Genomic DNA, 922,746 nt, shown 5'->3' with positions numbered 1-922,746 from the left:
CAAAAATTCTCTTAAGATTTGATTCAGATACCTTTTACCCAATGCAGTCGGCTGTAAATGCTCATTATCATCTATCAATAGCCCTTGTTTAATGAGCTTATTCACCTCTAGAGCAATACTGTCATAGCTCAGTCCAGTACGAGCCTCAAACAATGACCACGCCACGCCATCATGTAAACGTAACGCATTGAGCATAAACTCACTGACCAGCTCATCACTTGCAATTGCCTGCCAGCCGACCATTTTTGGCGGCATTGGCGTCTTTGGTATGGTTACCATTTGGTTGTTTTGGCTTATTTCATTCTGCTTAGCCTCATCTTGGTAGCCCATATAGTCTTTGGGCAGACGTGATTTGCTAAAGCGATAAATACGTGACTCGCCTACTGTCTCCTTTAATGCCTCTTTTGACACCTTCTCCGCAGTCCACTCTTTAATCGCGGCGTCATCAATGGTGACTTTACCGTGAGCACCAGCACCAATAGCTAGATAGTCGCCAAACTGCCAATAGTTGATGTTGTGACGGCAAGGCTTATCGGACGCACCTGCCCATGCCGACACTTCGTAATTGTAATAGCCCAAACTTTCAAGCAATGCCTGACCCGCTTGTTCGATATCCGCCAAGCTATCTTCATCGGGTAAAATCGGCTGACTGCGATAAAACACGGTATTTGGCTCAATGGTCAACTGATACCAAGAAATATGCGTAGCACCTGCGTCATGTGCCATTTGAATATCGTTCAATGCTTCACTCATCGTTTGCTTTGGTAACCCATGCATCAAATCCACATTGACACGCTCAAATCCAGCGCTACGAGCCGCTTTAATGGCAGAGAGCGCTTGGGCTGGATTGTGAATGCGCCCCAGTGTGGTGAGCTGCTCAGCAGCAAAGCTTTGTACGCCAATCGACAAACGATTGATGCCTACCTTCAAATACTCCGCAAATGGTGCATGCTCAAGGGTGCCTGGATTGGCCTCCATCGTTATTTCAATGTCACCGACAAACCTAAAAATCTCGCGCAGACTGTTAAATAAGCGTTGATACTGGGCAATGGGCAGCAGCGAGGGAGTACCGCCACCGATAAATACTGAGCTGATTTCTCGCCCTTGGGTTAACGCTTGCTGCGACGCTGCATCAAGTATTAGCGCATCAACATACTCATCATACATAGACAGCTGGCTGTCAATCGGCAGCTCATGCGAGTTAAAATCACAATAAGGGCATTTTTTGACGCACCACGGAATATGAATATAAAGCGCCAATGGAATATCTCTGACATCGAGCGCACTTATACTGTCAGGACTTGTATTGTCATGATTTGAATTATCACGATCAACAGCGCCAAGGTTGTTGGAAAAATGAGACAATTTGATATTTGACATAAGCGCACTTATCTATAAAGGATTAGCTGCTATCATCAGCAGAAAGTAGCGCTAGGATAACGGCTGGGCGAGCTAAAGAAAAGCCTAATCAGCATAAATTAGACATAAAAGCAGTGACAAAAAATGGTGTTTAAGCTGATAGCTAGAATACAAAAAAAGCTCAATGACCATATAAGATGAGAATCTATAAATAGCAGCATTTAAACTCATCACTATTAAACCGTTATTATTACACTAATAATTTTACAAGGATAAAGACCATGGCATATTGGCTTATCAAATCCAATCCCCGCTGTTTTAATATAGAAGACTTACAACGTGCGGGCACGGAGATGTGGGATGGCGTGCGTAACTACCGCGCCCGCAACTTTATGCGTGACGATATGAAAGTCGGAGATAAAGCGTTTTTCTACCATTCGAGCGCACGACCTTCTGGTGTCGCTGGCATCGTGACCATTAGCAAGGCCGGCTACCCTGACATCACCCAATTCCATCCTGAACACCGCCATTATGACCCTAAAGCAACTGAAGATGAGCCGCGCTGGTATATGGTAGATGTGACTTTTGAGCAAGCTTTTACGGATATATTGCCCTTAGCACAACTTAAGTTTTTGCCGGCGCTTGAGGACTCCTTGTTGCTGAGAAAAGGTTGTGAGCAGCTAACTATTCTTCCGCTTGAACCCAAGCATTGGAACACGATTATGGATATGGCAGAAGAGCTTAATCTGTTGCCAGAGAATGCTAGTCTTTGACGCTTACTGTATGGCTTACAACGCCTTAAAATTCAAGAAAAAGTGATGCTTTAGTATTAACAAACACTTCTAAAACGTTGACATCAGACTTAAGCTTGTTTACCATTATTTCTAAAAATAACCTGTCAATTCTGCTTGCGAATTGACGGGTTATTTTTATTTTAGGGCATCCATTTTTACTTTTATACCTAGCCGGCCTATTGTTACTCAGATTGCACTTGCTCATATTATTTATCGGAGTATTATCGTCGCACCAATCCTATTTTACTGTCTTGCTATTAACTTGTTGATGGCAGCATTTGCTCATCTACAATCATTACCGCAAAGAATAAAAAGTTGCTTATTATGGTTTTCCCATTATCTTTCAGAGATTTTAAAAGTTACAGCTTACGCTTAGGCGTACTTGCACTGCCTATTTTGATTACCCAGTTTTGCCAAGCCGCGCTGGGTGTTGTCGATGCCATTATGGCCGGTCAAGTCTCTGCCCTTGACCTAGCCGCCGTCGCTGTTGGTTCCGGTATTTGGCTGCCATTATTCTTATTGGCGACCGGTATTTTGATTGCCACGACGCCGCTCATTGGCGAAGCAATCGGTCAAAACAAACACAGCCAAGTACCACACATCACCCAACAGTCTTTATGGACGGCAGGTGTCATTGGTATTCTCGGTTTTGTTATTGTCAATCTGGCACCTAATATACTTGGGGTGATGGGTGTACCTGAAAACATCCAACCTATCGCTTCTCAATATCTACGAGGTGTCTCATTCGGCTTCCCTGCGATTGCTATTTATGCGGTACTGCGCAGCTATTGCGAGGCGCTTGGTCGACCAGAGCCTGTCACTGTTATCAGTATCATCGGGCTGCTTGCCGATATTCCGCTTAACTACATTTTTATCCATGGTTTATTTGGTATGCCTGAGATGGGCGGCGCAGGTTGCGGGGTTGCAACCGCAATCGTCCTTTGGATTAATGTCATACTATTAGCGACTTATACCAGTTTTACGAAACGTCAACAGTTTGCCAGTACGCGCTTCTTTTATGCTTTTGCCCGTCCCAATCGCACGCAAATCAAAAAACTATTAAAGCTTGGTATCCCGATTGGCATTTCTATCTTTTTTGAAGCCAGTTTATTTAGCTTGGGAGCCTTGGTAATCAGTCCCTTAGGCGAGCTTGCAACCGCCTCGCATCAGGTGGCACTATCGGTGACCTCGCAGCTGTTTATGATTCCTATATCAGTCGCGATGGCGCTGACGATTATGGTGTCCAACCGCTTTGGTGAAAAAAACCTGATGGCATTACGTCAGGTACAAGCCACAGGTTTGATATGGACGGTAATCATTGCCCTTACTTGTATGCTTGGCATTTGGTTATTTAGACCGCAATTGGCCGCGGCCTTTACCGACAATCCCGACGTCACAGCCCAAGCCATGCACCTACTTATCTTTGCCTTAGCCTATCAGTTATTTGATGGTTGGCAGGTCAATGTCGCCGGTATATTACGCGGTATGCAAGACACCACCATACCGATGTGGGTCACGCTATTTTGTTATTGGCTCGTGGCCCTACCACTTGGTATTTATCTCGTGCGCTTTACCGACGTTGGCGCGCAAGGTTTCTGGATGGCACTTATCACCGGCTTATTCCTATCTTCCATCTTGCTTACCGTACGTTTGCGCTATCAGCAAAAACGCTTGACGATGATGTGGGCTTAATGCTGTCATTACCTTTATCCAATCGTAGCGTCTAGTAACCATTACTAGCGCTACCTTGTCACATAGACTATGATAAATCATTAAGTATTTCTTACTCTATAAGATAGCTTACGTCATAATATGTAAAAAAACTCAGTTAACAACTGTACATCGATTGCTCATTGGCGTGAATATAGGTATCATTAGCAATTACCAACACAATATTTAGTTACACTATTTTCTCGAATTTAGTACAAGGCAAAATTAAAATTATGGATATTGAAAAAATACGCACCCTGATCGCACTCATGGAAGAAAGTGAACTGGTTAATTTAGAAATCAGCTCAGACGACGAACATATTAGCTTAACTCGTCACTATGATGCGCCTGCACCAACGATGATGGCCGCTCCTAGTGTTGGCGCTGCGCCAATCGCTGCTGAAGCCACAGCTGCTATCAAAGCTGGTAGCGTTGAGACATCGCCGATGGTTGGTGTTTTCTATTCAGCCCCAAGCCCTAACGATCCACCGTTTGTAAAGGTTGGACAAAAAGTACAAGCGGGTGACACGCTTGGTATTATTGAAGCCATGAAAATCATGAATCCTCTTGAAGCGACTCAAAGCGGTATTGTGGATGAAATCTTAGTAAATAACTCTGAAGTTGTGCAGTTTGGTCAGCCGGTCATACGCTACAAAGCGTAACGCTGTTTCCAACCTTTATTTTGTAATGATTGAGACCTCGTTATTATTGATACGGCATCAGCGCTCAATTTACCTAAATGAGTTGTATCGTCATTTATTTTTATGATGTCTAAAATAGCGACTTTATCAATGACTGCCGCTTCAACAAGGATGACCCCATGATAAAAAAACTGCTCATCGCCAATAGAGGTGAGATTGCCCTACGTATCGTTCGAGCTTGTAAGGCGCTTGGCATAGAGACTGTCGGCGTCTATTCTACCGCTGATGCAAATTTGATGCACTTACGCTTTGTTGATGAAGCAATCTGTATTGGCAAACCCAATGCCAACCAAAGCTATCTTGATATCAATACGATTTTGACCGCCGCTGAAATTACTGGTGCTGATGCTATTCACCCTGGTTACGGCTTTTTAGCTGAAAATGCCGAGTTTGCTGAGCGTATCGAAGAAGCCGGATTGACCTTCGTTGGCCCTAACGCCGATCATATCCGCTTAATGGGTAATAAAGTTTCTGCCATCAATGCTATGAAAAAAGCAGGTGTGCCAACGGTACCCGGTTCAGTGGGTGCGGTGACCATGCACAATGCGGAAGAGCAAGCACGCAACATTGGCTTTCCTCTTATTATTAAAGCAGCTGCAGGCGGTGGTGGTCGTGGTATGCGCGTCGTTGAGCGCTTTGAGGAAATTATTGGTCAAGTGCAAGCGGCAAAGCAAGAAGCTGAATTGTGGTTTGGCGACGATACGGTCTATATGGAGCGTTATCTACAAAATCCGCGCCACGTAGAAGTACAGGTACTTGGCGACGGCAATGGTAATGCGATTCATCTTTATGACCGTGATTGCTCTTTACAGCGCCGCCATCAAAAAGTATTAGAAGAGGCCCCTGCCCCTGATATCCCTGATGATGTACGTCAGCCTATCCTCGATGCCTGTGTCAAAGCCTGTAAGCTGGTCAAGTATCGCGGTGCTGGGACATTTGAGTTTTTATTTGAAAACAATGAATTCTTTTTTATCGAGATGAATACCCGTGTACAGGTTGAGCATACCATCACCGAGATGATTACAGGTATCGATGTGGTCGTTGAGCAGCTTAAAATCGCAGCGGGCTACGGTTTATCTTATCGTCAAAGCGAAATTGAAGTTCAAGGGCATGCGATTGAATGTCGTATCAATGCTGAAGATCCAGTGACCTTTATGCCATCACCCGGTACTGTCACTCAGCTGTACTCACCTAGTGGCGCTGGCGTTCGCTTTGATTCACATCTCTATCCCGGCTATGAGATTCCAAGCTACTACGACTCACTCATTGGCAAGCTTATCTGCCATGGTCAAACGCGGCAGCAAGCAATCTCTAAAACCTTGCACGCACTTGATGAATTGGTTATTGAAGGTATTAAGACTAATATACCGATGCATCGTGATGTAATTTTGGCTGATGATAAATTTGTCCATGAAGCACAAAATATTCATTATCTTGAAAGAGAGTTATTAACGGCCAATAAAGACAAGGCTGATTCATAGTCTGTCTAAATGCTATTGTTTTACAAGAAAATTAATAAAAAAACCGCTATTCAAATAGATAGCGGTTTTTTAATGTGTCTGGATTTTATAAATGACATTTTTGGTGTAATGGACAAAATTCATGCTAAAAAGTAGAAGGTAGTCGCTAATGGACATAATTCATGCTATTTGAGTGACTTTGACCCTAGAAAGTCTTTAATAAACCGTAACTTACGCTGCTCATTTAGACCGTGATGACTGTGTAATTGTCGCTTTAACTCACTGAATAATCCTTCAAGAGAATTGGTGGTATTTGGTATGTCTAAGTGCTCATATTCTTGATAAGTGAATAGCCAATCGCTATTGGTTCTGAGGCTGCGATAAGCACTTCTAAGACGTTTGTGAGTGTACCAACTTCTACCAGTATCTTCATTGGTACTACGCTCACTAAGATAGTCTTCATGAGTTAACAACCAATAATCTAAGCATTTTGTGAACGGGGCTTTATCAAGCTGTGTTAAGTCTAAAGTAAGCCCTCTAAGCTCGATACTAGCAATATTTTTAGGGCGACGAGTGAGGTAACGAGTCACTATTTGTACCTGATGAAACTGGCACATCTGGCAAGGGGTGTGGGTAAATAACGTACGCAGTCCTCGTCTACCATCACAGGTAATGCTTTGTATATCAACGCCTAACGATGCTAGATGATCAATTCCTTGTTTGTAGGCACTGTTGGTTTCATGACTGACTATCGCGTAGTAAAGAACGGCTTTAGTGGTATTGTCCATAAAAACCATTAAACCGAACTTACGACCGAAGTAAGTGGTATCCATGATGATGTTAGCGGTATTTGGTCGCTTAACTTGATACTGGGTACTGACTTTGTCTAAGCGTCTTTGAATGGTTTTAAGACTACAGCTATACTTGTCAGCCAGTTGTTTGTAGGTCTGTTTCCCTTGGGTGTATTCGGTCCAAAGGGTCTGGTTATTGAGTCTTTTGCCACCTAAAAACTGCCGTCTGCAAACTAGACATTGATACTGTTGTTTGCCTAGCTTGAGTCCATTCTTTTTGATGTGTTTATCACGACAAAAAGGGCAGTTTTTTGATTCATCGCGTTGATTCCTTGCAAATATAGATAGTATATAGCGTTAGACCCTACGCCAGCATGAATTTTGTCCATTACACCACATTTTTAAATTTTATAGATAACAGTTTATAGACGACAGTTTATAAATGATAATAAAATATTATGGTAATACTCTAGTGAAATTCATAAAGCATTCGGTACCATCAGGGTCGGCACACCACTGCATTTGATTACCGTCATGGTTTAAAAACGCAATCAGCGCCTCATCAGTCTGATCTATCTGATTGCCTGAGCAATCTACCTCATTGTTGTCATAGACCGTTTTGAGAGCAATAATCGGCAAACCCTCTTCGCGGTGAGTGACTAGGTAGCGACCATAGGTCCATTCTTTACCGCTGACCGCCCACATCTCATTATCCGCAGCAAAGTTATATAACTCACGGCATTGATTGGATTTCGCTGCTGAAGCCATCAGTTTTTGACCGGTACTCGGCTTTATATTAACGATACGTTTTTCATTTTGGCTCAGTAGTCCATCTTTTGTATCAGCGTTTACTTTTGGCTCAGCACTTTTTTCTTTTTGCTGCTTGGATGCTGCTTGTCTGGCCTCCGCTTCTTTAGTCATTGTGATACTACTGTCTAAATCTATTTCCCACTGTCCGGCAATGGCGGGACTGATATGCGTGGTAATCGTGGGCTTACTGACGACTTCACCATTCGCTGGCAGTGAAGCTAAAATAGATGCCAATGTAAATGAAGCAAATGATATAGGTTCCATAATTAACCTTGTTTTTCTACTATTATAATAATGAATGATATATACATTAGCGTAAGTCTTAGACACCAAAAACACAAGTAACATTATGCTATCACTCGTAAAGACGTCGCTAAGCACGTACTCAGTTATCATGATTTCAATATAAAAAAGGTACTTTTAAAATAGCGTTCTGCTAAGTTAAATTCTTACATAAAAAATAACGCCATGGCTAACTTGCTGGTTGCAAGAGCCATGACGTTATAGATTACTGTCTTAAATAAACTGTCTTAATACTAATACTATTTTAATATTATGAAATTAAGCAGCGGCGGTATTTACTGCTTGAGCAAAGGCGGATAACGCGCCTTTAAGCATCGCCGATACGGTACTACTACAAGTACCAATACCTGAATAAACCTCACCGTCGACATTTAGCTGAATGTAAGCGGCAGCGTTGGCGTTGGTTTTGTTATCATTATTGGTATCATCATCGATGCCATTACCGCTATTGTGCTGCGGATTAATCGCGTGCTCAGCGTAGTTGATGACATGGATAGATTTACCCGTATGCTGGGCAAGTCCGTCAATAAACGATGACAAGGGACCGTTACCCGTACCATCAATAGTAATAGCGTCGCCATTCATCTGTACTTGACCGTTAAAGTACACCTCACCGCCTTTGTTATTGACACTATAATCTAGAAGCTCAAAGCTGCCTTGCTGCAAATAAGTGTCTTCAAAGGTTTGTAAGATCTCATCATTCTGTAATTCACGGGCAGCGCTTTCCGCTTGCTTTTGTACCACACCGCTAAAGTCAATCTGCATCCAGCGTGGCAAGTTAAAGCCATAGTTACGCTGCAAGATATAAGCAACGCCGCCTTTACCAGACTGGCTATTGATACGAACCACGTCTTGATAGCTGCGACCGATATGCGCCGGATCAATTGGCAAGTACGCCACGTCCCACACATTTTCGGTCTGCTCGGCATGCTTTTCATTATAATCGAGGCATTTTTTGATGGCATCTTGATGCGAGCCACTAAAGGCGGTAAAGACCAACTCGCCAACGTACGGATGACGAGGATGAAGTGGCAAATTATTGCACTCGCTCACCACCTGTACAATCTCACTCATATTACTAAAATCAAGCTCTGGATCAACGCCTTGGCTGAACAAGTTCATTGCCATGACCATGATATCCATATTACCGGTACGCTCACCATTACCAAGCAAGGTGCCTTCAATACGATCGGCACCAGCAAGCACGCCAAGCTCAGCAGCAGCTACGGCACAGCCACGGTCATTATGGGTATGCAAACTGATGGTGACATGCTCACGTTTGGCAAGATGACGACAGAAATATTCAACTTGGTCAGCAAAGACGTTTGGCGTTGATGCTTCAACCGTCGCAGGCAAGTTTAAAATCACTTCTTGACCATTTTCAGGCTTCCAGACATCACAAACCGCGTCACAGACTTCGACTGCATATTCCGTTTCAGTTTGGCTAAAGCTTTCAGGTGAATACTGGAATACCCATTCTGTTTCCGGATATTTGGCCGCGTATTCGACCAATAAATTAGCACCGGTAATGGCAATCTCTTTAATTTCAGCTTTATTTTTACCGTAAACTTTTTCGCGTTGGATACGGCACGTTGAGTTATAAACATGGACGATAGCACGCTTCGCCCCTTTTAATGATTCAAAAGTACGGGCAATCAAATGCTCACGCGCCTGCACCAATACTTGCAAGGTGACATCAGCAGGCACATGGTTTTCTTCAATGAGTTTACGTGCAAAATCAAACTCAACTTGCGCCGCTGACGGGAAACCAATTTCAATTTCTTTAAAACCCACATCGACCAATGTTTTAAAAAAGCGCATTTTTTGTTCAATCGTCATTGGATCAATTAGCGCCTGATTACCATCACGCAGGTCCACGCTTGCCCAAATTGGTGATTTCTCAATCGTTTTGCTCGGCCAAGTGCGATCTGTCAGCACAGGTGCAAACGCAAATGGACGATATTTACGGAAATCGAAAGCGGCATTTTTTGGGGTAACTTTTGCAGAGGTGTTGTCTGCATGGCGTGTTGCTTGATTAGGCATAATCAATCCTTAGATAACATAAAGAGCTGAGTTGAAGTGTAGATTTTAGCGGGGCAACTAATGACCAAATCATTCTTTATCATACGAGATAATAAAAGTTTATGCCATTATAATAACAAAGTTTCTGTGTTAGAAATCAGCTTTATTTCACCAAAATTTATAGTAGTTTAGTGAAAAAATTCACAATTATGATTATAATTGCTGTAATTCACCAATAAGGCGATATTCGATGTTAAATAACCATACGGAAAACTCTTTAGCCATAGATATTGACGATACTGACAAACAGATATTACGCTTATTACAAACCCAAGCACGTATGAGTATTACCGAGCTTGCCGAACGGGTTAACTTATCGGCGACCCCTTGCGCGCGCCGTATCAAACGCTTAGAAGATTCAGGCATCATCACCGGCTACCATACCCAAACCGATGCGCAAAAACTTGGCTATCCTCTGGCGGTATTTATCGCGATTAGTATGGATCGCCATACTGCAGATCGCTTTGAGCTTTTTGAGGAAAAAATTCAAAGTTTCGATGAGGTGGTTAGCTGTAGTATCGTCACCGGTCGCACCGAAGATTACTTAATTAAAGTGCGCGTACGCGATATGGCGCATTATGAGGAGTTTTTATTGCATAGGCTCAATCGCATCGAAGGCGTCGCCCAAGTGCATACCAGCTTTGAGCTACGAGAAGTATTTAGCCGTAGCCTGGTTTAGTTTGACGGTTAATGTGGCTGTGGCTTTTACCTTTCTTTTAATTCTAGTTATCAATTAAACGAGGACTGCCGCTGGCGCTGAGTTTGCCGCTGAAAAAAGAAAACTAAAACCAATCCTATTAATAAACCGCTAGCCGCGACCAATAAACCGGCGTTAAAATTGTCCTGTTTCCCTGCCAGCGCCACCGTGACCAACGGTCCTATGAACTGCCCTATTGCATACGCCAAAGTTGCCAGCCCAATTAATAAATTTGAGTAAGCGGGATTGATATTTTTAATCAAATTAAGTGTCATTGACACCATACCGACAAAGGTTAAGCCCAAAATCACTGCATTACCATATAAGCCAATAGCACCATCAGACCATATGGGCAAACACATACCAAACGCTTGCAATAACGTTAAACCCATCAAGGTTTTGGTCTCGCCAATGCGCTTAGCAAGCGCGCCCCAAATAGGGTTCGATAGCATGGCAAAGATACCAACCACGAGCCAAATCAGTAATCCTGCATAGCTTTGTGTCGTAAGCCGCTGCGTTGCCATCACCGGCAAAAAAGTCGCTGAAGTAATATAACCAAACCCCGCCAACACATAACTTGCCGACAGTAATACAATCGCCTTGGTATAACCTGCCACCGCTTCATATAAAGAACGTTTAAAATTAAGATAAGTTTGCTGTATAGATAGGCGCTGATTGCTGCGGTTTAATTTAACAGGCTGTGATTTAAGGGATGATAGCTTAGAGGATTGTCGCTTAGGGAGCTGCAAGTTAGAGGACGATAATTTAGATGATGATAAATCAGCTGAAATCAGGTTTTGCGGTCTAATAGCATAAAGCAGCCATAATAACGGTAGACTGATAATCCCTGCTACTAGCCAAATGATATCGAAATGATAGCCGAGTGTTAATAACCACCATGTCAAGACGGCAGAGGCGCTGATACCGACCCCAATGCCCGCATAATGTAAGGCTGAAAGTACCGAGCGCCGCTCATGACTAAAGCTTTGAATCACTAGCGATGAGCTTAAAATCATCGCCACCCCACTGGCGATACCCGATAGTAGCCGAATGACATACCAGAGATTCAATGACAGATTTGGCACCACCAATAGCATGGTAGTAACGATACTGACTGCTGTCCATGCTATGAGCATTTGCCATGTCAAACGTTGGGGCACAAACATCGCAATCAGCGCTCCAATAAAATAACCACTATAATTGACCGAAGCCAGCCAACCTGCAATGACCGTCGATAACGATAATTGTGTCATAATATCAGGTAAGGTTGCGGTAAATAAAAACCGCCCAAACCCCATAACCACCGCCAGACAATACAACCCTATGCAAGCAATCGCCGTTTGATTGGTAATAATATTAGCAGCACGGCTTTTAAAAGCAGTCATCATGACAGAGCCATTTTGTGGCAAGAAGCACACAATCCTTTGTGTTATAAGTAGTCAAAAGTACTGATACATAACCAAATGAACTACCCACTACCTAAAGAGATAGGGGTTTCTTAGATAATACCCATACTTGATACGATATTTTGTATCAGCGGTTAGGTAAATTGGCTAAGCTAACCCCGCCGCACCGACGGTTTTTGATTGTTCAGCCAGCATCAATCCTTGATTTAAGATATTGATACTGGCGTTGATGTCCCTATTATTTTTTTGCAAACAACTAGGGCAATCCCATGATCGCACTGACAACGGTAATTCAGCTTTAGTCAGTAAGTGACCACAGCCTGAGCAAGTTTTAGAGGATGGATACCATCGGTCTATCTTGACAAGCGTTTTACCGTACCATTCTGCCTTGTATGCAAGCATGGTAGTGAAGGTTGACCATGAGCTGTCTGAGATGGCCTTAGACAGCTTTTTATTCTTAACCATACCTTTGACGTTTAAATCCTCTATAGCAATAACATCGTGGTTTTTGATGATTTTGTATGAGAGCTTATGTAGGAAATCTTTGCGGCTATTGGTTATCTTCTCGTACACTTTAGCAACTTTAACCTTTTGTTTTTGATAGTTGCGACTGTCTGACAACTTACGTTGCTGAGCTTGAGCAACTTCTCTACGTCTGGCTAAAATCTTTTGTTCTCGCGTAAGTTTACCTTGCAGCCTTGATAAAAACTTAGGATTAGCAACCCTACACCCGTCCGATAAGACGATAAAGTCTGTCAATCCTAAATCAATACCTATTCTTAAGCCTGTTTTTGGTAACTCGCTGACAATAGTTTCGACTAAGAGGCTCACATAGTATTTACCCGATGGGCTTTTACTAACCGTAGCGCTCTTGATTAAGCCGTTTATTTTGTCAGGGAATTTAGCGCTGATATGACCAATCTTAGGCAGTTTAACAGTGCTATCTGTGATCGCCACTGTGCCTTTTTGATTGTTAGTGATATAGCTATCACGCTGACCTTTTTTCTTAAATTTAGGAAAGCCCGCGCCTTTAAAGAACTTACTATAAGCAGCTCTTAGGTTTTGCTGGACATTGGCTAGTGCCAAGCTGTCTACTTCCTTTAGCCACTCAAACTCTTTTTTATATTGGGCAGGTGTATTTTTAAGCTCAGTATTGGTTTCTTGATAATGACTTATCTTATCAGCAAGCATCTTATTCCAGATAAAGCGCGTACAACCAAACGACTTAGCAAGGAATATCTGCTGCTCGTCATTTGGGTATAATCTTACCCTGTAGGCTTTATGGATTTGCTTAGTCATGACTCCCCTTGATTGATAATATATTGCTTAATAACTTCTAGTGGCGCTCCGCCTGTAGTGATTAAGCAAAACGATTGCGACCAAAACTTAGATTCCCAAAGCTTATCTTTAATGCTAGGGTAACCTTTTTTTAGTAAGCGAGAGCTAGCTGACTTATACGCATTAATGAATTTACTGATTTCGGTTTTAGGATGGGCTTTGAATAAAACATGAACATGGTCTTTGTCATGATTCCATTCTAGTAGCTCGATTTTATAGCTCGTACCGATTCGTTCAAATATTGCTTTAGCGGCATTAGATATTTCATTATCAAAAACCTCACGGCGATACTTAGTTACCATGATAAGATGGTAGTTTAGCAAAAAGACTGAATGAGTATTAGTATCTAATATCATTGCTATACATAAACTTAATTGATTTACACTGATCGTAAGCCAGTAAAATATCAAAGTCAATGAAATACGTATTCATCTCACCACCTAAGAGGTGGGAGACTTCTGCGCTAAAATGTTAAACATAGAATAAAAGAGTTCTAAATATAACGCTTACTACTAAGAGATATTTCGGCTTGGAGGACTCGCCTACTCGGCTGTTTCTGCTTGACCTAACATTTGCACGCGCTGATCGCTAAACATATCCATATCAGGGGCAAGCGTGCGCATAAAACGATCAAAATAGAGCATTTGCTTGGTCAATAAAGCAAAGTCACGTGGGAAATGAATACCATGACGCTTACCGACCTCAACAATCTCAAGCATCATCTTATTGAGTTCATCGGCTTGCTCTTTGCTATTGAAAGGCACGCCGCTGGTAAAGGCTTTGTCTTCTGCCATAATGGTTTTCATCATACGCTGCAAATCATTGCCCAATGCCGCGACGTCAACTTGGTTGCCGCCATGGGTCATCTCCATATCAATCATATGGCGTGCCATTGCTTGATAATCGCTGTCTTGCATCGCTTGCATCATACCCATACAAGCGCGCCAGCTCTCAGCTTTTAATTTACCAACGATACCGAAGTCCAAGAAACCAATACGCCCATCGGTTAATAGCATCAAATTACCCGCGTGCAAATCCGCATGGAAGCTATTACAGAGCATGAGACTGGCAAACCAGGTATTCAAAGTATCTGCCATCACTTGCGCAGGGTCAGTACAATACTGACGCATGACGGATTCATCTACCATAGAAACGCCGTATAAGCGGCTCATGGTCAGCACACGCTTGGTAGTCAGCTCTTCATAGACGGTCGGCGCGACGACGCGTGTATTTCCTGATATCGCTAAAAACTGCTGGAAATCGCGGATATTTTGCGCTTCAGCGATAAAATCTGTTTCGGCAAGCATACGCAAACGAATTTCATCGATAATAGGCGCAATACTGGCAAAGCGCATCGAAGGCATTAGTAGCTCAACCAATTTGGTCACGCCATGTAATACGCCCAAGTCCGTTTGCATAATGGTTTCGACGCCCGGTTTCTGTACCTTTAGCACCACCTCATCGCCGTTATGCAAACGCGCCGCATGAACTTGGGCAATAGAAGCTGATGCTAACGGTTTTGTGTCGATATGAGCAAACATCTCCTCAAGCGTCAGACCATCAACGGCCAGCTCTTCTTTTAATACCTGTTCAATATAAGCGTAGGATAATGGCGTCGTTTGATCCAAACAGCTTTGGAATGCTTGAACATATTCACGCGGGAACAATGACGGCGTACTGGCGATAAACTGTCCAATTTTGATGTAAGTCGTACCTAATTGTTCAAAGGTTTCCTTTAGCAGCATGGCATCAGGTTTTTCACCCTTTGCGACTCTAAGCGCTGACAAACCAGCAACGCTTGCGGTTTGGCGAACACGATTAACGACATTAAAGGTATGCTTTAATAAATGCGGGCGATGAATTTTCATAAAAAACAACTATGGTAATAAAAAGGAGTTTATGAGGATACAGAGACTGAAAATGGTTAAGTATTTGCTAATCTTTAGTACAAATCGGACAATGCGCATCTTTGCGATAGCCCATTAGCCGTTGCTGCATCTGGCTACCATCCCATATTAACAGCTTATTTGTCAGTGGATTTTTGGTTAATCCTAGATATTGCAGCGCAGCATTGGCTTGTAAGTTACCCATGATAGCTGTCGTGCTGGCAAGCACCCCTGAATTGGCACAGGTACGTTCATCCGCCTCTGCATCGACTGCTACTGAACCAAAGACGCAATGATAGCAGCCTGTATCCAAGTGCGGCTCATATAATGCCAACTGCCCTTGCATCGCTATCGCTGAAGCAGATAACAACGGAACCTGATAGCGAACACTAATACGATTGATGATATCTCGGGTGGCAAAATTATCAGTACAGTCTAAAAGCAGGTCAGGCGTGCCAGATGCCATATCAAGCAGCTCATAAGCATTGTCTTCACTCAATCTTGCCACTGTACCGCGGGCACTAATCAGAGGATTAATTTTGCTGAGCATTTGCGCCGCTGTAAGCGCTTTAGGTTTGCCGATATCTTCAGGTAAAAATAACGTTTGCCGTTGCAGATTGCTGGCTTCAATCACATCATCATCTATTAGATGCACTTGCCCCAATCCCGCTCGCACGAGCGTCTCAGAAGCTGGGCAACCAAGACCGCCTGCGCCAATCATAACGGCGCGCGATGCTTTTAAGCGTAATTGAGCATCGATATCCCAGCCATCAAGCAATATCTGCCGTGCATAACGCAGCAGCTCTGCATCCACTAGCTGCCCTGTTTCTTTTGACTGCGTCATACTTTCCACCACAATTTTTCACCACGATTTATAATCAAAAAACGTATTACTAAAAATACCTGCTATTAAACTATTATTAAAATAATGGGGGTCTAAAACCCATTCACTACAATAACCAATTATGACAGCTGACCTAAAGTCACCCTATCATTACCACCAAAGTCCTGAACCGTATGGACAGAATCAAAGCTATTGTCTAAAAACAGCTGACGAACCGCTAAACCTTGATCAAAGCCATGCTCAATTGCTAAAAGCCCACCTCTATTCAAATGTTGCGGCGCCTGCTGGACAATATGCTCGATATCGGCAAGTCCATGATTGGGGGCACTTAAGGCGCTAATCGGCTCAGCGACTAGTCTTGCTAAATGCTCATCTTCTTCATCAATATAAGGCGGGTTAGAGACAATCACATCAAATAATGGCTCATCCTGAGTAGACAGCGCATCATACCAACTACTTTGAATAAACTCGATATCAGCAACCTCATTTACCATTGCATTGTGCTTAGCAGCTTTTAACGCCTCGGATGATAAATCAACGGCAACCACTTGCCAGTTTTCGGCCTTACTGTTTGGATTACTCTTATTTAACTCATGTGCTAAGCTGATCGCAATACAACCTGAGCCAGTGCCTAAATCTAATAGGCGCTTTGGTTTTTTATTATTATCGACACTTTTCAGTTGAGAGTTTATCCACGTTAATACTTGTTCAATCAATATCTCAGTATCGGGTCTCGGTATTAACGTATGCTCATTCACTTTAAAGTTCAGCGACCAAAACTCTTGCTGTCCCGTTAAATATGCCAAGGGTGTACCCTGCTGCATCCTAGTCACACCCGCATGAAATTGCGCAAGCTCGCTATCGGTCAGTTGATAGTTTTCATCAGTGATTAAAAACGAGCTTGGCTGCTCAATGACAAATAACAACCAATCAGTGAGCCAGAACGAGGGCAAATAACTGCTTGCAGCTGCATTTGCCAATTGTTGAATCTGCTGTTTTATTTGACCAATGGTAGGTGCTGTCATAAATAACTCGTAAAATTACTGTTTACTGAATAAGCCTGTCGAACTGGTTATATTTTATTGTCTTAGCTACTCTGATGCCCGTGGTGGCTCTTTGGTATCCGTTAGATTTGGATTGGCTTTGGTTAGCTTATCACTAATGCCTTTGCCGCCTTCACCATCGCCATTATTGTCATTGTCACCATAAATATCGTCGTTATCACCAATGACGATATGTTTATCGACAAAGTAAATCAGCGCTAAAATCGGAATACCAATTGCAAAGGTAAAAATGAAGAAGAACGGATAGCCCATACTATCTACAATAGAGCCTGAATAACCACCCATGACCTTAGGAATAAGCGTCATTAACGAAGAAAAAATAGCGTACTGTACCGCGGTAAAACGTATAGAAGTCAACGCCGATAAGAAAGCAATAAATACCGCGCTAGCAAGACCAGCTGCTAAATTATCAAAAATCACCGCCATATACATGATCGGCAAACTGCCCGGATTATAGGTCAGCACCACAAATAATAAATTGGTCGCACAAGCGAGAATAGCGCCAATCATCATGGCATGCATGATACGAAAACGCTGCGCCAATAGACCACCTAAGAAACCACCAGCAATAGCCATAATCACGCCAACCAATTTTACCGCATTGGCAATATCGGTTTTACTAAAGCCCATATCTTGATAAAAGACGTTTGATATCACTCCTGCCACGATATCCGATATGCGGTACAAACCAATCAGCGCTAATAACAATAATGCCTTTTTACCATAGCGTCTAAAGAAATCTAAAATAGGCTCAATCCACGTCGCCATCGCAATTTCTTTTTTGACTAAACCTACTTTTACTAATGCATAACCTGCTGCCATTGCTGCGGCTAAGCTTATCAGTAAATGCAATGTCTCACTAATAAAGCTGACAAACACGCCTTCAAACTCTGGCAGTATCTGCCCTATTAATACATAGGCCGCAATAAATGCGACGACGGCAAACACAAACAATAAAACCAATCTGACATAGTCTTCGCGGGTTTCAGCCACCAATGGCGCTTTATTGATAATTTTGGGTTGATTGATCATAAAGTACAACAGCAGCAGAGGCGCACACACCACCAACGCTAAAAAGTAAAACTTAATACTTGGCATGGCCATTAACGGTATCAGCGCGATGGTACTATCAAAGACCTTGTTAATAAGGATATTGATAAGGTATATAACGCCGAACAATAAGGCCGGTATTAATAGTAACGCTGAGTAAATTAAGAAAACTTTCAGGTTGCTTTTTTGCTTATGACTTTGCAAAATCTCAGCGGTTGGCTCATAACTGGCAAAGGTGGTCAATATACCCAAAGTCATGACCCCAGCCATAATATAATAGGTATTGCGCCACGCTTCATAACTATAAAAGCTTTCTGTCGAGCCAAAATAATCTGCTAAATATAGCGCGCCTGCCCCAGCGACAATCATACCAACGCGATAACCTGACACATAGATAGAGGACAAAATAGACTGCATCGATGGCGGTGCCAGCTCAATACGGTAAGCATCAATGACGATATCTTGGGTGGCAGAAGAAAAGCCCAGCAAAACCGCCGCACCCGCCATATAAACCAATACGTCTTCGCTAACAGGATTGACCGTCGCCATCAAAAAGATAGCCAATACAATAAGCAGCTGTGATACCACCATCCAACTACGGCGGCGACCCAACCATTTGGTCAAAAAAGGCACCGGCAGCGCGTCGATTAATGGCGCCCAAATAAACTTAAATGAATATCCCAATGCTGCCCAGCTGAACATGGTGACAACACCACGGTCAATGCCTGCTTCTCTTAGCCATAATGATAGACTGGAAAAAATAAGCAAAATGGGAATACCGGCTGAAAACCCTAAAAACAGCATGATAATGACACGTGGGTCTAGATAAGCTTTGGCGGCTTCTCCCCATGATTTTTTGGCAATCGGTTGATCAGGCGTTACAGGTTGGACAGCAGACATAATAACTCACCAAAACTTGAGACAAAAGAACACAACTGCGCACAATTTTTATCAATCATTTCTTATTGATTATAGATAAAAAGGATCGATAAAAATTGCTCAGCGTTGCACAAAACTATCATTAGCACAAAATTGAATTATGGTACTTGAGAACGCTAACCTTGACTAGATGTTTTTGCATTAACTTAATAACCATAGCATTCGGCCAGCTCGTTTATTTCATGATGGTAACGTCGTGTATCAAAAACTCACTTAAGTATTAAAAATGACTTTCTCTAACCGTGTCTTATTTTCAAATCAACTTGTCCATTTAAGTTAAATAAATTACTCTATATTCCTAATTAACATAAATTCATAGCTATTTATTATATACAAGAATAATAGCTTTGATTTACACTGGTGACTTACTGAGTATTTGTACGTTTTTATTTTTATATACAGACAGGGTTTGTATATTTATACAATAGGGTTAAGTGATGGCAATCGACGTAGTGGTCAATCAGCGGCATCTACAAATCCAACTGAAGCAGTTGGAAACAGTGTGGCATACGGTAATTAATGGCTATAATTTAAGTCAAGCAGCAACTGTGCTGCATACCAGCCAATCGAGTCTATCAAAACATATTGCAGCACTTGAAAACCAGCTTAAAACCGAAGTGTTCGTGCGCCAAGGCAAACGCCTGACGGGTCTGACGACCATGGGCACAGCACTCATGCCGCACATCGAATCTATCTTTGCTGAAATTCGTACCATTGAAAACCTCAGTCTGGATTTTAATAATCCCAATATTGGCACGCTAACGATTGCCACCACGCACACGCAGGCGCGTTATGTATTGCCAGAAGTGGTCAAAGAGTTTAAAGAGCGCTTCCCCAAAGTTAATTTAATCCTGCAGCAGGCAGATCCTGAAACCATCGCCCAGATGGTCATTCGCGGGCAGGCAGATATTGGTATTGCCACTGAATCGTTATTGCACAATAACTATTTGCGTTGCTACCGCTATTACGACTGGACGCATCGAGTCATTGTACCAAGCGACCATGAGCTGGCGGGTTTAGAATCGATTGATTTACCAACGCTTGCCAGCTATCCGATTGTGACTTATCACGGCGGCTTTACAGGGCGCGGCGCTATTGATAAAACCTTTAGCGACGCAGGACTTGAGCCTGACATTGTACTCGCAGCGCTTGATGCCGATGTGATTAGCACTTATGTGGGATTGGGATTGGGAATTGGTATTATTGCCGAAATGGCATTTGAGCCAAGTCATTATCAAAACCTAACTGCCATTCCTGTTGATCACTTTGGACGTTTTACCAGTTGGATGGCGGTACGTGATGATGCAGAGATTCGTCAATACGGACGCGCCTTTATGGAGTTATGCCAAAAGCAATTTAGTCACTAGCTGTTAACTTAATCAGTAGCTTTCTAAGCAGCGGCGCTTAAGCAATTAACAACGACTTCAAGCAGCATGGCTTAGTAATCGTCTTGCTAACAAATACAAACAGCACCGTTGTCAATGATAGCAGTGCCGTTTGCTTTTTTCTTTTATAAGACCATTCATTTCGGTAAGAAATCTGCGCAGCACTCTTATACGCGCCTCGAATTATTACGATTTGTTATTACCTTGGGCGTTGACCTTTATATTCTCTATAACTGCCCCATCATATGAGCTATTGAATAATCAGAATGCTTTTTATTACTGATGTTTAAAAAAACCAACTATAAAAATGTCGTTGAAAAGCGCCATCATAACAATAGGTGAATCATGAGCAATACAATTCCATTATCTTTTTTAGACTTAGCACCCGTTCCTGAAGGAAAAACCATCGCTGAAGGCATTGCACAGACGGTTGCCATCGCTCAGCAAGCAGAGAAATCTGGCTTTAACCGTTATTGGATGGCCGAGCATCACAACATGCCTGGTATCGCTAGTGCAGCGACTTCCGTGCTGTTATCGCACATCGGCAGTCAAACCAAGCGCATACGCATCGGTGCAGGTGGCGTCATGCTGCCCAATCATGCACCGCTGGTCATTGCCGAGCAGTTTGGTACTTTACAGGCGCTATATGGTGACCGCGTAGATTTAGGTCTAGGGCGCGCACCGGGTACAGATGGCGCTACCTTTCAGGCACTGCGTCGTCAAATGCAAGACGCCGATCGTTTTCCACAAGATGTACAAGAACTGCTGTATTTCTTAGGCGACGGCACTGATGACAGCCCTGTACAATCATTCCCAGGGGCGAAATCAAACATTCCTATTTGGATATTGGGTTCATCGCTTTTTGGCGCGACCTTAGCGGCGCACTTAGGGCTACCATACGTCTTTGCCTCACATTTTGCCCCGCAGATGCTCGGTCAAGCCATCACTGCTTATCGCGAACAGTTCAAACCATCAGCGTATTTGGATAAGCCTTATGTGATGCTAGCGGCAAACTTATTACTTGCCGATGATGATGAAACCGCACAATATCACTTTACCTCAGCGCAGCAAAGCTTTGTGCGTCTACGTCGAGGTGAGCGCGGACAAATGCCAATGCCAACTTATGATATGGATAGCATCTGGAGTCCTGCTGAGAGAATGATGGTAGACAATGCTTTATCCGTGTCATTTATCGGTTCTGTAGAAACGGTCAAACCGAAACTTGCGAAATTCCTTGCGCAGTATCAGCCAGATGAATTGATTGTCACTGCCAACGTTTACGACCAAGCAGCGCGTTTACGTTCACTGGAACTTACACCTGAGCTAAACTTGTTTACTTTACAATAGACCGCCCCGCTCGCATAATTATTGATAAGCCCTAATGAGATTACGGTCATGGAACCCTCTACTTTTATCGGTTCATCAATATTTTTATATATCGTGGCATTTATTGCGGTGATGGTTATTGGCGGCTATTTAACCTATCATATTAGCCCCAAGCGCAAACAGCGTCTTGCAAGCAAACGCCGTAAAGACAATATCAAATAACTATTCTCGATGTTAAAAGCCCCCTTTTCAGAGTAGAAAAGGGGGCTTTTTTAATGATAGTAATGATTAAGATAGCAAAGCTTAGTTGTTGGCTTTATACGCTATCAGGCTTATAAGCTATCAGTCTTCTTACCAATCAACTGCCGCGCCAAAAGCTTTTTGCTTGGCTTGTTTTGCCACATATAAAGCCACGGCCGCATCAAAGCTTGCCGCGCCGACTGATTTAAACAAGGTAATGCCCGGCTCTGATTTTGCGATCTCTTTGGTGACGAGCGCTTGCAAATCACCACTAAGGTCACTCCACGTCCATGTACAATCCTCGCTATCGTGCGCTTGGATTAAATCACCGGCTTCATGGCGACTACCTACCAAGTCATCAACCACTACCATATCACTGTTGGCGATAACCTCATTGCTTATCTCTTTCATCGACGGCTGATATGCTCCTACTGCATTGATATGAACCTCAGATTTGATATGTTTACTATCAAATAAGCCTTCCGTCGCCCGTGTCGCCACGTTGATAATATCGGCAACACAAATAGCGTCATTGATATCTTTACAAATGCTTAGTTCAACCTTCCATTGGCTGTAATCACGCTCAAAACGCGTTTTAAATTGCTCAGCGCCTTCACTGCTTCTATTCCATAAATAGACCGTTTTAATTTCAGGACGTACTGTCAATACCGCATGCAATTGCTCATAAGCCATGCCGCCGCAGCCAACCACTGCCACGCTTTGACAATCAGGCTTTGCCATATATTTGGTTGCGATACCTGACAACGCTGCAGTACGCACTTGGGTAATATAAATGCCATCCATAATCGCTAATATGGCGCCCGTATCATTATCGGATACGGTAATAAGGGCGGTGGTGGTTGGCATATCGCGGTTAGGATTGTCAGGGCAAATGGTCACCAATTTCACGGCGGTATATTCTTTTTCCCCATCATAAATCGTCGCTGGCATCGATAAATGCGAGCCTGAGCTGTGTTTATCATCTTCACTAAACGTCTCAATGACCAAACGCTCAGGGGCTTTAACCCATTCAGGATGCGCTGCTTGTTGATGTAACATTGCTTCGATGGCGTCAATAGCCGCTTGCATATTAAGATGTTCGGTCACGACCGCTTGATTTAATAACTGCACGTTGAGTGCTCCTTTTTATCAGTTTATTATTTACTTTATATCCATGATTTAACACAACGATTTAACACGATGATTGGCGCTATATCCACCCTGCTACATCCATCCTGCTATATCCACCCTAACACGCGTAGTATCGCCGCGCCAATCGCCATACCAAACATTCCTACTACCGTTGTAAATGCTAAAATATTGGCGGCCAATATATCATTCCCGCCCATGGCCTTTGCCATCACATAACTGGCAGCCGCCGTCGGTGACGCCGCCATTAAAAACAGCACACCCATATGCATGCCTGATAAACCAAAACTTAACCCAACGGCGATGGCCACAAAAGGCGCAATAACGATACGGCCAATACTGGCCTGCATCGACAGCCCCGACGGGTGCAACATCGACTTTAAATCAATACTCGCTCCAGCGCAAATCAGTGCTAACGGTAATGCCACCGCCGCCAGTAAATCGCCCGTCTTATGAATCACACCGGTAATCGGTGGCAGCGGTAACGCTTTATAAGCAAATGCCGCAACCAACGCAATGATTAAGGGGTTGGTAAACAGTTTTTTGATAATCATTATGCTGCGACTAACCCACGTATCGTCTGCGCTTTTGGACACACGACTCAGGGTAATGACCGCTAATATATTAAATAATATTGTCACCACCCCCATATAGACGGCACCAATACTTAAGCCCTGCTCTCCGTAAGCATTGGCGACAGTTGCCAGCCCGATAATCGCCATATTACTGCGAAAGATACCTTGTACAAACACGCCTTGGTCGGCAGGCTTACGGATAAAATAACTGGCATAAATCTCGGCGCCAATAAATAGGATAAAGGTCACCAAAATACCAGCCATGATTAAAATCATTTGCTTAGCATAATCGACCTCACTATCGACGACGCTAAAAAACAACAAGCAAGGCAAACAATAATTAAAGACAAAGCTGGAAGCCTGATCAATAAAAGCTTGACTCGCCTCACCGCGCCGCTGCATAAAAAAACCCAACCCCATCAAAAAAAGGTTAGGCAGTACAATGGTGATGGCAAAAATAATAGCAGCGGTCATAAATAAGCTCAGGTTAGCAGAGTATCCAAAGCTGTATTGTTAAAAAAATAAAGAACAATGACTAGCAGTTGGTTAAAATCAGTGAGTTTGAATCAGTAAGTTTGAATAATAAAAGGCTGTTTTATTATAGAGTATCTAACGTCGTTATTGATGATTTGAATTAAGACTCTGCTTTTTTTACCCATTTACCGTTCGCATTTTTCTCATAAGTATTTTCGACAGCGGCCCATGCGGTAGCAAACCAGCGTGATTCATCTTCATATTGTTTACTGGCGCTATTAAATGCTGCGCGAAAAATCTCTTGCGCATGCTTAGGCAAGTTGTCTTTTACGGCATCTGGTAATTCTGACAATTTATCGTAAGGCATAAAGACCCTCCTTGTCGGTATTTTTATCCTACTTTTGAACCTTTCCTTTTTTAAAGTATCAAGCTTTAACTCATCAAGCTGTTCTGAAATTGTTAAGTTATTCGCCATAAAAAAAGCCCATAACGATTACTCGTTACGAGCTTTTTTGATAATCATGCTTTGAATCGTAACACTTTGCTAAGCAATGACTATGAGTTTAACGCCGCCTGTGCTTTTTTCTGCTTCTTAACGGTCATGGCAAGCAATTGAATAGCAGCAGGCGTAACACCGCTAATGCGTCCCGCTTGGGCAAGCGTGGCAGGGCGAATTTGCGCCAGCTTTTGTACAATCTCATTAGATAACCCTGACACCACACTATAATCAAAATCCATTGGCAATGCAGTATTTTCCAAACGCTTCATCTGGTCGATGTCTTCTTGCTGACGGTCAATATAGCCGGCGTATTTAACAGAAATCTCAATCTGCTCACCGACTTGGCTATCGACCTCTGAGCCAGTTATAGCCGCGATATCATTAAAATGTATTTGTGGACGTTTTAATAAATCGTAAGCAGTCGATTCTTTAGAAAGCACCTCTCCTGTCTGCTCGGTGACTTGCTGACCTAGAGCATTAGCAGGGGTTGCCCAGATGTCTTTGAGACGCGAGGTTTCGGTGGCAATGGCTTCCATTTTTTCTTGATAGGCTTGCCAGCGCACGTCATCTACCAAACCAAGCTTACGACCGGTTTCGGTTAAGCGTTGATCGGCATTGTCTTCACGCAACAGCAAGCGATATTCGGCGCGGCTGGTAAACATACGATATGGCTCAGTGGTGCCATGCGTAATCAAGTCATCGACCAGTACGCCAAGATATGCTTCATCACGGCGCGGCGTCCAAACGTCAAATTCACTGTTTTCACAGGTGACCAGTGCCGCATTAGTACCGGCTAATAAACCTTGCACGCCCGCCTCTTCGTAGCCTGTCGTACCATTGATTTGACCAGCAAAGTACAAACGGTCAATCGATTTGGTCTCTAAAGTTGGCTTCAAGTTTTGCGGATCAAAATAATCATACTCAATCGCATAGCCGGGACGCGTGATATGCGCATTCTCTAGACCCTTCATACTATGGATAAAGTCTAATTGCACATCAAACGGCAAGCTGGTTGAGATACCGTTGGGATATAGCTCATGCGTGGTCAAGCCTTCTGGCTCGATAAAGATTTGATGACTGTCTTTATCGGCAAAGCGGTGAATCTTATCTTCAATTGATGGGCAATAACGTGGACCTACCCCTTCGATTTTGCCAGAGAACATCGGTGAGCGGTCTAGGTTTTCACGGATAATGTCATGGGTACGGGCATTGGTATGGGTGATATAGCAATTGACCTGTTCAGGATGCATGGACACATCGCCCATATAACTCATGACCGGCAGCGGTGTATCGCCCGGCTGCACTGTCATGACACTAAAGTCAACGCTACGCGCATCGATACGCGCTGGCGTACCCGTCTTTAGGCGACCAACGGGCAATTTCAATTCGCGTAAACGGTCAGCAAGCTTGATAGAAGGCTGGTCGCCTGCGCGCCCCCCTTTTGAATTCTCAAGACCAATATGAATGACACCGCCTAAAAAAGTACCTGAAGTCAGCACCACGGTTTGGGTGTTAAAAATAATACCTGTTGCCGTCACAACAGCCGTCGCGCGACCATTTTCAACTAGAATATCATCAGCCGCTTGTTGGAATATATCCAAATTTGGCTGATTCTCTAACGTATGACGAATGGCGGCTTTATAAAGAATGCGATCTGCTTGCGCGCGCGTGGCACGAACTGCTGCACCTTTACGGCTATTTAACACACGAAACTGGATACCAGATTTGTCGGTGGCCAATGCCATGGCGCCGCCAAGCGCATCAATCTCACGCACCAAATGTGATTTACCGATACCACCAATCGCAGGGTTACAGCTCATCTGCCCCAGCGTCTCGATATTATGCGTTAAAAGTAAAGTTTGCGCCCCCATACGTGCGGCCGCCAAAGCAGCTTCTGTGCCAGCATGACCGCCACCGATCACTACCACGTCGTAATTTTTTGGGTATTGCATGTATGCCTCACTTGACTCTCAACGCAACCGTGAGCCAGAGGCTATGGTTAAATAGCATGGCTGCCGGTAAATAAACGTTAGTCGAATTTAAAAAGAGATAACGACTCAGATGAGCCATTAAAGATAGGTTAGATAGCCGGTAATTATAACAATTTTTTGCCGCTGAAAAAACGTTATACGAAAAACTATTCAAATTAACTATTATTGCCATTAACGATCAAGGCCCATCAATAGAAGCTTGATAAACCTAGGTGGGATTTATTTACCAGGGCTGAGCGGTACAATGCGATCGGACTGCCCACTTGCCAGCATATGGTGGCTGCCATAACCTTCTGGATTAATCTGCAAATAGGCATTCATCTGCCCAATAGCGTCGCCGTCATTGGTCGCCAAGATTTGCTCTTTAATCATCTCAACCGGCGGCAATGGCAAGTTTTTTAGCAAAGCCAAACGCTGAGCGTTATCACCCTTTAGCACAACCATCTCAATAAGTTGCCGCGCATCGATGGGTAAATCAGGGGTGTTTTGTGCCAATAATGCCAAATGATAAGCACCGGCTGCATCTTGATCCGCGACGATACGCTGCTCAATAGCAATATAAGTCGCTTCAGTTGCGCCGCCTGCTACGCTAAGCTGATGGATACATTTAAGGGCAGAATTTGGCTCATTATCCGCCATATCGATTAAACGGGTTGATTCGTTTTTTAGATACTCGCGGCGTTTTTCGATAACCGCTTGTTCAGCCGCCTCCTGCTGCTCCGTTAATTCTGTGTTTGGCAATTCCGTGTTTGCTAAGTGATTACTCATATAACTCTCGCTTTTAGGCAAAATATATTTATCTTGGACACTATATGGGGCTAAAAGCGATAAAAACAATAAATTGCATAGACAATAAAAAACCCGAATAGCCTTTCTTCATAAAGTAGAATGGCTATTCAGATTTACTTTGCTAAAATTTTTAAACGATTTATTATTGAGGCTTATCAACTGCCCAATAAAAACGCTTAACCATTAAGCAGCTGGGCTATTGGCTTCAACCAAAGGTTTTAGCTCGCCTGATTGGTACATTTGCAAAATGATGTCTGAACCGCCCATCAACTCGCCATCGATCCATAACTGTGGGAACGTCGGCCAGTTGGCAATCTTTGGCAATGTTGCACGGATTTCTGGATTTTCTAAAATATTAACAAAGGCGAATGGACGACCGATTTGCGTCAAAACCTCAATCGATTTAGCAGAAAAACCACACTGTGGAAACTGTGGGGTGCCTTTCATATAAAGGATTACTTTATTGTCTTTAATTTGATCACGAATCAGCTGTTCAACATCGTTTGCAGCAGTATTTGGGGTTTGCTCACTCATAAAAGCTCCTATTTATTAAAATCAAAAATTATTAAAACCATTATCAAAAAGAGGTATATCACACTAAATTTGGCATGTAGCTGCTACATGGGGCGATTGCCGTAATATTGCAACCATCATTACTTGCTATAATCTAATCACTTGCTATTAGAGATTAAACATCAAGCACATTAGCATCAGAAACGTTAACATCAGAAACATTATCGCCAGCCATGTTGTCGCTCGCCATATTGTCGCCAGACATAGGCATATTCGGCACCAATAATACCACGGCATTGGCCATGATGCCCTCTTGGCGACCGGTAAAGCCCAGTTTTTCAGTCGTTGTGGCTTTAATGCTGACATTACTCACCGCAGTTTGCAAGTCACTGGCAATATTTTCGCGCATCGCTTGATTATAGGGTGCCAATTTTGGACGCTCGCACATGACGGTAATATCAGCATTGCCTAAAGTATAACCGGCGGCTTGGACTTTACCATACACATAACGGAGTAGGACGCGCGAATCCAAACCTGCGTGCGCCGCATCGGTATCTGGAAAATGCTGCCCAATATCACCAAGCGCCAATGCACCAAGCAACGCGTCAGCAAGCGCGTGCAACACCACATCGCCATCAGAATGCGCAAGCAAACTATGGGTATGCTCTATCGGCACACCTGCCAGTATCACATATTGCTGCTGCTCGCCCGTATTATGAAACGCATGGACATCGATACCTTGACCAATTTTTATCATTATTATTCCAAGTGAGTTACTAAGTGAATGAAGGGTGATTGAAATAATTTAGAACCACTATCTAAATTTCTAAAGCGCTTTTACGCACAGTAAGCGCGCATAGGTCGCCACCGCTTACAATTAACTGTTATAATATGACGCTTATTTTATCACAATACCCCGACCAAAATACCCCGTCCAAAAAACGAGATGACCTTATCAGCTGACTAAGTCTATCACTCTTAGTCGTTTTATTGATGAATAGCGTCATGTCACACTTTGGATAACGTATAAATTGTTGAGCAATTCTATGTCAGCCACGCCAAACACCGCAAGCCTACCCGTTTCAGACTCTTTTAGCGTCCATCGTCCTTTGACGCTTGCCGATATCGACAATCCTAGCAGCAAGCACGTCATCGTTGGCATGTCAGGCGGCGTCGACTCCTCCGTATCGGCTGTTTTACTCCAGCAAGCAGGCTTTAAAGTGGAAGGTCTGTTCATGAAGAACTGGGAAGAAGATGACGGCACCGAATACTGTACGGCGATGGACGACCTAGCAGACGCGCAAGCGGTGTGTGACAAAATCGGTATCAAGCTGCATACCGCCAACTTTGCCATGGAATATTGGGATCGCGTGTTTGAGCATTTCTTAGCAGAGTACAAAGCCGGACGCACGCCAAATCCAGATATTTTATGCAATAAAGAAATCAAGTTTAAAGCATTTTTAGACTATGCTTTGACCCTCGGTGCTGATTATATTGCCACCGGTCACTATACGCGCCGCAGCCTGAATTATGAAAATAGCAACGGCGAAACCGTCGCCCAGCTATTGTGTGGACTGGATAATAATAAAGACCAAAGCTACTTCTTACATGCGGTTGGTGGCGATAAAATCGCTAAGACGCTATTCCCCGTTGGTGAGCTTGAAAAATCAGTCGTGCGTCAAATCGCTGAAGAGCATGACTTGGCGACAGCTAAAAAGAAAGATTCTACTGGTATTTGCTTTATTGGTGAGCGCCGTTTTAAAGACTTTTTACAACAGTACTTGCCGGCGCAAAAAGGCGATATCGTCACCGACGACGGTCATGTGATTGGTCAGCATGATGGCTTGATGTATTATACTTTAGGTCAGCGCGGCGGCATCGGTATTGGCGGCGTCAAAGACCGTCCAGAAGAACCTTGGTTTGTACTGGCAAAGGATTTGGACAAAAACCGTTTAATCGTCGGTCAAGGTCATGAGCATCCGATGCTAATGAGTAATGAGCTACAAGCTTATAAGCTTGACTGGGTCGATGGATTGCCGCCTGCTGATATTTTTAGCACGGAAGGCTTACGCTGCATGGCAAAATCTCGCTATCGCCAGCCCGATCAGGCCTGCCGTGTTTATGCGCTAAATGATGATGGCTCTGAGGTTCGTGTGGTATTTGATGCGCCACAACGTGCCGTTACTCCTGGTCAATCAGCAGTATTTTATATCGATGAGGTTTGTCTTGGTGGCGGCGTGATTGCTACTATTGATGCGCCTTGTGGGTTTTAATTTCAAATAACTTTTAACCTTTGTTTGTTTGCTTACTTTTAATCCTTTCATTTTTATAACTATCGAGGCATCACTATGACTCCACTTACCGCACTCTCCCCAATCGATGGTCGCTACGCTTCTAAAGCCGACAGCTTGCGTCCTTATTTATCTGAATTTGGTCTGATTAAAGCCCGCGTTACCGTCGAGATTCGCTGGTTACAGTCATTGGCGGATAATAGCGCGATTGGTGAGTTGGCAGCGTTTGATGCCGATACCAATGCCTTTTTAAACAGCATCGTTGATGACTTTAATGAAGCGGATGCGCAAGCCATTAAAGATATCGAAGCGACGACCAACCACGATGTAAAAGCGGTTGAATACTTTATCAAAGACAAATTCCGCGGCAATCAGCAGTTAGAAGATAGCTTAGAATTTATCCACTTTGCTTGTACCAGTGAAGACATCAATAACTTGTCCTATGCGTTAATGCTAAAAGACAGCCGCGAAATCGTCGTTGCTAAAATGCAGCAAGTGACCGACAGCATCGTTGACTTGGCTATTACTCATGCTGACCAGCCAATGTTGTCACGTACCCATGGTCAAACCGCTAGCCCAACGACCCTCGGTAAAGAGATGGCCAACGTGGCTTATCGCTTAGCTCGCCAAATTAAGCAAGTGAATCAAGTAGAGCTATTGGGTAAAATCAATGGCGCTGTTGGTAACTATAATGCGCACTTCTCAGCCTATCCTGATGTTGATTGGCAAACTCATGCTGAGCAATTTATCAATGAGCGTTTAGAATTGACCTTTAATCCTTATACCACGCAAATTGAGCCGCATGATTATATCGCTGAATTGTTTGATGTGGTAAGACGCTTCAATACTATTTTAATCGATTTTAACCGTGATATTTGGCAATATATTAGCTTAGGCTATTTCAAGCAGCGCCTAAAAGATGGTGAAGTGGGTTCTTCTACTATGCCGCATAAAGTCAATCCGATTGATTTTGAAAACTCAGAAGGTAACTTGGGCGTGGCGAATGCGATGCTTGCTCACTTAGGTGAAAAACTACCGATTTCACGTATGCAGCGCGATTTATCAGACTCTACCGTACTGCGTAATATCGGTGTTGGCTTAGCTCAAAGTATGATTGCGTTTGATGCTTGCCTAAAAGGTGTGAGCAAACTTGAGTTAAATGCGCAGCGCTTAAATGATGATTTGGACAATGCCCAAGAAGTGTTGGCAGAGCCGATTCAAACGGTCATGCGTCGCTACCGTGTCGAAAACCCATACGAGAAGCTAAAAGCTTTAACCCGTGGCAATGCCATGACTCGTGAGGCCATGCTAACCTTTGTTGAAAGTGATGAGTTGAATGCTGTGAGCGATGCGGATAAAGCGCGCTTACGTGAAATGACACCTGCCACCTATACCGGTAATGCAGCTGAGCAAGCACGTACCATTAAAGAGTGGATTGCTAAGATTTAATAAACGGTGCAGTTACCTTAAAAAAAGATATCAATGACTATGCATTGATATCTTGCTAAATAATTGACCTTACTTTGAATGCTATGATTTATCCTTAAAGATGCGTCTTTAATGATACATAGCTTTTGAGTAAGGTTTTATTTTTTATCCTTGTTATCTTCGTCATCACTATCGCCCGGTATGATAGCTTTACCAACAGCGACGGTGCCTTTTACCACGCCTTTAGTGGTTTTATAAGCGATTTTAGCGGGTACGGTCACAATCTTATGGACACAAGCTTGTAATAAAAACACGCTAGCGATAATGACGATAAAATGCAATTTTTTCATAAACTTCCTACGATTGATGGAGTGTTCTGACAGTAGCTATTGACACTGTAATACTCACTATCAGATAGGCAATAATCATAAACTATTAAAACTGTCCTATAAAGCACTCCTCACTATTAATCTTATACCCATTTTTAGATATGGATTTATCAATGACCTCAATTCCCCTTTGTTTACCCGATTCTATTACGCCTGAGCAATTCTTAAACGAGTATTGGCAAAAAAAACCATTACTCATTAAACAAGGTCTACCGCAATTGATTGGTATGTTTGAGCCAGAAGACATGCTTGGCCTTGCGCTTGAAGAAGACGCTTCGGCGCGCTTATTAGCCCAAGCCGCGAGCAAGCAAGAAGGCTTGCCGCAATGGCAACTCAAAAAGAGTCCGCTAACCGAAGCAGATTTTGATAACTTACCAGAACAATGGACCGTGCTGGTACAGAATATGGAACAGTGGTCACCTGAGCTTGGTCAATTATGGCAAGCGTTTGACTTTATTCCGCAATGGCAACGTGATGACATTATGGTCTCATATGCGCCTACAGGCGGCTCAGTGGGCAAGCATTATGACGACTATGATGTATTTTTAGCGCAAGGGTTTGGGTCTAGACGTTGGCAGCTTGGCAAATTTTGTGATAAAGATACTGGGTTCGTTGCCGATGAACCGATTAGATTGTTTGATGATATGGGTGAGCTCATCTTTGATGAGATACTAGAAGCTGGTGACGTGCTCTATGTACCGCCGAAACTTTCACACTTTGGCGTCGCGCAAGATGACTGCCTGACATTCTCTTTTGGCTGTCGTCGTCCAAACTTAATGCAAATTATCGATAGCCTAGCTGATATCGCCACCAACGATAGTGACTTATTTATCCCGATGCTACTACCACAAGCGCTACAAGCGTCAGGTGAATTGCAAGCAGATAGTATCAATGCGATTAAAGACCAGCTATTACAAATGCTGCAATCTGAGCGCGGCGACGATATTATTCGTCAAGCAGTGTCGGAAGTCGTGAGCAAACGTCAGTATGATGCGCTAATTCCAGAAGAAACGGTAGACACTGATGAGCTGATGCAAGCATTATCAGAAGGTGCAACGCTGCAAGCAGACTATAGTAATCGCCTACTCTATAGCCAAACTGATGATGGCGTGACGCTATATGCCAATGGTCAACGCCTTGATGGTCTTGATGCTGCGGCAACAGCCATACTAGTGCGATTGGCTAATGGCGAGCACTTGCAACATCACGATATCACGGATATCGATCCTGACGAGTTGAGCGAATGGTTAGAAAATGGCTGGGTGTGGCTACAATATCCCGAATGATAGGGTAGCCATATTTTTAGCGATTGAGGTTTAAACATCGTTAATAATTAAAAACGATCAGTGTTTATTTACGCAAACTAAAAGCTGTAGTAGAAAAACGCTGATCGTTATTTAAAGATGTGTCCCAGTTCGTAGAAATTTTGCAATTTATTTTCTCTACGCTCCCGCAAATGAGCGGTTCCTATATGATTTAGCTTTATGTTGTAGTCGCTTTTTTATAACGGCTTACCCCAGCAATAATCGTCTCCTCAATCACTCTATCGTCACCGAGCATCATCAATACAAATAATCGTTCTTCAAGTGTTTTAGTCTGTGCCATACGTCGCTCAAGTAAAGGCGTTGCTGCCATGTCTATTACCACGAAATCCGCTTCTTTATTAGGCATAAAGTTACCAATTTTATCATCTAGCATTAACGATTGTGCATTGCCTAAAGTAATCTGATATAGCCCTTGATAAGCGGACAGTTGATTGTTTTGTAGCTGCTGAACTTTATAAGCCTCTGACAAGGTTACTAACATCGATAAACTGGTTCCCGCCCCTACATCAGTAGCGATACTGACGCCGGTATAGCTTAACGTTTTAGGCAAATCAAATAGTCCACTGCCTAAAAACAAATTAGACGTTGGACAGTGCGCGATTTGCGTACCAGTTGCGCGTAGCCTTTCGTATTCTGGGGTTTCAAGATAGATGCCATGCGCTAAAGTGGTATATCGACCTAGCAGTCCCATATCCTCGTAGATATCTAAATAACCTTTATGTTTGGGATAGAGCTTACGTACAAAAGCCACTTCCTCACGGTTTTCTGCCAGATGTGTTTGCAGATAAACAGTGTCGTAGCTGGCATATAGCTCGCCTGTCAATTGCAGCTGTTTTGGCGTCGAGGTAATGGCAAACCTTGGAGTAATAGCCACATGTTGGCGTCCATACCCATGCCAATTATTAATAATATCTTGCGTGTCTCGAATGCTTTGCTCAGCAGGCACACACAGATGCTCAGGCGCGTTTTGATCCATCAACACGTTACCCGTAATCATACGAGTATTGAGCTTGTGACTTTCAGTAAAAAAGGCTTCTGCGGATTGCGGATGACTCGTAGAAAACACCATGGCGCTGGTTGTGCCATTGGCGAGTAGCTGATTTAAGAAGAATTGCGCCGTATCATGGGCAACCTTTGGATCAGCAAAATTGGCTTCAGTGACAAAAGTATAATTATTGAGCCAATCAAGTAGCTGCTCACCGTAAGCCGCAATCATATCTATCTGCGGATAGTGCACATGGGTATCGATGAAGCCCGGCATAATCAGTTTATTACGATAGTCATAGATTTTTACCGGTTCTTGACCATTAGTTTGAGCATAACTTGCTAATATTGCTTCGCCACTACCATAGTCTATAATGCAGCCTGTTACATCATCGACAACCAACGCACCCTTAGCAATATACTCAGGATAGACGTTCACGCCTGCAATGACGGGTAGTAGCATGATACTTTTATCAATGGTTGCTGTATTTGGGTGGTTATCAGTCGCTGAGCTGGATGTCCCAGTATGCGCACGCTCAACCACTTGATTCAGATCATTTTCGGTAAGATAGTGCAGGAGCTGCGCTTGATAAATATGTAGAGCCATGGGTAAATCTCCTGTCACTTGGTCATACCGAACGTTTTAGTTAGAATCTAAATTAATGGTAAAGGTAGAAATCAGTATTGATGGTCTAGCACTTATGGCTTATTTTTGATGATAATGTTGCAAAATTTGCGCGGCAATAGATACAGCAACGGCCATAGGCTCTTTACCACCGATTGGTAATCCTATTGGCATGGTTAGTTGCTCGACTATCTGCTTATCATAACCACGTTGCAGCAGACGACTTTTAAAACGTTCTGCTTTAGTTGCCGAGGCAATACAACCAATATAAGGCATCGATACTTTTGAGCGACCATTATCTAAATCGTTATCTAAATCATCATTATCGAGACTAGTTGCTAAACCGTTTGCCTCTGAAGCAGCATCTAACGCGGCACGTACAAGCTCAAAATCCAGACTATGATCATGGGTCATAACTAGAATAAAACGCTGACCGCTTTGTTTAAATGGTTCAATAAACGGGCGAATGAAATCAACAGGATCATCATCAATATGCGGGCGAATATGAGCAGGAAGATTATAAAGCTTAGGCTGAGTCAAACTAGGCTGAGTTTCTAATCCTTGAGACAAATCTTCTGTTTGAATAGATTTGTTTGGCAAATTAGATTTATCTAATAAATAACGCTCAAACATCTCGGCACGACTATCTACCCAATCTACTTGGCAAGACAGCTCCGAAAGTATCGTCATCAACGCTGCTGCCACATGCCCGGCTCCAAATACCAATATCGACATCGGCGGCGTCACATTAAAACATTCAAACATAACGGTGACACTACCACCGCAGCACTGCGCCAACTTCGCACCTAGCGGATAATGCTTGGTATAAACCGCATCGCGTCTTACTACTTTAGATGGCGTCGAATCACTGTCGTTATCTTTATCATCATCAAGGTCATGGTCATTGTCTGTATTTTTATTGACACTTTTGTCTCTTTTAGAAGCTTTGAGTATGGTTGTATCTATCTCACCATTTAGCAATTGCCGTGCTGTCGCAACAACATCATGTTCAAGACCGCCGCCGCCAAGCGTATCGCAACAGTTATCATGGGTGATCACCATTTTGGCCTGTAGCGCTCGGGGCGCAGACCCATTAACCGCGACGATAGTCGCCAATACGTGCGCAGACCCTTGCTGCTGATACTGGGCTAGACCATCATACCAACGTACTGGTATTGGCATAGGTGGCAATGATGAATTATTCACTGTGCGTCGGTTCACTATGGGCAGGGCCTCTAGCCGTTGCTACGTTAGGATGCTCTATCGCTTCTGGCTGCTCGTCGACTGTTTGACCCTCGACCTCTGGCGGCTTGATATCTTCGGCATGTGGCACAAGTTGTGGCTTAACTTTATCATCGTCAATACCGCAGTTGTCCTCCTCATCTCTAGTCAAGCTATCAATCGCATCAAAGTTTATATTCGTGTCAATCTCCCACTCTTCGCCTTGCATGCGCATTACCGCTTTTAATACTACCTCTGGGGTTGCAGGCATCGTAAGATCAGGGTTCTTTTTATAATCATTTAAGCTTGCGACTGCATTATTGATCGCACACCAAACGCTAGCTGCCAGCATAAAAGGTGGCTCACCAACAGCTTTAGAATTATAAATGGTTTGCTCTTCATTTTTACGATCGTATAATTTAACGGTAAATTGTCTTGGCAAATCATGTGACGTTGGAATCTTATAATTGGCGGGGCTATTGGATGCGAGTGTGCCCTTTTTATCCCAAGTAAGCTCCTCAGTCGTGAGCCACCCCATGCCTTGCACAAAGCCGCCTTCAATCTGTCCAATATCGATAGCGGGGTTAATCGACTGTCCTGCATCGTGTAAGATGTCGCAGCGCAGCACTTGATATTCACCAGTTAACATATCTATTTCAACCTCAGCGCACGCCGCGCCTAGAGCGAAGTAAAAGAAAGGTCGACCCCACGCTTTAGAACGATCGTAAAATATCTTTGGCGTTTTATAGTAGCCCGTAGAAGATAGGCTAACGCGGTGCTGATACGCTAACTGCACCATTTCAGCAAAAGTAAAATCTTCCTTATCGCCAATATAGACATGGTTGCGCTCAAAGCGTATGTCTTCTTGCGCCACCTCAAAATACTCAGCGGCAAACTCGACGATACGTGCTTTGATGGTTAAACAAGCGTTTTGTGCGGCTTTACCGTTGATATCGGTGCCCGATGAAGCCGCAGTCGGTGAGGTATTGGGCACTTTGTCGGTACGCGTTGCCGATACTTTTACGGTATCCAAATCCACATCAAACTCATTGGCGACAATTTGTGCAATTTTGACAAATAACCCTTGCCCCATCTCTGTCCCACCATGATTAAGGTGGATACTGCCATCGGTATAAATATGTACCAGAGCGCCGGCTTGATTGAGCGTCTGCACGGTAAACGAGATGCCAAACTTCACAGGCGTTAAGGCAATACCAAAACGCTTGTCGCTGCCTTCAGCTTTGGCTTGCTCATTAGCTTCTATCATCTGCTGGCGACGCTGCTCATAATCACAATCTTTTGCCAATGTATCCATAATCGTTGCCAAATCAAAATGCTCGATTGGCTGACCATAATGAGTACTATGGCCATTTTGGTAGAGGTTCATCAAACGCACTTGCAGAGGGTCTTTGCCTAAAGTATAGGCAATATGATCCATCATATATTCAGCAGTCATCAGACCTTGAGGCCCGCCAAAACCTCGATAAGCCGTGTTCGACACCGTGTGTGTTTTGCAACGATGTCCTGCTACCTGCGCAGCTGGATAATAATAAGCGTTATCACAGTGGAACATCGCTCGATCGACGATAGCATCGGACAAATCTGGCGCATAACCACACAAGCCAGCCAGCTGCATATCGACGCCAAGGATTTGCCCTGACTCGTCAACGCCGACCTCATAACGGTTGGCAAATTCGTGGCGTTTACCGGTCACCACCATGTCATCTTGACGATCCAAGCGCATACTGACCGGTATATTGTGACGTTTGGCAACGATACCGCAAAAGCATGCCCATGCAGCGGCTTGGGTTTCTTTGCCACCAAAACCGCCGCCCATTCTGCGTACGACCGTGTTGACCGCATGAAAGGGCAAATCCGTCACCTCAGCGACCAGCTGTTGCACTTCACTCGGATGCTGCGATGAGGTATAGACTTCAAGCCCGCCATCATCACAAGGCACGACATAGGACACTTGGCCTTCAAGATAAAAATGCTCTTGACCTAGCATATGAATATGGCCTGCAATACGCATAGGCGCCTTTGCAAGCGCTGCTTCGGTATCACCGCGCTGCATAAAGTGGCTAGGACGTACAAACTGCTCCTGCTCTAAAGCCTCATCAATACTTAATATTGCTGATAATGGTTCATACTCTACAACTGCTTTAAGCACCGCCTTTTTTGCGGCACGGTGAGTGGTTGCCACGACCAAAAATAGCGTCTGACCTACGTACTCTGTGATCTCATCTACCATCAATGGTTCACCGTCAAACACTGCGCCGATATCCGTTTGTGCGGGTAAGTCTTTAAAACTTAAGACATCAATGACCCCGTCAGCCGCTCTAACAGCACTGAGATCCATACTGGTTACCCGAGCATGAGCGTGACTGCTTTTACCGACTGCCAAATGCAAAGTGCCTCGCGGCTTTAGGATATCATCCACATAGGTGGCCGTTCCCATGACGTGGCTTATCGCACTATCATGTTTGGCAGAAGTGCCGATTTTATTTTTAGGCGGACGTACGCGGCGAATACTATAGCTGTCAAATAAGGATGATTGATGGCTCATGATGATTCTCTCTCAGTTTGCGTCTCTTTTATCAGCTGCTTGCCACACTTAATTAGTAAACGTTGCACCACATGCAAGCGATACTCACGGCTGGCTCGGACATCCGTCAATGGCGAGACATCCATCGGTAGCGCTTTTGCAGCTTTCTCAAAACTTGCAAGCTTAAGGGGTTGACCTAGGAGCGCTTGCTGGCAATTCTTGGCTAATAATGGTATTGCCGCCATACCGCCGAGACCGATTTTTGCATGGTCGATAGTCATACCGTCTGCCGACAAATCGATTCTTACAGCAACCAAACAAGCGGAAATATCATCTTCATAACGCTTGCTAATTTTATGAATAAATAAGTGCTGATTAGCCTGCATCAGTGGCATATGAATAGCGACAATATAACTGCCTGCTCGTAGCTTCGTCTTTTTATAATCTATAAAAAATTCTGATAAGGGTATTATCTCGTCTACATAAGGCTTTTGATTATGTTCATTGCTTTCATCCTTAGCACTCACCTCTTCACCACCAATATCTCTATTATTGGGGTTACAATGACGCAAATGAATGCGCGCTTCTAACGCCAGTAAAATTGGTGGCAAATCTCCAATTGGCGAGGCATTAGCAATATTACCGCCAAGCGTACCCATATTACGTATTTGCGGTGAAGCGGTTCTTTCGAATAATGCCGCAAAGGCAGGAAAGTTATGTTCAAGTATCGGTAGCATTTGCTGATAGGTCATGCCAGCCCCAAACGTCAATTCCTGTACTGCTTCTTCATTATCAGTGGACTTATCTAAGTCGGATAACAGCTTTGCATTAGCCTTTGAACCAGCCTTTGAACCAGCCTTTGAGCTAGACTTTGAATGAGAAAGTGACCAAGTTTTTAGCTCATCAATAGCAGATAGCTGAATAATCACTTCATGATCAACCAAGTGCTGAGTAATGCTTAACCCCAAATCCGTACCACCCGCCCAAATAGTCGCTTGTGGATATACGGCCAATAACTGATTAAGCGCATCCACTGTCTTTGGAATGAATAACTGCCGCGACCCTTCAGCAAGAGCAGGCTCAATAGTTGAGGCTTGATTCGAGGTATCCAATGATTCAGTTTTAGATAACGACTTACTTTTACTTGCCATCGCATCCGTCGCTAAGCTTATGGTCAAATCTTTTGCGACTGTTTTATCAGCGGCTCTTTGCTGACCAATTTTACCCATCGTTAGACCTGCTTCAATGATGGGTCGATAACCGGTACAGCGGCATAGATTCCCTGAAATTGCGGCGACAATATCATCATAGCTTAGGTCATCATAGCTTGGGTCGTCGTAGCTTGGCTTGGCATTTTGCTGTTGTTGCATACGATTATTTTCATACAAATTAGCCAGAGACATGACAAAACCAGGAGTACAAAATCCGCATTGCGAGCCATGACAGTCAACCATCGCCTGCTGTGCAGGATGCAATAGGGCCCGTTCTGGATGATGTGCTGGATTGTCCGCCAGATAAGAAGCGGTCATTAAATGATGACCATCCATCAGCGACAATAGAGCAATACAAGCGTTAAAGGTATAAAAAGGCGTGCTATTACTAGAATCGCTCATCGCATGACTAGGCAAGCGTTGCGCCATAATCGTACATGCGCCGCAATCGCCACTACCGCAGCCTTCTTTAGTATCAGTTTGATGTTCGTGCAAGCGTAGATACTCAAGTACCGTCGTATTCGGATTGAGGTGGCTTATCTCATGGTACTTTCCGTTCAGATAGAAACTAATCATAGCAATACTCGGCTAAAAAATTGGGCTTGGTGAAATTAAACAGCTTACATAGAGTGTTAATATAAACACTTGCTTGATGGCGCAAACCAATCAATTAATATGTAATAGCTACCACGCAATAATATTTACCAATCACACTTCTACTAAAAGTTTACTTTTATATATCAGCGTCTTGGGTATCTTCTGGTAAAAATAAACTCAATGCAATGGCAGTAATCGCGCCTATGGCGACAGGCGATATCAGCACGTTACGTATAAACTCAGGCAGTTGTGATAACACCTCAGGCACCATAGATACGCCGATACCGATGCCTACAGAAGTAGCAATAATCAACATATCACGGCGGTCAAGCTTAGCGCTAGCCAATACTTTTATGCCAGCTACCGCTACTGTCCCAAACATAACCAATGTTGCGCCACCAAGTACTGGCTGCGGCATGGTTTGCAATATGGCGCCAAAGATAGGAAACAATCCAATGATAATCAAAAGAGCCGCAATATAAATACCGACATGACGGCTGGCAACGCCCGTAAGCGCAATGACGCCGTTATTTTGGCTAAAGGTGGTCGACGGCATGCTGTTTAAGGTGGCAGCAATCATAGAGTTGACCCCATCTGCCAATACCCCACCTTGAATTCTATTAAGATAGACAGGGCCTTTGACAGGTTCTTTTGATACTACAGCGTTGGCTGTGAGATCGCCCGTCGTTTCAAGGGCGCTGACACAGTACAAAATAGCTAATGGAATAAAAGCGGTGATATCAAACTGAAAACCAAATTTGAATGGGATAGGAATGGTAATAAAACCGACATTGTTTAATGAAGAAAAGTCTAATCTGCCCATGAAGAATGCGGCTAACATTCCTAAGATTAAGGCAATGACAATAGAGGAAAGTCTTAATAGTGGGTTTTTTGAGCGGTTAAATACAATCACCGATACCAGCACAACCATCCCTAAAAACAGATTTTGCAAACTGCCAAAATCTTCTGCGCCAAAGCCGCCTGCAATATCAGTCATGGCAACTTCAATCAGCGGAACACCAATGAGAATAATAATAGTGCCGGTAACAACCGGGGTAAATATTCTTTTTAATTTATGAATAAAGCGGCTAAGAACAATTTCAACGAAGGCGGCACAAAAACTAACCCCAAAAATAGTAGCCAAAATATCTTCTGGTGAACCACCCCGCCCTTTTACAATCAGTCCAGCAGCGATAATAGCCGTTAAAAAAGCAAAGCTAGTGCCTTGCAAACTGAGCATGCCCGCGCCTATAGGACCTATTTTTTTACATTGAATATAAGTGCCAATGCCAGAGGAGATGAGCGCGCAGCTGATTAGATAAGGAACGTAATCACCCAAACCCAAGGTTCCGGCGACAATTAAGGTGGGAGTGACAATAGCGACGATACTAGCTAGCAGATGTTGTAAAGCGGCGAAACTTGCCGGCCAAAAGCTAGGCTTGTCATTGAGCTGATACATCAGCTCAGCGTTTTTTTGAGGCTCTAAAGATTGAGACATTTTAATCATCCTTGATTAATATGACCTTAAATCTATTAACAATCCTTGTTAATAGTTGTAGGCTGCTCTAGTTAGCTTTTGCACCTTATTATTAGTCACAATATCAATTAAAAAGATGACTATTTGGTCAGGTTTTATTTATAGTATCACCACTATTGTTTCCCTACAAGCTAAAAAACCATGGATTTAAAAGGTTTTTAACGTCTAAGCAAAATAATAAATATCTTAAAAAAACTATAAAAAAACGGTCAGTAATCATTTCCCAAAACGCTTGGAAAACAATTACTGACCGTTATGTCTGTGCTTCTATTTTTTATCTACTAGCAATAATCTAACTTTTTATCTATATAAGATTATTACTCTGTTCCAAGCTCCAACAAGCTAGCATTACCACCAATGGCTGTGGTATTAATGGTTCTTACCCGTTCGGTGACAAAGCGATAGAGATAATCAGGCGTCAGCATCTCTGACAGTCCTTCCATGTCAGTGACAGCAATCACTTGCGTCAAGATGCCGTCGGTATTAGCCAGCTCTTGGCTAATCGTTTGGACTTCGCTTTGATTACCAGCGACAGCCACTTGTGCCAGACGATCGATATATAGCAGCGTCACGGTCTGTGAATCGTTCGCCACACTCAATACATCATCACTAATGCCCGTCTCATACAGTATTTTTGCAGCCTCATTGCACATCTCATCTTGGCTTGGGCAATGTAGTATCACCTCGTTCCCAGTCAATAATGCGGCTATAAGCTGCCCAAGTACTGCCATTGCGCGCGCAGACTCACCACCGATGACCATGGTTTTGCCACGAGCGGTCACGTATAAATCGTTGGATTCACCCGTCGCGCCCGTCATACGCTGCACTTCATCTAAGCTTGGCGCAGCACTTAATAAATGAGTGAATAAACGCTTTGCTTTATTAACATCGCCAGTTAGCAAGGCCAACTTTGGAATGGCTGCTTGCAGATACTTTGCGCGATTGACCGCGCCAAGTAATCGCCAAGATTCACAGACTTGGGCATGATTCTTTTTAAATTCAGTCGCCATCTTGCTACTCCTTATGCGATTTGTGTTTGAGTAAGTGATTCAGTCGTTATTGACTCAGATTGCAGCTGCATGAGACGCGCCACATAATGTGGACCACCCGCTTTTGGACCCGTACCCGATAGACCACAGCCACCAAATGGCTGAACGTTTACAACGGCACCGATTTGGTTGCGGTTGATGTAGGTGTTACCAACAAACGCACGGCGCTCTATATGCTCGGCAATATTTTCAATACGGCTATGAATACCTAAAGTCAGACCAAAACCAGTACCATTAATGGCATCGATAAGCTTATTCAGATCAGGGGCTTGATAACGCAATACATGCAATATCGGACCGAAATGCTCGCCACCGATGACATCGATACTTTTGACCTCAATCGCCGTTGGCAAGACAAAGGTAGAATGCTCTTCGCTAACAACCGAGCTTGCACTCATAGGCGTCTGCGCCAAAATAGTTGCGGTTGGTTCAGCGCTCATACGTTCGATATGTGCCTCTAGACTGCGCTTGGCATCCGCATCAATCACCGGACCTACGTCTGTGGTGACGTGTAGGGGATTACCGACGACCAATTCTGCCATAGTCCCTTGTAGCAATTCGATTAAATTATCCGCGACTTCTTCTTGCACGCATAAGATACGACAAGCTGAACAACGCTGACCGGCTGAGCCAAAGGCTGACAATACCGCATCTTTAACCACCTGTTCAGGTAGCGCAGTTGAGTCAACAATCATGGCATTTTGACCACCCGTCTCAGCAATAAAGACCGGTAGCTCGCCACTGGCTTGCACATGATTGTTTAAGCTTTGGTTGATACGCTGCGCCGTTTGCGTTGAACCGGTAAAAATAACGCCTGCGATATTATCAGCAGCTGTCAAAGCACCGCCAACATCGCCCGCACCCGTCACTAACTGTAATGCTTCAACTGGAACCCCAGCTTGATACATTAACTGCGCACCAAAATGAGCGATTAAGCTGGTCTGTTCAGCAGGTTTTGCCACGACAGTATTGCCTGCTGCTAGTGCTGCTACGATTTGACCGGTATAAATAGCCAATGGGAAGTTCCAAGGGCTGATACATACGAAAGTACCGCGTGCTTTATAAATCTGACGCGAAGATTGACCTGTTAAATCAGTAAACTCATGCACCACATCGTCTAAACGCTCTGCTTCATCAGCATAAAAGCGGCAAAAATCAACGGCTTCTTTGATTTCATCAATGCCATCTTGCATGGTTTTACCGGCTTCAATCTGGCAGAGCGCCATCAGTTCAGCATAGTTTTCTTCATATAAGTCTGCCACCTTGCGCAATATAGCAGCACGATTCGCGGCTGGTACTGCTTGCCACGCACTTTGCCCTGCTACTGCCGCATCGATAGCTTGCACCGCCAATTCCGCATTGGCATATTTTACCTCACCAGCGATGACTTCATGATTCCAAGGCGCACGCACTTTCTGAGATTCAAGCTGATGAGTCTTACCATCCGCTTCGTATTCATCAACCGCTTTACCATTGATAATAGAAGTTGCTGACCACGTTTTATGCAGATGACTATCAATAGCCGCTTTAAACGGTAGCCATTGCGACTCTACAAAAATATTGGGACCGAAGCTGGCACGGCGCTCGCCATAGATATCTAACGGCAGCGGAATATCAGGGTTATGTAAAGTATTATTGGTCAATAATTTGTCGTATGGATGCACGGTTAGCTTATCAATGGGATAAGATTTGTCTAATAATTGATGGACAAACGAGCTATTGGCACCGTTTTCAAGCAATCGACGTACCAAATATGGTAGTAAATCTTTATGCGCGCCAACCGGTGCATAGATACGTACCGGAATTTGATAAGCTTGCAAGATATGATCATACAGCGCATCGCCCATACCATGTAGACGCTGAAACTCAAAGTCTCTATGCGCACTCATGGTCATAATCGACGCTAGCGTGTGCGCGTTATGCGTAGCAAACTGTGGCCAAATGAGCCCACGCAGATGCTCGGACAATAAGAAGCGCGCGCAAGCAAGATAAGCAGTATCGGTACCCTCTTTACGTGTCCACACAGGATAGCTGGATAGACCTTTTTGCTGCGCCAATTTAATCTCAGTATCCCAATACGCACCTTTGACCAAACGGACCGGAATACGATCGCCGACTTCAGTTGCCAAGCTCGCTAACCACACTAAAATCGCAATCGCGCGTTTAGAGTATCCTTGGACTACGATACCTAGGCCATCCCAATCAGCGGTTAAATTATCGCGATATAGAGACTCAAATAGCTTCAGAGAAATCTCAAGGCGATCGGCTTCTTCGGCATCGATACTGATATCAACATTAACTTCACGCGCCGCCTCAATCAATAGTAGGCAGCGTTGACGCAATAGACCCATGACTTGCTCTTCTTGGGTCGCTTCATAGCGCGGATGCAAGGCTGACAGCTTAATAGATACCGACGGCTTTGGCATACCCTCTTTAACTTTAATACTGGCAGTCGCTTTAATCGCATGCAGATAATCGTTGAAGTATTTTTCAGCATCTTTATGGGTAATGGCCGCTTCACCTAGCATATCAAATGAATAGGTATAGCCTTTATTGCGATATGGTTGGCTGTTTTTATTCGCCCCTTCAATGGTTTCGCCCAATACAAACTGATGCCCCATGATACGCATGGCTTTTTGCATCGCACTGCGAATGACCGGCTCACCCATCTTTTTGGTCATACGATCCAAAAACCCTGAAGCCGTAGTATTGCTATCAATACTGACCACACGGCCGGTCATCATCATGCCCCATGTCGAGGCATTGACCATGAAGCCATTGTCATTTTTTAGATGCTTTTTCCAATCAGCCACACTCATTTTGTCATGAATCAGCGCATCGGCAGTATAGTTATCCGGCACCCGAATCAATGCCTCTGCCAAACTCATCAGCAAGATACCTTCTTGGGTATCGAGGCTATATTCAAGTAATAATGAGTCAACCATTTTCACAGCTTTGCCATCATTACGTACGTGCTCGACCAGTTGGCGCGTCTGCGTTGCAGCGGCTTCACGTTCGCTATCAGTCGGCTTGGCAAGGGGCAACAATTCTGACAACCAACGTTCTTCATCCACGCTATATAAAGGTGAGATACGGGCATGCAGCGTTTCTGACGACTGGGCAATATAGTCTGGCGCTAGCAAATCTGCCGGCTTAAATAAAATCGGTTCTTGCGGGGTAAACTGGTCTACTGGGCTCATAACAACTCCATAACTATCGTTTAAAAACCATAATAAATAGCGCGGTAAAAATTCTGATTATTTTGAAAAGTACTTATAACCATCATTAAATTGAATACATGATTAAATTAAATAATAGTCGTCTATGAATATTTACAGCAATAATCAAAAGGCCAAACCACACCATCACAAAACGAGAAAATCCAGCATAGGCTGGACGCGGTCAAGTAGGTCGTTTTAGTGTTAAACGGGCTACGTTAACAATATAAAGGCAACAACGAACAGCTAAGCGGCATTAGTGCCTTCTTCTTGTTAGTAGTGAATGGAGAGTGATGCTCAGATGCGGTATCGTGTTAATAAAACCGTATCCGTCATCTTATATGACGCAAATTCACTGTAAGAAAAACCTCTACGGCGTTGATTGAGGTGATGCGCTTAGCTTAGTGATGGTAGCATAAAAAAAGCGTCAAACGCACGCTGTTACTTATTTTAACCAAGCAGAATATAGTTTAAAAACAATTGGTTATTAACATCACAGTAAATATCAAGATTTGGTTATACATCTAGATTACTGACGCTGATTTAACTGGTTTTTTGTAGAAATAATTGGGGTTTTCCTATCCCACTTATTCACGTTTTACCTATGATTTTCCTATAAAAAAACCCTCTTTATCAGCTTAGTAGATAAAGAGGGTTTTTATGGTGAATACACTAGCTAATATTTTATAAGAAGATAATCTTAATCAATAATACAGCTGTTAAAAGCCAAACAGGAATACTCACATCAGAGAATTTACCAGCGACTACCTTGATAGCAGTATAGGTGATAAAGCCAAGTGCAATACCGTCAGCAACAGAATAGGTCAAAGGCGTAAATAACAAGACCACCACGACTGGCGCCGCTTCTGTTAAGTCATGCCATTTAACGTCTTTTAATGTGCCCATCATCAGTACTGCTACGTAAAAGATAGCCCCGGCTGTCGCATAACCAGGAATCATGGCGGCAAGCGGTGAGAAGAACACGCTGAGTAAAAATAGCACGCCAACGGTCACAGCCATTAATCCAGTACGACCACCGGAGGCGATACCTGAGACACTTTCGATATAACTGGTCGTTGATGACGTACCCAGTAGAGTACCTGCTACAGTCGCCGTCGAATCTGCTAGCAGCGCTTTACCCATATTAGGGATTTTACCATCTTTACCAATCAAACCTGCTTGACTGGTGGTTGCAATCAGCGTACCTGCGGTATCAAATAAATCCACAAATAAGAAGGCAAAGATAACACTAATCATTGCTACATCAAACGCACCAGCGATATCAAGCTGCATAAACGTTGGAGCAATAGACGGCGGCGCTGAGATAATACCCGAAAACTGGGTATTACCGGTAATAAGGCTAATAAGTGCTACCAGCAAAATACCAATAGTGACCGCACCTGGTATTTTTTTGTGAGACAAACCAACAATAATGATAAAACCAAGTGCTGCCATTGCCGGCGCAAATGCTGTCATATCACCAAGACCTACCAACGTCGCATCGTTATTAACGATGACACCAGCAGTTTGCATGGAGATAAACGCCAAAAATGCACCAATACCAGCAACAACGCCTTGTTTGATACTGTCTGGAATAGAATTAATGATGATTTCACGGATTTTAAATAAGCTGAGTAGGACAAAGATACAACCTGACAAAAATACCGCGCCAAGCGCCGTTTGCCAGCTGTAGCCCATGCCCAAAACCACGCCATAAGTAAAGAAGGCGTTGAGTCCCATACCTGGGGCTTGCGCGACTGGCAGGCGGGCATAAAACCCCATGATAAAACAACCAATAGCGGCGGCAAGACAGGTGGCAACGAATACCGCGCCTTTATCCATTCCAGCGTCAGCAAGTACGTTAGGGTTGACAAAAATGATGTAAGCCATGGTTAAAAACGTGGTTACACCAGCTAAAACCTCTGTTTTGATCGTGGTATTTTCACCGTTGATCCCAAAATAGCGTTCGATTGCGTTCATAAGAGTCGCTTCCAAATAGCAGTAAGTAAATTATCATTATCCACCTGCGTTGATAAGCGCAGTTTTGCAATAGCGACCATCAATGCTGCTTTTAAATCAAACATATAAAAATACATCCAAATTCCGACGATAAATGACGCTTCCAAATTGCGACTATAAATGACGCTTACAAACTAAGATTCGAGATGATGCTTTTAATCCTTTAGCCACATATAACTTTGGCAAATGTAGAGCCACCATGAAAAGCGATAGCAACAAACAATTACATTCTAGTGAAATTGTCTTACAATTTCAATTAATGTCACGCTTTTTAAGTTGCTTTTTAAGTTAATGGGCACAATTAGCTGACTATATCGACAGCCTTATAAAACCCATTCACTATTATAATTTTTGCACCAACGATTAAATTTACATTTAACACTTTAATAAATGACCTTTTTATCATTTCACAGTACACTACGGGGTTATAGCGAGGAGGCAGAATTAACATATTGTGAAAACGCTACCCGCCCCTAGCCGCTATAAGTATTTAGCCATTAAAATCAAAGCCGTTATTATTAATTACCCATGAGCCTAACCCATGCCTGAATCATTAAATATTGTCGACCTCATCACCCAAGCCAGTCTATTGGTACAGATTGTGATGGCATTGTTATTATTAGCCTCGTTGCTTAGTTGGGTGATTATTTTTCGTATGAGTGCCCGTTTGGGTACGGCCAAAAATTTCGACCAGCAGTTTGAAACTTGGTTTTGGTCAGGAGAAGATTTGGCGAAGCTTTATCAAGGCGTACAAGGTTCGCCTGAGCGCCAAGGGCTTGAGCAGATTTTTTATGTTGGGTTTTCTGAATATTTAAGAATGCATAAAAAACGCCAGCCTAAAGATGACATCATCGATGGCGTAGAACGTAAGCTTCGCGTTGGCTTGGGTCGTCAGCAGCAGTTGTTAGAATCAGGATTGACGACGCTGGCAAGTATTGGTTCGGTAGCACCTTATGTCGGTTTATTTGGCACCGTTTGGGGCATCATGAATGCCTTTTTGGGACTGTCGCAAAGCGAACAAGCGACCCTAGCCACTGTTGCGCCCGGTATCGCTGAAGCCCTGATTGCCACTGCTATGGGTTTGTTTGCCGCTATTCCTGCGGTATTGGCTTATAACCATTTTACCGCCAAATCAAGCCGCCTATACGATTCACGTGCTTTATTCTGTGATGAGATGACGGGGATGCTACAACGCGAAACCAGTATCGAAAATCCGCAGCCTAGTACGCAAGTCAGCCAAGTTAATCAAAGCAGTCAGGTAAAAAACACTCAGGTAACCGGTCTATGAAACAAAGTCCCTATCGCCGTGAGAAAAAAGCGCTCAATGCGGAGATGAACGTTGTTCCTTATATCGACGTCATGCTAGTGCTACTTGTTATCTTTATGGTCACAGCGCCGATGCTGATTACGGGCGTCGACGTTGATTTGCCAAAAGAGCAAACCAATACCATGAGCCAAAGTCAGCTACCCGTGATTGTGTCGTTAACGGGCAGTGGCGAGATTTTTATCAGTTATGAGAACAATATCGACTTGCCGATTAGCGAGCCGGAGCTGATTGATACATTATCCAATCTGCAAAATCAAAGTAGCGAAGTGGGTGCACAGCCTTTACAGGTAATGATCAATGCCGATCAAAACAATCAGTATGGCGCTATCATGACCCTGATGGCAACTTTACAACAAGCAGGTATCCAAAAGGTAGGGCTATTGACAGGCGCGCCATTACCAGCGCCCTCATTATAAGACCGCCCACTTTTAGCTCAGTTGGTTATAATAAAGCAGATAATTTGATGAAGCTCTTTTTTCAGTCTCACGTTCTTGAATGCTCTGTTTTTGAGTGCCCTATGTTTAAGTACCCTGTTTTTGAGCACCCTATTTTTGAGTACCATATCCTTGAGTATCAGTGCCATGCGTAATGCGCCAACCGTTTATGTGCCGACCGAACCTGAAGGTAACGGGCTAACCTTGCCTACGTTGCTCAGTTTTCTGGCACATGGTCTTGTGATTGGTATCCTAATTTATAGCTACCAGAATATGGAAGTCGAGACCGCGGGCACTATTGAAACCGTCATGATATCCCCTGAACAATTGGCTGAGATGCAAGGACAGATACTTGCCAATCGCGCTGCAGCGGCCAGCGCCATGCAAGCCGACAGCGGTGCAAGCGGCTCATCCAGTAATATGCCAGAAAATAGTACTGATGGCAGCGTCAGCTACGACAGCCCAACGCAGCCCAATTCTCAGCGCGTGCCTGTTTTTACCCGTTCTGATGATTCCGCTAGTCGCCCCATGCTAATGAGTGAAGAGCAACACCAACGCCTGCTCGAGCAAACTCAAGAGTATGAGCGTAATATGGCGGAATGGGCAGCGCAGCTAGATGAATCTGTACTAGAAGAGCATGAGCAAATTGAACAAGATAAGAAACAACAGCTTATTGAAGAGCACAAAAAGCTCGGGGATTTTCGCAATAAGCAAAATAATCCACCTAAGATTAAACGCCCTACGGCCACTGATAGAAATATAGAAATCAATACCGGTGGTTCTGGTAGCGCAGGTCAAACGCTTAGCTTAGGAGATGATGGACAGTCGATGCTATCTGGTGACGCCACGACTTCAAGTACCGCAAAAGGCAGTAGCCGCTCGGCATCCAGTGGCAGCCGCGGTGCCAGTAACAGTGAAATTATCAACCTCATCAAACGCAACTATAATCCACCGACGGCAGCGAAAGGCTCGACTCAGCGCGCCACCTTAACCATCACTGTCAATGCTAGTGGTAATGTGGTTAACGTCTCTGCCTCAGGACCTGATAGCGCGGTCAATGAAGCGGCGAAGCAGGCGGTGTTGAATACCGGCAGCTTACCAATTGACGCTGATGATCCTAAATACCCTACCTTTACCATACAGTTTAAGGGCAGCAATTAATCAGTTGCCCTAAGACGATATTATTGCTAACTTTAGCTAACGCACCCTATATATGCGGCGATATTATCGTTATCGTCAGTTTACTGCCTTTAAAAAACATTATCCCAACCTAGGAGTTCGATTTGGTCATGCGCATCCATAAAAAACTATGCCTCTCTTTACTTGCCAGCACCTCAAGCTTATTGCTTGCTCCTAGCGTCTTTGCAGCACCCGTCGTTCTAGAGTTGGATTATGAGATTCCGGTGCAGCAAAACCAGGTGGCTTTTGTGCCCTTTGCTGGTGACACGACCTTATCGTCTATTGTCTTAAATGATTTGAGTAAAACAGAGCTGAAAGTCACCAGTCAAAACCTACCGCAGCAGCCGCGCAGTAGTAGCGAGTTAGCAGGCACACTACCTGTGTGGCAAAGCATGGGTATCCCTTATCTTGTGGTCGGTAGCACGCGCAGTAATCGCGGCAAAGTCGTCACCGATTATGAAGTCATCGATATAAAATCTGGGCGCGTGATAGAAGGTAAGCAAACTTTAACTGCTGATAATAATAAAGAAAGCATGCGTTACGCAGCTCATGTTATCGCTGATAAAGTATATGAGCTTATCACAGGCATTCCCGGCGACTTCTCAGGACGTATTGCTTATATCGAAGAGATTGGCACTGGCAAAGAGAAAATATCGCGCCTAAAAGTAATGGATGCTGATGGCGAAAATGCCAAAACCATTACCGAGGTGGCAGGCTCTATCTTCTCGCCTACATGGTCACCTGACGGCAATCGCATCGCTTATTCAGTGCAGCGCGATAAGTCTTATCCTGTTATTTATGTACAAAGCGTGAGCGGCGGCGGTGCGACACCATTAACGCCCTTCCCTGGTAGCAATCTTAGCCCCTCATTTTCACCAGACGGTAGCAAAATACTGTTTTCTAGCAGCTTTGAAGGCAGTGCTGATATTTATGAGATGAGCGCCAGCGGCGGTACGCCTCGACGTATCACCAATTGGCCAAGTAGTGAAGTGCAGCCGAACTACGCACCTGATGGCAAATCTTTCGTCTTCGTCAGTGACCGTGCAGGGTTTAACAAACCACGCATCTATCGTTATGAATTTGGTTCAGGACGTACGACTCAAGTATCAAGCAGTGGTTATGCCACCAGTCCGCAGTTTAGTAGCGATGGCTCACAAATTGCTTTTTTAAGTGGTCGCTCAGCTGCCATCATGAACAGTGGCGGCGCGGTCACTGCCAACTTAGGCAATACCGGTATCGACGAAGCTCCAAGTTTTTCGCCCAATGGTAAACGTGTGGTTTACGCCTCAAAGCAAGGCGGTAAAGGCGTACTGACCATCAAATCATTGAATGGTGGCGAATCATTTGGTAAATCTGGTCAAGGTACTATCCGCTCGCCAGTTTGGTCAGCCAGCCCTAAATAGCTTATGAATTTATTAACTTGTCATTTTACCAGTTAAGAAAATCCTAGAAATCAAATCTCTAAATATAAAAAAGCGCCTAATAATTCATTAGGCGCTTTTTTTGGCTTGGAATAATAGAGCGACTTTTATAGTAATAATCAGTGATACAGTAGAATTACTTTAAAATCGATACAGTGCGACTGGGATGAATTTTTCGTAGCTTCTGTGATAACAGCAAGCAAGGAAAATTTATACCAGTCGCACACAGCTATAATGTCTCGCTTTTATTTTGAACTGACTATACTAAAAATAAGCACTAAAATATTAACTCATTGCATTACTCATCACTAGGATCGCTAGCTGGTGGAACTGCGTGTCTTAGCTGCGCCACATCTTCAGCGGTAACTGTATCAGTATAACCATTTAAATCACTGACCACATACTGAGTGACCGCCGCCATCTGCTCATCATTCATCATCTTATGGAAGGATGGCATGCCACGAAAGCCATTAATCAAGATATCAATAATATAATACTTCGATTGCATCTTACTGTTATTGGCGAGGGGCGGATAATAACCTGCGCCATAAGCACCCTCACCTTTATGCATATGACAAGCGGCACAAGAGTCGTGGTATAGCTTTTTACCATCTGTCGTCACAAAAGCATTCGTGCCTTCAAACTTGGCTTCCCATTCGGCAATACTTGGATCGCTATCCATAGTAGGGAGTGAGCTGTTATCGACGATATTGATAGCAGGGGCAGCAAGTTCTTCACGGCTCATATATACGCCGCCCCACGCCCCCGTATTACGACTTGCTTGATAGTCATTGGTTGTCAAGGAGTCTTGATCTTGTACCGTAGAAATGGTCACTTCATCATCTGACTGTTGACTACAGCCTAAAAGCGCTGCACTGCTCAGCACACTTAGCAGCATCACAGTCAGCAGTTTGGGGGTCATGTTTTTCATGACTTTTTTCTTCACGACTGCCTTATTCACGATTGCATTGTCCATGATAGCCTCTGAATTTTTATAGTTATTCATATTAACCCAGCATTTTTGCTTTTTTATGTAGGCGCTTGGCGGCATCCATACCAGATAAAATAGCGCCTTCTTGCCATGCCGGAATGTGTGAGCAATGCTCGCCCGTGAGTACAATACGATTATCAATACTACACAAGGTGTCATAATGCTGACGACGAGTCGACTCATTCCAAATACCATAACAACCAAGTGTCCACGGGATACGGTGCCATACTACTGATGTACCGGCGCGGAACTCTTTTGGATACTGAGGATGGATATACTTACCGTAAGCCAGCGCGACATTGATACGCTCTTGCGGGGTCAAGGTATTAAATTTATAAGAAGTTGGGCCGTAACCATAAGCGCCTAGCAATACCCCAGTACCGTCTTTGAACATATTTTCTGAAGGATAAGCAATCTGCGCTATCGGCATATCGGTATAGGTCAAGCCGCCATAGATCCACTCATCCTCTTCCCAAAAGCGGCGATTGAACTCTAAGCCCACTTTATAAGAAGTCTCGTAAGGCACAGCTGCCATCGCCTCTTTCATCGGTTTTGAGACGTTGATATCAATTTGGGTCAGTACCGTTAATGGAATATTACACACACACCAATCAGCACGAATGGTTTTGGTCGCGCCATTTGGGCTATTGCTGTCGACATAATCAACGGTAACGCCACTTTCATCTTGATGAATCTTGGTCACTTTGGCATTAAACTCAATCATATCGCGGCATTCGCGGGTGAATGCATCACCGATTTTACCCATACCGCCAACAGGCTGAAACATGGTTGGCTGATGCGCATAGGTCATATGGTTGCCATAAATATCGGCCCACATGCCTGAATCTAATATCTCACTGATAGGCAAAGGCTTTGATGGGGTTTCATCGGGCATCAAGCCGCCACCCGGAAAAACGCTATAACCACGATGCTTACTGGTCGCATTGCTGGCACGGTAGCGATAGTCTTTATCGAGTACACCCCAACCTTTTAAGCCTTCTAGGAGCTTTTCTTTGTCTTCTTTATTAACCGAACGATCAAGACCGCCAACATTGACCGCTTTTGATAATAGTTCTGATACATGCCCTTGGATATCGTTTTTTACATCACCCAAGCGCTGCGGCACACCATTAAAATGGGTACTACGATGCAGATAAGCACGGTCATTGGTCTGAATAAAAGGCTGCATCTCAACGCCGAACTGTTTGCAATAATGAAAAACGGCATAGTGATGGCTTGGCAGACGCCATGGTCCGCCATTAAAATAGTTACCTTCTTCAAAATCGCAGGTGACTTCTTCGCCGCCAAGCTCAGTATATTTATCACCGCTATTGAGCGTCCAACTACGACCGCCACCACGGTTTTGGAACTCGAGCACCTTGACATCATAGCCCGCTTTACGTAGCTCGTAAGCCGCGGTCAGGCCGCCAAGACCGGCACCAAGAATGACGATACTAGCGCCCGGCGGTGCACCCTTAAGGTCCATGGTTTCCTTAAAGCTCGATTCTGAGGCAAATCCTAACGTCGTCATTGCCTGATACATCGCGGTTGCGCCCGCTGTTTTACCAATCATCGAGAGCAGTTGGCGCCGCGTTGGTGATTGAAGCATGTCTTTCATAATAATATCCTTAAAGTAGGCGTTCGTGCATGACGGTAAACACGGGTGCTTAGACACTGATTCTTAGACACTGGTTTTATTGATAAACACCTATCTTTATTTATCAGTATTTATGCTATTTATCAGCTTGGCTTAATTCTGCGTTTATTTACCAAGCTGCCCTACCGTATTGCCGTTAATCCCTGTCTTATAATAGCTGTTTGATAATAGCTGTTTGATAATAGCTGTCTTATAATAACTGCCTAAAACGCATTTATAAGCTTACTAGTCCGCTGTTTGATTAAGTTTTTTGCTATTTGTATAACGTCAATTGAACGTATTTAAATCAAAACCATGGCAATCAAAATCATTACAAATAGCGAAATTCAAATTAACGGCGGCGCTTAGAACGTAAAATGGCTCGTATAATAAATATGATGACCGCAATAGCAACGAGAATACCGATGATTGCCAATAAACCTGCGTACTTGATTAAGAAAGGTTTATCCACCCCTGTGTTAGCGATGCGATCGACATCAGCAGCACTAACCTCACTGTTAGCAAGCCCACCAAAATTGACACGTACATAGTTGGCAATGCCAGCAATCTGTTCACTATTCAGCTCTTCTGAGAACCCTGGCATGATAGGCGACGTATCAGTCGCTCCCTCTACCCCATGCAATATCATATTAACGAGGGCATCAGGCTTTTCGCGGCGAATACTGCTGAGTCCCACGATAGGCGCATAACGCGCATCAGGCTGACCGTAACCATCGACACCATGACAGCTACCACATGCTGCTAGATATAGCGATTCTGGCGAATTGCTACCATTACTTACCTCTGTTTTTGCTTGCGCTAAATAATCTTTTTGCGCAAGGAGATCATGAGTGATAGATTCATTGACGGGCGTTGGCAAGCGTGACACATCAACAGCAGAGACCTTATCTTCTGTTTGAATGGCTGGTATCGCTTGTAGATACGAGGCAATGGCACTCAAATCTTCATTTTTTAGATAGCGGGTACTATGCGCGACTGCTTCACCCATAGGGCCACCCGCATAAGCGCGTTGGTCTAGCTCACCGGTACGTAGATAAGTGATAATATCTTGCTCACTCCAACTGCCGATACCGCTCGACTCATCGGGCGTGATATTTGGCGCATGCCAATGACCAAGCTGAGCACCTGATAAGTACATTTTTTTATTAAAACCCATGGTGCTGTTACGCGGGGTATGACAAGTACCGCAATGCTCTAGATTATTGACCAGATATTCACCGCGTTTTTGGGTCTCGTTCAGTCCGTCGCGCTTTTCGGTAGACGGTACATTGAGAAAATTCCAGCCAAGCATTAAGCTGCGAATGTTAAAAGGAAACGGTAAATTGGTTTTGTGCTTCGGGGCTTCATCGACGGCCGGTACGGTTTGCAAATAAGCAAACAATGCGCTGATATCTTCTTCCTTCATGCCGCTATAAGAAGGATATGGCATGGCAGGATACAGCATGTGGCTTGGTGCACGGCCTTTTTGCAAAGCGTTCTTTAAATCCGTTTCGGTATAATCGCCGATACCGTAACGTTTCGAGGGCGTAATATTGGTTGAATAAATCTCTCCCATCGGAGTTTCAATCGCTGTGCCACCGGTGTAATCCTCACCATGGCATGCCATACAGTCAGCAGCACGGGCAATATATGCACCGCGGTTGACAAGCTCGCTATTGGCAGGGCTTACATTAGGCAAGCTGGCATTAGGAAGGTTAACACCTTCAGCCATTGCGGCGCTGGAGGTAATACCAATGACAAGCATCGATAACATCACAGAAAGTGGCTTCATAATATCCTCATATAGCTGGCACCTAGGGTGTTGTAATTATTGTTGGAATAAAACATTCGATATTGGGCAAGTTTTTATAACTGATGACTTATAATGCCCAATGTATAATCCATTAAATGAGGTAGCAAATCGTCCAGTAAATGCTTCATAAAAGAGGGTGATAAAAGCAACCTAATAAAGATAGTTGCTAAAGAATGTCTACTCACCTCACTAATGTAAGACTATTTCACGACTATTACTTAAATAGTAACGGATTGGCTGCATTTTTTTACAAAACTTAAAGAAACGCTTTAGCGTTGCTAGCTTGGAATAAATTATTATGTATTTTTATATTATAAATATCAGTATTTAGATAAATCCTTTAGAAAACAATCACTAAAGCCTAATAAATCTTAATTTTATCCGTAAAAACGAATATATAAAACAATTTATCTACTAAATTTCGGCTTTATTGGTTATCATTATTAATTATAAGTGTACATAATAGATACATAGCGTTTAGGGCCAATCGCCTTTTTATGTCGTGATATCTGCTGTTCTATCTAGCTTACACATTATCTCAACCTTAATAATAAATAGCCTTTTGTATTCTCCATTGTATTCCCCATTGTTTTGTTTATGATAAGCGCCATGCTAAAGTCGCGCATTATTTTAACGTCGTTAACCATTTTAAAATCGCCAACTAGCGTCCGAGATGTCCTTATGAAATCATTTGCCTTTATATGTCTGCTTGTAACGACGATACCTCTGACAGGTTGCCAATCTTTTCAATTTGTCGAAAGCCCAATTCCTGTCAAAAATCTCCCTGCGAAAACTTTCGCTGTTAAAGACCGGCCATTAACAACTGTACCTAATGAAAGTATCTCTACCCCTACCGCTGCATCAGTTATGATTGTTCCTGCTAAGAATACTGTTGATAATCCCTTTATCACTGATAATGATGTTACTAGAACCATTGTGGTTAAAAAGGTAGCAACACAAACTAATGCTCAATAAAAAAAGCAGATATCGATTTGATATCTGCTTTTTTATTTTGCCCTTCATAAAGTATTCAAAATACTGATAACGCCTGAGTGACTGCTTAGGCTAGTTTTTAGCGGCTTCCATCTGCTGTTTAGGCTGATGCTTGATAATGGTCTTCGCCAAATGATCACCAAACCAGATAGCTGTATCAATATCGCCCTTCCCTGGGGTTTCTTCAGGTGGACCATCTAGCGACTGAGTCATCAAACCCAAAAAACTTGAAAGACGATTTAAATCATGTGCTTCATGACCCGTTGGCATAAGCGGCAGACCTATCCAATTCATCCCGTGCTGCATGGTATAAAGACAAATCTGCTGCAAGACGGCAAGCTTATCGCCGCTCAGACCGCCTGAATTGGCAAAGCCTGCGGCCCACTTACCTTCCCATTTACGATGATACCAACGCTTGGATGTCTCATCCATAAAGGTCTTAAAGCCTGCCGTCACGCTGCCCATATATACGGCACTACCAAAAACCAGTAAATCCGCCTGATCCAAAAATTCCCAATCGACATCATGAACATCGACCGCTTTGGCTTGTGCTTCTGGCAATTGCTGGCGCGCGCCCATCACTATGGCTTCGGCAACACGCCTCGTATGTCCGTAGTTACTATGGTAGATGACAGCCATCGATACGTTAGGCGGATTGTCCGTGGAAGCTGAGGAAGGCGTGATAGATGTAGTCATACGAACTCTAATAATGGATTGGGTGAATAGTAGTGATGCTGCAAATGTTCAATAATTTTTATTATAAATACTTTATGTGGCTACTGTTATGTAGCAGCTAACTATTATATAGGACAGCGGACGCATTAATTCATTGATATGAGGCAAGCTTTGATAAATTCAACCTTCACTGAGCCGCGCTATTTTTAGACGCTGAACTTAAAGGCAAAATTAAATGGATAATATACCCCACTCTCAACTTCGAAAGTGATTGAAAAAAGAAGAGCACCTCACTAATCTATTGTTTTCGACCAAGAATACAACGGAGTCATGAGATGCCCATAGACGAATTTATCATCAATATCTATTTAATGGTAGAGCAATATTACAAAATAGTCGTCACCAAACCCTTGCGAGGTGCAGGTTACGCACCAAAGCTGAGTGATCCTGAGATCATTTGCATGGAGATGGTCGGTGAATTTTTAAACCTTGATCAAGACAAACAGATTTGGCAATACTTTACCCAGCATTGGCAAGCCTGGTTTCCAGCCATCGGCTCATATCCTAACTTCGCAAAGCATTGCGCCAATCTGTGGCAAGTCAAACAGCAGATACAAGATAAAGTCAGTCAACTTGAGGGCCGTGACAACATTCATTTTATGGATGGCTTTCCGATACCCGTCTGTCATTATGGACGCGCTTATCGGCATAAGAATTATCAAGACTTAGCAGCTTTTAGCTACTGTGCCGCTAAGCAAGAGAGGTACTATGGCTTTGAAGGCCATTTGCTTGTTAACTTATCGGGCATGATTAAAGGCTTTACCTTTGCTCCTGCCAATGTTGATGAAAGAGCGGTTGCCCCAGAAATCACCACTCATATTCATGGGCTACTTGGCGCTGATAAAGGGTATATCAGCCCTAGTCTGACATCGTACTACAATGCTCAAGGTGTGGATTTACAAACGCCACTCAGAGCCAACATGAAAGAGGATAGACCCAAACCTGTGGTAAGGCGGCTAATGAAAGCCCGCCGTATCGTTGAAACAGTCATTGGTCAGCTATCAGAACGATTTAATATACAAAGAGTGAGAGCAAGAGATTTATGGCATTTGTCTCATCGATTGATTCGTAAGATTCTGTCGCATAATCTGTGCTTTGTACTCAACAAAAAACTTGGTAATCCGCCTCTTCAGTTTGATTTGCTTATTTCAAGTTGAGAGTGGGGTATAATATAGTTATTAATATGACTAGATACAGAGAAGCATAGCGAAATACAGTGAAACACAGCGAAAAAAAGATATCGGCTCAATATTTCCATGTCATACGATTTATTCATTGATTTTTATCTACTTATTCCATATATGAATATGTTAATTCCCGCTCTTCTAGTAGTGATTCTTTAAAACGGGGCTATCATATAGCCCTTATTCAATCATACCTAGAAAAATCTGTTGGATATTCCAAATACCTTATCATAACCAATGATACAAACAATGAACAATGAACAATGAACTCTGAAATATTATATCAGAGAAGGATGTGATTCCCTTGACGACTATAACGACGAGCGTTCAGCCCATGAACGATACACGAGAGCCTATTGCTAAAGAGACGCTGGCTTTAAATAAGCCACAAAAACCATTGATAATAGCTGGTGTTATTGTTGGTTTTATCCTGTTGGTCTATCTGTCTATTACCCAGACTACCGCCCAGCCGCTGCTTTTTGCTATCGGCTTATTGCTCGGCTATACCCTATTTCATGCCCGCTTTGGTTTTACTTCTGCCTTTAGACGCCTGATGTCGGTTGGTAATGGGCAAGCCATGCGTTCTCATATGTTGATGTTGGCCGTTGCGGTTACGTTGTTTGCACCCATTCTCGCTTATGGTACGACGATTTTTGGCGGCTCGGTCGCAGGTTATGTGTCGCCAGTCGGTGTCAGTTTACTGGTCGGCGCTTTTGTATTCGGTATTGGCATGCAGCTTGGCGGCGGCTGTGCTTCTGGTACGCTTTACGCAGTAGGTGGCGGACGTTCGGTGATGTTTATCACCTTTATTTTCTTCGTCATTGGCGCGACCATTGGTGCTTATCATCTGCCGTTTTGGACAGAAGAGATGCCGTCTTTTGCGCCTTTTTCTTTAGCCACCTCTACTGGTCTTGGTTATAGCGGTGCTTGGGTGTTATCTTTAATACTGTTTGCTTTGATTGCGTGGGTTACGCTCGTTGTTGAGAAAAAGACCAAGGCTCCAAAGATGGCTCCCGTTCCAACTGAGTCAGGTTGGAGACGTATTTTTCGAGGTTCTTGGCCGTTATTCGCAGCCGCCATTGTCTTAGCGATATTAAATGCTTTAACCTTGCTCACGCGTGGTCAACCATGGGGCATTACTTCTGCATTTTCATTGTGGGGCTCTAAAATCGCCAGCAATTTTGGTGTTGATGTTGCCAACTGGGGCTATTGGCAAGGGGCGAATGCCGCCGCATTGAACGCATCTATTTTCGCTGATTCAACCACAGTCATGAATATCGGCATTATCATTGGCGCTTTTATTGCCTCAGCAGCGGGTGGTTTATTCAAATTTACCCAGATTACTTTGGGGAATTTCGCCGCTTCGGTGATTGGCGGGTTAATGATGGGTTATGGCGCACGTTTGGCATTCGGCTGTAACATCGGTGCTTACTTCGGCGGTATCGCCTCTTTTAGTGCTCATGGCTATATATGGGGCATCATGGCGATGGCAGGAACTTTTTTAGCCTTATATCTGCGTCCTTTATTCGGGCTGTCTGTGCCAAAATCGAATGATTCTGTATGCTAATTCATCAAATGTCGTCTTAATAAAACAAAAAAATAGCAGGCTAATGATAAGCCTGCTATTTTTTATTGCACCATCAATATAATGCGCTTCATTACTTAAAAACTATTGCCAATTGTTTGTATCAAGAAACAGCAAAGCTGCGGACAATGACCAATGCCATACGTCCTGTCGCAGGCTGCTGAAGATGCGTTTGACGCCGATAAGAATAATAATGCGGGTCAGCATAACTACAAGGTATAGCGGCCTCATTGCTAACTATAGTGCCTGCTGCCTTTAATTGGTCAGCCGCCAATTGTGGTAAGTTCAGCTTAATTTTATCCGCTTCAGAAGCTAAGACGTAACGTTCTTCAAAGCTCTCTAGATGCTGCGCTGCTAAGGTTTGATTTTCAATACAACCTGTTAACAGCTTATCTCGTACTTGCCTGCCGACTTCATAATTTTCTTGACTGATACAAACTCCTATCCACGCCATGATTGGTTCAGAGCTGCTAAAGCGTTCAACCGTCGTTTTAATAACACCGCATGCCAGCCCTTGCCAGCCCGCATGTATGGCGGCTATCTGCCCCGTTGCTGGTTGGTATAAGACTATCGGCACACAATCAGCGGTCATCACCGCAAGCCCTAAGTCCGCTTGGCAGCTGACCATGGCATCGGCGTCAAGCGGACGCATAGCCAGCGCAGTCGCATCGATATCATGAATCTGCTTACCATGAACCTGATTGAGCCAGTATAAGCTATCAATAGGCTGGCGCTGTGTTGCTGCCAATTGCTCATTGATAGCGCTCAGCAAATGCATGCGATTGTTTAAGACCGTCTTTGCATTGTCATTAACATGCAAGCCTAAATTTAGCGCCCCATAACTTGCTTGGGTTTGCTGGTCTGTTTGCAGCTGATTTTGCAAATTAGCAGCAGTAGCGTCAGGATTATCATCACTGATAAAAGCCGCTGTTTGGAAAACAGCCACTTCATCAAGCTGAACAAGCAAGGTAATAGGAAGCTTGTTTATTGTGCTAGTCATGGTCGATTTACCACACTTCTCATTATCGTTATCGTTATCGTTATTAAGGCATTAGCGCTAATTTATACTTTTTAAATAAACATCACGCCAATCTCAACTTATCGTAGGCTTTTGATTTTTATAGAATTTAAAATTTTAATTGTTTTAACTGAAATTTTAAAAACTAAGTAAACCAATACCTTAGAAAAATAAGTTGAGAGTGGGGTTAAACATCATGAAGTCATGAATGATTATTCTTCGTCATAGCCATCGCTTAAGACTGCCATCAATTGCTGCATATCTTCAGGGATGGGTGTGGTGACTTCGATATCTTCGCCAGTCGTTGGGTGAACGAAACCCAAGGTATAGGCGTGCAATGCTTGGCGCGGGAAATTATTAATCGCTTGACGCTGCGCTTCTGTTAAACCAGCACGCAATTGACGACGACCACCGTAGACACGGTCACCGACTATCGGATACGTAATATGGCTAAGATGCACGCGAATTTGATGCGTACGCCCTGTCTCCAAACTGACGTCTAGCAGACAGTAGTTATCGTTAAGCGGCGTCACGGTTAATAAATGGGTAACGGCTTCGCGTCCTGCCGTCATCACGGTCATTTTGGTACGCTGATTGCGATGGCGACCAATGGGCGCGTCAATACGACGATGACGCAGTAAACTTGCTGCATCTCCTGCTACCACACATTGATAATGACGATAGACGGACTTGTCTTTGAGCTGCTCCATCAATGCCATTTGCGCAGGCTTGGTTTTACCGATTAGCAATAGCCCCGAGGTATCTTTATCAATACGGTGTACCAGTCCGGCACGCGGCAAATGGTGCTGCTGCGGGTAGTGATACAGTAGCGCATTCACCAAAGTGCCGGTTTGATTGCCAGCGCCAGGATGGACAACCATACCAACAGGTTTATTAATTACTAAAACATCGTCGTCTTCATAAACCACGTCGATATCGATGTTCTCTGGCTGATCTTCGCTATGCTGCTGCAGGGTCGTCGATAAATGTAAGATATCACCGGCTTTGACACGGATTTTTGGTTTTTGCACACTACCGTTATAAAGTAAGCTGCCGTCAGTGATCCACCCTTGTAGCTGGGCACGCGAAAAATCGGTAAATACTTTTGACGCCAATTTATCAATACGTAAACCCGCTTCCTCTTCTACTACCGTATGTGTGACATCAACGATGACAGGGACGGCTTGCCCAGCGGCTGACGCTGCATCATCGCCGTCCTCATCTTCTTCATCAAGTAGCTCACCATCCACCAATTCATCTAGCTCATCATCATCGGATAGCTCTTGCATCTGTTCATCAGGCGCACTTTCATGGTCAGCAAGCAGCTCATTATCCTCTAATAACTCATTTGGTATCGTCGATTTTTGCACGGGTGAACCTTTCGTTGGTGAAGTTTTCATGGCTAACTGTTGCGCGGATAACTCTTGCGCAGATAGCGTTTCTGATGTTGATGGTGATATATTAGCATCTAGCGGTTGATTCTTAGGTAAATTGGTCGTCATAGCATCATTATTCATAGCGGATTCATACATGGTAAAGTCGCTTACATTGTTTTGTAAGCTAACCTCATAAGAGAGCAGACTAACGCTTGCTGACCGGCAAAAATAAGTGCGGGCAAAAAAGCAAAAGTCACATCGTCATAGTGTAACATGCTGAACGCCCAAGCCCTACAGAAGCTGCGCGTTATCTATGATTTTATCATGACCATGCGACAGGTTCTCAGCCGTCATATACTGGGCGTTACTCGCTAGATTAACTCTCTAAAATATAACATGGCTGTAATTTACTGTATATTTGTCCTTGTCAGCCATATTCATTATCGCTCGTGACAGCGGCTCATGCTACACTACGGGACAATGTCACTATGGCGTCACTATGGCGTCACTATGGCCACCATACATAAAGCATTAGCGTAACCAGACATAAAGCATTCGCCGTTTAACTACAAAATAGATAACGAAAAAATAGACGAAGCAAAGGTTATTCTATAAAGTAAGCCATGTTTTGCTGTATGCTATGGCACTGAATTTTTAAAATAAATATATTTTACTCATACGAGCAAAACTGCATTCGATAAAAATTCTGTTGCTAATGAGTGTGCTTATTTATAGCGCCTACTCACTAATAGACAGTTAACGGATGCCGCAAGCATCGTTTTTTTCATTATTATCCTTTTATTATTTAGCCTAATAGCGTCGCTGCTATTACGCGTCTTGTGTCGGAGAAGAAGTATGCAAGCTGTTGGCAATACGTTTATCAAACTGTCCTCAATCACCCTACTTGCCTTAAGTATCAACTTGGTGGGTTGTCAAACGTTTAAAAACCTAACCGGCGGTAAAGACGTGGATGCGGTTGAAACTGCTGAGAAGTCAGAGCAGCGTTACTATAATGACGCCATCGCCCAGATTGATAAAGGTCGCTATACGCAAGCTGTTGAAGATTTGACCAATCTGCGCACCTTCTATCCGACCGGACAATATGCCGAACAAGCATTGCTCGATATGATGTACGCTCAATATGAAAGTGGCAAGTTTGAGATCGCTGCTGCCAGCGCTGAGCAATTTATTAATTTGTACCCGTCTAATCCGCAAGTCAGCTATGCTTACTACGTACGCGGCGTGGCCAATATGCAAGGCTCGTCAGAAGGTCTAAAACTGTTTAAGCTCAATCAAGCTGAGCGTGATACCGCGTATTTGCGTATTGCCTTTGCTAACTTCCAAGAGCTTATCAATAAATACCCTAACAGCCCTTATGCGCCAGATGCCGCTCAGCGTATGACTTTTATCTATAATCAGTTTGCCGAAAGCGAGATGAGCGCGGCGAATTGGTATATCGAGCGCGAAGCCTATGTCGCGGCTGTAAACCGTGCCAAGTGGGTATTCCAATACTATCCATTAAGCGAATCAGTACCTAACGCTATTGCGGTACTGGCTTATAGCCATGAAAAACTCGGTCTTAATGACTTGGCAAAAGAATATAAAACGCTATTGCAGATTAACTATCCAAACATGCTAAGCGCTGATGGACGCGTAAAACTCAATACCAAACGTGAGCGCACTTTGTTTAATAAATTGACCTTTGGGCAATTGAACCGCTTTAATAAAGACACCTCAGTTGCGACAGGCGATTACAATGGTGCCACCAAAACTCAAGTTATCCGTAATGCCAGCCAATTAAGATTGCCTAGCAACAATGCGGCAGCAGCCAACGCGAGTACTAATGCTAACGCCCCGTTAAATATGTCTCCAAAACGTACTACTGACATTAATATGGGTCTAGGTCTACCTGAAGCGTCAGCTGAACGCGTGACGAGCCAATCGAGCACCGGCGATGCCGCCAGAGAAGCCAATGTCGATCCGCAAAACACCAATCCTGTACGCCGTACGACGATACCTGCGGAGTAAACTGATACTACCCTCGTCTATTTTAGACGCTTAGCGCCTATCATCACAAATAAGGTCAACATTCTGTTGGCCTTATTTTTCTGTTTTTACTTCTTATACTTTTTATCTACTTTCAGTCTTTATTTCTAACTGATTGTCGATGCTTAATATAATTGACCTATGGTAAACTGTTTTTTGTATGAGCATTCCTAACCATATTCTTGAGCAATTAAATAGCCAAGCTGACTTAATCAGTATCATTGGGCGTCATACCACGCTTAAACGTGCCGGTAGTGAGTACAAAGGCTGCTGTCCGTTTCATGGCGAAAAGTCACCGTCTTTTTATGTCAATCCGCAAAAGAACATCTATCACTGCTTTGGCTGTAGTGTCGGTGGTAACGCCATCAGTTTTTTGCGTGATTATGAAAACTTAACCTTTATCGAAGCGGTTAATGAGCTGTCCAAACAAACGGGCATCGAAGTACCAAAAGAAGAGCAGCAAAACGTCAGCTATCAGCGTGCCCCAATTAAGCCAAAAGCTAAGCCGGAAACCAAGCCAAAAACCGCTATTGAGCCAGCAGCAACGCAGCCACAATCGACTAATAACCAGCCCGTAGCCGATAACCAGTCATCCATAAACGTGCCAGCTGCTGATACGCAACCGCCAGCTTATAACGACAACTATGACAATTATCCGCCATTAGAGGCGTATGATTCCGTTCCTTATGCGATGGATGACTACGATACTAGCTATCAAGGTGATGCCAACTATCAAGACAATAGTAGTTATCCACCTGCATGGTTAACCGGTGATGCTGATACTACTGCTCTCTACAATGATAATAGCGTCTCTGATAAAGACGGCAATCTTTACGAGTTGCTAGAGCAAATCCAGCAGTTTTATCAGCATAATCTCACTATCCATCCGCATGCCAAGCATTACTTTTTATCGCGTGGCATCACCGAAGATATCTTTGAAACCTTTGGTTTAGGCTATGCGCCCTTTGGTTGGCAGCATCTTGAACATCAATTCCCGCAGGATATTGAAGGCCTTAAAGCCTTGGGCTTAGTGCGAAAGTCAGAATCAGGGCGCGATTACGACCTACTTCGTGATCGGGTTATTTTCCCGATTCGCGACAACCAAGGTCGCACCATTGGTTTTGGCGGTCGCGCGCTTGATGACGAAGTAAAACCCAAATATATCAACTCATCTGACTCGCCGGTTTTCCATAAGCAGCATGTACTATACGGCTATTACGAATCTCGCCAGCAGCGCGCAAATGATTGGCTGGTGGTCGAAGGCTATATGGATGTCATTGCCCTTTATCAAGCAGGGATTTATGGTGCGGTAGCTTCTATGGGTACGGCGATTAATGAGAGCCAAATATCACGGCTGTTGACATTAAACCCTACCCTAACATTGAGCTTCGATGGTGATAGCGCGGGACAAAAGGCCGCTTGGCGCACCCTTGAAGTCGCGCTGCCTGTACTTGGCGATGATAAAGAGCTACGGTTTTTAACCTTACCTAACAATCATGACCCTGATACTTTTATTAAAAGTCAGGGCGCGGATGCGATGCGTGAGCAAATCGCTACGGCCATGCCGCTATCACAGTATATTTTTGCTTACTTAAGTGAACGCTACGACTTAACCTTGGCAGAAGGTAAAGCCAAGCTTATGTCGCAAGTGCGCGCGTTGACCACCGCCCTACCTAAAGGCAGTAGTTTTCGCTATCTTTTGAATAATGACATTTATCAAAAGCTGGGCGGTAAACGTAGTCAAAACAAAGATGCCAAAGACGCGCTGCTAGATTTTGATGGCGATATGACCATCAGTCAGCAATTGCAGCTGTGTTTTTTATTCCAGCCGCGCGCCTTAAGTGATGACCCTATCGAAGCCATTTGGCAGCAGGCAGGTATTAATGATTTGCAGCTGCCGGCGCATATTAAACAAAAAGCCTCTGCTGATATATTGCGTCCACTGGCATGGGAAGACCTGCAAGATAACGCCCTGCTCGATATCGTCAGCACCATTAAGCGCTGTCTTAATTATTTGCCTAAAGACGCCAATGCAGCGGCGCACTTTATCTTATCCAATGTCAAACCCAGCACCCAAGAGACGCTTAGCCGCGATTGGAGCGGATTTTATAAAGCGCTTACCACGCGCAATATCTTAAGCCTTGATGGTTTGGTTGAAGAGTTGGTCAGCCAGTTGATTGAACGTCATATGAAGAAAAAAATCCAAGATTTGGTTAAGAACCCCGACAATATAAAACTGGCGATTGTCCGTAAGCAGTCACAATTATTAAACGACTGGTTACGCGCACAACAAGCAGAGCAATCGGCACAAATGGCAACGGTGAAATCTTAACGGCTAGGCTGGGATACGTCCTAGATTTTATTTATGGGCAGCGACCCTTTAAAAGCATCGCGGTTGCCCCCACTATTAATGATTATGCCCAGTTGTATATACCGCCCTCAATCAGGCTACTGATAAAAAACCAATGGGTGAAAAATAATGGGGAATATCATTAATAAATACCAGATAAATGCTAGATAAATAGCGGCGAGCATCACTAGCTCGTGCTTGATTACGCTGGTCTGTGTTAAACTGTGTCGCTAACTATTTATAGCCCGACTTAATAGATGACGATAAACCCGCATCATTAAGCACAATTTTAGCTAAAAGCACAGCTCTAGGTATGCATTTTCAAAGCGCTTTTTAAAACATAAATTTTAAATCGCTGTATTTTTAAATGACCATTTTTTAGCTCATAGTATTTTTTAGATAACCGTATTTTTAGGCAACTGTATTTTTAGGTAATATGATTTTGAAGTATTTTGCGCATGACCAATTTTTAGCGGTTTTTTAGTATTGTAATTGTAGTATTTTGAGCCTTTATTCATATCCACTCATTTTTGTTATTATTGACAACCTTTACGCCATATTTTGATGAATCGATTGATTATATCAACGCACCCCGTAAGCGATAGCGAGTCACAATATAAAAATGTCCGATACAAGCAAGCGAGTATTTATGAACGATAAGTCAGTTTCTAAGTCCACATCTCAACTGGCCACCTTAATCCAAATGGGTAAAGAGCAAGGGTATTTGACCTATGCTGAGGTGAATGACCAACTGCCCGACTCTATTACTGAAAGTGATCAGATTGAAGATATCGTGCAAATGCTAACGGACGTTGGCATTAAAATTTTTGAATCTGCGCCTGACGCCGATGACATCTTGATGAACGATGATTCAAGCGATGATGACATGGCAGCCGATGAGGCAGCAGCAGTTTTGGCTTCGGTCGAGACTGAGCCTGGTCGTACTACTGACCCTGTGCGTATGTATATGCGTGAAATGGGTACGGTTGACCTTTTAACCCGTGAAGGCGAGATTGCCATTGCTAAGCGTATCGAAGAAGGTATTCGTGACGTGCAGCATGCGATGTCTTACTGGCCGGGTACGGTACAGTTCGTCCTTGATGAGTACCAAAAAGTCCAAGATGGCGAGAAAAAATTGTCTGACGTCATCACAGGTTTTTTAGACCCTGAAACCGAAGAAGACAAAATCGCCGCCCAAGAGGCAAAAGAAGCGGCGAAAGAAGAACGCGAGCGTATTAAAGAAGAAAAAGAGAATCCGCCAGTTATCAAACCAAAAGCCAATGCCAAAGCTGCGCTTGACGATGATGACGAGGACGACGAGGTCGAAGTTGAAGAAGAAGCCGAAGAAGAAACCGGCGGTATCGATCCAGAAGAAGTACGCTTACGTCTAGAAGAGATCGAACACTTATTTATTAAAGCCAAACAAGCCTTGCTTGATTATGGCCGTGGTAGCGTAGAAGCAGATGCTGCTTATGCCCTACTTGCCGAACGCTTTATGATGTTAAAGCTTAACAATCGCTTGTCAGACCAAGTCATGGCTATCATGCATGATGTTTATGATGATGTGCGTAAGCAAGAGCGTCAAATCATGCGTTTGGTGATTCGCCGTGGTCGTATGCCGCGTGATGAATTCCGTAAAACTTTCCCTAGCAATGAAACCAACGTTGATTGGCTCATTGAGCGTATCAAAGGCAAGCCTGCTTTTGCAGGTACGCTAGAAAAAGTCGCTGACGATGTGATTTTACTACAACGTAAAATTCGTGATTACGAGCAGCAGCTCGATATGAAAATCCACGACATGAAAGACGTCGCCCGTCGTATGGCCGTTGGCGAAGCAAAAGCGCGCCGTGCCAAAAAAGAGATGGTCGAAGCTAACTTGCGTCTGGTAATTTCTATCGCTAAGAAATATACCAACCGTGGTCTACAGTTCTTGGACTTAATCCAAGAAGGTAATATCGGTCTGATGAAAGCGGTTGATAAATTTGAATACCGCCGTGGTTATAAATTCTCAACCTATGCCACGTGGTGGATTCGTCAGGCAATCACCCGCTCTATCGCTGACCAAGCGCGCACGATTCGTATCCCTGTGCATATGATTGAGACCATTAACAAGATAAACCGTGTCTCACGTCAATTGCTACAAGAAATGGGCCGCGAGCCAACGCCTGAGGAATTAGGCGAACGCTTAGAGATGGACGAAGTTAAAGTCCGTAAAGTGCTAAAAATTGCCAAAGAACCTATCTCTATGGAGACGCCAATCGGTGACGATGAAGACTCGCACCTAGGCGATTTCATCGAAGATGGTACGATCTCAAGCCCTGTCGATGATGCGACCGCAGCTGGCCTGCGCGAAGCGACGCGTGATGTATTAGGCAACTTGACTGAGCGTGAAGCGCGTGTGCTAAAAATGCGCTTTGGTATCGATATGCCAACTGACCATACGTTAGAGGAAGTTGGTAAGCAGTTTGATGTAACGCGTGAGCGTATTCGTCAGATTGAGGCAAAAGCCTTACGTAAATTGCGTCATCCTTCACGTTCTGAGCACTTACGCTCATTCCTTGAAAATGACTAATGTAGATAGTATGTGCTAAGCACATCTTATTACGCCTAGTGACAAACCAAAAAAGCTGAGTATATCTCAGCTTTTTTGTGCCTGTAAGCTTATAACGCCAAAAACCTTCTTTATATCCACTTTTTTGGACATCTCTTGCTAATGATGGCTGAGTTCGCCTATCATAGGGCTGATCAGCTTAAATAATAGCAGCTCAAAACCATTTAAATTTTATATTTATTATTAAAAAATAAACCTTGTCGGGGTGCTTTGATTTTGACGCTTTAACTACAATCAAAATCATGGCTGAGAGTTACCCGCGAACCTGATGCAGTTAGCACTGACGTAGGAAACAAGCGTGTCGATAGATAAGTCACATTTACTTCATATTTTGCCAATCTATTTAACCTAGACTGGCAAATTTTTTGTGCCTTATCACTTCTCGTTTCCTGCCATTTGCTTGCTTGCGTTTTATAAAAGTAAGTGAAAACTATGGATTACCAAACGCTACGTCACAATTGCCCCACATGGGATGATTACATTCAGCACGACTTTGTCAAGCAGCTGACCGCTGGTACGCTTGCCGCTGGCAGCTTTCGCCACTACCTTGTGCAAGACTATTTATACTTAATTCACTATACCCGCGTGATGGCGCTGAGCGTATATAAGAGCGACATGCTGGCACAAATGCGCGTCGGTCAAGCAGGTATCAATGCCATGCTCGATATGGAAATCGCCATGTATTTGGATTTCTGCCGTCAGTGGAATATACCACTTGAACAAGTGGAAAACGCCCCTGAATCTGCCGTCACCATCGCCTATAGTCGCTATATATTAGACGCTGCGATGTCAGGCTCGCTGGCCGAACTGTATGCCGCTATTGCGCCTTGTTTGATGGGCTATGGAGAAATTGGTAAACGCATCAAAGATGACGGTTTTATCGATAACAACCCTTATCAACCATGGATTAACGTGTTTTCCAGTGATGAATTTCAAGTAATTACCGCGCAGAACGAAGCGCAAATTAATACGCTACTAGTCGATGCCAGCCCTGCTCAAGCAGACAAGTTTCAGCGGTTATTTAACACCGCCGCACGTATGGAAGTCAATTTTTGGCAGCAGGCGTTAGATTTGTCTTAACTTATACTCAATCTAGCTTGATTCTAAAAAAGCCCTCTAAAATCAAAAACAATGATCAATAATAACGATCAACAAGGAGAAACACCATGGCAGCATTCGATGAACACGCAAGCGCGTATGACAGCTGGTTTTTTGACAACCAAAACTTACTGACCAGTGAGCTAAAGCTGGTCGCTCACTTCTTAGATAAAGATAGCGAGATATTGTCTATCGGCTGTGGTAGCGGTCTTTTCGAATCACTGTTGGCCAAAGATTACGATATTCATATCACGCATGGTATCGAGCCATCGAAAGATATGGCTGAAATCGCTGAAAAGCGCGGCTTGCAAGTGGATATCAGCCCTGCTGAAACCTGCGAGATTGAGCCTAATAAATTTGATATCATCATGTTTAACGGCAGCGTCAGCTATATCAGCGATTTGGATGTCTGTATTAAAAAGGCCTTTGATGCTCTAAAGACTGGCGGCAAACTTATCCTGATTGATGTGCCAAAAGAAAGCGGTTTTGCCAGCTTATACAATTTAGCGAGCGCGGTAGATACATGGGAGCATCCATTACTCGAACACATCTCCCCTGCTGACCCTTATCCTATTGAGCTGGTGAAGTCAGCAAACTGGCGTACCTCTGATGAGAAAATCGAGTTAATGCAAGCCAATGGTTTTGTCGATTTCGAATATGCGCAGACTTTATTGACCCATCCTATGTATGCCAATGACAAGGTACAAGAGGTCATCGAAGGCTATGATCGCGGCGATTATGTGGCGGTATGTGGTTATAAAAAATAACGGTTTTAATACCGCTTAACGTTTGGTGACCCTTGAATAATATGATGAGTGGCCTTATAAATGGTAAATAAAGCGCTTATCGGCATAACCCATAAGCTCATATTTTCACAAAGATAAGGACAACATCATGACTGATGATCCAAAAGACACCACTAACCCAAATCAAACGCCTAAAAGAGAAGTCAAAGTCACTGAGCTGGTCGCCAATGACGGTATCTTAAAAGGCAAAAAAACCGACGTACAAAATCCTGAGCTTTGGCAGTTCCCAATGAACTACCCACTCAGCATCATCGGTCATGAAGGCCAGCATGATAGCTTACTCAATGAAGTGAAGCTTATCCTTGGTAGCCAGTTTCCAGAGTTTGATTTGGCGTCTATGGAAGTTAAACCGTCAAAAACAGGACGCTTCCATTCGGTGCGTGCCAATTTATACTTGACCACCGTTGAGCAAGTAAACACGCTTTATGCATCACTCGATAATGCAAAAACGGTACGCATGGTCGTCTAATCATAGTTTTATCAATTTAAGAAAAACCAGCCCGTTTTTCGTCCAAATCGTCACTCATATGGGTGGCGATTTTCTATTGGCTGGGGTACAATCACCACCCGAAATATGCGCACCATTCAGCAGATTTGCGCTCGTTAATTTAGCCAACAATAAAAAGTAAATTCGCGCCATTTTTTACAAAACTTTTATTATTTTTCTTATTGGCGTCTAACCCTTATCCCATCGTCCTTTGCCAAAATTTGGACACGCTTTACCCTCTCATCAACATAGTTTGCCGCTAAAATCAATATAGCATTTTCAAAATTTTCCCGCTATATTGTGTCCACCTACTAACAAATACGCTATATGTAGTGCTCAGTGATTTAAACCCTCACTATGAGCAATGGCATCGTTTTGCCTAAAAAAAACACTCTGCCATGACAGGATGTTATAGCGTCATAAAGATAGCGTGATAAAGAATGCCCGCCGTTATTAACCGCGCCGCATTACTATAAGTAACACTATAAGCATCATTATAAATTAATTGCCAAGCAATCAACTTACGAGGTCAGCATGACACATATCGATAAAATCCAAGTAACCAAACGTGATGGACGTTTAGAGCCTATTGATTTAGATAAGATTCACAAGGTTATCGAGTGGGCTGCTCATGATTTAGATAATGTGTCGGTATCACAAGTTGAGCTAAAGTCGCACATTCAGTTTTATGAAGGCATCAAAACTCGTGATATTCATGAGACCATCATCAAGTCTGCCGCTGACCTTATCTCTGAAACCACGCCTGATTATCAGTATTTAGCCGCGCGTTTGGCCATCTTCCATTTGCGTAAGATTGCTTATAATAAATTCACCCCTCCTCACTTGTATGACCATGTTAAAAAGCTAACTGATGCCGGTAAATACGATCAGCATATCCTAGCTGACTATAGCCGTGCGGAATTTGATGAATTAGAAGAATATCTTGACCACTGGCGCGATATGAATCTTGCTTATGCTGCTGTCGAGCAAATGGCGGGTAAATACCTTGTGCAAGATCGCGTCAGCAAGACCGTTTATGAAAGCCCGCAGTTCTTATATATGCTGGTTGGTATGTGTTTATTTGCCAGCTATGAAAAGTCAGAGCGTCTCGACTACGTTAAACGCTTCTATGATGCAACCTCACAATTCAAAATCTCTCTACCGACACCTATCATGTCAGGTGTACGTACGCCGTCACGCCAGTTTAGCTCGTGCGTATTGATTGAATGTGGTGATAGCCTAGATTCTATCAACGCCACCACCAGCGCCATCGTACGCTATGTGTCGCAGCGAGCCGGTATCGGCATCAACGCTGGTCGTATCCGCGCCCTTGGTAGCCCTATCCGTGGCGGCGAAGCGCAGCATACTGGCTGTATTCCTTTTTACAAGTTATTCCAAACTGCGGTTAAATGCTGCTCACAAGGCGGCGTGCGTGGCGGTGCTGCGACGTTATTTTACCCATTATGGCATTTAGAAGTTGAGTCGCTATTGGTACTAAAAAACAACCGCGGCGTTGAAGACAACCGTGTCCGTCACATGGACTATGGCGTGCAGCTAAATAAAACCATGTATACCCGTTTGATTAAAGGTCAAGATATCTCGCTATTTTCACCAAGCGACACCCCGGGCTTGTATGATGCGTTCTTTGAAGATCAAGACAAGTTCGAAGAGCTATATACCAAATACGAAAACGACCCTAGCATTCGTAGCCGTCAAATTCCAGCCACTGAGCTGTTTAGTCTGATGATGCAAGAGCGCGCCAGCACCGGTCGTATCTACATCCAAAACGTTGACCATTGCAACACGCATAGCCCGTTTGACGCCACAGTTGCGCCGATTCGCCAGTCAAATCTATGTATGGAAATCGCCCTACCGACCAAGCCACTTGATAACATCAATGACGAAACCGGTGAAATCGCCCTTTGTACGCTATCAGCGGTCAACTTAGGTAAAGTTGAAAACGTTAGCGATATCGAAGAGCCAGCAGAACTTATCGTCCGTGCGCTTGATGCCCTGCTCGACTATCAAGACTATCCAGTAAAAGCCGCTGAAAATGGTAGTATGCGTCGCCGTACCTTAGGTGTTGGCGTGATTAACTACGCTTATTATTTAGCGAAAAATGGCGTCCGCTATTCAGACGGCAGCGCGCTTGGTCTAACCCATCAAACCTTTGAAGCGCTACAGTACTATCTCTTAAAAGCGTCGAACAAATTGGCAAAAGAGCAAGGTGCGTGTCCGGCATTTAATGAGACGACCTACTCGCAAGGTATCTTGCCGATTGATACCTATAAAAAAGACTTGGATCAAATCTGCCAAGAGCCGCTACATCTCGATTGGGAAACGCTACGGGGTGAAATCACCACTCATGGTCTGCGCAACTCTACCCTAACTGCTTTGATGCCGTCTGAGACCTCTAGCCAGATTGCTAATGCGACAAACGGTATCGAGCCACCACGCGGTCTGGTGTCTATCAAAGCGTCAAAAGATGGCATCTTAAAGCAAGTCGTGCCTGAGATTGATAAGCTAAAAGATCAGTACGAGCTACTATGGCAAATGCCGAACAATGACGGTTACCTAAAGCTGGTCGCTATCATGCAGAAGTTCGTCGATCAAAGTATCTCTGCCAATACCAACTATGACCCAACGCGCTTTGATGGTCAGCGTGTACCGATGAAGGTACTGCTAAAAGATTTGTTGACGGCGTATAAGCTTGGCGTGAAAACTTTGTATTACCATAACACTCGTGATGGTGCGAACGATGCCCAAGCGGATATGGAAGATGATTGTGCTGGCGGTGCATGTAAAATTTAGGTTTTGATGGATGGCGGGTTTGGCTTTTGGGTTAAGCTCGCTTTTTGTTATTGTCTATCTAACAAGTTGCATGTTTATTATTAAATACTATTAACTGTTTTTTTTAACTAGAGAGGAAAATATATGGATATTACAGATATCATTATGATATTTGCTGTTTTTCTCGGTCCTATATTTGCAGTACAAATTCAGAAGTACCTTGAAATAAAACGAGAATCTAGGAATCGAAAGCTATACATATTCCATACTTTAATGTCAACTCGTGCTACAACTCTAAGCCAGAATCATGTAACTGCTTTGAATATGATTGATATAGATTTCTATAGGAATAAAAAAGTAATAGTTGCGTGGAGAATTTATTACGATCACTTAAATAGCCAGTCATCAAATGAAAGTATCATTGCTTGGAGCGAAAAATGTGTAGAATTATTAGTGGAGTTGCTCTATACCATGGCTAAATATCTTGAGTATGATTTTGATAAGGTTCAATTAAAAAGAGGTTGTTATCGACCTATGGGTCATGATGATATTGAATCCGACCAGCGAAAAATATTGAAAGGATTAACTTCCATTTTAGATGGTAAGAATGCAATTCCTATAATCTTTAAGAGTGAGCATGGTTTAGGCGAAACTTACGAAGTACAAAATTTTAAATAACTTGTTTCCTTGCATCTCTACACTAATCTACTTACAACTTTGAACTTCAGAACAATAATTAAGACCTAATTTTCGTGCTAATATTAGCCCTATATTTAGAGCATATTTTTAGCGGAGAATGAATCATGCAACCAATATTTGCGACACAGACAGCCAGTATCTCAGAGCTGAAAAACAACCCTTCGGCACTGATTAAACAATCAGACGGTGAGTCTATTGCTATTTTAAACCACAATAAACCTGTCGCTTACTTAGTTTCCACAGACATGTATGAGCGCATGATGGAAGCGATGGACGATATGGCATTAAGCCAAACGGTTAGCGCCCGAATGAATGACGGGCAAATACCTATAAAGGTCACATTGGATGACTTATAATCTTGAGTTTCATCCCTTAGCATTAAAAGAATGGAAAAAGTTAGCGCCCAGTATTCAGCAGCAGTTTAAGAAAAAGTTACAGCAGCGCTTAGCAAGCCCTCGTGTTCCTGCGTCGAAACTTTCAGGACATACAGACGCCTATAAAATCAAACTACGCACCATAGGCTATCGTCTGGTTTATACCGTCAAAGATGACGTGGTGGTGGTTTACGTGCTAGCCGTAGGCAAAAGAGAAAACAATAAGGTATATGAAAGCCTTGTGTCGCGCCAACCATAATTGAAACACACAAAGAATAAAAATGACGGAGGTCATAGACGTGCAATATACCGCAATCATCAAAGACGGTGGTTTGTTTATCCCTAACGTATTTTCCGACCTAAACGATGGTGGCTCGCATATCGTGCAAGTAGAAGTCGATATCGAGGAAGTTCGTCAGCAATTGAATAGCAGCGCAATGCCAAAGATGGACGCGCCAAAACAAGCAAAAAAACCAGTAAAAAAGCCGCTAAAAAAAGAAACACATAAAGCCGCAGAGGTAGATTTAAGTACGCTGCGTAAGAGCGCTATCGATGAGCTGGAAGGATTGGATGATAGTGAGCTTAGCGAGATTTTTAAAGCGTATATGAATGATGGACAAGAACCGACCCAAATATCTTTAGAGAACTTATAACGCCCTTTTGAAAGTATTTCTCAGGCGGCATTTTAAAACTTTTGATTCACAACTGTATCACTTATAAAGGTGGAACTATGACTTACTCGATTTTTTCCCAAACGCCAAACAATGCGCTAAAAGAGCCGATGTTTTTTGGTCAGCCGGTCAACGTGGCGCGTTATGACCAACAAAAACACCCTATCTTTGAGCAGTTAATTGAAAAGCAGCTGTCGTTCTTTTGGCGTCCAGAAGAAGTCGATGTGTCGCGCGACCGTATCGACTATGGCAATCTGTCGTCGCATGAGCAGCATATCTTTATCAGTAATCTAAAATATCAGACCCTACTCGACTCTATCCAAGGTCGTAGCCCAAACGTGGTGCTATTACCACTGGTGTCTATTCCTGAGCTTGAAACGTGGATTGAGACGTGGACGTTTTCTGAGACCATTCACTCGCGCAGCTACACCCATATCATTCGTAATATCGTCAATGATCCGGGTATTGTCTTTGATGATATTATGCAAAATGAGCACATTTTAGAGCGTGCGGCTGACATCGCCAAGTATTACGATGACTTGTACTACAACTCACAGCTCTACAATATGTATGGCGCAGGCACTCATACCGTCAATGGCAAAGAAGTAACCGTCAGCTTAAAATCGCTGAAAAAACAGCTGTATTTATGCTTGATGGCGGTTAACGTCTTAGAAGCCATTCGCTTTTATGTGTCGTTTGCCTGCTCGTTCGCCTTTGCTGAGCGTAAGCTGATGGAAGGCAATGCCAAGATTATTAAATTAATCGCCCGTGATGAGGCGCTACATTTAACCGGTACACAGCATATCCTAAACTTGATGCGCAATGGCAGAGATGACCCAGAGATGGTTGATATTGCCTATGAGTGCTATCAAGAAAGCATCGATATCTTTACCAAAGCGGCGCAGCAAGAAAAAGAATGGGCGGGTTATCTGTTTAAAGACGGCTCAATGATCGGCTTAAATAAAGATATCCTTTGCCAATATATCGAATATATCACCAATTTACGTATGGAAGCGGTTGGCTTGCCAGTGGCATTCCCGAACTCTAAATCAAACCCGATTCCATGGATTAATACGTGGTTGTCTTCTGACAATGTCCAAGTGGCGCCGCAAGAAACTGAAATCAGCTCGTACTTGGTCGGTCAAATTGACTCAGATTTATCAGACAGCGATTTTGATGATTTTGAACTTTAAAAGCGTTGATGTTTAATAGCTTTGATGTTTAAGAGCTTTGAGCTTAAATAGAGTTAAAAGTTAATCACGTGATTGTAATGGCTTAACCTTACTATTTTAAGGTTAGGCCAATGTTATTTTAGGAAGATTTTATCATTTAAAAGAACCATCCAATTGACTGTCAATACGATGGGAAAATTAAGAGAAGGTTGAATTATGACTTGGGTAATGACGAGTAAGAAGCAATTCTACTTGCATGATGACGAAAGTCTGCTCGATGGATTGCTACGCACCGGACATGATATCAATTATCAATGTAAGGAAGGTTATTGTGGCAGTTGCCGCATCAAGCGCATCGCCAGCTCACACGTTATTGATTATCCGTTTGAGCCACTTGCCATGATTGAGAAAGATGAGATCCTGCCCTGCTGCTGTCGCGTGCAAGGGGTGATTTATATCAATGATGAGTCTTTTGCAAAATAGCAGCCGTTGTTAATAAAGACTGTCATCAATAAAAGCCATTGTTTAAAGAAAGCTATTATTTAAAGAAAGTCATTATTTAAAAATCCCGATAAAAAAAGCGCGTTATCTTACAGATAACGCACTTTTTTATTATTTATAACACTCTAAAACCGTTTTGATTAAACTTTACGTTATAGAGCATGGCGTTATAAAGCATAGCACTATAAAGGTGCGCCATCTCTTTCAAATAGCTGTAATAACTCTTCACGCATACGGTCACGCTCAGCTTCTGACATCATAGGTACCTCTGCTCTATCACCTTGTAGACTTGGATCTTCCATACCGCCAAGCGTTTCGTCATGAATCACCACAGGGCTCGCCATTGGCTCTTGCGCCGGACGTTCCTCTAGTAATATCTTCACTTGGGCATTTTTACCGCGGCGTAAGATTTGCGCGTTGAGCGTGGTATTCGGTGCTTTACGAGCAACATACTGAATCAAAGTATTGGCATCCGTCATCTCAACGCCGTCAATCGTCAGGACGATATCACCAACGCGTAGACCACTTTTAGCAGCAGGGCTCTTAGGAACGACGTTTAGCACTTCTACCCCAGTCGAGGTTTCGAGCTGGGTTGGGTCGCGTAATTGTGACTGTATCTCAATCCCTAACCAACCACGGCTGACTTTACCGTCTTTAATCAGCGCATTCATCACTTGCTCAACGATAGCCGTAGGAATGGCAAAACCGATACCCATCGAGCCACCAGAACGCGAGAAAATCACCGTATTGATGCCGACCAATTCACCGTGCGCATCAACCAAAGCGCCACCTGAATTACCAGGGTTAATAGCAGCATCGGTTTGGATAAAGTCTTCAAACTTGTTGACCCCAAGCCCCGTACGGCCTGTCGCTGATATAATCCCTTGGGTTACGGTTTGACCAACGCCAAACGGATTACCAATCGCTAGCGCTAAGTCGCCCACGCGAATAGGATCTTCACGGAAGCCAAGTGGCGTCAGACCCGTCATATCGACTTTAATCACCGCCAAGTCACTGTCAGGATCAGTACCGATGATTTGCGCGCGGCTCTTACGCCCGTCGTTAAAGGCAACGGTAATCTCATCGGCTTTTTCGATGACATGAGCGTTGGTGACGATATAGCCATCTTCTGACACAATTACGCCAGAGCCTAAGTTGGTATTGCCCTGCTCTTGTGATGGGCCACCATGAAACTCAAAGAAGCGGCGCAACACCGGATCATTCATATAAGGATGCTCGGCCATCGTTTGGGTGGTATAAATATTCACCACCGACTGCGAGGCACGGGCAACCGCATTATGATAAGAAGAAATAGGCGCTGGCGTATCTGCTACAGGCGCTGAAGCTTGCTGCTCAGCAGGCGTGGTTCTAGGTGGCTCCCAAGCCTGCTCTGATGCCGCCTTCATACTCGCAAACAACCAGATAAATGCTACAGTGACTACAAGTAACAAAATCCAAGGTAACCATTTTACCAGACCAGCCTTGTCATTGGCGTTCCGAGATGACGACATATAAAAACCTCTATATTATTTTAGAAACAGTATTTGTAACGATGTTTTTGTAAAAGTAACAATAGCTTTGTAGCAATAGCTTTATAAAAATAGCTTTCACAAAACTGTAAATAACGAATAAGCCAAAAAACTTCTGAGCAGTCCGCTGTGATTGGGCGCAAAACCAGATAGGATACGCGCTATGAATCATATAGGCTCAGGTATGCAAATTATAACTGGCAACACGGGCAAATAGTAACGCATCGTGTACCGTTTCAGTTATTCGCCTTGTCTACTCTTTTACAGCGCCATGCTAAAATGGTGATGATAGAAACCCAGATTATTTATAACATACATAATTTATAAATTGGTATTTTGATTATTTACTATAAACACTTAAACCATTTAAGCAGCAAAAATCGAAGATGTTATAAAACCAATGATAAAACGAATATAGTGCAGAATTGCAACAATTATAAGGAAAGACCATGACCGCGCACAATACCTTAAACCCATCCGCGAGCGAATCTTCAACCCAGATATCAGATACGGTGATTAGCGCGCAAGCCTTAACAGAATTTTGTGACGAATACTTATCAGCGCCAGCCTTTAAAGACTATGCTCCCAATGGTTTACAGGTAGATGGCGGCCGACCTATCCAGCGCATCGTTACTGGTGTCACTGCTTGTGAGGCGTTAATTGACGCCGCGATTGCTGATAATGCAGATGCCATTTTGGTGCATCACGGTTATTTTTGGAAAGGCGAGCCTGCGCCCATCACCGGTATGAAAGGTCAGCGTATCCGTAAACTGATGCAACATGGCATCTCTTTGATTGGCTATCATCTGCCGCTTGACGCCCATCCTCGCATTGGTAATAACGCCAAGCTGGCTGAGCTACTTGATATGAGCATCATTGGCGCGCTTTATCCTACCGAATCACATCCGGTTGGTAATATTGCCACTTGCACCCCGCAAAGTGCTCAGAGTCTAATCACCCAGATTACCGAAGCGCTAGGACGCCTGCCCTTACATATCTCTACTCATTATCAAACTTCAGATACCAATCAATCTGATGGGCAAAATGACAGGCTTATCGAACGGGTGGGTATTTGCACCGGCGGCGCGCAAGATATGATTGAACAAGCGGCACTGATGGGCTGCGATGCGTTTATCTCAGGTGAGATATCAGAGCGCACCACACATATCGCTCGTGAACTTGGTATTGATTATTTTGCTTGCGGCCATCATGCAACAGAGCGTGGCGGCATTCAAGCATTGGGAGAACTGATTGCTGAGCAATTTGGCTTACCGGTGACTTTCATAGATATCGATAATCCAGCCTAATCATTCAGCCAATTTATCGTATTTATGATAATTTTCGTGGCTTTAACGATGTTTCAGCGCTGTTTAAATGCTCATTTTTCACATTTTAAGCGCCATGCAGGCGCTTTATTCCCTATCGCAATCGCTTTTTATGACGTTTATTGTCAGCAGATTAGTGAAAACGAGGTCTTTTTTTACCGTTTATAGCGCTATTGTTAAGTTTTATCGCTAATTTATTAACCCTACTTGAATAATATGATGAATATCCGCATATTAGTACCTGAAGAAAGAACGTCTTGTCATGAGACTTCCCATTTTTATAGCTTCCGGTTATGGTGCTAAAACAGTGTTTATCGTCTAAATGCCTATTTTTAACTCGTTAGGTTTTTGGCAGTGAGCAGTCAAATACTATTTTTGTATGGTTAATTTTTAATTAGTTTTTTTAATTAATTAGTTTTTTTAATTAATTAGTTTTTTTTAATTAATTAGTTTTCTAATTAAATAGCTTTCTAATTAAATAGCTTTCTAATTAAATAGCTTTCTAATTAGATAGTCTGCCCTGTTTTTAGCGTCGCGATACTGCTTAAGCAAAGTTTATCTGCTACTTATTGTTAATGAGTGGTTAGATAGAATGTTTGCTTGTTTTTATCGCTGGACAGTCCATATTATTGACCATTTACTCTACTACAAACTATTTAAAGAGTAGCTGGTTAGTAATATGAGCGTTGCAACGATTAAGTGCAGCTGTACCGCACTTATCCGACGCTTTTGTCTCAATAACTTATTCATGACCTTACCTATGTTTACGATAGTTGAATAACGGGTCTTTTATTCAGTAGCAACCCTAACATCGATGAAGGAATCATCCGATTTATACCCTTCGCGGTGTTGTGCGTCTTTTTTTTAGAATAATGCTTAAAATGATTTCTATTTTAAAAAAAGTTTAAAAAAGACGACATTGGGTATTGGCTAGCTGATTAAGAGACTTGAGTGCTAACGCTTATATAATGCATGTTAGCCCCACTATATGTAAACAAGATGACATTGCGCTTATTTTATTGATAAGAGCGATATTATCTAAAATGCGACGCCAGTTTATGCCACTTATATAGCAATACGCTTTTGATAAGCATATATAAGCAGCATGAATTGACGAGGCGTTTTAATGGTATGCAGGATGGCTAAAATTAGGAGACATCCATGCAGCGTATTACTTATCGTGTGAAAGTATCTGCGCAAGGGGCCAAACGCCGTATCTCATACTTACTGCGTCCATCTAAGCGCCTACTGCACACCAAAAGTAACATCGTTCCAGTCGTTGCACCTATTAAAGTAGCTCGTTTTGCCAAAACTAATTTCTCTAAAACTAAGAAGTTGGCACAAGTATCTAGTATCGCCATGCTCTCTCTACCTGCTGAGAGTCTGATGACGATGGGCGCACCCATACCAACTTATGACCATGTCATGCTGGAGAACACCCTGACCATTGCTGCCGTGCCAGGTGATAGCACCTACTTTGCGACTGATGGCTTCCAGCACGGTTTTGGCTACGACTTGGTGCGTAGCTATGCTGACGAGCTTGGGGTAAAGATCGATTTAAAAGCTTATGCCAGTGAAGAAGCGGCATTAAGAGCGTTAAAATCAGGCGATGCCGATATGGCATTGACCACTGCCAGTACCCAACTAAAAAGCCAATTAAGCTTATCTTCAGTCAATGTCAGCTGCGGCTATGACGCCAGCTTGACCAAAAATGGTCTACATCCTAAAGTCAGCTGGACGTTTAACTCAGCCAATGACCCGTTATCACAAAAAGCCAGCTATTTTTTATGTGATAGCATGAAGCTTGAGCATACTCAGAAACTGGCCGCGTTTTATAATCAAAACTTATTAAAAGACGCTTATAGCCAAGACCATTTTAAGAAAACCTTGACCGAGAAACTGCCCGACTATCAATCGTCGTTTCAAGAGCAGGCGCGCAATTACAACCATGATTGGGAGCTGCTCGTCGCCATGGGTTATCAAGAGTCGCATCTAAATGCCAATGCTGTGTCTCCAACAGGCGTACGCGGTATTATGATGCTGACCAATAATACCGCCAAAGCGATGGGCGTCTCTGACCGCGTTGACCCTTATCAAAGTATCGGCGGCGGCGCGCGTTATTTGGAACAAGTCAAAGAGGACTTCGCCGATGTACCAAAGACCGACCGCATCTGGTTTGCGCTAGCAGGTTACAACATGGGTCCTAATGCGGTAAAAAGTATCCAGCGTAAATTAAGGGCGCAAGGAATCGATGATAAAAGCTGGGCAAATATATATGCCTACTTATCTGAGAACAGAGCCTCAAATAGCCGTTATGGTCAAGCGATGCATTATGTGAGTAATATTAGAAGTTATCTTGAGACCATTAAAACTCAAACGGTTTAATAGCTTTTCTTTTTAAAAGACTGCTAGTAAAAGCTATTAAATGAAATACGTATAGAACCTTGTTAATAAAAAACTTTGTCAATAAAAAAGCTGCTCTTATAAAAGAGCAGCTTTTTTTAATGCTTAAAATTTATTAAATACGGCTACATTTTGCATTAGCGATTCGGTACGGTTAAACGTTGACCGCGTTGTAGCATAGTATCTACAGCGATATTGTTCATATCCGCAAGCTCTTTGGTTGAGACGCCATATTTACGTGCCAATCCAATCAAGCTATCGCCTGAGCCAACGGTATAGCTTACCGTCGCTTTTGGTACTTTGATCGTTTGACCACGTTGTAACTGGGCATTGGTCGCCAAATCGTTTGTCGCTGCTAGGTCCTCTACTGAGATGCCAAACTGACGCGCTAAGGCAATAAGACCATCGCCCGATTTAACTTTGTAGCTCTCAGTATTACCAAGTTTTTTGCCGCTACTGCTTGCGGTTTCTGCACCGGCGCTGCTGGTGCTCTTGTTACTGGTGCTACTAGTATTACTGTTAGCTGTACTAGGAGCGCTTACTGTGCCATTGGCAGGAATGGTAATCGTACGACCAAGGATTAGATTAGAATTGGTTTTCAAATTATTGGCGGCTGCCAAATCACCCAAGCCGATATTGTAACGCTGCGCGACGCCCGTCAAGGTATCGCCGGATTTGACTTTATAACTGACGGCTTTGTCATTGAGCTGACGATCTACCAAATCTTTAGTGACCGGTACTTTAATCGTTTGACCACGTTGCAAGCGAGCTTTAGCATCAAAGTTGCTATTCACGGCTGCCAGTTCTTCAGGACTAATGCCGACGCTATTTGCAATACCAATTAAAGTATCACCTGATTTGACTTTATAATTGGTCGTTGCCACTGAGCTTGACGTGCTTGCAGTCGTATTGCTGCTTGTGCTATTCGACGTGTTGTTAGACGTAGCAGCCGCAGGCGTAAAGTCTACATTGGCTGGTACTTTTAAGGTCTGACCAACGTATAGTGAATCGGTCGTGCCCATATTATTTAACGTCGCCAAGGTGGTAGTCGGCACATTGAACTGGCGTGATAAAGCAATCAGACCATCACCAGGTTTGACTTTATAATTCTTGGTTGCCGTGCTCGACTTACTAGGTTTGGTCGATGGTGCAGCAGGCGTGGTTGCAGGCGCGGTCACTTTACCAGGAACCAGCCATAGTTTTTGACCGCGTAGCAAGTCCGCTCTACTGCTCAAATTATTATAAGTAGCCAGCTGAGTCACCGATAAACCAAAGCGATTGGCCGTACCGATAAGCGTATCACCGCCTTGTACCACATAGCTTTCAGGCTGGCTTGCCGCTGTAGTACTGGCATTGCTCAATGGCTCGATAGATTTGGCGTTATATAAGTATAACGTGCTGCCCGCTAGCAGATTGGCGCTGGCATCTATTTGGTTCCATTCAGCGATATCACGCCAGCTGACGCCCGCACGACTGGCGATATTTGCCAAGGTATCGCCACGTTTTACCGTATAAGTGCTACGCGTGCCTTGTGGTTTTGGCTTACTAACCGAGGTTTTTGGGAAACTTAATTTCTTTTCTTGACCACTGGCCTCTAACACTGACTGCTGCGTTTGTACCGCTGATAAATTGATATTACCATCGGCATTAATGACTTTGGTTTCAGGCGTACTGATGCGAATCTGACTGGCAATGAAATCGCGCTCTTCTTTGCTTAGTGGTGGCTCTTGAATAATAGTATTGTTTTGCGTGATTTGTGCCGATGTGGTCGGTAAGCTATTGCTGCTTTTTAGCTCAGCGTTAATCTTTTTGGTTTCTGCAGAAGTCAGCGGTGGCTCAGTACGGAATGAGGTATTGCTGCTATAAACAGAGCTGCTCGTCGGTGAAACCGTCGGCGGAATATAACTGGTGGTTTGCTGCGGTACACTGGCGCTCGCCGCGTAATCAGCAAGGGCGCTACCGGTAGAAGGTAATGATCCACCGCTAGTATAAGGCTTATTGTTATAGCTCGGCGTGGTAGAAGTAGAGCCTGAATAGCTTGGCGTGCTACTGCTGCTGGTGTTACTAGAAGCAATCACATTACTACTGCCGTTCCCTCTCAACGCGCTCAGCTTCGCATCTGTCGTCAAGCTGACATCATTAGGAATAATGATACGCTGTGGACCTGATGAATCAATACGAGCTGAAGTCAGCGCGGTATTTAGTCTTTCTAGCTCGTCATAACTGACACCGGTCACCTGTGCGACTTCGGCTAAACTGACGCCATAATTTACTGGTACGCTACGGAAATGCTGACGGTTAGCAATAGCAGGCAGATAAACACCATATTGCTCAGGCTTGGCGACGATTTCAGCAACTGCCAAAAAGCGCGGTACATAGTTCATGGTCTCAGTAGGCAGTCTTAGCGACCAGTAATCGGTCGGCAAGCCGCGTGCAGCATTGGCATCGATGGCTTTTTGCACACGACCAGGACCGGCGTTATAAGCGGCTAGTGCCAGCTCCCAGCTACCAAATTGATTATGCAGTGCGGTCAAAAAGTCATAAGCGGCACGTGTTGATTCAATCACGTCACGGCGACCATCATAAGTGCTACTTTGATTTAGACCATAGATACGCCCCGTACTCGGGATAAACTGCCATAGACCTGCCGCTGCCGCACTACTGGTACCACTTGGATCGTAGGAGCTCTCAATGACAGGCAATAACGCAAGTTCGGTTGGAATATTACGACGCTCGGCTTCTCGAACGGTATGGTAAAGGTAGCGACTGGCACGCGCGGTCAAGCGATTTAGATAGTCTTGACGACTGGTAAACCAACCTTTTTGCGCTTCAATACGTTGATTATAAACAGGCTGTCCGCCATTCATACGGTAGCCTGCCCGCAAGCGATTCCATAAATCACCATATTGTTGAATCGCAAGTTTATTGCCTTCCACCATAGTCATGTCGGTGGCTTCTAATAAATCAGCCAGCTCATCTAAGCTTTCAGCATCCAAGAACGCCGTTGAATAATCAGCGCCCGTACTTGGCTTAGTAACTTGAGCGACAGGACGCTTAGTAACCACAGCTGAGCTGCCGGTCGCACCCGTCTTTTTCACCGCCGACGTATTACTACAAGCGCTGATAAGTAAAGTCGACACCGCAAGCGTCAGTGGTAAAGCGATAAATGAGCGAGATTTTGATGACACAGTAGACATGATAGTGGAAGTTTCCTAACAACAATAAGTGATAAAATAAAGTTAATCGACAGTATAGTACGCAATATCAAACAAAGACCAGCCTATTATGAAAGATAATGAGTAGAATTTAATCCACTCTATCTTTCAATGGCTGAATAGCGACATTATTTATACGACCTATTAACTAACTCTGCTAGCGATGGCTCATTGATGACTAATGACATTACTTACTAATAAAGTAGCAATGATTAATTAATCGCCACTTGTGACACAGCGCGTAAAAGCACCGCATTACCAGTCGATAAAGTAAGCGTTACTCTTGATGTCGTGACAAATGAGACCTTTTGCCCATCTTTTACCCAGCTTTCATTGGTAGTGACATTGGCTTTTGCTTGCTCACCGGTAATGACAATATTATCCACATTGATATCGTAGCGATAATTTGAGGTATTACTCCAACTGTTCTGCAGTAATTTTAGATAAGCATCTTTGTCGAGACTGGTAGACTTGCCTTTTCTTGACATAGAAATCAGCGCATCGTCAGATACGAGGCGCGCGACCTGATTAAGACTTTGGCTATTGGCTGCTGACTTCATGGCCGTCGCATAGTTTTGTACCAAAGCTTCGGTCATGGTTGCCGCTTGCGCGCTGATAGTCATGGTGCTGGCAGCCGCCACTATCGCAGTCACGCTAGCGCTTTTCATCAATAGAGCCAACAGCCCTTTTCCCCATAATCTTTTCATGATATTCCTTAGTGATACTATTGTCGTCTATATCGTCATGGTCAGGTGTGATTTTCATCATGCCCTCATACAATGACGCTTAACGGTGATGTATCATTTAATTATAAAGTGCTGCTCTCGTAGATAAATATTTATCATATAAACAGTTATCATATAAATTGAAACAAGTCGTGCTTTTATCCGTTAAGTATTTTACATCTAGCTAAATCAAAGCTGTTTAGCAGCCTTCTGTTATGATAATTTCAGCCTATCACTAAATTCTCACAGCCATGTGACACCCTGTGTAATTATTGCGAATATCATCAAAATTGACAGCCTAGAGTGAAAAATGACCGCTTAGCTTAAATGCTATGACTAAGTAGCATTACTAAATGTCATGCAATATCAAATACATTGCTCAAATACATCAATATTGATAAGAACTGCCTAAATATCCATAACTTAGGCAGCTTTATCGAACATGTTTTTAATGTCTGTTTTTAATAGCTACATTTCTAATAGCGGTGTTTCTATTAGTTATACTTCTAATGCTTATTCTCGGTATGGATGTCTTCATACTGCTCATCATCACTCAGTTTCATACCCAAGCGCTCAACCCGTCTGTCCATCATCTGCCGAGCTAACGCTTGCATGTCTTCGACGCGGTCTATTTCATCGACAATCTCAAGACCCAACAAGGTCTCAAACACATCTTCTAATGTCACTAAGCCTTTCACCTCGCCATACTCACCAACGGTAATGGCGATATGAATACGGTTTTTTAGCATCAGCTCTAACAAATCAAACAATTTCATCTTTGAAAATACAAAGGTAATATCACGTTTGAACTGCGTCAAGGGTTTATGTACCGCATGATTGACTTTTGCCAACAACATGTCGGTTTTTAAGACAAAACCGGTGATATTGTCTAAATCGCCATCATAGATAGGCAGGCGCGAAAAAGTGAGTTTTGGTCGGTCAACCAATAATTCAGCAACGGTTTTATTTTCTTCAAACGCCAGCATCACTGAACGCGGGGTCATAATATCTTCCACTTTAATGGCGCCAAATGCCAATAAGTTACGAATAATACGCGACTCTAATGGGTCGATTTGTCCTGACTCTTCACCGATACTGGCGAGGGCAGCAAACTCACGACGACTAAACGCCTGCGGTTCTTTACCGCGTACTAGCAATTTGGTTAATTTTTCTGAAAACCAAATAAGTGGATATAGCAGCAAAATAATACCGCGGACAAAATAAGCAACTAAGCCACCTAATTGGCGCCAATATATAGTTCCGAGTGTTTTTGGCATGATTTCTGACAAAAACAAAATGGCCAACGTCATGACCGCAGAAAATAGTCCAAACCAAGCACTACCAAACACTATGGTGGCTTGAGCACCTGCACCGATAGAACCTAGCGTATGCGCTACGGTATTTAAGGTTAAGATAGCCGCCAACGATTGATCGATATTATCAACCTTTAAGCGTCTTAGCATGTTGGCTTTTTTTGGATTGGCTTCTTGAATGTCAGCAATATATGACGGCGTCATACTGAGTAATGCTGCCTCTGCCAACGAACAAATGAATGAGATGCCAATTGCTACAACCACAAATAAGATAAGTAGTAGCACGCTGGTCGGGCTTGGGTTTGCTAAGGCATCAGCAGCCAGCACCGATTGCGGCAGTAATAGAGTGAGGAATAGCGTTATCAATGCAGATAACGTAGCAAGCCGTTTTATAACAAAACGCCACATATTAAGGCGCATCATACCGAAGTAATTTTTACTAAAGCGAGTATAGCCACCCATCGTCGGGGGAGGTTCAGCGGATGCGTCTTTACGACAGGCGCGCGGACGGTATAAGCGAGGTACAGATATAAAAGAGGTAAACAAGTTAGGTAACCTAAACAAAAAAGAAAAAGGAAGTCACAATATATCATGAGCTGACGGTAGCAGATAGAAAATAATAAATGATGAAGTCTAATTTTTATCTATTTAACGCCCAAAATCATGCTCAAGACAGCCTATTATACCCCCATTTATAGCGATATAAACCCTCGTTTAATCGTAGCGGCAATAATGGTATATCATAGAAAATTACTATTTATATCAAAGATATGATGTATTTAACAAATCTATTTTTTGACTATCGTGAAAATGTACCAATTAATATATCTACTTAATAGTCGGCTTTTACTGCTTGCTGAGCGTCTGAGCACTCTGCCCTTTAACTCCAATCATCCTATCATTTAGAAGAGCAAAACGATTGTTAGGCTAAATATTGGCGGTTAGTATGTTAAATGGGTAACAAAAACACGCTTAGCCTATGATTAACAGTTACCAAGTCTGGGATTTTTTGTTACTATGCCTGTAAATTTATTGTTATCTATGACTTACTGAGAGAAATTATGAGCTTTTTTATTCAAGCTGCCCATGCTGCGCCAGAAACTGCCGGAGCTGCGTCACTATTTGGTCAAATCTTGTTGCCAGTGGCGTTTTTTGCCATTTTTTACTTTTTGGTGATTCGTCCACAGTCTAAACGCACCAAAGAGCACCGCGCTATGGTCAATTCATTGACTGTTGGTAGCGAAATCATCTTTGCTGGCGGCCTTATGGGTCGTATCAAAGCACTAGAAGGCGATTATGCGGTTGTGAGCTTAAACAACAACACTGACGTTAAAGTACAACGTGCTTCTGTTATTTCAGTATTGCCCGCTGGTACTATCGAAAGCGTTTAAGCATTATCGATGTATTTGATGATTGTTAAATATGAATTATTGAACATTGGTTGTGACTAATTGATGGCTATCATCAATTAATAGTTGTAATGACTTTAAAATGACCGTACATTATTTGCGGTCATTTTTCGCTTTACTGCTTTACGCTTTACCGTTTTTTGCTTTACTATCATCGCGGATGATCACAGTGGTGCATGATTCAGTACGACTACTAAAACAATATAGTAGCTCTCCCTTTAGTCACTCACCCTTGTTATCGGTAACTTCCCATCTGCTAACTTGTGGCCTGCGTCGCCAGTAGTTTATCAACTTAAAGAAGTGATTATGCAATATCCCGCTTGGAAATACTTACTCATCATCGTCGTGCTCATCATTGCCGGTCTATATGCGGCTCCCAACCTCTATCCTGATGAACCTGCCGTACAGATTACCAGTGCAGCAGCTGGTACGCAGCTGTCTGAAGGTATCTTGACTCAGTCTCAAAGCTTGCTCGAAGAAGCAGGCTTGAACAATCATGATGGTACCTTTGAAGGCAATAGTGCGCTGGTGCGTCTCGACAACCCCGTCGATCAGCTAAAAGCTCAGGAAGTGCTGCGTCAAAATCTAGGCGAGGACTATGTGGTCGCGCTGAACTTGGCACAGACTACTCCTGAGTGGCTACGTGATATCGGCGCAAGACCCATGAAACTCGGGCTTGATTTGCGCGGTGGTGTGCGTTTCGTGCTAGAAGTGGATATGGACAAGGCGCTCGAACAACGCTTAACCAGCGCCAGTCGTGATATGCGCCGTGACCTACGTGCTGAACGTATTGCGGTTAAAGGTATCAAAACAGAAAAGCGTGGCGTGGTGCTGCATTTTTCTGATACTGATACCCGTAACCGTGCGCAAAACATCCTGCAAGGCTCAATGGGTAACACATTCTCCTTACAGTCTTCTATTGATGAGCAAGGCCCTGCCCTGATTTTAGCTTATAACGATGCAACCTTAGACGAAATCAATAGCTACGCGGTCAACCAAAACTTGACCACCCTACGCAATCGTATTGCTGAGCTTGGGGTTACTGAGGCCTTGGTACAATCACAAGGCGCTAGCCGTATCGTGGTTGAGCTACCGGGTGTACAAGATACTGCAGAAGCAAAACGTGTCCTTGGTCGTACGGCAAACCTTGAGTTCCGTATGGTCGCTGAAGGCGCTGAAAATTATATGGGCGGCATTCCACCTGCTGGTACCGAAGCATTTCCGTTTGAAACGCTTGATGGTCCACCAGTCTTGCTAGAGCGTCAAGCGATTGTCACTGGTGATAAAGTTACTAACGCTCAAACCGGTATTGATGAAAGCGGCTCACCTGAAGTAAGCATTACCCTAGATAGTGCTGGTGGTAAGCTGATGCAAAACGCCACGCGTACGGCTGTCGGCAAACAAATGGCGGTGCTGTTTATTGAAAATAAACAACGTATCACTTATGAAGAAGATCCAGCAACTGGTGAGACCGTCGAAGTACGCACACCATATGCTGAGACTAAAGTTATTAACCGCGCAAATATCCAAGCGGTACTGGGTTCGTCTTTCCGTATTACTGGGCTTGATAGCAGTGCTGAAGCCGCAGAGCTTGCGCTGTTGTTACGTTCAGGCGCATTGGCAGCCCCGATGTATTTCGTTGAAGAACGCACCATTGGTCCATCATTAGGCCAAGAAAATATCGATAAAGGCCTATTCTCTACCCAAGTGGGTTATCTACTGGTCTTCGCCTTTATGATTATTTTTTATCGCTTATTTGGGGTGATTGCTAATATTGCCCTAGCGATTAACGTCATTATCATTATTGCTATTATGTCAATTTTAGGCTCATCACTGACCCTACCCGGTATTGCTGGTATCGTCTTAACCATCGGTATGGCGGTCGATGCCAACGTACTGATTTTTGAGCGTATACGTGAAGAGCTGGCAAACGGGGTCAGACCAAAATCCGCTATCGTGGCAGGTTTTGATCGTGCCTTTAGTAGTATTTTCGATGCCAACATCACCACGTTATTGGTCGCGTTTATCCTATTTGCGATTGGTACGGGTCCGATTAAAGGCTTTGCGGTTACCCTCGCGATTGGTATTGTCAGCTCACTATTTACCGCGATTTTGGTAACCCGTGCGCTGGTACAACTTGCTTACGGTAAGCGTAAATCTATCAAACGTCTGAGCATCGGTTAGGAGAAAACTATGGCCATCGATAATAACAACCCTTTAGAACAACAGAACAACCCCGAACCGAATGGCTCAAATAGCGAAGCTAGTACGCGACGCCGTAAAAAACCGCGCCGTGATGGTAAAGGCAGTAATACCCAAAGCAATAAGACTTCTAAGACGAGCTTGAGTAAAAATAAAACCCGTCGCGATGGTAAAGATGCGAGTCAAGACAGCCATGCAGTGGCCACGCAAGCAATGGATCCTAATCTAAATAATTTAGACATAGGTGATGCTGAAGATAATGCAGCAGCAGAAGCTGAAGGTGGCATCAAAGCCATTGGCGATCAACGTATCATCCCATTTATGAAGTTAGAAAAGCCGATGGCACTTCTATCGCTGCTGATGGTGATTGGTAGCATTATCGCCATTGCCGTCAATGGTCTAAATCTAGGTCTTGATTTCACCGGCGGGGTTTCAGCAGATGTACGTTATGAGCAGCCTGCTGAACAAGTCGAAGTGGTTAAAGCCTTGGCTGATAATGGTTTTGATGATGCCGTCGTGCAGTATTTAGGGACGCGTCAAGAGCTTTTAGTACGTCTACCACCACAGTCTGACAACGTCGACGGACTTAATGCCAGTCTGAGTGAAGCATTGGCACTGCCTAATAATAATGTTGAAATCAGTAATGTTAATATTATCGGTAGCCAAGTAGGTAACGACATCTATCTAAGCTCAGTCATGTCATTGGTGTTGGCACTGGCCTGTATGCTGGGCTATGTTGCCTTACGTTTCCAGTTTAAGCTGGCGCTTGGTGCGGTACTGTCGCTATTCCACGATGCTATCGTGACCATCGGGATTTTTGCATTATTTGGTTTTCCGTTTGATTTAACCGTCCTAGCTGCTATTTTAGCCTTGATTGGTTATTCAATAAACGATACGATCGTCGTTTATGACCGTATCCGTGAGAACTTTCGCCGTGTCCGTGGTATCACGCCGCGTCAAACGGTTGACTTGTCACTGACAGAGACCTTACGCCGTACCATTATGACCATCTCAACGGTTCTGTTAGTAGTCCTTGCAATGCTATTCTTAGGCGGAGAGGGTTTATACTGGTTCTCAGTCGCCCTATTTATCGGTTTACTGGCAGGAACGTATTCATCTACTTATATTGCAAGCTCTATTCCTTTAAGAATGGGTCTATCACGTGAAGACTTTATTGTAAAAGTAAAACCTGAGTTTGAAGAAGAAATCGTGACCTTTAATGATCCAAAAATGTATGAGCAAGATTAAGGGTTATCTCAAAGGCAATAATTAGACCCTTTAATTATTAAGCTGCTAAGTCATTAAGCTGATAAGCGTTATCCTGACAAAAGCACCTAAACTCTAGGTGCTTTTGTCTATGTATGATGGTCAAAATAAAATCAATCGTAAAGCGTTTAATGCTGCTATAAATTTTTATCCTTATTACTACCTACGAGTATTCTTAATCTGCCTATCTAAGCGACTGTGTTATGTCATCTACCTTGCCGCCAAGTACTATGCCGCCTATCGATACTCGCTATGCGCACATCATTGCCATCGCCTTGCCAGTATTATTGGCCAACCTTGCGATGCCGCTACAAAGTGTCATTGATACAGCGATTGTCGGTAATATGAATGACACCGCTAAGCTTGCTGGGATGGGCTTAGCCATACAGCTGCTGTCTTTAATACTGGTCAGCTTTAACTTTTTGCAATATGCGTCATCTGGGCTGTCGGCACAAGCATTGGGTCAACTGGCTAATAAAGATGCCCTTAACAATAACAATGCGCCATTAAACGCGTCTAACCGAACACCATCACCGCTGTTGTCGATTTTGCAACGGGCTTTATTATTGGCCTTTATGATTGGCGCGGTTTTACTTATCGCAAAACCTTGGTTAATTGATTTAGGGTTACAAGCGCTCTCCGCCAACCCTGACAGCGGCAGCGCGGCAAAGACTTATTTAGATGTACGTTTTTGGGGTGTTATCGCTGAGCTGATGAACTTTGCCTTTATCGGCTGGTTTGCGGGTCAAGGCAAGACCCGCTACATGCTTTATCAGCAAGGCTTTATCGCTATCCTTAATATTATTCTGACCTTGTTTTTTGTTTATGTGATGCAAATGGGCTTGGTTGGGGTGGCGTTAGGTACAACGATTGCCTTTTGGCTTGGCGTAGTTTTGGCATTATGGCTGAGCCATCGACATCTACAAATCTCTTGGCGAGCGTTATTTACCGCTAATAAAGAACACTTTACTAAAGACAAAATGCTTAGGCTATTTTCATTAAATAAAGACATTTTTATCCGTACGCTTATTTTAACGATAAGCTTTGCTTGGATTACCCGCCTGTCTGCCCAAAGCGGCGATGTCATACTGGCCGCCAACGCCATCTTATTGCAGGTATTGAGTATCTCAGCCTTTGCCCTTGATGGCGTGGCGGTATCTGCAGAAACCTTAAGCGGACAAGCTGCTGGACGACGTGACTGGCCACGGTTTCGTATTATTGTTAAACGCACAGGCGTGGTTAGCTACGGGCTTGCCATTATGCTAAGTGCGATATGGTGGCTTGCCATGCCGACTTATTTGCAATTGATGACCAATATTGAGCCGGTGTTTGCGCTTGCTTATGACTATTACCTTTATGCCGTGCTACTGCCGCTTGTGGGTGTTGGGGCTTATTGGTTAGATGGGATATTTTTTGGTTTAACGGCAGGTAGTGTCATTCGTAATGCCGCGCTTATATTGGCGGTTATCTTTTTTCCATTAAGTTGGCTACTGTACCAACAATGGGATATGACCGGCATCTGGCTGAGCGTTTGGTGCTTATTATTATTAAGATTGATTATCCTCGGTGGGTTTTTATATCGCGCCCATCAAACAGGCAGTTATGAAAAATTGCAGCCTGAAGCTTAATCATTAAGAGCATTTAGCTAAAATGATGTTTGTATGATGAATTTAAAAAACAAGAAAAGTGACCATAAACGACAAATTAAAGTAAGAAAAAATTAGGATGTCACGTGAATACTCAATCAAATGAGATAAATCAAAATCAAGCCTATCATTACGATTGGGCGGAAGGCTTTAAAAAAAGCTTGCCAGTCGCCATGGGTTATCTGCCAGCAGGGATTGCCTTTGGTGTGCTCGCACAAGTGGCTGGTGTGCCAGTGTGGGCTACTATCATGCTAAGTATGGTCTTATATGCAGGCGCGGCGCAATATGCTTGTCTACCAATGCTGAGTGCTGGATTACCGATCGGCAATATCGCAACCAATATTGCTGCTATTAACTTGCGCCATGTCTTTTATGGCATGCCATTATTACAATATCTCCCAAAGAACAAGATAGCCAAGACTTATTGTTTATTTGCTTTAACGGACGAAACGTTTTCAGTGATGACCAGTTTGCCAAACGAGTCGCGACAATCATTGATACTGCCTATTAGTCTGTTTAATCAAAGCTGGTGGGTACTTGCTAGCGCTATTGGCGTGATGATTGGTAGCGCTCTAAGCGATTTAATACCGCATTTAGATTTTGCCTTGGTCTGTTTATTTGCGATTTTAGCTTATGAGCAATTCCAAAGTATCAAACGCTATTTCCCCATTGGTATTGCCGTCATTGCCTTAGTGATTGCCTCGTTCTTTACTAGCAACTGGCTATTATTGGTAGCGATTACAATTTGTATGCTGATGATTTTAGCCCGTGGAGTTTGGGTACAGCGCAGTGTGCAAGGAGGCAGCAATGAGCAGTAGTTACCTGATTTTTGCAACGTTCGCGATGGCCGCAGTGACGTTTATTACTCGCGCTCTACCCGCCTTAATACCCAAAAAGCTACTGGATACGCCGTGGCTACATCGCCTAAATGAAAGCTTGCCGCTGTCTGTGATGGTATTGCTAATCTTAACCAGTCTTTCTTATCAAGGTTTGTCAGGCAATGCGAGTTTAAATAGCGCTGAAGTACATTTATTAATAGCACAAATAGGCGCGTTATTATCAGTACTAGTCGTTTATCATCTTAGCCGTCAATTACTGGTCAGTATGATCGTCGGTATCGCTGCGATTAATGGCTTTTTATGGCTATTTACGCATTTCTTAGGCTGATTAAAGGTTTATTGTATATAGTAGATTGACTTTAAAAAAGATACAGCGCGACTGGGATGAATTTTTCGTAGCCTCTGTGATAACAGCAAGCGAGGAAAATTTATGCCAGTCACATGTGGCTGTTAATTCATCAATTTTATTTCACACTGACTACATTTATTTTTGCCCATAAAAAAGGCTGCAATCTCAATGATTGCAGCCTTTTTGTTCTGCCATTAATTTATTTTAAGATATTTGGTCTCTTACAGCTCTTCTACGCCCATCATATCGACTGGGGTATCAGCAACGATTTGTACACCCTTTTTACCAGTCTTAGCCGTGTCATTACGCTGCTCTTGTAGATGCTCAAGATAGGCTTCGTTGATTTGTCCGGTAATGTAGCAACCGTTGAATACTGCACAATCAAAGCCTTCAACCTTGCTATGCTTGGTATCTTTGACGGCTTCAATCAAATCGTCCAAATCTTGGAAAATCAAGCGGTCAGCACCGATAATCTCGCGTACTTCTTCGACGCTATGACCTGAGGCAATCAGTTCGCTACGCACTGGCATATCGATACCATAGACGTTTGGATATTTAACCGGCGGCGCAGCACTGGCAAAGAATACTTTACGGGCACCGGCATCACGTGCCATTTGGATAATTTCATGACAAGTCGTACCACGTACGATTGAGTCATCAACTAAAAGGACATTCTTACCTTTAAACTCAAGCGGTACCGCGCTTAGCTTTTGACGCACTGATTTTTTACGTTGCTGCTGACCTGGCATGATAAAGGTACGACCGATATAGCGGTTTTTCATAAACCCTTCACGGTATTTCACATTCATCTTTAGCGCCAGCTCCATCGCTGAGGTACGCGAGGTATCAGGGATAGGAATGACCACATCGATATCATGATCTTCGCCCCATTCAGCAAGGATTTTATCAGCCAGTTTTTCACCCATGCGTAGGCGTGATTTATAAACAGAGATATTGTCCATAATAGAATCTGGACGGGCAAAATACACATATTCAAAGATACAAGGCGTATATTCTTGTTGCTCAACGCACTGATAAGTATGGATTTGATGATCTAAATCGATAAAGATAGCTTCGCCAGGCTTAACGTCACGCACAATACTAAAGCCCGAACCCGTCAACGCTACTGACTCTGAGGCGACCATATATTCTGTGCCGCCATTGGCTGCCATACGCTTACCGTAAATCAGCGGACGAATACCGTTTGGATCACGGAATGCTAGCAAACCATGGCCAGTAATCAGGGCGACCACGCCATAAGCGCCTTCAATGCGTCCATAAACCGCGGTGACTGCTTCAAAGATATCAGCAGGCGTCGGATTGGTTTTATCTAAATTCTGCATCTCATGCGCAAGGACATTTAGCAACACTTCAGAATCTGAGTCGGTATTTAAATGGCGGCGATCTTCTTGATATAGAGACTTAGCCAGACTTTCAGCATTGGTCAAGTTACCATTGTGCGCAAGCGTAATACCATAAGGAGAGTTGACATAAAAAGGCTGCGCTTCGGCACTACTTGAGGTGCCAGCGGTTGGGTAACGGACGTGACCGATACCAAACTTACCCACCAGCTTTAGCATATGACGATTCATAAATACGTCACGTACCATGCCATTTTCTTTACGTAAATAAAGACGCCCGTCCTGTAAAGTCACAATACCTGCCGCATCTTGCCCGCGATGCTGCAACATGGTTAAGGCATCATAAAGAATTTGATTGACTGGCTCATGAGCTGCGACCCCAACGACTCCACACATAGTTGTATCCTATTTTGTACCACACATTGATAACACAATAACGGCATAACTGCTGACAAAGTTATGGAACACATTGCCTGCCATTTACCGCCAAGCTGACGATTTTTCTGACTAAAAATCCTATAGATAATCAATAAGGCCTATTATCCATAAGACAAGTTGTTGATGATTGATAGAGGTGTATTTTACGAATATTAAAGCTGATTGAATAGCTTTTTTATGAGCACTGATGACTGATGATGCTTAGGACTGATTGACCTGATCCCACGCCAAGCCAAACATATCTGAGACCAGCTCTTTACCCATGGGGGCATAAGGCAGTAATTCAGGCGCGAGCACCGAGGTTTCCCATTGCGGCATTTGCACCAATAATGGCGCGCTGACGCTAAGAACCACTAAGACCATAAGGACGTTTTTTGCCGCCCCAAGTACCCCGCCCGCCACTTTATCAAGGATACCAAGACGTAAGGTTTTGAGTACTCCGGAGAATACGAATGCAACTAGGTGCATGATGGCTAAGATGGCAATCACAATCACTAAAAAAGCCATCGCCATTTGCAAGACAGGATTTTCTACCATACCTGATAATTGCGGCGCAACGGAACCTGCCAATCGAGTGGCAGCAATAAGTGCAATAAACCAACCGACCAAACCAACAGCTGTCTTAATCAGACCTACCTGAAAACCACGCCATAAGCCAATCAGTACAACCACAGCAATCACAATGTCTAAACCACTCATGTTTATCGCCTCATTTGCATCTTATATCGGGTATTTCAGTGAAGGTGAAAAGCTTGCAGTTTTAACAATCTCTAGAAGGATTAAGCTTCCATGGCATCGTAATAGCCACCGATGGATTGAATGCAAGACTGTACCAGCCCAGGCCCTTTATAAATAAGCCCTGAATACAGCTGTACCATATCTGCACCTGCCTCGATTTTCTTGACGGCTTTGGCGCCGCTATCGATACCGCCAACGCCAATCAACGCTACCTTACCATCCAGCTGATCGGAGAATTGTTGTAAAATCTGCGTACTAATGTGGCTGACCGGACGACCAGATAAGCCGCCAGCTTGGTCACCATCGGGCAAATCTTCGACGCCTACGCGGCTTAAAGTGGTATTGGTAGCAATCAAACCATCAATCTCAAAATCCAGCAGCTGCTGGGAGATATAATCGACTTGTAACGGCTCTAAATCGGGGGCGACCTTTAACACCAAAGGCACATAAAAGCCATATTCGGTTGCCAGCTGATTGTGGCGATTTTTAATGGTGTCTAATAGTTGGGTTAACGCTTCACCGCTTTGTAGGTCGCGCAAATTTTTGGTATTCGGAGAGGAGATATTCACGGTGATATAAGAAGCATGCGGATAGACACGCTCTAAGCAATAGACATAATCATCCGCTGCATTTTCAACCGGTGTTGCCGCATTTTTTCCGATATTAATACCGATATTGCCTTTGTATTTGCAGCGTTTGACGTTTTCAATCAGGTAATCAACGCCTTGATTATTAAAGCCCATACGATTAATGATGGCATCGGCTTGCTTGATTCTAAATAGTCTTGGTTTGTCATTGCCGACTTGCGGCTTTGGCGTGACAGTACCCACTTCGATAAAACCAAAACCCAACTCTGCCAGCGCATCGATATAGTCGCCATTTTTGTCCAATCCGGCAGCAAGCCCAACGGGATTAGCAAACTGCAAACCCATACAGTCGGTTGGCTGCATTGACTGACCATATACTAAGCCCAATACACGCGCTTTATGAGCTTTATCTAATAAAGATAAGGTCATCTCATGAGCGTGCTCGGGGTCCATATTAAACAAAAAAGGGCGAAGTAAGGCGTAAGACATAGTAATGACAGACCCTGCTTGAAAAGAAATGATAAATAAGAAAAACGAATGAGGTCAAGCGCTGCGATTATATCAGCTTAACTGAAATAAGACCAAAGTTTCATAGGACAAATTGCGCTAAATCATGCGAATAAACAATCGTTGATATTGCAAACGGACTCACTTAACCTAGTAATGAGTGGATATCAAAAAGCATTTTTTTGAATGCATTGTTTATTCGTATTTGCTGCTTATTGATATCCATGCTTTTAGCTTACGGAACTGGGCGTCCATCAGTGAGCGCAATCCAACCGCGTACAATACGGTATAGATGCCAAATAAAAGTAAAGCCCATAATAATAAAGCCTAAACTGGCCAATAATACTGAGCCAATGGCAATATTATTACTGTCAGCAAACATGCTTACGCCAAAACCACCTAGGGCAAATGTGATGATAAGCACACCAATGACAAAAAAGACGATGCTATACCAAAACGTCTTAATCTGCCAATCAAAATGGGTGGCAAGCCAAGTATTATCAGCGTCACGGCGTTTGGCATAATTCATAAAGATAGGCACAATCCACAGCAATCCGGCGGTAAAATAGCTGAGCACATAGAGCAAATACGTGATGTGATTATAGGTAATCAAAGAACGGCGCTTATTATCACTCATCGTATTATTGGTATTATTTATCATACGGTCACTCGTTATATTCTGTGGCTAATAGCACTTTTATTGTGGCAATTGAGCAAGATTTCAATGCAGCATATTTTAAAATATAAAGGTGCTTAAACATCAACTTGTTAGGTGTAAAAGTTGTTAGGCATAAAGGTTGTTAAGCATACCTCTTAAGAAGTTACGGTTGCCTGTACCTGAATCGCTTTAGTGACCAAATCTTGCTGCATCGACAGTTGAGTAAATTGCCAACCTTGCTGTTCAAGCTTACCCAGTGCACCGCTCACCACCGCTTGGCTTGGATGCGTAAAGCTTAATTGCACCGCATCGCCAGCAGCAATGACCTGCGCATCAGCAATACCTGAATTGTTTAACAACGCATTGATACTGCTAGCCGGCGGCATGGCATCTACGCCATCTGCAGTACTAGCCGCATTTAACGCATTGCTGTCAATGTTACCAGCTTGGGCACGTAACCAAAAATAATCGGCGACCTGCTCTTGATACTCATTTTTGCTAGCATTTGCTGCTTGATGGACGCTATAGCCGCCATAGCCACCGACAAATAACAGCAAAAACGCTGACAATAACAGCAGAGCTAATTGGTCGCGCGCAGACAATGCCTGCCAACGTGTCATTAAGATACTTTGATAGCTACTCATCCGCGTTGATAAAGCACCACTTCGAGGGCGAGGGTTAGTAGCAATAGTGCTGCGTTTGGCGAGGCGATGTAATCTTTTCATGGTTACCGTTACCCTTTATTGCTGACGCTGCTATTGTTTGCTACCACATCAACGGTCACTTGACCACTAAACTGCCCTTGCTCATTGCCATTCACTTGTTCTAATTTGGCGTTTAAGCCTTGGGCGATAAGCGTATTGGTAAATTGATCAAGACTGCCACGGTCGGGCGCAATCAGTGTAAAGCTAAGCGCTGCTGGCTGCATGACTAACGCCTGCGCTCGTAATGACGACTGTTTAATCAACGGTGATATACGTGCCAATACCGCTATGTGAGAATCAGGCGCTTGGCTATCACTACGCAGTTTTGGTTGCAATTGCACTTGTAGCTTTGTGCGCGTACTAAGCGGCTCATTTGGAAACCAAGACTGATACTGGTTCGCAATCTCGGTTTTGGTCGCCGCTGTCGCCGCCTTATATTGATACCACTGCACCCCATCGGTTGCCATCTGCAATACCAATGCCGTCAGCGCGACCATCATCGCCACCCGTAGATACGGTGATAATTGCGAATCGGTTGATTTAATAAAAAAGTTCAGCGCATGACGTTCAGGATTTTCAAGCGGTTTAGGAGTAACGGGAAGCGTGGTTAATAGTAATTGATGCTCGGCAATCATTGCCGCTGTTTGAGTAGAGGCGCTGGCTGTGGTTGCAGGTTTTGTTAAATCAATACCAATATCATCACCAAATGCTGGCTCATTAGCAAGATTTTCAGCAAGACCGTTATTAGAAGCTTGATGAAAAACAGTACTAGAACCATCAAAGATATCATCGATTGCTGGTAATAGCAGCACTTCGCTCAAATGCGGAAAACGCTCAAAGATTAAAGGCAAGTAACTGACTGCCATGCCTTGATGCAAGGATTGGCGCAGCAGCATGGTGTGTTGGTCTTGGTACAATATAATTTGCTGCCCTGCGCCCTCTTCTGGCGTTGGCAATAATAGAAAATCAGGCAGTAAAGCTACGATGTTCATGCCAGCGAGCTTGGCGCTTTGCTGCCATGATTCGATATCGCTTTGAGCCAAAGCATAGAGATGATGGCTGGTATTTTCAGTCATTTGCCGAATGGCTAACTGCTCAACTGGTGTCAGAGAAGTTTCTTCAAATAGATACTGCTTACCGCTCATACCTAATTGTTTGAGCTGAGCGGTATTTAGCTCAGAACCTACTTGTAAGACATGGCTTGAGGGAAAATACAGACAAACAGATTTTTGGCTATTGGTTTTATAGCTACCATAGATGTCATGTAGCTGTTGCCAGCCGTCAATCAATTGCCATTGCTTTATGTCTTCATGCCAGACCGCTAGTGGACTGTGCTGCGCTCTTAACCAAACATGTAACACCAAATGTGTCCTTAATTATCAAAGCTGTTGTTTAAAGCCATTGCTTATTGAAGCTGTTATTTATTAAAGCTGCGGTCTAGCAAAAATCTAGATAGTTTTACGAGCGTTTGTATAGTCGATACTAAATAAAATGGATACGTTATCTGACAAGGTGAAACTGGTACAAATTTTTCTAGCTTGCTGTGCCTACGCCGACAGAGGCTACAAAAAACTCCTTCCAGTTTCACTGTGTCTTCTTTATATGGAGCTGACTATATTATTGATATTAATAAGGTTGAGCAGGAACAAAACGATCAATCTCGGTTGCCATACCTGTCATCACAAAATCCATCTCAAACACACGCGCTTCTGCTAAAGAGAACGACTCAGGATAATCACCCGTTAGCAGGCCAGCGATATGAGCAACAATAGACATATGACAGACAACCACCAGACACTCTGCTTCAATATTACCAATATCTATCAGCGCCTGACGGGCATCGTCAGAAGGCGTGATATTTTCTTGTATTTGTGAGGGCACGTTAGGGGCGCGTAACTGTAATGCCGCTAGCGTCTGCTGCGCTCTCTTATAAGGACTCACGACAAAACAATCAGGTTGATAATGAGTGGTAATATACTCTGCCGTTTGCGCAGCTTGCTGCTGACCAAAATCAGTCAGCTGACGCGCACTGTCTGGGCGCGTTTCATCTTCTGCTTGACCATGACGTACTAAGATAATTTTCATAATCTTAACCACCTTGTTTATTACTTTTACCTGACTATTTCGATACTAATGCTATTTAATTATTATGCTGAAGCGACATTTTGCTAAGCGTTTTATTTATTATCGCCATCTGCTTTTTTATTTTTAGCATTTTTAGCATTTTTAGCATTGCTGCTTGCCGTTTGCATTTGCGCCGTTAATGAAGCATTGCTATGGTCATGCTCCATGACAAACTCAACATCGCTACGGAAGCCCGCTTCCATGAGGTGTAAAGCAACGCCAAGTGCGGCTTTATCTTCATAAATGACTGCATGCAAGGCATGGGTAATCGGCATATAAATGCCTTCTTTGGTGGCTTTCTCATGTACCTGCTGAATGGTGTTGACGCCTTCAGCGGTTTGACCCAGTTTTTTGACCGCCGCATCGATGGTCATACCGCGACCGAGCATATTACCAATACGGTAGTTGCGACTCAGCTCTGAGCTGCAAGTAGCATATAAGTCGCCGACGCCAGACAGACCTAAAAAGGTCAACGGATTGGCACCAGCATGCACGCCAAAACGGCTCATTTCTGCTAAGCCACGGGTCAGTATCATGGCTTTGGTGTTTTCACCGACTTCATAAGCTGCCGCCATTCCCATTGCAATGGCATAAATGTTTTTGAGCGCGCCACCAAGCTCGACACCGCGAACATCATCACTGGCAAACACTCTAAAAAACGCACTGTGTAGCGCTGCTTGTACCGCATGGCGTAATGGCTCAGAATCACTGGCAATGACCGTAGCAGACGGCATGTTTTTCATGATTTCGATGGCAAGGTTTGGCCCTGACATTACGCCAAAGTTTACTTCCGGCAGCTCATCTTTAATAATATCACTCATTAAAGCAAAGGTATCTTTCTCCATACCTTTGGTCAAAGAAACGATAGATTGCCCGCTAATGAAGGGCGCAATACTTTTAAGGGTTTCTCGAAATGCAAGACCTGGAACAGCTATAAAAATAATATCGGTATCTTTGACCGCCGCTTGTAAATCGTGGCTGTATTTGAGGCGATCATCAAGCTTATAACCGGGCAGATATTTTTTATTGGTCTGCGTCTTTGCCATTGCTTTAACCGTACGCTTATTGCGTACCCACAACGTGGTATCACAGCCATTACGAGCGGCCAAGTTTGCCATTGCCGTACCAAAACTACCACCACCTAAAAATGCCAAACGCAACTTGGTTGGATTATTATGAATTTCTGCCATATTTTTTGCCACGGCAGACTCAACCGCGCTAGGATTGAGCTTCTTACGTCCAAGCCCAGATTTGGTAGCACGCTCAATGATACCTGACAGCAAACTGTTTTGTTTTTCAGCGGCTTTATTCTCTGCCTGACTGCTATCTATACTTTTGTCTTTATTTTTATCATTAGCGCTGGTCATATTCTTTTATCCGTGTTGACTGACTGAATTATGAGTAGATTTGATGCTGAGTATACAGGGAGACTAACGGCATGTTTCAACAATTATTGATATAAAATCGCTATTTTAATCGAACAACCTGATTGATTTACTCATTATTCTCTTTAATGAGTGACTTTACCGCCACATCTGCCCTGCCATGATATCTCTGTAACCCTACTACGCTATTGCCTTTATGACTCGAAGCGTAGCAATGGCTCAATATCAATGGGCTTGCGCGTGGGCATATCACAAGGACTGCTGCCAGTATAAACAAAAGCCGTGACATAATCATCTGCGCCAACGCCAAAATACGCTTTAACGGCAGGCTCATTGCATAGCAAGCCTGTGCGCCAAACCGTACTAAACCCTTGGGCTTTTAGCGCCAAAATAAGGTTTTGGACTGCGGCGCCAGTGCTTAGCATTTGCTCAAAAGGTGGTACTTTTTTATGCACTTGCATCTGGGTGACGACCGTAATAATCACCGGCGCACGTAGCGGCATATTATAGGTTTTTTGGCGAGATTTCTCAGACAGCGTTTCACCCTCTTGTGCCGCTTGTGCTTCAGCGGCTGCTAAAAAGGCACGACCTAAGTCATGACGCGCATTACCTTGGGTAACAATAAAACGCCATGGTTGCAGTTTTTTGTGATCAGGCGCGGTAACTGCACAATCGATAGCCGCTTTAATCTGACTTTCTGTCGGTGCCGGAATACTCAGATTGCCGATGCTGCGTCTCGACTTAATCCAATTAATCAGCTGCTCATCGGTCACTTGTGCATTTGTCACTATGGGGCTTTCGGTATTATTTTGCGGCGCGCTTTTACTTGATTGCTCAGCGCTACTATCGTTATTCTCTTCTAAGCTGTCTGCTGAATTACTCATAATGTATCCTTATTTTTTATTATGCTGCATCCGTATCTTCGACTCGATGCTCCATTCTTAAGTAATCTTCTGACTGCATCTCAAGCAGGCGTGAACGTGTACGCTCAATCTCAAACGCTAACTTCTCTCCTTGATACAGTTCAAGAATAGACTGCTCTGCTCGAACCAGTAATTTTACGCGGCGATCATAAAATTCATCAACCAGATAAATAAAACGGCGGGTCGGATCACGCAAATTATCATCTAAAGCGGGTACGGCATTGATTAAGACGGTGCTAAACTCTTTGGCAATTTCGATAAAATCAGACGCTGAACGTGGCTCCATACATAAATGGCGGAAGTCACAGAATAAAATATCTTCGGTACGCGCATTAATTCTAATTTCACGACCATTGATAGTAATAGGCTCATTGCTGATTTTTTGATTATTAGATAAGCTGGCGAAACGGTTAGCAAGCCAATGATGATTGGCTTTGGTCAAAGGCGACTCATATAGCTCCGCTTGCTGCAAGACACGCAGGCGATAATCAATGCCAGAGTCAATATTCATTACCGTCGTATGGCGCTCAACTTCGGCGATAGCCGGCATAAAGCGGTCACGGTGCAGACCATCTTTATAGAGACCAGACGGCTCAATGTTTGATGTGGCGACCAAAGTTACGCCACGATTAAATAGCATGGTGAACAAATCACCCAAAATCATGGCATCAGAGACGTTAGAGACAAAAAACTCATCAAAGCAGATAATCACTGCTTCTGCATAGATAATATCCGCGACTTTTTCCAACGGATCGCTCTGACCTTGCAGATTATTTAACTCTTGATGGACGCGCTGCATAAAGTGATGAAAATGCTGGCGCATCTTACGCTCAATGGTTAAAGAGTCGTAAAACATATCCATCATCCATGTTTTACCACGTCCTACCCCGCCCCACATATACAAACCTTTGGGCGCGACGGGCTTTGCTTTTAAAAAGCTAAAAAAGCCTTTTTTTTGTTCGACGCTACTATTGAGCTGATGATAAAGCTCATCTAAATAGCTCATCGCCTGATATTGTTGCTCATCTCGAGTAAACTCATCAGTGCTAATGGCCTGCTCATAACGTTGCAAGGGAGATAAACTCATAATACGACTCATCATTAGACAAAATAAATATAAAAATGGTGGATGTTATTTGCTTAACCATATTAAAGCGGAGATTCTATCGCTAATTAGCTACACAACATCGGATGGTAATATCTAGACAATCAGCTATTTACTACCAAAGCTATGTTCTTCTAACAAGCCTTTAAGCTCAGATAAACGCCCGTGGAAAAAGTGCCCAGCGCCATCAATGACACTAACCGCTAGCCCTAAGCGTTCAGCAAATTCCTGCATACTAGCCGGCGCAATAACATTATCTTCATTCCCGTATATCTCAAAAGTTTTATCAACGGGTAAGGTAATGTCACTGTTGTCATTTTTTTCAACGGATGGCGCGATAAGGGCAACTTTTTCTATCTCAAAATCACTCAGTCCCCAAATATGCGGCGACACCATGACTTGCTCAGCAACACGTGCCGTCACGTAACCGCCAAACGAAAAACCACCTAACCACAATTTACGTGCGTTGGTTTGCTCTGCAATCCATTGTAGCACGGTCATTGCGTCTACTACTTCCCCTTCCGCATAATCGTGCTCGCCAGTTGACTGCCCGACACCGCGAAAGTTAAAACGTACCACATGCATGCCATTATCACGCGCAAATCGATACATGGTCGTGACTACCTTATTATTCATCGTACCATCGAATAACGGATTAGGATGGCAAAGCAGCGCCACCGTATCGGTATTGGGATCGTTAGGATTGTCTTGTTGCCAAAGTGCATCAACTTCGAGCACGCCAGCAGGAGCAGGAATCAGTTGCATAGAATTACTTACTAATTAAGAATGAATGGTTCAATTATCCTAGATATGGTTTATATTTCAAGTGATTTGCTGTGTACTGGTGCTGTTTGTCTCATTTTGGAGTGACGGTAAGGAGCAATCACCTTAAATAACTGCTGATTTCAGAAAAATCTCTACTGCTTCATTGCCAATATGACATATACCTGCAATATCAAACACAATAACAGCCTAGACACTCAAGAGTACGATAGGTTAGATTCATACTGTTTATTTTTTATGTTTAACTAACAGCTTTTTAGGAAACAGTTATGAATACTTTTAATAAAACCTTGACTTTAACGGCAACATTAGCAGCTGCATTAGCGTTAAGCGCTTGCCAAAGCACGCCTTCTTCGCCGGTTATCCAACGCGCCAATTCTATTTATGAAACCACTGGCATTGCCGATACCAAAGTAAAAGCCCAGCAAAATGCGATAGACAGCGCGCAAAAAACCTGCCGAAACAAGCAGGTAATTATCGTTGATGATAAAGTAAAATATAATGGTATTTTAAATGAGCAAACTGGTCGTATGATTGGGCAAGCGGGTGCGGTTATCGGTTCGATATTTGGTACTGGCTCACCAGACTTGTCACGTAAAGATGATTATGAGTATATGATTAATTTCCGTTGCCAATAAGACAGTTATTATTTAACAAAGCTATTAGCTTTTAGCCAATAAGTTTGCGAGATAGATAGTATATTCATCGCGGCTTATTGGCTTTACTTTTTGTAGCGGCAATTTTGGGGTAAACTACCCTAACTAATGTTCCATACATTCAAATCAGTCTATAACTAGTGGCTATTTGCGACTGGTATAAATTTTCCTCGCTTACTGCTATCACAAAGGCTGCGAAAAATTCATCCCAGTCGCCTATATTGATTTTAAAGTGGCTCTACTATAAAAGAGACTCTACTATATAAGCAGCCCGTTTTTAAACCTTCTTACCTTTGGTCTATTATTATGCGCAAACCCAACCTGTCACATACGAAACAAGCTAAGGTAATAGCGCCTGCCAAAGATTTAGCGACCTTGGAGGCCGAACTGGCTGAGCAAGAAAACAGTCTCGAAGTCAGTTTAGAAGATACGGTCTTACGGCTGAGCGACTATCTATCCGCGGTCGATATGGTTATCAAACAAACCTTTAATCACCGCGTATGGGTCAAAGCTGAGATTCGTAATTTATCAAGTAAAGGTGGGCATTATTACTTTGAGCTGGCAGAAAAAGATGACGACGGTAAAGTTATTGCCAGCTGCCGTGGTAACCTTTGGCGCTTTAAAGCCGCACGCGTCTTAGCAAAGTTCGAGCGTGCAACAGGCATGCCACTTGACCGTGATTTGACCGTATTACTCAAAGTATCGGCAGGCTTCCATGCGCAATATGGCTTTTCACTCACCATTGAAGATATCGACCCAAGCTATACTTTAGGCGACTTGGCACGGCAATATGCGGAGATGGTCGACCGCTTGACTGGCGAAGGCTTATTAAACCTCAATCAGCAATTATCTATTCCATTTGATATTGAGCATGTCTTAGTCATCGCCCCTGAAAAAGCCGCCGGATTGGGCGACTTTCAAGCCGATGCTGACCGCTTAGCTCGCACAGGTGCCTGTCATTTTCATTATCATCACGCCACCTTTCAGGGCAATCATGCGCCAAGTGAAATCCGTCAAGCTATCGTCAGCGCCCAGCAGCAATTTTATGATACTTATCAGCGCCTGCCCGATTTGTTAGTCATTATTCGTGGTGGCGGTGCCGTTGGTGATTTAGCCTATCTCAATGATTATGAGCTGGCCGCTCTTGTTGCCGAGCAATCTATCCCTGTCTGGGTCGGTATCGGTCATGAGCGTGACAAAGTTATCTTAGATGAAGTGGCGCATACCAGCTTTGATACGCCGTCAAAAGTCATTGCCGCTATCATGGCGCATTTAGCCCAGCTCGTCACGCAAACGCTGCAATACCAAGCGCAAATCAAACAAGCAGCGCAGCGTCAATTAAACACTGCTGAGCAACAGACAACACGTCAATTAAGCCAAATACAATCGCAAACGATTGGTCAATTGACCGCCCTGCAAAAAGACAGTGATTATGCTTGGCGTAGTATTCAGCAAAGCGCCCAGCGGCAGGTGAAGCAAGCTGCCAGACTAACCAGCGATTTGCGCACGCAAACTCAAACATCTGCTTATCAGCAGTTAGCAAGCGCAGCTACACACAGTCAAAACAACCAAAAGACGATTATGCAAAGTGCGCAGCAGCAATTGCTACAAGCACGACGTGATAGCAAGCATCTGCGTGATATTGTACTCTTGCATCGTCCTTCTCGCGTGCTTAAACAAGGCTATACCATGCTGACTGATGCAAAAGATAAGAAAATACTAACCAGCAGTAGTCAGCTGTATCCTGAGCAGAATATTCATATCGTCTTAAAAGATGGTAAGGCAAAAGCACAAATTATTGATGTAGAGACCAATTAGTTATAGTCTATTTGCCATAAAAATACAGAGCTGTTGGTATAAATTTTGCGCCGCCTCTGGAGTGACGAAGTCACACAGCAAGCAAGGAAAATTTATACCAGCAGCAGGCTCCTGAAACTAAAATATTTAACAACTTTTTATCTGCTTTTCTTTCTATATTTTTTTCTTAAACTAATGTGAATATTAGGAAACCTTATGACAACCCCTACTCGCAAACGCAAAAAAGCCGCCCCAAAAACTTTTAAGGCGGCTTATGATATTCTAAAAACCAATGCCGCTGAATTACAGCAACAAGATGAGCCAGATATCGATAATCTTATGACGACTGTTGAAGAATCGATTGCTGCTTATCGCGTTTGCGAAACTCGTATCAATGCGGTACAGCAAGCATTAGATGCCGCCTTCGCCGAAGAAGATACCACAGAGAGTAGCGACATTTAAGCTAAGTCAATTCTACTCTGGCTCATCGACTTCAAATACTTGGCGCAAATAGGCAAGATAGGTATCGTTATTGATCATGGTCTTGCCTGGGCTATCTGACAGCTTAGCAACTGGCTGCCCATTACATTCAACCAACTTTAGGACGATGTTTATCGGGGTGATGCCCATATCATTGGTCAAATTAGTGCCAATACCAAAACTGGTTCTTATTTGACCTTTAAAGTACTGATGTAAATCCCAAGCTTTATTTAAATCCAAGCCATCACTAAAGGTTAAAATCTTGGTTCTTGGGTCTATCTTTAATTTCTTATAATGAGCAATCGCCTTGTCACCCCAGATATACGGGTCGCCACTATCATGACGCAAACCATCGAAAAGCTTGGCAAAATACAAATCAAAGTCGCGTAAAAACGCATCCATACCAACGACATCGGTCAGCGCAATACCCAAATCACCACGATATTCATGTACCCATGCTTCAAGCGCGGCTTTTTGTGAATCACGCAAACGCACATCCAATGCCTGAAATGCCTGCATAAACTCATGTGCCATCGTTCCTATCGGCGTCATGCCGAGTTTTTTTGCTAAATAAACGTTGGAAGTTCCGCTGACAATTTTTGGTTCCGCTTCATATAAAGTCTCAACCACATGCGCTTGCCATACTTTACTAAAACGTCTACGAGTCCCAAAATCAGCGACGATAAACGGTGGTGTCGGTTTATCACGGCTGTAATTTGCTTGTTCTTCTGCATAACGATGCAACAAAGCCACTTTTTCATCAAGCCTACGCTGCCCTTCTTCAATGACGCTGGCATTTGATAGCGCCCTAAAATACAGCTCATTGACTATCGCTAATACAAATACCTCAAAGAACATCGCCTGAATCATCGGCCCTTCAATATCGATACATAAACGATTTTTATCATCGATACTGACTGTGATAAAACGACGTTTTAGCTTAAATAATTCCAAATAATCCACGAAGTCTGAGCGCATAAAGCGCAACTTACGTAAATATTCCAGCTCATCTTCTAAAAATCGCAATTCACATAAGCTGTCTAGCTGTTGCTCTAAATCTTCTTTGATATCAGCCAAAGGATAAACCGTGTCTTGATTATTGCGGCAGCGAAATCGATAAACACCATGGGTCTGCGGAAACTGATGCAGCATGGCTTGCAGCATGGTAAATTTATATAAGTCGTTATCGAGTAAAGAAGTAATAATGGGTTCAAAAGTTTTAGAAGTACGAGTAACGGTCATGTTACAGCCTTAAATGCAAAAATGAAAAGCCGCCAAACAAAGCGAGCGACGAAATAGGTATCAATAACTATCAAGGTGCTAATAATAGAAAACGTTAAGATTTTGAGTATAACGAAGTTTGTCTCGTTTTTCATAATTCAACGGTTATAACAGCAAAAATACAACGATAATAAACGTATTCATCATGTGGCTATAGCTTATAAATTTGAAACATCAGCCATAAAAAAGACGTTAAGCTTATACTTAACGTCTCTTCATGAGTTTAATTATCAAGGTTAATCATTAAGGTTTTGCAGGCTTTACCAATTTAACCAAGGACGCATAGCCTGACTGCGGCATCACATCGACTGGGATAAACTGTAGCGCCCCGCCATTGATACAATAACGCAGGCCACCACGGTCTTTTGGTCCATCAGGGAATACATGACCCAAATGCGAGTCTGCTACCCGTGAGCGAATCTCGGTACGCACCATGTTAAAGGCGGTATCGTCGTGTTGGGTAATGACTTGCTTATCAATTGGTTTGGTGAAGCTTGGCCAACCGCAGCCAGATTGATATTTGTCGGTTGATAAAAATAGCGGCTCACCGCTTACGACATCGACATAAATACCCGGCGCAAATAAATTGTCGTATTCATGACTAAAGGCGCGCTCAGTACCGGCATCTTGCGTGATATTGTATTGTGCTTTGGTTAGGGTATTCTTCAGCGCACCTTTATCAAAGCCCGCATAGCGTTTAGGATCTAAGGTTTCAGCAACCGTGCTTACAGGCGCAAGCTTGGTACGCGCAGTGCCTTCCGGCTTATCATCGGCGAGGCTTAAATCGACATGACAGTAGCCATTTGGATTTTTTGCCAAATAATCTTGATGATACATCTCAGCCAAGTAAAAATTATCCAGCGGTGCGTTTTCTACCACAACTTTTTGTTTATACTGGCTTTGCACACGTTTGAGAGCAGCATCAATCACTGCTTTATCTGCTTTATCGGTGTAATAAACGCCAGAACGGTACTGAACACCGCGATCATTACCTTGCTTATTAAGACTGGTTGGATCTATCACGCGTAAGTAGTATTTTAAGATAGTATCAAGATCGGTTTTATCCGCATCATAGGTTACTTTTACAGCTTCGGCATGACCTGAGCCACGAATGACTTGCTCATAGCTTGGATTAGCCGTCTCGCCATTGGCATAACCTGATACCGCATCGACGACACCTTCGACGCGCTCCATATAAGCTTCCACGCCCCAGAAACAGCCACCAGCCAAGTAGATTGAGCGCGTATTAATCGCCTTACCTTTATCGTTATAATAAACGCCATCTTTTTGCTTAATGGTTTCGATTTTACTATTGTTATCTAATGCTTGGGCGTTTGCCGGTTTGGCATTACCGGCTTTTAGCTCTGCAAAGTCATTATTGGCATTTTCAGCGAGGGCATAGGCTTGCTCTGCTGATATATTACCTTTGACCAAGTGCACCAAATTGCCATTTTTATCGAGTATCGCCCAGCTTGGGTACACTTGCACGCCAAGCTTATTAATCAGCTCACCTGACGCATCCGCTAATACCGGTAGCTTTGGATAGTCGGCTTGCACGCCTGCATACCAAGTACTGAACTCACCATCGGATTTTTCATTGAGATGACCGGGGCTGGCAACGGTGACAACGTTTAAACCTGCAAATTTAGGATCGGTACGCCATTCCTCGGTTTCTGCAAGCGTCCCTAAACATAACGGACACCAGCTTGCCCAAAATTTAATCAAGGTAGGTTTATTAGGATCAATAACGGCTGCGCCTGTTTTGCCCAAACCCTTTGTCAATTGCGGCAACGCCTGCATTTGCCCAAGCATATCAGACGGTAACATATCACGTGAGCTTTTCACGCCACTGTTTTGGCTACCTGTATTGGCGCTACTACTGGCATTGCTCTTAGCATTGTTTTCTGCGCTACTCATTTGCCCACAAGCAACCAATATCCCTGCACTTAATACGGTCGTCACCCCAAAAGCGCTGACATTTTTTAGCCAACGCGCTGCTACACGCGGTGAAGAGGTCGCTAAATCACTAGCGTTGGTGCGCTCATGATAACGGATTTTTTTCTGCGACTTATTATCTTGTTTATCAGGTAGCATGGTGGATCCTTTTTACAAAGTCTTGCGAGCAAATACTTAGTTTGAATGGTCTTTTATGGTTTTTTATAGGCTTGTTATGCTGTTTATTAGGGTAATTATGCTTAGACTAAATGCGTTAATAGAACTATAGAAGCTAGACAGGATATATATAAAGGTTATGAGATAAAAGCGGTTAGGTTAATTAAGGATAGCTAGAATTCAAGATAATAATAAGACACTTACCTACATTAGATTATCTTAATAGTATAACTCCACAATAGAGTTTAATTTAAGAGTTAATGACAGCTCACTACACTTTTTTAACAACGCAGTAAGGTTGTTGATATAGAAATTAGAGATATGGGAGTAGTGGCAGCAATAATGAGGCCTAGTCACTTTTTGTTTAGTTACTTTTGCTTAGTGACTTTTATATGAGGCTAAATGAGAGGAAAATCAATATCTACAAATAAATCTCTTATCTGATTATTCAACACTTAAAAACCTGCTATTAAAGTCATTTTTTTGCAGCAGTTAATTTAAAAAATTAATTATTAAGCAAATATAGCGCTTGACTGAATTAATTTTTAGCCCTCATAAACTGTGCAACATAATCATCGGCTGGATTTTGGCGCAAATCATTTGGTGTACCCGTTTGCACTAAGCGCCCACCATTTAAAATACTAATACGCTGACCGACTTTGACAGCTTCATCGATATCATGGGTGATGAAGACAATCGTCTTATTGAGCCGTGCTTGTAGCTCAAGTAATTGGTCTTGCAATTGCGCACGAATGAGGGGGTCAAGTGCGGAAAATGCTTCGTCCATCAGCAAAATTGGATTATCCGTTGCCAGCGCGCGTGCTAGCCCGACACGCTGCTGCATACCGCCCGAAAGCTCATCAGGATAGCTATGCTCTAGGTTGGGAAGCCCGACTTCATGAAGCCAATGCCGAGCAACTTCATGACGCTCGCTCACACTCATCTTACGCACACGCAGACCGTAAGCGACGTTTTGCATCACCGTCATATGTGGCACTAAGCCAAAGTGCTGAAATACCATGCTGACCGTTTGCTGACGGTAATGTTGTAGCTCCTTATCATTAAGCTCTAAAATATTAATAGCCGAGTTGGTATTGGCAGCGGTTTGGGACGAACCTTCCTCTGCTATCGGGCTTTGCGCATTGTCCTTATTTTTTGCATTGATATTGGTATCAACCCATATTTTGCCACTTGTTGGATCAATCAAGCGATTGATATGGCGTATCAAGGTCGATTTTCCTGAGCCTGATAGCCCCATAATACAATGCAGCTCGCCCGCCTTAATATCCAAATTGATATCATATAGCCCGACCGAGTAGCCCGTTTGCTCCTTGACCGCAATGCTATCCATACCTTCAGCCAATAATGCCAATGCAGACTGTGCTTGCGAGCTATTGGCATTATAAATCTTACTGATGTTCTCTAGCTGGATATGGTTCATCGTTGCTCTCACTATTTGTATTTTTATTTGCATTGTTTCGTGATGGTCACTTTTACTGCTTGTGATATTAACTTCTAATATGGAGCACAGTGCTAACCTATCGGACGTCTGCCAGCATCGATAGTTTTTTGCCGTGCCCGTTTTCCTTGACCAAAGGCTTGCGTGATACGGTCAATGATAATCGCAACGATGACAATAGCTGTACCAGCTTGCAAGCCCTGACCGATATTGAGCGTTTGGATAGATTGCAAGACATCTTCGCCAAGACCGGGGGCACCAATCATAGAAGCCAATACCACCATAGAAAGTGACATCATTACCGCCTGATTAATACCCGCCATGATACTGGGCAGCGCTTGGGGTAATTTAATCCAAATAAGTAGCTGCAGATGCGTACTACCGAACGAGCGCCCTGCTTCGACCATCTCATGATTGACTTGGGTAATGCCCAAAGTCGTCAAACGAATCAGTGGCGGCAAGGCATAAATAATGGTGGCAAATAGCGCTGGTACTTTACCAATACCAAAAAGCATGAGCACCGGAATAAGATAAACAAAGCTTGGCATAGTCTGCATGACATCTAGTATCGGGGTCACAATCTTACGCAGGATTTTACTGCCTGACATGGCAATGCCAATAGGAATACCAATCACTACCGTGACCAACACCGATACGATAAGCAGCGCAAAGGTATCAATCAAGGCGCCCCATAGTCCAAAGGCACCAATGAGAAATAACCCTACCCCGCACGCTAGCGCAAACCAAATTTTACGCACGCCAAACCACGCCAATACCGTCACAAGTGCGATAATTAGCCAAGGCGGAATAACCGTTAATAGCCGCTCAATGGGTAGCAATAGATAGGTTAACGCCACCGTACTGATAGTACGAAAGACGTCACCGTAGTTTTGGACAACGTTTGCTAATATATTATTAAGTGGGGTCTCAAGTGACCACGAAGGAAAGCTTGATGATAGGCCAAATTTGTTAGCACTGGATGCCCCGTTATTACTATCACCAGTATTCGCAACAGCCGCGCCTGTTAGGCTAACACCTAACTTAGCAGCAAGACTCGTGGCCGCTTCCTCAGATAGCCAATGTTGCCAAACGTTTGGATTCTCACGCAAAAACGTTAAGGCTTGCTCATCGCCACTACGTTTACTTTCACTCATCTCTAAGATAGCCCCATTAAGCTCATCGGAGCTAAACTGAACCTTTTTGAAGACAGCAGCCAGCTCAGGATTAGATTCAATAAACGGTGTCGATACCGCGATACCTAAAGGTGATACTGGAAATCCAGAAACACAGTCCGCTGTGCCATCAGCAAGTAGCAAGTCTTGCCAGCAAGCGTCGTCATGGGCAGGAAATGCTAATGGTGCAAAGTCATACTTTGCCATCAAGCCAGTAGGCTGCCAGTAGTAGAATAATAGCGGTTTATGCTGTTCAAAAGCGGAGGCAATCTCGGCATCAAGCGCAGCACCCGTTCCGGGATGGGCATTGTTAAAAATACTGTCTAAACCGGTATTTTTAAGCAAACGGCTATTAAATATCTCACACGTCCAACCAGACGGACAATTCATAAAACGCGATTTTCTTGGGTCTTCAGGGTCTTTAAACAGCTCAGCGTACTTAGGTAAATCTTGATAACTGCGTAGACCTGGGTTTTCGTCTAGGACGTATTTGGGTACATACCAACCTTGGGTAGCACCGCCCTTCAGCGTATCACCGATGACCGCGACTTTATTTTGGGCGATGGCTTGCTCCATGATTGGCGAGCGCCCAACCCACTGTTCGCCAATCACTTGAATGTCGTTTTGTGATAATGCGGTTTCAAGCGCAGGCCCCGCACCCGGCACTTCTTCAATTGTACAATCATAGCCATCTTCAGCGATGTACTTAAGCACCCCAGAGATAAACTGACCGCTCTCCCATGTCAGTGCGCCAAATTTGATAGGTGCATCACAAGCTGCTGACGCCGATACCGGCAGCAAGAAGGCACTCATACACAGTAAACTTAACGCAATCCATTGGCGCATGGGATATCCTATTTATTGTTTTTATTATCAGTATTAATATTAGTATTAACGCTAAAGTTAGTAGTACTGACATCTTGAACCAAGAGTATGTTGCCTTTGACTAGTTGAGTGATTAATGCCTAAATTAGCTATTGCTGGTCAATCTAAAATTGACACTACAGTCGTTTAGGCTTACTACAAAGTGTAGCGATTTATAGATAGGATGACAAATGCTCATTAATTTTAATTGTTGGTTTTTAACTATTGGTTATTAATGACTAAATTTTAGGCAAAAAAATAGCACCTACCTGAATAGATGCTATTTTTTATCGTGTTTCTTGCTTAACCAAAAACTGTTTTATCATTGGCTATTTTATTATTGGCTATTTCAAAAACAGCGCCATGGCTTTTTTAAACAAGCCACCGTATGGCGGTAGTAAAATATTAAGACCATTCAACTTCGATTGTACAAACACAGGCTTCATATGACTAAGACGCTCAAAGCCAGCTTTACCGTGATAAGCGCCCGTACCTGAGTGTCCAACACCGCCAAACGGCAAATCATGTTGCGCCACATGCATAATGACTTCATTAATACACAGGCCACCCGATACCGTATTATTACGCACCTGATCTATCTCGCTATTGTTATCACCAAAGACGTATAGCGCCAACGGGCGTGGACGCTCATTGATAAAACGAATGGCATCATCAAGGCTGTCATAGTGCATCAACGGTAAAATCGGGGCAAAAATCTCGTTTTGCATGACATCGCTATCAGGCGCAGGCTCACTGACAATCACCGGTGGCATCAGGCGGCTGTCAATATCAGCATCCGTATCAGTCAGCGGATGAACCTCATCGCCTGCCAAGCCATCTAGATAGCCTTGTACACGTTTAAACTGCGCACCATTAATGATGTGCGAATAGTCAGGATTGTCTGCAATATTGGGATAATGTTTTTCCATCCACTCTTTTGCCAGACGGATAAACTCTCCATGATATTGACGCGGAATGAGCACATAATCAGGCGCAATACAGGTCTGACCGGCATTAAGCGTTTTGCCCATCATCACGCGATTGACGGCGTTTTCTAAGTTGGCACCTTCCAAAATGACGACAGGCGACTTACCACCAAGCTCAAGGGTGACCGGCGTTAAATTTGGTGCAGCAGCAGCCATGACCTTTTTGCCGACCGCGGTTGAGCCGGTATATAATAAATGATCAAAGGGTAATTGGCTAAAGGCTTGAGCAATCTCAACTTCGCCGATGACCACAGAAACCATATCCGGTGAAAAATAACGTGAAATAGTTTCAGCGAACGTTTGGGCAAATTGCGGTGCGGCCTCGCTCATTTTAATCATAATACGATTACCCGCCGCCAACGCATCAATCATAGGTCCGACTGCCAAAAACAGCGGGTAATTCCAAGGCACCATGATACCAACTACGCCAAGCGGCTGCGGCTGAATCTCATTATGAGCCGGCATATAAAGCGCTGAAATCGATACACGCTGCGGTTTCATCCATTTTTTACCATGTTTTCTGGCATGGCTGATACCGGTAAAGCTCGGAAACAGCTCAGCGAACTGAGTTTCTGACTCACTACGATAGCCAAAATCGGCGCTAATCGCTTTGGCAAGTAGCTCTTGATTGTCGCTTAGCATCACCTCTAGATTGTCGAGTTGATTTTCACGCGTGGCCCAATCATTGATGGGCTGCGTGCGGCTCAAATTTTGTAGGCGTAAAAATTGCGCCTGCATATCAGCGACCGTCTTAATGATGCTTAGGGATTCGTTTGCATCATTGGCATGGTTTGAAGCTTGAGCTTGGTTGGTTGGCGTCGGCTCGCTTTGGAAAAGCGTGTTCTGATTATTATCGGTCATTTATCTTCCTTGTCATAGGCGTTAGAGTCGGCACGCTATAATATATTTTAAGACTCTGAATACATGATCAGGCGCAATATACGCCGCCTATATCTTATATGGCACTTATATACTCACCTTCAACTGATGGCTGTTGATGAACCGTTTTCAATAATGAAGGCAGATGAGATTCCTTTCAATGCTATTCGACACTATTTTAGTCAACGCCGTTTAATGTAGCGCATCGACCAGTGAATGAACAGCACCTTTGATTGACTAGTGGGTCTGTATGAAATACGAGTCATTTAAGGTCTATATTGCTGCTATTTATCAGTATTTTTACTGCCGCTAAATGGAGTAAGCGAATAGCGCAGCTGACGCAAATATAGAGTTGGGCACAATTGCTAAAACTGCTACACTGAACCTTAGTAATAGAGTTTATCCACTCTACAAATGCGATCATGCTGTTGGGATTAGTCTTTCGCAGCCTCTGTCTGCATCGGCACAGCAAGCAAGGAAAATTGATCCCAGCAGCATCTGTGTATAAACCTATTGCTTATATTCAGTATTGACTATCACTCTAGGCAACTAGACTCTAAAAACATCCTTCTAAAACATCAAAATATAAGACAGTCATTCTTATGCAAAATACCGCGCAACCCCTCAATGAAATGCTAGTTAGCAAATCGCTCTCAGCTGCTGATTATGTCCCTACCCTTGATGCCATGCTATCGCGTACGTTGGCGCGTATTGCGCTCAAAAAAGAGCAAGATCTACGCACCCCTGACGAGCTATGGATTGTCGATCACAATGATGTCTATACGCTTGGACAAGCCGGTAAAGAAGAACATATCCTGCAACGTACCAATACCCCTATTATCAAGACCGACCGCGGTGGTCAGGTGACATGGCACGGGCATGGGCAGCTGGTTATCTATTGGTTGTTTGATTTAGAAAGTTTAGGCTGGAGTGTACGCAATATGGTATCGCACGCCGAACAAGCGATTGAAGATGTGGTCAATGACTGCCTAAAAAGCCACGCGTCTAATAGTGTCAATACCAGTGCCGATATCAGCGCCCATGCGCGCCGTGATGCGCCCGGTGTTTATTTATATAGCCATCTAAATACTGCCAGTAATGACAACGCTCAACCACTCACTGAGCTTCCGACCGATGACGCCATTATGCTGGGTAAAATTGCCTCACTTGGCTTTAAAATCAAGCATGGTTTTAGTTATCACGGGGTCGCGATTAATTTAGATTGTGATTTATCCGCTTTTAATGCGATTAATCCGTGCGGCTATGCGGGCATGCAAATGTTACGACTGGCTGACTTCGTTGCGATGGATGAGCAAACGCAGGATGAGCAAATGGCAGCGCAGGCACCGGAACAATCTATGCAAGCAATTGCCAACTGTTTAAGCTATGAACAAGTGACCCAAAAGCTTATCGATAATATTGCCAAACGTCATGCTGGACATATCCAATTACGTGCCCTCGCCCCAAAGTAATTTTCCAAGTCTTTTTTATACAGTCTTGCTTACACAGTTTTTTTAAATTAAATACTGTTCTTTGCATAATCCTTTTTTGCATAATATCGTGCACGCTTAGACTTAAGCATTGTGAGAAAATTTGAGTCAAACTTGTTATAATCGCAGGCGCACAAATTGGGCGCAGCAATAACCTTAGCGCGCCAACATTTAACCCTTTATCATTGAAGCATTCATAACAAAAGCACCTTGGAGCAATTTATGGCAGATTTTAATAAAATTTTGGACGCAGGCGACGTCGATGGCGGCATCATTAATGTGGTCGTAGAAATCCCAACTGGTAGCAGCCATAAAATTGAGTGGAATCGCGAATTGGCAGTTTTTGAGCTTGACCGTGTTGATCCACAGATTTTTGCTAAACCTTGTAACTACGGTTTTATCCCGCAAACCCTTGATGAAGATGGCGACGAGTTAGATGCGCTTATCATCACAGAACAGCCTTTGCCTACTGGTATTTTCCTAAAAGCGAAAGTAATCGGCGTGATGAAATTCGTTGATGATGGCGAAGTTGATGACAAAATCGTCGTCGTACCAGCTGACGACCGTGATACAGGCAATGCTTATAACAGCCTAGAAGACTTACCAAAGCAGCTTATCAACCAATTACAGTTCCATTTTAGCCACTATAAAGACCTTAAAAAAGCCGGTACAACGGTGGTCGAATCTTGGGGTGACGTCGCAGAAGCTAAAGAAGTCATCAAAGAGTCTATCCAACGCTGGAAAGACCTATAAATTATCCTAGATAATTTAAAGAAGCGTTTATTGCCATTTTTTTATTGAAATACAATAAGCGCCATAAAAAATACCGCAAACATGATAATGGTTGCGGTATTTTTTTGCTTGAATTTTGCGCCGATAAAACGGTTATAATACCCTCACTTACCTATTATCACACCCAAATGAGGACTGTCATGTTTGACTCTGATTCAGGCTCAACACCCGCCAATAAAAAACTGCCAAAAGCCGTTATGATGATGGTCGAAAAAGGCAATTTGGTGCAGGCAATTAAAACCTTGGCCGCTGATGAAAATATCAGTATGGATGCCGCCAAATCTCGCATAGATGCTTATGAGCTTGCGCTAAAGAACAAGCAGCAGCAAACCCTCACGACTATCGCCAACAAACAAGGCATCCCAAGCCAAGCCTTTAGCTTTGATAGAGAACAAGTGGAAGAAGAGTCGGAGCGCTTGACGAAGACTCGCGTTAAAACCACGCCCACAGAGCAAGGCTTCCAAAGTCTACAAGACGGCGTTGACAGCCAGCTTAATGATTTGGGCTATAAAAAACCGCTTATTCCTTATTGGGCAAAGCGGCTATTGGTCATTGCTGCGGTGATGGCAGGGTTATTTTGGGTAATGTGGCGAATTTTTGGCTAGTCTGTTTTAAGTGGTTCCATTATACCAGTCTGTTTTAAGTGGTCTGTTAATAGATTTAGAGGGTGAAATAGCTGGTTCCCTTGGGATATAGTCAATGGAATTCCCTAATGACAGTATTTATGATCCAAAGGTAACAAAATGATAGTTCAAGACAATTTTAATCCTTATCCAAAAGATCTATTGCCTACTAAATTCATCTATCCAGTTAAATATTTAGAAATTAGCGAGAACCCAAAACTCGTTAACCATAATAAAGATTATCACTTTCGTTGGTGGTTTGAGGGCGCTGTTAACGAAGGAAGTAAATTATCTTATAGGCTTAGAAATGATAAAATAGAAGGACTTAACTTAGTGCCATTTGCTCAAAATGGCGACTGGTTAGCAAATTTTGATGGTGATGATACCTCAGGCAATCCAAGAGTCGTTGTAGTAGATTTGGGTGATTTGCCATTTCATATGATATGTGAAGACTTTGCTGACTGGCTGACTAAAGCTGAGCAGGACTATTGGTAATAGCTCACCCTAATAGTTTAATGTTTTGTACACCATGAAGTACACTGTGACTATTCCAGTGTGTTTAAACGTTGATGCTATTAAGCTACAGCTTAGGATTCAAGTCCTCACTAGGGTACCGAACCATTGAAAGCACCTGATTGGTTCGCTATATATTTCTTAAAATGAATCCTTCTAGTATTATCGCTTCTACTAGCACGATTAATGACTCCTCTTTCAGAGAAGATTAACATGAGTAATATGCAACGATTGAAATCAACATTGTTAAATAAAAGTAACGGTAAATGGTATCAGAAGGGTAAATGGTATCAGCGCGATAAGCTATACACAGGCATTATCTTCTTTGATAAACCAGACCATCAACTTGAAGCTTATGAAGTTAAAAACGGAGAGATTAGTAAACCGTATGTCTCACCATGTCAGATAGGGTTACCTTCACCTATTCAAATAGACTCTTCAGGGTTTTGTAATGAAGATGAAGACGAGTATGGTTGTGGAACAATACCGCAATTTTATCAAGGCAAATTATATCAAGGTATGTCATATACCTTCAATGAAGGTATATGCGATAGAGAGATCTATACCATTGAAAATGGCGAAACAGAAAATCAAATTATGTGGAGAACAAAACTCCATGAGCCATCCATGTTTGAACTTCGATACGAATATGATCAATCAGGCTTCTACTATAGAAACAGTAGAGATGATATAAATTTTGGTTATAGCAAAACTTGTAAAAAAACCAATCAGCTTGAAGACATAGATATCACATACATCCCAAAATTAAATCGTATAAAACGTTTTACAGCTATAGATGATATTATTCACTCAAAAAACTACCTCGATTGCCCCATCCCTGTGCCAGGGATATATGAACTGATAGAAAATTATCAACATTTTAAATTTGATACATTCATACGTTTGAGGATAAGCGAAGATATTGTAGAAGATTTGTTCGATAAATGGGCAAAGAACAATAGCTTTATACACGTGGAGTTTATGTACATCACTGGATTAAACGGACTTTATAATTTAGAAATATTTAATGATAAAGAGGTTTTTAATAGTTTAAAGGAGCTACGTCTCGAAGAAAGTGAGGTGCTACCCCAAAAAATTGAGCAGCTGAAAAAATGTAGTAATAACTTTAAATTAGTTATCTATAAATAGATCTATGAGGGCTAAATTGATATTTTTAATATTAGATGTGCATTATCAAACAGACGTGGTACAAAAGCTGGACAGCGCTAAAGTAGCTGGCATACGTTTTCAAGGTATAGAGACTAATGAGATATTAAGTGAGCATACTGTCAACGTGAACAATGTTGCGCCTTATGAGTCAGGACAATTTTATAAACGAGAATTGCCCTGCTTACTGGCTTTAATTAACCAGATTGATGAACCCTTTGATGCAATTATCATAGACGGCTATGTATTTTTAGACGGTGTTACCAAAGCAGGATTGGGTAAGTATTTATACGATAATCTCGCTAATAAAAAGCCTATCATCGGTATTGCTAAAAACCATTTTTACGACATTACTGAAGACTATGCCGTTTGGCGAGGAATAAGTAAGAACCCAATATATGTAACTAGTATTGGTATAGAAATCACGAAGGCTAAAGAGATGGTAAGTAGGATGGGTGATGACCATCGAATGCCCAAGATGGTTACTTACGTAGATAAACTAGGCCGTGTCATCAATTAGGATATCTATACCTATTGAAATAATTTGCGCTACAGCCAAATCCTCAATAGATAGCAGCCCTTATTCCCATAACGGTGATTATGTTAAATAAAAATCCACTACCTACCCATTTATATAAATTACGAATAACTTCAAGACATTAAAAAAGAGATACCGTAGCATCTCTTTTTTAAATTCATCAGGCATATTATCTTAGTGATGCTCGCCCGGTAAAATTCTGGCAAAGGCACGCTGAGCAATATTTGGTTTTTTATCAGTCGTCAATCCAGCACGAGTACTTGGGAAAATACGATAACCCATCGATTGAATACCAACGTTAATTGCTGGTGCTAATGAATAAGTCGCCGAGGCAAATTTACCCATGTTACTGGCAATACTGTTTGGTTTATGAACAATCGCTTTGGCAACCATCATCGCCGCTTCATCCGGCATAAGCGCAGGCATGTAGCGATATAATTTAGTAGGCTCAATCATCGGTGTGCGCACCAATGGCATAAAGATATTGGTAATGGTGACATTATCGCCTTTTACTTCAGCAGCCAAGCAGCGGCTAAAGGCATCCAATGCCGATTTTGAAGCGACATAAGCGGCAAAACGCGGGCTATTCGCCAGCACACCAATCGATGATATATTAACAATTTGACCAGTCTGACGTTCAATCATCGTCGGCAAAAACCCAAGCACTATTTTAACCGCGCCAAAGTAATTGATATCCATGGTACGCTCAAAATCATGGAAGCGATCTATAGACTCGTGCACCGAGCGGCGAATTGAGCGACCGGCATTATTAACCAAGACATCTACATGACCGAAATCTGCCAAAATTTGCGCGCTGACTTTTTCTATATCATCCATATTGGTCAGATCACAAGGGTAATAAGTAGCTTTACCACCAAGCTCCTCGATACTGTCTTTCACAGCTTTTAATTTGTCTTCAGTACGTGCCAGCAAGATCACATGAGCACCGCATTCACTGAGCAAATAGGCCGTACGCTCACCAATACCACTTGATGCCCCTGTGATAATAATATGCTTATCTTTGACTGCTTTGCTGATTGCTTTTTTTGAGGGGTTGGCCATAAAAGATCCTTTTCGTAAATGATACTTCCGTTAATGTTCGCCTAAAGCATAACAAATATAATTGGATTGAAGTTAATAAATAAGCCGTAAAATGCATTTAATATCATGAATATTAGCAGTTAGGTATTTATTATCAAGTGGATTGCTTAAACTGACCGTTTTTTCTTGCTATTCGTGCGCGTGTAAAAAGTCTTCGACCACGCGAAACTGCCCAGCGGTACTCTCTTCACCATACATGGCTTGGCGAAAAGCGTTGGAATTAGGGATGCCGGTGGTATACCACGCAATGTGCTTGCGAGCAATTCGGCAGCCTGAATATTCGCCGTAAAACTCATATAGCTCTTGCAAATGCGCTAGGACAATCTCTTTTATCTCGCTCACACTAGGTGCAGCAAGCACTTCTCCTGAGCGCAAAAAATGCTCGATATCGCGAAATATCCAAGGCTGCCCTTGCGCAGCACGCCCTATCATCACCGCATCACAACCGGTCAGCTCATAGACACGCTGCGCTTTTTGCGCGCTATCGATATCGCCATTGGCAATCACAGGAATATTAATGCTTTCTTTGACTTCGCGAATCAGCTCATAACGCGCTTCCCCAGTATACATATCCTCACGCGTTCGACCATGAATGGCAATCGCAGCAATACCCGCCTGCTCTGCTCGCTTGGCCACGCGCAAAATATTTTCGCGGCCATTTTCAAACCCCAAACGCGTTTTTAAGGTCACAGGAGCATCAACGGCTCCTACCGCCGCATCCAGTAAGCGCGCGACCAAATCTTCGTCTTGCAAGAGCGCAGATCCTGCCAACTTACGGCACACTTTTTTGGCAGGACAGCCCATGTTGATATCAATAATCTGCGCGCCATTATCAATCTGATAGCGCGCCGCTTCTGCCAGTTTATCCGGTTCTGCGCCGGCAATTTGTGCCGAAATCGGTGCAATCTCATTATCAAAATTGGCACGATAGAGCGATTTTTTGCGCGCATAAAGCGCCGTATCAGCGATAATCATTTCACTAACCGCATGCCCTGCCCCAAAGGATTTACACAAGCGTCGAAAGGGATTGTCGGTCACGCCAGCCATCGGTGCGACCATCAGGCGATTTTCAATCGTCAAGCCGCCAATGACCAATGGCTGCAATAAAGGATGGTCATTAGCAGTTTGTGCTGATGAGTGACTAGACACTGGATTATTTATAGGCATAAAAAACGGCTTGATTCATGGTGAAAACAAGCCGTTATTCTAAGGGTTCGTACGCATATTGCAAGTCATTCAGACAATCATTTGCTCAGCGCACGTCAAGGGACAAAATGCCTATTTATCAAAGACACTGCCCTGCTCTAAGGTAATGTCATCATCGTGCTCTTGCATACGCCACGGTAAAATATCAGGCGATTCATTGATAAAGTGCAAGTATTTCTCGAACTGATCGATGATATCGTTAATCACTGACTCTGGTTGATAACCATACAAATCGTAGGTTTGACCACCACGGCGCAAGTAAACCTCCGCACGATAATGATGCTCTTGCGGTAATTTATTCGCCATCGCTTCCGTATAATAATCAGGCGCTTCATGTTCTGATAAGCGCACTTCGTACCAAAATTCAACGTTATCGCCGCCTCGTAACTCAAGCACCACGCGATCATTGATCTCATCATAGTTCACATCAGGCAACCAGCCTGTTTCAGCAAATTTTTCTGAGACTTCATTCATCGACGAGACAACTGTACCTTTAATATAATTCAGTACTTTTTCACGGGTTGGCTGCTGCGTCATATAATCAATACGGTCACGCCATGCGTCTAGTTTGAGCAGATGCGGCGGCAGATGATTGTCATTGGCCAAGCTTTGATTGCGATGACCTTCGATACGTAGCGCACGCCACATGCCAAATATGGCAATCAAGATAATCACTGCAAAAGGCAATGCACTGACGATGGCGGCGGTTTGTAAGGCCGTTAAGCCCCCTGCAATCAGCAGTACTGCAGCGACCGCGCCCTCAGTGACCACCCAAAAGGAGCGCTGCCACCATGGCGTATCGCTACGGCCACCCGCTGCGAGCGAATCAATCACCAACGACCCAGAATCCGATGAAGTCACAAAAAAGGTAATAATCAATAGAACGGTCAATGAAGAGACAAATTCAGTAAAGGGTAGATTCTCTAATAACTTAAACAAGGCAATGGCTTGGTCGTTTTGTACTTCGCTGATTAATGAGGTGTAACCATCGAACATAATCATATGTAGCGCCGTGTCACCGAACACCGCAAACCAAAAGAAAGTGAAAAATGTTGGTACTAACATCACGCCAAAGACAAACTCACGAATGGTACGACCACGGCTAATCTTGGCAATAAATAAGCCTACAAAGGGTGCCCATGCAATCGTCCATGCAAAGATAAACAATGTCCAGTTACTAATCCAATCACTCAGCTGATACGCTTGTAAACTAAAGGTGCGCTCGACGATATTGCCCAGATAGCTACCGGTATTTTCCATAAAGGCATTGAGAATAAAGACAGTCGGACCAACGACAAAGACAAATAGCATTAATGCCGTTGCCAATGCCATATTTAAGATAGATAAGCGTTTAACCCCTTTATCCATACCCGCCAGCACCGAAACCAATGCCGCCGCGGTAACCAGCGCAATCGTAATCACTTGAACGGTAATATTGACAGGAATCAAATCTGGCAATAAATAATTTAAACCGGCATTAATCTGCGAGACCGACAGACCCAAACTGGTGGCAATACCAAACATCGTACCCAAAATGGCAAACACATCAACCGTATGCCCGATAGGACCATAAATCTTGTCACCGATTAATGGATATAAGGTTGAGCGCATCGATAAGGGTAAGCCATGCCGAAAGGAGAAGTATGCGAGCGACAAACCAACGACCCCATAAATAGACCAAATATGAAAGCCCCAGTGAAAGTAGGCAATCTGCATGGCTTCCTTTGCGGCGGCAATGGTCTGCGGTTCTGATAATGGCGGACTGGCAAAATGTAAGACCGGCTCTGCCACGCCAAAGAAGAGTAAGGCAATACCGTAGCCCGCCGAAAATAGCATGGCGAACCATTCAAGAAAACCATACTCAGCCTCGGCATGATCAGGGCCTAGCTTGATACTACCGTAAGGCGAAAATGCCAATACGATGATAAACATCAAAAAAATCGCCACCGCCAACATATAAAACCAGCCAAAGGTTTCGGTAATATAATTTAATACTGTACCAAACAACGCGCCAGCGGCTTCAGGATTAAGGGATGTGCCTATAACTAATAGCAACATAATGACGGCCGCTGGCACAAATACCGGCAGCAAAATGGTGGAACTGGATGATTTAGGCTTCATAAATGGAGTCTCGTAACGGTGAGAAAAATATCAAAAAGTTTTCAAAGCATTCAAAATATAAAAATACGTACGTAAAATATGCACCAATTTTTACCACATTGAACGCCCAAACCCCAGAACCATGCTAAATATGTAACATCAATTTAACATTTGTTACACCACTATTACCTAAAAATAAAAAAGGCAACTTGTTAGCTGCCTTTTTATCAATACTTTTCTATTAACACTTATAAAAATTGTTTTTTTCTAACGCAATGTCTAAGCAATAAATTTCAGCTCTACAGCTTAAGCATTAATAACCTCTGCTAATTGTTTTGCCATTTCAGCAAGTTCGCCATGATCTGCTTGCGTTACAGCATGGAGACCTAGTTCATGAATGCTCGATGGAATCAGATGCACGTGATAATGAAAAACAGTTTGACCTGCTTGTGCGCCATTTAGCTGCATTTGAATAATACCTTCACGCTCGAATACTTGACGCTGTGCTTGCATGACTTTTTTGGACGTCATGAGCACGGCTGCCGCATATTCTGGCTCAAGGTCGACTAAATCAACGGCTTTTTGCTTAGGAATCACCAATACATGACCTTTTGCTTGCGGCATAATATCCATAAAGGCGAGGGTTTTATCGTCCTCGAAAACCTTATGATAAGGAATATCACCGTTAAGCATTTTGGCAAAAATATTGTTATCGTCGTATTTGGTTTGGTTGTCTTGACTCATTATTTTATTCCTTAGTTGGTTATTAGTAATTGGTTATCAGTACTTGTTGATCAGTATTAGAGGGTAAATATCTCAGCAAATATAGTGGACGAAATATGGGCTGAGTACAAGGGCTTGAGGATTTGCAGGTATCACGATTAATTTGTTGACGAGTGATGCGCTTTAAATGTTATATTAATCCTCTATTTTAATCACCCTACGTTTATGGATTTGACTGCCTTGCCAACCCAATCATTAGATAAGCCATCAGATGAGCCGTCAGATAATGACGCCACTTATTCACAACCGTATTATTCAGAATCCTATGATACAACGCTGCCGTCTAGCTCTATAGCAGATGCGACAGAACAAGTTAGCATTGAGGACGAGGTTGAGGCTAAAACTTGTACGCAAACCCTTGAGCCAAATGCCATTATCTTAGCTGAAGCATTGACCTATAAAGCTATCAGCTGGCGTATCCATAATTGCAAAATCAGCAAAAAAACCATTACGCAGGATATGCCGCTGCCCTTTTTATATCATTACGACAGTTTAGATGACAGTATTAAACAAACCTATCCGCTAACCCCGTCATTGCTTGCCCAGTTTAATACTCCGATGACAGCTGACGAGGCTGCGAAACTTATCGGTATTGATAAGGCGCTGATAAACAGCCCTTGGCATGTCAAAGTAGTTGGCTCATTGGTGGTGTTCAGTGAAGCCCTGCAATTGGCGGTACGTTTGCATTGGACCAATACCGGTAAAGACACCCAGCAAATTTATACCAAAGATGAAGCGGATGCGCTTACTGCTGCCTTTAAAGAGTGGCAGTTTTTTGGTCGTATTGATGTCCTATATAAAAATGCCAAACAGACGTTAATCAGTATTGATGAACAAGCTGAAGCCGATAAACAGATACTGACTATTGATGCCAGCTCTGACTATCAGTTCTTGCCAGCGACTCACGCCTTGGTCGTCATCGCCAAACTAGAAGCTGATAAAGGCGAGCTGCCTTGGTTTGAGAGCGCTATTTTAGAGCGTCTTGCCTAAATATTGACCCTTAAGTCTTTATGATTCGGGGTTAATTGTTTTCAGTTACTCATATCTAATGGTATGGTAATGACTTAGTATTATTCACTAGTACTCACACTGCATAAAAAGCACACTATCAGTATGACAGCGGATGCTGCACACGTTAATAAATCTCGCTCATTTGTAAGGAATATCACATGGATTATCGCTCAAAAACTTCTACTGGCGGTCGTAATATGGCAGGTGCTCGTGCCCTATGGCGCGCAACCGGCATGACTGATGGCGACTTTGGCAAACCTATTATTGCAATTGCCAACTCCTTTACGCAGTTTGTACCCGGCCATGTGCATCTAAAAGACTTGGGGCAAATGGTTGCGCGTGAGATTGAAAAAGCGGGCGGCGTGGCAAAAGAGTTTAATACTATTGCAGTCGATGATGGTATTGCCATGGGTCATAGCGGTATGCTGTATTCACTACCAAGTCGTGACTTGATTGCCGATTCGGTTGAATATATGGTCAATGCGCATTGCGCCGATGCCTTAGTTTGTATTTCTAACTGTGACAAAATCACTCCTGGTATGCTAATGGCGGCTATGCGCCTTAATATTCCAGTGGTGTTTATTTCAGGCGGCCCGATGGAAGCGGGTAAAGTGATTGCCAGCACCGTAGCACATAGTCACAATAACGATGGCGGTAGCGACGTCCATACCACTGACAGTAAAGGCAATGCGATTCGTAAGCTAGATTTAGTCGATGCGATGATGGATGCCGCTGATGATAGCATCAGTGATGAAGACGTCTTAGCCATTGAAAGCTCAGCGTGTCCGACTTGTGGTTCGTGCTCTGGCATGTTCACTGCCAACTCTATGAATTGCTTGACCGAAGCTTTAGGTTTGGCATTACCGGGTAATGGTTCGCTGCTGGCCACTCATTCGCTGCGCCGCGAGTTATTCTTGGAAGCTGGGCGTACAATTGTGTCATTGGCCAAGCGCCGCTACGAGCAAGATGATGATTCTGTATTACCGCGCTCTATCGCCACCAAAGCTGCCTTTGAAAATGCGATGACCTTAGATATCGCCATGGGCGGCTCAACCAATACTATTTTGCATCTGCTTGCTGCCGCCAATGAAGCGGAAGTCGATTTTAAAATGCATGATATCGATCGTTTAAGTCGCGGTGTGCCTTGCCTAGCAAAAGTCGCTCCTGCATCGCAAAAATACCATATGGAAGATGTCCACCGTGCTGGTGGTGTATTTGCACTGTTGGCCGAGCTTGATCGTGCGGGCTTGCTCCATACTGACTTGCCAACCATTCATAGCGCCACGATGAAAGAAGCCATCGATAAATGGGACATCATGAACCCTGACAATCTTGAGGCGCGTGCACGTTACATCGCTGCTCCTGGTGGCGTCCGTACTACTGAGGCCTTCTCGCAGTCAAAAGAATGGCCAAACCTCGACGTTAACCGTGAGTCAGGCTGTATTCGTAGTGCTCAGCATGCCTATTCAACCGATGGCGGCTTAGCAGTGCTATACGGCAACATCGCTGAACGTGGCTGCGTAGTCAAAACCGCTGGCGTTGATGAAAGCATCTTAGTCTTTACCGGACGCGCACGCATTTTTGAATCGCAAGACGATGCCGTAACAGCTGTGCTTGCTGATCAAATCGTAGCCGGTGATGTGGTCATCATCCGCTATGAGGGTCCAAAGGGTGGCCCTGGTATGCAAGAGATGCTGTATCCAACGACTTACCTAAAGTCAAAAGGCTTAGGTAAAGAGTGTGCGCTGTTAACTGACGGTCGTTTCTCTGGTGGTACTTCAGGCTTATCAATTGGTCATGCCAGCCCTGAAGCGGCTGAAGGTGGCGCGATTGGCTTGGTAGAAGAAGGCGATACCATTCATATCGACATCCCAAACCGTACTATCAATATGCAGGTTAGTGATGAAGAGTTGGCAGCTCGCCGCGAAGCCATGGAAGCACGCGGTCGCGATGCATGGAAGCCTGTGAGTCGTGAGCGTCACGTCTCTCCAGCCCTACGTGCTTATGCTGCTATGACGACCAGTGCCGATACCGGTGCCGTCCGTGATGTGAGCCAAGTTGAGCGTTAAGCAAAAAACTTTGCTTATAAGTTTTTAAAACTACAGCCTTAAAGAAATACTCTTATAGAATTATCCAAAGCCTGCGCTATGCAGGCTTTTTTTTCACCAAAAAACAACGTAGCCGCCATTCTGATAACGTTTTTTTGCGGTATTAAAAAGCGTTTAGCCTCATTATTAAGAGCTAATAAACATCATCTAATATCGCATCTCTAAATCCTATAAAACAGCGTGCAGCAAACTTATGATTGAAAATTATAATTTATTCTTATTGGTCTGCGGCATTGCCTTTCTATTTGGAGTGCTGTTTCCTATTATTTTTAAACGCACGCCTATCTCATTACCCATGTTGCAGGTGAGCTTTGGTTTACTGATGGGTTATTGGTGGACGAGTTTATCTTTTTTAAACCCGATTGATAATGGTCTTATTATCGAAAAACTGACCGAGATTGTGGTATTGGTCTCGTTGGTAGGTGTGGGTATCAAGATTGACACTAAGCTATCGTGGCACTTATGGCGGCCGACAGTGCGCTTACTGCTTATCACCATGCCGATTGGTATTTTTGCAATGGCTGTCTTAGGCTATTATGCTTTTGGTTTGACGCTGGGCGCTGCCATCTTGCTCGGCGCTGTACTGGCCCCGACCGATCCCGTACTAGCCTCTAGCATTCAAGTTGGCCCGCCTAACACCGGCGGCGAAGACACACCGCGCTTTACTCTAACCTCAGAAGCAGGATTAAATGACGGTCTCGCATTTCCTTTTGTCTATCTCGCGATTAAGATAGCGGAAGCTTATAGCGAAGGTCAGCAGTTCACGGGTGAGATGCTGTGGTCTTGGTTCAGCCATGATGTGCTGTGGAAAATTGGCGCAGGCTTGGTAGTTGGCATTGTGGTTGGTAAAATTTTGGCAAAGCTGGTGTTTTCGAAATACAGCCACAACACCACTATTTCCCAAGGATATGTGGTGATTGCCATCACATTGCTCGCCTATGGACTGGCAGAATATGTACATAGCTATGGGTTTATTGCGGTATTTGTCGCAGCCTTTGCCTTTCGGCGCTCAGAACGCGAACACAGCTATCATCACAAATTGCACGATTTTGCTGAGCAATCAGAAGGTTTGCTAATGTCTTTAGTGCTTGTTATCTTTGGCATGTTTTTAGGTCAAGGGCTGCAAGCTGGGGTTGAGCTGACGTGGCGCGTCTATATTGTCAGCTTTACCTTTTTATTGCTGATTCGGCCTATTGGCGGCTTTATTGCCTTATCAGGATTAAATCTTCCACGTACCGAAAAATACGCTATTTCTGCCCTCGGTATTCGCGGTATTGGAACTTTATATTATTTATCTTATGCCCTCAATCAAGGATTCTTTAATAATGAAGATGCCCTTAAACTTTGGATAGTTTGCTCCATTGTGATTTTAACCTCAATCTTTATCCATGGTTTAAGTGCGACAAGGCTGCTTAAAATGACGCCCAATAAGTCGCATTAGTATAAAGTGCCCATAATACTAATTAATCAACATTATCTGTCAGTATCCACCCAAGCCAATACTGCTTCTGTTAGCGCAAACTGACGGACATCATTAAGCATCGTTACGTCAAAGTTATGGATAAAGGCCAATGACAGTTGGCGCGTAGGGTCACACCAAGCAACCGAGCCGTTATAACCCATATGACCAAAGCCTTGCACCCTATCATTACTCGCTTCGCTGTCACAAAGACTAAAACGGCGATGATAGCCCAAACGCCAATTCATTTTTGCAGGCATCACTGCATCCATGCCGGTAACTTGCGGGGTTGATAGCTGCTGAAAGGTTTGCTCATCAATCAGTGTCTGCCCCTGCCATGTACCACCATTGGCCAACATGGCATAAATAGTCGCTAATGCTTGCGCTGAGGCCACGCCATTGGCAGCAGGGATAACAGCCTGTAATGTGCGTTTATCATAATAATCAATAGGTTGCTTATTGGCTAACATAAGAGCGGATTTATAATTTTTTAGGTTGAGCTGGCTATTATTAAAGTATAAACGATTAATTTTTGCCGTATCTAGACTGGGTAGCTCATCTACCGTTGTACTTTCGTTTATACTTCCATTTTTACCATCACTTGCGCTTGCTTGATTGGTTAGCGCTCTTTTTTGCCAACAAGCATAGCTTGGTAGACTGGTGTAAGTATGCAAAGTATTGGCAGAGTCCGCCCTTAACACTGGCTTGCTACGGCGAGGACGCGCTTGCCCGCTTTGTTGACTGCCTTCTTGGTTTGTTTCTAAGTCACCTTCTTGCTCTGCTTTTTGGAAATATTTCACTAAATGCGCAACGTCGTTCACCTTATTTTCTGGTACGCCAAAATAACAGCTATCTGCAATTCCAAGAGGCTCGGTTAAATAATGGCGCAATGCCTCAGCTAATGGCATATCAGTAACGGCTTCTATCACGCCGCCTAACACCCAGCCATAAACCAGCGCGCTATAAGCGCTATCATATAACTCACTCTGTTCTGGAGCGGTTATCGGCATGGCAGCAACTTTTTTGAGCATCATATTCCAATCGAGCACGGTTTCATTATCGACATCGATACTTTGAATGGAAAATAAATTGCCCTGATGCGACATCACGCGACGCAGCGTAATCTGCTCTTTGCCCTGCGCCGCAAAAGCTGGCCAATAATCTGCAATCGGTCGGTCATAATCAAGTAATTGCTGTGATACCAATACGTGAACTAAGGTCGCCAAAATACCCTTACCCGTCGAAAAATTAAGCGATAACGTATCAGGACTCCATGACAAATCCGCGCGTGCCATGCCCACACTTGCTTGAGCGATGCATTGTCCCGCCTGATAAACGACTAATGCCCCACCGGCTGGCGCATCATCAAGCTGTAAGTCCGTTAGCAGTTGTTGTAATCGTTGCTGAAGATCAAGGTTAATGGCGACAGTTGATTTAATCGCTTCATTCGGGGCGCTTGATTCATGGACGTTGTTATTATTTGCTTGTTCATTATTTTTTATCATTATTTACTCGCTTTATTTTTAATCTGAGTTATAAAAAACCGTTCTTACACTTAAAAACTACCTGCTGATAAAATCTACTCAATAAAAAGGCAACCTATTGGTCGCCTTTTTATTGAGCCCTGCTAATCAGTATAAATGGAATTGACGATAGCTTAGCGTGGCACTAATAAACGATTATGAACCTCTTCTGCAAGCTTCGTCAAACCATGACTACGCCCACGTTCCATCGCCGTATCCATTTTACGCCCACGTAACCAGCCGGCACGCAGCGCGATTGCTGCGCCAGCACGATTGCCAGAGCCACAATGCATAACGGTTTTTTTGCCATGATGCTGACGTAGGATGTTATCAAACGCCAATATCTTTAGCTGTTTTAAATCATTCGCACTGCTTATAGGTAGCTGCTCATAAGCCATACCAGCACCCTCGACCGCCGCTCGTTCATCAAAACTTAGCTCGTCATCAGGCTGCAGGTTAATCACTAACTCAACGCCAGCGGCCGCCAAAGCGGCTACTTTTGCTTCATCGAGCGCACCGCAGACAATGGTATTCGCCTCTGGACGAAAATAAGGCTCAAATATATCTGCTAAATTGATACCGTTATCTATAGCGCTTGCAGCATTTTGTTCGTTAGCATCGTTTTGCTCATTAGCAGTGCTTTGGTCTATCACAGCTGAACTATCAGGCTCAGCTGCGCTTATTGCATTTTCATGTAAAGTCATAATTAGTGATGTGTTCGTGAAATATGAATATTAAAAAATATGGCCTATTTTACTGGTTGTCAGCTTGCAATGTAATCACACCTGCAAGATGCGGCTTGTCATTCTTAGCGCTATATAAGCCAAACTCACAGCTATCTTCTGCATTTTTAAGCTGTGCGACTGGTTCCGCAATCAGCTCCACTTCAGCTGGCAAAAAGATAGGCAGTTTAAATGACACTTCAACCGTGCAAGCATCTGGCAGCTCATCCATCAAAGCCAAACATTTGGCCTTTGACCACATACCATGAGCAATGGCTTTTGGGAAACCAAACGCGCGTGCTGATAGTGGATGCAAATGGATAAGGTTAAAGTCACCTGAAACAAACGCATAACGACGACCGATATCTTCTGGTACTTCAAAGATGCTGTGCACACCGTCTTCATTGACTGCTGGCTTCACGGTTACTGGACGCGGCGTGCTTTTTTTATCTTTGCTGCTTGATTTTTTGCCGCGTGATAAATAAGTAGAGGTCCCTTCCCAAATGACTTCATCGTTTGATTTTACCGTGGTGACAAAATCAAACTGCTGACCTTGGGCATGGTCGCGCAAATTATCAAATTTTACCGACATGGCAACCGTTTCACGCTCACCGATAGGACGATACTGAGTGACGCTATTATCCACGTGTACCAAACCTAGCATGGCAAATGGAAACGGCTCTTTGACCATCATATTCATCTGCAACGTCTGTGATAAAACCGAAAAATACGTCACAGGCACTTTGCCATTATCAGCGAAACCACAAATCTTACGATAATCATCAAGATTGCTTTGATCGATGTGCAAGTCATCTACATAATAGGTCGCTTGTGGTAATTGGTCGCGACTGATTTTACTGCTATTACCGATAGGCAGTAAGCTCTTAACAATATTAGCATAAGTGGTATGCGCTTTTGGCAACGCATCATAATGTTTGTCTGACATAATAAATCCTAAGTGGGGCTTGAGCAAATTTTCTGGCTAGATGTAAAATGCGATGCATTCGTTTATTAGTAAGTGCTTTGACTGATACTTGCTTTGATTAATATTTACTTTGATTAATACTTGCTTTAAGTAATATTGACACTTATTTTGATTAATATAGGTTTTGATTAAAAGGCAATTTCGCCCAACAAAGAGGGTCACTCCCTTTACCCAATCCAGCTATTGATCATTATAGTAATAACCCGCCGCCAACATAAAAAACCAGCTAACAAACCGGGCAAGTTATTATTACTGTGTTTTTATCATAAAAAAGCCACCCTAGGGCAGCTTTATTACAATTTATCAGCAATTTTTTCGTAAGCATATGTGAGGTAAATCTAAAACCTTACTGGATATCATATACTTAGTGCAAGCTTAATTGAGATTAATCATCTATGGTATTAAGCAAAATTTTGCCTGCATTATATTTACTAAGCACCTAATAAGCTTTGACCACACACACGTACAATGTTGCCATTTAGGCCGCCAGAAGCTGGTGAAGCAAACCATGCAATGGTCTCAGCTACGTCTACTGGTAAGCCGCCTTGGCTCATTGAGTTCATACGGCGACCGGCTTCACGAATGGCAAATGGAATCGCTTCTGTCATTTGCGTTTCGATAAATCCTGGGGCAACAGCGTTAATCGTCATACCTTTCGCATTGTCTTCTAACTGTTTAGCAGTGGCATTGACCAAACCAATAACGCCTGCTTTAGAAGTCGCATAGTTACTTTGACCTAAGTTACCGGCGATACCTGAGATTGATGAGACGCAAACAATACGTGCGTTTTCTTTTAGCACATCATTATCAAGCAAGTAGCGGTTTAGCTTGGCAATACTGCCCAAGTTGATATTGATGACCATATCCCATTTTTGCTCATCCATGTTGGCAAGCGTTTTATCACGCGTGATACCAGCATTATGAATCACTGAATCTAAACCGCCACGTTTTTGCGCGGCTTCAGCGATTTCTTTGCCCGCATCTTCACTGGTGATGTCGACTGTTAGGACTGAACCACTGATTTCGCTTGCCACTTTTTGTAAGTCAGCTTGCTGCTGTGGTACATCAAGACAAATAACGTGAGCGCCTTCGCGTGCTAAAACACGAGCGATTGCTTCACCAATACCGCGACTTGCGCCAGTCACTAGCATGGTTTTGCCGCCCAAAGGCTGTGCCCAATCAACGTCAAAGTTAGCGCCGTTACTGACACGTACCACTTGTCCTGAAACATAGGCTGAACGTGCTGAGGAGAAAAAGCGTAATGTTGAGTCTAAGTTTTGCTCAGCGCCTTCGGCAACATAAATAAGCTGGGCTGTGATACCACGCTTAAACTCTTTACCGACTGACTTCACAAAACCTTCAAGCGCGCGCTGAGCCAATGCCGCTTCGATATCGGTGAGGTCTTCTGGTGGACGACCAATAATAATAACGCGACCTGACTTTTCGACGCGGCGCGCAACGGCATGAAAGAATTCATATACTTGCTTTAGCTCATCAGCATTACTGATATTACTGGCATCAAATAATAGGACTTTAAATTTATCATCGCCGCCCGTATTGGCCTTAGCTTTAACGCCGGCATCAGACAGCGCGTCTTTCACATTATCACTGCTATTTACAAACACGTCAGCATGCAGCTCTGACAAAATACGGGCTACTGACTCACTGATGCCGGTATTATCACCATTAGCACGACCAACCAATACGCTACCACGTACCGCAGGCTGACCACTATCAAAACGATCAAGCTCTACTGGCATAGGCAAGCCTAAGTTTTTTGCTACTTTTTTACCAATAGAAGACTGAACAAAATCACCATAACGGTCTGACATAATATAATCCTATAATTAACGAGTAAGATAAAAATTAACGGGTAAATAATAGTAAACAAAAATGCAATGCGCCTATTATAAAGACTCACCAGCACTATCATTGATAAAAATTATTAGCATTTAGTAAATGGGCCTAAAACTGCCTCAACTATACACTTCCATGCGAAACAAGTCCAAAAGCCACTAATGTCTATAACAATCTGTAGACAAGCCAGTATACAAGATGGCCACTTTTTCTCGGGTCAAAAACACCAAACTTATGCTAAAATCTAACGTATAAGTTATGGCAAACGCATTTATAGATAACAATATATTATCAAAAGCTCTGTTATGCAATGCAAATAATCAACACTAGCCAGTCGAAATGGCTGTTGTTAACTGACGTGAAGCGTTATTAACCCTTGCGATAGCTTAAACATAGTGTCATATCATTTGCCAAAGGCATACAGTAAGGCCGTAAAAAACGCCTTATGATAAGCCACTGCATTTTAACCATTGTTATGTAATATAATCGCTGTCATTAGATAGCAATCATTCAGTAATAGTATCTTTATACGATTTTTTTAACATTTTAAGACTTTTTATTTAGCACTTTTTTACTGCTTTTTTTCATTAATACGTTCTTCCCTTTTTTCTTCTACCCATACTTTTTAAGGATAATATTATGAGTAATAAAAATAATCACCCTGATAGCCCTGTTGTTGAAAGCACCGTTGTAAAAGCCAGCGATACAAAAAATACCGAATCAGCTGCGAAAGAGTCAGCTGCTAATTCAAAAGCGACTGAGTCGAAGAAAGCGGATACTAAAGCCAACGACACTAAAGCTACTGATACAAAAACAGCCAGCCCTAAAAAAGACAGCGCTGCTAAAGATGACAACAAAGCCAAAGAAGCGGATAAAAAAGCGGATACGACTAGCGCTAACAAAACCACTACTGCTGCTAAAAAAGCCAGCCCAACCAAGCTTAGCTCAGGTCAACATCGCGTGGCTATCTTAGGCGGCAACCGTATTCCTTTTGCTCGCTCAAACGGTACTTATGCAGATGTCAGCAACACTGACATGCTAACCGCAGCATTAGATGGTTTGGTTGAGCGTTTTAACTTACAAGACAAAAAAGTCGGTGAAGTGGTTGCTGGTGCAGTCATGAAACTGAGCCGCGATATCAACTTAACGCGTGAAGCGACACTAAGCACCGCATTGAACCCACATACCCCAACCTATGATATCTCACAAGCTTGTGGTACTGGCTTGCAAGCAACGTTTGCTGCTGCCAATAAAATCGCCCTTGGTATTATCGATTCGGCCATTACTGGCGGTGTTGATACGACTTCTGACGCGCCTATCGCAGTTGGCGATGGCTTACGTAAAGTGTTGATTAAATTGGGCGCTGCTAAAGACAATAAACAACGTCTAAAAGCGCTAATGGGTTTAAATCCAAAAGACTTACTTGATACCCCGCAAAATGGCGAGCCACGTACTGGTTTATCAATGGGCGACCATCAAGCGATTACCACACTTGAGTGGAACATCAGCCGTGAAGCACAAGATGAGCTTGCTTTTACTAGCCATCAAAACCTAGCGCGCGCTTATGATGAAGGTTTCTTTGATGACCTAATTACCCCGTATAAAGGTCTGACGCGCGACAATAACTTGCGCCCAGATACTACTTTAGAGAAGCTAGCTAAATTAAAGCCTGTATTTGGTAAAAAGAACGCCAACCCAACCATGACAGCGGCTAACTCTACGCCACTAACGGATGGTGCTTCTTGTGTACTATTAGGTACTGATGAGTGGGCTGCAGCAAATGGTCTTAAGCCATTGGCTTATATCGTTCATCAAGAAACCGCTGCTGTTGATTTCATCGGTAAATCTGGCGATAAAGAAGGCTTACTGATGGCGCCAGCTTATGCCGTACCGCGTATGCTTGAGCGTGCTGGTCTGACCTTGCAAGACTTTGACTTTTATGAGATTCATGAAGCGTTTGCCTCACAAGTACTATCAACCCTTGCTGCTTGGGAAGATGAGAAGTTCTGTTCAGAGCGTCTGGGTCTTGATGCACCATTAGGTTCTATCGATCGTAGCAAGCTAAACGTTAATGGTTCATCACTTGCTGCCGGTCACCCATTTGCTGCAACCGGTGGTCGTATCCTAGCCACTGCTGCTAAATTACTGGATCAAAAAGGTTCAGGTCGCGCGCTTATCTCTATCTGCGCCGCTGGTGGTCAAGGCGTAACTTGCATCTTAGAGAAATAATTACTCTAAGATGTCCATAGACAGTCAATAACGTTAAGCTTTTAAAACACCCTTTAATCCAATGATTAGAGGGTGTTTTTTTGTCTAAATGAACAGCTTTACAGAGGATTCCCTTTAAAACCGACGCAATGCGACTGGGATATTTTTTTCGTAGCCTCTGTGATAACAGCAAGCAAGGAAAACTTATACCAGTCGCACATCGCTATTAATTATCAATTTTATCTTAAACTGACTATAGCATCACTTTCAGTCAAACCTTTTAACGTCATAATGCCAATAACTATTCTATGTCACTATTAACCGAGCCGTTTTCAACGGACACACCAGAAATAAATACGCAATCAATCTAACATTGCTCACTCATAGCTGCTGCGCTAGATATGTTAAAGTAGTTATATAAAAGGCATTCATATAAAAGGTTGTCATATAAATAGCTGTCATCATAAAAGGCAGTCATAAAAATAGGTATTAGGAGCTTACTATGAGCAAGGATCCCTCGTCGATTGATCAGCAAACCTTAACCACGACCAAGCGGCGCGAGCTATCAGCGCTTGAACAAGGCAGCTTCATTACCCGAATGGATAAAGAGGTGTTTGGTGATGAGCTGCGCCGAAAAATGCATCAAGACTTAATAGATAGCTATGATGAAGAGCTTGAAAATGAGATAGGCGATTACGTACGCGACTTTCGTTTTGATGGGCGCGAGATGAGTGAGCAAGAAAAGCTTGATCGCCGTACCTATTTTCAAGAGTTATTGCGACTGCAACGAGAGCTTATTAAGCTGCAAGATTGGGTGGTTGAATATGGTGAGCGTATCGTCGTGATATTTGAAGGCCGTGATTCTGCTGGTAAAGGCGGCGCTATTAAGCGTATTACTCAGCGTTTAAACCCACGTGTTTGCCGAGTGGCTGCCCTACCGGCTCCAACAGAACGTGAGCAATCGCAGTGGTATTTCCAGCGCTATGTGGCGCATCTGCCTGCTGCTGGTGAAATTGTCTTATTTGATCGCAGCTGGTATAACCGTGTGGGCGTCGAGCGTGTCATGGGATTTTGTACCGATGCCCAGTACGAAGAGTTTTTCCAATCGGTACCTGAATTTGAGCGCATGCTGGTACGTTCAGGTATTCGCTTGGTCAAGTATTGGTTTTCGATTACCGATGATGAGCAACATTCACGTTTTATGAGCCGGATTCATGATCCACTTAAACAGTGGAAACTGTCAGCGATGGACTTACAATCGCGTCGCCGCTGGGAGGATTATACAAAAGCCAAAGAAACCATGTTTGAGCGCACGCATATTCCTGAAGCGCCGTGGTGGGTGGTCGAAGGCAATAATAAAAAACGCGCACGGCTAAACTGTATTGCTCACTTACTAGAGCAAATCCCTTATCAAGAAGTACCGCGTGATGAGGTCGAGCTGCCTGAACGCAAGCGCGATGACGAATACTATCGCGAACCGATTCCTGATGATATGTATGTGCCACCACGTTATTAAATAAACAAATTTATGCAAGTATTATTTAATAAAATATGACGCATGAAAAAGCAGCCTTATACATTTATAAGGCTGCTTTTTTTATATTATTTCGCTAGTATTTATAATAATCCTAGTGAATAAGATTGCTGATCTGTAGAAACACTACATGGTATAAGTCGACTGTAAACTATCAATCTTACCGGCCAATAAACGCTCGACCTCATTTTTAATTCTTAACCCAGCGATATCTGTACCTATCTGCACCGCAAAACCTGCTGGTCGACCACTTTGGCTTTTAGAATTAATCCAAACCACCTTACCGTTCATAGGCAAGCGTTCGCTAGAATTGGGCAAAGTCACGGCAATAAACACCTCGTCGCCCAGTTTTTGTATTCTATCAGACGGCACAAATAACGCGCCATTGGTCACAAAGGATAAATAGCTTGCGTATAACGTTTCCATATCTTCAATATGACAGGTTAAAATCCCGCCACGTCCTGGCATTGCCATAGTTAGCTTCCTTTATGAGTGAGGTTTACTTTGTTTTAATTTATAAATACGCCAATTCTTGCATCAGCTTATCATAAGCGAATTTTTCTTGCACATTTTGTTGCAGGGCGATTTTTGTTTGTTGTAGACTGTTTATAAATGCCTCAAAGCTACTTTCAGCAGGTTTATAATTGCTGAAAGAGGCGGATAAATCGATGTCCTTTTGCAGCGCATCGAGACCCAAACATACACGGCGCATATCGACCAGCATCAGCTCCGACAGTTGAATAAACTCGCTTATACTCAGCTGGGTTTGCCAATAATCGCTTGCCGCAATGCTACTACGTTTACCACTACGTAACGCTTGCCACGTTGTCAGCCATAGCGCGCGCTTACTATACCAAGGCGCTTGTGCAAGGGCCACCGCTGCTAAAGGCGCACCATTTGCCAACTGTATCAGCTGCTCAATGGCCGCCGTGCCGACTGCCTCACGATTGACCGTACTGCCTAAAGCATGAGTGACATAATCAATTGAAACAGCAGGATCAATGGTTTGCAATGCCAGCTGCTGAACGCGGCTTTTTATGGTTGGAAGTAACTGCGCCGGAGTATCACTGATGAGGAATAAATGCACTTGCGCTTGTGGCTCTTCCAAAGTTTTAAGCAGCGCATTAGCCGCAGCAATGGTCATTTGCTCTGCATAATCTAGCACACAAATCCGCATGCCCTGCCCGCCTTGATAAATAAACGGCTGTAGAGCACGAATATCATCGACCTTTATTTTTAACGCGGCATTACTAGCAGCTTTGGCAGATTTTTTGTCTTTTGCGGTGCTAGTTGCTGCTTCTTTAGCATGGGCATTATCGACACTGACTGGCATACTAATCATTGGCAAGACTTGTAAGCTTGGATGCGTCCCTGATCTGAGCCATTGACAGCTCTCGCAAACGCCGCAAGCGCCGAGCGGATGGCTATTGCGCTCACGGCATAATAACCATGCTACCAAGCGCCAGACAAAAGCACGCTTACCCATCCCTTGCATACCGGCCGCTAAGAGCGCGTGCGGTAAGGATTGCTGCGGCATTAACACCCGCTTGGTCAGCTGCGACCATAACTCATTTTGCCACGGTAGTAACGGTGCAAAGTAAATACTATCGCTCAAAGGCACTGTGCTGGTCATTTCTGTTATCTCACTTATGGTCATCGCTCAATGCTTTTAATGCGTTTACTACCTTTAACACGCTGAACATCTTTAATATGATCAATCTGCTAATACATTTAAAACCTTTAAAGACCGAATAAACCAATTATTTTTAATCAAAAATATTGGTTTATTACTTAGGGCGTGTCCTCAATTCAATCGATGTACATCTAAATGGGCTAAAAATGGCTAAATTTTGCCAAACCTCGTCAAATAGCTGGGTAATATCCCGATATTAACTGCACTATTTTCCTCGTTTGGCTACAATTTATCTCATTTTTATCACCATTTTTAAAATGAGGACACGCCCTAGGCTATTATTAATTATCTACATTAGCAGTTTTGAAAATCTATTAAACTCATGGCATTTAGACGGTCCAAATCTTCTTGGGTATCGACGCCTGCTGGCAGATGACAAGCTGCTGGGGCAATAGCAATATGGCCACCATTTTCTAATACGCGTAACTGCTCTAAGCTTTCCAGTGTTTCGAGTGGCGTTTGCGGCCAGTGTACAAACTGCTGTAACAAGCTGACGCGGTAGGCGTATAACCCTAAGTGGCGATAAGCATTTTTTGGCGCTTGCTGCTGTGTAGCGCTGTCCTTTGCCAATACTGCATCACGGTCACACGGAATCGGCGCACGGCTAAAATACAGTGCGCGCTGTCGATGGTTCGAGGTCTGACTGACGACTTTAACGACCGATGGACGCATAAACGTCTCGTAGTCTTCGATAGGTTCGCATAAAGTCGCCATCACGCTCTCAGCATCTTGTACTAACAGTGCCTTGACTTGCTCTAATAATAACGGCGGTACTAAAGGCTCATCACCTTGCATATTGACCACGATATCATGCTCAGCCCAGCCTTTAATAGCCGCGACCTCAGCCAAGCGGTCAGTGCCTGAGGCATGCGCGCTACTCGTCATCACCACATCAAAGCCTGCCTCTATACAAACTTTGGCAATCGCTTCGTCATCCGTGGCAATACACATATCATCAGCAAAATCAGCCAACTGTGCCTTTTCAGCTACCCACAGTATCATTGGCTTACCATGGATAGTTAATAATGGTTTGCCAGGTAAACGGGTGCTTTTAAAGCGCGCAGGAATAACAATATGCGTTTTGGCTGGCATTGTTTTAGTTGCTGACGACATGATTTATTCCTATAAAAATTATCTAAGCTTTTAGAATACTAGCCATTATTGATATCAATATTTAAAGCTTTTAATTGCTGCTGTAAGCTCTCATAACAACTGTCCGATAACACCGCAGTCACTGGCAATACCCATAGGCGACTGACAAGCTCTTGATACACTTTACTAAGTGGTTGGCGACTAATCGCATCCAATAGCAGCGCCCTGATTTTAACCGCGTCTTTACTGGTCACAATGATAGGCTGCTCGGTATATTGTAAAAGCTCATGCAAGCTAAAATCGTAATGATCCGGATAAGGATGACCAATGACATCGAAACCGAGCGATAATAAAGTATCAAAAAAACGCTGTGGATAGCCGATACCGCTTACCGCATGTACCCGACTGTTTGGCGTGGGTGGCATAGGCATTTTTGCTGCTACAGTTGAATCATCTATCTCAGCAGCGGAAGACCATAAAAGCTGTAATTTATCAGCTTGTAGATGCATGGTTAAACGCTTAGCTTGAGCTTGATTATTATCCGTCGCTACCATCTCTGCTTTTTCATGATAAACCACATTTGCGCCTTGTAAGCGTGACATGGGTTCACGTAAAAAACCGGTTGGTAACAGCTGCTGATTACCAAAGCCGCGTGATGCATCAACCACTATCCATTCGATATCACGTTGCAGCGCATAATGCTGCAAGCCATCATCGGCAATAATCAGTTGTAAATCAGGGTAAGCGTTTAATAAGGTTGTAATCGCTTGTTTACGATTGGGGCATACTGCCATAGCAGCGCCTGTCATATTAACAATTAAAGAGGGCTCATCACCTACGATGCTTGGCAAACTATCAGCATACACCAAAGCTGGCATCTGGCTACTATCACCGCCATAACCACGGCTAATAATCCCTACTTTTATGCCTTGCTTTTGTAGGTAAGTGACTAATTCAATAATTAACGGTGTCTTACCGCTGCCACCTACCGTAATATTACCGATAACCATTACTGGAATAGGCGCACGATAACTTGAAAGCAGACCTATTTTATAAGCCTGCCGACGTAGCATCGTAATGAATCCATACAACCCGCTCACAGGCAGTAGCAGCCAGAGCCAAGCGGCCTGACGTTGCCATGCACGCGTCATTGTGGTTTCAATACTCATGATGATTTGTTACTTATCCTATTTATACAGCAAATTTATTCAGTACATTTACTCAAAATCGCGACCATACATTTGCGCATAATGACCCTGCAATTGCATCAGCTCAGCATGCGTGCCTAGCTCAACAATCTGACCACCATCTAAAACAGCAATACGGTCAGCGGACTCAATCGTCGTCAAACGATGCGCAATCACTAGCGTCGTGCGGTCTTTCATAACATTATCAAGTGCTTGCTGAATGTAATATTCTGACTCATTATCTAGAGCACTGGTGGCTTCATCTAAAATCAAAATCGGCGCATCTTTTAGTAATGCTCGAGCAATAGAGAGGCGCTGGCGTTGACCACCAGACAGCTGCAAACCTTCAGCGCCAATTTCACTTTGATAGCCATTTGGCATTTTCATAATAAAATCATGGGCAAAAGCGTCTTTTGCTGCTTGCTCAACCTCAGCTTGAGTTTTATCAGCCAAACTGCCATAGGCAATATTATTAAACACCGTAGTATTAAACAGCACCACTTGCTGATTGACCATCGCAATCTGCGCACGCAAGCTTTCAAGCTTAATATCTTCAATCGGCATACCATCAAGGGTAATTTGCCCAGAAGAAGTATTTAAGGTACGGGTAAGTAAATTGACTAAAGAAGATTTACCAGCGCCGCTACGTCCAACCAATGCCACAGTCTCGCCTGCACGCACATCTAAAGTAAAATCACGCAGCGCCACAGTTGAATCAGGATAAACCAAACTGACATTATCCAGTTTAATCTCACCTGCCAAAGTAGGACTAAGTACACCGGTATCTGCTTCTTCCGGCTCATCTAGTAAAGCAAATATTGATTCACCGGCCGCGAGCCCTCTTTGCAACTGTTGATTGACATCAGTCAATGAACGCACAGGCTTACTTAGTAATCCTGCGGCAGCAATATAGGAGATAAACTCACCTGCTGAGATATTATCTATCACCGCAGGGCGCAGGGCGAGCCACACCACTACCGCCATGGCTATTGCCATCAGCAGCTGTACAGCAGGAGTATTGATGCTATTGGTGACAACGACCTTCATCCCTTGGCGCAGGTTTTTCTTCGATGTTGTATCAAAGCGCTTAGATTCATAGGCTTGTCCGCCGTAATTTTTCACCACTTGATAGCCATTAATCACTTCATTAGTAATATGGCTGACATCGCCCATGGTTTCTTGAATACCCTTTGAAAGCTTTAAATAACGCTTTGAGGCTACCCTTATGAGCCATAAAATCGGTGGCAGCACGACAAACAAAATCAAGGTCAAGCGCCAGTTGCTATAAAGCAAGAAACCTATCAAAGCCACGACCGTCAAGCCATCGCGTAATAGAGTCTTCATTGAATCGGTGCTGGCTGCAGTTACCTGCTCAACATCAAAAATAAGCTTGGACGAAATCGTCCCTGCTGGATTCGCTAAATAAAACGAGCTTGGCAAACGCAGTAACTTATTAAAAACCTGCACACGTAGCTCATACACAAGATTGCGCGAGACCAACGCCGTATAGTAGTTACCTAAAAAGCTTCCTACGCCGCGCACGAAAAACAACAGGACAATAATAAACGGAAATAAATCCTGCTTACTTTGATCATTTTGATTGATGGCATCAGTAATATATTGTAATAATTTGGCAATCCAAATTTCTGTCGCCGCATTAATAGCAAAGCCTATTATGACTAATATTAGCGCCCACCAATAGGGTTTAAGGTAGCTTAATAGACGTAATAAGGTCTTATGTTTAGGCGTACTTGATGGCGCTGCTGATAGCTTTTTAGCAGAAGTTTTTTTAGAGTCAGGTTGATTAGCTTGGCTCATAAAAGCCTCAATTTAGGTATAAAGAAGGAATAAATGACACGGATGCAGCAGTAGCGCTTGGTTATAAGATAAAGCATTAAAGGCTTTTAGAATAATAGTGGTAATGCTTAATACGCTTTACCACCTTATCAAATATCATAAAAATTATTGTGCTGATGATTGCGGTAAAGGCTGACCAAGTGGCACAACCGTACTGATATTTAAATTTAAAAAACCCAATTTACCAGCGATATCCATAACGCGTACCACGGATTGATGCGTGGCATTCGCATCGGCAGCAATTACAAATAGCATATCACGATTACTTCCCGCCTCTTGCTGTAGCATACTGGTCAATTCAGCCTCGTTGCTACTAGCAAGCGTAATTCCGTTAACTAGATAACTGCCATCTTCTTGCACGGCAACTTCAATACTGTTTTTCTCTTCTGTCAGCGCCACACCTTCAGCTTCGGGAAGAATGATATTTAAGCGACTGAAATGATTAAACGAAGTAGCAAGCAGTAAAAATACGATTAAAAATAATAAACAATCAATCATCGGCGTCAGATTGATTTCAAGTGGCTCAACGGTCGGTTTTCTAAAACGCATATCGCTCTCTTTAATGGTCTTAAATGTACGGATTCAACAAATAAGTGACATCACACAATTAAGTTGCTGTAGCGGCTGTTTCTAAATCCGAGGTGTCAAGTGAAAGCTCATAACCCTTAGTTTTAGTTGTTTCTACACCATTAGTAGGTAGAGAGATGGTAGAGGCTTGCGTATTGTCCAGCAGTTGATAATCATACAATTCTTGAATCATTAGCCCCGCTTGCGTTTCAAACTGCGCATTGATATCGATAATACGGCGCTGAAAATAACGATAGGCAACCAGTGCTGGGATGGCCACAATCATACCAGCAGCAGTGGTAATCAAAGCCTGTGACACGCCAGCCGCCAACATCGTTGGGTCTTGCATCGCGCCATCCGTAATCGCCAAAAACGACGAGATAATACCCAATACCGTACCCAACAAACCAAGCAATGGCGCAATCGCCCCAATGGTGCCAAGCATATTGATATTTTTCTCTAACTGATGCACTTGCACACTGGCACGGTTTTGCATATGCATTGTCATCGAGTCTAAGCCGTATTGGCGGTAAAGCAGACCGGTCGCTAGAATATCACCCAAAGGGGTTTTTTCTTTGACATTCATCAACTGTGTACGACCGATATCACCGTTTTCACGTAGGCGGTTTATCAGCTGTTCACGCAATCTATTGGGCGCAATCTTATTAAATTGTAAAGTATGACTACGCTCGATAATAATAACCAATGCTAATATTGAGCACACCACGATAGGTGTCATCAGCCAACCACCTGCTTTTACCAGCTCCCACATACCGACTCTCTTCTATGTTTTTATTAATTATTAAAAGATGATTTAATATTTGTATGGTTAGTACAAAACACTCAAATAAGCTAAGCCTGAGCTTCTATATGCTTAATTAAGGCTGCTAGCTGATCTTGGCTATGGAAGAATATCTCAACACTACCCTGCCCGTCTTTTTTGTGTTTGAGCTTGACTTCTGCGCCTAACATATCAGTTAAACGCTGGGTTAAGCGCTCAACATCGCGAGACTGTGCTTGCTCAGGACGACTGGCTTTTGGCGCGGGTTGTAAAATGGATTTGACTAACTTTTCAGCTTCGCGCACTGTCATACCAGCATCGATGATTTTTTGCGCAATGATAGGCTGCTGTTCTGATGATAACGCCAATAATGTACGGGCATGCCCCATATCTAAAGCACTGTTTGCCAAATGATCTTTGACCGTATCATGGAGCTGATTGAGACGTAGCAAGTTTGAAACCGTGGTACGTGCTTTCCCAACGACTTCGGCAATCATGGCATGACTCATACCAAATTCTGTATGGAAACGCTGTAAAGCTGCCGCCTGCTCAATTACCGATAAGTCTTCACGCTGGATATTTTCAATCAAGGCCAGTGCAATTGCCAGCTCATCAGATAACGCGCGCTCAATCGCTGGTATAACCGATTTACCCGCCATTTTTGCCGCACGCCAGCGGCGCTCACCGGCGATAATTTCGTGCGTAACCAAGGCCTCGCTCTTGTCTTCATTCGCCAATAATGGACGAATAACAATCGGTTGCATGACGCCGTGTTGTTCAATAGAAGAGGCCAATTCTGCCAGCGCCGTTTCACTCATATCACGGCGCGGTTGATACTTACCTGCTTGCAGACGCGTGACATCGATTTGCACCAAACTTATTTGGTCTTCAGAGGCGCTATTGTCTATCACATTGGTACGGGTTTTATTAGCAGGGCTTTTCTTAATCATCCGCGCTTTACGATTATGACTGTCAGTAGATTGCTCTGTTACTGGTGAGGCAGAAGGCTTTTTAGTCGCTTTTGTATCAGCAGCTGTGCCTGCCACGTGGGCACCCTGTTCTTGTTTTTTAGCTTCTGATATGTCAGTTTCTAGCATTGCAGCTGACACAGTAGGCTCGCGCACCACCGTATCATCTTGTAAGGCAGAGGCGGCAATTTGTTTTTCTTTTTTGATTGACCCTAATAAGGCATCTAAGCCTCTATTGGCAGCCAACCCTCTTTTCTTTGCCATGATTACCTATCCTCTAACGCTAAAATAAAAAGCCCAATGCTTACTACTGCCGGCTTACTGATAAATATAATTTGCTGTTTTTAATGTTTAAACTAAACAAGCTAAATGATGACTAACGACTTTTGACTAAAAATTTATGATCATTCACTTTGCTTCATCACTTCAGCGGCCAGCTTTTGATACGCGCGCGCGCCTTTTGACCATCTCTCGTAGGCAATAACTGGTAAGCCATGTGCTGGCGCTTCTGCTAGACGAATATTTCTTGGAATATGAGTCTTATACATAATCTCGCCAAAGTGCGCCTCTAATTCAGCAGACACATCACGCGCCAAGGTATTACGCGCATCAAATAAAGTTCTGACCACGCCGCGAATATAGAGCTTAGGGTTAAGTTCAGTGAGGCGCTCAATTGTCTGTGACAAGTCCGCCAAGCCTTCTAGCGCATAATATTCACATTGCATCGGAATAATAACGCTGTCGGTGGCAACCAAGGCATTAATCGTCAGCAAGTTTAAGCTCGGTGCACAATCGATAATCACATAATCATAAGCAGGTTTATTGGCGGCGATTTGATCGTTGACCAACTGCGCCATCGCAGTTTTAAACAACTCATGGCTGTTGGTCTTGCTCATTAAGGTGATGTCCATACCCGCCAAATCACGATTGGCACCGATGACATCAAAGCCAGCTGGACTATTCACAATCGCTTCAGACAGCGACACACCATCGAGCAGTACATCAGCGATGGTCAGCTCTAATTGGTTCTTATCCACGCCCGTGCCACTGGTGGCATTACCCTGTGGGTCTAAGTCAATCAGCAGTACGTGCTTGCGCTTGGCCGCTAAGCTGGCGGTCAAATTCACTGCCGTCGTGGTTTTACCCACGCCGCCTTTTTGATTCGCAATTGCTATGATTTCCATACACTCACTCAATTTAATTAGGATCTGTTACTGATTTTTACTGAAGCATTTTTGCTGCTTGTAGTTATTATATTACTCAAATACCTGATACTTACCTATAAGGGTGTTTAACACCTGCGTACAAATGAGAAGACCACTTACTCATTACTATAGAACAATTGTTGCTTTATAGTACGTTGCGTGCTCATAGCTTAGACATTTTTATAAGATAATTCAATTAAATGACGACTATCTTGTAAATGCGGCACATTTAACGGAATCGTCTTTATCTGCCAAGCGTCATTTAGCGCTTGCAACTCTTCGTCGCTCGGGGCTTTACCCTTCATCGCGCATAAATAACCATTATCGGCCAAGCGTGGCTGAGCGACTTCTACAAAATCAATCAGACTGGCAAAAGCTCTCGACGTTACCACCTCATAGCTGGCTTCATGCGCTTCAATACGCGAGGCGATTGGGTGCATGTTACTCAAACCAAGCTCGCTACTGATTTGCTTAATAAAACGAATTTTTTTCTGATTGCTATCAAGGGCGGTACATTGGCGCTCAGGCTGACAGATAGCGATAATCACCGCTGGCAAGCCCGCTCCCGTACCAATATCTAGCAGCGACCCTGACGGTAAATGCGTTATAATAGCCAAACAATCGATGATATGTTTGATAAGTGCTTCGATTGGATCGGTAATAGCGGTCAGATTATACGCTTTATTCCATAATAAAAGCTGGTCTAAATACAATAATAACGTGCGCTGCTGCGTCGCGCTTAATGCAAGCCCCAGCTCATCTATTGATTGCGCCAAGATATTTGCAAGTGTTGGCAATTGCGCACCGAGCTTTACAAAACCTGTCGGGTCAATATGAATTTTACCCGTGCTAGCAGATGATGAAGAGGTTTTAGTAGAATCTGACATACGGGTTATCCAGTTTTGACATGTGAACCGTCTATTTTATCATGCAGGCTGCCCATTGAATAGTTGCAGATTGCGCCAATGTACGCCATCTTATACTATCTACGCCTATATTGAAGGCTTATCTTCTTGGACCGTCAGCAATTTAACGTAGCAAAATGAATATTACCTCAACCTAATTAGTAAAAACACCCATCTCTCTATGATACAAAACTGCGCCTAATGTCTTATCTAAAACGCACCTATATCTTGTAAGATGTCCTGATACATTATTAAAAAGATTCATTATTAAAAATGATTGATTGTTAGAAGCGCATCCTTACACTTAGCGCTCAAACAACAAAAGCTCACTAACCATTCCGCCCTCTTAAAACGACTTACTATATAACTATGACCGAACCGCAAAACACACCTATGAATCAAGACCCAAAAGATACCAATCCTATGGTAAGCCCTGTCAATAAAACAGCAGAGACAAAACCATTAGCAACGAATCTGCCTAAAAAAAGGCCATCTAAAACAAAGCTACCCAAAAAAGAGCTGGCACGCAAAAAGCCGTCAGAAAAAGCTCAGCCAGATAGTACAGTAGATGTGCCTAACACGCCTCATCCGGTATTTATCGATGTTAATGAGCGCTGCCTTATCAGTGCCGAGCAACTTAAGCGTTATACTGATACGAATGAGCTACCGAGCGATACCCGCACTGCCCCCGATTTAGATGTCGGCTTTGGACAACAGCGTGCCCTTAAAGCGTTGCATACAGCACTGGATATTCATGCCAGTGGCTATCACGTATTTGCCGCGGGCGAAAATGGCTTAGGTAAACGCACCGTTATCAGTCGTTTATTGCAACGAATTGCCGCTGACGCACCAACGCCCGATGATTGGGTTTATGTGTATAATTTTGCCGATCCACGTACACCGCAAGCATTACGTCTACCTTCTGGGCAGGCGACCATACTACAACAGCAGGTCAATCAATTATGGCAGCAAGCCAAAAAACGACTTAGCCAACGCTTTCGTAGCGACCAGTATCAAAGCAAAATCGAAGCCATCAAAAATGATACCCATCAAAAAGAAAGTCAGGCTTACGACGACCTAAATACCGAAGGCAAACAATACGATTTGGCACTGACGTTTCGCGCATTTGACAATAAAGCGGTATTTGTACATCCCAGCCAGCTACCAAAAGAAGAGAGCAATAGTGAAGTTAAAGATGACAAAATCTCTAATAGCCAGAAAAATAAGTCAATAAAAGAGGAAAGTCAAAGAGCCAATATTCCTAATGACAATATTTCTAATGACAATATTTCTAATGACAATATTTCTAATGACAATATTTCTAGTTCCAGTATTTCTAGTGCTGATGATAGCGTGAGCAAAGATGCTAACCACGACTACGGCAAGAGCGAGTACGAAGCTGAGCTGAATAATTTTGCACAAAAAAACCATATGCAAAAGCGCCTAAGTCAGCTGACCATCGCCTTGGAGCAATTAGAAGACGAAGCCAATGATGCCATTGAAGCGCTGCATCGCAATATTGCACGCCGAGCGCTACAGCCTTTATTTGCACCTATTTATGAGCAGTTTACTGATCATCCATTGGTCGTCGAGTATTTAAAAACCATATTTGCCGATATGGTTACGCATGTCGAGCGTATCGTCAATGGCGATGATGAGGAGTTTGTGACGGCAGTGCTTGCCACAACGCCGAGCCGCTATGCAGTCAACGTCATTGTCAGTCACGCGCCCGATAGTGGCGCACCTGTCATCTTTGAAGACTTACCGACGCATTTAAACCTATTGGGTCATGTCGAGCAAATCACCCAATTGGGCACAGTAACCACCGATGTCAGTATGATTCGAGCAGGCGCCCTGCACCGTGCCAATGGCGGCTATCTATTGTTAGAAGCCAGTCATCTACTTGAGCATCCTTACGCGTGGCAAGGTCTTAAGCGCGCCTTGCAATCTCGCAAAATCAAACTCTCAAGCCTTGAGCAGATGCTGACCTTAACAGGCAGCTTATCGCTCGCGCCCGCACCCATTGACCTTGATATCAAAGTCATCTTGCTTGGCGAAGCAGATTTATATTACGAACTACTAGAGCTTGAGCCTGAGTTTGATGCGGTATTTAAAGTACGTGCCGATTTTCACGACGATGTAACTCGCAGCCCTGAGCACGAATTGGCATTGGTGGCAAAAATGGCAGACATCATTGATTATGCCAACCTTTATCCTTTTGATAGTAGCGCCCAAGCCGCTTTACTCGAGCATTTAAGCTTACAAGCAGAAGACCAAGACCGCTTAAGTTTGCATAGTGATTTATTAATTAAGCTCTTACATGAATCTAACCGCCATGCACGTTTGAGCGGTAAAAATATTGTTAGCGCCATTCACGTCACCCACGCTATTGACGATATGGATGAGCGCTCAGGATACTTGCGCGACCTTTATTGGGATGAGTTAAAAAATGGCCAGCAGCTTATTCAGACCCAAGGCGATGCTGTCGGACAAGTAAATGCGCTCACTGTCGTCAGTTACGCCGATAGCGAGTTTGGTATGCCCGCTCGTCTGACCGCAGTCATTCAGCCAAATATTGGCGCGGGCGAAATTCTCGATATCGAGCGCGATGTGGATTTGGGCGGTAGCTTACACGCCAAAGGCATGCTGATTATGACCAGCTATTTGCGCGCCTTATTTAGTCAGCATCATGCGCTAAACTTTAGTGCCTCACTCGCTTTTGAGCAAAGTTACGCCCATATCGATGGTGATAGTGCGACGGTCAGTGAAGGCTGTGCGCTACTTTCCGCCCTAGCAAACGTCCCTATCAATCAATCTTTTGCGATTACCGGCTCGATGAATCAGTTAGGCGAAGTCCAAGCAGTTGGCGGTATCAATTCTAAAATCGCTGGTTTCTTTGACGCTTGCCGCGAGCAAGAGCTGACGGGACAACAAGGCGTGGTTATCCCAATGGCCAACGTCAAACAATTAATGCTACGTGACGACATCATTGCCGCCGTTCAAGCAGGGCAATTTCATATTTATGGTGTGCATACCTTAAGTGAGGCCTTGACCTTAATGACCGGCTTACCTGTCGACGCCATGAATAAAAAAGGTCGCTACCGTAAAGAAACCTTATTTGGCAAAGTACTAAGCCGTTTGATGCTTTGGGATGAAAATCAGAATGCTGATGACGAAGTCGATGATAAAAAGTCGAAAAAGAAAGCCAAGAAAAAGCGCCAAGCCAAACGTCAGAAAAAACAAGATAAGCAAAAAAAAGCCAAGAAAGAGAAAGGTGACCTAGATACAAGCCCAGACGCAAATATAGAGGCAAATACAGAAGCGCATCGCTAGACGTTGTCATGCTTTTCTGCGATGATTGGCTTTTTATGATGCGCTATGTTAATCAATAAAATGCTAATAAACAGCTAGCAACCAAACCCGTGACTGAATAAAGGTTATCTTTAATGACTGCACATTCTACTGACGCCGATAGTATTCAAGCTCAAGCAGTTGTTGATAAATCAGCAACTGCACTAGTGACTAAAGAAGTTGCTGAGCAAAACGAAGAAATTACTGCAGATAATAAAGCGTCTGAGGAAGCAGCAGATAATCGTCATGGGGCAGCGACGACAGCGCGGCAATGGCAAGTGTTGTCGCAGTTACAGCGCAATCGCTGGGTAGGAACAACCCATGTTTACGAGCAGCTTATATTGGCAGGCTTTGATATCAGTTTGCGTACGGTGCAACGCGATTTAAACGCCCTTGCCAAACGCTTTCCTATCGAAAAAAACAATGCCAATCCACAAGGCTGGCGCTGGAAAGATGATGCGCCGCTGCAAAGCTTACCGCATATGAACTTATCACAAGCGGTTGCCTTTAATATGGTCGAAGCCAATCTAAGTCAGCTGCTACCGCCGGTTATTTTAGATGAACTATTTCCTTGGTTTGACTTGGCACGCAGGCAACTCAAAAACAGTAAAGTCACACATTCATGGATTGACAGAGTGCGTATCGAGCCTGCAACTCAGTCTTTAATTGCACCGCATATTGATTTAGAAAGTAAAGACAACATTTATCATGCGTTATTTTATCAATTGCAAATACAGGCCAACTATACCCGCAGTGATAAATCACAAGCCAGCGAATATACCTTAAACCCTATTGCTATCATTCAGCGTGGGGTGATTATTTACCTATTGGCAACGCGCACTGATGATCCAGAAGTGATTATTCGTACCTTTGCTTTGCATCGCTTTACCAGCGTTGAGATATTAGAAAGCGCGGCTAAGACCCCAGACAATTTCCAACTGGATACCTATCTAGATGCAGGCGGCATGGGCTTTAGCCATCCTTTATTTAGCCAGTTACCTGATCATGGCAAACATACTGCGGTTGAGCTACAATTTACCAAACAAGCGGGCAAAAGCTTAACGGAAAGTAAGCTTAGTGATGACCAAAATGTGATCATCAATAGTGATGAAACCCTAACCATACAAGCGACCGTTAACTTAACCTCGCAGCTGGTTTGGTGGTTACGTGGCTTTGGTAGCGGTCTATTAGACGCCAAACCCGCGCTACTGTATCAAGCCGTATTAGACAAACCAATAAATGATGAATAGCAACAATAAAGAAAAATAGCTCATTATTAATGATGATAAAAATCTAATAGCCATACTCATATGCACCAACGCTTATACTATTTAAAATAACTATTGAAAAAATTAAAATCCAAAAGGAATATTATGTCGACCACTATCCCATCACCACTACTTTCAGACAGTTTAAGAGGGCTGGGTTTAGATACGGGGACGTTATTTTTTGCGCTAAATTATGAATTTACCAAGATTGAGCAAAAAGGACTATTTAAAAATTTAAAGAAGCGCTTCAAGAAAAATGAAGGCGCGATTGATATCGATTTGGCCTGCGTACTGTATGACGACAACTGTACCATCAGCGATATTGTTTGGTTTAAGCAGTTACGTGATAAAGCAGAATCGGTCAAACATCAAGGCGATAGCCTCAATGGCAAAGACCGCGGTGAGCAAGCCATGTACCTTGCGCCACTTGACCAAGAGCAAATCCGGCTTTATTTGGATAAAATCCCCGCCCACATCACGCATATCGCTTTGCTTGCCAATTCTTATCATGGGCAGCCTTTTGGCAGAGTCAAAAAAGGTGAGCTTCATTTGAGCGATGATGAAGGTAACCGCTCTTTTGAAGTTAATTTAAAGCAGCTACCGCGTGACTGCATTACACTTTGGGTCGCACACTTGCGCCGAGAGGTAGATGATTGGCATCTGACTTTACAAAATCTGCCACTGCCTGCGACAGATTTATCGACAGCCGCGCAAGAAGTGGCGCATGAATTGGCACGCGCCCTGCCCGTTCCGCAAGGGATTTAACATTAATGTAAAAAGGTAGGATTGGTTTTTACCTATAAATAAAAAGGGCGAGACGCTATTTAATAACGTCTCACCCTTTTTTTACATCAAAAACTTTTGATTTAAGAACTGCCTTTAAAAACTGTTCTTAAGAACAACCTTTCAGAAAAAAAGCTTAAATGACAGCTTTACTCTAACGGCTCACCGCAATGCGGGCAAAAATTCTTTTGCCGCAATTCCCTTTCACGGCGTTCCAGCTCTTGCTCACGCAATACTTGCAGCACAATCTCTTGTGCCTGCTCCTTATTCAATCCAAGCTCGCGGCGGATTTTCTCAATCATCATCTGATTCTGTACCAAATCAAAATCGCTATCGACCAATTGCCCGCGGAAATCCTGCTCAAGCTCTTCACGGCGCTGACTGAGCTCATTTGCCAAGCCCGTCGCCAAAATACCGGCCGGTAATGCAGCTAGACCGACGCCCAATATGGTGATAATCGCCCCCAATATTTTACCAACATTGGTGATAGGCGTTACATCACCGTAGCCAACCGTCGTCAGAGTAACAACAGCCCACCACATGGCTTTGGGTATCGATTCAAACTCCTCTGGCTGCGCGTGGTTTTCGACCAAATAAATCCCACTTGATGCCGTGACAATCATAATGATTAAGATAAAAAGAACCGCTTGAAATGAGCCTTTCTCCTTACTGATAACCACCAATAAAATACGTAATGAGGCAAAATAACGAGTGAGCTTAAGAATGCGAAATAAACGCAAAATACGTAAGAAACGCAAGTCGATACTGACAAAGAAATTCAAGAATGCGGGCGCAATTGCAATGATGTCAATCAAAGCCGACGGACTTTTTAGCCACTCCCAGCGCTGACGCCAAGTGGTATTGTCAGGCTTCGCTTCAGCGACACTCCATAATCTGAGCAAATACTCGATAGAAAATATGACAATCGAGAAATTTTCAAACCAAGTAAAATACTCTTGATACGGATAGTACCAGTTATCTACAGACTCAGCGATGACCGCCGTGACGTTCGCCATGATTAAAAAAATGAGAAAGTAGTCAACACAGCGACTAAAGAGCGTATCATGCTCATCGTTTTGTAGAATGTTATAGACGAAAAGACGCAAGCGCCGTATAGATTGGAGTAGCATGGCGTCCCTATATACGGTGCGATGTAACACCGGTCTTATATTAATAAACAGTCTTTTAAAAAGCGCTTATACCTAAATTCAGACCAACAAAGTTGATGGGCATATTTAGTTTATGCATCAGTAATAATGATTATACAAAATTTAGGTAATAAATGTAGGTCACTGCCAACAATATCACGGCAATCGCCAAGAAAACGAAGCGTAAAAATTGCTCATCAGCCCGTAATTGATTGCTTAAGTTTTGCGCCGGTAATAAGAACAAACCACATTTAGGGCAACAAGAATCTATTTGGTTCAAGAGCTTGATGGAACAGGCATTTTCACAACGAAGCGGAGAATTACTACAATAACCGAGCATAATGTCTGACCGTCCCCTTTGATAAATAGCAGCAAAAAATGCTGAAAATTGCAAATTAAAATAACAAGCGTAATTAAAAAATTATTCCTAATTTAGTCTGTCTATTCAAGTAGATAGGTAACTTAAGATATGAACATTACCACTTTCTATTTAAAACCTTACTCTTATTAGGGTTTTTGTATTATAATAGAGAGATAATGTTACAAGTTAACCATAACATTGCGTAATCAGTCACTACTGTCATCCCTCATTAGAGACTGACCAATAATCATCTATTATGTTGAGGAATCAAACGATGAAACTACAATCCCTAGTTTTAGCTGCTGCAACTGCACTTACTATGACCACTGCTTTCGCTGTACCTGCTGGTACTTGGTCTGTGGCTGCTGGTGCTCACTATGTTGATCCAAAAAGTGACAACGGTAACGTCACTATAGGCAATACAAATTACGCTGTAGATGTTGATGGCGATGTACGTCCAACCATCAGTGGTGAATATTTTATCGCTAATAACGTTGGTGTTGAGCTACTAGCAGCGATTCCATTTCATCATGATTTCACTTTGACTGATGCAAATGGTGGTGAAATCACAGGTAGAACTCAACATTTACCACCTACTCTTTCTCTACAATACCACTTCGACGGCTACAACCTGCCTATGAACGTGAAACCTTTTGTTGGTGTTGGTGTGAACTACACTACTTTCTTTAAAGAGAAAGCAAATGTTGCAGGTACTGAGCTAAAACTTGACGATAGCGTAGGTGTTGCTGGTCATATCGGTCTTGATATTCCATTCGCGCCTACTGAGTCTTTCCGTATCGATGCTCGTTATATGGACATCAAAACTGATGCTACGTTAAACGGTACTGATATTGGTGAAATTGATATCAGCCCTTGGGTATATGGTGTCGCTTTTGTAAAACAGTTCTAATATAGCCCATTGCTGTAGACTGAGCACGATAAATAAAAGAGGCCAGCTTAATAGCTGGCTTCTTTGTGTCTATGAATAGATATTTTTGTAATAAAGGATATAAAAAAGACCATCCGTAGATAGTCTTTTCTATTAACCATGCTATTTTTACTTAACCCTAAAACTATAGCAAAATACGGCGTGGATCAGCCAATAAAGTTGCAATATAACGGGTAAATACCGCGGCATCAGCGCCATTAATCACGCGATGATCATAAGATAGCGATAGTGGCAGCATTAAACGCGGCTCAAAAGTTTGCTTACTAGCATTCCAACGCGGCTGCATACTGGCTTCTGATACCCCTAAGATACCCACTTGTGGCCAATTTACCAGTGGCGTAAATGCGGTACCACCTAAGTTACCTTGGCTTGATATCGTAAAGCTTGCGCCTTGCAATTCTTTGGTCGTCAGTTTCTTATCACGCGCTTTAACCGCAAGCTCACCAATCTCAATAGCAATCTGCTTAAGCCCTTTATCTTGCACATTTTTGATAACAGGTACAATGAGGCCATCATCAGTCGCTACCGCAATACCCATATTGACACTTTTACGTAAAATAACTTGGGTATTATCGTCGCTCAAATGACTGTTAAAACGCGGATGCTGGGTTAACGCATAAGCGGTCGCTTTGACAACAAAGGCTAAAATAGTGAAGCCGATACCTTCCGCTTTCATAGCGCCTTTGAGCTCACCACGTAATTTTTCAGTCTCCGTGATATCAGACAAGTCAAACTGCGTTACTTGCGGCAATAAGGTATTATAATTAAGCTGCGGTATTGATACTTTTTGTAGGCGGCTTAAATCTTGTACCTCCGTCTCACCCCATATCTCAGTATTGCTCATATCAGGTAAGCTTGGCAGGCTTGAGCTGACCCCATTGCCACTAGAAGGCGCAGTTTTTTGCTTGCTCAAGCTGTCTTTTACATGGGCAAATAAATCTTCTTTTAAGATACGCTCATTAAGCGCTGAGCCCGTCACTTGAGAGATATCAACCCCTAGCTGACGCGCAAGCTTACGCACGGCAGGACCGGCATAGATATCGACCATTTTTTCGTTGACTTGTGCTTCGGTCAGCTTGGCATTTGTAGCATTTTTAGCGTTAGTATTAGTCGTAGACTTAGCGGCTTGTTTAGGCTCGTCTGTTGGTTTCGACTTGTCAGACTGCTTATCTGATTCTGTTTTGTTAGTTGATTCAGCAGATTTTGATGCTTGCGACTCAGAAGTATCAGCCTTAGACTCACTAGCATTATTACTGGCGCTATCTGAACCCTCACCAATAATGACAATAAAGTCTTGACCATTGGCGACCATATCGCCCGCTTGCACCAATATTTTTTCGACCTTACCCGCTTCTGGCGCCGGCACTTCAACCGACGCTTTATCAGATTCAATCAGCAAAATGGATTGATCAGCAGTAACTATATCACCGACACTGACCATAATCTCAGACACTTGCGCTTCATCGACTCCTAGGTCTGGCAAGGCATGAGTGGTTGCTTTTCCTGCTTGCTCGCCTGCTTGCTCACTTGCTTGTTTGGCAGGCTGAGAAGTATTTTCCTCAGCTACGTTAGTATCGCTTTGCTTCTCTGCTTGCTGATTATCCTGCGGCTCATTTCTTTTGTCAGCGGCAGGTTCTGTTTTGTTTTCTGTGTCAGCGCTTTGACTATCGTCTTTAGCATCGGCTTCGCTTTCAAGCTCAATAAGCACCATACCTTCGCTCACTTGGTCGCCGACTGCCACGCTTATTTTAGTTACTTTACCAGCAGCCGAGCTTGGTACTTCTACTGATGCCTTGTCAGATTCTAATAAAATGATATTGTCGTCTTTTGCAATAACGTCGCCAACTTCGACCATAATCTCACTGACTTCGGCGCTATCGACACCCAAATCGGGGGCTTTAATGTCCATCCGTAATTCTCCTTGTATTATGATTGCCTTGTCTTTTGGCTATTCTTTGACGTCATCATCATTGAGTAAGGCGGCGTCAGCTGGGTCTTCTGCGCGACCTTCGCTACTTATTTCATCATCATCTTCATCGACAAACTCTGGTACAGGGCTCGGATTTACATTGTCAGGGGCTGGCGCGTCTGGGAAATGATCATAATGAGGCTGTTGTTGCCATGCAGGCGGTTGATCCGCTTCGATACCAAAGCTTGAAATCGCATCTTTTACCAGACGCATCTCAACTTCACCTTCATCAGCTAAGCGTTTAAGCGTGGCGACCACGATATGCGCGGCATCAACATGGAAGAAGCTACGTAGATTCTCACGGGTGTCCGAGCGACCATAACCGTCGGTGCCTAAAGTCGTATAAGGGCGATTATCCGGTAACCAGGCGCGGATTTGTTCTGAGTAATTACGCATATAATCTGTAGCAGCAACTACGATACCTTCGTGCGGAGCCAACTGTTCAGTAACCCAAGGTACTATTTCTTCTTCCATCGGATGCAGGCGGTTATAATCATCACAAGCCATACCATCGCGAGTCAGCTCGTTAAAGCTGGTCACGCTCCATACATTGGAGCTGATGTTAAACTCGTCCTGTAATATTCGTGCCGCTTTTTGTACTTCACGTAAAATAACACCTGAACCTAACAGCTGAACTTGGCTTGAGCCGTTATCTTCTAATAAGTACATGCCGCGCTTAATGCCTTCTTCCACGCCTTCTGGCATGGCAGGTTGTTCGTAGTTTTCATTCATCAAAGTTAAGTAATAATAAACGCGCTCGCCCTCGCCATACATGCGGCGTAGACCATCATGCATAATCACTGCCAGCTCGTAACCAAAGCAAGGATCATAAGTCACGCAGTTCGGTACGACGTTAAATAGAATTTGTGAATGACCGTCTTGATGCTGCAAGCCTTCGCCGTTGAGCGTAGTACGACCGGCTGTTGCGCCAAGTAAGAAGCCTTGCGCCTGACAGTCACCTGCCGCCCATGCAAGGTCACCAATACGTTGGAAACCAAACATCGAGTAGTAAATATACATCGGAATCATCGGTAACGCGTTGACAGAATAACTGGTTGCCAGTGCAATCCAAGTACTCATCGCGCCCGCTTCGTTAATCCCTTCCTCTAACATGTGACCATCGATGGCTTCTTTATAACCCATTAATGCTTCACTGTCCTCAGGCGTATATTTTTGCCCAGAAGCCGAGTAAATACCCAATTGACGGAACATACCTTCTAGACCAAAAGTACGCGCTTCATCAGGAACGATAGGCACAACGCGGTCTTGAATGTCTTTATTTTTTAGCATGGCTGATAGCAGGCGTACAAACACCATGGTAGTCGATTGCTCTTTACCATTACTGCCTTTAAGCACACGATCAAAAATAGACAAATCTGGAATATTTAATGGAATATGACCACTACGGCGATTGGGCAGATGACCACCTAAGGCTTCACGGCGACCTTTTAAGTACTTCATCTCAAGTGAATCTTCTTTTGGACGATAAAATGGTAGCGTCTGTAACTCGTCATCGGTAAATGGCAAGTCAAAACGATCACGGAAATACATCAAAGCTTCATGATCAAGTTTTTTGATTTGATGCGATTTATTTACCGCTTGTGCTTGGGTCGACAAGCCATAGCCTTTAACCGTTTTGACCAAGACAACGGTCGGTTGGCCTTTGGTTTTCATGGCTTCACTAAAGGCAGCATACACCTTCATCGGATCATGGCCACCACGGTTTAGGCGCGCAATATCATAGTCAGACAGCTCGTTTGCCATCTCCTCTAGCTCAGGATATCTACCAAAGAACTCTTTACGCGTAAACTCAGGGGTACGGGCTTCATATAGCTGGTACTCACCATCAACCGCTTCTTCCATACGATGTTTAAGCACGCCTGTTACATCTTTATCAAGTAAGGTATCCCAGTTACCGCCCCAAATCACCTTAATCACCCGCCAGCCAGCACCACGGAATACGGATTCAAGCTCTTGAATAATCTTGCCGTTACCACGAACTGGGCCATCAAGACGCTGTAAGTTACAGTTGACGACCCAAATTAAATTGTCCAGTTTCTCACGTCCGGCAAGCGAAATCGCACCCAAGCTTTCTGGCTCATCAGTTTCGCCATCGCCCAAGAAGGTCCAAATCTTGCGATCTTCTTTTTCTAATAAACCGCGGTTTTCCATATAGCGATGCACGTGCGCATGATAAATGGACATAATCGGACCCAAGCCCATCGACACGGTTGGGAACTGCCAATAATCTGGCATTAAGTACGGATGCGGATAGCTTGAAAGACCCTTGCCGCCCACTTCACGGCGGAAGTTTTCTAACTGTTCTTCGGTCAGACGACCTTCTAAATAAGAGCGCGCATAAATACCGGGCGCTGAGTGACCTTGATAATAAATCATGTCACCGCCGAAATGATCGCTCGCCGCACGGAAGAAATGGTTAAATCCTGTCTCATAAAGGGTCGCACTTGAGGCAAAAGTCGCTAAGTGACCGCCTAAATCATCATCGTTCTTATTGGCGCGCATAACCATTGCCAATGCATTGTAGCGAATCAAAGCCCGAATTTTACGCTCAATCGTCAAGTCGCCTGGGTACATTGGCTCATCTTCAACCGCGATGGTATTGATATAAGCCGTATCGAGACGGTTAAATGGCAGTCCTTCTTGTACCGCCATGTTGTATAACGCTTTTAATAAAAACTGCGCCCGATCCTTATCAGCATGTTTGATAACGGACTCAAAGGCTTCCAGCCATTCTTGGGTTTCGGTGCTATCAGCATCCTTATAATAATTCATCTTTCTTAATCCTTTTTATCAGTCAGCCCTGCGCAATGACAGGGTGTTATTAAATCAGAGTGTGTTACGTATTTTAATGAGCAATCACTTTACTTGATGCTTTCCTTATAACGTCCTTGCTGCATCTAAGCATTGCATTGTATTTTGTGGTGATGACAGAGAATTCTAAATAAATCGTATCACTGTAGATTAGCATAGGAGCAAATAAACATCGTTGTAAAATTAAACGATATCCGCTACGCGATACTCACTATCAAATGATAATGACACTCTATTATAGGTACTTATTGAGGGTTTGTTTATAGCTATCGAGAAATGCCAATATGACAAGTATTTCTGAAATAAATAGTGATTAGTTTTTAAATGAATATTTGTAGATAAATACTAAGAATATCGAATTAATCTATAAAACTGATATTATATAACCCTTTGAAAATACAGTCATTTTCACAATAAAATCTGGTCTCATTATTCTAGATATACATAAAGCAACTAATATAATTCTGATAGCAGATTCAACAAAACAATCAAATTCTACTTTTATAGCTATCATTCTGTTACTCATCCCCTATAAACAGACGTTCGTCTTATTTTTGTATACTAATTGTGTTTCAAACACTACAATTAATATGAAGTACTATTACTTTACTATTGCTGTTGGAGTTATCATGAATTTTTTTACTAAGCTGTTAGAACTAAAGTCCATGGTATCTCGTTGGATTACGTTAGTATCCCTATTGTTACTCTTTCCAAATATTGCCGCATTTGCTGCTAGTTGTCCAACTGGTTATGCTTCTTCAACGATCAAACCTCAAGAATATAATCAATGGCCATTAGGTTCCTTTAAATCAACGATTACGGCAGCAGGTAGCTCTACTGATCATGATGTGGTTATTACCGGATCGATGACAAAAAATGGCAGCTCGCAAAGTATCATTGGCGCTGCTAATACTATCTCTCCCACCGGTGGTGCATTTTTTATTAAACAAGATATGCGAAGTGAAAGTGATACCAACACCATCACCTATAAGTTTGACAAGCCTCTCCTTAATCTCAGTATGAGTGTCTATGATATTGATAGGCAGTTAGGGTTTTTCGCTTATAACTGGAGGGATAAAGTACAGTTTATAGCTAAAGACGGGACTAACAATACAGTGTTGCCAGCATTTTCGAAAACCGGAGAATTTGTTATTGCTTCGGGAGATACTGCGTCTGGAGATGGTTCTATTGGATGGTTTGGAAGGTGTGAAGATAATGACTTTAGCAACTCTTGCAAGGTAACCGCTTCTTTTAATAAATCTATTTCAGAGTTAAGCATTGTATATGGAAATACTAGTGCCTCTAAAAGTGATCCAGATGCTCAAAATATAGAAATAACTTTTGATGATTTCTGTGTGCCGTTGCCAGACTATACTATTTCTAAAGATGACGGTTTGACTAGTATTGGAACTAACAATATTACTGATTATATAATTACTGTGACCAACACCGGTGACGTTCCTTTAAAAGATATAATACTCAAAGATCCAGCAGTCACAGGCCTTAGTAAGCAATCTAATATTACTTGTGACAGCACAGATACTAACAATATTTGTGATAGTAATAACCTACCCACTATAAAGTTATTAGAAAGTGCGACAGGTTTCAATATATCGTCTATACCAGTTGGCAAGAGCTACAGCATTAAAGTACCAACGATTGTTACTGCTGATTCCGGCTCTACAGTACAAAATATAGCTACTGCCACTCTTATCTCAACACCGACGAGTAAAACCGCCTCTGATACTAATATTGTGACTTCTATATTTGATAGCGGTTCTAATAGCTCACCTGCCAGTTGTCTAAGCGGTCATCAAATGTATTATATCGGTGAAAACCCACCAAAATATACCCCTATAAAAACGCAAAAGCTAAGTTGGGCAAGTGGCTCAAGCAATTCCTATACTATTGGCGGGGTTAAGCTTACATTATCATTTCCCATCATAAAGAATATAGTTAGTGGCTATCCAAAGTATGAAACTACAAATGGGACCACAACAAGAAACTCTATTAATATGTTTCACACTAGCCAAAAACTGGATGTAAATCATCAATTAACCGCTACTATCGACAGATCTGTAACGAAATACGGATTTGTCGTTCAGGACCTCGATGCAGATCAGAATCGCAAATATACTGAAAGTATAACGATCAAAACTATTGGTGGAATTCTTAATAATTTTAGTACTTCTAATCATGAGCTATCTAATGGCAACCAAACCATCACAGGAATACCTTGGAAAAACTGTGACACGTCTAGCCTATGTAACTTCAATATAGATTGGGGCTATAGCCCAGCATTGACTCCTTTTATAGTTACTCATGGTAATACTTATAGTGGCGCTAGCACAACAGCATCGACCGGCGATCACTTGGTAGGCTATTCTGATTTCTATTTCTGTCTTGCTCCTCCAAAGCTCGTAGTCAAAAAAGCTTTAAATGGTAGCCGCGTCAACGATACTGATACTAAGCGAGATCAGTTCGAGATAAAGACTAGCGGTAATTTAATAGCAACCAATGGCTTTACCACAACTGGCAAAGGGGCGGCTATTATCAAGGGTAGTAGCACAGTACTAGAGTTAGAAGAAAATAAAAGCTATACAATTACTGAACGAGTAATGAATGGAACAACGCTAGGCGATATAGCAAATTATGATGCGACCTATGTTTGTAACAACACCACGACAGGCAGCACAATAGTAACAACCCCAATTACCTATGATGCGCCTAACAAAACTCGTTCCTTTACGCTCTCTAATACCAGTTATGGTGACGAGATCACTTGTACCATTACTAATACACCGAAATCTTATACTTTCTCGGGTATTGTATTCAATGACAATGGTGGTATTACCAATCCTAACTCACAGCTAATAGGTGGTATTTATAACAATTCCGCATTTTTTAATGGTGTTTTAGATGCTAATGAGGCAGGTATAGATGGGACGAATGGAGTAAAAGCCCGCTTAAGCGATTGTAGCAAGAATCCTAGCACTACTCCTATTATAGCGACTGTTGATGTGACAAAATCGGGAAAGTATGAGTTTACGGTCTTACCAAAAGACTTAGAAGGTAAAACCGATTTATGTATAGAAGAGATAGAACCCAATAATTGGCTCTATAGTGTCGATACTACACCCAATATTCGAAAGTTCAGTTTTAACTCTAGTGTAACAACCTATCGAACTGGCGTAGAAATCAATGGTAGTAAGCTGAATCTAGACTTTGGAAATGTCATTAAAGAAAACACCGCTTTAGTATTGATTAAAAGTCAATATGTTCACGATTGTAGCTTAACAAACCTGATGACAATTACAGTAAACTATACTAGCTTACCGACTGCTGCTTATAGTAAAGAGCCCATAGCTAACATACAGCCAGGTCAATGTATCGCTTATCGTATCGAAGCTATCAACCGCGGTAATGTACCTTTAACAGATGTCGTCATCAAAGATATCTTGCAAAAAAGGGGTGAGAATGGGGCTCTTATTACATCAACTTTGGTTATACCACCTCCTATTGGTGAAAGTAGCGAACCTACTTTTCCAACAAGCCCAGTAGCGCTTGGTGATAATCGCATTGTCATTACTAATGGCTTTAACCTAGGAACGACTTCTTCTAGTAAAAGAAAAGCTATCCGCTTTAATACTAAATATGGAAATACTATGGATCCTTAATTGTTACTTTCCCTTGAATTTACAACAACCATTAAAATTCATCTATTTTAATAAAAGCCCTATCTTCTTAGATAGGGCTTTTACCGTTTAACTACCTCAAATCTCCTTTTGTCGCATTTCTAGTGACAATGTGTTATTAATCTGTAACTATGTATTATAAGAGCATAATCGATATTTTTCAGTTTACGACAATAAAGTAATTACTGAGCTTTATACAAGCGATAAATATTTCGACAGTGATGAATTAATAAAGGATTTAATATGAAAGGTCTCAAGTTTTTACGTAGCGCCTTATTAGCGAGCTTAGCCTCTGTATTTTTATTAAACACAGCTTATGCTGATGAGGCTCTAAAAATGGAGCTAACCGCCAACAAGGTAGTTAAAAACACTGAAGGTAAAATCAGTTATTTACCAGTTCGAACGGCCCCTACTGGCACTGTTATTCAGTACAAAGCCGTCTATACCAATACCATTAATGAAAACATCAGCGATTTAGCAGTTACCCTACCCATTCCAGCCAACATGACTTTTACTGGTGAGGTATCTCCTACTAGCGCTCAAGGCAGTATCGATGGCAAGAATTATGCTGATATGCCTTTGATGCGCAAGGTCGATGGCAAAATGGTTAAAATTCCATTTTCCGAATACCGTACCTTACGTTGGAATATCAAATTACTCCCAGCCAGTAAATCCGCTGCGGTCTCTCTTAATACAATCGTTGAATGACATCATCATTGATTAAAACATACCGTTTACTACTTTCAAACCTTCATTCCAATTTCGACACTTTTAAACCTTGGAGTTATACATGAAATCAAATGTTTTTAATTATAGTCTATTAGCGGTGGGTATCGCTGCTGTGATGGGTATCACTACCACGGCTAATGCTGCCAAAAGTGGGGCAACGACGACTGGCGTAGAGATAACCAACAAAGCAACCGCTAGCTATAATGTCAGCGGTGAAGAGCAGCCTGATGTTGAATCAAATGAAGTCAAAATTACCGTGCAAGAGCAGGTATCATTTTCGTTAATTGCTAATAATGATGACACTGCTGCGGGCGGTACTAAAGACGATGATGTCAATATTAAAGAACCAGTGGCTCCCAATGGGTTTGTACTGTTTAGACATACATTGACCAACACGGGTAACCGAGAAGATATCTATACTGTAAATATAGTGTCGCCCGATGCAAAGTATGTTCCAGCTAACTCTACTGTCTCCTACGTGATATATAACGCGGATAAAAGCGTCAATCGTTCTCAAAATGCCGTGCCTTATGCGACAGCTAATGGTCAAGAGTTTCCTTTAGAGAAAAATCAGTATATTGAGTTTACGATCAATGCCAAGACCCAGAACAATAAAGCAGCCAGTGACCAAAGCCTGACCATATCTGCTACTAGTAAATTCTTAACCGCTAGCCCTGCTGCTACAGTAAAAACCCTTACTAATACTGACAGCTCGTTCACTAGACTACCGACCTTTAGTATCGTGAAGACGATTACTAACGCTTTGGATCTTAATAATCCCAATGACACCGCCACTTATCAGATAGTGATAAACAACGATGGCACCACTACCTATAGTGCTGATGCCACTAATATTGCTATCAAAGATATTTTACCCCCTGGTCTCGTACTGTCAGAAGCATTGACCGCCACAAGCGTCAGTGGTTCGAGTCAGGTAGGTACAGGTACTATCACTACTAGCAATGCAGGTGATGCTGGCTTTGAGATTACTGGTGTTAATATCCCAGCAGGTCAAAAAGTAACCATCGTATTCAAAGTGAAAAAAGGTGGTAGCGGTACGCTCGTGCCTGCCACTGCTATCAACCATGTCAAGGTTACTGATGACTTGGATGACAATGCCGACACTATTAATAATACACTGATCGATAGTACAGACAGTACAGATGAAAACGTTTCTACCTTCTATGATACTGATGACATTGAGATTCTCGATGGTAAAACCCCAACGACTACAGGGGGTGACTCAACGTTACCGCTACTGACTATCAGCCGTGCTCTCAACTTAGCTGGTGTCACTACCAGAGAAATCGCGCCTACCTCAGGTGCTCTTGGTCAAGTGACCCATCAAACGGTCATCACTAACAATGGTCAAGATGTTGAGGGCGATACTGCTGGCGAATTGACTTTCACTATCACTGATAATGACGGTGACACGCCGGATGCGGTTAATGTAGTGCCTAATACGGTCACCATCACTTATGATGCAGACGGTGCGGGTACGGGTACGCCTGGATCAGCGATGACTATCACACCTACTCTCGTAAACGGGGTAAACGTCTATGACATTAAGACTGCGCTGCCTGGTGGCATAGCCCCTACTGGTACGGTTACCATTAACTATAAAGTAGCCTCTGTCAATGCCCCACTGTTTACACCAAACAACTCTACAACTCCGACTAAAGAAAGTACTACGGTTACCTTGAAGCCAGCTGATGAAGGCGCTCCTACACCATTGACAGTAACAGATACCACGACTGTCCGCGGTTTAGTACTGGTCAAAAAACAAGCGATAGATGCTGATTGTACCGGCACTAGTGTAGGAACGTTCGTGACTGCAGACATTACTGGTGCTTCACCGGGTCAATGTATTATTTACCAAATCGAAGCCAAGAACACCTCTACTGCAGGAATAGGATTTGTTATTACCGACGTAATCATATCCGATCTATTGAGTAATTTTTCGAATGAAGCTGATTATGTAGTGAATAGCGCAACGACCACTGCAAGTGCTGGTGGCACCTATACGGCTACTAAAGATGCTACTGAGGTTACCACTACGGTTGCTACATTAGCCCCTCAAGGTACTGCAACCATGCAGTTTAAAGTCAAAATCAAAACTGCTCGTACCTTATAGCGTTATTTTGACATTGCTCATATCAGTTTAATTTTATTGCTTAGTTTTAAGGTCTATAAGTATCTAAGTGTACTTATAAATGTCATCTAGCCTAGATCTACTCAGGTTAGATGAATCCAAACCCCCATACTGTTTTATTGGATAAGCGACATATGACAGCTCATTTAATGACATCGTCTAAACACATGCCATTGCGCACCGCTAAGTTCTCTGCGTTGACGCTTGCTATGTTGCTTATGCAATCAAATACTGCGCTTGCCGCGCCAAACCCTTTATTACAGTTCATCGAAAACACGGCTAACGCCAGTTATATTATCAGTAACGGCACTAACTTTAATCTAAATAGTACTTCTAACCATGTGAGTGTTCAATCGTCTGCTTTTCCTCAGTTTGGTATCAGCTTAACCTCACCACCAAGAAAGACGATTGCTCCTGGCGAGACTGTAATTTGGAAAAACATACTGACAAATACTAGCTACAGTGATCAGACCATTGACTTGACACTGAGCGTAGATAACAGTTTATCGAACATCAAAGTCTATCAAGATTTAAATAACAATGGGCGTTTCGATAAGGGTGTCGATAAAGAGATTAAGTTAGATAACAATCTAACCGCTCAGATTACTTTAGGTAAAAGCGAGAGCATTGAGCTTACCATTCAGGCGTTATCTGATGCCAATGCTGCAGCCGATGATACTGCTACTATTAAGCTTGGTGCTGTTGTTGTCGAAGACCCTTCTATTACCGCTTTAGTGAATGATGAGCTTATCATCATTGAAACACGTCTCGATTTTATGCTGTATTCCTGGGATGGCTACAAAAGCAAATCTCAAATTGGCGAAGATATTTATCTTCAAGCCAGCTGTGCTAAATGTAACGTCCAAGATAGCGTGCGAGATGAAGTATGGATAAACATTACTTCCTCTAAAACAGGTGATACTTATTCAGTTAAAGCCATCGAGACTGGCGACAATACTGGAAAATTTCGCATCGAAGTACCAACAGAAAATAACGCCAATGCCATTAATGACGATATCATTCAAACGCTACAAGATGCTAATTTAGTTGCTAAGTTAGATGCTTATATCGACTTAGACGGTATTAGGCAGGAGATTACAGAGAATATTAATAGCAGTCTGGCCATTATCGATGAAGAACCAAATTTACAAGTCACTAAAGAAGGCGATGTCAAAACTGCGGCTTTTGGCGATTATGTAAACTATACGATCAATATCAAAAATGACGGTGCTACAACCGCCTACGACGTGCAACTAAAAGACGCCCTACCACGTGGCTTTGCCTATGTGGATAGCAGCGTACGTATTGATAAAGCCCAAACGACTGAGTTTAAAACCGACGGTAAATACCAAGTTTTAAGTTTAGGTAACATGAATGCAGGCGAAACGAAAGACATTACTTATCGCGTCCTTATTGGTTCATCGGCATTAGGCGGTGACGGTACCAACCGTGCGACTGCCGTTGCTGCTACTGAGCAAGGTCAAAGCCTAGTATCACGAGAAGCCCAATGGAAGATTGAGGTTGAGCGCGGTGTCATGAACACTGACGGCATCATCATTGGGAAGGTTTACCACGATATCAACCGCGACGGCATTCAACAAAAAGAAGATGGTGAGCTTGGTGTTGCAGGCGTGCGCATCTACATGGAAAATGGCAACTTCGTCGTCACCGATCCTGAAGGTAAATATAACTTCTATGGCGTCAGTGCAAAAACTCATGTTCTAAAAGTTGACCGCACCACCATTCCTAACGCCACCGAAATGGTTACTCAAAGCAATCGCAATGCTGGAGATGCAAGCAGCCGTTTCGTTGATTTAAAATATGGCGAGCTACATCGTGCAGACTTTGCTATCGTTGGCGGGTTGGGCGATAGTACCGAGCGCTTAAACGCAGAATTGGTCGCGCGCAGCAAATCTGTCAGCGCTAAAAATGACAGCCTAGAGCAAGCGGTAAAGACCGAGCTGGTGTTAGAGCCTGATTATAACCGCGACAATAAAGACAATGTCGATGCAAGCGGCTGTAAATCTAACGATGTCCTAGATGCCGGCATACAGTGCGACTCCGCCATCGTTAACGAAATGGTCAAGCCAACTGCCAATCGTGTCGATATGACAGTGACGACTATTGCTCCTCCGCTAGAAAAAGAGCTTGAAGAATACTTAAAAGAAGTTTCTAGCAATGACGTTGCCTTTATTAATCTTAGCGAAAGTCAGCAGCTCAGCACCTATAAGCAAATGGTACAAGTACAAGCGCCACTAGGTTCTAACTTTACCCTATATACCAATGGCAAAGCCGTATCAGCCGAGCAAATCGGTAAAACCGCTGAGCAAGAAAAGCAAAAGGTGACGGCGTTTGATTATTATGCCGTCGATTTACAACGTGGCACTAACACCTTACGCGGTGTCGCGACTGACATTAATGGTAAAGTCATCTCTGAGCAGACCATTAAAGTATTGACACCCGATAGCTTGCAAGCCATTGACTATCGTACGCAAAAACAATTGGTCGCTGCAGACGGTATTAGCGAATATCAAGTAGTGATTAGCCTAAAAGACCGTGACGGTCGCCCTTATATCGCCTCAACGCCTATTACAATTGACACCAATATCGGTCGTATCAATCTTAGCGATAGCAGTAAGGATCAAGCTGGTACGCAAGTCACCGTCTCTGGCGGCGAGCTACTGATACCCATCACCGCTCCAAGCGTACCGGGTAAAGGTGAGCTAGTCATTAACACGGGCAGCAGCAAACAAGTGATTCCGCTACAATTCATCGCTCAGTTGCGCCCTCTTATCGCTGTTGGTATCGTCGAAGGTGCTATCTCGCTTAAAAACTTCGATGGCAGCAATATTACTGATGCCCAAGGTGCCTTTGAGCAAGAGCTGCGTGAAATCGCTGGCAATGATGACTATTCAGCAACGGGTCGCGCGGCGATGTTCCTAAAAGGTAAGGTACGCGGCGATTATCTACTGACACTAGCTTATGACAGCGATAAAAAAGGCGAACGCCTGTTCCGTGATATCGAGCCGGGTGAATACTATCCTGTCTATGGCGATTCTTCTGCTAAAGGTTTCGACGCCCAATCGACGAGCAAGCTTTATGTTCGGGTTGATAAAGGTCGCTCATTTGCAATGTATGGCGATTTAAAAACTCAAATCGATAATGATGAAGGTATCAAACTTGGTCAATACAACCGTACTTTAACGGGTTTAAAAGCGCAGTTTGAAGATAGTAACACTCGCATCACCGCGTTTGCCGCTGAAACCAGTACTTCACAGCGCGTTAACGAAACTCGCGGACTTGGTATTTCAGGTCCCTACCCGCTTGCCAATGATTTCGACGCGGTATTAGAAAACTCAGAAACCATCGAAGTCATCACCCGTGACGCCAATAACCCGGGGCGTATCGTGCGCCGTGAGACCTTGACGCGCTTTGCTGATTATGAAATCGATTCTATTAGCCGCAGCTTATATCTAAAGTCACCGATTGCTAGCCAAGATCTCGATGGCAACCCTATCTATTTGCGCGTGACGGTCGAAGTCGACGAAGGCGGCGAGAAATATTGGGTTGGCGGTATCGCTGCCAAGCAGCAAGTGACCGATAAAATCGCCATCGGTGGTAGCTATATTAATAGTGATGACCCACTAAATAAAGAAGAACTTGCCAGCGTCAATACGGTGGTCAAATTTAACGATAAGCTAAAGCTGGTCGCAGAATATGCCAAAAATAAAGCAGAAAATCCAAGCTCGCAGCCAAGCGATCAGATTAATGCCGAAAAGTTAGACGGTAAAGATACTGAAGGCGATGCACTGCGCATCGAGCTTGACTATGACGATAAGAAAAACACGCGTGCCAAAGCCTATTATAATGATACCGATGAAGGCTTTGTCACTGGCGCGTCCCCTCAAACGGCTGGCCGAACCGAGTCTGGCATCGAAATCACTCATACCTTAAATGACAAAAATACCGCGCTGAAACTTGAAGGTGTCCGCACTAAAGACCATACTACCGAGGCCAGTCGTCAAGGCTTACAAGCCAGTATTGAACAGCGTTTAAGTCAAAATATCGTTGGCGAGATTGGCGTACGCTACTATAAGCAAGAGGCCACTGCTGCCTCACGCAATACCCAAGTGGCAACCGATGTCTTAGATATTACTAACGATACCATCTTTAATGACGACATCATTAATCAATCAGCACTGAATGGCGTGAGCAATGCTGAAAAAGACATCGAGGGCACCACTGCCCGCGCCCGTCTTACCGCGCGTTTGCCAAAGCTCAATAATTCATTGGTGTTTGCCGAATACGAGCAAGATATCGAGCATAGTTCGCGCAATGCCACTTCTATCGGCGGCGAAACAGCGCTTGGTAGCCTAGGTCGTTTATACGCCCGTCATGATTTAATCAATAGCTTGTCAGGCAGCTACGGTTTAGACGATTCTGAAGAGCGCCAACGCACCGTTATCGGCTTTGATGCCACTTATATGAAAGACGGCAAAGTCTATAGCGAATACCGTATGCGTGATGCGATCAGCGCCCGCGAAGCTGAAGCCGCTATTGGCCTAAAGAATAAATGGTATGTGCAAAAAGGTTTGACACTTAACACTTTGTTCGAGCGTGTCGAATCGTTAGAAGGTGAAAAAGACAGTACCGCGACTGCAGCCGGTGTTGGCGTTGAATACCTTGCTAATGAAAAATATAAAGTCTCAGGGCGCTTAGAAAAACGTTGGGGCGACACTAGTGATACGCTACTCGCTAGCGCAGGCGCCGCTTATCGCTATAGCGATGAAGTTACTTTACTCGCCAAGGATATCTATTCACAAGTGGATTATGATGATGGTCATCGTACCATCAATCGTTTTCAGCTAGGCGCCGCTTACCGTGATTACGATAGCAATAAGCTCGATATGCTTGCTAAGCTTGAATACCGCTTAGATGATAACGCAACAGGCAACGATCCATATCAAAAAGATACTGTTGTCTGGTCATGGAGTGGTAACTATCATCCAACGCGCCCATTAACGCTATCAGGGCATTATGCCGGTAAATATACGGAATATGACGCTCAAGGAATTGCTAGCGATAATACTGCACACGCTGTGTATGCACGCGGATTGTATGATATCAGCGAGCGCTGGGATATTGGTTTGCAAGCAGGTACGTATTGGAATAAGCAAGCGGACGATTTATCTTACTTGGTTGGCGCCGAGGTTGGCTATAGCCCGATGACCAACCTTTGGTTATCGCTTGGCTATAACTTCATGGGCTTTGAAGATGAAGATATTGCCTATGACGATACGACGATAGAAGGCGCTTACTTTAGATTACGCTTCAAGTTTGACGAAGACTTATTCAAACGCCAAGATTCACGTAAAAATAAGCCGCTCAGCGCCCGTTCTACGTTATAATTCCTCCTAGTTATCATTTATTCTCATTGTCGTAAGCCCCGCTTACGGCATTTTTGTATTGACTGGGCGACAGTTTTTATTGAATGATAAATTAACTTGTCTCTTTACATATAAACTTTTCATACTTCTACCTTACTTTCAGGTTTATCTTATGCCTCATTCTGCCCTTCAAGCAGCTCCCTATAAAAAATCACTATATGCTACGCTATCCACTGTATTGCTTCTGTCTACCGTATCTTGTGTATCGGCTACAAGTCTTACGCTAAAAGACGCTACGCTAAAGACTACGGACTATTGCCTTAGCAGCCATAATACTGAATCTCAAGCCCAGACAGCTGATGATAAAGCCCAAAGCGTACAACAGCGCGCCATGAACTGTATGCTGAACGAATTACAAACCTATCAGCAAAAAGACATGAGTGCCCGTCAACAATACTTTGCTTACAAAGCCCAAGCTTGGCTGAACTACGCCACTCATAAAGACAGTATGAATAGTCGTTCAGACGCTGCTGTGCAAGCCGCCCAAGCTGCAGAAACCATCTTGCAGGCGTTAAAAAATAATAAAGTCGAAGCGCTTGAGCTTATCGAAGATATCCCATCGACCTCGACGCTCATGAGACCTGATTTATGGGCAACTTTAAATGCCCTTAAAGATAGTGGCGGTATCGTGAATGCGCCGCGCGAAATGGCCTTTAGTGAAGTGGCATTAATATGGGCAGCTACCGACCACTGTGAACGTGGCGCAAAATCATCAAACAGTCATTTTCGGATGGCAGATCGCTGGCTTGAGCAAGCACGCGAAGCTTTCGTCAATGCCCATGACTCAAAAACCAACGTTGCTTTAGAAGCGCTTATCGTGCGTTATTATGAAGAATACGCGCCTTTAGATTCAAGCGATGACAGTTGTAATGGTCAAGTGCTAACAACGATTGATAAAAAGTAGGTGTCCTATGCTTGTAGTGACTTATGCTTGTACTAACTAGCCTTTGACCACACAATAAAATTTCAATCAATGTTTAATAAACGTTTATTAAAAACGCGCAAAAAAAAGCCGACATCATGTCGGCTTTTTTACGTTTGGATTTGGCTCAAACTCTAGCTCAATAAAAATTAACGATTTTTACGCGGTAATTTTTCTGGCAAATAGCAGCGCAGATAAGCGATAGAAGCGGTATTGGCTTCTTGCAAATATTTATCAGTAATGCTCTGATGACGGCGATAAGAGACGGTAAAGATGGCGTTAATAATACTAAAGGTAATCAATAACACATCTTGGATATCTTCAAATTTTGGCACTTCATAACGTTCTGATAGGCGTTTATATACCAATTGCACCACTTGATTGTCCATATGCTCACCAAAACTGTCCCCTTCAAAATCAGGAGTATTGGTGTCATAAATCAATTTGGCTTTGGTTTGGTCTTCATCAAAGATTTTTACACAGCGCTCAATCAGCGCGGTCAAATACGCTTGCCATCTATCATAATCAACCGTTTCGACAGTGGTCAGCACTTCTAAGATGTCGATCGCATTTAAAAAACGCAATGCTAAAAATATCGCTTCGATATTTGGAAAGAAATGATATGCAGAAGCTCTTGGAATACCCGCTTCTTCACAGACAGCAGCCAAGGTAATATCATTAATCGCTTGAGTTTCACTCAATTTTTTCGCGCCCATCAATAGCTTTTGACGGCGTGCGCGGCCTTGCTGACTGGTGAATTTAAATTTGTTAGGGACCAGCTTTTTTGCCAGCTCCGAATCTACCAGTACATCTTCAATTTTGTCGTCTTTATTTTCACTCATTATAAATCTCTTAATGTTACGCCCCATCTTTATAAATATAGTCTTCATCAGATAGCATCTGTCCTAAATCGAAGGACATTCTATCAACCGGTAATTTGGGCCAATAGCACCGCTACTATACTCAACGAAGAGGCATGATAAACGCTTGTACACAGTCAAGCAAGGGACATGAATAGGTTAAAAAATAATTCACCAATCAACCAAAAAAACGGGGTTAATTATGAAGTTTTATTTTCGCTCGTATAATACCATGATCGATGACTCTATCGGCATAATCCCACTTTAAGTGGTCATTAAAATAGTCAACTCGTTCAACCTGACCAAGCGAAAACTTACTATCAGGTAAAAACTCTTCAGAAACAAATAACTGATCAATAACTTCTGGCATACCCTGATAAATATGGGTATAAGCAACATCTTTCATCCAACCGTAACGGGCTTGGATACGAGCGGCATCAAACAATGCTACATCACGCATACTTTTATCATAGTTGACTTCGCCGGTTTCGGTCATCAATTGGGTGGTCACGCTACCGGTGACATCATTCATATCACCCAATAAAATCAGCGGCTCGCGCGTATGATGTAAGCGCTCAATGATAGACATACGAATAGAGGCGGCTTCTGCGGCGCGCATACATAAACTACGCAGTTTGGCACGAACTCGAATATTCGGATCGTTCATATCCTCTAACAGATTGCCGTTTTCATCACGTAAGAAAAAAGCACGTTTGCTTTTAAGATGGGCGGTAATAATCGTTATCGGCTGCCCATAAGCATTCACTCGTAATATGAGTGGCGGACGATTAAAACGCTCATAAGGTCCTATATCAGGAATATCGATGACCGCTTTTGGCTCTACGGCTTGTAGCAACGTGCTCTCTAACTGCTCAAAGCGCGTGATAATACCAACTGCGGGTGTATTCTGCGCACCTTTGCCTTGAGTATAAGGGCTTGCGCTGTCATTACTTGCCAGTGGAATCACCACATGCTCAGGCTTAAAACCCAACGATACCGCCAACGCTTCAAGCGCCTGACTATCCCATACTTCTTGTACAGCGATAATATCGGCATGGGCTTTTGCTAATAAGTCGGTAATGCCGCGCAGCTTATGTTCGTATTCTTTATTGGTATAAGCGGGCGTATTTTCGTAATAAATTCGATTAGGATTGGCAAAATTCAGTAAATTGGCAGTTGCTATATAAAACTGCTTTGGATCATTGCCTTCTGCATTATGAATCATAAATTACCTATTATTATTATTTTTGATAATTATGTCTTATCATTAAATATATTTATACATAACAATATTAAGTATATTCACACTTAACAATATACACTAAAAAAGCCTCCAAAGAAATCTTTGGAGGCTTTAAAGTAGCATAAAACTGGCTTATTTTGTCTGATAGCAGAGTAAAGTCTACAATCAGACTAATTCTAGTAATGAGAGAGTAAGCTTTTGTATTGTTTATTTACTTATATCAAATAAACTATTAGTTTATCTTAATGATGAAGCTTAACAAAGGAATACTCATTTACCATTAATTGAATCCTTAACACTTTTCATTATTATTTAATCATCATAGCTTAAAAATATAACGGCTATTAAGACACACGGTTCCATGCATCACGTGTTGCACGACGAGCTTCTTCCCACTCTAGACGCGACTCACCCTTCACTTCATGCCATGAACGCTCTAAATCTGATTCATGATCTTCAAAACGGGCATCGGCTGGATAGCGGGCGCGATTGGCGTAACCAACGGCATAGGCTGGATGTAAATCACGATCAAACTCATGACCTTCGCGGTAATAATCAGCATTGGCATGTTGAGCACGCCAGTATGCTTCTTCACGAGTTGGGTCAATGGCTTCTGCGGCTGCATGACCGGCACCGCCACCAACGATAGCACCAATAGCGCCGCCGATTAAGGTTCCTAATGGACCTGCCATTGTCCCAATAGCCGCACCTGCTGCTGCGCCGCCAATACCACCAATACCTGTACCTAGTGGGTGTGAGCCTGGCTCACCTGTGATTGGATCAGCATTCAGATCTTCTCTACTCTCTTTTGACATGTGCTTCACGGCATTACGATCAATGGCGTCGTGATCATCAATGATATTGTCATTTTCATGTCTAACGACTCTATTACCATTGATATCAACATCGTTATCAGTTAATCGACGCGCGTTGTCATCGATGATGCGCTCTCTATCGCCGACTTCAAGATAGTCATCAGCGATTACACGGTTATTAGGGTCTGTAATGCGTCCATCGTTATTCATAATATTATCCTTAAATTATTTGTTATATATTAGAGTTATTCATTGCTAATGTACTAATCACTCATTTTTCAGCTGTAAATCTAAGCTATTAATCTAACGCCTATTAATGACATAATTATGAATTAATAGTTATAGATTAATAGAAATTAAATAAGAGTGATTAGCGCTATGATTTAATTCATCTAAAGTATAGGAATTTATGGATACCAACAAATAGACAGGTTATGTAATTTGTGTCCAAATTACGATTGCCTTGCGTTACAGCCTGTATCTTTATCACCAATTTGCATGGATTTGTATGTCAGCAGAGCGCTTTAAGTAATCTTTGACTGAGTGGTTACAGCGCTTAAATATCTCAATATTAGACAATTACATGACTTTTAACGCTCTATCAACGGCTTGTTGCCATTTATTAAGATGCTGCTGCCGAATATCGGCGGACATTTCAGGCTCAAAAATCCGGTCGACTTGCCATGATGCTTGCATCGTTGCTTCATCGTATAGACCGGTTTTTAATCCGGCTAATAAAGCCGCACCTTTGGCAGTAATCTCTGTGTCTTTGGGGCGCAATACCGGCACTCCCAATAAGTCAGCTTGAAACTGCATGAGTAAGTCATTATTAGCCGCGCCGCCATCGACTCTGAGCTCAGTCAATGGATGAGGACTGTCTTTTTGCATAGCGATGAGCACATCATAAGTCTGATATGCCACCGCTTCCAAGGCCGCGCGCGCGATATGGGCTTTGGTCGTACCGCGGCTCATACCAGTGATACTGGCACTGATATCGGAGCGCCAGTAAGGAGCGCCAAGACCTGTAAATGCGGGCAATAAGACCACCTCTTCACTGCTATCTACTTGCCGCGCTAAACTCTCAACCTCACTACTTTGTTGAATCATACCAAGATTATCACGCAACCATTGCACGATAGCACCGGCCATAAAAACACTGCCCTCCAAGGCATAAGTGACTTCCTTTTTGGGCGGTTGTAGCATACGCCTGCCAGACTGAACGATTTGATCAAATGATAAATTGTCTGGACGCATTGGCGTTGATTTGCGTTGCCAAGCAATGGTCGTCAGTAACTTATGCTCACTCAGTTTTGGCGTCTGACCGATATTCATCAGCATAAAACAGCCGGTGCCATAGGTATTTTTTGCCATGCCTGCATCAAGGCAGCCTTGCCCAAACAGCGCCGCTTGTTGGTCGCCCAATACCGCCTGAATAGGAATTTGTTTGGCAAATAACCCTTTTTTGGTTTTACCAAAATCTCCATCAGATGCCAGAACCTTGGGCAATATATTCATGGGTATGGCAAAACAGGTACATAGCTCCTCTGACCATGCCAGCTTATGGATATCATATAATAAAGTACGACAGGCATTGGTCACATCGATGACGTGTTCGCCGCCGGTTAATTTATAGATAAGCCAGCTGTCTATGGTGCCGACAGCAATCTCCCCTTTATTGGCGCGTACTCTTAATTTAGGGTCGTTTTCTAACAACCACGCGATTTTACTGGCGCTAAAATATGGGTCTAAGCGTAAGCCTGTGATACGTTGTATCTCGCTTGCCATATCAACATGCTTATCCTCAGTCTTACCGCTCGCACTTTCAGCAGCAAGCGTTTTACAATAACTTGCGGTACGGCGGTCTTGCCAAATAATAGCAGGCGCTAAAGGTTTGCCCGTTTGCTTATCCCACATCACGATAGACTCACGCTGATTGGTAATCGCAATACTGGTAACATCGGTCGCAAGCAGCCCGGCCTGATTAATCACATCATGGGCACAGCTAATCTGTGTCTGCCAAATCTGCTGTGCATCTTGCTCGACAAAACCTGCTTGCGGCGTTTTTAAGGTTGTCGGCTGTTGTACCATTTTAATCGGACGGGCATGGTCATCGTACAAAATCGCGCGGCTCGATGTTGTGCCTTGATCTAGCGCTAAAATATATCCTGCCATTACTCACATCCTATTTTAGATAGTGTTGTTTTTTATCTGCTGATTTTTATCTAGGGCGTGTCCTCAATGACTTTTTATCACTAACCCATAAATAATGCTATTATTTACCTTATAATGAGACACTTAACATAAAAACAGCGCGTATTCAATGTAAAATAAGCGAATAGTGAGCATTGACCCGTCACCATTGTGGCACTACAGTGTACGCTTTGTTATGAATAACCGATTTTTGCTTTCTATTAATAGTCTATAATATTGCCCTGTTCGGCTACCTTCTACACACTTTACGTTCTAAACACTTTGCATTCTAATTAATGGCTTACGTGACTTATGAAATTTGCTTTATCGACTCTGTCTACTGCTGTGATGACGGCTATGCTCATGAGCTTAGCCGCGCCTCACTCCGCTAACGCTAACGATGATACTATCACGTCACAAAATGAAGTAGCGCCAGTGGTAGTGACGCAAATTATTGATGCAGATAATCAAAGTGTCAATCGAGAAAGCAGTCTACAAAACAAGGCAGCGACGACAGAAAAACAGACAGCTAAAGCTGAGCCCAATACTGGCTTAAGCACCCTTATCGACCCCATCACCCATAAAAGCATTGATAATAGCTATCCCTTAGAAGTGTCTAGCCTGCTAAGTCTTGAGCAAGCGCAAAATATTTTATTGCAAGTTTCACCAAAAATTGCCGCCAATCAAGCCGCGATTGCTGCCAGTGAATACGAAACGGATGCGCTAAAAACCATCGACCATCCGTTAGTATTTGCGCGCGTCTCCGCCAATGCTTACAACTTAGATGCCGATGTTGACTTATCGTCGATTAAAACCGGCATTATCAACGATGTAAATAGTAGTGTTGATAGCATCGACCCGCCCATAGATATAGAAAATTTGCCGGATTTTGGTGAATTGGTCGGTGACCGTATCCCAGATAATTACGATTTAAAACGTTCAGGTTCAACGACGGGAGCAGGTCTGGGTGTAGTATGGCCCATTTATACCGCTGGACGCACAGCAGCATTAACAGGTGCTTCCACTGCTCGTACTCAAGAAGCTGTCGCAGATAGCATACTGGATACCAACGAGCTTTATAACACCTTAGTTGAGCGTTATTTTAAGGCACAATTGGCGATTATTGCCGCCTACTTACGCGAAGATGCTTATGATACGGTGCAGCAAGTTGATCATATGGCACAGCGCCTTTTTGAAGAAGGCTTTATCTCACGTGTCGATCGCTTAGAAGCCCAATCGGCGCTTGCCGATGCAAAAAGCGAATCGGTCAATGCCAACAATGATGCGCGTCTGGCGATGATGGCGCTACAGCGTCTCTTGCGTACCGATTATCGTATCAAGCCGACCACGCCCCTATTTGTCTCTAGCCGTCCTTTACCTGATGTCAATTATTTTCAAGATTTGGCACTGAATAATCATCCAGGTCTGCAAAAAGTCGCCGCTAAACGGGCCCAAGCTCAGCAGCTACATGCGCTGTCAGATACGGGCTACAAACCTACGGTTATGCTTTATGGCTATGGACAACTTGAAAAAGACCCAAGCTGGGTCGCTGGTATTTCAGCAAGTTGGAAGCTTTGGGGTGGGCTCGATAAAACCGCTTCTCTAGCCTCTAGCAATGCCAAAATACGCCAAGCGGATTTGTCTGAGATTGAAGTCAGTGACAATCTATTATTGTTGGTCGAAAAAAACTGGCACGATGTCAATAACGCCCAATCTCGCTATCAGGCACTACAAAGTAATGTAGATTTGGCAGCAGAGGTATTACGCTTGCGTCGCCTTGGGCTGCAAGAAGGCTTAAATACGCCTATCGATGTGGTACAAGCACAGACACAATACCTCAAAGCGCGTACGGAACAGGCGCAAGCGGCGAATACTTATGTACAGTCTCTTGCCGCTCTAATGCAAAGCTGCGGTACGCCTCTCGCTTTTAATGCTTACCTAAACGCCGCTGATATTCGACTACCAACCTTATATGACAAATAGCCTACCCAGTAAGACATATTAAATAATAAGATTAAATGCCAAGACTAAATAACGCCAGACCTATTCTGCTTATTACCGACTTTATCGCTTTAGGAATCTCACTGTCATGACTGAATCTAATAACGAATCAGGCGACTCACGCAAATTAAATGCTTCAGACCAAACCGCTGAATCAAACAGCAGTCATCATGAGCAAACGCCCGTCGATGCTATTAATGGCACTAAACCGACTGAAGCTTTCGTCGATAGCGCTGCTAGCATCGATAACGTTGATAGCGTCGATAGCGCTGATATGGACCAAGAGCAAGCGGTGCCGCCTTATAAACGCGAGCCTGCAAAAGCGGATAAATCTGCCGTGATTAAAAAGGCGATTTTGGTACTCCTTGTGCTGCTTGTTTTAGGGGCAATTGCTTATGGTTTGTATAAAAGCAATCAACACAATGAGCCTGAAGTCATCACCTTACAAGGGCAGATGCAAATGCAGCAAACGTCCATCGCCGCAAAAGTACCAGGACGTATTGCACAAATCATGGTCACAGAAGGCGATGCCGTGACGGTCGGTCAGCAATTGATTGAGATGGACTCACCTGAGATTAATGCCAAAATCAATCAAGCTCGTGCTGGCAAGCAAATGGCCCAAAGTCAGCTTGATAAAGCAGAAAATGGCGCCCGTCCACAAGAGATTGCGCAAGCAAAAGCCGCTTGGCAAGCCAATAAAGCGGCGTCTGATTTGGCAGAAAATACCTATCAGCGCGTCAATCGTCTTTATGAAGAAGGACTGATGGCGCGGCAAAAACGTGATGAAGCCTACGCGCAGTATTTGGCCACCCAAGATCAGACAGAAGCGGCGCGATTACAGTATGACTTAGCAATGGAAGGCGCACGCAGTGAAGATAAATCTGCCGCGACGGCACAAGTTGCCCAAGTCGATGCGCAATTAGAAGAAGCACTGGTCGCAAAAGAAGAAGCCAATCTAAGAAGCCCGATTGCCGGTATCGTGGATAATGTCATCGTCAATGCTGGCGAAGTGATTGGTCAAGGTGTGCCGATCCTTACCTTGGTCAATACCGACGATCAATGGGTGGTACTCAATGTCACTGAAACCTATTTAAATCAATTTGCGATTGGTCAGCGTTTTATGGGTACGATTCCTGCTTTATCATCGCCCGAAAAGCCTTATACCAAACAGTTTACCGTTTATGCCACCTCAACATTATCTGATTTTGCCACTTGGCGTCCTACCAACAATAACGATGGTTTTGATGTGCGTACCTTTGAGGTCAAAGCACGGCCATCGGCACCTGATCGACGTATTCGCTCGGGTATGAGCGTGATTGTCAGTATCAATCCAGCTCTTGCTAATCAGACCCAAGAGTAAGCCATGCGCTTGAATAAGCAAAAGAGGCTAAGTAGGCAAAAGGGGCTAATTGGCGCTTTTGTACGCAGTGCTGGCTATGAGCGCCGTTTTTTAGCCAAAAATCCATGGGATTTGAGCATGGTGCTGTGGATACCGCTTGCGACCGTGCTGTTGATTTGGTGGATTTTCTCACAAATACAAATCACCGACTTACCTATCGGAGTGATGGATAAAGACCGCGGTCCTATTGCCAATACTGCCGTGCGTTATTTGGAAGCCAATCCGAACCTGACGGTCAGACAGCTGTATCATTCACCAGCAGCGGTAGAAGCAGCGCTCCTGCAACGTGATATTTATGCAGTGGTCATTATTCCTGAGGATTTCTCACGCAATATCTCATCGAGTAAACCTGCGACCATCGTGCTGCAAGTAAACGCTCAATACGGTACTCACTCTGGCATTATCCAAACCAGTGTCCAATCAGTGATTGGTACGCTATCGGCAGGCGTTGAGATACAGCGTTTGGTGAAACAAGGTATGGCACCATCACAAGCGGCGATTGCTTACTCGCCCATTGGTATTCAGCGTATTAGCTTATTTAATGCGGCAACAGATTATCAGCAGTTTTTAGCGTCAACGGTTATCCCGGCGCTGCTGCACATCTTAGCTATGGTTATCGGTGCCACGACCATTGGACGCGAGCTACGCGATAAGCAAATCGGTCGTTGGTATGATTTTATTGAAAGCGGGCATCCTGACTTAACCAACATTGAAGCCAATATTAAAAACGACAAAACCATAGCTGCTTCAACCTCTGCTGCAGACAATAAAACCTCTGTTATAGATAATAAGCCTAGAAAAGCCAGTATTTTGGTTTTGCTCTTTGGTTTATTAGGTAAGTATTTTTGGCCAACGCTGGCTTATAGCTTATGGTCAATTCTGGCGTTATGGCTGGCTGCTCCACAACAAGCAGTTGCTATTAGCTCTATCATGGCTACTTATGTCGGTCTTGTATTACTGATGATGTTTTCATTTTGGCTTGGTGCCATATTTACTTTAACCTCATTTTCATTACGTATGGGCTTATCGTCGACTGGTTTTATTTCAGCACCTTCTTATGCGTTTGCAGGGGTTACTTTCCCTTATATCGCCATCAGTGACAGCGCCAAGCATTGGTCGGATGCACTACCACTTACTCATTATCTTAAGCTGCATATTGCCCAATTACAGATGCAAGCACCCGTTGCCATCTCATTACCGATAGTATATGGGCTGACACTAGCAACCGTTATTGCTATGTTCTTAGCCGCATTATTGAGCAAACGCGCGCTCGCACATCCTGAACGCTGGGGAGCACGCTAATGTCTATGCTACAAAAAGAGCCTGTCTCAGAAAAAGAAAAGCTATCTAATACGCCATCAGATTCAAAAGACTATTCATCACAAAGTTTTTTGCACAGTTTTGTGCAAACGATTAAAGACGTTTTTTCTGATAAAGGTGTACTGTTATTATTACTGATTGCGCCGATTATTTATGGCTTCTTTTATCCTTGGCCGTATTCGACAGAGGTGGTCAACCATGTACCAGTGGGAATTATCGATAAAGACAATAGCAACTTATCTAAAACCATCGTTCGCTATGCCAGCGCCAGCCCGCAGCTAGATACCAAGCGTTTTTTAAATGAGCAAGATGCCATCGAGGCCATCTGGTCGGATGACATCGCCGGTTATATGATTATTCCAAGCGGGCTTGAGCAGCAAGTATTGTCTGGAAAAGCGGCAAGTGTCAGCGTACTGGGCAATGGCGGCTATTTCTTACTAAATAAAAATGTCCAAATGGGGTTTTTAGAGGCCGTTAGTACCGTATCGGCAGGGGTTGAGATTAAAAAAAGTGTGGCGCAAGGGGCCTATTCTGCAACCGCAGCGGCCAGCACCCAAGCGGTGCCCCTAAAAATTATTCCTTTATATAACCAAACCGAAGGTTACGGTGCTTACGTGGTGCCAGCAGTAGCGATTCTTATTTTGCAGCAAACCCTGTTGATGTCTACAGCGATGTTAATCGGTACTTGGTATGAACAACGTCGTCATGCGACCAGTATTCGCGGCTGGCTTGGCCGTATTGCAGCGCTCAGTATGTTCAGCTTTATCATCGGCTGCTTCTATTATGGTTGGACCTTTGAGCTGCATCATTATCCACGCGGACAAAACATGCTCGGCAGCTTGTTATTTTTGCTGCTATTTTGCCCGACTGTGGCCACGCTTGGCTGTGTGTTTGGACTGTGGTTCCGCCAGCGTGAGCGCAGTATGCAAATTCTAATTTTCAGCTCGCTACCGATGTTTTTTGTCAGTGGTTATCCATGGCCTGCCCATCAATTACCAGAGTTTTTACAAATCATCCGCTGGTTAATACCGACGACGCCTGCGATTAACACCTCTGTCCAGCTCAATCAGATGGGTGCCAGCGTGGCGCAAGTCGCAACGGGGTTTTATGCGTTGGCAGGATTGTGGGCATTTTACTTTATACTACTGCTGCTCTTTCGCTGGCGTACCCCGCAAAGTAAAACTGGCTATTAATGTAAAAAAGTTTAGTAGCCTTTATTCTGCTAGAAAAAATGCCATAAAAAAAGCGCCTACTCATTAAGCAGGCGCTTTTTTATATCTCTTACTTTACGGTTTACGCATTAAGAAATAAGCGTTAAAAAACGCGATTCAAACCGTTAAGGGCTGCCACACGATAGGCTTCTGCCATCGTTGGATAGTTAAAGGTGGTATTTACAAAATACTCTAAAGTGGCGTTACACTTCATCACTGCTTGACCGATATGAATAATCTCTGACGCGTGATTGCCGTAACAATGAATGCCTAAAATCTCAAGCGTATCACGATGGAACAAAATCTTTAACACACCTGAGCGCTCGCCAATTATTTGCGCGCGTGCCAGATGTTTAAAAAATGCCTGCCCGACTTCATAAGGGACTTTTTCATCGGTCAGCTCTTGCTCTGTCTTACCAATACAAGAGATTTCAGGGATGGTATAGATACCCGTTGGTACGCTTGATACTGGCTCTGCATCACTATCACCAACCATAAAGGCCGCTGCACAGCGGCCTTGGTCATAGGCAGCAGACGCCAATGATGGCCAACCGATAACGTCACCGGCAGCATAGATATTTTCGACACCAGTACAATAGGTATCATCAACTTTTAGCTGACCACGGCTATTGGCTTCAAGTCCAATGGCTTCTAAGTTCAAGCCTTCAGTGTTACCTGAGCGCCCATTTGACCAAAGAATGGCATCCGATTTAATGCGCTTGCCGCTTTTTAGATGCAAGACCACATAATCATCATGCGTCTCTAAATGGTCAATCTCTTCATTGCTACGAATCAGTACCCCAAACTGTCTAAAGTCATGGGCGATAGCATCACTAATCTCGCTATCTAAATAATTAAGCAGCTGATCTTGGTTATTGATTAGGTCAACTTTATAGCCAAGACCGGTGAAAATAGAAGCGTACTCACAACCAATCACCCCGGCACCATAGATGATGATTTTTTTGACCACATAATCCATTTGCAAGATTTTATCAGAGTCAAACACACGTGGATGGTTAAAGTCTAGAATATCAGGACGATATGGGCGACTACCAACAGTAATAATAGCTTTATTAAAGGTCACAGTTTCAAAGATACCGTCGTCTTTTTCAACGCTTAAAGTATGCGCATCAATAAAACTTGCCCAACCGTGAATCACCTCAATACGATTGCGCTCATAAAAGCGCGTATGGGTACTTACCTGATTACGGATAACTTTACGAGCATTGGTCAGCACTTTATTAAGCGGTACTTGCTGGTATTCCATCGCTTTAGTGAACATAGGATCACGGCGAAAGTTAATCAAGTTAAAGACTGATTGACGCAATGCTTTACTGGGAATGGTGCCGACATGAGTAGAGTTACCGCCGACCTGTTCGCGTGGGTCGATAACCGCTACTTTTTTACCCGACTTCGTCAGCTTCATGGCAGCTGCTTCACCAGCAGGACCTGCGCCTAAGACAACAACGTCATACTCATACTTATGCTTATCGCCTTTGATACGCTGCGAGTCTTTGGTAAAAGGGGTTTTAATATCAATACGGGTGTCATCTAGCGGATTGACCAAGTCTGGATGATGCATAATATCGTCAGTAACTTGCTCATGGGTTTGCTCAATTCTTGCTTTTTTGTTTTTACCCTCAGTATGCTCAGGGTTTGGCGCGCGGCCGCTCTCTTTATTAGACACTTCGGTTTGAGTGTCTTTACCAGTATCGTTGGTCGCGTCGCTTATAGGTTTGCTTCCCATCGTATCCTCTTTATTAATTTATGAATCTATTTTTTAGTCCATGAGTGTCAGCAGGTTTAAATGCCGTCAGGGTCATGGCGCTAAAGTGGGCCTACCATACGTTGTGATAGGATATTTTGCAATATTGGCGACAGTTACGTTATCGCCTTAGCCGTTATTCGTTATGCGCTGTTGATTAATTTCTTTAACCAATACGGCGCTTAAGACCGGTCATCTGCAAGATACGCGTGGCAATCTCTTCAACAGACATCTCTGATACATCAAGGCTTGGAATACCTTGCGAGATATAAATCCCCTGTATCGCCCGCTGCTCTTGCTGGCATTGTTGGTAACTAGCATAACGACTGCCAGCGCGGCGTTCTTGGCGAATTTTCACTAAGCGATCCGTATCGATTAATAAGCCAAACAGCTTATGCTTATGCTCACGTAAGGCTTTAGGCAGCTTATTGTCGTTTAAATCTTCTTCGGTTAAGGGATAATTTGCCGCTCGAATACCAAATTGTAGCGCCAAATACAATGAAGTCGGCGTTTTTCCAGAACGCGAAACACCAATAAGAATAATATCTGCCGCATGATAATGGCGAGTGCGCGCGCCATCATCATTGTCTAAAGCAAAATGCACCGCATCAATACGTTCTTTATAAGTTTCAGAGTCGACATCATCATGGGCATGACCTGAATGTCCGTCCGGCTCAACACCCGTCTCTTCTGCTACCCGACCGATGAGACCTTCGTACATATCCAAATTACAGCTATGCGCTGAGTTGATTTTCTCGCGAATATCAGGACTGACAATCGTATCAAATACCAATGGCAATAAACCATCGCGTTGATAAGCAGTATTGATTTGTTCGACGGCATCTTCGGCACGCTCTAAGCTATCGACATAAGGCAATACTCGGGTTTCAAAAGGTACAGAGGCAAACTGACTTAAAATAGCGCGTCCAAGGGTTTCGGCGGTAATCGCCGTACCGTCAGAGATAAAAAAGGCGGTTCTTATATTTTGGGCGTTATCTACTTCTAATGCTTGTTTGTTTTGAATAGTCGGATTGGCTGGTTCGGGCGGATTGTTTACAAACATAACGTGAACACCTTTGTTAAAACGTTAAAACCTCAATAATCGCTTTTGCATAGCGCTGAAAAAACTTCAATCGACTCTTAATAGCCGTTTATAACAACTTATGATAAAAACTTCTTATAACATTGCCATGCTCTTTAATAGTCATACTCTTTAATAGTCATTGGCTGTGAATTCGCTGCTAAAGAGCATGGGCGCGTCCAGAACATATCTATGCGCTATATTATACGCATAATAGCCATCTAATAGAAATCAATGTTACAGGCGTACACTTAGAAGCATTTGTATAAAAGTTAGCATAAAAACAAACCTCACTTTTAAGTCAATAATCAAACCAGTTATCAATAATTCAATAGTCACCTATATATAGAAGCAAATTTTAAAAGTGCTTTAAGCAAATTTTGGAAGTTTTATCCAACATTAGCTATTGTGAATACATTCATAAAACCTCTCACATTCCCATTTTCACTATATTCTAGCATCCAAATATTACTTTCTTGCCGCTCAAATATGTAGCAATCCCCACAATTTGTATCTTTTTGACGAATTTTTTGGTTCTAGGTATCGAAATTATCCAAATATAGGGGTATAATCGACCGTTATAATCTTTACTAAATAACCTTATTTTCTGGAGTTATCATGGCAGCGCAATCTACAGCACTTGTAATCAATCTTGATCAGCTAGGAAAAGATGACATTGATATGGTTGGCGGCAAGAATGCCTCGCTTGGCGAGATGATCAGCCATCTATCTGATTTGGGTGTCAGCGTTCCAGGTGGCTTTGCGACCACTTCAAATGCGTTCAATCGTTTTTTGACAGAAACAGGCTTACTCGACAAAATCAACAGCGAGCTTAAAACACTTGACGTTAATGATGTCAACAAGCTTGCTGAAACGGGTAAAAAAATCCGTACTTGGATTATTGAGCAAGAGCTGCCAAGCGACCTTGAGCAAGAAGTGCGTCAATCGTTTGAAACCATGAGTGGCGGCGAAGACATCGCTGTTGCGGTACGTTCTTCTGCTACTGCTGAAGATTTGCCAGATGCGTCATTTGCCGGTCAACAAGAAACTTTCTTGAACATTCGCGGCATTGATAACGTCCTCATTGCGATTAAAGAAGTATTTGCCTCTTTATATAACGACCGCGCTATCTCTTATCGTGTGCATAAAGGTTTTGAGCACGAAGGCGTTGCCCTATCTGCTGCCGTTCAGCGCATGGTTCGTTCAGAAACTGGCGCTGCAGGCGTTATGTTCACCCTAGATACCGAAAGTGGTTTTGATCAAGTGGTCTTTATCACGTCAAGCTACGGTCTAGGTGAAATGGTCGTGCAAGGCGCGGTTAACCCAGATGAATTCTACGTATCAAAAAAATTACTTGCTAACGGTAAACCTGCGATTATCCGTCGTAACCTAGGTAGCAAGCATAAGAAAATGATTTATGGTGATGAAGGCAGCACCACTAAATCAGTAAAAACTGTCGATGTTGAAAAACAAGACCGCATGCAGTTCTCTTTATCGACTGAAGAGCTGAATTCACTTGCCAAACAAGCGATGACTATCGAAAAGCATTACGGTCAAGCGATGGATATCGAGTGGGCAAAAGACGGCGACAGCGGTGAAATCTTTATCGTTCAAGCACGTCCAGAAACCGTTAAGAGCCGCCAAGACAGCAATGTCATGGAACGTTATATCATCAATACTGGCGATGCTAAAATCCTATGCGAAGGTCGTTCAATCGGTCAACGTATCGGCGCTGGTAAAGTGCGTATCGTTAGCAACTTAAACGAGATGGATAAAGTACAAGACGGCGACGTATTAGTATCAGACATGACGGATCCGGATTGGGAACCAGTTATGAAGCGTGCTTCTGCTATCGTCACCAACCGTGGTGGTCGTACTTGTCACGCTGCTATTATCGCGCGTGAGCTTGGCGTACCAGCAATCGTTGGTTGTGGTAATGCCACTGAATTATTGGTTGATGGTCAAGACGTAACCGTTTCTTGTGCTGAAGGTGATACTGGCTTTATTTATGAAGGTCAGATTGACTTTGAAGTACAGACCAACTCTGTTGAATCTATGCCAGAGCTTGCATTCAAAGTGATGATGAACGTTGGTAACCCAGATCGCGCCTTCTCATTTACCCAAATGCCAAACGAAGGTATTGGTCTTGCGCGTTTAGAGTTCATCATCAACCGTATGATTGGTGTGCATCCAAAAGCGCTGCTAAACATGAACAGCTTACCACGTGAAATCGCCCAAGCTATCAATGAGCGTATCGCCGGTTATGCGTCACCAGTTGATTTCTATGTAGATAAATTGGTCGAAGGTATCTCAACCCTAGCCGTAGCCTTTATGGATCAGCCAGTTATCGTGCGTATGTCTGATTTTAAATCAAACGAATATGCTAACTTGCTTGGCGGTAAATTATACGAGCCATCAGAAGAAAACCCAATGCTTGGTTTCCGTGGTGCGAGCCGCTACGTTTCTGACAACTTCCGTGACTGCTTCGAGCTTGAGTGTAAAGCATTAAAACGCGTCCGTGATGAGATGGGTCTAACTCACGTTGAGATTATGATTCCATTCGTCCGTACCGTTGGCGAAGCCAAAGAAGTCATCGAGTTACTTGAAAAAAATGGTCTAAAACGTGGTGAAAATGGTCTGCGCGTCATCATGATGTGTGAGCTACCAACCAACGCCTTATTAGCAGATGAGTTCCTAGAGCACTTCGATGGTTTCTCAATCGGCTCTAACGATTTGACGCAGTTAACACTTGGTCTAGACCGTGACTCAGGTATCGTCTCACATCTATTTGATGAGCGTGATCCTGCGGTTAAGAAACTATTGTCTATGGCGATTGAAGCTTGTAATAAAGCTGGCAAATACATTGGTATTTGTGGTCAAGGTCCATCAGATCACCCAGATCTTGCTTACTGGCTCATGGAACAGGGTATCGACTCAGTGTCATTGAACCCTGACTCAGTATTAGATACTTGGTTCTTCTTAGCGGGTGAAGAAGCGAAGTAAGCCGTAACGTTCAGTCACAGCGTTAATTCACATCGTCATGTAAGATATAATCATTAGGGTCTATTTGATTTTTTCAAATAGACCCTAATATAATGTATTACCAAAAGTGACTTAAAAGTAGCTTTAAAGACCGTTTATTGAAGATTTTTTTAAATTATTAAAGATAGCTTTTTAAAAACATCTCTTTAAAGACCGCTCTTTAAAATCCGCTACTCATAAAAAGTGACTTGAGATATGACTAACTATGTAGGCAATTATGCAGATTTTCCTTGCTCGAAATAACGTACAAGCCGGTCCATACACTTTGGATCAGCTCAATATCATGCTCACCTCTGGCGAAGTCGTATTAGATGATTTGATATGGCATGAAGGCTTAGATCAGTGGCAGCGTGTTGGTAATTTAACCAACAATCAGACTTACTACCGTCCTGCTCCTATAATGACGGCGGATAATAACGACTCTATTATTAATAATGTTACTATCTTTCCAGAAGATTCTGCTAGTACTACGGGTCAAGATGACAAAGCCGTATCGCTAGACAGATTATATGGCAAGCCTGAACGTCCAGCAGAAAACGCTAAAAACAGCAAAGTGGACATGACAACCAATCGTCAATACACACCAAATAGTAATGTGTCATTAAATAAGTCTGGTGCCAAAAAGATTTCCGACAACGATAAAGTCGTCGGTGATGTTGTGCTTGCGCCTATCATGTCGCGAGTATTGGCAACTGCGCTCAATGGCTTGCTGTATGTATTAGCGATTTTTCCGCTAGTCATGGCGTTGACCAAGATGGATGTGGATTATACCAAGTTCCAAAACATCCAAGATATGGATGCCGCTTATCAGTACTCAATGACGCTCATGGAAAGTATTCCAAGCAGCACCTTGATGATGTCACAAGTGATGGTGTTTGGTTTGTTTGCGCTGCAACTCGTATTTATTACCTTGCGCGGGCAATCACTTGGTAAGCTGATTACCGGTATCCGCGTCGTCGACCAAACGACCCATCGCCTGCCATCTTTTACCAAGCTTATTGGCATGCGTACCTTGCTACTGTTTATTATTTATAATTTGTTGTTTTCGTTCACCAGCTTCTTAGGGTTTGTGGTTATTATTGTTCATTATTATATGGCCTCAAAAAGCCCTGAAAATATCGGTTGGCATGACAAACTTGCTAAAACCCTAGTGGTCAAAGCGGATAGCAGCCAATGGGTCAAACAGCCAAAAGTAAAATAATTAACTTAATAATTAATTTATAGCCTTGTTATAAACAGATTATTATAAATATCATAAAGTTATATTAAAAAGTGGCGTTTAGGCGCCACTTTTTATTAGTAGAGCAGTATTTGCTGCTCTTATTGTTTATTGACAGCCTCTTAGTGATTAACCTTTGTGTTAAGCACCGAGTACTGTTATAATACGGCGCTTTATAAACTAAGCTTATCCCCTATTGTTTTTATAGAATTCGATAAAATTTGGGCTTACCTTATAAATCTCCTTGCTATTAACATAGGGTTAATAGCTACTAATCCGTAAGGAGTCATAATGCGACATTACGAACTGGTGTTACTTGTACACCCAGACCAAAGCGACCAAGTGGTCGGCATGGTTGAACGCTATATCAAGTTGGTTCAAGACAACAACGGCACAATCCATCGTCTAGAAGATTGGGGTCGTCGTCAACTGGCTTACCCAATTAACAAGATTCACAAAGCTCATTACGTTCTTTTCAACATCGAAACTGACGGCGAGACTTTAGCTGAACTTGAAGAATTATTCCGTTATAACGACGCGATCATTCGTAGTCTAGTTATGCGCCGTGACGACGCTGTCACTGAAGAGTCGCAGTTAGCCAAGAATGCCGATGAAAAACGCGCACGCAAAGCAACTACTCGTCGTCCTGACAGTCGTGAAAACGATAACGACGACAACGACCACAGTGAAGACTAATTAAAGGAGAATACTCATGGCACGTTTCTATCGCCGTCGCAAATTCTGCCGTTTCACTGCTGAAGGCATCACTCACATCGATTATAAAGATGTTGAATTGCTAAAACAGTACATCAGTGATAATGGTAAAATCGTACCAAGCCGCATTACCGGTACGTCTACTAAGTATCAGCGTCAACTAGCGACTGCTATCAAGCAAGCTCGTTATTTATCGCTACTTCCATACACTGATAACCATCAGGGTTAACCGTTAACTTTAACTAGGAATGACTCATGCAAATTATTTTGTTACAGCGTATCGTCAACCTTGGTAAACTCGGTGAAACTGTCGATGTGAAACCAGGTTACGGACGTAACTTTCTTATCCCTTTGGGTAAAGCACTACCTGCAACTAAAGCAAACATTGAAAAGTTCGAAGCACGCCGTGCTGAGCTTGAAGCTGAAGAAGCAAAAGAAGTAGCGGTTGCTCAAGAACGTGCTGACGCGTTAACGGACGTTAATGTTATCATGCGCGCTAAATCAGGTGACGAAGGCAAGCTATTTGGCTCTATCGGTACTCGCGATATCGCTGAAGCATTGACTAACTCAGGTCTAGAAGTTGACCGTGCTGAAATCAAGCTACCTGAAGGCACACTACGTCAAGTGGGCGAATACAATGTTGATATTCAACTACACCATGACGTAACTGCTAGCATCTTAGTCACTATCCTATCTGAAGATGGCGACAACGAAGATGCCGCTGAAGAAGTTGAAGACGACAACGAAGATTATTCAGAAGAGTAATATTTGAATAGTTAGTGGTAGTGTAAACTTACTACCCGTCTAAGAAAGCCAGTAACGTCATGTTGCTGGCTTTTTTTATTTCTAAAATTTGCTAAGTGCTATCTCATTAATACTTACGATAGTGTTGTGTAGCAATAACTGGTAATAAAACACCTGTATAACCTATACCTAATAATAAAATACTGCTTATAAAGTCGTCTTCAATAATATCGGACCTATTGCTATCCTAGCTGTATTTAGCCATAGATAAAATGGGACGATATGATAAACACTGATGATAAATTAATATGCATCCAAGGTAACGAGTTTTACGCAGAAGGCGAGATATATACCGTTGGTAGAATCGTGAATAATAAATATTTTCAGCTACTGACTGGTAGCAACGATGATCACTGGTATGCGACTTTAGATGACGAAGGTATTTATGTTAGCTTTGATTCTATGAGCCCTAAAGACAATAAAGCGTGGTTTGATAAGATGGCTTAGGAAGTTTCCATTGATGCATTGATCAAAGGTACTTGTTTAAGAAAGATCTGTGCTTAAGAAAGATATCTGTTTAAGAAAAGCTTGTTCTTGAAAAAAATTATCCAAAAAACTGGTCATTATAAATGGTCAGTTTTTTTTGGCTAAAAATTCAGTTGGCGATGCTCTAGATAATTTACAGGTCGTGGCCACTCAGCGGCTATCTTTGGTACCTCTTGCCCAGCGACTATCATACTTGCAGCATTTATCCAGCCTGCATGACCGACTGCCAATATTGGTCTATGACTGCTATTTTGCCTAGCCATCTCATTTATCCAATTCTCAATACGCTCAAATAACTGCTGTAAACTCTCGCCGCCCTTGGGTGCAAAGTCAGCGAAATTATCGCACCAGTCGTCAATCTGTTGTTTTGGTATTTGTGCCCAAGGCTGACCGTCCCAATTACCAAAATCAATCTCTGCAAGCGCAGGTGCGATATTACATTGAAAGCCTTGCTGCGCCAGTATCTCCCCGACTTTTAATGAGCGCTGTAACGGGCTGACCCAAATCACCTTTGGTAATTGATGTAGACGCACAAAGCGCTGTATTTTATTAGCAAGGCGTTTAACTTTGCGTTTATCGACACTGATATCCGTCTGTCCGATGCAAAACCCATTAGCCGCAACGGGCTTTGGATGGCGCCAAATATGAAACATCATTTGCTGTTACTATCCTATTTTGACCATCACTTTTATATCAGATAAGCGGTATAGAAGCAGCAAGTCCAATATAAATGGCAATCTCACTTAACTGCTGCGTGGCGCCCAAGCCATCACCCGTATAGCCCTCTAAACGTCTATATAATAAGCGTCGCATATAGTCTGTCGCTACGATACCTAGCAATAAAGCCAATAACCATTGCCAGATACCAATCTGCTGCACGGTAACAGGAAATAGGAGCACGACGAGCACGCCAGCCAATAGCAACCAACCACTGCTCAATAGCCCTTGAAAAGGCGTCAGTTGTTGTGCCATCGGCTTGGCTTTGGCATGCTCAATCTCACCGCCATAAGGCAATAGCGTAAGCAAGCTAATGCATAATAAGCGCGAGGCCGTATGGCCAATAATCAGCGCCACGATAGCCACCGATAGCGGCATAGAAGCTAATAAACTGATTTTGATTAATAAGGCCGAGACCAAACCCAGTACACCATAAGTCCCTAAACGTGAGTCCTTCATAATCTCTAAAGTGCGCTCTCGGGTCAGACCACCGCCAAGCCCATCGCAACTATCGGCAAGTCCATCTTCATGAAAAGCGCCAGTAAGCTTAATCCCAAACGCGGTACTTATCACTGCCGCGACCAATGGCGTAAATAAAATACTGCCCAGCCAAAATACGCCAGCGCAAAGCAGCCCAACCAGCAGACCTACCCCAGGAAAATGACGGCTGCTCTGGTGCAACCACTGCGGATTATAATTGGCAAATTGCGGTACGGGCAGGCGCGTTAAAAACTGCACCGCCACCAATAATAGACGCCATTCATGTTTTATAAATTCACCAACACTTGGTTTAGACGATGGTTGCTGTGGCGGCTCTGGTTGATTCAATGACTGATTCAATGGTTGTTTTGATGGCTTTTTTGATAATTGTGACATTAGCTGTTTTGTCCACTAATACCTGCATCGTTAAAACTTGCCATCTCATTTATAATGGCACAAGCCGATTGCAATAATGGATACGCTAATGCTGCACCGCTACCCTCACCTAGGCGCATACCCATATTGAGTAATGGCTCAGCATTGAGCAGTTTTAATAAATGCGCATGCCCGGGTTCAACCGAGTGATGGGCAAAGACAGCATATTGAGCAACACCGGGCGCTAGGCGCTCAGCAGCCAACAACGCGCTACTAGCAATAAAGCCATCGATTAGGAGAATACGGCGCTCACTGGCGGCCTGAATCAGCGCCCCTGCCATCATAGCAATCTCAAGCCCACCCAACGCAGCAAGGACGTCGAATGGCGCTTGTGCTTCACTATGACGCGCCAACACTTGCGTTAAAATAGTCGCCTTGTGTTGTAACCCTGCATCGTCCAGACCGGTGCCGCGACCGATACAATCATTAATCGGTGTATCGCCCAATCTTGCCAGCAAAAGACTTGCCGCTGAGGTGTTACCAATGCCCATCTCTCCGACGATAAGCAAATTACCCGCCATATTCTCAACCACCTTCATGCCGTTCTCTAAGGCAGCTAAACACTCTGCTGCGCTCATCGCAGGCTCGGTTAGCGCATCACGGCTACCGTGACGGACTTTATAATCGAGCAATTGCGCATGGTCTTTAAAAGGAGAATTGGCAAAGTCGGCATCGACACCAGCATCGACTACTTTTAGCTCAATGTTATGCTGACGGGCTAAGACATTGATAGCAGCGCCGCCTTGCAAAAAGTTATAAACCATCTGCGCAGTGACGGCACTAGGATACGCGGATGTGCCATGCTTGGTTAGACCGTGATCGGCGGCAAACACTCGAATCTGTGGCTGATTAATATGCGGCGCGGTCGTACCTTGAATCATACCTAACTGTACAGCGAGCGTCTCTAAACGTCCAAGGGCGCCAAGCGGCTTGGTTTTTTGGTCGATGATTTGCTGCAACTGCTGGCGCAGCTCATTATTTTCGATATTGGGAATAGTAGGCGCGGTAAAGGTGGTCAAGGCAATCATCCTAAAGGTTATAAATGAAACAGGAGACTATGGTAGCAGATTATCCAATTTATAATGATATGATTGGCTTAATTGCACAATTCCAACTTGCATAATCGTAGAGTATTTCATGAAAATTTTAATCGCCCCTGACTCGTTTAAAGAAAGCCTAGAAGCATTGGATGTCTGCCACGCTATCCAGTCTGGATTCAGTCAAGTGTTTCCTGACGCTGACTATAAGCTGCTACCCATGGCAGATGGCGGTGAAGGAACTTCTGCAGTATTGTTTTATGTACTAGGTGGGCGCTGGAAAGAAGTGCGAGTCTATGACCCCTTAATGCGACCAATCAATGCTAAATATCTGCTATTAGAAAATGAGACAGCCGTAATTGAAATTGCTCAAGCCTGCGGTCTGCATTTATTGACGACTGAAGAAAGAAATCCGTTAATTACGAGTAGCTACGGAGTTGGCGAACTTATTGCGGATGCTTTAGATGAAGGCGTTAAACGCATCATTATCGGTTTGGGTGGTAGCGCCACCAATGACGCGGGACTTGGTATGCTAATGGCGCTTGGCATGACGTTTCATGATAGTGCTGACAATACGTTAGCCCAAGGCGGCGGCGCGCTTGCCAACTTGCAACGATTAGATGCGACAAACTTCCATACTAGTGTGCTGGAGACAGTATTTGAAGTAGCCTGTGATGTCACCAACCCTTTATGTGGCGAGTTGGGTGCCAGTACAATATTTGGCCCTCAAAAAGGCGCCAGCCCGCAGCAAATCAATGATTTGGATAAAACGTTAAATCACTTTGCGAGTATATGTGCTCAGCATGGCTATCAAGACCACCAAGACATAGCGGGTGCTGGCGCAGCAGGTGGGCTTGGCTATGCGTTAATGAGCTTTTGCCAAGCTGAGTTAACATCAGGCTTTGATACAGTGGCAAAAGTTACCAACTTATCACAGCATATTGCCGATGCAGATTTGGTCATCACTGGTGAAGGCAAGCTTGACGTGCAGTCTGCTATGGGCAAAGTAGCTGGTGGCATTAGCCAAATCGCCAAACTAAGCCAGACGCCAGTGATTGCGATTTGCGGCAGTGTTGATGGGTTAGAACCTGCTCAAACCAGTCAGTTTGACGTTATTATGCCCAGTATCCAAAAGCTAGAGTCCATCGATAACATCTTTAAAAACGCTTATCATAATATTGAAATTACCGCTGCCAATATTGCGGCGGCGATAAAATTGGGTCAATGCATAAAATAGTATTTAGAGAGCTACTTTATATTTTCTCATAGCCATTTTTGACTGTATTAGCGTTAAATGGTGCTCTTATCATCTAAGAGCGCTATTTTTATGTGAGCTATCAACAATACTGAGCTGTTGCATAAGGAAGTCACTTAAGGAGTTAGGCATGCTATTATTTGGGTTATGATTTAAGTCTCGTTTGTATTTTATTCTAAATTTAACCCCACTCTCAACTTATTTTTCTAAGGTATTGGTTTACTTAGTTTTTAAAATTTCAGTTAAAACAATTAAAATTTTAAATTCTATAAAAATCAAAAGCCTACGATAAGTTGAGATTGGCGTAAATTTAGCTAGTGTTTATTAATTAGCAGCTATCAAGGACGATAAATGAATAACCATAACCTCAAGCCATCAGAACCCTGCTCCTCAATGAATCCCAGTGAGCCTTTGGTTATTAGAGAAAACTTAGGCAGTGTTGTGACGTTGACACTCAACAGTCCCAAACAATTTAACGCGCTATCAGTAGATATGTTATCTGCTATGCAAACAGAGCTTGACAGCATCGCCCACGATAGCAGTATTCGCGTGGTCGTCATTGCCGCAAACGGTAAGGCCTTTTGTGCCGGTCATAATCTAAAAGAGATGCGCGCCAATCCAGAAAAGGCCTTTCAGCGCGCCTTATTTGAACAGTGCAGCCAGATGATGCTGACCATCAATCGCATGCCACAAGTGGTAATAGCTAAAGTAGAGGGCATCGCTACTGCTGCTGGCTGTCAGCTGGTGGCAGCCTGTGATTTAGCTGTCGCCTCGGACAATGCCAAATTTGCCACTTCTGGTATCAGCGTAGGGCTGTTTTGTTCCACCCCTGCAGTAGCAGTCAGTCGCAACCTCTCTCGTAAGCAAGCATTTGAGATGCTCATCACCGGTGAATTTATCGATGCTCATACTGCACTGCACCAAGGACTCATTAACCGTGTGGCAAGCGCAGAGCAATTAGATACGACTTTGCAGTCTTTAATAGATAGCATTACCGCCAAATCCTCAGTCGCTTTGACCACCGGCAAAACCATGTTCTATAACCAGTTGGATATAACATTGGCAGAGGCTTATGAGTATGCCAGCGAGGTGATGAGCTGCAATATGATGGCAGATGATGTGAGTGAAGGGATTGATGCCTTTATCGAAAAGCGTCCTGCCGTATGGACAGGGCACTAAGAGCAATATCAGCATTTTATAACATAAAATACTGATATCGGCACACGCGACTTTTTAGATAATACAATACGCTTTGCTCAATAAAGAAGGACAATAACGAAAACTACTCTGCTAATAATTTCGCCAACAACTCATTTATCTCAACTTTAAATTCTCTGTCTTCGATTTTATTGGCGCTAATTTTAGCATTTTGTAGGTTTTCGATAGCCGCCTCTGTTTGACCTAATTCGATTTGCAGCTCAGCCATAGAAAATGCAATCGAGGCCAAATGGTCTTTTGAATTAATCGCCGCGGCTTTATCTAACGCTTTTTGATAGATAACCAATGCTTCATCCAAATCTTCGGTAAAGTCAGCCAATGTCTCCCACTGTTCAGGATGGTCTTTATCGCTTTTTTCATTTTCGTTACAAAGATCCTTTAACTGCGCATATAGCATATCAAAGGTTTTTTGATCGTTTTTACTGTCCGCTTCTAGCAGTTTCTCTGCTAGCACATAAATGGATTTATATATTTTGGTATTAATCATGATGCATAACCCTGTTAGTTGTTCGTCAAATACGTTAATGGCGTTGATTATAGACTAGTTTGCCTGATTGACATACTCCCACCACTTTCGCCAAGCTCAAGCGGGGGATTCTAAAAGCGTTAGCGCTTAGGCGACTTTCTCACGAATATCACAAGTTTTCTGTTTCAACGGGCGACCTTTACCGCATCCTCCCTCCACAGACAACACGGCATGTCCTGCCGCAAGAATATTTTTAGCTGCATTCACATCTGCGTTCGCTTTATGATCGCATTGGATGCACTCAAACTTAGCTTGAGTGCGTCTATTTTCCTTGGCGATATGCTTGCACTCAAAGCAGGTTTGGCTGGTATATTGCGGATTGACTTTGACAAGTAATCCGCCTGTCCAATGCTGCTTGTACTCAAGCATATCAATCATCATGCCCCAGCCTTGATCCAAAATGGATTTATTCAATCCTGACTTGGCTTTGACGTTGCGCCCATGCTGAGTAGCAGAGCCACTAGCAGATTTCGACATATTGGCTACTTTTAAGTCCTCACAAGCAATCATGGCGTGGTTTTTGCTGATCGCGGTGGTGATTTTATGCAAGTAGTCATGGCGGATATTGGCAATATGATGGTGGAGTTTTTGTATTTTGTTTTTCTGCTTTTTCCAGTTTTGACTGAATAAGACTTTTCTACTTAATTGGCGCTGTAATGCGGCCAGTTTAATTTGATTGGCTTTAAAGCTGTTTTTGGGTTTGATGTGCTGACCGTCTGAGGTAGTAATCAGTTTAGTGACACCTAAATCAATACCTATGGCGCTTGTAGAGGGGTGAATTGGGTTTTGATCCAGTTCTCGCTCACACCCAAAAGACACGTACCAGTGCCCTAATTTCTTGCTAATAGTGACGTTTTTGATGGTGCCGATGATGTCTTGCGATTTTCTAAATTTCACAAAGCCCACGCCATTAGGTAGTTTGACGCGATTACCCTCAACACGGCAATATTTATCAAACTGAACCAAGCGCATGGAGTCACGGCGGTCAATTTTACGTTTCCACTGCGGCATCAGGGGTCGTAATTGAAGCTCAGTGCCATCAAGCAACTTAAAGGATTTGGGCTTTTTAGGTTTCTTCTTATTTTCTTTGTATCGGGCATGGACTTTAGGGTCGAAAAACCTTGACCAAGCCGATGCCAAGTCACGAATCTTTTGCTGTAAGGACACCGCATTTGATTGAGATTTCAAAAAAGAAAAATCAGGATTGTTCTTTAGATCCATGATTTTATTAACCAAGTTGGTGGCATTAATAAATTCATTTTTGGCAAACATCTCAAATGAGATCGCTAGCATTTGATTCCAAACAAAGCGTGCAGAGCCGACAAGATTATTTAGAATAATCTGTTGCTCTACATTAGGCTCAAGCCTAAATTTATATGCTTTGTTGATTTTCATGGAATAGTCTTGGCGAGTTTATTAATATAATAATAACGCCAATCTCAACTTATCGTAGGCTTTTGATTTTTATAGAATTTAAAATTTTAATTGTTTTAACTGAAATTTTAAAAACTAAGTAAACCAATACCTTAGAAAAATAAGTTGAGAGTGGGGTAATAATACTTAATAAGCATACCAAATTCACGGTCAGGATGTGTAAATAAACAGTAACAACGAGGCGAAATTCACCTCCACCCTAATGTCCGATGGAGTCCTCTTTCGCGGTTTGATAGCTCATAGAAAAGGGCGTGATATCGATATCACACCCTTATACTGTATTTAGCTAATAAAATAAGCAGTTAATATAGCCAATGAAATGGCAACGTTTACTCAGCAGCGATGGCAATCATCTCAACCAATAGTTCAGGACGTGCCAACGCCGACTCGCCGCAAGCACGAGCGGGTGGCTGCACGCCTTCAAACCATTTATCCCACACTTCATTCATTGCAGCAAAGTCTGCCATATCTTTTATCCAGACTGTCACTGACAATAGCTTTGATTTATCGCTGCCCACTTCCTCTAACAGTGCTTGTATCTTCTCTAAACACGTCAATGTTTGCGCTTTGATATCATCATCGCTATTGCCTACTTGACCACATAAATAAACGGTCTGGTTATGCACTACGATTTTACTCATACGTTGGTTACTATGCAGCTTTTGCATGGATTATTATCCTTAATTTTTTAATGGTCTTAAATACATGAGCGTTTAAATATATAGATGGCTCACGTTTTATTAAACAGCGCTTAGCAAGAAATTAGCGAGAAAAACGATCGGCGCTAAAGGGTTTAATATCGACCAATAGCGGCTTTTCATGAATCATCTCTTCGACGATACGACCGGTCATCGGCCCTAAGGTAAAGCCTTGATGGCTATGACCAAAGGCAAACCATAATTTATCGTGCTTAGGCGCAGGACCGATAACTGGCTTCATATCAGGCATACAAGGACGTGAGCCTGCCCATGCTTCACTTTCAACGGCATCTTCTAGCGGTAGAATTTTGCGCGCAAGTTTTAACACGGTATTTAATTGGCCAAAGTTCTTTGGCGCATTCATCGTGGTCATCTCAGCACCAGTAGTAATGCGGATACCTTGCTGCATTGGACCCATCACAAAGCCTTTATCCATATCAAACATACTATGATGAATGGTATTTTTTTCATTGACCTTAAAATGCTGATGATAGCCGCGCATCGGGAACAACGGCAAATCATAGCCAAGCGGTTTGATTAAATCATTTGACCAAGGTCCAGCAGCAATGACCAATTTATCACTGTAATAAGTGTCATTGTCGGTAATGACTTTCCAGCCGTTTTCTTCTTGTACAATTTCTTTGACGCTGCTTTCTTTGATGGTGCCTTGCATTTCTTGGAAGTTTTTAGCATAGGCTTTTACAAGTGAGCTTGGGTTTGACACCTGCCAAGAGTTGAGCCAATGAATCGCGCCAACGAACGCGTCAAAATTGGCGCTAGGCTCCATGGCTTTTAATTCTTCAACCGTCAAGACGTTATGTTCAACACCCTGATTGCGCGCATCAATAGCAGCAGCAATGGCTTCTCTAAACGTCTCTTCAGAACGATGCAGCTGCAACCAGCCATCACGGGTAATCAATTCATCAGCACCAGAGGCTTCAATCATGGTTTGGTGCTCGCTGGTACAATGCTCAATCAGCGTCTGCCATTCCGCTTCTATTTTTTTGACTGAAGCAGGTGTAGAATATTTCCAATACTGCAATAGCGCCTGATGATAGCGCAAAATCGCCGGAATACGATAGCGAATATCGGTCCCTTGGTTCGGCAATACGCGTATCATTTCAGTCAGGTGGCGCGGAAACGGATGGGTATGAATCGCCTCACGTTGAATCAAACCCGCATTGCCGTATGAAGTCTCAGAGCCCGGTAACTTTTTGTCCAACAGCAATACTTGAGCGTTATTTTTTTGTAGATGCCAAGCAACTGAGGTGCCGACCATCCCTGCACCGATAACGATCACTTCATAGCGCATAACTTGTCCTTTTTTAAGGTCTTAATACAGAATGTTAAATATGAGAAATAACAGATAAGGGAGTAATAGTAACGCATTGAGCGCCAGATTAAACCCTTATGATATAAATTTTTTTGCTATTAAATACTTTTGGTTATGGATTTCAATGGAAGGTATTTTTGATAGGAATAATGGAAGTATGATTGAAAAAATAGTGCTGATTAAAGTAGATTAAAAACAATAAACGATTTCAAAAATGAGACAGCTAAACGTTGCAATGTTAGCTGCCTTTTAGAATTAATGATGATTTAAAAGTTAAGGCGATGCATATCCGACATTTATCACAAGCTATCACCACCAAATCGGATCTTCATTCGCTAGCGTCTCTAAAAGCCTTTTACTGGTCTCGACCGTTAACTTATCAGCAGGTAGCTCAGCGATAAATCTTGAAGGCTTATCAAAGTATCCTGAATAGCTTGAGAAGTACTCTGGCGCGGTTAAAAATAATCTGCTCTTAGCACGACTACAAGCAACATAAAACAGCTTACGCTCCTCCTCTAACTCTTCAAAATCACTGAGTGAGTGATAGTGCGGCGTCATACCATCGACGAGGGAGTTGACAAACACAACAGGCCATTCAAGCCCTTTGGCACTATGAATGGTAGAAATGGTGACTTTATCATGACTATCTTCGCCTTTTTCAGGCTCGCCTGCGGTAGCAACTGAATCATTGGGCGGATCAAGGGCAAGATTTTCTAAGAATTTATCGAGGCTGTCATACTCTGTCGCTAAGTTTTTGAGTACACGAAAATCTTCACTACGTTCACGCCAATTCTCTTCAATCGTTTTTAGGACAGGAATATAAAACTCTAAAATCCGCTCAATCACCATTTCGACTGACTCTGCCTGACTGGCTTTGGTCAAAGTCGTATGCAATGATTTAAGCTGTGGGCTTTTCTTCGCAAATGACGGTAATAGTAGCGGCTCGAAAGTGTTGTTGTTAACGTTACTATTCACATTATTATTAACATTGCTATCGGCATTAATTGCTTGGGTCAAGCGCGTCGCCGTTACTGCCCCCACCCCTTTAAACAAGGTTAAAATACGGTGCCATGCAATCGTATCATTTGGGTTATAAAGTATTTTGACAAAGGCCAAGACGTCCTTGATATGGCGTCTTTCAATAAAGCGGATGCCGCCTACGACAATAAAGGGAATATTGCGTTCCATAAATTCAAGCTGGACGTAGTTGGATTGAAAAGACGTGCGGCACAAGACGGCAAAATCTTGATAATCGTAATCCGGTTTTAATTCGATAATTTTATCAGCGATATATCTCGCCTCTTTGGTTTCATCGCTTAAACGGCGAAAAACTGGTTTCGTGCCTTCTATAGATGCCCCCGAGTACAATTGCTTTTGATAGCCTAACGTGATTTGAGCCGATAAAGCATTAATATAATCAAGCACCGCTGGCGTACTGCGATAATTTTGCTCTAGCTTAATCAGTTTTGCTTCGGGATAGCTTTCGCCAAATAATAAGATATTTTCATAATTGGCACCGCGAAAGGCATAAATACTTTGGTTATCATCACCAACAACCATCAGCGACACCGATGTAGGCGCACAGATGAGGTCAATGAGTTCTTTTTGCGGAATATTGGTGTCTTGATATTCATCGACCATGACATAACGATATTGCTTTTGTAGTAGCTGACGAAAGGTGTCATTGTGCTTTAGATGGCGCACCACTTGACTGATGATGTCATCAAAATCGTATAAATGGTTGGCGCGCTTATACTCATGAAAGTCGACGGCCAATTGCTCAATAACAGGAATATGCACGGCAATATCAGGATAACTGCTTTCAATTAAGTCACGAATATGAATGCGCCGATTTCTAGAGGTTGAGAAGATATTTTGCAAGGTTTTTTTGCGCGGAAATGCCTGATTGGTTATTTTGGTCGGATACTTTTTTTCTTTATTAATTAAGTCGATGGCGTCTTCACTGTCGCCGGTATCTAAAATAGTAAAGCGCGGATTGATACCAAGTAGCCCAGAATATTGGCGCAATAACATATTGCAAAATGAGTGAAAAGTGCCGCTAGTGATATCATTTAACGCCTTACCGTTTATGTGACTATTATCATCTAGACGGCTAGCCAGCAAAGTTCTAGCGCGACTTTTAATCTCATTGGCCGCTTTACGGGTAAAGGTCAATAGCAGAATCTCTTTTGGCGCTACACCATTTTCTATCAGGTAGCTGGTTCTATAGGTCAGGGTTTTGGTTTTCCCAGAACCTGCACCGGCGATAACCAACACCTTGCCCTCAGTTGTGGTAGCAGCCAATAACTGATTGGGGTTAAGTTCACTGGCATAATCCACTTGCAACCCTAAATGACTGGCAAGCCGTTGCTCTAATATTTCAGCATCCGCATTTATCAAGTTGGCCTCGAGCTTTTTAATCGCCTGCTCAAGCCGCGTAAGCTTGGGTTTCATGTCAACGAAATTTTGCGGATAATTATAATGGTGGGTAGCAAAAATGGTGGTCATTATTAACAATTGCCTTTGGTATGGTTTATCGTGCTATCTATTGATGACAGCGCAGCAGCATGCATCATCATTTATAGGTAGTAGCTTATCATAATAGGCAAAGCTCTGAGGGTCGTTGATAACGAACATTGATATTAAATGGCGTTATTAAGTATTGTTATTGACCATAAAAATTGAAACAGCAAGCACAACAACCTCACCCATTTTGGCTGAAATTTGCTACAATATGCCCAATTTTGAGTTACTATTTTACGAAGTCTTATACTGACTGATTTTATTAATATATTGAGAGCATGTTATGGGTTTTAATTGCGGCATTGTCGGTCTACCAAACGTGGGTAAATCCACCCTATTTAACGCCTTGACCAAAGCGGGTATCGCCGCTGAAAACTTTCCATTTTGTACCAAAGATCCCAACACGGGTATCGTTCCAGTACCAGATCCACGCCTGAAAAAACTGGCTGATATCGTCAAGCCTGAGCGCGTATTGCCTACGACCATGGAATTTGTTGATATAGCAGGTTTGGTCGCTGGCGCGTCAAAAGGCGAAGGTATGGGCAACCAGTTTTTAGCCAATATTCGCGAGACCGATGCGATTGCTCACGTAGTACGCTGCTTTGATGATGACAACGTCGTCCACGTTGACGGCCGCGTCAGCCCTATCGATGACATCGAAACCATCAATACCGAATTGGCATTGGCAGATTTAGAAGCCGTTGAGCGCGCTATCCACAACTTAAGCAAAAAAGCCAAAGGCGGTGATAAAGACGCCTCTGCTATGCTCGATATTTTCAAAAAAATCGAGCCTTTATTAGCAGAAGGTAAAGCGGCTCGCGCTGCCAATTTAGACAAAGACGAACAAAAACTGATCAGAAGCTATGGACTGATTACCCTAAAGCCAACCATGTATATCGCTAACGTTGCTGAGGATGGTTTTGAGAATAATCCATATCTTGATGCAGTGCGTAACTACGCGACTGGCGAAGATTCTATTGTCATTACGCTATGCAACCAAATCGAATCTGAAATTGCTCAGCTTGATGAAGATGACAAAAAAGACTTCCTAGCTGAAATGGACATGGAAGAGGCTGGCCTTGATCAAGTCATTCGTGGCGGGTATGAGTTGCTTGATATGCAGACTTATTTCACTGCGGGCGTCAAAGAAGTCCGCGCTTGGACAGTTGCTGTTGGTGCAACGGCTCCTGAAGCCGCTGGTGTGATTCATACTGATTTTGAACGTGGCTTTATCCGCGCTGAAGTGATTGCTTATGATGACTTTATCGAATACAACGGTGAAAAAGGCGCAGCTGCTGCCGGTAAATCACGCTTAGAAGGCAAAACCTATATCGTACAAGATGGCGACGTGATGCATTTCCGCTTTAACGTTTAACGTTTAATAAAGCGGATTGCGTGTTACACAGTCTTATTACAGAACAACCAAAAGCCAGCTTCAAAGCTGGCTTTTTTTATTATAATAAAGGGAAGAACGTTAAAATAATTAACCTCTCTAAAAACAACGATAAAATAAAATGATAAAAATAACGGACTATAACCTATGACTGCTTCTGTTAATCAAGTGCTTAATTCCAGTGACCATTGGGCAAAATTATTTAATGCCCAGCGTTTAGGGAGTCATAAAAAAGCCCCTGCCGAGGACAGCGCGCGCTCCTCCTTTCATAAAGATTACGACAGACTGGTGTTTTCACACTCCTTTCGCCAGCTTAACCAAAAAACCCAAGTTCATCCCCTAACCAATCAACTCGGTATTCATACGCGCTTAACGCATTCTCTAGAAGTTTCTTGTATTGGGCGCTCCTTGGGCATTATGGCGGCAGAAAAGCTGCATGATAAATTAGATGGTGGCTTACCAAATGGTGTCGCGCCCGCTGATGTCGGCGTCATTGTGCAAGCAGCTTGCCTTGCCCATGATATCGGCAATCCACCGTTTGGTCATGCCGGAGAGTACGCCATTCGTGACTGGTTTATGCATCCTAACCGTCAAAAATTCTTGCACAACCTAAGTACCAATGAGCAGTTGGATTTGCTGGCTTATGAAGGTAATGCGCAGGGATTTCGCATCCTTGCCCGCAATGAGCACCACCCTGATCTAGGTGGTATGCGCTTGACTTGCGCTACTTTAGGCGCGTTTATGAAATATCCTTGGCTTGCAACCCATAGCAACCCTATTTATCAAGACAGCTCTATTTATCACGACACTTCCATTTATCAAGGCAGTCCCACCACTAACATGCAAAAATTTGGCTGCTTTTATAGTGAGGCAGCTCAATTAGAAGAGTTAGCAGCGTGTTTACATCTGCCGCGCTCCGAGAAGCATGATGGCTTTGCTCGTCATCCGCTGGCTTATTTATTGGAAGCGGCAGACGATATCTGCTATGCGCTGATAGATTTGGAGGATGGCATCAATTTGAATATGCTAAGCTATGCGGAGGTTGCGGCTATTTTTTATGAGCTGATTGGCGAGCGTCCTGATACTCTTAATTTACCCACTCATGTGTCAGTCAGGCAGCATTTGGCATCGCTGCGGGCACGGGCAATGATGCGTTTGGTCAATGCCGTCACCGATGCTTTTGTAGCCAATAGTAACGCTATGCTGGCAGGGACGCTACAAGGCAGCCTGTTTGCCCATTGTGATGCAACTGTGCAAAGCGGCATCATCCAAGCTAAGCAACTGGCGCGTGAAAAAATATTTAATCACCCAAGTAAAGTACGCATGGAGCTGATGGCCAATCAATGCCTGCAGCGCCTGCTCGATGCTTTTATGCCATTGGCTTGGACAAACGAGACCAGCGCTTCTATAACCCAAATGTCCTTTGAGCAGCAGCGTCTGCTAAAATTGCTGCAGCCGCATCTCGATGAGCATCGTCGCGTTTTATCCGATGACACCTATGATAATATGCTCAATGTCTTAGACTTTATAACCGGTATGAATGACCATGAAGCGTATCGATTGGCGCAAGAGCTACAAGGACATTGGGGCACCATTGTTTAAACCGCAAGTTTAAAAAGAAGTCTAGAATTAATTTAAAACCAAGCTTAAAACTTAGTATAAAACCAATTCTAAAAACTGGACAATCAACGATAATCGTCTAATTCATTCGTATTTTCGCAATGAAATGAGTATGATAGACATCTATCAGGTAATTTTGAAATATTATGAGTAGTCGCGAACAAAAGAAACTTCAAACTCGGCACGCTTTTTTTAATGCGGTGCTCGATTTATGTATGACGGGGCAATCTTTTAGCTCAATCAGTCTGAGGCAAGTCACGCGCGAGGTTGGCGTGGTGCCGACCGCCTTTTATCGCCATTTTGATGACATGGAATCGCTCGGTCGTGCCTTGGTTATCGAAGAGTTGGGCGGTACGCTAGCAACTTTAAGTGACAACCTGCAAATTGGTCGCAAACGTAGCTTTGAGCGTCAAATCGCTAAAAGTATCCAGATGTTTTTATATATGGTCAGCGAGCAGCCGTGCTATTGGCAATTTTTAGTCAGTGAACGCTATGGCGGCTCAGAAGCGGTACGCAAAGCCATCAATGAGCTGATTAAAAACCACGGGCAGAGTCTAGCAGACGATTTAGCCCTACAACCTGCTTTTGCCCATATCAATACTTATGACCGTAGATTATTGGCTGAGGCTGGGGTCAATATGTTCTTTTCTTGGATTATTGATTGGCTAGAGCTGACCTATACCGAAGACCATGATGATGAAGTCGACTTGGCAGAGATAGAAAAGAAAAAACAACTGATGCTGCATAATTGCACGCGCCAAGCACAAATGCTGTTTTATGGTGCTTACAATTGGAAATCTACCGAAGAAACCCGTTTAAATGATTAATTAGACTTAATTTTTGCATGCTATTTATTACTAATTATCTATAACCATTAGAAAATTGGCCTAAAAGCCCAAAGTCGCTGCGTCACCACGCGTACCTCTTTGGGCTTTTTATTGTCAGCATTTTGAGCGTTTTTCGCATTACTATCAGCGTTATTAGCATCATTGCTGTTTTTATTACTATTATTATCGCTGCTATTTGCTATTTCACCATCAGCCGCCGCTTTGCTAATAACAATGGTCGCAAAGCGTTGTCTGGCCTGACCACCATCCGCATTATCACTAGCGGTAACAAGCGCCATAAAAGCTTGGCTATCAACCGCTAATAATGGTGTTAACGCTTTGCGCTGCTCTGCTTTTACACTACTTAATATTGGCAACTGCCAGATATCATCAATAGAGCCAAATGCTTGCTTTGCTCGCAGCTCAACGATACTCTGCATTTGCTGACTGCTCGCACCCTCTAACAAAGCGGCCAGCAAAACGGGACTGGCGGTATTGATATTAATGGGTAAATAATACGGCACTGCTGTGATATAGGGACGCAGTGCCGCTAATACTTGCGCATTGATACCCTTCACTTCTGCTAATTGATCGATACTAAGCAACGCTTGATTGGGTAAAATGTTGTCCACGCCGCTATTAGCCTGCTGAGCATAAACCACACTTTCATCACCGCCATCTTGATAGACCTCGCTGTCGGCATCTTGATAATCAAGGACGGCAATGGCGATATCAGACTCTAAATTTAGCTGCGTGAGTAACCTTTGAAAGACGGCCAAGGCGGCAGTATCAACGGCGCCATTATGATATAAATTATTAATATTAAAACGACTGCCCTCATCGCGTAATTCGATGCCGATGCTATGTCCGCCTAGCGTGTAAGGCGGTATTGGCTGCGCCCAAATATCCTGCGCGCTATCGGTATCATTTAATTTAGCATCAGCACGAATCAAGGTAACGGCCAATTGCTGACCTGCATTGATATCTTGTAAGAGCTGGTTTTGGTCAAACAATAAGCCGCTACGCCTAATGGCAATCTTCTGACTGGCCAGCATCGCCCCTGCAACCACAGTAATACTGACCACCAATAGCAAAATAGTCAGCAGCGCAACCCCACGTTGAGAGTTGGCTTTCATAGAGGTTATAGGCATCACTGGCCTCATTTGTGGCTTAGTTGGCATAAACAGTCTCTATCATTGACTAAATGGGGCATTTTCAGTAGCGTTGCCTGAGTTATTATCTGCTACATTGCCATTGGCTGCATTATCGTTATTGGTGCTGTCATTACTGTTGCCGTTATTATTGTTATTACTATCGTTACCATTGCCATTAGGATTGTTAGGAATATTTTTATTGCTGGTATTTGTACTTATATTTGGGATTGGTTGCGGAGTAAGTGCCCATTGCCAAGTAATGGGCATATCCTGATAAGTAAAGTTGAGCACAATCCCTTTTGGCAGTAGCATAATTTCAGAGGGCGCATTGGCTGAATTTGCCGTCGGCGCTGCTAAAGTATTGTTATTGATGTTGCTGCTGTCTTTATTGGGAAATTTGGCACTTAATTCAGGTAAGTAAGCTTGCCAGCGCCCAGCCGTGACGCCTTTAAGCAATACACTATCTAGACTAATGCTGTCACTGCCACCGGCAAGACTGGCATATTGACGACGAATTAAGCGCTCATCAGCAAAAATGTATTCGATATGCTGCACACTCGCGCTGCTTTGATAACGTGGGTCGGGGTCGGCAAAACGCACAAAGCTGATACGTGCGCCGTCTAGAGTCATAAAAGGTTCAGGCGCTGGTGCGTTTCCTTGATTGCTATTGCTGGCGTTGTTATTACTACCATTATTATTTGCGGCATTATTGGTTGTAGCGTTATTGGTTGAGGCATTATTAATTAAAGAATTAGCGTCCTGCGTATCCACTGCCTGATAAGGAATCATTTGGTTCATATCTTGCTGTAACTGCAGATAGGCATATTGCAAAACCGCTAAATTATCCGCATGAAATTGCGCCCGTTCACGCGCACGGTTAACACCATCAAATACTTGCCAGCCTGCAACTGCTAACATGGAAAATATCGCCATCGCAACCATCAACTCTAGCAAAGTGAATCCATGATTTGATTTCATGGATTGCCTCCATTAGGGTTTATTCGGCTCAAATCCAAACTGCCGGCCTCTTGCTCAGCGTTACTTAGCATCACGTTGATATCCGTTACTGCGCTGCGTGTCTGTCCGTCTATAATAGGTGCAACAGTAATATTTACCTGCTTTAATGCAGGTGTGATGGCATCTGTGGCAGTCATTGTCACTTGCCAATCGCGACCTTGGGCATTGATAGTTTGGGTTTTGTTGGCCGTCAGCCATGTATCTTGAATACGCAAATCTGCTGCTGCGTTTTGTGCAACAAACTGCGCTAGCGTACGAGTGCGCAATACATCGACTGAGCTTAAATACGCACTACTAGCTCGGCTCGCGGCAACGGCAACGACCGCCAAAATCGCTAAGGCAACCATGACCTCAATTAGGGTAAAGCCGCGCTCATGCTTTGATAGAGCGGGCTTTAGGTTTGTATAGGTATGTTCGGCCTTATCATTATCTATCATAAGTTAGCGCCCTTGCCCTATCGACATACTGCCATCAGGCATAATCGTAATTACCTCACCCACCAAACGCGAATTATGGCGTACCTCAATCGTTACCGGCGTGGCCTGACCTGTGCCAAACCATAGTACTTGCGGTACGTTTTGGTCGGTAAACCACGGCTGCAGCGCTTGCGTTGGTCCTGTGTTTGACCGGTTACCTGCATCCAAGCTTTGCACGCTTAAGCTCACACCCGTAGGCAGTGCAGGTAAGCTAATTTCTGGCTCAAGCTCCCAGCTTGGTGTGGGTGCTTTATCTGCAGCAGCACCTGACATACTCGTCAAATCCGCTGACAGCTCCATGGCGTTCTTAGGCGTACTGTCTCCACTAGAAGCTATGGAAACCTGAGTTTGATAAGCAACATAAGGATTAGATAGAGTGACAATGACGGGCGTGACTTGACCTTGTTTATCAGCTTGTAAGCTCAAACCCATGGGCTGCATACGCTCAGCGGACAACAATCGTACATAGCTCAATGAATCCGTTAAATGCTCATAAAAAGCACGGTTTTTGCGCGATTCACTACTACCGACCGATAAGCTCATCATGCCAGCAAATATGGATAGAATGACGACCACCACTACTATTTCGACAAGGGTAAAGCCCGCTTGCCCGATGCGGCTGTGCGCGTCAGGAGCGGCTATTGAAGAAATTGAGGAAGTCGGTTTTGACATACAGAAGTCATCTAGAATGGCGTCATTTTATTAGAAATGACACTGAATTGGGTGGTATGAGTATGATGGAGATAAAACGATAGATATGCCCGATTAAAAAAATAAATCTGTACACATGTTAGAAGATAAATTTAACGTGCTGCCATACAGAATATAACAACACGAATTTTATAAAAAATAACTCAATACATTAAAAATATAATAGGAATCTAGTAATTGGTATTACGGTGTTCTTCTGACTCAGTATCGATTTGCTCCACCAATTCTTGCATATCCTCATCCATCACTTCGTCATCGGCGGCTGGATAATGGCTTGGCAACTCAAGCATTTGCTGCACAAAGGCATAACGCAAAGTATCACGGCGACCTAAGTAGCGCTGATAAAAACTTGAGTTTAATAATCCTGCGCCGCCCTGACCCATCGCCCAAATCGAGGACAAATAATCGCGCGTACTTAAGCTACTATGCTGCTCTTGTAAATACGCACTGATAATATCAATCAAACGCTTCATACGCTGACGACGAATATCGTAAAGCTCGCCGAATAAGCGATTCAAACCCGTCACCGATGCCGCCAAACGCTCTTCGATTTGGTTAAGGAGCATGGCTTTTTGTGGATTAAACAGTTGCTGAAAAATCATACGTGCGACGCCTGCTGACGGACAGTCATCAATACGGTTAATCTCAAATAACTGCTCTTCATAACGAATAATAATACGCAGGTAGAGCTCATCTTTACTGGAGAAATGCTTATATAAGGTGCCTTTAGCCAAATCAAGCTGGTCGGCCAAACTGTCCAAAGTGATATCACCATCGCCTGACTCAAGTAGCAATTGCTCTGCCATCGCTAAGATATTCTCTTCTCGTGCCTTGAACTGGTGCTGACGACTCATAATCTCTCCTAAAATCTGACAATATCATGCATATGACCATCATTTACATCGGTATATCGGCAGCGCATGTATAAGTCATACAACGGCTACGCCAATATCACCCAAGGAAATATGCTTATGTTTGCTAAATAGTCATTGATAATCATAAGGTTAAGTTTAGTATTATGAATACTTATAGAACAGAACCAGAAGACTAGCTAATAAATGACTGAGTGGTCATAGCATAACCATTTTAGTGGTACTGTGCCAGTAAATTCTCAAAGTTTTTTGCAGTCATTGCACCTACTTCCTCGCTACTATAGCCGTACATCTCGGCAAGATAGCGTGCCACGTATGGCACGTATGCCGGCTCATTAGGGCGACCACGTTTAGGAACCGGTGCTAAATACGGGCTGTCGGTTTCGATAAGTATTTTATCTTTAGGCATATTTTTTGCAGCATCTTGAATCATTTGTGCACTTTTAAAGCTAACAATGCCTGAGAATGAGATATAAAACCCTAAGTCTAATGCTCGTTTTGCGGTTTCCCAGTCTTCAGTAAAGCAATGAATGATACCGTGTTCAGCGCCTTCCGCTTTTAAGATATCAAGCGTATCTTCTTTAGCATCACGCATATGCACGACTAGAGGTTTCTTCAAGCTTTGGCTGGCATGAATATGACGCGCAAGGCTGGCTTGTTGCTCTTTTTTGTTTTCTGTCGACCAGTAATAATCCAGCCCCGTTTCCCCTATCGCCCATACATGGTCCGCATCAGCGGTTTCTATTAAGCGCTCAACCGTCGCTAATTGTAAGACGCTGATATCTTCACAAGGATGAATACCGACGCTCATGCCAAGATTTAGCGTTTCGTCCCCATAAGTGTTGACGATATTGGCAATCTCATCATATTCAGCGAAATCACACATAATGGCCATCGCACGGGTGACATTGGCTTCTTTCATCGCGGCAATTGCGCCGGACAATTGACCATTATACTTGGTTAAATCTAAACGGTTTAGATGGCAGTGGCTATCAGTAAACATAAACAATCTCGTTAATAAAAATCAATAAGTAGAATTATCTTATAATATGGATTTGGTAATCGTAATAGTATTAATTGCTCTAAATAGCACTGTTTTCAAGGGGTGTTTAACAAACGCCTATACACGTGCTTCTAAACCCTTTTCTCATCAGCGTATATTTTTTAAAGAATACATTTTTTAAAGCGCTTACATTTAAAAGGCAGTTATCAATGCAATTGTCAATGTAACGGCACCACGCGCATCACTTCTTCTATGGTCGTCACTCCTTCACTGATACGCTTTGCCCCAGATAAGCGCAGCGGCTGTACGCCTTCACGGTAAGCTTGTTGTTTAAGTACGTCCAAATTGGCATCAGCGGCGACCAGTTTTTTTAACTCATTTGATAACGGCATGATCTCATACAGACCAACGCGGCCCTGATAGCCGGTATGGCGACAGTGCTCGCAGCCTTTCGCCTGATAAATCTGTGCTGGCACTGGGGCGCGCCAAGGCTGTACCAGTTCTTGCCATTGAATAGCAATCTCACTATCTGCGGTGACATCAACGGCTTGCTTACAATGCGGACATAATGTCCGTAATAGACGCTGTGCCATCACGCCCAATATAGTCGCTGAGGTTAAAAATGGCTGAATACCCAAATCGTGCAGACGGGTAATAGAGCTTGGGGCATCGTTGGTATGTAACGTTGAGAGTACCAAATGTCCCGTCAAAGACGCTTGGACTGCCATATTGGCGGTCTCAGCATCACGAATCTCACCAACCATAATAATGTCTGGGTCTTGACGCATCAAAGAGCGAATACCATCGGCGAAATGTAAATCAACCCCTGGATTGACTTGCATTTGATTAAAGGCGGGCTCAATCATCTCAATCGGATCCTCAATCGTACAGACATTGACTTGTTCTGTGGCAAGTTGCTTGAGCGTACTATATAAAGTCGTGGTTTTACCTGAACCGGTCGGACCGGTAACCAATATAATGCCATTTGGATGCGCGGTCAGCTCATGCCACGTCTCAAGCTGCTTACCCGACAGACTAAGCTGGGCAAATGAGCGCACCAGCACTTCTGGGTCAAATACCCGCATGACAAGCTTTTCACCAAAAGCAGTCGGCATGGTAGAGAGACGCAGTTCGGTCTCTAAGCCTTTGGGCGTACGGGTTTTTAAGCGTCCATCCTGTGGCTTACGTTTTTCTGCGACATTGAGCCTTCCCAAAATTTTAATACGTGCGGTCACCGCCACTATAATGGCGAGTGGCATCTCGTACACGCTATGTAGCACCCCATCAATACGAAAGCGCACCTTGCCTGTTTCGCGGCGTGGTTCTAGATGAATATCACTGGCACGCTGCTCAAAAGCATATTGCAATAGCCAATCGACCACTTTGACAATATGTTGGTCATTGGCATCTGGATTGGTGTTATCGCCCAGCTGCAATAAAGCTTCGACATTGGTGACGTCCGCCGCTGCACGCTTATGTAGGGAGTTCGCGCCTGCAATCGCTTGCGTGACTTGATAAAACTCTTGCCGATAGCGATTGATTTGTTCAGGATTGATAAAGACTGTACGATAGCTTTTTGACTTAATAAGCTTTTCAATATTGCTATGCCAATCGGTATAAAATGGTTGATCAGTACCGATAACCACTTCATCAAGCGTCACTTCAATCGGTAAAATATGCTGCGAGCGCGCATACTCAAACGACATCAGCTGCGTTACCGCCGGTACATCGACCTTTAACGGGTCAATACGCACTAGCGGCATATCTGCTTTGGCAGCCAGCCATTGATTAAGCCATGCCAGCGTTAATTTATTCTCAGAATTACTATCAAGCGCGTGACCATTTGGCAGCCCAAACTCACTAATCGTTAAGAGCGGATGCTGCGCCTTATTACGGCGACTGGTAATGACGAGATTATAGCCGCGCTGATCAATCACCCTATCTGCCAACAATTCATCTAGGCACCAACGTAAATCAATCACTATCGAATATTTTTGAGCAGGCATAGTTTTATTCTTCTATAGTTGCATTTTTCTATGGTTTAGGTCATTTGGTCGGTGGTGATGTTTACTATAACTCTGATATTTACTTTAATTATACTGCGACAATATTCGTTATCTGTAATTCACCCGATTCCAGCAATTGAAAGCTGATATCGACAGATTTATAACGCATGACAAATGACGTATTTATCTCTTTACGCCGATAAGCAGGGCGTGGGTCTTGTGCTATCAACGCTTTGATAGTATCAAGATCAGACCTTAATAACTGTTTTTGAGTTTTATCAATGACTGCTTTGACTGATGATTGCTTACTTTGAGCGTTTGCTTCTACTATATTATCCGCACTTTGATTGGCGATAATTTGCTCAAATTGCTCATAGGCAAACTCAGTAATCGTCACATCCAATAAGTGGGGCGCAGAGGGCGCAAAACCGCTTTGGGCATCAGGCAATGCATCACTATAAGCCACATAAGGCTTGATATCGATGATGGGCGTGCCATCTATCATATCAGCACCGCTAATAATAAGTAACACCCGACCTTCTACAATCTCAATGCGTTCAAGCTCGACCACAGATAACCCGAGCGCGGAAGGTCGATACATACTGCGGCTGGCAAATACGCCTATTTTTTGATTGCCACCCAAGCGCGGCGGGCGAACTTGCGGGCGAAAAGCGCTCTCCACTTTCTCTTTTTGATTATCATCGTTTGAGCTTGCCTGCTTGTCTTTATGCAACTTGTCTTTATATAAATAGTTATGATGAAACTGCCAACTTACCCATATATGGCTAAAATCCTCCAGCCCGATAAATGCTGCTGGCGTATCATATGGCGCGAGCATTTCAATCACGCTGGTGAGTGCCACCAGATTTGGCTGCCTTGGTGCACCAAACTTTTGCGACAGCGGCGCACGGTGGTAGCCAATAATAGGTGAGATATGATGGCTTAAAGGTGCCGTAGTCTGACAAGTCATAAATCCAATCCCAAAAAATAAATGGCTGATAATAAATGGCACGCGCCAATCATAGAAAATTATTCGCTAACGATATTCCATTTTATCATGCTACAGACAGGCAGCCAGACGGATTTTTACTTTAAAGTTTGTTATGATGAGCGAGAAATTTATTGAGAATGGCTTGCATTCATATAGCAGGATTCACAAACCTGTATTCATAGACCTGCATTCATAAAGTACGGCGTCAGCATTTACGGTTATAGGCAGGGCTGTCATTTAGTAAAACCTGACGTCTTATAAAATCTGACAATAATGTTAAAATAACGGTTTTTTGCAGCTTGCATTTGCTGGTCTGACGGAATAAACGCTTTATTTTATTAATACTTTGTATAACGTTAAATCCATTAATATTTTTATCCCAAAAATATTTTAATTGGCGACTACACATTACCACTTACTAACGAGGGCTTTATGTCAAAACTCCGCACCGAAACGGTCACAGAGGTTCATCACTGGAACGATGCATTATTTAGCATCAAAACCACTCGCGACGACGGTTTGCGCTTTCGTAATGGCGAGTTTGCGATGATTGGTATCGTTGTCGATGGTAGACCGCTACTGCGCGCTTACTCGATTGCCAGCCCTAACTACGAAGAGCATTTGGAATTTTTCTCTATTAAAGTACAAGACGGTCCATTAACCTCACGTCTGCAGCATATCAAAGTTGGCGATGAGCTATTGGTCAGTAAAAAGCCGACAGGTACTTTGGTACTGGACGATTTATTACCGGGTAAGCATTTATATATGCTGTCAACAGGTACAGGGCTGGCGCCATTTTTAGCCTTAGCGCGTGACCCTGAAGTTTATGAGCGTTTTGAAAAAATCATTTTGGTACACGGTGTGCGTCAGGTCAAAGACTTAGCTTATCGCGAGATGTTCGAAGAAGAGCTGCCAAATGATGAGATCTTTGGTGAAGATTTCCGTAAAAAGTTCATTTATTACCCTACCGTCACCCGCGAAGAGTTTAGAAATACCGGTCGTATCACTGACCTCATGAAATCAGGCAAGTTCTTTGAAGATATCGGTCTGCCTCCGATGAATAAAGAGGATGACCGCGTTATGATTTGCGGTAGTATGCCGTTTAACGCTGAAGTATCAGCGATTTTAGACGACTTTGGTCTTACTGTTTCTCCACGTATGGGTGTGCAAGCGGATTATGCGGTTGAACGCGCCTTCGTTGGTTAAAAATAAATTTTATCGTAAATAGTATAAATAATTCTTGACGGCTAAAAATAGCCTGCTATAATACGCAGCCTATACAGAGTTAACCCTGTAGCCCAATTCGATAATGTTTTGCAATATAAACTTTATCACCTAACACGCCGGTGTGATGGAATTGGTAGACATGACGGATTCAAAATCCGTTGCCTTTAAAAGCGTGTCGGTTCAAGTCCGACCACCGGTACCATATACGAAACCCTCAAAATCGATAGATTACGAGGGTTTTTTATTGCCTGTTATTTAAAATTGGCTGTCCTATCAAAAAAACCACGCTAATTAGCTTAGCGTGGTTTTTTTAACAGTAAACGATATATTCAATGCTACTCGGCTTCATCCAACAACTTATTAACCGCCTCTGCCATGGCGTCATCTATGAGGCTATCTTCTATATAGTCCACTAGCTCATGGATGGTGGTCAGATCCATTCCTCGAATACCCAAGCTTGCCAATTGCTCATTAATAGATTCCAAGCTCTCTGTAGCATCAGAGCTATCTAATAACTGCTCATCAAAACTGTCACTGACAAACCAGTACATTTTTTCTAGCAAGCTATCTCTTTTGGTCAAGGTTGAATAACTATCGCCATGGATAAACAAATTAAAATGATAAGGCATTTCTATATCATTAATAAAAAAAGTACGCTTACACTCTAGGGTATAGGCTTGTACTTGTTCCTCTTCAGCGCCTTCTGCATCACTTATATCTTCTGCAATCTCTTCTTTTACCAAGCCTTCTAATATTTCGTAACGCCCAACTTTGACTTTGTGATTATAAATAATACAAGCGTCCGCAATCGCATCAAAAATCACCGCACTGACATCTAAGGTATGGTCGTCGATATCATAAAACGCTTTTAAAAAAGGTAAGAACTCTGTGAGCTTGCCTTCTGGCACTTCGGTCAGAAACTGCTGCTCGTAAATGGCAATCATATCTTCAGGTGAATAGGTATTGGCGGTATTGGTCTCATTTCTGCCCGTAGGTTGCAAGGGTATCAGGTTATATGGATTATTATGGGTCATGCAGGACTGCCTTTTTATTGAGGTAAGCGAAAATCTATGTTCTCTATTATCTCTTATTCAGCCACTTTTAGATATATGGTTTAGGCGTTCAAATTAACCATAAAAACCACTCTAAGTTACTTAGAGTGGTTTTTATGCAACCAATACTATCTCAGTTTATTTTAAAAATGAATGTTCGCTAATTTGCCATTTGTACTTTTGGTTGCTTACGAATGCTAGAGCCATCTTTACAACTGATGGTGATACCTGTGAATCCAAACAGTATCGTAAGCAGCAGCGATAAATAACAGAAAAAGGCATAAGGCAAATATTCAAGTACCGGAACACCTAACGCTTGACTGATAAAAACACCGCACACGCTCCACGGTACTAATGGATTGATAACCGTGCCCGCGTCTTCGATAGTACGCGATAGGTTTTTGGGGTGTAAATTCAAACGCTCAAAGGTCGGACGAAACGCAGTTCCTGATAATAAGATACTCAAATATTGCTCACCGATCAGCACGTTGATACTTAAAGCTGCCATTGCCGCGGCAAAAATAGCACGTCCTGAGCTTGTCAGCATATTACGAATACCTAACAATAACGCTGGCAAGATACCCAAAGCACGTAATAAACCGCCCAAACTTAACGCCAATATCACGATAGTCTGAGTAAAGAACATACTTTGCATACCGCCACGTGAGATCATACCTGCCACTTCACCCAGCTCTAAATTTTCGGCGGGCGTATAACCAGCAAATAGATAACCGCCGAGCTGCCCAATACTTGGCGTGCTGTGCAGATAAGTAAGCACTAAAGCGGTCGCGATTGTACAAATGATGGTATAAATGGCATTGACTCGGCATAGTGCTAATACCACTAGCACGACAAATGGTAATACGGCATAACCATGGACTAAGCCGCTATCGACCAATTGTGATTGCAGTAAGGTCACTTGACCTAAATTACCCGTACCCGTCCGGCCAGAGAAATACCAAAATAGCCCAGCTGTAATGAGCCACGCCGGTACCGTGGTATACATCATATTACGGATATGCTCAAACAAATCAATGCCGACGACAGAAGAGGCAAGCGTACAAGTATCTGACAACGGCGACATTTTATCGGCAAAAAAAGCGCCTGAAACCACTGCACCAGCAGCAATAGCGACGTTGGCATCAAAGGCATTACTCATACCAATAAAGGCCACACCAAGTGTCGCGGCTGTGGTCAAACTACTGCCTAGAGCGACACCAATAATTGAGGTCAATACAAAGGCCGAAATATAATAATACTGCGGTGAGATGAGATCAAAACCATAATACATAATGGTAGGAATAGCACCTGACATCATCAGCGCGGCGACCAGCAAACCAATAAAAAATAGTAAATAAATAGCACCAATACCACTGACAACGCCCGATGACATCTGCCCCTGCATCTTTTCAAAGCTTAGACCTTTATACATACCAAGGCCTAATAAAACAACGATTGCAAGCATCAATGACAGATGCGGTACCCAGCCAAAGCCGATCATGGTCACACCCATAATCGCGATGACAACGCTGGCAATAATAAAAGCTACCTTGGGAGATAGCTCGGTAAGTACTTGTGGAGGCATAACACATCCTTATGGTGCCATCATATATACTCTGGCGTTAGGGTTGGTTTTGGGTGGGACAAGTTTAATGAGTTGCAATGATTATTGCCAGTCTCATGACTTACCCAGTAGGCTATCGGTCTTGGCTGCCATGATAAAATCGTTGCGATGCAGACCTTTAATGCTATGTGACCACCAAGTGACGGTGACCTTGCCCCACTCTACCAAAATACCCGGATGATGCCCTTCTGCTTCCGCAATGTCGGCAAGCTCATTGGCAAATGCCATCGCTGTGACAAAATTTTTGAATTTATACTGACGCTGTAATTGCTTAATGCCGTCGACTTCGATGAGCGACCAATCAGGAATTTGTTGTAATAGCTCGCGTGCTTCTGTGTCGTCGACGGTTGGAGCACCGATACGGCAGGCTTCACAGCTGGCTTGTGATAATGTCGTCATGATAATATCCTTTTAAGTTAACTATTATTTTTTTAATACCGTTAGGATTAATACAGTTACGTCCGTGTTAATACTGTTTTTACAGCATCACTTTTACCACATCGTTATTTTAACGATGCTAAATTTTTTAATGTATTAAGCGTTTTTTGGTGCATAAGTTGGTTCAAACAAGCCAAGTGCCATTGCTTGTTTGACCTTGCCCATGATGTCGCTATCGACGATATCGAACAGCGCATCTAAATCATCAATGACATAATAAATCGGCTGAATATGGTCAATGCGATAAGGCGTACGCAGAACATCAAGCAAATCAAATGCGCGGTGTTCTGGCTGATTTTGAGGTTGCTGCTGATGGTGATGGTTGGATTGTTGCAATGTATCGCTACCATTAAGCGCATAAATCGTTTCAGAAGGGGAGCTCAAGATACCGCCGCCATAGATACGGCGATTGTCAGGGTGACTACCTACCAAGCCAAACTCGATGGTAAACCAATAAAGCCGTGCCAAAAACCACCTTTCTTCTTTACTGGCATCAAGACCCAGCTTGCCATAGGTCTCATTAAAAGCGGCAAAAGCAGGATGGGTCAGCAGCGGACAATGGCCAACGATTTCATGAAAGACATCTGGCTCTTCGATATAATCCATGTCTTCAAAGCGGCGGATAAAGGTCGCTACGGGAAAGCGTTTATTTGCTAAAAGTTTAAAAAACTTACCAAAGCTGATAAGCGCAGGAACGGCAGCGGTTTGCCAGCCGGTGGTGGCTTGCAGGATTTGGTCAATGTCATTTAATTGCGGGATATGCGTCGATGGCAGATTTAGCTTTTCTAAGCCTTCTAGATAGGCTGAGCAAGCTCGATTGGGTATTTGCTTAGCTTGACGTGTAAGCAGCGCCTGCCACATGGCATTTTCATCGTCACTATAGTGGATATGCCCCTGACTGTCTGGCTGATGCGAGAGGTAAGGTTGATTCTCAGCTGTTAAATCGCTATGGCTAGAAGCATCAGCGCCGAGAGCATTAGAAGACACACTCTTGGCACTGAGGGATTTTTGAATAGTATTGTTAGTTTGTAGGCGTTCCATGCCTGTGTTCCTTTTATTACCGTGGGTTACATTAACCTTGCATCATTAACTTGTCTTAAAACCACCTCAGTTAAACTCAATTAATCTTAGTTAAACTGAACCGATACTTTAAAGTGACTGTCGTAATAATGAGGGTTAATGAAGACAAGACGTTATCCTTTCGTCTTGTCCATTTTCTTGTTCTGAGCACTGATCTTATTCTGAGCACTGATATATAAGTATGGATACATAAGCACTTGTATATCAGCGCTAACAGATAAACTTTAAACTAAGTTACGGTGTTGAACTAAATTACGGCGTTTCGGTCTCTGACTGACCAATCGCGCCGCGACGGACTTGGTCACGCTCGATTGATTCAAACAGGGCTTTAAAGTTACCTTCACCAAAGCCTTCTTCGTAATCGCCTTTACGTTGGATAAATTCAAAGAATACTGGGCTACCCAAGATAGTTTCAGAGAAAATCTGTAGCAGTAGACGTGGTTTGCCACCCTCAGTGGTGCCATCTAACAAGATACCGCGCATTTGCAGCTCAGAGACATTTTCACCATGGTTTGGTAAACGCTCGCTTAGCATGTCATAGTAGGCCGCGTTTGGTGCGGTCATCAATGGAATGCCGGCAGCTTTTAGCTTATCGATACTGGCAAATAAATCATCACTGGCTAAGGCAATATGCTGAATACCTTCACCATTAAAGTGCATCAAATATTCTTCGATTTGGCCGCCGCCTTGCTTAGACTCTTCATTTAACGGGATACGGATTTTGCCATCAGGGGCGGTCATCGCTTTACTGGTCAGGCCGGTGTACTCGCCTTTGATATCAAAATAACGGATTTCACGGAAGTTAAAGATGCGCTCATAGAAGTTTGCCCAATACGCCATACGGCCGCGGTAAACGTTATGAGTTAAATGGTCGATGACTTTAAAGCCATAACCTACAGGGCGTCTGTCAACGTCTGGTAAGAATTCAAAATCGACATCATAGATAGACTCGCCGTCTTTAAAACGGTCAATCAAATAGATGAGGGAGCCGCCAATGCCTTTGATAGCAGGCAGTCTTAATTCCATCACTCCTGTTGGCACATCTACTGGCTGCGCGCCTTTTTCAATCGCCAGCTCATAAGCTTTTTTGGAATCCTTGACGCGAAAACCCATGCTACAAGCCCCAGCACCATGTTCTTCAACGAAATAACTGGCTTGGCTTTTTGGCTCACGATTGATGATAAGGTTGATATCACCTTGACGGTATAACGCCACGTCTTTTGAGCGGTGATTGGCCACATGGGTAAAACCCAGCTGCTCAAATAACTCTGCAACAGCTTGTGGTTGAGGTGAGGCGAATTCAACAAAGTCAAACCCTTGCAATCCCATTGGGTTTTCAAATAAATCGGCCATTGTAATCATCCTTAATTTCAATTGGTGGTATAAAAAACAGTAAAAATATAATGCTAAAAAATAACTTCAATCAATAATTCTTATTGACGATGCATTTATATTAGATTAGCTTGATTTATAAGACTAATCGTATTTTTTGATTTATTTATCAGGTTTGCTTATGAATATCAGTATTCGCCAATTGACCGCTTTTATCAGCGTTGCCGACAATGGCAGTTTTACCCGTGCCAGTGACCAGATGCATTTAACCCAATCTGCCGTCAGTGGTTTGATTAAAGAGCTAGAATCTAGCCTCGGTATCGTTTTGTTTGATCGCACCACACGCCAGCTTTCTTTGTCCGTTGTCGGGCATCATTTATTGCCACAAGCGCGGCGTATCTTAAATGAGATGCAGCTGTTTGAAAATGAAGCCAGTAGTTTGACAAGTTTGGCACAAGGTCAGGTCAGACTTGCGGTGTCGCAATTTGCCGCCTCCTCCATGCCAGCGGTGATTGCCCAGTTTGCTAAAGAATATCCAGATATTAGCGTGTCTTTGCTTGATTGTTCAGCTGAAAATGTTTTAGAACACATTCAAAACATCGAGGTAGATTTGGGCGTCGGGACTGAGCTTGGTTTTATGGAGTCTGAAGATGACATCAGCGCCGATTTGTTATATCAGCTGCCGTTTTGTGTGGTAATGCCTGATAGCCATGCGCTGGCACAAAAATCAGAGGTCGTCTGGCAGGACTTGGTAGACATTCCACTTATTACCTTGCAAGGGCCATTTATTGAGCAGGTGACCGCCGAGCTTGATGAAAGTATTGCCAGCCATATCCAAAAAGCGCGCTATAAAGTTAACTTTATGTCCACCGCCCTTGAGATGACGCGCCAAGGTTTTGGCATTACCTTGTGCTTGCCTTATATGCCGGAGGTGATAGATTGGGTAAGCGCCAATGGCTTGCAGATGCGCCCCTTGGCACAACCGGTCAAAATGCGCCGCTTTTTTATTTACCAACGCTCGTCACGGGCATTATCACCCGCCAGCATTGCCTTTAAGCAATTTTTGCAGGCTTACTTTGCCAGTCACTTTGATGATTTACAGAGTGTTTGAGCTCCCTTAATCAAATCATTACTTAAGTTTGGCAAAGGCTTAAATTCAGCAAAAAACTTGCCAATAAACAAAAAAATGCGTTAATTAATCAGTATCACTGAATCTAACATTGAGTTAATCGCCAAACTGGTTTATGCTTTTTAACGCCTTAACTCATCTCCCTTGTAAGGAAAAAAAATGTTTGAACGTATCGATTATTATGCCGGTGACCCAATCTTAGGATTGATGGACAAGTTTGCCGCCGACACCAACCCAGATAAAGTCAATTTAGGCGTGGGCGTTTATTATGATGAGGATGGCAAATTGCCCGTCCTTGAGTGTGTCAAAACGGCTGAGCAGCGTATTGCCGACCCCATCTCTCCTCGTCCTTATTTGCCAATGGCCGGCTTACCCGGGCACCGTAAAGGTTGTCAGGAATTGCTGTTTGGTAAAGACGCGCAAATCTTACAAGACGGTTTGGTTGCGACCATCGCCACTATCGGCGGTTCTGGTGCGTTAAAAGTGGGCGCAGAATTTATCCATGAATGGTTCCCGCAGTCTAAGTGCTACGTCAGCGACCCAACGTGGGGCAACCACATTGCTATCTTTGAAGGCTCTGACGTCGAAGTCGGTAAATATCCGTACTACGACAAAGCGACCAGCAGCATCAAATTTGATGAGATGATTGCTTTTTTTGAGACTTTAAATAAAGATGACGTCATCTTATTGCACCCTTGCTGCCATAACCCAACCGGTATGGACTTGACTCGTGCGCAGTGGGATACCGTGCTAAATGTCATTCAAGCGCGTGAGCTGATTCCATTTATGGACATCGCTTACCAAGGCTTTGGCGAAGATATGGACAGCGATGCTTACGCGATTCGTAAAGCCGTCGATATGGGTCTGCCACTGTTTGTCAGTAACTCATTCTCTAAAAACTTATCACTATATGGTGAGCGTGTCGGTGGCCTATCTGTCGTTTGTCCAACAGTAGACGAAACTGAGCGCGTCTTTGGTCAGCTGAACTCTACGGTACGTCGCATCTACTCAAGCCCACCATCACATGGTGGTCGTGTGGTCGATATCGTCATGAACGACGAAGCGCTACATAAGCAATGGGTTAGCGAAGTTTATGCGATGCGTGACCGTATCAAAGCCATGCGCTTAAAGCTCAAATCAGTATTGGAAGAGAAAATCTCTGATCGTAACTTCGATTACTTAACTGAGCAAAACGGCATGTTTAGCTTTACAGGTTTAACGCCTGAACAGGTTGAACAACTCCAAAGCAAGTTTGGTATCTACATGGTATCGAACTCGCGTATGTGTGTTGCCGGCTTAAACAGCAGTAATATCGATTATGTTGCCAATGCCATGGTCGACGTCTTAAAAGACTAATCATCTAACGCGATTTCATAAAAATTATGTGAATAAAAAGGCTGAATTATTGCTCAGCCTTTTTTTATGCCTGATATTTTCTAAAAAGACTGCATAAAAATGCTACACAAAAAACACTGGACAAAAAAACTTGCAATCTGTTTGGCTATAAATTACATTATACGTAAGTAGTTAATTATAACGTAATTCAATATGCGCTTTAGCAAGGAGCTTCCCATGTCAACGATTGACAAAAACCTCACCTCATTTATCGATATCGCCACTGATTCTGACTTCTCTATTCATAACCTACCTTATGGCATTTTTAGTGATGCCAAAGACGGTGCTGGTAATAACAACCGTCGCGCTGGCGTTGCCATCGGTGAGCAGGTATTAGACTTATCGGTACTCGAAGCAGAAGGGTTGTTAAGTTTGGCTGGCGGTCCGTACTTTGATCAACCGACCCTAAACGCCTTTATTGATTCTGGTCGCGAAAACTGGACCAAGGCTCGCACCACCATTCAAACGCTATTGTCTGCTGATAATGATACCTTGCGCGACAATGCAGACTTGCAGCAAAAAGCCCTGTTTAAGCAAGCAGACGTCACCATGCATCTGCCCGTTCAAGTGCCCGGTTTTACGGACTTTTATTCTTCTAAAGAGCATGCGACCAACGTTGGCACTATGTTCCGTGACCCAAATAACGCCCTACTGCCTAACTGGACTGAAATGCCAGTCGGTTATAACGGACGCGCCAGCACCGTTATCGTTAGTGGTACGGATGTGATACGCCCATCGGGTCAGCTAAAACCGAATGCTGATGACCGTCCTATTTTCTCGCCTTGTAAGCGTTTGGATTTTGAACTTGAAACCGCCTTTGTCGTCGGTAAAGGCAATAATATCGGTCAACCGATTGCAGTCGATGAAGCCGCGGATCATATTTTTGGCATGGTACTACTTAATGATTGGTCAGCCCGTGATATCCAAAAATGGGAATACGTGCCTTTAGGTCCTTTTAATGCCAAAACCTTTGCTTCTGAAGTATCGCCTTGGATTGTGACCATGGATGCTTTAGCACCCTTTAAAACCTCATGCCCAACGCAAGAGCCAAAACCACTGGCTTATCTCAATGAAAAAGCCTCTGATAGCAGCTTTGATATCACTTTATCAGTCGAGTTATTGCCTGAAAATGCAGACGAAGCAACGGTGGTTTGTGAGACCAACTTTAAATATATGTATTGGTCAATGGCGCAGCAGCTAACCCACCACACCATCACGGGTTGTAAAGTAGAAGTCGGCGATATGATGGGCTCAGGGACGATTTCAGGACCGACGCCAGATTCTTATGGCTCGATGTTAGAGATTGCTTGGAATGCGACCAAACCTGTCACTTTAAAAGGCGGCGAGACACGCAGCTTTATCGAAGATGGCGATACCGTGATTATGAAGGGCTATAGCGAAAAAGACGGCATTCGTGTTGGCTTTGGTGAAGTACGCGGTAAGGTCTTGCCTGCGCTTAGCTTTGATTTTGACAAATAGTATAGAAAGAAAATATATGAGAACAAAGATATGAAAACAGTGGTTTTAAGCTGCCAAGCAACCATTGACGTATAGTCAATCGGTACTGGCAGCCTCTAGCTACTGATTGCATTCCCTATCAAAAGGAGTTTGATATGAGTTTTAAAATTGAAAAAATCCATCATGTAGCCTATCGCTGCAAGGATGCTAAAGAAACCGTTGAATGGTATAAAAAATATCTCAATATGGATTTCATCTTAGCATTTGCTGAGGACCATGTACCTTCAACCAAAGCCTTTGACCCTTATATGCATGTGTTTTTAGATGCCGGTAATGGCAATGTCTTGGCGTTTTTTGAAGTGCCCAATCAACCGGAAATGGGCTTTGACCCCAATACGCCAAACTGGGTACAACACTTAGCCATGAAGGTAAAAGACCGTGATGCGTTAATGGCCGCAAAAAAGCATTTAGAAGCAAATGGTATTGACGTGGTCGGCGTGACCAATCACGGTATCTTCCATTCTATCTATTTCTTTGATCCTAATGGCCATCGTATGGAGCTCACCTACGATGATATTACCTCAGAAGAAAAGGTCTCGATGATTACGGAAGAGATGAAGTATGAGATGTTAGAAGAATGGTCGCGTACCAAGCGTGCACCCGCTCATACTCAGTTTTTACATGCAGAGGAACTGGCGCAAGCACGAGAAGTCGCGCCTGCAGGTGAGTAATAGCGTTAATTTATTGGATGGTTAAATTTTACTTTATTAAGAAGTTAAGTAGCAAATTTAAGGAGCTAAGTTAAGTAGCGAGTCTTGGCTACGCTATTTGATAACGCTGCGCGATTGCCAGTATTTGCTCAACCACGTTATGTTGCTCACTCATCGGCAACTGCTCGGTAGTACCAATGATAGTAATGGCATATTCTAATGGCAAATTATCAAAAGATGATTGGTTATTAACAGATAACTTGTCATTGGCAGTGGACTGAATAGCAGCAGTGTTGGCTGATTGAGGCACAATCACTGGAATGGTAATGGCATTAATCCCCATCAGCATATCACCGGTGACCGTAGCATAGCCTTGGGTACGAATCTTGGCTTGCATCTGGTTAAAGTGCTGCCACTTTTCTGCGATGACTGCTTTATCCTCTATACGCCATTCCGCCTTCACCAATGGCTCGATAACGGCATCTGGCTGATAGCTGGCAAATAATTGCCCTGTCGCCGACGTTGTTAGCGGCATACGTGAACCGATACGAGTGATGATGCTGATAGGGCTGTCTGGCTCAACTGATTGAATGATAATCGGACCTTCGCTAAACCATTTGGCAATTTGCACGCCGCAGTGTAGCGTGTCTTTAATTTCATTGGCGATATGCGTCAATCGCTCCAAGATATTGTTTTGATTAAACCCAGTCTGCCCCAATGCTGCCAGTGCATTAACGCGCACGCCAAGTCCATAACGACCATCGCTCAGCTGCCGCGCATAATTTTTGCGAATAAGACTGACCAAATAACGATGACACTTAGCCGGATGCATTTGCACATTTTGCGCAATATCCTTTAGCATCATAGGCTCGTTGTGATTGATTAGAACGTCTAATACTGACAATCCAATTTCAAGTGACTGCACGCCACCTTGGTTTTTATTGCTAGTAGGATTGTCTGTTAGGTTTTCAGATGCGGGCATGTTTTGCTCAATCAGTGGCTTGTTCAATTGATGGTTTGCTCTATTAGTTATCTACGCTATTAATGTGTTATTTATGGAAATCTTATAACAGTACGACTTAACATTACTTATTTGTTATAACAGTACGACTTAACATTACTTATTTGGATTATATAACATAAGCATGGTATCAATAATTATAACCACTTATGACACAAACAACCTACCATTATAAAGGGAATTGATAATGATGAAGTTATATAGTTACTTTCGTAGCGGAACATCGCATCGTACTCGTATCGCGATGAACCTTAAAGGTTTAGCGTATGAGTATATCGCGGTTAACTTGGCAAAAGATCAGCAGCTTGAGTCAGCGTTCAAAGCCATTAACCCACAAGGATTGGTGCCTGTATTGCAAGCAGATGATTTGCTTTTGTTTCAAAGCCCGGCTATTTTAGAGTGGTTAGAAGAGGTTTATCCTGAGACGCCGCTATTACCTCAAGACGCTGCCGGTCGTATGCAGGTACGTGCGCTAAGCGCCATGATTGGCTGTGATATCCATCCTATTAACAATCGCCGTATTTTGCAGTATCTGCGCAATGAGCTATCGGTAGACGAGGAAGCTGTTATTAAGTGGTGTAATCGCTGGATAAGTGAGGGTTTTGCAGCGTTAGAAAAACGCTTAGCACAAGATAAAGCTCGTGGGAAATTCTGCTACGGCGACAGCCCTACTTTTGCAGATTGCTATTTGATTCCGCAAGTCTCGTCGGCACGGCGCTTTAAAGTAGACTTAGGTGCTTATCCCAATATCGCCGAGATTGACGCACATTGTCGCACACTAAAAGCCTTTGCTGACGCCGATCCCATGGCTCAACCTGATGCAACCTAATGCACTAAGCGCTTACTGTTGACAAAAAAATAGCCTCGACAATATGAGGCTATTTTATATAGGTGAGTTACTACTTATCATGCTACTCAAACGTTCACCTCACACTGCGTGAGTGCACTTATCTTGACTGGCACTGCATATGCCCAAGGTGTGCCGCAGCTACAATAAAAGTAGCCATCTTTAAATGATACGATATAGGCGGTAAAATCATTACCATCATGATCCATCATCGCTTGTTCATCACTTTCATCATCAACCGCACACCATATTGGTTTATCACTACGTTTAAGTAATGCGCGGGTCAAATCGCTCCCTGTTAACTCACCATTCATATCCAGCTCCCTAACTGTCCTGTACTATCAGTAAAAACCCAGCGGCTTTCTGCTAATACCTTGCATCATTGCTCGTTCCATGAGCATGACATGAGCTATACAAACATCCATTTCTGCTGAAAAATAAAATCATCAAGTCGTACTCATTTAACAGCCACTAACCTCTTTGGATACTTTATTGTAAAACAATAGCAGCAAAACTGTAACATCGGAAGTACTTCTTGCCGATAAACGGTAGGAATATTCGGATAAACGTTAAATGAAGCTGATTAATTTTGCCAAATATCTCATTGATAACGTCTGCTAGCGTGCTTAGCGCTACCTGCTCGCCTTATTTTAACAATAGTATTGATCTCCTTATAAACGATTTTATACCCAATAACAGAGACTAAAATTAAGAAGCCAAATCAGGTAAAATAGTGGTTATGACTGCTCTTATCACACCCAGCCCTCGCAAGATTATTCACATTGACATGGATGCTTTTTATGCCAGTGTAGAACAGCGCGACTTTCCTGAGCTACGCGGCAAGCCGTTAGTCGTCGGTGGTGACCCCAATGGTCGCGGGGTGGTTGCAGCTGCCAGTTATGAGGTGCGTAAATTTGGCGTACGCTCCGCTATGTCCTGTTATGAAGCTCGTAAACGTTGCCCTGATGTCATATTTGTCAGGCCACGCTTTGATGTCTATCGAGCGGTCAGTCAAGATATTCGCCGCATTATGCACAGTTTGACGCCTCAGGTTGAGCCATTATCGTTAGACGAGGCCTATCTTGATGTGACAGGACTGAGCGTGCATCACGGCTCAGCCACACTAATGGCAAATTGGCTACGGGCGCAAATTTTAGCGCAGACAGGACTCAATGCCTCTGCGGGCGTGTCCTTTAATAAAATGCTCGCCAAAATTGCCTCTGATATTAATAAACCCAATGGCACGGCGGTTATCACACCAGCGGATGCCGAGGCGTTTATTAGCACATTGCCTATTGAGCGTTTTCATGGGATTGGCAAAGCAACAGCGAAACGCTTGCATGCAATGGGTATCAGTAACGGTTCTGACCTACGGCGCATCCCTGCTGCCGTTTTAGTCAATGAATTTGGTAAACGTGGACAGTTTTATCATGACATCGCCCATGGCCGTGACGAACGCCCCGTTAAATCGCAGCGTATTCATAAGTCGGTTGGTTCTGAGACCACTTTTAGAGACAATTTAAGTCACAATGATGAGCTACGCCTACAAATATACGAGCAAAACGCTGATGCTTTTGAGCAGCTGCATAAAAAGCAGCTAGTCGCCTATACCATTACCCTTAAAATCAAATACGCCGATTTTACCCAAGTCACGCGTTCGCACACCTTATCCACGGCTTTTGATAGCGCCGAATCTGCCCATTACTGGCTTGATAAGCTGTTTTTAGATATTCCACGTCTGCTGCCTATCCGGCTTGTCGGTGTGACTTTTTCTTCGTTAACGCCCGCCACGCAAATACTGCCGCAGCTAAATTTATTTGAATAAGTCATTAAAGTTTTGCAAACAAAGCTGTTAGAAACAAAGCTATTGGAAACAAAGCCATAACTTTGTCATGCCTTAATTTTTTGCTTAGGCTATTTCATTTGCCATTCGTCATTTATGAACGGCTAATGCTTAGGAAACCGTTCTTTCATATCCGCATTTCTGCTACAATTACCTCGAAACTTCTATCTATTGAAAGACCGACTATGACTGACTCTCAACCTATAAACCCAGATGTTAATATCACTGATACGACCAATAATAATACCGACAAAAACTTCAACAACAGTACTGATAAAAACCTAAATAACGATATTAATAAGAACGATTACGTTTTAGACTATCTCAGTGTTGATGATTACGATTATGAGCTGCCAGACAGCTTAATCGCTCGTTACCCATTGGCGCAGCGTTCGGCATCAAAGTTGCTATATGTAGCTAAAAACAATCAAAAAAATACTGACAGTCAGATTTTAGACAAACAGTTTTCTGAGCTGCCCGACCTGCTAAACACGGGCGACCTAATCGTCTTTAACGACACCAAAGTCATGAAAGCGCGCTTGTTTGGGCAAAAAGATACGGGCGGTAAGATAGAGGTGCTGATTGAGCGTTTGGTTGAGCTATCAGATTTAGATGGCGCGACCTTACATTTACAAACGACAGACGGTGCAACCGTTATCCAAGAGCATATTGCCCTTTGTCATGTTAAAGCCAGTAAAGCACCCAAACTTGGGCAACGATTGCAGATTGCCGACGGTCATATGCACGCTGTGATGATTGGTCGCCAAGATAACTTATTTATTCTAGCTTTTGAGGCGTCTATTCTGCCTGATTTAGAGCGTTATGGTGAGCTGCCTATTCCGCCCTACTTTGAGCGCCACGCCGATGCGACTGACAATACCCGTTATCAGACGGTATTTCATGACCCCGCCAAACTTGCCAGCGTCGCGGCACCGACCGCCAGCTTACATTTTGATGAGCTCGTGTTAGATAAGCTTGCCGCCAAAGGCATTAATACCGCTTTTGTCACCTTACATGTAGGTGCTGGTACGTTTGCCCCAGTAAAAACAGACAACTTGCTCAATCACACCATGCATAGCGAATATGCTCACCTGCCCCAAACTACCGCTGACCTCATTAATCAAACGCATGCCAATGGTAAGCAAGTGATTGCGATTGGTACAACGGTCACACGCGTGCTTGAGACTGCGTATCAAAAAACAGCGGTCAATGGACAAGCGCTTTCTAGCTGGGCGGGTGATACCGATATCTTTATTTATCCAGGGTTTAAGTTTGGTGTTATAGATAAACTGTTTACTAATTTTCATCTGCCAAAGTCTACGTTGCTGATGTTAGTCTCAGCATTTGCAGGTAAAGCCGCCATCGAACAGGCCTATCAACATGCCATTAATACCGAATATCGCTTTTTTAGCTATGGTGATGCCATGCTACTTGATAAAAAGATTCAGTTGCAAGAATAAACATTAAGCAAACAATTAATGCATTGTTCACAACAGCGGTGAAATAAACTGGTAAACTAAACAGTATTTTGTTATAACAACATAGATAACTCTCACTCTAAAGGGCTGCACATGTCTTGTCACTTATCTCATCGCTTGACTACTGTACATCGCTCAGTATCAATGGCGCTGCTTTATTCAGTCGGCTATGCAGCTTTTATGTCTCATGCCCAAGCCGCCACCATTGGCAAGACAGTCATTACCTCAGCGCAGCATGAACCTTTAGCTGCCAGTATTATGGTCACTGATATTAAGACCGCTGATTTTTCAGCCAGTTTAGCGAACTCTACTATTTATCAGCAAATGGGCTTGACACCAACTGACTCAATGACCGTCCGTTTCCAACCGACGTCAGCCACCAGTGGTCACGTTCTTATCACAACGACCAAACCTGTCTCCAAGCCTTTTGCAGATGTGGTGTTGTCTATTAATGATGGTACTCAGCGCAATGTTATTCCTAAAACATTACTGATGCCTCTAAATAACAGCTTGCCGATTACCCCTACTCAAAATATCGTTACAGGCGCAAAAAAGCCGAACTTACCTCTAATGCCAGTCAGTTAAGGCAAAAACTCAATAAAAGTAATAAAATAGCCCATCTAATAAGTAGATGGGCTATTTTACTATGAGACTACAGGCCGCTATCAGCGAGCAAAAACGGCATAATAGAAAAGCAAATACACCCATAGTTAAAAAACCTGCCGCACCGAAAGCTACCTCTAAAACAAAAACTGAAAGTGCTAAAGCGACAAAGCGTACTGAGAAGCCAGTTATAAAGAAAACCCAAACCCTGCCAACCGCTCAGTTTTCTGTTCTCGCTCCTGGCCATGATGGTAGCGCAGATGGCACTAAAACTAAGGCAGGTATGGCAACGGGCAACGGGCTTAGCACAGATGTATTAGATATTCTTAAATCATCGCGACAAAGTACTGCCGACCAAGCTCAACGTTTATCAAAGACCAACAGCACGCTTGGCAGTTATACTAAAAAGTTGCAATTACAAAACCAAAAACTGGCGGAGCTACAAGCTCGTCTCGAAAAACTACGCAATCAATAATTGCCTAACCGATCAATGCACTATGCTGTGATCGTGGGCGCAGGAGTAACTATGGACAATATGCTATATATTATCGCCGGATTGGTATTTATTGTACTAATAGCGGTTTTGGTCGTGCGTAAAAATAAAGCACAAAAACCATCAGGGCAACCAATTGTAAAGGCAGGAAAAACTGCGCTTAAAGAAGCACCTAGTGAAGCCGACAGCACTAATGACAAAAAATTTGATCCTATTGAGATTGCGCAACGTTTTATGGATCAGCAGCGCTATGACAAAGCCATTGAAACGCTCAATCGCGGTCTTATTGAAAAACCTAATGATAGCCAATTATCTCTTAAGCTGCTTGCGATATATGCCACGATAGATCAATCTGATAACTTTAATAAAGTTTATGACTCTATTAAAACTCATGCTGATGCAAAAAGTATCGCTCAAGCTGATGAATTAAAAGCATTGCTGACTGAAGAACAAAATCAAGCAGCCAAACATGCTCTACCAGCTGAAAATGACCAAGATGCGGGTTTTGAGAGTATCGATTTTGATATCCCTGCGGACAAAGTCGACAGTCAAAACGCCATTATTGATAACCATCTTGATGATGATGCGGTTCAACCTACTGCCTATAGAAACGACTTAGCAGACAGCTCTGACACCACTTTAGCTACTTCTAATGATTTCGATAATATCGAGCAAGATTTTGACCTGAGCCTGAATGATTTAGAAAACGATATTAACGAGCCCGCCGCTACTAGCATGACACCGGCCACTGAGCTAGATATCGCTGATGATAAAATTTTATCTGCTTCAGCTGTTATAAGCGAAAATGATAATAGTAGCGATAGTAGTGCCAGTGACTCCGATTTTGATTTTGATTTCGACTTAGCAGAGCCACAAGATATCTCTACGCAAGCGCCTACTACCACTCTATCTAATGGTACGTCTAATAATACTACATTAGATGAGAATGAAGACTTTGTCTTAGATTTGGCAGATTTAGAAATTGAAGCTAGCGATGATAACGTTTATGCTGATGTTGATGAAGTCACTACAGAAGCTATTCAACTAGAGCAAGAAGACCTTACTTTATCTCTCGATAATGTTGATGATATCAATGATATTGATACTTTCAATGCACCAGTTGAAGCAGAGACGGAAACACAGCCATCAAGTGAAACGCCTATTCTTATTGAAGACAATTTTGATGACTTTACTTTTGAAGACAATGCAGCGCAGGAAATAAATGAAGTCCCTTATGAGACAGTAGCTCATGAAACAGTCGCTTCTAACACTGCACCAACGACTGTTACGTTCGATGACAATACCCTGATTGATGATGATTTTGACTTTGATTCTTTAGCAAGTGCTCCAACAGCGACGACGCCAGTTGAGCTTGCAAGTGAAGTTGAAAACAATGTTGACAGTGATTTTACTGCTGAGACTGAGGTTGCAACTGCCGAAGACTTCTCATCACGCTTTGCAGCTGACTTTGATTTCGTCAAAACGTTAGACAGCAATCAAGTCACCTTAGACTTAGCTGGTCAGTATGTACAGCTGGGTGAATATGATAGTGCCAAACGCTTACTCAATGAAGTCATAAGCCAAGGTACGAGCGAGCAACAAAGCCTTGCGCAAACTCTACTAGATCGCACTGCATAACAAATAGCACCTTCTCTTATCAGTAAGTATTCTACTATCCTAAGAATACTTGCTGATTTTTTTTGCATTTAAGCTTGATACTCTCTATTATCATTCACTCTATCATTGCTCATTATTTTTGCTAGAATGCGCCCTAAGACTTAGCGGCGCTTTCTGCTCTCATTTCTCTTCACTGTGCTAATACTATGCCATCCTCTACTATGACAAAGACACGCTCCAATCCTATTCGACTCATTTATGCTGGTGGTACTTTTGGTAGCTACGGGCGACCCTTAGCACCGTTATCGGCAGATATTTTTTTGCCGACCTTGCAATACTTACTGGCTGAGCAAAATAATGCTAATAATCTGCCTCAGGTTTCATGGCTTGATAATACTTTAATTAAAGACAGCAGCCAGCTTACCCCTAGTGACTTTGTACATTTTTATGAGCTTTTGCTATCCGCCTATGCCCAAGGCGACAGGCGGTTTGTGCTTATTACTGGTACGGATACTTTGAGTTATTTAGGCGCGTTTTTAGCAGAGGCTTTTGCTGGTAGTGATATTTGCGTGGTTATCACTGCTAGTATGCGCCCATTATTAGACAGTAACGTGTTGCACTCTTACACCATTGACGCAAATAGCGATGCTTGGGATAACTTCACCGATTCCTTAAAATTGGCGGCAGCTGGTGAATCAGGTATAAAGATTGGTTTTGGCGGCGAGTCTTGGCCAGCGCAGACAGTACAAAAAATTCATAGCCACGATTTGATGGCATTTACCGGTCACTCTCGAGCGGCCTATCCTGCCAATAGTTATATCAAAAGCTTACCAGATACCCGCCGCCAGCACTGGCTAGATGATCAGCAAGAATTGGTCGACTTTATTGAAGCTCGGGCTAAGCAAGCGCGCATTCATGCCTTATATTGCCTGCCGAACGACACTGAGGTGATGAGTAATCAGCTACAGGCATTATTATCACTGCCGCCTTGTGGGATTATTTTATTAGGTTTCGGCGCAGGCAACGTTCCTTATTCGCCAGCGCTAGCAGAAGCACTAGAACTTGCTTATAAAAGTGGCCACATGGTGGTATGCGCTAGCCAGTCTCCATTTGGCGGGGTCAGTGAGAGCTATGCTGCCGGTAGTTGGCAGTATGATTACCATGTAATTAGCGGCGGACGTTTAACAATTCCCGCTATTTATGCACGGCTGTTATGGCTTTTACTGCGTTATGATAGTCCGGCAAGACGCCGTCAGCGCTGGCTCAACAATGTCAATCAAGCTGGCACTAGTATCAAGAAACGTTAGACTAGCGTTGAATATGCGTACTTTATAAGCGCCAATACTAGAATTTCCAATACTATAATGCCCAATAACACCCATGCCCGAGATTAACATGTCCGAAATTAACAGCATCGAAGCTAAAGCTCCCCCAACCTATATATTAGCCATCGCCATTGAGTTTTTGGGTACTCACTATCATGGTTGGCAGCGGCAACGAGAAGTATTGGGCGTCCAAGAAGCGTTAGAGACAGCTATCGGTAAAATCGCGAATGAGACAGTAGAGGTCGTCGCGGCTGGTCGTACCGATGCAAGCGTCCATGCCAGCAATATGATTGCCCATTTTACCACTCATGCCTATCGTCACCCTCATAACTGGCTGCGCGGCGTCAACAGCTTATTGCCCGATGATATAGCCCTACGCTGGGTACAGCCGATGCCTGACGACTTTCATGCCCGTTTCGGGGCTATTGCCCGTCGTTATCGCTATATCACGCTCAATCAAGCCCAGCGCCCTGCTATTTTAAATCACCAAGTGACTCATATCTATGAGCCGCTGGATTTAGCAGCGATGCAAGTAGCGGCGGCTGATATCGTTGGTACTCACGATTTTAGCAGCTACCGTGCTGCTGCCTGTCAGTCTAATCAGCCCGTCCGCTCAGTCAGTCATGCAAGACTCTTTGCCCACGGTCAATTTATTGTTTTTGACATTCAGGCGGATGGCTTTTTGCATCATATGGTGCGTAATTTGATGGGCACTTTATATGCCATTGGTCGACACGAATTGCCGCCCGCAGCCTTTTTGGATATTTTAGCCAAAAAGGATCGTACGATTGCGCCGCCGACAGCTTCTGGTGATGGCCTATATTTTATTAACGCCTATTATCCTAAGCGTTTTCAACAATTACTGCCCGATGCGCCCTTAACTCCTACTTGGCTCAACCTACCCGATTAAGCTAATATAAGCGGGCATAGTGCTTATCTACTACAGCCCCTCGTTAAAAGATAACATACATATCACTTACAGGCTGTCAAGCAAAAATCAGGTTCCGTATTGCTTTAATCCGCTAAGTTACGTATAATATGGGCTTATTTTTAATTGATTGATACAAATTATGGCAAAAGACGATATTATTGAATTTGAAGGCGAAGTCATTGACACCCTTCCAAATACATTGTTTAAAGTTCGTTTAGAAAACGGACACGAAATCATTGCGCACATCTCAGGTAAGATGCGCAAACATTACATTCGCATTTTGACTGGCGATAAAGTTAAGGTTGAGATGACGCCTTACGATTTATCAAAAGGTCGCATTACTTACCGTGGTAAAAACTAAATTCTTATTGGCTAAAATGGTTATAACAGCATTAATATAAATGCTTGAGAGGTTTAACTGATAATAATAATGATACTGCTAGCCTACTCATTATTGCCTATCATATTTTAGTCTATTAATATTGTTTTTTGCTTTTACCATAAAAAATACCGCTACTTTTAGCGGTATTTTTTTGTCTTCATTTTAAGAGCTAAATCTTAGGGCTTAATTGTTTTCTTAATAACGGTTTTTAAATAACAACCTATAAATATAGTGAGCTCACTTTGCAACCGATATAGTCAATCTTAAATAAAATCAGTACAAGTATTATAACGCGCTACTGGTATTCATTTTTCTTGCTTGCTGTGCCTACGCAGACAGAGGCTGCGCAAAATGAATACCAGTCGCACGTAACTGTTAGCGTATCTAGCGCATCGATTTTATTGCTAACCAACTATAGCGATAGTGATGACTTATTTAAACTCAACGGTTGCGCCGTTTTGAATCACCCCTAGCAATGCAAGCGCGTCCCAGTTAGTCAAGCGTATACAGCCTGCTGATGCTTGACGGCTGATACGCGCAGGATCTGGTGAACCATGAATACCGTATGAAGGCTTACTCAGGCCTATCCATACCAGCCCGACTGGATTATTAGGACCTGGTGGAATAATAGCTTTGCTACCATCATTGCCTGTGTAGGTATAATTAGGCTCATGTACCTTTACTTCTACCGTATGCGTCCCTGTTGGCGATGGCGTCGCTGTGCTACCTACCGTGGTCGGATAGCTGGCAATTAAGTTATTTTTATCGTCATAAGCGTATAACGTTTCGGTCGCTTTGTCAGCAACAACACGGCTCACAGGCTTGGTATTAGGATTGCCTGGGTTATAAACGGTAATGGTTTCGCCGGCGCTGAATCTAGCATTAGGATTGAGCGCTTTAAGGTATTTTTCGCTCATATGGAACTTTTCTGCTAAGCCTTCCGTCACGCTTTCATAATACATGCCATCGAGCTTGGCTTTGGCTTCTGCGCCAGCGGGAATGGTAGTGGTTTTAATATTGACATCCGCTTCACTCAGCTGATAACGAACCAATACTGGCTGTGTCGTCAGCTTATCATTTTTAGTCAATGCCTGCCAAGTCTCGTTATTTAAAGCATCAGTTACCGTCAAGCCATTGGCTCTTTGAAACGCTTGCATAGCTTTGATGGTGTTTTTACCCCAATATCCATCAACTGCACCAACGCCATTTTGGTTCCAGTTTAATAGAGCTTGCAGCTTGGTAGTAGTCTCACGATCTCTCTTCATTCCTTGTTTCCAAGTAGCACTATTTACCTTTTGCGCCTGCACTGGCAAATTTTCAGTGGTATATTTAATCGTTGGTAAATACTTATTTAACGACGCGGCAGCTTTACTGTTACCGGCAACTTTTTGACTGATGCCATTGGTTACTGGGCTAATATCCTTAGTATTATCAGTAGCAGCAAAGCTTGAGCTCATCAATAGAGCCGTTGATAAACCAAACGCCGCTAAGGCACTACTGATTTTTGTTACCTTATACATGTAAAACTCCTAGAATTATAATTGATGTTCTTTTTATTAGAATTTAATGAGAAATTTACTATTAAAGCCCTTTGCTTATAAAAACCTTATTTAAAGCTCAATGGCTAGAGCTTAATAGTTTTTAAATTATTATGATGTCATACAGAAATATTGCAGATAAATAACCCTTACTTTAATGAGCTAGTAAGCTACTTATAGTGACAGATCGGCGTGTGAGGATATAACAGCTTTGTGTTAATTAAACCTATGTCCTGCGGTAGCTGTGTTAAAAAAAGGCTTTTTTTGCGACCAGCTTATTGAGTGTGTTACGGTAAAAAACGATTATTTAAATAAGCATAAAAAAACCCATAACTTGCTAAGCAAATTATAGGTTTCTCGCTATGAGGATTTCTAATTATCATGCTTTCTAGTTTTTAAGATTTCTAGCTATTAAGGCTTCTAGTTAACAATATTTGAAAAATCCGCTTATATTAAAGCTGCATTCCTAAACCAATTTTGCCAGTACCGCCTGCCCCATTTCTTGACAACCTACTTGTTTGAGTCCTGTCTCGCTACGATCGAGGATATCAATGGTACGTAACCCATCGTCAAGTACGTCACTGACTGCTTGCTCAATCGCTTGCGCGGCAGCTTCTTGTTTAAAAGTATAACGCAGCATCATCGCCACAGATAAAATGGTCGCCAATGGATTGGCTTTATCTTGACCAGCGATATCAGGGGCTGAACCATGGCAAGGCTCATACATGCCTTTACCCGCCTCATCGAGGCTTGCTGACGGCAGCATACCGATAGAACCAGTCAGCATCGCCGCTTCATCAGATAAGATATCACCAAACATGTTGCCGGTGACCATCACATCAAACTGCTTAGGGTCTTTAATCAGCTGCATACAAGCATTGTCAGCATACATATGCGATAACGCCACATCGCTATAGTCCGCTTGCTGCATCTCAATCATCGTCTGCTTCCACAGCTCAGTGACTTCTAAAACATTGGCTTTATCGATTGAGCAAACCTTAGCTGGCGTACCTGCTGCTTGTGCACGAGTTTTCGCCAATTCAAAAGCGACTTTACCGATACGTTGAATTTCACTGGTGCTATAAACCATGGTGTTATAGCCTTGCTGCTCACCATTCGCTAAGGTACGAATACCGCGCGGCTCGCCGAAATAAATACCACCGGTTAATTCACGTACAATCAGCAAGTCTAGACCCGAGATAATCTCAGGCTTGATGCTTGAAGCATTGACAAGCTGCGGATAAAGTTTGGCTACGCGCAGATTGGCAAATAAACCAAGCTCACTACGAATTTTAAGTAAGCCACGTTCAGGACGTTTGCTACGCTCAATACCATCCCATTTAGGACCACCAACCGCACCCAATAACACCGCATCTGCTGCGCGCGCACGTTGTAGCGTTTCTTCTGGCAATGGTTCACCCGTGGCATCAAACGCCACACCACCGATTAATCCAGATTCAAGGGTTAAGCCTAATTCAAACTTATTATTGACAGCATTAAGCACATCAACGGCTTGAGTCATGATTTCAGGGCCAATGCCATCGCCTGCTAATGTTAAAATCGTTGCCATACTGATCCTTGTGAGTAAATGGTTAAGTAAATATTCTTTATGGAATTGATGTTTATGCTACTGATACTTATGCTACTAATACTTATGGTATTGCTATTTAGGGTACTGCTAACAAGCTTATAAGAGCCTGTTAAAAAATGACTTCTTGTGTAATGCCTTACACAAGAAGTCAGGGTCTATCTGTTTAAATAAGTTTCTTTAAATAAGCTCCTTTAAATAAACTTCTTTAAATAAGCTTCGATGCAAACGCCTTTCTATGAAGCTTTGGCTTTTACTTTATTTTTTGCTAGTGGCTTTGATGGCGACTGAGTAGGTTCAGCTTTAACAACACGAGTTTCTACAAACTCTCCTTGATGCTCAGCCCCTATCTCTTTGCAAAAGCGGCGCTGGACACTATTGCCTTGATATAGCTCAACACATAATGGCTCTGGCGAAGCGCTATCAAGCAAACTGCCTGAGTTGTTGCTAGACTTTTTTTGATAAGCGCGCAGCTGATAGGTTCCTGCCTCAGAAAAATCGTGAATCAACGCGAAACGCTCGACATAGCCCACGTTATTTTCTGGATAGAAATTGACTTGTACCTCACGTTTGCCAGGCTTTACTCGCGCATAATAATTGGTTAGCCCAGGCATAGCAGATGCTGACAAGGGTACAATTTTTATCGCTTTTTTATGAGTAAGCGGCGTCATATCCATCGCCATTGGCGCTTGTCCATGCTTATTACCAGTCCGGCTCTTACCGTTTGCATTCACCGCTTGCATCGCAACCAGCATGGTAGGATTAAGAGGCTCATGAGTATCACTACCTATAATGCGCGTTTGGTCAATGCGGGCAATTTCGCAATGATAAGTACCGACACAGGCAATATTTACTTCACCGGCGACAGGGGTTATTTTCCCAGTCCATACCTTGGCATTTTCTGCCGAGTCTATTTGTTGATAACCCGTCAATACCTGACAGCCAGATAATAATAAACTTGCGGCAATAGCCGTACTTGTCCATACAACAAAGCGTGTTTTATTCATAATGGTGGCTACTATTTATGAGGTAGAAATTACGATAAGGTAAAAATACATTATCATTCATTTTAGCCACTTAATTACCATAACTCAACGCCGTATTAGCGCTGAGCACTTTTATATGTTGAATAATATTTTCTACTAAAAAAGTTTTATCAGTCCTTTGAATACTAAGGACTATTCTCTATTGACATACTCCCGCCACTTTCGCCAAGCTCAAGTGTGGGATTCTAAAAGCAAATGCTGTTAGGTGGCTTTCTCACGAAGGCCACAAGTTTTCTGCTTCATCGGGCGACCTTTACCGCATCCTCCCTCCGCAGACAAAGCGGCATGTCCTGCCGCTAATATATTGCGAGCCGCATTAAAATCAGCGTTCGCAACATACCTGCATTTGACGCACTCGAACTTGGCCTGAGTTTGTCGATTCTCTTTGGCGATATGCTTGCATTCAAAGCAGGTCTGGCTGGTATATCGTGGATTAATTTTTATAAGTAATCCGCCTTGCCAGTGCTGCTTATACTCAAGCATATCAACCATCATGCCCCAGCCTTGATCTAAGATCAACTTATTCAATCCTGACTTAGCTTTGACATTGCGCCCATGCTGAACGGCAGAGCCGCTAGCTGACTGCGACATATTGACTACTTTCAAATCCTCAACAACAATCATGGCGTGGTTTTTGCTGATGTTGGTGGTGATTTTATGCAAGTAATCGTGGCGAATATTGGCGATATGATGATGAAGTTTTTGAATCTTACGGTTTTGCTTTTTCCAGTTTTGGCTAAATAAAACCTTACGACTCAACTGCCGTTGCAACTTTGCCAGTTTGACTTGATTGGATTTAAAGCTATTTTTGGGTTTAATGTACTGACCGTCTGAGGTACTGATGAGTTTGGTGATGCCTAAATCAATGCCGATGGCGGTTTTAGAAGGGTGAATTGGGTTTTCAATCTCGCGCTCACCCCCAAAAGACACGTACCAGTGCCCTGATTTCTTGCTGATGGTGACGTTTTTGATGGTGCCGATGATATCTTGCGACTTTCTAAACTTCACCAAACCAATACCATTCGGTAGTTTGACTCGATTGCCTTCAATACGGCAATACTTATCAAATTGAACCAAGCGGATTGAATCACAGCCATCTGATTTACGCTTAAATCTTGGCATTAGTGGGCGTAGTTGAATCTCTGTGCCATCAGCCAATTTAAAGAATTTAGGCTTTCTTATTTTCTTCTTATTTTCTTTTAACCTGGCATGAACTTTCGGATCAAAAAAGCGTGACCAAGCCGATGCCAAGTCACGAACTTTTTGTTGTAAAGACACCGCATTTGAGTGGCTTTTTAAGAACTCAAAATCAGGATTATTCTTTAGATCCATGATTTTATTAACCAAGTTGGTGGCATTAATAAACTCATTGTTGGCAAACATCTCGAATGACATTGCTAGCATTTGATTCCAAACAAAACGCGCAGAGCCGACAAGGTTATTTAAAATAACCTGTTGCTCTACGTTAGGCTCAAGCCTAAATTTATACGCCTTGTTGATTTTCATTTCTGACTACTTTCTCAATGAGTGTGTATTTGATATAATGCATACAACATTAGCACTTTAGGGTATTAATTACAATGAGTGAGATATATAAAAACCGCTATGCCGCCTTTAATCTTCATGTTCATTTGGTTTTTATCACTAAGTATCGAAAGAAGGTGTTAGGCGAGGTGCATCATAAACAATTTAGTGAGTATGCCGCCGAGGTCTGTAGGAGCTTTGATGCTGAGTTAAAAGAGTGTAAGGGTGAGGCCGACCATATGCACATGCTGATTCAGTACCCACCAACAGTGCAGATAAGCAAATTGGTTAATAACTTGAAGTCAGTCACCAGTAGACGCATGAGAGGTGATTTCATTGATTTAAGAGCTGCTTATCTAAAGCCTGTACTTTGGTCACGATCATATTTTGCAGGGTCATGTGATGGTGCGCCATTAGAGGTGATTAAGCAGTACATTCAAAACCAACAAGGTTAATAACTTATGCGAAATTCACCTCCACCCTAATGTCGGATGGAGTCCTCTTTCGCTTTTTGAGATAGCTGTCCTCTAATAGCTATGCTCTAACGTCATTAAATATCCAAGGCGTTTTTTGCATCATTTTATGCTCATAGTCTTTAATTGCATCGCTTTGCTGTAAAGTCAGGCCGATATCATCAAGACCATTTAGCAAGCAATGCTTACGAAACTCATCCACCTCAAAAGCATACTCTTCACCGCTTGGAGTAATAACCACTTGACGCTCAAGGTCGGCGGTTAACTCATAGCCTTCATTGGCAAGCGTTGCTTTCATCAAGGTATCAACAATGGCTTCATCCAAGACGATTGGCAGCATGCCATTCTTAAAGCAGTTATTATAAAAAATATCAGCAAAGCTTGGTGCAATAATAGTACGAAAGCCGTATTCTGAAAGCGCCCAAGGTGCATGTTCACGGCTCGAGCCACAGCCAAAGTTTCTGCGTGCCAGCAAAATGGTTGCGCCTTGATAACGTGGCTGATTCAAGACAAAATCTGGGTTAATCACGCGGGTGCTATTGTCTTGACCCGGATAACCTTCGTCAAGGTAACGCCAATCATCAAATAAATTGACGCCAAAGCCAGTACGTTTAATGGATTTTAAAAATTGTTTGGCGATAATTTGGTCGGTATCGACGTTTGCGCGATCGAGCGGACAAACGATACCCGTTTGGGTGTTATAAGCTTGCATAAGATTTCCTATCAAATAAATTTATTATCGATAAATAAAGCACATGGTCAAAGATTAAAACGTGCGCACATCGACAAAGTGACCAGCCAAAGCTGCTGCTGCTGCCATCGCTGGGCTGACCAAATGCGTGCGACCGCCATTACCCTGACGACCCTCAAAGTTACGGTTAGACGTTGAGGCACAATGCTCTTGCGGCTCAAGCTTATCGGCATTCATCGCCAAACACATAGAGCAGCCCGGCTCGCGCCACTCAAAACCCGCTTCCGTGAACAAAGCATCTAAGCCTTCTGCTTCTGCCTGCAATTTCACTTGACCAGAACCTGCAACAACAATGGCTTCTTTAATATTATCGGCAACTTTACGACCTTTAATCACTGCTGCTGCATCACGTAAATCTTCGATACGTGAGTTGGTACATGAACCAATAAAGATACGGTCAAGCTGGATATCGGTGATTTTTTGCCCAGCTTCTAAACCCATATAAGTATAAGCACGCAACCAGCCTTCTTCTTGCGCTTCATCAGCCGCTTGGTCAGGGGTTGGTACCGACTGAGTGATATCAACGACCATTTCAGGAGAAGTACCCCAAGAAACTTGCGGTGCTATCTCGCTACCATCAATCTCAACCACGGTATCAAATACGGCATCATCATCTGAGTACAAGGTGCGCCAATAAGCTTCCGCTTGCTCCCACTGCTCCTCAGTCGGTGCATAAGGACGGCCTTTCACATATTCAATGGTCGTATCATCGACAGCAACCATGCCGACGCGTGCGCCCGCTTCAATTGCCATATTACAGACGGTCATACGACCTTCCATGCTCATGTCTTCAAATACTTGTCCAGCAAACTCAATCGCATGCCCTGTCCCGCCAGCGGTACCAATTTTGGCAATGATAGCAAGCACCACATCTTTTGACGTCACGCCAGCGCCAAGCTTACCGGTGACCCGGATTTGCATATTTTTTGATTTCTTTTGAATCAAACACTGGGTTGCCAATACATGCTCAACTTCTGAGGTGCCGATACCGTGTGCTAAGCAGCCAAGCGCACCATGGGTGGCGGTATGTGAATCACCACAAACGACCGTCATACCAGGCAAGACTAAGCCTTGCTCAGGACCGACCACGTGCAAAATACCTTGACGCGCATCATTAATGGTAAATTCAGCGATATTAAACTTGGCACAGTTTTCATCCAAGGTTAGTACTTGTAAGCGCGATACTTTATCTTTAATACCAGCCACGCCTTCTGAGCGCTCTTTAGTGACCGTTGGTACATTATGGTCAGGGCTTGCGATATTAGCCGACAGACGCCACGGCGCACGATTGGCAAGCTCTAAGCCTTCAAATGCTTGCGGGCTTGTCACTTCGTGTAGCAAATGGCGGTCGATATAAATCAGGCTCGAACCATCATCGCGCTTGGTGACTTCGTGAGCATTCCAAAGTTTGTCATATAACGTTTGACCGGCCATGTTGCTATCCTTTTTTAGTTGCTAATTTCTGAATGACTGCTTTAATAATGAGTGAGTGACAAAATATTTTTGTCTACTGACGCACTTTAATTTAATACTTTGTTACTACCTGTTTATTGTTACTACCTGTTTATTCATTTATGTTTTATAAACCCTGATTAAGACGTTATAGGCACAAAGAATAAACACAGATATTTTATAATATTTATCCTCTATTGCCTTAATGGCTACTCAAAATACGCCATATACTGCCAATCATGACGTTAACAGAATAAATATGTCACAATACGTCTAGATGTCTTGTGATTATAGCAGGCTAATCCTATAATAATAATTGATGATTTTTGCATAGTCACAAACTTTTATTTCTAATTCATTATGATTAGGCTAGCCAACTTTTATTTATAGCTCGTTATGTAGCTAAGGACATCGGTGTGAATACCACAAATTTGACGACATTTGTCACTGTTATGAAGACAGGCAGCATCTCAGGTGCAGCAGAAAAGCTATTTATTACTCAGCCTGCGGTCAGTAAGCGCATCAAAAATTTAGAAGATGAGTTTAATATTACCCTATTTGATACGGTTGGTCGCGGCATTGTACCGACGCAAGCCGCCAGTGAAATGCTGCCTCATGCCAAACGCTGGCTTGAAGATTATGAAAACTTTAAAATTAATCTACAGCATTCGCAGCATATCGTCTCTGGAAAATTGGTGATTGGTACCAGCCATCATATCGGCTTGCATCACCTAGCCCCTGTGCTTAAGCATTTTATCCAAGCTTATCCTGCCGTACAACTAGAAGTGCATTTTGTCGATTCTGAAACTGCCCATAAAGCGGTGCTCGATGGCGATTTATCATTGGCATTTTTAACGCTGCCGCCTGTCTACGATAAGCGTTTGACCTATCATACCTTATGGTCAGATCCGCTCTACTTTATGACCGGCACTTTATCGCCTTTAGCGACCAAATCCAATGTAACGCTCGAGCAATTGGCGCGCTATCCTGCAATCCTGCCATCTGCCAATACCTTTACCAGTCAAATTACCTTGGCGGAATTTGCTAAGCACAATCTAAAACCTTATGCCACTATGAGCACCAACCCGCTTGAGTCTATTCGGATGTTGGTTTCTGTTGGACTTGGCTGGTCGGTATTACCACAAACGATGGTCAGTCAGGATTTAGAACGTATTGATATGGCAGATAATATCGAATTGCAGCGTTATTTGGGCGTGGTTATCAATCCAAAACTAACACAATCAAGCAGCGTGACGGCATTATTAGAATTGCTAGCGCCCATTGAATAACGAGTAAGTAAACTCTTTGACAATATTGGCTAAAAGAACTGCGTTATTTAGCAAAATAGCGCATTCGCATTTGTGCCACTCATACGTTATAATACATTTGACGTTGTTTAGATAACATAAATTTACCTTAAACACACTGATAGTCATATATTGAACACTTCTAGTAATATATGATAGTAAACAGTAGGTTTAGTGGTTTTAAATGATTGGTTATATAAACGACTGAGATTTATACATGATAAGCAGATGCGAGCGATGAAATTATAAAATTGACAGATGAATTTGCCGTTTGCGTTGAATCATGACTTTATAGATAGCAGTCCTAGAACAGCATCAATCATATAAAACTAACAGAAGATTTTGAATAAAAGCCATTATGTCCTACTTAATGGCTTTTTTCGTCTTTAGATTCTTTCATCTTAAGACATTGTTTTCGAACAGCATCTTGTAAGACCTGATTTTTATCATTCAAAATAATGACAGCCAATTATGTTGGTTAAGGACAGTTTATATGAACGGAGTTTCTAGTGGCGTGATGATATCACTTGGCGCCTATTTCTTAGTGATGATTGGGATTGGCATCTATGCTTATTTTAAGCAAACCAATGATACTGAAGGCTATATGCTTGGTGGTCGTAGTTTAGGCCCTGCAGTCACTGCCTTATCAGCAGGCGCATCGGACATGTCAGGCTGGTTACTACTTGGTTTGCCAGGTGCTATGTACGCTGACGGTGTCGTCAGTGCATGGATTGCCATTGGTTTAACCTTGGGTGCTTTTCTAAACTATCTTATCGTGGCGCCGCGCCTTCGTGTTTATACCGAAGTCGCTGACAACGCCATCACTTTACCGGATTATTTTGCCAACCGCTTTGAAGACAAGTCGCATTTGCTACGTGTCATCTCTGCCGTGGTTATTATCTTATTCTTTACCGTTTATACCGCTGCAAGTTTAGTCGGTGGTGGTAAACTTTTTGAAAGCTCGCTCAACCTTTCTTATAGTACAGGTTTATGGGTGACCGCTGGTGTGGTCGTTGCTTATACGCTATTTGGTGGTTTCTTAGCGGTATCGATGACTGACTTTGTACAGGGTATCATCATGCTATTTGCCATGGTGATTGTGCCTATTGTCGCCTTGACCGACCTTGGTGGTGTGTCGGCGACGACCAATGCCATCAGAGCCATTGACCCTAGTATGTTAGATATTACCAGCGGCATGACGGTACTCGGAATTGTATCGCTACTCGCTTGGGGGCTTGGTTATTTTGGTCAGCCGCATATTATCGTCCGTTTTATGGCCATTCGCTCAGTAAAAGATATCCCTACTGCGCGTAATATCGGTATGAGCTGGATGATTATCAGCCTTATCGGTGCTTGTGTGACAGGTATCGCTGGTCGCGCCTATGTACAAAAAACGGCAATGACATTAGACGACCCTGAAACCATCTTTTTGGTCTTTACCCAGTTCTTGTTCCATCCACTGGTATCGGGTTTCTTATTAGCCGCCATTTTAGCCGCTATTATGAGTACGATTTCCTCGCAATTACTCGTGGTATCGAGCTCATTGACTAAGGATGTTTATAAGCTATTCTTTGATAGAGATGCGCCAGAAGCGCGTCAAGTATTGGTTGGTCGACTCTCAGTTGTCGTGGTTGCTGTAGTCGCCATTCTACTTGCTTCGAACCCAGAAAGTTCTGTACTCAGCTTAGTATCTAACGCTTGGGCAGGATTTGGTGCAGCATTTGGACCACTGGTTATTTTCAGTCTGACATGGCGCGGCATGAACCGCAATGGCGCGGTCGCCGGTATGGTGGTTGGTGCATTGACCGTTATCCTGTGGGTCTATGGTCCTTTTGAGATGAATGGAGTGGCACTAAACAGTTGGTTATACGCTATCGTTCCAGGCTTTATCTTGAGTACCATCGCTATCTTTGCTGTCAGTATCATGACTGGTGGTCCAAGACCGTCAGTATCTGCGAAGTATAAAGAGATGGAAATGAACCTTAATAAATAAGTATTTTTTATCCATTATTGTATGATGGAAAAACCTCGCTATAATTAGCGAGGTTTTTTATTTCCTAATCAAATACTATAATATTCTTTCAATACTAATCAACAATATACCCTCAATTAGCGTAGTAAAAAAAGCGGGAGTAAGCGCTCCTCTACACCTCACAATCTGGTAGTTGTTCACCTTTAATTTAAAGTAGACACAACTTCATTGGAGAAGCTTTTATAGATTTTGTTTAACTTATACAGTAAGTAACCCCCCAGTTCGGGATAAGCGCTCAAAAAAAAGATAAAAAAAGAAGTCCGAAGTTGCTAAAGTAAGTTTACCAAGACAAACTTCACAACAAGGACTTCTTACATGGACAACCTAACCGAACTATACTGCCATATTGACGACTTTTATCAGCAATTCAAACCTGAGTTTGACGCTCATTTAATCGCAACGGGACACCAAAGGTTAAGAGCATGCCAGATAAGTGTAGCAGAGATTATGACCATCTTGGTACTGTTTCATCAACTGCGTTATCGACAGTTTAAGTCTTTTTACTACCATCACATGCTTGGCATGATGAAACGGGAGTTTCCAAATCTGCCGAGCTACTCGCGATTTATAGAGCTTGTGCCGCGCAGTATCATGCCACTGTGCAGCTACTTGCAAAGCATAATGGGTGACTGTACGGGTATCAGCTATATTGATTCAACCAAGATAGCAGTTTGTCATAACAAGCGTATCTACCGTCATAAAGTCTTTAAGGGACTTGCAACCCGAGGCAAAAGCAGCATGGGCTGGTTCTATGGCTTTAAGCTGCACGCCATTATCAATCATAAGGGCGAGCTTGTATCCGTTAAAGTCACTGCGGGTAATACGGATGACAGAGTGCCTGTTAAGGATATGGCAACACCTGTGTTTGGCAAGGTGTTTGGGGATAGAGGCTATATCAGTAAAGCCCTAAACGCGTGGCTCACAAAACACAGTGATACCACGCTGATCACTAAACTTCGGCGTAATATGAAACCCCAATTACTCAAGCCGATGGATGAGGTACTACTCAATCATCGCTCTTTGGTTGAAACGGTGTTTGGAGAGCTTAAAAACTTGTGCCAAATCGAACACTCACGCCATCGTAGTGTCACGGGGTTTATCACAAACTTGCTGTCAGGGTTGATTGCTTATTGCTGGTTTCCCTATAAACCCACCATCAAAAACATGCCTCAGCAGGGACAGGTAGCCACATTGTAAATAGTATCAATGAGTTACAATGTGGCTTATCCCGAACTAGGATTAAGTAACAAGGCTTCATACAAATATCATTCGAAAATCAACGTAATAGCTTTTATTTATAACTTTTAGGTATATCTAAATTTAATCAATAAAAAGAGCGGCCCATCATGGGTCGCTCTTTTATTAATGAATTAACGGGTTAAATTAAATCTCTATTTGGCTTGATAAGATAACTTAGCGCCTAAGATAAAGCCGTCATTGTCTTCGAAATTAGAGACAATACTGCGATCTGGCAGCGCCCCTTCAGCATCACCGAACCATAGGTATTTACCACCTGCTGATACTGCCCAATTCTCAGTCACATCATATTTAGCACCTAGACCGACACTATAATACCCTTCAATAGGACCCAGTGATGTTGTTGGATCACCAGCACCACTATCCCAACCTATGGAACCTGAAACCGCAAACTTTGGAGCTATACGTTTACCTAACCCAAGCTCTACTTGCCACTGATCATCACTATAGTCAACTAACGGTAGTTTTGAAGCTTGAGTATACTTAGTTGGGCTAATTGAGAAATCACTCCATGGTACCCAGCGTATTTTCGCCGTAGCTAATGTTGTCGGGTTTACACCAGTTTGGAAATCGAAGTTAACTGACTTGGGTGTAGTTACCTCGAAGTTACTTACACCGGTACGACTCTGCCCTTGAATAGCAAGAGCTGGAAAATCTTCATACATATCTATAGAGTGATCAATTTCTGAACGATATGTCAAGGCTGCTTTTAAAGCAATTTCTGGCTTACTGTAAGATACACCTGCTAGCCAACCATAATCCTGATTAGGCGCACTATGTGCAGTATAGCCAGCTGCACCTTTATAAGCGTTGCCTCTTAGTTTAACGTCTGCTTGTAAGCGTTGAGCTACGGGTCCACCATAAACCTGAAACTGATTTTCAGCACCAAACTTCATGCCACCAATCAGTGTAAGAGTATTAGAGCGCACTTCTACATTAGTTGCTTCATCAATACTCAATAAATTCTGCACTGCATCACGGGCTGCTTCAGCAGCCTGAGCATCTCCTTGATTAGCAGCTAAAAGGTCTCGTGCATTTTGAAGAGCTTCCTCACTCAAAAACGAACCTATCGCATCAAGAGTCGCTTCCGTGCTAGCCAGAGTCTCGTTAGTACTATTTATAATATTATTGTACTCATCCAAAGATGGTTGTTGAGCTAAATTTTGATATCTTTCTAAAGTACTATTTAAGCCTTGTAACGCTGTCTGATAAACAAGACTATCGATAGCGCCTGCATTCGGATTATCTGCAGCTTGTAGTGCTTCAACTTGAGCAATTTTTTCCTGTGTATTCTCAATGGCTCGGTTAGCCACTTGTTGAATAGCTCCTGCTCCTGTTATATCAGCAACGCCTGTAAAGTTATTGTCACCACTGTACTTAGCCGCTGCCCCAAAAGGCTCATCATATAGAACGCCCACACTAAATTTGTCATTTAGATCTGTTTTAACACCATAGCGGAAGAAGTCATAAGACTCTGCGATATCACCACTCTTATTGCCATCATTATCTACACCCGTTACGTCAGCATCGATATAGGTATAGACAGCTTCGGCATAAGTGCCATCTTGTAGAAATGCTGTGACATCTTGACCAGAACGATCAAGACCTGCAGCATTAGTCATACTAGCTACAGAAAGAGTAGCAATTGCTACGGCAAGAGTTTTTAAATGAAAAGTTGCGCGCATTGGGTATCTCCAAACATCCTCGTTGTTTAACCGTTTACATACCCAATATTCAGTATTGTTACTTAAAATATAAGTTTATGTAAACGATGTCCTAAATGAATAGTAATGATTTTTCAACACTAAAACAATACTTAAAACACTTTATTTCTGGATAATGACTCCTTAGTTCAGTTATTAAAGCTTAAATTCACCAAATAAAAGTTTATTAGACTTAATAGAGTTAAATGTAGTTACTTACAGTCTGAAATATATAGCAATAACATTAGTAAAATATATTTTCTAATTTTAAGGCATAAAAAAACGACCCATTACGGATCGTTTTTTTATATTAGTAGCAAACAGTATCACATAATTTATTTGTGATTTACTGAGCTTGGTAAGATACCTTTACACCCAATACAAAACCATCGTTACTTTCGAAATCACTAACGATCGTTTTACTTGGGATTTGACCTTCAGCATCACCGAACCATAGGTATTTACCACCAGCAGATACTGCCCAGTTTTCGGTTACATTGTATTTGGCACCAAGACCAGCACTATAGTAGCCTTCGATAGGACCTAAAGAAGTGACTGGATTACCAGCACCACTATCCCAACCGATATTACCAGTCACAGCTAAAGCTGGCGTTAAACGTTTGGCTAAGCCTAATTCCACTAACCACTGATCTTTATCATAACTGACTAATGATAATTTACTAGCCTGATTATATAGCGGTGGCACGATTTCAAAATCGCTCCAAGGTACCCAGCGCACTTTTGCAGTCGCTAGGGTAGTAGGATTAATGCCTGTTTGGAAATCAAAGTTGACTGATTTAGGCGTAACTATTTCAATTTCACCTACACTATTTGGGTTCATTTGCTTAAGCGCAAGTGCTGGAAAGTTTTCAGACAGTGACAAATTATGTTCGATTTCTGAACGATAAGTTAATGCTGCTTGTAAAGCAATCTCAGGCTTGCTATATGAGGCACCTGCTAACCAACCATAATCTTGACCAGCACTGATATGAGTCGTATAACCGTCTGCTAATCCATATGCCTTACCACGCAGCTTCACATCAGCCTGTACACGCTGTGCTACTGGGCCACCATATACTTGAAATTCTTTATTTTCACCGAATTTTGCGCCCAAAATTCCAGTTAAGTTTTCGGTACGTACTTCGACGTTAGTTGCTTCGCCATTTGGTTGTATAAACCCACCAAAGTTAGGGTTCGGCTCATGCGATACAAAATCATTTTTACCGCTGTAGTCAGCTGCGGCGCCAAAAGGCTCGTCATATAAGATGCCAACGCTAAAAGTATCGTCAATATCAGCTTTTACGCCGTAACGGAAGAAGTCATAAGATTCTGCGATGTCATCAATCTTATTTCGTTTAGTTGAAGTGTCTTCCCCGCTGACGTCAGCATCTAGATAGGTATAAACTGCTTCAGCATACACACCATCTTGCAAAAACGCGGTGATATCTTGACCTGAACGATCAAGACCTGCTGCACTAGCGATACTAGCTGCAGAAAGAGCAGCCAAAGCTACCGTTAGAGTCTTTAGATTGAAATTTGCGCCCATTGTGTATCTCCAAACATCCACATTGTTTTACCGCTACACCGAACTTTGTTAGGTAGACAGTATCTAAGGTGAAGGATACTAATGTGTTTTTTACATGAAAACAACCGAAAAATACATTATTTCTGCAATATGACTGAATAGTCAGTAAACCGTATATTTATGCCAAAATTCGCATATAAACTTATAATAAATGCTGTGCAATTATTTGTTATCTATAATTAAAAAAACTTATTCCTAATAATGCGGTGGTCTATCTGCCATGACATCAAAAGGCGCTACACCGCCCTCCCCATCTTGGCTTTGCACTTGCTTATAAATAAACTGTAGTTGGCGCTGCAAGGTTTGGATATCTCTATCTTGGCGCGTAATCACCTCATTAAGTCGCTCGACGGTAACTTCGAGATGAGAGAGGCTCATTTGCAATTCAATAACCTGCGCTTGTAAATCCGCTTGGCTATCTGCCAGCTGAGCTTGTTGATTAGGAGCGTTTTTTTCTATCGAATTTGGTTGATTCATATTTTTCTCAATAGTAGTTCTCAATAATAGATAGTATGGTTATTTTCTTTATTAAATCTCAGACCTAACCATTTAAAATAGACTTTATAAAATAGTGTTTATAAAGGCATTTACGCATACTACAGTTAGGTGGCAGCATGTTATACTGCTAGGAATTTTGCAACAACCCCTACCCCACTATTATATAAGCTTAAGATACTCTATGGCACTGATACATTTAAAAGATATTCACTTAGCCTTTGGCGTCGCTCCTGTTCTTGACGGCATTGATTTTGCGATTAATGCGGGCGAGCGTGTTTGTTTGATTGGCCGCAATGGCGAAGGTAAATCCACTTTATTTAAACTGATTAACGGCTCATTGCAGCCTGACAGCGGTGAGATTATCACCAATAGCAGCATGCGTGTTGCGATGCTAGAGCAAGACGTCCCTGAAACCAGCGGTCGTATCCTGGACATCGTGATGGGCGGTAGCCGCCGTACCGCTGATTTGCTCATTAACTATAATAAGCAAGTCGATATGTGTGCCAACGGCGATATGGACGCTTGCGAGCATATGGCAACCTTGCAGCATGATATTGACGCCGTACATGGCTGGGATTTAGAGCGCGATGCAACGCGTCTGATTACGACTATGGGACTCGATCCTGAAGATGACTTGTCTTCACTTTCTGGTGGTCGTAAACGCCGCGTACTACTTGCACGTGCGCTGGTTACTAAGCCTGACGTACTATTACTCGATGAGCCAACCAACCATTTAGACGTTGAAAGTATCGAATGGTTAGAGCGCTTCTTATTAGATTGGCAAGGTTTGACTTTATTGTTTGTGACTCACGATAGAGCATTTGTGAATAAGCTTGCTACGCGTATCGTTGAGCTTGATCGTGGTCAATTAACGAGCTATGACGTCACCCAAGGCGCAAAAGGTTATGCACGTTATCAAGAATTAAAAGAGCAGCAGCTACTTGCTGAAGAAAAGAATAATGCTAACTTTGATAAGAAACTGGCCCAAGAAGAAGTTTGGATTCGCCAAGGTATCAAAGCCCGTCGTACCCGTAACGAAGGACGTGTCCGTGAGCTAAAAGCCTTACGCGAAGAGCGTAGTGGTCGCCGTGAGCAAGTCGGTAACGTCAATATCACCATGGGCGAAGGCGAGAAAAGCGGCAAGCTGGTCTGTAAAGTTAAAAACTTGCATCTGGAATATGATGGCAACGTCTTGGTCGATAACTTTAGCACCATGATTATGCGCGGCGATAAAATTGGTATCGTTGGTCCCAACGGTGCTGGTAAAACCACGCTCATTAAAGCCCTACTCGATATGTCTGACGATGAAGTGACCAAAACAGGTACAGTTGAGCTTGGCACTAATCTGAAAATTGCCTTTTTTGATCAGCTGCGTGATCAGCTAGATTTAGAAGCCAGTGTTGCGCAAAACGTCTCAGAAGGTTCAGACTTTGTCGAAGTTGGCGGGCGCAAGACGCATATCATGAGCTATTTGCAAGACTTCTTATTTGCCCCAGAGCGTGCTCGTACTCCTGTCAAAGCCCTTTCAGGTGGTGAGCGTAACCGTGTATTACTTGCCAAGCAGCTATTAAAGCCTGCTAACATTCTGGTACTCGATGAGCCAACCAACGATTTGGATATGGCCACCCTTGAACTATTAGAAGAGTCTGTTAGTAGCTTTAACGGTACTATCCTACTTATTAGCCATGACCGCTCATTTATGGACAACGTTGTCACTTCTACTTGGGTGTTTGATACTGATGAAGATGGCAAAGGGGTGGTCAAAGAGTATGTCGGCGGTTATCAAGAATATTTGGTACAAAAGAACCGTGAAGAAGCAGCAAAGGCTAAGAATGCTAAATCGTCTAACGATAATACCGCCAATAGCAAATCTAGCAATAAAACTACGGTAGCCGCAAAGCCTAATACAGCGGCCAAAAAGCTCAACTATAACGAGCAGCGTGAACTTGATAATTTACCGAAAGAAATCGCCGCGCTTGAAGCTGAGCAAACTCAGCTAGAAGAAAAGCTGGCTGACGGGTCATGGTTTACAAAAGATATTGAAGCCGCGACTGCCGCCAGCGAGCGTTTATTGGTCATCGAAGATGAGATGATGACTAAGCTTGAGCGCTGGCATACCCTTGAGAGCTAATATTTATAGTTAGTATAAAAATAAAGCACTACAAGCTTAGTATGAATCATGACGCCCTTACCTTTAATGGTTATGCCTTTAATATCTATCTTATTAATAGATATCTTATTTAAAATGCACTATTAAGGGTAGGACGATTTATAAGTATTTCATTTTAGTAAGTAGAAATAAATAGCCAACGGCTACTTACACAGTAGTGATGTGCTGAAAGTTAGTGAACATTGTCTGAATTTCAAGTATCATTCGCTATTGCTGAATATCCTTATTAATTATAAGGTCATTATTCCTATAAGCCTTGTTGCATACAGACATCTGTTAAACATTGATAAGTAAGGTCTTTTAGACCCATTATCTGGTTTAACGTTGTAGCGTGCCCTATCAAGGTTGCTTTATTTTTAACACAATAATTTATTTTATGACCGAAATAGCTTAGAATAGCAACAATTAGCAAAATTAGGCACAGCTAACGTGGCTTGATAATTGTAATTTTTCTAAGCCACAAACCCAGTGTGGGATAATCCCATTTCATTCACCTGGAGGAAGTTTTAATGAGCCATGCCGAAGGCGTTAACGTACAACGTCGTAGAGTTCTTATTGCCTCGACTGCCGTAATTGGTGCAGCTGGGGTAGCTGCTGTGGCAACACCTTTTGTCCGCTCTTGGACCCCAAGCGCTAAAGCTGAGGCTGCTGGTGCGGCAGTGACCCAAGATATTGGTTCTATCGAAGCAGGACAAATGATTGTCGTCAAATACCGTGGTAAACCTATCTTTGTGGTCAAGCGCACTGAAGAGATGCTGACCACGCTTGAATCAGTAAAGCCACTATTATCTGACCCCGATTCTGATGCATCTTTGCAACCTGAATACTGTAAAAATCCTGAACGCTCTATCTCGCCAGAAGTATTGGTGGTAGAAGGCGTCTGTACGCATTTAGGCTGTGCACCAAACTACCGTCCTGATGTTGGCGCAGCCGATTTAGGTGGTAATGATTGGTACGGTGGATTTTTCTGCCCATGTCATGGCTCTAAATATGATTTAGCGGGTCGTGTTTATAGTGGTGTACCTGCACCGCTTAACTTACCCGTCCCAGAGTACAACGTGGATGGTACCATCTTGACGATTGGGGAGGCTTAATATGAGCATGGGTAAAAAGTTAATGCATTGGGTGGACGCGCGTTTTCCTGCGACTGAAACCTATGAATATCATATGTCAAAGTACTATGCACCAAAGAACTTTAACTTTTGGTATTTCTTTGGCGTGTTATCAATGGTGGTACTGGTCAACCAGTTAGTCACTGGTATTTGGCTGACGATGATGTACAACCCAAGTGCCGAAGGGGCATTTGCCTCTGTTGAATACATCATGCGTGATGTTAAAGGTGGCTGGCTCATCCGTTATATGCACTCGACCGGCGCATCAGCGTTCTTCGTCGTGGTATATTTACATATGTTCCGCGCCTTGCTATACGGTTCATATCAAAAACCACGTGAGCTTATTTGGCTCATCGGTATGGGTATTTACCTAGCATTGATGGCAGAAGGTTTCTTCGGTTACCTACTTCCTTGGGGCAACATGTCATTCTGGGGCGCACAGGTTATCTTAAACTTACCTGCTGCACTGCCTGTGATTGGTGATGGTCTTGCTGAATGGGTACGTGGTGATTATATTATCTCAGGTATCACCCTAAACCGCTTCTTTGCCTTGCATGTGGTTGCGATTCCACTGGTGCTTGTGGGCTTAGTCTTTATGCATTTAGTGGCGCTACATCACGTTGGTTCAAATAACCCTGATGGCATCGACATTAAGAAGCTAAAAGATAAGAATGGCGTACCATTAGACGGTATTGAATTCCATCCGTACTACACTGTGCATGATATGGTGGGTATTGTTGTCTTCTTTATCTTGTTCTTTGCAGTGGTGTTCTTCTTCCCAGAAGGCGGCGGTTTCTTCCTTGAGCCACCAAACTTTGAGACAGCGAACTCGCTAAAAACACCTGCGCATATTGCGCCAGTATGGTACTACACACCTTTCTATGCCATCTTACGTGCAGTTCCTGATAAGCTTGGTGGTGTTATTGCGATGGGTGGTGCGATTGCCGTACTGTTCTTAATTCCATGGCTCGATAGATCTCCAGTACGCTCGATACGTTATAAAGGCATCTTGTCTAAGATTGCGCTTACTATCTTTGCGATTAGCTTTGTGGTACTAGGCTACTTGGGTGCAACACCTGCAACCCCAACGGCGACTATCATGTCACGTATATTCACAGTTCTATATTTCTTGTTCTTCTTATTGATGCCGTTTTACACTGCCATTGAGAAGTGTAAACAGCCACCAGAACGCGTTACCGGAGGTCACTAATGAGCACGCTAATTAAATCCCTAGCTGGTCTAGGCTTAGGCGCGGCATTAACCTTGACTGCTGGTAGCGCACTGGCAGCAGGCGGCGGTGGCTGCGGTACTTTCACCAATGCTGACGGTGTGGTAGAACACCTAGCTTGTAGCACAGCCCCTATTGATTTTACCAATAAAGGCTCGCTACAAAACGGCGCGAAAATATTTATGAACTACTGTGCCGGTTGTCACTCCGCACAGTACGTTCGCCACTCGCGCATTGCTAAAGATTTAGAGATACCACCTGAGCTGGTCGAGAAGTATTTGATGGTCACCACCGATCAAATCGGTGATCATATCAATGCTGAAATTGACCCTGAAGTCCAAGCATCATGGTTCGGCGCGGCTCCTCCAGATTTGTCTCTTGAGACACGTCTGCGCGGTGATGACTGGGTATATACGTACCTGTTGTCATTCTATGAAGATCCAAGCCGTCCTTGGGGCGCTAATAACTTAGTGCTCGCCAACGCTGCGATGCCTCACGTCTTGCATAATATGCAAGAAGAGCTGAGTGCCGATGAGTTTGAATCTGAGGTTGGTGACTTGGTTAACTTCATGGCGTGGATGGCTGAGCCTGTTCGTCATGACCGTCAAGTGATTGGTTTCTTTGTGATTTTATTCTTATTGGTATTACTAATTCCAGTTTACTTATTGAACAAAGAGTTCTGGAAAGACGTAAAATAATTTAAGTATTAAACACTAAGACTGCATCATATAAAAGGTACTACTTCGGTAGTACCTTTTTTTATTCTTTGACAGATCATAAAATAATGAAATATCATTTAAAAAAGGGCTGCCCCCTAATGTTTACGTACGCTACCTTGATAAACAGAGCCACATTGTTTACGATAACAGGCTTTACTAACATATTAGGCTTTCATGATTGATGCGAATGACATTCCAAGTAGTCAGCTGATTTTATACGCTGATGACGGCTACGACAGTCATGTGGTGCGTCTATTACTTGAAGAAAAAAAGCTTGCCTATTATTTATCACGTTTACACTCTGAGCGTCCTGAAGATTTGACAGAGCTCAACCCCTATCACACCCTGCCTGTCTTGCAGCAGCGAGAGATTGCGCTATATGAGATTAACGTCATCTTTGAGTATCTTGAAGAGCGTTACCATGCCAATAAGCTATTGCCTGAAACGCCGCAAGAGCGCGCGCAGTTCCGCCAATTAGCATGGCGTATTCAACGCGATTGGCTGGTACTCGGTAAACGATTATTGATGCATCCAGACAGTTTCAATAAAGCCCAAGCTGCCATGGCCAAAAAACAGCTGAGCGATTCACTCATTACTTTATCACCACTGTTTGCCCATAAGCCTTACTTTATGGCAGATGAATTTGGCTGGTGTGATGTGCTCTTAGCGCCTCTACTATGGCGGTTGGAAGAAATGGGCATTGAGCTACCGCGCGCTATCAGTCGTCCTCTATTTGATTATCAAAAACGGGTTTTTGAGCGTGATAGCTTTCAAAAAAGCGTGCGCTAATTAGACAATAGCAAAGTGCTACCTTAAAATAACCAATAATTAAGCATGAACAACTTTTTTATAACGAACACTCTACCGTCAATCCTTTTTTAATTATTATTTCATATCCTCAGTATAGGAAGCCAAAGATGAGCGAAGAAACCACCTCTATTACCCCAACCCGTCCTTATATGGTACGCGCGATATATCAATGGATAGAAGACAATGCGCTCACGCCGTATCTGATGGTGGACGCTACTGCCGACAACGTACAGATTCCAAGAGAACATGTACAAGATGGGCGTATTGTGCTCAATATCGCCAGTCGTGCGACCGGTAATATGAGTATGGGAAATGACTACATTAACTTTAGTGCGCGCTTTGGTGGGGTATCACAAGAGATTTGGGTGCCGCTAACGGCGGTAATGGGTATCTATTCCAAAGAAAATTCGCAAGGGATGTTTTTTGACCCTAATGAATATGACAATTATGAACCTGAAGAGGACGCTGTGGCGAGTAGCAGCTCTAAAACCAATGTTGCAGCGCCTAAGCCCAAACGTGATAATAAAGCCGGTTTAAAAGTTTTAAAATAATTGACCTTAAAAAAATAATCGACTTTGAAACAACCAATTTATAAAACAATAAAAAAGCCAGTCATATTAAATATGCTGGCTTTTTTATTATCAGTCTAAAACACTTAAATTCTTAGCACTTAAATTCTAGACGCTTAAGTTCTTGGCAGAGTTACACCGCGCTGACCTTGGTATTTACCACCGCGGTCTTTATAACTGGTTTCGCAGACGTCATCAGCATCACTTTGGAAAAATAGCATCTGTGCCACGCCTTCGCCGGCATAAATACGTGCTGGCAAATTGGTGGTATTACTAAATTCTAACGTCACGTGCCCTTCCCACTCAGGCTCAAGCGGCGTCACGTTGACGATGATACCGCAGCGTGCATAGGTTGATTTACCGAGGCAAATGGTCAATACATCACGTGGAATGCGGAAATATTCCATAGTACGCGCCAATGCAAACGAGTTTGGCGGAATAATACATTCGTCACCAACGATATCGATAAAGCTTTTCTCATCGAAATTTTTAGGATCAACGACGACCGAATGCACGTTGGTAAAAACTTTAAACTCAGGGGCACAGCGCACATCATAACCATAGCTTGAGGTGCCATAACTGACCAAACGCTCGCCTGCATCATTAAAGCGTACTTGACCTGGCTCATATGGTTCAATCATGCCATGTTCTTCGGCCATTTTACGAATCCAGCGGTCAGATTTGATAGACATTGTTCTTCCTTAGCAAAAGCAAATATTTAATAGTGGTTATGATACCGTATTTCGATAGCGACGATTATACGGAATTGGCGCCTTAATTTATAGAGCCACAATGACTTTAAAATAAAGCATGCTATTCAATATCTAATCAATGTCTTACTGATGTCTTGTTGCTGCTACTCAAACCTACGCTCACTACACTACCATTTAGCAAAATGATCTTCTGCCAAGCCCATTACCTTATCAAGCTTAATCACCTCATCTCCTAAGCGAATCTCTCCACTATATAATCCAAGCCATTGCTCAAAGATACTGGCAAGCACACCGAAGTTATCGGTCTTTTTATAGACGGTAATTGGCGTAAAGGTTAAATTAATATCAACCTTGCTCCAGCCGAGGTTTTGATGATAAATACGCCACATATTTTGCGCGGGTGTGTCCAAATCTTGACGTATAAACATCACGGGCGGCAGATAAACTATCTGACCATCAAGCCAGCACGCATTTTCACTGGCTCCCGTTTCATTGACGCCCATTGATAAGTTCAAGGTAAAATGACGCCCTTCTGGCAAATAGCTATTAATACAGCTCCAAAACCAGTTGGTCTTGTGACGCATATAGCCAAGCGTCCAATCTAAATTGGCGCTAGTGGTATCAGTAAAGTCTATTTGCTGAGCTTTAGCATCGGGAGAATTGAGAGAATCAGGATTATGAGCAACATCAGCGTTAAATTTTGAATTTTCTTTAATGCGTAAATGCCCAGATACAGCGGTTAATGGTTCTTTTTGGGTAAACGTCCAGCCGCGCCTGCCCGTTGGCGTACAGATAGCAAGTGGCTGTGATTGCCTTGCTAAGGTTGCATGGAGTGCAAGGTTTTGACTGTCTAGCGCCACTTTAACTTGCGTGGGCGTAAAATCTAAATTGACGGTCAGTTTGGCATGGGTAAATACCATTTGACCTTGATAGCAATCACCTGTCAAATGCGTCTGCCGAGTCAAAGGCTGCAATGCTTCATCAACCTCTAGCTCACCAATCTCATCGTTATAAAGATAGACAAAGGCACTGGTTGCGAGCTTAATCGTCGCTAGTGCTAAACAGATTCGATAAGGCGGCTGAATAATTTGAATAAAGCAGAATTGGTTGGCTTTAAGCGCTTTACGCCAGTTGGGCAGCGCTTTTTGCGAGATAAGATGACTATGATAGTCAAGATAATTGATGCTCTTAACTTTCACAAATACGCCAAAGGTAGGTTGACCGTTTTGAATAAGCTGGTCATGGCTAACTGGTTTTGCACCCATAGGTGAGTACTGCTGATTTTGTTCGTTGGGATTTTGATTCATGATTGAGGCATCCTAGCCAAATTTTTCTAAAGGTACTATTTTTCCTTGATAACTCACGGCGGTATGTACAGTTTTTCTTTTTGCCTTCGCAGAACCCACAAAAAAGGCTTCAGTTATTACCTTAACTTCTATACTGGTCAAACCGTCTATAAGCTCTTCTGTCACATTCACTACTGCAAATCCATTCAACGCAAATGCATGCTTGGGAAACTTAAGCAATAAATCAGTCATGGCTTGTACTGCTTGCGAAAAATCAGCAATCACCATTCGGCGATTGCTAAAATCCGCATTAACCTGATGGCGTTTACTACTGCCATCTTTATAGTAACAAACGCCAATCAGTTGTTTGTTTGAGAGCTCAATCACGTATATCGGCGGGCGCAATAATTTTAAGAACTTATACTGCTTGGGAATATTGTCTAAATAACGTTGATAAATCGATAAGCTCACGATATTCCCTTTTTAAAATTAAAACCATTCAAGTTTATATACTTAGACTATTTTGCTATTAATAAAAGCCATTAGCACTATTAAGAGCCATTAGAAAACTATTAAAAAATACGCTTATCATCGACAGGCTTGGCAAATTTACTAATATTGGCTTCGATATTCTTAGCAATACTTAGATAATACGGCGCAAACTCATCATCGGCCAACACGCTCGGCTCCCCTTTATCCACTTGTGCACGAATACCGCTGGCTAATGGCAACTGCCCTAATAGCGGCACCTGATACTGCTCAGCGATAAACTCACCACCACCCGTACCAAAGATAGCTTCGGTATGATTACAGTTGCTACAGGTATGCAGCGCCATGTTCTCAACCACGCCAAGCACTGGAATATTGGTCTTGTTAAACATCTCGATACCCTTTTGCGCATCGAGTAAGGCAATATGCTGCGGCGTCGTGACAATCACCGCACCTGTGACGGGGATACGCTGTGCGAGCGTCAGCTGAATATCGCCCGTACCTGGTGGCATATCAATCACTAGGTAATCTAGCTGTGGCCAGTTGGTTTGGTTATAAAGCTGCATCAGCGCACCGGTGGCTTTTGGCCCACGCCACGCGACAGGGGTGTTATCACCGTCGAGCAAGCTACCAATCGATAGCATCGCCATACCATGGGCATCAACTGGAACAAACTGCTCGTTTTCGAGTTGCGGCTTTACATCGGCGACGCCCAGCATCGTTGGCATACTAGGGCCATAAATATCAGCATCGAGGACGCCAACACGGTTGCCCAGTTTTTGTAATGCCAAAGCGATATTAACGGTGGTGGTTGATTTACCAACACCGCCTTTACCGGAAGCTACGACAATAATATGACGAATACGCGGATGCGCGGCCAATGATGCTTGCGTTGGCGCAGCTTTAGTAATCGGTGGTTCGCTGTCGCTATTAGACTGTGCGCTAGGCTTAGATTGATTTGCCATGGCATCCGTGGTCTTCGGCATTTGCTTTGGTAAGGTTGAGCCTGCACCCTTAGCTGGTGTCGAAAGACGCACATTCATATGAATGGTTTTGATGCCATGCGGGTGCAGCAGTTTCCCAAGCTCGTGCTGAATGGTTTCAGGGCTACTGTCTTCTGGCAGGCGTAAGTCTAAGGTAAGCTCTTCACCGTTGCGCTCCAGTCCCAGCACCATGGTGGCAATGCTAAGCGTACCTACTTCATAGCCGAGCAGCACCTTATCCACGGCACTGTCACGTTCTGCCCGCTGCTGCGGGGTTTCGGTTTTTGGGGTCGGTTTATTTTTTTTCATAAAGTTAAACATAGCTACCGTTACTGCCTATACAAGTGGGTGAGCATGGTAAAAAACTCAATTCATACTGTGATAAACAGGCTAAATCATACTGCCCATGAGCTTCCTAGCCAAACCTTTTATCGTGACAGTGTAGCTCAATTACAAGGATAAAAAAACCACAACGCCAATAGGATGATGCTTTGTAAAATTCATCTATCCTGCCATCTATTTTCAATGATTGTTATTAATCACTGGTGCCAATGATTGTTATTTCTTTGTTACCTTTATTAGCTAATGAAGAAATTAAATGGCTAAGAATTTTGAAGCAATAAACAAATAAATCAGCACGCCTGACGCATCACATACCGAAGTAATCAAAGGCGCACTGGCAGTAGCAGGGTCAAAGCCTAACTTATTAAGCACAAACGGTAAACTCATGCCAATCACACAGCCAATCATGACCACCGACATCATACTCAGCGCCAGCACTAGGGATACAACTGCATCACCGCGCACATAACCGATAACTGATATAGCTAACGCCATCGTCGCCCCAAGCATGAGCGCAACCAAGGCTTCACGACCGAGCAATGAAAACCAGTCACGCATGACCACATCGCCAGTGGCTAGCGCACGTACCATCAAGGTTGCGGACTGAGAACCGGCGTTACCACCACTATCAACCAGTAGCGGTAAGAAAAACACCAATACCAAATTGGCGGCAATCACATCTTCAAAGTTTGAGATACTAAGCCCTGAGAGCAGATTACCAAAGACTAAAAACACTAGCCAAAACACACGCTTACGATATAAAACCCTGATACTGACGTCTTTTAATTTACCGACCATGGTCGAGACACCACCCGACTTATGGAAGTCATCGGTGGCCTCATCGCTAGCAACGTCCATCGCATCATCGTGGGTGACGATACCGACTAACGCGCCACTGGCATCAGTAATTGGCAAGGCAATCAAGTCATAACGCGCAACGGTTTTAGCAACGTCTTCTTGATCGTCGTTTACATCAGAAGATATGACCGAGCGCACCATAATGTCATTAATCAGTTGCTCAGGCGACGCTAAAATAAGTACCCTTAATGACACCACGCCTAGCAGTTTACGCGCATCATCAATCACATAAGCATGATAAATGGTTTCAGCATCAGGTGCTTCTAACCTAAGAGCATCCAGCGCTTCAGCAACCGTCATCTCGGCCGCTAACGTCGCATAGTCAGATGTCATCAACGCGCCAGCGGTGCGCTCTTCATAGGCAGACAGCCGGCGAATATCTTCACGTTTTGCCTGTGCAAGTGCGGGTAGCAACGCATCTCGCTGTTCCTGATTTAGGTGCTTATATAAGTCAGTGCGCTCATCAGATGGCATCTCCCCGACTATCTTTGCTAAGCTTGCACGCGGAAACTCAAGAGCCATCGCAACCTGAATATCGGCGTCTAAATAGGCAAATATCGTCGAGCGATTGGGCAAAACCTCAAGCAGTTGCCACGCAAGTTTGGGTTCAATCAGTGCCAGCACATCAGCAATATCGATAGGACGTAATGCTTGCACCTCATCAATTGCTTGCTCAAACTGCTGCTGCTCGATAGCACGGCTTAGTTTTGCAGCAAGGGTCACCGCTAAGTCTTCATTATTCATTATTTTTACTCCGTGCAGCGCGAAATTATGCAACAGGCGCTCATAAAAAAGAGCCAATATAATTGGCTCAAGTTAACATAAAATCAAATCCTAATGGATTGGTGTTTTATTAGCAAGCTAATGATTTTTAAACCAATCAAACAGCTCGCAAACCTATCCATTAACCACGCCGTTAATTCATAAACCAGCCATGACTGGCAACGATAGACTGACCAGTGAATACATTACTTGGGAATGCTGCTAAAAATAACGCCAATTGAGCAATATCATCAACAGTGGTAAATTCTTTGTCGACAGTATTGACCAGCATAATGTCATTCACCACAGATGCTTCACTGATGCCTTTTTCAGCCGCTTGTTGCGGAATTTGTTTTTCGACCAATGGTGTTTTGACAAACCCCGGGCAAATCACATGCGCGCGTACATTGTGCTCAGCGCCTTCTTTTGCCAACACACGGCACAGTCCAAGCAGTCCATGCTTAGCAGTCACATACGGTGCTTTAAATAATGACGCTTCATGCGAATGTACCGAGCCCATATAAATGACCATACCGCCTTTGTCATCTGTATACATGTGCTGTACAGCTGCTTTGGTGGTTAAAAACGCCCCATCTAAATGAATAGCAAGCATTTTTTTCCAATCATCAAACGCCATTTTATGAATCGGGTCAATGATTTGAATACCAGCATTAGAGACAAGAATATCAATAGCGCCAAAGGTATCAACTAATTGCTGCACGCCAGCGTTTACCGCATCCTCTGATGTGACATCCATTTCAATTGCCAGTGCGCGTCCGCCAGCGACTTCGATAGCATCGACCGTTTGCTGTGCAGCTGCCAGATTAATATCAGCAATACCAACGGCAGCGCCTGCTTTAGCATAGGTTTCAGCGATATCACGGCCAATGCCGCTTGCAGCGCCAGTGACTAATGCCACCTTGCCGGTTAAATCTTGTTGTAATGTGGTCGCCATATTTTATAATCCATTATTAAATAGGTTTTTTGGATGTCTTTGCTAGACATATTTATGCAACAAGCTTATTGAGTAATAGTCACTGGCGTTTTTTCTTGTAGCTCATCGAAGCTAACACCTTCTGCCAACTCAACCAATTTTAGACCATTGTCAGTGACGTCTAATACGGCAAGTTCGGTGATAATACGGTCGACCACGCCTTTACCTGTTAGTGGCAGCTCGCAATTGGCAAGGATTTTTGGCTCGCCATGTTTATTAACTTGCTCCATCAGCACAATCACCCGTTGTACGCCTGCGACCAAGTCCATCGCGCCGCCCATGCCTTTAACCATTTTTTTGGGAATCATCCAGTTGGCCAAATCGCCTTTTTCTGACACTTCCATCGCGCCCAATATTGCCAGATTGACATGGCCACCACGAATCATCGCAAACGACTCTGAGCTACTAAAATAACTGGCGCCCGGTTCTGCGGTTACCGTTTGTTTGCCCGCATTAATCAAATCTGCATCGACATTCTCTGCCGTTGGAAACTCGCCAATACCTAGCAAGCCGTTTTCAGACTGTAGCCAAACATCCACATCTTCAGGGATATAGTTGGCGACTAGGGTTGGTAGTCCAATGCCTAAATTGACATAATAGCCGTCTTGTAGTTCTTTTGCGGCACGCTGTGCCATCTGCTCTCTTGTCCATGCCATGGTAACTTCCTTATTTTTTACACTGCTTTATTATCAATATAATCATTTAGAAATATTTTTATAAAATCACTGAATAACTTAAACGCTTTCAACGGCTTTAGTGGTGGTTTTTTCAATACGCTTTTCAGGATTGCTGTTTAAGACGATACGCTGCACAAAGATACCTGGTAGATGCACTTCATCAGGATCGAAGGTGCCAGTTTCTACAATTTCTTCGACTTCGACGATGGTAATTTTTCCTGCCATGGCGCAATCTGGATTAAAGTTACGCGCCGTCTTATTAAAGATTAAGTTACCCGCTTTATCTGCTTTTTGCGCTTTGATTAATGCCACATCCGCACGCAATGAATGCTCAAGCACATAAGTACGGCCATCAAAATCACGCGTCTCTTTGCCTTCAGCCACTTGTGTGCCAACGCCCGTCGCGGTATAAAACGCTGGAATACCAGCACCACCTGAGCGTAGTTTTTCTGCCAATGTCCCTTGTGGCGTTAATTCAACTTCTAATTCACCTGCCAAGTATTGACGCTCAAACTCTTTATTTTCACCGACATAAGATGAAATCATTTTTTTAATTTGACGGGTTTGTAATAGCAAACCTAAACCAAACTCATCGACGCCGGCATTATTACTGATACAGGTCAAATCTTTGACGCCGCTATCACGTAACGCTTCGATGAGCGCCTCAGGAATACCACACAGACCAAAACCGCCGATAGCAAGTGTTTGTCCATCACTTACCACACCTTTTAGCGCCTCTTCGGCACTACTATATACTTTTGAGCGACTCATGCTTATCTCCTTGCAAGTCGAGTTTTTGTTATTAACAGTCATCATCAATGATGATTTGCTTTCATTTATAGATTTATAGCAATACATTATCTATCGATATATTAGATACGGCTGTAATGCTAAGTTACCATATTATTGTGTTAGCGAGAAGAGAATAACGGTAAGAACTTACGCGCCAGCGCCGTCATTTAAGACATCCTCATTCACTGTGGCAGCAGTCTAGATTTATGTTTAATAAAATATTGAATACTGCATATTTTGATTAATTTTATTGACCCATTACAATATGCCCTGCATACTCGATGCTTGAACTTTGCCAAGGAGGGCGGATCATGATGAGTACATTTGCTATTGTCATCACTTTATTACTATTGATGTTTTTTGCTTATCGCGGCTATTCTGTGCTGATTTTAGCACCGATTATGGCGATATTAGCCGTATTACTTTCAGGTGATTTTTTAAGCAGTATCCCCGCCTATACCGATGTCTTTATGGGGGCGTTAAGTGGATTCTTACTGAAGTTCTTCCCTATTTTCTTATTAGGCGCGCTATTTGGGCGTTTGATGGCAGACTCTGGCGCGGCGACAGCGATTGCCAATACTGTGGTCGAAAAGCTCGGTGCCAGTAAAGCCATTTTAGCGGTCATCTTAGTTTGTGCCATCTTAACCTATGGCGGCGTGTCGTTATTTGTCGTAGCCTTTGCCATCTATCCAATCGCCAAAGACTTGTTTAAAGCCGCTGATATTCCTAAGCGCTTGATTCCGGCAGCGATTGCCTTAGGTTCATTTACCTTTACCATGACGGCATTGCCCGGTACGCCCGCTATTCAGAATGCCATTCCGATTCCTTACTATAATACCAACGTCTTTGCCGCGCCTATTTTAGGTCTTATCGGCGGTAGCATCATGTTTATTTGTGGTTGGTTATGGTTGCAATCTCGTGCTAGAAAAGCCAATGCAGTAGGTGAAGGCTACGGTCAGCATGATGAAGAGGATGTCGGTGGCGTTGGTGCGGCAAAACAAGCATCTGAGACCCTAAGTACGCATCACACCTCGTTTACTGTTGCTATGATTCCGCTGGTGCTGGTCATCGCCCTAAATGCTTTATTAACTTATGCTATTTTCCCGTCGCTCGACTTTAGCGCCTTACAAACTCAATTTCCGGACTTAAATATCGCAGGCTCGCTCGGCTTGTGGTCCATCATTATCTCATTGGTAGTTGCTTGTACCGTACTCATTGTGCTGCGTATTGGCCATTGGAACAACCTACAAAAAACCATTAACCGTGGCACTTATGATTCGATGTTGCCGATTTTTAACACCGCCTCAGAAGTGGGTTACGGTGCGGTTATCGCCTCGCTAGCAGGCTTCCTTATCATTCGTGATAGCATCTTAAACCTAAATCCTGATAATCCTTTGATTTCAGAAGCAGTGGCGATGACCACGCTGGCTGGTATTACGGGCTCATCGTCTGGTGGTTTGAGTATTGCCCTATCGACGTTGGGTGAAGATTATTTAAGAATGGCGGTGGCCGCTGGTATTGACCCAGAGCTGATGCACCGTGTTGCTGTGATGGCAGCAGGTGGTTTGGATACGCTACCTCATAGTGGTGCGGTCATCACCTTACTGGCGATTTGTGGCTTGACCCATAAACAGTCTTATCTAAACGTTGCCATGGTGACGATGGTGATTCCACTTATTGCGGTGGTCGCGGTTATTATTTTAGGGACGATGTTTGGCTCATTTTAAAAGAAAGTCGGACGTTGAAAATAGACTTTAACTCGCAAAAAGTGCATCTTTTATAAACCCACTTGGCAAATTGCTTAGTGGGTTTTTTATCGCCACTTTATGACGATCCTCTTTAAAAAATAGCTTATTGACACTTAATAAATGCATAGAAACTTATCGGCATAACAGAGCCAATGACTATGTTGGTTAACGTATTAATTAGTGAGGAATGTCACAAAATTGGCTGAATTACGGTATCATAGGCACACTTTTTTAATTTTTCTCTTTTTTGTAAGTTTTTAGACGTTTTTAGCATTGATGATTTAATATTAATCATATCGCGCCTGCTCGTCATAAAGCGCTTGAGACGTTTGATAACCAACCCGTTTATATAAAATATAGGTGATGAAAGTGCGTGAGATTCTAGTAACCAGTGCGCTGCCCTACGCCAATGGCTATATCCATTTGGGGCATCTTGTAGAGTATATTCAAACCGACATTTGGGTACGTGCGATGAAAGCGCAGGGCCATCAAGTCACCTATGTCTGTGCCGATGACGCTCATGGCACCGCCATTATGCTCAAAGCTGAAGCCAATGGCGTCACGCCAGAAGAGCAAATCGCCTCGGTAAAAGCCTCACATGAAGCGGACTTTGCCAAATTTTTGATTAATTTTGATAATTATCATTCAACGCATTCAGAAGAGAATCGGGAATTCTCTGAGCTGATTTATCGTCGCCTTAATAGCGCCGGACATATCAGCACAAAGGATGTGAAGCAGCTTTTTGACCCTGAAAAGCAGCTATTTTTAGCCGATCGTTTTGTCAAAGGAGAGTGCCCTGAATGCGGCGCGCTTGACCAATATGGCGATAACTGTGAAGTGTGCGGTACCACCTATGATGCGACCGACCTTATCAATCCGCATTCAACGTTATCAAATGCGACGCCAGTACTTAAAACTTCTAAGCATTATTTCTTTGACTTACCAGAATTTGAGCAGTTCTTAAAAGATTGGACCCGTAGCGAAAATCGCTTGCAAACGTCGGTCGCCAATAAACTGCAAGAATGGTTTGACGCTGGCTTGACCAGCTGGGATATCTCGCGTGATGCGCCCTACTTTGGTTTCCAAATTCCAGATACGCCAAGCGATGAGCCAGACAAGTACTTTTATGTGTGGCTAGATGCGCCAGTCGGCTATATGGCAAGCTTTAAAAACCTATGCGATAAGCGCGAAGGTACCGACCAAGCGCTTGATTTTGACCGTTACTGGATGCAAGAAAACGAGCACAAAACCGAGGTTTATCATTTCATCGGTAAAGACATCGTTTACTTCCATGCGCTATTTTGGCCAGCGATGCTTGCGGGTAGTGAATTCCGTACCCCAACGGGCGTTTTTGCCCACGGTTTCTTGATGGTCAATGGCGAAAAAATGAGTAAGTCACGCGGCACCTTTATCAAAGCCGAAACTTACGCGGAACACTTACATCCTGAATACTTGCGTTATTATTTTGCTAGTAAGCTGTCTGACAAAGTTGAAGACATCAACCTTGATTTAGAAGATTTTATGCAAAAGGTCAACTCTGACTTGGTGGGTAAAGTGGTCAATATCGCCAGTCGTAGCGCCGGTTTTATCGTGAAGAAATACGACGGTATGCTGTCTGAGGTTTGCGTAGAGTCTGAATTATTAGAAGATATTACCAAAACCGGTGATGAGATTGCCGCCGCTTATGAAAACCGTGAGTTCTCGCGTGCGATGCGCTTAATCATGCAGTGCGCCGATAAAGCTAATGAATATATCGACGAGAAAAAACCTTGGTCGCTTGCCAAGCAAGAAGGGTCTGAGCAAGAAGTTCAAGACGTCTGCTCGGTGGCGATTAATATCTTCCGCCAATTGATGGTTTATCTGGCGCCAGTATTACCTGAGCTGACGGCCAATGCCAAAGAATTCTTAAATATTGACGATTTAAGCTTTGCTAGCCGTAATGAGTGGTTGCTTGGTCATAAAATCAATAAATTTAAACCTTTAATGCAGCGTATCGAAGAAAAAGACGTTGCGGCAATGGTTGAAGACTCAAAGGCCTCATTGGCGCAAGCAGAAGCCCCTACTACTAGCAGCGATAATAATTCAGATAATAAAACAGCGGCAGTAAACACTCAGCCAGCAGAAAAGGCTGATACTGATACCAATGCTGAACAAGCTGACTATATCGGTATCGAAGACTTTGCCAAAGTTGAGATGAAAGTGGCGCACGTCTTAGCCTGTAATTATGTCGAAGGCGCGGATAAGCTTTTACAATTTACCCTAGACGTTGGCGAAGACAAACCGCGTAATGTCTTTAGCGGTATCCGTAAGTTTTATGAGCCTGAGCAATTACTGGATAAAAAGGTGATTTGCGTCACCAATCTTGCGCCGCGTAAGATGAAATTTGGCATCTCAGAAGGGATGGTGCTATCAACGGGCAATCCAAAAACTCAGTTAACGGTAGTGACTTTACCGGACAACTGCGTGATTGGTGATGTGCTGGCTTAAAAACGTTAAATTAAGTAACAATTAAAGAACAAAAAAACGGTCGCCATAGACCGTTTTTTTGTTCTTATGTGAAAAACAGGTGTAATGGACATTATTCATGCTGGCGTAGGGTCTAACGCTATATACTGTCTATATTTGCAAGGAATCAACGCCATGAATCAAAAAACTGCCCTTTTTGTCATGATAAACACACCAAGAAGAATGGACGCAAGCTAGGCAAACAACAGTATCAATGTCTAGTTTGCAGACGGCAGTTTTTAGGTGGCAAAAGACTCAATAACCAGACCCTTTGGACTGAATATACCCAAGGAAAACAGACCTACAAACAACTGGCTGACAAATACCATTGTAGTCTTAAAACCATTCAAAGACGTTTAGACAAAGTCAGTATCCAGTATCAAGTTAAACGACCGAATACTGCTAACATCATCATGGATACCACTTACTTCGGTCGTAAGTTCGGTTTAATGGTTTTTATGGACAATACCACTAAAGCCGTTCTTTACTACGCGATAGTCAGTCATGAAACCAACAGTGCCTACAAGCAAGGAATTGATCATCTAGCATCGTTAGGCGTTGATGTACAAAGTATTACCTGTGATGGTAGACGAGGACTGCGTACGTTATTTACCCACACCCCTTGCCAGATGTGCCAGTTTCATCAGGTGCAAATAGTGACTCGTTACCTCACTCGTCGACCTAAGAATATCGCAAGTATTGAGCTTAGACGGCTCACTTTAAACTTAACACAGCTTAATAAAGCTGACTTCATAGAGCACTTAGATTATTGGTTGTTAACTCATGAAGACTATCTTAATGAGCGTAGTACCAATGACGATAACAGTAGAACGTGGTACACGCATAAGCGTCTTAGAAGTGCTTATCGCAGCCTCAGAACCAATAGCGATTGGCTATTCACTTATCAAGAATATGAGCACTTAGACATACCAAATACCACCAATTCTCTTGAAGGATTATTCAGTGAGTTAAAGCGACAATTACACAGTCATCACGGTCTAAGTGAGCAGCGTAAGTTGCGGTTTATTAAAGACTTTTTAGGGTCAAAGTCACTCAAATAGCATGAATTATGTCCATTAGCGACTACCTTCTACTTTTTAGCATGAATTTTGTCCATTACACCGAAAAACAATAGAAAGTAAGCTTGCTGTTTATCTAGTTAAAATATCAATGATCTGCAACGTATCATTAATGACCGTCACAATTTTATTTTCTGGCGTGCGAATACGAACGTAGCGGTCATCATAACGGTCTAAAATTACCGAACGATCATAAATATTCCTATCAATCTTGCCGACTACTCTGTAACCGTATTGATCAAGATCACGTTTGAATGAGGCATTAGGGCTAGCATTGCGATAAGCGTTGATATTAGGTTGGGCGTTGCTATGATGGTTATAACCTTTATTGATATAAACCGCTTTGCCCTTGGCATTTCCATTTCCATTTCCATCTTTTGCCGTAGCAGGTAAGCAAATCAATGAGGTAGCAGTAATGCCAGCGATGGTTAATAGTTTAAGATTAGAAGTGTTCATAATGTTACCCTTAAAATATGCGTTTGAAAAATATTAAGTAGATATTAGAGTGACCCCACTCTCAACTTGAAATAAGCAAATCAAACTGAAGAGGCGGATTACCAAGTTTTTTGTTGAGTACAAAGCACAGATTATGCGACAGAATCTTACGAATCAATCGATGAGACAAATGCCATAAATCTCTTGCTCTCACTCTTTGTATATTAAATCGTTCTGATAGCTGACCAATGACTGTTTCAACGATACGGCGGGCTTTCATTAGCCGCCTTACCACAGGTTTGGGTCTATCCTCTTTCATGTTGGCTCTGAGTGGCGTTTGTAAATCCACACCTTGAGCATTGTAGTACGATGTCAGACTAGGGCTGATATACCCTTTATCAGCGCCAAGTAGCCCATGAATATGAGTGGTGATTTCTGGGGCAACCGCTCTTTCATCAACATTGGCAGGAGCAAAGGTAAAGCCTTTAATCATGCCCGATAAGTTAACAAGCAAATGGCCTTCAAAGCCATAGTACCTCTCTTGCTTAGCGGCACAGTAGCTAAAAGCTGCTAAGTCTTGATAATTCTTATGCCGATAAGCGCGTCCATAATGACAGACGGGTATCGGAAAGCCATCCATAAAATGAATGTTGTCACGGCCCTCAAGTTGACTGACTTTATCTTGTATCTGCTGTTTGACTTGCCACAGATTGGCGCAATGCTTTGCGAAGTTAGGATATGAGCCGATGGCTGGAAACCAGGCTTGCCAATGCTGGGTAAAGTATTGCCAAATCTGTTTGTCTTGATCAAGGTTTAAAAATTCACCGACCATCTCCATGCAAATGATCTCAGGATCACTCAGCTTTGGTGCGTAACCTGCACCTCGCAAGGGTTTGGTGACGACTATTTTGTAATATTGCTCTACCATTAAATAGATATTGATGATAAATTCGTCTATGGGCATCTCATGACTCCGTTGTATTCTTGGTCGAAAACAATAGATTAGTGAGGTGCTCTTCTTTTTTCAATCACTTTCGAAGTTGAGAGTGGGGTTAGAGTGGGTTGTACATTCACCAAGTCAGCATAATAGTAATGTGAATTTTGGACTCACTATAATTCTCGTGTAAAAACTAGCTTATGTTAATTATGAAGGGCGTTCGTAATAGATGCGTTGCTAGCTTGTAAGCTTTTTGATTGTAATCTTACCAAATAAAAAGATGCTTTCGTGGCATCTTTTTTATTGCCCAAAATTCATTGGTAACTATGTATAAAGAATCTGATAACGAAATTATTTATCTAACAAAAATTGATTTAAATCCTCCTTTCTAAAGCTAATGACAAACGCGTTTTATTTTCTTATTGCCATAAGTTACATTACTGTCATAATATGGACGTAATGATCAATGGATTGATTACCTTAATGTTAGCCCGTTATCTCAGCATGCACATAACATTGACTCGGGTAACCTGCACCTTTTAACCTATGAGCCAAAATAAAATGACCTTTGCCACTACTTTACGCCTTAGCCTGTGCGGCGCTGCTATTAGCGCGGCGCTTGGATTAACCGCCTGCTCTAATAATGCTACTGACCCTGCGGCCACTGCTGATGACAGCGCAACTAGCGATAAGCCTGCCAAAACCTTGGCCATCACCCAGATTGTCGAGCATCCTTCTTTAGATGAGATGCGCCGTGGCATTATTGATGAGCTGGCTGAAAATGGTTATGTAGAAGGTCAAAACCTAAAAGTTAACTTTCAAAGCGCGCAAGGTAATACCGCAACTGCAGGGCAAATTGCTAAGCAATTCGCTGGTGACAATCCAGATGCTATCGTCGCCATCTCAACACCATCTGCGCAATCAATCGTGGCGTCGACCAAAACCGTTCCCGTTATTTATACCGCCATCTCAGACCCTGTGGCCGCGAAGCTGATTGACGAAAATGATGTACCTATCCAAACCAACGTGACCGGTCTGTCGAGCAAATTACCCATCGAGCCGCAGTTAGACAATATTCAAAAAATCGTGCCCAATGTGAAAACCATTGGTTATGTCTATAGCCCAGGCGAAGCCAATTCGGTGGTGGTCCTTAAACAACTTGAAAAAGCGGCACCAGCACGCGGGCTTAAGATATTGGGCGTAACTGCTAACCGTCCTACCGATGTTGCGATGGCAACTCGTAGTCTTGCAGGAAAGGTAGAGGTCATTTATACCTCATTGGACAACAACGTGGTTTCGGCTTTTGAATCCATGGCCAGTGCGGCTAATGAGCTTGATATCCCAGTCATTGCCTCAGATGAATTTAGCGTCAGACGCGGTGCGACTGCGGCGCTTGGGGTTAATGACTATGATTTTGGTCGTACCACGGGCAAAATGGTTTATCGGGTATTAAATGGTGAAGCTACCAAAGATATCGCACCGCAAGTGATGAACACCTTAACGCTATATGTCAGCCCAAAACACGCCGCTGAACAAGGTACCAGCCTATCAGCAGACTTACTTAAAAACGCCATCAATGTCGATAAAGAAGCACAAAAGACCAGTAAGTAATCGCTGGCAAAACAGCAGTGAGCATTGAATAGAAAGACCGTGATTAACAAGCAGTCAGCGCTACCTTTTATTTATCTTTTATATAATGTACGGACACATTATTATTTTCAGGAGTCAGACCCATGTTGTATCAAAATCGTTTTGCAAAAGCTTTATTATGGGGCGGTGTTTGCACCGCTATCTTGACCGGCTGTAACCAACCAGCACAAGATGCCAACACCACTGACGGCGCTGCAACAGGTGGCGATGCCAAAGCTGCCATGAAAACGGTCGCTATTACCGCCATCGTTGAGCATCCAGCACTCGATGACGTACGTAAAGGTGTTATCGATGAATTAAATGACGCTGGCTTTAAAGAAGGTGAGAATTTAACCATCAACTTCCAAAGCGCCCAAGGCAATACCGCTACCGCCGGTCAGATTGCTAAGCAATTCGTCGCTGATGCACCAGATGTCATCGTTGCCATTGCAACGCCATCGGCTCAGTCTGTGGCTGCCTCTACCAGCACCATTCCTATGGTATTCTCAGCAGTGACTGACCCTGTAGCAGCCAAACTGGTGCCCAAACTTGATGGCTCTGGTACCAACGTTACCGGTGCTTCGGATGCCCTGCCTTATGCACCGCAAATCGATTTGATGCGTCAAATTATCCCAAGCTTAAAAAACGTCGGTTATGTTTATAGCCCAGGCGAAGTTAACTCAACCATCGTTTTAAAGGCATTGAAAGATAACCTAACTCCACTAGGTATCAACGTACACGAAGCACCAGCTCAGCGTAGTAACGATATCGCGATGGCTGCTCGTAGTCTTGAGGGTAAAGTCGATATAATTTATACCTCAACCGATAATAACGTCGTTTCAGCGTATGAGTCACTGTACCAAATCGCTAAAGAAAGTAAGATTCCACTAATTGCCTCTGATACCAGCTCTGTTGAGCGCGGTGCCGTTGCGGCTTTAGGGGTAAACTATTACGATTTGGGCCGCGAAACTGGTAAAATCGTTACGCGTATTTTAAACGGTGAAAAAGCCGGTGCTATCCCTGTTTATACCCCGCAATCGCTTGATTTATATGTCAGTCCAAAAAATGCGAAAGCCGAAGGCATTACTTTGCCACAAGCCGTTATCGATAAAGCAAAAGTAGTGGTAGAATAACTGCGACTTCTGGTATCGCACCGATAGACGGTAATTTTTATCAATTATCGTCTATGGGCGATACCGCTATTTATTTAGCGCAGACAAAACCCAGCTATCAGTCAGTAGGCTGGGCTTGTTTTTTAAAGGCTTTAAATGAGCAAGATTTATGATTATGCGTAATAATGACGAGTCTTGTTTTACCCTAGCTGCAGATAACCCAATCTGTTAAATTCACCGCTTCGTCGTTTAGCTAAAATTCACGTATAGATTCATTTATAAATAAAATAGCGCCGCTATATAGCGCTCACTTATCCTATGAATCACTAGAATGTTATTTGCTAAACGCTTGGTTATGACTTACTGATCTCTTATGTCTTTAATTGCTTTTTTTGGTGCGCTTGAAAGTGGTCTGATTTATGGCCTAGTGGCGCTTGGCGTCCTAATCTCATTTCGTACCCTCGACTTTCCAGATTTGACCGCTGACGGTAGCTTCCCGTTAGGTGGCGCCGTCGCTGGTATTTCTATCATTGCCGGTATCAATCCTTGGCTTGCTTGCGCCTTTGGTATGCTAGCAGGGTCAGTTGCCGGTATTGTCACCGCATGGCTACACGTCAAACTCGGCATTTTGCAGCTGCTTGCCAGTATTCTTGTGATGGTTGCCTTATATTCTGTCAATCTACGGATTATGGGTGCGCCAAACTTGCCACTATTGGGTGAAACCACGGTCTTTAGTACCTTGGTCCATGATGGCAATGGTTACTGGATGCGCTGCTTAATTATTGGTGTTGTCGTGCTACTGGCCATGTTATTTTTAAACTGGTTTTATAGTACCGAGACGGGTTTATCGATGCGTGCGACCGGCTCAAACCTACGTATGGCACAGGCGCAAGGTATCAACACCTCGTGGATGACCATCATCGGTATGGCGATTTCCAACGGTTTGATTGCTCTAGCGGGTGCGCTATTTGTGCAGACGCAAGGTGGCGCAGATATCTCGATCGGTATCGGTACCATTGTCATTGGTTTGGCAGCGGTCATCATCGGTGAGACTATTATTCCGGCCAAGCGGATTTGGCTGATTACCTTTGCCGTGGTCGTCGGTGCGGTATTGTACAAGCTGTTTATTCAGGTTGCCCTATCGAGCGATACGCTACGTAGTATCGGTTTTGGTCCGCAGGATTTAAACTTGATTACAGCGCTGCTCGTGGTATTGGCCTTGGTATTGCCCAAAGCTAAAAATAAATTTTTAAGTCGTAAAGTTCGGGCTTAATGTCAATGTGCAACCATAAGGAATAATTATTATGATGCAAGCTACAGATTTGCGGTTGACCTTTAATCCTGGAACGCCCATTGAAAACCCTGCCCTACGCGGTATCAATCTGAATATCGCTGATGGTGAATTTGTCACTGTTATCGGTACCAATGGCGCGGGTAAATCGACCTTTTTAAATGCGGTCAGTGGCACCACACGCGTCGATAGTGGTTCAATCTTGTTAAATGGCATCGATGTCACCAAAAAAACCGCGCATCAACGTGCCCATTGGGTCGCTCGTGTCTTCCAAGACCCGATGGCGGGAACTTGTGAGGCGCTAACCATTGAAGAAAATATGGCGCTTGCCTATAAGCGCGGTGGCAAACGTGGTTTAAGCTTTGCGCTAAACCAAAACAACCGTGACTTATTTCGCGAGAAACTGTCAGTATTAAAATTGGGTTTAGAAAATCGCTTAACTGACCGTATGGGCCTGTTATCCGGTGGTCAACGTCAAGCCGTTAGCTTGCTGATGGCATCATTGCAACCATCTAAGATTCTACTGCTTGATGAGCATACGGCTGCCCTTGACCCTAAGACTGCGGCTTTTGTTTTAGAATTAACGGACAAAATCGTCACGGACAATCAGCTTACCACGATGATGGTCACTCACTCGATGCAGCAGGCATTAGCCCATGGCACGCGTACCGTGATGCTCCATCAAGGACAAGTAGTACTCGATGTCGCAGGCGATATTCGTAAAGGCATGAATGTGCATGATTTACTTGATATGTTTGAGCAAACTCGCGGTGAAAAAGTCGAAGATGACAGCTTGATATTAAGCTAAATCATTTAGCAAAATATTTTGAATTTAAAAAAATAAAACGCCTGTTTAATAGCAGGCGTTTTTTTATGACTGTTTTAGTTATTAAGAATCAAGCATGACCAATTTTTGAATCAACTCACTGACATGCTGCGCTTGCATTTTTTTCATCACTTGTGAGCGATGTACCTCTACCGTACGGACCGATATATCTAAATGATCGGCGATATTTTTATTCAGATTGCCTTGCAGTAACTCATTGGCTACCTGCTTTTCTTTCTCGGTCAGCTGCGCATAGAGTTTTTTAATATTATAAAGCTGAGCACGTTTGATTGTTAAGGCTTGTGCACGCGCAAGCGCTTCTTGTAAACGGTGACTATTAATCGGTTTTTCGAGATAATCAGCGGCTCCTTGTTTGAGCATGTTGACTGCATCAGCAATCTCACCCTTGCCAGTTAACGCAATAAACCCTATCGGACTGTCATGTTTATTAAGATACGCTTGTAGTGCCTGACCGCTCATTTCTGGCATCATTAGATCACTGACCACCACTGCTCGGCGATAGATATCGACTTGCTGTAAAAATATCAGAGCACTTGACCATACTTGGGTCGGTAATCCTAAGCTGCTAATCAGAAAATCACAGGATGTACGCACACTTTCTTCATCGTCGATGATATGAATCAGCAGAGGTTCGCTAATAATAGCAGCTGAACCATTACCAGCTGTTTGAGAATCTAAGTGTTTTAAGTGCTTATTGAGATGATGCTGAGCATTCATACGCAACCTTATGATTAAGTTAATTTACAAAGTTTATAAGCGCTTGGTTGTTTATAACTCTCTTATGCTTACTTTCTCTTTTGATTGCTTTATTTCTCAGTATTATCAGCCAAATGCAGCGGCAGATAAAAAGATACTTGCGCACCAATCTTATTTGCTGGCGTGTAAGTATTTTCAGTGTTCATCAAGCGCACTTTACCATTTAAGTTACGCTTAAAGCGTTGCTGATAACCGTCTAACGCTTGTATGCAATTAAGCTCCTGCTGCACTTCGATATTGCTAAGCTGCATCATACCGTCGAGTGATTTGCACAAGCGCTGACATATCATCAAACCCAAGCCTAAACCATTGGCTTTGGTTGATTTAGTGGCGTAATGATTGGGTAGACGCTGCTGCGATTTACTCTCGACTAGCTGCTTATTACCAGCTAACGGTTTATGGTCAAGCAACTGCGCCTCATCAAAACCGCCTGCATCATCGGTTATATGCAATACTATATAGGATTTGCCATTATAATCTTCTGCCTGACAACGTAACATTATCTGTGTCGCCCCTTGCTGCTCAGCATTGACCATACTGTTCATCAATAACTGGTCAAGAACTAGATTTGGCAACTGCAACGATGGATAGTCGCTCGTTAGCCAAAAACTCATGGCTGACGCCTTTTCACCTATGAGCAATATACACTGCTCATAGGTAGTGGCGATATCCACCCTCACTTCATCCGGCTGTGAGCGCCCTGCCCAGCGCCGAATATTACTGATAACAGCCGCAACCCGTTCGGTTTCATTGACAATTTGCTGCAATGCAATTTCTGTTGCTTGTTTATTATCTGCCACTTGTTTGTCTGTTGCTTGTTTATCAGTTAGCGACTTTTCTACCGCAGTCAAACTATTTACTGAGTTTTTATCCAACCCTGTCCATTCTTGACTGCTTTGACTGCTTTGACTGTTTTGACTGCGAATCAGTAATCCTTGGGCATAATTTTGAATGGTCGCCAGCGGCTGATTGATTTCATGGGCGATTGATCCACTCATCTCACCGATGACAGCGAAGCGTTCTGATTGACGTAGCTGCTGGTCATAATCACGAATCAATCGATTTTGCAGGGTTATTTTTTGCCGCCGTCGCCATGCCAGCCAACTCATCCACGCATAATTTACTGTTGATATCAAAATAATTAAAACAATAATCGCCATCCACAATCGATGCGCCTTTACCCATTCAACCATATGCGCGCCCAGCTGCTTTTGAGCGGGATGACGGTTCATATCATAGAGGATACGCTCAGCATTACTACTCGATTCGGGTGGTAGCCAGCGCTGTCCTATTCCTAACAACGCTTGCTCTGATTGACTTGTACCAAATAGATTTTGATTAATCTGTCGCACCAAAGCATTTGGCGCTTGCTCGGTCGCCGCCAATGTCCAATTTGGATATATAGGCGTTGAAGATTGACAGCTAGAAGTGGTCGTAACAGGGTGAATAAGGCGGTATTGTTTCTCGCTAACTTTCCCTTGTCGTGCCATCTCTTCCATCAAGCAAAGTGGCGCTATTGCTGCGTCTACGCTGCCATTCGCTAGTGCATTTAACGTGCGTTCAATAGGATAACCGACGAACTGGGTCTGATAACGGTTGGACGGCACACCGTTTTGTTGTAATAAATGCGCGACCAATAGATAACCACCAAAAGCCTCGGCATCGACGGCAGCAATTTTACGCTGCTGCAAATCTTGCAGCTGATAAATGCCGCTGTCCGCCTTTACCCAAAGTGCACTGGCGACTTCTTCCATGGCGCTAGGTTCTTTTAACGGACCACCCTGACTGAGCTTATTAAATTCATTGGCTAAGCTAACCGTTGCGGAAAACTGCTTATCAGCGGTTTTGGTGTTAAAACCTTTTTCATTAAAGTTTTTACCATTGATATCAGCAGGCGCAGTCAATTTAGCTGGCGCCGTATCGGCTTGCAAGGTCGCAAGCCAGCGCCAATGGGTGGTATTCATTTTAATCAGCTGTACTTGTGGACCAAGCACTAAGGCAAATTGCTGCGCCTCAATTTCCTGCTGCCAATTCTCTAATGCTAGCGGCACTAAGACTACTGTGTCCTCTTGTAGCTGCTCGTTAAGCTGATTGAGCCAAGGTTGCCAGCGTTCTTGCGCAACTGTTTCGCCTTGCGGCGCCAGCACGCCTAAATAATACGTCTGGGCGTTTGCCATCGACATAACCAAGCAAGCATTTAATGCCATCAGAGCTTTCCACACTTTCAACGCCCTAAAGGTTATGGTTCTAAGCGCAATTTTCGATAAAAAATCAATGGTATTTATAGGCATTATTTGCGACTTAAGACGTCCAAGTTTGTAAAATTTATTAAAACCATATGATTAATGTGGTTTTCCACAATATCAGCATATTACGCCATATTCTATACTACATAGCAAAATTGTATCTTTTAATTGGCTGAGCTTAATGATTGCTATCGAATATAAAAATCAGGCATTACCAATAAGCCTTACAACATAGATAGCGACAGTAAGCGCAGTAATATTTTTATAGCCTATTTTTATGGAGGGCAGGCTTATGAAAAAGTGGCCATTAATCATTATTATGGCAGCCATTGTCGGGCTGATTTTAGCGTTTATCATTGGGCAAATACTGCCTAATATGCGCACGAGTAGCAGTGACATCGAGGTCAATATCACCGACCCTGCACTTATTAAACAAGGGGAATACGTCGCGCGTACCGCTGACTGTGTTGCTTGTCATACCACGTTAGATGGCGAGACTTATGCAGGCGGCCTGCCTATGCTGACACCACTGGGTGCCATTTATTCAACCAACATTACCCCTGATAAAGAAACCGGTATTGGTCAGTATACCTTTACTGACTTTAAGAATGCCGTCAAGCATGGCGTGCGTCGTGATAATAAAGCCCTTTACCCTGCGATGCCCTATCCTTCTTATCAGCTTATGCCAGATGAAGATTTGGCCGCGATGTACGCCTTTTTTATGTCAGACGTCAAACCCGTCAAGCAAGCCAACTTAAAAAGTGAGTTACCACCGGTGGCAAACTGGCGTTGGCCCTTAGCATACTGGCAAGCAATGTTTGACCCAAAACGTGAGTTTGTCGCTGAAAGTGATGATGCAGTGTTGGCTCGTGGACAATACTTAGTTGAAGGTCCTGGACACTGCGGCTCTTGCCATACTGGCCGCGGTATTGGCTTCCAAGAAATCGCCTTAAATAATGCCGACTCAGAAGAATATTTGAGCGGTGCGGTTATCGATGGCTGGCGCGCCAAAAGTATTCGCGGTGAACATCGCGGTTTGGGTACGTGGACGGTCGCAGAACTGAATGACTTCTTTAAAACCGGTCGCACTGATACCACGGCTGCCTTTGGCGCCATGGCCGAAGTGGTCGAGCACAGCACGCAATATATGACAGACTATGATATCAACGCCATGTCATCTTATCTAAAGACTTTAACGCCCGCGCCAAATAAAGAAAAAACCTTGCCGGCGAAAAAAGACATTACCACGCAAAAACTGCTTGATGGCAACTATGATTCGCGCGGTTCAATCTTGTACGCCGAGTATTGCCAAGTTTGTCACCGTGCCGATGGTAAAGGCGTGGCGCGTATCTTCCCAGCCCTTGATGGCAATAGTGCGGTATATGCGAAAAATGCCGACTCGGTACTACAAATCACCTTGAGCGGTGGTCGCATGCCAGAAACTCCGCACGACCGCATGGCCTTTACCATGCCTGAATTCACTAACCTAAGTGATGCCGATGTGGCAGAAGTGGTCAACTATGTACGTAATAGCTGGACCAACCAAGCGCCTGAAATCGGTGTCGATGATGTGGTAAAAATGCGCGCTTTCCTCGCCAAAAAACCAAAAACCAGTACCGATATCGCCCCAGACTTAAGTATTGATGCGCAAACAAAAGGAGCAAAATAATGAAAAACTCTCCACACAACCTGCCTGCTATTGTTAGCGTTATCTCTCAGAAAATGAAAATGAGCAAACTGACCACCGCTGTTCTGACTGCCTCAGTGGTTAGTATCGCCGCTATCAGTAGCGGTTGCTCACAGCCAGAGCCTATCGAGCAAAATGCCCCTAAATATGGCTTAGTTACTGCTGATGATGCCAACGAAGATGTCGGTACCTATGTGCTGCCGCAAGATACCTCTATCTTGGATGAGCCAAACGCTGATGAGATTTTTTATGGCAAACGCTTATTAAACGAAACCAAGCGTTTATTGCCCGAGCACGTTGGCGCGCAAATGAACTGTAATAGTTGCCATATCTCGCAAGGTAAAATCCCGCTTGGCGACCCCTACATCAACAGTTATAATTTCTACCCGCGCGTAATGCCACGTGCTGGTAAAGAAGTTGATTTAACCAAGCGCATTAATGGCTGTTTTCAGCGCTCGATGAATGGCAAACCTTTAAAACCTGAATCACCTGAAATGCTAGCGATGTTGGCCTATATGAAATGGCTGTCCCAAAATACGCCGAAAGAACAAAAGGTCGATATCCAAAACGCTGGTAAAGTGGATGAATCTTTGGTTGGCAATCCTGTACGCGGTGAAAAAATCTACCAAGTACAATGCGCCACCTGTCATGGTGATAACGGCGAAGGCATGAAAGACAGTCGCGGCGATATTGTCTTCCCGCCATTATGGGGCGATGAATCCTTTAACATTGGCGCTGGGTTGGCGCGTACTTATAAAGCCGCGGCTTTTGTTAAGTACAATATGCCAATGGGCATTCAGACCAAAGGCTTATGGGGTCATGGTAACGTGCTGAGTGACCAAGATGCTATCGATGTCGCTGAATTTTTCACCCATCAACCGCGTCCCGACTTTGCTGGTAAAGTAAATGACTGGCCAAATGGCAACAAACCTAAAGATGCCCGTTATTAAATGCGCTAGCCTGACAACATATCAGTCATGCTGATTTATAAAATAAAAAAACCTCAAACGCATCATTTGCTTTGAGGTTTTTTGTTATCTATAAGTAATGAAAGTCAATATTTCTTATCAGCCATTATATAGTAGCACTTAATGTAGTAGCACTTAACATAATCACTTTTATTATAGTAGCCCTTACTTATCGCCATTCGCTTATGAGGTCTGTCATGCGCAAAATCCCTGTTTATACCCATCCTGCTGCTGGTTGGCCAGCGCTGATCTCATCGACTCGTAAGCTGATGGATTACAAGGCGTTTATGCGCGGTAGTGTCAGCGTCTTACATAGCAATCAGCCTAAGGGCGGCTTCGACTGTCCGGGCTGTGCGTGGCCTGACCATAAGACCCATAAAGTTATCGATGTCTGTGAAAACGGTATCAAAGTCATTGCCAGTGAAACATGAACCAACGTGCAGATGCGGCGTTCTTTGCCAGACATAGCGTAACCGAACTGCAAAGTTGGTCAGGCTATGAGCTTGAGCATAGCGGACGCTTATCAGAGCCGTTATATTATGATGCAGCGCAAGATCGTTACGTCGCTATTTCTTGGCAAGCAGCTTATGAGCGTATCGCTGATGTCTTAAAAAATCTTGATTCACCAGATGAAGCCTTATTTTATACTTCAGGACGCGTGACCAACGAGCCAGCTTTTATGTTTCAGCTGTTTGTACGCTGTTTTGGCACCAATAATTTGCCAGATTGCTCCAATATGTGTCACGAGCCAACATCAGTGATGCTCGGCAAACAATTAGGCGTCGGTAAAGCCACCGTAGTTTTGGAAGATTTTGAGCAAGCAAAGTTGATTATGCTGTTTGGGCAAAATCCTGCCACCAATCATCCACGTATGCTTGAGATGCTAGCGCACGCTCATAAACAAGGCTGCCGTATTATCTCTATTAACCCGATGCGTGAGCAGGGTTTAAGCAAGTTTAGGAATCCACAAAAACCAACCCATATGGCTGCAGGACAAAGCGATGAGATGGTCGATGAGGTCATTCAAATTCAAATCGGTGGTGATGTCGCTTTATTGGCTGGTTTGGCTAAATGGCTGGTAGAAAACGATAAGATTGATAGTGAGTTTATTAGCACTCATACTTCAGGATTTGATGATTTAAAACAATGGCTGATCGCCCAATCTTGGACAGATATCGAGCTTGGCTCTGGTATTACGCAAGCAGACATCATCAACCTTGCCAAGCTCGTGGCAGACAGTCCTGCCACTATCTGTACGTGGGGCATGGGTATTACCCAACACGTACAGGGCGAAGATAATGTCGCCATGATTACCAATTTGCTGCTGCTGATGGGCATGATTGGTATCGATGGTGCAGGCGCCTCGCCCGTTCGTGGTCACTCCAATGTGCAAGGCGATCGCACCATGGGTATCCATGAGCGCCCTAAACAAAGCCTACTTGATAGCCTTGAGCGCGTGTTTCAGCGCCCTATGCCGCAAGAAGACGGGCTTGATGTCATTGCTGGAGCTAAAGCATTGATGCAAGGTAAACTTAAAGCCTTTATCAGTATGGGCGGTAATTATGCCGTTGCCGCACCCGATAAGAGTGCGATTCAAACCGCCTTAACCACTACTCAGCTTAATGTTTTTGTCGCTACCAAGCTCAATGAAACCATGCTATATCCGGGTACAAACAACTTAATCTTGCCTTGTATAGGGCGCACCGAACGCGTGATAACGGCTAAAGGCGAGCAGTTTGCGACGATTGAAGATTCTATGTGCCAGATTGTGCCCACACAAGGACGTCTAAAACCAATCAGTGATGATTTAAAGTCTGAAGCGCAAATTGTGGCTGATATGGCAACCTATGTGCTTGGGTCTGATTCGTCAATTCCATGGCAGACCATGGGTAGCGACTTCGATATCATCCGTAATTATATTGCCCGTGCTATTGACGGCTTTGAGAACTTTAATGAGCGTATCCGTGAAAGCGAGCGCGGTTTTCATTTATACCACCCAGCACGTCATCGCGTTTGGAATACCGATAGTGGTAAAGCCCAATTTGAAGTACCGCAATATCCGATTACTTATGTCGCCGCGCAAATGGCACAAACTAGCGCGGACTATCATAGCAATGGCAGGAGCGAAAATTCTAAAGATAAAAATATCGAAAAAAGTACTGAGCAAAAAGTATGGCAATTGACTAGCGTCCGTAGTCATGATCAATTTAATACCATGATTTTCGGGTTTAAAGACCGCTATCGCCAAACCAACCGCCGCGATGTGTTATTTATGCATCCCGATGAAATCAAGCGTTTAGGCTGGCAAAAAGGCGATAGCGTCATGGTATTGCGGCAAGACAGCAAGGATGAGCGGCGTACCTTGGGTCCTTTGATACTTACTGAGATGGACATCGCTGCCAACGCGGTGGCGACCTATTATCCTGAATGTAACGACCTTATTGACTTGGACAGTCATGCGCCTGACTCGAGGACACCTGCTTATAAGTCAGTTACTGTTGTTTTACAGCGCGTTAACGAAGGCAGTTTGGCAGCTACCGCTTAATAGCGCTTAATGTCCTACGATAATGGTTAAAATAATGGTCAATAAAAATAACTTAGCGACAGTAGATACTTTGGCAACAGATGCTGCTGAGGCGTCAATAGAGACCCAGACAGTGCCACTATCGCGGCTGCATTTGGCACAAAAACATCGTTATTTATCTACTAAAAACTCTACTTATGCAGCCAAAGAAATAGAGATTGATGATAAATCAGCAATGCTAGCAGTAGAGGCCGCCGTTGCAATTGTCATTAATGGTATCCATTATGCGATATTGATGGCAAGCCCCTATCAGCTTGAATATCTTGCCATTGGCTTTTTATACAGTGAAGGGCTGATTCATCATAGTCATGAATTATTAGATTGGGAAATAACGCAACTGACCGATATCGCAAGTTATCAGAGATTCAGCAATGACTTAACGGATGATTCGGCTACTGCAACGACTACTTTTGAGCAGTTTTCAGCGCAGCTGCAAGACTATGATGTGTATGTAGTAGAACTGGTATTAAATCAGCGCTGTCATCAGCGTATTCAAGCGCAAAAGCGGCAGCTAGCAGGACGTACAGGCTGCGGAATGTGTGGTATTACAGGACTTACGCAAGCACTTCCTGATTTAAGCAGTTATTCAGCGCCAAACTTAGAATCAGGCGAAAAACTATCAGCATCAACTACCCCTACTCTAAATTACCTATTGCAAGTACGACAAAATATTAACGCCGCCCAACACACGCATCAATTAACCGGTGCGGTACATGCCGCTGCCACCATGCAAGGCGCTGACTTATATCTATTCGAGGACATCGGACGCCATAATGCCCTCGATAAACTTATCGGTTGGCAATTACGCCACAAAGCAGAGCTGACATGCGTGGTGATGACCTCACGGCTGTCTATTGAGTTGGTGCAAAAAGCCATTCGTAGTCGCCTACCTTGGCTTGTCGGCATGTCTGCACCGACCAGCACTGCGGTACGGGTTGCTGAGCGCTATGGCTTGGGGCTGGCAGGATTTTTACGCGATGACCGAGTTACTTACTATACCAACACCACACCAACTGTCCAAACGCTTAAAACACCAGTCTAGAGCGGATTCTGCTGTTATATCTCTATAACTAAACATGCCAGATATTACTCCGCTACTATCCACTCCCATCACCCTTCCTGTGCAAGTTTTCACTTATCCATTCGATTAAGCTTTTTTAACTCCATCTTGCTCTAACCCTGATTACAGTTATTATTATAAATCTATTAGTTTGCCTTAACCATCCTTGACTCAGAAGTTTGAGGGAAAATTTGAGGTTAGAGACAGAATAGGTTACCCTTACCACACAAATATGTTACGAATATTTAACATAGCTGTATTTTTATTTATCAATGATAAGTAAATGAGCACCACAATCCCAATAAGATTTTACTTATCATCACGATAACGGATGATAGCTCACACGCAATAAATGAGTAAAACGCTACTCTACTTATTGCTTATCACAGCTGATATAAGCTGTCTACATTTAGCACAAGCCATACAGTTCTGGCTTAGTGCTTATCCGTAATTTCGCTATGGTCGCTTACTATGTAAGCCTCGTGTAGCGTATCGCTACTATCGACGATGCCGTATTTGACCGCGTAATGGTTTATCCATTAGCAGACGCTAATTGAGAGTTGCCGCTGTTATTTTTCATACAAGCTTATCGTCGATATTTTTTATTAAATATTTTAATAGCCTGTGGCCAATGAAAAATTAATACACCCTCTGACCTTAGCATTTGGTTTTTATAACCATTTATTTTATTGCGTATTGCTCGTTGCTAATTGTACGCACGGGCAAAATTGTATGCGCGTGGCAAATAGGCTGAACGCGCGTTTTTATATTTTCGCCAGTTTGTAAGTTTTACTTTAAAGCGAACTATTATTCTATTAAAACAATTGCGAGGTATGAATTTGAAAACTGAGTCATTGTTCCAATTTTCATCGTTAACCATTCTTTTATTATTGCTAGCATTTTATGGTGGCACGTATTTACTGTCTTTATTAATCAAAAAAGACAAGGAGACAACTTCAGGATTTATGGTCGCCGGTCACAGTGTTGGCTTCGGCATGGGCGCAGCCAGTATGACCGCCACATAGATTTGGGCGGCATCGTTTTATGCAGCCGCTACTTCCGGTTATAAATACGGCGTCTCAGGACCGATACATTACGGTTTTTGGGGTGCTTTGATGATTTTGTTCATCTACCCTTTTGGTATGCGCTTTCGTGAACTTGCCCAAATGGCCATACCTTAGGTGAACTCATCCACGCCCGCCACGGCTCATCAAGCCAATTAATTTTAGCCATATCCAATATTATGGGGAGCTTAATTAGCTTGATGGTCAACTTCACCGCTGCTGGTGCTTTGGTATCCGTACTGTCACCCTTATCGTTTCAGACGGGCGTCATCATCGCAGGCGTTGGGGTGCTCAGCTATACGTTAACCTCAGGATTCCGAGCCTCCGTCTTTACCGACTTTGCGCAACTGGTCGCCTTGATGGCCATTGGTGTCATCATTATCCCAGCGGTACTATTTTCCATGGGTGGTCCGTCGGTCATGGTCAGCGGACTGTCGAATTTAACCTTTGAGCAGCAAGACTTCTTTTCCTCTGAAGCGTTCTTTCAGCAAGGTGCGCCATATTTTGTCGCCGTATTGGCTTATGCCATCGGCAATCAAACCATTACCCAGCGCCTATTTGCTATTGATAAAACTAAAATTAAAGCGACCTTTATCACTGCCACGGTCGGTTATGCCGTTATCGTCATTGGGCTTGGTATGATTGGACTCATGGCATTAACCATAGGTATCGAGCCACTTGATGGCAATATGAATAACTTAATTCCGCAAATGGTCAGTACTTATTTGCATCCGGTCTTTAACGCATTATTCTTTATTTTAGTGATAGGTTCGCTGTCCTCAACCGCTGACTCAGACTTATCAGCGTTATCAACGATTATGATGGCGGATGTCTATGGCAAAAACCTTGCCAAGGGGCGCGTTAAACCAAAAACTATGATGCTTGTCGGTCGCGGAACCATGATTGTCGCCACGGCAGCGGGATTGATTTCTGCCAGCTTTAAGCTTGATATATTGGTAATGTTGGTCTTCGTTGGGGCGTTATGGGGTGCGATCGTTTTCCCAGTGATTGCCAGTGTGTTCTGGAATCGCGTCACCAATGTCGCCTTTACCTCAGCGGTCATCGTTGGGCTGTTATTATTCTGCGTTGCGCGCTTTGAGCTGATACCAATTACCGGCTTCACCACCTTATTCTTTGAGATATTGGCCAGTGTCGGTGCCGCAGTGGTTATTGGCCTTATGGTCTTTGGCTTTCTAGGTCGTAAAATCGGCATGGCAGCAGCCGCTATCACGCTGGTGCTGATGTTAATCTTCGCCACTGGCTTCCTACGCCAGTACATGGTCTTACTCGCCTCACTGACCGCTTACGGCGCAAGTACCATCGTCTGTGTGATTATCAGCCTAATGGGTGACGAGCATTTTGACTTTGACCTCATTAAACAGCGGGTTGGCGACTATGATAAAAAGCCGCCAGTACAACCGCTAGCAAAATCTTAAATAAGATTAATATTATCAAGTAATGGTCGGTCATTAACTGGCTAGCCATTATTAGAAGCCAGCAAAGCAAAGTAAAAATCAACAGCAACAGCAACAGCAACAGCAACAGCAACAGCAACAGCAACAGCAACAAACACTAAATATAAGGAGCTATCATGGACAACGTCTTTATCTATGGATTATATATCCTCATTTGGCCAGCGATTACGCTGGGTGTACTGATATTAATTTGTACCGCAACCTATCGCGATATCAAAAAAGCGCAATATAATAATAAAGATATCGTTTAGCACACGGTATTAGACGATGTATTTTATAAAGCCATCATGTAGCAAAGGCTTAGTGATGGCTTCATTTAGTCTAACAATACTTCGAATAAGCGTTAATTTATGGGCAAATAACCACAACTGAGCAGATAAGTGGCATTTAATTAAAAAATGACTTGTAATTTAAATTATTTTTGCTAATATAGGCATCCTTGATTGGCTGGGTGGCAGAGTGGTCATGCAGCGGACTGCAACTCCGTTAACGCCGGTTCGATTCCGACCTCAGCCTCCAATTATTTAGGTTAAAAATATTATAAATATTACGTTAATTTTAGCTTGCTTTATTAACATAAATGCTTATAATAGCGACCACTATCTAACAAGTAGAAAGCTTACTTTTAGATAATACAAGTTTTGCCCGGGTGGTGAAATTGGTAGACACAAGGGATTTAAAATCCCTCGCTAGTAATAGCGTGCCGGTTCAAGTCCGGCTCCGGGTACCATTACATTAAAAGGCTTCCAAGCAATTGGAAGCCTTTTTCTTATGGTGTCGTTTTTTCATTAAATTAATAATTCCCTCGTTTAGAGCCTTTCCCAAAAACTGTGTAACTGCTTATAATCCCCTAACCGGAGAATAAGCAATGACTACTCAATCTGACCTTAAAAAACTGGCTGAGCAAATGGCTGGTAGCATGAAAAGCTTCGATGACATCAAAGACTTCCAAAAGCAGCTCATGCAATCCTTTATCGATACTGCCTTAGAGGCTGAGATGGAAGACCATCTCGGCTACCCCAAACATGAAAAGGCGGATAAACCTAATAAGCGTAACGGGCACACTAAAAAGAGAGTCCACAGTGACACAGGCGATCTTGAGATATCCACCCCAAGAGACCGCGGTGGCAGCTTTGAGCCTGTACTCGTTAGTAAGCATCAAACCCGTATCTCAGGTCTCGATGATAAAATCATATTCCTTTACGCCAAGGGTCAAACCACCACCGAGATTGTAGAGAGCATTAAAGAGCTCTACGATGTCGACATCTCAAGCTCTCTTATCTCAAGAGTCACCGATAATATATTAGAGGACATCACCGCTTGGCAGAACAGGCCGCTGAGCAGTGTTTATCCTATCGTCTATTTGGACTGCATCGTCGTTAAGGTACGCCAAGACAAGCAGATCATCAACAAGGCGATCTATCTGGCGCTAGGCGTGGGACTTGATGGTAAAAAAGAGCTGCTTGGTATGTGGCTCTCAGAGAATGAGGGCGCTAAGTTCTGGATGGGTGTTCTCACTGAATTACAAAACCGCGGGGTACAAGATATACTCATTGCCTGTGTCGATGGTCTAAAGGGCTTCCCTGATGCCATCAATACCGTTTATCCCAAAGCCAAGGTTCAGCTGTGTATCGTGCATATGGTGCGCTATTCGATGAAGTTTGTACCTTGGACAGATAAGAAGGCAATAGCGGCTGATTTAAAAGCCATCTACGGCGCTGATACGCTTGAGATAGCAGAGGCCAATCTTGAACACTTTGATGAGACTTGGGGCAAGGAGTATCCGCATGTCATCAAGTCTTGGCGTAATAACTGGGAGGGCTTAACGGTGTTCTTTGAGTATCCGAAAGATATCAGAAAAGCCATCTATACCACCAATGCGATAGAGTCGCTAAACAGTGTGATTCGGACAGCGGTGAATAAGCGTAAGGTGTTCCCGTCTGATCAGGCAGCATTCAAAGTGGTGTACTTAGCCACCCAGCAGGCATCCAAAAAGTGGTCGATGCCAATCCGTAACTGGACGTCTGCTCTTAATCGCTTTATGATTATGTTTGATGACCGTATCAGTAAGCATTTAATCTAAATGGCAGTTACACAGAATCTGGGATGGTCTCCTCGTTGTTTGCTCTCGATAGCCTTATCGCTTGGCTGTAGCTTATTGATGACAGTATGAGTTAAGGGCATTGGACTATCCTTTGTTGGTATTGAGCATGTGTATAAACTCTAATACCAACAATAATACCAACATTCTATATAGGACGCTATACCCCTACATAACTCCCAATACCTGAAAAACGCCCAAAATAAAGGGCTAACGGTCTATGACGGTCAGCCCTTTATCAATGTTTGGTGGAGATGGCGGGAGTTGAACCCGCGTCCGCCAGCATTACGCTCATGAATCTACATGTTTAGTTTCTGTCTTTAGTTTTAATCCGCACCGATCCGACAGTCAGGATGGATTGGACGATTCTCTACTTTTGAACCCAAGCGATTGAGACAATCACTTGTGGCGAGCCTACATGCGGACGCTTCAACTTAGTTGACCAACTGTAGGTGATCAGCAACCAAGTAAGCAGGGTTTAAGCTGCTAGAGCGTAAGTTTCGTCGTTTGCGACTATAACAATATATGTTTGATTAACGAGAGGACATACACTCTCGACATGCATCATTGAGTTTCATCACCAGCGTCGAAGCCAGAACATCCCCAAGAAGACTGACTATTATATAGGACTTAGCCATAGACTTTCAACCTATAAGCAGTCCGTATTACATTAAGTTACAGCTTAAGGTGCTAAGCCAAAACTTTATTCATCCATTTACCGATATTTTGAATCTGCGGCATGCAAACTTGATGCGCCATCGGATAGGTATGATAAACGACACTGTAGCCTTTCGCTGATAACAACTCCTGTGCCTGCTCACCTAAAACCACAGGAACAACAGGGTCGTGCGTACCATGCTCTATCAATATCGGCATGTCTTTATTAGCCTCACTATAGTCAATATTGTCATTGGTCGCAAGATACGTAGACAGTGCCATCAATCCTGCTAAGCGCTGTGGATAGCCGAGCGCCACATGATACGCGACTGCCCCGCCCTGCGAAAATCCAGCAATGACAATATGTTCAGGTTTAACACCGCGCTCGATTTCACGAGCAATCAAGTCATGGATTTGCTGTGAGGACTCTTCAATCTGCGCGATATCGACTTTGCGCTCAAGGCTCATCTCTAATATATCATACCATGCGGGCATGACCATACCGCCATTGACCGTCACTGGTCGATTAGGCGCATGGGGAAAGATAAAACGTACGGCCATGTCATCCGCAAGACCTAACTGTGGCACTACTGGCTCAAAGTCATGACCGCTAGCACCCAAGCCATGCAGCCAAATCACGGCTCTGTCTATCTTTTTTTGTGAGGGATTATGTTCAACAATAACGGCATCTAAATAGTTACTCATGTTTTAAGTTCCTTCAACTGATAAATAAAACGAGATTTGTTTGTTTGATTAAGCAAGACGTAGAATATTTAAATTAGAATATATAACCTGAATCATTACAGTTTTAAGCATGCATAAAAAAACCCTCTAACGTATCTAATAGAACAGCAGTAGATGCGGCAAAGGGCAAATAAGTGTATGGCAGAAAATCTAAGTAATCGATTGGACTGGTTGCTTAATATCCGCATTTTGACCACGATGACGCAGATAATGATCAAGCAATACAATCGCTAACATCGCTTCTGCAATGGGTGTTGCTCGCACACCTACGCAAGGGTCATGACGACCTTTAGTCAGCATCTCAATCGCTTCCCCCTCTGTATTGATACTCTTGCCAGCCGTGGTAATACTAGAGGTGGGCTTCAATGCAATACTGACACGGATATCTTGTCCTGACGAGATACCGCCCAAGATGCCGCCTGCATGATTAGCCGTAAAACCATCGGGGGTCATCTCATCACGAGCGCTATGTCCAAACTGCCCTGCCACCGCCATACCATCACCGACCTCAACGCCTTTAACGGCATTGATACTCATCATCGCGTGGGCAATATCTGCATCTAAGCGGTCAAATACCGGCTCACCCAGTCCGACAGGCACACCACTGGCGATAATCTCCAAACGTGCTCCGCAGCTCGTTCCTTCACGGCGCAAGCTGTCTATCAAGACTTCAAAGCGGCTGACCGCGTCTTTATCCGCACAAAAGAACGGATTGCTATTGACGAAATCCCAGTCGATTCGACTAGGGTCTAGCACTTGACTGTATTCCGAGCCAATTTGGGTAACATGCCCGCGCACTTGCACGCCTAAGCGCTGATACAAGTATTTCTTAGCGATAGCACCTGCCGCCACACGCATAGCCGTTTCACGCGCAGATGAACGCCCGCCGCCGCGATAATCGCGAAAGCCGTATTTCATACTATAGGTATAATCGGCATGACCGGGGCGAAAAGTATCTTTTATCTCACTATAATCTTTTGATTTTTGATTGGTGTTACGAATCAAAAGCCCAATAGATGTGCCCGTCGTTTTACCTTCAAAGACGCCGGAGATAATTTCAACTTCATCAGATTCACGGCGCTGGGTCGAGTATTTAGACGTCCCAGGTTTACGGCGATCCAAATCTACCTGCAAATCTGCTTCACATAATTCTAAACCTGGTGGCACGCCATCGACGATAGCCATCAGGCCTGCACCATGCGACTCACCGCACGTCGTTACGGTGAAAACCTGTCCAATACTATTGCCAGCCATATCTATCCTTAAACAAATGAAGTCGATTTTTAATTGCTGTTTTTTAATTTAGTGTCAATGTCAAACTTACTTTATTGATTGCTATCCAATAACTGCACATAAGCGCCAAATAATTGACGATGAGTCATAAGCTCATCATAAGTCATGGCAAAAATACCGTGACCGCCGTGAGCAAATCTTAACCAATCAAACTGAATCTCAGGATAAGCCTGTTTTAATGCCCACTCACTATCGCCCACTTCACAGACGAGCAACCCTTCAGGGCTTAAATAATCTGGCGCTTCAAACAAAATACGATGTACCAAGTCTAGGCCGTCTTGACCGGCTGCGAGCGCATGTTCTGGCTCATATAAAAACTCAGGGGGTAAATCTGCCATGATAGCGGCATCGACATACGGAGGATTGGTGACAATCAGCTCGTATTGATGTTCAGCAGGAATCTTAGCAAATAAGTCAGATTCAATCACATTGACTTGATGACCTAAGTCGTGATGATCGACGTTGACCATCGCGACTTCCAGCGCCCCTTTATCGATATCGACAGCATCAACCAATGCATCGACAAAACGTGTGGCAAGTGCAATAGCAATACAGCCAGAACCGGTGCATAAATCTAAAATACGCTCGGGCTGTGATAGCTGTTTAATCTCTAAGCCATGATCATAAAAAGCTGGCGCTTGATTATTGACACTAACGCCTATCGGTTTTGCAAGCTCACTCACTTCAAAGTACGGATGGAACTGCTGACGAATCAGCTCAGCGATAGGCGAGCGTGGAATTAGAACGCGCTCATCGACATAAAAAGGCAAGTCACAGAAATACGATAAATTAATCAAATAGCTTAATGGCTTACGCTCAGCGATGCGCTCTTCTAATAAGCTCAGTACCTGCTGCTTCTCTGATGTGGTCAGGCGGCAATCCAAAATCTGATCATTGGCAGCCCAATCTAAAGATAAAGAATGCAACACAATAGCAGAGGCTTCAGCGAACTCATCTGTCGTTCCTTGAGCGACCACCACATCATAATTGCGTAGCTGGGTGACAGCAAAACGAATAAAGTCACGGATACTGACCAGCTGCTCACGCGCCTCTTCAAGCTCTGCATGCAGGTTGGCAAACTCATCGTGCTCACCGAGCATACCGGTCTCTAAATCATACTCCGGCTCATTATCCAAGCCTTGCGACTCATCATCAAAGTACTGATTTTGAAACTCTTCTGCGCTCATGGTTTGGTCTTCTGACATATCGCACCTTACTGATTTACATGCTTACTAACTACATGCGTATGGGTTAAATCGCTTTTAATTAGCAGCTGATTTATTAAATAAAAACTCGTCACCCATTATAGACGCAAACGTCATGATGCGCCAATAACTGTGTATTGTACTGACTGGGTTTTTTACGGCAAAGCAAAACTGCCTATCTACTTGCTTACCGACTAATATAGTTAAATTTAGCAAGTTTAGGTATTTGGGCAAATGAGATTGAGCATTAGGATAATATTTGACTATAAAGTAGAAAATTAGCCATTGTAGCAATAATTAACGGCAACCCTATAGCCAGCATGACTAAATTATTTCCCAACTGTAGTGAATACGTCAACAGTTGACGTTTAGCAAGCACTAAACGAAAAAAGATGTGTCAAAAGTTTGCGAAGCATCCAAATTATGCGCATAATAGCGCCATTAGTTATAACCATAAGTATGCCAATATGATGAAAATGAAGCCTCTTATTACCGCCATCTCAATTGCTATCGTTAGTGCCAGTGTCAGCGCTGTTGCCGCACCTGCCGACACGACGCGCACCTTACCAGTACGCAAAGCTGACTCAATGCCTAGCATCGCTAAGAAAGTGAGCTTGGATGTGCAAGAAAGCCGTAGCAGCTCAATTGATGCTCGTACTACTGTGCAGCCAACTGTCAATCAAGCGAATAAAGCCAAGCCAGCTGACCGTATGACTCAGCTGATTGACTCAAAGCAAGAAGCTGAAGCCAATTCAGCAGCGGTTAGCGCTGATAATATGACCGTGGAAGAACTGTCTCTTAAAGATGTGCAGTCTGATAGCACTGACGATATCAGCGAAGGTCAAGCCGTTGCTGCCCCTTCTACATCGACCGCTGATAGCGCAAATGACCCTGCGATTAAGAGCATCGAAGATATCGACGGTAAAAAGCATACCACACTGAATTTATCTAATTATGCCAAACAAGTAAACGGTGCCACATGGACACCGAATATGAAAGTCAACTCGGCAATGACCATCAAAATGCAGGCGCTATTGGATTGGAACCACGCCTCTCCTGGTGCTATTGATGGCGGCTGGGGCATGAACAGTAAAAAAGCACTTATTAACTTTCAAACCATGAAAGGCTTGCCAGCAACGGGTAAAATGGACCAAAAAACGTGGGATGCTTTAAATAAAAATATCCCAGCCAATAAGCCGGTACTCGTGACTTATACCATCACTGAAGATGATGTGAATACTAACTTTGCTAACATGCCTGCAGGCTCAGAAGCCAAGTCAAAAATGAAAGGCTTATATTATCAAGACATTAAAGAGATGTTTGGTGAGCGCTTCCATATGGATGTGCGCTATTTAGATAAGCTGAATAAAAACAAGCAATATAAAGCGGGCGAAACTATTACTGTTTTGAATACCCGTGCGCCGCTTAAGCAGCGTATCAACCGTGTGGTTGCCAATAAAGCTGATAAGACCTTATACGCTTATAACGATGATAAGCTGGTTGCCACTTATCCAACCACCATTGGTAGTGACGCGACGCCATCACCGCAAGGTTCGTTTAAAATCATTAACAAGGTAAAAATGCCTTGGTATAAAGCAACCGTTGGTAAGGGTGCCGATAAAAAAATCCATATGCTACCACCAGGCCCAAACAGCCCTGTCGGTGTTGTATGGATGGGCTTATCGAAACCCTCATATGGTATCCATGGCTCACCAAAGCCTGAAGGCATCAGCCGTCAAGCCTCGGCAGGCTGTGTACGTCTGACTAACTGGGATGTGCTAGAGGTTTATGCCAATATCGAAAATGGCGCAACCGTTGAGCTCAAATAGTTAGCAGTTAATGCAAATGAATAAAAAAGACCTTGATGCGTAATCAAGGTCTTTTTTTGTTTAAAACAATACAAAATCTGGTGGTGTATCAGAAAGTATGCTGAGGTAATAAAGGAGAGTGACAGCCGAGGCAAGATGATATATTTGAGGTTATGAAGACACAAATAGATATCAACTGCCCCGACTGTCACAGTCCCAGTTTAAAGAAAAATGGCAAAAAAAGCTATGGCAAGCAAAACTACCAATGCAAAGCCTGCAAGCGTCAGTTCATTGGTGATCATGCCTTAACTTATAACGGCTGTCACTCTAGAATAGAAGATAAAATACGGCTAATGACAGTGAGAGGCTGTGGCATTAGAGACATTGCTATTATAGCCTCAGTTAGCATTGGTAAAGTGCTAAGCACCATAAGCTCATCCGTATATAAGATTGCGCCTAAGCAGAGCTACTATGAACGCTTAGAAGTTGATGAGTTCTGGACTTACGTGTATCGCAAGAAACGTAAAGTCTGGCTTATTTATGCTTATGACCGTGATACGGGTGAGATTGTCGCTTATGTCTGGGGCAAACGTGATTTGAGAACGGCTAAGAAGCTAAGAGCACGTCTAAAGCAGCTCAAAGTCAGCTATGACTCTATTAGTATGGACAATTGGGATAGCTTTATAACGGCTTTTAAACCAGATCATAAGCGAGTTGGCAAACAGCATACGGTAGGTATAGAAGGTAATAACTGTCGCTTGAGACACCGATTACGTCGAGCGGTTAGAAAGACTTGTTGCTTCTCAAAAAAGCTTGATAATCACTTTAAAGTATTCGATCTGGTGTTCTTTTATGTCAATTATGGCTACGTCTGATGCCAGCATACTTTTTAGAACACCACCCAAAATCTTAATACAAATTACAAGCTAATAAAAAACAGCCCCTTTATTAAGGGCTATTTTTTACTTTATACACAGTCAAAAACTAAGCATTATTTATTCTTATTATTGATAGCTTTTTGAAATCGATTGCTTTTAAGAAATTACGCTTTATAACCATCTTCTTTACCAGTGATGCTACCGACTTTTTTGGTAAAGATGAGTGCGGCAGGAATAGACGCCAGAAAACCTGCTGCTACCGCTATTTGAATATGCGGAATCTCATTAAAACCCGTGACCAATGCGCCAATCATAAATACGCCGATGGTAACGGTTGCGGCTATCGAATAGATGACAGAGAATAGTGGCCAGTTCATGATATATTCCTCATTTATTGTGTGGGTATAACACCTTTATACACTAAATCCACACAAAAAGTAAGTGTTTTCTTATAGACCCGCAGCCCATTCATAGCAAGTGATTCATATTGAAAGCCATATTATAATTGTTGATTTGCGCTATGCACTTTCAATAAGGAGAAAAGCAGTGTATTGGCTGTTTTTATCTGCTCAACTTCTCTGTACCTCTCATCCTTGAGTCGCAAAAAGTTCATACGCTATGATGCATTTATCATTACAATAGTGGGTTTCCTGTACTCTTACATGCACTTTGCCAGTTGCATTTGCATCTGCTAGTTTGCACTCTTCTATCCTTACTCATTAGCTAAGCTTGCTTCTATGACCTCATCTAATACTGACCCTACTAACAGTTCACTGCCTGTCGATAAATCCCAAAACGATTTTGAATCTAAAGTCGTCAATAACATTAATGATGACATTGATGACAACATTGCTGAACCAGCAGCACAGGATGCGGCTGTTGAAAATGTTGATGCCGACAATAACAGCGATAAAGAAGTTGCTAAAGAGTCGGCAGCGGCGCAAGCACCAGAAGCGAAGATAAAGATGGAAACCGTTGCGCCTGATGTGGTGGTTGCCTCATTAGAAACTCCTGACACAGACTCTCAAGCCGTGAATGATCATACAGAGTCTGATTTTCTAAGCACCGAGGAAGATTTTTTTCAGGACGATGCCGATGCAGAAGTAAGCGTAGAAGCTGATGAAACGGATTTTAGTCAACAGCATTCAAACGATGCACAAGCTCATGAGCTGACAGATGAAGAAAGCTTCCCAGAAAACATGGAAGAAAAAGAAGCGCTCAATCAGGAACAAGTGGCTGTTCCTACGACTAAACCTCAAGCAATGAACGATGAGAAAAACATCAACAAAAATGAGCCGCCAATTAATAAAAAGCAAAACAGTACTCAAACCGCTGCTAATGTTTTAGAAGAAGATGAGGTTAGCGATGATAACCATAAGAGCGATGAAGAAGACAATGAAGAAGGCGAAGAGGTAAAAGAAAAAAAGGAAGCCAAACTTGAATCTTATAAGCAGTTTGTCGCTGAACAGTTTAGTAATAAAAAAGTAGACTATCCAGAAGTGCGCGTTAGGATTGAGGCCAATGCGCTGCCGAGCAAAATGTATTTCATCATGAATATCCTCTCGGCTATTATCGCAAGCTATGGACTGGTGACCAACTCAGCTGCGGTGGTCATTGGTGCGATGTTGGTCGCCATGATGTTGGGTCCTATCACTGGGGTGGCATTAGCGATTATCGACCATCGTATGCCGCTACTACGTAAGTCACTTATTACCGTGTTTCTAGGCATCTCTTTGGTGGTATTGGTGGGCTTTATCGTCGGCTGGTTACACAAAGACCAACCGCTAACGGCAGAGATACTATCGCGCACGCAGCCGACGTCGATGGATTTGATGATTGCCCTTGCTGGTGGTACGGCTGGTGCTTATGCCATGGTTTCTCCGCATCTGTCGGTGGCAGTGGTTGGCGTCGCGGTGGCGACAGCATTGGTGCCGCCCCTTGCTGCCAGTGGTATTTTATTTGCCAATGGCGAGCTTCAGCTTGGGTTTGGCGCACTCTTGCTGGCTATGACTAACATCCTTGCCATTCAATTTACCAATGCGCTGGTATTATGGGTTTTGGGCTTTCGCCGTTTGGTTAAAGACGATTATAAGTCCAACACCTATCTGACTTTTTTGCAGCGTAATGCGGTGACATTATTGTTATTGGGCGGATTAGGAACTTATTTGACCATTAATCTACAAACCAACGCCAAACAGCAGGTGTTTGAAAGCAGCGTCAAAGAGACGATTAATAGCTACTTTAGTGATAAAGGCAATGTGCTGACCAATACGCAGTTTGATAAAAGCGACACCAATCAAGTCGTGCGCGCGGTGATTCGCGGCGAAACAACGCCCAGCTCCTACGATGTCCGTCAAATCGAAGCGATTATCAGCCAAGATATGGCCGATAATTTCCCTGACTATCTACCGATTCGCTTGCAGCTACGCTATATGCCTGTACAGGTGATTGAGTCGCATCCACTCATTCAAGATAAGCTTGATAAAACCGATGTGACTATACTAACCAACTGATTTATTTAACCGGCAATTCATTTAACCGGCTATTTATTTAACTGACTAATTGACCCTAGTCGGTTAATGCAATAACGATAATGCGACAATCTTTCTATAAAACCTAAAGTATTTATTCAATATATAGCGATTTAATAAGAGCAGATGTTCAATGCAAGCGCCTGCTTAATAACGAAACTTAAGCCGTATTTACCCGGTGTTTGCTTATGAATCTTCAACACCCTTGGCACGTTTGTGCTAAAATCGCTTGCAAAATTATTTTACTTATTTTACTCAATACATCCGTCAGTAAGGAGCCGCTGTGAGCCAGCCATTTCGCTCAGCCGATATTCGTCAAGCTTTTATCGATTTTTTCATAAGCAAGCAGCACACCCCCGTCGCCTCGTCGAGCTTGATTCCGTACAATGACCCGACATTACTATTCACCAATGCCGGCATGAATCAGTTTAAAGAAACCTTTTTGGGCATGGAGCCGCGTGACTATACGCGTGCCGTGAGCTCACAAAAATGCGTACGTGCCGGCGGTAAACACAACGATTTGGATAATGTTGGTTATACGGCGCGCCATCATACGTTTTTTGAGATGCTGGGTAATTTCTCTTTTGGCGATTATTTTAAGCAAGCTGGTATTGCTTATATTTGGGAGTTTTTAACCTCAGATGAATGGTTGGCAATCGAGAAAGACCGCTTGTATGTGACCATTTATGCAACCGATGATGAAGCCTTTGATATTTGGCATAAAGACATCGGCATCCCAAGCGAGCGTATTATCCGTATTGGTGATAATAAAGGCGCGCCTTACGCCTCTGATAACTTTTGGACGATGGGTGATACCGGTCCATGCGGTCCTTGTACCGAAGTGTTTTATGACCATGGCGCTGATATCGAAGGTGGTTTGCCGGGTACGCCTGAAGAAGATGGCGACCGTTATATTGAGATTTGGAACTGTGTCTTTATGCAGTTTAACCGCCAAAAAGACGGTACTATGCTGCCGCTACCAGCCCCAAGCGTCGATACCGGCATGGGTCTTGAGCGTATCAGTGCCATTATGCAAGGCGTGCATGGCAACTACGAGATAGATTTATTTGTCCATCTAATGGATGCGGCGGCTGAGATTTTAGGTATTGAAAACGAGCAACAATCTTCCTTAAAAGTTATCGCCGATCATATCCGTGCCGTGGCATTTTTGATTGCTGATGGCGTCACCCCAAGTAATGAAGGTCGCGGTTATGTACTGCGCCGCGTTATTCGCCGTGCCGTACGTCACGGTAATAAGCTTGGTGCCGATAGCGACTTCTTTTATAAAATGGTTGCGCCGCTTGTCGCTGAGATGGGCAGCGCCTATCCTGAGTTAAAAGATAAGCAAAGCGTCATCGAAAGTGCCATTCAAAAAGAAGAAGCCCAATTTGCTAAAACCCTAGCACAAGGTTTACGCTTGCTTGCTAGTGAGCTTGAAGGCTTGCAAGATGGTGATACGCTCTCTGGCGAGGCGGCATTTAAGCTATATGATACTTACGGCTTCCCCGTTGACTTAACCGCTGATATCACCCGTGAGCGCGGTATTGTGATTGATGAAGCGGAGTTTGATGAGCACATGCAAGCACAGCGTGAACGGGCGCGTGATGCCGGCAAATTTGATGTCGATTACAGCAGCGTTATCCAAGTAGAAAACCCAACCACCTTTATCGGTTATGAGCAGCTTGAAGAAGATGGTGTGATTATTCATGCCCTTTATCAAGATGGCAATCCAGCCGAGAGCTTAGCTGAGGGCATGGAAGGCGTTGTTGTCCTTGACCGTACACCGTTTTATGCTGAAGGTGGTGGTCAGGTTGGTGAGCTGGGCGAAATTCGCAGCGCAACCGGTGTTTTTGAAGTGCAAGACACCAAAAAATCTGGGCAAGCTATTATTCATTATGGCGTGGTTACCATGGGCGAGATTAACGCCCAGCAAACAGCCGATGCGCAAGTATTATCAAGCATTCGTGCTGCTAGTGCCAAAAACCACTCGGCCACGCATCTATTGCATGCCGCGCTAAGACAAGTATTGGGTAATGAAGTCACACAAAAAGGCTCATTGGTTTCAAGCGAAGTATTACGTTTTGACTTCTCCTATGACAAACCCGTTAGCGCTGCTGAAATCAGCCGTATCGAACGCCTTGTCAATGAGCAAATCCAAGCCAATACCCCTGCCCGTATCGAGCACATGTCTATCGATGAAGCGATGAAGCAAGGTGCGATGGCGTTATTTGGTGAAAAATATGGTAACGACGTGCGAGTCTTGACCATGGGAACCGACAGTATCGTTGATGGTCAGCGTCAGCCCTTCTCTATTGAGCTGTGCGGCGGCTTGCATGTGCAACGTACCGGTGATATTGGTCTGTTAAAAATCACCAGCGAATCCGGTATTGCTGCTGGCATCCGCCGTATTGAAGCGGTCACCGGTATGAATGCCATTAAAAACATTCAGCAAAGTGAGCAACAACTCAGCGAGCTTGCCAGCCAGCTAAAAGTCAAACGTCCTGAAGTAGCACAGCGTGTGCGTACCATGGCCGATAAGCAGCGCGATTTGGAAAAACAGCTCGAACGTTTAGAGCAAAAAATCGCCAGCGCCCAAGCCGCTAATTTGCTTGATGACGTGCAAACCATTGCTGGTACACCGGTGCTTATCAGTACTTTAAGCGGCGTTGATGGTAAATCCATCCGTACCCTGATGGACGATATCAAATCAAAACTTCCTGATAGCGTGATTGTATTGATTGGTGATAAAGATGAGCAATTGGCATTAGCCGCTAGTGTGGCAAAATCTGTTACCGCTAAAGTAAAAGCCGGTGATATCATTCGTCATTTGGCAGGTGAGCTGGGTGGTAAAGGTGGCGGTAAGCCTGACTATGCCCAAGGCGGCGCACCAAAAGCTGCCAACACCAGCGCGGTTATCAATGCGCTACCTGCGTGGATTGCAGAGCAGCTTGGTTAAGTATTAAGCTGAGGATAATAGGCGATTGGTTATAACGGTTATAACCAATCGCCATACATCTAATGCTTGCTAGCACTTAAAGTTATGCCGCTAATATGGTATAAAGTACCACGCTTAGATGCAGGTCAGCATATCTAGTCACTAGCTATAAATAGTAAAACAGCAGAGCGTAAAACATCAGAAAGTAAAATACAGGGCGCAGTTTTTATAATTCGGCTTTATCGTTATTAAAATGAATCTAGCACTGTCGTTGTAAACAGCGCCATGATGGATTGATGTCGATAAGTAACAGATGGCCATTGGTGAATAATAGGTAGATTTTTATGGCGTTAATAGTACAAAAATACGGCGGCACCTCGATGGGCAGTATCGACCGCATCAAAAATGTCGCCAAACGAGTCAAACGCTGGCATGACAACGGTCATCAAGTGATTGTGGTGGTGTCTGCCATGAGCGGCGAAACCAACCGTTTGATCGATTTAGCACGCCAAATCAGCAGCCAACCTGACCCACGCGAATACGACCAAATGGTCTCAACGGGCGAACAAGTCTCTATCTCTTTACTTGCGATGGCGATTAAAGAGTTGGGGGTTGGCGCACGTTCATTCACCGGTCGCCAAGTCGCCATTAAAACCGATAGCGCCCATAATAAAGCGCGTATCGAGAGCATCGATGATAAAAACATCCGTGAGCAACTAGATGCGGGCAACGTCGTTATCGTCGCAGGCTTCCAAGGTATCGATGAAGAAGGCAATGCAACGACATTAGGTCGCGGCGGCTCTGATACCACAGGTGTTGCCATTGCAGCAGCCTTGGGCGCTGATGAATGCCAAATCTATACTGATGTCGATGGCGTTTATACCACCGACCCACGCGTCACCTCAAAAGCCAAAAAACTTGAAAAGATTACCTTTGAAGAAATGCTTGAGATGGCAAGCCTTGGCTCCAAGATTTTACAGATTCGCTCAGTAGAGTTCGCTGGCAAATACGGCGTGCCTCTGCGCGTATTATCTAGCTTTGATGAAAACAACGATGGTAGCTTCGACCAAGACTTTCAAGACAATGTCGGCACCCTAATTACGATAGACGAAGGAGACAACATGGAACAGGCAATCATCTCAGGTATCGCTTTTAATCGCGACGAAGCAAAAATAGTCGTGCGCGGTGTGCCTGATCACCCTGGTATCGCCTCTGCCATCCTAAGCCCTATCGGTCGCGCCAACATCGAAATCGATATGATTGTCCAAAACCTATCGACCAACGGCACGACTGACTTCACCTTTACCGTCAACCGTACTGACATGGATAAAACCATGAAAGTGCTAGAAGATGAAGTGAAAGATGAGATTGGTGCCAAAGAGATATTGGCCAACAACGAAGTGGTTAAAGTGTCATTGGTCGGTGTTGGTATGCGCTCGCATGCTGGTGTTGCAAGCCTGATGTTCCAAACCTTGGCTGAAAATAATATTAATATCCAAATGATATCGACCAGTGAAATCAAAGTGTCTGTACTTATCCAAGAGCAGCATTTAGAAAAAGCGGTCAAATCATTGCACACGGCCTTTGGGCTTGACCGTGAAGACGGTGACAGCAAAATTGCTGGGTTATAATATTTAATGGCTAGCGTTTATACATTGTAAGCATCAGCACTTTAATAAAAACCAAAGCGGGTCACATACTTATTAAGCAAATAACGATTGATTATTTTTAGCAAATTTTAATTAAATAGAGTCTTATTAGGCTCTATTTTCTTTTATTACTATTGCTAAGGTAAGTATATACCTAATAGTTTTGTGAAAACCCGTGACAGTATCTGTTATGCCCCCTATAATGGGGCTTTCATTTGGGCTAAATGAATCTACCTATCATTACCGCTATTGGCACCACCTTAAGCATTGTTTTTATGATGAATACCTTGCTTATTTAGTGCTGCGGTGATGTCCTGTAATTGAGACGCAATCTGATGAGTAATAATCTGTTGATGCGACATAAGGAGTGTGACGCATGTTAATTTTGACACGCCGCGTGGGCGAAACGCTAATGATTGGCGACGAGGTCAGTGTGACTGTCCTAGGTGTCAAGGGCAATCAAGTACGAATCGGTGTGAATGCACCTAAAGATATTGCCGTACACCGTGAAGAGATTTATCAGCGTATCCAGCATGAGCGTACGGTACAGTCGCAAATGCAACATCTTGAACAAGGCAGCTTTGCGCCTTCATTCGATGATGAAGACTATTTCAATCGCTAAATGGTTCGCTTACTATCTAACTATCAATAATTATTGGGCATAAATTAAGCACCCTATTTTTGCTTTCTAATCTGCTCTGAGGTCATGTATTTATGAGTATCCGCCAATCAGATGTATCGGCTCTACTTAATGGTTTGAATAAAAAAGCCATTGGATTCAATGATGTCATCAGCTTTATTGATGATTTTTATCGCTATGCACCGGCGCCTTTTGTGAATGGCTTGATCCATAATGCTGCTGGCGAAAACGAAGGCAGCGCCAAGATTTTTGGCTTTGCTAAGCATCATGGCTTAAATCAATTAGACACCCTAAAGCTGTTCGGTGAGCATTATGCCAAGGTTCAAGCGACTCCAAAGGGTACCGACCATGCCAATATCCGCAATTTCTTACATTGGGGTTGGCAAGGGTTTTTGATGGAAAAAAACCCATTAACGCCGCGTCCAAGTGTTGATACCAGCGCGCTATAGTGATGTAGCTATGTAGTGATGCCATATTGATACATAAAAAAGCCACGCTATCATCATAGCGTGGCTTTTTTATGTGCATTATTTTTTATCCGAAAATTTCGATGTTAGTCTATTTATTGCGAAATTTGACCGGCTGCACTGCACCTTTAGGATTGGGCATATTGGGATAATGATGCTCGTGTTCAACATCACATTCAGCGCCCACAATAGAGCCATCGTCTTTTACAGGTTTATGGATATAACCGGTACGCTCGGCTGGCGGCAGATGCTCATGCTCCCAAACCATCACCGCTTGCATACAAGTTTCGCGCTGCTCAGGCGTGAGCTTACGACCATCTGGCCACTTACCTATCTCAATCGCCAAACGGAATTGATCGACCACTTCGGGGGTGACACTTGCTAATATCGTTTGTTTGTCCATCGTACCTACTCTCCACTACTATATTTTATATAAAAAGCCTTATCAGACAGACTTTTTATCATCGATGCGCTTATTCTTCTATAATATCATCATCAACATCCATACTGAACTCTTCGGCATGGACGTTCCAGTGCAACTTGGTGCGGCAGGCCTCATAGAAATCAAACCCAGGTGGATGTAACAAGGTCAGCTTATCAGGGTGCTTGCGAATATACAGGCGTTGCTCTTGATCAAGCGGTATGCTGGGCTTGCCATCGGCGCTCACCTGCGGCTGGGTGCGATTGTCCTCATGGATACGAATACAAATCTCACTCGTCCCACTCACCACAATCGGGCGACTAGACAAGGTGTGCGGGTGCATCGGCACCAAACAAATCGCATCCATACTCGGGTGAATGATAGGACCACCACCAGAGAGTGCATAAGCCGTCGAACCCGTTGGCGTTGCGACAATAAGCCCATCACTATGCTGGCGGTAAACATCATGACCATCAATTTTCATCTGAAAATCAATCATGTGCACCGATTTACCCGCATGTAATACCACATCGTTAAGCGCCATATCTTCATGAATAATCTTGCGACCTTCACGAATCTCCATGGTGAGCAAAAACCTATGGTCTAACTGATAATCGCCCATCAATACTTGGCGTAATTTAAAAGCGGCTTCATCAGGCTTTACATCGGCCAAAAAGCCAAGGCGACCACGGTTGACCCCCAGTACAGGGACACGGTAGCGTGCCAGTGCTTCAGCGGCATGCAATATCGAGCCATCACCACCGACCACGATGACCAAGTCACAAATCTCGCCAATTAAACTGCGTTTAACGATTTTGACGCGCTCAATCTCAGTCAGGTTTAACGTCGGTAAATTGGCCGTTTGTACATCCATAATCAATGTCAAATTCATATCATTGATGGTTTGGGCAATCTGCACCAAACTTTGGGTCACACTACGTTTTCCCGCGCGGCCCATCAGACCGATACGCCTGAAAGCAGGATTTTTGATAGCGTGGAACAGCTCTGATTCATGTAAGTGCGGCAATCGGGCGGACTGCGCTGAGTTTTCCATAAAACGACTCGGCATAACGGTAAAGTACAGGGCAATGATAGCGAGAAAACAGCGCTTAGACTAGCATGTTTATCAATTATCGTTGTTAACTGTCGTAATTGACCCCATATATCTTCTATCATACGCCACTTTTAGGCGTGTTTGTTTAGCTACTCACTATCGCACCCTATTTCTATATACATGGGCGAATCACCGGCGTAATAGTCGCTGAGAGCCTTGTATGCTGTCACGCAAACACAGTTGACAATAATAGCGGTTTTGCTAAAGTAGCTGGCATCTCAGTTATTTATATTTTATTAAGGACATTTTTATGGCCAATCCTATTGTCAGTCGTGCAGAGCTTGCCGTTGGCGGCGCGCCGATGACGGTTAAGGGCGTGATTCAAAAAACCAGTCTATTGCTTGGCTTATCGGCGATTACTGGTATTGGATTTTTCTTTTATGCGTTAATGGCAGGCCTATCACAAGGTTTTATCACCATGGCGGCTTTTGGTAGTATGTTTGCCGCTTTTGGTCTTGCTATTTTTATCACTTTTAAACCGCAAAAAGCCAAAACCTTTGCCGTACCTTATGCTTTATTAGAAGGTATCTTTTTAGGTGGCATCTCGCTATTCTTTATGCGCATGTACCCAAGCGTGCCAGTTACTGCGATGTGTGCGACCTTTGTCACCGCAGCTGTGATGCTAGGGCTATATCGCTCAGGTCTGGTTAAAGTGACTGAAAAATTCCGCTCAATCGTCACCTCAGCATTGATTGCTATCATGCTTGTCTATGTGGCGCAGTGGGTACTGTCTTTAGCGTTCGGTTCGAGCTTACCCTTCTTATTTGAAGGTGGCGCTATCGCTATCGGCTTTAGCTTATTCGTGATTGTTATCGCCTCTTTTACCCTGTTATTAGACTTTGATAATATTGATCGCGGTGTGGCGATGGGCGTATCTGAAGACTACGAATGGTTATTTAGTATTGGTATCCTTGCCACGCTGGTGTGGATGTATATCGAATTTATGCGTCTGCTAAGCTATCTACAAGACTAAGCTAAACCTTGTTTAGTAGTTATTTAAATAAAAAAACCGTCTTTTATAAAGGCGGTTTTTTTGTGGATAATCTTCAGAAATTTATTTAAATGAGTTTAAGCTGGCTTAAATTAAGCACGCTTTAGGCGCAGGGCATTTAATACCACAAATAATGAGCTTAATGACATACCAATCGCCGCAAGCCAAGGCGGCACATAGCCTAAAGCCGCCGGTATCAAGACACTACTATTATAAATGAGCGCCCAACGCAAGTTTTGCTTAATAATACGCTTGGTCTTATCAGCGATACGTTTCGCCGCAGTAATAGCTTCAATCTGACCATTTAGGATAATACTGTCACTCGATACTTGCGCCAAATCTGCAGCCCCCGCAATTGAGGTTGAAACATCGGCTGCCGCCAATACTGGCGCATCATTAATACCATCGCCGACCATTAATACAACCGCGCCTTTTGCTTGCAGCGCTTGAATATGATTGACTTTATCGGTTGGAGATAAACCGTTATAAGCGTCTTTCATGCCTAAGTCATCAGCCATTATTAGCGCTTGCGGGCTTGGGTCACCTGTCAGCATGACCGGTTCAATACCAAGCTCTTTTAGCGTATCAAGCATCGATTTAGCACTATCACGCACCTTATCGTTAAAGTAAAAACAGGCCAGCGCTTGCCATGCATTTGACTGACTATCCTGACAAGACAATACCACAGCCGAGCTGGCACGATGAGTAACCAAATCAATGACTAAGTCATGATTATCGCTATTCGCTTTATTCAAGGCAAAATCCACATGACCAATGCGATATAGCACCCCATCAATCATCGCTTCTACGCCGCCTGCTGGATAATATTGCAAGGCTTGCGTGGCTGGGAGGTGCAATTGATAAGCGGCTGTGAGCAGCGCATGAGCAATCGGATGGCGACTACCGACTTCAAGCGCGGCGGCAATCGCTAATAGCTTGTCCTTTTCGTCACTAGCATCATTTATGTCTGTTGCCACATTATTAGTAGCTATTAGCTCGATATTTAATAAATTGGGCTTACCGTAAGTGAGCGTACCGGTCTTATCAAACGCCACATGGGTGATCTCAGCAAGGGTTTGCAAAGTATGCCCACGTGTGGTTAAAAAGCCATAACTCGCCAATCGATTGGTCGCTACCGTCAGCGCAATCGGTGTCGCTAAGGACAGCGCACAAGGACAGGTCGCCACTAAGACTGCAACCGTCGCCCAAATCGCTTGGCTTGGGTCAACGATATACCAACCGATAAATACCAAGGCTGACAATACTAAAATCCGCGCCACAAACCAACGTGCCAGCTTATCTGCTTGCTGGGCAAGTTTTGGTTTTTCGCTCATGGCACGGTTCATCAGCCTGTCAATCAAACCTATCTGGCTGTCTTCTGGTAAAGCTGTGACCAACATCTCAAACGGCTGACTGTCGTTTTGTGCACCGCCAACGATATAATCGCCTTGGGTTTTGATGATTAAATCACCCTCACCTGTCAGCAAGCTTTGCGAAACGGTAGCGGTTGGGCTGAGCAAGATACCATCGCTGATAATCTCTGAACCAGCCTCCACCATGATGATGTCACCCACTTGCAAGCTATGAGCGGTCACCATCTGTTTGTCTTTTTGCTTGTTATTTGGCGTATGCTGCGTTTTTGAGAGACTGGCGGGCGTATTATTGGATTGCTGCCAATCTTGGGCGATACGCAAGGTCAACTGCTGAATATTGGTATCCATGCTTTGCATAAAGTTGGGCATCGTTTTTGCTACAGCGCTTGTGTCATTAACCGCTAAACTATTACTTGGATTAGCAACTTGTTCAGTGTCATTATCAGCAAGGGTTTCATCAAGGGCATTTTGTTCTAGAAGCTGCAAGATACGCGCAGCTGCGTCTTTATCTTCGGCAATTTTTTGTACTAGGACAGGCTCGACCACCACCAAGTCATTGGCCATGGTGGCTGCTTTCAGGCGTGCATTATGCTCAATATAACGCCCAGCCAATAAGAAGAAAATAAACATACTGACCGAATCATAGTACGTCTCCCCTTGCCCCGTGACGGTAGCGTAAAGACTGGCAAAGAATGTCACCACTAAGGCGATACTAACCGGCACATCCATATTGACTTGACGGGCACGAATCGCTGACCATGCTGAAGTAAAAAACGGCACACCCGCATAAAAGAATACCGGCGTACTCACAAATAACGATACCCAACGTAGAAAATCACGTTGGAAAATAAGCATGTCGCTATATTCACCAAAATAAATCGCCACAGCATACATCATCGCTTGCATCGAGCCGAGCGCAGCGATACCAAGACGCAATAGCATCTGACTGTTATGACGTGCCAGCATAGCCTCGTGGGTATCTTGCCGATAAGGCTTGGCTTCATAGCCAATCTCATTGATAACGCCCAAAATACGACTAATCGGCAGCTTGTCTTCGTTCCAAATCACCCGCATACGCTGATTGGTTAAATTCACCTGACATTGACTGATGCCATCTAACTCATCTAAACGCGACTCAATCAGCCACGTACAAGCGGCACAGCGCAGATTATTCACCGATAGCTCGGCCACCGACATGCCATCTTGCGCATAGACAAACTGCGACTTTATCTCGTCGTGATCATAGGCTTCGAGGCGAGTCAGCTGGGTGGGCAAACTTGCCGTACGGTTAATCTCTGAGCGGTCAAGATAATATTGCTCAAGTCCCGCCTCGACGATACTTTGCGCGGCCAACTGACAGCCCATACAGCACATCTCACGCGACTGACCCAATATCTCAGCATGAAACGGCGGCTGTGGCACAGGATCACCGCAATGAAAACAGTGACCAGCAAGCGGCAATACCAAACCCTCAGTAATTGAGTGATCTTGATAATGACGGTTGCTGCTTGATGGCATTGATGAGGGAACACTGGACATAATCGCGCTTATTTCCTTTCGACAGGTTTACTTATAGCCGACTGGCCTTTAGTAAACTTGTCATGATTAACTAGAGTCAATCCCTATGTAAAAGAGCTGCTTAGCAAGGCTGTTTTTTAACACAGCTACTTTACATAGATATTGGCATGACTGGCATAAAAAAAATCCCGAACGATAACGATAACGGCTCATTAATAGCATTGGCAGCATAGATAGCATTAATAAAAAGCATCATAAAACAAATGGTGGGAAAAGTATGATGCCACTGTTTTCAATGATATAAGTGACGTAAATGGTAAATTGCTGGTTTGGCTAGTGCTTTTAATACAGCTTATATAGTTTATCCAATTCAAAAACGATACAGTAAAACTGGGATAAGTTTTTCGAAGCCTCTGTCGGCATCGGCACAGCAAGCAAGCAAGCAAGAAAAAGTTATCCCAGCAGAATCCGTCTACCAACCTATTGCTTTTGTTTGTTATTGCTTTCAGGTAATAGCAACTATATGGCATCAATACGCTCTATTAAAAGAGTCTAAAGCTTGCGTAAAAACCTATTAATCTACCATTAAGTATTAAGATAACCATTATACTATAAGCAGGTGCGCTAAGCAGCATAACCCTTAGTCGCATATAGTCGCACCGTCTCAATGTATCCAAACCCCATATAATGAATCCCTAACGAACGCCCGATGAATGCGCGCGTTGACGATGATAGATTGAAAAAATTGTCAATTTGCGTCATTATGAGGCAGTTTTTTATCCTAGAATGGTGTGTCATCAGTGCAAAAATCTAATTCTAAGCAACCACAGTCCTCTAAGCCTGCTATCAATACGCTACCTTCACAGCAGCGCGGCATGGTGTTTAGTAGTATTTTATTAATTGTCATTATCGCCGGTATGGTGCTGTTGGCGCTGTATTTGGTCAAACTTGATCGCACCATTACCCACAAGTTTGAGGGTAAACGCTGGGATATTCCTGCCAAGGTTTATTCGCAGCCGCTAGAGCTATATCAAGGTGCGAACGTCGATACAGACACGATGAAAAAGTGGCTTGAGCTGCTTAATTATCAAAGCAACAAGTCTTATGATCGTACGGGTACCTACCATAAATCCGGCAATACTTACTTTATCCATACGCGCGGCTTTACTTATAGCGCCAATGATGTCGATAAAGAGCAAGTCATCAAAATGACCATTGCTGGCAATAAGATTGAATCGGTACAAAGTACCCAGCCGGCCAAAACTGGCATTATTCGTCTTGAGCCGGTTAATATCGGTGGGATTTATCCAGACAGCAACGAAGATCGTATGGTGGTGTCGCTAGACCAAGTGCCGCAGCCACTGATTGACGCCCTAATCGCTACAGAAGATCGGGGATTTTATGAGCATAAAGGCGTATCGATACGTGGTATCGCCCGCGCCGTATTAAATAACTTTACCGGTGGTTCTAGGCAAGGTGGCTCAACCATCACCCAGCAGCTGATTAAAAACTTTTATCTCAATTCCGACCGTACCATGAAACGCAAAGCCAATGAAGCTTTGATGGCGGTACTACTTGAGCTGCATTATAGTAAAGATGAGATTCTGCAAACCTATTTGAACGAGATTTACTTGGGTCAAAATGGCAACCGCTCTATCAATGGTTTTGGCCTTGCCTCACAATTTTACTTTGATAAACCACTCAAAGAGCTGCGTTTAGACCAACAAGCACTGCTGGTCGGTATGGCAAAAGGACCGAGTGTTTATAATCCGCGTCGCCATCCAAACGATTCAAAAGCACGTCGAAATACAGTACTAAGCAATATGTTGGCGGTCGGCTCGCTCAGTCAAGAAGACTATGATAAAGCCATCGAGCAACCACTTGGTGTCGTTGATAAACCCGTTGAAGGCAAAAGCCAGTTCCCTGATTTTCTAGATATTGTTAAGCGCGAATTAAATAAAGTTTATTACTCGGATGACCTGAAAAACGAAGGTCTGATTATCATCAGTACCTTAGATCCTATTGCCCAGTTAGCAGCGGATAAAGCGGTCGAGAGAAAACTTGGTGAGCTGCGCCGTCGCGGTAGCAAAACCAAGGATTTACAAGGCGCTTTAGTCAGTGCCAACCCTGAAACGGGCGAGCTGGTGGCAGTCGTCGGTAGTGGCAGTGAATTTACGGGCTTTAACCGTGCTGTCGACGCCAAACGCCAAGTTGGTTCATTATTAAAGCCGATTATCTATATGACGGCGCTTGAAAGCGGGCGCTATAATTTGGCAAGCTCGGTTGATGATTCACCGATTACGGTCAATCTCAGTGACGGTACTGAGTGGAATCCTAGAAACTATGACAATCGTGACCATGGTTATGTGCCATTTACCACCGCTTTGTCGCAATCTTACAATCACAGCGCGGTACGTTTAGGCATGGAATTTGGCGTTCCTACCTTTGTTAAGCAGTTGCAACGTATGGGTATTAAAGAGAAAATCCCGCCTTATCCTTCGGCTTTATTAGGCTCGGTCAATCTTAGCCCGATGGATATGCTTGGGGTCTACCAAGTATTTGCCACTGGTGGTTTCCGTACGCCTATCCATAGTATTCGTAGCGTGATTGATGATCGTGGGCGTATCTTGCAGCGTACGGGGTTAAATACTCAGCGCAGTATCCCGCCTGAGACCAACTTTTTGATTAATTATGCGTTACAAGACGTGGTTAAAAACGGCACGGCTAGACGCATACAATCGCTTGGCAGCAATTTAAATCTTGCTGGTAAAACAGGTACTACTAACGATTACCGTGATGCTTGGTTTGCCGGCTACAGTGGTAACTATGTTAGTGTGGTTTGGGTCGGTCGTGATGATAATAAACCGATTGGTCTGAGCGGTGGTAGTGGCGCTTTACCAGTTTGGGTCGATTATATGAATCGTCTAAAACTCACACCTGTAGCCCTGCCAGAACCCGAAGGTATTGAATGGTTGTGGCTTGAGAACAACTCAGGCAAGCTGTCTAATGAACGCTGTGCCGATGCGCGCTACTTGCCCGTTATGTCAGCGCATCTACCAGAAGAAGCCAGTAGTTGTGCGCTAAGCTTATATCAGCAAGACCGTGCCCGCGAGCAGATACAATGGCAAAATGAGCAAGGCTCTATCAATCAGCAGCGCCGCCGTGAAGGCTTAGATATTCCTAATGGCGAAGCCGTTGATACGGATAATGACGATGGCAATGCTGATAATGCTGAGCAAGAAGGCGGGTCGAGCAATCGTGCCGATACTTGGTACGACCGCGCCGTTGAATGGTTCTAGAGTTTTTAAAACTTAAAAAAGGGTTTTAACATGGCATTATTTATACAGCAAACTGTCGCCGCTAAGCAGGCTATCACGGCCCAAGCTACTACGCAGATAAAACAGACAAAGCTTATTAATAGTATCGTTACGGTCAGCGCCCTTATCGGCATGCTGAGTTTAAGTGCCTGCCAGACGGCGCCGACGGTAATGAAAACCTCTCCTGTGCAAACGTTACCATCTGTAACGAAGCAACCGTCAACAGCGACTCAAGCACCTATTGTTAAAAACAGTACCCATGCAACCAGTCCTTATGAAAGCAATGACTATGAAGATGAGGCTTATGAATACCCTATCGAGCCTTATACGCCGCCTGAGCAGCCCACGGCAACCAACCCATTAACCGAAGCAACACCGGTTTACACACCGTCTACGCAAAGTCCGATAATCACTCAGCCTGATAGCCCTGACAGCCCTGATGCCATAATCCTCACACCTTCTCGTGAAGATTACATGATATCTGAGCCATCGATACCCTCACATAATGAGCTATTGGAGCGGGCGCGGCAGAACTCACAGCAGCGCAGTCAGCAAAGCACGACCAATAACAGTAACTTGCCCGCCTTTCGCAATCTTATGCAAGTGGGTACAGGGCAATTAAAAGCGGGCAATCTAAATGGCGCTGAAAGCAGCTTTACGCGCGCGCAGCGACTCGCGCCCAAGTCATCAGCCGTCTATTTTTATTTGGGACAAGTAGCCCTTAAGAAAAACCAACCTCGTAAAGCTGAAGCAATGGCTCGCCGTGGTCTGACGGTCTCTCAAGACAGTAGTCGCCGCCGCGCGCTGTGGCAAATTATTTTGCAATCAGGACAAGCTCAAGGCAATGCTCGCGTGATAAAAGAAGCCAAACAAGCACTGCGCTAATCACACACGCCCTCGTATTTACCATGACGACTGACTATATAAGCGCTAAAATAGGCTTATATAGTTAGTCGTTAATTTTTTATCCCGTTTAATGATTACTTTCTTACACCCCTTTCATTATCCATTTTTAATTTAACATTAAGGTTACCCTTATGGCATGGCAACAACTGCACTTACAATGTGAAAAAAATAACGTCGATCTTGCTGAGGCACTATTATTAGAGGCAGGCGCTCTATCAATTGCTTTAGATGACGCCGGCGATCAGCCTTTATTTGAACCACTTCCTGGTGAATCACCGTTGTGGGATGAGGTCATACTCACAGGATTGTTCGATGCCAGCACTGATGCAGGCAGCCGCCAAGCGATTGAGCAATTAAGTCATGAAATCGGCGCACAAGTACAAGCTAGCCGAACGTGGGTCAGTGCTGTCGATGATAAGGATTGGGAACGTGAATGGATGTCCAATTATCAGCCTATCGAATGTGCCAATAAATTATGGATTGTGCCTAATTGGCTAACACCGCCAAACCCTGAAGCTACCAATATTATTATGGATCCAGGTTTGGCTTTTGGTACCGGCTACCATGCCACTACCCGTTTATGCCTTGATTGGCTGACAGAGCAAGACCTGAACGATAAAGTCGTCATCGACTATGGCTGTGGTTCGGGTATTTTAGGGATTGCTGCGCTTTTGTTGGGCGCTCGCCAGGTTTATGCCGTTGATATTGACCCACAAGCCGTGCTGGCGACCAATCAAAATGCGGAGCGTAATCAAGTTGATAATCGCCTGCAAGCATTTTTGCCAGAAGACTTCAATAACTACTGGCAACAAAACGATATTAAACCCGTAGAAGTCATGGTTGCCAACATTTTAGCCAAGCCGCTTATTGGCTTAGCGCCTTATTTTGCCACCTTAATGGCACCAAAAAGTCGCATCGTATTAGCAGGTTTGATTGAATCCCAAACCGAGCAAGTTACCGAAGCATATCAGCCCTACTTTGCCCTTGATCCTAAGCACGCTTTTACCGCGCAAGAAGATCAACATTGGCAGCGTTTATCTGGTACATTTACAGGCTAGCAACATTTAATTACATCTGTTACGATAGAGGAGCAGTTAAATGTTGTGTATTTAACGCTGCTCTATAGTTGCCTGTGGGTTATGATGGTTAGCATATCTAAATTGACATTAGAATGATTGGCAGCGATTGGTGAGTGGCTATGCGGTATTAATACTTATACCTTTTTGGATTCTGACCCTATGACTACGCCAATAAAAACCCAGTGCCCTCATTGTCATGCTATTTTTAATATTAAAAAAACTCAGTTAGACCAAAAAACAGCAAATGTCTGCTGTGAACATTGTCAGCATAGTTTTTTGGTCAATAACAACCTTATCGTCACCGCTGACACAGAACGCACGGGTGACGATATAGCAAGTGAACATAAAACTGCCGCAGCCGCTACGCCTAATATCTCTATCCATAAGCAAAATTCTTCTGTCTTATCAAAGACAAAATCAAAGCTGAACGTCACATCAGAGCCAGCAGAAGCAGATATTCTTATTCATGATGATATGATTGAGGATGAGGTGATTCATGATGGCTTAATTTATGACGACATGGACATTGATGGTTTTGAAGATAAAGATGAACATGTGGAATATGACTCATTAGACAGCATGGATGCATGGTTGACTCAAGCCGCAGATAGCAACAATAGCAACTCTGCCGCCATTATGGGTAATCAACATGCAAAAAACACGCCTATCTCATTGAATAAAAGCACGCACTCTTCTATTAATCCAATAGTAAGTCCTGCTTTAGCAAGTACCGCCTTAAAAGAGCAGCCATCAGCCGCACACGTTGCTCTGAGCTCAGCCGCAGCCAATGATATTCATGCCAGTATCGACGACAATGCCGATGAATCATGGCTTGAAAAATTACTTAAAGAACAAAATAAAAGTGAAGATGCGCCAAAAGACCAGACTGATTTATCAGAGCTGCTTGCCAGTATGGGTGTTTCTCTTAAAGACGAAGACCATAGCAAGACGGCACGCCTTAAACAACAGCAGACACAAGCAAAGTTTTCACCAACGCCTGCTAGGCGGTCGATTGCCTCGTTATTATGGACACTTGGCTGTCTGGTATTAGCGCTGCTACTATTTGCCCAGTATGTCATTTTTAATTTAGATAACTTGGTTAAAAATCCTGCTCATGCAGAGCGCTTGCAAAAAGTATGTGCTATCGCGGCTTGTAGCCTACCCAGTGCTAATTTAGCGGCTTTGAGCACAAGCGATGTTAGCCATCAATCCAGCCGTATTAAAACAGCCAGCTCATTTAGCGATATCAGCATCACTTTAAACAATCAAAGCCCGCAAGCACAATTACTTCCTCATGTAAAAGTCAGTGTCTATGGTAACAAGGCGCTTATCGGAGAATTTATCGCGGCGCCACAGGATTATTTATTGAGCACGCAGAGCCAATTAGGCGCGTCAAGTCGCAAACAGCTCTTGTTCACCGTACCGGTTGCCAATGCTCAAATCAGTAAAGTGAGTGTTACTCCTGTTTATTAACAATCTTACTTATTAAAAAACCATTAATAGCCAAATGACTTATGCAAGAATAACCACATAATTTATGCAAAATTATCTTTTATAAAAAACAGCTCTTATTACAGAAAGTTCTTAGTAAGGGCATCATTTATCAAAAATACGATGCTATCCAATAACATTAAAGCCAAGCGCTCCAAAACAGTCTATTAAATAGAAATAAATAGCCGCAATGCTATGGTAATGCCCAATCTATTGCTGTGATAGGCGATGACTTTGTTATAATAGCGCTCAAACGCCTTATGGTTTTTCTTTACGCTCAAGGACATTATCTTATGGCACCACATGCACAGTATAATGCCAATCATTTTGACAAAAATGCTGAGAATCCTGCTGATTACTATAAAGAGGACTACCATCGCTCAATTCACGAGGTAGAGTCTTCTTTAGACAATAGCATTCATGTTCATGAACCCCTACGGGTACATGTAGAACGCGTGGTGCGGCAGTATTTTGCGATGTTAGATGATGAGATGCCAACAGACTTATATGAGCTTATTTTAAAAGAGATAGAGCAACCGCTGTTGTCTGTTGTCCTTGAAAAGAGCCGAGGCAATCAAACCAAGTGCGCGCAAATTTTGGGGCTCAATCGCGGTACGCTACGCAAAAAGCTAAAAATCTATGGTTTAATGTAGAACGGCTTAGCACTGATGCCTCTAATTTTGCTTAGATGACCCATATTTTTGCTTAATAGTACTAAAACCATGGGCGCGCCAACTTTATTTTCCAGTGCTTTTTAACGGCCACTTTTAATTATCATTTTTCGCAGCCGTTTTTCAAAGCCACTTTTCACAGTCATTATTTATGGCAAAGCTAGAGTTTATGATCTTATCAATCACGATACACTCTGTACTACTTGCCATTATTACCTTGCCAGGCGTTTACGTCAGGCTTTTTTTTATGGAACTTTTTTTATGAGTACAACCCCACTTGCCCTACTCTCGGTCTCCGATAAATCTAACATCGTTGAATTCGCTCAAGGTCTACTAAAAGCAGGTTTTGGCTTACTATCGACCGGCGGCACTTACCGCTTACTGACCGAGCACAACGTCGCTGTGACCGAAGTATCAGACTATACCGGCTTCCCTGAAATGATGGACGGCCGTGTTAAAACCTTGCATCCTAAGATTCATGGCGGCATTTTAGGGCGCCGTGGTACCGATGACGCGGTGATGAGCGAGCACGCCATTGAACGTATTGATTTGGTCGTCGTCAACCTTTATCCGTTCGCAGAAACTATTGCGCGTCTTGACGTGACCATGAATGATGCGATCGAAAATATCGATATTGGCGGTCCTACTATGGTGCGTTCAGCAGCAAAAAACCACGCCTATGTTGGTATTGTAACTGATCCTGCTGATTATACGCGCGTACTCGAAGCCTTAGGTGAAGGTACAACACTGACCCATGCCCTACGTTACGATTTGGCGGTTAAAGCCTTTGAGCATACCGCACAATACGACGGTATGATTGCAAACTTCTTGGGTAGCCGAGTTAATGAAACTCAAACGCCAGAGAATTTCTCACGTACCTTTAACGTTCAACTTGAAAAAGTACAAGACCTACGCTACGGTGAAAACCCGCATCAAAACGCTGCTTTTTATGTTGAAAATCATGCGCTAAAAAGCAAGCAAGCGTCTATTGCAACCGCGCAGCAATTACAAGGTAAAGAGCTGTCTTATAACAACATCGCTGATACCGATGCCGCGCTTGAATGTGTTAAAGCCTTTAGTGCTCCCGCTTGTGTTATCGTAAAACACGCCAATCCTTGCGGTGTGGCCGTAGATAGCGATCAAGTAGCCGCTTATCGCACCGCCTTTAGTACCGACCCTGAGTCATCTTTTGGTGGTATTATCGCCTTTAACCGCCCATTGACGGTTGCTGCTGCCAAAGCCATTATTGACAATCAATTTGTCGAAGTTATCATTGCCCCAAGTATTGAAGATGGCGTTTTAGAGGCGACTGCGAGCAAGAAAAACGTGCGCGTCTTGGTTTGTGGTGAATTGCCAACGCCTGAGCAGCGTGAAAGCCAGCTTGATTATAAACGCGTCAATGGTGGTTTATTGGTACAAGAGCAAGATTTGGGCTTAATTACTGCCAATGACTTAAAAATCGTCACTGACGTCCAGCCAACGGAAGCGCAGATTGCTGATTTGTTATTCAGCTGGAATGTCGCTAAATATGTTAAATCTAACGCCATTGTTTATGCCAAAGGTCAACGCACTATCGGTGTTGGCGCAGGTCAAATGAGCCGTGTAAATTCAGCGCGTATCGCCGCTATCAAAGCTGAGCACGCCGGTCTTGCTACTGAAGGCGCGGTAATGGCATCAGATGCCTTCTTCCCGTTCCGTGATGGTATCGATAACGCTGCTGAAGTCGGTATTGCTGCTATCATTCAACCGGGTGGTTCTATGCGTGATGACGAAACGATTGCCGCCGCAAATGAGCATGGTATCGCCATGGTATTCACTGGTATGCGTCATTTCCGCCATTAATCTGCTGTCAAGATAATGCTGTTAAGACAAAATCATTAAGAATAAATAAGAATCGTATTACATAAAAAAGCCACTATCGATAGTGGCTTTTTTACATTTAGGATTTGATAAAGCTTATTAAAACAAAGGGTTTAACAAATGCCCTATAGGTCGCTTAACGCCCTTGGGCATTGGCCATATTGGTTTTATTAATTTCAACCTTATATACCATACGTAGATAATCTAGATAATCTTGCAGCTGATCTTGACCTAAATTATCACGAATAATGGCGGCAGTTTGTGCTCTTTGGGCATCAGATAACGGCGATTGCTGCTCTGTTTTGATGCGATCACCGACCAATAACGTCGCACCCATCTCAGTCTCGCTCGCTACTGCCACCACACCATTGGCGGCTGCTTGCTGGCTAAAGGCTAAGCCGCGCTCTTTTTCGGTCAATTGCGTGGTCTGACGGTTTATTTCGCCTAACGCTTGTAGCTTAACTGGTTGTTTGGCAATATCAGCAGGCGTCTTAATTCCCGCGGCTAGTTTCTTCGCCTCTTTTAGTGCTAGTGCCGTCGCTTTTTGTTGGCGCAATATCTGCGTAATTCTTGGCGTCGCTGCTGTCAAAGATAGCGTTTTCGTTGGACGATAGTTACTTGGTTGTACCCATACCGTGCCATTACCGACCTCAATACCTGCCGTCACTGCTTGGTCTTGAATGGTAAATTCATCAAACGCTTGCTTAATCACTGCAGGCTGCGCCAAAGCAGATTGATTGTTTTCTTTACGATAATCTTTGATACGTTTTAATGCGACGTTTTCTTGCTGAGCAATGTCATCAATACTAAAGCCATCTGCTGCCAAATCGTTAATCGCCGTCACTTTATCCGCATACATTTCCTGACGTTTATACTCTTTGGCTTTAGCCGTTAACTCTGCACGCATGCTGTCTAGACTTGGTATTTTGCTACCATTATCTTCAGTCACAGTAAATATCTGATAGCCAAAGCTGGTCTTTACAGGCGCGCTGACATCACCAACACTCAAGCCTTCAAGTGCTTTTTCAACTGCTGGGGCGTCATTACCAAATACCGAGGCATTAAAGCGTCCGATATCGCCACCTGTTTCTCCTGATGGATCGTCAGATTCTGTCTTAGCCAGCTTAGCAAATGACTCACCTTTAGCAAGACGGGCTTTAATCTTATCAGCGCGCGCTTTGGCATCTTTACCGGTTAGCAAGATTTGGCTAATTTTACGTTCATCAACGACAGCAAGACCTTGCTTATAAGCTTCATACTGCTGCTGCACATCTTCTTTACTAACCTCATTAACTTCAATCGCCTGCGGGCTCAGTTGCAAGTAAGCCAAATCAACCATGGCAGCGCTTTTTAACTTGTCTTTATTGGCATCATAGTAGGCTTGGATATCACCCTTGCTCAACTTTACTTGTTCAGCATAGTCCTGCCAATTAAAACGATGCAGCCAAATATTGCGCGACTCTAGCTGCAGGTCAATCAATTGACTAACCGCTTGCATTGGATATACCGCTGTGCCTACGATACTGGCGTTGAGCTGGTCTAAGCTTAACTGATTGCGGAACTCTGCAAACAGCTGGTCTTTGGTCATATTGCGCTGACGTAAAAAGCTTGAAAACTGATCGTTAGAGAAGTTACCTTCCGCATCTTTAAAGATCTCTTCTTGGCGCAATAAGCGATTGATGGTGTCATCAGAAACCGTCATACCAAGCTTACCCGCCTGCTGCTCTAATAAAGTACGATCAATCAATCCTTTTAAGACTTGCTCGTGGAGCACATCTTCATTTAATAAACTGGCATCATCAACTTGGTCTAAAAGCTCGGTACGGCGGTTATTTACCGCAGTCTGATACTCGGACAGTCCCACGCTTGCGTCACCTACCTGAGCGATTTGGTTGGGATCGACCCCGCCTCCAAAGTAGCTTTCGACACCCAATAGAGCGAGCGGCGATAGGCATAAAATCAATAAAATGCGACCTGGCCAGCTTTTTAAAAAATCGCGCAATTTATCCATAGTTATCTCTGCTTTATTAACCTATATTGATGAAAGACCATTGTAATACTATTAATAATATCAACGCTGTATAAGCAGGCAATGGTAAGAAGAAGAACGTGTGCAGTCTATCGTTGCAAAACAAGGCTTATTGACCAAGCTTACAGCAAGGTTTTTAAAACCCCTTGTTTAAACAACACATCTATCGCGCGCCCTATGATACGTGATTTTTAATGCAGACTCAAAATATTCACGCTACTATTCACACTAATTGACACAAACTATAGCACTAAAAAAAGCACCTAATCTCTAGGTGCTTTTTTGCTACATCACTCATGACTTAAATTGTACTTTGATTGTGCTTTAAACCATGAGTTGCCATCATCAATTTACTGCCAACAAACGCTGTTGTTATTCGTGTATCACGTCGTCAACGAGCATCTGTGTATCATGAAATAGCTTGAATGAAATGGCGTAAATAAAGCGGCTTGTTTTAAACGGCTTAGTTTAAACGCTCTTTCAAGTTTTTACCCGCTTTGAAGCTTGGTACTTTGCTTGCTGGAATGCTAAGCTCTTCACCAGTCTTAGGGTTACGGCCAGTACGAGCCTTACGGTCTTTTACGCTAAAAGTACCAAAACCAACCAATGAGATGCTATCGCCAGCTTCTAGAGCTTCGCCAACACTTTCCATTACTGCATTCAAAGCTTCGCCAGCTTGAGTTTTATTTAGACCACTTTTCTCGGCGATGCTATCAATTAATTCTGACTTATTCATAAAATTTCCTTCAAGTTTTAGGGGGTAAAAAAACGCTCACGCCAAGTATTGTATCGCTCTCAGAGTACTTAAGCAATAAAAACCACCTGACTGGCGTATAAACAGGTTTCGCTTTGTTAACGTCTTTATAGCAAGGCAGCATAAGGAGCGCAAGCGATTTTACATATTTTTGTGCACTCTACTACGTATTTGACACCCAATGTTACTCAAAACTGCTGCAACTTTTTTGCAAAATCGCTATTTTAGCTGGTGTATTTGGCTTAGGTCTTATGTCATTTAGCGTAGAAAATCAGCTTAGCCAGTTAAACACTATAGCTTGCGCACAAACAATTTAGTTTGCGCATAAACAATGTCATCAAACGCTTATTAAAGCGCTTAGTAACTGACTGCGCTGCTAAAAACCAATTTTTATCGATAAAAATAACTGCCAAGCCATACTAATACATTGTCAGTCATAAATACCAGTGTCTTTATTGACTGGCAAATTGTAAGGTAATAAATTAACAACTGACAGAAACGGGCGTTACTTTTTATTATAAAGGCGTTACTATAAGCGCAATTCTATTGTACATTTTGGGTCGACTTTGATCCTTGCCTGTCCTTTTGTCTTTCATTTACACCATAAAAACGGATTATCTACATGAAGCGTTCTACGTTGTCTCACTCTCTGCTTAATATCATATTGGTGTTTATCGAGTCGGCGCTGACCCTGCTGTTACGCTTAGACCCAGAGCTCCGTAAAGCCGCTTATCCGCTTGCCAAGCAAGAGACTGTCGTCGCGCTAAGATTGTACTTACCGCATGTGGAAGTTTTTGCCACTTTTAGTACCAAAGGCGTGTTATTGGACGACCGCTTGCCTATCGGGCGTACTGAGCCTGACGTTGTTATCAATGCTTATAGCATTCAAGTGATTAATGCCATCACCACTCACGACAGCGAAACCACCGAAAAGCTACAAATGCGTGGGGAGTCGGTGCAAGTACAGTTGGTGAAGCAGTTTATTATGCAGCTGGGTCTTGGTAGTTTGATTCAAGGCGTGATTAAAAAGATTAAGGGCGGCAAAAGCAAGCCCAAGCCTACCGAAGCTGAAAAGGCCGATAAAAAAGAGAGCTATAAGCTACGTATTAAAGAACAGCAAACTCAAATTACCACTTTGACCATCAAAAACCGTGAGCTTGAAACCACGGTAAAAGAATTACAAAGCAAACAGCAGACCTTTATTATTACGAGCATAGTCGCTGCTGTTATCGCCATTGCCGCTATCATCGCTCTATTTATAATGACTTAACTTTTAATAATCTAATTCGATAATGAATTAGCTTTACAACAATGCACGGCCGCTGATCGCTTATAAATACTGATATTTCATACAAATCGTTTTTTTAAGAATATAATAGCTTCACATCGATGTAGCGTTTAATAATACTTAGCATTATTAAACGCTTTTTGTAATATACACGCTATTGCGCACTTTTCCTCCTCGCTACTCCTCTTTCATATTTGCCTTTAATATCTGCGTCATTGTTTTTATCAATCATGGTCATAAGTTGCACTCACCATTCAACCACACTTTAATCTTGACTAAATTACTCGGGATTGATTATAATGACTCTATCGTTGCACACATCGGGTAAACCATCTGCTGTTTAATAGCGACAAGACACCACTTAGTCGATAGATGATTTCCCTTAATAGAAGTGTCAATACTATTAAGTATTAAATGCCGTTAAGTATTAAATGCTATTAGCTATTAATACTTAGCTGCCAATAAACCACTTATGCTTTATAAATGATTGATAGCATAAATGATTGATAGCAGCACACTTCTAACAATACGACATGACTAAGATCGTTGTTAAATAAATTTATCCTTAAAAGGTTTGGAGATAATATATGCGTTTGACTACTCGAGGCAGATACGCCGTGACCGCTTTACTTGATTTGGCATTGCAAACCAGCCAACAAGAGAGCGCCGTCTCTTTATCAGACATTGCTAAGCGGCAATCGATATCTATCTCTTATCTTGAACAGTTATTTTCCAAACTGCGTAAGCGTGGTTTAGTCACCAGTATTCGCGGTGCAGCAGGCGGCTATCATCTGGCCAAGCCACTTAATGAGATTGATGTGATGAGCATCATTTCTGCCGTCGATGAATCTGTGGATGCGATGCAGTGCGGCGGACGCGGCGACTGTCAAAGTGGTACAATGTGCCTAACGCATGATTTGTGGTGCGCTCTATCTAATCATGTTGAACAGTACTTGAAAAATATAACATTAGCGCAATTATTAGACATGGAACACGTGCAGTCAGTCTCAGACCGTCAGCACCTCTCTTTTCCAAAAGAAACTTCTATGAAAGACATCAATACTATTACTCTATCGACCAGCGAGGCAAACCCAGCATGAGCCAACATAACAACCTTATATACTTAGATTATGCCGCCACTACGCCAGTTGCTAAGTCAGTCGCTGCCAAGATGAGCGAATATCTGACAGTAGACGGCATCTTTGGTAACCCAGCATCACGTTCACATGGCTATGGCTGGCAAGCGGAAGAAGCGGTAGAAACGGCTCGCGGGCAAGTGGCTGAAGCGATTAATGCTGACCCACGCGAAATCGTCTTTACCTCGGGTGCGACAGAATCAGATAACTTAGCTATTAAAGGCGCAGCACACTTTTATCAGTCTCGTGGTAAGCATATTATTACCAGTAAAATTGAGCATAAAGCTGTTTTAGATACCTGCCGTGAGCTTGAGCAAGAAGGCTTTGAGATTACCTATCTTGAGCCGCAGCCAAGCACTGGTTTGATTTTACCAGAGCAAGTGAAAGCAGCTTTACGTGACGATACAATTTTAGTATCACTGATGATAGTAAATAATGAGCTTGGTACGATTACCGATGTTGCGGCGATTGGTGAAATCACTCGCGAAGCGGGCGTTATCTTCCACGTCGATGGTGCTCAGTCAGTTGGTAAAGTATTGGTCGATCTTGAAAAGATGAAAATTGACTTAATGAGCTTCTCAGGTCATAAAGCTTACGGTCCTAAAGGTATCGGCGCATTATTCGTCAGTCGTAAACCACGTGTTCGCCTAAAAGCGGAACAACATGGCGGCGGTCATGAGCGCGGTATGCGTTCAGGTACGTTGCCCACGCATCAAATCGTTGGTATCGGTGCCGCATTTGCTTTAGCCAATGAGCGCTATGCAGAAGACCATGCCCACGCGGCAAAGCTACGCCAAAAACTGTGGGACGGTCTACAAGATATCGAAGAGATTTATCTAAACGGTGATTTAGAAAACAGTGTGCCAAATATTGTTAATATCAGCTTTAACTTTGTTGAAGGCGAGTCGCTTATGATGTCGCTAAAAGACTTGGCGGTATCATCAGGTTCAGCCTGTACCTCAGCCACGCTTGAGCCATCATATGTATTGCGTGCTATTGGTCGCCCAGATGAATTGGCGCATAGCTCAATCCGCTTTAGCTTTGGTCGTTATACCACTGAAGAAGACATTGATACAGTTATCAAGCAAATGCATGAAGCGGTTGATAAGCTACGTGCCCTATCACCACTTTGGGATATGTATCAAGAAGGCGTTGATTTAGACTCGGTAGAATGGTCTGAGCATTAATATTTACCAGTAAAACGTCTAATGGTTATCAAATATAACCATTAGCTGAACCATTAATTAGACAATCATACATTTAGTTTTTATAAATACAGTTTTATGAACGACATGTTTGACCCCAATTATCGATGAGTAGACAAGCATTTAGCGTTAGTAAGTGACTAATTCAGTTTCATCGTCTAAATGCTTACTCATCATCTAACTAGGAGAAAATCCCATGGCCTATAGTGACCAAGTTATTGATCATTACGAAAACCCACGCAACGTCGGCAATCTTGACAAAAATGCCAAAAACGTTGGTACAGGTATGGTTGGTGCGCCAGCATGTGGCGATGTGATGCGTCTACAAATCCAAGTCGATGATAACGGTATCATCGAAGATGCACGCTTTAAAACCTATGGCTGCGGTTCAGCAATTGCGTCAAGCTCACTCGTCACCGAGTGGCTAAAAGGCAAAAGCTTGGATCAAGCTGGCGAGATTAAAAATATGGACATTGCTGAAGAATTGGCATTGCCACCAGTAAAAGTGCATTGCTCTGTACTTGCAGAAGACGCCATTAAAGCCGCGATTAGCGACTATAAAGGCAAACATAGCGCTGCTGCGGTAACTGAAGAAGCAACCAGCTAATTTAGAGCGTATGCGCTTATTAATGTAATGAGCGTTAGTAGCCATATTTTAGTAGCAGTGCTTTAGCAGCAATACTTTAATAGCAGTATTTCAGTAAAAGCCATGCGCAGTAACGTTAGAAGCTACTAACGCTAATAAGGTGACAATAACGCTCATGTAATTGTCACCTTTTATTTATTTTTTAACGCTTTATTGGCAAGTTATTACTCGCAACGCTTTATTCGTACTAAGCTCTACACAAAATAAGCATTTTGCGTGAATTATTATTATCGATTTTGAGAGTCAATGGGAGTTGGCATGATTGAAATGACAGAACGCGCCGCTCAGCATGTTCGAGATTTTTTGGACAATCGCGGTAAAGGTGAAGGCATTCGAGTGGGTATCCGCACAGCGGGTTGCTCAGGCTTGGCTTATGTCTTAGAGTTTGTTGACACACCTGACGAAAATGACACCCGTTATGAAAGCCTTGGCGTTAATATTTTTATTGACCCTAAAAGTTTGGTCTATTTAGATGGCTTATTGATGGATTATGAAAAAGAAGGTCTTAACGAAGGCTTCAAATTCACCAATCCCAATCAAAAAGGTGAATGTGGCTGCGGTGAATCGTTTACGGTATAAAGACTTAAACGAGAGTGCGCTAAACGATTGACACTCAAGCGATTAGCGCTTAAATACTGAGTTATTAAAAAAGTATTTGAAACGACCATCAAAACAGTAAAGTCCTCACAATAATAAATAGAAATGAAGGCAGACGATATGACAGACATCACCTCAGAAGCACAGTTTGATAACTTCTTTGCCCTATTTGAACAACCTGTACAATTTGCGGTCAATCAAGAGCATCTTGATCAGCAGCTGCGTCTGCTACAAAAACGCTATCATCCGGATAACTTATCGGTAGCAAATGATAAAAATGCGGCAGATAGCGCGCAAGCTAAGCAACAATCAGAGCAGGCATCAGCGCTTATTAACCAAGCTTATCAAACGCTAAGTGTGCCCGATAGTCGTGCCAGCTATTTGTTAGATATCGCAGGTCAAGCCCAAAATTTGGAGCATTCTATTGCCGATTTAGACTTCTTAGAAGATGCCATGCAAATGCGTATTGACTTAGATGAGGCGATTGAAGATAAAGAGCTGACCGCATTGCAGCAGCTACACCCGCAGATTACTGAGCGTTTAGCCAAACAGTCAGAGCGTTTTAACACCGCTTACCAAAGCCAAGACTGGCAAACGGCGATTGACGCTACGCAAAAGTTAAAATTCTTAGTCAAGTTAGATGCCGATGTGACCACAGGACTTGATGAAGTCGCGTCTGCTGAGCATTTAGACGATGATGACTTATACGTTTAACCTCATGCTAAGTAGCACTGTTTAACTTTACGAGTGACAAGTTTATATGAGGGTATGGTTAAAATGACCGCTGCTATCCCGTATAATTGCAGATATTAACTAACCTTTTTACCATGGCTTTCTAAGTCTGTATGTTTTTAAATGCCTACGTTTAACTATTTTTGATTATTAATAGCAATTAGATTATTAATAGCAGTTAATAGTACAGCGGTTAAATGATAGTCGCCCGTATATTGCCTTTGTTCCATTTCACTTATTCATTTTATCTTTGAGTTTTCTTATGTCTTTATTGCAAATTGCCGAACCCAATCAAAGTGCCCAACCTCACCAGCATCGTTTTGGTCTAGGAATCGACCTTGGTACCACGCGCTCACTGGTCGCTGTGGTACGCTCAGGCAAGGCGCAAGTTTTGCAAGCAGCGACAACGACAGATACTTTGTTGCCGTCTGTGGTCTACTATCCAAGCACAGGAAATCCAGTAGTTGGCTATGATGCCCTTACTCACTTAGCAGATGATCCAAAAAATACGATTATCTCGGCTAAGCGCTTTATGGGTCGTAGCCAAGCAGATATTAAATTCTCTCATCCTTATGAGTTAAGTGGCAGCAAAGATGCGATGCCAGCGTTTGTGACGGCGCAAGGGGAAGTATCTCCTGTTGAGGTTTCAGCACGTATCTTAGCAGCGCTAGAGCAACGTGCCGCAAGTGCCTTGCCCGATGAGAGCATACAAGGTGCGGTGATTACTGTGCCAGCCTATTTCGATGAAGCACAGCGTCAAGCCACTAAAGATGCGGCACAGGCGGCAGGTATCAATGTATTACGCCTATTAAATGAGCCTACCGCTGCGGCAGTCGCTTACGGTCTCGACCAACCTACTGATGACGATACTGAAAACTACTACTTAATCTATGATTTGGGTGGTGGTACTTTTGATGTGTCTATTTTAAAGCTAAGCGATGGCGTATTTGAAGTATTGGCCACGGGCGGCAATAGTGCGCTTGGTGGTGATGATATTGACCGCTTGCTGACCAATTGGCTGATTAAGCAATTAAATATCGACCCCAAAGACGTAAGCTTGCATGACAAATCAATACTCGCGCAACAAGCTAAGCGCTATAAGCAAGCATTGACGGATGCTGAACAAGTCGATATCGACATTGTGGTCAATGAGCAATCTTATCAAGGCGTCTTAAGTCGCAAAGATTTGATAACGATTGCAGAGCCTGTCAGTCGCCGTACGTTGAGCGTCTGCGAGCAAGTACTGCGTGATGCCAAGTTATCTGCCGCTGATTTAGATGAAGTGATTTTGGTCGGTGGTTCTACGCGTATGCCAGCAATTCAGCAAGTGGTTGCAGACTTTTTTGCTAAAGAGCCGCTTTGCCGCTTGAATCCAGATGAAGTCGTCGCTTTAGGTGCGGCACAAACCGCGCATCAATTGGTCAATGGCGATAGTGATAATGGCTTGTTATTACTTGATGTGACACCTTTATCGCTCGGCCTTGAGACCATGGGCGGGTTGGTTGAAGTATTGATTCCGCGTAACACCCCTATTCCAGTCAAAAAACGCCAAGTGTTTACCACTTATCAAGATGGTCAAACCGGCATGGTCATCCATGTGGTACAAGGCGAGCGTGAGACGGTCGATAACTGCCGCTCACTTGGACGCTTTGAGCTATACGGCATTCCACCGATGAAAGCAGGCTTTGCACGTATTGAGGTGACCTTTAGTATTGATGCCAATGGACAGCTAACCGTCAGTGCGCAAGAAACCACCACTAAGACTGAAAGTAAAATCGAGATTGTGCCATCTTATGGTCTATCTGATGAGCAAAAAGAGCAGCTATTGATTGCAGGCTTTAAGTACGCTGAAGAAGATAAAAATGCGCGCTCTTTAATTGAGACCAAAGTAGAAGCTGAACGTGAATTATTGGCACTACAATCGGCGCTTAACGAGTTTGCAGCATTAATGTCAGCTGAAGAGCAGCAGTCATTGGCGCAAACCATGCAAGACCTGCAAAGCGCGCTTAACACTAATGATTTAGCCATTATCGAAGCAAAACAAGCCCAGTTAAAGCCACACAGTGATGCCTTTGCCGCCCGCATTATGAATCAAAGTGTTAAAGCCAGTATGGCAGGCACCAGTGCCCAAGATTGGTAGCAGATACCATTAATAATATATACGCCTAAGAAACTTACCTAGCAGTTGAACTAGGCGGACCCTTTTTATTTTTTTAATTGATTAGCAGCGGACAAATAACTTATGCCAAAAATTACTATATTACCCCATCATGAAATTTGCCCTGAAGGTACTGAAGTCGAACTAGAGGCAGGCAGCAACTTATGTAAAGCGCTGCTAGAAAAAGGCATCAAGATTGAGCATGCTTGCGAGATGTCAAAAGCTTGTACGACTTGTCATGTGGTGGTACGTAAAGGTTTTAATAGCTTAGATGAGATGGACGATATCGAAGCCGACTTACTAGACCGCGCTTGGGGTTTGGAACCTGATTCGCGCCTATCGTGTCAGGTCATGCTCGATGACGAAGATTTGACCATCGAGATTCCTAAGTACACGCTAAACCATGCCAAAGAAAACCATTAAATACTTGTAGTGTCTTATGACTTAGCTTGATTATCCAAGCCCATTTAGTTGAAAACACGCTGACAGCAAACTAAAAAAGCCAGTTATTTATCATAACTGGCTTTTTTAGTTTTTACTTCTAGTAATCCTGCGTGCAAATTTAACCGTCATGTTATAAACATTTATTTCTACAAATCACTCAAATCGATTTCATTCTGCGCTTATTAATGACGATTGTTTTCTTGCTTACTTGCCTCTAACATCTCAAGCGCTATCGTCTGCTCTTCTTTTTCAATACGCGCCAGCGCCAGATTTAAGCGATTTCTGATATCCTGATAATCATTGTCTTGCATGTCTCTAAAATTCAGATGCAAATTAAAACCTGGTAAGGTGTGGTCAACCCACTTCGACAACTGACCTTTATTTTTATCAGGATCAAGTACTTGCCAAGCGTTTATTTTTTTATCAAAACCTTTGAGCTGAAAAGCACCAGCATATTCGCAGTCGTAATCATGCGAGATATAATCATAGGTACTGTCGCTGATAAATATCTCTCCTTCGCCAGCGACCGCCTCAAGCCTTGACGCTAGGTTGGCTTCTTTCCCAATGAGGGTATAGCTTAGGCGGCTATTACTACCAAAGTTACCAACATGACAGTAGCCCGTGGTAATACCGATACGAATATACAAACCCTCAAAGCCCAACAAGCGCCATTTTTGCCGCAAGGTGCGCATCTCACGGCGCATATCTATCGCCATTGCCACGCAGTCTAGTGCATCTTGACGTGGTCCACGGCTGTTTGGTTCGCCAAAAAAACACACCATACCATCGCCAATAAACTTATCCAATACCGCGCCATGCTTATTGGCAATTAACGTCATACAGTGCATATAGGTATTTAAGATATCAGCCAAATTGTCTGCGCTCAAACTCTCAGACAGTTCGGTAAAGCCAACAATATCTGAAAACATAATCGTCAGCTTGGCACGTTTATTATCGACGTTAACGGGACTGTCAGATTTTACAATTGGCTCCCAGACTTGCAGCGGCACAAAGCGTGTTAACTTATTAATCACAGAAACCATGGTATTGAGACGCCCAACTGCTTGCTGCGCTCGTGCTTCATAGTTTATATAGTCATTATAAACGTGGCGAAAATGGCACAATAGCACAAGCATACTGGTTAATAATATGACGGGGGTAATCAAGCCTTCGTGGCAATCTATTTGAGCGCTACTTAAGGTGACACTCACATAATAAAAAACAATGACCGTGACTACAGAAACCGCTATGAGTTTTAGATGGTTTTCCGGACTGCTAAGAATAACTCGCAAGCCGATGAGCGCCGATAAGCTGAGCGAGATAATGGGGCAAAACTGTATCGAGCCGATGACCGCCGATAATAAGATAATGACAATGTTCGAGGTCCAAAAACTGGTTTGGCGACGATAGTTATAAATTAAAAGCATCAAGCTCGGCAGACAGACAATGACCACTAGCGCCATTGAAGTCGGACTAAAATTAAAATGTACAGCGAGCAATATAACCGTCAGTATTAAAACGTAGATTTCCGGATAGTCAAAGCGATAGGCATTGCTATTACCATCCTGTAGCGGAATCTTTGCGCTTGAGGTTTCTAAAAATGCCATGGTCATTATTCGCCTAAAGAAAAACCATCAGAAATCTTAATGAACATTAAAATAACGCTCATATTATCATTGAGGTTTTAGGTAGCTCTTGTTAAGCAGTCCCTATTTCGTGATAAAAGATTGATCACTAACGCTCATCTTTATAAACCACTGATAATATAAGTAGATAGTAAATCTATACATTATACTGCCTTATTCCCATAGCACCTAGGTCACTGGTAGGAAAAAGTATACCACTTATCGCTCATTTGCCTAAAAAGCTCTTTAAATCCAAAGCTTAGTAGCTCTGATTTAAATTAACATTCTTAAAAGACACAAGAATACATAGCAAGAAATAAAGACCAAAAAGCCAGATAATAGCTATCTGGCTTTTGTATATATAAAGATTAAGTGGAAAGTGAATTGATAAAAATATAATAAAACTTATTACTGAACGATAAAGCTATTAGAAACGCCTGAGTACGGCTTTATTTTACGTGTCCAGCCACTTTTCCAATCGCCTTGATGGGTCAATCGATATGTACCCGCTGGGGTGTCAGTGCTGATTCGCCAATCAATGATGGCTTTGCTATACGCTGCCCCTTCACGCTTCCAAGTATAGGTGGTATCAAAGTCACTATCACTCAGATAATCGACCCACTGGCCATTCTCAAAACGCTGCACCTTTAAAAAACTGTCTTCGGTCCGTAGATTGTTTTTAGGATGAGCGCCGCGAAATACTGCTGTGGCAACCTGACCTTTTTGATAACTGGCTTTAGGCTGAGTGAGGGTTTGTCCCCAAGCTTGTTTTAAAGGCTTATCATCAAATACCACACCCGGACGCTCATTAAACGACTTAGCTGAGCGATCAGGCGGTGTGGCACTGTCATAAACCTCTATGCCATCCCGTAGCGCTTCGGCCAATTGGGTATATTCTTGTATATAAGCAGCTGTTTGATAAGGGCCATATTCAGTAGATGCCCCTTCGTAATGCTGGGTGGCAAACTCTTCACGCGTGCTCAAATAGCCGCTATAGTTATTGGCCAAGCCATTAATGATAACGGTATCTACGCCTGAATCCTTTAGCTGCGCCAGCACGGCAGCGCGCATCCGTCGTCCAACCATGGTTGTTGGTTCACCAGGAATAGCAACGATGGCGATATTACCGATACGCATCAGCTGAACGGGTTGCTGAGTATTAATCCAGCCCCAGCTGCCAGTCGGTAATAATACTTGTTTTTCAGCCTGACAGTCATCTTGGCTGACGGTTGAAACAATCCCAAAGGCGCCGCGCGTCAAACTACCTAGAAAGGATTGGTCGACTTTATTAATATCATCATTAATGCGGAAGTTTTCTCGCGTCATGCCCTCATACATCCCCGGTATGTCCGATGGGCCATTTTCGCCGCCAGCAGCAAACGAGTAACCGCGGGCTGGCATACATAAGACTTTATTGCCTGCGCCATTGGTGAATTTACCATCGACTTGATAGCCCTTTAAATTGACCCAACGGGCGCGTACGTCTACTGGCCCAGCAACAGGCACACCTTGATTCCAAAGCTCAACCGCCTTATCAAGCTGCAGTTGCCCATCACGCCTGACATTTTCCCACTCATTGTCACTACCTTGATAGCCAGGTTTTGAGTTGGCATTGCCACCTGCAGCCAACACATCACCCTCATCGGCATTGGCAAAAGCGGCAACAAATGGCTTATCTGCATTTCCACCGAAAATCTTTTCAGCACCGCGCTGGGCAAAGCCTTTATTATCAGCGCTGAGATGCATAAACTGATTACTAAAGCTGGTCGGATGCAGTGCAAACCAATTAATCAGACCTACTGGCGTGCCATCGGCAGCATTTAGGCGCAGCTGAGTCATGGTCTCATTAACATTACTATCAAAGTCTTTTGCATCGGCATTATTGTTATAGGCAAACTCTGAGCGATTAAGTGTTGCACCTTTTAGCTCGCCTTGCGCCAAAGATAGCGTCCCGGGAGCCAAGGTATCGTGAGCACGCTTAATCGAGGTAACAATCCCATTGACAATAGCATTGAAGTTTTGGCTGCTATAGCCTGAGAGGGTGTCGTCGGTACTGGCAATTTGATATAACTGTTGATGCGAGTAGCCAGCATTGCCAACGTGGGTGTGAGTAGCAGTAAGCATGACATTATCATCATTATATAATTCGCCATAATCCGCTTTTAAGCGCTTGATGACCTCAAGCTTTACCGCGGTAAACATCGCGCCCATATCTGCTGAGACATAGACGATACGTTTGCCATTGCTTTCATCCTCTTCGCCGATAATAAAAGCATGAGAATATAAGCGGTCGTTGATACCTTGTACCACTTGCCCAGAGGCATAACCAAACATACCGGTTTCGGCAGCCGCACCAGTGATATCTGCCTTACCGCTACCAACGAGATACTGACTTGTCGGCATTGCTCTCATAGAAATAGCAGAAGCGCTACGATTTAACGTAACGGCATTGTCTGATGAGGTGGTTATATTTTCGGTAATGGTTTGCTCTGAATCAGACGGGACTGAATCGGACTGCACGGATGCAGACTGTATTGAGTCAGCCTGTACTAAAGCTGACTCCGTTGAATCTGTCTCGCAGGCAGTTAAACCGAGAGCGACGGTACAAATAGAGATGAGTAACATAGAAGGTCGTAATAATGGAGGTGCAATAGAGGAAGTAGCCATTTGTTATCCTTAACATAGAGTAAAATCTTAGACTGAAAGCTTCCAATCTAAGACTAAGTACCTCGAAGCGTTTTCAATGCGGCAAATAAGTCATACTGACTATTACGCAAAAAAAACGGCTGCGAGTAGATAAGTTGGCTATATCCATTTAACCAACCCACTCTCTAACATAATGAATAACAGACAAATGTAAAACACTTTATGGTTAAAACCACTTAAACCATCATTAAATCTGGCTTTACAGTTTGTTTAAATAAATGTATTTAGATAAAAATCGTTTGGAACAGAACATTTAAATGAAAAATTATAAATAGTTCATTTTAAATCTTACTACTCAAGTTTTACTGCATTTGCCAATCAAACGGCATTTGATGGTGACCACGTAGCGCCATCATTAAGGTCTGCTGCATCTGCGCCAATACTTCTTTGGTATAAGGCACAGCAGGGACGCCCCATACTGGATTCGGCCACTGCATGTCATTTTGATAACGAACGATATGATGGAAATGTAGCTGCGGTACTTGATTGCCGAGTGCTGCCACGTTCATTTTATCGGCTTGGAAGGTCTTGGCCAGTTGGCTTGATAACCAGCTCGATTCACGCAAAAACTGCGCTTGGTCAGCCTCAGATAGCTCATATAACTCTTTGATACCTGATACCCGCGGCACCAATATCAACCAAGGAAACTGACAATCATTGATTAAACGACAGGTCGATAATGGGAAATCACCCACTAAAAAACTATCAGCAGCAAGTTTATGATGAAGTTGGAACATAATGACGGTTCTCTTGTTATGACGCTTAAATAAAAGGAATGGAAATCTAGAAAAGCAGAATTTAATGTACTAAAAAATAATAGGCTTAAAAAACATTGAGCTATAAAAAATAGTAGGCTAAATATAGGGTGTCGCTATTTTATCAGTTATCCAACCGATAAAATAGCGCCATGACTGATTGTCTTAGGATGCAACATTCACCTTATTTAAATTATTTAGCGAATCTGTTCAGTTTAAAAATATAAATCAATGAAGCTAAGCTGACTCTGCCACCATATGCTCACTAAAATAGCGTAACAGCTCTTGAATTGCGCTGACGCGCTGCTGCGGTGTTGCCAGTTTATCGGCATCCTGATAACGAATGCCAGAGGCACCATTCATACGATAGCGCTGCCCATTGCTCTGAATCAATTTAATAATCGCTAAGGCATCGACCGGCGTATCAGGTGCAAATTCTAACGTCATGCTATTACTATTGGCATCAATCTTATTAATTTTTAGCGGCTCAGCTTGTATACGCAGTCCGTGAATGGCGAATAACTGCTTGGTTTGATCGGGTAATATGCCAAAACGGTCAATCATTTCGGTACGGATATCGGTCAATGCCTCTTTATCATCGGCATTACTAATGCGTTTATAAAATAATAAACGTTGATGCACATCGTGTAAATAATCCTCTGGTATCAACGCTGAGCTATGCAGGTTAATCTCGCTGGTCAGCGATAAAGGTGTACTCAAATCAGGCTCTTTACCAGCTTTAATCGCTTTTGTCGCTCGCTCCAGCATATCCATATATAGGCTAAAGCCAATCGCTTGCATATTACCACTTTGCTGCTTACCAAGTATCTCGCCCGCACCGCGAATCTCTAAATCCTCACTTGCCAGCATAAAGCCTGCGCCCAGTGTATTAGCGCGCTCAATCGCGTGCAGACGGCGCTTAGCATCGCCTTTAAGACCTTTGATAGAAGGCACTAGCAGATAACAATAAGCCTGGTGATGACTACGGCCAACACGACCTCGCAGCTGATGCAATTGCGCCAAGCCAAACTTATCGGCGCGCTCAATGATAATGGTATTAGCATTGGGTACATCGATACCGGTTTCGATAATGGTCGAACAGACTAGCACGTTGAACTTTTTATGATAAAACTGCTGCATGACTTGTTCAAGTTGGCGCTCTTGCATTTGCCCATGAGCGACCCCTACTCGCGCCTCAGGAACCAATTCACGTATGGTTTCTGCCATACGCTCAATGCTTGCCACATCATTATGCAATAAATAAACTTGCCCGCCACGCAGTAGCTCACGCAAGATAGCCTCTTTCATCAGGGCATCAGTTTTTTGCATGACAAAGGTTTTAATAGCCAAACGACGTGCCGGTGGCGTGGCAATAATCGACATATCACGCATACCCGAGAGCGCCATATTGAGCGTTCTAGGGATTGGCGTCGCAGTCATCGACATACTATCCACATCGGTCTGAATCGCCTTAATACGCTCTTTATGACGCACGCCAAAGCGATGCTCTTCATCGACAATCATCAAACCTAAATTAGAAAATTTCACATCAGGCTGTAATAGCTTATGTGTACCGATAACGATATCAACCTTGCCAGCTGCTAAATCAGCCAATACCGTCTCTTGATGTTTTTTGCCACCGAAGCGCGATAGGGTTTCGATACGCACTGGCCAATCAGCAAAACGGTCGCGGAAATTGTCTTCATGCTGACCGGCTAGCAAGGTGGTCGGCACCAATACTGCCACTTGATAGCCAGCACTAACCGCGATAAACGCCGCCCGCATGGCCACTTCTGTTTTACCAAAGCCCACATCACCGCAGATAAGGCGATCCATCGGTTGGTTCTGTCTCATGTCTTCCATCACCGCATGGATGGCATTGGCCTGATCGGGCGTTTCTTCAAAAGCAAATTGACTGGCAAACAGCTCATACTGTGATGAATCTATTTTAAAATGAATACCGACTTTGGCTTCACGCCGTGCTTGCATATTAAGCAGTTCAGCCGCCACATCGTGGATTTGCTCGAGGGCTTTTTGCTTGGCTTTATCCCATTTACCGCTACCGATTTTATGCAATGGCGCAAGCGCAGGATCACCGCCGCTATAACGGTTAATCATCTGTAAATTGGCAACCGGTACATAAATACTGGCATCATCGGCGTACTTTAAGTGGATAAACTCTTGTTCACCATCGCCGACATCTAGCGTAATCAGCCCGTGATAACGTCCGATACCATGCTCGATATGCACCACTGGACTGCCTTCGGTTATCTCGGTGACGCTTTTAACCAAAAACTCTTCTGACACACCGCTTTGACGACGGCGGCGCGTTTGCAGTACTTGCCGACCAAATAACTGTGTCTCACTAATCAGCACTAAACGTTCAGGAACATAAACCCCGCGCTCAATAGGTGCAACTGTGAGACCAACCTGCGGCAGCTTTTTAGCATTAAGACCAGTAGTTTTATCGGCGGCTAAAAACGCCTCAAAGCTGTCATAAGCTTTGATATCGATTCTGCCTTTAAACAGCTCGATGAGAATCTCACGGCGACCCGCTGTTTCAGCGACAATCAATACAGGTGTTGCTGTTTGCGCTTGCAGCGCTAAAAACTCTAGCAGTTCAGTAAGTGGCTCAGCTTTTTGATGATTGACTGATAATTGCGGCGGCTCTTGCGCACTTAACGTCACCAAGCCTTGCTGCTTACTCGGCACAAGCGGCAGTTGTGGCTGTAAATCTGGCTGCTCTTCAACTTGCAGCAATGACTTGTCTGCTAACAATGAAGCATCTTCCAATAACGAAGCATCGCTATCAATTGCAGCGACATCGGTCATGGTAGCCAATTCATTACGCGCACTGAGAATCACCCGTGGATAATGATTGAGGTGCTCGTTTAAAGTATTTGATAATAAATACAATAATTCAGGCGCGACGATGGGTTTATCAATATCATGACGACGTTCTTCATAACGGCGCTGAATCTGTGACCAATAATCTGCCTGTTTTTCGTTAATTAGCTCATCTGTGATAAATAGTGCATCGCTTGGTAAGTAAGCAAATAAACTACTCTCAGCTTCCCAATCCTTTAAGTCAAAAAATAGCGGCTGATAATATTCAAGTCCACTACTAGCGATACCCGCCATGACATCTTTATGTAGTTCAAACTTACGGCTGCTGGTATTAGGAAACATAGCGGCAAAGTTGGTGCGAAACGTCTCCCGCCCTTCATCAAGCGGAAACTCTTTTGCTGGTAGTATTTGAAACTGCTTAATGGGCTTTGAGATATCTGGCAGTTTATGCAGTAGCGATAGCGACTCTTTACCCATGCTGCTATCGTTGCCGCTCATCATCGTTTTGAGGTCATCGACGGTCAGTGTACGCTGGGTTTGCGGGTTAAAAAAGCGGATGGTTTCAATTTCATCGTCAAACAAATCTAGGCGTAGCGGAAACGGCTGACCCATGGCAAAGATATCAATGATGCTACCGCGTACGGCAAATTCGCCCGGCTCAAAGACGTTCTCAACCGCACGGTAACCGGCCTTTGCCAATAAGCCACGTTGGGTATTGATATCGAATCTATCACCGACACTCAAATCAAAATGCTGACCTATCAGCCAGCTTGGCGGTGCGACCCGATGCATCAATGCCTGTACCGAGATGAGCAGCACGCCTGACGTTGGCATATCGGTTAATAGATTGATACGCTCGCTGACGATATCTTGATGCGGAGACAGCTCATCATAGGTCAATGTCTCCCAATCAGGGAATACATAAGCATCGACGCCGCAAAATGCCAATTCTGTTTCTATCTGATTAAGCTGGTTTTGGTCACGCGTTACCACAACCTTTAGACGGTCGGCAACATTCCATAGCGATGTTTGCACCAGACTTGCCAGCCACAAACTACTGACAGCCCCATGCACAGGTGCCAGCCAACGGCGCTGGGCATTCTGGATAGGAAACAACTGCTGGTTAATCGGTTCAAAGGCGTCAGTCAAAGCAGTGATAGGCATAAAGAATAGGGTCAACGTTAAGAGTCAGAAAGCTATTATACGAATATTTCAGCAATTACCAAAATTTATGCCGTAACGGTTTGTCACTTAGCATTCTTATGAAAAAACCAATAGCCAAATAGTTGATAAAACTTATATTCGTATATAAAGACAGGATGAGTAAATGTAAAAACCTCAACGGTTAAGCTGAGGTTTTTGAGTGATATGCATTAAGCTGTTTTTAAATTATAAGCGGTTTTTAAATTAATGGTTTGTCGCTAGCGATAATGCCGTTATTATCTGCATAGACAAACATACCAGAATTTAACGTTAAATCACCAAAGCTGATTTCAAGATCGGTTTGACCTTCGTCACGGCGGTTTGATTTACGCGGGATACAGCCGAGTGCCATAACACCGATGTCCATTGCTGCCATATCATCAACATCACGCACGCAGCCATACACCACAACCCCTGCCCAGCCATTATCAATCGCTGATTGCGCAATCATATCGCCGAGCAACGCGCAACGCATCGAACCACCGCCGTCAACGACCAATACTTTGCCATTACCGTCTTTATCTTTACCATCGCTGTTTAATAACGATTTTACGCGGCTATTATCTTCAAAGCATTTCACCGTCACGATTTCACCGCAAAATCTGTCTTTGCCACCAAAGCTATAAAAAGACTTGCCTTCGATATTAGGCAAACATACCTGTGATTCAGGGTTGGCATCCAATAAATCACAAGTCACAAAGTTCTCTTTATTCATGGTCGATTCTGACATGTCTGACGCTCCTTGTTGTGCATGATTAAATTATTTGGTGGTGTTCTAAAAAGTATGCTGACATCAGACGTAGCCATAATTGACATAAAAGAACACCAGATCGAATACTTTAAAGTGATTATCAAGCTTTTTTGAGAAGCAACAAGTCTTTCTAACCGCTCGACGTAATCGGTGTCTCAAGCGACAGTTATTACCTTCTATACCTACCGTATGCTGTTTGCCAACTCGCTTATGATCTGGTTTAAAAGCCGTTATAAAGCTATCCCAATTGTCCATACTAATAGAGTCATAGCTGACTTTGAGCTGCTTTAGACGTGCTCTTAGCTTCTTAGCCGTTCTCAAATCACGTTTGCCCCAAACATAAGCAACAATCTCATTGGTAGCGCGATCATCAGCATAAATAAGCCAGACTTTACGCTTCTTGCGATACACGTAAGTCCAGAATTCATCAACCTCTAAGCGTTCATAGTAGCTCTTCTTAGGCGCAATCTTATAAACAGATGAGCCTATGGTGCTTAGCACTTTACCAATGCTAACTGAGGCTATAATAGCAATGTCTCTAATGCCACAGCCTCTCACTGTCATTAGCCGTATTTTATCTTCTATTCTAGAGTGACAGCCGTTATAAGTTAAGGCATGATCACCAATGAACTGACGCTTGCAGGCTTTGCATTGGTAGTTTTGCTTGCCATAGCTTTTTTTGCCATTTTTCTTTAAACTGGGACTGTGACAGTCGGGGCAGTTGATATCTATTTGTGTCTTCATAACCTCAAATATATCATCTTGCCTCGGCTGTCACTCTCCTTTATTACCTCAGCATACTTTCTGATACACCACCAATTATTTATGTTAAATCATTTATGACTGAGTTTTAATTTTAAGTGTTTTTAATTGAATGCTTAGGCTATTTTTTAACCTTAGTCATCGCTAGCATCTGCTTATTTTCGATGATATCTGTGGTTTGAATCGCAGGCTCATTACGGTATTTATTACGCTGATAGACATCATGTGCACTCATTGCCATCGCACTGGCAACGCGCTTTGCAGAAATAGGATGCAGTGATAATGACTCTGAGAGCAAAGGCGAGATGAGTTTAAACGCTTTTTGACCAATACTTTCAAGCGGGCGACCTTTATGCTTGCCCAGCAATAAAGAAGGACGCAGAATCACCAGCTGCTTAAAACCTAGCGCCATAATAGACTGCTCAGTTTCCGCTTTGACCCGATTGTATAAAAAGCGACTGTCGATGTCCGCATTCATTGAGGATAATAAAAAGAAGTTTTCAACGCCTTTTTCTTGGCAGAGTTTGGCAAAATTGACATTATAATCATGGTCGATTTTTCGAAAAGCTTCATCACTCCCCGCCTGCTTTTTGGTGGTACCAAGGCAGCTAAAAGCATCTGTCTTATTATCAGCACCAACGCTGGCAAATATTTCAGCCAAATTATCAAAATCATTGACCTGATAAAAGCGCATGCTGGCATTGATATAGCGAGGCGGACGCCGTGCAATCACAATTAACATGTCATAAAGCTCACTAAGCTGCTTAACAAGATGCTGCCCGACCAATCCTGTTGCGCCAATCACAATTGCTTTTCGCTGCATAGCCTATCCATTTATATAATGTTGGAATATGTATAATAAGAAGAAAGATGAGGGGTAAACGCTTATCATCAACGCCTTTGCCCCTTGTATCATACCTAAATTCAGAGATAACTGACGCTATTCTACACAATTTATTGTAAGAGATTTTATCAGCCATCAAATTGATTGCACCAATCAGCCGTTTTAAGCTGCCACTTTTGCTAGATATTTTGCTCATTTGCTTAATAAAACGCTTATTAACCACCCTAAAAACCAGCAATCCGTGTGCTAGCATAACTTCTTTACGCATTAATCATCAAATATATTGTTCTAAGCGCAATAATTTGCTAAGATAACCGGCTTTACACGTCAACGCTGTTTAATTATTCCAAACAGTTCTGGCGCTTGCGATGATCTATTACTAATTTAGGTGCCTTTAATAACAGATAGGTATTCTAATATCAGACATCGACATCATGTTTGGCGAGAGGCTGCTCGTCACCGATGATTGTTAAACCCATTATTATTGCAATCAACATTCATATTTTTATCTGTCTTTATCAAGGAGATACGCGTGGCTAATACTGCACAAGCTCGTAAACGCGCCCGTCAAAACACCAAACGTCGTCAGAACTCTGCGTCACAACGCTCTATGGTTCGTACTTATCTAAAACGTGTTGACGCGGCTATCGCTGCTAAAGATTATGACGCGGCTACCGAAGCTTACAAAAAAGCGGTACCGGTTCTTGATCGTATGGCTGACAAAGGTATTATTCATAAGAATAAAGCTGCTCGTCGTAAGAGCCGCCTAAACAAAACCATCAAAGGCTTACAAGCTTAAGATTGGTTGCGTTTAGACCGCATTGCACTTTTATAGTGTGATGACTAAAACCTTGTTACCAGTTCTAATACTGGGGCAAGGTTTTTTTATGCCTGTTTATTTATCATTTATAACTGCTTAAAAGTGTTTAACAGTTTTAGAAAATGATGTTTAGCAAAAAATACTTAGGTCCATTTTACTTCTGGTGGCAATAGCAATTTATTAGGATGAAAGCCGGCCGCACGGTAACTGTCAAGCAAAGTATGAATCGGGCGCACATAAACTTCACCGCGCCAGACGAAATAAGCACTGGCCTGCTCAAATGGCTTATCATCAAACCACAAGAACACCCCTTCCATCATCTTTGGCCAATCATTCCAATCAATATCAGTCACATCAAACATCACCGCCAAAAACGCTGACAGCAAGGTATCATGACTGACGGCAAGCATTAAATGCCCATGCTCAGGCTGATTTTGGTAAAACAGTGATAAAAGATCAAGCCCACCTTGATAGGCGTTTTTGGTACCTTCAAGATTGCCTTGTAAAAAGCGATTGATAAAATTGAGCACGCCAATTTCTTTAAATATGGGAGTGGCAATCTCAGGTTCAGTCACCAGACTACCGGGCTCAACCAATAATGATTGATGCGAGATATCACGTTGTAGCCCCGCGCCTGCTTGCATCAGCTGCGCGGTATCGATACAACGCCCAATCGGGCTTGAGATACTATCGACATCGAGCGAATACGGCAGATGTCCTGCCAACCAGCGCCCCCAAGACTTCGCTAAGACGCGACCTTTTTGGGTCAGCGGCAACTGATAACTGGCAAAACCATTACCGTCAGAGCGCTCACGTAAAGAATGTCTGGTAAATAAAATCAGCCGTTTATCCGTAGGCAGTAAGCCGACCGAAGACATCATACTGTCAGGTAAGTGCGAGGGCGCTGGTGCACTTGGCGTGTGACTCGCACGCTGCGCAGCGGATAGTTTTGATAGGGTGTTATTAGGCAGTTTACTCATGATAGCAAGCGTAGCAGATTTTTTGACACCAATGAACAAAATATAAGTTCAGTTGCAATTTGACATACTCCCGCCACTTTCGCCAAGCTCAAGTGTGGGATTCTAAAAGCAACAGCTCTTAGGTGGCTTTCTCACGAAGACCACAAGTTTTCTGTTTCATCGGGCGACCTTTACCGCATCCTCCCTCCGCAGACAAAACGGCATGTCCTGCCGCTAATATATTGCGAGCCGCATTAAAATCAGCGTTCGCAACATACCTGCATTTGACGCACTCAAATCTTGCCTGAGAGCGCCTATTTTCTTTGGCAATATGCTGGCATTGAGAGCAGGTCTGGCTGGTATATCGTGGATTAATTTTTATAAGTAATCCGCCTTGCCAGTGCTGCTTATACTCAAGCATATCAACCATCATGCCCCAGCCTTGATCTAAGATCAACTTATTCAATCCTGACTTAGCTTTGACATTGCGCCCATGCTGAACGGCAGAGCCGCTAGCTGACTGCGACATATTGACTACTTTCAAATCCTCAACAACAATCATGGCGTGGTTTTTGCTGATGTTGGTGGTGATTTTATGCAAGTAATCGTGGCGAATATTGGCGATATGATGATGAAGTTTTTGAATCTTACGGTTTTGTTTTTGCCAGTTTTGGCTAAATAAGACCTTACGACTCAACTGCCGTTGCAACTTTGCCAGTTTGACTTGATTGGATTTAAAGCTATTTTTGGGTTTAATGTACTGACCGTCTGAGGTACTGATGAGTTTGGTGATGCCTAAATCAATGCCGATGGCGGTTTTAGAAGGGTGAATTGGGTTTTCAATCTCGCGCTCACACCCAAAAGACACGGACCAGCGCCCTGATTTCTTGCTAATAGTGACGTTTTTGATGGCGCCGATAATATCTTGCGACTTTCTAAATTTCACCAAACCAATACCATTCGGTAATTTGACGCGGTTGCCTTCAATACGGCAATACTTATCAAATTGAACCAAGCGGATTGAATCACAGCCATCTGATTTACGCTTAAATCTTGGCATTAGTGGGCGTAGTTGAATCTCTGTGCCATCAGCCAATTTAAAGAATTTAGGCTTTCTTACTTTCTTCTTATTTTCTTTTAACCTGGCATGAACTTTCGGATCAAAAAAGCGTGACCAAGCCGATGCCAAGTCACGAACTTTTTGTTGTAAAGACACCGCATTTGAGTGGCTTTTTAAGAACTCAAAATCAGGATTATTCTTTAAATCCATGATTTTATTAACCAAGTTGGTTGCATTAATAAACTCATTGTTGGCAAACATCTCGAATGACATTGCTAGCATTTGATTCCAAACAAAACGCGCAGAGCCGACAAGGTTATTTAAAATAACCTGTTGCTCTACGTTAGGCTCAAGCCTAAATTTATACGCCTTGTTGATTTTCATTTCTGACTACTTTCTCAATGAGTGTGTATTTGATATAATGCATACAACATTAGCACTTTAGGGGATTAATTACAATGAGTGAGATATATAAAAACCGCCATGCCGCCTTTAATCTTCATGTTCATTTGGTTTTTATCACTAAGTATCGAAAGAAGCTGTTAGGCGAGGTGCATCATAAACAATTTAGTGAGTATGCCGCCGAGGTCTGTAGGAGCTTTGATGCTGAGTTAAAAGAGTGTAAGGGTGAGGCCGACCATATGCACATGCTGATTCAGTACCCACCAACAGTGCAGATAAGCAAATTGGTTAATAACTTGAAGTCAGTCACCAGTAGACGCATGAGAGGTGATTTCATTGATTTAAGAGCTGCTTATCTAAAGCCTGTACTTTGGTCACGCTCATATTTTGCAGGGTCATGTGGTGGTGCGCCATTAGAGGTTATTAAGCAGTACATTCAAAACCAACAAGGTTAATAACTTATGCGAAATTCACCTCCACCCTAATGTCGTTTGGAGTCCTCTTTCGCTTTTTGAGATAGCTTATCCTTATAAATATCAGTAGAAGCGTTTAGTGAAAACGATTTATTAGATATCAATCACCTTGTCCCAAGCAAATGCCAATGCGGTACTGCTCACCTCATTCGGATAGGCACGCGGATTGACGATGACTCGCGTTTTATTGATTTGATAATCAAAGGCTTCATGGGTATGTCCATGTACCCAAAGCGTGGGTGCCCAATCTTCATACATCCAGCTCGATAAATCACTGACAAAAGCGGCATTACTTGGCAGCTCAGCATATTTCTCAGACACGGATAACGGGCTGATACTATGATGGCTCATCACCACAGTTTTTTTACCCAGTGCTTTAGCAGTTATTAATGCTTGCTGCAACCATCGGCGCTGCTCAGCATGGATTTGCATTGATACTTCAGGTGAAAACAGCTCGCTACCGGCATAAATTTGCTTATAATCACGCATAAAACGCCTAGCCGCTGCCATGGTATCTTCGTTAGCTTGATACTGATAATCCGTCCATAGCGTACAGCCTAAAATTCGCACCTCGCCAATATCAATATGCTGACACTGTAACACGCGCACGCCTTGCTTTAATTCACTATTATAATTATCCCAAGTCGCAAGCTTCTTATCAAAGTGCAGCACATCTTCGTTGAAGTACTCATGATTGCCGGAGATGGTAATTAATGGCACTTGTAAGCGCGCTGCTTGCTCTTGCAGCCACGGCATACCACTATCACTATTTGCCGTATCTCCAGCTACTAGCACGATGTCTGCGTCCGTTTTCGGGATATGTCCCATCGGGTGCGATTGACGAGCATAGCTGTCGATATGTAAGTCACTCAAAATCTGTAATTTCATAGGTTTTACTATTGTCCCATCATGCCATTTGCAAAAACTTGAAGATAAAAAACTGTCTATATCTAGGCTTACTATCAACATAAATTTAACCAGTGTAGCACTTTTTTCATAACTGGCAAAAAGTAAAAAAGACAGCGTGTTAGGCTGTCTTTTCATAGTTATGCTGCTAAAAACCTCAAAACAGATTATAAAATTTTAGACGTTCTATCTATAATCAGATACTTTGAAGTATCGTTTGTAATTTAGCCGCAGGATTTGTTGCTTGGGTAATGGAGCGCCCAATTACTAAATAGTCAGAGCCATCATTTAACGCTTGTTTCGGCGTGCAAATGCGTTTTTGATCATCGACATTGTCGTCTAACAGGCGAATACCCGGGGTAATTAGCTTGAAATCTTGACCACATAGCTGCTTAAGCGTTTTGGCTTCTTGCGCTGAACATACCACGCCATCAAGACCTGCTTGCTTAGTCAATTGTGCTAAGCGGCTTACTTGTACATCTAAGTCGTCCGTGATGCCCGTTTGCATCAATGCTTGGTTATCCATAGAGGTCAGTACGGTAACAGCTATTAGCAGGGTTTCAAAATTACCGTCTAACAAGCGTTGTTTGGCTAATGACATCGCCTCTAAGCCCGCGCTTGCATGAACGTTGACCATCCATACGCCAAGCTCAGCTGCCGCCAATACCGCTTGTGCCGTGGTATTAGGGATATCATGGAATTTCAAGTCCAAAAACACCTCAAAATCGCGCTGATGTAGCGCCTTAACTATCTCAGGACCGCAGCGGGTAAACAGCTCTTTACCTACCTTTAAGCGACATAACGCCGGATCTAATTGGTCAGCCAGTGCTAACGAGGCATCTCTCGTCATATTATCTAAAGCAACGACGACGGGAGAGGTATTTGCGTTATTCATAGTTATGCCACTTTCTATCGGGTTTATCAAATGATTGTATATAGAGCTATTAGAAATAGAATGGTCATCTGACCGACTAATAATCTCGCTTTTGCTTGGTTAACATTGCACCATCATCTACATCGCTGACGCTACCATCTTGTACATTGGTCGCTGTCGCACCATAGACCGCTTCTTCTACCGACGGCGCATTCGCTTGACGGTCAATAACAATATTGGCTTGTGTCACCTGCTCTTGCAGATTGGCATTTAATTTTTGTAGACGTGAGATTTCCCACTTATTTTGTAGCACACGGAACATGAGTAAAGCTAGTAGCATACCAATGATGATGCCGAGTATCAGGCACAGAATCAGCAATAAGCCCAGGTTCATCGTCGGTGCTTGGGAAAATAATAAGTTCACCCCAACTTCAGTATTATTGGCTAATACTAAACCTAACGAATAAGCAAAGCTCAAAAACAGTAATACCAGCAGTAAAATGCGCATCAGACGTATCCTTGTATGTTGAATAGTATGAACAGTTTAGCAAATAACGCAGCCATAGCGACTGCTAGTAAAGGTTTTCAATATCTAGCCTCTTATATAAAAAGACTGGTTTTATATCTCTTAGCTTATTCGTTTTGGTTTAATGATAAAAAGTCTAAACCTTAAAAATCGTTAATAGTAAGATTCTTTAATCAGAAACAGCTTTAATAGTAAGACGTCTTAGTAATCAGCAACTTTAATAATTATAAAATTAAACGTCTTACTATTCTGCTTATATTCCTAACCGTGGGCTACTTTATCATTGACGGCTTCACGTAGTGCTTTGCCAGGTTTAAAATGTGGAATGGCTTTGGCAGGTACTGGTACACTTTCGCCTGTTTTAGGGTTGCGTCCCATACGTGCACGGCGATGATGGAGACAAAAACTACCAAAACCACGCACCTCTACTCGGCCGTCGTTGGCTAAAGTATCGGTCATCAAATTTAATATTTCGCGTACTGCATCATCGACAACGGTATCTGTCATGTTGTCACAATTCGCACTCAGATTACTAATAAATTCGGACTTGTTAATTGCTTGCTGCATTATCACACTGGCCTTATTGATTAATGGATAAGATGGTTGTGAGGTAAACTATCATTTTATGACTATTTAGGTTTACGTTCACATCTCGTTACTCAATGTTGCAAATGATAGCGGATATTAGCGCAAATGGAAATAAGAGTTTCCCCTTTTACAGGAAATCGTTAAGCATTTGCTTCATACCCAAATTTAATCACAAAAAAAAGCGACCGGAGTCGCTTTCTTTTTATATACTAATTATATCAACAATATACAGCTTACTGCATTTGTTCTTTGATCAAGTCACCAATAGTTTTTGGCTGTGCATCAGAACCGGCAGTAGTGCTAGTCGTGCTAGTGCTGCTTAGCTCTTTAATCGCTTGACGCTCTTCAGCTTCGTCTTTCGCTTTGATTGACAAGCTGATGTTACGAGTTTTACGATCAACACTGATGATTTTCGCTTCAACGTCATCACCAACTGTTAGATGCTTAGTCGCATCTTCAACGCGGTCACGTTGAATCTCAGAGGCACGTAGATACGCTTCAACTTCGTCAGCAAGCTCAATAGTAGCACCTTTAGCGTCTACTTCTTTTACTTTACCATTAACGATAGCACCGCGGTCATTGTTGACTAGGTATTCGTTGAATGGATCAGAGCTTAACTGCTTCACGCCTAGGCTGATACGGTTGGCTTCTGAATCTACAGACAATACCATTGCTTCAACGGTGTCGCCTTTGTTGTAGTTACGGATAGCTTCTTCGCCAGTTTCGTTCCAAGAGATATCAGATAGATGTACAAGACCATCGATACCACCGTCTAGACCGATAAAGATACCGAAGTCAGTGATAGATTTGATCGTACCAGTGATTTTATCACCGCGCTCATGTTTCTTATCAAACTCATCCCATGGATTGGCTAGAGTTTGTTTGATACCTAAGCTGATACGACGACGTTCTTCATCGATATCAAGAATCATCACTTCAACTTCGTCACCCACTTGAACAACTTTCGATGGATGGATATTTTTGTTGGTGTGATCCATTTCTGACACGTGTACTAGACCTTCAATACCTTCAGAAATTTCAGCGAAACAACCATAATCAGTTAGGTTGGTTACGCGTGCTTTAACCACACTACCTACTGGGTATGTGCCGCCAACGTTATCCCAAGGATCAGTACCAAGTTGTTTTAGACCTAGGCTTACGCGATTGCGCTCACGGTCAAACTTAAGTACTTTAACTTTTAGGTCTTGACCAACTTCAACCACCTCAGATGGGTGCTTGATACGGCGCCATGCCATGTCAGTGATGTGCAATAGACCATCAATACCACCAAGGTCAACGAATGCACCATAATCAGTTAGGTTCTTAACGATACCTTCGATTTCGATACCTTCTTCAAGCTTGTTCAATAGCTCTTCACGCTCAGCTGAGTTTTCAGCTTCCATAACAGCGCGGCGACTTACCACAACGTTGTTACGTTTTTGATCAAGTTTGATAACTTTAAATTCTAGCTCTTTGCCTTCTAGATGCGTAGTATCACGAATCGGACGGACGTCTACCAATGAACCTGGTAGGAACGCGCGAACTGAACCGATATCAACGGTAAAGCCGCCTTTTACTTTGCTAGAAATAATACCTTTAACGATCTCATCATTGTCAGAGATTTTCTCAAGGAAATTCCAAGTCTCAACGCGTTTGGCTTTTTCACGTGACAGTAAGGTTTGACCCATACCGTTATCAACCGCTTCAACCACAACATCGACACTATCGCCAACTTCAACTTCAAGTTCGCCTTCTTCGCTTAAAAACTCTTCACGAGCGACGATACCTTCAGATTTAAGACCAGTATCTACTGTGATCCAATCGCTATCGATGGCCACAACAGTACCTGTGATAACCGAGCCACGCTCGATATCAAGACCTGTTTCTTCGATGCTCGCTTCAAATAGTTCAGCAAATGATTCCATTATGTCTACCTTTGTATAGCCGTATCCTGTCCAGCACAGTACGGATCAAATTTATGACTGTATAAAACGAAATACTGGTTTTATATCTTATATAGTCATATAAAAAAACCTTTGTTGCTAATAAGCGATTTTCAAGCGAACTCACTAGCAACAACTGTCTTACTTATACTTATATAATTTTATACTAAAATGAAAGCCATAGGAAACTTTTTAGTACTTAATATGTTGTTTTTATTAACGATTAAAGCAAATACCTTGATCTTGACAATGTTTTTTTACAAGCTCATAAACCGCATCAGCGTCTAGGTTAGAGCTATCTAAAACCAGCGCATCTTCTGCAGGCTTCGACGGTGCCGTTGCACGGTTTTCATCACGATCATCACGCGCTTTAATCGTCGCAAGAATCGCTTCAAAATCGGCAGCTTGTCCAGCCTGTAAAAGCTGTGCCACGCGGCGTTCTGCGCGAGCTTTGGCACTTGCCGTCAGATAGACTTTAACATCGGCATCTGGGAAAACCACGGTGCCCATATCACGACCATCGGCAACCAATCCTGATTGGGTCGCCATATCTTGCTGCAATTTAAGCAAGGCTTGACGTACCTTTGGATAAACTGCGACTCGTGAAGCATAACCACCGACGGTTTCATTGCGTACTTGCTCGCCAATCTTAGCGCCATTAACAATGATATCCACGCGTCCTGAATCACTATTAGGCTCAAAAACTATTTGCAAGCTTTGAGTCAATGCTAATAGCGCCGCCTCATCAATACTTTGCTCGCCATCTACATTTAGCAAACCGGCTTCGAATGCCTTTAGACCAACAATGCGATATAACGCCCCTGAATCTAGCAGCTGATACCCTAACGTTTGTGCTAAGCGCCACGTAACCGTGCCTTTACCTGCCCCACTTGGACCATCAATACAGATAACCGGATAGCGCAATGACGAAATGTCGCTATTATTATCATTAGTATTGGATGTAAAAGCAGTCATAACAGTCACTTAATCGTCGGTACAGCTTACAAAATGGCAAATGGCGTAAATTTCCACTGGTTTATCAAACGCTTGCACGCCAATAAACGTGTTCGTAAGCAAATAGGGCGACAGTATAGCAAACAAACCTTACTATCACTAGCAGTGAGCATAATATCTTGTTAATGGTTTATGCTCACTGTTATTTTTAGCGCTTGCTATTTTTTAACGCTTGGCGGCGCTCACGAAAAAAAGCCTTTAGCATCTGACTGCTATGTTCACTACACAAGCCTTTATGTACTTGAATACTATGGTTATAAAATGGCTGGGCAGCCAAGTTCATTTGACTGCCAACCATGCCAGCCCTCGGCTCACTTGCCGCATAAATAAGTCTATCCACTCGAGCATGAATCAGCGCCCCGATACACATGGTACACGGCTCTAAAGTCACATATAACGTCGTCTGTAATGGCAAGCGATAGTTTTTTAAACGCATGCAAGCATCTCTTAAAGCGACAATTTCAGCATGAGCCGTCGCATCATGGCGTCCAATCGGCTCGTTAAATCCTTGCCCAATTACTTGCTGATTGTGCACCAGTATCGCCCCTACTGGCACCTCTTCACGCGCGGCACCTTGTTTGGCAAGCTTAAGGGCTTTTTGCATCCACTTAAAATCTTCAATCAACCAAAAGGTACTTGCCGATATCAGGCTGCTCGCTAATTGATAAGGCTGCAAGCTTATCGTTTGTCTATGTTTCATTTATCAGTACAACTATTATTTTGAATATTAATAGAACTATTATTTTAAAAACCACTTTTGACGATTATTTTCAACAGCTACTGTGGCAGCTGCCAGTCAATTGGCGTTCGACCATACTGTAGTAGATAATCATTGGTTTTAGAAAATGGCTTGGAACCGAAAAATCCACCACGGTTAGCAGCCAGCGGTGAAGGATGTACAGCCGTCAAAATCAGATGTTTATCAGTATTAATATATTTGCCTTTTTTCTGCGCTTTACTACCCCACAATATAAATACCGTATGCTCTGTTTGTTCATTGACCACATCAATGACCGCATCGGTAAACTGCTCCCAACCTTTATTCTGATGACTATTTGGCTCCCCTTCTCTCACGGTCAATGAGCTATTTAATAACAATACGCCTTGCTGTGCCCAGTAGGTCAGGTCACCATGTTTTGATGACGTGATACCTATGTCACTTGCCATCTCTTTCAACAAATTATTCAGTGACGGTGGCTTTGGAATGGCTTTGGGCACTGAAAATGATAAACCCATTGCTTGTCCTGGTCCGTGATAAGGATCTTGACCTAAAATCACGACTTTAACCTGTGATAAAGGGGTTAAATTTAACGCATTAAACATCAAAGGGGCTGGTGGATAGATACTATCGTCCGATTGATAGGCTTCCTTTAAAAACGCGCGCAAATTATCCATATTGTCAGAGGTTAATTCTTCCGCTAAGGCGTTTTTCCAGTCTTCTGGTAAGCGTACATTGTCTAAAATCGCTTGTTTTTGTGCCTCTGTCTTTGTTGCTTGTACATCAAGTAATGTCATAATCAATCCTTTTTTATTTGTTATCAGGATACGCTAACACTGATATTAGCAAAATATTGGCTTTGCTATGTGATAATTAGCAATAAAAAAAACGGCTACCGCAGTAACCGTTTTTATAACGCAGTAACCATTTTTATGATACTAACAGCAAAAACTACCTAGCTGGCTAATGATTCAGAGTCTGGATGCGGCTCATGTGTCTCAACAACCGTTAGAATAATACGACTGTCAGAGGAGCCTTTATCTGACCCTTTCTCAAGCTTAACCGCATTGCCGTCTTGATCTTTAGCATCTTCAGGCTCCAAGGTCAGATGGACGACCCCGCCGTTTACCAAGTCGCCAAACAAAATCATGCTTGCCAATGGTTTCTTAATCTCGTCTTGAATCAGACGCTGCATAGGACGCGCACCCATTAGGCGATCATAACCTTTATCCGCTAAGTAATCACGTACCTCATCATCAATCTCTAGTGTTACTTGTTTATCATCAAGCTGGACTTGTAGCTCAACCAAGAACTTATCGACCACAGAGACGACGACAGAGGTATCCAATGGATTAAATTGAATGATGGCATCAAGACGGTTACGGAACTCAGGCGTAAACACACGTTTGAGCGCCTCGGTATTATCACGGCTATGGTCTTGCTGTGTGAAGCCCATAGAAGAACGACTGATACTATCGGCACCGACGTTGGTGGTCATAATCACAATCACTTGCTTAAAGATAGCGACGCGACCATTATTATCGGTCAAGGTGCCATGATCCATCACTTGCAATAACAAGTTAAAGACATCTGGATGGGCTTTTTCGATTTCATCAAGCAACAACACGCAATGCGGATGCTGATTGATTTTTTCGGTAAGCAAACCGCCTTGATCATAACCAACATAACCTGGAGGCGCACCTATCAGACGTGAAGCGGTATGCGCTTCCATATACTCTGACATATCAAAGCGTACCAACTCGACGCCCAATAAGTTTGCTAGCTGACGCGAGACCTCTGTTTTACCAACCCCGGTAGGACCAGCAAACATAAATGAACCAATTGGCTTATCGGGTGCTTTAAGACCGGCACGCGATAATTTAATCGCATCGGCCAAGGTCTCAATCGCTTCATCTTGCCCAAACACCAAGTGCTTCAAGTCACGGTCTAAATGCTGAAGAATACTCTTATCATCACTGGATACGGATTTGGGTGGAATACGCGCAAGCTTGGCAACGATAGCTTCAATATCGGCGACATCAATTTTTATCGGTGCACGTTTGCCCTCAGATTTTTTAGACCCATCGGCTTTCGCTCTATCATTGGCTTTGGCAGCATTTGCTTCGTCTTGCATCTCATTGACCGTGCCTGTCTCATCAATACTGTCATCATCAACGCCCTCAAAACCTTCTTCATCGGCATCGATTTGCGCATCAAAATCTTGCTCTAAATCAGCGATAAAGCTTTCTTCGGCATCAATATCGTCCAAATCAGCGACGATACCCAAACGCTTATACGCACCAGCTTCATCGATGACATCGATGGCTTTATCCGGTAAAAAACGCTCATGGATATGCTTGGCTGATAATTGAACAGCTGTTACCAAAGCCTCGTCGGTATATTCGACATTATGGAACTCTTCATAGCGCGGCTTCAGCCCACGTAAGATATCGATACTGTCATCAACACTTGGCTCTTTCACATCGATTTTTTGGAAACGACGTGATAATGCATGGTCTTTTTCAAACACCTGACGATATTCAGTAAAGGTCGTTGAACCAATACAGCGCAGCTCACCATTGGCAAGTGCCGGTTTGATTAAGTTTGATACATCCATATTGCTACTCATTGACGAGCCTGCGCCAATAATCATATGAATCTCATCAATAAACAAAATCGCATTGGGCTTTTTCTTTAGCGCGTCAAGCAGCGACTTCATGCGTTTTTCAAAATCACCGCGATACTTAGTACCGGCGATTAACGAGCCAATATCTAGACTATAAATCACGCAGCCGTTGAGTGGCTTCGGTGCTTTATCATTAATAATCAACCACGCCAAACCTTCTGCAATCGAGGTTTTACCCACGCCCGGCTCACCCACCAATAGCGGGTTATTTTTACGGCGACGACATAATACTTGGGCTGCGCGCTCAATTTCAGGGCCACGGCCAATTAATGGATCGGTTTTACCTTCAGCGGCACGCTGGTTTAAGTTGGTTGCAAATTCGACCAAGGGGTCTTTACTGGTCTTTTCTGAGGCACTACGGCGCTCACCTGTCATCGAAGCACGTGGCTCAGATGGCTCGTCTTTATCTTGACCGTGTGATAAATACTGGGTCAGCTCAAGGCGACTGATGCCCTGCTTTTTGAGCAAATAAACCGCATAAGTATCATGCTCTGAAAACATCGATACCAAAATATCAGACCCTTCAACCAGACGACCGCCACCAATAGACTGCACATGGAAAATAGCCCGTTGCAGGATACGATCAAAACTTTGGGTCGGTTGTGGTGATTGCTCAGTCTCAGCATCGACCGTTGGCGTATGCTTATTGATATAAGCTTCAAGCTCGCTACGCAAGGTTGAGACATTGGCATTGCAAGCAGTCAACGTATTGGCAGCATTGGTATTTTCTAATAATGCCAGTAGTAGATGTTCAACAGTGAGATACTCATGCGATTTTTGGCGCGCAAGTGTCATTGCTAAACGCAAAGAAACTTCAAGATGACGACTTAACATAAGGACTTCCTACGGTTGTACCTATCTTATTATTGATAGCTTTATGAATGAGTTAGTAACTAAATCAGGGCGATAGATGGATTGTTCAAGGGCTATGTTAGGTTTATTAAGAGACTTTACTCAATGTTATTCAATACCGACTTCCATGACGTAGACATTATTTTCAGCTTACCTTTATATCAACATGATACTTAAAGATAGTCAATCTATTAACGCTGATTAAAATGTATCGAAGTGTCCACCAAGCTTGTTAGAAGCATTGATACAGCCAAAAAACCATAAGCAATAAAGTAATGTGAGCGTATATTTTCGAGATTGGCTGTTGAATATAACAGAGATAAAAATGCTAAAACGATTTAAAAAAACGAGGGATAAACTGAGATTAAGTGTACAAGAGTAACTTTAATATATAGGGCTGTATCAGAGGAAAATCAAGTCTAAAATGAAAGGGTTAGACATATTGAAGAGATAATAACTGGCGAGATACTAAATTTGCAGGCATTAGACTTAAAGTGAGTCGATAGATATATTAGAGCAAACCGTTAAATAACTCATCAGGCTTGCTCTATTGCTCTAGGTTAGAAAGTATTTTGAAGGATAAAAGCTAATGGTATAAATAAAATAGTAGCAATTGATGTAGAAACTGAGGTCATATAAACAGGGAAAATGTAGAAAACATATCACAGAAGCGTGCTAAAAAACTATTCGCCTTGATGCGGCTCTATTTGAGTCAATAAAGGATAGCCTTCACGGTGCGCAAGGCTATTAACTTTTTTGGCTTTGGTTTCAGCAATGTCTTTTGGATAAATACCCGCAATACCTTTGCTACTATTATGAATGGTCAGCATAATCTCAACCGCTGAATCCATACTATGACGGAATTCTGACTGCAGCACATAAACGACAAACTCCATCGGCGTGTAGTTATCGTTATACATCACCACCGCATACATCGGTGGTTTTGCAACTTCTGGCTCTGCCACTAATACGTCAGCTTGCGGTGTGGTTTCACCTTCGGGATCGCCATCTTGCGCAAAATGCGTCGGTATATTGGGGAAATGCCAATCCGCAACGGTGGGCGTTGATTGTAATAGGGTTTGTTTTATCATAATTAGAATACAAATTAATAGGTGTGTTTATAACAACATAAAGGGGGATTAAAAAAGATTGGCAGACATATCGACATATTGATATGTCATTAGGTGTCAGCCATGGGAGACAGCAACATAAAAATAGTAAAAGATGCAAACAGCAAGGCTCAACCAAACCTTAAAAGATTAAGGTTCAATCGGGCTTTCATCAACCTCTGGTAAGTCTAATAGTGACAGCGGCATATTATCGACCTTGTCGCCAAGCTTCCAATCGTATAATTGCTCTACTTCCTGTCCACCTGCTCGCAAGCTCAGCTTAACCTGCAACGGCTTAAAGCCTGACGGCATCATAAAGCGTCCACGAATGCGCGTGATTCCTTCAATGGTATAACTTGCTGGCTCTAATGGCACTTCTACAAAGTCATCGTCATTGAGCAAGGTTAACATTGGTTTTAAGCGCTTGGCTTTACCATCGCTGGCAAGCATACCAATATCGAAGCCATATTCAAAAGCGTTCTCAGGTAAAGGTTCAATCTTCGCGCCAAGTATCTGTAATGGCATCCCGCCTTGTTCGCTAATGATTTCGGCATATATCTCATTAAGCTGCGCCACTTGTTTGTTTTCAACCGTCAGTTCTTGCTGATTTTCGCGTAGCTCTTTTAGGTTTGCCAAACTTATTTCTAGCTCTTGCTTAGCGGTAGCCGCTTCATTGGTCGCGATTTTACTGCTAAGGCGTAAATCTTTTAGCTCTTGCGTTGCCTCTTTACTGGTAATAACTGCTTGCTTCGCTTCGGTTTGCATCGAATAATAGCCGCGCTGATAGCCAAGTTTGTGACCAAATAACAGTCCAACCACTGCTGTTACCAATATCGCCACCACAAATAATGCCAATACTAAGGTAGAAGCACCTTGCTGTGACTGACTGATGCCATGGCTATTGATACCATAACAATTGCGATAATCAGGGTAAGAGAGATGCAGACTACGCTCCAAATCATAAGAAATAGAGTCTTGGCACGCTAAACGTGCGGGCTGTGGGCAAAGGCGTAGTACACTCTTCAAACGCATTTAGACAGTATCTCTTAACAGTAAGGGCAGGTTATTATAGCGGAATTTATAATCAATACCTAGCGCCATAAACATGAAGGATTTGATAATAGATAAACATCTGTTAAGGAACGATAGGGGCAAAATTCAAGCCCATTGATTCATCGAAACCAAACATCACATTCATATTTTGCACCGCTTGCCCAGCCGCACCTTTCACCAAGTTGTCTTGCACGACAATCACCGTCAGCTCGGCACGCGCATTGTCTTGATGGATACCAATACGCAGGCGATTACTGGCACGCACACTGCGCGTATCAGGATAAAGACCCTTTGGCATCACATCCACAAAGGGTTCTGCAGCGTAGCTTGTCTCAAATACTTGCTGCCAATCAATAGCAGCGCCTGCATCCGTCAGCTCAAGATGAATAGAGCTGAGCATCCCGCGTATCATCGGCACAAGATGCGGTAAAAAACGGATACGATGGCTAAATTGACTCTCTAATAACTGAGCAACACCCTGCTCAATCTCTGGTAAATGCCGATGACCTTCAACGCTATAGGCTTTGAAATTGTCTGTGGTTTCAGCATAGTTAAGGGCAAGCTTTGCTTGACGACCCGCGCCCGAAACGCCAGATTTCGCATCGATAACGATACGTGGTTCAACCAGCCTTTGGGCTTGCTTATTTTGCGCATCGATAATGGGTTTTAAGCCCAAGATAGCTGTGGTTGGATAACAGCCAGGGTTACCGACTACCAAAGCATCGGCAAGTTTTTCACGGTTGACTTCAGGTAAACCATAAACGGCTGTCTTTAATAATTCAGGACAGGCATGGGCTTGCTGATACCAGTGTTCAAAATCTGCTAATGACTGCAAGCGAAAATCGGCGGCCAAATCAATGACCTTTACGCCCGCTGCCGTTAACGCCTCTGCTTGCTTCATTGCCACGCCATGCGGGGTCGCAAAGAATACCACATCGCATTTTTGCAAGGTCGCTAGCGTCTCATCACCTAAATCGCTAAAAACGATATCGGAGATGCCGCGTAAGCTTGGGAATATCTCATCAGCTCGGGTGCCAGCTTCGCTACGTGAGGTTAGCAAATCAATAGACACTTCAGGATGGGCAGATAATAAGCGAATCAGCTCAATACCTGTATAGCCTGTGCCGCCGACAATCGCTGCTGAAATCATAAGATATCCCTTTTCTTTTATGCAGTTTCTTACTCAATTAATGGTAGATAGCTATAATGTCTACACCTAAGTATAAACATTATAGGGTCTAAATCTAATAACCTCTAAATTTAATAGCGTCTAAATTTATCGCTTTTAATAAGCTCTCGCTTCTTAACGTTAGCTAATTTTAAAAACTAGCCACATTAAATATTAAATCTTATAGTCATGTACCGCATCGATAAAGACTTTGGCATTATCAGGGTCGACCCACTGGGTAATACCGTGACCTAAGTTTGCCACATAGCCTGTTTTTTCACCATTGGCATAAGCGCTATCTAGCATGGCATTGACTTCAGCACGGATAGTCGCAGGCGAACCATATAAAGTCGCAGGATCTAAATTACCCTGAATGGCTTTGCTACTTTGTAGTTTTTTATGGTGCTTGGTCAACTGGCGCTGACTTTCGGTCAAGACTTGACGGGCACGGTCAATAGGCATCGTCCAGTCTAAACCCAAGGCATCGGCTTCACTATCGGCTTGAATATCAAGCCATAATCCGCCACCTTTGGTAAACAATACCACTGGTATTTCAGGATGACGCACCTTTAGTTCAGCGACAATGCGCTTATTATAAGCATGAGAGAAATCGACAAATTGACGATGACCAAGCGCCCCGCCCCAGCTATCAAATATCTGTAATATTTGTGCCCCAGCAACCACTTGTGCATCTAGATAATCGATTACTGACGTTGCCAACTTATCCAATAATTGATGTAAAAACTCAGGATTGCTATATAAGAAACCTTTGGTATAGCGATAATCTTTTGAGCTACCGCCTTCAATCATATAAGTCGCTAGCGTCCAAGGACTGCCAGAAAAACCAAACAACGGCACTTGTCCGTTTAAGGCTTTACGAATACTTGTCACCGCACGCATGACATAATCAAGCGAGTCATTGACATCGAGTACTGGCAATCTATCTAAATCTGCCTGCGTACGAATAGGGTGTTTAAACTTTGGGCCTTCACCGGTTTCAAAGTATAAACCCAATCCCATCGCATCAGGAATGGTTAAAATATCACTAAATAAAATCGCAGCGTCTAACTCATAACGACGTAATGGCTGCAAAGTGACTTCGGTAGCGCGCGCGGTGTCTTTACATAGACTCATAAAGTCACCAGCTTCAGCGCGGGTGGCTTTATATTCTGGTAAATAACGACCGGCTTGGCGCATCATCCACACAGGCGTGGTATCTATTGGCTCAAAGCGCAAGGCGCGTAGCAATCTATCGTTCTTTAAAGGCGCAAAATTCTGCTCTAGCGCGTTATTATTGTCTGAAGCACTCATGTACAAATCTCCAAAACAGCCCCATCGTTATTCAAATGAATAGCTCACCAAATGAATAACAGGGCTGGATAAAATAAGTTAAAGAAAAGAATATTAAAACGCTCAGATAGCGACACTCTATTACAAAATCCCAAACGTGCTAAATGATTGGTTAACAGGCATCAGATTAGCCTTCATTAAACAATATCTAGGATTTTTAGAGCGTCATTTGCTGTTAGCCTTTAATCAATAATATCGTGCTTATATCTATCGTACTTACATGTAAAATAGGGTAAATAACTTAAACGGTCTACATAGTCAGCGCTAAGTTGTCACGGTGTACCATGACCACGCGCTCTTCATTGTTCCCAAGGATTCTATCAAACTGCTCCGTACGCTCACGAGCCACACGGCAAGCATCACGCGATGAGAAGTTCACTTGACCGACAGCGATACGCTCGCCTGTATCTTGATGCACAATCTCAACCACATCACCTTCATCGAAATCGCCGCGGACTTCTACCACACCGACCGGTAGTAAGCTTTTATGATGTTCAACGACCGCTTTTGCAGCACCAGCATCAACAAGTAAAGAACCTGACATGCGCAAATGCGCCGCTAGCCACTGTTTACGTGCAATGATTTTATCTTCGTCATTGGTGGTCAATAACGTACCGACGGCTTCGCCAGAAACCACACGAGTGATAACATCGTCGATAGCGCCACTCACGATGACCGTCGGACAACCGCCCATCGCAGCTAAGCGACCGGCACGGATTTTGGTCAACATACCGCCGCGACCAAGTTTGCCACCGTCACCGGCAATATCAAATAAATAATCAGCCATCGCCCGCTCTTGACGGATCATTTTGGCATTAGGATTATTACGGGGATTATCGGTAAAGACGCCTTCTTGATCGGTTAAGATAATGTATAAATCAGCATTGACCATCGCCGCTGCCATCGCGCCCAAGGTGTCATTATCGCCGAATTTAATCTCGTCAATGGTAATGGTATCGTTCTCATTAATCACTGGCAGCACGCGCCATTCTAATAATTGCGTCAACGCCCCCGTGGTATTTAAATAGCGACTACGATTAGACAGATCATCATGTGTCAGTAGCAGCTGCGAGCTTTGAATACCGTGCTGAATCAACGCTGACCACCAAGTTTCAATCAAGCCCATCTGACCAATAGACGCACAAGCTTGTAGCGCCGCCAGTTTCCTTGGACGCTCATCAAGATTCATGCGTACGACGCCTTCAGCAACCGCACCTGAAGATACAAGTAATACTTCAACGCCTCGCTTATGCAGCTTGGCAATCTGCTTTGCCCACTCGTAAATGGCAGTTCGATCAAGCCCTCGCCCATTATTGGTTAATAACGATGAGCCAATCTTGACAATAACGCGCTGAATATCAAAGTTGCGAGCTTGCTTAACAAACCTTGCTTCTTCGGTCGTGTTCTCTATGTCAACTGCCATATAAACTCCTGTTGCTAGTGTAAAGTGATTACGGGGATTAAATTAAAAGCTGTGCGCACACCTATTTAAAGAACGTAAACTTAAAGCACCTAACGTTAAAACTTGTGAACTCAAAGCTCATGAAGTTAAATAGAATACACTTAAGGCACGTAAACCACTTCAACGCCATCATCATCTAGGTCGTCGTCATCTACATCGTCGTTTAAGTCAATGCCTTCACGCGCCGCTCTGCGAGCTGCACGATATGCTTCACGCTGTGCTTCGGTATTCAGACGTACTTCTGCTTCTAAGCGCTCAAAACGCTCTTTTTGTGCTTCAGCAAAAATAGGGTCTTCGATTTCACGCTCACGCTCACGCTCAATCTCATTCATTAAATGGTACTTAACGGCATCGACGCCTTCGCCAGTCAATGTCGCGGTACGGAATACAATACCTGTCCAACCAAGCTCAGCCACAATATGGGTACAAAGCTCATTTAGGTCTTCTTCGGCAACCTGATCGATTTTATTCAAGATTAAAATCTGTGGCAAATTGGCCAATTCAGGTGAAAAACGCTCAAGCTCATTTAAAATGATACGGGCGTTTTCTACTGGGTCACTGCCATCGATTGGTTTTACATCAACCAAGTGTAACAGACGACGCGTACGAGCGACATGCTTTAAAAAGCGAATGCCAAGTCCTGCGCCTTCTGAAGCGCCTTCAATTAAACCTGGAATGTCGGCCATGACAAATGAGCGATGACGACCGATATCTACCACGCCTAAATTTGGTACTAACGTGGTAAATGGATAATCGGCCACTTTTGGTCTAGCAGCAGAGACTTGGCGGATAAAGGTCGATTTACCAGCATTAGGCAAACCAATTAAACCCACATCAGCCACAACTTTTAGCTCAAACTTAAGCACTTTTAACTCGCCTTCAAAACCTGATGTGGCTTTGCGCGGTGCTTGGTTGGTCGAGCTTTTGAAATGGGTATTACCCAAACCACCATCGCCACCTTTGGCAATCAGTAAAGTTTGACCAAGCTCAATCAAATCACCTAGTACTTCGTCGGTCTCGGTATCGACCACAGTCGTACCGATTGGGACTGGCAAATAGATGTCATCAGAACCCTTACCGGCACAGTTCTTACTATGACCGTTTTCACCGCGCATGGCGTCATAACGACGGGTATAACGATAGTCCACTAAGGTGTTGGTGTTGTCTTCTGCAATGACATAGACATCTCCGCCCTTACCACCATCGCCACCATCAGGGCCACCGCGTGGGACATACTTTTCTCGGCGAAAACTGGCGATTCCGTTACCACCGTCACCTGCTTTTACCGTTACGACGGCTTCATCAATAAATCGCATCTTACGTTCCTTTATTTACCATCCAGTTTATCAACTGGTTACAGTCAACGACTGTATTTTAGGTTGTAGCTATATGTTTGGGTAATTGTGAAAAACTTAATAATTATAAAAATTAATAACTATAAAATATCTCGAGTTTATAAAACTTCTTTAAAAAGTGTGCCAGTTAGAATGTAATGTCACTCTAACTTAGCATTTATTATGACAACAACACCCGATAACCATTCGGACTATCGGGTGTTTGAATACTACCTTTAACCATTTACACCGATTTATCTAGGATAAAACTTACTTTCGTATAGCTGTTTCATCTAAATAAAAGCAGCTAAAACAGTAGCCGTGCAATGTTTTACGCTGGAATTTGCGTATAGCTGATGCCAGCCATTTGCGTTGCCAAACGTAATACCTGAGTGCTATAGCCTACTTCATTATCATACCAAATATAAACGATCGCATGGTTATCGGTCAAAATCGTTGCTTGTGCATCGACGATACCGACATGCGTATCACCGACAAAATCAGTCGATACCGCTTCGGTAGAATCCGTATAAGCAATTTGCGTCTGCCACTGACTGCTATTAGAAATTTTACGCATAAACTCATTTAACGCATCAGCACTAGCTGGGGCAGTTTTTAGATTTAAGTTCAAAATGGCTAAGCTGACGTTTGGCGTTGGTACACGAATAGCATTACCGGTTAATTTACCGCTCAGCTCTGGTAGTGCTTTACCAACCGCTTTTGCCGCGCCAGTACTGGTAATAACCATGTTCAATACTGCACTGCGGCCACGGCGATCAGCTTTATGATAATTATCAATTAAGTTTTGATCGTTAGTGAACGAGTGAATGGTTTCAACGTGACCGTTTTCGATACCGTATTCATCATTTAAAACTTTTAACGTTGGGGTAATGGCGTTAGTCGTACAGCTGGCTGCACTAACGATAGTGTCATCGCCAACGGTATCGTTATTTACGCCATAGACGACGTTTTTGATATCGCCGCCTGCAGGAGCCGTTAACAATACTTTTTTCACGCCAGTAGACTGCAGATGCTTGCCAAGACCGGCTTCATCTTTCCAGATACCGGTATTATCAATGACCAATGCATCCTTGATACCATAAGCAGTATAATTAATCTCGCTTGGGTCTTTGGCATAGATAACTTGCACAAAGCGGCCATTGATAATCAAACCGTTGTTTTCATTATCGACAACCACACCACCAGCGAAGCTACCATGGATTGAATCACGCTCTAGCAATGAGGCACGCTTGGCCAAATCGCCCGCAGCTGCAGGACGTACGACAATCGCTTTTAGCTGCATACCCTTGGCACTTGATGCTTGTGATAACAATAGACGCGTTAAGATACGACCAATACGGCCGAAACCATATAGCACGACGTCCGTTGCGCCATTGCTAGCACCTTTATCAGTACCAATAGTCTGTAAAGCCGCTTGTAAATCACTGTCATTAGCAATCAGCTGACCGACATCGATACGCGCCGCTTGGATATCTTTGCTCTCTGCAAGCGTCTTCACCATCGCTAACGTATCCGCGATATCGATAGATTTGGCATCTTGCTCGCGTAGCGCTACTTTTTGATGCAATGCCAATATTTGACCTACAGAAGTCGTATCTAGCGTGTCGCCAAACAAGGTCACTTGTACATCTTGCTCATTATAAAGCTTATTCAAAAGCCCCATCAGCTCAATGGCTTGTTGCTCTTGTTGGTTATAATTGCTCAAGTGGTCTTGATGTAATTGGCGTAAGGTATCAGCGTTGCTCACGAGAAACATCCTTATGGTCAGTAATTAGGTAATCAGTAAAGTATAAAGAAATATAAATAGATAGGTCATCACTAAGTTAGGTAATGATTCTAAAACGATAACGCTCGACTATTGCGGCAGTGGTTATCGTCACCGTTTTTATCAGCGCAGTCTTTAGATAAGGGAGATTTTAGCTTAAAACGCCCTATTTTGCTAGTGATAACCGAATTTGTCCAACTTATCGCATTTTTCATTCTCTATTCATTGCACTATTCATTGCACTATTCATTACTCTATAAGTTACTTAATAAAAAATAAAAACAGCTTATGCTGCTATCCCATTTTTAATCGACTAAAATAAATGTAAAAACCTGATTAATATAAAATACTTAAATGGCTTTCAGTAACGAGCTACCAATAACTAGCTGTCAATAACAGACTATTAATAATTGATAATTAGTCATAATAGACAAGGGCTCGTTTATGGAACCAACTTCACCGTTTGATTGGTCTGCGTGGTAAGTTTAAATTCTTTTAAATCATAGCCCTGTTGCTGAGCAATTTGGCGGTAGTTGGCATAAGTTTCTTGGCTCACATTTGGTGAACGCGCTAGCAACCATAGATAGTCTTTATCCGGTGTGCCAACCAATGCTGTTTTGTAGTCTGCATCATGTGCGAGTATCCAATAATCGGCACGACCGACGGGCAACCAGCGAATCCAAGAGGGTAAGAAAGTCACCTTTAACTTGCTGCCCGTAGTATCTGCTGGTTTGGCTAAGCCTTCCGCTGTAATTCCTGAACCGTCTTGCGCTTTGCATTGGTTAATCACCTTGATGCCTGAACCGTCGGTTTTTTCCACATAAGTCGCCGTCACGTCACTGGCACAATTGCGCTGAAAATACATCGGTAAACGACCTATCTCATACCAAGTGCCGGCGTATTTTTTCAGATCAACGCTATCAACTGTGGTTGGTACACTTGCAGACTTATGAATGATAGCACTCGGCTTGATGGCTAATGTCTCGGTGCTGGTTTTCTCCGTCGTTGCATTAGCCGTCACATTAGCTTTAGCCGCGGTATTGACGGGTGGCGTCGCCGCATACGCTGAAAACGCCGCCAGCGGTATGATAATTGCTAAAGCAATACCTGTGTGTTTAATAAGTCCATTCATAAATATGCGCTCCGGTATCTCTGTTATTGCTGCGTCGGCAGTTTCAGAAGAAAGATGGTTGTGAGTTTTAGAGTGATGGGTTTTAGTTAAGCTATTTATAGCATCAGCCTGCCCTGTTGCCATATTACCTTTAATAGACTGCAGCATTAATGACTTAGTATTTGCATCGGTATCTGTATCTACATTTTTATCAATATGTATTGCAGTTGTTTTTTTCACCTTTTGATAGCTATCAGCTTTTTTATATCCGTGAGCAGGTTGTGAGCTTTTATTATTGTTATTACTACTCACCTCATTTGTACTAGGATAGCTTTTCATATCGCTAGCTTTAAGGCTGCTGCTACTGGCTTTACGATTGCTATTCTTAATCATTGCAGACTCTGTTGCCTCGGCAAGGCTTTTTTCAACGCGTTTGTAGCCAAAATAGCTGTCATGTGCTGACGTATCTGTCGCCAAATGCTTGGAATATTCTTCGTTAGCACTGACAAAGTGGTCATAATGATAGCTAGCGTCGTTACTGGCATGACCTGTTTGTAAAGCACTATCCGCTTTAAGATGACCTTTACTTAGATAATCTTTATTTATATAATCTTTCTTAAGGTAGTTTTTTTCAAGATAGCTTTTTCCAAGATAGTGCTGACTTGACTGGCCAGTCTGCTGTGATTGAGAACCAGCTGCCTGAGAATCAGACCATGCTGACTGAGGTAACTTATTGGTTTTCATAGGAGTACCATTTATTAATAGTAATAGTTAAAAATTCTTTATGATCAAATTCTCTGTTTAGCAGATAAGTGCAAAATAATTTTCAATACTCACTATCAATATAAAAGAAGAATAACTGAAAATTAAATGCGGTTATAACGAGTTTACGTCATAACCTTAGGAGCGCTGGGTAAAGGATAATGATAGATAAGCCATTTTTAGATAATGCTCGCTAAAAACTGACTCAGCGCCGTTTGATAATTTGATAGGTTATAGTAATAGCAATGGCTCGATGAGAACAGTGTCGCAATGTAGGAAAACGCAACGGTTTGTAAGTAATTCTATGTTTGCCTCATAGAACAAACACATAGTTACTGACTGTTAAAAGAGTTTTGAAATCAGTGTTTTGTCATGAGTTAACGCCTGCTCTCAGGCAACCTAATCTCTTGTATCAGCCCATTAATTAACGAGCGCTTTCCCGTTAATTAATGCTTATAAAAATAGCTAAAAGATAGCGCAAAAAGCACGCGAAATACTATTGTAAAAACTGTCTAATGCCAGCGACAGCAACGCCACCGTATTGTTCCGCGCGCGCACTCATCACTGGTGACAAACCACCTAAAGCAATCACTGGCATATCTGCTAATGCGGCCAATTCTGCCCATGCTTGCCAGCCTAGCGACGCGGTTTCAGGATGGCTTTGAGTGACTAAAACAGGTGACAGAAACATACCAATAACAGGCGGTAATTGTTGCTCTAAACGCATATGTGCCAACTGATTCGCCGCATCAATACTCTCGGCGTCGTGACAACTTACTATTAACGGATAACTTGAAGAATGGCTTAAAGCATTGTTGCAGTCAGATATATCATTGCTCTGATGACTATTTAACCATTGCATAAGCTGCGTCTGTGTTAAATGACTCGCTACGATTTGGCGGTTTATAGCTATCTCATTCGCCTCATTGCTATTTAATACATCGCTTAATTTATCAGTTAATTTATCAGTTAACGCATCAGGCACAATCGCATGGATATCAGGACGTAAGCGTAACAATTGATGCACACTATCTTCTGTATTTGTTGCTTTTGGTCGGATATAAACCCAAGCATCTTGTTTTAGATGCGCCACATGATACTGCAACCATGCTGCGTCAGGATGATCTGCATCGTTAAAGTGTGCCAATGGATAGGTAATCGCTATCTGTGCCGGTAAGCGCAACCATGCAAGAATGGTCTTATTGGCGGCTGGCAAATGGTAATCTCCCGCCAGTAACTTCGATTTATCCACCCATGTTAGCGCTTGCCCTTCTAAACCCTGCTTACGATGTTTATGCGCTTGGTACTGCTGTGCGCTCAGCGCTACTTTATAGACCTGTAAGCATACTTGCTTATCACCATAGTCATGATGCAGGCGCCCAAGCTTGACCGCAGTATTACTCGCAATATCGATGCCCGTCTCTTCAGCGACTTCACGAATCAGCGCTTGCTTGGCAGTTTCATGACTATCTATCTTGCCGCCGACAAACTCATAACGATTGCCTTGATGCTGTGAGCCATCTCTAAACCCTAGCAGATACTGATTTTCATAATAAATGACCGCCACCGCGACATTGACGACAGTTATTGCCTTGGTTTCGCTTACTTTATTTTCATCTAATGGATGCTTTATTGGGTTCGTCGTTTGATTTGCCATCTTAATGCCCTTTATCAATGCGTTTATCGGTGCATATATTCGATACATCGATACTTTGTTATTTTGGTTTATAGCCTTGGTAGACTTTATAGCCTTTGTAAATACGGCGTTATATAAGTTTACATAATAGCTGTCATTTATTTTATCAAATAGCTTGCAAAAATCACCAATGTAAATGATAATTATTATCGTTAATATTTACTTTATATCACTTTTCGTACTGAACTATTTTATCAAAAGGAATTTACTATGAGCATGGTCATCTCTCGTTACTTAAACTGCCGTGAAAACCGCTTGCCTACGCTGCAGTCGCAGCATTTATTTGCGCTGACCAAAGAGGTGCGTATCGAGCATGAAGGCGAAGAATACCGCCTACGCTTAACCCGTAACAACCGCTTAATTTTAACCAAATAAACAGACTGCCCATCTCATAAAAAAACGCCTTTTGATAAAGGCGTTTTTTATTGGATAAAATGAAATCAATCGCTAACCATCGACTAACCAACCGACCAACTGGCAGCTAGACGATTAGAATTGCCAGCTATAAACCACATCAACCGCATTTTCCGCTGCTGAAGTTGCTTCGACATAAATCCGCCGCGTCAACTGATAACGGATAGATAGGCTGTTTTGGGCATTAAAGACACCGACACCATAGCGAATATATAAATCAGGCGTCACATAACCGGTGACGTTGACGTTGGTATCCTCGCTACTGCCTGACGCATCAACCGTCAGGCTTTGTAAACCAAACACTTGACCTATCTGGTTGGTCAAAGTGCGCGTGCCACTAAGCCCAAAGCTTAAGCCTGCTGCTGCAAGGTTATTGGTCACCTGCGATTTAAAACCCTGCTCACTGATTTGCGTGGCGCTCTTATTATTAATACGACCGGTTATCAAGGCATTCATCGCTTGCTGCTGGGTGAGACCAGCGTTATTAAAGACAATGATATTTGGGTTTTCTGTATTGCCTTTGACGCGCACACCGACTGTTTTACCGCTAATATTTTTAGCGGCTTCAATGCTAAGGTTGGGTTTCATCACATCGCCATTAAAGCGCACTTGACCATAATTGAGCTCTAAATTTTGCCCAAAGGCATCAATATTGGTACGACGCGATACTTGCACCACGCCTTTGGCGCGCATAACACCCGTGCCATTTTGTGTGATATGAATCGCACCGGCTAAAGGAATCACCGCACCAAAACCACGGAAGTTAATATCATCGCCTAAGTCGATACCGATATCAGCATTGATTGACCAAGGTTTTGAGATGGCTAAAACCTCATCAATATTACCAATCAAACGCCGATCAAGCACGACGGCATCTTCGGTTTGGGTAATGATGTCTTCACTGGCTTCTGGTGGGCGAATGGTCGCTGATGGCACACTCACGGCGCCAGTGATATTGACGTAACGGTCACCCGGACGCACGATAATGTCAATATCAGGATTAACCTCAGCGAGCAATAATGGGGGCTGGGTTAAGACCAAACGCTCGCCAATAATACTGAGCTTAGCCTGTAGTTTTTGTTGCCAATTAACCGTACCTGTTAGCGTACCCGTGCCTGTACCACTGTTAAAGGTACCATCGATAGTCGCTTGCGTACCGCGGATTTTGGCATCGACATTGACCTTTCTTAAATTCACGGGTAAATCAAGCATCGCGATGCGACCATTAACCAATTTCACATCACCATAGAACTGTGGCTTATCGAGCGTGCCGCCTAAGCCGCCCGCCATAGTAATATTACCTTCGAGCACGCGCATACCAGGGAAAAATGGCTTAAATACCGCCAAATTAAGCTCGTTAAGTACTAATGCGCCCGAGATGGGTTTCGGTGTTTTATAAGGGTCAATAATGACTTCGGCATAGCCACGCGCACCATGACCGGTATTGATATCCGTACGTATTTTTAGACCATTCGGTACTGATACCGCAATCAGTGATACCCGCTTATATGGCAAGGTAACCGGCTGACTATCGCCATCTTGAATGAGGCCGATTTTGCCATTATCAGAGTACAGCGTGGTATTAATCGTTGGCGGACGACCACGTTGCCAACCGACGATGGCTTTACCATTAATCTTGCCATGCCAATCAATGTCTTTTGGTAAAAATACCGCAAACAAAGACGTATCCAAATTTTGTACGGCCAAATTAACCTGACCACTGGCAGGTGAGGCAATTAAGTTTTCACGTAAACACAGCTTGCCCGTTTGATCAGCCGCCTGCCAACAGTGGGCGGCGAGCTGTACTTTTAAATCCGTTGATTGATTGCCTTGTTTTTTGGGTAAATTCACAATGAGCTGGGCAGGTTGTAATTGATTTAGCGTCGCATATTTTGATTTGACGCGGCCTTTACCAATCACCCCTGACCAGCTGAGCTTATCGCGATTAAAGCCACCTTTGAGCTTGGCAGAGATATCAAGCTCGTCATTGGCCACATCAAGATTGACCACATGCGCCTGTTCAGTCCCATTAAAGGTTGCATTAATCTTCTTAAAGCTTTGCCCTGCAACGTCCAAACCTTCAGCACTGATAATAAGCTGACTTGGGCTATTGAATAAATTGACCAGCTTGCCGCGGATACGACCTTGACGCAAAATAAAACCTGGTAGCGCAAGACGCTCACCAACCAAATCGATATAAATCGTTGGCAGCGCCTGTCCTGCCGGCTGCGATAAGGTCGCCCCGCCCGTCACTTTACCAGCAAGCTTATCTGAGAGCTGGTCGAGACTGGTGATATTAATCTTAGCTTGTAGCTGCTTCGCGTTACCATTGGCGGTAAGATAATTATCGCCCCAACGCAGCACCAAATTATTGGCATTTAAGCTGTCGATTAAGGCATTGACTTGCTTATATTGTGCCTGTGCGTCTTGCGCCTGCAAGCGTTTGAAATAACTGGCCAAGTCTTTTGGTAGACGCATCTTCGCCGCTAGGCTACCTTTAGCACTTAGCGGCTGGCCTTTTAACATACCACTTAGGTTAACTTGTTTGATATTAATAATTTGCTGGTTATCGCCCCAGCGCCCATCGGTATCGATGCTGCCTGTGATGGTACTTGGGATGTCTTTAAAGAAATAACCCAAGTTAAAGCGATTCATCACCGCCTTGATATCCCAAGCGATACCTTTACGCATATCAACCGTACCATTGGCATCGATACTGCCTGCCGCGCCCACATGACGGAAACGCTTGATACGAATAAGTTGAGCGTCACCACTGGCATCAATGGTAAGTTTGCCGGCTGGTAATTGCTCAGCGTCTAATACACCATCAAAATTTACCACAAAGTTTTTAAGCTTACCCTTCGCATTAGCATTATTTTTTGGCGCGGTTTGCCACACGCCGCTGGTTTTTAAGTCGCCGGTGATAATGGCCGCGTTATTCGGTAAGAAATAGCCGAGATTAAATTTATCAAAGCGACCATCGACCGTCCAGCCGATATTTTGGCGTAAGTCGATAACACCGTTCGCCTTTACTGCACCAGCTTCACCGTTATAGTTGAGTTTACGGATACGAATCAGCTTTGGCGTCCCAGCGGCATCAATCGATAAGCTGCCTTTTGGTACATCAGCGGTATCAATGTGCCCATCGAAACGAGCGTCAAAGACGGATAGCTGGCCGCCGATAATATCGACGCTGGCATCACCGCTACCCGTGATACCGATAGCGCGGCTATCTTGGCTGGCATCGAGGTTTGCTTGCAGATCGGTATTGTTAAAACTGACAATATGACGCTGACCTTTGACGCGGTTTTTACTGATATTGAGCATGCGCCCGCGTGCATTGATACGTCCTGTCAGGCGCTCAAGTGGTAAATCACTACGATATTTTTTGGGTAATAAACCCGTGGTACGCGCATCAATCTGCCAAGTTAGCGGACGTTTTTTGCTCGCCAGTTGAATCTGTCCTGTGCCAGATAAGTCGCCTACTATGCCTTTATAATTAAGACGGTTGATATCAATGACATCGCCCGCTTTACGCACACGTAAATCGTAGTTGCCTTTAGGGGCGGCATTTAGCTCATTAATCACCGCCTTACCGTCAACTGATAAATTCGCGCCGCGCATGATGACATTTGCTTGTCCGCTTGGGCTATTAATATTGCCAATATTAGGCACATTACGACGCACAAGGTTCTGCCATTTGGCATCGATATACCAAGGCGTTATTTGTTTAGATTTAGAGGTTCTGCCACGAGCTAAGGGTTTACCTTGCACGATATTGGCATTAACGTGTTCACCATCACGCTGGCGCAAATCTGCATCCATCTCTAGATTGCCAGCCTTGTTTTTATGCTGATAATGTACCGACAAACGACCATTAAGCTTTTGCGGCGCGTACGCTTTAAAATCAGCGTAATCCTTAGGAATAGCCCGTCGAATATCAAAATTACTGCCGGTTGCGCGCACTTTTGCATCAAAGCTACCCTTCCAGTCTAAGATACCTTGTAGCACAAGATTGCCCGCTGGCACCTGAGCATCTAAGCGATCAACGCGCAATTGGCTATCAGCAATGATGCCGCGACCTTGATAGTGTCCTGACGGGATATCTTTGGCAGTCAGCTCAGTATTTATACGCAGACGTATCTCTGAGATGACACCCGATGCCGTCGCCATGCCACTTTTGAGATGGATATTTTGGCTGTCGGCATAAGGAATAAGAATATCATCCCATTCAAGCTTCGCCTGAAATGGCGAGTCACTATCTAAACCCTGCACCACAAAATCGCCGCTGACATCGCTGTCATTATAGCGGCTACGGACTTTACCGACGGTGCGTTTAAGCGTACCGGTTGCGGTAATGTTCAATGGGTCGATATAAGCCTTTCCTAGCGCGCTTACCTCAGCTATAGCGCTCAAATCTAAAGGATAGTCACCTTGTAAATCTGCATGACCTTGTAAAGCACTGACTTTGACAATATCAGCGTATTGCAATTTACCACGACCAACGTTCACCACGCTACCGACCCACGTCAAATCACGCGCCTCAATATCATGTACGATGATAGGCTCTTTGGTCACTTGCTTATAAATGATGGTTTGTACTTTTGCTTGATCAAAACGCAAATTGACTGGTAAGCTGAGGGTTCGATAATCGAACGGCTCACCCGTTGGCGGTTTGTTATTGATAATCTCAATGGTTTGAATATCAGCGTCACGCAGATGCACTTCTTTGGCAAATACCGCGCGCCAGCCTATTTTAACGTAGGCTTTATCGACTAATATCTCAAGGTCTTCGTTTGCCTCGATATCGATATCCGTAAGCCAAAGACCATCGCGCAGATTGCCACGACCATATTTAAATTTAATACCCGTCTCAGCACTGATTTTCTCTAAAATAAACTTGGTGCCTGATTCAGTACCCGCCGCATACAAAAAAATGGCGAACATAATCGCCAGTACAATAAGAATAAGCACCGTCAATTTGAGTAAAAAAGACAGCGGATACCAACGTCTTACAGCGCGGGCATCGCGTTGTGCTGGATCTTCATCTGATGGCTTGTTTGGCGGGGTATTTTTGGTCAACATGACACTCAGCTACGTTAAAGAATGATTACCAGCATGCGCTAGGATAAAAAATAGAACTGTATTTAAGACTGTAGTTAGGACTGTTTGCTGCTTACTGTTTATAAAGGCGAGCCGATAAAGAGATGCAGTCGCACCGGAATACTCTCCTCCGTCACACCAGCCGCTACATCGACACGTACCACGCCAACTGGTGATGCCCAGCGGATACCGACACCGACGCCAACTTTGGTATCTGTCTCAAAATCTTTATCATAAGCGTTACCGACATCGGTGAAAAACGCCCCACGGAAACCCGGTTTAAACTCATAATTATATTCGGCGCTACCGACGGCGAGGATTTGTCCGCCTGTTAGATAGCCTTTGTCAATCGGTGATAAGCTCTCGTAATCATAACCACGGATACTTTGGTCGCCGCCAGCAAAGAAGCGCAGTTTATAGGGCACCTCATAAAAATCATCGGCCCAAATATAACCGGTATTTAAACTACCTAGAACTTGGTGTTTATCATCAGCCCCAAAGCTATAAAGACCGCTCAAGCCCGCGCGTAGTATGGCTAAATCGGTATCACTAAGCGCGTTTTCTGAACCTGCTTCAAGCGAATAATACTGACGGAACCCGCGCGTAGGATTGGCAGCGTTATCGACATCAGTCTTACTCATACCATAACCGAACAACAAGGCTTGCTGGGTAGGTTTGGACGAGGTAAAGCGTACCGGAAGATTGTCCAACTCGGCCTCATCAATGCCCGTCGCTAGCTCATCTAAACGATAGCGCACAGAGTAGCTACGATCCCAGCCGTTTTCACGGCGGATATTTCGCGCTAGTCCCGCCTTCAAGGTTCTGGTAGACAAATCAAAGTTGCCTTCGCCTTGGTCGATGACCTCTTCTTCATAGGTCAAACGCGCATCTAGCTTATCATTTAACGGATGCTTCCATGGTCGGCTGGCATAAAGGGCGACATTTTTTGTGATTCGGGAGACTTCGGCCTCTGCCCCTGCTTGATAGCCTTTACGATTGAGCAAATTATAATCTATCTTGGCGATTGCACGTACACCCGTATCGGTACCATAACCAATACCGACTTGGGCATCGCGTGGTTTATTGGCAGAAACAAAGACATACAGCGGTACTTTTTTATTTTCTAACACCTCTTGCGGGGTTTTACGTCCGGCAAGTGTCGGTGGGACAAAGTTTTCATCAGCAAGGATACTTTTTTCATCAGGGAATATCTTTTGCGCAATATTACTAATAGAGTCACTGATTTTACCCAAAATACTATTGGTTGCTTGGTCTTTTTCGTCCAATACCCGATCGCTTGGCAGTCGGCTTAAACGTTCAGCTTTTTGTTTAATGGCTTGCAGTTTATCCAATGTTTCTTCATCGGCTTTAAACTCAATAGCAGCGATGTCAGCTGGATTGACGGTCTCGCCACTATTAGCGTAGCGCTCACCCTCATTTTGGCTATTGTTATCGCCATATTGCTCAGTATCACTGACATAAGAGACATTATCAATAGCGTCAGTATTATTATCAGCAATATTGGCATTAGGGGAGTTATCAAACGCCAAGGTACTGCTTTCCGTACGTTCATCGGGTGGCAAAATCGACTCGACGTTGACGGTATTGAAGTAACGGGTCGCCGATAAATCATTACTAAACTTAGTCACTGCGGGACGATAAAAAGGGTCGCCCGCTTTAAAGCCAAGTAGCTGATGCAATAAGGACAATTCCACCGGCAGTTTTTCCGGGTCACGCGTCAACGTACCCGACTCTTGATCATAAGTAAAAAACACCACTTCATCAAATTCATAGCGCTCGCCGGTATTGTAGACCAGCGACACATCGGCCGTATTGTCCGGCAAGATAATATCGACCGATTTATTTAGCCAATATTGATCAAAGTAACCATAGGTATTACTGAGCGACTCAAGTGCTGCTTTACTGTCTTTATAAACGCGGTGATTAAAGATATCACCTTCTTTCGGCGGTAAGTCTTTTTCAAGCTCGGCAAACTCTGCTTGCTCGCTACCTTCGCCGCGGATATCGACAATGCGGCTATCAACGCGTACTGGCTCGCCCAACTTCTCAATAATGACGTCAATAGTATCGCTATTGGTTTGGCGTAAACGCAAGGTCACTTCATAGTAACCAACGGCTTTTGCCGCATCTAATGCCGTTTGGCGCAGACGCGGTAGCGCAGCGGTAAAATCAACCACAGACTGAACGGTAGTGTCATCGAGCGCAGCTTTGATATTCTTAAAGGGTTGAATATCATCATCCGCTTTGGTCAGTTTTGGCGTAGTATTTCGGGTACTGTTTACAGTATTGTCTTCAGTATTACTATTTAAATTGTCCGCCACGGCTTGTTGCAAATAAATTGTTGTTTCGACGTGCGGCAACGCTATCGCGCCCTCATTAAAGAAGCGATTATAAAGACGCTTAACGATATTGCCTTTTTTATTGCGTGCCTTCGGTGTGGGTTTTGCCGCTTGCTCGATACTTTCCTTGACTGCATCAATATCATTTTCATAATTAGGCAAATAATCATCAGGATTAATGCTACCTGACTGCGCGTTTTCTATATTGATGGCATCATTACTATCTTCTAAAGCATCATTCACTAAAATAGCGTTATCCACTTCTGAATCAGTATTGCCGCTACTGACAGAATCACTGACATTAATAGGACGTGACATCACATCATTAGTATCGTCAGTTTCTGCCTGTTTAGCAGCAGCCGTCTCACTTTTACCTGCCGTCTCACTTCTACCTAAGGTGTCAAGATTGCTTGGTGCTGGCAGGGTAGTCGCATCCAAGTCAACGTCCAGACCAATCGGTGGCGTCGTATCATTTAACGTCGCCACTGGCGCATCGAATCCGTCCAATCTATCAAAGTCGCTATCATTATGACGTATGCCATCGATGTTATTCACGCCAGCGCTACTATTAAGGCTGTCAATATCTTGGGCATTCTGCCTATCCATTGCCGCCAATTCACGGTCAATCTCTGCAGGCGTCATCATCTGATAGCCTTGCTGCTGCACGCTATTGACTTGCTGCTCTAAGTTTTCATTGCTATCAAATGCTTGGTTGTTACCTAGATTATCCAAGCCATTATCGAGATTATTAGCAAAGTCATTAACACTATCGATATCATTATTTGATAACTGCGAGTTATCCGTGTTATTTGTTTGCGTGCTAGGGTTTTTCTTAGCGTCAGTTTCTGATTTTTTTGCATTAGGCTTTTTGATACCTAAGTTTTGCTCGCTATAATCATCCAATACCGATTGATCGATAATACCTTGTTCGACGGCCTTTTTTAGGCGCAAGGCATCCAAAGCGATATCAAGCTGGCTATCTTCATACGCATCATTTTCGATATTTTTAATAACTTGGCTGCTGCTTGGATTATTGGCAGTACTAGTGTTTAAATCGGTAGCGGCAAAGGCGGCCGGTGCCATACCAACACTCACCCCAAAACCAACCAAGCTTGTGGTCAACGCACTAAAAATTGCCGTCCGCGTAAAGTAAACGCGCGGATTACCGTTACGATGAATGTGATTAACGTAACTAAGATGAGCAAGCTTAACGGAGTGCGGCGGCATGTCTGACGTATCACGCGGCATAACCGATAAGTGGCGCGCTAGAGTTGAAGGCTGATGTTTCATATTTAGTTCCTATCACCTCACGCGGCACAAGGTTACGGTCGATTACAATCGCCCCATTTTACCGGTGAATAAACGTAGAGCAGTTAACTGAGATTATGGGTTTGGTCGGCTAAAATTTACAAATCATAACTTAGTTAATTATCAAATCATAGCATCGGGCGCATGTATTTTTACCAAACCCTTGCTATTATACGGCTTAACATTAATAAAACCTATGCTATATTTCGATAAGTTTTTGATACTGTTGATAATTGTTTATATATCAATCACTGCATTTTACCTTGTTCTCACTATACTAGCTGCGACCCATCTGTAGGAATTTTCATGGCCAATCAGTTTCAATTATTTAAGCGCCGCCGTTTTAGCGCCATGTTTTTCACCCAGTTTTTGGGCGCGTTCAATGACAATATCTTTAAGCAGGCGCTGATATTGGTGCTGACCTATACCGCTGCCAGTCAGCTGGGCATGGAAGTCAGTATCTTAAATAACTTAGCGGCGATGTTGTTTATTTTGCCGTATTTTTTATTTTCAGCCTTGGCAGGTCAAATCGCCGATAAGTTTGAAAAATCAAAACTGACGCGATTGATTAAATTGCTTGAGATATCCATCATGATCATTGCCGCAGTAGGCTTTGTCTTTGAATGGTATGCGCTATTATTTGTGGCGCTGTTTTTGATGGGGACACAATCGACGTTTTTTGGTCCGATTAAGTATGCCTATTTGCCGCAAGCGATGAAAGAAGATGAGCTGGTCGGTGCCAATGGTTTGTTCCAAATGGGCACCTCGCTTGCCATCTTGCTCGGTATGATTATCGCTGGGGTATTGACCCAGATAACACAGCCGCTCTTTTGGATTAGTGTCACTGTGCTATTTGTAGCGGCGATAGGTTATTTTGCCGCCCGTTTTATTCCAACCATGCCAGCGATGCAGCCTGATCTGAAGGTTAACTGGAATATCTTTACCACCAGCATGGCGACGGTGCGCTATTTATACTCCTTGCCTTTTTTATTCTTTGTCATACTTGGTAATAGCTGGTTTTGGTTTTATGGGGCGACGTTTTTGACCCAAACCCCTGAGTTCAGCAAAGTCATTTTGCATGGCGATGAGTCCGTGGTTATTTTCCTATTGACGCTATTTTCGGTTGGCGTATCAATAGGTTCGCTGCTTTGTAAATCCTTGACCAAAAACCAAGTCAGTCTGCGATTATTACCCTTTGGTATCGCTGGTCTTAGTATATTTGCGATTGATTTATATTTTTCTTTGTCAGGATTAAATATTGATGTTAATACCGAAGCACTACTTGGTATTGGTGATTTATGGGGTATGAGCGGTAGCTGGCGTGTGTTTGCCGACTTATTCTTTTTGGGCTTTAGTGGCGGCTTATATATCGTGCCTTTATATGCCTCTATGCAAGCTTATGCGCCAAAAAGCCATCGTGCACGCATCGTCGGTGCCAATAATATTTTTAATGCCATCTTTATGGTCAGCTCGGCAATTTTTTCGATTGTGGTGTTAAATGCGTTAGGTCTGACCCTACCGCAATTGTTCTTAGTCACCGGCATATTAAATCTTGTCTTTGGGGTGTTTTTATACCTCAAACTTAATAAACATATTAAGCAAGCGGTCATCCAAACCCATGATGACGAACGTAATCGACAAGATTAAAGATGTTGGCAATATGAGCTAATAGCCCTGCTAATAGATATTATAAATGAATCGTTAAGCTATTAATTTTGCTGCCGACATTCTATATTGTTTGTTATAGTTGTTTGCTATAGTAAGGCTTATCAGCAACTCAGGCAACTTACAAACAGTGCTTGCTATGCACATAAAAGTGCTGTCGTGAGAAAAATGTAGATAGCTAAAACCTGTTAATCGTAAATATATTTATAATAAACACAGCCATCAGGAGTGAACCATGGCCCTGCGTCCCTTATCAAAAATTGATCAGCTATTACTTGGGGTGGACAAGGCATTGCGAGCGGTCGTGCCGCATTCAAATCCTAGCACCCGCCCCCTGCCCGTGAGTAGTGATGAGATTCCTGAGCTCAGTATTACTGAGGCGCGTCATGTCGCCGGATTGATGCGTATCAACCATACTGGCGAAGTATGCGCTCAAGGGCTGTATCACGGGCAAGCGTTTGCGGCAAAAGACGATAACGTCAAGCAAGCGATGCAACAGTCGGCTGAAGAAGAAGTCGATCATCTGGTCTGGTGCGAGACCCGTTTGGATGAGCTTGGCAGCCACCCTAGTATTTTTACGCCATTATGGTATGGCATGTCTTTCGGGCTTGGCGCGGTAGCAGGTGCTATCTCCAATGAGTTTAGCTTAGGCTTTGTCGCAGAAACCGAAGCGCAGGTCAGCGAGCATTTGCAAGACCATATTGGGCAATTACCATCACAAGATAAACGCTCAAGAGAAATACTGGCGCAAATGGACATTGAGGAATTACACCATCGCGAGCTGGCACTGGCCAATGGCGGCGCGGCATTGTCGCCACCGGTACGTCATAGCATGCGCTGGATGGCCAATCGCATGAAAGCCACCGCTTATCATCTATAATAAGCACTAGTATATAGCCACTATTATATTAGGATAAGTCTTTGCGATAACAGCTAGCGATAACGGGTTATTATTCATTTTTAACAATCCTACTACTGTTAGCACTCAGATTAATTTGCTAGGGTATGAAAAATTTGTACGATTTTACGGAATGCTAAGACATAACCACTAATCAATGGATGGATGGATAACTAACAATTCAGTAAACAAAATGATTATTAAATAAATTGATTATTAAATAAATAAGGTAACTATTTTTATGAAAGCGATTAACCACCCTACTACCTCTCACAAAGCGCCGAAGTTTGCTACTTTAACTGCATTAGCCGCTGCCTGTGCCATGATGCTATCTGCTCCTGTCCATGCAGCAGAAGCGGACGCCACCGCAGCGCCTGCTATGAGCAGCACAGCAGTACCTAGCGCAATCGATTCTACTAAACGTGTGATTCGCTTAGCCAAGCCGAATACTGCTGTCAGTACAGCTCAAACTGACACGCAAGCGAACACGGCTATTCCACAAAATAACGTTCAGCAAAATAGCATTCAACCAAATAACGTGGCGCAACCAACGTTTACTCAAGGCAACAATGCCCAACAAAGCAATGTTCAACAGGCTAACGCCCAACCAAACCGTGCGCCTTTAAATACCACTAACATGGCACAGCCACCAGCCGTACCAGCACCAAACGCCCCTGAACTGACAGGCACCACACGTGTTTATGAGCGTGGACCAATGACTGCAACGGGTATCGATTTACGTGGCGGACAGTTGCCAAACATCCCAGCACCGCAAGTCAACATCTCAGATATCAGCTTTGTCCCAACCGTGCTAATACCGCAGCAGCAAGGACTTGGTACTGATAAGCTGGACGTCAGCTTACTCGATGACTTTATTAAAGACGTGTCGCCAAATGCGCGCCATTATCCGCCAAACTTCCCTAACCGCACCCAGCGTCATAACGCCCGTGAAAAAATCAAAGTCATGACCGAATGGATTGAGCCATATGCCAAAGCGCCAAATGCTTCCTATGACGTCTTGATTCGTGCGGCCAAGCTTAATGGTATGGGACGCAACTTAGACTTAGGCTCAGAGTACACAGTACGCGGCGGGCAATATGTCGATCGTGCGATTAAACTGAAACCTAATAGTGGTGAAGCCAATTTCATCTATGGCATGATGCTCTCAGAAGGCGGCGGCTTTAAAGAAGGTCAAAAATATCTCGATCAAGCGGTCAGCCTAGGCTATACCGAGGCCGAGCAAAGCTTGGCGCAATCTGACGTATTAAGTGATCGCCGTGATAAAGCCTTAGAGCGCTTGCGCCGTTTAGCACAACAAGTGCCTGACAATGCGGTGATTCGCCAACAAATCAAACTTATCGAAGATGGTAAGTTCTATATTTGGGATATCCCTGCACCAGACGTTAATATCAAACCAAGTACTTAATAAAAAGTTATCTAAGTATTGGTTGTTTAAGTATTGATAGTTTAAATATCAAGCAAAGTAACATTCATTACTAAAAATCGCGCTTAAATCCTTGTTATCAGTCATTTGAGCGCGCAACTCTAGCGTCTTTGTTTTATATTGCTATGATGGCAGTATAAAATAAAGACGCTTTTTTTCGTCTAATATAAATACTAAGCCAACTATTACTAGATTATTTACGGATTTATTTATTCGCTAAGCACGCGCCTTGCACCGAACTGGCAATTTTTATGTTTTAACCTATACTATTTTTTTCAAACACTTAGTTAAATATTAGGTGGTGTTCTAAAAAGTATGCTGGCATCAGACGTAGCCATAATTGACATAAAAGAACACCAGATCGAATACTTTAAAGTGATTATCAAGCTTTTTTGAGAAGCAACAAGTCTTTCTAACCGCTCGACGTAATCGGTGTCTCAAGCGACAGTTATTACCTTCTATACCTACCGTATGCTGTTTGCCAACTCGCTTATGATCTGGTTTAAAAGCCGTTATAAAGCTATCCCAATTGTCCATACTAATAGAGTCATAGCTGACTTTGAGCTGCTTTAGACGTGCTCTTAGCTTCTTAGCCGTTCTCAAATCACGTTTGCCCCAGACATAAGCGACAATCTCACCCGTATCACGGTCATAAGCATAAATAAGCCAGACTTTACGTTTCTTGCGATACACGTAAGTCCAGAACTCATCAACTTCTAAGCGTTCATAGTAGCTCTGCTTAGGCGCAATCTTATATACGGATGAGCTTATGGTGCTTAGCACTTTACCAATGCTAACTGAGGCTATAATAGCAATGTCTCTAATGCCACAGCCTCTCACTGTCATTAGCCGTATTTTATCTTCTATTCTAGAGTGACAGCCGTTATAAGTTAAGGCATGATCACCAATGAACTGACGCTTGCAGGCTTTGCATTGGTAGTTTTGCTTGCCATAGCTTTTTTTGCCATTTTTCTTTAAACTGGGACTGTGACAGTCGGGGCAGTTGATATCTATTTGTGTCTTCATAACCTCAAATATATCATCTTGCCTCGGCTGTCACTCTCCTTTATTACCTCAGCATACTTTCTGATACACCACCAAATATTAAACTCCAAGCGCTTTTATTTGAGCCCCACAATGCGGCATTAAAAACCGACAGTATTTTGCGATATTTGAATATAAGCCATCAAATACCATAGGCGCAGCACAAAAGTTACGCTACACTCATGCTGATATATGAATGAGTGATTTGTCATTTATTCATGATGCATTCCTGACTATTATTCACTGGAATTACCTATGATTTTCGCTGACCCTGCCAATGCGGCACTGACGCCAACCTCTAAAAATAAAAAACCTATCGCCCTATTGGCGGTAGTTGCAGCAATGGCGATATTGCCTGCTTGTAGTACTGTTTCTGTCAATAAACAGGCGTCGGCCAAGACCATTTCTGCTCAGCGCGGCAACATCGTCACCGATAAAAAACTCAGTAGCGATACGGCCTCGGCTTTATTGTCAGCAGGGCTCAACGAGCAAGCTTGTATGCAGCAGTTTGATCTGTGCTTAACGCAGCTTACGGACAGCATGCTCAATGAGCACTATCGTCCCGCATTGGCGGTATTTGCCGAATTGCATTATGCCAAAGCTCGCCAGCTCGCCGCGTCCAAAGACTGCCGCAATGCCCTTGCCCGCCCACCACTTGACCCTTACTATGCCAACGCGCCTTTAAGCGATGATGATGCCAAAGCACAGCAAAAAAGAACCGATAGCTGCTTGGTTGGTTATCAAGGCAGGCTTTTTGATGCCATCAAATCCAGTTATACCTATTTATTTTATGACAGCCTAGAACATGACTTTGAAGGCGCGGATAAAGAGATCGCTCGGTCGCAGGCGAAAAGCCGTATCCCAAGCGATGTGGATATCCAAACCCAAGATATTTATAACGCCGCCAGTAACGATGTCATCACCCAGCTCTATCAGTCGGCTGACAGCAGCAATAAAATGATGGGCAATACCAAAACAGAATATTTACCAACCACAGCAAGTAGCCGTCATAACAGCGAGCAAGCCGCGATTGCCAATCGTACCGCCGTAACCGGTCAGCCAACCGATCAAATCAAAGTCATGAAAATGCAAATAGACGACTATAATCTCAATGTCTATTTGCCCAATGAAAATAACTATCTAAAAAATGCCAATCAACAAACCTCTGCCTTAGCGGATTTGGTCTCGACCTACGAGCTACGCCTCTCTGGATTGAACTCCATTAGTAAACGCCCCGGTTTGGGTATCAGCTTGGTCGCCTCATTAGATGATCGCTATACCACCACCATTCGCCAACTATTAGTCTCCTCACTATCAGGCAGGCTCAATCAAGAAGCTAGCCCTCAAAAAGTCAGTAATCAAAATGCAGCTGACAGCACAAAGGATGATTTAGTAAAGGACAACTTAGCAAAGGCAAGTGTAGACAGCGATGATGCCAGTACACGCATTTATCCAACCGGGCATTTACTAATGACCGGTTTGATTAAGCCTGCTGGTGATAGCGTGCTCGATACCCTGAGCAGCAAGCAGCTCGATATTCATTTATATAACCCGTACCGCAGCGAGAGCGCCAATATCTTGGGCGATGACTATCCGCTTGCCGCCAACTTTTCGGCAGGGTACGGCTTATGGCTGGCAGAAAATCAGCTCGATGGCGTCGGTTATTTAAACCTGATTACCCGCCAAAAAGAAGCCAGCTTACCAAAGCTCTTTATGTTAGAGCCTTATGACCCTGATAAGCGTGTCATCATTATGCTACATGGTTTGGCATCAAGCCCAGCAACGTGGGTCAATTTGACCAACGATATTTTTAATGACGATAAATTGCGTAATAATTATCAAGTATGGCAGATTTTTTATCCAACCAACTTGCCTATACTAGAAAATCGTTACCAAATCCAAAAGCTTATCAATGCAACTTATGAGCAAACAGACCCTAAAGGGCAAAATATTGCTAGCAAAAACAGCGTCATTATTAGCCACAGCATGGGCGGTATCATTGCCCGTATGATGCTCTCTGATGAGAACTTAGTCGATGACTTAGACAGACTGGACGACCAAAATGTCCTGTCAATGAATGAGAAGCGCAAAATACGTGACGCGCTGAAAGAATCATTTGGCCAACAGCAGCTACGAGAGCGTTTTGAGCTAAAAGCCTTACCGCAAGTCGATACAGCAGTATTTTTATCGTCGCCTTTTCGTGGCACCGATTATGCCGACCGTTGGTTTACCCGTGCGCTACGCCGCATTGTTTATTTGCCCGTTGGTTTGGTAAAAACAGTCACTGATAACTTAGCAACGCTTGCTATTCAAGGCGACTTGGCACAAAACCCGCTCGGTGCGCTATATCTACAAAATGGTGCCAGTCAATTAAGCGACAAATCTTCTTTTATTCAATTAACCAAAGGCATCAGTATCAATAAGCGCATCACCTATCACTCAATCATCGCCAATAACGATGCCGATATCACCAAAGGCTTGGCAGAAATGCAACCCGCCGGCGCCAAGCTCGACTTATCGCATGAGATAGCAGAGGATGACGACAGTTTAAGCAAAACTATCGATTCCGATACCACCAATGAGTTAGCATCTGATGCAGATAAATTACCAAGCAAGCCGCTCATTGCGGCAGTGACGGTCGATGGTGAGATTGGGCAAGCATTAACAGAGCGCTTATCAGACGGTATCGTACCTTATACCAGTGCGCATCTTGATGGTGCAGCGTCGGAGACGGTGATTAATGGTGGTCATAGCATTCAAGAAAACCCACAAACCATTTTGACCTTACGCCGTATTTTGCATCAACAATTACAGCAATAAAACAAAGTATTAGGACATGAATATGGTTTTACTATTAGCTAGGCGCCCACCCCTAGCTAATAGCACACACCCTCAACTTTTTATTACCCCTAAAAAGGTAAACGCCTATTGTTAAAACATGTATTTTCATATTACTTTTATGTATATATTGATAACAATATTTAAACAATGGCTGTTATTTAGAATCTATTTGGCTAACATTGTAAATACTTTATGACTAATAGGTGTGCGATAACCATATTGTGCAACTTGCGTGTACGAATGGGCGGGCGCATAATACTTAAGTACCAAATATCAGCAATACCGTCATTTGATGAATATTTAATAATTTGTAAGGATATGAATTATTTACTTTAGCTAAATAGTAACTATTTAGTAATTATAAACTAGTAGTTATGAAGGTATAGCAGTGATTACTGCTTAAATGACTGACTAATAGTTACTAAAGCATGGCCGTTATTGATGCTATGTTAGCCAAAGGTTTTGTCTTAACCATATTTGCCGCTAAATAATACTTAGCCATTGCCCGTAATAATGAGCGCCCTGATTGATGGACGGTTACGGACAGTTACTTGAGCGTATCATGGAAGCCAGCGCTATTCAGCTAACAGATAAGGGTAACCGTTTATGTTTGCTACATTTATGATTGATCAACTTGATGCGTTGATGCTCGCGCGTATCCAATTTGCCTTCGTTATCTCATGGCATATTGTTTTCCCCGCTTTTTCTATCGGACTTGCCAGTTGGCTGACGGTGCTTGAGTATCGTTGGTTGAAAACCGGCGAGCCTATTTATGCCGAAGTCTACAAACACTGGGTAAAAATATTTGCCGTGGTATTCGGTATGGGTGTGGTTTCGGGCGTGGTAATGTCCTATCAGTTCGGTACCAACTGGGCGGTGTTTTCAGACAGAGCTGGTAATATCCTAGGTCCGCTACTCGCTTATGAAGTATTGACAGCATTTTTCTTAGAAGCCTCTTTCTTAGGCATTATGCTATTTGGTTGGGGACGGGTAAGTAAGCGTATGCACCTTGCCTCAACCGCCATCGTCGCCATCGGTACGATGATATCAGGATTTTGGATTTTGGCCGCCAACAGCTTCATGCAAACGCCGCAAGGCTTTTTGATGGGCGCTGATGGGCTGCTATATCCAACCAATTGGCTTGAGATTATCTTTAACCCATCATTCCCTTACCGCTATGCGCATATGATGACGGCAGCATTTTTGACCACCGCCTTTGTGATTGGTGGTATTGGTGCTTACTATCTACAGTCCAAAAAACATGCTGAACATCGGCAACACGGTCGCGTCATGCTAGGCATGGCGATGATTATGGCGATATTTGTCGCACCAGCACAGGTACTGATTGGTGATATGCATGGTCTAAACACTTTAGAACATCAGCCAGCTAAAGTAGCGGCGATGGAAGGTCTGTGGGAAAATGAGCGCGGTGCGCCTCTTGTCTTATTTGGCATCCCAGATCAAAAAGCGGAAAAAAACCATTACGAAATTAAAATCCCTTATGCTTCAGGTTTAATTTTAACGCACTCATTAGACGGTGAAGTTAAAGGACTTAAGAACTGGGCACCAGAAGATCGACCTTACGTTCCTATTGTTTTTTGGTCATTCCGTATTATGGTTGCTATTGGCATGTTGATGTTGCTCGTCGGTCTGTTTAGTCTTTATAAGTACTTTAAAAAACAACAGTTCAACCCTGAGAGTAAGCTATTTCACCGGGCATGGATGATGATGACACCACTTGGTTTTATCGCGCTACTTGCTGGCTGGTTTGTGACCGAAACAGGTCGTCAGCCATGGACAGTATATGGCGTCATTCGTACCGCTGAGAGTATGTCACCGGTTGCGGCGCAGCAAGTTGCGACAACCTTGATTGGCTTTATCGTGCTATATGTCTTTGTCTTTGGGGCGGGCAGTTTTTATATCCTACGTCTGATTGCCCAAGGACCAAAACCGTACGAAGATCCGTCGGAAGATCAGTTCTATGAACATTCTGTCACTGAAGGACAAGGTCGTACCTTGAGCGGTGATAAGCAGGCTGCTGATAAAACCAAAGGGCGTGAAGGCGACTTGGATAAACCTGCTGACGATGTCGATGATGGAGGGTTACGCTAATGTTTAACTATGGTGATGTATTAGATTTACCCTTAATTTGGGGCGGCTTAATTGCTCTATCTGTGTTTATTTATGTCTTGCTTGATGGCTTTGATTTGGGCTGCGGTATTCTGTTCCCATTTGCGGGCTCCGATAAAAACCGCAGCCGCATGATGAACTCTATTGCCCCTTTTTGGGATGGCAATGAGACGTGGCTAGTGCTTGGCGGAGGTGGTTTATTCGCCGCCTTCCCTGTCGCTTATGGCATCATTATGACCGGTCTTTATTTACCCGTCATCTTTATGTTATTTGGTTTGATTATGCGCGGCGTGGCGTTTGAGTTCCGCTTTAAAGCCACCTCGCACCGCTATGTGTGGGATAGTTTCTTCTTTATCGGCTCTGTCGTGGCAACTTTTGCCCAAGGTATTATGCTTGGGGCATTGGTACAAGGTTTAGAAGCCAGTAATCGTTTATATACCGGTGGTCCTTTTGATTGGTTCTCACCTTTCTCAATTATGTGTGGCTTTGCCTTGTTAATTGGCTATGCTTTATTGGGTTCTACGTGGTTAATTATTAAAACTGAACATACCCTACAAGTATGGGCACGTAAAGTCTCAGGTTGGCTGCTCTCTGCTTTAATCGTGGCGATGATTGCGGTAACGGTATTTATGTATTTCTCAGGTATTGATGCGCTTGAAGGCTGGTTTAGTTTCCCAGGTCTGCTGTATCTTGCTCCTATGCCCATTATCGTGGTGCTGTTATTTTTCTTAATGCGCAAAGATTTGACCGGCGAACGTGAATATCGTCCGTTTTTATTGACTGTCGCACTATTTTTGATGGGCTATATCGGGGTTTGTTTTGCCATATTCCCGTATATCGTACCGTATCAGATGACCATCTATGAAGCTGCTGCTGCCGATACTTCTCTATCCTTTATGCTCATCGGTGCCGGTATTATGCTGCCAATCATTTTGAGCTACACCGCTTTTGCTTATTATACCTTTAAGGGCAAAACCGACCATGAGCATATGTATTAAAGCAGAATAGCCTTGGCTATTATCTATTGCACATAATGGATAATAGCTGTGCTTGGCTCAATAAGCTTAAGAATATGTTATGGGAGATTACGGAGAAATAGTTATGAAAAAGCTCAGCAAAAAACAGTCACAATGGGCATGGTTTATTGGCTTATATGCGGCAGGGTTTTTGGTTATCTTTACCATTGCACAGTTAATTAAACTGGCAATGGGCGTATAAAACCTATCCTTTTACCTACATTCCTATATCCATAAAAAAGCAGGGCTGAATATTATAATATTCAGCCCTGCTTTTTTATTTGCTTGAATTTTAACTGTCGTAGAACAGTTTATGCGCCGCGATGATTATCGACGCCGTGAGTTTCGATAAATTCGTTCACTTGTGTTAGGCGTTCAGGCGTACCAACATCTATCCAATTGTCTTTAATTACTTCAGCGGTAATTTGAAACTTTAGCATTGCTTGCTTTAGCAGTGGCGCAAGTGGCGCTGGCTGCCCTAAGACTAGCCCATCGACCAGTCTAGCTGATACCACACTGATACCCGCAAAAGTATATTTGTCGGCATCAGCAATCGGCTGCTCGCTTGCCAGTCCATTATTAATAGCGAAATCACCGCCATTGTTATGCTCAGGATTATCAATCAACAATAAATGTGCCAATTGGTCAGGCCCCAACGTATAGTCCTGCAACTGAGCAAAATCATAGGACGTCCAAACATCAGAGTTGACTAAGATAAAGGGTGCATCTTGCAGCTTGCCTGTTTGTAGCGCGTTAAAAATCCCACCAGCCGTCTCAAGCGGCTCATCATCTTCAACCGACCAATGCAGCTTGACGCCATATTCGGCACCATCGCCCAATGCCTGCATCAGCTTGTCCGCAAGCCATGACGCATTGATAGTAATATCAGTAATGCCAGCAGCTTGTAGCGCTTTGATATGCCAGACAATCAGTGGTTGCCCGCCGACTTCAACCAAAGGCTTTGGCGTCTCAAGTGTTAGCGGGCGCAGGCGCGTACCCTTGCCAGCCGCCAAAATCATTGCTTGCGTTATTACCGACATACGCGCTCCTTATTGTTGGCTGTCTTGCTGCCTATTGTTAATTATTGACTTTTAAACACTATAAAGGCGGTTGATGTTTTAACCACTTTTACTTTATTAATGCTATTTAGATGTACTTATTTAGATATATTGTTGTACAAATTTACTTTGATAAGCAGGCAAGATAACCTCTCGCAACCATTCGTTAAACGGGCCGACTGCTTGCTTCATATCGGGATTACCATACTCTGCAAGCCATTCTAGCTCAAAAATCAGGTCACGCATGACTTTTGGAATATCGGCCAAATAGCGACTTTTGCCATCACGTTCAAATAAACGGATAAAAATGCCCAGCACTTTTAAATGCCGTTGTACGCCCATGACATTGACATCGTTTTCAAACTGAGCCGCATTATCAGCGGTCACAAGCCCTGCCTGCTTTTGTAATTGCCAACAATCCTGCACCCAACTTGTGATTTGACTCTCCGGCCATTCTACATAGGCATCTCGTACTAACGATACCAAATCATAGGTATACGAGCCTACTACCGCATCTTGGAAATCAATGACGCCTAAGCGCGTATGATCTGCCTGGTCTTGCATAAGGTTGCGACTGTGATAATCACGATGCACTATCACCTGCGGCTGTGCCAAAATCTCAGCTATTAAAGCAGCTTTAAGATTTTCCCATAGCGTCTCTTCAAGCTCCACGCCAATATAAGGGATAAACCATTCGCTAAACAAATCCATCTCACGGGTTAAAAGTGCCGTATCATAATCTGGCAATTGGTGCTCAGCTTTTGCGGTGGCTACTGGCACTGTTTGCAAGTCAACCAAAGTACGCATCGCCAATTGATAATAATCATTAATCTGCACAGGCGGCGCATCTACCAGCAGATGCGCAAACTCTACCGCCCCAAAATCTTGTAATACCAAAAAGCCTTTTTCTATATCTTGAGCAACCAGCGTTGGGACATTGATTGCCGGTGACATCAGTTTTGCTACATTAATGAACTGCTGCAACGCCTCTTGTTCATCAGCAGAATCCATGACAATATAGCGCGCCGTTTCTATATCATTATCATCAAGCAGCTGGATACGGTGATATTGGCGTGCGCTGGCGTCACCGGGCAAACTATCAAGAATGAATGGTTGATTGGCAAATACTTCTTGCAGCCATTGCTCTAATTGCTGCTGGCGAGTAGCGGGTACGCTAGGTTCTAACATAGTTTTATCGGTCATAAAAAACATCGCAGGTTAAATATCAGTCGTAAATGACTAAAGTAGTGATAAGTGGGGCAAATAGTTGTTAAAATAGAGAGCGCTTGGCTTAGCCTAACAACGGCTCTAAGCAGATTAATTTCGGCTGTAAGCAAGTTAATTAATGCATCGAGCCATATTATATTACTCAGTATAGATCTAGTCTGTATATAAGCTAATAACTATAAGCTAAATATAACTGAGCGGTCTATTAACAATAGCTCGCTCAGTTATATTTAGCTATATTATAAATTTTGGTAAATAGTGTAGCTGATTTGGTTTTTTTTGACTATGATTAGTCGTCATTATATGTAAAACGTTCTGATTTTCGAGATTATCGTATAAATTACTGGTTTATTAGCCGTTAAATATCGCTAAAATACTTCTAGTAATCTAATGATCGCAATCCAATAGGCTCTACAATCATACATAGGTGTGCCCTTGTTATATTCTCCGCTTTACCAAAGCATCCGTTTGATTTTATTTGGCGCCTTAGGCTTATCAAGCTTGGCCGTCAGTGCCGCTATTAATAATGATGCACAGAGAGATACGCAGACCACTGAGCCGTTAGCGGTCGATAGTGCTAGCGCTTATGCCCCAAAGGTTGCGGCTGATGCTAATAACGATGTCAATAGCAACATTAATATTGTCAATCAAGACATCAGCTATCAAAGCGATTATAAGCAAAATACGGGCTTTGATAATAATTTAGATAGTAACACTATCGATATCACAGAAATTAATGACAGCAGTGATAATAATAATGCTAATGACAACAATCAAAATAATACCGCTGCGCCAGTAGATAGTATTACTACAGCTGCGACTAAAGTTAACAGCCGCCAAGTTAACGACAGTGATGAAAGTATCCAAGAAAGCCTCAGACGCTTGGCAGAATTTTATGAATTAACACCTGAAACTGACCCTGCAACGTTAAACAATAATAGCAATGCTAATGTAGCAGATAACAACCAAAGCGCTATTCAAAATACGTTTACCGCGCAAACCATTCCGCCCGTAGGCAACGACTTAAAGCTGCTACCAAATACCATCGACAGCGCCCAACGCTGCGAAGGTCAATGGGTCTACCCCAAGAAAAACCCCAATTATCAACGAGCCGTTAATGAAACAGGCGCAAGCAATGGTCAGCCAGCACCCAATCTAACTGGCATTCCGAATAACCAAGCGCCGCTGTTTGCCGAGTCGGATTATGGTTACTATGACAATGTCGATTATGCAGAGCTATCAGGCAATGTCATAGTTGACCAAGGCACCCAGCATATCGAAGCGGACAAGATTGTTCTAGACTTGACCAATGGTGTGGCAGCGGCGCAAGGTAAAGTGATGTTTACCGATCAAGCCAATGGCAACCCATCCACTATTCCACTCCAAGCTGGAAACATTCAAAGCAATAATGCCAAAAATAATAAGACCAGCCTTACGGATAAAGCTTCAAAAGGTGGTCTCATTGGGGTTGCTGACAGCTTAAACTATAATACTGAGACTGGACAATCAACGGCCAAAGACGTGGCCTTTGCCAGTGTAGAGCTACAAGCACACGGCTATGCCAAACGCTTAAACCGACCGAATGAGACACAATACGAGCTTGATGAGGTGATGTTCAGCACTTGCCCGCCCACCAACCGTAAATGGCAGTTTGATGCCAAAAGTATCGACTTAGATACCGAAACCGGTCGCGGCGAAGCTTATAATACGACCTTCCGTATCGCTGATGTGCCTGTCTTCTATTTGCCTTATTTTAACTTTCCTATAGACAATCGACGCAGTAGCGGGTTTTTACTGCCCAATGCTAGTATCAGTAGTGAAAGCGGTCTTGAAGTCGATATACCTTATTACTTTAATTTAGCGCCGAACTATGATGCGACCCTTAATACCCGTGTTTATACCAATCGTAACCCGATGCTCTCAGGTGAATTTCGTTATTTGACTGAAGAGTATGGCGAAGGTATTTTTAATGGCTCATATCTGCCCAATGATAAAGAGTATGACGGCGAAGATCGCAGCAGTTTGTTTTATGATCATTATTGGTCATCTAAAAGCATCCCGCGCTTAAGTGGTGATGCGAAATACAGTTATGTGTCTGATGCTGACTATCTCAATGACTTTGATACCTTAGGTTTATCAGACAATACCTTAAACCTACCACGCCGTGCGCGGATTAATTACTATAATGATTATGTCAATGGCGAGTTAAAGGTAGAAACTTTTCAGACGCTAGACGCCATCACCAATAATGGGCAGGTATTACAAGATAAAGATAAGCCTTATTCGCGCTTGCCGCAGCTCAAGCTTGATTATCGTTTACCGTGGGCAAAAAGCTTTGATATCACCGGCGTTAGTGATACCGCTTATTTTAAAAAGTCTATCGATGACGGCTCTGAAAATGAAAAAAGTGGCACGCGGATTTATAATAAACTCAGCGCCGTTTACCCCATGGAAAGATCTTGGGGCTATATCAATCCTAAGCTCAGCTTACAGCATTTATATACGTCTTATGATGAAGACAGCTTAGCAGATAACGAGCTTAATAAAGACGATGGCAGCCAGTCAGTATTGGTGCCACAGGCCAGTATTGACGCCGGTTTGCACTTTTATCAAGCAGGTTCACCTTTTGGTGCATTTGACGATACCTTGGGCGGTTATCGCTTATTAAGTCCACGCTTAAAATACACCTATTCGCCCTATAAAGACCAAAACGAGATTCCTAACTTTAATACCCGTGTTGCCTCTATTAACTATGAGCAGCTTTTTTCGGACAGCTGGTTTTTAGGGCATGATCGTTTGCAAGATTTGCATGCCTTTACACCCGGTATTAATTATCGTTACATCGATGCAACGGGTGTGACACGTTTTGATGGTAGCATTGCAGAGCAGTTTTATATCGATGACGGGCGTGTAACCCTTGATGAAGAGAAACCTATCCTGACGTCATCGTCTTCAGGTATGGTATGGGATACCAGTACTCAGCCTTATAATAACGTCTGGATAGACATGAGTGGCGCCCTTACCAATAGCTATGATTTAAACTATATCACCACCGAGCTACGTTATCAGCCGTCTGACAACAGCTTATTTAACGTCGGTTTTGTGAAGCGTATGCGTGATGAAAACACTGACCAATTACCCTTATCAGCATTTACCGCATCAGCCGTGTTCCCTATTAATAATAACTGGCGCGTATTGGCGCAAGGTCAGTATGATTATAATCGTGATAAAATGCTTGATTCGTTAATTGGTGTCGATTATGAGGATTGCTGTTTTGGTTTTGCCGTTTATGGTCGTCGTTACTATAACGACTTAAATATCAAAGACAAACCAACGCAAGCGATTATGGCAGAAATCAGACTTAACGGTCTTGGTAGCGGCAGCAGCCGTTTAACGCGCTTGCTTTCTGACAAAGTGTTAGGATTTGAGCCCGTTCAAAGCGCATGGAAGGATTAATAAAGCATCGTCTATACGATTAGATTAACGTATGATTGATGGCATTATTTATAGACTGTTATTTGTGATATAACAGTCTATAGCATTGTTTTTACCCTATTTATTATAGACAACCTTAGTCGCTACTTGAATATTCAAAGTATCGTCAAGAGGCTTAACCGATTACCATCCGATGCAATGACATTGATGAGGAGCATCATGAGATTTTTTTCTTTAGGTCAAACTAGCCGAGCTGTATTGCTTTCTATGACTATGACTGGCGCTATTGCCCTAAGTTTTAGCGCACAAGCAGCAACCGTGAAGCCTGCAAAAGCACAAGCCTCCCAAGCAGCTCAAGCAAATACCGCAGCTGGACAAAATAGCGTGAACCGTTTGACGCCTGCCAATAGTACAGACGGCATCATTGCATTGGTTAATGAAAATGCTATTTTAAAAAGTGATTTAATCGCTGCCATTGCGCAAACCCAAGCACGTGCTCAAGCGGCTGGTGAACCGATTGCCAATTCAGCACAGCTACAGTCTGAAGTGTTAAACGCCCTTATCTTGCGCGAATTACAGCTGTCTTTGGTCAAACGTGTTGGCTTAAATCCTGATGAAGCCGCGATCAATCAACGCTTGGCTCAAATCGCCCAAGCGGAAGGACTTAATAGTATTGCTGCATTGCAGCAACGTTTAGACGCTGCAAAACCGGGCAGCTATGCTACTCTACGCGCGCAATTGATTGAAGATGCCGCTATCCAAGCTTTGCAACAACGCCAAATCTCTAGCCGTGTACGTATCAGTGAACAAGATATCGATGCATTTTTGGCATCTCCTGAAGCCAAGCGCTTAAGTCAAAGCGAATATCAAACTGTCCATGTGCGTATCCCATATATGGATGACTATAGCCGCTTGTCAGAAGCTCAACGTAATGAGGCATTAAAAGTCGCGCAGCGTCTACGTACACGCCTGCAAGCACCAAATGTTGATGTGACGGAAGCTATCGCAGCAAGCCAAGGCAGCTATCCTATTCAGTTGCAGGGTGGCGATATGGGCTTTCATAAAGCGGCGGCCTTACCGACTGAACTGGCAAGCGAAATCACCAAACTTGAGGTCGGTGCTGTGAGTGCGCCTTTAATCACGCCTGAAGGCATTGATATCATCAAACTGGCTGATAAAAAATCCAGTGATACCATGCTAGTACCGCAATGGAATACCCGTCATATTTTAGTCAAAGTCGATGAGCTGCAAACGGATGCCCTTGCTGAACAAAAAATCAATGACCTCTATGCTCAATTACGTAATGGCGCTGACTTTGCTAGTCTAGCCTCGACTTATTCAGATGATCCCGGCTCAGCAGGACGCGGTGGCGATTTGGATTGGGTTGGTGAAGAGCAAATGATTGGTCCGTTTGAAGCGATGATGAAGAATACCGCGGTCGGCGATTATTCTGCACCATTCAAAACGCAATTTGGCTGGCATATCTTAAAAGTCGAAGGTAAGCGTCAACAAGATGTCAGCAATGAGTATCGTCGTAATATGGCACGCCAAGCGCTATATCAGCGTCTTGCCCCACAAGCCAAAGAAGACTGGCTACAAGAATTGCGTGCCGGCGCCTACATTCAGGTACTTGGTTAGTTAGGATTAAGTTAATCAAGTATTAGTTAAAGTGCTTTATAAAAAAAGGGTATATGTCAATGCATATGCCCTTTTTAATGCCATAAAAACTTATATTATATTTCATCATCTTTAATTCCCTATTATTGTCTTTTTGGCTATCTAAATAGTAGCCGTTTGTTAATAGTCAATTTAATGAATCAAGAATGAACGACAGTATTATTCAAGCATCAAAAACCAAAGTGATTATCTATGAACCATACAGCAGATAGAATTATAAGTAGAATGTCTGAGCTTAAAGTTACACAAGCAGATATTAGAAGAGCCACAGGTGCTGGTAAAGCAACCATATCTAGTTGGATCAAAGGTGATACGAAACCCTCAGGTATGTATGCTACTAAACTCGCTTCTTTTTTACACTGCCATACAGATTGGCTGATATCTGGTAGCGAAGCTACTAACAACAGTTATGAAGCAGATAAATTACTACCTATAACAGAAATAGCAGAAACAATGATTCCAGTCATCAGATGGGATACAGCCAACACTTATAATGATTCCATAATTATGAACAACATAATATCATGGATTCCTAGGCATCAGCATTTGTCTAAACAAGCATTTGGATTAGTAATACACGGTAGAAGTATGTATCCTGAATTTAAGCCGAATGACATTATTTATATCGAACCTGAAATCACGTCGAAAGACTTAAGAGACGGTGACTTTATTATTATTCAGGACGATGATGGTAAGTCGCCCATCTTGAAGCAACTCATTATAGGTAATAACCAAGATGATAGATATCTTAAGCTGATTAATCCAGATTGGGCAACTGAAGCAATGGTATCTATGGATACATGTTTACTGGTGGGAATCGTTGACAGTAAATTGGTGCGCTATAGAAACTGACAATACAAAACTATTGAGTTATAGGCAAAGAAAAGCCCCGAACCTAGGGCGATGGGTTCAGGGCTATGGCGTTTCATATTATTGTTATTATCTCTTCCGTGTTGACTCATCCTAAGTCACAAACAGTACTCTATAAGACAGCGGGCTGACCTGTGCTTTTATTAGTACTGCCTCAACACTACATCCTTGCGTATCCTTGTGTTGATGATTGTATTCTAGGCCAATTGATTGAGAACGCATAGAGGCTAATGACCTTATTTAGCGTAAGCATTTGCTTACGTCGCAATCGTTTAATCCGAGCCCTTTATAAAAGTACTTGAACCATAGCAATCGCTCTTTTCTTCTGCTTCTGCGTGCTCTTTTGATACTTTGCAGCCCTCTTTCTTGCCTGCTTCGATGGTATTTTTTGCCTCTTTAACATCTTCTGCTTTTTCGGTAGGCGCATTGCTTTCTTGTTTACTCGCCTGCTCTGGCTCATATTGTAGTGTCGTCATCACTGGAAAATGATCAGAGCCGATAGACGGCATGCGCTTGATATCGACCACGGTAAAGCACGCACTGTGGAAAATATGGTCTAATGCCCAGCGTAAAAATGGGTACTTAACATGAAAGGTATTGATAAAATGGCGTCCGATACGCGGATCTAACAAGCCTGAGATACGCTGAAAACGGCGGGTAGTTTTTGACCAAGCAACATCATTTAAATCACCCGCCAATATAGCGGTTTGGTTATTCTCTTTGATATGTTTTCCAACCATCAGTAGCTCGGCATCGCGAGTCGTAGATTTATCCGCTTCTGTCGGACTGGGTGGCATAGGGTGTAAGCAGTATAACCAAATGATTTGTCCGCCTTGCAAGCGCATCTGGGTGTGAATAGAGGGTATGTCTTCTATGATCAAATACTTCACTTCGGGATTTATCAGCTCAAGCTTGGAGTACAGGTGCATCCCATACAGATTGTCTAACGGTACTTTTACCGTATAAGGATAATCTGCTTCAATTTGATTGAGGGCTGTTTCCCATTTTTTATCGGTTTCTAAAGTTATTAAGATATCAGGCTGTTTGTCTTTGACCAAATCAACCAGTTTTTGTGTCTCATCATTAGGGGTCAACACATTTGAAACCATGATTTTTAACTGACACTCCTGAACTTCCGGCTTATCTTTGGCATTCTTTACTTCTTTTTTCCACAGTTTGGTATAGGGCAATACCATACGCAGCTGAAAGGCCAAAGTGATGCTCAAAATGATAAATAGCAGCCACTGCCCAAGCTGCCATTCCGCACCAAATGCCAGCATACCGACCCATGCAATGATGCCCAATATCATGATTTGGATACGTGGGAACTCAACGCCGCGCACCCACCAATTATCAAGTGGTAGCCAGCCCCAAATGGTGACAAATGCGATTAGCCCCGCTAACCACTGTGCGCCATAATATAATAGGGAGAAATCCATAATGTGTATCGACCGTTTCTTAAATGAATGGTGAAGCCAATGATTGTATTAATTAACTGTTTGCACTAACTGACAGTGACCGGATTCAATTTATTGGTGTCTAAACCCTTGCTATCTAAACCCTCGTTATCTAAATTGTTGCTGCCTAAATCGCTACTACCCAAACTGCGCATAGCAAAAATCTAATATCAAGTTGAGTAATAGCTGCTTACTTTAGCATTTCAGAAGTCCAACGCCTACTATTGAACATAAATTACGCCATAGCCACTATAAAAAGTTACAATCTAAAGGTCTTGATAAACGGCCACTTTGCTAAACAATAACTGTCATAAATAGTTCGCTGCATGATAAGCTGCAAGCTTTATTGCAATTATATTTATAATCATCACTCAGCGTGATAGCGAACATTATATCTAGTGTTTATAAAACACTGGAAATTCTCTAAAAAACCTTGCTTTTTGGGGCTATTCACGGCATTGTTATTGGTTGGCGATGCAACAATTTATTGTAAAAAGGATTAAGTTTCATGAGTAATTTAACAGTAGGCTTGGTAGGCTGGCGCGGTATGGTCGGGTCAGTATTGATACAACGTATGCGTGAAGAAAAAGACTTTGACGGTATGACGCCGGTGTTTTTTTCAACCAGTAACGCCGGCGGCGACGCACCAAGCTTTGATGGTATCAAGACCAGCCAACTAAAAGATGCTCATGATATTGCAGCACTTGCTGCTTGTGATGTGATTATTACCTGCCAAGGTGGCGACTACACCTCAAAAATTCATCAACCACTCCGCGATAGCGGCTGGACTGGTTACTGGATTGATGCGGCAAGCACCTTACGCATGGAAGACGACAGCATCATCATTCTTGATCCCGTCAACCGCAGTGTCATTGATAGTGCGCTTGCAAATGGCAAAAAAGACTTTATCGGTGGTAACTGTACCGTGTCACTGATGCTCATGGCAATCGGTGAGTTATTTAATAAAGGCTGGGTCGAATGGGTCAGCGCCATGACCTATCAAGCAGCAAGTGGTTCTGGTGCCAACAACATGCGCGAGTTAATCGAAGGCATGGGCGTACTCCATGATGCCGTTAAAGATGAGCTTGCCAATCCTGCCAGCGCCATCCTTGAGATTGATAAAAAAATCGCCCAAACTCAGCGCTCAGATAGCTTTCCAAAACAATACTTTGGCGTACCACTAGCAGGTAGCTTGATCCCTTATATCGACGCGCAGTTAGAAAACAAACAGTCACGTGAAGAGTGGAAAGGCGGCGTTGAAACCAATAAAATCCTTGGTAATTCTGAAGCAGATAAGATTGCCATCGACGGTATGTGTGTCCGCGTGGGTGCCATGCGCTGTCATGCTCAAGGCTTAACGATTAAACTTAAAAAAGACATCCCGCTAGAAGAAATCGAAGCGGCATTGAAAAACAGCGGTAATCAGTGGTTAGACGTGGTCGAAGACGATAAAGAAGCGACTATCAACCGTTTGACACCTGTAGCAGTGACCGGTACTTTGACGGTCGCCCTAGGACGCCTGCGTAAGCTTAATATGGGTCCTGAATATCTAGGCGCGTTCACTGTCGGCGACCAGTTGTTATGGGGCGCAGCTGAGCCATTACGCCGTATGCTAAATATCATCCGCGAGCAAAACAGCTAAATTAATTGGCTTAAGCTTAAATAGAAAAAGACAGCGCTTGCTGTCTTTTTTTTGAGTCATTTTTGTTATTAATGAGTCATTTGGACTGATAAGCAATCATCACTTCGTTGCGGCGCAGAAACGGTAGTGTCCAAGGTGGATTGTAACGTGCCAATTCAGGTGTACCTGTTATGGTTAATTTTTGCGCCTGCATCCAAGATTGCAACTCTTCAGTTTTAGCAGCAACCTTTTCAGCACCAGCCAATCCTGAAAACTTAATAACGCCATAAGTTTGCGCTGGCACTTCTACAATCTCGATATTTGGATTGTTAGGTTTGGGTAGCGTCTGCATGCTGTATTGACTTGGCATGGTAAATTGTACGCGCCATTTATCATCAGTCTGTTGCTGGTGCTCTTGTTTAATAGACACAGGTGCTGTCATCGCGATTTTTTGCGACGCGCCATTTTTCTTAGTGTCAGATTGCTTTTCTTCAAACTTCATGGCGACGGGCGCTGTCATACTGATTTTACTACTCTCCCCGTTTGATGCCGTATTATTACCAAAGATATAGTCCGCTAATATCTTAAACCCTTTACGACTAGCCTCATTTTGGTCACCAGATACCCAAGTCTGTGCTGCCAGCTGCTCACCGTAACGACGCAATTCAAACTCATCTGTTTGCGACAAAATCGTATACTTTGGCTCTTCGGTTGCCATAGCTGCTCCTGGTAGCAATAATGTACTGGTTAATAACATGCCACTTAAAAGCGTTCCATTCAATAACGTTCCATTTAAAAGCGAATGTTTCGATGATAGGTAGGTTGCTTTGCTCATATTATTTCTCCGCCGTGCAAAAATAGGCTTCAATACTATTTAATTTGCAGCAGCTCTTTATTTACTGTAGCAATATCTTGGCAGAACTGTCTGTGTCTTTTGGTTATAGCGTGGCAATAAAAAAGATTAATCTTTCAAATTAACTTTAAGTATGCTTAGGCTATTTCATAGCTTCTTTTGCTATCTATTCAAATTGACACTACCTTAAATATCGATGTCCAAAAAAATGCCTAACAATGCTATAATTGGCGCTATTTTCTTAGCTTAAATAGCGGTTAACTTATGCAATTTGTCTTACATAAAACGGCCAGCGGCATCACGCGTGCGCGCCGTGGTACGGTTCATCTCAATCATGGCGATGTACAAACGCCGGCCTTTATGCCTGTAGGTACTTACGGTACCGTTAAAGGTATGTTACCTCGTGATATCGAAGCAATTGGCGCAGATATCATCTTGGGCAATACTTTTCATTTATGGCTGCGTCCCGGTACGGATATCATTGATAAATTTGGTGGCTTGCATAAATTTATGCATTGGGATAAACCTATCCTTACTGATTCAGGCGGATTCCAAGTATTCAGTCTGGGTGCGATGCGTAAAATTACCGAAGAAGGCGTTAACTTTAAATCGCCCATTGATGGCGCAAAAGTATTTTTATCGCCAGAAAAATCGATGCAGATTCAATATAGCTTGAACTCAGACATCGTCATGCAATTCGATGAGTGTACGCCCTATCCTGCTACTCATGATGAAGCGAAAAAATCTCTAGAGTTATCACTACGCTGGGGACAGCGCTGCGTTGATGAGCATAATAAACTTGGCAATACCAATGCGTTATTTGGCATTATCCAAGGCAGTATGTATGCCGATTTACGTAAGCAATCTCTTGAAGGTCTGCTTGAGATTGGCTTTGATGGTTATGCCATCGGTGGTTTGTCTGTTGGCGAGCCAAAAGAAGAGATGATAGACGTTTTAGACTATATTGCAGATGATATGCCAGCTGACAAGCCGCGCTATTTGATGGGTGTTGGTAAGCCTGAAGATCTCGTTGAAGGCGTACGCCGCGGCGTCGATATGTTCGATTGCGTCATGCCGACTCGTAACGCGCGTAATGGTCATTACTTTGTCGCAGGCGACGCTGAAAACGCAGGCGTGGTACGTATACGCAACAGCCAATATCGCACGGATGAAGGCCCATTAGACCCTGAATGCGATTGCTATACTTGCCAAAACTTTAGCCGTGCTTACTTATCACATCTTAATAAATGTAAAGAGATGCTAGGCGCGCAATTGGCGACCATTCATAACTTACGTTACTACCAACGTTTGATGCAAGGTATCAGAGACGCGATTGAACAAGATACCTTTGATGAATTCGTGAATGAGTTCTATAGCAAACGCGGACAGACAGTTCCTGAATTGAATCTGCGTTAATTGCTTTGATTAGATTCTAACTTAGTAACAAACCTGTTATTAGAATATATTAAGTACAAAAATGCCAGTCGGCTGACTCTGACTGGCATTTTCTTTTATAACTCTTAAAAGCTTTAATGCTTAAAATATTCTATGCTTACAGGCTTAAAAGTTATCATCTGGCACTTGATTCATTGGAACATCTGGGTTGTTTCTTAGATGTATGATGGAAGCAATCAAACCGCCCCATATAAGTACCATTGAGATAATCATAAAAATAATAGCTGAAGTGCTCATAATAAATTCCTATTGAAATGTTAATCTACCTGCTAACTGTTTAGTTTACTAACTAGCGCGCCTCATTAAGTGCACGAGCTTTAGCATCTTCTTCATCATGGACACCTTTCATACGACTTAGTATAAATGCACCTAGACCGAAGAACACGACTACACCCCAACCAAATAGTAATAGGATAGTTGAAGAATAACCTTCATAAGGCGTTTTAACCAAATCAATAAACTTAAGACCTAAAGCAATAGTAAGTACCGTTGGTGTAATAACGGTTAGCATGAATATCCAAGCACCGCCTAGTTTGACGCTAGAGATACGATTGCTATGAGCCAATAAGTTTGGAATTTTATTACGGTTAAACCAAGTCACCAATACAATCGACATTAAACCACCAGCAACGATACCGATATTATTAGCAAAGTGATCGATGACATCTACTAATACCAATGAGCTACCAGTAGAGAATGCTGAGATAGAGATGACCGCACATACGCCACATATTACCGCAACTGCTTTTTTACGTGACCAATCAAATTTTTCTTGGAAAGCAGAAATAGGTACTTCTAAAATACTGATGAGAGAGCTAATACCAGCAACGACTAAAGAGCCGAAGAATAAGAAACCAACGATATCGCCACTCGATCCCATAGTAGAAATGATTTTAGGAAAGACGAAGAACGCAAGTCCAACACCGCCGCTAGCAACTTCAGAGACATCTTGACTTGTTGATACTGCCATAAAACCAATAGCAGCAAAGATACCAATACCTGCAATAAGCTCAAACGATGAGTTCGCAAAACCAACTACTAAGCCTGCGCCTGTTAAATTAGTATTTTTCTTTAAGTATGAGGCATAGGTCACCATAATACCGAAACCTACTGATAGCGAAAAAAAGATATGTCCATAAGCTGCTAACCAGACGTTAGGATCTTTCATTTTCACCCAGTTTGGCTCAAAAAAGGCATTGAGGCCGACGATAGCACCCGGTAAATTAACTGCTTTGTATACCATAATGCCAAACAATACGAGCAACAACGGCAAACAAATTTTATTAGCAAGTTCCACACCTTTACGGATGCCACCAAACATAATTAATATACATACTGCCCAAACGATGACCAGACCTATGAACATCTGTGGTACAAATACCGAGGTTAAATCTCCTGTATGCTTTACAAAGTCGCTGACAAAAAAGTTCGTGGTATCTTCACCCCACTTTTGCCCGAACGAGAAAAACATATAACTGCCAGCCCAAACAATAACAGCTGCGTAATAAATAGCAATCACGAAAGATACTAGCGTCTGCCACCATCCTATAAACTGTCCAGATGGTGAGAATTTTTTATAAGCGCGAGGCGCCGCAGTACGATATTTATGCCCTATAATATAATCTAAAAATAATAGTGGAATACCTGCTGTTAATAAAGCAATGAGATAAGGCACCATAAATGCCCCGCCACCATTATCATAAGCCACATAGGGAAAACGCCATATGTTACCCAAGCCTACCGCTGATCCGATAGCGGCTATGATAAATCCAGTTCTACCGGACCAATTTTCCCTCTGCTGTGCCATGTAACACTCCTAAAATTTATCAATAGTCTCTTTGATCATCTTTAGTATTTATATTAGATAGATTCAAACAATCAAAAAGATCACAAGTCAGCTGTTAGTTAAAATAAGTTGCTGCAACCTTACTACAGACCATAAGTAAGTTTCTGCTAAGCTACTAAAAAAGTCAAGTAATCATAAATATAAAAAGCCATAACTAATAGTTATGGCTTTTTATATTTATGATTACTATTTATAACATTTAGTTTTGTTAGTGAAAACTATTTAAATATACTATCGCTCTATTAAAGTAGGGTTTAGCGTACCACTCCGCGGCGACTTTTTTGCAGCGAATCGATTAGCAGCGCAATTTTTGGTTCTTGTGGTAATAGCTCTTCTTTCAAAATTTCTAGCGCTTGAGCCGTAGTTAAGCCTGAACGATAAACAGTACGGTACGCTTGACGCAAGACATCAATCGTCTCTTTAGACCAGTCTTTACGGCGCATACCTTCGACATTTAGACCATGTGCTTTCGCAGGATTGCCAGATACCATGGTAAAAGCAGCCACGTCCTTTAGAATAAGACTTGCGCCCCCGACTAAACTGTAATCATCAACGGTACAAAACTGATGAATACCGGAGTTACCACCGATAATCGTATGATTACCAATGGTCACATGGCCTGCAATGCCGACGTTATTAGCCAACACATTATGATCGCCAATTAGGCAATCATGGGCAATATGAGTATTGACCATCAAAAGATTATGATTGCCAATCTTAGTTAGGCCGCCGTCTTGCTCAGTACCACGGTGTAAGCTACAGGCCTCACGAATGGTATTATGATCGCCAATCTCAAGCCACGTACGCTCACCAGCATACTTCAAGTCCTGTGGGTCTTCACCGATGCTGGCAAACTGATAAAACTGATTGTACGCACCGATACGCGTCAGTCGTGCGACGACCACATAACGATGTAAAACCGTATGGGCGCCAATGGAAACTTCATCACCGACAATACAATAAGGACCAATGGTGGCAGTTTCATCAATCTTAGCGGACGGTGAGATGAGTGCTGTTGGATGGATCTGACTCATAATGAGGGCCTTTGTATCATCTGATGCGAGTAAATGGTAAAACAAATACAGACAGTTTAGCGTTAATAATCACCCTAATACCAGCTCTGTTTAAAAAACACTGTGTTTAAAACTATTATTCTGTCTAAAATATAAATATAACGCTAATCTTTACTATTCGCGGCAGCCAGCAGGTCTAAACACTCTCACCGACCCGCTGCGCAACGTCTATAGAAATACTTTATTGTTCCTGACGTGCAATCATAATCTGAGCGCTAGCAGCAAGCTCATCTTCGACGTGGACGGTACAATCAAACTTATAAATACCCTGCTTTTGCATCACGGTTTTGGCACGGATAATCAGCTGGTCACCAGGGATAACACGGCGCTTAAAACGCACTTTATCCACCCCGGCAAACAGATACAGATAACCGTCTTCTGCCGTCAAACCGGCGCTGATAAAACCAAGAACACCTGATACCTGTGCCATCGATTCAACCATCAAGACACCTGGCATAATCGGCTCATCAGGAAAATGCCCATTAAAAAACTCTTCGTTAATGGTCACATTTTTGATACCGGTAATACATTCCCCAGGGGTACAAGATATCACTCTATCGACCAGCATAAATGGATAACGATGCGGCAGATAATGCTTTAGGGTATGGTAGGTTAAGGGTAATGTTAAACCTTGTTCCGCCAAACTTTTGATGTCTTCATCAGTAGGTCTATCAATATCAGTTATGCTCATAATGGGGCTTCCTTGCTGTATGCTAAGCTTTACTTTGTCTTTAAGCGTTGCTGTGTTTTTAAACTTTATAAATAATTGATTGTCGTGTTAATTAAGCATTCATTGTCAGGTATTAATTGCGCTGTGCTAGTCATGCTGTACCAGTTATGCTGGATTAGTCACGACCAAGCTGGCGAAAACGTACCGCTGCACGCCGCCAATTGGCAGTCGGCATGGCGGCTGTCCCAGAAGAGTATGAACCCGCCTTTGTGATGGATTTTGTCACCATGGTCATGCCAGATAATGTCACATCATCAGTAATGTCAATGTGACCAGTAATGCCAACAGCGCCCCCTATAATGCAGCGCTTGCCAATCGTCGTACTACCTGCAATACCAGTTTGCGCCGCGATGGCGGTACCATCACCGATACGCACGTTATGGGCGACTTGTACAAGGTTGTCAATAATAACATGATTGCCAATCACCGTATCGTCAATAGCGCCGCGATCAATACAGGTTTGGCTACCTATTCTTACATGGTCACCTATCACCACACGTCCTAGCTGAGCAATACGCTCCCAACCAGTAGTACTAGGGTTGCTCGTAGGGGCAAAGCCGAAACCTTCAGCCCCTACGCTAACCCCAGCGTGCAATCTAACATGATTACCAAGTACACAATCGTGCCCGATGACCACTTGCGATTTGAGCACACAATCGCTGCCAATCGTGGTATTTGCTTCGATAACCACATTTGCCTCAAGCGTGCTACGGTCACCAATTTGCACCTGTTCGCCAATGATACAAAAAGGTCCGATGGTCACTCCATTACCAATCACTGCGCTTTCAGCGATTATGGCGCTAGGATGAATACCGCTTTTCGATGGCTGGTGAGCAAAAAGTTGACTGGCGCTGGCATAAGCCAAATAAGGCGCAGCAACGACTAATGCAACGGCGGTTTTGGCAACTTTATCATGATGTTCTGCCGTGGTCAGCACTGCCCCTGCTTGACTGTTTGCTAAGCTAGGAAGGTAGTGAGGATTGGCTAAAAAACTTAATTGCTGCGGATTGGCGGTCGTTAAATTACCAACACCGTCTAAATTTAGACATAATTGCGCAGCGCTAAGTTCGCCCTTGTTAAGAACAGGCTGACGCTGCTCAATCCGAGTGATGAGTTGCTCAATCGTTATCATAATTGTTATTAGTATAGTGGCTGTTAGTATTGGTATGAATAAGATGGTCGCCAAGGTGAGATATCATCTTGGCGACCTGCTAAAATCTAATTGTCTATTAATTTATTTAGCTGCATAAACTAAAACAATTAAATGATTTTACATAGATTCTTTGGACTAAAAAGTGTTACCAATTTGGAACTGAACTTTTTCAGTTTCATCGCCTTCTTTGTCACCGATCGGCACTGCATAACTGAGAGAAATCGGACCAATTGGCGTATACCAAGTGACACCTAAACCGGCACTAAAACGCATCTTATTATCTTGAGTTAATAATGGTACGCCAGTATCTCTATTTGGATTTGTCGTATCTGGATCGATAAAGGTACGATCTTCTTTATCTGTCGTATCAAATACCTGACCGCCTTCAGCAAACAGTACCGGACGTACTTGATCGGCCCAATCACCTTTAAACGGCATTGGTAAAATCAATTCAGTACCAAAGCTAACGAGCGCATTACCGCCAATCTCTTCGTCTTTATAACGTACAGAATCATTTATCGCATCACTATAGCTTTGCGATTTAGGTCCCAATGTTGACGCTTCATAACCACGTACCGAACCATAACCACCAGCATAGAAGTTTTCATAGAATGGCAAATCATTACCATAACCAAGTTTGGTATAACCGCGCGCTACCCAATCTTTATAGATAGGTTGATAAATATTGCCGCGATAAACCAGTTTCTGATAACTGGCATCACCAAGACCAATGGTCGCATCGACCGTATGGCTCATGCCTTTATTTGGAAATACTGGACGATCTAAGGTGCTGTAATCCCAGCCAAATAGTAAGTTATAGCTTTGATATTCGTTTTTAAAACCGGTACGACCTGAAAGCTCTTCTTCCCCTTTATCATTAGTAAAAGTGTACTTCTCAAACGTACCACCATCATCCATAATTTGCTGCACGTTTGAGACACCAAGACGGCTACCACCACGTACAGTCGTATTATCAACGTTCAAGCCCGCACTCACGCGTTTGGTTTCATCAACAGGATAACTATAGTTCAGGGTAGCACCATAAGCATCGGTGACATAGTTACTGACGTTTCTGTCATCGTACTTTGTTTCACGATAATAAGCGCTGATACCTTGCGATACGCCGTTTTCTGTAAAGTAAGGGTCGGTATAACCCAAGCTATAAGAATCACGCGTCTCAGAGCGTGATAGTGCCGCTTTTACACGGTTACCAGTACCCATAAAGTTGTTTTGGGTCAAGTCTAACTGGAACGTCACACCACCACTTTGCGAGTAACCCGCAGCAATCGTTGAGCTACCAGAAGGCTGCTCTTCAACTGTATAATTCACATCGACTTGGTCTGGCTGATTAGGTACGGGTTTGACATCGACATTAACGCCTTTAAAGAAACCGGTACGCATCAAGCGTGTACGTGATAGTTGAATCTTATCACTAGAGGCAAGTGCACCCTCTAACTGACGCATTTCACGGCGCAGTACTTCATCTTGGGTTTTTATATTACCCGTGAAGTTGATACGGCGAATATAGATAGGACGCGCAGGATCAATATAATAATCGACGTCGACTACCTTAGTCTCATCATTGATACGCGGGACCGGTCTGATTTGGGCTAAATAATAGCCTTCATTACCATAACGGCTTTTAAGTGCGGCCGTTGTAGCATCCAGCTTAGCTTGTGAGTATTTTTCATTGGGTGCAAAAGTAACCAGCTCTTTTAGCTCATTTTTTTCAAAGGTTGGCTTACCTAAGAAGTTTACTTCACCAAACTGATATTGCTCGCCTTCGCTTAAGCTGACTTCGATAAACACACTGCTTTTATCTTCGCTAATGTTAAGGACGGCATTGTCTACTGAAAAGCGCACATAGCCATCGTTTTGATAAAGGGCTTTTAGATTCTCTAAACTGGCCGCCAATTTTTCTTTGGCATAGCGATCAGACTTAGACAACAGACGCGTCCATGACGACTCTTTTACCGCAAAAACGTCTTTTATCTGCTCATCACTAAAGTGTTTATTACCAATAATATTGATATCGACGACTTTAGCAGGCTTACCTTCAATAAAGCGCACATCCAGTTTTACGCGATTGCCATCAAGCAGCGTTTGATCGACTTCAATATTGCTATTGTAATAACCTTGACTGATATATTGCTGCTGTAGCTCGTTGGCAACGCCTTGCAACGTGGCTTGTTTCAGCACATCACCGACAGACAAGCCTGCATTACCAAGCCCTTGTTCAAGCCCTTCTTTTGGGATGAGTTTATTGCCTTCAAAGTTGACTTCAGCAATGATAGGACGCTCGACGACATCAAAGCGCAGCTTGCCACCTTCGACACGGCTTTGAATATCGGCGAAGTTTTCAGTCGCATATAGCGCCTTAATACTGGCAGCCAAATTACTATCATTAACCGTATCACCCACCGTAATAGGTAAAACTGGATAGAGACTATCAGGAGTTAGGCGTTGTAGACCATTGAAACCAATGTCAGTCACTACAAATTCTGCAGCCTGAACGGGCATACTCATCATCGCTACAACTAACGGCAACCCAGCCGCGCTCATAAATAAAGGCGTACGCATAAACACTATCCGTCAATAAAAAACTTGCTTAAGTTAAGGTAAAAAGCACGTGTTGTCTAGCCCATTTCGCATAAAGCCGTAAACTTCAGCGTGGGAGACTCAGGACACTTTATATAAAACGCATCATAAAATAAACTAAAAAATAAAATTAGTATAGTAGGGATACTATGAAATCAACACCGTATCGCTCTAACAAACAGACCTTGAGAAGCACACAACCATTAATCCATCATGCTTTAGTTGATAAACTGCGCCATTACTTGTCAAAACAGCCGACTGATATCATTACCAATTGCTAACACCATGAAACCTGCCAGCAAGAGTAAACCGATATTAAGTCCAACTATTTGCACGCCTTCAGAGAGTGGTTTACCGCGTATCAGCTCAATAACATAATAGACAATATGTCCACCATCTAATACTGGAATGGGTAAAAGATTCAATACAGCAAGGCTTAAACTGATCAAAGCTGCTGTAGATAATACCATCTGCCAGCTAATATCAAAGCTTTGTTTGGCAACTTTTGCAATGGTAATGGGACCTGATAAATTCTCTAAACCTATCATGCCAGACAGCATCTTGCCCATTGAGCTCACCGTCATGACTGCCAACTGCTCCGTCTTCTCAAATGACTTAACTAGTGACTCGCCAGGACCGTAAACGACGGTGGTCTTATAGGCATCAGGAATCACAATTTCAGACTGTGCCACCATAGCACCAATTTGCCCATAATCGTTACCTAAATTGTCTTTTTTACCTTGCGGCATAATGGATAATTGTACCGGCTTGCCATCACGCAGTACGGTGAAACTCAGCAAAGTCTCAGGGCTATCACGAATGATACGCGTGGCACTGATCCAATCACTAATCTCTTCATCGTTAATGGCAGTAATGCGGTCACCAACCTTTAAACCTTGGCGACTGGCAGCGCCATCGGGCGTTAAATCGCCAACGATTGGTGCGATGTTTGGTTGCCACGGTATCATACCAAAGCTTGATAACGCATCTTTGCCTTGCGCATCACCTTGCATAAATTCTTTAATCGGTGCTTGATAGATTTTGGTCGCGTTATTACCTTTTTCATCAGACTGCAAGGTGACACTGACATTAGCAGTTTCACCCATACGCCCCGCCAAACGATAGTTAATACCTTCCCACGTTTGCACCTCATGACCATCGATTGCAACGATTTTATCACCAACGGGCAACTGTGCCATCGCTGCTGGCGTGTCGGGTAATACTTGCCCAATCTTTGTCGCCAACTGCTCTGATGGGGTCATAAACAACACCCAAAATAGCGCAATAGCGATGACAAAGTTCATGATAGGACCCGCAGCAACAATCGCAATTTTCTTCAGCGGATGTTGACGATTAAAAGCTAGATGTTGCTCATCGGCGGCCACCTCGCCTTCACGCTCATCGAGCATTTTGACATAACCGCCAAGCGGCAGTGCCGATATGCGATAATCAATGCCGCTCTTTTTGCTGGTCCAACCAAAGAGTTTCGGGCCAAAGCCGATAGAATATGTCAGCACTTTAACGCCGCAAAGACGCGCCACGATGTAATGGCCCCACTCATGTAAGGCGATGAGCGGACCTAAGACAAATATTGCCGCAAGCAGCGTTAATAAAAACGTCATGATCTTTTCTCAGTATTAGCTCTTAGTATTGTCTTTTAACATCGTTTATCACTATCATTTCTTGGCGTACTTTTTAGCATCATTTGTCGATATCACTTTTTAACAGCATTTATCAAATAGCTAATTTTTATAGGTTTAGGCCAACTTCGCCACCAGCGTATCAGTATGTTGACGCGCTATTTTATCGATAACTAAAATATCTTCAATATCGGCAGTCTCATCTAATACCGATACTTGTATCTCATCTAATGCTTGCGCATTAATATCCGCAATATCGGTGAGGCGAATCTGCCCGTTTAAAAATGCGGCAACCGCAATCTCATTAGCCGCATTTAGCACAATCGTTGCCTGTGTACCCGCTTGCATCGCCTGCCTTGCCAAACGCAAACAGGCAAATTTTTGCAAATCAGGCTCAATAAACTCTAAACCACTTAAGGCAAATAAATCCAATGGCTGCGAGCCGCTATCGATACGGTCAGGATAACTGAGCGCGTGGGCGATAGGCGTCTTCATGTCGGGACTGCCTAGCTGCGCTAAAAAGCTACCATCGCTATATTCTACCATTGAGTGAATAATACTTTGTGGATGAATGACCACATTTATCTTATTTTCTGGCAGATCAAATAAATGGCAAGCTTCAATTAGCTCAAGCCCTTTATTCATCATCGTAGCCGAGTCGACCGATATTTTTTGCCCCATCGACCAATTCGGATGTTTCACCGCTTCAGCAACACTAGCTTGCTGCATCTGCTCAAAAGACTGTTGCAGAAATGGTCCGCCAGATGCCGTCAACCATAATGTACGCACCCCATGATTAGGCTGATGGACTTGGGTATTGTCTTGCTGAATTGCTAATGGCAAACATTGAAAAATGGCGTTGTGTTCTGAATCTAAAGGCAACAAGGTCGCATGATGCGTTTTAACCGCATTAATCATGACTTTTCCTGCCATGACCAAGGCTTCTTTATTGGCCAATAAGATGCGCTTACCTGCGCGTGCGGCAGCTAAGGTAGAAGGCAGACCGGCTGCCCCTACGATAGCAGCGACGACGGTATCGGTTTGCGTGTCAGTTGCAATATCGACCAGCCCTGCTTCGCCGCCGACCACATCGATATTTAAACCTGCTGCGCTAAGACGCTGAGTAAAGTCATCGACCGCTGCTGTCGGTACACTGACGCGTTTGGGCAAAAACTGCTTGCAGAGTGCCAATAATTTATCTAAACGGTGGTAGCCTGATAAGGCATAAACTTCATAGTTCTGTGGTTGCGCCGCTAAAATTGCTAACGTGCTATCGCCAATCGAGCCTGTCGCGCCTAGTACGGCGATGCGTTGGGTCATAACCATCTGTGCCTATAATACGGTGAAATTAAATGAGAAATAAAGACAATAAATATAAGGTATAGAACCTAATACGAGGCAGCTTAGTCGCTACCAAACATGTAAGATCTACCTCTTTTTATATTTTTAGCCTGATAGCTTTTTACTTTTGGACTACTTTTTTAGCCTACTTATTGTTATACAACAATTAAACCTAGCTGCTGTAGCGCCCAAAAGCCCAGTGCAAATATCGGTGTGGCAGATAGCAGCGAATCAATGCGGTCAAGAACGCCGCCATGCCCCGGTAAAATCGTTCCAGAATCTTTGACATCAGCACGGCGTTTGAGCATCGACTCAAACAAATCACCCAATACGGACGCCAAAATTGTTAACGCCGACAAGGCTACAAAAGTGACTAATGGTACGCCAGTCAATTGTAGTTTAAAGACACTAATGATAATGACCACAAGCAAGCCTGTGACTAAACCGCCTGCCAGTCCTTCCATGCTTTTATTGGGGGAAACATTTGGTGCCATCTTACGGCGACCAAACTTACGCCCAACAAAGTAAGCGCCACTATCGGCACACCAGACCAGTAAGAACACATACAGCAGCCACCATGCTGACAGCTGCCATAAGTAGAACATAGCGGTAATGGCGGCGGTCAATATCACCGCACCCATCAATGCCAATTTTTTACCGTACCAGTTGGTATGAGTCGGAAATACCCGCACCCAAGATAGTGCCATCAGCCAGATAACCAATGACGCCACCCACCAAAATAGCCACGTGACCTTAAACATCAGCGAGACGATGGTCAGTGCTAAAACCAAGAGCACAAATAGCGCAGGCTGCTGCCATTTCGGCATCAGCTTCGTCCACTCGTGGGCGGCGATAATGACACCAAGCGCTAAAAGTGGCGCAAATAAAATAGGAGTTTGGCTCGCAAACATTGCAATACCAACGATAATAACGAGAACAATTGCCGTCTTAATTCGTTGCCACATACTTATCGAGCCTTATATAACGAAGAATGTTTGGTCAAAATGCATCATAATCATGAACTATAACAGTGAACCATAATAGTCCATCAATTATGATTAACGCTCATTAAAGCAGCTTATCATTGACCAAACAAGTGTAATTCAAATTACTAGGACTTCTTAACCTATCATTTTTACAGACGCTATTGCTTGCGCTCGTCTTAATGAATTTGTTGCTCTATCACCACTTGTTCGCTCGTTTTACCAAAGCGGCGTTGACGTTGGGCGAATTCGGCTATCATCGCGGCCAACTCTGCTACTTTAAAGTCCGGCCATAGTGTTTGGGTAAAGAACAATTCAGCATAGGCAGATTGCCACAACAAGAAGTTCGACAGACGGTATTCGCCGCCCGTGCGTATCAACATATCGACTGCTGGCGCATCGGCTAATTGTACATATTCACCAAGCACCTCTTTATTAATATCTTCCGCGCGCAATTTGCCTGCCTCTACTTGCTGTGCCAACTGTTTGGCGGCATGAGCAATATCCCACTGACCGCCATAACTAATAGCGATGACTAAAGTCATGGCTTCAAAGTCAGCTGTTTTTGCTTCAGCATCTGCCATCAATACTTGCAAATCTTCACTAAGCTGACTGCGATCACCAATAAAACGCAGGCGAATGCGATATTTGAGCATACGTGGCATTTGCTCATTGATGGTTAGGCTCAACAGTTGCATCAACAATGCCACCTCACTCGGTGGACGTTGCCAATTCTCACTAGAAAAAGCAAATACAGTTAGGACTTCAATACCAGTACTGACACAGTATTCGACGATAGGGTCTAGCGCATCTTTGCCAGCGATATGCCCCTGACCTTTGCCTAAATGATTGATTTTACCGTAACGATTATTGCCATCCATGATGACAGCGATGTGACGCGGAAGAAGAGCGGGAGATAAAGCATCTGGAGTAGACATAGGCTAACTTGCTTGTGGTTTGGATAAAGTAATGGTAATCGAACTAAATGACAGTCTTGCAAAAAATTATTGCCTATTTGCCTTACATCTACTAAAAAACCTAAGTGTATTAAAAAACGACGAAAAGGCTTGAATATAAAACTTATGGCAAAATAAAAGCTTAATTTCTTATACGACAGTCATTCTAATACGCCAATAAACAGCCAATCATTATTCAATATTGGCTGTTTATTTAGAGAAAGAATATGGACAACGAATTATCTTTGACGAAAGTGCATTGTCTTTAACTAACTAAATAACCAAATAAAAAGACAACGCTTCTTTCCTACACTTCCATCAAGTCGCTTTCTTTTTTGCTTAAGCGGCTGTCAATCGTTTCAATATATTTGTCAGTGATTTTTTGGATATCATCACTGGCGCGGCGCTCATCATCTTCTGAGATTTCTTTCTCTTTTGCCAACTCTTTAATATCATTCATCATATCACGGCGGATATTACGGATAGAAACGCGGCTGTTTTCAGCTTCGCTACGAGCAAGCTTTTGCATATCGCGGCGCGTGTCTTCGGTCAACGCTGGCATCGGCACACGAATCACGTCAGCTGTCATCGGGTTTAAGCCCAAGTCTGCTTCGCGAATGGCTTTATCAATCGCCTGTACCATAGTACGCTCAAATGGCTGTACCAATAGCGTGCGCGAATCTTCGACATTAACGCTTGCCACTTGATTCAATGGCGTATCTGCGCCGTAGTAGCTAACCATCACACCAGATAGCATACCTGGATGGGCGCGGCCAGTACGTACTTTACTAAAAGTGCTTTCAAGCGCCTCTAGCGTCTTTGCCATACGTGCTTCGCCGTCTTTCTTAATCTCATTAATCATTATGTATCCTTATTTATCGCTCTCGATAAATCATTCATTGCTGTTAGGTATAAAGCTGTTAGGTATAAATCTCATTCAAAGATTGCTGCTCACCACATCAGTGATTTCATGCTCATATAAATGATAAAGCCTACTACGCTTAAGCTTAATGATAAACGCGCGTGCCTTCATTTTCGCCCATAATAACGTTTAATAATGCGTTAGGCTTGGTCATATCAAACACTTGTAGTGGTACGTTGTGCTCACGGCATAAAGCGATTGCTGTTAAGTCCATTACACCAAGTTTTTGCTCGAGCACTTCATCAAAGGTTAAGCCATCATATTTTTTGGCATCAGCATGTAAGCTTGGGTCTTTATCGTAAACGCCATCAACCTTGGTCGCTTTTAGAATTAAGCCCGCCTCGATTTCAATACCACGTAAGCAAGCGGCAGTATCAGTGGTAAAGAAAGGGTTACCAGTACCAGCGACAAAAATACAGACTTCGCCGTTTTTTAAATAACGAATGGCATTACGACTACTATAGCTTTCAGTGACTTCGCCGATTGGCAATGCTGACATCAAACGCGTTTTAATATTACGACGCTCAAGCGCATCACGCATCGCCAAACCATTCATGACAGTGGCAAGCATACCCATTTGGTCACCAGTGACGCGACCGACCAAGCCTTCTTTTTGTAGCTGGGCGCCGCGGTATAAGTTCCCACCGCCAACGACGATACCGACTTGTACCCCAAGTCCGCGCAAGTGGGCGATAGACAAGCTCATCTTATCGAGCACTTCGGTATCAATCCCCATCTCTTTACCACCGGCTAAGGCTTCACCAGAGAGTTTCAGCAAGATACGAGAGTAACGCGGGTTTTTGTCAGACATGAGGTCACCTTGTTAGCATTAAATTATAATTAAAATGAGCGGTAAAACACCAATAGAGTTTGCCGTTAGATTTACCCGACATGCCATAACCCGAAGCACTATAAAAAGCACCATGATTGATGACAAACGGGTAAAAAGGCTAAATTGCGCTAATTGTAGCAAAAACTGCCCGCGATTGGGCAATTTTCACTCGTATATTGTAGTGACTAATCAGCTACTGTAACTAATCAGCCTTATAGCTAACTAGCCTTTGTAACTGGCAAACAAATCATACTCGCTCGCGTCATCGATCGTGACGGTTAGGAACTGTCCGACTTTGACTTGCGCCGTGATATCATCGACGTAGACGTGACCATCAATCTCAGGCGCATCAGCGTAGCTACGGCAAATCGCGATGCCCTCTTCACTATCAATCTCATCGACCAATACCATTAAGGTTTTACCGACTTTCTCTTGTAGTTTTTGTGCTGAGATGTCCTGTTGTAGCGTCATCAAACGCTCATAGCGTTCTTGCTTAACGTCTTCAGGCACATGATTTGGCAAATCATTGGCGACCGCACCCTCAACTTCTGAGTAAGTAAAAGCACCAACGCGATCAAGGCGCGCCTCGACCAACCAATCAAGCAGGCATTGGAAATCTTCTTCTGTCTCACCAGGGAAGCCAACCACAAAGGTTGAACGAATAACGATATCAGGGCAAATCTCACGCCATGCTTTGATACGCGCCAAGGTGTTTTCACTATGCGCTGGACGCTTCATCGCTTTGAGGATGCGATGGCTGGCATGTTGGAACGGAATATCAAGATAAGGCAGCAGTTTCTTCTCGCCCATTAGCTCAACGACTTTGTCGACATGCGGATATGGATAAACATAATGCAAGCGCACCCAAATACCCAAGTCATTTAATGCTTGGCATAAGTCATAAAATTTTGACTTGAGCGGCATACCATTCCAAAAGCTGGTTCTATATTTTAAGTCCAGCCCATAAGCGGAGGTATCTTGCGAGATAATAAGCAACTCTTTCACGCCAGCGTTTTTAAGCGCCAAGGCTTCATTCATCACGCTATCAATCGGACGCGAGACCAAATCGCCACGTAAGCTTGGAATAATGCAAAAGGTACACCGATGGTTACAGCCTTCCGATATTTTTAAATACGCATAATGGCTTGGGGTTAATTTGATGCCCGCCTCATTAATCAAATCTATTTTTGGATCATAGTTTGCATCCTGACTGCGATTCGGCTTGGGCACGTGCTGCGATACGGCGGTAATCACTTCATCATAAGCATGCGCACCGGTCACGGCTAGCACAGCTGGATGCATTTCACGGATTTTTTCCGCTTCTTTACCTAAGCAACCTGTCACGATAACTTTACCGTTTTTGCTAATCGCTTCACCGATAGCGTCCAACGACTCTTGCACTGCCGACTCAATAAAGCCGCAAGTATTGACCACGACCAAGTCTGCGCCTTCATAATCACTGGCCACTTGATAACCATCACGGCTGAGTTCTGTGATAATGCGCTCACTATCGACCAAGGCTTTTGGGCAACCTAAGGACACAAAGCCAATCTTTGGCGCGGCGTTCACTGGCGCATTCATAGTCGCTGCTGTCGCTTTCGCTGATGTAGCTGAAACCACATCGCTACTTTGCTCAATGCTACGGTTTTGATTGTGATTGGCTTTATGGTGGTAAGGTTGAACACTGTCCGTCGAGCTTTGCGCGGGCGTTGCCGTCGGCTTAGCAGGATTAAAAATAGTGGCAGTGTCTTTTGGCATAGAAGCTGAAGATGTAGAAGCTGGCTGTGAAGGGGCTATAGTCGTATTAACGGACTCGGTAGAAATATTGGGCATGGCTGACCTTGCTAGAGAAAAATGGCTGTGCGCATTGTACGTTTTTTTTGCAAAAACCGCCAGTTTTGCCGCTCTATAGTGTTGATTTATGGTTAAATATTATATCGAGCATCTCTTTACTCTAGGCAGCACTCATGACAGCTGATTTGATCACCGCAAAACCAACGCCAGATTTGGCATTTATATCGCAGCATTTATTTACAGCTATCTTATGGATCAATGATGAATTGTCTATCACTTGGCTAAATGCCCAAGCTGAGCAGTTACTGGCCATCAGTAGTGGACGCCTGCTTAATCAATCCATACTGACGCTGCTTGCACCCGATGAGTTAAGGTTAAAAGACCGTCTTATTAATAATAATCGAGAAGATAAAACTTACTCTTTGACGGAGCGCTTTTTTCAAGCAAAGAAATATCAACAACCCTTTATCGATCATGACCACCTCATCCACACCCAACTCAATGGCGGACTCACACTATCAGTAGATTATAGCGTGACGCCCGTCATCTACGAGCAGCAGCCTTATTTTATTATTGAGATGTGGGGCAAAGATCGGCAGAGTCGTATTTCAGAAGAACAACGCCAACAGCAGCAATATAGCGTTGCCCGTCATATGCTGCGTTCGGTCGCCCATGAAATCAAAAATCCATTGGCAGGTATTCGCGGTGCGGCGCAATTATTACAGCGGCAATTTAACAAATTTAGCGATATGTCTGCTTTTGAAAGGGAAGCTACCGCTGTTATCAGCAATGAAAACACCGATTTAAATCATAACAATACCCTGCAAAGCAATGCGGCAAAACTGCGCAATTATACCGATATCATTATCTCAGAGACCGACCGTTTGACCCAGTTGATTGGACAGCTCCTTGGCTCTAATCAGCTACCAAGCTGGCAAATGCTAAATATCCATGAGCCGCTAGAGCATGTTTTGGCCTTAATAGTTAACCAATATCCAGAAATGACGCTACAGCGTGATTATGATTTGTCATTACCTGAGTTATGCGCGGATAAAGATCAATTAATCCAAGTGTTTTTAAACCTTATTAACAATGCTTGCGAATCGATGACTGAGTTTAAGCAAACGCTGCAACAAAACGTGCCAGCCGCATCCAATAACTTGGCGTCAGATATTGTGCTGAGTTATCTTGACGGTGCTAGCAGCTATCAACCAAAACTGCATATTCAAACGCGGGTTGCTTTTCAACACACCATCGGTAGCCAGCAGCATAAACAGGTCTTACAAATCACCATTACCGATAACGGCTCAGGGATAGATGATGCGCTGATTGGTCAGATATTTTTCCCGATGGTGACCAGCCGCGCCGCCGGTACTGGGCTTGGCTTATCTATCGTGCAAGATATCATCAGCCGCCATCATGGTATGATTGATGTCAGCTCAAATGCATCACAAAGGGATAATCCGAATTATAATCCCATCTATAATGACAATAACAGTCAGACCCGCTTTACCCTTTACCTACCTTTTCAGCAGCCAATCGCTGCAAGTTAATGCTGCCACCTCCATCCTCTCACTGCTTATTAGGCAAAACACATGACTCAGTATAATGACACTCAACACCTTACGAGCAATGAGAAAATCCCAATGGTCACCGTCAACAACAATCCTGATACCACTCCCGCGACGTTGTGGCTTATCGATGATGATGCAGCGCTACGCTTGGTATTGGCAGATACTTTTGAGGATGCCGGTCTCAGCGTTATCAGCTTTACCCAAGCACAAGCCGCGTGGACCCGCCTTAATGATGTCTTGCAACAGCACGAAGCAGCCGACCAACTACCAGATGTGATATTGACCGATATTCGTATGCCTATGATGGATGGTCTATCGTTTAGTGATTGGGTGCATCAGCACTTTCCTAAGCTGCCGATTGTCATTATGACGGCACATTCCGACCTTACGTCTGCGATCAATAGCTATCAAACTGGCGCATTTGAATATCTGCCCAAGCCCTTTGATTTAGATGACGCGGTCGCCACGATTTATAAAGCCATTAATTACCAACCGAATCTAGTCGTATCAAATCATTCAATCGAGTCTAATACGAATGTAAGTACCGATACCAAAGAACAGCCTGCGAGCAAACCAAATGTAGCCAAATCAGCTAGAAAATCCCCTAAAGCTGCTGAAAATAAAGCTCAGGAAAAACCCAAACCTCAAACGAATAACAATCCGAGCGGCATCATAGGTCAATCACAAGCCATGCAAACGGTATTTCGCGCTATTGGGCGCTTAGCACACTCACCTATTACCGTTTTGATTACAGGAGAATCAGGTACGGGTAAAGAGTTGGTTGCTAGCGCTCTACATGAGCACTCTCCGCGAGCGCAGCAACCTTTTATTGCCCTTAATATGGCTGCTATCCCGCATGATTTGATTGAGTCTGAATTATTCGGTCACGAAAAAGGCGCGTTTACTGGCGCAACGACGACGCGCCAAGGTCGTTTTGAGCAAGCTGATGGCGGAACGCTATTCTTAGATGAAATTGGTGACATGCCGTATAGCACCCAGACGCGTTTGCTACGAGTATTGGCCAATGGTGAGTTTTTTCGCGTGGGCGGACAACAGCCGGTCAAAGTAGACGTACGCATCATTGCCGCCACCCACCAAAACTTAGAAGCGCTCGTCAAACAAGGTAAATTCCGTGAGGATTTATTTTATCGCCTCAATGTCATTCGCCTGCCATTACCGCCATTACGGACGCGACCTGAAGACATTCCAGCATTAGCCACCTATTTTATGCTGCGCGCCGCTAAACAGATGAATAGCACGGAGAAACAACTCCACCCCACGGCGCTACAGGTGATGCAATCTTTTGAGTGGCGTGGCAATGTCCGTCAACTTGAGAATGTCTGCCTTTGGTTGACGGTGATGGCAACGGGCGATACGGTCATGGTCGAGGATTTACCACCAGAGCTACTTGAAAAGATTCCCTCGCCTCTAAATCACAACCAGTCCTCAATAGAAGCGACTCAAAATCAGCAACACAGTGATGGCGCGTATAGTCCTCATCAAGACAAGCAAAACAATCAAGACAATAAAAACGTTCAAAACAATCAAGTCAGCCGAACTAATGAAAACCAGAGTTGGCAGCAGGCACTTGCCATATGGGCTGAGCAGTCTCTGCAAACTGGCGAAACTGATATCTTGCAAACCGCAACGCCAGAGTTTGAACGTGTATTGCTAAAGGCTGCTCTAAACCATAGCGGTGGTAAAAAGATAGCAGCCGCCAACTTACTCGGTTGGGGACGCAATACTTTGACGCGCAAATTACAGCAATTAGAGATTACAGCATCAGATAGGCAAGACAATTGAAATTAAAACCAGAAATTATTATAAAAAATTCCTATAAATATCAGTATTTTATGAAATACATCGAAAATAATTGCTAAATAATTAAAAAATAATCGCAAATAGGGGTTGCCAAACGATTCAAACTCTATATAATAGCCAACCACTGAGACGCACTACCGAATCAGTTAACTATCTCGATGGCATTTGAATTTAACTGCCTTTGATGATAGAGTAACGAAAATGGGGCTGTGGCGGAATTGGTAGACGCACCAGATTTAGGTTCTGGCGCCGCAAGGTGTGAGAGTTCGAGTCTCTCCAGCCCCACCATTTTCGGATAGTACATCTTAGACCAAATATTAAAGCCTGCTTTTTAGCAGGTTTTTTTGTGTCTAGAATTTAGTATTCATGATTATAATCTTTCCAAATCCACCACAATCTCTTCCATACTTTGATACCTTCTCTCTACCCGCTTCGCCAACGCTTTATCAATGATACTTTGATAGCGACTATACTCTAACGGCAATGTTGGAATTGGCTGTTGGCAATGTTGAATTGCCCATTCTCTTAACGGCTCACCACTCGGATTATCAATCTTAAACGGTCGCTCGCCCGTTAATATTTCATACAGCAGTATCCCAAACGCGTAAATATCACTTTGCAGCGTTGCGCCCTGTCCTTGCCAGCGTTCAGGGGCAAGATAGGCTGGCGTACCAGCACTATCTCCCGTACTATTTTTATCACTGTTTTGAGCAATATCGTCATTAATTGCTTCTGCCAAAGCAAAGTCAGTTAATAATAAATCAGGTGTGATACTGCTATTATCCGCATGATTTGGCATGAAACCATCTAGCAAAATATTACTAGGCTTAATATCATTATGTAGCCAGCCAATGTTATGTAGCTTGGCGACGAGAAGAGCAGACTGCACAATAAAATGATGCTTTTGTATGTCCGTTAATCGCGAGTGATTTTGAGAATTAAGCTGAGATGCCAAGCTGCCATTTGGATAATAAGGTGTGACCAATACAATCAGCTGCGAAGACGGTTTTAGTATTTGTATCGTGACGGTATCGTGGGCTAGTATTGGTGGAGCGATAGCAGGCAGACTGTTTTCACTGATTGATATATTTATAGATTTTAAAACGTCAGCCTCATAAACTAAATCAGCCGATTTCTTATTGCTGTCAGCACTTAGCTGCCATTTAATCATCACCTGACCAAATTGTGCATGCTGACTGCGCGTTAACCCTTGGTAATTGGCCTCACCACTATCACTTTGCTGACTGACTCGCTGATGCGCTATCTTGCGATAATGCAAGCTTGAGAATAAAGTGGTCAGCACTGGCAGAGTTTTCTGTGCTTGCGTTTGTAGTGCTTGTTTCGAAGACCTTCTTTCTATACTTGCGTGCTTTGCACACGCTTTTTCTGTAGATGGATTACTGGCACTATTTTTCATGGTAAAGTGAGGCCTTTATGCGTCTAGTATGCCAAACGACATTTTAATTTTTATAAGCGACCAATTATTATGCCCCAATCCACTAACACCCATATAAATTACGCCCTACCTGACCATTTATTGGATTTGCTTGGGCAGTATCTGCAAGAGCAGGTCACGCCAACTATCGAGATTAATCCTGCCCAGCTAGCCTATCGCTGGGTTGGCGGTCATCAGGGTCATCTAGAGCCGCTGGCTGTTAACTTGTTTTTAAGTTTAGATGACTTGCATGGTATCGATACGCAAAAGGCAAAACTGGTACAGAACACACGGCAGTTTCTTAAAGGCTATCCTGCCAATCACGTCTTGATGACAGGCACACGCGGCGCTGGCAAGTCATCGCTGATTCGAGCATTGCTACAAGCTTATCATAGCGAAGGACTGCGTATTATTGAAATTGCCCGTGATGACCTGCGGGTGCTTGATAAGATACGCGCCGCCATTAATGCGCTGCCAGCGGATTGTGGTTGCCACTATGTGGTGTACTGTGATGATTTGGCGTTTAACGGTCAAGATGAGAGTTATCGGACGTTAAAAAGTGTGTTGGACGGCTCGCTGGACTCAGAGCAAGACAAGCTATTGGTCTATGCCACCAGTAACCGCCGTCATCTGTTGCCACAACTGATGAAAGACAATGTCAATATTTATAATGGTCAAACCGATGAGGTCAATCCTTATGAAACTATTGACGAGACGGTATCGCTGTCTGATCGATTTGGACTTTGGTTGTCCTTCCATCCCATGGATCAAAACACTTACTTACACATCGTGCGCCATTATTTATCGCTTTCGCCAAATCGCAATCTAGATAATACGAATGACGTTAAAGAAAGTAATCATAATGAAGAAGAAAATAAGACGCTACCTGATAATATCAGAGCAGCGGCATTACGCTGGGCATCAGAGCGCGGTGGACGTTCAGGACGAGTGGCATATCAATTTAGCCGCTACTGGATAGGACAGACACGCTTGGCAGCTGAGGACAATCAGTCTTAAAAGTTATTTAGATTTATTGTTTATAATCGCGTGCAGAGCCTAGATACTGCGCGCGGCTACCCTCTTCTTCGTCTACCAGATCAGCTGAGCCATTCACCATATATTGGTCAAAATCTGCTGCTAACCATAGATTGCCTGCATAAGCACTTTGGGCATCCAAGCGAATATGCGCCATGTTCGGCGTACTACTCTGTGAGTTATCAAAGCTTTGATAGCGAGCGCTAAAATGGGTCAAGATTAAATTCTTAACCTCATTGTTTTGAGCGAACCTACCTACCAGCTGTGCGCTACTATGCATGGGATCAAAGTCTGGATTTTTTGCCTGAATCTTATTTAACACCTCATGGGTATAAGTGGCTTCATGCACCAGTAAATCTGCACCAGCTACTGCCTCTCTTAAGCGCTCCGGCGTATCGTTATCTCCAGCAACTACTACCTTTGTACACTGACTCTCATTATCGACATAGTCCACTGAATAAAGCTTGCGACCGTCTTCGGTCACAACATCTTCGCCCTGTTGCAGTCTGCCCCACAGCGCGCTTGCTGGAATACCTGCTGCTGTTAATTTATCGGTATTGAGTGTGCGACGGCTGATAGTTTCAGTCATCGCAAATCCATAAGAGGCGACACGATGCGATAAAGGATGAATATCTATAATTAGCTGATGCTGGTGGTCTAAATTGATAGTTACTTTATTGACAGTTACTTTACCTTTATGCTCATCATTTGGCTCAGACAATAAGTCTTCTATCGCCATAAAGTTAATGGCAAACGGAAAGTATAGCTCAGTCGTTACCGTAATGGCTTCAAGCAGCGTCGCTATCGCTTTTGGCGCAATAAGCGTTAGCGCTGCAGTACGACCTGACATTGCCGTACTCGCCAGCAATCCTGGCAGACCATAACAATGATCGCCATGCACATGGGTAATACAAATGGCTTCGAGCTGATGTAGAGATAGCTTGGTATGTAAGAGCTGCTGCTGGGTGCCTTCACCGCAATCAATTAAAACCCAAGGACGCGATTTTTTCTTTTGCTGTTGGTTTGCCCCTGAGCTATAAGGATTGAGGCACTCAATAGCCAGCGCTGTGACATTACGCTGTTTGGTTGGTACCCCTGCGGAAGTACCCAAAAAGGTAAGCTTTAGCATAGACGCCCTCTTTTATCTAAATACTTACTTGCTATAACGACTGGCATAGCATGGTTCTTTGACCTTCAATCATTTGCCCGCCATTGGCCGTACATTCATTGACCATATTGGACTCATAAGATTTCCAGCCACCATAAAAGCTAGCAACACATAAAATCACTACCAGCAGTTTTTGTGACCATGCTTTTATAGATACTTGCTGGCTATGCACACTACCATTGGTACTATTCGGCGCTTGTTTAGAAGCAATGCCAGTATCAATATTAGTATCAACATCAACATCGGTATTCTTGTGATTTGATTTATTTAAGTCTGTCATTTTTTATCCTAAAAAAGGTTTTGTCTATAAATAAACAAAACCTTTTATTATCATATTAAATTAGTCATTGATTAACGATTAAATACGCCTCGTTTAAAACTGCAAACGACCGCCCTTTTCTTCGGCACGCTTAAAGGCATCGCGCTCTTCACAGCGTTTCAGCCAGTTTAAGATATTGGCATATTTACTGCTATCTAAACCGCCACCAGCATTAGCACCGACGACTGCAAGATGCATTTGGATATCAGCGGCACTAAATTCGCTACCGGCAAACCAATGATTGTCTTGCAGATGCTGCTCCATCATGGTCAATATGATATCTAAGCTTTTGCTAATCATGCTTTTTTCGACTTGATTGCGAATGCTTTTGCTCACAGGCTTGATAAGCATCGGCGACTGTTCAACCACTTTGGTAAAGACCAAACGCATGACCAATGGCGGCATCACTGACGCTTCGGCAAAATGCAGCCAAAAGGTATACGCTTCCCACGCCGCTTCGTTGTTATCCGCAGGCTTAAATTGCTTCTCGCTATCATAATGCTTAAGCAAATACTCAATGATGAATCCTGACTCAATGAGCACACGCTCGTTTACTTCTAACATCGGCGCATGACCGAGCGGATGTATTTGTTTTAAACTATCAGGCGCGCGATAGGCTTTATTGCGCGCATAGCAAGTCAGTTTATAATCAACCTTAAGCTCTTCTAATAGCCAGATAATACGAAACGAGCGTGAGTTTGCTAAATGATGAAGGTGTAACATAAACCATCCTAGTTATAGTGTGAATAAGCAATAATAATGATAGGTAGCGCCCGCATTCCATTGCTAACATTGCTAAGCCTTTTGAGCAGGATTAGACATGATTGATTAGGCATGATTAGGCATGATTAGGCATTGTTTTCAGCGTGGCAGCACTGCTGTCGATAATAGCGCAATTAACCAGCCTTTAACACAGAAACTGTGTAGAGCACGGCTACAAAACCATGCCTAGCAAGTCAAACTTATCGCCCTTAAGCTGTCAGTGTTATTTAGCATGTAATTCTTCAATTTTGCGCGTCATCTTGTCTATTTTTTGCTGATATTTTCTAATCTTACGGAAACGATGTGCGGTCAGTACGCCTTTAATACGGCGATTTTTTAGGCGGCGGCGCGGCGGGAAACTGCCGACCTGAGGCTCGTTATACCCCTGCAAGCGGTCGTCACGCTTACGAGTCACATAACCATGCGCACTATCGGCAATCATAATCAGCAGCGCGATAAAAATCATACCGTACATAAATAATGAGCCACCCTCATCGATGCTTTGGTGCAAAATCGTGATGGAAAATATAAATAGGAATATCGGCTCAAGGTAGCATAAAGTGCCAAATAGCGAGACGGGCAGCTTTTGACTAGCGACCATAGTCAGTGCCATCGCCGCTGTACTGATGATACCCAGTAGCGGCAACAAATACCAAAATTTATCCGTCGCTATCGCAAGCTTAAAACCACCGCTCATATATAAGGCGATGATAACCACCGGTGTTAATAAAACCAAATCCGAAATAAGCCCCGTAATCGGCGGCACGGCAAGTTTACGACGCAGAAGATAATAAGGCGGATAACCCAAACAGACAAATAAAGTTGCCCAAGAAATAGCGCCATATTGCCAGACATCATAGGCAATACCGAGCGCAGCACAGATGGTAGCCACCCACTGTAGCAGCGTCATGTCTTCATTATAAAAAAAGCGCCCCACGATAATCATAATCATTGGGTATAAGAAATACCCCAATGTCACCTCTAGACCCAAATCATTGACGGGTGCCCACATAAATATCCAGATTTGCGCGCCCAAAATCGGTGTGGGTATGATAAATAAAAACCACTCTTTTGCCGTCTTTAAGGTTTTGAGGTAATCAAAAATATGCTGCCATTGCTTAAGGACACTGACCAGTAGCACCAAGCTGAGTAGCATCATCAGCACGCGCCAAGAAGCAACTTGCGTCCCCGATAATGGCTGCATCAGTAGACCAAATAAAAATAACAATGCATAAAGAAAATTTGCTGCCACTGCAACGATGGTGCCTTGCGACGTCTGATTGGTGGGGAACATAACAACAGCCTTTAGAGATAAGCGCACGTCCTTGGCAATTTTGAAAAAAAACAAAAGCCTCAGACGCGAACGTCGGAGGCCTTCTGTCTATAAGCTTTTTATCTATAGAATCTTTTGCTGATAAATCAATCGTATAATGTTGAGATAAACGCTGTAAATACTAAGTGCTTATATCAAGCTTTACATTATGTCAAAGTCATAATAGATAAGCAATACATTGACTTAACCCGTCTATTCATTTTGATGTTTGGTTTATTTAAGCTGCACCCTTAACGCATATCCATCGCTCTATTTACTTAGTATCTAGCTGCTCGATTTTACGCTGTATTCTATCCATCTTTTTTTGATAACGACGCATCTTACGGAAACGATGGGCGGCTAACACCCCATCGATACGGCGATTTATCAAACGGCGGCGCGGCGGAAAGCCGCCCACTTGTGGCTCGCGGTAGCCATGCAAATGATTATCACGGCGACGACGAAGATAACCCATCACACTATCAGCAATCATGATAAATAACGCCAAAGTAATCATGCCGTACATAAATAACGAGCCGCCTTCATCGAGGCTTTGGTTTAAAACGGTAATGGATAAAACAAACAGCAGCATCGGTTCTACATAACTTAGGGCACCAAATAATGACACTGGCAGCTTACTACTCGCAACCATGGTCAGTGACATGGCAAGCGCACTAAAAGCACCGAGCAGCGGCAATAAATACCAAAACTTTATGTTTTGTGCCGCCACGCTAAAGCCGCCGCTGCTATACAGCATGATGAGCACCACCGGCGTCAGCAAGGTCAAATCTGACAGCAAACCGGTAATCGGCGGTACGGCAAGCTTACGCCGCAGTAGATAATAAGGCGGATAACCCAAGCAGACAAATAATGTCACCCATGATACCGTTCCATATTGAAAGATATCATAGCCAATTCCCAATGCTGCGAATAATGCTGCGGTCCACTGTAGCGCGCTCATATGCTCACGATAAAAAAAGCGCCCCAGTATTATCATCACCAGCGGCAATAAAAAATAACCCAAGGTGACATCAAGACCGAAACCATTGACCGGCCCCCACATAAACAGCCAAATCTGCCCGCCCAATATCGGCGTAGGTAATATAAATATCAGCCATTCTTTCGGGGTTTTTAAAGTTTTTAGATAATCAAAAACGTGTTGCCATTGCTTAGTAAAACTGACCAATATTAGCAAGCTCAATAGCATCATCAGCACCCGCCATGACGCTACTTGTGTACCCGTTAAGGGCAACATAAATAGCCCAAACAAGAACATCAATGAAAACAAAAAACTGGATGATATTGCGGCTAATGTTCCCTGAAAAGTTTGATTGGTCGTAAGCATAACAACGGCCTTAAAATAGCGCTTAATGGGTATTATTTATAATAAGTTTATAAAGGTTAGTAATCATAATCAGTCAAATGTAATATCAATATTTCACGTATTGCTGGTATAAGTTTTTTGCAGCCTCTGCTGCGTAGGCACAGCAAGCAAGAAAAACTTATACCAGCAGTGCCGTAGCGTTTTAATGTATTTTAACTCTCTGCACACGACAAAAAAAATCATCCCCACCCGATTTTCATAGGTTTAGGGGTTAAAAAGCTAACTAACTGTCGAAATACAGTCTTATCATTATTAAAAAACACCAAGCGAAGGCCTTCAATCAATATATCCAGGCCAAGCGCAAACAAACTGGCTTGAGGTCGAGCGTTTGACTTCAACTTGCGTTTTAACGGCTTATCTTTGTCTTTATAAATACCGACATGATAAGCCCAACAAAATGCTAAGGCGTTCACTGCGACTAATTTACTGACCCGATCAAGATGGGTTAAGTGGGTATCTTCAAGATTAAAGCCACGCCCCTTTAGACAAGCAAATAAAGTCTCAATTTCCCAACGCTTGCCATAGCTTGTCATCGCATCCACTGTTTCTAGTTGATTGGTTGCGACAATCACTAAACCGTAGTCTTTATCACGCTTGGCAAATACTCGAACCAAACAACCATCGACAGTCAGTATTCGCCCATGTCGATATGTTTCTTGATGGCTAACATGGCGCAATAACTCTTTAATCTGTACCAGCTTGCCATGATGATTCCTAACTTTACTGTTCTTCTTAATCCGTATGGCAAAGGGTATGTGATTATTGGTGAGCCAGTTAAACCATTTTTCGCCAACAAACTCTCTGTCTGCTACTATCATCTCAAGGTTATCTTTGCCAAATTGTTTGATAAACCGCTCAATAAGTTCACAGCGTTCAAGATGGTTTGTATTACCTCGCTTATCTAGCATTTGCCAGTATAAGGGGATGGCTATCCCTTTATATACCACCCCTAGCATAAAGATGTTGAGGTTACTTTTACCCCATTTCCAGTTGGTGCGGTCAATGGTTAAGGTGACTTTGCCTAGCCCAAATAGTCGATATATCATTAAAGCCAGTTGATCGTAGTCTATCCTGGCTTCGGCAAAAAATCGCTGTAGTCTGCGATAGTGACTGTCGGTCTTGCCACCCTTAGGGAGGTGTCTTGCTATTTTTTTTAAGATTACTGCTTTGAGCAGTAATCAGGGCTATTATCATTAGGCTCAAACATGTGATTCTTGCCTTGTTCATACTCAGGTTTTGGGTTAAAGTTTCACTAAGTCTGTTAAAGTTTGGCATGGTCTGATTCGTCTTGAAAATTACTATTATGCCTTTGCTTTAACAGACTTTTTTGTTTTTTTTGTCGTGTGCAGAGATTTTAACTATAAAAGCTAAGATGTATAGGTTAAAAGCTTAAAACAAACTTTGAGAATAAACAGCACTCAAAAAAAAGCCTCCAACGATATCGTCAGAGGCTTTTTCTAGAGCAGTATTGCTAACTAAACTAAAAAGCTAACAACTGAGATAGTTACTCGTCATCGTCTGTGTTTTTATCTGCTGCATCATTCGATGTTTCGTTGTCTACTAAGTCGTCATTTGCACCATCAATAACGTCATTGATATCGGTCGTCGCGCTGTTGCCAGTTTCGGCATCAATATCGATTTGCTCTTGACCCTCTACTGCAAACGTTCCATCTTCTCTCATAGCATCGACTAGCTCGTCGTCGCTTTCTTCGTGCTCAACACGCGCCATAGCAACCAGCTTCTCGTCTTTTGATAGACGAATCAGCGTTACACCTTGCGTATTACGACCAGAGCTTGCTACATGCTCAACTGGGGTACGCACTAATGTACCTTTGTCAGAGATTAAGATAATATCGTCTGTAGAATCAACCTTGGTAGCACGAACGAGTGCACCATTACGCTCACTGGTTTTGATAGCAATCACACCGCCACCACCACGATTTTGCGTATTGAACTCATCGATAAAGGTACGTTTACCAAAGCCATTTTCACAAGCAATCAGAATTTCGCGCACATCATCTTCGATAACCACCAATGATTTAATAAACTCATCAGCCGCCAGACGCATACCACGAACGCCTTTAGCCGTACGACCCATTGCACGCGCATCATTTTCATCAAAACGAATTGCTTTACCACTTGAAGCAAATAGCATCACTTCTTGGCTACCATTGGTGATACGAGCGCTCACCAATTTATCGCCTTCTTCCAAACCAACCGCAATCAAGCCGTTCGAGCGAATATTGGCAAACTGTTTTAGCTCGACACGCTTCACGGTACCATTGGCCGTTGCAAAGAAGACAAAAGGTGGCTCCGCTTGCGTGCTATCGTCTAAATCATCATCTTCTGATAAGCTGTCATCGCCATCTACTGATGTCTCACCTTTGCTAGATAACTCTTCTACTATTTTTGGAATAGGCAGTATCGTGGTGACCGTTTCATCCGGATTTAATCCAATTAAATTCACCAATGGACGACCACGCGCACCGCGACTGGCAATCGGTACTTCAAAACCACGTAGACTAAAGACACGACCACTATCAGTGAAGCATAGTACGGTGGCATGTGTTGAGGTCACAACTAAGTGATCAATCACATCGTCTTCTTTCATCGCGGTCGCAGATTTGCCTTTACCGCCACGTTTTTGCGCCACATAATCATCAATCGGCTGCGTTTTTGCATAACCCGTACGAGAAACCGTCATGACCACAGTTTGTTCTGGGATAAGGTCTTCACGGTTAAAGTCCATACGTGAATCGATAATATCGGTACGACGCTCATCACCAAAGTTTTCACGAATCTCAATCATCTCGTTTGAGATAATGGTCATTAGCTTATCAAAATCGCCAAGGATAGACTCTAAATTTGCAATTTCACGCAGCAAATCTTGGTATTCTTCGGTCAATTTGTCTTGCTCAAGACCGGTTAGACGATGCAGCTGCATGTCCAAAATAGCATTGACCTGCTCAAGTGATAAACGATAGCGCTCTTCACCTTCAATCAGACCAAACGGCGCTTTTGGATCTTCGCCTTCGATAAAGTCAGGACGTACCGACTGGCTACCTGCAGCGGTTAGCATCGCCACCACGCTACCTGAGCCCCACGTATTAGTCAGTAAATTTTCACGAGCCAAACCACGGTTAGCCGATGCTTTAATCGTCGCAATAATCTCGTCAATGTTTGCTAGTGCAACCGTTAAACCTTCTAACAAATGACCACGAACGCGTGCTTTATTCAGCTCATATATGGTACGTCGCGTCACCACTTCTTGGCGATGGCGTACAAATGCTGCAATCAGCTGACGTAACGTCAATAGCTTTGGCTGACCGTTATCTAGCGCCACCATATTGATACTAAAGCTAGATTCAAGCGGTGTCTGCAGGAACAAATTGTTAACAATCACTTCCGCCGTTTCACCGCGGCGCAAATCAATGGCAATACGCATGCCGTCTTTATCAGACTCATCACGAATCTCGGTAATACCTTCGATTTTCTTATCACGTACCAATTCAGCAATACGCTCAATCAGTTTGGCTTTATTGGTTTGGTAAGGTACTTCGGTAAAGACAATGCGCTCACGGTCACGGTTGACACCGGTGTCGCTCATCGGTTCGATGATATAACGACCACGTACGTGCAGGCGACCTTTACCGGTGCGATAAGCGTCTAAGATACCCGCGCGACCATAAATAATACCGCCCGTTGGAAAGTCAGGACCTGAAATATGCGACATCAACTCTTCGGCAGATATTTGCGGATTTTCGGCATAAGCCAAACACGCATTAATCACCTCAGTTAGATTGTGCGGCGCCATATTGGTCGCCATACCAACTGCAATACCGGTTGCACCGTTGACCAATAAGTTTGGAATACGCGCAGGCAACACACTTGGCATACGCTCAGAGCCATCGTAGTTGTCTTCCCAGTCGACGGTGTCTTTGTCCAAGTCAGCAAGCATTTGATGGGTCAGCTTGGTCATACGGACTTCGGTATAACGCATCGCTGCCGGTGGATCATCATCAATAGAGCCAAAGTTACCTTGGCCGTCAACCATCGGGTAACGCAAGCTAAAGTCCTGCGCCATACGTACAATCGCATCATAAACAGCACTATCGCCATGCGGGTGATATTTACCGATGACGTCACCGACCACACGCGCCGACTTCTTATAAGCTTTATTATAATCGTTAGACAGCACATGCATCGCGTACATCACGCGGCGGTGTACCGGTTTGAACCCATCACGCACATCAGGCAGCGCGCGCGAGACGATCACGCTCATCGCATAATCCAAATAGGACTGCTTTAATTCATCCACGATGGCAATAGGACTGATCGAGTCGCTCATATACACTCCTTCACTCACATACTTTCTCTAAGGGTTGCGCGCCTAAAAAAGTGCTTACGCTGATATAAAAATATAGCTGCACAAACACACAACTATGATTGCTATATCAACACGAAAAAGCACCATCAAACGGGCAAAACCATAGGAAAATGGCGATACGGTTTTTGTTAAAAGTAATGTTTAATTAAAGAAGCTATTTTAGCACATTTTTGTCTATTTAGGGGGTTCTCGATGCTATTAAAATCAAGCAAAACAGCTCATTAGCGTTGAGTTTTGCCTTTAGCAATAAGGATAAAAACGACTTTAGCAACAGAGCATTGTCTTTGCCGTTTTTAAAGGCTGTTTCATAAAAAAACTGCATCCGAGAGATGCAGTTTTTTTTATTAGTATGAATATTAGACTCAAACTTAAACAATCTTACGATTGGTTAAAATTTTGCTCAAAGAATTCACGAGTAGCCTCAGTACAAGAAGTAGCCACTAGACCACCGTGATAGCTAGATAAAAAACTATTGCCAGCATCGGTAACACTAGCGTTAAAGCGAGTTTGGATATTAGGAATAGTACTGTTCTGCAACCATGGATTAGCTAGAGCCGACTGACTCAAAGGTACAATAGTAGGCACTCCTCTATTTGCTTCATCGCTATTATCAACATCTAATACCGTTATATTTAGATTAGCTGCTGAGTTATTATCGTTATATTGCTTTAAAATAGCTAACATTGACCCTGTATTTAAATCGTAGTACACGGTTGGATCACGATGACCGCCGCATAATAATGTTGGCACCTTAGGTTTATAACCACGAAGATCATTATCTTTTAATGCTTTACGAATATTACTTTTTGGATTGGCAGCGGGCATTCCCGTCGGTGTTGTCGGCGTTAGACTATCAGGGTTTTGTAGCGCATCTGCCATGTACATAGCTCGAAAATCAGTTTTTATCAAATATTTTTCAGCAGCGAATCCTAAAAAGGCAAAAGGCAGTTCACTATCGGGTAATTGATTTAGTAAAGGGTCACTAGTAGGTTTGGCTTCAAACAAGGCAAATCCAGGAAGTTGTCCAGCTGCGACTAACTCTTCAAAACTTAGTAAACTTGGAAATTGAGTATTAGCATAATCAGCACTGAATATCTCTGATCGACTGCTATAAATATTAGGATATTTTTTCTGTAATCCTATCGCTAATAGAGGTGCAAAACGAGTTGCGCCAAGATTGACATTACCTGCAAATATAAAATCACCAAACGCTGCTAAAGCGTAAGGGCCTGATGCTGGTGCCATGGCAGTAATAGGTTTACCTTGTTGCTCTAGCTTACGTGCGGTCGCCATAGCGACGTGCCCACCTTGCGAATAGCCACTCAAAAACAGCTTACCCGAGTCATCAATTTTACTGTAATTGGCATCATTGGCGCGTTTTTTGCGTTCGATAATGCTGCGCGCGCTATCTAGAGCGTCGACCATATCAGTGGCTTGTTGATCAGCCACAAGGTATGGATGGTAATCAAGATTAGACTCATCGTAACCGGCATAATTGGGAGCGACGACGATATAACCTTGGGCGGCAAAGTTTGCAGCAATTAAGTTGGCTTCCCCTACCGCAGGGTTTTTAATATTACCTACTTGGGCAAAATCATAGCCTTTATCCGTTGTCGTGCCATGCGCGTATAATAATACCGGGCGATCACCTTGACAGTCGGCGCTGTCTCCACTTGGCAGCATCAGCGCAGCGGTCGCATTAGTACGCTCGCCTGCTGCGCCTACTGTTCGATAGCTTACTTTCTCAATTTTAATATCACATTTAGCGGTTGGGGTGGCAGTAGTATTGAGGCCAAACTGAGTATTTACTTGAGTGGCAGTGAATGAGCCGATAGTTTTGACAGTTGTGGTATCAGAAACAACTCTTTCATTATCGTCATCGTTACAACCAGCAAGTAATAAGCTACTGGCAATCGCTAGCGATAATATACCGCGCGTCATGATGGGTTTGTTTATAATAGAGGTATTGGATAAGACCATGATTGCTATCCTTAGCAGTAATAATGCAAAAAATTGCCTAAACTCCTTGGCAAGGGATAAATGCAGTTTTATTGAAATAATTTAATAAAAATTATGGCTGCAATCCTACTATTTATACGCTAAAACCCTATTAAAATCCAATAAAAAAGTGATGAAAAACCATTTCAAATACTTTAGATAAAACAGAGCCCGTTATGAATCACGAAAGCAGCCAATCAACTGACCAGCCAAGCAATCAAACAAACACACCGTCCATTGACCAACCCGATACACGTACGGATCGCAGCTTTGATGCGATTGCTGACCACTTTGAAAAAAAGGTTTACGGCGGCTTAAAGGGCGACATTCGTCTGGCAGTATTGCGCCGTGATATTGTTGCCTATTGCACGCAGATGAGCCAGACACTTGGGCGACCGTTACGTATTTTGGATGTGGGCGCTGGGCTGGCGCAAATTGCGATTGAGCTTGCCACTCAAGGGCATACGCTGGTTATCAATGATATTTCAGCCAATATGCTGGAGAAAGCGCAAGCAAACGCTGAATGCGTCGAAAAGCATTTGGATATTAGGTGGTATATTTGTCCATATCAAGAGCTTGAAGAAAAGCTCGCGAGTAACACGGAAAAGTTTGATTTGATTATGTGTCATGCGCTGCTTGAATGGTTGGCAGAGCCTGCTGCGGTGATGGATTTTTTTGATAAGCACTTAACTGAACATGGCGCGCTCTCGCTGTGTTTTTATAATCCGGCAAGTTTTGATTATCGCAATCTTATTATGGGTAATTTTAACTTATTGGATAATACAGAGTATAAAGCAGACAATAAAAAAAGCCTCACGCCCAACCATCCGGTCGCTAAAGAAGAAGTCGACTCTTGGCTAAATGCGCATGAGTATCAAACCATACTTGCCAGTGGCTTGCGGGTATTTCATGATTATGCGCCGCTTAAACGTGGTGGTCACAATGACCCTGAAGCTGTTATACGCATGGAGCTGCGCTACTCGCAACTCGAGCCGTATAAATGGCTTGGGCGCTATTTGCATATACTGGCAACGCGCCAAGCTTAAAGTTCTTGCTAAACTTCAAGAGCAGCGCCAAGCTTAAAATTGACAACTACCTGACGTCTTCCACGCGCTCTGATCTATCATACTCTGACCATGTGGTGGCATTGATGTCTTTTTCATCAAACACCACTACGTGCTCTAGGATAGGTAAGATGCCAATTTGTGAACCAATCTCATGGTTATGATGACTGGCAACTAACGACAGTACGGTTTGACCATCGGCAAGCTGTAAGCGATAAAGATAGTTTGCTCCGCGAAATACACGTCCGACGACTAAAGCCGTTTGCGTGCTTTCATCGTCATGCACGATATCATCAGGACGTACCAGCACCTTAATCGGCGTACCATTTGGATAGTCGTACTCGCAATACTGCGGCTGCCCCGATTCATCATAGACTTCCATACGGCGATAAATATCACCAAGCGCGGTTTCAACATGACCTTCTTTGATGATGCCGTCTATCATTGCGCCTTCGCCGACAAACTCAGCAACAAAGGGACTGACCGGCTCATGATATAGCTCACTTGGCGTCGCCCATTGGACCAACTTACCTTTATCCATGACCCCGACTTTATCGGCTAACGCAAAGGCTTCGTTTTGATCGTGAGTGACCAAAATAGCGGTGGTATTGGTACGTTTAAGGATATCACGGACGTTCATCGCCAGTGACTCACGTAGCACCACATCCAAGTTAGAAAATGGTTCATCAAGTAGCAAAAGCTTGGGCTTTGGTGCCAATGCGCGGGCTAATGCTACACGCTGTTGCTGTCCACCCGATAGCTCACTAGGACGTTTATCCGCATGTTCCGACAACTCTACCAGCGCTAGCATCTCTTTAACGCGGGCTTTTTTGTCAGCAGCCGACCATTTGTTTAGGCCAAAAGCGATATTTTTTGCCACGCTTAAATGCCCGAATAAGGCATAATCCTGAAACACCATGCCCATGCCGCGCTTGGCTGGCGCGACCGCAAAGGTAGTACGTGCGGTTTGTTCCGTTAAACGCTGATTGCTTAAGCGAATCTTGCCGCCACGGCTTTGTTCTAAGCCTGCAATCGCCCTTAGGGCCGTGGTTTTACCGCAGCCGCTATAGCCTAAAAAGCAGCCGATTTCACCTTGCTGCAAATCTAGCGATAAGCCATTAACGATAATCGTATCGTCATAACCAACGATTAAATCTTGAACGCTAAAATAAGCATCATCAATGCTAGTGTTCTTTTTAGAGGAATTAAAAACAGGGTTATCTTGCAAGTGAATTTGTCCTGCTGTTTCTTTATTTAAGGCAGTCTGATCTGATACGCTTTGATCTGATACGCTTTGATTTAAAGTATCTTGTGTCGATGAGCTGTGAAGCAAGCTTTTATCCGCTTGCAGCTGTGCTACCTGAGCTTTGGTTAATAGGGTGACGGGTGGTTTTTTCACATGCTCCGGTCTTGGCTTACCGCCTATCTTTAAGGATTCAGGCTTTAAGGATTTAGACGCTGCTGGATTGGTTGAATCGTTCATCAAGTCAGTATACATAGACGGTACCAGTAAGCTATTAGTGAATAAAACCCATCATTGACGCGGTTTTTAATATTGCTCTTTTTAATATAGTTATTTCTTAATGTTGCTTTTTAATTATGACTCTTTAATTATAGCTTTTTAATACAACGCATTTAACTTAACCTTGTTTATCACTTTGGCGCAGCAATACCCAAACAGGAATCAGGCCAACCAGTACAATCAACAAACTGGGCAATGCGGCGCGTCCCCACATGCCTTCGCTGGTCATCTCAAACACCCGTACTGCCAGCGTATCCCAACCTTGTCGCCGCGTCATCAAGGTAATCGGCATCTCTTTCATGACTTCGACAAAGCCCATCAACAAACCCGTTAATACCCCCGGACTCAATACGGGCAACATCACTTGCCGCCAGCGCTGATACGGGCTATCGCTAAGTAACTTAGCTGCCGCTTCTTGATTGACGGTCAAGCGCTGTAGCTGCCGGTCTACCGGCTGAAAGCTCACCGTCATAAAGCGCGTCGATAAGGCTAGCAGCATCACAATCACGCTACCAGAAAAAAACTGCGTTGAAGTAATACCAAAAGCTATCAGCTGATTATCAAGCCACGCAATCGGAATAAATATCCCAACGGCCAACACCGTACCCGGCACCACATAACCCAAATTGGCTAAGGTAGTCATCAGCTTGGTGGATTTATCTGGATATTGACGTTTGACCCACGCAATGATAATCGCCAAAAAGGCGATAAATATCGTGGTCATACTCGCAATCATAAGGCTATTGGTGACAAAATCAATATAACGCGCATCAAAATCTTGCTGGAAATTTTCTGCGGTCCAATAAAGCAGCTGTAAAAACGGAATCAAAAACGCCACTAAAAATACCAGCGTACAAAGTAGCGCCATGCCCCACTTAGCAGGCTTACTGGCCTCAAAGCGCTTACTACTACCCTGAGTGATGGTATTGCCACGCTTTGCTTGCCAATACTGCTCAAACAAGACGACGATAAAGACCACGCCGATTAATAACGCTGCCAGCTGCGCAGCAGTGGTTAAACTAAAAAAGCCAAACCATGCTTTATAAATCGCCGTCGTAAAAGTATCGACATTAAAGACTGATACTGCGCCAAAATCTGCAAGCGTCTCCATACTGGCAAGTAGCAAACCACCAATGACCCACGGTAGCGCTTGTGGTAACGCCAGCCGAAAAAACACCTTGCTACGACTTAAGCCGAGCATTTGCCCCGCTTCAATCGCTCGCCTACCTTGCGATAAAAACGCTTGGCGCGCCAGCAAATAAACATAAGGATAAAATGCCAACGACAATACTAAACCTGCACCCCAAACATTACGCACCGATGGGATAGCGGTGGTAAAGCCTGACTCTCTTAAAGCCGTTTGCAGCGGTCCGCTAAAATCAACGATACCAACGGTGACAAATGCTAAGACATAAGCGGGCATCGCTAATGGCAACATCAGCGCCCACGCAAAAAACCGCTGTCCAGGGAAGCGGTACATACTGGTCACCCACGCAAGTGCTGTCCCGATAACGCCGGAAATCACCGTCACCATCAGCAATAGAATGACAGTATTTTTTAACACTTGCGGCAATACATATTGACGCATGTGCGTCCAAATATCAGCGACCGGCTGCGTCCACGATAATAGTACGATTAAAATCGGTACTAGCATAAACAACGAAATCAGTCCTAAGACTGATTTTGAGAGGATACGTTTTCGGACGACATGGTCGTGACTAATAGACGGGCTATTATTGTCATTACTGGCTTCATTGACAGTATTGTCTTGCTTAGCAGACGCTTCTGGCATTGTTATCATAAATTATTACCATGTCATACGCATAATGACGCTATTAGATGCTGAATTAATAAGCACCTAATAGCTAAAAACCAACCGCTTAGCGACTGACAGTCTGTTATTTATAACCCGCTTTATCCATCATTTGAATGGCTTGGGTTTGTAGCTCACCAAACTTCTGTACGCTGATACTATCTTGTTTAAACGGACCCCAAGATCTGAGTAGCTCTGACTCATCGATACCTACTTTTACAGGATACTCTTTATCAGAACTGGCATAAAGACCTTGCGCCTCATCAGAAGATAACCACTCCATCAATTTAAGCGCACCATCTGGATTGTCTGAGTTAGCGATAACCCCAGCGCCAGAGATGTTGACATGAGTACCAGTCGTACCTTGGTTCGCCCAAAATATTTTTACAGGGAAATTTGGTTTTTCATCAAGCAGGCGACCATAGTAATAGCTGTTAGCAATACCCACTTCACACTGACCAGCGGCAATTGCCTCTAACATACTGGTATCATCACTAAAGACGTCCGTTGCTAAGTTAGCTACCCAACCACGAATAATTTCTTCTGTTTTTTCTTCGCCTAGATTTTCCATCATGCTTGCAACCAATGATTGGTTATAAACAGCTTTTGATGAACGCAGACAAAGTTTGCCTTTCCATTTTGGATCGGCCAAATCTGCATAAGTAGATAGTTGGTCAGCACTAACTTTGCTTGGATCATAAAAAATTGTACGCGCGCGCAAAGACAGACCTGTCCACTGACCTTTTGGGTCACGGTATTTAGCAGGAACATTGGTTTCTAAGATAGTAGAAGACACAGGTTGTAGTAAGCCCTGCTCTGCTGCTTGCCATAAGTTACCCGCGTCAACGGTTAATAACATATCCGCAGGCGTGTTTTTACCTTCCGCTTGCAGGCGCGCCATCAATGGGCCGGTTTTATCGGTGACCAGCTCAATTTTAACGCCTGTTTTTTCGGTATATTTATCCAATAACGGTTTAATCAACTGCTCATTACGTGATGAGTAAATAGTAACCGTTTGCCCACCAGCGGCCGTTGCGTCATCATTTTTCGCCCCTTCTTGCTCAGTGCCAGATTGTTCAGCAGTGGTTGTAGTGTCAGCATCTACATTTTCTTCTGGCGTCGATGAGTTACTACAGCCCGCAAGACCCAACATCATGCCAAATACAGCAATGGGTAAAGTAAGCTTAGTAGAAGATAGATTTGCACTGATAGCAGTTAATGACATGGCATTCCCCATAATGGTGCTACGGATAAGTGAGATAAGACGACATTAAAATCATTAGAAAATGATTAAACAGCGGGATTAATAAAACCTTAATATCTAAGACACATTATACTAATAGAAATGAGATTAATTATCAATACATTTATCTGGCCCTGCTGTGCCGATAAACTGGTCTAATTTTAATAGGATATCAATGATTTATGTATCTGCCTGAGCTTAATCTCGACCTTCTAGCAGCCATTGTCCCAAAATAACATTGACCGCCGCTTCGGTACGTAAGATGCGCGGCCCGATATTAACTGGCGTACATCCTTGCTCAGCAAGCAACTCAATCTCATAATCAATCCAGCCGCCTTCTGCACCGATAAATACCATACTTGGTAAGACCGATTCATGAGCTGCCTTAGGTTTTGCCAGTAGTTGCTGGACATATTGCGCAAATGACAGCGCGCTATAAGGATGAGCAACGATAGCGCGATTGGTCATTAAGCTTGCAAGCTCATCTTCGACAAAGGGTTTAAAGCGTTTTTGTAGGCTAATGCGCGGCGCAATTGTGTCCACGCCTTGTTGCAGACCTTCTAACACAAACTCGTCAAGGCGAGCCAGCATTGGACTTTGCCAATAGCTTTTTTGCGTACGGTAGCTATTGATAAGAATAATATCGTTAACGCCAAGCGCCGTCATATCCATGATTAGGCGGCGTAACACTTTTGGTCGTGGTAATGCCAGTACCACCATAAGATTGAGCTTCGGTGGCGGATTGATGGTCAGCTGTATATGACTTAGCTGAATACTGTCAGGCGTAATATCTTTGATGATAGCGCTGCCAAGCTTGCCACCCAATTGGCCAATTTTTAACGCATCGCCTACTTTGGCAGTTAGTACTTTATTCACATGGGTAATTTGCGTTAAATCATTGATGTAGGCAGAGCCATTTTGAAAGCTGGTCTCTGGTAGTAATATACAGTTCATAGCGTCACTTATATCCGCTCTTGATTCACGTCTGGATTCAGTTCTGGGTTGAAAGGTGGTTTTGCGTATTGCTGAATCACATCTTCAATCATCGATAACTGCCGATGTAAGACCGCTTGCTGCTGCTCAGTCATTTCTGCACCCGCTTGCCCTGCTTGCTTTGCCAATTCCACATGACTGAGCCAAAACTGTAGCTGCTGATAAAGCAAACTGTCATCATCGCTAGATGGCGAATTGCTCGCAATTTTCTGCTGCTGAGATAGCTGCTCATCAGTACCAATAGCGCTATAGAACGCATTGTTTGGTTGATATAACGCCCCGACGCTAGCGAGCTTATCAACCACGCTTTGGCAAGATTGGGTATAACTGCCCATCAATACCGGCGTCGCCACACTTGCCGGCTCAACGGGATTATGCCCGCCAATATCGACCAATGAGCCACCCACCAATGCCACATCTGCAAGCGCATACCATTTCATCAACTCACCCATACTATCAGCGAGATAAACTTGGGTATTTGGACTGATTGCATCCTCATCACTACGACGCGTCATCGTTAAGCCTGACTTTTCAATCAGTTCTGCCACTTCATCGAAGCGCTCAGGATGCCTTGGAACGATAATTAACAACGTATCCGCTAATAGAGGATGAGAGATGATTTGCTGCTGCCATGATAATACTGTCTTTTCTTCACCGCTATGGGTACTTGCTGCTACCCAAATCGGGCGACCTGTGACGCCTAAATCTAAATCCAAGTCTGCGCCATCATTTGCTATTTCAGCTTCTTTGGCACCATTATCATCATTCAGCTTCGGGGTATTAATCACCCATTTTAGCGAGCCTGCCACGCGGATTTGCGCACTATGAGCGCCCAATTGCCGAAAGCGTTTTGCCGATTCATTATCCTGCGCAATAATCAAACTTAGGTTTTTCATCATACTGGCACTGACCGCGCCAATTTTTTGATAACTTTTAAAAGAAGCAGCCGACAGCCGACCATTGACCAAAATACTTGGGATATGATGCTCGGACAACTTGGTCAAGATATTCGCCCAAAGCTCCGTTTCTACAAACATTGCCGCAACCGGTTGCACATGTGCTAAAAATTTTTCAATCACCGCAGGACTATCAACAGGAACATAGCTATGACTCAGACGACCTTGAGCAATATCATCGGCAAAGCGACTGGCACCGCGCGCAAACCCCGTCTGCGTGGTATTGGTCAACCATATCTGATAGCCTTTTGCTAATAGCGCATCAAGCAAGGGCGCGACGGTATTGGTCTCACCCAAAGATACGGCATGGCACCAAATGACTTTTTTGCCATTGCTATCTTTATAATTGCCATTTTCGTTGGCATTCGCATTAGATTTAATATTTGTATCAGGCACGGGCGGCGCAGGATAGCGCTTACCAAAACGCTGCTCGACTTCTTGCTGATAATTATCACGCTTATGCGAGCGACGCCATACTTGCATACGATATAGCGGTTTTAGCAAACCAATCGTCACCTGATAGTAAACAGGTGGCTTATAAACGGCTCGGCTTGGCTGAGTCGACTTATCAAAAGACGGTAAGGAATTATCAGAAGATGGCATGAAGAAGCCCAGATTAGTAATGGATCGGACGATAGGAGGTGACGTTATAAAATGACAATAAAAAATGCCAATAAAAAACGCGCCAATTCTACCTGAATTTAATGCTAAACAATAGTTTTAAAGCACTCGCTATTAGAAACAAAAATTTAAAAACCAGAATTTGACATAAACAGCTAGACAATAATGAATATTAATATAGCAATAACAATGATTACCGCAAACAATAGCTGATAACGTTTGAGGCTATGCTGCTCTTGTTTTTGTGTGCTGATTAACGTTTGTGCTTGCTGCCACTGGCTCATCAAACTGGCCGCTTCTGGATGACCATTTTTGGCCGCTTGCTCAAGCCAGTATTTTCCATTAGTCATATCTTGCGGCACGCCAAATCCTTGATAGTACAGCTTACTTAATAGACGCTGGGCACGGCTGTCATCTTTGCTCGCCGCTTGCTTCACCCATTCAACCCCTGCTTCCATACCAGCCACTTTATCAGCATTTACCTCTTCACCAAGTAGCTCATACATCGCCAAACGTAGCATCGCAGCGCTATTACCCGCATGAGCAGCATCTTGCAATTTTGCTAGGGCTTGCTGCTTTGCTGCCAAATGCTGCTGTGAAAAGGCAACTTGCGCGCGCGGTTTATCTTGCTTAGCAATATGCTGCTCAAATTGATCTAAAACTTTACGAGCTTGCTCGTATTCTGTCTTGCCAGCGATTTGTGGTACTTCTATTTCATCAAGCTCTATGAGCAATTGGCTAAAAAGCTCTGGGGTTGGCGCGGGTTTTATTGTTGGTTTTATCTCTATTTCTTTTAACGCTGCTTGTGAAGATGCTACTGACGCAGTTTCTAATGGAGCAGTTGATGAAGCAGTTTTTGCTAATAGAGTATCTGTTTGGACAATTTCAGGTGTTGTTTGAAGCTCATTATAAGAAGTATGGTTAACAGCGTCAGTATTTGTCTGAATACTTTGGCGGCTATGTTGAGGTACTATTGTTTCAGTTACTTCTTTAGTAGCATGCTCGGTAGCTATAGGTAATGCATGATGGCTATCAATGGCGTTTGGCAGTCTTGCACTCACTGCTTGGTATAGGCCGCTTGCCACTTGACTACCTTGCACCGATTGAAACGGCCGATCAATATGACCAAACAGCCGCAGCCCTATCGGCTCTAAGGCAAAAAATAGTGAGTCAGTCGCATTAGGCTTATCAGTATCCTCAACATCATTACGATAAACCACCGCCATATGCTGATAAAAATCATCGGTCAGCAGCGGCAGAGCCGGATAACGCTTACGTAGCTCAAACTCACCGAACCAATGCGGCGTATACTGCCATTGCTGTGCCAATACGCGCCCTGCATAAAACGCTAAAAACACCATAAAATTACGATAGCGCTCATCTGTTAATAGCGTTGCCTCATTCCACGTGCCAAACTTCATCATGTCGCGGCGTATCTGCGACAGCAAAGTATCTACGCGCTGTAAACTTGCCAGCGATTCATTGAGTCTGCAGTGATGCAATTCAGCTTCATAAGCCATGCCGCCGGCGACGGGACGGCCAGCTAAGAAATCTTGCCAATAGCCTGCTGCAATATAATCAAGGGGCGTTAAGGGCGATGCAGACATAAGGCAAGCCTATCCTTTAAAAATTGAGTGCTTTTAAAAACTAAGATTTCAAAAAACAATCATATAAGTAATTGTATAAGTGAGGTGATAATAAAAATAAGTAGTTTACCTTAACTTAAAAGCGAAAGCGCTACAATAAAGGACTAAATAAGCGCACCACATTATCAAATAAGCGCTCTGCCCCGTGGCGCTCTTGCCACTCTTCTAAGCCTAAAAAATGACAGCTTTGTAAGTAGACTTCTTGACAGTCAGCAACTTGCGCGACCATTTCTGGCGTATAAATCGCTAAGCTAACTTCCATATTTAAATAAAAGCTGCGCATATCGATATTTACCGTGCCAAACAGACAATAATCATCGTCAATAACCACCGTTTTAGCATGCAGCAGCCCGCCTTTAAATAAAGCGATGGTCACCCCTGCTTCGAGTAATTCTTGATAATACGCTTGGGAAGCATGCTGCACCAAAAACGAATCCACTTTTTCGGGCACAATAATCGTCACCTCGACCCCGCGTTTGGCGGCGGTAGTCAGCGCCCCTGATAAAGCTTCATCGGGGACAAAATACGGCGTGGTAATACGAATACGTTTATTGGCACGATGAATCACCGTCACCAACGTATTATAAATCACATGTGCCGTTACTTGCGGCGCCGAAGGTATCAGCTGCGCTAGCACATCTTCTACCACTGGCATGCGCGGTATCAAAATCGATGTCGAGCCAATCTCTGGCGGCTCATCAGAATCAACAAGCTCGTCTAAAACTTTGACGCGGCTGTTGATATCGTTAATGGTCGGGTGCATGACATAAAGCTTACGGGTATAGGTATTCACGCGGTGATTGAGTGCGTCTAGGTTGTCTTTATTTTCCGCCCCGATATCGGTGACCACTACTTTGGCCATCGCTGTGGCAATATTCATCGGCTCTTGACTGAAACTACGTATCGCTACATCAATCCATTGTCCAACATTTTTATTTTGTTTAAAAAACTTCGGGTCAACCAAGTTAAAGCTACCGATATAGCCTATATGTTCGTCAATGACGATAATCTTGCGATGATTACGCAAATCGGAGCGCTTAAACAAAGTTTTAAATAATCCCACCGGTAGCGACTGGTGTACAAAAACCCCAGCCTCTTCTAACATCCGATGCTGTTTGCTATTAAAAAAGCTAAAACTCCCTACACTGTCTGCCAAAATATGACACTCTACACCGCGCTGCGCCGCTGCCATTAGCGCTTCCATGACATCGAGTATCTGACCTTTTGGATAAATAATATAAAACTCCATCAGGATAATGCGCTGGGCGGCATTAATGTCTTCAATCAAGCGCCCAAAGATAGCACTCGGCGTGGTCAACAACTGCATTTGATGGTCAGGAAATACCCCAAACCCTGTCCAACGCGTGCCTATTTTACTGACACCGCGGTAATTATCAGGCAGCAGCTCTTGTCCTTCATCAAATACCAGCTGCTCACGCTTAGCCATATCATTCATCAGTAGCCGCGCCTGATTCATACGCTCACGATAACGCCGCCCAATCATTGGCTCACCTAGGAGTATATAAGCGATAAAGCCAACCAAAGGCAAAGTATAAAGCACGGCAACCCAAGCAATCGACACCCCGATATTGCGCTGCACCGAGACAATACGCAGCGTCATGACTATCATGAGAATCACGTGCAATATCAGACCCAATCCAGCAAAGTCGCCTACCGACCATGTGGTAAAGTAGTCTTCAATAGAAAGCGCTTCTATATTAAAATTATCTATGCTCGCCTCCATGACCGTATATCACTCAAACTATTTACCTATTTATTAACCAGCTGGCTTATTAAGTAGACGCCTTTTAAGTAAACGCCTTGTTAACGAGATGCCAAAAGCATTATCAGTATAGTAGCTTTTAGCAAGCACGCAATAGCTAACTGTATCGTCTGACAATCACTTTATTTATGCCTTCATTTGACCGTTAATAAAGGTTAACAACCACAATTTTAAAAATACTTGAAATAATATTTGACAGCCATGTGTAAATGTATATAATACACACCCACAGAGCGAGGCTTTAGTTAGTTCTCTTCTGTTGAGAGTTATTCAAAGGGTGACAACTTTGAATGTTAAAACTTTCAGGAAATCCTATTTAAAGGATTTCAGTAATATCTAGTTTGGATGCGTAGTTTCCTAGAATTTACGAAAATGTAAATTCTCTTGCGCTCGGACGAAGCAGTGCTTCGTTTTATCCTCGCTCAGGGTGATTAGCTCAGTTGGTAGAGCGTCTGCCTTACACGCAGAATGTCGGCGGTTCGAATCCGTCATCACCCACCACTATTTAGTATAGTGTTACTCTTAAGTAGTAAGCTAAGTGGCTAAATAAACTAAAACGACCTCAGCAGCGGTAGTTCAGTTGGTTAGAATACCGGCCTGTCACGCCGGGGGTCGCGGGTTCGAGTCCCGTCCGCTGCGCCATATTTAAAACGAATTTAAGCTTTCGAGTTTAAGCAAGTTTCGCCTCAAACATTAGGTTGTTTGAGGTTTTTTTGTGTCTATATAATAATATAAGTGATTAATCTGCAATACTCCTCACTTTATCCAAAGTTACCAACCGCACTTTAACTACTATTGCTTTACCCAACTCCTTATCCAAAAGTGACTTGTCGCTGTTCTACGCCCACTTGCTAATTTTTAGCTTAGGTATTTTTTACCGCATATGCACCTACATTTATCAAAACCCCGTACGGAACAGCGTACCGACCACAACGAATGCCACTGAAAGTAGCGTCACCAAGATAATATTAACGGCAAATCCATTCAAATTGTTGGCTGATAAGCGTGGTATTACCCTAAAACGTGCGTGCATAGCGACGACAGCCGTCAGCAATAATAATATCAGCTTGATACCAATCAATACGCTAATGTCATTATCAAAAGCAAACCATGCGCTCACATCGGGTAGCATTCTATATGCCATCCACAATCCAGTAATAATTTGAATAGCCAAAGCTGGCATACCAATTTTTTCAAACTGCCCCTCAAATTGTAACAATGCCTCTAAATTACGTGAAGTTAGTACTTTAGGCAGCACCACTAATGCTAGTATTAAATGACCACCTGTCCATATTGCTGCGCCAAGTAGGTGCAGAATTAATAGATAGTTGAACATACCGTATCACTCCAAATAATTAACCAATCATGATTTCTTGAAACAATAAGGTTTTAATTATGAAACGCGCCAATCAATTACAGCCATTATCCCGCCAACACCATCTTGGACTTAACTTGTCGCGCCATGCGAAAGAATGCGCTGATGAATCCGAAGAGATTGCCAAACACTGGCACAATCTCACCTCCTATATTAACGATATGCAATATCATTTCCAAATTGAAGATAACTTAATCGCTCATGCCTTAGAGCCATATCGTACCACTCATCCTGATGTTGCCTCGGTACTCGACACCCTTGACGGACAACATAAGCAATTATATAAAATAATAAATGAAGTTGAAGCGTCACAAAAATCTGGGAATAAAGACATCACACTCGCGCAGGTTAAAGCGCTTGGCACTTTATTATACGACCATATTCGATTTGAAGAACGCGAGCTATATCCTGCGATAGAAAAATACCTGACAGAAGCAGAGTTAGATGCTGTTTATGAAGCCAGTCCAGATAGCATTAAGCGCGGTGATGAGAGTCGCTAATCGATTTATATGAGAGTTAATCCAAGACCAGTTAAATAAAATATTGATTAAACAAAAAGCCCGCAAAGAAACGAGCCATATTTTGGTATTCGTTTCATTTGCAGGCTTTTTTAGCGGCTTGATAGGTTGTACGGACTTATGGTTAAAGCAGTATTTTTAAGACACCAACCTTTAACACTAGACTCTAAGGCATCAATTTAAAGAAATGCTGACGATAGTGTTTTAGCTCACGAATAGAGTCGCGAATATCGTCTAACGCTAAATGACTGCCGCCTTTTTCAAAATTTCTTAAAATATCAGGACGCCAGCGGAAGCAAAGCTCTTTAATTGATGACACATCAAGGTTGCGATAATGGAAAAAGCGCTCAAGCTCGGGCATTTGGCGCGCCATAAAGCGACGATCTTGGCAGATTGAGTTGCCGCACATCGGCGATTTACCACTATCAACCCATTTATTTAAAAACTTAATGGTTTCCGCCTCCGCTTCTGCCAATGTCACCGTACTACGACGCACACGGTCGACCAATCCTGATTGACCATGCTGCTTAGTATTCCAGTCATCCATTTTATTTAATACTTGATCTGATACTTTAATGGCAAACACCGGTCCTTCAGCAAGGACGTTTAAATCCTCATCTGTAACCACGGTCGCAATCTCGATAATCTCATCGTTTACGGTATCAAGCCCGGTCATTTCTAGGTCAATCCATACCAACCCTTTTTTACCTTGGTTTTTGATTTTAATTTTATTGGGATGGTCGTCGGTACTCATAAAATATCCTATGGTCAATAAATTTTGGAACAACTTGCGAGCAATGTTAACCAAATAAATCATCTATAAATGGTCATGCTCAAATAATATGTGTTTGCGCTTGCTCAATGATAATGTCTAAAAAAACTAAAACATTACAAAACCACTATCGGCTAGCGGCGCTTTAGGCTGTATGTTAGCAAATTTTCACGCTACACTTAGCAATATTTTTTAATAGGTTCAAAACCCATGGCATTAATTCGGCAACGCAAACTGACTAAACAGCAGATTCGTCGCATCGACAAACAGCAGCTGGACAGTCAAGATAGCATCGATGACAGTTTGATGGATGGCGTGGTCATGGCGCATTATGGTAAGCAGTTAGAAGTACAGGTGACCAGCTTGCCGGCAGTAATTCCCGTGCAGCCGGAGATTGCGCCCGATGATCCTGAGCCGTTTTGGCAGGAATTAACGTTAGGCGATATCTGGCGCTGTCATGTACGTACCAACTTACCGATGCTAGCCGCTGGCGACCAAGTGCGCTGGAATGCTGATCCTAATACTGGCTTTGGACGTATCGAGTCGGTCAAACCCCGTACCTCACTCGTCTCGCGTCCTGATCGCTACCATAAGCTTAAACCTGTTGCCGCCAATGTCGATATTTTAGCGATTGTATTTGCGCCGTTGCCTGCTGCTGCGCCGACTCTCATTGACCGCTATTTGGTCGTTTGTCATCATGCTGGTGTCAAGCCGCTCTTGGTGCTCAATAAATCCGACCTGCTGGCGCAAGAAAACGGCGTCGATACCAATGAGCTACTGGCACAGTATGCGGCACTTGGTTATGAGAGCGTCCTCACCTCGGTCGCTTGTCCTGAAAATATTGCTGATAGCGATGAGCAAGAAGGGCTAGATGAGTTAAAGCGTTACATCGATAAAAAGCTGGTTATTTTTGCCGGTCAGTCTGGTGTCGGTAAAAGCAGTTTAATTAATGCCCTACTACCTGAATCGGCACAGAGCGTAAATATTATCTCTGAAAACTCGAAACTTGGTCAGCATACCACCACGACCAGTCGCTTATTGCCATTTAACCCAGACGACTTAACCCAAGGTGGCATTGTCGATACCCCCGGTATTCGCGAGTACGGCATTTGGCATTTGACCCCTGATGACATCATTTCAGGTTTCGTTGAGCTTGCACCGCTGGCAGGTGATTGCCAATTCCGCGATTGTCGCCATACTCACAACAGCAAAGGCTGCGCCTTATGGCAAGCGGTTGCTGATGGCGTGGTATTGCAGCGCCGTGTTGAAAACCTTGTTACCTTAAGAGAAGAGGCAGATACTAAACCTTATTAATCAGAGCCTTATTAATGCTTGCTTTATTAATCAGTGACTTATTAGCCCTTACCTTATTAATCACTGCCATAGTAAACGTTGCTCATCACACGTTTACTATGGCTAGTCTAATCGGTATAATAGCGCCTTGTTCATATCGTTAGGCTGTCTTCTCAGCTTAACCGAACACTTATTTTTTTGGAGGTATGGTTTGGATCGTGCGCTGGAATTTGTGGGCAACCACCCGTTTTTATTTGGTATATTAGCCGTACTTGCCGTGCTATTTTTTGCTATTGAAAACAAACGTAGTGGCAGAAAAATATCGCCCAATACCTTGGGTATGATGGTTAACTCGCAAAATGCGCAGCTGATCGATATTCGTGCCAAAAAGAAATTTGAAACCGGCTATATCCAAGGCAGCCGCAACATACCATTCACTGAGCTTAAAGACCGCATTGAGGAAATTCGTGCGATTGAGCAACCAGTGATTATCATTTGTGATATGGGCGTGCAAGCAGGCGCGGCGATTCAGATGATTGGTAAAGACAGTGTCTATCGCCTAGAAGGTGGTATCGGCGGCTGGCAAGGCGCTGGCATGCCGTTGGTTGGTGTAAAAGATGCTAAGCCAAAGAATAAAGGCAAGGCCAAGCCAAGTTTGCATAAATAAGACAGTAGATTCAGCGTTGGTTTATGCAGGACTAAGTAAGTATAAGCAAAATGTAGCTTTGGAAATATATAGCGCTAATCTAAAAGACACCTTTAAAAGAGGTGTCTTTTTTTATGTGGCAGTTATGCTACCGTCAGCGCTTTTCAGCCAATAATGCTTGAATTTAGCAGTGCCATCCCCACTTTATACTGAGCAGCATCGAATAGATTTGCAATTTACATATTGGTAACGGATTATGCTAATTTCTACGCTATGATTTTTTATATCACTATTTATCATATTACTTATAATAAAACTGTTGCCGCATAAATTTATAAACAAGGATTAACCATGACTGTATCTGTGAAAGTTTACACCACCCCTATCTGCCCATACTGCTCAAACGCCAAGCAATTGCTAAAAACCAAAGGCGTTGATTATGAAGAGATTGGCATGCATGATATAAGCCGTGAAGAGCGCCAAGCATTGATGCAAAAAACCAATAACTATCGCACGGTGCCACAGATTTTTATTGGCGATACCTTTGTCGGTGGTTTTGATGAGCTTAACCAAATGAACCAACAAGGCAAACTTGACGAGCTATTGGCAGGTTAATTTGCTATCTTGTTTTGCGGTCTGTTTTTATCGAGGTAAAAATAGACGGCGGCAAGGGTAAAGCACCTTGCTAAAAACTATATTGCTGAAAAACATCGAGATAAAATCTCAAAACTCTATCTCGATTTATATTACAATGATATTTTATGACAATGACCATCTGCCCATTATTTGATTAACTTTTAGAGGAATTACCATGGCTGAAGAACAAGCACAACCACAATTGGCACTAGAACGCATTTATGTAAAAGACATGTCACTTGAAGTCCCAGGCGCGGGCGTATTCACCAAAGAGTGGAACCCTGAGCTTGATATCAATCTATCTAGCAATGCGGAAAAATTGGATGACGACCATTACCAAGTGGTATTGACGGTCAGTGTAAACGCTAAAAACGCTGAAGAAGCGGCATTTATCGCCGAAGTTCATCAAGCGGGTATCTTCTTATTAAAAGATATTCCAGAAGACCAAATCGGTCAAATTCTAGGCGCTTACTGCCCGAACGTGTTGTTCCCGTATGCTCGTGAAGTCATCAGTGACATCGTTACACGTGGTAGCTTCCCGCAGTTATTGCTTGCGCCAGTGAACTTTGACCAAGCTTACGCACAAAGCCAACAGCAAGCACAAGTTGATGCGCAAGGTAACGCGTAACACTTAGCATCATAAAGCGTTAGCTAAGCTACATTAAACTAATAGTAGCGAAAAGCCGTTTACTTCTCTAAGTAAGCGGCTTTTTTTATGGACGTTTTTTAGCGTTTATTTTAACCATAAAAAAACCCTGCTGCTTGTGATTACAAGTAGCAGGGTTTTGAATATGACTGTTAATCAACAAGTCCTATCAGCAATTCTAAAAAAGCATTAGCCTTTTAGCGCAGATAAAATTTGCTGTTTAACATCATCAATGCCTTGGGTGCCATCAAATTTGTCATATTTAGGGGCATCGCCACCTTCTTTGGCTTTATCTTGATAGAAACCAACCAAGGTTGACGTCTGCTCATGATAAGTCGCTAGACGGTCACGAATGGTAGATTCTTTGTCGTCTTCACGCTGAATCAACGGCTCGCCCGTCACATCGTCAATACCATCGACCTTAGGTGGATTGTGGTCGATATGATAAACGCGGCCAGAACCTGCATGCTGACGACGACCTGATAAACGCTTAACGATTTCATCATCAGGCACGCTGATTTCAATCACATGGTCAATCGTCACGTTGGCATCTGCAAGCGCTTGGGCTTGTGGAATGGTACGCGGGAAACCATCTAAAATGCAGCCGTTGACACAGTCAGGCTTAGCGATGCGTTCTTGCACGAGGTTAATGATAAGATCATCAGAAACCAAACCACCAGCGTTCATTACGTCTTTGGCTTGTTTGCCAAGCTCGCTGCCTTCTTTGATTGCGGCACGTAGCATATCGCCCGTTGAGATTTGCGGGATATCATATTCTTTAGAAATGAACTGGGCTTGGGTGCCTTTACCGGCGCCTGGTGGACCTAGCAAAATAATACGCATCATTATACGACTCTCCTTAAAAGATAGGATTTTGGGACTAATAAAACTTAGGGATTGGTGGGTTGCAGAGCTTACCTTACCTTGTGGCCTTCAAAAGCTCAAGTATTTTTAGTCTTGATGCGGCAAGTTACGATGACTTATCTGTTCATAGGATAAGATTGCGCGCCATCAGAAGCCCGATAGCGCGCAATTATTAACCACTTATATCTTGATATTTAGTCATTAAGGAATCTGCTGATTAATAGCCACATTGACCTGATTTTGGTCGGCGCTAATCACCACAGGATTACCAGATAAGTCGCCTGACTCAGCAGTAGCAGTACCGCTATGGCTGATACGCGCAATGACGGCAAGCTGAACTTTATCGCTTCGAGCAGAAGCCAGCGTATGCTCTGGCATCATCGCATCTAAGTCGCTTAGGCTAATATTTGCCTCACCCTGCTTAATTACGCTAATAGGTAAACGCTTGGCGGCAAATGGCGGCCCACCTTTGACATCACGGATAGCAACAAACAGCACATCATCCGCTTTGACCAATGGCAACAGACTGTCACTAATAGAGACGGTCACGTCAATGCCTTCAGAAGCTTGCTGCTGCTGCATGCTTACATTCGCACTCAACTCATCAAGACTTGCCAGCGCTTGGCTATGGTCGCCCGGTTTGGCGGCAATACTGGCGCGTAAACGCTTAATCCAGCCTTGTGCTTGCTCAAAGTTATTACCGCGTGCCTCGCCCATTGCCATTAGCATTTGAGCGCCTTCATGCTGCGGGTTTTTCGCCAGTACGTCTTGTAAGACGCGGCGACTATTAGCATCTAATTGCCCTTTATTGGCAAAAAAGCTGATTTGCGCATAAGTCGTGGCAATCTCTTCGTTGTCTGGTGACAAACGATAAGCGCGCGACAATGCTTCAAGTGCTGAATCGGTGGCTTCTAATGATAAGAATAGTTCAGACAGACGCATCCAGCGATCAGGGTCATCAGCATGACGATAAACGTTGGTCTGCATGGCACTAATCAGTTGCGTACCGTCTTCAATCGCCCAAGCGGGCGGCTGATCGATTTTACCGGTCAATAAGTCATCTGCTACTTGCGCGACTTTATCTTCCGCTGCCCACAATTCAAACACCGGCGTGCGGTCGCTGATTAAAAAGTACGCTAGTCCCGCTAATGCTGGCACCCATACCATGATAATTAGACGGCTTTTGATACCGGGCGCGACCATCGGCGTTACGGTACGCTGCGCATCCAATAATTGACGCTCAAGCTCCAGCTTTTGATTTTGGTAATGCACCTCATCGATAGTGCCACCGTCTTTATCCGTTTGCAGCTCTGCTAGGCGCTCACGGAATACCGCAATATTGATATCTAGCAGCTGATTGTCAACCGGCTTGTCTCGTAAGCGTGATGCTCGTAACCATGGCATGATAACGATGACCGCCAGTAACAGCGCAATCAGTAAGCTTAGGGCAATAAATAAGCCAAAAGTAGAAAATAGGGTCATTTTTTGTCCTCTGTACTGGTGATGTCATGCTCGTTATTGTCATTGCTATGTTTATTGCTACGCGATAACAGACGATCAAGTTCCGCCTTTTCTGCCGCTGATAACGCCGCAACGCTATCTACGGTGACGCCGCTTTGACCACGCGCAACGCGCTGGCTGCGTTTGCTTTGCCAAAACCAGCCAATCACCAACACAATCAATAGTAATGGCGGAAAAAACCATAGTATCCATGTCGACGGACGCACGGGCGGCTTATAAGTAATAAAATCGCCATAACGCTCTTGCATATAAGCACGTATCTCGGTATCACTACGACCTTCTTTAATCAAATCATAGGTTTTTTGCTTTAAATCTTGCGCAATCGGCGCATCAGAACCCGCGAGATTTTGGTTTTGGCATTTTGGGCAGCGCAGCTCTTCGATAAGACCGCGATACTGAGCTTCTTGTTGTACGGAGTCGAAGTCATAAACTTCAATCGCTGCATGCGCACTAAAACTAATGCCAAAACTGAGCAGACAAGCAAGCAGTAAGCCTGCTAGTTTTATTGTGAGGTTTTTTAAATGCATTACTTGTGGAGGAATAGCTTTTGAGCGCATTGCTTGTACGTGTCTAGCTTTTAAGTAGAGAGCCGTCATTTGCACATCTCCTTAACCTGAGTAGCGTCTGGGCTAACATTGTTCTTATCAGCTTCGTTGAGCAGCATCAAGCAAGGCGTGATACGGCTTTGCCAATTGCTCTCATTAATTTCACCAACGATATGCTGACGAATAATACCTTCACCATCAACCACAAAGGTTTCAGGCGCGCCAGTCAGCCCTAAGTCTAGGGCAAATTGACCGGACAAATCCTGAATAGACATCGAAAAAGGATCGCCGCCGCGATTTAGATATCCTAGGGCATTACCGATATCATCTTTATAGTTCACCCCAACCAAATTGACACCACGTTCTTCTAATTGCATCAAAAAAGGATGCTCAATAATACAAGTTGGGCACCAAGAGCCCCAAATGTTCATCAAAAACGGCTGATCCGGCAGATTGTCGTTGGTCATGATACGACTGGTATCTGACAATAATGGCAGCTCAAACGTCGGCACTGGACGCTCAAGCGCAGTGTTGGTGACGATATCCGTTGGCTGACCCAAGCGCATATATAGCATGACCACAAAACCAGCAAAGACAATCAGCGGAATCAAAAACCATATTTTCATCTGGCTTTTTTTCATGGTTTTAGGTGGTCTATTATTAACAGCACCTTTATTGTCAGGCGTTTTTTGGGAAGAATTATCTGATGGACTCATCTTATTTCTCCCCTATTTCAGCTTCAGTGATAAAGCCGGCTTTATTTGCCGCAATTTGAGCGGATGTTTTAGTTTTTTTAATACGATAGCGGCTATCGAGCATACTTAATAAACCACCTAATGCCATGATAATCGCGCCAAGCCATATCCAGCGAATGAGTGGCTTAACATAAATACGTACCGCCCACTTATTGCTGTCTTCAGCGATAGGCTCGCCGAGTGCCACATAGACGTCACGCATGAGGCTAGCATCAATCGCCGCCTCGGTCATTGGCATCATACTAATCACATAGGTACGTTTTTCAGGATACAAGGTCGTCACTTTTTGACCGTCTTTGGTCACCTCGACCTGCGCTTGCATACCATCAAAGTTACTGCCTCTGACCTCATGGAAGTCTTTAACTTCAAAGTCATAGCCTTGCACATGCACGGTATCATTTTCGCCCAGTGCCACATCACGCTCGATACTCAAGGTACTGGTAAAGGCAACACCGATGACGGCTATGATTACCCCAATATGCGCGGTCTGTTGACCCCAATAGCTCAAACGTAATTGACCTAAACCTTTAAAGAAACTCGGGGCATTTTTGGTTTTGTCTTTAAAGTCGACGACCATCCAAAATAAGACCCAAAAGCTCACCGCTAGCGTCACGCCAATATTAAGCATGTCGGACGGGCTGACGAAATAAGCAATAATCGCCGCCAATACCAGACTGCTGACCGCAATGACCATGCCTGCGCCCAATAGCGGACGACTGTCTTTCTTCCAACGGATATTGGAACCCATGCCCATCGCTATTAGCAGCAACCAAGTTAATGGCACAAATAGCGCATTAAAATATGGAGGGCCTACAGAAACCTGACCCAAATTAAAAGAGTCAGCGATAATAGGATAAAGCGTCCCAAGTAATACCACTAAGGTTGCAATGAGGATAATAACGTTATTAATCACTAAAAATGATTCACGCGATACCAGCTGGTACTGACTTTCAACCGTCAAACGCCAACCGCGAATGGCAAACATCAGCAGTCCACCGCCAACGATAATGCCCAAAATCACTAAAATGACCAGACCACGCGTTGGGTCGGCAGCAAACGAATGCACCGAGGTAATGACCCCTGAACGTACAAGGAAAGTACCCAAGAGACTTAAGGCAAAAGCAAAGATGGCCAGCATAATGGTCCATGCTTTAAAGACACCGCGCTTCTCAGTCACTGCCAACGAATGCAGCAAGGCTAAACCGGCAAGCCAAGGCATCAGTGAAGCGTTTTCTACCGGATCCCAGAACCACCAACCGCCCCAGCCAAGCTCGTAATAAGCCCACCAAGAGCCAAGTGCGATACCAATGGTCAAAAAGCCCCAAGCAGCCAGCGCCCATGGACGCGACCAACGAGTCCAGACCGCATCCAAGCGCCCTTCCCATAATGCCGCCATACAAAAGGCAAACGGCACAACCATACCCACATAGCCCATATAAAGCATCGGTGGATGGATAATCAAACCGAAATCTTGGAGCACAGGGTTTAAATCCGCGCCATCGACCGGTAAGTTTGGCAAGGTGCGATCAAACGGTGATGAGGTGAAGATTAGCATCGCCAGCATCATCATCTGTACGCCCGCCAATATCACCAGTACGCGTGCGCGCATCGACAATGGCAAACCACGACTAAAGTACGATACCAAGGCACACCAAGTGGCCATGATGGTCATCCAAAGCAATAGCGAGCCTTCATGCCCGCCCCACGTCGCGGACAATTTATAATACCAAGGCAACAAGGTATTAGAATGCTGAGTGACGTAGACCAAGCTAAAGTCATTAAAATAAAAGCCTGCCATCAATGTGCCAAACGAGACAATCATGGCCGCAAACTGTGCCCATGCTAAGCTTGGTGCAAGACGCTGCCAAGCAACATGGTTATTCATGACGCCAATAGTTGGTAGTACCACCTGCAAAATCGCCAATACGAAAGCGGCCAGCAAGGCAAAATAACCCAATTCTGTGATTAACATACGGTCTAACCTTGTTTACCTTAATACGGTCATTGTTTATTTTAGGGATTGGTGTTGCGGGATATTCGAAAGTATCCCGTATTCGTTACTGTAGGTGTTTTCGGTTGCTATTATTATACGCTTATCGCCATCAGCCGTTGCAGCTTCGAGCGCTTACAGCATGGTACATTAGCGTCAACTTGTCACGTTTCTGTATCCACTCTGTATGCGATGTGTGTAAAGAACATAAAAAACCATCTATCACTGCATGGCAGGGAAAAACACCAAGACCAGATGCAGCCAACCTGCCAAAAAGCCTGTCAAGCCACCCAGTACAATCAGCGTCATCTCATCTTCACGGAAAGCGGGACGCAATAGGTTTTGAAACTCGTCGGGTGATAGCGCGCGAATACGGTCACGAAATAGCCCAAAAATTTTACTGGCGCGGCTTTCATTGAGCTCAGGGTCACGCAGTGGCACCATAGTCGCGACGATGGATTTGTCGATAATGGTATTTTTTAATTGCCCAAACTCACGGCGACCCAGTCCTACTCTTAATGTGGTACTGATAACTGGCGATTCTAACACCTTATACAGATGAGATTTCATCAGCTCACGCGTTTCTATGGCGCGGTCACCATACATCATCTCATTCATGATGTTCTCAAGTGTCACCAAATCTTTGACCACAATCTCAGCAAAAACCTCAGAGACTTCCTCTTGGCGCTTCATAAAGCCGCCTTGAAAGCGGTATTGAGCGATACGCGGTAGCTGCGGCTTAATAAATGGAAAGCGGCTTTGCAGCGCAAAAAACTTCACATAAGGAATAAAATGCGGCTCAACAGGATTAAAGACCATCCAAATCGCAATCCAGTTGGTCAGAAAACCCCAAATGGCGGCAAAAAACGGTACGGTCCAATGCTGCGGCACCACCAAAAATATAAACATTTGGATAATACCGAATATCAAGCCAATCAAAGCACTGATATGCCAAATAAAATCGATCTCTTTTTGCCCGACTTTGAGGAACATATTGACCATCAAGCGACGGTCGCTTTCCATTTTATTGACAATCATCTTACGCATATCGACCAAATCTTCGACATGATAGGTCAAATCTGTCACCAAGGATTGCATAATATTTGGCAACTCTTGATGCGCTTGGGCATAGACGCGGCGCTTTAATGCGTAAGGAAGATTGCCCCACAGCGCTGGCGAATGGTCAAGCATAATCTCATCAATCAAGACTTCAAGGTTTTCATCAACCGCATTGGTGATAAACACTGCCATCTGCGCAGGCTCCATCGCCTGAAAAAACTCATCGAGCGAACCGAGCTTTGAGAGCGTCTGATCAACGATAACGCCCGATATCTTGCCAGCCTTGCGCGGCACGATACCTTGCCAACCTAACCCCGGTAAGCCAAAAAACGGAAAGTTTGGAATCCGAATGCCCCAAAACTTAACCGGATAAAATAGCATCTTGAGTGCCATCCACACATGTATCCAAGTGACAAATGCGGTCACCGGTGGAATGGTCAGCATAGCAAAAAACTCGGGATGTTCCGCTATCGTCTGCCACAATGAATTTGCATCCATGACTCTAATTATCCTTGAGGTAATGATTGTCGTTGTTAACCAAATATCCTGAGCAGATTAAGAACGCTTAACAAAAAGCCGCTCTATCCCTAATAACCACATAGCTAAGAAATAACGCACTAACTGGCTAAAATAAATCGCCTGATTTTAGCATACTTGCTATTCATTAGCACATATCGACCCTCGGCAAGTTGTGACTAGCGATGACACGTTTTGCCCGCTACTCTCACTCCTAAAACCTTTACTATCATCTAGCAGCATGAACCATCAGCATATCAACCGTTACAGTGTCTAATTCGATGAAAAGAGAACCAAAATAGCAACACTAAAAACGGCGACAACAGCCATGCTAACAACAAAGATACTTATTATAATGACGACCCTATAAAATAAATAACGGCGTACTGCGTCAATGCATTTGTTCTGTTATAATTTATGGTTGCCTTGCGTGAATGGTTAGCCGCTATACTCAAGCAAATCAATCGAGATTTATTGATAAAATATCAGGCTATGTTATTGAAAGAGTGTCGCTTATCCTTTATGCTCACCTCGCTTTAAATACCTGAACCTAGCACTCTATTTCTCTCATACTAACTGTTATTGATTTATTCATTATCAACTTATCAATTCATAAACGACCGATTCACTGACCGTCCGGGTACTGACTTTATATGAACAAACCGCTCACTCCCGATACCGAACAGGTTAATCGCATATTTACCAGCCGCGTTATTATCCTTGGGCTGTGCATGTTTTTGGGTTTGACGGCTTTGATTGCGCGCTATGGTTATCTGCAAGTCTATGCCCACGATAAGTACACCACCCAAGCCGATAACAATCGCATTAAGCTGATTTCTGCGCCGCCCAGTCGCGGTTATATTTACGATCGTAATGGCGTTATCCTTGCGGACAATCAGCCAGTATTTACTGCCATGCTGAGCCCTGATGAAGTCGAAGACCCAGAACGCACGCTAAATTTGCTCGCGCCTATCTTTGATTTAACAGATGAAAATATCACCGATATCTTGGCTCGCTTAAGCAAAACCAAAAATGACCCTGTGACCATCAAGATTGATTTAACTGAAGCACAATTGGCACAGTTTAGTGAGCGAAAACCCTTTTTTCGTGGCGTCAGTATTCAAAGCAAACTCACGCGCTCTTATCCTTATGACGAGCTGTTTGCCCATGTGATTGGTTACGTTGGACGGATTAACGATAAAGAATCGAAGCAAATCAATAAAGATCGCTATGCCGGCACCGACCTTATCGGCAAGATTGGCATTGAAGATTTTTATGAAGATATTTTACTTGGACAGCCGGGCTATCAGTCCGTAGAAACCGATGCGCACGGCAATGTCATACGCCAGCTCGATACCAAGGCGCCAATCGCCGGTAACGACATCACTCTAAGTTTAGATTATGGCTTACAGACCATTGCTCAGCAGCAGCTTGATGGTCGCCGCGGCGCCATCGTTGCTATCGACCCAAGAAACGGCGATGTATTGGCGTTCGTCAGTAATCCAAGCTACGACCCTAATCCCTTTATCTCCGGTATCTCTTTTAGAGATTATGGTGACCTGCGAGAAGACCTTGATCAACCGCTTTATAATCGCGCGCTACAAGGCACCTATCCGCCCGGCTCAACGATTAAGCCCTTTGAAGGTTTAGGCGGTATTCATTACGGCTTACGTGATTGGGAAACCACCATTTACGACCCCGGTTACTTTAGCTTGCCTGGTGATTCACACCGTTTTCGTGACTGGAAAAAAGGCGGTCATGGTACGGTGGATTTGAAAAAATCTATCGTGATGTCGGTCGATACTTATTATTATAAATTGGCTTATGAGATGGGCATTCAGCGCTTGCACGACTGGATGGTACGCTTTGGTTTTGGCGAACAAACGGGTATTGACCTGCCCAATGAAAAACCAGGCATTATGCCCTCGCCAAAATGGAAAAAAGACACTTATGACAAGGGCTGGCTACCGGGTGAAACCATCTCTGTTAGCATCGGACAAGGGTATTTCTTGGCCACGCCGCTACAGATTGCCAATGCTACTGCCATGACCGCCAATAAGGGCTATCATATCACCCCGCATTTATTAAAAAGCAGCGATGGGGCGGCGGCGGTCGACGTGATTACCAAGCCTGATGGCAAAATCGAATATAACGGTAAACCTTCCGACTGGTTACGTATGCACGATGCGATGGAAGACACCATCAAAGCAGGTACAGGGCGTGGTATTTATACGCCGCGCTATCGCATTGCTGGTAAAACCGGAACCGCACAGGTGAAATCGATTGCCCAAGGTAAAAGCTATAATAAAGCCGCCCTTGATAAACGCCATTGGGATCACGCTTGGTTTAATGGCTTTGCCCCTGTTGAAGCACCAGAAATCGCCCTTGCGGTATTGGTCGAAAACGGCGGCGGCGGTAGTGCCGTTGCGGCTCCTATCGGGCGCGCCTTATTTGATTACTGGATGTTACAGCGTAACACCGACCCTATTTTGCCGCCTACTGCCGATCAATTAAAAGTCATTAAGCGGCAAAAAGCGTTTGAGAAAGCCATGCGTGATGCGGTACGTGATAAAGAACAGGCGCTCGCAGAGCAAGCAGAAGCGCAAGGTACGGAAACAACTACGACCGCTGCTACCTCTGAGTGATGATAGCGTGAGTCAATAAAACGATTGATAAGATGGTTAATAACAGAGTTAATAAGAAAGCGCTATGAATAAAACATCCAGTACGCGACAGCCTAAAAAACCGCTTAAAGCAAAAACAAAAAACAGTGCTGCTGGTGATGTACGTATTATCGGTGGTCAGTTTAAGCGCCGTAGCGTGAGCTTTATCGATGCCGAAGGCTTGCGTCCGACCCCAGACCGCCTGCGTGAGACCTTATTTAATTGGTTAATTGCTGACATTCATGACGCCCAAGTGCTTGATAGCTGCGCTGGCAGCGGTGTTTTAGGCTTCGAAGCATTATCACGCGGCGCGGCGCATACTACCTTTATCGAAATAAATCCGGCACAAAGCAACATGCTGCGCCAAAGCGCCGAACAATTACGCCTCGATACCGCTAATTATCAAATCGTTCAAGGGACCGCCGAGCAAGTACTGACCCAAAACCAAACCCTTCCTCATCATTTTGATATCGTCTTTATCGACCCGCCTTATGCGCAAGACTTATGGCAGCCGATTTTAACGGCATTGATAAAACAGTCCTTAATCTCCACAGAAACGCTGATTTATTTAGAAGCCGATAAAGATTTAACCCTGCAATTGCATCAATTGGTAGCCAGTCTTAACGAGAACTCTGAGCCTCAAGCAGAGACAACGCAAGGCATCATAGGTTTTGAGTGCCTAAAACAGACTAAAGTTGGACAAGTTGTCGCTGGACTTTATCGTCTATCATCGTCATAATTGTCTGGTTAATGAAAACGATTAACAAATTTTACAAATGTTTAAAACCGCTAAAAAACTGGCCAACGCTGCAGTTTAATGTATATAAGGCGAAAATAAACCCCAATGCAGCTTGCAAGCGTAGGCGCTACTGCTTATAATGTGCAGTCTGTTTTTTGAGAGCCCCGTTCCCAGCTAAACTCTCAACGAATTCTAATTTTAAGGTTTTATCATGAAAACACTTAGTGCAAAACCAGCTGAAGTGACCCATGACTGGTATGTCGTAGATGCTGACGGCAAAACCCTTGGTCGCCTAGCTACTCAAATCGCTACACGCTTACGTGGCAAACATAAAACTTGTTATACGCCTCACGTAGATACTGGTGATTTTATCGTTGTTATCAACGCAGAGAAAATCGCGGTAACGGGTAAAAAAGCACAAGATAAAAAGTACTATCGTCACAGTGGTTACCCAGGCGGTATTAAAGAAACCAACTTCACCAAGCTGATTGCACATAAGCCTGAAGATGTTCTACACAAAGCGGTTAAGGGTATGCTTCCAAAAGGTCCTCTTGGCTACGCGATGATCAAAAAGCTGAAACTATATGCGGGTACCGAACATCCACATGAAGCTCAGCAACCTAAAGAACTAGACATCTAAGGATATACTTATGGAACGCAATTACGGAACTGGTCGTCGCAAAACTTCTACCGCTCGTGTCTTTTTAGCTAAAGGTACTGGTGCTATCGTTGTTAACGGCAAACCACTTGATGAGTATTTCAGCCGCGAAACGTCGCGCATGGTTGTTCGTCAGCCTTTAGAATTACTTGACACCCCTACTGCTTATGACCTTTACATCACTGTAAAAGGCGGCGGTATTAGTGGTCAAGCTGGCGCAATCCGTCACGGCATCACGCGTGCATTGATTGAGCTTGATGAGTCTAACAAACCTGCTCTAAAAGCAGCTGGTTTTGTTACTCGTGACTCACGTCAAGTTGAACGTAAGAAATTGGGTCTACGTAAAGCACGTAAACGTCCACAATTCTCGAAACGTTAATCAAAGCTATCTCTTTGCTTTTTACTGCTGCCGTCTTTATCTCAGAGTCGCTATAGCAGTATTAAGCAAAAGAATAGATTTGCAAAACCTTATAAGCTGGTCACAGCTTATAAGGTTTTTTTATGGCTGGTTTTTAGCGATTATTTTTAGCCATGCTTTTTTAACGACAGTTTTTAGCGAGGATTTTTGAATGCTGGTTTTTACCTGTGCCAGTTTTGTGCATAAATCACCTTGCAAAGCCGCGCTCACTGCCTCATCATAATCATAACTTTTATTACCTTGTCCTCATTATGAAAGCCCCCGAACAATACGACCCTAGTAAGCCCGCAAAAACCGATATGCCAGCACCGACTGCCGGTGAGCATAACAATAAACATAGCAAAATGGCTAAGTCACCTGCTATCCCTATCGGCACGCCAACGATTACGCAAACGCATAAGCAAACGGCGCAAGTGGATAAGAAACCCTTTCAATGGCAGTTTTTATTGCCCAAATATTGGGGTATCTGGCTAGTCTTGGCAGTTTTTCTACCGATGATATATCTGCCATTACGTTGGCAGTTTTGGCTAGGTCGTAAGCTGGGTATTTTAATCTACAAAGTTGCAAGCTCACGCAGACGTGATACCTTGATTAACTTAAGATTGGCCTTTCCAGAAAAGCCCGAAGCTGAGCGCGAGCTGATGGCAAAGCAAGTTTTTGTCAATCAAGGTATTGGGGTGTTTGAAACGCTATGCGCTTGGTTTCGTCCCAACATTTTCACCCGTACGGTTTCTATCTCAGGCTTACAGCACTTAGTTAATGCCCAAAACCAAGGTCGTCCTGTGATTTTGCTTGGGGCACATTATACGATGCTCGATCTTGGCGGTATGCTATGTACGCAGTTTTTCCCTTTGGATGGCATGTATCGTCCGCAGAATAACGCTTTGCTCGATTGGTTTATCTATAATGGCCGCACCAATATATTAAGTAAGCAAATAGCCAGTAGAGACATGCGTAGCTTTGTTGAGTCGATTAAAGCAGGCCACGTGATTTGGTACTCACCTGACCAAGATTACGGATTAAAACAAGGCGTCATGGCACCATTTTTTGGTGTGCCAGCAGCGACTATTACCGCCTCACGGCGTATGGCCAAACTGGGCGACAAACAGCATCCGCCTGCACTTATGGCACTGCATACCTATCGGCAAACGCCAGATAGCCTACCAAAGGGCAAACGTCCGCATTATCATTTAACCATTACGCCAGAGCTTGATAATTATCCAAGTGATGACGAGATTGCCGATGCAACGCGCGTTAATGAAGTGCTAGAAGGATTGATTCGTATCGATCCGACCCAGTGGATGTGGTTTCATCGCCGCTTTAAAAACTGCCCTGATGGTCGTACTGATATCTATCGGTAGCCTTTTTTGGCAATAACATCGCGACGAAATTTGCTATACTTTGCAGCTGATATTTTTATTCTGCATATCATTTATATTATTAACTCAGTTATATTAATAACTCATTTACACCAATAACTCACTGATATCAATAATAACGTGAGAAACAAAATAACGGATTTTTCATGAGCACTCAAACTGACGCAGTTACAGACGCAGCTAAAATAGAAAGTAAACGTATCCTAACCGGCATCAAACCGACTGGTACTTTACATTTAGGGAATTACGTTGGCGCGATTCGTCCAGCGATTCAGTCTATCCAAAACAGTGACGACGAAGCGTTTTTCTTTTTAGCAGATTACCATGGCATTATCGGCTGTTATGACCCGGCTATTATTCATGAATCGACCAAGGCCATTGCAGCGACTTGGATTGCCTGCGGTCTTGACCCTGAGCGTGTGACCTTTTACCGTCAATCAGATGTGCCCGAAATACCAGAGCTTGCCTGGATTTTAAACTGCTCATGCGCCAAAGGTTTGATGAACCGCGCGCATGCTTATAAAGCGGCAGTCGACATCAATATGCAAAAAGAAGATGTCGATCCTGACCAAGGTATCAATATGGGTCTATTTGGCTACCCTGTACTGATGGCAGCCGATATCTTGATGTTCAACGCCACGCATGTGCCTGTTGGTCGAGACCAGATTCAGCATGTCGAGATGGCACGTGATATTGCAGGCACCTTTAACCATCGCTATAAGGCTTTATTTACGCTCCCATCTGCGGTTGTAGATGACGATATCCCACTACTGACGGGGCTTGATGGACGCAAAATGAGCAAGAGCTATGGCAATACCATCCCATTATTTGGTGATTCTAATCCGCAAGTCAGCGCCGAAAAGCAGATGCATAAAGCCATTATGAAAATTGTGACCAACTCGCAGTTACCGGCTGAGCCAAAAGACCCTGATGATTCAGCTATTTTCGAGATTTATAAAGCTTTTGCGACGCCTACCGAGATTGCCGATATGCGGGCGCAGTATGCCGCAGGTATTGGCTGGGGTGATGCCAAGCAAGCCCTGTTTGACAAAATCAATAGCGAGATTGCTCCATTCCGCGCGCGTTATGAAGAGCTTATGGCCAATCCAAAAGAGCTGGAAGAAATCTTACAAATGGGCGCAGACAAAGCCCGACGCCATAGTCGTAAGCAACTAGATAAAGCACGCCGTGCGATTGGTATTCGTCCACTTGCTAAGCTTAAGTAAGTCTTTGACTGCTTTAACTTATCGTAATCAAAGCGGATGCTAAGCGTGCAGACTGAGCTAACAAATCAACCAGCGGCTTTAACAAAAGCCGCTTCTCTTGTAGGCGCGTATCAAAACTCTGAACTTATAGATAGCAATGGCGAGCATGATGGCCAACACGAACATTTAGTTGTTAATGATATGGCGCTGCGTATTTATCAGACGCCAGTGCAGCATCTACCAGAAGATTTATATGTGCCGCCGCAAGCGTTTGCCATTTGGTTAGAGCAGTTTGCTGGGCCATTGGATTTTTTATTATATCTGGTCAAAAAAAACAACGTTGATCTGACCCAAATGCCGATATTGCCAATTACGGAGCAGTATTTGGCTTATATCAGTGAGCTGGATACCGAACATTTTGAATTGGCCGGTGACTATCTGCTGATGGCATCAACCTTGATTGCGATTAAAACTGAGCTGCTACTACCAAAGCCCGAAACGCCGAGCGATGAGCGTGATCCAAAAGCTGAGCTGATTGAGCGCCTTGAAGAATATGCGCAAATTAAAGTGGCCAGTCAGCGTTTGGACAATCTGGTGCGTCTTGAGCGCGATGTGTTTTTAGCGATGGTCAGTATGCCCAGTCAAGACATTATGAATGCGGAATTACCCAATTACTCGCTGAACCTTTTAATTGACAGCATATTTAAAATGCAGCTACAGCCCGACTATCAGATGCATACCATAAAAGTTGATGCCGTACCCCTTTCTGACCGTATTGCCAGTATTAGCAGGCAGCTAAGCACGGATGGCGCGCACTCTTTTTATGAGTTACTGGATAAAACTCAAGGTAAGATAGGTGTGGTGGTTAGCTTTGTCGCAGTCTTAGAGCTAATGAAAAGGCAGTTGGTTGGTGTTATAAACGCTGATTTAAAAGGTCACGATATTGCTGCTGACGATGAGTTTGCAGAAAACAGCCACATAGGACAATTAACGTTACAGTGGCTGGCTTAATGCTTAATGGTCTTCTTTAATAGAGAATATGTGCAATGACAGATACGCAGCAGCGACACTTAGAAGAGATGAGCAAGCATATCGAGGTGCTCCTGCACGCCTCTGAAGCGCCTCTTACGGCTAATGTATTAAAGAAGCAGTTATCGTTAAATACTAACGAGCTTGCGCGAGCGTTGGAGATATTACAACAGCGTCTAGATGCTGGTGTACTGACCTTACATGAGACGGCCAGTGGTTATCGGCTACAAATCGCAGATAGCTATAGTCCGTTAATTCAGCGTGTATTCCCGCAGCGACAAGAACGCCTCAGCCAAGCCCTGCTTGAAACGTTGAGTGTCATTGCCTATAAGCAGCCAGTGACACGCGGTGACATTGAGCACGTGCGCGGTGTGACGCTATCGAGTAATATACTGCGCCAATTATTTGATAAAGGTTGGATTGAAGAGAAAGGTTACAAAGAAACCTTGGGGCGCCCTGCACTGCTACATACCACGCCGCAATTTTTAGATGCGTTTGGATTGACCAATCTAGATGAGCTGCCCGCACTGCCAGATATGGAAGCCATCAAAGCGCTGTCTTAGCATCAAAGCATTTTCTTAGTTAGTTTAAAATAAGACCTGCACATTATTCTTACTCCCATAAAAAAGGACAAACCGAATAGGCTTGTCCTTTTTTTGAAACCAGTTTTTAAAGCAAATTTTTAAACCAGTTTTTTTAAATCAGTACGGTTAGATTCACAGTACTGATTATTGATTAATAATATCAACGCCCTTTGGTGGCGTAAATTTAAACTGACTGCTACCGATACTTGGGTTCATTTTGATATCACTAAACTTAATCGTTGTGGTTTGTCCTAAACTATCATTCAATACCATCATCACAGGTTTACCACCGCTAAAGCTCATTGATAAGCTCTTAAAACTGGCACTCTCTGACTTTGGATATAATACATAGTAGTTTTTATTGGCGTATGGCTGAGTGATTTTAAAGTTCTTATCAATTTTGCTTGGATCACCTGACAACAATAGCGCTGGGGTATTACCCACTTGGCTATCGACATTTTGCTTGGTCGCTTGCTCCAAATCCTTATCATAAACCCACATCGAGCTGCCATTTGCCACAATCAGCTGCTCTGACGGTGACTTGGTTTCCCAGCGGAAGTTATTTGGACGCTGGACGCTCATCGTACCCGTAAAAGTACCACTATTTGCGCCTTTGGTGGTTTGGCTAAAGTTAGCGGTCATGCTTTTGGTATTACTTAATAGCTTGTTTAAGCGTTTGGCGGCAGTCAGATTATCAGCAGGAGCAGCCGTTGCCGATTGCGTTAAAGCCATCATCGGCGCGGCAACACCAAGTGAGGTCATCAATACACCCGCTAAAGCACCGCTCATTACTTTTTGTTTTAAAGTTGTTTTGTTAGTCATTTTGTTGGTTAATAAAGTCATTATAAATCCTCTTTTAAATGCAAAATAGCATAAAGATAAAACGTTTTAATTAAAATTTTTGTTTTCAATAAGTGCTTATCTCACGATGCTCAGTTCATAATCAATAAACTTAAACTGACGTGATTAAACAATGCAGACAGTGTGCCAGTTTTTTTATTACACGCCTAGTCATGATTTGCAATCATTACTACCGCTGCCATACACGCTTGTAACCAGTAGCGTTACATAGCATTCACTGTTATTTGTTGTCTGTTTTATATATAAATTAGTGTTATTTAAAAGCAGTTTACGAGCTATTGCTAATGTCATGACCTACTATTTATAATCATTTGTTTTTGATAATCTGCTTTTAATAATAGCCTAGCTCCATAAAAAAACCCTTACTACCAAACGGTAATAAGGGCTTTTTTTAGTCATCAAGCTATTTTAATCTTCGATTAGAATAACCCAGATGGGCAATTATGCGCTTTCAACCATAACATAACGACGGTTGAATTTACCTTTGGTCGCAAACTTTACCACACCGTCATTTAGTGCAAATAAAGTATGGTCACGACCCATGCCAACGCCTTCGCCTGCGTGGAATTCCGTACCACGTTGACGAACGATGATGTTACCAGCTGTGATAGCTTGGCCACCAAAGATTTTAACGCCTAGCATTTTTGGGTTTGAATCACGACCGTTACGGCTCGAACCGGCAGCTTTTTTATGTGCCATGAGAAAATCTCCTTGTTAATGTGACTTATCGCTAATGCGACAACTCTTAAGCATTTAGTGCGCTATTTAGCAGTAATTGCTAAGTGAATAATTAGGCATTAATAGCTTTGATTTTTAACAAGGTATACCATTGGCGGTGACCTTGCTCTTTGTGATAATGCTTACGACGGTTGTGTTTGATGATACGGATTTTTTCGCCGCGACCATGTTCAACCACTTCAACTTCTACGCTAGCGCCTTCAACGACAGGCTGACCGATTTTGACAGTTTCACCGTCAACAACCATCAACACGTCTTCAAATTTAATTGTTTCGCCTTTTTCTGCTTTTAGTAGTTCAACTTTAAGCAATTCATCGACGACTACACGGTGCTGTTTACCACCAGTTTTGATTACTGCGTACATTGTATGACTCCGTTTAACCCGTGTGCCGTGGCTGATATCATACCAACGCTTTTACGACGAACACGACAGGGAAAAATTAAAGGCAAGATTTTACGGCTTTTCGCTCATAAAAGCAAGCCGCATCTCTTGTTTTACTCAGGTGGTAATACCAATAATACTGGCACAAATTTTTGTCTATATTTATATATAAAAATGATGTGATTGATTAACAAGGGTATAAACCACCGCTATTAAGACCACTATCTTTATTCAAGTATAAGACATCAAACCATCATTGGTTAAAATCCAACAGTGGCTATTATAACTTATATAATCAGTTACTTACAGTTTTTTGTAAATATTGGCTTATTATTACCCAATGTGGGTGAATAAATTCCAATCGATACGCTAAATGGCTTAATAAACATCCACTCATTATCTTTTAATTAGACGACCAATATATCAAAATATAGGGCTAAACAGGCGGCTGAATATAAAGACAGCTCTGCATTCTGCTATACTTAAATCAACAATTGACCCAGATAGCTATGCTATTATGCGTCAAACGATAGCCTTACTATCAATACTTGCAATAAGCACTTACTATAAATAGATAGACCGCTATCCAAACCCTCTTTTATTTTCATTGGTATGACGACTCATTATGACCAGTAACTCTTTATCTAACGCCGCTGCAGCATCAACCACACCCTTAACTAACTTAGCAAGCACGCCAAGCAATGCTGAACCCAACCATGCTGACACCCTAAGCTATGCCGATATTCAAAGCATCGTTGCTGATGATTTTGACATTATGGACAAGCAAGTTTTTGGCAGTTTGAATTCCAAAGTTCAACTGGTCATGAGCGTCTCGCAGCATGTGATTAATGCTGGTGGCAAACGTATGCGCCCGCTCATTACCTTATTATGTGCGCGGATGTTTAATGATGAGCCGTCGCAGCAAGCGATGCATTTGGCGGCGATTACTGAGATGCTGCATACCGCAACCTTAGTCCATGACGATGTGATTGACGAATCAGGTCAGCGCCGTGGTAAGCCAACCGCTAATGCCACTTGGGATAATGCCACGGCAGTGCTGGTCGGTGACTATCTGATTGCTCGCGCCTTTAACTTACTGGTTGGGTTTCAGAGCTTACCGTTATTACAAGTGTTCTCAGATGGTACCTGTGATATCGCCGAGGGCGAAGTATTACAGCTACAGCATCAGCACAATCCTGAAGCCACTGAAGCCGATTATCTAAATATCATCGATGGAAAAACGTCGCGCTTATTTATGATGGCGACCCAAGGCGCGGCTATTTTGCAAAATAAAACTGAGCACCTGCAGGCATTGGCTGATTTTGGTCAGCATTTCGGTAATGCTTTCCAAATCGTTGATGACGTGCTCGATTATAGTGGTGATAGCGAGCTGATGGGCAAAAATCTCGGTGATGATTTGGCGGAAGGTAAACCAACGCTGCCAACCATTAAGGCGCTTGAGCTATTAAAAGACAGCGATACCGCAGGCTATGAGCAGTTACGTATCGCCGTGCAAACCGGTAAGACACCAAATGCTGAGCAGCTTATCGAGCTGGTACGTCATTCAGGCTCACTTGAATACTGTAAGCAGCGCGCGTTAGAAGAGACCAAACTTGCCCAGCAAGCGCTTAGCAGCTTACCTGATAACCGCTACCGCCAAGGGTTATATCAATTGACGGAACTTGCCAGCGCGCGTTTAGTATAAAGGCTATTTATTTATCTGATATATCTAGATTTTTATATATTGTCTATATAACAATATTTAAATATATCAGATAACGACCACTTTATTTATTAAAGGTTAAGTTAAGCCTGGCTTTATAATAATAAGACATAAAAGATGAGGAGAGTTTGGCTATGATACTAGCAGCCTCCTCATTACTCATACCAAACGCTGACTTAAGCGCATACGTTTTGCCTCCATATTTTAGCGTTCACACTTAAGTATTGCTAATACAGAATTTTTCTGTCTCCTTTGTTTTCTACTGTATTTTTATACAAATTTCTTGCTACTATCTCTGAATCTCATTTAAAAAAACAAAAATTAACAATATTCTAGTTCAGCATTCATTACGAATTTTACAAGGTATTTTTAACGCTATGCTTGTATTATCAATGGCTGTTAGGCATTTATTGAGCTAGAAGACAATTGTGAGACGCAAAAACGGTTTTTTACACCTTGACTGTAGGGTATACCCTATAGTTTATAATCATTCATTAAATTAAATCTGCTTATCCGATTGTTACGCGTTTAGCGATTAATATATTGGCAACGGTAAATGCATATTACTTTTCATATCTACCACGTTAAGATTTACCCCTAAACTTTTAATACTGTAATTATTTATTATATGATATTTATATTGCCGAGGACATTGATGAAGCACTCTACTCTTGCGCTTGTAATAGCATCTGTACTATCTGGAGCTGTACTGGTTGGCTGTGACAAAAACGAGGACGCAGCTGGTGACGCAGCCGCACAGCAGCAAATGCCACCTGCTGTCGTCAACGTTCAGACTGTCACTCTAGATACCGTACCCCAAGTACAGACCTTTGCTGGACGTACCGCGGCTTATCAAACCGCAGACGTTCGCCCACAGGTTAATGGCATTATTGACGAGGTGCTGTTCCGTGAGGGCAGCAACGTCAAAAAAGACCAACCTTTATATCGTATCAATACTGATAACTACGCGACGTCTATCACCAGTGGGCAGGCGGCTATTCAGCAGGCTCAAGCCAACTATCAGACAGCGGTGGCAAACAATGCCAATGCTAAAGCTGAATTGGTCAGCCGCCAAGCATCATTATCACAAGCGCAAAATGATTTGCAACGCTTGCAAGGTTTGATCGAAATTGATGCTATCTCAAAGCAGCAATATGACCAAGCTGTCACCCAAGTTCGTACCGCTCAAGCGGCAGTCGAAAGTGCGCGTGCGGCTATCGGACAAACGGAAGCAGGTATCGAGAGTGCTAAAGCGGGCATCCAAACTGCCAAGGCAGGTTTACAAGCCAGCACGTTGGATTTAAACCGTACTATCGTACGAGCGCCGCTGTCAGGTCGTACTGATCGCTCTAGCGTGACTGCCGGTACGTTGGTTAGCGCCGGTCAACCTGATCCGTTAGTGACTATCTCACGCTTAGATCCTATCTATGTCGATATCAGCCAGTCTTCATCTGAATTGCTTAAGTTACGCCAGCAAATCTCTGCCGGTAAAGCACAAGCAGGCATGAACTCGGTTGAATTGGTATTAGAAGATGGCTCAACTTATCCTGTACGCGGTGAGCTTGCTTTATCTGAAGCAAAAGTTGATGAGTCAACCGGTGCGGTGACTTTACGCGCGGTCTTCTCTAATAAAAACAATATCTTATTGCCTGGTATGTATGTCAGCGCCCGCTTAACCCAAAGCGTCATTACCAATGCCGCCTTGGTACCGCAAAGTGCCGTGATGCGTACCCCGAAAAGTGAAACGCAAGTTTACATCGTTGATGAGAACAATAAGATTCAAGTACGTCCTGTCACTATTAATGGTACTTATCAAGGGCAATGGGTGATCACAGACGGCCTACAAGCAGGGGATAAAGTAGTGGTTATTGGCGGTGCAAAAGTGAAACCTGAGCAAGAGGTGGTCGCCAAACCATTACCAGATGCCAATGCAGCCCCTGCTAAGTCAGCTGCACCTACTGCCCAAACGCCGCAGCAAGCTGCAAAAGCGATGGATAAGCCAGCTAGTAAAGATGCCGCTGCTAAAAAACCTGCAGAATCTACCGCTAACTAATTCCATTCAAAGATAGGAAGACTAGGGATATACTATGTCACGTTTTTTTATTAATCGCCCTATTTTTGCATGGGTGATGGCTATTTTGGTCATGCTCATCGGGGTGATATCGGTCATTAATTTGCCGATTGAGCAGTATCCACGTATTGCACCACCAACGATTTCGGTTAGCGCAAGCTATCCTGGTGCCAACGCTCAAACCGTTGAAGATTCTGTTGTGCAGATTATTGAACAACGTATGAAGGGTCTTGACGGTCTGATGTATATGTCATCGTCGAGTTCTTCGAACGGTGGCGCGTCAGTAACCTTAACCTTTGAAAACGGTACTGACCCTGATACCGCTCAGGTACAAGTACAGAATAAACTTCAAGCTGCGATGAGCTTATTACCTGAGTCAGTACAGCGTCAGGGCGTCAACGTTAATAAATCGTCTAGCAGCTTTTTGATGGTGCAAGCTTTCGTGTCTGAAGACGGCAGCATGGATCGTGCGGATATCGCCGACTACGTGAACTCCAACGTCGCTGACCAATTAAGCCGCGTAGAAGGGGTTGGCGAGGTTCAGGTATTTGGTTCTACTTACGCGATGCGCATTTGGCTCGATCCTGCCCGCCTACGTAGCTATAACATGGTGCCATCTGATGTGGTCAATGCAGTACGAGCGCAAAACGCGCAAGTCTCTGCTGGCCAATTGGGTCAAGCGCCTGCCGATACCGACCAACAGGTTATCAACGCCACGGTTACCGTACAAAGCTACCTACAAACCCCTGAAGAATTTGAAAACATTTTATTAAAAACAGATACTTCTGGGGCGAAAGTGCGCCTAAGCGATGTTGCAAATGTTGAAGTCGGTAGTGAAAACTATAGTATTATTTCACTTTATAACGGTCAAGAAGCGGCTGGTCTAGGTATTTCATTAGCAAGTGGATCAAACGCGCTTGAAACTCGTGAAGCGGTTGGTGCACGTATGGCAGAGCTGGAAGCAAACTTCCCAGCCGGTCTCATATCAGTAGTACCTTATGACACCACGCCTTTCGTGCGCTTGTCTATCGAGCAAGTTGTCATGACGCTGATTGAAGCGATTGTTTTGGTATTTATCGTCATGTTCATCTTCTTACAGAACTGGCGCGCTACCATTATTCCAACCCTTGCTGTTCCTGTGGTTCTACTAGGTACCTTTGCGGTACTGTATATTGCAGGTTTCAGTATCAACGTGTTGACGATGTTTGCCATGGTGCTGTCTATCGGTCTACTGGTCGATGATGCCATTGTTGTGGTAGAAAACGTCGAGCGTATTTTGGAAGAAGACCCTCATATCTCCATCAAAGACGCTACCATTCAATCAATGGGTGAGATTAGTAAGATCGTTATCGGTATTGCTCTGATTCTATCGGCAGTATTTGTACCGATGGCATTCTTCGGTGGTTCAACGGGTGTGATTTATCGCCAGTTCTCAATCACCTTGATTACTGCGATGGTATTGTCGGCACTGGTTGCCCTTATCTTTACCCCTGCTCTGTGTGTGACCTTACTCAAACGTAGCAAGAGCCATGATAAAGGCGCTGCAGAAGAGAAAAAAGGCTTCTTTGGTTGGTTTAACCGCTCTTTTTATAAAGCCAGCCGTAATTATGAAAATTTTGTAGGGAGAAGCTTCCGCTTTAAGTGGTTATATCTAATCGGCTATGCCGCCATTATTGGTATTATGGCAGTGGTATTCTTACGTATCCCCGGCTCGTTCTTGCCAGAAGAAGATCAAGGTATTATGCTTACCTTGGTTCAGCTGCCTGCTGGCGCGACGCTTGATGAAACGCAAGAGGTACTGGATAAAGTCAGCAACTATTACGACACTCAAGAAGGTGATAATGTCGCCTCAGTCTTCACCATCGCAGGCTTCAGTTTTGCTGGTCAAGGGCAAAATATGGGACTGGCATTTGTCCGCTTGTCCGACTGGGCGGACCGACCTGGTGAAGAAAACACCGCGAAAGCCGTGGCTGATCGCGCCATGGGTTACTTTTTTACTCAGTTAAATGAAGCACAAGTATATGCGATTATACCGCCAGCGATTACCGAACTTGGTAACGCCAGTGGCTTTGATTTAATGATTCAGGACAACGGTAATATTGGCCATGATGGCCTACTTGAGGCACGCAATATGCTGCTGGGTATGGCTGCACAAAATGACAAAGTCGCCGGTGTACGTCCAAATGGTCAAGAAGACTCCCCACAGTTAAAAATCAACATCAACCAAGAGCAAGCCGCCGCTTATGGTTTGTCATTGGGTAATATTAATAGCGTCATCTCTACCGCTTGGGGCTCAAGCTATATCAATGACTTCGTCGACCGCGGTCGTATTAAGCGTGTGTTTGTCCAAGGTGAGCCAAGCAGCCGAACCAACCCTGAGGATATCGGTAAATGGTTTGTCCGTAACGATAGCGGTGATATGATTTCATTTGATGCTTTCTCTAGTAGCGAATGGCAATCAGGCTCTCCGCGTCTGACCCGTTATAACAGCTTACCGTCGATGAATATTCAAGGTAGTGCAGCGCCTGGTTTAAGTACGGGTGAAGCAATGAGCTCCATGGAAGCTATAATGGAGAAGATGCCTGAAGGTGTTGGCTATGAGTGGACAGGTATGTCACTCGAAGAGCAAAAGTCAGGTGCCCAAGCGCCGATGCTTTATGCGCTGTCAATCTTAGTGGTATTCTTATGTCTAGCCGCCTTGTATGAAAGCTGGTCTATCCCCTTCTCTGTCCTATTGGTCATCCCACTTGGGGTACTAGGTGCGGTGATATTTACGTGGCTACGCGGCTTTAATAATGATATTTACTTGCAGGTTGGTCTACTGACGGTGGTTGGTCTATCGGCCAAAAACGCCATCTTGATTATTGAGTTTGCAAAAGAACACCAAGAAGAAGGTTATAGTCTAAAAGAGGCGGTCATGACAGCGGCGCGTCAACGTCTGCGTCCGATTATTATGACCTCACTTGCCTTTGGGCTCGGTGTTGTGCCATTATTCATCGCCACAGGTCCGGGCTCAGGCAGTCAAAACGCCATCGGTACCAGCGTGGTTGGTGGTGTTGTCACCGCAACTATCTTAGGTATCTTCTTTATTCCGATGTTCTATATTTGGGTACGTAGTATGTTCCCGCATAAATATGAGAATAACAAACCAAACGATAGAGATGATGGTAACGACGGCACACCTGGCCCGCAAAATCCAACGCCTTCTGACCCAATGCCTTCTGAGAGTTATCAGCCTGTAAGCCTTGGAGATAATACACAATGAGTGCTCAAAAAAACATTACCTTAAGCTCAGCAGCGGTAGCAAACATTGCTACCACTGCGCAACCGGCGCTTGCAGTACTGCGCAAAAATGGCGGTCGTCTAATCGGCTTGACCGCTTTAGCGTTAAGCATGGCGGCTTGTAATACCATCCCAAAAGCGGATATGCGCCCTGTCCTTGCTGAGCCGAATATCCCTATCGAACAAACTTATGGCGCGTTTGATAAAGAAACCGTGAGTAGTGCTGATCAGCCAAGTATCGCCGGTCAACGCTGGCAGAATTTCTATAGCGACGAGCGCCTAAAAGGTCTGATTGCGTTAGGTTTAGAGAACAACAAAGACTTTGAAAGCGCCCGCTTAGCGATTGAAAAAGCACGTGCGCAATATCAAATCACCGATCTTAACGACCTACCTAGAATTGATGGTAGTGGTGGTTACACGCGCTCAGCACAAAATAGAACTGATAAAAACCCTAACAGCTCCTATAACGTCAATCTTGGTCTTGCCAATTATGAGTTAGACTTTTGGGGTAAAATTGCCAGCTTAAAAGACCAAGCGTTACAGAATTTCTTGGCCACTACCGCGGCAAAAGATTCGACCCAAATCAGCCTAATCAGTAATATTGCTCAAAGCTATGCCAACTTAAGCTATAGCTTAGCGCAATTAAAACTGGCAGAGGCGACGGTTGAAAGTCGTGAGAAATCACTATTTATTGCCGATAAACGCTTTGAAGCAGGTATTGATCCTAAGCTGCCATCTTTGCAAGCCAGTGCGTCATTAGAAAATGCCAAACTTGCTGTCTTACGGGCGCAAAGCAGTATTCTAAAAGCGCGTAATGCCTTGCAGTTTTTGGTAGGCGGACCGATTCCAACCAACCTTATTCCAACGCCTGCGGTCAGTAACATCACAAATCAGCAGATATTTAACGCCGGCTTACCAAGTGAGTTGCTACGCTATCGTCCTGATGTGTTGCAAGCAGAATACAATCTAAAAGCTGCTGGTGCCAATATCGAAGTGGCGCGCGCATCTTACTTCCCGTCTATCAGCCTAGCCAGTAGCGTAGGTTTGAGTAGCGGCAGTTTAGATAACTTGTTTAAGAGTGGTTCGGTCGGTTGGTCATTTGGCCCAAGCATTAGCGTGCCTATCTTTGATGCTGGTCGCTTGGATGCTAATTACGATGTGGCGAAAATTGAGCGTGAACAGACACTAGCAGGTTACGAGAAATCTATCCAAACCGCGTTCCGCGAAGTATCAGATGTGTTGGCAACACGCGCGACATTGGGTGATCAGCTCGCCGCGCAATACCGTCTGCAAGATAACTTTGAGCAAACCTATCAGATTGCCGATGCACGCTTTAAAGCGGGTATTGCAAACTATCTAGACGTGCTTGATGCGCAGCGCTCATTGTTCTCAACGCAGCAAGGTATCTTGGACTTAGAGCTGCAAAAAATCATTAGCCAAGTCGAGCTTTATCAAGTCTTAGGCGGCGGCGCTAACCTTGACGTGCCAACGGTGATTCCTGTACCGCATAAAAACTTAGTGCAATTGGTCAATCTACCTGCCAATAGCAATAAAGCAAAAGCGGTCGATGCCATCGATGCGGCTAGCTCAGCTCGTGTGGCTTCCGCACAAGAAGCGCAAGCGATTAAGCAAGCGCAACCAACAGAAAAGGCAACCTTTAAGCCGACCGCTGTGGTTGATGTCAATAATGATGGCAAAACAGATGCGGCGGTAGGTGTGGTCACTGAAAAGACGACCTTTAACGACACCAGTGTTGAGCAAGTACCTGTTACCCAGATTGTTGAGCCTTAAACAGTCATAGAAGATATTGTGAGCGCACTACCCTCACATTGACAGTCGATACGTACAATCAGCCCTACCGACTTGGTAGGGCTTTTTGCTTTCGATAGCGACTATTGGTTATAGTGGCTATTGGTTATAGTAGTGCTGGGTATAATAGAACATTATATTAACGACGCTTTTATCACTTTAGCGGTGCCAATTTTATAAAAAACATGCATTAAAACAGCTTATTTAAACAAGCTGATAAGTAACACATGCTTAAAATCAAATAAGGAAACCTCATGACTTATACTTTTAACCGTCAATTCCCTGAAACTCGCCTACGTCGCTTGCGTTATAACGATAACGTGCGCGCGATGATTCGTGAAGTTGAGCTGCATCCCAAGCACTTTATCGCCCCTGTCTTTGTTTTGGAAGGCAACAATAAGCGCGAAGCAATCGCTAGTATGCCCGGTGTTGAGCGCTTATCGATTGATTTGCTGATTAATTATGCCAAAGAATTATTAGCGGAGGGTGTCACCACGATCGACATCTTCCCCGTGATTGATAATTCCTTAAAAACGCCTGATGGCAAATCAGCTTATGATGAAAACGGCCTTAGCGCACGTGCAGTCACAGCGGTGAAAGATGCCGTGCCAGAAATGGTGGTGATGACCGATGTGGCGCTTGACCCTTATACCTCACATGGTCAAGATGGGTTGCTTGATGACAGCGGCTATGTGGTCAATGACGAAACGGTGGAAGTATTGGTCAAGCAAGCGCTCGTCCACGCTCGCGCTGGCGCTGATATCATCTCGCCAAGTGATATGATGGATGGCCGCATCAAAGCCATGCGTGATGCCTTTGAAGCCGAAGGCTTTGTCAACACCGCTATCATGGCCTACTCTGCCAAATATGCTTCTGCTTACTACGGTCCGTTCCGTGATGCCGTTGGCAGTGCCGGCAACTTAAAAGGCGGTCATAAAAAGCAGTATCAGATGGACTTTGGTAATCGCGCCGAAGCACTGCATGAGGTCGCCATGGATATCAATGAGGGCGCTGATATGGTGATGATTAAACCGGGTCAGCCATACTTAGACCTTATCCGCGAAGTCAAAAATACCTTTGGCGTACCGACTTTTGCTTATCAAGTGTCGGGCGAATATGCCATGCACATGGCCGCTATCCAAAATGGTTGGCTCACCGATGCGGTGATTTTGGAATCCTTGATTGGTTTCCGCCGTGCGGGCGCTGATGGTATTTTGACTTATTTTGCCCTAGAAGCGGCTCGTCAGTTGAATAATGCTTAATATACGCCAATCTCAACTTATCGTAGGCTTTTGATTTTTATAGAATTTAAAATTTTAATTGTTTTAACTGAAATTTTAAAAACTAAGTAAACCAATACCTTAGAAAAATAAGTTGAGAGTGGGGTTTAATATGCATTAAATTGCTTTGTATATAGTCAGTTCGAAATAAAAGCGAGACGTTATAGCTGTGTGCGACTGGTATAAATTTTCCTTGCTTGCTGTTATCACAGAGGCTACTAAAAATTCATCCCAGTCGCACTGTATCGATTTTAAAGTAATTCTACTGTATAAAAAAACCGCGCCAGCTTATGTATTAGCTGGCGCGGTTTTTTCTATATTACTATTTTAAAAGCTTAATAAAACTTATAAATGCGCACGGTCATGAGGTTCGTTAAAATCGAGCAGCGGACCTACAGGGATGATACGCGTGGGATTGATATTGGCATGGCTGGTATAATAGTGCGCCTTAATATGCTCGATACTTACCGTCTCTGCGATACCGGGCACCTGATATAAATCACGCAGATAGCCCCAAAGGTTGGGATAATCAACAATGCGGCGAATATTACATTTAAAGTGTCCAACATATACCGCATCAAACCGCACGAGCGTGGTAAATAAGCGCCAGTCTGCCTCAGTTATCGTATTACCTAGTAAGTAACGCTGGTCTACCAGACGCGCCTCTAACATGTCTAGCGCATCAAATAACGTTATGACTGCTTCTTTATAAGCGGCTTCGGTTGTAGCAAACCCTGCTTTATAAACGCCGTTATTGACCGCTGAATAAACAAACTCATTAACCGTATCGATTTCTGCTAGCAATTCTGTTGGCAAAAAATTAACTGCTGTTGCCCCTACTTCATCAAAGGCTGAGTTAAACATCCGAATAATCTCAGACGATTCATTACTGACGATGGTATTGGTTTTTTTATCCCATAATATTGGCACTGTCACGCGTCCCGTATAATCAGGCTTCGCGGCAATATAAACCTCATATAGATAGTCTGCTTTGACGATTGGATCAGCAATAACGCCTGCGCCCTCTGCAAATGTCCAACCTTTATCGCCCATAAATGGATGCACTATAGACAGTGAAATCATGTCCTCCAAGCCCTTTAGCTTACGATAAATCGTGGTGCGATGCGCCCAAGGACATGCAAGCGAGACATATAAATGGTAACGATTGGCTTCAGCTTTAAAGCCGCCGATACCTGATGGGCCCGCGCTGCCATCAGCCGTGACCCAGTTTCTAAAACCAGCATCTTCGCGCTCAAAACGTCCTTCGCTCGCCTTGGTGTCATACCATTTATCTTGCCATTGACCGTCGACTAATAAACCCATATCTTGCCCCGCTTTATTTTAGTTTTAAATGTATTTGATTAAAAATGACTACTATCAAACGATGCAAATAAAATAATTGCTATCGTCATATTTATTCAACTTTAAAGCTCATAGTAACATTTCTATGTTGCCCAGCCATTAAGCTTTGTTCGTTTCTCAAATAGCATAGATCTTAAAAGGCAGAGTTATGGTGCGGATTAAATCTAGATAGATTTTTTTAGAAAAAGTCAAAAAACTTATTTTAAGAGACAGGCGAATTATAAAACTTGAGCGTCCTACAGATATAGTAAAAGAAACAAGAATCCGCTACAGTATATAATATGGCATACTCAAAAGACTACCGACAACTGATCCTCAATAAGCTTGCAGAAGGCTATAGCATTCGACAACTTGCAGAGGAATATCAAATTAGCACCAACACTATTCAGCGTTGGAAAAAATTTCCTGAGCGTAAAAAACGTCAGTTTACCCCAACTAAAATAGACGATGCATTACTGAGAGCGGATGTAGAGGCTTATCCTGATGACTATCAGCACGAACGAGCTCGGCGTTTTAATTGTACTCAAAGAGCGATAGGCATTGCATTAAAACGAATCGGCATCACTCAAAAAAAAGAGCTTAACTCATCCAAAAGCAGATGATAAAAAACGTTTAATATTTCTTGAAAAGTTAGCGCAATTTGAGTTTGATGATAAGCCTATTATCTATCTTGATGAAAGTGGCTTTAAGTCTCATGAAAACAGGCCTTACGGTTACTCTAATAGAGGTAAAAAATGCTTTGGACAATACAACTGGCAGCTTAAAAACCAAACCAATGCGATAGGTGCTATTTACAATAATCAGCTATTCGCTGTTGGACTTTATGATCGCAGTGTCAATAGTGATGTATTTCATAGCTGGGTTGAACAACTGCTGCTACCAAGCTTACCGAAAGACAGTGTAATCGTTATGGATAATGCAACCTTCCATAAGCGCAAAGACACAACTGAACTTATAGAAGATGCAGGGCACACTATTTTATGGCTGCCACCTTACAGTCCTGATTTGAATCCTATCGAGCAAATGTGGGCTTGGGTCAAACAAAAACGTAAAGAGTGGCGGCTAGATTGTGTTGACACACTGTTCTTTTATTTCTTATGGCTGTGTGGCGATTTATAAGTTCTTTGACTATACGAAATTTCCATCTCCGATACAGCCTTTATAAAACGGGCATAAAAAAAGCCCCAATCATAAAGATTGGGGCTTTCGAATCTGGTAGGCGTAACTAGATTCGAACTAGCGACCTCTACCATGTCAAGGTAGCGCTCTAACCAACTGAGCTATACGCCTATTTAGGTCATGCATTTTAGCAAGTTTTTAAAACTTTGCAAGCCTTTTCTATCACAATATTGACTTATTATGAGAATACCTATTTTTAAGCTTTATAATGAAGCACTTAAGAAAATACGACGTTTCTAAATAGTTTCCGCTATCTAAGATAGCTCATACCTTGTAGACTTTTAATACAACCGAAAACACAACTTCCTAATAGAGGCCATCACATGACCCTACGCATTCATGCCTTATTTCATACAGATTACGAAGACCTCAGCTTTATTAAGCACTGGGCAGTTAATCATCAGCACAGCATTACCTACACCCGCTCTTATAATAAAGACACCTTGCCAGCGCTCGCCAGTTTTGATTGGTTAATCATAATGGGCGGGCCGATGAGCGTCCATGATGAGGACGACCATCCTTGGTTAAAAGAGGAAAAACGTCTGATTAAGCAAAGTATGGATAGCGGAAAAACAGTAATCGGTGTGTGTTTGGGTGCCCAGCTTATTGCGCATGGTTTGGGGGCGAGCGTAGAGCCAGCGGGCGTAAAAGAAATCGGTTGGCTACCTATTCAGTTGACCAAAGACGCTCAGGCGCATCCTTTATTACAGGACTTACCAAAGCAGCCCTTTACCGTTTTTCATTGGCATGGCGATGGGTTTGAATATCCACAAGGAGCGATTCCGTTAGCGACATCAGCAGCATGGCCCAATCAAGGCTTCCTTTATCAAACGCTGCAGCAAAAAGCGCTTGGTACCTGGGTTATGGCTTGGCAGTGTCATTTTGAAGTCACCAAAGAAAGCATCGTTAAAATGGTAGCAAACGGTGACAACGCCATTCAAAAAGGGCTAATTAACTATCCTAAAACCGTACAATCACCTACTGAGATCATAGCGCTGGGCGATAAATATATTGCTGATAACAACGCGCGCTTAGCAGCCATGCTCAATCGTATGGTAAAGACGGCGGACACTTAAACCTAATCTTTCAATCCTAAAAAAACTTAACGGCTTCGCTGCTTTTTCCCCCTTTTAGCCGCAAGCCCACCCTTTATCGGGTCTGCTGGTTTGATGTCGCCATTTTTACCCCGCCATAGGTGACTAATACGACACCCAGCGCTATCAATGACGCACCCAAAAACAGTCCTTCTGGCGGACTTTCTCCCTGCAAAAATATAGCGACAGGCACACCGACGACCGCCCCAACCGAACCTAATAAGCTTAGTAATACTGGGCCCCCCGTTTTTTGCAGTAAAAATAACAGTAAGAACTGACCAGCGAAAACGAACGCCTGCACCGCAATCAATCCTAACGGCAATATCTCTGTCATTGGCACCGCTAGTGAAAAGTGCGGCATCAGACTGACTAAACCAAGTAACACGGAGGCTGCTATCAGCATACCGGGTACAAGTGCGCTTGGAGACAGATTATCTGGCCAGTATAAGGTGCGATAAATATTGCCAATCGCCAATAACACCGGACCGCAAAGCGCAAGCCCAATCCAAAACACACTGGCATCGGGTGCGGCAAATTTACGGGCGGCGAGCACCCCTGCTCCGGCAAGTGCAGCGACCACGCCGAGCGCGCGCAGCTTGGTAAAGCGCTCTATTTTTAAGATGATTGCGGCCAGATAAGTTAGGAGCGGCGGCAGAGAGATAATTAATGCGACAAAGCCTGCGCCGACATGCGGAATAGCAGAGAAGAAAATGAGATTGGAGCCTGCCACACTGACTAACGCAGCAACTAGATAATAGCTCAAGGTTGGTTTGCTTAACGGCGGCAGCTCGCGGCGTAGAAATGCATAACTGAATAAAATCAACGCCGCGCCAGTGATAGACCAAAACAGAAGTGCCAACGGCGTCAGACCGACCTCGCCTGCAAATTTCGCCAAATTGGTCGAAATACCGGTTAATCCACCACCAACGATAAGACACAGCACAGGAATGAGCCACGCTTTTTTACCTTTAGCCATACCTTGCTGCGTTGACCCACTCATAAACTACCTTAATGTTAATACGACTATTATATTAGGTCCAGTTTTACTTATGAAGTTTAATCTTATTAGGCTTTGTTGATGCGCTCTAGAAAATTTTAATTTGAGGTAAGGACTGTTAAACCGGAACCTTGTGGTCCACAAAAAGTATCGAATAAAGCAAAGAACACATCGGGATCAATGATTTCTTCTGGCGCAAAGGCACCGCTTTGCTTTAAATGACCTTGATGTAGCAGCGGTAAAAATAGCGCTTGCGGGATTCCAGTGACCGTTGCCATTCCACCTGCAGGCGTATTGCGAATAAAAGCGCCAGCGCTGGCAGGTTGACCATTTTTGCGTCCTTGCGCATAGGCTATTAAGCCTGGAATCTCTTTTTCCTCGCTTTCGGCTAAATGGGTTTGGCGTGCTTTGCGACTATCTTTATCAGTCAATTACCGTGCTGCATCCTCAACAGCCATTTGCCCCGCCGCTACTGCCGACGCAATTTGGCGCAGATTATCAACGATATCATCGATACCAAGCATACCGTTATAGCAGTTTTTTAGCCGTGGAAAGCGCCTATTTAAAGTGACCGCTTCAGGATGTCCGAGTGACCACACATCAAGCTCACCAAGCCTTGGGAAGTCGATTTTTGAATGCGCTAATGGTTTCTTATCGACCATCTTTCCAGCTGCTAACACGCGGATATCTTCAGATAAGCAATGTATAAGATGTACTGCCGCTGCGTCAACTTGACCCTCATTGGCCGGCCGACTAAATCCATCATCGGCATTCACAGCGCCCGATAGCTTCCATGCCGACACGATAGTATCCACTTCATCCAACGCCGTTGCCGCTTTCACACACAGTAAATTAGAAATACCGGGGCTCGCGCCTAAACCAATCACGGCGGTGACATTATTTTGTTTTGCACGCGCACTTAATTTAAGCATCTCGACGGTCGGTTGCCAATCATCGCAAATGTCACAGTAGTGCTTACCTTCCTCTATGGCCGCCGTTAAAATCGGTACACCAAAGCGAAAAAAAGGCCCTGCTGAATTGAGTACCACATCGACGTCGCGAATCGCTTGGCGTAGGCTATTGTTATCTGTCACGTCCAAGTAAAGCGCGCGGACAGGTTTTTTAAGAGCTTCTGTATTTCCTCTATTTAGCGATTTGCTATTTAACTCGGCAACAAAACGCTCCGCCAGCTCACTGTCAATACCAGCGACGATAATCTCGCTAACAAAATCAAAGCTCATCGCCGCACGCACTGCAGCACGACCCATGCCGCCACTACCACCTATGGCCAATACTTTCATAAAAACGTCCTTGTTCAGTTTTACATTTACTAAAAGTCGGCTTAAACAAAATTCAGCTAACTATTGCTTAGCACCAAGATAGATTAGCGTTCGCGCCAATGCAACCATAAACGGGTATCGAGCTCATACTGATGATAATCCGGTTCCATATGGCAGCAGAGCTGATAAAAAGCCTTGTTATGCTCTTGCTCCTTAAAATGTGCCAGCTCATGCACGACAATCATACGCAAAAACTCAGGCGGCGCTTCCTTAAATAGGCTTGCCACCGTGATGCTATTATGTGATTTCAGCTTACTGCCTTGCACGCGCGATTGATAGGTATGAATGCCAAGCGCGTGTTTGAGGACAGCAAGTTTACTATTATAAGTCACTTGCGACAGCGGGCTGCTTTTGCGCATATATTGGTTTTTGATGTCATTAATATACTGATATAGCGCTTTATCGCTTTGTACTTGGTGACGGTTTGGATAGTTTTTATCCAAATACTCACCCAGTCTGCCCGTGCTAATCAGCGTCGCCGCTTGGCTTTGAATCTGCTCAGAATAATGAGCGATATACTTTAATGTGGTCAATATGGTCACCGTTTTTATCTTTGACGTTTTATCTTTTAAATTACGCGATAGAGATTTTTCATTCTAAACTTGCTCTAAATATACTTTATATTAGCCATGCACCTTCTGCCAATATATCAATGTAACGCTTCATGGCTAAAAACTCATGATTGCTGGTAAATAATTGATAGCTGCTTAATGCGCCACTGAATTAGACAGCAAGTTCATCACCACGACACCGCCAACAATCATCGCAATACCAATCACAGCAGCAGTATCAAGCGTTTGCTTAAAGAAGAACAGCCCAACTAAAGAGGTCAATACGATACCGAGCCCGCCCCATAGTGCATAAGCAATACCGATAGGGATGGTTTTTATGGTTTGGGTTAATAAATAGAACGAAATCGCATAAAGTACCGCCATAATCAGCGTGGGTATAAAGCGCGTAAACTGCTCTGACTTGACTAAAAAGGTAGTGCCTATCACTTCACAAACAATAGCGATGGCAAGGTAACCGTAAGCAATCATGGTTGGACTCATATTTTAGGCACCTATATTGGTTAGAACGTGGTTTTTTAGGAAGTGAGTGGTTAGAAAAAAACTGGTTAGAAAATGATTGTTTAGAAAGTGCTGGGTTAAAACATATTGCATGGCCGCGGATAAAGTTAAAAAGCTTTAAAGTAAAGCAAATTACAGCCAAAACGCTAAAGAAACGCTCGGGTGGCTATTTTATAGGTTTATAGCAGCGCTTGAAATAGAGATTTGAAGGTTTACAGTAATGCAGGCTTTTACTTTACTTTCAAATAGATAGTCTAATTAACCTGACTAATAAAGTGAAATTCATAACCTTTCTTGCAAGTCAGTTTTATATATAGGTTCGATAGACTGTATCAGGGTCATTTATTAAAACAGTCAATAATCCAGCCACTTTAAAAGCAAAAAAGCTCAATTTCATACGGATTGCAATTATATTTATAATTAATCGCCTAATAAGGTTGACAGCCCATAACTACTTGGCTAAAATGTGCCCCACATAACGCAAACAAGATAAGCAATCGCACCTACCAAAACCTTTGTAAAACTTGCGATAGTAACCGTTATAAACAACTTATTCTCCAATAGCTCAGTTGGTAGAGCAACGGACTGTTAATCCGTGTGTCCCTGGTTCGAGCCCAGGTTGGAGAGCCATATTTGAAAAGACCTTCATCACTTATTTGATGGAGGTTTTTTTATGGTTGCGGTTTTTAGCTGCTAATCGCATCAGCATAAGCCCACACAATATTAATACAGCGACAGTGTTCTTTTAGCAACTTTTGTTGTATGGTAAGGTTAGCAGTGACTGAGTCAGTTTTTGTCTGAGTGCTTTACTCCTACTCACTAAAAGTAATGGTTTATTATGATACCTGTACGTGTAAAAAATAAATTCTCTGACTATCCGCAAAAAATCATGCGCCCGGTCAGTATTCGTTTGTCTGAAGAAATGATTTCGCTATTAGAAGCCACGTCAAAAGAGTTAGGTTTTAAGCGCATTCAAGGACTTATTCGTCTCTATATTCGTCAAGGTCTTGATCGCGATCATCAAGATTACACCCTAGCTCATGATGAAGTTTTTATCGAAAGTTTGCGTAAGCGCGGCGTCAGCCAACGCATCATTGATGAGGCGATTGTGGTGACTCATAATAACAATATCACCCATCCGCTGTCTGAGCTGCAAGATAAAGATAAAAAATAACGCCAGCCATGAACTAATAATACATACAAAATGAGAAGACTAAGTTTGCTTAATAGCGCTTAGTCTTTTTTTTGCTACTTAAGTTGTCAATTAAAACAAGCCCTCCTCGATAAATCCAATAACGTCAAATGGCTATTAGCGATAAATAAACATACAAAATTATCATAGGCGCTATATTAGTATAAGAGTCATTACCATTTATATGGGTTGAGAAGGAGGCATAAGATGATTGGTTCATATAAACCTGCAAGCAATGCACGCCATGCACGCTATGTAAGAAAGGCCATGTTATTGGCATTTACCTTGGCGATGCTGCCTGTTATTAATGGCTGCTCACAGCCGCCCGCCGATCCCAGTAAGCAGACCATACCGACCAACTCTGACCAGTGGCAAAAAAAGCTGGGCGATACCTTTGAGCGTTTACCTGAAGGTGATAGGCAGCTGCTAAGCCGCTATATGCTGCGCATGAAGCTCAGTGGTGCTTATGAATCTGGGGCGATGCCTCGTATCACCATTAAGCAAGCACTCGTTCAACAGCGTGAATATGAGCGCCTGCATCCAAACAATCCAACTGGTAAAAAAAGCCCGATTGTGACCAGTCCGCAAGTCGGTACTGCCAAAGCGCAAAACTACCCTGTTGCCTTACTGCCAGTTAAGACCAGTGACAGCGATAGCTTAAACCAAGTGAAGCTACAGTTTATGCTCTCAAACCACGGTAAGGTTGCGATTAAAAGCTTTAAAGGTAAGCTCACCATGAAAGAGAAGCATTTAACCAAAAGTAAAACCTTTAATGTGCCGTTAACGCAGTTCAAACCACCAATCGAGCCGGAGCAATCTGGCAAAATAATTATTGAAAGCAGCATTGAAGACATCAATGTCATGCGTGCGATTAAAAATAATACAGGGATAAGCATCGAAATTAGCAAAGGTAAGCTGGTATTAGTGGATGGGCAGGAAATTGAGTTTGATGAATTGCTAGAAAAATAAGACGATATTTATAAAACTTGTAAAAATATCGCATAAAAAAAGCCCCAATCAGTAATTGATTGGGGCTTTTTTCGAATTTGGCGGAGACGGAGAGATTCGAACTCTCGAAGGGCTATGAACCCTTGTCGGTTTTCAAGACCGGTGCATTCAACCGCTCTGCCACGTCTCCATTGGTGCATCATTATATAGATATCATTAGATAATGCAAGCGGTTCATATTAAAAAAATGAAATTAATTTGCAGCTGCTTTTAAATCAATGACTTACCATTTGCTCGCAACTATTTATTCAGCTCTTTAGCTTAAACTGTTTACTTGAAGCTATTTTATTTACTTGAAGCTAAGTGCAAGCACATATCAAGCAACCTGTTGGCATATCCCCATTCGTTATCATACCACGCAAAAACCTTATACTGGTCGCCTACGTGCATAAGCTGTTGCCCATCAATAATCAGTGACTCCGTTTGATGAATAAAATCACTTGAGACCAATGGCTCATCGGTATAGGCCATGATATCAAGCAAGCAACCTATGCTAGCCGTTTTAAGCACATCACGAATCGCCTCTATACTGACATCTGGGGTATCAAAGACAAAAGTGACATCAATAGCGGCAACATCAATGGTTGGCACTCTGATTGAATGGCCGTTTATTTTGCCGACCATCGCTGGCAATACGCGCTCAGTGGCCGCGATACTGCTGGAAGTCGTAGGAATGATATTATGACCAGATGCTCGCGCCCGCCTTGGGTCACGATGCGCTTGATCGAGTACGGTCTGATCGGCAGTGACGGCATGTATCTCAGTCATCATCGCTGACTTGACGCCAAACACTTTATCAAGGGTAGCAATCAGCGGCACCAAGGCCTGCGTGGTACAAGAAACGCTAGATATAATCGGCAGCTCACGCGTGAGCTCATCGGTATTGACGCCCATAACGATACAAGCATCAACATCATCAAAGGGTGCGGCACCGATGATGACTTGCTGCGCGCCCGCGGCTATATGCAATTGCGCTTGCTCATAAGAGCGAAAGTGCCCCGTACACTCTAGCACCACATCGACGCCCAGTTCCTGCCATGGTAGGTTTTTTGGGTCAGGCTCTGAGAGCATCTTAATACAGTACGTTAAATTGTTTTTAGTCAGACACAGCTGAGTGTCTGTATTAACAGTCGTATTGCTATCACCTTTACCAGCATCGACGTCACTCATTACAATATCAGCGCTAACACCCAGTCGAGTTAAGCGACCGTGGGTACTGTCAAATTTTAGCAAATGCAGCAGAATGTCAGCCGGTGCCAAATCATTAATCGCCACCACATGAATGGCACGACCTAACACCTCAAAGCGCTCTAGCAAGGCGCGAAGTACATTGCGACCTATACGGCCAAAGCCATTAATAGCGACTCTCAGAGGCTGTGTGTGCTCGCCAGTGGTAGGATATGCGACTACCGCTGGGTCAGACGTCAATTGATAAGTGGCGCTAGAAAAATCAGGCATAACATCAGACATAAACAGGTATCGCTATAAAGGGATATAAAAAATTGAGCGCTGCAAGCTCAAGGCTCTCATGAAAAAACCAACAGACTACTATGACCGACTTCTTATCATTGGCTTTTATACAAATGGCTTAACCATGATCGATTGGCTCAGTTGGCTTACTAAGGCGTAATAAAAATTAAAGCCAAACGAATGGTGTTGTAATCGATGCTTTGTTTGAGATGGTCAAAGATTGGGCGCAGCTTAATACTACCATCATCATTAAAGTCGTTTGGATTGTTGGCGACTTTAATCGCCACATAAGCGTTACCCACTGCCGTCATCACTTCATCGTCTGGGCGCAAATGATCACAAGCAAGGCTTGGGTCTTGAGATTTTAGCTCGCCAATATGACGCATAATGGTCGATTGTGATAGCTGACGCGCTTGCGAAATCTCCGCAATAGATAAGCTTTCTTCTAATAGTATTCGGGTGGCGAGCAAGGTACTGTCCGATTTATCAGATACTTGGTTGCCGAGTTTTTGTTTTTTGTCTATTTGCGCCTGCTGTTGCTCGCGGCGTTTTTTCTGCAAACTGGCATAAGCATCAATCACTGATTTGTTAAGCGTTCCACCTGACTTTAAGATAAACTTCTCATGCGCCTGCGTCATACTTTCTTCATCGAGCATCGCATAATTGGCATCAGCCTCATCAGACAATGCTAAAAAGCGCTTATCTGCGCCGCGTGCGAGCGGATCAAGCTGCAAGCTCATGTCATTCATACCGAGCAGCTGTAAACCTGCCAGCGACTTTAGCCGTGATAATGCCACATAACCTTGTCCCAGCTCAAAGGTGCGCGATAAATCAATCTCTGCTGCATCAAGGGTCATACCTTGTGATTTATGAATGGTAATTGCCCAAGCTAAGCATAATGGTACTTGCTCGTAGCTTGCCAGCACGTCACCAGTCTCATCTTCGATAATCCATTCTTCAGGCTCGGCGATGACTTCACGACCGGAATTTAGCCTAACCACGGGCATTTTTTGCGTCGTTGGTTTTTTAACGTTTGGTTTCTCTTTGTCCTTGGTGGTCTTTTTACCTTTGCCTTTTATATTCTTATCAGTATCACTTTCAGCGTTTTCACTATCGTCTTCTATCAAATCATCATTATTGTCTTTATCATCATTAATTTTTACCGCGGCAAAACCTATCAGCTCACCCATGGTGCCGTTAGAGACGCCAAGCTCGGTATTGTTTTTGATAAACATTACCTTAGCCCCGACTTTTAATACCAAATCATCTTGGGTACGGACGGTCTTTTTCAGGGTCTCAACCAGTTTACTATCACCCGTAGAGGTGGCGGTAAAACGCATCATCTCGCCATCTAACGCGGCAAGTTCTTTATCATTGATGCTATTAACGTTGAGATTATGGGTATACAAACGGGTACGTTTGATATCGACGTTTTGATCAAAGGTGGCCTCTAAGGCAGCAATCGCTTCAAAGGTCACTTCTTGACGGCGGATTTGATTGAGAATATCGTCCAAATCAAGTCCGCCATTCGCCGCTTCGCTTACTTGACGATGTTGCTCAGACAAGTAGCAAATATGGAACTTAGCATCAAGCCATGCTTCAGACATAAAGGCAAACTTCTCACGGTTGGTCTCGCCCTTACTACCAATCGGCGGCAGCTGGAAAAAGTCGCCGGCAACGACAACCTGAATACCACCAAACGCTGCATCATTTTTGCGTACATGCTTAAGCACTTGGCTGACCAAATTAATCTGCTTGGCGTGCAGCATCGATATCTCATCGATAATCAATACCGCTGTATCTTTTAAACGGTCTGCCAAAAACTGCTTACGCGATAGATTGCTTAAATCACGATCAGTCAGCTCATCCTTGATACCAATGCCCGACCAACTATGAATGGTCGTACCGTTCATGTGCGTGGCGGCAATGCCCGTACTCGCGGTCACAGCCACAGGGACACGGCGCGCGCGCAGATAGTCAATATATTGGTTGAGAGTATAAGTCTTACCTGAACCTGCTGAGCCCGTCAAAAATACATTTTGACCCGTTTTTAAGATATCAAGAGCAGAAGATTGACGCATATATCTAAACCAATTTAGTTAATAGTAATAAGAAAAATAGCTTAAGCACAAATTATGAGGGACAAGCTGCCCACAATTATAACAGCTACGCCAGTTTTGCGAACCACTTTAACCCGTCAAGCTTACATAACCTAAAGTTATATGATACGAAATATATCATTACAAAAAGTCATTATTGCTCAAAGCCAAAGCTCAGTATGATAGAGTCATAGCTTGGTCAGGAAGGCCAGGTATGTTTATCTATATAACCATAGTACACAACAAGGAATCGTTCATGTTATACGCTTATCCCAATACTGAAAAAAGCCCCGTTCAATTCCGCAAAAAATATGACAACTTTATCAATGGTGAGTGGGTCGCGCCAGTCGATGGCGAATACTTTGACAACTCAAGTCCAATCGACGGTAAAGTTTTTTGTCAGGTCGCACGTTCAAAAGAAGCCGATGTCGAAGCGGCGCTAGATGCCGCTCATGCCGCAAAAGACGCATGGGGCAAAACCAGTGTCACTGAACGCTCTAATATGTTGCTCAAACTTGCCGACGGTATCGAAGCCAATTTAGAGGCAATCGCTATCGCCGAAAGTTATGAAAACGGTAAACCCGTACGTGAGACCCTCGCTGCTGATATTCCAATCGCCATCGACCATTTGCGTTACTTCGCTGGCGTTATTCGTGCACAAGAAGGCGGCATTAGCCAAATTGATGAAGACACGGTCGCCTATCATTTCCATGAGCCGCTTGGCGTCGTCGGTCAAATCATTCCTTGGAACTTCCCTATTCTAATGGCGATTTGGAAAATTGCCCCAGCCCTTGCTGCAGGTAACTGTATCGTCCTCAAGCCTGCCGAGCAAACGCCAGCTTCTGTTTTGTACATGCTTGACGTCATAGGCGCGGCGGACATTTTACCGAAAGGCGTACTAAACGTCATTAATGGCTTTGGCGTTGAAGCTGGTAAGCCAATCGCTTCTAATCCCCGTATTGATAAAGTGTCCTTTACGGGTGAGACCACCACTGGTCGCTTAATCATGCAATACGCCAGTGAAAACATCATTCCAGTCACGCTAGAGTTGGGTGGCAAAAGTCCAAACATCTTCTTTGCCGATATCATGGATGAAGACGATGACTTCTTAGATAAAGCGGTTGAAGGCTTGGTCATGTTTGCGCTCAACCAAGGTGAGGTCTGTACTTGCCCTTCACGCGCATTGGTACATGAGAGCATCTATGATGAATTTATGAAACGCTGTATCGCTCGCGTTAAAGCCATAAAAATGGGCAACCCACTTGATACCGATACCATGATTGGCGCGCAAGCCAGCTCAGATCAGTTAGAAAAGATCTTATCTTATTTAGATATCGGTAAAAAAGAAGGTGCAAAAGTCCTTGTCGGCGGTGAGCTTGCCAAACACGATGGCGACATGGCAAACGGTTATTATGTACAGCCAACCATCTTTGAGGGCACCAATGATATGCGCGTGTTCCAAGAAGAAATCTTTGGTCCTGTGCTAGCTGTCACCACCTTTAAAGACGATGAAGAAGCGCTGACTCTTGCCAATGATACCTTGTACGGTCTTGGTGCTGGCGTCTGGACGCGTAATGGTACGCGCGCTTATCGTTTCGGTCGTGGCATTAAAGCTGGTCGCGTTTGGACCAATTGCTATCATCTCTATCCTGCGCATTCAGCGTTTGGCGGTTACAAACAATCTGGTATCGGCCGCGAAAACCATTTGATGATGCTCGATCACTATCAGCAAACCAAAAACATGCTGGTATCTTATAGTCCTAAAGCGATGGGCTTCTTTTAAATCAGTCTTTCAATTCAGTTTTTTAAAGGCACTTTATAAATAATTATAAAGCGCCTAGTTGGTGCTCTCTGAGCATATCGACTTAAAAGGCAATAATAAGGAGAAAGTAACGTGACTAATAAGATGAAAGCGGCCGTTTTACATGAATTCGGACAACCCTTACAGATTGAAGAAGTAGATATTCCGACCCCCGGTGCTGGTCAGATTGTGGTTAAAATGCAGGCTTCAGGTGTTTGTCATACTGACCTGCACGCTGTCGAAGGGGATTGGCCTGTAAAACCAAGCCCACCATTTATCCCGGGACACGAAGGCGTAGGTCTTATCACTGCTGTGGGTGATAACGTTCATCATGTCAAAGAGGGCGATAGAGTTGGTGTGCCTTGGCTCTACTCTGCCTGTGGTCACTGTACCCATTGTTTAGGTGGCTGGGAAACCTTGTGCCTAAGTCAAAAGAACTCTGGCTACTCAGTAAATGGTAGTTTTGCAGAATACGTCCTAGCAGATGCAAACTATGTCGGCATTATCCCTGAGAACGTTGACTCTGTTGAGATTGCACCAGTTTTATGTGCAGGAGTCACTGTTTATAAAGGTCTGAAAATGACTGACACCAAACCAGGTGATTGGGTCGTTATTTCAGGAATCGGCGGACTTGGTCACATGGCGGTACAGTACGCTATTGCTATGGGACTGAACGTTGCTGCTGTTGATATAGATGATGAAAAGCTCGATTTTGCTAAAAGACTGGGCGCAAAAGTCACGGTCAACGCAAAAAACACCGACCCTGCCGAATATCTACAAACAGAAATCGGCGGTGCTCATGGTGCGCTCGTGACAGCAGTATCGTCTAAAGCATTTGACCAAGCCTTAGGCATGTTACGACGCGGTGGTACTTTGGTCTGTAATGGTCTACCAACGGGCGACTTCCCTGTCTCTATCTTTGATACCGTTCTAAACGGTATTACCATTCGTGGCTCAATCGTTGGTACCCGTCTCGACTTACAAGAATCACTCGACATGGCAGCGGCAGGTCAAGTAAAAGCGACTGTCGCTGCTGAGCCACTTGAAAACATCAATGACATTCTTGATCGTATGCGTGATGGTAAGATTGAGGGTCGCATCGTCATTGATTACTCTATGTAGACATGTCAATTACTTGAGACATTTTTATTTTTTAGAAATTATCTCGATAATTACGACGTTTGGTCACAAATAACAGGTCGTATCGTTTTCAGCCACATGCTATTAATGATGTGAGTGATGATGATGCGGCCTTTTATATTCGCCCTCAGCTTATATTCGTAATCAGCATGACAGTAATTCCGTGATAATTTTGAAAATAAGGAGCATGACATGAAACTTGAAGCGACAGAATCCTGCAAAGCATTAATCGAATTACTCAAATCTAAACATGGCGATCTGATGTTCCATCAATCGGGCGGCTGCTGCGATGGTAGCTCACCGATGTGTTATCCATTGGGCGAGTTCAAAGTGGGCGGCCAAGACGTGCTCATCGGCGAGCTCGCTGGCTGTCCTTTTTATATGGGTAAAGCGCAGCATAAACTTTGGCAACATACCGATTTGACCATCGATGTGGTCGATGGACGCGGGGCCAGCTTTTCATTAGAGATACCTGAAGGTAAGCGCTTTATCGTCCGTTCAGAAGTATGTGCGGTGTAAAATGCGACTTTATTCACAATAAGCTATCAGTGTCATATCAGCGCATTTTATGTCTTATTGGACATTGAGTTTTTCATAACACTTTGAGCAATACAACTTTGCCAAATACCACTTGGTCATTTTTATTGCATTATTTAACCAAAATAATAGATACTGTAAGACGGAAGCGATTTTAGAGACGCGCTTTAATGAGCGCGTTTTAATAAGCATGGATGCTATAAGGAAGATAACATGGAAGTTGATCCAAAGTTTGATTACGTCATCGTGGGTGGCGGTTCTGCAGGCTGCGTGCTTGCCAGCCGGCTGACAGAAAATCCAGACCTCAGTGCCTGCCTATTATACCAAACCCAACAATTAAAGTTGCGCCCAGGTACGAGTAGTTAAAGACCGAATCCTTTGTGGCTGTTTAAGTAGATTATTCCAAGCCAAGCATGCGGCATCGACAATAGCCTCATAACTGTCATAACAACGATTAGATAGCTCATTTTGCTTAAGGTACTGCCATACCCTCTCAGAGGGATTAAGCTCAGGTGAATAAGGCGGTAATTTAAGCATAGTGACATTGCCCTGATTCAAGCTTGGTTGATGCCACAATGCGCCGTCCATCACTACTACCGCATGGCGTCCTTTTGGTACGGCTTTACTAATCTCAAGCATATGCAATAACATTGTGTGTTTATTGACTGAAGGCAATACTAAACCTACCGCCTCTGCTGTCGCTGGACAAAAGGCACCAAACAGATAAGCGGAATTAAACTGTTGTTGCTTGATCAGTCGAGGTCGCCCACCGCGGTAATGCCAAACTCTGGTCAATGAGCCTTGTTGTCCTATTCGAGTTTCATCTTGAAACCAGATGTCCACTTGATCTAGGCTCACATCAGTGGGTAAGGACGCCTTAACCTGTGCTATAAAGTTTTTTAAAAGCGTCTTGAGCTTGTGGGTCTGCTTTTGGATGCTGACTACGAGCACTTATCCAACTCATATCAATACGCTTGAGTAGCTCGTAGATACCGTTAACGGTGTAGTGAGCGTTGTAGTGTTCTTTAGCCAATTGCTGAACGTCTTTGCCTGTTAGACGACCGCCTGCTCGCTTGGTTTGTTCAGAGACTATCATGGCTTTAAAAGCGGCTGTGTCTGCTTCTGCAAGCTTGCTGTGACGGCCTCGACGATGACGATCGTAGAGACTCTCAAGTCCTCGTTCATGATATCGCTTCAATGTACGTCTGGCAGTTTCAGGATGTATGCAGAGGTCTTTGGCAATATCTTTAGTGGCTTTGCCAATACTGTATTGGTATAAGATGAGCAGGCGTAGTCGGGCTCTGGGATTGCGCTCAGTCTTTGAGTGTTTGCCAAAGTCATGGTCTTCTAGGTTATGTATTGATATAGTCATAAATGGATTATACTATATATTTTGGGTTTGGTATTACTTCTAAATCGCTCATAACTTTAATAATACATTGAAACAGCACAGTTGTAGTACGCTATCGCATTATTATTTAGGCTATAAAGCTCAGTACTACTTTAAAACCACTTTAAAAGTACTTTCAATACTGACGACTTTAATACTACTCTTTGGATCATACGTATGAATACACGCGCCGCTTCTTGGCTTAAAATCACGTTAAGCACCTCTTTATTATTCTCCTTACCGGTAATGGGACTGGCCGCTAATACGATGCCACAAAAGTGGAAGCTAGATGTGCCGAAAACCAGCGCAGATTTTGAGGTCAAATACTTAGGCAAGGCGACCACTGACGGTAAGTTTCGTAAGGTAAATGGGGCGATCAATTATGACGTCAAAAAGCCTGAGAGTACGACCATTAATTTTACCGTGCATACCAATAGCATCGATACCGAGCGCAGGCTACGTGACTCTTTTTTACGCCGTAAGGAGCTGCTAAACACACAGCAATATCCGACGATGACGTTTGTCTCAAAAAAAATCAAGATGATTACACCTAAAGAAGCCAATGTCACGGGCGACTTTACCGCTTTAGGTCAAACCAAACCGTTAACGGTAAGAGTGACTTTATCTGATGTAGAGATTGACCCTGTCACCTCTCAACCGACATTAAAGTTTCGCGCGACGGGCATGGTAGATCGCTATAACTACGGCGTGACGGCTTTCCCGAAAATTATTAGTAATATCATCCCGCTTGAGATATCAGGAAAACTGATTGCTGCTAATTAATTGAGTGACAAAAAAACCCAACTTAGAAGTTCTAAGTTGGGTAGATAACACCATAGATTTTAAGATACTCTTTACAGAAACACCCAATTATTTAGAAACGCTATGACCTGAAAAATCACTCGAAAATCGATTAAATTTTAAAACCATATTTTCTAAAGTTTTTAATACTGCCATATTTGGTCTTCTGCTATGCCAGCTTTGTCTATTTTATTTCTTCTTTTCTGAATTTTGGTATCTATCTTTTCTTGCTTTTTCATCGCCTTTTGGTTGATATCGTCTATCATTCTTTGAATCTTCTTATCTACTTTGTCTTGTTCTTTTTTACGCTGCTTATCTAACTTGGCGAGCTCTTTCTGACGCACCTTGTCTATTTTATCTTGCTCTTTTTGACGCTGCAGATTCAGCTTACTTAGCTTTTTTTGAACCTTTTTACTTAACGTAATATCATCTTTCGCTTGTTTTTTAACAGATTTATTCGACATGATAACTCTCCTGAATCATATTATATAAAACACTTAGATACTCGATGGTAAGTCAATCCTCATGTCTAATCAATGTGCCAGTACAAAACAGGTACACGTCCTTAAACACCCTTTAGATTAGCAAACTAGATATAACACTAATAACGGTCCAATATAGAACATCCTATTAAGCTTGGTTAAAACCGAGTATTAGTTAATATCAATTATTTCGAAATTGAAAGTATATTTATAATTAGATTCGCGTGGAGTCATTCGCGTAAATAAATACATTCATTTTATTTTTTCATATTTATGCGTTGGTGCGCGGGTCGCACCCTACGTTAAAATTTCACAATTCATTGCGTATCGTGCCTCGACACTAAACTAACCATCAATCCATTTAGATTCAAAAGCAAAAATAAAACCATAAAAAAGAGCCACTAGAATTATCCAGCAGCTCTTATATAAACTCAAAAACTAACTCTAAGCTTTGATTAATCAGACCAAACTATTTACCGCATCAACCACAGCTTCAGTAGTGATACCAAACTCTTTATATAGCTCATCAGCAGGAGCAGATTCGCCATAAGTGGTCATGCCGACGACTTTACCATCTAGACCGACGAACTTATACCAGTAGTCCACATGCGCCGCTTCAACTGCTACGCGAGCGCGGATATTGCTTGGTAATACCGCTTCACGATAGCTAGCATCTTGCTCAACGAAGATTTCTGCACATGGCATAGATACTACACGGACGCCAACGCCATTTTCACTCAACGTTGCATATGCTTGCATCGCTAGGCCAACTTCTGAACCAGTCGCGATGATAATTGCTTTTAGCTCGCCCTGCTCTTTGGCTAATACGTAACCACCTTTAGTGATGTTAGCGACTTGCTCGCTGTCACGTGCTTGATGTGGCAAGCTTTGACGACTGAAAATCAATGCAGATGGATTGTTTTCTGATTTAATCGCTTCGACCCAAGCAGTAGCAGATTCGGTCGCATCACACGGACGCCATGTACGTAGGTTTGGCGTGGTACGTAGGCTGGTCAATTGCTCAACTGGCTGATGCGTTGGGCCATCTTCACCCAGACCGATAGAATCATGGGTATAGACATGGATGATACGTTGCTTCATCAATGCGCCCATACGCACCGCATTACGCGCGTACTCCATGAACATCAGGAAGGTTGCCACGTAAGGGATAAAGCCGCCATGCAACGCGATACCATTGGCAATCGCCGTCATGCCAAACTCGCGCACGCCATAATAGATATAGTTACCATCAGCATCTTTCTCGATGCCTTTAGCGCCTTTAAATAGCGTGAGGTTCGAGCCTGCTAGATCCGCTGAACCGCCTAACAGCTCTGGCAATAATGGCTGCAAAGTATTGATGGCATTTTGACTGGCTTTACGACTGGCGACATCGCCGCCCTGCTCTTGGGTTTGCTGAATATAGGCTTGTGCTTGGCTATCAAAGTCAGCAGGCAATTCGCCATTTAAGCGGCGTAACAGCTCAACTGCCAATTCTGGATAAGCCTTTTTATACGCTTCAAAGTCCGCATCCCAGTTCTTTTGTTGTACATCGCCTTTGGCCTTACCGTCCCACGCTTCATAGATTTCGTCATCTAATTCAAATGGTGCATGCTTCCAAGATAGCGCATCACGGGTTAAGACAATTTCGTCATCACCAAGTGGCGCACCATGACTGGCTGCTAAGCCTTGCTTGTTTGGACTACCCGCGCCAATCGTCGTTTTACAAATGATTAAGCTTGGCTTAGTGGTCTCAGCAATCGCTTGCTCAGTGGCTTGGGTGATTTCATCGGTATCATGACCATCGACTTTGATAACTTGCCAGCCATAGGCTTCAAAGCGAGCTTGCGTATCGTCAGTAAACCAGCCTTCGACATTACCATCAATTGAGATGCCATTATCATCATAAAAGAATACCAACTTGCCCAATCCTAACGTGCCCGCTAGCGAGCAAACTTCATGGCTGATACCTTCCATCAAGCAACCATCACCTAAGAATGCATAAGTATGATGGTCGACGATGTTATGACCGTCACGATTGAACTGTGCGGCAAGCGTTTTCTCTGCAATCGCAAAACCAACGGCATTGGCGATACCCTGACCTAGTGGACCCGTCGTGGTTTCAATACCTGGGGTATAACCAAGCTCAGGATGACCTGGGGTTTTTGAATGCAGCTGACGGAAGCCTTTTAGGTCGTCAACGCTGACATCATAACCCGTTAAATGCAGCAATGAGTAAATAAGCATCGAGCCATGACCGTTTGATAATACAAAGCGGTCACGGTTATGCCACTGTGGATCGGCTGGGTTATGCTTTAAAAACTTACGCCACAAAACTTCAGCAATATCAGCCATGCCCATCGGCGCGCCCGGATGTCCAGAGTTGGCTTTTTGAACCGCATCAAACGACAACACACGGATGGCATTGGCTAATTTACGTTCGCTAATTGGAGCTGGCATAGAGTGTCCTAATATTCAAATAAGAAGTATGGATGACAAGCAAAAAATCGGTGGAACAATAGACATGAAACAATAGAATAAGAGTGCGATAAACGCTCTTAAGAATTAGGTGTTTAATTAAACGACAATTTTAACATATTTGCCATAAGCCAAACTAAAAATGCGCTGACAGAAGCGTTTGCATTTAGCAATCACTCCTATCAGTTTTGTTAAACGATAAACAATGTTAGATTCCTAACCACAAACTGCGGCCAATATAGCCACTCGATAGCCGCTCGCAGCTCATAACCATTTATGATAGCATTGAATTGCTTAGGCTGAAATGGTTTCAACACCGCCCATAAACGGACGCAACACTTCTGGAATGGTGATGCTACCATCGGCGTTTTGGTGATTTTCCATCACTGCCAATAAGGTACGACCAACGGCCAAACCTGAACCATTTAGCGTATGCGCTAGGCTCGTCTGCTTGCCGTCTTTAACGCGCGTGCCCATACGGCGTGCTTGGAAATCACCGCAGTTTGAGCAGCTTGAGATTTCACGATAGGTATCTTGGCTCGGTAACCAGACTTCGATATCATAAGTTTTTTGTGCGGCAAAGCCCATATCACCGGTACATAATTTGACCACGCGGTACGGCAGATTAAGCTGCTGTAAGATATACTCAGCTTGTCCCGTCATTGCCTCAAGTAAGTCATCTGATTGCTCGCTAGTGGCGATATTAACCATCTCAACTTTCTCAAACTGATGCTGACGAATCAGACCACGGGTATCACGGCCATGCGAGCCGGCTTCACTACGGAAACAGGGTGTATGCGCAGTGAATTTTAATGGCAACTCTTTGATATCCAAACGCTCACCGCGTACCAAGTTGGTCATGGGTACTTCAGCCGTTGGAATCAGATAAAAATCTGTACCTTCGTTATTGGTATGATTGGTCAATTTAAACAAATCATCTTCAAACTTCGGCAATTGACCCGTACCTTTTAGACTTTCAGAGTTCACAATATAAGGCACATAGGTTTCAGTATAGCCGTACTTGATGGTATGGGTATTGAGCATAAACTGAATCAAAGCACGATGCATTTGGGCAAGCTGACCTTTTAACACATTAAAACGGCTACCTGTTAATTTTGCAGCGGCTTCAAAGTCGAGCATACCCAGCGTTTCGCCAATATAAGTATGGTCTTGAATTTCAAAATCAAACGCGCGCGGCGTACCCCATTTGCGCACTTCGACGTTATCGTCTTCTGACGTCCCGACTGGCACATCGGCTGCTGGGATATTTGGGATTTGCATGGCTGCTTGGCTAATGCGCTCTTGCAAGGTACGCAGCTCGTCTTCAGCGGTCTTAATCTCACCGCTGACACTTTGCATCTCAGCCAATAACTCGCTGGCATCTTCGCCCGATTTTTTTAGCGCACCCACTTGTTTAGCACCCGCATTACGGCGCGATTGCAGCTCTTCCGTTTTGACTTGTAAAGACTTACGTTCGTTTTCAATATTTTGCCAAAACGCCATATCAAGCGTATAACCACGAGTGGCCAGCTGCTGTTGTAAATCCGTTAAATCACCGCGTAAGAGTTTTGGGTCGATCATAATAGTTGCCTGTAGCGCTAAAAGTGAGTATGAAATTAAAAGAGAAAATAGTAGCCAAGTATAATAGCTGAGTATAAGTAGCTATGTTAAGTAGCCAAGTAATGAGGTAAAACAAAAAATGGCGTGCAAAGCCTTATAATATCGTTATAAAGCTTCGCAATGACGCCATGTCAATCATAAGAATAAATGATAGCCACTATCATACCAAGACCCAGCAGATTTGACCATGTTTTGGCTATATTTTGCCACAATCTAGCCTGTTTTTTGCGCTAGCTTTACGGAGTAAATAAGCAATAATATGAGCCACATAATTCTCTTATGAATCAAGTTCTATCATTGACGCTATTATAAATAACGATGCTATCTGAGAAATAACCGGGCTATCCATGAACATAGCCGCTTATATGTTTCATTTAAGAGCAGTTTTCGGTAAGATAAGCGCATATCTTTATTCTACTTCCAGCCAAGCCCAGCCAAGCATAGTATTACAGCTTCGCTTTGGCGCTTTTCATCCCATGCTTTTAACATACGTATCTGAGAAACCTTTATGGCCCTGTACCCCTACACGCTACAACCTGTCGCCTTAAACTTAACCGAGGCTGAATTTCACCAAGCACAGTATGAGCTATTTGCCAGTGCCAGCCCATCTTTTGGTCTGTCGAGCATTAAGATGAAAGAGTGGATTATTATGGCAGTGGTTGTCATTTTAGCCCTTGCTGGTTTGGTTTTTTTGACCGGTTACTCGACCATCATTTTTTGGCTCATGCTAGCGTCTGTGGTGATTTATCTATTGGTGCGTACCCTTGGCTTTAAATGGTATGTCAAAAGAGAGTTTGAAAAACAAGTCGCTGACCAAGAGATGCCCGATGAGATGCGTCAGATGAAATTGGGCGTACAAAAGCATGGTCTTGTGATGGCAATGCCAGTCAATCAGCCTGATATGTTTAATAGCAATCAGATGCGCGGCATGCAAATGCGTCCCGGTAGCACTCAGCAAGCAGTTATCCCTTGGACGTCGATTAAAAGTTGGGATGAGACCGATGACTACATCTTTATGATGTTTGAGATGAAAGGTCAGCAAGGCAGCCAAATCGTTCCGAAGCGCTTACAAGCACAGAAGTTTCCAATCGATACGGTACGTCAGCATTTACTAGAAGTCATTCCTGCTAAGGGCTTAAATCCTGAAAACTTGCAACCACCTGCAAAAGTATAAATCAGCTGCTAGGTGGTTGGCATGAAGTATTAGCCTTATAGAATAGAATAGATTGAATAGCTTAAATTGTATAATATTGACTGAATAGCAAAGACGCCGTGGTTTAGGTAAACCAATCACAGAATTCGATTAATTGAATTTAACTTGTCATGGTTTCTTTGCTATTATAATAAGCATCAACAGACAAGGTGTAGAAGAGATAAAAATATAGCAGACATATAACGAGCATAGCAATGCAGGAGATGACTTGCTACACTCTTAGGCTTCTATATTTAACTTAGTGCTCCTATACTCAGATGAGTATGTCGAATACTAAGTCTATAACAATAACCAATCTATTAAATCAACACTCAAACTATAAGGATAATATTATGAGTAATACTAATAATGCGACCAACCAAATCGGTCTAGAAAAATCAGATATGAGCGAAGTGATTGCTAAGCTAAACAGCCTACTATCAAGCTACCATATGTTTTATATTAACGTGCGTGGTTATCATTGGAACGTAAAAGGTGAGCACTTCTTCACATTGCATCCAAAATTTGAAGAGTTATATACCAGCTTACAAGTAGAAATTGATGAAATTGCTGAGCGTATTTTAACCTTAGGTGGCACGCCGCTACATGCATATAGCGACTTTAGCCAACATACCAGCATTCAAGAAGATAAAAATGTGAAAGATGGTAATGCTTGCGTGAAAGGTGTGGTGACTGGTCTACAATCGCTTATTGCTGAGCAGCGTGAGGTTTCAGCACTGGCAGTAGAAAGCGAAGACCAAGGTACAGCAGACTTAGTAGATGATTATGTACAGCAGCAAGAAAAGCTTATTTGGATGTACAACGCTTTTTTAGGCTAATAACTATTGAAGAATAGTTCATCACTAAACTAGCTATTCGTAAAACAGTTTATTATTAAAATAGTAAGTAAGAAAAAAGCACCTAATTAGATTAGGTGCTTTTTTTATGCTTGTTTTACCAATCGCTACTTACTGCTCAATCACTTTACTTCTGAATCCACTGACGCATTTTTTCACGCTCAGCTGGAGTCGCTTGTAGCCAAATTTGCATAAACTGATCTAAAGTACTGGTAGATGAAGCAGCACTTGTCGTTTGCTTAACGGTAGTAACTGCACCTGTGCTGACATTGCTTTGAGTGCTGATAGCAGGCTTATCTAAAGCCGCAATCGCACGTTGGTTTTGTAGTTCGGCATCATCAGCACCACCAAACACGCCGCCTAAGGCTTTGCCCAAACCTGATAGTAAACCACCTTGATTGCCGCCCAGACTCTGCTGGCTAGCTACTACCGTGTTGTTCTGCTGCACTGCCAGTGTTGGACGCTTAGCATACTCTTTCGCCGCTGCATATTTTTCTGGCTGATTTGGCATAGTTAGACGATAGGTTTGATTGTCCACCAATTCTGCCGTCACACTCACGTTGCCCGAGCGCAAATAATCGTGCTCATCACGCGGCAAATTGTATAAGCGGTCATATTTAGCGGTAATCGCATGCTGACCTGGCTCTAAAGTAAAAGATTTCTTTAATGGCTGAAACGCACTTTGCTGGATTTCCTGCCCGTTAATAGCCGTTACTTTGATATGGTCATCAACCAGCAAGGTCACTGCCGCATGCGATAGCATAGAGACTGAGCCGACAGTGATTAGTAATGTGCCCATCGTCAGTTTTTTTAGCAAAGAAGCGTTTGTTTTCATAAGTTATTCCATGAATAGTAAAGGTAATTTCTAAAAAAGGTAGCGTTTTATATTAAAAATCAAGCGGCATGGTATGTTGGTCTTGGTTGGCGACCTCATTATCTACTTGCGTCTCCTGCGCGATATCAGCAAGCTCTGCAGCAAGCGTCTGCTCATCAATCGTGCGCAGCGCATCGCTGATGACCGCCTTGGATATATTACTGCGGCCAAGATTTGAGAACATCGGCTGAATGTAGTTCAGCACCTCCATCATAGAGCCGATACGATGCGGCCCTTCGGTCAGTAGATGATTAATAATACGCTCATCAAACTGCCAACCACGCCGACGCAGAATAGACTGCAATAGCGCTTGACGGTCAGCCAAATCATGACCATTTGGCACTTTAAAGCTTGGCGATTGTGCCAAACGGGTAAGCAAGTCTGTTAGCTGGAAGGGTAATTCGGTCGCCGGTTTATTGGAGGCAAACAACAGCTGACGCTGCCCTTCGCGGCTACGATTAATCAGATGAAATAGAGCCTCTTGCCATTGGCTGCTTTGTTCAAGCACCTCTAAATCATCAATCGCAATCAGGGAAAAATTCTCTAAAGAGGATAGGACATTGACATCGGTATGAATCAGTTCATTCAATGACAGACAAATCGCTGATTTATCCATCTCAATAAACGACTCACAAACGGCGGATAATAAGTGCGACTTGCCCGTCTCTGGGCTGCCAAATAGGTACAGCTGGCCAATCAGGCCGACATGTAGCTGCCGCACTGCATCGATAATAGACATCCAACCCGGACCGGCAAAGTCGCTGAGACTCGCATCATGCTTAATGTCCAGATTGAGACTTAGCTGTGCTTCTGCCATGAATCATCAACTCGGTTTGCGTAGCGCAATCACTAAAAAGGCTAAACGACTAATATTCTTTAAACTGGCTTTGCTAACTTTTACATTTATCAAAGCCAACCTAGTAACGGTCAATACCGTTAATACTGCGCCTATATATAACATATTTGCAAAATGACTGACAAGTCTTTTACCCATTAAGCTCAATCAATCCGCCTTTATCCACTTTATAAGTGAATACCGACTCCTAATCGCGCTATAAAATTATTAGGCAATTGATGTGATAATAGCCATAAAATGCTTATTTCTCGCGAAGTTATTTTTTAACCTATTCTTTATCATTTTACTTTTTATCAAATAAGGCCAATTGTTTACGACCTTTATAAAAGTCAGTCGATTGATAATAAGCATATAAGTGGCGGAATAAAACGTTAAGGACAGCGGATACAGGCAGCGCAATAAGCATACCAACGAAGCCCAATAAGCTTGCCCCTGCCAATACCGCAAAGATAACCCATAACGGTGACAGACCAATTTTATCGCCTAGCAATAATGGCTGCAAGATATAGCCTTCAGCGGCCTGCCCGACTAAAAACGCGCCAACGATTAAAGACAAATACGTCCAGTTTAAGCCAAACTGGAATAGGCAAGCGATAATCGCCGCAATAAAGCCAATACCAAAGCCCAAATACGGCACAAAGCTGGCAACACCGGCAACCATACCGATAATCAAGCCAAGCTCAAGCCCGATAAGCTGCAACTGTACTGCATAAATAGCGCCTAGCAGCACCATCACCAACAGCTGACCTTTGATAAAGGCCATCAGCGCCCGATCACACTCTTGAGCAATGCCGATTACTTTTTTGCAATAAGGGGCTGGAATCGCCATCTTCCAAGTTTGCAGGCGCTGATCCCAATTAAACAAGAAATAAAAGGTCAAAATCGGTACCAATACAATCAGCCCAGCGTTATTGATAAAATTCATACTAGACGTCAATATTTGGCTCATCATGCTGCTGGCATCAGCGAACTTATAATTGGTCTGCATATAATCGACCAAGGTATCAGAAAAACCTTTGGCTTCTAGTTCTGGCAGACGAATACGGCTGTTATTAATAAACCATTCACGCACCACTTGGTTATACCAGTTTAGCACCTTGGGCAAATACTCCCACGCTGCTTGCAGCTGATGCCATAAGGTCGGTATCAACCACCAAAGCAGCAGCACCATACCAAGCGTAATCGTCGAATAAACGATGATAATGGCTATCCAACGCTTGATATATTTTGATAAGCGCTTAACCAGCGGATTGAATAGATAAGCCAATACAAAAGCCACGACAAATGGCACGATGACCGGCGTCATCAAATATAATAAAAATACCGCCACAACAATAGCAACGACGATGAATAGGCGTCGAAAAAAAGGGTCTATTGGTTGGTTTATCATGAAGGGTAACCCTACGATTAAGTCAATGTAAAATGCTGGCTTATAATGGTTTTTTTGCTGAATTAGGTAGCCGATAGCTTTATATTTATAATGGTATTTATCATTGTCATGGCAGTAAGTTTTGCCGACAACTTTGGCGTTCTATTATCGCAGAGTACAACAAAAAATCAGTCATTTTTTGTTTCTTAAATTTTTATTGCGCTCTATTTAGCCTTTATTACCACTCTTCGTTAAATATCGGCCAAATATTGGTAAGTTGCTTTGCGAGAGGGGGTCGTTTTTGGGTATAATGCGCGCACTATCTGCAAAATTAACACGACCGATCCGCTTTTCTACTGACAGACCTTCATTCCCTATAAAATTTGTGAGATGACCATGAGTAACAAGCCTTCTTTAAGCTACAAAGATGCTGGCGTTGATATTGATGCTGGCGATGCGTTGGTACAACGTATTAAATCAGTGGCAAAAGCCACCTCTCGTCCTGAGGTTGTGGGCGGACTTGGCGGTTTTGGGGCGCTTTGTCGTATTCCGACTGGTTACACCTCACCGTTATTGGTTTCGGGCACTGACGGTGTCGGCACCAAGCTTAAACTGGCATTACAACTAAACCGCCATGACACCATCGGTATCGACTTGGTCGCCATGTGCGTCAATGATTTATTGGTTTGCGGTGCTGAGCCATTATTCTTCTTAGATTACTATGCAACTGGAAAGCTTGATGTAGACGTAGCAGCGACTGTTGTTACTGGTATTGGCGAAGGCTGTAAACTGTCAAACTGTGCACTTATCGGCGGCGAAACGGCTGAGATGCCAGGCATGTATCAAGACGACGATTATGACCTAGCGGGATTCTGCGTCGGTGTGGTTGAAGAAGCGGAAGTCATCACTGGCGAAAACGTCGCAGAAGGCGATGTATTAATCGCGCTTGCTTCAAGTGGCGCGCACTCGAATGGCTACTCATTGGTGCGTAAAGTCATCGAAGTCAGCGGTATTGATGTGATTACTAGTGATGAGCAATTAGACGGTCAGCCTATCCAAGATGCGCTGATGGCTCCTACCCGCATTTATGTTAAAGCCATTAAAGCGTTGCAAGATACCCTTGGTAGCTCAGCCTTACATGCGATGTCACATATCACTGGTGGCGGCTTAACCGACAACCTACCGCGTGTATTACCTGACCATCTGGCTGCTAGCATCGATACCAGCAGCTGGCAGTTCTCAGAGCTATTCACTTGGTTACAAACCCAAGGTAATATCGAGCAAAATGAGATGTACCGCACCTTTAACTGCGGCGTTGGTTTTGTCATCGTGGTGCCTAAAGATAAAGCAGAAACTGCTATCAAAACGTTAAATGATGCGGGCGAAAACGCTTGGAAATTGGGTGAAATGGTTAGCCGTGAAGCGGACGCCGTGGTGTACCGTTAATGCCAGATGACAATCTAAAAAGTTTTGCAAAAAAATCAGCTAAGCCTTTACGCGTCGCTGTTTTGGTATCTGGTAGTGGTAGCAACCTGCAAGTATTGATTAATGCCATGCAAGCTGGCGCGCTACCGATTGAGATTGTTGGCGTCATCAGTAACCGTGAAGATGCTTATGCCATCACACGTGCCAATGACGCCGCTATTCCCGTTGCTGTCTTATCTCACGTTGCTAGCGGCAAACGCATGGGTATCAAAACCTTTGAAACTCATGCCAGCGCGCAGCTGAGCGCTTGGCAGCCTGATTTGATTGTCTTAGCAGGATTTATGCGAGTTTTAAGTAGCGCATTTATCGATAATGCGCCTGCGCCAATGATTAACCTGCACCCTGCTCTACTGCCCGCTTATAAAGGTCTAGATACCCATCAGCGTGCCATACAAGCGGGTGAACGCCATCATGGCTGTAGCATCCATGTGGTCACCGCTGAGCTTGATGCCGGCGCTGTTTTGACCCAAGCGCTGCTTGAAGTCAATCAAAAAGACACTGCTGATAGTTTGCAAGCACGCGTACAAAAAGGTGAACATCAACTGCTACCGTGGACGATATTATTAATTGCTAAGGGTATTATTGACTTAAATAATCCGTATGATGATGCTGAATTATCTTATTTACCTGCTTTACCTTTAAAGCTATGGTTAAATGACTAAGGCTTGAAGTTTATTTATATATTTTAAAAAAGCAGAATCCGTAATTGGTTCTGCTTTTTTTATGCGCTTAAATAACGAGGTACTTATAGCAAATTGCTAGCAAAAAAAATACCCCGTTACGGAATAACGAGGTATTTAGAAAACTAGGCTTTTAAAAAACTAAGCATTTAAAATTAGAAGCCTAAAACATTCTAATAATTAAACAGGTTTTTTACCAACCACATGAACTGCTTTGATATTCACAAACTCTTTGATACCAAAGCCACCATGTTCACGACCATAACCTGAATCCTTAACACCACCAAATGGCAAGCCTGGATTGACTAAGTTATAACCATTGATATAAACCATACCCGTGTCAAAATGCTGCTGGGCTAAATTAATCGCCTTCTCTTCATCTTTTGAGAAGATAGCACCGCCCAGTCCATAACGACTGTCATTGGCAATTCGGAATGCATCATCTTGGTCTTTGGCACGAATAAGCGCTGCCACAGGACCAAATAGCTCATCTTTATAAGCAGGCTGGTCTGGTTTGACATTTTCCAGAATTGTTGGTGGATAAAAAGAACCCGGCTTATCAGGTACTTCACCACCCAAGGTAATGGTTGCGCCTTTGCTGACACTTTCTTGCACTTGTTTATGCAACTCATCACGCTGCTTGCTGCTTGACATCGGACCTACGTCAGTCGATTCGTCCATTGGATCGCCGATTTTATAGCCTTTAAACTTCTCAATAACCAAATCACGGAATTTGTCATAAACACTATCGACGACCACAAAACGCTTAGCCGCGATGCAAGTCTCACCATTGTTATATAAACGTGCATGGGCACAAGTAGTAGCTGCTAAGTCTAAGTCGGCGTCTTCTAATACGATAAAGGCATCGTTTGAACCAAGTTCCATAACGGTCTTTTTCAGCACTTTTGCCGCTTGCTGCGCCACCACTCGACCAGCGACATCACTACCCGTTAAGGTGACACCGCGTACTTTTTCGTGCTCAATGACTTTTTCGGACTGATCATGGTTAATGATGAGGGTACGGAATAAATCATTTGGCAAATCAGACTCATGCATGATTTTTTCAATCAACAAACCTGAGCCCGTCACGTTTGAGGCGTGCTTAAGCAAGATGCTATTACCGGCCATTAAGTTGGCAATGGTATAGCGGAATACTTGATACGCGGGAAAGTTCCATGGCTGGATACCATAGATAATACCGATAGGATTGTAGCTGATTAAACCTTTTTTGATACCTTCGATATCGCGCTCATCATCCGCTAGAGCGGCAATTCCTTCACCAGCGGTGAAATCACAAATTGCTTTACATAGATCTACTTCGCCTAAGCTCGCCTCTAACGTCTTACCGCGCTCCTCGGTCATCAACTTCGCTAGCTCTCCTTTATATTTCATCAGCGTCTCGCCAATGGAATTAATCACTTTGGCGCGCTCATCGGCACTGACCAAACGCCATTCTGAAAAGGCTTTATGCGAAGCATCGATAATTTTATTGACTTCATCGCTGCTCATATAAGTATAGTTTTTAATGTCTTTACCCGTCGCTGGGTTCACAGTGGTAATATCTGCCATGATAATTATCCTTATTTATTTGATTATTATGTAATAAACGCCAATCTCAACTTATCGTAGGCTTTTGATTTTTATAGAATTTAAAATTTTAATTGTTTTAACTGAAATTTTAAAAACTAAGTAAACCAATACCTTAGAAAAATAAGTTGAGAGTGGGGTGTAATAAATGATTGATTAATAAAGATTCTTTTTAAGAAGCTTTTATCAATAAATGCCTCAATATGATTACTGTATATAACTACTATCTAAGTCTTTATGCTAGATAAATAACAATATTGAGGGATGAACAAGCCACTTCACATTGAGATAGCTGTATTGGTTGAGATAGCTGTATTAAGAGATTTATAGTTAAAGGCGCTAACGATTAGCTACTATTCCTTAACAATGCTTGTGGCAATTGTCTTTTTACTTAATGTCCATTTATCATAACAAAAGGATTTGACCATAGTTTTACAAGTTATAAAGAAGTGTGGATGAGATGTTAACAGTGTGTCATTGATAAATATCATGCAAACTTTGCTGTAAATAAATAGCTTGAATCAAATCAATAAAGCCTGAGTGTCTAATGGGCATAAAAAAACCAGCACATAAGAGATGGGCTGGTTTTATTCGTTTATTAAATGCTGATTTCACTGTTAGCGTATTAGAATAAATGATTAATAATCGGTATTTCTTGCGGTGGATTGTCTTCTTCATCAACGATTTGACGGGCCACATGCATGATAAGTTGGCGTAACCAGCGATGGGCTGGATGATGTTGCAATAAGGGCGACCACGCCATGGTCAGCTCAAACTCAGGGATAAAGAATGGCGGCTCTTCCATTTTAATGCTGTCATTATTGGCCTGCATTTTTGCCACCCGCGTCGGCAAAGTCGCAATCAAATCTTTATTGGCTGCAAGCATGGCGGGCATTTGGTAATGACGGGTAAAAACACTGATTTGGCGCTTTTGACCTAAGCGTTGTAGCGCCTGATCGATAGAACCAAGTCCGCCAGATTTTTCTGGATTGACGCCAAAGCCCACACCCATACCTGTTTTGGAGACCCAAACGTGCTGCGCTTTTAGATAATTTTTTAGGTTAAAGCGGTTGGCATACGGACTTTCTGACGACAATAAACAGCTAAAGGTATCGCGCCAAACCAAAACTTGATGGAAACTTTGTGGAATCTCGTTAAAACGGTTAATCGCCAAATCCACCCGACCCTGCTCCATATCACGATAGGAGACGTCAGATGGCGTCAAGAAATCCAAAATGACATTGGGCGCTTCAGAACGCAGCGCTTTGACAAGCTTTGGCACCAAAGTCGCCTCAGCATAGTCTGAGGTCATAATACGGAAGACGCGAGAGGTACTATAAGGACGGAATTCAGTACGTGGCTCTAACACTTGGGTCAAATCCGCAAGTATTTCACGAATACGCGGCTGTAGCTCAAGTGCGCGCTCAGTTGGGGTCATGCCCTCTGATGAACGCACCAGTAACGGATCATTAAACAATTTGCGTAAGCGCCTTAGAATATTGCTCATCGCAGGCTGGGTAATGCCAAGCTGCTCAGCAGCACGTGTGACGTTTTTTTCACGAAGCAGCACATCTAAATGCACCAATAAATTCAAATCAACCCGCTGCAAATTCATATATTTTTCTCTTTGCCTTAGAATAAATACCACAATAAGCTTGAGCAAGCTTGGCATTTTTCGCGCTGTTATTTTAACTAAAGCTGCCATAACAGCATAATATAACTATATTTTTTATTAAACTTTTCTAGAATATGCTTATTATAACTCAATTTAACCAGCATAAGCCATTGTTTTATATATACTATAAGCACATAAAATACCCAAGATAACAATCATAAATTAGATAAATCTTGGTAAGGCAGTTATAGTGATTGCCGTAGACCAAATACAGTGAAGACCACAAAAATCCGCTCTGAGCGTTTAATGTAGTGAGTCTAACCGCTTAATAATAAAAGTATTTTGAATATGAGTCGTGATAGCAGAATACGATTAAATGGGCAATGAGCCCTCATAAATTATCGTGTCATCGCCTGTCTTAGAGACAGCATCGATTATTGTAACATCTCTTATCACCAAATATGACACTGCTAACCCATAATTGCTCAAACATTATATTGCTTAAACATTATATAGAAGCTTTTTAAGCATAGAAGATTTTCAATTATTACCGCTATCAGCTAGCTACGGTCACTTAACTATAATCATTTGATAGTCAGCACATATTTTTATCCACTAGCTTTTAACTGAATAATTTTTAACTGACAAGTTCAGCAATCGCCTTGTATTAATAGGCAGGTTTGTTTAGGGTAAGTAAGTCTGGATGATTAAGCGGCAACCCAGTTTTAACGATATTAAATTGGCTATATCACGCAAACTGTCATATTTGAGGTCGTACAAGCTTGATATAGTGACGATAAGGATTAGGTTTAAGTTTTAGTAAAATACAAAGTTAGTAAGATACTTATTTATTAAGATAAAAAGTTAGTTGCCCCATCTTTAATTGTTTTGACAATTAAATTTTCGTTTTTTACACCCCACCAAGGAGACTATAGATGTCAACTGCATATAAATCAGCGATCGATTTAGTACGTGAATTAAAGCAAAAGCACGGTAACTGGCAGAACATTAGCGAGACTGATGCGGCACGTATGATGTCACAAAACCGTTTTAAAACCGGTTTAGATATCGCAAAATATACTGCAAAAATCATGCGTCAAGATATGGAAGACTATGACAATGATACGTCTCAGTACACGCAGTCTTTAGGTGCATGGCATGGTTTTGTTGCCCAGCAAACTATGTACGCTAAGAAAAAATACTTTGGTACGACGTCAAAAACTTATATCTACCTATCAGGTTGGATGGTTGCAGCCCTTCGTTCTGAGTTTGGTCCTCTTCCTGACCAATCTATGCACGAAAAAACCTCTGTACCTAAGCTAATCGAAGAAATCTATACCTTCTTACGTCAAGCTGATGCTAAAGTACTAAACGACTACTTCCGTGAGCTAAACGCTGCAGAAGAAGCCGGTCAAGACACTTCAGCTATCCTAGAAAAAATCGAAAACTTTGATTCACACGTTGTGCCAATCATTGCTGACATCGATGCAGGTTTCGGTAACGAAGAAGCGACTTACTTGCTAACTAAGCAAATGATCGAAGCTGGTGCTTGTGCTATTCAGGTTGAAAACCAAGTATCTGACGCTAAGCAATGTGGTCACCAAGCTGGTAAAGTAACGGTACCGCATGAAGACTTCATCTCTAAACTAAATGCTATTCGTTATGCATTCCTAGAGCTAGGTGTTGAAGACGGCATTATCGTTGCTCGTACTGACTCTGAAGGCGCATCACTAACGCAAAAAATCCCAGTATCAAATGAGCCAGGCGACCTTGCTTCTAAATACATCGACTTCATCGAAATGGAAGAAGTGACTTTAGAAAATGCGAAAGAAAACGACAGCTTACTTAAGCACAACGGCAAACTAGTACGTCCAGTTCGCTTGCCAAACGGTCTATATCAGTTCCGTGAAGAAACGAACATCGACCGCGTTGTCCTTGACTGTGTCACTGCTCTAGAAAACGGTGCTGATCTACTATGGATCGAAACACCAACGCCAGACGTAGAACACATCAAAATGATGGTTGACCGTATTAAAGAGCAACAGCCTAAAGCCAAGCTTGTATACAACAACAGCCCATCATTCAACTGGACGCTTAACTTCCGTAAGCAAATCATCGCTCAGTGGGAAGAAGAAGGCAAAGACATCTCTGCATACAATAAAGATGACTTGATGAGTGCTGATTACGATGGTACTGAACTTGATACCGCAGCTGACGAAGCGGCTAGAAACTTCCAACGTGATGCATCACGTGAAGCGGGTGTATTCCATCACTTAATCACGCTACCTACTTATCACACTACTGCTCTTAGCGTTCATGAACTTGCTAAAGGCTATTTCGGTGATGACGGTATGCTTGCTTATGCAGCTGGTGTACAACGTAAAGAAATCCGTGAAGGCATCGCTTGTGTTAAGCACCAAGCAATGGCCGGTTCTGACCTTGGCGATGATCACAAAGAAATCTTCTCTGGTGAAAACGCCCTTAAAGCTGGCGGCGGCAAGAACACGATGAACCAGTTCTAATGTCCGACCACTTATAAGTACACTTTATAAGTAAAAGTTTTAAGAAAAGCCGTCCTACCTTGTAGGGCGGCTTTTTTATGCGCTATACATAACCCCATCTCCTGCAATAACAGTGCTACTTAAGCAATCGTTTCATTAACTGCCGTTCATTTAATCAATACTCCTATAATTTGAGTCAACCAAAACAAAAGTTTTACTTGTTATTCACCGATAGCTTTCATACGATGGTAATCACTTAGATAATAATTTACATAGTATTAAAATAATCGGGAGCCATCATGCAAGAGATAGAGCTAAAATTTTTGTTACCAGAATCACGACTAAAAGGCTTGCTGCGTCAAGCACAAGTCAAATCATCTGAAGTAACGCAACTGGCGGCTCATTATTATGATACCCCTGACCAACAGCTTGCACAGGCGGGTATTGGCTTACGTATTCGTAAAGAAGGCGATGCATGGGTACAGACCATCAAAGCGGGTGGCGACGGTATTGCGGCACGTTTAGAGCACAATGCGCCACTGGATAATGAGCAGGTACAGGCAATGCTCGATAGTAATACGCTTATGCCCGATTTAAGCATTTATAAAAACACCTCTGTTGCCCCTGCTTTGGCTGAATTTAAACTAAAAAAACTGGCCAAAAATCTTACTCGGTTATACGTGACCGATGTCGAGCGCACCACACGATTGCTGGTAGATGAGAGTGACGATGAAGCAAATAACCATGTCGAGATGGCATATGATTGTGGAGAGATTATCCACGGTAATGATGATAGCCAGCGCGACGTTATTCAAGAAATTGAGTTTGAGCTGGTATCAGGCGATATAGACTTTTTATTTACCACCGCTAAAACTTGGTGTAAGCGTTATAAGCTTTGCCTGTCTACTGTGACCAAGGCTGAGCGCGGTGGTTTGCTGATTACAGGGCAACATCATAGCCCAGCCGTCAGTGCTGACCTTGACCAGCTGACTATCAACAGAGACAGCAGCATGCCTGCATTTATACGGGCAGTAGTGCATAACTGTTTGTTGCAAATACTGCCAAACAGCAGTGCTATCGTCGCGGGCAGCGAAGACGATGACCATATCCTGCAACTGTACATTGGCATTGCCCGCTTGCAAGCTGCCCTACAAGCATTCGCCAGCTATTCTGACGAAATCAATCCAGACTGGCTACCAATAATAAAACAAACAGCGGCTTTAATTAATGACTACCAAAAGCTTGCCTATCTCGCCTCCGATATAGAGCCTGATTTACAACAGCACGGCGCACCTATCGTCGATTGGACAGCTGACATTGATACGCTCAAGATGACCCCAAAAGATGCGGTCGGTGCCAATGGTTTTCAGCTGACCTTACTTGAGCTGATTGCCTTTACCATGAGCGACCCACGCCTTGAACCGCAAGCGGATAAACCCGTCATCGATAAGCTGGCAAAAACGCTATCTAAACAGTATGCAAAGCTTGGCAAAGTGGCGCAAATACTACAGAGTAAAAAGGCTACGGACTCAGATAGCATCACTATAGAAAATAATGATTTAAAAAATGATGAGTCACAAAGTGTTGATTCAGAAATTACTGACTTAGAAATTACTGACTTAGAAAACGTCAATTCAGAAAGTGACGATATAGAAAATAGTGATATAGATAATAATGATGCAGAGCAAGCAATGCATAAGCTGCATCAGCAGTTAACGACCTTACTTTATATCAGTGAATTTGCTGCGCCATTATTAGAGAAGAAAAAGTCAAAAAAGAAAACCAAGCGCTGGCTAAAACGTTTGGTTAAAGCGCAAACAGCTTTGAATCACTATCGCAATCATATAATGTATCAACAGCGCTATCAGTTGAAATCAGAGACAGATAGCAATGCGCTATATGGCGCTGGTTGGTTTGCAGCCATGCTAACAAGAGACCATAAGCGCAGCGAAAAACGCTTGGCTAAAGTGATAGACAGCTCAATATTTTGGTAAAAACACTCATAACATTATGAATCAAGCTTAGAATAAACAAAGCTCCAAACAGAAAAATTTAGCATAAAAAAGACAGCTCATTATATATGGGCTGTCTTTTTTATAAACTTAGCGCTTTTATAAACCTAGCACTTTCATACGCTCATTGACTGGCTGATAGGTTTTCTCGCCAGCAGGCTCAACAATGTTACCGAACGGCATTTGCGCAACCAATTCCCAACTATCTGGGATAGCAAAAGCTTTAGCGGCATCTTCATCAACAAGCGGATTGTAGTGCTGTAGGTTGGCACCAACGTTCAAGGTACGTAGCTCTGTCCACATGGCATATTGATGCATGGCCGAGGTTTGCTGAGCCCAAACGGGGAATCTGTCTGCATATAACGCAAATTGCTCTTGCAGCGATTGAGTCACGTTTTTATCTTCATAAAACAGCACAGTACCCGCGGCAGCACGGAAGCCGTCTAGCTTTTGCTTACTGCCAGAAAAGTCGCCATCACCAACGGCTGCACGCAGTTTCTCTTCGGCGATATCCCACAGCCGCTGATGCTCGGCACCAAACAATACCACCAAGCGCGAAGATTGTGAATTAAAAGCAGAAGGCGTATGCAATAAAACACGCTCGGCCATATTGACAATCGCTTGGGGCTCTACTGGTAGCTCATTGCCCAAAGCATATACCGAACGGCGTTCATCAAAGGCTTGTTGTAAAGTGACTAGACTTTCTTTAGACATCATCATTATCCTGATAATTATAATAGAATGTAGATTAAACGTGCCGTATTTGGCATGACACGTTGATATTAACAAGGAGGCTATTATATCAATATACTAAATAACGTCTAGACTCTATAAAGTTTATTTTATCAATCACTCTATAAAGTTATTCTGTTTTACTTAAGCTTGAATGAGTAATAAATAGCAGTTAATTAGCGATAATCGTCACTGCTGTGCCCTCTTTAACCTGCTCGAATAATTCCATAATATCCTCATTACGCATACGTATGCAGCCATGTGAGAGTGGCGCGCCCATCGGCTCGCTGTCTGGTGTACCATGAATATAAATATAGCGCTGATAGGTATCACAGCCACCTTGGCTATTGCTGCCTTTATTAAGCCCCTCTTCCAGTCCACTTAACCAGAGAATACGGCTTAATATCCAATCGCGCTCAGGATGGCGCTTGCCAAGCTCTGCACTATATATCTCGCCCGTAGGAATACGGCCAATAAATACCGCATTCATAGGTTCATTTGCGCCGATTTTCTTGGCGATAAAATGTTTACCAAGGGGCGTACAGCCGCTATCTTGCTGACTGCCAATGCCATTTTTAGCAGTAGATACCGTATATTGAGTCAATTCTTTATCGTCTTGGTAAAGAGTTAAATTTTGCTGAGCAATATTAATCACTAAATGCACATTAGATTTTTTGTTAAAGTTTTTATTATTTGTCATAAAGGGATTCCAGCGGTCATTCATCTAATGGATGTCATTATTGACCGCGTGATGAGTAAGTTGATTGAATTTTTCTATTATTAAGGGATTGTATCAAGGCTTTTGGCACCGTAATATAGGGGCACACTTTTTGATGCTAGCAGATTATGACGACTATTTCACCGACACGTGTGTCGATGTATGATTTTCTCTATCAAGATACCAAGCCGATGGTGTCCTTATTGGCAGATGCGGCCAAGCTTTCATTACCGCAAGCACGCTTGGCAATGGATGCCAGCTTGCAAGCCATTGTCAGTGCCTTGCTTGCTTATCAGCAGCATAATGATGGGCAAGCGGTGAGCAAAAAGCTGTTTGGGCGCGGCGCGGTTAAAGAGCTGCGCCAATATAACTCGATGAATTTTTCCACCATTAATGCGACGTTATATCATCGCCATGAAGCGGCGGATGCGATATTTTATGATAATGCTCGCGTGATTAAAGCCAGTGAAGCCATTGCCAAACAGATTGACGCGACGACATCGCAAGTGCAGATATTGCTCACTTCTCTATGCGTGATTGTCTTACGCGAGCTGGCTATTTTAGCCGAATATAGCCAACTTGATAACGACGAGATGGATAAATGGTTTGCCTTACAACCGCAGTTTTTATCAGCTGCTCGTTTTGCCGCCAATCAGCAACCGTTAATCTCTATCGAATCGAATGAAGCTAATGAAGATAAAAATTTAACTGCGCCGATAGAAGGCGTTTTAGACTCGGCAGCAGAAATAAAAGCAGAAGTCGAGAATAGCCTTAATACAGAACGTACCTTATTAAGTATAGAGCAGCTCGCTGATACCCCGCCAGTTTTTAATCCTTACTGGCATGAATTGACGACATTTAAACCTGAACGTCATGAGCCGGTGCAAGACATGCAGCTGGCGACGGGTAATTATTTAAAAGTCATCGGGCGCTCATCTGCAAATGCTCAGCAAGGCAAACATAATGACTTGCTCATGTTTGCGGAAATGACCGCTATCAGCTTACCGCACCAACGCTGGTTGCTGCAATTGGCTAAAATTTCAGAAATATACTTGCAGCGTAATCGCCTACGTATTACCTCCGAGCCTGCAAGCGCACCGAAACCACCTTTGGTCAGTTTGGGTCTAATCGGTAGCAATAACGACAATACGCCGACCACCACCAGTGAAAAGTCCATTGAATACGACGCACCTATACCCCTGTGGAAAAATCCCGTTATCTTGATTATTATAGCTGTTATCGGGGTGCTTGGCGGGCTTGCCGCTCTTAAATATCAAAGCCAAAAATCTGATGGCGTGTTACTGGCGACAGAAGAGGTCGTAGAGCAAGACCTTATTAAGGAGCGTCAACAGCAAGATGTGGCTATCGTCATGGTAGACGATGATGAAGATGGTGCTGAAGAAGCAAAAACGGCTCAATGAACAGAATTCATATATAACCTTTAAAGTAGAAAAAAACCTGCAAAAACCCATAAAAAAAGGCGCTAACTTAATAGCGCCGTTTTTATTTCTTCTTGCTTATGTTGTGTCGCTAGTAGACTGACTTTAAAATCGATATAGTGCGACTGGAATGAATTTTTCGTAGCCTCTGTGATAACAGCAAGCAAGGAAAATTTATAACAGTCGCACGTGACTATTAACGTATCGTCTATGTCTCGAATTGACTACCGCAAATCTGGCTTACTTCGATAAATCACGACCACGGCTGGCTTCAATCGCCAAACGCAGACCATTTAGACGGATGAAACCTTCGGCGTCTTTTTGATCATAAGCGCCCGCATCGTCTTCAAAAGTGGCGATTTTTTCATCAAATAATGAATCATCTGACTTACGACCAACGACGCTTACCGCACCTTTGTATAATTTAACGCGTACGGTACCGTTGACATATTCTTGTGATTTGTCAATCAGAGCTTGTAGCATCATGCGCTCAGGGCTGAACCAATAACCGTTATAGATAATTTTAGCGTAACGTGGCATCAGCTCATCTTTTAGATGCGCCGCTTCACGGTCAAGCGTCAATGATTCGATACCGCGGTGCGCTTTTAGCATAATAGTACCCGCTGGGGTTTCATAGCAGCCGCGTGACTTCATACCGACATAACGGTTTTCGACGATATCTAAACGTCCGATACCATGCTTACCGCCAATCTCATTAAGCTTAATCATCACTTCATAAGGCTTAAGCGCTTCACCATCGATAGCAACGATGTCGCCTTGTTTGTATTCTAATTCTAGATATTGTGCTTCGTCAGGTGCTTCTTCTGGGCTAACTGACCAGCGCCACATATCGTCTTCTGCTTCGGCGTATGGGTCTTCTAAAATACCACCTTCATATGAGATATGCAGTAAGTTGGCATCCATTGAATACGGAGATTTTTTCTTATTGCCGGCATAATCGATAGAAATATTATGTTCTTCAGCATATTTCATCAAGCTTTCACGGCTCGATAAATCCCACTCACGCCATGGCGCAATGGTGACCACATCAGGAGACAAAGCAACCGCGCCAAGCTCAAAACGTACTTGGTCGTTACCTTTACCGGTCGCACCATGACTGATAGCATCGGCGTTATGTTCTTTAGCAATTTCAACCAAACGCTTGGCAATTAATGGACGCGCGATAGAAGTCCCTAGCAGATACTCGCCTTCATAGATGGCATTGGCGCGGAACATCGGGAATACGTAATCACGGGCAAATTCTTCACGTAAGTCTTCGATATGGATATGCTTGATACCCATTGCTTCAGCTTTAGCACGCGCAGGCTCAACTTCTTCACCTTGACCAATGTCAGCGGTGAAAGTAATCACTTCTGCATCATAGGTTTCTTGTAGCCATCTGGCGATAATTGAGGTGTCAAGACCACCTGAATATGCCAAGACGATTTTATTAATAGTTTTTGGATCAAGCTGAGCCATGAAGAACTCCTAATATAAGAATTTATTGTCGAATACATTTAATGGGACGTAAAATGCGAATGATGGGATGAAATCAATAAAAGATAGATTGCCTGCTCAGTGTACATCATATTTACTAGCGGCAAAAGTAGCACTGCCATCAGGCACTGGGTTTTCCCTTATATTTGAGGTTAATTCTATAAATCCGGTTATTTCAAATAACAGTAGCTGTAAACAACCCTCATTAAACAACCCTCGTTTTTAACAACGTTCTTAAAACTCTGGCAAAAGTTAAGCCGGTAAAAATCGCTTATCATTTATGTACAGATATTTTTCCGCATATTTAGTCAGGTAGGCAAATCTGTTATGATAGCAGCACAGCAAGACTCCCCCCTTCACACCCGTATATGACGATATAGAGCGCGATGACACCATGACTGATTCGATTAGAGAATTAACCATCCTGCAGCCAGATGATTGGCATATTCATTTGCGCGATGATAAAGCGTTAGCAACCACCGTTCCGCATGCCGCCCAAAGCTTTAACCGCGTCATCTGCATGCCAAACCTTGTGCCACCTGTTAAAAATGTTGATGATGCCCACGCTTATCGTGCGCGCATCATGCAGCAGTTAGAAGCAAGTAATTTGAGTACTGAGCGCAAAGCAGCTTTTGACCCACGGATGACCTTGTATCTTACGGATAACACCAGCGCCCATGATATCGAAATGGCGGCAAAATCAGGTATCGTCCAAGCGGTCAAGCTCTACCCTGCTGGCGCAACCACCAACTCTGCTGATGGCGTTACTGATATCAATGCCCGCGTCGATATCTTTGAAGCGTTAGAAAAATACAATCTGCCATTACTGCTACATGGTGAAGTGACTCACGACCATGTCGATATTTTCGACCGCGAAAAACGCTTTTTAGACGAAGTATTGGCACAAATCATTGTCAAATTTCCAACCATGAAAATTGTAATGGAACATATCACCACCAGTGATGCCGCTGATTTTGTCTTAGCCCAAGGTAACCAAGTTGCTGCCACCATTACGCCGCAACATCTGATGTTTAACCGCAATCATTTACTGGTCGGTGGTATTAAACCGCATTTTTATTGCTTGCCTATTTTGAAGCGCGAAAGCCATCAAAAAGTATTGTTAGATGTGGCCACCAGTGGCAATCCGAAATTCTTTTTAGGCACAGATTCTGCGCCTCATGCAACGAACGCAAAAGAATCTGCTTGCGGCTGTGCCGGCTGTTATAGCGCCGCTAATGCGCTACCGCTATATGCCACCGCTTTTGATAGTGTCGGTAAAATTGATAAGCTTGAAGGGTTTGCGAGTCGCTTTGGCGCTCAATTCTATGGCTTACCAGTCCACGAAAGCACCATTACTTTGATCAATACGCCGATGCAAGTACCAACCGACTACCCTTACTTTGATGGCTCGTCGTTAACGCCGTTAATGGCGGGCGAGATATTACCTTGGTCTATTAAAGACTAGCCTTGGTCTATTAAAGCCTAATAGCGACGATATAAAACTGCCTGCGTCTCTATTATCTATTCGATACCCTATAAAATAAACATCGTGCTACTGATATAAATTTTGCGCAGCCTCTGGAGTGCGAAGCGCACAGCAAGCAAAGAAAATTTATACCAATAGCACATTATAATATTTACGCCAATCTCAACTTATCGTAGGCTTTTGATTTTTATAGAATTTAAAATTTTAATTGTTTTAACTGAAGTTTTAAAAACTAAGTAAACCAATACCTTAGAAAAATAAGTTGAGAGTGGGGTAATATTTGTACTTATTTTATTTAGGGCTATCTCCTATGATAGACAATGTGCTTCTGCTAAATAGACAATACGCTTCTGCTAAAAGGTAACTTCATTAACAAAAGCAATACTCGTATCATAAGATGTTTATTTTTTAGCGATTTTTACTTTAATTCTTTAACTTAATTTTTTACTTCAATGCCACAGCACGACTGATAAAAGCGATTTAACTTGATATGACCATTCAAAACGATGCCGCCCTACCTGAAACCGACGTAAACAATCCTAGCAATGTCACTAATACTAGCAATGTAACCAACACGACCGATGGCAACACAGACGAACAAGCGCCCATGACCTTAAAAGAGCGTTTTCGTAAGTTCTTGCCTGTCGTCGTCGATGTTGAAACGGCCGGCTTTAATGCGCAAACCGACGCCTTATTAGAGATTGCCTGTATTCCTGTGCTGCTAAATGAGCAAGGTGTGTTTTACCCGGGCGAAGCTTTAAATGCTCATATCGAACCCTTTGAAGGGGCAAACCTTGAGCCAAGCGCCCTCGCCTTTACCGGTATTGACCCTAAAAACCCACTACGTAAAGCCATTGCCGAAGATGAAAAAACAGCGCTACGCCGTATTTTTAAAGGTTTAAAGGAAGTGCGCCGTACTGAAGACTGCCGCCAATGCGTCCTAATCGGCCACAATGCGCATTTTGACTTGGGTTTTTTAAATGCGGCGGTACTGCGTACCAATAGCAAGAACCATAACCCATTTCACAATTTTTCAGTCTTTGATACCGTGACCCTGTCTGCCTTAGCATTTGGACAGACAGTATTAGCACGGGCCTGTAAGGCGGCTGGTATTGATTTTGACGGTAAAGACGCTCATTCAGCGCTCTATGATACCCAAAAGACCGCTGAGCTGTTTTGTCATATCCTAAACAGCTACCCTATGCTATCGAATGCGATGCATCTTGAGCAGAGCAACTCGGAGGTGACAGAAGATAGCGCCGCAGACACTACCGTACAAGCAACCGATAGCGACACCAAATAACATAAAGCACACGCCCTCCATTGTTAAACGCAAATAATAGTGCTATCTATAGTTAATAACCTGCTATGGATTATTTGAGCTTAACAAAAGGGACTTTGCTATGGAGCCACAGTTTAAGTTATGGGCAACCATCATCGGTTATATGCTGCTCGCTTTAACCATTAGCACTTGTACGTCGTTATGGATTCGGCATCATTTAAAGCGTAATGACCTACATCCACGCCGCGCGCTCAAAAAAAGATATTTAATTTTAAAAAGACGAAGAAAAAGGCTTGACAGAAAACGCAGACGCCATTAGAATACGCACCACTTCAGCATAAAGGTGAAAGCAGCTGAAGCGTTGTACTAGTCCCCATCGTCTAGAGGCCTAGGACACCGCCCTTTCACGGCGGTAACGGGGGTTCGAATCCCCCTGGGGACGCCACTATTTGGCGTCACTTGTTAGCAAGTTTGCTGTAAAGCATTGATAAGACTAATAAGCGTACCATCAAAAAGCCCATTCACATTTTTTGTGAGTGGGCTTTTTTATGCCCGTTTCTATAGCTGCTCATTTCTCATGCGTTGTTATAATTTCGTATCAGTGACAATGCAGCGGTTTATGATGACTCTTTATGATAAATTTATAAAAGCAAAAAGCTTATGGCAGCAAAAAGCCAGCGATTAATGCTGGCTTTTTTAGGGCGTGTCTTCAATTCATCTTACAATGAATGATAGTACACGCCAGATAGAGCATTGACTTAAAATTACGAGCTAACTTCTCATAGCGAGTAGCGATACTACGAAAGTGCTTAAGCCTTGCAAACATATTTTCAACAAGATGACGCAGTTTGTATAAGTAGCTATCAAACTCTGGATTAGGCTGTTTTGCATTCTTCCTTTTAGGAACGACAGGTATCATATTATGGCTTCGAGCTTTATCTCTGATAGCCTCTGAGTCATAGCCCTTATCAGCGATAAAGTAATCAGCTTGTCCAATCATGTCAATCAATTCACCTGCAACTTGACTGTCGTGGACGTCACCCCCAGTGATTTTAAAATTGAGCGGATATCCATCGGCATCACAGGATAGGTGTATCTTTGTAGTTGCGCCGCCACGGCTTCGTCCAATTGCTCTATCTTCACCACGCCGAGCTCCACTTGCATGCTGGTGACAGCGAACATAGCTTCCGTCTGTGAATACCCATTCCGTATCAATTTCTTTGCGTAAGCTAAAAAAAAATTCTCCCATAAGCCAGTTTTCGACCATCGATTAAAGCGACTATAAGCTGTTTTCCAAGAACACAATTCTTTAGGTATGTCACGCCAAGGCGCCCCTGTGCGTAGTTTCCACAGTATGGCTTCCATGATCTCTCGACTGTTTTGAGTTTGATAGCAGCCGTACTTTATCATCGTCGATTGCAATTGATCCCAAAGTGTATCTGTTAATGCTTTTCTTGCCATAACTTGTATTTCTCGCATCGACTCAGTAGATGCGGTATTGTAACTATTATTTATGCCTTATCCAATTGAAGACACGCCCTAATATATGAGTTTTATTTTTTAGAAAAGCCTACCAAATCTTATCTGCTAGCATCAGCCAAAGTAGCGCCAATACAATCAAGCCGCCCAATATGGTCTGAATAAGGAAAAAGGCTTGGTGCTGTCCGACTACTTTGCCCAAGGTTACCCCTAAGGTATTATATTTTATCGGCTGCGTATCAAGCTCGCCGGATTTTTCTTGTTCTTCATAATAACCTTGCAGAATATCCAAAAACCGCTGCCATTCATTAGCGCCCCACGTATTGGGCTTAAACGGCATAAAGGCTTTAAGCTTAGGCTCATTCACCATCCAACGCTCAAGCGTAATAGAACGTAGTGACCAACCAGCAAAACGGCGCTCAGCAATCGCTGAAAAATCCAATATCTTTAAGTCTTTATGTCGATCATCTACCAATAAGCGATTTTTGAGATTGGTTAATGCTTGCTCAGAACCTTCCACACACTGGAAAAAGTATCCGTTGCCGTAGCAAAGAATACCAGTAATGTTATCGGCTTTGTTCAGCTTAATGGCGACTTCTGCGATGTCGTTAAGCGTACTCGCACTTGCAAGACCAGTCGACGTAATGTGGCTCAGATATACAAGCTGGCAGAGATCTGGCGTTACTGGATTTGTCGAATCATTGACTGTTGACAATCAGCTTCTCCCTATTTTCAGGTAAATGTAGCTAAGACAACCATACTAACTTTCGATAAAAAATACTGACAAGACGTTTGAGGATAGCAAATCCGCTTGTTATATTATTGATTTATAAATGTTTATATTAATTGTATTAAGTTGGTTACATCATAGGCTATTTTCGTCATCAAAGCAATATATGTTTATCTTAAGCCTCTACTTATTAATACTAAGCTATGCTTTAGAATTATTTATAGGCAAAATATGATATGAATATGTCTTCCTAGAATAGGCAATTTAAAAGTTTTAGAGACATGAAAAGAAAAAATAGGCACATGAAGTTATAAGCGCTCAATTTAGTTATTGAGAACGTTAAGATTGATAGCAAAACAGGTTAGATAGAAAACAGTTTACATAGAGAATAAGAATCATAAAGGAAGAGTGCTTTATCGCTTCTTATAGGTGCTTTATCGTTTTTTATGATAGTTCGGATTGGGCGGTAAGAATCGCTGCGAGCAAGATAGCGTCGTCAGGATAAGTCAGTTTGATATTTTGGCGGCTGCCAGACACCAAGCGAATCGGCAGCTCTAAATGTTCAAAAGCGCTGGCCTCATCGGTAATTTCTAGCTGATTCTCAGCAACATAGGTTAATACTCGCTGCAACTCACCTAAGCGAAATACTTGCGGCGTTTGTGCTTGCCACATATGACTACGGTCGATAGTGCGCTTAGCGTAAGAGTGGCTGCTGCTGCTATTGACAGGCTCATCTATAACGCCGTTTGTGGTCTTAGATTGAGCATGAGACTGGGTGTAGGACTGTTTTAAGGTATCCGCTACTGGTGTGGCGAGAATAGCGCCATAAGGCTCTAGCATCGCCGCTTCAATCACCTTATTGATATCCTGTTGCGGCACCGCAGGACGCGCGGCATCATGTATCACGACCAAGTCTGAATCTTTAGCACCTATCTGACGAATGGCTTCTACCCCTGCTTGTACTGATTGCCAACGCTCAGCGCCGCCAATGGCATACTGTATCGGCAGCGCAAAATTGAGTGTCTTTGCCGTGCTGTCATCTGCCGCTATAACCAATAAGCACTTATCAATATAAGCACTATTAGCAAGCCGCGCCACGCTATGCTGTAGCAAGGTCTGCCCTTGTAGCATGGTATATTGCTTGGCGATAGAGGCACCAAAACGACTACCGCGACCAGCAGCGACAATCATGGCATGTATATGTGGTGTGGTATTCATAAGGTGGTTTTGATTGATACTCATGGTTGGATTCCATGATGATAGGACTGGGGAGAAGTGAAAAAGAGGTTTAGATTTTAACCATAAATATTTTAAGACCAATAATGTTTCTACTATAGATAGTAGAAAACACTCATTTTATGAACTACCCACTACCTTAGAGGTAGGGGTTTCTTAGGTAATACCCATACTTGATACGATATTCTGTATCAGCGGTTAGGCAAATTGACTAAGCTAACTCCGTCGCACCGACGGTTTTGAGTGTGGCCAGTTTCAAACCCTCTTTGAGAATGTTGATACTGGCGTTAATGTCCCGATCATTGGTTTGCAAACAACTAGGGCAATCCCATGATCGCAATGACAAGGGTAATTTAGCCTTGGCCAGTAAGTGGTTGCAGCCTGAGCAGGTTTTAGAGGATGGATACCATCGGTCTATTTTAACAAGCGTTTTGCCATACCATTCCGCTTTATAAGCAAGCATGGTGGTGAATGTTGACCATGAACTGTCTGATATGACTTTGGCGAGTTTATGGTTCTTAACCATACCCTTGATGTTTAAATCCTCTATGGCAATCACATCGTGGTTTTTGATGAGATTGAATGAGAGTTTGTGTAGAAAGTCAGTGCGGCTATTGGTTATTTGCTCATAAACTTTAGCGACTTTAAATTTTTGCTTTTGATAATTGCGACTGTCACTAAGTTTGCGATTAGCAACTTTGGCAACTGCTCTACGTTTGGCTAAAATCTTTTGCTCTCTTGCCAACTTGTGTTGCAGCTTTGATAAAAACTTAGGATTAGCAACTTTGCTGCCGTCCGATAAGACGATGAAGTCTGTCAATCCTAAATCAATGCCAATATTTGATTGGGTGTTTGGTAGTTCGTCAACGATGGTTTCCACCAACACGCTTGCATAATACTGACCTGTGGCGGTCTTGGTAATGGTGGCACTTTTGATCAAGCCATTCATTCTATTTGGAAGCTTGGCTTTAATATGACCAATCTTAGGCAGTTTAACGGTGCTCTCTGTGATCGCCACTGTGCCCTTTTGGTTGTTGGTGGTGTAGCTATCGCGTTGCCCTTTTTTCTTGAACTTGGGGAAGCCTGTGCCGTTTTTAAAGAACGACTGATAGGCTTTTTGCAAATGACGTTCAACTTTAGACAATGCCAGACTATCGACCTCTTGTAGCCACTCAAACTCTTTTTTATACTGAGCAGGGTAGTTTTTGAGGGTTGTTTTAGTTTCTTTATAGTGCTCAATCTTATCGCTAAGCATCTTATTCCAAATAAAGCGCACACAGCCGAATGACTTGGCAAAGAATACTTGCTGGTCAATGGTCGGATATAGTCTGACTTTATAGGCTTTTAGGATTTGCTTTGGCATCGCTGCTTGTTGTTAATAAGTGGTATGATTATTAATTATAATACCACAGGGAGTAAGGACTGCTACCAATAACGCATTCATCCCGCTACTTTAGAAGTAGGGGCTTTCTGCGCGGTTTTTGGTAAATAATGACAGCGATTAATAACGGCTGTGCGTCGTCGGCGCTGTTGATACTTGTACAAAGGTCTCATTTGGCTTAATTAAGCCCAAATCTAAGCGCGCATGCTCTTCTACTGCTTCAAGACCGGTCTTTAAGTCATGAACGTCAGTGCGTAGCAAATTATTTGCCGCTACTTGGTTGTCATTTAAGCGCTGCTGCTCTTCAATTTGTGTCAGTAATTTATTATGCTCAAACTGACCGTTTTCACCCAGCCAATACTGATATTGCAGTCCTAAAAGGACGGCAACGGCTAAAGCAAGTAGCATAAATTGGCTAAAGTATTTCATAAATTGATCACGCCAAACGATAAAGAGACAATAGAAAACAGATAATAGAATAAAGTAAAAAACTAAGTAGGCTTATTAAGCGATATATCATCACATCAATGACGATATATCGCTTAGCTTTAAGCCTAACTGCTTAGCTGTATAGCTTATCTTATTAGCCACGTAGACCGATAAACTCTTCACGGCCACGGTAGCTTGCACGTACTTGTTGCTCGATACGTAATAACTGATTGTATTTTGCAACGCGGTCTGAGCGGCATAGTGAGCCAGTTTTAATCTGACCAGCAGCAGTACCCACTGCTAAATCTGCAATCGTGCTGTCTTCAGTTTCACCTGAACGATGCGAGATAATCGTTGCATAGCCGTTTTTCTTCGCCAGATAAATCGCATCTAGCGTTTCTGATAAGGTACCGATTTGGTTAAACTTAATCAAAATCGCATTGGCAATATGCTTATCAATGCCTTCTTGCAAGATAGCAGGATTGGTCACAAATAAATCATCACCGACCAATTGGACTTTATCACCAATCTGCTCAGTCAAATACTTCCAGCCATCCCAATCCGACTCATCAAGACCATCTTCGATAGAGATAATAGGATATTGACGCGCCAAACCTACTAAATAGTCAGAGAAACCTTGGCTATCAAAGGATTTATTACCCTCGCCTGCCAAGATATATTGACCACCTTTATAGAATTCACTGGCCGCGCAATCTAAAGCCAAATGAATATCTTCGCCAGCTTTATAACCAACTTGCTCAATCGCTTGCATGATAACGGTGATAGCTTCTTCGTTGCTACGTAGGTTCGGCGCAAAACCACCTTCATCACCAACTGCTGTATTCAAGCCTTGTGATTTTAGGACAGATTTTAAGCTGTGGAAAATCTCCGTACCCGCACGCAGCGCTTCTGAGAAGCTGGTGAAACCAACGGGCTCAATCATAAACTCTTGGATATCAACCGTGTTATCCGCATGCTCGCCACCGTTTAAGATGTTCATCATCGGTACAGGCATCGTCAATGACGTCTGATTGCGCAAGTTTGCAATGTATTGATGTAGTGGCAGACTTTGTGACTTGGCCGCCGCTTTGGCAGTCGCCAAAGAAACTGCTAGCATGGCATTAGCGCCAAGGCTGTCTTTGTTTTCTGTGCCATCTAGCGCAATCATCGCATCATCAATGTCTTGCTGCTCGGTGACATCTTTGTCCATTAGCGCACTGCGAATCTGGCTATTGACGTTGGCAACGGCTTTTTTGACGCCTTTACCCATGTAGCGATCTTTGTCGCCATCACGCAGCTCCAGCGCTTCACGTGAGCCAGTTGACGCGCCACTTGGGGCAGCAGCACGGCCAATAGTGCCATCAGCTAGGATAACATCGGCTTCAATCGTTGGGTTACCGCGCGAGTCTAAAATCTCACGAGCGCGAATGTCTTTAATTGCGGTGACGTTGGTGGTTTCTTCAGCGTACATAATGTCTGTTAATTCCTTTGGTCATGCCAAGTTTGTGGGATAAATAACGGCAACTAGAATACAAAAAAGATAAAAAATATCGTATAGCAAATATGCCCAAACCAGTCTTGCCTGTTTATACGATTTATATCATCTGATACCAGTGATACAATCCGCTTATTTAGCGCATGATTTTGCGAATAGTGAAAAGTTGGTTTGGCACTTTAAGCGTCGGCTATAATGCTTGGCATCATAGCATAAATTTTGCCAAACTTCCCTTATCTTACACCAACTTGCGCCCATAAAAACCTATATGAGCAGCGATAGTAGTCGTTATCAAAGCGTTTTGTTAGTGCCGTTATTAATAGTGATATAACGCTTATGCTTTTGTTAAACGTTTGCTATTGCTATGTGCGCCAGAGACGGTGTTATCCAGTTCAACCTCGGTTTTAAATCGTGTCAAACGTAACGCATTCATCAATACTGAAATAGAGCTGAGCGCCATTGCAGCCGCGGCAATCATAGGATTTAAAAATCCGAAAGCGGCAAGCGGAATACCAAGGCAATTATAAATAAAAGCAAAGAATAGATTCTGCTTGATATTACGCACCGTTGCATTCGCAATTTTTTGCGCTGCATCGATATGCATGAGTGACTCGCCCATCAAGCGCGCAGAAGCACTGTGCTGGGCGACATCCGTACCTTCAAACATGGCAAAGCTGGCATCGGCAGTTGCCATCGCTGGCGCATCATTGACGCCGTCCCCTGCCATGGCAACTTTATGACCCGCTGTTTGCAATAAAGCAATTTGGCTTGCCTTATCGCGTGGGCTCATTTTACCGTAAGCTTGCTCGATACCCAGCTGCCCTGCCACATGGTCAACGACCGATTGCTTATCACCACTCATCAAAATGACATTGATGCCAGCATCTTGTAGCGCTCTTATGGCTTGCGGCGTGTCATCCTTTAAGTCATCAGCAAGGGCAAAAGCACCGAGCGGCTCATCGTTAATACTAATAGCGACCGTACTGGCGATTTGCCATACTTTTGGCATCAGCTTTGGTAGCGTCAAATTAGCAAACTCTGCGCTACCAACCTTTATTAAGCCTAAGCCTTCGATATTTGCCTGTATACCAGCGCCCTTTATCACGCTAATATCAGTGACATTCATCAATGGCAAGTTTCGCTCAGTAGCCGCATTAATCAATGCCGTCGCTAATGGATGACTGGCATGCGCCTCAACACTCGCGGCAATTTGCAGGACATCATCAACGGCTAGTGATTTATCTACCATCACATTATCGACGATAGCAGGCTTACCGATGGTTAATGTGCCCGTTTTATCCAAAACAACGGTATCGATATTACCTGCCGCCTCTAAGCTTTGCGCGTCTTTGAACCAAACGCCATGACGCGCGGCGACACCCATACCAGCCATGATAGCGGCTGGCGTGGCCAAACCAAGCGCACATGGGCAAGCAATGACCAATACCGACACGGCATGCATTAACGCCGTGTCAAGCATACCCGTTAGCCACCATGTCAGCCCGAAGGTGACCAAGGCAATCGTCACCACGACAGGAACAAAAATAGCCGTTACTCTATCAGCAAGGCGCGCTAAATTGGCTTTTGAGCCTTGTGCATCGCTGAGCGCTTGTACCATATCACCGAGCTTCGTATCGCTACCTTTAGCACTAACGCGATAGAGTAAGCTGCCGTTTTCGACGAGAGCGCCTGCTAGCAGTCCATCACCTACTTCTTTTTTGAGCGGTACGGACTCACCGGTTAAATGACTCTCGACACACCAGCCGCTACCATCGATAACTGTCCCATCGGTTGCCACGCGGCTGCCTTGCTTAGCACGCAATATATCGCCTACTTGTACATCTTGCAGCGCAACATTATGAAAGTCGCCATTCGGCTGCTGTTGTTCAACTTCATCAGGCGTTAAAGACAATAATAAATCGATACTGTTTAGACTGTGCTTTTTGGTGCGCTCTTCTAGGTATTTACCCGTACGCACAAAAGCAATGACCATTACGCCTGCTTCAAAATACACTGCTGGTCCGTGTCCACTACCATGACCGCTTTGCAGCAGACTATTTAACGTACCATCGCCATGGGTCAGCCATAGATACGTTGAATACGCCCAAATAGTGACCGTACCGATGACCACCAGTACGTCCATATTGGCAAGACCACCTTTAATAGACGCCCAAGCGCTTTTGTAAAAGGGTAATGCCAATCCGAACTGTACAATCGTCGCTAAGATAAACTGAATCCAAACCGGTGGCATCCACGCCATACCTTGCCCAACAAGCATGCCCGCCATACCAACTAAAAACGGCAGCAAGCAAACCCATAACCCAATCAAGCGCCACGGGTATTCAGTCGCGGTATCCTCGTCTGTTTGTGCAAACAAACTATCGGCTGCTTGTAAATTGGCCACGAAACCGGTTTTATTTACCCATTCTGTGACCTGCTCAGGCGTGGTCTGCGTTGGGTCATAATCAACATTGGCGGTCTCGCCAGCGAAGTTTACACTTACCTCATATACTGACGGCTTTTTGTTTAGTACCTTCTCGATTCTTGAGGCACAGGCCTGACACGTCATTCCATCAATGGCCAGTTGCAAGTGTGCACGCGTAGGCGATGTCGTCGTATTGGACTGAATATCAGTTTCAACATCATAGGACTGCTCATTGGTGGTACGGGTAGAATCATTCATAAATAGAACTCGTTGTTGCGTTATAGCGCTTTATAGCGTTTATCAATTAATATGGCCATAAAAATATCAGTGGAGGGAAAATCTAAATGAAACAAGTAAAGCGTTTTAAAGTTGAATATGAATCTTAATGGATAGTAAATATTAAATGGATACGAATAATGGCTATTCAAGTATGTGACTCTCTACAGCTTAATAACGCTCAGCACCATGATAGAAGCAACTTAATATGTATAAATAGTGATTGCTCATTAAAAAAACCATTTAAATATCCATTAAAAAACCAGCCATGATAGCTGGTTTACTTAACTAAATGACAATGTTTACGAGTTAGCAACGGTTGCATCGAAGCCTGCCTCATCGATAGCAGCAGCAATGACTTCTGCACTGGTTTTGCTATCATCAAAGGTGACTGTCGCTTGATTGTCTGCAAGCTCGATACTGATATCATCTAAACCATCGATATCGGCGGTGGCATTATGGACGCTTGCCACACAGCCGCCACAAGTCATGCCATCAATCTTAATAATACGGGTTTGGTTTGCCATGAGAGGCTCCTTATTTTTATAACTGAGTTTTTATGAGTGAGTATTTTTATAACTTTAATAAACTGCTTTTATCGCTGTTTTCTAAATACAGTCATTGCAGCATTGAACTAGCATAAGCCCAATTAAGCTGAACAACAAGTTTGATTGCTTGTATCTTTACGAAACCGCTTTATGAAAGTGCATCTTCTTTATCAGTGCCTCACCGCTAATCATGATAACGTGGATTTTGCGGGGCATCGATAGGAAACGGCTGAGTGACGTAATCGACCATACTGATTGCTGCAACGAAAGCATGGATGGTCGTTTGCGTATCATCATAACGGATAAAGGCAACACCATTTTCAGGCTCCAGCTCAATTTCAGTGACACCGGTAATGTTTTTTAGCGCCGTCATCACGCTCTCAAGCCCTTCGGTATCATCGATATTTTCGATACTTACCTGCGCTATTTTAATCGCCATCGTCTTACCCTCTCATCGATATCATTGTTAACATTATTAATGCGTATCTAACACCTCAAAGCCTTTAACCAAATCATCTATCTGCTTGAGCTGACGTAAAAACGGCTCTAACTGACTGGTTCGCAACGCACAAGGGCCATCACACTTGGCGGTTTCTGGGTTTGGATGCGCCTCTAAGAACAGCCCTGCTAGCCCTGTCGCCATACCTGCGCGGGCAAGGGTGGTGATTTGCTCACGGCGTCCGCCGGCACTATCACTACGCGCACCCGGTTGCTGCAAACTGTGCGTTACATCAAAAAATACCGGAATATCCATCTGCTTCATGGTATCAAAACCAAGCATATCGACGACCAGATTATTATAACCAAAGGCACTACCGCGCTCACAAAGTATCAGCTTATCGTTACCACCTTCAAGACATTTATTGACGATATGACGCATCTCATGCGGCGCTAAAAACTGCGCTTTTTTAATATTAATAATCGCATCGGTCTTTGCCATCGCATGTACCAAGTCAGTCTGACGCGACAAAAACGCTGGCAGCTGGATAATATCGGCAACTTCAGCGACGGGCGCTGCTTGATACGGTTCATGGACGTCAGTGATAATCGGTACTTGGAATTTTTCTTTAATTTGCCCAAGCCAATCGATACCTTGCTCTAACCCAGGACCTCTATAAGAATGTAAGCTTGAACGGTTGGCTTTATCAAAGCTGGCTTTAAAAACATAGCCGATACCCAAACGCTGGCATATATCAACATACTGCTCGGCAATCTCAAACGCCAATTCTTTTGATTCTAAGACATTCATACCACCGAATAATACAAACGGCTGATCATTACCGATATTGATTGTATTGCCATTTGGCGTCTTAAGTTGAATATGCGATTGCGCCGTTAATAGATTTTCCATGAAGCGGTAACCCTCATTATTGTTATTTACTGTTATTACGAACAGTTATTATTAATGCTACTTCCCCGTATTGTAACCGATAGCCCCATAAAAAAAAGTATCTAAGCGTAATTACATCTCGCTGATACTGTAGATTACTTAATAAAAGCGCTATTGCTAGAAACCGCTATTAAAAAATGGCTAAATAAAGAGTAAAAAAAAGACCAATCCGAAAATCAGTCTTTTTTTTCAGTCTTTTTTATAATTACCAAGCTGTCGTACGATAATGCTTATTTATTATCACAATAGGTTCTTGCTGCTTTTACAAAGCTGTTAAACAGTGGATGACCACCGCGTGGCGAGCTGGTAAATTCAGGATGGAACTGTACCGCGACAAACCAAGGATGGGTAGGAATCTCAACCGATTCGACCAAATGCTGCTTAGCCGAATAACCAGATATGCTCATACCTGCTTGCTCTAATGGCTCAATATAACGATTGTTCATCTCATAACGATGGCGATGACGCTCAGTGATATTGGTTGAGCCATAGATTTGGGCAAGCTTACTACCAGCAACCAGTTCCGCTTGCTGTGCACCTAAACGCATGGTGCCACCAAGGTCTGAATCATCGCTACGAATCTGCAATTCGCCGCGCTCATCTAACCATTCGGTAATCAGACCAATAATAGGTTCAGCCGCCGTACGATGGAACTCAGAAGAGTTGGCATCGATATGTAACACATTGCGCGCATACTCAATCACAGCCAGCTGCATACCAAGGCAGATACCAAGATAAGGTACGTTGTTTTCACGCGCATAAGTAATGGCTTTCATTTTACCATTGGTACCGCGCTCACCGAAGCCGCCCGGTACTAAAATAGCATCGGCATCGTTTAGACGGGCAAATAAAGTATCATCCGTTTCTAATAGCTCAGCATCGATATAGTCGATTTTGACGTCGGCTTTATGGGTGATGCCAGCGTGTAGCAAGGCTTCATTGATAGACTTATAGGCATCTGGTAATTCAACATACTTACCAACCATCGCTACCGTCACCGTCGCTTCAGGATTCAGCTGTGCTTCAACCACTTTATCCCAATCGCTTAAATCCGCTTCTGGTAAATCAAGACCAAAGCGCTCACAGATTAAGTCATCTAGATCTTGCTCATGCAGGGTGCGCGGAATCTGATAAATACTTTGTGCATCTTCACACATGATAACCGCACGCTCTTCGACGTTGGTAAATAGCGCAATCTTGCGGCGATTGTCTGGTGAGATATGGTGATCTGAGCGGCAAATTAAGACATCAGGCTGCAAACCGATCGAACGCAGCTCTTTTACTGAATGCTGGGTCGGCTTAGTCTTGGTTTCACCAGCACTGGCGATATAAGGTACTAGCGTTAAATGCATCAGCATGGCGCGATTGCGACCTAGCTCTACTTGCATTTGGCGTACGGCTTCCATAAAGGGAAGTGACTCGATATCACCAACTGTACCGCCAATCTCGATAATAGCGATATCGTAGCCTTCACCACTGGCAAGGATTTTACTTTTGATTTCATCAGTGATATGCGGAATCACCTGTACCGTACCACCTAAATATTCACCGCGGCGCTCTTTATTCAAAACGTTTTGATAGATACGACCACTGGTGAAGTTGTTGCTCTTACTCATCTTTGAATGGCGCAAAAAACGCTCATAATAGCCCAAATCTAAATCGGTCTCAGCGCCATCTTCGGTGACGAACACTTCGCCGTGCTGGAACGGGCTCATCGTACCTGGATCGACGTTGATATACGGATCCATTTTGGTCATCGTCACTTTTACGCCACGTGCTTCTAACACGGCAGCAAGGGATGCGGCGGTAATACCTTTTCCTAGTGAGGACACTACCCCACCGGTCACAAATATAAACTTGGTCATAGTACTCTGTCGGTAATTGGTAAAGAAGGATTTTACTAAAAATACGCCACAAAATATAGGGCAAAAGCGCAAACTCTTTAAAACACTCAGTTTTTAACGCTTAATTGTCATAAGTGCGTAATCATCGTAAATACGTAGCTATTATAACCCACTGCGGCTTTAAAAAGGTCACAACAAAAAAACTCACCCCGAAGGATGAGTTTTTTATAATCAGATTCTAATGTTTAGATTAGAATTTGTATTCTAGACCAGTACCTACTACGAATACTTCTGCATCGCCATAAGGACCATAAGTTACGTTGTCACCGTCGATATTTACAGATCTAACATTGTCAGCGTTGTTCATACCAGCATAGGCATGCATGATCATGTTGTCTTTAAAGAAGTACTTACCGCCAACAACGATTTGATCTGAATCAGCGTTATTCCAACCGTTTAAGTTGTCAGTTTTGTTGTACTGTGCATAGATAGAAGCTGGGCGAGCAAAGTTAGTTAAAGGCATTGCCGCACTAATGATTAGACCTTTCTCTTTCTTAGTATCCTCAGCACGATCATAATCATAATCAGCTACTTGATATAGCGCACCTAGAGTTACAGGAGCGGCAATGAACTTGCCTAAATCAACGGTCGCTGTACCACGGATGATATCACCAGAGATGTTAGTGTCTTTATCATAAGCAACACCAGCGGTGAAGCCTGTGCCTTGATCAAACATAGCTGCAACGCCGAAGCCAGAATTATCATTGTTATTCTGATCATCAGAGTTATACATTGCAGAGATTTCTAATGGTAAACCATCGTATTTCGGTGCAGTCCAGATAATTGAACTATTAACACGTCTACTATCAGCCATGTTCAACGCTTCAACAGCCTCACCTTCAAATTCATTCTGGCCTAAGTTATCCCAATAACCACTATCAGCAGTGATAACGTTGTTAATTCTGTCTAAAGTAGACTGGTTTTTACCAACGCGGAATTCACCAAATTGTTTGTTGATAACACCAAGATAGGTGTCACGGTTAGTGAAACCATTTGTATCACCATCGACGCTTGTGCCGTATTCTAACTGATAGATAACATCAGTATTAGCAGTCATGGCTTCAGAACCTTTGATACCAATACGTGAAGCATGAGAGTTGATTTCTATTGTATCTTCATCATACATGTTGCCAGCAGGACCATCAAACTCAGCATTAACATAATCAGCAGCTAAAAAAGCTTTACCGTATAGAGTTGGTGCTGCATTGGCTGCAGATACAGATAGGGCAGCGATTGCTGTAGCTAAAAGTAGTTTTTTCATGGGGGTATCTCCACTTTACAATTTTAGTAATGAGCGAGCTATTATTAGCCGGTGCCCAAAATGGTATCGTCACAAATCCTCAAAGATATAATGTGTAACTGGCTACCGAGATTAGTCAGAAACAAGTGTGGCGAAGTTCTATTACCGTAAGATGAAAAAAACCATGACTTACATAACTGGGATCGAAATCGTAACTGCCATGTAAACGTTGGTCTTTATCGCTCTGTTGCGTAACATCCGTTACCAAACTCATACTTCGAGTACAAGCATAACAACTTTGACATAATTTGCAACATATTTTTTACGTCTCTAATGACAAAAAATCTTCAAAGCCATGTCCACTATGAGGTTTAACCTATATTTAATTAGGGACAAAAAAACACCCCTACCCGCCATGGACGAATAGAGGTGTTATTGAGAAATATCAGTAATAAGCATATTAACTATATTTAATATGCTTATTAAAAACAAAACGTTAGCAGGCTACTTATACCTAGATAAATAGCCTTAAAGCAAAGCCCGTTAATAATAACTAACGCTAGTTATATTACTTAATCAAGCATATGGGCTAATTGGTTTAACAGTTGGCTTTTAGATCAAGGCGTGCTTGATGGAGCAATGGCTCAGTGTAGCCACTTGGCTGCTCGCGACCTTTAAGTACCAAATCACAAGCCGCTTTAAAGGCATACGAGTTATCGAAGTCATTTGCCATCGGCTGATAGCCATTATCGTCAGCATTTTGCTCATCGACGACTTTTGCCATGCGCTTCATGGTATCCATCACTTGTTGCTCACTGATGACCCCATGATGTAACCAGTTGGCGATATGCTGGCTTGAGATACGCAGTGTCGCGCGGTCTTCCATAAGACCAACATCATTGATATCAGGTACTTTAGAGCAACCAACACCTTGGTTTACCCAGCGTACGACATAACCTAAGATGCCTTGAGCATTATTATCAAGCTCTTGCTGCTTCTCTTCTTCCGTCCAGTTGGTGTTTTTTGCCAATGGAATGGTCAAGATGTCATCTAAGCTGGCACGCGCACGTGATTTTAGCTTGTCTTGCACCTCAGCGACATTCACTTGATGATAATGCATGCTGTGTAAGGTGGCGCCCGTTGGTGATGGTACCCACGCTGTGCTAGCGCCCGCTTGTGGATGCGCGGCTTTGGTTTCCATCATCTCTTTCATCTCATCAGGCTTCGCCCACATGCCTTTACCAATCTGAGCGTGACCTTGTAGACCCGTCTCTAAACCGATATCGACGTTCCACTGCTCATAAGCTGGCTGCCATGCTTCTGACTTCATATCGCCTTTACGTACGAAAGGTCCGGCGTTCATGCTGGTATGCATCTCATCACCGGTACGGTCTAAGAAACCAGTATTAATAAAGATAACGCGCTCTTTGGCTTGGCGAATCGCTTCTTTTAGGTTGACCGTCATACGGCGCTCTTCGTCCATAATACCGATTTTAAGGGTATTACGTTCTAAGCCCAATAAGTCTTCTGAGGCATTAAACAAATCGTTCGCCATTTTGACTTCTTCAGGACCATGCATTTTTGGTTTAACGATATACATCGAACCTTTACGCGAGTTTGATAGCTGGTTGTTACCTTTTAAATCGTTTAAAGACAATAGCGGTGTAATCAAACCATCCATCAAGCCTTCAAAGATCTCTTCTTGACCATTACCCAAATCGACTAAAATCGCAGGGTTTTGCATCAAATGGCCAACGTTACGAATTAGCAATAATGAGCGACCTGGTAAGGTAAGGATGTCGCCATCTGGCGTGGTATATTCGCGGTCTGGGTTTTGTTTACGTGTACGGGTTTTGCCGCCTTTTTCAAAGGTTTCTTGCAAATCGCCATTCATCAAACCAAACCAGTTGCGATAGACTTCTACTTTTTCTTCAGCATCGACGGCAGCGATTGAATCTTCACAATCTTGAATCGCTGTAATGGCTGATTCTAATAGCACGTCTTTAATATTGGCTGGATCGTCTTTACCAACTGGATGGCTGCCATCGATTTGAATTTCAGCGTGTAAGTTATTATTCTTTAATAAGATACCGGTTGGGCTTGCTGCATCACCCACAAAACCTGCGAATTGAGCGGCATTTTTTAGCTCAGTGCTGCTATCGCCTTGTAGCACTTCAAGCTTGCCATCGACCACTTTAAAACCGGTTGCATCGTTGTATGAACCTGAGGCTAGGGCAAAGTTTTCATCCAAGAATTTTTTGGCATAGGCGACGACAGCAGCGCCGCGAGTTGGGTTGTAGCCACCTTTTGCTTCTTGACCATTTTCATCGCTGATCACGTCTGTGCCGTACAAAGCATCATACAAGCTGCCCCAACGAGCGTTTGTCGCGTTCAATGCATAGCGCGCGTTACGTACGGGTACGACTAACTGCGGTCCTGCGATATGGGCAATCTCGTCATCGACATTTTGAGTGCTGACTTTGAAATCTTCGCCTTCTGGTAACAGATAGCCGATTTCTTGTAAAAATGCTTTATAAGTAGGATAGTCAATGTCGCCGTCTTTGACAGGATTGTCTAGATGCCATTGATCAATCTGGGCTTGGATTTTGTCACGGGTCGCAAGCAGCGCTTTATTACGCGGCGTAAACTCCTTAATGACCTTTTCAAAACCTGACCAATAACTGTCTGAATCCACACCGACTTTCGGCAGCACTTCGTTTTCAATAAAATCGAACAACTGCTTATCGATGGCAAGAATGCCCTTCTGAATACGATTGGCGTTAGAAGACTGGCTCATATTGTTATCCTTATCTGTTCGTGAAGTGTGTTAATCCCGGGTTACTACTATCGCAGTTAAGATCTAAGTTGCTACTATTTAGATCAGCTTTAAGCAAATACTAAGGTGATAAACCTTACTTTTTACGATAGCATGGATAGTTGATATAATGCTGAGTATCAACTACTCACTAGCAATCAATAGTAAGACAGAATGTCCCAAAAGCAAAATCTCATCCTACTATCAAATAATGAAATAAACAAGGAAACATCATTCAGTAAGTAAATACTTAGGCTGTAGATAAATGATACCCTATAAGACGTATGGCTTTAGATGCTATAAACGCCTTGTTTAAGCACAATGATGGAAACGATGGATAAACTGTAAGTAATCACTACCATAGTAATTTATGCTTAACGGTTATCTATTAAGCTAAAGCGTTTAAAAGTATCAAACACGTCAAATGATCCATAATGCCAGATGCTATTAAAGATATTTGCCGCTATATAGTCAGTTCAATATAAAAAAGGCAGGTTAAAAATAGCCTGCTGCTGGGATAAATTTTTCTTGCTTGCTGTGCGCTTCGCACTTTTCGATGCTTTGCAAAATTTATCCCAACAGCCATGTATTCTTTTTAAGTTGAATCGACTATAGCAGACTTATTTATTTTCAGACCTTTTTATCATGATTCAATAAATGCTGTTTTACAACTACTCAATAAAGCCCAATAAAACTATGACTATCAATACACAAAACCTTGCAACTTTAACCCAAGAAAATGGCGCTCAAGAAGAAAATAATCAAGAAGACAGCGTCGATATTGCGCAATTACGAACGCCTATAAAGGTCGATTTATCCCCTATTTATGAATTTTTAGGTGCGCGAACCACACAAGCGTGGGTAAATGCCGCCATTGCTGACTTGCCATTAATCATTCAAGATCATGCCAATTGTGAAAAAAAAGCGGCTGGTACAGCAATGAACTTATTATTTCGCTATGAGTTTTCTTATGATTTACAGCGAAAACTGGCGCAGTTGATACGCGAGGAGATGCTGCATTATGAGCAGGTGCTTGGCATCATGAATGAGCGCGGGCAAGGATGGAAATATCTAAGTGCCGGACGTTATGCTAAAGGTATGCTGAAACATAAACGTACCTACGAGCCAGCAGCGATGATAGATGTATTAATTATCGGAGCGTTTATTGAAGCGCGTTCTTGTGAGCGTTTTGCTGCGCTGGCAGAAGTCATTAATGATGAGCGATTGGCAAAATACTATCGCTACTTACTTAAATCAGAAAGCCGTCATTTTGAAGATTATCTGGCACTGGCGCAGTCATTGTCAGAGGATAATATCGACGAGCGCGTGGCGTTTTTTAAAGCGGTAGAAGCGGAGCTGATATCGAGCCCAGATACTGAGCTGCGTTTTCATAGCGGTGAACCGGCTTAATTATAGAATCTGTGCCATATCTTAATGGCTAGGATTTTAACCATTCTAAAATGCGGTTTAAAAAGAAAAAGGTGCAACAATCAGTCGATATGAGTATCGCTAATTGTTGCACCTTTTGGCTTTATACTTCTTCACTTCACACTGTCTAACTATCTACTTTCTTAGCATACTTTCTAAAACTGTTATTTATCACTCTCCATTAAAGCGCTGTCGTATTCTTTATGATTTTTTGCGACATGATGCGGATCATGGTCATCCGTTAACCTTGCTGCTTCTGCTGGATTGGCTGTTTGCAATGCATCATCAGCAACAATCCCATTATTGTCATCGGCATCTTTAAGCGGCACATTATGTTCTAAATGAGCCGTTTTTAAATTACTCGTTTCCGCATCCCTATCATCTAGCGTATTCATGGCAATTCCTTTTCTAACCTTGTTAACATCACTGGTATATACAGTAGTATATAAACGGCTATCTAAACGAAAAACAGTGGGCACATTAACATCTAGCGCCTCATTAAATTAATGCTGAATTAAATTAATGCTGAAAATATAAGTGTTAAAAATCTTTTTCATCAGGATTTAGCACGCGTGTTTGAGCATTATCAACGTTGGCATAGCGGTTTAAGTCATTGATACCTACGCTTTTAGCCGCATCACCAACCATCGTATGCTCATTGATACCTTCGTCAAATGCATTGCCCTCTTGGTCACGGCGATCTGGCTGACGTGCAGGATTGTCATTATCGTTGACGTGTTCTGAATTAATCACGCCTTCTTTAAAGGTGTATGTCCCTTTATTTTCAGTAATGCTATTGTCAATTTCAGTATGAGCATTAGCTGTATGAGCATCAGTTGTATTAGTATTAAAACTATTAACATCAGCGTCGTCTAGACGCGTCTTGGTTAAAGCGGGATCTTTGGTTTGCATATTTTCATTTTGCATCATGGTATCCTTATCATGTGTAATTATTATCATGTTCTGATCATATTAGATTATTGCGGTTATCGTTATTATTGTTGATCATTGAATTTCTAATACTGCTTACTTATTTGTAAATTGAACAATGGCTTAACGCGATTCATTACCTTTTTTCGATAAATCATAAGCGTTTAAATCCGCGACATTTTTGCCGCCTGCTGGTAAGTCCTCTTCTTTACGAGGGTCAGAATATATCTCGTCCGTTTCCTGTGATTCTTGCTGTGGTCCATCGATATTAGGCTCATGTTTACGACCTTCATAGCTGTCTTGGGGATTGTCTGGATGTAAGGCTGCTGGATCACGAACGGGTACCGCTTCTTCACGGTTTGGATGGGTATTAGTTGGCATGGCGCGTCCCTCGCATTTATGGTTTAGAGCATTATTTAATTTTTATGCAGTAATAAATATGCTCATTACTACTGATTTTTTTGGGGTACTGGTTGCTTTTTAGATAAATTAAAATTAGTTAAATTAAAATCACTTATCAGTACGCAAATCATCATCAATAAAAGAAGTCTGTTCTTCTTTACTCAACTCTTCCGGCACATCGACTTCTTTATTGTCGGCTAGGTTTTTTTCGATTTGCTGACTATCGGCTTGCTCTGCTGCTTTTTTAATATCTGAGGTATCGTTCTTGGTATTGCTCATGATTCATTCCTATTTTTTATAATTGAGATATCAGTAATAAAGCCTGTATCAATTATAGGAAGAATTTTCAATCGCTAACCAGTGCACTGCGGTATCAATGTGTGAATAAATGTGAGGTTACCAGACAGTTTGTAACGCATGTTTCGTCTTTATACTGCTTATCATCATTCTCAATAGAGATTATTAACACGAAAAAGCCAAGCGTAGATTAATTCTATGCTTGGCTTTGATTTAGAATATTTTGATTGGGAATATTAAAGGGTCATACTATCTAGGTTCATCCAAGATAGAAGTAAGCAACGCTAATAAAAGCAGATTAATTAAAAACTGACTATTAAAGCCATTTCGCTAAACTGACTCGCCCACACGGTTGATGACTTTTAACAAATAATCTTGCGCGATATGCGGCAGCTCACCTGCAGCAGGTTCAATCTGCTGCCAAACGCCATTACCGTCAAGTGTCCACGCTTGCACATTGTCTTTCAGGTAATTTAATAACCCATCTTCATAAATCTGTTTAAAGAGCTTCTTATCTTCAATGGGAAATGCCACCTCGACGCGATGGAACAAGTTGCGATCCATCCAATCGGCACTGCCGCAATATAAACGCTCGTCCCCATCGTTATGAAAATAATAAATACGCGTATGCTCCAAAAAACGCCCGATAACAGAACGCACAGTGATATTTTCAGACAACCCTTTTACTTGCGGGCGCAGGCAACACATGGAGCGCAAAATTAGCTCAATCTTAACCCCTGCTTGTGACGCATCATATAATTTATCAATCAGGCGTCGCTCGGTCAGCGCATTAACCTTGACCATGATATGAGCGCGCTTGCCTGCCTTGGCATGGGCAATTTCATCATCGATAAAGCTCATTAGCTTTTCATGCAAGGTAAACGGCGCATGCAGGAGCTTTTTCAAATTGGCAGGTTTGCCCATTCCCGTCAGCTCTTGGAAAATTTTATGCACATCTTCTGAGATATCGGGGTCGGCACTAAATAAACCATAATCGGTATAAACTTTGGCATTAGCCGCGTGATAATTACCAGTACCGAGATGCACATAACGACGGATTTTATCGTCTTCACGGCGAATGATAAGCATCAGTTTGGCATGGGTTTTGTAGCCAACAATACCGTAAACGACCACCGCGCCAGCTTCTTGCAGATAATTAGCAACCGCGATATTAGACGCCTCATCAAAGCGGGCGCGTAATTCAATAACCGCCGTCACTTCTTTACCATGACGCGCTGCTGCCGCTAGGGCTTTGACGATTTCTGAATTGGTACCTGACCGATATAGCGTTTGCTTAATGGCCAATACTTTTGGGTCGCTTGCCGCTTGCCACAACAGATTGATAATCGGTGAAAAGGCATGGAATGGATGATGAACCAAGACATCGCCTTTACGCATCGCCGCAAACATGCTGGTCGCTTTATCGAGCTTATCGACTTCACGACGAAACGGTTTGGGTACGACATGGGTAAACGGCTGATAACGCAGTGCTGGAATATTAAAATCAAACAGCAAGCGCGTTAAGTTCACCGGTCCATTGACGCGGTATAATTGATTGTCATGCAGCTCAAACTCATTGAGCAGATAATCACTAATAGGCGTTGGACAATCGGTGGTGACTTCTAAGCGTACCTTGTCGCCAAAGCGGCGGTTTTCAAGCTCGCCTTCTAAGGCCTTGGCAATATCATCGACATCGTCTGCCAAATCCAAATCAGCATTGCGTGTCAGTCTAAACTGATGGCAACCCGTGACATTCATGCCAGGGAATAGCTCACCGATATGTTCATGAATCACGGCTGATAGCATCACATGATGCTCTTTACCACCTGTCAGCTGATCAGGCAGACGAATCACGCGCGGCAAGCTGCGCGGTGCTGGTACAATCGCCAAATTGATATCACGACCAAAGGCATCTTTGCCTTCCAAGGTAGCGATAAAGTTTAGGCTTTTATTAACTAAACGTGGAAATGGATGCGCAGGGTCAATACTGATAGGTGTTAATACCGGTGATACTTGCTCGGTGAAATAACGCTTCATCCACGCCGATTGCTCGCTATTTAGCTCATCACGTTTTAAGTAGCGAATATCTTCTTTGGCAAGTGCGGGCAGGATATCTTCATTTAAAATACGGTATTGTTCAGCGATGGCAGCGTGAGTGATAACGGATATCTCTTCTAATACTTCGCTTGGACGCATACCGTGGACACTGGTCGATACATCACCCAGATTGAGCTTTTGCATGATACCGGCGACGCGAATCTCAAAGAACTCATCGATGTTAGATGAAAAAATAATTAAGAAAAATAACCGCTCTAATAAAGGATGACGCGAACTGGCCGCCTGCGCTAAAACCCGCAAATGAAATTGTAATAATGACAGGTCGCGATTGATATAGCTGCTCGGTGAATAGCTGCCATCTTCTGAACGTTGCCAATCAATGTCAGTCAAGCTCTCCGTTAAACTGTTAGTCACACTATCGGTTAAACCATCAATCGGATTGTCACTCACTTCAATAAGGCTTGTGCTTACTTCATTGTCAGTTTTTATACTCATATCAACACTGTCATTAACTTCATGCTTATTATCTATCTCTGCCATCTTCCCACTCCTTTAGCGTTATCGATACGCCATCATCTTTTATTTTTATATTAAAATATTTTTACGCCAATTGTTTTTTAGAGCGGCTAATTTTACATCCTATAACATAGCACAATTAATCTTACCGCTATTTAAAATCACTAATAGTTTGAGCGAGCAAGCTAAGCCGATTGTGGCAAGACGGCATTTTTCATCCGTTTTTTAATGATGCGTTGTTTGTTACGCAAGCGTTTGTCGCTTTGATGACTTTCATAGTATTTCGGATTGGTCAGCATGGCGATGAGTAAAGCGGATTCGTCACGGTTTAGGTTGGCAGCTGATTTATCAAAATAATGATGGGCGGCGGCATCGATACCATAAATGCCATTGCCAAACTCCGCCACATTGAGATAAGCGGTCAAAATGCGCTGCTTATCCCACAAAGTTTCTATCATGACAGTGATAATCGCTTCCTCAGCTTTACGGCTATAAGAGCGATGCGAAGTGAGAAACAAGTTTTTGGCCAATTGCTGGGTGATCGTTGAGCCGCCCGCTGACATTTTGCCAGTTTCTTCGTTCTTTTTCTGTGCCGCCTTAATGCCTTTCATATCAAAGCCATTATGCTGGCTAAACGTCGAATCCTCACTGACAATCGCCGCTTGTTTGGCAGATTTGGCAATGGCGTCATACTCAGCCCACGTCTGGGTGACCGTGCCACCCGTTAAACGATGGGTCAGCATAAACATGCTGTTATTAATCGGCTGGGTTTTCCAAATCAACAGTAACCCTGCGACCAATATATGGAATGCCACGACCAACAACATGAATGCCAATAATAAACGTTTGATAAATTTGCCAAAACTTGTCATGCGTGCGATATCCGAGTGGTGAAAAAATAGTCATATAAAAAGCGGCCATCTATAAATGGCGCGCTATAAACGGCAAGCTATCAATAAGATGCTAACAATGCGCAATGATAAATAGCAGGTCATCTTACCTAATCTCACAATCGCTGTCATTATTTACCCTATTTCTTTATTATGTAAATACTGCCAAGTGCTACGAATATTTTTCCTTAAAAAACCCCACTCTCAACTTATTTTTCTAAGGTATTGGTTTACTTAGTTTTTAAAATTTCAGTTAAAACAATTAAAATTTTAAATTCTATAAAAATCAAAAGCCTACGATAAGTTGAGATTGGCGTTTAAAAAATTTAAAAGTAATGCTTGGCGATAAACACAAATAAGAACAAGAGTGCAAATATGGCTAATAATACGGTAGCAATATTACGGGCACGGATGATTGCCGCCAGCCCCAATCTTGGCACGGACGAAAATCAGGATCAATGGTGGCTACTCGGCACCTCTGGCTGTCATCTTTGTGACATTGCTGAACAGTTGCTAAGCCAGTTTCAAGCAGTGCAGCCCATAAGCTATCAGCATGTCGATATTGCCGGTTTTGATGAGTCATTGATGATGGAGTTTGCTACCACCATTCCTGTAATATTAACGCCATCAAAACGCTTGAATTATCCGTTTTCAGTGTTGGATTTTCAGCAATTATTAGTAGCGTCATAAAGCAGTCTTTATAAAACAGCCAGCATAAGAGCGCTATTATAAAACAATCATAATAATGAGAAACCTATGAAAGAGTTAAAGAAAATAACGGAAATTGAGGATTTGCGCCGTGTTGCCGAGCGTAAAGTACCGAGGATGTTTTATGATTACGTCGATTCAGGCTCATGGACTGAGACCACTTATCGCAATAATGAAACCGACTTTGACCGTATTAAATTGCGCCAGCGGGTATTGGTCAATATGGAAGGGCGCTCGCTTGCCACTGACATGCTAGGCTCAAAAGTCAAAATGCCCGTTGCTATCGCCCCAACTGGCTTTACCGGTATGATGTGGGCGGATGGTGAGATTCACGCCGCACGGGCAGCGGAGAAATTTGGCGTGCCCTTCTCGCTTTCGACCATGAGTATCTGCTCTATCGAAGATGTGGCAGAAAATACCAGTGCGCCGTTTTGGTTTCAGCTGTATGTGATGCGCGACCAAGAGTTTATGGCAAACCTGATTCGCCGTGCTAAGGCGGCCAATTGTTCTGCGCTTATCTTAACCGCGGATTTACAAGTGCTCGGACAGCGCCATAAAGATATCAAAAACGGTCTATCTGCGCCGCCAAAGCCTACCCTTGGCAATATATTAAACCTCATGACCAAGCCGCAATGGTGCATGAATATGCTCGGCACCAAACGTCATAGCTTTGGCAATATCGTCGGTCATGCCAAAAACGTCGAGGATATCTCATCGCTCTCGGCATGGACGGCTGAACAGTTTGACCCGGCGCTGAGCTGGGATGATGTCGCGCGCATTAAAGATATGTGGGGCGGCAAGCTGATTATAAAAGGTATTATGGAACCTGAAGACGCCATCATGGCTGCTCGTAGCGGTGCCGATGCATTAGTCGTCTCAAACCATGGCGGCCGTCAGCTCGATGGGGCGCTGTCCTCCATTGCCGCGCTCGCTGATATCGTGCAAGCGGTACGAGCAGAAAATAGCAATATTGAGATTTGGCTCGATAGTGGTATTCGCTCCGGTCAAGATGTGCTCAAAGCGTTGGCTGTAGGCGCTAATGGTACGATGATTGGGCGCGCGTTTTTATATGGACTTGGCGCTTACGGCGAAGATGGTGTGCGCCGTGCGCTAGAGCTTATTTATAACGAGTGTGATATCAGCATGGCGTTTTGCGGTCACACCGATATCAATCAAGTGACGGATGACATTTTGGTCAAAGGCACTTATGAGAATCTTAAAACTTATGCTTATTAAAAAGCCAGTCCTTATTAAAAAACCCAACTTTATTAAATATTGATATATTCAGTTCGATGTAAAAAGGATATGCTCAAAATAGCATGCTGCTAGAATAAATTTTCCTTGCTTGCTGTGTGCTTAGCACTCCAAAGGCTTCGAAAAATTTATTCTAGCAACCCTATATCGTTTTGAAGTTGAATCGACTATAACCCAGTTATGGGTGACATGCCCTAACCCTAGCCTTTATACTCTACTCATCACTTTTTATTGATAGTTTGCGTTTATGACCATTCAACAATTATTAAAAACCGCGCCCGTCACCACTTTGCTATTAGTCAGCTTTATCGGTTTATTTATCATGCAAGTACTGAGCGGCGTCGATGCCAATAATCCATCGACTGAAGAATTACTAAAATGGGGTGCCAATGCTCTGCCTTATACCATGGACAGTGAACCATGGCGCTTGGCAAGTAGTGCCTTTTTGCATATCGGTCTGATGCATTTATTGTTTAATGGTTTTGCCATGTATTTCTTTGGGCAAATCGCCGAGCCGATGTTTGGCTCAGCGAAGTTTTTGGTATTATTTTTACTGGCGGCAATCGGTGGCAACCTACTGAACAACCATATTACGTGGCAAGGTATCTTAGATGGCACTGGACAACCGGGCATATCTGCGGGCGCGTCTGGCGGTATCATGGGTATCGGTGCCGCGCTATTGATAGCTGCGCTGTTTAAAATATCAGTCAATGGTATGGTGCTCAATTTGAAAAGCCTAATCATTATTATGGGCATCAATTTGGTATATGGCTTTGCCGTACCGGGGATTGATAATGCTGGTCATATTGGTGGCGCGATAACAGGATTGGTGATTGCATTGGCGTTTGCCATTGCCTACCGTCAGCGGTTGGCTGCTGCGCTACAGCATGTACCTAGCGCACCTCAAGACATTTATCAAACGACGTATATCAATTCTCCCGTAAGTAGCAACACGGACTTTTCTGCCTCTACTTCTACCCTCGCTCCTCGCTTTGATAATGAGGGCAATTTTGATAATAACAGCAGTTTTAATCATGACTCTGCTGTAAACTTACCTATAAATGTGAATGCTAATCACGCAAGCCTTAATCACAGCAAACTTAACGAACAACAAACAGCGACCAAATCGACGCTTATTTGGCACTTGCTACCGTGGCTGGTCATGCTGCTGATCAGTATCGGCTTTATATGGTGGTGGCAAGATATTCATCAGCAGATATTACAAGTGCTAGCAGCCATTGAGTAAAATGCCAGACTTATTTATTATTCTATTCATCGACTCTGTTTTTACCATTTATCCCACCCACTTATGAGAGCAAATCATGTTTAAATCATCAGCGCTATCGAAACCGTTGACGCGCACTGTCCTTAGCGCATTGACCGCCACTGCCCTATTTAGTGTCGCCAGCATCTCTAATGCCGCACTGTTTAAAAACAACTTACCGACTGATAAAGATGCCATTTTAAGCGTCGGCGTCAACGTCATGGCGGTCAAGTCGGCTTATGATTTGGAAGACAGCACCGACATAAAAGTATTGCCAGGTGTGTTTTATGATAACAACAGAATCTATGCACGCGGTGCGCAAGCGGGCGCTTATATCATCAATGATGGCACCAATCAGCTAGCCGCTTATGCTCAGCTCGATGGCAGTGAATTCGACCCTGATGATGCGACTGGCGCGCTGCAAGGTCTGGATAAACGTAAGGCTTCAGCCGCTGCCGGTCTATCGTATCTGCGTCGTACGCCTGTGGGTGGTTTTCGCCTGCAAGTCGCGACTGACGTTTTAGATAATAGTGGCGGCAATACGGCGCGCTTGACCTATCTTGCCAAAATCACTAAAGATAAGCTGACGGTCTATCCAAGCATTGGCTTTGAATATCATGATGCTGACTACAATAACTATTATTATGGCGTTAGTGCGCAAGAGTTTGCAAATACAGGCGTCGCTGCTTATGAGTCAAATAATAGCTTAAACCCTTATATCAATATTAGCGCTAATTATGATTTTAATGAGCGCTGGGCAGGATTTGCCAATCAAAGCTTAAGCTATCTGCCAAATGAGCAATATGACAGTCCAATGGTTGACTCGCGTACGGATGCAACAACGACGCTAGGATTGCTTTATAAATTTTAGTTAAGCACGTATATGCAATAAAAAAAGACCTTGTCGCGTTATGTGACAAGGTCTTTTTAAACTCTACTTTAATTGTAGGGTGCGCCTAGCGCACCGATAGTATAGCTATTTATTAAAAATGGTGCGTGGGACGCACCCTATTAGTATTGTATTGTCATCTTATTAATTTCTCAATCTTCTAAAATACCTGATCACAGCAGAATTAGGCTTGGATTTTGATATTGTAGAGAAATGCTTAAATACCTCAGTAACACCAGCCTCCTCAAGTATCATCTTCTTTGTTATTTTAGCTGATTCATAGACTTTTGATCTTACCGATATGGCATCTAGCTCATTCTCATAACTTAAAACGTCTTCAGCCCCCATATATGCGGTTACAACCTGAACTATAAGACAATCATTCAAATAGAATCTGTTTTTGTCCGTGAACGCACAAAGAGAATGTATTACAGAGCCAACTAAATCTTTTCTTTCTACTTCGTTCAAAGTTGAGTTTGTCATTGCTTCTGATACCATCTCATTACTTTCAAGAAAAATTTTATATAGCTCTTCATGAACAGATAATCTTTTATCAAACACTTTTTGAGAGTAAATTTCAATCCGTTTATTTCTGTGAAAATACTCTCCAAGTAAAACGCCAATTAGTAGCCCTGCTAAACCAATCCATGCACTTTCCATTCTACTTTCCTCATAAAGCCTAACAGTAGACTATAGTATAAGAGTATTAAATCACTCAAAATTTAGTAACCTAAATATAAGTTTACAGCATAAAAAAGACCTTGCCACATTACATGACAAGGTCTTTTATTTACCCAAAAAAATCTAAATTAAGAAGGATGCACCATATCAGCAGGCGTTACCCACTCATCAAACTGAGCTTCAGTTAACAGTTCTAACTCAACGGCAACTTGCTTCAAAGTTTTGTTTTCTTTATAAGCAGTCTTGGCGATTTTTGCTGCGTTTTCATAACCAACATGACGGTTAAGCGCCGTCACTAGCATCAATGAGTTATGCAAAAAGTCATCGATTTTGTCTTTGACTGGCTCGATACCAACGGCACAGTTTTCATTAAAGCTGTTGCACGCATCACCCAATAGCTTGATAGATTGCAATAAGTTAAAGGCAATCACTGGCTTATAAACGTTAAGCTCAAAGTTACCTGACGCGCCAGCCATGCTGATAGTAACATCGTTACCCATGACTTGCGCGACAACCATGGTCATCGCTTCTGACTGGGTTGGGTTTACTTTACCCGGCATGATAGATGAGCCTGGCTCATTTTCAGGAATCGTCAATTCGCCTAGACCACAACGAGGACCTGATGCCAACCAACGTACGTCGTTAGCGATTTTATTTAAGCTACCTGCTAGCGTTTTTAATGCGCCAGAAGCAAATACTTCAGCATCACGAGCGGCTAGCGCTTCAAATTTATTTGGTGAGGTGACAAACGGCAGACCAGTCAAGGTTGATAACTGCTCAGCTGCTTTTACCGCATAATCAGGATGGGCGTTTAGACCTGTACCAACCGCTGTGCCGCCTAGTGGCAATTCATATAGACCTTGTAGCGCGTTATCAATACGAGTCAATGAATGGTCAAGTTGGCTGACATAACCGCTGAATTCTTGACCTAAGGTTAAAGGAGTCGCGTCTTGTAAATGCGTACGACCGATTTTAACGATGCTATCAAATTCTTTGGCTTTGGCGTCTAGTGTATCGCGCAATGCTTTTACCGCTGGAATTAATAAACCATTGATTTCACGAGCAGCAGCAACACGAATCGCCGTTGGGAAGCTGTCGTTAGTAGACTGTGCATGGTTGACATGGTCATTTGGGTGAATTGGCGTGTAGCTGCCGCGCGCATTGCCTGCGATTTCGTTAGCACGGTTGGCCAATACTTCGTTCATGTTCATGTTTGATTGCGTACCAGAACCCGTCTGCCATACCACCAATGGGAACTGATCCGTTAGACCACCGTTGATGACTTCGTCAGCAGCTTGCACGATTAAGTCGCGCTTATCGCCTTCGATACGCTCAAGGCTCGCATTGGTAATCGCAGCGGCTTTTTTCACTAATGCCATCGCTTCAATCATCGGACGTGGCAACGTCTCGCCACCGATTTTAAAGTTCTCACGGCTACGCTGAGTTTGCGCGCCCCAATAAGCGTCAGCTGGGACTTCCACGTTGCCCATGGTATCTTTTTCGGTACGAGTTGCCTGATTCTGTGTCGACATAACTACCCTCTTTGATGGTTTGTTGTATAGCTGCTTTGAAAAAAGTGCAACACACGCTGCACATAAAGGAAAATACGATGTAAAGTGGCGTTATGATAGCATGACTTATCACAAATTTCTCCAAGTCCGTGAGGCTAACTGATGTCTAAAAACACCAGCCAACAACATTCTGCTACTGCATTCTCTGATTCTTTATCTCAGTTATCGAATGATGACGTTCACTCTAAAAAGGAGGTTAAAGTCGCTGATAGCTTGGCTAATCCGCCCAGACGCCAATTTACCCGCCAGCGTCGGCAATTAACGGCTGGCGAACGTAGACATTACGCACGCATGGCAAGTTTACATTTAATTAAATTGCAACAGCGCTTACCATCACGTGCGCGTATCGGCTTATATTACGATGGCTTTGGCGAGCTGCCCACTCAGCGACTGTTGGACTGGTGTCAACGCTTAGGCTATTTACCTTATCTGCCTGTGGTTGGTTCGCTCGGTCGTACTAGAAATGGTAATGACGATAAACGTCTGCGCTTTGTGCCTATTTATCAGTCGAAACTGCTGAATATACCGACGCGCATTCATAGCCTAGGGATGAAACAAAACCATCACCGCCGATTGCTTTGGGCACACGAATTAGATGTGATTATCTGTCCGCTCGTGGCGGTTGATAAAAATGGTAATCGTATGGGCATGGGTGGTGGCTTTTATGACACGACACTTGGTAAAAGCTATCGAACAGGGTTAAAAAAGCCGTTAAAAATCGGCTGGTGTTACGACTTTCAAGTGGTAGAGCAGCTCGAGTGTCAAGCGTGGGATGTGCCATTAGATGGTTTGATTACGCCAAGTGCCTTGAGGTGGTTTCGATGAAAAATGACAAACAAGCGATGGATGCTAACTCTAGCGCTGATAATGTTGAGGAATATTTGCAAACATTAGGAAATGATGATGCTAGGGAGATGCTCTACTACAGTCAAGAACAAGCCTTTAGCTCTGATGAGCTATCGAGCGTAATCAATGAAGCGCGCTTAAATGAGTTACTTGCGCAGAGTGATGAGTTTTTAACAAGCTTGAATGGTGAAATTGAAGATTTTGATGAGGATAATACTGATAGTGGCGAATGAATAATATCGAGCAATTTGTAGGGTGTGCCCTACGCAACTGAGAAAAAATATAAATTAAACTCTTATAAAAAATCAAAAAAGGCGAATGATTATAAAATCACTCGCCTTTTTTACATCAACTTTAAGAGTCTATATGATTAATTAAAGCACCATCGCCGCAATCCAACCAAATGCCAATAACGGAATATTGTAATGGATAAAGGTCGGCACCACACTGTCTTTGATATGGTCATGCTGACCGTCAACGTTTAGACCAGAGGTTGGTCCAAGCGTCGAGTCTGACGCTGGCGAACCGGCATCGCCAAGCGCGCCAGCTGTACCAATAATCGCCACGGTTGCTAAAGGTGAGAACCCTAAAGAGATACATAGTGGTACATAAATCGCCGCCAAAATAGGAATGGTCGAAAAAGACGAACCAATACCCATGGTCACAATCAAGCCAATCAATAGCATAATAAATGCAGCCATCGCTTTATTACCTGCAAATAATGACGCTGCACCATCAACCAACGGCTGAATCTGTTCGGTCGCTTTCATCACTTCGGCAAAGCCTTGGGCGGTAATCATAATAAAGCCAATCATCGCCATCAGCTTAATACCGTCATTAAAAACGGTATCAGCATCACGCCATTTGACCACGCCCGTTGCCATAAAGACGCCAAAACCAAACATTGAGCCTAGCAATAACGAATCAGTATAGAGCTGTACAACAAAGGCGGTAACGATAGCAATGAGCGCTACGATGGTTTTCATTTTACCTTGCGTTTGCGTTTGTGCGCCGGCTGCGGTTTTGCTTAAAGCATCGCCCTCAACGACAGCACTCTTTACCACATCATGAGCTTGTTTATCGATTGCCAACTGCTGATACTGCCGCGGCTTACGATAGCTGATAAATACTGCCACTAGCAAACCAACGAGCATGCCAAGTGCCGGAATCGCCATAGCTTTGGTGACCGAAATATTCGATACATCAATACCCGCTTCACCGACGTTTTTTAGCATAATTTGATTGAGATAAATATCGCCAAAGCCATAAGGAATAAACATATAAGTGGTCACAAGACCAAAAGTCATCAAACAGGCAATCAGGCGTCTATCGATTTGCATGCGATTAAAGGCGAGCAATAAAGGCGGTACAAGCAATGGAATAAAGGCGATATGAATCGGGATTAAGTTTTGGCTAAAGCAGCTCATGGTAACCAGACCGGCAAACAGCATGTATTTAATCATGCCACTGGTACCACCGGCATCAATGCGCTTAATGACCGCCCCTGCCAAGGACTGCGGCAAGCCCGAATGCGCAATCGCTACTGCAAAAGCACCCAATAAGGCATAAGACAGCGCGATTTGCGCGCCATTACGGATACCTTCTTGAAAGGCATTTAAGGTATCGGTCATACCAAGACCCGCAATCAGCCCACCTGCCAGCGCCCCGATTAATAAACTGAGTACCACGTGTACCCGCGCTAAAGACAGCCCTAGCATGATGACTACCGCTAGTAGCACCGCATTGATGGTCATATTCTCGCCCCTTACCCTATGTTTTGTGGCCCGCTATTGACACGCTATTGTCACATTGCCGACCTATTTATTTCGCCCTAGCGTTTTAACTCACACGTTAATCCATATAGTTGCTATTTGAACGGAGCGGTTAAGACGCGCGTCATTTTACCTGATTTTAGCCATAAAGCCCACGCGCAAAACCTAGCAGACATCAGCGACAATGCAAATAAAGGCGCAATATTCTCCTTGCGGTTGGTCATATAGCCTTGCAATTTCATTTAGCAGCACCATTTATCTAAACATGAACCACTAACTTGACTTTACAAGTCTGGTGAACGAGGAAGAATATATGAGTGAACATAAAATTGCCCAAGACAATATCGACATCGATGTCGACGTTTCATCTAACGTTTCTGATGATAATGCGCTAAATACTTCATCTGACGATATGTTGGAAAACGAGTCGGCGTCTGAAACGGTTAAAAATGAAACTGTCGAAGACAATGAGAGTAAAGACAGCGATTCTGAAGACATTAAGGCTAAAGATGCTGAAGAAAACTATCTACCGCTACTGGCATTACGCGATGTGGTTGTTTATCCGCATATGCAGATTGCCTTGTTTGTCGGTCGTGCGCCCTCGGTAAAAGCCGTGGAATTGGCACAAGCCGAATATGGTAATAAAGTATTGGTCGTGGCACAAAAAGACTCGCTAACCGAAGATATTGATCAAGACAACTTGTATCAGTACGGAACTGTGTGCCGCATCGTCAGCACCATGCCGCATGATAGCGATGAAAATTGCATCAAAGTATTGATTGAAGGTCAATACCGCGCGCGCGTCAATAACATTGAAAATCATGACGAGCTATTGATGGCAAGCTTTGACCGTGCCGACCTCGATGTCAGTATGGATGAGAGCCAGCAAAAAAATACCATTCAAGCCTTAACGACGTTGTTTGAAGGCTATGCCGACGCTCGTCTACGTAATGCTCGTGAGCTAACTCGCGTAGCAAAACGCATCGATGATTTGCTTGAACTGGTCTATTTCATCTCAACCCGCGTGTCGATGGATTTGGATATTAAGCAATCGTTTTTAGAAGAAGACGATATCAAAACCCACATCAATACCTTGACCGAGTACTTAGTTAAGCAAAGCGCTGAGCAAAATATCGAGCAAGATATCCAAGATGCGGTTCGTCAGCAAATGGAAGACAACCAGCGTGAGTACTTCTTAAACGAGAAAATGAAAGCCATCAAAAACGAGCTGTCAGATATGAATGACGGCGCGTTCGATGAAGATGATGTGGCTGAGCTTGAGCAGCGCTTAGAAGATGCTGACTTGCCAGAAGATGTGCGCAAAAAAGCCGAACAAGAGCTGAAAAAGCTTAAAATGATGCCGCCTGCATCGAGTGAATCGTCAGTGGTGCGCAACTATATTGAGTGGATTTTGGATACGCCGTGGAATGCGACGACCAAAGTTTCTATCAATTTAGATAAAGCGAAAACCGTCTTAGACGAAGACCATTATGGTTTACAAGATGTGAAAGATCGCATCTTAGAATACCTCGCCGTACAGTCGCGGGTGAAAAAACTTCGTGGTCCGATTCTTTGCTTAGTCGGTCCTCCGGGTGTTGGTAAAACTTCATTGGGTGAGTCGATTGCACGTGCAACGGGTCGTAAGTTTGTGCGTATGGCACTGGGCGGCGTCCGTGATGAAGCGGAAATCCGCGGTCATCGCCGTACCTATATCGGTGCGATGCCGGGTAAAATTGTGCAGTCATTGGCAAAAGTCGAAGTTAAAAACCCGCTATTTTTATTAGATGAAATCGATAAAATGGCGCAAGACTTCCGCGGTGATCCAGCGTCGGCGTTACTTGAAGTGCTAGACCCTTCACAGAATGATACCTTTAACGACCATTATCTAGATATGGACTTAGATTTATCGCAAGTGATGTTTATCTGTACTGCCAACAGCATGGATATCCCGCCTGCCCTGCTTGACCGTATGGAAGTCATTCGTCTACCGGGTTATACCGAAGAAGAAAAGGTCAATATTGCGCAGAAATATCTTGTGCCAAAAGCGATTAAAAACAACGGTCTCAAAGAAGGTGAAATTGAGATTGTAGAAGCGGCATTGCATAGCATCGTGCGTAGCTATACCCGTGAAGCCGGTGTGCGTAACCTTGAGCGTGAAGTCAATAAAATCTGCCGTAAAGTCGTTCGCGGTTCGGTTGAAACCCATGGCGCACGTGCTCCGAAGAAAGCAGAACGTCAGCTAATCGTGGTCGATGACAAAAACATCGATGACTATCTAGGCGTCCATCAGTACGATTATGGTCTGGCGGAAGAAGAGCCTGAGATTGGTCGTATTACGGGCCTTGCTTGGACACAAGTCGGTGGCGAGCTATTAACCATCGAAGCGGTGGCGATGAAAGGTAAAGGCGAGCTAAGCTTTACCGGTTCACTCGGCGATGTCATGAAAGAGTCGATTCGTGCAGCAATGAGCGTGGTCCGTGCTCGCGGTGATAGCTTAGGGATTGATTACGAGACCTTTAAAACTACCGATGTCCACGTGCATATGCCAGAAGGCGCGACCCCGAAAGACGGTCCATCTGCTGGTGGTGCGCTCACGACAGCGCTGGTCTCTGCCTTAACTGGCATTGCCATTCGTCCAGATATTGCGATGACAGGCGAGATTACCTTGCGCGGTAAAATCCTACGCATCGGTGGTCTAAAAGAGAAGCTACTTGCTGCGCATCGCGGTGGTATCAAGCATGTGTTGATTCCAGCGACCAACGAGCGCGACTTGGCTGATATCCCTGAGAACGTCAAAGCTGGCTTAACCATTCAACCAGTGGCCACGATTGATGAGATATTAAAAGTAGCATTGGTGAGTATGCCAGTGCCGCTTAAGCCTGTGAAAGTGACGGTTGATAAAACCTCAAGCAAGGCGCTGCATAACTAATCTGATTAGTTACTAATCCAGTCTTATAAATCAAAAAGCCGCTCATCGTCATGATGGGCGGCTTTTTTTTGGCAATAATAAAAAACAATCTGGTCAAAACCCTGTGCTATATTTTAGACAAATGTTTATTTGGTAATAATTATGATTTTGAAACACTTGATTTTAAATCGTTTCGCTCTATGTGCATGTTTAGCTGTCTGGTTTTCAGTAAGTCTAATGGGTTGTCAGCCTAACGTTGTTCCGAGCATTATGACAACACTTCCTGTTCCCGACAAGATGACGTCTGCGCCAACACAGCAAACGCCAGCTATTAAAGGGCAGGCTCCAGAACCTACTAAAGCCACAACTCTGCAATGGGCAAGCCATTATCAGTGGCAATTGGCACACGTCAAAGATCAGAAAGGAAACCTTATTAATATCGACACGGCTAATCCCATTACTTTAGCAGTCGCGCCCAGCTCATTAAGCTTATCTCAAGGCTACCAGCATTTTTCAATCGACTTTGGGTGGATGGATGCGCCACCTTTTGAGTATGGTAGCGATCTTAGACAAAAACCCTCTGACTGTAAAAACACCCCTAGCAATAAAATGAATCAAGGCGATATAGAAGCGCTATTTCCTAAAAACGGCCTATTAAAATTAGGGATTACGCTGTCAGCAGTAGCAGAAAATAAGCTCGACAACATTCAAATGGCACCGAAAAATTTGATGATTAAAATCGAGAATGGCAATACATTAATATTCACAGGTAAGCCTCTAGCCTTTAGAAAACCAACGGGATTACCAATTGATAATGCATTACTAGAGCGTTACGATTGGCAGCTAAAGAGCGCCGTTCGTAATACTTTTGATGTTAATAGAAAGATTATATCTCGACAATCTATTGGTGATTTTTATCATCCAGAGTTTCCAGTATCGTTGATATTTAGAGGATATGATGATAGTCAATATGCGTCATTTAACTCAAACTGTAATGGCGTCGGTGGTCCATATATTTTGATGAGAGATTATACCTTGCTAGTTGGCTCAGGAATGCAAACCGTCATGGGCTGCGGCATCACTGGCAATAGAATTGAAAATGAGCTTTCTAAGCTGGTTAGTAACAGTAAAAGCACCCTGAGCTTAAGCCTACAGCCGTCTATTTCATCAGAATCTCAGTCAAAAAACCAAACCGATTTTCCGCGCTATAACCTATTGCAAACTTTTGATTCAGGCGAAACACTCATTTGGAAAAACGAAGTAAAGAAAATACCTTAGCCTCTATTCATTTTCATATTTTTTAAAAAGGATTTTACAATGCTCCTGCCAACTATAAAGCGCTCATTAACTATTATCAGCTTGTCTGTAGCAGTGGGATTAATGGGTTGCCAGTCTGCGCCATTGAATAGTACCCAGCAGACCACTATCGTCAACGCACCTGTTATTAAAGATAAATCTAACTTTACTGACGAGATAGTAATTAAAGAATCACAAGTAATGCAATGGGTAGCTCACTATGACTGGCAATTGGCGCAAGTAATTCATCAAAACGGTAACATAGTCGATATCGAAAATTTCGCACCGATTACCTTAGCAATAGAACCCAGTGCAGTCAGATTTTATCAAGGCTGTGAACAGTATATGATGGATTTTCAGTCGCTGTCCGCGCCGCCTTACCCCTATTATTCTCATCTTGCCAAAGTTCCAGCGAACTGTAACGATGACAATGACTTTGACAATGCCCTTGATAATAAAACTGTGATTACAGAGGATAATAGTATTCAATCGTTATTTGTTAAGTACGCACCTGTTAGGCTTAATTTTGAGTTATTGCCAACTTCGCATTTAACATCAGAATCAGCGCCAGTCGTCACACAAGCTGCCACTAAAGGCTTGGCACTTAATATCGAAAACGGTAATCGCTTAATATTCTCAGGCACAGCCAAAGCGCTACCTACTGCCACTGGATTGCCCATTACTAACGAGTTATTGGAGCGCTACGATTGGCAGCTGGTGAGTGCCGTCAGTAATACTTATGATAAAAAAGGGGAATTAACTAGAAAACCTTTGGGCAATTTTTATCACCCCGATCACCCTATTTCAGCGAGCTTTGAGAGTTGGCCTAACAATCAATACGCATCCTTTAGCTCAGGCTGTAACGGCTCGCGCGCGCCCTATTTTTTACTCAATGATAATACTTTCAAAGTCGGCACCATCATCAGCACTGTAATGGGCTGCGGTGAGACAGGCAATCGCATTGAAAGCGCTTTGTTTGATTTGATGCGTGATAGCAGCAGTCAGCTAACATTAAGCTTACAACCTTCACAGCCAATATCGCCAACAGCAGACAATCAGACCGATATGCCTCGTTATAATTTATTGCAAACGATGGCAACAGGCGAAACCTTAGTTTGGCAAAACGAAGTAAAGAAAATACCGTAAACAACTTTCAAACCCATACGATACTTACATTTATTAACCGATTGTTGCGCATTTGATGAATAACTATATCTAACGCTTGGCTATACTGGTTGCGGTATTAGGCAATATTTGAATATCTTAACTAAAACTATAGAAACTCATCATAACGATTAAATATAAATGGAGATAATAATGAATAAGACGATGCTTGCAAGTGCCCTATTATGTGGTTCAGCGTTGGTAATGACGGGTTGCCAAACCGTCGAAGGACAAATGCAAACCGGTAATCCACTTAGCCAACCTGCGCTAAAATCTACTATCAATGCAGTCGCTGGTAATAAAAATGAAGTGGGTCAAGTATTCCTACGTCCAGTTGATGGCGGCGTACAAGTCTACGGTAAGCTCATGAATCTGCAACCAGGTAAAACAGTATCACTACACATCCATGAAACGGGTAGCTGTGCTGATATGGGTAAAGCGGCAGGTGGTCACTTTAATCCAGATAACAAACCGCACTCTCACCCTGATGATATGAATGGTCATGCGGGCGACTTACCGAACTTAACCGCCAATGCCGATGGTGTTGCTACTATCAACTTTGTAAATAAGAAAATCTCCGCTGCTGATGCCGGAAAATATAGTGTTAACCGTTTAGCCTTTATCGTGCACAGCGGTGTTGACGACTATACTAGCCAGCCAGCTGGTAATGCAGGCGATCGCGTTGCTTGCGGTATCATCGAAAAGAACTAATCGTATTTAGCCAATAACTTTTAAAGCTCAATACTGTTAGTATTCTTAAAATTGATAGCATAAAAAAACCTCTTAGATTATCTAAGAGGTTTTTTTATTTAAAGCGATTTATGGTAAAAGTAAAACAGGTTTACTCTTCTACCCATTCACCATTACGCCAATACACACCCCAGCGGGTGGCTTTGCCGTTTTTCTCAGAGCCGATATACTGCTCTTTTTTCTTGCGCGACCAGCGCAAAATGGTTGGATTGCCATCAGGGTCTTCGTCTGGACCTGCGAACAGATACTGGAACTTATCTTCCATCTTATCTTTGATTTCGCGTAGCTCAGCAAGCTTTGGCGGACGTGTTTCGCGTACTTTGGGGAACTTAGATGCCGCTAAGAACATCCCTGCCGCGCCCTCACGTAAGATAAAATAATCATCATGCTTGGTTGATTTTAGCTCTGGCAAATGGATAGGATCCATACGCGGCGGTGCAGCTTCGCCAGTTTTGAGCACCTTACGGGTATTGTCACATTTCTGACAAGCAAAGTAAGGACCAAAACGTCCGGTTTTTAGCTCCATCTGCCCATCACACTTATTACAGTCGATGGTTGGGGCGTCTGAACCCGGTACTTCAAATTTACCTTCTTCTAAGATATAACCGTCGCAATCAGGATTATTACCACAGATATGCAGCTTAAGACCACCGTCGACGATATAGCCATTCATGGCCGTACCGCATTTCGGGCAGCGCTTTTTCTCCATCAAATCTTTAACTTCGGCCGCTTCGTCATCGCTGTCACTATCATCAAGATTGGCGAACGCTTCGACTGGCATTAAGTTCTTAGTGCCTTTACAGCGCTCTTTTGGCGGTAAATTATAGCCAGTACAACCTAAGAATACACCGGTTGAGCCGGTACGTAATTGCATCGGACGATCGCAAATATCGCAATGCACATCTGGCACATCGGTTGGATCATTCGGGCGCATACCGTCTTTTTCTTTGGCACGATCTAGGGTCTTTTTAAAGTCGCCATAGAAATTATCGAGGACATCTTTCCAGTCGGTATCCCCTTCAGCGACATGGTCAAGCTTGTCTTCTAGCGCGGCGGTAAAGGTATAATCCATCAAGTCTGGGAAACTTGCCGTCAATCTATCAGTGACGATATCGCCCATTTTTTCGGCAAATAAACGTTTATTTTCAAGCTTTACATAACCGCGATCTTGAATGGTTGAGATGATAGAAGCATAAGTCGATGGACGACCGATGCCTTTTTTCTCCAGCTCTTTGACCAAGCTTGCCTCGGTATAGCGCGGTGGTGGCTTGGTAAAGTGTTGACTAGGATCAAGCTTATCGAGCGTTAATTTATCGCCTTGTTTGACATCTGGAAGCAAAGTATCGTCGGTTTTCGCTGGTGGCATGACTTTAGTAAAGCCATCAAACACTAAGGTACGACCGCGGGCTTTTAGCTCAACATCATTGGCAGCGACGAATAGATTCACTGATAAGTATTTTGCTGGCAGCATCTGACAAGCCACAAACTGACGCCAAATCAGCTCATATAGGCGGATTGCATCACGCTCAACCCCTTTTAGCTGGGTTGATTTCATATTGACGTTAGACGGACGAATGGCTTCATGCGCCTCTTGTGCGCCTTGTTTATTGCCATAGAAGTTCGGCTTTTCTGGCACATATTTTGCGCCATAGCTGTCTTCGATATAGCCCCGTACCGCCGCCAATGCATCACCAGACAGGAAAGTCGAGTCGGTACGCATATAAGTAATATGACCGGCTTCGTATAAACGCTGCGCCAAAATCATGGTTTTCTTAACTGAAAAACCTAAGCGCGTGCTTGCTGCTTGCTGCAACGTCGAGGTAATAAAAGGCGCACTGGGACGCGATTGCGTTGGCTTCTCTTCGCGCTCTTTAACAATAAAGTCGCTTGAGTTAAGCACTGCTAAGACTTTATCGGTCTGTTCTTTATTGACAAGCTTTAGCGTTTTGCCGCCTTGCTTGGTCGCTTCTAGACGAATGGCAATTTGCTCAGCGTCTGTGGCTTTTTTGGCTTTACTATCGGCAATATGGGTATCAGCATGAATCTGCCAGTATTCTTCTGGAATAAAGGCGCGAATCTCATGCTCTCTTTCCACAACCAAACGCATGGCAACGGACTGGACACGACCTGCTGACAGACCGCGAGCAACCTTTTGCCACAGCAGCGGCGATACCATAAAGCCAACCACGCGGTCTAAAAAGCGCCGCGCTTGCTGCGCATTCACACGGTCAATATCAAGTTTGGATGGTTGCTTAAAGGCATTTTGAATGGCGGATTTGGTAATCTCGTTAAAGACCACGCGCTCATATTTGCTGTCTGCGCCGCCGATGACTTCTTTTAGATGCCAAGCAATCGCTTCCCCTTCTCTATCCATATCCGTTGCGAGATAGATTTTATCAGCGTCTTTAGCTAAGGCTTTAAGCTCTTTGATGACCTTGGTCTTGTTGGGCAATACTTCATAGACTGCCGCCCAGTTATGTTCTGGGTCGACGCCCATGCGCCGGACCAATGCTTGTTGGGTTTTTTCTTCTTTGCTCAGGCTGTCATCTTTTTTGCTCGCCGCTGGCTTCTTCGCGCTTTTACTCGCGCCCACTGGCAAATCACGGACATGACCGATACTTGAGCGTACGATAAAGTCATCGCCCAAGTATTTGTTAATGGTTTTTGCCTTGGCGGGTGATTCTACGATCACCAAAGACTTGCCCTTTGGACTGTCTTTAGTTTTGTCAGCAGCCGCAGCTGGACTTTTTTTGGTTGCGGGTTTTGCCATAAGTGACGACACCATAATAAGTAAATTAAAATAAGGATAAATTCAGCAGCATGGCAATTTATAATAGTTAGTTATAATGGCTCAGCGAATTATTGTAGTAAGGGCTGCTGATAAAAACGGTTATAAAACAAACAATAACCATAACGCATACATACAGTTATAAAGACGTTACACTGCTAAGCATTAAGCTGTCAACTGAAAATGACTGAGAGTTTGCCAAAAGGACTTGCATATTGCCTCTTAATGGAGACGAAAAACTAATTTGCTAGCTTGCAACGATTTTTATAGCTGCTTTTGCATCTGTAATGCCCATCTCTCAAGGTTTTCTTTCAGTATTAATAAGTCGGTTTCAATGGCTTTTTGCTGATAAGCAGGGTTGGTTATGGGGCGCACATAGGCAATATCTTCCCAATAAATAATAATGCTATTCGACTTAACCAATAATGCTTTTACAAATGGCTCAATACCAACGGGCAGCGCTAAAGGCTCTTTATCCAAGCTAAAATTGGCCTGTATTGCTAAGCCATTGTTTAAGCTGTTGTTGTCGCTACTGGCATTGATATTGTTACTGCTGGCATTGCTAGCCGGACGCCATTGTCCATCTATCACCTGATAGCGCGTCAGTGGCAGTTTTATATTCTCCAGCACCAAACCATATTGCCCAATCATGCCGCGACCATACTCATTGTCTTTGCCCTTTACCCAATCTGGGCAAGTAACTAACTTGGGATTAAGTTGTAAGCGACGCGCCGTCATACGCAGCTTATCCAAACGCTGGTCGATTCCGCTAGGTTTGAGCGCCATCATACTCCCTAATACGAATAGTACAATGGCGATCGCAATCCATATTCCCATAACAGTCTGACCTTTTAGCTTAAATGAAGTAATGCTATAAATTAAAATAGGGCTAATAACCTATAAGCGTGGTTATTGATATAAAAAACTTAAATACAAACGGCTGCTAGCTGGGTGCTTATAATGAGCGCAAACCATTAAAAATCAAGCGCCCTGAAATGCTATCGTTGATAACTAGCGAAATGCTGAGCAAACCTGACACTTAGCAACGCCTTATTATTTATAGTGGCATATCAAATACTTAGTACAGAAAGCCACTGATTCGATAACAAGATGCAAAAAGTTGACCGCCTAAAAAAGTGCTATGATAAACCATAATTTTAAACACGCGCAGGTTTATTATGAATTATCATCTTAAGCGAAACTCATCGACCGCCTCACAAGTAAGTAAATGCGTCGGTAAAATCATGCGTAAACCGCGTCTTGCTATCTCGCTAATAGGCGCGGCTTTGTTTACATTATCCGGCTGTGCGACGACCCAAAACCTAACGCCCGAACAATGTCAAAGCAGCAATTGGCAAGAAGTCGGCTATGCCGATGGTATCCGTGGGCGCTCAGGTGCTTACTTTGGGCACTATACCAATCAATGCGCAAGTGTCGTTGGCGCAACGCCAAACCGCGTATTGTGGGAACAAGGTCGCCAGCAAGGGTTGAAAAACTACTGCACTGAGCTCAATGCTTATAAGCTTGGCCGCGAAGGCTATGATTGGCAGCCTGTCTGTCCGCTCGAAGGCATCGAAAAGCTCGAGGAAGCGTACTCCCAAGGACGTTACTATTATATCCGCCAGCGTGACCTTGATTATCTGCGCTCGCCTTATCCGTTTGGTTATGGCTCTGGACGCTTAGGTTATGGATATCGCCCATTTGGCTATGGCTGGTAATCGCTATATAAAGCATTCAACTTAATAAACTGTTCGCTTAGCTTAAAGGCAGCTGAAAAAAAGATAACCTCGCAAGGTTGCCCAAGCGAGGCCGGAGAAAAGAGTTATTATTTTAATTATTCTTGTTATTGTCTTGGTTATTTTTTTATTAATAAGCCTACTGGTTTATCTTGGCAGTCTGTTTTTCTAGAGACTGTTTTTCTAGAGACTGTTTTTCTAGAGACCATTCTTCTAAAGGCTTTTTTTCATAGCGCATTTACTTTTAAGTCCTGCACATTTTAAAAGATTACTCGTTAACAAAAGCAATCTTACTTAGCCCCGCTTGACTGGCAGCCGCCAATACTTGCGCCACGGTATCATACTTACCTTCTTTATCAGCTCGCAGCTGGATAGACGGATCCTTACCGCTCGCCGATTGCGCTTGCAGACGCGCTGCTAATTCCTCCATGCTAAGAGGCTCATCATCCCAAAATAAACCTGCATCTTTATCAATGCTAATTTGAATGGCTTCTGGCGGCGCTTGGTTTAGCTCAGCACTGGTCTTTGGTAAATCTAAGGGTACGGTTGGGTTTAGCACCGTCGCCGTCAATAAAAAGATAATCATCAATACCAGCATGATATCGATAAGCGGAATAAGGTTCATCTCATTCATGCTTTGAACGTCATCATCACCCAATTGAAATGCCATAATTATTCTCAATATCGTTAATTAGAATCTTTGCCACTCGTGCTTTTAGCTGATTTTCGCGTTGCTTTTCTAAACTGCTTTAGCTTAGCGCTTCTTTGTTAAACAATCATGACAACTGCGATGGCGCTGACTTACGATAAAGTTCAGATGACTGAACGGCTTTTTGCTCAGAGCTCACACTTTTGGTTGATTGTGCTTGAGTCGTACTAGACTTACTGTTTGCTGTTGATTGCTGAGCTGATGGTTGCTGAGAAGCCGCGATGTCGGCAGATTGCGCCAACAAATCATGCGCTCTATCGTTGGCATGGTACATCACGCGGCGATTGATACGCACCGCTAGGTTATAAAACACCACCGCTGGAATGGCAACAGCAATCCCCAAACCCGTCATAATAAGGGCTTCACCAACTGGCCCTGCTACTTGCCCCAAGCCCGCTTGCCCACTAACGCCAATATTATGTAGCGCATGAAAAATACCCCACACCGTGCCAAACAATCCGATAAACGGTGCAATTGCTGCCGTTGTACCAAGGATAGGTAGACCGCGCTCACTGGCAAAACGGTAGCGACCGATATGCTTAAGTAAGGTCTGCTCAATTACCAAACGCCGTGTCGCACCATCCGTATCAATCAAACGTGCGCGCCTGCTATGAATCTGCGCACTCAAATTATCGGCGACACTAGCGGCCAGTTTGCGACTTTGCAGTATACGAATGATACCGGTCACCCAAGAGACGATAGATAAGGCAAGGAGCAAGAAGAATAAGGTTCTGGTCACCATATCGCTATATTGCCAGTAGGTCGTAAAGTCCATGTCAGACTCCTTAAAGTGGGATGTCATTACTTGTTATTTTATAATTATCGATAACAGTTGGCGGCAATAATGTGTGCCACTTAGATATCTTGATAACTGGTTTTTGTATCTCTATGGAACTGCATAAGCGATAGGCAAGGTCACATTACCGACCACTGGCACACCGTTTTTGCTAAAGGGTTTGAACCTACCAGAGCGGACTTGGCGCTGTGCCTCTTTATCGACCAGTGAGTTGCCTGATGATTGGGCAATTCGCACGCTATCGATACCACCTTGTTTATTGACCCTTAGTACTAATACCACATTAAGCGTATCGCCTGAACGGGCTCGCTTGGCGGCACGCTCAGGGAAGCTAAAGTTTGGCGCTGATGCCCAATTGGCATTGCTGGCGGTAAAATTGACAGGCTCATTACTCGCCGTCGCCGCTTTGGCTTCAGCATCTGCTCGAGCAGCGGTCTCTGCTGCTTGTATTGCAGCCTTTGCCTGTGCTGCTTTTTGAGCGGCCTCTTTTGCAGTCTTTGCATCTGCAGCAGCTTGTGCCTCGCGGGCAGCTTTGGCGTCTGCGACTGCCCTAGCGTGGGCGTCTTGAGCGGCTTTTTCCGCTTGTGCCGCTATTATCTTACGTTGCTCATCGGCCATCGATGTATCTATTTTAGGGGATTCTTTTTTAATAATGTCAGGCTTTTTGTTTTCTACTTTAGCAACAGGTTCGACATCAGCCGTTTTGTTCTTTATCTCTGTTGGCTTTGCTGTCACTACTTTAGCTTTCGGTTCTGCTATTGGTTTTTGTTGTGGCTGTGGCTTAGGCGGCTCTATGCGCTCAGGCTCTACTATTGGCTGAGGCTTTTGCTGAACGACTGGTTGCTCCGCTTTTACCTCAGGCTCGGTATTTGGAGCAGGCAATGAGACGAACTCTATCTCGATAGGCGGCGTTACTTGTACTCGCTCAATTTTAGGCTCAGACGGTTTTATCGTTACCAAAGCAACGGCCGTGAGCACATGTAATCCCACCACAACGATAATAGCGATAAGTATTGCTTTCAGTGGTGGCGCGTCTAAATCCGTTGAACTCATAACACCCTAACATTTAACCGTCATAGAATGGTGTCGATAATAATGCAAACGATAATTATTATCAATAGTAAATTTCCAATATCTTTAGTCTAATCTCTCATATTCTAGAAAACCCTGATCAGCAAAACCCAATATAAATAATTACTGACACCTTATGACGTAAGCATTTTATAAGATTAATATAGTAAAAATTGTCAACGTTAATAAAAACCATTATCATTTTTATTGATAATAAGTCTCAATTACTTTATCATGATGCTGTTTTATGATACTTATAGAAGCAACTTATCATAAAAAACCAATTATAAAGCAACGATAGAAAACAGCCTTGATAAGTTATAAGTTGATTCATTATTTAGCAGTTTTTATTTAGTATTTTTCCTATAAGACTGCCCAACCCTTTGATAAACCGAGTTATTTATGCCTACTACTTTATGCTCAAACCACAACGCTAACCCACTTTTTAAGCGTCCTTTATTAGCTGCCATGATGACAGCGCTGATTGCCAGCATTGGCATGGCAGGCTGTAGTTCGCCTGAATCCAATGACTCTGAGCCAGCAGATGCCAAGACTGAGAACCAAACGGCTGATAACGCCTCAAATGTTGCCAATAATGACAATGTTTCTGTGGCGACCATTGCCGTCGATACGACAAAAGGTAAGGTCGACTTGGCAATGAATCCATCACCATTGGTCGTTTATGACATGACCTTGATGCAAGATTTGGCGGCACTTGATGTGGCGGTCGATGGCATGCCAAGTGGGCTGCTTTTAAATAATTTACACTCAAAAACTCAGCCTGAACCAAAATCAGTCGGTACGGTATTTGAGCCAGACCTTGAAGCCTTGAACGCTATGCAGCCACAAGCTATTTTGGTAGGCTCACGGATGGCAGAAAAATATGATGCTCTCTCTAGCATCGCGCCAACGTTAGACATGACCATTGATACGGCAAATATTTATGAGTCGAGCAAGCAACGCCTGCATGATTTGGGCGCTTTATTTGGTAAAAGTGCTCAGGCAGCAAAACTACAAGGCAATATTGATGGTCTTATCGCTGACACTAAAACCTTAACCAAAGATAAAGGCAAAGGCTTAGTGGTCATGGTGAATGGCAATAAGCTGTCTGCCTATGGTGATAAGTCGCGCTATGGCTTTATTCATACGGTATTAGATATTCCGATGGCCGATGACCAAATCGCCGACGCGCGTCACGGTCAACCAGTATCTTTTGAGTATCTACAAAAAACCAATCCAGACTGGCTATTCGTCGTCGATCGCAGTGCAGCAATTGGGGAAGATGGCGCTGGTGCAAAAGCAGTATTGGACAATCCATTGGTCGCGCAAACCAATGCATGGAGTAAAAATCAAGTGGTTTACCTTAGCCCAGATTCTTACCTAGCATTCGGTGGTTATTATCAATGGATGCAGGACTTGACCACGATTAAAGATGCTTTTGCGAGCGCGAAATAAACGTTATTACTGTTCAAGCAACTGTTACTGATTGCATTTTTAATCATCCATTTCTAAGCCAGTAGACGTTATGTCGTTATTTTCCAATCGCGCTCATGCCAGTGTCAAAGACAATCCTGCTTTGCCAGCTGCACCATCAAGTTGGCAAAAAAAGACCCGTAGCGGCCTGAGTCCTAACCATCAACGTGCCGCTATACCGCCATGGTTAATAAACACAGCCAGCCTCATTATGATGGGGCTTTTGGTGTTGTTAAGTCTATCAATTGGAGTGGCGAATTTTTCGTGGTCAGGTATCTTGCACAGCATTATCAATCATAGCGCCAACTCAGATAGCTCGCTGTTATTGGTCAGCCGCATACCGCGTACCATTGCCATTATTTTGACTGGTATCGCCATGGCAGTTGCTGGGATGATTATTCAAGTGGTGCTAAAAAACCGCTTTGTTGAGCCATCGATGGTTGGGGCGACTCAAAGTGCGGCATTGGGATTATTAGTAGTTAGCTTATTATTTCCAGCGAGTGCGCTGCTTATCAAAATGGGCGTCGCGACCATTACGGCAATGTTTGGCATGATGCTATTTATGCTGCTTATTCACCGTATTCCGCCGACGGATTTTTTGATGATTCCGCTGATTGGCATTGTTTTTGGCGGCATTATCGAGGCGGTGACAACTTTTATCGCTTATCAAACTGAATCGTTACAGATGCTTAGCGTTTGGCAATTTGGTGACTTCTCTGCTGTATTAGCCGGTCGTTATGAGCTGTTGTGGCTGACAGGTGGACTGTGCGTGCTGGCTTATATCATTGCCGACAAGCTAACAATCGTTGGGCTAGGCGATAACATCGCGCTGAACCTAGGAATTAGCAAACGCCAAGTCACGTGGCTTGGCGTCGGTATGGTGGCGATGATGAGCGCTGTCGTCGTCGTAACGGTTGGTATGATTCCCTTTATTGGCTTGGTCGTGCCCAATATAGTCAGCCGATTGATGGGTGATAAATTACGCCGTAGCTTGCCAGCTGTCGCCCTACTAGGTGCTTCAGCAGTACTGCTCTGCGATATCATCGGGCGCTCTATTCGTTATCCATTTGAAGTGCCAGTGGCTACTGTGTTTGGTGTGGTCGGTACGGTGCTGTTTTTATGGCTGTTATTACGTGCGCCTGCTGAGCAATAAGTATTTATTGACGAGCACTTATTAACGCTTCTGACTCTTCTTTTAATTTTATCGTCCTGTTGTCTGATTAGATAAGCTTGGCGTTGTTACTATTAAAGGTAGCATAGTAGGATTTACGTATGTTCTCATCGTCTAAGCATAACTTTATAAATGACAGTTCTACAAAGACTGGCTCGGTAGAAAAGAGTGTTCTAGCAAATGATACTTTAGAAAATGATACTTTAGAAAATAACAGCTACGCTAATACTTCTATGCAAGGACGCTTAGCACAATTTTGGGCATTTATCGCCAACCATCCAAAATCAATTGCCACCATTATCTTATTGATATCAATGACGCTATTCTTGACGCTCAATGTCAATGGCTATTGGGATTTCGCCCTGCCGTTACGGGGTAAAAAGTTACTGGCACTTATGGTGGTCGGCTATGCGATTGGCGTATCGACCTTACTGTTTCAAACCTTAACGCACAACCCCATTCTGACACCATCACTGTTGGGTTTTGATTCGCTATATGTTTTGCTACAAAGCTTATTGGTGTTCTTTTTGGGTGCGATGAGCTTTACCAGCATTAATCCTATTACCAAATTTACCCTTGAGATTGTCCTGATGTTTGGCGCGTCCTTATTATTGTTTCAAGTGCTGTTCTCGAAAAGCAGTCAGGATTTGACGCGGTTGATATTGGTGGGTGTCATCTTTGGCGTGTTGTTTCGTAGCTTATCGGCACTGATTGCGCGCCTGATTAATCCTGATGATTTCGTCGTCGTACAGTCTGCCAGTTACGCACAGTTTAATACGGTCAATCCACAGCTACTTAGTATCAGCCTCTTTATTTGTGCCATTAGCGCTGTATTTATCTGGCGCTGGCGTTATCAGTGTGATGTATTAATGCTTGGCAAATCACAAGCCATTAACCTTGGCATTAATTATCAACGCTTAGCCTTTGGGCTGTTAACGGTCATCGCAGTATTGGTTGCCACGGCAACTGCTTTGGTCGGTCCGGTAACCTTTTTTGGCTTACTAGTCTGCGCTTTAACCAATCGCATCGCGCGGCACATGTATCATAGCGAACGTCTGATATTGGTCAGCTTGGTGGCGATGATTTGCTTAGTACTCGGTCAGACGGTATTTGAGCAAGTATTGGGTATGGCAGGTGTACTGTCGGTAGTGATTGAATTGGCAGGCGGCTTAGTATTTTTAATACTGATTTTTATGACCCAACGCCGTTAATTATGGCTCAGTAAAACTGTACGAATCAAAAAAATTTTAGCGACAAGATATATAAATACATGCATATGCTACTGGGATAAGTTTTTTGCAGCCTCTGTCTACATCGGCGCAGCAAGCGAAAAAAACTTATTCCAGTAGCGTTATAGCGTTTTTAAATCGGACCAACTGTATGATTAAACTCGATAATATCTCCCACCATATTGGCAAACAACAAATCCTGCATGACATTACCTTGTCTTTACCCCCCTCACAAGTGATTGCTTTGATCGGCCCCAATGGCGCGGGTAAATCCACCCTGTTTTCAGTAATGGCACGTTTGCAACCGCTACAGTCAGGACAGGTAAGTTTTGCTGTAGATAATGAGGAACGTGATATCGTTAGCTGTCATGCGCGAACACTGTCTAAAACGGTGGCCATGCTCGGGCAAGACAACCAAGTACAAGGGCGATTGCGCGTGCATGAGCTGCTGATGTTTGGCCGCTACCCCTATCATCAAGGGCAGCCAACCGCGAACGATGAGCAAAAAGTGCAGGATATTATTGAACGCTTTGAGCTAGAACCATTAGCCGAACGCTTCTTATCAACATTGTCTGGTGGTCAGCGGCAGCGCGTACTGATTGCAATGATTGTCTGCCAAGATACGCCGTATTTATTACTTGATGAGCCACTAAATAATCTAGATATGTACCATGCTGGGCGCTTGATGCGTGAGCTATGCGAGCTGAGTCATAGCCAGCAAAAAACGGTGGTGATTGTCCTACATGATATCAATCAAGCGGCGCAATTCGCCGATACCGTGGTCACGATGAAAGCAGGTCAGGTAATGGCAGTTGGTAAACCTGCCGATGTCATCACCCAAGAGACAATGAAGGAGTTATATAATGTTGATGTGACGGTATTAAATCATCAAGGTCGGCCAGTAATTATAGATACGGTTTAAAGGTATAATTATCAGTTTTATCTCAATTTTTGCAAAACCTTCAAACGTTGCTGCCTGCCTTTCGCCCATAGATACACACCTGTACCAGACAATACCGCCACCGCTAATCCTAGTATTGCTAAGAATGTTTGATACGCTAAATGACTGACGCCGTGACTGATATGCCCCATATGCAGCGTCGATAACCATTGGTCAGCTTTAGTGCCAAATGTGCTTTGATAACCAAAGTTAACGCGCACAACGCTACCGGTTGCTGCATCGACAGTGATAGACGAAGCGCCGCTGTGAATACCAATATCCTTATCCGTTTTAAAGCGCATCTGCCATTGACTGTCCTCTGCTACCCAGCGTATACCCAATAACTGCTGCACGGTTACCCCATTATTTTGCGCGGCAATATTCGCCTGCTTGCTAACATACTCAATACTATTGGTCTTATTGACAATATCAGCAGTTGCGTTGATAACTGGCATAACATTTGGGAGAACTTGCGCGCCCGATTTATCCAGTTTATGCGACTTACCTTTTTCTCTTTCTTTACCTTCTTTACCTTCTTTGCCCTCTCTGCTTTCAAGTCCGACCACCGCTTGCATCACAGGTTGATACACCGATTTCAAATTAAAACCGACACTCGACCACGCAATGACAAATAGCATCAGCCACAGCCATAAACCAAAGGCGTGATGCACATCATAATTGAGCTTAAAGGTATTGGTTTTGCGGCGGATTTTCCATGCCGGTAGCCAGCGTTTTAATACAGAAGCGCGTTTTTTAACTGTTTTTCGATGCGCCGCATGACCCTTCTTCACGGTACGTGGCAAGGTTAAATAAAAGCCAATAAAGCAATTAATCGTCCATAGCAGTGCAATCACACCTAGCAGCAGCTTACCAAAATTACCGAGCAATAAATCACGGTGCAGCCAAAACACCTTCCACATAGTATTGCGCCACGCCCATTCATCTTTATCACGCGTCCCTAATATATCGCCATTATAAGGATTTATATAAACCTCTTGAAACGGCGCTTTGGGCTGATTTTTAGCGCTTTGACCTCGGACTCTATCGACTGAAAATACCGCAGATTTATCCGCTTTTAATGACGTTGGCATACTAGAAAAATTGTACTCTGGATAGGCGGCGACCACCTTATCGTGCAGGGTTGCAATAGGAAGCTGTGGCGCATCTTGCCGCTCAATCTGAGCCAATTGATGGTTAAACACATTATCCAACTCGTCATGGAAAGCCAATAACGAGCCAGTAAAACCCGCTATGATTAAAAAACCTGCCATTACAAGCCCAGTATAACGATGAATCCATAGACAAATACGGCGTATATTCGATGCAAAAGAAGATAATGAAAGTGAAATCATGAGTGCTGATTCTTTATGAATATATAGGGTTAATGGTGCTACAGTCGAAGCGTAATTTTTAAAACAAGACAGTACAATTTCCGAAAAATGGCGATAAAAAAGCCAGCTCTTTTTTATAAAAAGCTGGCTCTTTTGCTACTAAAAAATAAATGCAGGCTTAAAACTGATAGGTTAAAGAAGCTTTGATATTACGACCTTTTTCAAAGTCAGTAGTAACATCATCAATCGGATTTAGACGAGATGAGTGGCTCGCATAAGCTTCATCGAAAAGATTATAAACGCCAAGCGTGGCTTTTAATCCATCAACTTGTTTTGGCGAATAGTTCATAAAGATATCATGAACATTATAGCTTGGTTTTTCAATGTCATTTTCGCCAGTATTTGGCATCACTGAAGCGACATAGGTACTGCGCCAGCCGATATCTGTGGTCTCTGTTGGAGCATAAGCCAGATTGACCATATATTTATCGCCTGATTCTGAGCTGCTTCCGGTCACTGACGGAATACTGTAGCCTGTGTCTTCACCTTTACTACGTGCGCGCGAATAGCTCAAACCCATACTAAAGTTATTCATTTTATAGTCAGCGGCGAGCTCAACCCCTTTAATTTTATAATCTTCATCTTTGTTTATTGCGCCTTGGCAATTACTTCCAGGTTCTGGTGCACAATCCAAGCCTGAACGTACAAACTCAATATAATTTTCGATATCGGTTTCAAAGTATTTACCGCTTAACTGTAACGCATCACCGGCTACCGTTAGGTCACGCAAGGTTTTAACAATACCAACCTCAGTATTAGACCCTTCTTCTGCTTTTAAGTCGTTGTTAACAACAGTTCCAACACCATTTCGATTAAAAATCGCTTGACTCAAATCAGGACCATTAAATAACTGCGTGTAGCTGGCAAATACTTGCGTTAGTGGTGCAATCTCATAGCTTGCGGCAAGTGCACCGACGACATTATCATAGGTTTTGCCACCAGCGATAAAATCAGGAGATTTGTAGCGGTCATAACGTACACCAGGCGTTAGGCTAAATTTACCCATTTGCCATTGGTCTTCTAGATATACAGAGGTGTTTGTTGCTTCATCTCTACCGCTCACCGGTATCGTAGTACCACGCTCTACACCATGGTAGTCAGATTCTTTTTTATAATGCTCTACACCAGCGATCAATTTATGAGTACCGGTAATACCCTCAAAGACACTACTATCAACTATACTAGTATTTTGTATTTTAGCGCCTGTGGTTTTAACCTGTGCATCAAACTCGAAACCTGGGTTTTTATTATAATCAGAATCGCGCAAAATACGGGTTTTGGTCTGATAAACATTGGTATCAACATCAATTAACTTGCTTGCCGGATTATAAGTATAATCTAGCCCATAAGTATCGCGTTTAACTTGTTGTGGTATTGGGGCGTCATTACGACTAGGAAAGTCAGGACGGAATGGGAAAATACCTTTCTTTTCAGTACTGCTAAAGTTTGCACCAATATGATGATCATCCGCAATATAAGCACCAGCTTTTAATAAAATATTTTCACTTTTACTGTCTTCAAACAGCTCACGACCGTTACCATCCTCGCCCGAATTAGTATCACGCTTGCCATAATAAGCCAGTAAGTCAACATTGTCCGTTGGTGCAGCAAACACCGTCGCTGATGTTAATAACTCATCATTATTACTGGCATAACCTGCGTGTAATTTGGCACCTATTCTTTGACCCGGTTTTAGCAAGTCAGCCGCATCAACCGTTTTAAAGGCAACCGCACCACCGATGGCATCATTACCTAGCGTCACTGAGTTATTACCGACCGCGACATCCGCTTGCTTGAGCAAGTCAGGATCAAGGGTCAAATCGCCCATATGATAAAAAAGTTTACCTTCTTGACGGGCACCATCGATAGTGACTTTCAGGTTGCTGTCTTCAAGACCACGAATACGAATACGCTGATTGACTGCTGAGGTGCCACCTACGGTAACCCCAGGAACGACATTCAAAAAATCGCTCAAATGGCTGGCTTGCTGCGCTGGAGTATAGTCTTCGACATAAACCCCATCTTCTTGGACTTTTTCGCGGACTGAGCTATTGGCGGTCACCGTGATGGTTTGTAAGGTGGTACTAGGCAATTCCTCCGCCGCCATTGCCATCTGTGACCATAAAATAGCTGAAACCGTCATGGATAACACCGTTAATTGATTAGAAAATGTTGCTGACTTAACTTCACGCATAACACACTCACTTTACTTACTATTAGGATTGAAGGAATTAAGAGCCACTTTTGAGAATTTATTTAAGAAGTTTTTTATAAAGCTTATAAGGACTTTACTCTACAACGACCGCTCTACCACTGCGCTAAAAAAATCTGTATCACCTATAAACTTGTCATACTTATTAATATACAACGCGTATTACGAATAACATAGGTAATGTTAATGATAATGATTAACATTTAAATTATGACAGGCATAATAACGAAGTATTAACAATTTGGCAATAAATAATGTGAGGAATTCACTTCAATGATTAGGTTCTGAATGTAATCTGGCAAAAGATAGTAAGTATCCATTCCCTATAAACAATTGATAATCTCAGGGTTTTTATCTAGAGAGCTTGGACTGTGCGCTTTTAAACCATCATTATTGCGATGTAAATAAATCTACGAGTATGAAAAAAAACGTTGCAATAGCAGAGCCTTTCACTATACCCTTAGATAGCTGACCAATTAGTCAGGTTTTTATTACAATGATTGGCAATCTTGATAAATAATGGTTAGGTATGATTATTTATTAGCACAAGGATAAGTGCGATTTTCTGTTGGCGATTGGTTGTTGAATAGATAAGCAATATGAATTGCTCTAGCGATGACATTATTTTTGTCGACTCTAGGTAGTGATGATATTGCTGAGTAAATGCCGCAGAGATTGGACTAAAAGTCACTTCAGGAGGAAGCCAAGATGAGTGAGCACACTCAAGGGAACCGCGATTTATTATATGGTTTGCACGATCGCCCCGCCCCTGCAAAAGCCTTTTTAGGCGCAACCCAGCACGTACTTGCGAGCTTTGTCGGTATCATTACGCCCTCATTAATTATAGGCGGCGTGCTAGGTTTAGGAGAACACATCCCCTACCTCATCAGTATGTCTTTGATGGTATCAGGGGTTGCGACTTTTATTCAGACCCATAAAGTTGGACCCGTAGGCTCTGGATTGATGGCACTACAGGGTACCAGTTTTGGGTTTTTAGCGGCGGTATTGGCAGCAGGTTTTGTGGTAAAAAACAAAGGCGGTAGTCCAGAGGAAATTCTCTCTGTGATTTTTGGGGTCTCGTTTCTCGGAGCATTCGTCGAGATTTTCTTAAGCCAATTTATTACTAAACTTAAATCCTTGATGAGCCCTATCGTGACGGGTTGCGTGATTGTCACCATCGGACTTTCATTGACTAAAGTAGGTCTGACCGATTTGGCAGGCGGGGTCGGAGCAGAGAACTTTGGGAGTATGCAAAACCTATTGCTCGGTGGTGGTGTGCTGGTCAGCGTGGTATTAATCAGTATTATTGATAATAAAGTTATTCGCTCAAGTGCCATCTTTATTGGGTTAATGCTAGGCTTGATTGCCGCAATGTTTATGGGACGTATTGACTTCTCATTGGTCGCTGAAGCCCCTATCTTTACCCTACCTGTTCCTTTTAAATTCGGCTTTGGCTTTGAGTGGCAAGCGTTTATCCCTATTGCTTTTATGTATATTATTACCAGTATTGAAACCTCAGGGGATTTGACGGCGACCTCGATGATTTCAGGCGAACCCATTAAAGGCCCGCTATATGAAAAACGTATCAAAGGTGGAGTGTTAGGTGACGGGGTTAACTCGCTGATAGCGGCGGTGTTCAATACCTTCCCAGTGACGACCTTTAGCCAAAATAATGGTGTCATTCAGATGACCGGCATTGCTAGCCGATATGTCGGCTTTTATGTAGGTGCTATCTTATTTACCATGGGCATGTTCCCTATCCTCGGCGCAATTTTTACGCAATTGCCAAAGCCAGTCGTTGGCGGTGTAACGCTGCTGATGTTTGCCACCGTTGCCACTGCTGGTATTCGTATCCTATCGACAGTCGAGTTTACCCACCGTAATATTTTAATCATTGCAACGTCACTAGGCTTATCAATGGGTGTGGCCTTTGTGCCGGATGTATTCGCCCAGACGCCCCAGCTATTCCGCAATATCTTTGGTTCTGCGGTGACGATGTCAGGTATCGTTGCTATCGCTCTCGATATGATTTTGCCAAAAAATTACGGTGTCGAGTTTGATGAGCCAGAGCAACATGCTGATGAAAAGCTCAAGCCTGTTCGTGAAATATCTGAGAGTGCTATTGAAGGTCAGATATTATAGTTGTCATAACAGATGTTCTAGTTGTCATAACAGATATCATGATTGCCATAAAATGCCATTGAGCGCAGTGAGAGATTTTTACTCCTCCTCAATCACTACTTTAACGATAAAGTCGTCATAATGCTTTATCGTTAAGGCGATTTTCTGTACGTACTTTTTTATTTTGAATAGACTATATAAGATATTAAAGCCCGCAACCACGCAAAATAAAGGGTACTAAAAAATCAGCAGCACGCGCTTCATCTTGCTTATCGTATTTATCCTTACCCATTAAACCGACGATTTCTGTCTCAAACTCGGCATAGCGCTGCGTCGTGGCCCAAATCAAAATCAGTAGTTGTAATGGATCGCTAACACCAATCTTGCCTTGTTCATACCAAGTTTTCATGACCTGTGCTTTATCAACTGCCCATTCTTGCATCGTCGTTGACATAAAGTCGTGTAGGTGTGGCGCACCGCCAATGACTTCAAGCGCAAACAGCTTATGTTGGTTTGGGTGCACAAATGCTTGATGCAGTTTCGTGCGCACAAATTTTTCGATCACTTCCTTGGGGTCACTCTCGACTGTCATGGTCACCAAGCCCTCATTCCACTCTTGGATGATAGAGTGCAGTACCGATTGGTAGAGATTCTTTTTATTTTTAAAATAGTAATGAATATTGGCTTTTGGCAGCTCAGCTCTATCGGCAATACCTTGCATCGTCGCCCCGCGAAAACCTTGTAACACGAACTCTTCTTCTGCGGCTGCCAAAATGACAGCCTGATTGTGCGCACGAATGTCTTGCTGATTGCGCTGGACATTTTGCTCTACAAGCACTTCTGAACTCTCTGAGGTATTAACGTCGTTATTGTGCGCCGTGTCTTTTCCAGTTGTAACACTTTTATTCGTATCTTTTTTAGTTATAACACTTTTAGTTGTATCGCTGATGGCCATGATTAGTAACGCCTGTAATGATGTTCAATGAGTGAAGATGCGCCAATGTAGGTTTATATTTTAATAAAGCGTAAGGCTTATGGCCTGATTTTTATGAAAAATAATTCACTAAAATAAATTATTTGCATAAAGTAGTTGACCAAATGGTCAGGTTTAAGGAGAATGGTTAATATTAAAGCAATTACTGATTGACGCATACCCATTTAGCATGAGATTTTTCATCAATAGATACTAATCAATAGATATTAGCATGCCGCTATACATCAATATCAGCTTATTCAGCCCTATGGATTGGGGACAAAGGAAAAGGATGCCACTGTGAAATTATCGCTACAGCAATTTAACCACCTAGCGCCAGCCGACGCGACCTCACACCTATTGACCTGTTGCACCAGTACAGCGTGGGCAACAGAATTAATCAGTAACCGTCCTTTCATTGATATAGATAACTTACTTACTCATAGTGACAACGCGTGGCAACAAGCACAATCCAACGAGGCCAATTTGCTCGAGGCCTTTGACGGTCACCCGCAAATCGGCAATGTCGACTCACTAAAAGAAAAATACCGCAACACTCAAGACAGTGCCGCGCATGAGCAATCAGGCGCAAATGATGCCGAGGATGAGGTGATTGCCGCCTTGGCGCAAGGCAATCAAGATTATCTTGATAAATTCGGTTTTATCTTTATCGTGTTTGCGACTGGCAAGAGTGCCCAGCAAATGCTGGATTTACTGTTAGCACGCTTGCCAAACGATCGCGCTACTGAGCTGGTCAATGCCGCTGCTGAGCAAAATAAAATTACCCGTTTACGCTTACAAAAACTGCTGGGCGCCGCTTAACGTAAACTCTTTAATTTAAACGTTGCCTTATTGGTTCACTATATAAAAGGAATTATCATGTCAGGTACTCTCTCATCCCATATCTTAGATACCCATCTTGGCAAACCTGCCGCTGACATAGCGGTAACGCTACACCGCGTAAGTACAAGCGGTGAGGCCTCATTATTAGCCAATGGCATCACCAACGCTGATGGACGCGTGACACCAGACAGCTGGTCATTTAACCCAACTATTGATATTGCTGAATATCACTTAGATGTTGGTCGTTATACCTTAACCTTTGATACCCAAGCTTACTTTGATACACAAAACCTAACGGCTTTTTATCCGCAAGTAGTCATCGACTTTATCATAAGTGATAACGGTCACTATCATGTACCGCTGCTACTTAGCGCGCATGGCTATAGCACCTATCGCGGCTCGTAAAGGTATTACGCTATCGTTTAAAAGCACACTGGATGAAAGAACATTGGACAAAAGGACACTTGCCACATGGGCGCATATCTTCTCGATTGGGTAGCTTTATTTTTTCGCTGGTTTCACGTTATCGCTGGGATTGCATGGATTGGCGCATCTTTCTATTTTGTTTGGTTGGATTTAAGCTTGCGAAAACCGCCACAGTGGAAAGCCGATAAAGGAATCTCAGGCGACTTATGGGCAGTACACGGCGGCGGCTTTTATGAGATTGCCAAATACAAGCTTGAACCTGAAGAGATGCCAAAGACCCTGCACTGGTTTAAATGGGAAGCTTATACCACGTGGCTGACTGGTATGGCGATGCTTGCTATCGTCTATTATGCCAACGCAACAGCTTACTTAATTGATCCCAGTAAAGTCGCTTTTGGTAGCAGTATCGGTGCCATATCAACCAGCTTATTATTCTTATTTGGCAGCTACTTTATTTATGAAGTGATTGTTCGCAGTCACTTAGGTAAAAACTCGTTTATTTTTAGCACCATTATTTTTATCTTACTAGTCATTGCTTGTTGGGGTTCTTATCAATTATTTAGTGACCGAGCCTCATTTATCCATATCGGTGCCATCTTAGGTACAGTTATGGCCGGTAATGTCTTCTTCGGTATCATGCCCGCTCAGCGTGCGCTTGTAGATTGTGTGCGGCGCGGCGAAAAGCCGGGTAAAGAAGTGGCCGACTTAGCATTACAAGCAAAAAACCGCTCATTGATGAACAACTACTTTACCTTACCGCTTATCTTTACCATGATTAGTAACCACTATCCGATGATGTATTCTCATGCACACGGCTGGTTGGTATTGGTCTACGTCGGCATCATCACGGCGATTGTTCGCCATTACTTTAACCAAAAGCATTTGGACAATCATAAGCCGCGCTATTTGGTTATCCCTGCTGTTTTAACCGTTTTATTGATTATTTGGATGCGTCCAGAGCCAATTGAGCCGTTACCTGCTGCTAGTTCCCCAGTAGCTACCGCGCCTGCCGCAAATGACAGCACGCCACCAACGGCTGGCGATGACCTAGCAATTAACGCGGTTAATTCTGATGGCAGTTCTAATGCCAGCTCTGATGTTAAGTCTAATGAAAACGTTACCGCAGCAGCCGTTCCAGTGACGGCCTCAGCTGACGATGCCATGATGAATATTGTTCATACGCGCTGTAGCACTTGCCATGCTGCGCAGCCAACTCAGCAAGGATTTGCAGCGCCGCCAGCAGGTATTATCATCCAAACACCGTCAGATATGAAAATCCATAAAGACAAAATCATTACGGCAGTACAAACAGGCTATATGCCACTGGGTAATCTGACTCAATTGACTGATGCAGAACGCCAGCAAATCGTTGCTTATACCTCAGGTTTGTAGTTTTAAATGTTAGTAGCTAATTAGCGTAGCGATACTCACTCTTATGTTGCTTTAAGATATTTAGGATATACTTACAATGAGTAAAAAAATAACCAGCGATTTTAATCACGATACCTATGCACGCGACCTAAAAGGCTATGCAGGCAATCCACCGCAAGCTAATTGGCCGGGCGGTGCAAAGATTGCTGTCCAGTTCGTTCTCAATATCGAGGAGGGTGCTGAGAACAGCGTTATTCATGGCGATGCAGAATCAGAGCGTTTTTTGTCCGATATCTTAGGCACACCCTCGTTTAACAACCGTCATCAGTCTATCGAATCAGCTTTTGAGTACGGCAGCCGTGTCGGTGTGTGGCGGGTGCTTGATGTGTTTAAAGACTATGGCCTGCCTATTACTACCTTTACTTGTGCTGCAGCTGCTGAAAAGACACCGCATATTATGGAGCGCGTCTTAGAGGACGGTCACGAAGTCGCCAGTCACGGACTGCGCTGGATTACCTATCAATATATGTATCGTGAGACCGAGCGCGAGCATGTGCGTCGTGCTACTGAAATCTTTGAACGTATGCTTGGTGGGCAGCCGCTAGGTTGGTACACAGGTCGTGATAGTCCCAATACCCGTGAGCTGGTCGCCGAGCAAGGTGGCTATATTTATGACTCCGACTCTTATGCTGATGAGCTGCCTTACTGGCTTAATGTTAAGGTAGAAGACGGTAACAAAATCGCTCGTAAGCCGCATCTGGTTATTCCTTATAGCCTTGAAACCAATGACATGCGCTTTTCGTCAAGCCCTGGATTTACTCATGCCGAACCCTTTTATCAGTATCTAAAAGACAGCTTTAACACGCTTTATGAAGAAGGTCAGCACACGCCAAAAATGCTGACCATCGGTTTGCATTGCCGTATCATTGGCCGCGCTGGTCGCATCACCGCGCTTAAAAAGTTTCTAAAATATATTACGGACAAACCCGACGTTTGGGTCTGTCGCCGCGATGAGATTGCCAGGCACTGGTATGAAAACCATCCCGCCACGGCTGATAATACCGCTGACTGGATGTAATCTTAAATTCAGATAATAAGTTCAGATGCTAAGTTCAGATAATAAGTTCAGACACCAGTTTATCGCGGCACAAAATCATTAAGGATTATTAACCATGTCAACAAAAAACACTTATTATGCCCCAACTGGCGGCTTGCCTCCGCAAACACAGCTACTATCCGATCGAGCTATTTTCACCGAAGCGTATGCGATTATCCCCAAACGTGTACTAACCGATATTGTTATTAGCTACCTACCGTTTTGGGAAGGCATGCGCATGTGGGTGATTGCCCGTCCTTTAAGCGGTTTTGCAGAAACTTTCTCACAATACATCGTTGAAGTCGCACCAAATGGCGGCTCTCAAAAGCCTGAGCTGGATACCACAGCAGAAGCCGTATTATTTGTTGTTGAAGGTGCAATGGATATTACTATTGAAGGCGAAGCGCATCATCTTGAAGCGGGTGGCTATGCTTTCTTACCACCGGCATGTAAGTGGACGCTGAAAAACAATAGCGACAAGCACGTTAAATTCCATTGGATTCGTAAAGCTTATCAGTTCGTAGATGGTATTGATGCGCCCGAACCTTTTGTCACCAGCGATCACAATGTTGCAGCGATTGAGATGCCCGGTACTAATGGTGTATGGGCAACCACCAGATTCACCGAGCAATCCGATATGCGTCACGATATGCATGTGAACATAGTCACTTTTCAACCCGGTGGCGTGATTCCATTTGATGAAACGCATGTCATGGAACATGGTTTGTATGTGCTAGAAGGTAAAGCGGTATATCACTTAAACGGTGAATGGGTAGAAGTCGAGGCGGGTGATTTTATGTGGCTGCGCGCATTTTGCCCACAATCTTGTTACGCCGGCGGACCCGGTCCATTTAGATATTTACTATATAAAGACGTGAATAGACATATGCCATTTATTCGCCCGGAACGATAAGACATCCGGAATAATAAATAGTATAAAAGCATAATCGTTAATGCGAGTACGGGTCTATGGTAAATTTACTGATACTGCCAATTAAACGACCCTATCAATTAACTCACGTTACTAATTCAACTAACATTACTAACTCATAGTGAGGTGAATTCATGAGTACTACAATTATAGCCAAACCTTTGACTAAGGCTGAATTTGCACCTTATGGTAAGGTTATTGAGCCGTATGATAAAGACGAAGAAACGCCTGAAAATTGTTATGAGATTAACAATGGCTACGCCAAGCGTCATCATGCTATCGCCGAGTCTAAGCTCGATGGTGGCAGTGTTGGTATGAGTATTTTCTGTGCTAAAAAGCGCGAATTTCCTATTGCCTTATCAGTGATGGAATATCACCCGTTTGGTACTCAGGCTTTCTTTTCGATGAATGGTCAGGATTATATTGTCGTGGTTGCGCCTAAAGGCGAGCCGCCACAGTCTGCTGATGATTTGACCGTATTTTATGCCAAATCGCATCAAGGTGTGCAATATGACGCCTATGTCTGGCATCATCCGCTGCTTGCACTTGGTTGTGACTCTAACTTTTTAGTGATTGACCGTATCAATGGCGAAGGCAATAACTGCTATGAGCTTGATATCAATGATTGGCAAGTACAAATTGAGCTTGCAGAATAGACCAGCCAGCTAATGGCGATTAGTTGGCTTTTTATGCTTAATAGCTCAGATTTAACAAATTAAACTTGTTCAATAAAAAACATTATATCGATTACTGTCGAAACATTAAGTCGGATTACTTGTTTTTCTTGTACTACTGTACTAGAATACTGAAACAGGGTATTATTTGCCCGACTATTATAAAGATTACATACTATGAGCACTAACCCCTATCACAGTTTATTAATTCATCTCGCAAATTGCAGTGACAGTGCCGCTATTGAGCGGTTATTCAGTGCGCTATTGACCGATAAAGAGCAGCAAGAAATCGCCAATCGTATCCGTATTTTTGACTTGCTTGAGCGCGGTGTGACCCAGCGTGAGATATCTGAACAACTGGGTGTTGGTATCGCCACTGTTTCGCGCGGCGCTAAAGCCATGCAAGTGCATGATGTGAGCGCTTTATTAAAGACTCATAGAGAAAATACATCTATAAAAAGCACATCTATAAAAGACGCTTAATTCATCAAAAAGCACGATTTCTTTGTGCCTGATTTTTATCTGATAAATCATTGAACTATTTTGGACCTTGTTATGACCTCTGCTACCTCCAAGCCTGACCAACCTGCTGCTATTGATATTCCTAGTAAGCCACAGCGCATTAAACTCACGCAAGATATTGATTTTTTCGCACTATTTAAACGTATTGAGCGCGCTTTTGAGACCTGTTATTTACTCGAATCATTGGGTGAAGACGGTCATATGGCGCGCCATCATGCCATTGGCTTTGACCCCGTTATGACCATTGCCGCTATCGACCGTACAACTTTAGCGATTACTGATAATAAAACCGCTGAAACCAGTCATTATCAAACCGACAACCCTTACGAGCTATTGCGTAAAATTACCCCACAGCACGTTATTGCTCGCGATCAAAGCGGTGGACTGGTTGGTTATTTAGGCTATGACAGTGTCAATTTCTTTGAGCCAAGTCTCAATGCTAAAGCCAGTGACGACTTTGAACCCTTTAAATTTGGTGTCTATTTAGATGGTCTGACACTCGATAAGATGACCGGCGAGATTTTCTATTTTTATTATCCAACCGCGCAGCAAGACAATCGTATCGAGCAAATCAAAGCTTTACTAGTTGCGCCCATTCCAAATTATGAGCCGCCCACCGTTGAGTTTTTGGGTGACGGTATGAGCCAAGAGGAGCATGCCAAAGTCGTCATGCAAGTCAAAGAAGACATCATCTCTGGGCGTATCTTTCAGTGTGAGGTTGGCTTTAAATCCAAATACCGCATTGTAGGCGACAAAATGCCGATTTATGAAAAGCTGCGCGCGGTCAATCCGTCACCGCATATGTACTTTATGAAATTTGCTCAGCAATGCATCATTGGCGCCTCCCCTGAGCTACTGTTTCGCTTACGTCAAGGTGAGATGGAAACCTATCCTCTCGCAGGCACCGCCAAGCGCGGCGTCGATATTGCAGAAGACCGTAAGCTTGCCCGCGCTTTGCTAAACGATGCTAAAGAGATTGCCGAGCACAATATGCTCGTGGATTTGCACCGTAACGATATCGGGCGCGTCGCACGCTTTGGTACGGTAAAAGTACGTAGCCTAATGGACATCAAACGCTTCTCACACGTCCAACATATCTCCTCTGAAATCGTCGGCATCTTGCATCCTGATGAAGATATGTTTAGCGCCCTTGCCAGCAACTTCCCCGCTGGGACATTGTCAGGTGCGCCAAAGGTCGAAGCAATCAAAGTCATCAATGAGCTAGAGCCAGATGGTCGCGGTGCTTATGGCGGTGCGCTTGGATCATTTAACTTTAATGGCGATTGTATCTTTGCCATTCCTATTCGCAGTCTATTTATCAATGGTGAGTCGGCTTATGCGCAAACCTGCGGCGGCAATGTTTACGACTCCAACCCTGCTGATGAATACTTAGAAATTCAGCGTAAGCTTTCTGCCATGAAAGTGGTCTTAGACAGCTTTATGACAGCCTAAACTCCCTATATTTCAGCAAAGAGCTTATGACTTATGAATGTTTTAATTATCGATAACTACGATTCTTTTACCTTTAATCTTTATCAATATATCGGTGAGATTCTGCAAACCATGGACAGTGATAAAGACGGTACTAAAGAAGCAGCCAACGTCATCGTCAAGCGTAATAACGAGATTACCTTGGCTGATGTGCAAGCAATGAATCTTGACCGTATCATTATCTCACCCGGCCCTGGTGCCCCTGATGACCCCGCTTATTTCGGTATTTGTGCAGAAGTGATTGAGGTTATGGGCAAAACAACGCCGCTTCTTGGCGTCTGCTTGGGTATGCAGGGTATCGCCCATGTATTTGGCGGTGATGTGGTACGAGCTGGCGTACCGATGCATGGCAAAGTTTCAGCCATTCGCCATGATAATGCAGGTGTCTATCAAGGCTTGCCACAAGAGATAGAAATCATGCGCTATCACTCTTTAATGGTGGAAGCAGATACCTTACCTGACTGCTTAACCGTCACCGCCGTCGTTGCTAATGATGAACATCATGATTTAAGTTTGGCTGAGTCGGCGCTAGCCGGTGATGAGATTATGGGATTGCAGCATACAGAATATCCGATTCAAGGCGTACAGTTCCACCCAGAGTCCTTTGCGACGGAAGGGGCTAAGCGCTTGCTAAGCAATTTTTTACTGCAAGTTTAAATCATGCAGCCCAAGTAAATTGAATTTTAAGTTTAATGGACTTGTGTTAATCCTTCATTAACGCTTTAATGTTAGACTGAAAATAACAAACAAAAGGCAGCCTTTAACAAGGTTGTCTTTTGTTATTTCAGCATAGGATTGAGCAATGGGCAATGGGCAATGAGCACCAAGTCAAAAAAGTGCCATTAGCTAAAAAGCTTACACAGTTTATTGTTTAAATTTTCTAGGAAATAAAATAGAGAGTGATATGGCAAACACCGGTAGCGCAATGTCAGCGCGGCAGTCATGGATAGGCACCATTCAAATTATCACGGCCGCTGTCTGCTGGGGTACTTTGGGAATATTTTCGACCTACCTCAATCAAATCGGCTTGAGTGGCTGGCAAATTACGATTTTGCGTATTGTGACTGCCGCTTTCCTTATTCTCATTATGTTACCAAAGCTATGGCCATACCTCATTAAGCTGCGTCCAAAGCAGTGGCTTGGACTGGCGATACAATCGTTAATTGGCGTACTCGGTATGTCGGTATGCTATTTCTTTGCCGTTATCTATGTTGGTGCAGGTCCTGCCGTTGCCTTGCTTTATACCGCGCCCGTTTTTAGCTTATTATTTTCGGCATTTTTGCTTGATGAGTCCATTACTCGGCAGTCGGCATTACTGGCGCTTATGGCGGTATTCGGTGTTGGTCTAACCATGTTAGGCGACGCGGCACAGGTCAACTGGGGCATCGTGCTTGGGCTGCTATCAGGCGTGTGTTATTCCCTCTATGGCGTACTCGGCAAGCGCGCTATGCACTATGCGCACCCTGCTCCTTTGGTATTTTTTACCTCTATTGTTATCAGTGCTGGCGTATTGCTTTTACTACCCGAGACCTATAAAACGTATGGGCAATTATTGACCTTGCCTTTGCACACTTGGGGCTACGCCTTGGGACTGTCTTTGATTGGAACCGTTGTGCCCTTTGCCCTCTATATGAAGGCATTAGAGAAGCTGCCTGCTACTCGTGCATCGGTGTTTACTATCTTTGAGCCTTTAACCGCGATTGCTTTAGCGACGCTATTACTGCATCAATCATTATCATGGATTCAATATTTAGGCGTGGTATTAATTCTACTAGCGGCTTTATTTAATGCGGTATTAAATGGTACGACCACTCGTGTACCGCGTTGGTTAAGAAGACGGCAAAAGGTTTAATGCTGCTTTTTAATCTTTAGAAAATAACAATTAAATAAAAAAACCCCAGTTCGGGATAAGGGCTCAAAAAAAAGATAAAAAAAGAAGTCCGAAGTTGCTAAAGTAAGTTTACCAAGACCACTTAAGCAAAAAGGACTTCTTACATGGACAACCTAACCGAACTATACTGCCATATTGACGACTTTTATCAGCAATTCAAACCTGAGTTTGACGCTCATTTAATCGCAACGGGCCGTCAACGGCTAAGAGCATGCCAGATAAGTGTAGCAGAGATGATGACCATCTTGGTACTGTTTCATCAACTGCGTTATCGACAGTTTAAGTCTTTTTACTACCATCACATGCTTGGCATGATGAAACGGGAGTTTCCAAATCTGCCGAGCTACTCGCGATTTATAGAGCTAGTGCCGCGCAGTATCATGCCACTGTGCAGCTACTTGCAAAGCATAATGGGCGACTGTACAGGTATCAGCTATATTGATTCAACCAAGATAGCAGTTTGTCATAACAAGCGTATCTACCGTCATAAAGTCTTTAAGGGACTTGCAACCCGAGGCAAAAGCAGCATGGGCTGGTTCTATGGCTTTAAGCTGCACGCCATTATCAATCATAAGGGCGAGCTTGTATCCGTTAAAGTCACTGCGGGTAATACGGATGACAGAGTGCCTGTTAAGGATATGGCAACGCCTGTGTTTGGCAAGGTGTTTGGGGATAGAGGCTATATCAGTAAAGCCCTAAACGAGTGGCTCACAAAACACAGTGATACCACGTTGATAACCAAACTTCGGCGTAATATGAAACCGCAAGTACTCAAACCGATGGATGAGGCGCTACTCAATCATCGCTCTTTGGTTGAAACGGTGTTTGGAGAGCTTAAAAACTTGTGCCAAATCGAACACTCACGCCATCGTAGTGTCACGGGGTTTATCACAAACTTGCTGTCAGGTTTAATTGCTTATTGCTGGTTTCCCTATAAACCCACCATCAAAAACATGCCTCAGCAGGGACAGGTAGCCACATTGTAAATAGTATCAATGAGTTACAATGTGGCTTATCCCGAACTGGGGTTAAAAAAAGCCCCAACCATAAAATATCGTTGGGGCTTTTGCTTAACAGCTGGTAAAGGTCTTAAAACCTTACTTTAAACAGTAAAGTATTTCCGCTATAAAAATTTGATTAACACCTTAAATCATTCTTACTATTGCACAATACGCTGTAAAAACGCTTGCGTACGTGGATGCTTTGAGTCCTCAAACAACTGCTGCGCGCTGCCCTCTTCGACCACCACACCGTCTTCAATCAAGACCACATGATCAGCGACATCACGGGCAAAGTTAATCTCGTGGGTCACCACAACCATTGTCCAGCCTTCAGAGGCCAGCTGCTTCATGGTTCCAAGGACATCCTGCACCAGCTCTGGATCAAGCGCCGAGGTTGGCTCATCAAACAACAGTAACGACGGTTCAATAGCCAGCGCACGCGCAATACCAACTCGCTGCTGCTGACCACCAGATAGCTGAAATGGGTACAAATCCGCTTTATCCGAGAGCCCGACTTTTTCGAGTAATGCTAAAGCCTGCTCGCGTGCTCGCGCTTTGCTTTGCCCTTGTACCACCGTCGGCCCAAGCATTAAGTTTTCAAGCGCGGTCTTATGCGGAAACAAATTATAAGACTGAAATACCATCCCAGCTTTACGTTGCAGTGCCAGCAAGGTTTTCTTTTTAGGCTTAGTAGCAAAGTCGACCGTCAAACTACCATCATCAAAAGCAATAACCCCTTGATCAGGGATTTCTAGTGCATTTAAGCAGCGCAAAAAGGTGGTTTTACCCGAGCCTGACGGCCCTAATATCACAACCACTTGACCTTTATGAATGGTCAAATCAATGCCTTTGAGCACTTGATTACTACCAAAGGCTTTGTGAATATTGCTGACTTGAATCATAAAAGTTCCTGTTACGCGGTTAATGCTACATGCGGATATTGCTAAAACTGTCGTAAAATGAGTAGATGAGCAGATAAACTACTTAGCCACATAGCGGTCGAGTCGGGTTTCAAGCTTACCTTGGATAAAGGTCAAGAACAGACAGATACCCCAATAGATAATGGCGGCTTCAGTATAGACCAGCATAAACTCATAGTTACGCGCGGTGATAATCTGCGCTTCTTTAAACAGCTCAGTGACCAGTACCAATGACGCCAACGACGTATCCTTTACCAAACTAATAAAGGTATTGGATAACGGTGGTACTGAAACGCGTAACGCTTGCGGCAAAATCACATGGCGAAAGGTCTGTAGATACGTCAAGCCGACGGTTGAGCCTGCTTCCCATTGCCCTTTTGGAATAGACAAAATCGAGGCACGCACCGTCTCTGACGCATAAGCACCGATATTTAGCGAGAAAGCTATAATCGCAGATGGAAATGGATCAAGCTTTAAACCAACACTCGGCAGCCCATAAAAGATAATAAACAGCTGCACGAGCATCGGCGTGCCACGAATGGCAGACACGTAAATACGGGCAAGTCTATAGATAATCTCATGGAACCAGCCAGCACGCGGCACGATACGAATCAGCGCCACTGTCAGCGCAATGGCCATACCAATCGCAAATGAAATCAATGCCAGCGGTATCGAATAATAGATACCGCCTTTGAGCATTGGCCAAAACGAATTGATAACGATTTGCGCCCGCGCAGGATCCATAAATGGCAATAATGCCAGTAGTTCAGCTAGCATAGACGTGATAGAAGCGAGCATTATTTTTGTTGACTTATATCAGCACCAAAGAATTCTTCGCTAAGTTTGGTTAGCGTCCCATCGGCGATTAGCGCGGCCATGGCTTCGTCTAGTTTTGCAACAACGGCATCATCACCTTTTAGCAATACCAATCCCGAACCGGTCTGCTCACTAACAGGGGCCGTTAGTTTAATCTCAAGCGCACTGTCTGGGAATTTCTTTAGATAATCTAATACGGCAAGGTTGTCATTCATGGTAAAGTCAGCGCGGTCTTGTTTGACCAATTGAATCGCTTGCGCCATACCGTCTACAGGGACGACTTCTGCGCCATAACGCTCTGCTAGCTCGCCATAGTTACTGCTAAGCGACTGCGCTGAACGTAGACCTTTTAGGCCTTCCCACGAGCTATAACGATTATCATCAGTCGGTGCTAATACTACCGCGCCTGACCAGCTATAAGCGGTCGCTTTATCATATTTTGCTAAACGCTCAGGCGTGGTTAGACTGACCTGATTGGCGACCATATCAAAACGTTTGGAGTCAAGTCCTGCCAGCATCGCATCCCACTGGGTTTCTTTAAATTCAACCTCAACGCCTAGTTTGTCAGCAACGGCACGCGTCACTTCGACATCATAACCAGTAAGCTTACCGCTCTCATCATGATACGTGAACGGCGGATAAGTGCCTTCAGTACCGACGTTGATGGTGCCGCCATTATTGATACGCTGGAGCAAATCAGAACCACCTGTTGCGGCACTGTCAGCTGCATTGGTTTCGGCGTCAGTAGTAGGTGACTGATTACAAGCGGCAAGCAGTACGGTGCTGGCGGCAAGGGCTAAAAGAGTACGACGTTTCATAAGACGTCCTTATAAAGTAGGTGAATAATGCAAAAAAATATCAGACCAACAAATAGGGAGAAAACGAGCAAACAGTTTTGACTAAAAATCGCGCCTATTGACTGTCATGCTTGGCTTTGGCTTCCCGATTTGAGGATGCTAAAGATATTTTTCAATACTGTTTTTATATTATGTTGCATTGGTCACGCTAAGTGACGGTTAACATTAATAATAATTTTAACCGACCATGCTGATTATGCAACACTGACTTACTCCTATACTAACGTAATTGGGTAAGAATAAACGTACAAAAACAGTGAGCATGGGTAAGATTGCTAGCATCTACTGGCTGATAAATATTTATGTCTCAAACTTTTACATAAAACCAGCTATAAAAAAGCCGCGCCTATCATATAAGATAAGCGCGGCTTTTAAGAGACAGCGTTAGTTTTTAAGAAATGCTTAGTTCAAAATCCCATAAGCACATAGCGCATCAGCCACACGCTTAAAGCCAACGATATTGGCACCGGTCATATAGTCGATATAGCCATTATCAGTCTGACCATAATTTTCTGACGCTTCAGCCGCGCAGTCATGAATGTTTTTCATAATGCACTTTAAGCGCTCATCGACTTCTTCAAAGGTTTTATATTGGCGTACTGAGTTTTGCGACATCTCAAGACCAGAGACGGCAACACCGCCGGCATTGGCCGCTTTACCTGGCGCATAGTGCACACGGTGCAGACGAACGTAATCAATCGCTTCAGCGGTCAATGGCATGTTAGCGCCTTCGGCAATATATTTGATGCCGTTTTCAACCATTAATTTGGCATCGTCTTCGTTGACTTCGTTTTGGGTCGCTGATGGAATGGCGATATCACCTTTGATATGCCATGGCTTTTGCTTGGCCAACCACTCACCACCATACACATCGACATAGTCACACAATGGCTTGCTTTGGGATTTTTGCTGTTTTAGCCAATCAATTTTTTCTTGATCCATGCCGTTTGCATCATAAAGCGTCCCTTGTGAGTCAGATACGGTCAGTACCGTTGCACCCAGCATATGCGCTTTTTCAGCAGCATGTAGTGACACGTTACCGGCACCTGATATCAGTACCTTTTTGCCTTTGATATTGTCGTTTTGCGCAGCAAGCATGCTCTCTAAGAAATAAACCGCGCCATAGCCAGTCGCTTCGGTACGCATCAAGCTACCACCAAAACCCACGCCCTTACCAGTCAAGACACCGCCGTGCTCACGCGTCAGGTTCTTATACATCGCAAACATATAGCTGACTTCGCGCCCACCGACACCGATATCACCAGCCGGCACATCAATATCTTTACTGATGTACGGATGCAGCTCACGCATAAAGGCGTAGCAAAAACGACGGATTTCGCTGTCAGACTTACCCTTAGGATCAAAATCAGCACCACCTTTAGCGCCGCCCATTGGTAAACCTGTTAATGCGTTTTTAAAAATCTGCTCAAACCCTAAAAACTTTAGTACCGATTGGTTGACGGTAGGATGGAAGCGCACGCCCCCTTTATAAGGACCCAAGGCATTACTGAACTGCACACGCCAGCCGCGGTTTACCTGTACTTCACCTTTATCGTTTTCCCAGTTGATACGAAAAGCGAAAACACGGTCAGGCTCAACCAGGCGCTCAAATATTTTAAAAGTATCATATTCCGGGTGGGCGTCGTATAGCGGAGCAATGGTGATTGCAACTTCTTTTACCGCCTGAATAAACTCAGGTTGGTGGGCGTAACGTGCTTCGACTTTTTCGATTGCCTGACTGATACTCATATAGGTTCCTTAGGGTAAAAATTGTAATCATGCTGATTTACACCGGCGTTTTATCGCTTAACCGCAAACGATGGGATGCAAAACGCGAGCGTGGGATTGAAATCGTGCCTATACGCTGCTGGGTGCTAGGTATAGGAACTGGTGGGATTAGAAGCCAACTGATTGTGTTTCTAAATCATAAACCCAGAAGCACAAACAAGTTTTATCTCATAACTATATATCATTTTTTTGGTGTATAAGTCTAGTAAATATCGCCATCATGAAAAGTTATAATGGACATTTTTCTCATTATAGGCTATCGACGACGTGGTCGTGAAAACTCATCGGTCAAAAAACCTTTACATTTATTTGGCTTTTTTCATGCCATTGCATAGACAAAACATAAGGCGATGACATGGCATTCACTGTTTTATTTAACGATTGAGATTATTAAAAAAGATTCAAACTGGTAAAACATATTAATAATAACCGACTTATATTTACTAATAAAAGATTGTCTAAAACAGACGGTCAGAAAAGTGCACTCAAAGGTTAAAAATAAGCAACTTTCAGCCTTTAACAAGAGTTTCTCTATATCCATGCCAATAGTAAGGGTTTATAATATTGCCCGCTCATCAAAGACTATTGAAGATTTTATTCCTTCTTATTGTGTCACTTTTTCCATTTAATCACTCGTTACAGAGAAATTGTTATGCGTACAGATTCATTCCAGCAAATCTTAGAAGACCTAAACAGCTCATCAGCCGATGTGGAAGCATCTGCCCTTATCTCTAACGACGGTCTTATGATTGCATCAGCCTTGCCGACAGGCGTTGATGAAGACCGTGTTGGCGCGATGTCTGCCGCTTTACTGTCATTGGGTGACCGCGCAGTTCGTGAATTGGCTCGTGGTAGCATCGACCGTATTATGATCCAAGGCGAAAAAGGCTACGTGATTATGACCTCATCAGGCGATGAAGCGGTATTAACCATTATGGCAAAACCAAATGCCAAATTAGGCTTGATTTTCTTAGACATTAAACGGGCCTCTGAAGCCCTTACAAAACTGATTTAATTGCTAATTTTAAAGGTTTGTCGATACAGTGTTATGCCACATTCATACGATAAATCGCTTTAGAAACAATATTTTAATAAACAACACTTTAAATTAAAATTGACGCTCTGTCTTATAAAAATTATTTAAGGTAATGCACACTGTTTATATTGAATGCTTGATTGTTGAATAGGTGGTTGTTGAGTTGTTGATATAGATGATTAAGATTGATACCTGCTTAGTTTCTGGGTGCCTTTGCAAGATTCATCACTATAAAGCCAGTATCAAGCATATATCGAGCCTTACTTAACAGTTTTAGCAGATAAATTTTATACTTGATTTTAACCATTTGGTTTCAGACAGCGGCTTACATGATACGTTTTAAAGATACGTTTAAGACCATAAACTGAAACCAAATCCGCTTTTTAATAATTATCAAAATAATGATAAATAAAGGAGATTACAATGGGTTCTCCACTCCCCGACGCCATGAAGCCTGAGATGCCTGCCGAACAAGTCAGCATGACTTATCACGATGGCACTTCGCGCACTGTTTATGATACCGGTATCGAACGCCCTTACCCTGACGGTAAGCTGATTGTGTCACGTACCGATTTAAACGGTGTTTTGACGCACGTTAATGATGCCTTTGTTGAGATTAGCGGCTATGACGTCGATGAATTAATCGGCAAGCAGCATTATATTTTACGTCACCCTGACATGCCAAAAGCGGCCTATAAAGACTTATGGGCGACCGCTGCTGCTGGGCAAAAATGGCATGGCTATGTGAAAAACTTATGCAAAGATGGCAGCCATTATTGGGTGTATGCCACTGTGGTGCCAAACGTACGCCGCGGCGAAACCGTTGGCTATACTTCGGTGCGCCGTAAGCCATCACGCAGCAAGATTGATGCGGCAATCGCTCAATATGCCCAAATGAAACAAGACGAGGAAGGCTAAATCATGACGACACATAATATGTTAATCGCCCCTGATTTTTCGCCTGAGCGTTTTGCAGGCTGGCACATGTTTAACACTTTGATTCAAAAGCGTGCCAATCTCAATATGCACCTAAACATACCCGACTCGCAGGCTGAGCAACAAGGCATTATCAATCAAGGTGATATTCAGGTTATTTATGCCAACCCTTTTGATGCTGCTACCCTTATCCGTGAGCAAGGCTACCGTACGGTTGCACGTCCTATCGGCAAATCTGATGAGATGGTCATCGCCGCTGCCGCCAATAGCGATATCAATAGCCTAGAGGATATCAAAGCTGGCGCTACCGTGGCGATGGCCGATAATCGCGATGTCAAGCTCATTGGTTTACGTCTGCTTGAAGCGGTTGATATAGCAGAAGCCGACCTTAATTGGACGGTGACTGAGACTTATCAAGCGGCAGCGCGCCAAGTGATTAAAGGTGATGCGCAAGTAGCGTTCTTTATGGCGGATATTTTCCATAGTTTTTCACGTCTAACCAAAGCGCAGCTATCAGTGCTAATTGAGAGTGATTTGGCAGATATCAGCCACGTCTTACTGATTAAAGACGGCTTCCCTGATACTGATATCTTGATGGATGCGATTCTTAATCTGCATAACGATGATGATGGTAAAGAAGCATTAGCTGAACTTGGCATGCCGCAAGGTTTTGAAGCCATGGATGAAGAAGACGCTGAATTTATGATTGATTTGATGCAAACCTTACTTGATTAGCAGATTCATTGTTCATGATTCATGGTTAATTGGCATCTTACTTAAGTCATAGTGGTTGTTTAATAGCGCTAAACAATAACTGTTAAACCGCACTTATTGAATAATAGCTATGACTAACAGGACACGCTTATGTCTGATTTAGATCTCATCAAAGAAAGTGAAATGGCGGCGCGGCGCGTCTATCGTCTTTACTCACGTAAGATATTTATCGCCCCCAACAATCGCCATTTTCACGAACAACGTATCAATGCTGCGCTACTGCTAAACGAGAAAGAGCCGCTACAAGGCGCGGTGGCCGACTTCTTTTATGGCTGCTGGTATGACATCCCCTATGATGTCACCAATATGTTTACCCGCTTGCAAGGTCGCATGCTGCCGCATATCGAGCAAGGCTTTCGTGATTGTATTGATAAAAAAAGCTATATTCAAAAAAACAGCATGCTAGCAACGCGCTGGAGCGTACTGGTATCGCCATCGTTAAATGAACAAAGCCAGCGGCTGCGCATCAGTAGTGATGATGCCAAAGAAATCGCTAAAGATATCACCAGCGACTTGATGCTCGCACGTGATAATCAAGACTGGGACACCATAGAACAAATCGAAAACGAGTTTTTTGCCCATTGTATCGCGCGTCATGACCGTTTGGCGTTCTCCTTGGTGTGGTTTCGCTTGGGTAAAAGCGATTGGCAATTTGATGAGCGCTGGAATCATTGTCAGCAAAAACTTGACCAAACTAAAAATGTACAAGACGCTTAGAGCCTCAATCATTTTTAATACCATTATAAAAAATCCATCTAACGGGTAGCCGCTATGTCTTCTTATTTAAACGCTGATAAAACCTATCTGACTTTGACCCCAGCCGGCATTTTTGAGGCATTTTCGCAAAGTGAACCAACGGCTGAGCAGTTATCACTACAGGACTTATTGTCTTATAACGAGACTTTGTTAGCCGCTGATTGGCTCGAGCGTTATTCTGACCAATGGCTAGACAGCTTTTTAGAGCATGGCTGGATTGAGAAGCTGTCGCTATTTTTGCCCGCGCCAAACTTGCCATTAGACCAGTTTTTACCCTATGTGGTTTCAAGCTTGTCTGGGAAACGCCGCGCAGCAATTGGCTCTGATGAAGGTTTTTGTCTGGCGCGGATTGGCTATAGCCAAGAAGAAGCCGACATGCTGAGTGTGGCGGCAGCTGACTTTTCAGGTTTTATGTTGCGCCAAAAACAACGCGGCTGGGCGGTAGAAAGCCAAGCCATTTCTTTCTTTCAGCAAGTCGATTTGCTGATTCCTGAAACCAGCTTTGTGTTTTTATGGATTGATGGCTCAGGCTACGTACTTATCATCGATGGCGAACCTTTGACCAACAATCGCGCCTTTGTTGAGCTGGTATGGGCACTTAAAACCTCTGGGCTTAGATTTAGGAATTAAACCCGTTCTTTATTAACACCATCATTCATTAAATTCGTACTGAATCAAGCTAGCTGTTTCATATAAATGCGCCCTTTAACCATAAGCGGTGCATTTTTATAGCTATAGCTTAAACATTATAATAATAACTATCTGTCTAAAATCGGCTTCTATTTTTATAAAATCACACAGTAATAATAATACCCTTAGAATTAACAACAACTTGTCAAATGTTAGGTCATACTAGCTGCAACCATTTGATTATTTTGCATACTGTATAGCTATACAGATTTTTATAACATTTCTACATTCTTATATTTAAATATTGCTACATTTTCCCATCTCCAAGCGTTAACCCACCCTTTTACTAATTATAATCCCCGAAAGTGGCAGCCTTTGCCAAACCTTGCATTCTTGCTTATTTTTTAGGACAGTTTATGACTTCGCTGACCACCGTGCGCGTGCGTTATCAAACGATTGAAATTGGCAACACCGACATCCACATTTGTACTTTACGTGACAATCAACAATTTAGTGACCCTGATAATGAGGCATCAGACCTCGGTATTTGCTCGGCGTCATGGCCGATGTTTGGCGTGATTTGGCCATCAAGCTTGGTGCTCGCCAATCATATGCTTGATTATGATATTGCGGGCAAGCGTATCTTGGAAGTTGGCTGCGGTATGGCACTATCAAGCTTATTGCTTAACCATCGCCATGCCGATATTACAGCGACTGATTACCATCCGACGGTTGAGTACTTTTTGGATAGAAACACCACGCTAAATAATAATAAAGAAATTAACTTTGAGCGTTTAGACTGGGCTGAAGACAATAGCCATCTTGGCAAGTTTGATATCATTATCGGTAGCGATTTGCTGTATGAAGACCAGCATATCGATATCTTGGCGGAGTTTATTGAGCGTCATGCACTGCCAACTTGTGAAGTTATTGTCGTTGACCCTGGGCGCGGGCGCAAAAACAAGTTGACCAATAAGATGGCTGAATTTGGTTTTAGCAGTAAGCACGTTAAACCTGAGGACACCACTTATCTTGAACTACCATTCAAAGGGCATATTTTGACCTTTTCGCGTTAAAATCTGAAAAACTAATAGCTTATAGAATAAAAAAAGACGCCATTCCGCGGCGTCTTTTTTATGCATTTTATAGCGTGATTTATTGCTAGTGTCATTTATAGGTTTACAAGTTTATAAGCGTCTAACCAAAGGTGGTTGCACACGTGAATACATGATTAATGAGATGCCATTAGATATCAGCTCAACGGCTAATAGGACGCCGAGAATATAGGTCGCTGACTGCGGATAGCTGGTAAATATCATGATAGCCAACGCAATCGAGATAAGCCCTGAGATTAATATCGGCACAAAAGTCACCGTTCGGCGTAAACCAAAAGCCACTATCACTCTGACAATACCCGTTGCCATAAATAAGATAGCAATTACCATGGTCAAGGTTAAAATACCTTGTAGCGGGTTTTGTAGCAGCTCAATACCGATAAATATGCCAAGCACACCGCCAATGGCCGCTAGCACTTTACCCGTCGTGGTATAAGCACGGAACAGGGCAATAAACTGCAAAATACCAACCAGAAGAAAGACGAATCCAGCCAGTTGTTCAGCAGCGAAACTGGCGCTAAGAGGATTGAAAAAAGCAAAGATACCGCCAAGAATACTAATGATACCAACCACCAGCCATAATGTACGACTCATAAGACTCTCCTCCTATTTAATAAAAATTAAATAGGAGGAGAGCATTTACACTCTTGTATGACGGTCGTAATAGACTCAAATAGTCCTGTTACTATCTAAGCGTGGGCATTGTATTGTCATCATAAGCCTGCTAACTGATATTCTAATTACACCCCTATTTCTCCGCTCACATTCCTATTCCTTATCTTTCAGCTACCTAATGATAAATCATGCCATCGCGAGCACTTGCCAGCCAGCCGTCGCCTGATACTTATCTTGATGGGCAAAGAGCGGATGGCCTTGCGCTTCTGCAAGCGTGAGCACTGGCGTCACGCAAGCATCAACGGCGCTAAATATTTCTTGCCAATGCGCCAGTGTCTGACTGGCAAACTTTTCTATCATGGCTTGCTCGGCTTTTTTACTTTCAGCGGTATTTGGCATAAAGCCGCGCTGCCAATGAGCATCAACGTATTCAGACAAATCCAACGTCTCGCACAACAATCGCCAAAATTTAAATTCTAATGAGCCGACTGCCATATACCGACCGTCTTGGGTTTGATACAACCGATAGCAAGGTAACACGCCGCCTAAAAAATCATTCTGAGGCTCTGGGCGTTGTCCATTTATGTTTTCCATCATATCGGCAGTTGCTTTTGGCATTACTAAATGATGATATAAACTATGCGTCATGCTGACGGCGATATGGCGTCCGCGCCCCGTGTTTTTGGCAGCAAATACCGCTGCCAACAAGGCAATGACGGCGGTGTCACTGCCGCCAGCCAAATCGGCAAACTGCATATTGGGCATGGCTTGCTCGCCTGTAGCAGTCTTTAATTGTGCCAAAGTCCCACTCATCGCCATAAAATTGATATCGTGACCCGCTTTGGCCGTCCAAGATTCAGCTGGTTCATCAAGGCCATCAGCGATCCCGTAACCAGTGATAGATACCATGACGAGCTTTGGATTAATGGCATGTAAAGTGGCAGCATCTAAACCCATACCTAGCAGCACTTCAGGACGAAAGCTATCAAGCATGACATCAGCATCCTTGATATGGGCTTTGATAGTTTCAATCCCTGCTGCATTGCGAAAATCGATTTTTTCGCAGTGCTTCCCATGGTTTAAAGCTTTAAACAATTCACCAAACGCCCGTCCTGGGTCACCGTTTTCTGGTTCGATTTTGACAATCTCTGCTCCCAAATCAGCAAGTAATCTGGTGGCAAATGGACCGGGTAGATTACGGGTCAAGTCGACTACCTTTAAACCATTTAAGCAATCAGCCATCATATCTGTCATTGAATGATTGTTAATCGAAGAGCTTGGCGTTGAATTACTATTAACCATCTGCAAACACCTCGCCTTTATTAGCCATCTCAATCAGAATATGGGCAGGCTCAAAACGCGCCCCATACTTTGCGGCAAGTTCGCGACTACGCGCAACAAACTGCTCTACACCTGTGGCATTGATAAACTGTAAGGTGCCGCCTTGATGCGGGGCAAAACCCCAACCAAAGATAGAGCCTACGTTGACTTCAGCGACAGAACGCAAAATCCCTTCTTCATAGCAGCGCGCTGACTCATTGGCTTGGATATAAAGCAGGCGATCAATCAGCTCTTGCATATTAGGTTGTTCAGCAAATGGCGGATATAGCTCAGTCAGCGCGGGCCATAGCTGCTTATCATTTTTACCCTCAGCATTTTGCGCATAATCATAAAAACCTTTCCCGACTTTTTTACCCAAACGTTCATGGTCTTTTACCAGCGTGGTAAGTACCGCTTCTGCAGGGTGGCTAACCCATTCTTTACCCTCAGCAAGGGTATCTTTTTTAGACTGCGCCATAATCAACATCGATAAATCAAGCGAGACTTCGTCCTCCAGCGCCAGTGGCGGCATCGGCATGCCGGCCTTAAGACCTGCGACCTCGATACGGCGCGGATGCACGCCCTCGCCTAACATCGCGATGCCCTCTGACACATAAGTGCCAAACACGCGCGAGGTATAAAAACCGCGACTGTCATTGACGACGATAGGCGTCTTGCCAATTTGCAGCACAAAATCAAAGGCTTTTGCTAACGTGGCATCATCGGTCTGCGCGCCCATAATAATTTCAACCAAGGGCATCTTATCGACGGGCGAGAAAAAGTGCAGCCCAATAAATTGCGTCGGACGTTTGCTTGCTACTGCTAAGCTGGTGATAGGAATGGTTGAGGTATTAGACGCATAAACGGCTGATTCAGGGATAATCGCTTCGGCCTGCTCGGTGCACTTGGCTTTAATATCACGATTTTCAAACACCGCTTCGATGACCAAATCACAACCTGCAATATCGTTATAAGATGTCGTGGTTTGGATTTTACTTAATAACGCTGCTTTTTTGGTAGCGTTTGAGCGACCGCAACTAATGGCTTTATCCAATAGCTTTTCTGAATACTGTTTGCCTTGATTGGCGTTCTCAATACTGGTATCTAATAGCACCACATCGATACCCGCTTTGGCAGCAACATAAGCAATCCCCGCGCCCATCATCCCTGCGCCAAGTACTGCAACCTTATTTACTGTTTGACGCTCAAAACCCTTAGGACGTGACTGACCTTTTTTAATTTGATTAAGCTGCGTCCACATCGAGGTAATCATATTCTTCGATTCGGGCGATAGCACACAAGCGACAAAGTAATTGGACTCCACTTCAAGCCCAGCGTCGATATCGAGCAAGCTGCCCTCAAAGACACAGGACATAATATGAATAATCGCTGGATAATTGCCATGTGATTTTTGATAGGCTAGCGCTGGGGCAATAGAGAGCATTTGCGCGTTTTTTGGCTGATTGGCATTGCCACCTGGAATTTTAAAACCCTTGATATCCCATGGCTGCTGCGCGTTAGGATTGGCTTTAATCCATGCTTTAGCTTGGCTGAGCATCTCAGCTTTATCACTTGCCAACGCATCGATAAAGCCCAGCTCCTTTGCCCGGCTTGCACTGACTATCTGACCTTGAGTCATCATCTCAAGCGACTTTTGCATGCCGATGAGGCGCATCAGACGTTGAGTACCACCGCCACCGGGCAATAGACCTAGCTTTACCTCCGGCAAGCCAAACTTGGCAGTAGGCGCATCGATAGCCAATCGATAATGACAGCCTAACGCTACCTCAAGGCCACCGCCAAGCGCAGTGCCAGTCATCGCAGCAACGATAGGTTTACCGCATTTCTCAAGTTGACGCATGCTTGATTTAAGGTTTTCAACCAGCTCAAAAGCTTGCTCATGGGTTTGAATGTTCGCCAGCTGATCGATATCAGCGCCCGCAATAAAACTGTCTTTACCTGAGGTGATAATTAAGCCTTTAGCGGATTCATCATTGATAAAAGCGTCGCTTAAAGCTGCAAACGAGTGATTAAAATTATCATCAATCACATTCATCTTTCGATCAGCTTGAGCAATAGTGACGGTCACAATACCTTCATCATCACGTTTAGCAGAAAAGTTTGCCAGCTCATTAATTATTTGGGTGCAGTCCATGCTCATTATTCTTCCTTTCTGATATTAAAATGTCTTATTTAACCACTATTACTAACGATAACTTATACACGCTCAATGATGGTCGCGATGCCCATACCGCCACCAACGCATAAGCTAATCATGGCGGTTTTTAGGTTACGACGCTCAAGCTCTTCAAGGACGGTAGTAAGCAGCATCGCACCCGTTGCACCTAATGGATGACCCATGGCAATCGCACCGCCATTGACGTTGACTTTATCGAGTGAGATACCTAAGTCTTTTGCTGTTTTCATCGGTATCGCCGCAAAGGCTTCGTTAATCTCCCATAGGTCAATATCAGCGGCGGTCATACCGGCTTTTTTCAGCGCTTTTTGACACGCAGGCGTTGGACCAGTCAGCATAATAGACGGCTCAGAACCGATGACTGAGGCCATAATGACTTTCGCCCGCGGACGCAAACCTGCTTTTTTACCCGCCGCTTCACTACCCAATAAACAAAGCGCCGCGCCATCAACGATACCGGAGGAGTTACCCGCATGATGGACATGATTGATACGCTCAATACTGGTGTATTTATCTAGCAAAACACTATCAAAGCCCATCGCGCCAAGCTTGGCAAAAGACGGTTTTAATCCTGCTAACGTCTCAACCGTGGTGTTAGGGCGAATGGTCTCGTCTTTATCAAGTAGCAAACGTCCATTTAAATCATGCACAGATATTACCGCGTTATCATAGTAGCCAGCAGCCCATGCGTTAGCAGCACGCTGATGTGACTCGGTGGCAAAAGCATCGACATCCGTACGACTAAAGCCTTCAAGCGTTGCAATGGTATCAGCACCCACCCCTTGTGGTGCAAAGCCAGTAGCGGCATTCACGCGCGGATCGGTTGCCCACGCACCGCCATCTGAGCCCATCGGTACACGGCTCATCGATTCAACGCCGCCTGCTACCACCATATCCTCCATCCCCGACATGATTTTACTGGCGGCAAGATTAATGGACTCAAGCCCGGAGGCGCAAAAACGCGACAAGGTCACCCCAGCGACGCTTTCATGCCAGCCTGCATCAATGACCGCAATGCGGGCAATGTCTGCGCCTTGTTCGCCGACTGGCGTCACGCAGCCAAGCACCACATCATCGACCAAGCTGGTATCTAAATCGTTGCGCTGCTGCATGGCATTAAGTAAGGTGCGAACCAGCCAAATGGGCGTTACTTGGTTTAAGCTGCCGCCCGCTTTGCCTTTGCCGCGCGGGGTACGAATGGCGTCATAAATATAAGCCGTCTGAATCATGCTATGTCCTTATAGTCTTAAAAATTTATAATCTTAGAAGCCTGTAATTTTAGAAACTTGTAGTTTCAAAAACCTGTAGTCTTAAAGATTGGTTTAAATGAAAAATTACATAAAGCGTGACGCAAGCTCTTTCATAATCTCATTGGTACCGCCGTAGATTTTTTGCACCCGCGCATCGGCATATAAGCGCGCAATCGGATACTCCATCATGTAGCCATAACCGCCAAATAACTGTACGCACTCATCCATGACGATACATTGTTTTTCGGTTACCCAATATTTGATTAAAGCAGCATGCTGTACCGTTAGTTTATGCTCTACTAATGCTTCGATAGCGGCATCGCACAGGGCACTAGAGGCAATATAATGGCTGTTACATTCGGCCAATTTAAAGCGGGTATTTTGAAAGCTCCAAACAGGCTTGCCAAAAGCGGTGCGCTCTTTGGTGTAATCAATGGTCAAGTCCAATGCCAGTTTCATCGCCCCAATCGCTGCTAATGCCACAATCAAACGCTCTTGCGGTAACTCTTGCATCAATTGTGCAAAGCCTAAGCCTTCAACCGTACCCAATAAATTGGCTTGCGGCACGCGCATATTATTAAAAAATAACTCAGAAGTATCTTGTGATGCCATGCCAAGTTTTTTGAGCTTTTTACCGCGCTCAAACCCCGGCGCATTGTCGGTTTCGACCACAATTAAGGAGACGCCTTTAGCGCCAAGGGAGCGGTCAGTTTTGCAGGCAACGATGATTAAATTACCCAGTTGACCATTGGTAATAAAAGTCTTTGAGCCGTTAATAATATAATCATCGCCGTCTTTGACTGCATAGGTTTTGATGTTTTGCAAATCTGAGCCTGTGCCCGGCTCAGTCATCGCTATTGCGCCGATTAACTCGCCGGTTGCCATTTTGGGTAACCATGCCTGTTTTTGCGCTTCAGTACCATGATGCAAAATATAAGGCGCGACAATCCCTGAATGTAAAAAGCCGCCGAAACCTGCTTGATTGGCTTCAGATTGTGCATAAATCAGCGCCGCTTCATGGCGAAAATCACCACCGGCGCCGCCGTATTCTTCTGGCATTGAAGCACATAAAAACCCCATCTCGCCAGCTTCTAGCCAAGCCTCACGATCGAGCATGCCATTTTCACGCCATTTTTCATCATGCGCTTCCCAATCTCTAAAGACTTTAAGCGCACTCTCATGCAGCATCTCAATCTCTTCGTCCATCCATTTTGGCTTAAAGCAGGCAATAGTCATTGATCCATCCTTGGTTTTAATTGGTCAGCATTAGTATTCATTAATAGGTATAAGCTTGATATTGCTTTCATTACTTATCAAGCCAGCCGCGATTTTGAGCGTAAATAGGCTATTCGGGCTTATCAATATCATAACTGAGTTATTGATTGATAACTATCGGCATTTTCTTGGCTAACAATCCTCGGCTGCTTAGCGCTAATCAGTTAGCAATATCAGGTATCTCAGACATTTTATACTGATAACCAATGTCTCTTATGATGGTTTCGCGCCAAATTCTTGAGTGTATGGGTTGTGTGTTTTAGTCAAACTATCTGACTTCTTTGGGTTAATATAACCTCTACTCGCTATCCGCATTTATTAGGTATTAGGTATTAGAACAAGCTACGATAATTTGGCACAGCAGATACTCTCAATTCTTTATCCCAATTACTTATAAACCTCCTTATAAAAACCCTTTATAAACAAATAAAACATCAACAATAAAATGGGCAGAAATTTATGGAAAATTCAAAACAGACATTATCAAAACAGCCACTACGCATCGATATCGTCTCAGACGTGGTTTGCCCTTGGTGTATTATCGGCTACCGTCAATTGGCTGAGGCGCTTAAGCAAACCAATACCGAACATGAAATACATTGGCATCCGTTTGAGCTAAACAGCAATATGCCAAGCGAAGGACAAAACTTACGCGAGCATATCATGGAAAAATATGGCTCAAGCAAGGAAGAGTCGGACGCTAGCCGCATTAGAATGACTGAGGCAGGCTCCGAAGTCGGTTTTGAGTTTAATTTCAATGACGATACCCGTATGCACAATACTTTTAATCTGCATCAGCTGCTGTACTGGGCAGGTCAGCAAGGGCAAAAGCCGATGCATGATTTAAAGCAGGCGTTATTCAGCGCTCACTTTACCAAGGGTCGCAATATTTCTGATAATGCGGTGCTTGCTGATATTGCCGCGGAAGTAGGACTTGATCGTAGCGAGGCGCTCGCGGTATTAGAAGAGCAGCGTTTTGCTAAAGATGTACGTGCAGAAGAGCAGCATTGGCAACAGCAAGGCATTCAAAGTGTACCGGCGATGATTTTTAACGAGCGACATTTGGTCAGCGGCGCGCAGGGCGTGGAAAATTACGTCAATATTTTAGAGCAATTGGCCACTATGCAAGAGTAGGTAATAAATGAGTACTGCTTAATTTAACGGTTATTTAACATTTAGCTATCATTGAAATTTCAGTAATTATTTAAACATTGGACATTGTCATTGGCATGTCTCTTAGGAATAGTTTTATATGAGCAAAGACAAACTGCTTACCTTATCAGATGAAGCAGAAGAAATCGTTTTGGATAAGCTGAGAGATTATATGAACGCAGAGTTTGATGTCGATATTGGCAATCTGCCCGCTAAGTTTTTATTAGACTTTATTATCGAAACCATAGGTCCACATTTATATAGTCAAGTGATTGATGATATTGAACCTTGGCTATACGATAGATTCACGGCAGTGCTAGAAGATATGCATAGCTTTAAAAAAGACTAAACGATAAACATAAAAATGCCGCCCCATAATAAGGGCGGCATTTTTATTTTATAACACTGTTATTTTAAAAGGCTAAATTTACAATCCCTATTATTAATAATGATGCTTAAAAATGAATAACCGTACGGATACTCTCACCTTTATGCATCAAATCAAAGGCTTCATTGATATCTTCTAATGGCATGGTATGGGTGATGAAATCCTGTAGTGGAATCTCGCCTGCTAAATAACGCTCAACGTAGCCGGGCAGCTCTGAGCGACCTTTTACGCCGCCAAATGCTGAGCCGCGCCAGACGCGACCAGTCACTAGCTGGAATGGACGGGTTGAGATTTCTTGCCCAGCACCAGCAACACCGATGATAACCGATTCGCCCCAACCTTTATGGCAGCACTCAAGCGCTGAACGCATGACATCGACATTACCGATACATTCAAACGAATAATCAACGCCGCCATCAGTCAATTCAACGATGACCTCTTGGATTGGCTTGTCATAATCTTTTGGATTAATACAATCTGTTGCGCCCAATTTTTTGGCAAGCTCAAACTTACTTTCGTTGATATCAATCGCAATAATACGGCTGGCGTTTGCCATTTGTGCACCGATAACCGCTGATAGTCCAATACCGCCTAGACCAAAGATAGCAACGGTCGCGCCCTCTTCAACTTTTGCCGTATTCATGACTGCGCCCATGCCAGTGGTGACGCCGCAACCGAGCAAGCAAACTTCTTCTAACGGCGCTTCTTTGTTCACTTTTGCTAAGGAAATCTCTGGCAACACCGTATATTCAGAGAAAGTTGAGCAACCCATGTAGTGATAGATTGGCTCACCATCTTTATAAAAACGCGTGGTGCCGTCTGGCATTAAGCCTTTACCTTGGGTTTCGCGTACGGCTGAACACAGGTTTGTTTTACCTGAAGTACACATTTTACAGACGCCGCACTCTGCGGTGTATAAAGGAATAACATGATCGCCGACTTGCACGCTGGTTACGCCTTCGCCAATTTGCTCGACGATACCGCCACCTTCATGACCTAAGATAGCTGGGAATACGCCTTCTGGGTCTTCACCAGATAAGGTAAACGCATCGGTGTGGCAGACGCCACTAGCAACGATTTTTACCAGCACTTCGCCTTTGCGTGGCAGCATCACATCCACTTCTTCGATAGATAGTGGCTCATTTGGCCCCCAAGCAATGGCGGCTTTAGATTTAATAAATTTATCTGACATAATATTCTCTCTTTTAATTAATTTATCATTGATTACACCCAGACCAATTTAGCTTATAGTGCTGATTGAGTAGAGGCAAGCCACCATTGTTGCGGTCTGTAAAAAGTTTGATTTTATACTAATCATTATAGTCGTTTCTGAAATGATAACAATGTGCTATATTTGCAAATATCTTTTACACAGTGGTAATAATCATGCGCTGGGATGGTATTAGTGAGTTTGTCTATGTAGCAGAGCACGAGAGCTTTACGCGTGCGGCAAAAGAATTGGGCATCTCAACCGCGCAAGTCAGTCGACAGATAAGCGCTTTAGAAAAACGCCTAAATATTAAATTACTCTATCGTACGACGCGCAAGGTATCACTGACAGAAGAAGGCCGCGTGTTTTATCAGCACTGCCGCGGTGTGCTCGATGGCTTGGATGCTGCTGAGCAAGCGGTGAGTAACTTACAATCAAAGCCGCAAGGCAGGATTAAACTGACCGCTCCTGTCACTTATGGCGAGCAGCAACTGTTGCCACTGGTCAATGATTTCATGGTGCAATATAGTGATATCGAAGTGACGGCTTTTTTGAGTAATCAAAAAATCGATCTAATTGATGGCGGCTATGATTTAGCGATTCGTATTGGTAAATTAAGCGATTCGACGATGATGGCAAAAAAACTTAGCCGTCGTACCAACTTCGTTTGTGCTGCGCCCGCTTATCTCGAAAAGTACGGCACACCAAGTTCCTTGAGCGATCTGAGTCAGCATAACTGCTTACTTGGCACTCGTGATTATTGGCACTTTATAGATTTTAAAGAAACGGATTCTAAAAAAACAGATTATGGAAAAAACGCTGATAAAGAAAAAAACCTGCGCGTGTCTGGCACGGTGCAATATAACAGCGGTCATAGCCTAGTTGATGCGGCGTTAAAAGGTCTGGGTATCGTGCAGTTGCCTGACTATTATGTGCAAAAATACTTAGCATCAGGCGAGCTGGTCAGCTTATTGGATAACTATCGAGAGCCTGAAGAAAGCATCTGGGCTATTTATCCGCACAACCGTCATTTATCGCCAAAGATTCGATTGCTAGTAGATTATCTGGCAGAGCGTTTGGCTTAATAAAGCTTGAAAGTGTCAATTTGAAATAAAAGCTGCTCATTATTATAAGTTTAATAGACGCATTATTTGTAAGATTTAGACCGTGTTATTGGAGCGTTTAACTCTACTTTTAACTTCTTGGCACATTCGATAATCTTTTTTCGACCAGCAGGAATAGCCCCATATTCAATCGCTATCTCTCGCATTTGTACCGTCACATCATAGTGCGGGTAACTGGCATGACGGTGGAATAAACGCGAATCTACTTCAATCAGCGCTGCAAAGTCATGCAACTCTTGCAGGGTATCTGCCAGCATATGGCACCACTTATAGCCTTTAAATTCTATCTGCATAAAATCCACATATATCGCCATAGAGTCGCCTCCTTTATTATCATTAGCTATTTTATCATGTGCTAAATAAGGCTTTCACAAAACAGCCATTAGAACAATTCACGTGCATCTTTCTTAAGCTGTTTCAGTACGGTTTGGTATTCGCTATCATTGGTTTCAAGGCTGCTTAGACGTCCATAACGCAGCTGACGATAGTCCTGCCTCATCTGGATGATTTTTGCTTGGACAATGTCTGAATGACCGCTATCTGTTAGCTTACTAACTTTACTGCTCTTATTACTACTTTTAGCATTGGTGTCAGCATTGGTGTCAGCATTGGTATCAGCGTCGATATCAGTATTTGAATCAATTTCTCGGTCATCAACCGCTATTGCCAAGCGCTCAAGCCAAGCCAGCTGCCCTTCGCTCTCTTGACGAGCCAGCGCTTTATCACTTTTACCAATACGTTTTGATAACTGTGCAAGTGGCAGGTCTGCTGGATGCCAACGCTTACGGCGACGTTGCCAAATGACAAAGACCAAAATCACCATGACGGTAATAGCACTCGCCGCTAGCCAAATAATTTGCTGCGTGATTGAACGGATGTTAAACCATTTGAGCAACGAATCGGCTTGCTTGTCCTGATCGTAACCAACGACATCTTTTTGCCAATAGTAGCTCGCTTGGTCGGAGAGGCGGCGTAAGGTTTGTAGCATTTGATACTGCTGATAGCTGATTTGCGCACTAGCGCCATCACCGAACATTGTCGCCCCTTGTGCCTGTGTCAGTGCATCCATACCCTGCTCGACACGCTCAGGCGCAACAAAAGCCGTCGGATCGACACGTACCCAACCTTGACCGTCAAGCCAAACCTCCGTCCAAGCGTGCGCATCCTTTTGCCGTACTTCCCAAACATTGCCGCCGCGGCTCAGCTCACCACCCTGATAGCCTGCGACGACGCGTGCTGGAATGCCAGCGGCGCGCATCATAAAGGTAAAGCTAGAAGAATAATGCTCACAAAACCCCGCTTTGGTCTCAAATAAAAACTCATCAATACGGTTATTATTCAGTCGTGGTGGAGACAGTGTATAACGAAAGTCCGTTTGGTTAATCCAGCGCTCAAGTGCTTGCATGTAGCGTACTGGGTCTGAGTCTGATTGAACAAACAGCTGCTGCGCCAATGCTCGTGCTTGCGGATTGCCGTCAGCTGGTAGGGCAAGATTTAGACGGCGCGACTCATCAGAGAGAATCCGATCGATACGCATCGGTGCAAATTGCAATACCTCGTAGCGCAGCTGTTGGGTCACCGGCTGGTCTTTTAATAAGGTAAAGTCTGAGGTGATACTGACGTCTTGGCGCTGAGCAAAAGGATAATCAAGTCCAAACAGCCAGTTTTGCTGCGTTGGCTCTAGGATAATCTCATAGTTGGTCGGTGCAACTTTTACTTCATCAGGGATAGTTGCAAAGGCATTCTCAATCCAAGCAGGTGTTTGCGGTGCAGGCTGCCATTGTCGTTGTTGAGGGCTAGGACGCCAAGTGACTCCATCAAAGTCGCTAAATACCAAACCGCGCCAATAGAGCTGCTGCTGTGGTGGGCGGTTATCTGCAAACTCTACCCGAAACGCAAGCTCGGTCGATTGTCCTAAATTGGCAAAGTCACCGGGCGACATGCTATCAGAGACACCCGTGGTCGCTTGCTGACCTGAGAGCTGCACTGACCATAGCGGTGGCAAGCGCGGAAAGAACAAAAATAGCACGACCAATAACGGCAATGCCCCAAGACCTAATACACCTAAAGTACGCAAGCGACCATCACCACGAGCATTGCCGTCGTCATTTAGCGCAATAAATGCCAACAACACAATGACTGCCCCGACGATTACTTCTAACGTCGTCACAAGACCTTGATCCATTAAGAATAGCGCGGCAAGGACAAACAGTGAAAGATTCAATACCACATAAGCATCACGGCGCTTATACATCTCCCACAACTTACTGATGAGACATAGCACCAAAAACGCTACGCCCATATCGAGACCGAAAGCGGTATTATAAGTCAGCCACAGACCTGTAAGCCCCAATAAGAAGCCGAGCATTTGCATGCTTTGATAGACACGTTTTAGATGCGCTAATTTTTTAAATCGCGCTTTCACACGCGGCAGCTGAGCAATGATACTGACCACTGCAAAACCCATTAGCCATAACGGCAAATGCGCTGCATGCGGTAAGATAATAACAACTTGAGCAATTAATACCCAATAATAGGCTGGTAAGGCGAGTAGCTTGCGAGTCCATTTAGCATTGCTGCCCTGCATAGCATGAGCATAGGTATGAGCATTGGTATGAGCATTGGTATTTTGACCCAAAGCCAACTGCTCAAAGCTTATAGATTCTATAAAGTCTGATTTGTTAGAGCCAATAGAGGCATCGATCGCTTTTTTTGAAAAAAATATTTTAGAATTGCTCATATTAGTCATGGCGCTTTTGCCAACCTTAGCAAGCACGCTTGCGCAAAGCCATTACCGTCACCCATCGTCGCAGCAGAAGGCGCGTCGCCGGCTAAACGCATGTTAAATGGCACACCCAACTCACCTAATGTCACTACGCCATAAGCCAGTTGTGCGAGTTTTTGTTCATGATGCGCCGCTGGCATATCAGCATAATCCAACGTTTGCTCATGACCGACAGGGTCGGCAAAATGCTTGGTAAACATTCCCTGACCGCGCGCCACGTGACCCCAAGAAACCCTTGCTAGCGACTCACCTTCGATATAGTTATCTAGCCGCTCAAAATCGTCCTGACCTTGCCTAGTCTGTCCACCCGTTGGCAAATCCTCCTGACTGGCAACGGAATACTGCGCTTGCCAATCGAATGTTTCAGGTTTTGGATATACCCAAGCGCGACGGGCAAAATAGACATAAGACCATGCGCGCATAATACCTAACGGATAAACGGTTTTGATGGTTAATCTTGGTAATGTCAGCTGCCCACGATTGTGCGTTTGTACAGGCAAACGAATCACTTGCTCGCCTTGCAGTCGTGTCACCAGTATCGACTCTTGAGTACTAGCACTATTTTTGATTTTTTTACTGGCTTTTTTATCTGTCTTATTATTAACCTTACCGTCAGTCTGCTCAAAGCTAAATAATAGCTGCCGTCTTGGTTGGCGGCTCTCACTAATCAGCTGTAAGGTCACCCAGACAGGCGCACCTGCTTCTGCCATGGTCACTTCTATTAATTGTACTTTAAGACCTGAGATATGGGCAAAGGTCACATGAAAGCTGATAAGCCAAACGCTGACCAGATAAAAACACAGACCCAACACCAAGTTATTGCCATAGTTGATACCAGCAATAAAGGTGATGATTAATAACACCGCATATAGCAGCCCTTCGCGGCTAAAAAAGATATAGACATTACGCAAATTGAGCGTGGCGCTATCGCTTTTTGGGGCCCGCGTGGCAAACCAACGGCGTAATGCGGAACTAGCTGGTACGGTAAAGGCTTTTGGCAAAAGGCTCATGACTACCCTATTCTTAAAATTAATAGTCTTATCGCTAATAAACGAGCAGCTTTGGAAGTAAATCTATTATGAGCAAAAAAAATGGTCAAACAATAACAGCCACTTCTGCCAAAATGCGTTGGGCGATGGTCTGAGTCGCTTGCCCACCAGTCACATGCGCGGGCACAAAACGCTGACCGAGTCGATGATCGGTGACGGCAGCAAACACGGCTTGGATATCTTCAGGCGTGACCTCCATATGCCCCGACACATAAGCATAAGCCTGTGCAGCACGCTGTAGCGACAGTACGCCACGTGGTGAAAGACCATGATACTCAGAGCTTGCACGTGTTTTGGCGACCAGTCTTTGCAGATAATCTAAAACCACATCCGCGACATACACCTGCTTGACGCCTTGCTGCGCTAATAATACAGCCTGCGTATCAAGCACCGCGGGCAGCTCTTTTAATAGCTCGCGGCGGTCTTGACCTTTTAGAAGCTCGCGCTCCGCGGCAGGTGATGGATATCCTAGCGACAAGCACAATAAAAACCGATCTAGCTGCGATTCAGGCAGTGGATAAACGCCCGCTTGCTGCAATGGGTTTTGGGTGGCAATGACAAAAAACGGCTGCGGCAACGCATAAGTCTGCCCATCTTGGGTTACTTGCCGCTCTTCCATCGCTTCTAGTAATGCACTTTGGATCTTGGGGCTGGAGCGATTGATTTCATCAGCCAGCAACAACTGAGTAAAGATAGGACCGGGACGAAACTCAAACTGCTGTTTGCTTTGGTCATAGATGCTCATACCCAAAATATCAGCCGGCAGCATGTCATTGGTAAACTGCACGCGGCTAAAGCTCAGACCGAGTAATTGCGCTAAGCCTTGCGCCAACGTCGTCTTACCCATGCCCGGCAAATCTTGCAACAATAGATGCCCACCTGCCAGTATGCCGCTCAGCGCTAACTTGATGGCTTGCGGTTTATCTAATACGATTTGATTTAACTGCGTCATTAGCTGAGCAATTTTTTGCTGGTTGCGGGGATAGTCATTGGCGGCAGGGTTCATTATCAATTCTTAGCTCATTTTTTATGGTAATGATTATTTTAAATAGCCATGTGAAATAATCAGGTTAAATCGGGCGTTACTTTATATCATCAGCGGTTGGCACCGGTGCACGAAGCGTTGATAGATAAGCAATCACATCGGTACGCTCCTTAGCATCTGGCATCGGATCTGATAGCATTTTCGAGTCTGGCATGGCTTTTTCTGCATCAGCGATATAAGTATCTAGCGTTTTAGCATCCCATACCCAACCTGATGCCTTAAGCCCTTCACTATAAGTATAATCTGCAAGCTCAGCCGCTTTGGCACCATAAATATTCATCAACTGCGGACCTTTTTTATTGAGTCCAGGATTTAGCTGATGACATTGACCGCAAGCATCTTGATATATAAGCGCACCATTATCGGCGTCGCCCTCGGTATAAAGTGGCAACGTTACAGGATCGCGATAGTCAGGCGGCGTCTTCTCACAAGCGCTGAGCAATAAAACAGCGGCAAACATACCGCTTAATTGATATTTTTTGAGTATAGACATGTTGTAGAAATCTTTAATTGAGGGGCATTGGCTATGTATGCGTCTACCTCGACCATTATACAAGGCAAAGAGTGATGAACCTACATAGCACTGCGTAGGAAATTTGACATACTCCCACCACTTTCGCTAAGCTCAAGTGGGGGATTCTAAAAGCGTTAGCGCTTAGGCGACTTTCTCACGAATGTCACAAGTTTTCTGTTTCAACGGGCGACCTTTACCGCATCCTCCCTCCGCAGACAAAACGGCATGTCCTGCCGCAAGAATATTTTTAGCTGCATTCACATCAGCATTTGCTTTATGCCCGCATTTGACGCACTCAAATTTAGCCTGAGTTTGTCTATTCTCTTTGGTAATATGCTGACATTGGGAGCAGGTTTGGCTGGTGTAGCGTGGGTTTACTTTAATGAGCACCCCGCCTTGCCAGTGCTGCTTGTACTCAAGCATATCAATCATCATGCCCCAGCCTTGATCCAAAATGGATTTATTCAATCCTGACTTGGCTTTGACGTTACGCCCTCTGTTTTCTAGCGTACCGCTTGCAGATTTCGACATATTGGCTACTTTTAAGTCCTCACAAGCAATCATGGCGTGGTTTTTGCTGATCGCGGTGGTGATTTTATGCAAGTAATCATGGCGAATATTGGCGATGTGATGGTGTAATTTTTGAATCTTACGGTTCTGCTTTTTCCAGTTTTGACTGAATAAGACTTTTCTACTTAATTGGCGCTGTAATGCGGCCAGTTTAATTTGATTGGCTTTAAAGCTATTTTTGGGTTTGATGGTTTGACCGTCTGAGGTGGTAATGAGTTTAGTGATACCCATATCCAAGCCGATGGCACTTGTGGCAGGGTGTCGTGGATTTTCAGTTAGCTGCGTTTCGGTGCCAAACGACACGTACCAGTGACCTGATTTCTTGCTGATGGTGATGTTTTTAATGGTGCCGATGATGTCTTGCGATTTTCTAAACTTCACAAAGCCAATACCGCTAGGTAGTTTGATGCGGTTGCCTTCAATACGGCAATACTTATCAAACTGAACAAGCCTGATTGAGTCGCAGCCATCGGATTTACGTTTAAATCTTGGCATCAGTTGTCGTAGTTGAATCTCTGTGCCATCGCTTAGCTTAAAGAACTTGGGTTTTCGGAGCTTCTTTTTATTTTCTTTGAGCCTAGCATGAACTTTAGGGTCGAAAAATCGTGACCAAGCAGAGGCGAGATCACGTACTTTTTGTTGTAAAGATACGGCGTTGGCATGGGTTCTTAAGAAGTCAAAATCAGGATTGTTCTTTAGATCCATGATTTTATTAACCAAGTTGGTGGCATTAATAAATTCATTTTTAGCAAACATCTCAAATGAGATCGCTAGTATTTGATTCCAAACAAAACGTGCAGAGCCGACAAGATTATTTAGAATAATCTGTTGCTCTGCATTAGGCTCAAGCCTAAATTTATACGCTTTGTTGATTTTCATTACCGCAACTAATTTTGTTTGATAGAATATAAATTCTAAAGATTATTTAGATTTCATACAGTAGCTAATTTGTATAAAAATATAATAAACACTAGGCGAAATTCACCTCCACCCTAATGTCGGGTGGAGTCCTCTTTCGCTTTTAGATAGTGTTGGCGTAGCATCGCAATCAGCTTATTAGCTGCCTCCAGCACAATATTGAGTAATGTCAGACGTTGCCGATCATCTATAGCTGCCACGCGCAACTCTGTAAGGACTTTTTCTAGCTGCTCTGTTTGCTGCGCCTCCGTTTGCATGGGCAACAGCGCCGCCCATTTAAGCAAGTGCTGCTCATCTTTATTAAACGACTTCGTTAAATTAATTGATTTCGTTAACGTCCGCGATGAGCGCGCATCAATGCTTAGATACTGTTGAAACGTCGATAAATTTACCATTACTATCCTTAGTAATTACGCAAGTTATCAATAGGTCTATGCAGGTTTAATGCTTTATTTACCTCAGCAACATTAACCTTAGGCATGACTATTACCTGACCTATTAACGATTTTTTAGTACTGTTTTTTAATGGCTTTTCTTTATTTGGCACTGGCCGCTGCGCTTTCATTAATAACTGCTTTAATCGTTCTTTGTTTACTAAAACTAAAATACACCATATTGCCCATTTTAAGCATCGTTGTAAATATCAATCGGTACTTTAAACGGTTTATTTGGCAACTCTCTGACCAATTTCGGCACTAAGTAACCGGGCAATACGGCGAGTAACGACCAATAAAGCGCAATAGCGGCGCCCACATCACTATCAAAATGAGCCGCGCCTGCCACTTTATCCAACACATGCAGATAATATGGCAGCACGCCAGCGGCAAACAAGCGCTGATTGAGTGCCGTTTGCACCGCCACGCTGTCATTGATATCCTTTAATAAGACTGCTTGGTTTAATAAGGTCACGCCAGCGGCGCGCGCACGCTGCAAGTACTCAGCGGTCAGCGTATCAATCTCATTGGCATGGTTACAATGAATCACCATGACGATTTGACAGCGGCTTTGCGACAGTCTATCCAACAAAGCATCATCTAAGCGCGCTGGAATCACCAATGGCAAACGGGTATGCAGCCTGATGGTGGTCAGTTGCGGAATCGCCTCTAAGGTATCGAGCCAAGCAAATAAGCGCCTGTTGGTGACATTTAATGGGTCACCACCGCTTAAAATCACTTCATTGATTTCAGGATGGGCGCTGATATAGTCGATAATGTGTTGTTTGGCATCGGCGGTTGGCATATTGGCGCTATAGTCAAAATGCTGGCGAAAGCAATAACGACAATGAATCGCACAGGCACCGGTAATCGTTAACAATATTCTTGACTGGTATTTATGCAATAAGCCTTTCACCGGATTGTGCGTATTTTCACTTAAGGGGTCGGCCACGTAACCGGTGACAGCGATTTGCTCTTTTTTATTGGGCAATACTTGTTTGAGCAGAGGGTCATCACCGTCACCGACCGTCATTTTTGCCACAAAAGCGCGCGGTACACGCAGCTGAAAGTGCTCAGGTATATAGACCTCTGAGCGCAGTGATTCCAGCTTTAAAAGTCCAAGCAGCTCATCAATAGAGGTTATCGCTTCGGATAATTGCGTTTGCCAGTTTTTTTGTGTGATTAAATGGTTTATCATGACAACCTTATACCTGTGCCCAAAAGCCGATATTATACGCTCTTAGTGCGTAAGCTATCAAAGCGTACGAATTATTCATAAAACACTGAGCATCATAAGCGATTTTAGCGCAGCAAGGCCCAAACCCCACATCCAATTAGTGATGACAATACTTACAACCCTTAGGAGTCTTCCGTGGCAAGTTTTTCTACTAACGAATTTAAAGCTGGTCTCAAAGTCATGCTCGATGGCAACCCTTGTGCCATTCTTGAAAACGAGTTCGTCAAACCTGGTAAAGGCCAAGCTTTTAACCGCGTTAAGCTGCGCAACCTTCGTAGCGGCAAGGTATTAGAGCAAACGTTTAAATCAGGCGAGAGCTTGGAAGCGGCTGATGTGCTAGACACTGAAATGAACTATCTATACAACGATGGTGAATTTTGGCACTTTATGCACCCTGAAAGTTTTGAGCAGTTACAAGCTGACAAAACCGCGATTGGTGATGCGATAAAATGGCTAAAAGACAACAGTAACGCCCTTTGCACCATTACCTTATTTAATGGTGTGCCATTATCTGTAACGCCGCCTAACTTTGTTGAGTTGCAAATCACTGAAACTGATCCTGGTCTCCGCGGTGATACGTCAGGCGGCGGCGGTAAGCCTGCCAAGCTAGAGACAGGCGCGGTGGTACGCGTGCCATTATTTGTCCAACAAGGTGAAGTGGTTCGTGTTGATACGCGTACCGGCGATTACCAAACGCGCGTTAGCTAAGCGTTTTTATGCCTGACATGTTTTATTAAATAAAAAAAGCTTAACCGCTTATAAGTGGTTAAGCTTTTTTAGTGCTGAATGCTTTAACGTCCGTTCTTTTTTAAAGTGCCCTATCCTTAAACACTATTCTTCCATCGACTGTTTATGCATCAGCCAGTACTGCACTAGAGCATTAAGTTGCTCTTGTTTAAATGGTTTGGTGCAATAGTCCTGCATCCCCACATCAAGGTACTTTTTGCGCTCGCCATCCATCGCATTGGCGGTCAAGGCGATGATAGGTGGCAGTGCTTGTGGGTCATAAAGCTCATGCAGCTTAATGGTTGCCTGTACGCCATCCATAATGGGCATATGATGGTCCATCAAAATGACATCATAGAGCTCAGGATTTAAAGCAAAAATCTCAATCGCTTGTTGCCCATCCCCAACATGAGTGACGGTATGACCGCTATTATTAAGCGCTTTTTTGGCAATCATGGCATTAACGCTGTCATCTTCGACTAGCAAAATGTGCCCGACAAGCTCATGACTTGGCGCTGCCATCGTAAAGTCATTTTCGTCTTGCCATGTCTCGTAACGGGCCTCATCGATAGTCGGTAACGGCAGCAATACAGTAAAGGTTGTACCGATACCGACGGCGCTGTCCACTTCAATATAGCCGCCCATCAAGTCGACCAACGACTTACAAACAGACAAACCAAGTCCCGTACCGCCATACAGACGATGCGTATATTTATTGGCTTGGTCATAAGCATCAAATATCGCTTCCAATGATTCAGGTTTAATGCCGACACCCGTATCTGTGACCTCAATACAAAGCGTCATATCTTGATGATTGACCACACCACTATTATCGGTATCATAATGAGAAGCCTGTTCTTCCTGCTTTTCTAATACCTGACTTCCTAAATAATCGTCTTCATAACAGCCAGAGTTATAACCATCCTGTTTATCATCACAAGGATTGTTTTCCATGTGCTTAACGTCAATCGTCACTCGACCGCCTTCGCGGGTAAATTTGATGGCATTATTGACCAGATTAACCATGATTTGCTTAAGTCGTACGGGATCGCCTTTGACATACGGCGACAATGACTCGGTGTAATGGTAATCTAGAATCAAGCCGCGCTGACGGGCTTTGACCGCAAATAAGCTCACCACTTCATTACAAAGACTCGATAAGTTCATCGGAATAGAATCGATAGTCATCTTGCCCGATTCAACTTTTGATAAATCCAAAATACCGTTAATAATCGCCAGTAAATGCTCATTTGAGACTTTGATATTATCAATATACTCTTGCTGCTCAGCGCTCAGCTCGGTCTCGCTTAACATCTCAACCATACCGATAATACCATTCATCGGCGTGCGTATTTCATGGCTCATATTGGCCAAAAACTCAGACTTCATCTCATTGGCATGTTTGGCATGACGCTGCTGGTTTTGTAGCTGCAAGGCATCAGCAGCCATCATCGCAAACTGTGCCAATAGCTCGGCGTGCTTGTCCGTAAACTCATGATGCGGCCGTACATCCATCAAACATAAAGAGCCCAAACGGTATGTTTTACCGTCCTCATTCATGATAATGGGCGCGCCAGCATAAAAACGCAGATGCGGCGATTCGGTGACTAAAGGGTTTTGATTAAAGCGGCTGTCAGCTGCTAAATCAGGGACGACAAAAACCTCATCTGAGAGTACAGTATAATTGCAAATCGCCACTTCACGCGTTGTCGTACAAACTCCACCAAGCCCATGACCCGATTTTAAGTATTGGGTGTCTTCATCCATAAAAGTGATGGTGACTATCGGCATATTAAAGAACAGTTTGGCAAGCTCTGTTAAGCGTGCAAAAGCAGGTTCCTCATTATTATTCATTACCTGATATTTTTTGAGTCGATTGATACGCTCAGCGTCATCTGCTGCGATGGGATAATCGTTCTTTGGCAAGTTGGATGTAGACAAGATGGACTCCATTAATTCATATCAGACGCTTGACTTAACCGCTGCCTGCTTGAGCAATAATTGTAATGCCTCGCTGACCATCAGCATCGCCACTACCGAGGTGACGACTACCGCCGAGCCATAACCGCCGCAGTGTAAGCCACCTGTTTGACAGCTTTTATCGACGCGCGGTGGTTCTGTTGAATAGACACACTTAATACCGAATTTTTCTTTCAGCGCACTATTGATGCCTTTTTCGTGGCGCAGCTTATTACGCAGCTTGGCCAATAGCGGGTCTTGATAACTGTCGCGTAAATCACTTACCTTAATCTGGCTTGGGTCTATTTTACCGCCTGCCCCGCCCGCACAAACCAATTTTAACTTGTTAAAGCGACAATGTAATGAAATCGCAAGCTTGGCATTCATATCATCAACACAGTCTAAAATCACAATCGGATTTTTTTGCGCCGCCGCTTTCGCTTGCGCGCGATCAGGCAATAACTCAGCAACGTTCTCAGGGGTCAAAAAGTCATCTATCAAATGTAGCGTGACTTTTGGATTAATCTCACGGATACGGGTCGCCATCGCTGCAATCTTACTTTGCCCAAAGGTACTGTCTAACGCCGGCAGCTGGCGATTGACGTTAGAAGCCACCAACACATCTAAATCAATCAAAGTAATGGTGCCCACTGCTGTACGCGCCAATGCTTCTGCTGCCCAAGAGCCTACCCCACCGACGCCAATCACATAAACATGCGCTGCGGCAAAGATATCGACTGCCGATGCGCCATAGAGAGTGTGCGTACCTTTAAAACGGCGCTCGTATTGCTCAGCGGCATCGATAGCCATATCTGCGCTTGCAGAAGCAAGTTGCTGTTCATGATGATGTTCATTAGTAGCAATGATATCTAGATTAGCTAAAGTAGCTGTTTGGGTTGTCGTTTCCTGCAATTGCGCCTCTTCAGTCATAACAAGTTAAAGCTCTTTTAAAAGGTGATCTATTATTCAATTATTTATTACTAAACTGTCTATTATTAAACAGTTTTTTTATCATTATCAGGCTGGATAAAGCCAATCAGTCTGCAAAGCGTTGCAACTGTTGTGCCACAATTGCTCAGCAAGAATCGCTGGCGGCACATCGAGTAGCTCACTTAAACTCAATAATACCCATGGCAAATTGGCAGGAACATTTCTATTATGAGCGGGCGCATTGCCCCATTCATTATCTGGGCTTTGCCCGAGCGCCGACTGACTATTGCCCGACTCTTGACACATGATAGGCGTCATATCTGGACAGTCCGTCTCAATCACCAAGCACTTAATCCCATCACTAGCGACAGCTGCTTGAATAGCGCGGCGTAGCTTTTTGGCATTTGGATTGGTCACTTGACCGGTTACCCCAAGCTTAAAGCCCAGTTTTACAAATGCTTTCGCCTCTTGCTCGCCACCACTAAAACTATGGGCGATACCGCCAAGCTCATGAGCATCATAGTCATGCGCTTTTAATAATGCCAATGCTTCAGCGTGCGCTTTACGAATATGCAGCATCACGGGTAACTTATGGCGCACAGCCATATCAAGCTGAGCATTAAAAAAATACTGTTGTTTTGCGAACATCTCAGGCTGTTTCATCTCATCAGTAAAAGTATCGAAACCAATCTCACCAATGGCCAAAGGACGCTTTTTATCCAGCATCTGCGCCATACTTTCTAGATGCGCCTCGGTATGCTGCTCAATATAAAAAGGATGTAAACCTAGGGCAATATGCGCCTTTAAATGTGGCTGTTGCGGCGCATCTGCTTGACCTGCAATAGACGATGGATACCGCTCATTGATTAAGCGTTCAGTATCATACAAGCGCTGAAAATGACGCTGCAAATATCCTACCAACACCAGATGGCGTATCCCTTGCTGATACGCTTGCTGTATCTGCTCGTCTCTATCAATATCAAATACCGGTGCATCAAAATGAGTATGGGTATCAATTAAAGGAAGAATAGCAGGTAATTCTGTATTAGCGTTAAATGATGCGCCAATGACCGTCATCAATAAACTCCAAATTTCTTAATGGTTAAAGCAATTTATTTCAATAGCATTTTTTATCGGCAATAAAGCCATTATTATTAATCACAGCTTCTATTTTAGCGCTGATTCATCTTCTTTAGTGAATTTATTAGCAACTTTATTATTCACTTCATTTTCAGCGTTAGCCACTAGTTTGCTATCTGCTTTTAGACTACTACGGCGCGGGAGAAGCAATAGCGCTAAGCCAACTGCCCCTAAACGCAACCACTTCTTTTTACGATTATTGCTATTACTACTACTGTTAAGATTGCGCATCATTTTCACCGAAGTATTTTTACAAAGGTACTTTCACCAAGGCACTTTAACCAAAGTACTTTCACCAAGACCTATTGTACATTGGTTAAGTCGCTGTTTATGCATATTGGATTTATTCAAATATGTCACAATCAAAAGAAAGGCTATGAAAAATTGCTAATGAAAGCAATAGGTTATTATCCTAGGTTGCATTATACGCGCATCATAGAGGCGCTATGTATATCTGTGTTATGAATACGCAAACTAATGTACGGCGTCACTATCGTGCCGTACATTTAAGTATGCTTGTTATTGAGTATGAGCTTAGGAGTTGAAGCTATTGGGGCTATTGAGGCTTAGGCCAGTATCTGACAACTTATCTATTATGAGCGTTTAGCGCTTTAACGGATAAGTTGTGATACCGCTGCCGCTTGGGCTATCTACTTTGGTAAAGCCTTGAGAAGTCGTTTTTGGCGTTTGGTCACGTTTAGGCACCAGTGGGTTAAGTGGCATCAATTCATAGTCGGCACTGATATTACCATTCCAACCTTCTGTACCACTAAGCGGTAACTGTTTAATCGTGCCGTTTTTATCGATAACCAGTTGCAGGACGCGCATCTGATTGTATTTACGCTCGGTCACACTGGCTACAGCCCCGCCATCGCGTAAGATAGTCGGCTGTAAAAATATGATTAAGTTACTTTTTTGGTTACTGTCGTTATCAGAGCGGAACAGTCGACCAAACAAGGGCATATTACCCAAGCCGGGCACTTTTTGTTGGCGCGTGGTGGTGTTATCGCGCATCAAACCACCTAAGGCGATGGTTTGCTGATCGTCGGCTAAAATCGTGGTATTAATTAGGCTTTTATTGGTAATAAGACCGCTGGCATTGCCGGCGCTGCCCGGTACAACTGAGGAAACTTCTTGCGAAACTTCCAAACGTACGGTGCCATTATCACCAATATGAGGAATGACGTTTAGGTTGATACCGATATCTTGCCGGTCAATGGTCTGGAAGGGGTTGGTCGAAGAATCACTGCCTGTGGTATAAGAGCCGGTGACAAAAGGCACGTTTTGACCAACTAAAATGCTCGCCTTTTCATTATCCAAGGTCAGAATCGAGGGCATCGACAGTAAATTGGCACTGGTCGATGAATCAAGTGCCTGTAAGATTGCCCCATAAAACTGAGTATTGCCTTGGCTGTCTTTCTTACTATCACCGATTCCAATCAAAGCCCCAGCAATCGAGCCTGCTGCAGCACTGATACCTGCTCCACCCGATAAGGCTGCTGCAGCAAGCGAAACCGCACTCGCGCCAACGTTATTAAAGTTGACGACGCCATAACCACTATTGGCATTACCGAGCGCCCATTGCACGCCAAGTTGGGTAGCATCATCGCCTGACACTTCGACAATTGCCGCTTGAATCAAGACCTGAGCACGGCGGCTATCAAGCTGATTGACGGCGTCTTCAATCTCAAACATCAGCTCTGGCGCGGCATTAACGATGACAGCATTTTGGGTTTCATCAGCGATAATACTAAAAGGTCGACCACCAATACCAGTACTTGTGCCACCCGAGCTGCTAGTCGATAAAGCGGCCGCACCGCTATTGCCACTAGTATTGTTGCTAGCACCATTACCCACACTTGCATTAGCGCCGCTATTGAGTGTTGAGCCAGTACCACTGGCACCGTTTAAAGAAGCAGATTCTAAGGTTGACGTCGCACCAGAGCTATTAATAGATTGACTGGCAAGTAAGCCGCGCAGCATCTCTGCAATATGACCGGCGCTAGCATACTTTAAGCGAAAGACCCGTAGCCCACTCAAACGTCTCGTGGGCGTAGTATCAAGCTGATTGACCATTTCTTGTACTTTGGCAATCATCTCAGGACTGCCTTTGACCAATAATCTATCGCTAGACGTATCAGCAATGACTTTTAGCTGATTATTACCAACTTGAGCCTGCCCGCTACCCGCGCTTGCGACCAAGGCGCTAATCAGCTCCATCATACGTTCGGCATCGACATGACGTAGCGGTATCACTTGCAAACTGTCATTAACGTTGCTGTCTAAATCACGGATAAGCGCCGTCAACTGATTAAGACTATCAGCGCGATCAGATAACACCAAAGCATTAACGCCCGGCACTGCTGCTGCGTGAGCTGACTGCGGCATCAGCGGTCGAATCACGCCGAGCACTTCTGCTGCTTGGGTATTAGTCAAATAAATCACCCGCGTCGCTAGCGCTTCACCGACGCTATTACCCTGTAAATCTACCGCAACGCCAGATTGTTTGGCGACGTTATCAGGCACCAGCTTAATCGTCGTACCCGAGTCGATAGCGGCAATACCATTGACCTGCATGACACTTAAGAACAGCTGATAAATCTCGTCACGCGACAATGCTTTGTTAGAAATAACCGTGACATTACCATTGATACGCGGATCAAGGACAAAGTTTTGATCGGTAATGGTCGCCACTTCATTAATAAAAGCTTTGATATCGGCATCTTGTAGATTGACCTTCCAGCTTTCTGCACTCACTAGCCCCGTACTCGCTGCCCATAGCGGAATAGCTAGGCACAGCGGACGACACAGACGCATCAAACGCTGCAAAATATGGTGTAAAGGCGTGACCGAGAAATTTTGAGAACTGACCATATTGATAATTACCTACAGTGATGTCACGGATATACTAAGTTTCATAAGTGCTAAGTTTCGTGTTCTAAGTTTCGTGTGCTAAATTTCTTGTGTTAAATACAATCTGTGCTGAATGTAATATGAACTGAATGTAATATGAACTGAAACTGAATTGGATAGCTAATTAATGTTCTTTAGCGACTTGCCAACCACATGAGCAAGCAAGTCTGTATCTAAAAAATCAGCACTAAATTCTAAGCTAGAACTGCTGGCGAATGGTAATCACTTGATCGCCACGCTGTACTTCTATTTGTGCTTCACCGGCTTGCTTTACTTGCTGTAAGACGTTGGCATCTTGCCCAGGATTACTGCCAACGCTTTGACCATTAACGGTCAGTACCTTATCACCAGGTTCCAGCCCTAACCGATTACGCAATTTAGCCGGCATAGCGGCTGTGACCTGATAGCTCCCACCTGACGCCATGACGCCCATTCGACTTAAATAACTGGCGGGATTGGATTGTAATTCGGTAACGGCTTCATCAATTGCTGACTTTGGCTCGCCCTCGCTGCTTGCTTCCCCAGCTGGCGCCGTATCAGGATTAACTTGGTCTGGTGATGATAGGTTAGGCGAATTAGGCAACATAGTGTTATCTGGCAAACGCTGATTGCTCACCGCACCCGCCAGCATAGCACTTTGATCAAGTGGCATAGCTTCTGCCATTCTGATGACAGTTTCTTTATCATAAGCATCAGCGATAATGACTTCATTCCAATCGACGGCAACCAGCGTATAGTCACTGTCTTTTAAAGTGTCACCGATACGGTAATTTTTCACTTCACCATTGACATCCAATAGGGCCGAAGACAGACTCTCCGGTATCGCAATAAGTACGCCCTTTAGCCCAATATTAGGCGGCGGTTGTACTGCGGCAGCAATAGGATCAGGGTCAGCAAAGATGGCAAACAAACCACTATAGTCGGCATTTGAGTTCGCTGTATTCTGTAAAGGCGCAAGCGGTAACGCGGGCGCTAAGGGAGCAGCTAGTAGCAGCCACAGTAACCGCGCTGCTGTCCAACACAACCAAATAATGGCCAATAATAACAACCACGCTGAAAAGCGATTGAGCGTATTGATAATAGGTTTTATTCGGCTAGAGATATCGGTAGCATTCATCATCTAGCGCGCCCCCAAGCCATTGAGCAGCGGCTGCCGCACACTAACCACAGGCGTATCTTGCGGTGCTTGTCCTTTATATTCTGGCATATTTTCTAGTAGACGCTGGGTTAAGCTGACATCCAACATATTATCGCCATCGATATACAGATCGCCCAAGCGCTTAGCTTGATTGTTTACAAGATTGATATGCAGCAGATTTTTATTGTTCTTTTGCTCGGCACTGAGCTCAGCACGCAGCGCTGGCATGGTGATATAAAAAACCTTACCGCCGCTAGGGTAGCCTACTTCACCGCCAACCCAAGTCAGCTGACCACTCGCCTCACTAAAGCCGGCCGCCTTGGTAGCTGAGCCACTATTATTTGAACCATTAGCTGAATTACTTGCTGCGGTATTTGCGGCAGACTGACGTTTTAAAGAAACGTTATTGACCTGAATCGGCGCATTAGGTAACTGCCAATCGACCACACTCGCCAAAGTTTCAGGGGCGATTTTACCGCTCATGTTTTGAATTTGCCATGAGCTGGTACCTACTTTAACCTGACCATTTAAACGGGTTTGCTCTGAGCTGATATCAACTTCAGCCCCTAGTTTGCCTAATAATAAATGCCACGGCTGCCACGACCATTCAGCGGCGCCTGTAAGCGGTGTTGCTGACACGGGCAGCTGCCAAATCGCTGAGCCTTGCCATAAGTTGCCCGACACATGTTGCACATACGGCGTGTCTGGGGCGTATTTTTCAAGTAGCCATGCCGCTGGCATTTGCAAGACGGCAAATAGCGCAAATAGGATAAAGCCAAATAGCCACCAGAGCTTGCGGGGACGCTTGTAAGACGATGTGGATACTTGAGGCACAGTTACCTAACTCTTATATAAGACAAAAACGTCATTATCATAGCAAACAATGGCATACAGATGACAGAAAAAAAGCCAGTATCTTTGCACCAAAATACTGGCGCTAAAGATACTGGCTTTTATCTATCCACTTGCTTATTAAGCAATCATTATCAATGACGCATGAAAGCAAAATAAAATCAGAGAATCATAAAGGCGTTTAACTGATTAAATAGCAAAATCTTCCAATTTACGACCTGCGGCTAGGGCGTCTACCAACCAAGTTGGTTTGCGACCACGACCGGTCCAGGTTTCTTCATTATTAGTGGTATTGCGATACTTAATGCTGCGTTTTTTCTCAAGTTTCTCGCCCGCTTGTAAAATCTCTTCAATGCTCGCTTCACTTTCTTCAGCAATTTTTTCAAACTGCATATAAGCATCATATAAACGCTGGTGTTGTTTTTGGGCAATAAGTTGCTGGGCATTTTCGGTAATGGCACGTAGCTCATCAACGTTGAGGTTATTTAAATCAATCACGTTATTTTTGCTCATCATAATCTCCACTTTTATATCAAGGTTATAAATCAAATAGCATGATTGCTAATGACTTATGAATAATAAAAATCGTAAGTAGCAGTAATATAAACAAAAATATAATCCATCACAAGTATTGATTGGTATTCAATGATAAAGGGCTACGCATAAATACCATTAAAGCAAAAACGGTTTTAAACGTTAGTTGGTTTTATAGTAGTATTTATAATGTTGTTTATATTTTTAATCATCAACATTCACAAAAGCCAATAGCATAAAAAAAGAGCCTGTATACACAGGCTCTTCATTTTTTAATCAACATTCTTTATTCATGTATAAATTAAAAAGGAATATCATCATCTACAGGGCCATCAGGCATCGCTGTCGGCTTCGACTGTGCTGGTGCTTGAGCGGGCTTATTAAATTGATTCTGCGCTGGCGCATTTTGATTGTTAAAGCTGTTTTGATTGCTGTTTTGGTTATTGCCTTGTGACATACCTTGAGAAGCTGGAGCGCCGCCTTGGTTATAGCCACTTTGCTGGTTATTGGCTGGTTGACCATAATTATTTTGGTTAGCTTGACCCTGATTCTGATTTGAGCTTTGACCGCCTTGATTGCTATAGCCGCCGCCCTGATTACCGTAACCACCCTGACTTTGGCCTGAGCTTTGACCACCAAAACCACCAGCGTCACCACTACCACCGGTCGCGCCGTCAAGCATTTGCATTTGCTCAGCACGAATCTCAGTGATATAACGGTCTTGGCCATTGGGATCTTGATATTTACGCGTACGCAAGCTGCCTTCGATATAGACCTTGCTGCCTTTACGAAGATACTGTGCCGCGATTTCACCTAAACGATTAAACAATGAAATGCGGTGCCATTCCGTTGCTTCTCTTTTCTCACCGCTTTGCTTGTCAGTCCACTGCTCTGAGGTCGCAACCGAGATATTGGTCACGCTACCGCCGTTACTGAATTGACGTGCCTCGGGGTCTGCTCCAAGGTTACCGATGATGATAACTTTATTAACTCCGCGCATAATGTTGTCCTTTTATTGACAAATTGTTTTATGAATATTTTAATAACTATTAAATGAAACTGATTAATAATATCAGTAATATGAATTTACTTTAACCAATTTTTGTTTAAATATCTAGGGGGCTTTGCGCCAGATGCGACAGCTCTTGTCGCGAAGAATCGGTCAGCTGGGTTTTGTCTAATTTTAAATAAGCGACCTGCTCTTTTGCCATCACGACCAACTCATCAACGCCTTCTACCGCCAGCATTTGCCGTGACCAATCTTGAATATTAATATCTTTAGGAATGGTAACGGTGGTACTTGATAAATAAGGCGGCTGTGCAATCGGGATAATCAGCAGTAACGCCGCGGCCATAATGGCGGCCAATATGCCCCACGCCAATAGATTGGGCTGGGTCAGTAATAAACCGCCCATTGCCCCGCCGACAAAAGCACCGAAAAACTGACTTGATGAATTCAGTCCCATTGCCGTCGCTTTATTGGCGACGGGCGCACGTTTCGATATCCATGATGGAATCGTCGCTTCGAGTAAGTTAAAGCCCATAAAATACAGCAATAAGCCTAATATAATACCCACGCCGACCTGACCACCAATGGCCAATAACGCTAGGGCAGCGGTCATAAGCGCAATCGCGCCCAAAAATACTTGGCGCATCTTACGTTTCTTTTCAGCGATGATAATAAAAGGTATCGCCACGGCAAAGCCAATAAATAATAACGGCAAATAAACCAAACCCTGCTGACGTACCGACAATCCTAGTACGTCATTGAGCTGATGCGGCAAGATAACAAAGATGGCGGTCATCGTTAAATGTAGGGCAAAAATACCAATATGCAAACGGTTTAAATCGCCAATCTTTAGCACTGTCGCTAACTGCTGACCAATCGATTTATTATCAAGGTTGTGCTTGAGTACCCGTAGTGGTGTCGGCACGAACAATAACAATAACATCGCCAAAACAGCGAAACCTGCGGTCAACCAAAATAACCCTGATATACCAAGCGAGCCGACCAATAAAGGACCAAAAGCAAACGCCAGCATAATGGAAGTAGCAATGGTCAAACCCATGGTTGCCATTGCTTTGGTGCGCATCTCTTCGCGCGTAACGTCTGCTAACAGCGCCATCAATACCGCCGAAACTGCGCCACTACCTGCCAGCGCTCGACCGATAATAACCTCGTAAATATCTGTGGCATTGGCGGCGATGATACCGCCAAGTGCAAATAATATCAGACCCAAAAAGATAATCGGCTTACGCGGAAACTTATCAGCGGCAAGGCTCATCGGTATCTGAAAAACAGCCTGCCCTAGCCCATAAATACCGACCGCCAAGCCAATCAGAAACGGTGTCGCATGCGCATAATTATCACCATACACAGAAAATACTGGCACAATCATAAACAAGCCAATCATCCGCAAGGCAAATATACCACCGACCCCGAGGATTGCCCGTTTTTCTACGCTATTCATACTTGCCTCACTGGTTCATCATTGCTGTTTAATCACTGCAGCTCTGCTTGTATTATTACGACGCTTCAAGGCTTTAGCCTACAAATTAAGCCCCCTAGTATAAGACATTCGCCGTCTGGATGCCGAAACTTTTATCTAGCTGCCGCAGCCACAGTAGTAGCACCTACTCACGCTTTTTATAGAGCCTATAATTAGAGCCGATAATTTTGTTACCAAGTGCATCTAATAGGTCATTACACCTTGAATAATCCCGCTATCATGACAATAAAGTAAGACGTTGAGAACGTTGTGCTCTGAAAAATGGTCTGAAAAAACTTTATGACAAATCTTTTTATAAAACGACGTTATTCTGCCAAATCTATAACAAACCACTCATATTAGTGACCCTTTATTTAGATTACCTTTATCCATTTCAAGTATTAAAGGTATTGTACAAGAGATAACCATTACTATGGCTTTATGAAAACCACATAATGAAAACTACATACTTTTATAAAGCCATATTAATTTGAATAGCATTTTTAAAATTATCTACGCTTTCAATGAATCATTTAACTCATATTAATTGACCCTTTTAAATTTTTTAAAAATACCATTTTAGCAAATAGGAAACCTATCACCGATGGCACACGAGTATATTAAGGTTCGCGGCGCACGCACTCATAATCTAAAAAATATCGATTTAGACATTCCACGCGATAAATTTGTGGTAATTACCGGTTTATCAGGTTCTGGTAAATCTTCATTGGCCTTTGATACGCTTTATGCTGAAGGGCAACGCCGTTATGTTGAAAGTCTTTCGGCTTATGCGCGTCAGTTCCTCTCGCAAATGGAAAAGCCCGATGTCGATAGTATCGAAGGCTTATCACCGGCGATTGCTATCGAGCAAAAATCAACCAACCATAACCCGCGCTCTACTGTTGGTACGATTACCGAAATTTATGACTATCTGCGCCTGCTCTATGCGCGTATCGGTACGCCGTTTTGCCCTGAGCATGGCGAGCCAATGGTCGCGCAGTCGGTGACTGAAATGGTCGATCAAGTCATGGCGCTGCCCGATGATACCAAGATCATGATACTTGCGCCGGTTATTCGTGAGCGTAAAGGCGAGCATACCGTGTTGCTTGAGCAATTAATTGGTCAAGGATTTGTACGTGTGCGCGTCGATGGCGATGTCTACGATACTGACGAGCTACCAACGCTCGATAAAAAGAAAAAGCATACCATCGAAGTCGTCGTTGACCGCTTTAAAGTCCGCGATGATTTAGGTAACCGCGTCGCTGAAAGCTTGGAAACTGCCCTACGCTTAGGTCAAGGTCTGGTCACGCTGCACTTTATGGATGGCAATCCAAAAGAAGGCGGTGATGCTAACCAAGTGATGTCTGCTAAGCACTCTTGCCCTGTCTGTGATCGTGCAGTCTCTGAGCTTGAACCGCGTATGTTTAGTTTTAACAATCCTTATGGTGCCTGCCCAAGCTGTGATGGTCTCGGTAAACGTCAGTATTTCTCTGCCGAAAAGCTGATTACCCATCATGAAAAATCGCTCAACCAAGGGGCGATTAATGGTTGGGATAAGCGCCATGCGTATTACTTCGGTTTACTATCTACCGTCTGCAATCATTTCAAAATCGATATGGACGCACCGTGGCAAGAGCTACCAAAAGCGCAGCAAGATATCATCATGCAGGGCTCAGGTAAAGAGAAGCTTACCTTTAACTTTACTGATGAGCGCGGTCGCAAGACCAATAAGACTGTGCCATTTGAAGGCGTGCTGCCTTATTTAGAGCGCCGTTATGCCAAAACCCAAAGCAATCTTGTCCGTGACGAGCTAGCGAAATACTTAGCCGATACCACTTGTAACGTCTGTGATGGTGCGCGTCTCAATGAGATTTCACGCAACGTGCGCGTTGATGATCAAACCATCGCCCAAATCGTTAAGCTGTCTATCGGTGATGCGGCTGACTATTATAAAACGCTAAAAATTGGCGGTCATAAAGGCGAAGTCGCAGAAAAAATCTTTAAAGAGATTAATGAGCGTCTAAACTTCCTCGTCAGTGTCGGGCTTGACTATCTATCGCTAGCCCGCTCTGCTGAAACACTATCGGGCGGTGAAGCGCAGCGTATTCGTCTTGCCAGCCAAATTGGCGCAGGTCTGATGGGTGTGATGTATGTCCTCGATGAGCCATCAATTGGTCTGCATCAGCGCGATAATGATCGCTTGCTGAAAACTTTAACGCGCTTGCGTGATTTGGGCAATACTGTGCTGGTCGTTGAACATGATGAAGATGCCATTCGCCAAGCGGATCACGTTATCGATATCGGTGTTGGCGCCGGCGTACATGGCGGTCATATCATCGCCCAGGGTACGGTCGATGACATCATGGCCAATAAAGAATCGCTGACTGGACAATATATGTCTGGTAAGAAAAAAATCGAGATTCCAAGCATTCGTCATAAAGCCAAAACGATTGATATGGAAGTCAAAGGTAAAGCCAAACCGAAACAAGTACCGATGACTATTGAGCTCAAAGGCGCATCCGGTAATAACTTGCACGATGTAGATTTGACCTTGCCAATCGGTATCATGACTTGTATCACGGGTGTTTCGGGTTCTGGTAAATCTACCCTCATCAACCGTACTTTGATGCCATTAGCCGCAACGCAATTAAATAATGCCTCAACGCTCATCGCCGATAAGCATGACAGCATCACTGGTCTTGAGCATTTGGACAAAATGGTAGATATCGATCAAAGCCCGATTGGTCGTACGCCGCGCTCAAACCCAGCAACGTATACTGGTGTATTTACGCCCGTACGTGAGATGTTTGCACAAACGCAAGAAGCGCGTGCCCGTGGTTATAAAGCCGGTCGCTTTAGCTTTAACGTCAAAGGCGGACGCTGTGAGATGTGCCAAGGCGACGGTCTTATCAAAGTTGAGATGCATTTCTTACCTGATATGTATGTGCCGTGTGATACCTGTGAAGGCAAGCGCTATAACCGCGAGACCTTAGAGATTCACTATAAAGGTAAAAATATCGCCGACGTGCTCGATATGACCGTTGAAGATGCGACTGAGTTCTTCTCAGCCATTCCAGCGATTTATCGCCGACTACAAGCCTTGATGGATGTTGGTCTGAGTTATATCCGTCTGGGTCAGTCTGCACCGACGCTATCAGGTGGTGAAGCGCAGCGTGTTAAATTGGCGCGTGAGCTTGCCAAGCGTGATACCGGACAGACACTCTATATCTTAGATGAGCCAACCACTGGTTTGCATTTCCATGATATCGATAAGCTGCTCAATATCTTGCATACTCTACGCGATAAAGGTAATACCATCGTGGTCATCGAGCACAATCTTGACGTCATTAAAACCGCGGATTGGGTAATTGACCTTGGCCCTGAAGGTGGTAAAGGCGGCGGACTGATTATCGCGGAAGGTACGCCTGAGGAAGTCGCAGAAGTGAAAGGCTCGTATACTGGTGAGTTCTTGAAGCCAATGCTTAAGCAGGCTATGAAAGAAATAAGTTAGTAGAAATTAGTTAATTGTTAAGAAAAGGCTGCTCTTTAGGGAGTGGCCTTTTTTGTTGTGTGTGGTTCAAAAAAATCGTGCCTTTAGGTCATTTATATATGTTAAGTTTAATCAATATTTAAGCAAATTAAAGGAATAATAATGTTTGATAGAAAAAGACACAGAAGCGAAGCAGAAGTTTTTAGCGATCTAGAATCATTATGTCATTCTGATGGATATTTACATACTATTGCATACTTTTGTTTTAGAGATAATACTGTACGACATGGCGAAGAAATACAGAAGGAAGACTTTCTAGAACAGTATGGTACAGATAGATTATTACGCATTGAGATATCCACATTAATCGGTTTAGCATGTACAGTTAAGTTAAATGCAAACTTATTAACTTCTGCTAAAATGCAGGAGAATATAGAGACAACAGAAGCCTTGCTTTTAGAACTTCATCACTCAATGATGCCTGATATTTCAGATATGTTTAAGTTAGACGCCAATAATCGACCAGATAAAAGTTACAACCCCCTTAATAAAGGAAATTTCTTAAGAGAGCCTATATTTTATGGAGGCGAATCAGCCTATCACTTCCAATATAGAGATTTATCGAAGTTAAAGTACAAAAACGATGAAGATTGGATAATAAAAAACAAAGGCTATTCGCTAAATGAGTTATTCATTGTTATTGAATCTATTGGTTCTTTACAACTTAAAAAGGTTAATAATATATTATTTAAGGTTTTGCAAAAACATCCTAACGAATGGACCGCTTTAGATGCGTATACTTTCTCAATAGATGAGATAGAAACCGAGTTATCTATACCCTTATCTAAACCTTTAATAAAAAAGGTAATTGAGTCTTTTGTATCGATTGATAATTATGAATTTAAAAGGCTTGATGATTTCAACCAAAAAAATGCTTTTCCGATAATAAAGCTAGATGAGAGTAGATACCTTCTTTTTCAAAACTATAGTTTATTGGAAGCATTATATGAGTCTCCTTTCTTTTGGTTCTGGGATGATAAATCTTACCGTAGTACCGCAATGACGAATCGAGGCAACTTTACAGAAGATTTTTCCGTAAGTAGGCTAAAAAGTGTTTTTGGAAATAATAGAGTTTTTCAAGGTGTCAACATTCTTGAAAAAAAAGGCGTAATTGCTGGAGAAATAGATGTTTTAGTGTTATTTGCAAACAGAGCTATTGTTCTGCAAGCTAAATCTAAGAAACTTACTCTAGAATCTAGAAAAGGGAATGACTTAGCTATAAAAAACGACTTTAAGAAAGCTGTTCAAGATGCGTATGACCAAGCCTATTTATGCTCTGAACTCTTAGTAAGTAAAAGTTATAAGCTTGAAGATAAAGATGGTCACAGCATAGATATTTCAAATATCGAATTTCAAGAAGTATATCCAGTATGCATTGTATCAGACCACTACCCTGCTTTATTTTTTCAAGCTAAGCAATTCTTAAAATCTAGAAAAACTGACATCATTAAAGCTCCTTTTATTATGGATGTTTTCTTTCTAGATGTTTTTGCTGAAATGCTCAATACGCCATTATATTTTCTGAGTTATTTGAATAGAAGAACAAACTATTCAGACAGCGTTATGGCTACGCATGAAATGACCATTCTTGCATACCATCTAATACATAATTTATGGGTTGATGGTATAGATTACATGCATATAGGAGACGATTTTAATGCTGAATTAGATATGTCAATGTTAACTAGAAGAGATGGTCTGAACTCTATACAGACTCCAAAAGGAATACTTACAAAATATCAGGGTACTATAGTTGGAAAATATCTCTCTGATGTTGAAAGAATGAATAATCCAAGTACAGTAGACTTTGGATTCTTACTACTAACAATCAATGAGCAATCAATTCAACAGATCAATGAAGTTGTTGAATTAATTTGCAGTAAAAGCTTAGTAGATGGTAAAAACCATGATTTTACAATTGGATTTGAACACGGCAATGGTGAAGGTTTAACAATTCATTGCAACTACAATGACTATAATATTGCTAAAGAAAAATTAGAAGATCATGCTAGAAGAAGAAAATATTATACAAAGTCTAAAAAATGGCATGCTATCTGTATTGACCCTGATACAAAAAATATTAGATTTGGTATGAAGCTCGACTTCCCATGGGAGTATTCGCAAGAGATGGAGCAAGCCACTTCCCACATGGCAAAACCTCTATCAACTTTCAATCCTAAAACGAGAATTATGCCAAAAAAAACAGGGAGAAACAAAAAGTGCTCTTGCGGTAGTGGGAAAAAACATAAGAAGTGTTGTTTGTAACTTTCCAGCTTTTGATTAAAATCATAATAGACTCTCTTTATATAACAGTTACCCCAAAACAAAGTTTAGCCCCGATTGTAGCGGTTATCCTTGGTTGAACACTAGCTTGCGGGGACTTAGCTAGGAGCGGTATCGAGACAGTAGGAATGCTACTGGCTAGTAGTCACTGCTCTAGTGGGCGACCAAGATATGAGTGGAAAGCGGGATTGGCTCTCAGTAATAAAAGCGCTCTAACTAAATAAACTCTCTCTCAACATTCATCACCCGCGCATCTACCGTACGTTCTAGCTTTTCCTCAATTTGACTGCATTGCGACTCGACCTCACGTTTAGACAGTCCAACGATCACAAACGTCCACTCGCTGGCATCATGCCGATCACGCTCACCGCTTTCACAGACCGCGACGCTTGGCGTATTACCAAAACGTGCATGCAAGCCGCCCATGCGTTGGCGTTTTTCTTTTAACGAGCTACAGCCGGGTAGCGCAAAAGTCAGGGTTAAGATAGCGATATGCATTTTATTCTCCTTGCGACAGTGGTTTACGCTTTATAATAGTAGCAAATAAGCACGGCAAGTTATGCTATCGTTACCTTGCTGTCTCGATAGCCTATAACCGCTCACACTGTTTATAGTTATACCATTCACAAATATCACAATAGCCAACATGCGTATCTAATCAATGACCTCTATCAGCTACGTACAGCAACAGCACATTACTCGATTATGCGTGCGCTGCGGATTACTCCTTATGCAATATGGCGCTGAGTCTGCCGTGGTGGTGGACTTATCCAAACGCTTAGGATTCGCCTTAGGCATGAGCAGCGTAGAATGTTCGCTGAATTTTAATGCCATTACCTTGACCACTATCTGTGATGAGCGCTGTATTACCACCACCAGAGACACGATCAATCAAAGCATCAATGTCAATTTATTGGTACAAATCCAGCAAATCGTCAATAAAACCGAAGCCCTCACAGATAATGATAATGACAAACTGAAGCCTGAGCTGACTGAACGCACTACCCTTGCCTTTGATGAGTTAGATAATAAGTCGGTGTATCCAACATGGTTGGTTGGCATATTTGTTGGGGCGTCTTGTGCTGCGTTTGCTTATCTTAATGGAGGCAGTTGGTCGATTACCGCCGTGACCTTTATCGCAGGTATGGTAGCGATGTTTACCCGTATTTATTTGGCCAAGCACCATTTTAATCCCTTTATCACGGTCATTGTGACGGCTTTTATCGCCTCTTTAATTGGGGCAACGACCTATTATTTTGATATTGGTAATAATGCCGATATCGCCGTTGCCTCGAGCGTGCTCTTACTAGTACCCAGCTTTCCTTTGATCAATTCTTTCTCAGACATCTTGAAAGGCTATGTCAATATTGGCGTTGGGCGTGCTGTTTTTACCTATATGTTGACCTTGTCCGCTTGCGTTGGTATCGTCATGGCGCTGGTTTTACTTAGAATACAGCACTGGGGGTTTTAAGATGTGGTTCATTAAAACCGTAGTGTTGTCGTGCATCATTACCCTTGGTTGGACGCTGATGTTTAGCGTGCCCAAACGCTATATTTTGCCGTGTTTGCTGATGACCGCGTTTGGATTTGGGCTAAAAACCGCGCTTGCTTATCAGCACATCCATCTGGTGGTTGCCAGCTTTTTTGGGGCGATGCTTGCCAGCTTTTTGGGTGTCTACTTTTCTAAAAAATATACGCTACCGCCCAAAGCGTTAATTTCACCGAGCGTCATCTGTATGATGCCAGGTATCGCTGCTTATAAGGCGATGGTCAGTATGGTGCAGATTGGTTATTTTGGCTTTTCCGACGAGTTATTTAGCCAAATGATGGTGTATTTGTTTGAGGCCTTGTTTGTGACTTCAGGATTGGTGCTAGGCTTATCCATTCCCGGACTGCTATTTTATAGGCGGCGCGCCATAGTCTAGGCGGGTTTAGATGGGCTTAGATATCAAGCTATTTTCGCCTAAATGCTTTTATATTCTGAGACTAGCTGGCATATCCTTATAAGCAAAACCTTGTAAGATTAATAATGATACCCATTACAATAGAGTTCAAAATAACAGCATTAAAAAATAATAGACTGCAAAATTGCACCAATACGCATTAATACGTACTGAATAAAGAGACTTAACCATGACAAAACATTATGACTATATTTCCATTGGCGGCGGTAGCGGCGGCATTGCCTCGATCAATCGCGCAGCGAGCTATGGCAAAAAATGCGCCATTATCGAAGCCGACAAATTGGGCGGCACTTGCGTAAACTGGGGCTGCGTACCCAAAAAGGTGATGTGGTACGGCGCGCAAGTGGCTGAAGCCATCGAAAAGTATGCGCCAGATTATGGCTTTGATGTTGAATTAAAAGGCTTTGACTTTCAAAAGCTGGTACAAAGTCGCCAACAATATATCGAAAATATTCACCGCTCTTATGATAATAATTTGGCGAAAAATGGCGTTGAGGTGATAAAAGGCTTCGCCAAATTTGTCGATACCAATACGGTAGAGGTCAATGGCGAACTTATTACCGCTGACCATATTTTGATTGCGACGGGCGGTCACCCGATTCAACCCGATATCAAAGGCGCAGAATACGGCATCAATTCTGATGGTTTTTTTGCTTTGAATCATCTGCCAAAACGCGTGGCTATCGTCGGCGCAGGATATATCGCCGTTGAAATTGCAGGGGTAATGAATAGCTTAGGCGCTGAGGTACATCTTTATGTGCGTCAACACTCGCCGCTGCGCTCATTTGACCACACTATCGTGGAAACCTTACTGATAGAGATGGAGCAAGACGGCATTCAATTGCACACTAATACGACGCTAACTGAGGTCAATAAAAATGAAGATGGTAGTCTGACCTTATGCACCAAAGATGGTACCCTCGATACGGTAGATTGCTTGATTTGGGCCGTTGGTCGTGCGCCCTCCACCGACAATATCAATTTGCAAGTGACAGGGGTAGAGACGACCGAGTTTGGCAAAATTAAAGTCGATAAGTTTCAAAACACCAATATCAAAGGGATTTATGCGGTCGGCGATATTATCGAAAACAGCATTGATTTGACGCCGGTGGCTATTGCCGCAGGTCGTCGCCTATCTGAGCGCTTATTTAATGATAAGACTAATGAGCATCTAAGTTATGATTTGATACCGACGGTCATCTTTACTCACCCTGCTATCGGTACGATTGGCTTGTCTGAAATCGACGCGGTTGAGCAATATGGTAAGGATAATATTAAGTGCTATAAATCGACCTTTACCTCTATGTATAGTGCGGTGACCCAGCACCGTCAAAAATGCGTGATGAAGCTGGTATGCTTGGGTGAGGATGAAAAAGTGATTGGCCTGCATGGCATCGGCTATGGCGTCGATGAGATGATTCAAGGGTTTGCGGTGGCGATAAAGATGGGCGCTACTAAGGCTGATTTTGATGATACGGTCGCCATTCATCCTACGGGTTCAGAAGAGTTTGTGACGATGCGTTAGTTTTTATAGACTGGGCGATATTAATCACAGTCTTAGAAATTATAAAAAGGATGCTTATTAGGCATCCTTTTTTATTGTCCATAATCAGTAGAAATGCTTATTTATTAAAAAACACCAAACCTTCTAATTACCCAACACCCATTCATCATTGACTTGATAAACTTTAAAACTGGTCTTATTGGTACGGCTATTCCCTGCAATCGTTTGGGTAATATCAGCGGTACACATATAGGTATTGTCACCCTCGACGCTGTCACAGTTGATATTCTCGACGCGCTCAAGTTTTGGCATCATGCCTTCCATCATACCGCTCATGGCTTTTGCCATCTCATCATTGCCTGCATTCGCCATTGCATCATCTATCATGCTATTGGCTTGCGCATACTGCGCTTCGATTAACTCTTCGACCGTGCTTTCAGGAGGCGCGTTTGAACACGCCGCAAATAGAGGCGTCAATAAAGCGATTAGAACCAATTTTTTAAAATTATTCATACCAGTCTCAATGTATCTGTAATGTTACTTCACTATACAGAATTATGTCTAAAAACCCAACTTAATTTTAGAAAGCCTACTTAACCTTATTATAAATAAATTTCGTAGGGAAATAAGATGAAAATATTAAAGTGCAGCTAATGCTTAATGCTGACAGTACAATCGCGATACTGCTATGATGCGCTTAATAATGACCGTTGCGAGATGCTTGTGTGGCAGATGTATGTTTCCATATTACCGATTGGTCTGGGCATTATGACCTTGGTCGCAAGCTTGATTTGCTTGTTTGCTTACTTGATGTCTGATGATAATGCCACGCGCTTGCCCGCTTTTAACTGGTTTAAGCGCTTAATTATCGTGGCATTTCTCCTGTTGAGTGTCGGGCTATTTATGACCTTTGGACGTTTTTGGGGTTGATTGCTGTGGGGTTAATTACTTTGGATTCAGTTGAAATGAGGTTAGCTGAATTGAGGTTAATAAGCCTAATTGGCTTATGATTGACTCACGAGCTTTTCTAACTCTAGTAATTGTAAGTCTTGACGTTTGGGTTCGCCATTATTGCCATCGACGGGAAACGGCATACTATTGCCATTTAATTGATAACCGCGGCGCTGATAATAAGCCAAAAGCTCAGGACGATGACTTAAAATAGACATGGTCAGACGCGCAGGGTTTTTATCAGGCGTTGGCGTACTTGATTGTAAGTGCCGCTGCGCAAACGTCTCAGCTGCCTGTAATATTTGATGACCGACGCCATGTCCTTGTAGCTCAGGCAGTACAGCAAACATACCGATATAGGCTTTTTTATTACCAGCGCTCTTACTTATCTCAGCCTCGTCCTTTATATCGACCGCGATACAGCCTAATAACTCACCTGTTTCTTTACCATCACGTTCACCTGTCGTGGTTTTTGGATAAATAAAAACGTAATGTTTGGGGTCAGCGATGACGGCTAACAGCTCGTCTTTGGTGGTGCGAATACCGCCGATTAAATCTGCTTCATTGGTCCAGCCTTCCGCTTGCCGATAACAGCGATTTAGCAATTGTTCAAGTGCATCAATATCACTTGCCTCAGCTTGGCGTAAAAATACGGTTTTTTTATTTAATGGTTTTTTATTAAAGGCTTCTTTATTCAGTGTTTCTTTATTGATATGGTCTGTACTCATAACATCGGTTTTCCTTTTCCGTTTATTTATTATAAAAGCTATCGTATAAAAGGCTGACCTGAATAACCAAGCCAGCCTTTATAGTAAACCTTATGACCGTCTAAATGCTAGCGCGATAACGCCTGTGCCTGCTCGATAATATCAAAGCCTGCCTTTATTTGGGCGCGCGTTGGCGCATGACCACGGCGGAGTAGCTCAGAGAAGGCAATCAGCTCTTTATCACGTCCGAGCGAACTTGCGGCACTGGCTCGCGTATCCTCCCCATCATCGTCAAAATAATATTCTATATAGTCAAGGTTATCAGGTGAGCCAAATAAAATGCCATTATCAGGCGTGGCCGCATGTCCGCTATAGCGTAGGCTTTTGCCATACTGCCCTGTCCAAAAGAAAGGAATACGCTCCGCTAACGAATCGACATTATCTTCATTTAAGATAGCAGCTGCTGTGACCAAACCATGTTGCAGAGCCACGCGCCAATGCTCGATACGCATGCGCCCCATTTGATTGGTGGCTTTGGCGATATCACCGAGTGCATAGACGCCGTCACGCAGTTGCAAATGCTCATCAACTTGCACACCATCTGGCGCGTTTACCTCATTTAATAGCTCAATACGCGGCGCGACACCCGTTCCTAAAATCACCATATCGGCGGCAAGCGTGCTGCCATCTGATAGGGTTACGCTACTGACTTTAGCGCTTTTATTGTCAGTACTGTTTTCGCCAGCATTGATTTCATTAACGCCCGCACCAAAGGCAAAGTTAACGCCTTTATCCTCATGCAGTTTGATTAAAGCATTACTAACGGCTTCAGAAACGATATTCGCCATCACACGGCGACTACGTCCAACGACAGTGATGGAGGCCGCCTTCCCTGCCTCCATTAACGCCGACGCTACTTCCATACCGATAAAGCCGGTGCCGACGATAACGACATGCTTATTATCACTGGCATTTTTAATTTCTTTGGCATCATCCATACTGCGTAACGTATAAACGCCATCAAGCTCAGCACCTTTAAAAGGTGGTATTTTTGGCTCAGCGCCTGTCGCTACCACTAAGAAGTCCGCCGTTTGTTGCTCGCTTTTACCATCTGCATCTGTGATGACAATCGTGCGCTCATTGGGTAATACCTCGCTCACCGTTTGGTTTAAGCGCAAATCGATATCATTGTTACGTGCCCAGTTAGCACCACCAAGCATTAAATATTTCTCATCCATTTTACCCGCCAAAAACATTTTGGATAATAAAGGACGATTATAAGGGGCTTTATCGTCTTCGCTAATTAAGGTAATCTTGCCGCCATAACCGGTATGGCGCAGCTGATTGGCCGTCATAAAGCCCGCGCCACCGCCGCCAACAATAATGGTATGGGTATCCGTCATTTTGTCATTGGCCACGCGCTTATCTATCTTCGCGGCGGTATTGACGATTAAGCTATCGCCCTCATCGGTCAGCTCATATTGGGTCAAGCCGCGCATAGCGACCGGCTCTAATAACGTGCCATCGCGACTATCAAAGCTGCCATGATGCCATGGGCAAATAACGCGATTGCCACACCGTAACCCATCGCCCAAATCTGCGCCAGCATGCGGACATTTACCATCAAAGGCGCTAAATTCGTCCTCATCACGCGTGATTAAAATGATACTATCGTCATCCTGTTTATAGGATTTCATGCCACCATTTGGAATGTCGGCTTTGCTAATGGTGACGGTATGAATCGTTGCATTGCTCATAAGTTATCCTTAACATTTAATATTGATCGTTATTGGTTCATGCTAAAAAATTCCTGCTGAAAACGTATTGATGTAGGCTGATTAAATTAATCAATACCGATAGAAATACGCAATTTAAAAAATCAGATACCTTGATAGTAGCAAGCCCATTTGACAGGCGCTGTTTATTTGTATGCTGCCTGCGTTGCAAAACGTAATTTTGACTTTTAAATCTTTAATGCCTTTTAAACCTTTAATACATATCTCGACCACTTTACGTTAAAACCTATAATCAAAAAAAAGATGCCTTTATGACTTCTCAAGACGATTTAAATAACGACTTACTTAATAACGAAACGCTTGATGATAAGACATTTGATATCGCAAGCTTCGATGTTAGCGTCGCTACTGACACGGCTAAACTACCACAGCCGATGCAGCCGCCTTTAGCACAAGCAACTTATAAAGCCCGTGCCACAGATTTTGTGGTTAATGAGATATTGCCGCTCGACTTTACGGGCGAAGGTGAGCATTTATGGCTGCATATTGAAAAGCTGGGCATGAATACCGCTTATCTGGCTAAACTGCTATCAGAATGGGCAGAGATTCCACTGCGCGATGTTGGTTACTCAGGGCTTAAAGATCGTCATGCGCTAACGACACAGTGGTTTAGCCTGCGCATACCTAAGAAGCAATTACCAGAGTCTGAATTTGCCCCAGTAGATATTAGCGCCAACGAATCGCTCACGATCCTTGCGCAGTATTGGCATAATAAAAAGCTCAATCGCGGCACCCATAGAGCCAATCAATTTATCATTACTTTACGAGATATACAGTTTGCGGACTTAGAAGCTACAGCGTCCGAGCAGGATTTATCGGCTAAAGAAAGTGACAAAAGTGCTGTCGAGCAGCATTTAGCCAATATCAGCACAACGGGCGTGCCCAATTATTTTGGCCCGCAGCGCTTTGGCCGTAATGGCAATAATGTCAGAGAAGCATTGGCGTTATTTGCCCGTCCAGCGCCAGAAAGTCGTCCGCAGCCCAAAAAGAGCAAGCGCAAACAAGCGCCGCGCGAGCAAAACAGCATGGAGCTGTCTGCTGCGCGTAGCTTGATATTTAATGAAATATTGGCAGCGCGAGTACGCGATGGTAGTTGGAATACAGGGCTTGCAGGCGAAGTGTTTAATTTAGACGGGTCAGGCTCGATATTTGCCAGCGAAGCAATTGATGAGACTTTACAAGCGCGACTTGCCAGCGGCGATATTCATCCAACTGCCGTGTTATGGGGCGTGGGTAATGATAAAGTCAGTGGCGTAGCAGCTGCTATCGAAAATGAGATTGTGCAAAACGACCCATTATTACATCAGCTAGCTACAGGCCTAGAGAAGCGTGATATCAAAGCACAACGACGAGCGCTAAGATTACCGATTGAAGGATTAAGTTGGGAATGGCAGGACATAGATAATGAGCCTATATTGGTGCTGATCTTTACCTTAACGACGGGTAGCTTTGCGACCAGTGTGCTTTCAAGTTTGGTTCACAATCTAAACACAGCATCAATAACGATCTAAAAATCAGAATGAATGGCTATCTAATTGCTTATGTAATGTATGTAAGCAATTAAATTGCAGATGATTAGCTAGTAGCGAAAGTTACTCAAAGTTATTAGCTAGTAGCATAAAGGACGGCAATCTTGTCTTTTTCTGCCGCTAGCACAGCATTGGCGCTGACCACTTGATTGCGACCACGATCTTTTGCCTCATATAAGGCTTTATCAGCGATACAGATTAAGCGCTGACAAATATCGCTCGGCAGCTGCGCCTTTAATATTTCTGTGGCAGCACGTTTTCTTCTATGAGAGATTCTTTTTTGGGCGCGGGTTTTTTGCGAGCTTTCTTTTTGCGCACTGGCTTTGTTGGTGCTGGTTTTGTCGGTACGGGCTTTATTAATATCGGCCTCTTGCCTACGAGATTTCTGCATCTCCGCCAGCGGCTGCGCACTTTCTTCTAATGCCAAGGCCCTATATTCACTCTGAATACGGGCGCGCTCCTCATGGGTCAAGGTATAAACCCCTATACTGGCAGTGATATTAAAATCCGTGCCATCATCGCTCTTGATGACATGTTGCGCAATATCTTGGCGCAGCTGCTTCGCAATGGTCATGGCACTATCATGCTGGGTATCGGGTAGCACAATCAAAAACTCTTCGCCGCCATAGCGACTGACAATGCTCTCTTCTGATAGAGATTTTAGTAGCGTCTGAGCAACCTCGGACAGTACTTGGTCGCCAACGTCGTGACCATAGTTGTCATTGATATTTTTAAACCAATCTAAATCCAATAAAATCACACTAAAATCTTTCTTATCTCCCATTGCGAGCAGCGCTTGCTGCATCTGCGTCAAACCATAACGGCGGCTTTTTAACTGGGTCAATTCATCTTGATTGGCATATTGCATGATTTCAGCTTTACTGTTATCCAATATCAATAGCAGCGTGCGAAACATATAAATGATAAAAATTGCCTTTGGCAGCGCCATATAAATATGGGTCGTACGCCAAAAAAATGCTGAAGACAAACGCAGTTGATTAAAGGTCTCCCAACTCAGTATCCCATTTTTAAAAATAGACGCAGAAATGGCATTTTCAATTGATGTCATCTCGCTATAAGCAAGATAGCTATAGCCATCTAAAGGAAAAGAGCTCATCGTCATTTGACGTAGATTGGGTATCGTCAAGCCAAAATAGGGAACCAAAGTGACCAGGAAAATCAGGACGATATGACCCAAAAAGGCTTTCCAGACATAGCGGCGACGTATAAGCATCATACCTAACATCGCGCCGCCAACGAGTGATACTCCCGCGACCAAACTACTGTGACCCATGACTAAAATGACCACGGCAATATAAAGGCTATAAAGCGTGACGATTATCGCTTGCCATTTATATAACGAATCCGTGTCTTTTCTAATCGGCGATAAGCGGCTGACCATCCAAGAAAAAAACAGAACCATCAAGGTGAGCCCAATCCATAAGGGATACAGCACATCCATATTTACGTAGGAGCCATAGATATCTTGGCGCCACCAGACAAATAAACACCATAGCCAATGCGATGACACTTCCAGCAAAATAAACAATGCCAGCAGCGATGCCCTATCAGCAGCTTGCCACTCGAAAATCACTCGCGAGAGTTTTCTGTAGCCTAGATGAGATATCGATACAGCCATAATGGGCTACCGCAGATAATGAAAGTTATTGAGCTAAAACCAAATAAGAAAGTAAAAAGGATGATTTATGTTAGATCTAAACTGACGCATTTAGTGTGGCAATTTTTCTTTTAATTATCAATCTGTTTAAGTGATTTATGCGTCAGTGTCTGACACATCATTTTGGCCTGTGTTTTTTAATAATAATTTTTAATTATATGGTCAATTTACAATGCCGAGTCACAGGATCGACTTATCATTTTAAATAATAGTTTTGGTTTATACTTTTAACTAAGCCAATGTCGCAAATGACTGCCAAATACCTTGCTGTTCAGGGTGAAGGTTCGGCACGTCACCCAAACGTCGCCACGGCATATTACTGCCATGAAAGTCGCTACCGATAGACGCGGCAAGCTGGTGTTCAGCGATGCTGCGATCGACCATTCTACGGGTACTAACCGGTTCGCTATTCGCTGGTAATTCACAAGCATCACCGCCAAGCCGTGCAAACTCTTCGATCAATTTACGTACGCGGGTGGCCGAAAGCTGGTAGCGCGTTGGGTGCGCCAATACCGCCTTGCCGCCGCAAGCATGAATCAGCTCGATACCATGCTGCATTGTTAATGCTTCAATCGCCACATAAGCTGGCTTATTGTCCGCCAAGTATTTATCAAAGGCTTTTTGTACGGTTTTTACGGCGCCGCGCTCAAACAACACTTGCCCAATATGCGCACGCCCTACCGCTTGTGGATTGCCGCCCGCTTTATCGAGTACCGCTTGCCATAACTCGTCGTAATTAATATCTAATAGCTCGCTAAGTTTTTCAGTAATACGTTGACCGCGCGTGGCACGGCTGTCTTGCAATTGTTGCAAGGTGGCGTGCATTTTTTCACGATCGGTAAAATCAAGTCCAAGGACATGGATGATTTTATTGGTGGATTTATTTTTGCCGTAGCCGCCGCTTAGCGTGTGCTCGCAGCTAATCTCAACCCCATTGATTAACTGTATATCGCAGGCCTCAGCCGCCGCGCGTGCCTCATCGATACCCATTAAGGTATCATGATCAGTCAGCGCCAGTACATTAATACCAGCGTTATGAGCCCGCTGTACCACCTCGGTCGGCGCATAGGTACCATCAGAGCAAGTACTGTGGCAATGTAAGTCGATTTTCATAAAGCTGGCCTTAAGGTTTTGAATGTATTGTTCATTTAAATATACTAGAGATACTAACTATATTATCAGTAAAACGAGCTAAAAACGGCGAAGGCATGGCATAGCAACAGCATATCAATAACATATCGAGGGCATATCGGACGATTATCAGGTTGATTGCTTTTTTTTGCGGCAGTAGACGTGTAAACTACCCCATACGTTTTTTGTTGGACATCCTATTTGCTATGAAAGCCTTATTAGACTTCATTCCGTTGATCGCTTTTTTTATTGCCGCGCGTTACAGTGGTATTTTAGCGGCGGCAGGCGCATTGCTCGTTGCCACTATTATTATTTATGCCATCCATTTTGTGCGTCAAAAAGGCAAATTTGATAAACAGCAGTGGGTCGTTTTATTATTAACCATCGTTTTTTGCGGTGGTACGCTGCTATTGCGTGACGACATCTATTTGCGTTGGAAATCACCTATTATCAATGGTATCTTTGCCTTAACGCTATTGGTCAGTGCGGCGATTAATAAACCACTGATGCAACTGGCCATGAAAGAGGTGTTTTCACTCACGCTGAGTGGCTGGAAGAAACTGACCGTCGCTTGGGCATTGTTTTTTGCCTTTATGGGCGTTCTGCATTATATCACGGCATTCACTATGTCTGATGAGGCTTGGATTAACTTCAAAACCTACGGCTGGATTCCGATTATGTTGGTATTCGTGGTTGCCCAATTTGCGTTGTTGAAAAATCATCTCAATCCAGCGTTAACCGACAAAACCACTAAATAAAAGCTGATTTAATTATAAGACCTAGTTTAATCGTAAAAGCTGGTTTAATCATAATATATGATTTAAAAGTATAATGAGACATATCATCATTATTTTTTATTCTGGTTATTAGCGCTTTATTCATACTATTTACTTGAGGAAGTCCCATGTCCTTATTTGCCATTATCGGTCACGATGTTGCTGGTAGCAGCGCACAACGTCAGGTGACGCGCGCCGAACACGTTGCCCGCCTGCAAGTATTACAAAGCGAGCAGCGACTCATTATCGCGGGTCCAACGCCTATCGAACACGGTAAAAGCGAGATGTCAGGCAGCCTGATTATTGCTGACTTTGACTCCCTCGATGCCGCGCAAGCATGGGCAAGCGCTGAGCCTTATTTGCGTGATGGCGTCTATAGCCATGTAGATATCAAGCCGTTTGTTCAGACCCTGCCTGCACCTACTGACAGCGCAGTAGATAAACCAGCCAATAAGGTAACAGCATCGTGATTGAGCGGGCATTATCATTAAATAATTCTGTTTCTAATCACGTTACTCATCATGTCGCTCATCATGATATTGCGCGCGTTTTTGGCCGTGTTGCTAACGTTAGTGTTGCTAGCCTATTGTTGCTTGCTAGTTTATCAGTACAAGCAGCGCCAACTGTGACCAATGCTGATCCTGCGGCAGGAACGGCTACGCTAGCGCCTAACGCTGTATTAGCGCCCAATACTGTTAGTCAACTAGTGCTACCAAATACTGCCTCAAATACGGTGTCTACTATAGCACCGAACCCAACTGCGAGTGCTCAGCCTACAACCAATATTAACGATACCTTAGCCGCGCAGCTACAACCGTCTAATAAAGCGCTCTCTGAAGCCAATCAAGAATTGCTTAGCCGTAATGCCCAGCTTCAGCGTCAAGTCAACGACTTACAAACGCAAGTGAACGTTTTGGTTTATGAAAGCAAAGGTCAATTGTTTTTATATGGCGCATTTACGGTGTTGATTAGCTTGTTGGTTGGGATTTTTATTTCGTGGTTGGTGTTTGTTCGCCGTGAACGCTGGTAGTAAATCCTTTATAAATGTGATGCTTTATGTCCAAATTTGTGTCTAAACCTCAGTCTAAATCAGCTATATCTAAGCCTACCTCTTCCGCCGCGCATAAATCTTATAAAGCCACCAAACTCCCTAAAAACCCCGCACCGCTGAACGTAATTACCCCTGCTAAGATTGGATGGCAAACCGATGATGCTGGCAATCAAGTGCCAGTATCAGGGGAGTTTGGCGATGTCTATTTCTCGCACGCTGATGGCTTGGCAGAATCACGCCATGTATTTTTAGCCCATAATCAATTACCCGAGCGCCTAGCAAACCTTACCGACAAGCAATGCTTTACTGTTGCTGAATTGGGCTTTGGTACGGGCTTGAATTTTTTGGCGACATGGCAGCTTTGGCGTGAGCTTCGTGCTAAAAAGCCGCATTTAACAAGCGCGCGCTTACACTTTATCACCACTGAAAAATATCCCATTCCGCTTAACGACTTAACGCAGATACTCGCTTTATGGGCACAGCGCGCCCCCGAACTTGCTAAATTGATTGAGCAACTTTTAGCCAACTACCCACCGCTGATTGCAGGCTGTCATCGACTAAATTTTATTGACGATAATATCACGCTTGATATTTGGTTAGGCGATGCGGGCGATAGTTTGGCAAGCTTAGATACTGAGACCGCTATCAAGCGCCCTTACGTTGATGCTTGGTTTCTAGATGGTTTCGCACCTTCTTGTAATGAGACCTTGTGGGCAGAGTCGATATTTACCCAGATGCAGCGCTTATCTCGTACTGGCACGACTGCCGCTACTTATAGCTGTGCTGGTATCGTCAAACGTGGGTTGCAAGCGCATGGCTTTAGCATTAAAAAGGTAAAAGGTTTTGGGCGCAAGCGTGAAATGCTGACGGCAGTTATGGGTGACAACACTGATTCTTTAGTACTAAACGACGATAATAATCTCTCCGTTTTGCCAAACCCTCTCAGCCATACAGTGGTGATTGGCGCAGGCGTTGCGGGACTACTCACCGCTTGGACACTGGCTAATCGCGGTATGACAGTGACCATCATAGATAAAGTCGCGCCGCTTGCTGGCGCCTCTGGCAATCCACGCGCCCTCCTCGCGCCGAACATGACACCCATTCATCATGTTTATGAGCACCTGCACTCTATTGGTTATCTCTATAGCGGCAGGCTATATCGTTATTTTAATCAGCAAGCAGAGCTGCAGCAAACGCCGCTCATACTTGAACAAACAGGTACGTTAGATTTGCTGATAAAAACCAATATTGGCACGGCGCAAATTGCCGATTATCCCAATGAGATGGCAACTACGATTACGACTGCAGAAGCACTGCGGTTAAGCGGCTTAAAAGCTAAAGACTTAGCGGACAATTTATATTTACCACAATCTGGTTTGGTCAATCCACAAGCGCTAAAAACCGTCATCCTTAAACACCCAAATATCGGTTATCAGCAGCTTAGCGTTACCGATATCAAAGAGACTGCAGATAAAGTTACGGTGACTGGTGATAAAGAAAGTGGCAGTGATAATAATCAAAGCTCTATTACTATCTGCGCTGACAATGTCGTTATTTGCGCCGCCTATGAAAGCCATCAACTAGATAAACGTATCGTTGAATGCCGTACCATTCGCGGGCAGTTATCTTGGTTTACGCCCACTGCTGAGCAGGTCGCTGGTCTGCCTAAATTACCGCTCAAATATAGTGGTTATTGCGCGCCCTTTATCGGGCAAATCGGTGATGCCGAAGTGAATAATATTAGCGACAATCAGCCGCAGTTTTTACTGGGTGCCAGCTTTGTAGATGCTGACGCCAGCATTGATATCCGTGGTGAAGAAAATCAGCAGAATTATGACAAATTGCTTGAGGATATTCCTGAATTAAGCAATGTCTTGCCAAACGATACTGGCGCATGGCAAGCGCGTGCCGGTGTGCGCACGCAAACGATTGACTATCATCCCTTGGTCGGACGACTTGCGCAAAGCCGCCGCATTTGGACGCTCTCCGCGATGGGAGCAAAAGGTTATGCACTAGCACCGATATGCGCCGAAGCATTAGCAGATATGATGTTAGGCTGCTTTGCGCCTTTATCTGCCGTTACCTTAGCGCGATTATCACCCAATCGGGCGCGATTGCATAAAGCGTAAAAGGTAATAATTTAACTTTACGCTAGGGCATGTATTTATAACAGTATAGAAGCCGACTTGAAGAATAATGCTAGACTAACCTTGAAATTTAAAATACTTAAATAACCATTATAAATGGATAGCTGTCTATTATGAAAACCGATATTTTTACCTTGGTAACATCAAAACCATCCTTTAAAGCAATTTCTATTGCGTTCTTAAGCCTATCACTACTCAGTGCTTGCCAAAAGACGCCCGAACCTGAAACCGCCGAAGAGACTGCTGTTGACACAACCACCCAAACGACGCCAGTAAGCTCTAATATTAATGCACCGAAAGTTGCTGATGAAGATACTGCTAAGTCTGCTGTTAATGCAGAAGCAGATACAAGCTTAACTGAATTAGAAAATGAGCTTAACTCAGCGGACACCTCAGCAAATAATGCCGCGATAGCGCCCAATCCAGAACAAGCCATCAAAGGCGCGCAAATCACTGATGTTAATTATCGCAGCGCCAGCGGTGAGACGTTGTTTGTCATCTTTGAAACCTCAGAAAAAGGCGTGCTTAACGCTATCGTTACCCTGCCGGGCAAACCAAAAATGACCTTGAGTGCACCAGAGGGCCAAGGCAATAACCCTACTTATCGCTCAAACGATGGCAGTATTCAGCTGGTCAGTCATGGCGGTGGTAGCAGCATTGATCTTATTCAAAACAATAAAACAACAAGCTTTGAGGCCATTAGTGTAGAAGCAGAAGTCATCACCGAATAATGTTATCAATAAAAACTTGGCTTAGAATCTGTTAAAGACAATAAAACCCGCAATAAAAAGGCTGCAAATATTTATAATATTTGCCGCCTTTTTGCTCTACTTTACCTTTAGACAAAACCAGTGGTCTTGCTAAACAGACTGACCAACCAGCTCATCATCGCCCATAAGCCCCAGCCGATAACCACAATAACGATTAATCCCAATAGGTCAGGAATGTGCAGATATAACCAAGCAACGACAGGGTTGCGCCAAAAGAACGCAAAGCGGCTTTGCTGCTGCTTATCTTCCAATGATTGATGCAAAAATGGTCGATCCATATGCATGGTTTCGGTGATGCCGTACTCATCATGTAGATGCTCGTGCACGATGCTCAATGTTTTGCGACTAGGGCGAATAAAAATATCGAGCACTGTACCTATACCCGGTACGATGCCAACCACCATATCAATCAGCGCCAATCTAACAGCAGGGGTCATTTTATGCGCAGGGACGCCCAACTGCCGACCTAATATAAAGGCATAGCTGGTCAACGCCAATCCTGCCAAATCACCCGCCAGCGGAATGGTCGAAAGCGCCGCATCAGCACCCATGCCTTGCTTGGTAAAGGGCACACGTACGAGCGAATCCATGGTATTGGCAAACTTAGCCAGTTTACGCTCGGTCGCGATAACCTGCTCACGCGTTAACCCATGCTCAGCAAGCTTTGCCTGATAATCAATGACAGGCGCATTAATAGCAACACCCTTTTTCGCTTTTGACTTTGAGAGCTTCTTAAAGTTATCCATTAAAAGTCGTCCATAGGCAAGCGATTGCGATAAGAGCAAAGACGTAACGTCCTACCCATATATTGGCCAAAAACGCCTGAAAACATGCCAAAGCTTGACGACTGGCACAAGCGCTGTTTTGCTTGGCAAACATCATCGCCACTAACGCCAAACCAAATACTGGTATCACACCTACACTGGTTGGCGCAAAGTAATGCCACATAACCGCACCCATAATAAGTAAAAATACAGTTTGTAGCAGCGAGATGATAATCACATCGTAGCGACCAAATAATATCGCTGTTGATTTGACGCCAATTTTTAAATCATCCTCACGGTCAGCCATGGCGTACTGGGTATCATAAGCCACTGTCCAGCACATATAAGCGATAAACAATAGCCAACACCAGATATCAGGCGCGCCTTGTATCGCGACATAGGCCATCGGTATCGCCCAACCAAACGCTGCTGCCAAAAACACTTGCGGCAAATGGGTATAGCGCTTCATAAATGGATAAACAAACGCCAATACAACGGCGCCGAGCGACCAGTAGAAAACAGCAATAGGTAAAAAGAACAGCAAACTGGCACTAAGTAATACCAATACTAAAAAAGCAGCAATGGCTTCTTTAGCAGATAAGCGCCCATCGGCTAATGGACGGCCTTTAGTGCGGCTGACATGACCATCGACCTTACGGTCAGCAAAGTCATTGATTGCACAGCCTGCCGCCCGCATAAAAATCGCGCCCAGCGCAAAAAGTACAAATACCTTTAGACTCGGCAAACCTGCCGTTGCCCCTTGCTGCTGCGCCTGACCCATCGCCGCCAGCATTACACCCCAAAGCGTTGGCCAGAGTAATAGTTCTATACCTACGGGTTTATCAAAGCGCGTTAATTGCAGGTAGGCTTGTAGTTTGTCGTTAAATGTCATGGTTTTTTATTATCATTAATAGAAGGTTTTTTGTGCGTGTTTGCCTACTTTTTCGGCAGCTCTTAGATGCAGTGCTATTAGATTGCTTATTATTACATTGGCGAGCTATTGTATTTGTTGCCACAATTTGTTGGCCTCGATGAGCGACAGCTCAGGATATTGTTTGCGTAAAGCTTTAATCGCAGGGACTTTATCTTTTTGTGCGGCTTGCTGACGTAAAAACGCTAAATAATCTTCAGGACGGCTCAATTCTTTGAGACGCGCTTCCAGTCTTAATATCCGCGTACGTAAGATAATATTGATTAATAATAAACCTGCACCCATCATCCATATGATTAGCGTTGACATTCCCTGCTCCTAAATTCACTAATTCTAAACACTCAAACTGATTCACTGAGTCCATTCATTATCATAAATAATAGCCATCAAACAAAATAACCATCAAAACGTACCGCTTCATTATGCCAGCTTTCACTTGGTTGTTGATTTGCAAGTAACGGCGCAAGCTGCGGACGTTTGACGACTACGCGGCCTTGTCTTTGAGCATGTTGACTGACGACTGCTTGCGCACTTTGTAGCAATTGCGACTCTTCTTCTGAAGTTGGCGGGCGAGCCAATTGGTGCAAGGCTTGCATATGCTTACCAACTTTTGCGCCTTTACCCGTTTTGCTATCTTGATAGCTGTCTTCTGGAAACATAGGATCCAGATATATTACATCAACTACTTTCGCATCATTTTCTTTAATATCATCTATCGCATTAGCTTGTAGCATTGCAAAATAACTAAGCGCATCGATATTAATGATCTGCAAACGGCTCATCAGCTTTTGCCAGTTTGGCAGCGCGCTCATACGCTGCTGTTCAGCTAACAACAATAACGCCATCAAGGGCTGCTGCTCGAGCATGGTAACTTGAGTACCAGTACTGGCCAATATCAAACTGTCATGCCCAAAGCCTGCCGTCGCATCAATGACTGTACTATCCGATGTAATTTTAGCAGCTTGTAATAATAACTCAGACTTACGCCCTGCACTCACCACCCGCCGTTGTAGCTTATCCCATTCAGGTGCGACACTGAGACCATCACTCAGCCATGAAAGTTTGTTTTTCTCATCTAAAAAAAGAATAGGTTGAGTAGAGGTTTCGCTTAATTGCTGGCGACGTTTTTGATTGAGCTTTTCGGGAAACAGCTCAATATCTAAAATGATGGGTAACGCATGCTCAGCTATAAGCATCTTCAAGTTCTCGACTTGACCTGCCTGCGCCTCGCTAACATAAAATAGCTGGCAGTTAATATGAGCGGTCGGTATTTGCTTCGCAGTGGTCATATTAACTGCCATTCCTTTCTAGTAGTTAAAAGTACGGGTATTAGCATCAAAAACTATTCCACTATAAATCTTAGCCTGCCATCTGGTAGCCAAAGCCCCAAGCGGCGACCAATACGATGACGCCCGTCACAATGCGTAGCCATGCAAATATTTTAAAGTCGCGACGGCTAACCCAAGCAACCAATAGACGAATACAAAGTAAGGCCACGATAAACGACACCACGGTGCCAATACCTAACACTAACCAATCTTCACTACTGGTCAATACATCACCATGTTTCAGCAAATCTAATAATGCCGCACCGACAATGACTGGAATACCTAAAAAGAAGGAAAACTCCGCTGAAGCCTTACGCGATACGCCAAGCCACAGTGCGCCAATAATAGTGGCACCTGAGCGTGATGTTCCTGGTATTAAGGCCAGACACTGCATCAAACCAATCATCAATGCCGTTTTTAGGCTGACGTCTTCTGCTTCTTGCGCGATAATCGTTTTAGGGCGATTTTCTACATAAAATATCAACAAGCCGCCAACAATTAGCATAATTGCCACGACGATAGGGTTAAACAAATACGTCTTAATCTCATCAGCAAAGGTAAAACCAACAATCATCACCGGAATGGTCGCGACAATTAAGCTTAAACCCAACTGTCTTGGATTACTCATGCCGTCCGCTTTACCGGTCAGCAGCCCCAAGAGCGCTTGCCATAGTCTGCCCCAGTAATCATAAATGACTGCTAAGATAGCGCCAAGCTGGACTACCACCACAAACAAATCAACCTTTTCTTTGGTCCAAAAGCCCATCAAATCCGCGGATAAAATCAAATACCCCGTACTAGAGATGGGTAAAAATTCAGTGATACCTTCAACGATACCCATGATGACCGCTTGGATTAATAACAGTATATCCACAGTTGCTTCCCTAAAAAGACAGCGCTATCGGCTGTCCTATATGATCGTTGCATTTATAATCGTTTGTATTTTTGTGATGCTAGGTATTTAGTGATTAACGATATTTTATGGTATAAAGCAAAAACTACGCCTTACCTTGCTCTTTCAGTGTTTTCCATGCTTGGTTGCGCAGGTATCTTGGTAACGCATTGGCGGCATCGGTACCACCAACATTCATGAATTGGGTAATGCCCAATTGCCCAATTACCACCGCGTCTGGCCAGACATCTTCATGGCATACTTGTCCATCATATGCTTTTAATAGCAGCGCGCCATTGCCGACGATAGGAATATCTAGCTCTGTTTGGCTATCATAATCCAGCAGCTGCTCGGTGCTATCGCTATCATGAGCCAACACTGGCTGCATGATAGAATTGTCTGCTACATCGCCTAAAATTGAGTATTGGCCAAAATATACCTGCTGCATACGCGCATCAAGCGCGCTATAAACTTGGGCTAAACCATACTTTTTATACGCACATTGGGCAATGGCTTGTAGGCTTGAGACACCCACACAAGGAATGTCATGTGCGACAGATAGCGCTTGCACCACTGCCGTATTGATTCGTATACCACTAAATGCACCGGGGCCGCGGTTGAATATCAATGCTTTTATATCAGCAAGACGCAGATTAGCCTCGGACAATGCCGCATCAATCATCGGCAAGATTTGCTGGGTCTGCTGGCGTTTACCCGTTTCAGTATGGCTCGACAGCACTTGCCCATTGGCATCTAAAATTGCGATCGAACACTGATCAAATACGGTATCCATTGCTAAAAACATCATCACCTCGGCTTATTCGCTTGGCATCATGAAACAGCGCCTATCATAGCATTTAGGATAGGCGAATTTTATTAATTTCTACCTTTTTTCTACTTTATTAATGAGAAGTTGTCTAAATAAGAGAGACCTAAAAAAACCTCAAAACCTATATAGATTTGAGGTTTTTGTTAAAAGCACTTGCTAATAGTGACTGCTAATACAGTCAGCCATTATTTAAAAGCGTGTTTTAAATTTTTTTGGGCCTTGATTTTGCAGCTCTTGCATCTGTTTTTGCATCTCTTCAGTGCTTGGCATGTTATTTGGATCAAGTCCCATCTGCTTTGCCATTTGCTGTGGGCTCACGTCTTTAACACCACCTTGCTGACCGCCACCGCCGAATAATGGACCACCGCCGCCTGCTCCAGCGCCACCGCCACCGCCCATCAATCCTTGCATCGATTTCATCATTTTACTGATGCCTTCTGGCTTAGAAATCATCTTCATCATTTTTGCCATTTGCTTATGCTGCTTGAGCAAGCGATTGACGTCTTGAATCTCACGACCAGAACCTGCTGCAATACGGCGCTTACGGCTTGGGTTAATTTTATCTGGGTTTTTACGTTCAAATGGGGTCATTGAATTAATCAAGGCTTCCATCTCACGTACTTTTTCTTCGGGCTTGGCTTCTTCGACGGCTTTTTGCATATCAGAGCCGCCCATACCTGGCATTTTATCTAAAAAGCCTGCCATGCCGCCCATGCTTTTCATTTGCTGAAACTGAGTCAATAGATCCTCAAGGTCGAACTCGCCGCCCTTTTGCATCTTTTTCGCCATTTTTTCGGCTTTATCACGGTCGATCTTTTGCTCGACTTCTTCAACTAAACTTAAGACGTCACCCATACCAAGGATACGCTGAGCGATACGTTCAGGATGGAACAGCTCTAGCGCGTCTAGTTTTTCACCGCGACCTAAAAACTTAATAGGTTTACCGGTAATCGCACGTACAGACAATGCCGCGCCGCCGCGAGCATCACCGTCAGTCTTGGTTAAAATAACGCCCGTTAATGGCAGCGCATCGTTAAAGGCTTTGGCGGTATTGGCCGCATCTTGACCGGTCATCGCATCAACGACAAATAGCGTCTCAGATGGATTGACCGCCGCAGTTAACGCTTTGATTTCCTCCATCATGGCTTCGTCGATAGCCAGACGACCGGCGGTATCAATAATCAAAATATCTTGATACTGAATTTTAGCTTCTTCGATAGCACGTAGCGCGATATCAATTGGGTTTTCGTCGCTAGTTGAATTGACGAACTTGGCATTTACCTGCCCTGCCACTTGCTCAAGCTGGGCAATCGCCGCTGGGCGGTAAACGTCAGCAGAAACTAGCATCACCTTTTTCTTATGACGCTCTTGTAAGAATTTCGCCAATTTACCAGCCGTGGTGGTTTTACCCGCACCTTGCAAACCCGCTAATAAATAAACAACCGGCGGTTTACCAGTCATCTCAAGCTGCTGATTGGCGCTGCCCATCATTTCGGTCAGCTCATCGTGGACGATTTTAACGAATGCTTGTCCTGGCGCCAATTCTTTCAGCACTTCCGCACCAAGCGCTTGCTCTTTTACCCGCTTCACAAAATCACGGGTGACCGGTAGCGCGACGTCGGCTTCTAACAGCGCCATACGCACTTCGCGCAAGGTGTCTTTAATATTATCTTCGGTCAACTGCCCAGTGCCGACGATATTACGCAGGCTCGACGATAAGCGTTCTGTTAAGGTATCAAACATAAATGACTCTCAATTAAAATAATTCTTAGTGAAAACAATTCTTAGTGAAAACAATTCTTGATAAAAGCAATTCTTGGTAAAAGCAATTCTTGGTAAAAGCAATTCTTGGCAAAAGCTACTATGACAACAATACGTCGTTAAACTTGGTTCAGCGTTGCTTGCTGATAACTCTTATTCAGATGTGCTATAGCATATGAGGTGGCGTTTTTATAAAAATCATTATAAAAAGCAGCACAGTATCAATACTATAGCATTAAGGCGCTGCAAAGCTTATAGTCGTTTTGCAAATGACAGTTTTCAAATGTAGGGTTAAATAAAGCTGACTATTTAATTTTATAGCTAATAAATGCTAAATTTTAGCGCTACTGTCCTACAAGTGCTTATAATCAATCCGTAAGATGGCGCTCAATTGCTTGCCATTTTATGATAAATTGGATGATTATTCTAATCATTCTGATAATACCATTTTAGCATTCAATTGAGCGGCGATTTTGCGCTCATCATGAGATGAGGTTTTTTATCTTGCAACTTGCATTTTTACTGGCTGGCATGGTTTATATTTTGGTCAGCATCTACATTGGTTGGGCGCTGATTCAGGACAAACCTATCCACAAAGGCGTGAGCTTAGGTTTATTGGTTGTCGGTATGCTGGCACATGCAGCATTACTTTATCCGCATGTGGTCACGCTATACGGGCTAAATTTCAATCTATTTAACATCATTAGCCTGATCAGTTTATTTTTCTTATTTTTCTATGTTATTTTTAGCTTATACCGCCCTATCGTTAGTCTTGGTATTTTAGCAGCACCGACGGCATTGGTCGGGATGATTGTCGGTTATATCGGCCGCGCGCCTTATCGTCCCATCACGGATATCAGTGTCGGGCTTGAAGCGCATATCCTACTATCGCTTGCCGCCTATTGTGTGCTGCTGATGGCGGCGCTGCAAGCGCTATTTTTACGCTTGCAAATACGCGAGCTGAAACACCAATCGATTCATCGCTTTTGGGTGAATAAACTGCCGTCTTTGCAGAGCATGGAAAGTCTATTGTTCGACATGCTATTGGTCGGCTTTGTCTTGCTCAGTATCGCGCTAGGAATTGGCTTTGTTTATGTAGAAGACTTGTTGGCACAGCACCTTGCCCATAAAACGGTATTTAGCGTCCTATCGTGGCTGCTATTTGGCGCATTATTATTGGGTAACTGGCGTGCAGGATGGCGTGGCAAACGCGCTGCTAATATGACCATTTATGCGTTTATTCTATTAGCAATTGGCTTTGTCGGTAGCAAGTTTGTGTTAGAGATGCTGTTATAAATTCAATTTTGCAGCAGCATTCTAATGAAAAAAAGGCCGCCAGTATTAAATACTAATACTGGCGGCCTTTTTTTGCGCTCTTATTTCGGTTTAAAACCGTTTTAACATAAAGCTAATTAAAAACCACGGTCTTATTACCCGCCACAATCACGCGGTTTTGCACATGCCAATTCACCGCGCGCGCTAAGACATTGCGCTCGATATCACGGCCAATCGCACGTAACTCTGTCACCCCTTGACGGTGAGTGACACGATGCACGTCTTGCTCAATGATAGGCCCTTGATCAAGCTCGGCTGTAACATAGTGCGCGGTCGCTCCGATAAGCTTGACGCCTTTCTCATAAGCCTGACGATAAGGATCCGCACCGACAAAGGCGGGCAGAAACGAGTGATGAATATTGATAACTTGCATCGGCCAACGTTTAACAAAATCAGATGATAAAATCTGCATATAACGCGCTAATACCAACAAATCATTGCCTGCCATCAAGGTATGAATCCGCTCTTCAGCCTCGGCTTTGTTATCCTTAGTGACTGGCACATAATGAAAGGTTATGCCAAAGTTTTCTACCGCTTGGCGCAAATCTTCATGGTTACTAACGACAGACGTAATCTCGCAATCGAGCAAGCCGCGCTGATGCCGCCACAGTAAATCTAACAAGGCATGGTCGAACTTTGATACTAAAATGCCAACCTTGGTTTTAATCGCATTGTTATGCAAGCGCCACGCCATATTATGGCGCTTAGCCACCGTATGACCGAAGCTGGCTTCAAAGTTATCCATAATTTCGCTCAAGCCTGCTAAAGCAAACTCCAAACGCATAAAATATTGCCCGCCCTCATGCGCAGTTGAATACTGATCGAGAGTGATAATATTGCCGCCATAACGATGAATAAACTCAGATACGGCTTGTACGATGCCCGCTTGATCGCGGCATTTAATCAATAGCGTCGCAGTATCAATAGCAGCCGCAACCGGTGAGTTTTGAGAATTTTTGCTCGACTTTATGCTTGCTGTAGCAGTCGTGGTATTGTCTGACATAATGCGCCCAATTAAAAATGAAACGTGCTGCTTACTTTGAATATGCATAGCAGCATAGGAAACCGACTATTCTAATCGCTTTTGCAAAACTTTGCTGATTGAGTTGCTTGTATTTAATTATTGAGATTATGAATACAAAAACCCCCAACGCGAGGGTTGGGGGTTTTTGTATAATTCTTTATATTATTTAGCGCTAGAACAGTTTAGATTAGTACCGAATGGACTATTAGTATTTGGTCGTATCGGTATACTAATATCAATGTCATCAACTAAAGCTGGAAAGTCGATTACTCTTGATTGCTGCGATTCGCTTCCATCTACTCGAGTATTGACAGTGACTTTAGCTCTATACCAGTTTGCATACTGTTTTGGATATCGTATTGAAAAATCTACTCTTCCATTGTCGTCTGTAATAAAATTGAAGTTTTTTCCAGATCCTACTTCTTGGCCGTTTTCAGTAAGTACAGCTGCTACATTTATAGGATCTAATTGTTTATTATTGTTGAAATCTTCACCTAGATCTAAAATACCATTATTATTCTTATCTTCATTTTCACAAACCACTGAGTTGAAAGATTCGGTAGGAGTACCCTCAACCATATTAATTTTAAAGAATCCTTTTAGATAGCTATCTGGAGTTAAATTAATAGAAACCTGCTGATTTATAGCCGGTTTGCCAGAACTATTGAGAACGCTGGCTGATCCTCTGCGGAAATAGTAAATCTTACTCTCATCACTAGATACTTTATCTGCAAAAGCAAAACTTATATAAGTTGATTTTGTTTGAACTGTTATTGCTGATGTAGCTTGAATTGGATTAACTGACTTTTCTTGGTTGTTGGGCAATTTAACAGACTGTACTTGAGCTTTTATATCTACACCGTTTGTACTAGTCGGGTTTGAACCCGCATTGTAAATCACTGTAGCTACTCCACTATCATCAGTATAAGCAACACCTTGACCTAAACTGCCACCTGATGAATCTCTAATCGTAGTAAATTGCACGATTGCATTCTTTACGGGTGCATCATCTTTATCTAATACACGAGCAATTACTGGTGTAGAGCCACCTACACTTATAACAGCACGTTCAGTTTGTAATAACAGCTTTGTTGGGTTAATCGAAACAAAGCTTAATATAGTTTCTCTAGATTCATTGCCATATTCTGCTCTCAAAATAGCTTTACCAGGTACATTAGAATCGATATAAAAATCCACCTTACCATTCATAACATTTAAGGCACGACGTGAGCTACCCTGAGTTTCACTCGTATTACTTAAAATCTCACCTTTATTAGTTGATATATAAACAACATCTCCATTCTTAGCCTTTGGAGTATTCAAGGTTATTTTTTGCTTCGCTCCAACTATAATATCAGGAGTCTTTGAAAAACTAATACTCGCACTATCAGTAGAAACCACTGTCAATATATCTGGAATGCGTTGATTAATCTCTATCCCTTTAACTTCAATACTAAATAGAAAGTTATTATTTAATGCCTCTAAAGTAGAAGAATTCAAATCAAACAGAAAATTACCATTATTATCTAATCTTCCAATACCTGCCTGCTTATCATTACTATATAAAACAACATCTGCATTAGCTACCGGATTTCCTACACCATCTACAATTTGTCCAGATAGGCTAAAGTTTTCTCCAGCATTTACTGTGTTTTTAGAAGATAGGACGTTATTTGCACTTGTACCTGATACTATAATCGGCAGGGTTTGCTTAATAACACCTTCTAAACTATTAGCAGTAACCGTCAATAGACTTTCATGATCTAACTGAGAGTCAATTCCTTTAGTCCCTTGCAATAAATCTACTGTTATAAGACCTTTTTCATCAGTAATTTGATTAGAAGGAGCATCTAATGCCAAACCATACATAGCAGCATTAGAAACATTGATACTGACAGGTACGTTACTAACAATGCCTCCGTTTTTATCTGTTACTCTAATGTTGATAGTAGTTTTGTCTTTACCTGTTAACAGTTGTGATTTTTCAGATGATATATATACCTGATGCTTGAGTAGTAGAGTTATCAGAACCTCCGTTATTACCAGTATCAGGTTCTGGAGCGATAGAATCTACCGTATCCCCACCACCACAACCCGCCAAGGCTAATGCACAAGTCAAAAAGGTAAGTTGGAATAACTTAGAGGTAAGAGGTAGTGAGCTATATGACATTTTTGAACTTCGCGGCGAACGCAATGTGTTTGAGTAAATATACATAATCATTACATGGCTTCATATTTGATGAGTAATGATACATGAACTTACAATAATAACAGTTGTATTAACAGATTGTATTAACAGATTGTATTAACAGATTGTATTAACAGATTGTATTAAATATATAACCGCAACTTTACTGACTTTTGTCATAACTTACAACTAAAAAATGAATCTTTACTATTAAATAATCAATCACATAGCGCGCGCAATTCAGGGTATAATAGCTATCGTTTAAAGCGGCGATTATTATAAAAATATTTGAGTATTCTTAACTTTTATGGTATAAATGTCGGCTTTAAAATTTTCTGAATTGGTTTGCCTGTTATTTGCCTTTAGATGACAGTAATATCAGCTCAACCTTCATAATAGTTTTGTTTGGTGCAAAGCTGCCGCTTGCTGTGTCCATGCCGCAAAAACGTGCAACTTGCCCAGACTGGTATGAGAATCCCTCATACCTCATAGATTAGGAGTTCGCCATGTCTAGAGTTTGCCAAGTGACTGGAAAGCGCCCTATGGTGGGTAATAATGTTTCGCACGCAAACAACAAAACCCGTCGTCGCTTTCTACCAAACCTTCATAACCATCGTTTTTGGGTAGAGTCTGAAAATCGTTTTGTACGTCTACGTGTGTCTACCAAAGGTATGCGCACTATCGACAAACTTGGTATCGACAAAGTGTTAGCGGATCTACGCGCACAAGGTCAAAAAGTTTAAGTAAAAACTGGCAGTCTATCTTAGCGATGATTGTCGCTATTTGGACTGCTCTGACGCTAGCGATTGATTGGCTGATAAAGCCGACATCGTTAGCGACTTAATCATTTAGACCCGTACCCATCGTTTGAAGACCCCTCATTTACAGGAAAGCTATCATGAGAGATAAAATTAAGTTAGTATCAACCGCTGGTACTGGGTATTACTATACCACTACCAAAAACAAGCGCACTATGCCTGGCAAAATGGAAATCAAAAAGTTTGATCCAAAAGTACGCCAGCATGTGATCTTTAAAGAAGCTAAAATCAAATAATTGTTATTTTTTATAAAATGTATTTTTTAGAAATACCTTCTATAAATAAATTATTTGAACAAAAAAAGGGTTTATCAAATGATAAACCCTTTTTTATTGCCAATTTTTTGACCATTTATTCGTTTTAACCAGTGATTCATTAACTATAGTGCGTTGGCTCTTTATCATAGACATGGGCATGCCACTGGCTCATCTGCTTTTGCATAATTACTTGAATCGCAGCATGAATCATATGCTGACCAATCGCTTGCGTATCACTGCCAAGTATTTCTTTGAGCTTTTCAGAAAAATCAATGGTCATGAGTGGCGCTTCATCTTGTTCAGCGTCACGTAATAGTAAGCGACCATCATCTGCTTCTACCAGCTCAAGCGTGGTTTCTTTGGCGAATCCTGCAAACTGATCGCTATTATCACTATCTACTTCTATGTCATTATCAATATCGTATGGCATTCATTTTTTCCTTATTATCCCGTTTTACACCTGTAAAAATGCGGTCATGTTATTCATTAAAGCGCTCGTCTTACAGTCATGCGGGCAAAACTATCTTACTCATACAATGGACGCTTTACGCCTACAATTCAAGGGCTGACGTCCAAGTCTTTTGCATAAACGCCTTTTATCCGTGCCTTTATCGGTGCTCATGCGCCAAAAACTGATGCTTAACGCCAATAGCGCAATTTTGCCAAGGTAAATAAGAAGGCGACGAACATACCAAGATAATAGGTCAGCTTAAGCTCAAGCGTAGGGTCACGGTATTTAAATGGTAAAGCAACGGTGGCGGTAGCGGTCGGTATTATCAGCAGCATGAGCAGCCAATTTTCAAAGACGTGTAGCCAGCCTTGTAGCCCTGTACCGTGACGCAGGTAGGATAAACCTAATAGCAAACAGGCTATAATTAGCGCAATAAATAAACCGTTTGGAAGGTCTTTTGGGAAAATGATATCAGTGATTTTCTTAGAAGAGGTGGTCATACTAGCAAGTGTCCAGTCACGTCATAAAGCGCGACTTATTAATGAGTAGAAATCGATAAATATAATAAAGGCAAAGTTTTAAATCATAAAAATATCAGTATTATGAGGCACTTATATTAGCTATAAGTACCCATTAGCCAAAGGATCGATATACAAGAGGTTAAATAGCCCAAACTAATGGCATTCCAGCTCGCTATATGTAAACCTTTAACCTTATTTAAAATGCGCGAACCTACCCAGAAAAACAGCGGAATACCAATCATAAAGGCAGGTACTATCACCGCCGCATGGCGTAACACCTCTCCAACATCCTCACCAATCAGCAAGCGAAAGCCGTAACCGGCAAGACTTAATATCAAGGCGAACGCCGCCATGCCAATGGTAATACCTTTGGGCACTAAGCTAGGTGATGACAAGCTAGCTTGCTTTGACTCAGGCTCTTTGACAGATTGAGGCGGTACTGGGGCGTTAACGGGCTTTTGCTTATCCATATTTCACCTTTGTATGACTTGTTATTGGTCATGGTTCTATGATTATCACTTTATAGTTATCATTCATTCTGATGGCTACAAAGGGTGATTAGTAGCCATTTGCCAAGGCCAACTCTGCGCGCATGGCATCGATAGCCGCTTTATAATCTTCTTGGTTAAAGATAGCGGAACCGGCGACAAACATATCCGCGCCTGCTTCGGCAATCGCACGGATATTACTGGCTTTGATGCCGCCATCTACTTCTAATCTGATGTCGCGACCACTGGTAATGATACGTTGACGAACTTGGCGGACTTTATCTAAAGTGCCTTCGATAAATGACTGACCACCATAACCAGGATTCACACTCATGAGTAAGATTTGATCAACTTTATCCATGACATAATCTAAATAATGTAGCGGCGTCGCTGGATTTAACACCAAGCCACATTCAGCCCCACCATCTTTGATGAGCTGCAAAGAGCGGTCAATATGGGCGCTGGCTTCTGGATGAAAGGTGATAACACTCGCACCCGCCTCTAAAAACTGCTCAATCATACTATCGACTGGCGACACCATCAGGTGGACATCGATGGGCGCCTCAATACCATAGTCACGTAGCGCCTTACATATCATGCTACCAAACGTTAGATTGGGTACATAATGGTTGTCCATTACGTCAAAATGGATGACATCCGCACCTGATTCTAATACACGCTCTACTTCTTGACCCAGTCTGGCAAAGTCAGCAGATAAAATAGAAGGAGCGATTAGATACGGTTTAGAGGGGCTAATCATAATTGAGCTACCTAATTGAGGTTTGTTTAAAAGTTTAATAAAAAGGTTCTTAATGCATATTGTTCGCATTTAAATAACTGGTTTTAAAGCCCGTGCTTTAAATGACTGACTATTAAATCAATAAAGCTAAATAACTAGCGCAGCTTATATTGGGTTTTGCAATAAGCGCGACCGACATCAAACGGACGCTTGGCTTGATGCTTAGTTGCACGGTTGGTGACACGCTGACGCCATAAGCGAAAAGATGACGGCTTTAGCTCTTGACGCATCAACTTGATGACCGCTGTCTCATCGAGAGCATAGCTATGTTCTATCGCTTCAAACGGCGTCCTGTCTTCCCACGCCATCTCTATCACCCGTGATAGTTGCACGGCATCAAGCTCATTATCGGCAGTTGCAGAAGAAGATTTGTCGTTACTAGCAGCTGGCTTTAGATTGCTTTTTTGCGCAATACTATCTTGCTGCTTATTTTTGACTTGCTGCTTATTTTTGACTTGCTGCTTATTTTTGATAGCAGCAGCCATATCAGCTTGCATAACCGTAAGCAATGATTCGGCTTTTTGCGTTGTATTATTAGCACCCATATTTGCCGACGCTGTCAGACTGTTTATCATAAAACCTTACCTTTAAGCACATTGATTATCCAACCAAGCTCTATTTTATACCAATAACTGCGCTTGGTTAAATAATCAGCGTAACTGTCTGTCAAGTTATATAACGGGCTATCCGTTTAGTTAATAGGCGGTCATCATTTAACCGGCTTAACCCATCTGCGCCATACGCCAGTGATGTTCAATATGGTCATCAATCACTGTCTGAATAAAGTAATAACTGTGGTCGTGACTAGCAAGATAGCGCAATGTCAACGGCTGCTGCGCTTTATTACAAGCTTCTTGGAGCTTAGAGGTTTGCAGTTGCCCTTCTGCTAAGAAGTTATCAGCACCCCCTTGATCGACCAAAATATTGGTGTATTGCTGCCCAACTTCCATAATCAGCTGTGCAGCATCTGCTTGCGCCCATAATGATTTATCATCACCAAAGTATTCTGTATAAGCGGCCTGCCCCCATGCTGATTCACTGGCTGCGCAAACAGGCGATAAGGCGGAGACACTGACAAACTTACTTGGGAACTTAAAGCCCAACAATAACGCGCCATGACCGCCCATCGAGTGCCCAGTGATACCAATACTATCAATCGGAAACTCAGAGCGCAGCAAATCGTATAATTCATCAACGATATAGCTTTGCATATTAAAATGTTCTGACCACGGGGCTTGCGTCGCATCAACATAGTAGCTTGCGCCCTGCCCGACAAAATAACGCTCATCGTTTGGTACATCGTGACCTTCACTGCTTCTAGGAGACGTATCAGGCGCAATAAAAATCATGCCAAGCTCACTACATTTTTGTTGGAAATGCGCCTTATGAGTGACGTTATCGGCATTACAGGTCAAGCCTGAGAGATATAAAAGCGCGGGACAGCGGCGACCGGCAAGCGCTTCATCTGGCAGATAAATACTAAACGTCATCGGCGTTTTGGTCGACGTCGACTCGTGGCTGTAGTAATGCTGCTCTCCATCGAAACAGCGATTGACACTTTTTTGGGTCAACTGGCTACTGGCTGAAAAACTATGGTTATAAGCATTATTCATGAGTAATATCCTTTGTATCTAAGATAAAATAAGCGTTGAGAGTTAATCGGTCATTCGTGATTAATAGTTAATAGTGAGAAATTAGTGTTTAGTAATGAATATTTAATCAATAGCAGCAGGAGCAATATTTACCGGCACATTTGCAGCAGTATCAGCGTTGGTACTATTGGCCATACTAGCAAGCGACGGCCGTGTTTTATCAAACAAGGCTTGCTCAAATGCTGGCAAGGCGGTTTCCATTAAGCTACCAATGACCATTTGCGGCTCTGATGGCTCAAAACCCATATAAAGCTCACGCTCTTTTACGCGGTAAGCGGCGTCTTTAAAGGCATCAGAAAAGCTGGTGTTTTCACGCAAACTTTCGGCAAAGAATGCTTGGCCAAAATAGGTCATCTCAGCGGTATTGGTACAGCCAAACGACATCTTATCAGCAGCGGAGGCGGTAATTACCACCGTCGTTGGAGAGGCCAATTCATCAATAAATGAGCCTGAATAGCACGCGGACACCACGATGACACGCCAGCGAATACCGGAAGCATCTAATGCCTCACGCAGCCAAGTGGCGTCCAAATTGTCCATCGCTAGCGGCGGATTTGATAGATGAATAAAATCTTGATCGCCATGCGATGATAGGGTCATAAATAACACATCTTCATCAGCATTCATCTGCTGACCGATGGTTTTTAAACCGCGCAAGATACTGGTCTTAGTCGCAATAGGTTCATCCAACCACGTGTAATTATTATTTATTAATGCCAGTGAATGCCCGCTGGTACCAAAGCGCACATCGAACAGCTCACGGACTTTATTAATCTCGGAGCGAAAGACGTTTTGATCTGAAAATCCTGCCACGCCCATAAAATACCAGTCGCTTTTACCCGGTATACTGGGGTCAATGCGGTCTAGGGCTTGCTGCAGCAATCTTGGCTGCTCGTATAAGGCCGCCTCTTCTAGTACCGGTTCAACAGGGATTTGCTTAAATATCGGCTGGTCAGCGACATTGCGCTGCCAAATGGTCAATAATGCCACTGCCCCGATGATGACAATAATGCGCTCCCACCAAGGGACCCGCAAGCGCCGAGAGAAAATCCATAACAACGCCAATGTTTGCCATAAAAACAGCACTAAAAATAATATCGGTAAAAGTGAATAGCTCCAACTTGGTAGCCAGCCATAGCTGCCAAAAAACTGCACAAGGCTTTGCAGTAGCGCAGATAAGGTATCGGCGACTAACCACAGCACCACAGGCACAAAAACCAGCGCTTGATTACCGGCGCGGCGTGCCAAAATAATGCCGCCCAACAGAATAATCATCGGCCAAATTAAATAGCTGACCAACCCTTGCTCATTAAAGACGCTACCATTCTCTGCCGCCAACCACGAAAAAAGCACATTACTACCCAGTGCTAATAAGGCGAAGACCGCAAACTGGATAAAGGTAGGTTTTACCCAAGAAAACGCCCGCGTTGACCCTACTAGCATCCATAAGGTTGCAATAATATTGGCAGCGAAATTGAGCGAAAAGCGCTGAAGCGAGACAGTTTTTAACGACGCAAGTGACAAAGACTTAGACCTCTAGCCAGTCGAGAGAAATAACGCAAATCCATGATAATGTATTTTGCTGCGCACAACGTTTAATAGGCTGTTTAATATAATTAACCTACGTTTTTTAGAGAGCTTATTGGCAGCAATTTTATATCTGATTTACGATAAAATGGGTATAGGACGCGAAAAGCGCAACGAAATCGTTTAGCGCGCTAATCTGTCACAATTGTAACGGATTGTCGGTCAAGAGCATAAGGCTGATTTGTAAAAATCGCTTGAAGATTCCTCTAAAAACCTATTAAAAAAGGAGGCCTTAGCATTAAGACCTCCTTTTTTACCAAAACCTTCTATCAAACCTTAAACATTATCTCATCAATAGCTCATTGACGCGTTTTAGATAGGCAGCAGGATCATCTAACTGACCGCCATCCGCCAATAATGCTTGGTCAAAAATCACTTGCGCAAGCTTGTCAAAATCGCCGTCAGACTGCTCGCTACTCTCTAGCTTTTTAATCAGCGGGTGATCAGGGTTGACCTCAAGCGTTGGTTTGCTTTCTGGTACATCTTGACCCATTTGCTTTAACATTTGAATCATTTGTGGCGACAGCTCGCCTTCACCTACCACCAAACAAGCTGGGCTATCGACCAAACGCGTAGACACTTTAACGTCTTTGGCGCGCTCGCCTAGAGCCGCTTTTAACTTATCAACAACAGGCTTCATGGCTTCCACAGCTTTTTCCGCTTCAGCTTTTTCCGCTTCGTCTTGCAAGTCGCCCAAATCAACCGCACCCTTAGCGATATTTTGTAGCGGTGTCTCATCAAATGAGGTTAAGAAGTTCATCGCCCATTCATCGACACGGCTGGTCATCAAAATAACTTCGATGCCTTTTTTCTTAAATAGCTCTAATTGAGGACTATTTTTAGCAGCAGCCAAATTATCAGCCGTTAGATAATAGATGGCTTTTTGACCGTCTTTCATGCGCGCTTTATAGTCTTCAAAGCTGGTCTCAACCTTATCGTTGGTGCTAGTGGCATAACGCAGCAATTTGGCAATACGCTCTTGATTGCCCATGTCTTCGCCAAGACCTTCTTTGATAACATCGCCAAATTCGCTATAGAACTGAGCGAATTTCTCTTGCTTATCGGCATCTTCGCTATTAGCAAGGCTTGCTAGCAAGGTCAAAATACGACGCGCGTTACCATCACGGATAGATTTTACATCACGCGATTCTTGTAAGATTTCACGGCTGACGTTAAGTGGCAAGTCTGCTGAATCGATGACCCCTTTAACAAAACGCAGATACATCGGCAATAACTGTTCAGCTTCATCCATGATAAAGACGCGTTTAACGTAGAGCTTTAGACCGTGCTGCTGCTCACGCGTATATAAATCTACCGGCGCTTTTTTAGGGATATAAAGCAGCTGGGTATATTGCACGCGTCCTTCAACACGGTTGTGCGTCCATGTCAGCGGCGCATCCATGTCATAAGTGATGTTTTTATAAAAATCAACATACTCATCATCTTCAATTTCAGATGCTGAACGTGTCCAAAGCGCGCTGGCTTTATTAATGGTTTCCCATTCGTCAGTCAGTACCATTTGTCCATTGGCAGGCGTGTCACTTCCTTCCTCAACCTCATCTTCTTGCCAAACTTCTTTACGCATCTGAATCGGCAAGCTGATATGGTCTGAGTATTTATTGACCAAACGCTTGATTTTGCCGCGGTCTAAATAATTGTCTTCGCCTGCCGCATACTCTTCTTTTAGATGCAAAGTAATGGCGGTGCCGCGCGTGGCTTTAGTGATAGGCTCAACGGTAAAGCTACCGGTGCCATCTGATACCCAGCGCACGCCTTTATCCGCAGTCTCGCCCGCTTTGCGTGATTCAACGCTGATTGTATCTGCAACGATAAAGCCTGAATAGAAACCAACGCCAAACTGGCCGATTAATTGACCGTCTTGTTTTTGTGATTCAGAGAGTTTGTCTAAAAATGCTTTGGTACCAGATTTAGCAATCGTGCCTAAGTTCTCAATCGCATCGGCTTCGTTCATACCAATACCATTATCGGTAAAGGTAATGGTTTTAGCATCTTCATCAATATCGATACGGATTTTTAACTCGCCATCGTCCTCATAAAGACTGTCATCATTGGTCGCCTCAAAGCGCAACTTATCGCAAGCATCAGAGGCGTTTGAGACCAACTCACGCACAAAAATATCGGCGTTAGAATAGAGCGAATGGGTTACTAAATGCAGCAGCTGCGCCACTTCTGCTTCAAAGGTATGTTTTTTTAATTCAGGGGTGTCTTTATTAACATCAAGGTCATTAGCGTTTCTATTGTCCGCTTGGGTCTGTTCACTCATAAAAACTCCTATTATTGTTACCAAAAATGCTGTTGCCAGCACACATAAATCGCAAATTTTCAAATACCAACAGTGTCGCCAATCTGCTTAATAAGACTGGGCTGTAAATACTGTTAGGCTGCTTAATCAGATAGGGGCACGGGCGAAAATTTCAAGCTCGAACAAGCCAAAAATAGTTATTAGTCATAAAAAAACCGCCCTAGTTTCCTAGAGCGGTACTTTTAAATCAATTGTTATAATTTGCAGTCTATAGACAGCTAGGCAAATCGCGTGCGGGATCAGACTCGCGCGCTACTATCGCATCTTCCACAGTCAATCCTAATGCCTTGGCAACACCTTCACCATACGCAGGGTCACACCAGTTACAGTTGCGGATATGACGATACTTAATAAAATCTAACGCATCACCCATCGCTCTTGCGGTATTATCAAACAGTGCCTGCTTTTGCTCATCGTTCATCAGATTGAATAAAGCACGTGGCTGACTGAAGTAATCATTTGAGTCTTCACGGAAATCATAGTGATCCGCATAGCCATCAATCTTGAGTGGCGGCTCAGCATACTGAGGTTGATCTTGCCATTGGCTAAAGCTGTTTGGCGTGTAATGTGGTCGACCGCCGTAGTTGTCGCCTATTCTACCTTCACCATCGCGGTGATTGCTGGTGACCGGACAACGTGGTTTGTTCACTGGAATCTGCTTATGATTGACCCCGACACGATAACGCTGGGCATCTGCATAGCTAAACAAGCGGGCTTGGAGCATACGATCTGGTGAGGCACTGATACCAGGTACTAGATTGTTCGGCGCAAATGCTGCTTGTTCTACGTCTAAGAAATAATTGTCCGAATTTCTATTGAGTTCGAACTCGCCGACTTCAATCAGTGGATAGTCGCCTTTTGGCCAGACTTTGCTCAAATCAAACGGATGGTACGGAACGGTATCGGCTTCTTCTTCTGGCATGATTTGTACGTACATTTTCCATTTCGGGAAATCGCCATTCTCAATAGCTTCAAACAAGTCTTTTTGATGGCTTTCACGATCCATACCGACGAGCGCTTCGGCTTCGGCATCGGTTAGGTTTTTGATACCCTGTTGGGTAACGAAGTGGAATTTGACCCAAAAGCGCTCATTGTCGTTATTGATAAAGCTATAGGTATGCGAGCCAAAGCCATGCATGTGTCTATACGATGCTGGCAGACCACGATCGCTCATGGTAATGGTAACCTGGTGTAGCGATTCTGGCAATAACGTCCAAAAATCCCAGTTGTTGGTCGCTGAACGCATATTGGTACGTGGATCGCGCTTAACCGCTTTGTTCAAATCTGGAAACTTGCGTGGGTCACGGACAAAGAATACTGGCGTGTTGTTACCGACCAAATCCCAAATACCTTCATCGGTATAAAACTTCAAAGCAAAACCACGAATATCACGCTCAGCGTCAGCCGCGCCGCGCTCGCCTGCGACTGTACTAAAACGCGCAAACATCTCACTCTGCTTGCCAACGTCGCTAAAAATATCAGCACGAGTATATTTGGTGATATCGTTGGTTACGGTAAATGTACCAAACGCGCCAGAACCCTTAGCATGCATACGACGCTCTGGAATAACTTCACGGTTTAAATCGGCCAGCTTTTCATTCAACCATAAATCTTCTGCCAAAAGCGGTCCACGTTTGCCAGCGGTTTTACTGTTCTCATTATCAACAACAGGGGCACCATTGCTCATCGTTAATTGGGTTGGTGCGTAGGGACATTTTTTATCGCTCATATCGTTGCTCATAGTCATACTCCTTTGAAAAAAAATGGATGAAAACACAAAATCTATTCTGAATAAGCTTCTAACAATAAATCTAGAATAGCGGTCAGTTTGTTCGAAAAATAATGATTCTTTTTCATAATAACCTGTCAGTGTAGTGACGTTGTCGTGTTTGTCGACTTATTAGCCACCATTACAACCGATTGGCATTGATTTGTATAATTAATTAACCACATGCTTTTGTTTTATTTTTCAGAACCACTTAGAGTGTTTTTTATCCAAACAGCTTCATTGCCTAAAGACACTTTTAATAATAGCAGCACGGCTACTAGCTCAATATCGCACCTTCAAAGCGAATTGATTATGTTCAATGATAATAAATTGAATCGCACATAATCAAATAGTGCTTAATGAAATAGCGGCGAGCCTTTAGCGCGGCATCGGACGAATGGTCAAGATTTGCTCGCTACGACCAAATGGACCATGTATATCATGCAACACGGCGCTAGTCAGCCCGATGCCATCATTGCCGTATTGTTGCATGGCTTCGATACCAAGCCATTTACCTGTTGGGATGCGATGCATATGGATTTGTAAATCCGTATTGGGAAACATCCACTCTAACTGCGATAACCCAAGACCGAGGCGTGGCACCACGCCATTAGCGGTATCGACCATACCTAGTAGATGCACCAAATCATCAGTAGGCACGCCCTCCACCATCTCGACATCGTTGGTTATCCATACCATGCCACGACCAGGACGTCGGTCTGGATCAGCCACTAAGCGCACGCTTTCGATAAAACCACCCGGCCAACCTTTCATATCTTCCCAAACCGGCAATTCTTCAGGTTGATACCGAGCTTTTTGATCCTCAAGTCCTGCAATCTCACTGGTATCTTGGGTCATAAGACGCCATGCACGCGCAATAATCGCATCACGGCCGCGACTGCTCATGACCGCTTCAATCAGCTCAATGGTCTTACCCGGACGGATACAACGGGTGGTAATCGTAAAATCATCAAGCGGAATCAAGCCTAAAATATCTAGGCTAATACGGGCAATACGGGTGTTGGCTTGCGGTGCATAGCCTTGGAGCTCCGCTGTCAGCAATCCTGTCGCTGGTGCCATATGCTGCTCATGCTCATTCCAAGCGCCTTGTGCATGCTTGGTGGGCTGATAATGAGCGACGCTGACGCCGCCTTCTTGCTGTTCGCGTTTGATAAAATGATAATAAGCTGACATGAACATCCTTAACCTTTAATTCAATCTTTCTCGTTTATTCAGTACTTTTGACCGCTGTGAGAAGTCAATGTTGTTATAAATATGGTTAAACTTAGCTTGCCTGTATAACTTATTTGGTAAGCTCTTGTTTTCTCATCGTTAGCAGCGTGCGACTTTTGGCCATTACAAATAGAAAAAAAGCCATAATGGCAATAAGCGCACCATATAGTAGGCTGTAATCTCTCATAAACTGCGCGATATTCATAAAAAGCACCAATATCAGCATGACAATGGTAAAAACATTGATTCTCAATTGCTTATTAATCTCATCAAGCGACGCCTCTGCCAAGACAAACTTCTGCTTTTTCATGTTATTTACCTACTTGCGTGACCGGAATACGTAAGGCTTTTGGCAAACTAAAAGTAACGTTTTCCTCGATACCTGACAGCTCACTTGGTAAATCGCCGCCCCAATCTTGCAGCTGCTGGAGTACTTCTTGAATCAATACCTCAGGCGCTGACGCCCCAGCGGTCACACCGACGCTTTGTATCCCATCAAACCAACGTCTATCCATTTCGGTGGCGTTATCAATCAGATAAGCACGGCAATCCATACGCTCGGCCAATTCACGCAAACGGTTAGAGTTGGACGAGTTTGGCGAACCAACCACTAAGACCACTTCACAGCGACCGGCTAAATCTTTGACCGCATCTTGACGGTTTTGGGTGGCATAGCAGATATCGTCTTTACGCGGGCCTTGGATACTCGGGAATTTTTCACGCAATGCATCGATAACGCGCGCGGTATCATCCATCGATAAGGTTGTTTGGGTCACAAAAGCTAAGTGCTCAGCATTTTGTACAGTTAGTGCTTCGACATCGGTTTCATTTTCGACTAAATGAATCTGTCCACCGTGGCGACGATTAAAGCGCCCCATGGTGCCTTCTACTTCAGGATGTCCTGCATGACCGATCAATACCGCATCCATACCGTCTTGAGCAAATTTCGCCACTTCAATATGTACCTTGGTAACGAGCGGACAAGTCGCATCAAATACCGTTAAGTCACGGCGCTGTGCTTCATCTTCCACCGCCTTTGAGACGCCATGAGCTGAGAAAATAACGATTGAGCCATCGGGTACTTCATGCAGCTCTTCAATAAACACCGCACCGCGATTGGCCAAATCAGACACCACAAATTTATTATGGACGACTTCATGACGCACATAGATGGGTGGCTCAAAACGTGTCAATGCTTCGTTCACTATCGCAATCGCGCGATCTACACCAGCACAAAATCCACGTGGATTGGCAAGATAAATTTGCATAAGAGGGCCTATCATTAGATAATTTATAGTTAAAGCTAAATATCAAACAGCTTCACATTAAAAACGGAGATAAAATCAATGCTCTACTTTAGCATAATTTGCTTTTATTGCCTTTGAAAATAGCCATGTTTTAAATTAACAATACATTGGCTAAAGCGCCTTTTCATTTAGAAATCACTTCAGAACAACAGATAAGTAATGAAAAGCTTGCGCTAAATAAAATAAAAGCCCTAAAAGCAGTTTATAATAAGGCATCGATTACCATTCAATATAAGTTTCTAGCGCCATACCTGATGGCGTTTTTTATTTTTACCAGTTTTTAGCCATTTACTAAGACAGTTTTGGGTCTTTTAGCAGTACAGATTTTTACTAGCCTAGATTTTGCTAAGACATGCTTTATTAGAGCAGATTGCATCAGAGCAAACTCCATTAGGAAACACTTCATTAGGAAATACCGTATGACAGGTTCATTATTTATTATTACCGCCGCTTCGGGTACAGGCAAGACTTCACTGGTAAAGCAGTTATTGGCTACTACCAATGACTTGACTGTCAGCGTGTCGCACACCACGCGCGCCCCGCGTCCCGGTGAGCTTGATGGTCATCATTACCATTTTACCGATGTTGATAAATTCGTGACCGCCATCGGTGAGGGCAAGTTTTTAGAACATGCCGAAGTGTTTGGCAATTATTATGGTACCTCAGAGCAAAGCGTACGCACGCAGTTAGAAGCCGGCGTCGATGTCATCTTAGAGATTGATTGGCAAGGGGCGCTACAAGTGAAAAAAATCTTCACAGACGCGACGATGATTTTTATCTTGCCGCCAAGTATTGCGACTTTACGTCAACGTCTATCGACGCGCGCGCAAGATACGATAGAGGTCATCGAGCAGCGTTTGGCAGGCGCAGTCACTGAGATGGCACAATATGTACATTTTGATTTTGTGATTATTAATGATAATTTTGAAGTGGCATTGACTGAGCTCAAAGCCGTTATCGTTGCTGATAGACAGACGCTTAAACGCCAACAGCAGCGTTACCATCGCACCATTACCAACTTACTGAGTACTAAAGTAGAAGAGTAGCCAAAAGAAAAGGGAAAGAGAAAGAGAAAGAGAAAGAGGAATGCTAAAGTCGCATTATTCATTATTCGTCCTCTTATCTGGGCATTGCACGCGGCGTCGTAGATATAAGTAGCAGCCGATATAAAAAGCAACCACGCGCTTAAACAAAAAATGCTATAATGCCTAGCTATCCCCCTTTTGTATTTTTGATATTATTTTTATTGAGTGACGGACAAGCTCCGTGACTAATAAAAACAACCGAGGTAGCTATTTATGGCACGAGTGACGATTGAAGATTGTTTGGATAATGTTGATAATCGCTTTGAGCTGGTATTGGTCGCAAGCAAGCGCGCCCGTCAGTTGGCCAAAGGTATTGCTGAACCGTTGGTTGACGTTGATAACGACAAGCCTACTGTATTGGCCTTGCGTGAAATTGCTGCGGGCAAAATCACCCGTGACATTTTAAATCAGCCAGATCATAACTTTGCTACAAGCTCATTAGATTTAGCATTATCAGGCGATCATAGCTTCTAATAAGGCTTTATTAGCCAGCTTTCAAAACATGGCTTTTAGTACTTGTTTTGTATAACCACTTTATCAAGTGATGACATTCCTGATTGATAAGAACCACAGCATAGGCTGTGGTTTTTTGGTTGTAAGACTATTGATGACGCCACTTATAGTGCTAAGTTATTGTAGTCAATTCAAGACGAAATAGTATTCTGCTGGGATAAATTCCCCTCGCTTGCTGTGCGCTTTGCACTCCAGAGGCTGCGAAAAATTTATCCCAGCAGTATGTTGTAAGTTTTTAAATTAAATCGACTATATATTAAACAGTTAGCAATTTTAACCACCGTTTATAGCGAAAATCCTACCATTGAGTGGGAATTTCTTAATTTTTGCATAGCCTACTCGCTTAGCAGTTGACATTGAATGCGATTTACGATTAATTAGAGGGTGGTCTGCCCCTTTTTTAGCTCTGCGTCTTTAAGCTTTGATGTCTTTAAGCTTTGATAGCGTAGGTCAGCATTCATTCAGTCACCATTTACCTGAACAGTCGAGAACCAAGAAACCATCTTGAACTGACAAATAGGTATTGGAAAATAGGATCGCCGCTTTATGAGTCAAACCTTACCCAAACTCAGTCATCCTTTAGTCGATGACGCTCAATATAATCTGCTGCGCTCAGTAGGTTATCTCACTGCGGCTGAACGTAGTGATATTATTGATGCCTGTGAGTTCGGTGATATTGCGCATATCAAAGACAAGCGTAAATCAGGGGAGCCTTATATCACCCATCCGATTGCCGTTGCCGAAATATTGGCAGGCTTTCGCTTGGATCGCGATACGATTATTGCAGCCATCCTCCATGACACGGTCGAAGATACCGAGATCAGTGCTGAGCAGATTCAGCAGCGTTATGGCAAAATAGTGGCAAGACTGGTCGATGGAGTGACAAAATTAAAATCATCGACCCATAATAAACAAGAAAATAAAGCGGCAACCTTTCATAAAATCCTAACTGCCACCCTCGCCGATCCACGGGTATTGATTATCAAACTCGCTGATCGCCTACATAATATGTCGACGCTGGATGCGGTACGCCCAGAAAAACAGCGCACCACTGCGCAAGAAACCCTAGATTTTTATGTGCCCTTTGCACGCTTAATGGGTCTCAATGACATTGCCGATTATATCGAGGTACTTTGCTATCGTAACCTTGACTCCGATATGTATAACAAGCTGTCTGATAAACTGCTACAACACGGGCTTGGGCGTAATTTTCAAAGAGAGGCCATTCATCGCTATTTAAGTATTGTTCTAAACAATCTTGGTCTGAATGGCATGGTTAAAGTCTTAGACAATCGCGTCGTTATCTTTCGCCAGTTTTTCCGCAATCGCGGTGAAATCAATGCACTGTTGCGCCATTATGCGTTTGAGATTGTCCTTGATAATATCGAAGCCTGCGACAAATTGGCTTATTATCTGATTAAAAAATATCAGATTGATGACAGCCATATCGCTGACAATATTCGCCGCCCGCTACCGGGTGGTAATCAGTCGCTGACTCTTATCTATGAGCGCGACAATGATTTTGTCAAAGTGACAATTTTAACCAAGCAAATGCAGAACGCGGCAAGGCTTGGCGTTATTGGCGCAGAACACGCCTCCGATGTCAGTCAATCGGTTATTCAAGCGTCATTACGCAATATGAAAGACTTGGTCGACGATGAAGACAGCTTAGATGAGGACAGCCCTGACTTTTCAGCGGCGGTCTCCACCATTAATGAGCTGATGGATTATCTGCACTCGAGTAAAATCATCTGCTACAGTCCGCAGGGGCGCGCTTATGAGCTACCGCAGGGCGCAACGGCGCTCGACTTTGCTTACGCGGTAGGACCTATGGTTGGTAATGTTGCCGTCGGTGCCAATGTCGATAACAAACATGCAAAACTTGGCACGGTACTGAAAAACGGTCAGTTGGTCGAGATTGAAGTAAACAGTCACTCTGAGCCAAAGGCGGAATGGCTTGGCTTTGTGGTCACCAATAAAGCCCGGGTAGAGATTTTGCGCTGGTTTAAAGATTTATCTCCTGCAGATAAGCAGCATCACGGTATGCAAGCTTTAGACCGCGCCTTAAAAACCTATCAGAAAAGCCTCGATGATTTAAGCGAAAGTGACTGGAAAAACCTCACCGAATGGCGCGGTTTGACAGAAAAAGATGCGCTATTTGAGCAAATAAGCTCCGGTACGTTACTGCCGCAACTGGTGGTCACCCGTTTGTTTAGCGATGAGGTCAGTGATATTCAATCGCAAGAACATATCGATGATATGACCCAGCCGCAGCAACTGATTGTCAATGCCTCAGGCGTCGAGCTTGATTTTGCCAATTGCTGTCACCCGATTTATGGCGACCCTATCGTTGGCCATTTATCGCGTCATGGTTTGGTTGTCCATCGACATAAATGCTTTTCATTGGACGATATCCGTAAAGACAATCCTTATCAAGTTATTCAGTTGCGCTGGCGTAACGATAAAGCAATTAAGCAAAGCGACTCAGACGAACACGGTAGCAAAATCCGTTTCCCCGCTTACCTTAAGCTCTCAATTGCTCTTAGTGACGAGCAAATCAGTGAAGTAATTTATCATCTGCGCCAGTTAAATATCGGAGTCGAAAAGGTCGACGTGCGTAGCAGCGATACCATTATTCATATCGTTGTACGTAGTCGCAATCATTTAGCGCAAGGTATTCGCGAATTACGCTCATTACTTGGCTTCCCTAACATTATCCGGCTATACCAATTATAAAATCAGTTAAAATAAATGTTAAAATCCATACCTTTTACCTATGCCTTTTAAGCGTTAGGCATTAACCTTTATATTTAATTTTAAGCGTTTAACGCAGCCTGACATTTTTGGCTCACTTTTCAACCAAATAAACATCAAAAAATATCATAAGGATATAATATGACTCGTCAAACCATTCAAACCGATAAAGCACCTGCCGCCGTTGGCACGTATTCACAAGCAGTAAAAGTAGGCAATACTGTATATATTTCAGGTCAATTGGGTTTTGACCCTGAGACCATGGAGCTAAAAGAAGGTTTTGAAGCACAAGCCAAGCAAGTATTTGAGAATATCAAAGCCATTTGTGAAGCAGCTGGCGGCAGTTTAAATGATGTGGTTAAATTCAACGTCTCTTTAACCGACTTAAATGACTTTGCCGCGTTAAACGAAGTATTCGTTGCGAATTTAAGCGAGCCATACCCTGCCCGCGCAGCCGTACAAGTTGCAGCCCTACCTAAAGGCGGCGTAGTTGAAATCGAATCTATTATGTATATTGAATAAGACGGTTATTGAGCTTTGTTAAGCTCTACAGTTTATGTTCAATGATAATAAGCTTAGCATCGTGCTAAGCTTATTGGTCTTTATCTATTTATCTCTTAACCTGTCTTCCTAATCCCTATTCACCTGATAAGACTGCGAAGCCCTTTTATGTTGCTACAAGTTGCGCTACCCGTGCCCCTTTATCGGGTGTTTGACTACAGCTTGCCAGCAGATAGCAGCGCGTTGCCGCATAGCACTTCAGCTCATATACCGCCTATTGGTAGCCGTGTCGAAGTATCCTTTGGTCGTCAAACCTTAATCGGTATCGTCATTGCTCATATTGCTGCAGCGGATAGCGACGTACCCCTCAATAAGCTTAAACCTATTAATAAATGCTTAGATGCTGAGCCAATTTTAGATAACAATATGCTAAAGCTGGCGCATTGGCTGGCGCGTTATTATCACTATCCGCTCGGTGATGTCTTAGCGGTGATGTTGCCAACCCTCGTGCGGCAAGGTAAGCCGCTAGATTTATTGATTACCCATTGGCGAATTTTGCCGCATGTAGGCGACGACGATTTTCGCGCCAATGCAAAAAAGCAAAAGCAACAATTTGAGATGCTTAAATTACATGGTGAGCACGGCGCTAGCGAGGATATTCTGCTCTTAGAAGGGATGCAGCGCAGTTTCTTAAAAGCGCTAGAAGAAAAAGGCCTTATCGAGCGTTATATTCAGAATAAACAAGCACCTGCTCCTGTTAAATTAGCAACCATGCCGCTTGCCCTTAATGAAGAGCAACAGCTTGCCGTTACCGCGATTATTGCTGCTCATAAAGCTAATCGCTATACGGGATTTTTGTTAAATGGTATCACCGGCAGTGGCAAGACCGAAGTCTACTTGCAAGCGATGCAAGCGGTCTTAGAAGCCGGCAAGCAGGTATTGATATTAGTACCAGAGATTGGACTCACGCCGCAGACGCGCGCGCGCTTTGCCAGTCGCTTTGCCGCTCATATTGTCTTATTGCATTCGGGTATGAACAATACCCATCGCCTGCAAGGTTGGCAAGATTGCCGTACCGGTCATGCGCAAATTATCATTGGAACGCGCTCAGCGGTGCTCTATCCCTTTGCCGATCTGGGCTTAATTGTGGTTGATGAAGCCCATGATGGCTCTTATAAGCAGCAAGATACGCTGCGCTATCATGCCGCCGACGTCGCGCTTTATCGCGGACTACAAGCCAATATCCCCGTCGTCCTTGGTACCGCCACCCCTTCTCTTGAGCATCTAAAACTGGTCGATGACGGTAAGCTGGTAGAGTGTCAATTGCAAACTCGCCCTGGTAATGCCAAGCTTGCCAGCATGCAGCTGATTGATGCGCGCCTGCAAAGTACCCATCAACAAACGACGGACGAAGGCGCACGCTATGATACGGGGCTGACCGATGCGCTGATTGGCGCAATACGGCAAACACTAGAGGCTGGCGATCAAGTTTTAATATTTCTAAATCGTCGCGGCTATGCGCCAGTTTTGCTATGCGAAGCTTGCGGTTGGCAAGCAGACTGTCCACGCTGTGATGCCCATTTAACCGTTCATTATAATAGCCAATCGCCATCTAATTCCTATTCAAGCAGCTCATATTTAAAGTGCCACCATTGTGATTGGCAAGCCTATATTCCAACGGTTTGCCCTGATTGTGGCAGTCAAAATTTGGATGCCAAAGGAATGGGCACTACAAGGCTCAGCGAAAACTTGCATGCGATTTTTGCCAATCCGCAAACCAGTAAAGAGCTTTACCCTATTATCCAAATCGATCGCGATACCACCAGACGTAAAGACAGCTGGGAAAATATCTATCAGCGTATCAATGAGGGCAAGCCTGCCATCTTAGTCGGTACGCAAATGGTCGCCAAAGGTCATCATTTCCCCAATGTTACGCTTGTTTGTTTGCCCAATGCTGATCGTGGCTTTTTATCCGCCGACTTTCGCTCGCCGGAACATACTGCACAACTCATGATTCAGGTCGCAGGGCGTGCCGGTCGCGGTGATAAATCGGGGCGCGTATTGATTCAAACGCTGCAGCCCGATAACGAGCTGTTATTAAAACTGGTAAAAGATGGTTATTTATCATTCGCACGTGAGCTACTGCAAGAGCGTAGAATGATGGGCTTGCCGCCGCATAGCCACGCTGCCCTAATACGCTGTGAAGGCAAAACCCTTGCCGCCACGACGCAAGCGCTTAAAGATGCGATTGCTATTTTGCCAAATGGGCATAATCTTGCCGTCCTCGGTCCTATCGATGCGCCAATGAGTAAAAAGAACAGTCGCTACCACGTGCAGTTACTGCTGTTAGGCAAAGACAGACAGCAATTACATCGGGTATTACATCACTGGTGGCAACCTGTACTTGCCCTGCCAAGCGCCAAATATCTGAAGCTGACCTTGGATATTGACCCTGTTGGCTGGTAATATCCAATTTCTTAGCATGGTTCTTTAACTAGAATTATCACGCTATAGTCGGTACTAAATAAAATGGATACGTTATCTGACAACGTGAAACTGGTACAAATTTTTCTAGCTTGCTGTCCCTACGCCGACAGAGGCTACAAAAAACTCATTCCAGTTTTACTGTATCTTCTTTATATGGAGCTGACTATATAGCTTGCTGTCACTAACCAACGCTTTTCAAAATAGGCAATTCATCGTTTTCCGCCTAGATACAGCAAGCATTTATTAAATGTGCTAAATTCTTTATATCTGTCTGGTTTGAGCACAGCAAGGCCCAGCGTTATAAGCAATCAAAGCTTTATAAGCAATCAAATTTTACCTTCTATCATCCTGAGTGTTGTTATGAATCAAAATCACCCAAAATCTGAAAAAAATGACCATTCTCATGAGAATGCTGCGGCTGATAACCATAAGCACGGCCAAAAGGATGCAGAAGGTCATTATACTAAAGACAGTTATACTGACGATAATCAAGACAATCACGACCACGATGAACACCTAGAACAGACGGTTGCACCACGCGATACCAAAGGCTATCAGCGTACCTTGCTATTTAGTTTTATCATTATTACTGCCTATATGTTTGTCGAAGCCATCGGCGGCTGGCTTACTGGTAGTTTGGCGCTGCTGTCTGATGCTGGTCATATGCTCAGTGACGCGGTGGCCCTTGGCGCGACATTGATGGCATTTAAAATTGGTGAAAAAGCAGCCACCCATCAAAAGACCTTTGGTTATAAACGCTTTGAGATTTTAGTGGCGACAGTTAATGGTGCGACGCTGGTTATTATTGCCATCATGATTTTTTATGAGGCGATTAAACGCTTTAATTCGCCACCTGAGATTGCGACCCAAGGCATGCTTATCGTTGCTACCATTGGTATGTTGGTCAACATTTTGGTCGCTTGGCTGATGCACCGTGGCAGTCGGGGCACAGATGCGCATGGTCACAGTCATGCAGGCAGTAATGAGGACAGTCAAGGAAAAAATGCGGGTAAAGCACCGGTCAATCTGAATATGCAAAGTGCTTATTTGCATGTATTAAGTGACTTAATGGGTTCGGTTGCCGCTATCGTTGCCGCGCTTTTGATGATGAGCTTTGGCTGGATTTGGGCGGATGCGGCGGCCTCGGTGATTGTCGCCATATTGATTTTGTTTAGTGGTTACCGCGTCGTCCGTGATTCGGTCCATATCCTGATGGAAGGGACGCCAGAAGGTATATCGCTAGTTGAGGTCGAAGACAAATTACTTGCCCACCCGCAAGTACGACAAGTCCATGACCTGCATGTTTGGAGTATCACCAGCGGTCTCAACGCCCTATCGTGTCACGTGGTCGTCGATGGCGAAATGAGTATTTATGAATCCAGTATCCTGATTACCAGTTTAGAGCAAAGCCTCCTTGAGCTTAATATTCACCATGCGACCATTCAAGTTGAAAGCTTAGCGCATCCGCAAACCAAGACGCATAGCGATGCGTTAGTTTGCGATATCTCACAGCAGGCGACTGATACCAATAATCATATTGGTCACAACCATTAAACATAAGACATTAAATATTAAATCATATAATTATCAATTAAGACGTCGCCTATCTGGTTGTCAGTTATGAGCGACGTTTTAATTGATATTTTTTTATAAAGTGCTGGCAATAACGCAGCATCAGCCAAATTATCCACAGCGCTGTTATTAGCCAAATACTTAGCCCCAACCCTAACAATATCATGCGAATCCAAAAATCTAGCGCACCGTTCATGAGGTGTGGCAGATAAGCCGGTCCCATATTGGATGCCATTATTAACCAAAACCCAAATAGCAGCGCCAGTCCTGCACCGATAATCCTTAAAATTATTTTGCCAAAGGTTTCTAATAAGCCACGCCAGTTATCATATATGGACGAAGGAGGTGAATGATGATTCATAAAAAAGCGCCTAAAAAGTGGCTTAAAAAAGATAAATAAAAGACCTTTATTGCAAATCAGCTTATATCAGGCAGATTTTTATCATTGTAAGAGCATGTTAAAAATAATGGAAAATTTGGCCGCGCCGCCATATTTTTCCTATAAATTCTGTATACTTAAGGCTTAAAACCCTTATTCATAACCAATTGATGACCTTTTGCCATGTCGAGACGCTCAGCTCCTTTCGTTGCTCCTAGCTATATTGATGACCCTATCTCAAGCGAGGGTAAAAAGCATGCCAAAGCATTGCTATCAACGCTGCAAGAAGATATTGCCAGCTTTCGAGATGAGCAGTTTCCGCCTGACATTTTGCGTCAAATTCGTGATATGCCGATTTATGAAGGCAATTTAGCCGAAGTCCAAGCCTATCAGCAGCGTTGGCATAATCTGCTTGAGCGTGCGATGGCGTTTTATCCGGCGGCCAACCTACCGCCTGATTATCTGCCGCTACCAGCCAGCCTTGAGATACCGCAATTTATCTACCATGTGCAAAGACTACATCTGACCAAGACCCGTGCCAAAGAATCCAAAAGCTTTGGGTCGGTCGGTGCGCTTACTGATAAATGTGGCGATTACAGCGCTGATGAAATTGCGCGTATGAGCGCCGTATTTGATAATGATGATGAGGCGCGTTTGGTGGCGCATCGTGAATTTATTGATTTGCGCGCGTATGTATTTTGCCGTGATAACAAAGGCGAGATGCTAGAGCCTGAGCGCGTACGCTTTTATCGAACAGGGCTTATCGTTCATGCCCTGCCCGATTTTAAAATTGTCGATAGCCGCCAGACACCGCGTAAGCGCCGTAACGATGCTTATAGTAATCCGCTGGCAGATAATGGCGTATGGAAGATTTATCGTAAGAAATAAACGATGTTCAAAATTTTTGATTATTGATCTACCCTGTTGTACTGCTTATTTTATCGTTACTGCTAAGGATTCCAGATGCTCGCTGCCGCCGCCGGCTCACCAAATTTAATGTTACAAGCTACTATTTTCTTGGGAGCAGCCCTGCTCTTTGTACCCCTTGGTAAACGTTTTGGCATCGCGACGGTCTTAGGTTATCTCATCACAGGATTGATATTAGGCCCCAGTGGTTTAGATGTTGCAGGCGATGCGGAAAGCTTGTTGCACTTTTCTGAGTTTGGCGTGGTCATGCTGCTGTTTATCATCGGCCTTGAGCTGCAGCCTTCACGATTATGGGCGCTACGGCGTTCGATTTTTGTCCTTGGTGGCTTACAAGTCGGTTTGACTGGCACGCTATTAATGTGGCTGTTACATCAGTTTTTTGCCTTGCCGCTCGATACCGCTTTTATTGTCGGATTTGGTCTCGCCCTATCATCGACTGCCTTTGTCCTACAAATACTGACAGAAAAACAGCAGCTTTCAAGTACCCATGGCCGTGAAGCCTTTACCATTTTATTATTCCAAGATATTGCTGTTATCCCTTTATTAGCCGTTATTCCGTTTTTATCAGGGGTGCGCGAGCAAAGCTACGATTTGATTTATTTTGGTAAAGTATTTGCCGTTTTTGCCGGACTTATCTTTGCCAGCCGTTATATCATTCGACCTTTCTTTAAATTTGTGGCATCCAGTGGTGCTTCAGAACTTTTAACCGCAGTCGCTTTATTTATTGTCATGGGCGTGTCTATTTTAATGGGACAAATCGGTCTATCGATGGCATTGGGGGCGTTTTTAACCGGCGTATTGCTGGCAGATTCTGAGTATCGTCACGAGTTAGAAGCCAGTATCGAGCCTTTTAAAGGGCTGCTGCTAGGGCTGTTTTTTATGTCGGTCGGTATGCTAACTGATGTCAAACTCATCTTAGCAAAGCCTGTTTTTATCATCGGCTGTGCCATGGCATTAATGGTGATTAAGTTTGGTGTTATTACTGCCATTGCCAAAATATCAGGCAATCGCTGGCCGACCAGCATCCGCTTGGGCGTGACCCTTGCTCAAGGTGGTGAGTTTGCCTTTGTCTTATTTAGTGTCGCAACGGCGCAAAATGTGTTGCGTCCTGAGCTTGCCAATACTTTAAATCTTATCGTCACCATTTCTATGGCACTGACACCACTGGCATTTTTACTCTTAGAAAAAATCGGTGAGCCAATATTTGCTAAAAGCAAACCAAGCCGCGAGTACGATGCCATTCCTGATCATGAGCATGAGGTGATTATTGCCGGTTTTGGGCGCGTTGGTCAGATTATTGGTCGTGTGCTGCGTATGCATAATATCGAATTTACCGCTATTGAACGCTCGGCAAATCGCGTCGATTTCGTGCGTAAGTTTGGTAACCAAGTCTATTATGGCGATCCAAAAAATCCCGAGATACTACGCGCTGCCGGCATTAAAAAAGCGCGCGTCTTTATTCTCGCCATCGATGATTTAGAGCGTTCTATCACTACCGCCCAATATTTGCGTAAAAACTATCCTGATATGATTGTCTTAGCACGCGCCCGTGACCGCCAGCACTATTATCGCCTGCGTGAAGTCGGTGTGCGTCATATTTGGCGGGAGACCTATTTATCGTCTTTAGATATGTCGCGGGAATCATTACAGCTACTCGGTATCTCACCAGAAAAGGCGCGCGAAACCGTACAAACCTTCCGTGATTATGATGATGATTTGATTGAACGTCAGCAAGCAATTTATGGTGATGAAGCCAGCTTAATTGAATCGGCACAGTCAGCGATGGCCGAGCTTGAAAGTCTATTTGATGAAGATATCGATAAAGCCCGTAAAATGGATTTGACCGATTTTTATGACGCCCTAAAGAGCCAAGCAATACCGGTCGATGAGAAAGACGATCTCGCTACTGACTCTAAACGCTAAGTGTCAAAAACCCTAAGTGTCAAAAACCTTTAGTTCTCATTACAACCTTTAGGCGCTTGCCTTTTATTGAGTGAGGTCATACAGTTCCAATTATCGCTATCGGGCACATGATAAAAAACCAGCGTTTGATTATTTAGGTAGCGAATCGGAAACTTAACGTTCTGGATGGTAGCTATGACCGCGCAATCCGTTGTTGGCACGCCAGCAGCTTTGCTGTCGATAGCGATATGTACCTGCTCTGTACCCATGTCTAGAGGAAGATTGCTAGGACACTGCCCCGTTTGCCGATACGCCAACGCCAACGCCACACGATTTTGCGCTGTTTTAGCGGTATCGTAAGCATCAAACAACACTTCGTTTTCTTTGGGCTTGGCAACAATGGGCAAAAACTGCACCTTTATTACCATTAAAGCAAAGGCAAAAAAGCCAAAGCCCAATCCCAAGCCAAATAAGCTGACCCCACCTTCTTTTTGCAAGTGCGCTTTTTGCGCCGCCTCATCACGCGGATAATCATTGATAGCATCAGCAATCTCGCGCCTTGCCATACGGTAATAATAAGCGTCCGTCCAGCGTGCAACCATAACTGACCAAAACAGCCAAATCAGCGCCGCAATAGCGATACGTATGGCCATCTGATAAGCATCGGCAATATAAGGCATCGCGACAAATTCAAACGCCACCAACACCAGTGCGACGTTAAGCTGAATAAACGACCAACCGGCGACGCTATAAACAATCGCATCCATATAACGCTTACGATATAGCAGCCAAGGAAAAGTGACAAAAAACGCCGCCCAATGCCATTTTGGCGACAGATATCCCTGCTTATCAAACTCCTCAAAGCGCTTAAGATAATATGACTGGCTACGCTGACTGATAAACCATTTATCCAGCTGCTGACGCTTTTCAGGTGTGAGCTGCTCTTGATAAAATGGTGGCGGCGAATCCGTCTCGATAAATAACATGGCAGTCTGCTCTATAGATTCTCAAAAATAGGATATCAAGGATTGTTATATGATAACGCCAAAAGCCAGTGATAGAAAACCCATATATATGCAATCTGTATCGAGAAAATCCGTCTATAGCCTTGTATAATTTAGAGAAACTGTAGCGATACATAAAATATATGGCAAACTTACAAACTTACTAAAATTGGATTGTCCGTTCACAGTGGTCACGATTTCACTTATAATGAAGCAACTTTACCCACCTAATTAAGCCTTGTTAATCCTATGAGTCAACATCCTGATATCAATGACAACATCAATGGTGCTAATACTACTGATGAGCAAAACCCTAATAGCACTAACCCTATGAACCCTGAAGCTCAGGCTACAACTGTTACTGCCATTAGCATTGATGCCGATGCTAGCAGCCAAAACGAGCCTGAAACGGACAAACATATTCGTATCGTTAATACCTTTATGAAACGCCGTACGCATATGAATAAGAATGCCGAGCTGGCACTGACTGCGCCAGAGTTTGCGCATTACTTAGTCAATAACAGTTTCGGTGATGGCAATCTTGAAGGCATTAACGATTTGCGAGTGCTATTTGCAGATAGCCCTAACGGCAGTGACGCGCCGCTTACGGTAGAGATTGGTTTTGGCTTGGGTGATTCATTTATCGAGATGGCCGCTGCTGAGCCAACGCGCAATTTCGTTGGTGTCGAAGTTCATGAGCCAGGTATCGGTAAATGCGCTTATATGGCAGGCACGCAAGGTTTAACCAACGTTAAAATCATTAACGGTGATGCTATCCAATTGCTGAAACAGCTACCAGAAAATCATATTGATCGTATCCAGCTCTACTTCCCTGACCCATGGCAAAAAAAGCGCCATTATAAACGCCGCTTTGTCAGTCCTGAGCGCATGGCGATTGTCACCCGCAGCTTAAAGCAAGGCGGCTGGTTCCATACTGCGACTGACTGGGAGCATTATGCCTTTTGGATGGTTGAAGTGTTGGATGGTTTTGCAGGGCTGACCAATCAAGCAGGCGCAGGTAATTTCACCGACCGTCCTGACTTTCGTCCAATGACCAAGTTTGAGCGCCGCGGTTTAGAGCGCGGACATGGTGTTTGGGATTTAATCTATATTAAAGACTAATCCCGATGGCACTACCGTAGCGATATTGCCCTATAGCGGCTAAGATACTGATAAAGTACTTAGCCGCTTTTTTGTGGCTGAATATCTCTCCTGCCCTACTTTATCTGTTGATATATAAGGCTTCGCTCGTTGTGCTAGCTACTTTTAAATCGTTAAAGCCTTTAAGTGCTTGCTCTATATCCACTAGATACCCGCAAGCAATATGTGAAACATAGACATTAGACAGCAATTTTATGACTAAATTTAAAGTTGCAAAAACAGAAATAGCCTATATTTGGCTTGCATACAATATTTCATATCTGCGCAAACATTGATAGGATAAGGGTTTCGTGAGTTCTCCCCATAAGCTGTGGATAACCCTGTGTATAAGTCGCCACTTGACAAGTATTTCCCTAGGTAGCTTAAAGGGTTAGGTAAAATCGTTCATTTTTTGTACAATTTTAAAAACGTTTAAAATCAATTACTTACATGGTATTTGAAAGCAAAGTAATATATTTTTAATATTTTTTAAATTAATTTAACTGTTATGCATGTTTCACAAGCGCTCAATAAAAACACCTTTTTTATTGTGGACAACTCATAAATCTATTGACAAATGACCCTGTCATCAAGTTCAAAACTGAAAGTTAAAACAAGCCTGTTTTAGGAATATTTTAATAGAACATCATACGACACTCACTGTCGTTTAGCCTCTCAGCACCCTCAATATTGGCCTTGGATTTTGTTATAATTGCCTTATCTAATCAACAGTGATATAAAACAGGGTGGCTTAAAAATTACGTGAAAAGCACGTGCTAACTAAGATTACTGACATTATTACGCTTATTTACTAGCAAAAATTATGAACTTTTTTTTGCTTTTCTCATTATTGAATTTTACTGTATAGTAGGGTGATATATTCGATATCACCGTCTGAAACCTAATATTTCCAGCCACTTCAACTTTGCTTGAAAACATCCCTTACTGACGACTGAGCCTGTAAGCTATTCCATTGAGCAAGTGGTTTGTGACGAGTAGTTCTAAATAGTCAGTACGTTTATTACCCATACTTATTATTTACACTTATTATTAATAACAAGGAGTCCTATATGGACGAAAATAAAGCCAAAGCCCTCAAAGCAGCCCTTGGTCAAATCGAAAAGCAGTTCGGTAAAAACACCATCATGCATTTAGGTGATGACTCTGCCATTCTTGATGTGGATGTGGTCTCAACGGGCTCGTTGGGGCTGGATATTGCGCTTGGTATTGGCGGCCTACCAAAAGGTCGTATCGTTGAGATTTACGGCCCAGAAAGCTCGGGTAAAACAACCATGACGCTGCAAGCAATTGCGGAATGCCAAAAGCAAGGCGGTGTCTGCGCCTTTATCGATGCTGAGCATGCGCTAGATCCAGTTTATGCGCGCAAGCTTGGCGTGAACACTGATGACCTACTGCTCTCTCAGCCTGACAATGGTGAGCAAGCACTTGAAATCACCGACATGCTAGTGCGTTCTGGGGCGGTTGATATGATTGTCATTGACTCGGTCGCTGCATTGACGCCGCGCGCGGAGATTGAAGGCGAGATGGGCGACTCACACATGGGTCTGCAAGCACGTCTAATGAGCCAAGCGCTACGTAAAATTACTGGTAATGCCAAACGCTCAAATTGTATGGTGGTGTTTATTAACCAAATCCGTATGAAAATTGGTGTGATGTTCGGTAGCCCTGAGACCACGACTGGTGGTAACGCGCTTAAGTTTTATGCCTCGGTACGTATGGATATCCGCCGTATCGGTGCGGTTAAAAATGGTGATGAAATCATCGGTAACCAAACCCGTGTTAAAGTCATCAAAAATAAAATGGCACCGCCTTTCCGCCAAGCCGAGTTTGAGATTACTTATGGTGAAGGTACCAACCATTTAGCCGAAGTGATTGACTTGGGTGTTGAGATTGGCGCAGTTGGCAAAGCTGGCTCTTGGTATAGCTATGGCGATGAAAAAATCGGTCAAGGTAAAGCCAATTCTGTGTTGTTCTTAAAAGAAAATCCCGCGATTGCACAAGAAATCGAAGCTAAAATTCGTGATGAAAAGCTTGGGACAAAAAAACAAGCTAAAGCCACAGATACTGACGAAGCCAATGAAGAACTTGCTTCTGAACCTGTACAATAGCGGCTTCATTATTCACCGTTATCAATGATCATGACTTGTTATGAAAATTAAAACCTTGGCTGAAATACTTGCTGAATCGGACGCCGATTCAGCGAGTAGTCCTACTATCAAAGCAAAAAAAACTGTCAAATCTTCTGAATCTGTCAAGCATTCTCAGCACTCCTATCAAGACAAGCCAAAAAAAACGGCTAAGACGCGCAAGCACTCAACCTACTCTCGTGAAGATTATTCGTTATCTGACGACTCTGGCCTCGAGGTAGAATCAGCTGACGCTTACTCTTCTACTAGCAAAAACCCTACTAGATCCAAGAAACGTAAAAAGCGTTTTCATCCAGCGGCTAACTTTAGCCCTGAGCCTAGTGATGTGCCTGCTTATCAGCCCCCAGAAGCGCAAAGTATCAAAGAGATGCTCGCTGAGGTTAAGCAAGATATTCACGGTCATAAAAACCATGAGGACCTTGAGACTAACACGGGGCACAATCTAGAAAGCTCGAGTTATTCCTCTACGCTAACGGCAAGCCATAACCATGATAGTGATGCTGAAGCCTATAGCACAGCCGACAACCTACCCGCGGCGCTTAAAGCGTATTTGCGTACCCCTGAACAACGCCAAGCGGATATTGATGCCATTAAAGCCGAAAGCCGCTTACGTTGGTTGGCATTTTATTATTTATCGCGCCGTGAATACGGCAAGGCTGAGCTCAAGCAAAAACTGCTTGATAAAGAGCAAGCCCCAGAAAAAATCGATGCCCTGCTCGATGAGTTTGAAGAAAAAGGTTATCAAAGTGATTATCGTACTACCCTGATGCTTATTCGGGAAAATATCCGCAAAGGGCGCGGACGCGGGCGTATTAAGCAGGAGTTTTATCGTAAAAAAATTGCCATGCCCGGTAATATCGACGAGCTTATCGATATGGCGAATGCCGAATCGGAAGAATTTAGTGAGTTTATAGACGACAGCGCCGATAATTTAGTTGAAGGCATTGACTGGCTAAAACTGGCAGTCAGCGCACGTACCAAAAAATACGGCGATGACATACCGACCGAACAAAAAGATAAAGCACGTCAGCTACGTTTTTTACAATATCGCGGCTTTAATACCGATATCTGCTTTGAGGCGCTCAACTATACCTTGGAGACATTGGATGAGCGTTTTTAGTTCATTTAACCATTAATCATTAATAATAACCAAGCAGCTTCCACCAAATCAAACCAGCGCCGATCCATACGACCAGATTTACCACACTCATAATGGCGCCAATACTCCACCATTCTCCTAATGTCACATAGCCTGAGTTAAAAATAACGGGCGCAGTACCCGTTGCATAATGGGTAAGCGTCATCATGATATTACCGGCCGCCGCTAAAATGAGCGCATATAACATCGGCGGTGCACCTAAGCTTAACCCGACAGCATAAAAAGCGGCAAACAGCGCGGTAATATGCGCGGTGGTACTGGCAAAGAAATAGTGAATATAGAGATAGACCAAAGTCAAAATAACCACAGCGCCGACCCAACCGACTCCTATCATGCCAATCATTGATTCGATATTATCAGAGAACCAGCTGATAAGACCGAGTTTGTTAAGGTATGACGCCATCATAATCAGAGCACCAAACCAGATAATCGTATCCCATGCCGATTTTTCTTTGAGTACATCATCCCAAGTTAAGACGCCCGTCAATATCAAGGTCGTCAAGCCAATAAACGCGGTGGTAGTGGCGTCAACGCTTAACTGTTCACCAAAAATTAGCGCTGGGATATTCGCCCACAATATCAGCATCAGCGCAAAGACGCCCAGCATGATTTTTTCTTGCAAGCTTACCTGACCCATCTCGGTCAGATTGTCTTTGGCAAATTTCTTCGCATCAGGCGTTACCTTAACATCGGGTGGATAAATCAGATAAATCACCAGTGGCATTAATAATAAACATAACATCCCTGGTATAAACATCGCCACCGCCCACGTCGTCCATGACAGCTGAATCTCACTACCCGTTGCCTTATTGACCAAATCTACCACCAATGGATTTGGCGCAGTGGCGGTAATAAACATACCGGACGTAATCGGATTTGCATGGTAATTGACCATTGCTAAGTAGCGGCCAATTTTATTTTGGGTGCCCTCTTCTGGCGTAGAATGAAAGCTTTGCGCAATTGATCTCATAATTGGGTGAATAATACCGCCGCCTCGAGCGGTATTAGATGGCGTGATAGGTGATATCATCAACTCTGCGGCAGTTAAAGAATACGCAACCCCGATCGTCTTTTTGCCAAAAATAGAAATAAAATAATACGCGATACGTCGACCTAAACCCGTTTTTATCAAGCCACGCGATATCATCACGGCAATACCAATCAGCCAAATCAGAGGACTTGAGTAGCTTGATAAAGCATCAGCGATGGCTTCTTTTGGACTCTCATTGGTCACCCCAGTAAGCGCCACCAAGGTAACGGCAATAATGGCAATCGCGCCAATGGGTAACACCTTACCAATGATGGCGACAATAGTAGCGATAAACAAAGCCAGCATATGCCACGCTTCGGGTGTGACCCCGTTTGGTACCGGAATAACAAACCAAATGATTAAACCAACTACAATGGCAATCGCTGCTTGGATAGGTTTAAATGGCATGAGAAATATATCCTTATCAATGCTTATAAAATCACACAGTCATGTCATATGAAATGCTATCGCAATAGTAACTGCGATAAGAAAAACACATGGGTCATATGAACATCTTATAAGATTTATATCAGCATTTTTCTATTATTGACCATTTTTAACGCCAATCTCAACTTATCGTAGGCTTTTGATTTTTATAGAATTTAAAATTTTAATTGTTTTAACTGAAATTTTAAAAACTAAGTAAACCAATACCTTAGAAAAATAAGTTGAGAGTGGGGTATTTTTAACATATTTATTTAGCATACAGCATAAATATACGGAGATAAGTTATTAATAATAGCGCTAAACCATTGATCATAAAAAAGGAGCACTTTATTAAGAGCGCTCCTTTTTTATGATATTTTGGCTAAATTTGACGTTTAATCATACTGAATTTCAAAGTGCTCAATTATTTCAACGTCCCTAAGCGGCTCGATAATTGATTCATAATTTGATCAATCTCTTCGTTGGCTTCAGGTTCATTATCCAAATTGCCATTGGGCGTTAATTGATTCATCACTTCAGGCAACAGCTCAGCGAGACCTTGACGTACTTCCATCTCATTTGCGCCAGTATGTGCGGCTACCTGCTGGATTTCACTTTCATCAAATAAACGGGTAATTTCATTAGGGTCCAGATTATCATTGACTTCTTGATTGCTCATCCAAGAACGCGCTTGATTGTCATAGCCCATACCGGTGATTTTTGATAAAGCGCCACTTAAACCACCATTACGTTTAATCCAACTGAGCACCATAGGCATAAGCGCAGCAATCAGCATACCTTTACCGCCAAAGCCACTTCTAGAGGTTCGACTGCCAGTCGCCTGACCACCCAATACGCTACCTAAAATATCGCCAAGTCCACCAGCACCTGAGCTCATACCACCGCGTTGGTTGGCGCCTGTGAGCCCGCCAATGATATCGTCTAGACCAAAGCCATTATCAGCGCGGCGTTCATACTGCTGCGGATTGTAGCCACTCGGCTGATTACCACTGCCCAATACGCCGCCCAAAATATCCCCTAATCCGCCGGTACGGCGTGGATTGATACGTTGGTTGACCGGATTGCGCTGTACATCTTCTGGATCCATAGCACTGCGGGCAACTTGGCTCACTAAATTCCCTAATAAACTCATAATCGCTTCCTTTTTATTATAAAACACTCATTATCAAAAGCTTTGCATTCAGTTAACTCAAGCAAATAGCCATTTACCAGAAATATGGCAAGTGGTTATAAACAGGTCGTTTTAAACAAACACTTAACTAAGTGAGCTATTGACGCTTAATTGCAATATAGCAAATCTCTTTCGCTATCTAGATAGGCGTTTTGTTATGAGATGTAGTAGATCGTTAGCGATTAACAAGAAAATAAATGCAAGGAATGCCAGTCATAAATATGGGACTGGTTTTATTTAGGCAGTTTAATGAGAAATGGTATTTGCCAAAATCGTTAATTCGCGCCAGTGTTCTGAGCTGACTTGATCGCGAAATACCGTTACTGATAAATGACGCTGATAAGGCTCTATGATAATAAAGCTTAAGCATATAACCCATGGATAGTTACTGACCGCCGTAAGCTCTGCCTGCCATAGGGCATCACCGCGACTGCTACGCATGAGTAGTTGCCAATGCTGATAAACGCTTTTATCTAATGGCGGCTGGCTTAGATGCATTAATATCGGGCGCGATAACGCTAAGTAGCTGACGACGGCGACGCTAACCACAAATATCAGTACATATTGCCACAACGCCAAGGACGCAAGTCCTGTCAATATCACCATCACACTTGCTAAGAGCATATAAAATAACAGGCGCAAACAGCTTGCAGGCTGAATAGGTGCATCGATACGTAGCGAAGTTGGCGATATCATAATTGAATACCCAAGCAGGCTTAAAATAAATATTAAATAATTACGTCAAGTCTTTACTATGGCGCCATGTTTTGATTTTATTGACCAAATCCCATATGGCTCCATTTTCTGGACGGCTTTGATTGGTAAAATAATCCAATAAATCAGGGTCTTCATGGGTCAGCATTTCTGCAAAAGTTGCCTGTTCGCTGGGGTCAGCGGTTAAATACAACTCTTTAATATAAGGGTCAATATAAAAGTCTAATTCTTTTAATCCGCGGCGGGCTTGATAAATAATGCGGCGTTGCTCGAGGGTGGGTTCTGGTTGATTGTTTGGCTCTGGTTGATTGCTAGTCGTCATAAAAGTGTTCCCGTAGGTTTAAATGGTATTTAACTGAATAGATATTTAGATAAATGATAAGGTTAATAAATAATAGGATTAAGCTGTATTTATAAAGATACCGTTTATAAAAAGCTTTCTTATAAAAAATTATTTTATAAAAAGGTAGTAGCCTATTAGCCTTGATGATGACTTGATAATTGCTGCCATAATGCCACGGCTTGCTGCATCATAGCGACATTGTGGGTACGGATAATACTAGCGCCCTGCTGCAGCGCAAAGAGTCCAGCCGCCGTTCCTACCGCATCACGCTCTAGCGCTTGGGTAGTAGCAACAGCTTCGACTCCACTTTTAGTCAGTACTTCTGCTAAAAAGCGCTTTCGTGAAATACCAAACATCATTGGTAACCCAAGCGTTTGCAGGCTATCAAGCTGACTTAATAGTGCGCGATGATGCTCATAGTCTTTTGCAAAGCCAAAACCTGGATCGATAATGATTTTCTCACGCTTAACGCCAACATTCGTTACCTCATCAATACGCGCTGCTAGCTCGGCACTGACGTCTTTAATCACATCATCATACTGGGCAAGGTTATTCATCGTCGTCGGCTCACCGCGCATATGCATCAGCATGACAGGAATATCCAGCTTGGCTGCCATTGCCGCCGCACCATCACGCTTAAGCGCTCGTACATCATTCCAAATATCTGCGCCGGCATCAAAAGCTGCCTGCATAACCGCCGGGTTACTGGTATCAATAGAGAGCCAAATGTCTTTACCTATGCTTCCTAGCTGCTGACGAATCGCTTTGACCACTGGAACAACGCGCTGTATCTCATCGCTAGTCGCTACAGCTTGCGCATTTGGACGGGTAGATTCACCGCCGATATCGATAATGCTTGCACCTGCGGCAATCATCTCTTTAGCATGAGCAAGGGCGCTATCGATGGCATTAAATTGTCCACCGTCAGAAAAAGAATCTGGGGTGACATTTAAAATACCCATGATATGCGGCTGCGATAAATCTAATACTTTATCGCGACTTATCACCGTATAATTAGATAAAGGTTGGAATAATGACATAAGGTATCCATTATAAATTCAGTTCGTAAAATCGTTTTAGCTGTCGTGATAATTTACCAAGCTATAATGCCTATGATAGCAGCAAATCTGATGCTCTCCTAAAGCCTTCATGAAATTGTAGCAACAAAAAAGCCCTTTATTAAAAAGGGCTTTTTCTATCAAAAATAGATGCAATCTTAAAAAACTAGATTAATAAACCAGAAACTACATCGCTGGTAATGGCGGCGGTGTTGAAGTCGTGGTTTTAACATCGTTTTTTGATAAGTTTACTTCATTATGCTGATAGACTCTTGGTGGACGAGGTTCTTCGCCAGCTAGAATATCCTGCAATTGATCGCGGTCAATGGTTTCCCATTTCATCAAAGCATCTACCATCGCATGAATTTTTTCTTGATTGCCTTCAATCAATTCGCGTGCGATGTCATATTGCTCCTCTAACATACGGCGTACTTCTTCATCGACTTTTTGTTGCGTCGCTTCTGAAATCGTACGACCCCCGCCACCGAAGTAACCTTGTGAGTTATCATCATCTTCATAAACCATGATACCTAGCGCATCTGACATACCGTATTTGGTAACCATCGCTCGTGCCATCTTGGTAGCACGTTCGAAGTCGTTTGAAGCACCCGTCGACATCTGATTGATAAATACTTCTTCTGCGATACGACCACCAAATAAAATCGCAATATCACTGAGCATTTTTGATTTATACATACTGGTTTGGTCGTGCTCAGGCAGCTGCCACGTAACTCCAAGGGCAAAACCACGCGGCATAATGGTGACTTTATGCACAGGATCAGTGCCCGGTAGCAGCTCAGCGACCAAGGCATGACCCGCCTCATGATAGGCTGTTGCACGGCGTTCTTCTTCACGGATGACCATTGATTTACGCTCAGGACCCATATAAAGCTTGTCTTTTGCATCTTCAAAGTCATTCATATCAACGCTGCGCTTATTACGACGTGCGGCAAATAACGCTGCTTCGTTCACAAGGTTGGCTAACTGCGCACCACTAAATCCAGGAGTACCACGCGCCAATGCATGCGCATCAACACCGATAGTATTTGGTAATTTACGTAAATGCACTTTCAGGATTTGTTCGCGACCTTTGATATCTGGCAGACCTACTTGCACCTGACGGTCAAAACGACCCGGACGCAATAGCGCTTTATCCAGTACATCAGCACGGTTGGTCGCCGCAATGACGATAACGCCTTCATTGCCTTCAAAACCATCCATCTCAACCAATAATTGGTTCAATGTCTGCTCGCGCTCATCGTTACCGCCGCCCATACCAGAGCCACGATGACGACCGACCGCATCAATCTCATCGATAAAGATGATACAAGGCGCGCTTTTCTTCGCTTGCTCAAACATATCACGCACACGTGAAGCACCAACACCGACGAACATCTCAACAAAGTCAGAACCTGAAATTGAGAAAAACGGTACTTTAGCTTCACCAGCGATGGCTCGTGCTAACAGCGTCTTACCCGTACCCGGAGGACCTACCATCAAGATACCGCGTGGAATCGTCGCACCCAATTTGGTAAATTTATCAGGGTCACGCAGGAACTCTACGACTTCAACGACTTCTTCTTTGGCTTCTTCACAGCCAGCAACGTCATCAAAGTTAACTTTGATTTGGTCTTCGGTCAGCATTTTGGCCTTTGATTTACCAAAGCTCATCGGACCACCGCCTTTACCGCCAGCGCCGCCCTGCATATTACGCATAAAGAATAGGAACAGACCAATAATTAATAAAATTGGGAAACTGGCTATCAATAGTTGCATCAAGACACTTTGACGTTTAGGCGCGGTACCTTGCACCTCAACTTGATTTTCACGCAATAGCGGCATTAGCTGTTCATCAGCCACGGCTGGTCGAATGGTCTCAAATGATGAGCCATTTTTCTTTTCGCCGGTGATTTGCTCGCCATCGATTTCAACACTGGCCACTTGGTTTTCTGACACTGCGGTCACAAACTCAGAGTAGTTAAGGCTATCGGGCTCAGATGATTTATCAAAGCCGCTAAACACCAGCACTAAAACGCCGATTACCACCAGCCACAATAAGGTATTTTTTACCATGTCGCTCACTAGTTATTCCCATCCCTTACTTATTGGTGTGTTTGTTAAACACGTGACGTCTATATGCAAACATATGCCTCATTATTCAATACCCATTTGTAAATTATCGTTCAAGCTCGGATTTAAATAACTTAAAACCCTAAGCAAGATAAATAGACAAACGAACATAAATAACTGAGCCAATAAAGCGCTTACTGTTAAACGACTTTGCTTAAAACAACTCTGTTTAAAACACAGCCTTAATATATAGGTATATATTTAAAACGATATAGATTCAAAACAAAGTTAATATACCATGATATGTGGTGCTAACCTGAATAATTCAAGCAGCATTCTTATTTATTCAGTTAACGATTGTAGCGGTTTTATGTTAATCAGCAATACTCTTGATGATGAAACCCCATCATCTGGGAAATTTGCGCAACTGATTGACCTTAAAACCATTTTATAGAAAGGTTTGCATACCTACTACTTGATGGCAATCCAAAACATCTCTTTTGAGCGTGGTCGTGAAGCACCCGGTTTGATACTACGAATTTTACTAAAATCCGCCTGCATCTGCTTGCGTAATTCCTGTGTACCCTCGCCTTGAAACACTTTCATAATAAGCGCGCCACCTTCTGGTAAGGTTGCGAGGGCGAAATCGACTGCCAGCTCGCATAAATACATCATGCGCGGCTGGTCGATGGCGCTATTGCCAGCGGTATTGGGTGCCATATCGGACAACACCACATCAACCTGTTTATCGCCCACTTCTGCCATGATACGGTCAAACACCTCTGCCTCGCGAAAGTCGCCCTGAATAAAAGTGACATCGGGCAAGGTATCCATGGGCAAAATATCAGAGGCTATCAACACGCCTTTCTCACCAACCAGTTGACCGGCAACTTGCGACCAACTACCCGGTGCACTGCCTAAGTCGACGACGGTCATGCCTTTCTTAATTAGATTGGTCTTATCATTAATCTCAAGCAATTTATAAGCAGCACGGGCACGGTAGCCATCTATTTGGGCTTTTTTCACATAAGGATCGTCAATGTGCTCCTGCATCCAAGCACTGCTGCTTTTTGACAACTTTTTATTTTCAATACGCGTGACCAAAATGACTGCTCCTATTACTTTGCAAAACACGGCTAGCGGCTTATAACGTGGTTATCTATAACGATTCAATATCTGTCTATTGATAAAACAATTATCTATAACATGGCTATTACTAGGCGCTTAAGTTACCTAGCTAAATTAGCTATTGAACCTCTCATGCACCTTGTAACCTTTTACGGTTAAATTCTCTTGGTGAAAACACTGCTTTATAAGACCGTAGCGTTTATAATGTACTCATACTTTCAGTTTAACATTTTCATCACGTAAAATCGTGCAAAATCCTGCTGATCTCATGCAAGATGACCCCAGATTATCTATAATGGTCATTATCTGCTCTTAATAGCACCATCTTTTATTTTTACCAACATCTAGGAATTATATGCAACTCGATAACGCTACCATCAAACGCCTAAAAGGCATTGGTCATGACCTAAAACCTATCGTTATGATTGGCAATAAAGGTATTACCCCAAACATCACTGAAGAGATTGATCGCGCTTTAACGGATCATGAACTTATCAAAGTAAAACTGCCAGCTGGCACCAAAGAAGAACGCGATGTCATCGGCGCGCAGCTTGCAGCGGCAGCTAATGCCTCTTTGGTTCATTCAATTGGTCGTATGGCGCTTTTGCTACGTAAAAACCCACATGCCAATCCTAAGCTATCAAACCTTGCTCGTCATGCGCAGTAAGTTGTTATTTTCAGCTTAGTTTATGTTCTATCCTATCTAATAAAAGCCGCTCAGCATTTTGCTCGCGGCTTTTATGTTATCTATACGCCATTTCCTGTTTTCTATTTATAGTCAGTCCTAAATAAAATCAGTACAAGTATGATAACGCGCTACTGGTATTAATTTTATAGCGAACCGCCTATAAGATATCCTTAATACTATTAAACTGCGGATATTATTAACTTATGAGCCAAACTTTTCATCTATGCCTCGCAACCGACACCCTTGCCGCTGATGCCCAAACTCTTGGCGTGACGATAGAAGACTTAGAAAGCATTCAGGTAGAAGTCATCGTAACCTTAGCTCAAACAAATCAGATAGCCCGAAGCACTCAGCAGCCAGAGTGGTATTTACAGCTTGATTATCACATAACGCTGCCACTTAAATCGTTAGCGGCGCAATTAGACTGGCCAACATGGCAACCGACGCAGGTAGGATTTGCAGATTATTTATGGGAGCAAACTTGCCTTGAGTGCTTTTTAGCAGGCGGCTTAATAAATAGCAGATTAATAAATAATAGCGCTTCGATAAATGATGTTAATGAGATTGGTATTGATGGAACGGATGCTAATAAAACTAACGCTTATATTGAAGTTAATGCCAGCCCTGACGGTCGTTATGCGCTTTACGAGTTTACAAGCTATCGTAATCCTGCGACACTGCCGCCAACGCCGCTTTTACAAGCAGATGGGCAAACACGGGCGTTTATTAACTGGACAGCCAGCCATTGCCCTGCAAGTAATGGCATTGCGAATAATGGTACTGCCAACGCAGAGCAAAACTCTTTATCAGCGCAAATCGAACCTGCTATCGATTCATTGACATCTAATACCAGCACCGCTAACCCTTATCTTTATGAACGCAGCTTTGCTGTGCCCTTAAGCCCACTATCCAACGCAAAGGTTTTTATCAACGATACTGGCATTGAATACATTCATCCCTGTGTGATTTTAAGCTTTGCTACGACGTTTGGTACAAGGTTTGGTACAACGGCGTTATATTTTGCGCCCACACATGCCTCCCCGCCCGATTTTCACAATCTGCAATATTGGTCAGTATTTGATAAGCAGGCAGCACTGGCTAGATAGCTGCTTAAATTAAGCACCTTCTCCAACTACATAGCTTCTTTAATCAAATAACCTCTTTATGCCAAGCAAAAAAAACCAGTAATGTCATAAAGAGCATTACTGGGTTCGGAGAAAACTTTTGAATTACGTTACATCTAGCTGCTGCTTATTTGTCAGCCATTGCAAGGTAGATACCGCGATCTGATGCATCATCGACGTATTTTGAATCACGCCATGTCGTGTAGTTATGATGACCGCTGTATGGGCTAATGCTGTTTTGACGGAAGTCAGAAACCCAATCATTACCATCAAATATTTGAATATGGCCATGCGGGCGTCTTGAGGTGCGATCATAGACCACGACGTCGCCTACTTGTGGCTGCGTATTGTTACTGATTTTGGTAAAGCCAGCTTGGGCCAATGTGCCACGAGAGGCATACTGATACGCTGAAGGGTTAGGCGTAAATTCATAACCCGCTGATTGTAGGGCTTTACGCACATAACGAGCACAGTAACCACTACTGCTAGATAGCGCCACACGTGAAGCATTGGCGGCGGCAATCGCAGGTGCAGAATAACGATCTGGCACTGAGCTTGCTTGCTGCTGACGCTGCTCATAAGACAAGCGGCTGGTTAGCGAGGCAAGCTGATATTCTTTTTGCTTAGCATGGGCACTAAGATTGTCAATTGCTTGACTGATTTCATCATTGCTTGAGACATAAGCACCACTTTTAGTGCTATAGATATTGCGACTTGAACCGTAGTTCGCAGAAGTAGAGATATTGGTGATGGTATGACTCAAGGTATTATTTGGTTGAAAGGTTGTTTCGACAGCACCACTCGTCTGTGCTATACCCATTCCCAATACTGACAAAATTAATAAAGCTTGTTTCATAAATTTACTACCTATTGTGAATACAGGATTGCTCGTCATCCGTGACAAAGCATGAATTAATTTAGGGAAGATGACCATGAAATAAACATGATAAAATCCTTAGTACAAAAGCTCGCTGTTTATGATGAATATCGATTTTGTCACCTATTAGATGAGTGTTCACGATGTCAAAAAAACAACCTAACCGACTTGCTAAACTTATCGATCATCAAGCCTTTGCTGGTAGTACGCTACCTCAAACATTGGCTGATAATATGCGTTTATATCTGCAAGCTACGACCGAAGTAAAAGAGCTTTTGGTAGATTGTCTACCTGAGGAAATCCTCGATAACTGCTGGGTCGTGGGCTTAACCTCTGAGCAACTCATACTCAGTGTGGGCTCGATGACTGCCGCCAATCATATTCGCTATTTACAGAGCGCTTATTTGCAGGTGTTAACAGAGCAGTCAATTACATTTAAACAACTCAAGCAAATCCGCGTCGTAGTAGCCAAAAATTCTGCTCATAATGATTATTCTAAACCATCACAAGCCTTGTCGGCACCCTTATCAAAGCCTCGTAAAGCCCATGAAAATCAGGCTCTTAGCCAAAACACAAAGCGGACTATATCACAGGCTGCAGAGCATGTCACCACTGATGAAAATCTCAAAAAGGCACTTTTGCGCCTGATTAATCCGTAAAAATACTCGCTTTACTCTGTAAACTTATGTAAATTAAACCCGTAATTGACGCCGTTAAAGCTGCGTTTTTGTAATTCCGTCAACAAAAAAAATCATCTGTAAGTGCTATTCACAATGTGAACCTCACTGACAGATGATTTTATTATTTCCCACATCTTTTATTTTACCTACTCTGAAGCAGGTTATTGGTAAAATGAGCAAGAAAATATCTATTTAAACGAATATTATTTAGCGCTACTTATAACCATCTTATGTAATATTGCGTAAATGTTTCGATACTTCGTGTATATTCCTGTATTCATCCTTCAACTGTTAAACCATTTAATGGTAAATATTCGATAGGACAGGTTACATTGTCATCAAAAGTTACAATTTCAAAGTTATCAGGATCTGATAATATCTCACGTACCAACATATTATTTAGTGCATGACCAGACTTATACGCATTAAAACGACCTAAAATCGGGTAGCCAATCAGATATAAATCGCCTAGCGCATCTAAAATCTTATGACGTACAAATTCATCATTAAAGCGTAAGCCTTCTTCGTTAAGGATACTGGCATCATCAATGACAATGGCATTGTCCATACTGCCACCTAACGCCAAGTTGTTCTGACGTAAGGTTTCGATATCACGTAAGAAACCAAAAGTACGCGCTGAGCTCAACTGCTCAATGAAGTTTTGCGTTGAAAACTGCAATTGTGCATGCTGAAAATCTTTATCAATGGCCGGATGATCAAAATCAATCTCAAAATTGAGCTCAAAGCCTTCATAAGGACGTAGCTCTGCCCATTTATCGTCAACTTTAACGCGTACTGGGCGCACAATCTTAATAAAGCGCTTTGCCGCTTCTTGTTCACAAAATCCTGCTTGTAGCAGCAGTCCCACAAATGGGGCGGCACTACCATCCATAATCGGTATCTCTGATGCTGACACGCGGATTAACAGGTTATCAACGCCAAGTCCTGCGACCGCACTGAGCAAATGCTCAACGGTGCCCACACGGGTGCCACCAAATACGAGATTCGATGACATCATGGTATCTTGTACCAAAAAGGCACTGGCAGGAATAGCATTGCTACCGACAATATCAGAACGTTCAAATACGATACCAGTATTGATCGGCTGTGGATGAAACTCTAAGTCAACAGGTTGACCACTATGAAGACCAGTACCTGTAACGGCTATCGCTGTTTTTATGGTTCGTTGGTTCATGGCTGTCTTCTCACATATTTTGTTACAATTGACATAGTGTAGCATTACCCGACCCTATTTCGCTAGCGCTAAAAAGCGTTAATTTGCTTATGTCTTTGATTGATAACACTTATCGTCATTATTTTAACGATGACTTTTAGCAGACAATAAACTGTCAATCAGCGATAAATAACGGTTTATAGCTATTTATAAGCAGCAATTTGATATAGTCAAAGAACTTATAAATCGCCACACAGCCATAAGAAATAAAAGAACAGTGTGTCAACGCAATCTAGCCGCCACTCTTTACGTTTTTGTTTGACCCAAGCCCACATTTGCTCGATAGGATTCAAATCAGGACTGTAAGGTGGCAGCCATAAAATAGTGTGCCCTGCATCTTCTATAAGTTCAGTTGTGTCTTTGCGCTTATGGAAGGTTGCATTATCCATAATAATGACACTGCTTTTCGGTAGGCTCGGTAGCAGCAATTGCTCAACCCAACTATGGAACACATCACTATTGACACTGCGATCATAAAGTCCAACAGCGAACAGCTGATTATTGTAAATAGCACCTATCGCATTGGTTTGGTTTTTAAGCTGCCAGTTGTATTGTCCAAAGCATTTTTTACCTCTATTAGAGTAACCGTAAGGCCTGTTCTCATGAGACTTAAAGCCACTTTCATCAAGATAGATAATAGGCTTATCATCAAACTCAAATTGCGCTAACTTTTCAAGAAATATTAAACGTTTTTTATCATCTGCTTTTGGATGAGTTAAGCTCTTTTTTTTGAGTGATGCCGATTCGTTTTAATGCAATGCCTATCGCTCTTTGAGTACAATTAAAACGCCGAGCTCGTTCGTGCTGATAGTCATCAGGATAAGCCTCTACATCCGCTCTCAGTAATGCATCGTCTATTTTAGTTGGGGTAAACTGACGTTTTTTACGCTCAGGAAATTTTTTCCAACGCTGAATAGTGTTGGTGCTAATTTGATATTCCTCGGCAAGTTGTCGAATGCTATAGCCTTCTGCAAGCTTATTGAGGATCAGTTGTCGGTAGTCTTTTGAGTATGCCATATTATATACTGTAGCGGATTTTTGTTTCTTTTACTATAGAGCGTTACTTTATTTATAAAGGTTGTATAAATAGCTCGCTTATAAATAGACAAAGCCTAAAAACAGGCACAAAAAAGCCAGTATCGAAATACTGGCTCTTTTTTATTCATACTATCTACAACAAGCATTCATTTTAATGCCTACTTATTCTAAGCACTATTTGTTCTGTTGGCGCTTAAGATAATCTTGAATACTGTTGGTTTTGGTTTTAGGCTGCTCTTGAGTCACATTTGCGCGTATCGGGCTTTCTTGATACTGAGCCTGCGACTGTTTTTGACTGTTGAGCGCGCTGGTATGCAAGTTTGGATCAACAGGCTGGGTGCTGTTTACCGATGGCACAGGCTGCTCTACCACTTCAGGCTCTTGACCAGCATTTTCATCTAAAGTCAGACCGGTTGCGATGACTGTTACATGTAAATCATCACCCATTTTTTCATCAATCACTGAACCATAGAAAATATGCGCATCATCTATATCAGTAATTTCTTCAACGATGACACTGATTTTGCTCATCTCATCCAATGATAAAGATTCAGAAGAGATAACGTTAACAAGCAAGCCTTTGGCATTCTCTAAACGCAAATCATCAAGCAATGGCGATCTGATGGCTTTCTCGGTCGCTTGACGCGCACGATCATCGCCGCTGGCGCGACCGATACCCATCATCGCATGACCTTTAGCTGTCATCGCGGTACGGATATCGTTAAAGTCAATATTAATCATACCTTCGCTGGCGATGGTTTCTGCAATACCCTGTACCGCATGCAAGAGGACGTCATCGGCTTTTTTGAAGGCATCTTGCATAGAGATGTTGCCATACACACTCATAAGTTTGTCGTTTGGAATGGTAATGATAGAGTCAACGAAATTGGTCAACTGCTCGATACCAGCCTTAGCAGCCTTGATACGTTTGCCACCTTCAAACTTAAATGGTGTGGTCACAACTGCGACCGTCAACACTTCCATCTCTTTAGCAATACGCGCAACCACTGGAGCGGCGCCCGTACCTGTACCACCACCCATACCCGCGGTAATAAAGACCATGTCTGAGTGTTCAAGTAAGGCACGGATGGCTTCTTCTTCGCTTTCTGCGGCTTCACGGCCCACTTCTGGGTTTGCCCCTGCGCCAAGACCACGGTTGGTCTTAGCGCCAAGCTGCAATTTATGCGGCGCTGTCAGACGATCGAGCGCTTGTTTATCCGTATTGGCACAGACAAACGTTACACCTCTAATCCCTTGTTGTACCATATGCTCAACCGCATTACCGCCGCCGCCGCCCACACCGAATACAGTGAAGCTTGCCTGGCCGTTGTTTTGAAGCTGATTATCATCTGGCATGGTGTATTTTGACATAAAAAGGTTTCTCCAGTTGCAGATAGCGTGATGGTCGATACGTGGTAACACACTCATATGGCGCGCTATCGACTTACTATATATAAATGTATTTAAATAAAACAGGGCAAAGGCTTAAATAGTTGTGCTTAGCCTATATATGCCGTTATTGTACAGGGTGTTGCTTTAAATATGCTTACCTATAATACTGCGGCAGGCTCTTAACTGCTTCATCTGAGTAAGTTTACAGCAGATTATAATATCTTTTTGAGTACACTGGCAAAACGTTGCCCTGCACTTTGAAAAACACCCGTGACACGATTCTTTTGAATCGCTTCCGGCTCACTTTTTTCACTACGGCGAAACTGCTCGCTTTGACTATATAGTAATGTACCAAACGCGGTTTGATAAGCGCGATCATTGACCTGCATATTCAGCTGCTTAAACGATTCATCATTATCAAAATGATTATAAGCACTAATAGCAGGATGAGTATTGGTCAATACCACCGGCATTTTCAGCAGCTTTTTGGCAAAAGGTATCATGCCTTTAATAGCGCTGCCACCGCCTGTGAGTACAATGCCTTTATCAATATAGCCTAGCAAATCCGCATCATGTAATTGGCGAACCACTTCAGTAAAAATCTGCACATATCGCGCTTCAATAATACGCGCTAAATTATACGTACCAATATTAATTTCATCGCCCGACCCTTGCGGCTTAAAGAGAAAGAATGAGCTAGGATCAACGCTATTGATATCAACGGTACCATACGTTTTTTTCAGCCTTTCCGCCTCTATCATAGAGATACCAACATCGGCTGAAATATCCATCGTTACTTCATGGCTGCCGGTAGCGATACAGTGGGTGAAAATCAGCTTATTCTCTTTATAGACGCAAATACTGGTGGTACTCGCACCGATATCGACCAAGCAAACCCCTTGCTGACGCTCATCACTCATCAAACTGTATTCGGCGCTGGTAACCGCATCAAAAACGATATGGTCAATACCGACGTCACAGCTTTGTAATAATTTTTGGATATTCTGACGGCTAGATACTGGCATCATCATCATGTGATACATCACAGTGATATTGTGCGCGACCATATCAATAGCATCATCAACCATAAACTCTTGGTTGTCGATATAGATACCTTGCTGGCAGCAATGCATCAAATAATAATCAGGCGACAAGTCTTGCGATTTGGCATTTGACAGCGCTTGCACCATATCTTTGGCACGGACGACTTCGTCTTCGACTCTGACATCGCCTGCACTATTCTTACTTAATAGCTCAGGCGTCGCCATGGTCAACCAGACACTATGTACACGGCAATTGGCGGTATCTTCTGCTTCTTGAATGGCTTGTTTGATAGCGCCCTGCAAACGTTCACGATGCTTTATCTGACCTTGATAAAAGTCGCTATTTTTAACTTGCCCCACACCCATAATACGAATGTCTTTTGCAGAGACAACACTGCCAATGACGACATATACTGCCGTGGCACTTAGATGGACAACAACCAGATTTTCAGTATTTTTCATGGTACCAGACAAATTATCGCTAAACAGGAGACCAGATGACGTCTCCATTAAATCATTAAAAAGCGCTAGCAGCACGCGGTGATATTGTATGTTAACTCTTTATATTAAGAAAGCAGACAAATATAAGGTTTTGACTGCTTTCTTGATGTTTTATTCATTTACGGTGGTGTTTCAGTAGTTTTTGGCGGCGCCAGATTCCATGCGATAGTAAATCCATTTTTGTAACGAAGATCGACTGACTGTATTTCATCGCGGCGATTGCTTAACTGATTGCCGAGCAGCTGACTTAAATTCAACAGTTTTTGCGCGGTATTTTCATTATCAACGATGACACGTTGACCATTATCAAAGCGAATCAGCCACGTCATTCTTGGTGACAAAATGATATCTTCAACTTGCATACCAAGCGGCGCATACCAATCATTGACTTGCTGCATTTGTTGCATAATAACGGGCGCTTGCGCCATATCACCTTGCAACGTCGCAAAACGCTCTTGCGTTAAATCTCGACTGTCAGCAGGAACAAAAACCGCCCCTTTTGCATCAACCAAACGCTCAGTACCGAAATTTGCCACCGGCTGTTTTGGTAAGGCTTTAACGACAATACCACGCTGCCAATCACGGCTCACGCTCACTTGGTCAACCCAAGCCAAACTGGTGGTAATATCTCGTAGCGCTTGCAAGTCCGAGGTGAAAAAACTGCTCACACTCTGTTGGCTCATGACATGCTGTAACGCTTGATATTGCGCAAATGTCAAATCTCGATTATCGACATGAATAGCAGCGGGCGGTGCGTCGCGTAATGCCTTACCACCCATGATTAATATCAGCACAAGCAAGCCCAACACCAGTACCGTAAAGAAATATCTGACCGAAGTCGGTACTTGAAAACTAGATGTCGGGCGACGGGTCTTATCACTCATCAAGTCAGCGACGTCATTGACAGTTTGAGTCATAATAAACTTCGTCCCTATTTTTGCTTAAAGCTATTTGCATAACGCCAATAGTGCTTCTATTAAAAGTAAATCTGCTAAACATTCGCAGGAATATATAAAACTAACATATTATCAATTTATTTGTCTAAAACGGTTTATAACGTGCGCTTATCGTCATTAAAACGTAACATTTTTCTCATTTAATGAATGACTTAAGAGATAGCGGCGCAAATAACCATAAATATCACGAATATAGACCAATATTTACAATATTAACGTATTTTACGTTTAAACAATAGCCTAACCCCTACTACTAACAACGAATTTACACAAGTTTACATGAAGCTGTGCTATAGCAGCTCTAGCGATACATTTGACAATATTTAAACAGGCTAATTACCATCATTCAGTAGTTTGTAAAGCTGGTTGTAGCCGAGGCATAATTGGCAGCTTAATGCTAAATATTTGCATACCTATATATAAGACGTCCAATATATAAGACGTCCAATCAGTTATTTAATAGCCAATTGAACGCTTATTAAGCAAACCTCTTCTATTTATCAGCCGTGCATTTATCAGTCGTACAGCTATTAGCGACAAAATCGTTAATCGATACTTATACAGTTTGCGCCAAAATATGCCAACACAAGCTCTCAAAATCCATGCCGCGAGCTTTGGCCGCCATTGGCACCAAACTATGACTAGTCATGCCCGGTACGGTATTAATCTCAAGCAGCCAAAAGTTGCCCGCTTCGTCTTGCATCGCATCGATACGTCCCCAACCTTTTGCATCAACCGCACGGAATGCAGCCAAGCTCAAATCTTGCAAATGCTTTTCATCCGCAGCGCTTAGACCGCAGGGAATATAGTAGCTGGTATCGTTACGATTGTATTTGGCTTCAAAATCATAGAAGTTGGTGATATCAGCAGGCTCAAGGCGAATAACCGGATAGGCCTCGTCATCGATAATAACAATGGTAAATTCGCGACCGGTAATCCAACGCTCAGCCATCACTACATCACCGCACTGTACGGCGGTTGCATATGCAGCAGGAAGCTCATCAAGGTTATTGACTTTGGTCATACCAATGCTTGAGCCTTCATGGACTGGTTTGATAATCAGCGGCAGTCCTAGCATATTAACCACTTGCTGCCAGTCGGTATCAGCGGTTAGCAATGAAAACGGTGCGGTCGATAAACCACAACCTTGCCACAGCTGCTTGGTACGTACTTTGTCCATACCCAGTGCTGATGCCAAAATACCAGAACCGGTCTGCGCAATATTAAACCATTGCAGCACGCCTTGTAGCAGACCGTCTTCGCCGCCGCGACCATGCAAAACGTTAAACACGCGGTCATATTGACGAAGCTCGGTAATGTCTTGGTGTTTCGGGTCAAAATGCGTGGCATCAACGCCTTGGTTTTGCAGCGCTTGTAAGACCGCCGCGCCACTATCTAAAGAGACGCTGCGCTCGTTGCTACTGCCGCCATATACCACAGCCACTTTCCCAAATTCACTCGCATTTTTTACTTTACTAGGAGCGACATTTAATGAAGTGTTTTGGCTTGATTGGTTATTTTCCACACCGTTACTCTCTGCTTGGGCAGCAGCTGCTAGGGCTGCCTCTGGATTGGTAATAGCGGTGTTCGCCCCAACATTGATATTAGTATCGCTACTTTTATCCATGTTGTTTTCATTTTCTTGGTTATTGTTTTCTTGGTTATGAGTAGTCATGAGTCTCGTTCCTAAAATTCGTTTGCGGCTTATTTGATATATAAATTATTGGCGGCCAATTCGATCGCTATTTGTCCAACATTACCCGCACCTTGGGTAATCAACATGTCATGCGCTTGAAGCAAACGCTGCATGACTGGTGCCAAATTATCCTTATCGATAATCGTCGGTTCAACGGCACCGCGCAAACGGATACTACGTGCCAAGGCTTTGGTATCGGCACCAGCAATCGGGCTTTCACCAGCAGGATAAACGTCCAATAACAATAACTCATCGACGCTTGAAAGCACTTCGACAAAATCATCGAAACAATCACGGGTGCGGCTATAACGATGTGGCTGGAACATCATCACTAAGCGGCGCTCAGGGAAGCTTTGACGAGCCGCTTTGATGGTCGCGTCGACTTCTCTTGGGTGATGACCATAATCGTCGATAAGCAAAACATTGCCATCATCGATATCTACGGAGGTATGCTGCTCAAAGCGGCGACCAACGCCTTCGAATTTCTGCAGGGCGCGCTTAATCGCTTCGTCATCTACGCCTTCGTCGGTTGCCATAGTAATAGCAGCCAGCGCATTATAAACATTGTGTACACCCGGGATATTCAAGGTTAGACGCAATGGTTCATGGTCGCGGCGCAAGACGGTAAAGTGGGTTTTTGTGCCTTCGCTGACCAAATCAACGGCTTGTACATCGTTAAAGGGTTCAAGACCAAAGGTTAATACCGGACGACCAATATCATCAATCATGGAGTACAATTCAGGGTCGTCACCGCAGACCACCGCCAAGCCATAAAACGGCATATTTTGTAAAAACTGGATATAAGCGGCTTTTAAGTTGTCAAAACTATTGCCATAGGTTTCCATATGGTCTTGATCGATATTGGTAACAATCGCCGCCATCGGATGTAAAGATAAGAATGACGCATCAGATTCATCGGCTTCGGCAACCAAATAACGGCTGCTACCGAGCGCGGCATTTTTACCTGAGGCATTGAGCTTACCGCCAATCACATAGGTGGGATCAAGCTGTGCTTCTGCCATCATGGTTGTCAGCAAACTGGTGGTGGTGGTTTTACCATGTGCGCCAGCAACGGCGATACCATGGCGATAGCGCATCAACTCACCGAGCATATCAGCACGGCGTACCACTGGCAGACGCGCTTCAAGCGCCGCTTTGACTTCAGGGTTACTACGGTCGATAGCAGACGATACGACGATAACATCGGCATTGGCGATGTTTTTGGAATCATGACCAATCGCAATAGTAATACCAATCTGCTCTAAGCGCTTAGTCACCAAGCTCTCAGCGATATCAGAACCACTGACTTCATAGCCTTGATTGTTCATAACCTCAGCGATACCGCACATCCCCGAGCCACCAATACCGACAAAATGCAAATGCTGAATACGGCGCATTTCTGGTATTTCAATTAAACGCTTAGTTAAGGCTTTAGCAGAGGTTGGCATAGGGTTTTCTCTTTATTGTAGACAAACAGATTTGGTTAATAATAAGTAATAAAAATAATAGGTAATAAAATAATGACTAAGACAATCAGCTTTTATAAGGCCTGCCAGATAATATCGGCTACCTGTTGGCAGGCATGGCGGTTGGCAAGCGCATGACCTTTTTCTGCCATCTCTAAACAAGTGCGCCTATCTAGCATCGCAAGTTCACTACTCAAACTTTTGGGCGTCAGCTCGCTTTGTGGCAGCAAAATCCCTGCTTTGTGTGAGGTCAAGGTGCGCGCATTTGCCGTCTGATGGTCATCAACCGCGCTTGGTAGCGGTACAAATATCGCCGCTATACCGACGTTTTGAATTTCAGTTACCGTCAAAGCACCCGCCCGACAAACCACAATATCCGCCCAATTGTACGCGGCTGCCATATCATCAATAAATGGCTGTACCGTAAACTGATGGGCGCTTAACGCTTCACTGTCATACGCCGCTTGCGTGGCGGCCTCATTATTGCGTCCACATTGATGACGGACCTCAAACGGACGGTCAATCAATGCCAATGCTTTTGGCAACGTCTCATTTAACACTTGCGCACCGAGCGAACCACCCACCACTAACAGTTTAAGCGGCGAGCTGTCATTGACATCGTAACGAACACTGGGTTCAGCAACACCGCTAATGGCATTGCGCACGGGATTACCCACCGTTTCAATCTTGCTATCATGCTGGCTATTGGCAAAGGTATTTTCAAACGCTTGCAATACCTTGGTCGCCATCTTGGCCAAATAACGATTGCTCATACCTGCAATGGCATTTTGTTCATGGATAATAAGCGGCGTCTTAGTCAAACGCGCCGCGATACCGCCGGGCGCAGTGACGTAACCACCAAAACCAACGACCACATCGATTTGATTGCCACGAATGACCTTAATCGCCGCCATCGTCGCTGACAATAACGTCACGGGTAGCTTAAGCAAGCGCCCCAACCCTTTGCCGCGCAATCCTTGCATATCAATCGCATGAAAAGGATAGCCAGTGGGTGCAACCAAGCCATTTTCCATGCCATTTGGCGTACCGAGCCAGTGAATAACAGCACCGCGCTTGGTCAATTCTTCGCTAACCGCAAGTGCTGGAAATACATGCCCGCCTGTACCAGCAGCCATCATTAATATATGCGGTGTTTTCATGAACGCCTGCCTATCTTTTCTTTATTTATATGAAAGACTTATTATCTTTTGACTGTATTATCTATCGAACCAAAATGAGCCTATAAAAGCCCGCATAGTATAGTGTAAATCGTTGCCTGATAGACAGCACTTTATGCAGCGCAAATAATAAAAATCCAAGCCATGAGTAATCGCGGCTTGGCTTTTATAAATACGCTTAAAAAATCATAAAAACAGCGCTTTTAATAACGTTTTGTCGCTTTTTAAAGGCGCTATTAAGCAATACGGTTTATCAATATATCTTAGCACACCGTTTTTTAAGTATTGTGCACATAGCTTAGTAATAAATTACTGTATCCTTACCGCTTTGCATACATTGTTTTATTTAAGAGACATTATTTGAACATCGTATTTAAACGTCATTATTTAAATGGCGTTATTTAAACGGTAGTACTCAAACTGCTAATTTCTTCTCAATAGCGATAATAAAGTCAGTTGCAATATCAGTTCCACATTGATCATCAATCTCACGCACACAGGTTGGACTGGTGACATTAATCTCAGTGATACGGCCACCGATTAAATCTAAACCGACGAACATCAGACCTTTTTCTTTGACAATCGGTGCAACGACTTGGGCCACTTGGCGTTCAATATCGGTAAGCGGCATCGCAACACCGCTACCACCTGCCGCAAGATTACCGCGCGTCTCGCCTTTCACCGGAATACGCGCCAAGCTATAATCGACCACTTCGCCATCGACGATTAACACACGCTTATCACCTTCTTTGATTTCCGGCAAATAACGCTGCGCCATAATCGGTAGCGTCTCAAGCTCGGTTAAAATCTCAAGCGTCACGCCGATATTTGGGCTATCGGCGGTCAAACGGAAGATGCCCGTGCCGCCCATACCATCTAATGGCTTGACGATAACATCTTGCTGCTCAGCGATAAACTTGCGAATATGCGCCTGTTTACTGGTCACAATCGTCGGGCTCATATAATCGCTAAACCAAGTAGCAAATAGCTTTTCATTACAATCACGTATCGCTTGGGGGTCGTTGACCACCAGTACGCCTGCGGCTTTGGCATGGTCAAGCATGTAAGTGGCATAAATAAAACGCATATCAAACGGCGGATCTTTACGCATCAAAATCACATCATAATCACTGACCGGCGCTGTCGCTTTATCCCCCAAGGTATAAAAATCACTCGGGTCACGCTTGACTGTCACCGGCTGGGTATCAACCATCAATTGCCCACGATCCAACCATAAATCATGAATCTGACAGTAACCAAGGCTGTGCCCACGGTCTTGCGCCGACCACATCATCGCAAGGCTGGTGTCTTTTTTATAATTGACCTGCTCGATTGGGTCCATAATGACGAGTATGTTTAATGATTTGTTTTGTTTTTCTTGGCTCATGATAAGGCTCACTTACGTTATAGTATTAATCATTTAAAATAGTATTAATCGTTCGAACCGGCAGCGACAATATGCCTGAATACATAAAAATTCATTCAAGCATGACTGAAATACAGTAAAAACTGCGGTAAATTATACGCCGTACTGAGCGCGATAATGCTGCATTTTTGCAAGCTGGGTCGCATCTTTTTCTGGGCTACTTTCTGCTAAGTAGCTGATTAAATCATCGATATCGACAAGGGCACGCACTGGTACTTCTAGCGTCGCTGCAAGCTCTTGAATAGCAGAGCGCTCCGCAAGACCTTTTTCTTTACGGTCGAGGGCGACGATAATACCGGCAACGCTTGCGCCCGCTTGTTCTAAAATCTCAACCACTTCACGCATCGCCGTGCCAGCAGTAATCACATCATCAAGCACCCAAACCGCCTTGCCTTTGACATCAGCACCGACTAAATTACCGCCTTCGCCGTGGGTTTTGGCTTCTTTACGGTTATAGCCCCACTTGGCATTGATACCATGATGCAGCCATAATGCTTGCGCGGTTGCCGCCACAAATGGGATACCTTTATAAGCAGCACCAAAAATAACCAGCTCTTGCTCATCTGTGCCATTATCACTAGCTGCCATTTGCTCTGCCACTTTTTCAGCTAAAGCATCGGCATAACCACGCGCTAATAACGATAACATCTCACCCGACGCCAACAAACCTGCGTTAAAAAAGTATGGGCTAATACGTCCAGACTTTAAGACAAACTCACCAAACTTTAGAACCTGATTGTCTAAAGCCAATTGGATAAATTGATGCGATGAAAATGAAACATTATTAGCAGCTTGATTATGAGGCGTTGCGGCATTAAGCATAGGGTCTTCCTATCGGCAAAAAGAACATGAAAAGTTAAATAATGAAAAGTTGTGAGGCGCATTATAGTCGTCGTGCTTTAACTTGACCAACCATTGATATCATAATCTTGCATATTTGCGTAACGCGTCAATAACCCACAACGTGATGAGATATTAAAGTAGCACTGACCATCGCTACTGACTTGTATATCCCAGCCCAAATGATAGGCGGCAACGATAATATGCCCCGTAAATAAGCGCACTTGGCGATAGGCATGGCGCTGTGCTGGCTCAAAAACAATCTGACTGAGCAAATAGCTGCGCAGATGCTGACAAATTTGCGCCGCGCTATAGCTATGATTGATGGTTTTGCGCGTACTGCATTGCTTCAAAGCATGGACGGCGACGCTACAGGCCATAAGATCAGTCGCCAAACTGCCCTCGCCGCTGTCAAATTGTTGTGGCTGCAATGCTACTTGCCAATCGTCAGCATAGATACTATTGAGTAGCTCATCAGGATTATAACGTTTGCTCAATGCTCGCAAAGATTCTGACGCTAAAGGCTTCTTAATATTCTTAGCAGTATTTATATTGTCAGTAGCCAAAAATCCATAACGGCTCAGTTTTGGATACGCTTGCAGCGCGCGCTGGATATCTGCCATATCGAGCAAAGTCATGTCTGTTAATGAAGCTAATAACGGCTGCTCGCTATGATTGTGATAAAAACTCTCGGGCAGCTCAACCAGTTTTGCGGCACTGAGCAGTGATAAATGCTCAGCCAATGCTTCTGAAGCCACCAGCGCCCATTTCGATAAGCTGTCTCTATTGGGCTGATAAAAACGGGTAGAGCTACCATATAAGCGGCGCAGCTGACTATTTAAACGCCGTGCAGGCTCTGGAATATCAGTCAATGGCCGTGCAGGGTCCAATGGCAAACGCTTTGGGTCAAAATTAGGATGTACAATCGCTGGCTGCTGACTATTTGCTAACCCAGCGGATTGCTCAGCATGACCTTCTGCAAGCTGATCCTCTACTGCTATAAAGCTAGCGTTGGATAAACGGTCATCAGAAGTAGAATGCTGGGTCATGAATTTTCCCTGAGCTTATAAATTTAAAAGACGTAAAAATAAAAGATGTAAAAATAAAAGATGTAAAAATAAAAGCAATCAAATGGTCATTTTGCTCTTGATGTTATTGGCGTTGCTCTTCTTGATTATGTTGATGTTGCTCTTGATATTGCAAAATATCTCGGTAGCCTACTTGCCAATCAGGATAGTCCAGCCAAGCTAACGGAATGTTGCTGTGCAAGCGCTTACCCGTTACTTTCGCTTTATTGTCATCAATAACAGGCGGCACTTCATCTATTTGCTCACTTAACCAAGTGCCGAGCTCAAAAGTGGTAACGGGTGCATAATCAGTCGCAATATAAAGCGGTTTTGGCATACTTATAGTCATGACATTTGCGATAATGGTGACCAAATCGCGATCCATAATGCGATTGCTCCAGTGCGCTGCTGCCACTGGCTCTTTTTGTGGCTCGCGGGCTTTACGCAGACGCATGAGGCGCTTACGTCCGTAAATACCACTTGGGCGAATAATAATAGCCTTAGCACCAAAACCTTTTCGCAATACTTGTTCCGCTTGCAATATCACTTGCGAGGCTTCACGCTCTGGCGTCACAGGCGCGGTATCTTCATCAATCCATGCGCCATTATCTTGACCATAGACACCCGTTGATGAAATAAAAACAACGCGCGCAAGACTGGTTAGTTTATCCGCTAATGTTGCCAAATGCTGGCTGATTGCTAAATAACTATCATGATAACCGCTGGTTGAATACTCATCAGGGGTTACTATAATCGCTATCGCGGTAAAGTCTTGCAGCTGCTCAGCGCTGAGCGTTAACGCATCGGCTTGCAAAAACTTAGCTTTAGGATGTAAGTCATAATGATGACGCTCACGACGTGCCAGCCCTGTGACGTTGAGACCGTCTTGAGCGAGCTTATTGGTGACGGGTAAACCGATATCACCTTGACCAATAATCAGTAAATTTTGCGTACTCATCATATACCCTTTATTTAAAAACTGCTTCTGATGACTGTCTATTAAAACCTTTATTAATAAAAGGACTTTTCATAACAAGTTCTAAAAATAGCGTCTATACGACAGCTGTATGTCTTCCTTGGCATCGATACGATCTTGCCATTCGTAGTTGGCATTGATACGTAACGCTTGTTTTTTATCGATATCATATTGTAGCCCTAATGTCGATATCGGCTGCCAGTAATAACCACGGGCATTAGACTCATCGCTGCTGCCATGATACCAATATGGCAGTTGTAATTCAGCCTGCGCACGTAACTGATTGTTAATCTGATAACGGCAACCGGCATTGACGCCTGCGCCGACACGATAGCCTTTATTAATACCGCGTCCTGCTTGCGCCGTACCTGCCAAAAGCGTATAGCATAGCTGTGGCGGCATCTTGCCTGTGCCCGCGCTAGGTGCGCCAAACGCCCACGACCAACCGGTCTCATAGCCTAAACTACCAACTAGATGATCGCTGCTCTCTTGCTGCGAGCCGTCATTTACGCGGGTCGCTTCAACACTGGCGCCCCAGGTTTTGCCTTTTTTGGCAGAATTAACCGGATTAAATGAGCGCCCTCGCACCAAGGTCACATTTTGCAAGACCACACTGCTTGGCTGATTGGCTTTATCATTATCGGTGTCATATAAACGTAAGGTTGCAGCCGCGCCTTCTAAATCAAAGAACTGCGGAAATCCTGAAGGACGATCGAGGGTATCGTGATAACCTGCCCGTAGACCTAAATCGATATAGTTATTATCACCGCGCTGCCCTAGCCCGATAAACCCAAGTTGCAGCGGATGCCTGTCTATAGGATTGTTATCCGCTACTGCAATACGCCGTGGCAATAGCGTTTTTCCGTCGGCGGCTATGCTCGAGGTTGTATTCAATTGGGCAGATTTAATCTCATTTAACGTCTGCTTGGCGCTATTATGATAGCCCAATTGCTCACGCTGCTCTTTAACCTTGTTCAACTGCGCTTGGCGTAAGGTGCTATCAGCAGGCGTATAGTTGGTGCTGGCAAGTAAGCCTTCGCTATTAAGTAACTGCACGACATCTGAAGGAATCACGGCATAAGGCAGGCGACTTAATAAATGCTGCTGCGGGCGTACCACGTCAATTAAGCGTAAAATCTCAGACGCACAGTTATCAGTGGTGAAATAATACGGCAACTTCAAATCTTTGGTTTCCCAAACATGTAGCATAATCTGTTGCACTTCTGCTGGGGTCAAATCCAATTGATAGGTCCACGCATCACGCTCATCTTCTTGCAGATACTTCGCCAGCTTCTCGGGATAAGGGTCAATTTCAATCAGATTGTCATAACCGCCGCTCATCGATTTGATGGCATATACCAAAAAACTATCGGTTGCATCGCCGCCTACCGTATAATTTAGCGCAACTGCATGATGAATTTGGCTTGGATCGGCCACGCTGGCTTTAGAATCAATACGTAATAGCGTATGAGCAAAGGCTGAAATAGGATTGTCTAAGTACTCTTGCGCAAACATAATAGACAGCTGCTCAGGTGCCAGCTTTTGCATCCAGTCATTCAACTCCGGACAGTCAACTTTTAAACCGCTCTTGTCGATATTGAGTGTATCGGTCAGCCATTGTACGCGCGCTGGGAAACGGCATAGTACTGAGTTTTGTCCCGAGTTTTTAGTCGCATGATTGGATAGTTTGTTATTAGCAGTGCTGTTATCTGGAGTCGTAGCCATTTCGTCAGCAAGGGCAACCAGTAAGGCATCAAGCTCGGCCGCTGAATCATGCTGTCCATTTTTACTTAAGAAAAATGCAGCATCATCAACGATACTGCTGTCTTTTTTCTTGCCGATTAAATTCTTTTGATCATCAAAGAAATATAATAACCGTCGCCATGTTATATGTTGGGCAAGGTTTTTTGTTTTTGCTTGCGCACGCCATGATGCTAATAGCTGTTGGGTGTTCGTCTCATTAACACTATTGTTAGCACTTTGGTTGTTAGATGTCCGAGAAGTGACTGCGGTATTTGAGACAATACTTGGCTTGATGGTATTATTTGGCTCAGTATAAGCCATCAATGTTGGCTCAGTGCTTTGTGATTTAGAGGCTGAATTATTATCAGCCGTATCCAGCGCCAACTCCCCTGTTGTCACAAGCGATGCCGGCGTTGGCAAAAACGCCTGTGCTTGTGCGGTCAGCAGCAGTCCAGCTATGGTGAGCGGCAAACGTGCTCGCCTGCCAATGCTTGTTGGCGTACAATCTATCGCCAAAAGGTTTGAGTATATAGACATGAGTAACATCTCGCACTGTAGGAGTCATACGCGTATCGCGTTATTAGGTCTATCGAATCATCAGAGTGATATTATAAATCAGTGTTTTTAATAACAGCTTTAAACCATGGTTTTGAACGAATGTTTTGAACGACTGTTTTTTTAGTTAAATGCGCCGCTTATTTATAAAAAACTTATAATCATCAGCATTTACCGCGCATTTATTATCACATTATAAAAGAGAGTATTATGTCTACAGCATCGTCAATGACTATTCATGCCGGTCGATTATCAGCTGCGACTTGGCTTGCGTCACCCAATTATAATAAACGACCGGAAAATATCACGATTGATGCCATTGTTATTCACAATATTAGCTTGCCGCCCAATGAATTTGGAGCTTGCGATACTGACGGCTTACATTACGTTAAAGCCTTATTTACCAATCAATTAGACTGGGAGGCGCATCCTTACTTTCAAACCATTAAAGGTGCAGAAGTTTCAGCGCATTTATTTATAGAGCGTAATGGCGCGATTACCCAGTTTGTCAATTTTAACGAACGCGCGTGGCATGCCGGACGCTCTAGCTACTTGGGTCGCCCTGAATGTAATGATTATAGCATTGGCATTGAGCTTGAAGGTTCAGATTTTGTGTCCTTTACCGCCGCCCAATATGAAGCGCTTGCCAAAGTTATCGTCGCTATCTATGACGCTTATCCAAAAACTCGCCGGCATCTCACCGGTCATAGTGATATCGCGCCCGGTCGCAAAACTGACCCCGGTGATTATTTTGAATGGACAAAGTTACGTGAGATGGTTGCTCCCCATTTTGCGAGCAAGTCATAAATTGACCAGCTAAATTGTGATAATAGTCTTATCGAAAGTTCTGTAGACAGCAGATATTATTCCCCATTCAATCCATTTATCAGGACAATGAAAGTGCTATAATCCGTCAGTTTTTTGACAACACTACATCAGCAAACAACCATCACTACACAACCTTCATTAAACAAATTAGTAGAATAGGTTCTCATGGCAAAAAGTCGGTTATTTCGTTCAACCATGGTGGTCAGTAGTATGACCATGCTGTCGCGTATTTTAGGTTTGGTACGTGATATTGTGTTATTAGGCGTGTTTGGCGCAGGTGGTCTGATGGACGCCTTTTTGGTCGCCTTTAAGATACCCAACTTTTTGCGCCGTCTATTTGCAGAAGGGGCTTTTAGCCAAGCGTTTGTCCCTGTGCTGTCAGAATATAAAGAGAAATATAGCCTACAACAGGTACAGATTTTAGTCAGTCGCACTTCAGGAGCGCTGCTGCTGGTGTTATCGATGTTGACGGTCGTAGTGATTTTAATCGCCCCTTGGGTGGTGACCTTATTTGCCCCAGGTTTTGCTGATCAGCCAGATAAATTTGCCATCACCGCTGAGCTGCTACGCTTGACCTTTCCTTATTTATTATTTATCTCTATGACCGCTTTTGCCAGCGGTATTTTACAAAGTTACGGCCGTTTTGCCGCGCCAGCCTTTGCGCCAGTGCTACTCAACCTATCTATGATTGGCGGCGCGCTAGTATTTGCGCCTATGTTTGATGTCCCTATTATGGCGCTTGGCTATTCTGTCGCTATCGCAGGTTTGCTCCAGCTATTGATACAACTGCCACAGCTCTCGCAGCAAAAACTGCTGGTCGCACCGAAGATTGACTTTCAGCATGAAGGCGTTCGCCGTATTTTAAAGCTGATGCTGCCGGCTATTTTTGGCGTCTCTGTCACACAGATTAATCTATTATTAAACACTATTTTTGCATCATTAATGATTGGCGGTTCGGTTTCTTGGCTTTATGCTGCTGAGCGTATGAGCGAGTTACCCCTAGGCTTAATTGGCGTGGCTATCGGTACAGTTATTCTACCAAGTCTATCGAAAAGTGAAGCGCGAAAAGATGACGTTAGCTTTAAAAAGACCATCGATTGGGCAGCGCGCTTAATTATTTTGGTCGGTGTTCCAGCATCAGCCGCACTATTTATACTCTCTGACGTACTTATGCAGGCGCTATTTTTACGTGGCGAATTTACCTTACGCGATGCACAAATGAGCTCCTTGGCGTTAAAAAGCATGGCGGGCGGCATATTAGGTTTTATGTTAATTAAAATCTTTGCACCCGCCTTTTTCGCCCGTCAAGACACTAGAACGCCAGTCAGAATTGGTATTGTTTCCGTTTTTGCCAATATGGTATTTAGTGTCATTTTTATCGGTATATTTTACTTCTTCGATATGCCGTTGCATGGTGGCTTGGCATTGGCAACCACGGGCGCGGCATTTGTGAACGCGGGCTTGTTATATTACTTCTTGCATAAGCGTGATATCTTCCGCTTTGGTAGCCATTGGAAAAAACTCTTTACCCAGTTTGGGATTTCTACCGCCTCTATGATTGCTGTGCTTTATGTCATGCTGCCCTATTTCCCAACCAATGATTTTCAATGGAAACGTATTGTCGCGCTACTGATTATGTGCGTCGTCGGTGCGGTGGTTTATGGCGTTGTGCTATTGGCAACAGGCTTCCGTCCGCGCCAGCTAGAACATGGTTAAGGATTAATTATTAAGCACTAGGCAAGGCTTTAACTTACCAAACCAAAACAAGCTTAGTATGAGAATTGACAGTGAACGCTGCTGATAGTTGCCATAATTACTGTTTAATGAATAAATGAATTTTGGGGACTAATATGACGACTAAATCATCAGCTTCACAAACAGCTTTATCAGCAACCTTGTTACGCTTACCAAGTATACTGACTGTTGGCATTTTGAGTACCGGACTGCTTTTAAGTGGTTGTAGCAATAATGATAAGGGTGAAACTGAGACTGCGGCCAGTAATAATGAAGATGCTACAGCGGTCGCGCAAACATCTGAGAACGACGCGAGCCAAGTAGAAGTAACAGGCACTACTACTGATAGTAAACAGGCAGCAGATAGCACAAAAGATGAAACCACGATTGCTAGTAATAATATCAATCCAGTTACCGCTGCCGCTAAGCAAAAAAGCTTGGTAACCAATCCGACCCAAGACGGGACGCCGGAAGATACCGTTAAACAAGCTCTAGACAGCTTGTATTATGGCGATGCGAAAAAATCCGCCTCTTATTATGAAGTAGATATGGCAAACTTCGAAGAAGAGCTAGCCAAGACCCAGTCGGCTTTTCAGCAAACGGTTGATGGCGTTACTTTTACTGATACTACATACAACGATGATAAAACCCGTGCCACCATCACTGGCGAGTTGATGCTAAGGGGACAAAGCGAGCCTGCACCCTTGACTTATGAGCTACAAAAGATTGGTGGAAAATGGAAGATTTTAGGATAGAACATCTATCTGCTAATATCTAAATTTACTTCATTTGGCATTATTATCTGTATTATTTGTCATCATTAGCTGCCATCACCGCTTTACCAAGCATCACCACATCGGCGATAAACCCCTGCATATCGCAAACCTTTGGCATATAGCCCCATTGCTCAAAGCCAAGCTTACGGAACAATCCTAAGCTTGGTTGATTGTGCGCAAAGATAAGCGCCACCACGTTATGAATACCTAAGCTCGGCGCTTGCGTCAGCATCCAGCGTGTCAATAAGCTACCCAATCCTTGGCCGTGATAATCCTGATGCAAGTAAATACTAATCTCAGTGCTGATATGATAAGCCGGTCGTGCATACAAATCACTAAAGCTGCCCCAAGCGACGATTGGCGATACTGTTTGCCCATTACCTCCACCGCCTACAGTTTCTGCTTCTTCGACAGCGCGAACAATATAAATAGGTCGCGTGGCACTATTTACATGCTCCTCAAACCAATCCCGACGCTCTTCACAACTGACGGGCGTAAGATTGGCCGTTGCTTGCTTACCGGCGATACTTTGGTTATAAATGGCTAAAATTGCGGGTAAATCTTCTTTATTAGCACGCTGTACCGTAAAGCCCTCATTGAGCTTATTAATTGCCAAGACAGGTGCCATCGAATGAGAGGCATCATGACAAGCAGCGACAGAGGTAGCATCAGGCATAGCGTTTCCATGATTATTAATAGTAAAAATGAATGATAAATAACGGCTAATTAGTCATTAATGTCTAATACTTAAGGCTTAGCCGTTGCATCTTTTATCTAATCTAGCTGTACATAGCGGAAGTCAGCAGAAGTAATTAACAAAGCAAGCAACGTAAGCCAGATAAAAACCATACCTTTTGGGCTGTTAGCGTGGTTGTTTGATTATCAGCAGACTATAGGATGTTAGTATGGCTATTTTACTTTATAATGACTGATTTTAGACACATCAATCTTTGGTAGAGGTGTGTTTTTTCTTTTTTATCCGGTCTTATCTATCATAGCTGAAAATTTATGAACACCTATTTTCTTGAGCAACTGATGGCATCGCCAAGCGCTTTGTCTGCCAATACTAGCCCAGTAGATTTAGCGCCCTGCGTGCTGACTATCGGTAATTTTGATGGCGTGCATTTGGGTCATCAAGCGATGCTTGGGCACGTGCGTGATATTGCCAAGGCGCAAAATATTGGCTCGGCAGTCATGATATTTGAACCGCAGCCACGTGAGTTTTTTGCGCCAGCTACCGCACCTGCCCGCCTCACCAATCTTGCCGAAAAGCAGGCTTTGCTGGCAGAGTATGGCATTGAGACTTTAATTGTCGCAAGCTTTGATGCGGAATTTCGCTCGCTATCAGCAAATGCATTTGCCGATATCTTAGCGCAGCGTTTGAATGTACAAGCATTGGTATTGGGTGATGACTTTAAATTTGGTCATGATCGTACCGGTGACAGTCAGTTTTTGCGCGATTATGGCTTAGATGTGACCAATCTGCATACCGTGATCGACGATAAAGGCAAAGGCGCGCGCATTAGCTCTACGCGTATACGCAACCTATTATTGGCCGGTGACATCGATGCGGCTAATGCCTTATTGGGTCGCGATTATGCGATGACAGGCGTCGTCGTTGGCGGCGATAAAATCGGTCGTACCATGGACTTTCCCACTGCCAATGTCGACTTAAAGCGTATAAAACCTGCTCTACATGGCATCTTTGCTGTCGATGTCGTCAGCCTTGATGATAATGGTAATGTCATACCGAACGGCTTAACCGCACTGACAGACAGCGAAAACCCAGGGGTTGCAGGTTTACGCCCGCATAGCTTATTTGGTACTGCGAATATTGGTATTAGGCCGTCAGTAGATAAAGAGCATGATTGGCGCTTAGAGGTACATTTCCCTAAGCTACAAGCAGATTTATACGGTTTAATCTTACAAGTACGCTTCTTGCATTATTTACATGGCGAGCGCCATTACGAGAGTTTAGAAGCCTTAAAAGCAGGTATTCATAATGATGTTATCGATTTACTCGAATGGCGTGCTAAGCAGTCGAATTAAAATGGTAGTTATGAGCCTATAAAAGCGTAATGTATAAAAAAACCCACAGCGTGAATAACATTTGTGGGTTTTTATTTAGTCTAATATTTTATTATCTTTTAGGCATCAGGATGCATACGCACGTTTAAATCATCGATAACTTCTACCCATGCGGCGTCTTTATTCCACTCTTCTTGCAAAAAGGCACGCTGATTGTCATTCCATACCGCCGCTTCGATTAACTTCTCTTCTTTTGCCAGTTTATTATTTTCGACAAAACTGTCAATCGCTTCATCCGAGCTATCAAGCCCTAACTGCGCAAATAATTCATTCATATTGTATTCAGATTCACCCAACATAGTCTTTTCCTTAATGACAAAAATTTAATAATGATTTGATTGTACTTATTATTTAAATTAACCACTTTATTGTAGCAAGCTTGCTGCTAATAGCTGTTAATCAACGTTTAGCTAACGTTAGCAATTGTATTGATGGTTACGCAAGGCACAAAAAAGCCCTCTATCACAGAGGGCTTTTCAGATTAAATTCTATATAACAGCTTGAGTAGATTGCCTACTTATGGAAGCAAGTGTGCTACTGCATCACGCTCTTCGCTAAGCTCTTGCTCAGTTGCGGCCATTTTCTCTTTTGAGAAATCTGATGACACATCAACGCCTTCTACGATAGACCAGTCGCCGTTAGCGCAGGTTACTGGGAATGAGTAGATTAAGCCTTCAGCAATACCGTATTCGCCGTTTGAGTACACGCCCATAGATACCCAATCGTTCTCATCAGTACCTAGTGCCCATGTACGTACGTGTGCAATGGCAGCGTTGGCAGCAGAAGCGGCAGATGATGCACCGCGAGCTTTAATAATCGCTGCGCCGCGTTGTTGTACTTCTGGGATATAAGTAGCTTCGTACCATTCGCGATCGACTAAATCTAGTGCTGGCTTACCGTTTACAGTTGCAGACGTTAGATCTGGATACTGAGTAGATGAGTGGTTGCCCCAGATAGTCATGTTTTTGATGTCGTTAACAGTGCTGTCTGTTTTCTCAGCCAACTGTGCCATTGCACGGTTATGATCTAGGCGAGTCATAGCAGTAAAGTTACGTGGATCTAAATCTGGTGCATTACGCTGAGCGATAAGCGCGTTGGTGTTGGCAGGGTTACCGACGACCAATACTTTTACATCACGGCTTGCAACGTCGTTCAATGCTTTACCTTGGGCTGAGAAAATCGCAGCGTTGGCTTCTAGCAAATCTTTACGTTCCATACCTGGGCCACGAGGACGTGAACCGACTAGCAAAGCATAGTCTACATCTTTGAATGCAACGGTCGCATCATCAGTTTGAACGATACCGGCCAATAATGGGAATGCACAGTCTTCTAACTCCATGACCACACCCTTTAGGGCGTCAAGTGCTGGGGCAATTTCAAGCAATTGCAGAATAACTGGCTGATCTTTACCTAGCATCTCACCAGATGCAATACGAAATAACATAGCATAGCTGATATTACCAGCGGCACCAGTGACGGCAACACGTAAAGGCTGTTTCATTGACATTGAATACTCCCTAATTATAGATTAGATAATTCATGATTCTGATTGATGGTTCTGATTGAGGATGATCGTTTTAGATAGCGATTTACTCGCTGAATATAGCAGTCATAAACCGAGAGCTAGTGTAGCACCTCAGCCTATTAACCGTCTAGAGAAAGCGCGAACGTGATGGATAACTATGCGGGTTATATTGTTACATTTTATACGAACAGATGTTTTATCTTGCGATAAAAAGCTATAAAAATAAAGTCTTAGAGAGATATAAGAGCTGAAAAAAGAAAAGATTTAATAGGAACTTTGGCAGCATTATTTAAGAGAATTTAATACGATTACATAAGTTGTATTACCGTTAAATACATAACACTGCCGTTTTTGCTTATGGTCATTTTTGCTTATGGATAATCGCGCCCTGAAAAGTTAGAGGGATATTCTTTGTAATGCAGTACTCAGTATTACTATTGACTATTTGCCGCCTGAGATAATGAATTTACTGCCACAGTTATCGACGACATTGCTACAAGTGCCAAAGGCACTGCCTTCATAACAAACATGGACGTCCGTCAATACCATTTGACGACGCGCACCTGCCTGACAAATCAAATCAACGCTATCCGCTGACATACCACTATTTAAGCGGGTCATTTGGCCAACAAAACGCGATTTTAATACCGTATAACTGTTGCCCGTATTCAATTCACTCGGCAGTTTTAAGTCGCCGGCATAGTTGGTGATTTGACGAAAATAATTACTGGCACTAAGCGGACTACAGACGCCATAGCGCTGCCATGCTTGGGTACGCACCGTGGTATCAGGCATGATACGGTTGACGACTTTTAATTGTAGTGGCGTCAAACGTGGCTCACTACCACGCCCGCAGCGCTCGCCATAGCCCATATCCAAGCCTGAAACAGTTAAAGAATAGCCTTCCAAACACTGGCGCATACGCGCGCGCGTCGGTTGTAAGCTGCACAGTGCTGGCGTCATCTCAATCATCAGTACGCGCTGTCCCGTTTTGGCAGCACTTGCCGCTTGCGCTGGCAATACCATAACACCCTGCAACAAAAGTAAAGCCGTAATAGCTATCGTAGCATTAGCAGCATTGCCTTTACTTCCATACTTTTTGCTGATCAAGCATTGATTAAAATGCTCCGATAGCTTTGTCTTTGACATCGAGCCCACCTTTGTCTGAACACATAACTGACGCCTAGCTTGCGACAATATAGGCAGATTGAAATATTTTTTAATCATAAGAGGTTAAAGCATTTAGCAATGAAAAAGATAGCTTCTAGAATTGGTTATATTCGGCATTAAGCAAGTTTGCTTTTGAAATATCAGCAGCCTAAGAATCAACCAACGAAAAACGCAGACGGTAATTAGAGTCATGGTAGCAAATTGCCTTTTTTAATCTATAGCAAAAACGTAAACAATGCTTAAAAAGCAGATAACGGACTTTAAAAGGGCGATTTAAGACCTGTCATATATCAGCGCTATAAAAGCATTTTATAAGAAAGTATAGTCAAAGAACTTATAAATCGCCACACAGCCATAAGAAATAAAAGAACAGTGTGTCAACGCAATCTAGCCGCCACTCTTTACGTTTTTGTTTGACCCAAGCCCACATTTGCTCGATAGGATTCAAATCAGGACTGTAAGGTGGCAGCCATAAAATAGTGTGCCCTGCATCTTCTATAAGTTCAGTTGTGTCTTTGCGCTTATGGAAGGTTGCATTATCCATAACGATTACACTGTCTTTCGGTAAGCTTGGTAGCAGCAGTTGTTCAACCCAGCTATGAAATACATCACTATTGACACTGCGATCATAAAGTCCAACAGCGAATAGCTGATTATTGTAAATAGCACCTATCGCATTGGTTTGGTTTTTAAGCTGCCAGTTGTATTGTCCAAAGCATTTTTTACCTCTATTAGAGTAACCGTAAGGCCTGTTTTCATGAGACTTAAAGCCACTTTCATCAAGATAGATAATAGGCTTATCATCAAACTCAAATTGCGCTAACTTTTCAAGAAATATTAAACGTTTTTTATCATCTGCTTTTGGATGAGTTAAGCTCTTTTTTTTGAGTGATGCCGATTCGTTTTAATGCAATGCCTATCGCTCTTTGAGTACAATTAAAACGCCGAGCTCGTTCGTGCTGATAGTCATCAGGATAAGCCTCTACATCCGCTCTCAGTAATGCATCGTCTATTTTAGTTGGGGTAAACTGACGTTTTTTACGCTCAGGAAATTTTTTCCAACGCTGAATAGTGTTGGTGCTAATTTGATATTCCTCGGCAAGTTGTCGAATGCTATAGCCTTCTGCAAGCTTATTGAGGATCAGTTGTCGGTAGTCTTTTGAGTATGCCATATTATATACTGTAGCGGGTTTTTGTTTCTTTTACTATAGTGTATATAAAAGAAGTGCCTATAAAAAAACCACTAGCAGCAAGCTGATAGTGGTTTTTCAGGGTATGGAAAAAGCATTAGAATGCCACAGGAACCGTTCCCATACGCTGGCTGATAGGCTGATCACGACCTAATAGACTGCTATAAATAGTAGCGTTTTCCATCACGTGTTTGACGTAATTGCGGGTTTCAGGAAAGGCAATAGACTCGACATACTGGTCAGCGGCAAGTGAACCATAAGTCGGCTGCCAGCGTTTGGCATTATTTGGACCGGCGTTATAGCCCGCCGTTGCCAAAACAGGCTGGCTGTTCAATTTGCCAAAGATATCACCCATATACCATGTACCATAACGAATATTGGTATCGCCACTATTGGCGCGGCTGGCGCTATAAGTCTCACCCAAGTTACGCGCAATATATTTTGCCGTATCAGGCATGACCTGCATCAGACCGCTAGCGCCAACGTTTGAGCGCGCCGAGGCTACAAAACGGCTTTCTTGACGCATGATGCCATACGCCCACGCCGGATCGATACCCGCCGACTGACTGTGACGGACGACCGCCGATTGGTGCGGCATCGGATGCGATAAAGCCAAGCTATCTACCCTATCGGTATTATCAACAGCATAAATCGCCCGATCGAGCCAGCCCATATCATACGCTTGGCGCGCCGCAGCAATAATCAAATTGTCATCACGATTATCACGCGCTTTTTTCACCGCCCAGTTCCACTCACGGTTGGCATAGGCGCGACTGGCATCGGCATTGTATAAAGCAAATGCCCGTGCAAAGTGTGGGTTTTGCATGACGCGCGCGCGGTCAGCGGTACTGACATTGGGTAAATTACTACCACCTAAGCGACTGGCATCAAAACGTTGACCGACCTTATCCTTTGCCATTAAGCCATAATACTCATTACTTTTTGCCAAGTTTTGATACATCTTTTTGGCGGTATTGCGTTTGTTGGCATCACTTGATTGCTCATAAGCACGCGCCAGCCAATATTGCCATTGATTGGTTTTTTGCGTTTCGGCATCCATTTTTGAGATGGCTTCGACCACATCATCCCAACGACTAAAGCGAATCGCTGCCATGGCATAATATTCGGCTTCTTCAAAGCTAAAGTCATCATCTAAGCTATTACGGAACCAGTCAACCGCTTCAACATTAAAGCCGTCATCGGTATTGTGATTCATGCGCTGTACGCCAAGAATACGATAAGCATAACGACGGGTGTCATCATTTAACAACTTCGCTGAGCGCTGATTGTCTTGCTTAATATCAAAGTCTAGTTGTAGCGCCGCCTCACGATAGGATTTTTCTGCCAAGCGTCCCATCGCATATAAATACAAGTATTGATTGGTTTGGGTGTTTGCTTCACGGGCAAAGCGGCTAAAAAACGACGATGGATTCAGCTGAATTTCACTCAACGACGAGTAAGGAATAGGCGTACCCAGACGTGAAGACAGCGCCATAATATCGCCTGTTTTGCCTTTACGCAGCATGCGTTTGAGGCGTGATACTCTATCTTGATTGCTAATCAGGGCGTTATTATTCATCTCTAGCGCCAATTGGTCGCACAAGGCTGGCTGCTTTTTGGTGGTCAACCAGACATCAGGCTTGGCTGCCATAGCGCGCATGCTATCGCCACCGTTATTGAAACCCAGTGCAACCGCACAGCGCTCGCTATCGTCAGCATTGGTAATCAAATTTGCCACTTGGCGTACGGCGGCATAATCATTGGAGCCCGCTTTGGTTTCCGCAAAATCGGCCGCCAGTTTTTCTGCCATTACCGTATCTGGATATTGACGCACAAACTGCGATACCGCCGCTGGGCTTTGCGAATTTAAATCGACATTCATGCGCCAATAAGTTGGATACATGGCAAACAAGCCGCCACTCATCGCTTGCTCGTAATTATAGAGGGCATTGACATCACCGCGCTCGGCTGCAATCGCCGCTGCCGTAAATGAGCCCACGCCATTATCTGCTTGATAGCTGCTGTTTGACGGCGCACTCTGTGGTTGATAATTATCCGGCTGATAGCTTTGTGGTTGATAGCTGTCTGGTTTATAGCTTTCTGGCTGATACTTGCCTTCTTGCGGATAACTACTATCACTACCCCAAGTGAGTTCAGCACAAGCGACTTGCGACAAGCCCATGACACCCATCGCCGTCGCCAAACCCAAAACGCTGGTTTTTAGCGCCGTTTTTTTCAAGCGGTCAGGCGTAATATTTTGGCGCTTGGCATTTTTATCCTTAATACCTTGAGCAACTTGCGGCTTTGTCATACGAATTCTCTTTATAATAAGTCTAAATAATTTGGCTAAATAAATTGTTTCAATATAGGTTTAAACGATAGGTTTAAATGATGTTTTCATCCTACTTAAAACGCTCATTTAAACAATAGTACAGCTATGGTTACTTTCATCATACTATACTCGTTGCACATTCAACCATAAGCTTTACTTTTCGTTAATAAATCGGATAGCCCTGCGTAACACAGAGGTGCTACGACGCTTAAAACAGTGACAATCGTAATTAATAGCATTTATTACTGAATAATACTAGGTAAGCATTTGATACTATTATAAATAATCTAGCATAATTATCCCGATAAGCGTACGCTAACTTTTCACATTGGGGCGGGGTTGTGATAAAATACGCCACCAGTTAATCGCCTACCCCGCTATATTTTTAGTCAATCATGGACTTCGCTTATGAGTGTTACTGTATTTAATCCCCGCATCGATGACGCTGCTGTTGACACAACGGTTACTGCGCCTGCCGTTACGGCACTCAAAGCGCCAAACTCTATCCAAAAACCAATAGCCCAAGCACCAGTTAACGGCGCACCAAAAAAAGTCTTTGTCACCACCCAAGGCTGTCAGATGAATGTCTATGACTCTGGCAAGATGCTCGACGTACTTGGTGATTCACATGGTATGGAAGTCACCCACGATATCGACGAAGCCGATGTGCTGTTGATGAATACCTGCTCAATTCGCGAAAAAGCCCAAGAAAAAGTCTTTTCAGAATTGGGTCGCTGGCGCAAATTGAAAGAAAAACGTCCTGACTTAGTCATCGGTGTTGGTGGTTGCGTGGCCTCACAAGAAGGTGATAACATCCAAAAACGTGCGCCTTATGTCGATATGGTGTTTGGTCCACAAACTTTGCACCGTTTGCCAGAGCTGTATGACCAATCGCACGAGCAGCGTGAAATCTCACCTAAAAATCGTATTGGTACAGTGGATGTGTCATTTCCAAGTATCGAAAAATTTGATTTTCTGCCAGAGCCAAGAGTAGAAGGTTATAAAGCCTTTGTATCAATCATGGAAGGCTGCTCAAAGTATTGCTCATTTTGCGTCGTGCCTTATACCCGCGGTGAAGAATTATCGCGTCCGCTTGATGATGTATTGGCTGAAATTGACAGCTTAGCCGCCCAAGGCGTGCGCGAAATTAACCTACTCGGTCAAAACGTCAATGGCTATCGCGGCGAAAAAGACGATGGCAGTATTTGCCGTTTCGCAGAACTGCTGCATTATGTCTCGCACGTCGATGGCGTCGAGCGTATTCGTTATACCACCAGTCATCCGCTCGAGTTCACCGATGATATCATTGACGCTTATGCACAACTGCCAGAGCTGGTATCACATTTGCATTTGCCCGTTCAAAGTGGCTCAAACGCTATCTTAGCGGCGATGAAACGTAACCATACCATTGATGTTTATATCAATCAGATTAATAAGCTTAAAGCCATACGTCCTGATATTCACTTGTCGAGTGACTTTATCATTGGCTTCCCCGGTGAGACTGAGCAAGACTTCCAAGATACGTTAAATCTAGCAAAAGAATTAAATTTCGATCACTCTTATAGCTTTATTTATTCGAAGCGTCCGGGCACGCCAGCGGCAGAGTTGCCGGATGATGTGAGCTTCAAAACTAAGAAAGCGCGCTTGGCAGAATTCCAAAAAGTGATTATCGATTCGACACTCGCTAAAACCCATGAGATGGTCGGTACGACGACTCGCGTCTTGGTCGAGCAAATCGCCAATCGCCATCCTGATTGCTTAATTGGTACAGCCGATAATACGCGTACGGTCATGTTCCCTTATGACGTTGATAAAATGGATGAGTTGCTCGGTAAAATCGTTAGCGTACGCGTGACTGATTTTGTTAGTCCGCATATGGTGAAAGGTGAGCTAGTCGAAGTGCTTGCTTAAGCATTTAGGACACTGAATCAATAAAAAAGCCGTTCGCTATTTAATAGTGAACGGCTTTTTTGTCGTTAAAGTTTAAGGCTAGAATGAGTAATCATTATTCTAACAACCAGTCCGTCTGCCGCAATTGCTGCTTGGTCTCACGGCGGCGTTTTTTGCGCACGATATCAATATCTTCTTTCTCATGAATACCACCTTTTTTTAACAGCGGATCAAGCGCTAGATAATTACGCGCTTTGACAGTGCCTAGCGAGTGTTGCACACCTGTCACATTTTGACGTTCTAACTGTCGTTCAATTTGCTTGGCCTTTTTTAAGGTTTGTTTTAAGCTCATATTGTTACCTGTTCTTTAATTCTTCTGAGATACCAATGCCGAAAATTATCTTAGCGAGGAAAATGAGCGAAAATTGTACATTCAGTACATTAAGCGAATTTGACGACGCTAAGATGATTTGCAGGCTTGGTATTAGCCTTTAATACACATGACCTGTTTCAGCGTATGCACCACTTCAACTAAGTCCGTTTGGTTGGCCATCACTTCATCAATGTCTTTATAAGCGCCCGGTATCTCATCAATGACGCCTTTGTCTTTACGACATTCGACGCCATCGGTTTGCGCTTTTAACTCATCGATAGTAAAGGCACGCATGGCTTTACCTCGGCTCATCTGTCGACCTGCGCCATGTGAACACGAACAAAACGATTCTGCTTCCCCAAGACCACGTACGATAAAGGACTTGGCACCCATAGAACCGGGAATAATCCCCAACTCACCTGCATAGGCACTGATAGCGCCTTTACGAGTCACATAGACTTGCTCACCAAAATGGACTTCTTCATTGACATAGTTATGATGGCAATTAATAGCTTCTTTGGTGAGCTGAAATCTTGGCAAGCCTGATTGTGGTGACTGCATTGCTTTGATGACTAGACGCATCATCTCACGGCGGTTTTCTAGTGCGTAATCCTGTGCCCAGCCTACGGCCTCAACATAATCGGCAAAACTATCAGACCCTTCAGCAAAGTAAGACAAATCCCGATCTGGCACATGACCAAAGCGCGATTGACGCTCTTTTTTGGCAAGATTAATAAAGTAGCGACCGATGCAATTACCAATGCCGCGACTACCAGAATGCAGCATGACCCAGACATCATTGTTTTCATCCAAGCACAGCTCAATAAAATGATTACCACCACCCAATGTGCCGAGCTGCTTTGCCCACGTGCGCTCAAAACCTTTAAGCATTTTGAGTAAACCTGGGTGCTTATCAGTAATCGGTTTTAAGCGTTTGCCTAATGGATCAAGCGTTGAGTTTTTAGCTTGAATTTGCTTGTGCATGTTGAAGCCAACTGGCACTTGCTGCTCAACTATCAAACGCAGTGATTTCAAACTATCAGGCAAGTCGCTTGCCGTCAAGGACAAACGCACCGCGTTCATACCGCAGCCAATATCTACACCGACTGCGGCAGGAATGATGGCGGACTTGGTCGGAATCACACTACCAATTGTGGCGCCTTTGCCAACATGCACATCGGGCATCACCGCAATATGCGAATGTACAAACTCCAACTGGGCTACATTGCGTAATTGCTGCATCGCACCTTGCTCGACATCTGAGGTGTAAATCTTGACTGGTACGCCATATTTACGATTTTCGTTTAATACTAATTGAATGCTCATAATTTATTATTTCCATTTTATTATTTTAATAACCATGCAGAGTATTCTTTAATGCTACTTATCTTTATAATTTTATAAATCACTTATCCATCTCATTTAAAAGTAGCGCTTGATAAGAAAATAAATTATAAAATATAGACAATAAAGTACCGTATCTCTATTAATTAAAAAATTAATAGAAATTCATGGTTAATTTATGATGGACGTTTTCAAGATAGGTTTTATGATACCAAAAAAGACAGCATAAATATTATACGCATAGATGGTCATCCACTAAATAATAGTGTGAGTCATCATATTGGTCACAATAGTAACGTAAAATGTTAGATAAATAGATAACAGCAAGCGCAAAAATGCTTAGCACTATCACATTGCTATTTTGACACGGAATACTTAGAAGAGGAATCGAGTAGATACAGAAGGCCAGTCGTTGATATCAGTAAACAGGATATCATTCAATAGCTTATATATAAATTCAGCCAAACCTTTTCGAAGTCGTCATTGCTGTCGTATAGCTTACACATTTAATCTTTAAAAACGTCTTGATATTTAAATAGGACACGATGATTCCTCCGTAGGTTGTGGCCAATGTCAGAGCGACAATAGCAGATTGACTGGTATGATTTATGACTTATAAAAGATAAGTCTTATAAATCAATGAGCTAATAATAACGATTTAAAAAATAAAGTCAATAATTAATTTAACTTATATATAAATTTTATACAAAATATACATATAATTAATAATATCACTTTAGATATAGACCTCAGTATTTTTTAAACCATAAAACCATTTAATACTTCAGCCAATAACGCCGCGGCAATTAAAAGAAAGATTACCCCGCACGCACGATTTAACCACGCTAAGCGATTGCCAACATCGAGCCAACTTGCCAGCTTTGTACCGCCCAATGTATAAACGATTTGCCAAATCGTCTCGCTTAAGAACAACCCTGCCGTTAATAAAATATATTGCGGCCATAGCGGCGCACTAAAATTGATGAATTTAGGGAAAAACGCAGCAAAAAACAAGATCGCTTTTGGATTAGACAGGGACACCCAAATACCGGTACGAAATAAGGTCATATTGCTCGGCGATACTTTGACTGCCGCACTAGATAGTGAGCGTGGCTGCGGCGTTGTTTTATCAGTCACAGCTGACATCGTATCAGGATAGTCAGCCGCGACCTCCTCGCCCATTTCGCGGGCATCGCTCATCAAACTACTATCACCGGCATCGCGCCACGAGCTGATGCCCAAATAGATTAAATAGGCGGCACCCACAGCTTTGATAACAGTTAGTACCCAAGGCGATTGGCGACTGATTACATCTAAGCCTAGCAGTGTCGAGAGGAGCAGTAAAAACAAACCCAAACTCAGACCTGCCAGCGTCCATAAGGTGCGCTTTACGCCATAATTCATACCATACTGGAATGCCAGCAGCATATTCGGCCCAGGGGTCGCTGAAATAAAAAACGTACTTGCAAAAAATACCGCAAACAGATGCCAAGACATCAACGAACCCCTACTTTTTATTAATAGAAAATTTAAATGCTTAATGGTTAATACTTAATGGTGAAAAAATAAACACCGCCATAAAGACGGTGTATTTTATGCTCATGTATATTGCAAAAGAACTACTTGCTGCCTATTGTATCAATTGCTGGCACAGCTGTTTAGCAGCTTTTGTAAAAACTCATCACAGCGTGCCATCTCACTCAGCGCCACATACTCATCGGCTTTATGTGCCTGCTCAATACTGCCGGGGCCACAGATAATCGTTGGGATGCCACTATTGGTAAACTGCCCGCCTTCCGTCGCATAAGCAACTTTATGACGGGTATCATCGCCCGTCAGAGCCGCTATTAACGCTTGTAGCTCGGTGCTGTCGCTATCGGTCATCGCTGGCACACTTTCTTCTTGCAGCAGCTCAATACCCGTCTCTGGTGCGCGTGCTTGCATTTGTGCGTTTAGCTCCGCCACTTTGGCTTGAATCGGCGCGAGAATGTCATCTTGCGTCATATGCGGCAGATTACGATAATCAAAGGTAAATTCACACAGATTGGGGACAATATTGGTCGCGGTACCACCTTTTATCGTACCCACCGAAAGTGTCGAATAAGGCACATCAAACATGGCATCGTTATCGCTGCGATAGCTCATCTCTTCTGCTAATTCATCGACATACCCAATCAGACGACTGGCATAACTAATGGCGTTAACACCCTGTTTAGTCAATGACGAATGCGCTGACTTACCATGGACACGGCAACGGTAAACCGCGATGCCTTTATGCGCCACCACCATCGCCATATTGGTTGGCTCACCAACGATACAGTAGTCAGGTGTGATACCGCGCGCCTTTAAATCGGCCAATATCAATGGCGCACCCAAGCAGCCAACTTCTTCATCAAATGACAACGCCAAATGTAATGGACGACGTAGCTTGCCTGCATTAGATAGCTTTACCACTTGTGGCAATAGCGTCAACGCACAAGCAATAAAGCCTTTCATATCGCAAGCACCGCGACCGTATAGCTTGTCGCCACGAATGGTCGCTGTGAACGGCTCTGATGTCCAGTCTTGACCATCGACAGGCACCACATCGGTATGACCTGATAACACCAGACCATGATTCACATCGTCAGCGCTTGTACCCGCTGGCACTGTAACGAATAGATTGGCTTTATTTTTAACGTCATTAAAGGTCAAATCTATTGTTAAGCCCAATTGCTCACAGTAAGCTTGTACATCTTCAATCAAAGCTAAATTAGAATGACGACTGACCGTATCAAAGGCAATCAGCCGTGTTAGCCAGTCAATGCTGTCAGTGGGATAATTGGCAGCAGCCGTTGCTCGCTCTTTACCTTTATTGTGATTTATTACCGTCATAAGACATCCTTATCGTACTACAAGATAAAAAGACCCAGCTTTTTAATGAGCCTTTTTTAATGAGCTTTTTTGAAATGAACGCTGTTGCAGGGCTTTAATTTCTCCATCTAAGCCAGCAATCGGACCATCTACTGGTACATTCGGCGCAACTTCTTGAATGGTTAATGAATTGATGGGCGATGTCGATGTTACGCCCATCTCATCCATCCATTCGCTTAGCTGCCTTGATGAGCTGATATAAACGATACGACCAAGTCCTGCCCAAGCATGCGCGGCAGAGCACATGGCACAATGCTCACCCGAAGTATAGACCACTGCTTTTGCCCGTGCTTCAGGGGTCATATTTTGAGCGGCCCATTTTGCCACGGCAATTTCAGGATGGTAGGTTGCATCAACCGTATTGGCGCGATTACGATCTTCACATAATATAGTGCCATCACCATCGACCAATACGCTGCCAAACGGCGCATCGCCTGCCTCTAATGCTTTCGTAGCAAGCTCAATGCAGCGGCGCAAATAAATCATATCATTATCAGTAATCATCATAGTTTCCCTTCTGTTATTAAGAGCCAATGCTGGCTCTTAAAATCCATCATACCTTTTTAGCAAATCCTAGCATTGATGATAAGTTAATTTTTATGACAGTTGGTTTTTATGATAGTTACTTCTTACGATGGCGTCTTTATTATGACGGACGGTTTTGATTCATCACATCAAGCACTGGCGGCATCGGTTTTGGCAACTTCCCTTCTGCTTGTAGCTCTTTGGTGGTTTTGGCATCGATAGCCAGTCCAGCAATCAGAGCAATATCTTTCACCGCTTTACGCTTACGGGTAGCAAAGCTCACTGGCACCATGCGTGCAAACTCATAAATATGCAGATAAGACTCTTCGCCACCTTCAAAGTCTTCGTCATCTTCTAAACGAATCCCACCGATTTTAGCCAAATCCGACAGCATCTCGTTTTCATCGCTACTCAGACCACAGTCAGTAATACCAAAACCAGTCATAAAGCCATTTGCCCACTGTTTCAGAGCAATCACGCGCTCGTACAAGTCATGTTCATCATCTGGTACCAGCGGCGTATACGAATAAGCGTCGTCTTTGTCTTTCAACTGAAAGACGGTGTCTTCCGCTTCTTCAGTCAACAAGGTTAATGCTTCATCAGGTAATGGCGCAAAACTCAGCTCCTCAAACACCTTTGCCCATACTGGCTCATCAGGCGCATCACAGGCGGTCATCAGCCCTGTCATCAAGCCATGTACCTCGCTGATAGACACATCAGTCCAGTCATCAAACGCAGTCAGCCATGTATTCCAGCCAGAGATATTATCATTCATAATAGAGGTCCTAGTTATTGATTAATAGTATTAAATATAAACAAACGCCGCACGATGTTATGAATAAGGCGGCGATTGATAGCAGTCACGAAACAAAGCGGCATACAATTACTTTGTTGATATAGATATTATGCGGTCACCTATGGCATTATTAAACGCAGAGAACAAAATTCATTCACGCTTACTTGTTAAGGATAAAAACTGACTATGTATGACCAACTTAGAATATTAGAAAAAATGGTACTCGACATCAAAAAACAGTATCAGCTTGTCAGTGCTGAACTTAGCAGCCTCAAGCAACAACCAATGACTGACCCAAAGGAGCTTGCCGCGCTAAAAACCAAACTCGACAGCAGCTATACAGAGCGTGACGGTGCCAAAAAACAATTGAGCGATTTAGATAAGCGTTATCAAAACCTTGCTGAAGCACATCATATGATAGGCGAAGAGCAAGATAATTTGCAAAAACAGATTAGCCAATTACAACAAAAAAATAATGAGCTGCAGCAGCAAAATAATGAATTAAAGCAGCAGTACAGCGATATTAAACAGCAAAATAACGATTTGAGAAAGAAAAACGAGCTGGCAGCTGAGCGCACGCAAGTGGTATTAAAGCGCTTAACCCGTATTGATCAAGCAGAAGGCTAAGCAGAAAGTTAGAAAAAAAGTTAGGCACCGATTGCAATGAATCACGCGTAACTTGCCTATTTTTGCTAATTAATTTTTATTCATTAAATCGCCAAGTTTATCATTAACATATTTATAGCTGTGATAGTTAATTACTCACTTTACTGACATATATTGTAGGATTTATCATGACCGATGACCGCGCAAACCCTGTAGACAGTCAAAAACCAATGCCAAATAATTCGAATACTGATAGTAGTAATACAAATAGTAATAATGCGAATAGCGCCAGTACAAATAGTGCGAGTGCAAATAGTACTAATACAAATAGCAGTACGGTAAACAGCAGCGCTGCCCGACCTGCTGCTAAAGCTGCAAGCGCTCCTGAACCGCAAATTAAAAAGGTCGATGTGGCGATTGCTGGCGTGACCTATCCGATTTATTGCCCAGTGCATGAGCAAGAAGAGCTGCACTCAGCGGTTTCTTATATCAATAACTATGCGTTAGATCTTAAACGCGATGCGCCAAGCCTCAGTCAAGAAAGCCTCTTAGTACTGTGCTGCTTGAACTTATATGAAAAAATCCATGCCAACCAAAGAAGTGAAGAAGATCGTCTGCAGCAAAGCAAGCAGTCTGAAGCCTTATTAAATAAAATTATGAAAGACGCCCATTCTATTTTATAAGCTTTTACCGATATTAAATTGCTATTCTAAAAAGATAAGCGCTTAACTCATTGAAGCTAAGCGCTTTTTTTAAATGTAAATAACATCTTATTTACTTATGCTTTACGACTTATGGCTTACAAGTTAAGCATCTGCTTGATAAGTCTTACCGGCGTGAAAATCCGCTTGATGCTCATAATTGCAAAAGAATAATTCTTTATTATTGTCCATATCATTACCGCTGTCACTATTTACCGCTAAGTCTGCTGCTGAATTCTCTTCCAAAGAAACAGGCTTGGTCTCTAATACACCGCGATATTCAGCCAAACTGTTTCCGCAAAAATTGCACTGACGCGGCGTGGTCACATCGCCTTTTTTTGGCATCATACTTTTGGGTGCGCGTGGGTACATAAACTTATAAAAGCCCCACATCACCGCCCAGATAATAAGAATTACAATAATAACAGCCAACACGGCAGTGCTCCTTCGAATAGGTTCTAAGACATTATAAACTTAACGCTGCAGAATAAGCGCATAAAAAACTGGCCACATGGAGCCAGTTTTTTATGTCGTTAATAAATCAAAAGCATAAATGCTCAGCGTGTCATTGAGCTATGACTTTCAAACTATAACCGTCAAACTATAATAAACCAACTATAGCTGCAGCTCACTGATATCAGCAACGGTTAAGAATAAGGCACGAACTTGCTTAAGTAGCGCTAAGCGATTGTTCTTTAGCGCAGCATCGTCACTATTGACCATGACATCAGCGAAAAACTGGGTCAATGGCGCATCTAAACTGACCAGCGTTTGCAATACTTGCGTATAGTCAGCCGTTTCTAGCAAAGGTTTGACCGCCTTTTGTGCTTGCTGAACAACCTGATATAAGGCTTGCTCGGAAGGTTCAGATAGTAATGGCTCATCGACATTGTCAGCGACGCTTACTTCTGACTTGGCTAAAATATTGGCAACACGTTTGTTCGAATCAGCCAACTTCTCGGCTTGTGGTAACTCACTAAATGCTTGTACGGCACGGATACGCTGATCAAAATCAAGCGGCATATGCGGATTGATTGCTTGCACGGCTTGAATGGTATCGACGCTAACGCCTTGCTCGGTATACATGGCACGATAGCGTGAATTTAAAAACGCCATCACTTGGGTAAAGGTATCGCCCATTTTGGCAATCTTGCTACCATCGCTCGTGCTATAGCCTTTAATTGCTTGCTCAACGAGAGCCACCAAGTTAATCGGTAACTGCTTTTCGATGAGAATACGCAAAATACCAATCGCTGAACGACGTAAGCTAAACGGGTCTTTAGAACCTGTTGGTGCTTGGTCAATGGCAAAAATACCAACCAGCGTATCTAAGCGGTCGGCCAGTGCTAAACAAATACCAATCGGTGTCTGCGGCAATACGTCACCGCTGAACTTGGGCAGATACTGCTCTTCCAAACTTGCTGCGACTGCTTCTGGCTCATTATTTAGGCGCGCATAATACGTACCTGCGATGCCTTGCAACTCAGGATATTCACCGACGAGCGAGCTTGCCAAATCTGCTTTGGACAAAATCGCAGCACGTACCGTTTCATCAATACTAATATCGCGACCTTGCTGCTGCATTAAAGTAGCGATAAAAGCGGCAAGTTTCGCAATACGCTCAGATTTTTCCCAAATCGTACCTAGCTTATCTTGGAAGACGCGCGTTTTAAGGCTTTCTGTCAGCGCAAATAATGGCTGCTTTTGGTCTTGCAAGAAGAAAAACTCCGCATCAGCTAAACGCGGACGCACGACTTTCTCATTGCCTTCGATGATTTGATTCGGATCTTTTGACTCAATATTGGTGATAAAAATAAAGTACGGCTGCAATTTGCCTGCTTTATCGGTCAAGCAAAAATACTTTTGATCCGCTTGCATGGTCGAGATAAGCGCTTCTTGCGGCACTTGTAAAAAGCGCGGCTCAAAGTTTGCTCGCAGCGCAATCGGGAAATCAACCAACGCCGTCACTTCATCTAACAAATCTTGCGGCACGATAGGATCGGCATTAACTTCATCGGCTAGCGTTTTGACTTGATTTTTGATCAACGTTTGACGCTTATCAAAATCTGCCACGACTTTTAAACCATCGAGCAGCTGCTCATAATCATTGGCGTGCGTAATCTCGTGATAGTCAGGACTGTGGAAGCGATGACCGCGCGTTTGCTTGCCAGTTTGATGTCCTTGGATAGTCGCATCAATGACCACATCATCTTGCATCAATACCGCCCATTGTACCGGACGTACAAACTCATTGCGGCTCGCGCCAGAACGCATACGCTTAGCAATCGGCAAATTATCAAGCGCGGTTTGGAAAATAGTAGGTAGTAACTCAGTCGTCGCTTGACCCTGAATAATCTGCTCATAGCCGACATAATCACCTTTATCGGTGTTAATAGTGATCAGCTCGCTGGCGTCGATACCTAAACCCTTAGCAAAACCCATCGCTGCGCGCGTTGGATTACCATCGCTATCAAACGCCGCTTTAATCGCCGGACCACGTTTTTGCTCGCTACGATCAGGCTGCTTATCGCTGATACCCTCAATTTGAATCGCCAAACGACGCGGCGCGGCAAATGCTTTGATGCTATCAAACGTGATATCAGCCTCATTTAACTGCTCGGTGACACTTGCTTGTAGCGCATCACGTAGCGGTTTTAGGCTTTTTGGAGGTAGCTCTTCACACCCCAGTTCAAATAAAATAGTACTCATGGGATGCTCCTATTTATTATTGTTAGTAGTTTGATTATCATCTGTATTTTCAGTTAGCACATCTTCTTTTGGCAAATACTTATCGAGCGCCGCTTGACGATGGGCCTCATCGGCCAACGGAAAGCCCAATTTGGCGCGTGCTTCGACGTAACCAAAGGCAACTTTACGCGCCAGCGTACGTACCCGCAGAATAAAACGCTGACGTTCTGTCACCGAAATCGCACCGCGCGCATCAAGCAAGTTAAAGGCATGCGACGCTTTTAGTACCATCTCATAGGCAGGTAATGGCAAACCTTCAGCAACCAACTTATCCGCCTGTTGCTCATAAAAATCAAACATCTGACCCATCATTGGCACATCAGCGTGCTCAAAGTTATAGGTTGATTGCTCAACTTCGTTTTGATGGAAAACATCGCCATAGGTTACGCGGCCAAATTCGCCATCTGCCCAGACCAAATCATAGACGCTATCAACGCCTTGCACATACATCGCCAAGCGCTCAAGCCCATAAGTAATCTCGCCTGTCACGGGGAAACACTCGATACCGCCAACTTGTTGGAAATAAGTAAACTGGGTGACTTCCATGCCGTTGAGCCAAATCTCCCAACCAAGTCCCCACGCACCAAGCGTTGGCGACTCCCAGTTGTCTTCAACAAAACGCACATCGTGCACCAATGGATCAATACCGATAGCGCGTAGTGAATCCAAATACAGCTCTTGGATATTGGGTGGATTGGGCTTTAAAACCACTTGAAATTGATAATAATGCTGCAAACGGTTCGGGTTATCACCGTAGCGGCCATCGGTTGGACGGCGTGATGGTTGCACATACGCCGCATTCCAGCGCTCAGGACCTAGCGAGCGCAAAAATGTCGCGGTATGAAAGGTACCAGCGCCGACTTCCATATCATAAGGCTGCAAAACCACACAGCCCTTATCAGCCCAGTAGTTCTGTAAGGTGAGAATTAAATCTTGAAAAGTCATCGGCTGAGCGTGTTTTTCTGCGGTCATCGAAGTTGTCGCTTGAGATGTCATAGTTTGGATTGTCATAGTTTGGGGCATCGTAATAAAGCCACGGTGGAATGAGTATTATGAAATAAAATATTGATAGCGCTCGTATCGCCTATTCGGCAACGACTCTATTTGCCTGCTCACCTTACTAAAAATTGACCATTTTATCTATATTTAGCGCAATTAAATTTGTCTAAATCGCTCAAATAGCCAGTTATTGGCTATGTTCATCGTCAAACTATACCTATCAGCGTCGTTAAGCCGATAGATATAAAAACAAGATAAAAAAATACCCAAATGCGTGAGCATTCGGGCAGGAGGAAAAGTGTGTCGCAGGCATCCTGATGAGTCAGGCTTTTTGTTTTTTCATGGGCTATTGTTTTTATTCTAGCCTTGTATTTTACGTTCTTAACGTTGTCTTTATTTAAATGACTTTAGATTTAGATAACATTAATATTAACAATCAATATTCATCTTAACTTTATAACTTTGCTTTTACTGATAAGACTGATTATTTGCTTTAGGCATGATTATCCATAAGATAATATAAATTAAGATGCCTGGGACAGCGGCGCTCATGGTGGAGACAATCACAAATAACAATCTAACCCATGTTGGCGACCAGCCGACATATTCTGCAATACCGCCCATCACACCTGCGATCATACGATTATTTCTTGAGCGATGTAATTTTGCTAACTTAGCCAAATCAAATACCTCTCTTATTATTTCTACTTATTTTGAATGTATTATGTAACGTTATTCTTATCATTTATTTTAAAACGTTATAAAAATTCATAGCCCTTTTGAACTTATGAACTTATGAACTTATGAACTTATAAATAAGTATAGCAACTATTGACTTTTTATCTGTTGATGATATAGACGTGCTTTGTGAGTTTATGCTACTTAAGCTTACTCTAAGCTCTCATAATTGCGCCTAAACTCCTGATTTCAAATAACTATTTCAAAATGTTTCACTATTCACTTTGTTTCGCTTATATTACATATTCTGTTACAAGTTTAAAAAGCTCAAGCAATCACTTTAAATCTGTTTAGGTGTAAAAACTTTATTATCTATTGATAATTTAATATTAAAAGCCCTTTCTAAAATAACGCCTATTTACAATAACCTACCTGTAAATCTATCCAAACCTTTATACCATGCTATTAAATCATCAAGGCTTAGGAAATATGAATTGCCACGATGAATCATAACTAAAATAAAAACAGCACATAAGGAAAGCTATGTACGAATCAGGACTAATAATTGGACATTTTGAACCGCTACATTTGGGGCAAATGCGCAGTATATTGGACGCCGCAGGACAAGCAAAGACGCTGCATATTGTGATTATGACGCACCCTGCGCCGCATCCAGACTTTACTATTACCTTGCAAGATAAGGCACGTTGGCTACAGATGGCGTGCGCAGATTTGCCCTTTATCCATATTCATACCACTGATGAGATTGAGCTGCCGCTGCATGAAAGCTTTGCCGATGTAATCATCGATATTGCAGCTAGCAATGCCAAGCTGCAACGATTGATAGACGCGTTAGCGCTGCCGGCGGACACGGTTTTGTTTGCCGCAGAAAACCATCCATTAGCCCAATCGGACATTTCTGGACAGTTAGTCATGCCAGTAGTCACGACGCCATTGCAATCTGAATTTGATTCTTACGCTATTGCACATAATCCGGTCGCCCACTGGTCGGCGCTGCACCCACAAGTACGCGGCGACTATACCAAAACGGTGGCGATTGTTGGCGGTGAAAGCTCGGGCAAGACGACATTGGTACATAAGCTTGCCAACTATTATGGGGCCAGCTTTGCGCTAGAGATGGGACGGCTGTATGTCGGTACAGATTTGGGCGGTAGCGAGATTGGCTTGCAGTACAGCGATTACGGACCCATTGCGCTCAATCATGCCCAAGCAATCCGTGATGCCGCCGCTAGAGCAACAGCGCCCGTAACTATTGTTGATACTGACTTTGTCACCACTCAGGCTTTTTGTGAAGAGTACGAGGGTCGTAGCCATCCTTTTGTGACTGCTTGTATCGATGAGTTTCGCCTAGACCATACCATTATGGTCGATAACAATACCCCATGGGTTGATGATGGCATGCGCTCATTGGGTACGCCTGAGGCTCGCGGTCGCTTTGAGCAGCGCTTATTAGATATTTTCGCCCGTCATGATATTAAGCCGCATATGATTGATAAACCAGATTATGATGCCCGCTATAGGCAAGCTTTGTTAATTATTGATGAGGTTATTTATGGCAAGTAACAGTATCAAAAAACGAAAATAAAAAGAACGAAAGCAAAAATTATTGCTAGAAGTAAATGACTATGACAAGTATTAGAAATGGCAAAAACGGCATACTAAACCATACTAAAAAAAAGAAAAAAACTATTATAGCTTTTATACTTTAAGGAAAAAGGCGTTATGCGTATACAGCTCCTAGACAACATCACCGGAAAATGGGCGATACAATGGATTGTCATCTGGTTTATTTGCGGCGTGATTGCCTTATCAGCAGGCTTTTGGCTGACCACCGAACATACGACCCTTGACTGGTTTTACTTAGCCGTATCATTTATTGGCTTGATTTGCGTGGTGTCATTATCGTTCCGCAAAAATATTTTGGGTAATGGTTTTGGAATGGCGGCAACCGCAGGGGAATTTGTCGTCCAAGCAACCTCTGGCGCAGTCGGTTTGATGTTAGCGCCGCTCTTTAACTTTTTCAGTCATCTTTATGGGATTTTTTATTGGTCAAAGCATACTGATGCCGATGGCGATATGGTACCCAAATCTGCCAGTCGCTGGATTTGGCTACTGACCATTGCTTTTATGGTTATTGGTTTGGCGCTATTCCCTACCGTCAATGATTTACTTGCCAGCTATGGTTACGCCGTTGTTGAAGATGATAATAGTAAGTTTTTAGGGATTATCTCTTTCTTTTGGATTAACGTCATTGCCTTTGTACTGTCTATCACCGCGCAGGCAGCGATGATTCTGCGCTATTCATTCAATTGGTGGTTATGGATTTTATCCAATTTCGTTTGGCTGACCGTCAACTTAATGTCGGGTAATTATATCTTTGCCATTCAAACCATGGTTTATCAGGTGAACTCGTTTGTCGGACTGTATGAGTGGTATCGTAGCGAGCAAGATTCTGTAGAATTGGCAAAACCCGTACGTTAAGGGATAACTTTAGTAAGTAACGAAAAATTGAAAAACAGGCAAATGAGGTTAAAAAGATAACAAGCTTTGACTGTGCGGTTTACCAGATAAAATGGCAGATTGGGCCAATTAGTGCTACAACTGGTATTAATTAGTAGAGTTTTCCATTTATCTGCTGACTATTATTGCTTAACCGTCATTTATTTACTAACAGGGAGGTTAGTATGTCTCGTACGTCGCAAAATCGCATGTCTAAACGCACACTTGAGCAATGGCTCAGTGAGTACTCTGTCAGTCATCAAAATCTAGTCAATAAAAAAATCCATTGGTTATGTGTTCCGGCTATTTTTGTCAGTATATTAGGCATGGGCATGTCGCTCTCCGTCTGGTTTACCTTGGTGATGAGCGCTTTGGTATTAATATTCTATATGCGCTTATCAACGCCGCTGTTTTTAGCCATGGGGATGTTTATTCTCATTTGCCTATCGGTAATGACGTTATTACCGTGGGGCTTTAAGGTTTGGGCAGCTATCTTTGTTGTTGCTTGGATTGGACAGTTTATCGGTCATAAAATTGAGGGTAAAAAACCATCATTTTTTGAAGATTTACAGTTCTTATTAATTGGTCCAGCATGGGTAGCTAATAGCTTGATGGGTCGTAAAAAAAGCCAATCCTAACTATCTACTCTTGCCATTATCTTTAAGCTCAATATTTAAAAAATCATGCCCTAGCCATTTTAACCAAAAAAAGCGCCACCCAACGGATAGTCGGATGGCGCTTTTTTGGTTTTGCTGCTTTTTCGCCTTAGGTATCAAACGCGACCGTTATTTAGCACACGTTTGATACGCAAATATAAAACATACTATTTGCCAAATACTTGCATACGATCTGCAACGGGCTTAAATTCTTTGTCGCCTGCTGGCTGCTCAATCGCACCAAATACCATTTGAGCATTTAGTTCCCAATGCTCATCGATGTTCCATTCGTTGGCCACTTTTTTATCGATGATTGGATTGTAATGCTGTAAGTTGGCACCGACATTGATACTTGCCAAGGCAGTCCAAATCACATACTGGTGCATGGCACTGGTTTGATGCGACCAAATTGGGAACTTATCTGCATATAAAGGAGCGGCTGCCTGCATATCTCTGATGACGCTATGATCTTCAAAGAACATAACCGTACCAGCGCCCGCTTTAAAGCCATTCATTTTTTGCTTAGTTGCAGCAAATTGCTCTTCATTATCAACGATATCACGTAAGGTATCTTCGGTCATTTGCCAAAGCTTATTATGGTCATCGCCAAATAAAACCACGATACGCGTTGATTGTGAGTTAAAAGCTGATGGCGTATGCAAAACCGCATGCTCAACCAACTTGACGATTTCATCGTTTGATACTGGCAATTGATTGCTCAATGCATAGATAGAACGACGCTTTTCAGCCAATTGCTGTAATGTTTTTAGGTCTGACATATATATTTCTCCATATGATTAATAGAATTTCAATCCAATGAAAATAACCGTTAAACCAGTAGGGGCAATGAATAACCTCAAAGCTCCTACTCTTTAATCTCAATTATTATATGGACGTTTGAGATAAATCTGTACTTTACTTTTGTAAAAAAAACTTAATGATGCATATCTAATTGAAAGACATTTTAACGAATAAAGCTTACCGTTAAATTAACCTTTAAAGACATTAACCTTTAAAGCCTTCAGGTAACTCTGGCGCTGGTAAGCGCTTCATATCAGAGTCGACATTACCAAAACGCTCATGACCGTTATTCCAGTCGATGATAGATTGCTCAATCTCTTCTTTATTGTCCGCGACAAAGTTCCACCACAGTAATACTTGGTTATTTAATGGCTCACCGCCGATAAACATCACACGGGTGCCTTTTTTGGCGACCAGCTTAATACTTTTATTATTGGCAACATCGCTATCATGGAAGCGGAACAGTTGATCTTGCTCACAAATCTTGCCTTCAGACTCGATTTGTCCTTCTGTCACCAAGATTCCGTATTCAAAGCCCGGCTCTAAGTTAAGCGTGACCTCACCGTCTTCAACGAAATAGACATCGATACCAACCATTTTTGAATACTGGATGGTCGGCGCTTCGTAACGCTCACCTGATATGCTGGTATAGCTGCCAGTGGTTAGAATCATCTCGACACTATCTTCACGCCAGGTTGGTAGCTCTGGATAATGATGGAAACTACGCTCGATTTGCTGATCCGTTGGCAGTGCAATCCACAGCTGTACCATGCTCAAACCGCGCGCCGCATCTGCTGAGCCACCGGTATCTGGAAAGACGCTTTGCTCAGTATGACTGATACCTTGGGTTAGACCGGTGCCCGCTGTCATGACGTTGACTTGGTTTTTGGTAATCACTTGCTCATTACCCAAGCTGTCTTTGTGCAGCACTTCACCATTTAACATCCAGCTAAAGGTTTGCAAGTTGGTATGCGGATGACGACCGACTTGCATGCCTGACTCATCTTCGCCAAATTCAGCAGGGCCAGCATGATCTAAAAAGCACCAAGCGCCGATGGGTTTTTTGCCTGTATTGGGCAATAGACGCGCAATAGGAATACCGCCAACATCGGCCAAACGTGGTTCTAGGGTTTCAATACTCATGATTCACCTCTTATTATTTGATACTGAATATAATGTGACGTATAGATAAAACTCATTGTTTAGCATTAAAAACTCATAGGAACTTCCATTAGCAATACTTTAGCGTCCTCAATCACGTCCATCGCAAAGTTCTTAGTATCCCAAACGCCAAGACCATCGCGGGTATCCAAAGTATTGCCGTTCACAACCACTTTACCGCTAATGACAAAGATATAAACGCCGTTATTAGGGTTTTTTAGCTCATAAGTTTGGGTGATACCTTTATCAAAATCGCCCATGCTAAACCAAGCATCTTGATGAATCCATACCCCTGCGTCGTCCGCATTGGGTGACAATACTTGATTGAACTCGTTTGGCTTTAGGATATCGTCCATACGGATTTGCTGATAACGAGGCTCAACGTTCATTTTATTTGGGATAACCCAAATCTGTAGGAACTTCACCGCTTCGGTATCGTCGCCGTTCATTTCACTGTGCGTGATACCTGTACCCGCCGACATGACTTGGATTTCGCCGGTTTCGATAGTGCCATTATTACCGATGTTATCGCCGTGACCGAGCTTGCCTGATAAAGGAATACTGATAATTTCCATATCACGATGTGAATGCTTACCAAAGCCTTGACCACCAATGACAAAATCATCATTGATAACACGTAGCGCGCCAAAGCCCATACGTTCTGGATTGTGATAATTGGCAAAGCTAAAGGTGTGCTTGCTTTTGAGCCAGCCATGGTTGGCATCGCCACGAGAATCTGCTGCATGATAGATGGTTTTCATAATGTATCCTTAACTATTAGTAATTTAAACGGCTTTAGAATTTGACATTCATTAACTCGTTTAAACAATGAAACTATTATAATTGTTGTCCACTAACAGATAAACAACGATAATCGCAATTAACTATTCTTATTTTTAGAACGATATTGTCATAAAGGTAAGGTAATATATTTATAACAGAACCCTGTATACTCATAACAGTACAACTAGCATGAGCTGTTACTATGGCCAAAGTTACGATAAAAAGTTATGAAAGAAGTAACGCGAGCAGGTGTAAATTAAGTCTAGAAGATGTTAATCATACGATATAAGGAAATTTAACTATGTCAGATATGGCAAAGACAGATGTGGAAAATAAACAACCATTACATTATAAAGTTATTAATAATACCGAAAAGAAGCGTTTTGAGATTCATATCGATGACAAAATCGCTTTAGAGGATTATGAATTTTTCACCACGAGCGCCGGCGAAAAAGGCATTGAATACAAACATACCGAGGTGCCAGCAGAGTTAGGCGGCCGTGGTATTGCAGGGTATCTGGTCAAATATATTTTAGATGATGCAGCGGCGAAAAACCTGCGGGTGAAACCAACTTGTTCTTATGTAAAGTCTTATATCGACAAGCATCCAGAGTACCAAGACAACTCGGTCTTTCATAACGCTACGCCTTAAAACGCTACGCTTTAAACAATAACTAGCTAAACATAAGCATTTAATCGATAAGCAAAAAAAACGCCATATCTGTCAGATATAGCGTTTTTTATGGACGATGCTTTCTAGTATCTATAATGTAAGCGCTAGAATAATTCAGTTAAAAACGCTTAGGCAATATGTTGTAAAAACTCTTTATCGCGCGCCCTTACCGATAGATACAGCACAGGCAAGACAAATAAACCAACCGCCCAAAAACTCAGCTGCATATATAACAGCGCACCCACTAACGCCCCCACTAAAAAGCTAAATACCAATACTGAACTGTGTGCCAGTTTTTTGCCATTATCAGTAGTGCGATTGACCAAATAATCGGTCAGGTTGATACCAAGTTGGGTGGTATTACCGGTCATCAATACCGTCGGACTCATATGCTTAATCACTGTCTTGCTGGCAGTATTACGAATCGCCAGCGCAATCAAACCTAATCCACCCGTTATCGCCACGGTTATATCACCGGCATCGACAAAGGGTTGATAGTACAGACCGGCAATCATAAAAGCGGTCAAAAAAAACGCTTCCGCTAGGAACAAATGGCTCAGCGTTAATTGTTTATTTTTACTATGGTCAATAAATATCTTCGTGATCATAACCGTTAAAATAAATAACGGTAAGGCGGCAAGCTTAATCCATAGACCCGCCTCACCCTTGACCAAGCCACTGCCCGCCATCACCAAGTTACCTGTGACATGAGCGGTGAAGAAACCAAACAAGGTGATAAAACCAATAGTATCAATTGCCCCGCCAACCACGGTTAATAGCACGGGCGTTTGATGGCGCTGCCAAAAACTTGGCGGCTTTGAATGTAACGGCTGTGAGTCAGGTGAAGCTGATTGATTGCTATCACCTTTACTAGCAGCTTCATTATTAGTATTCGCAGCATTATTAGAGATTGAGTTAGCCACCCGACTTGCCTGCAAACTGCACAAAATCAGTCACAAAGCCTTGTAAAAACTTCTGCGTGCGGGCGCTAACACTGCCATCTTCATTTAAGCTATCGGTTGCACGGCTGAGATGGATTTCTGGATCGACCATCAGTTGCACCGAGAGCATTTGCATGCTTTTGCGCACATCAAGCCCACTATTGATACCACCAAAACTCCCCGGCGATGCCGTAACTACGGCAACTTTTTTATGCGTCCAGACACTTTTTTTGTAGGGACGCGAGCCGATATCCACGACGTTTTTTAACGCGGCAGGCATGGTGCGATTATGCTCTGGGGTGACAATCAATACCGCATCAGCGTTTTTTAGCTGCTGACGGACACGCTCATAACTTTCAATGGTTTTATCATCATAATCTTGATTATAAAGCGGCAAGTCTGCAATGTGGACTTCCTTTATAGTGACGCTGTCAGGCATTTGCGACACGATATATTCGGCAAATTTACGATTGATAGATTCTTTTCGCAAACTACCAATAACTAGGGCGATGTTGACTGATGCGCTCACAGCAACTCCTGAATAATGATAAAACCGTATGGATTGAGCATTTTACTATACTAAATTCTGCGCGTGTTGCTGCGATCAATTGAATAGGCACCTGCACCATGGGCAAAAATCATCAAGAAACCACCCGCCATCGCGATGTTTTTCATAAAGGGGTTCATTTGTGATTCATCAATCCAAAATTGGTGGAATAGCAATGCTGAGACAACGCTAAAGCCTGCCATCAATATAGCTACCAAGCGCGCTTTAAAGCCTAATAGGATGGCGATACCACCCAGCAGCTCAACAGCGATGACCAAAGGCAATAACATACTTGGCACGCCCATCGACTCCATATAACCTTGAGTGGCAGCGTAGCCGGTAATTTTAGTAAAACCTGAAAAGATAAAAATCATTGATAAAAATAGGCGACCAATTGGGGCGCTAAGCTCTTGTAATTTGTCCATAAGCATTCTCCAATAACATAAAAGTCATCATTATAAAAACTTTACCCAAAAGACTTTTGTTCGATTAAATGATGGCATTATTGTAGTCGTTGCTTAATAGCAGATAAACCAAGATAATCGCAAATATAAGTTCTTTTTTAGAGAACAGTCAAATACCAATTCTACTGGTACAATATTAAAAACGACAATAGTGTTACGTGCTATTTATGCTCACTATTAAGAAAGTTAGCATTTTAGCCATACTATTAGACGCTAGAGATAAGCGCCACAGAAAGAAACACTTTTCGATGCCATTTAGCGTTTAATATCCTAATTTTTTGCTACACTCATTATGTTGTTATGTAAGACATACTTAACGCTAGCTTCTACTTACTCACTTAAAAAGGATGATTTATGATCACTGTAAATTCTATTAAAAAAACCAATCGTGCGCTTGCTTTTGCTGCTATCGGTACGCTTGGTCTGCTTAGCACCCTAGGTCACGCTGCGACTTATGAGCTTGACCCGCATCATACCGCCGTGCGCTTTTCTGTAGACCACTTCGGTACCACGACCAATGCTGGCGGCTTCTATAATCTATCGGGTATTCTTGAATACGCCCCTAAAGAGAAAAAAGGCTTTGTCGGTATTACGATTCCTATGGGCAGCTTGAGCACAGGCATTAAAGCTTTTGACGGCCATCTAAAATCTGCGGATTTCTTTAACGTAAAAGAGTATCCAACCGCTTATTTTAAATCGACTAAATGGGAATTTGATGGCGATAAAGTTAAAGCGGTCAAAGGTGATTTAACCCTGCTTGGTAAGACCCATCCAGTGACTTTAAAAGCCACTAAATTTAACTGCTATGACAGTCCTTTATTAAAAGCTGAAGCTTGTGGTGGTGATTTTGAAACCACTATCGATAGAACCAAATGGGGCATCAATACCTTTACCGATGGCGGTATGATGAAAGACATCAAACTGGTCGTTCAGGTAGAAGGCAGTAAAAAAGCAGACCTTAAAAAAGCAGACACTAAATAAGGGTAATTTAGCCAGTTAAGATAGTGCTTTTAGATTGACCACAGTCTCGACTATTTGGTTTTTTGATAAAAGGCTGGGTTTTTAACTCAGCCTTTTATCTTTTGTATCGTTAATATTAAATAAAATAGCTATATTAAATATATCCTTAGATAAAGAGAACACTTGGGAAATAACCCTTTTATATCATGGTCATCATACGATATAGCAAAATAATAATATAGTAGAATTACTTTAGAATCGATACAGTGCGACTGGGATGAATTTTTCGTAGCCTCTGTGATAACAGCAAGCAAGGAAAATTTATACCAGTCGCACATAGCTATAACGTATCGCTTTTATTTTGAACTGACAATAGCTAAATAACAATAATGAGGTAGCTAGGATGGGACAACTAGAAGACATGGCGATGTTTGTTCGCATTGTTGAAGCAGGCAGCATTACCAAAGCCGCTGAACAATTAAATATTGCTAAATCAGCCGTTAGCCGTCGTCTTAAGGATTTAGAGACACGATTGGGCAGTCAGCTTATTAGCCGAACCACGCGCCAATCAAACCTAACCCAAGCTGGTGAGCAATATTACCAAAAGGTGAACAATATACTCAGCGAAGTTGACGCTCTAAATGAAGAAACCAGTGGCGCGCCGACGCGTATCGAGGGCACCTTAAAAATGACTGCGCCATTGTCATTTGGCTTGATGCATCTCAATGATGTCATCGATGAATATGCCAATCAGCATCCCAATTTGAACTTTGAGCTCGATTTTTCTGATCGCCATGTTGACTTGATTGAGGAAGGCTATGAGCTTGCCATTCGCATCAGAGAGCTACAAGATTCCAGTTATCAGGCCAAACGTTTGGCACTTATTCGTTATGCACTTTGTGCCAGCCCGGAATATTTAGAAAAGATGGGGACGCCTGCGACCCTAGAAGACTTACAACAACATGAGTTTTTGCAGTATGGTCTTGGTAAAACAAGCACGCTTACCCTGACGGACGCCCAAGGGAAAAAACACAACCACACCATTGATGCCAAAATCAAAGCCACTAATGGCGAGTTCTTGGTGGACTTAGCGGTAAAAGGTCAGGGTATTGTCTTTATCCCAACCTTTATCGCTTATAAACGGTTGGCTAAAGGGGAGCTTGTGCCTATTCTTGAACAATACCAATTACCCACACTCAATGCCTATGCGGTATATCCAAAAAACCGCTTTTTATCGCAGCGCTGCCGCTATCTCATTGATTTTATCGCCGAGCGTTTTGGTGATGACCCTTATTGGGATAAATTTTAATAGACCTAACTTAGTAAACTGAGCAGTTTTTTAAAGTCGTTATAAATATTAAAACAATACTGTTAGTATTATTTTAAGATATCCATCAGTCATAAGGAAATGCATTATGGATTTGCAAGCACTCGGCAGGAAAGCCATTCACGACTTTGATGACGTTCGCCAAAGCCCGTTACCACAAGAGCGTCTAAAAGCAGCGCGTAAGCAAGCAAGCGCCTTTAGAGAGCGCTTTATGGATGAATCGCCGGTACAGTTTTATCAAAGCGCCGACATGGTGCGTGTTCCCTACCCCACGTGGTACGCCTACAGTGGCGTCTATACCCAAAGCACCTATAAATTCCCCTACATTCATATCCTCAACCGCATTTTTATCATTCAATATCATGACTTTTTGGGTGAATTAAAAACATTGCTATTCTCTCCTTCTGATATCGAAGCAGACCGTGAGACGCCATTTTTTAAACGTCTAACAGACAAAATGCCTAACTGGTCACCACTTGAAAGCGTGGTTGCACCTATCATTCGTGACGTCACTGGCGCCTTAGCTGAAGTCGGCTTGTCTCCAGAAGATGTTGATTATATAAGCTACGACCATCTGCATACCCAAGATGTACGCCGCTGGTTAGGGACTAAAAGCATCGGCACTAAAAATGTAGGTGAAAAAGATAAGCCTGCCTACTTTCCTAACGCCAAGCTATTGATTCACGAGCAAGAATGGCTAAGTACTACCTCTTTATTACCCGTGCAAGCAGATTGGTATTGCCCAAACGGCATCGAAGGCATCGATGCTGATAAAGTAATTAAATTTACTGGTAGCATCCAATTGGGCGAAGGCGTCGCGCTCGTACATACCCCCGGACATACCGAAGGTAACCATTCGTTAGTCGCACGCGTCCCAGATGGCATCAGAGTGACTTCAGAAAATGGCGTCGGCGCCGATGCTTATGCACCGATGAACTCAAAAGTGAATGCCATCCGCCGCTACGCTAAAGACACAGGCGTGGAAGTTATCCTAAACGGCAATACGCTAGAAGGTAGTAATGAGCAATATATCTCGATGGTCATTGAAAAAACCATCGCTGGTCCCTCAAAAAACCCTGACTTTCCCAATTGTGCCTCAAGTAGTGAAGCAACCCCTTATTGGTTGATTCCCGGGCATAAAGTCAGTCATCTAATAGGCGAAGCAAAGTTTGGCAGCTTGCAGAACAAATCGGCAAAAAGTCGCTCATTGCAGAAGGAAAGCGCTTGATGGGTTATTTCACTAATAAAACGGTTTATATCACTGGCGCGGCTTCTGGTATCGGGCTTGAGACAGCTAAGCAGCTCATTCAACAAGGCGCTAACTTGGTACTGTTTGACGTACAACCGTTTGATGAGGTGCTATCAACCTTGCAAGCTATTAATAAAAATAACGCTTCGATTATCAGCTATGAATTGGACGTCACCGACGCCGATACAACAACTCAAAAAATCGCCGAGGCGGCAAGCAAGCAGCCACCTGATATTGTCATGCACTTCGTTGGAATTACAGGTCCTTGGACGTTTGATGAGATGAGCCAAGCACAGTTTGAGCGTGTTATAAATATCAATTTATTTGGTACGCGCAACGTCCTCGCTGCCGTGCGTCCGTTTTTATCACGTGGCAATCAAGTCATGGTCACCGCTTCGATGTCATCTTTTACCGGCAGTTATGGCTACAGCTCTTATAGCGCCTCAAAGTTTGCTATTTGGGGCATGATGCAATCGATAAACTTTGAGTGGAAACCTCACGGCATTGATATCACTGTTTTTGCACCGCCACCGATAGATACGCCGCTCACCCAAGCGGAAGTCGGGGTCATGGCTCAAGCGGGTGTCGGTATGAAAAAGCTGGCAGGCGAGCTAAAAGTTGAAGATGCCGTTAAATCTATGCTAAAAGGGGTAGAAAATCGGGAGTTCCTAGTCGTACCGGGCGTGATGGCGAACTTAATTAGATTACAGCTGCGCTTCTTTCCGGTCAGCTGGGTGAATTGGATAGGCAATAAAACGGTGGCTTTTTCGCTTAGAAAATAGCGTTTTTTAAAACTGGCTTGTATACATTGAACTTTCACAAGTATTGAATGTCAGTTAGTCACTTAAAAATTCACAAAAAAAAGCGTCACCCGATTAAATATCTGGTGACGCTTTTTTATATGACGAGTTTTCTACACTAGCTATTATCGTTAATCTTAATTTTAGTCTAAGGTTTGCACACCGCCACCATTAACAAATAGCGTCTGCCCACTGACCCACTCAGAGATAGGCGCCGCAAAATATAACATCGCACCAGCAATATCATCCGCTTCGCCTAAGCGCTTGATAGGCGTATGCGACAACATTCTCTCTTCAATTTCAGGTGACAATACCCTCTCTAACACCGCAGTGCGCGTAGCACCCGGACCCACAGCATTGATACGCACCTCGGGACCGAAATCATGAGTAAGGTTCGCCACCATATGATTAACCGCCGCTTTTGATGCTGCATAGCCACTCATATCTGGACTCTTATTGACACTCGACATCGAGGTGGTGATAACGATTGAGCCATAGCCTGATTTTTTCATATGTGGCACGCATAATTGGCATAGACGCCACGCGCTAAAGACGTTCAATTCAAAATCGCGACGGAAATCATCAACAGAGATTTTAAACGGATTTTCTTGACTACCGCCACCGCCGCCTGCATTACTAATCAAGATATTGATACTACCGAATACCTCTACCGTTTTATCGACCATCGCTACCAAGTCTTCATCTTTTAAGATATTACACTCAACCGCCAAGGCTTTGACACCGTAGCTTTCGATTTCTTTGGCCGCTTTATTAGCACCTTCTATTTTTAAATCTGCAATGACGATATTTGCGCCCGCTTGTGCCAAACGCAGTGCCGTTGCCTTACCAATGCCATTAGCGCCACCCGTTACAATCGCTGTTTTTCCTGTTAAGTCAAATAGCTCATTAAATGATTTGTGCTCAAAAGCTTGCATGCTTAATCCTTATAATAATTATTAATGGAGGCGATATATCGTTTGAAAATTTTTAATATTTAATACATCAAATAAGTATGCCAATTCAAAATCAAATGAATGTGTCCAATCATCCATTTTTTGTAACGCTGCTACTTATACTTATCACATACGCTTTGTCACATGCACTTTGTCATAGCGTTATACATTAGCTTGCCAAATTTCAGGCATAAAAAAAGCCTCACTTCTTATTATAAGAAGTGAGGCTTTAGTGCTTTTGCAAGCCATATTTGGAGCGGGAAAAGAGATTCGAACTCTCGACCCCAACCTTGGCAAGGTTATGCTCTACCACTGAGCTATTCCCGCTAATTATCAAATCGCAATGTTGTTAACAACGACTACGTCTCGATAGGCTGGCTATTTTAGCAAATATTCTGAGAGTGTCAATACCTTTTTTCAAATTTTTAATCAAAGGCATGGTTTTTAAACCTATCTTAAGAGAAAAACAAGTATAGAGTATTGATTCTAAGTGCTATTTTAATTTACCTCATTAAGATAATACTTTCAAATAAATAGAGAAAATAATAGCAGTCTCAGCATTCTGCCCACCTAACCTTTGTTTATAACATGCTGACAACGTTAAAACGCTAACAAAATATAATTTTTCTATAGAAGTTATAGAAATAGAAACGCTTGCGCGTAAACGATAAGGCGGCTTTAACTGCTGTATCCACTTCCATTATTGCTTGTCCGAACTACTTACCTTTTAACAGCACTTACAATCCTACCGCCTATTGTTACTTTTTCTGTCTAGGTTTTAGGTTGTTAACATTATTATACTTATGGCTAATGACAGTTGGAGTAAAATTCCATTGTTTTAGTAGACGGGCAAACGGTAGCAATACTTCAATAATAAGCTACCCTTTCATCTACTATTTTAATATTGGCATTGTTCCACTTTATTTTTTCCATTTACAGCGAGGACGTTTATTATGAAAAAACTGCTTACCACAACAGTTATGGCGGCATCATTGTCGGCATTGGCCATGACCGGTTGCTCTAGCACAACTAGCACTGGTGCCGTCGGCGTTGACCGTCAGCAGCTATTATTAGTCTCAAATGAGCAAGTATTGCAGCTATCGGCGCAAAGTTATGCTAAAACGCTGCAAGAAGCAAAAGCGCGCGGCTTATTGGATACCAATAGCGCGCAGCTCAATCGCCTAAAAAATATCTCGAACCGTTTGGTCGGTCAAGTCGGCGTCTATCGTCCTGATGCGGCAAAATGGCAATGGGAAGTTCATACCATTAAATCTAATGACTTAAACGCCTTTGTGATGCCGGGCGGTAAAATTATGTTTTACTCGGGTATTATCGACCGCTTGAATTTAACGGACGATGAAATTGCCGCTATTATGGGACATGAGATATCGCATGCCCTACGTGAGCATTCACGTGAGCGCTTATCACGTCAATACGCCACCCAAACTGGTATTGGTATGGCAGCGAGCATCTTTGGTCTCTCACAAGGGCAGGCAGAGCTTGCTAACGTCGCTGGTGACTTAGGTCTTAGCCGTCCGCACAGCCGTACGCAAGAAGCAGAAGCTGACCAAATCGGTCTTGAGCTGATGGCACGTGCAGGCTACAACCCACAAGCTGCGATTACTTTATGGCAGAAAATGCAACGCGCCAGCCAAGGTGAGCCACCACAATTTTTAAGCACTCACCCAACCAGCAGCAACCGTATTGCGCAATTGCAGTCATTGATGCCTAAAGTGATGCCGCTTTATCAAAAGTCACGTCGTTAATGGACTATGCTTAAATATTAAGTATCAAGCTAATGACAAGTACGGACTAATGGTAAGTAATGATAAATAAGAAAAGCAGAGCGTCATATATTGCGCTCTGCTTTTTCATGCGTGCTGCTAAAATCTTTTATAGTAAACTGACTATCGAACGGCGATAAACGGTCAGTTAATGCAGCATAGCGGCACAGTGAACTGTGTCTGCTATAATGGGTGCAATCAGCCATTTAAATGGCTAAGCCCTATAAGATAAAGGATGATTATGACTATCAATACGCCTACGACCAATCCGTCTACTAACACTCCGACCGCCGATGCCCTTAATAATGAGCTACAGGCTTTGCAAGCGCAGCATATTGAGCTGGTGAATGAATCGATGAATCATGCGGGTTACTTTGACGGTAAAGAAAGCCATTTTAAACTGACCATTGTCAGTGATGCCTTTGAGGGCAAACGTTTGGTTGCACGTCATCAGCTGGTATATGTTCTGGCAAACTCGCTACTGACCTCACAAGGTGGTCAAATCCATGCCTTGGCTATCCATGCTTATACGCCAACAGAGTGGCAAGGTCAAAGCCCTGAGAGTCCACTGTGCGCCGGTCAAAACAAAGGTTAGATGGCGGTTTTATTGTTTACTATTTTTAAACAGCTACCATTAAACATTATAATCAAATACTAACTTCTAATAATATAAATAAGCTGGCAAACGGCACCTTTAAAGGAAATCCTACCCAATGAAACATTTACATATGCTCATGGCAGTACTGTTGATTGCGGCGTTTTTATATCAAAGCTATCTGGTATTAAGCGCAAACAAGCAAATGCCATTGGCGCTCAAAATCTCTACCCATATTCTCTATGCCGTTATTATTCTTTCAGGGGCTGGTATGCTCATGCAATTAATGAGTGCCAATGCGCCCGTGCAATGGGTTTTTGCAAAAATTATCTTGCTCGTTGCCGCCCTTAGCGCCAGTATCAAAGCCTTTAATAACAATGCAACACTGAGCCAAAGAAAAACCGGTATTCTGATTGCAGGTGTCGCTTATATCGGCATCGTGGTGCTTGCCTTTAGTAAACCGGGTAATTTGTTTTAAGCGTTGCTAAACGATATATTTTTCAATATCTTAATCGCCACTTTTTTGCTATCTTAAATAACTACGCTTTCTAAAATGCCCTGTTTAAAACGTAACATTGTTAATTAATACCAAAGTTAATTAATACCAAAGTTAATTAATACCAAAGTTAATTAATACCAAAACAGATATTAATTGACAGCAGGCATTAATAAACACGGTAAACATCCTCATTTAGCTTATGGAGACACTATGAAAACTCTTACTGCAGCAACATTACTGGCAACAGCTGGCGTTTTTGGTCTCTCAGGCTGCGCCTCAACGGGTAATATCACCCCGCAATATGTGCCACCAAGCACCTATCAAAGTTATGATTGCCAAGCGCTTAGTCAAGAATATAATCGCGTCAATCGCTATGTCGATGCAGCACGCAATGAGCAATCTACCCTATCCGCCTCAGGTGTCGGCGTTGGGGTTTCTGCTGGACGCTGGGGTATCTCCCCTAATATCAGCTTTGGTGTTGGTCAAAGCAACAATACTAAAGCGCGCGATGCTAAGCTATCAAGACTGTATGGCGAGCGTGATGCCATCATTCAGTCTGCCCGTATCCAGCGTTGTAGCTTTGCCAATGGTATTAAGATTTATGGTGAGTAATGCTCGATAGCTCGTATTTAAATGGCTCGTATTTAAATGGCTCGTGTTTAAATAGCTCCTGTTTAAATAGCTCGGGTTTAATAAATCACATTTGATAGTTTATTATTCCGATGACATTAAACGCTGTTCAAAAGAAAAAAGCCAATACGCGATAAGCATATTGGCTTTTTTGTGTCTAATCATCGAGAGTAAAAACTCAAGCAACGCTTATGCGTTTAAGCTTTTTACCCACTGCACAATTTGATCGCTAGGTAGGGCACCAGACTGGCGCGCGACTTCTTTACCATTTTTGAAAGCAACCATCGTCGGCAAGCTACGAATATTATAAGGTGCCGCCGCTTGCTCGTATTTATCGGTTTGTATTTTGGCAAAAACCACTTGCGGCAACTGACTGGCCGCCGCTTTAAACTGCGGTGCCATCATCAGACACGGCTGACACCAGCTTGCCCAAAAATCAACGATGGTCAACACCTCGTTTTTTTGAATGACTTTACTAACCGTCTGGGCGTTTAGCTCATGAGGACTGGCCGTTAATAATGGCTTACCACATTTGCCGCAGTTCGGTGCCGCATTTAGCCGTGTGGCGGGTATACGATTGGTTGCCTGACAATGCGGGCAGACCAGATGAGAGTTTTGCTCAGTCATTATACAACTCCTTTATACATAGCTTGGGCGCGTATCTTAATAGAGCGCCCATACTCAATGCTTGTGAATGGATTATTCGTAAGAATCTTAATCACACTTTTTTTGGCTTTATTCCATTATGCGAACTTACAATGCAAACTTATAAGACAGATTAGCATTAGGATAGCCACTACTCGTATTGTGCCTGCGTAACTTTCTGCGCTACTTGTATATTGAGGACATGCCCTAGTTCCTAAAGCGCATTAATCGGTACTTTTAGATAACGGGTGCCATTGTCTTCTGGTTTCGGAAAATGACCGGCATCAATATTAAGTTGTACAGATGGGATAATCAGCCGCGGCATCTCTAAATTGGTATCGCGGCGCTCACGCATTTCAACAAACTCGGCTTCATTAATGCCGTCTTTAACGTGAATATTACCGAGCTTTTGCGCCGCTACCGTCGTGGTTGGGCAATGCTTGCGACCTTGACTTGGATAGTCATGGCACAGATACATCAGGGTCTCATCAGGAAGTGCCAGCAGTTTTTGGATAGACTGATACAGGGTTTTGGCGTCTCCTCCCGGAAAGTCGCAGCGCGCCGTACCCACATCGGGAGCAAATAGCGTATCACCGACAAAGACCACGGTTTTTTCATCGTCAGCAGCAAGATACGCCATATCCGCGCGCGTATGGCCCGGCACATACATGGCAGTAATCGTAATGCCGCCAAGTGCCAAGGTTTCGCCATCATCGGTCAAGATATCAAACTGGCTGGCATCGGTACGAAAGCTGCTATCAAAGTTAAAAATTTGCTTAAATATTTTTTGCACTTCAGTGATATGTTGACCGATGACCAGTTTGCCGCCAAGTGTCTCTTTTACATGTATAGCGGCCGATATATGATCGGCATGGGCATGGGTTTCTATAATATAAACCAGCGCCCAACCCTGCTCACGCACGAACGCTATTACCTTATCGACACTAGCGGTATCCGTGCGTCCTGACTTGGCATCGAAATCCAAAACAGGGTCGATAATGGCACACACTTGCTGCTGCACATCAGCGAGTACATGGGTGTAGGTCTCTGTGTCGCTATGTAAGAAGGAATGAACTTGCATGGCTACCTCTTTGTTTTTATATGAATGTTTTATTATTTAATGAAGTCTTACGTATAATAAATACTTGTTTATAATATTTGAATGTACATAATACCTATCTTGCATACCACTATAGCAACCAGCTAACAATTTATCAATTTATATAATGTAAATAATGATAACTTGCTATAAATTGCGATATCATTGATAATTAACTATATATAACCATATCTTATCTATAAACTTTGCCTTTTTTATCTATAGCTTAAATAAGGAGTTCGCTCTGACTACTTCAACTTCAGCATTGAGCACGTCTACTAATCACACTGGTAAGCCTGTATCTGCCAGCGTAACAGACTTTGCACCCAAAGACCTTGCTGAGCAAATGCAACATGCATCTATGCAAGCCAGTCAATTATTAAAATCGCTCTCGCATCCTGATCGCTTATTACTGCTATGTCAGCTGACCCAAGGTGAGTACTGCGTCAGTGAGCTTGAAGACTTAGTCGGTGTCGGTCAGCCAAGCTTGTCGCAGCAGCTTGGTATCTTACGTAAAGACGAGCTGGTGACGACCCGCCGCGAGGGCAAGCAAATCTATTATAGTATCGCAAGCGATGATGCGTTATCGGTATTGCAGTTATTGTATGAACGCTTTTGTGCCAAAACAGACGCCTAACTGGTCATTTAGCTCTTAGCTCTTCTTAAATTTATTTATTGTGATGACCTATTGCTATGCCTTCTATCGCTGCTCGTCTGATTCCTGCTTGGTTACGTCAGTACCAGCTGTCTGCCCTGCCGACTGATGTCATCGCGGGATTGGTCGTTGGGGTGCTCGTCATTCCACAAAGCTTAGGCTATGCGGTGCTAGCAGGATTGCCGCCTGTCTATGGACTCTATGCGGCTATCGTACCCGTGCTGGTGTATGCATGGATAGGCTCAAGTAATGTGCAAGCTGTGGGACCCGTCGCTATCACCGCGATTATGACGGCAAGTAGTCTGCACCCTTACGCCAATGAAGGCACGCAGCAATATATATTGATGGCCAGTTTATTGTCATTGATGGTTGGGACGATGTTATGGCTGGCGGGTCGGCTTAAGCTTGGCTGGATTATGCAGTTTATCAGTCGCGGCGTATCAGCAGGTTTCATCAGTGGCGCGGCGGTACTGATTTTTGTCAGTCAGCTTAAGTATCTGACGGGCATTCCTATTGCAGGTAATGGTCTCATTGGTTACTTATCAAGTATGCAGATGTATGCCCGCCAGCTGCATCCGCTAACCTTGGTTATCGGCGTCATTGCTTTTACGCTGTTATTTGCCAACCGTTATGCGAGCAAATGGGTTTGGCGCTCTTGGCTGTCAGCCTCTTATGCTAAGTGGGCTGAACGTCTGTTTCCGCTCATTTTGCTTGCTCTTGCCATCGTGTTAAGCATGAGCTTACATTGGACAACGCACGGCGTGGCAACGATTGGTACTATTCCGCAGGGTCTGCCTACTTTTACCCTACCATATGTGCCAGATTTTCATGAAGCGCTCAACCTATTACCGAGCGCCGGTTTGATGGCATTGATTATCTTTGTTTCAAGCAGCTCAGTTGCCAGCAATTATGCACGCCTGCGCGGCGAAACCTTTGATGCCAATCGTGAGTTAACCGGACTGGGACTGGCCAATATGGCGGGCGGATTCTTTCAAAGCTTTACGGTCGCTGGCGGCTTTTCACGTACCGCAATGAATGCTGATTCAGGTGCCAAAACGCCGGTCGCAAGTTTAGTGACAATACTGATCATGATTGCAGCGTTAATCGCTTTTGGCAATTTATTAGCACCTCTGCCCTATGCTTTATTGGGCGCGACCATCATGGCATCGATTGTCGGTCTCATTGATATGGCGACTTTAAAGTCCGCATGGCAACGCGACCGCTTAGATGCGGCAAGCTTTTTGGCGGCATTTATCGGCGTGCTGATATTTGGGCTAAATACTGGCTTGGTCATCGGTTTGATGGTGTCATTTGCCAGCCTAATTTGGCAATCGAGCAAACCGCATGTCGCCGTCGTTGGTCAGCTAGCGGGTACGGGACATTTTCGCAATATCAATCGTCATGATGTGGTGACGTTTAGCAATTTATTAATGCTGCGTATTGATGAGAGCTTGTTTTTTGGCAATAGTGAATCCGTGCATCGCAGGGTCATACAAGCGACGCGGCAGTACCCAGAAGCGCATGAGATTATTCTTATTATGTCGGCGGTCAATCATATTGACTTGACCGGCCAAGAGATGCTTATCAGCCTCAATCAAGAACTGTTGAATCAAAAAAAGCACTTAAGCTTTAGCTTTATTAAGGGACCGGTGATGGACATTATTGAAAACACACCGGTCATAACCCATCTATCAGGGCAGGTTTATTTAAGTACCATGGATGCGGTCAATGCGCTTAAAGATGTTTAACTCATAAGTAACCAATTTTCCTCTTAAATCAATCATGACAGAGATTGTTTGTGACAAAACATCAGTGACAAAAGATAGATATGATAAAAGCTGTGTTATGCTAAATTACTATTAGATTTAGAACTTACTGTCTCTAGAAACACCAGAAATTCTAACGCCATTTAATATATGCGACCTAAGCTACTTATGACCGATGATTTAACCATTTATAAGCAAATTTACCCAAGCCAATGCGTCAAGATTGCCGAGCTTGGCTACCGCTCTGTGCTCAATATTCGACCTGACGCTGAGACAGAGACGCAGCCGAATAGCTGTGACTTTGCCAGTGCGACGGCAAAAGCCAACCTCACTTATCAGCATTTACCATTTGATGACGAGCGTTTAAGCATGGCGACTGTCGAGCAGTTTGCAGCCTTTTATCGCACCATGCCCAAACCCATCCTGATGTTTTGCGGTACGGGTGCACGCGCCAAATTGCTGTATCAAAGTGCGCTGATGCAAGGTTTGTTGTAAAGAACCGTTATATTTTACTTAAGTGCTTTAAGCTAATCACAAAATTTTCATTTTTACGCTAAAAAATAACAAGGAGCTCTTATGAGCCATCAAGTTAGTATTACCGGACAAATCACCCCTGATCAAGTACCCATGATTGCTGAAAACGGTTTTAAAACCATTATTAACAACCGTCCAGATGGTGAAGAGCCGAATCAACCAACCAGTGCTGAGATTGAAGCCGCTGCTAAAAAAGCAGGACTTGCTTATAAAGAAGTGTCTTTCGCCGGTAGTGAGCTTAACCAAAACCATGTCGAAGAGTTTGCTGACTTTTTTAATCAAGCTGAGCAGCCAGTACTGATTTTTTGCCGTACCGGTAACCGCTCAACGGGTATTTATGAGGCGGCAAAGCGTATGGATTTGTTGGATGACTGATATCACAATCAATAACTTAAAGCAATAAACCAAGAAGCCCATATAAACATATGGGCTTCTATGATATTAAAGGCTATATTTTAGAGGCTATTAAGAAACATAGCGCTACAAGGAATGTGAGCTCTTAAAAAAGTCATTCAAGTATGACTTTTCATTTAACAAGGAATGTTTCATGAGTAATAATGCGTTGGCGCTATTGCCGCTAGCACTTGCCTATATTATGTTTACCTTAGGAACGGGGCTTAAGCCAAGTGATTTTAAGGTCATCGTTAATCACCCAAAAGCGTTTATTGTCGGCTTAATCAACCAAGTCATTTTTGTGCCTTTGGTTGCGTTAGCGGTCGTCTTAGTCATGTCGCCGCCACCTGCTATTGCCTTTGGTATCATGCTGATTAGCTTTTGCCCAGGTGGTGTGACCAGCAACATGCTCACCTACTATGCTAAAGGTAATGTGGCGCTGTCAGTGGCACTCACGGGCATAGTGAGCCTGTTATCAGTGGTGACACTGCCTATCTTAATTACGCTGGCTTTTAATCACTTTATGCAAGATCAAGCAGGCTCTATCAGCGCGCTAAAAATCGGCGTGGTGATGTTTTTACTGACTACCTTACCTGTGACCCTAGGTATGCTCGCGCGTTATAAATTTACTGACTTTATGGTACGTAGAAGCGGCATTCTAAATGGCTTAGCCAGTCTGTTTTTTGTCTTAATCGTCTTTGCTGCTATTGCGACCAACTGGCAATTACTACAAGAGCAATTGGCGTCTATTGGGTTTGAGTTGGTCTTTATCATTGTCATCTTGTTTGGCTTAAGTATTCTGACCTCTAAAGCCATGCAGCTCAGCTGGTTTGATACCAAAACCATCTCGATAGAAACCAGTATTCAAAACAGCACAACTGCGATTACCTTGGCACCTATCATTATGGGTGTCAGCACATTACCGGTCATCGCCCTACCTGCTGCGGTATATGGTGTGTTGATGTATGTGGTTGCGCTGCCCGTGATTGCGTTGATTCGGAATAAAAACTGATTGTATAAGCACAAAAAAAAGCCATCTCATTTGAGATGGCTTTTAACACTAACGGTAGAGCTAAATAACTTACTGCATAACCAAGTATTCAAACGCTGATAATGCGGCTTTTGAACCTTCGCCCATTGCAATATTAATCTGCTTAAATGGTACGGTCGTGACATCACCACAAGCAAAGATACCTTTGCGGTCGGTGCGGCAGCGCTCATCAATCTCAATTTCACCAAAGCGGTTTAGATCAACAAAGCCTTTGACAAATTCAGTATTCGGCACCAAACCAATCTGCACAAACACTGCTGAAACATCAAGCTCTTTGGTTTCACTGCTGCTACGGTCTTGATAAACGATAGACGTCACTTTACCATCTTGCGCCTTGATTTCTTGAGTCGCTGCTCCAGTGATAAATTCAATATTGGCTTTTTCTTTGGCTTTATTAATCAATACCTGATCCGCTTTTAGCTCATCGGCGAATTCAAGGACGGTCACATGTTTAACGATACCTGCCAAGTCTAGCGCCGCCTCGATACCTGAGTTACCGCCACCGATGACAGAGATGTCTTTACCTTTAAAGAACGGACCATCACAGTGTGCGCAGTAAGCAACGCCTTTACCGACGTTTTCATCTTCACCCGGAACACCAAGCTTCCGCCACTGAGCACCCGTTGCCAAGATAATACTGCGTGTCTCAAACGTCTCGCCAGTATTTAGATGAATTCGGTAGTTTTCAGCTTCAGTTTCGCTGATTTCTTTGACGCTGACATGTTCTTTAAGCGTAATATCATATTCGTGTAAATGCTTTTCAAAGTTCGCCGACAGCTCACTACCGGTCGTTAAAGGTACAGAGATTAAGTTCTCGATATCTTGCGTGTCTTTCACTTGCCCACCAATACGATCAGCGACCATAGTGACTTTTAAGCCTTTACGCGCGGTATAAATTGCCGCCGCTACGCCAGCAGGACCGGCTCCGATAATCGTCACATCTTGCTGCTCTAACTGTTCAGCATCGTCATCAGCTTCGCTCAGTAAATCAGGAAATTGCTCTTGTAATTTTTCAATCAATTTAGCCGTGTCAATCAGACCATTAGCAAACGGCTTACCGTTTAAAAATACTGCTGGTACGCCTTGGATGTTATTGGCTTCTACTTGCTCTTGGAATAATGCGCCATCGATCATCTCATTACTGATGTCATCATTGAGCAAGGCGAATTGGTTCAGCGCTTGCACCACTTCTGGGCAACTGTGGCACGAGAGCGACACGTAAGTCTGAAACTGTAGCGGCTTATTAAAACGCTTAATCAGCTTTTGAATACCTTCATCAAGTTTTAGCGTATGACCGCCAGCTTGCAAAATCGCCAAAATCAGCGAGGTAAATTCATGACCTCCAGGAATACCGCTAAAGACAATACCGGTGTCGGTCAATGCGCCATCGATATGGCTGACTACTTTAAAGCTAATCGGGCTTGGCAAGCTGTCGTCGGTAGCTGTACTGTCAAAATTAATCTTATCCGTGGTGCCAGCGATTTTAGTCAAAAAATCAATCAGCTCAGCGCGCTTGCTATGTTCGCCGCTACCCAGTACAAAGGTAATTGGGCGAGTCATGTTTTCACTGTAGCTTTTGACTGCATCTAATAAACTTTTATCTATCATGTTTGTTCCTCATTATTATTAAATATGTAACGCCAGCTACGATGCTGAGCATTTAAATAGGGTCTGGTGATAAGTTAAGTCGCTGATTTAGAACGCTAAAAATACCGGCCTTACCACCTTTGATACGTCTATTATCAGGGGTTTGCAGGTTTTGAGCAAGCTGATAAACTCAAACCTTACGTTTTATAAAATATATCATAAACCGATATTATTATTTAAATTCAAAACCACTGATAAATAGAAGTCAATGATAGTCGTAGTATCTGGCAAATTTTTTCGCTACAATCGAGTGAAGCGAATAAGAAAAACTCTTATTTGTCCCATGGCAGGTTGGCGGTTATCGCAGTGTATTAACAGCCCTTTCTGCTGCTAGTAAGTCTATGCACTTTTGAGCTGAATAACGATTTGGCTCAATGACATTCAAGTCTCACAATCATAGCAATTCATCACAGCACTCTTAACTAAAATGCGCCGATGCTTTGATAAGCTTGCGCTTTATAACAAGGATGACAACATGAGAAAGACTGATACATGGCAAGACAACAGAGATATTATTGCTGAGCTTAAGCAAAAAGACAGTCACTTTGCGACTATTTTTGACGAACATACGCAGCTTGATCAGCAAATCAATCAGCTGGATAAAGATTTGGTCAAGCATGCCAGTCGCGATGAAGAAATTGAGCAAATGAAACGGCGAAAGCTGCATTTAAAAGATGAGATTTATAAAACAATCGATAAAAATAAATTACACTCTCACGCTTAACTAGTGGCTAGTTTATACCGTTAGACATTATAAAGTCTTATAAGATTGAGACAAAAAAAAGACCCCGTTAACATCAGTTAACCGGGTCTTTTTCATAGCACGTTATTTAGCATTATCAATCAGCAAATACCGCTTTAAATAATACTAAAATCGTAATCTAATAACTTTAGTCTAATAAAGGAAGACTTAGATTTTACCAACTAGATCAAGGCTTGGTTTAAGAGTTTCTTGACCTTGTTCCCAAGCTGCTGGGCAAACTTCGCCGTCGTTTTCACGAACATACTGTGCTGCTTTTACTTTACGTAGCATGTCTTTTGCACTACGGCCAATGCCGCCTGCATGGATTTCAGCAACTTGAATCAAGCCGTCTGGATCCACTAAGAATGTACCGCGCTCAGCTAGACCTGCTTCTTCAATCATGACGTTAAAGCCACGAGTGATACGACCAGTAGGATCGCCGATCATTGGGTAAGTTACTTTGCCGATGGCTTCTGAAGAATCATGCCATGCTTTGTGGGTGAAATGCGTATCGGTTGATACTGAGTACACTTCTACGCCCAAACCTTTAAGCTCTTCGTAATGAGCTGCCATGTCTTCAAGTTCAGTTGGGCAAACAAAGGTAAAGTCAGCTGGGTAAAATAGGAAGATTGCCCAGTTACCTTTTACGTCTTCTGAAGTGATGGTTTTGAACTCACCGTTTACAAACGCATCTGCTGAAAACTCTGGGATTTCTTGATTGATAATAGACGCCATGATTGGCTCCTTTTTTTGATTGATTGTTGTTGAGTTAATGGATGTTTATTGTTGGTTATTTCTACTAACCCTTTGCTTAACTGGGCTACCTGACAAACTATACGCGAATTCTATGGTTAATCCAGTTAAAAGTTTTTAATGTGATGTTTTGTTTTATTAAACTTGTTAAACTATTCTATCTGCTTTTTTATCCGTACATCGGCATTAAATTGCTATAGTACACAAGATAAACGAGTAAAACAAATTGCGTTAAAAACCCATTAACAGAGAGGTTTTATGATTACCTTACGTCAACTTGAGTTTGCCTTAGCGGTTGCCAAACATCGTCATTTTAAGCGTGCGGCAGAAGACTGTAATATCTCACAATCAGCGCTGAGCTTGGGTATCGCCGAGTTAGAAAAACAGCTTGATACGCAGATTTTTGAGCGAAATAATAAGCAAGTCTTGATTACGCCTATCGGTGAAGATATCTTGACGCGGGCGCAGCGCGTGTTTTCGGAAGTCAATGACTTGACCACGCGCGCGCATAGCCATCAGTCGCCGCTTGCTTACCCTATGACCGTCGGTATCATTCCAACGATTGCCCCTTATTTGCTGCCAAAAGTGTTGCCTGCGCTACGTGAGCACTATCCAGAATTTCGTATGACCATTGTCGAGCAGCAAACCGAGCGTTTGCTTGAGCAAGTGCGCTACGGTCATATTGATACCGCCATTATTGCGCTGCCGTATGCAGTCGATGGCTTGCATACTTTTGAATTTTGGAGCGAGGACTTTTTTGCCGTCTTCCCAAAAGATGATGTCCATGCCAAACTTAAAACCATCAATGCTGATGAGCTAGCAACGGCAAATCTGATGCTATTAGGTGAAGGACATTGCTTGACGGATCAAACACTGACGGTCTGTCATTTTGACCGCGCGCAAATGAAATCGAGTTTTTCTGATGCCAGCTTAAACACCCTTATTCAAATGGCCCTTGCCAATATGGGAACGACATTAGTGCCAGAGATGGCATTAGATCAGCTACATCTGCAAAATCAAAATGCAGTTGCGGTGCCACTAGCCGAGGAAGGACCGCATCGTCATATCGCTTTTGTCACTCGTTTAAATTATGCCCGCGTTGATGATGTTAATTTATTAGGCAAGCTCTTTAAACAAGCATTTGAAGATGCGACTAGTAAAAAGTAAGCATTTGCTAATAGATTGCAGTCATTAAATAAAGGCTAACTATGGACGGGTTGTCACAAATAGAGACTGAGCTCGGTAAGCTTTTCGAGTGGCATTTAACGGCTATTAATAACGCTATCGAGCCAGCAATATTAAAAGCACTTTGGCAAGATATCGCCGTGCGCTATAACGAAAGCCAGCGCGCTTATCATAGCTTGCAGCATATTCAGCAATTATTTACGCAATTTGAACAGATTAAGCATCATTTAAATAAGCCACATATTATCGCATTGGCACTGTTTTATCATGACGTGATATATGCGCCGACGCGCTCAGATAATGAGCTTAAAAGTGCAGAATATGCCGTAGACTCGTTAAGTCCTTATCTAAGTGCTGAGCAATGCCAATATATCTACGCGCTGATAATGATGACGGCTAGCCATCAAATTGCCGACATTGATGAAGGGTCAGACAAAGCTAAAAAAAGCGATGCCGCCTATTTACTAGATATGGACTTAAGTATTTTAGGGGCATCTTGGCCTGAGTATGAACAGTATGCGCAAGCTGTCCGCCAAGAATATGCGCATATCTCAAATATAGATTATCGCGTTGGACGCATAGCAGTATTAACAGGATTGTTAGCGCATCCAACGCTTTATCTGACTGATTATTACTATGCGCGGTTAGAAACACAGGCTCGAGAAAACATCAAGCGTGAGATTATTTTGCTTGCATCTTAATAAACAGCTCACTGCCCTGCCGTGCGGGATGTGAGTTATAGCTTGGCTCCATAATTTCAATATCAAAATAAGGCGCAAAACGCTGTTGGTATTCAGCTTTTGTACCGCCAAACGGTGGCTCGTCTCGTCCAAAATCTTTATCAAACAGCAAACCAACCAGCTTACCATTCGGTTTCAATAATACTGCCATTTGCGCTACATATTCATCACGGCGCGCAGGATTTATCGCACAAAAAAACGTCTGCTCAAGCACCCAATCAAACTGATATTGCGCAGGCGATAATTCAAAAAAGTCGGCACAGAGTAAATACTCAGCTGGAAAGTCAGGATAGCGCTTAGCAAATGCTTCAATCGGCGCAGGGGAAAAATCAACCAAGGTAACATTGGTAAACCCTTGCTCATGCAGATAACCGACCTCGTAAGCATTACCTGCCCCTGGCACTAAAACAGCCTGACTTTTAGCAGATTCAGGCAATTGATCAATATAAGCTTGGAGCGGTGGCGACACTTGTCCCATATCCCAACCGATACTGTCTTGCTCATAACGCTGCTGCCAAAACTGCGCTTGATTGACATTTTCCATATGACATCCCTGTATATACGATAGATAAGAATATTATTTAAACGACATAATTTGTATCGTTATGATTAATCATATCAGTCTTATGGCGCTTGTTGACAGTACTTGTTGATAGTACTTAGGTGAAGGGTTTAATCTAACTGTCCCGTCTTTCCTGCTAGCATATTATGCCAATGCTGATAATCAGGCATCGCGGTCGCCACCGTTTGCCAAAAGGCGCGACTATGATTGGCATGATGTAAATGACACAGCTCATGGACGATGACGTATTCGGTGCATTCGATAGGATAAGCGGGCAGATAGACGGATAGCCAAATCCGCCGTGCACGGGTATTACAACTGCCCCAGCGCGTATGCATTTTTTTCAGGCGTATCTCATTGGCTGTCGCACCGACAATTGGTTGCCATTTTTCAAACAGAGAAGGTATGACTTCAGAAAGCTGTTGTCGATAGTAAGTAATTTTTTCATCATGATTTAAGGTGAACGATTGCTTTACGCCCCATAACAGCAGCGTGCTATCGGCAGTTGAAGACTCTTTTGAAGGAAGTTGTCGCCGCCTATATTGCTCTAATACTTGGCCGTGATTAGCGATTGCCCATGGCACACGCTTCGCCACAGCCTGTGCAGCTTGGGCTGAACTAATAAACAATGGCACAGAAACCATTAATTGATACGGTTTTAGGCGAAAATTGATATTTTTCACCCGCTTTTTACTGATATGTAGCTCAATATCCGCTTGCGCCAAATGTTGTATCGATTTCTCTAGTAAAGATGACTGGTATGCAGACGGCATATTCATGCTCAAAGCGCTTGCAAGTGATTGTCAAACGACATCATATGACATTTGCTGTCTTTAAGAATACGGTCGTTTTTCTCTACAGTATCCAATTGTGCGGTTGCCAAGCTATCAACAGTTAACGCCGTTAACTGACCTTGGCCATCACTAACAATAAAGCCTGATTGCCTATTATTATCGCCTGCTTTGTCAGCACTCTGATTTGATAATACTGCTGCCCCTGCACAATCTGGCAAACCGACATCATCAATCAATTCTCGCGTACTTAAATCATAAATCGCTGCACAACCCCCAATCGGCGTGGTTACGCATAATAAGTTACGCTCACTATCAACCGCCACACTGGCGATATATTGATGGAAGCGTTGCCACTGGTTATTGGGCATAATAAGGGGTTTAAATTCACTATCACCGCGTTTATGAGTCAACACTAGCGGCACATTAATATGCTTTTCACCTTGAAACTGAATACCTATCATCACCGTTCCATCATCATGCATGGCTAGGTGACGCACACTCATTTGATTGTGTTCAGGCGTAATCTGCTCAAGCAAAGCGCCAGTATGACGATTAAGGTAAACCAATGATGGACGCATACTGTCTAGATTTAACTCTTCACGCGACGCTTGCTCGGTTTTGATACCACCATTAGCAATCACTAACGTTTCACCATCGGGATGCATAATCAGCTCATGCGGACCGATACCATGCGAGTCAAATTCTGCTATTTTTTTGTAATTATCCTCAGCATCATAGATACCGATTTTACCGTCTAGGGTTAGGGTGTCATTTTCGGTCACATAGAGCAATTTACCATCTAAGCTATAGCAAGCATGCCCATAAAAATGCCGATGAGTAGATGCTTTAATAGCAAAATTTACTTGTCCGCTCGCCGTGTCTAATACCCAAAACTTTGCACTCGGACGCCGACCCATGACCACGACATCACGATTTTGGTTGTTTTTAGCAGATGAGTTTTGCGCATCAAAAATCGGCTGAACAACGATATCGTGCACACGTTCAGGCATAGTCGTTTGCCAGACGAGTTGTCTATCGGCATCGATACCGACCACACCAAAGTCATTTTCATTATGACAGGCATCAGCGCCATCATCATTTGCTAATACGACACTTTTTGGCATAGAGGCGACACCGCTAACCCAACAAAGGGGGCGCGGTAGTACGGTGGTGGTATGTGCGGCGCTAAAGTCAGCTGGGCTATTATTATTGGCATTTTTCAAATCATCTATCGGTAAACGATAAGCCTGTTGCCATGCAGTTATAGCTTGCTGATAAGCGTGACGAAACTGCACGAGCTCGCGTTTTGATGTTGCGGTTAACGACTGCAACTGCGAGCGCATACCTACTACATAGTCCTGCAAGCTGGCATCAGGGTGACGCTGCTTACGATAACGATGATGGATACCGACAAGCGCAGCTGTACCCATGACAGCAGACAGCATGGTCAATGCGGATGTTACTAGCAGCTCTTTATTAGGCTGCTTATTTTGTAGCTGCTGCTGTGACTGCTCTTGCGATTCATTTGCCGTCTTAGTATAGATAGAGTGCATTTTTTTAATCGCCATCAGTGCTATTAAAGCCCACACGGATACCGAGCGTCGGAATCAATTGGCGTTTAATAATGCGCGTAATGGTCGTCAGCTTGTCATACAGCTCTTGCTGGGTAGCTTTATCGGCAGTCGCTAAGTCTTCTGGCATTTGCGCCAATAATGTGGTCGCATCAGCAAGTGCGGTCGATAGATTATCCGCCACTGCGTTTTCATTATTACCACCAAGAATAGCGGTTAAGACAGGATCGGTAATTGCTTTATTCAGCGTGGCCAATTTAGCATTGATAATCGCGCGGCTTTGCCCTGCGGTCGCAGCTGGCAGGTGACCTTTTTTCTTACCGGTTAAGCCTAATGGCTGATCAATGGCATTGGACTTCATGGTCTCAACCAGTGACAATAAAGAATTAAACCATTGGTTTAAACCTTGATCACTCTCAGCGGTTTTATCAATCGCTAATAAAGTGATTGAGTTTTGCTGCCAGTTTTTCTCAATATCTTTAAGGCGTGTGCTTAAGGCACTACTTGCGCTCATTACATAAGCACATTGCCCAGCATTCAAGCTATCATTGGCATATAACGCTTCTTCTAATCCTGGTATACCTTGGACAATAGCGCTCTCGTTAGCCAGTTGCTCAGCGGTAAGCTTGGGATTGGCAGCAATGAGATCGGCAACACCACCATGTACCAGACCGCGCTCATCAGGATAATAATTGATATATAAATTACTCATGCTCGCCGTCGCTGGGCCAAAATTAATCATCTCAGCGCCAGCCCATGCTTGTGCAAGCACCAGCCATTGGTCGCGCAGTACATGCAACTCATCACCGCTAACTGGCGCTTGCTGACAAGATTTCTGTGCCAATTCATGCAATAAATCACTCTGCTTCGCGGCATCCGCATAAGCGGGAATAACAATATCATTTGCCACATGGGTTAAATAGGTCTTTTCAGTATCGGCGCTAATATCAACAGCGGTAATCTTATCTGTACTACTATCTTTTTCAGCTGTAGCCGTAGAAGTGGCGCTATCTTGTGTAACTTGGCTGTCTACTTCTGGCGCTTTGCTCTCATCAGCTGGTTTGACGCAGCTGATAAGGATACCCGCACTTAGTGCTGATAGAGCCATTGCTAAAGCATGGTTTATTTTCATAGGTTTCTCGGTATTTATATGGCTATCGATATGGATAATTATTTAAATCTGTACATTTAAGGCGGGCAATTTTTAAATGCCTTTTAGATGGTTTTTAAATAGCTTTTAAAGTGTATAGCCTGACTTTTATAATGACTTTAAGAACGCATTTAATTCACTGCGCCCTTGTTTGTCTAACTTTAATACCTTTTGTTTCTGCTTTTCCGCTTCACCGCCATGCCAAAGTACCGCTTCCATCAGCGTACGAGCGCGACCATCATGTAAAAACGTCGCTTGTGGATCGACCGTTTGCGCAAGCCCAATACCCCATAATGCAGGCGTACGCCATTCATAAGAATTGGCCAAAAATTCAACTTGTAAGTCTTTCGATGGCAGCTTGCCAGCGATAGTACGATCAGCAAGATCATCACCCATGTCATGTAATAATAAATCGGTATAAGGATAAATCACTTGCCCATGCTGCTCAAGATGGTCATCGTCGGTTTTTGGCAACTGATATCTTGGCGTATGACAGCTTTGACAGCCCATATCATAAAAGCGTTTTTTGCCCGCCAGTACTAGCTTATCATCAGCATTGCGGCGATGCGGCACCGCCAGATTACGGGTATAGAATTCAACGAACTTTGCCACTTCATCATTGACTTCGACCGGTGGTTTGCCATTACCTTGCTCATCAGCACCCGTTGCCGCGTTTATACAAGCGGTCTGCGTGGGCATGCAAGATTCATGCGGACGGATATTGGAGGTCAGTCCCATATCTTCATTAAAGGCACTTTGGTTTTGGGTAATCAATTTGGTTTGCCCAGCTTTCCAACCAAAGCGACCTAATGCCACTTTGCCCGTTTGTGGATCTATAACCCAGTTGAATTTACCACTAATGTCGCTATTGGCATTATTTGTTTTTATCGCTTGTTTTTTAATAGCCTCGTCTGGAATTTGCTCGAGTAGCCCAAGCCCAATCATGGGTAAGGCAACACGCGGCGACACCATCAGCTCATCATCAAATGCATCATAACCGGGTTTGGTCAAATTAAAGGTTGGCGACCGCAGTGTTTCAACATGCCCATCAGCAAAGGTGACGGGCTTGTCTGTCCACTGTACCGCAATGCGCGCTTCAGCAGGAACGCCTTGAATACCGCGGTCCTGCAATTGACCGCCATACATAGGATGCACAACTTTCTCTATCAAGGAATCTTTCAATTTCTGTCTCTGTTCCTCGGTAGTAGCAGGCATAGCAAGACGGATAAGCAAGCTATCAGCATCATCCTCACTGCTCATCGGCGCATGACCGCGACCGTCTTTGATATGACAAGATTGACAGGCAGCGACGTTAAATAATGCACCTAGCCCATCACGGCTATCGGTACTCGCCGGCGCAACCACCCAAGGCTGCCTAAAAAATGCATTACCGATAAAAAAAGAACCTTTACGTGAAGCGGTTATATTTGAGGAAGGTTTAGAGTAGCTCTCGCTAGTGGTGATACTAATACCAGTATCGCCGCCTTGCTTAATCTCTTGCGCATCAAAGCTGGCAAGCTGCTGCATAGGCACGCCAGCTAAGGTCTCAATAGTCTGCACACGTTCAAAAGTGATTGCTTCAGAATGACTGCTTTCTTGGGTTTTGCCGTCATCTGTAGCAGATGCAGCAACATTATCACTTGGATTATCACTTGGCTGACAGGCGCTTATTGATAGCACACATACTATTCCTAGCGATAGCTTCAATGGCGAATGCTTAAATATTAAAGAGGAATAAAACACGATAGATTGTTTAGCTTTTAACACATTACTGCTGCTCATAGGGAACCTTAGTTCTAATATAGAACCATTAAAATCGCGTGCTATAATTTTTTCACTTCTATTCGATAAGTATTTCTATTCAATATAGTATTCACTGCGCTATGACATATCTGGCTATTAATACGCTATAAAAAAAACACGCTGCCAACGGTAGTCGACAACGTGTGTATTATACCTAAATTATTTTTCTATGAAAATAATTCTCATTCGCTTATATTGACTTATTAGGTATATAAAACCAAGCCTATAAATACAGCGACAAACACACAGCCAATTGACGGTATTAAATACGCATTGTCTTAAAACTGTGAGCCTGCATCGGCGTCTAGATTATCAATACCAACTGCTTTTGCAGCGTTTTCAATACCAGCGGTTAGCTCTTGTAAGCTCGTAATGCTACTTTCAATCCAACCACGGCGTTTATTTTGCTCCTCAGCAGAGATACCATGCTTGCTTGCTTGTCCTACCGTCGCAATCATTTGGTCGACCTTGATGCCTTCTTTTTCGCCTTTATCAACAATTACCTTAAAGGCCGCTTCTACTTTAGCAAAATCAGCCGCAAGCTTATCAGCCGCTTCTGTATTACCGGTATCAATAAGATAATTTTTGACGCCGTATCCGCCAACCGTTTTACCGGCGACGGTTTTATAGCTACCATTAAAGACATTTTGAATACCGCGGGCATTATTGGCATAGCTTAAATGGGTCAAATCACTAAAACATTCATGCTCATCTTCGGTAGAGCCGGTGACAAAGGCCACTTGTATGCGCTCAGATGCAAGCTCACCAAGCGCTAAGCTGCCCATTTGGTACATGATTTGACGTAGACCATTTTTGTCTTTACGTTCCATCATGTCGCTACGCAAGGTGTTTTCGCTGTTGGGCTGCCACTGGGCTTCCATCGCGGTTAAATCATCGACCAATAACTGAGTAACCACTTTTAAATACTGCCCACGGCGCTCGCAAATACTGGCATCAGTATTGACCGTTTCACCGCTGGTGCATTCACCGTCGGTTGTTATATAGTCGCTCACTGGACGGTTGCCTGCGCCTTCACCGACGCCATTAGTATCTTGACCCCATAGCATAAACTCAATCGCATGATAGCCGGTGGTAACATTGGCTTCACTGCCACCGATCTCACTCATCTCAGCCAATAATTCAGGCGTAATGGTGGTGGTATCTTGTTTGAGGCTACCGACTGTAATGCTGTCACTGTTGATAATATTGTCCTGACTATTATATTCGCCCTCATAACTGTCGCTCACATAATCAATCAATGCCTCATCAAGCGGCCAAGCATTTACCTGCCCTTCCCAGCCATCGATACTGCCAAGCGCACGTTTGTCATTAGCCGTCACAAAGCCTTCGTCAAAGCGGAATATCTCAGTCTGTGAATAAGGCTGGCGCGCCGCTTTATAAGCCGCTTTTGCAGCATCAAGATTTTCTTGGGTCGGCGTTTCTACATAAGTATTAACCGCTGTTTGTAAAAGTTTGGCGGTTTCTAAAGAATCCTTGTAGGCGGCGTGCGCCATATCAGCATAGCTAATCAGCAAGCGATCGATATGCGCTTGGGCAACCGCTGACGAGGTTTTATTGTCTGTTTTTTCAGTGCCTTGGACGTTAGCTTGGGCGTCCGTACTTGCAGTCTCATCAGACTGTTTACTACAACCCGATATCATTAATATCCCTGCCAGAGCAGCAGCTAAAGTAGTCGGTAAAATTTTACGGCTTGGCGCTGGGCTGATATTCATACACGTCCTCGATGAGATACACTAAATAAAATAGCAAAGTAGAAGTCTAGAGAGTTATAAGGAGAAAATTTAGCAAGATAAGTAGCAAATATTGATTAGAGTAAAACTGTCGATTTCAAAATATCATTACATGCTAGCAGAATTTAATACTTGCGAATTATAATGTTATTGATAACTATTATCAAATATAATTTTAAAATCCTACATAAGTTTTAGGACAAATTTCAGGCAAAAAAAGACCAGCTTTGCGCTGGTCTTTCGTTTAATGCTTTATTTTTTCTTGATTTTTAGTCAATCAATTTCTTAGTCAATCAATATTGATTAACGAACGCTGTTTGGCGCATTAACGGTTAGCTCAACACGGCGGTTTTGCTGACGACCATAATCACTGTTGTTATCAGCAACTGGACGCGACTCGCCATAAGCGACTACGTTGATACGGTTAGAAGCCACACCGCGAGCACTTAAGTAGTTCGCTACTGCATAAGCACGGTCACGTGATAATTTCATGTTATAAGCATCAGTACCTTTACTGTCGGTATGACCGGCAATAGTAATGGTGTTTTGGTTATATTCATTCATTGTAGAGGCAAGCTTATCAAGCGTTGGTCTAAATGATGGGTTTAAAGACGCATCATCAAACGAGAACGTGATATTACCTGGCATAACTAAGTCAATGTTACCATTAGCATTCGGTGTAACCGTCACACCAGTACCAGCCATTTGCTGCTGAAGTTGCTTGGCTTGACGATCCATATAGTAACCAACGCCAGCACCTAGTGCAGCGCCAATAGCAGCATCACGACCAGTTTTTTCGCCACCTGTTGCTTTTGAGATAGTCGCGCCACCAGCTGCACCAGCTAATGCGCCAAGTGCAGACTTGTTAAGAGTCTGTTGGCCAGTGTATGGATCTGTAGCACAACCGCTTAGAGCCAAACCTGATGCCACTGCTGCAATCATTAATGTATTACGCATAATATTTCCTCTTAAGTTAAAAAAATCGATAGATAAATTTGCTTTTTATAAATATTGCTTATGACCATTATTGATCAGCAATTATTGGTCAGCAATATCGTTTAGATGTTTATCTACACTTGCTATTATTATGGCAATTGCCATCCATTTGTGTGTAATATTTTGTCACATCTATGTATGAAAAGTGCATAACTATTTATGACTTATTGCTTAGCAACAGAGCCAATTTGCTACCGCAAGTCACGTTTACAGTCGTACACTATAATATTTTTCTGCTAAAATCAGCCAACAAAATGATTATTGCATCAACAACACTAAAACCTGACACGCAATAATAACTGAACTTAGTTAAGGTGTTAAGTAGTTCAAAATGATAAAAATGCTATTAAAAAGTACGTTGGCTCAATTAAATATAGGCGCTTGTTAACAGAGGCTTATTTATCTCATTGGCTTTTATATGGCGAAATTATTACTAATAAATAAGAGTCCATATTAAGAATACATTAGTTATATATTTTGAGGTTGATTAAAAAATTCTAAAAAAAGTTGCTTGATTAACGAAATGAATAGGAAGGAATTGGATATGCGCTTAAATTCTGCCATACAAAAAATACACGAACGTACGCCAAAATTAGCAAAAGCCATGTCGCTTGCGACAGCGACTGGGGTCATCGCTGCCAATAGCTTTGGCGGTAGCATTCCGTTATGGCTAATGGGGGTTGGTAAAATCATCACCGGCGCTCCTATCGCCGATAAGACAGTGATTAAAATCGCTGAACACTGGATTAGCAGCAACAATGCGCTCATCGACAATATGTTGCCGCGTAAAGACTGGCGCATTCATTTGCCAGATGATGTCCATATTAACGGTAAGTACCTGCTGGTCAGTAACCATCAATCTTGGGTGGATACCAGCATCGTGCAATATATCAGTGAAAAACGCTTGCCGCTGACCCGCTTTTTTACCAAGTTTGAGCTGATTTATATTCCTATCGTTGGGCAGGCTTTTTACTTTTTAGACTTCCCAATGATGCGCCGCCACTCTAAAGAAGCGGTTGCTAAAAACCCTGCCCTTCAAGGTAAAGATATCGAAGAAGCAAAGCGTGCTTGTGCGTTATTAAAGGACAAGCCCTTTACCTTATTGAACTATTTAGAAGGCACGCGCTTTACCCAAGAAAAGCACGATAAACAAAACTCGCCCTATACCCATCTATTAAAACCACGCGCCGGTGGTTTGTCGCTGGCTATTAACGCCTTGGGCGCTGACATGGATGGTATCTTAGATATGACCATCGTTTATCCTGACGGCGTACCAACCTATGGCGATTTGTGGAAAGGGAATATCAAACGCTTAGGCGTCGATGTCCGCCATATCAAGATACCTGACGAGCTGTTTGCGGGTATTCAAAACGGTGGTTACGAAAACGATGACGCAGTCAAAGCGCAGATGTTTGATTGGGTCGAACACATTTGGCGTCAAAAGGATCAACGCATTACTGAGATGCTTGCTGAATTTGATGAAACGGCGGTTGATAAAACGCATTAGGATTAGAATAAAATGTAAAATCTCTATTATTAAAATCCGTTGCTACTGTCAGCGGATTTTTTCTATAAAAAGATAATGGCTAAAATACCAAATTATAATGGTTGATGGCTTGTTTTTTGGCATGATTCATTGATAATGTGAATAACCATTAAAACTCGTTACTTATTTGGTAGTGATTGGCCGAAAGCTACTCACTACTGATGCCATTTACCACTTAATAAGGTATGACTGTGTCCGCCTCTTCTACTAGCAGCGCCCCTATAGAATCAACGTCCGCGCGCAATCAGCCCTCAGACTTATCGAATAGTCCACCACCAAGACCGAATCGTCCCAAGCCCAATCGCTTGAAGCTGACCTATGATATCGTGATGATTATCGCCATCAGTATTGATTTATTATTAATCGGTATTGACGCTATTTTGATGAGTGGTTTTAGTCGTGATGCGGCGCAGTGGTTGACTCTGAGTGAAGCATTAAACTGGTATCAAAGCCATGTCCATGATTCGTTACGGACAGCTGGTGGCTTCTTTACCTTATTTTTGATTGTAGAGCTGCTATTACGCTGGGCGATTGCTATTAAAGAAAAGGTTTATTACCGCTGGTTCTTTTTCCCTTTTGTCCATTGGTATGAAGTGTTAGGCTGTTTCCCGCAGCTGCGCGCGCTGCGTTTATTTCGCGCGGTGATTATCGGACGCCGATTATATCAATTGGGTTATCAAGTATTGCCGCAGCCGTGGATTAACCGTATTAATTTTTATATCGATTTACTTTTAGAAGAGCTGTCTGACCGCGTCATCTTAACGACCATTCAGACCTTTCGGCAGCAGCTCACCGACCCTAAAATGCATAAATCGTTTATTGAGTCGACCATCGCGCGCAATCGCAACGAGATTGAGGCGGCGGTGCTATCGCTGCTACGTAAAGAGCTGGCGCCAAAACTGCAAGCACTGACCGAATCATCAGGTGGTGGCACCATTATCGCCACTGAGATGGGCAATGCGATTAAAGAGGGGTTGGCCAATACGCCTGAGCTACGCCGCTATCTGCGCATGATACCTATTGCTGGTAGCTTAATTGAGTCTCAGCTTCAACATGTCGGACATAATATTGGTGAGAACGTAGTATATGCGCTTAATGAGCGCCTGCTTGACGCCGAACGTCTCGATGCTTTGATGGTCGCTATTGCCAGCGGCGTCGCTCAAATCGATACCGATAACAGTGCCCTTGATACATTAATCTCAAGTATTATTGCCGATAGTTTGGATGAGTTTGAGGCACAAATAAAAGTGCAGCAGTGGAAGCATCAGGACATGCTTAGGTTGTAGCATTTTTAGTCAGAGCGGGCTTAGCAAAAACTGGCTTAGCAAAAATTGGACTAGGAAGAACTGACTTAATAAGAACTGGGTTTTGATCGCTATATTTTTATATAGCGATAGTTTTATATAGCCATACTTTGATAATAAAAACGGCACCGTGAACACCGCAATACGACCATTTTTGAGGATTTATATTATGACGATTTCAGACAATGACCAGCATGCCCTCGCCTCAGCCAACACGCCGGCGTTAGCTTTTTATGGCAAGATGCTGACCTTTTCACGGGTGCAGTTTAGCACCGATGATTTTACAGCGATTACTAGCCAACTTGAAACCACTCTGAGCAATAAGAACAGTAATATTCCGGTACTGATTGACAGTGAGGTCGAGCAAGATTTAGCGGCGTTGGTAGAGCTGCTTTGGTCTTGGGGTTTGCAGCCTATCGGTGTGGTCACAGGTTTGCTTGATGCGCAAGCTCGCGAGCTACGCTTGGCGATATTCCCCGCTGATGGTAAACGCATCGAGCGTATTTTACCGAGTAAAAAAGCCACTACTCAGCTGAGCCAAGTAGCAGCCACTGTGCCCAATAACAGTGCTGACTCTACAACCACCACTGCCGATAATACGGGTTCAACAGTAGACAACCAAGCGGTTGCAGCAAGCGCAATACCTGAAGTAGCCGAAACCACCTTGACTGCTGAAACGCTTATCAGCGCTGAGCAAATTACCAGCCTCATCTATGATCAAATGCTACGCTCAGGACAAAGCCTCAATCATGTTGGCGGTGATTTGATTTTAACCAACAGCGTCAATAGCGGCGCCGAAGCCATTACCGACAATAACTTACACGTTTATGGCCGCGCCCAAGGTCGCTTAGTCGCAGGGGCAACTGGCGACAAAGACGCGCGGATTTTCTGCCAAGTATTTAACCCTTCATTAGTCTCCGTTGCCGGTACGTATTGCTTACGCGACAACCTACCTGAGCACGTGATTGATAAATCGGTTGAAGTACGTTATTTAGAAGGTCAAGGCTTGGTCTTTACTGTCATGGACGACGCTTAAATTAGCTATGACACTAAGATTATCCAAAGGCCTCATTGCAGTTATATTATTGCATTCATATCAGCTTAAAAAATGGATGATAAAGACTGAATTGGCGGCTCAATAGTATGATTAATATTGTAGTAAGTTTACTTAACAAAACTGCGCTATGATGAATTTTTAGCTCTGCCACTATTTACGTTAGACTATATGTACGGGCTTTGAGCGCAGATACTAGAGCGTTTTTTAGCTCTCTAATCTTTGTGCGGATAGCAAGCATAAATGCGATATATCAGCTGTTTTTGTGCTTTAATATAGACTTGCTATAAGTTTTTGTATATTTATGCTAGGCTTACGCTCGCAGATAGCACATATACGCTAGGTGAATGCCAAGCAAATGTGCTACTTTATATCTATACTGTTTTGTATAATAAATATCCCATCAATTCATAGGAGTGTGCCATTGTGGCGAAGATTGTTGTAATCACTTCGGGTAAAGGCGGTGTGGGCAAAACCACAACCAGTGCTTCTTTTGCCGCCGGTTTAGCATTACGTGGCTATAAGACAGTTGTTATCGATTTTGATGTAGGCTTACGTAATCTAGACTTGATTATGGGCTGCGAAAATCGAATTGTTTATGACTTTGTCGATGTTATCAATGGTAATGCACGCCTATCCCAAGCGCTGGTGAAAGACAAGCAATTGGAAAATCTATATATCCTACCTGCCAGTCAGACACGTGATAAAGATGCGTTGACGGACGAAGGCGTAGCAGAAGTCATGGACGAGTTGTCTAAGCAGTTTGACTATATCATCTGTGACTCGCCTGCTGGTATCGAACGCGGTGCTCAGCTTGCGATGTATCATGCTGATGAAGCCATCATCGTTACCAACCCTGAAATCTCTTCAGTACGTGACTCGGACCGTATCATTGGTATCTTGCAAAGCCAAACTAAGAAAGTGGCTGAAAACCAAGGGACGGTACGTGAGCATCTTATCATCACACGCTACAATGCAGACCGCGCAGCCGCTAACGAGATGATGGATATCGATACCATCTCTAACGATATTCTAAAAGTGCCGTTACTTGGCGTGGTTCCTGAAAGCCATTCAGTACTTGAAGCCTCTAACCACGGTGAGCCAGTGATTCATTATACCGACTCTGTTGCTGGTCAATGTTATGACGATATCGTTGCCCGTTTCTTAGGGGAAGAGCGTCCATTACGTCACATTGATGTGAAGAAAAAGAGTCTATTACAGCGCTGGTTTGGGGGTTAATAATGAGTAAGAAAAAAGGATTTTGGAGTAGTCTATTCGGCACCGATGACAGCAGTAATGCTGGTAGTGCCAATATGGCCACTGAGCGTCTAAAGGTTATCGTTGCAAGCGAAAATCGTTTAAACAATCGTTTGACCGCTGACCGTATCGAAAAAATGAAACGTGAAATACTAGAAGTGGTTAATAAATACGTCAACGGCGTTCAGATTGATGATGTCAATATCAATCATCGTTCTGAAGACAGCTTAGATGTGCTAGAAATGAATATCAGTTTACCTGAGCATAAAAAGTAGAGTTGGTTTACTTTATTGCTCCATAAAAAAGCCCTAAGTATCATACTTAGGGCTTTTTTTATGCTTACTTTTTATCTACCAGCCTTTATTTTATACGGGCTATCAGATTGTCTTTTTTGATAAACTGATGGTATAAAGCGGCGCCAATATGAATCAAGGTAAAGGCGATAATCATTGGCCATAAAATATCTGTATGCCAGTCATTAAAAAGTCGGGCCAAGCCTCTATCTGGTGTGACAAAGACAGGGATTTGAAATAAGCCAAAGATATCAACGGCTCTACCGCCATAGACTGACATCAGCAGCCCTGCTGTTGGCATAGCGATCAATAAAGCGTATAAGAAAAAGTGTGACAATTGTGAGAGGAGCATCTGCCATTTTGGCATAGCAACTGCAGGCGGTGCTTTGGTAAATATACGATTGATCACGCGGGCAATCATCCAAAACAATAAACTGATCCCAAACGCCTTATGCAATCCGATATAAACCTTACTATCCAAATTGCCATATAAAAATATCATGACCCAAGTGACCAGCAATAAGATGGCACTAATCCAGTGAAAGATTCGACTAGCAACTGACCACTTTGTCAGGTTTGAATTGATGGTATTCATAGCTTACTTTATCACCCCTATTGTTCATTAGCGCTCAATGCTGCTCATTCATACTAACTGGCGCTGACTGATACACTGATATTGGCAAACAGCGATTGGCTGATAAAGACACGTGCTAAACACTCTCAAGGCTAATGACAAAGATTTTTATGAGAAGCCTAACCGTAAGCAAACTAGGAGTCTAAATCAACCAATTGGTGTGCTATTTTATCCAAATCTGCTACCAAGTACAGCGTATTATCAATCATCACGGTTTGAAAGAGGTAGGATAGCACATCATCTTCTTGTATGCGTTCATCAACATCATCGATTTTGTCGTCTGTTTTAATAAAATACTCAGGAAGGTCGATATCTTTGACATCAGAGATACGCGCCTGTAGTTGGCGTAGCTCGCCTGCCGTTTGGAGTGCGATGCGATGGGCGGAGGTATTACCCTCTAAGACAATCATTTTCTCTGGTTTTTGATGGCGTGGCAATAGATGGAAGACCGCGACTGCTTGCTGTTGCCACTCATAACTATCGGTATGTTCGCTACATTCCTCGACGCTCAAAATCAAACTGCTAGGAATAATCCAATCCGGTTGGTTAACTGCTGGGACAACCGTCACGTCGAGCATACCATTGTTAGTGGTCAGTAAGCTCACCGCCTCAAACGAATGCTTTAGAATCTGTTTCATAAGTTGCTCACAATAAATGAATCTAAAGGGGCGCTCATCGCCCTTTCAGTAATATACTCAGTAAGTTTTTCTGCTAATGCTGTAGGACTGCCGACAAACTGACAATAGCCTGAATCAATAATCGCTTGTGGCTGACTAGGACAGGCACTTAAGCTTGGCTCTTGCGCCCACAATTGACTGTCATTGTCTTGGATTAAATCTAAATACTGCGTGCCATCGTTACCCATCCCTGAAAATATAATATTGATAAGCTCACTGCCATAGACATCACTGGTATTTTTAAGAATTTGCCCGATAGCAGGTTTATAATCGCCTTCCCAAGCCTGATCTAACAAGATGATGCGACCGGTTGAATCACAGACGACTTGTTTATCAATAGGTACTATAAGACATTGCCCAGTGCGCAAACGCTGCGTTGAGGTAATCAGCTGACAGCGCCACTCATTATGACGATTCAATATACGCGGTAATGTACTAATCATGGTTTGGTTAAAGTGATGCGCCAATAAAATACTTACAGGCAGTAAAGGCGATAAGTGGTCTAAAAACTCTTTGACGGCGCTAGGGCCACCCATTGAAGCCCCTAAAAACACCACATAACGCCAGTCATTAGCCTCATTTTTATAGGCAGTGTTTTTATCAGTAGCATTATCGACTAGCATCGGCAAAGCCAACATTTGGGCAAGCTTACGCTTTAGTTTACGCTGCCACTTAGCATACTGCTGTGCTTCATTAAGATACGGTGCTTGACTGAAACCCACCAACACAGCGGCAGCTTTAGAGGCTGCCGTTGCTGTCGCCATATGATGGTCATAATCACCGTCGATTAACCAAATATCGATAGAGCTTTCATAGCTCTCAAACTTATCTTGCAATTGCGCGCGCGATACGCAGTCAACCAGCTGTAAACCACAGCTACGCACCGTATCAGAAAAAGCCATACGCTGATGATGGTCCTCTGCAACCACCAATACCTTGATATCACTTTTATGTTTGTCTTTTAGCGCCAAGGCACGTAAGTTATCCTTCATTGACTAGGCTAGCCTCTTTACCCAATAAGGTTTCAATCTTACTAAGAAGCTGATTTTCTTGGAAAGGTTTGCCCATATAGTCATTGACCCCAATCTCAAGGGCGCGCTCGCGATGTTTTTCACCCGTACGCGAGGTAATCATAATAATCGGCAGATGTTGCAGACGTCTATTATGGCGAACTTGCGTCGCGACTTCAAAACCATCCATGCGCGGCATCTCGATATCGAGTAGCATCAAGTCAGGTGTCGTTTCTTGGAGAATCTCAAGCGCATCGATACCATCTTTAGCAAGCACCACGTTGAAGCCTTGGCGCTCTAAGAAACGTGAGGTGACTTTTCGTACTGTAACGGAGTCATCGACCACCAAGATAGTCGCTTTAGACTCTGTCGTGCTGCGCATGGTCACAGCAGGTTTTGCGACTTCTTTCACCAAGGTGACATTACGCATTAACGCAATCAAATCAAGGATGAGCATGACTGAGCCATCACCCATAATAGTCGCTGCTGAAATACCTGATAAATTCGAGAACTGTTGTCCCAAAGGTTTCACCACAACCTCGATACGTGAGCCTGCGATTTGGTCTACCTGTAGCGCCATATTCTGCCCACCACGGTTTTTGATAATGATAAGTGGCACGCTGGTATTGGTATTGACGACCAGCTCATTTAACTTATTACCAGATAAAATCTCATTTAAATAACGGACGCGATAATCGGTATCTTCAAAGTTAAGCGTCGCCGCGCCTGATTGATAATAGTCGTATATTTTTTCTGGATTGATACGCACCACCCGCTCAATCTGCACCAGTGGTATCGCATAATAGCGGTCTGCTGCGCGCACTACCAAGGCATCAGAAACAGCAACGGTGAGCGGCACACGCATGGTAAATCGAGAACCTTTACCCAGCTCTGAGACGACGGATACTGCGCCCCCTAACTGACGAATCTCACTGATCACGACGTCCATGCCGACACCGCGCCCTGATATCTGCGTCACCTGTTTACTGGTACTTAAACCGGCATTAAAGATGTACTGCATAATATCGAGGTCGCTTAAGGTACTGTCGCCTGCATCAATCAGACCTTGAGAGATAGCTTTATTGCGTACTGCTTCTACATCAATCCCACGACCGTCATCGGTTAACTGGATGACAATTTCACTGCCTTCACGCCGTACTTCTAAAGTGATTTGCCCACTACGCTCTTTACCCGCTTTTAGGCGTGTAGCAACGTTCTCAATCCCGTGATCGACGGCGTTACGTAACATGTGCTCAAGCGGTGAGGTAATGCGCTCTAGAATGGTTCTATCCATTTCATCATCAGCATTGATAATCTTGAGCTCAACCGACTTATTAAGCTCATTGGCTGTCTGACGTACGATACGCTCAAGCCTTGGCGTTAGACGGGTAAACGGCACCATACGCGAGTTCATCAAGCCATCTTGGAGCTCGGTTTGCGTTCGTGATAGTTGTAGCAATAGACTTTCACTATCACGGGTTTTTTCTAATAAGGTGTTATTAATATCGACCAAATCCGACGCCGACTCTGTCAAAGATTTTGACAGCTGATTCAATGAAGAATACTGATCCATCTCTAGCGGGTCAAAACCTTCATGATTGACCAATTCGTCATCGATTTGCGATAAAATCTGCGCCTCAAGCTCAATCTCCATCCGGCGTAACTGATCTGCTAAGCGCTGTACGGTAGTGCCCATCTCTTCAATACTATTGGTCAAGCTACTCATGCCCATATCGATACGCGCACGGTTAATCGCCGACTCGCCCGATAGGTTAATCATATGCTCAATCAGACCACCTGAGATACGAATCATCTCATTATTATTGGTGTTCTGCTCTTGCTCAGCGGTATTGGCCACCATCAGCGGCATCTCACTAATATCCTTTTGGATATAGGTCGATTCTTGCTTTTGTTTCGCTAAAAGAATGGCGTCACGCTGCGGCTGCAATGATTCTTTCGGTATCTGCTTTAAGCTATCTGGGTTTTTACTAAATTGCTGTAACGCCTCAATCAATAAATCAGGGGTTGGCGGATTCACCTGTTGCGACAGAATAAATACGGCATCTGCAAGCCAATCATGACAGGCAACTAATAGCTCTAAGACTTTTTTGGTAGCAGGACGGCGACGATCGAAAAAATCTGTATATACCGATTCCATTTCATGCGCAAGGTCAGCGATACCACTAGCGGTCACCATACGCGCGCCACCTTTGAGGGTATGCAAGTCGCGTTGTAGTGCCTGCAATGCCACCGTATCATTTGCATCACTTAAGAATGATTGCAGATATTCGTTACGGTTGGTCAGGGCTTCTGCTTCTTCTAAAAACACTTCCAAAATATCAGGGTCAGGTAAGCCATTTGCCCATGATTGTTTGATAATTCTATCTAAACTTAAGCTATCTGCTGCTTGTTCTATACGATGAATATATTCATCTGCCAGTACTTGCGACTCGGTATCAATATGGTTTTTCGGCATCGGTACAATAAGTTGAACGACATCTGGCAATGCCCTCGCTTTTTCAAACTGTTGTAACTGCTCAATCAACTCAGGTGCAAAAAACGATTGCTGATAGCGGACAATGTGCGCCACTTGTAATGACAACGTATCTTGCACGACCTGCATAATCTCAAGCCACTGTGCGGTTGGCATTCGTCTTTCTTCTACAAACGCCTCGTAGATACTCTCCGCTTCATGAGTCAAGTCACCAATACTACGGATACCTGCCATGCGCGCGCCACCTTTGATGGTATGCAGATGACGTTGTAAGACTTTTAAAGTATTGATATTACTAATGTCGGCGCGCCATTTACTAAAGCTGTCATTGAGCGCGTCATCAAGCTCTTGCGCCTCTTCTAAGAAGATTTCTAATAGCTCGATATCGGTATCGATGGTTTCAAGCTCTAGCTCAGGCGCGGCGATACTATGCACCGAAGCATCAGCATAAACCTCTGCAGCAATATTAATGTTGGCTTCAGTTTCAGTTTCAATTGCAGCGTTGATTTCGGCATCATCAGCGACCATTTCGTCATTACTGTCATGGCGTTGAGAAATACTTTGTAGCTGCTGAAGAACTTGCTCATCAATTTTTAATGAGCTGCTACCTGCCAAGGCATCAAATAAACCGACCAATTGCGCATGTCCGGCCAGTAAAATGGCTTGAATATCAGTATCAATCGACTGTTCAGGATGATGGCTTAAATAAGCATAAGCCTTGCCCAACTCATTAAGGATGGCAGTAAACTTTGGAAACTCTTGGGCTTTATCACTTAAGTATTTTATTTGTGCCATTTGCTGCGCTATATAAGCTTGGACTTGCGCACTTTCTGGATGAGTCAAAGCGGCTTCTAGCTGCCATTCAGCATCGAGCAATTCATTGATATTATCATCCAACAATTGGTTTATCGTTGGCTTGTTATCAGCGCTGCTCTCGTTATCTTTAATGGCATACTGCTCACCAAGCATCGCTTGCAAAGAGGCAATATCTTGCTGGCTTTGCGTCTCTTCTAACGACACATCCTGCTGCTGAACGTTTTGCTTATAGTTATCCAAATAGCCATTAATAAGGGTCGCAGACTGGGCGAGCGCCTTTAAATGCTGCGCACTCATCGGCGTATCCTGCTGCTGTAGCAGCTCTAAACTCTGCTCTATGGTCGCACTAACCTCGCTAATTGCTGTCAAAGCACTAGATCCAGAAGCAGCCCTTAAGGTATGGAATGCCCGTACAATCTCATCGCTTACAGCCACATAAGGCTCATCTTGATGGCGACGAACAAAGTCATTAACGCTCTCTAATAACTCTTCTGCTTCTTCAATAAAAATGTCAAAAAATGCTTGTTCTTCTTCACTTTGAGGGGTCAAAACGATGGGCGCTTCTGCCATTTTTTCATTCACAGAATTAATCGTTTGCAACATGCTGTCGATATGATTGCTATTGTCAGCATTGCTCTCATCGTCAAAACCATCCTGAGCACTTTGATTTGTACTTGGTGCAGAAGACGGTACAGGAGTGCCTAATAACTGTTGGTATAGCGCAGAGTAGCTAAATTCATTACCCAACTGTTTACTATAGGCCTGAGCACAAGCCACCCATAAGGGCATGATAGTAGGATAATCTTGGCTATCGTTCTCAAAGGTGGTTAATAACTCAGGATACACGCTCAGCACATCGCCAATCAGCTGCTGTATGTCCGTAGAAGCCGTAATACTATTATCTAAAATACGGTTGAGCATATTTTCTATCGACCAAGCCAACTCAGCACTAGTATTAGCACCAACCATACGCCCCGACCCTTTTAAGGTATGAAAGCCGCGGCGAATATCAGTCAGCTGGGTTAAGTCATCTGGAGCAAGCTGCCACTGCGCATATAAAGGCACGATTTCATCCAAGACCTCATTGGCCTCTTCTAAAAAAATCTCTTTAATATCAGGATCGGCATCGTCAGCATCTATCGGTAACGGCTGGGCTACTGACATAAATGGTTGCAGTATCGCAGGGATTTCTAACTCTATCAATGATACAGAGATATCTTTTTCCTCTGCCATCGTATAATTAACGTGCTCAGTTGTTCCTAGAGTATCGGCATGCTCAATGTCTAAGTTTGTTTCGTTTAAAAGTAAACTTTCTTCCAATAAAGAATTATTTCCTTCAACGTCAGCGATAGAAGATATGACTTCAGATGTTTCTAGCCCTGTATTAATAGGTTGCTGGCTCATTAGGTTATTGCTTTGCACAATAATAATGGCAGGATCAAAGCTTGGTAATTGCTGTGCTTCAAAGTCACTCAACATCGCTGGTAGACGCTGGGTCGTTTCTGTCACTAACGCAACGACTTCATCGGTCACCGGCAGTGTTTTGTCCAACAGACGATTGAGTAGGTGTTCAATTGACCATGCCATCTCACTGATGCTAAAAGCACCAACCATACGCCCTGAGCCTTTTAAGGTATGGAAACCTCGTCGCACTTCCGTTAACGGGGTTAAATCCTGTGCGTCTTGCTGCCATATCGGTAAAAAATCTTCTAAATCAGCAATAACCTCTGCAACCTCTTCGATAAAGATGTCACGAATATCTTCATCGATATCAAAGTTATCAGGCTTGATTTGGCTACGGGCGCTTAATAAAGCGGCACTTTCTGCTTCATAAGTGTTATTAAGATTATTAGCGTTATCACTATTATCACTGGCCAAATCACCTAGCTCATCCAATAGACGCAAAATAGCAATCTGGTTACGCTCGTTTTCTTCTTGAATTTGGCGCGCACGCTCAGACTCTGCTTCCGCCTCTTGGCGACGACGCAAGGTCTCTTTTTCAATCAATAAACGTTCTGAGCCGCCACGTTGTTTTAGTAGCTGGAATAACGCAAACAAGATACCAAGCACACCTAAGACAAAGACAATCACCGGCAAGACAACTGATTGATTAAAATTCGTTAAATATTGGCTGACCGATGACAATGAATTGACCAGCCAAAACAGACAAGCCACACTTACTAAAGCACAAAGCCCTAATAACAGCTTCCATTTACTATTAGCATCTGTCGTTGTTTTATTCTTACCAGCTACAGGGTTGTTTATAACATCACTCATCGTGCCTCTTCTTACAAAAGACAGACTAATCATTTCACCGCAGCAAAATTCACTATATAATGAAAATTCGTTGATAATGGTGACTGGTATGACAGATTTTATGTGCTCAAGGCGTTTAAGCACGATATTTTCAAGTGCGCTATTTCTAGCTTCTAGCCCTTTAAAAAAGAGTGTGTACCTCTTAAGTGCTTTGCTCATTATCGCCTGTCAACCCTCGCCTCCGACATCAGAGCCGGTCACTGCCGAAAATAGCGAGACGGTTAATACGCCGCTTTTGATTCGCGTTGATAGCATCACGATGACCCCTGACCATATCCTGAGTGTCAAGCCAACCCGTTATCAGCCAAGTCTTGGCTTAGAAGGTGAAATTGAACCTATTAAAAAGGTCAATCTGACTGCCGGACAAGCGCTGATAGTCGAAAAAGTATTGGTGAAAAAAAATCAATGGGTAGAAAAAGGTGCGCCCTTATTTATTGTTCGTCGTCAAACGACCGAGATTCAACAGCCAGCTGATGCAGTAGCGGCTACAAACTCAGCAGAAACCGTAGAAATTAATAAAAAGGCTGATATTAAGCCTGAGCAATCGGCTGTCAATAATCAAAATTCGGCAGATAATACCGTTATTAATAGTGATAAGCAGACAAAACAAGCGGTAAAAAATGACGCAGAAATTGATGCAAAAATGACGGCCGCTAACAGTAAAAAGCCAACTACAGACAACTCTACTAGCAGTGGCAGTAATGACGACAATAACACTCAAGAAAATACACAATCAGAGAAATCATACAACTTGATCACGGTGCGGGCGAATTTTTCTGGTCGGATAGAAAAGCTCTACATTAAAAACGAACAGAAGGTAGAGCCGCATCAGCCTTTATTAAAGCTCAGTGACGAGACGGAACTGCATTTTATTGCCACCCTTCCCATTGACGCTGAATCGCAAATCTCTGTCGGGCAAACGGTGAATTTTACCGCTGAAGGTTTAATAGATGAATTTACCGGCCAAGTGAGTAAGCTGACCACCACTCAGCAACCCAAACAGCTGTTGGTTGCTGTCAACGTGGTTGATAATGAAGTCAGTCGTAACCAGATAAGACCTGATATGAAGGTGACTGGACGTGTTGACTACGGACAAATACAGGTCGGTACCACTGTCCCTAAGCGTGCCCTGCATAATGTAGATCTCACTGTGCTGCACAAACCGCCTTATAAGCCGCTGCGGCCTTTAATCGCCAATGTATGGATTATCAAACAAGACCAGCGTTTGACGCGCCAGCCTGTCGAGGTCATTGAGTATGACCCGCTGACCAAACAATATTTAATCGCGGGCATTACCAATGACAGTTTGATTTGTTTGGCAAATCTACCGGTTGAATCTGAAGGTAAAAAGGCCGTAGTTTCATAAGCATTGAAGCAAGTAGTTACATTGTGTAGAAACATTAACAAAGCATGTCTTGTTTAATAACATCCTGTTTAGGCAATATAGCGTATGCTAAATAGCAGTGATTAAAAATTAAGGGCGCAGTACTTTTAAAGCAGAACTTTGAAAATGCAGGTTTAAAACAGTATTTTTAAAATGCAGATTAAACAAACTATAACAACAACTAGAGGAAAAATTATGAGTAAGCAGATTTTACTAATTGAAGATGATCCAGATTTAGCCGAGTTAATCAGTGATTATCTGACCATGAATTATTACGATGTACACCATGCAGGATTGGGTCAAGAAGGTTTAGACTTATTAGACACCAAAGAGCGTGATATTGACTTAGTGGTACTGGATTTGATGCTTCCTGATATGGATGGGATGCAAGTTTGCCAAAAAATACGTGGCAACAAAAACAACATGACCAATAAAGTGCCGATTATTATGCTGACGGCAAAAGGCGATACCACTGACCGCGTATTGGGTTTAGAGATGGGTGCCGATGATTATATCGCCAAACCATTTGAGCCACGTGAGCTATTGGCGCGTATTCGTGCCGTTATTCGTCGTCATGAGCAGCCAAACCAAGCCGACAGCCAATCAGACAGCCTGACTTTCGGTCGCTTGAGCGTCTTTCCTGACAGTCATGAAGTCACTATCGATGACCAACCGGTACGTCTAACGACGCATCAGTTTCAATTGCTGCATTATTTTGCCACCCATTCTGGTAAAGTACTAAACCGCGAGCAATTATGGCAAGCAATGCCAAACGATGACAGCTCAGACAATATTGATCGCGCTATCGACGTGCATATTTCGCGTTTACGTGCGCTTATTGAAGACAATCCACGTCAGCCAAAACGTATTATTACCGTACGCGGTGTGGGTTATCAATTTGCAACCGATCAAGTATAAATGGCGAATGAATGTACTCAAACGAAGTTAGGTTAAGCGATAGTGCCAATAAAACCCATAAAGCGGTTATGAGCGTTTGATAATAGAGATGATTTAATGCAACAACTGGGTTTTCGTTCCGTATTTGCCAAGCTATTTGCCAGTGTCATGCTGGCACTTATCTTATTTGCGGTAGCGATGGTGTTATTGACGCAGTTGGTCCATGACAAAGACGCGGGCATTCGCTCAGAAATCTTAGCCACGCAAATCTTGGGTCAAATAGACCCTTTTTTGCATGAGCTAAACATCGCGGTCAGCAAGGACAATCGCTTACAGTCGCGCTTTATGCTGGCGGTGGTCAAAAAAAGTTTTGATATTTTTGATGAATCTTTGCAGGCAAAGATGGGTTTGTATGACAGCGAAGGTCATTTGCTTATGCAAACTGACAATAGCGATTTGCCGTTAGAATTGCCGGCGCCGCCCTCTTTATTAGCACGCGTTTTTCCCTCATTTGCTGAAACCTCCCCAACCAAGCAAGCCCAAGTCTATAGTAGTACGGGCTATACGCTATTATATGAGTCACGCTTAGCGCCTAAAAAACCTGTACTCTCAGCGGCGCTAAACTTATTTACCGGTACCTTATTGCTGCTGATTATTATGGCGGGCGTGCTTTGGTGGATTGCTCGTACCATTACTTGGCGTATCAATCAGATGAGTCAGCAGATGGCTGAACTTGGTGATGGCGACTTTAGCGTGCGTGTCAATGCACGCGGTAATGATGAGATTGCCTCACTCGCCCGCGGTTTTAACCAAGCGGCACAAAAAATTGAACACCTTATCAATGCCAATAATCTATTATTGGCGCACGCGTCGCACGAGCTGCGCACGCCTATCACCCGTATCCGCTTACAGATTGAGATGATGGATATGTTGGCAGCAGCCTTGCCGAGCGATACCAAAGAAAAATTCGATAAACGTGCCCATGCGATCAATCGTGATCTGTCAGGATTAAATGATTTGGTTGAAAGTATCTTGCTCGTCAGCCGATTAGACGCCGGTCATGCGCTACAGCAAGTTGAACATTTAGACTTATATGACTTGGTCAATCAAGAACGCCAGCATTATCCTGAAGCAACGTTGATTGGCGAGCATATCGTCATTGATGGTCAATCATCCATGCTTACCCATTTAATTCGCAACCTACTGACCAATGCCATGCTACATGGCAAGCCGCCTGTTACTGTATTGCTTTATGGCGTGCAAACCTTAGAGGAAGCCAATGATATCCCTGACTTCCTACTGCAAACCATACTGTGCAGCAGCTTTGTCGACTATAACAGCTCCGACTTTGATTCTTATGAAGAAGGCACTCATGACGCCAATCAGCTTGAAAACGCGCAAAACAATCAGCATGGCGATAATGACTCTATTGACGTTAGTGACACAAAATCTAAGCCAACGTCAGCAGAAGCAACAGAAATAGCATTATTACCCGCCCCTGCTATTTATAAAAATGGTGAAAGCGTCACGGCGCTTACTGATGCTCAGAATGAAATCATTGAGGTCGATGGTGATAGCGATAATGATACGAGCTTAGTCACGGATAAATCACAGCCTTCAGAACTTATTGACGTACCTAGTAAGGTAAACAGTAACGTAAACACTGACATAAGTAATGCCATAAACACTGATATAAACAGTAATGATGAGTCGAAAACCATTAATGAGCCTTCGCTTAGATCCAATTATCAACGCTTCACGAGCGATTTAACCGATAAAATTAAAAAAGTCATTTGGCGCGCGGTTCCTGAAAATCAGGAGATATCACTTCTCAGTATTGAAGACAATGCTATCAATCAAAACGCAGAAAACACCGATAAAAACAATAGTACTGAGAAAAATGACGCTAAAGATAACTCTAAGAGCAATAATAAAGAGAACGCCAAAGATAATGGCGAGACAGCAAATACACCACGTAAAGAAGGTTTGTTTAGTAAGCATCTAAAGAAAGCAAAAACCGAACCAACCCGCCCGCTACCAAAATATGCCGTGTTGGCAGTGATTGATGAGGGCGACGGCATCCCTGAAAACAAACGCGAAGAAGTTTTTAGTCCCTTTGTACGCTTACAGCAAAAGAATAAAGGCTCAGGACTTGGCTTATCCTTGGTTGCCCAAATTGTCACCGCGCACCAAGGGCGTATCCTGACCGACACTATTAATGGTCATACGCGATTTTTAGTGGTGCTACCTGTGAAGCACGACCCTCATTATCATCATGAAAGCCGTGATTAATCCTATAGCTCAGTCTTAAAAAACTAAGTCTTAACAAGCTCAGCGGCAAAAAATTTACTGCTAAGAAATCAGTACTACAAACATGCCTGCTGATGTCATACTGCTTCTTTATTTCATAACCATTTATTCGAAATGACGATAAATTTACGCGCTACCTGTCTTGATTGCTTCGTTTCTTAATAGCGAGCAAGCCAAGATTATCCTTAAGTCATGGATGTCCATATCCAAAACACTGCATAATATGCTATATTAGCGCCCCTTATTATGGGGTTATTGAATGTTGTTTTTAACTGTGCTCTTTATGATGTAAGAGACCCTACAACCGCTTCATGACTATTAAAATATTTATTGAATTTTGAGCCCTCCATGAGTGACATGATTGTCTTAAACGATGTGACCAAAAGTTTTCTAAGCGACCGGTCTATAAAAGATAAAGACGGCAAGCCACATTGGTTTACTGCTGTCGAGCCGACGTCTTTAACTGTGCAGCAAGGCGAGATATTTGGCTTGATGGGCTATTCGGGTGCGGGTAAATCTACTCTCTTACGCCTGATTAATTTGCTTGAGCGTCCAGATTCCGGTCAAGTCATCGTCGATGGTACGGATTTGACCACCTTATCCGCTAGTGATTTACGTATCGCTCGCCATAATATCGGTATGATTTTTCAGCAGTTTAATCTGATGTCCAATCGTACGGTCTTTGATAATGTCGCCTTTAACTTAACAGTGGCAGGTTATCCGAGCGCCGATATCCATAAGCGCGTGATGGACTGCTTAGAAATAGTCGACTTGATCGACCGTGCCGGGCATTATCCCGCGCAGTTATCAGGGGGACAAAAGCAGCGTGTCGGTATCGCGCGCGCCATTGCGCCAAGCCCAAAAGTATTATTGGCGGATGAGCCGACCAGTGCGCTTGACCCTGCGACCACGCGCAGCTTATTGACTTGTCTACGCGATATTAATGAACAGCTTGGCGTCACCATCGTCATTGTCACGCATGAAATGAGCGTGATTCGCAGGTTATGCGACCGCGCAGCGTTGTTACATCAAGGGCAATTGCTTGAGGTTGCCGATATTCGCGACGGTCTGATTCAGGCCACCACAACGATTGGCAAAGGCTTGGTTCACGAAGACTAAGAGGTAGGAGAATAGACATGTTAACTGGTGCTGAATTATCCGCCTCGATAGACAAACTGCTCGCGCTGCGCAAAGAGATTTGGCAGGCGTTTGTAGATACCTTTATTATGCTTGGTATCTCAACGACGGTCGCCATCGTGATCGGCGGTTTGTTTGGGGTTTTCTTATTTTTATCTAGTGATCGGCAGTTTTTGCAAAACAAGACGCTATACGGTGTGCTTGGGGCGATTACCAACTTTATGCGCGCCTTCCCATTTGTGATTTTGATGATTGCCATGAGCCCTTTTACCAAAGCCATCGTTGGCACCGGTATTGGACCGATTGCCGCCTCTTTGGTACTGGCGATTGCGGGTTCCTTTTACTTTGCGCGCTTGGTTGAACAAAACCTGCGTGAAGTGCCACGTGGTATTATCGAAGCAACTGAATCGATGGGCGCCCGTCCTTTTACCATTATCAAAGTGCTGCTTAACGAAGCGCGTTCTGGCTTGGTATTGTCGGTCACCATTTTATGTATCAGCTTACTGTCGTTTTCGGCAGCTGCCGGTATGATTGGCGGCGGCGGTTTGGGTGATTTGGCGATTCGTTATGGCTATTATCGCTATCAAACTGAGGTGATGGTATTTATTGTCGTCATGCTGTCGATTATGGTTATCGGGATTCAGGCCTCAGGTAATTGGATAGCCATGCGTTTGGATAAGCGCTAAATTTCACTTATAAATTGACTCTCTGCACACGACAAAAAAAACAAAAAAGTCTGTTAAAGCAAAGGCATAATAGTAATTTTCAAGACGAATCAGACCATGCCAAACTTTAACAGACTTAGTGAAACTTTAACCCAAAACCTGAGTATGAACAAGGCAAGAATCACATGTTTGAGCCTAATGATAATAGCCCTGATTACTGCTCAAAGCAGTAATCTTAAAAAAAATAGCAAGACACCTCCCTAAGGGTGGCAAGACCGACAGCCACTATCGCAGACTACAGCGATTTTTTGCCGAAGCCAGGATAGACTACGATCAACTGGCTTTGATGATATATCGACTATTTGGGCTAGGCAAAGTCACCTTAACCATTGACCGCACCAACTGGAAATGGGGTAAAAGTAACCTCAACATCTTTATGCTAGGGGTGGTATATAAAGGGATAGCCATCCCCTTATACTGGCAAATGCTAGATAAGCGAGGTAATACAAACCATCTTGAACGCTGTGAACTTATTGAGCGGTTTATTAAACAATTTGGCAAAGATAACCTTGAGATGATAGTAGCAGACAGAGAGTTTGTTGGCGAAAAATGGTTTAACTGGCTCACCAATAATCACATACCCTTTGCCATACGGATTAAGAAGAACAGTAAAGTTAGGAATCATCATGGCAAGCTGGTACAGATTAAAGAATTATTGCGCCATGTTAGCCATCAAGAAACATATCGACATGGGCGAATACTGACTGTCGATGGTTGTTTGGTCCGAGTATTTGCCAAGCGTGATAAAGACTACGGTTTAGTGATTGTCGCAACCAATCAACTAGAAACAGTGGATGCGATGACAAGCTATGGCAAGCGTTGGGAAATTGAGACTTTATTTGCTTGTCTAAAGGGGCGTGGCTTTAATCTTGAAGATACCCACTTAACCCATCTTGATCGGGTCAGTAAATTAGTCGCAGTGAACGCCTTAGCGTTTTGTTGGGCTTATCATGTCGGTATTTATAAAGACAAAGATAAGCCGTTAAAACGCAAGTTGAAGTCAAACGCTCGACCTCAAGCCAGTTTGTTTGCGCTTGGCCTGGATGTGTTGATTGAAGGCCTTCGCTTGGTGTTTTTTAACAATGATAAGACTGTATTTCGACAGTTAGTTAGCTTTTTAACCCCTAAACCTATGAAAATCGGGTGGGGATGATTTTTTTTGTCGTGTGCAGAGAAATTGACTATAAACAGTATTAGTCATTGGCTCTTAAAGTACGCATATTAAACGTTTGATATGAATAATGCTCAAGCTTTAATGCCGATTCATCCTAAGCAAATGCTTGACTTTGTAACTGATTCCCTTTAATTTTGATACTATCTTAACAACCGTTAACTTAGCAGCATTACTATTCATAATGTTGCTTTTTTAATGCGGATTTTAAATGTTGATACTCAATCCCCTATTCCCATCCCTTATTAAGGAAGTTTCATGAAATTAACAGATATCAGCCGTCAAGTAGCCACAGCATTTGCTGCGGTTGGCGTATCAGGTCTTGTATTGGTCGGTTGCAACAATTCATCAGCGCCAGAAGCCAACAAAGAGCCAGTCACTGAAGGCGCAACGGAAACAACGACCACAGAAACAGCCGCGACCAGCGATATCGATCCTGAGCATAGCAAAATTGTCATCGGTACTACCGAAGGTGATTTTGCCGATATGGTACGTAATCAAGTAAAAGGCTCGTTAGAAGCACAAGGTTATGAAGTTGAGCTCGTCACATTTACCGATTATGTGCGGCCAAACATCGCCTTGGCTGATGGTGATTTAGACATCAACATCTTCCAGCATAAGCCTTATCTTGATACCTTCAAAAAAGAAAATAACCTTGATTTGGTTGAAGCCTTCCAAGTACCAACAGCCCCACTTGGCATCTATTCAGGCAAAAAGACGAAAATCGATGAGGTCTACAAAGGCATGAGCGTTTCTGCGCCTAATGACCCAAGTAACTTTGCGCGTGCGTTAGTGATGATGAATGAGCTAGGTTGGATTACGTTAAAAGACAATATCGACCCATTGACCGCCTCAAAAACCGATATCGCTGATAACAGCAAATACGACATCAAAATCGTTGAGCTAGAAGCTGCCCAGCTACCACGTGCGCGTGATGAAGTTGACTTTGCTATCATTAATGGTAATTATGCGACTGATGCCGGTATCAAGCTGACTGAAGCGCTATTCCAAGAGCCAAGCTTTGCTTATGTCAACTGGTCAGCGATCAAAACTGCTGATAAAGACAAAAAATGGGTAAAAGACGTGACCAACGCTTATAACTCAGAAGCCTTTAAAAAGTATGCGCATGATAGCTTCCCAGGTTACAAATACCCAAAAATCTGGGGTACTGATACCGCTTCTACAACAGCTACTGCTCCTGTTACAGAAGCTGCTGCTCAGTAATTGCTTGCCTCATGATTTAAGATAGTTTATGCCAATAAAGTATCTTAAAAATTAAATAGAAAAAGCCCATTATTAAATAATGGGCTTTTTCGTTAATATTTTAGCTGGTTGCTATTTATTCTTTCTCTATTTTTGGTAAATAAGACTACTTGGTTTTTCTAAAAACATCCAATTCGATATCATAGCTTGGTTCAGACTTTTTAAATAAATATTTACCATGACGAACAGAAGCAAGCACGTCAGCGCGTTGACGCACCGCCTCAAACGGACTATCGGCGTCCAATACCAAAAAGTTAGCGGGCTTACCAACATCCAAACCGTATTCATCTTCGATATTTAAGGTTTTTGCGCCATTTATGGTGATAAAGTCGAGACAGACGTCAAGCTGCGGCAGCGACATAGTTTGCGCCAAATGAATACCGTTATCCAAGATATTCATCATATTGCCGTTACCAGTTGGATACCACGGATCGTTAATAGAGTCTTGACCAAAGCTGACGTTAATACCATTTTCCCAAAACTCTTTGACCCGCGTCAAACCACGGCGTTTTGGATAAGTGTCCTGACGACCTTGCAAGTAAGCATTTTCGGTTGGTAATGCGATAAAGTTCATGCCTGACTGCTCAAATAGCCCCATCATCCGAAATGCATAAGCATCATCTGCTGAGCCAAATGAGCAAGTATGACTCGCCGTCGAGCGCGCGCCGATACCTTCAATCATAACCAAAGCATTTAATAGTTGCACGTGACGGCTCATCGGGTCATCAGTTTCGTCACAGTGGACGTCGATGAGCTTGTCATATTTAAGCGCAAGCTCCACCGTCTTACGCACAGAATCTTGACCGAATTCATACGCCCATTCAAAATGCGGAATACCGCCAACACAGTCCGCGCCCATTTTTAACGCTTCCTCCATCAACTCGACAGCTCCTTTATAGGCGTACATGCCTTCTTGCGGGAACGCCACAATCTGAATGGTAACGTTGTCTTTTAACTCTTCGCGCAGCTCGAGCATCGCTTTGAGCCCTGTTAAATCAGGGTCGCAAACGTCGATATGGGTACGAATGTACTGCACGCCTTTAGAAACCTCTTCCTGAATGCCTCTTAGCATCCGCGCTTTGGCATCTTCAAAAGATTGTGTTTTTTTGACATCATGCCAGCGCGCAATCCCTTCAAATAGCGTACCTGAAGCATTTTTCGCCTCATCACCGCCGCCGGTATAGACATAATCTAAATGCAGATGCGAGTCTACATAAGGTGGCACAACCAACCGACCTTTCAGGTCAATCTCTTCTGTAGCAGCCGGTAAACCTTTACCTATTTGCTGAATGACACCGTCTTTGACGAGAATTTCATTAGCATCGCTATTGCGATAGATAGTGGCATTGGTAAATTTAATCATGACAAACTCCTATTATTATTAAAAGTTAGTTATTAAAAGTTAGTTATTAAAAATGCGTTATTTAAAATTGCTTATCAAAACCTAGTTATTAATTGTTATTAGATTATTAGACAACAGGCGCCGCCAAGGTTTTCTTAGAGATTACCGTAATAATAATGGCAGGTACGAAACATAGAATAGACAGATAAACGATACCCAAGACACCGGTTTCTGGCATATGCACCAAAATCAAACCGGCAAGCCATGTGGCAATCATAATTGAAAAGTTAAATACGCTCGATTGTACCGAGGTCGCGACAGCTTTTGCTTCCGTCACCTGATGGCTAACAGCCGTTTGAAACATAGTTACCAGAGGTCCGAATGCCAGTCCCCAAAGTAAAAAAGCAAAATGTGCAAAACCATTTGTCCCTCTAAAGAAGACAAACAACAGCATGGCAACCACGCCACAAACTAACATCCCAACGATTAAACCCCGTAAATGGGTATCAATAATCTTGGCCGATAAGATGACAGAGATAACCGAACCTATCCCAAAGATAAATAGCGCTAAGCTGATACCGCCAACGAACTTAATGGTTTCGACCAATAGCGTGATATAGGTGTAGGTGCTGTAATGGGCGACGACTGCTAAAAAAGTCAGTGCTAAAACAATCCAGACGCCAGGTATTTTGAGCACCGCTATTGGCGAGTTACTTTGGGTCAGCTTTTCACCTTGCACCGATGGCAAAAACTTCATAGCCAGCAGTGCAATCACCGCACCCAATACACCCAGTACGATAAATGAGGTACGCCAGCCAACTTGAGTGCCAATATAGGTCATAATCGGTAGACCCAGACTGACACCAAAGGTATTGCCCGCCATAATAATAGTGATAGCCTTACCATGCAGGTTTTCTGGCACCAATGCCGTCCCATAGGCGGCAATCATCGGCCACATAATCCCTGCACAAATACCGCCAATGATACGCATGGTGACGATAAGCGCATAAGATGAGGTAAGACCGACGACGATATTAGAAATGGCAAAGCCCGCCAATAAGACCAGCAAAAGAATTTTTCGATTGACCCACAACGTCATACTAATAAGCGGAATAGCGAAAATCGCTGATGCCAGCGCGTATATACCGACCAAAAACCCTACCTGAGTCTGCTCAATACCTAAGCCGGCGGTCATTTGCGGCAAAATACCCGACGGCATCAGCTCTGAGAGAATACCAATAAAGGTCACGCTTGCCATCAAACCAAAAATAAACCACGAAATAGGGTTTTGATGCTGACTGTCTGCACCATTTTTTAAATGACTGTCTTGTACAGTACTTGCCTTTGAAAGATTGGACACATCCTCTCCTAATTGAATGAAGTTGCTAGAAGATTGTGGAACTTGGCTTTGTTCATCGTTATTTTGTTAATCGCTACCTTGTTAACCCTTACTTTATTGATAGCTGTATCAATAAAAACCTATATATCTCTCTATATACCCCACTCTCAACTTATTTTTCTAAGGTATTGGTTTACTTAGTTTTTAAAACTTCAGTTAAAACAATTAAAATTTTAAATTCTATAAAAATCAAAAGCCTACGATAAGTTGAGATTGGCGTTCTATATATAATTTTTTATGGATAAATAAATCTGTCATTTGTTTGGTTATACTCTAGCATTACGTCCATTTTATGTATACCCCTTACTATAGTAAGGTTTTCTAATTTCAGTATTTTTCTATCTTAAATAGCTCCTGTAAACAAATTATTAATAACCTTAGGGGTTATAAAATGACGTTACAGCCTGTTTGTCGTTTGTAGGAAAGCGTCACCCGCCCTTTCACTTACCGCTACTTTTTTCTATAGTGGCTTAGCTTAATAGAGACTGAGACTTAATAGAGATTGAGAGCACTATATTTTTGATTGAACTCTCTATTAATAATATAAGAGCTATTAATAAATCACAAAAACAACAAGGACAATAATATGCGTGCTAAAACTTATAATATTCGCACCGCTGGACAAGCGAACATTCCGGTACTCGGACTGGGTACGTGGCAATCAACGGGACAAGACTGTATCGATGTCGTCAGCCAAGGCCTAAAAATGGGCTACGAGCACATTGATACCGCCCAAGCTTATGATAATGAAAAAGAGGTGGGAAAAGGCATTAAACAATCAGGGGTCGCTCGCGATAAGTTCTTTTTAACGACCAAAATATTTCCTGATGATATGAAGTTTGAGCCAGAAAAGCTTATTGCTGCGGCCAAGCGTTCGTTAGAAAACTTAGATACCAATTACGTTGATTTACTGCTACTACATTGGCCTGATGATCGCGTGCCTTTATCCGAGACCATCCCTGCGCTTTGTGAGCTCCAAAAACAAGGTTTAACCCGTAATATCGGCGTGTCTAACTTTAATATCGCCAATATCATCGAAGCCAAGCGCTATGCTGATGTGCCGATTGCGGTTAATCAGGTTGAGTTTCACCCCCTTATTAAGCAAAACACCCTGCAGACTTTTTTAAACAATCACCATATTTTATTAGAAGCATATTCGCCGCTTGCCCGCGGAGATGTGTTTGATAATAAAATCATTAAAGACATCGCTGATAAGCATGGGATTACCCCAGCGCAAGTATCGCTGGCGTGGATTTTATCCGACAAGCAGCGTATTGCGATTCCAAAAACGTCTAATCCTGAGCACTTACAAGGCAACTTAGATGCTGTCAAGGTAACGCTCAGTGCGGATGAACTTGAGAAAATAGGTAGCTTAGCGCGTAGCGATGGGCGTAAAATTAAGCATCCGGATTATTCACCAGAATGGGATGATTAATAAATAATATTTATTAAAATATTAGGCAAAAAAAAGCCAGTGATAAAGGTCACTGGCTTTTTTTATATTTAACGCTTTTACGATAACTATTGATAATTATTGATAATTATTGATAATTATTATTGTCAGCGAAATTACTGCTGTAAAGTCTTGGTTTCATGCACTTTTTCAGCAGGATTATATTGCTCAGAAGAAGGGACTGCGCCATTACGATTGTTCTCTTTCATTGATTTGGCCACTTCTGGCGGCATATAATTTTCATCATGCTTGGCCAATACTTCGCCTGCGACAAAGATGTCGCCTTGCATTTTACCGGTTGCAACCACGCCTGAGTTTTCAGCGAACAAATCTGGCAAGATACCTTGATAAGTCACGGGCACGGTCGATTCAAAGTCGGTGATAGCAAATTCAATGCTTAACGGGTCGTCTGGCGCACGTTGGACACTACCAGCAACTACCATACCGCCAGCACGGATACGCTTATCCTGCGGCGCTTCACCTTGCGCAATGGCGGTGGCGTCAAAGTAGTAATCGGTCTGTTGCCCAATGGCATAAATCACCAACACCACGGCAATCGCCGCCCCTGCAAGCGTAAACATAACCCACATCAGTTTTTTGCGACGAACTGCGTTCATACCACTACCTCATTGATGAGTCGCTGTTTTACAAACTGCTCGTCTGCAAAACAGAAAATATTAAAGAAATTCCTATTACACTGACTTGATAACAAGCCCGTCTAACCGTACTTTTCTAATACCTATATGGTAGCATTTTTTGCCCAAATCAATAAGCCCCCTCGCAACTGATGAGATCATATATTTACCATTGGATAATAATAATTTTATAAGCTAAAAATTTGATATTAAAAAGGACTGTTTAAGGAGTATTGTTAAGAGGATTGTTTGGTCGCAGGATTAGGAGTCTTAGCAGCGCGCTGTGCTTGACGCGCTTGCTGAATCGTTAGCTGCTTGATAAGCGCTTGCCGTTGACGACGGCTATAGATGATAAAAATCAGCATCATGCCGACTGTAATTGCCCAGCATGACCAGACAAACACCCCATGCTCACCCATGGCGATAAACTCAGAGACGCTATAAAAGTAAGGCTGCATCATATTTCCCTAGCCGTTATTTGGTTTGTTCATAGCTATATTGTTATATTTTATAGGACTATTTATTTTGTCCACGAACGTATTCTTTGACCCACGCTTTACCTTGATCACGGTATAAAATCAGGGTATTGGTACGGTAAATGGCCAACGTTGCAACCAATAAATAACTGCCAATAATCATCAGTAATAATGGCATCCACATATCCGCCGACATTTTTGGTGCTGCAGTCAGCGTAAAGGTTGAACCTTGGTGCAAAGTATTCCACCACTGTACTGAGTACTTGATAATGGGCAAGTTGACAGCGCCAACGATAGACAAAATAGCCGCCGCTTTACCACGATTGGCGGTATGTTCAAAGGCGGCAAACAATGCCATTACCCCCGCATACAAAAACGCCAAAATGAGCATAGACGTCAAGCGTGCATCCCAAACCCAATACGTACCCCACGTCGGTTTTGCCCAAATAGAACCGGTCAGCAAGCTAATCACACAAAGCAAAAAACCCATCGGCGCTAACGCCTGCGCCACAAGGCTCGCGGTCTTAATTTTCCATACCAGATAAATGACGCCCAGTACGGCTAAAGCAAAATAAATGGAGATAGCCAAACTGGCAGCCGGTACATGGATAAAGATAATGCGATAGCTATTGCCTTGCAGATAATCAGGCGGCGCAAATGCCAAGCCCCAAACACTACCGATGAGCAAACAGAGACCAGCTAATATCGCCAGCCACTTAACCCAAGGCGCAAAGATGCGAAAGAACTCCTTGGTACCCACCGTGGTCAAGAAAACTTGCCAAATGCGTTGCCACAGGCTAGGAGATGAGACATTATTCAGGTTGGGCATGGGAATAAACCTATTACGCAGCTAGTAGTTATCGAGTAAAACGCATGATTCATACGACTACCCGCTAACTTGCTGGCGTTGAACGCTGGATAGAATCTACACGTGACTGTTTGTTTAATAGACTATTATAGCAAAGTTGCTGGTTTTCACCATGCTGTTAATATAAAGGGTTTTAATGAAAAAAGAATGACATGCCAGCATGGGTTTTTAATTAAGCCATGCCATTTTTAAGGTCAAGGCAATCACCCATGGCATCACCAGTACCGAAATAATACTACCCGCCAATAATAAAGCCAAAATCGGTAAGCCGTTGAGACCTGTGGCAAATAAATCAACCGCACCGGTAGCAAAAATCAATACTGGTAACTGCATTGGTAAGGCAATCAAAGGCACCAGCACCGCGCCATTCTTCAATGATAGTGTCAGACTACTGGCGACCGCTGACAACATAAGCAGCATCGGACTGCCAGTAATAATGGACGCCATCAATATCCACGCCTCAAACCAGCTCAGCTGAAATAAAGGCACAGCAAGCAAACTTAATGCTGCCACAATACCACTACTAAAAATCCAATGGATAACCAAACGAATCAGCACCCATAATGGCAGTGACGCTTTAGCGACGACCAATTGTGCCAAGGTGCCATTATCAAGGGCAGGCTTAAATAAACCATCGACACCCATCACCAATGACAATAGAGCTGCAATCCAGACCGCTGACACCCCGAGGCGCTGCAATAAAGCAGGCTCACTACCAACGGCTAGCGGAAATAAGGTAATAATCACTAAAAACAGTACCAATGGATATAACCACTGTACCGCTCCTTGCTGCTTGACCTGCCATTCACGCCGCCAAAGCTGCATAAAGCTGATAGCGCGCACAGCAGCTCCACCAGCATTTGAAGTGTTAGCATTCGAGCTTGTATTCATGGTTTTTACTGCACTGTCTGTGTCTATCATTTATTCGCTCTTCCACTAATGCTTGTCGCACTTATATTGACGCTTGTTGCAGTTAGATTGATGCTTATGGCAGTTAGATTGATAGCATTTACACCATATAATCAGACAAATCGAGCACTTGATTGGCAACGCCGACGGCCTGATGACTGGTCATTAATATCGCCCCGCCAGCCGTAGCAAATTCGCGCAACCTGTCTTCCATGCGGGCCACCATATCGACATCAAGCGCGGTAAAGGGCTCATCAAGCAACCATAAAGGGGTGACGTCAGGCGTTAATAAATACAAGCGTGCAAGGGTAATGCGCCGCGTCTGACCCGCAGATAAATGGCTTGAGCTGATGGTCTCAAACCCTTGTAATCCTACCCACGTAAGGGCGTCATCAATATCGGCGGTACTAGGGCTAATGCCATATAAATTGAGCAAAAACGTTAGATTTTGGGCGACGGTCAGATTTGGATGAATACCCAATTGATGCGACACATATAAAGGCTGCACAGGTAAGCTTGCTGCTCCTTGATAAACAACTTCACCGCTTAGCACTGGCAATAATCCAGCTAATTGCATCAGTAGCGTCGTTTTGCCCGTACCATTAGCACCAACCAAGTGACAGATGCTACCGGCAGCCAGATTGAGCGTCACCCCTTCACATAAAGGAGTTTCACCGCGCTGAACCGTCAGCTCATCAAGCACAAGTAAGGCTGTATTCAGAGCCGTCATCCAAACCTCTCATTATTTATTAAGCAGCAGGCAATATTCATCACAAACACAGATGAGGTTCATGGCATAATACTTTATGCTTACCACAACCACACAGTATAACAAATTGTCGATTACTATGACCTCAAAACCTATGCAGACTTCAAAAGATATTCAAAACCCAGCGCGAAAATCAGACACGCCGATGCTAACCCTAGACAGCTTAATCGAGGCGCAAGTGGCCTTTATGCAGCAATGGCTATGTACACAAGCGCAGCCGCTATCGATGCAGGCTTGGCAATGGTTTGGCGAGCAGCCACTGAGTAAATATATCAGTAGCGATGATTTGCAGCATCTTATTAATGACTGGCTTCTTAAACAGCCGCTCAGCGAGGGGGTACGTCGCGATATTCGTGATATTTTGCATACTATTATTTATCATCCCGTTAATGATAATGTGCCTTTATCAGAATTGGTCGATGACACGCAAGTTGAGATTCTAGCCAGCTACGTCGGTAGTCATGAAGAGCAGCGTAATATCTTGGTGCATACACTGGTCGGTAATGAAACCTTTGCAGACTTATTAACGCAAACGCTGTATCACGCTATCAATGATTTTATGGAATCCACGCTAGATAAAGCCGGTGCTGCCGGTAAACTGATGAAGTTTGGACGTAGCTCGTTTGAAAAAGCAACCAATCGCAATCTTGATGAAAAATTGCAGACGTACCTGCATCGCAATATTAAAGATTTAGCGCATAAAGCAGAAGCCAATGCCCAAGCGCATTTATCCAATGAAGAGGTTGCGCGTTTATTGGTGACGGGTTGGGGGCGCATCAAAGAGAAGCCGATTAGCGAAATCCAAACTTATTTACGTGATGAGCCTAACGATAGCAGTATTGAGCATATTGAAAACAGCATCCAACAAAGCTATAACCGTTTGCGCCTATCGCCTTATTTGCACAGCCTTGTGGCAGCGGGCGTCGATACTTGGTATAGCAACCATCAAGCCGATAGCATGGCCAATATCGCGGCAAGCCTACATATCGATGAGCAGGCAATAACGCAATTGAGTACTGCCCTGCTCCCTGTCGTCACTGACGCCCTTGAAAGCTCATGGGTTACGGCGCATATAACAGATATGCTGCAGGCGTTTTACGCCCAGCCTAGTATCAAAGCAGGATTGATATTTGGCAGCGATTAATCTGCTGTTGTAGCGTACGGTTTATGATTTAGTTTTTAAATTTCACCTTTTATTAGTTAGCCTACTATCCTATGAGCCAATCTCCTAAACTCAGCTTATGGCAAAGAATTAAACAGCTGCTCAACATATCGGCTGTGCAGGCTGTCATTGATGATATCAAGGCGGCTAAAGACTTAGATTTGGGCACGGATTTGGATTTAACAGAACAGGATAATAACAACTCTCATCCTTCAAAAAATAAGAAAGATAGTATTCAAACTTGTCCTAAAGACAGTGATGACAATGACAATTATGATACGGATGTCAGCGGCTTTAATCCTGATTTAAACCGTAATTCAAATCGCAACATAAACCACAGCTTTGATGACCGTTCCGATGACGTCATTTATAACAGCCTTAGTAGCAATATTGATAGTAGGTTAGATAGCAGCACTGATACTGATACTGACGCTTATTTTGATAATGATATCGAAGGTATGACAAAGCAAAATAGTGATGATGACACCCCGATTGTCAATTATCTTAAGCAGTATTTTGACGAGCAACAATGGCACTATAACCATTATCGACCTAGAACGAGTGGCAATAAAAATATTGACAGCCAGCAATCACACCATTTGTCTTTGAGGATGCGTAATAAAAAGCTCGATTGCGGCTATCTTTTTCGTGTGCAAGAAAAAAACAACTTGCTGGCAGTCTACGGTATTTTGCCGTTTTTGATACCCGAAAGCCATCAAAGCGCCGCCATGCTACTGATTACCCAGATCAATTACGACATGCTGATTGGCAATCTTGAGATGGATATCAATGATGGCGAGATACGCTACAAAAACGCCATCGATGTCGAAGCGGTCGGTATGGATGAAAACACCATTGAGCATTTACTACAAAGTGTCATCGCGATGACCACGGTTACTTACGAGATATTTAGTGACTTGGTCAACAATCAAAATCCTGCTACAGAATTGCAAGACTTACTGATGACACTACATCAACAAGAGGATGCGCGAACTTTTTTCTTACCCACCCAATTTGTTCAATAATCAAACTGGATATCTGTGCTTTTATAACTTCTCATTAGTATCTTATTCTCAAAAGCCTATTTTCAAAATCTTACTTTCAAAGCCATGAAAACCCTTTAGTCTTAAAAACTCTCTCAAATAGAAACCATTTAATATTATGCTAAAAATTGCTTACTCTGACATTTTTTGTTATTCCGTACCCGAAAAGCACCGCTTTCCCATGCAAAAATACACCATGATTCCTGAGCGCTTATTGGCTGAAGGAACTATCAATAATGAGAATTTTTTTGCTCCGAAGCGTCTGACAGAAGAGGAGATTTTAACCACGCATACAGCGGACTATTGGCAGCAGCTTAAAACTCAAACCTTACCACGTAAAGAAGCGCGCGCCATTGGTTTTGAGATGACACCAGAGCTGGTAGAGCGTGGGCGTTATATTGCCCATGCCACTTATGAATGTGCGTTATTCGCCCAGCAATATGGCGTGGCGATGAATGTCGCTGGTGGCACCCATCATGCCTTTGCCAATCATGGTGAGGGATTTTGTGTTTTTAATGATGTGTGTATCGCCAGCAATTTATTATTAAATCGTGGACAGGCGCAACGAATTTTAATAGTTGATTTGGACGTTCATCAAGGTAACGGCAATGCCAGTATCATGGCGGATGAGCCGCGCGTTTTTGTCTTTAGTATGCATGGCGCAAAAAACTACCCGTTTCGTAAACAAGTCTCAGACTTAGATATCGAACTGGATAATGATACGGGTGATGCAGAATACTTACAGATATTAGAGGATACGCTGCCGCGCTTAATCAATGAATTTACGCCGGATATGATATTTTACCAATCTGCGGTCGATGTGTTAGCAACCGATAAATTGGGCAAACTTAGTCTGACGATAGAAGGTTGTAAAGCGCGTGATGAGTTTGTCCTACAACAAGCTAAAGCGGCCAATATTCCCGTGGCTATCGTCATGGGCGGCGGCTATTCAGAAGATATCGAAGATGTGGTCGAAGCGCACTGCAATACATTCCGTTTGGCACAACAGCTGTTTTTTGCAGAATTGATTGAATAATGTGCAACTGAGAAACAGGCGTGACAAAATAACGTAAGAAAATTAGAGAGATTAGCGAGAGTTTAGATGGCAAAAATATTGATAGGCATAGGCATTTTGCTGGTTATTATCGGCGTTATTTGGCTGCTGTTTCCAAATGCGTTTTCATGGATAGGCAATATGCTAGGCGATATCAAACACACTTCAGGCAATACCAGAATATATTTTCCAGTCGTCACAATGATTATCACCAGTATCGTTGCCACCATACTGTTAAATTTGTTTAATCGGTAAATTTATTCAATCGCTAAGTTTATAGCAACGCCGTTATCCCCTGCCAACCCACGCGAATACCTAGCACGATGAGAATCAGTAAAATAAGCTGGCGAAAGCGTGCTTGTGGCAAGTAGCGGCGCAAGCGAATACCAACTAGCAGCGCGGCGATAGATAGAACACTTAGTAGAGTAATCAGCTGCCACTCACCGTGACTGAGCGCCATGATAGGCTCACGCAAGACAATCATTTGGGCAATTTTACCCAAGAAATAACACATGTTGCCGACTTTGGCGATGGTATGCTTATCGTCACTTGCGGACAATAAATACATCATTAATATGGTCGACATGGCATTGGTCGCACCGCCAATAATGCCTGCACTCAGACCAACGATAATCAGCACAGGCTTGGTATTGGGCAGACGAATTTGCTTACCGAGCAAGCTACTGACGACATAAAAGCCAATAACCGCTGCCAATACCAATAAGATATAAGCGCTATCGACCCACAGCAACAATTTTGCACCAAGCATACTACCGAGCAGGCTGGTGAGTGCTAATAGCCAATAGCGCCTGCCGTAATAGATGAAATTTTGCCAAATAGTACGCCCGCCACCCGCTAGCCAAGTCATGGCATTAAGTAATAATGAGGGAAAAATCACTAGAACGATAGCATGGGGTAACGGATAGATACTGGCAAGCGCGGTGGTGGTTACTAACGTCACACCCAGTCCGCTAATACCATGCAGCAATGATGCTAGCGCAAAGATTGCTATCAGTAATAACGTCTGGGTGCTATCGTTATCCATCATATTCGTCATAGAAACTTACGACCTAATAGCGATATTGACAACAGATATCGACGACAGATATCGACGACAGTAGAAACAGCATAACGAGGCGGTTTCTTATGATTGGTTATGATTGATGACGTTGCCAAATTATTTCGCCAATAATAGTAGCCAACTGCTTGGCTATCTCATCTTTGCTCGCTTTCTCAAGTATCACGCTATCGTGCTCATAACGCTCTGAGAAAAACACTTGCATGGCATTATCATCACTGGCAAAACCAATATCTGCGCGTGAGACGTCATTACAAGCGATTAAATCCAAATCTTTAGATACTAGCTTGCCACGCGCATAGTGCTCGACATCTTGCGTTTCTGCTGCAAAACCAACGACAAACAGCTCAGGATGGGCAAGCGAAATCGTCGCTAGGATATCAGGGTTTTTAACCAAGCTTAGCGTCATGGCATCTTGCGTTTTTTTGATTTTTTGCGGCGCCGCTTCTTCAGTACGATAATCAGCAACTGCGGCGGTAGCAATAAAGATATCAGCAACTTTTACGCTGTCATTGGTGATAATCTCAGCATGTTCATGTTGATGCGCTTCACCGCAATCACAATCGCCATGCTGATGAGCATGGTCGTGGCTGTGTTCATGAGAATGATCGTGAGAATGGTCATGATCTTCTTCAGGCAGATACTGTAGCGCAATATGCGTACCATCGACACATTGCTGCGCTGCTACAAGCATATCTTTAGCTGACAGGACGTCAATGCGCGTGACATTGAGCGGTGTTGGCAGCGCAACTTTGCCACCAGCAATCAAAATAACCTCTGCACCAGCGGCCACACAAGCACGCGCTAAGGCAAAACCCATTTTCCCTGAAGAATGATTGGACAAATAACGCACCGGATCGATGGCTTCTACCGTCGGACCTGCAGTAATCACCACGCGTTTACCTGCCAATAACTGCGGCGTGGTTTGCATGGCATTAAACAGTAGCACTTCGGCTAATAACTCTTCAGGCTCAGGCAAGCGCCCTGCTCCGACATCACCGCATGCCTGCTCGCCGCTGGCTGGTTGGATAATTTGGTAATTCATATCGCGCAGGGTTTGCACATTCAGATTCACTGCTGGATGCGCCCACATTTGCTGGTTCATCGCTGGCGCAATAATGACCGGCGCTGTCGTTGCAAGGCATACGGTGGTCAATAAATCATCTGCCATACCCATCGCAAGCCGCGCCAAAGTATTGGCTGAGGCAGGTGCAATGATAATTAAATCGGCCCATTTAGCAAGCTCGATATGACCCATCCCCGCTTCTGCTTGCTCATCAAGTAATGAGATATGTACCTCATTGCCCGTCAAAGCCTGCAAGGTAAGAGGCGTGATAAACGCTTGTGCGCCCGAGGTCATAATGACGCGCACATCAAAGCCCGCCTTGATAAGTAGACGGGCAAACATAGCAGATTTATAAGCGGCGATACCGCCGGTGATAGCAAGCACAATATTTGACATAAGCATGGCATCAATAAAAAAATGAAAGATAAAAATTGCGCTTATAGTAACAATTATGCGATAAGTTAGGGGAAGTTTTGTAGATTTATCTCAGTTATCTGACACTTACCCCCATTATGAAGGAGTGACAATGGCAATTAAAGACTGGCATGAAGATGATAGACCGCGTGAAAAGCTGCTGAAATTTGGCGCCGCTCATTTATCTGATGCTGAGATATTAGCGATATTTTTGCGCACAGGCACCCAGTCGCAATCGGCCATTGAGCTTGCCCGCCATTTAATAGACCAGTTTGGTAGCCTAGCAGAGCTGTTGGCTGCGCCGCAAGAGACGGTACTTGCTTGTCACGGTATTGGTCCTGCCAAATACGCCCAGATACTGGCATCGCTTGAGATGGGTACGCGCTATTTAGACAGTCAGCTTAAGACAGGTCATGCGCTTGGGCGCTCGCAAATGGTCAAAGACTATATCAGCACCCAGCTGCGCGGTGAGCATCGTGAAGTCTTTGCCGTACTATGTCTGGATAATGCGTTAAACCTAATCAATTTTGAGATACTATTTACTGGCGGGATTTCCTCTTGTTCGGTTTGCATCAAACATGTGTTACGCCATGCGTTGAGCCACGCTGCCAGTCAGCTTATCGTTGCTCATAATCATCCTCATACTGACGCTACCCCATCAACGGCCGATAATTTACTCACTTATGAGCTAAAAAAAGCCTGCGACTTAATAGATTTGTCTTTAATTGACCATATCATCGTCGGGCGCAATGAAACGCTCTCGTACGCTGAGAAAAGCCTAGCGCCCTTTGACTAGCGACTTCTGTCTGACGCTTGATACATATTATCGACACAGCGTAGCATTTTGGCTCTTGATAGTTATAAACAACTGTTTCATATTGGTAGTTAACTTTATTTTTGCTGTGGCAGTTCTTGATAGACCTACTGTTGATAGATTTATTTGATAGTGGGTTTACCCTTATTAATTTTAAAAACTGCTAGAAAAGAAGTACCAAACAGGCATTTATTTTGTCATATACATTAACTTATCGCATAACAAATCTGATGGAAAAATAAAATAACAATTAGAATTATTCCATCAGTTTTTATTCATTTAAATTTTACGCTTGTGCATTCAGCGTTATAAAGGAGACAGTCATGGCCATCGGCTTATTTATTTTGGCAGTAATCATTCAGTTAGCCATGGTCTTGGCCATCTTTTTATTATCTTTATCCCGTGTCACCGGTAGTATCGTCGCCCTCGTGACCATCCTTGTCACCGCCTTTATCAGTCCATGGTCGCTCATCTTAGGCATACCGTTAGCGCTACTATGCTTAGTATTGCTAATCGCGCCGCTGCGCCAATCATTGATTACCAAGCCTGTTTATAAAGCCTTGGGCGGTGCGATGCCAAGCATGAGCGATACCGAACGTGAAGCCCTCGATGCCGGTACCAGCTGGTGGGAAAAAGAGCTGTTTATGGGCGCGCCAGATTGGGACACCTTTGCCAAGTATCCCTATCCTGAATTATCAGAAGAAGAGCAAAGCTTTATTGATAATGAAGTAGAAGTACTGTGTGCCATGCTTGATGAGTGGCAAATCCATCATGAAGATAAAGAGCTGTCACCGGAGGCGTGGCGCTTTATTAAAGCCAATGGCTTTTTGGGTTTAATCATTCCGAAAGAATATGGCGGTTTGGAATTTAGCTCGTATGCTCAAAGTCGCGTGATGAGTAAAATCGCTTCGCGTTCACCAACCGCTGCCGTTACTTGCATGGTGCCAAACTCGCTCGGCCCCGGTGAGCTGCTGATGCATTACGGCACCGATGAGCAAAAACAACGCTGGCTACCAGGTCTTGCCAAAGGCGAAGAAATCCCTTGCTTTGGTTTGACAGGTCCTGAAGCGGGCTCCGATGCAGGCGCGATTCCTGATACGGGTGTGGTTTGCTATGGCATGCATGAAGGCGAGCAAGTGCTCGGCCTGAGTATGAACTTCTCTAAGCGCTGGATTACTCTAGCGCCTATTGCCACCGTCGTTGGTTTGGCCTTTAAGATGCATGACCCAGAAGGTTTGCTTGGCGACCCTGAAAAGACCGATTACGGTATTACCTGTGCGCTCGTTCCTGCCAGCCATGAAGGGGTTGTTACCGGTCCTCGTCATAATCCAATCGGCTCGCCATTTATGAATGGTACGGTTGATGGTAAAGACGTCTTTATCCCGCTAGATTATATTATCGGCGGCGTTGAGAATGCTGGTCGCGGTTGGCGTATGCTGATGGAATGCTTGGGCGTTGGACGCGGTATCTCCTTGCCCGCGCTATCGACCTCTGCCAGTGAAGTCACCTATTTGACCGTTGGTGCCTTTGCAAAGGTTCGCGAGCAATTTAAAATATCTGTCGGTAAATTTGAAGGCGTGCAAGATGCCACCAGTCGCATGGCCAGTAACACTTATATGCTCGAGGCCTTTCGTCATCTAGTCACCTGTGGCTTGAACCAAGGTGGTACGCCATCGGTGATGACGGCAATGGCAAAATACTATGCCACCGAAACCATGCGTATGGTGGTCAATGATGGCATGGATGTGGTTGGCGGTCGTGCGGTGCAGATGGGACCACGTAACTTTTTAGCGATTCCTTATCAAGCCATTCCCGTCTCTATCACTGTTGAAGGGGCGAATATCTTAACGCGCTCATTGATGATTTTTGGTCAAGGGGCGATGCGTTGTCATCCTTATCTATTTGATGAGCTGCAATTATTGCAAAGTGATGATAAAGAAGGTGCGCTCAAGCAGTTTGATAATTTATTCTTTAAACATTTAGGCTACACCTTTAATCGCGGTGCCAAAGCCTTTGTCGCAGGCTATGTCGGTGGCAGCAATCATGCGCCAAGCTTTGCCGATGGCTTTACCCGTCCTTATTATAAAGACATCAACCGTTTAAGCGCAGGCTTTGCCCTAACCGCCGATATGTCTTTAGGCTTATTAGCCGGCGATTTAAAACGTAAAGAGATGCTCTCTGGGCGCTTAGCCGATATCCATTCGCATCTATTTATCTGTACAGCGATTTTACAATTTTATGAATATGGCTCTAAATCTAAAGCCGAACGCTTGCATGCAGAAGTGGCACTAAAAAATAGCCTTTATACCATTCAAGAAGCGTTCTTGTCTTTATTTGCCAACTTCCCAAATCGTATGGCGGCAAGCTTAGTCAGCTTTGTCACTTTCCCAAGTGGGCGTATCTTTGCGCCGGTCAGCGATGAGCTAAAACGCCAATTGGGCGATACCTTTATGGATGATTTTGAAGCCAATCCATTCCGCGATTATCTTAAAACCATGGTGTATTACAATACTGAGCCTGATGATGTCACCGGACGCATGGAACACGCTTATCAAACGCTGCTTGACGTTGAGCCTTTATGGCAGAAATTTAAAAAGGCGGAGCATAAAGACAGCTTTGAAGGTCTTACCTTTGAAGATCATGTGGTATATGCCAGCCAAAACGGTGACATTACCGAAGAAGAGGCTGAAGTACTTATTCAATATAATGCCATACGCTTTGATTCGTTATTGACCGATGTGTTCGATAAGCATTTATCTAAAGCGCAAGAACGTCACAATCCGCACAGTTTAGAGAATGCAGTTTATAAGCTGACGGATTATGCGCAATTGAAAAACGATGCACAAATAAGAAACGGCATCGCGACTGATAGTACTGTGCAAACAGCTGAGCCAACGACTGATAATCTTGAGCCTGCAGCAGATGACAAACAAGAAGCAACCGGTGATGCCAATCCTGACCATGGTTATGAAAGCGATGGCGATGTCAAAATGGTCAGTGAGCAAGACACCGTCAAAGAAGTTCAGGCACAAACCGATTTTGCAGAATCAAACCCTGAAGCACAAGCGCTCGACCCGCGTCACCGTGATGCAGAAACGCACCTAAGCGAGCGCATGGGTCATAATCATCGTTTGAATCGAGCGGCTGATACTCATGCTGATAATGTAGATGGCTTAGACAGCTCAAATTCAAATGGCCTTGAGAGTTCAGAAAGCTTGCAAGCAAAAACGGACCGCTTGGACAAATCGTCTAACGCTGATAACAAATGGCAAGATGGCTTACGTCGTGACGAAAACGATAAGGTCTAAATAGCTAAAAACCAGCATTTTTTTAAAACTTGTTTTTCAGCTTAAGCGAGATTATCCAATATGGATAGTCTCGCTTTTTTCGACTGCACCATGGCTATTACACCCAAATCTACGCCAGAAATCTTTATGTTATTCAATTTAATCTAAAAAGTTTTGCCGCTAAATAAATCCTGACCACAGCAAGGCGACAATGTCACGTTATTAAAGTCATAAAAATTTCTTGCAGTATCCCCAACAATTCTTTTATATTGTCTCCAAAATCTGACTTAAATGACAGATAACACACTTATAGACGTAATAAACACAGTAATAGACACGATTTTGCCGCTTATACGGCCTGATATATCGTGTTTATTGCTGTGCATTACGGCAACCAAGGACAGTAGTTATGTGGAAAAATATGGGGCTGACTGGCAAAATTATTGTTGCCATGGTGCTGGGTATCATACTGGGTTTGTTTATAAACTATTCGGGATTAAATGCCGAAGGTAGCTTTGTTAGTGACTATGTGACCAATGGCTTATTTGCCATTATCGGTAAGCTGTTTGTTAACTCGCTAAAAATGCTGGTTGTACCCTTGGTACTGATTTCGCTTATTTGCGGGGTTTGTGGCATCGGTGACATCCGCTTGCTTGGTCGTATTGGCACTAAAACCTTTTTCATCTATATGATGACGACGGCACTGGCGATTGCGACTGCCATCGGACTTGGCGTACTCTTTGGTATCGGTAAAGGCATGGATATCAAAACGGATGCGGCGTTTGAAGCGCAATCCGCACCGCCATTGCTTGATGTGTTCTCCAATATTATCCCATCAAACCCCATCAGCGCGATGGCAAATGGCGATATGTTATCGATTATTTTCTTTGCTATTTTAATCGGTATCAGTATCTTGATGGTTGGTAAGCCTGCTAAAGGCTTGGTGCAAAGCTTGGAGCTTATCAATGAGGTCATCTTAAAGATGGTGACCATCATTATGAACCTCGCCCCTTATGGCGTGTTTGCGCTGTTAGCAAAAGCCATGTCTGAGCTCGGTTTAGACCTTATTTGGTCGCTGCTGGGTTATGTCGCGGTATTGGTTGGCTCGCTTGCCTTCCATTTCTTTGTGACCATGATGATTATCCTCAAGCTGGCTTCAGGCTTATCGGTGAGAACCTTTTTAACAAAAATGCGCGAAGTACAGATTTTTGCGTTTAGTACCTCAAGCTCGAACGCGACGATTCCAATTACCTTGCGTACCGTTACCAAACGTATGGGCGTCAACAACTCTGTCGCCTCGTTCACCGTGCCATTTGGTGCCACCATCAATATGGATGGTACGGCTATCATGCAAGGGACGGCGACCATTTTTATTGCCAATATCTATGGTATAGATTTGGGCGTAACCGAATATCTAACCGTTATTTTAATGTCGGTACTTGCCTCTGTTGGTACGGCGGGCGTTCCTGGTGTTGGCCTAATCATGCTCTCGATGGTATTTGCGCAAGTAGGCTTACCGATTGAAGGGATTGGTCTTATCCTAGGGGTTGACCGTATCCTTGATATGTTACGTACCGCCGTCAACGTCAGTGGCGATGCCGCTGTGACCGCTATCGTAGCTAAGTCAGAAGGCAAGATGGATTTGGCAATTTATAACGACCCTGATGCGGGTGCAAAAGACGTATTCGATGGTCATATCGATGAAAACAGCGAGCGCGAATTCTCTGAAGTCTTTAGCGATGGCATTATGGGCAGTGAATACGACGATGTTAAGCGTGATTAAATGAAACGCGGCTAGCTTTAATATAAATTAGCCAATGATAAAAATTTAGAAATAAAAAAACTTCAGCCAATTGTGGACTGAGGTTTTTTTTCGTCTTGAATAAGGTTTTTGAAATTAATATATAGACGAAATAACTTAAAACCGTGACGTTACTGCTGGCATAAATTTTTTGAAGCTTCTGGAATGCGAAGCACACAGCAAGCGAAAAAAATTTATTCCAGCAGTAGATGACTATAAACAAAGCGCTTTTAATTGACACAGACTATCCCAGCCTCAACATAGCTAACCTTAACCAAACACATATTTTGTCAGCATCGCCATACAAACCAAAACAATCATCGGACGAATCAGTTTACTACCGCCTTTGACAACCATATGCGAGCCAAAATAAGCCCCTATCGTCTGCCCCACCATCATTGCCAGTCCCACTTTCCACAACACATTACCGCCTATAATAAAGAAAATGAGCGAGCCAATATTGGTGGACAAATTCAGCACCTTTGCCACCCCTGTTGCTTCAATAATTTGACGACCACGCAGTGCCACATTTCCTAAGGCAAAAAACATCCCCGTACCCGGTCCGATATAACCATCATAGAAACCTATCAAGGGTGCCACTACTTTTTGCCACTTGCTTTCTGAGATACGCGGTGCGGCCTCTACTTCACCCAGCCTTGGGGCAAATAAGGTATAAATACCAATCGCCGCAATCAAAAACGGAATCAGCTTTTCTAATAAATCAGGCGGTGACAACTGTACGGCAATCGTACCAAGGACAGAACCGATAAAAGCCGCGATAATCGCCGTTTTTATATTCTTCGGTTTGACGACACCTTTTCTAATCATTGTAATGGACGCCGCGAGCGCGCCTGATGCTGCTTGTAACTTATTCGTCCCCAAGGTTAGTACGGGTGGAATATTAGCAAGCAACATGGCTGGAATGGTCAATAAACCACCGCCGCCTGCGATAGCATCGATAAAGCCTGCCAGCGCGGCCACAACCGTCAGCATTAAAATAATCTCGATAGAGAGCGATATGTCCATGACACCGACCTTGAAAATTTATGACATAAAAAAAGCAAGCCTGAAAAAATCAGGCTCAGAATACGTTGGTTGATAAAGTAGCGGCTATTTTTTTAATCGATACCACTCTTTCATCAATGCCAAACTGGATATGAGGATTTGCTTAACGGCGCTCATTATAAAGATAAAAATGTAAAAAAAGCCAAAAACCTAACAAAGTCTGCTAGATTTGTCATATCGACTGTCTTATCGATATATCCTTTGATAATCGTTGAGTCTTCAAGGAAGAAGCATAAAACCGTTAACGTATTTAATTGTTTATATGAATGAAATTGTGAGAAACTAGAGACACCTATTTGTTATATCAATCTATGTCACTATTATCTATGTCATTATTAATGGTGGTTTATCGTTTAACTATGCTGAGTAGTCCTGAGCTGAACTAAGCAAACCAAATAACAATAGGTACTTGAAGTTCTTGAATGATTTAGCACGTTTTATTTAGTTAATGAGGATAATATGGCAATACAAAGAATCAAAGCATTTTTCAACCTCGAGGCGTCAGGCGGCATTGTCTTAGCGCTGGCAGCTATCGCGGCAATGATTATTGCCAATACCCCTCTGAATACTTGGTATGAATCCTTTATTCATGCCCCCGTTGTCATTCAAATTGGCAGCTTTGCGATTGCAAAAGACGCCCATCATTGGATCAACGATGGTCTGATGGCAGTGTTCTTTTTCTTAGTCGGTCTTGAGCTCAAGCGTGAAGTGCTCATCGGCGAGCTCTCGAACGTCAAACAAATTATCTTACCAGCTGGCGCGGCATTGGGCGGCATGATTATGCCTGCTATCGTCTATTTGCTCTTTAACTATAATGAGCCTGAGTTTTGGAAAGGTTGGGCAATTCCGGCGGCGACCGATATTGCCTTTGCTCTTGGCATTTTAAGCCTACTTGGCAATCGGGTGCCAAACTCACTCAAAGTCTTTTTGGTATCCATCGCTATTTTTGATGATATTGGTGCTATTTTAATCATCGCTTTATTTTATACCAGCGACTTATCACTTGGTTCATTGGCTATCGCCGCTTTGTGTTTACCGTTCTTATATCTACTCAATCGCCGTAACGTCACCAGCATTACCCCTTACATATTAATCGGGGTGATTATGTGGATTGCCGTGCTCAAATCTGGCATTCACGCCACCTTAGCTGGGGTGGTACTCGCGTTATTCATTCCGTTATTTGACCGTACTGACCCTGAACACTCTCCACTTGAAGAGCTTGAGCACGACTTACAAAACACCGTATCTTACGGAATTTTGCCATTATTTGCCTTTGCCAACTCAGGTATATCGCTCAAGGGCGCAGGCTTTGCAGAGCTATTTCATTCCGTGCCATTGGGTATTGCCGCCGGACTGTTTATCGGTAAGCAAGTAGGCGTCATGCTAATGTGCTGGTTAATTTTTAAATTGGGTATTTCCACCATGCCAAAAGGCATGAACTTTAAGCAAATCTACGGCGCAGCGTTACTTTGCGGCGTTGGCTTTACCATGAGTTTATTTATCGGCGGCCTTGCTTTTGGCGGCGCGACACCATTATTTGATGAGCGTTTAGGTATCATTATGGGTTCAATCGTTTCTGGTATTGCCGGTTATCTGATGCTAAAAGCCACTTTAAAAGACGATGTTAATAATACTTCGGTAGATTTAACCCATCATTCATGATGACTGATTGAGTAACTTTATAATGAAGTTGCTCAAAGCGCTTAATGTTGGTTAATAAAAGGCAGTTGCTAAAGAATGGCTTATAAAAATGGATTCCATCGATATTACTAAAAAAACCGCTAAAACAAATGCTGCCAATGGTCGGGGAAATACTGACCCTCAGTACACGCTTTACTCTTATCAGCGTCATGGGCGCACGACGGCGATTGACGACCATAGTGACCTGCAAGTCTTAAAGCGCATCAAGCGCTATTTATTGCCAAAAGACTTTGTTATCTCGCAAGGTTTATTAGAGGAAATGGTTGCGGGTTACGATATCGGTGATCCAGTAGCAGATGCATTAGCGGCTGATGGTATTCGTTTTGCAAAGCCCTTACAGCAATTTATTATCAGCGGCAGTAACCGTGGCAGTAACTTCGACGCCAACCTTACAAATAACCCTGCATTTAACGCCTTAACCGAGCAGTTTAGCAGCCATCCTACGTGGTTTGACCCCAAGCTTGCACAAATCGGTGCGGTTGCCTATCGCCGTTATCCGCTTATGCTGATTTGGTTATTACGTAACGTGGCGCTAATGGCAGGATATAGTATTCCTGCCCTCTCCCTGCCGCTCATTCAAACAGGCGCATTGATGCACGATGCTCTACCACGTTTGATGCGTACCTATGCTTATATCCTAGCCGTGTCTGAGCATCCTCCATTACCCAAGTCGCATACGAGCGCAGGCAATCAGCGTCAGCCTATCGAGCAGGTATTGGCGATTGGCTCAGAAGGTTGGCGGCAGTCTATCAAGGTGCGGCAGATTCATACCCTAGTGCGGCAAAACCTGCTTAAAGGTAAAGGCAATGCAGCTAAGGGCGTCATACCCAATGCCGACCAGCACCATAATCCAGATGGCAGTTGGAATAGTGCTTATTGGGGTATTCCTATCAATCAAACCGATATGATTGCTACCCATTTGCAATTTTCACTGTTGATTATGCGTGGATTGCGACTGCTTGGCGCCCGTATCAGTACTGAGGAAGCCGAAGGTATCCTGCATTTATGGAATCTTGCCAGCTATTGGATGGGCGTTGATTTACAGCGCTTGCCAAAAGATGAAGCCGCTTGCTGGGAATGGCTCTATACTTATTTATCGATTCAGCAGTTGGATTTTAAAATGGGCCAGCCGCTAGCAAAAGCCCTGCATGATTTACCGCGGCAGCTGATGGGTGAGGACAATCGCCGTGGACGTTTCGTTGAAATGGTCAATGCCAGTGTCACTCGTACCTTGGTCGGCGATGATATCGGCGATGGGCTGGATTTACCAAAATCAAAGATACGCTTTGGTGTCTTGTCCTCAGTACCGATTCTTTTTGCGCTCGATACGGCACGTCAGCACAATCAAACGGTGGCGGAAAAATTAGAAGCCTTCCGTGCCAAACGCCAAGACAATATGAATTGGTGGCTGAAGAAAAATGACGATTACTATAAATAAAGCATGATAAATGTAGGCAATTTAAGGAGAAAAGCCACTCAATATTAAATAAAACCAATAACAAATAATATTCAATAAAGTTAAAAGACATAACTAGGAAGCATATGTCGAATATTATTAGTAGTAAATAGAATATGTTAAACCATTATCAACGGCGTCTACAATAACTATAATAAATCCGCAAAAGACGCGCTTGGTAAAACTAGAGAATGGTTTTACTTTAGATACTTCATTGCATAACCTCAACCGTTATACGTGTTAATTACGCGTATTTTGGATGCGGTAATACCACTCTAGTTGCCGATCAAAGCCTGTTTCCAACAAGCTGGCAATGACGCGTCCTGTCAGACCCCAAACCGTTTCACCATCAACCTGCCAGCTGGGCGTAAGAATGGTCGCGGTCTGATCTTGCATTGTATACTCTACCGCATACTCTACGGTAGGCTGAGTCATCAAGGTCTCAAAATCTGCCCAAAAAATACGTGAGATTTCGCCAAGCTCAGGCACTAACAATAAATCCGGTGCAATCAGCGCCACAATAGGACGGACACTCATACCGCTTTTCGAAGTTTGAATCGGTAATTGACCAAGTAGCTGCACCTTATTGGGCGGTAAGGCGGTCTCTTCACAGGCTTCACGCAAAGCGGTGACGACATTATTACCATCGCCGGCATCATGTTTTCCGCCTACACAAGAGACTTCGCCGGCGTGACTGTTCATATGCGCGGCGCGGCGCGTCAGTAGCAGTTTGGGATGGCGTTCATGGGTGATGGCAACCAATACCGAGGCATCGGCAATGGGTGTCTGATATAAGCTATCTAAAATGCGAGCGCTACGAGAAGTGTTAGAGCCGTCGTACAACGCCGGACTGGTGACCGCATTTAAGGTTTCATGCTGCACCCGTTCCGCCAACTTTCGAATGGTCGGATAGCGAATAAAGTCTGGCACAGCGACTGAAAACTCATCAAAACGTAGCGACTGCGGGGGGAGTAACATTATTATTGCCCTATATTTTTATCAGTATGAAGCATCAATGCAATTAACTATAAATAGCAATTAAATATCAATATTGACTACTCAAGTATCAATGTCAAAAACCAAATGTTTTTAGGATATGCTCGTGGATAAGATTTTTTCATTAAATAAAATGCAGGGCAAGACTGATGACTGCCCGCAAAGATTGCCATTAATCATCATCGCCATAGCTTGGATTGGCGGTACTTTTGCCACTGCCATACTGGCGCTACTGGGCAATTGGCAAAATGTCGCCATGATTTTGGGCTCATTTGGTGCCAGCTGTTTGCTTATTTTTGCTTATCCCGAGAGCCCCTTTGCACAGCCTAGAAACATCGTTGGCGGTCATCTTATCACCACTTTCACAGGCTTATCATTTTTGACCTTGTTTGGTATCGAATGGTGGAGTCTGTCGCTGGCAGTTGGTACGGCGATTGCGCTGATGCTATTGCTGCGCGTACCGCATCCACCGGCTGGCTCCAATCCATTAATCGTTATGCTTGGCGGCGTCAAATGGCATTTTTTACTTACCCCTACTCTGGTCGGTGCGCTCGCCTTGGTGGTGGTTGCCCTTATTTATAATAATATCGGTCGCGGCCGCCATTACCCACGTTATTGGTAAAGCCATCCTTCAAGATAAAGCTATCTTTTAATAGTTAACGTCAGTCTAGCCTAGCGCAATCTGACTAAAGCTGCATAGACTTTATGTGACTGGACTGGATTAGGCGGCGCTGTCTGTTGCGCTTAACAATGCATTTATTAATCAGGGCAGCTTTAACGGCAAGCAGTTGCGCAAACCTGTAGGGTTTTTATTATCACTGCCAGTGCGATGAGAATTTGTGTTATCTTAGACTTAATGGCTATTATCAAATAAAAATTGATAAGCTAAAGTCATACTATTTTATAAAACAAGAATTATAATTCTTAAAATACCGAAAACCTTTTTCTCATTTCTCCTTTTCATTATACAAGGCAGTTGATATGCGCTATTGTCTACAATGCGGTCATGAAGCAGAACGCAAAATACCAGCCACCGATAATATCCCGCGCTTGGTATGCCCAAATTGCAATTATATTCATTATGAAAACCCAAAAGTCATTTGTGGCTCATTGGTCGTACATAAACACCGTGTGCTGCTATGTCGCCGCGCGATTGAGCCACAATATGGCTTATGGACGCTGCCCGCAGGTTTTATGGAAAATGGCGAAACCATGGCAGAAGGTGCGGCAAGGGAAAGCTTTGAAGAGGCAGAAGCGGTGGTCACCAATCCACATTTATATTGCCTCTATGATATTCCTGATATCGGGCAAATCTATAGTATTTATATCACCGAGTTAAAAGACGGTGCTTACGGTATTGGCTCTGAAAGTCTCGACTGCGCTTTGTTCACCGAAGAAGACATTCCGTGGGATAAGCTTGCCTTTGAAGCTGTACGCCGTACTTTAAAAAGCTATTTTGCCGACCGTCAGCAATACGATAACCATGAAGATTTCCCCATTCATCAAGATATGATTGGCAAAGACCAAGCGATTAAGCGTTATTAATACAGCTTTTTAAAATACTTACCGGCAATAAAAACCGCCGCTTTCAATACAAACACTGAGAGCGGCGGTTTTTTTATACAGTCAATGATTTGCGATGACTGATTTTGCGCTAAATTAAAAACTAGCTTTTAATTTTACAAACGTTAAAGCCTAACTCTTTTACTGCTTCTTCTTTATCATACGGTGCTAGTACCGCTCGCACATGGTCTTGACCTTGAAGATATTGCTTAGCGACGCGCTGCAAGTCAGCAACCGTCACAGATAATATCGCCGCGCGCATTTTACGCTGCCAGTCGACGCCGCGATGATGCAGATTGGCAAAGCAGGCTTTTACCGCCTCGCCTGCTGGAGAGCCAGGCTTATCCATACCTGAGATAATACCTAAGATGGCTTCTTCTAACTGCTCATCGGTTTGCTGTTCATTCAATAACCATTCGATACTGGCATCAAAATGGGCAAAAGTTTCAGCACACTGTGGATCGCGATAGCTAAAGAACTTAAAGGCGCAAGCGTTGGCATCGTAACCTGCACCGCCGCCATAAGCACCGCCGCGCTCACGAATGGCACTATGCAAGTAGCCATTGCGCAGATACGGCGCCAACACCATTAAGGCAGCAGTATCAGGATGGTCTGCGGCTGGCACAGAATAAGCGCTAGCATTATGATAGACGTTGGTCGGAACTAGCCACGCCAAATCTTCAACATCGAGCGCCACACCACTTTCTATTGCTTTGACCGCGTCTGTCTCGCCATTTAACGCCGCATCAAGTTGCAACTCGGCAAACTCGCTTGGGATATTGTCTTCAATACCCGCATCAGAGTTTGTGATTTTTTCAGCAATTTTTGGCGCTTGACTGTCTTTCCAGCTATCAACGATTAAATTGCTTAAACGCTCAGTTTGCTCAGCTTCACAAATAATAACCGCATGCTTAGGCAAGCTGATTAACCGTTGATGTAAATCCATCAAGCTGGTTGCCAATTTATCCCACTGCGCATCATCAGTACTGGCATGGGTTAAGAAGTCTTTTAGCGCATTCAATGCTGGCAGACCGCTGCGCACATATTCTAACTGTGCTTGGCGACTCATGCCGCGACTGGCGGTTTGCATCGCATAAGAATGCCCTGAACCGGCAAGGTTTGATTGCCAACCTGCTTGACGCTGCTGCAAGATTTCTTTGATACGGTCATGCTCACTAAAGACGCTATGCTCCATGACTTCTTTGAGCAAATCAATCGCTTCAGGTTTACGATTTAGCGCGCGCGTTGCTACGACAAAGTAACTACTAATCGCTTGGCTGTCATCGATATTGGTGCGCTGACTGATACGCGCCGTCACCCCTGATGAATGCGCCGCTTGCTTGGCTTGCATTTCATGGGCACTTAGCGAATCCGTGCCCAGTTCTGACAATAAACTCAGATAAATAGGCAACAATGGATGATTAATCACCTCATTAACGGGTAGCTCGCTGGTGTCCTGATTACCAATCGCATCGGTCAACGGCACAATCACTTGATAATAATACAAGCCATTAGTGCCCGCTTCATATTCAAATAAGGTGCTCTCTTGCCCGCTTAAATTTACTTGTTTTTGCGTGCCTTGTTTAAAGCTGATATCCGTTGGCACATCTTCTAAGCCAACTTTTGGCAATAGGCTTAAATCATCAGGCGCTGCTTGGCGCGCTGCCAAATCTAAAGCCTGTTGCTTTAAGATAGCTTTATCATCAGCGGTCAAATCCATCGCAATGGTATCAAGACGGGTTTGCTCAGCGGCTGCCAAACGGGCAGTTTTTTCGCTGTCAGGCATCATAGTGACACGGACACGATGCTGATTATTGAGTAAATGAGTTTTGATTAAATTTGGTAACCACTGAGCATCTTTTAATTGTTCACGCAGCCACTGCAAATGCTCGTCAACTTCCCAGACATCGATAGGATTGCCATCATGAATCGCCGTACTAAAGCCTTCTAGCATGAGATTCAAACCATACGGCATGCTATCGCCGCCGATATGGCGCTGATCAATCTCAATTTGGTGCAAGATAGTTTCAATGGTTTCATCATCAATCGGCTTGCTCGCGACTTGAGTAAGCAGGTCTATAATCCCCTGCTCTACCGCTTCGGCATGCTCAGGGTTTGAACCGCGCAGACCGGTATAAAAGACCATTTCATAATGACTGTCGTCGAGTCCCAATAGCGGGCTTGGCGCTTTACCGAGTGGATGGCTGTCTAAATACGCACGCAGCGGCGAACCAGCATGCTCAACCAACACACCTTCTAATAGACGCAGTGCTAAACGCTGTTTTGGATCAGTAATTGACGGCAATAACCACGCCACCACATGATGCGTTTGGTCAGGACCGGCTTCATCAGCCGTATAAGTGTCAACCGCGCTGATTGGTGCAGACAGACGCTTTTCTGGACGTGAAACGTGTTTTTTGCCGGCTTCAAATTGAATCAAGGCATCTTCATGGATTTTCGCCTGCGTCTCAGCGACCGGAATATTACCAAAGCTCATAATCACACTGTTTGATGGATGATAATGGCTTTGATGAAATTCAACCAGCTCATGATGGGTCAAGTCAGGAATATCAGCAGGATCGCCGCCTGAATTGTAATGATAGGTCGTCGTTGGGAACAAATGATGGGCGACCGTATGATACAACTGGTCAATCTCACCACTCATCGCGCCTTTCATCTCATTAAAAACGATACCTTTAAACTGCGGCTTATCATTTTCGTCTAACTCGACGCGAATACCTTCTTGGGCAAAATCAAGCGGATGAATATTAGGGAAAAATGACGCATCAAGATAAACGGCAAGTAAGTTAAAGTAGTCGTTCTTATTTTGCGTGGCATACGGATAGGCTGTCCAATCCGCAGCAGTCATCGCATTCATAAAAGTATTTAATGAGCGTTTAATCATTGAGAAAAACGGGTCACGTACAGGGAATTTCTCAGAGCCACATAAAGCCACGTGCTCTAGAATATGCGCTTCGCCTTTTGAGTCCATTGGCTGAGTGCGAAAGCCAACCAAAAAGGCATTTTCATCACTCGGATGCGCCAAATGGTAATGCATGGCCCCAGTCTTAACATGCTGACTGATCAGCACATCCATCGATAGCGCCTCAATGTGGCGATGCTCAATCAGCTCAAACGCTGGATGTAGCGTTAAATCCGCAGTAAATGGCGTGTCAGTCATAGTTATCCTTATTAATGATAATGTATATCGTGCCCTGATTTTCAGGGCTCATAAAATGGTGTCTATAGCGCTAATAGATGGGGCTTATCTATGGATAAGTCAAGCTAGCCATATGGTAATAACGGCTCACTGGGTAAGATTTATCAATGAATATTTTAAAAGTAGCATTAATGCAATATCCATAATCAAATAATGGTTTTAACCCTTAACAAAGGTAGCCAGCACTGCTACTATAAAGTTAACTACTATTTTAGGAGCCCCTGATGAGCTACCAACATATTTTACTGGTCACCGACTTATTGTCCGATGCTGACGAGGTTGCCCTAAAAGCCTAACGTATCCTTGCAGGCTCGCCTGAGGCTAGACTATCTGTCTTACATATCGTTGAAGATGATATGGTGCGCTTCGGCTTTGAGCTGGTGCCTGCGTCTAGTTTGTCAGGTGATTTCGATGGCGAACACTGGCAAGAAGCACGCACTAAATTGGCGCAATTCTTAGCACGCAATGAGCTATAGTAGAATTAATTTAAAATCGATACAGTGCGACTGGGATGAATTTTTCGTAGCCTCTGTGATAACAGCAAGCAAGGAAAATTTATACCAGTCGCACATAGCTATAACGTATCGCTTTTATTTTGAACTGACTATAAACGCGGTCAACTCCGAGGTCACTGCTGCTATCTCTAACAGTAAAGGTATCGTCAATTATTGCCGCGAAAAAGAAGTCGATTTACTGATTATCGGTCGCCATGAGCGCCGCGGTATCGCTGCTTGGTTAGTCAAAGCAACCGCCGACAGTATCTTGCCAAACGTACCTTGCGACAGTCTCGTGGTAAAACTCGATCAGCCCGTACCAAAATAACGAGATAAGCAAGCAAGGCACTAAAAAAGCTACTGTTAAGCGTAACAAATATCCCTATAAGATATAGACAAAGATAGCTTAGCAGCACTTAACAGCGCTCGGTAGGAGTGCTATAGTAAATACTATCTGACACGAGGAAGACGCTATGAGTTACGAACATATTTTATTGGTCACCGACCTAATGTCCGATGCTGATGTGGTCGCCCAAAAGGCCAAACGCATCGTCGAGAATCGTCCTAACGCCAAGCTATCGGTGCTTCATATCGTTAAAGATACTATGGTTGGCTTCGGCTATGAGCTGGTGCCTGCCTCAAGCTTATATGATGAAATTGATGATGAGCGCTGCCAAGAAGCGCGCGCCAAACTGGCACAGTTTTTGGACCGTAACGATTTACATGCGGTCAATTCTGAAGTGACCACCGCCATCTCTAACAGTGAAGGTATCGTCAACTATTGCCATAAGCATGATGTTGATTTATTGGTCATCGGTCGTCATGAACGTCATGGTATCGCCGCTTGGCTCAGTGGCGCGACGGCAGATAACATCTTGCCCAATGTCCCTTGCGACAGCTTAGTGGTGAGACTGGACAAACCGGTTAATAAATAAGTTTAAGAATACACTTAACGTAATTCCTAAGTTATTTGAAACTATTAAAAAATCTCATTAACAAAAGCGCATTGTATGACATTGCGCTTTTTTATTATTCATTAAAACAGTAAATATTCTCACTAGAATCTCTACATTTACCATTAAAATCAATCTTCTATCAAAATATCAATAAAGCTTTGCCAAATAGGGCTTTGATGGCGGGCTTTATGCCAAACTAGCCACCACGTACGTGATAAGTCTATACCCGCTACTTTTACCTGCACCAATTTTTCTGCTGCCAGCTCCCCCTCAATAACATGCTGCGATAAACAACCAAGCCCAATATCGGCGCTTACCATATGTTTAATGGCTTCTGATTGCTGAATCGCCATCACAATCTCGGCATGCGGCAGATATTGCAATAATTGCTCATCAATAATTTGCCGCGTACCCGAACCCGCCTCTCGTACCAACAGCGGCAGTATTGCCAATTGTTCTGCACTCAACTCATAACATTGTTCTTTATCGTTATAATTCATGTCTGTCAGCCACTTACTATGACGCTTAGCAAAGACCATCAAGTTATCGGTCCGCCAAGCGCGCTGCTCAATCACCTTCATATCTGTCGGGCGTGGCATGCCCTCTACGAGCGCAATATCAATGTTTAATTGCTCAACCTCGCCGACTACCTCTTGGGTATTGGCAATATACATATCGATATGAGCATCCGGTAGCGCTGCATATAGCTTGGCAAGCAGCGGCGGCAGCACATAATTACCGATAGTGGTACTGGCACCGATATGAATCTGCCCCGCTTGGTGCTTATGATAATGCTCGAGAGTTAAGGCCTGCCCCAAGATGGCTTGCGCCTGTATATAAATAGGATGGGCGTTTGGATGCTGATTGAGCCTGCGCCCGACGCGCTCAAATAGCGGCATCTGCAACCTTGACTCCAGCTCAGTGAGCGCGCTACTGACCGCCGACTGCGACAAATGCAGCTCTTCACTGGCACGGCTGGTACTGCCAGTTTGATAAATACTGACAAACACCGATAACTGCTTAAGGGTAATCTTCGGCAGCATCTGTATGGGTTTTTTCATAATGGCTCTGACATCCTATACACCCTATAAATTTCCAAAAGCCTAAACTCTAAGAATCGTTTCTTAACCTAAAAAATCGATAGTTTATATCTTATTAATCTGTTTTTATTATAAATCGACATGACTTATACTGTCTATTCATAAGCTTATGCTTATTTCGATTATAGATGATAAATAATAGGTGCGTACGACATGAACGCTTTAGCACAAAACATGCATAACTACTTTCCGCATAACCGCCATATTTTGGGGCTGATTTTCGTGCTGATTGGTAGCTTGTTTTGTTTATGGCTGAATATGAGCTTAGATACGTGGTCGAACGGGCGTATTATTGGGCTATCTTCTTTAACCCTAGCAATCTTGCTTGGGATTATATTGGGCAATACGCTATATCCAAATTTTTCTGAACAACTTAGCAATGGCGTTAACTTTGCCAAAGGTCAAATATTACGCCTTGCCATTATTTTTTATGGCTTTAAGCTGACTTTAACCCAAGTTGCTAGTGTCGGTATGCCCGCCGTTATGACGGATGCATTGGTATTAACCTCGACATTTTTACTTACCTATTGGCTAGGCACTAGATGGCTCAAAGTCGATAAGCAGACGACGTTATTGATTGGTGCTGGTGCCAGTATTTGCGGCGCAGCAGCGGTGATTGCCGCAGAGCCGGTCGTCAAAGCGGAAGCACATAAAGTCACTATTGCTGTCGCCACCGTGGTGGTCTTTGGTACGATTGCCATGCTGCTCTATCCGTTTTTATATCAGCTTGGCTGGTTGCAACCTTGGCTAAATGCTCAGCAATACGGCATTTATACCGGTTCAACCATTCATGAAGTCGCGCAAGTGGTGGTCGCAGGTAATGCTGTTAGTACCGAGGTTGGGAATACGGCGGTCGTCACTAAAATGATACGGGTGATGATGCTCGCGCCTTTTTTACTGATTTTATCGTTTGCTTTAACCACAGGTAGTAGCAAAAATGGTGAAAAACTGTCATTGATGAAGCGTGTGCAACAAGTCAAAGTGCCATGGTTTGCCTTTGTCTTTATTTTGGTCGTGTTACTACATACTTGGGTGCCAATGACGGCAAGCTTTGAGCGTAGTATGGTCATGCTCGATGATGTGTTGCTTACTATGGCAATGTTTGCGCTGGGTTTAACCACGCACCTAAGCGCCATTAAACAAGCAGGGGTTAAACCGCTTATCTTAGGCGCAATGATGTTTGCTTGGCTTATCATTGGCGGCGGACTGATTAATATAGTGATTGCTTCACTCTAAAATAGTTACTGACTAAACACCAAACTCTTAACACCAAACCAAAAATGCCTACGACTATCACCATAGTCGTAGGCATTTTTGTTCTAAGATTTTGCTTAACGCCTTATTATTAAGGCATTTATCATAAGCGATAAACATAAACAACAGACGAAAAAAAACGAACCCGAAGGTTCGTTTTTTATTCATCTTGCTCTAGTTGTCTATAAAGACAAATTAGATAGCAACGATGTTATGAGCTTGTGGACCTTTTTGACCTTGAGTTACAGTGAACTCAACTTCTTGGCCTTCAGCTAAAGTTTTGAAGCCTGAACCAGTGATTTCGCTGTAATGAGCAAAAACGTCTGCGCCAGTTTCTGGAGCGATAAAACCAAAGCCTTTAGCTTCGTTGAACCACTTAACTGTACCTTTTTGAGTATCTGACATATTGATAATCCTACTTTTTAATTTATTAATGGTCTAGTGACCGGTAACGCTTGCAAATAGCTACTGAACGATAAATATTAAAACGAAGGATTATAACTAATACTACGAGGTAATGATTTGGTGCAGAACTGCTCTTAAGCTTGGTCGTATTATAGGGAGGTTAGTTCAGTATCGCAAGCCTTATCTCACCTTTCGTGTAACTAAGTGCAACTATTTACCCTTTTTTGGCCCTATTTAGCCTATTTTTAAGCATTGGGCAGACGAAATAAAAACACCGCTACGCTAGTACAGACAACGGCTAGCAGCCATGCGACCCATATCATATCGGCAGGAATGTTAAAAAATAACATTATTGTTGATATGGTCATCATTATGGTTGCCAACCACTTCGCATATAGCGGTACGGCGCGGCGATCTTCCCAATCACGGACGTATTTACCAAAATATTTGTGATTAATCAGCCAAAAATGAAAGCGTCGTGAGCTACGCGCCCAGCAACCCGCTGCTAATAGTATAAAAGGTGCAGTCGGCATCACTGGTAACAAGATGCCAATGATACCCAATACAAAAAACACCCAGCCTAGTATCAAAAATGTCCAACGTACGGTTGGGCTGTTATGTTGATTGGTCTTAGGTCGATAGTAAAAAGCTTTTTTTGGTTGAGTCATGGGAGTTTTATCAGTCAGTGTTAGACATTAGGTCGTTAGGTTTGGACTACCTATATAAGCTATCAAAGATAAAGAAGTTCAAACCTAGGTTCAAGACTGATTTTGCACGGTTTTGCTACGGATACGTAGTTTGTTTAGCAGTTAGGTAAATGTAGATCGTTATTCACTACGATTTGGCAGGATAGCTTTCCCAGTAATCAGCGATTGCCTTTGGAAAGCAGTATTTTTTTGGCATCACGGTAATGGCGATGGGTACTAATATGCATTTGGTCACGCCGCCAACACTCTCACAAGTGGCATCGGCAGGTACGTCATAATAAATCACGCGCAAGGTATTCTGCGGACAGAGGTCTGAACATTGAAAGGATTTGACCACTTCGATACCGTTATGCACGCCAATGACCCACTGCTGCGCGCCTTCGGTTGGTGCCGACTCTTTTTGCTGAGCAGCTCGAATAAGATCGGCATTTGTTAAAGTGTCTTCATTAGTCGGTAAAGAGACGCAAGCAGTTAAACTTGCTATTAAGAGGCTTAAGGTAAGAAATTTAGTCGTATGCATGGTGTCTTTCCTTTGACTATTTTAACTGATTTTTCTGCGCCAAGAATATCCTATCCCGAACCTTTCTTCGCCTGAATGACATATGAATATAGTGCGGCAGATAGTGCATTTACACTCATAGCTTGCTTCAAAGGGACGCTCATGTTGCACTTTTACTAATAAATTAACCAATCCTAAACTTTCTTCTTTCTCAGGATCTGGCTTAATATATTGATACTTGATACATCGACAAGCACCGTTATCTATATATTTTAAAAAGGTGATGAACTTGTCCATTGACCCTAAAACTAATTGTCGTACACCATTGTTTGACCAAGTCTCAGTCTGTCTTAAAACTTCAAACTTATCACGATATTTAGCTATTCCTCTAAGAACACTCATATCAGGGATATTCATTATCTCATAGTCTTTTATTTCGCTAGGAATAATTTCTTTATCAGCGAATGTTTCATTTTTTATGGATTGTATGATGTCATCAGTTTTCATAATTAGCTCTGCTGTTTATTTCGCTAGCCATCAGTTATATCATAAAATCAGAAAAATTAAGCAATAGTCCAGAGATAAAAAAACGCCATCACAATTGTGACAGCGTCTTTTATTACTATAGATATTTACGCTTTATTTACAACGCCTTCAATTCTTCCATCTGCGCTGTCATCGCCGTCAACTGCCCTTCTAACTCAGCCAACTTAGCTTTTTCAGCATCGACCACTTCTATAGGCGCTTTACTGACGAAGCCTTCATTACCGAGCTTACGTGCGATACCTTCGGATTGACCTTTCAACTTATCATATGACTTACCTAAGCGTGCCAGCTCAGCCGTTGGATCAATCAGCCCTTTCATTGGCACAAGCACGCGTAGCTGACCGACCATACTTGATGACGATAATGGCACTTCATCACCTTCTTTTAGTATCTCTAAGCTCTCAACTTTGGCAAGCGCTTTAAACTGGTTTTTGATACGTGATAGACGCGCATCTTCGTCGCTAGAGATATTTTGCAGTAGCACTGGCAAGCGTACCGCATTACCGAGTTTCATCTCACCGCGGATATTACGGACGCTGGCGATTAGCTCCTGTAGCCACGCCATATCCGCCTCAGTTTGCTCACTGATTTTTGCATTATCGGTTTGTGGATAATCAGCAACGACGATGCTGTCGGTATTCTTACGACCCAGTAGCGGCGCAACCGTCTGCCAGATTTGCTCGGTCAGATACGGCATGATTGGATGGCTAAAGCGTAGCGCAGTCTCTAACACGTGCAGCAATACATAGCGGATTTGCGCTTTACGCTCGCTTGATACCGAGTCATCATTGAGGCTGGCTTTGGCAAGCTCAACATACCAATCACAGTATTCATTCCAGATAAACTCATAAATATCATGACTGACCATATCGAGACGATACTGAGCAAAATGCTGATGGATATTACTAATCGTCGAGTTTAGACGACTCATGATCCATTTTTCTGGCAATTCCCAAACATCCACGTTGGCCGCTTGGTCAATCGCTTGCGCATTGCCTTCTTTATCGACACAATTCATCAGTACAAAGCGGCTGGCGTTCCAGATTTTATTACAGAAGTTACGATAGCCCTCGACACGCTTTAGATCAAAGTTGATATCGCGACCAGTACTAGCAAGGGAGGTAAAGGTAAAGCGCAGCGCATCGGTACCGTAGGCTGGGATACCTTCTGGGAACTCTTTACGCGTTTGCTTTTCAATTTTCGCCGCATCTTTTGGATTCATCATATTGCTGGTGCGTTTTTCAACCAGCGTTTCCAAATCGATACCATCAATCAAATCGATAGGATCTAAGACGTTACCTTTAGATTTTGACATTTTTTGACCATTGCCATCACGTACCAGACCATGCACATAAACGGTCTTAAACGGTACTTGCGGCGTGCCGTCTTCGTTTTTCACGAAGTGCATGGTCATCATGATCATGCGCGCAACCCAAAAGAAGATGATGTCAAAACCGGTGACCAACACGCTGGTTGGGTGAAAGGTTTTAAGCACGCGTGGATCGGCGTTAGGGTCTGCCCAATCAAGCGTACTAAACGTCCACAAACCCGAGCTAAACCAGGTATCAAGCACGTCATCGTCTTGGCGCAATTTGACGTCGTCGCTTAAATTGTACTTAGTGCGTACTTCCGCTTCATCACGGGCAACATAAATCTCACCTGTCGCATCGTCATACCATGCAGGGATACGATGTCCCCACCATAGCTGACGGCTGATACACCAGTCCTGCAAGTCGGTCATCCACGACATATACATGTTTTTATATTGTGCAGGAACGAATTCAATACGACCATCTTCTACGGCATCAATCGCAGGCTTGGCAAGCTTACTTACTGCTACATACCATTGATCGGTCAACCACGGCTCAACGATCGTACCGCCACGCTCAGCACGCGGGGCTTTGAGCGCGTAGTCTTCGATATCTTCTAGCCAGCCTTGCTCGCCCGCTTGCTCGACAAGGAATTTACGCGCCGCAAAACGCTCAAGCCCTGCATACTCACTTGGCGTGGTCTCTAATGTTGGCTCACGTGTTTGCAGATCAGGATAAACTTCCATCGCTGGCAAAATTTTAGCGCGCTCATCAAGGATATTAATCAATGGCAAGTTATGACGACGACCAAGTTCATAGTCATTAAAGTCATGGGCTGGGGTGATTTTTACGCAGCCGGTACCAAATTCGATGTCAACATAATCATCGGCAACAATAGGCACAATGCGACCAGTGATTGGCAAGGTAATGGTTTTGCCAATCAAATGCGCGTAACGCACATCCTTTGGATTAACCGCAACGGCGGTGTCACCCAGTAAGGTTTCAGGGCGCGTGGTGGCGACGACCAGATAGTTTTTACCCTCTTGGGTTTGCAACTCTTTATCAGTGAAATGATAGCGGAAATGCCATAAACTGCCTTTTTCATCGACGTTTTCTACTTCTAAATCCGATAGCGCCGTTTGGAACTTAGGATCCCAGTTGACCAAGCGTTTACCACGATAAATCAAACCATCGTCAAACAGACGCACGAACACTTCTTTAACCGCATTCGATAAGCCATCATCCATGGTAAAGCGTTCACGCGACCAATCGACCGAGCTGCCAAGCCGACGAATCTGACGGGTGATATTGTCGCCCGACTCTTCTTTCCATTCCCACACTTTATCGATAAAGTCTTCACGCGTCATATCACGGCGCTTAATACCTTGCGCCTCCAAACGACGCTCAACCACCATTTGGGTGGCAATACCTGCATGATCCGTACCCGGTTGCCACAACGTATTGTCACCATCCATACGGTGATAACGGGTCAGCGCATCCATAATGGCATTATTAAAGCCATGACCCATATGCAGTGAACCGGTGACGTTCGGTGGCGGCAAGGCGATAGAGAACGACTCATCTTTATCAAAGCTTGGCTTAAAATAACCACTGTCTTCCCAGCCTTGATACATGCCTGCTTCGACATCGCTTGGATTGTAGGCGTTCTCTAATTGACTTAAGGCGGCTTGAATAGATTCGGTCAGGTTGCTCTTGGTATTTTCAGGGGTATTAGAAGTACTCATAATAGAATGGTCTTTTATTAAAAATGAATGTGGTCAAACAAAGTTATCGAAAAATAGGGAAAATAATTAATAGAGTGATTTTAACGCAGATGGGCAGATTTTGTTAGATGCTAAGGTAATTTAGGCGTATAGCGCTTTGAAAATAGACTCTATCTTTGGATGATTATCTGTCATCCACTGATGACAAAGCTGAAAAAACTGATATTGCATTCGATATAACGTTACGGGATCATTATAGCCATGCGTGATGTATCCCACGTAGAAATTGTCGCCAGCATCCTCTATATAATAAAGCAAATCCTTGAACTTACTTATCTCTTTTAAATGACTATCATTGTTGAAGAACTCATCAAATTTATAATAAAATCCTACTGCCTCATTAGCAAAAACATAGTGATTGTTTGGTGCTATCGCATAATTGTTCATGAGCCTGTAAGTATAAATCCACTTAGATTGCTCTGTATCAATGTCTGGAAAACCTAAACTAGAAAGTGCTCTTTGGAACGATTCTTTATTGCCTCTTGGATATATAGGGTCATCGTCAATTATCGATAACATCGCATCATCATAATATCCATTATCGAGTAAGTAATGAGTGTATTCGACAATTTGATTATCGGATAATAAATCAAGCTTTAGAAGACTAGCCGTCACTGCCCTCTCGATTTGCCAAGAACTATATTTGGATAATATTAGCATAACCTCTCGCCACTACATTAAAAGAATAGATTTGACTAAGAATCAGGATAAAGAATTAATAACAGCAATTAGCTGAATACTAAACATAATAGATTATCGTCCTACTATAGAATAGACAATATCCTAAAATCATGATCTTATAAACAGCGAGCCGACCGTGTCCCAAGAGACTGAGCACACCTATAGCAATAGCAGCCACTCTGAAGCTGATAACATAGATGATAAGCGCTTGATTGATGAGAGCGCTAACCATCTATCTAGTGCTAACAACAAGGACGTTAGCAACGCTGATGTGCCAGACGACACCGATGCAACAGAAAATTTAGAATATGAGGACTTTTCTGAGGATATTAGCAAAGAAGACCAAGAAACCATCAAAAAATTCGCCAACGATGACAATTTAAGTCAAGCAAAAAGCTATGCCAGTATCTTAGTTGAGCAAGTGATGGATGCCAGAGAAACTTTTGAGCGCTCGCTTGGCTCGCTATTTACCAGTGCTTTTACCGCTGGCCTTGAAATTGGCATCAGCTTCTTTATGATTTTATCGGCTTTTGCGCTTTTGAGTGGCGTGCTACCGAGCCATTATGCCGTGGTACTCGCCTCCCTACTTTACCCGATTGGCTTTATTATCGTCGTCATTGGTCAATCATTATTATTTACCGAACAAACCTCACTCTTAAGCCTACCCGTCCTCAATAAAATCGAACCGCTCAATAAGCTGCTACGCCTGTGGGGCATCGTCATCGCCGGTAACGTCGTTGGCGGCTGTTTATTTGCGGCGTTGATGATAGGTTTAGGTTTAAATATGCAGCTATTTAGCGTCAGCGACATTGATACTTATGCCGAGCATATCTTAGGGTTTAGATGGTGGGTGATATTCGGCAGCGCCATCTCAGCAGGCTGGATGATGGGCGTCACCGCGTGGCTTGTGACCTCAGCGCGCGATACCCTCAGCCGCATCGTCTTGGTGACGCTTATTACTGGCAGTATCGGCTTTTTGGGTTTGCATCATAGTATCGTCGGCAATATCGAAATCTTTTCAGCCTTGCTCTATGGCAATACCGTCAGCTTGGGGCGTTATTTGCTATTTTTAGCCGTGGTGTTGATAGGCAATACCGTCGGCGGAGTGGTATTTGTCGCGATACTTAAAAACCGTACCTTCCTATTTGAATTAGCCAAAGTAAAGGAAAAAACAGCTAAGGATAAGTTAGAGGAAAAAAACAATATCCGTGGACCTTACTAGAGATAATCAGCACGGTATTTTTAAATCTCACGCTAAAGCTCCATAACCGACGTTAACTATAATAAATTCCATTTAAAAATAGTACAGGGCAGCTGGGATAAATTTTACGCCGCCTCGAGGGTGCAAAGCACACAGCAAGCATGGAAAATTTACCCCAGTAGCCCGTTATAACATTTGTACTTATTTTATTTAGCACTGACTATATCGAAAGCGGTTATGCAGCTTTATAACTAAAAAATGATAATCGAGCAATTGTGAGTGCTTAATTATGATAAACCACACATTCCCGTTTACAGCATACGCGCTGCCAACACACTACTTTCTATCTCAGACTTTCTCAGCTTATTGTGCCGAGCGCTAAATATACGCACCAAAATCCCTGCCGTTAGGAACATTACCAAGGTATAAATGGCGGGCATCATCGACATGTCATAATTAGATAATAGCGTTAATGCCATAAATATCGACAAGGTACTGTTTTGTAAACCGACCTCTAGCGTCACCGAAGTTCTTTGCGCTAAGTTAAGGCCGAACCATTTGCTACTATAATAACCGAGCGCCATGGTTGAGACGTTTAATAATACCGATACAGGGCCGGTCGCGATAAAGGCGTCGACAATGATATCGCGTTGCACATAACCCAAAAAAAGCACTAAAAACGTTAAAAATATCACCCCAAATCGAGACACATAGACTTGTGAGCGATCGGCAACTTTTGGGGCGTAGCGTTTAATCAGCATTCCGATACTAATAGGCACAATCGTCAGCACCACCAAGGTAAGCACGGTTTTTACTACCGGTAATTCAAACTCACTACCGCTGCCCATAAAATAAATCAATGAAAAGCTCAGCACAATTGGAATGGTAAATACGGTAATAACGCTGGCAATCGCTGTCATCGTCACCGACAGCGCCACATCCCCTTTAGCCAAATAGGTAAATAAGTTTGAGGTAGTGCCGCCCGGACACAGAACGAGGAGCATAACCCCAACAGCGTATTCTGGGCGTAATGGCATGATATTAGCTAGGGCAAAACCAATGATTGGCAACAGTATCAGCTGATTGGTTAAGCCTATACCGACAGCTTTTGGGTATTTTAATACCCGTTTAAAATCATTGGTAATCAGGGTCAAACCCATACCCATCATGATTAAAAACAAGCAAATAGGAATAACAACGGTATTTATTAAGGTGACTAGAGCCAGACTTTCCATGAACTACATCCCTGTAGATAAGACCTATTGCTAGGTCAATTTATAATGATTAAATGATGCCTGATTAGCAATCCTTGCTAATGGTTATAGAGAACAAACATCACCCGTTTTAAACGACTTTCATTTTGAACGATTTTTTATAGCATCTTTCATAGCAATGTTATTGCTAACTATCAACAATAATTAAGAATTAATAAAGGGAGTATATAGGTCAAAAGTCAGGTTTAGCTGTTTTATTCAACGACTCACCAGTCAAATGCGGCATATAGAGATTGAGTAGGAATAACAGAGGTTTAAACGGGGGCGTTTACGGGGTAATTTTAGAGAATTAGCGCTAAATACTACTTTTAGTTAAATAGCTATGACGGTATAAGAAGTTATATTTTGGAAATGTTGATGGAGGTTTTGGTCGGCATAGTGATGGAAGCGTCAGTAGACGCTTTAGTAGAATTCTCAGTACTAAGCACTGCCGTACCATAGGCAATGGCTTCGACCATGCTGCCCAACTGATTGATATTACTCACTTCAAGACGTAAACCATAGATATGGTTATAACCTTGCGCCTGCGCTTGTGTGCGCATACGTACCAATGCTTCACGGCGGGCGCGGTCAAGCAAGGTTTCATAAGTGGTCAGATTTTTGCCAAAGATACTTAAGATGCGCGCTACGACCATTTTAAAATAATCTTGTGCAATCACCACGCTGCCCATGACCAACTGGCACTCAGTATCCGCAGAAAGTTTTGGCACATAAAAGCGCTCACTTGAGACGATAATATGACTGAGTTCTTGCTCTGCGACTCTTAGTTGTGCCAAATGCTGCCGCTCATGCCGCGCCCCAAAAAACCAGCCCAACACAAACAGGACGATAAGCGGCGCGTAGTTCATCAGCATTTGGGTAAGAGAGTTATTCATCGGACGTCTCGTGTCATCAAAAAGCGTTGCCGCTTTTTATGGTTTATTAACCAAAAGGGTTGAAACGTGGCAAATCATCAGCAGCGGTGCTTGGCGACTGAGGCGCTGGTTGGCTGTGACTCTGATCGTTATTGTGACTATCGAAATCCGTATGACCAGAGTGATTGCTCGGTGGCTGATGCGATTGAGGACCATGAGTCGAGATTGGCTGCTGCGGCAGCGGGACGGCTTTGACCGCTGTACCATAGACAAACAGCTCTGATGCACCTTGGGCAATGCTAGAGGTTGAAAAACGCAGGCCCACGACCGCATCAGCGCCCAAAGCTTCTGCCTTAACCACCATACGATCGATCGCTTCTTGACGTGATTCTTCTAACAGCTCGGTATAAGCCGTCAACTCACCGCCGACGATGTTTTTCAGCCCAGCAAACAAGTCCTTACCGACATGCTTTGAGCGCACGGTACTGCCATATACGACATCTAAGCGCTCGGTAATCTGATAATTGGGTAAGTGCTCAAGATTGGAGAGTTGCACAGTCATAGTACAGCCTTATCGGTGACTTATAGGGAGTTCAATGAATAGTTAGAGATTCAGCAAATAGTAAGGAAGAATGCTTATCGACAGTATTAATTTATAGACAGCATTTATTTTGATAATGATACTTAATAAACACTGTCTATTTATATACAAACGGCTCTAGTCGTTAGTATGGAACAATAAAAACAGCTCAGTCAAATTACCTTCGATGCTATTGGCCATTTGCGCCATTTTATCTTCATCGGCACGCATTTGCGCAAGCTCAGGATCTTCATCATCGATGCCACTGAGTACAATCATCGGTAAGGTTAAGACCGCCACATCTTCTGCAGTTTCTTCATCTTCAAACCAATCACTGGCTTCATCGCCATACATCGCATCAACAAAGCCAATCGACCAAGCTACGATATCTGACTCATCTGAAAAATCGACCGCCACTTCTTCGTTACCGGCATCTTCACCAAATGGTAGCTCAATCGGCGTCTCGTTTTTTAGTTCCGCCATAATCGATTCGCGCCAGCGCTGGATACCGTCGATAACATTTTCTGGAATTTCACTGACATGACCTTCAAACAATGCTTCTATCCAATTTGGCAACGGACGGCCAATGACAGTCGCGGTCAAAAAACCATGGGTGGCAACACTATCGAGCACAAACGCGCTTTCTTCATTGTCCAAATAGTCTAATAATTCATCGAAACTGAGTGGGTTATTCATAGTGTGATAGTCCTTGGAGGATAGATTACGTCAGGCGCAATAAATAAGTTATGAAATACAAGAAATATAAAAGGCGGGAAAGCTAAAAATCAAGGTAGACAACAACAAAAACTGTCTGAACGCATAAAACCTGTCCAAAGCATTTTTATAAAACATGTCTATTAAAGATCGCTGATTGCCGCGTTATTTTTAATAGCCCAATAGCATTGAGAATAACAATATTAAGAATAAAAGTACTTAGAATAATAATACTAAGAACCCTCATCTTAAAAACAGTATTGAGCAATATTATTAAAAACACCTAACAACCAGCTTAGCACAATGCATTCGACAGCAGGATTTTAAGCTTGTCAATCGGTTTAATCAGTTAACAACTTTCGGCTAAAAATCACGGAACCAAGCCATTTTTCTTATCCGTTAAACGGCAGCTGCAACCCGATAATGGGCATGACGATTTAGAGATCGTCATCATCCCAGTCATCACCATCTTCATCAAAATTATCGATGTCATCAAGATCGTCTTTTAGCTCTTTGGCCAAACGTTTTTCTTCTAGCAAATTATCGATCAAACGGCGTTTCTCTAGGCTGCTTAAGCGTGTACGCACACTTGTTTCGGCCTCTTCCACCATCTTTGCATCATCATCATCTACAAAATCATCATCAAAATCGTCATCAATATCAGCGTCACTCATGACAAACTCCTATCATTTTTCGGCAAGGGTATTAAAAATACATGAATATATATATGCCTTATAAAGTCTCTATTGAGTGTTGTCAATCCTTTTTATCACTATCATAGCATCACGTACAAAGTTAAAGCCTGCGCAAACGCTTATCGCACAGGCAATTGTAGAGGCTCACCTGTATCTAACGCTACGATTCACTCTTGCTCTTCTGCCTCTTCAATCATTAATACTGCATTGCGCACATCGGCTAAACGCTGAATCATGGCATCATTGCCGCCATCGAATATCGCACATTCGCGCTCATAAACGGTGGTTGGGCGCATGATGCTTTGTACTTGTACATGATGGCTGATTTGTTTAAGGCCAGCATTGGGTAGCAAAATAAGCATTTGCTCCTTTTTACCCACGCTATCTAACAGATGGCTCATTGCCTCGACTTGCGCATTATCACTCACCCCCGCTTTTGCTGGTAAGGCAAATCTTGATAGCTCGACATGCTTATCATGAATGATTTTATTCAGCATCAAATACAGTTTGCCAAGCATCACACCTGCCAACGCGACTTTGGCGTGGCTGTTGTCTGCTTTTAGCATCACATAAGCGCCGCTTTCATCAAAGTGTGGCTCATTAAGTGCGCTGACCCCAAGCAACAATGGCTGCTTAAGTAGCTCATTCACTGCTTGGTTCAATAATTGGGTACATAAGGCCAAATAAGGCAGGCGCTGCGATGGCGCTAGGCGCTCAAGCATGTTGAACTCATCGTGAAAGACAATCTGAACGCTGACACTATCGAATGGACGCGTAGCCGACAAGCGCGCAGCACTAGCAGATTTATGGCTACTGCCATTCTCATGACTAGCCGCTATTTCGTCTTGTGTGCTGTCCGTATTATTACTGCCCGCACTATTTACCGTATAGTTTTCAGCGTCATTGCCATTATTGCCCTCATTACCATTATTATTGTCATCAGTGTTCAGCGCGGTATCCTGACCTTGTTGCCCTCTGACATACTGATTTACCGCACTATGAATGTTTAATTTTCGAGTATGCGGTTTTTTGCTACTGGTATCGTGAGCGGTTTCTTTAATCGCGCTATCGAAACCAGTTGAGTTAGAGGCATATCCAAGGTTAAGCTCACTGTCTGATTCGCTTTCACGATTAAGGTTGCGCTCATAACCGCGCTCAAATTCACGTTGATCAAGTTGTCGATACTGCTCGCGATGCAAGTCTTGGATATCACGGCTTAGCGCATTGATTTGCTCTCTACTTGGGCGCGCAATATAACCATATATCAGCCATAACAATAAATGCAGCAACATCGAGCCAATGACAAACGGCCATTGCATGGCGATAATCTCACCCTTGCTAATATCTTTTAGCGTCAAGGCCACACTACCGATGACCGCATCGCCTTTGGTGGCGATTTGGCTAATGGTATCACCCTGCTGCATCGGCGCATTACCGACCGGCACCAAGACATCACCATTATTGTCTTTAATCAGTATGCGGGTCACGTCCTGCTCACTGGTATAGCGATTGGCTATGACGCTGAGGCTGACGCGGTCTTTATTTTCTAAAGACAAGCGCGCTTCATCAATAAGCTGGGCGACCATTTGCTCGCCCTTTTGGGCACGGCTATTGCTCAGCTGCTGATCGGTACTGATGACCAATAATAGGGTCTGCAAACAAAAACTAACCAGAAGAATAATGGCAAATAACCCTTGCCGCGGCGCTAAATACGTCATGATATGTTAAACTTTTTTGGATAAATGGAATTAAAAAACGAGGCTATGGCTCATTTTCTGGAAGAGTATGCAGCTATCTTTTTTATATTTACTTTGGCTCAATTTACTACCGCAGCTACTCACTAAATAATATTTAATCAAATGTCATTTACGAGACCTGACTATCGTACATGAGATTTGTTGTGCAAGTATGTTTGGCCCACGCGCACATCGACAAATCCCCGTTTATTTTCTCTACTATATCACCATACTAATGGTTATGGCGTCAGCTAATATCATAAATTTATTGTAAGAATTTTCTTTTATTCAATGGCGATTTTTGCTCATACCAAGCATTTTTATCTGACTGTGAGACTTTGTACCTCATCTATAGGCGCTGCCCAGTAAAACTGTTATTATTCCTAATCTTATATCAGCATACAAGGGACAATTGAGCGATGCAAAAAAATACATCTTACTCGTTACCAAAAGACAGCAAAGCATGGCAACAAGCCGTCGATTCTGTAGCGTCATTATTGCCTGCGGGTACTAATCTGCATGATTTTGATGCGCTGCAATCCTTGCCTATTTTTGCGTTGATTGTGGTATTGCCTACGCATGTATCCTCGCTCGATATCCATCAATATGTGCAATCATGGGTGGATGAGCAGCCAAACTGGCATTTGGTCACCGTAGCAGAAGATGCCGATGCCAATTTTGTCGATGTTGAGATTGCTGATATAGACACTACGCAGCCATTTGCCAAGCACTCGTTTATTGATGTGCAAGTGTTCCGCTATTTGCTGGTGCCAGTCACCGATACGCTGATGCACCCGGCTAAAAAGACAGCAGCAGCGCACATTATCGATGACCAATTGACCACGCGTCTACGTCATGACTTAGCCGAAGACTATAAAAACTCGCAAAGCGCAATCGCGGGCGAGCATTTAGATGTTGTTGATTGTCATATCTTATCGCTCGGCCATATGTTACGTACCCATAAGCTTGCCTGTTTCGATATGGACTCTACGTTGATTGAGCAAGAAGTCATCGTTGAGCTGGCAAAAACCGCTGGTATCGGTGAGCAAGTCGAAACCATTACCGAAGCGGCGATGCGCGGTGAAATGGATTTTGACGAATCTTTTGCTCAGCGCGTGGCCTTATTAAAAGGTATTCCAACCAGCGTGCTCGATGATATTTGCAGCCGTTTGACCTTGTCGACAGGTGCGCGCACGACTATCAGTGCGCTTAAAGTCTTGGGTTATCATACGGTCTTGGTTTCAGGCGGCTTTACCTATTTTGCCCGTTATATCGCTGAGCAGCTGGGCATCGATGAAGTACATGCCAATGCGCTAGATATCGAAGATGGCGAAGTCACCGGTCATGTGCAACTACCGATTATTAATGGCGCGAAAAAAGCGGCGATTGCTGAGCATACCGCTGAGCGCTTAGGCATTGATATGTCGCAAGTGGTCTGCGTCGGTGATGGCGCTAATGACTTACCGATGATGGCTCTGGCAGATTTGGGTGTGGCGTTTAATGCCAAGCCCATCGTCCAAGCGCGTGCAGACGCCGCGGTCAATGTCACAGGGCTTGAAGGCGTGCTTTATGCGCTTGGCTATCCAGCCTTTGTACGTACAAAATAACGCTTAACTACTCTAAAAATAAGCTAGGTTAAGGATTTGTCTTTGACCTAGCTTTTATAATTGAAGGCTTTATGGTTGAAGCCTTTATATATCTATATCTCTTTTATCCTATTTATCTCACTTTTATCCTGTTAAATAAGAAAGGAATGTCCATGACGGCATCACAATCACCGCGGCCAGATGCGCCGTCATCTTCCCATAATCTAGATAATGAGCATTTAATTAAAAAAAGCTCGCCTATTTATCACGACACTCCAAAACAGTTACTGGGTGTTTATGTCAAAGGTATTGCGATGGGTGCGGCAGATATTGTACCCGGTGTTTCTGGCGGTACTATTGCCTTGATTGCGGGGATTTATGAGCGCTTAATTAATGCCTTAAGTAGCGTCGGTCCCAATCTATGGCAGATATTTCGCCAACAAGGCGGGCTTAAAGGTTTCATTGCAGTATGGCGACAGGTCGATGCTACTTTTTTAGTGTGTTTATTACTTGGTATCGCCACCAGTTTTGCTACTTTAGCCGGACTTATTAAGCATTTATTGGACAATCAGCCTTTACTGATTTGGTCGTTCTTTTTTGGTTTGGTAGTCGCCACTGTCTTTATTTTATTAACTGAAATTACGCGCTGGAATATAGGACGGGTCGCATTATTTTTGCTGGGGGCTGGTAGCGCGGTCGTTATTAGTAGCTTGCCGTTATTGACCACGGCACCAAGCTTACCTTATTTGTTCATTGCGGGCGCGATTGCCATTTGTGCGATGATATTACCCGGTATCTCAGGGTCCTTTATCCTATTGTTAATGGGCGCTTATGATTCGATACTCGAAGCGGTCCATACGCTAAACTTTAGTATTATTTTTACCGTCATTGCCGGTATGGCAACGGGGTTATTATTATTTACCCGTATGCTCAAATGGCTGCTATCACGCTACTATCAAGCAACCCTTGCCTTGCTAACAGGCTTTATCGCCGGCTCGCTGGTGAAAGTATGGCCATGGAAAACCGATGCGCTCGGTACGTTAAATAGCGATGCCATCAACAATGTCATGCCATGGCAGTATCCTACTGGTGCTCATTGGCTAACTACGTTAGGCTTGATGGTGTTAGGAGCCGTGTTGGTAACCGCTCTATCATGGTGGGGGCGCCGCGGCGTTCGTCCTTAAAGTTAAATAGACCTCAAAAAACACTTTAATTCCAAAAAAGCGCCCATAATTGTGGTGCTTTTTTGTTGGTAATTTTCTTGGCAATAATGGCAGAATTTGCACAGTATTTCCTTAATATCGTTTAAAAAAATCAAACGTCAGCTGTTGTCGCAAAGTCGTCGCTAGCCTCTTTAGCTTTAGGTCACAAACTTCCATAATGACCGTGTTGGAATTCACCTGATGAAGAGCGAGATGAACAATGTTATTAACAATATTTTCTACTTTTGCGAGTGAAACATGGGGCGCTGGCGCCATACTGGGTACTGGTCTGCTGCTAGGCTTGCTACTGGCGCTTGCCTTATCGTCGCAGCGTTGGTTGCTATGGTATCTGTTCGGTGGCATGGCCTATTGGTTGGCGGTTGAAGCCATTCACAGTTTATTAAGCTATTGGTTGGTATTGTCAGAATGGCACAATTATGTGGTTGCTATGGGTATCAGCTGGCTACCTTTGGTTGCTTGGGTACTTTATAGAGCATTGCGTTACGAAGACGTCAGTCGCACTGTGCATGAGCAACGTGAGCTGCAAGCCGCCCGCTATATTGAACATACGCCCGTCTATGATGATGACTATCAACCACGCTTTCAGTAATTCAGTAATTCAGTAATTCGGTAATTCGGTAATTCGGTAATTCAGTCATTCACTAATTTTGCCCAATCATACTACCGTCATCGAATGTTACAAGATACTTAAGGCTCTCTACGTAACTCCTAAAGAATTGAAACCTATCATTCGTTCAATCGTTTATAATCTAATTATATATTTGTCGCAAAAATTGTTATAAAGTACGCATTATTTTGCGTCTCATTCTTTAGGAGTTCGATTATGTTTACTGTTCCTGTATTAGATATTAAGTCTGATCCATTAGATGTTTTATTGGCGGTGATTGGTTACCGTTTATCGATGTTGGCTGATAGCGATAACGAAGACGTCAAAGCGCTGTTTGCTGACCGTAAAGTAACCATCGAGCTTGCCAGCACTGAAGCTGATGTGGCGCGTTATTATAGCTTTGATAATGGTACATTTAGCCAACATAGTGGTCATGCTAAAGAAGCCGATTTGACGATTAACTTCAAAGACTCAATGACCGGCGTTAAGCTGTTGACCAAAGGCAGTCTTCCTGCGTTTATGACTGCTGTACAAGAAGGCAATCTAAGCATTGAGGGCGACTATAGCCTAATGATGTGGTTCAATAAGCTTGCCAAACACATCGTGCCAGCCGTTCCAGAACAGTGCAAACCTTACATCCAGCAAGCCAAACCTTATGCTTATAAAGCGCAGAAGTTTGCCAACCATTGGATCGGCGTTGCTAAGCACAAGTTGGGTAAATAATTGCGTCACCTAATTAAGTAGCTGACTAACCTTTAACGAGCTACTTAGCACTATTCTGATTTTATAAAAAGGTTGCGGTATACTATACGGCAACCTTTTTTATTGCCTAGATTTTATCGTTTTAACTTTAGCATGGGCAAAACATCCAAGGTTATTTAATTGTTCTTCATTTAACTAATAGCTATTAATTTATCTAATACTTCTAAATACCGTTATAAAAGGATTTATCTCATGGCAGGATTGCTTAACATCTCAGAACCGAATGCCAATATTCATAATCATAATCATAACCACACTGATACGGCACTTAATAATAAAAACGCGTCCCATGATTTTCTAGCGACATTAGCAACAGACGCGACTAATACCAAGCAACAAACAGCCAGTAAACACAGCCGTGAACAGATTGCTCAGTTGTTTGAATTGCCGTTGATGGATTTATTACTCCACGCACAGACGATCCACCGCCAACACTTTACCGCCAATGAAGTACAAATCAGCACCTTGCTATCTATCAAGACCGGTAACTGTCCTGAAGATTGCGGTTATTGCTCCCAGTCTGGTCACCACCGCGATACCACTAAGTTACAAGCAGAAAAACGTATCGAGGTCGATAAGGTCATTGCCGCCGCCAAACGTGCCAAAGCCACAGGCTCATCGCGTTTTTGTATGGGTGCAGCGTGGAAACACCCGAGCGCCAAAGACATGCCTTATGTGGTCGAACTGGTCAAAGAAGTCAAAGCATTGGGGCTTGAAACCTGTATGACCCTTGGCATGCTAGATACGGATCAAGCAGCACAATTGGCAGATGCAGGTTTAGATTATTACAATCATAATCTCGATACCTCAAGAAGTTACTACCAGCAAGTAGTCAGTACCCGCAGCTATGATGAGCGTCTAGATACTATTGCAAACGTACGCAATTCAGGTATCAATGTTTGTAGTGGCAACATCGTCGGTATGGGCGAAAGCCGTGATGACCGCATCGATTGGGTACATGAGCTGCTGAAAATGCCCAAAGCGCCCGAGTCTATTCCGGTCAATCTATTGGTTCCTATTCAAGGTACACCGATCGGTGATAAGGTTTTAACAGAAGGTCAGCTGCCAGTCCTTGAATGGATACGGACAATTGCCGTGACACGTATTTGCTGCCCAAGCAGCTATGTACGTCTATCTGCTGGACGCGAAAGTTTATCTGACTCTGAGCAAGCACTAGCATTTATGGCAGGGGCAAATTCATTCTTTTATGGTGATAAGCTACTGACCACGGGCAATGCCAGCCAGTCAGGTGACGATAGACTGATGCGCGAGCTTGGGTTAACCAAGCAATTTGCCGCGCCACGAGCACCAAAGCAAGTACCGGTGCTTGACGCCATGAGTGGTCATCAGTCGCAAGTTGTCTTAGCAGAGTAAATGCCATGCGTGCCGCTACCATTATCGCGTAATCTGCGCTAAGCTTGCCGACATTATGAATCAAGAAATTGCGCATAAAATATCAAATCGTAAGAGAGAATATGATGGCAGATTATTTCAATTGGATTAAAGCGGCACACATTATCTCTATGGTGTGCTGGTTTGCGGCGATATTTTATTTGCCGCGCCTATTCGTTTATCATGCGATGAGCGACGATAGCATCAGCCACGAGCGCTTTGCCATTATGGAGCGCAAGCTCTATCGCGGTATCATGACACCATCGATGATAGCCACCTGGTTGTTTGGTTTATGGATGTTGGGCATGGGCTGGGATGTTTATAAAACCCAAGGCTGGCTACACGTAAAATTATTATTGGTGGTGCTACTTTCTGGTTATCATGGGGCTTGCGGATTTTATCGTAAAAAGCTCATTGATAATCCGCATTATAAATCGCATAAATTTTGGCGCTGGTTTAATGAGGTGCCAGTATTTGCGTTAATCTTTATTGTGATTTTAGCGGTGGTAAAGCCCTTTTAAAAACAGCTAACAATAAAGCTTATTTACCTTAAAAGTATTTTTATCTTGAGTCTAAAATCCACAAAAAAGCGTCCGTTACTCTAACAAGTGACGGACGCTTTTTTATCTCTCAAGTAAGCTGAATAAATGACATTAAACGTTTGGTCGCATGATTTGATAGACATTGCTTAAATCATAGACACGGTAGCGCGCAGGCTCACGGCGATTTTCACCGGCATAGCTGAGTATTAATGCTTGCTTGGCGCGCTCATCGACCCAGCCAACAAACAGTCCGCTATGCTCGACGCCATTGTAACCATGATTGATATAATACAGCCAATCGCCGACTTCTATCTCGTTGCTACTGGCATAAGGACCTTGACCATAAGTGCCTTTATGAATGGTATCGCGGCTCACCCCTGCTCGATTAAACACCGCATTGAGATAGTCCCAGCAGCCACCTTTAATAATCGTACGCTCATTTAACGCCATCTTGCGCGCGGTGCTAATCACTTCGCGCGCCGCCCGACTGCTTTGGGTTTCAGCATTGCTTAGCAGCGGTAAATATTCGCTATCGACATTATCATAATTGCCAGATAAAAATGCGGGCAGAACAGATGGTGCTTGGCGTTGTACTTCAGGATAACGGTAATTGCTTTGGGCATTACCGATGTAAGCATTTTGATTAGAATAGGAGTTATTAGAGTAGCTGTTATTAGAAGAGCTATTACTAGAATAGCTTGGTTGCGCGTTGCTCGAATTCGAGCGATAGCTAGTGGCATTGCCAGCACGTTGAATGGTAGAGCGTGTGCTAATTTTGGCCGAAGGAACCGCTGAATACGTTGGGGTATAACGGGCGCTATAATCAGGTTGGACAGATTTTTGCGCAATCAAGGCGCTCATACTATCGGCATGAACCTGACCGGCCGCAGCAAAGGTAAATAATAAGGCACTGCACGACGTTGTGATTGACCAAAGGGACAAACGCGACATGACTAACTCCTTGTCAACATATTATTGATTAGCCGACTCAATCTAATATTAATAAACGGCTATCAATGCTCAGTATCAATAAGCGTATTAACGATAAGTAAGATAAGATTTTTCAATCCTATTTATAAACCATTTGCACAGGAATCTGCAAGTCTTATTGCTTGGAGATAAGCGATAAAAGGTATGATATTAAGGATAAACGGTAAAACGAGATAGGAGTTTTAGAGATGAAGGCAGAGATTTAGGAAAGATAATATCATCAGTTCAATATGAAAAGGGTATATTCAACATAGCGTTCTGCTGGAACAAATTTTGCTCGCTTGCTGTCTGCTTTGCGCTCCAGAGGCTTGGCAAAAAATTTTCCAGCAGCACTAAATTCTTTTTCAATTGAATCAGCTATAAGCTATGTTAAATACAACTCACAGAATGAACAGACTAAAACCAATCGACAATCTAATCGTTGCTCATCTTAATATTGGCATGGCGTTTGCTCAGCGGTTGACCTTGTAAAATGGCTTTGGCCGCGTTAGCTTCTTGGATATTGTCAAAACCGCCAATCAGATATTTACGTATGTCGTCACAATCGACAATCTGTAGCTGTTCACCAATCAGAGTAATTTTATCGCCATCGGTCAGATGAATATGCTCACGTTTGCCTTGATTATCATGCACCAACTCGCCATCACGCACCCACAATACGCCGCTACTAATAATACCGCTCATGGCTTGTTTATGCTTCAAGCGTTGCCGATTAAAAATAAAACTACCAATAATCAATAAGGCCAAAGCGCCAATAGCCAAGCGCTCAGGCAATAGACTCATGGCCAAAGCAACCGCCACTGCCCCAACCAGTAATGCGAAGCCAAACCAAAATAGCCCATTGTCAGCCGCTGGCGACTGACCTTGTAAGGTGATTTTGGCGCCGTCATCAGTCAGCTTTAGCATGCGCGATTACCTGTTCAAAAGCAGTGAATGGTTAAAAGTTTAAATAAAAAGTCATAAAAGAACGTTTAGAGATTTACCAACCTAGTGCTGTTTTTTGCATAGCAATCAGCTCAGCAATACCTTTTTCCGCAAGAATCAGCATATCGTCTGCTTGCGCGCGGGTAAATGGCTTTTCTTCTGCCGTCCCTTGCAGCTCGATAAATTCGCCCTTTTGCGTCATCACCACGTTTAAGTCGGTATCGCAGCTGGCATCTTCTTCGTAATTTAAATCAAGATAGGCTTCGCCATCTTTCATACCAACCGATACCGCAGCGACCAAACCAATTAATGGATCGGCTTTGAGCTTTTTGGTTTTTTGTAAGCTTTCTAGCGCATCGATAAGGGCAATAGCTGCACCGGTCACACTAGCGGTACGCGTGCCGCCATCTGCTTGCAATACATCGCAATCTAGATAAATGGTATTTTCGCCAAGCTTACTTAAATCAATCATCGCCCGTAAACTACGACCGATTAAACGCTGGATTTCTTGCGTACGACCTGATTGCTTACCGCGTGCGGCTTCACGCTGATTACGGGTATTGGTCGCACGTGGCAACATACCGTATTCTGCGGTAATCCAGCCTTTGCCTTTACCTTTAAGCCAGCGCGGTACGCCCGACTCAACGCTCGCAGTACATAATACTTTGGTGTCGCCAAAGCTGACCAATACTGACCCTTCGGCATGCTTAGTGTAATGGCGCTCAAAGCTGATTGAGCGAAGTTGGTTAAGCTCACGGTTGTCAAGACGCATAAAATTTCCTAGTACGATGTTGTAAAAGCAGAGTTATGGTTATAGAGAGTTATACAATAACAAGTTCGTCGTTACATCAACGGATGTGCTCGCAGACGTAAATATGACGATATCCTAACGTGGCAGCGGCGCAATAGCAAGATTCTCTCAAGCTATTACGCCGCTGCTTTAGCAAGGTTTAGCGTTAACTTTATTCTAAACCTTCCATCTTACGCAATTCTTTACGTAGGATTTTACCGACGTTTGATTTTGGTAATTCATCAACGAATTGGATATAACGCGGACGTTTGTAGCCGGTCAGTTGCTTTTTACCAAAATCAAGCAGCTCTTGCTCAGTGACATTGCCTTTTTTGACCACAAATAGCTTTGGATCTTCACCGCGGTCATCATTTGGAATACCAATAGCGCCGCATTCTACCACAGCAGGATGCTCACTCATGGCTTCTTCGATCTCATTTGGATAAACGTTAAAGCCCGAAACCAAAATCATGTCTTTTTTGCGGTCAACGATTTTGATAAAGCCTTTTTCGTCCATGATGCCGATATCGCCCGTTTTTAAGAAACCACTAGCGGTAAAGGTTTCAGCCGTTTCTTGTGGACGATTTTGATAGCCAATCATCACCTGTGGACCTTTGACACAAATCTCACCGCGATCACCTAATGCCACTTCATTTTCCTCATCATCGATTAAAATAATATCAGTGCTAGAAGCAGGAATACCAATTTTTCCGGTAAATTCAGAAATAGTCATTGGATTAAAGGCAACCACTGGCGAGGTTTCAGACAAACCATAACCTTCAACGATAGGCAGACCAGTGATTTTATGCCACTCTTTTGCGACGCTTGGTAATACCGACATACCGCCGCCAATCGAGGCTTTTAGGTTAGAGAAATCTAAATCTGCAAAGCCTTCTTTATGTACTAAGCCATTAAATAAGGTATTTACCGCAGGGATAAACGATGGCTTGTATTTGCCCATCTCTTTAATCAAACCATCCAAATCACGTGGGTTTGGAATTAATAGACCGGCATAACCTTGGTACATACCATACATACCGCAAACCATAAATGAGAACACATGGTACAGCGGGAGCGCGGTTAAAATCACATCATTGGCATCGACATCATCATCAAAGGCGCTGTTCATCAGGACACTAATCTGTAGCATATTAGCGACCAAGTTACCGTGCGACAGCATCGCGCCTTTGGCAACACCCGTCGTACCGCCAGTATATTGCAACAATGCCACATCGCTTAAGTTTAAATCAGGACGCTTATACTTGCTGGCTGAAACCGCATTTAACGCATGCTTAAAGCTGGTGCTCTCTGGCAGACGATAAGCGGGAATCATTTTTTTAACATGACGCGCGACCAGGTTGACCACTGCCCCTTTGACCAAGCCAAGCATATCACCAAGCTTACAGACGATCACATGCTTCACTTGCCCTTTATCTTCGGCATCTTGATAGGTCTTTGCAAAGTTTTCAACGATAAACAACGCTTTAGCGCCACTATCATGCAGCTGATGCGATAGCTCACGGCTGGTATACAAAGGATTGACATTAACCAGTACCATACCTGCACGGATAATACCCAAAGCCACCACTGGATACTGCAAAATATTGGGCATCATTACCCCAACTTTATCACCCTTTACCAATCCTAACGACTGTAAATAGCTGGCAATTTGGCGACTGTATAAGTCTAATTGCTTAAAGGTAATGGACGCACCCATGCAAATATACGCAGGTTTTTGCCCATAACGACTAAAGTTACGCTCGAACACTTCAAGTAAAGACGTACTGTCATCTGGCATATCGATGGTCGCATCGATGCCATAGCGCTCATAAGCACTCAGCCACGGACTGTCGCTATCTATCGTCGGCATGGTAGGAAATGCATTTTCAACCATTGATTGAGCGTTGCCCGCAGCGTTATGGTTGGTGGTTTCTTTATTGATACTGTCCGTCATAATCGTCCCTAAATGTTACTGTTAAAATATAGAGTATATGTGCTGCCCTTACCGTGGTCGCCAACCACGTATTGATAAAATCAAAAGTTTGTGAATAAATAACTGCTCATCACCTAAGCTCTGAGCGCAATTGTTATTCACAAACTTTTTACATCAAAAATCTTTAGACATATAAGCCGCATGCCTAAGTTTACTCTCACTATGATGCAAATGCATAAAAGCTATTGTATCACCAGTTGTAAACGCATTAACGCAAAAAGCTATTATTCAAATAGCCAGCATTGTCGATGCTTTTATAACGGCGCTAAGCACTTAAGCATGCACTTTTATCGTGAAATACAAAAATATAATCGGCAGGAACTATAGCAGTTTTGCTCGCCATTCTCTATGCGTACTGCCAAATCATCATAGAAAAATAAAAAAAATGATAAGGTCTTATACAAACGACCTTATCATCTTTCAGTATGACACCAGCGAATATCCGGCTATTTCTGACCCTATTTATCATGCATTAAGCGTGATAAATGTGGGTAAAAAACATAATACTCGGTGCTAAATCACTTAACCGTGATTCTTCTCTTCTAAAGCGCGCAAGTCTTTATGTAAAATCTTACCGACGTTAGATTTCGGTAACTCATCGATAAATTCAACATAACGAGGACGCTTATAACCGGTTAGATTTTCTTTGCTATAAGCGAGCACGTCTTCTTTAGTCAAGCTGTCATCACTGCGCACCACATAAATCTTCGGTACTTCGCCGCTCTTTTCATCATCGACACCGATAACGCCGCATTCCAAAATCTTTGGATGACCTGACATCACATCTTCTACTTCGTTTGGATAAACGTTAAAGCCTGATACCAAAATCATATTCTTTTTGCGATCAACAATCTTAAAGTAGCCCTCTTCGTCCATGACGCCGATATCACCAGTACGGAAATAACCGTCAGACGTCATGACCTCAGCGGTAGCATCATCACGTTTCCAGTAGCCTTTCATGACCTGCGGACCACGAACACAGATTTCACCGCGCTCACCGAGGGGCACTTCATTGCCTTCTTCATCCAAGATGGCCATGTCTGTCCCAGGCATCGGTAGACCGATATTACCTGAGAACTCGCCCGTACCTTGCGGATTTGCTGAAGCAACAGGTGACGTTTCCGACAGACCATAACCTTGCACAATGATGTTGCCGGTTATTTTTTCCCATTTAGCCGCAGTATCTTTTAATACTGCCATACCGCCGCCCATAGACATCTCAAGCTTGCTATGGTCTAAGGCTTTAAATGCGTCACTATTAGCGAGCGCATTAAATAGCGTGTTTACCGCTGGGAAAAACGCCGGTGGATAATCCTTATAGGCTTTGATTAAACTTGCGCCATCACGTGGATTCGGTACCAGCAGACCGATACAGCCACGATATAGACCGTACATACCACAAACTGTAAATGAGAAGATATGATAGAGCGGCAAGGCTGTCATAATAACAGGCTGCTCATTACGCGCTTCAAACTTATCAAACGCATCGCCAAGATAGGTATCACACTGAATTAAGTTGGCGACCAAGTTACCGTGCGTTAGCATCGCGCCTTTCGCCACACCTGTGGTACCACCGGTATACTGCAATACGGCGACATCATCAAGCCCGATATTGGTTGGGCGGTTATACTTTTTCGCAGACAATTGATTGAGTGCTTTTTTAAAGTTTACGCTCTTTTTAAGCGTGTAATGAGGCACCAGTTTTTTCACATGACGCACGACAGCATTGACGATAAAACCTTTTAACGGGCTCATTAAATCGCCCATCGACGTCACCACCACATGATCGACCAAATCTTTACCGATATCTTCATAAGTCTTGGCAAAGTTTTCTAAGATAAATAGCACTTTGGTCTCAGAATCTTCTAACTGATGCTGAAGCTCTTTGGTGGTATAAAGTGGATTGACGTTAACCAAGGTCATGCCAGCACGTAGGACACCTAATACGGCAACCGGTAACTGCAAGATATTGGGCATCATAACGCCGACTTTATCGCCTTTTTTTAGGCCAAGCGACTGTAAATATGCGGCAATCTGTTTGCTATAACGGTCTAAATCTTCGTACGAGAGCTTTACATCCATGCACACAAAGGCGGTACGACCAGCATGAGTAACAAAATTCTGCTCAAGAATATCGATTAAAGAGGTATTGGCGGGCGGCATATCAATCTCGTACTGTATGCCAAGCTTTTCGTAAGTTTTGAGCCACGCTTTGTCATTACGACGAATTAGGTTACCTTGATTTTCCATAATCTTACTGCTCCTAGTAATAGTGTGCTGCTATTAACCCATCTCTATCACAGAGTGATAAACATACCAAACCTCATCGTTCAAGCTAACCATCCATATAACCATGATGGCGGGCGGCTGACGATATAAGCGTCTGGCAATGAGTCAACAATATAGCGATAAATAGCCCTTTGTTGATTAACATACACACTTTATACAAACTACTCAATATAAAAGATTGCTACCTGAGTTCTTAAACTTACTTGACGGCCGTTAATTATATTACTATCAAATACTTAACCATTAAATGACCGACCATACCACGGATTGTTACCAATTATTTGTTACCAAACATTGTTATATTGTTAATAAAAATAACCGTACCTTACGCTTTTCTTAACGTTTACTGTCAAGGGCCGCAGCAAGCTCGGTTAAGGTCACAAAGTTACGCCGCGTGCCATCCTTATCGCTATCTGGTTTTTGAGCCAGAGTACTGGTCGCAAGTTTGGTGCTATGGCTATAGTGCCAGTCATTAATATAATTGCTTTGGCTTAAGCGTTGACCAAACCCTGCTACGGCGATGGCAAATTGGGTATCGATACTGGCTTTATTTAAAGAGCGGCTGGCATTAACAATCGGTTGGTTAATCAACTTAGAGCTGCCACCTTTTGGCGCTTTGTAACGAATATTTAGATAGCCTAGCTCGTTTGTTTTTTTGCCGCTAGCAGCATTCTTTGATTCATTCTCATTATAACGGCGGTCGCTGTATAACCCTTTTTTGCCAGTGGGGGTTACCTCAAACAGCGCAATGACTGCCTTACCTGCCCCAAGCTCGCCGGCATCGACTTTATCATTATTAAAATCTTGCTCATTAAGGACGCGGTTTTCATAACCAATTAAACGCCATTCGCTGACCACATTTGGATTGAATTCGACTTGCACCTTGACGTCTTTGGCGACGGTATTAAAGGTCGCTGCCAGCTCATCGCTAAAAACTTTTTTGGCCTCAGTCAAACTGTCGATATAGCTATAGTTACCATTACCGTTGTCTGCCATTTGCTCCATCATTTGGTCGTTGAGATTGCCACGACCAAAACCGACGGTCGACAAGGAGATTCCGCGATCACGATTGGCTTTGACCAACGCTAGCATCTCATCGACATCACTGATACCGACATTAAAATCGCCATCGGTCAGCATCATGATGCGATTGATACCGTTCTTTTTCATGCCTTGTTCTGCTTGTCTATAAGCCAGCTTTAAGGCGTCTTCACCATTGGTCGAGCCAGCGGCATTTAAGCTCTCTATCGCCGCGAGTATTTTTGCTTTTTGGTCACCACTGGTCGCAGGCAACGCCACACTGGTAGTGCCCGAATAAGTGACAATGCTAATACTGTCTTGGGCGCGCATCTGTTCGGTGAGTAACTTTAATGACGATTGCGCCAGTGGTAGCTTATCGCGTGATGACATGGAGCCTGACACATCGACCAAAAATACCAAGTTGGCGGGTGGCATAACTTGATTGGCAGTTTTACTAGACCAGCTATTCTCAACCGCTTTAATCCCAACTTTGACGATTTTATTATCCTGATCGGCCTTGTCCCACGGCGAATCAACCACTTCTGTTGCGACCACAAAAGGTGCGTTGGCAATACGCTTGCCATCATCAAATTGATAATTAAAATAGTTAATGAACTCCTCTACGCGCACGGCATCGACAGGTGGCAGCTGCCCCTCATTAAGATAGCGGCGCACATTGGCGTAGCTGCCAGTATCGGTATCGATGGATAGAGTGGCAACCGCCATCTCAGTGGTGCGGTGTACCGGATTGGCGTCGTTTTTTTGATAATTATCACGTACTGGTGGCTGTACGCTGATGCCAGATAACGGCCGCACACTCCATTGCGGCGCGGAACGTGTCATGCTGCCCATGCTATTGCTCATAGTGTTATTGGTAGCGCTCATAGCACTGTCAGCTAAGACAACACGTGGCATCGCCACCTCCGACTCGGCGACTGCTACAATAGGCGGCATAGATTTTTTATTATCTGATTGCTTTATAGCATTTTGACCGATAGTGCTACGGGTTTGCTCAGCCATCGGCTGGCTCACTGGCGATGAGCTACACGCCGCCAATCCCATCATACTGGCGACAGCACTGACTAATAGCGCATTTTTGGTTAGATGCTGAGCACGCGTTCGTGATAAATAGGCAGGTGATATAGATGACGATGACATAATAGCTACTCCATATGATAGACGGCTTTGATAGATAGACGGCTTTGATAGACAGTTCGATGATAACGGTTCCGTGTTACAGCCTTTATAATAATTATTGCTGAGCACTATTGCATAGTGCCTTATGAAACAGGCGCTTAGTAAAAAGACAAACCACATGCGTCTGATTCACTATACTTATCTTATTTTGTAAAAGCTATCAGCCAAAACGCAATCAGCACGTCTATCTAGCACGTCACGACCTGTCGTCTATTCTGACTTATGCCTTTTTAATTTTGCCAATATCCTTTACGATAGCACTATCCTATTTGCACGCTTACACCAATTATTTATACCTATTAAAACTGATAAGTGAACCCTATTTTATGTCCGATGTTATTGATAATACTATTACACCCATTATCCCAAATGAACCAATGGATACCCGCTCGGTGGCGGAGTTCACTGAACAAGCCTATCTCAACTATGCCATGTACGTCATCATGGATCGGGCGCTACCCAATATTGCTGACGGTCTAAAACCTGTCCAGCGCCGTATCGTCTATGCCATGAGCGAGCTTGGGCTAAAATCGACAGCGAAGGCGAAAAAGTCTGCGCGTACCGTCGGTGACGTGCTGGGTAAATACCATCCGCATGGTGATAGCGCCTGTTATGAAGCAATGGTGCTGATGGCACAGCCGTTTAGTTATCGCTATCCGCTGATCACTGGTCAAGGTAACTGGGGTAGCCCAGATGATCCAAAGTCCTTTGCCGCCATGCGCTATACCGAAGCTAAAATGTCGGCTTATGCTAATACCTTGCTTGCAGAACTCGGACAAGGCACGGTCGATTGGCAAGATAACTTCGATGGCACCATGCAAGAGCCAACCACCCTACCTGCCCGCCTGCCAAATATTTTATTGAATGGTACGACCGGTATTGCCGTCGGTATGGCAACCGATATCCCGCCGCATAACCTAAATGAAGTGGTACGCGCGGCTATTCGTTTGCTAAAAAATCCTGAGCTATCGGTTAAGCAATTAACCCAATCGATACCAGCGCCTGATTTGCCAACGCCAGCTGAAATTATTACCAGTAAAAAAGACTTGCAGGCGATGTATGAGACTGGTCGCGGCAGCTATAAAATGCGCGCCACCTTTCATATTGACCCAAAAGAGAAGAATTTAGTCATCATCAATGCGCTTCCTTACCAAGTGTCAGGCAATAAGATTCAAGAGCAAATCGCTAAGCTCATGACGGATAAAAAGCTGCCGTGGATTACTGATATTCACGATGAATCAGACCATGAAAACGCTTGCCGTATCGTCTTAGAGCTAAAATCTACCCGCGTCGACGTGCAGCGAGTCATGAGTCATCTATTTGCCAGTACTGATCTTGAAAGCAATTACCGCGTCAATATGAATATGATTGGCCTAAACGGTAAACCGCAGGTCAAAAACCTTAAAGAAATTCTTGAAGAATGGCTGATCTGTCGCCGCTCAGTGGTCACGCGCCGTTTGCAATATCGCCTCGATAAAATCGATAAGCGCTTGCATATCCTTGCAGGTTTGCTGATTGCTTATCTGAATATCGATGAAGTCATTCGTATTATTCGTGAAGAAGACGATCCAAAATTATCATTGATGCAAGACTATGACCTGACTGAGATACAAGCCAATGCTATCTTAGACATTCGTCTGCGCCAGCTCGCTAAACTAGAAGAGATTGAGCTGCGCCGCGAGCAAGATGAGCTGGCTGCTGAACGCGCCATCATTCAAGAGTACTTGGACAATCCAGACAGCCTGACCAATCTGATGATTGATGAGCTTACCGCCGATATGAAAGAACACGGTAACGAGCGCGTGGCACAATTGGCAGAACGCGAAGAAGCGCAAGCATTAAAAGAGTCTGACCTCGTACCGAGTGAGCCTGTCACCGCCATCCTATCGAAAGCAGGCTGGATTCGCGCTGCCAAAGGCCATGACGTCGATGCTGCTGGCATGACCTATCGCTCAGGCGATAGCTATCAAGCCCACGTGCGCGGTAAATCCAATGAGAGAATCTACGTGCTCGATAGCACTGGACGCAGTTATAGTATCGATGCACATAGCCTCGCCTCGGCACGTGGTCAAGGCGATCCACTGACCAGCGTACTCAAACCACCTGCAGGTGCCAGCTTTGAGCAGCTATTAACCGGTGCTGACGATCAACGTATCATCCTCGCCAGCTCAGCAGGTTATGGCTTTATCAACACCATTGGCAATCTCGATAGCAATCAAAAAGCAGGCAAAAACATCATCAACCTAGCGACTGGTAGCCGCTTGCTGCCTGTTGCGCGTATCGATGCGCCATCGGCTATGACTGCCAATGCTAATAATGAAAATGCCGAAGGGGAAAATAGCAGCGCAAGCGCGATGCCTGACCATGTTGCTGTCGTGACCAATGCAGGATATCTATTGATATTTGCTCTTGATGACTTGCCTGAACAGGCTCGTGGTAAGGGTAATAAGCTGATTAAATTAAAAGATGGTGAAGAGGTGCTCGCTATCACGCCACTCAGTCAGCAAGACAGCCTAATCATTACCGCTGGCAAACGTCATGTGACGCTGAAGCCTAATGATTTGGCCAACTATACGGGCACTCGTGGTAATCGTGGTGGTCAGTTGCCAAGAGGCTTTCAGAATGTGACGAGTGTTGAGGTTGGTTGATTAATTTTTTTCGATTTTAGAGAGCTGGGCTAAAAGCTCAGCTTCTTTATATATAATTTTTGATGAATAGCTTAAACCTATATCGTTATACACCAATGTATTCGAAAAGAGGTACCCAGTTTTGACAGTCCAGCTGGTAATGTCTGCAAGTATCAGGAATTTTCAGTCTATTGTATCCTTTATCAGTTTGAGTAGGGTGCGTTCCACGCACCGATAAAATTGTTAACTTACGGCAATGTTGCGCTGGGCGCACCCTACAATTTAAGGCCCAATACTCAAATCCTAACCCTGCCTCAACCCCAAAACCGGAATCACTAAATCTTCCTCATCGGTCAGATGTTGTGAGAGTAAATCGGTCGCCTCCACCAAAGTCTGATGCAATTGCGCTGCCAGCATTTTATCCTCAACCTCACTTCTCGCCAGCACATCATTTTGCACTTGCAACTTATCGAGTAGCGCATCCAAGCGCACATGGTCGCGACCCAATATCTCAAACCCTGCCTGTAGCTGCGGATACATCCGAATAAACTCAGGGAAAAACCCCTCATCCTCGACGCCATGATGCTGATGCAATTTGAGAATGTGCATACTGATACGTTTGAGTAGCTGTGAGCGATATTCTGCCCAGTCATACTCGCCAGATTGATAAGCCTCACTTATCTGTGTCAAGATACGCTGACGCTTGCGTATGTTAGTATGTACTTTTAGCCAGCCCGATGTTTTGTAAGCATAATCTGCGCTAAACCATTGATCTGGCGGTAGCTTGTTGAATAAGAACAACCAATCCGTCTCAAGCCGACTGTCAGGATGACGCGGTGATAATGTAAATAAATCATCGTCTAAGGCTTTTTGACTCATATTATTTTCGGTAGATAAGCTCATTATGCTGTCCTTATCAGGCAAGTTTGCATTTTATAAATTTATTAATAATACTAAACGAAATGCTATTTCTATTTAGAGCTTATATAAAGTCAAAAAGTATAAAATCAACCGTTTGCTGGCCAGCGCCTTCTAAATATGAAAGGCATTTATCGTTATAAAAGCGCTACATAAATGAGTCACAACCACCCTATTGCTGTATTTTTAGTCATATAAAATTGAGTACTTATTGATAAATACAAACTACATTATTATTAGCAATAATACTTAAAATTATTAAGCAAATTCTAACGACTCTGAACACCTGCTCTAATTACCTAAATAGTCGTTTTTCAAATATAAAGGATACTCATGTTTATTGTAGATAAGGCGGTGACAGCCAGTATGAAGCATACATTGCCAGTGCCGAAAGTGATATTTTTTGACATTGACGATACGCTTAGCCGTAACGGTGTTATCGCCGCGCACAACCAAGCGACCCTTGAAGCGCTTGCCAAAACTGATATTAAATTGGTGATTTCGACGGGACGCTCTAAAGCGATATTGCCAGCAGATATTTTAGCTTTGTTTGAAGCTGATGTCTTAGATGCGATTATTTGTATGAATGGGCAATATAGCTTTGATAATAAGGGTGTCATCAGTCATTACCCTTTATCTGCTGAGCAGACGGACAAAATCGTCCAGTTATGTGAAACAAGCGAGCTGATTCATAAGTTCGACTCGGCGACGCATATCGCATGGTCAGGTGAAAACGCCCGCTTGCGTGAATACAACGCCATAACGCCAAACTCTATTCTTGACCCAGATTATCATAAGGAAAATACGGTTTATCAATGCTCAGTATTTTTTAACAATCCAGAAGAGAAGATGCAAGATATCGACTTTGCAGAGGACGATTTAAAGCTGGTACATTGGCATCATATTGGCGCAGATATTCTGCCAGCAAACGCCTCTAAAGCACGCGGTATCAAAGACGTCTGTCAGTATTATGGCGTAGATGCACGTGAATGTATGGCGTTCGGTGATGGCATGAATGATTTAGAGATGTTTGATTTGGTCGGCTATGCAGTAGCGATGGGCGATGCTCAGCCCGCGTTGATTGAGCGCGCAGACTTCGTCACTGGCACGATTGAAGAGTACGGAATACAAGCAGTGCTTGAACAATTTAAGATAGCATCATAAGTATAGTCAAAGAACTTATAAATCGCCACACAGCCATAAGAAATAAAAGAACAGTGTGTCAACGCAATCTAGCCGCCACTCTTTACGTTTTTGTTTGACCCAAGCCCACATTTGCTCGATAGGATTCAAATCAGGACTGTAAGGTGGCAGCCATAAAATAGTGTGCCCTGCATCTTCTATAAGTTCAGTTGTGTCTTTGCGCTTATGGAAGGTTGCATTATCCATAACGATTACACTGTCTTTCGGTAAGCTTGGTAGCAGCAGTTGTTCAACCCAGCTATGAAATACATCACTATTGACACTGCGATCATAAAGTCCAACAGCGAACAGCTGATTATTGTAAATAGCACCTATCGCATTGGTTTGGTTTTTAAGCTGCCAGTTGTATTGTCCAAAGCATTTTTTACCTCTATTAGAGTAACCGTAAGGCCTGTTCTCATGAGACTTAAAGCCACTTTCATCAAGATAGATAATAGGCTTATCATCAAACTCAAATTGCGCTAACTTTTCAAGAAATATTAAACGTTTTTTATCATCTGCTTTTGGATGAGTTAAGCTCTTTTTTTTGAGTGATGCCGATTCGTTTTAATGCAATGCCTATCGCTCTTTGAGTACAATTAAAACGCCGAGCTCGTTCGTGCTGATAGTCATCAGGATAAGCCTCTACATCCGCTCTCAGTAATGCATCGTCTATCTTAGTTGGGGTAAACTGACGTTTTTTACGCTCAGGAAATTTTTTCCAACGCTGAATAGTGTTGGTGCTAATTTGATATTCCTCTGCAAGTTGTCGAATGCTATAGCCTTCTGCAAGCTTATTGAGGATCAGTTGTCGGTAGTCTTTTGAGTATGCCATATTATATACTGTAGCGGATTTTTGTTTCTTTTACTATATAAGAATGTTAAGAGAAAGTAGTCATAGCGTTTATCTTTATAACCAAAAAAAACCCCTTGCCAATCGCTGACAAGGGTTTTTGTTTTTCTAGTCATTGCTAATTTTTGGTTGATAACTCACAGCTGGGCGCAAGAATAATGCCGCATATAACTATCTTAATAATTAAATATAGTGCAAAAAAGGACTTAACGCTTCCTTGTCATCAGACTATAAATCCAGCCACCAATTTTATAAAAGCCGACGACCATCAGGATAAGCACCAGCGCTGCCAGTACATAGGCCAGCCAATTAGGCACACTACTCAGCCAACCAATGGTAAATGCCAAGCCCATATAGGTTTCCACCGGCCAGTTTAAGATAGGCGTCGGTGAGCCAGCATGGAACATCATCATAAAAGCGACCATCCCAATTACTGCGGCGATGATTCCAGCTCGTTTACGGTTATTCATCTTATTCCTCTATCTCTTATTTAATCAATGTGGTTAGAACTGCGCTTGTTTTTTATTTTATCTTGCTATTTTTATCAACGTTTAGATATCACGGCATCAAAGCCTTAAGGCATCGTCAAACCACCATCGACAGCGATAGACTGTCCGGTGATGGCCAAGCTCAAATCAGACGCCATTAATAGCACCGAATTGGCAAAGTCAGCCACTGAGGTTGCTTGTCGTAATGGCGTGGTGGTGGCGATATAATCAAAGACTTCTTCAGTCGTTAAACGGCTCGCATCCGTGGTTTGTAGCAATCCACCTGCCAGCAAGTTAACGCGGATGCCGTATTGTCCAAGCTCCGCAGCCAAGTTACGCGTCAGTCCAATCAATGCAGATTTGGCAGTGGTATAGTCGTAATAAGTGACCACCGGATTATAAACAAGATTGGTTGAGATATTGATAATCTTGCCCATTTTTTGCGTTTTCATTTGTGGTAGTACCGCTTGCACGCTATTGACCGCACCTTTGACAATACCGTCAAGCTGCTGCGAAAAATGCGCCCATTTGACGGTTTCGATACTGGTATAGTCGGCACTCGGATTAAACTGATAACTTGGCAAGGCGTTATTGACCAATATATCAATGCGACCATAACGCGCAACCACTTCAGCTGCCAGCGCTTGCATTTGTGCTAAATCGCTAACATCAGCTTGATAAGCAAATGCTTGACCACCTGCGGCGATGATACCGGCAACCACTTGGTCGGCAGCCTCTTTACTATTAAGATAATTGACGCAAACGCGTGCGCCAGCTGCTGCTGTTTGCTCAGCAATCTGAGCGCCAAGTCCGCGACTAGCGCCAGTGACGATAGCGACTTTATCCGTGAGCAGCGCTGGAATCAGTGGGTTACTCTGAGTCATGATGTTGCATCCTTTATTATTGTGTTATGGTTAATCTATTTGTTTTATATAAACTATGTTGTTAAGTGATGGCTGAAAAATAAACCAGCGCCCATCATAACATGATTATTTGCGCTTATTATCTTACAAAAGTTTAGCGGAAAACCTCATACTATTACTTGTAAATAATTCTTAGCCGGTTATCAGCATGAGCCTTAATAGTGGTATGAATATCGGTTGCATCCTTACCCTTTAAATTATTCACAATCATAGCCATAATAGTTTTACATTTGGCTCGATAGCTTATATTCAGCACTTAGCACTTAGCACTTAGCATTAACTATCTACCATCTAACTTTTACTCATTTGCATCATTCTTATTTAGGAGAGATATTTTGACCCATTTATCATCATCCCACCCTGCCGCTCGTATACTGCCAAAAGCGCTTTTAGCGGTGACAGTCGGACTTGCACTTGCCAGCTGCAGTAATTCTGACAATGCGGCAACTGACGGTACAACTGCCAGCACAGAAACGCTTAATTTGTATAATTGGTCTGAATATATGCCGCAGGAAATTCTCGACGGCTTTACCGAAGAGACGGGCATTCGGGTCAATTACACTACTTTTGATTCTAACGAAGCCATGTACGCCAAGCTCAAATTGCTTGATGACTCTAGCCAATATGATTTAGCGATTCCATCGACCTATTATGTCGAAAAAATGGCCAAAGAAGGGTTGCTACAAGAGCTGGATAAATCAAAACTAAGCAACTTTAAGAATCTTGATACCTCATTCACCAATACTAAAGTTGACCCAGAAAACAAATACTCGATTCCTTACATGTGGGGCAGCACCGGTCTTGCCATCAATGGCGAAGCGGTCGATCCTGCGACCGTAAATAGCTGGAATGACTTATGGCGTCCTGAGTATAAAGGTCAAGTGATGCTGATGAATGACATGCGCGAAGTGTTTGGTATGGCGCTATTGACCCTTGGCTATTCAGGTAATAGTAAAAACCCTGACGAAATCAAAGCCGCTTATGAGAAGCTGACGACCTTGATGCCAAATGTAAAAACCTTTAACTCCGATGCCTCGCGCATGCCGTATATGGAAGGCGAAACCACGGTTGGTATGAGTTGGAATGGTGAAGCTATCATCGCCAATAACGAAGGCTTGACCAGCTTGGTGTATAAATACCCAACTGAGGGCGCTATCCTATGGATGGATAACTTTGTCATTCCAAAAAACGCCAAACAGGTCGATGCAGCACACAAATTTATTGACTACTTACTGCGTCCTGAGAACTCTAAAATCGTCAGCGAAGAGATTGGTTATGCCTCGCCTAATATCGCCGCGCGTGAGATGATGCCAGAAGAAGTTAGAAACAATCCAACCATTTATCCAAGCAAAGATGTGCTAGCAAAAGCTGAATTCCAAGAAGATGTCGGTGATGAAGCCTTGCAAGTTTATCAGCAGTATTGGGATAAGCTAAAAACCGGTCGTTAATCATTATTTGTTAAAATATGATTATTAATGGCTGATGGTTATTAGCTGTTTTTAGCAAATATGGCTATAAAAAAACGCTGACCTTATAGAGTCAGCGTTTTTTATTTGTCTTTTATTTATTTTTCTATTTATAAATGCAAATCAGTTTCGCTACCTTTATGCTCAATACGGCGCTGCTCGCGGCGCTGATAACGTAGACCTGAGGCGGCAAACCATTGCGGCTTGGTCGTTTGTAGTAAATCACTGAGCCGCTGCAGTTGTAATTGTAAGGTTTGAGTTAACCAAAAATAGCCTTGCCACTCAAAGCCTAAGTTTTCTACACTTGGATATTCTGATACCGCAATGCGCGTAATAGGACGAAATACCTCATCGTTTGGGCTACGTAATACCGCCGCCATATGCTGCATCGCTTGCGTCAATTCGTGCTGATAATGGATAAGCAAAATATGATTTTCATCATCAATCTCAATATTGGCCAAGCGCGGCGCGGCACTTAAGAGCAAGTCAATCGTACCAATGATATTACGATGGGTACGCTGAATGGTCTCTAGCGTTTCTTTTTCAATCCCTGATTCACTGGCTGTCGCGGCGATATGCGGGCGCACGGCAAGCAAGCGCTTATTGATTTTTTGCAGGGCTTTGACCAAAGATTTATTAACGGGTGTATCTGGTACAGAGCTGCTCTTTGGATAAATAATACTGGCTGAACTGGTCGCCTTACTATATTTAAATGGCTTAGGCACCAAAACTTCCGCATCGATATGATTGCCAACCCCAGCGTACAAATTACTGCAAGTTTCAAGATTGCTTGCCAATAAAAACCGCCACATTAACGTCGATTTAAGCGGTAGGATTAACGTCGCTGCTACCGCCACCCCTGCACCAAGTAAGATATTAAACGCACGATATAAACCATCTTGGGCAATATTACTATGGTCAGGGCTTGAAACAATCATCAGCATCGTAATCCCTGTCAACAGACCAATATAACCCAGCTGCTTGACCGCCACATAACCGATGATGCCACTAATAATACCAATCAGCCCGTAATATAACCATAGCCAATGACCCGTATCTTGAATCAGCCATAAGAAACTCAGCCCGACCACCACCCCAAGTAAGGTGCCGAGTATCCGCTCTTTGGCCTTGGTATAAATCGCCCCTTGATATTGCAACAAACCCAATATCACAAACACGGTAATGGTCGTCCACTCGCCATGCGGCAAGTGCGTGAACTCATTTAACAACAGTGCAATCAGCACGGCCACACCCAAACGTATGGCATGCAAAATATCCGCATGCTGATAGCGGGCATATGGCTCCACAAACGGTGCAGTAAATCGTTGCCAAAAAGTCGGTTTCACGCAGGCTGTCTCTTATAATAAATGAATAAAAATAAATGAATAAAAATGCGGCTAAATAATAACTGCTAACTTAACTATTGATAAAGCGATAATAAAGCAATGGTCAAAAAATAACGCCTTTCATCTATTAAAAGATAAAAGACGTTAAAGGTCAAAACATGCTAGCACATAACAACAAAAAAGCACGCCAAGATAGTGCTTAGTTAAGAACGTCTGGCTAAGAGCCTTTAGCTATTGCTAGCGCTAAATGCTACACCTCTAAGAAGTCTAGAATACCTTCCGCCGCTTCACGACCTTCCCAAATCGCTGTCACGACCAAATCAGAGCCGCGTACCATATCACCACCAGCAAAGATTTTGGGGTTACTGGTTTGAAATTTATAGGTTTGTTTTTCGGCGGCTACGACCCGACCCGAGCTGTCCATCGTGATTTGCTGCCCTGCAAACCAATCAGCAGGGCTAGGACGGAAACCAAAGGCCAAAATAACCGCATCACATGGGATAATTTCTTCTGAATTGGGAATGGGCTCTGGGCGCTGGCGACCACGGTTGTCAGGCGCGCCTAGATGAGTGGTAATCACTTTGACCGCGTTCACTTTGCCATTTAAGCCAATGATTTCTGTCGGTTGACGATTGAATAAAAACTCAACACCCTCTTCGCGCGCATTGACCACTTCGCGGCGGGAGCCTGGCATATTTTCTTCATCGCGGCGATAAGCACAAACCACTTGCTGCGCCCCTTGACGAATACTGGTACGGTTACAGTCCATTGCCGTATCACCGCCGCCTAGCACCACCACTTTTTTACCTTTTAAATCGATATATTCTTCTGGATTTTTCTCCCAGTCGTTGCAGCGATTGACGTTGGCAATCAGGTAATCTAGCGCATCATAGACGCCCTCAAGCTCTTCACCAGCAAAACCGCCACGCATATAGGTGTAAGTACCCATGCCCATAAATACCGCATCATACTCGCTTAGCAGCTCATCAATACTGATATCAGTACCGATTTCTGTCTCTAAACGAAACTCCATGCCCATGCCTTCAAAGATGACACGGCGATTGCGCATGACGTCTTTTTCCATTTTAAATTCTGGAATACCGAAGGTTAATAAGCCGCCAATTTCTGGGCGTTTATCAAAAATAACAGGTGTTACACCATTTCTAACTAAGATATCTGCGCAGCCTAAACCTGCTGGACCAGCCCCAATAATAGCGACTTTTTTGTCCGTCAAAATCACATCGGACATATCAGGACGCCAACCAAGGGCAAAAGCGGTGTCGTTGATATACTTCTCAACATTGCCAATAGTCACCGCACCAAAGCCATCATTTAACGTACAAGCGCCTTCACACAAGCGGTCTTGCGGGCAGACACGTCCACAAACCTCAGGCAAAGTATTGGTACGGTGGCACAATTCTGCCGCCTGAAATATCTGACCTTCTGCCGCCAATTTAAGCCAATTGGGAATGTAGTTATGTACCGGACATTTCCACTCACAGTACGGGTTACCGCATTCAAGGCAGCGATGCGATTGCTGCGCCACTGATTCACTTTCAAATGGATGATAAATTTCGACGAACTCGGTTGAACGGGTAGCGATGTCTTTTTTGGTGGGCTCAAGGCGTGGTACATCTAAAAACTGAAAACTATTTTCTAAGCGTTTTGCCATGGTATTGTCTCTTTTATATAGAGGTATTTTATAGTGGCTAACGACAGCCAATATCTGCAGCCTCAATGAGGCAAATTTACAGATACCGGCTGTCATTTACCTGCTTAAAATGTGCATTAAAGCTATGTATGAAAACTGCTCGTAAACCTCTTGCTGACTCATTCCATTTATTGTGGATCAGCTGTCGTGGTCTTAAGCAAGGTCGCAACGTTTGCCGCTTTGGGCTTCACCAAATAGAACTTACGCGCATAATGCTCAAAGTCCGCTAAGATGGTCTGCCCCCACGCACTACCGGTTTTATCGACATGGGTTTCAATGACTTGTTGCAAGTAAATACGATGACCTTCCATTTGCTCACTCGAGATACGGTTTAAATCAATCAGCTCATGATTACAGCGATCAAAGAAGTCACCATCCATATCGATCACATACGCAAATCCACCCGTCATACCCGCGCCAAAATTCAGGCCCGTACGACCAAGGATGGTAATGATACCGCCGGTCATATACTCGCAGCAATGGTCGCCTGTACCTTCGATGACCGCATGCGCGCCAGAGTTACGTACGCCAAAACGCTCGCCTGCCGTGCCAGCCGCATATAGCTTACCGCCTGTTGCACCATAGAGACAGGTATTACCGATGATAGCAGTTTCTTGCGCATGAAAGCTTGAGTCTTTCGGTGGATAAATCACAATCTCACCGCCCGCCATGCCTTTGCCGACATAGTCATTGGCATCACCTTCAAGCTCAATATGCAAGCCGCCCGCATTCCAAACACCGAGACTTTGCCCTGCAGTGCCGTTTAGATGCAGCTTAATGGGCATATCACTCATGCCAATATTGCCCCATACCTGCGCAATCTCGCCTGAAATACGCGCGCCGATAGAGCGATCACAGTTGCCGACGGCGTAGCTATAATCGCCGCCGTTCCCTTGACGAATATTGAGCAGCATATCGCTAATCATCTGCTCAGCAAGCAAGCCTTTATCAAACGGCTCATTACGCGCAACCTGACAGGTTTGCGCTTTGCCACTACTGGCTGGATGGCTAAATAATAACGGCGTTAAATCCAAATGACGCTGCTTATCGGTATTGCCTTCTAGCACTTCAAGCAAGTCAGTACGTCCGACCAGCTCTTCCATACTGCGTACGCCTAATGCCGCAAGCCATTCACGCGTTTCAGTCGCGACAAATTTAAAGAAGTTAATGAGCATTTCTGCTTCGCCAATGAAGTGCTCATCGCGGAGCTGGGCTTTTTGGGTGGCAACGCCGGTCGGACAGTTATTAAGATGGCAAATGCGCAAGTACTTACAACCAACCGCAATCATCGGCGTGGTGCCAAAGCCAAAACTTTCAGCACCGAGAATAGCGGCTTTGACCACATCAAGACCGGTTTTTAGACCACCATCGGTTTGGATACGGACTTTATCACGCAAGCCATTAACACGTAGCGACTGATGAGTTTCAGCAAGCCCTAGCTCCCACGGCGAGCCAGCATGATGGATAGACGACAGTGGCGATGCTGCTGTGCCACCATCATAGCCTGAGATAGTAATCAAATCGGCATAGGCTTTTGCCACGCCCGTTGCAATCGTACCAACTCCCGGACGCGAGACCAATTTTACCGATACCAAAGCATCTGGATTGACTTGTTTTAAATCAAAAATCAGCTGCGCCAAATCTTCGATTGAATAAATATCATGATGCGGCGGCGGTGATATGAGGGTTACCCCGGGTACCGAATAACGCAGACGGGCGATTAACGCATTGACCTTACCACCTGGCAGCTGCCCGCCCTCACCCGGCTTAGCACCCTGTGCGACTTTAATCTGCATCACTTCTGCTGAACGCAGATAGGCCGGTGTCACCCCAAATCGACCAGAGGCGATTTGCTTGATTTTTGAATTACGCAAAGTGCCGTAACGTACTGGATCTTCACCGCCCTCACCAGAGTTTGAGCGCCCGCCAATGGTATTCATCGCCATGGCAATCGCTTCATGGGCTTCGGGTGATAATGCTCCTAATGACATCCCTGCTGAATCAAAGCGCGTCAAGATTGCTGAGATATCTTCGACCTCATTAACATCGATAGAATTATCAGTTTTTAATTGCAATAAATCACGCAAGGTCGCAACGGGACGGCTATTGACCAAATCGGCATAATGACGATAATTGTCATAATCGCCTGTCCGTACAGCGGTATGTAGGCTATTAATCACATCGGGATTAAAGGCATGGTATTCTTTATTAAAGACAAACTTCAGCAGGCCACCTTGATCAAGGGGCGCACGACGTTTAAAGGCATTGGCAGCCAATTGTGCTTGATCGGCAGCCAAATCGGCAAAAGTTGCGCCCTTAATACGGCTTTGCACACCTTTAAAGCATAAGCTTACCACTTCTTCAGAGAGCCCAACCGCTTCAAATAATTGTGCACCGCGATAAGAGACAATGGTTGAGATGCCCATTTTTGATAAGATTTTTAGTAAACCTTTATCCAAGCCTTTACGGAAATTTACCCGCGCTTGAATCGGATCGCCAAGCAGCTCACCAGTCGCTACCAAATCATCGATGACGTCATAAGCTAAATATGGATAAACACAGGTCGCGCCAAAGCCAATCAATACCGCTACTTGATGCGAATCGCGCGCCAAGCCAGTCTCAATGATTAAATTGGCATCGGTACGAATACCTTGGGCAATTAAGTAATGATGTACCGCGCCGGTGACCATTATGGCGTTGGCCGGTACTTTATCGGCAGTAATATTTTTATCAGATAAGACAATCAAAGTATGACCAGCACGGATGCTAATTGCCACTTGCTCACAGATAGCTTTGATGGCGGCTGATAACTCAAGATTGGCATCGTAGTTTAAATCGATACGCGCCATTTGGAACGCTGGATCAGCCAAAGTTTCGAGCTGCTGCATTTTACTGGCTGATAAAACTGGCGACGATAAGATAATACGATGGGCGTCGCGTGCTGATGGCGCAAACACATTGGTCTCAGCACCTAAGCAAGTCTGTAGCGACATCACGATGGACTCGCGCAATGGATCAATCGGTGGATTGGTCACCTGTGCAAACTGCTGGCGGAAAAAGTCGCCGACATGGCGAATTTGCTGCGACAGCACTGCCATAGGCGTATCATCACCCATCGAACCGACTGGCTCTTGACCATTTTCGGCATTAGGACGGATGATTTCGGTGCGCTCTTCATTGGTGATGTGATACATTTTTTGCAATGCTTTTAGCGGCTCGCCGCGGCAGGCTTGTGCGGCTAACTCTTCTTCAAGGCGCTCATCATCACGGATACGCGTCGCTTCTTCACGTAGCCACTTACGATATGGATGCGCTTTTTTGAGCAAGGTAGCAATGGCTTTGGTATCCATTATTTGACCAGTCATGGTATCGATCACCAGCATCTGACCGGGACCGACCCGACCTTTAGCGAGCACGTCTTTTGGCGCATAATCCCAAACGCCAACCTCAGACGCGACAGTGATATAACCGTTTTTGGTCGTGACCCAACGTGACGGACGTAGACCATTACGGTCAAGCATACAGACAGCGTAGCGACCATCTTGAATCACTAAACCTGCTGGCCCATCCCATGCTTCCATATGCTGCGAGTAAAACTCATAAAACGCGCGCAAATCCATATCCATGCTATCGACGTTTTGCCAAGCGGGTGGCACCAGAATCGACATCGAATGGAACAAACTCATACCGCCCGACATCAATACTTCTAGCATATTATCTAAGCTTGATGAGTCTGAGCCGGTGCTATTAACCAGTGGCGTTAGTTCGTTCAAATTGGGCAATTTATCAGATTTTAATTTTGGCGTACGGGCTTCAGACCAGCTACGGTTGCCGGTAATGGTATTAAGCTCACCATTATGCGCCAAATAGCGAAACGGCTGCGCCAGTGGCCAACGTGGTAACGTATTGGTCGAAAAACGCTGATGGAAGACCACAATATGCGAGGCCAAACGCGTATCTTGTAGGTCTAAAAAGAAAGCTGGCAGGTCTGATGGCATGACCAAACCTTTATAAATAATCGTCTGACAGTTTAATGAGCATACATAAAACTGCTCGTCATCAACCAAACGTTGTTCCGCTTTTTTACGCGCGACAAATAACTTACGGTTAAAATCATCGGCGGCTAGCTCATCTGCTGCATTGACAAATACTTGCTGAAAACCGGGTAAGGTCTCACGACCAATCTCACCAACGATACTCAAATCAAGTGGCACATCACGCCAACCAGCTACCTCTAAGCCTTGGGCGCTAAGCTCTTCATTGAGCACCTGTCGGCTATACTGCGCTTTTGTCTCGTCTAAATTAACAAAGACCATACCTACTGCAAAATTGGCCGTCAGCGTAAACCCTTGCTCAGCTGCAATATTGCTAAAAAACACGCTTGGCGTCGCCAATAATAAACCGCAACCATCACCGGTTTTACCATCCGCTGCGACACCGCCGCGATGGGTCATACAACTTAAGCTGTGAATGGCTGTTTTTACCAAATCATGGCTGGCTTGGCCCTCAATATGAGCAATTAAACCAAAGCCACAATTATCAGAGAAGTCATCTGGGGTCGCCAAATGCGTAGAGGAGGAAATCATTGACATAGCTTGTCCTTTTAAGTAAGCAGACAGCATATACATCTCAGATGATGTACAAACCAAACTCCGCAGGCAGAACGGGTATATATTCACATAAGCGGATTAATAAAACGCAGGCAGAGCAAATAGAGTAAAGATTCTAAAGGTGATAAAAATACTTACCACGATTCTCTTTACTCTTTTAATTACTATACAGTAATTGAAACCTTTACTTTAGGGTTGGCTATTAAAAGGACTGCATTCAGGAGATGAGATAAATGATCATCACCCTATCTATCCTTTTATCCTTAAAGGCCTTATACATCATTCACTATCGATCTTTACAGGCTTGCGCTTTTATTTCAGCAGTTAAGGCGCCCAATGTGAGTCGCATAAACCTTGGTAAATGCTGATATGCGTTAACCACTTCGATAGATAATGCGCCAAGTGAATGATAAGAAAATGATGGCTAAAGTAGCTACTATCACTAGCCTAAACCGTCAAATTTGAATATCAGACGCTCTGTACTCAAGCGCCTTAATGACCCCAATTAGGGTAATAACGAGAGATTGTGCCACTTGCAATAAGCTTAATAGAGATGGCAAGTAGCAGCGCTTGAGACAACAACATAAGCGTAAGTGCTTGTATTTATAGCAAGCCTACTTACTAAATGCTGCGATGTTAAATAACAATTTACGATAACTATACAGAACGTCGCCCATAGTTATCTTAGTTAATGATTGACAAAAAATCTAGTCTTTTCTATGTCTTTATGTTCTCGATTTTGTAAAAAATTATATTATCAATGATGATGCCATTACTAACTTTCTCGACTGAGACCCCGTTTAAGCTGTTTATATATGCGCTCTTAGGTAGTTTTCCATGCCTATGAACCTTAATATTAAAACTTATACCAATCCCAATAATTAAAATTGCGCCCAAGTACGAGTAGTTAAAGACCGGATTCTCTGTGGCTGTTTAAGCAGATTATTCCAAGCCAAGCATGCGGCATCGACAATAGCCTCATAACTTTCATAACAACGATTAGATAGCTCATTTTGCTTAAGGTACTGCCATACTCTCTCAGAGGGATTAAGCTCAGGTGAATAAGGCGGTAATTTAAGCATAGTGACATTGCCCTGATTCAAGCTTGGTTGATGCCACAATGCGCCGTCCATCACTACTACCGCATGGCGTCCTTTTGGTACGGCTTTACTAATCTCAAGCATATGCAATAACATTGTGTGTTTATTGACTGAAGGCAATACTAAACCTACCGCCTCTGCTGTCGCTGGACAAAAGGCACCAAACAGATAAGCGGAATTAAACTGTTGCTGCTTGATGAGTCGAGGTCGTTGTCCTCGGTAATGCCAAACTCTGGTCAATGAGCCTTGTTGTCCTATTCGAGTTTCATCTTGAAACCAGATGTCCACTTGATCTAGGCTCACATCAGTGGGTAAGGACGCCTTAACCTGTGCTATAAAGTTTTTTTAAAAGCGTCTTGAGCTTGTAGGTCTGCTTTTGGATGCTGACTACGAGCACTTATCCAACTCATCTCGATACGCTTAAGCAGCTCGTAGATACCATTGACGGTATAGTGGGCGTTGTAGTGTTCTTTAGCCAATTGCTGAATATCTTTACCGGTCAAACGACCGCCAGCTCGCTTGTCTTGTTCAGAGACTATCATGGCTTTAAAAGCGTCTGTGTCTGCTTCTGCCAGTTTACTATGGCGACCTTTGCGATGACGATCATAGAGACTCTCAAGTCCTCGTTCATGATATCGTTTCAATGTACGTCTGGCAGTTTCAGGGTGAATACAAAGATCTTTGGCAATATCGTTAGTGGCTTTGCCTATACTATATTGGTATAAGATAAGCAGGCGTAGTCGGGCTCTGGGGTTACTCTCGGTCTTTGAGTGTTTGCCAAAGTCATGATCTTCTAGGTTATGTATTGGTATAGTCATAAATGGATTATACTATATATTTTGGGTTTGGTATTAATAACCACTGCATACATTCAAATGCAATCTTACTTATCAAAATCACAGACGCAAAAAAGCCTACCAAACAGGATAGCTGGTAGGCTTTTCTAATAAACGCTCATTGAAATTAATTGCTTTTTTCTTCAATAAGCTCTTTTATGCTGTCATTGTTGTTCTTTGAGGCGTTATTTTTTGAGGCATTGTTATTAGCATTGTTATTAGCATTGGCATTTTTATTAGCCGCATTGGAATTGGCGTTCTTATTAGCCGCATTGCTGTTTGCATTTGCATTCGGCGGTTTAGGCGCTTCAACCACAGGTGGTTTTTTCGGTTCATTATTGTTACTTGCTTCAGATTTTCGGCTATTATCTGCATTTTTTGGTGTTGGTGCAGTCGTTGTCTGCTCTTCGATACCGACCGTACGCTCTTCATTGACAGATAAAGTCTCAGAGGTATCGACTGACTGACGAATACTTTCAGCAGTGCTATTATTCGTCCCTTCTTGCGCGCCGCGATTGGCATTACTTGCTGTTTGCTCGGTGGCACTATCGTTAGCTGGTGCTTTCTGACGCACCGGCACTTCGCGTTTGGTTGGGCGCAAATTGACAGCGCGCGTGCGTTTGGTGCTTAAGTCCTTGACGGGATCAGGACGCTCATAATTATCAATAATACTGACGTAGCGATTAATCTCTTCTGGCAACACACGCACATTAGCAGGCAGCTTAAAGTCTATTAGCTTAGCCGCGCCAACCGCTTCTTGTGGACTGCTCATCAGCCCATAAGTCAGCATATAACGTACTTGATTGTTTTCATCAAGATAGCGAAAATAAGCAAACTTCTCGCGATCTTCACGGCTTTCTAAATAGCTGACAATCACATCGTTTTCAGCGACATTCATCACCTGCACTGTCCACTTGCCTTTATTGGCCAGCAGATAACGCTTATCTTTAAACTCATCGGGGTAGCTGCGCAAATCACGGACGGTGGCATCAAAACTAATCGGCTGCACATCGGTATCAAGCTCATGCAAGGATTCTATCTTTAACGGCTGCTCAAGCTCATCAGTTGAGGCTTGCGGCGCTGATATTGGCTCATTCTCGATTTTTGCGCCCATCGCTGGCGTTTGACTAAACATCCAAACTAAGGCGGTAAACACGCCCAATAGCAGTGTCGCTATCAGCCAAATCAATGCTTGACGGCGATATTTCTGCCCAGCTGTGCGAGTCGTCGAGCGTGATGCTGCCATGGAGATGTCCTTGGGGAAAAGTACTTATAAAGATAGTCTGATAAAAAGCCATTTATAACGCAATACTTATAAAGATGCAGTTAAAAAATTGTCACTTACTGATAAGGCCATAAATTAAAGTCTTAACGTTATGATGAATAGTATTGACTCTATTATTAACAGTATTGACGCCTTTATTAACCTTTAGCCACCTTTATGAGTGATGCTGTGCCAATACTTCTGTTAACAGCTCAGCATCAAATTCATTGGTTAATACCGCCTCACCTAATGATTTTAACAAAATAAGGCGGATTTGTCCGTGTTTGACTTTTTTATCATGTCCCATCAAACCTAACGCCGTTTGTACGTCAATAGCGGGTGGCGTGATAGGTAAATTTGCCAATACCAATACGCGTTTAATACGGGCAACGTCAGCACTCGTTAACCAACCAAGCTTTTGCGACAGCTCAGCCGCTTGCACCATACCAGCCGCGACCGCCTCACCATGTAGCCAATTACCATAGCCTTCATGGGTTTCAATCACATGACCAAAGGTATGGCCAAAGTTTAATAAGGCACGCACACCGGACTCTCTTTCGTCTTGTGCGACGATATCGGCTTTGTACTGGCAGCAGCGCTTCACCGCTTCGCCAAGTACGGCTAAATCCAAAGCCATCATCGCTGGTAGATTGCCCTCAAGCCAAGTCAAAAACTCTGCATCCATAATCAGCGCGTACTTAATGACCTCTGCCAATCCTGCTGATAGCTCACGTGCCGGCAAGGTTTTCAGCGTGCTCATATCGGCAAGCACCATTTGCGGCTGCCAAAATGCGCCAATCATGTTTTTACCTTGGGGGTGGTTGATGCCGGTCTTGCCGCCAACGCTTGAATCCACTTGTGATAGCAAAGTCGTTGGGATTTGAATAAAATTGACCCCGCGCATAAAACTTGCGGCGGCAAAGCCTGTCATATCGCCGACCACCCCACCACCAAGCGCGATTAGGGTCACATCACGGTTAAATTGCTCGGCCATCAGCGCATCATAAATCTGATTGATACTGGTCTGGTTTTTATATTGTTCACCATCTGGGAGCACACAAACCTTGACGGTAAACTGTGCTTCAAGCTCCTCTTGTAAAGCCTTTAAGTATAAAGGTGCAACCGTCTCATTGGTGACGATAAGGACTTGACGAGCTGTAATATAAGGAGCAATTTTGCTTGCCATGCTGCTTTTTTTAGCGCCATTTTCAGCAATGTTATTAGCAGCGTTTTCAGCAGCGTTTTCAGCAGCGTTATTAACAATGTTTTTAGGGCTGCCTGCATTACTGTTTTCAGTAATGACGATAGGATAATCATGACTTTGCGTCTGTACTGTTAGGATGGCATGAAACAGTGGCGTTGCCATGAAAATCTCCTTAAGTATGAGGATTGAATTAAATTGAGCGGCGTTGTTTATTCAAATCTTTCTTATTCATCTTCTTGATGTGCTGAGCTGATAGAAGTTGAGGCACAAAATGCGTCTAGTTGCTGCAATAACTGATTGACCATATGGCGAGGATAGGTATGACCGGTCGGCATGATAATATGCGCCACTTGCCGATATAAGGGGTCGCGGGCGCTGTATAAATCTTGCAATATTTTTCTAGGATTCGGTTGTTGTAATAATGGTCGCGACTTATCTTTGGCAGTACGCGCCATTTGCACGTCCACCGGAGCATTGAGATAGACGACGATGCCGCGCTCTTTAAGAAATGCACGGTTTTCGGCCGCCATTACTGCGCCGCCGCCGGTCGCTAAGACAATTTGTGATTGCTGCGTCAGCTCATCGATGGCACGCGTCTCCCGTTCGCGAAAGCCCGCTTCGCCTTCTTTGGCGAATATCCAAGCAATATCTGCGCCAGTTTGTGACTCAATATACCAATCACTGTCTACAAACGAGCGCCCTAACTGCTTAGCCAGTAACCTGCCAATGGTGGTCTTGCCCGCTCCCATCGGCCCCACTAGAAATACCGACGGTAATTCCTCAACCATAATACGCACTCAGCTAAATTAGGTATGATACAACGTCATTGATATTCTGGCTAGTAATGCGCGTTGATTATTGTGAGTAAAATCCAAGCACACGCAAAAATTGGCCATAAAAAAAGCAAGCGCTGATGCTTGCTTTTTTTAGTTATAAAGTCACTAAACGCTGATTAATTTAAACGGCTGATGCCATCATTAATCAATTTTGGCGTGACAAAGATGAGCAGCTCTTCTTTAGAGTTATTACGGACATCACGGCGGAAGGCACGACCGATATAAGGCAAGTCACCTAAGAAAGGTACTTTATCGACACCATTACTGCTACGATTTTTAAAGACCCCGCCTAGAACAATGGTCTGACCGTCTTCAACAATGACGTTGGTCGAGATTGAATCTTCAGCGATCGCTACCTGATTATTAATAATCGTTGGCGTGCCATTGGTAATAACAAGTTGCAAACCAATTTTGCCATCAGGCGTAATGTTTGGCGTCGCTTCTAGACTTAATGCCGCTTCTTTAAAGCTGGTCGTGGTCGCGCCACTGGCCGAGGCTTCTTGATAAGGAATTTGTGTACAAGAAGATACTTTTGCAGTTTGTTTATCAGCCGTCAAAATCTTTGGTGTCGAAATCACTTCACCGCGGTTATCGGCTTGTAGTGCTGATAGCTCAAGATCGAGCATCACATCTGACATGCTAAGTAGCCCAAAAGCGATACTACCCGCTGGATTAGCAACACCTAAGTCAACGTTTAAGTTATCAGGGCGGCTGATGTCATATTTAGGATAAGAAACCGTTTGACCATTCACTGTCGTTGTTTCTACGTCAAAATCTTTTAAGTCCCATAGCGTCTGATTACTACCACCGACCAACAAGTTACGGTTATTGGCAGCGCCGTTTGACAAGATACCCCAACGCACGCCGATCTCTTTACTAAAGCTATCAGTAGCACTAACAATACGCGCTTCAATCATTACTTGACGGACTGGAATATCAATTTTACCAATCAGCTTATAAATATTTTCAATGCTTTCAGCGACATCTTTGATAATCAAGGTATTGGTACGCTCATCAACCGTTACCGTACCACGGTTAGACAACAAGGTATTGTTATCAGTAGAATTTGTGTTGCCAGTGCCGCTGCCACCTGATGAGCCACTACCGTGAGAGATAAGGGTCAAAACATCTGCCGCTTTAGCATAGCTTAAGCGAATGTATTCCGTGCGTAGCGGCGCATACGACTCAACCGCTTGCTGCGCTTCAAGCTCACGAGCTTCTTGTTCAGCAAGCTCAGTCGAGGGCACAACCAAAATCACGTTGCCATTTTCACGCTTACCAAGATTTTTACTCTTTAGAATAATATCTAGCACTTGATCCCAAGGCACATTAATCAGGCGCAAGGTGATATTACCCGCGACCGAATCACTAGCCACGATATTCATATCGGTAAACTGTGCCAAGATATCTAACACACTACGGATTTCGACGTCTTGGAATTCCATAAATAGCGCTTCACCGCTATATACTTTTTCTTCAAGCGTTGGCTCACGAAGTAGCTCAGGCTTGCGGATATTGATATTTAACTGGTTACCCGATTGATAAGCTTGATACTCATAATCTTCTTTAACATTGATAGTGATCACACCATTTTGACCTTGGTTTTTAGTATCAATACTATCAACCAGACCACTATCCACGTTTAAGCGACGTAATAAATTTCTCGGTACGGTACTGCCGGTTAAACGTACAACCAACTTGTTACCTTGACGCTGGAAGTCAACTGGAATGGCTTCGTTGGCAAGCGCAATACTGACATTACCGCCACCATCATTGCCTGCGGTAAAATTAACCGCCGTTAAACCGTCATAACTATACTGCTTACTCACTTGTGAGGCCGCAAGCTGTGGGCTTAGCAACGGATTGACGCGCACCACCATGGTATCAGCAGGGACTGCGGTTTTGTTTACTGTAGAGCTAGTAGCTGTGGTACGATTGACATACTCCCGCCACTTTCGCCAAGCTCAAGCGGGGGATTCTAAAAGCATAAGCTCTTAGGCGACTTTCTCACGAATGTCACAAGTTTTCTGCTTCATCGGGCGACCTTTACTGCGTCCTCCCTCCACAGACAACACGGCATGTCCTGCCGCAAGAATATTTTTAGCTGCATTCACATCAGCATTTGCTGTATGCCCGCATTTGACGCACTCAAATTTAGCCTGAGTTTGTCGATTCTCTTTGGTAATATGCTTGCACTCAAAGCAGGTTTGGCTGGTATATTGCGGATTGACTTTGACAAGTAATCCGCCTGTCCAATGCTGCTTGTACTCAAGCATATCAATCATCATGCCCCAGCCTTGATCCAAAATGGATTTATTCAATCCTGACTTGGCTTTGACGTTACGCCCTTTGTTTTCTAACGTACCGCTTGCAGACTTCGACATATTGGCTACTTTTAAGTCCTCACAAGCAATCATGGCGTGGTTTTTGCTGATCGCGGTGGTGATTTTGTGCAAGTAGTCATGGCGAATATTGGCGATGTGATGGTGTAATTTTTGAATCTTACGGTTCTGCTTTTTCCAGTTTTGACTGAATAAGACTTTTCTACTTAATTGGCGCTGTAATGCGGCCAGTTTAATTTGATTGGCTTTAAAGCTGTTTTTGGGGTTGATGTGCTGACCTTCTGAGGTGGTAATGAGTTTAGTGACACCTAAATCAATACCTATGGCGCTTGTAGAGGGGTGAATTGGGTTTTGACCCAGTTCTCGCTCACACCCAAAAGACACGTACCAGTGCCCTGATTTCTTGCTAATAGTGATGTTTTTAATGATGCCGATGATGTCTTGTGATTTTCTAAATTTCACAAAGCCCACGCCATTGGTAGTTTGACGCGGTTGCCTTCAATACGGCAATACTTATCAAATTGAACCAAGCGAATTGAGTCACAGCCATCGGATTTGCGCTTAAAGCGTGGCATTAGTGGACGAAGTGGTATCTCCATTCCATTAGCCAGTTTAAAAAACTTGGGTTTACGAGGTTTCTTTTTATTTTCTTTGAGCCTGGCATGAACTTTAGGATCAAAAAACCTTGACCAAGCCGATGCCAAGTCACGAATCTTTTGCTGTAAGGACACCGCATTTGATTGAGATTTCAAAAAAGAAAAATCAGGATTGTTCTTTAGATCCATGATTTTATTAACCAAGTTGGTGGCATTAATAAATTCATTTTTGGCAAACATCTCAAATGAGATCGCTAGCATTTGATTCCAAACAAAGCGTGCAGAGCCGACAAGATTATTTAGAATAATCTGTTGCTCTACATTAGGCTCAAGCCTAAATTGATACGCTTTGTTGATTTTCATGGAATAGTCTTGGCGAGTTTATTAATACAATAATACTTAATAAGCATACCAAATTCACGGTCAGGATGTGTAAATAAACAGTAACAATGAGGCGAAATTCACCTCCACCCTAATGTCGGATGGAGTCCTCTTTCGCGGTTTGATAGGCGCAGCTGCTACGCTACTGGCCTCAACTATCGGTGTAACAACAGCAGTGGTAGTGATACCCGCATTGCCATTAAGCACGTCTTGTACAGGGTCATTGGTAACTACTTGATTAACCACTGGACGACTAGGGTCGCTAATCGTTAACAACAAATCATTGCCCTCAATAGCGGTGGTATAATTTCCCGCTTGTTTGAGTCCAACAATTAGACGGGTGGTATTGTCGCTATTTAGGGTAGTGACATCCTTGATCATACCGACGTTATATTCATTAAAACGACTGTCAAGTCCGTTTTGTACCTTTTCAAAATCCAATACCAAACGGCTTGGATTATCAAGCTGATAAGCGGCAGGTAATACTGGTTGGCCGGCAAAGCCCAAACGCATTTGGGTAACGGCCGGTGCGGTCTGTACCACAGAGACGTTATTGATGCGCTGCTCAGCATGAGCACTGCTACTAACTGCTACCATACTCATTGCCAATGCAGAGATGGCAAACGTAGAAGATACGCGGTTGTTCATCGTCATTACCTTGTTATTGCGTACTGTCATTATGTATTCCTCAAAAAATCTGCCGACTTAGCTTATAGGGGAGACCAGCGACTGGGGTTTTTCTACAAACCCAGCGCGGCTGTCTGGCACAATTTCAATCAAGTTAATCTGGGTCGGCGTGATTTCAACAATACGGCCGTCATTTAATCCAAGATAATTACCGACTCTAACGCTCGCAACTGAACCATCGGGGCGCTGTACTAAGGCATATTGCTGACCTTCAGGAGAAATAACGACACCGCGAAAGACGAGTTGCGATAGCTCATATTGCTCAAGCGGTTCTTTTACTCGGGTTATATCAGGGCGCACGCCATCGATAGAGGTAGCAGGGCCTTGAACGTTCACTAAGCTTGGTGGCAAAAATGGACTACGCTGCGCACTGGCAATATAGATAAAATCTTCTACCAGCTCAGCCTTGGGCGGCGGTTCAATCGGCTGCGCTGGCTGGTTACGAATATCGGCCATCGCCTGCTCTGCCATGCCGATACGGTCAGTACAACCCGTTATCGACAAAACAGTGGCGCTTAAAATAAGCAGCATGGGCAGTTTTTGGATATTCATTAGTTGCCTCCTGCAGCATCAGTGGCAGCAGCAGGTGCGACAGCTTCATCACCTTCGGGAGCCGCTTCTTTTGAGCGATACGTTTTGGTTTGTAGCACCAGATTGAGCTCAGGTAGAACATCCAAAGTTGGCTGCGGATTACTGACTTCAAAATCATGCATCGTATCGTAATGATACGCGGCAAAGCAGCAAGCCCGCTGATAAAGCTACCAAACTGATGGTATTCACCTAAAGCGGCAATACGAATAGGCTGCTCAATAAAGAACTCATTTTCAATCTCAGGCTCTACTGAAATATCTTGGAAACGGATATTACTGCCAACGCCCGTCATATTGATACCTTCGACCAATTCTGATACACGGGTATCTTTGGGTAGCTGATCAAGTAAGGTTTGCTGTTGACTTTCCGCAGCAGTAATCTCATCAATTTTACTGCTAATCGGCAATGCCCATGACAGCGCAGCGATTAAGGCAATAATAAATCCAATCACGGTGACTTTGACAGAGAGCGGCCAACTGCCATAGTTCTCAGCATCCAAAGACTCAAAGCTGCGGCGGAATTCATTCAAATCGAACGGCTTTTTAGTACTAACCGCCGTCTTTTTGGTTTTAATGAGGCTTTTTTTACGGCTCAGGTTCATAACTCACCTCCAAGCACAGCATTACCATCCGCATCATTAGCTTCAATCGTTTCTGACTGTACTTTGGTCGTTACGACAAACTGAACATAACTGTCTTAAGGATAAATAGGACGCGGCTGTTCACCAGCAGTGACCGTACTATTAAGCGCTGGAGCAGATTCATAAGCAGTAATATTTTGCTGGATGTTACTCACTGCTGAATTGCCCATCCATTTGCTACTATCAAGGTTACGAATCAAGCTAGAGACAATATTTGGATTGTCAGCAAGACCGGTTAAAGTAAGCACATCACCTTCGCGTTTTAAATTATTTAAATAAAGCGCTGGCGGCATCGCCTTGGCAAGATCATCCCATAACCGTACAGGAACCGGACGTCGACCTTGCAAATCTTGGATAACCTGCATGCGTGAGACGATGGCATCACGGCGCTGGGTGGTGTATCAGAAAGTATGCTGAGGAGATAAAATGAGGGTGACAGCCAAAGCAAGATGATATATTTGAGGTTATGAAGACACAAATAGATATCAGCTGCCCCGACTGTCACAGTCCCAGTTTTTCGATATATGGCAAAAAAAGCTATGGTAAGCAAAACTACCAGTGTAAGGACTGCAAACGTCAATTCATTGGTGATCATGCCTTAACTTATAACGGCTGTCACTCTAAAATAGAAGACATTATACGGCTAATGACGGTTAGAGGTTGCGGCGTTAGAGACATAGCGGTTATAGCCTCAGTCAGTATCGGTAAAGTATTGAGCACCATAGGCTCATCTGTTTATAAGATCGCGCCTAAGAAGAGCTACTATGAACGCTTAGAGGTTGATGAATTCTGGACTTACGTGTATCGCAAGAAGCGTAAAGTCTGGCTTATTTATGCTGATGATCGCGCTACCAATGAGATTGTTGCTTATGTTTGGGGCAAACGCGACTTAAAAACGGCTCAGAAGTTAAGAGCACGTTTAAAGCAGCTTACAGTCAACTATGGCTCTATCAGTATGGACAACTGGGACAGTTTTATAACCGCCTTTAAAAGTGATAACAAACGAATTGGCAAACAGCATACGGTAGGTATAGAAGGTAATAACTGCCGTCTTAGACACCGATTGCGTCGGGTGGTTAGAAAAACCTGTTGTTTCTCTAAGAAGCTCGATAATCACTTCAAAGTGTTTGATATGGTGTTCTTTTACGTCAATTATGGCTATATCTGATGCCAGCATACTTTTTAGAACACCACCACATCTTCTAATGGATAAGGTACGTATTGATCAGCATCCAAGCGGATTTGCGCTTCACGCTCAACGTCGTTAAGCACCATATCCATATCGATGATTTTGGTAATCACGGCTGAGCCTGAAACTGCCGTAGCGGCTTTGCTACCGGCAGCTTGGCAACGTCGCGCCAAGCTTGCTATTGTGTTACCCACCGCTTCAGTGTCTACAATGAGTTTGTCGACGACTACGCCTTCCAGCAACCTTCCTATGCCGTGAGATTTTAGGTGAAATATGCCCTGTTGACGCTGTATGAGCTATGCTGAAGAAACCGTACAAGTAAACTTGGTAAACTAACGACTCAACGAGGAGTTTACCATGACCAAGAAAGTTAGAACTTACAGCACAGAATTTAAAGCAGAAGCTGTCAAGAAGATAGCGGATAATAATGGCAATATTTCAGCTACTGCAAAGCAGCTCGGGATCGCCATGCAAACCTTATCTAACTGGCAGAATAAAGCCAATCAGGGCAAGCTTGTGGGCACTGAACAATACGATCCTGATCTTATGAGCGCCCTTGAAGAAGTAAAACGGCTAAAGCGCCAGCTTAAAGTTGCTGAGGAGGAGCGCGAGATATTAAAAAAGGCGACGGCGTACTTCGCCAAGCACAGCTAGTAAAGTACGCTTTTATCAAAGACAATCAGCAGATATTTAGCATCACAACTATGTGCCGTGTATTAAAGGTTAAATCATCAAGTTACTATGACTGGTCAAGTCGTGACATTAGTGATCAGCAGATACATCGTAATCACTGCGAGCTACTAGTCAAAGCCGCTCATACTGAAACATATGAGCGTTATGGCGTAGATCGTCTACATGCGCATCTAAGTGATCAAGGCCATGACATCAGTCCCTACATGGTTAGAAGTATTAAAGAGGAACACGGCATCAAGTGCCGTCGTCATAAGCGCTTTAAAGTCACTACTGATTCCAATCACAATAAACTGGTCTATGACAACGTGCTGAATCAGCAGTTTGACGCCAAGCGTCCCAATGAGTCTTGGGTCAGCGATATTACTTATATCTGGACAAACGAAGGTTGGCTGTACTTAGCTGGAGTCAAAGATTTATACACTAAAGAGCTTGTCGGCTACGCTATTAACAAGCGCATGACCGCAGATTTAGTATGTCGTGCGCTTAACATGGCAATTAAGAATAAACGCCCAAGCAAGGGACTAATTGTGCATTCTGATAGAGGCAGCCAGTATTGCAGTCACGCCTACCACAAGACCATTAAGCAGCATCAATTTATAGGCTCAATGAGCGGCAAAGGCAACTGTTTCGATAACGCTCCGATAGAAAGCTTCTGGGGCGTATTAAAGAATGAGCTGGTATATCATCAAGACTATAAAACAAGGTTCACAGCCATCAATGATATTATCAGTTATATCGAGCTGTACTACAATCAGACGAGGATTCAAAAGGGTTTGGGCTATCAATCGCCAAGACAGGTGTGGTTTGATTATTATCGTCAAGCTGCGTAACTAAAATCTCCCAAGTTTAAGTCTACGGGATTGACGGCAGGGGTCAGTATGTCAACCAACTTCACTGAGGTGGTGCAAATATCCACCCCAATCAAATGTCGAATCTTAGAAGTAAATAGCCTCACAAACTCTATACCTTATATTAAGTGTACAATCTGATAGTTATTTGTAATATTTCAGTACAATACTTTACCTAACAGATAGATTCAAGCATTTAAATTGCTTATTAAGCCACACTTACACATTTATTATTACCTGCTCATTTTGTTCAAGGTATAATCTCCTACCTGTTGCAAATTTTAATTGATAAGTCTGATTATGACCAAAAAAAATGCTACCGCTCGTCTCATTCACTTTTTGGTGGGACTCTTCATTGCTTGCTTAGCGTTAGCGCTAATCTTAGCGCTTGCCGTCCCTATTGGTTTTTATGGTATGGCCATGTATTTATCGCCAACCTTGCCAAGCATTCAAGAGATTAAAACGGCTAACCTAGAAATGCCGCTACAGATATATAGTAGTGACGACAAACTGATTGGTCAGTACGGCAATCGTTTATCGCTACCGGTTACGTTTGAGGATATCCCTAAAGGCTTAACGCATGCTTTTTTAGCAGCAGAAGATGCGTCATTTTTTCAGCATAGTGGTATTAGTATTAAAGGTCTTGGTCGCGCTGTGACTGAAGTGGTCACCGACGATGAGAGTCAAACGGGTGGCTCTACTATTACCATGCAGGTTGCCAAAAACTATTTCTTAAGCTCAGAGCGTACTCTAAATCGCAAGCTGACAGAGCTATTTTTAGCCCGTAAAATCGAAGACGAGCTGAGCAAAAATGACATCCTTACCTTATATGTCAATAAAATATATTTAGGCGAAGGCGCTTATGGTATTCGCGCCGCTGCCAAAAAATATTATAGTAAATCTCTAGAAAACCTCACTGTTGCCGAAATGGCCATGCTCGCAGGTCTGCCAAAAGCCCCTTCTAAATATAACCCGGTTGCCAATCCAAGTCGCGCCCTCACCCGCCGTAACTGGATTATTGGACGCATGCATGAGCTTGGCTATATTAATAAGGCTCAGCACGACGAAGCCATTAACGCCCCAATTGGTATCAATCTTTATCAAGAAAAACTTGACGTCAATATGCCGTATTTGGCAGAGATGACGCGTTCTGCCTTGGTTAACCGCTATGGCGAGCAAGTGATGCATGGCGGTTGGCGCGTGCGTTTGACTGTTGATAGCGAAGCACAAAAAGCAGCAGAATCAGCGATACTAACAGGTTTGGTGGCTTATGAGCACCGTCATGGCTGGCGCGGCGCTGAAGCAAATGGCGAACCGCTGGAAAAATTCCGTCTTTATAGCAATATGTCTCCGGCCAAAGTGACCAAGGTCAATGCTCGCAGTTTTGAAGCAACCATGCCCTCTGGTGAGAATGTAACAGTTAACTGGTCTGGTATGAGCTGGGCGCGCAAATATATCTCTGCCGATCGCATCGGCTACTTTCCGAGTAATGCCAGTCAGATTGTCAGCAAAAATGATATCGTGCGCCTGATACCGACGACCAATGGCAATTGGCAATTGGGACAAATACCTGAAGTACAGGGCAGCTTGGTTTCTCTAAATCCTGAAACGGGTGCCGTTCGAGCCTTGGTAGGTGGATTCGACTTTAACCATAGTAAGTTCAACCGTGCGCTACAAGGCTGGCGTCAACCAGGTTCGACGATTAAGCCACTGGTTTATACCACTGCTTTAGAAAAAGGCTATCGTCCAGACAGTATTGTCTCGGACCGCCCTATTCAAGTAGGTGACTGGAAACCTAAGAATTCCGACCAACGTTTTTTAGGTGATATCACCTTACGCCGTGGGCTTTACCTATCTCGTAACTTAGTCTCTATCCGTTTGCTGCAAGCAATTGGTATCTCTGATGCGCGCAATTTGTTAGACGAATTTGGCCTTGATAAAGAAAAGCTACCTACAACTTTGTCTTTAGCATTGGGCGCTGGTCAGGCAACGCCATTACAGATGGCGACGGCTTATGCCACCTTTGCTAATGGCGGACATCGCATCCAGCCTTATTTTATCGAACAAATTTATAACTATGATAATAAGCTGCTGTTTCAAGCCAACCCGCAGCAAGCTTGCGCCTTATGCTTTAATGAGCAGCTTGACGCTGTCAATAAAAAGCTTATCAAAGATTATGAAGCAAAAATAGAAACAGAGAATAAAGCAGCTGCTGCTAAAGATGAAAGCATTAGCGCTAAAGACAATGCGACAGATAAAAACTCAGAAGCCGAGCTAAAAGCAGAAAATAACGATAAGACGTCAAAAGATGATAAAGTGCTTGATTTAGATATTTATGATGCAAGCCCATATGCAGATCGCCTAAAAGCGCCGGTGGTACAGTACGTACGTGCTGAACAAGCACCGCGTATTTTAAAACCTAGAGTCGCTTTTGAGATGGCAGATATCTTACGCGATGTTGTCCAGCGCGGTACGGCTGTGAAAGCAAGAGCGTTAGGACGTAATGATATTGGCGGTAAGACCGGAACGACGAATGAAGCGAAAGATGCCTGGTTTGCAGGGTTTCATCCTACCAATGCCACGGTTGTATGGATGGGCTTTGATCAGCCATCAACGCTAGGTCGCCGCGAGTATGGCGGCGTAGCAGCGCTGCCGGTTTGGATGGACTTTATGAAAGCCCAATTAAAAGACACACCTCATCAATGGGTCTCTATTAATAACCGTGCCAAATCAAAAAAGCAAAAACAGAGCATTATAGAAATGATGGATGAAGGTGCTGCCGAGCTTGAAGACGATACTGCCGATGAGAGTAAATCAGCAAAACCCGTTAAAACCACCACCCAGCAACGTAAGCCCCCTGCTCCTGAACCAGTTGAAGAGCAAATTCAAAATCGACCAGCTCCTGAGAAACCGAAGCCAAGTCGTACTGACAACAACAATCCTCAAAACAAACCTTTATCAGCAACGCCAGTTGAGCGTATGCCGCCGATGCCAGAATAAATAAACCACTATTCTGGTTAACAGCCTCATAAAAAAGGTCTTGCTCAGTTTGCTGCGCAAGACCTTTTCTTTGCGCTTTTAGAGCGTGTATTTGAAGTTAAGGCGAATTTGTAAGGTTAAAGCGAGTTAATGAAAAAAGCTGATGATGATATTAAAACTCTACCATCCCAGCACGCAGCTGCTCAATCAGCTCCGCAAACTGCTGACGCCATTCGCGTATGGTTGCTTCGTCTGGCAACCACTGATTCGATAATGTCACAACATTTACAATCAAATCAGGCGCTTCTTTTATCTCACTACCCGTCTTCTCATCGATAACATTATCAGGCAATACCGCGTACAAACAGCGCTGATAAGCATGCTCTATATTGGCTAAAAAACCTTGTTGCTGTAATTGTTGTAAGCGCTGCACTTCAGGCGAAACTTGGGTACGGGCGCTTAGTGCTTCTTCAATATCTGCTAAGGTTGGCGCTGTCATACTTAAACCATAAAAATGCCCAAGTTCTTGTACAAAAGCAAGATATGTCCCATATAGGTGAAAAATAGCGGTTTCACAATGGGCTTGATAGAGCTGTTTATCGTTAGTATTACCTGCCGCCTGACAAGCCAAACGACAAAAATACAGCTTTTGATTGGTACGGTCAGCTTGGTATTTGGCAACGCGAGTCTTACCTGCCATGCGCCTATCCTTGTTATTTAGTGAATGATTTGTTTAATAGATATTACGATTATAATAATAGGTCTTTTAAACAGCTTTTACGTGAATAAGTAAAATGGCTTAATAAGCTTTGTTTTGCGATTAAGACATTTATTTAGAAACATATATTTAGAAACATATATTTAGAAGCATTTAAAAAAACCATCTATATAGCAGTGTACTATTTTCTGAAGTCACATTCTAAACAAATAATTTACCTGATTTATTTTCTTTAAGCCACAAAAAAGCCAGCAACTTAGGCTGGCTTTTTTATTAAGGAAACAACTAAGCGTTATTTAGATTAGTGATTGCCTTGGTTAAGCTCTTGGGCAAACGCTTCATCAAAGCTTGCAAAGTCTTTGCTATCAGTGCTGGCTGTCATATCAAACGCTGCATTCAAGTCTTTATCTTGCAGTTTTTGCTCCGCTTTTTCTTTACGGGCTTTATGATAAGCAAGACCAGTACCGGCAGGAATCAAGCGACCAACAACGACGTTTTCTTTCAGACCACGTAGCTCATCCACTTTACCAGTTACGGCAGCCGCAGTTAGAACACGAGTGGTTTCCTGGAACGACGCCGCTGAGATAAAGCTTTCTGTTGCCAGACTTGCTTTGGTAATACCAAGTAATTGACGCTCATACTGTACTGGGAATTTATCTTCCGCTTCCAGTTTAGCATTCAAGGCTTTGATATCAGCGTATTCGACCTGATCGCCTTTAAAGTGGCTTGAATCGCCGCCGTCCGTTACTTCAACTTTACGCAGCATCTGACGAATGATAACTTCGATGTGCTTATCGTTGATTTTTACGCCCTGCAAGCGGTATACGTCCTGTACTTCGTTAACGATATAGTCAGCAAGCGCGGTTTGTCCTTTCAGACGTAGGATATCGTGCGGGTTTTGTGGACCATCAGCGATAACCTCACCACGAGCAACCGTCTCGTTTTCGAAGACGTTGATTTGACGCCATTTCGGGATCAGCTCTTCATGAATCTCACCATCTTCATTGGTGATAATGAAGCGGTTTTTACCTTTAGTTTCTTTACCGAAGCTTACTACACCCGACATCTCTGCCATGATGGCATGATCTTTCGGACGACGTGCTTCAAATAAATCAGCAACACGTGGTAGACCACCGGTAATATCTTTAGTACCTGATGATGCTTGTGGTACACGACCTAGGATCGAACCGGCTGCTACTTTTTCACCGTCGCTAACGCGAATGATGGTTTCAGCTGGTAAGAAGTAAACCACTTCTTTACCTTCGTCAGTGTTCAAGATAATCGCCGGACGTAAGTCTTTGGCTGAGCTTGAACGGTCACGAGTCGCTAGAATTTCAAACGAGCTCATACCGGTTGCATCATCAACTTTTACCGTCGCTGTCATACCATCAGTGATGTCACTAAAGCGTGCAGTACCAGCAAATTCTGTGATAATTGGATGCGTGTGCGGATCCCATTTAGCGATAGTCTGACCGCCTTCAACCTGCTCTTCGTTTTTCACAAGCACGCTTGAACCATAAGGAACTTTATAGCGCTCACGCTCACGACCAAGCTCATCAGTCAACGCCAGTTCAGCTGAACGCGACACGATAACCAAGTGACCATCGGTATGTTGCACTGTTTTCATGTTCTCAAAGTGCACTTGACCAGCATTACGTGCTGAGATGCTGTTATCCACAGAGGCTGAACTTGCTGCCCCACCAACGTGGAAAGTACGCATCGTTAACTGAGTACCAGGTTCACCGATAGACTGCGCTGCCATAACACCGACTGACTCGCCGATATTGACTTTATGACCACGGGCAAGGTCACGACCATAACACTGTGAACAAACGCCATGTTCGATATCACAAGTAATAACCGAACGTACCCAGATATCATCAATCGCGTTATTATCAAGCACATTTACCCAATGCTCATCGATTAATGTACCCGCTGGAATCAATACTTTATCAGCATCATCGTTATACGTTACATCACGAGCGGTCACACGGCCAAGTACTAGCTCACCGAGCTTCTCAATGATTTCACCACCTTGAATGTGCGGCTTCATGAGCAAGCCTTGCTCAGTACCACAGTCTTCACTGGTAATAACCAAATCTTGTGCCACGTCAACCAAACGACGCGTCAAGTAACCCGAGTTAGCGGTTTTCAGTGCGGTATCCGCAAGACCTTTACGGGCACCATGCGTTGAGATAAA

The 922,746-nt window shown here is 43.5% G+C and carries 753 protein-coding genes, 11 tRNA genes, 1 other RNA gene and 5 pseudogenes (2 of these 770 only partly in view); 337 read left to right on the top strand and 433 right to left on the bottom strand.

Translation table 11 applies throughout. From position 1 onward, the window contains the following. A protein-coding gene (hemW, locus tag QJS82_RS04350; RefSeq protein WP_438656492.1) for a radical SAM family heme chaperone HemW crosses the window boundary here: on the bottom strand, window positions 1–1,380 show its 5' portion. It extends 3 nt beyond the left edge of the window; the window shows 1,380 of its 1,383 coding nt (coding positions 1–1,380); it begins with the start codon at window positions 1,378–1,380; the stop codon falls past the left edge of the window. A 260-nt stretch (window positions 1,381–1,640) separates the two neighbouring features. Between hemW and QJS82_RS04345 the strand changes: the two genes are divergently transcribed. From QJS82_RS04345 to accC, 4 genes are all read left to right on the top strand, one after another. Further along, window positions 1,641–2,132 carry an EVE domain-containing protein gene (locus QJS82_RS04345; RefSeq protein ID WP_281491343.1) on the top strand — a complete coding sequence of 164 codons (492 nt, stop codon included), beginning with the start codon at window positions 1,641–1,643 and terminating at the stop codon, window positions 2,130–2,132. Window positions 2,133–2,477: 345 nt separating this feature from the next. Beyond that, window positions 2,478–3,845, top strand: coding sequence for an MATE family efflux transporter (locus tag QJS82_RS04340; protein WP_281491342.1), 1,368 nt, complete (start codon window positions 2,478–2,480; stop codon window positions 3,843–3,845). Window positions 3,846–4,096: 251 nt separating this feature from the next. Then, window positions 4,097–4,525: an acetyl-CoA carboxylase biotin carboxyl carrier protein gene (gene accB, locus QJS82_RS04335; RefSeq protein WP_201624799.1), complete on the top strand. Its 429-nt coding sequence runs from the start codon at window positions 4,097–4,099 to the stop codon at window positions 4,523–4,525. 158 nt (window positions 4,526–4,683) lie between these two features. Further along, window positions 4,684–6,045 carry an acetyl-CoA carboxylase biotin carboxylase subunit gene (gene accC / locus QJS82_RS04330; RefSeq protein ID WP_183617923.1) on the top strand — a complete coding sequence of 454 codons (1,362 nt, stop codon included), beginning with the start codon at window positions 4,684–4,686 and terminating at the stop codon, window positions 6,043–6,045. A gap of 164 nt (window positions 6,046–6,209) precedes the next feature. Here the strand turns inward: accC and QJS82_RS04325 are convergent, their stop codons facing one another. The 3 genes from QJS82_RS04325 to leuA all read right to left on the bottom strand — a co-directional run bounded on the left by QJS82_RS04325 (window position 6,210) and on the right by leuA (window position 9,971). Then, window positions 6,210–7,157 carry an IS256 family transposase, variant Zn-binding type gene (locus QJS82_RS04325; RefSeq protein ID WP_438656657.1) on the bottom strand — a complete coding sequence of 316 codons (948 nt, stop codon included), beginning with the start codon at window positions 7,155–7,157 and terminating at the stop codon, window positions 6,210–6,212. Window positions 7,158–7,271: 114 nt separating this feature from the next. Beyond that, window positions 7,272–7,889 (bottom strand): hypothetical protein, encoded by a 618-nt coding sequence (locus tag QJS82_RS04320; RefSeq protein ID WP_281491341.1) that lies wholly within the window; start codon window positions 7,887–7,889, stop codon window positions 7,272–7,274. Window positions 7,890–8,186: 297 nt separating this feature from the next. Beyond that, window positions 8,187–9,971, bottom strand: a complete 1,785-nt coding sequence (leuA, locus tag QJS82_RS04315) for a 2-isopropylmalate synthase (RefSeq protein ID WP_281491340.1) — start codon at window positions 9,969–9,971, stop codon at window positions 8,187–8,189. A gap of 229 nt (window positions 9,972–10,200) precedes the next feature. Between leuA and QJS82_RS04310 the strand changes: the two genes are divergently transcribed. Further along, on the top strand, window positions 10,201–10,689 hold the full coding sequence (locus QJS82_RS04310; RefSeq protein ID WP_281491339.1) for an Lrp/AsnC family transcriptional regulator: 489 nt from the start codon (window positions 10,201–10,203) through the stop codon (window positions 10,687–10,689). Between the two features lie 50 nt (window positions 10,690–10,739). Here QJS82_RS04310 and QJS82_RS04305 read toward each other — a convergent pair whose 3' ends face one another. The 7 genes from QJS82_RS04305 to QJS82_RS04275 all read right to left on the bottom strand — a co-directional run bounded on the left by QJS82_RS04305 (window position 10,740) and on the right by QJS82_RS04275 (window position 19,195). After that, window positions 10,740–12,095 carry a YbfB/YjiJ family MFS transporter gene (locus QJS82_RS04305; RefSeq protein WP_281491338.1) on the bottom strand — a complete coding sequence of 452 codons (1,356 nt, stop codon included), beginning with the start codon at window positions 12,093–12,095 and terminating at the stop codon, window positions 10,740–10,742. A 165-nt stretch (window positions 12,096–12,260) separates the two neighbouring features. Further along, entirely contained in the window at window positions 12,261–13,412 is a 1,152-nt protein-coding gene (tnpB, locus tag QJS82_RS04300; protein ID WP_281491337.1) for an IS200/IS605 family element RNA-guided endonuclease TnpB, read from the bottom strand. After that, entirely contained in the window at window positions 13,409–13,807 is a 399-nt protein-coding gene (tnpA, locus tag QJS82_RS04295) for an IS200/IS605 family transposase (protein WP_281491336.1), read from the bottom strand. The genes tnpB (QJS82_RS04300) and tnpA (QJS82_RS04295) overlap by 4 nt, the downstream gene beginning before the upstream one ends. A gap of 186 nt (window positions 13,808–13,993) precedes the next feature. Beyond that, window positions 13,994–15,319, bottom strand: a complete 1,326-nt coding sequence (locus tag QJS82_RS04290; protein ID WP_281491335.1) for an ABC1 kinase family protein — start codon at window positions 15,317–15,319, stop codon at window positions 13,994–13,996. A 67-nt stretch (window positions 15,320–15,386) separates the two neighbouring features. Further along, window positions 15,387–16,181 (bottom strand): HesA/MoeB/ThiF family protein, encoded by a 795-nt coding sequence (locus QJS82_RS04285; protein WP_281491334.1) that lies wholly within the window; start codon window positions 16,179–16,181, stop codon window positions 15,387–15,389. A 119-nt stretch (window positions 16,182–16,300) separates the two neighbouring features. Further along, window positions 16,301–17,206 (bottom strand): peptide chain release factor N(5)-glutamine methyltransferase, encoded by a 906-nt coding sequence (prmC, locus tag QJS82_RS04280; protein WP_281491333.1) that lies wholly within the window; start codon window positions 17,204–17,206, stop codon window positions 16,301–16,303. 66 nt (window positions 17,207–17,272) lie between these two features. Beyond that, window positions 17,273–19,195 (bottom strand): AmpG family muropeptide MFS transporter, encoded by a 1,923-nt coding sequence (locus QJS82_RS04275; RefSeq protein WP_281491332.1) that lies wholly within the window; start codon window positions 19,193–19,195, stop codon window positions 17,273–17,275. A gap of 476 nt (window positions 19,196–19,671) precedes the next feature. Between QJS82_RS04275 and QJS82_RS04270 the strand changes: the two genes are divergently transcribed. The 3 genes from QJS82_RS04270 (at window position 19,672) to QJS82_RS04260 (ending at window position 22,167) form a co-directional block, all read left to right on the top strand. Further along, a complete protein-coding gene (locus QJS82_RS04270; protein WP_201624806.1) occupies window positions 19,672–20,601 on the top strand; it encodes a LysR substrate-binding domain-containing protein in 930 nt (309 codons plus the stop codon). A gap of 363 nt (window positions 20,602–20,964) precedes the next feature. Beyond that, window positions 20,965–21,966, top strand: coding sequence for an LLM class flavin-dependent oxidoreductase (locus tag QJS82_RS04265; protein ID WP_201618627.1), 1,002 nt, complete (start codon window positions 20,965–20,967; stop codon window positions 21,964–21,966). A 48-nt stretch (window positions 21,967–22,014) separates the two neighbouring features. After that, entirely contained in the window at window positions 22,015–22,167 is a 153-nt protein-coding gene (locus tag QJS82_RS04260) for a hypothetical protein (RefSeq protein ID WP_201618628.1), read from the top strand. 129 nt (window positions 22,168–22,296) lie between these two features. Here QJS82_RS04260 and QJS82_RS04255 read toward each other — a convergent pair whose 3' ends face one another. From QJS82_RS04255 to ispF, 7 genes and pseudogenes are all read right to left on the bottom strand, one after another. Beyond that, window positions 22,297–23,316, bottom strand: coding sequence for an ornithine cyclodeaminase family protein (locus tag QJS82_RS04255; protein WP_281491331.1), 1,020 nt, complete (start codon window positions 23,314–23,316; stop codon window positions 22,297–22,299). A gap of 107 nt (window positions 23,317–23,423) precedes the next feature. Beyond that, window positions 23,424–24,383 carry an AEC family transporter gene (locus QJS82_RS04250; protein ID WP_281491330.1) on the bottom strand — a complete coding sequence of 320 codons (960 nt, stop codon included), beginning with the start codon at window positions 24,381–24,383 and terminating at the stop codon, window positions 23,424–23,426. A gap of 160 nt (window positions 24,384–24,543) precedes the next feature. Beyond that, complete coding sequence (locus QJS82_RS04245) at window positions 24,544–24,750, bottom strand: ChaB family protein (RefSeq protein ID WP_201624810.1); 207 nt, start codon at window positions 24,748–24,750, stop codon at window positions 24,544–24,546. Window positions 24,751–24,938: 188 nt separating this feature from the next. After that, entirely contained in the window at window positions 24,939–26,834 is a 1,896-nt protein-coding gene (gene mnmG / locus QJS82_RS04240) for a tRNA uridine-5-carboxymethylaminomethyl(34) synthesis enzyme MnmG (protein ID WP_201618632.1), read from the bottom strand. Window positions 26,835–27,092: 258 nt separating this feature from the next. After that, complete coding sequence (locus tag QJS82_RS04235) at window positions 27,093–27,641, bottom strand: hypothetical protein (RefSeq protein ID WP_281491329.1); 549 nt, start codon at window positions 27,639–27,641, stop codon at window positions 27,093–27,095. Between the two features lie 204 nt (window positions 27,642–27,845). Continuing rightward, on the bottom strand, window positions 27,846–28,196 hold the full coding sequence (gene grxD / locus QJS82_RS04230; RefSeq protein ID WP_025653310.1) for a Grx4 family monothiol glutaredoxin: 351 nt from the start codon (window positions 28,194–28,196) through the stop codon (window positions 27,846–27,848). Window positions 28,197–28,455: 259 nt separating this feature from the next. Then, window positions 28,456–28,932 (bottom strand): annotated as a pseudogene (gene ispF, locus QJS82_RS04225) (2-C-methyl-D-erythritol 2,4-cyclodiphosphate synthase); the annotation flags it as partial. Window positions 28,933–29,335: 403 nt separating this feature from the next. On the opposite strand from ispF, the gene mnmA reads away from it, so the two are divergent. Further along, complete coding sequence (gene mnmA, locus QJS82_RS04220; RefSeq protein WP_281491666.1) at window positions 29,336–30,448, top strand: tRNA 2-thiouridine(34) synthase MnmA; 1,113 nt, start codon at window positions 29,336–29,338, stop codon at window positions 30,446–30,448. Between the two features lie 75 nt (window positions 30,449–30,523). Next, on the top strand, window positions 30,524–31,915 hold the full coding sequence (purB, locus tag QJS82_RS04215; protein ID WP_281491328.1) for an adenylosuccinate lyase: 1,392 nt from the start codon (window positions 30,524–30,526) through the stop codon (window positions 31,913–31,915). A 137-nt stretch (window positions 31,916–32,052) separates the two neighbouring features. Here the strand turns inward: purB and QJS82_RS04210 are convergent, their stop codons facing one another. Beyond that, window positions 32,053–32,244 (bottom strand): NF038104 family lipoprotein, encoded by a 192-nt coding sequence (locus QJS82_RS04210; protein ID WP_201618636.1) that lies wholly within the window; start codon window positions 32,242–32,244, stop codon window positions 32,053–32,055. A gap of 152 nt (window positions 32,245–32,396) precedes the next feature. Here QJS82_RS04210 and QJS82_RS04205 point away from each other — a divergent pair, with 152 nt between their 5' ends. After that, the gene (locus QJS82_RS04205; RefSeq protein ID WP_281491327.1) at window positions 32,397–33,569 is read left to right on the top strand and encodes a JmjC domain-containing protein; all 1,173 of its coding nucleotides are present in this window, start codon (window positions 32,397–32,399) and stop codon (window positions 33,567–33,569) included. A gap of 196 nt (window positions 33,570–33,765) precedes the next feature. Here QJS82_RS04205 and guaD read toward each other — a convergent pair whose 3' ends face one another. The 8 genes from guaD to QJS82_RS04165 form a co-directional block, all read right to left on the bottom strand. Further along, window positions 33,766–35,199, bottom strand: a complete 1,434-nt coding sequence (gene guaD, locus QJS82_RS04200) for a guanine deaminase (RefSeq protein WP_281491326.1) — start codon at window positions 35,197–35,199, stop codon at window positions 33,766–33,768. A gap of 99 nt (window positions 35,200–35,298) precedes the next feature. Continuing rightward, on the bottom strand, window positions 35,299–36,423 hold the full coding sequence (locus QJS82_RS04195; RefSeq protein WP_281491325.1) for an XdhC family protein: 1,125 nt from the start codon (window positions 36,421–36,423) through the stop codon (window positions 35,299–35,301). Next, on the bottom strand, window positions 36,416–39,004 hold the full coding sequence (gene xdhB / locus QJS82_RS04190; protein WP_281491324.1) for a xanthine dehydrogenase molybdopterin binding subunit: 2,589 nt from the start codon (window positions 39,002–39,004) through the stop codon (window positions 36,416–36,418). Before xdhB ends, QJS82_RS04195 begins: the two co-directional genes overlap by 8 nt. Continuing rightward, complete coding sequence (locus QJS82_RS04185) at window positions 39,001–40,770, bottom strand: xanthine dehydrogenase small subunit (RefSeq protein WP_281491323.1); 1,770 nt, start codon at window positions 40,768–40,770, stop codon at window positions 39,001–39,003. Before QJS82_RS04185 ends, xdhB begins: the two co-directional genes overlap by 4 nt. 157 nt (window positions 40,771–40,927) lie before the next feature. Beyond that, entirely contained in the window at window positions 40,928–42,289 is a 1,362-nt protein-coding gene (locus QJS82_RS04180) for a uracil-xanthine permease family protein (RefSeq protein ID WP_281491322.1), read from the bottom strand. 356 nt (window positions 42,290–42,645) lie between these two features. After that, window positions 42,646–43,338 carry a 1-pyrroline-5-carboxylate dehydrogenase gene (locus tag QJS82_RS04175; RefSeq protein WP_281491321.1) on the bottom strand — a complete coding sequence of 231 codons (693 nt, stop codon included), beginning with the start codon at window positions 43,336–43,338 and terminating at the stop codon, window positions 42,646–42,648. Window positions 43,339–43,349: 11 nt separating this feature from the next. Next, complete coding sequence (putA, locus tag QJS82_RS04170) at window positions 43,350–46,577, bottom strand: bifunctional proline dehydrogenase/L-glutamate gamma-semialdehyde dehydrogenase PutA (protein ID WP_281491320.1); 3,228 nt, start codon at window positions 46,575–46,577, stop codon at window positions 43,350–43,352. A 702-nt stretch (window positions 46,578–47,279) separates the two neighbouring features. Further along, window positions 47,280–48,575 carry an NCS2 family permease gene (locus QJS82_RS04165; protein WP_201618644.1) on the bottom strand — a complete coding sequence of 432 codons (1,296 nt, stop codon included), beginning with the start codon at window positions 48,573–48,575 and terminating at the stop codon, window positions 47,280–47,282. 580 nt (window positions 48,576–49,155) lie between these two features. Here QJS82_RS04165 and tolQ point away from each other — a divergent pair. From tolQ to QJS82_RS04145, 4 genes are all read left to right on the top strand, one after another. Beyond that, the gene (gene tolQ, locus QJS82_RS04160) at window positions 49,156–49,902 is read left to right on the top strand and encodes a protein TolQ (RefSeq protein WP_281491319.1); all 747 of its coding nucleotides are present in this window, start codon (window positions 49,156–49,158) and stop codon (window positions 49,900–49,902) included. Further along, window positions 49,899–50,357, top strand: coding sequence for a protein TolR (tolR, locus tag QJS82_RS04155; RefSeq protein WP_201563520.1), 459 nt, complete (start codon window positions 49,899–49,901; stop codon window positions 50,355–50,357). The genes tolQ and tolR overlap by 4 nt, the downstream gene beginning before the upstream one ends. A 135-nt stretch (window positions 50,358–50,492) precedes the next feature. Next, the gene (locus QJS82_RS04150; protein ID WP_281491318.1) at window positions 50,493–51,536 is read left to right on the top strand and encodes a cell envelope integrity TolA family protein; all 1,044 of its coding nucleotides are present in this window, start codon (window positions 50,493–50,495) and stop codon (window positions 51,534–51,536) included. A 128-nt stretch (window positions 51,537–51,664) separates the two neighbouring features. Beyond that, window positions 51,665–52,957 carry a translocation protein TolB gene (locus QJS82_RS04145; protein ID WP_281491317.1) on the top strand — a complete coding sequence of 431 codons (1,293 nt, stop codon included), beginning with the start codon at window positions 51,665–51,667 and terminating at the stop codon, window positions 52,955–52,957. Between the two features lie 316 nt (window positions 52,958–53,273). On the opposite strand, the gene QJS82_RS04140 is transcribed toward QJS82_RS04145, so the two are convergent. From QJS82_RS04140 to QJS82_RS04130, 3 genes are all read right to left on the bottom strand, one after another. Continuing rightward, window positions 53,274–53,906 carry a c-type cytochrome gene (locus QJS82_RS04140; RefSeq protein ID WP_281491665.1) on the bottom strand — a complete coding sequence of 211 codons (633 nt, stop codon included), beginning with the start codon at window positions 53,904–53,906 and terminating at the stop codon, window positions 53,274–53,276. A 76-nt stretch (window positions 53,907–53,982) separates the two neighbouring features. Then, on the bottom strand, window positions 53,983–55,584 hold the full coding sequence (locus QJS82_RS04135; protein ID WP_201618647.1) for a flavin monoamine oxidase family protein: 1,602 nt from the start codon (window positions 55,582–55,584) through the stop codon (window positions 53,983–53,985). Between the two features lie 370 nt (window positions 55,585–55,954). Further along, a complete protein-coding gene (locus tag QJS82_RS04130) occupies window positions 55,955–57,394 on the bottom strand; it encodes a cytochrome c (RefSeq protein ID WP_281491316.1) in 1,440 nt (479 codons plus the stop codon). Window positions 57,395–58,096: 702 nt separating this feature from the next. On the opposite strand from QJS82_RS04130, the gene QJS82_RS04125 reads away from it, so the two are divergent. Next, complete coding sequence (locus QJS82_RS04125; RefSeq protein WP_281491315.1) at window positions 58,097–58,390, top strand: hypothetical protein; 294 nt, start codon at window positions 58,097–58,099, stop codon at window positions 58,388–58,390. 90 nt (window positions 58,391–58,480) lie between these two features. On the opposite strand, the gene QJS82_RS04120 is transcribed toward QJS82_RS04125, so the two are convergent. Beyond that, window positions 58,481–59,104 carry a flavodoxin family protein gene (locus QJS82_RS04120; protein ID WP_271133126.1) on the bottom strand — a complete coding sequence of 208 codons (624 nt, stop codon included), beginning with the start codon at window positions 59,102–59,104 and terminating at the stop codon, window positions 58,481–58,483. 314 nt (window positions 59,105–59,418) lie between these two features. On the opposite strand from QJS82_RS04120, the gene QJS82_RS04115 reads away from it, so the two are divergent. Together QJS82_RS04115 and QJS82_RS04110 are read left to right on the top strand one after the other, a co-directional pair. Then, window positions 59,419–60,300, top strand: a complete 882-nt coding sequence (locus QJS82_RS04115; RefSeq protein ID WP_281491201.1) for an IS982 family transposase — start codon at window positions 59,419–59,421, stop codon at window positions 60,298–60,300. 361 nt (window positions 60,301–60,661) lie between these two features. Beyond that, window positions 60,662–61,894, top strand: coding sequence for a YeeE/YedE family protein (locus QJS82_RS04110; RefSeq protein WP_281491314.1), 1,233 nt, complete (start codon window positions 60,662–60,664; stop codon window positions 61,892–61,894). A 121-nt stretch (window positions 61,895–62,015) separates the two neighbouring features. Here QJS82_RS04110 and QJS82_RS04105 read toward each other — a convergent pair whose 3' ends face one another. Both QJS82_RS04105 and QJS82_RS04100 read right to left on the bottom strand, forming a co-directional pair. Then, window positions 62,016–62,912, bottom strand: coding sequence for a purine nucleoside phosphorylase YfiH/LACC1 family protein (locus QJS82_RS04105; RefSeq protein ID WP_281491313.1), 897 nt, complete (start codon window positions 62,910–62,912; stop codon window positions 62,016–62,018). A 230-nt stretch (window positions 62,913–63,142) separates the two neighbouring features. Beyond that, on the bottom strand, window positions 63,143–64,219 hold the full coding sequence (locus tag QJS82_RS04100) for an RluA family pseudouridine synthase (RefSeq protein WP_438656654.1): 1,077 nt from the start codon (window positions 64,217–64,219) through the stop codon (window positions 63,143–63,145). A 942-nt stretch (window positions 64,220–65,161) separates the two neighbouring features. Between QJS82_RS04100 and QJS82_RS04095 the strand changes: the two genes are divergently transcribed. The 13 genes from QJS82_RS04095 to yfaE all read left to right on the top strand — a co-directional run bounded on the left by QJS82_RS04095 (window position 65,162) and on the right by yfaE (window position 79,893). Next, window positions 65,162–66,334, top strand: coding sequence for an outer membrane protein assembly factor BamD (locus tag QJS82_RS04095; RefSeq protein ID WP_281491312.1), 1,173 nt, complete (start codon window positions 65,162–65,164; stop codon window positions 66,332–66,334). A 178-nt stretch (window positions 66,335–66,512) separates the two neighbouring features. Continuing rightward, a complete protein-coding gene (locus QJS82_RS04090; protein ID WP_281491311.1) occupies window positions 66,513–68,684 on the top strand; it encodes a DNA primase in 2,172 nt (723 codons plus the stop codon). 667 nt (window positions 68,685–69,351) lie between these two features. Continuing rightward, entirely contained in the window at window positions 69,352–71,274 is a 1,923-nt protein-coding gene (gene rpoD, locus QJS82_RS04085) for an RNA polymerase sigma factor RpoD (RefSeq protein WP_201563538.1), read from the top strand. A 471-nt stretch (window positions 71,275–71,745) separates the two neighbouring features. Further along, window positions 71,746–72,393, top strand: coding sequence for a thiaminase II (tenA, locus tag QJS82_RS04080; protein ID WP_281491310.1), 648 nt, complete (start codon window positions 71,746–71,748; stop codon window positions 72,391–72,393). Window positions 72,394–72,479: 86 nt separating this feature from the next. Beyond that, window positions 72,480–73,178 (top strand): class I SAM-dependent DNA methyltransferase, encoded by a 699-nt coding sequence (locus QJS82_RS04075; protein WP_281491309.1) that lies wholly within the window; start codon window positions 72,480–72,482, stop codon window positions 73,176–73,178. A gap of 127 nt (window positions 73,179–73,305) precedes the next feature. Further along, window positions 73,306–73,686 carry a YbeD family protein gene (locus tag QJS82_RS04070; protein WP_281491308.1) on the top strand — a complete coding sequence of 127 codons (381 nt, stop codon included), beginning with the start codon at window positions 73,306–73,308 and terminating at the stop codon, window positions 73,684–73,686. 552 nt (window positions 73,687–74,238) lie between these two features. Beyond that, a complete protein-coding gene (nrdA, locus tag QJS82_RS04065; RefSeq protein WP_281491307.1) occupies window positions 74,239–76,515 on the top strand; it encodes a class 1a ribonucleoside-diphosphate reductase subunit alpha in 2,277 nt (758 codons plus the stop codon). A 123-nt stretch (window positions 76,516–76,638) separates the two neighbouring features. Beyond that, entirely contained in the window at window positions 76,639–77,172 is a 534-nt protein-coding gene (locus tag QJS82_RS04060) for a DUF6680 family protein (RefSeq protein ID WP_281491306.1), read from the top strand. 125 nt (window positions 77,173–77,297) lie between these two features. Further along, a complete protein-coding gene (locus tag QJS82_RS04055; protein ID WP_281491305.1) occupies window positions 77,298–77,549 on the top strand; it encodes a type II toxin-antitoxin system Phd/YefM family antitoxin in 252 nt (83 codons plus the stop codon). Further along, window positions 77,539–77,826, top strand: coding sequence for a type II toxin-antitoxin system RelE family toxin (locus tag QJS82_RS04050; protein ID WP_281491304.1), 288 nt, complete (start codon window positions 77,539–77,541; stop codon window positions 77,824–77,826). Before QJS82_RS04055 ends, QJS82_RS04050 begins: the two co-directional genes overlap by 11 nt. A 22-nt stretch (window positions 77,827–77,848) precedes the next feature. Further along, window positions 77,849–78,220 carry a hypothetical protein gene (locus QJS82_RS04045; RefSeq protein WP_281491303.1) on the top strand — a complete coding sequence of 124 codons (372 nt, stop codon included), beginning with the start codon at window positions 77,849–77,851 and terminating at the stop codon, window positions 78,218–78,220. 77 nt (window positions 78,221–78,297) lie between these two features. Continuing rightward, the gene (gene nrdB, locus QJS82_RS04040; protein ID WP_281491302.1) at window positions 78,298–79,431 is read left to right on the top strand and encodes a class Ia ribonucleoside-diphosphate reductase subunit beta; all 1,134 of its coding nucleotides are present in this window, start codon (window positions 78,298–78,300) and stop codon (window positions 79,429–79,431) included. A 195-nt stretch (window positions 79,432–79,626) separates the two neighbouring features. Next, entirely contained in the window at window positions 79,627–79,893 is a 267-nt protein-coding gene (gene yfaE / locus QJS82_RS04035) for a class I ribonucleotide reductase maintenance protein YfaE (protein WP_183617826.1), read from the top strand. Between the two features lie 200 nt (window positions 79,894–80,093). Here yfaE and QJS82_RS04030 read toward each other — a convergent pair whose 3' ends face one another. Then, the gene (locus QJS82_RS04030; RefSeq protein ID WP_201624331.1) at window positions 80,094–81,422 is read right to left on the bottom strand and encodes a S1C family serine protease; all 1,329 of its coding nucleotides are present in this window, start codon (window positions 81,420–81,422) and stop codon (window positions 80,094–80,096) included. A 467-nt stretch (window positions 81,423–81,889) separates the two neighbouring features. On the opposite strand from QJS82_RS04030, the gene QJS82_RS04025 reads away from it, so the two are divergent. Together QJS82_RS04025 and QJS82_RS04020 are read left to right on the top strand one after the other, a co-directional pair. Continuing rightward, window positions 81,890–82,747: a Nif3-like dinuclear metal center hexameric protein gene (locus QJS82_RS04025; protein WP_281491301.1), complete on the top strand. Its 858-nt coding sequence runs from the start codon at window positions 81,890–81,892 to the stop codon at window positions 82,745–82,747. A gap of 1,179 nt (window positions 82,748–83,926) precedes the next feature. Next, window positions 83,927–85,150 carry a transglycosylase SLT domain-containing protein gene (locus QJS82_RS04020; protein WP_281491300.1) on the top strand — a complete coding sequence of 408 codons (1,224 nt, stop codon included), beginning with the start codon at window positions 83,927–83,929 and terminating at the stop codon, window positions 85,148–85,150. 155 nt (window positions 85,151–85,305) lie between these two features. On the opposite strand, the gene QJS82_RS04015 is transcribed toward QJS82_RS04020, so the two are convergent. From QJS82_RS04015 to QJS82_RS04005, 3 genes are all read right to left on the bottom strand, one after another. Beyond that, on the bottom strand, window positions 85,306–88,365 hold the full coding sequence (locus tag QJS82_RS04015; RefSeq protein ID WP_281491299.1) for a LysM peptidoglycan-binding domain-containing protein: 3,060 nt from the start codon (window positions 88,363–88,365) through the stop codon (window positions 85,306–85,308). 230 nt (window positions 88,366–88,595) lie between these two features. Continuing rightward, window positions 88,596–89,090 (bottom strand): nuclear transport factor 2 family protein, encoded by a 495-nt coding sequence (locus QJS82_RS04010; RefSeq protein ID WP_201565352.1) that lies wholly within the window; start codon window positions 89,088–89,090, stop codon window positions 88,596–88,598. Between the two features lie 524 nt (window positions 89,091–89,614). Next, window positions 89,615–90,952 (bottom strand): hemolysin family protein, encoded by a 1,338-nt coding sequence (locus QJS82_RS04005; protein ID WP_281491663.1) that lies wholly within the window; start codon window positions 90,950–90,952, stop codon window positions 89,615–89,617. Between the two features lie 530 nt (window positions 90,953–91,482). On the opposite strand from QJS82_RS04005, the gene yajC reads away from it, so the two are divergent. The 6 genes from yajC (at window position 91,483) to QJS82_RS03975 (ending at window position 98,111) form a co-directional block, all read left to right on the top strand. Continuing rightward, the gene (gene yajC, locus QJS82_RS04000; protein WP_201543085.1) at window positions 91,483–91,812 is read left to right on the top strand and encodes a preprotein translocase subunit YajC; all 330 of its coding nucleotides are present in this window, start codon (window positions 91,483–91,485) and stop codon (window positions 91,810–91,812) included. A gap of 324 nt (window positions 91,813–92,136) precedes the next feature. Further along, complete coding sequence (gene secD / locus QJS82_RS03995; RefSeq protein ID WP_281491298.1) at window positions 92,137–94,014, top strand: protein translocase subunit SecD; 1,878 nt, start codon at window positions 92,137–92,139, stop codon at window positions 94,012–94,014. 9 nt (window positions 94,015–94,023) lie between these two features. Continuing rightward, window positions 94,024–95,280 carry a protein translocase subunit SecF gene (gene secF / locus QJS82_RS03990; protein WP_281491297.1) on the top strand — a complete coding sequence of 419 codons (1,257 nt, stop codon included), beginning with the start codon at window positions 94,024–94,026 and terminating at the stop codon, window positions 95,278–95,280. 221 nt (window positions 95,281–95,501) lie between these two features. Then, complete coding sequence (locus QJS82_RS03985) at window positions 95,502–96,926, top strand: MATE family efflux transporter (RefSeq protein ID WP_281491296.1); 1,425 nt, start codon at window positions 95,502–95,504, stop codon at window positions 96,924–96,926. A 104-nt stretch (window positions 96,927–97,030) separates the two neighbouring features. Further along, the gene (locus tag QJS82_RS03980) at window positions 97,031–97,762 is read left to right on the top strand and encodes an AzlC family ABC transporter permease (RefSeq protein WP_201619882.1); all 732 of its coding nucleotides are present in this window, start codon (window positions 97,031–97,033) and stop codon (window positions 97,760–97,762) included. Continuing rightward, window positions 97,752–98,111, top strand: coding sequence for an AzlD domain-containing protein (locus QJS82_RS03975; RefSeq protein WP_201619883.1), 360 nt, complete (start codon window positions 97,752–97,754; stop codon window positions 98,109–98,111). The genes QJS82_RS03980 and QJS82_RS03975 overlap by 11 nt, the downstream gene beginning before the upstream one ends. Before the next feature lie 242 nt (window positions 98,112–98,353). On the opposite strand, the gene purF is transcribed toward QJS82_RS03975, so the two are convergent. From purF to QJS82_RS03920, 11 genes are all read right to left on the bottom strand, one after another. Further along, the gene (purF, locus tag QJS82_RS03970; protein WP_201619884.1) at window positions 98,354–99,889 is read right to left on the bottom strand and encodes an amidophosphoribosyltransferase; all 1,536 of its coding nucleotides are present in this window, start codon (window positions 99,887–99,889) and stop codon (window positions 98,354–98,356) included. A gap of 243 nt (window positions 99,890–100,132) precedes the next feature. Then, window positions 100,133–100,630 carry a CvpA family protein gene (locus QJS82_RS03965; RefSeq protein ID WP_271133108.1) on the bottom strand — a complete coding sequence of 166 codons (498 nt, stop codon included), beginning with the start codon at window positions 100,628–100,630 and terminating at the stop codon, window positions 100,133–100,135. Window positions 100,631–100,710: 80 nt separating this feature from the next. Further along, a complete protein-coding gene (locus QJS82_RS03960) occupies window positions 100,711–101,745 on the bottom strand; it encodes a quinone-dependent dihydroorotate dehydrogenase (RefSeq protein ID WP_201619886.1) in 1,035 nt (344 codons plus the stop codon). A 253-nt stretch (window positions 101,746–101,998) separates the two neighbouring features. Beyond that, on the bottom strand, window positions 101,999–102,424 hold the full coding sequence (locus QJS82_RS03955) for a DUF4870 family protein (protein WP_201619887.1): 426 nt from the start codon (window positions 102,422–102,424) through the stop codon (window positions 101,999–102,001). Window positions 102,425–102,576: 152 nt separating this feature from the next. Further along, window positions 102,577–103,146, bottom strand: a complete 570-nt coding sequence (gspM, locus tag QJS82_RS03950; RefSeq protein ID WP_281491295.1) for a type II secretion system protein GspM — start codon at window positions 103,144–103,146, stop codon at window positions 102,577–102,579. Window positions 103,147–103,154: 8 nt separating this feature from the next. Beyond that, window positions 103,155–104,486 carry a type II secretion system protein GspL gene (gspL, locus tag QJS82_RS03945; protein ID WP_281491294.1) on the bottom strand — a complete coding sequence of 444 codons (1,332 nt, stop codon included), beginning with the start codon at window positions 104,484–104,486 and terminating at the stop codon, window positions 103,155–103,157. 265 nt (window positions 104,487–104,751) lie between these two features. Beyond that, window positions 104,752–105,210: a SixA phosphatase family protein gene (locus QJS82_RS03940; RefSeq protein ID WP_201565363.1), complete on the bottom strand. Its 459-nt coding sequence runs from the start codon at window positions 105,208–105,210 to the stop codon at window positions 104,752–104,754. 92 nt (window positions 105,211–105,302) lie between these two features. Continuing rightward, a complete protein-coding gene (locus QJS82_RS03935) occupies window positions 105,303–106,616 on the bottom strand; it encodes an NAD(P)H-dependent glycerol-3-phosphate dehydrogenase (protein WP_281491293.1) in 1,314 nt (437 codons plus the stop codon). A 212-nt stretch (window positions 106,617–106,828) separates the two neighbouring features. After that, on the bottom strand, window positions 106,829–107,518 hold the full coding sequence (locus tag QJS82_RS03930) for a nitroreductase family protein (protein ID WP_281491292.1): 690 nt from the start codon (window positions 107,516–107,518) through the stop codon (window positions 106,829–106,831). A gap of 19 nt (window positions 107,519–107,537) precedes the next feature. After that, on the bottom strand, window positions 107,538–108,644 hold the full coding sequence (gene zapE, locus QJS82_RS03925; protein WP_201628595.1) for a cell division protein ZapE: 1,107 nt from the start codon (window positions 108,642–108,644) through the stop codon (window positions 107,538–107,540). Window positions 108,645–108,770: 126 nt separating this feature from the next. After that, complete coding sequence (locus QJS82_RS03920; RefSeq protein ID WP_271133101.1) at window positions 108,771–109,427, bottom strand: alpha/beta hydrolase; 657 nt, start codon at window positions 109,425–109,427, stop codon at window positions 108,771–108,773. A 287-nt stretch (window positions 109,428–109,714) separates the two neighbouring features. Here QJS82_RS03920 and QJS82_RS03915 point away from each other — a divergent pair, with 287 nt between their 5' ends. From QJS82_RS03915 to xseB, 3 genes are all read left to right on the top strand, one after another. After that, window positions 109,715–110,083: a hypothetical protein gene (locus tag QJS82_RS03915; RefSeq protein ID WP_201565367.1), complete on the top strand. Its 369-nt coding sequence runs from the start codon at window positions 109,715–109,717 to the stop codon at window positions 110,081–110,083. Between the two features lie 324 nt (window positions 110,084–110,407). Then, complete coding sequence (gene xseA, locus QJS82_RS03910) at window positions 110,408–111,919, top strand: exodeoxyribonuclease VII large subunit (RefSeq protein WP_281491291.1); 1,512 nt, start codon at window positions 110,408–110,410, stop codon at window positions 111,917–111,919. A 195-nt stretch (window positions 111,920–112,114) separates the two neighbouring features. Further along, window positions 112,115–112,360, top strand: coding sequence for an exodeoxyribonuclease VII small subunit (gene xseB, locus QJS82_RS03905; RefSeq protein ID WP_201619894.1), 246 nt, complete (start codon window positions 112,115–112,117; stop codon window positions 112,358–112,360). A 12-nt stretch (window positions 112,361–112,372) separates the two neighbouring features. Here xseB and pncB read toward each other — a convergent pair whose 3' ends face one another. From pncB to QJS82_RS03880, 5 genes are all read right to left on the bottom strand, one after another. Next, a complete protein-coding gene (gene pncB / locus QJS82_RS03900) occupies window positions 112,373–113,620 on the bottom strand; it encodes a nicotinate phosphoribosyltransferase (RefSeq protein ID WP_201619895.1) in 1,248 nt (415 codons plus the stop codon). Window positions 113,621–113,902: 282 nt separating this feature from the next. Further along, window positions 113,903–115,753: a bifunctional peptide-methionine (S)-S-oxide reductase MsrA/peptide-methionine (R)-S-oxide reductase MsrB gene (gene msrAB, locus QJS82_RS03895; protein ID WP_281491290.1), complete on the bottom strand. Its 1,851-nt coding sequence runs from the start codon at window positions 115,751–115,753 to the stop codon at window positions 113,903–113,905. 556 nt (window positions 115,754–116,309) lie between these two features. Continuing rightward, window positions 116,310–117,212, bottom strand: a complete 903-nt coding sequence (locus tag QJS82_RS03890) for an ATP-binding cassette domain-containing protein (RefSeq protein ID WP_281491289.1) — start codon at window positions 117,210–117,212, stop codon at window positions 116,310–116,312. Between the two features lie 92 nt (window positions 117,213–117,304). After that, window positions 117,305–119,248, bottom strand: coding sequence for a glycine betaine ABC transporter substrate-binding protein (locus tag QJS82_RS03885; RefSeq protein WP_281491288.1), 1,944 nt, complete (start codon window positions 119,246–119,248; stop codon window positions 117,305–117,307). Between the two features lie 362 nt (window positions 119,249–119,610). Further along, complete coding sequence (locus QJS82_RS03880; protein WP_281491287.1) at window positions 119,611–121,113, bottom strand: coniferyl aldehyde dehydrogenase; 1,503 nt, start codon at window positions 121,111–121,113, stop codon at window positions 119,611–119,613. A 620-nt stretch (window positions 121,114–121,733) separates the two neighbouring features. On the opposite strand from QJS82_RS03880, the gene QJS82_RS03875 reads away from it, so the two are divergent. The 6 genes from QJS82_RS03875 to QJS82_RS03850 all read left to right on the top strand — a co-directional run bounded on the left by QJS82_RS03875 (window position 121,734) and on the right by QJS82_RS03850 (window position 126,236). Next, entirely contained in the window at window positions 121,734–122,603 is an 870-nt protein-coding gene (locus QJS82_RS03875) for a lipoyl protein ligase domain-containing protein (RefSeq protein ID WP_281491286.1), read from the top strand. A 240-nt stretch (window positions 122,604–122,843) separates the two neighbouring features. Beyond that, window positions 122,844–123,374, top strand: coding sequence for an inorganic diphosphatase (locus QJS82_RS03870; RefSeq protein WP_025651820.1), 531 nt, complete (start codon window positions 122,844–122,846; stop codon window positions 123,372–123,374). 179 nt (window positions 123,375–123,553) lie between these two features. Then, window positions 123,554–124,018 carry a hypothetical protein gene (locus tag QJS82_RS03865; protein ID WP_281491285.1) on the top strand — a complete coding sequence of 155 codons (465 nt, stop codon included), beginning with the start codon at window positions 123,554–123,556 and terminating at the stop codon, window positions 124,016–124,018. Window positions 124,019–124,156: 138 nt separating this feature from the next. Then, window positions 124,157–124,531 carry a hypothetical protein gene (locus QJS82_RS03860; RefSeq protein WP_281491284.1) on the top strand — a complete coding sequence of 125 codons (375 nt, stop codon included), beginning with the start codon at window positions 124,157–124,159 and terminating at the stop codon, window positions 124,529–124,531. A gap of 231 nt (window positions 124,532–124,762) precedes the next feature. Then, window positions 124,763–125,698: a hypothetical protein gene (locus QJS82_RS03855; protein ID WP_238049382.1), complete on the top strand. Its 936-nt coding sequence runs from the start codon at window positions 124,763–124,765 to the stop codon at window positions 125,696–125,698. 4 nt (window positions 125,699–125,702) lie between these two features. After that, window positions 125,703–126,236, top strand: coding sequence for an endonuclease V (locus QJS82_RS03850; protein ID WP_281491283.1), 534 nt, complete (start codon window positions 125,703–125,705; stop codon window positions 126,234–126,236). 192 nt (window positions 126,237–126,428) lie between these two features. Here QJS82_RS03850 and QJS82_RS03845 read toward each other — a convergent pair whose 3' ends face one another. The 4 genes from QJS82_RS03845 to QJS82_RS03830 all read right to left on the bottom strand — a co-directional run bounded on the left by QJS82_RS03845 (window position 126,429) and on the right by QJS82_RS03830 (window position 131,405). Then, on the bottom strand, window positions 126,429–127,316 hold the full coding sequence (locus QJS82_RS03845; protein WP_281491282.1) for an SDR family NAD(P)-dependent oxidoreductase: 888 nt from the start codon (window positions 127,314–127,316) through the stop codon (window positions 126,429–126,431). 168 nt (window positions 127,317–127,484) lie between these two features. Next, a complete protein-coding gene (dusB, locus tag QJS82_RS03840) occupies window positions 127,485–128,522 on the bottom strand; it encodes a tRNA dihydrouridine synthase DusB (protein ID WP_281491281.1) in 1,038 nt (345 codons plus the stop codon). 111 nt (window positions 128,523–128,633) lie between these two features. Further along, the gene (locus QJS82_RS03835) at window positions 128,634–130,682 is read right to left on the bottom strand and encodes a BCCT family transporter (RefSeq protein WP_201619905.1); all 2,049 of its coding nucleotides are present in this window, start codon (window positions 130,680–130,682) and stop codon (window positions 128,634–128,636) included. Between the two features lie 285 nt (window positions 130,683–130,967). Next, on the bottom strand, window positions 130,968–131,405 hold the full coding sequence (locus QJS82_RS03830; RefSeq protein ID WP_281491280.1) for an HIT family protein: 438 nt from the start codon (window positions 131,403–131,405) through the stop codon (window positions 130,968–130,970). Between the two features lie 204 nt (window positions 131,406–131,609). Between QJS82_RS03830 and QJS82_RS03825 the strand changes: the two genes are divergently transcribed. From QJS82_RS03825 to QJS82_RS03815, 3 genes are all read left to right on the top strand, one after another. Continuing rightward, a complete protein-coding gene (locus QJS82_RS03825; RefSeq protein ID WP_281491279.1) occupies window positions 131,610–132,434 on the top strand; it encodes a hypothetical protein in 825 nt (274 codons plus the stop codon). A 179-nt stretch (window positions 132,435–132,613) separates the two neighbouring features. After that, window positions 132,614–134,524: a dihydroxy-acid dehydratase gene (ilvD, locus tag QJS82_RS03820; protein ID WP_201619908.1), complete on the top strand. Its 1,911-nt coding sequence runs from the start codon at window positions 132,614–132,616 to the stop codon at window positions 134,522–134,524. A 232-nt stretch (window positions 134,525–134,756) separates the two neighbouring features. Next, window positions 134,757–136,004 carry a cation:proton antiporter gene (locus QJS82_RS03815; protein ID WP_281491278.1) on the top strand — a complete coding sequence of 416 codons (1,248 nt, stop codon included), beginning with the start codon at window positions 134,757–134,759 and terminating at the stop codon, window positions 136,002–136,004. A gap of 32 nt (window positions 136,005–136,036) precedes the next feature. Here QJS82_RS03815 and QJS82_RS03810 read toward each other — a convergent pair whose 3' ends face one another. The 4 genes from QJS82_RS03810 to QJS82_RS03795 form a co-directional block, all read right to left on the bottom strand. Beyond that, on the bottom strand, window positions 136,037–137,527 hold the full coding sequence (locus QJS82_RS03810) for a serine hydrolase domain-containing protein (RefSeq protein ID WP_281491277.1): 1,491 nt from the start codon (window positions 137,525–137,527) through the stop codon (window positions 136,037–136,039). 152 nt (window positions 137,528–137,679) lie between these two features. After that, window positions 137,680–138,249 (bottom strand): protein tyrosine phosphatase family protein, encoded by a 570-nt coding sequence (locus QJS82_RS03805; RefSeq protein WP_281491276.1) that lies wholly within the window; start codon window positions 138,247–138,249, stop codon window positions 137,680–137,682. Between the two features lie 49 nt (window positions 138,250–138,298). After that, on the bottom strand, window positions 138,299–139,213 hold the full coding sequence (locus QJS82_RS03800) for a MaoC family dehydratase (RefSeq protein WP_281491275.1): 915 nt from the start codon (window positions 139,211–139,213) through the stop codon (window positions 138,299–138,301). A 470-nt stretch (window positions 139,214–139,683) separates the two neighbouring features. Next, complete coding sequence (locus tag QJS82_RS03795; RefSeq protein ID WP_281491274.1) at window positions 139,684–141,084, bottom strand: 3-oxoacyl-ACP reductase; 1,401 nt, start codon at window positions 141,082–141,084, stop codon at window positions 139,684–139,686. A 664-nt stretch (window positions 141,085–141,748) separates the two neighbouring features. On the opposite strand from QJS82_RS03795, the gene QJS82_RS03790 reads away from it, so the two are divergent. Further along, a complete protein-coding gene (locus QJS82_RS03790; RefSeq protein ID WP_281491273.1) occupies window positions 141,749–143,338 on the top strand; it encodes an acetyl-CoA C-acetyltransferase in 1,590 nt (529 codons plus the stop codon). A gap of 481 nt (window positions 143,339–143,819) precedes the next feature. After that, window positions 143,820–144,833 (top strand): polyphosphate kinase 2, encoded by a 1,014-nt coding sequence (ppk2, locus tag QJS82_RS03785; RefSeq protein WP_281491272.1) that lies wholly within the window; start codon window positions 143,820–143,822, stop codon window positions 144,831–144,833. Window positions 144,834–144,977: 144 nt separating this feature from the next. On the opposite strand, the gene QJS82_RS03780 is transcribed toward ppk2, so the two are convergent. The 10 genes from QJS82_RS03780 to rsmG form a co-directional block, all read right to left on the bottom strand. Then, window positions 144,978–145,325 (bottom strand): PilZ domain-containing protein, encoded by a 348-nt coding sequence (locus tag QJS82_RS03780; RefSeq protein WP_183617741.1) that lies wholly within the window; start codon window positions 145,323–145,325, stop codon window positions 144,978–144,980. A gap of 40 nt (window positions 145,326–145,365) precedes the next feature. Further along, window positions 145,366–146,484: a DNA polymerase III delta subunit-related protein gene (locus QJS82_RS03775; protein WP_281491271.1), complete on the bottom strand. Its 1,119-nt coding sequence runs from the start codon at window positions 146,482–146,484 to the stop codon at window positions 145,366–145,368. Window positions 146,485–146,838: 354 nt separating this feature from the next. Further along, the gene (kdsB, locus tag QJS82_RS03770) at window positions 146,839–147,657 is read right to left on the bottom strand and encodes a 3-deoxy-manno-octulosonate cytidylyltransferase (RefSeq protein ID WP_281491270.1); all 819 of its coding nucleotides are present in this window, start codon (window positions 147,655–147,657) and stop codon (window positions 146,839–146,841) included. Window positions 147,658–147,695: 38 nt separating this feature from the next. Continuing rightward, window positions 147,696–148,805: a tetraacyldisaccharide 4'-kinase gene (gene lpxK, locus QJS82_RS03765; protein WP_281491269.1), complete on the bottom strand. Its 1,110-nt coding sequence runs from the start codon at window positions 148,803–148,805 to the stop codon at window positions 147,696–147,698. Window positions 148,806–148,853: 48 nt separating this feature from the next. Then, on the bottom strand, window positions 148,854–150,641 hold the full coding sequence (msbA, locus tag QJS82_RS03760; protein ID WP_281491268.1) for a lipid A export permease/ATP-binding protein MsbA: 1,788 nt from the start codon (window positions 150,639–150,641) through the stop codon (window positions 148,854–148,856). Between the two features lie 144 nt (window positions 150,642–150,785). Further along, window positions 150,786–151,229 (bottom strand): ExbD/TolR family protein, encoded by a 444-nt coding sequence (locus QJS82_RS03755; RefSeq protein ID WP_201628621.1) that lies wholly within the window; start codon window positions 151,227–151,229, stop codon window positions 150,786–150,788. Between the two features lie 58 nt (window positions 151,230–151,287). Next, the gene (locus QJS82_RS03750) at window positions 151,288–152,019 is read right to left on the bottom strand and encodes a MotA/TolQ/ExbB proton channel family protein (protein WP_281491267.1); all 732 of its coding nucleotides are present in this window, start codon (window positions 152,017–152,019) and stop codon (window positions 151,288–151,290) included. Window positions 152,020–152,099: 80 nt separating this feature from the next. Beyond that, window positions 152,100–153,260 carry a ParB/RepB/Spo0J family partition protein gene (locus QJS82_RS03745; RefSeq protein WP_281491266.1) on the bottom strand — a complete coding sequence of 387 codons (1,161 nt, stop codon included), beginning with the start codon at window positions 153,258–153,260 and terminating at the stop codon, window positions 152,100–152,102. 140 nt (window positions 153,261–153,400) lie between these two features. Then, window positions 153,401–154,180: a ParA family protein gene (locus QJS82_RS03740; RefSeq protein WP_201619921.1), complete on the bottom strand. Its 780-nt coding sequence runs from the start codon at window positions 154,178–154,180 to the stop codon at window positions 153,401–153,403. Window positions 154,181–154,371: 191 nt separating this feature from the next. Then, the gene (rsmG, locus tag QJS82_RS03735) at window positions 154,372–155,088 is read right to left on the bottom strand and encodes a 16S rRNA (guanine(527)-N(7))-methyltransferase RsmG (protein ID WP_281491265.1); all 717 of its coding nucleotides are present in this window, start codon (window positions 155,086–155,088) and stop codon (window positions 154,372–154,374) included. Window positions 155,089–155,475: 387 nt separating this feature from the next. Between rsmG and QJS82_RS03730 the strand changes: the two genes are divergently transcribed. The 3 genes from QJS82_RS03730 to QJS82_RS03720 all read left to right on the top strand — a co-directional run bounded on the left by QJS82_RS03730 (window position 155,476) and on the right by QJS82_RS03720 (window position 160,490). Further along, complete coding sequence (locus tag QJS82_RS03730; RefSeq protein WP_281491264.1) at window positions 155,476–158,439, top strand: AAA family ATPase; 2,964 nt, start codon at window positions 155,476–155,478, stop codon at window positions 158,437–158,439. Window positions 158,440–158,552: 113 nt separating this feature from the next. Further along, a complete protein-coding gene (locus QJS82_RS03725; protein WP_281491263.1) occupies window positions 158,553–159,707 on the top strand; it encodes a helix-turn-helix transcriptional regulator in 1,155 nt (384 codons plus the stop codon). A 123-nt stretch (window positions 159,708–159,830) separates the two neighbouring features. Next, window positions 159,831–160,490 (top strand): TerD family protein, encoded by a 660-nt coding sequence (locus tag QJS82_RS03720; RefSeq protein WP_201619925.1) that lies wholly within the window; start codon window positions 159,831–159,833, stop codon window positions 160,488–160,490. A gap of 167 nt (window positions 160,491–160,657) precedes the next feature. Here the strand turns inward: QJS82_RS03720 and QJS82_RS03715 are convergent, their stop codons facing one another. Next, on the bottom strand, window positions 160,658–161,638 hold the full coding sequence (locus tag QJS82_RS03715) for an ion transporter (protein WP_281491262.1): 981 nt from the start codon (window positions 161,636–161,638) through the stop codon (window positions 160,658–160,660). A 653-nt stretch (window positions 161,639–162,291) separates the two neighbouring features. Between QJS82_RS03715 and QJS82_RS03710 the strand changes: the two genes are divergently transcribed. After that, on the top strand, window positions 162,292–162,927 hold the full coding sequence (locus QJS82_RS03710; RefSeq protein ID WP_201564914.1) for an OmpW/AlkL family protein: 636 nt from the start codon (window positions 162,292–162,294) through the stop codon (window positions 162,925–162,927). A gap of 163 nt (window positions 162,928–163,090) precedes the next feature. Here the strand turns inward: QJS82_RS03710 and QJS82_RS03705 are convergent, their stop codons facing one another. Further along, window positions 163,091–164,875 (bottom strand): 2-oxo acid dehydrogenase subunit E2, encoded by a 1,785-nt coding sequence (locus QJS82_RS03705; protein ID WP_281491261.1) that lies wholly within the window; start codon window positions 164,873–164,875, stop codon window positions 163,091–163,093. 39 nt (window positions 164,876–164,914) lie between these two features. After that, a complete protein-coding gene (gene aceE, locus QJS82_RS03700; protein ID WP_281491260.1) occupies window positions 164,915–167,728 on the bottom strand; it encodes a pyruvate dehydrogenase (acetyl-transferring), homodimeric type in 2,814 nt (937 codons plus the stop codon). Between the two features lie 668 nt (window positions 167,729–168,396). On the opposite strand from aceE, the gene QJS82_RS03695 reads away from it, so the two are divergent. The 5 genes from QJS82_RS03695 to QJS82_RS03675 all read left to right on the top strand — a co-directional run bounded on the left by QJS82_RS03695 (window position 168,397) and on the right by QJS82_RS03675 (window position 180,694). Further along, window positions 168,397–171,444: a hypothetical protein gene (locus QJS82_RS03695; protein WP_281491259.1), complete on the top strand. Its 3,048-nt coding sequence runs from the start codon at window positions 168,397–168,399 to the stop codon at window positions 171,442–171,444. Window positions 171,445–171,705: 261 nt separating this feature from the next. Next, a complete protein-coding gene (locus tag QJS82_RS03690; protein ID WP_281491258.1) occupies window positions 171,706–172,170 on the top strand; it encodes a hypothetical protein in 465 nt (154 codons plus the stop codon). Window positions 172,171–172,252: 82 nt separating this feature from the next. Continuing rightward, on the top strand, window positions 172,253–174,325 hold the full coding sequence (locus tag QJS82_RS03685; protein ID WP_281491257.1) for a hypothetical protein: 2,073 nt from the start codon (window positions 172,253–172,255) through the stop codon (window positions 174,323–174,325). A 152-nt stretch (window positions 174,326–174,477) separates the two neighbouring features. Next, window positions 174,478–179,751: an SdrD B-like domain-containing protein gene (locus QJS82_RS03680; protein WP_281491256.1), complete on the top strand. Its 5,274-nt coding sequence runs from the start codon at window positions 174,478–174,480 to the stop codon at window positions 179,749–179,751. A gap of 151 nt (window positions 179,752–179,902) precedes the next feature. After that, the gene (locus tag QJS82_RS03675) at window positions 179,903–180,694 is read left to right on the top strand and encodes a hypothetical protein (RefSeq protein ID WP_281491255.1); all 792 of its coding nucleotides are present in this window, start codon (window positions 179,903–179,905) and stop codon (window positions 180,692–180,694) included. A 167-nt stretch (window positions 180,695–180,861) separates the two neighbouring features. Here QJS82_RS03675 and QJS82_RS03670 read toward each other — a convergent pair whose 3' ends face one another. The 4 genes from QJS82_RS03670 to glpK form a co-directional block, all read right to left on the bottom strand. Further along, window positions 180,862–181,554 carry a TetR/AcrR family transcriptional regulator gene (locus QJS82_RS03670; RefSeq protein ID WP_201619525.1) on the bottom strand — a complete coding sequence of 231 codons (693 nt, stop codon included), beginning with the start codon at window positions 181,552–181,554 and terminating at the stop codon, window positions 180,862–180,864. 214 nt (window positions 181,555–181,768) lie between these two features. After that, the gene (locus QJS82_RS03665; protein ID WP_281491254.1) at window positions 181,769–182,797 is read right to left on the bottom strand and encodes an endonuclease/exonuclease/phosphatase family protein; all 1,029 of its coding nucleotides are present in this window, start codon (window positions 182,795–182,797) and stop codon (window positions 181,769–181,771) included. A gap of 362 nt (window positions 182,798–183,159) precedes the next feature. Continuing rightward, on the bottom strand, window positions 183,160–183,630 hold the full coding sequence (locus QJS82_RS03660) for a hypothetical protein (protein WP_201564951.1): 471 nt from the start codon (window positions 183,628–183,630) through the stop codon (window positions 183,160–183,162). A gap of 579 nt (window positions 183,631–184,209) precedes the next feature. Next, on the bottom strand, window positions 184,210–185,802 hold the full coding sequence (gene glpK / locus QJS82_RS03655; protein WP_281491253.1) for a glycerol kinase GlpK: 1,593 nt from the start codon (window positions 185,800–185,802) through the stop codon (window positions 184,210–184,212). A 330-nt stretch (window positions 185,803–186,132) separates the two neighbouring features. On the opposite strand from glpK, the gene QJS82_RS03650 reads away from it, so the two are divergent. From QJS82_RS03650 to QJS82_RS03635, 4 genes are all read left to right on the top strand, one after another. Beyond that, window positions 186,133–187,803: a TolC family protein gene (locus tag QJS82_RS03650; RefSeq protein ID WP_281491252.1), complete on the top strand. Its 1,671-nt coding sequence runs from the start codon at window positions 186,133–186,135 to the stop codon at window positions 187,801–187,803. Window positions 187,804–187,909: 106 nt separating this feature from the next. Then, window positions 187,910–189,181 (top strand): HlyD family secretion protein, encoded by a 1,272-nt coding sequence (locus QJS82_RS03645; protein WP_281491251.1) that lies wholly within the window; start codon window positions 187,910–187,912, stop codon window positions 189,179–189,181. Window positions 189,182–189,184: 3 nt separating this feature from the next. Next, window positions 189,185–190,522: an ABC transporter permease gene (locus tag QJS82_RS03640; protein WP_281491250.1), complete on the top strand. Its 1,338-nt coding sequence runs from the start codon at window positions 189,185–189,187 to the stop codon at window positions 190,520–190,522. Next, on the top strand, window positions 190,522–191,733 hold the full coding sequence (locus QJS82_RS03635) for an ABC transporter permease (RefSeq protein WP_227670456.1): 1,212 nt from the start codon (window positions 190,522–190,524) through the stop codon (window positions 191,731–191,733). The genes QJS82_RS03640 and QJS82_RS03635 overlap by 1 nt, the downstream gene beginning before the upstream one ends. A gap of 121 nt (window positions 191,734–191,854) precedes the next feature. Here QJS82_RS03635 and sthA read toward each other — a convergent pair whose 3' ends face one another. Both sthA and ppsR read right to left on the bottom strand, forming a co-directional pair. Beyond that, window positions 191,855–193,498: a Si-specific NAD(P)(+) transhydrogenase gene (gene sthA / locus QJS82_RS03630; protein WP_227670455.1), complete on the bottom strand. Its 1,644-nt coding sequence runs from the start codon at window positions 193,496–193,498 to the stop codon at window positions 191,855–191,857. Window positions 193,499–193,682: 184 nt separating this feature from the next. Then, window positions 193,683–194,579, bottom strand: coding sequence for a posphoenolpyruvate synthetase regulatory kinase/phosphorylase PpsR (gene ppsR, locus QJS82_RS03625; RefSeq protein WP_227670454.1), 897 nt, complete (start codon window positions 194,577–194,579; stop codon window positions 193,683–193,685). 636 nt (window positions 194,580–195,215) lie between these two features. On the opposite strand from ppsR, the gene ppsA reads away from it, so the two are divergent. The 6 genes from ppsA to QJS82_RS03595 all read left to right on the top strand — a co-directional run bounded on the left by ppsA (window position 195,216) and on the right by QJS82_RS03595 (window position 200,823). Then, window positions 195,216–197,600, top strand: coding sequence for a phosphoenolpyruvate synthase (gene ppsA / locus QJS82_RS03620; protein ID WP_201619519.1), 2,385 nt, complete (start codon window positions 195,216–195,218; stop codon window positions 197,598–197,600). A gap of 256 nt (window positions 197,601–197,856) precedes the next feature. Continuing rightward, window positions 197,857–198,840, top strand: coding sequence for an RDD family protein (locus tag QJS82_RS03615; protein ID WP_281491249.1), 984 nt, complete (start codon window positions 197,857–197,859; stop codon window positions 198,838–198,840). A 309-nt stretch (window positions 198,841–199,149) separates the two neighbouring features. Beyond that, a complete protein-coding gene (rpsF, locus tag QJS82_RS03610) occupies window positions 199,150–199,554 on the top strand; it encodes a 30S ribosomal protein S6 (RefSeq protein ID WP_201619518.1) in 405 nt (134 codons plus the stop codon). A gap of 16 nt (window positions 199,555–199,570) precedes the next feature. Continuing rightward, on the top strand, window positions 199,571–199,801 hold the full coding sequence (gene rpsR / locus QJS82_RS03605) for a 30S ribosomal protein S18 (RefSeq protein WP_010198808.1): 231 nt from the start codon (window positions 199,571–199,573) through the stop codon (window positions 199,799–199,801). A 26-nt stretch (window positions 199,802–199,827) separates the two neighbouring features. Continuing rightward, complete coding sequence (rplI, locus tag QJS82_RS03600) at window positions 199,828–200,337, top strand: 50S ribosomal protein L9 (protein WP_201619517.1); 510 nt, start codon at window positions 199,828–199,830, stop codon at window positions 200,335–200,337. 261 nt (window positions 200,338–200,598) lie between these two features. Continuing rightward, window positions 200,599–200,823, top strand: coding sequence for a hypothetical protein (locus QJS82_RS03595; RefSeq protein WP_201619516.1), 225 nt, complete (start codon window positions 200,599–200,601; stop codon window positions 200,821–200,823). 140 nt (window positions 200,824–200,963) lie between these two features. Here QJS82_RS03595 and QJS82_RS03590 read toward each other — a convergent pair whose 3' ends face one another. Genes QJS82_RS03590 through cobT form a run of 3 tightly spaced genes read right to left on the bottom strand, consistent with a single transcriptional unit; the run spans window position 200,964 to window position 203,513 of the window. Then, complete coding sequence (locus QJS82_RS03590; protein ID WP_201619515.1) at window positions 200,964–201,518, bottom strand: histidine phosphatase family protein; 555 nt, start codon at window positions 201,516–201,518, stop codon at window positions 200,964–200,966. Window positions 201,519–201,555: 37 nt separating this feature from the next. Beyond that, window positions 201,556–202,455, bottom strand: a complete 900-nt coding sequence (cobS, locus tag QJS82_RS03585; protein WP_281491248.1) for an adenosylcobinamide-GDP ribazoletransferase — start codon at window positions 202,453–202,455, stop codon at window positions 201,556–201,558. Further along, on the bottom strand, window positions 202,455–203,513 hold the full coding sequence (gene cobT, locus QJS82_RS03580) for a nicotinate-nucleotide--dimethylbenzimidazole phosphoribosyltransferase (RefSeq protein ID WP_438656443.1): 1,059 nt from the start codon (window positions 203,511–203,513) through the stop codon (window positions 202,455–202,457). The genes cobS and cobT overlap by 1 nt, the downstream gene beginning before the upstream one ends. Window positions 203,514–203,631: 118 nt before the next feature. Between cobT and QJS82_RS03575 the strand changes: the two genes are divergently transcribed. Both QJS82_RS03575 and QJS82_RS03570 read left to right on the top strand, forming a co-directional pair. Beyond that, window positions 203,632–204,768 (top strand): glycerate kinase, encoded by a 1,137-nt coding sequence (locus QJS82_RS03575; protein ID WP_201619512.1) that lies wholly within the window; start codon window positions 203,632–203,634, stop codon window positions 204,766–204,768. Between the two features lie 369 nt (window positions 204,769–205,137). Next, window positions 205,138–205,965 (top strand): enoyl-CoA hydratase, encoded by an 828-nt coding sequence (locus QJS82_RS03570; RefSeq protein WP_281491246.1) that lies wholly within the window; start codon window positions 205,138–205,140, stop codon window positions 205,963–205,965. 103 nt (window positions 205,966–206,068) lie between these two features. Here the strand turns inward: QJS82_RS03570 and QJS82_RS03565 are convergent, their stop codons facing one another. The 5 genes from QJS82_RS03565 to QJS82_RS03545 form a co-directional block, all read right to left on the bottom strand. Then, window positions 206,069–206,491: a tetratricopeptide repeat protein gene (locus QJS82_RS03565; RefSeq protein WP_201564935.1), complete on the bottom strand. Its 423-nt coding sequence runs from the start codon at window positions 206,489–206,491 to the stop codon at window positions 206,069–206,071. 126 nt (window positions 206,492–206,617) lie between these two features. Continuing rightward, window positions 206,618–207,925 carry an RNA-guided endonuclease InsQ/TnpB family protein gene (locus QJS82_RS03560; RefSeq protein ID WP_281491245.1) on the bottom strand — a complete coding sequence of 436 codons (1,308 nt, stop codon included), beginning with the start codon at window positions 207,923–207,925 and terminating at the stop codon, window positions 206,618–206,620. 368 nt (window positions 207,926–208,293) lie between these two features. Next, window positions 208,294–208,632 (bottom strand): RidA family protein, encoded by a 339-nt coding sequence (locus QJS82_RS03555; RefSeq protein WP_201564936.1) that lies wholly within the window; start codon window positions 208,630–208,632, stop codon window positions 208,294–208,296. Between the two features lie 94 nt (window positions 208,633–208,726). Then, the gene (locus QJS82_RS03550) at window positions 208,727–209,974 is read right to left on the bottom strand and encodes an NAD(P)/FAD-dependent oxidoreductase (RefSeq protein ID WP_201619509.1); all 1,248 of its coding nucleotides are present in this window, start codon (window positions 209,972–209,974) and stop codon (window positions 208,727–208,729) included. 330 nt (window positions 209,975–210,304) lie between these two features. Next, on the bottom strand, window positions 210,305–212,506 hold the full coding sequence (locus QJS82_RS03545) for an ATP-dependent helicase (protein WP_348651562.1): 2,202 nt from the start codon (window positions 212,504–212,506) through the stop codon (window positions 210,305–210,307). A gap of 295 nt (window positions 212,507–212,801) precedes the next feature. Here QJS82_RS03545 and ychF point away from each other — a divergent pair, with 295 nt between their 5' ends. From ychF to QJS82_RS03530, 3 genes are all read left to right on the top strand, one after another. Continuing rightward, on the top strand, window positions 212,802–213,893 hold the full coding sequence (gene ychF / locus QJS82_RS03540) for a redox-regulated ATPase YchF (protein WP_281491243.1): 1,092 nt from the start codon (window positions 212,802–212,804) through the stop codon (window positions 213,891–213,893). 165 nt (window positions 213,894–214,058) lie between these two features. Next, complete coding sequence (locus QJS82_RS03535; RefSeq protein ID WP_281491242.1) at window positions 214,059–215,513, top strand: deoxyguanosinetriphosphate triphosphohydrolase; 1,455 nt, start codon at window positions 214,059–214,061, stop codon at window positions 215,511–215,513. A gap of 164 nt (window positions 215,514–215,677) precedes the next feature. Then, window positions 215,678–216,358 (top strand): TetR family transcriptional regulator, encoded by a 681-nt coding sequence (locus tag QJS82_RS03530; RefSeq protein ID WP_281491241.1) that lies wholly within the window; start codon window positions 215,678–215,680, stop codon window positions 216,356–216,358. Between the two features lie 47 nt (window positions 216,359–216,405). Here the strand turns inward: QJS82_RS03530 and gspK are convergent, their stop codons facing one another. From gspK to QJS82_RS03490, 8 genes are all read right to left on the bottom strand, one after another. Next, window positions 216,406–217,509 (bottom strand): type II secretion system minor pseudopilin GspK, encoded by a 1,104-nt coding sequence (gene gspK, locus QJS82_RS03525; protein ID WP_281491240.1) that lies wholly within the window; start codon window positions 217,507–217,509, stop codon window positions 216,406–216,408. A 42-nt stretch (window positions 217,510–217,551) separates the two neighbouring features. Beyond that, window positions 217,552–218,490, bottom strand: coding sequence for a type II secretion system protein GspJ (locus tag QJS82_RS03520; RefSeq protein ID WP_281491239.1), 939 nt, complete (start codon window positions 218,488–218,490; stop codon window positions 217,552–217,554). Then, window positions 218,487–218,966, bottom strand: a complete 480-nt coding sequence (gspI, locus tag QJS82_RS03515; RefSeq protein ID WP_281491238.1) for a type II secretion system minor pseudopilin GspI — start codon at window positions 218,964–218,966, stop codon at window positions 218,487–218,489. The genes QJS82_RS03520 and gspI overlap by 4 nt, the downstream gene beginning before the upstream one ends. Window positions 218,967–218,969: 3 nt before the next feature. Then, window positions 218,970–219,677, bottom strand: a complete 708-nt coding sequence (locus QJS82_RS03510; RefSeq protein ID WP_281491237.1) for a prepilin-type N-terminal cleavage/methylation domain-containing protein — start codon at window positions 219,675–219,677, stop codon at window positions 218,970–218,972. Window positions 219,678–219,886: 209 nt separating this feature from the next. After that, window positions 219,887–220,570: a TetR/AcrR family transcriptional regulator gene (locus QJS82_RS03505; protein WP_068405549.1), complete on the bottom strand. Its 684-nt coding sequence runs from the start codon at window positions 220,568–220,570 to the stop codon at window positions 219,887–219,889. Window positions 220,571–220,802: 232 nt separating this feature from the next. Further along, complete coding sequence (locus QJS82_RS03500) at window positions 220,803–221,591, bottom strand: TatD family hydrolase (RefSeq protein WP_281491236.1); 789 nt, start codon at window positions 221,589–221,591, stop codon at window positions 220,803–220,805. A gap of 218 nt (window positions 221,592–221,809) precedes the next feature. Beyond that, a complete protein-coding gene (tfpB, locus tag QJS82_RS03495) occupies window positions 221,810–223,597 on the bottom strand; it encodes a type IV pilus assembly ATPase TfpB (protein ID WP_281491235.1) in 1,788 nt (595 codons plus the stop codon). Window positions 223,598–223,685: 88 nt separating this feature from the next. Continuing rightward, window positions 223,686–224,567: a tRNA (N6-threonylcarbamoyladenosine(37)-N6)-methyltransferase TrmO gene (locus QJS82_RS03490; RefSeq protein ID WP_281491234.1), complete on the bottom strand. Its 882-nt coding sequence runs from the start codon at window positions 224,565–224,567 to the stop codon at window positions 223,686–223,688. A gap of 453 nt (window positions 224,568–225,020) precedes the next feature. Between QJS82_RS03490 and QJS82_RS03485 the strand changes: the two genes are divergently transcribed. Continuing rightward, window positions 225,021–225,794, top strand: a complete 774-nt coding sequence (locus QJS82_RS03485) for a ferredoxin--NADP reductase (protein WP_201619500.1) — start codon at window positions 225,021–225,023, stop codon at window positions 225,792–225,794. 136 nt (window positions 225,795–225,930) lie between these two features. Further along, a tRNA-Leu gene (locus tag QJS82_RS03480) sits at window positions 225,931–226,017 on the top strand. 133 nt (window positions 226,018–226,150) lie between these two features. Here QJS82_RS03480 and QJS82_RS03475 read toward each other — a convergent pair. From QJS82_RS03475 to hppD, 5 genes are all read right to left on the bottom strand, one after another. Then, window positions 226,151–226,849: a hypothetical protein gene (locus QJS82_RS03475; RefSeq protein WP_281491233.1), complete on the bottom strand. Its 699-nt coding sequence runs from the start codon at window positions 226,847–226,849 to the stop codon at window positions 226,151–226,153. Window positions 226,850–227,027: 178 nt separating this feature from the next. After that, a complete protein-coding gene (gene nhaC, locus QJS82_RS03470) occupies window positions 227,028–228,452 on the bottom strand; it encodes a Na+/H+ antiporter NhaC (protein WP_281491232.1) in 1,425 nt (474 codons plus the stop codon). 93 nt (window positions 228,453–228,545) lie between these two features. Next, entirely contained in the window at window positions 228,546–228,890 is a 345-nt protein-coding gene (locus tag QJS82_RS03465) for a 4a-hydroxytetrahydrobiopterin dehydratase (RefSeq protein ID WP_068405575.1), read from the bottom strand. 135 nt (window positions 228,891–229,025) lie between these two features. Continuing rightward, window positions 229,026–229,970: a phenylalanine 4-monooxygenase gene (gene phhA / locus QJS82_RS03460; protein WP_281491231.1), complete on the bottom strand. Its 945-nt coding sequence runs from the start codon at window positions 229,968–229,970 to the stop codon at window positions 229,026–229,028. A gap of 291 nt (window positions 229,971–230,261) precedes the next feature. Further along, window positions 230,262–231,362, bottom strand: coding sequence for a 4-hydroxyphenylpyruvate dioxygenase (hppD, locus tag QJS82_RS03455; protein ID WP_201619496.1), 1,101 nt, complete (start codon window positions 231,360–231,362; stop codon window positions 230,262–230,264). Window positions 231,363–231,522: 160 nt separating this feature from the next. Between hppD and QJS82_RS03450 the strand changes: the two genes are divergently transcribed. The 4 genes from QJS82_RS03450 (at window position 231,523) to QJS82_RS03435 (ending at window position 236,054) form a co-directional block, all read left to right on the top strand. After that, entirely contained in the window at window positions 231,523–232,452 is a 930-nt protein-coding gene (locus QJS82_RS03450) for a LysR family transcriptional regulator (protein ID WP_281491230.1), read from the top strand. 177 nt (window positions 232,453–232,629) lie between these two features. Continuing rightward, window positions 232,630–233,826, top strand: coding sequence for an amino acid aminotransferase (locus QJS82_RS03445; protein WP_281491229.1), 1,197 nt, complete (start codon window positions 232,630–232,632; stop codon window positions 233,824–233,826). Between the two features lie 216 nt (window positions 233,827–234,042). After that, window positions 234,043–235,344 carry a fumarylacetoacetase gene (gene fahA, locus QJS82_RS03440; RefSeq protein ID WP_281491228.1) on the top strand — a complete coding sequence of 434 codons (1,302 nt, stop codon included), beginning with the start codon at window positions 234,043–234,045 and terminating at the stop codon, window positions 235,342–235,344. Window positions 235,345–235,478: 134 nt separating this feature from the next. Next, a complete protein-coding gene (locus QJS82_RS03435) occupies window positions 235,479–236,054 on the top strand; it encodes a VOC family protein (protein WP_193007454.1) in 576 nt (191 codons plus the stop codon). A gap of 88 nt (window positions 236,055–236,142) precedes the next feature. Here the strand turns inward: QJS82_RS03435 and QJS82_RS03430 are convergent, their stop codons facing one another. Beyond that, the gene (locus tag QJS82_RS03430) at window positions 236,143–237,015 is read right to left on the bottom strand and encodes an IclR family transcriptional regulator (protein WP_281491227.1); all 873 of its coding nucleotides are present in this window, start codon (window positions 237,013–237,015) and stop codon (window positions 236,143–236,145) included. Between the two features lie 229 nt (window positions 237,016–237,244). Here QJS82_RS03430 and maiA point away from each other — a divergent pair, with 229 nt between their 5' ends. Beyond that, a complete protein-coding gene (gene maiA, locus QJS82_RS03425; protein WP_281491662.1) occupies window positions 237,245–237,883 on the top strand; it encodes a maleylacetoacetate isomerase in 639 nt (212 codons plus the stop codon). A gap of 86 nt (window positions 237,884–237,969) precedes the next feature. On the opposite strand, the gene QJS82_RS03420 is transcribed toward maiA, so the two are convergent. Then, complete coding sequence (locus QJS82_RS03420) at window positions 237,970–238,215, bottom strand: hypothetical protein (RefSeq protein WP_201625900.1); 246 nt, start codon at window positions 238,213–238,215, stop codon at window positions 237,970–237,972. A 425-nt stretch (window positions 238,216–238,640) separates the two neighbouring features. Here QJS82_RS03420 and dinB point away from each other — a divergent pair, with 425 nt between their 5' ends. From dinB to infA, 8 genes are all read left to right on the top strand, one after another. Further along, window positions 238,641–239,726, top strand: a complete 1,086-nt coding sequence (dinB, locus tag QJS82_RS03415; RefSeq protein ID WP_281491226.1) for a DNA polymerase IV — start codon at window positions 238,641–238,643, stop codon at window positions 239,724–239,726. 203 nt (window positions 239,727–239,929) lie between these two features. Continuing rightward, entirely contained in the window at window positions 239,930–241,204 is a 1,275-nt protein-coding gene (gene queA / locus QJS82_RS03410) for a tRNA preQ1(34) S-adenosylmethionine ribosyltransferase-isomerase QueA (RefSeq protein ID WP_281491225.1), read from the top strand. Between the two features lie 111 nt (window positions 241,205–241,315). After that, window positions 241,316–241,807 (top strand): type IV pilus assembly protein FimV, encoded by a 492-nt coding sequence (locus QJS82_RS03405; protein ID WP_281491224.1) that lies wholly within the window; start codon window positions 241,316–241,318, stop codon window positions 241,805–241,807. Window positions 241,808–241,868: 61 nt separating this feature from the next. Next, window positions 241,869–242,300 carry a hypothetical protein gene (locus QJS82_RS03400; RefSeq protein ID WP_281491223.1) on the top strand — a complete coding sequence of 144 codons (432 nt, stop codon included), beginning with the start codon at window positions 241,869–241,871 and terminating at the stop codon, window positions 242,298–242,300. Between the two features lie 51 nt (window positions 242,301–242,351). Then, window positions 242,352–243,956 (top strand): FimV/HubP family polar landmark protein, encoded by a 1,605-nt coding sequence (locus QJS82_RS03395; protein WP_281491222.1) that lies wholly within the window; start codon window positions 242,352–242,354, stop codon window positions 243,954–243,956. Window positions 243,957–244,156: 200 nt separating this feature from the next. Beyond that, entirely contained in the window at window positions 244,157–245,242 is a 1,086-nt protein-coding gene (locus QJS82_RS03390) for an asparaginase (RefSeq protein ID WP_438656651.1), read from the top strand. An 88-nt stretch (window positions 245,243–245,330) separates the two neighbouring features. Then, a complete protein-coding gene (gene truA / locus QJS82_RS03385) occupies window positions 245,331–246,170 on the top strand; it encodes a tRNA pseudouridine(38-40) synthase TruA (RefSeq protein ID WP_281491220.1) in 840 nt (279 codons plus the stop codon). Window positions 246,171–246,330: 160 nt separating this feature from the next. Next, a complete protein-coding gene (gene infA, locus QJS82_RS03380) occupies window positions 246,331–246,552 on the top strand; it encodes a translation initiation factor IF-1 (protein ID WP_021814850.1) in 222 nt (73 codons plus the stop codon). A 452-nt stretch (window positions 246,553–247,004) separates the two neighbouring features. Here infA and QJS82_RS03375 read toward each other — a convergent pair whose 3' ends face one another. The 4 genes from QJS82_RS03375 to QJS82_RS03360 all read right to left on the bottom strand — a co-directional run bounded on the left by QJS82_RS03375 (window position 247,005) and on the right by QJS82_RS03360 (window position 252,251). Further along, a complete protein-coding gene (locus QJS82_RS03375; protein ID WP_281491219.1) occupies window positions 247,005–248,093 on the bottom strand; it encodes a L,D-transpeptidase family protein in 1,089 nt (362 codons plus the stop codon). A gap of 484 nt (window positions 248,094–248,577) precedes the next feature. Further along, on the bottom strand, window positions 248,578–249,681 hold the full coding sequence (leuB, locus tag QJS82_RS03370; RefSeq protein WP_271133018.1) for a 3-isopropylmalate dehydrogenase: 1,104 nt from the start codon (window positions 249,679–249,681) through the stop codon (window positions 248,578–248,580). Window positions 249,682–249,935: 254 nt separating this feature from the next. Continuing rightward, a complete protein-coding gene (locus QJS82_RS03365; RefSeq protein WP_281491218.1) occupies window positions 249,936–250,706 on the bottom strand; it encodes a hypothetical protein in 771 nt (256 codons plus the stop codon). Window positions 250,707–250,946: 240 nt separating this feature from the next. Next, window positions 250,947–252,251 carry an RNA-guided endonuclease InsQ/TnpB family protein gene (locus QJS82_RS03360; RefSeq protein ID WP_281491217.1) on the bottom strand — a complete coding sequence of 435 codons (1,305 nt, stop codon included), beginning with the start codon at window positions 252,249–252,251 and terminating at the stop codon, window positions 250,947–250,949. Between the two features lie 74 nt (window positions 252,252–252,325). Between QJS82_RS03360 and tnpA (QJS82_RS03355) the strand changes: the two genes are divergently transcribed. Then, window positions 252,326–252,724, top strand: coding sequence for an IS200/IS605 family transposase (gene tnpA, locus QJS82_RS03355; protein ID WP_438656428.1), 399 nt, complete (start codon window positions 252,326–252,328; stop codon window positions 252,722–252,724). Window positions 252,725–252,803: 79 nt separating this feature from the next. Here the strand turns inward: tnpA (QJS82_RS03355) and leuD are convergent, their stop codons facing one another. Further along, entirely contained in the window at window positions 252,804–253,454 is a 651-nt protein-coding gene (gene leuD, locus QJS82_RS03350) for a 3-isopropylmalate dehydratase small subunit (RefSeq protein WP_201564702.1), read from the bottom strand. A 54-nt stretch (window positions 253,455–253,508) separates the two neighbouring features. Beyond that, on the bottom strand, window positions 253,509–254,927 hold the full coding sequence (leuC, locus tag QJS82_RS03345; RefSeq protein ID WP_281491216.1) for a 3-isopropylmalate dehydratase large subunit: 1,419 nt from the start codon (window positions 254,925–254,927) through the stop codon (window positions 253,509–253,511). 434 nt (window positions 254,928–255,361) lie between these two features. Here leuC and QJS82_RS03340 point away from each other — a divergent pair, with 434 nt between their 5' ends. The 3 genes from QJS82_RS03340 to QJS82_RS03330 all read left to right on the top strand — a co-directional run bounded on the left by QJS82_RS03340 (window position 255,362) and on the right by QJS82_RS03330 (window position 259,481). Further along, window positions 255,362–256,234 (top strand): LysR family transcriptional regulator, encoded by an 873-nt coding sequence (locus QJS82_RS03340; RefSeq protein WP_201564708.1) that lies wholly within the window; start codon window positions 255,362–255,364, stop codon window positions 256,232–256,234. A gap of 511 nt (window positions 256,235–256,745) precedes the next feature. Continuing rightward, window positions 256,746–258,245, top strand: a complete 1,500-nt coding sequence (gene putP / locus QJS82_RS03335) for a sodium/proline symporter PutP (protein ID WP_281491215.1) — start codon at window positions 256,746–256,748, stop codon at window positions 258,243–258,245. Window positions 258,246–258,599: 354 nt separating this feature from the next. Next, window positions 258,600–259,481, top strand: a complete 882-nt coding sequence (locus tag QJS82_RS03330; RefSeq protein ID WP_281491214.1) for an IS982-like element IS1599 family transposase — start codon at window positions 258,600–258,602, stop codon at window positions 259,479–259,481. Between the two features lie 194 nt (window positions 259,482–259,675). Here the strand turns inward: QJS82_RS03330 and QJS82_RS03325 are convergent, their stop codons facing one another. The 3 genes from QJS82_RS03325 to QJS82_RS03315 form a co-directional block, all read right to left on the bottom strand. Further along, window positions 259,676–261,226, bottom strand: a complete 1,551-nt coding sequence (locus QJS82_RS03325) for a hypothetical protein (protein WP_281491213.1) — start codon at window positions 261,224–261,226, stop codon at window positions 259,676–259,678. Between the two features lie 364 nt (window positions 261,227–261,590). Continuing rightward, a complete protein-coding gene (locus QJS82_RS03320) occupies window positions 261,591–262,790 on the bottom strand; it encodes an OmpP1/FadL family transporter (RefSeq protein WP_281491212.1) in 1,200 nt (399 codons plus the stop codon). Window positions 262,791–263,024: 234 nt separating this feature from the next. Further along, window positions 263,025–263,306 carry a SlyX family protein gene (locus tag QJS82_RS03315; RefSeq protein WP_281491211.1) on the bottom strand — a complete coding sequence of 94 codons (282 nt, stop codon included), beginning with the start codon at window positions 263,304–263,306 and terminating at the stop codon, window positions 263,025–263,027. A gap of 202 nt (window positions 263,307–263,508) precedes the next feature. On the opposite strand from QJS82_RS03315, the gene QJS82_RS03310 reads away from it, so the two are divergent. From QJS82_RS03310 to QJS82_RS03285, 6 genes are all read left to right on the top strand, one after another. Continuing rightward, the gene (locus tag QJS82_RS03310) at window positions 263,509–265,458 is read left to right on the top strand and encodes an ATP-binding cassette domain-containing protein (RefSeq protein WP_281491210.1); all 1,950 of its coding nucleotides are present in this window, start codon (window positions 263,509–263,511) and stop codon (window positions 265,456–265,458) included. Window positions 265,459–266,006: 548 nt separating this feature from the next. After that, window positions 266,007–266,591 carry a ubiquinol-cytochrome c reductase iron-sulfur subunit gene (gene petA, locus QJS82_RS03305; RefSeq protein WP_201564749.1) on the top strand — a complete coding sequence of 195 codons (585 nt, stop codon included), beginning with the start codon at window positions 266,007–266,009 and terminating at the stop codon, window positions 266,589–266,591. A 22-nt stretch (window positions 266,592–266,613) separates the two neighbouring features. Continuing rightward, the gene (locus tag QJS82_RS03300; protein WP_201564808.1) at window positions 266,614–267,819 is read left to right on the top strand and encodes a cytochrome b; all 1,206 of its coding nucleotides are present in this window, start codon (window positions 266,614–266,616) and stop codon (window positions 267,817–267,819) included. Beyond that, on the top strand, window positions 267,819–268,535 hold the full coding sequence (locus QJS82_RS03295; protein WP_183620851.1) for a cytochrome c1: 717 nt from the start codon (window positions 267,819–267,821) through the stop codon (window positions 268,533–268,535). The genes QJS82_RS03300 and QJS82_RS03295 overlap by 1 nt, the downstream gene beginning before the upstream one ends. Window positions 268,536–268,730: 195 nt before the next feature. After that, window positions 268,731–269,345: a glutathione S-transferase N-terminal domain-containing protein gene (locus tag QJS82_RS03290; RefSeq protein ID WP_201564753.1), complete on the top strand. Its 615-nt coding sequence runs from the start codon at window positions 268,731–268,733 to the stop codon at window positions 269,343–269,345. A gap of 128 nt (window positions 269,346–269,473) precedes the next feature. Further along, on the top strand, window positions 269,474–269,917 hold the full coding sequence (locus tag QJS82_RS03285) for a ClpXP protease specificity-enhancing factor (protein ID WP_281491209.1): 444 nt from the start codon (window positions 269,474–269,476) through the stop codon (window positions 269,915–269,917). Window positions 269,918–270,051: 134 nt separating this feature from the next. Here the strand turns inward: QJS82_RS03285 and dcd are convergent, their stop codons facing one another. The 8 genes from dcd to QJS82_RS03245 form a co-directional block, all read right to left on the bottom strand. Next, window positions 270,052–270,627 carry a dCTP deaminase gene (dcd, locus tag QJS82_RS03280; RefSeq protein WP_149489812.1) on the bottom strand — a complete coding sequence of 192 codons (576 nt, stop codon included), beginning with the start codon at window positions 270,625–270,627 and terminating at the stop codon, window positions 270,052–270,054. Window positions 270,628–270,815: 188 nt separating this feature from the next. Next, window positions 270,816–271,955 (bottom strand): DUF2804 domain-containing protein, encoded by a 1,140-nt coding sequence (locus QJS82_RS03275; RefSeq protein WP_281491208.1) that lies wholly within the window; start codon window positions 271,953–271,955, stop codon window positions 270,816–270,818. 12 nt (window positions 271,956–271,967) lie between these two features. Further along, the gene (locus QJS82_RS03270) at window positions 271,968–272,405 is read right to left on the bottom strand and encodes a hypothetical protein (RefSeq protein ID WP_281491207.1); all 438 of its coding nucleotides are present in this window, start codon (window positions 272,403–272,405) and stop codon (window positions 271,968–271,970) included. Between the two features lie 101 nt (window positions 272,406–272,506). After that, window positions 272,507–273,727, bottom strand: coding sequence for an iron-sulfur cluster carrier protein ApbC (gene apbC, locus QJS82_RS03265; protein ID WP_281491206.1), 1,221 nt, complete (start codon window positions 273,725–273,727; stop codon window positions 272,507–272,509). 273 nt (window positions 273,728–274,000) lie between these two features. Continuing rightward, on the bottom strand, window positions 274,001–275,350 hold the full coding sequence (mgtE, locus tag QJS82_RS03260; protein ID WP_281491205.1) for a magnesium transporter: 1,350 nt from the start codon (window positions 275,348–275,350) through the stop codon (window positions 274,001–274,003). 172 nt (window positions 275,351–275,522) lie between these two features. After that, window positions 275,523–276,323, bottom strand: a complete 801-nt coding sequence (locus QJS82_RS03255) for a 3-hydroxybutyrate dehydrogenase (RefSeq protein ID WP_201619467.1) — start codon at window positions 276,321–276,323, stop codon at window positions 275,523–275,525. 65 nt (window positions 276,324–276,388) lie between these two features. Further along, window positions 276,389–277,018, bottom strand: a complete 630-nt coding sequence (locus QJS82_RS03250; protein WP_201619466.1) for a CoA transferase subunit B — start codon at window positions 277,016–277,018, stop codon at window positions 276,389–276,391. Between the two features lie 78 nt (window positions 277,019–277,096). Next, window positions 277,097–277,810 carry a CoA transferase subunit A gene (locus QJS82_RS03245; RefSeq protein WP_281491204.1) on the bottom strand — a complete coding sequence of 238 codons (714 nt, stop codon included), beginning with the start codon at window positions 277,808–277,810 and terminating at the stop codon, window positions 277,097–277,099. Between the two features lie 332 nt (window positions 277,811–278,142). Between QJS82_RS03245 and QJS82_RS03240 the strand changes: the two genes are divergently transcribed. From QJS82_RS03240 to QJS82_RS03230, 3 genes are all read left to right on the top strand, one after another. After that, entirely contained in the window at window positions 278,143–279,558 is a 1,416-nt protein-coding gene (locus QJS82_RS03240) for a GntP family permease (protein WP_201564777.1), read from the top strand. 390 nt (window positions 279,559–279,948) lie between these two features. Further along, entirely contained in the window at window positions 279,949–282,066 is a 2,118-nt protein-coding gene (gene metG / locus QJS82_RS03235; protein WP_426222304.1) for a methionine--tRNA ligase, read from the top strand. Between the two features lie 131 nt (window positions 282,067–282,197). After that, on the top strand, window positions 282,198–283,145 hold the full coding sequence (locus QJS82_RS03230; protein ID WP_438656648.1) for an IS256 family transposase, variant Zn-binding type: 948 nt from the start codon (window positions 282,198–282,200) through the stop codon (window positions 283,143–283,145). Between the two features lie 90 nt (window positions 283,146–283,235). Here QJS82_RS03230 and QJS82_RS03225 read toward each other — a convergent pair whose 3' ends face one another. Both QJS82_RS03225 and QJS82_RS03220 read right to left on the bottom strand, forming a co-directional pair. Continuing rightward, window positions 283,236–283,619, bottom strand: coding sequence for a hypothetical protein (locus tag QJS82_RS03225; RefSeq protein WP_087815041.1), 384 nt, complete (start codon window positions 283,617–283,619; stop codon window positions 283,236–283,238). A 61-nt stretch (window positions 283,620–283,680) separates the two neighbouring features. Further along, window positions 283,681–284,562, bottom strand: coding sequence for an IS982 family transposase (locus QJS82_RS03220; RefSeq protein ID WP_281491201.1), 882 nt, complete (start codon window positions 284,560–284,562; stop codon window positions 283,681–283,683). Window positions 284,563–285,096: 534 nt separating this feature from the next. Here QJS82_RS03220 and QJS82_RS03215 point away from each other — a divergent pair. The 4 genes from QJS82_RS03215 (at window position 285,097) to QJS82_RS03200 (ending at window position 289,375) form a co-directional block, all read left to right on the top strand. After that, window positions 285,097–286,146, top strand: a complete 1,050-nt coding sequence (locus QJS82_RS03215; protein ID WP_281491660.1) for an ABC transporter substrate-binding protein — start codon at window positions 285,097–285,099, stop codon at window positions 286,144–286,146. A 122-nt stretch (window positions 286,147–286,268) separates the two neighbouring features. Then, window positions 286,269–287,297, top strand: a complete 1,029-nt coding sequence (locus QJS82_RS03210) for an ABC transporter substrate-binding protein (RefSeq protein WP_281491200.1) — start codon at window positions 286,269–286,271, stop codon at window positions 287,295–287,297. 352 nt (window positions 287,298–287,649) lie between these two features. Continuing rightward, window positions 287,650–288,549 (top strand): ABC transporter permease, encoded by a 900-nt coding sequence (locus QJS82_RS03205; protein ID WP_183620874.1) that lies wholly within the window; start codon window positions 287,650–287,652, stop codon window positions 288,547–288,549. A gap of 31 nt (window positions 288,550–288,580) precedes the next feature. Continuing rightward, on the top strand, window positions 288,581–289,375 hold the full coding sequence (locus QJS82_RS03200) for an ABC transporter ATP-binding protein (protein ID WP_183620875.1): 795 nt from the start codon (window positions 288,581–288,583) through the stop codon (window positions 289,373–289,375). Between the two features lie 81 nt (window positions 289,376–289,456). On the opposite strand, the gene QJS82_RS03195 is transcribed toward QJS82_RS03200, so the two are convergent. Continuing rightward, window positions 289,457–290,131: a response regulator transcription factor gene (locus QJS82_RS03195; protein ID WP_281491199.1), complete on the bottom strand. Its 675-nt coding sequence runs from the start codon at window positions 290,129–290,131 to the stop codon at window positions 289,457–289,459. A gap of 89 nt (window positions 290,132–290,220) precedes the next feature. Next, entirely contained in the window at window positions 290,221–292,461 is a 2,241-nt protein-coding gene (locus QJS82_RS03190; protein WP_281491198.1) for a sensor histidine kinase, read from the bottom strand. Window positions 292,462–292,708: 247 nt separating this feature from the next. Between QJS82_RS03190 and QJS82_RS03185 the strand changes: the two genes are divergently transcribed. The 10 genes and pseudogenes from QJS82_RS03185 to QJS82_RS03135 all read left to right on the top strand — a co-directional run bounded on the left by QJS82_RS03185 (window position 292,709) and on the right by QJS82_RS03135 (window position 303,337). Next, entirely contained in the window at window positions 292,709–294,085 is a 1,377-nt protein-coding gene (locus QJS82_RS03185) for a cytochrome c (RefSeq protein ID WP_281491197.1), read from the top strand. After that, entirely contained in the window at window positions 294,085–295,053 is a 969-nt protein-coding gene (locus tag QJS82_RS03180) for a c-type cytochrome (RefSeq protein WP_265088601.1), read from the top strand. The genes QJS82_RS03185 and QJS82_RS03180 overlap by 1 nt, the downstream gene beginning before the upstream one ends. A 215-nt stretch (window positions 295,054–295,268) precedes the next feature. Then, window positions 295,269–297,616: pseudogene (locus tag QJS82_RS03170) on the top strand (FdhF/YdeP family oxidoreductase). Window positions 297,617–297,650: 34 nt separating this feature from the next. Continuing rightward, a complete protein-coding gene (gene fdhD, locus QJS82_RS03165) occupies window positions 297,651–298,697 on the top strand; it encodes a formate dehydrogenase accessory sulfurtransferase FdhD (RefSeq protein WP_281491194.1) in 1,047 nt (348 codons plus the stop codon). An 851-nt stretch (window positions 298,698–299,548) separates the two neighbouring features. Then, on the top strand, window positions 299,549–299,740 hold the full coding sequence (locus QJS82_RS03160; protein WP_281491193.1) for a hypothetical protein: 192 nt from the start codon (window positions 299,549–299,551) through the stop codon (window positions 299,738–299,740). 164 nt (window positions 299,741–299,904) lie between these two features. Then, window positions 299,905–301,215 carry a sodium:solute symporter family transporter gene (locus QJS82_RS03155; RefSeq protein ID WP_348651561.1) on the top strand — a complete coding sequence of 437 codons (1,311 nt, stop codon included), beginning with the start codon at window positions 299,905–299,907 and terminating at the stop codon, window positions 301,213–301,215. A gap of 155 nt (window positions 301,216–301,370) precedes the next feature. Next, on the top strand, window positions 301,371–301,505 hold the full coding sequence (locus QJS82_RS03150) for a putative transporter small subunit (RefSeq protein WP_227670443.1): 135 nt from the start codon (window positions 301,371–301,373) through the stop codon (window positions 301,503–301,505). 194 nt (window positions 301,506–301,699) lie between these two features. Then, window positions 301,700–301,773, top strand: a tRNA-Cys gene (locus tag QJS82_RS03145). A gap of 124 nt (window positions 301,774–301,897) precedes the next feature. Further along, a tRNA-Leu gene (locus QJS82_RS03140) sits at window positions 301,898–301,984 on the top strand. Window positions 301,985–302,122: 138 nt separating this feature from the next. After that, window positions 302,123–303,337: an IS256 family transposase gene (locus QJS82_RS03135; RefSeq protein WP_281491192.1), complete on the top strand. Its 1,215-nt coding sequence runs from the start codon at window positions 302,123–302,125 to the stop codon at window positions 303,335–303,337. A 264-nt stretch (window positions 303,338–303,601) separates the two neighbouring features. Here QJS82_RS03135 and ssrA read toward each other — a convergent pair. From ssrA to prmB, 4 genes are all read right to left on the bottom strand, one after another. Beyond that, window positions 303,602–303,960, bottom strand: a transfer-messenger RNA (tmRNA) gene (ssrA, locus tag QJS82_RS03130). Between the two features lie 85 nt (window positions 303,961–304,045). Further along, window positions 304,046–304,717: an alpha/beta hydrolase gene (locus tag QJS82_RS03125; RefSeq protein ID WP_201564794.1), complete on the bottom strand. Its 672-nt coding sequence runs from the start codon at window positions 304,715–304,717 to the stop codon at window positions 304,046–304,048. A gap of 189 nt (window positions 304,718–304,906) precedes the next feature. After that, on the bottom strand, window positions 304,907–306,010 hold the full coding sequence (aroC, locus tag QJS82_RS03120) for a chorismate synthase (RefSeq protein WP_281491191.1): 1,104 nt from the start codon (window positions 306,008–306,010) through the stop codon (window positions 304,907–304,909). Window positions 306,011–306,081: 71 nt separating this feature from the next. Continuing rightward, window positions 306,082–307,254: a 50S ribosomal protein L3 N(5)-glutamine methyltransferase gene (gene prmB / locus QJS82_RS03115; protein WP_281491190.1), complete on the bottom strand. Its 1,173-nt coding sequence runs from the start codon at window positions 307,252–307,254 to the stop codon at window positions 306,082–306,084. 392 nt (window positions 307,255–307,646) lie between these two features. Between prmB and QJS82_RS03110 the strand changes: the two genes are divergently transcribed. Further along, on the top strand, window positions 307,647–309,083 hold the full coding sequence (locus QJS82_RS03110; RefSeq protein WP_201625547.1) for a L,D-transpeptidase family protein: 1,437 nt from the start codon (window positions 307,647–307,649) through the stop codon (window positions 309,081–309,083). Window positions 309,084–309,235: 152 nt separating this feature from the next. Next, window positions 309,236–309,937, top strand: a complete 702-nt coding sequence (locus QJS82_RS03105) for an IS1 family transposase (RefSeq protein WP_200662116.1) — start codon at window positions 309,236–309,238, stop codon at window positions 309,935–309,937. Window positions 309,938–310,104: 167 nt separating this feature from the next. Here QJS82_RS03105 and QJS82_RS03100 read toward each other — a convergent pair whose 3' ends face one another. Continuing rightward, window positions 310,105–310,317: a hypothetical protein gene (locus QJS82_RS03100; RefSeq protein ID WP_201619445.1), complete on the bottom strand. Its 213-nt coding sequence runs from the start codon at window positions 310,315–310,317 to the stop codon at window positions 310,105–310,107. A gap of 360 nt (window positions 310,318–310,677) precedes the next feature. Here QJS82_RS03100 and QJS82_RS03095 point away from each other — a divergent pair, with 360 nt between their 5' ends. The 5 genes and pseudogenes from QJS82_RS03095 to QJS82_RS03075 all read left to right on the top strand — a co-directional run bounded on the left by QJS82_RS03095 (window position 310,678) and on the right by QJS82_RS03075 (window position 318,144). Further along, window positions 310,678–312,453, top strand: coding sequence for a DUF389 domain-containing protein (locus QJS82_RS03095; protein ID WP_281491189.1), 1,776 nt, complete (start codon window positions 310,678–310,680; stop codon window positions 312,451–312,453). Between the two features lie 301 nt (window positions 312,454–312,754). Continuing rightward, window positions 312,755–315,427, top strand: a complete 2,673-nt coding sequence (gene alaS / locus QJS82_RS03090) for an alanine--tRNA ligase (RefSeq protein ID WP_281491188.1) — start codon at window positions 312,755–312,757, stop codon at window positions 315,425–315,427. Between the two features lie 323 nt (window positions 315,428–315,750). Beyond that, entirely contained in the window at window positions 315,751–317,037 is a 1,287-nt protein-coding gene (locus QJS82_RS03085; protein WP_201619442.1) for an aspartate kinase, read from the top strand. 394 nt (window positions 317,038–317,431) lie between these two features. Next, window positions 317,432–317,599: pseudogene (gene csrA / locus QJS82_RS03080) on the top strand (carbon storage regulator CsrA); the annotation flags it as partial. A 170-nt stretch (window positions 317,600–317,769) separates the two neighbouring features. Beyond that, the gene (locus tag QJS82_RS03075) at window positions 317,770–318,144 is read left to right on the top strand and encodes a HopJ type III effector protein (RefSeq protein WP_201564802.1); all 375 of its coding nucleotides are present in this window, start codon (window positions 317,770–317,772) and stop codon (window positions 318,142–318,144) included. Window positions 318,145–318,253: 109 nt separating this feature from the next. Here the strand turns inward: QJS82_RS03075 and QJS82_RS03070 are convergent, their stop codons facing one another. Next, window positions 318,254–318,565, bottom strand: a complete 312-nt coding sequence (locus QJS82_RS03070; RefSeq protein ID WP_201619441.1) for a YeaC family protein — start codon at window positions 318,563–318,565, stop codon at window positions 318,254–318,256. Between the two features lie 70 nt (window positions 318,566–318,635). Continuing rightward, entirely contained in the window at window positions 318,636–319,541 is a 906-nt protein-coding gene (locus QJS82_RS03065; protein WP_281491658.1) for an NAD(+) kinase, read from the bottom strand. Between the two features lie 406 nt (window positions 319,542–319,947). Between QJS82_RS03065 and QJS82_RS03060 the strand changes: the two genes are divergently transcribed. Continuing rightward, the gene (locus QJS82_RS03060) at window positions 319,948–320,670 is read left to right on the top strand and encodes a Bax inhibitor-1/YccA family protein (RefSeq protein WP_011280732.1); all 723 of its coding nucleotides are present in this window, start codon (window positions 319,948–319,950) and stop codon (window positions 320,668–320,670) included. A 110-nt stretch (window positions 320,671–320,780) separates the two neighbouring features. On the opposite strand, the gene QJS82_RS03055 is transcribed toward QJS82_RS03060, so the two are convergent. Then, complete coding sequence (locus QJS82_RS03055) at window positions 320,781–323,600, bottom strand: heavy metal translocating P-type ATPase (RefSeq protein ID WP_201619440.1); 2,820 nt, start codon at window positions 323,598–323,600, stop codon at window positions 320,781–320,783. A gap of 779 nt (window positions 323,601–324,379) precedes the next feature. On the opposite strand from QJS82_RS03055, the gene mrcB reads away from it, so the two are divergent. The 6 genes from mrcB (at window position 324,380) to purH (ending at window position 332,885) form a co-directional block, all read left to right on the top strand. Continuing rightward, window positions 324,380–326,878, top strand: coding sequence for a penicillin-binding protein 1B (gene mrcB / locus QJS82_RS03050; protein WP_281491187.1), 2,499 nt, complete (start codon window positions 324,380–324,382; stop codon window positions 326,876–326,878). Between the two features lie 30 nt (window positions 326,879–326,908). Continuing rightward, window positions 326,909–327,781, top strand: a complete 873-nt coding sequence (locus QJS82_RS03045; protein ID WP_201620181.1) for a tetratricopeptide repeat protein — start codon at window positions 326,909–326,911, stop codon at window positions 327,779–327,781. 152 nt (window positions 327,782–327,933) lie between these two features. Next, complete coding sequence (gene prmA, locus QJS82_RS03040) at window positions 327,934–328,860, top strand: 50S ribosomal protein L11 methyltransferase (RefSeq protein ID WP_201620182.1); 927 nt, start codon at window positions 327,934–327,936, stop codon at window positions 328,858–328,860. Between the two features lie 180 nt (window positions 328,861–329,040). Further along, entirely contained in the window at window positions 329,041–330,354 is a 1,314-nt protein-coding gene (locus QJS82_RS03035; RefSeq protein WP_281491186.1) for a zinc-ribbon domain-containing protein, read from the top strand. Between the two features lie 434 nt (window positions 330,355–330,788). Then, window positions 330,789–331,025, top strand: coding sequence for a DNA-binding transcriptional regulator Fis (gene fis / locus QJS82_RS03030; protein ID WP_227670522.1), 237 nt, complete (start codon window positions 330,789–330,791; stop codon window positions 331,023–331,025). 279 nt (window positions 331,026–331,304) lie between these two features. Continuing rightward, entirely contained in the window at window positions 331,305–332,885 is a 1,581-nt protein-coding gene (gene purH, locus QJS82_RS03025; RefSeq protein WP_201620184.1) for a bifunctional phosphoribosylaminoimidazolecarboxamide formyltransferase/IMP cyclohydrolase, read from the top strand. 154 nt (window positions 332,886–333,039) lie between these two features. Here purH and QJS82_RS03020 read toward each other — a convergent pair whose 3' ends face one another. Together QJS82_RS03020 and QJS82_RS03015 are read right to left on the bottom strand one after the other, a co-directional pair. Further along, entirely contained in the window at window positions 333,040–334,914 is a 1,875-nt protein-coding gene (locus QJS82_RS03020; RefSeq protein WP_201620185.1) for a SurA N-terminal domain-containing protein, read from the bottom strand. A gap of 481 nt (window positions 334,915–335,395) precedes the next feature. Further along, window positions 335,396–335,668 (bottom strand): HU family DNA-binding protein, encoded by a 273-nt coding sequence (locus tag QJS82_RS03015; protein WP_068404475.1) that lies wholly within the window; start codon window positions 335,666–335,668, stop codon window positions 335,396–335,398. A 640-nt stretch (window positions 335,669–336,308) separates the two neighbouring features. On the opposite strand from QJS82_RS03015, the gene QJS82_RS03010 reads away from it, so the two are divergent. The 8 genes from QJS82_RS03010 (at window position 336,309) to fdx (ending at window position 343,871) form a co-directional block, all read left to right on the top strand. Then, a complete protein-coding gene (locus tag QJS82_RS03010; protein ID WP_201620186.1) occupies window positions 336,309–336,956 on the top strand; it encodes a hypothetical protein in 648 nt (215 codons plus the stop codon). Between the two features lie 605 nt (window positions 336,957–337,561). After that, entirely contained in the window at window positions 337,562–338,074 is a 513-nt protein-coding gene (locus tag QJS82_RS03005) for an Rrf2 family transcriptional regulator (RefSeq protein ID WP_183620925.1), read from the top strand. Further along, entirely contained in the window at window positions 338,071–339,297 is a 1,227-nt protein-coding gene (locus QJS82_RS03000; RefSeq protein ID WP_201565954.1) for an IscS subfamily cysteine desulfurase, read from the top strand. Before QJS82_RS03005 ends, QJS82_RS03000 begins: the two co-directional genes overlap by 4 nt. Before the next feature lie 214 nt (window positions 339,298–339,511). Continuing rightward, window positions 339,512–339,922, top strand: a complete 411-nt coding sequence (gene iscU / locus QJS82_RS02995) for a Fe-S cluster assembly scaffold IscU (protein WP_183620927.1) — start codon at window positions 339,512–339,514, stop codon at window positions 339,920–339,922. Between the two features lie 297 nt (window positions 339,923–340,219). Then, window positions 340,220–340,540 (top strand): iron-sulfur cluster assembly protein IscA, encoded by a 321-nt coding sequence (iscA, locus tag QJS82_RS02990; protein WP_149489769.1) that lies wholly within the window; start codon window positions 340,220–340,222, stop codon window positions 340,538–340,540. Between the two features lie 138 nt (window positions 340,541–340,678). Further along, window positions 340,679–341,272: a Fe-S protein assembly co-chaperone HscB gene (gene hscB, locus QJS82_RS02985; protein ID WP_201620187.1), complete on the top strand. Its 594-nt coding sequence runs from the start codon at window positions 340,679–340,681 to the stop codon at window positions 341,270–341,272. 280 nt (window positions 341,273–341,552) lie between these two features. After that, window positions 341,553–343,430 carry a Fe-S protein assembly chaperone HscA gene (hscA, locus tag QJS82_RS02980; RefSeq protein ID WP_201620188.1) on the top strand — a complete coding sequence of 626 codons (1,878 nt, stop codon included), beginning with the start codon at window positions 341,553–341,555 and terminating at the stop codon, window positions 343,428–343,430. Between the two features lie 102 nt (window positions 343,431–343,532). After that, window positions 343,533–343,871, top strand: coding sequence for an ISC system 2Fe-2S type ferredoxin (fdx, locus tag QJS82_RS02975; protein ID WP_201565424.1), 339 nt, complete (start codon window positions 343,533–343,535; stop codon window positions 343,869–343,871). A gap of 203 nt (window positions 343,872–344,074) precedes the next feature. On the opposite strand, the gene QJS82_RS02970 is transcribed toward fdx, so the two are convergent. From QJS82_RS02970 to QJS82_RS02940, 7 genes are all read right to left on the bottom strand, one after another. Further along, complete coding sequence (locus QJS82_RS02970) at window positions 344,075–345,499, bottom strand: adenylate/guanylate cyclase domain-containing protein (RefSeq protein ID WP_201620205.1); 1,425 nt, start codon at window positions 345,497–345,499, stop codon at window positions 344,075–344,077. A gap of 426 nt (window positions 345,500–345,925) precedes the next feature. After that, window positions 345,926–348,184 (bottom strand): neutral/alkaline non-lysosomal ceramidase N-terminal domain-containing protein, encoded by a 2,259-nt coding sequence (locus QJS82_RS02965; protein WP_281491185.1) that lies wholly within the window; start codon window positions 348,182–348,184, stop codon window positions 345,926–345,928. A 341-nt stretch (window positions 348,185–348,525) separates the two neighbouring features. Beyond that, the gene (locus QJS82_RS02960) at window positions 348,526–348,960 is read right to left on the bottom strand and encodes an HIT domain-containing protein (RefSeq protein WP_075100708.1); all 435 of its coding nucleotides are present in this window, start codon (window positions 348,958–348,960) and stop codon (window positions 348,526–348,528) included. Window positions 348,961–349,215: 255 nt separating this feature from the next. Beyond that, entirely contained in the window at window positions 349,216–352,989 is a 3,774-nt protein-coding gene (mfd, locus tag QJS82_RS02955; protein ID WP_281491184.1) for a transcription-repair coupling factor, read from the bottom strand. 238 nt (window positions 352,990–353,227) lie between these two features. Further along, the gene (gene rraA, locus QJS82_RS02950; protein ID WP_227670523.1) at window positions 353,228–353,743 is read right to left on the bottom strand and encodes a ribonuclease E activity regulator RraA; all 516 of its coding nucleotides are present in this window, start codon (window positions 353,741–353,743) and stop codon (window positions 353,228–353,230) included. A 78-nt stretch (window positions 353,744–353,821) separates the two neighbouring features. Further along, window positions 353,822–354,523: an IS1 family transposase gene (locus tag QJS82_RS02945; RefSeq protein ID WP_281491183.1), complete on the bottom strand. Its 702-nt coding sequence runs from the start codon at window positions 354,521–354,523 to the stop codon at window positions 353,822–353,824. 139 nt (window positions 354,524–354,662) lie between these two features. Continuing rightward, window positions 354,663–355,364, bottom strand: coding sequence for an NAD-dependent epimerase/dehydratase family protein (locus QJS82_RS02940; protein ID WP_281491182.1), 702 nt, complete (start codon window positions 355,362–355,364; stop codon window positions 354,663–354,665). A gap of 553 nt (window positions 355,365–355,917) precedes the next feature. Between QJS82_RS02940 and rpsT the strand changes: the two genes are divergently transcribed. Continuing rightward, window positions 355,918–356,184, top strand: coding sequence for a 30S ribosomal protein S20 (rpsT, locus tag QJS82_RS02935; RefSeq protein ID WP_010200097.1), 267 nt, complete (start codon window positions 355,918–355,920; stop codon window positions 356,182–356,184). A 164-nt stretch (window positions 356,185–356,348) separates the two neighbouring features. On the opposite strand, the gene QJS82_RS02930 is transcribed toward rpsT, so the two are convergent. Next, window positions 356,349–357,185, bottom strand: coding sequence for a histidine phosphatase family protein (locus QJS82_RS02930; protein ID WP_281491181.1), 837 nt, complete (start codon window positions 357,183–357,185; stop codon window positions 356,349–356,351). Between the two features lie 118 nt (window positions 357,186–357,303). After that, window positions 357,304–358,608: an RNA-guided endonuclease InsQ/TnpB family protein gene (locus QJS82_RS02925; protein ID WP_281491180.1), complete on the bottom strand. Its 1,305-nt coding sequence runs from the start codon at window positions 358,606–358,608 to the stop codon at window positions 357,304–357,306. Between the two features lie 74 nt (window positions 358,609–358,682). Here QJS82_RS02925 and tnpA (QJS82_RS02920) point away from each other — a divergent pair, with 74 nt between their 5' ends. Continuing rightward, a complete protein-coding gene (gene tnpA, locus QJS82_RS02920; RefSeq protein WP_281491179.1) occupies window positions 358,683–359,081 on the top strand; it encodes an IS200/IS605 family transposase in 399 nt (132 codons plus the stop codon). 111 nt (window positions 359,082–359,192) lie between these two features. Here tnpA (QJS82_RS02920) and QJS82_RS02915 read toward each other — a convergent pair whose 3' ends face one another. The 18 genes from QJS82_RS02915 to QJS82_RS02830 form a co-directional block, all read right to left on the bottom strand. Continuing rightward, entirely contained in the window at window positions 359,193–359,987 is a 795-nt protein-coding gene (locus tag QJS82_RS02915; RefSeq protein ID WP_281491178.1) for a metallophosphoesterase, read from the bottom strand. Window positions 359,988–360,201: 214 nt separating this feature from the next. Next, window positions 360,202–360,900: an orotidine-5'-phosphate decarboxylase gene (gene pyrF, locus QJS82_RS02910; RefSeq protein WP_281491177.1), complete on the bottom strand. Its 699-nt coding sequence runs from the start codon at window positions 360,898–360,900 to the stop codon at window positions 360,202–360,204. Between the two features lie 76 nt (window positions 360,901–360,976). Continuing rightward, complete coding sequence (locus QJS82_RS02905; protein ID WP_201620194.1) at window positions 360,977–361,387, bottom strand: lipopolysaccharide assembly protein LapA domain-containing protein; 411 nt, start codon at window positions 361,385–361,387, stop codon at window positions 360,977–360,979. Window positions 361,388–361,666: 279 nt separating this feature from the next. Then, window positions 361,667–361,972 (bottom strand): integration host factor subunit beta, encoded by a 306-nt coding sequence (locus QJS82_RS02900; protein WP_183620940.1) that lies wholly within the window; start codon window positions 361,970–361,972, stop codon window positions 361,667–361,669. A gap of 254 nt (window positions 361,973–362,226) precedes the next feature. Continuing rightward, window positions 362,227–363,918, bottom strand: coding sequence for a 30S ribosomal protein S1 (gene rpsA / locus QJS82_RS02895; RefSeq protein ID WP_201565441.1), 1,692 nt, complete (start codon window positions 363,916–363,918; stop codon window positions 362,227–362,229). A gap of 234 nt (window positions 363,919–364,152) precedes the next feature. Then, window positions 364,153–364,911: a (d)CMP kinase gene (cmk, locus tag QJS82_RS02890; protein WP_281491176.1), complete on the bottom strand. Its 759-nt coding sequence runs from the start codon at window positions 364,909–364,911 to the stop codon at window positions 364,153–364,155. 187 nt (window positions 364,912–365,098) lie between these two features. Further along, the gene (tadA, locus tag QJS82_RS02885) at window positions 365,099–365,650 is read right to left on the bottom strand and encodes a tRNA adenosine(34) deaminase TadA (RefSeq protein WP_281491175.1); all 552 of its coding nucleotides are present in this window, start codon (window positions 365,648–365,650) and stop codon (window positions 365,099–365,101) included. 77 nt (window positions 365,651–365,727) lie between these two features. Further along, window positions 365,728–366,465 (bottom strand): uracil-DNA glycosylase, encoded by a 738-nt coding sequence (locus QJS82_RS02880; protein ID WP_281491174.1) that lies wholly within the window; start codon window positions 366,463–366,465, stop codon window positions 365,728–365,730. A gap of 158 nt (window positions 366,466–366,623) precedes the next feature. Continuing rightward, window positions 366,624–369,188, bottom strand: coding sequence for an AAA family ATPase (locus QJS82_RS02875; protein WP_281491173.1), 2,565 nt, complete (start codon window positions 369,186–369,188; stop codon window positions 366,624–366,626). A gap of 701 nt (window positions 369,189–369,889) precedes the next feature. Beyond that, window positions 369,890–370,297: an ATP-dependent Clp protease adaptor ClpS gene (locus QJS82_RS02870; protein ID WP_201565456.1), complete on the bottom strand. Its 408-nt coding sequence runs from the start codon at window positions 370,295–370,297 to the stop codon at window positions 369,890–369,892. 168 nt (window positions 370,298–370,465) lie between these two features. Next, window positions 370,466–371,347: a hypothetical protein gene (locus tag QJS82_RS02865; RefSeq protein WP_281491172.1), complete on the bottom strand. Its 882-nt coding sequence runs from the start codon at window positions 371,345–371,347 to the stop codon at window positions 370,466–370,468. Window positions 371,348–371,450: 103 nt separating this feature from the next. Further along, window positions 371,451–372,518 carry an N-acetyl-gamma-glutamyl-phosphate reductase gene (gene argC / locus QJS82_RS02860; protein ID WP_281491171.1) on the bottom strand — a complete coding sequence of 356 codons (1,068 nt, stop codon included), beginning with the start codon at window positions 372,516–372,518 and terminating at the stop codon, window positions 371,451–371,453. A 192-nt stretch (window positions 372,519–372,710) separates the two neighbouring features. Beyond that, entirely contained in the window at window positions 372,711–373,847 is a 1,137-nt protein-coding gene (hemE, locus tag QJS82_RS02855) for a uroporphyrinogen decarboxylase (RefSeq protein WP_281491170.1), read from the bottom strand. Window positions 373,848–374,136: 289 nt separating this feature from the next. Continuing rightward, a complete protein-coding gene (proB, locus tag QJS82_RS02850) occupies window positions 374,137–375,309 on the bottom strand; it encodes a glutamate 5-kinase (protein WP_281491169.1) in 1,173 nt (390 codons plus the stop codon). A gap of 140 nt (window positions 375,310–375,449) precedes the next feature. Beyond that, window positions 375,450–376,664: an Obg family GTPase CgtA gene (gene cgtA, locus QJS82_RS02845; RefSeq protein ID WP_201565473.1), complete on the bottom strand. Its 1,215-nt coding sequence runs from the start codon at window positions 376,662–376,664 to the stop codon at window positions 375,450–375,452. A gap of 349 nt (window positions 376,665–377,013) precedes the next feature. Next, complete coding sequence (locus QJS82_RS02840; protein WP_281491168.1) at window positions 377,014–378,459, bottom strand: glyceraldehyde-3-phosphate dehydrogenase; 1,446 nt, start codon at window positions 378,457–378,459, stop codon at window positions 377,014–377,016. Between the two features lie 451 nt (window positions 378,460–378,910). Next, entirely contained in the window at window positions 378,911–380,323 is a 1,413-nt protein-coding gene (locus QJS82_RS02835) for a lipocalin family protein (protein WP_281491167.1), read from the bottom strand. Between the two features lie 514 nt (window positions 380,324–380,837). Continuing rightward, window positions 380,838–381,998: an NUDIX domain-containing protein gene (locus QJS82_RS02830; RefSeq protein ID WP_281491166.1), complete on the bottom strand. Its 1,161-nt coding sequence runs from the start codon at window positions 381,996–381,998 to the stop codon at window positions 380,838–380,840. A gap of 255 nt (window positions 381,999–382,253) precedes the next feature. Here QJS82_RS02830 and hemP point away from each other — a divergent pair, with 255 nt between their 5' ends. Beyond that, a complete protein-coding gene (gene hemP / locus QJS82_RS02825; RefSeq protein ID WP_227672156.1) occupies window positions 382,254–382,412 on the top strand; it encodes a hemin uptake protein HemP in 159 nt (52 codons plus the stop codon). A gap of 114 nt (window positions 382,413–382,526) precedes the next feature. Here hemP and QJS82_RS02820 read toward each other — a convergent pair whose 3' ends face one another. Together QJS82_RS02820 and QJS82_RS02815 are read right to left on the bottom strand one after the other, a co-directional pair. Next, window positions 382,527–387,536, bottom strand: a complete 5,010-nt coding sequence (locus QJS82_RS02820; protein WP_281491165.1) for a translocation/assembly module TamB domain-containing protein — start codon at window positions 387,534–387,536, stop codon at window positions 382,527–382,529. Between the two features lie 98 nt (window positions 387,537–387,634). Then, a complete protein-coding gene (locus tag QJS82_RS02815; RefSeq protein WP_281491164.1) occupies window positions 387,635–391,204 on the bottom strand; it encodes a BamA/TamA family outer membrane protein in 3,570 nt (1,189 codons plus the stop codon). A 324-nt stretch (window positions 391,205–391,528) separates the two neighbouring features. On the opposite strand from QJS82_RS02815, the gene QJS82_RS02810 reads away from it, so the two are divergent. The 3 genes from QJS82_RS02810 to QJS82_RS02800 all read left to right on the top strand — a co-directional run bounded on the left by QJS82_RS02810 (window position 391,529) and on the right by QJS82_RS02800 (window position 395,211). After that, window positions 391,529–392,869 (top strand): MFS transporter, encoded by a 1,341-nt coding sequence (locus QJS82_RS02810; protein ID WP_281491163.1) that lies wholly within the window; start codon window positions 391,529–391,531, stop codon window positions 392,867–392,869. A 259-nt stretch (window positions 392,870–393,128) separates the two neighbouring features. Continuing rightward, window positions 393,129–393,767 carry a 2-polyprenyl-3-methyl-6-methoxy-1,4-benzoquinone monooxygenase gene (gene coq7 / locus QJS82_RS02805; RefSeq protein ID WP_281491657.1) on the top strand — a complete coding sequence of 213 codons (639 nt, stop codon included), beginning with the start codon at window positions 393,129–393,131 and terminating at the stop codon, window positions 393,765–393,767. Between the two features lie 259 nt (window positions 393,768–394,026). Continuing rightward, entirely contained in the window at window positions 394,027–395,211 is a 1,185-nt protein-coding gene (locus tag QJS82_RS02800; protein ID WP_281491162.1) for a tetratricopeptide repeat protein, read from the top strand. Between the two features lie 342 nt (window positions 395,212–395,553). On the opposite strand, the gene QJS82_RS02795 is transcribed toward QJS82_RS02800, so the two are convergent. Next, on the bottom strand, window positions 395,554–396,255 hold the full coding sequence (locus QJS82_RS02795) for an IS1 family transposase (RefSeq protein ID WP_200662116.1): 702 nt from the start codon (window positions 396,253–396,255) through the stop codon (window positions 395,554–395,556). A 273-nt stretch (window positions 396,256–396,528) separates the two neighbouring features. On the opposite strand from QJS82_RS02795, the gene QJS82_RS02790 reads away from it, so the two are divergent. The 4 genes from QJS82_RS02790 to QJS82_RS13745 all read left to right on the top strand — a co-directional run bounded on the left by QJS82_RS02790 (window position 396,529) and on the right by QJS82_RS13745 (window position 402,462). After that, on the top strand, window positions 396,529–399,093 hold the full coding sequence (locus QJS82_RS02790) for an esterase/lipase family protein (protein WP_281491161.1): 2,565 nt from the start codon (window positions 396,529–396,531) through the stop codon (window positions 399,091–399,093). Between the two features lie 627 nt (window positions 399,094–399,720). Next, complete coding sequence (locus QJS82_RS02785) at window positions 399,721–401,226, top strand: cytochrome ubiquinol oxidase subunit I (protein WP_201619800.1); 1,506 nt, start codon at window positions 399,721–399,723, stop codon at window positions 401,224–401,226. After that, complete coding sequence (cydB, locus tag QJS82_RS02780) at window positions 401,226–402,242, top strand: cytochrome d ubiquinol oxidase subunit II (protein WP_281491160.1); 1,017 nt, start codon at window positions 401,226–401,228, stop codon at window positions 402,240–402,242. The genes QJS82_RS02785 and cydB overlap by 1 nt, the downstream gene beginning before the upstream one ends. Before the next feature lie 103 nt (window positions 402,243–402,345). Beyond that, complete coding sequence (locus QJS82_RS13745) at window positions 402,346–402,462, top strand: DUF2474 domain-containing protein (protein ID WP_438656390.1); 117 nt, start codon at window positions 402,346–402,348, stop codon at window positions 402,460–402,462. 109 nt (window positions 402,463–402,571) lie between these two features. Here QJS82_RS13745 and murU read toward each other — a convergent pair whose 3' ends face one another. Both murU and QJS82_RS02770 read right to left on the bottom strand, forming a co-directional pair. Continuing rightward, window positions 402,572–403,300: an N-acetylmuramate alpha-1-phosphate uridylyltransferase MurU gene (murU, locus tag QJS82_RS02775; protein WP_281491159.1), complete on the bottom strand. Its 729-nt coding sequence runs from the start codon at window positions 403,298–403,300 to the stop codon at window positions 402,572–402,574. 120 nt (window positions 403,301–403,420) lie between these two features. Next, window positions 403,421–404,530 (bottom strand): aminoglycoside phosphotransferase family protein, encoded by a 1,110-nt coding sequence (locus QJS82_RS02770; RefSeq protein ID WP_438656388.1) that lies wholly within the window; start codon window positions 404,528–404,530, stop codon window positions 403,421–403,423. Window positions 404,531–404,980: 450 nt separating this feature from the next. Here QJS82_RS02770 and QJS82_RS02765 point away from each other — a divergent pair, with 450 nt between their 5' ends. The 3 genes from QJS82_RS02765 to QJS82_RS02755 all read left to right on the top strand — a co-directional run bounded on the left by QJS82_RS02765 (window position 404,981) and on the right by QJS82_RS02755 (window position 410,509). Further along, a complete protein-coding gene (locus tag QJS82_RS02765; protein ID WP_281491157.1) occupies window positions 404,981–408,001 on the top strand; it encodes an LPS-assembly protein LptD in 3,021 nt (1,006 codons plus the stop codon). Between the two features lie 198 nt (window positions 408,002–408,199). After that, the gene (locus tag QJS82_RS02760; protein WP_281491156.1) at window positions 408,200–409,618 is read left to right on the top strand and encodes a peptidylprolyl isomerase; all 1,419 of its coding nucleotides are present in this window, start codon (window positions 408,200–408,202) and stop codon (window positions 409,616–409,618) included. 231 nt (window positions 409,619–409,849) lie between these two features. Continuing rightward, a complete protein-coding gene (locus tag QJS82_RS02755; RefSeq protein ID WP_281491155.1) occupies window positions 409,850–410,509 on the top strand; it encodes a S24 family peptidase in 660 nt (219 codons plus the stop codon). 290 nt (window positions 410,510–410,799) lie between these two features. Here QJS82_RS02755 and QJS82_RS02750 read toward each other — a convergent pair whose 3' ends face one another. Continuing rightward, a complete protein-coding gene (locus QJS82_RS02750) occupies window positions 410,800–411,966 on the bottom strand; it encodes an endonuclease/exonuclease/phosphatase family protein (protein ID WP_281491154.1) in 1,167 nt (388 codons plus the stop codon). Window positions 411,967–412,492: 526 nt separating this feature from the next. Here QJS82_RS02750 and asd point away from each other — a divergent pair. Next, window positions 412,493–413,626, top strand: a complete 1,134-nt coding sequence (gene asd, locus QJS82_RS02745) for an aspartate-semialdehyde dehydrogenase (protein ID WP_281491153.1) — start codon at window positions 412,493–412,495, stop codon at window positions 413,624–413,626. Window positions 413,627–413,702: 76 nt separating this feature from the next. On the opposite strand, the gene QJS82_RS02740 is transcribed toward asd, so the two are convergent. After that, window positions 413,703–414,440: an SOUL family heme-binding protein gene (locus QJS82_RS02740; protein WP_281491152.1), complete on the bottom strand. Its 738-nt coding sequence runs from the start codon at window positions 414,438–414,440 to the stop codon at window positions 413,703–413,705. Window positions 414,441–414,722: 282 nt separating this feature from the next. Here QJS82_RS02740 and tgt point away from each other — a divergent pair, with 282 nt between their 5' ends. Continuing rightward, window positions 414,723–415,874: a tRNA guanosine(34) transglycosylase Tgt gene (gene tgt / locus QJS82_RS02735; protein ID WP_201565639.1), complete on the top strand. Its 1,152-nt coding sequence runs from the start codon at window positions 414,723–414,725 to the stop codon at window positions 415,872–415,874. A gap of 144 nt (window positions 415,875–416,018) precedes the next feature. Here tgt and QJS82_RS02730 read toward each other — a convergent pair whose 3' ends face one another. The 13 genes from QJS82_RS02730 to rimO form a co-directional block, all read right to left on the bottom strand. Then, window positions 416,019–416,150 carry a methionine/alanine import family NSS transporter small subunit gene (locus QJS82_RS02730; RefSeq protein WP_281491151.1) on the bottom strand — a complete coding sequence of 44 codons (132 nt, stop codon included), beginning with the start codon at window positions 416,148–416,150 and terminating at the stop codon, window positions 416,019–416,021. A gap of 52 nt (window positions 416,151–416,202) precedes the next feature. Beyond that, a complete protein-coding gene (locus QJS82_RS02725) occupies window positions 416,203–417,720 on the bottom strand; it encodes a sodium-dependent transporter (RefSeq protein ID WP_281491150.1) in 1,518 nt (505 codons plus the stop codon). Window positions 417,721–418,013: 293 nt separating this feature from the next. Continuing rightward, window positions 418,014–418,793 carry an acyl-ACP--UDP-N-acetylglucosamine O-acyltransferase gene (gene lpxA / locus QJS82_RS02720; protein WP_281491149.1) on the bottom strand — a complete coding sequence of 260 codons (780 nt, stop codon included), beginning with the start codon at window positions 418,791–418,793 and terminating at the stop codon, window positions 418,014–418,016. 220 nt (window positions 418,794–419,013) lie between these two features. After that, a complete protein-coding gene (gene fabZ, locus QJS82_RS02715) occupies window positions 419,014–419,523 on the bottom strand; it encodes a 3-hydroxyacyl-ACP dehydratase FabZ (RefSeq protein WP_227670482.1) in 510 nt (169 codons plus the stop codon). Window positions 419,524–419,677: 154 nt separating this feature from the next. Next, on the bottom strand, window positions 419,678–420,694 hold the full coding sequence (gene lpxD, locus QJS82_RS02710; protein WP_281491148.1) for a UDP-3-O-(3-hydroxymyristoyl)glucosamine N-acyltransferase: 1,017 nt from the start codon (window positions 420,692–420,694) through the stop codon (window positions 419,678–419,680). 156 nt (window positions 420,695–420,850) lie between these two features. Further along, entirely contained in the window at window positions 420,851–423,295 is a 2,445-nt protein-coding gene (gene bamA, locus QJS82_RS02705; protein WP_281491147.1) for an outer membrane protein assembly factor BamA, read from the bottom strand. Window positions 423,296–423,558: 263 nt separating this feature from the next. Beyond that, entirely contained in the window at window positions 423,559–424,935 is a 1,377-nt protein-coding gene (gene rseP, locus QJS82_RS02700; protein ID WP_281491146.1) for an RIP metalloprotease RseP, read from the bottom strand. A gap of 135 nt (window positions 424,936–425,070) precedes the next feature. Continuing rightward, window positions 425,071–426,279: a 1-deoxy-D-xylulose-5-phosphate reductoisomerase gene (ispC, locus tag QJS82_RS02695; protein WP_281491145.1), complete on the bottom strand. Its 1,209-nt coding sequence runs from the start codon at window positions 426,277–426,279 to the stop codon at window positions 425,071–425,073. Window positions 426,280–426,449: 170 nt separating this feature from the next. Then, window positions 426,450–427,259, bottom strand: coding sequence for a phosphatidate cytidylyltransferase (locus QJS82_RS02690; RefSeq protein ID WP_281491144.1), 810 nt, complete (start codon window positions 427,257–427,259; stop codon window positions 426,450–426,452). A 197-nt stretch (window positions 427,260–427,456) separates the two neighbouring features. Further along, window positions 427,457–428,215: a polyprenyl diphosphate synthase gene (gene uppS / locus QJS82_RS02685; protein WP_281491143.1), complete on the bottom strand. Its 759-nt coding sequence runs from the start codon at window positions 428,213–428,215 to the stop codon at window positions 427,457–427,459. Window positions 428,216–428,540: 325 nt separating this feature from the next. Continuing rightward, entirely contained in the window at window positions 428,541–429,095 is a 555-nt protein-coding gene (gene frr / locus QJS82_RS02680) for a ribosome recycling factor (protein ID WP_201565416.1), read from the bottom strand. Between the two features lie 145 nt (window positions 429,096–429,240). Next, a complete protein-coding gene (gene pyrH / locus QJS82_RS02675; protein WP_149489717.1) occupies window positions 429,241–429,966 on the bottom strand; it encodes a UMP kinase in 726 nt (241 codons plus the stop codon). A 243-nt stretch (window positions 429,967–430,209) separates the two neighbouring features. Then, window positions 430,210–431,820: a 30S ribosomal protein S12 methylthiotransferase RimO gene (rimO, locus tag QJS82_RS02670; RefSeq protein ID WP_281491142.1), complete on the bottom strand. Its 1,611-nt coding sequence runs from the start codon at window positions 431,818–431,820 to the stop codon at window positions 430,210–430,212. A gap of 134 nt (window positions 431,821–431,954) precedes the next feature. Between rimO and QJS82_RS02665 the strand changes: the two genes are divergently transcribed. The 3 genes from QJS82_RS02665 (at window position 431,955) to QJS82_RS02655 (ending at window position 435,464) form a co-directional block, all read left to right on the top strand. After that, the gene (locus tag QJS82_RS02665; protein ID WP_281491141.1) at window positions 431,955–433,334 is read left to right on the top strand and encodes a two-component system sensor histidine kinase NtrB; all 1,380 of its coding nucleotides are present in this window, start codon (window positions 431,955–431,957) and stop codon (window positions 433,332–433,334) included. Between the two features lie 42 nt (window positions 433,335–433,376). Continuing rightward, window positions 433,377–435,158, top strand: a complete 1,782-nt coding sequence (locus tag QJS82_RS02660) for a sigma 54-interacting transcriptional regulator (protein ID WP_281491140.1) — start codon at window positions 433,377–433,379, stop codon at window positions 435,156–435,158. A gap of 221 nt (window positions 435,159–435,379) precedes the next feature. After that, window positions 435,380–435,464: transfer RNA gene (locus tag QJS82_RS02655), tRNA-Leu, on the top strand. 82 nt (window positions 435,465–435,546) lie between these two features. Here the strand turns inward: QJS82_RS02655 and QJS82_RS02650 are convergent. Then, the gene (locus QJS82_RS02650) at window positions 435,547–436,593 is read right to left on the bottom strand and encodes a serine/threonine-protein kinase (protein WP_281491139.1); all 1,047 of its coding nucleotides are present in this window, start codon (window positions 436,591–436,593) and stop codon (window positions 435,547–435,549) included. 69 nt (window positions 436,594–436,662) lie between these two features. On the opposite strand from QJS82_RS02650, the gene QJS82_RS02645 reads away from it, so the two are divergent. Further along, window positions 436,663–437,628, top strand: coding sequence for an ATP-binding protein (locus tag QJS82_RS02645; protein ID WP_281491138.1), 966 nt, complete (start codon window positions 436,663–436,665; stop codon window positions 437,626–437,628). Between the two features lie 13 nt (window positions 437,629–437,641). On the opposite strand, the gene QJS82_RS02640 is transcribed toward QJS82_RS02645, so the two are convergent. The 8 genes from QJS82_RS02640 to QJS82_RS02605 all read right to left on the bottom strand — a co-directional run bounded on the left by QJS82_RS02640 (window position 437,642) and on the right by QJS82_RS02605 (window position 448,958). Beyond that, window positions 437,642–438,775: a ribonuclease Z gene (locus QJS82_RS02640; protein ID WP_281491137.1), complete on the bottom strand. Its 1,134-nt coding sequence runs from the start codon at window positions 438,773–438,775 to the stop codon at window positions 437,642–437,644. A 31-nt stretch (window positions 438,776–438,806) separates the two neighbouring features. After that, the gene (locus QJS82_RS02635; RefSeq protein WP_281491136.1) at window positions 438,807–439,094 is read right to left on the bottom strand and encodes a hypothetical protein; all 288 of its coding nucleotides are present in this window, start codon (window positions 439,092–439,094) and stop codon (window positions 438,807–438,809) included. A 93-nt stretch (window positions 439,095–439,187) separates the two neighbouring features. Then, window positions 439,188–439,856 (bottom strand): glutathione S-transferase, encoded by a 669-nt coding sequence (locus QJS82_RS02630; RefSeq protein ID WP_281491135.1) that lies wholly within the window; start codon window positions 439,854–439,856, stop codon window positions 439,188–439,190. A 262-nt stretch (window positions 439,857–440,118) separates the two neighbouring features. Continuing rightward, window positions 440,119–441,189 carry an EamA family transporter RarD gene (rarD, locus tag QJS82_RS02625; protein ID WP_281491134.1) on the bottom strand — a complete coding sequence of 357 codons (1,071 nt, stop codon included), beginning with the start codon at window positions 441,187–441,189 and terminating at the stop codon, window positions 440,119–440,121. Window positions 441,190–441,481: 292 nt separating this feature from the next. Beyond that, window positions 441,482–442,552, bottom strand: coding sequence for an EamA family transporter RarD (rarD, locus tag QJS82_RS02620; RefSeq protein ID WP_201619773.1), 1,071 nt, complete (start codon window positions 442,550–442,552; stop codon window positions 441,482–441,484). Between the two features lie 218 nt (window positions 442,553–442,770). Then, window positions 442,771–443,739: an IS4 family transposase gene (locus tag QJS82_RS02615; RefSeq protein ID WP_281491656.1), complete on the bottom strand. Its 969-nt coding sequence runs from the start codon at window positions 443,737–443,739 to the stop codon at window positions 442,771–442,773. Window positions 443,740–444,095: 356 nt separating this feature from the next. Continuing rightward, window positions 444,096–446,939: a DNA gyrase subunit A gene (gene gyrA, locus QJS82_RS02610; RefSeq protein WP_281491133.1), complete on the bottom strand. Its 2,844-nt coding sequence runs from the start codon at window positions 446,937–446,939 to the stop codon at window positions 444,096–444,098. Window positions 446,940–447,356: 417 nt separating this feature from the next. Continuing rightward, window positions 447,357–448,958: an alpha/beta hydrolase family protein gene (locus QJS82_RS02605; protein WP_201591753.1), complete on the bottom strand. Its 1,602-nt coding sequence runs from the start codon at window positions 448,956–448,958 to the stop codon at window positions 447,357–447,359. A 194-nt stretch (window positions 448,959–449,152) separates the two neighbouring features. On the opposite strand from QJS82_RS02605, the gene QJS82_RS02600 reads away from it, so the two are divergent. Next, window positions 449,153–450,022 (top strand): methyltransferase domain-containing protein, encoded by an 870-nt coding sequence (locus tag QJS82_RS02600; protein ID WP_281491132.1) that lies wholly within the window; start codon window positions 449,153–449,155, stop codon window positions 450,020–450,022. A gap of 46 nt (window positions 450,023–450,068) precedes the next feature. On the opposite strand, the gene QJS82_RS02595 is transcribed toward QJS82_RS02600, so the two are convergent. From QJS82_RS02595 to QJS82_RS02565, 7 genes are all read right to left on the bottom strand, one after another. Then, a complete protein-coding gene (locus tag QJS82_RS02595) occupies window positions 450,069–451,538 on the bottom strand; it encodes an ABC transporter ATP-binding protein (protein ID WP_281491131.1) in 1,470 nt (489 codons plus the stop codon). Window positions 451,539–451,680: 142 nt separating this feature from the next. Beyond that, complete coding sequence (locus QJS82_RS02590; RefSeq protein ID WP_281491130.1) at window positions 451,681–453,363, bottom strand: ABC transporter permease; 1,683 nt, start codon at window positions 453,361–453,363, stop codon at window positions 451,681–451,683. A 97-nt stretch (window positions 453,364–453,460) separates the two neighbouring features. Then, the gene (locus tag QJS82_RS02585; protein WP_281491129.1) at window positions 453,461–454,600 is read right to left on the bottom strand and encodes a Fe(3+) ABC transporter substrate-binding protein; all 1,140 of its coding nucleotides are present in this window, start codon (window positions 454,598–454,600) and stop codon (window positions 453,461–453,463) included. 216 nt (window positions 454,601–454,816) lie between these two features. Next, window positions 454,817–455,572: a 16S rRNA (uracil(1498)-N(3))-methyltransferase gene (locus QJS82_RS02580; protein ID WP_281491128.1), complete on the bottom strand. Its 756-nt coding sequence runs from the start codon at window positions 455,570–455,572 to the stop codon at window positions 454,817–454,819. 8 nt (window positions 455,573–455,580) lie between these two features. Then, window positions 455,581–457,170, bottom strand: coding sequence for a 3-deoxy-D-manno-octulosonic acid transferase (locus tag QJS82_RS02575; protein WP_281491127.1), 1,590 nt, complete (start codon window positions 457,168–457,170; stop codon window positions 455,581–455,583). 173 nt (window positions 457,171–457,343) lie between these two features. Further along, on the bottom strand, window positions 457,344–458,795 hold the full coding sequence (locus QJS82_RS02570; protein ID WP_281491126.1) for a tetratricopeptide repeat protein: 1,452 nt from the start codon (window positions 458,793–458,795) through the stop codon (window positions 457,344–457,346). Between the two features lie 130 nt (window positions 458,796–458,925). Continuing rightward, complete coding sequence (locus tag QJS82_RS02565) at window positions 458,926–460,578, bottom strand: cardiolipin synthase (protein ID WP_281491125.1); 1,653 nt, start codon at window positions 460,576–460,578, stop codon at window positions 458,926–458,928. A 464-nt stretch (window positions 460,579–461,042) separates the two neighbouring features. Here QJS82_RS02565 and QJS82_RS02560 point away from each other — a divergent pair. Both QJS82_RS02560 and QJS82_RS02555 read left to right on the top strand, forming a co-directional pair. Then, window positions 461,043–461,118: transfer RNA gene (locus QJS82_RS02560), tRNA-Val, on the top strand. Window positions 461,119–461,182: 64 nt separating this feature from the next. Beyond that, window positions 461,183–461,259, top strand: a tRNA-Asp gene (locus tag QJS82_RS02555). 256 nt (window positions 461,260–461,515) lie between these two features. Here the strand turns inward: QJS82_RS02555 and QJS82_RS02550 are convergent. Next, window positions 461,516–461,953, bottom strand: coding sequence for a CopD family protein (locus QJS82_RS02550; RefSeq protein WP_281491124.1), 438 nt, complete (start codon window positions 461,951–461,953; stop codon window positions 461,516–461,518). A 59-nt stretch (window positions 461,954–462,012) separates the two neighbouring features. On the opposite strand from QJS82_RS02550, the gene QJS82_RS02545 reads away from it, so the two are divergent. Next, window positions 462,013–462,492, top strand: a complete 480-nt coding sequence (locus QJS82_RS02545) for a hemerythrin domain-containing protein (RefSeq protein WP_281491123.1) — start codon at window positions 462,013–462,015, stop codon at window positions 462,490–462,492. 184 nt (window positions 462,493–462,676) lie between these two features. Here the strand turns inward: QJS82_RS02545 and orn are convergent, their stop codons facing one another. Beyond that, window positions 462,677–463,264: an oligoribonuclease gene (orn, locus tag QJS82_RS02540; RefSeq protein ID WP_183620749.1), complete on the bottom strand. Its 588-nt coding sequence runs from the start codon at window positions 463,262–463,264 to the stop codon at window positions 462,677–462,679. A 228-nt stretch (window positions 463,265–463,492) separates the two neighbouring features. Between orn and rsgA the strand changes: the two genes are divergently transcribed. The 4 genes from rsgA (at window position 463,493) to secB (ending at window position 466,485) form a co-directional block, all read left to right on the top strand. Further along, window positions 463,493–464,596: a ribosome small subunit-dependent GTPase A gene (rsgA, locus tag QJS82_RS02535; RefSeq protein WP_281491122.1), complete on the top strand. Its 1,104-nt coding sequence runs from the start codon at window positions 463,493–463,495 to the stop codon at window positions 464,594–464,596. Window positions 464,597–464,786: 190 nt separating this feature from the next. After that, window positions 464,787–465,242: a rhodanese-like domain-containing protein gene (locus QJS82_RS02530; protein WP_201565188.1), complete on the top strand. Its 456-nt coding sequence runs from the start codon at window positions 464,787–464,789 to the stop codon at window positions 465,240–465,242. 330 nt (window positions 465,243–465,572) lie between these two features. After that, window positions 465,573–465,836, top strand: coding sequence for a glutaredoxin 3 (grxC, locus tag QJS82_RS02525; protein ID WP_201619759.1), 264 nt, complete (start codon window positions 465,573–465,575; stop codon window positions 465,834–465,836). A 196-nt stretch (window positions 465,837–466,032) separates the two neighbouring features. Then, window positions 466,033–466,485, top strand: coding sequence for a protein-export chaperone SecB (secB, locus tag QJS82_RS02520; RefSeq protein ID WP_149488954.1), 453 nt, complete (start codon window positions 466,033–466,035; stop codon window positions 466,483–466,485). A gap of 207 nt (window positions 466,486–466,692) precedes the next feature. Here the strand turns inward: secB and adk are convergent, their stop codons facing one another. The 6 genes from adk to QJS82_RS02490 form a co-directional block, all read right to left on the bottom strand. Then, complete coding sequence (gene adk / locus QJS82_RS02515; protein ID WP_201565190.1) at window positions 466,693–467,349, bottom strand: adenylate kinase; 657 nt, start codon at window positions 467,347–467,349, stop codon at window positions 466,693–466,695. Between the two features lie 219 nt (window positions 467,350–467,568). Then, window positions 467,569–468,849, bottom strand: a complete 1,281-nt coding sequence (ccmI, locus tag QJS82_RS02510) for a c-type cytochrome biogenesis protein CcmI (RefSeq protein WP_281491121.1) — start codon at window positions 468,847–468,849, stop codon at window positions 467,569–467,571. After that, window positions 468,846–469,415, bottom strand: coding sequence for a cytochrome c-type biogenesis protein (locus tag QJS82_RS02505; protein ID WP_372829761.1), 570 nt, complete (start codon window positions 469,413–469,415; stop codon window positions 468,846–468,848). Before QJS82_RS02505 ends, ccmI begins: the two co-directional genes overlap by 4 nt. Window positions 469,416–469,480: 65 nt before the next feature. Further along, window positions 469,481–470,149, bottom strand: a complete 669-nt coding sequence (locus QJS82_RS02500; RefSeq protein ID WP_281491120.1) for a DsbE family thiol:disulfide interchange protein — start codon at window positions 470,147–470,149, stop codon at window positions 469,481–469,483. Between the two features lies 1 nt (window position 470,150). Then, complete coding sequence (locus QJS82_RS02495) at window positions 470,151–472,160, bottom strand: heme lyase CcmF/NrfE family subunit (protein ID WP_281491119.1); 2,010 nt, start codon at window positions 472,158–472,160, stop codon at window positions 470,151–470,153. A gap of 240 nt (window positions 472,161–472,400) precedes the next feature. After that, window positions 472,401–473,735 (bottom strand): DUF445 domain-containing protein, encoded by a 1,335-nt coding sequence (locus QJS82_RS02490; protein WP_201619755.1) that lies wholly within the window; start codon window positions 473,733–473,735, stop codon window positions 472,401–472,403. A 671-nt stretch (window positions 473,736–474,406) separates the two neighbouring features. Here QJS82_RS02490 and mrdA point away from each other — a divergent pair. From mrdA to scpB, 8 genes are all read left to right on the top strand, one after another. Further along, the gene (gene mrdA, locus QJS82_RS02485) at window positions 474,407–476,398 is read left to right on the top strand and encodes a penicillin-binding protein 2 (protein WP_201619754.1); all 1,992 of its coding nucleotides are present in this window, start codon (window positions 474,407–474,409) and stop codon (window positions 476,396–476,398) included. A 64-nt stretch (window positions 476,399–476,462) separates the two neighbouring features. Continuing rightward, on the top strand, window positions 476,463–477,155 hold the full coding sequence (gene rsmD / locus QJS82_RS02480) for a 16S rRNA (guanine(966)-N(2))-methyltransferase RsmD (RefSeq protein WP_201619753.1): 693 nt from the start codon (window positions 476,463–476,465) through the stop codon (window positions 477,153–477,155). A gap of 211 nt (window positions 477,156–477,366) precedes the next feature. Next, window positions 477,367–477,795 carry a 50S ribosomal protein L13 gene (rplM, locus tag QJS82_RS02475; protein WP_183620736.1) on the top strand — a complete coding sequence of 143 codons (429 nt, stop codon included), beginning with the start codon at window positions 477,367–477,369 and terminating at the stop codon, window positions 477,793–477,795. A 10-nt stretch (window positions 477,796–477,805) separates the two neighbouring features. Further along, window positions 477,806–478,192: a 30S ribosomal protein S9 gene (rpsI, locus tag QJS82_RS02470; RefSeq protein ID WP_183620735.1), complete on the top strand. Its 387-nt coding sequence runs from the start codon at window positions 477,806–477,808 to the stop codon at window positions 478,190–478,192. Window positions 478,193–478,482: 290 nt separating this feature from the next. Then, window positions 478,483–479,592 (top strand): LpxL/LpxP family acyltransferase, encoded by a 1,110-nt coding sequence (locus tag QJS82_RS02465; RefSeq protein WP_201619752.1) that lies wholly within the window; start codon window positions 478,483–478,485, stop codon window positions 479,590–479,592. Between the two features lie 164 nt (window positions 479,593–479,756). Beyond that, window positions 479,757–480,836: a tryptophan--tRNA ligase gene (locus QJS82_RS02460; RefSeq protein ID WP_281491118.1), complete on the top strand. Its 1,080-nt coding sequence runs from the start codon at window positions 479,757–479,759 to the stop codon at window positions 480,834–480,836. A gap of 180 nt (window positions 480,837–481,016) precedes the next feature. Continuing rightward, window positions 481,017–481,826 carry a segregation and condensation protein A gene (locus QJS82_RS02455; protein ID WP_281491655.1) on the top strand — a complete coding sequence of 270 codons (810 nt, stop codon included), beginning with the start codon at window positions 481,017–481,019 and terminating at the stop codon, window positions 481,824–481,826. A 35-nt stretch (window positions 481,827–481,861) separates the two neighbouring features. Next, window positions 481,862–482,407: an SMC-Scp complex subunit ScpB gene (gene scpB, locus QJS82_RS02450; protein WP_201625090.1), complete on the top strand. Its 546-nt coding sequence runs from the start codon at window positions 481,862–481,864 to the stop codon at window positions 482,405–482,407. Window positions 482,408–482,572: 165 nt separating this feature from the next. Here the strand turns inward: scpB and lolA are convergent, their stop codons facing one another. The 3 genes from lolA to rplU form a co-directional block, all read right to left on the bottom strand. Further along, complete coding sequence (gene lolA / locus QJS82_RS02445; protein WP_281491117.1) at window positions 482,573–483,271, bottom strand: outer membrane lipoprotein periplasmic chaperone LolA; 699 nt, start codon at window positions 483,269–483,271, stop codon at window positions 482,573–482,575. A 459-nt stretch (window positions 483,272–483,730) separates the two neighbouring features. Continuing rightward, a complete protein-coding gene (rpmA, locus tag QJS82_RS02440; RefSeq protein ID WP_055123782.1) occupies window positions 483,731–483,988 on the bottom strand; it encodes a 50S ribosomal protein L27 in 258 nt (85 codons plus the stop codon). Window positions 483,989–484,079: 91 nt separating this feature from the next. Next, window positions 484,080–484,391, bottom strand: a complete 312-nt coding sequence (gene rplU, locus QJS82_RS02435) for a 50S ribosomal protein L21 (protein ID WP_144297745.1) — start codon at window positions 484,389–484,391, stop codon at window positions 484,080–484,082. 793 nt (window positions 484,392–485,184) lie between these two features. Between rplU and QJS82_RS02430 the strand changes: the two genes are divergently transcribed. The 5 genes from QJS82_RS02430 to hemB all read left to right on the top strand — a co-directional run bounded on the left by QJS82_RS02430 (window position 485,185) and on the right by hemB (window position 494,556). After that, on the top strand, window positions 485,185–486,114 hold the full coding sequence (locus QJS82_RS02430; protein ID WP_201619809.1) for a polyprenyl synthetase family protein: 930 nt from the start codon (window positions 485,185–485,187) through the stop codon (window positions 486,112–486,114). Window positions 486,115–486,787: 673 nt separating this feature from the next. Further along, window positions 486,788–488,185, top strand: coding sequence for an efflux RND transporter periplasmic adaptor subunit (locus QJS82_RS02425; RefSeq protein WP_281491116.1), 1,398 nt, complete (start codon window positions 486,788–486,790; stop codon window positions 488,183–488,185). Between the two features lie 34 nt (window positions 488,186–488,219). Beyond that, a complete protein-coding gene (locus tag QJS82_RS02420) occupies window positions 488,220–491,468 on the top strand; it encodes an efflux RND transporter permease subunit (RefSeq protein WP_281491115.1) in 3,249 nt (1,082 codons plus the stop codon). Further along, on the top strand, window positions 491,465–493,276 hold the full coding sequence (locus tag QJS82_RS02415) for an efflux transporter outer membrane subunit (RefSeq protein ID WP_201619746.1): 1,812 nt from the start codon (window positions 491,465–491,467) through the stop codon (window positions 493,274–493,276). Before QJS82_RS02420 ends, QJS82_RS02415 begins: the two co-directional genes overlap by 4 nt. A gap of 272 nt (window positions 493,277–493,548) precedes the next feature. Beyond that, window positions 493,549–494,556 carry a porphobilinogen synthase gene (gene hemB, locus QJS82_RS02410; RefSeq protein ID WP_281491114.1) on the top strand — a complete coding sequence of 336 codons (1,008 nt, stop codon included), beginning with the start codon at window positions 493,549–493,551 and terminating at the stop codon, window positions 494,554–494,556. Window positions 494,557–494,919: 363 nt separating this feature from the next. Here the strand turns inward: hemB and QJS82_RS02405 are convergent, their stop codons facing one another. Further along, window positions 494,920–495,897: a glutathione S-transferase family protein gene (locus tag QJS82_RS02405; RefSeq protein WP_281491113.1), complete on the bottom strand. Its 978-nt coding sequence runs from the start codon at window positions 495,895–495,897 to the stop codon at window positions 494,920–494,922. Between the two features lie 320 nt (window positions 495,898–496,217). On the opposite strand from QJS82_RS02405, the gene QJS82_RS02400 reads away from it, so the two are divergent. After that, the gene (locus tag QJS82_RS02400; protein WP_025651424.1) at window positions 496,218–496,538 is read left to right on the top strand and encodes an IS630 transposase-related protein; all 321 of its coding nucleotides are present in this window, start codon (window positions 496,218–496,220) and stop codon (window positions 496,536–496,538) included. A 13-nt stretch (window positions 496,539–496,551) separates the two neighbouring features. Further along, window positions 496,552–497,055, top strand: coding sequence for an IS630 family transposase (locus QJS82_RS02395; protein ID WP_068407314.1), 504 nt, complete (start codon window positions 496,552–496,554; stop codon window positions 497,053–497,055). 94 nt (window positions 497,056–497,149) lie between these two features. Here the strand turns inward: QJS82_RS02395 and QJS82_RS02390 are convergent. Further along, window positions 497,150–497,226: transfer RNA gene (locus QJS82_RS02390), tRNA-Val, on the bottom strand. 212 nt (window positions 497,227–497,438) lie between these two features. On the opposite strand from QJS82_RS02390, the gene QJS82_RS02385 reads away from it, so the two are divergent. Continuing rightward, a complete protein-coding gene (locus tag QJS82_RS02385) occupies window positions 497,439–498,191 on the top strand; it encodes a type 1 glutamine amidotransferase (RefSeq protein ID WP_281491112.1) in 753 nt (250 codons plus the stop codon). Window positions 498,192–498,264: 73 nt separating this feature from the next. Here QJS82_RS02385 and QJS82_RS02380 read toward each other — a convergent pair whose 3' ends face one another. The 5 genes from QJS82_RS02380 to QJS82_RS02360 all read right to left on the bottom strand — a co-directional run bounded on the left by QJS82_RS02380 (window position 498,265) and on the right by QJS82_RS02360 (window position 501,598). After that, window positions 498,265–499,209 carry a DMT family transporter gene (locus QJS82_RS02380; protein WP_281491111.1) on the bottom strand — a complete coding sequence of 315 codons (945 nt, stop codon included), beginning with the start codon at window positions 499,207–499,209 and terminating at the stop codon, window positions 498,265–498,267. Window positions 499,210–499,304: 95 nt separating this feature from the next. Further along, window positions 499,305–499,637 carry a hypothetical protein gene (locus tag QJS82_RS02375; RefSeq protein WP_281491110.1) on the bottom strand — a complete coding sequence of 111 codons (333 nt, stop codon included), beginning with the start codon at window positions 499,635–499,637 and terminating at the stop codon, window positions 499,305–499,307. Further along, complete coding sequence (locus tag QJS82_RS02370; protein ID WP_281491109.1) at window positions 499,638–500,507, bottom strand: saccharopine dehydrogenase family protein; 870 nt, start codon at window positions 500,505–500,507, stop codon at window positions 499,638–499,640. It abuts the gene before it with no gap. 83 nt (window positions 500,508–500,590) lie between these two features. Then, complete coding sequence (locus QJS82_RS02365; RefSeq protein ID WP_281491108.1) at window positions 500,591–501,088, bottom strand: M48 metallopeptidase family protein; 498 nt, start codon at window positions 501,086–501,088, stop codon at window positions 500,591–500,593. 165 nt (window positions 501,089–501,253) lie between these two features. After that, window positions 501,254–501,598 (bottom strand): DMT family transporter, encoded by a 345-nt coding sequence (locus QJS82_RS02360; RefSeq protein WP_271134609.1) that lies wholly within the window; start codon window positions 501,596–501,598, stop codon window positions 501,254–501,256. A 572-nt stretch (window positions 501,599–502,170) separates the two neighbouring features. Between QJS82_RS02360 and QJS82_RS02355 the strand changes: the two genes are divergently transcribed. The 3 genes from QJS82_RS02355 to QJS82_RS02345 all read left to right on the top strand — a co-directional run bounded on the left by QJS82_RS02355 (window position 502,171) and on the right by QJS82_RS02345 (window position 503,777). Further along, window positions 502,171–502,246: transfer RNA gene (locus QJS82_RS02355), tRNA-Asn, on the top strand. Between the two features lie 208 nt (window positions 502,247–502,454). After that, window positions 502,455–502,790: a CopG family transcriptional regulator gene (locus QJS82_RS02350; protein WP_201565211.1), complete on the top strand. Its 336-nt coding sequence runs from the start codon at window positions 502,455–502,457 to the stop codon at window positions 502,788–502,790. A 225-nt stretch (window positions 502,791–503,015) separates the two neighbouring features. Next, complete coding sequence (locus QJS82_RS02345) at window positions 503,016–503,777, top strand: hypothetical protein (protein WP_281491107.1); 762 nt, start codon at window positions 503,016–503,018, stop codon at window positions 503,775–503,777. A 78-nt stretch (window positions 503,778–503,855) separates the two neighbouring features. On the opposite strand, the gene QJS82_RS02340 is transcribed toward QJS82_RS02345, so the two are convergent. From QJS82_RS02340 to QJS82_RS02330, 3 genes are all read right to left on the bottom strand, one after another. After that, window positions 503,856–503,946: transfer RNA gene (locus QJS82_RS02340), tRNA-Ser, on the bottom strand. Between the two features lie 155 nt (window positions 503,947–504,101). Further along, window positions 504,102–505,274, bottom strand: a complete 1,173-nt coding sequence (locus QJS82_RS02335) for a type I glyceraldehyde-3-phosphate dehydrogenase (protein ID WP_281491654.1) — start codon at window positions 505,272–505,274, stop codon at window positions 504,102–504,104. A 161-nt stretch (window positions 505,275–505,435) separates the two neighbouring features. Further along, the gene (locus QJS82_RS02330) at window positions 505,436–507,367 is read right to left on the bottom strand and encodes an AAA family ATPase (RefSeq protein WP_281491106.1); all 1,932 of its coding nucleotides are present in this window, start codon (window positions 507,365–507,367) and stop codon (window positions 505,436–505,438) included. Window positions 507,368–507,641: 274 nt separating this feature from the next. Between QJS82_RS02330 and exaC the strand changes: the two genes are divergently transcribed. The 4 genes from exaC to QJS82_RS02310 all read left to right on the top strand — a co-directional run bounded on the left by exaC (window position 507,642) and on the right by QJS82_RS02310 (window position 511,229). Beyond that, window positions 507,642–509,168, top strand: coding sequence for an acetaldehyde dehydrogenase ExaC (gene exaC / locus QJS82_RS02325; RefSeq protein WP_281491105.1), 1,527 nt, complete (start codon window positions 507,642–507,644; stop codon window positions 509,166–509,168). A 111-nt stretch (window positions 509,169–509,279) separates the two neighbouring features. Next, a complete protein-coding gene (gene adhP / locus QJS82_RS02320) occupies window positions 509,280–510,308 on the top strand; it encodes an alcohol dehydrogenase AdhP (protein WP_265088955.1) in 1,029 nt (342 codons plus the stop codon). A gap of 210 nt (window positions 510,309–510,518) precedes the next feature. Next, entirely contained in the window at window positions 510,519–510,845 is a 327-nt protein-coding gene (locus QJS82_RS02315; RefSeq protein WP_281491104.1) for a DUF779 domain-containing protein, read from the top strand. A 231-nt stretch (window positions 510,846–511,076) separates the two neighbouring features. Then, complete coding sequence (locus tag QJS82_RS02310) at window positions 511,077–511,229, top strand: lycopene cyclase family protein (RefSeq protein ID WP_348651573.1); 153 nt, start codon at window positions 511,077–511,079, stop codon at window positions 511,227–511,229. Here QJS82_RS02310 and QJS82_RS02305 read toward each other — a convergent pair. Further along, complete coding sequence (locus QJS82_RS02305) at window positions 511,200–511,814, bottom strand: IS630 family transposase (RefSeq protein ID WP_348651554.1); 615 nt, start codon at window positions 511,812–511,814, stop codon at window positions 511,200–511,202. The genes QJS82_RS02310 and QJS82_RS02305 overlap by 30 nt on opposite strands. Beyond that, a complete protein-coding gene (locus QJS82_RS02300) occupies window positions 511,741–512,235 on the bottom strand; it encodes a winged helix-turn-helix domain-containing protein (protein ID WP_281491102.1) in 495 nt (164 codons plus the stop codon). The genes QJS82_RS02305 and QJS82_RS02300 overlap by 74 nt, the downstream gene beginning before the upstream one ends. A gap of 195 nt (window positions 512,236–512,430) precedes the next feature. On the opposite strand from QJS82_RS02300, the gene QJS82_RS02295 reads away from it, so the two are divergent. Then, complete coding sequence (locus tag QJS82_RS02295; RefSeq protein ID WP_281491101.1) at window positions 512,431–513,036, top strand: YceI family protein; 606 nt, start codon at window positions 512,431–512,433, stop codon at window positions 513,034–513,036. Between the two features lie 161 nt (window positions 513,037–513,197). Here QJS82_RS02295 and QJS82_RS02290 read toward each other — a convergent pair whose 3' ends face one another. The 3 genes from QJS82_RS02290 to serS form a co-directional block, all read right to left on the bottom strand. Beyond that, entirely contained in the window at window positions 513,198–513,518 is a 321-nt protein-coding gene (locus QJS82_RS02290; RefSeq protein WP_281491100.1) for a hypothetical protein, read from the bottom strand. Window positions 513,519–513,995: 477 nt separating this feature from the next. Further along, entirely contained in the window at window positions 513,996–515,993 is a 1,998-nt protein-coding gene (gene tkt / locus QJS82_RS02285; RefSeq protein ID WP_281491099.1) for a transketolase, read from the bottom strand. A gap of 312 nt (window positions 515,994–516,305) precedes the next feature. After that, entirely contained in the window at window positions 516,306–517,592 is a 1,287-nt protein-coding gene (serS, locus tag QJS82_RS02280) for a serine--tRNA ligase (RefSeq protein WP_201565227.1), read from the bottom strand. Window positions 517,593–518,139: 547 nt separating this feature from the next. Between serS and QJS82_RS02275 the strand changes: the two genes are divergently transcribed. After that, window positions 518,140–518,805, top strand: coding sequence for a YcxB family protein (locus QJS82_RS02275; protein WP_201565228.1), 666 nt, complete (start codon window positions 518,140–518,142; stop codon window positions 518,803–518,805). Between the two features lie 371 nt (window positions 518,806–519,176). Beyond that, on the top strand, window positions 519,177–519,662 hold the full coding sequence (locus tag QJS82_RS02270) for a Dps family protein (protein ID WP_201625465.1): 486 nt from the start codon (window positions 519,177–519,179) through the stop codon (window positions 519,660–519,662). Between the two features lie 145 nt (window positions 519,663–519,807). Here the strand turns inward: QJS82_RS02270 and QJS82_RS02265 are convergent, their stop codons facing one another. The 3 genes from QJS82_RS02265 to QJS82_RS02255 all read right to left on the bottom strand — a co-directional run bounded on the left by QJS82_RS02265 (window position 519,808) and on the right by QJS82_RS02255 (window position 522,800). Continuing rightward, complete coding sequence (locus tag QJS82_RS02265; protein WP_281491098.1) at window positions 519,808–520,515, bottom strand: DUF2057 family protein; 708 nt, start codon at window positions 520,513–520,515, stop codon at window positions 519,808–519,810. Window positions 520,516–520,567: 52 nt separating this feature from the next. After that, window positions 520,568–521,371: a DnaA regulatory inactivator Hda gene (gene hda, locus QJS82_RS02260; protein ID WP_201625464.1), complete on the bottom strand. Its 804-nt coding sequence runs from the start codon at window positions 521,369–521,371 to the stop codon at window positions 520,568–520,570. 322 nt (window positions 521,372–521,693) lie between these two features. Next, window positions 521,694–522,800: an AI-2E family transporter gene (locus QJS82_RS02255; RefSeq protein WP_201625463.1), complete on the bottom strand. Its 1,107-nt coding sequence runs from the start codon at window positions 522,798–522,800 to the stop codon at window positions 521,694–521,696. A 375-nt stretch (window positions 522,801–523,175) separates the two neighbouring features. Here QJS82_RS02255 and purM point away from each other — a divergent pair, with 375 nt between their 5' ends. Then, window positions 523,176–524,225: a phosphoribosylformylglycinamidine cyclo-ligase gene (purM, locus tag QJS82_RS02250; protein WP_281491097.1), complete on the top strand. Its 1,050-nt coding sequence runs from the start codon at window positions 523,176–523,178 to the stop codon at window positions 524,223–524,225. Further along, window positions 524,225–524,926 carry a phosphoribosylglycinamide formyltransferase gene (gene purN, locus QJS82_RS02245; RefSeq protein WP_281491096.1) on the top strand — a complete coding sequence of 234 codons (702 nt, stop codon included), beginning with the start codon at window positions 524,225–524,227 and terminating at the stop codon, window positions 524,924–524,926. Before purM ends, purN begins: the two co-directional genes overlap by 1 nt. 198 nt (window positions 524,927–525,124) lie before the next feature. Here the strand turns inward: purN and QJS82_RS02240 are convergent, their stop codons facing one another. Together QJS82_RS02240 and QJS82_RS02235 are read right to left on the bottom strand one after the other, a co-directional pair. Next, the gene (locus QJS82_RS02240) at window positions 525,125–526,513 is read right to left on the bottom strand and encodes an NAD-dependent succinate-semialdehyde dehydrogenase (protein ID WP_281491095.1); all 1,389 of its coding nucleotides are present in this window, start codon (window positions 526,511–526,513) and stop codon (window positions 525,125–525,127) included. 643 nt (window positions 526,514–527,156) lie between these two features. Continuing rightward, window positions 527,157–528,146, bottom strand: a complete 990-nt coding sequence (locus QJS82_RS02235; protein ID WP_201563060.1) for a LysR family transcriptional regulator — start codon at window positions 528,144–528,146, stop codon at window positions 527,157–527,159. Window positions 528,147–529,081: 935 nt separating this feature from the next. Between QJS82_RS02235 and QJS82_RS02230 the strand changes: the two genes are divergently transcribed. Both QJS82_RS02230 and QJS82_RS02225 read left to right on the top strand, forming a co-directional pair. Beyond that, window positions 529,082–530,668, top strand: a complete 1,587-nt coding sequence (locus tag QJS82_RS02230; RefSeq protein WP_201620139.1) for an isocitrate lyase — start codon at window positions 529,082–529,084, stop codon at window positions 530,666–530,668. 278 nt (window positions 530,669–530,946) lie between these two features. Continuing rightward, window positions 530,947–532,641 (top strand): CYTH and CHAD domain-containing protein, encoded by a 1,695-nt coding sequence (locus QJS82_RS02225; RefSeq protein ID WP_201620140.1) that lies wholly within the window; start codon window positions 530,947–530,949, stop codon window positions 532,639–532,641. A gap of 117 nt (window positions 532,642–532,758) precedes the next feature. Here QJS82_RS02225 and QJS82_RS02220 read toward each other — a convergent pair whose 3' ends face one another. After that, complete coding sequence (locus QJS82_RS02220; protein ID WP_406947538.1) at window positions 532,759–533,373, bottom strand: nitroreductase family protein; 615 nt, start codon at window positions 533,371–533,373, stop codon at window positions 532,759–532,761. Between the two features lie 190 nt (window positions 533,374–533,563). After that, window positions 533,564–534,091: a L,D-transpeptidase gene (locus QJS82_RS02215; protein WP_201620141.1), complete on the bottom strand. Its 528-nt coding sequence runs from the start codon at window positions 534,089–534,091 to the stop codon at window positions 533,564–533,566. A gap of 146 nt (window positions 534,092–534,237) precedes the next feature. Between QJS82_RS02215 and QJS82_RS02210 the strand changes: the two genes are divergently transcribed. Beyond that, window positions 534,238–535,530 carry a hypothetical protein gene (locus tag QJS82_RS02210; RefSeq protein WP_201620142.1) on the top strand — a complete coding sequence of 431 codons (1,293 nt, stop codon included), beginning with the start codon at window positions 534,238–534,240 and terminating at the stop codon, window positions 535,528–535,530. Between the two features lie 258 nt (window positions 535,531–535,788). Here the strand turns inward: QJS82_RS02210 and QJS82_RS02205 are convergent, their stop codons facing one another. Continuing rightward, a complete protein-coding gene (locus QJS82_RS02205) occupies window positions 535,789–537,027 on the bottom strand; it encodes an argininosuccinate synthase (protein WP_201620143.1) in 1,239 nt (412 codons plus the stop codon). Window positions 537,028–537,439: 412 nt separating this feature from the next. Between QJS82_RS02205 and pyrC the strand changes: the two genes are divergently transcribed. From pyrC to QJS82_RS02190, 3 genes are all read left to right on the top strand, one after another. Then, window positions 537,440–538,510 (top strand): dihydroorotase, encoded by a 1,071-nt coding sequence (pyrC, locus tag QJS82_RS02200; protein WP_201620144.1) that lies wholly within the window; start codon window positions 537,440–537,442, stop codon window positions 538,508–538,510. Window positions 538,511–539,021: 511 nt separating this feature from the next. After that, the gene (rnt, locus tag QJS82_RS02195) at window positions 539,022–539,834 is read left to right on the top strand and encodes a ribonuclease T (RefSeq protein ID WP_201620145.1); all 813 of its coding nucleotides are present in this window, start codon (window positions 539,022–539,024) and stop codon (window positions 539,832–539,834) included. Window positions 539,835–540,182: 348 nt separating this feature from the next. After that, window positions 540,183–540,258: transfer RNA gene (locus QJS82_RS02190), tRNA-Glu, on the top strand. 264 nt (window positions 540,259–540,522) lie between these two features. Here the strand turns inward: QJS82_RS02190 and QJS82_RS02185 are convergent. The 13 genes from QJS82_RS02185 to QJS82_RS02125 form a co-directional block, all read right to left on the bottom strand. Beyond that, window positions 540,523–541,274, bottom strand: a protein-coding gene (locus QJS82_RS02185) for an IS5 family transposase (RefSeq protein WP_281491094.1) whose coding sequence is annotated in 2 segments (ribosomal slippage) — window positions 540,523–541,067 and window positions 541,067–541,274 — 753 coding nt in all. Because the reading frame shifts where the segments join, the coding sequence is not laid out codon by codon here. Window positions 541,275–541,383: 109 nt separating this feature from the next. Next, window positions 541,384–542,007, bottom strand: coding sequence for a BLUF domain-containing protein (locus QJS82_RS02180; RefSeq protein ID WP_201620460.1), 624 nt, complete (start codon window positions 542,005–542,007; stop codon window positions 541,384–541,386). A 459-nt stretch (window positions 542,008–542,466) separates the two neighbouring features. After that, window positions 542,467–543,264 carry a 2-C-methyl-D-erythritol 4-phosphate cytidylyltransferase gene (ispD, locus tag QJS82_RS02175; protein ID WP_227670467.1) on the bottom strand — a complete coding sequence of 266 codons (798 nt, stop codon included), beginning with the start codon at window positions 543,262–543,264 and terminating at the stop codon, window positions 542,467–542,469. Between the two features lie 205 nt (window positions 543,265–543,469). After that, entirely contained in the window at window positions 543,470–544,621 is a 1,152-nt protein-coding gene (tnpB, locus tag QJS82_RS02170) for an IS200/IS605 family element RNA-guided endonuclease TnpB (protein ID WP_281491093.1), read from the bottom strand. A gap of 138 nt (window positions 544,622–544,759) precedes the next feature. Continuing rightward, the gene (locus QJS82_RS02165; protein WP_281491092.1) at window positions 544,760–545,068 is read right to left on the bottom strand and encodes an FtsB family cell division protein; all 309 of its coding nucleotides are present in this window, start codon (window positions 545,066–545,068) and stop codon (window positions 544,760–544,762) included. A gap of 154 nt (window positions 545,069–545,222) precedes the next feature. After that, window positions 545,223–546,539: a phosphopyruvate hydratase gene (gene eno, locus QJS82_RS02160; protein ID WP_201619658.1), complete on the bottom strand. Its 1,317-nt coding sequence runs from the start codon at window positions 546,537–546,539 to the stop codon at window positions 545,223–545,225. A 358-nt stretch (window positions 546,540–546,897) separates the two neighbouring features. Further along, window positions 546,898–549,246, bottom strand: coding sequence for a heavy metal translocating P-type ATPase (locus QJS82_RS02155; protein ID WP_281491091.1), 2,349 nt, complete (start codon window positions 549,244–549,246; stop codon window positions 546,898–546,900). A gap of 320 nt (window positions 549,247–549,566) precedes the next feature. Next, window positions 549,567–549,791, bottom strand: coding sequence for a heavy-metal-associated domain-containing protein (locus tag QJS82_RS02150; protein ID WP_087814437.1), 225 nt, complete (start codon window positions 549,789–549,791; stop codon window positions 549,567–549,569). Between the two features lie 205 nt (window positions 549,792–549,996). Continuing rightward, window positions 549,997–550,251, bottom strand: a complete 255-nt coding sequence (locus QJS82_RS02145; protein WP_087814436.1) for a heavy-metal-associated domain-containing protein — start codon at window positions 550,249–550,251, stop codon at window positions 549,997–549,999. Window positions 550,252–550,287: 36 nt separating this feature from the next. After that, on the bottom strand, window positions 550,288–551,163 hold the full coding sequence (gene kdsA, locus QJS82_RS02140; RefSeq protein ID WP_087814435.1) for a 3-deoxy-8-phosphooctulonate synthase: 876 nt from the start codon (window positions 551,161–551,163) through the stop codon (window positions 550,288–550,290). Between the two features lie 269 nt (window positions 551,164–551,432). Then, a complete protein-coding gene (locus tag QJS82_RS02135; RefSeq protein ID WP_281491090.1) occupies window positions 551,433–553,067 on the bottom strand; it encodes a CTP synthase in 1,635 nt (544 codons plus the stop codon). A gap of 229 nt (window positions 553,068–553,296) precedes the next feature. After that, window positions 553,297–554,367, bottom strand: coding sequence for a porin (locus QJS82_RS02130; protein ID WP_281491089.1), 1,071 nt, complete (start codon window positions 554,365–554,367; stop codon window positions 553,297–553,299). Between the two features lie 577 nt (window positions 554,368–554,944). After that, complete coding sequence (locus QJS82_RS02125; protein ID WP_281491088.1) at window positions 554,945–557,143, bottom strand: malate synthase G; 2,199 nt, start codon at window positions 557,141–557,143, stop codon at window positions 554,945–554,947. 714 nt (window positions 557,144–557,857) lie between these two features. Between QJS82_RS02125 and QJS82_RS02120 the strand changes: the two genes are divergently transcribed. After that, complete coding sequence (locus QJS82_RS02120) at window positions 557,858–558,571, top strand: MiaE family protein (RefSeq protein WP_281491087.1); 714 nt, start codon at window positions 557,858–557,860, stop codon at window positions 558,569–558,571. Between the two features lie 182 nt (window positions 558,572–558,753). On the opposite strand, the gene QJS82_RS02115 is transcribed toward QJS82_RS02120, so the two are convergent. The 6 genes from QJS82_RS02115 to mtgA all read right to left on the bottom strand — a co-directional run bounded on the left by QJS82_RS02115 (window position 558,754) and on the right by mtgA (window position 563,664). Further along, complete coding sequence (locus tag QJS82_RS02115; protein ID WP_281491086.1) at window positions 558,754–558,984, bottom strand: hypothetical protein; 231 nt, start codon at window positions 558,982–558,984, stop codon at window positions 558,754–558,756. 145 nt (window positions 558,985–559,129) lie between these two features. Then, a complete protein-coding gene (locus QJS82_RS02110) occupies window positions 559,130–559,519 on the bottom strand; it encodes a hypothetical protein (RefSeq protein ID WP_281491085.1) in 390 nt (129 codons plus the stop codon). 123 nt (window positions 559,520–559,642) lie between these two features. Continuing rightward, window positions 559,643–559,900 carry a hypothetical protein gene (locus QJS82_RS02105; RefSeq protein ID WP_281491084.1) on the bottom strand — a complete coding sequence of 86 codons (258 nt, stop codon included), beginning with the start codon at window positions 559,898–559,900 and terminating at the stop codon, window positions 559,643–559,645. A 129-nt stretch (window positions 559,901–560,029) separates the two neighbouring features. Beyond that, window positions 560,030–560,200, bottom strand: coding sequence for a hypothetical protein (locus QJS82_RS02100; protein ID WP_201563097.1), 171 nt, complete (start codon window positions 560,198–560,200; stop codon window positions 560,030–560,032). 348 nt (window positions 560,201–560,548) lie between these two features. Next, complete coding sequence (gene ppk1, locus QJS82_RS02095) at window positions 560,549–562,816, bottom strand: polyphosphate kinase 1 (protein WP_281491083.1); 2,268 nt, start codon at window positions 562,814–562,816, stop codon at window positions 560,549–560,551. 161 nt (window positions 562,817–562,977) lie between these two features. After that, window positions 562,978–563,664, bottom strand: a complete 687-nt coding sequence (gene mtgA / locus QJS82_RS02090; protein WP_201563101.1) for a monofunctional biosynthetic peptidoglycan transglycosylase — start codon at window positions 563,662–563,664, stop codon at window positions 562,978–562,980. A gap of 393 nt (window positions 563,665–564,057) precedes the next feature. Here mtgA and QJS82_RS02085 point away from each other — a divergent pair, with 393 nt between their 5' ends. The 4 genes from QJS82_RS02085 to QJS82_RS02070 all read left to right on the top strand — a co-directional run bounded on the left by QJS82_RS02085 (window position 564,058) and on the right by QJS82_RS02070 (window position 567,779). Beyond that, complete coding sequence (locus QJS82_RS02085; protein ID WP_281491082.1) at window positions 564,058–564,372, top strand: glutaredoxin family protein; 315 nt, start codon at window positions 564,058–564,060, stop codon at window positions 564,370–564,372. A gap of 66 nt (window positions 564,373–564,438) precedes the next feature. Next, window positions 564,439–565,626, top strand: a complete 1,188-nt coding sequence (locus tag QJS82_RS02080; protein ID WP_281491081.1) for an alpha-hydroxy acid oxidase — start codon at window positions 564,439–564,441, stop codon at window positions 565,624–565,626. Between the two features lie 265 nt (window positions 565,627–565,891). After that, complete coding sequence (locus QJS82_RS02075) at window positions 565,892–566,890, top strand: rhomboid family intramembrane serine protease (RefSeq protein WP_281491080.1); 999 nt, start codon at window positions 565,892–565,894, stop codon at window positions 566,888–566,890. Window positions 566,891–566,966: 76 nt separating this feature from the next. After that, window positions 566,967–567,779, top strand: coding sequence for a MipA/OmpV family protein (locus tag QJS82_RS02070; RefSeq protein WP_281491079.1), 813 nt, complete (start codon window positions 566,967–566,969; stop codon window positions 567,777–567,779). 162 nt (window positions 567,780–567,941) lie between these two features. Here the strand turns inward: QJS82_RS02070 and QJS82_RS02065 are convergent, their stop codons facing one another. Together QJS82_RS02065 and fumC are read right to left on the bottom strand one after the other, a co-directional pair. Continuing rightward, window positions 567,942–568,457, bottom strand: coding sequence for a hypothetical protein (locus QJS82_RS02065; RefSeq protein ID WP_281491078.1), 516 nt, complete (start codon window positions 568,455–568,457; stop codon window positions 567,942–567,944). A 149-nt stretch (window positions 568,458–568,606) separates the two neighbouring features. Further along, window positions 568,607–570,010 carry a class II fumarate hydratase gene (fumC, locus tag QJS82_RS02060; RefSeq protein ID WP_281491077.1) on the bottom strand — a complete coding sequence of 468 codons (1,404 nt, stop codon included), beginning with the start codon at window positions 570,008–570,010 and terminating at the stop codon, window positions 568,607–568,609. 141 nt (window positions 570,011–570,151) lie between these two features. Here fumC and QJS82_RS02055 point away from each other — a divergent pair, with 141 nt between their 5' ends. Beyond that, a complete protein-coding gene (locus QJS82_RS02055) occupies window positions 570,152–570,874 on the top strand; it encodes a 5-formyltetrahydrofolate cyclo-ligase (RefSeq protein WP_281491076.1) in 723 nt (240 codons plus the stop codon). Continuing rightward, window positions 570,871–571,128 carry a hypothetical protein gene (locus tag QJS82_RS02050; protein WP_281491075.1) on the top strand — a complete coding sequence of 86 codons (258 nt, stop codon included), beginning with the start codon at window positions 570,871–570,873 and terminating at the stop codon, window positions 571,126–571,128. Before QJS82_RS02055 ends, QJS82_RS02050 begins: the two co-directional genes overlap by 4 nt. A 141-nt stretch (window positions 571,129–571,269) precedes the next feature. Here QJS82_RS02050 and QJS82_RS02045 read toward each other — a convergent pair whose 3' ends face one another. Continuing rightward, window positions 571,270–572,649, bottom strand: coding sequence for a Na+/H+ antiporter family protein (locus tag QJS82_RS02045; protein ID WP_281491074.1), 1,380 nt, complete (start codon window positions 572,647–572,649; stop codon window positions 571,270–571,272). A 514-nt stretch (window positions 572,650–573,163) separates the two neighbouring features. On the opposite strand from QJS82_RS02045, the gene lon reads away from it, so the two are divergent. From lon to QJS82_RS02025, 4 genes are all read left to right on the top strand, one after another. Next, complete coding sequence (gene lon, locus QJS82_RS02040) at window positions 573,164–575,596, top strand: endopeptidase La (RefSeq protein WP_438656642.1); 2,433 nt, start codon at window positions 573,164–573,166, stop codon at window positions 575,594–575,596. Between the two features lie 249 nt (window positions 575,597–575,845). Next, window positions 575,846–576,853, top strand: coding sequence for a hypothetical protein (locus QJS82_RS02035; protein ID WP_201619671.1), 1,008 nt, complete (start codon window positions 575,846–575,848; stop codon window positions 576,851–576,853). Window positions 576,854–576,892: 39 nt separating this feature from the next. Continuing rightward, window positions 576,893–578,017, top strand: coding sequence for an META domain-containing protein (locus QJS82_RS02030; protein WP_281491072.1), 1,125 nt, complete (start codon window positions 576,893–576,895; stop codon window positions 578,015–578,017). Window positions 578,018–578,188: 171 nt separating this feature from the next. After that, the gene (locus QJS82_RS02025; protein WP_281491071.1) at window positions 578,189–578,746 is read left to right on the top strand and encodes a superoxide dismutase family protein; all 558 of its coding nucleotides are present in this window, start codon (window positions 578,189–578,191) and stop codon (window positions 578,744–578,746) included. Window positions 578,747–578,876: 130 nt separating this feature from the next. Here QJS82_RS02025 and topA read toward each other — a convergent pair whose 3' ends face one another. Further along, entirely contained in the window at window positions 578,877–581,555 is a 2,679-nt protein-coding gene (gene topA / locus QJS82_RS02020) for a type I DNA topoisomerase (RefSeq protein ID WP_281491070.1), read from the bottom strand. Window positions 581,556–581,837: 282 nt separating this feature from the next. After that, a complete protein-coding gene (locus tag QJS82_RS02015) occupies window positions 581,838–582,410 on the bottom strand; it encodes a hypothetical protein (RefSeq protein WP_281491069.1) in 573 nt (190 codons plus the stop codon). 341 nt (window positions 582,411–582,751) lie between these two features. Here QJS82_RS02015 and QJS82_RS02010 point away from each other — a divergent pair, with 341 nt between their 5' ends. After that, window positions 582,752–583,291 (top strand): DUF2799 domain-containing protein, encoded by a 540-nt coding sequence (locus tag QJS82_RS02010; protein WP_281491068.1) that lies wholly within the window; start codon window positions 582,752–582,754, stop codon window positions 583,289–583,291. 286 nt (window positions 583,292–583,577) lie between these two features. On the opposite strand, the gene QJS82_RS02005 is transcribed toward QJS82_RS02010, so the two are convergent. The 3 genes from QJS82_RS02005 to QJS82_RS01995 form a co-directional block, all read right to left on the bottom strand. Then, window positions 583,578–583,979: an ExbD/TolR family protein gene (locus QJS82_RS02005; RefSeq protein ID WP_201608826.1), complete on the bottom strand. Its 402-nt coding sequence runs from the start codon at window positions 583,977–583,979 to the stop codon at window positions 583,578–583,580. 106 nt (window positions 583,980–584,085) lie between these two features. After that, window positions 584,086–584,793, bottom strand: a complete 708-nt coding sequence (locus tag QJS82_RS02000) for a MotA/TolQ/ExbB proton channel family protein (protein ID WP_281491067.1) — start codon at window positions 584,791–584,793, stop codon at window positions 584,086–584,088. A gap of 111 nt (window positions 584,794–584,904) precedes the next feature. Beyond that, window positions 584,905–585,867 carry an energy transducer TonB gene (locus QJS82_RS01995; protein WP_281491066.1) on the bottom strand — a complete coding sequence of 321 codons (963 nt, stop codon included), beginning with the start codon at window positions 585,865–585,867 and terminating at the stop codon, window positions 584,905–584,907. Window positions 585,868–586,287: 420 nt separating this feature from the next. Here QJS82_RS01995 and QJS82_RS01990 point away from each other — a divergent pair, with 420 nt between their 5' ends. The 4 genes from QJS82_RS01990 to QJS82_RS01975 all read left to right on the top strand — a co-directional run bounded on the left by QJS82_RS01990 (window position 586,288) and on the right by QJS82_RS01975 (window position 590,680). Then, a complete protein-coding gene (locus QJS82_RS01990) occupies window positions 586,288–587,340 on the top strand; it encodes a siderophore ABC transporter substrate-binding protein (RefSeq protein ID WP_281491065.1) in 1,053 nt (350 codons plus the stop codon). 70 nt (window positions 587,341–587,410) lie between these two features. Beyond that, on the top strand, window positions 587,411–588,511 hold the full coding sequence (locus QJS82_RS01985) for an ABC transporter permease (RefSeq protein WP_281491064.1): 1,101 nt from the start codon (window positions 587,411–587,413) through the stop codon (window positions 588,509–588,511). A 251-nt stretch (window positions 588,512–588,762) separates the two neighbouring features. Then, window positions 588,763–589,740, top strand: a complete 978-nt coding sequence (locus QJS82_RS01980; protein WP_438656641.1) for an iron chelate uptake ABC transporter family permease subunit — start codon at window positions 588,763–588,765, stop codon at window positions 589,738–589,740. Between the two features lie 169 nt (window positions 589,741–589,909). After that, the gene (locus tag QJS82_RS01975) at window positions 589,910–590,680 is read left to right on the top strand and encodes an iron ABC transporter ATP-binding protein (RefSeq protein WP_281491062.1); all 771 of its coding nucleotides are present in this window, start codon (window positions 589,910–589,912) and stop codon (window positions 590,678–590,680) included. 17 nt (window positions 590,681–590,697) lie between these two features. Here the strand turns inward: QJS82_RS01975 and QJS82_RS01970 are convergent, their stop codons facing one another. Then, entirely contained in the window at window positions 590,698–592,050 is a 1,353-nt protein-coding gene (locus QJS82_RS01970; RefSeq protein ID WP_281491061.1) for a PepSY-associated TM helix domain-containing protein, read from the bottom strand. Window positions 592,051–592,207: 157 nt separating this feature from the next. Further along, entirely contained in the window at window positions 592,208–594,283 is a 2,076-nt protein-coding gene (locus QJS82_RS01965; RefSeq protein WP_281491060.1) for a TonB-dependent receptor domain-containing protein, read from the bottom strand. Between the two features lie 726 nt (window positions 594,284–595,009). On the opposite strand from QJS82_RS01965, the gene QJS82_RS01960 reads away from it, so the two are divergent. Further along, the gene (locus tag QJS82_RS01960) at window positions 595,010–596,443 is read left to right on the top strand and encodes a nucleobase:cation symporter-2 family protein (RefSeq protein ID WP_201619682.1); all 1,434 of its coding nucleotides are present in this window, start codon (window positions 595,010–595,012) and stop codon (window positions 596,441–596,443) included. A 184-nt stretch (window positions 596,444–596,627) separates the two neighbouring features. On the opposite strand, the gene QJS82_RS01955 is transcribed toward QJS82_RS01960, so the two are convergent. After that, window positions 596,628–597,377 carry a TetR/AcrR family transcriptional regulator gene (locus QJS82_RS01955; RefSeq protein ID WP_281491059.1) on the bottom strand — a complete coding sequence of 250 codons (750 nt, stop codon included), beginning with the start codon at window positions 597,375–597,377 and terminating at the stop codon, window positions 596,628–596,630. Window positions 597,378–597,695: 318 nt separating this feature from the next. Between QJS82_RS01955 and uraD the strand changes: the two genes are divergently transcribed. The 11 genes from uraD (at window position 597,696) to QJS82_RS01900 (ending at window position 607,626) form a co-directional block, all read left to right on the top strand. Continuing rightward, entirely contained in the window at window positions 597,696–598,217 is a 522-nt protein-coding gene (gene uraD / locus QJS82_RS01950; protein ID WP_281491058.1) for a 2-oxo-4-hydroxy-4-carboxy-5-ureidoimidazoline decarboxylase, read from the top strand. Between the two features lie 57 nt (window positions 598,218–598,274). Further along, window positions 598,275–598,643 carry a hydroxyisourate hydrolase gene (gene uraH / locus QJS82_RS01945; protein WP_281491057.1) on the top strand — a complete coding sequence of 123 codons (369 nt, stop codon included), beginning with the start codon at window positions 598,275–598,277 and terminating at the stop codon, window positions 598,641–598,643. Between the two features lie 66 nt (window positions 598,644–598,709). Next, window positions 598,710–600,056, top strand: coding sequence for a urate hydroxylase PuuD (locus QJS82_RS01940; protein WP_281491056.1), 1,347 nt, complete (start codon window positions 598,710–598,712; stop codon window positions 600,054–600,056). Between the two features lie 76 nt (window positions 600,057–600,132). Beyond that, window positions 600,133–601,113: an allantoinase PuuE gene (gene puuE, locus QJS82_RS01935; RefSeq protein ID WP_281491055.1), complete on the top strand. Its 981-nt coding sequence runs from the start codon at window positions 600,133–600,135 to the stop codon at window positions 601,111–601,113. 94 nt (window positions 601,114–601,207) lie between these two features. Then, window positions 601,208–602,044 (top strand): bifunctional allantoicase/(S)-ureidoglycine aminohydrolase, encoded by an 837-nt coding sequence (locus QJS82_RS01930; protein ID WP_281491054.1) that lies wholly within the window; start codon window positions 601,208–601,210, stop codon window positions 602,042–602,044. A gap of 152 nt (window positions 602,045–602,196) precedes the next feature. Then, window positions 602,197–602,718 carry an ureidoglycolate lyase gene (locus QJS82_RS01925; protein ID WP_201624857.1) on the top strand — a complete coding sequence of 174 codons (522 nt, stop codon included), beginning with the start codon at window positions 602,197–602,199 and terminating at the stop codon, window positions 602,716–602,718. Between the two features lie 195 nt (window positions 602,719–602,913). Then, on the top strand, window positions 602,914–603,219 hold the full coding sequence (locus tag QJS82_RS01920) for a Trp family transcriptional regulator (protein ID WP_281491053.1): 306 nt from the start codon (window positions 602,914–602,916) through the stop codon (window positions 603,217–603,219). Between the two features lie 72 nt (window positions 603,220–603,291). After that, a complete protein-coding gene (locus tag QJS82_RS01915) occupies window positions 603,292–604,710 on the top strand; it encodes an anthranilate synthase component I family protein (protein WP_281491052.1) in 1,419 nt (472 codons plus the stop codon). Window positions 604,711–604,743: 33 nt separating this feature from the next. After that, on the top strand, window positions 604,744–605,406 hold the full coding sequence (locus QJS82_RS01910) for an anthranilate synthase component II (RefSeq protein WP_281491051.1): 663 nt from the start codon (window positions 604,744–604,746) through the stop codon (window positions 605,404–605,406). A 247-nt stretch (window positions 605,407–605,653) separates the two neighbouring features. Then, window positions 605,654–606,601 (top strand): DMT family transporter, encoded by a 948-nt coding sequence (locus QJS82_RS01905; RefSeq protein WP_281491050.1) that lies wholly within the window; start codon window positions 605,654–605,656, stop codon window positions 606,599–606,601. A gap of 143 nt (window positions 606,602–606,744) precedes the next feature. Beyond that, window positions 606,745–607,626 (top strand): IS982 family transposase, encoded by an 882-nt coding sequence (locus QJS82_RS01900; RefSeq protein ID WP_281490813.1) that lies wholly within the window; start codon window positions 606,745–606,747, stop codon window positions 607,624–607,626. A 173-nt stretch (window positions 607,627–607,799) separates the two neighbouring features. On the opposite strand, the gene QJS82_RS01895 is transcribed toward QJS82_RS01900, so the two are convergent. The 4 genes from QJS82_RS01895 to gdhA form a co-directional block, all read right to left on the bottom strand. After that, window positions 607,800–608,543: an amino acid ABC transporter ATP-binding protein gene (locus tag QJS82_RS01895; protein WP_281491049.1), complete on the bottom strand. Its 744-nt coding sequence runs from the start codon at window positions 608,541–608,543 to the stop codon at window positions 607,800–607,802. Window positions 608,544–608,621: 78 nt separating this feature from the next. Further along, window positions 608,622–609,359, bottom strand: a complete 738-nt coding sequence (locus QJS82_RS01890; protein ID WP_281491048.1) for an amino acid ABC transporter permease — start codon at window positions 609,357–609,359, stop codon at window positions 608,622–608,624. Next, entirely contained in the window at window positions 609,359–610,195 is an 837-nt protein-coding gene (locus QJS82_RS01885) for an amino acid ABC transporter substrate-binding protein (RefSeq protein WP_201563174.1), read from the bottom strand. The genes QJS82_RS01890 and QJS82_RS01885 overlap by 1 nt, the downstream gene beginning before the upstream one ends. Before the next feature lie 441 nt (window positions 610,196–610,636). Continuing rightward, window positions 610,637–611,983 (bottom strand): NADP-specific glutamate dehydrogenase, encoded by a 1,347-nt coding sequence (gene gdhA, locus QJS82_RS01880; protein ID WP_281491047.1) that lies wholly within the window; start codon window positions 611,981–611,983, stop codon window positions 610,637–610,639. Window positions 611,984–612,674: 691 nt separating this feature from the next. Between gdhA and QJS82_RS01875 the strand changes: the two genes are divergently transcribed. The 6 genes from QJS82_RS01875 (at window position 612,675) to QJS82_RS01850 (ending at window position 617,230) form a co-directional block, all read left to right on the top strand. Next, window positions 612,675–613,037: a roadblock/LC7 domain-containing protein gene (locus QJS82_RS01875; protein WP_281491046.1), complete on the top strand. Its 363-nt coding sequence runs from the start codon at window positions 612,675–612,677 to the stop codon at window positions 613,035–613,037. Window positions 613,038–613,481: 444 nt separating this feature from the next. Next, a complete protein-coding gene (locus QJS82_RS01870) occupies window positions 613,482–613,976 on the top strand; it encodes a PAS domain-containing protein (RefSeq protein WP_201619697.1) in 495 nt (164 codons plus the stop codon). 3 nt (window positions 613,977–613,979) lie between these two features. Then, window positions 613,980–614,729 carry a PhnD/SsuA/transferrin family substrate-binding protein gene (locus tag QJS82_RS01865; protein ID WP_281491045.1) on the top strand — a complete coding sequence of 250 codons (750 nt, stop codon included), beginning with the start codon at window positions 613,980–613,982 and terminating at the stop codon, window positions 614,727–614,729. 129 nt (window positions 614,730–614,858) lie between these two features. Then, window positions 614,859–615,485, top strand: coding sequence for a hypothetical protein (locus QJS82_RS01860; protein ID WP_201563180.1), 627 nt, complete (start codon window positions 614,859–614,861; stop codon window positions 615,483–615,485). 54 nt (window positions 615,486–615,539) lie between these two features. Beyond that, window positions 615,540–616,154 (top strand): hypothetical protein, encoded by a 615-nt coding sequence (locus QJS82_RS01855; RefSeq protein WP_281491044.1) that lies wholly within the window; start codon window positions 615,540–615,542, stop codon window positions 616,152–616,154. A 416-nt stretch (window positions 616,155–616,570) separates the two neighbouring features. Continuing rightward, window positions 616,571–617,230, top strand: a complete 660-nt coding sequence (locus QJS82_RS01850) for a class I SAM-dependent methyltransferase (RefSeq protein ID WP_281491043.1) — start codon at window positions 616,571–616,573, stop codon at window positions 617,228–617,230. 111 nt (window positions 617,231–617,341) lie between these two features. On the opposite strand, the gene QJS82_RS01845 is transcribed toward QJS82_RS01850, so the two are convergent. The 5 genes from QJS82_RS01845 to QJS82_RS01825 form a co-directional block, all read right to left on the bottom strand. Then, window positions 617,342–617,863 (bottom strand): HdeD family acid-resistance protein, encoded by a 522-nt coding sequence (locus QJS82_RS01845; protein WP_281491042.1) that lies wholly within the window; start codon window positions 617,861–617,863, stop codon window positions 617,342–617,344. Between the two features lie 207 nt (window positions 617,864–618,070). Then, the gene (locus QJS82_RS01840) at window positions 618,071–619,186 is read right to left on the bottom strand and encodes a CaiB/BaiF CoA transferase family protein (RefSeq protein ID WP_281491041.1); all 1,116 of its coding nucleotides are present in this window, start codon (window positions 619,184–619,186) and stop codon (window positions 618,071–618,073) included. Next, a complete protein-coding gene (locus QJS82_RS01835) occupies window positions 619,179–621,365 on the bottom strand; it encodes a 3-hydroxyacyl-CoA dehydrogenase NAD-binding domain-containing protein (RefSeq protein ID WP_281491040.1) in 2,187 nt (728 codons plus the stop codon). Before QJS82_RS01835 ends, QJS82_RS01840 begins: the two co-directional genes overlap by 8 nt. Before the next feature lie 56 nt (window positions 621,366–621,421). Next, complete coding sequence (locus QJS82_RS01830) at window positions 621,422–622,627, bottom strand: acetyl-CoA C-acetyltransferase (RefSeq protein WP_281491653.1); 1,206 nt, start codon at window positions 622,625–622,627, stop codon at window positions 621,422–621,424. A 108-nt stretch (window positions 622,628–622,735) separates the two neighbouring features. Further along, the gene (locus QJS82_RS01825; RefSeq protein ID WP_281491039.1) at window positions 622,736–623,887 is read right to left on the bottom strand and encodes an acyl-CoA dehydrogenase family protein; all 1,152 of its coding nucleotides are present in this window, start codon (window positions 623,885–623,887) and stop codon (window positions 622,736–622,738) included. A 498-nt stretch (window positions 623,888–624,385) separates the two neighbouring features. Here QJS82_RS01825 and QJS82_RS01820 point away from each other — a divergent pair, with 498 nt between their 5' ends. Both QJS82_RS01820 and QJS82_RS01815 read left to right on the top strand, forming a co-directional pair. Continuing rightward, entirely contained in the window at window positions 624,386–625,060 is a 675-nt protein-coding gene (locus QJS82_RS01820; protein WP_281491038.1) for a DsbA family oxidoreductase, read from the top strand. Between the two features lie 118 nt (window positions 625,061–625,178). Continuing rightward, window positions 625,179–625,427 carry a DUF2164 domain-containing protein gene (locus tag QJS82_RS01815; protein WP_281491037.1) on the top strand — a complete coding sequence of 83 codons (249 nt, stop codon included), beginning with the start codon at window positions 625,179–625,181 and terminating at the stop codon, window positions 625,425–625,427. Between the two features lie 106 nt (window positions 625,428–625,533). On the opposite strand, the gene QJS82_RS01810 is transcribed toward QJS82_RS01815, so the two are convergent. After that, a complete protein-coding gene (locus QJS82_RS01810; protein ID WP_281491036.1) occupies window positions 625,534–626,658 on the bottom strand; it encodes an S-(hydroxymethyl)glutathione dehydrogenase/class III alcohol dehydrogenase in 1,125 nt (374 codons plus the stop codon). 194 nt (window positions 626,659–626,852) lie between these two features. On the opposite strand from QJS82_RS01810, the gene QJS82_RS01805 reads away from it, so the two are divergent. Then, window positions 626,853–627,761, top strand: coding sequence for a LysR family transcriptional regulator (locus tag QJS82_RS01805; RefSeq protein WP_281491035.1), 909 nt, complete (start codon window positions 626,853–626,855; stop codon window positions 627,759–627,761). Between the two features lie 62 nt (window positions 627,762–627,823). Here QJS82_RS01805 and QJS82_RS01800 read toward each other — a convergent pair whose 3' ends face one another. The 8 genes from QJS82_RS01800 to epmB form a co-directional block, all read right to left on the bottom strand. Then, window positions 627,824–628,114, bottom strand: coding sequence for a DUF4031 domain-containing protein (locus QJS82_RS01800; protein ID WP_281491034.1), 291 nt, complete (start codon window positions 628,112–628,114; stop codon window positions 627,824–627,826). Between the two features lie 68 nt (window positions 628,115–628,182). Further along, window positions 628,183–630,540 (bottom strand): transglutaminase TgpA family protein, encoded by a 2,358-nt coding sequence (locus QJS82_RS01795; RefSeq protein WP_281491033.1) that lies wholly within the window; start codon window positions 630,538–630,540, stop codon window positions 628,183–628,185. Between the two features lie 5 nt (window positions 630,541–630,545). Further along, window positions 630,546–631,595, bottom strand: a complete 1,050-nt coding sequence (locus tag QJS82_RS01790) for a hypothetical protein (RefSeq protein WP_281491032.1) — start codon at window positions 631,593–631,595, stop codon at window positions 630,546–630,548. Window positions 631,596–631,680: 85 nt separating this feature from the next. Next, a complete protein-coding gene (locus tag QJS82_RS01785; protein WP_281491031.1) occupies window positions 631,681–632,640 on the bottom strand; it encodes an AAA family ATPase in 960 nt (319 codons plus the stop codon). A gap of 76 nt (window positions 632,641–632,716) precedes the next feature. Then, window positions 632,717–633,172, bottom strand: a complete 456-nt coding sequence (locus QJS82_RS01780) for a c-type cytochrome (RefSeq protein ID WP_281491030.1) — start codon at window positions 633,170–633,172, stop codon at window positions 632,717–632,719. A 162-nt stretch (window positions 633,173–633,334) separates the two neighbouring features. Further along, a complete protein-coding gene (locus QJS82_RS01775) occupies window positions 633,335–634,642 on the bottom strand; it encodes an RNA-guided endonuclease InsQ/TnpB family protein (protein ID WP_281491029.1) in 1,308 nt (435 codons plus the stop codon). Window positions 634,643–634,755: 113 nt separating this feature from the next. Continuing rightward, the gene (locus QJS82_RS01770) at window positions 634,756–635,076 is read right to left on the bottom strand and encodes a cyclic-di-GMP receptor FimW-related protein (protein ID WP_281491028.1); all 321 of its coding nucleotides are present in this window, start codon (window positions 635,074–635,076) and stop codon (window positions 634,756–634,758) included. A gap of 229 nt (window positions 635,077–635,305) precedes the next feature. Further along, window positions 635,306–636,313, bottom strand: coding sequence for an EF-P beta-lysylation protein EpmB (gene epmB, locus QJS82_RS01765; RefSeq protein WP_281491027.1), 1,008 nt, complete (start codon window positions 636,311–636,313; stop codon window positions 635,306–635,308). 174 nt (window positions 636,314–636,487) lie between these two features. Between epmB and efp the strand changes: the two genes are divergently transcribed. After that, a complete protein-coding gene (gene efp / locus QJS82_RS01760; protein ID WP_201563216.1) occupies window positions 636,488–637,060 on the top strand; it encodes an elongation factor P in 573 nt (190 codons plus the stop codon). A gap of 123 nt (window positions 637,061–637,183) precedes the next feature. Here the strand turns inward: efp and QJS82_RS01755 are convergent, their stop codons facing one another. The 10 genes from QJS82_RS01755 to QJS82_RS01710 form a co-directional block, all read right to left on the bottom strand. Then, on the bottom strand, window positions 637,184–639,019 hold the full coding sequence (locus tag QJS82_RS01755) for an ATP-binding protein (protein ID WP_281491026.1): 1,836 nt from the start codon (window positions 639,017–639,019) through the stop codon (window positions 637,184–637,186). A 21-nt stretch (window positions 639,020–639,040) separates the two neighbouring features. After that, complete coding sequence (locus QJS82_RS01750) at window positions 639,041–639,847, bottom strand: tRNA threonylcarbamoyladenosine dehydratase (RefSeq protein ID WP_281491652.1); 807 nt, start codon at window positions 639,845–639,847, stop codon at window positions 639,041–639,043. A 207-nt stretch (window positions 639,848–640,054) separates the two neighbouring features. Further along, a complete protein-coding gene (locus QJS82_RS01745; RefSeq protein WP_281491025.1) occupies window positions 640,055–641,044 on the bottom strand; it encodes a TatD family hydrolase in 990 nt (329 codons plus the stop codon). Between the two features lie 90 nt (window positions 641,045–641,134). Further along, window positions 641,135–641,341 (bottom strand): hypothetical protein, encoded by a 207-nt coding sequence (locus QJS82_RS01740; protein WP_281491024.1) that lies wholly within the window; start codon window positions 641,339–641,341, stop codon window positions 641,135–641,137. Between the two features lie 369 nt (window positions 641,342–641,710). Next, window positions 641,711–643,981, bottom strand: coding sequence for a type II secretion system secretin GspD (gene gspD / locus QJS82_RS01735; protein ID WP_281491023.1), 2,271 nt, complete (start codon window positions 643,979–643,981; stop codon window positions 641,711–641,713). Between the two features lie 238 nt (window positions 643,982–644,219). Then, a complete protein-coding gene (locus QJS82_RS01730) occupies window positions 644,220–645,140 on the bottom strand; it encodes a type II secretion system protein N (protein ID WP_281491022.1) in 921 nt (306 codons plus the stop codon). Next, window positions 645,141–645,992 carry a type II secretion system protein N gene (gspN, locus tag QJS82_RS01725; RefSeq protein ID WP_281491021.1) on the bottom strand — a complete coding sequence of 284 codons (852 nt, stop codon included), beginning with the start codon at window positions 645,990–645,992 and terminating at the stop codon, window positions 645,141–645,143. A 207-nt stretch (window positions 645,993–646,199) separates the two neighbouring features. Beyond that, window positions 646,200–646,526, bottom strand: a complete 327-nt coding sequence (locus QJS82_RS01720; protein ID WP_227670477.1) for an H-NS histone family protein — start codon at window positions 646,524–646,526, stop codon at window positions 646,200–646,202. Window positions 646,527–646,845: 319 nt separating this feature from the next. Continuing rightward, on the bottom strand, window positions 646,846–647,544 hold the full coding sequence (ssb, locus tag QJS82_RS01715) for a single-stranded DNA-binding protein (RefSeq protein ID WP_281491020.1): 699 nt from the start codon (window positions 647,542–647,544) through the stop codon (window positions 646,846–646,848). A 106-nt stretch (window positions 647,545–647,650) separates the two neighbouring features. Next, window positions 647,651–649,015 carry an MFS transporter gene (locus QJS82_RS01710; protein ID WP_281491019.1) on the bottom strand — a complete coding sequence of 455 codons (1,365 nt, stop codon included), beginning with the start codon at window positions 649,013–649,015 and terminating at the stop codon, window positions 647,651–647,653. A gap of 622 nt (window positions 649,016–649,637) precedes the next feature. Here QJS82_RS01710 and uvrA point away from each other — a divergent pair. Together uvrA and QJS82_RS01700 are read left to right on the top strand one after the other, a co-directional pair. Then, a complete protein-coding gene (gene uvrA / locus QJS82_RS01705; protein WP_281491018.1) occupies window positions 649,638–652,544 on the top strand; it encodes an excinuclease ABC subunit UvrA in 2,907 nt (968 codons plus the stop codon). Between the two features lie 141 nt (window positions 652,545–652,685). Then, a complete protein-coding gene (locus QJS82_RS01700) occupies window positions 652,686–654,848 on the top strand; it encodes a prepilin peptidase (protein WP_281491017.1) in 2,163 nt (720 codons plus the stop codon). 234 nt (window positions 654,849–655,082) lie between these two features. On the opposite strand, the gene QJS82_RS01695 is transcribed toward QJS82_RS01700, so the two are convergent. Then, window positions 655,083–655,364: a DUF503 domain-containing protein gene (locus QJS82_RS01695; RefSeq protein WP_020444135.1), complete on the bottom strand. Its 282-nt coding sequence runs from the start codon at window positions 655,362–655,364 to the stop codon at window positions 655,083–655,085. Window positions 655,365–655,527: 163 nt separating this feature from the next. Between QJS82_RS01695 and QJS82_RS01690 the strand changes: the two genes are divergently transcribed. The 3 genes from QJS82_RS01690 (at window position 655,528) to gorA (ending at window position 658,355) form a co-directional block, all read left to right on the top strand. After that, window positions 655,528–656,337, top strand: coding sequence for a threonine/serine exporter family protein (locus tag QJS82_RS01690; RefSeq protein WP_281491016.1), 810 nt, complete (start codon window positions 655,528–655,530; stop codon window positions 656,335–656,337). Window position 656,338: 1 nt separating this feature from the next. Continuing rightward, window positions 656,339–656,791 (top strand): threonine/serine exporter family protein, encoded by a 453-nt coding sequence (locus QJS82_RS01685; RefSeq protein WP_281491015.1) that lies wholly within the window; start codon window positions 656,339–656,341, stop codon window positions 656,789–656,791. Window positions 656,792–656,999: 208 nt separating this feature from the next. Further along, window positions 657,000–658,355, top strand: a complete 1,356-nt coding sequence (gene gorA / locus QJS82_RS01680) for a glutathione-disulfide reductase (protein ID WP_281491014.1) — start codon at window positions 657,000–657,002, stop codon at window positions 658,353–658,355. A 123-nt stretch (window positions 658,356–658,478) separates the two neighbouring features. On the opposite strand, the gene QJS82_RS01675 is transcribed toward gorA, so the two are convergent. Next, window positions 658,479–658,847 (bottom strand): hypothetical protein, encoded by a 369-nt coding sequence (locus tag QJS82_RS01675; RefSeq protein ID WP_281491013.1) that lies wholly within the window; start codon window positions 658,845–658,847, stop codon window positions 658,479–658,481. Window positions 658,848–659,051: 204 nt separating this feature from the next. Between QJS82_RS01675 and QJS82_RS01670 the strand changes: the two genes are divergently transcribed. Further along, entirely contained in the window at window positions 659,052–659,264 is a 213-nt protein-coding gene (locus QJS82_RS01670) for a hypothetical protein (protein ID WP_201563243.1), read from the top strand. A 74-nt stretch (window positions 659,265–659,338) separates the two neighbouring features. Here QJS82_RS01670 and QJS82_RS01665 read toward each other — a convergent pair whose 3' ends face one another. Next, window positions 659,339–660,013: a GNAT family N-acetyltransferase gene (locus QJS82_RS01665; protein WP_281491012.1), complete on the bottom strand. Its 675-nt coding sequence runs from the start codon at window positions 660,011–660,013 to the stop codon at window positions 659,339–659,341. Window positions 660,014–660,120: 107 nt separating this feature from the next. Then, window positions 660,121–661,749: an FAD-dependent oxidoreductase gene (locus QJS82_RS01660; RefSeq protein WP_281491011.1), complete on the bottom strand. Its 1,629-nt coding sequence runs from the start codon at window positions 661,747–661,749 to the stop codon at window positions 660,121–660,123. A 413-nt stretch (window positions 661,750–662,162) separates the two neighbouring features. Here QJS82_RS01660 and truD point away from each other — a divergent pair, with 413 nt between their 5' ends. Beyond that, window positions 662,163–663,299 (top strand): tRNA pseudouridine(13) synthase TruD, encoded by a 1,137-nt coding sequence (gene truD, locus QJS82_RS01655; protein ID WP_438656638.1) that lies wholly within the window; start codon window positions 662,163–662,165, stop codon window positions 663,297–663,299. Window positions 663,300–663,393: 94 nt separating this feature from the next. Here the strand turns inward: truD and QJS82_RS01650 are convergent, their stop codons facing one another. Both QJS82_RS01650 and QJS82_RS01645 read right to left on the bottom strand, forming a co-directional pair. Then, entirely contained in the window at window positions 663,394–664,956 is a 1,563-nt protein-coding gene (locus QJS82_RS01650; RefSeq protein ID WP_281491009.1) for a GGDEF domain-containing protein, read from the bottom strand. A gap of 270 nt (window positions 664,957–665,226) precedes the next feature. Then, on the bottom strand, window positions 665,227–666,108 hold the full coding sequence (locus QJS82_RS01645; RefSeq protein WP_201619128.1) for a PHP domain-containing protein: 882 nt from the start codon (window positions 666,106–666,108) through the stop codon (window positions 665,227–665,229). A gap of 224 nt (window positions 666,109–666,332) precedes the next feature. Here QJS82_RS01645 and ispZ point away from each other — a divergent pair, with 224 nt between their 5' ends. From ispZ to QJS82_RS01620, 5 genes are all read left to right on the top strand, one after another. Further along, entirely contained in the window at window positions 666,333–666,884 is a 552-nt protein-coding gene (ispZ, locus tag QJS82_RS01640) for a septation protein IspZ (RefSeq protein ID WP_201563255.1), read from the top strand. A gap of 146 nt (window positions 666,885–667,030) precedes the next feature. Then, window positions 667,031–667,372, top strand: coding sequence for a YciI family protein (locus tag QJS82_RS01635; protein ID WP_201619129.1), 342 nt, complete (start codon window positions 667,031–667,033; stop codon window positions 667,370–667,372). Continuing rightward, window positions 667,369–667,932: an SH3 domain-containing protein gene (locus tag QJS82_RS01630; RefSeq protein ID WP_281491008.1), complete on the top strand. Its 564-nt coding sequence runs from the start codon at window positions 667,369–667,371 to the stop codon at window positions 667,930–667,932. The genes QJS82_RS01635 and QJS82_RS01630 overlap by 4 nt, the downstream gene beginning before the upstream one ends. A gap of 26 nt (window positions 667,933–667,958) precedes the next feature. Continuing rightward, entirely contained in the window at window positions 667,959–670,082 is a 2,124-nt protein-coding gene (gene mnmC2 / locus QJS82_RS01625) for a tRNA (5-methylaminomethyl-2-thiouridine)(34)-methyltransferase MnmC2 (RefSeq protein ID WP_281491007.1), read from the top strand. 131 nt (window positions 670,083–670,213) lie between these two features. After that, window positions 670,214–670,831 (top strand): hypothetical protein, encoded by a 618-nt coding sequence (locus tag QJS82_RS01620; protein WP_281491006.1) that lies wholly within the window; start codon window positions 670,214–670,216, stop codon window positions 670,829–670,831. Between the two features lie 107 nt (window positions 670,832–670,938). On the opposite strand, the gene QJS82_RS01615 is transcribed toward QJS82_RS01620, so the two are convergent. From QJS82_RS01615 to ffh, 7 genes are all read right to left on the bottom strand, one after another. After that, the gene (locus QJS82_RS01615) at window positions 670,939–671,616 is read right to left on the bottom strand and encodes a DUF4112 domain-containing protein (protein WP_281491005.1); all 678 of its coding nucleotides are present in this window, start codon (window positions 671,614–671,616) and stop codon (window positions 670,939–670,941) included. Beyond that, a complete protein-coding gene (gene ubiA, locus QJS82_RS01610) occupies window positions 671,609–672,526 on the bottom strand; it encodes a 4-hydroxybenzoate octaprenyltransferase (RefSeq protein WP_281491004.1) in 918 nt (305 codons plus the stop codon). Before ubiA ends, QJS82_RS01615 begins: the two co-directional genes overlap by 8 nt. Before the next feature lie 105 nt (window positions 672,527–672,631). Further along, window positions 672,632–672,874, bottom strand: coding sequence for a hypothetical protein (locus QJS82_RS01605; protein ID WP_281491003.1), 243 nt, complete (start codon window positions 672,872–672,874; stop codon window positions 672,632–672,634). Between the two features lie 77 nt (window positions 672,875–672,951). Beyond that, window positions 672,952–673,854 carry a class I SAM-dependent methyltransferase gene (locus tag QJS82_RS01600; RefSeq protein WP_281491002.1) on the bottom strand — a complete coding sequence of 301 codons (903 nt, stop codon included), beginning with the start codon at window positions 673,852–673,854 and terminating at the stop codon, window positions 672,952–672,954. Between the two features lie 70 nt (window positions 673,855–673,924). Continuing rightward, on the bottom strand, window positions 673,925–674,767 hold the full coding sequence (locus QJS82_RS01595) for an undecaprenyl-diphosphate phosphatase (RefSeq protein ID WP_201619134.1): 843 nt from the start codon (window positions 674,765–674,767) through the stop codon (window positions 673,925–673,927). A 124-nt stretch (window positions 674,768–674,891) separates the two neighbouring features. Continuing rightward, window positions 674,892–675,590: a tRNA (adenosine(37)-N6)-threonylcarbamoyltransferase complex dimerization subunit type 1 TsaB gene (gene tsaB, locus QJS82_RS01590; RefSeq protein WP_281491651.1), complete on the bottom strand. Its 699-nt coding sequence runs from the start codon at window positions 675,588–675,590 to the stop codon at window positions 674,892–674,894. A gap of 213 nt (window positions 675,591–675,803) precedes the next feature. Continuing rightward, a complete protein-coding gene (gene ffh, locus QJS82_RS01585; RefSeq protein WP_281491001.1) occupies window positions 675,804–677,357 on the bottom strand; it encodes a signal recognition particle protein in 1,554 nt (517 codons plus the stop codon). Between the two features lie 507 nt (window positions 677,358–677,864). Here ffh and QJS82_RS01580 point away from each other — a divergent pair. Then, entirely contained in the window at window positions 677,865–678,671 is an 807-nt protein-coding gene (locus QJS82_RS01580; protein WP_281491000.1) for a cytochrome C assembly family protein, read from the top strand. Between the two features lie 112 nt (window positions 678,672–678,783). On the opposite strand, the gene purU is transcribed toward QJS82_RS01580, so the two are convergent. Together purU and QJS82_RS01570 are read right to left on the bottom strand one after the other, a co-directional pair. Further along, on the bottom strand, window positions 678,784–679,716 hold the full coding sequence (gene purU / locus QJS82_RS01575; RefSeq protein WP_281491650.1) for a formyltetrahydrofolate deformylase: 933 nt from the start codon (window positions 679,714–679,716) through the stop codon (window positions 678,784–678,786). A gap of 180 nt (window positions 679,717–679,896) precedes the next feature. Then, window positions 679,897–681,603 (bottom strand): hypothetical protein, encoded by a 1,707-nt coding sequence (locus QJS82_RS01570; RefSeq protein WP_281490999.1) that lies wholly within the window; start codon window positions 681,601–681,603, stop codon window positions 679,897–679,899. An 825-nt stretch (window positions 681,604–682,428) separates the two neighbouring features. Between QJS82_RS01570 and rpmB the strand changes: the two genes are divergently transcribed. Next, window positions 682,429–682,665 carry a 50S ribosomal protein L28 gene (gene rpmB / locus QJS82_RS01565; protein WP_149488796.1) on the top strand — a complete coding sequence of 79 codons (237 nt, stop codon included), beginning with the start codon at window positions 682,429–682,431 and terminating at the stop codon, window positions 682,663–682,665. A gap of 155 nt (window positions 682,666–682,820) precedes the next feature. Further along, a complete protein-coding gene (rpmG, locus tag QJS82_RS01560) occupies window positions 682,821–682,976 on the top strand; it encodes a 50S ribosomal protein L33 (RefSeq protein ID WP_010201403.1) in 156 nt (51 codons plus the stop codon). A 139-nt stretch (window positions 682,977–683,115) separates the two neighbouring features. Here rpmG and QJS82_RS01555 read toward each other — a convergent pair whose 3' ends face one another. From QJS82_RS01555 to ispH, 12 genes are all read right to left on the bottom strand, one after another. Continuing rightward, the gene (locus QJS82_RS01555; protein ID WP_201563278.1) at window positions 683,116–683,427 is read right to left on the bottom strand and encodes a hypothetical protein; all 312 of its coding nucleotides are present in this window, start codon (window positions 683,425–683,427) and stop codon (window positions 683,116–683,118) included. 209 nt (window positions 683,428–683,636) lie between these two features. After that, on the bottom strand, window positions 683,637–683,948 hold the full coding sequence (locus tag QJS82_RS01550) for a hypothetical protein (RefSeq protein ID WP_281490998.1): 312 nt from the start codon (window positions 683,946–683,948) through the stop codon (window positions 683,637–683,639). Window positions 683,949–684,064: 116 nt separating this feature from the next. Next, window positions 684,065–684,439: an alkaline phosphatase family protein gene (locus QJS82_RS01545; protein WP_281490997.1), complete on the bottom strand. Its 375-nt coding sequence runs from the start codon at window positions 684,437–684,439 to the stop codon at window positions 684,065–684,067. An 88-nt stretch (window positions 684,440–684,527) separates the two neighbouring features. Beyond that, window positions 684,528–685,217: a ribulose-phosphate 3-epimerase gene (gene rpe, locus QJS82_RS01540; protein WP_281490996.1), complete on the bottom strand. Its 690-nt coding sequence runs from the start codon at window positions 685,215–685,217 to the stop codon at window positions 684,528–684,530. A 134-nt stretch (window positions 685,218–685,351) separates the two neighbouring features. Next, window positions 685,352–685,588 carry a TIGR03643 family protein gene (locus tag QJS82_RS13720; RefSeq protein WP_348651560.1) on the bottom strand — a complete coding sequence of 79 codons (237 nt, stop codon included), beginning with the start codon at window positions 685,586–685,588 and terminating at the stop codon, window positions 685,352–685,354. 390 nt (window positions 685,589–685,978) lie between these two features. Further along, a complete protein-coding gene (gene fghA / locus QJS82_RS01530; RefSeq protein WP_281490994.1) occupies window positions 685,979–686,869 on the bottom strand; it encodes an S-formylglutathione hydrolase in 891 nt (296 codons plus the stop codon). Between the two features lie 102 nt (window positions 686,870–686,971). Then, the gene (locus QJS82_RS01525; protein WP_281490993.1) at window positions 686,972–688,432 is read right to left on the bottom strand and encodes a C13 family peptidase; all 1,461 of its coding nucleotides are present in this window, start codon (window positions 688,430–688,432) and stop codon (window positions 686,972–686,974) included. A 346-nt stretch (window positions 688,433–688,778) separates the two neighbouring features. Next, complete coding sequence (gene htpG, locus QJS82_RS01520; protein WP_281490992.1) at window positions 688,779–690,779, bottom strand: molecular chaperone HtpG; 2,001 nt, start codon at window positions 690,777–690,779, stop codon at window positions 688,779–688,781. 247 nt (window positions 690,780–691,026) lie between these two features. Beyond that, complete coding sequence (locus tag QJS82_RS01515) at window positions 691,027–692,559, bottom strand: catalase (RefSeq protein ID WP_281490991.1); 1,533 nt, start codon at window positions 692,557–692,559, stop codon at window positions 691,027–691,029. 405 nt (window positions 692,560–692,964) lie between these two features. Next, entirely contained in the window at window positions 692,965–693,780 is an 816-nt protein-coding gene (locus QJS82_RS01510; protein ID WP_281490990.1) for a thioesterase family protein, read from the bottom strand. A 109-nt stretch (window positions 693,781–693,889) separates the two neighbouring features. After that, the gene (locus tag QJS82_RS01505) at window positions 693,890–694,129 is read right to left on the bottom strand and encodes a hypothetical protein (RefSeq protein ID WP_281490989.1); all 240 of its coding nucleotides are present in this window, start codon (window positions 694,127–694,129) and stop codon (window positions 693,890–693,892) included. A 1-nt stretch (window position 694,130) separates the two neighbouring features. Continuing rightward, window positions 694,131–695,087: a 4-hydroxy-3-methylbut-2-enyl diphosphate reductase gene (gene ispH / locus QJS82_RS01500; RefSeq protein ID WP_281490988.1), complete on the bottom strand. Its 957-nt coding sequence runs from the start codon at window positions 695,085–695,087 to the stop codon at window positions 694,131–694,133. Between the two features lie 458 nt (window positions 695,088–695,545). Here ispH and gmk point away from each other — a divergent pair, with 458 nt between their 5' ends. The 6 genes from gmk to QJS82_RS01470 all read left to right on the top strand — a co-directional run bounded on the left by gmk (window position 695,546) and on the right by QJS82_RS01470 (window position 704,020). Beyond that, window positions 695,546–696,172: a guanylate kinase gene (gene gmk, locus QJS82_RS01495; RefSeq protein WP_281490987.1), complete on the top strand. Its 627-nt coding sequence runs from the start codon at window positions 695,546–695,548 to the stop codon at window positions 696,170–696,172. A gap of 252 nt (window positions 696,173–696,424) precedes the next feature. After that, complete coding sequence (gene rpoZ, locus QJS82_RS01490; protein WP_201563299.1) at window positions 696,425–696,685, top strand: DNA-directed RNA polymerase subunit omega; 261 nt, start codon at window positions 696,425–696,427, stop codon at window positions 696,683–696,685. Between the two features lie 585 nt (window positions 696,686–697,270). Then, window positions 697,271–699,460 (top strand): RelA/SpoT family protein, encoded by a 2,190-nt coding sequence (locus QJS82_RS01485; protein WP_201563301.1) that lies wholly within the window; start codon window positions 697,271–697,273, stop codon window positions 699,458–699,460. Between the two features lie 159 nt (window positions 699,461–699,619). Beyond that, window positions 699,620–700,000, top strand: coding sequence for a RidA family protein (locus QJS82_RS01480; RefSeq protein WP_201563303.1), 381 nt, complete (start codon window positions 699,620–699,622; stop codon window positions 699,998–700,000). 147 nt (window positions 700,001–700,147) lie between these two features. After that, window positions 700,148–702,445 carry a primosomal protein N' gene (locus QJS82_RS01475; RefSeq protein ID WP_281490986.1) on the top strand — a complete coding sequence of 766 codons (2,298 nt, stop codon included), beginning with the start codon at window positions 700,148–700,150 and terminating at the stop codon, window positions 702,443–702,445. 381 nt (window positions 702,446–702,826) lie between these two features. Beyond that, the gene (locus QJS82_RS01470) at window positions 702,827–704,020 is read left to right on the top strand and encodes a cation diffusion facilitator family transporter (protein WP_281490985.1); all 1,194 of its coding nucleotides are present in this window, start codon (window positions 702,827–702,829) and stop codon (window positions 704,018–704,020) included. A 64-nt stretch (window positions 704,021–704,084) separates the two neighbouring features. Here QJS82_RS01470 and QJS82_RS01465 read toward each other — a convergent pair whose 3' ends face one another. After that, window positions 704,085–704,399 (bottom strand): hypothetical protein, encoded by a 315-nt coding sequence (locus QJS82_RS01465; RefSeq protein ID WP_281490984.1) that lies wholly within the window; start codon window positions 704,397–704,399, stop codon window positions 704,085–704,087. A gap of 201 nt (window positions 704,400–704,600) precedes the next feature. Here QJS82_RS01465 and QJS82_RS01460 point away from each other — a divergent pair, with 201 nt between their 5' ends. Both QJS82_RS01460 and QJS82_RS01455 read left to right on the top strand, forming a co-directional pair. Beyond that, complete coding sequence (locus QJS82_RS01460) at window positions 704,601–705,305, top strand: hypothetical protein (protein ID WP_201625218.1); 705 nt, start codon at window positions 704,601–704,603, stop codon at window positions 705,303–705,305. A gap of 75 nt (window positions 705,306–705,380) precedes the next feature. Continuing rightward, window positions 705,381–707,267, top strand: a complete 1,887-nt coding sequence (locus QJS82_RS01455) for a monovalent cation:proton antiporter-2 (CPA2) family protein (protein ID WP_281490983.1) — start codon at window positions 705,381–705,383, stop codon at window positions 707,265–707,267. 29 nt (window positions 707,268–707,296) lie between these two features. Here the strand turns inward: QJS82_RS01455 and QJS82_RS01450 are convergent, their stop codons facing one another. Continuing rightward, window positions 707,297–708,232, bottom strand: a complete 936-nt coding sequence (locus QJS82_RS01450) for a DUF2628 domain-containing protein (RefSeq protein WP_281490982.1) — start codon at window positions 708,230–708,232, stop codon at window positions 707,297–707,299. Window positions 708,233–708,499: 267 nt separating this feature from the next. On the opposite strand from QJS82_RS01450, the gene trmB reads away from it, so the two are divergent. The 3 genes from trmB to QJS82_RS01435 all read left to right on the top strand — a co-directional run bounded on the left by trmB (window position 708,500) and on the right by QJS82_RS01435 (window position 712,678). Then, window positions 708,500–709,372 carry a tRNA (guanosine(46)-N7)-methyltransferase TrmB gene (gene trmB, locus QJS82_RS01445; RefSeq protein WP_281490981.1) on the top strand — a complete coding sequence of 291 codons (873 nt, stop codon included), beginning with the start codon at window positions 708,500–708,502 and terminating at the stop codon, window positions 709,370–709,372. 1,088 nt (window positions 709,373–710,460) lie between these two features. After that, window positions 710,461–711,519, top strand: a complete 1,059-nt coding sequence (recA, locus tag QJS82_RS01440; RefSeq protein ID WP_201628223.1) for a recombinase RecA — start codon at window positions 710,461–710,463, stop codon at window positions 711,517–711,519. 40 nt (window positions 711,520–711,559) lie between these two features. Beyond that, window positions 711,560–712,678: a regulatory protein RecX gene (locus tag QJS82_RS01435; RefSeq protein ID WP_281490980.1), complete on the top strand. Its 1,119-nt coding sequence runs from the start codon at window positions 711,560–711,562 to the stop codon at window positions 712,676–712,678. A gap of 19 nt (window positions 712,679–712,697) precedes the next feature. Here QJS82_RS01435 and QJS82_RS01430 read toward each other — a convergent pair whose 3' ends face one another. The 7 genes from QJS82_RS01430 to QJS82_RS01400 all read right to left on the bottom strand — a co-directional run bounded on the left by QJS82_RS01430 (window position 712,698) and on the right by QJS82_RS01400 (window position 720,654). Further along, window positions 712,698–714,155: an anion permease gene (locus tag QJS82_RS01430; protein WP_281490979.1), complete on the bottom strand. Its 1,458-nt coding sequence runs from the start codon at window positions 714,153–714,155 to the stop codon at window positions 712,698–712,700. A gap of 442 nt (window positions 714,156–714,597) precedes the next feature. Then, window positions 714,598–715,326: a YidB family protein gene (locus QJS82_RS01425; RefSeq protein WP_281490978.1), complete on the bottom strand. Its 729-nt coding sequence runs from the start codon at window positions 715,324–715,326 to the stop codon at window positions 714,598–714,600. Between the two features lie 285 nt (window positions 715,327–715,611). Continuing rightward, window positions 715,612–716,061, bottom strand: a complete 450-nt coding sequence (locus tag QJS82_RS01420) for a hypothetical protein (protein WP_281490977.1) — start codon at window positions 716,059–716,061, stop codon at window positions 715,612–715,614. A 40-nt stretch (window positions 716,062–716,101) separates the two neighbouring features. Continuing rightward, on the bottom strand, window positions 716,102–716,401 hold the full coding sequence (locus QJS82_RS01415) for an FAD assembly factor SdhE (protein WP_281490976.1): 300 nt from the start codon (window positions 716,399–716,401) through the stop codon (window positions 716,102–716,104). A gap of 155 nt (window positions 716,402–716,556) precedes the next feature. After that, window positions 716,557–717,462 (bottom strand): dihydropteroate synthase, encoded by a 906-nt coding sequence (folP, locus tag QJS82_RS01410; RefSeq protein ID WP_281490975.1) that lies wholly within the window; start codon window positions 717,460–717,462, stop codon window positions 716,557–716,559. A 204-nt stretch (window positions 717,463–717,666) separates the two neighbouring features. Next, on the bottom strand, window positions 717,667–719,562 hold the full coding sequence (gene ftsH, locus QJS82_RS01405; RefSeq protein WP_281490974.1) for an ATP-dependent zinc metalloprotease FtsH: 1,896 nt from the start codon (window positions 719,560–719,562) through the stop codon (window positions 717,667–717,669). Between the two features lie 459 nt (window positions 719,563–720,021). Further along, window positions 720,022–720,654, bottom strand: a complete 633-nt coding sequence (locus QJS82_RS01400) for an RlmE family RNA methyltransferase (protein ID WP_201564813.1) — start codon at window positions 720,652–720,654, stop codon at window positions 720,022–720,024. A gap of 379 nt (window positions 720,655–721,033) precedes the next feature. Here QJS82_RS01400 and QJS82_RS01395 point away from each other — a divergent pair, with 379 nt between their 5' ends. Further along, window positions 721,034–721,345, top strand: coding sequence for a YhbY family RNA-binding protein (locus QJS82_RS01395; RefSeq protein WP_281490973.1), 312 nt, complete (start codon window positions 721,034–721,036; stop codon window positions 721,343–721,345). A 224-nt stretch (window positions 721,346–721,569) separates the two neighbouring features. Then, window positions 721,570–722,472, top strand: coding sequence for a DOMON domain-containing protein (locus tag QJS82_RS01390; protein WP_281490972.1), 903 nt, complete (start codon window positions 721,570–721,572; stop codon window positions 722,470–722,472). A gap of 145 nt (window positions 722,473–722,617) precedes the next feature. On the opposite strand, the gene QJS82_RS01385 is transcribed toward QJS82_RS01390, so the two are convergent. Beyond that, window positions 722,618–723,346: a CHAP domain-containing protein gene (locus tag QJS82_RS01385; RefSeq protein ID WP_191691009.1), complete on the bottom strand. Its 729-nt coding sequence runs from the start codon at window positions 723,344–723,346 to the stop codon at window positions 722,618–722,620. Window positions 723,347–723,510: 164 nt separating this feature from the next. Between QJS82_RS01385 and QJS82_RS01380 the strand changes: the two genes are divergently transcribed. Continuing rightward, the gene (locus QJS82_RS01380; RefSeq protein WP_281490971.1) at window positions 723,511–724,026 is read left to right on the top strand and encodes a hypothetical protein; all 516 of its coding nucleotides are present in this window, start codon (window positions 723,511–723,513) and stop codon (window positions 724,024–724,026) included. 298 nt (window positions 724,027–724,324) lie between these two features. Here QJS82_RS01380 and lpxC read toward each other — a convergent pair whose 3' ends face one another. From lpxC to QJS82_RS01310, 14 genes are all read right to left on the bottom strand, one after another. Continuing rightward, window positions 724,325–725,242 (bottom strand): UDP-3-O-acyl-N-acetylglucosamine deacetylase, encoded by a 918-nt coding sequence (gene lpxC, locus QJS82_RS01375; RefSeq protein ID WP_281490970.1) that lies wholly within the window; start codon window positions 725,240–725,242, stop codon window positions 724,325–724,327. Between the two features lie 218 nt (window positions 725,243–725,460). Then, window positions 725,461–725,964 carry an IS630 family transposase gene (locus QJS82_RS01370; protein ID WP_281491642.1) on the bottom strand — a complete coding sequence of 168 codons (504 nt, stop codon included), beginning with the start codon at window positions 725,962–725,964 and terminating at the stop codon, window positions 725,461–725,463. Between the two features lie 13 nt (window positions 725,965–725,977). Continuing rightward, complete coding sequence (locus tag QJS82_RS01365) at window positions 725,978–726,298, bottom strand: IS630 transposase-related protein (protein WP_025651424.1); 321 nt, start codon at window positions 726,296–726,298, stop codon at window positions 725,978–725,980. Between the two features lie 195 nt (window positions 726,299–726,493). Then, on the bottom strand, window positions 726,494–727,690 hold the full coding sequence (gene ftsZ, locus QJS82_RS01360) for a cell division protein FtsZ (protein WP_183620383.1): 1,197 nt from the start codon (window positions 727,688–727,690) through the stop codon (window positions 726,494–726,496). A 233-nt stretch (window positions 727,691–727,923) separates the two neighbouring features. After that, window positions 727,924–729,264, bottom strand: a complete 1,341-nt coding sequence (gene ftsA / locus QJS82_RS01355) for a cell division protein FtsA (RefSeq protein WP_183620381.1) — start codon at window positions 729,262–729,264, stop codon at window positions 727,924–727,926. A gap of 110 nt (window positions 729,265–729,374) precedes the next feature. Further along, complete coding sequence (locus QJS82_RS01350; RefSeq protein ID WP_201564817.1) at window positions 729,375–730,172, bottom strand: cell division protein FtsQ/DivIB; 798 nt, start codon at window positions 730,170–730,172, stop codon at window positions 729,375–729,377. A gap of 595 nt (window positions 730,173–730,767) precedes the next feature. Beyond that, window positions 730,768–731,886 (bottom strand): D-alanine--D-alanine ligase, encoded by a 1,119-nt coding sequence (locus QJS82_RS01345; protein ID WP_281490969.1) that lies wholly within the window; start codon window positions 731,884–731,886, stop codon window positions 730,768–730,770. Between the two features lie 29 nt (window positions 731,887–731,915). Beyond that, window positions 731,916–733,355, bottom strand: coding sequence for a UDP-N-acetylmuramate--L-alanine ligase (murC, locus tag QJS82_RS01340; RefSeq protein ID WP_281490968.1), 1,440 nt, complete (start codon window positions 733,353–733,355; stop codon window positions 731,916–731,918). A gap of 92 nt (window positions 733,356–733,447) precedes the next feature. Continuing rightward, entirely contained in the window at window positions 733,448–734,533 is a 1,086-nt protein-coding gene (murG, locus tag QJS82_RS01335) for an undecaprenyldiphospho-muramoylpentapeptide beta-N-acetylglucosaminyltransferase (protein ID WP_281490967.1), read from the bottom strand. 433 nt (window positions 734,534–734,966) lie between these two features. Then, a complete protein-coding gene (gene gshB / locus QJS82_RS01330; RefSeq protein WP_281490966.1) occupies window positions 734,967–735,938 on the bottom strand; it encodes a glutathione synthase in 972 nt (323 codons plus the stop codon). Window positions 735,939–736,070: 132 nt separating this feature from the next. Beyond that, entirely contained in the window at window positions 736,071–736,799 is a 729-nt protein-coding gene (gene pyrE / locus QJS82_RS01325) for an orotate phosphoribosyltransferase (RefSeq protein ID WP_281490965.1), read from the bottom strand. A 77-nt stretch (window positions 736,800–736,876) separates the two neighbouring features. Continuing rightward, window positions 736,877–737,866 carry a hypothetical protein gene (locus QJS82_RS01320; RefSeq protein WP_281490964.1) on the bottom strand — a complete coding sequence of 330 codons (990 nt, stop codon included), beginning with the start codon at window positions 737,864–737,866 and terminating at the stop codon, window positions 736,877–736,879. 103 nt (window positions 737,867–737,969) lie between these two features. Then, entirely contained in the window at window positions 737,970–738,842 is an 873-nt protein-coding gene (locus QJS82_RS01315) for an SDR family oxidoreductase (protein WP_281490963.1), read from the bottom strand. A gap of 81 nt (window positions 738,843–738,923) precedes the next feature. Continuing rightward, complete coding sequence (locus QJS82_RS01310) at window positions 738,924–741,140, bottom strand: Lnb N-terminal periplasmic domain-containing protein (RefSeq protein ID WP_348651553.1); 2,217 nt, start codon at window positions 741,138–741,140, stop codon at window positions 738,924–738,926. Window positions 741,141–741,368: 228 nt separating this feature from the next. Between QJS82_RS01310 and ampD the strand changes: the two genes are divergently transcribed. The 3 genes from ampD (at window position 741,369) to QJS82_RS01295 (ending at window position 744,475) form a co-directional block, all read left to right on the top strand. Next, on the top strand, window positions 741,369–741,965 hold the full coding sequence (gene ampD / locus QJS82_RS01305; RefSeq protein ID WP_281490961.1) for a 1,6-anhydro-N-acetylmuramyl-L-alanine amidase AmpD: 597 nt from the start codon (window positions 741,369–741,371) through the stop codon (window positions 741,963–741,965). Window positions 741,966–742,151: 186 nt separating this feature from the next. After that, entirely contained in the window at window positions 742,152–743,702 is a 1,551-nt protein-coding gene (murJ, locus tag QJS82_RS01300; protein ID WP_281490960.1) for a murein biosynthesis integral membrane protein MurJ, read from the top strand. Between the two features lie 134 nt (window positions 743,703–743,836). Next, window positions 743,837–744,475: a hypothetical protein gene (locus QJS82_RS01295; protein WP_281490959.1), complete on the top strand. Its 639-nt coding sequence runs from the start codon at window positions 743,837–743,839 to the stop codon at window positions 744,473–744,475. A 52-nt stretch (window positions 744,476–744,527) separates the two neighbouring features. Here QJS82_RS01295 and QJS82_RS01290 read toward each other — a convergent pair whose 3' ends face one another. Then, window positions 744,528–745,172 carry a GNAT family N-acetyltransferase gene (locus tag QJS82_RS01290; protein ID WP_281490958.1) on the bottom strand — a complete coding sequence of 215 codons (645 nt, stop codon included), beginning with the start codon at window positions 745,170–745,172 and terminating at the stop codon, window positions 744,528–744,530. Between the two features lie 332 nt (window positions 745,173–745,504). Here QJS82_RS01290 and ribF point away from each other — a divergent pair, with 332 nt between their 5' ends. Continuing rightward, a complete protein-coding gene (gene ribF / locus QJS82_RS01285) occupies window positions 745,505–746,545 on the top strand; it encodes a riboflavin biosynthesis protein RibF (protein WP_438656301.1) in 1,041 nt (346 codons plus the stop codon). Between the two features lie 98 nt (window positions 746,546–746,643). Here the strand turns inward: ribF and QJS82_RS01280 are convergent, their stop codons facing one another. From QJS82_RS01280 to QJS82_RS01255, 6 genes are all read right to left on the bottom strand, one after another. After that, a complete protein-coding gene (locus tag QJS82_RS01280) occupies window positions 746,644–746,883 on the bottom strand; it encodes a DUF2789 family protein (RefSeq protein ID WP_281490957.1) in 240 nt (79 codons plus the stop codon). 218 nt (window positions 746,884–747,101) lie between these two features. After that, window positions 747,102–748,091 carry a malate dehydrogenase gene (locus QJS82_RS01275; RefSeq protein ID WP_183620353.1) on the bottom strand — a complete coding sequence of 330 codons (990 nt, stop codon included), beginning with the start codon at window positions 748,089–748,091 and terminating at the stop codon, window positions 747,102–747,104. Between the two features lie 459 nt (window positions 748,092–748,550). Further along, window positions 748,551–749,258 carry a T2 family ribonuclease gene (locus tag QJS82_RS01270; RefSeq protein ID WP_281490956.1) on the bottom strand — a complete coding sequence of 236 codons (708 nt, stop codon included), beginning with the start codon at window positions 749,256–749,258 and terminating at the stop codon, window positions 748,551–748,553. A 355-nt stretch (window positions 749,259–749,613) separates the two neighbouring features. After that, complete coding sequence (locus QJS82_RS01265) at window positions 749,614–750,117, bottom strand: IS630 family transposase (RefSeq protein WP_068407314.1); 504 nt, start codon at window positions 750,115–750,117, stop codon at window positions 749,614–749,616. Between the two features lie 13 nt (window positions 750,118–750,130). Next, the gene (locus tag QJS82_RS01260; protein ID WP_025651424.1) at window positions 750,131–750,451 is read right to left on the bottom strand and encodes an IS630 transposase-related protein; all 321 of its coding nucleotides are present in this window, start codon (window positions 750,449–750,451) and stop codon (window positions 750,131–750,133) included. Between the two features lie 115 nt (window positions 750,452–750,566). Continuing rightward, window positions 750,567–752,780 (bottom strand): lytic transglycosylase domain-containing protein, encoded by a 2,214-nt coding sequence (locus tag QJS82_RS01255; protein WP_281490955.1) that lies wholly within the window; start codon window positions 752,778–752,780, stop codon window positions 750,567–750,569. Between the two features lie 429 nt (window positions 752,781–753,209). Between QJS82_RS01255 and miaB the strand changes: the two genes are divergently transcribed. Next, window positions 753,210–754,712 (top strand): tRNA (N6-isopentenyl adenosine(37)-C2)-methylthiotransferase MiaB, encoded by a 1,503-nt coding sequence (gene miaB, locus QJS82_RS01250; protein ID WP_281490954.1) that lies wholly within the window; start codon window positions 753,210–753,212, stop codon window positions 754,710–754,712. Window positions 754,713–754,806: 94 nt separating this feature from the next. Here miaB and QJS82_RS01245 read toward each other — a convergent pair whose 3' ends face one another. The 6 genes from QJS82_RS01245 to QJS82_RS01220 all read right to left on the bottom strand — a co-directional run bounded on the left by QJS82_RS01245 (window position 754,807) and on the right by QJS82_RS01220 (window position 760,621). Continuing rightward, on the bottom strand, window positions 754,807–755,043 hold the full coding sequence (locus QJS82_RS01245; protein WP_201619301.1) for a hypothetical protein: 237 nt from the start codon (window positions 755,041–755,043) through the stop codon (window positions 754,807–754,809). Between the two features lie 132 nt (window positions 755,044–755,175). Further along, window positions 755,176–756,390, bottom strand: a complete 1,215-nt coding sequence (locus QJS82_RS01240; RefSeq protein WP_201619172.1) for an RtcB family protein — start codon at window positions 756,388–756,390, stop codon at window positions 755,176–755,178. 777 nt (window positions 756,391–757,167) lie between these two features. Further along, the gene (locus QJS82_RS01235) at window positions 757,168–757,905 is read right to left on the bottom strand and encodes a LysE family translocator (RefSeq protein WP_201564831.1); all 738 of its coding nucleotides are present in this window, start codon (window positions 757,903–757,905) and stop codon (window positions 757,168–757,170) included. A 141-nt stretch (window positions 757,906–758,046) separates the two neighbouring features. After that, window positions 758,047–759,282: an acetylornithine deacetylase gene (argE, locus tag QJS82_RS01230; protein WP_281490953.1), complete on the bottom strand. Its 1,236-nt coding sequence runs from the start codon at window positions 759,280–759,282 to the stop codon at window positions 758,047–758,049. 42 nt (window positions 759,283–759,324) lie between these two features. Then, the gene (locus tag QJS82_RS01225) at window positions 759,325–759,828 is read right to left on the bottom strand and encodes a nucleoside deaminase (protein WP_281490952.1); all 504 of its coding nucleotides are present in this window, start codon (window positions 759,826–759,828) and stop codon (window positions 759,325–759,327) included. Between the two features lie 139 nt (window positions 759,829–759,967). Beyond that, window positions 759,968–760,621 (bottom strand): UPF0149 family protein, encoded by a 654-nt coding sequence (locus tag QJS82_RS01220; RefSeq protein WP_201564833.1) that lies wholly within the window; start codon window positions 760,619–760,621, stop codon window positions 759,968–759,970. A gap of 207 nt (window positions 760,622–760,828) precedes the next feature. Here QJS82_RS01220 and QJS82_RS01215 point away from each other — a divergent pair, with 207 nt between their 5' ends. Continuing rightward, window positions 760,829–761,269, top strand: a complete 441-nt coding sequence (locus QJS82_RS01215) for a hypothetical protein (RefSeq protein ID WP_201564834.1) — start codon at window positions 760,829–760,831, stop codon at window positions 761,267–761,269. Between the two features lie 167 nt (window positions 761,270–761,436). Then, window positions 761,437–761,931, top strand: a complete 495-nt coding sequence (locus tag QJS82_RS01210) for a cell division protein ZapA (protein ID WP_281490951.1) — start codon at window positions 761,437–761,439, stop codon at window positions 761,929–761,931. 123 nt (window positions 761,932–762,054) lie between these two features. Here the strand turns inward: QJS82_RS01210 and QJS82_RS01205 are convergent, their stop codons facing one another. From QJS82_RS01205 to QJS82_RS01190, 4 genes are all read right to left on the bottom strand, one after another. Beyond that, entirely contained in the window at window positions 762,055–762,384 is a 330-nt protein-coding gene (locus QJS82_RS01205) for a hypothetical protein (RefSeq protein WP_281490950.1), read from the bottom strand. A gap of 180 nt (window positions 762,385–762,564) precedes the next feature. Next, complete coding sequence (gene glyS / locus QJS82_RS01200) at window positions 762,565–764,658, bottom strand: glycine--tRNA ligase subunit beta (RefSeq protein ID WP_281490949.1); 2,094 nt, start codon at window positions 764,656–764,658, stop codon at window positions 762,565–762,567. Between the two features lie 9 nt (window positions 764,659–764,667). Continuing rightward, complete coding sequence (gene glyQ, locus QJS82_RS01195; protein WP_068407483.1) at window positions 764,668–765,669, bottom strand: glycine--tRNA ligase subunit alpha; 1,002 nt, start codon at window positions 765,667–765,669, stop codon at window positions 764,668–764,670. Window positions 765,670–766,164: 495 nt separating this feature from the next. Then, window positions 766,165–766,377, bottom strand: a complete 213-nt coding sequence (locus tag QJS82_RS01190; protein ID WP_068407485.1) for a PspC domain-containing protein — start codon at window positions 766,375–766,377, stop codon at window positions 766,165–766,167. Window positions 766,378–766,917: 540 nt separating this feature from the next. Between QJS82_RS01190 and nadR the strand changes: the two genes are divergently transcribed. The 3 genes from nadR (at window position 766,918) to QJS82_RS01175 (ending at window position 769,532) form a co-directional block, all read left to right on the top strand. After that, window positions 766,918–767,958, top strand: a complete 1,041-nt coding sequence (nadR, locus tag QJS82_RS01185) for a multifunctional transcriptional regulator/nicotinamide-nucleotide adenylyltransferase/ribosylnicotinamide kinase NadR (RefSeq protein ID WP_068407488.1) — start codon at window positions 766,918–766,920, stop codon at window positions 767,956–767,958. Window positions 767,959–768,117: 159 nt separating this feature from the next. Beyond that, on the top strand, window positions 768,118–768,876 hold the full coding sequence (gene pnuC / locus QJS82_RS01180; RefSeq protein WP_281490948.1) for a nicotinamide riboside transporter PnuC: 759 nt from the start codon (window positions 768,118–768,120) through the stop codon (window positions 768,874–768,876). Between the two features lie 203 nt (window positions 768,877–769,079). After that, window positions 769,080–769,532: an Mpo1 family 2-hydroxy fatty acid dioxygenase gene (locus QJS82_RS01175; RefSeq protein ID WP_201564840.1), complete on the top strand. Its 453-nt coding sequence runs from the start codon at window positions 769,080–769,082 to the stop codon at window positions 769,530–769,532. A 185-nt stretch (window positions 769,533–769,717) separates the two neighbouring features. Here the strand turns inward: QJS82_RS01175 and QJS82_RS01170 are convergent, their stop codons facing one another. The 3 genes from QJS82_RS01170 to QJS82_RS01160 form a co-directional block, all read right to left on the bottom strand. Next, window positions 769,718–770,329 carry a nitroreductase family protein gene (locus tag QJS82_RS01170; RefSeq protein ID WP_201564841.1) on the bottom strand — a complete coding sequence of 204 codons (612 nt, stop codon included), beginning with the start codon at window positions 770,327–770,329 and terminating at the stop codon, window positions 769,718–769,720. Between the two features lie 226 nt (window positions 770,330–770,555). Continuing rightward, entirely contained in the window at window positions 770,556–771,494 is a 939-nt protein-coding gene (locus QJS82_RS01165) for a pirin family protein (RefSeq protein WP_201619181.1), read from the bottom strand. A 65-nt stretch (window positions 771,495–771,559) separates the two neighbouring features. After that, entirely contained in the window at window positions 771,560–772,273 is a 714-nt protein-coding gene (locus QJS82_RS01160; protein WP_281490947.1) for a pirin family protein, read from the bottom strand. 323 nt (window positions 772,274–772,596) lie between these two features. Here QJS82_RS01160 and QJS82_RS01155 point away from each other — a divergent pair, with 323 nt between their 5' ends. Beyond that, complete coding sequence (locus tag QJS82_RS01155; RefSeq protein WP_271133524.1) at window positions 772,597–772,947, top strand: GNAT family N-acetyltransferase; 351 nt, start codon at window positions 772,597–772,599, stop codon at window positions 772,945–772,947. 149 nt (window positions 772,948–773,096) lie between these two features. Here QJS82_RS01155 and QJS82_RS01150 read toward each other — a convergent pair whose 3' ends face one another. The 3 genes from QJS82_RS01150 to QJS82_RS01140 all read right to left on the bottom strand — a co-directional run bounded on the left by QJS82_RS01150 (window position 773,097) and on the right by QJS82_RS01140 (window position 774,881). Further along, window positions 773,097–773,750 carry a YoaK family protein gene (locus QJS82_RS01150; RefSeq protein ID WP_281491648.1) on the bottom strand — a complete coding sequence of 218 codons (654 nt, stop codon included), beginning with the start codon at window positions 773,748–773,750 and terminating at the stop codon, window positions 773,097–773,099. Window positions 773,751–773,883: 133 nt separating this feature from the next. Continuing rightward, window positions 773,884–774,438, bottom strand: coding sequence for an NADPH-dependent FMN reductase (locus QJS82_RS01145; RefSeq protein ID WP_281490946.1), 555 nt, complete (start codon window positions 774,436–774,438; stop codon window positions 773,884–773,886). 50 nt (window positions 774,439–774,488) lie between these two features. After that, window positions 774,489–774,881, bottom strand: a complete 393-nt coding sequence (locus QJS82_RS01140; protein ID WP_281490945.1) for a DoxX family protein — start codon at window positions 774,879–774,881, stop codon at window positions 774,489–774,491. Between the two features lie 393 nt (window positions 774,882–775,274). Between QJS82_RS01140 and QJS82_RS01135 the strand changes: the two genes are divergently transcribed. The 4 genes from QJS82_RS01135 to QJS82_RS01120 all read left to right on the top strand — a co-directional run bounded on the left by QJS82_RS01135 (window position 775,275) and on the right by QJS82_RS01120 (window position 779,238). Continuing rightward, window positions 775,275–775,901 (top strand): YceI family protein, encoded by a 627-nt coding sequence (locus tag QJS82_RS01135; RefSeq protein ID WP_281490944.1) that lies wholly within the window; start codon window positions 775,275–775,277, stop codon window positions 775,899–775,901. Between the two features lie 382 nt (window positions 775,902–776,283). Beyond that, window positions 776,284–777,189, top strand: coding sequence for a LysR family transcriptional regulator (locus tag QJS82_RS01130; protein WP_201564848.1), 906 nt, complete (start codon window positions 776,284–776,286; stop codon window positions 777,187–777,189). Between the two features lie 106 nt (window positions 777,190–777,295). After that, window positions 777,296–778,435, top strand: a complete 1,140-nt coding sequence (locus tag QJS82_RS01125) for an MBL fold metallo-hydrolase (protein WP_281490943.1) — start codon at window positions 777,296–777,298, stop codon at window positions 778,433–778,435. Further along, on the top strand, window positions 778,435–779,238 hold the full coding sequence (locus QJS82_RS01120; RefSeq protein WP_281490942.1) for an SDR family NAD(P)-dependent oxidoreductase: 804 nt from the start codon (window positions 778,435–778,437) through the stop codon (window positions 779,236–779,238). The genes QJS82_RS01125 and QJS82_RS01120 overlap by 1 nt, the downstream gene beginning before the upstream one ends. Window positions 779,239–779,399: 161 nt before the next feature. Here the strand turns inward: QJS82_RS01120 and QJS82_RS01115 are convergent, their stop codons facing one another. Both QJS82_RS01115 and QJS82_RS01110 read right to left on the bottom strand, forming a co-directional pair. Further along, the gene (locus tag QJS82_RS01115; RefSeq protein WP_281490941.1) at window positions 779,400–780,191 is read right to left on the bottom strand and encodes a glucose 1-dehydrogenase; all 792 of its coding nucleotides are present in this window, start codon (window positions 780,189–780,191) and stop codon (window positions 779,400–779,402) included. 270 nt (window positions 780,192–780,461) lie between these two features. Next, window positions 780,462–780,536: transfer RNA gene (locus QJS82_RS01110), tRNA-Gly, on the bottom strand. Window positions 780,537–781,162: 626 nt separating this feature from the next. Here QJS82_RS01110 and QJS82_RS01105 point away from each other — a divergent pair. From QJS82_RS01105 to QJS82_RS01090, 4 genes are all read left to right on the top strand, one after another. Beyond that, complete coding sequence (locus tag QJS82_RS01105; protein ID WP_201619189.1) at window positions 781,163–781,975, top strand: M48 family metallopeptidase; 813 nt, start codon at window positions 781,163–781,165, stop codon at window positions 781,973–781,975. Between the two features lie 259 nt (window positions 781,976–782,234). Beyond that, on the top strand, window positions 782,235–782,588 hold the full coding sequence (locus tag QJS82_RS01100) for a BolA family protein (RefSeq protein WP_281490940.1): 354 nt from the start codon (window positions 782,235–782,237) through the stop codon (window positions 782,586–782,588). A 118-nt stretch (window positions 782,589–782,706) separates the two neighbouring features. Continuing rightward, window positions 782,707–783,066: a SirB2 family protein gene (locus QJS82_RS01095; RefSeq protein WP_201619191.1), complete on the top strand. Its 360-nt coding sequence runs from the start codon at window positions 782,707–782,709 to the stop codon at window positions 783,064–783,066. A gap of 231 nt (window positions 783,067–783,297) precedes the next feature. Continuing rightward, a complete protein-coding gene (locus tag QJS82_RS01090) occupies window positions 783,298–783,699 on the top strand; it encodes a hypothetical protein (protein WP_201564855.1) in 402 nt (133 codons plus the stop codon). A 207-nt stretch (window positions 783,700–783,906) separates the two neighbouring features. Here the strand turns inward: QJS82_RS01090 and trxC are convergent, their stop codons facing one another. Together trxC and QJS82_RS01080 are read right to left on the bottom strand one after the other, a co-directional pair. Then, window positions 783,907–784,344 carry a thioredoxin TrxC gene (trxC, locus tag QJS82_RS01085; protein ID WP_201628257.1) on the bottom strand — a complete coding sequence of 146 codons (438 nt, stop codon included), beginning with the start codon at window positions 784,342–784,344 and terminating at the stop codon, window positions 783,907–783,909. 232 nt (window positions 784,345–784,576) lie between these two features. Further along, on the bottom strand, window positions 784,577–785,443 hold the full coding sequence (locus QJS82_RS01080) for an MBL fold metallo-hydrolase (RefSeq protein WP_281490939.1): 867 nt from the start codon (window positions 785,441–785,443) through the stop codon (window positions 784,577–784,579). A gap of 283 nt (window positions 785,444–785,726) precedes the next feature. Here QJS82_RS01080 and QJS82_RS01075 point away from each other — a divergent pair, with 283 nt between their 5' ends. The 5 genes from QJS82_RS01075 (at window position 785,727) to QJS82_RS01055 (ending at window position 789,821) form a co-directional block, all read left to right on the top strand. Further along, window positions 785,727–786,098, top strand: coding sequence for an ArsR/SmtB family transcription factor (locus QJS82_RS01075; RefSeq protein WP_374220408.1), 372 nt, complete (start codon window positions 785,727–785,729; stop codon window positions 786,096–786,098). Window positions 786,099–786,154: 56 nt separating this feature from the next. Further along, window positions 786,155–787,864 carry a SulP family inorganic anion transporter gene (locus tag QJS82_RS01070; protein ID WP_281490938.1) on the top strand — a complete coding sequence of 570 codons (1,710 nt, stop codon included), beginning with the start codon at window positions 786,155–786,157 and terminating at the stop codon, window positions 787,862–787,864. Window positions 787,865–788,050: 186 nt separating this feature from the next. Beyond that, a complete protein-coding gene (locus QJS82_RS01065) occupies window positions 788,051–788,377 on the top strand; it encodes a protein tyrosine phosphatase family protein (protein ID WP_281490937.1) in 327 nt (108 codons plus the stop codon). An 81-nt stretch (window positions 788,378–788,458) separates the two neighbouring features. Further along, window positions 788,459–788,791, top strand: coding sequence for a protein tyrosine phosphatase family protein (locus QJS82_RS01060; RefSeq protein ID WP_191690346.1), 333 nt, complete (start codon window positions 788,459–788,461; stop codon window positions 788,789–788,791). Window positions 788,792–788,963: 172 nt separating this feature from the next. Next, on the top strand, window positions 788,964–789,821 hold the full coding sequence (locus tag QJS82_RS01055) for a bile acid:sodium symporter family protein (protein ID WP_281490936.1): 858 nt from the start codon (window positions 788,964–788,966) through the stop codon (window positions 789,819–789,821). Between the two features lie 69 nt (window positions 789,822–789,890). Here QJS82_RS01055 and ahpF read toward each other — a convergent pair whose 3' ends face one another. Further along, window positions 789,891–791,468 (bottom strand): alkyl hydroperoxide reductase subunit F, encoded by a 1,578-nt coding sequence (gene ahpF, locus QJS82_RS01050; RefSeq protein WP_281490935.1) that lies wholly within the window; start codon window positions 791,466–791,468, stop codon window positions 789,891–789,893. A 514-nt stretch (window positions 791,469–791,982) separates the two neighbouring features. Here ahpF and QJS82_RS01045 point away from each other — a divergent pair. Further along, complete coding sequence (locus tag QJS82_RS01045) at window positions 791,983–792,231, top strand: HP1242/YdcH family protein (protein WP_281490934.1); 249 nt, start codon at window positions 791,983–791,985, stop codon at window positions 792,229–792,231. 186 nt (window positions 792,232–792,417) lie between these two features. Here QJS82_RS01045 and ahpC read toward each other — a convergent pair whose 3' ends face one another. Then, window positions 792,418–792,984 (bottom strand): alkyl hydroperoxide reductase subunit C, encoded by a 567-nt coding sequence (ahpC, locus tag QJS82_RS01040; protein ID WP_183620282.1) that lies wholly within the window; start codon window positions 792,982–792,984, stop codon window positions 792,418–792,420. A 276-nt stretch (window positions 792,985–793,260) separates the two neighbouring features. Here ahpC and QJS82_RS01035 point away from each other — a divergent pair, with 276 nt between their 5' ends. After that, window positions 793,261–794,169: a hydrogen peroxide-inducible genes activator gene (locus tag QJS82_RS01035; protein ID WP_281490933.1), complete on the top strand. Its 909-nt coding sequence runs from the start codon at window positions 793,261–793,263 to the stop codon at window positions 794,167–794,169. Between the two features lie 41 nt (window positions 794,170–794,210). Beyond that, window positions 794,211–794,888 carry an HD domain-containing protein gene (locus QJS82_RS01030; protein WP_281490932.1) on the top strand — a complete coding sequence of 226 codons (678 nt, stop codon included), beginning with the start codon at window positions 794,211–794,213 and terminating at the stop codon, window positions 794,886–794,888. On the opposite strand, the gene QJS82_RS01025 is transcribed toward QJS82_RS01030, so the two are convergent. From QJS82_RS01025 to QJS82_RS00995, 7 genes are all read right to left on the bottom strand, one after another. Further along, window positions 794,869–795,471: a methyltransferase domain-containing protein gene (locus QJS82_RS01025; RefSeq protein ID WP_281490931.1), complete on the bottom strand. Its 603-nt coding sequence runs from the start codon at window positions 795,469–795,471 to the stop codon at window positions 794,869–794,871. The genes QJS82_RS01030 and QJS82_RS01025 overlap by 20 nt on opposite strands. A gap of 128 nt (window positions 795,472–795,599) precedes the next feature. After that, on the bottom strand, window positions 795,600–796,268 hold the full coding sequence (locus tag QJS82_RS01020; RefSeq protein WP_298869791.1) for a M48 family metallopeptidase: 669 nt from the start codon (window positions 796,266–796,268) through the stop codon (window positions 795,600–795,602). Between the two features lie 2 nt (window positions 796,269–796,270). Beyond that, window positions 796,271–797,872, bottom strand: a complete 1,602-nt coding sequence (locus QJS82_RS01015; RefSeq protein WP_281490929.1) for a DUF1513 domain-containing protein — start codon at window positions 797,870–797,872, stop codon at window positions 796,271–796,273. Continuing rightward, entirely contained in the window at window positions 797,841–798,986 is a 1,146-nt protein-coding gene (locus tag QJS82_RS01010; RefSeq protein WP_281490928.1) for an imelysin family protein, read from the bottom strand. Before QJS82_RS01010 ends, QJS82_RS01015 begins: the two co-directional genes overlap by 32 nt. Before the next feature lie 126 nt (window positions 798,987–799,112). After that, window positions 799,113–800,786: a di-heme oxidoreductase family protein gene (locus QJS82_RS01005; protein WP_281490927.1), complete on the bottom strand. Its 1,674-nt coding sequence runs from the start codon at window positions 800,784–800,786 to the stop codon at window positions 799,113–799,115. Window positions 800,787–801,085: 299 nt separating this feature from the next. After that, window positions 801,086–802,540, bottom strand: a complete 1,455-nt coding sequence (locus tag QJS82_RS01000) for an imelysin family protein (RefSeq protein WP_281490926.1) — start codon at window positions 802,538–802,540, stop codon at window positions 801,086–801,088. A gap of 321 nt (window positions 802,541–802,861) precedes the next feature. Further along, window positions 802,862–803,515: a YiaD family glycine zipper/OmpA-like lipoprotein gene (locus QJS82_RS00995; protein ID WP_281490925.1), complete on the bottom strand. Its 654-nt coding sequence runs from the start codon at window positions 803,513–803,515 to the stop codon at window positions 802,862–802,864. 583 nt (window positions 803,516–804,098) lie between these two features. Here QJS82_RS00995 and QJS82_RS00990 point away from each other — a divergent pair. The 5 genes from QJS82_RS00990 to minE all read left to right on the top strand — a co-directional run bounded on the left by QJS82_RS00990 (window position 804,099) and on the right by minE (window position 808,990). Further along, window positions 804,099–805,061, top strand: coding sequence for a 1-acylglycerol-3-phosphate O-acyltransferase, YihG family (locus QJS82_RS00990; protein ID WP_281490924.1), 963 nt, complete (start codon window positions 804,099–804,101; stop codon window positions 805,059–805,061). Window positions 805,062–805,291: 230 nt separating this feature from the next. Continuing rightward, complete coding sequence (locus tag QJS82_RS00985; protein WP_438656282.1) at window positions 805,292–806,386, top strand: hypothetical protein; 1,095 nt, start codon at window positions 805,292–805,294, stop codon at window positions 806,384–806,386. Between the two features lie 187 nt (window positions 806,387–806,573). After that, on the top strand, window positions 806,574–807,440 hold the full coding sequence (minC, locus tag QJS82_RS00980; RefSeq protein WP_281490922.1) for a septum site-determining protein MinC: 867 nt from the start codon (window positions 806,574–806,576) through the stop codon (window positions 807,438–807,440). Between the two features lie 444 nt (window positions 807,441–807,884). Then, the gene (gene minD, locus QJS82_RS00975) at window positions 807,885–808,697 is read left to right on the top strand and encodes a septum site-determining protein MinD (protein ID WP_183620258.1); all 813 of its coding nucleotides are present in this window, start codon (window positions 807,885–807,887) and stop codon (window positions 808,695–808,697) included. Between the two features lie 2 nt (window positions 808,698–808,699). Then, window positions 808,700–808,990 (top strand): cell division topological specificity factor MinE, encoded by a 291-nt coding sequence (gene minE, locus QJS82_RS00970; protein ID WP_183620257.1) that lies wholly within the window; start codon window positions 808,700–808,702, stop codon window positions 808,988–808,990. A gap of 85 nt (window positions 808,991–809,075) precedes the next feature. Here the strand turns inward: minE and QJS82_RS00965 are convergent, their stop codons facing one another. The 4 genes from QJS82_RS00965 to QJS82_RS00950 all read right to left on the bottom strand — a co-directional run bounded on the left by QJS82_RS00965 (window position 809,076) and on the right by QJS82_RS00950 (window position 816,916). Beyond that, entirely contained in the window at window positions 809,076–809,603 is a 528-nt protein-coding gene (locus QJS82_RS00965; protein ID WP_201619207.1) for a cytochrome b, read from the bottom strand. A 173-nt stretch (window positions 809,604–809,776) separates the two neighbouring features. Next, on the bottom strand, window positions 809,777–810,280 hold the full coding sequence (locus QJS82_RS00960) for a hypothetical protein (protein ID WP_281490921.1): 504 nt from the start codon (window positions 810,278–810,280) through the stop codon (window positions 809,777–809,779). Then, window positions 810,277–811,311 (bottom strand): chemotaxis protein CheB, encoded by a 1,035-nt coding sequence (locus QJS82_RS00955; RefSeq protein WP_281490920.1) that lies wholly within the window; start codon window positions 811,309–811,311, stop codon window positions 810,277–810,279. Before QJS82_RS00955 ends, QJS82_RS00960 begins: the two co-directional genes overlap by 4 nt. Next, window positions 811,301–816,916, bottom strand: a complete 5,616-nt coding sequence (locus tag QJS82_RS00950) for an Hpt domain-containing protein (protein WP_281490919.1) — start codon at window positions 816,914–816,916, stop codon at window positions 811,301–811,303. The genes QJS82_RS00955 and QJS82_RS00950 overlap by 11 nt, the downstream gene beginning before the upstream one ends. An 88-nt stretch (window positions 816,917–817,004) precedes the next feature. On the opposite strand from QJS82_RS00950, the gene QJS82_RS00945 reads away from it, so the two are divergent. The 7 genes from QJS82_RS00945 (at window position 817,005) to QJS82_RS00915 (ending at window position 825,803) form a co-directional block, all read left to right on the top strand. Further along, the gene (locus tag QJS82_RS00945; RefSeq protein WP_281490918.1) at window positions 817,005–818,321 is read left to right on the top strand and encodes an efflux RND transporter periplasmic adaptor subunit; all 1,317 of its coding nucleotides are present in this window, start codon (window positions 817,005–817,007) and stop codon (window positions 818,319–818,321) included. Between the two features lie 213 nt (window positions 818,322–818,534). Beyond that, window positions 818,535–819,257, top strand: a complete 723-nt coding sequence (locus QJS82_RS00940) for a response regulator transcription factor (protein WP_057761578.1) — start codon at window positions 818,535–818,537, stop codon at window positions 819,255–819,257. Window positions 819,258–819,353: 96 nt separating this feature from the next. Beyond that, complete coding sequence (locus QJS82_RS00935; protein WP_281490917.1) at window positions 819,354–821,528, top strand: ATP-binding protein; 2,175 nt, start codon at window positions 819,354–819,356, stop codon at window positions 821,526–821,528. Between the two features lie 366 nt (window positions 821,529–821,894). Further along, a complete protein-coding gene (locus QJS82_RS00930; RefSeq protein ID WP_201565075.1) occupies window positions 821,895–822,665 on the top strand; it encodes a methionine ABC transporter ATP-binding protein in 771 nt (256 codons plus the stop codon). Between the two features lie 17 nt (window positions 822,666–822,682). Then, window positions 822,683–823,369 carry a methionine ABC transporter permease gene (locus tag QJS82_RS00925; RefSeq protein ID WP_149488683.1) on the top strand — a complete coding sequence of 229 codons (687 nt, stop codon included), beginning with the start codon at window positions 822,683–822,685 and terminating at the stop codon, window positions 823,367–823,369. Window positions 823,370–823,565: 196 nt separating this feature from the next. Further along, a complete protein-coding gene (locus QJS82_RS00920; protein WP_348651559.1) occupies window positions 823,566–824,561 on the top strand; it encodes an IS4 family transposase in 996 nt (331 codons plus the stop codon). 276 nt (window positions 824,562–824,837) lie between these two features. After that, a complete protein-coding gene (locus QJS82_RS00915) occupies window positions 824,838–825,803 on the top strand; it encodes a MetQ/NlpA family ABC transporter substrate-binding protein (RefSeq protein ID WP_201565074.1) in 966 nt (321 codons plus the stop codon). A gap of 145 nt (window positions 825,804–825,948) precedes the next feature. Here the strand turns inward: QJS82_RS00915 and QJS82_RS00910 are convergent, their stop codons facing one another. Together QJS82_RS00910 and QJS82_RS00905 are read right to left on the bottom strand one after the other, a co-directional pair. Then, a complete protein-coding gene (locus QJS82_RS00910; RefSeq protein WP_281490916.1) occupies window positions 825,949–827,205 on the bottom strand; it encodes an amidohydrolase family protein in 1,257 nt (418 codons plus the stop codon). A 106-nt stretch (window positions 827,206–827,311) separates the two neighbouring features. Beyond that, window positions 827,312–828,544 carry an MFS transporter gene (locus QJS82_RS00905; RefSeq protein ID WP_281490915.1) on the bottom strand — a complete coding sequence of 411 codons (1,233 nt, stop codon included), beginning with the start codon at window positions 828,542–828,544 and terminating at the stop codon, window positions 827,312–827,314. Between the two features lie 625 nt (window positions 828,545–829,169). On the opposite strand from QJS82_RS00905, the gene QJS82_RS00900 reads away from it, so the two are divergent. Continuing rightward, complete coding sequence (locus tag QJS82_RS00900) at window positions 829,170–830,018, top strand: aldo/keto reductase (RefSeq protein WP_281490914.1); 849 nt, start codon at window positions 829,170–829,172, stop codon at window positions 830,016–830,018. A gap of 134 nt (window positions 830,019–830,152) precedes the next feature. Here the strand turns inward: QJS82_RS00900 and ccmE are convergent, their stop codons facing one another. The 5 genes from ccmE to ccmA all read right to left on the bottom strand — a co-directional run bounded on the left by ccmE (window position 830,153) and on the right by ccmA (window position 833,654). After that, the gene (gene ccmE, locus QJS82_RS00895; RefSeq protein ID WP_281490913.1) at window positions 830,153–830,653 is read right to left on the bottom strand and encodes a cytochrome c maturation protein CcmE; all 501 of its coding nucleotides are present in this window, start codon (window positions 830,651–830,653) and stop codon (window positions 830,153–830,155) included. A gap of 254 nt (window positions 830,654–830,907) precedes the next feature. Next, window positions 830,908–831,132 (bottom strand): heme exporter protein CcmD, encoded by a 225-nt coding sequence (gene ccmD / locus QJS82_RS00890; RefSeq protein WP_372830399.1) that lies wholly within the window; start codon window positions 831,130–831,132, stop codon window positions 830,908–830,910. Window positions 831,133–831,187: 55 nt separating this feature from the next. Continuing rightward, window positions 831,188–831,976, bottom strand: a complete 789-nt coding sequence (gene ccmC / locus QJS82_RS00885) for a heme ABC transporter permease CcmC (RefSeq protein WP_281490912.1) — start codon at window positions 831,974–831,976, stop codon at window positions 831,188–831,190. 207 nt (window positions 831,977–832,183) lie between these two features. Continuing rightward, the gene (locus QJS82_RS00880) at window positions 832,184–832,840 is read right to left on the bottom strand and encodes a heme exporter protein CcmB (RefSeq protein ID WP_281491646.1); all 657 of its coding nucleotides are present in this window, start codon (window positions 832,838–832,840) and stop codon (window positions 832,184–832,186) included. A 184-nt stretch (window positions 832,841–833,024) separates the two neighbouring features. Next, entirely contained in the window at window positions 833,025–833,654 is a 630-nt protein-coding gene (gene ccmA / locus QJS82_RS00875; RefSeq protein ID WP_281490911.1) for a heme ABC exporter ATP-binding protein CcmA, read from the bottom strand. Window positions 833,655–833,787: 133 nt separating this feature from the next. On the opposite strand from ccmA, the gene QJS82_RS00870 reads away from it, so the two are divergent. The 4 genes from QJS82_RS00870 to QJS82_RS00855 all read left to right on the top strand — a co-directional run bounded on the left by QJS82_RS00870 (window position 833,788) and on the right by QJS82_RS00855 (window position 837,207). Next, complete coding sequence (locus tag QJS82_RS00870) at window positions 833,788–834,837, top strand: hypothetical protein (protein ID WP_281490910.1); 1,050 nt, start codon at window positions 833,788–833,790, stop codon at window positions 834,835–834,837. Window positions 834,838–834,908: 71 nt separating this feature from the next. Further along, window positions 834,909–835,880 carry a YbjN domain-containing protein gene (locus QJS82_RS00865; protein ID WP_281490909.1) on the top strand — a complete coding sequence of 324 codons (972 nt, stop codon included), beginning with the start codon at window positions 834,909–834,911 and terminating at the stop codon, window positions 835,878–835,880. 136 nt (window positions 835,881–836,016) lie between these two features. Beyond that, complete coding sequence (locus QJS82_RS00860) at window positions 836,017–836,934, top strand: histone deacetylase family protein (protein WP_281490908.1); 918 nt, start codon at window positions 836,017–836,019, stop codon at window positions 836,932–836,934. A 66-nt stretch (window positions 836,935–837,000) separates the two neighbouring features. Continuing rightward, complete coding sequence (locus QJS82_RS00855; protein ID WP_281490907.1) at window positions 837,001–837,207, top strand: DUF2905 domain-containing protein; 207 nt, start codon at window positions 837,001–837,003, stop codon at window positions 837,205–837,207. Between the two features lie 19 nt (window positions 837,208–837,226). Here the strand turns inward: QJS82_RS00855 and QJS82_RS00850 are convergent, their stop codons facing one another. Together QJS82_RS00850 and coaBC are read right to left on the bottom strand one after the other, a co-directional pair. Then, window positions 837,227–838,009, bottom strand: a complete 783-nt coding sequence (locus QJS82_RS00850; RefSeq protein ID WP_281490906.1) for a TSUP family transporter — start codon at window positions 838,007–838,009, stop codon at window positions 837,227–837,229. A 97-nt stretch (window positions 838,010–838,106) separates the two neighbouring features. After that, window positions 838,107–839,492 (bottom strand): bifunctional phosphopantothenoylcysteine decarboxylase/phosphopantothenate--cysteine ligase CoaBC, encoded by a 1,386-nt coding sequence (gene coaBC, locus QJS82_RS00845; RefSeq protein ID WP_281490905.1) that lies wholly within the window; start codon window positions 839,490–839,492, stop codon window positions 838,107–838,109. A 130-nt stretch (window positions 839,493–839,622) separates the two neighbouring features. Here coaBC and radC point away from each other — a divergent pair, with 130 nt between their 5' ends. The 3 genes from radC (at window position 839,623) to QJS82_RS00830 (ending at window position 845,394) form a co-directional block, all read left to right on the top strand. Beyond that, the gene (gene radC, locus QJS82_RS00840) at window positions 839,623–840,306 is read left to right on the top strand and encodes a RadC family protein (protein WP_281490904.1); all 684 of its coding nucleotides are present in this window, start codon (window positions 839,623–839,625) and stop codon (window positions 840,304–840,306) included. A gap of 341 nt (window positions 840,307–840,647) precedes the next feature. Beyond that, a complete protein-coding gene (locus QJS82_RS00835) occupies window positions 840,648–843,632 on the top strand; it encodes an acyl-CoA dehydrogenase (protein WP_281490903.1) in 2,985 nt (994 codons plus the stop codon). 388 nt (window positions 843,633–844,020) lie between these two features. Beyond that, window positions 844,021–845,394: a dicarboxylate/amino acid:cation symporter gene (locus tag QJS82_RS00830; protein WP_281490902.1), complete on the top strand. Its 1,374-nt coding sequence runs from the start codon at window positions 844,021–844,023 to the stop codon at window positions 845,392–845,394. Window positions 845,395–845,682: 288 nt separating this feature from the next. Here QJS82_RS00830 and QJS82_RS00825 read toward each other — a convergent pair whose 3' ends face one another. Then, on the bottom strand, window positions 845,683–846,438 hold the full coding sequence (locus QJS82_RS00825) for a TSUP family transporter (protein WP_281490901.1): 756 nt from the start codon (window positions 846,436–846,438) through the stop codon (window positions 845,683–845,685). A 498-nt stretch (window positions 846,439–846,936) separates the two neighbouring features. Here QJS82_RS00825 and nhaA point away from each other — a divergent pair, with 498 nt between their 5' ends. Together nhaA and QJS82_RS00815 are read left to right on the top strand one after the other, a co-directional pair. Further along, complete coding sequence (gene nhaA, locus QJS82_RS00820) at window positions 846,937–848,139, top strand: Na+/H+ antiporter NhaA (RefSeq protein ID WP_201619224.1); 1,203 nt, start codon at window positions 846,937–846,939, stop codon at window positions 848,137–848,139. A gap of 88 nt (window positions 848,140–848,227) precedes the next feature. After that, window positions 848,228–849,616, top strand: a complete 1,389-nt coding sequence (locus QJS82_RS00815) for an oxygenase MpaB family protein (RefSeq protein WP_281490900.1) — start codon at window positions 848,228–848,230, stop codon at window positions 849,614–849,616. A 258-nt stretch (window positions 849,617–849,874) separates the two neighbouring features. On the opposite strand, the gene QJS82_RS00810 is transcribed toward QJS82_RS00815, so the two are convergent. Beyond that, complete coding sequence (locus QJS82_RS00810; RefSeq protein ID WP_281490899.1) at window positions 849,875–850,612, bottom strand: NUDIX hydrolase; 738 nt, start codon at window positions 850,610–850,612, stop codon at window positions 849,875–849,877. Window positions 850,613–850,730: 118 nt separating this feature from the next. Here QJS82_RS00810 and QJS82_RS00805 point away from each other — a divergent pair, with 118 nt between their 5' ends. Further along, complete coding sequence (locus QJS82_RS00805) at window positions 850,731–851,252, top strand: HPP family protein (RefSeq protein ID WP_281490898.1); 522 nt, start codon at window positions 850,731–850,733, stop codon at window positions 851,250–851,252. A gap of 359 nt (window positions 851,253–851,611) precedes the next feature. Then, a complete protein-coding gene (locus tag QJS82_RS00800; protein ID WP_201565056.1) occupies window positions 851,612–852,175 on the top strand; it encodes an NUDIX hydrolase in 564 nt (187 codons plus the stop codon). A gap of 121 nt (window positions 852,176–852,296) precedes the next feature. Here QJS82_RS00800 and QJS82_RS00795 read toward each other — a convergent pair whose 3' ends face one another. Then, window positions 852,297–855,374, bottom strand: coding sequence for an insulinase family protein (locus QJS82_RS00795; protein ID WP_281490897.1), 3,078 nt, complete (start codon window positions 855,372–855,374; stop codon window positions 852,297–852,299). 570 nt (window positions 855,375–855,944) lie between these two features. Here QJS82_RS00795 and QJS82_RS00790 point away from each other — a divergent pair. Next, window positions 855,945–856,235, top strand: a complete 291-nt coding sequence (locus QJS82_RS00790; protein ID WP_281490896.1) for a universal stress protein — start codon at window positions 855,945–855,947, stop codon at window positions 856,233–856,235. 145 nt (window positions 856,236–856,380) lie between these two features. Next, complete coding sequence (locus tag QJS82_RS00785; RefSeq protein WP_087813544.1) at window positions 856,381–856,842, top strand: universal stress protein; 462 nt, start codon at window positions 856,381–856,383, stop codon at window positions 856,840–856,842. Between the two features lie 149 nt (window positions 856,843–856,991). On the opposite strand, the gene QJS82_RS00780 is transcribed toward QJS82_RS00785, so the two are convergent. After that, entirely contained in the window at window positions 856,992–857,924 is a 933-nt protein-coding gene (locus QJS82_RS00780) for a LysR substrate-binding domain-containing protein (protein ID WP_281490895.1), read from the bottom strand. 192 nt (window positions 857,925–858,116) lie between these two features. Between QJS82_RS00780 and QJS82_RS00775 the strand changes: the two genes are divergently transcribed. After that, the gene (locus QJS82_RS00775; RefSeq protein WP_281490894.1) at window positions 858,117–859,199 is read left to right on the top strand and encodes a YeiH family protein; all 1,083 of its coding nucleotides are present in this window, start codon (window positions 858,117–858,119) and stop codon (window positions 859,197–859,199) included. Between the two features lie 213 nt (window positions 859,200–859,412). On the opposite strand, the gene QJS82_RS00770 is transcribed toward QJS82_RS00775, so the two are convergent. The 6 genes from QJS82_RS00770 to QJS82_RS00745 form a co-directional block, all read right to left on the bottom strand. Continuing rightward, a complete protein-coding gene (locus QJS82_RS00770; RefSeq protein ID WP_010201661.1) occupies window positions 859,413–859,622 on the bottom strand; it encodes a cold-shock protein in 210 nt (69 codons plus the stop codon). 245 nt (window positions 859,623–859,867) lie between these two features. After that, window positions 859,868–860,290 carry a YbaN family protein gene (locus tag QJS82_RS00765; RefSeq protein WP_201565049.1) on the bottom strand — a complete coding sequence of 141 codons (423 nt, stop codon included), beginning with the start codon at window positions 860,288–860,290 and terminating at the stop codon, window positions 859,868–859,870. 166 nt (window positions 860,291–860,456) lie between these two features. Next, window positions 860,457–860,849: a hypothetical protein gene (locus QJS82_RS00760; RefSeq protein ID WP_281490893.1), complete on the bottom strand. Its 393-nt coding sequence runs from the start codon at window positions 860,847–860,849 to the stop codon at window positions 860,457–860,459. Between the two features lie 21 nt (window positions 860,850–860,870). Next, complete coding sequence (locus tag QJS82_RS00755) at window positions 860,871–861,335, bottom strand: hypothetical protein (RefSeq protein ID WP_281490892.1); 465 nt, start codon at window positions 861,333–861,335, stop codon at window positions 860,871–860,873. 136 nt (window positions 861,336–861,471) lie between these two features. After that, entirely contained in the window at window positions 861,472–864,429 is a 2,958-nt protein-coding gene (locus QJS82_RS00750; RefSeq protein WP_281490891.1) for a valine--tRNA ligase, read from the bottom strand. 120 nt (window positions 864,430–864,549) lie between these two features. Then, window positions 864,550–865,128: a hypothetical protein gene (locus tag QJS82_RS00745; protein ID WP_281490890.1), complete on the bottom strand. Its 579-nt coding sequence runs from the start codon at window positions 865,126–865,128 to the stop codon at window positions 864,550–864,552. A 157-nt stretch (window positions 865,129–865,285) separates the two neighbouring features. Between QJS82_RS00745 and QJS82_RS00740 the strand changes: the two genes are divergently transcribed. Next, window positions 865,286–866,371 carry a formate/nitrite transporter family protein gene (locus QJS82_RS00740; RefSeq protein WP_281490889.1) on the top strand — a complete coding sequence of 362 codons (1,086 nt, stop codon included), beginning with the start codon at window positions 865,286–865,288 and terminating at the stop codon, window positions 866,369–866,371. 290 nt (window positions 866,372–866,661) lie between these two features. On the opposite strand, the gene QJS82_RS00735 is transcribed toward QJS82_RS00740, so the two are convergent. From QJS82_RS00735 to QJS82_RS00710, 6 genes are all read right to left on the bottom strand, one after another. Beyond that, on the bottom strand, window positions 866,662–867,585 hold the full coding sequence (locus QJS82_RS00735; protein WP_281490888.1) for a bile acid:sodium symporter family protein: 924 nt from the start codon (window positions 867,583–867,585) through the stop codon (window positions 866,662–866,664). A gap of 377 nt (window positions 867,586–867,962) precedes the next feature. Further along, a complete protein-coding gene (locus QJS82_RS00730; RefSeq protein WP_281490887.1) occupies window positions 867,963–868,499 on the bottom strand; it encodes a YbjQ family protein in 537 nt (178 codons plus the stop codon). A 46-nt stretch (window positions 868,500–868,545) separates the two neighbouring features. Continuing rightward, on the bottom strand, window positions 868,546–869,034 hold the full coding sequence (locus QJS82_RS00725) for a YbjQ family protein (protein WP_348651558.1): 489 nt from the start codon (window positions 869,032–869,034) through the stop codon (window positions 868,546–868,548). A gap of 162 nt (window positions 869,035–869,196) precedes the next feature. Continuing rightward, window positions 869,197–869,754 carry a UPF0149 family protein gene (locus QJS82_RS00720; RefSeq protein WP_201565040.1) on the bottom strand — a complete coding sequence of 186 codons (558 nt, stop codon included), beginning with the start codon at window positions 869,752–869,754 and terminating at the stop codon, window positions 869,197–869,199. Between the two features lie 455 nt (window positions 869,755–870,209). Next, the gene (locus QJS82_RS00715) at window positions 870,210–870,446 is read right to left on the bottom strand and encodes a PA3496 family putative envelope integrity protein (protein WP_045443968.1); all 237 of its coding nucleotides are present in this window, start codon (window positions 870,444–870,446) and stop codon (window positions 870,210–870,212) included. Between the two features lie 188 nt (window positions 870,447–870,634). Next, on the bottom strand, window positions 870,635–872,185 hold the full coding sequence (locus QJS82_RS00710) for a hypothetical protein (protein WP_281490885.1): 1,551 nt from the start codon (window positions 872,183–872,185) through the stop codon (window positions 870,635–870,637). A gap of 437 nt (window positions 872,186–872,622) precedes the next feature. Here QJS82_RS00710 and serB point away from each other — a divergent pair, with 437 nt between their 5' ends. The 7 genes from serB to hemJ all read left to right on the top strand — a co-directional run bounded on the left by serB (window position 872,623) and on the right by hemJ (window position 878,294). Continuing rightward, complete coding sequence (gene serB, locus QJS82_RS00705) at window positions 872,623–873,810, top strand: phosphoserine phosphatase SerB (RefSeq protein WP_281490884.1); 1,188 nt, start codon at window positions 872,623–872,625, stop codon at window positions 873,808–873,810. Window positions 873,811–873,962: 152 nt separating this feature from the next. After that, complete coding sequence (locus tag QJS82_RS00700) at window positions 873,963–874,973, top strand: DUF368 domain-containing protein (RefSeq protein ID WP_281490883.1); 1,011 nt, start codon at window positions 873,963–873,965, stop codon at window positions 874,971–874,973. A 219-nt stretch (window positions 874,974–875,192) separates the two neighbouring features. Next, complete coding sequence (locus QJS82_RS13740; RefSeq protein ID WP_367179659.1) at window positions 875,193–875,246, top strand: hypothetical protein; 54 nt, start codon at window positions 875,193–875,195, stop codon at window positions 875,244–875,246. Continuing rightward, on the top strand, window positions 875,224–875,601 hold the full coding sequence (gene aciT, locus QJS82_RS00695; RefSeq protein ID WP_227673586.1) for an AciT family ciprofloxacin tolerance protein: 378 nt from the start codon (window positions 875,224–875,226) through the stop codon (window positions 875,599–875,601). Before QJS82_RS13740 ends, aciT begins: the two co-directional genes overlap by 23 nt. Window positions 875,602–875,835: 234 nt before the next feature. After that, window positions 875,836–876,342 carry a hypothetical protein gene (locus QJS82_RS00690; protein WP_281490882.1) on the top strand — a complete coding sequence of 169 codons (507 nt, stop codon included), beginning with the start codon at window positions 875,836–875,838 and terminating at the stop codon, window positions 876,340–876,342. A gap of 231 nt (window positions 876,343–876,573) precedes the next feature. Beyond that, the gene (bioB, locus tag QJS82_RS00685; protein WP_438656261.1) at window positions 876,574–877,755 is read left to right on the top strand and encodes a biotin synthase BioB; all 1,182 of its coding nucleotides are present in this window, start codon (window positions 876,574–876,576) and stop codon (window positions 877,753–877,755) included. A gap of 104 nt (window positions 877,756–877,859) precedes the next feature. Then, window positions 877,860–878,294, top strand: a complete 435-nt coding sequence (gene hemJ, locus QJS82_RS00680; protein WP_271133635.1) for a protoporphyrinogen oxidase HemJ — start codon at window positions 877,860–877,862, stop codon at window positions 878,292–878,294. Between the two features lie 132 nt (window positions 878,295–878,426). Here the strand turns inward: hemJ and QJS82_RS00675 are convergent, their stop codons facing one another. The 6 genes from QJS82_RS00675 to QJS82_RS00650 all read right to left on the bottom strand — a co-directional run bounded on the left by QJS82_RS00675 (window position 878,427) and on the right by QJS82_RS00650 (window position 887,479). Then, entirely contained in the window at window positions 878,427–879,266 is an 840-nt protein-coding gene (locus tag QJS82_RS00675) for a hypothetical protein (RefSeq protein WP_281490881.1), read from the bottom strand. Between the two features lie 453 nt (window positions 879,267–879,719). After that, a complete protein-coding gene (locus QJS82_RS00670) occupies window positions 879,720–880,211 on the bottom strand; it encodes a hypothetical protein (protein ID WP_281490880.1) in 492 nt (163 codons plus the stop codon). A gap of 73 nt (window positions 880,212–880,284) precedes the next feature. Next, window positions 880,285–881,001, bottom strand: coding sequence for a ribonuclease PH (gene rph, locus QJS82_RS00665; protein WP_281490879.1), 717 nt, complete (start codon window positions 880,999–881,001; stop codon window positions 880,285–880,287). A 190-nt stretch (window positions 881,002–881,191) separates the two neighbouring features. Beyond that, the gene (locus QJS82_RS00660; RefSeq protein WP_281491644.1) at window positions 881,192–882,913 is read right to left on the bottom strand and encodes an AMP-binding protein; all 1,722 of its coding nucleotides are present in this window, start codon (window positions 882,911–882,913) and stop codon (window positions 881,192–881,194) included. 621 nt (window positions 882,914–883,534) lie between these two features. Further along, window positions 883,535–885,262 (bottom strand): AMP-binding protein, encoded by a 1,728-nt coding sequence (locus QJS82_RS00655; RefSeq protein WP_281490878.1) that lies wholly within the window; start codon window positions 885,260–885,262, stop codon window positions 883,535–883,537. A 375-nt stretch (window positions 885,263–885,637) separates the two neighbouring features. After that, window positions 885,638–887,479, bottom strand: a complete 1,842-nt coding sequence (locus QJS82_RS00650) for a vWA domain-containing protein (RefSeq protein ID WP_281490877.1) — start codon at window positions 887,477–887,479, stop codon at window positions 885,638–885,640. A gap of 365 nt (window positions 887,480–887,844) precedes the next feature. On the opposite strand from QJS82_RS00650, the gene parC reads away from it, so the two are divergent. After that, complete coding sequence (gene parC, locus QJS82_RS00645) at window positions 887,845–890,166, top strand: DNA topoisomerase IV subunit A (RefSeq protein ID WP_281490876.1); 2,322 nt, start codon at window positions 887,845–887,847, stop codon at window positions 890,164–890,166. A 282-nt stretch (window positions 890,167–890,448) separates the two neighbouring features. On the opposite strand, the gene QJS82_RS00640 is transcribed toward parC, so the two are convergent. After that, complete coding sequence (locus QJS82_RS00640; protein ID WP_281490875.1) at window positions 890,449–891,048, bottom strand: hemerythrin domain-containing protein; 600 nt, start codon at window positions 891,046–891,048, stop codon at window positions 890,449–890,451. A gap of 348 nt (window positions 891,049–891,396) precedes the next feature. On the opposite strand from QJS82_RS00640, the gene QJS82_RS00635 reads away from it, so the two are divergent. Then, window positions 891,397–892,227, top strand: a complete 831-nt coding sequence (locus QJS82_RS00635) for an HAD family hydrolase (RefSeq protein ID WP_281490874.1) — start codon at window positions 891,397–891,399, stop codon at window positions 892,225–892,227. Between the two features lie 15 nt (window positions 892,228–892,242). On the opposite strand, the gene QJS82_RS00630 is transcribed toward QJS82_RS00635, so the two are convergent. The 4 genes from QJS82_RS00630 to QJS82_RS00615 form a co-directional block, all read right to left on the bottom strand. Further along, window positions 892,243–892,746, bottom strand: coding sequence for an IS630 family transposase (locus QJS82_RS00630; RefSeq protein ID WP_068407314.1), 504 nt, complete (start codon window positions 892,744–892,746; stop codon window positions 892,243–892,245). 13 nt (window positions 892,747–892,759) lie between these two features. Beyond that, window positions 892,760–893,080, bottom strand: coding sequence for an IS630 transposase-related protein (locus tag QJS82_RS00625; RefSeq protein WP_025651424.1), 321 nt, complete (start codon window positions 893,078–893,080; stop codon window positions 892,760–892,762). A 224-nt stretch (window positions 893,081–893,304) separates the two neighbouring features. Next, the gene (locus QJS82_RS00620; RefSeq protein WP_201619254.1) at window positions 893,305–893,568 is read right to left on the bottom strand and encodes a hypothetical protein; all 264 of its coding nucleotides are present in this window, start codon (window positions 893,566–893,568) and stop codon (window positions 893,305–893,307) included. A 104-nt stretch (window positions 893,569–893,672) separates the two neighbouring features. Then, the gene (locus QJS82_RS00615; RefSeq protein WP_281490873.1) at window positions 893,673–894,470 is read right to left on the bottom strand and encodes a 3-oxoacyl-ACP reductase; all 798 of its coding nucleotides are present in this window, start codon (window positions 894,468–894,470) and stop codon (window positions 893,673–893,675) included. Window positions 894,471–894,844: 374 nt separating this feature from the next. On the opposite strand from QJS82_RS00615, the gene QJS82_RS00610 reads away from it, so the two are divergent. Beyond that, window positions 894,845–895,957 carry an ABC transporter substrate-binding protein gene (locus QJS82_RS00610; RefSeq protein WP_201624685.1) on the top strand — a complete coding sequence of 371 codons (1,113 nt, stop codon included), beginning with the start codon at window positions 894,845–894,847 and terminating at the stop codon, window positions 895,955–895,957. A gap of 128 nt (window positions 895,958–896,085) precedes the next feature. Here the strand turns inward: QJS82_RS00610 and QJS82_RS00605 are convergent, their stop codons facing one another. The 14 genes and pseudogenes from QJS82_RS00605 to QJS82_RS00535 form a co-directional block, all read right to left on the bottom strand. Continuing rightward, on the bottom strand, window positions 896,086–897,321 hold the full coding sequence (locus QJS82_RS00605) for an FUSC family protein (protein ID WP_201565023.1): 1,236 nt from the start codon (window positions 897,319–897,321) through the stop codon (window positions 896,086–896,088). 250 nt (window positions 897,322–897,571) lie between these two features. Next, complete coding sequence (locus tag QJS82_RS00600) at window positions 897,572–898,993, bottom strand: FAD-dependent oxidoreductase (RefSeq protein WP_281490872.1); 1,422 nt, start codon at window positions 898,991–898,993, stop codon at window positions 897,572–897,574. A gap of 167 nt (window positions 898,994–899,160) precedes the next feature. After that, complete coding sequence (gene gltB / locus QJS82_RS00595) at window positions 899,161–903,624, bottom strand: glutamate synthase large subunit (protein ID WP_281490871.1); 4,464 nt, start codon at window positions 903,622–903,624, stop codon at window positions 899,161–899,163. 899 nt (window positions 903,625–904,523) lie between these two features. Continuing rightward, window positions 904,524–905,045 (bottom strand): IS630 family transposase, encoded by a 522-nt coding sequence (locus tag QJS82_RS00590; protein ID WP_281490238.1) that lies wholly within the window; start codon window positions 905,043–905,045, stop codon window positions 904,524–904,526. Between the two features lie 29 nt (window positions 905,046–905,074). Next, the gene (locus QJS82_RS00585) at window positions 905,075–905,560 is read right to left on the bottom strand and encodes a winged helix-turn-helix domain-containing protein (RefSeq protein WP_281490239.1); all 486 of its coding nucleotides are present in this window, start codon (window positions 905,558–905,560) and stop codon (window positions 905,075–905,077) included. Between the two features lie 145 nt (window positions 905,561–905,705). Continuing rightward, window positions 905,706–906,824, bottom strand: coding sequence for a hypothetical protein (locus QJS82_RS00580; RefSeq protein WP_281490870.1), 1,119 nt, complete (start codon window positions 906,822–906,824; stop codon window positions 905,706–905,708). A gap of 193 nt (window positions 906,825–907,017) precedes the next feature. Beyond that, window positions 907,018–908,208 (bottom strand): 3-dehydroquinate synthase, encoded by a 1,191-nt coding sequence (gene aroB, locus QJS82_RS00575; RefSeq protein WP_281490869.1) that lies wholly within the window; start codon window positions 908,206–908,208, stop codon window positions 907,018–907,020. A 62-nt stretch (window positions 908,209–908,270) separates the two neighbouring features. Beyond that, a complete protein-coding gene (gene aroK / locus QJS82_RS00570) occupies window positions 908,271–908,834 on the bottom strand; it encodes a shikimate kinase AroK (RefSeq protein WP_201565531.1) in 564 nt (187 codons plus the stop codon). 164 nt (window positions 908,835–908,998) lie between these two features. Further along, the gene (locus QJS82_RS00565) at window positions 908,999–910,711 is read right to left on the bottom strand and encodes a type IV pilus secretin PilQ (protein WP_281490868.1); all 1,713 of its coding nucleotides are present in this window, start codon (window positions 910,709–910,711) and stop codon (window positions 908,999–909,001) included. Between the two features lie 165 nt (window positions 910,712–910,876). Then, window positions 910,877–912,183: pseudogene (locus tag QJS82_RS13715) on the bottom strand (RNA-guided endonuclease InsQ/TnpB family protein). A 60-nt stretch (window positions 912,184–912,243) separates the two neighbouring features. Beyond that, window positions 912,244–912,879, bottom strand: a complete 636-nt coding sequence (locus QJS82_RS00550; RefSeq protein ID WP_281490865.1) for an AMIN domain-containing protein — start codon at window positions 912,877–912,879, stop codon at window positions 912,244–912,246. A 27-nt stretch (window positions 912,880–912,906) separates the two neighbouring features. After that, window positions 912,907–913,440 carry a pilus assembly protein PilP gene (locus tag QJS82_RS00545; protein ID WP_281490864.1) on the bottom strand — a complete coding sequence of 178 codons (534 nt, stop codon included), beginning with the start codon at window positions 913,438–913,440 and terminating at the stop codon, window positions 912,907–912,909. Further along, window positions 913,440–914,080 (bottom strand): annotated as a pseudogene (locus tag QJS82_RS00540) (type IV pilus inner membrane component PilO). Before QJS82_RS00540 ends, QJS82_RS00545 begins: the two are co-directional and overlap by 1 nt. A gap of 95 nt (window positions 914,081–914,175) precedes the next feature. Continuing rightward, on the bottom strand, window positions 914,176–914,484 hold the full coding sequence (locus QJS82_RS00535) for a PilN domain-containing protein (RefSeq protein ID WP_281490862.1): 309 nt from the start codon (window positions 914,482–914,484) through the stop codon (window positions 914,176–914,178). Between the two features lie 101 nt (window positions 914,485–914,585). Between QJS82_RS00535 and QJS82_RS00530 the strand changes: the two genes are divergently transcribed. Further along, complete coding sequence (locus QJS82_RS00530; protein ID WP_281490861.1) at window positions 914,586–915,287, top strand: IS1 family transposase; 702 nt, start codon at window positions 914,586–914,588, stop codon at window positions 915,285–915,287. A gap of 14 nt (window positions 915,288–915,301) precedes the next feature. On the opposite strand, the gene pilM is transcribed toward QJS82_RS00530, so the two are convergent. Next, entirely contained in the window at window positions 915,302–915,550 is a 249-nt protein-coding gene (gene pilM, locus QJS82_RS00525) for a pilus assembly protein PilM (protein WP_281490860.1), read from the bottom strand. A gap of 115 nt (window positions 915,551–915,665) precedes the next feature. On the opposite strand from pilM, the gene QJS82_RS00520 reads away from it, so the two are divergent. Together QJS82_RS00520 and QJS82_RS00515 are read left to right on the top strand one after the other, a co-directional pair. Next, window positions 915,666–916,831, top strand: a protein-coding gene (locus QJS82_RS00520) for an IS3 family transposase (protein ID WP_201573065.1) whose coding sequence is annotated in 2 segments (ribosomal slippage) — window positions 915,666–915,924 and window positions 915,924–916,831 — 1,167 coding nt in all. Because the reading frame shifts where the segments join, the coding sequence is not laid out codon by codon here. Between the two features lie 318 nt (window positions 916,832–917,149). Continuing rightward, window positions 917,150–919,849: a penicillin-binding protein 1A gene (locus QJS82_RS00515; protein ID WP_281490859.1), complete on the top strand. Its 2,700-nt coding sequence runs from the start codon at window positions 917,150–917,152 to the stop codon at window positions 919,847–919,849. Between the two features lie 151 nt (window positions 919,850–920,000). Here the strand turns inward: QJS82_RS00515 and QJS82_RS00510 are convergent, their stop codons facing one another. Beyond that, complete coding sequence (locus QJS82_RS00510; protein WP_201565507.1) at window positions 920,001–920,528, bottom strand: DUF6586 family protein; 528 nt, start codon at window positions 920,526–920,528, stop codon at window positions 920,001–920,003. Between the two features lie 319 nt (window positions 920,529–920,847). Continuing rightward, window positions 920,848–922,746: the 3' end of a DNA-directed RNA polymerase subunit beta' gene (gene rpoC / locus QJS82_RS00505; RefSeq protein WP_201565505.1), read on the bottom strand. It continues 2,322 nt past the right edge of the window; the window shows 1,899 of its 4,221 coding nt (coding positions 2,323–4,221); its start codon lies beyond the right edge, outside the window — the gene reads right to left on this strand; its stop codon occupies window positions 920,848–920,850.

The organism is Psychrobacter maritimus, from assembly GCF_029953575.1.
GTDB lineage: Bacteria > Pseudomonadota > Gammaproteobacteria > Pseudomonadales > Moraxellaceae > Psychrobacter > Psychrobacter maritimus.
The sequence above is the reverse complement of the archived record's forward strand: the minus strand, read 5'-3'. Positions and strand labels throughout refer to the sequence as shown.

What these genes read in the sequence shown, in the direction of transcription:
- QJS82_RS03575 (WP_201619512.1), top strand. Translation starts at nt 203,632, where the DNA reads ATGAAAATTTTAATCGCCCCTGACTCGTTTAAAGAAAGCCTAGAAGCA.
- QJS82_RS01060 (WP_191690346.1), top strand. Translation starts at nt 788,459, where the DNA reads ATGAGCCATCAAGTTAGTATTACCGGACAAATCACCCCTGATCAAGTA.
- QJS82_RS02960 (WP_075100708.1), bottom strand. Translation starts at nt 348,960, where the DNA reads ATGTTCCAACTTCATCATAAACTTGCTGCTGATAGTTTTTTAGTGGGT.
- QJS82_RS02570 (WP_281491126.1), bottom strand. Translation starts at nt 458,795, where the DNA reads ATGTCTGCATCGCCCTTAACGCCCCTTGATTATATTGCAGCAGGCTAT.
- QJS82_RS03325 (WP_281491213.1), bottom strand. Translation starts at nt 261,226, where the DNA reads ATGCGCGCAACTTTTCATTTAAAAACTCTTGCCGTAGCAATTGCTACT.
- QJS82_RS02400 (WP_025651424.1), top strand. Translation starts at nt 496,218, where the DNA reads ATGGCATACTCAAAAGACTACCGACAACTGATCCTCAATAAGCTTGCA.
- QJS82_RS00880 (WP_281491646.1), bottom strand. Translation starts at nt 832,840, where the DNA reads ATGCAGCTTTGGCGGCGTGAATGGCAGGTCAAGCAGCAAGGAGCGGTA.
- gyrA (WP_281491133.1), bottom strand. Translation starts at nt 446,939, where the DNA reads ATGAGCGACTCGATCAGTCCTATTGCCATCGTGGATGAATTAAAGCAG.
- QJS82_RS01985 (WP_281491064.1), top strand. Translation starts at nt 587,411, where the DNA reads ATGTCGTTATTTTCCAATCGCGCTCATGCCAGTGTCAAAGACAATCCT.
- QJS82_RS02105 (WP_281491084.1), bottom strand. Translation starts at nt 559,900, where the DNA reads ATGCCAACTAATACCCATCCAAACCGTGAAGAAGCGGTACCCGTTCGT.
- QJS82_RS03035 (WP_281491186.1), top strand. Translation starts at nt 329,041, where the DNA reads ATGACTACGCCAATAAAAACCCAGTGCCCTCATTGTCATGCTATTTTT.
- QJS82_RS04275 (WP_281491332.1), bottom strand. Translation starts at nt 19,195, where the DNA reads ATGTCTGCTGTCCAACCTGTAACGCCTGATCAACCGATTGCCAAAAAA.
- QJS82_RS03570 (WP_281491246.1), top strand. Translation starts at nt 205,138, where the DNA reads ATGAATAACCATAACCTCAAGCCATCAGAACCCTGCTCCTCAATGAAT.
- QJS82_RS03960 (WP_201619886.1), bottom strand. Translation starts at nt 101,745, where the DNA reads ATGTCTTACGCCTTACTTCGCCCTTTTTTGTTTAATATGGACCCCGAG.
- QJS82_RS01460 (WP_201625218.1), top strand. Translation starts at nt 704,601, where the DNA reads ATGTCGAGACGCTCAGCTCCTTTCGTTGCTCCTAGCTATATTGATGAC.
- QJS82_RS00915 (WP_201565074.1), top strand. Translation starts at nt 824,838, where the DNA reads ATGAAATTAACAGATATCAGCCGTCAAGTAGCCACAGCATTTGCTGCG.
- orn (WP_183620749.1), bottom strand. Translation starts at nt 463,264, where the DNA reads ATGAGTACCGACGACCATCCCAATAAAATTAAAATCAAAAACCAAGGT.
- QJS82_RS02690 (WP_281491144.1), bottom strand. Translation starts at nt 427,259, where the DNA reads ATGTGGCAACGAATTAAGACGGCAATTGTTCTCGTTATTATCGTTGGT.
- QJS82_RS00805 (WP_281490898.1), top strand. Translation starts at nt 850,731, where the DNA reads ATGCTCGTGGATAAGATTTTTTCATTAAATAAAATGCAGGGCAAGACT.
- rraA (WP_227670523.1), bottom strand. Translation starts at nt 353,743, where the DNA reads ATGAATAAAGAGAACTTTGTGACTTGTGATTTATTGGATGCCAACCCT.
- dcd (WP_149489812.1), bottom strand. Translation starts at nt 270,627, where the DNA reads ATGTCTATCAAATCTGACCGCTGGATTCGTAAAATGGCCGAAGAACAT.
- QJS82_RS03975 (WP_201619883.1), top strand. Translation starts at nt 97,752, where the DNA reads ATGAGCAGTAGTTACCTGATTTTTGCAACGTTCGCGATGGCCGCAGTG.
- purN (WP_281491096.1), top strand. Translation starts at nt 524,225, where the DNA reads ATGCCAGATGACAATCTAAAAAGTTTTGCAAAAAAATCAGCTAAGCCT.
- QJS82_RS02605 (WP_201591753.1), bottom strand. Translation starts at nt 448,958, where the DNA reads ATGGTCTTATCCAATACCTCTATTATAAACAAACCCATCATGACGCGC.
- trmB (WP_281490981.1), top strand. Translation starts at nt 708,500, where the DNA reads ATGAGTCAACATCCTGATATCAATGACAACATCAATGGTGCTAATACT.
- QJS82_RS02215 (WP_201620141.1), bottom strand. Translation starts at nt 534,091, where the DNA reads ATGACAAATAATAAAAACTTTAACAAAAAATCTAATGTGCATTTAGTG.
- serS (WP_201565227.1), bottom strand. Translation starts at nt 517,592, where the DNA reads ATGATCGACCCAAAACTCTTACGCGGTGATTTAACGGATTTACAACAG.
- QJS82_RS01120 (WP_281490942.1), top strand. Translation starts at nt 778,435, where the DNA reads ATGGGTTATTTCACTAATAAAACGGTTTATATCACTGGCGCGGCTTCT.
- iscU (WP_183620927.1), top strand. Translation starts at nt 339,512, where the DNA reads ATGGCCTATAGTGACCAAGTTATTGATCATTACGAAAACCCACGCAAC.
- QJS82_RS03420 (WP_201625900.1), bottom strand. Translation starts at nt 238,215, where the DNA reads ATGAATGGTGAGTTAACAGGGAGCGATTTGACCCGCGCATTACTTAAA.
- QJS82_RS03180 (WP_265088601.1), top strand. Translation starts at nt 294,085, where the DNA reads ATGAAAAACTCTCCACACAACCTGCCTGCTATTGTTAGCGTTATCTCT.
- gspD (WP_281491023.1), bottom strand. Translation starts at nt 643,981, where the DNA reads ATGGTCAGTTCTCAAAATTTCTCGGTCACGCCTTTACACCATATTTTG.
- QJS82_RS00995 (WP_281490925.1), bottom strand. Translation starts at nt 803,515, where the DNA reads ATGCGTAATACATTAATGATTGCAGCAGTGGCATCAGGTTTGGCTCTA.
- QJS82_RS02865 (WP_281491172.1), bottom strand. Translation starts at nt 371,347, where the DNA reads ATGCGTTTGAAGAGTGTACTACGCCTTTGCCCACAGCCCGCACGTTTA.
- QJS82_RS00750 (WP_281490891.1), bottom strand. Translation starts at nt 864,429, where the DNA reads ATGAGTACTTCTAATACCCCTGAAAATACCAAGAGCAACCTGACCGAA.
- cydB (WP_281491160.1), top strand. Translation starts at nt 401,226, where the DNA reads ATGTTTAACTATGGTGATGTATTAGATTTACCCTTAATTTGGGGCGGC.
- QJS82_RS01915 (WP_281491052.1), top strand. Translation starts at nt 603,292, where the DNA reads ATGACCTCTGCTACCTCCAAGCCTGACCAACCTGCTGCTATTGATATT.
- trxC (WP_201628257.1), bottom strand. Translation starts at nt 784,344, where the DNA reads ATGACTGAGCAAAACTCTCATCTGGTCTGCCCGCATTGTCAGGCAACC.
- QJS82_RS03835 (WP_201619905.1), bottom strand. Translation starts at nt 130,682, where the DNA reads ATGAAGCCTAAATCATCCAGTTCCACCATTTTGCTGCCGGTATTTGTG.
- QJS82_RS03705 (WP_281491261.1), bottom strand. Translation starts at nt 164,875, where the DNA reads ATGGACATTAAAGCCCCCGATTTGGGTGTCGATAGCGCCGAAGTCAGT.
- QJS82_RS01545 (WP_281490997.1), bottom strand. Translation starts at nt 684,439, where the DNA reads ATGGATAAGCAAAAGCCCGTTAACGCCCCAGTACCGCCTCAATCTGTC.
- QJS82_RS01020 (WP_298869791.1), bottom strand. Translation starts at nt 796,268, where the DNA reads ATGAATATGCCGTCTGCATACCAGTCATCTTTACTAGAGAAATCGATA.
- QJS82_RS04205 (WP_281491327.1), top strand. Translation starts at nt 32,397, where the DNA reads ATGACCTCAATTCCCCTTTGTTTACCCGATTCTATTACGCCTGAGCAA.
- QJS82_RS02810 (WP_281491163.1), top strand. Translation starts at nt 391,529, where the DNA reads ATGGCCAATCAGTTTCAATTATTTAAGCGCCGCCGTTTTAGCGCCATG.
- QJS82_RS00780 (WP_281490895.1), bottom strand. Translation starts at nt 857,924, where the DNA reads ATGAAAAAACCCATACAGATGCTGCCGAAGATTACCCTTAAGCAGTTA.
- gspI (WP_281491238.1), bottom strand. Translation starts at nt 218,966, where the DNA reads ATGATAGATAATGATAAGGCCGAACATACCTATACAAACCTAAAGCCC.
- QJS82_RS01175 (WP_201564840.1), top strand. Translation starts at nt 769,080, where the DNA reads ATGTCTCGTACGTCGCAAAATCGCATGTCTAAACGCACACTTGAGCAA.
- QJS82_RS01635 (WP_201619129.1), top strand. Translation starts at nt 667,031, where the DNA reads ATGTCCTTATTTGCCATTATCGGTCACGATGTTGCTGGTAGCAGCGCA.
- tnpA (WP_281491179.1), top strand. Translation starts at nt 358,683, where the DNA reads ATGAGTGAGATATATAAAAACCGCCATGCCGCCTTTAATCTTCATGTT.
- QJS82_RS02310 (WP_348651573.1), top strand. Translation starts at nt 511,077, where the DNA reads ATGGAAGTTGATCCAAAGTTTGATTACGTCATCGTGGGTGGCGGTTCT.
- QJS82_RS03210 (WP_281491200.1), top strand. Translation starts at nt 286,269, where the DNA reads ATGTTGTATCAAAATCGTTTTGCAAAAGCTTTATTATGGGGCGGTGTT.
- hemP (WP_227672156.1), top strand. Translation starts at nt 382,254, where the DNA reads ATGGTCATCTCTCGTTACTTAAACTGCCGTGAAAACCGCTTGCCTACG.
- QJS82_RS01035 (WP_281490933.1), top strand. Translation starts at nt 793,261, where the DNA reads ATGATTACCTTACGTCAACTTGAGTTTGCCTTAGCGGTTGCCAAACAT.
- QJS82_RS01555 (WP_201563278.1), bottom strand. Translation starts at nt 683,427, where the DNA reads ATGCCATACGATATTGATAATGACATAGAAGTAGATAGTGATAATAGC.
- QJS82_RS03060 (WP_011280732.1), top strand. Translation starts at nt 319,948, where the DNA reads ATGGCCAATCCTATTGTCAGTCGTGCAGAGCTTGCCGTTGGCGGCGCG.
- QJS82_RS02290 (WP_281491100.1), bottom strand. Translation starts at nt 513,518, where the DNA reads ATGTCGAATAAATCTGTTAAAAAACAAGCGAAAGATGATATTACGTTA.
- petA (WP_201564749.1), top strand. Translation starts at nt 266,007, where the DNA reads ATGAGCCATGCCGAAGGCGTTAACGTACAACGTCGTAGAGTTCTTATT.
- QJS82_RS03550 (WP_201619509.1), bottom strand. Translation starts at nt 209,974, where the DNA reads ATGCGCTATGAAGTGATCGTTATCGGTGCAGGGATGGTCGGCACCTCA.
- fumC (WP_281491077.1), bottom strand. Translation starts at nt 570,010, where the DNA reads ATGTCGACACAGAATCAGGCAACTCGTACCGAAAAAGATACCATGGGC.
- tsaB (WP_281491651.1), bottom strand. Translation starts at nt 675,590, where the DNA reads ATGTTTTTAGCAATGGATACCGTATTTGATCAGTGTTCGATCGCAATT.
- ilvD (WP_201619908.1), top strand. Translation starts at nt 132,614, where the DNA reads ATGGATTATCGCTCAAAAACTTCTACTGGCGGTCGTAATATGGCAGGT.
- QJS82_RS02750 (WP_281491154.1), bottom strand. Translation starts at nt 411,966, where the DNA reads ATGGATTTCTCCCTATTATATTATGGCGCACAGTGGTTAGCGGGGCTA.
- QJS82_RS02840 (WP_281491168.1), bottom strand. Translation starts at nt 378,459, where the DNA reads ATGTTTCTCGTGAGCAACGCTGATACCTTACGCCAATTACATCAAGAC.
- pncB (WP_201619895.1), bottom strand. Translation starts at nt 113,620, where the DNA reads ATGACCGTTACTCGTACTTCTAAAACTTTTGAACCCATTATTACTTCT.
- murC (WP_281490968.1), bottom strand. Translation starts at nt 733,355, where the DNA reads ATGCCAACCTCTGCTAAAGCCTTAACTAAGCGTTTAATTGAAATACCA.
- QJS82_RS02070 (WP_281491079.1), top strand. Translation starts at nt 566,967, where the DNA reads ATGTTTAAATCATCAGCGCTATCGAAACCGTTGACGCGCACTGTCCTT.
- gspM (WP_281491295.1), bottom strand. Translation starts at nt 103,146, where the DNA reads ATGAAAAGATTACATCGCCTCGCCAAACGCAGCACTATTGCTACTAAC.
- QJS82_RS03075 (WP_201564802.1), top strand. Translation starts at nt 317,770, where the DNA reads ATGAGTATCCGCCAATCAGATGTATCGGCTCTACTTAATGGTTTGAAT.
- QJS82_RS02005 (WP_201608826.1), bottom strand. Translation starts at nt 583,979, where the DNA reads ATGGCATTTCAATTGGGTGATGATGACGTTCAAAGCATGAATGAGATG.
- QJS82_RS00700 (WP_281490883.1), top strand. Translation starts at nt 873,963, where the DNA reads ATGACGGCATCACAATCACCGCGGCCAGATGCGCCGTCATCTTCCCAT.
- QJS82_RS02490 (WP_201619755.1), bottom strand. Translation starts at nt 473,735, where the DNA reads ATGGATGCAAATTCATTGTGGCAGACGATAGCGGAACATCCCGAGTTT.
- secD (WP_281491298.1), top strand. Translation starts at nt 92,137, where the DNA reads ATGCAATATCCCGCTTGGAAATACTTACTCATCATCGTCGTGCTCATC.
- ahpC (WP_183620282.1), bottom strand. Translation starts at nt 792,984, where the DNA reads ATGGCGTCTATTATCAATCAAGAAATCCCAGAGTTTTCAGCAGATGCG.
- QJS82_RS13745 (WP_438656390.1), top strand. Translation starts at nt 402,346, where the DNA reads ATGAAAAAGCTCAGCAAAAAACAGTCACAATGGGCATGGTTTATTGGC.
- QJS82_RS01690 (WP_281491016.1), top strand. Translation starts at nt 655,528, where the DNA reads ATGACCTCTATCAGCTACGTACAGCAACAGCACATTACTCGATTATGC.
- rpoD (WP_201563538.1), top strand. Translation starts at nt 69,352, where the DNA reads ATGAACGATAAGTCAGTTTCTAAGTCCACATCTCAACTGGCCACCTTA.
- QJS82_RS02300 (WP_281491102.1), bottom strand. Translation starts at nt 512,235, where the DNA reads ATGACTATATCAATACATAACCTAGAAGACCATGACTTTGGCAAACAC.
- QJS82_RS02755 (WP_281491155.1), top strand. Translation starts at nt 409,850, where the DNA reads ATGAACCATACAGCAGATAGAATTATAAGTAGAATGTCTGAGCTTAAA.
- QJS82_RS02660 (WP_281491140.1), top strand. Translation starts at nt 433,377, where the DNA reads ATGACTCAGTATAATGACACTCAACACCTTACGAGCAATGAGAAAATC.
- QJS82_RS01855 (WP_281491044.1), top strand. Translation starts at nt 615,540, where the DNA reads ATGTCTTCTTATTTAAACGCTGATAAAACCTATCTGACTTTGACCCCA.
- QJS82_RS01345 (WP_281490969.1), bottom strand. Translation starts at nt 731,886, where the DNA reads ATGACTACTCATAACCAAGAAAACAATAACCAAGAAAATGAAAACAAC.
- QJS82_RS01670 (WP_201563243.1), top strand. Translation starts at nt 659,052, where the DNA reads ATGCTTGTGTGGCAGATGTATGTTTCCATATTACCGATTGGTCTGGGC.
- serB (WP_281490884.1), top strand. Translation starts at nt 872,623, where the DNA reads ATGCAAAAAAATACATCTTACTCGTTACCAAAAGACAGCAAAGCATGG.
- QJS82_RS03020 (WP_201620185.1), bottom strand. Translation starts at nt 334,914, where the DNA reads ATGGATAAATTGCGCGATTTTTTAAAAAGCTGGCCAGGTCGCATTTTA.
- ychF (WP_281491243.1), top strand. Translation starts at nt 212,802, where the DNA reads ATGGGTTTTAATTGCGGCATTGTCGGTCTACCAAACGTGGGTAAATCC.
- QJS82_RS02125 (WP_281491088.1), bottom strand. Translation starts at nt 557,143, where the DNA reads ATGAGCCAGTCTTCTAACGCCAATCGTATTCAGAAGGGCATTCTTGCC.
- QJS82_RS03225 (WP_087815041.1), bottom strand. Translation starts at nt 283,619, where the DNA reads ATGAACACTTCTAATCTTAAACTATTAACCATCGCTGGCATTACTGCT.
- QJS82_RS01745 (WP_281491025.1), bottom strand. Translation starts at nt 641,044, where the DNA reads ATGACGGTCATTGGCGCATCATTTAACGCTAATACAGAATTACCTGCT.
- QJS82_RS04130 (WP_281491316.1), bottom strand. Translation starts at nt 57,394, where the DNA reads ATGAAGCCACTTTCTGTGATGTTATCGATGCTTGTCATTGGTATTACC.
- QJS82_RS02380 (WP_281491111.1), bottom strand. Translation starts at nt 499,209, where the DNA reads ATGAGTGGGTCAACGCAGCAAGGTATGGCTAAAGGTAAAAAAGCGTGG.
- QJS82_RS00720 (WP_201565040.1), bottom strand. Translation starts at nt 869,754, where the DNA reads ATGAATAACCCACTCAGTTTCGATGAATTATTAGACTATTTGGACAAT.
- frr (WP_201565416.1), bottom strand. Translation starts at nt 429,095, where the DNA reads ATGATTAATGAGATTAAGAAAGACGGCGAAGCACGTATGGCAAAGACG.
- QJS82_RS00650 (WP_281490877.1), bottom strand. Translation starts at nt 887,479, where the DNA reads ATGTCATCGTCATCTATATCACCTGCCTATTTATCACGAACGCGTGCT.
- QJS82_RS03780 (WP_183617741.1), bottom strand. Translation starts at nt 145,325, where the DNA reads ATGGCAATGCCAGGACGTGGCGGGATTTTAACCTGTCATATTGAAGAT.
- QJS82_RS01860 (WP_201563180.1), top strand. Translation starts at nt 614,859, where the DNA reads ATGTCTGATTTAGATCTCATCAAAGAAAGTGAAATGGCGGCGCGGCGC.
- QJS82_RS01815 (WP_281491037.1), top strand. Translation starts at nt 625,179, where the DNA reads ATGAGCAAAGACAAACTGCTTACCTTATCAGATGAAGCAGAAGAAATC.
- QJS82_RS04165 (WP_201618644.1), bottom strand. Translation starts at nt 48,575, where the DNA reads ATGAACGCAATCGAACGCTATTTTGGGATCAACGGTGAAAATACCACG.
- xseA (WP_281491291.1), top strand. Translation starts at nt 110,408, where the DNA reads ATGCGCAAACCCAACCTGTCACATACGAAACAAGCTAAGGTAATAGCG.
- ampD (WP_281490961.1), top strand. Translation starts at nt 741,369, where the DNA reads ATGTCTACAGCATCGTCAATGACTATTCATGCCGGTCGATTATCAGCT.
- prmC (WP_281491333.1), bottom strand. Translation starts at nt 17,206, where the DNA reads ATGACAGCACCTACCATTGGTCAAATAAAACAGCAGATTCAACAATTG.
- QJS82_RS03330 (WP_281491214.1), top strand. Translation starts at nt 258,600, where the DNA reads ATGGACAACCTAACCGAACTATACTGCCATATTGACGACTTTTATCAG.
- QJS82_RS01960 (WP_201619682.1), top strand. Translation starts at nt 595,010, where the DNA reads ATGAGTGAGCACACTCAAGGGAACCGCGATTTATTATATGGTTTGCAC.
- tfpB (WP_281491235.1), bottom strand. Translation starts at nt 223,597, where the DNA reads ATGCCTGCTCAAAAATATTCGATAGTGATTGATTTACGTTGGTGCCTA.
- aceE (WP_281491260.1), bottom strand. Translation starts at nt 167,728, where the DNA reads ATGAATTATTATAAGGATGCTGATAGCACCGAAACCCAAGAATGGCTG.
- QJS82_RS03320 (WP_281491212.1), bottom strand. Translation starts at nt 262,790, where the DNA reads ATGGGCGCAAATTTCAATCTAAAGACTCTAACGGTAGCTTTGGCTGCT.
- puuE (WP_281491055.1), top strand. Translation starts at nt 600,133, where the DNA reads ATGAGTAAAAAAATAACCAGCGATTTTAATCACGATACCTATGCACGC.
- QJS82_RS04060 (WP_281491306.1), top strand. Translation starts at nt 76,639, where the DNA reads ATGGATATTACAGATATCATTATGATATTTGCTGTTTTTCTCGGTCCT.
- QJS82_RS03190 (WP_281491198.1), bottom strand. Translation starts at nt 292,461, where the DNA reads ATGCCTATAAATACCATTGATTTTTTATCGAAAATTGCGCTTAGAACC.
- coaBC (WP_281490905.1), bottom strand. Translation starts at nt 839,492, where the DNA reads ATGTCAAATATTGTGCTTGCTATCACCGGCGGTATCGCCGCTTATAAA.
- QJS82_RS02295 (WP_281491101.1), top strand. Translation starts at nt 512,431, where the DNA reads ATGAATACACGCGCCGCTTCTTGGCTTAAAATCACGTTAAGCACCTCT.
- QJS82_RS04020 (WP_281491300.1), top strand. Translation starts at nt 83,927, where the DNA reads ATGCAGCGTATTACTTATCGTGTGAAAGTATCTGCGCAAGGGGCCAAA.
- QJS82_RS01930 (WP_281491054.1), top strand. Translation starts at nt 601,208, where the DNA reads ATGTCAACAAAAAACACTTATTATGCCCCAACTGGCGGCTTGCCTCCG.
- QJS82_RS04285 (WP_281491334.1), bottom strand. Translation starts at nt 16,181, where the DNA reads ATGACGCAGTCAAAAGAAACAGGGCAGCTAGTGGATGCAGAGCTGCTG.
- QJS82_RS01350 (WP_201564817.1), bottom strand. Translation starts at nt 730,172, where the DNA reads ATGACTCAAACTGTCAATGACGTCGCTGACTTGATGAGTGATAAGACC.
- secF (WP_281491297.1), top strand. Translation starts at nt 94,024, where the DNA reads ATGGCCATCGATAATAACAACCCTTTAGAACAACAGAACAACCCCGAA.
- ssb (WP_281491020.1), bottom strand. Translation starts at nt 647,544, where the DNA reads ATGCGCGGAGTTAATAAAGTTATCATCATCGGTAACCTTGGAGCAGAC.
- fdx (WP_201565424.1), top strand. Translation starts at nt 343,533, where the DNA reads ATGCCAAAAATTACTATATTACCCCATCATGAAATTTGCCCTGAAGGT.
- ccmD (WP_372830399.1), bottom strand. Translation starts at nt 831,132, where the DNA reads ATGATGCAGCCTTACTTTTATAGCGTCTCTGAGTTTATCGCCATGGGT.
- QJS82_RS00585 (WP_281490239.1), bottom strand. Translation starts at nt 905,560, where the DNA reads ATGACTATACCAATACATAACCTAGAAGATCATGACTTTGGCAAACAC.
- QJS82_RS02940 (WP_281491182.1), bottom strand. Translation starts at nt 355,364, where the DNA reads ATGCAGCGAAAAGCAATTGTGATTGGCGCAACAGGATTGGTCGGGCAG.
- pyrE (WP_281490965.1), bottom strand. Translation starts at nt 736,799, where the DNA reads ATGCTTAATGCCGCAACGCCTCATAATCAAGCTGCTAATAATGTTTCA.
- QJS82_RS02930 (WP_281491181.1), bottom strand. Translation starts at nt 357,185, where the DNA reads ATGAGTAAACTGCCTAATAACACCCTATCAAAACTATCCGCTGCGCAG.
- aroK (WP_201565531.1), bottom strand. Translation starts at nt 908,834, where the DNA reads ATGGTTGAGGAATTACCGTCGGTATTTCTAGTGGGGCCGATGGGAGCG.
- xseB (WP_201619894.1), top strand. Translation starts at nt 112,115, where the DNA reads ATGACAACCCCTACTCGCAAACGCAAAAAAGCCGCCCCAAAAACTTTT.
- QJS82_RS00755 (WP_281490892.1), bottom strand. Translation starts at nt 861,335, where the DNA reads ATGAAAACTGATGACATCATACAATCCATAAAAAATGAAACATTCGCT.
- QJS82_RS03435 (WP_193007454.1), top strand. Translation starts at nt 235,479, where the DNA reads ATGAGTTTTAAAATTGAAAAAATCCATCATGTAGCCTATCGCTGCAAG.
- QJS82_RS00830 (WP_281490902.1), top strand. Translation starts at nt 844,021, where the DNA reads ATGTGGAAAAATATGGGGCTGACTGGCAAAATTATTGTTGCCATGGTG.
- QJS82_RS01045 (WP_281490934.1), top strand. Translation starts at nt 791,983, where the DNA reads ATGAGAAAGACTGATACATGGCAAGACAACAGAGATATTATTGCTGAG.
- mrdA (WP_201619754.1), top strand. Translation starts at nt 474,407, where the DNA reads ATGAACAAACCGCTCACTCCCGATACCGAACAGGTTAATCGCATATTT.
- rsmG (WP_281491265.1), bottom strand. Translation starts at nt 155,088, where the DNA reads ATGTCAGATTCTACTAAAACCTCTTCATCATCTGCTAGCACGGGTAAA.
- tnpB (WP_281491337.1), bottom strand. Translation starts at nt 13,412, where the DNA reads ATGACTAAGCAAATCCATAAAGCCTACAGGGTAAGATTATACCCAAAT.
- QJS82_RS03795 (WP_281491274.1), bottom strand. Translation starts at nt 141,084, where the DNA reads ATGTCAGACCGTTATGGTGATTTTGTTCAGTCTTCTATTGGTAAAAAA.
- fabZ (WP_227670482.1), bottom strand. Translation starts at nt 419,523, where the DNA reads ATGAGCATAACTGATATTGATAGACCTACTGATGAAGACATCAAAAGT.
- QJS82_RS03290 (WP_201564753.1), top strand. Translation starts at nt 268,731, where the DNA reads ATGATTGATGCGAATGACATTCCAAGTAGTCAGCTGATTTTATACGCT.
- QJS82_RS02550 (WP_281491124.1), bottom strand. Translation starts at nt 461,953, where the DNA reads ATGTTCAACTATCTATTAATTCTGCACCTACTTGGCGCAGCAATATGG.
- mnmG (WP_201618632.1), bottom strand. Translation starts at nt 26,834, where the DNA reads ATGCAATACCCAAAAAATTACGACGTGGTAGTGATCGGTGGCGGTCAT.
- QJS82_RS01580 (WP_281491000.1), top strand. Translation starts at nt 677,865, where the DNA reads ATGAGGTTTTTTATCTTGCAACTTGCATTTTTACTGGCTGGCATGGTT.
- QJS82_RS00770 (WP_010201661.1), bottom strand. Translation starts at nt 859,622, where the DNA reads ATGTCAGATACTCAAAAAGGTACAGTTAAGTGGTTCAACGAAGCTAAA.
- QJS82_RS00730 (WP_281490887.1), bottom strand. Translation starts at nt 868,499, where the DNA reads ATGAATAACTCTCTTACCCAAATGCTGATGAACTACGCGCCGCTTATC.
- QJS82_RS00810 (WP_281490899.1), bottom strand. Translation starts at nt 850,612, where the DNA reads ATGTTACTCCCCCCGCAGTCGCTACGTTTTGATGAGTTTTCAGTCGCT.
- QJS82_RS01130 (WP_201564848.1), top strand. Translation starts at nt 776,284, where the DNA reads ATGGGACAACTAGAAGACATGGCGATGTTTGTTCGCATTGTTGAAGCA.
- hemJ (WP_271133635.1), top strand. Translation starts at nt 877,860, where the DNA reads ATGGCAGATTATTTCAATTGGATTAAAGCGGCACACATTATCTCTATG.
- QJS82_RS03465 (WP_068405575.1), bottom strand. Translation starts at nt 228,890, where the DNA reads ATGACGACATTATCACAAGCCAGCTGTGAAGCCTGCCGTATCGGTGCT.
- QJS82_RS02645 (WP_281491138.1), top strand. Translation starts at nt 436,663, where the DNA reads ATGCCCCAATCCACTAACACCCATATAAATTACGCCCTACCTGACCAT.
- queA (WP_281491225.1), top strand. Translation starts at nt 239,930, where the DNA reads ATGACTGACTCTCAACCTATAAACCCAGATGTTAATATCACTGATACG.
- pyrH (WP_149489717.1), bottom strand. Translation starts at nt 429,966, where the DNA reads ATGTCTGACAAAAACCCGCGTTACTCTCGTATCTTGCTGAAACTCTCT.
- QJS82_RS01430 (WP_281490979.1), bottom strand. Translation starts at nt 714,155, where the DNA reads ATGCCATTTAAACCTATCCAAGCAGCGATTGCCATTGTAGTTGGTTTA.
- QJS82_RS03810 (WP_281491277.1), bottom strand. Translation starts at nt 137,527, where the DNA reads ATGATAAAAAATAATGAACAAGCAAATAATAACAACGTCCATGAATCA.
- QJS82_RS03135 (WP_281491192.1), top strand. Translation starts at nt 302,123, where the DNA reads ATGACTACTCAATCTGACCTTAAAAAACTGGCTGAGCAAATGGCTGGT.
- tnpA (WP_438656428.1), top strand. Translation starts at nt 252,326, where the DNA reads ATGAGTGAGATATATAAAAACCGCTATGCCGCCTTTAATCTTCATGTT.
- QJS82_RS03730 (WP_281491264.1), top strand. Translation starts at nt 155,476, where the DNA reads ATGACCGAACCGCAAAACACACCTATGAATCAAGACCCAAAAGATACC.
- QJS82_RS03255 (WP_201619467.1), bottom strand. Translation starts at nt 276,323, where the DNA reads ATGGCGACCACATTACAACAAGATTTAACCGGCAAGGTGGCATTAGTC.
- scpB (WP_201625090.1), top strand. Translation starts at nt 481,862, where the DNA reads ATGACAGATACGCAGCAGCGACACTTAGAAGAGATGAGCAAGCATATC.
- QJS82_RS02770 (WP_438656388.1), bottom strand. Translation starts at nt 404,530, where the DNA reads ATGTTTTTTATGACCGATAAAACTATGTTAGAACCTAGCGTACCCGCT.
- QJS82_RS02630 (WP_281491135.1), bottom strand. Translation starts at nt 439,856, where the DNA reads ATGTTACACCTTCATCATTTAGCAAACTCACGCTCGTTTCGTATTATC.
- cmk (WP_281491176.1), bottom strand. Translation starts at nt 364,911, where the DNA reads ATGACTGCTTTTACATCCAATACTAATGATAATAATAGCGACATTTCG.
- QJS82_RS04115 (WP_281491201.1), top strand. Translation starts at nt 59,419, where the DNA reads ATGCCCATAGACGAATTTATCATCAATATCTATTTAATGGTAGAGCAA.
- QJS82_RS03875 (WP_281491286.1), top strand. Translation starts at nt 121,734, where the DNA reads ATGCAAAATACCGCGCAACCCCTCAATGAAATGCTAGTTAGCAAATCG.
- QJS82_RS00615 (WP_281490873.1), bottom strand. Translation starts at nt 894,470, where the DNA reads ATGACTCAGAGTAACCCACTGATTCCAGCGCTGCTCACGGATAAAGTC.
- QJS82_RS00735 (WP_281490888.1), bottom strand. Translation starts at nt 867,585, where the DNA reads ATGGAAAGTCTGGCTCTAGTCACCTTAATAAATACCGTTGTTATTCCT.
- QJS82_RS04140 (WP_281491665.1), bottom strand. Translation starts at nt 53,906, where the DNA reads ATGAAAAACATGACCCCCAAACTGCTGACTGTGATGCTGCTAAGTGTG.
- ppsR (WP_227670454.1), bottom strand. Translation starts at nt 194,579, where the DNA reads ATGTTTGTAAACAATCCGCCCGAACCAGCCAATCCGACTATTCAAAAC.
- QJS82_RS02815 (WP_281491164.1), bottom strand. Translation starts at nt 391,204, where the DNA reads ATGAAACATCAGCCTTCAACTCTAGCGCGCCACTTATCGGTTATGCCG.
- QJS82_RS01235 (WP_201564831.1), bottom strand. Translation starts at nt 757,905, where the DNA reads ATGTCTTGGCATCTGTTTGCGGTATTTTTTGCAAGTACGTTTTTTATT.
- QJS82_RS03405 (WP_281491224.1), top strand. Translation starts at nt 241,316, where the DNA reads ATGTCTTGTCACTTATCTCATCGCTTGACTACTGTACATCGCTCAGTA.
- QJS82_RS04100 (WP_438656654.1), bottom strand. Translation starts at nt 64,219, where the DNA reads ATGCAAGAGCTATCCGATGATGATGAGCTAGATGAATTGGTGGATGGT.
- ppk1 (WP_281491083.1), bottom strand. Translation starts at nt 562,816, where the DNA reads ATGGCAGAGATAGATAATAAGCATGAAGTTAATGACAGTGTTGATATG.
- QJS82_RS02730 (WP_281491151.1), bottom strand. Translation starts at nt 416,150, where the DNA reads ATGAGCACTTCAGCTATTATTTTTATGATTATCTCAATGGTACTTATA.
- QJS82_RS03640 (WP_281491250.1), top strand. Translation starts at nt 189,185, where the DNA reads ATGCGCTTGAATAAGCAAAAGAGGCTAAGTAGGCAAAAGGGGCTAATT.
- QJS82_RS02585 (WP_281491129.1), bottom strand. Translation starts at nt 454,600, where the DNA reads ATGTCATTAACTGCTATCAGTGCAAATCTATCTTCTACTAAGCTTACT.
- QJS82_RS03940 (WP_201565363.1), bottom strand. Translation starts at nt 105,210, where the DNA reads ATGAAAATTATCTTAGTACGTCATGGTCAAGCAGAAGATGAAACGCGC.
- QJS82_RS01275 (WP_183620353.1), bottom strand. Translation starts at nt 748,091, where the DNA reads ATGTCAATGAAACAGCCTTTACGTGTTGCCGTCACTGGTGCCGCTGGT.
- QJS82_RS03695 (WP_281491259.1), top strand. Translation starts at nt 168,397, where the DNA reads ATGAATTTTTTTACTAAGCTGTTAGAACTAAAGTCCATGGTATCTCGT.
- QJS82_RS03215 (WP_281491660.1), top strand. Translation starts at nt 285,097, where the DNA reads ATGACCTTTGCCACTACTTTACGCCTTAGCCTGTGCGGCGCTGCTATT.
- QJS82_RS01090 (WP_201564855.1), top strand. Translation starts at nt 783,298, where the DNA reads ATGAAAACTCTTACTGCAGCAACATTACTGGCAACAGCTGGCGTTTTT.
- QJS82_RS02650 (WP_281491139.1), bottom strand. Translation starts at nt 436,593, where the DNA reads ATGAAAAATAGTGCCAGTAATCCATCTACAGAAAAAGCGTGTGCAAAG.
- QJS82_RS00510 (WP_201565507.1), bottom strand. Translation starts at nt 920,528, where the DNA reads ATGGCAGGTAAGACTCGCGTTGCCAAATACCAAGCTGACCGTACCAAT.
- QJS82_RS04030 (WP_201624331.1), bottom strand. Translation starts at nt 81,422, where the DNA reads ATGTCGTCATCTCGGAACGCCAATGACAAGGCTGGTCTGGTAAAATGG.
- QJS82_RS03645 (WP_281491251.1), top strand. Translation starts at nt 187,910, where the DNA reads ATGACTGAATCTAATAACGAATCAGGCGACTCACGCAAATTAAATGCT.
- QJS82_RS03310 (WP_281491210.1), top strand. Translation starts at nt 263,509, where the DNA reads ATGGCACTGATACATTTAAAAGATATTCACTTAGCCTTTGGCGTCGCT.
- QJS82_RS01425 (WP_281490978.1), bottom strand. Translation starts at nt 715,326, where the DNA reads ATGAGTTTATTAGGGAATTTAGTGAGCCAAGTTGCCCGCAGTGCTATG.
- yfaE (WP_183617826.1), top strand. Translation starts at nt 79,627, where the DNA reads ATGACTTGGGTAATGACGAGTAAGAAGCAATTCTACTTGCATGATGAC.
- QJS82_RS01805 (WP_281491035.1), top strand. Translation starts at nt 626,853, where the DNA reads ATGCGCTGGGATGGTATTAGTGAGTTTGTCTATGTAGCAGAGCACGAG.
- QJS82_RS03195 (WP_281491199.1), bottom strand. Translation starts at nt 290,131, where the DNA reads ATGAATGCTCAGCATCATCTCAATAAGCACTTAAAACACTTAGATTCT.
- cobS (WP_281491248.1), bottom strand. Translation starts at nt 202,455, where the DNA reads ATGTCACAATTATCAAAAAAGCCATCAAAACAACCATTGAATCAGTCA.
- QJS82_RS04290 (WP_281491335.1), bottom strand. Translation starts at nt 15,319, where the DNA reads ATGAAAATTCATCGCCCGCATTTATTAAAGCATACCTTTAATGTCGTT.
- QJS82_RS03530 (WP_281491241.1), top strand. Translation starts at nt 215,678, where the DNA reads ATGAGTAGTCGCGAACAAAAGAAACTTCAAACTCGGCACGCTTTTTTT.
- QJS82_RS01515 (WP_281490991.1), bottom strand. Translation starts at nt 692,559, where the DNA reads ATGAGCAACGATATGAGCGATAAAAAATGTCCCTACGCACCAACCCAA.
- QJS82_RS03105 (WP_200662116.1), top strand. Translation starts at nt 309,236, where the DNA reads ATGAAGACACAAATAGATATCAACTGCCCCGACTGTCACAGTCCCAGT.
- maiA (WP_281491662.1), top strand. Translation starts at nt 237,245, where the DNA reads ATGAAGTTATATAGTTACTTTCGTAGCGGAACATCGCATCGTACTCGT.
- QJS82_RS02970 (WP_201620205.1), bottom strand. Translation starts at nt 345,499, where the DNA reads ATGGCATTTTTAGAAACCTCAAGCGCAAAGATTCCGCTACAGGATGGT.
- QJS82_RS04075 (WP_281491309.1), top strand. Translation starts at nt 72,480, where the DNA reads ATGGCAGCATTCGATGAACACGCAAGCGCGTATGACAGCTGGTTTTTT.
- QJS82_RS01080 (WP_281490939.1), bottom strand. Translation starts at nt 785,443, where the DNA reads ATGCAAGTTCATTCCTTCTTACATAGCGACACAGAGACCTACACCCAT.
- adk (WP_201565190.1), bottom strand. Translation starts at nt 467,349, where the DNA reads ATGATGCGTATTATTTTGCTAGGTCCACCAGGCGCCGGTAAAGGCACC.
- uraH (WP_281491057.1), top strand. Translation starts at nt 598,275, where the DNA reads ATGTCAGGTACTCTCTCATCCCATATCTTAGATACCCATCTTGGCAAA.
- QJS82_RS03150 (WP_227670443.1), top strand. Translation starts at nt 301,371, where the DNA reads ATGGACAACGTCTTTATCTATGGATTATATATCCTCATTTGGCCAGCG.
- guaD (WP_281491326.1), bottom strand. Translation starts at nt 35,199, where the DNA reads ATGGCTCTACATATTTATCAAGCGCAGCTCCTGCACTATCTTACCGAA.
- gltB (WP_281490871.1), bottom strand. Translation starts at nt 903,624, where the DNA reads ATGTCAATGATTTCCTCCTCTACGCATTTGGCGACCCCAGATGACTTC.
- QJS82_RS01875 (WP_281491046.1), top strand. Translation starts at nt 612,675, where the DNA reads ATGCGTACAGATTCATTCCAGCAAATCTTAGAAGACCTAAACAGCTCA.
- exaC (WP_281491105.1), top strand. Translation starts at nt 507,642, where the DNA reads ATGTTATACGCTTATCCCAATACTGAAAAAAGCCCCGTTCAATTCCGC.
- glyS (WP_281490949.1), bottom strand. Translation starts at nt 764,658, where the DNA reads ATGAGTACTATTTTATTTGAACTGGGGTGTGAAGAGCTACCTCCAAAA.
- QJS82_RS02350 (WP_201565211.1), top strand. Translation starts at nt 502,455, where the DNA reads ATGATACCTGTACGTGTAAAAAATAAATTCTCTGACTATCCGCAAAAA.
- QJS82_RS02945 (WP_281491183.1), bottom strand. Translation starts at nt 354,523, where the DNA reads ATGAAGACACAAATAGATATCAACTGCCCCGACTGTCACAGTCCCAGT.
- QJS82_RS01975 (WP_281491062.1), top strand. Translation starts at nt 589,910, where the DNA reads ATGATTAAACTCGATAATATCTCCCACCATATTGGCAAACAACAAATC.
- ftsZ (WP_183620383.1), bottom strand. Translation starts at nt 727,690, where the DNA reads ATGTCAAAATACACCATGCCAGATGATAATCAGCTTCAAAACAACGGC.
- QJS82_RS01380 (WP_281490971.1), top strand. Translation starts at nt 723,511, where the DNA reads ATGTCAAAAAAACAACCTAACCGACTTGCTAAACTTATCGATCATCAA.
- QJS82_RS03855 (WP_238049382.1), top strand. Translation starts at nt 124,763, where the DNA reads ATGAGTAATATGCAACGATTGAAATCAACATTGTTAAATAAAAGTAAC.
- QJS82_RS03390 (WP_438656651.1), top strand. Translation starts at nt 244,157, where the DNA reads ATGACAAAGACACGCTCCAATCCTATTCGACTCATTTATGCTGGTGGT.
- QJS82_RS03860 (WP_281491284.1), top strand. Translation starts at nt 124,157, where the DNA reads ATGATAGTTCAAGACAATTTTAATCCTTATCCAAAAGATCTATTGCCT.
- QJS82_RS03680 (WP_281491256.1), top strand. Translation starts at nt 174,478, where the DNA reads ATGACAGCTCATTTAATGACATCGTCTAAACACATGCCATTGCGCACC.
- QJS82_RS01665 (WP_281491012.1), bottom strand. Translation starts at nt 660,013, where the DNA reads ATGAGTACAGACCATATCAATAAAGAAACACTGAATAAAGAAGCCTTT.
- truD (WP_438656638.1), top strand. Translation starts at nt 662,163, where the DNA reads ATGCAGCCGCCTTTAGCACAAGCAACTTATAAAGCCCGTGCCACAGAT.
- QJS82_RS01600 (WP_281491002.1), bottom strand. Translation starts at nt 673,854, where the DNA reads ATGACCACTGCGAAGCAAATACCGACCGCTCATATTAACTGCCAGCTA.
- QJS82_RS03690 (WP_281491258.1), top strand. Translation starts at nt 171,706, where the DNA reads ATGAAAGGTCTCAAGTTTTTACGTAGCGCCTTATTAGCGAGCTTAGCC.
- QJS82_RS03070 (WP_201619441.1), bottom strand. Translation starts at nt 318,565, where the DNA reads ATGGACAAACAAACGATATTAGCAAGTGTCACCCCCGAAGTGGTCGAT.
- pyrF (WP_281491177.1), bottom strand. Translation starts at nt 360,900, where the DNA reads ATGAATAACGCAAATACCTCTCCCGTCGTCGTTGCTTTAGATAATATG.
- fahA (WP_281491228.1), top strand. Translation starts at nt 234,043, where the DNA reads ATGTCAACGATTGACAAAAACCTCACCTCATTTATCGATATCGCCACT.
- mgtE (WP_281491205.1), bottom strand. Translation starts at nt 275,350, where the DNA reads ATGAATAATGAAGACTTAGCGGTGACCCTTGCTGCAAAACTAAGCCGT.
- QJS82_RS00655 (WP_281490878.1), bottom strand. Translation starts at nt 885,262, where the DNA reads ATGGAAAATCAAGGTAACCTAATTCGTCGTAATGACAAAGCGTGGCTC.
- QJS82_RS03005 (WP_183620925.1), top strand. Translation starts at nt 337,562, where the DNA reads ATGCGTTTGACTACTCGAGGCAGATACGCCGTGACCGCTTTACTTGAT.
- QJS82_RS03475 (WP_281491233.1), bottom strand. Translation starts at nt 226,849, where the DNA reads ATGACCCATAATAATCCATATAACCTGATACCCTTGCAACCTACGGGC.
- QJS82_RS01220 (WP_201564833.1), bottom strand. Translation starts at nt 760,621, where the DNA reads ATGAATGATAATATCTCTGGCTGGAATACATGGCTGACTGCGTTTGAT.
- QJS82_RS01170 (WP_201564841.1), bottom strand. Translation starts at nt 770,329, where the DNA reads ATGTCAGACCTAAAAACATTACAGCAATTGGCTGAAAAGCGTCGTTCT.
- QJS82_RS04025 (WP_281491301.1), top strand. Translation starts at nt 81,890, where the DNA reads ATGACCGCGCACAATACCTTAAACCCATCCGCGAGCGAATCTTCAACC.
- QJS82_RS01155 (WP_271133524.1), top strand. Translation starts at nt 772,597, where the DNA reads ATGTCAGATATGGCAAAGACAGATGTGGAAAATAAACAACCATTACAT.
- QJS82_RS00580 (WP_281490870.1), bottom strand. Translation starts at nt 906,824, where the DNA reads ATGGCAGCATCACGCTCGACGACTCGCACAGCTGGGCAGAAATATCGC.
- QJS82_RS01415 (WP_281490976.1), bottom strand. Translation starts at nt 716,401, where the DNA reads ATGACGACTAGCAATCAACCAGAGCCAAACAATCAACCAGAACCCACC.
- QJS82_RS01770 (WP_281491028.1), bottom strand. Translation starts at nt 635,076, where the DNA reads ATGGTAAATTTATCGACGTTTCAACAGTATCTAAGCATTGATGCGCGC.
- QJS82_RS01850 (WP_281491043.1), top strand. Translation starts at nt 616,571, where the DNA reads ATGACTTCGCTGACCACCGTGCGCGTGCGTTATCAAACGATTGAAATT.
- QJS82_RS01800 (WP_281491034.1), bottom strand. Translation starts at nt 628,114, where the DNA reads ATGGCGATATATGTGGATTTTATGCAGATAGAATTTAAAGGCTATAAG.
- QJS82_RS01750 (WP_281491652.1), bottom strand. Translation starts at nt 639,847, where the DNA reads ATGGCTATCGATGCCGCTGAGCAATACGAGCGCCGTTTTAAAGGTACG.
- QJS82_RS01435 (WP_281490980.1), top strand. Translation starts at nt 711,560, where the DNA reads ATGAAAATTAAAACCTTGGCTGAAATACTTGCTGAATCGGACGCCGAT.
- QJS82_RS00795 (WP_281490897.1), bottom strand. Translation starts at nt 855,374, where the DNA reads ATGACTGACACGCCATTTACTGCGGATTTAACGCTACATCCAGCGTTT.
- QJS82_RS03010 (WP_201620186.1), top strand. Translation starts at nt 336,309, where the DNA reads ATGAAGCGTTCTACGTTGTCTCACTCTCTGCTTAATATCATATTGGTG.
- QJS82_RS03915 (WP_201565367.1), top strand. Translation starts at nt 109,715, where the DNA reads ATGAATACTTTTAATAAAACCTTGACTTTAACGGCAACATTAGCAGCT.
- QJS82_RS02210 (WP_201620142.1), top strand. Translation starts at nt 534,238, where the DNA reads ATGACGACTATTTCACCGACACGTGTGTCGATGTATGATTTTCTCTAT.
- QJS82_RS04125 (WP_281491315.1), top strand. Translation starts at nt 58,097, where the DNA reads ATGAAATCATTTGCCTTTATATGTCTGCTTGTAACGACGATACCTCTG.
- QJS82_RS02025 (WP_281491071.1), top strand. Translation starts at nt 578,189, where the DNA reads ATGAATAAGACGATGCTTGCAAGTGCCCTATTATGTGGTTCAGCGTTG.
- QJS82_RS03885 (WP_281491288.1), bottom strand. Translation starts at nt 119,248, where the DNA reads ATGCGCCAATGGATTGCGTTAAGTTTACTGTGTATGAGTGCCTTCTTG.
- phhA (WP_281491231.1), bottom strand. Translation starts at nt 229,970, where the DNA reads ATGGAACGCCTACAAACTAACAATACTATTCAAAAATCCCTCAGTGCC.
- kdsA (WP_087814435.1), bottom strand. Translation starts at nt 551,163, where the DNA reads ATGGAAAATCTATTAACGGCGCAATCGCATATTCAACTTAAGACGCCA.
- QJS82_RS03490 (WP_281491234.1), bottom strand. Translation starts at nt 224,567, where the DNA reads ATGACTTGTCAGACTACGGCACCTTTAAGCCATCATATCTCACCTATT.
- folP (WP_281490975.1), bottom strand. Translation starts at nt 717,462, where the DNA reads ATGTCATTATTCCAACCTTTATCTAATTATACGGTGATAAGTCGCGAT.
- lpxA (WP_281491149.1), bottom strand. Translation starts at nt 418,793, where the DNA reads ATGAGTCAGATCCATCCAACAGCACTCATCTCACCGTCCGCTAAGATT.
- QJS82_RS01140 (WP_281490945.1), bottom strand. Translation starts at nt 774,881, where the DNA reads ATGGACAAATTACAAGAGCTTAGCGCCCCAATTGGTCGCCTATTTTTA.
- QJS82_RS01885 (WP_201563174.1), bottom strand. Translation starts at nt 610,195, where the DNA reads ATGAAACGTCGTACTCTTTTAGCCCTTGCCGCCAGCACCGTACTGCTT.
- rarD (WP_281491134.1), bottom strand. Translation starts at nt 441,189, where the DNA reads ATGTTCCCCACCAATCAGACGTCGCAAGGCACCATCGTTGCAGTGGCA.
- kdsB (WP_281491270.1), bottom strand. Translation starts at nt 147,657, where the DNA reads ATGTCGTCAGCAACTAAAACAATGCCAGCCAAAACGCATATTGTTATT.
- gspK (WP_281491240.1), bottom strand. Translation starts at nt 217,509, where the DNA reads ATGCCTATAACCTCTATGAAAGCCAACTCTCAACGTGGGGTTGCGCTG.
- QJS82_RS03395 (WP_281491222.1), top strand. Translation starts at nt 242,352, where the DNA reads ATGGACAATATGCTATATATTATCGCCGGATTGGTATTTATTGTACTA.
- QJS82_RS04265 (WP_201618627.1), top strand. Translation starts at nt 20,965, where the DNA reads ATGAGCAATACAATTCCATTATCTTTTTTAGACTTAGCACCCGTTCCT.
- QJS82_RS01095 (WP_201619191.1), top strand. Translation starts at nt 782,707, where the DNA reads ATGAAACATTTACATATGCTCATGGCAGTACTGTTGATTGCGGCGTTT.
- QJS82_RS03845 (WP_281491282.1), bottom strand. Translation starts at nt 127,316, where the DNA reads ATGGCCAACCCCTCAAAAAAAGCAATCAGCAAAGCAGTCAAAGATAAG.
- QJS82_RS03100 (WP_201619445.1), bottom strand. Translation starts at nt 310,317, where the DNA reads ATGAACTGGCCACTATTCTCTGTCATCTATTCGATAGCCGCAACCGTT.
- apbC (WP_281491206.1), bottom strand. Translation starts at nt 273,727, where the DNA reads ATGTTTAACTTTATGAAAAAAAATAAACCGACCCCAAAAACCGAAACC.
- eno (WP_201619658.1), bottom strand. Translation starts at nt 546,539, where the DNA reads ATGTACGCTGAAGAAACCACCAACGTCACCGCAATTAAAGACATTCGC.
- QJS82_RS01740 (WP_281491024.1), bottom strand. Translation starts at nt 641,341, where the DNA reads ATGATGCGCAATCTTAACAGTAGTAGTAATAGCAATAATCGTAAAAAG.
- QJS82_RS03615 (WP_281491249.1), top strand. Translation starts at nt 197,857, where the DNA reads ATGCAGATTTTCCTTGCTCGAAATAACGTACAAGCCGGTCCATACACT.
- QJS82_RS01470 (WP_281490985.1), top strand. Translation starts at nt 702,827, where the DNA reads ATGAATCAAAATCACCCAAAATCTGAAAAAAATGACCATTCTCATGAG.
- QJS82_RS04010 (WP_201565352.1), bottom strand. Translation starts at nt 89,090, where the DNA reads ATGAAAAGATTATGGGGAAAAGGGCTGTTGGCTCTATTGATGAAAAGC.
- QJS82_RS00835 (WP_281490903.1), top strand. Translation starts at nt 840,648, where the DNA reads ATGGCCATCGGCTTATTTATTTTGGCAGTAATCATTCAGTTAGCCATG.
- ispZ (WP_201563255.1), top strand. Translation starts at nt 666,333, where the DNA reads ATGAAAGCCTTATTAGACTTCATTCCGTTGATCGCTTTTTTTATTGCC.
- QJS82_RS04120 (WP_271133126.1), bottom strand. Translation starts at nt 59,104, where the DNA reads ATGACTACATCTATCACGCCTTCCTCAGCTTCCACGGACAATCCGCCT.
- tolQ (WP_281491319.1), top strand. Translation starts at nt 49,156, where the DNA reads ATGCCTGAATCATTAAATATTGTCGACCTCATCACCCAAGCCAGTCTA.
- QJS82_RS04135 (WP_201618647.1), bottom strand. Translation starts at nt 55,584, where the DNA reads ATGAAAGACATGCTTCAATCACCAACGCGGCGCCAACTGCTCTCGATG.
- QJS82_RS03660 (WP_201564951.1), bottom strand. Translation starts at nt 183,630, where the DNA reads ATGTCAAAAGAGAGTAGAGAAGATCTGAATGCTGATCCAATCACAGGT.
- QJS82_RS02425 (WP_281491116.1), top strand. Translation starts at nt 486,788, where the DNA reads ATGAAGCACTCTACTCTTGCGCTTGTAATAGCATCTGTACTATCTGGA.
- QJS82_RS01215 (WP_201564834.1), top strand. Translation starts at nt 760,829, where the DNA reads ATGTATGACCAACTTAGAATATTAGAAAAAATGGTACTCGACATCAAA.
- QJS82_RS02165 (WP_281491092.1), bottom strand. Translation starts at nt 545,068, where the DNA reads ATGAAATACTTTAGCCAATTTATGCTACTTGCTTTAGCCGTTGCCGTC.
- aroC (WP_281491191.1), bottom strand. Translation starts at nt 306,010, where the DNA reads ATGGCTGGCAATAGTATTGGACAGGTTTTCACCGTAACGACGTGCGGT.
- QJS82_RS03565 (WP_201564935.1), bottom strand. Translation starts at nt 206,491, where the DNA reads ATGATTAATACCAAAATATATAAATCCATTTATGTGCTAGCAGAGAAA.
- QJS82_RS02225 (WP_201620140.1), top strand. Translation starts at nt 530,947, where the DNA reads ATGCAAGAGATAGAGCTAAAATTTTTGTTACCAGAATCACGACTAAAA.
- QJS82_RS00535 (WP_281490862.1), bottom strand. Translation starts at nt 914,484, where the DNA reads ATGCAGGTTATCCAAGATTTGCAAGGTCGACGTCCGGTTCCTGTACGG.
- radC (WP_281490904.1), top strand. Translation starts at nt 839,623, where the DNA reads ATGGCAATTAAAGACTGGCATGAAGATGATAGACCGCGTGAAAAGCTG.
- QJS82_RS00640 (WP_281490875.1), bottom strand. Translation starts at nt 891,048, where the DNA reads ATGAGCTTATCTACCGAAAATAATATGAGTCAAAAAGCCTTAGACGAT.
- rpsF (WP_201619518.1), top strand. Translation starts at nt 199,150, where the DNA reads ATGCGACATTACGAACTGGTGTTACTTGTACACCCAGACCAAAGCGAC.
- QJS82_RS01910 (WP_281491051.1), top strand. Translation starts at nt 604,744, where the DNA reads ATGAATGTTTTAATTATCGATAACTACGATTCTTTTACCTTTAATCTT.
- QJS82_RS02100 (WP_201563097.1), bottom strand. Translation starts at nt 560,200, where the DNA reads ATGAGCAATACCAAGAACGATACCTCAGATATTAAAAAAGCAGCAGAG.
- QJS82_RS02785 (WP_201619800.1), top strand. Translation starts at nt 399,721, where the DNA reads ATGTTTGCTACATTTATGATTGATCAACTTGATGCGTTGATGCTCGCG.
- QJS82_RS01605 (WP_281491003.1), bottom strand. Translation starts at nt 672,874, where the DNA reads ATGTCAACGCTAATCATATGGATGATGGGTGCAGGTTTATTATTAATC.
- ispC (WP_281491145.1), bottom strand. Translation starts at nt 426,279, where the DNA reads ATGGTTATGACCCAACGCATCGCCGTACTAGGCGCGACAGGCTCGATT.
- nhaC (WP_281491232.1), bottom strand. Translation starts at nt 228,452, where the DNA reads ATGCCTCCACAAGTACTTACCGAGCTATCTCCCAAGGTAGCTTTTATT.
- QJS82_RS03715 (WP_281491262.1), bottom strand. Translation starts at nt 161,638, where the DNA reads ATGCTACTCCAATCTATACGGCGCTTGCGTCTTTTCGTCTATAACATT.
- ispH (WP_281490988.1), bottom strand. Translation starts at nt 695,087, where the DNA reads ATGCAAATTTATCTTGCCAATCCACGTGGATTTTGTGCTGGTGTAGAT.
- QJS82_RS01845 (WP_281491042.1), bottom strand. Translation starts at nt 617,863, where the DNA reads ATGAGTCGTACATTATGGCTGGTGGTTGGTATCATTAGTATTCTTGGC.
- murU (WP_281491159.1), bottom strand. Translation starts at nt 403,300, where the DNA reads ATGTCGGTAATAACGCAAGCAATGATTTTGGCGGCTGGCAAGGGTACG.
- rpsR (WP_010198808.1), top strand. Translation starts at nt 199,571, where the DNA reads ATGGCACGTTTCTATCGCCGTCGCAAATTCTGCCGTTTCACTGCTGAA.
- QJS82_RS00550 (WP_281490865.1), bottom strand. Translation starts at nt 912,879, where the DNA reads ATGACAGTACGCAATAACAAGGTAATGACGATGAACAACCGCGTATCT.
- tadA (WP_281491175.1), bottom strand. Translation starts at nt 365,650, where the DNA reads ATGAAACATAGACAAACGATAAGCTTGCAGCCTTATCAATTAGCGAGC.
- QJS82_RS00945 (WP_281490918.1), top strand. Translation starts at nt 817,005, where the DNA reads ATGACAGATTTTATGTGCTCAAGGCGTTTAAGCACGATATTTTCAAGT.
- QJS82_RS01550 (WP_281490998.1), bottom strand. Translation starts at nt 683,948, where the DNA reads ATGACCACCTCTTCTAAGAAAATCACTGATATCATTTTCCCAAAAGAC.
- QJS82_RS03110 (WP_201625547.1), top strand. Translation starts at nt 307,647, where the DNA reads ATGTGTCAAAAGTTTGCGAAGCATCCAAATTATGCGCATAATAGCGCC.
- QJS82_RS03000 (WP_201565954.1), top strand. Translation starts at nt 338,071, where the DNA reads ATGAGCCAACATAACAACCTTATATACTTAGATTATGCCGCCACTACG.
- rpsI (WP_183620735.1), top strand. Translation starts at nt 477,806, where the DNA reads ATGGAACGCAATTACGGAACTGGTCGTCGCAAAACTTCTACCGCTCGT.
- rph (WP_281490879.1), bottom strand. Translation starts at nt 881,001, where the DNA reads ATGCGTCTTGACAACCGTGAGCTTAACCAACTTCGCTCAATCAGCTTT.
- QJS82_RS02465 (WP_201619752.1), top strand. Translation starts at nt 478,483, where the DNA reads ATGAAAGCCCCCGAACAATACGACCCTAGTAAGCCCGCAAAAACCGAT.
- QJS82_RS02830 (WP_281491166.1), bottom strand. Translation starts at nt 381,998, where the DNA reads ATGGCAAATCAAACGACGAACCCAATAAAGCATCCATTAGATGAAAAT.
- QJS82_RS02835 (WP_281491167.1), bottom strand. Translation starts at nt 380,323, where the DNA reads ATGAAAACCAATAAGTTACCTCAGTCAGCATGGTCTGATTCTCAGGCA.
- QJS82_RS04235 (WP_281491329.1), bottom strand. Translation starts at nt 27,641, where the DNA reads ATGAGTAATCACTTAGCAAACACGGAATTGCCAAACACAGAATTAACG.
- leuA (WP_281491340.1), bottom strand. Translation starts at nt 9,971, where the DNA reads ATGCCTAATCAAGCAACACGCCATGCAGACAACACCTCTGCAAAAGTT.
- tenA (WP_281491310.1), top strand. Translation starts at nt 71,746, where the DNA reads ATGGATTACCAAACGCTACGTCACAATTGCCCCACATGGGATGATTAC.
- QJS82_RS00760 (WP_281490893.1), bottom strand. Translation starts at nt 860,849, where the DNA reads ATGCATACGACTAAATTTCTTACCTTAAGCCTCTTAATAGCAAGTTTA.
- QJS82_RS03920 (WP_271133101.1), bottom strand. Translation starts at nt 109,427, where the DNA reads ATGCAACTGATTCCTGCTCCTGCTGGCGTGCTCGAAGTTGATGCACTT.
- uppS (WP_281491143.1), bottom strand. Translation starts at nt 428,215, where the DNA reads ATGTCTACTCCAGATGCTTTATCTCCCGCTCTTCTTCCGCGTCACATC.
- QJS82_RS01970 (WP_281491061.1), bottom strand. Translation starts at nt 592,050, where the DNA reads ATGATTTCACTTTCATTATCTTCTTTTGCATCGAATATACGCCGTATT.
- QJS82_RS01660 (WP_281491011.1), bottom strand. Translation starts at nt 661,749, where the DNA reads ATGAGCAATGCAACGATTCATACCGTCACCATTAGCAAAGCCGACATT.
- ribF (WP_438656301.1), top strand. Translation starts at nt 745,505, where the DNA reads ATGAACACCTATTTTCTTGAGCAACTGATGGCATCGCCAAGCGCTTTG.
- QJS82_RS04250 (WP_281491330.1), bottom strand. Translation starts at nt 24,383, where the DNA reads ATGACCGCTGCTATTATTTTTGCCATCACCATTGTACTGCCTAACCTT.
- QJS82_RS03685 (WP_281491257.1), top strand. Translation starts at nt 172,253, where the DNA reads ATGAAATCAAATGTTTTTAATTATAGTCTATTAGCGGTGGGTATCGCT.
- QJS82_RS01270 (WP_281490956.1), bottom strand. Translation starts at nt 749,258, where the DNA reads ATGTCAAAGACAAAGCTATCGGAGCATTTTAATCAATGCTTGATCAGC.
- QJS82_RS01790 (WP_281491032.1), bottom strand. Translation starts at nt 631,595, where the DNA reads ATGAGCCTTTTGCCAAAAGCCTTTACCGTACCAGCTAGTTCCGCATTA.
- QJS82_RS02385 (WP_281491112.1), top strand. Translation starts at nt 497,439, where the DNA reads ATGACCCTACGCATTCATGCCTTATTTCATACAGATTACGAAGACCTC.
- QJS82_RS01955 (WP_281491059.1), bottom strand. Translation starts at nt 597,377, where the DNA reads ATGGCCATCAGCGATACAACTAAAAGTGTTATAACTAAAAAAGATACG.
- rpmA (WP_055123782.1), bottom strand. Translation starts at nt 483,988, where the DNA reads ATGGCACATAAAAAAGCTGCCGGTTCGAGCCGTAACGGTCGTGATTCA.
- QJS82_RS02110 (WP_281491085.1), bottom strand. Translation starts at nt 559,519, where the DNA reads ATGATGCAAAATGAAAATATGCAAACCAAAGATCCCGCTTTAACCAAG.
- QJS82_RS01030 (WP_281490932.1), top strand. Translation starts at nt 794,211, where the DNA reads ATGGACGGGTTGTCACAAATAGAGACTGAGCTCGGTAAGCTTTTCGAG.
- QJS82_RS04095 (WP_281491312.1), top strand. Translation starts at nt 65,162, where the DNA reads ATGCAAGCTGTTGGCAATACGTTTATCAAACTGTCCTCAATCACCCTA.
- QJS82_RS04260 (WP_201618628.1), top strand. Translation starts at nt 22,015, where the DNA reads ATGGAACCCTCTACTTTTATCGGTTCATCAATATTTTTATATATCGTG.
- QJS82_RS02640 (WP_281491137.1), bottom strand. Translation starts at nt 438,775, where the DNA reads ATGCTAAAGCTTACCTTTTTGGGTACTTCCGCAGGGGTACCAACCAAA.
- QJS82_RS03555 (WP_201564936.1), bottom strand. Translation starts at nt 208,632, where the DNA reads ATGCAAAAGCTGCATAGTAACCAACGTATGAGTAAAATCGTAGTGCAT.
- argE (WP_281490953.1), bottom strand. Translation starts at nt 759,282, where the DNA reads ATGACGGTAATAAATCACAATAAAGGTAAAGAGCGAGCAACGGCTGCT.
- QJS82_RS03825 (WP_281491279.1), top strand. Translation starts at nt 131,610, where the DNA reads ATGGATTTGACTGCCTTGCCAACCCAATCATTAGATAAGCCATCAGAT.
- QJS82_RS03870 (WP_025651820.1), top strand. Translation starts at nt 122,844, where the DNA reads ATGGCAGATTTTAATAAAATTTTGGACGCAGGCGACGTCGATGGCGGC.
- QJS82_RS02045 (WP_281491074.1), bottom strand. Translation starts at nt 572,649, where the DNA reads ATGACCATCAATGCGGTGCTACTAGCGGTAGTCATCATGCTAGGGCTG.
- QJS82_RS02205 (WP_201620143.1), bottom strand. Translation starts at nt 537,027, where the DNA reads ATGGCTCAGCTTGATCCAAAAACTATTAATAAAATCGTCTTGGCATAT.
- QJS82_RS02455 (WP_281491655.1), top strand. Translation starts at nt 481,017, where the DNA reads ATGGCGCTGCGTATTTATCAGACGCCAGTGCAGCATCTACCAGAAGAT.
- QJS82_RS00670 (WP_281490880.1), bottom strand. Translation starts at nt 880,211, where the DNA reads ATGCTAAAGCTGACTGATGACGGCGCCAAAATCACCTTACAAGGTCAG.
- QJS82_RS02015 (WP_281491069.1), bottom strand. Translation starts at nt 582,410, where the DNA reads ATGGGAATATGGATTGCGATCGCCATTGTACTATTCGTATTAGGGAGT.
- QJS82_RS01280 (WP_281490957.1), bottom strand. Translation starts at nt 746,883, where the DNA reads ATGTTGGGTGAATCTGAATACAATATGAATGAATTATTTGCGCAGTTA.
- QJS82_RS02820 (WP_281491165.1), bottom strand. Translation starts at nt 387,536, where the DNA reads ATGTTGACCAAAAATACCCCGCCAAACAAGCCATCAGATGAAGATCCA.
- leuC (WP_281491216.1), bottom strand. Translation starts at nt 254,927, where the DNA reads ATGGCCGGTCAAACGTTATATGACAAACTTTGGAATGCTCACGAAGTC.
- rarD (WP_201619773.1), bottom strand. Translation starts at nt 442,552, where the DNA reads ATGCTTACGACCAATCAAACTTTTCAGGGAACATTAGCCGCAATATCA.
- QJS82_RS03520 (WP_281491239.1), bottom strand. Translation starts at nt 218,490, where the DNA reads ATGAAATCAAATCATGGATTCACTTTGCTAGAGTTGATGGTTGCGATG.
- QJS82_RS01870 (WP_201619697.1), top strand. Translation starts at nt 613,482, where the DNA reads ATGGGTTCTCCACTCCCCGACGCCATGAAGCCTGAGATGCCTGCCGAA.
- QJS82_RS01395 (WP_281490973.1), top strand. Translation starts at nt 721,034, where the DNA reads ATGCAACTCGATAACGCTACCATCAAACGCCTAAAAGGCATTGGTCAT.
- QJS82_RS00775 (WP_281490894.1), top strand. Translation starts at nt 858,117, where the DNA reads ATGAACGCTTTAGCACAAAACATGCATAACTACTTTCCGCATAACCGC.
- QJS82_RS03830 (WP_281491280.1), bottom strand. Translation starts at nt 131,405, where the DNA reads ATGAGTCAAGACAACCAAACCAAATACGACGATAACAATATTTTTGCC.
- QJS82_RS02220 (WP_406947538.1), bottom strand. Translation starts at nt 533,373, where the DNA reads ATGTCTAAAGAAAGTCTAGTCACTTTACAACAAGCCTTTGATGAACGC.
- prmA (WP_201620182.1), top strand. Translation starts at nt 327,934, where the DNA reads ATGGCATGGCAACAACTGCACTTACAATGTGAAAAAAATAACGTCGAT.
- QJS82_RS00865 (WP_281490909.1), top strand. Translation starts at nt 834,909, where the DNA reads ATGAGCCAATCTCCTAAACTCAGCTTATGGCAAAGAATTAAACAGCTG.
- QJS82_RS02000 (WP_281491067.1), bottom strand. Translation starts at nt 584,793, where the DNA reads ATGGACTTTACGACCTACTGGCAATATAGCGATATGGTGACCAGAACC.
- QJS82_RS03285 (WP_281491209.1), top strand. Translation starts at nt 269,474, where the DNA reads ATGAGCGAAGAAACCACCTCTATTACCCCAACCCGTCCTTATATGGTA.
- QJS82_RS01620 (WP_281491006.1), top strand. Translation starts at nt 670,214, where the DNA reads ATGAAAACCGATATTTTTACCTTGGTAACATCAAAACCATCCTTTAAA.
- QJS82_RS02235 (WP_201563060.1), bottom strand. Translation starts at nt 528,146, where the DNA reads ATGAATTTGCAGCGGGTTGATTTGAATTTATTGGTGCATTTAGATGTG.
- QJS82_RS02050 (WP_281491075.1), top strand. Translation starts at nt 570,871, where the DNA reads ATGAAAAATGACAAACAAGCGATGGATGCTAACTCTAGCGCTGATAAT.
- QJS82_RS04305 (WP_281491338.1), bottom strand. Translation starts at nt 12,095, where the DNA reads ATGATGACTGCTTTTAAAAGCCGTGCTGCTAATATTATTACCAATCAA.
- QJS82_RS01650 (WP_281491009.1), bottom strand. Translation starts at nt 664,956, where the DNA reads ATGGCTGTATCGATATCTCATCTAGGCTACAGAAAACTCTCGCGAGTG.
- mfd (WP_281491184.1), bottom strand. Translation starts at nt 352,989, where the DNA reads ATGCCTATCACTGCTTTGACTGACGCCTTTGAACCGATTAACCAGCAG.
- QJS82_RS03510 (WP_281491237.1), bottom strand. Translation starts at nt 219,677, where the DNA reads ATGTCAAAACCGACTTCCTCAATTTCTTCAATAGCCGCTCCTGACGCG.
- QJS82_RS01895 (WP_281491049.1), bottom strand. Translation starts at nt 608,543, where the DNA reads ATGATTCAAGTCAGCAATATTCACAAAGCCTTTGGTAGTAATCAAGTG.
- QJS82_RS04210 (WP_201618636.1), bottom strand. Translation starts at nt 32,244, where the DNA reads ATGAAAAAATTGCATTTTATCGTCATTATCGCTAGCGTGTTTTTATTA.
- QJS82_RS03805 (WP_281491276.1), bottom strand. Translation starts at nt 138,249, where the DNA reads ATGACTTTACATGAAAATGCAATAAGCGCAGCTGAGCCTGATAGTTCA.
- aroB (WP_281490869.1), bottom strand. Translation starts at nt 908,208, where the DNA reads ATGGCAACGCCACTGTTTCATGCCATCCTAACAGTACAGACGCAAAGT.
- glpK (WP_281491253.1), bottom strand. Translation starts at nt 185,802, where the DNA reads ATGGCAGGATATATTTTAGCGCTAGATCAAGGCACAACATCGAGCCGC.
- rseP (WP_281491146.1), bottom strand. Translation starts at nt 424,935, where the DNA reads ATGACGTTTTTATTAACGCTGCTTGCGGCAATATTTGTCTTAGGTCCG.
- QJS82_RS02370 (WP_281491109.1), bottom strand. Translation starts at nt 500,507, where the DNA reads ATGAAAGTATTGGCCATAGGTGGTAGTGGCGGCATGGGTCGTGCTGCA.
- QJS82_RS02600 (WP_281491132.1), top strand. Translation starts at nt 449,153, where the DNA reads ATGAATCACGAAAGCAGCCAATCAACTGACCAGCCAAGCAATCAAACA.
- QJS82_RS01160 (WP_281490947.1), bottom strand. Translation starts at nt 772,273, where the DNA reads ATGAAAACCATCTATCATGCAGCAGATTCTCGTGGCGATGCCAACCAT.
- QJS82_RS01055 (WP_281490936.1), top strand. Translation starts at nt 788,964, where the DNA reads ATGAGTAATAATGCGTTGGCGCTATTGCCGCTAGCACTTGCCTATATT.
- QJS82_RS00745 (WP_281490890.1), bottom strand. Translation starts at nt 865,128, where the DNA reads ATGCTAATATTATCCAAATATAGTTCTTGGCAAATCGAGAGGGCAGTG.
- QJS82_RS00910 (WP_281490916.1), bottom strand. Translation starts at nt 827,205, where the DNA reads ATGATTAAATTTACCAATGCCACTATCTATCGCAATAGCGATGCTAAT.
- QJS82_RS02460 (WP_281491118.1), top strand. Translation starts at nt 479,757, where the DNA reads ATGAGCACTCAAACTGACGCAGTTACAGACGCAGCTAAAATAGAAAGT.
- QJS82_RS00625 (WP_025651424.1), bottom strand. Translation starts at nt 893,080, where the DNA reads ATGGCATACTCAAAAGACTACCGACAACTGATCCTCAATAAGCTTGCA.
- QJS82_RS01240 (WP_201619172.1), bottom strand. Translation starts at nt 756,390, where the DNA reads ATGAGCATTCAATTAGTATTAAACGAAAATCGTAAATATGGCGTACCA.
- rpe (WP_281490996.1), bottom strand. Translation starts at nt 685,217, where the DNA reads ATGATTAGCCCCTCTAAACCGTATCTAATCGCTCCTTCTATTTTATCT.
- ppsA (WP_201619519.1), top strand. Translation starts at nt 195,216, where the DNA reads ATGGCAGCGCAATCTACAGCACTTGTAATCAATCTTGATCAGCTAGGA.
- QJS82_RS02075 (WP_281491080.1), top strand. Translation starts at nt 565,892, where the DNA reads ATGACCATTCAACAATTATTAAAAACCGCGCCCGTCACCACTTTGCTA.
- QJS82_RS03205 (WP_183620874.1), top strand. Translation starts at nt 287,650, where the DNA reads ATGTCTTTAATTGCTTTTTTTGGTGCGCTTGAAAGTGGTCTGATTTAT.
- QJS82_RS04055 (WP_281491305.1), top strand. Translation starts at nt 77,298, where the DNA reads ATGCAACCAATATTTGCGACACAGACAGCCAGTATCTCAGAGCTGAAA.
- QJS82_RS03220 (WP_281491201.1), bottom strand. Translation starts at nt 284,562, where the DNA reads ATGCCCATAGACGAATTTATCATCAATATCTATTTAATGGTAGAGCAA.
- QJS82_RS03935 (WP_281491293.1), bottom strand. Translation starts at nt 106,616, where the DNA reads ATGACCAGCGCTAATGATAAAAATAAAGACAAAAGTATAGATAGCAGT.
- zapE (WP_201628595.1), bottom strand. Translation starts at nt 108,644, where the DNA reads ATGAGTTTATCTCCCTTGCAACGTTATGAGCAGGCCATTAGCACTGAT.
- rplU (WP_144297745.1), bottom strand. Translation starts at nt 484,391, where the DNA reads ATGTACGCAGTAATCAAAACTGGTGGTAAACAGCACCGTGTAGTCGTC.
- QJS82_RS03315 (WP_281491211.1), bottom strand. Translation starts at nt 263,306, where the DNA reads ATGAATCAACCAAATTCGATAGAAAAAAACGCTCCTAATCAACAAGCT.
- QJS82_RS03200 (WP_183620875.1), top strand. Translation starts at nt 288,581, where the DNA reads ATGATGCAAGCTACAGATTTGCGGTTGACCTTTAATCCTGGAACGCCC.
- QJS82_RS03790 (WP_281491273.1), top strand. Translation starts at nt 141,749, where the DNA reads ATGAGTAATAAAAATAATCACCCTGATAGCCCTGTTGTTGAAAGCACC.
- QJS82_RS02345 (WP_281491107.1), top strand. Translation starts at nt 503,016, where the DNA reads ATGATTGGTTCATATAAACCTGCAAGCAATGCACGCCATGCACGCTAT.
- QJS82_RS03595 (WP_201619516.1), top strand. Translation starts at nt 200,599, where the DNA reads ATGATAAACACTGATGATAAATTAATATGCATCCAAGGTAACGAGTTT.
- QJS82_RS01645 (WP_201619128.1), bottom strand. Translation starts at nt 666,108, where the DNA reads ATGAAAATCGACTTACATTGCCACAGTACTTGCTCTGATGGTACCTAT.
- rnt (WP_201620145.1), top strand. Translation starts at nt 539,022, where the DNA reads ATGACCATTCAAAACGATGCCGCCCTACCTGAAACCGACGTAAACAAT.
- QJS82_RS04310 (WP_281491339.1), top strand. Translation starts at nt 10,201, where the DNA reads ATGTTAAATAACCATACGGAAAACTCTTTAGCCATAGATATTGACGAT.
- QJS82_RS04320 (WP_281491341.1), bottom strand. Translation starts at nt 7,889, where the DNA reads ATGGAACCTATATCATTTGCTTCATTTACATTGGCATCTATTTTAGCT.
- QJS82_RS03930 (WP_281491292.1), bottom strand. Translation starts at nt 107,518, where the DNA reads ATGAGTAATTCAGCAGACAGCTTAGAAGAGAATAACGATAGTAGCGCT.
- QJS82_RS03775 (WP_281491271.1), bottom strand. Translation starts at nt 146,484, where the DNA reads ATGACCAGCACAGTGCCTTTGAGCGATAGTATTTACTTTGCACCGTTA.
- QJS82_RS02230 (WP_201620139.1), top strand. Translation starts at nt 529,082, where the DNA reads ATGTCAACTGCATATAAATCAGCGATCGATTTAGTACGTGAATTAAAG.
- QJS82_RS01990 (WP_281491065.1), top strand. Translation starts at nt 586,288, where the DNA reads ATGCCTACTACTTTATGCTCAAACCACAACGCTAACCCACTTTTTAAG.
- QJS82_RS04180 (WP_281491322.1), bottom strand. Translation starts at nt 42,289, where the DNA reads ATGTCTCAATCTTTAGAGCCTCAAAAAAACGCTGAGCTGATGTATCAG.
- QJS82_RS04050 (WP_281491304.1), top strand. Translation starts at nt 77,539, where the DNA reads ATGACTTATAATCTTGAGTTTCATCCCTTAGCATTAAAAGAATGGAAA.
- QJS82_RS02760 (WP_281491156.1), top strand. Translation starts at nt 408,200, where the DNA reads ATGAGATTTTTTTCTTTAGGTCAAACTAGCCGAGCTGTATTGCTTTCT.
- QJS82_RS02575 (WP_281491127.1), bottom strand. Translation starts at nt 457,170, where the DNA reads ATGCCATCTTCTGATAATTCCTTACCGTCTTTTGATAAGTCGACTCAG.
- QJS82_RS01225 (WP_281490952.1), bottom strand. Translation starts at nt 759,828, where the DNA reads ATGATGATTACTGATAATGATATGATTTATTTGCGCCGCTGCATTGAG.
- QJS82_RS01390 (WP_281490972.1), top strand. Translation starts at nt 721,570, where the DNA reads ATGAGCCAAACTTTTCATCTATGCCTCGCAACCGACACCCTTGCCGCT.
- QJS82_RS01295 (WP_281490959.1), top strand. Translation starts at nt 743,837, where the DNA reads ATGACGACTAAATCATCAGCTTCACAAACAGCTTTATCAGCAACCTTG.
- QJS82_RS04015 (WP_281491299.1), bottom strand. Translation starts at nt 88,365, where the DNA reads ATGTCTACTGTGTCATCAAAATCTCGCTCATTTATCGCTTTACCACTG.
- QJS82_RS03045 (WP_201620181.1), top strand. Translation starts at nt 326,909, where the DNA reads ATGGCATTATTTATACAGCAAACTGTCGCCGCTAAGCAGGCTATCACG.
- QJS82_RS04045 (WP_281491303.1), top strand. Translation starts at nt 77,849, where the DNA reads ATGACGGAGGTCATAGACGTGCAATATACCGCAATCATCAAAGACGGT.
- QJS82_RS02405 (WP_281491113.1), bottom strand. Translation starts at nt 495,897, where the DNA reads ATGGGTTTATTAGTCGACGGTCAATGGCAAGATAAATGGTATGACACC.
- mtgA (WP_201563101.1), bottom strand. Translation starts at nt 563,664, where the DNA reads ATGACAAGTTTTGGCAAATTTATCAAACGTTTATTATTGGCATTCATG.
- QJS82_RS02595 (WP_281491131.1), bottom strand. Translation starts at nt 451,538, where the DNA reads ATGTATACTGACTTGATGAACGATTCAACCAATCCAGCAGCGTCTAAA.
- QJS82_RS02115 (WP_281491086.1), bottom strand. Translation starts at nt 558,984, where the DNA reads ATGAATACGCTAGATGATAGGGATGCGGAAACGAGTAATTTAAAAACG.
- rsgA (WP_281491122.1), top strand. Translation starts at nt 463,493, where the DNA reads ATGGCATTAATTCGGCAACGCAAACTGACTAAACAGCAGATTCGTCGC.
- argC (WP_281491171.1), bottom strand. Translation starts at nt 372,518, where the DNA reads ATGATTTCAGCAGCGATTGTCGGCGGCACAGGCTATACAGGTATTGAG.
- QJS82_RS01710 (WP_281491019.1), bottom strand. Translation starts at nt 649,015, where the DNA reads ATGAATAGCGTAGAAAAACGGGCAATCCTCGGGGTCGGTGGTATATTT.
- QJS82_RS02240 (WP_281491095.1), bottom strand. Translation starts at nt 526,513, where the DNA reads ATGGCAGATATTACCACTGTGAACCCAGCGACGGGTAAAGACATTAAA.
- fghA (WP_281490994.1), bottom strand. Translation starts at nt 686,869, where the DNA reads ATGAATAATGCTTATAACCATAGTTTTTCAGCCAGTAGCCAGTTGACC.
- QJS82_RS03185 (WP_281491197.1), top strand. Translation starts at nt 292,709, where the DNA reads ATGAAAAAGTGGCCATTAATCATTATTATGGCAGCCATTGTCGGGCTG.
- hscA (WP_201620188.1), top strand. Translation starts at nt 341,553, where the DNA reads ATGTCTTTATTGCAAATTGCCGAACCCAATCAAAGTGCCCAACCTCAC.
- QJS82_RS01105 (WP_201619189.1), top strand. Translation starts at nt 781,163, where the DNA reads ATGAAAAAACTGCTTACCACAACAGTTATGGCGGCATCATTGTCGGCA.
- topA (WP_281491070.1), bottom strand. Translation starts at nt 581,555, where the DNA reads ATGGCAAAACCCGCAACCAAAAAAAGTCCAGCTGCGGCTGCTGACAAA.
- tgt (WP_201565639.1), top strand. Translation starts at nt 414,723, where the DNA reads ATGCAATTTGTCTTACATAAAACGGCCAGCGGCATCACGCGTGCGCGC.
- ftsA (WP_183620381.1), bottom strand. Translation starts at nt 729,264, where the DNA reads ATGGAGACGTCATCTGGTCTCCTGTTTAGCGATAATTTGTCTGGTACC.
- accC (WP_183617923.1), top strand. Translation starts at nt 4,684, where the DNA reads ATGATAAAAAAACTGCTCATCGCCAATAGAGGTGAGATTGCCCTACGT.
- QJS82_RS03245 (WP_281491204.1), bottom strand. Translation starts at nt 277,810, where the DNA reads ATGAGTCGCTCAAAAGTATATAGTAGTGCCGAAGAGGCGCTAAAAGGT.
- gmk (WP_281490987.1), top strand. Translation starts at nt 695,546, where the DNA reads ATGACAGGTTCATTATTTATTATTACCGCCGCTTCGGGTACAGGCAAG.
- QJS82_RS02725 (WP_281491150.1), bottom strand. Translation starts at nt 417,720, where the DNA reads ATGGCACAGCAGAGGGAAAATTGGTCCGGTAGAACTGGATTTATCATA.
- asd (WP_281491153.1), top strand. Translation starts at nt 412,493, where the DNA reads ATGAGTAATTTAACAGTAGGCTTGGTAGGCTGGCGCGGTATGGTCGGG.
- QJS82_RS00515 (WP_281490859.1), top strand. Translation starts at nt 917,150, where the DNA reads ATGACCAAAAAAAATGCTACCGCTCGTCTCATTCACTTTTTGGTGGGA.
- QJS82_RS01000 (WP_281490926.1), bottom strand. Translation starts at nt 802,540, where the DNA reads ATGAATATCAGCCCAGCGCCAAGCCGTAAAATTTTACCGACTACTTTA.
- lolA (WP_281491117.1), bottom strand. Translation starts at nt 483,271, where the DNA reads ATGACTTTATTAACCAACAAAATGACTAACAAAACAACTTTAAAACAA.
- QJS82_RS03725 (WP_281491263.1), top strand. Translation starts at nt 158,553, where the DNA reads ATGACTGCACATTCTACTGACGCCGATAGTATTCAAGCTCAAGCAGTT.
- QJS82_RS03720 (WP_201619925.1), top strand. Translation starts at nt 159,831, where the DNA reads ATGTCGACCACTATCCCATCACCACTACTTTCAGACAGTTTAAGAGGG.
- QJS82_RS01865 (WP_281491045.1), top strand. Translation starts at nt 613,980, where the DNA reads ATGACGACACATAATATGTTAATCGCCCCTGATTTTTCGCCTGAGCGT.
- QJS82_RS01825 (WP_281491039.1), bottom strand. Translation starts at nt 623,887, where the DNA reads ATGACTATTGCCTGCTTTAAGCCAAAATGGATGGACGAAGAGATTGAG.
- QJS82_RS03815 (WP_281491278.1), top strand. Translation starts at nt 134,757, where the DNA reads ATGATTGAAAATTATAATTTATTCTTATTGGTCTGCGGCATTGCCTTT.
- QJS82_RS01475 (WP_281490986.1), top strand. Translation starts at nt 700,148, where the DNA reads ATGTTGCTACAAGTTGCGCTACCCGTGCCCCTTTATCGGGTGTTTGAC.
- QJS82_RS01455 (WP_281490983.1), top strand. Translation starts at nt 705,381, where the DNA reads ATGCTCGCTGCCGCCGCCGGCTCACCAAATTTAATGTTACAAGCTACT.
- QJS82_RS00675 (WP_281490881.1), bottom strand. Translation starts at nt 879,266, where the DNA reads ATGTCGCGTTTGTCCCTTTGGTCAATCACAACGTCGTGCAGTGCCTTA.
- QJS82_RS00930 (WP_201565075.1), top strand. Translation starts at nt 821,895, where the DNA reads ATGAGTGACATGATTGTCTTAAACGATGTGACCAAAAGTTTTCTAAGC.
- QJS82_RS01810 (WP_281491036.1), bottom strand. Translation starts at nt 626,658, where the DNA reads ATGTCAGATAAATTTATTAAATCTAAAGCCGCCATTGCTTGGGGGCCA.
- xdhB (WP_281491324.1), bottom strand. Translation starts at nt 39,004, where the DNA reads ATGAGCCATCAATCATCCTTATTTGACAGCTATAGTATTCGCCGCGTA.
- QJS82_RS01485 (WP_201563301.1), top strand. Translation starts at nt 697,271, where the DNA reads ATGAGTCAAACCTTACCCAAACTCAGTCATCCTTTAGTCGATGACGCT.
- QJS82_RS01420 (WP_281490977.1), bottom strand. Translation starts at nt 716,061, where the DNA reads ATGATATCGCCAACTTCGCTACGTATCGATGCACCTATTCAGCCTGCA.
- QJS82_RS01795 (WP_281491033.1), bottom strand. Translation starts at nt 630,540, where the DNA reads ATGAGCAATTCTAAAATATTTTTTTCAAAAAAAGCGATCGATGCCTCT.
- QJS82_RS01780 (WP_281491030.1), bottom strand. Translation starts at nt 633,172, where the DNA reads ATGTCTATACTCAAAAAATATCAATTAAGCGGTATGTTTGCCGCTGTT.
- putA (WP_281491320.1), bottom strand. Translation starts at nt 46,577, where the DNA reads ATGAGCCCAGTAGACCAGTTTACCCCGCAAGAACCGATTTTATTTAAG.
- QJS82_RS01210 (WP_281490951.1), top strand. Translation starts at nt 761,437, where the DNA reads ATGACCGATGACCGCGCAAACCCTGTAGACAGTCAAAAACCAATGCCA.
- QJS82_RS02415 (WP_201619746.1), top strand. Translation starts at nt 491,465, where the DNA reads ATGAGTGCTCAAAAAAACATTACCTTAAGCTCAGCAGCGGTAGCAAAC.
- QJS82_RS02065 (WP_281491078.1), bottom strand. Translation starts at nt 568,457, where the DNA reads ATGGAAAGTGCATGGATTGGTTTAGCAGGGCTACTAATTGGCGTTTTA.
- secB (WP_149488954.1), top strand. Translation starts at nt 466,033, where the DNA reads ATGGCTGAAGAACAAGCACAACCACAATTGGCACTAGAACGCATTTAT.
- hemE (WP_281491170.1), bottom strand. Translation starts at nt 373,847, where the DNA reads ATGAGTGCTTCAGACAATAATAACGCGCTAGAGCAGAATTTTGCGCCT.
- QJS82_RS01695 (WP_020444135.1), bottom strand. Translation starts at nt 655,364, where the DNA reads ATGCATATCGCTATCTTAACCCTGACTTTTGCGCTACCCGGCTGTAGC.
- QJS82_RS00530 (WP_281490861.1), top strand. Translation starts at nt 914,586, where the DNA reads ATGAAGACACAAATAGATATCAGCTGCCCCGACTGTCACAGTCCCAGT.
- QJS82_RS00990 (WP_281490924.1), top strand. Translation starts at nt 804,099, where the DNA reads ATGCGCTTAAATTCTGCCATACAAAAAATACACGAACGTACGCCAAAA.
- accB (WP_201624799.1), top strand. Translation starts at nt 4,097, where the DNA reads ATGGATATTGAAAAAATACGCACCCTGATCGCACTCATGGAAGAAAGT.
- hemB (WP_281491114.1), top strand. Translation starts at nt 493,549, where the DNA reads ATGACTTATACTTTTAACCGTCAATTCCCTGAAACTCGCCTACGTCGC.
- QJS82_RS02080 (WP_281491081.1), top strand. Translation starts at nt 564,439, where the DNA reads ATGAAAGAGTTAAAGAAAATAACGGAAATTGAGGATTTGCGCCGTGTT.
- bamA (WP_281491147.1), bottom strand. Translation starts at nt 423,295, where the DNA reads ATGCGTACGCCTTTATTTATGAGCGCGGCTGGGTTGCCGTTAGTTGTA.
- QJS82_RS02795 (WP_200662116.1), bottom strand. Translation starts at nt 396,255, where the DNA reads ATGAAGACACAAATAGATATCAACTGCCCCGACTGTCACAGTCCCAGT.
- msrAB (WP_281491290.1), bottom strand. Translation starts at nt 115,753, where the DNA reads ATGCTACCTGATAAACAAGATAATAAGTCGCAGAAAAAAATCCGTTAT.
- iscA (WP_149489769.1), top strand. Translation starts at nt 340,220, where the DNA reads ATGATTGAAATGACAGAACGCGCCGCTCAGCATGTTCGAGATTTTTTG.
- miaB (WP_281490954.1), top strand. Translation starts at nt 753,210, where the DNA reads ATGAGTGTTACTGTATTTAATCCCCGCATCGATGACGCTGCTGTTGAC.
- QJS82_RS02335 (WP_281491654.1), bottom strand. Translation starts at nt 505,274, where the DNA reads ATGCCTGATTTTTCTAGCGCCACTTATCAATTGACGTCTGACCCAGCG.
- QJS82_RS00955 (WP_281490920.1), bottom strand. Translation starts at nt 811,311, where the DNA reads ATGAAGGATAACTTACGTGCCTTGGCGCTAAAAGACAAACATAAAAGT.
- parC (WP_281490876.1), top strand. Translation starts at nt 887,845, where the DNA reads ATGTCCGATGTTATTGATAATACTATTACACCCATTATCCCAAATGAA.
- QJS82_RS02010 (WP_281491068.1), top strand. Translation starts at nt 582,752, where the DNA reads ATGAATTATCATCTTAAGCGAAACTCATCGACCGCCTCACAAGTAAGT.
- glyQ (WP_068407483.1), bottom strand. Translation starts at nt 765,669, where the DNA reads ATGACCGCAGAAAAACACGCTCAGCCGATGACTTTTCAAGATTTAATT.
- QJS82_RS00715 (WP_045443968.1), bottom strand. Translation starts at nt 870,446, where the DNA reads ATGAGTGACGCTGATATTGATGACGATTTTGATGATGATTTTGTAGAT.
- QJS82_RS02430 (WP_201619809.1), top strand. Translation starts at nt 485,185, where the DNA reads ATGGACAAGCAAGTTTTTGGCAGTTTGAATTCCAAAGTTCAACTGGTC.
- QJS82_RS00900 (WP_281490914.1), top strand. Translation starts at nt 829,170, where the DNA reads ATGCGTGCTAAAACTTATAATATTCGCACCGCTGGACAAGCGAACATT.
- ppk2 (WP_281491272.1), top strand. Translation starts at nt 143,820, where the DNA reads ATGAGCAAGGATCCCTCGTCGATTGATCAGCAAACCTTAACCACGACC.
- putP (WP_281491215.1), top strand. Translation starts at nt 256,746, where the DNA reads ATGAACGGAGTTTCTAGTGGCGTGATGATATCACTTGGCGCCTATTTC.
- QJS82_RS02500 (WP_281491120.1), bottom strand. Translation starts at nt 470,149, where the DNA reads ATGAGTCCATCAGATAATTCTTCCCAAAAAACGCCTGACAATAAAGGT.
- QJS82_RS01980 (WP_438656641.1), top strand. Translation starts at nt 588,763, where the DNA reads ATGCAAGGACGCTTAGCACAATTTTGGGCATTTATCGCCAACCATCCA.
- QJS82_RS02255 (WP_201625463.1), bottom strand. Translation starts at nt 522,800, where the DNA reads ATGATAAACCAACCAATAGACCCTTTTTTTCGACGCCTATTCATCGTC.
- QJS82_RS02875 (WP_281491173.1), bottom strand. Translation starts at nt 369,188, where the DNA reads ATGTTAAGTCGTCATCTTGAAGTTTCTTTGCGTTTAGCAATGACACTT.
- tkt (WP_281491099.1), bottom strand. Translation starts at nt 515,993, where the DNA reads ATGCCAGCTCCAATTAGCGAACGTAAATTAGCCAATGCCATCCGTGTG.
- mnmC2 (WP_281491007.1), top strand. Translation starts at nt 667,959, where the DNA reads ATGTCCAAATTTGTGTCTAAACCTCAGTCTAAATCAGCTATATCTAAG.
- QJS82_RS03670 (WP_201619525.1), bottom strand. Translation starts at nt 181,554, where the DNA reads ATGAGTGAAAATAAAGACGACAAAATTGAAGATGTACTGGTAGATTCG.
- QJS82_RS01840 (WP_281491041.1), bottom strand. Translation starts at nt 619,186, where the DNA reads ATGGTTAATAGTAATTCAACGCCAAGCTCTTCGATTAACAATCATTCA.
- QJS82_RS02085 (WP_281491082.1), top strand. Translation starts at nt 564,058, where the DNA reads ATGGCTAATAATACGGTAGCAATATTACGGGCACGGATGATTGCCGCC.
- QJS82_RS03055 (WP_201619440.1), bottom strand. Translation starts at nt 323,600, where the DNA reads ATGTCCAGTGTTCCCTCATCAATGCCATCAAGCAGCAACCGTCATTAT.
- QJS82_RS01570 (WP_281490999.1), bottom strand. Translation starts at nt 681,603, where the DNA reads ATGTATGGTTTGGCATTAGATGCTCCTTCTAATCAAATTACTGATGAA.
- QJS82_RS01700 (WP_281491017.1), top strand. Translation starts at nt 652,686, where the DNA reads ATGTTTGATAGAAAAAGACACAGAAGCGAAGCAGAAGTTTTTAGCGAT.
- QJS82_RS02965 (WP_281491185.1), bottom strand. Translation starts at nt 348,184, where the DNA reads ATGGCTACTTCCTCTATTGCACCTCCATTATTACGACCTTCTATGTTA.
- QJS82_RS01115 (WP_281490941.1), bottom strand. Translation starts at nt 780,191, where the DNA reads ATGCAAGCTTTTGAGCACAAATCATTTAATGAGCTATTTGACTTAACA.
- QJS82_RS03300 (WP_201564808.1), top strand. Translation starts at nt 266,614, where the DNA reads ATGCATTGGGTGGACGCGCGTTTTCCTGCGACTGAAACCTATGAATAT.
- ccmA (WP_281490911.1), bottom strand. Translation starts at nt 833,654, where the DNA reads ATGACGGCTCTGAATACAGCCTTACTTGTGCTTGATGAGCTGACGGTT.
- QJS82_RS02145 (WP_087814436.1), bottom strand. Translation starts at nt 550,251, where the DNA reads ATGGCGATTAAAATAGCGCAGGTAAGTATCGAAAATATCGATGATACC.
- QJS82_RS01835 (WP_281491040.1), bottom strand. Translation starts at nt 621,365, where the DNA reads ATGAGCATGGACTGCACCCAAATAATTAATGAGCTGGCAAACTTTTCT.
- ubiA (WP_281491004.1), bottom strand. Translation starts at nt 672,526, where the DNA reads ATGACATTTAACGACAAACTACAAGCCTACCTGCAATTAACGCGCTTT.
- QJS82_RS02030 (WP_281491072.1), top strand. Translation starts at nt 576,893, where the DNA reads ATGCTCCTGCCAACTATAAAGCGCTCATTAACTATTATCAGCTTGTCT.
- uvrA (WP_281491018.1), top strand. Translation starts at nt 649,638, where the DNA reads ATGGCACACGAGTATATTAAGGTTCGCGGCGCACGCACTCATAATCTA.
- QJS82_RS02055 (WP_281491076.1), top strand. Translation starts at nt 570,152, where the DNA reads ATGTCTAAAAACACCAGCCAACAACATTCTGCTACTGCATTCTCTGAT.
- leuD (WP_201564702.1), bottom strand. Translation starts at nt 253,454, where the DNA reads ATGCAAGCTTATAACACCCAAACGGGTATCGTTTGTCCGCTCGATCGC.
- QJS82_RS02915 (WP_281491178.1), bottom strand. Translation starts at nt 359,987, where the DNA reads ATGAAATTACAGATTTTGAGTGACTTACATATCGACAGCTATGCTCGT.
- QJS82_RS00950 (WP_281490919.1), bottom strand. Translation starts at nt 816,916, where the DNA reads ATGAGTGATGTTATAAACAACCCTGTAGCTGGTAAGAATAAAACAACG.
- tolR (WP_201563520.1), top strand. Translation starts at nt 49,899, where the DNA reads ATGAAACAAAGTCCCTATCGCCGTGAGAAAAAAGCGCTCAATGCGGAG.
- QJS82_RS02900 (WP_183620940.1), bottom strand. Translation starts at nt 361,972, where the DNA reads ATGCAGCAAGCAATTAACAAGTCCGAATTTATTAGTAATCTGAGTGCG.
- QJS82_RS01065 (WP_281490937.1), top strand. Translation starts at nt 788,051, where the DNA reads ATGACCGATGATTTAACCATTTATAAGCAAATTTACCCAAGCCAATGC.
- QJS82_RS03535 (WP_281491242.1), top strand. Translation starts at nt 214,059, where the DNA reads ATGACTGCTTCTGTTAATCAAGTGCTTAATTCCAGTGACCATTGGGCA.
- grxC (WP_201619759.1), top strand. Translation starts at nt 465,573, where the DNA reads ATGACTGTATCTGTGAAAGTTTACACCACCCCTATCTGCCCATACTGC.
- QJS82_RS00935 (WP_281490917.1), top strand. Translation starts at nt 819,354, where the DNA reads ATGCAACAACTGGGTTTTCGTTCCGTATTTGCCAAGCTATTTGCCAGT.
- QJS82_RS03375 (WP_281491219.1), bottom strand. Translation starts at nt 248,093, where the DNA reads ATGTATAAGGTAACAAAAATCAGTAGTGCCTTAGCGGCGTTTGGTTTA.
- QJS82_RS00940 (WP_057761578.1), top strand. Translation starts at nt 818,535, where the DNA reads ATGAGTAAGCAGATTTTACTAATTGAAGATGATCCAGATTTAGCCGAG.
- QJS82_RS04070 (WP_281491308.1), top strand. Translation starts at nt 73,306, where the DNA reads ATGACTGATGATCCAAAAGACACCACTAACCCAAATCAAACGCCTAAA.
- ccmC (WP_281490912.1), bottom strand. Translation starts at nt 831,976, where the DNA reads ATGCCCAACCTGAATAATGTCTCATCTCCTAGCCTGTGGCAACGCATT.
- nrdB (WP_281491302.1), top strand. Translation starts at nt 78,298, where the DNA reads ATGACTTACTCGATTTTTTCCCAAACGCCAAACAATGCGCTAAAAGAG.
- QJS82_RS01775 (WP_281491029.1), bottom strand. Translation starts at nt 634,642, where the DNA reads ATGAAAATCAACAAAGCGTATAAATTTAGGCTTGAGCCTAATGCAGAG.
- QJS82_RS01310 (WP_348651553.1), bottom strand. Translation starts at nt 741,140, where the DNA reads ATGTCTATATACTCAAACCTTTTGGCGATAGATTGTACGCCAACAAGC.
- QJS82_RS03750 (WP_281491267.1), bottom strand. Translation starts at nt 152,019, where the DNA reads ATGTGGGAGCTGGTAAAAGCAGGTGGTTGGCTGATGACACCTATCGTG.
- QJS82_RS03800 (WP_281491275.1), bottom strand. Translation starts at nt 139,213, where the DNA reads ATGTCAGACAAACATTATGATGCGTTGCCAAAAGCGCATACCACTTAT.
- QJS82_RS01465 (WP_281490984.1), bottom strand. Translation starts at nt 704,399, where the DNA reads ATGAATCATCATTCACCTCCTTCGTCCATATATGATAACTGGCGTGGC.
- QJS82_RS02120 (WP_281491087.1), top strand. Translation starts at nt 557,858, where the DNA reads ATGACTATCAATACACAAAACCTTGCAACTTTAACCCAAGAAAATGGC.
- QJS82_RS04090 (WP_281491311.1), top strand. Translation starts at nt 66,513, where the DNA reads ATGAGCATTCCTAACCATATTCTTGAGCAATTAAATAGCCAAGCTGAC.
- QJS82_RS01920 (WP_281491053.1), top strand. Translation starts at nt 602,914, where the DNA reads ATGAGCACTAACCCCTATCACAGTTTATTAATTCATCTCGCAAATTGC.
- QJS82_RS01025 (WP_281490931.1), bottom strand. Translation starts at nt 795,471, where the DNA reads ATGGAAAATGTCAATCAAGCGCAGTTTTGGCAGCAGCGTTATGAGCAA.
- QJS82_RS01995 (WP_281491066.1), bottom strand. Translation starts at nt 585,867, where the DNA reads ATGAGTTCAACGGATTTAGACGCGCCACCACTGAAAGCAATACTTATC.
- QJS82_RS03400 (WP_281491223.1), top strand. Translation starts at nt 241,869, where the DNA reads ATGAGACTACAGGCCGCTATCAGCGAGCAAAAACGGCATAATAGAAAA.
- dusB (WP_281491281.1), bottom strand. Translation starts at nt 128,522, where the DNA reads ATGCCTATAAATAATCCAGTGTCTAGTCACTCATCAGCACAAACTGCT.
- QJS82_RS00860 (WP_281490908.1), top strand. Translation starts at nt 836,017, where the DNA reads ATGCTAAAAATTGCTTACTCTGACATTTTTTGTTATTCCGTACCCGAA.
- QJS82_RS03450 (WP_281491230.1), top strand. Translation starts at nt 231,523, where the DNA reads ATGAATATCAGTATTCGCCAATTGACCGCTTTTATCAGCGTTGCCGAC.
- QJS82_RS03125 (WP_201564794.1), bottom strand. Translation starts at nt 304,717, where the DNA reads ATGAGTAACTATTTAGATGCCGTTATTGTTGAACATAATCCCTCACAA.
- QJS82_RS01965 (WP_281491060.1), bottom strand. Translation starts at nt 594,283, where the DNA reads ATGCGTGAAGTTAAGTCAGCAACATTTTCTAATCAATTAACGGTGTTA.
- QJS82_RS02635 (WP_281491136.1), bottom strand. Translation starts at nt 439,094, where the DNA reads ATGACAGACTTAAATAAATCAAATCACAAGAATACCGATGTTGATGTT.
- QJS82_RS04145 (WP_281491317.1), top strand. Translation starts at nt 51,665, where the DNA reads ATGCGCATCCATAAAAAACTATGCCTCTCTTTACTTGCCAGCACCTCA.
- QJS82_RS03085 (WP_201619442.1), top strand. Translation starts at nt 315,751, where the DNA reads ATGGCGTTAATAGTACAAAAATACGGCGGCACCTCGATGGGCAGTATC.
- QJS82_RS02275 (WP_201565228.1), top strand. Translation starts at nt 518,140, where the DNA reads ATGGCCCTGTACCCCTACACGCTACAACCTGTCGCCTTAAACTTAACC.
- bioB (WP_438656261.1), top strand. Translation starts at nt 876,574, where the DNA reads ATGGCAGGATTGCTTAACATCTCAGAACCGAATGCCAATATTCATAAT.
- QJS82_RS01925 (WP_201624857.1), top strand. Translation starts at nt 602,197, where the DNA reads ATGAGTACTACAATTATAGCCAAACCTTTGACTAAGGCTGAATTTGCA.
- QJS82_RS04245 (WP_201624810.1), bottom strand. Translation starts at nt 24,750, where the DNA reads ATGCCTTACGATAAATTGTCAGAATTACCAGATGCCGTAAAAGACAAC.
- QJS82_RS01365 (WP_025651424.1), bottom strand. Translation starts at nt 726,298, where the DNA reads ATGGCATACTCAAAAGACTACCGACAACTGATCCTCAATAAGCTTGCA.
- QJS82_RS01820 (WP_281491038.1), top strand. Translation starts at nt 624,386, where the DNA reads ATGGAAAATTCAAAACAGACATTATCAAAACAGCCACTACGCATCGAT.
- ahpF (WP_281490935.1), bottom strand. Translation starts at nt 791,468, where the DNA reads ATGATAGATAAAAGTTTATTAGATGCAGTCAAAAGCTACAGTGAAAAC.
- QJS82_RS02545 (WP_281491123.1), top strand. Translation starts at nt 462,013, where the DNA reads ATGAAACGCGCCAATCAATTACAGCCATTATCCCGCCAACACCATCTT.
- QJS82_RS03850 (WP_281491283.1), top strand. Translation starts at nt 125,703, where the DNA reads ATGAGGGCTAAATTGATATTTTTAATATTAGATGTGCATTATCAAACA.
- rpmG (WP_010201403.1), top strand. Translation starts at nt 682,821, where the DNA reads ATGAGAGATAAAATTAAGTTAGTATCAACCGCTGGTACTGGGTATTAC.
- lpxC (WP_281490970.1), bottom strand. Translation starts at nt 725,242, where the DNA reads ATGAACCAACGAACCATAAAAACAGCGATAGCCGTTACAGGTACTGGT.
- QJS82_RS03755 (WP_201628621.1), bottom strand. Translation starts at nt 151,229, where the DNA reads ATGCGTTTTAGAAAACCGACCGTTGAGCCACTTGAAATCAATCTGACG.
- mnmA (WP_281491666.1), top strand. Translation starts at nt 29,336, where the DNA reads ATGTCAGGCGGCGTCGACTCCTCCGTATCGGCTGTTTTACTCCAGCAA.
- rpoZ (WP_201563299.1), top strand. Translation starts at nt 696,425, where the DNA reads ATGGCACGAGTGACGATTGAAGATTGTTTGGATAATGTTGATAATCGC.
- QJS82_RS03065 (WP_281491658.1), bottom strand. Translation starts at nt 319,541, where the DNA reads ATGGGCCGCGCGGGAAAACGTAGTGTGACCCAAAGTTTGGTGCAGATT.
- cgtA (WP_201565473.1), bottom strand. Translation starts at nt 376,664, where the DNA reads ATGCGATTTATTGATGAAGCCGTCGTAACGGTAAAAGCAGGTGACGGT.
- QJS82_RS02495 (WP_281491119.1), bottom strand. Translation starts at nt 472,160, where the DNA reads ATGTTAATCACAGAATTGGGTTATTTTGCCTTGCTGGCCGCTTTCGTA.
- QJS82_RS01615 (WP_281491005.1), bottom strand. Translation starts at nt 671,616, where the DNA reads ATGGATAACTTTAAGAAGCTCTCAAAGTCAAAAGCGAAAAAGGGTGTT.
- QJS82_RS00785 (WP_087813544.1), top strand. Translation starts at nt 856,381, where the DNA reads ATGAGTTACGAACATATTTTATTGGTCACCGACCTAATGTCCGATGCT.
- rplM (WP_183620736.1), top strand. Translation starts at nt 477,367, where the DNA reads ATGAAAACACTTAGTGCAAAACCAGCTGAAGTGACCCATGACTGGTAT.
- QJS82_RS02265 (WP_281491098.1), bottom strand. Translation starts at nt 520,515, where the DNA reads ATGAAAACAAACGCTTCTTTGCTAAAAAAACTGACGATGGGCACATTA.
- purH (WP_201620184.1), top strand. Translation starts at nt 331,305, where the DNA reads ATGAGTACAACCCCACTTGCCCTACTCTCGGTCTCCGATAAATCTAAC.
- QJS82_RS01510 (WP_281490990.1), bottom strand. Translation starts at nt 693,780, where the DNA reads ATGTCAGCTTATTATCATTTTATCAAACGCGAACAGCAAGAAGGCGGC.
- QJS82_RS00870 (WP_281490910.1), top strand. Translation starts at nt 833,788, where the DNA reads ATGCAGACTTCAAAAGATATTCAAAACCCAGCGCGAAAATCAGACACG.
- QJS82_RS04345 (WP_281491343.1), top strand. Translation starts at nt 1,641, where the DNA reads ATGGCATATTGGCTTATCAAATCCAATCCCCGCTGTTTTAATATAGAA.
- minE (WP_183620257.1), top strand. Translation starts at nt 808,700, where the DNA reads ATGAGTAAGAAAAAAGGATTTTGGAGTAGTCTATTCGGCACCGATGAC.
- QJS82_RS02870 (WP_201565456.1), bottom strand. Translation starts at nt 370,297, where the DNA reads ATGATAAAACAAACCCTATTACAATCAACGCCCACCGTTGCGGATTGG.
- QJS82_RS01005 (WP_281490927.1), bottom strand. Translation starts at nt 800,786, where the DNA reads ATGAGCAGCAGTAATGTGTTAAAAGCTAAACAATCTATCGTGTTTTAT.
- tnpA (WP_281491336.1), bottom strand. Translation starts at nt 13,807, where the DNA reads ATGATATTAGATACTAATACTCATTCAGTCTTTTTGCTAAACTACCAT.
- prmB (WP_281491190.1), bottom strand. Translation starts at nt 307,254, where the DNA reads ATGTCAGAAGACCAAACCATGAGCGCAGAAGAGTTTCAAAATCAGTAC.
- sthA (WP_227670455.1), bottom strand. Translation starts at nt 193,498, where the DNA reads ATGGGAAGCAAACCTATAAGCGACGCGACCAACGATACTGGTAAAGAC.
- epmB (WP_281491027.1), bottom strand. Translation starts at nt 636,313, where the DNA reads ATGATAAACCATTTAATCACACAAAAAAACTGGCAAACGCAATTATCC.
- QJS82_RS01905 (WP_281491050.1), top strand. Translation starts at nt 605,654, where the DNA reads ATGGCAAACACCGGTAGCGCAATGTCAGCGCGGCAGTCATGGATAGGC.
- QJS82_RS01505 (WP_281490989.1), bottom strand. Translation starts at nt 694,129, where the DNA reads ATGAAAAAGCAGAAGTTTGTCTTGGCAGAGGCGTCGCTTGATGAGATT.
- QJS82_RS01730 (WP_281491022.1), bottom strand. Translation starts at nt 645,140, where the DNA reads ATGATGAATGCTACCGATATCTCTAGCCGAATAAAACCTATTATCAAT.
- QJS82_RS01125 (WP_281490943.1), top strand. Translation starts at nt 777,296, where the DNA reads ATGGATTTGCAAGCACTCGGCAGGAAAGCCATTCACGACTTTGATGAC.
- QJS82_RS01480 (WP_201563303.1), top strand. Translation starts at nt 699,620, where the DNA reads ATGACTCGTCAAACCATTCAAACCGATAAAGCACCTGCCGCCGTTGGC.
- yajC (WP_201543085.1), top strand. Translation starts at nt 91,483, where the DNA reads ATGAGCTTTTTTATTCAAGCTGCCCATGCTGCGCCAGAAACTGCCGGA.
- QJS82_RS04185 (WP_281491323.1), bottom strand. Translation starts at nt 40,770, where the DNA reads ATGATTAGTTTCTATCTGAACGGAAAGTACCATGAGATAAGCCACCTC.
- QJS82_RS01010 (WP_281490928.1), bottom strand. Translation starts at nt 798,986, where the DNA reads ATGAAAATAAACCATGCTTTAGCAATGGCTCTATCAGCACTAAGTGCG.
- QJS82_RS02665 (WP_281491141.1), top strand. Translation starts at nt 431,955, where the DNA reads ATGACAGCTGATTTGATCACCGCAAAACCAACGCCAGATTTGGCATTT.
- QJS82_RS03635 (WP_227670456.1), top strand. Translation starts at nt 190,522, where the DNA reads ATGTCTATGCTACAAAAAGAGCCTGTCTCAGAAAAAGAAAAGCTATCT.
- QJS82_RS03710 (WP_201564914.1), top strand. Translation starts at nt 162,292, where the DNA reads ATGAAACTACAATCCCTAGTTTTAGCTGCTGCAACTGCACTTACTATG.
- QJS82_RS03955 (WP_201619887.1), bottom strand. Translation starts at nt 102,424, where the DNA reads ATGATAAATAATACCAATAATACGATGAGTGATAATAAGCGCCGTTCT.
- lpxK (WP_281491269.1), bottom strand. Translation starts at nt 148,805, where the DNA reads ATGAGTATTGAAACCACAATGACGCGTGCATGGCAACGTCAGGCCGCT.
- QJS82_RS02590 (WP_281491130.1), bottom strand. Translation starts at nt 453,363, where the DNA reads ATGATAACAATGCCAGAAGCGTCTGCTAAGCAAGACAATACTGTCAAT.
- QJS82_RS00545 (WP_281490864.1), bottom strand. Translation starts at nt 913,440, where the DNA reads ATGAATATCCAAAAACTGCCCATGCTGCTTATTTTAAGCGCCACTGTT.
- QJS82_RS02905 (WP_201620194.1), bottom strand. Translation starts at nt 361,387, where the DNA reads ATGCGCATTTTACTGCTGGTATTACTGTTTTTGAGCTTTGCTTATTCG.
- QJS82_RS00825 (WP_281490901.1), bottom strand. Translation starts at nt 846,438, where the DNA reads ATGGACATATCGCTCTCTATCGAGATTATTTTAATGCTGACGGTTGTG.
- nrdA (WP_281491307.1), top strand. Translation starts at nt 74,239, where the DNA reads ATGACACATATCGATAAAATCCAAGTAACCAAACGTGATGGACGTTTA.
- QJS82_RS03650 (WP_281491252.1), top strand. Translation starts at nt 186,133, where the DNA reads ATGAAATTTGCTTTATCGACTCTGTCTACTGCTGTGATGACGGCTATG.
- murG (WP_281490967.1), bottom strand. Translation starts at nt 734,533, where the DNA reads ATGAAAACACCGCATATATTAATGATGGCTGCTGGTACAGGCGGGCAT.
- minC (WP_281490922.1), top strand. Translation starts at nt 806,574, where the DNA reads ATGACGATTTCAGACAATGACCAGCATGCCCTCGCCTCAGCCAACACG.
- QJS82_RS02270 (WP_201625465.1), top strand. Translation starts at nt 519,177, where the DNA reads ATGAGTAATACTAATAATGCGACCAACCAAATCGGTCTAGAAAAATCA.
- QJS82_RS01165 (WP_201619181.1), bottom strand. Translation starts at nt 771,494, where the DNA reads ATGAGTATTGAAACCCTAGAACCACGTTTGGCCGATGTTGGCGGTATT.
- QJS82_RS04270 (WP_201624806.1), top strand. Translation starts at nt 19,672, where the DNA reads ATGGCAATCGACGTAGTGGTCAATCAGCGGCATCTACAAATCCAACTG.
- rplI (WP_201619517.1), top strand. Translation starts at nt 199,828, where the DNA reads ATGCAAATTATTTTGTTACAGCGTATCGTCAACCTTGGTAAACTCGGT.
- grxD (WP_025653310.1), bottom strand. Translation starts at nt 28,196, where the DNA reads ATGAGTGAGCAAACCCCAAATACTGCTGCAAACGATGTTGAACAGCTG.
- QJS82_RS03890 (WP_281491289.1), bottom strand. Translation starts at nt 117,212, where the DNA reads ATGAACCATATCCAGCTAGAGAACATCAGTAAGATTTATAATGCCAAT.
- QJS82_RS02565 (WP_281491125.1), bottom strand. Translation starts at nt 460,578, where the DNA reads ATGGAGGCGAGCATAGATAATTTTAATATAGAAGCGCTTTCTATTGAA.
- QJS82_RS03365 (WP_281491218.1), bottom strand. Translation starts at nt 250,706, where the DNA reads ATGAATAAAACACGCTTTGTTGTATGGACAAGTACGGCTATTGCCGCA.
- QJS82_RS03965 (WP_271133108.1), bottom strand. Translation starts at nt 100,630, where the DNA reads ATGAGTGGTTTAGACATTGTGATTGCTGTGGTTGTACTGATTGGCTTA.
- QJS82_RS01685 (WP_281491015.1), top strand. Translation starts at nt 656,339, where the DNA reads ATGTGGTTCATTAAAACCGTAGTGTTGTCGTGCATCATTACCCTTGGT.
- QJS82_RS03430 (WP_281491227.1), bottom strand. Translation starts at nt 237,015, where the DNA reads ATGCCCGCATCTGAAAACCTAACAGACAATCCTACTAGCAATAAAAAC.
- QJS82_RS02135 (WP_281491090.1), bottom strand. Translation starts at nt 553,067, where the DNA reads ATGACCAAGTTTATATTTGTGACCGGTGGGGTAGTGTCCTCACTAGGA.
- QJS82_RS02800 (WP_281491162.1), top strand. Translation starts at nt 394,027, where the DNA reads ATGAAAGCGATTAACCACCCTACTACCTCTCACAAAGCGCCGAAGTTT.
- htpG (WP_281490992.1), bottom strand. Translation starts at nt 690,779, where the DNA reads ATGAGTGAACAGACCCAAGCGGACAATAGAAACGCTAATGACCTTGAT.
- QJS82_RS01320 (WP_281490964.1), bottom strand. Translation starts at nt 737,866, where the DNA reads ATGACCCAGCATTCTACTTCTGATGACCGTTTATCCAACGCTAGCTTT.
- QJS82_RS01900 (WP_281490813.1), top strand. Translation starts at nt 606,745, where the DNA reads ATGGACAACCTAACCGAACTATACTGCCATATTGACGACTTTTATCAG.
- QJS82_RS03665 (WP_281491254.1), bottom strand. Translation starts at nt 182,797, where the DNA reads ATGATTCATAATGCAGAAGGCAATGATCCAAAGCAGTTTTATATAGCA.
- QJS82_RS01135 (WP_281490944.1), top strand. Translation starts at nt 775,275, where the DNA reads ATGATCACTGTAAATTCTATTAAAAAAACCAATCGTGCGCTTGCTTTT.
- QJS82_RS00815 (WP_281490900.1), top strand. Translation starts at nt 848,228, where the DNA reads ATGGATTCCATCGATATTACTAAAAAAACCGCTAAAACAAATGCTGCC.
- hscB (WP_201620187.1), top strand. Translation starts at nt 340,679, where the DNA reads ATGACAGACATCACCTCAGAAGCACAGTTTGATAACTTCTTTGCCCTA.
- QJS82_RS00855 (WP_281490907.1), top strand. Translation starts at nt 837,001, where the DNA reads ATGGCAAAAATATTGATAGGCATAGGCATTTTGCTGGTTATTATCGGC.
- QJS82_RS00620 (WP_201619254.1), bottom strand. Translation starts at nt 893,568, where the DNA reads ATGAATAACCGTAAACGAGCTGGAATCATCGCCGCAGTAATTGGGATG.
- nadR (WP_068407488.1), top strand. Translation starts at nt 766,918, where the DNA reads ATGTACGAATCAGGACTAATAATTGGACATTTTGAACCGCTACATTTG.
- truA (WP_281491220.1), top strand. Translation starts at nt 245,331, where the DNA reads ATGTCCGAAATTAACAGCATCGAAGCTAAAGCTCCCCCAACCTATATA.
- QJS82_RS02330 (WP_281491106.1), bottom strand. Translation starts at nt 507,367, where the DNA reads ATGCGTCAATCTTCTGCTCTTGATATCTTAAAAACGGGTCAAAATGTA.
- QJS82_RS02505 (WP_372829761.1), bottom strand. Translation starts at nt 469,415, where the DNA reads ATGCATTTAAAAAACCTCACAATAAAACTAGCAGGCTTACTGCTTGCT.
- QJS82_RS01940 (WP_281491056.1), top strand. Translation starts at nt 598,710, where the DNA reads ATGGGCGCATATCTTCTCGATTGGGTAGCTTTATTTTTTCGCTGGTTT.
- QJS82_RS04340 (WP_281491342.1), top strand. Translation starts at nt 2,478, where the DNA reads ATGGTTTTCCCATTATCTTTCAGAGATTTTAAAAGTTACAGCTTACGC.
- hppD (WP_201619496.1), bottom strand. Translation starts at nt 231,362, where the DNA reads ATGGCCGATTTATTTGAAAACCCAATGGGATTGCAAGGGTTTGACTTT.
- QJS82_RS03445 (WP_281491229.1), top strand. Translation starts at nt 232,630, where the DNA reads ATGTTTGAACGTATCGATTATTATGCCGGTGACCCAATCTTAGGATTG.
- QJS82_RS02155 (WP_281491091.1), bottom strand. Translation starts at nt 549,246, where the DNA reads ATGAATGATTCTACCCGTACCACCAATGAGCAGTCCTATGATGTTGAA.
- QJS82_RS02880 (WP_281491174.1), bottom strand. Translation starts at nt 366,465, where the DNA reads ATGACATTACTTGATGTACAAGCAACAAAGACAGAGGCACAAAAACAA.
- QJS82_RS03985 (WP_281491296.1), top strand. Translation starts at nt 95,502, where the DNA reads ATGTCATCTACCTTGCCGCCAAGTACTATGCCGCCTATCGATACTCGC.
- QJS82_RS02790 (WP_281491161.1), top strand. Translation starts at nt 396,529, where the DNA reads ATGATTTTCGCTGACCCTGCCAATGCGGCACTGACGCCAACCTCTAAA.
- QJS82_RS01255 (WP_281490955.1), bottom strand. Translation starts at nt 752,780, where the DNA reads ATGACAAAGCCGCAAGTTGCTCAAGGTATTAAGGATAAAAATGCCAAG.
- QJS82_RS03560 (WP_281491245.1), bottom strand. Translation starts at nt 207,925, where the DNA reads ATGAAAATCAACAAAGCATATAAATTTAGGCTTGAGCCTAATGTAGAG.
- QJS82_RS03675 (WP_281491255.1), top strand. Translation starts at nt 179,903, where the DNA reads ATGCCTCATTCTGCCCTTCAAGCAGCTCCCTATAAAAAATCACTATAT.
- murJ (WP_281490960.1), top strand. Translation starts at nt 742,152, where the DNA reads ATGGCAAAAAGTCGGTTATTTCGTTCAACCATGGTGGTCAGTAGTATG.
- QJS82_RS01245 (WP_201619301.1), bottom strand. Translation starts at nt 755,043, where the DNA reads ATGAGCTTAAAACAAACCTTAAAAAAGGCCAAGCAAATTGAACGACAG.
- QJS82_RS00850 (WP_281490906.1), bottom strand. Translation starts at nt 838,009, where the DNA reads ATGACGAATATGATGGATAACGATAGCACCCAGACGTTATTACTGATA.
- QJS82_RS04110 (WP_281491314.1), top strand. Translation starts at nt 60,662, where the DNA reads ATGAACGATACACGAGAGCCTATTGCTAAAGAGACGCTGGCTTTAAAT.
- QJS82_RS02580 (WP_281491128.1), bottom strand. Translation starts at nt 455,572, where the DNA reads ATGAACTGTATATTACTACCAGAGACCAGCTTTCAAAATGGCTCTGCC.
- QJS82_RS02740 (WP_281491152.1), bottom strand. Translation starts at nt 414,440, where the DNA reads ATGAGCAAAGCAACCTACCTATCATCGAAACATTCGCTTTTAAATGGA.
- leuB (WP_271133018.1), bottom strand. Translation starts at nt 249,681, where the DNA reads ATGGCAACGATTTTAACATTAGCAGGCGATGGCATTGGCCCTGAAATC.
- fdhD (WP_281491194.1), top strand. Translation starts at nt 297,651, where the DNA reads ATGGTCAATAAAAATAACTTAGCGACAGTAGATACTTTGGCAACAGAT.
- gshB (WP_281490966.1), bottom strand. Translation starts at nt 735,938, where the DNA reads ATGAGCCAAGAAAAACAAAACAAATCATTAAACATACTCGTCATTATG.
- dinB (WP_281491226.1), top strand. Translation starts at nt 238,641, where the DNA reads ATGACTGCTCTTATCACACCCAGCCCTCGCAAGATTATTCACATTGAC.
- rsmD (WP_201619753.1), top strand. Translation starts at nt 476,463, where the DNA reads ATGAATAAAACATCCAGTACGCGACAGCCTAAAAAACCGCTTAAAGCA.
- QJS82_RS00660 (WP_281491644.1), bottom strand. Translation starts at nt 882,913, where the DNA reads ATGGTTGAAAATGCATTTCCTACCATGCCGACGATAGATAGCGACAGT.
- recA (WP_201628223.1), top strand. Translation starts at nt 710,461, where the DNA reads ATGGACGAAAATAAAGCCAAAGCCCTCAAAGCAGCCCTTGGTCAAATC.
- rpsA (WP_201565441.1), bottom strand. Translation starts at nt 363,918, where the DNA reads ATGGAATCATTTGCTGAACTATTTGAAGCGAGCATCGAAGAAACAGGT.
- pnuC (WP_281490948.1), top strand. Translation starts at nt 768,118, where the DNA reads ATGCGTATACAGCTCCTAGACAACATCACCGGAAAATGGGCGATACAA.
- QJS82_RS03500 (WP_281491236.1), bottom strand. Translation starts at nt 221,591, where the DNA reads ATGTTTACTGATAGCCACTGCCATCTAAACCGTTTAGATTTAACCAAG.
- QJS82_RS00965 (WP_201619207.1), bottom strand. Translation starts at nt 809,603, where the DNA reads ATGAATACCATCAATTCAAACCTGACAAAGTGGTCAGTTGCTAGTCGA.
- purM (WP_281491097.1), top strand. Translation starts at nt 523,176, where the DNA reads ATGAGTAACAAGCCTTCTTTAAGCTACAAAGATGCTGGCGTTGATATT.
- QJS82_RS02315 (WP_281491104.1), top strand. Translation starts at nt 510,519, where the DNA reads ATGAAACTTGAAGCGACAGAATCCTGCAAAGCATTAATCGAATTACTC.
- QJS82_RS00960 (WP_281490921.1), bottom strand. Translation starts at nt 810,280, where the DNA reads ATGAAACAGATTCTAAAGCATTCGTTTGAGGCGGTGAGCTTACTGACC.
- QJS82_RS01890 (WP_281491048.1), bottom strand. Translation starts at nt 609,359, where the DNA reads ATGCTCGCTTCTATCACGTCTATGCTAGCTGAACTACTGGCATTATTG.
- QJS82_RS01675 (WP_281491013.1), bottom strand. Translation starts at nt 658,847, where the DNA reads ATGAATAATTTTAAAAAATTGGTTCTAATCGCTTTATTGACGCCTCTA.
- QJS82_RS01070 (WP_281490938.1), top strand. Translation starts at nt 786,155, where the DNA reads ATGCCTTCTATCGCTGCTCGTCTGATTCCTGCTTGGTTACGTCAGTAC.
- QJS82_RS03485 (WP_201619500.1), top strand. Translation starts at nt 225,021, where the DNA reads ATGTCAAAACTCCGCACCGAAACGGTCACAGAGGTTCATCACTGGAAC.
- gorA (WP_281491014.1), top strand. Translation starts at nt 657,000, where the DNA reads ATGACAAAACATTATGACTATATTTCCATTGGCGGCGGTAGCGGCGGC.
- QJS82_RS00635 (WP_281490874.1), top strand. Translation starts at nt 891,397, where the DNA reads ATGTTTATTGTAGATAAGGCGGTGACAGCCAGTATGAAGCATACATTG.
- QJS82_RS01260 (WP_025651424.1), bottom strand. Translation starts at nt 750,451, where the DNA reads ATGGCATACTCAAAAGACTACCGACAACTGATCCTCAATAAGCTTGCA.
- QJS82_RS03865 (WP_281491285.1), top strand. Translation starts at nt 123,554, where the DNA reads ATGTTTGACTCTGATTCAGGCTCAACACCCGCCAATAAAAAACTGCCA.
- tnpB (WP_281491093.1), bottom strand. Translation starts at nt 544,621, where the DNA reads ATGCCAAAGCAAATCCTAAAAGCCTATAAAGTCAGACTATATCCGACC.
- QJS82_RS03745 (WP_281491266.1), bottom strand. Translation starts at nt 153,260, where the DNA reads ATGGCAAAGAAAAGAGGGTTGGCTGCCAATAGAGGCTTAGATGCCTTA.
- QJS82_RS00690 (WP_281490882.1), top strand. Translation starts at nt 875,836, where the DNA reads ATGTTTACTGTTCCTGTATTAGATATTAAGTCTGATCCATTAGATGTT.
- ccmI (WP_281491121.1), bottom strand. Translation starts at nt 468,849, where the DNA reads ATGACCCTATTTTCTACTTTTGGCTTATTTATTGCCCTAAGCTTACTG.
- QJS82_RS02925 (WP_281491180.1), bottom strand. Translation starts at nt 358,608, where the DNA reads ATGAAAATCAACAAGGCGTATAAATTTAGGCTTGAGCCTAACGTAGAG.
- QJS82_RS00800 (WP_201565056.1), top strand. Translation starts at nt 851,612, where the DNA reads ATGCGCTATTGTCTACAATGCGGTCATGAAGCAGAACGCAAAATACCA.
- infA (WP_021814850.1), top strand. Translation starts at nt 246,331, where the DNA reads ATGGCAAAAGACGATATTATTGAATTTGAAGGCGAAGTCATTGACACC.
- QJS82_RS03880 (WP_281491287.1), bottom strand. Translation starts at nt 121,113, where the DNA reads ATGACCGATAATAATCAGAACACGCTTTTCCAAAGCGAGCCGACGCCA.
- QJS82_RS03275 (WP_281491208.1), bottom strand. Translation starts at nt 271,955, where the DNA reads ATGAATCAAAATCCCAACGAACAAAATCAGCAGTACTCACCTATGGGT.
- QJS82_RS00925 (WP_149488683.1), top strand. Translation starts at nt 822,683, where the DNA reads ATGTTAACTGGTGCTGAATTATCCGCCTCGATAGACAAACTGCTCGCG.
- QJS82_RS01315 (WP_281490963.1), bottom strand. Translation starts at nt 738,842, where the DNA reads ATGAGTACGCAAAATTTACTGATTATTGGTCAAGGTGATATCGGTTTA.
- QJS82_RS03250 (WP_201619466.1), bottom strand. Translation starts at nt 277,018, where the DNA reads ATGGCATGGACAAGAGAGCAGATGGCACAGCGTGCCGCAAAAGAACTA.
- QJS82_RS02130 (WP_281491089.1), bottom strand. Translation starts at nt 554,367, where the DNA reads ATGAAAAAACTACTTTTAGCTACAGCAATCGCTGCCCTATCTGTATCT.
- ispD (WP_227670467.1), bottom strand. Translation starts at nt 543,264, where the DNA reads ATGAGTATCAATCAAAACCACCTTATGAATACCACACCACATATACAT.
- QJS82_RS02360 (WP_271134609.1), bottom strand. Translation starts at nt 501,598, where the DNA reads ATGAGTCCAACCATGATTGCTTACGGTTACCTTGCCATCGCTATTGTT.
- QJS82_RS03505 (WP_068405549.1), bottom strand. Translation starts at nt 220,570, where the DNA reads ATGAGTCGTCAGCACCAGTTCAAGGCACGAGAAGAGAATATCTTAGCG.
- QJS82_RS02420 (WP_281491115.1), top strand. Translation starts at nt 488,220, where the DNA reads ATGTCACGTTTTTTTATTAATCGCCCTATTTTTGCATGGGTGATGGCT.
- QJS82_RS01100 (WP_281490940.1), top strand. Translation starts at nt 782,235, where the DNA reads ATGACTATCAATACGCCTACGACCAATCCGTCTACTAACACTCCGACC.
- QJS82_RS01720 (WP_227670477.1), bottom strand. Translation starts at nt 646,526, where the DNA reads ATGATGAGCAAAAATAACGTGATTGATTTAAATAACCTCAACGTTGAT.
- QJS82_RS03160 (WP_281491193.1), top strand. Translation starts at nt 299,549, where the DNA reads ATGAATTTGAAAACTGAGTCATTGTTCCAATTTTCATCGTTAACCATT.
- QJS82_RS03240 (WP_201564777.1), top strand. Translation starts at nt 278,143, where the DNA reads ATGATGAGTACATTTGCTATTGTCATCACTTTATTACTATTGATGTTT.
- QJS82_RS03360 (WP_281491217.1), bottom strand. Translation starts at nt 252,251, where the DNA reads ATGAAAATCAACAAGGCGTATAAATTTAGGCTTGAGCCTAACGTAGAG.
- QJS82_RS01450 (WP_281490982.1), bottom strand. Translation starts at nt 708,232, where the DNA reads ATGTTATTTATCGAGACGGATTCGCCGCCACCATTTTATCAAGAGCAG.
- QJS82_RS00600 (WP_281490872.1), bottom strand. Translation starts at nt 898,993, where the DNA reads ATGGCAAAACGCTTAGAAAATAGTTTTCAGTTTTTAGATGTACCACGC.
- rpmB (WP_149488796.1), top strand. Translation starts at nt 682,429, where the DNA reads ATGTCTAGAGTTTGCCAAGTGACTGGAAAGCGCCCTATGGTGGGTAAT.
- hda (WP_201625464.1), bottom strand. Translation starts at nt 521,371, where the DNA reads ATGGCAGAAGCACAGCTAAGTCTCAATCTGGACATTAAGCATGATGCG.
- purF (WP_201619884.1), bottom strand. Translation starts at nt 99,889, where the DNA reads ATGTGTGGAGTCGTTGGGGTCGCAGCTCATGAGCCAGTCAATCAAATT.
- msbA (WP_281491268.1), bottom strand. Translation starts at nt 150,641, where the DNA reads ATGAGCCAAGCTAATCAACCTGACTCTAAAAAAACTTCTGCTAAAAAG.
- QJS82_RS03295 (WP_183620851.1), top strand. Translation starts at nt 267,819, where the DNA reads ATGAGCACGCTAATTAAATCCCTAGCTGGTCTAGGCTTAGGCGCGGCA.
- QJS82_RS03740 (WP_201619921.1), bottom strand. Translation starts at nt 154,180, where the DNA reads ATGGAAATCATAGCAATTGCGAATCAAAAAGGCGGCGTGGGTAAAACC.
- QJS82_RS02150 (WP_087814437.1), bottom strand. Translation starts at nt 549,791, where the DNA reads ATGGCAAACCAAACCCGTATTATTAAGATTGATGGCATGACTTGTGGC.
- ccmE (WP_281490913.1), bottom strand. Translation starts at nt 830,653, where the DNA reads ATGAACGCAGTTCGTCGCAAAAAACTGATGTGGGTTATGTTTACGCTT.
- rimO (WP_281491142.1), bottom strand. Translation starts at nt 431,820, where the DNA reads ATGCCCAATATTTCTACCGAGTCCGTTAATACGACTATAGCCCCTTCA.
- proB (WP_281491169.1), bottom strand. Translation starts at nt 375,309, where the DNA reads ATGGCAGTTGACATAGAGAACACGACCGAAGAAGCAAGGTTTGTTAAG.
- QJS82_RS01290 (WP_281490958.1), bottom strand. Translation starts at nt 745,172, where the DNA reads ATGCCTGATGCTACCTCTGTCGCTGCTTGTCATGATGCCTCTCATTCG.
- nhaA (WP_201619224.1), top strand. Translation starts at nt 846,937, where the DNA reads ATGGCAATACAAAGAATCAAAGCATTTTTCAACCTCGAGGCGTCAGGC.
- QJS82_RS04105 (WP_281491313.1), bottom strand. Translation starts at nt 62,912, where the DNA reads ATGACTAGCACAATAAACAAGCTTCCTATTACCTTGCTTGTTCAGCTT.
- QJS82_RS01385 (WP_191691009.1), bottom strand. Translation starts at nt 723,346, where the DNA reads ATGAAACAAGCTTTATTAATTTTGTCAGTATTGGGAATGGGTATAGCA.
- ffh (WP_281491001.1), bottom strand. Translation starts at nt 677,357, where the DNA reads ATGTTTGATACCTTAACAGAACGCTTATCGTCGAGCCTGCGTAATATC.
- QJS82_RS01785 (WP_281491031.1), bottom strand. Translation starts at nt 632,640, where the DNA reads ATGAACCCTGCCGCCAATGACTATCCCCGCAACCAGCAAAAAATTGCT.
- gdhA (WP_281491047.1), bottom strand. Translation starts at nt 611,983, where the DNA reads ATGAGTATCAGTCAGGCAATCGAAAAAGTCGAAGCACGTTACGCCCAC.
- QJS82_RS00710 (WP_281490885.1), bottom strand. Translation starts at nt 872,185, where the DNA reads ATGACGTATTTAGCGCCGCGGCAAGGGTTATTTGCCATTATTCTTCTG.
- QJS82_RS00765 (WP_201565049.1), bottom strand. Translation starts at nt 860,290, where the DNA reads ATGACTCAACCAAAAAAAGCTTTTTACTATCGACCTAAGACCAATCAA.
- QJS82_RS03590 (WP_201619515.1), bottom strand. Translation starts at nt 201,518, where the DNA reads ATGATGTTTCATATTTGGCGCCATCCAAAGCCCGTTGCGGCTAATGGG.
- lpxD (WP_281491148.1), bottom strand. Translation starts at nt 420,694, where the DNA reads ATGATAACGATTGAGCAACTCATCACTCGGATTGAGCAGCGTCAGCCT.
- QJS82_RS02035 (WP_201619671.1), top strand. Translation starts at nt 575,846, where the DNA reads ATGACAACACTTCCTGTTCCCGACAAGATGACGTCTGCGCCAACACAG.
- pyrC (WP_201620144.1), top strand. Translation starts at nt 537,440, where the DNA reads ATGACTGATTCGATTAGAGAATTAACCATCCTGCAGCCAGATGATTGG.
- QJS82_RS03015 (WP_068404475.1), bottom strand. Translation starts at nt 335,668, where the DNA reads ATGAATAAGTCAGAATTAATTGATAGCATCGCCGAGAAAAGTGGTCTA.
- purB (WP_281491328.1), top strand. Translation starts at nt 30,524, where the DNA reads ATGACTCCACTTACCGCACTCTCCCCAATCGATGGTCGCTACGCTTCT.
- QJS82_RS03095 (WP_281491189.1), top strand. Translation starts at nt 310,678, where the DNA reads ATGACCTCATCTAATACTGACCCTACTAACAGTTCACTGCCTGTCGAT.
- QJS82_RS04175 (WP_281491321.1), bottom strand. Translation starts at nt 43,338, where the DNA reads ATGGCGACTGAATTTAAAAAGAATCATGCCCAAGTCTGTGAATCTTGG.